The 922746-nt window shown below is 61.0% G+C and carries 847 protein-coding genes, 10 tRNA genes, 1 other RNA gene, 11 pseudogenes and 1 riboswitch (2 of these 870 cut by a window edge); of the genes and pseudogenes, 320 read left to right on the top strand and 549 right to left on the bottom strand.

Annotated features, from left to right (window positions below):
• The 5 genes from ACLH0I_RS09140 to ACLH0I_RS09120 all read left to right on the top strand — a co-directional run.
• On the top strand, positions 1–1056 hold the 3' portion of the coding sequence (locus ACLH0I_RS09140) for a TRZ/ATZ family hydrolase (RefSeq protein ID WP_411386844.1). 276 nt of this gene lie to the left of the window's left edge; 1056 of the gene's 1332 nt are visible here — the last part of the coding sequence; its start codon lies beyond the left edge, outside the window; it ends in the stop codon at positions 1054–1056.
• A 61-nt stretch (positions 1057–1117) separates the two neighbouring features.
• Entirely contained in the window at positions 1118–1816 is a 699-nt protein-coding gene (gene ubiG / locus ACLH0I_RS09135; protein ID WP_063322361.1) for a bifunctional 2-polyprenyl-6-hydroxyphenol methylase/3-demethylubiquinol 3-O-methyltransferase UbiG, read from the top strand.
• 4 nt (positions 1817–1820) lie between these two features.
• Positions 1821–2492: an N-acetylmuramic acid 6-phosphate phosphatase MupP gene (gene mupP / locus ACLH0I_RS09130; RefSeq protein WP_411386843.1), complete on the top strand. Its 672-nt coding sequence runs from the start codon at positions 1821–1823 to the stop codon at positions 2490–2492.
• 216 nt (positions 2493–2708) lie between these two features.
• On the top strand, positions 2709–3449 hold the full coding sequence (locus ACLH0I_RS09125; protein ID WP_411386842.1) for a YciK family oxidoreductase: 741 nt from the start codon (positions 2709–2711) through the stop codon (positions 3447–3449).
• Between the two features lie 352 nt (positions 3450–3801).
• Positions 3802–4728, top strand: a complete 927-nt coding sequence (locus tag ACLH0I_RS09120; RefSeq protein ID WP_411386841.1) for a GGDEF domain-containing protein — start codon at positions 3802–3804, stop codon at positions 4726–4728.
• Positions 4729–5006: 278 nt separating this feature from the next.
• On the opposite strand, the gene ACLH0I_RS09115 is transcribed toward ACLH0I_RS09120, so the two are convergent.
• The 7 genes from ACLH0I_RS09115 to ACLH0I_RS09085 form a co-directional block, all read right to left on the bottom strand.
• A complete protein-coding gene (locus ACLH0I_RS09115; RefSeq protein WP_284739108.1) occupies positions 5007–5777 on the bottom strand; it encodes a TenA family transcriptional regulator in 771 nt (256 codons plus the stop codon).
• A 78-nt stretch (positions 5778–5855) separates the two neighbouring features.
• Positions 5856–8315, bottom strand: coding sequence for an EAL domain-containing protein (locus ACLH0I_RS09110; protein ID WP_186704710.1), 2460 nt, complete (start codon positions 8313–8315; stop codon positions 5856–5858).
• A gap of 191 nt (positions 8316–8506) precedes the next feature.
• Entirely contained in the window at positions 8507–10333 is a 1827-nt protein-coding gene (locus tag ACLH0I_RS09105; protein WP_411386840.1) for an ABC transporter ATP-binding protein, read from the bottom strand.
• On the bottom strand, positions 10326–10928 hold the full coding sequence (locus tag ACLH0I_RS09100; RefSeq protein WP_411387479.1) for a DsbA family protein: 603 nt from the start codon (positions 10926–10928) through the stop codon (positions 10326–10328). The genes ACLH0I_RS09105 and ACLH0I_RS09100 overlap by 8 nt, the downstream gene beginning before the upstream one ends.
• Positions 10929–10964: 36 nt before the next feature.
• Complete coding sequence (locus ACLH0I_RS09095) at positions 10965–11906, bottom strand: rhodanese-related sulfurtransferase (RefSeq protein ID WP_250963523.1); 942 nt, start codon at positions 11904–11906, stop codon at positions 10965–10967.
• A 285-nt stretch (positions 11907–12191) separates the two neighbouring features.
• The gene (locus ACLH0I_RS09090) at positions 12192–12491 is read right to left on the bottom strand and encodes a BolA family protein (protein WP_250963524.1); all 300 of its coding nucleotides are present in this window, start codon (positions 12489–12491) and stop codon (positions 12192–12194) included.
• Between the two features lie 12 nt (positions 12492–12503).
• A complete protein-coding gene (locus ACLH0I_RS09085) occupies positions 12504–13025 on the bottom strand; it encodes a DUF2059 domain-containing protein (protein ID WP_092167494.1) in 522 nt (173 codons plus the stop codon).
• A gap of 202 nt (positions 13026–13227) precedes the next feature.
• Here ACLH0I_RS09085 and ACLH0I_RS09080 point away from each other — a divergent pair, with 202 nt between their 5' ends.
• The gene (locus ACLH0I_RS09080) at positions 13228–14622 is read left to right on the top strand and encodes a class II fumarate hydratase (protein ID WP_053183039.1); all 1395 of its coding nucleotides are present in this window, start codon (positions 13228–13230) and stop codon (positions 14620–14622) included.
• A gap of 245 nt (positions 14623–14867) precedes the next feature.
• Here ACLH0I_RS09080 and ACLH0I_RS09075 read toward each other — a convergent pair whose 3' ends face one another.
• Entirely contained in the window at positions 14868–15818 is a 951-nt protein-coding gene (locus ACLH0I_RS09075) for a DMT family transporter (RefSeq protein ID WP_411386839.1), read from the bottom strand.
• Positions 15819–16170: 352 nt separating this feature from the next.
• Here ACLH0I_RS09075 and ACLH0I_RS09070 point away from each other — a divergent pair, with 352 nt between their 5' ends.
• Positions 16171–16368 carry a DUF6316 family protein gene (locus ACLH0I_RS09070; protein ID WP_186704705.1) on the top strand — a complete coding sequence of 66 codons (198 nt, stop codon included), beginning with the start codon at positions 16171–16173 and terminating at the stop codon, positions 16366–16368.
• Positions 16369–16526: 158 nt separating this feature from the next.
• On the opposite strand, the gene ACLH0I_RS09065 is transcribed toward ACLH0I_RS09070, so the two are convergent.
• Positions 16527–17711 carry a thiolase family protein gene (locus ACLH0I_RS09065; RefSeq protein WP_411386838.1) on the bottom strand — a complete coding sequence of 395 codons (1185 nt, stop codon included), beginning with the start codon at positions 17709–17711 and terminating at the stop codon, positions 16527–16529.
• A 103-nt stretch (positions 17712–17814) separates the two neighbouring features.
• Entirely contained in the window at positions 17815–19329 is a 1515-nt protein-coding gene (gene pap / locus ACLH0I_RS09060; protein WP_411386837.1) for a polyphosphate:AMP phosphotransferase, read from the bottom strand.
• Between the two features lie 150 nt (positions 19330–19479).
• Here pap and mnmC point away from each other — a divergent pair, with 150 nt between their 5' ends.
• From mnmC to ACLH0I_RS09035, 5 genes are all read left to right on the top strand, one after another.
• On the top strand, positions 19480–21462 hold the full coding sequence (mnmC, locus tag ACLH0I_RS09055) for a bifunctional tRNA (5-methylaminomethyl-2-thiouridine)(34)-methyltransferase MnmD/FAD-dependent 5-carboxymethylaminomethyl-2-thiouridine(34) oxidoreductase MnmC (protein WP_411386836.1): 1983 nt from the start codon (positions 19480–19482) through the stop codon (positions 21460–21462).
• Between the two features lie 276 nt (positions 21463–21738).
• Positions 21739–23511: an N-acetylglutaminylglutamine amidotransferase gene (locus ACLH0I_RS09050; RefSeq protein WP_411386835.1), complete on the top strand. Its 1773-nt coding sequence runs from the start codon at positions 21739–21741 to the stop codon at positions 23509–23511.
• Positions 23512–23514: 3 nt separating this feature from the next.
• Positions 23515–25260 carry an N-acetylglutaminylglutamine synthetase gene (ngg, locus tag ACLH0I_RS09045; protein WP_411386834.1) on the top strand — a complete coding sequence of 582 codons (1746 nt, stop codon included), beginning with the start codon at positions 23515–23517 and terminating at the stop codon, positions 25258–25260.
• Positions 25261–25443: 183 nt separating this feature from the next.
• Complete coding sequence (locus tag ACLH0I_RS09040; protein WP_284739109.1) at positions 25444–26634, top strand: osmoprotectant NAGGN system M42 family peptidase; 1191 nt, start codon at positions 25444–25446, stop codon at positions 26632–26634.
• A 188-nt stretch (positions 26635–26822) separates the two neighbouring features.
• Positions 26823–27050, top strand: a complete 228-nt coding sequence (locus ACLH0I_RS09035; protein WP_003199186.1) for a YheU family protein — start codon at positions 26823–26825, stop codon at positions 27048–27050.
• Here ACLH0I_RS09035 and csrA read toward each other — a convergent pair.
• From csrA to ACLH0I_RS09020, 3 genes are all read right to left on the bottom strand, one after another.
• A complete protein-coding gene (gene csrA, locus ACLH0I_RS09030) occupies positions 27039–27239 on the bottom strand; it encodes a carbon storage regulator CsrA (protein WP_053120338.1) in 201 nt (66 codons plus the stop codon). The genes ACLH0I_RS09035 and csrA overlap by 12 nt on opposite strands.
• A gap of 150 nt (positions 27240–27389) precedes the next feature.
• Positions 27390–27722, bottom strand: coding sequence for a YnfA family protein (locus ACLH0I_RS09025; RefSeq protein ID WP_250963533.1), 333 nt, complete (start codon positions 27720–27722; stop codon positions 27390–27392).
• A gap of 57 nt (positions 27723–27779) precedes the next feature.
• Entirely contained in the window at positions 27780–28595 is an 816-nt protein-coding gene (locus ACLH0I_RS09020; protein ID WP_186704699.1) for an SDR family oxidoreductase, read from the bottom strand.
• A gap of 335 nt (positions 28596–28930) precedes the next feature.
• On the opposite strand from ACLH0I_RS09020, the gene ACLH0I_RS09015 reads away from it, so the two are divergent.
• On the top strand, positions 28931–29083 hold the full coding sequence (locus tag ACLH0I_RS09015; RefSeq protein WP_003183939.1) for a DUF3309 family protein: 153 nt from the start codon (positions 28931–28933) through the stop codon (positions 29081–29083).
• Positions 29084–29146: 63 nt separating this feature from the next.
• Here the strand turns inward: ACLH0I_RS09015 and ACLH0I_RS09010 are convergent, their stop codons facing one another.
• Positions 29147–31240: an LTA synthase family protein gene (locus ACLH0I_RS09010; RefSeq protein ID WP_250963535.1), complete on the bottom strand. Its 2094-nt coding sequence runs from the start codon at positions 31238–31240 to the stop codon at positions 29147–29149.
• 118 nt (positions 31241–31358) lie between these two features.
• Between ACLH0I_RS09010 and ACLH0I_RS09005 the strand changes: the two genes are divergently transcribed.
• A complete protein-coding gene (locus ACLH0I_RS09005) occupies positions 31359–31580 on the top strand; it encodes a hypothetical protein (RefSeq protein ID WP_411386833.1) in 222 nt (73 codons plus the stop codon).
• Positions 31581–31684: 104 nt separating this feature from the next.
• Here ACLH0I_RS09005 and ACLH0I_RS09000 read toward each other — a convergent pair whose 3' ends face one another.
• From ACLH0I_RS09000 to ccmA, 10 genes are all read right to left on the bottom strand, one after another.
• Entirely contained in the window at positions 31685–32092 is a 408-nt protein-coding gene (locus ACLH0I_RS09000) for a hypothetical protein (RefSeq protein WP_186728633.1), read from the bottom strand.
• A 14-nt stretch (positions 32093–32106) separates the two neighbouring features.
• Positions 32107–33309, bottom strand: coding sequence for a c-type cytochrome biogenesis protein CcmI (gene ccmI / locus ACLH0I_RS08995; protein ID WP_411386832.1), 1203 nt, complete (start codon positions 33307–33309; stop codon positions 32107–32109).
• Positions 33302–33775, bottom strand: a complete 474-nt coding sequence (locus ACLH0I_RS08990) for a cytochrome c-type biogenesis protein (protein ID WP_186704695.1) — start codon at positions 33773–33775, stop codon at positions 33302–33304. The genes ccmI and ACLH0I_RS08990 overlap by 8 nt, the downstream gene beginning before the upstream one ends.
• On the bottom strand, positions 33772–34308 hold the full coding sequence (locus ACLH0I_RS08985; RefSeq protein ID WP_186728631.1) for a DsbE family thiol:disulfide interchange protein: 537 nt from the start codon (positions 34306–34308) through the stop codon (positions 33772–33774). Before ACLH0I_RS08985 ends, ACLH0I_RS08990 begins: the two co-directional genes overlap by 4 nt.
• Positions 34305–36293 (bottom strand): heme lyase CcmF/NrfE family subunit, encoded by a 1989-nt coding sequence (locus tag ACLH0I_RS08980; RefSeq protein ID WP_411386831.1) that lies wholly within the window; start codon positions 36291–36293, stop codon positions 34305–34307. The genes ACLH0I_RS08985 and ACLH0I_RS08980 overlap by 4 nt, the downstream gene beginning before the upstream one ends.
• Before the next feature lie 3 nt (positions 36294–36296).
• On the bottom strand, positions 36297–36752 hold the full coding sequence (ccmE, locus tag ACLH0I_RS08975) for a cytochrome c maturation protein CcmE (RefSeq protein WP_039593064.1): 456 nt from the start codon (positions 36750–36752) through the stop codon (positions 36297–36299).
• Positions 36749–36925 (bottom strand): heme exporter protein CcmD, encoded by a 177-nt coding sequence (gene ccmD / locus ACLH0I_RS08970; RefSeq protein WP_003199159.1) that lies wholly within the window; start codon positions 36923–36925, stop codon positions 36749–36751. Before ccmD ends, ccmE begins: the two co-directional genes overlap by 4 nt.
• The gene (locus ACLH0I_RS08965) at positions 36922–37677 is read right to left on the bottom strand and encodes a heme ABC transporter permease (RefSeq protein ID WP_250965915.1); all 756 of its coding nucleotides are present in this window, start codon (positions 37675–37677) and stop codon (positions 36922–36924) included. Before ACLH0I_RS08965 ends, ccmD begins: the two co-directional genes overlap by 4 nt.
• Before the next feature lie 94 nt (positions 37678–37771).
• Entirely contained in the window at positions 37772–38440 is a 669-nt protein-coding gene (gene ccmB / locus ACLH0I_RS08960; protein ID WP_003183957.1) for a heme exporter protein CcmB, read from the bottom strand.
• Positions 38437–39072 carry a cytochrome c biogenesis heme-transporting ATPase CcmA gene (ccmA, locus tag ACLH0I_RS08955; protein WP_186704691.1) on the bottom strand — a complete coding sequence of 212 codons (636 nt, stop codon included), beginning with the start codon at positions 39070–39072 and terminating at the stop codon, positions 38437–38439. Before ccmA ends, ccmB begins: the two co-directional genes overlap by 4 nt.
• 200 nt (positions 39073–39272) lie before the next feature.
• Here ccmA and ACLH0I_RS08950 point away from each other — a divergent pair, with 200 nt between their 5' ends.
• Both ACLH0I_RS08950 and ACLH0I_RS08945 read left to right on the top strand, forming a co-directional pair.
• Entirely contained in the window at positions 39273–40844 is a 1572-nt protein-coding gene (locus ACLH0I_RS08950; protein WP_411386830.1) for a flagellar hook-length control protein FliK, read from the top strand.
• On the top strand, positions 40841–41170 hold the full coding sequence (locus ACLH0I_RS08945) for an EscU/YscU/HrcU family type III secretion system export apparatus switch protein (protein ID WP_186704689.1): 330 nt from the start codon (positions 40841–40843) through the stop codon (positions 41168–41170). Before ACLH0I_RS08950 ends, ACLH0I_RS08945 begins: the two co-directional genes overlap by 4 nt.
• 426 nt (positions 41171–41596) lie before the next feature.
• Here ACLH0I_RS08945 and ACLH0I_RS08940 read toward each other — a convergent pair whose 3' ends face one another.
• The 14 genes from ACLH0I_RS08940 to flhA form a co-directional block, all read right to left on the bottom strand.
• Entirely contained in the window at positions 41597–41992 is a 396-nt protein-coding gene (locus ACLH0I_RS08940) for a DUF2802 domain-containing protein (protein ID WP_003183966.1), read from the bottom strand.
• A 1-nt stretch (position 41993) separates the two neighbouring features.
• Positions 41994–42479 (bottom strand): chemotaxis protein CheW, encoded by a 486-nt coding sequence (locus ACLH0I_RS08935; protein ID WP_003199144.1) that lies wholly within the window; start codon positions 42477–42479, stop codon positions 41994–41996.
• 72 nt (positions 42480–42551) lie between these two features.
• On the bottom strand, positions 42552–43427 hold the full coding sequence (locus tag ACLH0I_RS08930) for a CheW domain-containing protein (RefSeq protein ID WP_411386829.1): 876 nt from the start codon (positions 43425–43427) through the stop codon (positions 42552–42554).
• A gap of 197 nt (positions 43428–43624) precedes the next feature.
• Positions 43625–44416: a ParA family protein gene (locus tag ACLH0I_RS08925; RefSeq protein WP_053120309.1), complete on the bottom strand. Its 792-nt coding sequence runs from the start codon at positions 44414–44416 to the stop codon at positions 43625–43627.
• 49 nt (positions 44417–44465) lie between these two features.
• Positions 44466–45350 (bottom strand): flagellar motor protein MotD, encoded by an 885-nt coding sequence (gene motD, locus ACLH0I_RS08920; protein ID WP_411386828.1) that lies wholly within the window; start codon positions 45348–45350, stop codon positions 44466–44468.
• Positions 45351–45365: 15 nt separating this feature from the next.
• Complete coding sequence (locus ACLH0I_RS08915; protein ID WP_186728626.1) at positions 45366–46106, bottom strand: flagellar motor protein; 741 nt, start codon at positions 46104–46106, stop codon at positions 45366–45368.
• Entirely contained in the window at positions 46106–47245 is a 1140-nt protein-coding gene (locus ACLH0I_RS08910; protein ID WP_411386827.1) for a protein-glutamate methylesterase/protein-glutamine glutaminase, read from the bottom strand. The genes ACLH0I_RS08915 and ACLH0I_RS08910 overlap by 1 nt, the downstream gene beginning before the upstream one ends.
• A gap of 48 nt (positions 47246–47293) precedes the next feature.
• On the bottom strand, positions 47294–49555 hold the full coding sequence (locus ACLH0I_RS08905; RefSeq protein ID WP_411386826.1) for a chemotaxis protein CheA: 2262 nt from the start codon (positions 49553–49555) through the stop codon (positions 47294–47296).
• Positions 49556–49583: 28 nt separating this feature from the next.
• A complete protein-coding gene (locus ACLH0I_RS08900; RefSeq protein WP_207966032.1) occupies positions 49584–50369 on the bottom strand; it encodes a protein phosphatase CheZ in 786 nt (261 codons plus the stop codon).
• Positions 50370–50387: 18 nt separating this feature from the next.
• Positions 50388–50759 (bottom strand): chemotaxis response regulator CheY, encoded by a 372-nt coding sequence (locus ACLH0I_RS08895; RefSeq protein WP_064378627.1) that lies wholly within the window; start codon positions 50757–50759, stop codon positions 50388–50390.
• 167 nt (positions 50760–50926) lie between these two features.
• Positions 50927–51670: an RNA polymerase sigma factor FliA gene (fliA, locus tag ACLH0I_RS08890; protein WP_014337177.1), complete on the bottom strand. Its 744-nt coding sequence runs from the start codon at positions 51668–51670 to the stop codon at positions 50927–50929.
• Positions 51667–52497, bottom strand: a complete 831-nt coding sequence (gene fleN, locus ACLH0I_RS08885; RefSeq protein WP_003184001.1) for a flagellar synthesis regulator FleN — start codon at positions 52495–52497, stop codon at positions 51667–51669. Before fleN ends, fliA begins: the two co-directional genes overlap by 4 nt.
• A gap of 115 nt (positions 52498–52612) precedes the next feature.
• The gene (gene flhF, locus ACLH0I_RS08880) at positions 52613–53962 is read right to left on the bottom strand and encodes a flagellar biosynthesis protein FlhF (protein ID WP_411386825.1); all 1350 of its coding nucleotides are present in this window, start codon (positions 53960–53962) and stop codon (positions 52613–52615) included.
• 11 nt (positions 53963–53973) lie between these two features.
• A complete protein-coding gene (gene flhA, locus ACLH0I_RS08875) occupies positions 53974–56103 on the bottom strand; it encodes a flagellar biosynthesis protein FlhA (RefSeq protein ID WP_411386824.1) in 2130 nt (709 codons plus the stop codon).
• Positions 56104–56579: 476 nt separating this feature from the next.
• Here flhA and ACLH0I_RS08870 point away from each other — a divergent pair, with 476 nt between their 5' ends.
• Positions 56580–57698, top strand: a complete 1119-nt coding sequence (locus ACLH0I_RS08870) for an RHS repeat-associated core domain-containing protein (RefSeq protein WP_411386823.1) — start codon at positions 56580–56582, stop codon at positions 57696–57698.
• Positions 57699–57716: 18 nt separating this feature from the next.
• Here ACLH0I_RS08870 and flhB read toward each other — a convergent pair whose 3' ends face one another.
• The 44 genes from flhB to ACLH0I_RS08650 all read right to left on the bottom strand — a co-directional run bounded on the left by flhB (position 57717) and on the right by ACLH0I_RS08650 (position 108645).
• Positions 57717–58853, bottom strand: coding sequence for a flagellar biosynthesis protein FlhB (gene flhB / locus ACLH0I_RS08865; RefSeq protein WP_411386822.1), 1137 nt, complete (start codon positions 58851–58853; stop codon positions 57717–57719).
• A 3-nt stretch (positions 58854–58856) separates the two neighbouring features.
• Entirely contained in the window at positions 58857–59639 is a 783-nt protein-coding gene (gene fliR / locus ACLH0I_RS08860; protein WP_411386821.1) for a flagellar biosynthetic protein FliR, read from the bottom strand.
• A 4-nt stretch (positions 59640–59643) separates the two neighbouring features.
• A complete protein-coding gene (gene fliQ, locus ACLH0I_RS08855) occupies positions 59644–59913 on the bottom strand; it encodes a flagellar biosynthesis protein FliQ (protein ID WP_250961941.1) in 270 nt (89 codons plus the stop codon).
• Between the two features lie 23 nt (positions 59914–59936).
• Positions 59937–60686, bottom strand: a complete 750-nt coding sequence (gene fliP / locus ACLH0I_RS08850) for a flagellar type III secretion system pore protein FliP (protein ID WP_186704677.1) — start codon at positions 60684–60686, stop codon at positions 59937–59939.
• Positions 60686–61123 carry a flagellar biosynthetic protein FliO gene (fliO, locus tag ACLH0I_RS08845; protein WP_411386820.1) on the bottom strand — a complete coding sequence of 146 codons (438 nt, stop codon included), beginning with the start codon at positions 61121–61123 and terminating at the stop codon, positions 60686–60688. Before fliO ends, fliP begins: the two co-directional genes overlap by 1 nt.
• The gene (gene fliN / locus ACLH0I_RS08840; protein ID WP_053120289.1) at positions 61124–61582 is read right to left on the bottom strand and encodes a flagellar motor switch protein FliN; all 459 of its coding nucleotides are present in this window, start codon (positions 61580–61582) and stop codon (positions 61124–61126) included.
• A 59-nt stretch (positions 61583–61641) separates the two neighbouring features.
• Complete coding sequence (gene fliM, locus ACLH0I_RS08835) at positions 61642–62610, bottom strand: flagellar motor switch protein FliM (protein ID WP_186704675.1); 969 nt, start codon at positions 62608–62610, stop codon at positions 61642–61644.
• A 9-nt stretch (positions 62611–62619) separates the two neighbouring features.
• On the bottom strand, positions 62620–63126 hold the full coding sequence (gene fliL / locus ACLH0I_RS08830) for a flagellar basal body-associated protein FliL (RefSeq protein ID WP_186704674.1): 507 nt from the start codon (positions 63124–63126) through the stop codon (positions 62620–62622).
• Between the two features lie 236 nt (positions 63127–63362).
• Entirely contained in the window at positions 63363–64736 is a 1374-nt protein-coding gene (locus ACLH0I_RS08825) for a flagellar hook-length control protein FliK (protein ID WP_411386819.1), read from the bottom strand.
• A gap of 89 nt (positions 64737–64825) precedes the next feature.
• Positions 64826–65170, bottom strand: coding sequence for an Hpt domain-containing protein (locus ACLH0I_RS08820; RefSeq protein WP_186728619.1), 345 nt, complete (start codon positions 65168–65170; stop codon positions 64826–64828).
• Between the two features lie 31 nt (positions 65171–65201).
• The gene (locus ACLH0I_RS08815; RefSeq protein WP_250961946.1) at positions 65202–66908 is read right to left on the bottom strand and encodes a fused response regulator/phosphatase; all 1707 of its coding nucleotides are present in this window, start codon (positions 66906–66908) and stop codon (positions 65202–65204) included.
• A gap of 5 nt (positions 66909–66913) precedes the next feature.
• The gene (locus ACLH0I_RS08810) at positions 66914–67219 is read right to left on the bottom strand and encodes an STAS domain-containing protein (RefSeq protein WP_186704670.1); all 306 of its coding nucleotides are present in this window, start codon (positions 67217–67219) and stop codon (positions 66914–66916) included.
• 102 nt (positions 67220–67321) lie between these two features.
• The gene (gene fliJ, locus ACLH0I_RS08805; RefSeq protein ID WP_186704669.1) at positions 67322–67771 is read right to left on the bottom strand and encodes a flagellar export protein FliJ; all 450 of its coding nucleotides are present in this window, start codon (positions 67769–67771) and stop codon (positions 67322–67324) included.
• 6 nt (positions 67772–67777) lie between these two features.
• Positions 67778–69136 carry a flagellar protein export ATPase FliI gene (gene fliI, locus ACLH0I_RS08800; protein ID WP_186704668.1) on the bottom strand — a complete coding sequence of 453 codons (1359 nt, stop codon included), beginning with the start codon at positions 69134–69136 and terminating at the stop codon, positions 67778–67780.
• Complete coding sequence (gene fliH / locus ACLH0I_RS08795) at positions 69126–69965, bottom strand: flagellar assembly protein FliH (protein WP_411386818.1); 840 nt, start codon at positions 69963–69965, stop codon at positions 69126–69128. The genes fliI and fliH overlap by 11 nt, the downstream gene beginning before the upstream one ends.
• 7 nt (positions 69966–69972) lie before the next feature.
• The gene (fliG, locus tag ACLH0I_RS08790) at positions 69973–70992 is read right to left on the bottom strand and encodes a flagellar motor switch protein FliG (RefSeq protein WP_003184041.1); all 1020 of its coding nucleotides are present in this window, start codon (positions 70990–70992) and stop codon (positions 69973–69975) included.
• A complete protein-coding gene (gene fliF, locus ACLH0I_RS08785; protein ID WP_186704666.1) occupies positions 70985–72769 on the bottom strand; it encodes a flagellar basal-body MS-ring/collar protein FliF in 1785 nt (594 codons plus the stop codon). Before fliF ends, fliG begins: the two co-directional genes overlap by 8 nt.
• A gap of 15 nt (positions 72770–72784) precedes the next feature.
• A complete protein-coding gene (gene fliE / locus ACLH0I_RS08780) occupies positions 72785–73111 on the bottom strand; it encodes a flagellar hook-basal body complex protein FliE (RefSeq protein WP_123342173.1) in 327 nt (108 codons plus the stop codon).
• Between the two features lie 224 nt (positions 73112–73335).
• Positions 73336–74730, bottom strand: a complete 1395-nt coding sequence (gene fleR, locus ACLH0I_RS08775; RefSeq protein WP_250962005.1) for a sigma-54-dependent response regulator transcription factor FleR — start codon at positions 74728–74730, stop codon at positions 73336–73338.
• A 5-nt stretch (positions 74731–74735) separates the two neighbouring features.
• Positions 74736–75944 (bottom strand): sensor histidine kinase, encoded by a 1209-nt coding sequence (locus tag ACLH0I_RS08770; protein WP_411386817.1) that lies wholly within the window; start codon positions 75942–75944, stop codon positions 74736–74738.
• Between the two features lie 110 nt (positions 75945–76054).
• The gene (locus ACLH0I_RS08765) at positions 76055–77530 is read right to left on the bottom strand and encodes a sigma-54 dependent transcriptional regulator (protein ID WP_003199076.1); all 1476 of its coding nucleotides are present in this window, start codon (positions 77528–77530) and stop codon (positions 76055–76057) included.
• A gap of 170 nt (positions 77531–77700) precedes the next feature.
• On the bottom strand, positions 77701–77997 hold the full coding sequence (locus ACLH0I_RS08760) for a flagellar protein FliT (RefSeq protein WP_411386816.1): 297 nt from the start codon (positions 77995–77997) through the stop codon (positions 77701–77703).
• Positions 77998–78008: 11 nt separating this feature from the next.
• The gene (gene fliS, locus ACLH0I_RS08755; protein ID WP_250961952.1) at positions 78009–78404 is read right to left on the bottom strand and encodes a flagellar export chaperone FliS; all 396 of its coding nucleotides are present in this window, start codon (positions 78402–78404) and stop codon (positions 78009–78011) included.
• Positions 78405–78537: 133 nt separating this feature from the next.
• A complete protein-coding gene (gene fliD / locus ACLH0I_RS08750) occupies positions 78538–79968 on the bottom strand; it encodes a flagellar filament capping protein FliD (RefSeq protein WP_411386815.1) in 1431 nt (476 codons plus the stop codon).
• 81 nt (positions 79969–80049) lie between these two features.
• On the bottom strand, positions 80050–80415 hold the full coding sequence (locus tag ACLH0I_RS08745) for a flagellar protein FlaG (protein ID WP_411386814.1): 366 nt from the start codon (positions 80413–80415) through the stop codon (positions 80050–80052).
• 72 nt (positions 80416–80487) lie between these two features.
• Positions 80488–81336: a flagellin domain-containing protein gene (locus tag ACLH0I_RS08740; protein WP_411386813.1), complete on the bottom strand. Its 849-nt coding sequence runs from the start codon at positions 81334–81336 to the stop codon at positions 80488–80490.
• Positions 81337–81614: 278 nt separating this feature from the next.
• The gene (locus ACLH0I_RS08735) at positions 81615–82541 is read right to left on the bottom strand and encodes a ketoacyl-ACP synthase III (protein WP_411387478.1); all 927 of its coding nucleotides are present in this window, start codon (positions 82539–82541) and stop codon (positions 81615–81617) included.
• Positions 82542–82950: 409 nt separating this feature from the next.
• Complete coding sequence (locus ACLH0I_RS08730) at positions 82951–85845, bottom strand: TIGR00180 family glycosyltransferase (RefSeq protein WP_411386812.1); 2895 nt, start codon at positions 85843–85845, stop codon at positions 82951–82953.
• A 62-nt stretch (positions 85846–85907) separates the two neighbouring features.
• A complete protein-coding gene (locus ACLH0I_RS08725) occupies positions 85908–89495 on the bottom strand; it encodes a glycosyltransferase (protein WP_411387477.1) in 3588 nt (1195 codons plus the stop codon).
• 109 nt (positions 89496–89604) lie between these two features.
• Positions 89605–91170: a flagellar hook-associated protein 3 gene (locus ACLH0I_RS08720; RefSeq protein WP_411386811.1), complete on the bottom strand. Its 1566-nt coding sequence runs from the start codon at positions 91168–91170 to the stop codon at positions 89605–89607.
• Positions 91171–91183: 13 nt separating this feature from the next.
• The gene (gene flgK / locus ACLH0I_RS08715) at positions 91184–93250 is read right to left on the bottom strand and encodes a flagellar hook-associated protein FlgK (RefSeq protein ID WP_411386810.1); all 2067 of its coding nucleotides are present in this window, start codon (positions 93248–93250) and stop codon (positions 91184–91186) included.
• 10 nt (positions 93251–93260) lie between these two features.
• Positions 93261–94568: a flagellar assembly peptidoglycan hydrolase FlgJ gene (gene flgJ / locus ACLH0I_RS08710; protein WP_411386809.1), complete on the bottom strand. Its 1308-nt coding sequence runs from the start codon at positions 94566–94568 to the stop codon at positions 93261–93263.
• A gap of 11 nt (positions 94569–94579) precedes the next feature.
• A complete protein-coding gene (locus tag ACLH0I_RS08705; protein ID WP_161798353.1) occupies positions 94580–95650 on the bottom strand; it encodes a flagellar basal body P-ring protein FlgI in 1071 nt (356 codons plus the stop codon).
• A 45-nt stretch (positions 95651–95695) separates the two neighbouring features.
• The gene (gene flgH, locus ACLH0I_RS08700; RefSeq protein ID WP_411386808.1) at positions 95696–96391 is read right to left on the bottom strand and encodes a flagellar basal body L-ring protein FlgH; all 696 of its coding nucleotides are present in this window, start codon (positions 96389–96391) and stop codon (positions 95696–95698) included.
• Positions 96392–96458: 67 nt separating this feature from the next.
• Positions 96459–97244: a flagellar basal-body rod protein FlgG gene (gene flgG, locus ACLH0I_RS08695; protein WP_053120245.1), complete on the bottom strand. Its 786-nt coding sequence runs from the start codon at positions 97242–97244 to the stop codon at positions 96459–96461.
• A 49-nt stretch (positions 97245–97293) separates the two neighbouring features.
• Positions 97294–98031, bottom strand: a complete 738-nt coding sequence (locus ACLH0I_RS08690) for a flagellar basal body rod protein FlgF (protein ID WP_186704642.1) — start codon at positions 98029–98031, stop codon at positions 97294–97296.
• A 174-nt stretch (positions 98032–98205) separates the two neighbouring features.
• A complete protein-coding gene (gene rffA / locus ACLH0I_RS08685; RefSeq protein ID WP_411386807.1) occupies positions 98206–99357 on the bottom strand; it encodes a dTDP-4-amino-4,6-dideoxygalactose transaminase in 1152 nt (383 codons plus the stop codon).
• 50 nt (positions 99358–99407) lie between these two features.
• On the bottom strand, positions 99408–100085 hold the full coding sequence (locus ACLH0I_RS08680) for a metallophosphoesterase family protein (protein ID WP_250961961.1): 678 nt from the start codon (positions 100083–100085) through the stop codon (positions 99408–99410).
• Positions 100066–101043, bottom strand: a complete 978-nt coding sequence (locus tag ACLH0I_RS08675) for an ATP-grasp domain-containing protein (RefSeq protein ID WP_411386806.1) — start codon at positions 101041–101043, stop codon at positions 100066–100068. The genes ACLH0I_RS08680 and ACLH0I_RS08675 overlap by 20 nt, the downstream gene beginning before the upstream one ends.
• Positions 101040–101888, bottom strand: coding sequence for an NAD-dependent epimerase/dehydratase family protein (locus ACLH0I_RS08670; protein WP_411386805.1), 849 nt, complete (start codon positions 101886–101888; stop codon positions 101040–101042). The genes ACLH0I_RS08675 and ACLH0I_RS08670 overlap by 4 nt, the downstream gene beginning before the upstream one ends.
• Positions 101885–102613, bottom strand: coding sequence for a class I SAM-dependent methyltransferase (locus ACLH0I_RS08665; RefSeq protein ID WP_411386804.1), 729 nt, complete (start codon positions 102611–102613; stop codon positions 101885–101887). The genes ACLH0I_RS08670 and ACLH0I_RS08665 overlap by 4 nt, the downstream gene beginning before the upstream one ends.
• A 49-nt stretch (positions 102614–102662) precedes the next feature.
• Positions 102663–106205, bottom strand: coding sequence for a glycosyltransferase (locus ACLH0I_RS08660; protein ID WP_411386803.1), 3543 nt, complete (start codon positions 106203–106205; stop codon positions 102663–102665).
• Positions 106206–106257: 52 nt separating this feature from the next.
• Positions 106258–106959: a WbqC family protein gene (locus tag ACLH0I_RS08655; RefSeq protein ID WP_411386802.1), complete on the bottom strand. Its 702-nt coding sequence runs from the start codon at positions 106957–106959 to the stop codon at positions 106258–106260.
• Positions 106960–107085: 126 nt separating this feature from the next.
• Positions 107086–108645, bottom strand: coding sequence for a sigma-54-dependent transcriptional regulator (locus ACLH0I_RS08650; RefSeq protein WP_411386801.1), 1560 nt, complete (start codon positions 108643–108645; stop codon positions 107086–107088).
• Positions 108646–109043: 398 nt separating this feature from the next.
• Between ACLH0I_RS08650 and phhA the strand changes: the two genes are divergently transcribed.
• The 3 genes from phhA (at position 109044) to ACLH0I_RS08635 (ending at position 111478) form a co-directional block, all read left to right on the top strand.
• Positions 109044–109829 carry a phenylalanine 4-monooxygenase gene (phhA, locus tag ACLH0I_RS08645; protein ID WP_186704640.1) on the top strand — a complete coding sequence of 262 codons (786 nt, stop codon included), beginning with the start codon at positions 109044–109046 and terminating at the stop codon, positions 109827–109829.
• Positions 109830–109928: 99 nt separating this feature from the next.
• Positions 109929–110285: a 4a-hydroxytetrahydrobiopterin dehydratase gene (locus ACLH0I_RS08640; RefSeq protein ID WP_003184087.1), complete on the top strand. Its 357-nt coding sequence runs from the start codon at positions 109929–109931 to the stop codon at positions 110283–110285.
• Entirely contained in the window at positions 110285–111478 is a 1194-nt protein-coding gene (locus ACLH0I_RS08635; RefSeq protein ID WP_411386800.1) for an amino acid aminotransferase, read from the top strand. Before ACLH0I_RS08640 ends, ACLH0I_RS08635 begins: the two co-directional genes overlap by 1 nt.
• A 231-nt stretch (positions 111479–111709) precedes the next feature.
• Here ACLH0I_RS08635 and ACLH0I_RS08630 read toward each other — a convergent pair whose 3' ends face one another.
• Positions 111710–112273 carry an NAD(P)H nitroreductase gene (locus tag ACLH0I_RS08630; RefSeq protein ID WP_411386799.1) on the bottom strand — a complete coding sequence of 188 codons (564 nt, stop codon included), beginning with the start codon at positions 112271–112273 and terminating at the stop codon, positions 111710–111712.
• A 161-nt stretch (positions 112274–112434) separates the two neighbouring features.
• On the opposite strand from ACLH0I_RS08630, the gene ACLH0I_RS08625 reads away from it, so the two are divergent.
• On the top strand, positions 112435–113889 hold the full coding sequence (locus ACLH0I_RS08625; RefSeq protein ID WP_186704637.1) for a TrkH family potassium uptake protein: 1455 nt from the start codon (positions 112435–112437) through the stop codon (positions 113887–113889).
• Here the strand turns inward: ACLH0I_RS08625 and ACLH0I_RS08620 are convergent.
• Positions 113846–114907: an AraC family transcriptional regulator gene (locus ACLH0I_RS08620; RefSeq protein ID WP_411386798.1), complete on the bottom strand. Its 1062-nt coding sequence runs from the start codon at positions 114905–114907 to the stop codon at positions 113846–113848. The two genes, ACLH0I_RS08625 and ACLH0I_RS08620, sit on opposite strands and share 44 nt — an antisense overlap.
• Before the next feature lie 138 nt (positions 114908–115045).
• Between ACLH0I_RS08620 and ACLH0I_RS08615 the strand changes: the two genes are divergently transcribed.
• Positions 115046–115357 carry an Mpo1-like protein gene (locus tag ACLH0I_RS08615; protein WP_250961972.1) on the top strand — a complete coding sequence of 104 codons (312 nt, stop codon included), beginning with the start codon at positions 115046–115048 and terminating at the stop codon, positions 115355–115357.
• A 12-nt stretch (positions 115358–115369) separates the two neighbouring features.
• Positions 115370–115954 (top strand): HD domain-containing protein, encoded by a 585-nt coding sequence (locus ACLH0I_RS08610; RefSeq protein ID WP_250961973.1) that lies wholly within the window; start codon positions 115370–115372, stop codon positions 115952–115954.
• A 150-nt stretch (positions 115955–116104) separates the two neighbouring features.
• Here ACLH0I_RS08610 and ACLH0I_RS08605 read toward each other — a convergent pair whose 3' ends face one another.
• Positions 116105–116923: a UDP-2,3-diacylglucosamine diphosphatase gene (locus ACLH0I_RS08605; RefSeq protein ID WP_411386797.1), complete on the bottom strand. Its 819-nt coding sequence runs from the start codon at positions 116921–116923 to the stop codon at positions 116105–116107.
• A gap of 134 nt (positions 116924–117057) precedes the next feature.
• On the opposite strand from ACLH0I_RS08605, the gene ACLH0I_RS08600 reads away from it, so the two are divergent.
• On the top strand, positions 117058–117807 hold the full coding sequence (locus ACLH0I_RS08600) for an AraC family transcriptional regulator (protein ID WP_411386796.1): 750 nt from the start codon (positions 117058–117060) through the stop codon (positions 117805–117807).
• Positions 117808–118073: 266 nt separating this feature from the next.
• On the top strand, positions 118074–118964 hold the full coding sequence (locus tag ACLH0I_RS08595; protein ID WP_411386795.1) for a DMT family transporter: 891 nt from the start codon (positions 118074–118076) through the stop codon (positions 118962–118964).
• Here ACLH0I_RS08595 and ACLH0I_RS08590 read toward each other — a convergent pair.
• Positions 118958–119245 carry a SelT/SelW/SelH family protein gene (locus ACLH0I_RS08590; protein ID WP_003199006.1) on the bottom strand — a complete coding sequence of 96 codons (288 nt, stop codon included), beginning with the start codon at positions 119243–119245 and terminating at the stop codon, positions 118958–118960. The genes ACLH0I_RS08595 and ACLH0I_RS08590 overlap by 7 nt on opposite strands.
• A gap of 71 nt (positions 119246–119316) precedes the next feature.
• Between ACLH0I_RS08590 and ACLH0I_RS08585 the strand changes: the two genes are divergently transcribed.
• Positions 119317–121506 carry a patatin-like phospholipase family protein gene (locus tag ACLH0I_RS08585; RefSeq protein ID WP_250961978.1) on the top strand — a complete coding sequence of 730 codons (2190 nt, stop codon included), beginning with the start codon at positions 119317–119319 and terminating at the stop codon, positions 121504–121506.
• A 566-nt stretch (positions 121507–122072) separates the two neighbouring features.
• On the opposite strand, the gene ACLH0I_RS08580 is transcribed toward ACLH0I_RS08585, so the two are convergent.
• From ACLH0I_RS08580 to recQ, 3 genes are all read right to left on the bottom strand, one after another.
• Positions 122073–124046 (bottom strand): FimV/HubP family polar landmark protein, encoded by a 1974-nt coding sequence (locus tag ACLH0I_RS08580; protein ID WP_411386794.1) that lies wholly within the window; start codon positions 124044–124046, stop codon positions 122073–122075.
• Positions 124047–124165: 119 nt separating this feature from the next.
• Positions 124166–124600, bottom strand: coding sequence for a MarR family transcriptional regulator (locus ACLH0I_RS08575; protein WP_003199001.1), 435 nt, complete (start codon positions 124598–124600; stop codon positions 124166–124168).
• Between the two features lie 117 nt (positions 124601–124717).
• Positions 124718–126844 (bottom strand): DNA helicase RecQ, encoded by a 2127-nt coding sequence (gene recQ, locus ACLH0I_RS08570; RefSeq protein ID WP_411386793.1) that lies wholly within the window; start codon positions 126842–126844, stop codon positions 124718–124720.
• Positions 126845–127265: 421 nt separating this feature from the next.
• Between recQ and ACLH0I_RS08565 the strand changes: the two genes are divergently transcribed.
• Together ACLH0I_RS08565 and ACLH0I_RS08560 are read left to right on the top strand one after the other, a co-directional pair.
• Entirely contained in the window at positions 127266–127853 is a 588-nt protein-coding gene (locus ACLH0I_RS08565; protein WP_186704628.1) for a YecA family protein, read from the top strand.
• Between the two features lie 8 nt (positions 127854–127861).
• Positions 127862–128257, top strand: a complete 396-nt coding sequence (locus tag ACLH0I_RS08560) for a YbaN family protein (RefSeq protein ID WP_411386792.1) — start codon at positions 127862–127864, stop codon at positions 128255–128257.
• Between the two features lie 59 nt (positions 128258–128316).
• Here ACLH0I_RS08560 and ACLH0I_RS08555 read toward each other — a convergent pair whose 3' ends face one another.
• On the bottom strand, positions 128317–128496 hold the full coding sequence (locus ACLH0I_RS08555; protein WP_411386791.1) for a hypothetical protein: 180 nt from the start codon (positions 128494–128496) through the stop codon (positions 128317–128319).
• A gap of 16 nt (positions 128497–128512) precedes the next feature.
• The gene (locus ACLH0I_RS08550; RefSeq protein WP_411386790.1) at positions 128513–137074 is read right to left on the bottom strand and encodes a retention module-containing protein; all 8562 of its coding nucleotides are present in this window, start codon (positions 137072–137074) and stop codon (positions 128513–128515) included.
• A 453-nt stretch (positions 137075–137527) separates the two neighbouring features.
• On the opposite strand from ACLH0I_RS08550, the gene ACLH0I_RS08545 reads away from it, so the two are divergent.
• The 3 genes from ACLH0I_RS08545 (at position 137528) to ACLH0I_RS08535 (ending at position 142625) form a co-directional block, all read left to right on the top strand.
• Positions 137528–138886, top strand: coding sequence for a TolC family outer membrane protein (locus ACLH0I_RS08545; RefSeq protein ID WP_186704625.1), 1359 nt, complete (start codon positions 137528–137530; stop codon positions 138884–138886).
• A gap of 19 nt (positions 138887–138905) precedes the next feature.
• The gene (locus tag ACLH0I_RS08540) at positions 138906–141065 is read left to right on the top strand and encodes a type I secretion system permease/ATPase (protein WP_186704624.1); all 2160 of its coding nucleotides are present in this window, start codon (positions 138906–138908) and stop codon (positions 141063–141065) included.
• Between the two features lie 195 nt (positions 141066–141260).
• Positions 141261–142625 carry an HlyD family type I secretion periplasmic adaptor subunit gene (locus ACLH0I_RS08535; protein WP_186704623.1) on the top strand — a complete coding sequence of 455 codons (1365 nt, stop codon included), beginning with the start codon at positions 141261–141263 and terminating at the stop codon, positions 142623–142625.
• A 150-nt stretch (positions 142626–142775) separates the two neighbouring features.
• On the opposite strand, the gene ACLH0I_RS08530 is transcribed toward ACLH0I_RS08535, so the two are convergent.
• Both ACLH0I_RS08530 and ACLH0I_RS08525 read right to left on the bottom strand, forming a co-directional pair.
• Positions 142776–143372: a tRNA-uridine aminocarboxypropyltransferase gene (locus tag ACLH0I_RS08530; RefSeq protein WP_411386789.1), complete on the bottom strand. Its 597-nt coding sequence runs from the start codon at positions 143370–143372 to the stop codon at positions 142776–142778.
• Positions 143373–143374: 2 nt separating this feature from the next.
• Entirely contained in the window at positions 143375–144268 is an 894-nt protein-coding gene (locus ACLH0I_RS08525) for a LysR family transcriptional regulator (protein WP_003184133.1), read from the bottom strand.
• Between the two features lie 341 nt (positions 144269–144609).
• Between ACLH0I_RS08525 and speB the strand changes: the two genes are divergently transcribed.
• The 4 genes from speB to ACLH0I_RS08505 all read left to right on the top strand — a co-directional run bounded on the left by speB (position 144610) and on the right by ACLH0I_RS08505 (position 149194).
• Positions 144610–145560 carry an agmatinase gene (speB, locus tag ACLH0I_RS08520; RefSeq protein WP_411386788.1) on the top strand — a complete coding sequence of 317 codons (951 nt, stop codon included), beginning with the start codon at positions 144610–144612 and terminating at the stop codon, positions 145558–145560.
• 9 nt (positions 145561–145569) lie between these two features.
• Entirely contained in the window at positions 145570–145977 is a 408-nt protein-coding gene (locus tag ACLH0I_RS08515; RefSeq protein ID WP_411386787.1) for a YybH family protein, read from the top strand.
• A gap of 49 nt (positions 145978–146026) precedes the next feature.
• Positions 146027–147541 carry a purine-cytosine permease family protein gene (locus tag ACLH0I_RS08510; RefSeq protein ID WP_411387476.1) on the top strand — a complete coding sequence of 505 codons (1515 nt, stop codon included), beginning with the start codon at positions 146027–146029 and terminating at the stop codon, positions 147539–147541.
• 264 nt (positions 147542–147805) lie between these two features.
• Positions 147806–149194: a sodium:solute symporter gene (locus ACLH0I_RS08505; RefSeq protein ID WP_411386786.1), complete on the top strand. Its 1389-nt coding sequence runs from the start codon at positions 147806–147808 to the stop codon at positions 149192–149194.
• 250 nt (positions 149195–149444) lie between these two features.
• Here the strand turns inward: ACLH0I_RS08505 and ACLH0I_RS08500 are convergent, their stop codons facing one another.
• Both ACLH0I_RS08500 and ptrR read right to left on the bottom strand, forming a co-directional pair.
• On the bottom strand, positions 149445–149573 hold the full coding sequence (locus ACLH0I_RS08500; RefSeq protein ID WP_003198971.1) for a PA1414 family protein: 129 nt from the start codon (positions 149571–149573) through the stop codon (positions 149445–149447).
• A 139-nt stretch (positions 149574–149712) separates the two neighbouring features.
• On the bottom strand, positions 149713–150606 hold the full coding sequence (gene ptrR / locus ACLH0I_RS08495) for a putrescine utilization regulator PtrR (protein WP_411386785.1): 894 nt from the start codon (positions 150604–150606) through the stop codon (positions 149713–149715).
• A 104-nt stretch (positions 150607–150710) separates the two neighbouring features.
• Here ptrR and ACLH0I_RS08490 point away from each other — a divergent pair, with 104 nt between their 5' ends.
• Positions 150711–151883 (top strand): MFS transporter, encoded by a 1173-nt coding sequence (locus ACLH0I_RS08490; RefSeq protein ID WP_411386784.1) that lies wholly within the window; start codon positions 150711–150713, stop codon positions 151881–151883.
• Here the strand turns inward: ACLH0I_RS08490 and ACLH0I_RS08485 are convergent, their stop codons facing one another.
• Both ACLH0I_RS08485 and ACLH0I_RS08480 read right to left on the bottom strand, forming a co-directional pair.
• Entirely contained in the window at positions 151884–153338 is a 1455-nt protein-coding gene (locus tag ACLH0I_RS08485) for an NCS1 family nucleobase:cation symporter-1 (protein WP_186730818.1), read from the bottom strand.
• Positions 153339–153764: 426 nt separating this feature from the next.
• The gene (locus ACLH0I_RS08480) at positions 153765–154601 is read right to left on the bottom strand and encodes a S1 RNA-binding domain-containing protein (protein WP_186704614.1); all 837 of its coding nucleotides are present in this window, start codon (positions 154599–154601) and stop codon (positions 153765–153767) included.
• Between the two features lie 339 nt (positions 154602–154940).
• Between ACLH0I_RS08480 and ACLH0I_RS08475 the strand changes: the two genes are divergently transcribed.
• The 3 genes from ACLH0I_RS08475 (at position 154941) to ACLH0I_RS08465 (ending at position 156976) form a co-directional block, all read left to right on the top strand.
• Positions 154941–155129 carry a hypothetical protein gene (locus tag ACLH0I_RS08475; protein WP_018607615.1) on the top strand — a complete coding sequence of 63 codons (189 nt, stop codon included), beginning with the start codon at positions 154941–154943 and terminating at the stop codon, positions 155127–155129.
• A 189-nt stretch (positions 155130–155318) separates the two neighbouring features.
• Entirely contained in the window at positions 155319–156029 is a 711-nt protein-coding gene (locus ACLH0I_RS08470; protein WP_411386783.1) for a TorF family putative porin, read from the top strand.
• An 80-nt stretch (positions 156030–156109) separates the two neighbouring features.
• Positions 156110–156976, top strand: coding sequence for a DUF6279 family lipoprotein (locus ACLH0I_RS08465; RefSeq protein WP_411386782.1), 867 nt, complete (start codon positions 156110–156112; stop codon positions 156974–156976).
• A 136-nt stretch (positions 156977–157112) separates the two neighbouring features.
• Here ACLH0I_RS08465 and ACLH0I_RS08460 read toward each other — a convergent pair whose 3' ends face one another.
• Positions 157113–157505 (bottom strand): transcriptional regulator, encoded by a 393-nt coding sequence (locus ACLH0I_RS08460; RefSeq protein ID WP_411386781.1) that lies wholly within the window; start codon positions 157503–157505, stop codon positions 157113–157115.
• A gap of 185 nt (positions 157506–157690) precedes the next feature.
• On the opposite strand from ACLH0I_RS08460, the gene ACLH0I_RS08455 reads away from it, so the two are divergent.
• The 3 genes from ACLH0I_RS08455 (at position 157691) to ACLH0I_RS08445 (ending at position 159162) form a co-directional block, all read left to right on the top strand.
• The gene (locus ACLH0I_RS08455; RefSeq protein ID WP_411386780.1) at positions 157691–158422 is read left to right on the top strand and encodes a DUF899 domain-containing protein; all 732 of its coding nucleotides are present in this window, start codon (positions 157691–157693) and stop codon (positions 158420–158422) included.
• Positions 158423–158663: 241 nt separating this feature from the next.
• Positions 158664–158936, top strand: a complete 273-nt coding sequence (locus ACLH0I_RS08450) for a hypothetical protein (RefSeq protein ID WP_411386779.1) — start codon at positions 158664–158666, stop codon at positions 158934–158936.
• Positions 158937–158994: 58 nt separating this feature from the next.
• Positions 158995–159162: a DNA-binding protein gene (locus tag ACLH0I_RS08445; RefSeq protein WP_250961999.1), complete on the top strand. Its 168-nt coding sequence runs from the start codon at positions 158995–158997 to the stop codon at positions 159160–159162.
• A 238-nt stretch (positions 159163–159400) separates the two neighbouring features.
• On the opposite strand, the gene ACLH0I_RS08440 is transcribed toward ACLH0I_RS08445, so the two are convergent.
• The 5 genes from ACLH0I_RS08440 to ACLH0I_RS08420 form a co-directional block, all read right to left on the bottom strand.
• On the bottom strand, positions 159401–159769 hold the full coding sequence (locus ACLH0I_RS08440) for a hypothetical protein (protein ID WP_411386778.1): 369 nt from the start codon (positions 159767–159769) through the stop codon (positions 159401–159403).
• Between the two features lie 229 nt (positions 159770–159998).
• The gene (gene cdiI, locus ACLH0I_RS08435) at positions 159999–160373 is read right to left on the bottom strand and encodes a ribonuclease toxin immunity protein CdiI (protein ID WP_411386777.1); all 375 of its coding nucleotides are present in this window, start codon (positions 160371–160373) and stop codon (positions 159999–160001) included.
• 14 nt (positions 160374–160387) lie between these two features.
• Positions 160388–173437, bottom strand: coding sequence for a filamentous hemagglutinin N-terminal domain-containing protein (locus tag ACLH0I_RS08430; protein WP_411386776.1), 13050 nt, complete (start codon positions 173435–173437; stop codon positions 160388–160390).
• A 23-nt stretch (positions 173438–173460) separates the two neighbouring features.
• Positions 173461–175167, bottom strand: a complete 1707-nt coding sequence (locus tag ACLH0I_RS08425; protein ID WP_411386775.1) for a ShlB/FhaC/HecB family hemolysin secretion/activation protein — start codon at positions 175165–175167, stop codon at positions 173461–173463.
• Positions 175168–175513: 346 nt separating this feature from the next.
• Positions 175514–178012, bottom strand: a complete 2499-nt coding sequence (locus ACLH0I_RS08420) for an exo-alpha-sialidase (protein ID WP_250962003.1) — start codon at positions 178010–178012, stop codon at positions 175514–175516.
• A 386-nt stretch (positions 178013–178398) separates the two neighbouring features.
• Here ACLH0I_RS08420 and ACLH0I_RS08415 point away from each other — a divergent pair, with 386 nt between their 5' ends.
• The gene (locus ACLH0I_RS08415) at positions 178399–178674 is read left to right on the top strand and encodes a hypothetical protein (RefSeq protein ID WP_411386774.1); all 276 of its coding nucleotides are present in this window, start codon (positions 178399–178401) and stop codon (positions 178672–178674) included.
• A gap of 242 nt (positions 178675–178916) precedes the next feature.
• On the opposite strand, the gene ACLH0I_RS08410 is transcribed toward ACLH0I_RS08415, so the two are convergent.
• Complete coding sequence (locus ACLH0I_RS08410) at positions 178917–180263, bottom strand: DEAD/DEAH box helicase (RefSeq protein ID WP_186704602.1); 1347 nt, start codon at positions 180261–180263, stop codon at positions 178917–178919.
• A 193-nt stretch (positions 180264–180456) separates the two neighbouring features.
• Here ACLH0I_RS08410 and ACLH0I_RS08405 point away from each other — a divergent pair, with 193 nt between their 5' ends.
• Positions 180457–181755, top strand: coding sequence for a mechanosensitive ion channel family protein (locus ACLH0I_RS08405; RefSeq protein ID WP_186704601.1), 1299 nt, complete (start codon positions 180457–180459; stop codon positions 181753–181755).
• 117 nt (positions 181756–181872) lie between these two features.
• Here the strand turns inward: ACLH0I_RS08405 and ACLH0I_RS08400 are convergent, their stop codons facing one another.
• From ACLH0I_RS08400 to ACLH0I_RS08390, 3 genes are all read right to left on the bottom strand, one after another.
• Complete coding sequence (locus ACLH0I_RS08400) at positions 181873–182739, bottom strand: carboxylate/amino acid/amine transporter (protein ID WP_411386773.1); 867 nt, start codon at positions 182737–182739, stop codon at positions 181873–181875.
• Positions 182740–183082: 343 nt separating this feature from the next.
• Positions 183083–183682, bottom strand: coding sequence for an FMN-dependent NADH-azoreductase (locus ACLH0I_RS08395; protein WP_411386772.1), 600 nt, complete (start codon positions 183680–183682; stop codon positions 183083–183085).
• Positions 183683–183832: 150 nt separating this feature from the next.
• Positions 183833–184147: a 3-phosphoglycerate kinase gene (locus tag ACLH0I_RS08390; RefSeq protein ID WP_411386771.1), complete on the bottom strand. Its 315-nt coding sequence runs from the start codon at positions 184145–184147 to the stop codon at positions 183833–183835.
• 50 nt (positions 184148–184197) lie between these two features.
• Between ACLH0I_RS08390 and ACLH0I_RS08385 the strand changes: the two genes are divergently transcribed.
• The 5 genes from ACLH0I_RS08385 (at position 184198) to aqpZ (ending at position 189517) form a co-directional block, all read left to right on the top strand.
• On the top strand, positions 184198–185121 hold the full coding sequence (locus ACLH0I_RS08385) for a LysR family transcriptional regulator (protein ID WP_053120154.1): 924 nt from the start codon (positions 184198–184200) through the stop codon (positions 185119–185121).
• A 14-nt stretch (positions 185122–185135) separates the two neighbouring features.
• Positions 185136–185939: an alpha/beta fold hydrolase gene (locus tag ACLH0I_RS08380; RefSeq protein WP_411386770.1), complete on the top strand. Its 804-nt coding sequence runs from the start codon at positions 185136–185138 to the stop codon at positions 185937–185939.
• 4 nt (positions 185940–185943) lie between these two features.
• Positions 185944–186507 carry a peptidylprolyl isomerase gene (locus ACLH0I_RS08375; RefSeq protein ID WP_411386769.1) on the top strand — a complete coding sequence of 188 codons (564 nt, stop codon included), beginning with the start codon at positions 185944–185946 and terminating at the stop codon, positions 186505–186507.
• Positions 186508–186592: 85 nt separating this feature from the next.
• Positions 186593–188425, top strand: coding sequence for an ABC transporter ATP-binding protein (locus ACLH0I_RS08370; protein ID WP_411386768.1), 1833 nt, complete (start codon positions 186593–186595; stop codon positions 188423–188425).
• Between the two features lie 402 nt (positions 188426–188827).
• The gene (gene aqpZ / locus ACLH0I_RS08365; protein WP_250965624.1) at positions 188828–189517 is read left to right on the top strand and encodes an aquaporin Z; all 690 of its coding nucleotides are present in this window, start codon (positions 188828–188830) and stop codon (positions 189515–189517) included.
• Between the two features lie 17 nt (positions 189518–189534).
• Here aqpZ and ACLH0I_RS08360 read toward each other — a convergent pair whose 3' ends face one another.
• The 7 genes from ACLH0I_RS08360 to aceK all read right to left on the bottom strand — a co-directional run bounded on the left by ACLH0I_RS08360 (position 189535) and on the right by aceK (position 200892).
• A complete protein-coding gene (locus ACLH0I_RS08360) occupies positions 189535–190659 on the bottom strand; it encodes a GNAT family N-acetyltransferase (RefSeq protein ID WP_411386767.1) in 1125 nt (374 codons plus the stop codon).
• A gap of 140 nt (positions 190660–190799) precedes the next feature.
• Positions 190800–192110 (bottom strand): OprO/OprP family phosphate-selective porin, encoded by a 1311-nt coding sequence (locus ACLH0I_RS08355; RefSeq protein ID WP_053120140.1) that lies wholly within the window; start codon positions 192108–192110, stop codon positions 190800–190802.
• Between the two features lie 288 nt (positions 192111–192398).
• Positions 192399–192635, bottom strand: a complete 237-nt coding sequence (locus ACLH0I_RS08350; protein ID WP_411386766.1) for an anti-sigma factor family protein — start codon at positions 192633–192635, stop codon at positions 192399–192401.
• Positions 192629–193240, bottom strand: coding sequence for an RNA polymerase sigma factor (locus ACLH0I_RS08345; protein ID WP_411386765.1), 612 nt, complete (start codon positions 193238–193240; stop codon positions 192629–192631). The genes ACLH0I_RS08350 and ACLH0I_RS08345 overlap by 7 nt, the downstream gene beginning before the upstream one ends.
• 196 nt (positions 193241–193436) lie before the next feature.
• The gene (locus ACLH0I_RS08340; RefSeq protein ID WP_411386764.1) at positions 193437–194558 is read right to left on the bottom strand and encodes a beta-ketoacyl-ACP synthase III; all 1122 of its coding nucleotides are present in this window, start codon (positions 194556–194558) and stop codon (positions 193437–193439) included.
• A 339-nt stretch (positions 194559–194897) separates the two neighbouring features.
• Positions 194898–198809, bottom strand: coding sequence for an ATP-dependent RNA helicase HrpA (hrpA, locus tag ACLH0I_RS08335; RefSeq protein ID WP_411386763.1), 3912 nt, complete (start codon positions 198807–198809; stop codon positions 194898–194900).
• Positions 198810–199170: 361 nt separating this feature from the next.
• Complete coding sequence (gene aceK / locus ACLH0I_RS08330; RefSeq protein ID WP_411386762.1) at positions 199171–200892, bottom strand: bifunctional isocitrate dehydrogenase kinase/phosphatase; 1722 nt, start codon at positions 200890–200892, stop codon at positions 199171–199173.
• Positions 200893–201022: 130 nt separating this feature from the next.
• Here aceK and ACLH0I_RS08325 point away from each other — a divergent pair, with 130 nt between their 5' ends.
• The gene (locus ACLH0I_RS08325) at positions 201023–201931 is read left to right on the top strand and encodes a DMT family transporter (protein ID WP_411386761.1); all 909 of its coding nucleotides are present in this window, start codon (positions 201023–201025) and stop codon (positions 201929–201931) included.
• 103 nt (positions 201932–202034) lie between these two features.
• Here ACLH0I_RS08325 and ACLH0I_RS08320 read toward each other — a convergent pair whose 3' ends face one another.
• From ACLH0I_RS08320 to cysK, 3 genes are all read right to left on the bottom strand, one after another.
• Entirely contained in the window at positions 202035–202898 is an 864-nt protein-coding gene (locus tag ACLH0I_RS08320) for a DMT family transporter (protein WP_411386760.1), read from the bottom strand.
• A 340-nt stretch (positions 202899–203238) separates the two neighbouring features.
• The gene (locus ACLH0I_RS08315) at positions 203239–204177 is read right to left on the bottom strand and encodes an aspartyl/asparaginyl beta-hydroxylase domain-containing protein (protein ID WP_411386759.1); all 939 of its coding nucleotides are present in this window, start codon (positions 204175–204177) and stop codon (positions 203239–203241) included.
• A 361-nt stretch (positions 204178–204538) separates the two neighbouring features.
• The gene (cysK, locus tag ACLH0I_RS08310; protein ID WP_411386758.1) at positions 204539–205513 is read right to left on the bottom strand and encodes a cysteine synthase A; all 975 of its coding nucleotides are present in this window, start codon (positions 205511–205513) and stop codon (positions 204539–204541) included.
• A 146-nt stretch (positions 205514–205659) separates the two neighbouring features.
• Here cysK and ACLH0I_RS08305 point away from each other — a divergent pair, with 146 nt between their 5' ends.
• The 3 genes from ACLH0I_RS08305 to ACLH0I_RS08295 all read left to right on the top strand — a co-directional run bounded on the left by ACLH0I_RS08305 (position 205660) and on the right by ACLH0I_RS08295 (position 209051).
• Complete coding sequence (locus ACLH0I_RS08305) at positions 205660–206736, top strand: DUF748 domain-containing protein (protein WP_411386757.1); 1077 nt, start codon at positions 205660–205662, stop codon at positions 206734–206736.
• Positions 206737–206992: 256 nt separating this feature from the next.
• A complete protein-coding gene (locus ACLH0I_RS08300; protein ID WP_411386756.1) occupies positions 206993–207838 on the top strand; it encodes an AAA family ATPase in 846 nt (281 codons plus the stop codon).
• A gap of 34 nt (positions 207839–207872) precedes the next feature.
• Positions 207873–209051, top strand: a complete 1179-nt coding sequence (locus tag ACLH0I_RS08295; protein WP_249873728.1) for a vWA domain-containing protein — start codon at positions 207873–207875, stop codon at positions 209049–209051.
• 103 nt (positions 209052–209154) lie between these two features.
• Here ACLH0I_RS08295 and ACLH0I_RS08290 read toward each other — a convergent pair whose 3' ends face one another.
• From ACLH0I_RS08290 to ACLH0I_RS08260, 7 genes are all read right to left on the bottom strand, one after another.
• A complete protein-coding gene (locus ACLH0I_RS08290; protein WP_411386755.1) occupies positions 209155–210075 on the bottom strand; it encodes a biotin-dependent carboxyltransferase family protein in 921 nt (306 codons plus the stop codon).
• On the bottom strand, positions 210072–210776 hold the full coding sequence (pxpB, locus tag ACLH0I_RS08285; protein ID WP_411386754.1) for a 5-oxoprolinase subunit PxpB: 705 nt from the start codon (positions 210774–210776) through the stop codon (positions 210072–210074). The genes ACLH0I_RS08290 and pxpB overlap by 4 nt, the downstream gene beginning before the upstream one ends.
• On the bottom strand, positions 210773–211525 hold the full coding sequence (locus ACLH0I_RS08280; protein ID WP_411386753.1) for a 5-oxoprolinase subunit PxpA: 753 nt from the start codon (positions 211523–211525) through the stop codon (positions 210773–210775). The genes pxpB and ACLH0I_RS08280 overlap by 4 nt, the downstream gene beginning before the upstream one ends.
• A 77-nt stretch (positions 211526–211602) precedes the next feature.
• A complete protein-coding gene (locus tag ACLH0I_RS08275; protein ID WP_411386752.1) occupies positions 211603–212889 on the bottom strand; it encodes an MFS transporter in 1287 nt (428 codons plus the stop codon).
• A gap of 283 nt (positions 212890–213172) precedes the next feature.
• Positions 213173–213715: a DUF2937 family protein gene (locus ACLH0I_RS08270; RefSeq protein ID WP_039593345.1), complete on the bottom strand. Its 543-nt coding sequence runs from the start codon at positions 213713–213715 to the stop codon at positions 213173–213175.
• A gap of 12 nt (positions 213716–213727) precedes the next feature.
• Positions 213728–214504, bottom strand: a complete 777-nt coding sequence (locus tag ACLH0I_RS08265; protein ID WP_411386751.1) for a class II glutamine amidotransferase — start codon at positions 214502–214504, stop codon at positions 213728–213730.
• A gap of 32 nt (positions 214505–214536) precedes the next feature.
• Entirely contained in the window at positions 214537–215034 is a 498-nt protein-coding gene (locus tag ACLH0I_RS08260; protein WP_250962775.1) for an MFS transporter, read from the bottom strand.
• 135 nt (positions 215035–215169) lie between these two features.
• Here ACLH0I_RS08260 and ACLH0I_RS08255 point away from each other — a divergent pair, with 135 nt between their 5' ends.
• Both ACLH0I_RS08255 and ACLH0I_RS08250 read left to right on the top strand, forming a co-directional pair.
• Positions 215170–217224 carry a S9 family peptidase gene (locus tag ACLH0I_RS08255; RefSeq protein WP_411386750.1) on the top strand — a complete coding sequence of 685 codons (2055 nt, stop codon included), beginning with the start codon at positions 215170–215172 and terminating at the stop codon, positions 217222–217224.
• 220 nt (positions 217225–217444) lie between these two features.
• Positions 217445–217918, top strand: a complete 474-nt coding sequence (locus tag ACLH0I_RS08250; RefSeq protein WP_014337065.1) for a cyclic nucleotide-binding domain-containing protein — start codon at positions 217445–217447, stop codon at positions 217916–217918.
• Between the two features lie 142 nt (positions 217919–218060).
• Here ACLH0I_RS08250 and ACLH0I_RS08245 read toward each other — a convergent pair whose 3' ends face one another.
• Positions 218061–218348: a hypothetical protein gene (locus ACLH0I_RS08245; protein ID WP_072341345.1), complete on the bottom strand. Its 288-nt coding sequence runs from the start codon at positions 218346–218348 to the stop codon at positions 218061–218063.
• Between the two features lie 73 nt (positions 218349–218421).
• Between ACLH0I_RS08245 and ACLH0I_RS08240 the strand changes: the two genes are divergently transcribed.
• The 4 genes from ACLH0I_RS08240 (at position 218422) to ACLH0I_RS08225 (ending at position 220661) form a co-directional block, all read left to right on the top strand.
• Positions 218422–219108 (top strand): spermidine synthase, encoded by a 687-nt coding sequence (locus tag ACLH0I_RS08240; RefSeq protein WP_072409852.1) that lies wholly within the window; start codon positions 218422–218424, stop codon positions 219106–219108.
• A gap of 48 nt (positions 219109–219156) precedes the next feature.
• Positions 219157–219531 carry a YajD family HNH nuclease gene (locus ACLH0I_RS08235; protein WP_003184246.1) on the top strand — a complete coding sequence of 125 codons (375 nt, stop codon included), beginning with the start codon at positions 219157–219159 and terminating at the stop codon, positions 219529–219531.
• Between the two features lie 204 nt (positions 219532–219735).
• A complete protein-coding gene (locus ACLH0I_RS08230; protein WP_250962773.1) occupies positions 219736–220206 on the top strand; it encodes an RNA methyltransferase in 471 nt (156 codons plus the stop codon).
• A gap of 77 nt (positions 220207–220283) precedes the next feature.
• The gene (locus ACLH0I_RS08225; RefSeq protein WP_186704574.1) at positions 220284–220661 is read left to right on the top strand and encodes a DUF2892 domain-containing protein; all 378 of its coding nucleotides are present in this window, start codon (positions 220284–220286) and stop codon (positions 220659–220661) included.
• A 123-nt stretch (positions 220662–220784) separates the two neighbouring features.
• Here the strand turns inward: ACLH0I_RS08225 and ACLH0I_RS08220 are convergent, their stop codons facing one another.
• Positions 220785–222014 carry a hypothetical protein gene (locus ACLH0I_RS08220; RefSeq protein ID WP_411386749.1) on the bottom strand — a complete coding sequence of 410 codons (1230 nt, stop codon included), beginning with the start codon at positions 222012–222014 and terminating at the stop codon, positions 220785–220787.
• Between the two features lie 32 nt (positions 222015–222046).
• Positions 222047–222496 carry a YcgN family cysteine cluster protein gene (locus ACLH0I_RS08215; RefSeq protein ID WP_186704572.1) on the bottom strand — a complete coding sequence of 150 codons (450 nt, stop codon included), beginning with the start codon at positions 222494–222496 and terminating at the stop codon, positions 222047–222049.
• A gap of 160 nt (positions 222497–222656) precedes the next feature.
• Between ACLH0I_RS08215 and ACLH0I_RS08210 the strand changes: the two genes are divergently transcribed.
• A complete protein-coding gene (locus ACLH0I_RS08210; RefSeq protein WP_186704571.1) occupies positions 222657–223250 on the top strand; it encodes a nitroreductase family protein in 594 nt (197 codons plus the stop codon).
• A gap of 271 nt (positions 223251–223521) precedes the next feature.
• Here the strand turns inward: ACLH0I_RS08210 and ACLH0I_RS08205 are convergent, their stop codons facing one another.
• The 6 genes from ACLH0I_RS08205 to ACLH0I_RS08180 form a co-directional block, all read right to left on the bottom strand.
• The gene (locus tag ACLH0I_RS08205) at positions 223522–224454 is read right to left on the bottom strand and encodes a D-2-hydroxyacid dehydrogenase (RefSeq protein ID WP_250962770.1); all 933 of its coding nucleotides are present in this window, start codon (positions 224452–224454) and stop codon (positions 223522–223524) included.
• A gap of 123 nt (positions 224455–224577) precedes the next feature.
• Positions 224578–224871, bottom strand: a complete 294-nt coding sequence (locus ACLH0I_RS08200) for a YcgL domain-containing protein (protein WP_186704569.1) — start codon at positions 224869–224871, stop codon at positions 224578–224580.
• Entirely contained in the window at positions 224868–226001 is a 1134-nt protein-coding gene (gene rnd, locus ACLH0I_RS08195) for a ribonuclease D (protein WP_411386748.1), read from the bottom strand. The genes ACLH0I_RS08200 and rnd overlap by 4 nt, the downstream gene beginning before the upstream one ends.
• Positions 226002–226122: 121 nt before the next feature.
• Positions 226123–226764 carry a class I SAM-dependent methyltransferase gene (locus ACLH0I_RS08190; protein ID WP_411386747.1) on the bottom strand — a complete coding sequence of 214 codons (642 nt, stop codon included), beginning with the start codon at positions 226762–226764 and terminating at the stop codon, positions 226123–226125.
• A 68-nt stretch (positions 226765–226832) separates the two neighbouring features.
• Positions 226833–228482, bottom strand: coding sequence for a phosphoethanolamine transferase (locus tag ACLH0I_RS08185; RefSeq protein ID WP_250962766.1), 1650 nt, complete (start codon positions 228480–228482; stop codon positions 226833–226835).
• A gap of 152 nt (positions 228483–228634) precedes the next feature.
• On the bottom strand, positions 228635–230002 hold the full coding sequence (locus ACLH0I_RS08180) for a glutamine synthetase family protein (RefSeq protein ID WP_411387475.1): 1368 nt from the start codon (positions 230000–230002) through the stop codon (positions 228635–228637).
• A gap of 537 nt (positions 230003–230539) precedes the next feature.
• Between ACLH0I_RS08180 and ACLH0I_RS08175 the strand changes: the two genes are divergently transcribed.
• Positions 230540–231481, top strand: a complete 942-nt coding sequence (locus tag ACLH0I_RS08175) for a LysR substrate-binding domain-containing protein (protein WP_411386746.1) — start codon at positions 230540–230542, stop codon at positions 231479–231481.
• On the opposite strand, the gene ACLH0I_RS08170 is transcribed toward ACLH0I_RS08175, so the two are convergent.
• From ACLH0I_RS08170 to ACLH0I_RS08145, 6 genes are all read right to left on the bottom strand, one after another.
• Positions 231475–231840, bottom strand: coding sequence for a 5-carboxymethyl-2-hydroxymuconate Delta-isomerase (locus tag ACLH0I_RS08170; protein ID WP_207965379.1), 366 nt, complete (start codon positions 231838–231840; stop codon positions 231475–231477). The two genes, ACLH0I_RS08175 and ACLH0I_RS08170, sit on opposite strands and share 7 nt — an antisense overlap.
• 105 nt (positions 231841–231945) lie before the next feature.
• Positions 231946–232869 (bottom strand): LysR family transcriptional regulator, encoded by a 924-nt coding sequence (locus tag ACLH0I_RS08165; RefSeq protein ID WP_186704563.1) that lies wholly within the window; start codon positions 232867–232869, stop codon positions 231946–231948.
• A 243-nt stretch (positions 232870–233112) separates the two neighbouring features.
• Positions 233113–235197: a DUF6311 domain-containing protein gene (locus tag ACLH0I_RS08160; protein WP_411386745.1), complete on the bottom strand. Its 2085-nt coding sequence runs from the start codon at positions 235195–235197 to the stop codon at positions 233113–233115.
• Positions 235194–235529, bottom strand: a complete 336-nt coding sequence (locus tag ACLH0I_RS08155) for a GtrA family protein (protein WP_411387474.1) — start codon at positions 235527–235529, stop codon at positions 235194–235196. Before ACLH0I_RS08155 ends, ACLH0I_RS08160 begins: the two co-directional genes overlap by 4 nt.
• Before the next feature lie 44 nt (positions 235530–235573).
• Positions 235574–236284, bottom strand: a complete 711-nt coding sequence (locus ACLH0I_RS08150; RefSeq protein ID WP_250962760.1) for a class I SAM-dependent methyltransferase — start codon at positions 236282–236284, stop codon at positions 235574–235576.
• Positions 236285–236286: 2 nt separating this feature from the next.
• Positions 236287–237255, bottom strand: coding sequence for a glycosyltransferase family 2 protein (locus ACLH0I_RS08145; RefSeq protein ID WP_411386744.1), 969 nt, complete (start codon positions 237253–237255; stop codon positions 236287–236289).
• Positions 237256–237546: 291 nt separating this feature from the next.
• Here ACLH0I_RS08145 and ACLH0I_RS08140 point away from each other — a divergent pair, with 291 nt between their 5' ends.
• From ACLH0I_RS08140 to ACLH0I_RS08130, 3 genes are all read left to right on the top strand, one after another.
• Positions 237547–237738: a YegP family protein gene (locus ACLH0I_RS08140; RefSeq protein ID WP_014337049.1), complete on the top strand. Its 192-nt coding sequence runs from the start codon at positions 237547–237549 to the stop codon at positions 237736–237738.
• A gap of 204 nt (positions 237739–237942) precedes the next feature.
• The gene (locus ACLH0I_RS08135) at positions 237943–238749 is read left to right on the top strand and encodes an AraC family transcriptional regulator (RefSeq protein WP_411386743.1); all 807 of its coding nucleotides are present in this window, start codon (positions 237943–237945) and stop codon (positions 238747–238749) included.
• A 100-nt stretch (positions 238750–238849) separates the two neighbouring features.
• Positions 238850–239218, top strand: a complete 369-nt coding sequence (locus tag ACLH0I_RS08130) for a cupin domain-containing protein (RefSeq protein ID WP_186704558.1) — start codon at positions 238850–238852, stop codon at positions 239216–239218.
• Positions 239219–239229: 11 nt separating this feature from the next.
• Here ACLH0I_RS08130 and ACLH0I_RS08125 read toward each other — a convergent pair whose 3' ends face one another.
• The 3 genes and pseudogenes from ACLH0I_RS08125 to ACLH0I_RS08115 form a co-directional block, all read right to left on the bottom strand.
• On the bottom strand, positions 239230–239976 hold the full coding sequence (locus ACLH0I_RS08125; RefSeq protein ID WP_250962756.1) for a phytanoyl-CoA dioxygenase family protein: 747 nt from the start codon (positions 239974–239976) through the stop codon (positions 239230–239232).
• A 12-nt stretch (positions 239977–239988) separates the two neighbouring features.
• Positions 239989–240768: a methyl-accepting chemotaxis protein gene (locus tag ACLH0I_RS08120; RefSeq protein ID WP_411387473.1), complete on the bottom strand. Its 780-nt coding sequence runs from the start codon at positions 240766–240768 to the stop codon at positions 239989–239991.
• A 78-nt stretch (positions 240769–240846) separates the two neighbouring features.
• Positions 240847–241623 (bottom strand): annotated as a pseudogene (locus ACLH0I_RS08115) (MCP four helix bundle domain-containing protein); the annotation flags it as partial.
• 341 nt (positions 241624–241964) lie between these two features.
• On the opposite strand from ACLH0I_RS08115, the gene ACLH0I_RS08110 reads away from it, so the two are divergent.
• A complete protein-coding gene (locus ACLH0I_RS08110; protein ID WP_250962754.1) occupies positions 241965–242231 on the top strand; it encodes a short-chain dehydrogenase in 267 nt (88 codons plus the stop codon).
• Between the two features lie 584 nt (positions 242232–242815).
• On the opposite strand, the gene ACLH0I_RS08105 is transcribed toward ACLH0I_RS08110, so the two are convergent.
• The 9 genes from ACLH0I_RS08105 to dapA all read right to left on the bottom strand — a co-directional run bounded on the left by ACLH0I_RS08105 (position 242816) and on the right by dapA (position 249357).
• Entirely contained in the window at positions 242816–243004 is a 189-nt protein-coding gene (locus tag ACLH0I_RS08105) for a hypothetical protein (RefSeq protein WP_411386742.1), read from the bottom strand.
• Between the two features lie 151 nt (positions 243005–243155).
• Complete coding sequence (locus ACLH0I_RS08100) at positions 243156–243545, bottom strand: hypothetical protein (RefSeq protein ID WP_411386741.1); 390 nt, start codon at positions 243543–243545, stop codon at positions 243156–243158.
• Between the two features lie 287 nt (positions 243546–243832).
• Positions 243833–244441: a hypothetical protein gene (locus ACLH0I_RS08095; protein WP_411386740.1), complete on the bottom strand. Its 609-nt coding sequence runs from the start codon at positions 244439–244441 to the stop codon at positions 243833–243835.
• Positions 244442–244445: 4 nt separating this feature from the next.
• On the bottom strand, positions 244446–245420 hold the full coding sequence (locus tag ACLH0I_RS08090; RefSeq protein ID WP_411386739.1) for a hypothetical protein: 975 nt from the start codon (positions 245418–245420) through the stop codon (positions 244446–244448).
• 248 nt (positions 245421–245668) lie between these two features.
• Positions 245669–245758 (bottom strand) — tRNA-Ser (locus tag ACLH0I_RS08085).
• 83 nt (positions 245759–245841) lie between these two features.
• Complete coding sequence (purC, locus tag ACLH0I_RS08080) at positions 245842–246555, bottom strand: phosphoribosylaminoimidazolesuccinocarboxamide synthase (RefSeq protein WP_030141208.1); 714 nt, start codon at positions 246553–246555, stop codon at positions 245842–245844.
• Between the two features lie 27 nt (positions 246556–246582).
• Complete coding sequence (locus ACLH0I_RS08075) at positions 246583–247341, bottom strand: MBL fold metallo-hydrolase (protein ID WP_250962750.1); 759 nt, start codon at positions 247339–247341, stop codon at positions 246583–246585.
• A gap of 4 nt (positions 247342–247345) precedes the next feature.
• On the bottom strand, positions 247346–248461 hold the full coding sequence (gene bamC / locus ACLH0I_RS08070) for an outer membrane protein assembly factor BamC (RefSeq protein ID WP_186704553.1): 1116 nt from the start codon (positions 248459–248461) through the stop codon (positions 247346–247348).
• 17 nt (positions 248462–248478) lie between these two features.
• Positions 248479–249357: a 4-hydroxy-tetrahydrodipicolinate synthase gene (gene dapA / locus ACLH0I_RS08065; RefSeq protein ID WP_186704552.1), complete on the bottom strand. Its 879-nt coding sequence runs from the start codon at positions 249355–249357 to the stop codon at positions 248479–248481.
• A gap of 314 nt (positions 249358–249671) precedes the next feature.
• Here dapA and ACLH0I_RS08060 point away from each other — a divergent pair, with 314 nt between their 5' ends.
• Both ACLH0I_RS08060 and ACLH0I_RS08055 read left to right on the top strand, forming a co-directional pair.
• Complete coding sequence (locus tag ACLH0I_RS08060) at positions 249672–250232, top strand: glycine cleavage system protein R (RefSeq protein ID WP_003184325.1); 561 nt, start codon at positions 249672–249674, stop codon at positions 250230–250232.
• A 10-nt stretch (positions 250233–250242) separates the two neighbouring features.
• Positions 250243–250716 (top strand): peroxiredoxin, encoded by a 474-nt coding sequence (locus ACLH0I_RS08055; protein ID WP_250962747.1) that lies wholly within the window; start codon positions 250243–250245, stop codon positions 250714–250716.
• Between the two features lie 129 nt (positions 250717–250845).
• Here the strand turns inward: ACLH0I_RS08055 and ACLH0I_RS08050 are convergent, their stop codons facing one another.
• Both ACLH0I_RS08050 and ACLH0I_RS08045 read right to left on the bottom strand, forming a co-directional pair.
• Positions 250846–251916, bottom strand: coding sequence for an AI-2E family transporter (locus ACLH0I_RS08050; RefSeq protein WP_186704550.1), 1071 nt, complete (start codon positions 251914–251916; stop codon positions 250846–250848).
• Positions 251917–251946: 30 nt separating this feature from the next.
• On the bottom strand, positions 251947–252186 hold the full coding sequence (locus ACLH0I_RS08045) for a sulfurtransferase TusA family protein (protein WP_053120054.1): 240 nt from the start codon (positions 252184–252186) through the stop codon (positions 251947–251949).
• A 98-nt stretch (positions 252187–252284) separates the two neighbouring features.
• Between ACLH0I_RS08045 and ACLH0I_RS08040 the strand changes: the two genes are divergently transcribed.
• Positions 252285–253718, top strand: coding sequence for a M48 family metalloprotease (locus ACLH0I_RS08040; RefSeq protein ID WP_411386738.1), 1434 nt, complete (start codon positions 252285–252287; stop codon positions 253716–253718).
• 62 nt (positions 253719–253780) lie between these two features.
• Here the strand turns inward: ACLH0I_RS08040 and ACLH0I_RS08035 are convergent, their stop codons facing one another.
• From ACLH0I_RS08035 to rpoE, 4 genes and pseudogenes are all read right to left on the bottom strand, one after another.
• Positions 253781–255211: a DegQ family serine endoprotease gene (locus ACLH0I_RS08035; protein ID WP_411386737.1), complete on the bottom strand. Its 1431-nt coding sequence runs from the start codon at positions 255209–255211 to the stop codon at positions 253781–253783.
• Positions 255212–255445: 234 nt separating this feature from the next.
• Complete coding sequence (locus ACLH0I_RS08030) at positions 255446–256393, bottom strand: MucB/RseB C-terminal domain-containing protein (protein WP_411386736.1); 948 nt, start codon at positions 256391–256393, stop codon at positions 255446–255448.
• A gap of 12 nt (positions 256394–256405) precedes the next feature.
• Complete coding sequence (locus tag ACLH0I_RS08025; protein WP_053120046.1) at positions 256406–256993, bottom strand: sigma-E factor negative regulatory protein; 588 nt, start codon at positions 256991–256993, stop codon at positions 256406–256408.
• 31 nt (positions 256994–257024) lie between these two features.
• Positions 257025–257605 (bottom strand): annotated as a pseudogene (gene rpoE / locus ACLH0I_RS08020) (RNA polymerase sigma factor RpoE).
• A 559-nt stretch (positions 257606–258164) separates the two neighbouring features.
• Here rpoE and nadB point away from each other — a divergent pair.
• A complete protein-coding gene (nadB, locus tag ACLH0I_RS08015) occupies positions 258165–259781 on the top strand; it encodes an L-aspartate oxidase (RefSeq protein ID WP_411386735.1) in 1617 nt (538 codons plus the stop codon).
• On the opposite strand, the gene ACLH0I_RS08010 is transcribed toward nadB, so the two are convergent.
• Together ACLH0I_RS08010 and ACLH0I_RS08005 are read right to left on the bottom strand one after the other, a co-directional pair.
• A complete protein-coding gene (locus ACLH0I_RS08010; protein WP_250962741.1) occupies positions 259750–260202 on the bottom strand; it encodes a protein YgfX in 453 nt (150 codons plus the stop codon). The genes nadB and ACLH0I_RS08010 overlap by 32 nt on opposite strands.
• Positions 260186–260440 (bottom strand): succinate dehydrogenase assembly factor 2, encoded by a 255-nt coding sequence (locus ACLH0I_RS08005; protein WP_003184348.1) that lies wholly within the window; start codon positions 260438–260440, stop codon positions 260186–260188. Before ACLH0I_RS08005 ends, ACLH0I_RS08010 begins: the two co-directional genes overlap by 17 nt.
• A 149-nt stretch (positions 260441–260589) precedes the next feature.
• Here ACLH0I_RS08005 and ACLH0I_RS08000 point away from each other — a divergent pair, with 149 nt between their 5' ends.
• Positions 260590–261531 (top strand): YgfZ/GcvT domain-containing protein, encoded by a 942-nt coding sequence (locus ACLH0I_RS08000; RefSeq protein WP_250962740.1) that lies wholly within the window; start codon positions 260590–260592, stop codon positions 261529–261531.
• A gap of 35 nt (positions 261532–261566) precedes the next feature.
• Positions 261567–262388, top strand: a complete 822-nt coding sequence (locus tag ACLH0I_RS07995) for an HDOD domain-containing protein (RefSeq protein WP_186704543.1) — start codon at positions 261567–261569, stop codon at positions 262386–262388.
• 176 nt (positions 262389–262564) lie between these two features.
• On the opposite strand, the gene ACLH0I_RS07990 is transcribed toward ACLH0I_RS07995, so the two are convergent.
• Both ACLH0I_RS07990 and ACLH0I_RS07985 read right to left on the bottom strand, forming a co-directional pair.
• On the bottom strand, positions 262565–263950 hold the full coding sequence (locus ACLH0I_RS07990; protein WP_186704542.1) for a sensor histidine kinase: 1386 nt from the start codon (positions 263948–263950) through the stop codon (positions 262565–262567).
• Positions 263943–264614 (bottom strand): response regulator, encoded by a 672-nt coding sequence (locus ACLH0I_RS07985; protein WP_003198779.1) that lies wholly within the window; start codon positions 264612–264614, stop codon positions 263943–263945. Before ACLH0I_RS07985 ends, ACLH0I_RS07990 begins: the two co-directional genes overlap by 8 nt.
• Before the next feature lie 456 nt (positions 264615–265070).
• Here ACLH0I_RS07985 and ACLH0I_RS07980 point away from each other — a divergent pair, with 456 nt between their 5' ends.
• The 4 genes from ACLH0I_RS07980 to ACLH0I_RS07965 are packed head-to-tail and all read left to right on the top strand — an operon-like array spanning position 265071 to position 269132.
• A complete protein-coding gene (locus ACLH0I_RS07980) occupies positions 265071–266063 on the top strand; it encodes a Bug family tripartite tricarboxylate transporter substrate binding protein (protein WP_411386734.1) in 993 nt (330 codons plus the stop codon).
• A 55-nt stretch (positions 266064–266118) separates the two neighbouring features.
• Positions 266119–266580 carry a tripartite tricarboxylate transporter TctB family protein gene (locus tag ACLH0I_RS07975; RefSeq protein WP_411386733.1) on the top strand — a complete coding sequence of 154 codons (462 nt, stop codon included), beginning with the start codon at positions 266119–266121 and terminating at the stop codon, positions 266578–266580.
• Between the two features lies 1 nt (position 266581).
• Positions 266582–268096, top strand: coding sequence for a tripartite tricarboxylate transporter permease (locus ACLH0I_RS07970; protein ID WP_411386732.1), 1515 nt, complete (start codon positions 266582–266584; stop codon positions 268094–268096).
• A complete protein-coding gene (locus ACLH0I_RS07965; protein WP_411386731.1) occupies positions 268089–269132 on the top strand; it encodes an AbrB family transcriptional regulator in 1044 nt (347 codons plus the stop codon). Before ACLH0I_RS07970 ends, ACLH0I_RS07965 begins: the two co-directional genes overlap by 8 nt.
• Before the next feature lie 240 nt (positions 269133–269372).
• Here the strand turns inward: ACLH0I_RS07965 and ung are convergent, their stop codons facing one another.
• Positions 269373–270065: a uracil-DNA glycosylase gene (gene ung, locus ACLH0I_RS07960; RefSeq protein WP_250962733.1), complete on the bottom strand. Its 693-nt coding sequence runs from the start codon at positions 270063–270065 to the stop codon at positions 269373–269375.
• 131 nt (positions 270066–270196) lie between these two features.
• Here ung and ACLH0I_RS07955 point away from each other — a divergent pair, with 131 nt between their 5' ends.
• Entirely contained in the window at positions 270197–271309 is a 1113-nt protein-coding gene (locus ACLH0I_RS07955; RefSeq protein WP_186730555.1) for an enoyl-CoA hydratase/isomerase family protein, read from the top strand.
• 196 nt (positions 271310–271505) lie between these two features.
• On the opposite strand, the gene ACLH0I_RS07950 is transcribed toward ACLH0I_RS07955, so the two are convergent.
• Complete coding sequence (locus ACLH0I_RS07950; RefSeq protein WP_207965312.1) at positions 271506–271907, bottom strand: hypothetical protein; 402 nt, start codon at positions 271905–271907, stop codon at positions 271506–271508.
• A gap of 390 nt (positions 271908–272297) precedes the next feature.
• On the opposite strand from ACLH0I_RS07950, the pseudogene ACLH0I_RS07945 reads away from it, so the two are divergent.
• The 5 genes and pseudogenes from ACLH0I_RS07945 to ACLH0I_RS07925 all read left to right on the top strand — a co-directional run.
• Positions 272298–272903, top strand: a pseudogene (locus ACLH0I_RS07945) (GGDEF domain-containing protein); the annotation flags it as partial.
• On the top strand, positions 272896–273114 hold the full coding sequence (locus tag ACLH0I_RS07940) for a cysteine-rich CWC family protein (protein WP_250962731.1): 219 nt from the start codon (positions 272896–272898) through the stop codon (positions 273112–273114). The pseudogene ACLH0I_RS07945 and the gene ACLH0I_RS07940, both read left to right, overlap by 8 nt.
• A 35-nt stretch (positions 273115–273149) precedes the next feature.
• Entirely contained in the window at positions 273150–273842 is a 693-nt protein-coding gene (locus ACLH0I_RS07935) for a pseudouridine synthase (protein ID WP_411386730.1), read from the top strand.
• Between the two features lie 310 nt (positions 273843–274152).
• A complete protein-coding gene (locus ACLH0I_RS07930) occupies positions 274153–275037 on the top strand; it encodes an alpha/beta fold hydrolase (RefSeq protein ID WP_250962729.1) in 885 nt (294 codons plus the stop codon).
• 160 nt (positions 275038–275197) lie between these two features.
• Positions 275198–275271: transfer RNA gene (locus ACLH0I_RS07925), tRNA-Gly, on the top strand.
• A 189-nt stretch (positions 275272–275460) separates the two neighbouring features.
• Here ACLH0I_RS07925 and ACLH0I_RS07920 read toward each other — a convergent pair.
• Both ACLH0I_RS07920 and ACLH0I_RS07915 read right to left on the bottom strand, forming a co-directional pair.
• Positions 275461–275646, bottom strand: a complete 186-nt coding sequence (locus tag ACLH0I_RS07920) for a hypothetical protein (RefSeq protein WP_250962728.1) — start codon at positions 275644–275646, stop codon at positions 275461–275463.
• 131 nt (positions 275647–275777) lie between these two features.
• Positions 275778–275972 carry a hypothetical protein gene (locus ACLH0I_RS07915; protein WP_250962727.1) on the bottom strand — a complete coding sequence of 65 codons (195 nt, stop codon included), beginning with the start codon at positions 275970–275972 and terminating at the stop codon, positions 275778–275780.
• A gap of 660 nt (positions 275973–276632) precedes the next feature.
• On the opposite strand from ACLH0I_RS07915, the gene ACLH0I_RS07910 reads away from it, so the two are divergent.
• On the top strand, positions 276633–276932 hold the full coding sequence (locus ACLH0I_RS07910) for a DUF3077 domain-containing protein (RefSeq protein ID WP_250962726.1): 300 nt from the start codon (positions 276633–276635) through the stop codon (positions 276930–276932).
• A 114-nt stretch (positions 276933–277046) separates the two neighbouring features.
• Here ACLH0I_RS07910 and ACLH0I_RS07905 read toward each other — a convergent pair whose 3' ends face one another.
• Positions 277047–277523: an Lrp/AsnC family transcriptional regulator gene (locus ACLH0I_RS07905; RefSeq protein WP_250962725.1), complete on the bottom strand. Its 477-nt coding sequence runs from the start codon at positions 277521–277523 to the stop codon at positions 277047–277049.
• Positions 277524–277669: 146 nt separating this feature from the next.
• Here ACLH0I_RS07905 and ACLH0I_RS07900 point away from each other — a divergent pair, with 146 nt between their 5' ends.
• Positions 277670–278299 (top strand): LysE family translocator, encoded by a 630-nt coding sequence (locus tag ACLH0I_RS07900; RefSeq protein ID WP_250962724.1) that lies wholly within the window; start codon positions 277670–277672, stop codon positions 278297–278299.
• 238 nt (positions 278300–278537) lie between these two features.
• Here the strand turns inward: ACLH0I_RS07900 and ACLH0I_RS07895 are convergent, their stop codons facing one another.
• Positions 278538–278684 (bottom strand): hypothetical protein, encoded by a 147-nt coding sequence (locus tag ACLH0I_RS07895; protein WP_207965305.1) that lies wholly within the window; start codon positions 278682–278684, stop codon positions 278538–278540.
• A gap of 682 nt (positions 278685–279366) precedes the next feature.
• Here ACLH0I_RS07895 and ACLH0I_RS07890 point away from each other — a divergent pair.
• The 6 genes from ACLH0I_RS07890 to ACLH0I_RS07865 all read left to right on the top strand — a co-directional run bounded on the left by ACLH0I_RS07890 (position 279367) and on the right by ACLH0I_RS07865 (position 284755).
• Entirely contained in the window at positions 279367–280440 is a 1074-nt protein-coding gene (locus tag ACLH0I_RS07890) for a D-isomer specific 2-hydroxyacid dehydrogenase family protein (protein WP_250962722.1), read from the top strand.
• Between the two features lie 140 nt (positions 280441–280580).
• Positions 280581–280658 (top strand) — tRNA-Lys (locus ACLH0I_RS07885).
• Positions 280659–280708: 50 nt separating this feature from the next.
• Positions 280709–280786: transfer RNA gene (locus tag ACLH0I_RS07880), tRNA-Lys, on the top strand.
• Between the two features lie 104 nt (positions 280787–280890).
• Entirely contained in the window at positions 280891–282273 is a 1383-nt protein-coding gene (locus ACLH0I_RS07875) for an MATE family efflux transporter (RefSeq protein ID WP_411386729.1), read from the top strand.
• Between the two features lie 92 nt (positions 282274–282365).
• A complete protein-coding gene (locus ACLH0I_RS07870) occupies positions 282366–284195 on the top strand; it encodes a hypothetical protein (protein ID WP_411386728.1) in 1830 nt (609 codons plus the stop codon).
• Between the two features lie 155 nt (positions 284196–284350).
• Positions 284351–284755 (top strand): low affinity iron permease family protein, encoded by a 405-nt coding sequence (locus ACLH0I_RS07865; protein ID WP_250962718.1) that lies wholly within the window; start codon positions 284351–284353, stop codon positions 284753–284755.
• Between the two features lie 45 nt (positions 284756–284800).
• Here ACLH0I_RS07865 and ACLH0I_RS07860 read toward each other — a convergent pair whose 3' ends face one another.
• The 3 genes from ACLH0I_RS07860 to ACLH0I_RS07850 all read right to left on the bottom strand — a co-directional run bounded on the left by ACLH0I_RS07860 (position 284801) and on the right by ACLH0I_RS07850 (position 287986).
• A complete protein-coding gene (locus ACLH0I_RS07860; protein WP_207965300.1) occupies positions 284801–285709 on the bottom strand; it encodes an SDR family oxidoreductase in 909 nt (302 codons plus the stop codon).
• Positions 285710–285788: 79 nt separating this feature from the next.
• On the bottom strand, positions 285789–286292 hold the full coding sequence (locus ACLH0I_RS07855) for a DUF4142 domain-containing protein (RefSeq protein WP_411386727.1): 504 nt from the start codon (positions 286290–286292) through the stop codon (positions 285789–285791).
• 344 nt (positions 286293–286636) lie between these two features.
• On the bottom strand, positions 286637–287986 hold the full coding sequence (locus tag ACLH0I_RS07850; protein ID WP_411386726.1) for a diguanylate cyclase domain-containing protein: 1350 nt from the start codon (positions 287984–287986) through the stop codon (positions 286637–286639).
• A gap of 244 nt (positions 287987–288230) precedes the next feature.
• Here ACLH0I_RS07850 and ACLH0I_RS07845 point away from each other — a divergent pair, with 244 nt between their 5' ends.
• Both ACLH0I_RS07845 and ACLH0I_RS07840 read left to right on the top strand, forming a co-directional pair.
• Positions 288231–288470: a CopG family ribbon-helix-helix protein gene (locus ACLH0I_RS07845; protein WP_250962715.1), complete on the top strand. Its 240-nt coding sequence runs from the start codon at positions 288231–288233 to the stop codon at positions 288468–288470.
• Positions 288460–288744 (top strand): type II toxin-antitoxin system RelE/ParE family toxin, encoded by a 285-nt coding sequence (locus tag ACLH0I_RS07840; protein WP_250962714.1) that lies wholly within the window; start codon positions 288460–288462, stop codon positions 288742–288744. Before ACLH0I_RS07845 ends, ACLH0I_RS07840 begins: the two co-directional genes overlap by 11 nt.
• A 27-nt stretch (positions 288745–288771) precedes the next feature.
• Here the strand turns inward: ACLH0I_RS07840 and fos are convergent, their stop codons facing one another.
• Positions 288772–289188 (bottom strand): fosfomycin resistance glutathione transferase, encoded by a 417-nt coding sequence (fos, locus tag ACLH0I_RS07835; protein ID WP_250962713.1) that lies wholly within the window; start codon positions 289186–289188, stop codon positions 288772–288774.
• Between the two features lie 307 nt (positions 289189–289495).
• On the opposite strand from fos, the gene ACLH0I_RS07830 reads away from it, so the two are divergent.
• Complete coding sequence (locus tag ACLH0I_RS07830; protein WP_250962712.1) at positions 289496–290731, top strand: aminotransferase class I/II-fold pyridoxal phosphate-dependent enzyme; 1236 nt, start codon at positions 289496–289498, stop codon at positions 290729–290731.
• Between the two features lie 13 nt (positions 290732–290744).
• Complete coding sequence (locus ACLH0I_RS07825) at positions 290745–291908, top strand: MFS transporter (RefSeq protein ID WP_411386725.1); 1164 nt, start codon at positions 290745–290747, stop codon at positions 291906–291908.
• A 41-nt stretch (positions 291909–291949) separates the two neighbouring features.
• Here the strand turns inward: ACLH0I_RS07825 and yiaY are convergent, their stop codons facing one another.
• Positions 291950–293098, bottom strand: coding sequence for an L-threonine dehydrogenase (yiaY, locus tag ACLH0I_RS07820; RefSeq protein ID WP_411386724.1), 1149 nt, complete (start codon positions 293096–293098; stop codon positions 291950–291952).
• Between the two features lie 142 nt (positions 293099–293240).
• Between yiaY and ACLH0I_RS07815 the strand changes: the two genes are divergently transcribed.
• Positions 293241–294260, top strand: coding sequence for a DUF4917 family protein (locus ACLH0I_RS07815; RefSeq protein WP_411386723.1), 1020 nt, complete (start codon positions 293241–293243; stop codon positions 294258–294260).
• Between the two features lie 215 nt (positions 294261–294475).
• On the opposite strand, the gene ACLH0I_RS07810 is transcribed toward ACLH0I_RS07815, so the two are convergent.
• The 7 genes from ACLH0I_RS07810 to ACLH0I_RS07780 all read right to left on the bottom strand — a co-directional run bounded on the left by ACLH0I_RS07810 (position 294476) and on the right by ACLH0I_RS07780 (position 300928).
• Positions 294476–294820 carry a YegP family protein gene (locus tag ACLH0I_RS07810; RefSeq protein WP_250962708.1) on the bottom strand — a complete coding sequence of 115 codons (345 nt, stop codon included), beginning with the start codon at positions 294818–294820 and terminating at the stop codon, positions 294476–294478.
• Between the two features lie 71 nt (positions 294821–294891).
• Positions 294892–295473: a DJ-1/PfpI family protein gene (locus ACLH0I_RS07805; RefSeq protein WP_186704510.1), complete on the bottom strand. Its 582-nt coding sequence runs from the start codon at positions 295471–295473 to the stop codon at positions 294892–294894.
• A gap of 214 nt (positions 295474–295687) precedes the next feature.
• A complete protein-coding gene (locus ACLH0I_RS07800; protein ID WP_411386722.1) occupies positions 295688–296905 on the bottom strand; it encodes a class I SAM-dependent methyltransferase in 1218 nt (405 codons plus the stop codon).
• A gap of 353 nt (positions 296906–297258) precedes the next feature.
• Positions 297259–298590, bottom strand: coding sequence for an IS110 family transposase (locus ACLH0I_RS07795; RefSeq protein ID WP_411384783.1), 1332 nt, complete (start codon positions 298588–298590; stop codon positions 297259–297261).
• Positions 298591–298874: 284 nt separating this feature from the next.
• Complete coding sequence (locus tag ACLH0I_RS07790) at positions 298875–299492, bottom strand: TPM domain-containing protein (RefSeq protein WP_186704508.1); 618 nt, start codon at positions 299490–299492, stop codon at positions 298875–298877.
• Between the two features lie 28 nt (positions 299493–299520).
• Positions 299521–300279 (bottom strand): TPM domain-containing protein, encoded by a 759-nt coding sequence (locus tag ACLH0I_RS07785; RefSeq protein ID WP_411386721.1) that lies wholly within the window; start codon positions 300277–300279, stop codon positions 299521–299523.
• Between the two features lie 40 nt (positions 300280–300319).
• Positions 300320–300928 carry a LemA family protein gene (locus tag ACLH0I_RS07780; protein ID WP_250965508.1) on the bottom strand — a complete coding sequence of 203 codons (609 nt, stop codon included), beginning with the start codon at positions 300926–300928 and terminating at the stop codon, positions 300320–300322.
• Positions 300929–301178: 250 nt separating this feature from the next.
• On the opposite strand from ACLH0I_RS07780, the gene bglX reads away from it, so the two are divergent.
• Positions 301179–303470, top strand: a complete 2292-nt coding sequence (gene bglX, locus ACLH0I_RS07775; RefSeq protein WP_411386720.1) for a beta-glucosidase BglX — start codon at positions 301179–301181, stop codon at positions 303468–303470.
• A gap of 133 nt (positions 303471–303603) precedes the next feature.
• Here the strand turns inward: bglX and ACLH0I_RS07770 are convergent, their stop codons facing one another.
• The 5 genes from ACLH0I_RS07770 to ACLH0I_RS07750 all read right to left on the bottom strand — a co-directional run bounded on the left by ACLH0I_RS07770 (position 303604) and on the right by ACLH0I_RS07750 (position 308089).
• A complete protein-coding gene (locus ACLH0I_RS07770) occupies positions 303604–304761 on the bottom strand; it encodes a phospholipase D-like domain-containing protein (RefSeq protein WP_186704504.1) in 1158 nt (385 codons plus the stop codon).
• Position 304762: 1 nt separating this feature from the next.
• Positions 304763–305353 (bottom strand): YceI family protein, encoded by a 591-nt coding sequence (locus ACLH0I_RS07765; protein WP_250965511.1) that lies wholly within the window; start codon positions 305351–305353, stop codon positions 304763–304765.
• A 276-nt stretch (positions 305354–305629) separates the two neighbouring features.
• Entirely contained in the window at positions 305630–305941 is a 312-nt protein-coding gene (locus ACLH0I_RS07760; protein ID WP_411386719.1) for an amidase, read from the bottom strand.
• On the bottom strand, positions 305938–307032 hold the full coding sequence (locus ACLH0I_RS07755) for a serine hydrolase domain-containing protein (RefSeq protein ID WP_411386718.1): 1095 nt from the start codon (positions 307030–307032) through the stop codon (positions 305938–305940). The genes ACLH0I_RS07760 and ACLH0I_RS07755 overlap by 4 nt, the downstream gene beginning before the upstream one ends.
• 184 nt (positions 307033–307216) lie before the next feature.
• A complete protein-coding gene (locus tag ACLH0I_RS07750) occupies positions 307217–308089 on the bottom strand; it encodes an acyl-CoA dehydrogenase family protein (protein WP_250965514.1) in 873 nt (290 codons plus the stop codon).
• A 146-nt stretch (positions 308090–308235) separates the two neighbouring features.
• On the opposite strand from ACLH0I_RS07750, the gene olsB reads away from it, so the two are divergent.
• A complete protein-coding gene (gene olsB, locus ACLH0I_RS07745; protein ID WP_411386717.1) occupies positions 308236–308991 on the top strand; it encodes an L-ornithine N(alpha)-acyltransferase in 756 nt (251 codons plus the stop codon).
• Positions 308991–309785, top strand: a complete 795-nt coding sequence (locus ACLH0I_RS07740; RefSeq protein WP_186704499.1) for a lysophospholipid acyltransferase family protein — start codon at positions 308991–308993, stop codon at positions 309783–309785. Before olsB ends, ACLH0I_RS07740 begins: the two co-directional genes overlap by 1 nt.
• A gap of 114 nt (positions 309786–309899) precedes the next feature.
• On the opposite strand, the gene ACLH0I_RS07735 is transcribed toward ACLH0I_RS07740, so the two are convergent.
• Positions 309900–310484, bottom strand: a complete 585-nt coding sequence (locus tag ACLH0I_RS07735; protein WP_250965516.1) for an ACP phosphodiesterase — start codon at positions 310482–310484, stop codon at positions 309900–309902.
• Between the two features lie 156 nt (positions 310485–310640).
• Between ACLH0I_RS07735 and ACLH0I_RS07730 the strand changes: the two genes are divergently transcribed.
• The 4 genes from ACLH0I_RS07730 (at position 310641) to ACLH0I_RS07715 (ending at position 314001) form a co-directional block, all read left to right on the top strand.
• A complete protein-coding gene (locus tag ACLH0I_RS07730; protein ID WP_053182660.1) occupies positions 310641–310943 on the top strand; it encodes an ArsR/SmtB family transcription factor in 303 nt (100 codons plus the stop codon).
• Positions 310944–310960: 17 nt separating this feature from the next.
• On the top strand, positions 310961–312127 hold the full coding sequence (locus tag ACLH0I_RS07725; RefSeq protein WP_411386716.1) for an MFS transporter: 1167 nt from the start codon (positions 310961–310963) through the stop codon (positions 312125–312127).
• A 34-nt stretch (positions 312128–312161) separates the two neighbouring features.
• Positions 312162–313211: an alkene reductase gene (locus ACLH0I_RS07720; protein WP_411386715.1), complete on the top strand. Its 1050-nt coding sequence runs from the start codon at positions 312162–312164 to the stop codon at positions 313209–313211.
• A 163-nt stretch (positions 313212–313374) separates the two neighbouring features.
• Positions 313375–314001, top strand: coding sequence for a hypothetical protein (locus ACLH0I_RS07715; RefSeq protein WP_250965519.1), 627 nt, complete (start codon positions 313375–313377; stop codon positions 313999–314001).
• A 371-nt stretch (positions 314002–314372) separates the two neighbouring features.
• On the opposite strand, the gene ACLH0I_RS07710 is transcribed toward ACLH0I_RS07715, so the two are convergent.
• Entirely contained in the window at positions 314373–315005 is a 633-nt protein-coding gene (locus tag ACLH0I_RS07710) for a TetR family transcriptional regulator (RefSeq protein WP_186704494.1), read from the bottom strand.
• 267 nt (positions 315006–315272) lie between these two features.
• On the opposite strand from ACLH0I_RS07710, the gene ACLH0I_RS07705 reads away from it, so the two are divergent.
• From ACLH0I_RS07705 to ACLH0I_RS07690, 4 genes are all read left to right on the top strand, one after another.
• A complete protein-coding gene (locus ACLH0I_RS07705; RefSeq protein ID WP_207967129.1) occupies positions 315273–316430 on the top strand; it encodes an efflux RND transporter periplasmic adaptor subunit in 1158 nt (385 codons plus the stop codon).
• A gap of 3 nt (positions 316431–316433) precedes the next feature.
• Positions 316434–319598 carry an efflux RND transporter permease subunit EmhB gene (gene emhB, locus ACLH0I_RS07700; RefSeq protein ID WP_411386714.1) on the top strand — a complete coding sequence of 1055 codons (3165 nt, stop codon included), beginning with the start codon at positions 316434–316436 and terminating at the stop codon, positions 319596–319598.
• Positions 319595–321052 (top strand): AdeC/AdeK/OprM family multidrug efflux complex outer membrane factor, encoded by a 1458-nt coding sequence (gene adeC / locus ACLH0I_RS07695; protein ID WP_411386713.1) that lies wholly within the window; start codon positions 319595–319597, stop codon positions 321050–321052. Before emhB ends, adeC begins: the two co-directional genes overlap by 4 nt.
• A gap of 587 nt (positions 321053–321639) precedes the next feature.
• A complete protein-coding gene (locus ACLH0I_RS07690) occupies positions 321640–322893 on the top strand; it encodes an OprD family porin (RefSeq protein WP_411386712.1) in 1254 nt (417 codons plus the stop codon).
• 340 nt (positions 322894–323233) lie between these two features.
• Here ACLH0I_RS07690 and pcaC read toward each other — a convergent pair whose 3' ends face one another.
• The 11 genes from pcaC to pcaR form a co-directional block, all read right to left on the bottom strand.
• Positions 323234–323626, bottom strand: coding sequence for a 4-carboxymuconolactone decarboxylase (gene pcaC, locus ACLH0I_RS07685; RefSeq protein ID WP_030142291.1), 393 nt, complete (start codon positions 323624–323626; stop codon positions 323234–323236).
• A 10-nt stretch (positions 323627–323636) separates the two neighbouring features.
• Entirely contained in the window at positions 323637–324437 is an 801-nt protein-coding gene (pcaD, locus tag ACLH0I_RS07680; protein ID WP_250965736.1) for a 3-oxoadipate enol-lactonase, read from the bottom strand.
• A gap of 12 nt (positions 324438–324449) precedes the next feature.
• Positions 324450–325814, bottom strand: a complete 1365-nt coding sequence (locus ACLH0I_RS07675; RefSeq protein ID WP_411386711.1) for a 3-carboxy-cis,cis-muconate cycloisomerase — start codon at positions 325812–325814, stop codon at positions 324450–324452.
• Between the two features lie 144 nt (positions 325815–325958).
• Positions 325959–327254 (bottom strand): MFS family transporter, encoded by a 1296-nt coding sequence (locus tag ACLH0I_RS07670; protein ID WP_250965738.1) that lies wholly within the window; start codon positions 327252–327254, stop codon positions 325959–325961.
• A gap of 316 nt (positions 327255–327570) precedes the next feature.
• The gene (pcaG, locus tag ACLH0I_RS07665) at positions 327571–328137 is read right to left on the bottom strand and encodes a protocatechuate 3,4-dioxygenase subunit alpha (protein WP_186704485.1); all 567 of its coding nucleotides are present in this window, start codon (positions 328135–328137) and stop codon (positions 327571–327573) included.
• A gap of 1 nt (position 328138) precedes the next feature.
• Positions 328139–328843, bottom strand: a complete 705-nt coding sequence (gene pcaH, locus ACLH0I_RS07660) for a protocatechuate 3,4-dioxygenase subunit beta (protein ID WP_250965740.1) — start codon at positions 328841–328843, stop codon at positions 328139–328141.
• A 38-nt stretch (positions 328844–328881) separates the two neighbouring features.
• On the bottom strand, positions 328882–330087 hold the full coding sequence (pcaF, locus tag ACLH0I_RS07655) for a 3-oxoadipyl-CoA thiolase (RefSeq protein WP_411386710.1): 1206 nt from the start codon (positions 330085–330087) through the stop codon (positions 328882–328884).
• Positions 330084–330863 (bottom strand): CoA-transferase subunit beta, encoded by a 780-nt coding sequence (locus ACLH0I_RS07650; protein WP_181290317.1) that lies wholly within the window; start codon positions 330861–330863, stop codon positions 330084–330086. Before ACLH0I_RS07650 ends, pcaF begins: the two co-directional genes overlap by 4 nt.
• The gene (locus ACLH0I_RS07645) at positions 330860–331720 is read right to left on the bottom strand and encodes a CoA transferase subunit A (protein ID WP_186730795.1); all 861 of its coding nucleotides are present in this window, start codon (positions 331718–331720) and stop codon (positions 330860–330862) included. The genes ACLH0I_RS07650 and ACLH0I_RS07645 overlap by 4 nt, the downstream gene beginning before the upstream one ends.
• 312 nt (positions 331721–332032) lie before the next feature.
• A complete protein-coding gene (locus ACLH0I_RS07640) occupies positions 332033–333379 on the bottom strand; it encodes an MFS transporter (protein ID WP_411386709.1) in 1347 nt (448 codons plus the stop codon).
• A 141-nt stretch (positions 333380–333520) separates the two neighbouring features.
• Complete coding sequence (gene pcaR / locus ACLH0I_RS07635; RefSeq protein WP_003184507.1) at positions 333521–334363, bottom strand: pca regulon transcriptional regulator PcaR; 843 nt, start codon at positions 334361–334363, stop codon at positions 333521–333523.
• A gap of 350 nt (positions 334364–334713) precedes the next feature.
• On the opposite strand from pcaR, the gene ACLH0I_RS07630 reads away from it, so the two are divergent.
• From ACLH0I_RS07630 to ACLH0I_RS07620, 3 genes are all read left to right on the top strand, one after another.
• Positions 334714–334836 carry a hypothetical protein gene (locus ACLH0I_RS07630; RefSeq protein ID WP_284739249.1) on the top strand — a complete coding sequence of 41 codons (123 nt, stop codon included), beginning with the start codon at positions 334714–334716 and terminating at the stop codon, positions 334834–334836.
• Positions 334837–334932: 96 nt separating this feature from the next.
• Complete coding sequence (locus ACLH0I_RS07625) at positions 334933–335133, top strand: hypothetical protein (RefSeq protein WP_003184509.1); 201 nt, start codon at positions 334933–334935, stop codon at positions 335131–335133.
• A gap of 365 nt (positions 335134–335498) precedes the next feature.
• Positions 335499–336974: an inorganic phosphate transporter gene (locus ACLH0I_RS07620; protein WP_186704480.1), complete on the top strand. Its 1476-nt coding sequence runs from the start codon at positions 335499–335501 to the stop codon at positions 336972–336974.
• Positions 336975–337226: 252 nt separating this feature from the next.
• On the opposite strand, the gene ccoM is transcribed toward ACLH0I_RS07620, so the two are convergent.
• The 3 genes from ccoM to ACLH0I_RS07605 form a co-directional block, all read right to left on the bottom strand.
• Positions 337227–337343, bottom strand: coding sequence for a cytochrome c oxidase subunit CcoM (gene ccoM / locus ACLH0I_RS07615; protein ID WP_025212288.1), 117 nt, complete (start codon positions 337341–337343; stop codon positions 337227–337229).
• Between the two features lie 144 nt (positions 337344–337487).
• Positions 337488–337649, bottom strand: coding sequence for a hypothetical protein (locus ACLH0I_RS07610; RefSeq protein ID WP_003198631.1), 162 nt, complete (start codon positions 337647–337649; stop codon positions 337488–337490).
• Between the two features lie 95 nt (positions 337650–337744).
• Positions 337745–338086: an aspartate-semialdehyde dehydrogenase gene (locus ACLH0I_RS07605; RefSeq protein ID WP_250966010.1), complete on the bottom strand. Its 342-nt coding sequence runs from the start codon at positions 338084–338086 to the stop codon at positions 337745–337747.
• A 229-nt stretch (positions 338087–338315) separates the two neighbouring features.
• On the opposite strand from ACLH0I_RS07605, the gene rapA reads away from it, so the two are divergent.
• Positions 338316–341162 carry an RNA polymerase-associated protein RapA gene (gene rapA, locus ACLH0I_RS07600; RefSeq protein WP_411386708.1) on the top strand — a complete coding sequence of 949 codons (2847 nt, stop codon included), beginning with the start codon at positions 338316–338318 and terminating at the stop codon, positions 341160–341162.
• A 1024-nt stretch (positions 341163–342186) separates the two neighbouring features.
• On the opposite strand, the gene ACLH0I_RS07595 is transcribed toward rapA, so the two are convergent.
• The 4 genes from ACLH0I_RS07595 to ACLH0I_RS07580 form a co-directional block, all read right to left on the bottom strand.
• Positions 342187–343029, bottom strand: coding sequence for a cache domain-containing protein (locus ACLH0I_RS07595; protein WP_411386707.1), 843 nt, complete (start codon positions 343027–343029; stop codon positions 342187–342189).
• A 247-nt stretch (positions 343030–343276) separates the two neighbouring features.
• Positions 343277–344158: an ATPase gene (locus ACLH0I_RS07590; protein ID WP_411386706.1), complete on the bottom strand. Its 882-nt coding sequence runs from the start codon at positions 344156–344158 to the stop codon at positions 343277–343279.
• 106 nt (positions 344159–344264) lie between these two features.
• Positions 344265–345257: an NAD-dependent epimerase/dehydratase family protein gene (locus tag ACLH0I_RS07585; protein ID WP_411386705.1), complete on the bottom strand. Its 993-nt coding sequence runs from the start codon at positions 345255–345257 to the stop codon at positions 344265–344267.
• A 57-nt stretch (positions 345258–345314) separates the two neighbouring features.
• A complete protein-coding gene (locus ACLH0I_RS07580; protein ID WP_411386704.1) occupies positions 345315–346208 on the bottom strand; it encodes a LysR family transcriptional regulator ArgP in 894 nt (297 codons plus the stop codon).
• A 96-nt stretch (positions 346209–346304) separates the two neighbouring features.
• Here ACLH0I_RS07580 and ACLH0I_RS07575 point away from each other — a divergent pair, with 96 nt between their 5' ends.
• The 4 genes from ACLH0I_RS07575 to ACLH0I_RS07560 all read left to right on the top strand — a co-directional run bounded on the left by ACLH0I_RS07575 (position 346305) and on the right by ACLH0I_RS07560 (position 351640).
• Complete coding sequence (locus ACLH0I_RS07575; protein WP_250965673.1) at positions 346305–346907, top strand: LysE/ArgO family amino acid transporter; 603 nt, start codon at positions 346305–346307, stop codon at positions 346905–346907.
• Positions 346908–347083: 176 nt separating this feature from the next.
• Complete coding sequence (locus ACLH0I_RS07570) at positions 347084–347680, top strand: superoxide dismutase (protein ID WP_122566812.1); 597 nt, start codon at positions 347084–347086, stop codon at positions 347678–347680.
• A gap of 297 nt (positions 347681–347977) precedes the next feature.
• Complete coding sequence (locus ACLH0I_RS07565; protein WP_411386703.1) at positions 347978–350029, top strand: putative bifunctional diguanylate cyclase/phosphodiesterase; 2052 nt, start codon at positions 347978–347980, stop codon at positions 350027–350029.
• 267 nt (positions 350030–350296) lie between these two features.
• On the top strand, positions 350297–351640 hold the full coding sequence (locus ACLH0I_RS07560) for an imelysin family protein (protein WP_250965675.1): 1344 nt from the start codon (positions 350297–350299) through the stop codon (positions 351638–351640).
• A gap of 283 nt (positions 351641–351923) precedes the next feature.
• Here the strand turns inward: ACLH0I_RS07560 and ACLH0I_RS07555 are convergent, their stop codons facing one another.
• The 4 genes and pseudogenes from ACLH0I_RS07555 to ACLH0I_RS07540 all read right to left on the bottom strand — a co-directional run bounded on the left by ACLH0I_RS07555 (position 351924) and on the right by ACLH0I_RS07540 (position 354203).
• Entirely contained in the window at positions 351924–353159 is a 1236-nt protein-coding gene (locus tag ACLH0I_RS07555; RefSeq protein ID WP_411386702.1) for an RNA polymerase sigma factor, read from the bottom strand.
• Positions 353159–353296: pseudogene (locus tag ACLH0I_RS07550) on the bottom strand (SRPBCC domain-containing protein); the annotation flags it as partial. The gene ACLH0I_RS07555 and the pseudogene ACLH0I_RS07550, both read right to left, overlap by 1 nt.
• A gap of 60 nt (positions 353297–353356) precedes the next feature.
• Positions 353357–353701, bottom strand: a complete 345-nt coding sequence (locus tag ACLH0I_RS07545) for a YciI family protein (RefSeq protein ID WP_186709173.1) — start codon at positions 353699–353701, stop codon at positions 353357–353359.
• Between the two features lie 67 nt (positions 353702–353768).
• Complete coding sequence (locus ACLH0I_RS07540; RefSeq protein WP_186709181.1) at positions 353769–354203, bottom strand: YybH family protein; 435 nt, start codon at positions 354201–354203, stop codon at positions 353769–353771.
• Between the two features lie 142 nt (positions 354204–354345).
• Here ACLH0I_RS07540 and ACLH0I_RS07535 point away from each other — a divergent pair, with 142 nt between their 5' ends.
• Together ACLH0I_RS07535 and ACLH0I_RS07530 are read left to right on the top strand one after the other, a co-directional pair.
• Positions 354346–354831 (top strand): GNAT family N-acetyltransferase, encoded by a 486-nt coding sequence (locus ACLH0I_RS07535; protein ID WP_411386701.1) that lies wholly within the window; start codon positions 354346–354348, stop codon positions 354829–354831.
• A gap of 34 nt (positions 354832–354865) precedes the next feature.
• The gene (locus ACLH0I_RS07530; protein ID WP_250965680.1) at positions 354866–355471 is read left to right on the top strand and encodes a pyridoxamine 5'-phosphate oxidase family protein; all 606 of its coding nucleotides are present in this window, start codon (positions 354866–354868) and stop codon (positions 355469–355471) included.
• Between the two features lie 11 nt (positions 355472–355482).
• Here the strand turns inward: ACLH0I_RS07530 and ACLH0I_RS07525 are convergent, their stop codons facing one another.
• Both ACLH0I_RS07525 and ACLH0I_RS07520 read right to left on the bottom strand, forming a co-directional pair.
• Positions 355483–355971: a GyrI-like domain-containing protein gene (locus ACLH0I_RS07525; protein WP_250965678.1), complete on the bottom strand. Its 489-nt coding sequence runs from the start codon at positions 355969–355971 to the stop codon at positions 355483–355485.
• A gap of 80 nt (positions 355972–356051) precedes the next feature.
• Positions 356052–356714, bottom strand: coding sequence for a LysE family translocator (locus ACLH0I_RS07520; protein ID WP_250965679.1), 663 nt, complete (start codon positions 356712–356714; stop codon positions 356052–356054).
• Positions 356715–356922: 208 nt separating this feature from the next.
• Between ACLH0I_RS07520 and alaC the strand changes: the two genes are divergently transcribed.
• Complete coding sequence (gene alaC / locus ACLH0I_RS07515) at positions 356923–358134, top strand: alanine transaminase (RefSeq protein WP_411386700.1); 1212 nt, start codon at positions 356923–356925, stop codon at positions 358132–358134.
• Positions 358135–358295: 161 nt separating this feature from the next.
• On the opposite strand, the gene ACLH0I_RS07510 is transcribed toward alaC, so the two are convergent.
• Both ACLH0I_RS07510 and ACLH0I_RS07505 read right to left on the bottom strand, forming a co-directional pair.
• Positions 358296–359648 carry a GntP family permease gene (locus ACLH0I_RS07510; protein ID WP_053182604.1) on the bottom strand — a complete coding sequence of 451 codons (1353 nt, stop codon included), beginning with the start codon at positions 359646–359648 and terminating at the stop codon, positions 358296–358298.
• A 92-nt stretch (positions 359649–359740) separates the two neighbouring features.
• A complete protein-coding gene (locus tag ACLH0I_RS07505; protein ID WP_186613539.1) occupies positions 359741–360274 on the bottom strand; it encodes a gluconokinase in 534 nt (177 codons plus the stop codon).
• Between the two features lie 216 nt (positions 360275–360490).
• Between ACLH0I_RS07505 and ACLH0I_RS07500 the strand changes: the two genes are divergently transcribed.
• The 3 genes from ACLH0I_RS07500 (at position 360491) to ACLH0I_RS07490 (ending at position 362950) form a co-directional block, all read left to right on the top strand.
• The gene (locus ACLH0I_RS07500) at positions 360491–361522 is read left to right on the top strand and encodes a LacI family DNA-binding transcriptional regulator (RefSeq protein WP_411386699.1); all 1032 of its coding nucleotides are present in this window, start codon (positions 360491–360493) and stop codon (positions 361520–361522) included.
• A gap of 163 nt (positions 361523–361685) precedes the next feature.
• Positions 361686–362240, top strand: a complete 555-nt coding sequence (locus ACLH0I_RS07495; protein WP_250963214.1) for a hypothetical protein — start codon at positions 361686–361688, stop codon at positions 362238–362240.
• A gap of 290 nt (positions 362241–362530) precedes the next feature.
• Positions 362531–362950, top strand: coding sequence for a GNAT family N-acetyltransferase (locus tag ACLH0I_RS07490; RefSeq protein WP_411386698.1), 420 nt, complete (start codon positions 362531–362533; stop codon positions 362948–362950).
• A gap of 109 nt (positions 362951–363059) precedes the next feature.
• On the opposite strand, the gene def is transcribed toward ACLH0I_RS07490, so the two are convergent.
• Entirely contained in the window at positions 363060–363599 is a 540-nt protein-coding gene (gene def, locus ACLH0I_RS07485) for a peptide deformylase (protein WP_186709197.1), read from the bottom strand.
• On the bottom strand, positions 363596–364546 hold the full coding sequence (locus ACLH0I_RS07480) for a YihY/virulence factor BrkB family protein (RefSeq protein WP_207966961.1): 951 nt from the start codon (positions 364544–364546) through the stop codon (positions 363596–363598). The genes def and ACLH0I_RS07480 overlap by 4 nt, the downstream gene beginning before the upstream one ends.
• Before the next feature lie 247 nt (positions 364547–364793).
• Here ACLH0I_RS07480 and ACLH0I_RS07475 point away from each other — a divergent pair, with 247 nt between their 5' ends.
• The gene (locus ACLH0I_RS07475) at positions 364794–365171 is read left to right on the top strand and encodes a hypothetical protein (protein WP_186709198.1); all 378 of its coding nucleotides are present in this window, start codon (positions 364794–364796) and stop codon (positions 365169–365171) included.
• Between the two features lie 219 nt (positions 365172–365390).
• Here ACLH0I_RS07475 and fadD1 read toward each other — a convergent pair whose 3' ends face one another.
• Both fadD1 and fadD2 read right to left on the bottom strand, forming a co-directional pair.
• Positions 365391–367082 carry a long-chain-fatty-acid--CoA ligase FadD1 gene (gene fadD1, locus ACLH0I_RS07470; RefSeq protein ID WP_411386697.1) on the bottom strand — a complete coding sequence of 564 codons (1692 nt, stop codon included), beginning with the start codon at positions 367080–367082 and terminating at the stop codon, positions 365391–365393.
• A 367-nt stretch (positions 367083–367449) separates the two neighbouring features.
• Positions 367450–369138 carry a long-chain-fatty-acid--CoA ligase FadD2 gene (gene fadD2 / locus ACLH0I_RS07465; protein WP_411386696.1) on the bottom strand — a complete coding sequence of 563 codons (1689 nt, stop codon included), beginning with the start codon at positions 369136–369138 and terminating at the stop codon, positions 367450–367452.
• Positions 369139–369362: 224 nt separating this feature from the next.
• Between fadD2 and ACLH0I_RS07460 the strand changes: the two genes are divergently transcribed.
• Both ACLH0I_RS07460 and ACLH0I_RS07455 read left to right on the top strand, forming a co-directional pair.
• Entirely contained in the window at positions 369363–370307 is a 945-nt protein-coding gene (locus tag ACLH0I_RS07460) for a lysophospholipase (protein ID WP_411386695.1), read from the top strand.
• A gap of 40 nt (positions 370308–370347) precedes the next feature.
• Positions 370348–370818: a MaoC family dehydratase gene (locus ACLH0I_RS07455; protein ID WP_014336929.1), complete on the top strand. Its 471-nt coding sequence runs from the start codon at positions 370348–370350 to the stop codon at positions 370816–370818.
• Between the two features lie 201 nt (positions 370819–371019).
• On the opposite strand, the gene ACLH0I_RS07450 is transcribed toward ACLH0I_RS07455, so the two are convergent.
• The 4 genes from ACLH0I_RS07450 to ACLH0I_RS07435 form a co-directional block, all read right to left on the bottom strand.
• Positions 371020–371883: an HlyD family secretion protein gene (locus ACLH0I_RS07450; protein ID WP_186730491.1), complete on the bottom strand. Its 864-nt coding sequence runs from the start codon at positions 371881–371883 to the stop codon at positions 371020–371022.
• 9 nt (positions 371884–371892) lie between these two features.
• Entirely contained in the window at positions 371893–372099 is a 207-nt protein-coding gene (locus ACLH0I_RS07445) for a DUF1656 domain-containing protein (RefSeq protein WP_003198565.1), read from the bottom strand.
• Entirely contained in the window at positions 372086–374086 is a 2001-nt protein-coding gene (locus ACLH0I_RS07440) for an FUSC family protein (RefSeq protein ID WP_411386694.1), read from the bottom strand. The genes ACLH0I_RS07445 and ACLH0I_RS07440 overlap by 14 nt, the downstream gene beginning before the upstream one ends.
• Positions 374087–374383: 297 nt before the next feature.
• Entirely contained in the window at positions 374384–374848 is a 465-nt protein-coding gene (locus tag ACLH0I_RS07435; protein WP_186709209.1) for a PA2169 family four-helix-bundle protein, read from the bottom strand.
• 206 nt (positions 374849–375054) lie between these two features.
• On the opposite strand from ACLH0I_RS07435, the gene ACLH0I_RS07430 reads away from it, so the two are divergent.
• Both ACLH0I_RS07430 and ACLH0I_RS07425 read left to right on the top strand, forming a co-directional pair.
• Positions 375055–375291 (top strand): DUF3820 family protein, encoded by a 237-nt coding sequence (locus ACLH0I_RS07430; protein ID WP_053119117.1) that lies wholly within the window; start codon positions 375055–375057, stop codon positions 375289–375291.
• 15 nt (positions 375292–375306) lie between these two features.
• Positions 375307–376494 (top strand): aminotransferase class V-fold PLP-dependent enzyme, encoded by a 1188-nt coding sequence (locus ACLH0I_RS07425; protein ID WP_250963222.1) that lies wholly within the window; start codon positions 375307–375309, stop codon positions 376492–376494.
• Positions 376495–376688: 194 nt separating this feature from the next.
• Here ACLH0I_RS07425 and ACLH0I_RS07420 read toward each other — a convergent pair whose 3' ends face one another.
• The 3 genes from ACLH0I_RS07420 to zwf are packed head-to-tail and all read right to left on the bottom strand — an operon-like array spanning position 376689 to position 379541.
• Positions 376689–377354, bottom strand: coding sequence for a bifunctional 4-hydroxy-2-oxoglutarate aldolase/2-dehydro-3-deoxy-phosphogluconate aldolase (locus ACLH0I_RS07420; protein ID WP_411386693.1), 666 nt, complete (start codon positions 377352–377354; stop codon positions 376689–376691).
• A gap of 17 nt (positions 377355–377371) precedes the next feature.
• Positions 377372–378085, bottom strand: a complete 714-nt coding sequence (pgl, locus tag ACLH0I_RS07415; protein ID WP_411386692.1) for a 6-phosphogluconolactonase — start codon at positions 378083–378085, stop codon at positions 377372–377374.
• A complete protein-coding gene (gene zwf / locus ACLH0I_RS07410; protein ID WP_186709220.1) occupies positions 378072–379541 on the bottom strand; it encodes a glucose-6-phosphate dehydrogenase in 1470 nt (489 codons plus the stop codon). Before zwf ends, pgl begins: the two co-directional genes overlap by 14 nt.
• A gap of 196 nt (positions 379542–379737) precedes the next feature.
• Between zwf and ACLH0I_RS07405 the strand changes: the two genes are divergently transcribed.
• Entirely contained in the window at positions 379738–380598 is an 861-nt protein-coding gene (locus tag ACLH0I_RS07405; protein WP_170842276.1) for a MurR/RpiR family transcriptional regulator, read from the top strand.
• Between the two features lie 140 nt (positions 380599–380738).
• Here ACLH0I_RS07405 and ACLH0I_RS07400 read toward each other — a convergent pair whose 3' ends face one another.
• The 11 genes from ACLH0I_RS07400 to edd all read right to left on the bottom strand — a co-directional run bounded on the left by ACLH0I_RS07400 (position 380739) and on the right by edd (position 394523).
• On the bottom strand, positions 380739–381593 hold the full coding sequence (locus tag ACLH0I_RS07400; RefSeq protein WP_250963226.1) for a D-hexose-6-phosphate mutarotase: 855 nt from the start codon (positions 381591–381593) through the stop codon (positions 380739–380741).
• A 270-nt stretch (positions 381594–381863) separates the two neighbouring features.
• The gene (locus tag ACLH0I_RS07395) at positions 381864–383210 is read right to left on the bottom strand and encodes a carbohydrate porin (protein WP_186709222.1); all 1347 of its coding nucleotides are present in this window, start codon (positions 383208–383210) and stop codon (positions 381864–381866) included.
• Positions 383211–383410: 200 nt separating this feature from the next.
• Entirely contained in the window at positions 383411–384571 is a 1161-nt protein-coding gene (locus ACLH0I_RS07390; RefSeq protein WP_411386691.1) for an ABC transporter ATP-binding protein, read from the bottom strand.
• Positions 384572–384573: 2 nt separating this feature from the next.
• Entirely contained in the window at positions 384574–385419 is an 846-nt protein-coding gene (locus ACLH0I_RS07385; protein ID WP_003198539.1) for a carbohydrate ABC transporter permease, read from the bottom strand.
• Positions 385412–386320, bottom strand: coding sequence for a carbohydrate ABC transporter permease (locus ACLH0I_RS07380; protein ID WP_003198535.1), 909 nt, complete (start codon positions 386318–386320; stop codon positions 385412–385414). The genes ACLH0I_RS07385 and ACLH0I_RS07380 overlap by 8 nt, the downstream gene beginning before the upstream one ends.
• A 143-nt stretch (positions 386321–386463) precedes the next feature.
• A complete protein-coding gene (locus tag ACLH0I_RS07375; protein WP_411386690.1) occupies positions 386464–387765 on the bottom strand; it encodes an ABC transporter substrate-binding protein in 1302 nt (433 codons plus the stop codon).
• 116 nt (positions 387766–387881) lie between these two features.
• Positions 387882–389141, bottom strand: coding sequence for an AGE family epimerase/isomerase (locus ACLH0I_RS07370; RefSeq protein ID WP_411386689.1), 1260 nt, complete (start codon positions 389139–389141; stop codon positions 387882–387884).
• 225 nt (positions 389142–389366) lie between these two features.
• The gene (locus ACLH0I_RS07365) at positions 389367–390836 is read right to left on the bottom strand and encodes an ATP-binding protein (protein ID WP_186709229.1); all 1470 of its coding nucleotides are present in this window, start codon (positions 390834–390836) and stop codon (positions 389367–389369) included.
• Entirely contained in the window at positions 390826–391557 is a 732-nt protein-coding gene (locus ACLH0I_RS07360) for a response regulator (RefSeq protein ID WP_186709230.1), read from the bottom strand. Before ACLH0I_RS07360 ends, ACLH0I_RS07365 begins: the two co-directional genes overlap by 11 nt.
• 183 nt (positions 391558–391740) lie before the next feature.
• Positions 391741–392700: a glucokinase gene (locus ACLH0I_RS07355; protein ID WP_411386688.1), complete on the bottom strand. Its 960-nt coding sequence runs from the start codon at positions 392698–392700 to the stop codon at positions 391741–391743.
• The gene (gene edd, locus ACLH0I_RS07350) at positions 392697–394523 is read right to left on the bottom strand and encodes a phosphogluconate dehydratase (protein ID WP_186709232.1); all 1827 of its coding nucleotides are present in this window, start codon (positions 394521–394523) and stop codon (positions 392697–392699) included. The genes ACLH0I_RS07355 and edd overlap by 4 nt, the downstream gene beginning before the upstream one ends.
• A 230-nt stretch (positions 394524–394753) precedes the next feature.
• Between edd and gap the strand changes: the two genes are divergently transcribed.
• The 7 genes from gap to ACLH0I_RS07315 all read left to right on the top strand — a co-directional run bounded on the left by gap (position 394754) and on the right by ACLH0I_RS07315 (position 402968).
• Positions 394754–395755, top strand: coding sequence for a type I glyceraldehyde-3-phosphate dehydrogenase (gene gap / locus ACLH0I_RS07345; RefSeq protein ID WP_003184623.1), 1002 nt, complete (start codon positions 394754–394756; stop codon positions 395753–395755).
• A 216-nt stretch (positions 395756–395971) separates the two neighbouring features.
• Positions 395972–396484, top strand: coding sequence for an RNA polymerase sigma factor (locus ACLH0I_RS07340; protein ID WP_053119086.1), 513 nt, complete (start codon positions 395972–395974; stop codon positions 396482–396484).
• Between the two features lie 129 nt (positions 396485–396613).
• The gene (locus ACLH0I_RS07335) at positions 396614–397519 is read left to right on the top strand and encodes a FecR family protein (protein ID WP_411387472.1); all 906 of its coding nucleotides are present in this window, start codon (positions 396614–396616) and stop codon (positions 397517–397519) included.
• 119 nt (positions 397520–397638) lie between these two features.
• Positions 397639–400233, top strand: a complete 2595-nt coding sequence (locus ACLH0I_RS07330; RefSeq protein WP_411386687.1) for a TonB-dependent receptor — start codon at positions 397639–397641, stop codon at positions 400231–400233.
• Between the two features lie 150 nt (positions 400234–400383).
• Complete coding sequence (locus tag ACLH0I_RS07325; RefSeq protein ID WP_411386686.1) at positions 400384–400974, top strand: biliverdin-producing heme oxygenase; 591 nt, start codon at positions 400384–400386, stop codon at positions 400972–400974.
• A gap of 171 nt (positions 400975–401145) precedes the next feature.
• Entirely contained in the window at positions 401146–401586 is a 441-nt protein-coding gene (locus ACLH0I_RS07320) for a YbaN family protein (RefSeq protein WP_411386685.1), read from the top strand.
• 35 nt (positions 401587–401621) lie between these two features.
• Entirely contained in the window at positions 401622–402968 is a 1347-nt protein-coding gene (locus ACLH0I_RS07315; protein ID WP_411386684.1) for a CoA transferase, read from the top strand.
• A gap of 148 nt (positions 402969–403116) precedes the next feature.
• Here the strand turns inward: ACLH0I_RS07315 and arcD (ACLH0I_RS07310) are convergent, their stop codons facing one another.
• Positions 403117–404544, bottom strand: coding sequence for an arginine-ornithine antiporter (gene arcD / locus ACLH0I_RS07310; protein ID WP_250963239.1), 1428 nt, complete (start codon positions 404542–404544; stop codon positions 403117–403119).
• Positions 404545–404917: 373 nt separating this feature from the next.
• On the opposite strand from arcD (ACLH0I_RS07310), the gene arcD (ACLH0I_RS07305) reads away from it, so the two are divergent.
• The 6 genes from arcD (ACLH0I_RS07305) (at position 404918) to ACLH0I_RS07280 (ending at position 410675) form a co-directional block, all read left to right on the top strand.
• Complete coding sequence (arcD, locus tag ACLH0I_RS07305) at positions 404918–406345, top strand: arginine-ornithine antiporter (RefSeq protein ID WP_217884302.1); 1428 nt, start codon at positions 404918–404920, stop codon at positions 406343–406345.
• A gap of 31 nt (positions 406346–406376) precedes the next feature.
• Positions 406377–407633, top strand: a complete 1257-nt coding sequence (gene arcA / locus ACLH0I_RS07300; RefSeq protein WP_411386683.1) for an arginine deiminase — start codon at positions 406377–406379, stop codon at positions 407631–407633.
• A gap of 70 nt (positions 407634–407703) precedes the next feature.
• A complete protein-coding gene (locus ACLH0I_RS07295) occupies positions 407704–408714 on the top strand; it encodes an ornithine carbamoyltransferase (protein ID WP_186708478.1) in 1011 nt (336 codons plus the stop codon).
• Positions 408715–408853: 139 nt separating this feature from the next.
• Positions 408854–409783, top strand: coding sequence for a carbamate kinase (gene arcC, locus ACLH0I_RS07290; RefSeq protein WP_411386682.1), 930 nt, complete (start codon positions 408854–408856; stop codon positions 409781–409783).
• Positions 409784–409847: 64 nt separating this feature from the next.
• Positions 409848–410207, top strand: coding sequence for a DUF5064 family protein (locus ACLH0I_RS07285; RefSeq protein ID WP_411386681.1), 360 nt, complete (start codon positions 409848–409850; stop codon positions 410205–410207).
• Positions 410208–410498: 291 nt separating this feature from the next.
• Entirely contained in the window at positions 410499–410675 is a 177-nt protein-coding gene (locus tag ACLH0I_RS07280) for a hypothetical protein (protein WP_162843733.1), read from the top strand.
• 7 nt (positions 410676–410682) lie between these two features.
• On the opposite strand, the gene ACLH0I_RS07275 is transcribed toward ACLH0I_RS07280, so the two are convergent.
• Positions 410683–411576, bottom strand: coding sequence for a helix-turn-helix domain-containing protein (locus tag ACLH0I_RS07275; RefSeq protein WP_411386680.1), 894 nt, complete (start codon positions 411574–411576; stop codon positions 410683–410685).
• Positions 411577–411751: 175 nt separating this feature from the next.
• On the opposite strand from ACLH0I_RS07275, the gene pobA reads away from it, so the two are divergent.
• Both pobA and ACLH0I_RS07265 read left to right on the top strand, forming a co-directional pair.
• Entirely contained in the window at positions 411752–412942 is a 1191-nt protein-coding gene (gene pobA, locus ACLH0I_RS07270) for a 4-hydroxybenzoate 3-monooxygenase (protein WP_411386679.1), read from the top strand.
• A 69-nt stretch (positions 412943–413011) separates the two neighbouring features.
• Positions 413012–414529: an MDR family MFS transporter gene (locus tag ACLH0I_RS07265; protein ID WP_411386678.1), complete on the top strand. Its 1518-nt coding sequence runs from the start codon at positions 413012–413014 to the stop codon at positions 414527–414529.
• A gap of 138 nt (positions 414530–414667) precedes the next feature.
• Here ACLH0I_RS07265 and ACLH0I_RS07260 read toward each other — a convergent pair whose 3' ends face one another.
• Positions 414668–416017, bottom strand: coding sequence for a spinster family MFS transporter (locus ACLH0I_RS07260; protein WP_053119054.1), 1350 nt, complete (start codon positions 416015–416017; stop codon positions 414668–414670).
• 289 nt (positions 416018–416306) lie between these two features.
• Here ACLH0I_RS07260 and ACLH0I_RS07255 point away from each other — a divergent pair, with 289 nt between their 5' ends.
• Both ACLH0I_RS07255 and ACLH0I_RS07250 read left to right on the top strand, forming a co-directional pair.
• A complete protein-coding gene (locus tag ACLH0I_RS07255; RefSeq protein ID WP_411386677.1) occupies positions 416307–418496 on the top strand; it encodes a putative bifunctional diguanylate cyclase/phosphodiesterase in 2190 nt (729 codons plus the stop codon).
• 184 nt (positions 418497–418680) lie between these two features.
• A complete protein-coding gene (locus tag ACLH0I_RS07250; RefSeq protein WP_186708465.1) occupies positions 418681–420858 on the top strand; it encodes a hypothetical protein in 2178 nt (725 codons plus the stop codon).
• A gap of 284 nt (positions 420859–421142) precedes the next feature.
• Here the strand turns inward: ACLH0I_RS07250 and ACLH0I_RS07245 are convergent, their stop codons facing one another.
• Positions 421143–421448, bottom strand: coding sequence for a DUF2288 domain-containing protein (locus ACLH0I_RS07245; protein ID WP_014336893.1), 306 nt, complete (start codon positions 421446–421448; stop codon positions 421143–421145).
• A 339-nt stretch (positions 421449–421787) separates the two neighbouring features.
• Between ACLH0I_RS07245 and ACLH0I_RS07240 the strand changes: the two genes are divergently transcribed.
• From ACLH0I_RS07240 to ACLH0I_RS07200, 9 genes are all read left to right on the top strand, one after another.
• Positions 421788–422915 carry a branched-chain amino acid ABC transporter substrate-binding protein gene (locus tag ACLH0I_RS07240; RefSeq protein ID WP_250963251.1) on the top strand — a complete coding sequence of 376 codons (1128 nt, stop codon included), beginning with the start codon at positions 421788–421790 and terminating at the stop codon, positions 422913–422915.
• A 230-nt stretch (positions 422916–423145) separates the two neighbouring features.
• Positions 423146–424069 carry a high-affinity branched-chain amino acid ABC transporter permease LivH gene (gene livH, locus ACLH0I_RS07235; RefSeq protein ID WP_014336891.1) on the top strand — a complete coding sequence of 308 codons (924 nt, stop codon included), beginning with the start codon at positions 423146–423148 and terminating at the stop codon, positions 424067–424069.
• On the top strand, positions 424066–425322 hold the full coding sequence (locus ACLH0I_RS07230) for a high-affinity branched-chain amino acid ABC transporter permease LivM (protein ID WP_186708461.1): 1257 nt from the start codon (positions 424066–424068) through the stop codon (positions 425320–425322). The genes livH and ACLH0I_RS07230 overlap by 4 nt, the downstream gene beginning before the upstream one ends.
• The gene (gene livG, locus ACLH0I_RS07225) at positions 425319–426086 is read left to right on the top strand and encodes a high-affinity branched-chain amino acid ABC transporter ATP-binding protein LivG (RefSeq protein WP_053119044.1); all 768 of its coding nucleotides are present in this window, start codon (positions 425319–425321) and stop codon (positions 426084–426086) included. Before ACLH0I_RS07230 ends, livG begins: the two co-directional genes overlap by 4 nt.
• Positions 426087–426788, top strand: coding sequence for an ABC transporter ATP-binding protein (locus ACLH0I_RS07220; protein WP_053119042.1), 702 nt, complete (start codon positions 426087–426089; stop codon positions 426786–426788). It begins immediately after the preceding gene.
• 276 nt (positions 426789–427064) lie between these two features.
• Complete coding sequence (locus tag ACLH0I_RS07215) at positions 427065–427370, top strand: DUF2282 domain-containing protein (protein WP_411386676.1); 306 nt, start codon at positions 427065–427067, stop codon at positions 427368–427370.
• A 25-nt stretch (positions 427371–427395) separates the two neighbouring features.
• A complete protein-coding gene (locus ACLH0I_RS07210) occupies positions 427396–428265 on the top strand; it encodes a DUF692 domain-containing protein (RefSeq protein WP_411386675.1) in 870 nt (289 codons plus the stop codon).
• Entirely contained in the window at positions 428262–429020 is a 759-nt protein-coding gene (locus ACLH0I_RS07205; RefSeq protein WP_411386674.1) for a DUF2063 domain-containing protein, read from the top strand. The genes ACLH0I_RS07210 and ACLH0I_RS07205 overlap by 4 nt, the downstream gene beginning before the upstream one ends.
• Positions 429017–429496 (top strand): DoxX family protein, encoded by a 480-nt coding sequence (locus ACLH0I_RS07200; RefSeq protein WP_411386673.1) that lies wholly within the window; start codon positions 429017–429019, stop codon positions 429494–429496. The genes ACLH0I_RS07205 and ACLH0I_RS07200 overlap by 4 nt, the downstream gene beginning before the upstream one ends.
• Positions 429497–429660: 164 nt before the next feature.
• Here the strand turns inward: ACLH0I_RS07200 and ACLH0I_RS07195 are convergent, their stop codons facing one another.
• Entirely contained in the window at positions 429661–430575 is a 915-nt protein-coding gene (locus ACLH0I_RS07195; protein WP_411386672.1) for a LysR family transcriptional regulator, read from the bottom strand.
• A 104-nt stretch (positions 430576–430679) separates the two neighbouring features.
• Here ACLH0I_RS07195 and ACLH0I_RS07190 point away from each other — a divergent pair, with 104 nt between their 5' ends.
• The 3 genes from ACLH0I_RS07190 (at position 430680) to ACLH0I_RS07180 (ending at position 433859) form a co-directional block, all read left to right on the top strand.
• On the top strand, positions 430680–431279 hold the full coding sequence (locus tag ACLH0I_RS07190) for a short chain dehydrogenase (protein ID WP_411386671.1): 600 nt from the start codon (positions 430680–430682) through the stop codon (positions 431277–431279).
• 218 nt (positions 431280–431497) lie between these two features.
• Entirely contained in the window at positions 431498–432172 is a 675-nt protein-coding gene (locus ACLH0I_RS07185; protein ID WP_411387471.1) for a COG3650 family protein, read from the top strand.
• 73 nt (positions 432173–432245) lie between these two features.
• Positions 432246–433859, top strand: coding sequence for an NAD(P)/FAD-dependent oxidoreductase (locus tag ACLH0I_RS07180; RefSeq protein WP_411386670.1), 1614 nt, complete (start codon positions 432246–432248; stop codon positions 433857–433859).
• 167 nt (positions 433860–434026) lie between these two features.
• Here the strand turns inward: ACLH0I_RS07180 and ACLH0I_RS07175 are convergent, their stop codons facing one another.
• On the bottom strand, positions 434027–435121 hold the full coding sequence (locus ACLH0I_RS07175) for a PLP-dependent cysteine synthase family protein (RefSeq protein ID WP_411386669.1): 1095 nt from the start codon (positions 435119–435121) through the stop codon (positions 434027–434029).
• 267 nt (positions 435122–435388) lie between these two features.
• On the opposite strand from ACLH0I_RS07175, the gene nhaA reads away from it, so the two are divergent.
• The gene (gene nhaA, locus ACLH0I_RS07170; RefSeq protein ID WP_411386668.1) at positions 435389–436573 is read left to right on the top strand and encodes a Na+/H+ antiporter NhaA; all 1185 of its coding nucleotides are present in this window, start codon (positions 435389–435391) and stop codon (positions 436571–436573) included.
• A gap of 788 nt (positions 436574–437361) precedes the next feature.
• Here the strand turns inward: nhaA and ACLH0I_RS07165 are convergent.
• A complete protein-coding gene (locus tag ACLH0I_RS07165) occupies positions 437362–437826 on the bottom strand; it encodes a glycine zipper 2TM domain-containing protein (RefSeq protein ID WP_003184697.1) in 465 nt (154 codons plus the stop codon).
• Positions 437827–437997: 171 nt separating this feature from the next.
• Here ACLH0I_RS07165 and ACLH0I_RS07160 point away from each other — a divergent pair, with 171 nt between their 5' ends.
• Positions 437998–438279, top strand: a complete 282-nt coding sequence (locus ACLH0I_RS07160) for a hypothetical protein (protein ID WP_250965800.1) — start codon at positions 437998–438000, stop codon at positions 438277–438279.
• On the opposite strand, the gene pdxH is transcribed toward ACLH0I_RS07160, so the two are convergent.
• From pdxH to dinG, 4 genes are all read right to left on the bottom strand, one after another.
• Positions 438227–438874, bottom strand: coding sequence for a pyridoxamine 5'-phosphate oxidase (pdxH, locus tag ACLH0I_RS07155; RefSeq protein WP_411386667.1), 648 nt, complete (start codon positions 438872–438874; stop codon positions 438227–438229). The genes ACLH0I_RS07160 and pdxH overlap by 53 nt on opposite strands.
• 24 nt (positions 438875–438898) lie before the next feature.
• On the bottom strand, positions 438899–440044 hold the full coding sequence (locus ACLH0I_RS07150) for an OmpA family protein (RefSeq protein WP_411386666.1): 1146 nt from the start codon (positions 440042–440044) through the stop codon (positions 438899–438901).
• Positions 440045–440160: 116 nt separating this feature from the next.
• A complete protein-coding gene (locus tag ACLH0I_RS07145) occupies positions 440161–441306 on the bottom strand; it encodes a serine hydrolase domain-containing protein (protein WP_250965797.1) in 1146 nt (381 codons plus the stop codon).
• A 332-nt stretch (positions 441307–441638) separates the two neighbouring features.
• Positions 441639–443783 carry an ATP-dependent DNA helicase DinG gene (dinG, locus tag ACLH0I_RS07140; RefSeq protein ID WP_186708434.1) on the bottom strand — a complete coding sequence of 715 codons (2145 nt, stop codon included), beginning with the start codon at positions 443781–443783 and terminating at the stop codon, positions 441639–441641.
• 99 nt (positions 443784–443882) lie between these two features.
• Here dinG and ACLH0I_RS07135 point away from each other — a divergent pair, with 99 nt between their 5' ends.
• Entirely contained in the window at positions 443883–444347 is a 465-nt protein-coding gene (locus ACLH0I_RS07135) for a CopD family protein (RefSeq protein ID WP_411386665.1), read from the top strand.
• Positions 444348–444481: 134 nt separating this feature from the next.
• Here ACLH0I_RS07135 and ACLH0I_RS07130 read toward each other — a convergent pair whose 3' ends face one another.
• The 4 genes from ACLH0I_RS07130 to ACLH0I_RS07115 all read right to left on the bottom strand — a co-directional run bounded on the left by ACLH0I_RS07130 (position 444482) and on the right by ACLH0I_RS07115 (position 447163).
• A complete protein-coding gene (locus ACLH0I_RS07130; protein WP_250965794.1) occupies positions 444482–445240 on the bottom strand; it encodes a collagen-like protein in 759 nt (252 codons plus the stop codon).
• Positions 445233–445505 (bottom strand): DUF1145 domain-containing protein, encoded by a 273-nt coding sequence (locus tag ACLH0I_RS07125; RefSeq protein ID WP_186708429.1) that lies wholly within the window; start codon positions 445503–445505, stop codon positions 445233–445235. The genes ACLH0I_RS07130 and ACLH0I_RS07125 overlap by 8 nt, the downstream gene beginning before the upstream one ends.
• Positions 445506–445651: 146 nt before the next feature.
• A complete protein-coding gene (locus tag ACLH0I_RS07120; protein WP_411386664.1) occupies positions 445652–446377 on the bottom strand; it encodes an OmpA family protein in 726 nt (241 codons plus the stop codon).
• Between the two features lie 90 nt (positions 446378–446467).
• Positions 446468–447163 (bottom strand): OmpA family protein, encoded by a 696-nt coding sequence (locus ACLH0I_RS07115; RefSeq protein WP_411386663.1) that lies wholly within the window; start codon positions 447161–447163, stop codon positions 446468–446470.
• A 191-nt stretch (positions 447164–447354) separates the two neighbouring features.
• Here ACLH0I_RS07115 and ACLH0I_RS07110 point away from each other — a divergent pair, with 191 nt between their 5' ends.
• The 4 genes from ACLH0I_RS07110 (at position 447355) to ACLH0I_RS07095 (ending at position 449109) form a co-directional block, all read left to right on the top strand.
• Positions 447355–447852 (top strand): DUF6231 family protein, encoded by a 498-nt coding sequence (locus ACLH0I_RS07110; protein ID WP_250965792.1) that lies wholly within the window; start codon positions 447355–447357, stop codon positions 447850–447852.
• Between the two features lie 2 nt (positions 447853–447854).
• The gene (locus ACLH0I_RS07105; protein ID WP_186708421.1) at positions 447855–448343 is read left to right on the top strand and encodes a YchJ family protein; all 489 of its coding nucleotides are present in this window, start codon (positions 447855–447857) and stop codon (positions 448341–448343) included.
• A 71-nt stretch (positions 448344–448414) separates the two neighbouring features.
• Positions 448415–448900 (top strand): LEA type 2 family protein, encoded by a 486-nt coding sequence (locus ACLH0I_RS07100; protein ID WP_411386662.1) that lies wholly within the window; start codon positions 448415–448417, stop codon positions 448898–448900.
• Between the two features lie 5 nt (positions 448901–448905).
• A complete protein-coding gene (locus tag ACLH0I_RS07095) occupies positions 448906–449109 on the top strand; it encodes an SEC-C metal-binding domain-containing protein (RefSeq protein WP_003198420.1) in 204 nt (67 codons plus the stop codon).
• A 158-nt stretch (positions 449110–449267) separates the two neighbouring features.
• Here the strand turns inward: ACLH0I_RS07095 and ACLH0I_RS07090 are convergent, their stop codons facing one another.
• Complete coding sequence (locus ACLH0I_RS07090) at positions 449268–449825, bottom strand: cysteine hydrolase family protein (protein ID WP_411387470.1); 558 nt, start codon at positions 449823–449825, stop codon at positions 449268–449270.
• Between the two features lie 363 nt (positions 449826–450188).
• Here ACLH0I_RS07090 and ACLH0I_RS07085 point away from each other — a divergent pair, with 363 nt between their 5' ends.
• From ACLH0I_RS07085 to pdeM, 10 genes are all read left to right on the top strand, one after another.
• Positions 450189–452639 carry a penicillin acylase family protein gene (locus ACLH0I_RS07085; protein WP_411386661.1) on the top strand — a complete coding sequence of 817 codons (2451 nt, stop codon included), beginning with the start codon at positions 450189–450191 and terminating at the stop codon, positions 452637–452639.
• Positions 452640–452922: 283 nt separating this feature from the next.
• Positions 452923–453954, top strand: a complete 1032-nt coding sequence (locus ACLH0I_RS07080; RefSeq protein WP_411386660.1) for a ligase-associated DNA damage response exonuclease — start codon at positions 452923–452925, stop codon at positions 453952–453954.
• Positions 453951–455639 (top strand): ATP-dependent DNA ligase, encoded by a 1689-nt coding sequence (locus ACLH0I_RS07075; RefSeq protein WP_411386659.1) that lies wholly within the window; start codon positions 453951–453953, stop codon positions 455637–455639. The genes ACLH0I_RS07080 and ACLH0I_RS07075 overlap by 4 nt, the downstream gene beginning before the upstream one ends.
• 362 nt (positions 455640–456001) lie before the next feature.
• Entirely contained in the window at positions 456002–456784 is a 783-nt protein-coding gene (locus tag ACLH0I_RS07070) for a transporter substrate-binding domain-containing protein (protein ID WP_186730446.1), read from the top strand.
• 57 nt (positions 456785–456841) lie between these two features.
• On the top strand, positions 456842–457570 hold the full coding sequence (locus tag ACLH0I_RS07065; protein ID WP_053118993.1) for an ABC transporter permease: 729 nt from the start codon (positions 456842–456844) through the stop codon (positions 457568–457570).
• Complete coding sequence (locus ACLH0I_RS07060) at positions 457567–458277, top strand: ABC transporter permease (RefSeq protein ID WP_053118991.1); 711 nt, start codon at positions 457567–457569, stop codon at positions 458275–458277. The genes ACLH0I_RS07065 and ACLH0I_RS07060 overlap by 4 nt, the downstream gene beginning before the upstream one ends.
• Before the next feature lie 27 nt (positions 458278–458304).
• Complete coding sequence (locus ACLH0I_RS07055) at positions 458305–459423, top strand: succinylglutamate desuccinylase/aspartoacylase family protein (protein WP_411386658.1); 1119 nt, start codon at positions 458305–458307, stop codon at positions 459421–459423.
• Between the two features lie 13 nt (positions 459424–459436).
• Positions 459437–460201: an ABC transporter ATP-binding protein gene (locus tag ACLH0I_RS07050; RefSeq protein WP_186708405.1), complete on the top strand. Its 765-nt coding sequence runs from the start codon at positions 459437–459439 to the stop codon at positions 460199–460201.
• 251 nt (positions 460202–460452) lie between these two features.
• Entirely contained in the window at positions 460453–462939 is a 2487-nt protein-coding gene (locus ACLH0I_RS07045; RefSeq protein ID WP_411386657.1) for a ligase-associated DNA damage response DEXH box helicase, read from the top strand.
• A complete protein-coding gene (pdeM, locus tag ACLH0I_RS07040) occupies positions 462939–463595 on the top strand; it encodes a ligase-associated DNA damage response endonuclease PdeM (protein WP_411386656.1) in 657 nt (218 codons plus the stop codon). The genes ACLH0I_RS07045 and pdeM overlap by 1 nt, the downstream gene beginning before the upstream one ends.
• 34 nt (positions 463596–463629) lie before the next feature.
• Here the strand turns inward: pdeM and ACLH0I_RS07035 are convergent, their stop codons facing one another.
• Positions 463630–463836 (bottom strand): hypothetical protein, encoded by a 207-nt coding sequence (locus ACLH0I_RS07035; protein ID WP_041022879.1) that lies wholly within the window; start codon positions 463834–463836, stop codon positions 463630–463632.
• Between the two features lie 102 nt (positions 463837–463938).
• Positions 463939–464505: a dCTP deaminase gene (gene dcd, locus ACLH0I_RS07030; RefSeq protein WP_003184751.1), complete on the bottom strand. Its 567-nt coding sequence runs from the start codon at positions 464503–464505 to the stop codon at positions 463939–463941.
• Between the two features lie 354 nt (positions 464506–464859).
• Here dcd and ACLH0I_RS07025 point away from each other — a divergent pair, with 354 nt between their 5' ends.
• Complete coding sequence (locus ACLH0I_RS07025) at positions 464860–465069, top strand: cold-shock protein (protein ID WP_002554837.1); 210 nt, start codon at positions 464860–464862, stop codon at positions 465067–465069.
• 195 nt (positions 465070–465264) lie between these two features.
• Here ACLH0I_RS07025 and ACLH0I_RS07020 read toward each other — a convergent pair whose 3' ends face one another.
• Positions 465265–466272 (bottom strand): DUF481 domain-containing protein, encoded by a 1008-nt coding sequence (locus ACLH0I_RS07020; RefSeq protein ID WP_411386655.1) that lies wholly within the window; start codon positions 466270–466272, stop codon positions 465265–465267.
• 157 nt (positions 466273–466429) lie between these two features.
• Between ACLH0I_RS07020 and ACLH0I_RS07015 the strand changes: the two genes are divergently transcribed.
• The 4 genes from ACLH0I_RS07015 to ACLH0I_RS07000 all read left to right on the top strand — a co-directional run bounded on the left by ACLH0I_RS07015 (position 466430) and on the right by ACLH0I_RS07000 (position 471203).
• Positions 466430–466783 (top strand): MGMT family protein, encoded by a 354-nt coding sequence (locus ACLH0I_RS07015; RefSeq protein WP_411386654.1) that lies wholly within the window; start codon positions 466430–466432, stop codon positions 466781–466783.
• Between the two features lie 44 nt (positions 466784–466827).
• Positions 466828–468387, top strand: a complete 1560-nt coding sequence (locus tag ACLH0I_RS07010) for an AmpG family muropeptide MFS transporter (protein ID WP_186708395.1) — start codon at positions 466828–466830, stop codon at positions 468385–468387.
• 129 nt (positions 468388–468516) lie between these two features.
• Complete coding sequence (locus ACLH0I_RS07005; RefSeq protein WP_411386653.1) at positions 468517–470232, top strand: proline--tRNA ligase; 1716 nt, start codon at positions 468517–468519, stop codon at positions 470230–470232.
• Between the two features lie 17 nt (positions 470233–470249).
• Positions 470250–471203: a hypothetical protein gene (locus ACLH0I_RS07000; RefSeq protein WP_411386652.1), complete on the top strand. Its 954-nt coding sequence runs from the start codon at positions 470250–470252 to the stop codon at positions 471201–471203.
• Positions 471204–471439: 236 nt separating this feature from the next.
• On the opposite strand, the gene dinB is transcribed toward ACLH0I_RS07000, so the two are convergent.
• A complete protein-coding gene (gene dinB, locus ACLH0I_RS06995; protein WP_186708389.1) occupies positions 471440–472501 on the bottom strand; it encodes a DNA polymerase IV in 1062 nt (353 codons plus the stop codon).
• A gap of 281 nt (positions 472502–472782) precedes the next feature.
• On the opposite strand from dinB, the gene ACLH0I_RS06990 reads away from it, so the two are divergent.
• The 4 genes from ACLH0I_RS06990 (at position 472783) to ACLH0I_RS06975 (ending at position 477252) form a co-directional block, all read left to right on the top strand.
• A tRNA-Met gene (locus ACLH0I_RS06990) sits at positions 472783–472859 on the top strand.
• Positions 472860–473091: 232 nt separating this feature from the next.
• Positions 473092–473168 (top strand) — tRNA-Met (locus tag ACLH0I_RS06985).
• Between the two features lie 152 nt (positions 473169–473320).
• On the top strand, positions 473321–475963 hold the full coding sequence (mprF, locus tag ACLH0I_RS06980) for a bifunctional lysylphosphatidylglycerol flippase/synthetase MprF (protein WP_411386651.1): 2643 nt from the start codon (positions 473321–473323) through the stop codon (positions 475961–475963).
• Positions 475963–477252 carry an AcvB/VirJ family lysyl-phosphatidylglycerol hydrolase gene (locus ACLH0I_RS06975; RefSeq protein WP_411386650.1) on the top strand — a complete coding sequence of 430 codons (1290 nt, stop codon included), beginning with the start codon at positions 475963–475965 and terminating at the stop codon, positions 477250–477252. The genes mprF and ACLH0I_RS06975 overlap by 1 nt, the downstream gene beginning before the upstream one ends.
• Before the next feature lie 257 nt (positions 477253–477509).
• Here ACLH0I_RS06975 and ACLH0I_RS06970 read toward each other — a convergent pair whose 3' ends face one another.
• Positions 477510–479351, bottom strand: coding sequence for a potassium transporter Kup (locus tag ACLH0I_RS06970; RefSeq protein WP_411387469.1), 1842 nt, complete (start codon positions 479349–479351; stop codon positions 477510–477512).
• Between the two features lie 334 nt (positions 479352–479685).
• On the opposite strand from ACLH0I_RS06970, the gene rimO reads away from it, so the two are divergent.
• The 5 genes from rimO (at position 479686) to tsaA (ending at position 483964) form a co-directional block, all read left to right on the top strand.
• Positions 479686–481026 carry a 30S ribosomal protein S12 methylthiotransferase RimO gene (rimO, locus tag ACLH0I_RS06965; RefSeq protein WP_186705561.1) on the top strand — a complete coding sequence of 447 codons (1341 nt, stop codon included), beginning with the start codon at positions 479686–479688 and terminating at the stop codon, positions 481024–481026.
• A gap of 238 nt (positions 481027–481264) precedes the next feature.
• A complete protein-coding gene (locus tag ACLH0I_RS06960) occupies positions 481265–481738 on the top strand; it encodes a GNAT family N-acetyltransferase (protein ID WP_186705560.1) in 474 nt (157 codons plus the stop codon).
• Between the two features lie 83 nt (positions 481739–481821).
• Positions 481822–482532 (top strand): rRNA pseudouridine synthase, encoded by a 711-nt coding sequence (locus tag ACLH0I_RS06955; protein ID WP_411386649.1) that lies wholly within the window; start codon positions 481822–481824, stop codon positions 482530–482532.
• A gap of 58 nt (positions 482533–482590) precedes the next feature.
• Positions 482591–483052: a DUF1456 family protein gene (locus ACLH0I_RS06950; RefSeq protein ID WP_053182473.1), complete on the top strand. Its 462-nt coding sequence runs from the start codon at positions 482591–482593 to the stop codon at positions 483050–483052.
• A gap of 213 nt (positions 483053–483265) precedes the next feature.
• Positions 483266–483964 (top strand): tRNA (N6-threonylcarbamoyladenosine(37)-N6)-methyltransferase TrmO, encoded by a 699-nt coding sequence (tsaA, locus tag ACLH0I_RS06945; protein ID WP_250965939.1) that lies wholly within the window; start codon positions 483266–483268, stop codon positions 483962–483964.
• A 219-nt stretch (positions 483965–484183) separates the two neighbouring features.
• Here tsaA and fpr read toward each other — a convergent pair whose 3' ends face one another.
• Positions 484184–484963, bottom strand: coding sequence for a ferredoxin-NADP reductase (gene fpr / locus ACLH0I_RS06940; RefSeq protein WP_003184787.1), 780 nt, complete (start codon positions 484961–484963; stop codon positions 484184–484186).
• Between the two features lie 121 nt (positions 484964–485084).
• On the opposite strand from fpr, the gene ACLH0I_RS06935 reads away from it, so the two are divergent.
• On the top strand, positions 485085–486011 hold the full coding sequence (locus ACLH0I_RS06935; RefSeq protein WP_024617637.1) for a LysR family transcriptional regulator: 927 nt from the start codon (positions 485085–485087) through the stop codon (positions 486009–486011).
• 4 nt (positions 486012–486015) lie between these two features.
• Here ACLH0I_RS06935 and ACLH0I_RS06930 read toward each other — a convergent pair whose 3' ends face one another.
• From ACLH0I_RS06930 to ACLH0I_RS06920, 3 genes are all read right to left on the bottom strand, one after another.
• Positions 486016–486378: a diacylglycerol kinase gene (locus tag ACLH0I_RS06930; RefSeq protein ID WP_250965940.1), complete on the bottom strand. Its 363-nt coding sequence runs from the start codon at positions 486376–486378 to the stop codon at positions 486016–486018.
• A 72-nt stretch (positions 486379–486450) separates the two neighbouring features.
• Positions 486451–487104 carry a response regulator transcription factor ErdR gene (gene erdR, locus ACLH0I_RS06925; protein ID WP_186705557.1) on the bottom strand — a complete coding sequence of 218 codons (654 nt, stop codon included), beginning with the start codon at positions 487102–487104 and terminating at the stop codon, positions 486451–486453.
• 214 nt (positions 487105–487318) lie between these two features.
• Positions 487319–488065: a tRNA-uridine aminocarboxypropyltransferase gene (locus ACLH0I_RS06920; RefSeq protein ID WP_250965941.1), complete on the bottom strand. Its 747-nt coding sequence runs from the start codon at positions 488063–488065 to the stop codon at positions 487319–487321.
• Positions 488066–488249: 184 nt separating this feature from the next.
• On the opposite strand from ACLH0I_RS06920, the gene ACLH0I_RS06915 reads away from it, so the two are divergent.
• Positions 488250–488672, top strand: coding sequence for a quorum-sensing-regulated virulence factor family protein (locus ACLH0I_RS06915; protein ID WP_003198359.1), 423 nt, complete (start codon positions 488250–488252; stop codon positions 488670–488672).
• On the opposite strand, the gene ACLH0I_RS06910 is transcribed toward ACLH0I_RS06915, so the two are convergent.
• Positions 488673–488867, bottom strand: a complete 195-nt coding sequence (locus tag ACLH0I_RS06910) for a hypothetical protein (protein ID WP_186705555.1) — start codon at positions 488865–488867, stop codon at positions 488673–488675. It lies immediately after the preceding gene.
• A 452-nt stretch (positions 488868–489319) separates the two neighbouring features.
• Here ACLH0I_RS06910 and ACLH0I_RS06905 point away from each other — a divergent pair, with 452 nt between their 5' ends.
• Positions 489320–490438 (top strand): TIGR00730 family Rossman fold protein, encoded by a 1119-nt coding sequence (locus ACLH0I_RS06905; protein ID WP_411386648.1) that lies wholly within the window; start codon positions 489320–489322, stop codon positions 490436–490438.
• A gap of 45 nt (positions 490439–490483) precedes the next feature.
• Here the strand turns inward: ACLH0I_RS06905 and recX are convergent, their stop codons facing one another.
• The 43 genes from recX to ACLH0I_RS06690 form a co-directional block, all read right to left on the bottom strand.
• Positions 490484–490951, bottom strand: coding sequence for a recombination regulator RecX (recX, locus tag ACLH0I_RS06900; protein WP_411386647.1), 468 nt, complete (start codon positions 490949–490951; stop codon positions 490484–490486).
• 8 nt (positions 490952–490959) lie between these two features.
• Positions 490960–492012 carry a recombinase RecA gene (recA, locus tag ACLH0I_RS06895; protein ID WP_014336835.1) on the bottom strand — a complete coding sequence of 351 codons (1053 nt, stop codon included), beginning with the start codon at positions 492010–492012 and terminating at the stop codon, positions 490960–490962.
• A gap of 83 nt (positions 492013–492095) precedes the next feature.
• Positions 492096–492596, bottom strand: coding sequence for a CinA family protein (locus tag ACLH0I_RS06890; RefSeq protein WP_411386646.1), 501 nt, complete (start codon positions 492594–492596; stop codon positions 492096–492098).
• A 71-nt stretch (positions 492597–492667) separates the two neighbouring features.
• The gene (locus ACLH0I_RS06885) at positions 492668–493204 is read right to left on the bottom strand and encodes a lysis system i-spanin subunit Rz (protein ID WP_250965885.1); all 537 of its coding nucleotides are present in this window, start codon (positions 493202–493204) and stop codon (positions 492668–492670) included.
• Entirely contained in the window at positions 493186–493749 is a 564-nt protein-coding gene (locus tag ACLH0I_RS06880) for a glycoside hydrolase family 19 protein (RefSeq protein ID WP_411386645.1), read from the bottom strand. Before ACLH0I_RS06880 ends, ACLH0I_RS06885 begins: the two co-directional genes overlap by 19 nt.
• 23 nt (positions 493750–493772) lie before the next feature.
• Positions 493773–494219 carry a phage tail assembly chaperone gene (locus ACLH0I_RS06875; RefSeq protein WP_411386644.1) on the bottom strand — a complete coding sequence of 149 codons (447 nt, stop codon included), beginning with the start codon at positions 494217–494219 and terminating at the stop codon, positions 493773–493775.
• The gene (locus ACLH0I_RS06870; RefSeq protein WP_411386643.1) at positions 494220–495116 is read right to left on the bottom strand and encodes a gp53-like domain-containing protein; all 897 of its coding nucleotides are present in this window, start codon (positions 495114–495116) and stop codon (positions 494220–494222) included.
• A 118-nt stretch (positions 495117–495234) separates the two neighbouring features.
• Positions 495235–495795: a tail fiber assembly protein gene (locus tag ACLH0I_RS06865; protein ID WP_411386642.1), complete on the bottom strand. Its 561-nt coding sequence runs from the start codon at positions 495793–495795 to the stop codon at positions 495235–495237.
• A 7-nt stretch (positions 495796–495802) separates the two neighbouring features.
• Positions 495803–496900 (bottom strand): phage tail protein, encoded by a 1098-nt coding sequence (locus ACLH0I_RS06860; RefSeq protein WP_411386641.1) that lies wholly within the window; start codon positions 496898–496900, stop codon positions 495803–495805.
• 28 nt (positions 496901–496928) lie between these two features.
• Entirely contained in the window at positions 496929–497438 is a 510-nt protein-coding gene (locus tag ACLH0I_RS06855; protein WP_411386640.1) for a phage tail protein, read from the bottom strand.
• On the bottom strand, positions 497435–498598 hold the full coding sequence (locus ACLH0I_RS06850) for a phage tail protein (RefSeq protein WP_411386639.1): 1164 nt from the start codon (positions 498596–498598) through the stop codon (positions 497435–497437). Before ACLH0I_RS06850 ends, ACLH0I_RS06855 begins: the two co-directional genes overlap by 4 nt.
• Positions 498599–498609: 11 nt before the next feature.
• On the bottom strand, positions 498610–499209 hold the full coding sequence (locus ACLH0I_RS06845) for a YmfQ family protein (RefSeq protein WP_411386638.1): 600 nt from the start codon (positions 499207–499209) through the stop codon (positions 498610–498612).
• Positions 499197–500237, bottom strand: a complete 1041-nt coding sequence (locus tag ACLH0I_RS06840) for a baseplate J/gp47 family protein (RefSeq protein ID WP_411386637.1) — start codon at positions 500235–500237, stop codon at positions 499197–499199. Before ACLH0I_RS06840 ends, ACLH0I_RS06845 begins: the two co-directional genes overlap by 13 nt.
• The gene (locus ACLH0I_RS06835; RefSeq protein WP_079303617.1) at positions 500227–500625 is read right to left on the bottom strand and encodes a phage GP46 family protein; all 399 of its coding nucleotides are present in this window, start codon (positions 500623–500625) and stop codon (positions 500227–500229) included. Before ACLH0I_RS06835 ends, ACLH0I_RS06840 begins: the two co-directional genes overlap by 11 nt.
• Complete coding sequence (locus ACLH0I_RS06830; RefSeq protein WP_411386636.1) at positions 500625–501134, bottom strand: phage baseplate assembly protein V; 510 nt, start codon at positions 501132–501134, stop codon at positions 500625–500627. Before ACLH0I_RS06830 ends, ACLH0I_RS06835 begins: the two co-directional genes overlap by 1 nt.
• A 201-nt stretch (positions 501135–501335) precedes the next feature.
• Positions 501336–502376, bottom strand: a complete 1041-nt coding sequence (locus ACLH0I_RS06825) for a phage baseplate assembly protein (RefSeq protein ID WP_411386635.1) — start codon at positions 502374–502376, stop codon at positions 501336–501338.
• A 3-nt stretch (positions 502377–502379) separates the two neighbouring features.
• Positions 502380–503618, bottom strand: a complete 1239-nt coding sequence (locus ACLH0I_RS06820; protein ID WP_411386634.1) for a DNA circularization protein — start codon at positions 503616–503618, stop codon at positions 502380–502382.
• On the bottom strand, positions 503605–505179 hold the full coding sequence (locus ACLH0I_RS06815; protein ID WP_411386633.1) for a phage tail protein: 1575 nt from the start codon (positions 505177–505179) through the stop codon (positions 503605–503607). The genes ACLH0I_RS06820 and ACLH0I_RS06815 overlap by 14 nt, the downstream gene beginning before the upstream one ends.
• 130 nt (positions 505180–505309) lie before the next feature.
• Positions 505310–505606, bottom strand: coding sequence for a phage tail assembly protein (locus tag ACLH0I_RS06810; RefSeq protein WP_045155211.1), 297 nt, complete (start codon positions 505604–505606; stop codon positions 505310–505312).
• A complete protein-coding gene (locus ACLH0I_RS06805; RefSeq protein WP_003198314.1) occupies positions 505603–505950 on the bottom strand; it encodes a phage tail tube protein in 348 nt (115 codons plus the stop codon). Before ACLH0I_RS06805 ends, ACLH0I_RS06810 begins: the two co-directional genes overlap by 4 nt.
• 244 nt (positions 505951–506194) lie before the next feature.
• On the bottom strand, positions 506195–507691 hold the full coding sequence (locus ACLH0I_RS06800) for a phage tail sheath subtilisin-like domain-containing protein (protein WP_411386632.1): 1497 nt from the start codon (positions 507689–507691) through the stop codon (positions 506195–506197).
• Positions 507691–507873 (bottom strand): DUF2635 domain-containing protein, encoded by a 183-nt coding sequence (locus ACLH0I_RS06795; RefSeq protein ID WP_046054585.1) that lies wholly within the window; start codon positions 507871–507873, stop codon positions 507691–507693. Before ACLH0I_RS06795 ends, ACLH0I_RS06800 begins: the two co-directional genes overlap by 1 nt.
• A complete protein-coding gene (locus ACLH0I_RS06790; RefSeq protein ID WP_411386631.1) occupies positions 507870–508454 on the bottom strand; it encodes a hypothetical protein in 585 nt (194 codons plus the stop codon). The genes ACLH0I_RS06795 and ACLH0I_RS06790 overlap by 4 nt, the downstream gene beginning before the upstream one ends.
• A 275-nt stretch (positions 508455–508729) precedes the next feature.
• Entirely contained in the window at positions 508730–509746 is a 1017-nt protein-coding gene (locus ACLH0I_RS06785) for a phage late control D family protein (RefSeq protein ID WP_411386630.1), read from the bottom strand.
• Between the two features lie 9 nt (positions 509747–509755).
• The gene (locus ACLH0I_RS06780) at positions 509756–509968 is read right to left on the bottom strand and encodes a tail protein X (protein WP_186728883.1); all 213 of its coding nucleotides are present in this window, start codon (positions 509966–509968) and stop codon (positions 509756–509758) included.
• A complete protein-coding gene (locus ACLH0I_RS06775; RefSeq protein WP_186705531.1) occupies positions 509961–510344 on the bottom strand; it encodes a phage tail protein in 384 nt (127 codons plus the stop codon). The genes ACLH0I_RS06780 and ACLH0I_RS06775 overlap by 8 nt, the downstream gene beginning before the upstream one ends.
• Positions 510344–512521 (bottom strand): phage tail tape measure protein, encoded by a 2178-nt coding sequence (locus ACLH0I_RS06770; RefSeq protein WP_411386629.1) that lies wholly within the window; start codon positions 512519–512521, stop codon positions 510344–510346. The genes ACLH0I_RS06775 and ACLH0I_RS06770 overlap by 1 nt, the downstream gene beginning before the upstream one ends.
• A 128-nt stretch (positions 512522–512649) precedes the next feature.
• Positions 512650–513225, bottom strand: a complete 576-nt coding sequence (locus ACLH0I_RS06765) for a phage tail assembly protein (protein WP_411386628.1) — start codon at positions 513223–513225, stop codon at positions 512650–512652.
• 150 nt (positions 513226–513375) lie between these two features.
• A complete protein-coding gene (locus ACLH0I_RS06760; RefSeq protein WP_250965891.1) occupies positions 513376–513882 on the bottom strand; it encodes a phage major tail tube protein in 507 nt (168 codons plus the stop codon).
• On the bottom strand, positions 513882–515048 hold the full coding sequence (locus ACLH0I_RS06755) for a phage tail protein (RefSeq protein ID WP_411386627.1): 1167 nt from the start codon (positions 515046–515048) through the stop codon (positions 513882–513884). Before ACLH0I_RS06755 ends, ACLH0I_RS06760 begins: the two co-directional genes overlap by 1 nt.
• Before the next feature lie 2 nt (positions 515049–515050).
• A complete protein-coding gene (locus ACLH0I_RS06750; RefSeq protein ID WP_411386626.1) occupies positions 515051–515278 on the bottom strand; it encodes a hypothetical protein in 228 nt (75 codons plus the stop codon).
• Between the two features lie 85 nt (positions 515279–515363).
• Complete coding sequence (locus ACLH0I_RS06745; RefSeq protein ID WP_411386625.1) at positions 515364–515621, bottom strand: tail fiber assembly protein; 258 nt, start codon at positions 515619–515621, stop codon at positions 515364–515366.
• 9 nt (positions 515622–515630) lie between these two features.
• Positions 515631–516251, bottom strand: a complete 621-nt coding sequence (locus ACLH0I_RS06740; protein ID WP_411386624.1) for a hypothetical protein — start codon at positions 516249–516251, stop codon at positions 515631–515633.
• A 23-nt stretch (positions 516252–516274) separates the two neighbouring features.
• Positions 516275–516805: a hypothetical protein gene (locus tag ACLH0I_RS06735; protein WP_411386623.1), complete on the bottom strand. Its 531-nt coding sequence runs from the start codon at positions 516803–516805 to the stop codon at positions 516275–516277.
• Positions 516802–517446: a phage tail protein I gene (locus tag ACLH0I_RS06730; protein WP_411386622.1), complete on the bottom strand. Its 645-nt coding sequence runs from the start codon at positions 517444–517446 to the stop codon at positions 516802–516804. The genes ACLH0I_RS06735 and ACLH0I_RS06730 overlap by 4 nt, the downstream gene beginning before the upstream one ends.
• Entirely contained in the window at positions 517443–518438 is a 996-nt protein-coding gene (locus ACLH0I_RS06725; RefSeq protein ID WP_411386621.1) for a baseplate J/gp47 family protein, read from the bottom strand. The genes ACLH0I_RS06730 and ACLH0I_RS06725 overlap by 4 nt, the downstream gene beginning before the upstream one ends.
• Complete coding sequence (locus ACLH0I_RS06720; protein WP_207965436.1) at positions 518435–518767, bottom strand: phage baseplate protein; 333 nt, start codon at positions 518765–518767, stop codon at positions 518435–518437. The genes ACLH0I_RS06725 and ACLH0I_RS06720 overlap by 4 nt, the downstream gene beginning before the upstream one ends.
• Before the next feature lie 11 nt (positions 518768–518778).
• A complete protein-coding gene (locus ACLH0I_RS06715) occupies positions 518779–519390 on the bottom strand; it encodes a phage baseplate assembly protein V (RefSeq protein ID WP_411386620.1) in 612 nt (203 codons plus the stop codon).
• 3 nt (positions 519391–519393) lie between these two features.
• Positions 519394–519906, bottom strand: coding sequence for a hypothetical protein (locus ACLH0I_RS06710; RefSeq protein ID WP_411386619.1), 513 nt, complete (start codon positions 519904–519906; stop codon positions 519394–519396).
• 36 nt (positions 519907–519942) lie between these two features.
• Positions 519943–520293: a phage holin family protein gene (locus tag ACLH0I_RS06705; RefSeq protein ID WP_057451604.1), complete on the bottom strand. Its 351-nt coding sequence runs from the start codon at positions 520291–520293 to the stop codon at positions 519943–519945.
• Between the two features lie 128 nt (positions 520294–520421).
• Positions 520422–520850 (bottom strand): hypothetical protein, encoded by a 429-nt coding sequence (locus ACLH0I_RS06700; protein ID WP_411386618.1) that lies wholly within the window; start codon positions 520848–520850, stop codon positions 520422–520424.
• 42 nt (positions 520851–520892) lie between these two features.
• Entirely contained in the window at positions 520893–521048 is a 156-nt protein-coding gene (locus ACLH0I_RS06695) for a hypothetical protein (RefSeq protein ID WP_411386617.1), read from the bottom strand.
• A 332-nt stretch (positions 521049–521380) separates the two neighbouring features.
• Positions 521381–522115, bottom strand: coding sequence for a helix-turn-helix transcriptional regulator (locus tag ACLH0I_RS06690; protein WP_411387468.1), 735 nt, complete (start codon positions 522113–522115; stop codon positions 521381–521383).
• 562 nt (positions 522116–522677) lie between these two features.
• Here ACLH0I_RS06690 and ACLH0I_RS06685 point away from each other — a divergent pair.
• From ACLH0I_RS06685 to fdxA, 3 genes are all read left to right on the top strand, one after another.
• Positions 522678–523031, top strand: a complete 354-nt coding sequence (locus ACLH0I_RS06685; RefSeq protein WP_411386616.1) for a DUF6124 family protein — start codon at positions 522678–522680, stop codon at positions 523029–523031.
• A 382-nt stretch (positions 523032–523413) separates the two neighbouring features.
• Complete coding sequence (mutS, locus tag ACLH0I_RS06680; protein ID WP_411387467.1) at positions 523414–525981, top strand: DNA mismatch repair protein MutS; 2568 nt, start codon at positions 523414–523416, stop codon at positions 525979–525981.
• 142 nt (positions 525982–526123) lie between these two features.
• Positions 526124–526447 (top strand): ferredoxin FdxA, encoded by a 324-nt coding sequence (gene fdxA / locus ACLH0I_RS06675; RefSeq protein WP_250965178.1) that lies wholly within the window; start codon positions 526124–526126, stop codon positions 526445–526447.
• A 1185-nt stretch (positions 526448–527632) separates the two neighbouring features.
• Here fdxA and rpoS read toward each other — a convergent pair.
• The 8 genes from rpoS to ACLH0I_RS06635 all read right to left on the bottom strand — a co-directional run bounded on the left by rpoS (position 527633) and on the right by ACLH0I_RS06635 (position 534756).
• Positions 527633–528640, bottom strand: a complete 1008-nt coding sequence (gene rpoS / locus ACLH0I_RS06670) for an RNA polymerase sigma factor RpoS (RefSeq protein ID WP_003198289.1) — start codon at positions 528638–528640, stop codon at positions 527633–527635.
• Between the two features lie 106 nt (positions 528641–528746).
• On the bottom strand, positions 528747–529592 hold the full coding sequence (locus tag ACLH0I_RS06665) for a peptidoglycan DD-metalloendopeptidase family protein (protein WP_250965180.1): 846 nt from the start codon (positions 529590–529592) through the stop codon (positions 528747–528749).
• Positions 529593–529803: 211 nt separating this feature from the next.
• Complete coding sequence (locus ACLH0I_RS06660) at positions 529804–530439, bottom strand: protein-L-isoaspartate(D-aspartate) O-methyltransferase (protein WP_170862085.1); 636 nt, start codon at positions 530437–530439, stop codon at positions 529804–529806.
• A gap of 41 nt (positions 530440–530480) precedes the next feature.
• Positions 530481–531230: a 5'/3'-nucleotidase SurE gene (surE, locus tag ACLH0I_RS06655; protein ID WP_186705514.1), complete on the bottom strand. Its 750-nt coding sequence runs from the start codon at positions 531228–531230 to the stop codon at positions 530481–530483.
• Positions 531218–532276: a tRNA pseudouridine(13) synthase TruD gene (gene truD / locus ACLH0I_RS06650; RefSeq protein WP_411386615.1), complete on the bottom strand. Its 1059-nt coding sequence runs from the start codon at positions 532274–532276 to the stop codon at positions 531218–531220. The genes surE and truD overlap by 13 nt, the downstream gene beginning before the upstream one ends.
• The gene (ispF, locus tag ACLH0I_RS06645) at positions 532273–532746 is read right to left on the bottom strand and encodes a 2-C-methyl-D-erythritol 2,4-cyclodiphosphate synthase (RefSeq protein WP_057451684.1); all 474 of its coding nucleotides are present in this window, start codon (positions 532744–532746) and stop codon (positions 532273–532275) included. Before ispF ends, truD begins: the two co-directional genes overlap by 4 nt.
• Before the next feature lie 43 nt (positions 532747–532789).
• Complete coding sequence (gene fghA, locus ACLH0I_RS06640) at positions 532790–533635, bottom strand: S-formylglutathione hydrolase (protein ID WP_250965184.1); 846 nt, start codon at positions 533633–533635, stop codon at positions 532790–532792.
• An 8-nt stretch (positions 533636–533643) separates the two neighbouring features.
• Positions 533644–534756 (bottom strand): S-(hydroxymethyl)glutathione dehydrogenase/class III alcohol dehydrogenase, encoded by a 1113-nt coding sequence (locus ACLH0I_RS06635; protein ID WP_411386614.1) that lies wholly within the window; start codon positions 534754–534756, stop codon positions 533644–533646.
• A 107-nt stretch (positions 534757–534863) separates the two neighbouring features.
• On the opposite strand from ACLH0I_RS06635, the gene ACLH0I_RS06630 reads away from it, so the two are divergent.
• Positions 534864–535760: a LysR substrate-binding domain-containing protein gene (locus ACLH0I_RS06630; protein WP_186705509.1), complete on the top strand. Its 897-nt coding sequence runs from the start codon at positions 534864–534866 to the stop codon at positions 535758–535760.
• 167 nt (positions 535761–535927) lie between these two features.
• Here the strand turns inward: ACLH0I_RS06630 and ispD are convergent, their stop codons facing one another.
• The 23 genes from ispD to rpsB all read right to left on the bottom strand — a co-directional run bounded on the left by ispD (position 535928) and on the right by rpsB (position 562282).
• Complete coding sequence (gene ispD, locus ACLH0I_RS06625) at positions 535928–536635, bottom strand: 2-C-methyl-D-erythritol 4-phosphate cytidylyltransferase (RefSeq protein WP_411386613.1); 708 nt, start codon at positions 536633–536635, stop codon at positions 535928–535930.
• Positions 536632–536910 carry a cell division protein FtsB gene (gene ftsB / locus ACLH0I_RS06620; protein WP_003184873.1) on the bottom strand — a complete coding sequence of 93 codons (279 nt, stop codon included), beginning with the start codon at positions 536908–536910 and terminating at the stop codon, positions 536632–536634. The genes ispD and ftsB overlap by 4 nt, the downstream gene beginning before the upstream one ends.
• A gap of 171 nt (positions 536911–537081) precedes the next feature.
• Positions 537082–538371, bottom strand: coding sequence for a phosphopyruvate hydratase (gene eno, locus ACLH0I_RS06615; protein WP_013692387.1), 1290 nt, complete (start codon positions 538369–538371; stop codon positions 537082–537084).
• A gap of 249 nt (positions 538372–538620) precedes the next feature.
• Complete coding sequence (gene kdsA, locus ACLH0I_RS06610; RefSeq protein WP_053118876.1) at positions 538621–539466, bottom strand: 3-deoxy-8-phosphooctulonate synthase; 846 nt, start codon at positions 539464–539466, stop codon at positions 538621–538623.
• A 4-nt stretch (positions 539467–539470) separates the two neighbouring features.
• Positions 539471–541102 carry a CTP synthase gene (locus tag ACLH0I_RS06605; protein WP_003184880.1) on the bottom strand — a complete coding sequence of 544 codons (1632 nt, stop codon included), beginning with the start codon at positions 541100–541102 and terminating at the stop codon, positions 539471–539473.
• Between the two features lie 274 nt (positions 541103–541376).
• On the bottom strand, positions 541377–542705 hold the full coding sequence (tilS, locus tag ACLH0I_RS06600; protein WP_411386612.1) for a tRNA lysidine(34) synthetase TilS: 1329 nt from the start codon (positions 542703–542705) through the stop codon (positions 541377–541379).
• 132 nt (positions 542706–542837) lie between these two features.
• Positions 542838–543785 carry an acetyl-CoA carboxylase carboxyltransferase subunit alpha gene (locus ACLH0I_RS06595; protein ID WP_053182408.1) on the bottom strand — a complete coding sequence of 316 codons (948 nt, stop codon included), beginning with the start codon at positions 543783–543785 and terminating at the stop codon, positions 542838–542840.
• A gap of 149 nt (positions 543786–543934) precedes the next feature.
• The gene (gene dnaE, locus ACLH0I_RS06590; protein WP_411386611.1) at positions 543935–547456 is read right to left on the bottom strand and encodes a DNA polymerase III subunit alpha; all 3522 of its coding nucleotides are present in this window, start codon (positions 547454–547456) and stop codon (positions 543935–543937) included.
• Between the two features lie 192 nt (positions 547457–547648).
• A complete protein-coding gene (gene rnhB, locus ACLH0I_RS06585) occupies positions 547649–548302 on the bottom strand; it encodes a ribonuclease HII (RefSeq protein ID WP_411386610.1) in 654 nt (217 codons plus the stop codon).
• A complete protein-coding gene (gene lpxB, locus ACLH0I_RS06580) occupies positions 548299–549429 on the bottom strand; it encodes a lipid-A-disaccharide synthase (RefSeq protein WP_411386609.1) in 1131 nt (376 codons plus the stop codon). Before lpxB ends, rnhB begins: the two co-directional genes overlap by 4 nt.
• A gap of 2 nt (positions 549430–549431) precedes the next feature.
• Positions 549432–550208 carry an acyl-ACP--UDP-N-acetylglucosamine O-acyltransferase gene (gene lpxA / locus ACLH0I_RS06575; protein ID WP_186705503.1) on the bottom strand — a complete coding sequence of 259 codons (777 nt, stop codon included), beginning with the start codon at positions 550206–550208 and terminating at the stop codon, positions 549432–549434.
• The gene (gene fabZ / locus ACLH0I_RS06570) at positions 550205–550645 is read right to left on the bottom strand and encodes a 3-hydroxyacyl-ACP dehydratase FabZ (RefSeq protein ID WP_003184897.1); all 441 of its coding nucleotides are present in this window, start codon (positions 550643–550645) and stop codon (positions 550205–550207) included. The genes lpxA and fabZ overlap by 4 nt, the downstream gene beginning before the upstream one ends.
• Before the next feature lie 105 nt (positions 550646–550750).
• Entirely contained in the window at positions 550751–551806 is a 1056-nt protein-coding gene (gene lpxD / locus ACLH0I_RS06565) for a UDP-3-O-(3-hydroxymyristoyl)glucosamine N-acyltransferase (protein ID WP_186705502.1), read from the bottom strand.
• Between the two features lie 3 nt (positions 551807–551809).
• Positions 551810–552313 (bottom strand): OmpH family outer membrane protein, encoded by a 504-nt coding sequence (locus ACLH0I_RS06560; protein ID WP_003184901.1) that lies wholly within the window; start codon positions 552311–552313, stop codon positions 551810–551812.
• Positions 552314–552358: 45 nt separating this feature from the next.
• On the bottom strand, positions 552359–554734 hold the full coding sequence (gene bamA, locus ACLH0I_RS06555; protein ID WP_411386608.1) for an outer membrane protein assembly factor BamA: 2376 nt from the start codon (positions 554732–554734) through the stop codon (positions 552359–552361).
• A 74-nt stretch (positions 554735–554808) separates the two neighbouring features.
• Positions 554809–556161, bottom strand: coding sequence for an RIP metalloprotease RseP (gene rseP / locus ACLH0I_RS06550; RefSeq protein ID WP_411386607.1), 1353 nt, complete (start codon positions 556159–556161; stop codon positions 554809–554811).
• Between the two features lie 52 nt (positions 556162–556213).
• Positions 556214–557404, bottom strand: a complete 1191-nt coding sequence (gene ispC / locus ACLH0I_RS06545; protein ID WP_411386606.1) for a 1-deoxy-D-xylulose-5-phosphate reductoisomerase — start codon at positions 557402–557404, stop codon at positions 556214–556216.
• Positions 557401–558207: a phosphatidate cytidylyltransferase gene (locus ACLH0I_RS06540; protein WP_186705498.1), complete on the bottom strand. Its 807-nt coding sequence runs from the start codon at positions 558205–558207 to the stop codon at positions 557401–557403. The genes ispC and ACLH0I_RS06540 overlap by 4 nt, the downstream gene beginning before the upstream one ends.
• Positions 558207–558962: a polyprenyl diphosphate synthase gene (uppS, locus tag ACLH0I_RS06535; RefSeq protein ID WP_186705497.1), complete on the bottom strand. Its 756-nt coding sequence runs from the start codon at positions 558960–558962 to the stop codon at positions 558207–558209. Before uppS ends, ACLH0I_RS06540 begins: the two co-directional genes overlap by 1 nt.
• A gap of 13 nt (positions 558963–558975) precedes the next feature.
• Positions 558976–559533 (bottom strand): ribosome recycling factor, encoded by a 558-nt coding sequence (gene frr / locus ACLH0I_RS06530; protein WP_060739001.1) that lies wholly within the window; start codon positions 559531–559533, stop codon positions 558976–558978.
• Positions 559530–560273: a UMP kinase gene (pyrH, locus tag ACLH0I_RS06525; RefSeq protein WP_186705496.1), complete on the bottom strand. Its 744-nt coding sequence runs from the start codon at positions 560271–560273 to the stop codon at positions 559530–559532. The genes frr and pyrH overlap by 4 nt, the downstream gene beginning before the upstream one ends.
• Positions 560274–560485: 212 nt before the next feature.
• On the bottom strand, positions 560486–561349 hold the full coding sequence (tsf, locus tag ACLH0I_RS06520) for a translation elongation factor Ts (protein WP_024619613.1): 864 nt from the start codon (positions 561347–561349) through the stop codon (positions 560486–560488).
• Positions 561350–561544: 195 nt separating this feature from the next.
• Entirely contained in the window at positions 561545–562282 is a 738-nt protein-coding gene (rpsB, locus tag ACLH0I_RS06515) for a 30S ribosomal protein S2 (protein WP_003198231.1), read from the bottom strand.
• A 447-nt stretch (positions 562283–562729) separates the two neighbouring features.
• Here rpsB and map point away from each other — a divergent pair, with 447 nt between their 5' ends.
• From map to ACLH0I_RS06495, 4 genes and pseudogenes are all read left to right on the top strand, one after another.
• Positions 562730–563512: a type I methionyl aminopeptidase gene (map, locus tag ACLH0I_RS06510; RefSeq protein WP_053118843.1), complete on the top strand. Its 783-nt coding sequence runs from the start codon at positions 562730–562732 to the stop codon at positions 563510–563512.
• A gap of 52 nt (positions 563513–563564) precedes the next feature.
• A complete protein-coding gene (locus tag ACLH0I_RS06505; protein ID WP_411386605.1) occupies positions 563565–566267 on the top strand; it encodes a [protein-PII] uridylyltransferase in 2703 nt (900 codons plus the stop codon).
• A gap of 136 nt (positions 566268–566403) precedes the next feature.
• On the top strand, positions 566404–567603 hold the full coding sequence (gene dapC, locus ACLH0I_RS06500; protein WP_411386604.1) for a succinyldiaminopimelate transaminase: 1200 nt from the start codon (positions 566404–566406) through the stop codon (positions 567601–567603).
• A gap of 93 nt (positions 567604–567696) precedes the next feature.
• Positions 567697–568000: pseudogene (locus ACLH0I_RS06495) on the top strand (Fis family transcriptional regulator).
• A gap of 376 nt (positions 568001–568376) precedes the next feature.
• Here the strand turns inward: ACLH0I_RS06495 and ACLH0I_RS06490 are convergent.
• On the bottom strand, positions 568377–568736 hold the full coding sequence (locus ACLH0I_RS06490; protein WP_250965969.1) for a DUF6124 family protein: 360 nt from the start codon (positions 568734–568736) through the stop codon (positions 568377–568379).
• Between the two features lie 483 nt (positions 568737–569219).
• Here ACLH0I_RS06490 and ACLH0I_RS06485 point away from each other — a divergent pair, with 483 nt between their 5' ends.
• The 5 genes from ACLH0I_RS06485 (at position 569220) to ACLH0I_RS06465 (ending at position 573120) form a co-directional block, all read left to right on the top strand.
• Positions 569220–569615, top strand: coding sequence for a type II toxin-antitoxin system PemK/MazF family toxin (locus ACLH0I_RS06485; RefSeq protein ID WP_411386603.1), 396 nt, complete (start codon positions 569220–569222; stop codon positions 569613–569615).
• Between the two features lie 356 nt (positions 569616–569971).
• Positions 569972–570334, top strand: a complete 363-nt coding sequence (locus tag ACLH0I_RS06480) for an ArsC family reductase (RefSeq protein WP_186728925.1) — start codon at positions 569972–569974, stop codon at positions 570332–570334.
• Positions 570335–570366: 32 nt separating this feature from the next.
• Positions 570367–571401 (top strand): 2,3,4,5-tetrahydropyridine-2,6-dicarboxylate N-succinyltransferase, encoded by a 1035-nt coding sequence (dapD, locus tag ACLH0I_RS06475; RefSeq protein ID WP_186705492.1) that lies wholly within the window; start codon positions 570367–570369, stop codon positions 571399–571401.
• Positions 571402–571513: 112 nt separating this feature from the next.
• Positions 571514–572719, top strand: a complete 1206-nt coding sequence (locus ACLH0I_RS06470) for an aminotransferase class V-fold PLP-dependent enzyme (RefSeq protein WP_411386602.1) — start codon at positions 571514–571516, stop codon at positions 572717–572719.
• Positions 572716–573120 (top strand): SufE family protein, encoded by a 405-nt coding sequence (locus ACLH0I_RS06465; protein WP_411386601.1) that lies wholly within the window; start codon positions 572716–572718, stop codon positions 573118–573120. The genes ACLH0I_RS06470 and ACLH0I_RS06465 overlap by 4 nt, the downstream gene beginning before the upstream one ends.
• A gap of 126 nt (positions 573121–573246) precedes the next feature.
• On the opposite strand, the gene tcdA is transcribed toward ACLH0I_RS06465, so the two are convergent.
• On the bottom strand, positions 573247–574065 hold the full coding sequence (gene tcdA, locus ACLH0I_RS06460) for a tRNA cyclic N6-threonylcarbamoyladenosine(37) synthase TcdA (RefSeq protein ID WP_030139502.1): 819 nt from the start codon (positions 574063–574065) through the stop codon (positions 573247–573249).
• A gap of 394 nt (positions 574066–574459) precedes the next feature.
• Here tcdA and dapE point away from each other — a divergent pair, with 394 nt between their 5' ends.
• The 3 genes from dapE to ACLH0I_RS06445 all read left to right on the top strand — a co-directional run bounded on the left by dapE (position 574460) and on the right by ACLH0I_RS06445 (position 576877).
• Complete coding sequence (gene dapE / locus ACLH0I_RS06455; protein WP_411386600.1) at positions 574460–575611, top strand: succinyl-diaminopimelate desuccinylase; 1152 nt, start codon at positions 574460–574462, stop codon at positions 575609–575611.
• The gene (locus tag ACLH0I_RS06450) at positions 575611–576420 is read left to right on the top strand and encodes a putative RNA methyltransferase (RefSeq protein ID WP_411386599.1); all 810 of its coding nucleotides are present in this window, start codon (positions 575611–575613) and stop codon (positions 576418–576420) included. The genes dapE and ACLH0I_RS06450 overlap by 1 nt, the downstream gene beginning before the upstream one ends.
• Positions 576421–576499: 79 nt before the next feature.
• Complete coding sequence (locus ACLH0I_RS06445; RefSeq protein WP_250963596.1) at positions 576500–576877, top strand: hypothetical protein; 378 nt, start codon at positions 576500–576502, stop codon at positions 576875–576877.
• 215 nt (positions 576878–577092) lie between these two features.
• Here the strand turns inward: ACLH0I_RS06445 and ACLH0I_RS06440 are convergent, their stop codons facing one another.
• Positions 577093–577302 (bottom strand): cold shock domain-containing protein, encoded by a 210-nt coding sequence (locus ACLH0I_RS06440; RefSeq protein ID WP_207965472.1) that lies wholly within the window; start codon positions 577300–577302, stop codon positions 577093–577095.
• A gap of 250 nt (positions 577303–577552) precedes the next feature.
• Between ACLH0I_RS06440 and plsB the strand changes: the two genes are divergently transcribed.
• The 4 genes from plsB (at position 577553) to ACLH0I_RS06420 (ending at position 581837) form a co-directional block, all read left to right on the top strand.
• Positions 577553–580051: a glycerol-3-phosphate 1-O-acyltransferase PlsB gene (gene plsB, locus ACLH0I_RS06435; protein ID WP_411386598.1), complete on the top strand. Its 2499-nt coding sequence runs from the start codon at positions 577553–577555 to the stop codon at positions 580049–580051.
• A gap of 188 nt (positions 580052–580239) precedes the next feature.
• Positions 580240–580542, top strand: a complete 303-nt coding sequence (locus ACLH0I_RS06430; protein WP_250963598.1) for a hypothetical protein — start codon at positions 580240–580242, stop codon at positions 580540–580542.
• Positions 580543–580712: 170 nt separating this feature from the next.
• Positions 580713–581117 (top strand): YbaY family lipoprotein, encoded by a 405-nt coding sequence (locus ACLH0I_RS06425; protein WP_411386597.1) that lies wholly within the window; start codon positions 580713–580715, stop codon positions 581115–581117.
• Between the two features lie 30 nt (positions 581118–581147).
• Positions 581148–581837: a DUF4197 domain-containing protein gene (locus ACLH0I_RS06420; RefSeq protein ID WP_186705483.1), complete on the top strand. Its 690-nt coding sequence runs from the start codon at positions 581148–581150 to the stop codon at positions 581835–581837.
• Positions 581838–582025: 188 nt separating this feature from the next.
• On the opposite strand, the gene ACLH0I_RS06415 is transcribed toward ACLH0I_RS06420, so the two are convergent.
• A complete protein-coding gene (locus tag ACLH0I_RS06415) occupies positions 582026–585091 on the bottom strand; it encodes an efflux RND transporter permease subunit (protein WP_411386596.1) in 3066 nt (1021 codons plus the stop codon).
• Positions 585092–585096: 5 nt separating this feature from the next.
• On the bottom strand, positions 585097–586197 hold the full coding sequence (locus tag ACLH0I_RS06410) for an efflux RND transporter periplasmic adaptor subunit (RefSeq protein ID WP_186705481.1): 1101 nt from the start codon (positions 586195–586197) through the stop codon (positions 585097–585099).
• Between the two features lie 93 nt (positions 586198–586290).
• Here ACLH0I_RS06410 and ACLH0I_RS06405 point away from each other — a divergent pair, with 93 nt between their 5' ends.
• The gene (locus ACLH0I_RS06405) at positions 586291–586926 is read left to right on the top strand and encodes a TetR/AcrR family transcriptional regulator (protein ID WP_411386595.1); all 636 of its coding nucleotides are present in this window, start codon (positions 586291–586293) and stop codon (positions 586924–586926) included.
• Positions 586927–587171: 245 nt separating this feature from the next.
• Here ACLH0I_RS06405 and ACLH0I_RS06400 read toward each other — a convergent pair whose 3' ends face one another.
• Positions 587172–587954, bottom strand: coding sequence for a class I SAM-dependent methyltransferase (locus tag ACLH0I_RS06400; protein ID WP_250963603.1), 783 nt, complete (start codon positions 587952–587954; stop codon positions 587172–587174).
• Positions 587955–588063: 109 nt separating this feature from the next.
• Here ACLH0I_RS06400 and ACLH0I_RS06395 point away from each other — a divergent pair, with 109 nt between their 5' ends.
• Positions 588064–588684: an energy transducer TonB gene (locus ACLH0I_RS06395; protein WP_411386594.1), complete on the top strand. Its 621-nt coding sequence runs from the start codon at positions 588064–588066 to the stop codon at positions 588682–588684.
• A gap of 1 nt (position 588685) precedes the next feature.
• On the opposite strand, the gene ACLH0I_RS06390 is transcribed toward ACLH0I_RS06395, so the two are convergent.
• The 7 genes from ACLH0I_RS06390 to ppc all read right to left on the bottom strand — a co-directional run bounded on the left by ACLH0I_RS06390 (position 588686) and on the right by ppc (position 596132).
• Complete coding sequence (locus ACLH0I_RS06390; protein WP_411386593.1) at positions 588686–589384, bottom strand: extensin family protein; 699 nt, start codon at positions 589382–589384, stop codon at positions 588686–588688.
• A gap of 16 nt (positions 589385–589400) precedes the next feature.
• Positions 589401–590222, bottom strand: coding sequence for an oxaloacetate decarboxylase (locus ACLH0I_RS06385; RefSeq protein WP_411386592.1), 822 nt, complete (start codon positions 590220–590222; stop codon positions 589401–589403).
• Between the two features lie 33 nt (positions 590223–590255).
• Positions 590256–591116, bottom strand: coding sequence for a DUF72 domain-containing protein (locus ACLH0I_RS06380; RefSeq protein ID WP_250963607.1), 861 nt, complete (start codon positions 591114–591116; stop codon positions 590256–590258).
• Positions 591116–591424 (bottom strand): hypothetical protein, encoded by a 309-nt coding sequence (locus ACLH0I_RS06375; protein WP_186705474.1) that lies wholly within the window; start codon positions 591422–591424, stop codon positions 591116–591118. The genes ACLH0I_RS06380 and ACLH0I_RS06375 overlap by 1 nt, the downstream gene beginning before the upstream one ends.
• Before the next feature lie 365 nt (positions 591425–591789).
• Positions 591790–592467 (bottom strand): tRNA (adenosine(37)-N6)-threonylcarbamoyltransferase complex dimerization subunit type 1 TsaB, encoded by a 678-nt coding sequence (gene tsaB, locus ACLH0I_RS06370; RefSeq protein WP_411386591.1) that lies wholly within the window; start codon positions 592465–592467, stop codon positions 591790–591792.
• Between the two features lie 94 nt (positions 592468–592561).
• Entirely contained in the window at positions 592562–593209 is a 648-nt protein-coding gene (adk, locus tag ACLH0I_RS06365) for an adenylate kinase (RefSeq protein WP_072408226.1), read from the bottom strand.
• Between the two features lie 292 nt (positions 593210–593501).
• On the bottom strand, positions 593502–596132 hold the full coding sequence (gene ppc, locus ACLH0I_RS06360; protein WP_411386590.1) for a phosphoenolpyruvate carboxylase: 2631 nt from the start codon (positions 596130–596132) through the stop codon (positions 593502–593504).
• A gap of 180 nt (positions 596133–596312) precedes the next feature.
• On the opposite strand from ppc, the gene ACLH0I_RS06355 reads away from it, so the two are divergent.
• The 3 genes from ACLH0I_RS06355 to ACLH0I_RS06345 all read left to right on the top strand — a co-directional run bounded on the left by ACLH0I_RS06355 (position 596313) and on the right by ACLH0I_RS06345 (position 598197).
• Positions 596313–596657, top strand: coding sequence for a hypothetical protein (locus ACLH0I_RS06355; protein ID WP_003198166.1), 345 nt, complete (start codon positions 596313–596315; stop codon positions 596655–596657).
• Positions 596658–596943: 286 nt separating this feature from the next.
• On the top strand, positions 596944–597357 hold the full coding sequence (locus tag ACLH0I_RS06350; protein WP_186705469.1) for a DUF4398 domain-containing protein: 414 nt from the start codon (positions 596944–596946) through the stop codon (positions 597355–597357).
• A gap of 51 nt (positions 597358–597408) precedes the next feature.
• Positions 597409–598197, top strand: coding sequence for an OmpA family protein (locus ACLH0I_RS06345; RefSeq protein WP_186728987.1), 789 nt, complete (start codon positions 597409–597411; stop codon positions 598195–598197).
• 185 nt (positions 598198–598382) lie between these two features.
• Here ACLH0I_RS06345 and ACLH0I_RS06340 read toward each other — a convergent pair whose 3' ends face one another.
• From ACLH0I_RS06340 to ACLH0I_RS06265, 16 genes are all read right to left on the bottom strand, one after another.
• The gene (locus ACLH0I_RS06340; RefSeq protein ID WP_250963611.1) at positions 598383–598712 is read right to left on the bottom strand and encodes a hypothetical protein; all 330 of its coding nucleotides are present in this window, start codon (positions 598710–598712) and stop codon (positions 598383–598385) included.
• The gene (locus ACLH0I_RS06335) at positions 598709–599614 is read right to left on the bottom strand and encodes an alpha/beta hydrolase (protein WP_411386589.1); all 906 of its coding nucleotides are present in this window, start codon (positions 599612–599614) and stop codon (positions 598709–598711) included. Before ACLH0I_RS06335 ends, ACLH0I_RS06340 begins: the two co-directional genes overlap by 4 nt.
• A gap of 148 nt (positions 599615–599762) precedes the next feature.
• Positions 599763–601040, bottom strand: a complete 1278-nt coding sequence (locus tag ACLH0I_RS06330) for a flavohemoglobin expression-modulating QEGLA motif protein (RefSeq protein ID WP_003185001.1) — start codon at positions 601038–601040, stop codon at positions 599763–599765.
• 36 nt (positions 601041–601076) lie between these two features.
• A complete protein-coding gene (locus tag ACLH0I_RS06325; RefSeq protein ID WP_250963613.1) occupies positions 601077–601631 on the bottom strand; it encodes a hypothetical protein in 555 nt (184 codons plus the stop codon).
• Between the two features lie 150 nt (positions 601632–601781).
• Positions 601782–602498 (bottom strand): TetR/AcrR family transcriptional regulator, encoded by a 717-nt coding sequence (locus tag ACLH0I_RS06320; protein ID WP_053118752.1) that lies wholly within the window; start codon positions 602496–602498, stop codon positions 601782–601784.
• 101 nt (positions 602499–602599) lie between these two features.
• Positions 602600–604102: a lysine--tRNA ligase gene (gene lysS, locus ACLH0I_RS06315; protein WP_411386588.1), complete on the bottom strand. Its 1503-nt coding sequence runs from the start codon at positions 604100–604102 to the stop codon at positions 602600–602602.
• A gap of 108 nt (positions 604103–604210) precedes the next feature.
• A protein-coding gene (prfB, locus tag ACLH0I_RS06310; protein ID WP_411386587.1) for a peptide chain release factor 2 occupies positions 604211–605306 on the bottom strand; the annotation gives its coding sequence in 2 pieces (ribosomal slippage) (positions 604211–605233 and positions 605235–605306; 1095 coding nt in all).
• Positions 605307–605575: 269 nt separating this feature from the next.
• The gene (locus ACLH0I_RS06305; RefSeq protein ID WP_411386586.1) at positions 605576–606577 is read right to left on the bottom strand and encodes a diguanylate cyclase domain-containing protein; all 1002 of its coding nucleotides are present in this window, start codon (positions 606575–606577) and stop codon (positions 605576–605578) included.
• A gap of 45 nt (positions 606578–606622) precedes the next feature.
• Entirely contained in the window at positions 606623–607633 is a 1011-nt protein-coding gene (locus tag ACLH0I_RS06300) for a chemotaxis response regulator protein-glutamate methylesterase (RefSeq protein ID WP_411386585.1), read from the bottom strand.
• Entirely contained in the window at positions 607630–609894 is a 2265-nt protein-coding gene (locus tag ACLH0I_RS06295; RefSeq protein ID WP_411386584.1) for a hybrid sensor histidine kinase/response regulator, read from the bottom strand. Before ACLH0I_RS06295 ends, ACLH0I_RS06300 begins: the two co-directional genes overlap by 4 nt.
• Positions 609891–610562: a chemotaxis protein CheW gene (locus ACLH0I_RS06290; RefSeq protein WP_186705462.1), complete on the bottom strand. Its 672-nt coding sequence runs from the start codon at positions 610560–610562 to the stop codon at positions 609891–609893. The genes ACLH0I_RS06295 and ACLH0I_RS06290 overlap by 4 nt, the downstream gene beginning before the upstream one ends.
• Positions 610559–611824: a CheR family methyltransferase gene (locus tag ACLH0I_RS06285; protein ID WP_411386583.1), complete on the bottom strand. Its 1266-nt coding sequence runs from the start codon at positions 611822–611824 to the stop codon at positions 610559–610561. Before ACLH0I_RS06285 ends, ACLH0I_RS06290 begins: the two co-directional genes overlap by 4 nt.
• Complete coding sequence (locus ACLH0I_RS06280; RefSeq protein ID WP_411386582.1) at positions 611821–612357, bottom strand: chemotaxis protein CheW; 537 nt, start codon at positions 612355–612357, stop codon at positions 611821–611823. Before ACLH0I_RS06280 ends, ACLH0I_RS06285 begins: the two co-directional genes overlap by 4 nt.
• Positions 612357–613979 carry a methyl-accepting chemotaxis protein gene (locus ACLH0I_RS06275; protein WP_411386581.1) on the bottom strand — a complete coding sequence of 541 codons (1623 nt, stop codon included), beginning with the start codon at positions 613977–613979 and terminating at the stop codon, positions 612357–612359. Before ACLH0I_RS06275 ends, ACLH0I_RS06280 begins: the two co-directional genes overlap by 1 nt.
• A 426-nt stretch (positions 613980–614405) precedes the next feature.
• Positions 614406–615353 carry an IS110 family transposase gene (locus ACLH0I_RS06270; protein WP_250966064.1) on the bottom strand — a complete coding sequence of 316 codons (948 nt, stop codon included), beginning with the start codon at positions 615351–615353 and terminating at the stop codon, positions 614406–614408.
• Positions 615354–615925: 572 nt separating this feature from the next.
• The gene (locus ACLH0I_RS06265; RefSeq protein ID WP_207966541.1) at positions 615926–616636 is read right to left on the bottom strand and encodes a tellurite resistance TerB family protein; all 711 of its coding nucleotides are present in this window, start codon (positions 616634–616636) and stop codon (positions 615926–615928) included.
• Positions 616637–616817: 181 nt separating this feature from the next.
• Here ACLH0I_RS06265 and ACLH0I_RS06260 point away from each other — a divergent pair, with 181 nt between their 5' ends.
• The 7 genes from ACLH0I_RS06260 (at position 616818) to ACLH0I_RS06230 (ending at position 625242) form a co-directional block, all read left to right on the top strand.
• On the top strand, positions 616818–617732 hold the full coding sequence (locus ACLH0I_RS06260) for a LysR family transcriptional regulator (protein ID WP_186705457.1): 915 nt from the start codon (positions 616818–616820) through the stop codon (positions 617730–617732).
• 214 nt (positions 617733–617946) lie between these two features.
• Positions 617947–619404, top strand: coding sequence for a gamma-aminobutyraldehyde dehydrogenase (locus ACLH0I_RS06255; protein ID WP_411386580.1), 1458 nt, complete (start codon positions 617947–617949; stop codon positions 619402–619404).
• Between the two features lie 89 nt (positions 619405–619493).
• Positions 619494–620645 (top strand): putative ABC transporter substrate-binding protein YdcS, encoded by a 1152-nt coding sequence (ydcS, locus tag ACLH0I_RS06250; protein WP_250963625.1) that lies wholly within the window; start codon positions 619494–619496, stop codon positions 620643–620645.
• 220 nt (positions 620646–620865) lie between these two features.
• Complete coding sequence (locus ACLH0I_RS06245) at positions 620866–621903, top strand: ABC transporter ATP-binding protein (protein WP_411386579.1); 1038 nt, start codon at positions 620866–620868, stop codon at positions 621901–621903.
• 1 nt (position 621904) lies between these two features.
• The gene (locus tag ACLH0I_RS06240) at positions 621905–622852 is read left to right on the top strand and encodes an ABC transporter permease (protein ID WP_250963627.1); all 948 of its coding nucleotides are present in this window, start codon (positions 621905–621907) and stop codon (positions 622850–622852) included.
• The gene (locus ACLH0I_RS06235; protein ID WP_053118722.1) at positions 622842–623660 is read left to right on the top strand and encodes an ABC transporter permease; all 819 of its coding nucleotides are present in this window, start codon (positions 622842–622844) and stop codon (positions 623658–623660) included. Before ACLH0I_RS06240 ends, ACLH0I_RS06235 begins: the two co-directional genes overlap by 11 nt.
• A 157-nt stretch (positions 623661–623817) precedes the next feature.
• Positions 623818–625242, top strand: a complete 1425-nt coding sequence (locus ACLH0I_RS06230; RefSeq protein ID WP_411386578.1) for a gamma-aminobutyraldehyde dehydrogenase — start codon at positions 623818–623820, stop codon at positions 625240–625242.
• Positions 625243–625305: 63 nt separating this feature from the next.
• On the opposite strand, the gene ACLH0I_RS06225 is transcribed toward ACLH0I_RS06230, so the two are convergent.
• The 3 genes from ACLH0I_RS06225 to ACLH0I_RS06215 form a co-directional block, all read right to left on the bottom strand.
• The gene (locus ACLH0I_RS06225; protein ID WP_411386577.1) at positions 625306–625707 is read right to left on the bottom strand and encodes a type II toxin-antitoxin system VapC family toxin; all 402 of its coding nucleotides are present in this window, start codon (positions 625705–625707) and stop codon (positions 625306–625308) included.
• The gene (locus ACLH0I_RS06220; RefSeq protein ID WP_411386576.1) at positions 625707–625952 is read right to left on the bottom strand and encodes an AbrB/MazE/SpoVT family DNA-binding domain-containing protein; all 246 of its coding nucleotides are present in this window, start codon (positions 625950–625952) and stop codon (positions 625707–625709) included. Before ACLH0I_RS06220 ends, ACLH0I_RS06225 begins: the two co-directional genes overlap by 1 nt.
• A gap of 160 nt (positions 625953–626112) precedes the next feature.
• Complete coding sequence (locus ACLH0I_RS06215; RefSeq protein WP_411386575.1) at positions 626113–626298, bottom strand: hypothetical protein; 186 nt, start codon at positions 626296–626298, stop codon at positions 626113–626115.
• 362 nt (positions 626299–626660) lie between these two features.
• Between ACLH0I_RS06215 and ACLH0I_RS06210 the strand changes: the two genes are divergently transcribed.
• On the top strand, positions 626661–628289 hold the full coding sequence (locus tag ACLH0I_RS06210; RefSeq protein ID WP_411386574.1) for a glucan biosynthesis protein D: 1629 nt from the start codon (positions 626661–626663) through the stop codon (positions 628287–628289).
• Between the two features lie 202 nt (positions 628290–628491).
• On the opposite strand, the gene ACLH0I_RS06205 is transcribed toward ACLH0I_RS06210, so the two are convergent.
• The 3 genes from ACLH0I_RS06205 to ACLH0I_RS06195 form a co-directional block, all read right to left on the bottom strand.
• Complete coding sequence (locus ACLH0I_RS06205) at positions 628492–629598, bottom strand: NADH:flavin oxidoreductase/NADH oxidase (protein WP_411386573.1); 1107 nt, start codon at positions 629596–629598, stop codon at positions 628492–628494.
• Positions 629599–629955: 357 nt separating this feature from the next.
• Complete coding sequence (gene recJ, locus ACLH0I_RS06200; RefSeq protein ID WP_411386572.1) at positions 629956–631665, bottom strand: single-stranded-DNA-specific exonuclease RecJ; 1710 nt, start codon at positions 631663–631665, stop codon at positions 629956–629958.
• A gap of 168 nt (positions 631666–631833) precedes the next feature.
• A complete protein-coding gene (locus ACLH0I_RS06195; RefSeq protein WP_122568769.1) occupies positions 631834–632376 on the bottom strand; it encodes a YaeQ family protein in 543 nt (180 codons plus the stop codon).
• 146 nt (positions 632377–632522) lie between these two features.
• Here ACLH0I_RS06195 and ACLH0I_RS06190 point away from each other — a divergent pair, with 146 nt between their 5' ends.
• Complete coding sequence (locus ACLH0I_RS06190; RefSeq protein ID WP_411386571.1) at positions 632523–633722, top strand: CaiB/BaiF CoA transferase family protein; 1200 nt, start codon at positions 632523–632525, stop codon at positions 633720–633722.
• A gap of 395 nt (positions 633723–634117) precedes the next feature.
• On the opposite strand, the gene ACLH0I_RS06185 is transcribed toward ACLH0I_RS06190, so the two are convergent.
• The 11 genes from ACLH0I_RS06185 to ffh form a co-directional block, all read right to left on the bottom strand.
• Positions 634118–634405 carry a DUF3509 domain-containing protein gene (locus ACLH0I_RS06185; protein ID WP_250963637.1) on the bottom strand — a complete coding sequence of 96 codons (288 nt, stop codon included), beginning with the start codon at positions 634403–634405 and terminating at the stop codon, positions 634118–634120.
• Positions 634406–634567: 162 nt separating this feature from the next.
• Positions 634568–635956: a transporter substrate-binding domain-containing protein gene (locus ACLH0I_RS06180; RefSeq protein WP_411386570.1), complete on the bottom strand. Its 1389-nt coding sequence runs from the start codon at positions 635954–635956 to the stop codon at positions 634568–634570.
• Between the two features lie 120 nt (positions 635957–636076).
• Positions 636077–637486, bottom strand: a complete 1410-nt coding sequence (gene thrC, locus ACLH0I_RS06175; protein WP_411386569.1) for a threonine synthase — start codon at positions 637484–637486, stop codon at positions 636077–636079.
• Positions 637487–637588: 102 nt separating this feature from the next.
• A complete protein-coding gene (locus ACLH0I_RS06170) occupies positions 637589–638893 on the bottom strand; it encodes a homoserine dehydrogenase (protein WP_411386568.1) in 1305 nt (434 codons plus the stop codon).
• A gap of 132 nt (positions 638894–639025) precedes the next feature.
• Positions 639026–639757 (bottom strand): DsbC family protein, encoded by a 732-nt coding sequence (locus tag ACLH0I_RS06165; RefSeq protein ID WP_411386567.1) that lies wholly within the window; start codon positions 639755–639757, stop codon positions 639026–639028.
• 299 nt (positions 639758–640056) lie between these two features.
• Complete coding sequence (gene xerD, locus ACLH0I_RS06160; RefSeq protein WP_207966394.1) at positions 640057–640953, bottom strand: site-specific tyrosine recombinase XerD; 897 nt, start codon at positions 640951–640953, stop codon at positions 640057–640059.
• Positions 640954–641086: 133 nt separating this feature from the next.
• Positions 641087–641437 carry a 50S ribosomal protein L19 gene (gene rplS / locus ACLH0I_RS06155; protein ID WP_003175895.1) on the bottom strand — a complete coding sequence of 117 codons (351 nt, stop codon included), beginning with the start codon at positions 641435–641437 and terminating at the stop codon, positions 641087–641089.
• Between the two features lie 45 nt (positions 641438–641482).
• On the bottom strand, positions 641483–642256 hold the full coding sequence (gene trmD, locus ACLH0I_RS06150; RefSeq protein WP_170845966.1) for a tRNA (guanosine(37)-N1)-methyltransferase TrmD: 774 nt from the start codon (positions 642254–642256) through the stop codon (positions 641483–641485).
• A complete protein-coding gene (gene rimM / locus ACLH0I_RS06145) occupies positions 642238–642774 on the bottom strand; it encodes a ribosome maturation factor RimM (RefSeq protein ID WP_186705437.1) in 537 nt (178 codons plus the stop codon). The genes trmD and rimM overlap by 19 nt, the downstream gene beginning before the upstream one ends.
• A 5-nt stretch (positions 642775–642779) precedes the next feature.
• Positions 642780–643031, bottom strand: coding sequence for a 30S ribosomal protein S16 (rpsP, locus tag ACLH0I_RS06140; RefSeq protein WP_003198088.1), 252 nt, complete (start codon positions 643029–643031; stop codon positions 642780–642782).
• A 251-nt stretch (positions 643032–643282) separates the two neighbouring features.
• Positions 643283–644659, bottom strand: a complete 1377-nt coding sequence (ffh, locus tag ACLH0I_RS06135) for a signal recognition particle protein (RefSeq protein WP_003198085.1) — start codon at positions 644657–644659, stop codon at positions 643283–643285.
• A 196-nt stretch (positions 644660–644855) separates the two neighbouring features.
• Between ffh and ACLH0I_RS06130 the strand changes: the two genes are divergently transcribed.
• The 8 genes from ACLH0I_RS06130 (at position 644856) to cmoB (ending at position 654320) form a co-directional block, all read left to right on the top strand.
• On the top strand, positions 644856–645668 hold the full coding sequence (locus ACLH0I_RS06130; protein ID WP_053118690.1) for an inner membrane protein YpjD: 813 nt from the start codon (positions 644856–644858) through the stop codon (positions 645666–645668).
• Between the two features lie 12 nt (positions 645669–645680).
• Entirely contained in the window at positions 645681–646922 is a 1242-nt protein-coding gene (locus ACLH0I_RS06125; protein ID WP_411386566.1) for an HlyC/CorC family transporter, read from the top strand.
• A gap of 425 nt (positions 646923–647347) precedes the next feature.
• The gene (locus tag ACLH0I_RS06120) at positions 647348–648661 is read left to right on the top strand and encodes an MFS transporter (RefSeq protein ID WP_186705435.1); all 1314 of its coding nucleotides are present in this window, start codon (positions 647348–647350) and stop codon (positions 648659–648661) included.
• A 152-nt stretch (positions 648662–648813) separates the two neighbouring features.
• Positions 648814–651228: an endopeptidase La gene (lon, locus tag ACLH0I_RS06115; protein ID WP_250964509.1), complete on the top strand. Its 2415-nt coding sequence runs from the start codon at positions 648814–648816 to the stop codon at positions 651226–651228.
• Positions 651229–651436: 208 nt separating this feature from the next.
• On the top strand, positions 651437–651829 hold the full coding sequence (locus tag ACLH0I_RS06110; protein WP_186705434.1) for a protease inhibitor I42 family protein: 393 nt from the start codon (positions 651437–651439) through the stop codon (positions 651827–651829).
• Positions 651830–651831: 2 nt separating this feature from the next.
• Positions 651832–652467, top strand: a complete 636-nt coding sequence (locus ACLH0I_RS06105; RefSeq protein ID WP_411386565.1) for a lysoplasmalogenase — start codon at positions 651832–651834, stop codon at positions 652465–652467.
• Positions 652468–652623: 156 nt separating this feature from the next.
• Complete coding sequence (gene cmoA, locus ACLH0I_RS06100) at positions 652624–653367, top strand: carboxy-S-adenosyl-L-methionine synthase CmoA (protein ID WP_411386564.1); 744 nt, start codon at positions 652624–652626, stop codon at positions 653365–653367.
• Positions 653364–654320: a tRNA 5-methoxyuridine(34)/uridine 5-oxyacetic acid(34) synthase CmoB gene (cmoB, locus tag ACLH0I_RS06095; protein ID WP_186705432.1), complete on the top strand. Its 957-nt coding sequence runs from the start codon at positions 653364–653366 to the stop codon at positions 654318–654320. The genes cmoA and cmoB overlap by 4 nt, the downstream gene beginning before the upstream one ends.
• Before the next feature lie 126 nt (positions 654321–654446).
• Here the strand turns inward: cmoB and tadA are convergent, their stop codons facing one another.
• From tadA to treP, 8 genes are all read right to left on the bottom strand, one after another.
• Positions 654447–654944, bottom strand: a complete 498-nt coding sequence (tadA, locus tag ACLH0I_RS06090; RefSeq protein ID WP_250964513.1) for a tRNA adenosine(34) deaminase TadA — start codon at positions 654942–654944, stop codon at positions 654447–654449.
• Positions 654944–656320: a multicopper oxidase family protein gene (locus tag ACLH0I_RS06085; protein WP_411386563.1), complete on the bottom strand. Its 1377-nt coding sequence runs from the start codon at positions 656318–656320 to the stop codon at positions 654944–654946. Before ACLH0I_RS06085 ends, tadA begins: the two co-directional genes overlap by 1 nt.
• Positions 656321–656475: 155 nt before the next feature.
• The gene (locus ACLH0I_RS06080; protein WP_411386562.1) at positions 656476–656871 is read right to left on the bottom strand and encodes a DUF6632 domain-containing protein; all 396 of its coding nucleotides are present in this window, start codon (positions 656869–656871) and stop codon (positions 656476–656478) included.
• A gap of 366 nt (positions 656872–657237) precedes the next feature.
• Positions 657238–657525 (bottom strand): PTS transporter subunit EIIB, encoded by a 288-nt coding sequence (locus ACLH0I_RS06075; RefSeq protein WP_411386561.1) that lies wholly within the window; start codon positions 657523–657525, stop codon positions 657238–657240.
• A 2-nt stretch (positions 657526–657527) separates the two neighbouring features.
• Positions 657528–660062, bottom strand: a complete 2535-nt coding sequence (gene ptsP, locus ACLH0I_RS06070) for a phosphoenolpyruvate--protein phosphotransferase (protein WP_411386560.1) — start codon at positions 660060–660062, stop codon at positions 657528–657530.
• Between the two features lie 71 nt (positions 660063–660133).
• A complete protein-coding gene (locus ACLH0I_RS06065; protein ID WP_411386559.1) occupies positions 660134–661357 on the bottom strand; it encodes a maltoporin in 1224 nt (407 codons plus the stop codon).
• 143 nt (positions 661358–661500) lie between these two features.
• Entirely contained in the window at positions 661501–663147 is a 1647-nt protein-coding gene (gene treC, locus ACLH0I_RS06060) for an alpha,alpha-phosphotrehalase (RefSeq protein ID WP_411386558.1), read from the bottom strand.
• Positions 663148–663219: 72 nt separating this feature from the next.
• A complete protein-coding gene (gene treP / locus ACLH0I_RS06055; protein ID WP_411386557.1) occupies positions 663220–664662 on the bottom strand; it encodes a PTS system trehalose-specific EIIBC component in 1443 nt (480 codons plus the stop codon).
• A 243-nt stretch (positions 664663–664905) separates the two neighbouring features.
• On the opposite strand from treP, the gene treR reads away from it, so the two are divergent.
• A complete protein-coding gene (gene treR, locus ACLH0I_RS06050) occupies positions 664906–665610 on the top strand; it encodes a trehalose operon repressor (RefSeq protein ID WP_411386556.1) in 705 nt (234 codons plus the stop codon).
• Positions 665611–665690: 80 nt separating this feature from the next.
• On the opposite strand, the pseudogene ACLH0I_RS06045 reads toward treR, so the two are convergent.
• Positions 665691–665915 (bottom strand): annotated as a pseudogene (locus ACLH0I_RS06045) (DNA-binding protein); the annotation flags it as partial.
• Between the two features lie 428 nt (positions 665916–666343).
• On the opposite strand from ACLH0I_RS06045, the pseudogene ACLH0I_RS06040 reads away from it, so the two are divergent.
• Positions 666344–666427: pseudogene (locus ACLH0I_RS06040) on the top strand (winged helix-turn-helix transcriptional regulator); the annotation flags it as partial.
• A gap of 84 nt (positions 666428–666511) precedes the next feature.
• Here ACLH0I_RS06040 and guaA read toward each other — a convergent pair.
• The 4 genes from guaA to ACLH0I_RS06020 form a co-directional block, all read right to left on the bottom strand.
• The gene (guaA, locus tag ACLH0I_RS06035) at positions 666512–668089 is read right to left on the bottom strand and encodes a glutamine-hydrolyzing GMP synthase (protein WP_045155136.1); all 1578 of its coding nucleotides are present in this window, start codon (positions 668087–668089) and stop codon (positions 666512–666514) included.
• A 79-nt stretch (positions 668090–668168) separates the two neighbouring features.
• Positions 668169–669638, bottom strand: coding sequence for an IMP dehydrogenase (gene guaB / locus ACLH0I_RS06030; protein WP_186705413.1), 1470 nt, complete (start codon positions 669636–669638; stop codon positions 668169–668171).
• Between the two features lie 253 nt (positions 669639–669891).
• Complete coding sequence (locus tag ACLH0I_RS06025) at positions 669892–670440, bottom strand: sugar ABC transporter ATPase (protein WP_411386555.1); 549 nt, start codon at positions 670438–670440, stop codon at positions 669892–669894.
• 69 nt (positions 670441–670509) lie between these two features.
• Positions 670510–671277: a sulfite exporter TauE/SafE family protein gene (locus tag ACLH0I_RS06020; RefSeq protein WP_411386554.1), complete on the bottom strand. Its 768-nt coding sequence runs from the start codon at positions 671275–671277 to the stop codon at positions 670510–670512.
• Positions 671278–671496: 219 nt separating this feature from the next.
• Between ACLH0I_RS06020 and xseA the strand changes: the two genes are divergently transcribed.
• The 3 genes from xseA (at position 671497) to leuA (ending at position 675847) form a co-directional block, all read left to right on the top strand.
• On the top strand, positions 671497–672876 hold the full coding sequence (gene xseA, locus ACLH0I_RS06015; RefSeq protein WP_030139579.1) for an exodeoxyribonuclease VII large subunit: 1380 nt from the start codon (positions 671497–671499) through the stop codon (positions 672874–672876).
• Positions 672877–672879: 3 nt separating this feature from the next.
• Positions 672880–673701, top strand: a complete 822-nt coding sequence (locus ACLH0I_RS06010) for a peptidoglycan DD-metalloendopeptidase family protein (protein ID WP_186705409.1) — start codon at positions 672880–672882, stop codon at positions 673699–673701.
• A 466-nt stretch (positions 673702–674167) separates the two neighbouring features.
• Entirely contained in the window at positions 674168–675847 is a 1680-nt protein-coding gene (leuA, locus tag ACLH0I_RS06005) for a 2-isopropylmalate synthase (RefSeq protein WP_411386553.1), read from the top strand.
• A 191-nt stretch (positions 675848–676038) separates the two neighbouring features.
• Here the strand turns inward: leuA and ACLH0I_RS06000 are convergent, their stop codons facing one another.
• From ACLH0I_RS06000 to trmJ, 22 genes are all read right to left on the bottom strand, one after another.
• On the bottom strand, positions 676039–676458 hold the full coding sequence (locus ACLH0I_RS06000; protein WP_411386552.1) for a hypothetical protein: 420 nt from the start codon (positions 676456–676458) through the stop codon (positions 676039–676041).
• A gap of 63 nt (positions 676459–676521) precedes the next feature.
• Entirely contained in the window at positions 676522–677316 is a 795-nt protein-coding gene (locus ACLH0I_RS05995) for an amidohydrolase (protein WP_411386551.1), read from the bottom strand.
• Entirely contained in the window at positions 677304–678452 is a 1149-nt protein-coding gene (locus ACLH0I_RS05990; protein WP_186705405.1) for a pyridoxal phosphate-dependent aminotransferase, read from the bottom strand. Before ACLH0I_RS05990 ends, ACLH0I_RS05995 begins: the two co-directional genes overlap by 13 nt.
• Before the next feature lie 268 nt (positions 678453–678720).
• Positions 678721–680193 (bottom strand): ribosome biogenesis GTPase Der, encoded by a 1473-nt coding sequence (gene der / locus ACLH0I_RS05985; RefSeq protein WP_003185121.1) that lies wholly within the window; start codon positions 680191–680193, stop codon positions 678721–678723.
• 199 nt (positions 680194–680392) lie between these two features.
• Entirely contained in the window at positions 680393–681544 is a 1152-nt protein-coding gene (gene bamB, locus ACLH0I_RS05980) for an outer membrane protein assembly factor BamB (protein WP_053118636.1), read from the bottom strand.
• Positions 681537–682178, bottom strand: a complete 642-nt coding sequence (locus ACLH0I_RS05975; RefSeq protein WP_186705404.1) for a YfgM family protein — start codon at positions 682176–682178, stop codon at positions 681537–681539. The genes bamB and ACLH0I_RS05975 overlap by 8 nt, the downstream gene beginning before the upstream one ends.
• A gap of 40 nt (positions 682179–682218) precedes the next feature.
• On the bottom strand, positions 682219–683508 hold the full coding sequence (gene hisS, locus ACLH0I_RS05970) for a histidine--tRNA ligase (protein ID WP_250964530.1): 1290 nt from the start codon (positions 683506–683508) through the stop codon (positions 682219–682221).
• 22 nt (positions 683509–683530) lie between these two features.
• Positions 683531–684640 carry a flavodoxin-dependent (E)-4-hydroxy-3-methylbut-2-enyl-diphosphate synthase gene (gene ispG, locus ACLH0I_RS05965; RefSeq protein ID WP_003185136.1) on the bottom strand — a complete coding sequence of 370 codons (1110 nt, stop codon included), beginning with the start codon at positions 684638–684640 and terminating at the stop codon, positions 683531–683533.
• A gap of 3 nt (positions 684641–684643) precedes the next feature.
• Positions 684644–685690: a RodZ domain-containing protein gene (locus tag ACLH0I_RS05960; protein WP_411386550.1), complete on the bottom strand. Its 1047-nt coding sequence runs from the start codon at positions 685688–685690 to the stop codon at positions 684644–684646.
• Complete coding sequence (gene pilW, locus ACLH0I_RS05955; RefSeq protein ID WP_053118628.1) at positions 685690–686448, bottom strand: type IV pilus biogenesis/stability protein PilW; 759 nt, start codon at positions 686446–686448, stop codon at positions 685690–685692. Before pilW ends, ACLH0I_RS05960 begins: the two co-directional genes overlap by 1 nt.
• A 12-nt stretch (positions 686449–686460) precedes the next feature.
• A complete protein-coding gene (gene rlmN / locus ACLH0I_RS05950; protein ID WP_186705401.1) occupies positions 686461–687609 on the bottom strand; it encodes a 23S rRNA (adenine(2503)-C(2))-methyltransferase RlmN in 1149 nt (382 codons plus the stop codon).
• A gap of 28 nt (positions 687610–687637) precedes the next feature.
• Positions 687638–688063 (bottom strand): nucleoside-diphosphate kinase, encoded by a 426-nt coding sequence (gene ndk, locus ACLH0I_RS05945; protein WP_003185145.1) that lies wholly within the window; start codon positions 688061–688063, stop codon positions 687638–687640.
• A gap of 88 nt (positions 688064–688151) precedes the next feature.
• Positions 688152–688352: a Fe-S cluster assembly protein IscX gene (gene iscX, locus ACLH0I_RS05940; RefSeq protein ID WP_250964533.1), complete on the bottom strand. Its 201-nt coding sequence runs from the start codon at positions 688350–688352 to the stop codon at positions 688152–688154.
• Positions 688353–688365: 13 nt separating this feature from the next.
• On the bottom strand, positions 688366–688707 hold the full coding sequence (gene fdx, locus ACLH0I_RS05935; protein WP_207966503.1) for an ISC system 2Fe-2S type ferredoxin: 342 nt from the start codon (positions 688705–688707) through the stop codon (positions 688366–688368).
• Positions 688708–688710: 3 nt separating this feature from the next.
• A complete protein-coding gene (hscA, locus tag ACLH0I_RS05930) occupies positions 688711–690573 on the bottom strand; it encodes a Fe-S protein assembly chaperone HscA (RefSeq protein WP_411386549.1) in 1863 nt (620 codons plus the stop codon).
• A gap of 50 nt (positions 690574–690623) precedes the next feature.
• Positions 690624–691145 carry a co-chaperone HscB gene (gene hscB / locus ACLH0I_RS05925; protein ID WP_250964535.1) on the bottom strand — a complete coding sequence of 174 codons (522 nt, stop codon included), beginning with the start codon at positions 691143–691145 and terminating at the stop codon, positions 690624–690626.
• Between the two features lie 8 nt (positions 691146–691153).
• Positions 691154–691477 carry an iron-sulfur cluster assembly protein IscA gene (gene iscA, locus ACLH0I_RS05920; RefSeq protein WP_003185155.1) on the bottom strand — a complete coding sequence of 108 codons (324 nt, stop codon included), beginning with the start codon at positions 691475–691477 and terminating at the stop codon, positions 691154–691156.
• 25 nt (positions 691478–691502) lie between these two features.
• Positions 691503–691889 (bottom strand): Fe-S cluster assembly scaffold IscU, encoded by a 387-nt coding sequence (gene iscU / locus ACLH0I_RS05915; protein WP_003185157.1) that lies wholly within the window; start codon positions 691887–691889, stop codon positions 691503–691505.
• A gap of 43 nt (positions 691890–691932) precedes the next feature.
• Positions 691933–693147 carry an IscS subfamily cysteine desulfurase gene (locus tag ACLH0I_RS05910; RefSeq protein WP_186705397.1) on the bottom strand — a complete coding sequence of 405 codons (1215 nt, stop codon included), beginning with the start codon at positions 693145–693147 and terminating at the stop codon, positions 691933–691935.
• A 50-nt stretch (positions 693148–693197) separates the two neighbouring features.
• Positions 693198–693689 carry a Fe-S cluster assembly transcriptional regulator IscR gene (gene iscR, locus ACLH0I_RS05905; RefSeq protein ID WP_041475746.1) on the bottom strand — a complete coding sequence of 164 codons (492 nt, stop codon included), beginning with the start codon at positions 693687–693689 and terminating at the stop codon, positions 693198–693200.
• A gap of 251 nt (positions 693690–693940) precedes the next feature.
• On the bottom strand, positions 693941–694717 hold the full coding sequence (gene cysE / locus ACLH0I_RS05900) for a serine O-acetyltransferase (RefSeq protein WP_186705396.1): 777 nt from the start codon (positions 694715–694717) through the stop codon (positions 693941–693943).
• Position 694718: 1 nt separating this feature from the next.
• Complete coding sequence (gene trmJ, locus ACLH0I_RS05895) at positions 694719–695489, bottom strand: tRNA (cytosine(32)/uridine(32)-2'-O)-methyltransferase TrmJ (protein ID WP_003185164.1); 771 nt, start codon at positions 695487–695489, stop codon at positions 694719–694721.
• Positions 695490–695633: 144 nt separating this feature from the next.
• On the opposite strand from trmJ, the gene suhB reads away from it, so the two are divergent.
• Positions 695634–696452, top strand: a complete 819-nt coding sequence (gene suhB / locus ACLH0I_RS05890; protein WP_003185165.1) for an inositol-phosphate phosphatase — start codon at positions 695634–695636, stop codon at positions 696450–696452.
• Positions 696453–697038: 586 nt separating this feature from the next.
• Here the strand turns inward: suhB and ACLH0I_RS05885 are convergent.
• The 6 genes from ACLH0I_RS05885 to queA all read right to left on the bottom strand — a co-directional run bounded on the left by ACLH0I_RS05885 (position 697039) and on the right by queA (position 703120).
• Positions 697039–697587 (bottom strand): glycine zipper 2TM domain-containing protein, encoded by a 549-nt coding sequence (locus tag ACLH0I_RS05885; RefSeq protein WP_018607449.1) that lies wholly within the window; start codon positions 697585–697587, stop codon positions 697039–697041.
• Between the two features lie 118 nt (positions 697588–697705).
• Positions 697706–698620, bottom strand: coding sequence for a protein translocase subunit SecF (secF, locus tag ACLH0I_RS05880; protein ID WP_411386548.1), 915 nt, complete (start codon positions 698618–698620; stop codon positions 697706–697708).
• Positions 698621–698629: 9 nt separating this feature from the next.
• Entirely contained in the window at positions 698630–700498 is a 1869-nt protein-coding gene (gene secD / locus ACLH0I_RS05875) for a protein translocase subunit SecD (RefSeq protein ID WP_186705394.1), read from the bottom strand.
• 63 nt (positions 700499–700561) lie between these two features.
• The gene (gene yajC / locus ACLH0I_RS05870; RefSeq protein ID WP_007982729.1) at positions 700562–700897 is read right to left on the bottom strand and encodes a preprotein translocase subunit YajC; all 336 of its coding nucleotides are present in this window, start codon (positions 700895–700897) and stop codon (positions 700562–700564) included.
• A 43-nt stretch (positions 700898–700940) separates the two neighbouring features.
• Positions 700941–702056, bottom strand: coding sequence for a tRNA guanosine(34) transglycosylase Tgt (gene tgt, locus ACLH0I_RS05865; RefSeq protein WP_411387466.1), 1116 nt, complete (start codon positions 702054–702056; stop codon positions 700941–700943).
• A 14-nt stretch (positions 702057–702070) separates the two neighbouring features.
• Positions 702071–703120 carry a tRNA preQ1(34) S-adenosylmethionine ribosyltransferase-isomerase QueA gene (gene queA / locus ACLH0I_RS05860; protein WP_028237240.1) on the bottom strand — a complete coding sequence of 350 codons (1050 nt, stop codon included), beginning with the start codon at positions 703118–703120 and terminating at the stop codon, positions 702071–702073.
• 108 nt (positions 703121–703228) lie between these two features.
• Here queA and ACLH0I_RS05855 point away from each other — a divergent pair.
• From ACLH0I_RS05855 to ACLH0I_RS05825, 7 genes are all read left to right on the top strand, one after another.
• Positions 703229–703313: transfer RNA gene (locus tag ACLH0I_RS05855), tRNA-Leu, on the top strand.
• A 288-nt stretch (positions 703314–703601) separates the two neighbouring features.
• On the top strand, positions 703602–703931 hold the full coding sequence (locus ACLH0I_RS05850) for a hypothetical protein (protein ID WP_411386547.1): 330 nt from the start codon (positions 703602–703604) through the stop codon (positions 703929–703931).
• A gap of 63 nt (positions 703932–703994) precedes the next feature.
• Positions 703995–704282: a barstar family protein gene (locus ACLH0I_RS05845; RefSeq protein WP_411386546.1), complete on the top strand. Its 288-nt coding sequence runs from the start codon at positions 703995–703997 to the stop codon at positions 704280–704282.
• A gap of 211 nt (positions 704283–704493) precedes the next feature.
• Positions 704494–705753 carry a hypothetical protein gene (locus tag ACLH0I_RS05840; RefSeq protein ID WP_411386545.1) on the top strand — a complete coding sequence of 420 codons (1260 nt, stop codon included), beginning with the start codon at positions 704494–704496 and terminating at the stop codon, positions 705751–705753.
• Between the two features lie 593 nt (positions 705754–706346).
• Entirely contained in the window at positions 706347–706610 is a 264-nt protein-coding gene (locus tag ACLH0I_RS05835) for a hypothetical protein (RefSeq protein ID WP_411386544.1), read from the top strand.
• On the top strand, positions 706607–707818 hold the full coding sequence (locus tag ACLH0I_RS05830) for an ImmA/IrrE family metallo-endopeptidase (protein WP_411386543.1): 1212 nt from the start codon (positions 706607–706609) through the stop codon (positions 707816–707818). The genes ACLH0I_RS05835 and ACLH0I_RS05830 overlap by 4 nt, the downstream gene beginning before the upstream one ends.
• Positions 707819–707827: 9 nt before the next feature.
• Positions 707828–708982 carry a beta family protein gene (locus ACLH0I_RS05825; protein WP_411386542.1) on the top strand — a complete coding sequence of 385 codons (1155 nt, stop codon included), beginning with the start codon at positions 707828–707830 and terminating at the stop codon, positions 708980–708982.
• A gap of 583 nt (positions 708983–709565) precedes the next feature.
• Here the strand turns inward: ACLH0I_RS05825 and ACLH0I_RS05820 are convergent.
• The 6 genes from ACLH0I_RS05820 to ACLH0I_RS05795 form a co-directional block, all read right to left on the bottom strand.
• On the bottom strand, positions 709566–709742 hold the full coding sequence (locus ACLH0I_RS05820; protein ID WP_411386541.1) for a hypothetical protein: 177 nt from the start codon (positions 709740–709742) through the stop codon (positions 709566–709568).
• Between the two features lie 16 nt (positions 709743–709758).
• Positions 709759–711294, bottom strand: a complete 1536-nt coding sequence (locus ACLH0I_RS05815) for an anti-phage dCTP deaminase (protein WP_411386540.1) — start codon at positions 711292–711294, stop codon at positions 709759–709761.
• 490 nt (positions 711295–711784) lie between these two features.
• On the bottom strand, positions 711785–712144 hold the full coding sequence (locus tag ACLH0I_RS05810) for a DUF6124 family protein (protein ID WP_411386539.1): 360 nt from the start codon (positions 712142–712144) through the stop codon (positions 711785–711787).
• 472 nt (positions 712145–712616) lie between these two features.
• Positions 712617–712973, bottom strand: coding sequence for a low molecular weight protein tyrosine phosphatase family protein (locus tag ACLH0I_RS05805; protein ID WP_411386538.1), 357 nt, complete (start codon positions 712971–712973; stop codon positions 712617–712619).
• Complete coding sequence (locus ACLH0I_RS05800) at positions 712970–713164, bottom strand: hypothetical protein (protein ID WP_411386537.1); 195 nt, start codon at positions 713162–713164, stop codon at positions 712970–712972. The genes ACLH0I_RS05805 and ACLH0I_RS05800 overlap by 4 nt, the downstream gene beginning before the upstream one ends.
• A 206-nt stretch (positions 713165–713370) precedes the next feature.
• A complete protein-coding gene (locus ACLH0I_RS05795) occupies positions 713371–713730 on the bottom strand; it encodes a DUF6124 family protein (RefSeq protein WP_411386536.1) in 360 nt (119 codons plus the stop codon).
• Between the two features lie 491 nt (positions 713731–714221).
• Between ACLH0I_RS05795 and ACLH0I_RS05790 the strand changes: the two genes are divergently transcribed.
• From ACLH0I_RS05790 to ACLH0I_RS05760, 7 genes are all read left to right on the top strand, one after another.
• The gene (locus ACLH0I_RS05790; RefSeq protein WP_411386535.1) at positions 714222–715409 is read left to right on the top strand and encodes a colicin E3/pyocin S6 family cytotoxin; all 1188 of its coding nucleotides are present in this window, start codon (positions 714222–714224) and stop codon (positions 715407–715409) included.
• Positions 715406–715630: a hypothetical protein gene (locus ACLH0I_RS05785; RefSeq protein WP_411386534.1), complete on the top strand. Its 225-nt coding sequence runs from the start codon at positions 715406–715408 to the stop codon at positions 715628–715630. Before ACLH0I_RS05790 ends, ACLH0I_RS05785 begins: the two co-directional genes overlap by 4 nt.
• Before the next feature lie 30 nt (positions 715631–715660).
• Positions 715661–715909 (top strand): pyocin S6 family toxin immunity protein, encoded by a 249-nt coding sequence (locus ACLH0I_RS05780; RefSeq protein ID WP_411386533.1) that lies wholly within the window; start codon positions 715661–715663, stop codon positions 715907–715909.
• A 29-nt stretch (positions 715910–715938) separates the two neighbouring features.
• Complete coding sequence (locus ACLH0I_RS05775) at positions 715939–716193, top strand: colicin E3-like toxin immunity protein (RefSeq protein ID WP_411386532.1); 255 nt, start codon at positions 715939–715941, stop codon at positions 716191–716193.
• A gap of 90 nt (positions 716194–716283) precedes the next feature.
• The gene (locus ACLH0I_RS05770; RefSeq protein WP_411386531.1) at positions 716284–716544 is read left to right on the top strand and encodes a hypothetical protein; all 261 of its coding nucleotides are present in this window, start codon (positions 716284–716286) and stop codon (positions 716542–716544) included.
• Complete coding sequence (locus ACLH0I_RS05765; RefSeq protein ID WP_411386530.1) at positions 716529–716807, top strand: pyocin S6 family toxin immunity protein; 279 nt, start codon at positions 716529–716531, stop codon at positions 716805–716807. Before ACLH0I_RS05770 ends, ACLH0I_RS05765 begins: the two co-directional genes overlap by 16 nt.
• 8 nt (positions 716808–716815) lie before the next feature.
• Positions 716816–717070, top strand: coding sequence for a colicin E3-like toxin immunity protein (locus ACLH0I_RS05760; RefSeq protein WP_053118600.1), 255 nt, complete (start codon positions 716816–716818; stop codon positions 717068–717070).
• 37 nt (positions 717071–717107) lie between these two features.
• Here the strand turns inward: ACLH0I_RS05760 and ACLH0I_RS05755 are convergent, their stop codons facing one another.
• The 4 genes from ACLH0I_RS05755 to ACLH0I_RS05740 all read right to left on the bottom strand — a co-directional run bounded on the left by ACLH0I_RS05755 (position 717108) and on the right by ACLH0I_RS05740 (position 719434).
• Positions 717108–717341 (bottom strand): hypothetical protein, encoded by a 234-nt coding sequence (locus ACLH0I_RS05755; protein ID WP_053118599.1) that lies wholly within the window; start codon positions 717339–717341, stop codon positions 717108–717110.
• 4 nt (positions 717342–717345) lie between these two features.
• Positions 717346–717828, bottom strand: a complete 483-nt coding sequence (locus tag ACLH0I_RS05750) for a hypothetical protein (protein ID WP_053118597.1) — start codon at positions 717826–717828, stop codon at positions 717346–717348.
• A 170-nt stretch (positions 717829–717998) separates the two neighbouring features.
• Positions 717999–718358, bottom strand: a complete 360-nt coding sequence (locus tag ACLH0I_RS05745) for a DUF6124 family protein (protein WP_411386529.1) — start codon at positions 718356–718358, stop codon at positions 717999–718001.
• Positions 718359–718867: 509 nt separating this feature from the next.
• Positions 718868–719434, bottom strand: coding sequence for a helix-turn-helix domain-containing protein (locus tag ACLH0I_RS05740; protein WP_186705385.1), 567 nt, complete (start codon positions 719432–719434; stop codon positions 718868–718870).
• A gap of 150 nt (positions 719435–719584) precedes the next feature.
• On the opposite strand from ACLH0I_RS05740, the gene ACLH0I_RS05735 reads away from it, so the two are divergent.
• The 3 genes from ACLH0I_RS05735 (at position 719585) to ACLH0I_RS05725 (ending at position 721652) form a co-directional block, all read left to right on the top strand.
• The gene (locus ACLH0I_RS05735; RefSeq protein WP_411386528.1) at positions 719585–720367 is read left to right on the top strand and encodes an aldolase; all 783 of its coding nucleotides are present in this window, start codon (positions 719585–719587) and stop codon (positions 720365–720367) included.
• A 19-nt stretch (positions 720368–720386) separates the two neighbouring features.
• Positions 720387–721274, top strand: coding sequence for a dihydrodipicolinate synthase family protein (locus ACLH0I_RS05730; protein ID WP_411386527.1), 888 nt, complete (start codon positions 720387–720389; stop codon positions 721272–721274).
• Positions 721275–721370: 96 nt separating this feature from the next.
• Complete coding sequence (locus ACLH0I_RS05725) at positions 721371–721652, top strand: Rho-binding antiterminator (protein WP_411386526.1); 282 nt, start codon at positions 721371–721373, stop codon at positions 721650–721652.
• A gap of 175 nt (positions 721653–721827) precedes the next feature.
• On the opposite strand, the gene ACLH0I_RS05720 is transcribed toward ACLH0I_RS05725, so the two are convergent.
• The 3 genes from ACLH0I_RS05720 to ACLH0I_RS05710 all read right to left on the bottom strand — a co-directional run bounded on the left by ACLH0I_RS05720 (position 721828) and on the right by ACLH0I_RS05710 (position 722957).
• A complete protein-coding gene (locus tag ACLH0I_RS05720) occupies positions 721828–722313 on the bottom strand; it encodes a DUF2442 domain-containing protein (protein ID WP_411386525.1) in 486 nt (161 codons plus the stop codon).
• 3 nt (positions 722314–722316) lie between these two features.
• A complete protein-coding gene (locus tag ACLH0I_RS05715) occupies positions 722317–722550 on the bottom strand; it encodes a DUF4160 domain-containing protein (protein WP_250965270.1) in 234 nt (77 codons plus the stop codon).
• A 128-nt stretch (positions 722551–722678) separates the two neighbouring features.
• Positions 722679–722957 (bottom strand): hypothetical protein, encoded by a 279-nt coding sequence (locus ACLH0I_RS05710; protein ID WP_411386524.1) that lies wholly within the window; start codon positions 722955–722957, stop codon positions 722679–722681.
• Positions 722958–723267: 310 nt separating this feature from the next.
• Here ACLH0I_RS05710 and ACLH0I_RS05705 point away from each other — a divergent pair, with 310 nt between their 5' ends.
• Positions 723268–724353, top strand: a complete 1086-nt coding sequence (locus tag ACLH0I_RS05705) for a diguanylate cyclase domain-containing protein (protein WP_411386523.1) — start codon at positions 723268–723270, stop codon at positions 724351–724353.
• Here the strand turns inward: ACLH0I_RS05705 and ACLH0I_RS05700 are convergent.
• The 3 genes from ACLH0I_RS05700 to ACLH0I_RS05690 are packed head-to-tail and all read right to left on the bottom strand — an operon-like array spanning position 724337 to position 729880.
• Positions 724337–726688, bottom strand: coding sequence for a TonB-dependent receptor (locus tag ACLH0I_RS05700; protein ID WP_411386522.1), 2352 nt, complete (start codon positions 726686–726688; stop codon positions 724337–724339). The two genes, ACLH0I_RS05705 and ACLH0I_RS05700, sit on opposite strands and share 17 nt — an antisense overlap.
• A 1-nt stretch (position 726689) precedes the next feature.
• Positions 726690–729077 carry a 7TM-DISM domain-containing protein gene (locus ACLH0I_RS05695; protein WP_411386521.1) on the bottom strand — a complete coding sequence of 796 codons (2388 nt, stop codon included), beginning with the start codon at positions 729075–729077 and terminating at the stop codon, positions 726690–726692.
• Positions 729077–729880, bottom strand: coding sequence for a helix-turn-helix domain-containing protein (locus ACLH0I_RS05690; RefSeq protein ID WP_411386520.1), 804 nt, complete (start codon positions 729878–729880; stop codon positions 729077–729079). Before ACLH0I_RS05690 ends, ACLH0I_RS05695 begins: the two co-directional genes overlap by 1 nt.
• A gap of 219 nt (positions 729881–730099) precedes the next feature.
• On the opposite strand from ACLH0I_RS05690, the gene ACLH0I_RS05685 reads away from it, so the two are divergent.
• On the top strand, positions 730100–730504 hold the full coding sequence (locus ACLH0I_RS05685; protein WP_411387465.1) for a DUF488 domain-containing protein: 405 nt from the start codon (positions 730100–730102) through the stop codon (positions 730502–730504).
• A gap of 251 nt (positions 730505–730755) precedes the next feature.
• Here ACLH0I_RS05685 and ACLH0I_RS05680 read toward each other — a convergent pair whose 3' ends face one another.
• Positions 730756–731055, bottom strand: coding sequence for a hypothetical protein (locus tag ACLH0I_RS05680; RefSeq protein WP_411386519.1), 300 nt, complete (start codon positions 731053–731055; stop codon positions 730756–730758).
• 311 nt (positions 731056–731366) lie between these two features.
• Between ACLH0I_RS05680 and ACLH0I_RS05675 the strand changes: the two genes are divergently transcribed.
• Complete coding sequence (locus ACLH0I_RS05675; protein WP_411386518.1) at positions 731367–732869, top strand: hypothetical protein; 1503 nt, start codon at positions 731367–731369, stop codon at positions 732867–732869.
• A gap of 176 nt (positions 732870–733045) precedes the next feature.
• Here the strand turns inward: ACLH0I_RS05675 and ACLH0I_RS05670 are convergent, their stop codons facing one another.
• Entirely contained in the window at positions 733046–733591 is a 546-nt protein-coding gene (locus tag ACLH0I_RS05670) for a DUF4256 domain-containing protein (RefSeq protein ID WP_411386517.1), read from the bottom strand.
• A gap of 383 nt (positions 733592–733974) precedes the next feature.
• Between ACLH0I_RS05670 and ACLH0I_RS05665 the strand changes: the two genes are divergently transcribed.
• Positions 733975–734391 carry a VOC family protein gene (locus ACLH0I_RS05665; RefSeq protein ID WP_411386516.1) on the top strand — a complete coding sequence of 139 codons (417 nt, stop codon included), beginning with the start codon at positions 733975–733977 and terminating at the stop codon, positions 734389–734391.
• Positions 734392–734660: 269 nt separating this feature from the next.
• On the opposite strand, the gene ACLH0I_RS05660 is transcribed toward ACLH0I_RS05665, so the two are convergent.
• A complete protein-coding gene (locus ACLH0I_RS05660; RefSeq protein WP_411386515.1) occupies positions 734661–735374 on the bottom strand; it encodes a FadR/GntR family transcriptional regulator in 714 nt (237 codons plus the stop codon).
• 97 nt (positions 735375–735471) lie between these two features.
• On the opposite strand from ACLH0I_RS05660, the gene ACLH0I_RS05655 reads away from it, so the two are divergent.
• Positions 735472–736215, top strand: a complete 744-nt coding sequence (locus ACLH0I_RS05655) for a FadR/GntR family transcriptional regulator (protein ID WP_186708942.1) — start codon at positions 735472–735474, stop codon at positions 736213–736215.
• Positions 736216–736373: 158 nt separating this feature from the next.
• Here the strand turns inward: ACLH0I_RS05655 and ACLH0I_RS05650 are convergent, their stop codons facing one another.
• From ACLH0I_RS05650 to ACLH0I_RS05610, 9 genes are all read right to left on the bottom strand, one after another.
• The gene (locus tag ACLH0I_RS05650) at positions 736374–737096 is read right to left on the bottom strand and encodes an oligogalacturonate-specific porin KdgM family protein (RefSeq protein WP_250965861.1); all 723 of its coding nucleotides are present in this window, start codon (positions 737094–737096) and stop codon (positions 736374–736376) included.
• 131 nt (positions 737097–737227) lie between these two features.
• A complete protein-coding gene (locus tag ACLH0I_RS05645) occupies positions 737228–737995 on the bottom strand; it encodes an ABC transporter ATP-binding protein (RefSeq protein WP_411386514.1) in 768 nt (255 codons plus the stop codon).
• Between the two features lie 10 nt (positions 737996–738005).
• Positions 738006–738845, bottom strand: a complete 840-nt coding sequence (locus ACLH0I_RS05640) for an ABC transporter ATP-binding protein (RefSeq protein WP_411386513.1) — start codon at positions 738843–738845, stop codon at positions 738006–738008.
• A gap of 10 nt (positions 738846–738855) precedes the next feature.
• A complete protein-coding gene (locus ACLH0I_RS05635; protein WP_411386512.1) occupies positions 738856–739764 on the bottom strand; it encodes an ABC transporter permease in 909 nt (302 codons plus the stop codon).
• Positions 739764–740801, bottom strand: a complete 1038-nt coding sequence (locus ACLH0I_RS05630) for an ABC transporter permease (RefSeq protein ID WP_411386511.1) — start codon at positions 740799–740801, stop codon at positions 739764–739766. The genes ACLH0I_RS05635 and ACLH0I_RS05630 overlap by 1 nt, the downstream gene beginning before the upstream one ends.
• Positions 740802–740835: 34 nt before the next feature.
• The gene (locus ACLH0I_RS05625) at positions 740836–742458 is read right to left on the bottom strand and encodes an ABC transporter substrate-binding protein (RefSeq protein ID WP_207963199.1); all 1623 of its coding nucleotides are present in this window, start codon (positions 742456–742458) and stop codon (positions 740836–740838) included.
• Between the two features lie 71 nt (positions 742459–742529).
• Positions 742530–743684 carry a mandelate racemase family protein gene (locus tag ACLH0I_RS05620; protein ID WP_186708935.1) on the bottom strand — a complete coding sequence of 385 codons (1155 nt, stop codon included), beginning with the start codon at positions 743682–743684 and terminating at the stop codon, positions 742530–742532.
• A gap of 440 nt (positions 743685–744124) precedes the next feature.
• A complete protein-coding gene (locus tag ACLH0I_RS05615; protein WP_250965856.1) occupies positions 744125–744349 on the bottom strand; it encodes a hypothetical protein in 225 nt (74 codons plus the stop codon).
• A complete protein-coding gene (locus ACLH0I_RS05610; RefSeq protein WP_250965855.1) occupies positions 744346–744858 on the bottom strand; it encodes a type VI secretion system amidase effector protein Tae4 in 513 nt (170 codons plus the stop codon). The genes ACLH0I_RS05615 and ACLH0I_RS05610 overlap by 4 nt, the downstream gene beginning before the upstream one ends.
• A 220-nt stretch (positions 744859–745078) precedes the next feature.
• Here ACLH0I_RS05610 and ACLH0I_RS05605 point away from each other — a divergent pair, with 220 nt between their 5' ends.
• The 5 genes from ACLH0I_RS05605 to ACLH0I_RS05585 all read left to right on the top strand — a co-directional run bounded on the left by ACLH0I_RS05605 (position 745079) and on the right by ACLH0I_RS05585 (position 751329).
• Positions 745079–746074 (top strand): TRAP transporter substrate-binding protein, encoded by a 996-nt coding sequence (locus tag ACLH0I_RS05605; protein WP_411386510.1) that lies wholly within the window; start codon positions 745079–745081, stop codon positions 746072–746074.
• A 65-nt stretch (positions 746075–746139) separates the two neighbouring features.
• Positions 746140–746772 (top strand): TRAP transporter small permease, encoded by a 633-nt coding sequence (locus ACLH0I_RS05600; RefSeq protein WP_250964731.1) that lies wholly within the window; start codon positions 746140–746142, stop codon positions 746770–746772.
• Complete coding sequence (gene dctM, locus ACLH0I_RS05595; protein ID WP_411386509.1) at positions 746769–748052, top strand: C4-dicarboxylate TRAP transporter large permease protein DctM; 1284 nt, start codon at positions 746769–746771, stop codon at positions 748050–748052. Before ACLH0I_RS05600 ends, dctM begins: the two co-directional genes overlap by 4 nt.
• A gap of 106 nt (positions 748053–748158) precedes the next feature.
• Positions 748159–749154 carry a TRAP transporter substrate-binding protein gene (locus ACLH0I_RS05590; RefSeq protein ID WP_250964729.1) on the top strand — a complete coding sequence of 332 codons (996 nt, stop codon included), beginning with the start codon at positions 748159–748161 and terminating at the stop codon, positions 749152–749154.
• Between the two features lie 267 nt (positions 749155–749421).
• Positions 749422–751329, top strand: coding sequence for an alkaline phosphatase D family protein (locus ACLH0I_RS05585; RefSeq protein ID WP_411386508.1), 1908 nt, complete (start codon positions 749422–749424; stop codon positions 751327–751329).
• Positions 751330–751515: 186 nt separating this feature from the next.
• On the opposite strand, the gene ACLH0I_RS05580 is transcribed toward ACLH0I_RS05585, so the two are convergent.
• The 6 genes from ACLH0I_RS05580 to ACLH0I_RS05555 form a co-directional block, all read right to left on the bottom strand.
• Positions 751516–752016 (bottom strand): methylated-DNA--[protein]-cysteine S-methyltransferase, encoded by a 501-nt coding sequence (locus ACLH0I_RS05580; RefSeq protein WP_250964727.1) that lies wholly within the window; start codon positions 752014–752016, stop codon positions 751516–751518.
• A gap of 171 nt (positions 752017–752187) precedes the next feature.
• Positions 752188–754920, bottom strand: a complete 2733-nt coding sequence (locus tag ACLH0I_RS05575) for a LuxR C-terminal-related transcriptional regulator (protein WP_411386507.1) — start codon at positions 754918–754920, stop codon at positions 752188–752190.
• Between the two features lie 353 nt (positions 754921–755273).
• Positions 755274–756638, bottom strand: a complete 1365-nt coding sequence (locus ACLH0I_RS05570; protein ID WP_053118519.1) for a DUF1329 domain-containing protein — start codon at positions 756636–756638, stop codon at positions 755274–755276.
• Positions 756639–756663: 25 nt separating this feature from the next.
• Positions 756664–758520 (bottom strand): DUF1302 domain-containing protein, encoded by a 1857-nt coding sequence (locus tag ACLH0I_RS05565; protein WP_250964724.1) that lies wholly within the window; start codon positions 758518–758520, stop codon positions 756664–756666.
• Between the two features lie 331 nt (positions 758521–758851).
• Positions 758852–760534, bottom strand: coding sequence for a fatty acid--CoA ligase (locus ACLH0I_RS05560; protein WP_411386506.1), 1683 nt, complete (start codon positions 760532–760534; stop codon positions 758852–758854).
• A gap of 255 nt (positions 760535–760789) precedes the next feature.
• Positions 760790–761419 (bottom strand): LysE family translocator, encoded by a 630-nt coding sequence (locus ACLH0I_RS05555; RefSeq protein WP_207963216.1) that lies wholly within the window; start codon positions 761417–761419, stop codon positions 760790–760792.
• 279 nt (positions 761420–761698) lie between these two features.
• Here ACLH0I_RS05555 and ACLH0I_RS05550 point away from each other — a divergent pair, with 279 nt between their 5' ends.
• The 3 genes from ACLH0I_RS05550 (at position 761699) to ACLH0I_RS05540 (ending at position 764544) form a co-directional block, all read left to right on the top strand.
• Positions 761699–762664: a 2-hydroxyacid dehydrogenase gene (locus ACLH0I_RS05550; RefSeq protein WP_411386505.1), complete on the top strand. Its 966-nt coding sequence runs from the start codon at positions 761699–761701 to the stop codon at positions 762662–762664.
• 33 nt (positions 762665–762697) lie between these two features.
• The gene (locus ACLH0I_RS05545) at positions 762698–763696 is read left to right on the top strand and encodes a class I SAM-dependent methyltransferase (protein ID WP_186730422.1); all 999 of its coding nucleotides are present in this window, start codon (positions 762698–762700) and stop codon (positions 763694–763696) included.
• A gap of 51 nt (positions 763697–763747) precedes the next feature.
• Positions 763748–763868: riboswitch (yybP-ykoY riboswitch) on the top strand.
• 91 nt (positions 763869–763959) lie between these two features.
• Positions 763960–764544 (top strand): TMEM165/GDT1 family protein, encoded by a 585-nt coding sequence (locus ACLH0I_RS05540; RefSeq protein ID WP_186708873.1) that lies wholly within the window; start codon positions 763960–763962, stop codon positions 764542–764544.
• A gap of 140 nt (positions 764545–764684) precedes the next feature.
• Here the strand turns inward: ACLH0I_RS05540 and ACLH0I_RS05535 are convergent, their stop codons facing one another.
• Positions 764685–765500, bottom strand: a complete 816-nt coding sequence (locus ACLH0I_RS05535; protein ID WP_250964719.1) for a M48 family metallopeptidase — start codon at positions 765498–765500, stop codon at positions 764685–764687.
• Between the two features lie 218 nt (positions 765501–765718).
• Here ACLH0I_RS05535 and ACLH0I_RS05530 point away from each other — a divergent pair.
• A pseudogene (locus ACLH0I_RS05530) lies at positions 765719–766999 on the top strand (HAMP domain-containing protein); the annotation flags it as partial.
• Positions 767000–767014: 15 nt separating this feature from the next.
• On the top strand, positions 767015–767857 hold the full coding sequence (locus tag ACLH0I_RS05525) for a methyl-accepting chemotaxis protein (RefSeq protein ID WP_411387464.1): 843 nt from the start codon (positions 767015–767017) through the stop codon (positions 767855–767857).
• A 336-nt stretch (positions 767858–768193) separates the two neighbouring features.
• On the opposite strand, the gene hisC is transcribed toward ACLH0I_RS05525, so the two are convergent.
• From hisC to ACLH0I_RS05475, 10 genes are all read right to left on the bottom strand, one after another.
• Positions 768194–769246, bottom strand: coding sequence for a histidinol-phosphate transaminase (gene hisC, locus ACLH0I_RS05520; protein WP_411386504.1), 1053 nt, complete (start codon positions 769244–769246; stop codon positions 768194–768196).
• A gap of 1 nt (position 769247) precedes the next feature.
• Positions 769248–770585 carry a histidinol dehydrogenase gene (gene hisD / locus ACLH0I_RS05515; protein ID WP_411386503.1) on the bottom strand — a complete coding sequence of 446 codons (1338 nt, stop codon included), beginning with the start codon at positions 770583–770585 and terminating at the stop codon, positions 769248–769250.
• Positions 770586–770708: 123 nt separating this feature from the next.
• Positions 770709–771344 carry an ATP phosphoribosyltransferase gene (gene hisG / locus ACLH0I_RS05510; RefSeq protein WP_053118502.1) on the bottom strand — a complete coding sequence of 212 codons (636 nt, stop codon included), beginning with the start codon at positions 771342–771344 and terminating at the stop codon, positions 770709–770711.
• A gap of 129 nt (positions 771345–771473) precedes the next feature.
• Positions 771474–772739 (bottom strand): UDP-N-acetylglucosamine 1-carboxyvinyltransferase, encoded by a 1266-nt coding sequence (gene murA, locus ACLH0I_RS05505; RefSeq protein ID WP_186708857.1) that lies wholly within the window; start codon positions 772737–772739, stop codon positions 771474–771476.
• A 22-nt stretch (positions 772740–772761) separates the two neighbouring features.
• A complete protein-coding gene (locus ACLH0I_RS05500; RefSeq protein ID WP_007953556.1) occupies positions 772762–773001 on the bottom strand; it encodes a BolA family protein in 240 nt (79 codons plus the stop codon).
• Positions 773002–773115: 114 nt separating this feature from the next.
• Positions 773116–773421, bottom strand: coding sequence for a lipid asymmetry maintenance protein MlaB (locus ACLH0I_RS05495; RefSeq protein ID WP_250964732.1), 306 nt, complete (start codon positions 773419–773421; stop codon positions 773116–773118).
• An 8-nt stretch (positions 773422–773429) separates the two neighbouring features.
• Complete coding sequence (locus ACLH0I_RS05490) at positions 773430–774083, bottom strand: phospholipid-binding protein MlaC (RefSeq protein WP_092333293.1); 654 nt, start codon at positions 774081–774083, stop codon at positions 773430–773432.
• Positions 774084–774094: 11 nt separating this feature from the next.
• The gene (gene mlaD, locus ACLH0I_RS05485; protein ID WP_003178020.1) at positions 774095–774562 is read right to left on the bottom strand and encodes an outer membrane lipid asymmetry maintenance protein MlaD; all 468 of its coding nucleotides are present in this window, start codon (positions 774560–774562) and stop codon (positions 774095–774097) included.
• Positions 774562–775359 (bottom strand): lipid asymmetry maintenance ABC transporter permease subunit MlaE, encoded by a 798-nt coding sequence (gene mlaE / locus ACLH0I_RS05480; RefSeq protein WP_411386502.1) that lies wholly within the window; start codon positions 775357–775359, stop codon positions 774562–774564. Before mlaE ends, mlaD begins: the two co-directional genes overlap by 1 nt.
• A complete protein-coding gene (locus ACLH0I_RS05475) occupies positions 775359–776168 on the bottom strand; it encodes an ATP-binding cassette domain-containing protein (RefSeq protein WP_092205009.1) in 810 nt (269 codons plus the stop codon). Before ACLH0I_RS05475 ends, mlaE begins: the two co-directional genes overlap by 1 nt.
• Positions 776169–776441: 273 nt before the next feature.
• Here ACLH0I_RS05475 and ACLH0I_RS05470 point away from each other — a divergent pair, with 273 nt between their 5' ends.
• The 10 genes from ACLH0I_RS05470 (at position 776442) to ACLH0I_RS05425 (ending at position 783447) form a co-directional block, all read left to right on the top strand.
• Positions 776442–777416 carry a KpsF/GutQ family sugar-phosphate isomerase gene (locus ACLH0I_RS05470; protein ID WP_186708801.1) on the top strand — a complete coding sequence of 325 codons (975 nt, stop codon included), beginning with the start codon at positions 776442–776444 and terminating at the stop codon, positions 777414–777416.
• On the top strand, positions 777417–777941 hold the full coding sequence (locus ACLH0I_RS05465) for a KdsC family phosphatase (protein WP_186708798.1): 525 nt from the start codon (positions 777417–777419) through the stop codon (positions 777939–777941).
• A 7-nt stretch (positions 777942–777948) separates the two neighbouring features.
• Complete coding sequence (lptC, locus tag ACLH0I_RS05460; RefSeq protein ID WP_250964713.1) at positions 777949–778518, top strand: LPS export ABC transporter periplasmic protein LptC; 570 nt, start codon at positions 777949–777951, stop codon at positions 778516–778518.
• Positions 778505–779050 carry a lipopolysaccharide transport periplasmic protein LptA gene (gene lptA, locus ACLH0I_RS05455; RefSeq protein WP_186708793.1) on the top strand — a complete coding sequence of 182 codons (546 nt, stop codon included), beginning with the start codon at positions 778505–778507 and terminating at the stop codon, positions 779048–779050. The genes lptC and lptA overlap by 14 nt, the downstream gene beginning before the upstream one ends.
• Positions 779050–779775 (top strand): LPS export ABC transporter ATP-binding protein, encoded by a 726-nt coding sequence (gene lptB / locus ACLH0I_RS05450; protein WP_018614004.1) that lies wholly within the window; start codon positions 779050–779052, stop codon positions 779773–779775. The genes lptA and lptB overlap by 1 nt, the downstream gene beginning before the upstream one ends.
• 164 nt (positions 779776–779939) lie before the next feature.
• Positions 779940–781433, top strand: coding sequence for an RNA polymerase factor sigma-54 (locus ACLH0I_RS05445; RefSeq protein ID WP_186708766.1), 1494 nt, complete (start codon positions 779940–779942; stop codon positions 781431–781433).
• A 77-nt stretch (positions 781434–781510) separates the two neighbouring features.
• A complete protein-coding gene (gene hpf, locus ACLH0I_RS05440; protein ID WP_003178005.1) occupies positions 781511–781819 on the top strand; it encodes a ribosome hibernation-promoting factor, HPF/YfiA family in 309 nt (102 codons plus the stop codon).
• 12 nt (positions 781820–781831) lie between these two features.
• The gene (gene ptsN, locus ACLH0I_RS05435) at positions 781832–782296 is read left to right on the top strand and encodes a PTS IIA-like nitrogen regulatory protein PtsN (RefSeq protein ID WP_186708763.1); all 465 of its coding nucleotides are present in this window, start codon (positions 781832–781834) and stop codon (positions 782294–782296) included.
• A 2-nt stretch (positions 782297–782298) separates the two neighbouring features.
• Complete coding sequence (gene rapZ, locus ACLH0I_RS05430; RefSeq protein WP_003178001.1) at positions 782299–783156, top strand: RNase adapter RapZ; 858 nt, start codon at positions 782299–782301, stop codon at positions 783154–783156.
• Between the two features lie 15 nt (positions 783157–783171).
• Positions 783172–783447 (top strand): HPr family phosphocarrier protein, encoded by a 276-nt coding sequence (locus ACLH0I_RS05425; protein WP_053118478.1) that lies wholly within the window; start codon positions 783172–783174, stop codon positions 783445–783447.
• A gap of 167 nt (positions 783448–783614) precedes the next feature.
• Here the strand turns inward: ACLH0I_RS05425 and ACLH0I_RS05420 are convergent, their stop codons facing one another.
• The 6 genes from ACLH0I_RS05420 to pmbA form a co-directional block, all read right to left on the bottom strand.
• Complete coding sequence (locus ACLH0I_RS05420) at positions 783615–784505, bottom strand: ZIP family metal transporter (RefSeq protein ID WP_411386501.1); 891 nt, start codon at positions 784503–784505, stop codon at positions 783615–783617.
• Between the two features lie 19 nt (positions 784506–784524).
• Positions 784525–785148: a superoxide dismutase gene (locus ACLH0I_RS05415; RefSeq protein WP_411386500.1), complete on the bottom strand. Its 624-nt coding sequence runs from the start codon at positions 785146–785148 to the stop codon at positions 784525–784527.
• 2 nt (positions 785149–785150) lie between these two features.
• The gene (locus tag ACLH0I_RS05410; RefSeq protein WP_250964707.1) at positions 785151–785591 is read right to left on the bottom strand and encodes a hypothetical protein; all 441 of its coding nucleotides are present in this window, start codon (positions 785589–785591) and stop codon (positions 785151–785153) included.
• Positions 785592–785619: 28 nt separating this feature from the next.
• Positions 785620–786996, bottom strand: a complete 1377-nt coding sequence (locus ACLH0I_RS05405) for a class II fumarate hydratase (RefSeq protein WP_411386499.1) — start codon at positions 786994–786996, stop codon at positions 785620–785622.
• Entirely contained in the window at positions 786989–787384 is a 396-nt protein-coding gene (locus ACLH0I_RS05400) for a FagA protein (protein ID WP_411386498.1), read from the bottom strand. Before ACLH0I_RS05400 ends, ACLH0I_RS05405 begins: the two co-directional genes overlap by 8 nt.
• 260 nt (positions 787385–787644) lie before the next feature.
• The gene (gene pmbA / locus ACLH0I_RS05395; RefSeq protein ID WP_207963246.1) at positions 787645–788991 is read right to left on the bottom strand and encodes a metalloprotease PmbA; all 1347 of its coding nucleotides are present in this window, start codon (positions 788989–788991) and stop codon (positions 787645–787647) included.
• A gap of 108 nt (positions 788992–789099) precedes the next feature.
• Here pmbA and yjgA point away from each other — a divergent pair, with 108 nt between their 5' ends.
• Positions 789100–789624, top strand: coding sequence for a ribosome biogenesis factor YjgA (gene yjgA / locus ACLH0I_RS05390; RefSeq protein WP_014336624.1), 525 nt, complete (start codon positions 789100–789102; stop codon positions 789622–789624).
• A gap of 145 nt (positions 789625–789769) precedes the next feature.
• Here yjgA and tldD read toward each other — a convergent pair whose 3' ends face one another.
• From tldD to mreB, 8 genes are all read right to left on the bottom strand, one after another.
• Positions 789770–791212 carry a metalloprotease TldD gene (tldD, locus tag ACLH0I_RS05385; RefSeq protein ID WP_186710681.1) on the bottom strand — a complete coding sequence of 481 codons (1443 nt, stop codon included), beginning with the start codon at positions 791210–791212 and terminating at the stop codon, positions 789770–789772.
• A gap of 5 nt (positions 791213–791217) precedes the next feature.
• The gene (locus ACLH0I_RS05380; RefSeq protein WP_411386497.1) at positions 791218–792081 is read right to left on the bottom strand and encodes a carbon-nitrogen hydrolase family protein; all 864 of its coding nucleotides are present in this window, start codon (positions 792079–792081) and stop codon (positions 791218–791220) included.
• Positions 792082–792220: 139 nt separating this feature from the next.
• Positions 792221–796024 carry a YhdP family protein gene (locus tag ACLH0I_RS05375; RefSeq protein WP_411386496.1) on the bottom strand — a complete coding sequence of 1268 codons (3804 nt, stop codon included), beginning with the start codon at positions 796022–796024 and terminating at the stop codon, positions 792221–792223.
• A 60-nt stretch (positions 796025–796084) separates the two neighbouring features.
• A complete protein-coding gene (gene rng / locus ACLH0I_RS05370) occupies positions 796085–797542 on the bottom strand; it encodes a ribonuclease G (protein WP_053118461.1) in 1458 nt (485 codons plus the stop codon).
• Between the two features lie 56 nt (positions 797543–797598).
• On the bottom strand, positions 797599–798195 hold the full coding sequence (locus ACLH0I_RS05365) for a Maf family protein (protein WP_250965722.1): 597 nt from the start codon (positions 798193–798195) through the stop codon (positions 797599–797601).
• A 202-nt stretch (positions 798196–798397) separates the two neighbouring features.
• On the bottom strand, positions 798398–798886 hold the full coding sequence (gene mreD, locus ACLH0I_RS05360) for a rod shape-determining protein MreD (protein WP_003197820.1): 489 nt from the start codon (positions 798884–798886) through the stop codon (positions 798398–798400).
• On the bottom strand, positions 798883–799986 hold the full coding sequence (mreC, locus tag ACLH0I_RS05355) for a rod shape-determining protein MreC (RefSeq protein ID WP_250965721.1): 1104 nt from the start codon (positions 799984–799986) through the stop codon (positions 798883–798885). The genes mreD and mreC overlap by 4 nt, the downstream gene beginning before the upstream one ends.
• Positions 799987–800157: 171 nt before the next feature.
• On the bottom strand, positions 800158–801195 hold the full coding sequence (gene mreB, locus ACLH0I_RS05350; RefSeq protein WP_002555108.1) for a rod shape-determining protein MreB: 1038 nt from the start codon (positions 801193–801195) through the stop codon (positions 800158–800160).
• Positions 801196–801409: 214 nt separating this feature from the next.
• On the opposite strand from mreB, the gene gatC reads away from it, so the two are divergent.
• From gatC to ACLH0I_RS05320, 6 genes are all read left to right on the top strand, one after another.
• Positions 801410–801697, top strand: coding sequence for an Asp-tRNA(Asn)/Glu-tRNA(Gln) amidotransferase subunit GatC (gene gatC, locus ACLH0I_RS05345; RefSeq protein ID WP_039592252.1), 288 nt, complete (start codon positions 801410–801412; stop codon positions 801695–801697).
• A 16-nt stretch (positions 801698–801713) separates the two neighbouring features.
• Positions 801714–803165 (top strand): Asp-tRNA(Asn)/Glu-tRNA(Gln) amidotransferase subunit GatA, encoded by a 1452-nt coding sequence (gene gatA, locus ACLH0I_RS05340; protein WP_411386495.1) that lies wholly within the window; start codon positions 801714–801716, stop codon positions 803163–803165.
• A 10-nt stretch (positions 803166–803175) separates the two neighbouring features.
• On the top strand, positions 803176–804621 hold the full coding sequence (gatB, locus tag ACLH0I_RS05335) for an Asp-tRNA(Asn)/Glu-tRNA(Gln) amidotransferase subunit GatB (protein ID WP_250965719.1): 1446 nt from the start codon (positions 803176–803178) through the stop codon (positions 804619–804621).
• A 185-nt stretch (positions 804622–804806) separates the two neighbouring features.
• Positions 804807–805184, top strand: a complete 378-nt coding sequence (locus ACLH0I_RS05330) for a septal ring lytic transglycosylase RlpA family protein (protein ID WP_122568889.1) — start codon at positions 804807–804809, stop codon at positions 805182–805184.
• A 49-nt stretch (positions 805185–805233) separates the two neighbouring features.
• The gene (locus tag ACLH0I_RS05325; RefSeq protein ID WP_411387463.1) at positions 805234–806295 is read left to right on the top strand and encodes a calcium/sodium antiporter; all 1062 of its coding nucleotides are present in this window, start codon (positions 805234–805236) and stop codon (positions 806293–806295) included.
• Positions 806292–806672, top strand: coding sequence for a carboxymuconolactone decarboxylase family protein (locus tag ACLH0I_RS05320; RefSeq protein WP_003177973.1), 381 nt, complete (start codon positions 806292–806294; stop codon positions 806670–806672). Before ACLH0I_RS05325 ends, ACLH0I_RS05320 begins: the two co-directional genes overlap by 4 nt.
• 132 nt (positions 806673–806804) lie before the next feature.
• Here the strand turns inward: ACLH0I_RS05320 and ACLH0I_RS05315 are convergent, their stop codons facing one another.
• The 10 genes from ACLH0I_RS05315 to ACLH0I_RS05270 all read right to left on the bottom strand — a co-directional run bounded on the left by ACLH0I_RS05315 (position 806805) and on the right by ACLH0I_RS05270 (position 820266).
• Positions 806805–807746: an AEC family transporter gene (locus ACLH0I_RS05315; protein WP_186710660.1), complete on the bottom strand. Its 942-nt coding sequence runs from the start codon at positions 807744–807746 to the stop codon at positions 806805–806807.
• 313 nt (positions 807747–808059) lie between these two features.
• A complete protein-coding gene (gene garD / locus ACLH0I_RS05310) occupies positions 808060–809613 on the bottom strand; it encodes a galactarate dehydratase (protein WP_411386494.1) in 1554 nt (517 codons plus the stop codon).
• A gap of 12 nt (positions 809614–809625) precedes the next feature.
• Positions 809626–810990, bottom strand: coding sequence for an MFS transporter (locus ACLH0I_RS05305; RefSeq protein ID WP_411386493.1), 1365 nt, complete (start codon positions 810988–810990; stop codon positions 809626–809628).
• Positions 810991–811156: 166 nt separating this feature from the next.
• The gene (locus ACLH0I_RS05300; RefSeq protein WP_250964317.1) at positions 811157–812602 is read right to left on the bottom strand and encodes an aldehyde dehydrogenase family protein; all 1446 of its coding nucleotides are present in this window, start codon (positions 812600–812602) and stop codon (positions 811157–811159) included.
• 129 nt (positions 812603–812731) lie between these two features.
• On the bottom strand, positions 812732–813643 hold the full coding sequence (gene kdgD / locus ACLH0I_RS05295; RefSeq protein WP_411386492.1) for a 5-dehydro-4-deoxyglucarate dehydratase: 912 nt from the start codon (positions 813641–813643) through the stop codon (positions 812732–812734).
• Positions 813644–814171: 528 nt separating this feature from the next.
• Complete coding sequence (locus ACLH0I_RS05290) at positions 814172–814918, bottom strand: FadR/GntR family transcriptional regulator (RefSeq protein ID WP_250964315.1); 747 nt, start codon at positions 814916–814918, stop codon at positions 814172–814174.
• A gap of 145 nt (positions 814919–815063) precedes the next feature.
• Positions 815064–816791: an ABC transporter ATP-binding protein/permease gene (locus tag ACLH0I_RS05285; protein WP_411386491.1), complete on the bottom strand. Its 1728-nt coding sequence runs from the start codon at positions 816789–816791 to the stop codon at positions 815064–815066.
• A 92-nt stretch (positions 816792–816883) separates the two neighbouring features.
• Entirely contained in the window at positions 816884–817444 is a 561-nt protein-coding gene (locus tag ACLH0I_RS05280) for a response regulator transcription factor (protein ID WP_003177957.1), read from the bottom strand.
• Positions 817441–818700, bottom strand: a complete 1260-nt coding sequence (locus ACLH0I_RS05275; RefSeq protein WP_207963268.1) for an ATP-binding protein — start codon at positions 818698–818700, stop codon at positions 817441–817443. The genes ACLH0I_RS05280 and ACLH0I_RS05275 overlap by 4 nt, the downstream gene beginning before the upstream one ends.
• 234 nt (positions 818701–818934) lie before the next feature.
• Complete coding sequence (locus tag ACLH0I_RS05270; protein WP_411384783.1) at positions 818935–820266, bottom strand: IS110 family transposase; 1332 nt, start codon at positions 820264–820266, stop codon at positions 818935–818937.
• A 391-nt stretch (positions 820267–820657) separates the two neighbouring features.
• Between ACLH0I_RS05270 and ACLH0I_RS05265 the strand changes: the two genes are divergently transcribed.
• Positions 820658–821380 (top strand): SIMPL domain-containing protein, encoded by a 723-nt coding sequence (locus ACLH0I_RS05265; RefSeq protein ID WP_411386490.1) that lies wholly within the window; start codon positions 820658–820660, stop codon positions 821378–821380.
• A gap of 199 nt (positions 821381–821579) precedes the next feature.
• Here ACLH0I_RS05265 and ACLH0I_RS05260 read toward each other — a convergent pair whose 3' ends face one another.
• The 4 genes from ACLH0I_RS05260 to ACLH0I_RS05245 form a co-directional block, all read right to left on the bottom strand.
• Positions 821580–821963, bottom strand: a complete 384-nt coding sequence (locus ACLH0I_RS05260; RefSeq protein ID WP_411386489.1) for a DUF6124 family protein — start codon at positions 821961–821963, stop codon at positions 821580–821582.
• Positions 821964–822488: 525 nt separating this feature from the next.
• Positions 822489–822797, bottom strand: a complete 309-nt coding sequence (locus ACLH0I_RS05255; protein ID WP_250964311.1) for a Txe/YoeB family addiction module toxin — start codon at positions 822795–822797, stop codon at positions 822489–822491.
• Positions 822763–823047: a type II toxin-antitoxin system Phd/YefM family antitoxin gene (locus ACLH0I_RS05250; RefSeq protein WP_144922719.1), complete on the bottom strand. Its 285-nt coding sequence runs from the start codon at positions 823045–823047 to the stop codon at positions 822763–822765. Before ACLH0I_RS05250 ends, ACLH0I_RS05255 begins: the two co-directional genes overlap by 35 nt.
• A 342-nt stretch (positions 823048–823389) precedes the next feature.
• Positions 823390–823704, bottom strand: coding sequence for a DUF6124 family protein (locus tag ACLH0I_RS05245; protein ID WP_411386488.1), 315 nt, complete (start codon positions 823702–823704; stop codon positions 823390–823392).
• 1134 nt (positions 823705–824838) lie between these two features.
• Here ACLH0I_RS05245 and ACLH0I_RS05240 point away from each other — a divergent pair.
• From ACLH0I_RS05240 to ACLH0I_RS05205, 8 genes are all read left to right on the top strand, one after another.
• A complete protein-coding gene (locus ACLH0I_RS05240) occupies positions 824839–826464 on the top strand; it encodes an ABC transporter substrate-binding protein (protein ID WP_250964309.1) in 1626 nt (541 codons plus the stop codon).
• A 305-nt stretch (positions 826465–826769) separates the two neighbouring features.
• Positions 826770–828371: an ABC transporter substrate-binding protein gene (locus ACLH0I_RS05235; RefSeq protein WP_186706012.1), complete on the top strand. Its 1602-nt coding sequence runs from the start codon at positions 826770–826772 to the stop codon at positions 828369–828371.
• A gap of 168 nt (positions 828372–828539) precedes the next feature.
• Complete coding sequence (locus ACLH0I_RS05230) at positions 828540–829955, top strand: OprD family porin (RefSeq protein WP_250964307.1); 1416 nt, start codon at positions 828540–828542, stop codon at positions 829953–829955.
• Between the two features lie 74 nt (positions 829956–830029).
• Positions 830030–831625, top strand: coding sequence for an ABC transporter substrate-binding protein (locus ACLH0I_RS05225; protein ID WP_411386487.1), 1596 nt, complete (start codon positions 830030–830032; stop codon positions 831623–831625).
• A 218-nt stretch (positions 831626–831843) separates the two neighbouring features.
• Entirely contained in the window at positions 831844–832854 is a 1011-nt protein-coding gene (locus ACLH0I_RS05220; RefSeq protein WP_053118417.1) for an ABC transporter permease subunit, read from the top strand.
• 10 nt (positions 832855–832864) lie between these two features.
• Positions 832865–833776, top strand: coding sequence for an ABC transporter permease subunit (locus tag ACLH0I_RS05215; RefSeq protein WP_249876174.1), 912 nt, complete (start codon positions 832865–832867; stop codon positions 833774–833776).
• Positions 833777–833786: 10 nt separating this feature from the next.
• Complete coding sequence (locus ACLH0I_RS05210; RefSeq protein WP_411386486.1) at positions 833787–834755, top strand: ABC transporter ATP-binding protein; 969 nt, start codon at positions 833787–833789, stop codon at positions 834753–834755.
• Positions 834755–835735: a peptide ABC transporter ATP-binding protein gene (locus ACLH0I_RS05205; RefSeq protein WP_411386485.1), complete on the top strand. Its 981-nt coding sequence runs from the start codon at positions 834755–834757 to the stop codon at positions 835733–835735. The genes ACLH0I_RS05210 and ACLH0I_RS05205 overlap by 1 nt, the downstream gene beginning before the upstream one ends.
• 200 nt (positions 835736–835935) lie before the next feature.
• Here the strand turns inward: ACLH0I_RS05205 and ACLH0I_RS05200 are convergent, their stop codons facing one another.
• The gene (locus ACLH0I_RS05200) at positions 835936–836187 is read right to left on the bottom strand and encodes a hypothetical protein (protein WP_250964301.1); all 252 of its coding nucleotides are present in this window, start codon (positions 836185–836187) and stop codon (positions 835936–835938) included.
• A gap of 745 nt (positions 836188–836932) precedes the next feature.
• On the opposite strand from ACLH0I_RS05200, the pseudogene ACLH0I_RS05195 reads away from it, so the two are divergent.
• A pseudogene (locus ACLH0I_RS05195) lies at positions 836933–837070 on the top strand (DUF6124 family protein); the annotation flags it as partial.
• A gap of 295 nt (positions 837071–837365) precedes the next feature.
• On the opposite strand, the gene ACLH0I_RS05190 reads toward ACLH0I_RS05195, so the two are convergent.
• A complete protein-coding gene (locus ACLH0I_RS05190; RefSeq protein WP_250964300.1) occupies positions 837366–838949 on the bottom strand; it encodes a peptide chain release factor 3 in 1584 nt (527 codons plus the stop codon).
• Between the two features lie 332 nt (positions 838950–839281).
• Between ACLH0I_RS05190 and ACLH0I_RS05185 the strand changes: the two genes are divergently transcribed.
• From ACLH0I_RS05185 to ACLH0I_RS05170, 4 genes are read left to right on the top strand one after another with little or no spacing between them, the layout of a single operon-like run.
• Positions 839282–839998 carry an ABC transporter permease gene (locus ACLH0I_RS05185; RefSeq protein WP_250964299.1) on the top strand — a complete coding sequence of 239 codons (717 nt, stop codon included), beginning with the start codon at positions 839282–839284 and terminating at the stop codon, positions 839996–839998.
• A gap of 24 nt (positions 839999–840022) precedes the next feature.
• Positions 840023–840925 (top strand): glycine betaine ABC transporter substrate-binding protein, encoded by a 903-nt coding sequence (locus tag ACLH0I_RS05180; RefSeq protein ID WP_411386484.1) that lies wholly within the window; start codon positions 840023–840025, stop codon positions 840923–840925.
• A gap of 15 nt (positions 840926–840940) precedes the next feature.
• Positions 840941–841594 (top strand): ABC transporter permease, encoded by a 654-nt coding sequence (locus tag ACLH0I_RS05175; protein WP_411386483.1) that lies wholly within the window; start codon positions 840941–840943, stop codon positions 841592–841594.
• Positions 841591–842748, top strand: coding sequence for a betaine/proline/choline family ABC transporter ATP-binding protein (locus tag ACLH0I_RS05170; RefSeq protein ID WP_411386482.1), 1158 nt, complete (start codon positions 841591–841593; stop codon positions 842746–842748). The genes ACLH0I_RS05175 and ACLH0I_RS05170 overlap by 4 nt, the downstream gene beginning before the upstream one ends.
• 3 nt (positions 842749–842751) lie before the next feature.
• On the opposite strand, the gene ACLH0I_RS05165 is transcribed toward ACLH0I_RS05170, so the two are convergent.
• On the bottom strand, positions 842752–844323 hold the full coding sequence (locus ACLH0I_RS05165; RefSeq protein ID WP_411386481.1) for a hypothetical protein: 1572 nt from the start codon (positions 844321–844323) through the stop codon (positions 842752–842754).
• Positions 844324–844368: 45 nt separating this feature from the next.
• On the bottom strand, positions 844369–845814 hold the full coding sequence (locus ACLH0I_RS05160; RefSeq protein ID WP_411386480.1) for a DUF2599 domain-containing protein: 1446 nt from the start codon (positions 845812–845814) through the stop codon (positions 844369–844371).
• A gap of 798 nt (positions 845815–846612) precedes the next feature.
• On the opposite strand from ACLH0I_RS05160, the gene ACLH0I_RS05155 reads away from it, so the two are divergent.
• Positions 846613–847776, top strand: coding sequence for a type III PLP-dependent enzyme (locus tag ACLH0I_RS05155; RefSeq protein WP_186706001.1), 1164 nt, complete (start codon positions 846613–846615; stop codon positions 847774–847776).
• A gap of 316 nt (positions 847777–848092) precedes the next feature.
• Complete coding sequence (locus ACLH0I_RS05150) at positions 848093–850618, top strand: PepSY domain-containing protein (RefSeq protein WP_411387462.1); 2526 nt, start codon at positions 848093–848095, stop codon at positions 850616–850618.
• Positions 850619–850756: 138 nt separating this feature from the next.
• Here ACLH0I_RS05150 and ACLH0I_RS05145 read toward each other — a convergent pair whose 3' ends face one another.
• The 4 genes from ACLH0I_RS05145 to ptsP (ACLH0I_RS05130) form a co-directional block, all read right to left on the bottom strand.
• Positions 850757–852298 carry an alkaline phosphatase D family protein gene (locus tag ACLH0I_RS05145; RefSeq protein WP_411386479.1) on the bottom strand — a complete coding sequence of 514 codons (1542 nt, stop codon included), beginning with the start codon at positions 852296–852298 and terminating at the stop codon, positions 850757–850759.
• A 191-nt stretch (positions 852299–852489) separates the two neighbouring features.
• Entirely contained in the window at positions 852490–854235 is a 1746-nt protein-coding gene (locus ACLH0I_RS05140) for a PTS fructose-like transporter subunit IIB (protein WP_411386478.1), read from the bottom strand.
• A gap of 13 nt (positions 854236–854248) precedes the next feature.
• A complete protein-coding gene (pfkB, locus tag ACLH0I_RS05135; protein WP_411386477.1) occupies positions 854249–855190 on the bottom strand; it encodes a 1-phosphofructokinase in 942 nt (313 codons plus the stop codon).
• Positions 855190–858054 carry a phosphoenolpyruvate--protein phosphotransferase gene (gene ptsP, locus ACLH0I_RS05130; protein WP_411386476.1) on the bottom strand — a complete coding sequence of 955 codons (2865 nt, stop codon included), beginning with the start codon at positions 858052–858054 and terminating at the stop codon, positions 855190–855192. The genes pfkB and ptsP (ACLH0I_RS05130) overlap by 1 nt, the downstream gene beginning before the upstream one ends.
• Before the next feature lie 288 nt (positions 858055–858342).
• Between ptsP (ACLH0I_RS05130) and cra the strand changes: the two genes are divergently transcribed.
• Both cra and ACLH0I_RS05120 read left to right on the top strand, forming a co-directional pair.
• On the top strand, positions 858343–859338 hold the full coding sequence (gene cra, locus ACLH0I_RS05125) for a catabolite repressor/activator (protein WP_411386475.1): 996 nt from the start codon (positions 858343–858345) through the stop codon (positions 859336–859338).
• Positions 859339–859358: 20 nt separating this feature from the next.
• Positions 859359–860135, top strand: a complete 777-nt coding sequence (locus ACLH0I_RS05120) for a TatD family hydrolase (protein ID WP_411386474.1) — start codon at positions 859359–859361, stop codon at positions 860133–860135.
• A gap of 123 nt (positions 860136–860258) precedes the next feature.
• Here the strand turns inward: ACLH0I_RS05120 and ACLH0I_RS05115 are convergent, their stop codons facing one another.
• The 5 genes and pseudogenes from ACLH0I_RS05115 to ACLH0I_RS05095 all read right to left on the bottom strand — a co-directional run bounded on the left by ACLH0I_RS05115 (position 860259) and on the right by ACLH0I_RS05095 (position 866263).
• Positions 860259–860963, bottom strand: a complete 705-nt coding sequence (locus tag ACLH0I_RS05115; protein WP_411387461.1) for a methyl-accepting chemotaxis protein — start codon at positions 860961–860963, stop codon at positions 860259–860261.
• Positions 860964–861116: 153 nt separating this feature from the next.
• Positions 861117–861320: pseudogene (locus ACLH0I_RS05110) on the bottom strand (HAMP domain-containing protein); the annotation flags it as partial.
• A 1271-nt stretch (positions 861321–862591) separates the two neighbouring features.
• Complete coding sequence (ampE, locus tag ACLH0I_RS05105) at positions 862592–863428, bottom strand: regulatory signaling modulator protein AmpE (protein ID WP_411386473.1); 837 nt, start codon at positions 863426–863428, stop codon at positions 862592–862594.
• The gene (ampD, locus tag ACLH0I_RS05100) at positions 863425–863985 is read right to left on the bottom strand and encodes a 1,6-anhydro-N-acetylmuramyl-L-alanine amidase AmpD (protein WP_186729519.1); all 561 of its coding nucleotides are present in this window, start codon (positions 863983–863985) and stop codon (positions 863425–863427) included. The genes ampE and ampD overlap by 4 nt, the downstream gene beginning before the upstream one ends.
• 64 nt (positions 863986–864049) lie before the next feature.
• Positions 864050–866263, bottom strand: coding sequence for a DUF1631 domain-containing protein (locus ACLH0I_RS05095; protein WP_411386472.1), 2214 nt, complete (start codon positions 866261–866263; stop codon positions 864050–864052).
• A gap of 225 nt (positions 866264–866488) precedes the next feature.
• Between ACLH0I_RS05095 and nadC the strand changes: the two genes are divergently transcribed.
• Entirely contained in the window at positions 866489–867337 is an 849-nt protein-coding gene (gene nadC / locus ACLH0I_RS05090; RefSeq protein ID WP_250964030.1) for a carboxylating nicotinate-nucleotide diphosphorylase, read from the top strand.
• Positions 867338–867488: 151 nt separating this feature from the next.
• Here nadC and ACLH0I_RS05085 read toward each other — a convergent pair whose 3' ends face one another.
• Positions 867489–867794: a DUF6388 family protein gene (locus ACLH0I_RS05085; RefSeq protein ID WP_250964029.1), complete on the bottom strand. Its 306-nt coding sequence runs from the start codon at positions 867792–867794 to the stop codon at positions 867489–867491.
• A 303-nt stretch (positions 867795–868097) separates the two neighbouring features.
• Between ACLH0I_RS05085 and ACLH0I_RS05080 the strand changes: the two genes are divergently transcribed.
• On the top strand, positions 868098–868646 hold the full coding sequence (locus tag ACLH0I_RS05080) for a hypothetical protein (protein ID WP_411386471.1): 549 nt from the start codon (positions 868098–868100) through the stop codon (positions 868644–868646).
• A 13-nt stretch (positions 868647–868659) separates the two neighbouring features.
• On the opposite strand, the gene ACLH0I_RS05075 is transcribed toward ACLH0I_RS05080, so the two are convergent.
• The 16 genes from ACLH0I_RS05075 to rlmE form a co-directional block, all read right to left on the bottom strand.
• Positions 868660–868732: transfer RNA gene (locus tag ACLH0I_RS05075), tRNA-Thr, on the bottom strand.
• Between the two features lie 126 nt (positions 868733–868858).
• Positions 868859–870964, bottom strand: coding sequence for a polyribonucleotide nucleotidyltransferase (pnp, locus tag ACLH0I_RS05070; protein ID WP_030139794.1), 2106 nt, complete (start codon positions 870962–870964; stop codon positions 868859–868861).
• Between the two features lie 194 nt (positions 870965–871158).
• The gene (gene rpsO / locus ACLH0I_RS05065) at positions 871159–871428 is read right to left on the bottom strand and encodes a 30S ribosomal protein S15 (RefSeq protein ID WP_011332409.1); all 270 of its coding nucleotides are present in this window, start codon (positions 871426–871428) and stop codon (positions 871159–871161) included.
• Positions 871429–871570: 142 nt separating this feature from the next.
• Positions 871571–872488, bottom strand: coding sequence for a tRNA pseudouridine(55) synthase TruB (gene truB, locus ACLH0I_RS05060; protein WP_030139793.1), 918 nt, complete (start codon positions 872486–872488; stop codon positions 871571–871573).
• Between the two features lie 3 nt (positions 872489–872491).
• Positions 872492–872893, bottom strand: a complete 402-nt coding sequence (gene rbfA, locus ACLH0I_RS05055) for a 30S ribosome-binding factor RbfA (protein ID WP_181287552.1) — start codon at positions 872891–872893, stop codon at positions 872492–872494.
• Between the two features lie 159 nt (positions 872894–873052).
• Positions 873053–875572, bottom strand: a complete 2520-nt coding sequence (infB, locus tag ACLH0I_RS05050; RefSeq protein ID WP_186705986.1) for a translation initiation factor IF-2 — start codon at positions 875570–875572, stop codon at positions 873053–873055.
• Positions 875573–875599: 27 nt separating this feature from the next.
• The gene (gene nusA, locus ACLH0I_RS05045) at positions 875600–877081 is read right to left on the bottom strand and encodes a transcription termination factor NusA (RefSeq protein WP_003177868.1); all 1482 of its coding nucleotides are present in this window, start codon (positions 877079–877081) and stop codon (positions 875600–875602) included.
• Between the two features lie 59 nt (positions 877082–877140).
• Complete coding sequence (gene rimP / locus ACLH0I_RS05040; protein ID WP_053118762.1) at positions 877141–877599, bottom strand: ribosome maturation factor RimP; 459 nt, start codon at positions 877597–877599, stop codon at positions 877141–877143.
• Between the two features lie 140 nt (positions 877600–877739).
• A tRNA-Met gene (locus ACLH0I_RS05035) sits at positions 877740–877816 on the bottom strand.
• 97 nt (positions 877817–877913) lie between these two features.
• Positions 877914–877999 (bottom strand) — tRNA-Leu (locus ACLH0I_RS05030).
• 21 nt (positions 878000–878020) lie between these two features.
• Entirely contained in the window at positions 878021–878404 is a 384-nt protein-coding gene (secG, locus tag ACLH0I_RS05025; RefSeq protein WP_025211789.1) for a preprotein translocase subunit SecG, read from the bottom strand.
• Between the two features lie 4 nt (positions 878405–878408).
• On the bottom strand, positions 878409–879164 hold the full coding sequence (tpiA, locus tag ACLH0I_RS05020) for a triose-phosphate isomerase (RefSeq protein WP_186705985.1): 756 nt from the start codon (positions 879162–879164) through the stop codon (positions 878409–878411).
• Between the two features lie 66 nt (positions 879165–879230).
• Complete coding sequence (gene glmM, locus ACLH0I_RS05015) at positions 879231–880568, bottom strand: phosphoglucosamine mutase (protein WP_186705984.1); 1338 nt, start codon at positions 880566–880568, stop codon at positions 879231–879233.
• A 16-nt stretch (positions 880569–880584) separates the two neighbouring features.
• Entirely contained in the window at positions 880585–881436 is an 852-nt protein-coding gene (gene folP, locus ACLH0I_RS05010) for a dihydropteroate synthase (protein WP_411386470.1), read from the bottom strand.
• Positions 881437–881444: 8 nt separating this feature from the next.
• Positions 881445–883358 carry an ATP-dependent zinc metalloprotease FtsH gene (gene ftsH, locus ACLH0I_RS05005; protein WP_053118351.1) on the bottom strand — a complete coding sequence of 638 codons (1914 nt, stop codon included), beginning with the start codon at positions 883356–883358 and terminating at the stop codon, positions 881445–881447.
• A 200-nt stretch (positions 883359–883558) separates the two neighbouring features.
• Positions 883559–884191 carry a 23S rRNA (uridine(2552)-2'-O)-methyltransferase RlmE gene (gene rlmE, locus ACLH0I_RS05000; RefSeq protein ID WP_003177853.1) on the bottom strand — a complete coding sequence of 211 codons (633 nt, stop codon included), beginning with the start codon at positions 884189–884191 and terminating at the stop codon, positions 883559–883561.
• Positions 884192–884296: 105 nt separating this feature from the next.
• On the opposite strand from rlmE, the gene ACLH0I_RS04995 reads away from it, so the two are divergent.
• Positions 884297–884605, top strand: coding sequence for a YhbY family RNA-binding protein (locus tag ACLH0I_RS04995; protein ID WP_003177852.1), 309 nt, complete (start codon positions 884297–884299; stop codon positions 884603–884605).
• A gap of 9 nt (positions 884606–884614) precedes the next feature.
• Here the strand turns inward: ACLH0I_RS04995 and ACLH0I_RS04990 are convergent, their stop codons facing one another.
• The 8 genes from ACLH0I_RS04990 to grpE all read right to left on the bottom strand — a co-directional run bounded on the left by ACLH0I_RS04990 (position 884615) and on the right by grpE (position 895092).
• The gene (locus ACLH0I_RS04990) at positions 884615–885019 is read right to left on the bottom strand and encodes an MFS transporter (RefSeq protein WP_186706016.1); all 405 of its coding nucleotides are present in this window, start codon (positions 885017–885019) and stop codon (positions 884615–884617) included.
• 28 nt (positions 885020–885047) lie between these two features.
• Positions 885048–885524, bottom strand: coding sequence for a transcription elongation factor GreA (gene greA / locus ACLH0I_RS04985; RefSeq protein WP_030139783.1), 477 nt, complete (start codon positions 885522–885524; stop codon positions 885048–885050).
• Between the two features lie 2 nt (positions 885525–885526).
• A complete protein-coding gene (carB, locus tag ACLH0I_RS04980) occupies positions 885527–888748 on the bottom strand; it encodes a carbamoyl-phosphate synthase large subunit (protein ID WP_207963343.1) in 3222 nt (1073 codons plus the stop codon).
• Positions 888749–888853: 105 nt separating this feature from the next.
• Positions 888854–889990, bottom strand: coding sequence for a glutamine-hydrolyzing carbamoyl-phosphate synthase small subunit (gene carA / locus ACLH0I_RS04975; RefSeq protein ID WP_053118343.1), 1137 nt, complete (start codon positions 889988–889990; stop codon positions 888854–888856).
• Positions 889991–890245: 255 nt separating this feature from the next.
• A complete protein-coding gene (gene dapB / locus ACLH0I_RS04970) occupies positions 890246–891052 on the bottom strand; it encodes a 4-hydroxy-tetrahydrodipicolinate reductase (RefSeq protein WP_186705981.1) in 807 nt (268 codons plus the stop codon).
• 9 nt (positions 891053–891061) lie between these two features.
• Positions 891062–892186 (bottom strand): molecular chaperone DnaJ, encoded by a 1125-nt coding sequence (gene dnaJ, locus ACLH0I_RS04965; protein WP_039592325.1) that lies wholly within the window; start codon positions 892184–892186, stop codon positions 891062–891064.
• 321 nt (positions 892187–892507) lie between these two features.
• The gene (gene dnaK / locus ACLH0I_RS04960; protein ID WP_014336568.1) at positions 892508–894424 is read right to left on the bottom strand and encodes a molecular chaperone DnaK; all 1917 of its coding nucleotides are present in this window, start codon (positions 894422–894424) and stop codon (positions 892508–892510) included.
• 101 nt (positions 894425–894525) lie between these two features.
• The gene (gene grpE, locus ACLH0I_RS04955; protein ID WP_186705980.1) at positions 894526–895092 is read right to left on the bottom strand and encodes a nucleotide exchange factor GrpE; all 567 of its coding nucleotides are present in this window, start codon (positions 895090–895092) and stop codon (positions 894526–894528) included.
• A 243-nt stretch (positions 895093–895335) separates the two neighbouring features.
• Here grpE and recN point away from each other — a divergent pair, with 243 nt between their 5' ends.
• Entirely contained in the window at positions 895336–897009 is a 1674-nt protein-coding gene (gene recN / locus ACLH0I_RS04950; protein WP_411386469.1) for a DNA repair protein RecN, read from the top strand.
• A 75-nt stretch (positions 897010–897084) separates the two neighbouring features.
• Here the strand turns inward: recN and fur are convergent, their stop codons facing one another.
• On the bottom strand, positions 897085–897489 hold the full coding sequence (gene fur / locus ACLH0I_RS04945) for a ferric iron uptake transcriptional regulator (RefSeq protein ID WP_003197684.1): 405 nt from the start codon (positions 897487–897489) through the stop codon (positions 897085–897087).
• 97 nt (positions 897490–897586) lie between these two features.
• On the opposite strand from fur, the gene ACLH0I_RS04940 reads away from it, so the two are divergent.
• Positions 897587–898114 (top strand): outer membrane protein assembly factor BamE, encoded by a 528-nt coding sequence (locus tag ACLH0I_RS04940; protein ID WP_014336565.1) that lies wholly within the window; start codon positions 897587–897589, stop codon positions 898112–898114.
• A gap of 183 nt (positions 898115–898297) precedes the next feature.
• Here ACLH0I_RS04940 and ACLH0I_RS04935 read toward each other — a convergent pair whose 3' ends face one another.
• From ACLH0I_RS04935 to ACLH0I_RS04925, 3 genes are read right to left on the bottom strand one after another with little or no spacing between them, the layout of a single operon-like run.
• Entirely contained in the window at positions 898298–898600 is a 303-nt protein-coding gene (locus ACLH0I_RS04935) for an RnfH family protein (RefSeq protein ID WP_411386468.1), read from the bottom strand.
• Entirely contained in the window at positions 898597–899040 is a 444-nt protein-coding gene (locus ACLH0I_RS04930; RefSeq protein WP_186705977.1) for a type II toxin-antitoxin system RatA family toxin, read from the bottom strand. The genes ACLH0I_RS04935 and ACLH0I_RS04930 overlap by 4 nt, the downstream gene beginning before the upstream one ends.
• Positions 899041–899047: 7 nt before the next feature.
• A complete protein-coding gene (locus ACLH0I_RS04925) occupies positions 899048–900451 on the bottom strand; it encodes a sodium-dependent transporter (RefSeq protein ID WP_186705976.1) in 1404 nt (467 codons plus the stop codon).
• Positions 900452–900569: 118 nt separating this feature from the next.
• Between ACLH0I_RS04925 and smpB the strand changes: the two genes are divergently transcribed.
• Positions 900570–901052 (top strand): SsrA-binding protein SmpB, encoded by a 483-nt coding sequence (gene smpB, locus ACLH0I_RS04920; RefSeq protein WP_042730880.1) that lies wholly within the window; start codon positions 900570–900572, stop codon positions 901050–901052.
• Positions 901053–901108: 56 nt separating this feature from the next.
• On the opposite strand, the gene ACLH0I_RS04915 is transcribed toward smpB, so the two are convergent.
• The gene (locus ACLH0I_RS04915; RefSeq protein WP_411386467.1) at positions 901109–901876 is read right to left on the bottom strand and encodes an FCD domain-containing protein; all 768 of its coding nucleotides are present in this window, start codon (positions 901874–901876) and stop codon (positions 901109–901111) included.
• Positions 901877–902138: 262 nt separating this feature from the next.
• Here ACLH0I_RS04915 and ACLH0I_RS04910 point away from each other — a divergent pair, with 262 nt between their 5' ends.
• The 7 genes from ACLH0I_RS04910 to ssrA all read left to right on the top strand — a co-directional run bounded on the left by ACLH0I_RS04910 (position 902139) and on the right by ssrA (position 910671).
• Entirely contained in the window at positions 902139–903833 is a 1695-nt protein-coding gene (locus ACLH0I_RS04910) for a lactate permease LctP family transporter (RefSeq protein ID WP_411386466.1), read from the top strand.
• Between the two features lie 150 nt (positions 903834–903983).
• Positions 903984–904808: a (Fe-S)-binding protein gene (locus tag ACLH0I_RS04905; protein ID WP_411386465.1), complete on the top strand. Its 825-nt coding sequence runs from the start codon at positions 903984–903986 to the stop codon at positions 904806–904808.
• On the top strand, positions 904805–906262 hold the full coding sequence (locus ACLH0I_RS04900) for a LutB/LldF family L-lactate oxidation iron-sulfur protein (protein WP_411386464.1): 1458 nt from the start codon (positions 904805–904807) through the stop codon (positions 906260–906262). Before ACLH0I_RS04905 ends, ACLH0I_RS04900 begins: the two co-directional genes overlap by 4 nt.
• A complete protein-coding gene (locus ACLH0I_RS04895; protein ID WP_411386463.1) occupies positions 906259–906930 on the top strand; it encodes a LutC/YkgG family protein in 672 nt (223 codons plus the stop codon). Before ACLH0I_RS04900 ends, ACLH0I_RS04895 begins: the two co-directional genes overlap by 4 nt.
• Positions 906927–909794: an FAD-binding and (Fe-S)-binding domain-containing protein gene (locus ACLH0I_RS04890; RefSeq protein ID WP_411386462.1), complete on the top strand. Its 2868-nt coding sequence runs from the start codon at positions 906927–906929 to the stop codon at positions 909792–909794. Before ACLH0I_RS04895 ends, ACLH0I_RS04890 begins: the two co-directional genes overlap by 4 nt.
• A gap of 96 nt (positions 909795–909890) precedes the next feature.
• The gene (locus tag ACLH0I_RS04885; protein ID WP_250964010.1) at positions 909891–910178 is read left to right on the top strand and encodes a hypothetical protein; all 288 of its coding nucleotides are present in this window, start codon (positions 909891–909893) and stop codon (positions 910176–910178) included.
• Between the two features lie 96 nt (positions 910179–910274).
• Positions 910275–910671: a transfer-messenger RNA gene (gene ssrA / locus ACLH0I_RS04880) on the top strand.
• A gap of 174 nt (positions 910672–910845) precedes the next feature.
• Here ssrA and ACLH0I_RS04875 read toward each other — a convergent pair.
• The 9 genes and pseudogenes from ACLH0I_RS04875 to ACLH0I_RS04835 all read right to left on the bottom strand — a co-directional run bounded on the left by ACLH0I_RS04875 (position 910846) and on the right by ACLH0I_RS04835 (position 916366).
• A complete protein-coding gene (locus tag ACLH0I_RS04875; protein WP_207963357.1) occupies positions 910846–911130 on the bottom strand; it encodes a helix-turn-helix domain-containing protein in 285 nt (94 codons plus the stop codon).
• Positions 911120–911329, bottom strand: a pseudogene (locus ACLH0I_RS04870) (transcriptional regulator); the annotation flags it as partial. The gene ACLH0I_RS04875 and the pseudogene ACLH0I_RS04870, both read right to left, overlap by 11 nt.
• Positions 911330–911338: 9 nt before the next feature.
• Positions 911339–911707 (bottom strand): RidA family protein, encoded by a 369-nt coding sequence (locus tag ACLH0I_RS04865; protein WP_411386461.1) that lies wholly within the window; start codon positions 911705–911707, stop codon positions 911339–911341.
• 26 nt (positions 911708–911733) lie between these two features.
• Positions 911734–911880, bottom strand: coding sequence for an FAD-dependent oxidoreductase (locus ACLH0I_RS04860; protein WP_411386460.1), 147 nt, complete (start codon positions 911878–911880; stop codon positions 911734–911736).
• The gene (locus tag ACLH0I_RS04855; protein WP_411386459.1) at positions 911880–913307 is read right to left on the bottom strand and encodes an amidase; all 1428 of its coding nucleotides are present in this window, start codon (positions 913305–913307) and stop codon (positions 911880–911882) included. Before ACLH0I_RS04855 ends, ACLH0I_RS04860 begins: the two co-directional genes overlap by 1 nt.
• A gap of 4 nt (positions 913308–913311) precedes the next feature.
• The gene (locus tag ACLH0I_RS04850) at positions 913312–913995 is read right to left on the bottom strand and encodes an amino acid ABC transporter permease (RefSeq protein ID WP_250964005.1); all 684 of its coding nucleotides are present in this window, start codon (positions 913993–913995) and stop codon (positions 913312–913314) included.
• The gene (locus ACLH0I_RS04845) at positions 913992–914648 is read right to left on the bottom strand and encodes an amino acid ABC transporter permease (protein WP_411386458.1); all 657 of its coding nucleotides are present in this window, start codon (positions 914646–914648) and stop codon (positions 913992–913994) included. The genes ACLH0I_RS04850 and ACLH0I_RS04845 overlap by 4 nt, the downstream gene beginning before the upstream one ends.
• Positions 914648–915436 (bottom strand): amino acid ABC transporter ATP-binding protein, encoded by a 789-nt coding sequence (locus ACLH0I_RS04840; protein WP_238349454.1) that lies wholly within the window; start codon positions 915434–915436, stop codon positions 914648–914650. The genes ACLH0I_RS04845 and ACLH0I_RS04840 overlap by 1 nt, the downstream gene beginning before the upstream one ends.
• A 60-nt stretch (positions 915437–915496) precedes the next feature.
• Entirely contained in the window at positions 915497–916366 is an 870-nt protein-coding gene (locus tag ACLH0I_RS04835) for a substrate-binding periplasmic protein (protein ID WP_411386457.1), read from the bottom strand.
• 158 nt (positions 916367–916524) lie between these two features.
• On the opposite strand from ACLH0I_RS04835, the gene ACLH0I_RS04830 reads away from it, so the two are divergent.
• On the top strand, positions 916525–917553 hold the full coding sequence (locus tag ACLH0I_RS04830) for a GlxA family transcriptional regulator (RefSeq protein WP_411386456.1): 1029 nt from the start codon (positions 916525–916527) through the stop codon (positions 917551–917553).
• A gap of 318 nt (positions 917554–917871) precedes the next feature.
• Here ACLH0I_RS04830 and dctA read toward each other — a convergent pair whose 3' ends face one another.
• Positions 917872–919179, bottom strand: a complete 1308-nt coding sequence (gene dctA / locus ACLH0I_RS04825) for a C4-dicarboxylate transporter DctA (RefSeq protein WP_207963369.1) — start codon at positions 919177–919179, stop codon at positions 917872–917874.
• 101 nt (positions 919180–919280) lie between these two features.
• Positions 919281–920450, bottom strand: coding sequence for a mandelate racemase/muconate lactonizing enzyme family protein (locus tag ACLH0I_RS04820; protein WP_250965881.1), 1170 nt, complete (start codon positions 920448–920450; stop codon positions 919281–919283).
• Between the two features lie 99 nt (positions 920451–920549).
• On the opposite strand from ACLH0I_RS04820, the gene ACLH0I_RS04815 reads away from it, so the two are divergent.
• Together ACLH0I_RS04815 and ACLH0I_RS04810 are read left to right on the top strand one after the other, a co-directional pair.
• Complete coding sequence (locus ACLH0I_RS04815; protein ID WP_411386455.1) at positions 920550–921428, top strand: LysR family transcriptional regulator; 879 nt, start codon at positions 920550–920552, stop codon at positions 921426–921428.
• A 121-nt stretch (positions 921429–921549) separates the two neighbouring features.
• Entirely contained in the window at positions 921550–921855 is a 306-nt protein-coding gene (locus tag ACLH0I_RS04810) for a HigA family addiction module antitoxin (RefSeq protein ID WP_030139745.1), read from the top strand.
• 136 nt (positions 921856–921991) lie between these two features.
• Here the strand turns inward: ACLH0I_RS04810 and ACLH0I_RS04805 are convergent, their stop codons facing one another.
• Positions 921992–922345 (bottom strand): winged helix-turn-helix transcriptional regulator, encoded by a 354-nt coding sequence (locus ACLH0I_RS04805; RefSeq protein WP_202894655.1) that lies wholly within the window; start codon positions 922343–922345, stop codon positions 921992–921994.
• Between the two features lie 102 nt (positions 922346–922447).
• Here ACLH0I_RS04805 and ACLH0I_RS04800 point away from each other — a divergent pair, with 102 nt between their 5' ends.
• Positions 922448–922746, top strand: the beginning of a protein-coding gene (locus tag ACLH0I_RS04800; RefSeq protein WP_411386454.1) for an NADPH-dependent F420 reductase. It continues 448 nt past the right edge of the window; only the first 299 of its 747 coding nucleotides appear in the window; the start codon lies at positions 922448–922450; the stop codon falls past the right edge of the window.

The following is a 922746-nucleotide window of genomic DNA, read 5'->3' as shown; positions in this document are numbered from 1 at the left end:
CTGGAACAGCACATCTGGCCGGCCGAGGCCAAATGGGTCGATGAAGATTTCGTGCGCAATGGTACCGACCTGGCGATCGCCGAGCAGATCAAGGGCGGCATCACCTGTTTCTCCGATATGTATTTCTACCCCAAGATCGCCAGCCAGTGCGTCCACGACAGCGGGATCCGCGCGCAAATCGCCATTCCGATCCTCGACTTCCCGATCCCCGGTGCCGCCAGCGCCGACGACGCCATTCGTCAGGGCATCGAATTGTTTGGCGACCTCAAGCATCACCCACGGATCAAAGTCGCATTCGGCCCGCACGCGCCCTACACGGTGGGCGACGAGAACCTGGAGAAAATCCGCGTGATCGCCGAGGAACTGGACGCGGCCATTCATATGCACGTTCACGAAACCGCCTTCGAAGTGCAGCAGGCTGTGGATAACACCGGTGAGCGGCCGATGGCTCGCCTCGGGCGCCTGGGCCTGCTGGGGCCACGCTTCCAAGCCGTGCACATGACTCAAATCAGCGACGAAGACCAGGCCTTGCTGGTAGAAAGCAATTGCAGCGTGATCCACTGCCCGGAGTCGAACCTGAAGCTGGCCAGCGGTTTCTGCCCGGTGGAACGCCTGTGGCAGGCCGGCGTCAATGTCGCCCTTGGCACCGATGGCGCGGCGAGCAACAACGACCTTGACCTGCTCGGCGAAACCCGCACCGCCGCCCTGCTGGCCAAGGCCGTCGCCGGTTCGGCCACGGCCCTGGATGCCCATCGGGCCCTGCGCATGGCCACGCTCAATGGCGCCCGGGCGCTGGGCATCGAAACGACCGTCGGCTCCCTGGAAATCGGCAAGGCCGCCGACTTGGTGGCGTTCGATTTGTCGGGCCTGGCCCAGCAACCGATCTACGACCCGGTGTCGCAGTTGATCTATGCCACCGGTCGCGATTGCGTCAAACACCTGTGGGTAGGCGGCAAGCCGTTAATGGAGGATGGCCGGCTGACCCGGATGGACGAACCGACACTGATCGCCACGGCCCAGGCCTGGGGTCGCCGCATCAGCGGCCACAACGAATGACCACGCCCCTTGAGCCACGGCTCGGGGCACCTGATTTTTCAAGCTTTTCGAGGATCTGCACATGAGCAACGTCGACCACGCCGAAATCGCCAAATTCGAAGCCCTGGCCCATCGCTGGTGGGACCGTGAAAGCGAATTCAAACCGCTGCACGACATCAACCCGCTGCGGGTCAACTGGATTGACGAACGGGTCAATCTGGCCGGCAAGAAAGTCCTCGACGTCGGTTGCGGCGGCGGCATCCTCAGCGAAGCCATGGCCCAGCGCGGTGCAACGGTGATGGGCATCGACATGGGCGAAGCCCCGCTGGCGGTGGCGCAACTGCACCAGTTGGAATCCGGCGTCAGCGTGGAATACCGGCAGATCACCGCCGAAGCCCTGGCCGAAGAAATGCCCGGCCAATTCGACGTGGTCACCTGCCTGGAGATGCTCGAGCACGTGCCAGACCCTTCCTCGGTCATCCGCGCCTGCTTCCGCATGGTCAAGCCGGGCGGCCAAGTGTTCTTCTCCACCATCAACCGCAACCCGAAGGCCTATCTGTTCGCCATCATCGGTGCCGAATACATCATGAAGCTGTTGCCACGGGGCACCCACGACTTCAAGAAATTCATCCGCCCTTCCGAACTGGGCGCCTGGAGCCGCGCGGCCGGGCTGACGGTCAAGGACATCATCGGCCTGACCTACAACCCGCTGACCAAGCACTACAAGCTGGCCGCCGACGTTGACGTCAACTACATGATCCAGACCCTGCGCGAGGAATAAGTCGATGCGTCTCAAAGCGGTTCTCTTCGACATGGACGGCACGCTGCTCGACACCGCGCCAGACTTCATCGCCATCTGCCAGGCCATGCGCGCCGACCGTGGCTTGCCACCGATGAACACCCAGCACATACGCGACGAGATTTCCGGCGGCGCCCGGGCGATGGTCGCAGTGACCTTTTCCATGGACCCGGAATCACCGGGGTTCGAGGAACTGCGCCAGGAATTCCTTGATCGCTACCTCAAGGGGTGCGCGGTCCACAGCCACCTGTTCGACGGCATGGCCGAGGTGCTGGCCGATATCGAGGCGGCCAACCTGATCTGGGGCGTGGTCACCAACAAGCCGGTACGTTTCGCCGAACCGATCATGCAGCAACTGGGCCTGGCCGAGCGCTCGAAAGTGTTGATCTGCCCTGACCACGTGAAAAACAGCAAGCCGGACCCGGAACCGCTGACCCTGGCGTGCAAGCTGCTCGACCTGGACCCGGCCAGCGTGCTGTTCGTGGGCGATGACCTGCGGGACATCGAGTCCGGCCGCAGCGCCGGCACCAAGACCTGCGCGGTGACCTACGGCTACATTCACCCGGACGACAACCCCAAGCACTGGGGCGCGGATGTGGTGATCGACCATCCATTGGCGTTGCGTAAAGTGCTGGATAGCGCATTGTGCAGTTGCTGAGCTGAGGACCGCTCTAGTGGCGAGGGAGCTTGCTCCCGCTCGGCGGCGAAGCCGTCGCCTGGGGACCGCTTCGCAGTCCAGCGGGAGCAAGCTCCCTCGCCACAAAAGCTCACTAAATTCATTAAGCTCAGTTAGCTCAGTTAGCTCAGTTAGCTCACTGGCCATGACTGCTCTGCACAAACGGTAACGTGCCGCTTTATTTTGTTGAGGTTTTTTATGTTTGATTATTCCCCCCGCCCCGATCTGCTCAATGGCCGGGTGATCCTGGTCACCGGCGCCGGTCGCGGGATCGGTGCCGCTGCTGCGAAAGCCTACGCCGCCCACGGTGCCACCGTCCTGCTGCTGGGCAAGACCGAAGCCAACCTGACCCAGGTCTACGATGAAATCGAAGCGGCCGGTCATCCGCAACCGGCGGTAATCCCGTTCAACCTCGAAACCGCCCTGCCGCATCAATACGATGAACTGGCGGCGATGATCGAAACCGAGTTCGGTCACTTGGACGGCCTGCTGCACAATGCCTCGATCATCGGCCCACGTACGCCACTGGAACAGTTGTCCGGTGAGAACTTCATGCGGGTGATGCACGTCAACGTCAACGCGATGTTCATGCTCACCAGCACCTTGCTGCCCTTGCTCAAATTGTCCAAGGACGCGTCGGTGGTGTTCACGTCCAGCAGCGTCGGCCGCAAGGGCCGGGCCTACTGGGGCGCCTATGGTGTGTCCAAGTTCGCCACCGAGGGGCTGATGCAGACCCTGGCCGACGAAGTCGATACCGTCGCCCCGGTGCGCGCCAACAGCATCAACCCCGGTGCCACCCGCACCAGCATGCGCGCCCAGGCCTATCCGGGAGAAAACCCGCTCAACAATCCGACGCCCGAAGAAATCATGCCGGTCTACCTGTACCTCATGGGCCCGGACAGCACCGGCGTCAACGGCCAGGCGTTCAACGCGCAATAACGATCAGGGCCGATGTCGCGACGATTTACCGTCGCGACATCGGCCCTGATCCGTGCCAAACCAGGCGAACCGCCAAGCCCACGTCGCCGAAGCTATCGCGAGCTGTTTTCAATCCATTGATTCCTAACCGGTTTTTACTGAAATGAACCGAATGGCACGACTTTCGCTCTAACCTCTTCAAACATGCCATGTTCGGCAGGTAGTGGACGTTGAGACGAGACTTATGCCTGCCATGGAAAGCGGACTAAACTCAAATCAGTTGTCCTACGGGACTGATGGACCAGTACGACGCGCAGCCCAAAGTCGCCACACCCAACCTGCGGGACAGATTTAGCTTAGGTGCTAACGCCATATGAAAACGCCCACCCAGATCAACGCGATCGACTTCGACAGCGCCAAATTGCAGCGCCTGGGCCTGGCCCAGTCATCGCCGCTTGCGGCACGCTCTGTCAGTCTGTCGCAATTGCGTCAACAACTGAGCCAGCAACTGCAGACCAGCCTGGAGCCACAGCGCATCCTGGGCCTGTATTTCCGCGAAATTCAGCGACTGGTGCCCCTGGATGCGTTGGCCTATCAGCACAAAGCCAGTGACCTGCGCCTGGAGTTCGGGCAACGGGGGCATCACACCCTCAGCTACAACCTGAGCCATGAAGGCGAACACCTGGGGGAACTGATATTTCGCCGCAACCAGCGTTTCACCGAGGCGGAACAGAGCGATCTCGAATCCATCATGTCGACGCTGCTGTACCCACTGCGCAACGCGCTGCTCTACCGCGCCGCCACCCGTAGTGCCCTGCGCGATCCGCTGACCGGTACCGGCAACCGCATCGCCATGGACCAGACGTTGATGCGGGAAATCGACATGGCCAAGCGTCATTCGCAGCCCTTGTCAGTGCTGATGCTCGATATCGATCATTTCAAGCGCATCAACGACAACCATGGTCACGGCGTCGGTGACGAAGTGCTCAAGGCCGTGGCCGAGTCGATCAAGGGCCAACTGCGCAACGTGGACATGGTGTTCAGGTTCGGCGGTGAAGAATTTCTGATCCTGCTGGCCAATACCAGCCGGGATGCGGCGGCCATGGTCGGCGAACGGCTGCGTTATGCCGCCCAGGCTCAGGATTACTTCGCCGCTGGCACCCGGATCGAGCTGACCGTCAGCCTGGGCTGCGCCACCCTGCTACCGGGGGAATCTTCGGAAAGCCTGCTGCGCAGGGTCGACAGCGCGCTGTACGTGGCCAAGCGCGAAGGCCGCAATCGCCTGGCGATGGCTGGCTGACAAGTATCGACAGCAAAGAATATCGAAATACTTGTGGGAGCGGGCTTGCTCGCGAAAGCGGTGGGTCAGCCTACGACTATGTTGCATGTGCCAGAGCCTTCGCGAGCAAGCCCGCTCCCACAAGGTTTAAGGCGATTCAAGACAGCGCTCATCCAAAACAACTGTGGGAGCGAGCTTGCTCGCGATAGCGATCTGGCAGTCAACCTCCCCGTCGACTGTCAGACCGCTTCGCGAGCAGGCTCGCTCCCACAAGTTGTGGCTATCTGTAGCGGTAGTAATCAGCTCCCGGCCAATGCCAGGCGCTCGCGGGTGGATGACGACTTACTCACCGTTTCCGACTGTTCCAGTTGCATGCAACGCTCCAGGAACAGGTACATGTAGTCATAGCTCTTGCACACGGCCTGGCGCAGCTCCGTTTGCAGGGCTTTGCTCGGGTTCATCCCCGCCAGCGTACAGATGATTTCCAAGGCTTCCCAAGGATGGGCATCGTCGTACTGGGCATGCATCTTCAGCCATTTCATGGCCCGCTTGCGGTCTTCCTCGGCGAAGGCGGCCGCATAGACACCGTTGGAACACACCAGCGCCGACCACTCTCCCGTGGCACCCTCGATGGCATAGTTGGTCGCGGCGATGGCCACGATCAACGCGTCCGAGGAACTGGTGTGCCAGCACCAATGGCTCAAGGCATGAAGCTCAGGCGGTACCTGCTGGGCCTGCAGGTCTTCCAGGGTCACGCCATGGGCGGCGCTCCAGTTGACCCAGTAGTCGGCATGGTTGAGTTCGACACGAATGTTGCGCATCAGCCAGCGACGCGCCATGTCCTCGCCAGGGTGGCGGGCAAAGCGGGTCTTGGTGAGGTTCTGTGCCATGTATAAAGCGAACTGCTCGACGACCGGCCAACCACCAATGAGGTAGTGGCGCATGGTCTTGGCGCTGAGCTTGTTGTCGCGCATGCGCTGATACAGTTCGTGTTCGACAACCCGGCGCTTGCTCTCGCTGCAATCGGTAATGAGCTGCTGTGCCCATTTCGGATAGCTTGTAGCGTCCATGAGCGGGCCTGTTCGGTTGAATGTGTCGATCACTGTCGGGCTCCTTTTGATTGTGATTTTCTCGGATCAACAAGCGTTTCAGCGGAACGTGCCGGGGGCCTTGAATAACAACGGCTGGGGCCGGGCCGGCCGACATTGCAACGTGTCGCAGGTAAACAATTGCGGGCGTTCGATCACATACCCCTGAGCGTAGTCCACCCCAATCTCCAGCAATGCCTGCTCGATCTGGGCTGTTTCTACAAACTCGGCAATCGTGCGCTTACCCATGACGTGACCGATGTGATTGATCACTTCGACCATTGCACGGTTAATCGGGTCGTCCAGCATATCCTTTACGAAACTCCCGTCGATCTTCAAGAAGTCTACAGGTAAATGTTTCAGGTAAGCGAATGAAGACATTCCGGCGCAAAAGTCATCCAGCGAGAAATAACATCCCAAGCTCTTGAGTTCATTGATAAAACGGATCGCACTGCCGAGATTCGAAATAGCGCTGGTTTCTGTAATTTCAAAACAAATCATTTCCGGCGGAATCGAGTAGGCGGCGAACTGTTTACGCAGGAAGTCGAGGAACGCCTGATCTCCGATAGTTGTGCCTGACAGATTAATCGCACACATCGCCATGGGCCCCTGTCGCGATTCATTCAGGCACTGGCGGATGATCTTGAAGACGTTTTCCACCACCCAACGATCCAGGGATGTCATCAGCCCGTAGCGTTCCGCCGCGGGAATGAAGCTGTCCGGCAGGATCATCCGCCCGGCTTCGTCATGCAGGCGCAGCAGGATTTCTATGTGTCCGCCACCATGATCGCCCGGGCCCAGCGCGGCGATTTCCTGGGCGTACAGGCAAAAGCGGTTTTCCTCCAAAGCCATGTGCAGGCGCTGGACCCAGGCCATCTCGCCAAAACGCAGGGACAACTCCGAGTCGTCGGCATGATAGACCTGGACCCGGTTGCGCCCCTTTTCCTTGGCCATATAACAGGCCATGTCGGCGGCCCGCAGGGATGCCTCCAGGGTCGTTGGGGTCTGGGCGATGTGCACCAGGCCAATGCTCACGGTGGTCACGAACGGCCGGCCCTTCCAGACAAAATGCAGGTTCTGCACGGTCTGGCGCAGCCCTTCGGCAATCTTTTCCGCCGCCTCCGGCGAACAGTTCTCCAGCAGGATCCCGAACTCATCGCCGCCCAACCGGGCCAGGGTGTCGTTTTCCCGCAGCCCTGACTGCAACAAGGCACAGATATGCCGCAACAACTCGTCTCCCGCCGCGTGGCCGCAGGTGTCGTTGACCAGCTTGAACTGGTCCAGGTCGAGAAACATCAAGGCATGACGACCGACCTGGCGAGTGAGGTTGTGCAAGGCCTGCTCGAGGCGATACTCGAATTCCCGGCGGTTGGCCAGGCCGGTCAGGGCGTCGTGGGTGGCCTGCCACGACAGGTTGGCGATGTATTGCCGCTCCTGGGTCATGTCATGCAGCACCAGCACGGCGCCGCTGACCTTGCCAGCATGGCGGATCGGCGCGCCCACCAGGGTGACCGAGACCGTGCTGCCATCCAGGCGCTGGATCAGTTTCGAATGTTCGCTGGCGCCACTGAGTCGACCGCTGAGGATGTGCTCGATCAAGGTCAGCCCTTCGGTCTGGGCATTGTCATCGAGCAAATTGAACAGCGCGGCCAAGGGCAAGCCCGTGGCGTGTTCGGCCTTCCAATGGGTCATCGCTTCGGCGGCGGGGTTCATGTAGGCGATGGCCCCTTCCACGTCGGTGGTGATCACCCCATCGCCAATGGATTGCAGGGTGATCTGCGCTCGTTCTTTCTCCATCTGCAGCGCATTGGCGAACACCTGCCGCTGGGCCAGCAACTTATGGGTACGCAACAGCGCCAGGACGATCAACCCCAGGGCGGTGGCGAAATTGGTCACCAGCAGCAGCCGCAGGATGAAACGCGAGCCCTCGCCCAGCGCGTCGCTGAACGCCTTGGCAGCCGGGGTCACGGAATCATTGATCGCAAAGATCTGGGCCTTCCAGCCGCGGATGTCCACCTCCGAGGCCTGGCCCGCGGCGATGCTGCCGTGCATCTGCCGGGCGACGTTATTCAATTCGATCAGGTAGCCGTCGCCCACCGTCCAGAGATCGATGGCTTCTTCCAAGTAACTGAAGTGACGGAAATTCAAATAAAGCCAGATCAGGCTGGACACATCGTCCGGGTGATTGCCGCCCTTGAGGATGCCGGCCCGTGCGGCTTCCAGGTCCGGCGGTTCGCGGTCCAGCGCCACCCGCAATTCGTGGCCGCCCTCGGGAACGGCGATGGCTTGCTGAAATTTTCGGAAAATCGCCTCGTCGCGGCTGTCGGCGTAAAGGTTGAGGTAATAGATGGCGTCTTTCTGGCCCTTGGACCAGAGACTCTCTCCCGCCACATAGCCGCGAACCGCGGACAATACGTATAGGCTGACGCCGCCGAGCAATGCCTGAAATAGCACAACGGCGATAAAGGGCCAGACGATACCCAGCAGCCGTGGTGTTCCGAGAGTCTGCTTTTGCTTCATGAGGTCCCTTGCACACAGGTATTGCGGACGAACACCCGCCAGAATTCCACTCCTGACTCAATAGCCTAGGCTAGTTTTCGACCCATCGAATGAATGGATGAACAGATCGACAGACTTTGCGTGGAATTTGGGAAGAACAGCGGGTTTGCCTGCTTTTTTTCCGATACTAAGCGCAGAAAAGCGCCGGAAACTCAAGGCTGCTGTATTTGTTGCAAATGACCGTAGAGCCGAGCGTACAAGCCCCCTTCGGCAATCAGTTGCAAATGGTCGCCGTCTTCGGCGATTTGCCCACCGTCGAACACCAGGACTCGATCGGCCTGTTTCACCGCCGAGAGTCGGTGGGCGATGATCAGGGTGGTACGCGCGCTCAAGAAGCGCGCCAGGGCCTGGTGCAGGTTGTACTCGGTGGCCGCGTCAAGGGCCGAGGTGGCTTCGTCGAGAATCACCACCCGAGGATTGGCCAATACCATGCGGGCAATGGCCAGCCGTTGGCGCTGCCCGCCGGACAACCGCACCCCGGAACGCCCAACGATGCTGTCCAGGCCCAGGGGCAGCGCCCGTACCGTGGCGTCGAGTTGGGCGATTTCCAGCGCCTGCCAGCAGGCCTCGTCGCTGCGTTCACGGCCCATGGTCAAGTTAGCCCGCACCGTGTCGTTGAACAACGCCGGATGCTGAAGCACCACAGCGACGTTCTCGCGAATGGTTTCCAGGCCAACCTCCTGCTGCGTGGCGCCGCCGAAACGAATGCTACCCGACTGCGGCGTGTACAGCCCGAGCAGCAACTGCACCAAGGTGCTCTTGCCGCCGCCACTGGCCCCGACGATGGCGACTTTTTCCCCCGCAGAGATGGACAGGTTCAATTGGTCGAGCACCAACTCCTCGCCGTAACCGAAACTCAACCCCTGGATCTCGATGCCCACGGTGTCACGGCTCTTGAACGGATCGACGCCGCCGGTGTACTGCGGCTCGTCGGCCCGGGCCAGCAGTTCATTGATACGGTTCAAGGCGCCACCGGCGGCGTAAAAGGCGTACTGCAAATTCAACAACTGCTCGACCGGACCGATCATGAACCAGAGGTAGCTGAACACCGCCAGCATCTGGCCGATGGACAGGTCGGAAAACACCACGGTGAGCATGGCCGCCGCGCGAAAAATATCGATGCCGAACTGGAACAGCAAACCACTGGCGCGGTTCGAGGCGTCGGTTTTCCACTGCGAGTTCACGGCGTAATCGCGGACTTCCTTGGCGCGCATTCCCAAGCGCCCAAGGAAATGGCCTTGGCGATTGCCTGCGCGCACTTCCTGGATGGCGTCCAGGGTTTCGGTCAAGGCCTGGGTGAAGCGCGAGGTGCTGTCGTTCTCCAGTTTCTTGAGGTGCTTGACCCGCTTGCCCAACTGTACCGTGGCGTAGATCACCAGCGGGTTGAACAGCAGGATCAGCAGCGCCAGTTTCCAGTGCATCCACACCAGGATCCCAGCGGTGCCCACCAAGGTCAGCATCGCCACCAGGAAACGGCTGAGGGTTTCGCCGATGAATTTGTCGAGAGTGTCCAGGTCGGTGACCAAGTGGGCCGCCACGGTGCCGCTGCCCAGGCTTTCGTACTCGCCCAGGGAGATTCGCTTGAGACGTTCGATCAGGCGGATACGAATGCGGTAGACAAGGTCCTTGGCCAGCCTGGCGAACAAGCGCGCCTGCAGCACGTTGAACAGCAAGGCGCCGCAGCGCAGGGCCAGGGTCGCCAGCAACATCAGCCCGATATAGCCAGCAGCGCTCTGCCACGCCGTTGGCAATGCATGGTTCATGACGTTCAAGGCCGCATCGCCGTGGCCCAGCAGGACCTCGTCCACCAACAGCGGCAACAGCAACGGGATCGGCACGCTGCACAGTGTCGCCAGCACGGCCACGCCGTTGGCGATCCACAGGGCTTTTTTATGGGTGAGGGCCAGGCGACGGATTTCCGCCCAGCTCAACCGGTCGATGCGCCGCGAGGCCGATGGGTCTGGCGGCCGCTCAGGCACAGGTCGCGCGCTCCAGCCATCGGCCCAGCAACGGTGACAACTGGCCCAGGGGCTGATAACCATTGGTCAGCAAGGCCAGTTGGCCGTCGCGCTCGGCCAACAGCGTGGGGAACCCGGCGATGCCCAGGTCCTGTACCCAGGTGAAATCCGCCGCAGTGGCCGCGTGTTGGTCGGCGCGGTCAAAAGCCGCAGCGAATTCGATGCGTGGCAACCCGGCCCGTTCGGCCAGCTCCACCAGGACGCTGGCGTGGGTGACGTCGCGGCCTTGCACATAAAAGGCCTGCTGGATCAGCTTCACCAGCTTCCAGGCCAAGTCCGGGGCGAGGCTGCGGGCCGTCACCAATGCCCGGCAGGCTGGTTCGGTGTCGTAGACGAAACCGTCCGGCAGCGCGCCTTCAAGCTTGAAGGGCTGGCCGGTGGCCTGGGTCACCGCCTGCCAATGCTCAAGAATGTAGCGCCGGGTGGTCGGCTCCAGTGCCGAACCACTGCCGGTGCGCAAACCGCCCACCACCAGGTGCAATTCCACGCCCGCGGCCTGCGCCTGCTCGACCAATGCCTCGGCCACCGGTGCAAAGCCCCAGCACCAGGAGCACATCGGGTCCATCACGTAGAGCAGGCGTGACGCCATGGTTCAAGCCTCGGAAGATGTTTGCTTATAGTTGTAGCCGATCGGGTGCGGCATGTTCCGCGCCTTGGCCAACTCGATCTGCTTCTGCCGGTCGATGGCGCTGCGACGGGTTTTCTCGCTCAGCTTATCCCAGCAATGCGGGCAACTGATGCCAGGCACGTAATGCTCCGAAGCGCGGTCTTCGACGCTCACCGGCGTACGACAAGCGTGACATTGATCGTAGTCCCCTTCGCTGAGGTCATGGCGAACGGTCACGCGGTTGTCGAACACGAAGCAGTCGCCGCGCCACTTGGTTTCCTCCTGAGGCACCTCTTCGAGGTATTTCAGGATGCCGCCCTTGAGGTGATAGACCTCGTCGAAGCCTTGACCAAGCATGTAGCTGGAAGCCTTTTCGCAACGAATGCCGCCGGTGCAGAACATCGCGACTTTCTTGTGCCTGGCCGGGTCGAAGTTGGCCTTGATGTACTCGGGGAACTCGCGAAAGCTGGTGGTCTTGGGGTCGATGGCGCCTTCGAAGGTGCCGATGGACACTTCGTAATCGTTGCGGGTGTCGATCAACAGCACTTCCGGATCGCTGATCAACGCGTTCCAGTCTTGTGGCTCGACGTACGTGCCGACCTGCTTGTTCGGGTCCACGCCTTCGACGCCGAGGGTAACGATTTCTTTCTTGAGCTTGACCTTGGTGCGGTAGAACGGCTGCTCGTCGCAGTACGACTCTTTATGGTCGATGTCGTCCATGCGCGGATCGTTCTTGAGCCAGGCCATCAACCCGTCGATGCCTTCACGGGTGCCGGAGACCGTGCCGTTGATGCCTTCCTCGGCGATCAGCAGCGTGCCTTTGATGCCGTTGTCGAGCATAGCCTTGAGCAGGGGCTCACGCAGCTCGACGTAATCTTCAAGGGTGACGAACTTATACAGTGCCGCCACGACAATGGGTTGTGTCATGGGTGTTTCTCCAGGTGGCTACCCTCGTAAAGGGTGAACCGGATGCGAAAAAAAACGCGCCGGGTGAGCGGCGCGTTGCGATTCTAACAAAAACAATGTGGTTTTAGGAGCGAGAGCCTGTGTGGCGAGGGAGCTTGCTCCCGCTGGGTTGCGCAGCAGCCCCAAAAAACTGATTGGGATCAGCCTGACACGACGCGGTGATTGGCTTGGGGGCCGCTTCGCAGCCCAGCGGGAGCAAGCTCCCTCGCCACAAAAGCTTCCTCGCCATAAGAACAGGTTGTGCGCTCAGTGCTTGCTGCCACCGGCACACGTCGGCGAAGCCGGGGCCGCGTCAACCTGCGCCCATTCTTCGGGCGTGTAGGTGTGCAGCGCCAACGCATGGAACTCACCCATCAGCTCGCCCAGCGTGCCGTAGACCTTCTGGTGACGCTTGACGCGATTGAGCCCTTCGAACTGCTGGCTGACCACCACGGCCTTGAAGTGCGTCTGCAGGCCACGGCTGTGCATGTGGCTTTCATCCAGCACTTGCAAGTGCTCGGGCTGCAAGAGCCCGAGTGTCGATTCGATGCGTTGTTGCATGCTCATACCGGGCTCCGCTTACGGCTTTTTCTTGGCTGGGGCGGCGGCTTTTGGCTCGAGCTCGGCCGTCATGTCGGCCAGCAGCTTGTTGACCACCGGCACCGCGCTTTCAAGCTTGGCCTGGGTCAGCTGGGCCGATTGCTGGGTCAGCTGTGGCATTTTTTCCAGGACTTTCTTGCCCAATGGCGATTGGTAGAAAGCCACCAGGTCCTTGAGCTCCGATTCGTTGAAGTTGCTGGTGTAGAGCTTGACCATGTCAGGCTTGAGCTTGTTCCAGCCGATGGCTTGGTCCAGCGCGGCATTGGCCTTGGCCTGATAGGTTTCCAGGGTGGCTTTTTTCGACTCAGGGGCCTTGGTCTGCTCAAAGCGCTGGGCAAACATCTGCTGCACTTGCATGTACACCGGAGTGCCCAGTTTGTCAGCGTGCGCCAGGGTCAGGAACGCTTCGGCGCTGGCATTGTGGCTGGCGGTATCGGCGAAAACAGGGCCGCTGGCACACACCAGAGCAACTGCGGTACAGATGGCACGAAGACGGGTCATCGAGTTTCCTTTGTTTACAGGCGAGGTAAAACCCCAAGGGCGACCATTCTGCGCCTAAAAAACGCCAGGCCTCAACCCCGATGCTTGTCGGGTCCGATTGACGGAGCGAACACACCGCTCCTGGATTGAGCGATGATTGAGGGAACCGGTGCCGCCCATCTGGGCCTAAACTGCGCATTCAGCCTTTAAGGAGTTTGACCCGATGAGCCGTATCGAAACCGACAGCCTTGGCCAGGTTGAAGTCCCGGACGACGCCTACTGGGGCGCCCAGACGCAGCGTTCCATGATCAACTTCGCCATTGGCAACGAACGCATGCCGCTGTCGGTGCTGCATGCCCTGGCCCTGATCAAGAAGGCCGCCGCGCGGGTCAATGATCGCAATGGCGACCTCCCCGCCGACATCGCCCGCCTGATCGAGCAGGCCGCCGACGAAGTGCTGGACGGCCAGCACGACGACCAGTTCCCGTTGGTGGTCTGGCAGACCGGCAGCGGGACCCAGAGCAACATGAACGTCAACGAGGTGATCGCCGGGCGCGCCAACGAACTGGCCGGCAACCCCCGCGGCGGCAAGAGCCCGGTGCACCCCAACGATCACGTCAACCGCTCGCAGAGTTCCAACGACTGCTTCCCCACCGCCATGCACATCGCCGCCGCCCAGGCTGTCCATCAGCAATTGCTGCCGGCCATCAGCGAACTCTCCGGCGGCCTCGCGGAACTGGCGGCGCGGCACATGAAGCTGGTCAAGACCGGCCGCACCCACATGATGGATGCCACGCCAATCACCTTTGGCCAGGAACTGTCGGCGTTCATTGCCCAACTCGATTATGCCGAACGGGCGATCCGCGCCGCGCTGCCGGCCGTCTGCGAGCTGGCCCAGGGCGGCACGGCCGTGGGCACCGGGCTCAATTCACCCCATGGTTTCGGCGAAGCGATTGCCGCTGAATTGGCGGCGCTCTCGGGCCTGCCGTTCGTCACCGCACCGAACAAGTTCGCCGCGCTGGCCGGCCATGAACCCCTGACGTCCTTGTCCGGCGCCCTGAAGACCCTCGCCGTGACCCTGATGAAGATCGCCAACGACCTGCGCCTGCTGGGCTCAGGCCCCCGGGCCGGCTTCGCCGAGGTGAAATTGCCAGCCAACGAACCGGGCAGTTCCATCATGCCTGGCAAGGTCAACCCGACCCAGTGCGAAGCCTTGTCGATGCTGGCCTGCCAGGTCATGGGCAACGACGTGACCATTGGTTTTGCCGCCAGCCAGGGGCATTTGCAGTTGAACGTGTTCAAACCGGTGATCATCCACAACCTGCTGCAGTCGATACGCCTGCTGGCCGACGGTTGCAGCAACTTCCAGCAGCACTGCATCGCCGGTCTCGAACCGGACGCCGAGCAAATGGCCGCGCACCTGGAACGTGGGTTGATGCTGGTGACCGCACTGAACCCGCATATCGGCTACGACAAGTCAGCGGAAATCGCCAAGAAAGCCTACGGCGAAGGGCTGACCTTGCGCGAGGCGGCGCTGCAGCTGGGGTACCTGACCGATGAAGAATTCGATGCCTGGGTGAGGCCGGAGAATATGTTGGAGGCCGGTAGCCAGGGCTAACGCCAGCCCTCCTGTGGGAGCGAGCCTGCTCGCGATGGGGCCGGCAGGTTCGACATCACAGTTGCCTGTCGGGCCGCCAATCGCGAGCAAGCTCGCTACCACAGGGGGGACAGTTTTAACCGCGACAGTCCAACCGCTGGAGATCCGCTGTGGGAGCGAGCTTGCTCGCGATGAGGCCGGCAGGCTCGACATCACTGTTGCCTGTCAGGCCGCCAATCGCGAGCAAGCTCGCTCCCACAAAGGGGCTAACGCCCCACACGTCGGGCCTTGAGCCCGGCGATCAACGAGGGGCCCAGGGCGACCAGCGCCGAACCCAGCACCACCAGCACCGCCCCGCCATAGCCCAGCAGGTTGATCTGCTCGGCATGGACATAATCAGGCCACCACCAGGCCGCCATCGCCACCGCGGAGAAGGTCACCAGCGGCGTGATCGCCAGGGTTGCGCTGACCCGCGACGCTTCCCAATGGGCCAGGGCTTCGGCAAACGCGCCATAGGCAATCAAGGTATTGAGGCAGCACGCGAGCAACAACCAGCCTTGCAGCGGGCTCAACTGCAGCGCCTCCAACGGATGCACCCAGGGCGTGAGCAGCAGCGCGCAAAACAGGTAGATCACCATCATCACCTGCAGCGAATTCCACACCGTCAACAATTGCTTCTGGCCCAGGGCGTAGAACGTCCAGACCGTCGATGCCAACAACACCATCAACACCCCGGCGGTGTATTCGCTCAGGGAAGTCAGCAACTCGCCCAGGCGCTGGTTGAAAAACAGCGTGAAACCGATCAGCAGCACCAGCAAGCCAATGCCCTGCCCCACGCTGAACCGCTCCTTGAACACAAACAGGCTGGCGACCAGCAACATGATCGGCCCCATCTGCACCACCAATTGCGCGGTGCCGGGGCTCAAGCGGTTCAGGCCCATCAGGTACAACACGTAATTGCCCACCAGCCCGAGCACCGCCATCGCCACCAGCCAGCCGCCGCGAGGGCCGAGGACCTTGCGACTGGGCAGGCGCCGGGTCGCCGCCAAATAAATGAACAGCAAACCGCCGGACACCAGCAAGCGAAACCAGGTCACGGTAACCGGGTCCATCACTTGCAGCACTTGCTTGAGCTTGATCGGCAGGATTCCCCAGAGCAGGGCCGTCAACAGGGCGAGGAACAAACCGTAGACCCAGCGACCGGACGATATGTGCATGCAACCCTCGAAGCCCAGGACAAAGAACGCCCATTCTAGTGGCCTGTACGGTTAATTCTAGTACTCAAATTCGAGTGCCAGGGCTTGCCAGGCAAGGCGCCATGACGAGTCGTAGCCCGCTACGGCGAGGAATGGCAACGCAGACTGGCAAGTTCTGGCGCCGAAGTTGAGTGCACGAATTAGCCACACAGGCCACTAGGCATCTATTCGCCCAGCGACACAGGAACAGTTGCGGATGAATTGAATCGATACCGACATGGCACATGGCCGCCTATCGGCTGACCAAGCAGCGGTCCACGCCAGCCTCTAAACTTCACTCAACCTGATCCCGCCGCCCCTTTTGGAGCCCCTCATGCTTGGCAAACGCGCCCAGGACCTCGCCCCTGCGATGGTCTTTCCCAGTGACCGGATTTGCCGAATAAACGGCGAATTTTACTTCAACACCCGGGAAGGCACCCAGGAAGGGCCATTCGCCAATCGCGAGGAGGCGTTGCGGGAGGTGGAAGCGTATGTACAGCGGATGCTGCAACTGACTCAGGTCGCCAGCTAGCACCATACTCCTGTGGCGAGGGAGCCTGCTCCCGCTGGGTCGCGAAGCGGCCCCCCTGCCTATCAATAAACCGCATCGACAGTTTGGCGCCTGCTTCGCAGTCGAGCGGGAGCAAGCTCCCTCGCCACAAAAGCTCTGTGCAAGCATACTTTTTGCGGTTATCTCACCGCCTCGAACAACCCCGTCGCCCCCATCCCGCCGCCCACACACATGGTCACGATGCCGTAGCGCAGGTTGCGCCGTTGCAACTCACGCACCAGATGCCCGACTTGCCGGGAACCGGTCATGCCGAACGGATGGCCGATGGAGATCGAGCCGCCGTTGACGTTGTATTTCTCTGGATCGATTTCCAGCCGGTTGCGGCTGTACAGGCACTGGGAAGCAAACGCCTCGTTGAGTTCCCAGAGGTCGATATCGGCGATCTGCAAGCCCTTGGCCTTGAGCAGCTTGGGCACTGAAAATACCGGGCCGATGCCCATTTCGTCCGGCTCGCAACCGGCCACGGTGAAACCGCGAAAAAACGCCTTGGGCTTGAGCCCCAGCGCCAGGGCCTTTTCCAGGCTCATGACCAAGGTCATCGAGGCGCCGTCGGACAACTGCGACGAGTTACCCGCCGTCACCGAGCCGTCTTCGGCGAACACCGGCTTCAGGCCTGCGAGGCTTTCATAGGTGGTGTCCGGGCGGTTGCAATCGTCATGATCGACCACGCCCTCAAGAATCTGCACCGCACCGGTCTGCTTGTCCTCGACCCAGTACTTGACCGCCATCGGGATGATTTCATCATCGAACAATCCCGCCGCCTGGGCCTTGGCGGTGCGTTGCTGGCTCTGCAAGGCGTAGCGGTCCTGCTCTTCGCGGCTGACCTGGTAACGGCGAGCGACGATCTCCGCTGTCTGGCCCATGGGGAAATAAATCCCGGGCACTTGCTCCTTGAGCAGTGGGTTGATCAGGTTGTCGGTATTGACGCTTTTCATCGTCAGGCTGATGGATTCCACACCACCCGCCACAATGATGTCGCTGCAACCGGAAGCGATCTGGTTGGCGGCGATGGCAATGGCTTGCAAGCCCGAGGAACAGAAGCGGTTGAGGGTCATCCCGGCTGTGCCGATGCCCAATCGCGAGAGCACCGCCACGTTGCGCCCGATGTTGTAGCCCTGGGCGCCCTCATTGGAGCCGGCCCCGACGATGCAATCCTCGACACTGGCCGGGTTGATGTCGTTGCGCGCCAACAAGGCATCGACGCAATGGGCCGCCATGTCGTCTGGGCGGGTCATGTTGAACTTGCCACGAAAGGACTTGGCCAGGCCGGTCCGTACGCTGTCGACGATCACCACTTCACGCATGGCTGTACCTCATTGTTCTGGTCGGTTGAGAGTGAATCGAGCATAGATCCACTGGATAACCGACCGCGACAATCATTCACCTCGCGTATGCGTACCCATCGCCCTAGCGCTTCTTCTTGCGAGCCTGTTTTGCGCTGCGCTCGAAAGCCGCCTCCAATGCCTGGTTGAGGGTGCGCAGTACCTTGACCCGCGCCCAGCGCTTGTCGTTGGCCTCCACCAAGGTCCAGGGGGAAATCTCGGTGCTGGTGCGGTCGACCATGTCGCACACTGCGGCGCGGTAGGCGTCCCACTTGTCGCGGTTGCGCCAGTCATCCTCGGTGATCTTGAAACGCTTGAACGGGATTTCCTCGCGCTCCTGGAAACGCGCCAGCTGGGTTTCCTTGTCGATGGCCAGCCAGAACTTGACCACCACCACACCAGCGTCGGCGATCTGCTCCTCGAAGTCGTTTATTTCCCCGTAGGCCCGCAGCCAGTCGGCCTGGCTGCAAAAACCTTCGACCCGCTCCACCAGCACCCGGCCGTACCAGGAGCGGTCGAACATGGTGAACTTGCCGCGCGCGGGGATATGCCGCCAGAACCGCCACATGTAGGGGTGGGCGCGCTCCTCTTCCGTGGGCGCGGCAATCGGCACGATGCTGTATTGGCGTGGGTCCAGGGCCGCCGCGACCCGCCGGATCGCCCCGCCCTTGCCCGCCGCGTCATTGCCTTCGAACACCGCCACCAGGGCATGTTGGCGCATGCGCTTGTCCCGCAGCAGGCCGGCGAACCGCGCCTGCTCGGTGATCAGTTGTTCTTCGTAGTCAGCCTTGTCCAGGCGCCGGGTCATGTCCAGGCTGTCGAGCAGCGTGACCTGCCCGTCCAGCTCGGGCAGCGGCGCCACACTGACCTTTTGCGGTTTGATCTTCGACCGGTCCAAGGCCTGGCGCAAACCGTCGAGCAGGATCCGCCCGACGGTGAGGCTGCGATAACAGCTGTCCATGCCTTCGATCACGTGCCACGGCGCGTAATCGCGGCTGGTGCGGCGCAGCACCCGCTCACCGTATTTGACGAACTTGTCGTAGGTCTGGGACTGCTGCCAATCCAGCGGGCTGATGCGCCAACTGTGCAGCGGGTCATCCTTGAGCCCCTTGAGCCGGGCCTTCATCTGCTTCTTGGAGAGGTGGAACCAGAACTTGAAGATCAGCGCGCCTTCATCGCAGAGCATTTTTTCCAGGCGCTCGGCACCGGCGATCGCCTGGTCGAGTCGTGGGTCCTTGAATTCGCCATGGACCCGGCCCTGGAGCATCTGGCTGTACCAGTTGCCGAAGAAAATCCCCATGCGCCCCTTGGCCGGCAGCATCCGCCAATAGCGCCACGCGGGAGGCCGCGCCAGTTCCTCGTCGGTCTGCTGGTCGAAGGTGCGCACTTCGATCAGCCGTGGGTCCATCCACTCAGTGAGCAACTTCACCGTCTCGCCCTTGCCCGCGCCTTCGATGCCGTTGATCAACACGATGACCGGAAACCGGCCCTGCTGCTGCAACTCGAACTGCGCTTCCAACAGCGCTTCACGCAGGGCGGGCACCTCGGCCTCAAAGGTGTCTTTATCGATCACATGGCCGATTTCAGCGGATTCAAACATGGGCAGCTCCTTCCGGGGATGGCTCAAGACTAGCGGATTGGATGCGGCCCTGTGCAGCAGATTCCATTCAGATGCGCGCTGTGTTGCGATGGGTCAAGCAAGCCGATACCGATCGGCTAGAATGGCCGCTCAGTTTTGACCGAGCCTGCCATGACGCCCATCCAGCAACACGCCCAACTCGACTGGGATGATCAGGGGCGCCCGCGTTCGCGGGTGTTCGACGATGTGTATTTTTCCGATCAGTCGGGCCTGGATGAAACCCGTTATGTGTTCCTCGAGCAGAACAACCTGGCCGAGCGCTTCGCTGCGCTGGCCGCTGGCGGGCGGCTGGTGATTGGCGAAACCGGGTTTGGCACCGGCTTGAATTTTCTCTGTGCCTGGCAATTGTTCGAACAGTGCGCGCCAGCAGGCGCTCGGCTGCACTTCGTCAGCGTCGAGAAGTATCCCTTGAGCCCCGAAGACTTGCGCCGGGCCCTTGCCCTGTGGCCGCAACTGAGCCTTCAAGCGGAACAATTGCTTGAGCAGTACGTGGCGATCCACCAGGGTTTCCAGCGCCTGGTCCTGGCCAATGGCCGGGTGACGCTGACCTTGTTGATCGGCGATGCCCTGGAGCAGTTGCCGCAGTTGGACGGGCAGATCGACGCCTGGTTCCTCGACGGCTTTGCGCCGGCCAGGAACCCCGAGATGTGGACCGCCGAGCTGTTCGCCGAACTGGCCCGGCTGGCCGCACCCGGCGCTACCCTCAGTACCTTTACCAGCACCGGTTGGGTTCGGCGGTTGCTGAACGCGGCGGGCTTCAAGATGAAGCGCACACCGGGCATTGGCCATAAATGGGAAATCCTGCGCGGCGTGTTTCTTGGCTGGCCCGAGCAGGCACCCGCGCCGTCCCTGGCAAAACCCTGGTACGCCCGTCCCTTGCCGCCCACCGGCGAGCGTCGGGCCTTGGTCATCGGCGGTGGCCTGGCCGGGTGCGCCAGCGCGGCGAGTCTCGCCGCCCGTGGTTGGCAGGTGACGCTGCTGGAGCGTCATGCCGGGTTGGCCGAGGAAGCTTCCGGCAATCCCCAGGGCGTGCTGTACCTCAAATTGTCGGCCCATGGCACCGCGTTGTCGCAGATGATCCTCAGCGGCTTCGGCTACACCCGCCGTGTGCTGGAGCAACTGCAACGCGGCGTTGACTGGGATGCCTGCGGCGTCTTGCAACTGGCCTTCAACAGCAAGGAAACCGAGCGCCAGGCGCAACTGGCCGAGGCGTTCCCAGCGGACTTGCTGCATTCACTGGATCAGTCCGAGGCCCAGGTTCGCGCCGGTATCGGCCTGGCCTGTGGCGGCTTGTTTTATCCCGAAGGCGGTTGGGTGCATCCGCCGGCGCTGTGTCGCTGGCAAGCCTCGGGGCCGGCAATTGATGTGCGACCCCATCATGACGTGCTGCACCTGCGCCGAGTCGACGGCCAATGGCAGGCATGGGACGGCGAACGCTGCCTGGCCAGTGCGCCAGTGGTGATTCTCGCCAGTGCTGCCGAGATCAAACGCTTCGAACCTGCCGCTGGTTTGCCGCTCAAGCGCATTCGCGGGCAAATCACGCGGTTGCCGCAAACCAGCCGCAGCCAGAGCCTGGCGACGGTGGTCTGCGCCGAAGGATATGTGGCGCCGCCGCGGCTGGGCGAACATACCCTGGGCGCCAGTTTCGATTTCAACAGCGACGACCTGACCCCCACCGCTGCCGAGCATGCCGGCAACCTGCAGATGCTCGAAGAGATCTCCCACGACCTGGTGGAGCGCCTGGATGCTGGCACCCTGGACCCGCACCACCTCGAAGGCCGCGCGGCGTTTCGTTGCACCAGCCCGGATTACCTGCCGATTGTCGGACCGCTGGCCGAGCGCCAGGTCTTCACCGAGGCTTACGCTGCCCTGGGCAAGGATGCGCGCCAAGTGCCGGACGCCCCCTGTCCATGGCTCGATGGCCTGTACATCAACAGCGGCCACGGTTCCCGCGGCCTGATCACCGCGCCCCTGTCGGGCGAACTGATCGCCGCCTGGCTGGACAACGAACCCCTACCACTGCCCCGCAGCGTAGCCGAGGCCTGCCATCCGAACCGGTTCGCGTTGCGGGCCTTGATTCGGGGCAAGACCTGACACCCATTTAAAGTGCCCCCCATCCCCTGTGGGAGCGAGCTTGCTCGCGATGGCAGTGGATCAGTTGGCATCTGAGCTGACTGACCCACTGCCATCGCGAGCAAGCTCGCTCCCACAGGTTCCTCTTATTTCGTGAGGCATGCGGCAACCCCCACCCACCGGCTTATAACGCATCGATCTAAAACTCACAGCAATCCCTCCGGTCAGTTTCAGAGTACCCGCCCTTTCGGCGCGTGCTGCTTGACCCCTCCCCAACGGAAACACCGGTAAGGACTTATGTGCGGATTAGCTGGAGAGTTACGTTTCGATCAACAACCTGCGGACCTTGCGGCCGTAGAGCGAATCACCCATCACCTGGCCCCTCGCGGCCCTGATGCCTGGGGTTTTCATAGCCAGGGACCGATTGCCCTCGGCCACCGACGCCTGAAAATCATGGACCTGTCGGACGGCTCGGCCCAGCCGATGATCGACAATCAATTGGGCCTGTCACTGGCCTTCAACGGCGCGATCTACAACTATCCGGAGCTTCGCACCGAGCTGGAAGGCCTGGGCTACACCTTCTACTCCGGTGGCGACACCGAAGTGCTGCTCAAGGGTTACCACGCCTGGGGCGAAGCGCTGCTGCCCAAGCTCAACGGCATGTTCGCCTTCGCCATTTGGGAGCGTGATGCCAAGCGGCTATTCATCGCCCGCGACCGCCTCGGCGTCAAGCCGCTGTACCTGTCGCGCACCGGCCAGCGCCTGCGCTTCGCCTCGGCATTGCCGGCGCTGCTCAAGGGCGGCGACATCAATCCGATGCTCGACCCGGTGGCCCTCAACCATTACCTTAATTTCCACGCGGTGGTCCCGGCGCCCCGCACCTTGCTGGCCGGTGTTGAAAAACTGCCGCCCGCCACCTGGATGCGCATCGAAGCCGACGGCACCACCGAGCAGAAAACCTGGTGGACCCTGCCCTACGGCCCTCACGCCGATGAACAGCACCTGAACCTGGAAGACTGGATCGATCGCGTGCTCGACAGCACCCGGGAAGCGGTTGCCATTCGCCAGCGCGCCGCCGTGGATGTCGGCGTGCTGCTGTCCGGCGGCGTCGATTCAAGTATGTTGGTGGGCCTGTTGCGGGAAGTCGGCGTCGAGGACTTGTCGACATTCTCCATCGGCTTCCAGGATGCCGGCGGCGAGCGCGGTGACGAATTCCAATATTCGGACCTGATCGCCAAGCACTACGGCACTCGCCACCACCAACTGCGCATCGACGAAAAAGAGATAATCGAGCAACTGCCCGCCGCGTTCCGCGCCATGAGCGAGCCGATGGTCAGCCACGACTGCATCGCCTTCTACCTGCTGTCGCGGGAAGTGGCCAAGCATTGCAAAGTGGTGCAAAGCGGCCAAGGCGCGGATGAGCTGTTCGCCGGTTATCACTGGTACCCGCAGGTCGATGGCGCCAGCGATCCGTACGCCGCCTATCGCGCGGCATTCTTCGACCGCAGTTACGCAGAATATGCCGCCACTGTGCAGCCCAACTGGTTGACGGCCAACGACGCGGCCGGGGACTTCGTCAAGGAGCATTTCGCCCAACCCGGCGCCGATGCCGCGGTGGACAAGGCCCTGCGCCTGGACAGCACGGTGATGCTGGTGGACGACCCGGTCAAGCGCGTCGACAACATGACCATGGCCTGGGGCCTGGAAGCGCGCACACCGTTCCTCGACTATCGCCTGGTGGAACTCTCGGCCCGGGTCCCGGCGAAATTCAAGTTGCCCGATGGCGGCAAGCAGGTGCTCAAGGAAGCCGCCCGACGGGTGATTCCCAGCGAAGTGATCGACCGCAAGAAAGGCTATTTCCCGGTGCCGGGCCTCAAGCACCTGGAAGGCGACACCCTGGCCTGGGTTCGCGAACTGCTGCTGGATCCGAGCCAGGACCGCGGCCTGTTCAACCCAGCCATGCTCGACCGCCTGCTCACCGACCCCAACGGGCAACTCACGCCGTTGCGCGGTTCGCGACTATGGCAGCTGGCGGCGCTGAACCTGTGGCTCAGCGAGCAAGGAATCTGATCGATGAAACCTCACGCAACTGTTCACAACCAACGCCTCTTGCGCGGCCAGGCGCCCTCCTATGAACGCCTGCAGGCACGCCTGGCCGAAGACGGCAGCGAATTGGGCGCCGACCCGATCGCGGTGCATTGCGGCTGGGGCCGACTGCTGATCGGCCACACCTTCCCGGACGCGGCGTGCCTGGCCCGGGAACTGCTCAACGAACAACCCGGCGAACGCGACATTGCCTTGTACGTGGCCGCGCCCCAGCAGGTGCTGGGGCTGGAACCGGCGCAACTGTTCCTCGATCCATCCGACACCTTGCGCCTGTGGTTCAGCGACTATCGCCAGTCCACCCGGGTGTTTCGCGGCTTCCGCATTCGCCGCGCCCAGAGCGAGACCGACTGGCAGGCCATCAACCAGCTCTACCAGGCCCGGGGCATGCTGCCTATCGACCCGCTGCGACTGACCCCGCGTCACGAAGGCGGACCGGTGTACTGGCTGGCTGAAGACGACGATACCGGTGCGGTAATCGGCAGCGTCATGGGCCTGAATCATCAGAAGGCCTTCAACGATCCGGAAAACGGCAGCAGCCTCTGGTGCCTGGCCGTCGATCCGCAATGCCCGCGACCCGGTGTCGGCGAAGTGCTCGTGCGTCACCTCATCGAACATTTCATGAGCCGTGGCTTGAGCTACCTCGACCTGTCGGTGCTGCACGACAATCGCCAGGCAAAAAATCTCTACGCCAAACTCGGCTTTCGCAACCTCTCGACCTTCGCCATCAAGCGCAAGAACGGCATCAACCAGCCGTTGTTCCTTGGGCCCGGCCCCGAGGCGGAGTTCAATCCATATGCGCGGATCATCGTCGAAGAAGCTCACCGGCGCGGCATCGAAGTGCAGGTGGACGATGCCGAGGCCGGCTTGTTCACCCTGGTGCACGGCAGCCGCCGGGTGCGCTGCCGCGAGTCCCTGAGCGACCTGACCAGCGCCATCAGCATGACGCTGTGCCAGAACAAAAGCCTGACCCACAAGGTGCTGAAAAACGCCGGCCTGAACCTGCCGGCGCAACAGCTGGTGGGGAACGCCGATGACAACCTGGCGTTTCTCGATGAGCACGAACGGGTGGTGGTCAAGCCGCTGGACGGTGAACAGGGCCAAGGCGTGGCGGTGGACCTGCGTACCATCGAGGAGGTGCAGAGCGCCATTGAAGCGGCTCGGCAGTTCGATAGCCGGGTGCTGCTGGAGAGCTTCCACGAAGGACTGGACCTGCGCATCCTGGTGATCGGCTTTGAAGTGGTGGCGGCGGCGATCCGGCGCCCGGCGGAGGTGATCGGCGACGGCCGGCACACCATCGGTGCCCTGATCGAAGCCCAGAGCCGCCGACGGCAGGCCGCGACGGGTGGTGAAAGCAAGATACCGATGGACGCCGAGACCCTGCGCACCCTCAATGCGGCGGGGTACGACTACGACAGCGTCCTGCCGGCCGGAGAGCACCTGTTCGTACGCCGTACAGCGAACCTTCATACCGGCGGCGTCCTGGAAGATGTCACCGGTATCCTGCATCCGACCCTTGCCGATGCGGCGGTCCGTGCCGCACGGGCGCTGGACATCCCCATGGTCGGCCTCGACCTGCTGGTGCCGGCGGCCGATCAACCCGAGTATGTGTTCATCGAAGCCAACGAACGCGCAGGTTTAGCCAACCACGACCCCCAACCCACCGCCGAGCGTTTTGTGGATCTGTTGTTTCCTCATAGCCAGACGGTGGCTTAGCAGAGGTGTGGTGTCTGAACAGTCCCCATCGCGAGCAAGCTCGCTCCCACAGGGTTCTGAGGCGCACTGCAGATCCCATGTGGGAGCGAGCTTGCTCGCGATGAGGCCAGTTCAGGCACCCATCATCCACAGCCGAACACACTCATCGAAACCATCGATGCGCTCAACCCATCAGGAGTTTCCATGATCAGCAAAATTCCCGAACCGGATCTCGAATACCTGCAAAAGGTCCTGCTGGAAATGCTCGCCATTCCCAGCCCGACCGGCTTCACCGACACCATCGTGCGCTACGTCGCCGAGCGGCTCGAAGAGCTGGGTATCGCCTTCGAAATGACCCGTCGTGGCACGATCCGCGCCACGCTCAAAGGCCGCAAGAGCAGCCCCGACCGGGCCGTGTCGGCGCACCTGGATACCATCGGTGCCTCGGTGCGGGCCATCAAGGACAACGGTCGCCTGACCCTGGCTCCGGTGGGGTGCTGGTCCAGCCGGTTTGCCGAAGGCAGCCGGGTCAGCTTGTTCACCGACACCGGCGTGATTCGTGGCAGCGTGCTGCCATTGATGGCATCCGGTCACGCGTTCAACACCGCCGTGGATGAAATGCCCATCAGTTGGGACCACATCGAATTGCGCCTGGACGCCTATTGCGCCACCCGCGCCGATTGCGAAACCCTGGGAGTGGGCATCGGCGACTACGTGGCCTTCGACCCCTTGCCGGAATTCACCGAAAGCGGTCACATCAGCGCCCGGCACTTGGACGACAAGGCCGGGGTCGCGGCACTGCTGGCGGCGCTCAAGGCGATTGTCGACAGTGGCGAGGAACTGCTGATCGACTGTCACCCCCTGTTCACCATTACCGAGGAAACCGGCAGCGGCGCAGCGGCCGCATTGCCCTGGGACGTCAGCGAGTTCGTCGGCATCGACATCGCGCCCGTCGCCCCTGGCCAGCACTCGAGCGAACATTCGGTCAGTGTGGCGATGCAGGACTCCGGCGGCCCTTACGACTATCATCTGTCGCGGCATTTGCTGAAACTGGCCAAGGAGAACGACATCTCGGCACGCCGCGACCTGTTCCGCTATTACTTCAGCGACGCTCATTCGGCCATCACCGCTGGCCACGATATCCGTACCGCCCTGCTCGCCTTCGGCTGCGACGCCACCCATGGCTACGAACGCACCCACATCGACAGCCTGGCCGCCCTTAGCCGCCTGCTCGGCGCCTACATCCTCAGCCCACCGGTGTTCGCCAGCGACGCGCAACCGGCCCAAGGCTCCCTGGATCGCTTCAGTCACCAGATCGAGCACGATGCCCAGATGGAAAGCGATACCCGGGTGCCGTCGGTGGACAGCCTGGTGGGGCAGCGGTCGGATAATTGATCCAGCGCTTTCATTGCCTGGTCTCATCGCGAGCAAGCTCGCTCCCACATGGGGTCTGCAGTACGCCTCAGAAACCCTGTGGGAGCGAGCTTGCTCGCGATGAGACCAGAACAGCCACCACAAAACCCAGGCTAGCCGCAAAAGCCCATTGGCCGTAGCATCGCCCTATTGTCTAGCTGAGGTCCCCCATGCTCATCCCCCACGACCAACTCGAAGTCGACACGCTCACTCGCCTGATCGAAGATTTCGTGACCCGCGACGGCACCGACAACGGTGACGACACGCCCCTGGAGACGCGGGTGCTACGGGTCCGGCAAGCCCTGACCAAAGGCCAGGCCTTGATTGTCTTCGACCCGGAAAGCGAACAGTGCCAACTGATGCTCAAGCACGACGTGCCCAAGCACCTATTCGACTGAACAGGCCTTGCGGGCGGCGTTAGCCTTTTTCCTCTGGATTTTTTCATAGATTTCGGAGCGATGGACATCGACGTGCCGTGGCGCTTCGACGCCAAAACGCACGGTGGTGCCACTGACCGACAGCACCCGGACGGAAATATCGTCACCGATGGAAATCAACTCGCCCACAGCACGGCTTAATACGAGCATGGTTCTTGTCCTTAAGAATGTCTGGACCCTGACCATGCCCGGCCTGCTTTCCGTTCTCAAGACACCGGCGAGAATTCAGTAAGGCCCTACAAGCAAAGTTCTTGCGACTGAAGGAAACGTCCTGCAAAAACCTGGCGAACCGTAGGTTATTCAGGAAGCCGAGAGCCGTGGGCCGAATAGAATCACACTCGCCCCCAACACGCAGAGCGCCACGCCAATCCAGTCGGAACCCAGTGGCCGGACCCGCTCCACCACGGCCAGCCAGCCGATCGAGGCAATGATATAGATACCGCCATAGGCGGCGTAGGCGCGCCCGGCGTAGATCGCTTCGATGCGGGTCAGCAACAGCGCGAACAAGGTCAGGCTGAGCAGCGCCGGGGCAATCCACCAAGCGCTCTTGCCCTGGCGCAGCCACATCCAGAAGGCGTAGCAACCGGCGATTTCAAACAGCGCGGCGAGAAAGAACCACAGGTAGTTGAGCATGCAGATGTCCATCAAGAGGGCCGAATGGCGCCATCCTGAGGACATCGCGCAGCCAGGTCAATTCAGGTTCTGGCGGGCCTTGGCGCGCATCTTGTCGGCCATGGCCGTCATTTCGTCGTAGAGCAACTGTGGGTTCTTCTGCTTGAGCGCCCAGGCCATGCGCCCCTGTTCATGGGGCAGGATCATGAACTGCCCTTGGGCCACTTGCTGGTAGATGTAGTCGGCAATGTCAGCGGCGCTGATCGGTGAGCTTTCCAGCAACTTGCCGACCTGAGCCTTCATGGCTGGGGTCGGCCCTCGGAAGGAGTCCAGCAGATTGGTCTGGAAAAACGACGGGCACACCACGTGGACGCCGACTTCCTGCTGCGCCAACTCTACCAGCAGGCTCTCCGATAACGCCACGACGCCTGCCTTGGCCACGTTGTAGTTGCTCATGGCTGGCCCCTGCATCAAGGCTGCCATGGAGGCGATGTTGATGATCTTGCCGCGGCTCTTTTCCAGCAATGGCAGGAACGCCTTGCAGCCCTTGACGACGCCCATCAGGTTGATCGCGATCTGCCAGTCCCAATCTTCCAGGGACAGTTCACTGAAAAACCCACCCGAGGCAACGCCGGCGTTGTTGACGATGATATCGATACCGCCGAGCTTTTCTTCGCAAGCCTGGGCGAACGCCGTCAATTGGCTGTAGTCGCGCACATCGCAACGCTGGATGAAGCCTTCACCACCGGCAGCGCGCACCAATTTCAGAGTTTCCACCAGGCCCGGCTCGCTGACATCCGACAAGGCCAGGCGCCAGCCTTCACGAGCCCAGCGCAGCGCGATTTCGCGACCCAGGCCGGAGCCGGCCCCTGTGATCATCATGCGATTTTGCATAGCAAACAGCCTTGTTCCGGGAGAGATAGGCCGAGTGTAGCGAAGGCGCCTGCCGGACCCACGCTCCATCAGATTGCTGAATGGCGGGGGCAAACTGTAGGAGCTGGCGAAGCCTGCGATCTTTTGATCTTTCGCTTGGGATTCAAGTGTCTGGGGAAAGATCGCAGCCTCGTTTCACTCGACAGCTCCTACACAGCGCCTACCGGCGCCTACAAAAACTTTGAATTTTTTACAGGACGTTACGGTCGGACTTATTAAGCCGCCCGGATTTAACACATGCGCGCTGGTAGTTGGAAGTTGCATCACTCCAGAACCAACCAATAAGGAAATCTACGATGGGCACAATACTTATCATTATTCTGATCCTCCTGCTGATCGGTGGTCTTCCGGTCTTCCCGCACTCCAGAAGTTGGGGCTACGGTCCGTCCGGTATCATCGGTGTAGTGTTGGTGGTGCTGTTGGTCCTGCTATTACTGGGCAAGATATAAACCACTAAGTAAGCGCAAAAAAAAGAGGCCTCTGCAGGCCTCTTTTTTTATGCTCGCCGTTTCTCAGTCCGGCTTACCGTCAATCACGCCGGCGGTGTTATCCAGCAGGCTCTTGGTCGCGGTTTGCAGGAACGATTCGAGCTTGAGCTTCATCTCAGCCGTCTCCGGTGCATCCGGGATGACCTCTGCATGTGGATTGGCGCCCAGTTGATAACGGAACAGTTTCGGTGCCATTGCCTTTTCCTCTGGCAACACCAGGATCTTGTCGTCGTGGATAAGTGCGGTGGTCTGATCGCTACCCGACGGTTTGATCACGCCAAAACCGGTGTCGCCTGGCGGCAGATTCAACAGGTCGCGGCCCCAGCACTGGTTGCGCACTTCTCCGCCGAGCCGGCCCATGATGGTCGGGACGATATCGACCTGGGTGCCAATGGTGTGGTTGCGCTGGCCGAATTTTTCCTGGACGCCCGGCCCGATCAGCAGCATCGGCACATTGAAGCGGCCCAGGTCCATCTCGGTGATCTGGCGCTCGTTGCCGAAGCCATGGTCACCGACCACGACGAACAGGGTTTCCTTGAAGTAAGGTTCCTTGCGGGCCTTCTCGAAGAACTGGCCCAGCGCCCAATCGGAGTAACGCATGGCGGTCAGATGTTCGTTCAGGCGGCCACGGTCAGTGACCGGCTCCACCGGCAACGGCGTCGGCAGCGCATAAGGCGTATGGTTGGACAGGGTCTGCAGCAACGCATAGAACGGCTTGCCGTTTTCCCGCGCCTTGAGTTCGATCAGGCCCCGGTCGAACATGTCCTGGTCGGACACGCCCCAGGTCGGGTCGGAGAACACCGGGTTCACGTAGTCGTTACGCCCGATGAACGTGGTCATGCCCTGGCTGCTGAAGAAACCCGACTGGTTGTCCCAGGCAAAATCGCCGTTGTAGACATACACGTCGTCGTAGTTGCGGGCGCTGAGCAGTTGCGGCAGACCAGACAGCTTGTGGCTGCCCTCCGGCGTCTGCATCAGGTATTCGAAACCCGGCAGGTTCGGGAAGCACGCCATGGTGGCGAACATGCCTTGGTGGGTGTGGGTGCCATTGGAGAAAAAACGGTCGAACAACAGGCCTTCCTTGGACAGTTTGTCCAGGTAAGGCGTGATGTTGCCCGGCGCGCCCAGGGCGCCCACCGAGTGACCGGCCATGCTCTCCATGAGAATCACGACCACGTTCTTGATCGGCAGGGTCTTGTCCGCTGGCGGCGTGTAGTCGCGGCGCACGGCGGCTGTCTCGGTGTCCACGAGCTTGTCGTCAGGCATCACCAGCATGTCGCGCACGGTCTGCTGTGCCAGCGGTTGCTCGAGTGTGGCCTTCCAGATGTTGTCACGATGTTCGGACAGCCGGCTCTTGGCCGCCGCCACCAGTGACAAAGTGCCATTGAGGCCCAACTGGTTGGCGAAGTTCGAATCAGTGGTGTAGACGTCGCCCCAACGCAGTGGCGGACCTTGGCGCAGGGTACCGCGCGCAGCGGCCACGGCCACCACCAGGCAAACCATGAACACCGCGACACGTCCGTACCACGGGGCGAGCTGACGCGTTCCGATGCTGCCGCCGCTGAACGGCCCACGCGGGCGGGTGGCATGGTCGGCGCCCTTGAAGGCCAGGCTCAGGATAAGGGTGCCGCCCACCCAGGCCAGCAGGTAACGCACTACCGGAAAACCGTACCAGAGCATGCTCATCACGGTTTTCGGGTCTTCCTTCACATACTGGAAGACCAGGCCGTTGAGGCGCTGGTGGAATTCACGGTAGAAGTCCATCTCCATCAAGCCGAGGAACAGCGCAACACTGGAGGTAATGGTCAGCCAGAAACGAAAGAAGCCACGGGCGGCCATGGCCCTTGCGCTGAACAATGCCAGCAGCAACGGGATGCTGAGGTAGACCACCAGGCGCAAGTCAAAGCGCAGGCCATTGAAAAACGCTTCAACGAAGGTCGAGGCCGGGGTGTCGAGGATCATCTCGCGGTTGTAGACCAGCAGCGCCACGCGCAGCAGGCTCAGCATGACCATCATCACCAGGGCGCAAAGCAACGTGTAGGCCAGGTGCGATTTGACGGTCGGTTGCAGCAGGCGATGCGTGGTGCGCTGCTGACTCAGGGCGTCCGGGATTGCCATGTCGTTTAAGGACCCTATTGGAGTTGGAGTGACAAAAAAAGAAACAACGGCGCGCCCTCTGTTGGCCAAAGCCTGGCCCCGGGGCTTGCGCGAGTGCGCAAATGTTGCACGAACGGCTATGGCATTGCCATTAAATAACCGGCGGCGATATGAGCGCGGGGGATTGTCCGCAAGATTTGGTGAAAATTTCGTGCAAAGAATATTCGGAAACACAAAAAGCCCGGCCTACCGCACGGTTGTGCCGAACGCCATTGTGGTGGAGGACTTGATTGTGGCGAGGGAGCTTGCTCCCGCTCGGCTGCGCAGCAGTCGTAAAACCTGGATAGCGAAATATGCCTGACAGACCGCGGTGGCTGGATTGGGGCTGCTTCGCAGCCCAGCGGGAGCAAGCTCCCTCGCCACAGGGTTGCCGATCACTTCCAGATCAGTGTGAAACGACCACTTTCAGTGGAACTTGCGCCCCAGCCCCGCCGGCACGCCTTCGATGGTGGTTTCTTCCCACGGGCCGTTCGGGCTGACGGAGCGGCTCCAACCGTTGTTCCAGCGGAAATAGGTGCGCTGGCGGTAGAACGTATTGGTCTGGTTATCCAGCACATAGACCCCCAGTTTGGCATCCCAATGGCTGTTGCCACCCGGTGGCGGGGCGAAACTGGCGGAGGTACGTGGCACCGGCTTGGCCGGTTTGTTCGGGATGACTGGCTTGCCAGGAGGCGTGGACGGGGCCGGCTTGGTGGTCGGGGTCGACGGTGGAATCGGTGGCAGTGGCGCCGAGGGCTCCGGCGGACGCTGGACCGCGCAAGCGCTCAGGCCCATGACGAGCGTGAGCAGGGTGATACGAGCGATGGCGGTCATGGTGCGAATTCCTGTTATTTATCCGGACTGTCGATGGTCAATTGTTGTTGCGCCGTGGTGCTGCTCGCCAGGGGCTGGCTGCGGCCGATCCACTCACCCGCGGTCGGCTGGCCGGCCCGGGAGACGCGCGCCATCAGTTGGACTTCGGGGAAGTTCGACAGTTTCAACTGGGGCATCATGGCGTCCGCATCGCCCAGTTCAACCGTGACCGGCAGATCGGCCACCGTCAGGCGCTTGACGGCCAGGGGTGCCGACGGGCCGGAAACGGCGCGGGCAAAGATGAACACGCTGTCGCCCGGCTGCACCTTGGCCTTGAGCTCTGGCGCCAGGTCGACGCGAACCTTGAGCAATGCACCGGTCTTGGCCTGCGGGGCCTGGACGACTTTGCCGCCGCCGGCTTGCAGTTTCTCGGTGGCGCGGGTAATGCCGCCCTGTAGCGCCTCACGGGATTTGTCACCTTCCGGCAACTGCGCGAGCAGGCGCCCCCAGTAATCGATCGCCTCCTGATAGTGTTCGCCTTCGAATGCGGCGATACCCAACAGGCCGAGGCTGGTGACTTCCTTCGGATCGAGCTTGAGCGCTTCGTCAGTCAAGGCCTGGACCTTATCCGACCATTTCTTGCCATCGGCGAAATACTGCGCCTGGGCCCATTGGCCCAACAGTTCCGGTTGGCGACCGGCGACCGCCACGGTGCGCTCGAAGATCTTCGCCGCATCCGCGGGCCGATCCTGGGCCATGTAGGTACGCCCGAGGAAATACAGGCCTTCGGCCGAGTCCGGCTGCGCCGCCACTGCGCGTTCCAGGCGCTGGGTCATCTCTTCCATCGACTGCGGCGCCTGGGCGAACTCGCGGGTCAGCTCGACCTTGTCACTGGCACCGAAATGCAGGTACAGCGCCAGGCCCAGCACCGGCACCAATACGGCGGCGAGCAACGGCAACGGTTTGCCCAGCCGGGATTCGCGCGGCGCATCGACGCCCTCGGTGTCGGCGAGCAGCTCCCGGGCGGCTTCGGCACGACCGGTGTCCAGTTGCGCGGCGTTGAGCACGCCCTCCTCCCGCTCGGCTTGCAGTTCGGCCACACGCTCCTGATACAGCGCCACGTTGAGGGCGGTGCGGTCCTCTTCGCGTTGAGCGCGACGACCACGCAGTACAGGGATCAACAGAAAACTCAGGGCAACCAGAAGAAGCAGACCTGCGGCGAGCCAGAAATCAATCATGCTTGGTTTTATCCAACAGTTGGTCGAGGCGCTGGCGCTCTTCGACAGAAAGCGTGTCCGGTGCGGCCGTGCGCTGGACCCGGCGCCGGCGCACGATGACTGCGATGATCACGAGACCACCGAGCAACAGCCCGGCGGGGCCGAACCAAAGCACCGCGGTCTTGGAGGACAGGGCGGGGTTGTAGCGCACGAACTCACCGTAGCGATCGACCATGAAGTCGATGATCTGCTGGTTGTCCTTGCCCTCGCCGAGCATGCGGAAGATTTCCTTGCGCAGGTCGGCGGCAATCGGGGCGTTGGAGTCGGCGATGTCCTGGTTCTGGCATTTGGGGCAGCGCAGTTCCTTGGTCAGCTCGCGAAACCGCTCGCGCTCGCCGTCGTTGGCGAATTCGTAGGTGTCGATGGCCGCCTGGGCCACACCGACCAGGCTCAACCCCAGGATGGCAGCGGCTAACCAGCGCTTCATGGCTTGGCCTCGTCCACCAGGGACTGGTATTTGGCGGCCAGTTTCTCGCGCCAGACCTGTTCGTCGATCACGCCGACGAACTTGTCGCGGATCACGCCCTTGGCATCGATGAAGAAGGTTTCCGGCGCGCCATAGACGCCCAGGTTCAGGCCCAGGGAGCCGTCTTCGTCACGAATGTCCAATTGGTACGGATTGTGAAACTCGGCCAGCCACTTCAGAGCGTCGGCATTGACGTCCTTGTAGTTGACGCCGTAGATCACCACGCCGTTCTGGGCCAGTTTGTTCAGCACCGGGTGCTCGACCCGGCAGGAAATGCACCAGGTGCCCCACACGTTGACCAGCGCCGGCTTGCCCAGCAGGTCGGCACGGGTCAGGGTCTTGTCGCCTTGCACCGAAGGCAGGGAAAACTCCGGGAATGGCTTGCCGATCATCGCCGAGGGCAACTCGCTCGGGTTCAGGTACAACCCCCGGTACAAAAACACCGCCATCAACAGGAACAGCGCCAGCGGCAACAGCATCAACCAACGTTTCATGCAGTGGCTCCCGTCACGCCCAGGGCTTCACGCACCCGGGTTCTCACCTTGACTCGATAACGCCGATCCAGCGCCGCCAGTACCCCGCCCAGGCCGGTGAGCAAACCACCGAACCAGATCCAGCGCACGAACGGCTTGACATGAACGCGCACCGCCCACGCGCCGTCGCCCAGGGACTCGCCCAGGGCCACGTAGAGATCGCGAGTGAACCCGGCATCGATCCCGGCTTCGGTCATGACCGAGTTCTGCACGGTGTAGAGGCGTTTTTCCGGGTGCAGCACGGTGATTTCCTGACCGTTGCGAATGACCCGCACGGTGCCTTTGTCAGAGGTGAAGTTCGGTCCTTCGAAATGCTTGGCGCCTTCGAACACGAACTGATAACCCCCCAGGTCCATGGACTCCCCCGGCGCCAGGCGCAGGTCGCGCTCGGCACTGTTCTGGCTGGACAGCACCACACCCAAGGCACAGACGGCGATGCCCAGGTGGGCGATCTGCATGCCCCAATAACTGCGGGTCAGGGATGGCAGGCCTTTGATCAGGCCTTTGTGGCGGGTCTTGTCGAAGATGTCCCGGACGCCGGCCAGCAACACCCAGGCCGCCAGCACGAACGTCGCCAGCACCGCCCAGTTGAAATCGCCATAGGCCACGCCGGCCACCACGGCCAGGGCGGCCGTGCCCAGCAGCACCGGGGTCAACATGCCCAGTAGCCACTTGACCGGGGTGTCTTTCCAGCGCACCAGCACACCGATGGCCATCACCACCATCAGGATCGCCATCAGCGGGATGAACAACGCGTTGAAGTACGGCGGACCCACCGACAGCTTGGCGCCGGACAGTGCATCGAGCACCAGCGGGTACAACGTCCCCAACAGGATCATCGACGCCGCCACCACCAGCACCAGGTTGTTGCCCAGCAACAGGGTTTCCCGCGACCAGAGGTTGAAGCCGACCTGGCTCTTGACCACCGGGGCACGCAGGGCGAACAGCGTCAGCGAACCGCCAACGACGAACAGCAGGAACATCAGGATAAACACGCCACGTTCAGGGTCCGAGGCAAAGGCATGCACCGACGTCAGCACGCCGGAACGCACCAGGAACGTGCCCAACAGGCTCAACGAGAACGCCGCGATGGCCAGCAGCACGGTCCAGCTCTTGAACACACCGCGCTTTTCCGTGACGGCGAGGGAGTGAATCAGCGCGGTACCCACCAGCCAAGGCATGAAGGATGCGTTTTCCACCGGATCCCAGAACCACCAGCCGCCCCAGCCCAGTTCGTAGTAGGCCCACCAGGAGCCCAACGTGATACCGACACCGAGGAAGGCCCAGGCGACGATGGTCCACGGGCGCGACCAGCGTGCCCAGGCGGCATCGAGACGCCCGCCGAGCAACGCGGCGATGGCGAAGGCGAAGGCCACGGAAAAACCGACGTAGCCCATGTAGAGCATCGGCGGGTGAACGATCAGGCCGATGTCTTGCAGCAATGGATTGAGGTCGCGGCCATCCATCGGCATCTGCGGCAGGATGCGCTCGAACGGGTTGGACGTGACGATCAGGAACAGCAGGAAACCGGTGCTGATCATGCCCATGATCGCCAGTACGCGGGCGAGCATCACGCGTGGCAGTTGCCGGGAGAACACCGAGACGGCGAAGGTCCAGCCCGCGAGAATCAATGCCCACAACAACAGCGAACCTTCGTGGGCGCCCCACACCGCGCTGAACTTGTAATACCAGGGCAAGGCGCTGTTGGAGTTGCTGGCGACGTACTCCACGGAAAAGTCGTCAGCCATGAACGCATAGGTCAGGCAACCGAAGGCGAACAGCAGGAACGCGAACTGCCCCCATGCCGCCGGCTGTGCCAGGCTCATCCACAACCGGTCGCCACGCCAGGCACCGAGCAGGGGCACCACGGCCTGTACCAGGGAGAAACACAGGGCCAGGATCATCGCCAGGTGGCCCAACTCGGGAATAAAGATACCAGCCGTCATCGGTCAGCCCTCCTTCACAGGCGCGGGTGCCGACTGGCCGCTGTCTTTCAGGGCCTTGGTCACTTCCGGCGGCATGTATTTCTCATCGTGCTTGGCCAGCACTTCATCGGCGACCACTACGCCGTCAGCGTTGAGCTTGCCCAGGGCGACGATGCCCTGCCCTTCGCGGAACAGGTCCGGGAGAATGCCGCGATAGGTGATGGTCACGGTCTTGTTAAAATCGGTGACATTGAATTTCACGTCCAGCGAATCCCCGGAACGCACCAGCGAGCCCTGCTCCACCATGCCGCCGGCGCGGATGCGCGTGTCTTTCGGCGCTTCGCCATTGGCGATCTGGGTCGGGGTGTAGAACAGGTTGATGTTCTGCTGCAAGGCGCTGAGAGCCAGGCCGACCGCGGCACCGACACCCACCAGGATCGCCAGAATGATGACAAGACGTTTTTTGCGCAGCGGATTCACTGACCGTTCTCCCGGCGCAGACGACGCGCCTCTTGTTGCAGATACCGCTTGCGGGCCAGGATCGGCACCGCCACGTTGAGAGCCAGCACCACCAGGCAAATGCCATAGGCTGACCAGACATACAGGCCATGATGGCCCATGGCGAGGAAATCGCCGAATGACGCGAAACTCATCGAGCGGCCTCCAGGCTGTTCTGTACTTCGGCCTTCACCCAACTGGCCCGGGACTCGCGCTTGAGCACTTCCAGGCGCATGCGCAGCAACAACACCGCGCCAAAGAAACAGTAGAAGCCCAGTACCGTCAGCAGCAGCGGCAGCCACATTTCGATGGGCATCGCCGGTTTTTCGGTCAGGGTGAAGGTCGCGCCCTGATGCAAGGTGTTCCACCACTCCACCGAATACTTGATGATCGGGATGTTGATCACGCCGACAATCGCCAGCACCGCGCAGGCCTTGGCCGCGCTGTCACGATTGCTGATGGCGTTGCCCAGCGCAATAAGACCGAAGTACAGGAACAGCAGGATCAGCATCGACGTCAGCCGCGCATCCCAGACCCACCACGAACCCCAGGTCGGCTTGCCCCAGATGGCCCCGGTGACCAGCGCCACGGCGGTCATCCAGGCGCCGATGGGGGCGGCGCATTGCAGGGCGACGTCGGCCAGTTTCATCTTCCACACCAGCCCGACCACACCGCACACCGCCAGCATCACATAGATGGACTGGGCCAGCAGGGCCGTGGGCACGTGGATATAAATGATGCGAAAGCTGTTGCCCTGCTGGTAGTCCGGCGGGGCGAAGGCCAGGCCCCACACCACGCCAGAACCCATCAATAGCAGCGCGAAGAGGCTCAACCAGGGGAGCAGTTTGCCGCTGATGCCGTAGAACCACTTGGGTGAGCCGAGCTTATGAAACCAGGTCCAGTTCATTGCTGTTTCCATCACGGTTGCGGTTCGTCATCACGAACCGCCGGGTCTGCCTTTACTTCCAGGGAAGTGGTCAATTTTTGACCAGGCCTCGTTATTATTCGCCGACGCTGATTTTCAGGCCAGCGGCTATTGCGAAGGGTGTCAGGGTTATTGCCAGGGCGGTCAGGCTCCCAAGCCACAGCAGATAACCGGTCGCGGGCATGCCTTGCAATGCGGCTTGCAAGGCACCGCTGCCCAGGATCAACACCGGGATATACAACGGCAGGATCAGCAGCGCCAACAACAGGCCGCCGCGCTTCAAACCCACCGTCAACGCCGCGCCCACCGCACCGAGCAAGCTCAGCACCGGAGTGCCCAGCAGCAGCGACACCAGCAGCACCGGCATGCACGCGGCGGGCAAGCCCAGCATCATCGCCAGCAGCGGCGAGAGCAGCACCAGTGCCAGCCCGGAAAAAACCCAGTGTGCCAGTACCTTGGCCAAAACCAGAAGGGCCAGGGGGTGCGACGAAAGGACCCACTGTTCCAGTGAGCCGTCTTCGAAATCACTGCGGAAAAGCCCGTCCAGCGAGAGCAGGACCGATAAAAGCGCGGCCACCCAGACCAGTCCTGGGGACAAGGTTTGCAACAATTGAGTCTCCGGACCGACCGCCAACGGAAAGAGCGCGATGACAATCGCGAAGAATACCAGCGGATTAGCCAATTCGGCCGGACGACGAAACAGCAGGCGCGCCTCGCGGGCAAGCAACAGGCCAAACACACTCATACGGCCCAGTTCCCCAGATCGATATTGCGATAACCGGACGGCATCCGCGCCAGCGTGTGGTGGGTCGTCAACAGGACCATGCCGCCGTTCTCGCAGTGCCGGGCCAGGTGTTCCTCGAGTTGCGCGACGCCCTGCTTGTCCAGGGCCGTGAACGGCTCGTCGAGAATCCACAGCGGCGGGCCGTCCAGGTACAACCGGGCCAAGGCCACTCGGCGCTGCTGGCCGGCGGACAGGGTGTGGCTCGGCACATCCTCGAAGCCGCGCAGCCCGACCGCCGCCAACGCTTGCCAGATCGCCTCGCGCTCGGCCGGCGTATGCAGTGCACAGAGCCAACTGAGGTTCTCTTCGGGGGTCAGCAAATCCTTGATGCCCGCGGCGTGGCCGATCCAGAGCAGGTTACGGGCCAGTTCGCTGCGCTGGCTGTGCAAGGGCTGGCCATTGAGCAACACTTGCCCTGCGGTGGGCTGCATCAACCCGGCGAGCAGGCGCAACAGACTGGTCTTGCCACTGCCGTTGGGGCCACTGATCTGCACCATGTCGCCAGGCGAGAGTCTCAATTCCAGATGTTCGAAAAGCAGCCGCAAGTCTCGCTCACAGGCGAGGCCAACGGTTTGCAGGAGAGGACTGGTCAAGGGATCGCGGGCCTTATACGGTGTTCAAGTCGGCGGTGCAGCGGCCGTTAAAGAGGTGCAGCATAGATGCTTTGACGGCCTGTTCCACAGAGCTGCGTCAAACAATTGCAAGGTTTTCGCCACTCCCTGAAAGACGGGCGGCATTATACATGCCCTGACCTACTCTCAAGAGAGCTTATTTCCCCAAGGTAAGACCGCAAATGACAGGCGACATGAACATCCTGCCGCTGCCCCAGGCCACGGCAACGACGCGTATGCCAACGGTGACGGGGGAGCTGCTCAAGTTGCTGGCGCCAGCCGAAGGGCTGATCGGGCCCGGCCAGACCGCCAAGGCCGAAGTGCTGTCGCTCAAGCAGGCGGACCAGACTTTTCAGCTACTGCTCAAGGTCACCCTGGAAAGCGGTCGACAGGCCACCGTGCAGGCCACCAGCACCCAGCCACTGCCCCAGGGCACCAGCCTGGCCGTGACCCAGCCGTCCGCCAGCAACCTGGCGATTGCCGTGCAACAGGCCGTTGCCTCCAGCGTTGCCACCTTGACGCGCATCGACACCGCGCAGATGCCGGCGGGCACGTTGCTGCAAGGCAAGGTGTTGACCAGCCAGGCGTTGCCCGCCTTACCCGGACAGCCGGTGGTCTACCGGTCGTTGGTGAGCCTGCTCAACACCGTCCAGGCTGGCAGCACCCTGGACATCGACAGTCCCCAACCGCTGCGCATCGGCACACTCTTGAGCGCCCAGGTGCAAGATGCCCAGACGCTGAAATTCGTACCCCTGAGCAACCGTCAGGAGCAACTGGCGGTGAGCCAGCAACTGGTCACCCAAGTCAGCCGCCAGGGCTCGCTGGACAGTCTGATCACTGCGCTGCAAAACCTTCCCGTCACTGACGACACAGAAACACAGCTGCGCGCGGCGGTGACTCGCTTGCTGGCAGGCCTGCCGGATGCCCAGCAACTGAGCACGCCCAAGGGCGTGGCCCAGGCCATGATCGCCAGCGGTGTGTTCCTGGAAAGCAAGCTGCTCGCCGGACAGCCACCGAGCCTGGCGCCGGACATGAAGGGCGACCTGCTGAAACTGATTGCCCAGCTGACACCGGCCCTGCCCGCCTCGACCAACCTCGGCGCCATCATTGCCGCCAACACGCTGGCCCAGGCCCTGCCGAGTTTCGTGCGCAGTGCCCTGGGGATGCTCGGCCAGGTCAGCGCCAAACCGTCGCCCACCAGTTTTCCGCTGCCCTCACGACAGTTGAAAGAGCAGGACGAAGAAGGCGACCTGGAACACCTGCTCCGCCTGGCCGCCGCGGCCGTGTCGCGCCTGCAAAGCCATCAGTTGTCGAGCCTTGAACAGACCGGCCTGACCGACGACGGCCGACTGATGAGTACTTGGCAGTTGGAGATCCCGATGCGCAACTTGCAGGACATCGTGCCATTGCAGGTCAAGTTCCAGCGCGAGGAAACCCCGCCCCGGGAACAACCCGACGAACGCCGGGAAGAACGCGAGCCGAAACAGCAGCTCTGGCGGGTGGAACTGGCGTTCGACGTGGAACCGCTCGGCCCCTTGCAGGTCCAGGCCCAGTTGCTCAGCGGCAGCCTGTCCAGCCAGTTATGGGCAGAACGGCCGTATACCGCGAGCCTGATCGAAAGCAACTTGACGGCCTTGCGTGAACGCCTTGTGACCTGTGGCCTGAACGTCGGTGAGCTGGACTGCCACCTCGGTACCCCGCCCCAAGGCCCCAAGACTCGCCTGGAACAGCGCTGGGTGGACGAAACCGCATGACCACCCACACCGAACCCCGCCAGGCCATCGCCCTCAAGTACGACGGCCACCACGCCCCGACCCTCACCGCCAAGGGCGACGAGGCCCTGGCCGAGGAAATCCTGCGCATCGCCCGCGAAAGCGAAGTGCCGATCTATGAAAATGCCGAGCTAGTGAAGTTGCTGGCACGGATGGAGTTGGGGGACAGCATCCCGGAGGAACTGTACCGCACGATTGCCGAGATCATCGCGTTCGCCTGGAACCTCAAGGGCAAGTTTCCGCAAGGGTTTGACCCGCACGCGCCGAGTGTCGAGAAGGACGTGACCGACCGCGGCGACGATTACTGATCAAAGCGGCGGTATGATCAGTCGGTGAGCGCCAGAAAACCTGTGGGAGCGAGCTTGCTCGCGATGACGGAATCACACCCGACATTTCTATCGACTGCCACACCGCTATCGCGAGCAAGCTCGCTCCCACATTGGATCTGCGGCAGGACGCAGCATCGTGGCGAGGGAGCTTGCTCCCGCTCGGCTGCGCAGCAGTCGCAAAACCGGGCGATACGGTCTGCTGCGGGGGCCCGCTTCGCAGGCCAGCGGGAGCAAGCTCCCTCGCCACAAGCGCTGCGTGTGCTGGAATGATCAGGCGTGAGCAGCAGAAAAACCTGTGGGAGCGAGCTTGCTCGCGATGACGGAATCACACCCGACATTTCTATCGACTGCCACACCGCTATCGCGAGCAAGCTCGCTCCCCACATTTCGATCGGAGTAAAGCGATCAGCCGCCCTTGTGCAGCTTGCTCATCAACTCCGCCTCGGCCTGGGTCAGGCCGCAGGCTTGGGTCAGTTCGTCGACGCTGGCGCCCATGCCCACCAGGCGGGCGGCCTGGGCGAAGGACAGGCTGGAGGGGTCGCGCTGTTCCAACTGGGCGAGTTTGTCCGGCAACGGCGCGACCACGGCACGCAGCTCATGGAGCGCTTCGCCCATGCGCACGGTGCCGTTCTGGTAATCGTCGACGCGCTTGGCCAGGTCCTTGATGCGCTGGTCGCGCAGCGCATCGCCCTGGGCCTGCTGAGCGGCGATCTGCCGCTGGCCACGTATGTATGCCAAGAACATCGCCAGCGTGCCTGCCCAGAAAAGGAACAGGACAATGACAGCTACCTCAAGAATCAAATCAGATACTCTCCAGTTCCGACCACTCTTCTTCGCTCATCATCTTGTCCAGTTCAACCAGAATCAGCAACTCGTTGTTCTTGTTGCACACGCCCTGAATGAACTTGGCGGACTCTTCGTTACCCACGTTCGGCGCGGTTTCGATTTCCGACTGACGCAGGTAAACCACTTCGGCGACGCTGTCGACCATGATGCCAACCACTTGCTTGTCGGCTTCGATGATGACGATCCGGGTGTTGTCGCTGATCTCGGCGTTCATCAGGCCGAAGCGCTGACGGGTATCGATCACGGTGACCACGTTGCCGCGCAGGTTGATGATGCCCAGCACATAGCTCGGTGCACCCGGTACCGGGGCGATCTCGGTATAGCGCAGCACTTCCTGAACGCGCATCACGTTGATGCCGTAGGTTTCGTTATCGAGCTTGAAGGTCACCCATTGCAGAATCGGATCTTCAGAACCCTTTTGAGACGACGCCTTATCATTCATACCCTGACCCCTCGAAAAACCGCCTGTGGCGGCGTGTATTCTGTCCGGCGACGCTGCGCGCCACCGGTTGTCTTATTTCGGTTTCTGGACCGGCTTCTTGCTGCCGCCCAAGTGTTTTGCCCCGCCGCTGGCGATCAACTCCGCCAGTTCGGAAACGTCCAGCAAGGCGCACATGTGCTCGATCACGGTACCGGCCAGCCATGGCCGTTGCCCTCGACGGCTGCGCCACTTGATCTCGTTCGGGTCCAGGCGCAGCGAACGGCTGACCTGGTGCACCGCCAATCCCCACTCATAACCTTGCACCGAAATCACGTATTGCAAGCCCTGGCGAAAGTCGTCGCGATAACGGTCCGGCATCACCCAACGCGCCGTATCCAGCACCTTCAGGTTGCCGGCCTGGCTCGGCAGGATCCCGAGGAACCATTCCGGCTGGCCAAACAACGGCGTCAATTCCTGCCCGGCCAGGGAGTAGATCGACCCCAGGCAGACCAGCGGCACCGCCAGGGTCAACCCGGCCACATCGAACAGCAAACACTCGAACGGCTCGGCAGCCCAGGCCGGACGGTCGTCGCCCGGCACCGGTGGCGGCGGACTGCTCGGCGGCAAGTGGACTTCCACCACCGGCGTCACCAGGCTCTGCAGCAACGGGGCAACGGTCGAGACCGGCGCCAGGATCGGCGCTGGTGCTTGCATCACCGCCAGTTGAGGTTTGATGAGCGGTGTTTCGACCGCCGCAGCCACCACTGGTTTGCGTGCATCACGGGCCTGCTCTTCGAGCACGGCCGCTTGAAATTCATCCAGCACACCCTCGGCTTCGACGGGGTCGGGCAACGCCTCGATCACGCTTGGCGGCGGTGGTAGTTCTTCGGTCGCTTCCTGCAACAGCCCATCCAGATAGGACTGCAGGGCCATTTGCGGACGCGAGGTTGTCTTTATCGGGCGGCTCATGGGAACAGTGCGCCACTTGAAGAGGTTATCGGCATGAATGCCATGAGACTTGAGCTCGCAAAACTGTCAGACATCCGAGTAGGAGCTGCCGAAGGCTGCGATCCTTTGATCTTGATCTCCGGAATATCCATGCTCACTGAAAGATCGCAGGCTGCGCCAGCTCCTACAACGCCTGCTCCCGCATACAGAAATTTCAATCAGGCCACCTGCTGCGGAACAAGCTGTTGGGCCAGCAGGTGCTTGAGCAGCGCCCGGTAAGCCAGTACGCCACGGCTCTTGCCATCGAATTGCGAAGGGGTCACACCGGCACGGCTGGCATCGCGCAGGCGCGTATCAACGGGGATATAGCCTTGCCAGATGTCCTCCGGGTACATGTCCCGCAAGACACGCAGGGTGCCCAGGGACGCCTGGGTGCGACGGTCGAACAGGGTCGGCACGATGTTGAAGGCCAGCGTCTGCTTGCGCGAACGATTGACCATCGCCAGGGTATTGACCATGCGCTCCAGGCCCTTGACCGCCAAATGCTCGGTCTGCACCGGGATCACCAACTGCTGGCTGGCCGCCAGGGCATTGACCATCAGCAAACCCAGCAACGGCGGGCTGTCGATGATCGCGTAATCGAAATCCTGCCACAGCTGCGCCAGACTCTTGGCGATCACCAGGCCCAGGCCGCTCTGTCCGGGCGACTGTCGCTCCAGGGTGGCCAGGGCGGTGCTCGACGGCAACAGGGAAATCCGCTCGTCGCTGGTGGACAACAGCAACTGCCCCGGCAGGCCCTCGGGCACCACGCCCTTGTGCAGGAACAGGTCGTAGTTGCTGTGCTCCAGGCTGTCGGGATCGTAGCCGAAATAACTGGTCATCGAGCCGTGGGGGTCCAGATCGACGATGACCACGCGCTTGCCCGCCTCGGCCAGCAACCCGGCTAAAGCGATGGAAGATGTGGTCTTGCCCACACCACCTTTTTGATTGGCGACTGCCCAGACTCTCATTCGGATCGTTCCTCCCGGCCGAAACAGGCTCGACCGAGAAATAGCTCGGTTATAAAGCGGGTGACGGAGAATTGACGGCACTCTGTCTTCCCGGCGACTTGACCGGTGCCGGTGCAGTTTGTGTGCCAGCCCGCTTCAATGCCGCGTCCGGGGTTGCATTGGCCGTACCGGTACCGGTCAGGCTGCGACGCACATCGAGGTTGCGCGACACCACCAATATTACGCGACGGTTGCGCGCACGCCCCTCGGCGGTGGCGTTGTTGGCCACCGGCTGGAACTCGCCATACCCCACCGATGCCAAGCGCCCGGGATTGAGCCCCTGCATCGCCAGCATGCGCACGATGCTCGCCGAGCGGGCCGAGGACAGTTCCCAGTTAGTCGGATACTGCGCAGTACGGATCGGCTGGTCGTCGGTGAAGCCTTCGACGTGGATCGGGTTGTCGAACGGCTTGAGGATCGCCGCGACCTTATCGATGATGTTGAACGCCATGTCGCTGGGCATGGCGTCGCCGCTACCGAACAACAGGCTGGAATTGAGTTCGATCTCGACCCACAGCTCATTGCCGCGCACGGTCATCTGGTTCGAGCTGATCAGGTCGCCGAACGCCGCGCTGATGTCGTCGGCGATGCTTTTCAACGGATCGCTACTGCCGGCGACACCGGCGTCGACCTGCTCGCTGTCCTTGACCAAGGGTTTGGCCGGCGTGGTGGTCTTGGGCCGCTCCTCGCCGATCGGAATGGGCTTGAGAGCCCGGTCGGAGTCAGTGAAGACCCCGATCAACGCCTCGGAAATGACTTTGTACTTGCCTTCGTTGACTGACGAAATCGAATACATGACCACGAAAAAAGCGAACAGCAGCGTGATGAAGTCGGCGTAGGAAACCAGCCAGCGTTCATGGTTGACGTGTTCTTCACGATGCCTGCGACGTGCCATGCTCCATATCCCCCATCAGTCCATGAAGCCCTGGAGCTTCAATTCAATGGAGCGCGGGTTCTCACCCTCGGCGATCGACAGGATCCCTTCCAGCAGCATTTCGCGATAGCGCGACTGGCGCAACGCGATGGACTTGAGTTTGGCCGCGATCGGCAGCAACACCAGGTTGGCGCTCGCCACGCCGTAGATCGTCGCGACGAAGGCCACGGCGATGCCGCTGCCCAGTTGCGACGGATCGGCCAGGTTGCCCATTACATGGATCAGGCCCATCACTGCACCGATGATGCCAATGGTCGGCGCGTAGCCGCCCATGCTTTCGAAGACCTTGGCCGCCTCGATGTCGCGACTTTCCTGGGTGTAGAAGTCCACTTCCAGGATGCTGCGGATGGCTTCCGGCTCGGCGCCGTCCACCAGCAATTGCAGGCCTTTGCGCGAATAGCTGTCAGGTTCGGCATCGGCCACCCCTTCCAGCCCCAGCAAGCCTTCCTTGCGAGCGGTCAGGCTCCAGTTCACCACGCGGTCGATGCCACCGGCCAGGTCGACACGGGGCGGGAACAGAATCCAGATCAGCACCTGCATGGCGCGCTTGAAAGCGCTCATCGGTGATTGCAACAGCGCCGCGCCAATGGTGCCGCCGATCACGATCAACGCCGCCGGACCGTTGGCCAGCGCGCCGAGATGACCGCCTTCCAGGTAATTGCCGCCAATGATGGCAACGAACGCCATGGTGATGCCAATCAGGCTGAGCACATCCATTAAATGCAGGCCTCGACCAGGTGTCTACCGATGTCGTCCAACCCGTACACCGCGTCGGCAAGATCAGCTTTCACGATCGCCATGGGCATGCCGTAGATCACGCAACTGGCTTCGTCCTGGGCCCAGATCGCACTGCCGCCCTGCTTGAGCAGGCGCGCGCCTTCGCGACCGTCGGCGCCCATGCCGGTCAGCACCACTGCCAAAACTTTGTCGCCGTAGGACTTGGCGGCGGAACCGAAGGTAATGTCCACGCAAGGCTTGTAGTTCAGACGCTCATCGCCCGGCAGGATTTTCACCGCGCCGCGGCCGTCGATCATCATCTGCTTGCCACCCGGTGCCAGCAACGCCAGGCCGGGACGCAGGATGTCGCCATCCTCGGCTTCCTTGACGCTGATGTTGCAGAGCTTGTCCAAGCGCTCGGCAAATGCCTTGGTGAACGCCGCCGGCATGTGCTGGATCAGCACGATGGGGGCCGGGAAGTTGGCGGGCAATTGAGTCAGGACCCGTTGCAGCGCCACCGGGCCGCCGGTGGACGTGCCGATCGCCACCAGCTTGTAGGCTTTGCGCTTGGGTGCCGGCGACGATGCACTGGCAGGCGCCGAACGCGTCGGCGCAGGTGCCGGGGCGCTACGCACCGGTGCAGGATTGAAGCTGCTCGAAGCCGTCGGCGCAGGCGCAGGCGCCGGGCTTGGCGCCGCAACCGGGGCGGGTGCCGGCGCGCTGTAGGCACTGACACGGCGATTGCTGCGGGAAATGCTGTGGACCTTCTCGCACAGCAACTGCCGGACCTTGTCCGGGTTGCGCGAAATGTCTTCGAAATTCTTCGGCAGGAAATCCACCGCGCCGGCGTCCAGCGCATCGAGGGTCACCCGGGCGCCTTCATGGGTCAGGGAGGAGAACATCAAGACCGGGGTCGGGCAGCGCTGCATGATATGCCGCACGGCCGTGATGCCGTCCATCATCGGCATCTCGTAGTCCATGGTGATCACGTCCGGCTTGAGTGCCAGCGCCTGATCGATCGCCTCTTTGCCGTTAGTCGCGGTACCGACGACCTGAATACTCGTGTCCGCTGAAAGAATTTCCGAGACGCGGCGACGGAAAAAACCCGAATCGTCCACCACCAGGACTTTAACTACCATAAACACTCCGTTAGACGAGACGCGGCCCTGGGCCACGCCCCTCCAGAATCAAATACGCCGGGCGGCGTAACGCTTGAGCATGCTTGGCACATCGAGAATCAACGCGATGCGGCCGTCGCCGGTGATGGTGGCGCCGGACATGCCCGGGGTGCCCTGGAGCATCTTGCCCAACGGCTTGATGACCACTTCTTCCTGGCCCACCAACTGGTCGACGACAAAGCCGATCCGCTGGGTGCCCACCGAAAGGATCACCACGTGGCCTTCGCCTTGCTCGACGTGAGCAGCGGAGCTGACCAGCCAGCGCTTGAGGTAGAACAGCGGCAGCGCCTTGTCCCGCACGATGACCACTTCCTGGCCGTCGACCACGTTGGTGCGCGACAGGTCGAGGTGGAAAATCTCGTTGACGTTGACCAATGGGAAGGCGAAGGCCTGGTTGCCCAGCATCACCATGAGCGTCGGCATGATCGCCAGGGTCAACGGGACCTTGATGACGATCTTCGAGCCCTGGCCCTTGGTCGAGTAGATATTGATCGAACCGTTGAGCTGGGAAATCTTGGTTTTCACCACGTCCATGCCCACGCCACGGCCCGACACGTCGGAGATCTCGGTCTTGGTCGAGAAGCCCGGGGCGAAGATCAGGTTGTAGCACTCGGTGTCGCTCAGGCGGTCGGCGGCGTCCTTGTCCATCACACCGCGTTTCACCGCGATGGCACGCAGCACGTTCGGGTCCATGCCCTTGCCGTCGTCGGAGATCGACAGCAGGATGTGGTCGCCCTCCTGCTCAGCGGCCAGGATCACCTTGCCGCCACGGACCTTGCCCGAGGCTTCGCGTTCTTCCGGCGACTCGATGCCGTGGTCGACCGCGTTGCGCACCAAGTGGACCAGCGGGTCGGCCAGGGCCTCGACAAGGTTCTTGTCGAGGTCGGTCTCTTCACCCACCAGTTCCAGGTTGATTTCTTTCTTGAGCTGGCGAGCCAGGTCGCGAACCAGGCGCGGGAAGCGCCCGAAAACTTTCTTGATCGGCTGCATCCGGGTCTTCATGACCGCGGTTTGCAGGTCCGCCGTGACCACGTCAAGGTTCGACACGGCCTTGGACATGGCTTCGTCCTGGCTGTTGAGGCCCAGGCGCACCAGGCGGTTACGCACCAGCACCAGCTCGCCGACCATGTTCATGATCTCGTCCAGGCGCGCGGTATCGACCCGAACGGTGGTCTCGGCTTCGCTGGCCGGTTTTTCCGCTGGCGGCGCAGCCGCCGCAGCACGGGCAGGCGCCGGGGCGGCGGCAGGCTTGGCGGGCTCGGCCTTGGGCTCAGGTGCCTTGGCGGCGGGTTTAGGCGCGGCCTTGGCCGCTGGCGCAGCAGTGGCGGTGGTGCCGGCAGCAGGGGCAGCCGTGGCCTTCCCGACTTCTGTGAACTTGCCTTTGCCGTGCAGTTCGTCGAGCAGCGATTCGAATTCATGATCGCTGATCAGGTCGCTGCCAGCCGCGGCGGCAGCCGGCTTGGCTGGCGTCGGCGCGGAAGCGATGGCCGAATCCAGGGCGTCAACGGCAAAGGTGCCCTTGCCATGCAACTGGTCGAGCAAGGCTTCGAATTCGTCGTCGGTGATGTCCGAGCTGTCGCCCGCCGCTTTCGGGGCGGCCGGGGCTGCTGGCGGGACAACGGCATCTGGCGCGAACTGGCCCTTGCCGTGAAGCTGGTCGAGCAGCGACTCGAACTCGGCATCGGTGATTTCGTCGCTGCCAGCCCCATTGCTGGCCGGTGCAGCCGGCGCAACCTGAGCGGCCGGCGCTTCGGCCTGGGCCTTGACGGCACTCAGGGAGTCCAGCAACTGTTCAAATTCGTTATCGGTGATGTCGCCCGATTCCTCGGCGACCGGTTCTTCAACCACCGCCTCGGCAACCGGCGCGGCTTCGTCAGCCGATTGCGGCTCGGCCAGGCGTGCCAGCGCGGCGAGCAGCTCGGGGGTGGCTGGGGTAATCGGCGAGCGCTCACGCACTTCGCTGAACATGCTGTTGACCGCATCCAGCGCTTCGAGCACCACGTCCATCAATTCCGAATCAACGCGACGCTCACCCTTGCGCAGGATGTCGAACACGTTCTCGGCAATGTGACAGCACTCCACCAGCTCGTTGAGCTGGAGGAAGCCGGCGCCTCCTTTTACAGTGTGGAAACCGCGAAAAATTGCATTGAGCAGATCCGCATCATCAGGTCGGCTTTCCAGCTCGACCAGCTGTTCGGACAGTTGCTCTAGAATCTCGCCGGCCTCAACCAGGAAATCCTGAAGGATCTCTTCATCGGCGCCGAAGCTCATTAATGGCTGCTCCTAAAATAGGGCTAAATCAAAATCCAAGGCTGGACAGCAAATCGTCCACATCGTCCTGACCGGACATAACGTCTTCTCTTTTATCGGCATGAATTTGCGGACCTTCACCCTGAGAGAGATGTTTTTGTGGATCTTTTTCGGCAAGCATCGCTTCACGGTCGTGTTCGATGCCTGCAAAGCGGTCGACCTGGCTAGCCATCAGCACCAGTTTGAGCAGGTTGCTTTCCACTTCGGTGACCAGTTGGGTCACACGCTTGATCACCTGGCCGGTCAGGTCTTGATAGTCCTGGGCCAGCAGAATGTCGTTGAGGTTGCTGGCCACGGCGCGGTTTTCGCTGCTGCTGCGCGTCAGGAAACCGTCGACCCGACGGGCCAGCTCCCGAAATTCTTCAGCACCGACTTCGCGACGCATGAACCGGCCCCAGTCGGTGCTCAAGGCCTGGGCCTCTTCACTCAGGCCATTGACCAGCGGCGTAGCGCTTTCCACCAGGTCCATGGTGCGGTTGGCCGCCGCCTCGGTCAGCTTGACCACATAGCCCAGGCGCTCGGTGGCGTCGGTGATCTGCGAGACTTCCTCGGCCTGCGGCATGTGCGGGTCGATCTGGAAATTGACAATCGCGCTGTGCAGTTCACGCGTGAGCTTGCCCACTTCCTGATACAGACCACGGTCACGGGTCTGGTTGAGCTCATGGATCATTTGAACCGCATCGCCAAAGCGACCTTTTTCAAGGCTGTCGACCAGTTCGCGGGCATGTTTTTTCAGGGTCGATTCGAAATCGCCCATTGAAGATTCGTTGTCCATAGCTCCCCCGTGGCGCCGTTAACCGATGCGTTCGAAGATTTTTTCGATCTTCTCTTTCAACGCCTGGGCCGTGAAGGGCTTGACCACATAGCCGTTTACACCGGCCTGGGCCGCTTCGATGATCTGCTCGCGCTTGGCTTCGGCAGTCACCATCAGCACCGGGAGGTGCTTGAGTTTTTCGTCGGCGCGCACATGGCGCAGCAAGTCGATACCGGTCATGCCGGGCATGTTCCAGTCAGTCACCAGAAAGTCGATGCTCCCGCTGTTGAGGACCGGAATGGCTGTGACGCCATCATCCGCCTCGACCGTGTTGGTGAACCCAAGGTCACGCAACAGGTTTTTTATGATCCGCCGCATCGTTGAGAAGTCATCAACGATGAGGATTTTCATGTTCTTGTCCAATTCGACCTCCAAGCAGTCTTAAACGCGCCCAGCACCTGGACGCGCCATTTCAATCAATTCCGGCACAACACTCGACAACGGTCTGGAGCACAACGGATGGAAACTGACCCGGCAACGCCATGCCAGTCCCGCTCGCAGTGTCCCCACACTGCCTGTCAGCGCGCTCGCCACTCCCCCAAACGGCCCCGCAAGCGGGCCGCGCACTGGCTGTGTAACTGGCTGACCCGAGATTCGCTGACCCCCAGGACCTCACCGATTTCCTTGAGGTTCAGCTCTTCGTCGTAGTACAGCGCCAAGACCAGTCGCTCACGTTCCGGCAAATTGGCAATCGCATCCGCCAGCGCGCTCTGGAAACGTTCATCTTCCAGGTCACGTGACGGCTCCATGTGAGCACTCGCGTTATCCTCATGCAGCCCTTCGTGCTCGCCGTCCTGCAAGAGGTCGTCGAAGCTGAACAGGCGACTGCCCAAGGTATCGTTCAAAATCCCGTAATAATCATCGAGACTCAACTGGAGTTCGGCCGCAACCTCGTGATCTTTAGCGTCACGCCCAGTTTTAGCTTCGATTGCCCGAATCGCGTCACTGACCATGCGGGTATTGCGGTGCACCGAACGCGGCGCCCAATCACCCTTGCGGACTTCATCGAGCATCGCCCCACGAATGCGAATACCGGCATAGGTCTCGAAACTGGCGCCCTTGCTGGCGTCGTATTTGTTCGACACTTCAAGCAGGCCGATCATGCCGGCCTGGATCAAATCCTCGACCTGGACACTGGCTGGCAACCGCGCCAGCAAGTGATAGGCGATACGCTTGACCAGTGGCGCATAACGCTCGATCAATTCGTATTGGGCGTCCCGTGCCGATTTTTTGTAGAGATGGTTGTAACCGCTGGCTGTCATAACACGGGCCCTGCTGTTTGTTGCACAAGACGCTCGACGAAAAACTCCAGATGCCCGCGGGGGTTGGCCGGTAGTGGCCAGGTATCGACCTTCTGGGCGATCGCCTTGAACGCCAGCGCGCATTTGGAACGTGGAAAGGCTTCATAAACGGCACGTTGCTTCTGGACGGCCTTGCGCACGCTTTCGTCGTAAGGCACTGCACCGACGTATTGTAGGGCGACGTCCAGAAAGCGATCGGTGACCTTCGTCAATTTGGCGAACAGGTTGCGTCCTTCCTGCGGGCTCTGGGCCATGTTGGCCAGGACGCGGAAGCGGTTCATGCCATAGTCGCGGTTAAGCAGTTTGATCAGGGCATAGGCGTCGGTGATGGACGTCGGTTCGTCGCAGACCACCAGCAGCACTTCCTGGGCGGCGCGCACGAAACTGACGACCGAGTCGCCGATGCCGGCCGCGGTGTCGATCACCAGCACATCGAGGTTGTCGCCGATGTCGCTGAACGCCTGGATCAGGCCCGCGTGCTGCGCCGGGGTCAGGTGAACCATGCTCTGGGTGCCGGAGGCAGCCGGCACGATGCGAATCCCGCCCGGCCCCTGCAACAGCACGTCGCGCAGTTCGCAACGGCCTTCGATCACGTCCGCCAGGGTGCGTTTGGGGGTAAGCCCCAACAACACGTCGACGTTCGCCAGGCCCAGGTCGGCGTCCAGCAGCATGACCCGTCGGCCAAGCTCTGCCAGAGCCAGGGACAAGTTCACTGACACGTTAGTCTTCCCGACGCCACCTTTGCCGCCGGTCACCGCGATCACCTGTACGGGATGCATGCTGCCCATGTTCGTTCTTTACCTTGTCTTCTTAGACGGAGGCCACATTACTGGCTGCGCGTTCGCATACGGAACAATGCATGGCAGACCATCGATGTAGGTACAAAAAATATTCATGATTACCTCAGCCGACCTGCTTGGTCGGGCTGTGGTAGATGTCAGCGAACATGTCAGCCATGGCTTCCTCGCTGGGTTCTTCCTGCATTTGCACACTTACGGCACGACTGACCAATTGATGACGGCGCGGCAGATGCAAATCATCCGGGATCCGCGGCCCATCGGTCAGGTAGGCCACCGGCAGTTCATGACCGATCGCCAGGCTCAACACCTCGCCCAGGCTTGCCGTTTCGTCCAGCTTAGTCAGGATGCAGCCGGCCAGCCCGCAGCGTTTGTAGCTGTGATATGCGGCGGTTAGAACCTGTTTTTGGCTGGTGGTTGCCAACACGAGATAATTTTTTGACTTGATACCGCGTCCGGCCAGGCTTTCGAGCTGCATGCGCAGGGCCGGATCGCTGGCTTGCAGGCCGGCGGTATCGATCAGCACGACGCGTTTGCGCAGCAGCGGCTCCAGCGCCTGGGCCAGGGATTGGCCCGGATCCACATGGGTCACCGACACATTGAGGATGCGGCCCAGGGTCTTGAGTTGTTCCTGGGCACCGATACGGAAACTGTCCATGCTTACCAGGGCGATGCTCTGGGCGCCGTACTTGAGTACATAACGGGCGGCGAGCTTGGCCAGGGTGGTGGTCTTGCCCATGCCGGCAGGACCGACCATGGCAATGACCCCGCCCTCTTCCAGCGGCTCGACTTCCGGCGTGGCAATCATGCGTGCCAGGTGCGCCAGCAACATGCGCCAGGCTTGGCGCGGCTCTTCGATACCATTGATCAGCGCCAGCAGGTCGCGGGACAACGGGCCGGACAGGCCGATGCGTTGCAGGCGACGCCACAGGTTGGCCTGGGCCGGACGGCTGCCTTGCAGCTGGTTCCAGGCCAGGGAGCCGAGCTGGACTTCCATCAGCTCGCGCAGGCTGTTGAGTTCGAAGCGCATCGAGTCCAGGGCGCGCGGGTCAAGCCCACGGGCTGGCGCGGCAGGTGCCGGCTCTGGACGACGCGGTTCGGCCTGGACCTGTTCCATCAGCGGTTCGGCGGCGGTCAACGGCAGGCCGGCGGTCAGCGGTTGACCGGCGAACAATTGACGATTGATGCCCGGCGCACCTTCGCCTTCGCTGCTGCGCAGGCTCAGTTCGGCCTGGGCGCTGGCGATGCGCGATTGAGTCTTGCGCAGCTCATCTTCAAGTTCCATGTTCGGAACCCGTGGCGCCAGCGCCGACAATTTGTAATCCAGGGCCGCCGTCAGCTCGACACCGCCGGCGATACGACGGTTGCCAATGATGGCTGCTTCAGCGCCCAGCTCGTCACGAACCAGTTTCATGGCCTGACGCATGTCTGCGGCGAAAAAACGCTTCACTTGCATAAACCACTACCTCAGCCGTTGGGCCCTACTGTCGCAACGATGGTCACTTGCTTGTTGTCCGGTATTTCCTGGTACGCCAGCACATGCAGCCCCGGGACCGCGAGGCGTCCGAATCGCGAGAGCATCGCGCGAATCGGACCGGCCACCAGCAGGATCACCGGTTGGCCTTGCATCTCTTGCCGCTGGGCTGCCTCGATCAGCGAACGCTGCAGCTTCTCGGCCATGCTTGGCTCCAGCAGAACACCCTCTTCCGAGCCTTGTCCTGCCTTCTGCAGACTATTGAGCAATATCTGTTCCAACCTTGGCTCCAAGGTGATAACAGGCAGCTCAGACTCAGTGCCTACAATGCTTTGGACGATTGCACGGGATACGCCGACCCGAACCGCGGCCACCAGGGCGGCGGTATCTTGACTCTTGGACGCGTTGTTGGCGATGGCTTCGGCAATACTGCGTATGTCGCGCACGGGCACTTGTTCGGCCAACAACGCTTGCAGCACCTTGAGCAACTGCGACAACGAAACCACGCCCGGCACCAACTCTTCAGCCAGCTTCGGCGAGCCTTTGGCCAGTACTTGCAGGAGTTGCTGGACTTCTTCGTGGCCAATCAACTCGCTGGAGTGCTTGTACAGAATCTGGTTCAAGTGGGTCGCCACCACGGTACTGGCGTCCACCACGGTGTAGCCGAGGGACTGGGCCTGGGCCCGCTGACTGATTTCGATCCACACCGCCTCCAGGCCAAAAGCCGGATCCTTGGCGGTGATGCCGTTGAGGCTGCCGTAGACCTGGCCAGGGTTGATCGCCAGCTCGCGGTCGGGGTAGATCTCGGCTTCGGCCAGGATCACGCCCATCAGTGTCAGACGATAGGCGCTCGGCGCCAGGTCGAGGTTGTCGCGGATGTGCACAGTGGGCATCAAGAAGCCCAGGTCCTGGGAGAGCTTCTTGCGCACCCCCTTGATCCGCGCCAGCAACTGACCACCCTGGTTGCGGTCGACCAAAGGAATCAGGCGATAACCGACTTCCAGGCCGATCATGTCGATTGGCGTCACGTCATCCCAGCCCAATTCCTTGGTTTCCATGGCGCGGGCCGGCGACGGCAGCAGTTCCTGCTGGCGCTTGACCTCTTGCAGGGCCTGGACTTTCTGCACGTTCTGCTTCTTCCAGAACAGGTAGGCACCGCCAGCCGCCAGGGCCGCCATGCTCAGGAAGGAAAAATGCGGCATGCCGGGCACCAGGCCCATCACGGCCATCAGGCCGGCGGCAACAGCCAGGGCCTTGGGCGAGGCGAACATCTGCCGGTTGATCTGCTTGCCCATGTCCTCGGAGCCCGAAGCGCGGGTCACCATGATCGCGGCGGCTGTGGATAACAGCAGTGATGGCAATTGCGCCACCAAACCGTCACCGATGGTCAACAAGGCGTAGACCTTGCCGGCGTCACCGAAGGTCATGCCATGCTGGAAGATGCCGACGGCCATGCCGCCGATCAGGTTGATGAACAGAATCAACAGGCCGGCGATGGCGTCACCGCGCACGAATTTACTGGCACCGTCCATGGAACCGTAGAACTCGGCTTCCTGGGCCACTTCCAGGCGGCGCAGCTTGGCCTGGCTCTGGTCGATCAGGCCGGCGTTGAGGTCAGCGTCGATCGCCATCTGCTTGCCGGGCATCGCATCGAGGGTGAAACGCGCGCTCACCTCGGAAATCCGCCCGGCGCCCTTGGTCACCACGACGAAGTTGATGATCATCAAGATGGCGAAGACCACGATACCGACCACGTAGTTACCACCGATCACCACCTCACCGAAGGCCTGGATCACCTTACCGGCGGCGGCGTGGCCTTCCTGGCCGTGGAGCATGACCACACGGGTCGATGCCACGTTCAGCGCCAGGCGCATCAACGTCGCCACCAACAGGATGGTCGGGAATACGGCAAAATCCAGCGGCCGCAGGGCGTAGACGCACACCAGCAGCACCACGATCGACAGGGCGATGTTGAACGTGAAGAACACGTCCAGCAGGAACGGCGGCACTGGCAGCATCATCATGGCGAGCATGACCAGCAGCAAGATTGGCACACCCAGATTGCCCCTGCTGAGGTCGGCTACATTGCTGCGCGCGGTGCTGAGTAACTGAGAGCGATCCACCAATAATCCCCGTGCCTGTGAAGCAAACTTTTGACGCCCGGAGGGGGCGCAGGCGGGGTATTGCAAGAAGCCTTCCAACTTTTGTCGGAGGCTGGAATAGAGCGGCTGACGCACATCCAACCCTGTGGGAGCGAGCCTGCTCGCGATGGCGATTTGTCAGTCAATATCTGTATCGACTGGATCATTGCAATCGCGAGCAAGCTCGCTCCCACAGGGTCATGCTGTTCACCTAAGGCAAACGACGAACCTGTGGCGAGGGAGCTTGCTCCCGCTGGGTCGCGAAGCGGCCCCGAAACAAGTCGAATACGAAACATCAGACACACCTGTTATCGCGGTCGCTGCGCAACCGAGCGGGAGCAAGCTCCCTCGCCACGGGGCCTGGCGCTTTCCAGGCAAACCTAACAGTTCTGCTAGTTCCCCCTTTGCACCCCAACCCCGATAATCCAACGGAGCCTCACCCAAACGGAGCGTCGACCATGTCAGCCACGCACCTCTGCACTTACCGCTATGACCCTCTGGATCGCCTCACCTGCCACACCGTGATGACTCACGCGCCTGTCCAGCGGTTTTATTGCAAGTCTCGCCTGACGACAGAAATCGAAGGGGCCATCAGCCGGTCAATTGTCCAACATGGCGATCAATTGCTGGCCCAGAGCGAAACCCAAGGCAGCGCAAAGCAAGCGACATTGTTAGCGACCGATCAGCAACGCTCGGTATTGCATGCCGTTTCCTCCAATGAAAGGCAGTCCCATGCCTATTCGCCTTATGGCAATCGAACTATCGGCAACGGTTTTTTGAGCCTGCTCGGCTTCAATGGAGAACGACCGGACCCGGTGATCGGGCATTATTTGCTGGGGAATGGTTATCGGGCGTTCAATCCGGTTTTGATGCGGTTTAATAGTTCGGAAAAATTGAGTCCGTTTGGCAAGGGCGGGATAAACTCTTATGCATATTGTTCAGGTGATCCAATAAACAGGAGCGACCCGAACGGAAGGATGGGGATCAGTTCTCTCTGGCGTTGGGTGAGCGCGGCTCTTTTTCCTGCTCGCCCGAGAATTCACTTAAGCGGGCCCGAGGTCGTATTTAATTTAAGGGGGGCCGAGATTGTAATCAATAAGTTCTCCCTCCCTCCAAAAGGTTATTATGTATTTAAAACAACTATCCAACGTCCATGGCCGACGGCGGAGGGAATTCAAACAATACATAAAAAAACCATACTATCCACCCTCCCGCAAAGACTTGAAGAAGCGAGCTTTTCAATCCTTCCGAATACTTTCGATCCACGTAAATATACGCGCCTCTTCCAGAACAAGATTGACCATCTCTCCCGAGTCAATTTTTTTAATTACTTGCAGGATAGGAAAACAGTAACCCGTCTTCGAACCCCCGGAATGCCAGATACGGGCATAGTCAATCTTATGCTATCCCTAAGCGAAGCGAGCAAGGTACGAGGAATCAATATGTTTGCGCTGGAAAAGTGGAAGATGGAAATTAGACGTAGTGAATATTATTATTCCCTCAGTGACTTCGACAGCGATGGTAAATGGGAATCGGACTTTTTAGCGCCCCTCGGTCTTCGCCTCGGGTTCGAATAAGCCTCCACTGAAACCCCATCAAACATCCCGCCGCAAATCCGGCGGAATCGGCAAATCCTTGAGCGGTTCGGGACGCTTGCCCTTGCCGGCGCGGTGCTGGCGGATCTGGTAGACGTAGGCCAAGACCTGCGCAACAGCCAAATACAGGCCCCCAGGGATTTCCTGGTCGAGTTCGGTGGAATAGTAGATTGATCGCGCCAACGCCGGGGATTCGAGCAGCATCACTTCGTTGGCGACGGCGATTTCACGGATCTTCAGCGCCAGGAAGTCATTGCCCTTGGCCAGCAACACGGGAGCGTTGCCTTTTTCGGGGTCGTACTTGAGGGCGACGGCGTAGTGGGTCGGGTTGGTGATGACCACGTCGGCGTCAGGGATCGCCGCCATCATCCGCCGCTGGGAGACCTCGCGCTGCAACTGACGAATGCGCTGCTTGACCTCCGGCTTGCCTTCCGCATCCTTGTGCTCGTCGCGCACTTCCTGCTTGGTCATCAACAGCTTTTGCTTGCTCTGATAGAGTTGGATCGGCACGTCGATGGCGGCAATCAGGATCAAGCCGCAGGCCATCCACAATGTGCTCCAGCCCACTAACTGCACACTGTGGATAATGGCCTGTTCCAGCGGTTCGTGAGCAATGCGCAGCAGATCGTCGATGTCGGCCTGCAACACCGTCAGCGCAACGAACAGAACCAGCAGGAACTTCCCGAATGCCTTGAGCAACTCCATCAGCGCCGTGGTGGAAAACATGCGCTTGAGGCCGGCGGCCGGATTCATCCGGCTGAACTTGGGGGCCAGGCTTCCGGCGGCGAACAGCCAGCCGCCCAGGGAAATCGGGCCGATCACCGCAGCCAGCAACAGGCAGATCAGGATCGGCTGCACCGCCAGGATCGCGATCTTGCCCGAGTGCAGCAGATGCTGGGCCATGGACCCCGGAGAGAGCAGTACTTCGCGAGGCAGGGAGAAATTCAGGCGCATGATTTCCAGCAGGTCCAAGGCCAACCCGCCGCCATAAATCAACAACCCACCCGCTCCTGCCAGCATCACCGCCAGCGTATTGAGTTCCTTGGAGCGGGCAATCTCGCCCTTTTCCCGGGACTCGCGCAGGCGCTTTTCCGTGGGGTCTTCTGTCTTGTCCTGACCACTCTCGCTCTCGGCCATGGTTCAGCGCGCCTGTGCCATGTCACGTAAAAGCTGCAAGGCCTGGGTGGCCAGCGGCTGATACTGGTTGAGGATATCCCCCAGGCTGACCCAGAAGATCACCATGCCCAGCACCAGGGTCAGAGGGAAACCAATGGAGAAGATATTCAGTTGCGGCGCCGCGCGAGTCATTACGCCAAACGCGATGTTGACCACCAGCAACGCGGTGATCGCTGGCAATACCAGCACCATCGCGGCACCCATGACCCAGCCGAGCTTGCCAGCGATTTCCCAGAAGTGATTGATCAGGAACGCACTGCCCACCGGCATGGTGGTAAAGCTCTCGGTCAAGACCTCGAACACCACCAGATGCCCGTTCATGGCGAGGAACAACAGGGTCACCAGCATCGTCAGGAACTGGCCGATCACCGCGGTGTTGACGCCGTTGGTGGGGTCGATCATGGACGCGAAGGCCATGCCCATCTGGATCGAAATGATTTGCCCGGCCACCACAAAGGCCTGGAAAAACAGCTGCAACGAGAACCCCATCAAGGCACCGATGAGAATCTGCTCGGCCACCAGCATCAGCGCGCTGAGGTCCAGGGCATTGACCGGCGGCATCGGTGGCAGCCCGGGCGCGATAACCACCGTGATCGCCAGGGCGAAGTACAAACGCACCCGAGTTGGCACCAGTGTCGTGCCGAAGATCGGCATGCTCATCAGCACCGCGGTGACGCGAAACAGCGGCAGGATGAACGATGCCACCCACGTGCTGATCTGGGTGTCCGTCAGCTCGAGCATCGACATGGGGTCAGCCGATCAACTGCGGAATACTGCCGTACAACTGCAGGATGTATTCCATGAAGGTCTGTACCATCCAGGGGCCGGCGACGATCAACGTCACCAGCATCACCAGCAGGCGCGGCAGGAAGCTCAAGGTCTGTTCGTTGATCTGGGTCGCGGCCTGGAACATCGCCACCAGCAAGCCCACCAGCAGGCTGGGGATCACCAGGATGGCAACCATCGAAGCCGTCAGCCAGAGCGCTTCACGAAACAGGTCTACCGCTACTTCAGGCGTCATATCGTCCTACCCGCAAAAGAGGCCTAAACACCGCCGAAACTGCCCGCCAGGGTACCGATGATCAGCGCCCAGCCATCCACCAATACAAACAGCATGATCTTGAACGGCAGGGAAATGATCAGCGGCGAGAGCATCATCATACCCATGGCCATCAGTACGCTGGCGACCACCAGGTCGATGATCAGGAACGGGATGAAAATCATGAAACCGATCTGGAACGCGGTCTTCAGCTCGGACGTCACGAACGCCGGCACCAGGATGGTCAGCGGTGCCTGGTCGGCACTCGGGATGTCGGTGCGCTTGGACAGGCGCATGAACAATTCCAAGTCACTGCTGCGAGTCTGGGCCAGCATGAAGTCCTTGATCGGCACCTGGGCCTTGGCCACGGCATCCTGGGCGCTGAGTTGTTCCGCCAGGTAAGGCTGCAGCGCATCCCGGTTCACCCGGTCGAACACGGGCGCCATGATGAACATGGTCAGGAACAGCGCCATGCCGGTGAGGATCTGGTTCGAAGGGGTCTGTTGCAGGCCCAGGGCCTGGCGCAGGATCGAAAAGACAATGATGATCCGGGTGAAGCTGGTCATCAGCATGACGAACGCCGGAATGAAACTCAGCGCGGTCATGATCAGCAGGATCTGCAAGCTGACCGAATATTCCTGGGCCCCTTCGGCGTTGGTTCCCAGGGTGATCGCCGGGATCGACAGCGGGTCCGCGGCGAACGCCAACGGTGCGGCCAGCATCAGGGCCAATGCCAACAGAATGCGCAACGGCATTACTTTTTATCCTTCTGGTCTTTCCCCAGCAGCTCCATGAGGCGCTGGGCAAATTCGGGGCTGGCCGACTCGGTGGAGGGTACCTGTACCGGCTCCTTGAGGACGTGCAACGCAGTGATGGTGCCCGGGCTCAGGCCCAGCAGGATCTGCTCGTTGCCGACCTGCACCAGCACCAGCCGGTCGCGCGGCCCGAGCGCACGGGAACCGACGATGTCGATGACCTGGCCCTTGCCCGCAGGCCCCGCCTGTTGCACGCGCCGCAACAGCCAAGCGAGAAAGAAGATCAAGCCCAGCACCAGCAGCAAGCCGAGCACCAGTTGCGCCAGTTGCCCGGCGATACCCGTGCCCGACGCTGGCGCAACGGCCGCCGTGGCAACCGGTTCGGCCGCCAGCACGCTCAAGGGCAGCATCGACGCTGCGGCGAGGAAACCTTTCACTCAGCGCAGCTTCTTGATGCGTTCGCTCGGGCTGATCACGTCCGTCAGGCGAATGCCGAACTTCTCGTTGACCACCACCACTTCGCCATGGGCGATCAAGGTGCCGTTGACCAGCACGTCAAGCGGCTCGCCGGCCAGGCGGTCCAGCTCGATCACCGAGCCCTGGTTGAGCTGCAGCAGGTTGCGGATGTTGATATCGGTGCTGCCCACTTCCATGGAGATGGACACCGGAATGTCGAGGATCACGTCCAGGTTCGGCCCGTCCAGCGTCACCTGTTCATTGCTCTTGGGCACGCTGCCAAACTCTTCCATCGGCAAGCGATTGGAGCCGTGGTTACCGCTATCGGCGGCCAGCAAGGCATCGATGTCAGCCTGCCCGGCATCGCCGGTTTCTTCCAGGGCCGCGGCCCATTCGTCGGCCAGCGCCTGGTCATCCTGGGTGTTCATATCGTTAGCCATCATTTGTCCTCGGCGGGCAAAAATCAGTTAGAAACGCAAACTTAAAAATTCGACACCGCTCAGCGGCGTTCGATCGGCTCGATCACCTGCAACGCCAGGTTGCCTTTGTGAGAGCCCATCTTGACCTTGAAGGCCGGTACGCCATTGGCGCGCATGATCATTTCGTCGGGCATCTCGACCGGAATGATGTCACCCGGCTGCATGTGCAAGATGTCCCGCAGGCGCAGTTGGCGCCGGGCGACCGTCGCGCCGATCGGCACATCGACGTCGAGCACGTCCTGGCGCAAGGCGTTGATCCAGCGCTCGTCCTGGTCGTCGAGGTCCGACTGGAAACCGGCGTCGAGCATTTCCCGCACCGGCTCGATCATCGAATACGGCATGGTCACGTGCAGGTCGCCGCCACCGCCATCGAGTTCGATGTGGAAGGTCGAGACCACGATGGCTTCGCTCGGCCCGACGATGTTGGCCATGGCCGGGTTCACTTCCGAGTTGATGTACTCGAAGTTCACTTCCATGATCGCCTGCCAGGCTTCCTTCAAATCGATGAAGGCCTGCTCCAGCACCATGCGCACCACTCGCAGCTCGGTCGGGGTGAATTCGCGACCTTCGATCTTGGCGTGACGACCGTCGCCGCCGAAGAAGTTGTCCACCAGCTTGAACACCAGTTTGGCGTCGAGGATGAACAACGCAGTGCCGCGCAACGGCTTGATCTTCACCAGGTTGAGGCTGGTGGGCACGTACAGCGAATGCACGTACTCGCCGAACTTCATCACCTGCACGCCACCCACGGCCACATCGGCCGAGCGACGCAGCATGTTGAACATGCTGATGCGGGTGTACCGGGCGAAACGCTCGTTAATCATTTCCAGGGTCGGCATGCGTCCGCGAACGATGCGATCCTGGCTGGTCAGGTCGTAGCTTTTGACGCTGCCCGGTTCAGCAGCGTTTTCGGTCTGTACCAGACCGTCGTCGACACCATGCAACAGCGCATCGATTTCGTCCTGGGACAGCAGGTCCTGCACGGCCATGTCGTGTTCCTACTGCAATACGAAGTTAGTGAAGAGCAACTGTTCGATCACCACTTTGCCGAGCTCTTTCTGAGCCACTTCCTGCACGCTGGCCGTGGCTTTCTGGCGCAGCATTTCCTGGCCGACGGGGGTGGCCAGGGTATCGAAACTCTGTCCGGAAAACAGCATCACCAGGTTGTTGCGAATCAACGGCATGTGCACCCGAAGCGCTTCCAGGTCAGCCTGGTTGCGACCCTGCAAAGTAATGCTGACCTGCATGTAGCGTTGGCGACCGTTCACGGTGTAGTTGGCCACGAAGGCCGGCGCCATCGGTTCGAAAATCGCCGGCTGCTTGCCCACTGGCGCGACTTCGGCCGCTGCCGCCGCCGGCTTGCTTTGAGCGCTGTGCATGAAATACCAGGTTGCCCCCACGGACACGCCGATCGCCAGGAGCAAACCCACCACGATCATGATGATCAGCTTGAGTTTGCCTTTGGTTGCAGGGTCTTTTACAGCTGCTGCTTCGCTCTTCGCCATGCCAATAATCCGTCACTAATCGGGGTTTTCACTGTTGCACGGCAAGGCTGGAGCAAGTGTTATGCCAGAAGTGTCGGTACTCAGGATGACGGGGCAGATGCGATCTACAGAACCCATAAAAACCAATGTGGGAGCGAGCTTGCTCGCGATAGCGGCGGTGGACCAGCCCCTGCAAGGGTGACTGACCATCCGCTATCGCGAGCAAGCTCGCTCCCACAGGGGTGAGCCGCGTTGGATCAGGCGTAGTAGTCGACCGCGCTGGTGCCGATGACGCTGGTCGTGCTGGCGGCCACTTCAGCGATGCCGGCGGGAGCGGCTTCATCCGCGGCATCCACCGGCCCACCTGAAGATGTCGAACGCCCCGCCCGGGCCTGCTGCTGGGCTTGCTGCTCCTGGTTCTGCGAACCACGGGATTGGTCCGACACGCTGACGTCGACCTGGCCCATGCCCTGCTGGGCAAAACTGTCCCGCAGGCGATGCATCTGGCCTTCGAGGGCTTCGCGAACGCCGGAGTGGGCGCTCATGAAGGTGACCTGGGTCTGCTGGTCCGGCACCATGCTCACCCGGATATCCAGGCGCCCGAGTTCGGCGGGCTGCAATTGGATGTCGGCCGCCTTGAGATTGACGCTGGAAAGGTACATCACCCGGTTCACCACCTCTTCGGTCCAACCGCTCTGGTTCATCGCGATAGGTTGATTGACCGGCACCGCGTTGGCGGTTTTGGGCGTGGCGGCCTGGGTCAGTGCAGCCAGGCGGTTGGCGAAATCGTCTACGCGGGTGTCACTGGACGCGGCGCTCAAGTCCTTGAGACCCTCGCTGATCAAGCCGCCGAAGGCCTTGTCGCCACCCTGGCTGCCGGACTCGGTGCTGTTCTGGTCGGCTTGCACGCTGAGCATGCTGGCCATGCCGGCGGCGAAGGTCTGCGCCGAAGTCGGCTCGCCGTCGAGCGACGCCGGGGCAGCGCTCTTGGGCTGTGCCTGGCTGCTGGCGGAAACATGACCGCTCTGCTCCATCGCCAAGCGCAAGGCGGGCAATGCGTCGAGCGGATCGGCTTGTGGGTCGAAGGCTGGATCGACGACCGGAACCGCAGGTTGGGCCGGCGCGGCCAATGGGACAACCGGTGCCGCGACCGCAGTCGTTACCTGAGCCTCAGCCGGGACCACCACGGGGGCAGGTTCGGCCGGGGCTGTCGCGACTGGCACCGCCATGTCCGTCAGCGCGCCTGGGTCGAGGCTCGGATCGACCGGTGCCGCATCAGCCACCGGCGCTTCAGCCGCGTCGGCATCGTTATCGCTGGCCGCTTTGTCGTCGGTGCTAGCCGCTTTGTCCGCGGGCAAGGGTTTGCCGCTATCGGCAACCGTCGGTTCCGGGGCGGCAGGGTTTTCGTTGCCGGCGTCTTTTTTGACGGTGTTGTCAGCGGCCTTGTCGCGCGCCGGTTTCACCACGGGCTCAGGGGCCGCCGCTGCTTTGGCAGGCGCCTGCTTGGCGAAGACTTGAGCGAAGCTGGAGGCTCTATCCCCGAGGTCCGGGGCCGCTGCCGGTGAATTGACGGCGGCCTGGGGCTTGGCCTGGACGGAGGCCTGAAGCAATGAATTAGGGGTGACGGGCATAAAAAGGTCTCCGCTGCACTGGAATCATAGGTACAGTCGAGACTAGGCAATGCAAGGCACGGGCCAACGTTTTACCCGACCGTCAAATCTCAGCAGTGGAAACCTTCACGCTCTTCCCGGCACAGCTTGCGGACATGGGCAAATTCGCTGTCGATTTCGTTGACCAGGTTTTCGATGCCGCCCAAGGACGGCTGCTTGGCACGCTGTTCCAGCTCGCCGCACAACTCGGCCAGGCGAATGGCGCCCATGTTGCTGCTGCTGCCCTTGAAGCTGTGGGCGGTGGCGCTCAGTTTTTCAGCGTCCCGTGCTTCATGCAGCACGCGCAAGCGAGCCTCGGAGTCGTTGAGAAACGTATCCAGCAACTCCGGATACCCCTCCTCCATGACTTCCTTCAACGTGCTAAGCACGTCGCGGTCCAGATGAATCTCGTTCACTTGTTCGCTCCCTGATCAAGAATGGCCCCAATTATGCCAGAGCCTCCCAGAAAAACTCCACGCGCGCACTACGACCATCGTCTGACCAACTGGCCTGGTGGCTCAGTTGGCGAACCAGGCTCACGCCGCGTCCCGACAATCGATCACTGTCCACGGGCCGTGCCAGCACCCGGGCGACATCGAACCCTTCGCCACTGTCTTCGACTTCGATGGCCAGGCGACCGCCCTCGCCGTTTGGCGAAACGTGCAAGTGCACCCGCACGTAACCGTCGCTCAACTCATCCAGGCGTGTATTGCGCTCCCTGTAGTAGCGGGCGAAACCCGCTGCATCACGCTTGAGACTCGAATCGAGGCCCAGCACCCCGTGATCCAGGGCATTGGAGTAGAGCTCCGACATGACGCTGTAAAGGGCGCCGCTCTGCGCCCTGAGCCCATGCACCTCCAGCAGCAATTGCAACAGGTAGGGCATCGGGTTGAAGCGCTTGAGCGTCTGCGCACGGAACTCGAAGCTCACCGACCAATCCAGCGGGCTGGACTGGCCGCTATCGGAATAGACCGGTGGTGGCGGATTGAGTTGCGTCGGAGCGACCAGCCGCACCTCGACCATGCTGAAGTCGTCACGGGCCTCACCACGAAAATCCAGCAGCGCCTGCTGGATATCCTCGAAAAGACGGTCGGGCTCACGGTTGGCCGAAAATACCTGCTGCAACCGCTCCACGCCAAACGGCTGGTCGTCGCGGTCACTGGTCTCGATGACACCATCGGACAGCAGGAACACCCGATCCCCCAGCGACATCGGATGCACTTCGGTGCGGTCATCGAACAACTGCGGGGTGAGCACGCCCAATGGCAAGTGCCGCGCCGGCAAAGGCGTGCGCACGCCGCTGAGGCTGTCATGCAGGTAACCATCGGGCATGCCGCCGTTCCAGATCTCCACCGTACAGCGCTGGAAGCTCAGGCATAACAGTGTCGCGCAGCAGAACATATCCACTGGCAGGATGCGTTTGAGCTTGGCATTCATCTCCCGCAGGATTTGCGCCAGCCCATAGCCCTTGGCCGTCATCCCGTAGAACACTTCCGCCAGGGGCATCGCGCCGACCGCCGCCGGCAGGCCATGCCCGGTGAAATCCCCCAACAGGATGTGCATGTCGCCGGCCGGGTTGAACGCGGCCAGCAGCAGGTCGCCGTTGAACAAGGCGTAGGGTGATTGCAAATAACGGATGTTCGGCGCGCTCAGGCAACCGGAGTGGGCGATCTTGTCGAACACGGCCTTGGCGACCCGTTGTTCGTTGAGCAGGTAATCATGGTGCCGGGCGATCTGGTCGCGCTGCTCCACCACCGTGGCCTGCAACCGGCGCAAGCGGTCCATGGCCTTGATCTTGGCCGTCAGGATCACTTGGTTGTAGGGTTTTGCCAGGAAATCGTCGCCGCCTGCTTCCAGACAACGGGCCAGGGCTTCGCTCTCAGTCAGCGAGGTGAGGAAAATGATCGGGACCAACTGGTCCCCGGCCAACTGTTTGATTTTCTGCGCCGCTTCGAAGCCGTCCATCACCGGCATCATCGCATCCATCAGCACCAGGTGCGGACGCTGTTGCAGATAGACATCGACCGCTTCGGCGCCATCGGCCGCCGTGAGCACATGATGGCCCTGGCGGCGGACAATGGTCGACAGCAGCAGTCGATCAGCGGCGCTGTCTTCGGCAATCAGGACCGTCAGTGGCTCCGACGACGATTGCATGGCGATCAACTGATGTCGAACAGCTTGTCGAAATTGGAGATCGCGAGGATTTTCTTGACGTCGCTGCTGCTGTTGACGACGCGGATATCCGACTGGTCGCCACCGGCATGATCGCGCAACAGCAGGAGCATGCCCAAGGCGGAACTGTCGAGGTAAGTGGCTTCTTTCAAATCCACCACGATGGAGTCAGGTTTCTTGTGGAGCCGCTCATAGGACTCACGAAACTCCTGATGCCGCCCGAAATCGAATCGACCCTTGATCGAGATCGTCAGCTTATGCCCATCGGGGGATACTTCGGTAACGACTGACATGATCGGCTTCCTTGTCATGGACATACGTGTACAAGGTGTAGCATCTGGTAAAGGTCTGAGCAAGGTTTTGCCTCGTTCATCCGACAAAATCCTCGTTTCCCATCAGTAGGGATTCTGCCGCGGCAGGCGCTGGGACAATTCATCGAGCAGTTTCTGTTCGCGCTTGTCTTCCAGTTGCCGCGCCTCATCGATATAGCGCTGCACCAGTTTGCGCAGCCCTTCGACCCGGGCGAATGCTTCTTGCCAGCTCTGGCGGGCCTTCTCCAGGTTGTTCTGGTGCCAGACCAGGCTCTGGCGCTGCTGATCGATGGCAGTGCCCAGTTGCGCAAGAAATCCTTGGTAACCCAACAACCACTGCCCCGACACCCCATGGGCGCCACGGGCGATCCACTGCTCCTGGTATTCGAGTCGAAAATTTTCGAGGTCTGCCAGCTTGCTCTCGGCAACGGCCACTTGCCCCTGGAAATACGCCAGGCGCTGGACGGCGGTCTTCTCGGCCTTTTCCGCCATGTCCACCACGGGCGCCAGGCGTGCCGCACGACTTGTGGCCATGGTCGGTTATCCGCCAGCGACCGGAGCGAAAATCGTCTGCAGGTGCGCTTCGCTGGCACCCATGCCGATATTGTCGTTCAGGCTCTGGCGCAGATAAACGGCCATCGCCGGGTAAAGGCTGATGGCGGTGTCGGTCTCGCGGTCACCACCAGGTACATAGGCGCCGACGCTGATCAAATCGCGGCTTTGCTGGTAGCGCGACCAATATTGCTTGAACTGCTGGGCACGCCTCATATGCTCGGCACTGATCACCGACGGCATGACCCGACTGATGGACGCCTCGATGTCGATGGCCGGGTAGTGCCCTTCTTCGGCCAGGCGCCTGGACAGCACGATGTGGCCGTCGAGTACGCCCCGGGCCGAGTCGGCGATGGGGTCTTGCTGGTCGTCACCTTCGGACAGCACGGTATAGAACGCGGTGATGGAACCGCCGCCCTTTTCCGCATTGCCGGCGCGCTCGACCAGTTTCGGCAGCTTGGCGAACACCGAAGGCGGATAACCCTTGGTGGCCGGCGGCTCGCCGATGGCCAGGGCGATTTCCCGCTGGGCCTGGGCGAAACGAGTGAGCGAATCCATCAGCAACAGGACGTTCTTGCCCTTGTCGCGGAAATACTCGGCGATACGGGTGCAATACATCGCCGCCCGCATACGCATCAGCGGTGCATCGTCCGCAGGCGAAGCCACCACGACCGAACGCTTGAGCCCTTCCTCGCCGAGGATGTGCTCGATGAATTCCTTGACCTCACGGCCCCGCTCGCCGATCAGCCCTACTACGATAATGTCGGCTTCGGTGAAGCGGGTCATCATGCCCAGCAGCACACTCTTACCTACGCCGGTACCGGCAAACAGGCCCAGGCGCTGGCCGCGACCGACCGTCAATAAACCGTTGATGCAACGAATGCCCACGTCCAGCGGCACGCTGATGGGGTCACGCTTGAGGGGGTTGATCGTCGGGCCGTCCATCGGCACCCAGTCTTCGGCCTTCATGCCGCCCTTGCCGTCCAAGGCCCGTCCGGCCCCGTCCAGCACGCGTCCGAGCATGCTCATGCCCATGGGCAGGCGTCCGTTGTCGGCCAGGGGCACCACGCGCGCGCCGGGGGCGATGCCGGCGACACTGCCCACTGGCATCAAGAAGACCTTGCTGCCGGAGAAGCCCATGACTTCGGCTTCGACCTGCACCGGGTGGTAGCTGTCGTCGTTGATCACCATGCAGCGGCTGCCCATGGCGGCACGCAGGCCCTCGGCTTCGAGGGTCAAGCCAACCATGCGCAGCAAGCGACCTTCCAGGATCGGCTGGCCGGCCAGCTCACTGGCCTCGGCGTAGCTGCCCAGGCGCTTGCCGAAGCTGGTTCGCTCAAGGCGCATCGCGGCTGTCCAGTGCAGAAGTATCCAATTCAGGCACGTCCAATTCCTCCTCGACCGTCGCCACGTCACCTTGGAGTTCGTCCGGCAACTCCAGGCTCAGGTCGGCGGCGGCCGGGTGCAGGGCCTGTTCGTGTAGCTGGTCGAACAATTTGGCCATGATCTGGCTGATGCGTGTTTCAACCGTGGCGTCGATGCGGCTGTGTTCGGTTTCCACCCGACAACCGCCCGGCAGCAGCGTCGCATCCTCGACGATGCGCCAGGTTTCCTCATGGCGCTCGCGCAAGGCCTTGACCAGTTCGAAATCCTGGGGATTGATGTACAGCCGCACGTTGCCCACGCCCAACGGCAACAGCTTGAGCGCTTCACGCATGACCTGTTCGATCTGGGTCGAATCGATGGCCAGTTCGCGCTGGATCACTTGTTTGGCGATGTGTTGCACCAAACCCACCAGGGATTTCTCGATCTGGGTGTCCTGCTCGGCAATGGGGTCGAACAGGTTGAGCATCAGCGATTCCAACGCACGGAGCTTGGCCGTCAACGCCACATCGGCTTCCTGGCGGACCTTGAGCGTGGTGCTGTGGAAGCCCTCCTTTTCGCCCACGGCGAAGCCTTCGTTATAGGCTTCCTGGCGAATGCTCTCGACTTCCTCGAGGGTCAGCGGCTGGACTTCTTCCAGCGGCACCTCCTCCATCTCCGGCAGTTCCTCCACGGGCTCCGGCTCAGGCTCGGGCACGTGGGGGTCGAAGCTGGGCAGCGACCAGACGTCGAAATTACTGACGTCTCGGCCGCGAATCAGGTCGCTGGGTGCTTCATCACTCTTGGCAGACATAACGACCTTAGATCATCTCTTCGCCGCCCTTGCCACCGAGAACGATCTCCCCGGCTTCGGCCATGCGGCGGGCGATGGTGAGGATTTCCTTCTGTGCGGTTTCCACGTCGCTGACGCGCACCGGGCCCTTGGCCTCGAGGTCGTCGCGCAACAGTTCGGCCGCCCGTTTGGACATGTTCTTGAAGATCTTTTCCTTGACGCCTTCGTCCGAACCCTTGAGGGCCAGCACCAGCACGTCGGACGACACTTCGCGCAACAGCGCCTGGATGCCACGGTCGTCGACATCGGACAGGTTGTTGAACACGAACATGAGGTCTTCGATCTGACCGGACAGGTCTTCGTCGACTTCGCGGATCGAGTCCATCAGCTGACCTTCGATCGAACTGTCGAGGAAGTTCATGATGTCCGCCGCGCGCTTGATGCCACCCAAGGTGGTGCGCGAGGCGTTGGAGTTGCCCGAGAACTGCTTCTCGAGAATCTGGTTCAATTCTTTCAGGGCCGCCGGCTGCACGGTGTTGAGCGACGACACCCGCAGGATGATGTCCAGGCGCACCTTGTGATCGAAGTTGCCGAGCACTTCACCTGCCTGGTCCGGGTCGAGGTAAGCCACCACGATCGCCTGGATCTGCGGGTGCTCGTAACGGATCACGTCGGCAACCGCCCGCGGCTCCATCCACTTGAGGCTGTCCAGGCCGCTGGTGTTGCCACCCAACAGGATCCGGTCGATGAGACCGTTGGCCTTGTCCTCGCCCAGTGCCTGGGTGAGCATCTTGCGCACGTAGTCGTCGGAACCGACGCCCAGGCTGGTTTGATCGCCGACGATGTCGACAAACTCGCTCATCACCTGCTCGACCTGCTCACGGTGCACGTTGCCCATTTGCGCCATGGCCACGCCCACGCGCTGGACCTCTTTGGGCCCCATGTGACGCAGCACTTGGGCGGCGTCGGTCGACCCCAGGGACAGCAGCAGGATCGCGGCTTTGTCGACCCGGGACAATTTGGCAACAGCGGCTCGATTATCACTCATCTGCGTTAATCCACTCTTTCACGACCTGGGCCACACGACCCGGGTCTTCTGCCACCAGACTCTTGATGGCGTTCAACTGAGCGTCGTAGCCTTCGCTCGGGCTTGGCAGCAGGATGCTCTGCGGCCCGCCGAGGCTGACGCGATCGTTGGCCAATTCGCCATCCAGGCCACCCATGCCTCCCAGCTCGACATCGCCCAAGCCTGCCAACTGCTTGTTCTTGCCACCACCAGTGATGTTGTTCAGCACCGGACGCAACACACCGAAAACCAGTATCAGGATGAACAACACACCCAATACTTGCTTGACCACATCCCAGAACCAGGGTTGCGAATAAAACGGAATGTCGGCGATTTCTTCACCGCGCTCCAGGGAGAACGGCACGTTGATCACACTGACACTGTCGCCACGGCTGGCGTCGAAACCGACCGCGTCCTGCACCAGGCGAGTGAAGCGCGCCAATTCGTCGGCGGTCCATGGCGCACGGCTGGTTTCGCCGTTGGCCGGGTTGACCTTGACCTGGTCGTCCACCACCACGGCGACCGACAGGCGATTCAAACGGCCCTGCTGCTGCTTGGTGTGGCTGATGGAACGGTCGAGCTCGAAGTTCTTGGTCGATTGCTGACGCTTGTCGGCCGGGTACGGCGCGAGCATCGGCTGGCCGGTGGCCGGATCCATGATTTGCTGGCCATTGGCATCGATCAGCGGCTGGCCTGGCTGCACCATGCCGGCGGCCGCCGTAGCACCACCGGTGGTTTGCGGCGCGCTGGCCGGCGACGGCGGCTGGTTGCTCAGGGCACCGGGCACGCCCTGCGGACCATTGCTGGCGGTACGCTGCTCGTTCACCGACTGCTCGCTGCGCAACGCCGGTTGATCCGGGTTGAACTGCTCGGAAGTCGATTCGACGGCGCTGAAATCCACATCCGCGGAGACTTCGGCCTTGTAGCGACCATTGCCCAGGATGGGTTGCAGAATGTTATGTACCCGCTGGGTGAACATGCCTTCCATGCGGCGGCTGTAGTCGTATTGCTTGCCGGCCATGGTCAGTTCGGAATTTTCCGCCTGGTCGGACAGCAGGTTGCCCTTCTGGTCGACCACAGTGATCTGCGACTTGCTCAGCTCGGGTACGCTGGTCGCCACCAGATTGATAATGGCAACGACCTGGCCTGGCTCAAGGGAGCGGCCGGAATACAGTTCGACCAATACCGAAGCGCTCGGCTTGCGCTCATCGCGCACGAACACCGAGCTTTTCGGAATCGCCAGGTGCACACGCGCACCCTTGACGTTGTTCAGGCTGGAAATGGTCCGTGCCAGCTCACCTTCCAGGCCGCGACGATAACGGGTCGCTTCCATGAACTGGCTGGTACCCAGGCCCTGATCCTTGTCGAGGATCTCGAAACCGATGTTGCCGTCGGTCGGCGTCACGCCAGCGGCGGCGAGCTTGAGGCGCGCACGCGCGACGTCGTCGGCCTTGACCAGCAAGGCGCCAGAGTTGGGTTCGACGGTGTAAGGAATGTCGGCAGAAGCCAGGGTTTCCATGACTTGCTTGGCATCCATGCCCTCCAGGCTACCGTACAACGGACGGTAGTCTGGCTGCTGGGACCACAACACCACGGCGAAACCAATCGCCACGCTGGCAGCCAGGCCGACCAACAGGCCGACCTGACGCAGCATGGTCATCTCGGAGAGATTTTCCAGGAAGGACAGACCGAACAACGGCGGTTTGCCGTCTACCGGAGTGGCCTTGGCTGGAACGTTATCAACGGCTGCTTCTGCCATGACTCAATAATTTCCTTAAACCGGCATCTGCATGATGTCTTGGTAGGCCTGAACCAGTTTGTTGCGAACCTGGGTCAGCGCCTGAAACGAGACAGTGGCTTTCTGCGAGGAGATCATTACGTCCGTCAGGTCGACGCCACTTTTGCCAATCTCGAAAGCACTGGCCAACTGGTTCGAAGCCTGCTGGGTATCGTTCACTTTATTGACGGCCTGACCGAGCATGTCGGAAAAGCTGCTGCCACCCACCTGGGGGACCGCGACCGATTTAGGCTGGGCCATGGCGTCCATTTGCATGGCCCGCATGTCCAGCATCAACCGATTAAATTCAATACCTTGGCTCATGGTCTACTCTCTCTGGCGGCCCGCGTTTTTTTGACACTTACTCAGCGGGTACGTAGGTATTAGCAACAAGGGTGCCAGCTCCATGGCGATAGAAAACAAATGCGCGCACAGCCCCCCTGTGGGAGCGAGCTTGCTCGCGATAACCCCATCACATCCGACCTCGACTTGACTGACCCACCGCTATCGCGAGCAAGCTCGCTCCCACAGGGATTGCTGGTGCTTATTCAACTGGCGAACAGATAGGCCTCGACATCCATGCCGGCGTCGCGCATTTGCGCCAGCTTGTAGCGCAGGGTGCGTGGGCTGATGCCCAGGCGTTCGGCCGCCTCTTTGCGACGACCGCGCTCGGCGCGCAGGGTATCGATGATCATCTGGAACTCGCGGCGCCGCAGGTCGTCCCCCAAAGCCCCCACCGAATCGCCCTCCCTATCCACCGACGGCGCAGTGGTTGCGGCGGGTACCGGTGCCAGGGTCGGCAATGGCGCACAGGCCACCGGCCCGGCCAGGCAGAAATCCTCCGGCTGGATCAAACCGCCCTGCTGCAGGATCAGGGCCCGCTGGATGGCGTTATCCAGCTCTCGGACATTGCCCGGCCACGGGTAGGCAACCAGACAGGCCCGGGCCTCGGCTGAAAGCCGGGCCGCCGCATGCTTCATTTTATTGACGTGTTTGTTCAACAGCCGCTCGGCCAGTGGCAGGATATCGGCGGTGCGCTCGCGCAACGGACGCCAGGCCAGCGGAAATACCGACAGGCGGTAATAGAGGTCTTCACGAAAACGCCCCGCCGCCACTTCGCCGGCCAGGTCGCGGTTGGTGGTCGCCACCACGCGGATGTCCAGGCTGATGGGCTTGCGGGCACCAACCCGTTCCACTTCCCGCTCCTGCAATACCCGCAACAGCTTGGCTTGCAGGCCCAAGGGCATTTCGGAAATTTCATCGAGCAGGATCGTGCCACCGTCGGCCTGCTCGAACTTGCCGGCCTGGGCGGCAATGGCGCCAGTGAACGAGCCTTTTTCGTGGCCGAACAGTGTCGCCTCGAGCATGTTGTCGGGAATCGCCGCGCAATTGATGGCGATGAACGGTTCCCCGGCACGCCGGGATTGTTGATGGATGTAGCGGGCCAGTACTTCCTTGCCCGTACCGGATTCGCCGGAAATCAGCACCGTCGAATCGCTGCGGGCCACCCGCGCGGCCAATTCCAGCAGCTGCGCGCTAGCCGGTTCGATGGCCACCGGGCCTTCGCCCTCCACCGCAAGACTGCCCAAGGCATGACGTGCGACCAGGTCCAGCAGCGCCTTGGGCTCGAACGGCTTGACCAGGTAATCCGCTGCGCCCTGGCGCATGGCATCCACCGCTCGCTCGACGGCCCCGTGGGCCGTCATCAGCAAGACCGGCAGTTGCGGCTGACGGGCGCGCAACAGACCCAGCAACTGATGACCATCCATGCCCGGCATGTTGACGTCACTGACCACCAGGCTGAACGCTTCCCGGCCGACCGCCAACAGCGCTTCTTCCGCCGAACCGACGGCAGCGTAATCGTGCCCGGCCAGCACCAGCGTATCGGCCAGCGCCTCGCGCAGGGCCCGATCATCCTCAACCAGCAACACCTTGATCGCCATTGCGTTCACTCCACCCCCGGCGTGTTGGAAAACAGCGGCAAGCACACCGTCGCGCAGGTGCCACGGCCCAGCCGCGAGCGCAGCTGCAATTCTCCCTGGTGGGCACGGGCCACGGCCTTGACCACGGTCAGGCCCAGGCCAGTGCCGGTGGTCTTGGTGGTAAAGAATGGCTCGCCCAGGCGCGCCAGCACCGCCGGCTCTATACCACTACCGTTGTCGCTGACCGACAGGCGCAAGGTGTTGTCTCGTGTGTATAAGTGCACTTTCAGCCGGACGTCGCCGCCGCTGGCCTGGATCGCGTTTTCGATCAGGTTCAACACCGCTCCCACCAGCGTGTCGCGATTGCACAACACTTCGCCGGCATGGCTGTCGCACTGCCAGCGGATCGGCAATTGCTGCACATGGGTCAATGCCGCGGCTTGCAGCGATTGCAGCAAGGCCTTGGGGCTGACGCGGTCGGTCAACGGCAGCTCGCCGCGGGCGAACACCAGCATGTCGCGCACTTGGTGTTCCAGCTCGTGCAGGCGCTCTTTCAAGCGTCCAGCAAAGCGTTGCTGGGTTTCCACCGGTAATTGCTGCTCGGTCAGATGACTGGCGTAAAGCAGCGCGGCGGAAAGCGGCGTACGAATCTGGTGGGCCAGCGAGGCTACCATCCGCCCCAGGGAAGACAGGCGCTCATGGCGCGCCAATTGGTCTTGCAGGTGACGGGTTTCAGTCAAGTCGTTGAGCAACACCAATTGCCCAGGCTCGGCATCCAGCGAGCGCGTCGAGATGGACAGGCGGCGACCGTCCTTGAGGGACACCTCATGGCCGTCGTCTTCCCGGGGCGCAAAGCAGCGGGCGATAACGTGCCGCCACAGCTCGCCTTCCAACGGCAGGCCGAGCAATTCGCAGGCCGCCGGGTTGGCTTCGCGCACGAAACCGTGGGCATCGATGACGATGACGCCACCCGGCAACAGGTCGAGGAGATTCTGCAGCCGATTGGCCAGCCGTTCTTTTTCCGCCAGCTCCTGCATGCGCTGGGCGCTGACCACGGCCAACTCACCCTTGAGCTCGGTGACCCGGGCTTCGAGCAGGCTGTAGGAATCCGTCAGTTGGCTGGACATCTGGTTGAACAGCGAAAATGCCTGCTCAAGTCCAAGCCGGCTCGCCTGTTCGGCGGACGGCAGGTGTCCCGGCTCGGGGACAGGCGACATCTGGGCGGCTTGGGTCATCGTGCTCTCTCGCTTGGCTGACCGTCAGTTAAACGGAACGTTGCGAGGGATATAGCAATACCCGTGCCGAAAAAAAAACGCCTGAAAATCAGGTGGTTGGAAAACAGGCGTCAATCATCCGCCTGTTCATCTCCTTCGCGACGGCTCATGCCGTACTTGCGCATCTTCTCCACCAAGGTGGTACGGCGGATGCGCAGGCGTTCCGCCGCGCGGGCCACGATGCCGTTGGCATCGTCCAGGGCCTGCTGGATCAGCCCTTGTTCAAGGCCTCCCAGGTAATCCTTGAGGTCCAAGCCTTCGGGCGGCAACAAGGCATTGGCGGTGAAGTCCGGCGTGTGGCCGTTGATCGCCACCCGTTCTTCCAGGTCGCTGCGCAGGCTGTCGACCATTTGCTCGTCTTCATCGTCGACGTAGCGGAATTTCTTCGGCAGTTCGTTCACGCCGATCACCCCGTACGGGTGCATGATCGCCATGCGCTCCACCAGGTTGGCCAACTCACGAACGTTGCCCGGCCAGCCATGGCGGCACAGGGACATGATCGCCGCCGAGTTGAAGCGGATCGAACCGCGCTTTTCGTGCTCCATACGCGAGATCAGCTCGTTCATCAGCAACGGGATGTCTTCGACGCGCTCACGCAGTGGCGCCATCTCGATCGGGAAAACGTTGAGGCGGTAATAGAGATCTTCGCGGAAACTGCCGACCTCGATCATGCTTTCAAGGTTCTTGTGCGTGGCGGCAATGATGCGCACATCGACGCTCTGGGTCTTGTTGCTGCCCACGCGCTCGAAGGTGCGTTCCTGCAGGACGCGCAACAGCTTGACCTGCATCGGCAGCGGCATGTCGCCGATTTCGTCGAGAAACAGCGTGCCGCCGTTGGCCAGTTCGAAACGCCCGGCGCGGCTGGTGATTGCACCCGTGAATGCACCCTTCTCATGACCAAACAGTTCGCTCTCCAGCAACTCGGCCGGGATCGCGCCACAGTTGACCGGCACGAACGGCGCTTCGCGGCGCTTGGAGTGATAATGCAGGTTGCGCGCAACCACTTCCTTGCCGGTACCCGATTCGCCCAGGATCAGTACGCTGGCGTCGGTGTCGGCGACCTGCTGCATCATCTGGCGCACATGCTGGATCGCCCGGCTGGTGCCGACGAGGCTGCGGAACAGGTTGGGTTCGCGATGCCGGCCACGCTCGCGGGCCTGATCGTACATCTCGCGGTAAACCTGGGCGCGATGCAGCGAATCGAGCAGCTTGCTGTAGCTGGGCGGCATTTCGAGGGTGGAAAGTACCCGGCGACGCTGGTCCTCAGGCAAGTCAAGGGAAGAATTTTCGCCCATTAACAAAACCGGAAGGAACTCATCCCAGGTTGAGAGTGTCTTTAGCAAGCCCAAAAGCGTTGCGGGAGCATTTACGGTCCCGATAAGGACACAAATGACTTCACGACTGGACGACAATGAGCCGACGGCCTGCTGCCAGTCATGGCTTCCGCAGGGTAAATTTTCTTCGCCAAGAAAATTCAGGATCACCGCCAGGTCGCGGCGGCGGACGCTATCGTCATCGATCAGGAGAATTTTGGTTTCACGCCACATGCAATAGCAACTTCCCTAGTCAACCCAATGCCCAAAAATTAGGGGGCAAGCTAGACGCTTGCAGACTTGTTATGCCTGTAGACGCCTGAAATCTGTAAACAGTTACTAGTTAAGTCAAAAAACCGTGCACAGTCAAATTTATGGCGCAACGGATTCGGATTAACTGAGCATTAACCGAACAGATGGTAAACCTTTGCAGCGTTCTGTGCTTGATGGATCTGCTGCATCTCATCGACGATCGCCTGACGCTCTCCCGTCGCCGCCTCCAGCAATTGCCGATACACCCCCAGCAATTCCTCAAGATTGATCCGCAACGCCGCCTCGTCCACCTGAGGCTCACCCAGGACGTCTTCCATGCAGGAACGGCACGCCAGGTCCAATTGACCGATGGCCTCCCAGTTTCGCTCGGCCAAGGCATCGACCAAGGCGTCACGGGTTTTTTCGATTCGCTGCAGGACAAGACTCATGAGAGCACTCCTTAGAATTGCGGACCAGGTGCGGCAATGGCGTCCCAGCCTTCCTTGACCGTGCGAAGCAGATCGGCGACTTCGTCGAGGATCTTCGGATCGGCCTTGACGTTGGCTTCGGCCAGACGTTTCATCATGTAAGCGTAAAGAGCATCCAATTCAGCGACCGACTCGGCCTGGTTTTCCAGGTCCAGGCCTTCACGCAAACCACCGACAATGCCGATGGCCTTGCTGATCAGAATGCCTCTGCTTGCAATATCCTTGCGCTCCATCGCGCCCTTGGCCTGGGCAATACGGTCCAACCCGCCTTCCATGAGCATCTGCACAAGACGATGGGGACTGGCTTCGGAGGTTTGCGCCTGGGCGCCAATCTTCTGGTATTGGCGAAGGGCCAACATCGGATTCATGTTCTACCTCATCAAAAAACTTCGGTTCGTATAAACAGCGTATCGACGCTGCGCCAAAAAACTTTAGACCGAAAAGCCGAAAGCCCGGAGCGTTGTCAAAACGTTGCCGGGCTTTTTTTGCATCGCTGAAAAATCAGCTGTTTCTCTGTTGCGCCGTCATTGCCTCGAACATCGAAGTGATGTTGCTGGCAGTGGCCTTCAGCTTGCCGACCAGGGTGTCCATATCGTTGTACTTTTTAGTCAGCACAGCGGTCAGGGTCTCGACCCGACGATCCAGAGCCTCCTGATCGCTCTTCAGGCGGGTCTGGGTCCTGGTCAGCGTCGTGGTCCGCTGATCCAGGATACCACCCCTCTCGCTGAAGGGTTCGATCGCCTTGCCCATGCGTTCCAGCAGGCCGTTGGTGCCCGTGAACAACGTCTGGACTTCACCGCTGAGCTTTTTATCGCTCATCGCTGCGCTGAATTTGACGCCATCGAAGGTCAACGCACCCGTCTTTTGATCGGTGGTAACACCCAACTGGGCCAGCGACGTCAGCGCGTCGCCAGCGCCGGTTTCAGACAAGGGCGTTCGAATCGTCGCCAGCAGCGAGCGGGGCAACGCATCGCCGGTCAATTTTGCCGGCACCGTCAACTTCCCATCGGCATCGAGCGACGGCTTGGTCAGTGCGGTAATGCTATTGGCGACCGCGTTATAGGCATCGACAAATTTCTGGATCGAGGCCTTCAAGCCATCATTGTTCGGCGCCACGGTAACGGTTGAAGTGCCGCCGTCCGCTACTCCGAGCAGATTCAACGTCAGCCCGGAGATTGCCGTGCTGACTGTATTGCTCTTGCTGGTCAGCAGCATGCCATCGACTGTGAAGCTGGCATCTTTGGCCAGGGCACCGATGGCGCCCGCCGAAGAAGCCGTCAACGCAGTATTGTTGGCACCCACAACGTTCGTGCCATCGATCTCCAGCCCCGCAATACCACTCACCGAAATATCGGAGCCTGCGCCGGTCGTGGTCGAACCCAGCACCAGGCGCGAACCGAAGGAGTCGGTGATGATGTTCGCACTGACACCGGCCGCCTTGAGCGACGAGTCGGCGTTGATCGCGTCGCGAACCGATTGCAAGGTGGAGCCATCCGGCACATTGAGGTTGTAGTTGTTCCCCCCCTGCGAGATGGTCATCGTACCCGTGGGAATGGCACTGGTCGTACCACCCGCGAAGGCCGCCGAAGTGACCTTGGACGCAGTGGCCAGGTTGGTGACTTTGATGGCGTAAGTGCCATTCACCGCCGTGTTACTGGCGGTAGCCGTGAGAACGCCGGGAGCTGAAGATGTCGCAGCAAAACCCGAGAATTGCGGGGTCGTTGTGCTGGACAAGTCCTTCATGGCGGTATTGAAAGCTGCCAACAACGACTTCAGGGTACCCACCCCGGAGATACTGTTGGTAGTCGTCGTCGTCGCTCGGGTGATCTGACCTTGCTTGGCGGCCTTGTCGGAATCGACCAGCGCCTTGACGATAGCGCCGGTATCAAGGCCGGAGCCTAGACCCAAGCCAGGTAGAATTGGACTTGCCATGTGGGACTCCCTTCAGTATGTCGCCGGCCTTTTGGCCTTTACACGCCCAAAAGAACATAACAACAAAATTCGTGCCGATTGTCAGGCTTCGGCGCTGAACAACAAGCTGTTTGCATCATTCAAACTGTTGGCCAGTTTCAGGACTTCTTCGTTCGGAATCTGGCGAATCACTTCACCGGAACCACTGGCAATCACTTTGACCACTACTTTGCCTGAAGGCTCGTCAATAGAGAACTCCAGATTGCGCTTGACCGACTGGACGAACTTCTCGATTTCCTGAACGGCTTTCTTGAGTTTGTCCTGCTCGGCGGCAGCGTCTTTAGGTGCTTCCTTGACCGGGGTCACGGTAGCAACCTCGGCTCGAGGCTTCTCCACGGGCTTGTCGGCCACGGTAGGTGCCGGCTTCGCCGCTGGATAAGACAAGTTCAGCTTCACGCTCATATCCATGTCCATCACCTCTTGAACGGAAAAAGCGAGAGAGCACGCAAGCGCACTCCCCCGCTAAAACTCATCCGGCTATTACTGAAGCAGCTTCAGTACAGCGGATGGCAGTTGGTTGGCCTGGGCCAGAACCGAGGTAGACGCTTGCTGCAGAGTCTGCTGCTTGGTCAGTTGTGCAGTTTCAGCAGCGAAGTCGGTGTCTTGTACGCGACCCAGTGCAGCACTGGCGTTTTCGTTGATGTTCTGCAGGTTGGAAATGGTGCTGGCGAAACGGTTTTGTGCAGCACCGAGGTCGGCACGAGCACTGTTGATGGTGTCGATCGCACTGGTGATTGCGTCCATCGCCGATGCGAAGTTGGTTTCAGCAACAGCGCTGTCGGAACCAACGATGGTGATTGCCGAGTCAACACCCAGGGCTGCAGCGTCGAAGCTGGCGCTCAAAGTCAGGGAGATCTGGTTGTCAGCACCGGTGTTCGAACCGACCTGGAACGTCATGGTGCTGGCGGTACCGTCGAGCAGGTTCTTGCCGTTCAGGTTGGTGCTGTTGGCGATACGGGTCAGTTCGTCGCTCATCTGCGAGAACTCTTTGTTCAGAGCGATACGGTCATCTGCGCTGTTGCTATCGTTACGGGACTGGATGGCCAGTTCACGCATACGTTGCAGAATGTTGGTCTGCTCTTGCATCGCGCCTTCAGCGGTCTGCGCCATGGAGATACCGTCGTTGGCGTTTTTGATCGCCATGGTCTGACCGCGGATTTGCGAGGTCATACGGGTAGCGATCTGCAGGCCGGCGGCGTCGTCTTTGGCGCTGTTGATTTTCAGGCCGGAAGACAGGCGAGTCATCGAAGTGGAGAGAGCGTCGGAAGCACGGTTGAGGTTCTTCTGAACGTTCAGCGATGTGGTGTTGGTGTTTACTGTTAAAGCCATGACGAATTCCTCGTTGGTTGGGTACTGCGGCTTCCGGCCCTTGGCAACCGCCGGGGTGTGGCCTAGAGAACCTTCGTAATAGTTATCGTCGGATTAGGAACTTGCTTGAGGGCTTTTTTCAAAAAATTTGCTAGCAGACTGCCACCCCTTGCAAAACAAGGCTTTAGCGGCGAGTAAAAGCCCGAAAAATGGCGTCAAGAAAGCGCAGGAGAGAGGTGCGGGCAAAAAAATAGCGCCACAGGCCAGCCTGAAGCGCTATCGAGAAGAACGTGAATGGGTCAATCGCGATACAGAATCGCCGAGCCCCACGACAGGCCCACACCAAAACCACTGATTGCCACGCGCTTCCAGTCAGCATCCAGGACGTGCTTTTCCAGCAGCAGCGGAATGCTCGACGACACGGTATTGCCGGTCTCGACCATGTCCTTGATGAACTTCTCAGGCTCGCCCTCGAAACGCCGCGCCACGGCATCGACAATTGCCGCACTGCCCTGGTGGATGCAGAACGCATCGATGTCACTGGGTTGCAACGACGACTCGGCCAGCAGTTCGTGCAAATGAGCCGGTACTTTCAGCAAAGCGAAGTTGAACACCTGACGACCGTTCATGAAAAACACTCCGTCGCTGACCTTCAGGTGCGGCGCACCGGAACCGTCGGTGCCGAACTTGGCCTTGCCCAACTGCCAGCTGGCGTCTTCGGCCATCCAAGTGGCGGTGGCGGCATCGCCGAACAGCATGGTGGTGTTGCGGTCCTCAGGGTCGACGATTTTCGAATACGGATCGGCGGTGACCAGCAACCCGTTCTTCAGCCCTGCGGCCTCCATGAACCCTTTCAGGGCGTAGATGCCGTATACGTAGCCCGAGCAGCCCAGCGAGATATCGAACGCCGCCACATGGGTCGGCAGGCCGAGCTTGTCCTGCACGATGGCGGCCGTGTGCGGCAGCCCCTCTTCGTCACCGTTCTGAGTGACGACGATCAGCGCGTCGATGGATTCACGCGACAACTGCGGATTGTTGGCGAACAGTGCGTTCACTGCTTCGACACACAGGTCCGAGGTTTCCTGGTCAGCGTCTTTGCGCGGCAGGAACGCTGAACCAATCTTGCCGAGGATGAATTCTTCATCCTTCTCGAATTTGGCACCCTGAGCGTAGTTATCCACACCAGCGGTCGGCACATAACTCGCTATGCTTTTTATGCCAATCATCATGGCTTCCCGATCATGTACTGCGACTAGGTTCACCCCCAAAAGCTCAGGGGGCGCTTCAAAATGGTTGATTTCCAAGGGCGGACGCCTTGTCAGGCGAACGGACAGGCCTCCACTCCGGGGAATACAATACAGTGAAGATGCACTTTATGACCTATGCGTCACGCCGTTTTGTTCTGGAGGGGCATTTTTTCATGACAAACGAAGCCGTGTCATTTCCCACAAAGGGATTGGACACCGGAAAGAAATCTCGGGGATGGCAGCGTAATACGGGAACGAAGCCGGCAGGTTTTCACCTGCCGGCTTCGTCAATGAAAGCCCCGCAAGGCGATGAATGTTGTTCACTCAAGGCAATCGCCACAATGATCAGGCCAGTCTTGAGTGGACAGCATTACCGCAAGGCGACAGGTTAGTTCAGCAAGCCGGTCCAGGGTACGTTGCGCACCGGTCCCAGAGCGAAACCCGCGCCCTGCAACGCCAGGTTGCCGTTGTAGAACCGATCCTGGGCGAATGCCCCGGCCCACTTCTCACGCAGTGCCGTAAGCGCTTCAGGCGTACTCGCCAGCACACCGGGCTGGATCACCTGCACATGCGGCGTCCACACCGTCAAATAACCGGCCTGGTCAACTCTCAGGCAGAGGTCGACGTCACCCAGGGCATCGTCGAACAGTCCTGTATCAATGCCGTCAGCCGCTTCGAACAGTTGCTTGGAGATCATCAGGCAGGCGAAAGAAACCGCCGAACAGTTCTGCTCGACCACCAGCCTGTTCATGTAGCCCCTGGCGGTCTTCGGCTCGCCGATGAAGGCCGAGCCGACTTCGTCATTCAGACCCAGGATCAGGCCGGCCTGGGTGATGCGCCCATCACGTTCGACCAGCTTGGCGCCGACCACGCCCACTTCCGGACGCAACGCCTGATTGAGCAGCGATTCGATCCAGTTGACGTTGACCACTTCGCTGTCGGCTGCCAGTGTCACCAGATAGTCGCCCTTGGCCTCCTGGCTGGCAGCGTTGATCAAAGTCCCCGTCGCGACGCCCGCGTCGATATTCAATAACCGAACGCGACTGGCCTGGTGCCCCTGGCCATCGAGCCAGGTGCGCAGTACGGAATGGTTTTCCGTCCCGGTGGGGACCAGTACTTCGTAGCGCTGATATCGGGTGCGCTGCAGTACGCTGAGCAGGCAACGTTGTAGCGTCGTCAGATCGCCAATACCGTGCAGGATGATCGACACCTGGGGGCGCTCGGCAAAGCGGTAGTCGATTTTGTGCGTGCCCGGCACAACTGCACTCACGTCAGCTTGATAACCACGAACCGCCAGGTGACGCAGCAAGGTCTTGCGCTCGTCGGCATTGTCTTCCACTGGCGCCGCCTGGCAAGTCAGCAGAGGCTCATCCAAGTGGGCAAGCCCCTCCAGGCCGTCCTGCTCGATCAAACGCAACAGCAGGTCGAACTCCAGCGCATTTTTGAACTCGCGCGAATAACCGCCGAGCTTTACCAACGTCTCGCGGCGTACCAGCCAATGACGGGCCATCAAGGCCGGGGCGTTTTGCAGCAAGTCAAGGTTGAACCCTGGCCGGAAGACATTGGCCAGCGTCCCGTCGGGCTGGCGCTGGAACTCGTCCATTGCCACGGCCTGGCACTGCGGTGCGGCCAGCAGTTCCACACTCGCGCGAAACAGGCCGCTGGGTGTCAATTCATCGCCGGCCTCGACCATGACCATCCAATCGCAATCGCTTTGACTGACAACCTGGTTGATTTTGTCGACGTAATTGCTTTCGTTGACTTTGACGAAATGCAGGACGCTTTGTGGCGTGGTCTCGCTCGGCAGGTCACCCGTGGTGAACACAACAATCTTGAACATCCGGCAATAGCCATTGATCACGCTGTCGAAGGTGGCCTGCATCTTGAAGATGTCGGCTTCCAGATCCAGGATCAAAATGCCAAACGTCGGCCCCCCGTTGCGAGCAGCCAGGTACTTCGACACTTTCTGGGCTTCACTGGCGCTCGGTTCACGCGCCTCGAGCCAGCGCAGCAATTGACCGGAGCGCGTGGCGTCGAACAACCTCGCGGTATTTTCAAATGCCGCTGCCTTGAGCCGTTGTTCCCAGGCCTGAATCATTTGCACGTAGCGCGTGTCACCCTTTGCCTGCATGACCTCATGCAGTTGCTTTACCAGATCCTGGTTGAAGGCATAGCTCAGGAAAGCCCTCGCCAGTTGTTGATCAAGCGGCTCGGCGCTGGTGTTGCGCTGGGGACGAGTCAGCTCCTTCTGCTTGAGCATGACGGCTTCGAGCTCCTTCAACTGCACCTGCCCGCTTGGCGCCGCATGAAGCAGGAATTCCAGCGCGGTGAGCACGTCAAAAAAAGACTGGTTATAGAACGGCAACTCAACGTATTGCGTCGGTTCGAAACGCCGAACCGGTTCGCCACGCCGCGAATCCCAGATCGACTCGAACAGTTTTCCGGGCTGCGGCACCGAACGCTCGTCCAGCTTCTTGACAATGGCCTTGGCCTGTTCCCGCGCCGTGGTGTCCGTGCCGAAGGCACTGGCCAAGGCCGTGGCAAAACGTTCCTGTTCAGCGACCGCACGCAAGTCCACGGAGCCAGGCGCCGTGGTGACCGAGCCCTGCGGCTTCGCCACGCGACTGCGCTCCTGCACACCATAGGGGACGTCCAGCAAGCGAACTCGTGCAGCGGCTACCAATCCATAGGAATGGCCGGCCTCCTGCAGCCGAGAATCAAAACCGCCGGGCAACGAAGCGTTGCTGTGCCGCAGGGTCTCGGTGCGGGTGACGGCATTCACCAGCGACGGGCAATCCTCGGCAAACATGGCCAGCCGGGCTTCGGCCGATAGGCCGGAATAATCCTCGCAGCCCTTGCGATCGAGCACGTAATAATCGACACGGTCGGCATGGGCCTCGAATGCCAGGCTGTAGCCTTGGCAGGCACCGTATTCTGCGTGTGCTTCGAGGAAACTCACCGCTTGTTCGAGCGCTTGGGGCAGCAGGAAACTCTCGGCATCGGCAATCGCCAGGTAAGGCGTGGCGACTCGCTCGACAGCCTGGCGAACCTTGTCGCCGAAACCAATGGCCGTGGGCGCATACAAATATTGCACTTCAGGGAACGCTGCCGGGATATCCGCAGCGATCTGGCTCGATGAGTCGATCACCAGCACCGCGAACGAACTGTCGCGGTAGTGGCGCAACGCCCGCCGCAGGGCAGTCGGCTGGTCATGAGCGAGCAGCACCAGGGTAAACCGTTCATTCAATGGCGCAGTCGATCCTGTTGGGGCATTGCTTTGCATATTCGTTCCTTAACGAGTGGGGGTCGCATCGGCGATACCGGGAGTTTCGCGGTTGAAACTCATCAATCCGGTAGCCAACCATTGGCCCAGTACTGCAGGTTATCGCCGCGCAAGATAAAGTCGCGCAGCACCACTTCACGTAATTCGTCGCCCATCCGGTAACTGGCAATCGGATCCGCCAGGTGCATGCGGATGGCCTCCAGCCATTCTTCGGTGCTGTTGGTGAGGACCCGGGTACAAGGCAGGTGCCCCCGGTAAGCCTCGGTATCCGAACAGATGACCGGATAGCCGCACGCACCGTATTCCAGCAGGCGAAGGTTGCTTTTGCAGTCGTTGAATATATGAAATTCCAGCGGCGCCAAGGCCAGGTCGAGATTCAGGCTGGCCAGCTTCGCCGGATAATCCGCCAGGCTCACGCCTGGGTGAAACTCATGGATATAGGGCTTGAGCAAATCCGGACACATGCCGAAGAAAACCCATTCGACTTCGTCGGCCAATTCCCGAACGACATCGACAATAAGCTCCAGGTCGCCACGGTGGCTGGTGCCGCCCCCCCAACCGATACGCGGCTTGCTGGAGGTTGCACGCCGGCTTCTGAGTTGGTTCCACAGGCTGGCAGCCAGCATGTTCGGCACCACGCGGATATCGTGGTGCATGCTCGACAAGACGTCCGCCAGCGGATGGGTGGACACCACGACCCGATCACACAGGGCGATCCCTCGGCGCAACATGTCATCAAGGTTGTCCGGCATGTTGCGGCGGTGTTCGTTTTTTTCCGGGACCCGGGAGATGTAGTCATCCAATTCATAGATGCGCATGGCGTTGGAGTAAGTCTTGACTTGAGTGATGTCCTTGAACTTACTCACGTTATAGCGACCCTGAAGGATGACCACATCCGGTGACTGGCGCTCGATGTCGATGATCGAGGGCGTATCGTAGGCCACACGCCCCACGACTCGACCCGCCGCTTCCAGTTCGAACAACGGTTGGCTGACCCGGTAATGCCCCACCGCCGAGGTATTGACCGCCATCCCGAGGATCGAAGGGACGTTGCGGGTGATCAACGGATTCCAGCCGGTGCGGGGTCCGGGCTCAAGACTGAAGCTTTTCCCGGTCAGGCTCAGGTTACGGTTGTAGGCAGGATCGTTGGCGATCTTGGGCAACCAGCGCTGATAGAATGCCTCTTGTTCGTGCTCCAGCCGCTGCTTCCACGCAGGATCAGCACTGGTTTCCACGCCGGACGCGGACGCCAGCACGACATCACTGTGAGGCGTGGTGACGATCAGGTAGCCGTTTTTACCGACCTGCTGGCAGAGCTCCAGCGAGTTGATCCGCTGTATCGTAATGCTCTGATCGAACCCGCCCACTTCCTTCAGAACCTGCTTGCGTATCAACAGGCAGTGATCACCGACGGCGCTCCAGTTCTGCACCGTCTGCAAGCGTTGCATGTAGCCGCCCGATGTCACCGATTCGTTGACGAAAGCCCTGCCCGCCAACCCACCCATTCCCATGATCACGCCGGAGTCGATGACTCGGCCTTGCAGGTTGAGTGTACGAGGGCCGACGATGCCGACCTCAGGACGTTGACCCTGATTGAGCAGTTCGTCCAGCCAGGCGGCCTCAAGCACGATGCAATTGGGGCTGAGCAACAACAGGTATTCGCCGCGGGCCTGTTGCGCGGCGAAGTTGCGGATCACCGCTTCGCTGGCACTTTCGGAATGCGCGAATATGCGCAACTTTTCACTGCCCAGCTCGGCCATTGCCCGCAGCCAATGCTGCAACTCGGCATCTTCACTGGCGTTATCGACAATGATGATTTCGTAGTGTGGATACGCAGTCGTACTGATCAGGCTGTTGACGCAACGCTCCAGCGCGCCCAGGCCATCCTTGACGCTGATGATGATCGACACCAGGGGGCGCTCGGCGAACAGGTATTCAATGCGCGGAATCAACGCCAGCAGCGGCCCAGGGTGCAGCTGGTGCGGCACGCCAATACGCTGTAGATGAGCGCCAATCAATTCGGCGTTTCGCTCGATGACTTTCGGCAACGACAGCCATTGGGCGAACGAAAACGTCGACTCGACCTGGACTTCCGGAATGTGGCCAATGACCTGCGGCCCATCCGTTTCCACCAGCCGCCAGATCAAGTCATGGGGTGCCAGCTCGCCCAGGCTCGGATCGAATCCACCCGAGGCCAGGAATCGGGCACGCTCGAAAGCCAGTGTCCGACCGACATAGGGATAACCGCGCATCAGGTCGAGATTGAAGTCGGGCTTGAAGATCGGCTCCACCGCCTTGTCATCCACCAGCGCACCTTCATCGCTGTAGAGGCAGGCAGCAGCCGGCGAGCTGACAATCCGATCGGCCATGATCAGCAGCGCTGACTCGGTCAAGCGATCGCCGGCTCGCAGCAGGTAGAACCAGTCGGCACCGTCCAGTTGAGGCAACAGCCCGTTGAGCTGCTGCGCCCAGTCCGCCTGCAGGCCAAGGCGCAGGACGTGATTGTCCACAGCCTGGCGACCATTGGACAACAGCAGCACCGATTCGCAGGCATAGGCTTGGGCAGCGATACTCTGCAGGGTAATGTCCAACGCATAAGGATCGTCCTGCTCGTCGATGATGACGGGAACGATCTTCGGTCGATAAGCCCAGCGGGCGATCTGCCGGGACAAGACTTGCTTGCGCGATGGACTGAAACGGCGACAGGCCAACCACTGCGGGTAGAGGTCTGCGTAGCTCTCGATGTCAGTGCCGACTTGCGAGTTGATGATGCCCTGCCGATTCGCAATGACCGCGTAGGCGTTGAGTTCTTCCCATTCGGGCGCCCCAGGCTCCCTGGGCTGCCCCAGTGGCTGGTAACGCACCCAGCCGCTGGCGGGCGCCGGATCGCCACTGCGCTGGGCGAGCATTTCCTTGAGCCAAGTCATCTCCACCGTGGCCGCCTCGAGCATCTTGGCCTGACGCGCCAGGCGATCCGGATGCAAGCGCTGGCCGCTTCCCTCGGCGAACAGTTGAACCAGGTGACCCCGGCGCAACAGGCAGATGAACAAGGCAAAATCGAGGACCGCCTCGAAGCCTTCGCCAGGCCGCGCCAGCGCCGGCAACAAGGCCTCGACATCGGCGCGGCGCATCAACGCGCCACTCAAACCGCCGAGAAGTTGACGGGCGCTCTTTTCAAAATACGCCAGCATGTCGGTACCGTTGAACAACGCATCGAACTGCGTGATGCCAGTGTTTTCAAGGCGGACCGGCAAGGCATAGTTATCGACATCGATTAGATGATGCCTGTTGATCACCAGCGATACGTGCGCATGCTCCTGCAGGATGGCCGCCTGTTGACTGACGCAGAACGCCAGCAACTGGTCGTCATCGCACAGAAACTTGATGAACTCGCCCCGGGACTCTTCCAGACAGCGCAACAGGTTCTGCTGGAACCCCAGCCGAGTCGGGTTGCGCAGGTAACGCACCTCAACCTTGGCGTTCGCGCCAAGCTCCTGGACAATCTGCTCGATGCCATCGGTGCGGCAATCGTCGCAGATGACAATCTCCAGGTTCTCGTAGGTCTGCTCGAGCGCGCTTAGCAAGGCGAGGCGGAAAAAGCGTGGGCGGTACGCGGGGATGGCAATGCTGACAAGAGGAGCTGATTTCACACGCATGGCTCTCAACCGGTGGGCGCCAACTCGGGCGAGAGCAGGACGTCCTGAATCGTATTAGGAACGGGTCAGGGACCGCTTATAGCGTCACGGTCCCGGCCCTGAATCACACTTTATTGAACAGGCCCAATTGAGCGATCTTGCTGAACGCCAACTGCGACGCTTGAAGCATAGTCTGCTGCAAAGTCAGGCGCGTCATCACTTCGGCCGGGTCGGAGTCACGTATCGCCGACTGGGTCTGCGAGTTGGCCAGGACAAAGCTTTGATTGGTATCGCTTTGGGTATCGAGCGACTGGCCGCGACCACCGACTGAACTCAGTGCACTGGTCAAGTGGTCGGTACCACTGGCCAGGTTACCGATCGCCGAAGCCAGTGACGCATTCAGTTTCTGGATGGCGATGTTGTCGCCATTGGCCGGCGTATTCAAAGCAGTGCGCAACTGGTTGACGGTGTCCAGGATGTTCTGCGTCTCGTGGGTATTGACCGCGATGCTGAACTGATCGTTGGCCGCCGGCGCGCCATTGAGTGTGAAACTCACACCCGATGCGGTGGCGACGTTGCCTGCAAGGGTACCGCTGGAGACGGGTTTGCTGTCCGCGGTCAGTGGCGCGGCGTACAGGTCGAAGTCCGTGGCACTGGTAAACTTCAGTACTGCCGAGCTCGTCGGGAAGCTGGCGTGGTAGGCCGCTGGATCGGTAATTGCGCTGCCCGTGATTTGGGTCGCGGTGGTGTTGCCAGGGCTGCGAGCCGGTGTGAACGAATCAGGTTTGGCGGCCAGGGTGAAGGTATGGCCGGGCAAGATCGTGCCGGCAACATCACCCGCATGAAGGTTGACGTTCAAGGTCAAGTCGACGCCGCGAAAGCTCACGGTCTGGCCGGCCTGGCTGTTGGGATCAATAGTCCCGCCCTTGCTGGCTTCGGCAGTCACATCGTTGCCGCCCGAGTCGGTGATTTTCAACTGGGTGCCGCTGACGAATTCCACCGTGTACGGCTCGCCACCGCGGAACTGGCTGTTGTAACTGACGCTGGACGAGACTTGGCCGTTGGTCAGCACTACGCGACCATCATCCACCGCAGGCGCGGTCATGGTGACTTGGGTGCGACTGGTGTTGACCGCTTGCTGGAACACTTCCCAGCCAGTGCTGTTGGTGGCCATCGACATGGTGTCGCCAATCGGCAGGTCCAGGGTGACCTGGTCGCCGTTGTAGCTGTAGGTGCCGTCATCGTTGCGGGTGAACGGTACGACATCGCCCTTGGAGCCGGCAAAGATGTATTTGCCGTTTTCATCCTTGGTGTTCATCAGGCTCAGCAGTTGATCTTCGATCGAGCCCAATTCCGAGGCGACCGCTTGACGGTCTGCGTCGGTGTAGGCTGCGTTGCCGGCACTCACGGCCAATTCCTTGGCGCGCTGCAGCACGTTGCCGATGCTGGTCATGACCGCTTCGGTGGTCCCCAGGGTGGCCTTGATGGTGGTGACGTTGGCCTCGTACTGGGACAGCATCGAAGCCTGGTTGCCCAGTTGCAGCAAGCGCGAAGCGCCCACCGGATCATCGGCGGCGGTGTTCACGCGCACCAGGCTGCTGGCTTCCTCGCTGGTCTTGACCACCTTGGCGAAGTTCTTCTGGTAGTTCGCAGCCGTGCTTTCGTAAAACTGGGAAGTGGAAATACGCATGGGCTACGGCTCCTTAAAGGCTGTTGATCAATGTGCTGAAAATTTGTTGCGCAGCCTTGATGATCTGCGAAGACGCGGTGTAGTACTGCTGGAACTTGACCAGGTTGCCGGTTTCTTCATCCAGGTCCACACCCGACAACGAGTCGCGGGCATTCTTGGCATTGTCCAGGATCGCACCGGTGGCAGCGCTGTCGAGCTTGCCCTGGGCGGCCTTGGCACCGACCCCTTCCACCAGTTTGCCGTAGGCATCGTTCAGGGAAATGCCTTTGCTGGCGGAGTCGGTGTCGACGGTCTTGGCGGTCTGCAAGCCGGCCAGGATCGTACCGTTACGGTTGTCCAGGCTGCCGGGCTGGCTGAGGCTGATGTTGATACCTGAACCTTCGGACGGCGCTCCGGCGATGGACATGTCGAACGTGACGGTGCGCTGCACCGGCGGTACGGACGAATCCAGGATCGGGGCACCGGTGGCATCCTTGAGCGGAACACTCAAGTTCAGGGTGTTGCTCTGGCCGGGCTTGATCGTGCCGCTACTGATCAAGCCGCCCTGGGCATCGAGCAGCCGGTAGGCCTGGCTGGTGCCATCAGTCGAGGCCGCGCCGAACACCACCTTGACCGGCATGGAATTCTTGATGCCGTTCTGGATGATGCTGGTGGTGGCTTCGTCGTAGATGTCCAGCTTCGTGGTCATGGTCGGCTGGCCGCTGGCCGGAATCGTCAGCGTACCGCTGCCGCCCGGCGTGATGGCGGCGCCCAGCGGGGCAGCAATCGCCAGCCGCTTGGAGTCGGTCATCTCGGTCTTGATGCTGTCCGCCGCGTTGCGGGTCGGGGTGATCTTGAACGAATCGCCGGCGGCCGCGGTGCCATTGGCGAAGGTCAGCGAGAAGCCATCGACGACCGGCGCTGGCGTGGTCGTCGTGCTGAATGCGCCCAGGGAGGTGTTATCAGGCAGGCGCTGTACGGTGTAGTTGGTGCCGCTGGTGAAGGTGATCTTGTAGTCGTTGGTGGTCAGCTTGCCGGTGTCTTCGATGGACACGTTGAAGTTGCCGGAGCCTGCGCTGTTGCCCAGCGAGGCGACGCTGCGCTGGCTCATCTGCGCGGCGCTGTTGATGCTGCTGAACAGGTTGGAACCAAACGCACCGTTCTTGTCGATGCCCGAGGCCTGGATGCTGTTCATCTGATCGGCGACAACCAGTGCCACGCGGCCCAGCTCGTTCATGGCCGGGTCGAGCACGGTGCTGCGGTAGCGCATCAGGCCACCGATCTCGCCACCGGTCATCACCTGGGTGAGGTCCATGACGCTGGAGCCGCTGTTGAGCTGGATGCCAATGCGCCCCGGATCGTTCTTGTCCGGCACCGCTTCGAGTTTATTGGTGATGTTGCCCATCACCAGCGGCTGGCCGGAACCGAGGTAGATGTCCAGGCTGCTGCCGTTCTCGACGATCTGGGTGCCGGTGAAGGTCGACAGTTGGCGAATGGTTTCGCTGCGTGCGTCGAGCAAATCGTTCGGCGCGCCACCAGAATTGGAGACTTCGGCGATTTTCTTGTTCAGCTGGGCGACGGTGGTGGCCAGGCTGTTGATCTGGTCGACCATGTTCGACAGGTTGCCGTTGATGTTGTCGTTCTGCGCGGTCAGCTGGCTGGCAACCGAGTTGAAACGGTTGCTCAAGGCCTGGGCATCGCTGAGCAGCAACTGGCGGGACGCATCGTCGCCCGGCTTGGCGTTGACGTTCTGCACCGAGGCGAAAAACTTGGTCAGCGCGCCGTTGAGGCCGGTGCCGCTGTCCGACAGCAGCGAGTCAAGCGGCGTGATCTGCCCTTGGTAGGCCGCCGCATCGCTGTTGAGCGAGGTGGTGGTCTTCAGTTGCGCTTCAAGATACGAGTTATACACCCGGCGCACATCGGCCAGGGTCGTGCCGGAACCGATGAACACGTTGCCGTACTGGTTCGACGCCTTGGTGGTCTGCACGGTCTGCTGACGCGAATACCCGGCGGTATCGACGTTGGCGATGTTGTTACCCGTGGTCACCAGTGCGGTCTGGCTTGCGGACAGACCCGACATCCCGATATTGAGCAAACTCATGGTTCAGACCTTATAAAGTCGTGGTGGCACCAGCCGATGCGTAGTTCTGGTAACTCGTCATCTGCCGGGCTATGTTCGAAATCTTGCTGGCGTAGTTCGGGTCGGTGGCGTAACCGGCCTTCTGCAACTCGCGTACAAACTGTTCCGGTTTATCGGCCGACTTCAGCACTTCTTGATAGCGGCTGTTGCTTTGCAGCAGATTGACCAAGTCATGGAAACTGTCGCGGTACGAGGCGTAGGAACGGAACTCGGCCGTCTCCTTGACCATCTCGCCATTGCGGAATTCGCTGGTGATCGCCCGCGCCGAATCGCCCTTCCAATTGGCGCTGGCCTTGATGCCGAACAGGTTGTGGCTGCTGCTGCCATCGGGCTGGCGCATGACCGATTTGCCCCAACCGGTTTCCAAGGCGGCCTGGGCCACCAGGTAACGTGGGTCGACACCGATGCGGTCGGCGGCTTCCTTGGCCATCGGCAGCATGGCATTGACGAATTCATCGGCATCGCGGAAGGCCTTGCGCGCTGGCGCCAGCGGTGGCTGGGCCACGGCGCGACCATAGACCTGCATGTCGCCTTTGGGCTCGGACGCCTTGAGCGCGGCCAGCCAGTCGCCATTGGCCAGTTCGCCGGTGGCCGGCTTGACCGCGGCGATGGCGCGATCCGGCAGCAGGTTCTGCGCAGGGGCATCGGCATTGGCCGCTGCCGAAGGTACCAGCCCGGCGAGCAGGCGGTCAGCCAGTTTCGGTGGCAGGGCCAGGCGCCGCTGGTTGAGCAGTTCCATGTCGTTACGGTGGACGCCCTCGGCCCCTTGCGGTGCATTTACGGCCCGCGAAGCCCACAACGGACGCTGGCCACTGGTACGCGACAACGGCCCATCGGTAGGCAGGGTCCCGGCCGCCACTGGCGTCGGCACTGGTGCCTTGGTGACATTGTCCTGCGCTTCTTGCTGCTTGGCAGCCGACAATGTCGCCGCCTCGCCGGACACCAACGGCTTGTTCTTCGACATCTGGCGCAACAGCACATCGGCCAGGCCGATACCACCGCCTTCGCGGGACATGGAAACGGCCAACTGCTGGTCGTACATTTCCTGGTATTGCTTGGCTTCCGGCGTGTTCATCGGATTGTCCTTGCCCAGGGCCTCGGTGGCCGAACGCATGGACTTGAGCATTTCGCCGAGGAACAGCGACTCGAATTCCTGCGCCACTTTGCGCAGGTTGCCTTCGCTGTTCTTGTCGCCGACCTTGAGCTGGTTCAGGCGATTCAGGTCCGAGTAGGACCCCGAATCCCCGCTGATCAAGGCGCCTTTGCGCATATCCACCATGACCGCTTTCCTTAAATCACGATCAGGTCGGCTTGCAACGCGCCGGCCTGCTTCAAGGCTTCAAGAATGGCCATCAAGTCGCCCGGCGCCGCGCCGACCTGGTTCACCGCCCGAACGATTTCATCCAGGGTCGTGCCCGGGCCGAACTTGAACATCGGCTTGGCTTCCTGTTCGGCATTGACCCGCGAACGCGGGACCACGGCGGTCTGGCCGTTGGACAATGGCCCCGGTTGGCTGACGATCGGGTCTTCGGTGATGGTCACGGTCAAGCTGCCGTGGGTCACGGCGGCCGGGGAAACCTTGACGTTCTGGCCGATCACGATGGTGCCGGTGCGCGAGTTGATGATGACTTTCGCCACCGCCTGGCCCGGATCGACTTCGAGGTTTTCCAGGATCGACAGGTAGTCGACGCGCTGGCTCGGATCCAGTGGCGCGGTGACGCGGATCGAACCGCCGTCGATGGCCTGGGCCACGCCTGGGCCGAGCATGTCGTTGATCTTGTCGACGATGCGCTTGGCCGTGGTGAAATCGGAACGGTTGAGGTTCAGTGTCAGGCTGTTGCCCTGGTTGAAACCGCTCGGCACCGCACGCTCCACCGACGCACCACCCGGGATGCGACCGGCCGACGGAACGTTGACGGTGATCTTCGAACCGTCGCGACCCTCGGCATCGAAACCGCCCACCACCAGGTTGCCCTGGGCGATGGCGTAGACGTTACCGTCGATCCCCTTGAGCGGCGTCAGCAACAAGGTGCCGCCACGCAGGCTCTTGGAGTTACCGATCGACGAAACGGTGATGTCCACCTGCTGGCCGGGCTTGGCGAACGCCGGCAGATCGGCACTGATCGACACCGCCGCGACGTTCTTCAACTGCACGTTGCCGGAGCCGGCCGGCACCTTGATGCCGAACTGCGACAGCATGTTGTTGAACGTCTGCAGGGTGAACGGGGTCTGGGTGGTCTGGTCACCGGTGCCGTTCAGGCCCACGACCAGGCCGTAGCCGATCAACTGGTTGGAACGCACGCCGGAAATGCTGGCGATGTCCTTCAGACGCTCGGCTTGAGCGGTGAAGGCTGCCGACATCACCAGGGCACCGATCAACAGCTGTTTAAGATTCAACTGGGCCACCTAGAAAGGGAACTTCGGGCTGAGGAAGAAACGGTCGAACCAACCTGGCTGACTCGCATCGGCAAAGGCACCAGTGCCCGAATAGGTGATGCGCGCATCGGCCACGCGGGTCGATGGGACAGTGTTGTCGGTGGAAATATCATCGGCGCGAACCATGCCGGCGATGCGCACCAGCTCATCACCCGTGTTGAGGGTCAGCCACTTCTCGCCGCGCACGGCGATGATGCCGTTGGGCAACACATCGGCGACGGTCACGGTGATCGAGCCGGTCAGGCTGTTGCTCTGGCCGGACTGGCTGTCGCCCTTGGTGGCACGGTCGGAACCGTAGCCGGCGTTGAGACTCAGGTCGCCGCCACCGATCGGGTTGTTGGTGGTCAGGCTGGAGCCGAACAGCGAGGTGAGGCCGACGCTGGTCTGGCTGGTCTTGTCGATCTGCGCGTTGGCGTTCTTGCTGGCCTGGGTCCGCTCGTTCAGGGTGATGGTGATGATGTCACCGACCCGGAAGGCCTTGCGGTCGCTATACAGGTTCTGCTCGAAGCCGGCCTGGTAGATCGAGCCATTGTTGGCGGCAGCCGGCAACGGCGTGCGCGGCAACACCGGAGCGTAGTACGGGTCATTGGGCCGTGGCGTTGGCGCAACACAGCCCGCGAGTGCGGTAATCCCACTCAGTGCCAGAACAGATACGAAGCGTTTCATGACCCTACCTCTTGGTGTTGCAGGCGACCCTGGGGCCGCCCTGTCTACGTAATGACGGACGACGCGGTTACAGATTCTGCGTAACGAACGAGAGCATCTGGTCGGCGGTGGAGATCACCTTGGAGTTCATCTCGTAGGCACGCTGGGTGGTGATCATGTTGACCATCTCCTCGACCGTGCTCACGTTGGAGGTTTCCAGGGTGTTCTGCAGCGTGGTACCGAAGCCGTTCAAGCCCGGGGTGCCGACTTGCGGGGCGCCGCTGGCAGCGGTTTCCAGGAACAGGTTGTTGCCCACCGCTTGCAGGCCGGCCGGGTTGATGAAGTCGGCGGTCTGCAGGTTGCCGATGACCTGGGCGGCCGGGTTGCCTGCCACGGTGATGGACACGGTGCCGTCACGGCCCACGGTGAAAGTCTGGGCATCGTTCGGGATGACGATGGCCGGTTCCAGGGCGAAACCGCTGGCGTTGACGATCTGGCCGTTGGAGTCGAGGTGGAAGGTACCGTCACGGGTGTAGGACGTGGTGCCGTCCGGCTGCAGGATCTGGAAGAAACCGCGACCGTCGATGGCCATGTCCAGCGGCTGCTCGGTGGTTTGCAGGCTGCCGGCGTTGAAGTTTTTCTGGGTGCCGACAATGCGCACACCGGTACCCACTTGCAGGCCCGACGGCAATTCGCTGTCCTGGGTCGATTGGGCGCCTGGCTGGCGTTTTACCTGGTAGAGCAAGTCCTGGAACTCGGCGCGATCACGTTTGAAACCCGTGGTCGAGACGTTCGCCAAGTTGTTGGAAATGGTAGAAAGGTTGGTGTCCTGGGCGGACAGACCTGTTTTGGCAACCCAAAGAGCCGGAAGCATTCGATTCTCCTCGTACGCCTGTTTTTCGGCGCGACGCTGTAATTAATAGTTAGATCTGCAAGACCCGAGCCATGGCTTCATCGCCTTCTTTGGCGGTGTTCATCATCTTGACGTGGAGCTCGAACTGCTTGGCCAGGGCCAGCACCGACGTCATTTCATCCACGGCATTGACGTTGCTCGCCTCTTGGAACCCGGAAACCAATTGCACGTTGCCGTCGATGGGCGCCGGCTGGCCGTCCTTGGTCCGGATCGAACCGTCCAGGCCCTTGGTCATGGTCCTGAGGTCCGGGTTGACCAGCTTGATGCGGTCCACTTCCGCCATCACCCGAGGGCCTTCGCCCATGGCACGGATGCTGATGGTGCCGTCCTGGCCGATTTCGATTTTCTGCTCGGGTGGCACGGCGATCGGACCGCCATTGCCCATCACCGGCATGCCATTGCCGGCCCGCAGCACGCCCAGGGCGTCGACATTGAGGCTGCCGGTGCGCACGTAGCTTTCACCGCCATCGGGGTTCTGCACGGCCATCCAGCCCGGCCCGCTGACCGCCACATCCAGATCGCGACCAGTCTCGATCAGCGCACCCGGGGTGAAATCGGTGGCAGGACGCTCGGAGAGGGCAAACGCCCGCGCCGGAAAGCTGTCGCCGAACACCGGCATCGAGCGCGCCTGCTCCAGGTCTTTCTGAAAACCATTGGTGGAGATGTTCGCCAGGTTGTTGGCATGGGCCCGCTGCGCCAGTGCGTTCTGGCTGGCGCCGGTCATTGCCACATAAAGGTACTTGTCCACTGTCGTTCCTCTGCATGCCGGACGTTTGCCGCCCACTGCTGTGTTGCACAGCCTTAAGCAATTTGCAGACCAACTTTTTTCTGGCGGGCCCAGGCCTGGAAAACAAAGGGCCTGGGGGATTCAGGGAGCACCGCTCAGATGTGCCGAAGTCGAAAAACCGGCGGTGTCATGCCGCTAAGTGGCAAGGGCTGCCAAAGCACTGCCGAGAACATCCACCACGCGATCTTGCTGATCGGTGGTTAAGCCGAGCCACATTGGCAAACGCAACAGCCGCTCGGAATAACCATCGGTAATTTCCATCGAGCCATGCACCCGCCCATAACGCGCCCCACCGGGCGATGAATGCAGCGGCACGTAATGGAACACCGCATAGATCGCGTGGCTCTTGAGCGTCTCGAGGACCAACTGGCGCTCCACGCCAGGGGCGAGGAGTACGTAATACATATGAGCATTATGCTGGCAATGTTCAGGAACGATCGGACGACGCAGCAACCCTTGCTGCTCGAGCCCCGCTAAGGCGGCATGGTAGCGGTCCCAGATCGCCAGGCGGCGATTGGTGATGGCTTGCGCCTCTTCCAACTGGGCCCAGAGGAAGGCAGCCGTCATCTCTCCAGGCAGGAACGAGGAACCCACCTCTTGCCAGGTGTATTTATCTACCTCGCCCCTGAAGAATCGACTGCGATCGGTACCTTTTTCGCGGATGATCTCGGCTTGCAATGCCATTGCGGGATCATTGACCAGCAACGCCCCACCCTCTCCCGAGATCACGTTCTTGGTTTCGTGAAAGCTGAATGCACCAAGGTTTCCGATACTGCCCAAGGCTCGACCCTTGTAGGTTGACATCACACCTTGCGCGGCGTCTTCAACCACCGCCAGCCCATGCTTATGCGCAATAGCCAGGATAGTGTCCATCTCGCAGGCCACACCGGCGTAATGGACAGGCACGATAGCCTTGGTCCGTGACGTTATCGCCGCCTCGATCAGGCGCTCGTCGAGGTTCAGGGTATCAGGACGAATATCGACGAAGACCGGCACCGCGCCACGTAACACAAAGGCATTGGCCGTGGAGACGAAGGTATAGGAAGGCAAGATGACTTCGTCGCCAGGCTGGATGTCCAGCAGCAACGCCGCCATTTCCAGCGCAGCCGTACATGAGTGGGTGAGCAATGCCGTGTTGCACCCCGTGTGCGACTCCAACCAACGGTGACAACGCTTGGTGAATGGGCCATCACCGGCGAGCATGTTGCCGAATTTGGCCTGGGCAATGTAGTCCAGCTCTTTGCCGGTCATGTACGGGCGGTTGAAGAATATCGTTTCGTTGCTCATTGCAAACTTCCCTGGGTGGGCATAGTAAATAGTGGCGCACGGCACAACCCTCAAACCGTACTGATCCGCCCACCTATCTGACTGCCGATATCAAGATTTTCATAGAAGTACGGGGTGAATCCGGCGCGCTTCATGGCCTGCTGGGTTTCAGTAATATCGTATTCCATCCGATGCAGGTCGAACGTTTCGCCGTCCCAGGTCGCGAAACCTGCCCGGGGATCACCATCACGTGGCTGGCCGACTGAACCGGGATTGCAATAGACCTTGCCTTCCCCGCTCCACAAGTACTGGACGTGGGTATGGCCTGAGGCGAAATACCGGCCAGGCAACGGCGCGAAATACGCTTGTGAAGGGCGCACGTATTCGTCCAGCGGATCGTTCCAACCGCCATGAACGATGCTCAATCCATGCTCGATCGAGCGTTCAGGAAGCGATTCCAACCAGGCCAGGTTCTGGGAGGTGATGATGCCCCGCTGATAGTCCAGGCAAGCATTGGCGCTATTGGAGCGAGGGCAGCGCTCATCCCTGGCAAGGTACCAATCATGATTGCCCATCACGGAGAAAATGTTTCGCTCGCGCAGGGCTTCGCAGCACTCATTGACTTGACTGTAATAACCGGCCGTATCACCCAGGCAGACAATCCGCGACACTCCCAGCTCATCCAACTTGGCAAGCACTGTCCGCAGGGCGCTGTAGTTGCCATGTACGTCAGAAATGATTCCGATCATAGACAATGAAATCCTCTATATAACGAACAGCGAAACCACTGCGAATGGTTGGCTGGGCCGGTGTTTTGCCATCGAGGTAAAAATCCAGGCACATGGCCGCCTCGTTGTAGCCGAATGCGCGCCGTATCGAACTGGTCGAAGATATTCGCGGGTTGATCTCCAGCAGACTCCAGGAGCCATCGCTGCCACGACGGAATTGCAAGTTGGTCGGGCCCTCCGGTTTGAAGGCGCGACACAACCTGGCGACTGTTTTATCCAGCGAATCATCCTGATACACCCAGGCCTTGGCGGTGGACCCGTCCGACGCCAGCTTGCGCTGGAAGGCGATGATCGGACCCGTATCGCCGTGGCCATCGCCGAACGCCGCCACGGTGAATTCATCGGCCGCGCTGCCAATGATGGGTTGCGCCATGAGGTATTCACCGAGCAAGGCCGCGTGAGGCGTAAAGTCGCGCTCCTCGCGAACCCAGACCAGCCCTTTGGAGGCGTAGCTTCGACGCGGCTTGAGCAGGAACGGCAAGCCCAAGGACGCCTTGAGCGCGTGAAAATCCCCCGCCAGCAAGCTGGGAATACGACTGGCATCCCCCAGCGCCACAAGCGCCTGGTCCATTGCCCATTTGTCCCTGGAAAGTTCGATCAAATGCGGGTTGTTGAGCGCGACCTGGCAATCGAATGTCGCCAGCAACGCTCGATTGTCCGACAGCCAATGAACATCCTGTTCGATGCCGGGAATCAGCAGGTCGACCTCATGCCTGGCCAGCGTATCTCCCAGCCACTGAGCGTACCCCGGGTCAGCAGTCAAAGGGGCCTGCACGAATGCATCGCACCAACCGCGACCGACGGCATCGTCGTAGATATCGGTGCCGACCAGGCGAACAGCAGGGTCCGCCGCACGTAGCGACTTGAGCAGGCCGTAACCCATGATGGCGCCAACACCCGTCACCATGACGGTCTTCATGACAGGTTCTCCCGGTGCGCTCGCATCAGCTCGAAACCCCGGCGAATATCTATTCGCGGGGTGAAACCTATTTGCTCGTACAAGTCATGCCCGCAGTCAAAGGAAGGCAGATCGGGAATATCGTTTTTTTCCGGCAGGAAGCGGACGTCCGACGGTTTGCCAAACGCCTCGAAGGCGGCCTGGGCAATTTCGGATAGACGAGGAGATTCGGGATGGCCGCAGTTGTACAAACCAGTGATGCCCTGTTCCGCCAGCCGCGCGCAGACCTCGGCAAGATCACTCAAGTGCAGGTAGTTGCGCCGGGGGTCGTTGCTGCCATAGAGCTCGACAGTCTGCCCCGCCTGCGCCTTGTCGGCGATGACGTATAACAGCGGTTGGTGAGTCCTGCACTGCTCCCCGCTGTCGTAGACCTGACTGATGCGCAGGACGCTCAACGCCATGCCCCGTTCCTGGCAATACAGGCTCGCCACTTCTTCGGCATGGCGCTTGGAAAGCGAGTAGATGCCGAAGTAGGGATCCGTCGCCTGATGGCTGGCCCAACGCGACGACAGCAGAATGAAATGCCGCGCCCCGCATTGTTCGGCCAGGCGACAGGCAGCCAATGCACCGACACTGTTGACCTGTTCGGCGCGAATCAGGTCATCCGGCTGGCCGCCGCCGAAATCGGCCGCGGCCAGCACGACCACGTCGAAGCGCTCGTCGCAGGCGCTGGGTTGCGGGCTATTCAAGTCAAAGGCAACATCGGCGTCCCGGCGTCCCGCCAATTTGACTGGGCCATAGCGCGATAGCGCCCGGGCGACCGCCTTGCCAATGACCGAAGTACTCCCTATGACCAGGCTCTTCATGACGGCGCGACTGTCGCTTCCAGCATCATTGCACAGCACAGTTCTGGATAATCGATGCCCACAGTACACATGGCCTGGATGATGTCCGCACTCAAGTTCAGCGATTTCAATTGCCCGGTGGTTAAGGGTTTGAGAAATATGCCCTCCTTGCGCACCACCTGGAGCCCGGCGGCTTCGAGTTCCGCGGTCAGGGTCTGTAGCGAGTAGCTGCGTACATGACCCAGCTCAAGATCCGCGCCGCCCAGTGCCGCCATGTCGTCAAGCAGCCCGGCCGCATGACCGAATCGCCGATGCAGGGACTCGCCGTTGGGAACCGCCACGAAGCAACGACCACCAGGGGCCAGAAAACGCTTGAACCGTTGCAGCACGGTCTGTGGATCCTCGACATGCTCAAGAATAAAACCCATCACGATGAGATCGAAACGCTTGTCGGTGTCGAATGTCTCAAAATAACTTTCAACGATCTCGGCCGCACTGTCCGGGTATCGGGCCTTGAACTGGGCAATCACCGATGCGGAACCATCGATGACCGTGTGTTCGCCAAAGAACTGCGAGAAGCGGTGGGTGCTGAAACCATGACCAACACCGAGTTCCAGCAGGCTCTGCGCCTGGGTGCACAGCGCCATGATGCGCTGGGGATACCAGTTGAGCATGATGTTGTTGTCATACGCATAGCCAAAGCTGTCGCTATAGGCGGCGATGAAGGTATCGAGATCGTTGCTCATGTCACATGTTCTCCGCTGAGCGACCAAGGTCACATCATATTAGTAGGGATCAATCGGCCAACCATGCCCGCCGCCAGGCGTCCAGGCGCTCGCCTTCGAGCAGCCACTGCGCCCGCACCGTCGACTGCAAGGTGTCCCCCAGCGTCGCGGAAGCTTCACGGTCTTCCAGGTGCAAGCGAATCGTTCGGATCCAGTCTTGCGCCTCGTTATTCACCCGTGACAGCGGTAATACCTCACCACCGACAAAACCCGGCACCCGGCTGCAAATGACCGGATGACCGCACGCGGCATGCTGCAAGACACGCAGGTCACCGGAGCAGGCATTGCCCAGGGTTTCAGCCATGGGCACCAGAGCCAGATCCAGATTCAAGGCTGCCATGGCCCCCGCCAATTGCTGCTGCGCGACAGCTGGGTGCAGCTCCTTCAAATAAGGCTGCAGTGCCGCGGGGCAGTCGCCCAGCACCACCCAATCGACTTCGCCAGCGAACGCGGGCAATACCTCGGCCAGCAGATGAGTATCCTTGCCGCCCAGCCAGCCCAGGCGCGGCTTGGCCCCGATGCGTCGCTTGCTTTGCACACGACCCCAGGCGGCCGGCAGCAGGGTTTCCAGCACGCGGATGTCGTCATGTTGACCTTGCAACAGTTCGGCCAGCGCCGGCGTGGGGACCAGCACCCGATCGACCTGCAGCATGCCGAACCGCAGGCGCTCCAGCAGCTCATCGGCAGCGTAATCGCCCTTCAACTCCATCTGCGGCAAATAACCGTCCAAGTCGTAGACCGTGAACGCCTTGGAAAACGCTCTAAGGCGGCTCAGAGCCAGTAGCCCGGCGTCATCCAGAGGGCGCTGCAATACCACGGTTGTCGGCGCCAGGCGCTCGACCTCCACCAGCGACAGCAAACTCGAAACAGCTGCACCTTCGACCTGCCCCGCTTCCAGCAAGGTGCTGAATGGCTGAACCAGCCGCGAATAGGCCCCCGCCTGCTGTTCAGTGACGCAAACCAACACCCTCGGCACACTGCCTTGCAGCGGATACCAGCACAGATCGGTATTTTCCCGGACAAAACCCTCGCCGACGCGCAGCGAAAAGTTGGGGTTGTAGGCCGGGTCGCGGGCCAATTGCGGCAACCAACGCGCGTAGAAGGCATCCTCCTGCCCGCTAGTTGCCTGGGGATCTGACACAGCGTCCATCAACAGACGTGCGTAAGGGGTCCAGACGTTCAGGTAACCCGCCTGCTGCAACTTCAGACACAGGTCGACATGGGTCCATGGGGCCAGGAGTGGATCGGTATCGAAGCCATCGGCTTCAAGGAACAGCGCACGACGCAGCATCAGGCATTCACCGCCCACTGCGGAGCAGTTCTGCTCAAGCCCGGACCGGCCCATGCCCTCCGATGCCTGGGCTGACAAGCCCTCAAAGGCCCGACCGACAACCCCGCCCAGCCCCAACACGAGGCTCGCCTGGCGTATCCGGCCCTGGCTATCCTGCAACGTGCCGCCCACGGCACCGACTTCCGGGCGCTGGGCGTGATTGAGCAACACGTGCAGCCAACCCGGCTCAAGCACAGCGGTTTGCGCGTCGAGCCAGAGCAGATATTCACCGCGCGCCTCCTGCGCCGCCGCATTGCACATCGCCGCACGCGACTGCCCCGGCAGGAAACGCAATACTTGGAAACGGCCTTCGCCCATTTGCTCGACCAGCCCCAGCCACTCCAGCAACGCGGGGTCGTCGTTGCCCGGCTCGATCAGCAAGACCTCGAAGTCCACGGCGTCTGTCCGCATCAGCAGGCTTTCCAGGCAACGCTGGAAATTGGTCAACTGTCCTTCGAGGTAAATCAGAATACTGACCGAGGCCAGTCGCTCGTGACCGTAATCGATACGATAGCGGCCCGGCTCCTTTTCAAGGGCAATCGCTCGCGCCTGACCATAGCCACGTCCGTGCAGGTGCGCGTCAATGACCGAGCGCTCATCGGCACATTCCGACTGCCGCACTTCGTTGGCGATCAGCAGGGGCTCGCTGACATGACCAATGCTCGCCATCCCTTGCTCGCCGATCAGGCGCAGTTGGTAGGCCAACTCGAAGGCGCCGCTGCAGCCACTATCAAAACCGCTCAAGCGCACTAGCGCCTCCCGACGGTACATCCAGTGACGGGAAAGACTGGTCGGAAACGCCAAGAGCAAATCCAGATTCAGGTCAGGCCGCAACGAAAGATTCGCCACCCCGCCCACCCGCAGCGCCTCGTCGGCGTACACCGCCAGGCAACTGTCTGGCGCATCGAGCAGATTCAGCGCCGCCATCAGCAGCCCCGCGGCGGTAAACTCCTCCCCCGCCTCGACCAGCAGGAACCAGTCGGTCTGGGTGCTCTCGACCAGGCCATTGATCGCTGCCGCAGGTTGCTTCGGATCACACGCCAACCATTGAACGTTGGTTCGCCCCGGGTCAGCGTCACCCATCACGCATACATGGATACGCTGGTACAACTGTCGATCCAGGCTGTCCAGGGTGTGAGCCAGCGCCAACGGATTGCTGTCATCGCGGACCAGGACAGTGAAGCTCGGCGCCGCCGCGCTTGCCAACCGTTCATTGATCAGACGCAATGGCTGCGCCGCCGGATAGCGTTGGCGCAACCAGTCGAGCGCCCCCAGACGGTTGCCGACCGCCTCACGAGCGGCAGTCGCCTGGGTTTTTGCAATAAACACGTCCAGCTGCTGCCAGAAAGCCGCCGTGCGCTCAACATAACGGGGCAAGGCGTCGCCGAGGCTTGCCCGGGCATGTTCCAACGGGTCCGGCTGGTCGAGCATGGCAAAACCGACGCTGCCGAAAAAACTGTTATCGAGCAGTGGCTGGTCGACGCCATGTCCTGGAATGAATATCACCGGACATCCGCACAGCACGGCCATGACGCAGGTCATCGACCACTCGTAGCTGTACATCACCTCGGCATTGCGCAGCAGCTCGGCCAGCTCAGGCAGGGCCAAGGGGTTGGCCATGCTCAGCAGGCGGACATCCGCTGGCAGTAGCGAGTAGTCGATCTGACCCAAGGGGTGACGGTTCTGGTAGAGATAGCTGCCCTTACGCACGGTGCCGGCGCCCACCGTCGAGAACATTTCGATATCGATCGCCGGCAGGCACAACAGGTCACCGTCAGGGTCGCCACGGTGCTCAGCGAGCCGGGCGGCGTAATAGAAAAACAAATCGGTGGGCGCGGCGTCCATGCTTTTCCCAGTGAGGAACCCCTCGAAATTCAGGAGAAAACGCGCCACGACCGGACAGTTGAGTGGATTGCCAGGGAATACCTCGGGATAAACCGCGATCGGCACCTTGCCCGCCGCCCTATGGCGCTGCTTGATCGCAGAACTGATCAAGGGCGTCTTGAGATCTGGATTGACCACTTCGGTGCTGCAGATGTAGGCCTCACGGCCACTGAGGTTGAGCATATGGCAGAGGTAGTGCAGCGAGACGACGCCCGACGAGGATTCACGGTAAGCAGGCGCCAGGATGTAGTAGGGATGCTCGGGTTTGGCATACATCAGCCGTAGACGCGCCAACGCCTGTTCGAGCAAATGAGCGTCCAGCTGCGCAAGGTTCGACATCGGGTGAAATCTCCAGAATCAAGTCAAAAAGGGTGTCACTGGCAAGGCCCGCTCAGACAGCCCCTTTCTCCAGAAAAGCCGATGCATCCGCGCCGGTATTGAACAACAGGTCGATGACGCTGAGCGCATGCTGGAACTCGCCGTATAGCTGCGGATACTCGGGATAGCCGGCATAGCTCATGTACGACACCGCGATCCCCTTGGCGGCGAACGCCGCTTCGTCGAGGTAGTGACTGGCCGCGGGTCCAGAAAGGTACTCGTTGGCCCCGAGGGCCTGGCAGAGATGGATCAGGCGTTCATTCTTGCCCTCTGCGCGCCCCAATTCTTCGGAACGGTGGAGCGGCGTATGGATGCCCAGCAGGGGGCATAAGCCGGCGATGAACAAGTGGTTGATGCGAGTCAGATCGGTGAGGTCGGCAGCCTGCTCGTAGAGCGCACGAATCGGCGCCTCCATTTGAGCGAAGCACGGGGCGCGCCGATAACTCCGCTCAATGGTCTTCCAATGCGCCGCGGCCCAATCCGGGCTGGTCACCTGGACTTCGTTGATCAATTGTTCGAGACGGCCCTTGTTCTTGACCGGAATACTCAGCCAATGCTCACCTTGGGCGGTCTTGATCTTGTTGCGGTTGCGCCAGTCCCTCCGGGTGTACTGGACATCGTCAAACAGGACGAACGCATCGACGCTGCGGATCAGATCGAAATAGCCCTTCCAAGGGATGTAGTTCGACTGCACCACAGCTATTTTTTTTTGCATCCTGAGCCTCATTGTACGCAGCCGAAACCGGGCCTCAGCCCTGTCAAAAAGTCGCCACCTACTCCGAATAAGCGGGGGACAGCCACGATCTAGCAAATCCCATACCAGGGAAAAAACGCCCCCCCGCTAAGGCTCCGTCTTGCCCACTTCATACTCACGCAACTTATTGGCAATGGTCGTATGGGAAACCCCCAGTCGCTTGCCCAGTTGCCGGCTGCTGGGATGTTCGGAATACAAGCGCTCCAGCACCGCTTTCTCGAAACGCCCAACGATCTCGTCCAAGCCCCCCTCAAGGGAGAAATCGCCAAGGGGCTGGCGCACGCCGTAGTCCGGCAGGCGGATGTGCTCGGCTTTCACCTTTCCGCCGTCGCACAGGGAAACCGCCTGGAACAGCACGTTTTCCAACTGCCGGACGTTGCCCGGCCAATGGTAATGACTGAGGCGGTCCATGGCCGCCGGCGCCAGCTTGGGCAGCGCACAGCCGATCTGGCGGCTGGCCTGGTCGAGGAAATGCTCCACCAGTGGCTCCAGGCCATCGAGGCATTCGCGCAGGGGTGGGATGTGCAGCGAAAGCACATTCAAGCGGTGGTACAAATCCTGACGGAATTCGCCCCGGGCGCAGAGTTCGGACAAGTCCACCTGGGTCGCGCAGATCACCCTGACGTCCAGGTACACCTCTTCATCGCTGCCGACACGCCGGAAGCAACCGTCCTGCAAAAAGCGCAGCAGTTTCACTTGCAGCCGCGGACTCATCTCCCCGACCCCGTCGAGGAACAGCGTTCCTCCAGCGGTCAGTTCCAGCAGTCCGAGCTTGCCTTCGGCCCTTGCCCCTTCAAATGCACCGGGGCCGTAGCCGAACAGCTCGGTCTCGGCCATCGACTCGGGCAGCCCGGCGCAGTTGAGTGCCATCAAGGGTGATTGCCCGCGCGGGCTGGCCAGGTGACAAGCCCGGGCCAGCAGTTCCTTGCCCGTGCCGGTTTCGCCCTCAATTAATAGCGGCGCGTCCAGCGGTGCCATGCGCCGGGCCTCACGGACCACCGCCGCCATCACCTTCGAGCTCTGGAAAATACTGTCGAAGCCGCGCAGCTCCTGCTTGCGCACGTTATAGATCCGTTCACCCACCCGGTCGGCCCGATGCAACGTCAACACCGCACCGGCCATGGCTTCGCTGTCGTCGTGCTCCGATTGCAGTGGCGCGATGTCGGCCAGGAACACATCGCCCTTGACCTTGACCCTCAGACCGTTGATGCGTGACTGGTTGGCGCGCACCAGTTCCGGCAAGTCGAAATCCTCGGCGTAGCGTGACAAGGGAATCCCCGGCACCTCGTCGACCCGTACCCCGAGCAACTGCGCCGCCGCCCGGTTGGCCGCGACGATGGAGCCGCCCATGTCGATGGACAGCACTGGAAACTCCAGGGCGCCGAGCAAGGCGTTGAGCTCCATGTGCCGACGCTCGCTGGGCATCAGCCCTACACGCTTGACGCCAAACACCCCGGCGATGCCTTCGAATTTCGGACGCAACGCCTGGAACTGGATGTTGATCAGGTTCGGGCAGTGCAAGTAGATCGCATTGCCGTGCTCACCACCGACCTCGCCCCGGGCGACGTTGATGCCGTACTCCACCAACAGGTTGAGGATGTCCCGGAGGATGCCGATGCGATTCTGGCAATGGACTTTGATGCGCATGAAAGGGCCCAGGTGCATATGAGATAGAAAAACGCGCCATTCCAGCCCCTCTGTGGCGAGGGAGCTTGCTCCCGCTGGGCTGCGCAGCAGACCCAAAACAGGGGCCGCTTCGCGCCCCAGCGGGAGCAAGCTCCCTCGCCACAGAGGTTTTCGGCGTGGCAACGCAAATAATCGTCAAGATTATGTGACAGATGTAGGCCGTTTCCCACCTGAAAATCCCGGAAAGATCGTACCGCCCGCCAAATCGTAACGAAAACTTTACGATTCAACCCGTCGTTCGCCCAATCCATCCTCGCCAAGCCGATGCACACACCGCTGCTTCGGGTTATCTCTAATGCATCGCTCGACATAACAACAAACGCACCTTCCCCCCTGAGGGAAATCAGCAGGAGAGCAGCATGAAGCAGACGCAATACGTGGCCCGCGAGCCCGATGCGCAAGGTTTTATCCACTACACCGCTGAAGAACACGCGGTGTGGAACACGCTGATCACCCGCCAGCTCAAAGTCATCGAAGGCCGTGCGTGCCAGGAATACCTGGACGGCATCGACAAGCTGGGCCTGCCCCACGACCGCATCCCGCAACTGGACGAAGTCAACAAAGTGCTGGGCGAGACCACGGGCTGGCAAGTCGCCCGCGTGCCGGCGCTGATCCCTTTCCAGACCTTCTTCGAATTGCTCGCCAGCAAGCAGTTTCCGGTGGCGACCTTCATTCGTACCCGTGAAGAACTGGATTACCTGCAAGAGCCGGACATTTTCCACGAGATCTTTGGCCACTGCCCGTTGCTGACCAACCCTTGGTTTGCCGAATTTACCCACACCTACGGCAAACTCGGCCTACAGGCTTCCAAGGAAGAACGCGTCTACCTGGCGCGCCTGTATTGGATGACCATCGAGTTCGGCCTGGTGCAGACCCCGCAGGGCCGGCGCATCTACGGCGGCGGCATCCTCTCGTCGCCCAAGGAAACCGTGTACTGCCTGTCCGACGAGCCCGAGCACCAGGCCTTCGATCCGTTGGAAGCCATGCGCACGCCGTATCGCATCGACATCCTGCAACCGGTGTATTTCGTGTTGCCCGAGCTCAAGCGTCTGTTCGACCTGGCCCACGAAGACATCATGGGCATGGTCAAGCGCGGTCGGGAACTGGGCTTGCACGCTCCGAAATTTCCGCCCAAAGCGGCGTGAGCCGCGTCTTTTAATCCCAATTGAGTCTGTTGCACGACGCGGCTTTGCTTTAGCGTGGGTGCATCGACGTTTTTCAAATATTCGATCCAGGAACACACCATGAACACTCTGAACCAAGCCCACTGCGAAGCCTGCCGCGCCGATGCCCCGCAAGTCAGCGACGAAGAATTGCCGGTGTTGATCAAACAGATCCCGGACTGGAACATCGAAGTGCGCGACGGCGTCATGCAGTTGGAAAAAGTTTTCCTGTTCAAGAACTTCAAGCACGCCCTGGCGTTCACCAACGCCGTTGGCGAGATCTCCGAGGCCGAAGGCCACCATCCAGGCCTGCTCACCGAGTGGGGCAAAGTCACCGTGACCTGGTGGAGCCACTCCATCAAGGGCCTGCACCGCAACGACTTCATCATGGCCGCTCGCACCGATGACGTGGCCAAGACCGCCGAGGGCCGCAAGTAATGCATTTCGACGCCATCGGCCGGGTACCCGGCGACCCGATCCTCGGCCTGATGGAGGCCTACGGGGCGGATAGCAACCCGAGCAAGTTCGACCTGGGCGTGGGCGTCTATAAGGATGCCCAAGGCCTGACGCCGATCCTTCAATCGGTGAAACAGGCCGAGCAGCGACTGGTGGATCGCCAGGTCACCAAGACCTACATCGGCGGCCATGGCGACGCCGCGTTCGGCCAGTTGATCAATGAGCTGGTGCTGGGCGCCGACTCGTCGCTGATCAGCGCAAAGCGCGCCGGCGCCACCCAGACACCCGGCGGCACCGGTGCCCTGCGCCTGAGCGCCGACTTCATCGCCCAGTGCCTGCCGGGCCGTGGTGTCTGGCTGAGCAACCCGACCTGGCCGATCCACGAGACCATTTTCGCCACGGCCGGGGTCAAGGTCAGTCATTACCCTTATGTGGGCGCCGATAACCGCTTGGATTTCGAGGCGATGCTGGCAACCCTGAACCAGGCGCCCAAAGGCGATGTGGTCTTGCTGCATGCCTGCTGCCACAACCCCACCGGGTTCGACCTGTCCCATGGGCAATGGCAGCAGCTGCTGGAAGTGGTGCGCAGCCGCGACCTGCTGCCACTGATCGACTTCGCCTACCAGGGCTTCGGCGATGGCTTGGAACAGGACGCCTGGGCGGTCCGGCTATTTGCCCAAGCGTTACCCGAAGTGCTGATCACCAGCTCCTGTTCGAAGAACTTCGGCCTGTACCGCGACCGTACGGGTGCGTTGATCGTCTGCGCCCGGGACGGCGAAAAACTGATCGATATCCGCAGCCAATTGGCAAACATCGCCCGGAACCTGTGGTCGACGCCACCAGACCATGGCGCAGCCGTGGTGGCGACCATCCTCGGCAACCCGGAACTCAAAAGCCTGTGGGCCGATGAAGTCCAGGCCATGCGCCTGCGCATCGCGCAATTGCGCAGCGGTTTGCTGGAAGCTCTCGAACCCCATGGTCTGCGGGAGCGCTTCGCCCATATCGGCGTGCAACGCGGGATGTTTTCCTACACCGGCCTGACGCCGGAACAGGTCAAGCACCTGCGCGAACGCCACAGCGTCTACATGGTCGGCACCGGCCGGGCCAACGTGGCCGGTATCGATGCCACGCGCCTGGACTCGCTGGCCGAGGCGATTGCCGACGCGTGCAGATAACACCACCGTAGGCTGTTGATTGTGTGGCGAGGGAGCTTGCTCCCGCTCGGCTCTGTAGGCGCTGGCGAAGCCTGCGATCTTTTGATCTTGATCTTTCGCTTGAGACTCAACTGTCTGGGACAAGATCGCAGCCTCGTTGCACTCGACAGCTCCTACACAGCCCAACGGGAGCAAGCTCCCTCGCCACGGTGGATCAAACCAGCCTCAAGTCATCCGCCGGCCCTTGAGCCGTTATTGGCCCGTCCACTCCCGGACAAACTGCCCCACATCTTCCTGCGGTGCGGTACGCGCCTCTTTCTGCGGCGTGCCCAGGTAGAGGAAACCGATCACTTCTTCCCCATCTTCAAGGCCAAGCCCCCGGGCCACATGTGGCGAGTACGCCAGTTCGCCGGTGCGCCACACGCCACCAACCCCCTGGGCATACGCGGCCAGCAGGATGCCATGGGCCGCGCAGCCAGCCGCCAGCAGTTGCTCGGATTTCGGGATCTTGAAATGGTCCTGCAAACGGGCGATCACCACCACGACCAGAGGCGCGCGCAATGGGCCGTTGAGGGCCTTTTCCACGACGGCTTCGGGCACCAGCGGGTCATTGAACTTTGCCGCTTCGGCCAGCAGTTCGCCCATGCGATGCCGCGCCTGCCCCTCCACCGTCAGGAAGCGCCATGGCCGCAACTGGCCGTGATCCGGTGCCCGCATGGCTGCGGCGAACATGAGCTCGCGCTGTTCCGGCGTGGGTGCCGGCTCCACCAGGCGCGGGACGGAAACACGGTTGAGCAAAGCGTCGAGAGCCTGCATCGGCCACCTCCTGAAAAAATGTCCAGCTATTCTAGTGGCTGTGCGGCGAGTCCGTTAGCGCAAATTCCGTGGCCAGGCAGCCAGGCGCCGCCGAGTGCCGGTTTACAGGACGCTGGCCGCAGGTAGAATGGCGCCCTTCCCTTTCAGCCTGAGCGGACTTCATGGCGTTGCCGACCCTGCGAATCATCGGTTTCATCATCGGCATCTTCCTGATCACCCTGGCGATCTTCATGGTCGTGCCCATGGTCACGCTGATGATCTTCGAGCGCACTGGCGACCTGCCGTCGTTCCTCTGGTCGAGCATGATCACGTTCCTCGCCGGCCTGGCGCTGGTGCTTCCAGGGCGCCCGGAGCACATCCACCTGCGGCCGCGGGACATGTACCTGCTGACCGTCAGCAGCTGGCTGGTGGTGTGTATCTTCGCTGCGCTGCCGTTCCTGCTGACCCAGCACATCAGCTATACGGATTCGTTCTTCGAAAGCATGTCGGGCATCACCGCCACCGGCGCCACCGTCCTGAGCGGCCTGGACAATATGTCGCCGGGCATCCTGATGTGGCGCTCGCTGCTGCACTGGCTCGGCGGTATCGGCTTCATCGGCATGGCGGTGGCGATCCTGCCCCTGCTGCGCATCGGTGGCATGCGGCTGTTCCAGACCGAGTCATCGGACCGCTCGGAAAAAGTCATGCCCCGCTCCCACATGGTGGCGCGGTTGATCGTGGCGGCCTACGTGGGCATCACCATTCTTGGCACCCTGGCGCTCTGGTGGGCCGGGATGAGCCTGTTCGATGCCATCAACCATTCGATGTCGGCGATTTCCACCGGCGGCTTCTCCACCTCGGACCTGTCCCTGGCCAAGTGGACCCAGCCGGCGGTGCACTGGGTCGCCATCGTCATCATGATCCTCGGCAGCCTGCCGTTTGCCCTGTACGTCTCGATGTTGCGGGGCAATCGCCGGGCGTTGATCAAGGACCAGCAGGTCCAGGGGCTCATTGGCGTGCTGCTGGTGACCTGGCTGGTGCTCGGCACCTGGTATTGGGCGACCACCGACCTGCATTGGCTGGACGCCCTGCGGCACGTGGCGCTGAACGTGACGTCCATCGTTACCACCACCGGCTTCGCCCTGGGCGACTACAGCCTGTGGGGCAATTTCTCGCTGATGCTGTTCTTCTACCTGGGGTTCGTCGGCGGTTGCTCGGGTTCGACGGCCGGCGGGATCAAGATCTTTCGCTTCCAGGTCGCCTACATCCTGCTGCGGGCCAACCTTAATCAACTGATCCATCCCCGTGCGGTGATCAAGCAAAAATACAACGGTCATCGCCTTGACGAGGAAATCGTCCGCTCGATCCTGACGTTCTCGTTCTTCTTCGCCATCACGATCTGCGTGATCGCCCTGCTGCTGTCGCTGTTGGGCGTGGAATGGATGACGGCGTTGACCGGTGCGGCCAGTACCGTGTCCGGCGTCGGCCCGGGGCTGGGGGAAACCATCGGGCCGGCCGGCAACTTCGCACCGCTGCCGGACGCCGCCAAGTGGATTCTGTCGGGGGGCATGCTGCTGGGCCGGCTGGAGATCATCACCGTGTTCGTGCTGTGTATCCCGGCGTTCTGGCGTCACTGACCGGTTCAGGCTGGCTCGCCAATCGCGCCCGGTATTCGCCGGGCGTGGTGTCGAACCAGCGGCGAAAGGCCCGGAAAAAATTGCTCGGGTCGGCAAATCCCAACAGGTAGGCGATTTCCAGCAGCGTCATGCCCGGCTGTGCCAGGTACTGCTCGGCCAGCTCGCGGCGGGTGTCTTCGAGCAGGCTCTGGAAACTGGTGCCCTCTTCCTGCAAGCGCCGCTGCAAGGTGCGCTGGGACAGGTGCAGCGTCTGCGCCACCACGTCTCGCTTGGGTTCCCCCTGGGGCAACAACCGACACAAGACTTGTCGTGCCTTGTGGGTCACGCGGCTTTCCGAGAAACGCGCGAGGTATTCCCCGGCAAACCGATCGTGAAGCTGCGCCATGGCTTCATTGGCCGTCGGCAGCGGCGCCTCCATGTCGGCCCGTTCGAAGATCAGCGCGTCATAGGGAGCGCCGAACACCAACGGCGCGTGAAAAGCTCGGTGATAAGGCGCCGGGTCCGAGGGTTCGGCACCCTGGAACAGCACCTTCACCGGATGCAGGGTGCGCCCGGTCAACCAGCTGCACAGGGCCAGCGCACAGGCCAGGGACGCTTCGGCGCTTTGGCGGGTCGGGGGCAGATGGTCGCCATGAACGGTCAGGATCAGCCCATAACCGCCTTCCAACGGACGAAAACTCAAGTCGGCGCTTTCGGCGATGATCCGCTGGTACCGCACCAGCCGTTGGAAACCCTCCACCAGGGTGCGACTGGACATCAAGGCGTAGCCCGCCACATGGAACGAGGCCGGGCGCACCACCTTGCCCATGTTCAAACCGATGGCCGGGTTGCCCGACAACTCCACCGCCCGTTGCCAGAGCCGCGTCATCGAGTCCTGGGGGAACCGTGCATCCGGATCGTCCAGCGCATCGAAATCCAGCCCCAATTGATTGAACAGCGCCCGACAATCCAGGCCGTCCATTTCCAACGCCTTGACAATCCCCATCGCCCAGCTTGAAGAAGTGGTTCGTTCGCTCATGACGTTTTACTTGCATGACGAGCCGCAGGGTACGGCTGGATTTGCGAAGGATACTAAAGTGGCGCTGATTGTCACTGGCCGTTGTAATTGATAGCTCTAGACTTAAATATCAAAACAATAACCACAGAGTCAGCCGTCGTGGAAAACGCCAAACGATTCAATACCTTCGCTGAGTTCTACCCGTATTACCTCAGCGAACACAGCAACAGCACCTGCCGACGATTGCATTTCATCGGCACCTCCCTGGTCATCGTGATTTTCGTCATGGCCCTCGTCGCAAGTAGCGGGTGGCTGTGGCTCGCCCTGCCGGTGGCCGGCTACGGCTTCGCCTGGGTCGGGCACTTCTTCTTCGAAAAGAACCGTCCCGCCACCTTCCAGCATCCGCTCTACAGCCTATTCGGTGATTTCGTCATGTACCGCGACATGCTGCTGGGCAAGGTCGCGTTCTGATAAGGAGTGTCGATGAGCAACCACGCACGCTTCACCCACATGCAGGACGGCACTGCGCAAGATTGGGCGATCATCGCGGCCGACTTCAGCGCCTACGCCCGGCAATTGCCGGGCCGGATCCTGACTCACTTAAAACTGCTGGACGGCGATTTCGGCGGGTTCCCGGTGGATCGCCTGACCCACTCGCTGCAAACCGCCACCCGTGCCTACCGTGACGGGCGCGATGAAGAATACGTGGTCTGCGCCCTGCTCCACGACATCGGCGACACCCTCGGCACCTATAACCACCCGGACATCGCCGCGGCGATCCTCAAGCCCTTCGTCAGCGCCGAAAACTTGTGGATGGTGGAGAAGCACGGGATTTTCCAGGGCTATTACTTCTTCCATCACCTGGGCATGGACCGGCACCTGCGCGAGCAGTTTTTCGAACATCCGCAGTACCAGGCGACCATTGATTTCTGTGCGAAATACGACGCAGCGGCGTTCGATCCCGAGTACCACACACTGCCGTTGAGCTTCTTTGAGCCGATGCTGGAAAGGCTGTTTGCCGCGCCGAAGCAATCGATCTACAAGGCGGCGATGGCGGAGCAAGCCTGAATCCAACGGACGCAGGAAAACCCGTGGCGAGGGAGCTTGCTCCCGCTGGGCGCGAAGCGCCCCTCTTTTCCAGGGCTGCTGCGCAGCCAGCGGGAGCAAGCTCCCTCGCCACAAAAACACTATGTGGGCTTGCGAAACAGGCAGGCCGGCCTAGGCAGGCTCAGTCACTTTCAACTCAGCCTTGATCAACGCCTCCCGCGCCTGGGCGTCCGCCAACCGATACAACTCGATCGTTCCATCCCAATGCTCGATCAGCGCCGTGCAGGATTCGACCCAATCGCCACAGTTGAGGTATTCCACCTCCCCCACCATCCGCATCTCGGCATGGTGGATATGCCCACAGACCACGCCATGCAATTCGCGCTTCACGCACTCGTGGGCGATGGCCTCTTCGAAATCGCTGATGAAGCTGACCGCAGTCTTCACCTTGTGCTTGAGGTACGCCGACAGCGACCAGTAACCGTAGCCATAACGGGCCCGCCAGTGGTTGAGCCAACGGTTCAGCGTGAGGGTGAATTCGTAGGCCGAGTCCCCGAGGAACGCCAGCCAACGGTGATAACGGGTGATGACATCGAACTGGTCGCCATGGATCACCAGCAGGTGCCGGCCATCGGCGGTGACGTGCACCGCTTCGTCCACCAACTGGATATTGCCCAGGATCAGCTTCGAATAGCGCCGCAGGAATTCGTCATGGTTGCCAGTGACGTAGATCACTTCGGTACCGCGCTTGCTCATGGTCAGCAAGCGGCGGATGACGTTGGTGTGGGCCTGGGGCCAATACATGCCACCGCGCAGCTTCCAGCCGTCGATGATGTCCCCCACCAGGTAGATCTTGTCGGCGTGGTAGCCCTTGAGAAACTGCGACAGGTGCTCGGCCTGGCAGTCCCGGGTGCCCAGGTGCACATCGGAGATCCACAGGGTGCGTACACGCTGCTTGCGGCTGGGTTTGGCGAGCTCGGCGCTGGTCATTGGGCAACCCTCTGATCGTTTTCGCCACTGTGCACCCCAGCGGTTAATGGCCTATGACAAACACAAGTCCATTGCATGACAGAGCCGGGCGTTGCCCCTCGGTGTATGCTGGCGGCCTGACACGGGAGACCGCGATGCGACCGATCCTCACGCTACGCCACTACAGCCACAACTTAATCGCCCACAGCCACGACCACGCGCAGCTGGTGTTCGGGTTGTCCGGCGCGCTGGACTTCGAGGTCGAAGGTCGTGGCAGCCAAGTGGTGCAACAAAGTTTCGTGGTGGTACCTGCCGGCGCCCATCATGGCTGTGGCAGCCCCCACGGCAGCCGCTGCCTGGTACTGGATGTGCCCAGTGACGACTGGGTCGGGCAATGCCTGGGGGATCACGCCGACGCCAGCCGCCGCTTGCTCGACGACAGCGCTCGCTTGCCCCTGGATGCTGGGCAAAGCCAACTGGTCAGTTGGCTGGCGGGCAGCCCGGTGGACGATCCGGTGATCGCCCAGCAAGGCGCGGTGCTGCTCTTGGCGAGTCTCAATGGTGTTCACCAGGACACCCTCGGTGGCCGGCGCCTGCCCTACGCCGCGCTCAACGCCCACATCGACCAGAACGCGGCCTACCCGCTGCAAGTGGCGGACCTGGCGCGGGTCGCCGGCCTTTCCAGCGCCCGCCTGCATGCGCGTTTCATCGCCGAGTGCGGGCAAACCCCAATGGCGTACATCCGTAGCCGCCGCTTGCACCAGGCCGTGGCGTTGTTGCGGGAGTCGGACCTGCCCATCGGCGAGATCGCCCATCAGGTCGGCTACAGCTCCCAGAGTGCTTTCGCCGCGGCGGTGCTGCGGGAATTCGGCGCCACGCCGGGCACGCTGCGGCATCAGCGCTAGGTTCGCGCTAAAAATCGCTAGGATCGCGACAGACGCCACCCCCTCCCAAACGCTTAAATGCCTGTAGGAGCTGTGTAGGAGCTGCCGAGCGCAACGAGGCTGCGATCTTTTGATCTTTCGCTTGAGATTCATTTGATCTTTCGCTTGCGACTCAAGTGTCTGGGGAAAGATCGCAGCCTCGTTGCACTCGTCAGCTCCTACAGTCAGCTCCTACAGGGGATTGATGTTTGTCCGTCGGTTTTGGCTTATCTGTTGAAAGGATCGAAATGACACCTCGTACCGCCCTCGGCGCCCTGCACATTGGCGCACTCATGTTTGGCCTGACCGGTGTCTTTGGCAAACTCGCCGCGGCCTCGCCGGCGGTCATCGTGTTCGGCCGCGCCGTCTTCGCCGTGCTGGCCCTGGCGGTGTTTGCCCGGTTCGCCAGCCGCAGCCGCTGGCAGAAACTGCGGGCCCAGGATAGTCGGCGATTGCTGCTGGGCGGCCTGTTGCTGGCCGGGCACTGGGTGAGCTTCTTCATCGCGGTGAAAGTGGCCGGCGTGGCGATCGCCACGCTGGGGTTCGCCAGCTTCCCGGCCTTCACGGTATTGCTCGAGGGGCTGATCTTCCGCGAGCGGATTCGCGCCAATGAAATCTGGCTGGTGGTGTTGGTTAGCGTCGGCCTGGTGCTGGTCACGCCGAGCTTCGACCTGGCCAGCGGTGCCACCACCGGCTTGCTCTGGGCCGTGGCCTCGGGGCTGCTGTTCTCCCTGTTGTCATTGACCAACCGTGCCGGCTCCGCCCATGTGCCGCCGGTACAGGCGGCCCTGTGCCAGAACGTGGTGGTCGGGTTGTGCCTGCTGCCGGTGGCCGCACCGCAATTGAGCGATGTTCGTCCCATCGACTGGTTATGGATCGGCTTGCTCGGCGTGTTTTGCACCGGCCTGGCCCACAGCCTGTTCGTCGCCAGCCTGGCCGTGATCAAGGCCCGCACGGCGGCGGTGGTCTTCGCCATGGAGCCGGTCTACGGCATCGCCATGGCCTGGTGGCTGTTCGACGAGCGCCCGACGTTGCGCATGTTGCTGGGCGGCGTGGTGATCATCACGGCCATCGTGATCTCAAGCCAACTAGGCGGCTCGAAGAAACCGCGGGTGGAGACCCAAGCCGCGTCTCACTGAACCCGATCGTTGTGGCCCAGGTCCCGCTCCGGGTCGATCCGGTCGCGAACCCGCTGCTTGAGGACCTTGGCCTCGGGGAAACCACCATCGGCCTTGCGCTCCCAGATCTGCGTACCGTCACAGCTGATGTGGAACACACCGCCGGTGCCCGGCACCAGGGACACTTTGCCCAGGTCATCGCCAAAGGTGCTGAGCAGTTCCTGGGCCAGCCAGGCGGCGCGCAGCAACCATTGGCACTGGGTGCAATAGGTAATGACGACTTCCGGTTTGTGTTCGGTCATGGCGGGTGGACTCCTGGGTGCTAAGGCGTCGTTATAATACCCGCCTTTGATCGCCCGCCCCGAGATTGACGATGCGCCGCCTCCTGCCCCTCCTGCTTCTGCTGCTGTTGCCCCCTTTCGTCCAGGCTGTCGAAGCACCGCGGCCGAAAATCGGCCTGGTACTGTCCGGCGGCGCGGCGCGGGGACTGGCCCACATCGGTGTGCTCAAGGCCTTGGAAGAGCAAGGCATCAAGATCGATGCCATTGCCGGCACCAGCATGGGCGCGGTGATCGGCGGGTTGTACGCCTCGGGCTACAAGATCGACGAACTGGAAAAACTCGCCCTGGGCATCGACTGGCAACAGGCCTTGTCCGACGCGCCGCCGCGCAAGGACGTGCCGTTCCGGCGCAAACAGGATGACCGGGATTTTCTCGTGAAGCAGAAACTGAGCTTTCGTGACGACGGCAGCCTCGGCCTGCCCTTGGGGGTGATCCAGGGCCAGAACCTGGCCCTGCTGCTTGAAAGCCTGCTGGCCCATGCCAGCGATACGCGTGACTTCGACAAACTGCCGATCCCGTTTCGCGCCGTCGCCACTGACATCGCCACCGGCGAAAAGGTGGTGTTCGGCAAAGGCCACCTGCCCAAGGTCATTCGCGCCAGCATGTCGATCCCGGCGGTGTTCGCCCCGGTGGAACTGGACGGCCGGCTGCTGGTGGACGGTGGCATGGCCGATAACATCCCGTTGGATGTGGCCCGGGAAATGGGCGTGGACATGGCCATTGTGGTCGACATCGGCACGCCGCTGCGCACCCGCAAGCAACTGGTCACGGTGGTCGATGTGCTGAACCAATCGACCACCCTGATGACCCGGCGCAACTCTGAAGAGCAACTGGCGACCCTGAAAAAAGACGACGTACTGATCCAGCCGGCCCTGGCGAGCTTCGGCTCTACCGACTTCGGCCGTGCCCAGGAAATGATCGACGCCGGCTACCGCGCCACCCGCATACTCGACGCACGCCTGGCCCCTTTACGCCCGCCCGAGACACCCGACGCCGAACTCATGGCTGCGCGTACTCCCAGCGAGCGCACGCCGGTCATTACCGCCATTCGCGTGGAGAACGACTCGAAAGTCGGCGATGACGTGATCCGCTATTACATTCGCCAGCAGATTGGCGAGCCGCTGGACCTGGGTCGCCTGCAGACCGACATGGGTACGCTGTACGGTCTGGATTACTTCGAGCAGGTGCAATACCGCGTGGTTCACAAAGGCCAGGACCGTACGCTGGTAATCAGCGCCCGGGGCCGACGGACCGGCACCGATTATCTGCGGCTGGGGCTGAGCCTGTCGGACGACATGCGCGGCGACAGCGCTTTCAACCTGGGGGCCAGTTATCGGGTCAACGGCATCAATCGCCTGGGTGCCGAATGGCTGACCCGGGCGCAGATCGGCGACAAGCAGGAGTTGTACAGCGAGTTCTACCAGCCATTGGATGTCGGCTCGCGCTACTTCATCGCACCCTACGGGCAATTCGAATCGCGCAACGTGGAGTCCATCCTGGACAACGATCCGGTGGCCCAGTATCGCGTCGAGCGTTATGGCTTCGGGCTGAACGTGGGGCGCCAGATCGGCAACAGCGGTGAAATTCGCTTCGGTGTCGGCCAGGCCTGGGGCAAGGCCGATGTGCGCATCGGCGACCACGACCAGCCCAGCGAGAATTTCAACGAGGGTTTCTACGAGCTCAAGTATTCGTTCGACTCCCTGGACAGTGTGTATTTTCCCCATGAAGGGGAAGACATCGGCCTGAGCTGGCGCCAATACGAACCGGGGCTGGGCTCCGACCAACGTTACCGTCAATGGGAGTTCAAACTGGACAAGGCCCTGAGCAGCGGCCCGGACACCTTCATCCTGGGCGGGCGCTACGGCCGCACCCTGGACACCGCCGAGGTGGTGACGTCCAGCTTTGTGCTCGGTGGCGCGCGGCAATTGTCGGGCTTTCGCGAAGATGGAGTGTCCGGACAGAACATGAGCCTGATGCGTGCCGTGTATTACCGCCGCCTCACACCGCGGGCCTACCTGCCCTTGGACTTCCCGCTGTACATCGGTGGCTCGTTGGAGCGCGGCCGGGCCTGGAACAACGACAACGAATTCGACAGCGGCTACATCAATGCCGCGAGCATTTTCCTCGGTTTCGATACGCCGCTGGGGCCACTGAATTTCAGCTATGGGTTCAACGACGACGATGAACAGGCGGTTTACCTGAACCTGGGGCAGACGTTTTGAGGGGATAGATGCTTGCCTGGGTGGGATTGATCGCCTGACAGGCCGCTATCGCGAGCAAGCTCGCTCCCACACTGGATTCGGGATATACGTGAAATCCCTCTCCACCAAAGAGCCCTGTGGGAGCGAGCTTGCTCGCGATAGCGGTGGGTCTGTGCCGGTGATGTTGGCTGTGCTGCCGCCTTCGCGAGCAGGCTCGCTCCCACACTGGATTCGGGATATACGCGAAATCCGTTTCTACCCAAGATCGCTGTGGGAGCTTGCTCGCGATAGCGATGGGTCTGTGCCGGTGAGGTTGGCTGTGCTGCCGCCTTCGCGAGCAAGCTCGCTCCCACACTGGATTCGGGATATACGCGAAATCCCTGTCCACCCAAGAGCCCTGTGGGAGCGAGCCTGCTCGCGATAGCGGTGGGTCTGTGCCGGTGATGTTGGCTGTGCAGTCGCCTTCGCGAGCAAGCTCGCTCCCACACTGGATTCGGGATATACGTGAAATCCCTCTCCACCCAAGATCCCTGTGGGAGCGAGCTTGAACGCGAAGAGGCCGGTTGACTCGACATTCATTTACAACTTCAACGAATGCCCGCCAGCAGCACCCGGGCAGTCTCCTTGAGGGGTTCGTCGCCCTCTTCGAGCAACTCTTCAAGCAGGGTCACGGCGGTCTTCAGGTCGCCATCGTCGATGCAGTTCTGGGCCTGTTCCAGCTTGGCCGAATGTTCCGGGGGCTGGGGTTCGAGGGACAGGGTGTCCAGGGAAACAGGTTCGAGGGCCAGAAGCTCAAATTCCAGCGCCTGTTCTTCATCGGCAAAACCATCGAGGAAAGCATCGTCCAGCGACTCGGTTTCCAGGGGCGCTTCCCATTGCAGCTCCGGTTCGTCGAAACCTGAAAGCGACAACCCCTCGGTCGGGTCGTTAGCAAGGGGGGCTACCGGTTTGTTTTCGGTGGAGGTGTCCTGATCATCGGCAAGGTCCCAACTGGTTTCCATGGACAGCGCATCCAGGTCCAGCTCGAACTCATCACGCGGCGCCTGTTCAGGCTCAGGTTCAACTTCAGGAGCCGGTGCCTGGGGTTCTGTCGGAGCCACTATCGGTGCGGTGATCGCGGCAACCTTGGGATAACGCCCACGAATGTCCTCCAGCGTCCCGGCATCGACCCCCTGTCCCAGCAAATGATTTTCCTGGGCCTGGAAACCGATGACATCGCCCTGCCTGCCCAGGACCTCCAGCAGTTTCAGGCCCAGGTCGGTGCGTTCAGGCTCCGCCAGCAACGCCGCGCGCAACAGCCCCGCAGCCTCGGTGAAACGGCCGTAGGTCAGGTAGATCCCGACGCCCTCCAGCACATCACCCAGGGGCGCATCGCCGTTATTGAACGTTGTCGCCGCCTCGGGGGGCTCCGTGTCGGGGATTGAGTCGAAGTTTTCGTCGCCCGCCTCCAGCATCGGCTCCGGGCGCTCTGCCATTGGCTCCAGCTCGGCCTGCTGCTGGCGCCGTCGAATGAACAGTAACAGCGCCAACATCCCCAACAGGGCTACCAACCCGACCACCCATGTCCAATTGATGCCCTCTGGCTCTGCAACCGGTTCGGTAACGGGGGATACGTCCGGGGCCGGCTCCGACGCAGGCTCCGCCGGTTGCGGTTGCGCCGACGCAACGGGGGCTGGAGCCGTCTCGGCCAGCCGGGCCTGCAATTCGCTGATCTGCTGGCGCTGCCCGGCGAGTTCCGCATCCTGGGCCTGGAGCCGCGCTTGCAGTTCCTCGATGGTCTTTTGTTGCTGCTGGTTTTGCAGCACGCTGGCGGCCAACTGCTCATCGGACGCGGCAGAAGCCTGGCCAGCGGTGGTTGCAGCCGATGTCGGCAGCACGGCCGAATCGGGCAACAACAGGCGTTGACCGATGGAGAGCCGGTCGCTGCCGGGATTCAAGGCCTGGATCCCTTGCACCAGTTCATTGACCGACGCGTTACTGCCGGCGTCATGCAGGCGCTGGGCAATGATCCAGGGGTTGTCTCCCTGCACGACCGTATAGCGCTTGCCCTGTACTGCCGGGGGCGGCTTGATGGCCGGGGTGGCCTGGCTCGGCGCAGGCTGCGCAGCCGTGGAAGGTTCGTCACGTTCCGGCACGATACCCGGTGAGCCCGGAGGGTCGAGCAGCACGGTGTATTCGCGCAGCAGGCGCCCATTGGGCTGATTAAGCTGCACCAGGAAATTAAGGAAAGGTTCCTCCACCGGTTTGCTGGAGGTCACTCGAATGAAGCTGCGCTCCCCGCGCAAAAACGGCGTAAAACGCAGATTATTGAGAAAAAACACCCGTTCCACGCCCGCACGACTGAAATCGTCCGGGCTCGCCAGGCTGGCCGACAGATCACCTTCACTGATCCCGGCCACGTCGACCAGGGCGATATCGGCACGCAACGGCTGGTTCAGGGCGGAATGGAGCGTGATCTCGCCAAGCCCCAGCGCTGACGCCAAGGCCGGAAACCCAAGGGCACCCACGACGATCGACACGTTGACCCAACTGCGCAACGTGGACTGCAAACTTTCAAGCATGGGCATCCCTTTCGATTACCAGAACCAACCTCGGCATAAACGCCCTCATTAGGAACGCTTACTACTGGTTATAGTTCGCTAACCGGCGAATCTCAAAAGTCTGACGCCAGGGATATACCTCAGGATTTTTCCAGATTGGCCAGGATCGTGCCATGGACCCGCATGCAGACGCGCATGTCGGCCTCGTCGACACCTTCGAACAGTTCCCGGCGCAATTGCGTGGCAATGGTTTCGATCTGTTCGATCAAGGGCAGGGCCGGTGCGCAGAGCACGATTTTCTTGGCCCGGCGGTCTTCTGCCACGGCCTGGCGCTGCACCAGCCCCTGGGTTTCCAGGCTGTCGAGCAAGCGGGCCAGGGTCGGGCCTTCGACCGCGACGCTCTGGGCCAATTCGCGCTGGGTCGGCGCCTGTTCGAAACGGGCCAAGTGCAGCAGCACCAGCCAGCGCGCCTGGGACAGGCCCAACCCGGCCAGGCGACGGTCCAGTTCGGCACGCCAGCCTCGGGACATCTGCGCCAACTGCATGCCAAAACGGTGTTGATCGGTTAACGGCATAAAAAACTCATCAGATCTGAAATAGAGAAAAACTAATTATTAGTCAGCTAAGCATGAGCTTTGGATTCAAGCAAGGCTGGCCTTGTACTGAATCGTTAAAGGAGCGCAACTCACTGATCAGACTTCAAATTCCGACTGCAATGCAGCCCTGACGCAGTACAGCACACCTTCAGGCACCCGTCCGACAAACAACGCGGCGACTTCGGACACTGGCGGCAACTCGCCTTCGCCATCCAGGAAAGCGTCCTGTACTTCGCCCATCAGCTCCTCGGGCAGATCCAGGGCCTGCTCCAGGGATAACTGCTGTTTGCCAATCGCCTCGGCCAGCATCGTGTAGACGTTTTTTTCCGAACATTGCAATTGCCCGGCGATCTGCACCGGGGTCATGCCGGCCCGAGCCAGGGTGATGAGCTCGTGGCGCACATCGGCCACCGCTTTCGGCGCTTCGGCTTCACCGCCCAGCACCTGGAGGAAGGCCTCGCCATAACGCTCCAGCTTGCGCGCCCCCACACCGCTGACCCGGGCCATTTCCGCCAGGGAAGTGGGCTGGCTGCGGAGCATTTCCAGCAGCGTGGAGTCGGGGAAGATGACGTACGGCGGTACGCCGTGTTCCTCGGCCAGCTTGCGCCGCAAGGCGCGCAAGGCTTCCCATTGCTCGCGCTCTTCGCCACGGACCAATTGGCTGGCCTGGCTCTTGCTGCTCTTGACTGCCGTTGCCGGCTTGAGGTCGCGGCGCAGTTCGAGGGTGACCTCGCCCTTGAGCAAGGGCCGGCAGGTTTCGGACAAACGCAAGCCGCCGTAGCCTTCCAGGTCGATGTCCGCCAGGCCACGGGCCACCAGTTGCCGGAACAATGAACGCCACTCGCCCTCGGTACGGGCCTTGCCCACGCCGAACACCGTCAGGTGCTGGTGGCCGAAGTTGCGGACCTTCTCGTTGTCCTTGCCCAGCAACACGTCCACCAGGTGCCCGACGCCATAACGCTGGCCGGTGCGGAAAATCGCCGACAAGGCCTGGCGGGCCGGTTCGGTGGCGTCCCAGGTTTCCACGCCATCGACACAGTTGTCGCAGTGCCCGCACGGCTGGGGCATGTCTTCGTCGAAATAGGCCAGCAACGTCTGGCGACGGCAGCGGGTTTCCTCGCACAGCGAGAGCATGGCGTCGAGCTTGTGCTGCTCCAGGCGCTTGTGCCGCTCATCGCCCTCGGAGTTCTGCAGCATCTGCTTGAGCATCACCACGTCTTGCAGGCCGTAGGCCATCCAGGCATCGGCTGGCAAGCCGTCACGGCCGGCGCGCCCGGTTTCCTGGTAATACGCCTCGAGGGACTTGGGCAGGTCCAGGTGCGCGACAAAACGCACGTTGGGCTTGTCGATGCCCATGCCGAACGCCACGGTGGCCACCATGATCAGGCCCTCCTCGTTGAGGAAGCGCTTCTGGTGGTAGGCCCGCAGGTCGTTGGGCAGGCCGGCGTGATACGGCAACGCCGGGAACCCTTGTTCACACAGGAACGCCGCCACTTCGTCGACCTTCTTGCGCGACAGGCAATAGACAATGCCGGCATCGCTGCGGCGCTCGGCGAGGAACGCCAGCAACTGCTTGCGCGGCTGCTCCTTGGGCACGATGCGGTAGAAAATATTCGGACGGTCGAAACTCGACAGGAACCGCTCGGCATCCTGCAAATGCAGGCGCTCGACGATTTCCTCGCGGGTGCGCTTGTCGGCGGTGGCGGTCAGGGCGATGCGCGGCACGTCGGGGAACAGTTCCGCCAGTTGCCCCAACTGCAGGTATTCACGCCGGAAGTCATGACCCCACTGGGACACGCAGTGGGCTTCATCGATGGCGAACAGGGCGATTTCCAGGCTCTGCAGGAACGCCAGCATGCGTGGCTGCACCAGGCGTTCCGGGGCCAGGTACAACATCTTCACTTCGCCGCGCTTGATCCGCGTCGCCAGGTCTCGCTGTTGCTCGGCGCTGAGGGTCGAGTTCAGCGACGCGGCGGCGACACCCAGTTCCTCGAGGGTCGCGACCTGGTCGTCCATCAGCGCGATCAGCGGCGAAACCACCACCGCCAGGCCGTTGCGCAGCAGCGCCGGTACCTGGAAGCACAAGGATTTGCCGCCGCCGGTGGGCATGAGCACCAAGGCATCGCCACCGTTGGCCACGCGCTCAATAATGGCACCCTGGCGGCCACGGAAACTGTCGTAGCCGAAGATGTCCTTGAGGACGCGTTGAGCCTGTTCGAGCATAGAAACTCCAAAAATCACCGAAACATCCCTGCAAGGCTGGTTCAGAATCACAAACGCTGCACCGGCAAATCGTAAGTGCGCGTTTCGAACCGGCGGGACGCCGCAGGGCATCGCAAAACGCGGCAGTATACCCGAGGCCTTCGTTGCAAAGGGGGCTGCTGACAAGAGGTGCTAGCGGCGAGTGTTGGACAACACCCAAACCTGTGGCGAGGGAGCTTGCTCCCGCTGGGGCGCGCAGCGGCCCTGTTTTATGGGGCGGCTTCGCCACCCAGCGGAGCAAGCTCCCTCGCCACAGGGGGTATGCGCCTGGACATTGGGGCAACCCAGCCCCCAATGAGAAGGCAAATCCACCACGCGGCTGGCCTGGGCGCTCAAGAAGGCCTAGAATTCCCGCATTGTTTATTCCCCAAGGTAGCCCGTAATGTCCTTCGCTGAGCAACTGACCCGCCTGCAAGTCTTCCTCGACGCCGATGAGCTGCACGACGAAGCGCTGGACTACGTGGCCGCTCATGGCTACTTGACCGCCCTGTCCATCTGCGCAGAAACAGTGCCGGAGCGTGAGTGGATCGACGCCTTGTTCGCCGAAGAGCCGCACTACAGCGACGAAGCCCAGCGCGCCGAAATCGAAGCCACGCTGATTGGCCTCAAGGCCCACATCGCCCGCCAACTGGCTTCCGATGAAGAATTCGAGCTGCCGTGCGAGCTGGACCTGGGCGATGACCCGGACGATTCGGAGCTGCGCGGCTGGTGCATCGGCTTCATGGAAGGCGTGTTCCTGCGCGAAGCCGCCTGGTTCGAAACCGCCGAAGAGGAAGTCAGCGAAATGCTGTTGCCGATCATGGTCGGTTCCGGCCTGTTCGACGAGCAACCGGAGTTTTCCGACATCGCCGCCGACGCGAACCTGATGGACGACATGATCGTCCAGATCCCCGAAGCCCTCACCGCCTTGTACCTGCTGTGCAACGCCCCGGACGAGAAACCGGCGATCCTCAAGCCTCGCCACCACTGAGTGACCGGGTGCCCTCGCCCGTCGGCAACCGCCCGCTGATCCTGCGTTACGCTCTACTGGCCATCGGCTGGTTGAGCGTGGTGCTGGGGGTCATCGGCATCTTTATTCCCATCCTGCCCACTACTCCCTTCCTGCTGCTGGCCGCGGCCTGCTTCGCTCGCAGTTCACCGCGCTTCTACCAATGGCTGGTAGGGCATCCCCACCTGGGCCCGTGGATCCGCGACTACCTCAGCGGCAACGGCATCCCGCTCAAGGGCAAGGTCTATGCCATCGGGCTGATGTGGGCCAGCATCCTGTTGTCCTGCTACCTGGTGCCATTGCCATGGGCGCGGGGGTTCATGCTCACCAGTGCGGTGCTGGTGACGGTTTATATTCTCAGGCAAAAAACGCTGCGCAAGCCCTGAATATCTAACGTGGCGAGGGAGCTTGCTCCCGCTGGGTGGCGAAGCCGCCCCTCTCAGGATTATTCAATCTCCCAGGCATTGCGCGCCAGGCCTTTTGCGACTGCTGCGCAGCCGAGCGGCAGCAAGCTCCCTCGCCACAGGGGCCTGTGCGTCTTCAGGTAGCTGTGGGTCCCCCATTTGTCTTCACTGAAATAAACAAAACCCGCCACATCCAAACCGGACATGGCGGGTTTTGTCATTTCAGCTCAGCTCACCTCACACCGTATCCACCTTCAACGAGTGATCATTCAACATCCCATTGATGATGGTCGCCGTGTCCGCACCGCCGATGATTCCCCCCGCGCCCGGCGTGACGCCGTAGTGACTGGCCAGGTTGACGCCGGCCAGGTCGATGGTCTGGTTCGCCGTGGCGCCGGCAAGGGCGCTGATGTCGATGCTAGTGGTGACCGATGCACCGCTGCCGCTGACGGAGAAATGCAGGTAGTCATCCAGTGACGCCGCGCTGCCGTTCTCCCCTTGCAGCAGCTGGGACAGGTCGAGCTTGTCGACGCCGGGCGCGAAGTCGGTGATCACGTCGTGGCCGCTGTTGCCCGCCTGCCATTGGAAGGTGTCGGCGCCACTGCCGCCGGTCAGGGTGTTGTTGCCCTGGCCGCCGATCAGTAGGTCATCGCCGCCTGCGCCATTGAGCACATCATGGCCCAACCCGCCGTCGATGCGATTGCTGGCACCGTCGCCGGTGAGGGTGTCGTTGAAGTTCGAGCCCACCAGGTTTTCGATGCCTGCCAACGTATCGGTGCCGGCGCCCAAGGTGTTCTGTGCCGCGAGCAGGCCCAGGTTCACCGTGACCGCCGAGGTGGCGTGGGCGTAGCTGGCGGTGTCATGACCGCTGCCGCCATCGAGCAGGTCATTGCCCGCGCCACTGTAAAGCACGTCATCGCCCGCCCCCCCCTGCAAGGTGTTGTTGCCCGAACCGGCACTGAGGGTGTCATTGCCGCCCCCCGCATTGAGGACATCGTCGCCATTGCCGGCCAACAGCACATCGTCGCCACTGGTGCCCGTCAGGGTGTGGCCCGCCTGATAGCTGATGCCGACCGAGGCGCTGTCACTGCCGCCGTGGTTGTCGCTGGCCGTGTAGCTGCCGTGGAAATCCGCGGTCTTGTCCTGCGCCCCGGCATAATCGACAGTCAGAGTCAGTTGGTAGTTTTCCGCAGCGTTGGCGTTGCCGCCGCCGGGATTGGCGATGTTGGTGACGTGGATCTGATAGTTGCCATCCGCTGCCGCGGTGAAAGATGCGCCGTCGTTGATTGCGATGAACGGTCCGCCGTTGAGCGAATACTCCATCGCAATGCGACCGGCCGACAGGTTGTGGTCCAGGGTGAGGGTTTCGCCCTGCTTGAGGCTGATGTTGAGCCGGTCTTCGTCGTTGGCGTTGTTGTTGGAGACCATTCCCAGGGCACCGCTGACCACCAGCATCGCCGTCATGCTCGCGGTATTGGCAACGAAAGCACTGCGGTTGAGGTTGATCGACTGCACGTTGTTGCCGGTAAAGCTCGCCGTGCCGATGCTGCCGGTAAAGTCCGCGCCCTTGGCGAGCCAACCGGTATTGAAACTGGTGGGCGAAGCCGTGAGCGGATCGCCGTTGGCGTCGCTGTCGTTACCCAGCAGCAATTCACCCGGGATCACGATGTTGCCCGACAGCACGTTGGTGATGACGTTGTCATCGACAGCGATCGGCGGGCTGTTCGGAACGACTTTGATCACTAGGTTGGAGCTTGCCAGGTCACCGTCGTTATCGCTGACGGTGTAGCCGATATTCTCGGTGATCAAGGTATGGGTGACGGTCTGGGAGGTATAGCTGAACGCACCGGTATCCAGGTTGACCACCAGGGTGCCGTCGTGGTCGGTGGCGATGCTCAGTGTGTTGGTGGCGGTATTGAAGGAGCCGTGGTTGAGCCCGCCGCTAGCGGTCAATGCACCGTGACCACCGTTGGCCGCCGGGTCGTAGTTGTACGTGGTGCCATCGACCACCAGGCTTTTGACAAACCCGCCATCGGCGCCGAACGAGCCGCCCTCGGCCAGCAGGTTGCCGGTGACCGGTGCGCCTTGCACGGTGTCGGCGAGCACCGAGTTGAGCTGGTTCAGGTCAGTGACCACCACCGCGTTGGTGTTGGTGTGGGTGCTGCCGTCGTAGGCCAGCGGGTCGAGGTGGGCGTTGCTGACGCCACTGCCCAGGCCGATGGCGTAGTTCTTGATGCCGTTGGCGTCGAGGAAGGCTTTCCAGGCGGCTTCGTCCGTCGAGCCGATTGCGCCCAAGGTCGGCTTGCCGTCGGAGAAGAAATAGCCAACGTTCTGTGCGCCGGTCAGTTGGCCGGAAGTTGCGAACGCCGTCTGGGCCATGGCCACGGCCGCATCGTAATTGGTGTCACCGTGCGCCGTCAGCGCGGCGATCAGCGTCTTGGCCGTTGCCACGTCTACCCACACGGCGCTCTGGTCGGTGGCGCTGCCGCTGAAGGTCACGAGCTGGACTTTTACATCGCCCATGTCGTCGTATTTGTCGAGCAAGGCGCTGACCGCCTGCTTGGCCAGGTCCATCCGCGAGAGCCCCGACACGCCGGAGGGGTCTTTCATGCTGCCGGAGACGTCGAGCACGATCAGCAGGTTGGAATCGATCTCGGTCGCCGTGACCGAACGCTCGGACGCGACAGCCTTGGGCACGTCATCGACAATGCTGACCACCAGGCTGCCGGTGGTGCTGTTGCCCAGGGAGTCCGTGGCCTGGTAGGTGAAGCTTTCACTCAGGGCATTCGGACCATCGTTGGCGTGGGGCGTGGTCGTGGCTGGCGCCGTCAGGGTGTAGGTGTAGGAACCGTCGGGGTGAAGCTGCAACTGGCCATAGGCACCGGTGGCGTTGCCCACCAGGTTGAAGGTGACGGCGCCGGTGGCTCCGCTGATCGAACCGACCAAGCTGCCGCTGGCGGTTTCACCGGTGGCGCTCGGCTCGCTGCCGGTGACGGTGCCGGGGGCCAGGTCCTGGCCATCCTGATTCAGATCGAGGGCTTTCTCGTAGACGGTAATGTCGTGGTCGGTTTCGGCGACGAGGCAGCTGTTGTGTACATCAATGGTGATGGTCGTGGTGCTTTCATCGCCATCGGCATCGCGCACGGTGTAGGTGAAGACATCCGTCGCGCCCGCTGCACCAACCGCGTCGGGATTGCTGTGGTAGACGGCGTTGCCGTTGGCGTCCAGGGTCAGGTAGCCGTAGGTGCCATTGATCTGGGTGTTGAGGCCGCCGATGGCTGGATTCGAGGTGTCGTTGCCGGCGCGCACGCCGATGACTGCGCCGCCGTCGGCACCCAGTATGTCGTTGTCTAGCACGTTGCCATTGACCGTCCCACCCTCCACCACCGAGGCAGCGTCGCAGTGAGCCTTGGGTACGTCGTCGACAATGTCGATGACGATGGTGCTGGTGACCGTGTTGCCCAACGAGTCCGTGGCCTGATAGGTGAAGCTTTCGCTCAATACGTTCGGGCCATCGTTGGCGTGGGGCGTGGTCGTGGCCGGCGCCGTCAGGGTGTAGGTGTAGGAGCCGTCGGGCTGTAGCGACAATTGACCGTAGGCACCGGTGGCGTTGCCCACCAGGGCGAAGGTCACTGCACCCACGGCGCCGCTGACCGAACCGACAAGGCTGCCGCTAGCGGTCTCGCTGGTGGCGCTCGGAGCGCTGCCGGTGACGGTGCCGGGGGCCAGGTCTTGGCCGTCCTGGTTCAGGTCGAGGGCTTTTTCGTAGACGCTGATTTCTTGATCCGGTATGGCGACGAGGCAGCTTTCGTGGACATCGATGGTGATGGTGGTGGTGCTTTCATCGCCATCGGCGTCGCGCACGGTGTAGGTGAAGACATCGGTCGCGCCCGGGGCGCTGACGGTGTTCGGATTGCTGTGGTAGACAGCGTTGCCGTTGGCGTCCAGGGTCAGGTAGCCGTAGGTGCCGTTGATTTGGGTGTTGAGGCCGCCGACGGCCGGGTTCGAGGTGTCGTTGCCGGCGCGCACACCGACCACCACGCCACCGTCCGCGCCTAGCACGTCGTTGTCCAGCACATTGCCGTTGACCGTGCCGCCCTCCAGCACCGAGGCAACATCGGCATGAGCCTTGGGCACATCGTCGACAATGTCGATGACGATGGTGCTGGTGACCGTGTTGCCCAACGAGTCCGTGGCCTGATAGGTGAAGCTTTCGCTCAATACGTTCGGGCCATCGTTGGCGTGGGGCGTGGTCGTGGCCGGCGCCGTCAGGGTGTAGGTGTAGGAGCCGTCGGGCTGTAGCGACAATTGACCGTAGGCACCGGTGGCGTTGCCCACCAGGGCGAAGGTCACTGCACCCACGGCGCCGCTGACCGAACCGACAAGGCTGCCGCTAGCGGTCTCGCTGGTGGCGCTCGGAGCGCTGCCGGTGACGGTGCCGGGGGCCAGGTCTTGGCCGTCCTGGTTCAGGTCGAGGGCTTTTTCGTAGACGCTGATTTCTTGATCCGGTATGGCGACGAGGCAGCTTTCGTGGACATCGATGGTGATGGTGGTGGTGCTTTCATCGCCATCGGCGTCGCGCACGGTGTAGGTGAAGACATCGGTCGCGCCCGGGGCGCTGACGGTGTTCGGATTGCTGTGGTAGACGGCGTTACCGTTGGCGTCCAGGGTCAGGTAGCCGTAGCTGCCGTTGATCTGGGTGTTCAAGCCGCCGATGGCCGGGGTCGAGGTATCGTTGCCGGCGCGCACGCCGATCACGGCACCACTGGCAGCCGGCCCGTCGGCACCACCTTCGTCATTATTCAGGACATTGCCACTGACCGTCCCGCCCTCATCCACCGAGGCGGAATCAGCATGAGCGGTCGGCAGGTCGTCAACGATGTTTACGTCCAGGTTGCCGTTGGCCGTGGTGCCGTTGTCATCGGTGACGACGACCGCGAATTGCTCGCTAACGCTGTTGGCACCGTTGGCGTTTGGATGGGCTTCATTGTCCAGAAGCGTGTAGCTGTAACTCACTACACCGGTAGCCGCGTTGAAACCGGTGATGGTCAGGGTATTGCCCAGCGCAGTCGTGATCGACTGTGGGAAACCGGCCGCTACGCCGCCCGTCACCACATTGATCCCGCCCACGCTCAGGGTCTGCACACCGTCCAACGCCGTCACGGTGAAGGTGCCGCTTTGGGTCAGGGCCGATGCATCCGGGCTGCTGCCGTCGCTGAGATTTTTCTCCTGCAACGACAGCTCGCCGCCTTCGGTGTCGAGGCCGGTGATGGTCACCGGGTCGTCGTTGTTGTGCACTTGCAAGACCAGGTTCGCGGTACTGGTGTCGCCATCCGCATCGGTCAGGGTGTAGGTGAAGGTTTCGCTGCCATTGCCGCCGCCGTGCAACCCCTTGAAGTCGGCGTCGGCGGTGTTGAGGGTGTAGGTGTAGGAACCGTCGGCGTTGAGCACCAGGGTGCCGTAGGTACCGGTGAACGTGCCGGGAGTGATTGGGCCGGACGCCACAGGGTCCGCGCCCTGAGTGTCGTTGGTCAGCACGCTGCCGGTCAGGGTCAGGTTGGTTTCCGAGGCGGTACCGTTGCTGTCGTCCACGGCTTTGGGCAGGTCATCGACGATGTTCACATCGAGGTTGCCGTTGGCGGTGGTGCCGTTGTCATCGGTGGCCACAACCGCGAACTGCTCGCTAACGTTGTTGGCACCGTTGGCGTTTGGATGGGCTTCATTGTCCAGAAGGGTGTAGCTGTAACTCACTACACCGGTAGCCGCGTTGAAACCGGTGATGGTCAGGGTGTTGCCCAGCGCAGTCGTGATCGACTGTGGGAAACCGGCCGCTACGCCGCCCGTCACCACATTGATCCCGCCCACGCTCAGGGTCTGCACACCGTCCAACGCCGTCACGGTGAAGGTGCCGCTTTGGGTCAGGGCCGATGCATCCGGGCTGCTGCCGTCGCTGAGATTTTTCTCCTGCAACGACAGCTCGCCGCCTTCGGTGTCGAGGCCGGTGATGGTCACCGGGTCGTCGTTGTTGTGCACTTGCAAGACCAGGTTCGCGGTACTGGTGTCGCCATCCGCATCGGTCAGGGTGTAGGTGAAGGTTTCGCTGCCATTGCCGCCGCCGTGCAACCCCTTGAAGTCGGCGTCGGCGGTGTTGAGGGTGTAGGTGTAGGAACCGTCGGCGTTGAGCACCAGGGTGCCGTAGGTACCGGTGAACGTGCCGGGAGTGATTGGGCCGGACGCCACAGGGTCCGCGCCCTGAGTGTCGTTGGTCAGCACGCTGCCGGTCAGGGTCAGGTTGGTTTCCGAGGCGGTACCGTTGCTGTCGTCCACGGCTTTGGGCAGGTCATCGACGATGTTCACATCGAGGTTGCCGTTGGCGGTGGTGCCGTTGTCATCGGTGGCCACAACCGCGAACTGCTCGCTAACGTTGTTGGCGCCGTTGGCGTTTGGATGGGCTTCATTGTCCAGAAGGGTGTAGCTGTAACTCACTACACCGGTAGCCGCGTTGAAACCGGTGATGGTCAGGGTGTTGCCCAGCGCGGTGGTAATCGACTGTGGGAAACCAGCCGCTACACCGTTGGTGACGACGTTGATCCCGCCCACGCTCAGTGTCTGCACACCGTCCAACGCCGTCACGGTGAACGTGCCGCTTTGGGTCAGGGCCGATGCATCCGGGCTGCTGCCGTCGCTGAGGTTTTTCTCCTGCAACGACAGCTCGCCGCCTTCGGTGTCGAGGCCGGTGATGATCACCGGGTCGTCATTGTTGTGGACCTGCAAGACCAGGTTCGCGGTACTGGTGTCGCCGTCGGCGTCGGTCAGGGTGTAGGTGAAGGTTTCGCTGCCATTGCCGCCGCCGTGCAAACCCTTGAAGTCGGCGTCGGCGGTGTTGAGGGTGTAGGTGTAGGAACCGTCGGCGTTGAGCACCAGGGTGCCGTAGGTACCGGTGAACGTGCCGGGAGTGATTGGGCCGGACGCCACAGGGTCCGCGCCCTGAGTGTCGTTGGTCAGCACGCTGCCGGTCAGGGTCAGGTTGGTTTCCGAGGCGGTACCGTTGCTGTCGTCCACGGCTTTGGGCAGGTCATCGACGATGTTCACATCGAGGTTGCCGTTGGCGGTGGTGCCGTTGTCATCGGTGGCCACAACCGCGAACTGCTCGCTAACGTTGTTGGCACCGTTGGCGTTTGGATGGGCTTCATTGTCCAGAAGGGTGTAGCTGTAACTCACTACACCGGTAGCCGCGTTGAAACCGGTGATGGTCAGGGTGTTGCCCAGCGCAGTCGTGATCGACTGTGGGAAACCGGCCGCTACGCCGCCCGTCACCACATTGATCCCGCCCACGCTCAGGGTCTGCACACCGTCCAACGCCGTCACGGTGAAGGTGCCGCTTTGGGTCAGGGCCGATGCATCCGGGCTGCTGCCGTCGCTGAGATTTTTCTCCTGCAACGACAGCTCGCCGCCTTCGGTGTCGAGGCCGGTGATGGTCACCGGGTCGTCGTTGTTGTGCACTTGCAGTACCAGGTTCGCGGTACTGGTGTCGCCGTCGGCGTCGGTCAGGGTGTAGGTGAATGTCTCGGTGCCGCTGCCCCCGCCCTGCAACGCGACGAACTGCGGGTCGCTGGTGTTCAGGGTGTAGGTGTACGTGCCGTTGGGGTTGAGCACCAGGGTGCCGTAGGTGCCGGTGAACGTCCCGCCAATGATCGGTCCGCTGTCGGGGCCGGTGGGGATCCGGTCGGCACCCTGAAGGTCGTTGGGCAATACGTTGCCGGTGAGGCTGACCAGGGTTTCCGACGCCGTGTTGGCGTGGCTGTCGTCGATCGCCTGGGGCACGTCATCGGTGATGTTGACGTCCAGGGTGCCAGTGGCCGTGTCGCCGTCGGTGTCGACCGCCACCACTGGGAACTGCTCGGTAATGTTGTTGGCACCGCCGCCGGCAGGATGGGTTTCATTGTCCGTCAGTGTGTAGGTGTAGCTGACCACTCCCGTAGCCGGGTTATAACCGGTGATGGTCAACGTGTTGCCCAGCGCCGACGTGATGGTTTGGGGGAAGCCTGCGGGCACACCGCCGCTGATCACGTTGATGCCGCCGATGTTCAGGCTGTCCAGCCCGTCAGGCGCGGACACCGTGAACGTGCCATTTTGCACCAGCGCCCCCGGATTGCTGGCCGAACCATCGGCCAGATTGGCCTCGTTGGTGGTCAGTTCGCCGCCCTCGACAGTCACACCGTCGAGGGTCACGGGGTTGTCCGGGGTCTCAGGGACGACCGGTGGCACGGTCGCATCGTCGCCCGTGTTATCCGGGTCACCGGCCAGGCGCAGGTCTGGAAACTCAGGAATCCCGTTGAACCCGGCCGTCGGGAAACCGATCAACGGATCGACCTCCCCGCCTACCTCTTCCAGCAACACAAAACTGTGTCCACCCCCTACGCCACCCGGGTTGCCCCCTTCGGGTCCGGCAGCCGTGGCTTCGCCGGTCTGCGTCGGGTCGGCACCGGCAGCGATGGCTTGCTGCAGCTTTTGCACATCGGTCAGTTGCGCGTCACTCGGTGCCACCGTGTCGGGCGTGTCGACATGAGGCGCAGGGTGAGCAAGCAACTGCGAGGTCAGGGTCAGGTTGCTTTCGCGGCCCAGGGTCAACGCCTGGCCGTTTTGCAATTGAACAGCCACGGCCCCTTCGGCACCGGTGACCAGGTGTTCGCCGGCATAAAGGCGATCGCCTTCGACCAGCGGCCGCCGCAGGCCACCAGCCGTTTCCGCGAAAACTTGCCCGACCACTTTGCTGACGATACCGATGAGCGCTGCCATGTGCATTTCCTCCGTTGCCGACCGCAGTCGGCACCTGTTTGGGTGAAGAATCCGTCCTCAGATTGGCGGCCTGCAAAGCTGGAAAATCTGCCAGCTTTCGAGAAGGAGGAACGTGCTGGCAATTCGCCTAAACGACAAAAAACCGTCACCTGTAACCGCCTCATCCATCGCCCTTTCGGCACTTCTTCACATCGCTTAAAAATCTGAATGGAACTTTTATTGACGCCTAAAATCCGTCAGAACCCGCAGATTCAAAGGCTTTCGCTTTGAACAATGTGCCGGTTTTTTACAAGCACATAAGTTTTTTTCGGAATAAGAGTTATGAGAAATTCTTCTTAGGTTTTGCGCAGGATGTTCTTAGCTGTGTTGTTACAAGGTTGAAACGGTTTTGATCTTAAATACGTCAATAAATTGGCGACAACGAAGCACTACAGACCTCAGGAGATGCACCCCATGCGCGTTCTAACCCCCCTCTGCAGCGCGGTTTTGCTGGCCATGGCCTGCTCTTCTCAGGCGCAGGCCATGTCCTTGACCGAAGCGATCCAGAGCACCATCGCGACTCACCCGGAATTGGCACAACGGGTGGACAGCCGCCTGTCGGCCAATGAAGACGTCAAAGTCGCCCGGGGGGGCTTTTTCCCGTCGGTGGATCTCAATGCCGGTTATGGCCGTGGCTACAGCGACAACACCAACACCCGGGCGCAGGGCAACCACCACACCAATATCCTGACCTACACCCAATCGGAACTGCGCCTGCGGCAGATGATCTTCGACGGGTTCAACACCGCCAATGAAGTGCAGCGCACCCAGGGCGTGGTCAATTCCCGGGCCTATTACGCCCAGGGCACCGCCCAGGATCTGGCACTGCGCACCATCGAGGTCTACCTGGAAGTGCTCAAGCGTCGCGAACTGGTGACCTTGGCCAAGAACAACCTGCAGGCGCACCTGCGGGTCAACGACCAGATCGGCCTGCGCACCGAGCGAGGGGTGGGCAGTACGGCCGACTCCGACCAGTCCAACGCCCGTCGGGCCCTGGCGGAAAACAACTTCGACACCGCCCAGGTCGACCTGGCTGACGCCGAGGCGAACTTCTACAGCGTGGTCGGGCGCATGCCCGATGAACTGGAAGCACCGCCCTCGACCAAAGGCGAGCTTCCCGCCGACCTGCGCGAAGCCCAGCAAAGCATGGTGGATAACAACCCGTACCTGAAATCGGCCCAGGCCGACATCCAGTCAGCCGAAAGCCAATATGAAGTGGCAAAATCGCCGTTCTATCCGCGCTTTGACGCCGAGGCGGCAGTGGGCGCCAACAACAACATCGGTGGCGAAGAAGGCCACGACAACAACTGGCGGCTGGGCGTGGTGATGAACTACAACCTGTTCCGCGGCGGCAGCGACAAGGCGCGGCTGGCGTCCAACGCCCACCAGATCAACCAGGCCATGGACATCCGCAACAACGCCCTGCGCCAGCTCAACGAAGACACGCGCCTGGCCTGGAACGCCATGCTCAACGCCCGCAAGCAGACCCCGACCGCCCGCGAATACGCCGACACCACCGCCCGTGTGCGCGCCGCCTACCAGGATCAGTTCGGCCTCGGCCAGCGCACCCTGCTCGACCTGCTCGACAGCGAAAACGAGTTGTACAACGCCAACCGTCGCTACACCGAAGTGCGCTACACCGAGGAATACTCGATGTACCGGGTGCTGGCGAACATGGGCCTGTTGTTGCAAAAACAACGGATCGTGCTGCCGGCCGATGCGGTCGCGCAGACCGAAGTCAAGAACCAGGCACGGTTGCCGGAACTGAAGTAATCCAGTGGGAGCGATCAATGTGACCAGCATGGAACCCGCAACCCCCGGCGCCGATCCGCGCCTGAACTTCGATGATCCCTTGCTGGACGGCCTGTTGATCCTCTGCAAACTCCATGGCGCGACGGCCAGTCGCGCCAGCCTCAGCGCCGGGCTTCCTATGGCGCACCAACGCTTGAGCCTGGACCTGCTGCCCCGCGCAGCGGCCCGGGCGGGCTTGCAGGCGCGACTGTTGCGTCGTGAGCTGGCGGACATCTCAGCCCTGAACCTGCCGGTGATGCTGATCCTGGCGGGGGGCCGCTGCGCCGTATTGCGGCGCTGGGGCGAGGATGGCAAGGCGCTGATCCTCCCCAGCGAAGCCGATGGCGGTGAACAATGGGTCAGCCGCGAGGAACTGACCACCGATTACAGCGGCCAGGCGCTATTCGCCCGGCCGCGCCATGAACTCGAAGACTTGCGCGCCCCGCTGGTGCCGCGGGTCGAGGCGTGGTTTCGCGACACCCTGAAACTGTCGCGCTGGCTGTACAGCGATGCGATCCTGGCGAGTTTCCTGATCAACCTGCTGGGCCTGATGGTGCCGCTGTTCGTGATGCAGACCTACGACCGCGTGGTGCCGAACCAGGCCACGTCGACCTTATGGGTGCTGGCCGTGGGGCTGCTGATCGGCACCGGTTTCGAACTGGTGCTGCGGGTGGTGCGCGCCCATCTGCTGGACACCGCCGGCAAGAAAACCGACGTGATTCTCTCCGCGACCCTGTTCGAACGCATCACTGGCATGGCGATGAAGGCCAAACCGGTGACCATCGGCGGCTTCGCCCAGAGCATCCACGACTTCCAGGGCCTGCGGGAATTCCTCACGGCGGTGACGCTCACCAGCCTGATCGACCTGCCGTTCGCCCTGCTGATGCTGGTGGTGATCGGCCTGCTGGGCGGCTGGCTGGTGGTGATTCCCGTGATCGCATTTCCGATCACCATTGTCTTCGCCATGATCATCCAGGCACGCCTGCGCGACACCGTGCAAAAAAGCCTGGCCCTCGGCGCCCAGCGCCAGGCCCTGCTGATCGAAACCCTCGGCGGCCTGGAAACCCTCAAGGCTTGCAGCGCCGAAAGCGAGCGCCAGCACCAATGGGAAAGCACCCACGGCGCCCTCACCCGCCTGGACAGCCATGCGCGCAACCTCTCGGCACTGGCGACCAACGGCACCTTGTTCCTGCAACAACTGGCGGGCATGGCGACCATCGTCGCCGGGGTCTACAGCATCATTGCCGGCAATCTCAGCGTCGGCGCGCTGGTGGCGACCTACATGCTCGGCAGCCGCGTACTGGCCCCGCTCGGGCAGATCGCCGGGTTGATCACCCGCTACCAGCAAGCCCAGCTCACCATGCGCAGCACCGATGCCCTGATGGCCTTGCCCCAGGAGCGTGACGCCAAGCAGCGGCCTCTTGAGCGCACCCAATTGCAGGGCGCGCTGGACGTCAGCGGTGTGACGTTCCACTACAACGGCCAGAGCGCCCCGGCACTGGCCAATATCAGTTTCAGCCTCAAGCCCGGCGAACGGGTCGGGATCATCGGCCGCAGTGGCTCAGGCAAGAGCACCCTGGCGCGCCTGGTGATGGGTTTCTATGCACCGGAGGAAGGCCAGTTGCTGCTCGACGGCCTGGACCTGCGGCAACTGGACGTCGCCGACCTGCGCCAACAGATCGGCTACGTCGCCCATGACCTGCCGCTGCTGGCCGGCAGCCTGCGGGACAACCTCACCCTCGGTGCGCGCTACATCAGCGACGCGCGCATGCTGGAAGTGGCGGAACTGACCGGTGTCACCGAACTGGCGCGCCAGCATCCCCAAGGTTTCGACCGCCCGGTGGGCGAGCGCGGACAACTGCTGTCCGGCGGCCAGCGCCAGGCTGTGCTGCTGGCCCGGGCCTTGTTGCTCGACCCGCCGATCCTGCTGCTGGACGAACCCACCAGCGCCATGGACAACAGCAGCGAAGACGTCTTGCGGCAGAAGCTTCACACCCACGTACAAGGCAAGACCGTGCTGCTGGTCACCCACCGCACCTCGATGCTGAGCCTGGTGGACCGCTTGGTGGTGCTGGATAACGGCCGGATCGTGGCGGACGGGCCGAAGGACGCGGTGATCGATGCGCTGCGCAAGGGACGGGTGGGCTCCGCGGCGGTATAGCTGCCAACACAACCACTGTGGCGAGGAAGCTTGCTCCCGCTGGGCTGCGAAGCAGCCCCAAGGCGATTCACCCGGTTGTGTCAGGCGGACCGCGCCGGCAGGTTTTACGACGGCTTCGCCGCCGAGCGGGAGCAAGCTCCCTCGCCACAAAAAGCAGCACCCAGCTCTTTTCACTTAACCAACGGGTACCGCCCCATGTCTGCTCAAACACCGGATTCAGCCGCCCGAAGCTACTTCGGCAGTTTCAGCAAAAGCGCCGAAAGCGAGTTCATGCCGGAAACCGCCGGCGCCACGCTGCAGGATTCGCCCCGTCGCTCACGGGTCACCGTGTGGCTGGCCGCCGGGTTGATCGTCACCGGGTTGGTCTGGGCGAAGTTTGCGGTCTTGCAGGAAGTCACCACCGGCGAAGGCAAGGCGATTCCGTCGAGCAAGATCCAGGTGATCCAGAACCTGGAGGGCGGCATCGTCACCGAGATTTTCGTGCGCGAAGGCCAGATGGTGAACAAGGGCGACACCCTGCTGCGCCTCGACGATACGCGGTTCCTGTCGAACAAGGGCGAGAGCGAGGCTGATCGCTATGCCCTGACGGCTCAGGTCGAGCGCCTGTCGGCCGAAGCTGAAGGGCGGCCCTTCGCGCTCTCGGCAGAGGTCACCGCCAAGGCCCCGCAAGTGGCCGAGGACGAACGCTCGCTGTATGAACAACGCCAGCGACGCTTGGCCAGCGAACAACGGACCCTGACCGAACAGCTGCGGCAGAAGACCCAGGAACTGGCGGAGTTTCGTTCCAAGCAAGGCCAGTTCAGCTCCGCCCTGGCCTTGCTGCAAGAAGAAATGAATATGTCCGCGCCGCTGGTGCGCACCGGGGCGGTATCGCCGGTGGAGATCCTGCGGCTCAAGCGCAGCGCGGTGGAAATCCGTGGCTCGCTCAATGCCACCACCCTGGCCATTCCCCGGGCCGAATCGGCGATCAACGAGATCAAGAGCAAGATCGACGAATCGGAACAGACCTTCCGTTCCGAGGCAGCCAAGGACCTCAACGAGAAACGCACCGAACTGTCGAAGATCACCGCCTCAAGCATCGCCATCGACGACCGCGTGACCCGCACCACCGTGGTCTCGCCGGTGCATGGGGTGATCAAGCAATTGAAGGTCAATACCATCGGCGGCGTGGTGCAGCCGGGCAACGACATGGTGGAAATCGTGCCCCTGGAAGACAACTTGCTGATCGAAGCCAAGGTCCGCCCCCAGGACGTGGCGTTCCTGCACCCAGGCCAGAAAGCCATGGTCAAGTTCAGCGCCTACGACTACACGATCTATGGCGGGCTCAGCGCCAAGCTCGAACTGATCGGTGCCGACACCATCACCGACGACAAGGGCAACAGCTTCTATTTGATCCAGGTACGGACCGATAAAAACCACTTGGGCGGCGATGCCAAGCCGTTACTGATCATTCCGGGGATGGTGGCGACGGTGGACATCATCACTGGGGAGAAAAGTGTCCTGGATTACTTGCTCAAGCCGGTCTTGAAGGCGCGGACCGAGGCGATGCGTGAGCGATAGGCCTTGAGCTGAGACTTTCTTTGATTGCTCTACCGCTATCGCGAGCAGGCTCGCTCCCACATTGGTTCTGTGGTGTTAGCAGATTTTGCATGCACTGGAGATCAACTGTGGGAGCGAGCCTGCTCGCGATGAGGCCAGCACAGTCACGACTTATTTCTCAGCATGATTACGCCGAAACGTCTCCTCCCCCATCGCCGCAATCTGACCCTCGATCAACGCCTCGAACGGCCGCAGCAACGGCTCGAAGCTCACCGGCGCCTCAAGCACTTGCAACGCCTGGACAATCGCCTCCACCGTCGACAACGCCCCCGGCCCCGGTGCCTTGCGCAAACGATAACGAGACACCCCGCCCTCGGCCAATGTCACCCTCGGCAGCGCCGCCAACAGCGGGTTGAGGTGCAGCAGCTTGCGCGCCTTGCGCCAAGTGCCGTCGGGCACGACCAGTAGCAACGGCTCATCGGAGGGCGCATAGGCTTGCAGCGGCTGTGCATCGTCAGCCGGAAACAACAACCGCGCCTGATAACCCGGTTGATTGAGCAACCTGGGCAAATCCTCGAACACCTCGCCCACGATCAGTTCAGCGTTATTAAGCCCCAACGCCGCCAAGCGGGCAGTGTTCAAGGCGTGGTTCACTTCGCTGGGATGCTGCAACAGCAAGACGCGGGTGCGGCTGTCGAGGCTGGGGATCAACGGGCACAGGCAGTGGCTTTGCGGTCGTTGGCAGCGCGGGCATTGAGTTCTGGACATGGTCAGGCCTGGTTCAGTTGAGCTTTGAGCAAATCGCGGAAGGTCTGGATCAGCGGCTCGCGGCTGCGACCACGGCGTACGATCATCGAAAACGGCGCCTGATAGCCGAAGGTCGCCGGCAACAGCACGCGCAAGTCGCCCTTGTCGACCCAGGCCTGGGCGTAGTGTTCAGGCAGGTAACCGACGTAGGCCCCGGACAACACCAGGATCAACTGCGCTTCCATGCTCTCCACCGTCGCCGCGCTGTGCTTGAAGCCATGACGGGCCAGTTCGGCCTGGCTCCAGTAACCGCGCCCGACCATGCGCTGCTGGGTGATGACCTGCTCGGGGATGCGCCGCTCGTTGAACAGCGGGTGACGGTTGCTGCAATACAACCAGTGCTGCTCACGGTACAGCGGCATGTAGACCAGCCCGCTCATGCGCGTGGAAAACGCACCGATGGCCAGGTCCAGGCGGTTGTCCTGCACGCCGAGTTGCAGCTCGTAAGGGCTCATGACCGACAGGTGCAAATGCACCGCCGGATGCTCCTGGCTGTAGGCACCGATGGCTTCGGCGAACGGCAAGGCCTTGTCGCTGACGGTGGAGTCGATCACCCCCAGGTTCAAGGTGCCACGCAGCTCACCCTTGAGCGCGGCGGCGTACTGCTCGAACCCTTCGAGCTCGCCCAACAGGCGCAAGGTTTCCTGATGGAACAATTCGCCCTTGCTGGTCAGGCTGAACCCACCCCGGCCGCGATGACAGAGCACCAGGCCCAGGGCCGATTCCAGTTGGCTCATATAAGTGCTGATGGCCGAGGTGGAGAGGTTGAGCTCGTGCTGGGCATTGGCGAACCCCTGGTGCCGGACCACGCTGACGAAAATGCGCAGCAGTTTCAGGTCGGGTAGAGCATTGGCCATGGGGGTGTCTCCGGATCACACATAGACAGTACTTGTCGCGCTTTTGTGGCGAGGGAGCTTGCTCCCGCTCGGCTGCGAAGCAGTCGTAAACCTACCCACGCGATGTACCTGATACACCGAGGGGAATGGTTTTGGGGCTGCTTCGCAGCCCAGCGGGAGCAAGCTCCCTCGCCACCGGGGTAATCGTCTGCCCCAGGATTGCGCTGCTGCGGAGTCTATCGCCCCACCCGCCATTAGTTTAGAAAAATCTGAACTAAGTATTTGCCGCCAGGGATTCTTCACGGCAAACACTTTTCGCAGAATCGGCCCCTGATAAATAAAACAACGATGAGGCCCTACCCGTGGACAAGATTCTTCACCAACCACTGGGCGGCAACGAAATGCCGCGCTTCGGCGGCATCGCCACCATGATGCGACTCCCCCACCTTCCCACCGCTGCCGGCCTGGACGCTGCTTTCGTCGGCGTGCCGCTGGACATCGGCACCTCCCTGCGCGCCGGCACCCGTTTCGGGCCGCGGGAGATTCGCGCCGAATCCGTGATGATCCGCCCCTACAACATGGCCACCGGCGCCGCACCGTTCGACTCGCTGTCAGTGGCGGACATCGGTGACGTGGCGATCAACACCTTCAACCTGCTGGACGCGGTGCGGATCATCGAAGAGTCGTACCACAAGATCCTCGAACACAACGTCATCCCCCTGACCCTGGGCGGCGACCACACCATCACCCTGCCGATACTGCGAGCCATCCACAAGAAACACGGCAAGGTCGGCCTGGTGCACATCGACGCCCATGCCGATGTGAACGACCACATGTTCGGCGAGAAAATCGCCCACGGCACCACCTTCCGCCGCGCCGTGGAAGAAGGCCTGCTCGATTGCGACCGCGTGGTGCAGATCGGCCTGCGGGCCCAGGGCTACACGGCCGATGATTTCAACTGGAGCCGCCACCAGGGCTTTCGCGTGGTCCAGGCCGAAGAGTGCTGGCACAAATCCCTGGCGCCGTTGATGGCCGAAGTGCGTGAAAAAGTCGGCGGCGGCCCGGTGTACCTGAGCTTCGACATCGACGGCATCGACCCGGCCTGGGCGCCCGGCACCGGCACCCCGGAAATCGGTGGCCTGACCACCATCCAGGCGATCGAAATCATCCGTGGCTGCCAGGGCCTCGACCTGGTCGGTTGCGATCTGGTAGAAGTCTCGCCGCCGTACGACACCACCGGCAACACCTCGCTGCTGGGCGCCAACCTGCTGTACGAGATGCTCTGCGTACTGCCTGGCGTGGTTCATCGCTGAGGCGCCGCCATGAACCATCGAGACCAGGTTCTCAAGGCCGCCGCCGAGCTGGTGTCGGCCTTCGCCCGCAACGATCGCGAGGCTTATTTCAGTGCGTTCAGCACCGATGCGAGCTTCGTGTTCCACACCCTCGAACAGCCCCTGCTGTCACGCGATGCCTACCAGGCGTTGTGGGATCGCTGGCGGTCCGAGGATGGCTTCGAGGTGCTGAGCTGCACCTCGAGCAACGCCTTCGTCAGCCTGCAAGGGGACGTGGCGATTTTCATCCATGACGTGGCCACCGAGCTGCGCATGCAAGGGGAGCTTCACATTAGCCAGGAGCGCGAAACCATTGTGTTTCGCCAAGAACAACAAGGCCTATGGCTGGCCTGTCATGAACATTTGTCCGCAATGCCGGAAGGGCTGCCACCCCCTTAGCCACAGGCGACATTCACAACCGATGAATGCGCCTCGATGATCGGAGCAGATCATGAATAACAATAACGATAAAAGCCTTACGCAGATTGAAACCAACGGGGTCGAACAGATCCCGGACCACGAACGCACCGCCGGCCCGGGCGACCTGTTTCGCCTGATCTTCGGCGGCGCCAATACCTTTGCCACCGCCGTGCTCGGCAGTTTTCCGGTGCTGTTCGGCCTGTCGTTCCAGGCCGGGGTCTGGGCGATTGTGCTGGGCGTGTTGGTGGGTTCGATCATTCTCGCGCCGATGGGCCTGTTCGGTCCGCTCAACGGCACCAACAACGCGGTGTCATCCGGTGCGCACTTCGGCGTGCACGGGCGAATCGTCGGCTCGTTCCTCTCGTTGCTGACCGCCATCGCGTTTTTCTCACTGTCGGTGTGGAGTTCGGGCGATGCATTGATCGGCGGCGCCAAGCGGCTGATCGGCGTGCCGGAAACCGACTTGAGCCTGGGCTTGGCCTACGGCCTGTTCGCCCTGCTGGTGTTGACCGTGTGCATCTACGGCTTCCGCTTCATGCTGTGGGTCAACCGCATCGCCGTGTGGGCCGCCAGCCTGCTGTTCCTGCTGGGCATTTTCGCCTTCGCACCGACCTTTGACAGCCAGTTCGCCGGCACGGTCAGCCTTGGCCAGCCGGGCTTCTACGCCGCCTTCATCGGCGCGGCGCTGGTGGCCATGAGCAACCCGATTTCCTTCGGTGCGTTCCTCGGTGACTGGTCGCGCTATATCCCGCGCAACACGCCCAAGCGCCGCATCATGCTGGCAGTGATCGCGGCGCAACTGGCGACCTTGATCCCGTTCCTGTTCGGCCTCGCCACCGCCACCATCGTGGCGATCAAGGCGCCGGACTACATCGCGGCCAACAACTACGTGGGCGGGCTGCTGGCGGTGTCGCCGGGGTGGTTCTTCCTGCCGGTGTGCCTGATCGCGGTGATCGGCGGCATGTCCACCGGCACCACGTCGCTGTATGGCACCGGGCTGGACATGTCCAGTGTGTTTCCACGGCTGCTGTCGCGGGTCAAGGCGACGCTGCTGATCGGCGTGCTGTCGATTGCCTTCATCTTCATCGGGCGCTTCGCGGCGAATCTGGTGCAGAGCGTGTCGACCTTCGCGGTGCTAATCATCACCTGCACCACGCCGTGGATGGTGATCATGATCATCGGCCTGCTGGTGCGCCGCAGCTTCTATTGCCCGGACGATCTGCAAGTCTTCACCCGCGGCGAAACCGGCGGGCGCTACTGGTTCAGCCACGGCTGGAACTGGCGCGGCCTGGGGGCGTGGATCCCCAGCGCGCTGGTGGGGTTGTGCTTCGTCAACCTGCCGGGGCAGTTCGTCGGGCCGCTGGGGGAACTGGCCGGCGGGATCGACATCAGCCTGCCGGTGACCCTGGGCCTGGCCTCGGTGGTGTACCTGGCGTTGTTGGGGCTGTTTCCAGAGCCGGCGGCGGTGTATGGGCCGCAGGATCCGCGGAGCCAGGACGCTTCGGTGCCCAGCGATAAACCAGTCCTCAGGCAAACCGCCTGATCCGAGCAAACGAAATACCTGTGGCCAGAGATTGCTCCCGCTGGGTCGCGCCCGTAGGAGCTGTCGAGTGCAACGAGGCTGCGATCTTTCCCCAGCCACTTGAATCTCAAGCGAAAGATCAAAAGATCGCAGGCTTCGCCAGCTCCTACAGAGCCCAGCGGGAGCAAGCTCCCTCGCCACAACAGCCCGTTCGCACTGAGGCTGCAGTGCCAGGGACAGCACCGCCTCGTCCCACATAAAAAAGACAATCGGAGACACGCCATCATGGCTTTGGATTTAATCGTCGTTCTCATCTACGCCGCCGGCATGATCGCCCTCGGCTGGTATGGCATGCGCCGCGCCAAGACCCGTGACGACTACCTGGTCGCCGGGCGCAACCTCGGCCCGGGCTTCTACCTGGGCACCATGGCCGCCACCGTGCTGGGCGGCGCATCGACCATCGGCACCGTGCGCCTGGGCTACGTCCATGGCATTTCCGGATTCTGGCTGTGCGGCGCCATCGGCCTGGGCATCGTCGGCCTGAGCCTGTTCCTGGCCAAGCCGTTGCTCAAACTGAAGATCTACACCGTGACCCAAGTGCTGGAACGCCGCTACAACCCGGCCGCGCGCCAGGCCAGTGCGCTGATCATGCTGGTGTATGCGCTGATGATCGGCGCCACCTCGACCATCGCCATCGGCACCGTGATGCAGGTGCTGTTCGGCCTGCCGTTCTGGATGTCGATCCTCGTAGGCGGTGGTGTGGTGGTGCTGTATTCCACCATTGGCGGCATGTGGTCGCTGACCCTCACGGATATCGTGCAATTCCTGATCATGACCATTGGCCTGGTGTTCCTGCTGATGCCAATGTCCATCGGCGATGCCGGCGGCTGGGACGCGATGGTGGCGGCCTTGCCGGCCAGCTACTTCGATTTCACCGCGATTGGCTGGGACACCATCCTCACCTACTTCCTGATCTACTTTTTCGGCATCTTCATCGGCCAGGACATCTGGCAGCGGGTGTTCACCGCCCGCAGCGAAGGCGTGGCCAAAGTGGCCGGCACCGCCGCCGGCCTGTACTGCGTGCTGTACGGCCTGGCTGGGGCGTTGATCGGCATGGCGGCAAAGGTATTGCTGCCGGATCTGGAAAACGTCAACAACGCCTTCGCCAGCGTGGTGCAGACCAGCCTGCCCAATGGCATTCGTGGATTGGTGATCGCCGCGGCCCTGGCGGCCTTGATGTCCACCGCCGCGGCGGGCCTGCTCGCCGCGTCCACCACGGTGGTCCAGGATCTGCTGCCCCGCCTGCGTCATGGCCGTGAGAGTGGCAGCGGCGACGTCCACGAAAACCGCATCGCCACCCTGCTGATGGGGGCGGTGGTCCTGGTGATCGCCCTGGTGGTCAGCGACGTCATCAGCGCCCTCACCCTGGCCTACAACCTGTTGGTGGGCGGCATGCTGATTCCGCTGATCGGCGCCATCTACTGGAAACGCGCCACCACCGCTGGCGCGATCACCAGCATGTCGCTGGGCTTCTTGACCGCGCTGTTCTTCATGTTCAAGGATGGCCTGGATGCGAACACGCCGATCTACTACAGCCTGAGCGTGGCGCTGGTGAGTTTCGTGCTGGTGAGCTTGCTGTCGCCCAGGTCGAACGTGGTGGCCAAGGCGGTTTGATCGACCACTGAATCAAGCCGAACACATTTGTGGCGAGGGGATTTATCCCCGCTGGGCTGCGAAGCAGTCCAGTTTAAGCGTTTCCTATCCTTCAGAAGATACTCATGACCTGTTTGCGACTGCTGCGCAGTCGAGCGGGGATAAATCCCCTCGCCACAGGGGTTTGTCTTCGCCAATAAAAAGATCGCAGTTCCGGGCCATCTCGATCGAGATGGTCCGGAACTGCGATCTCTGCAAATTCCTGGTGGGTTTAACGGCGGCGCGGCTGGCGGCGGCGTTGCTCGTCATCGGTGCGGATCGGTACCGGTTGCATCGGCGGCTCGATCAGGCCAAGCGCGACACCCAAGTCGTGAAGCCAGTTCTGGATTTTCTCTTTCATCGTGGTGCCCCCTCAGGGTGGTGCGAGCGGCAGATTTCTGTGGCCCCTTCGCACTGATAATAGTCCGATGTGCTACGCAATGCTCGTCTCAGTTTGCAATGATCTGTTACTGAATTGATCCAAATCCACCTCCCGGAGTTCAAGCCGATTGCGCCGTGATCATTGGCGCTCGCGGCCACGCCTGTTGTTGCAATTCAATCCAGGCATTCAAGTTGGCCCCGACCATGCCTTTACGCCACATCAGCCAAGTGGTGGCGCTGGCAAACGGCTCGGCCAGCGGATGCACCGTCACCCGCTCGCGGCCCGGCAGGCTGGCCAACATCGACTCGGACATCAACGCCACGCCGGATCCGGCGATCACACACGCCAGCATCCCCTGGTAAGACTCGATTTCCATCGCCCGGCCCATGGTCGCGTGATCATGGGCAAACCAGGCTTCCAAGCGCATCCGGTACGAGCAGCCACGGCGGAACGTGAACACCGCGCGGCCCTGCACATCCAGCGCACTGCGCACCGGCGGGTGATCGGCCTCGGTGATCAGCACCAACCGTTCGTCGCACAACGGCACGCCATCCAGCCCCGCCAACTCCAACGGACCGTCCACCAACGCCGCATCGAGCCGATTGGTGAGCAGGCCTTCAAACAGTTCACCACTGGGCCCCGACTGCACTTGCAGGTTCACCGCTGGATACGTCCGGTGATACGCCGCCAGCAGGTCCGGCAAATGCGTCGCCGCCGTGCTGTACATCGTGCCCAGCAGGAAATCCCCGGCCGGCTGTCCGCCCTGCACCGCTGCGTGGGCTTCGTCGTGCAAGGCGAAGAGCTTGGTTGCATAGTCCAGCAGGACTTTTCCTGCCGGTGACAACTGCAAGCGCTGACGCTCTCTTAGGAAAAGGTCTACGCCCAACTGCTCTTCGAGCTGCTTAAGCCGGGTCGACAGATTCGAGGGCACCCGGTGCAAGCGCTCCGCCGCCCGGGTGATCGAACCTTCCTCGGCCACGGCCTGGAAAATCCTTAACTGGCTGAACTCCACGACCTTCTCCAAAAAAGAACAAGTTACTCACTATTATTCATTTTTAATGAAAGTCAATCAGTCCTAGCCTGACGGTCATTCGCCCCGACACCCGGAGAACGACCATGTCACCCCTAATTCGCCTGCTTGGCAGTTTCATCGCGCTGATGATGGCCATGGGCATCGGCCGCTTCGCCCTCACACCGCAGTTACCTCATTTGATCGGCGAAGGTCAGGTCGACTTGACCGCCGCCGGTCTGATTGCCGCCGCCAACTACCTGGGTTATTTCCTCGGTGCCCTGGACGCCATGTTCGCCCGGCGCCCGGAACAGGTGCGGCGGCGGTTGCTCGGCGGCCTGTGGCTGTGCGTGCTGCTGACCCTGGCGTCGTTCTGGGCCTGGGGCTTCTGGCCGCACCTGGCATTGCGCTTCGGCACCGGCGTAGCGAGCGCCTGGGTGATGGTGATGATTACCGCCCTGAGCCAACCCTTGGCAGCGGCGACGGGACGGCCACGGCTCGGCGCACTGGTGTTTGCCGGCCCTGGGTTGGGGATTTTCCTGACAGGTTTGTTGGCGTTGGGCTCGAACCTGCTGGACCAGACCTCCGCAACCCTGTGGCTGACGTACGCCGGCGTAGCGCTGGCGATGTTGCTGGTGATTCTGCCGATCCTGCCGCAACCCGCCGCAACCGCGACCGTTGCCGCGCCAGTCACCTCCTCGCCGAATCGTGGCATCGCTCGACTGGGCGTGGTGTATGCCTTGTACGGCGTGGGCTACATCATTCCGGCCACGTTCCTGTCACAAATGGCCTCGGCGCAGTTCCACGGACAATGGCTGGCGGACCTGTTCTGGCCCTGCTTCGGCCTGGCCGCCGCCATCGGCGTGTTGCTGGTCAGCTTGCGGCGGCCGAACCCGAACAGCACCGGTCGCTGGCTGATCGGTACGCTCTGGCTGCAAGCCGCTGGGGTGTTTGCCTGCCTGCTGGGCAGTGGGCCGGGGCTGGCGCTGGGGGTGATCCTGTGTGGTGCGCCATTCCTGGCCTGCATGCAGCTGGTGATGCTGCGCTCCCGGGAACTGGCCCCCCACGCCACCCAGCGCAACGCCGGCCTGCTGACCGCCTGCTTTGCCGTGGGTCAGCTCAGCGGGCCGTTGCTGGCAGCGCTGAGCAGCCATTTCAGCGGCGGCCTGCAACCGGCGCTGATCATTGCCGGCAGCGGCCTGCTGTTGGCTGGCGGCCTGTTGCTGCGGCCCGCCAGCCGGGGCGCGGTGGGCCCTTGCGCCCAGACCGCCCTGCGTTGATCAGGCCTGGCCGGCCGGGCTGAACGCTTTGCTCGATTGCGCGGTCGGCTCTCGTAGGGCCAAGGCGAAATACAACACCCCGCCGAGGAAGCAACCGGTGAACCAGGCGAAGTTGGCCATCGGTTGCAGCAGCGGCGTGAAGGTGATTGCCACGCCCATCAAGGTCGCCGGGATCAGCGCCTTGACCGCGGTCCAGTTGATACCGCCGCTGTAGTAATAGCGTCCGCTCGGCCCGTCATTGAACAGCGCATCGACGTCGATCTGCTGTTTTTTGATCAGGTAGTAATCCACCAGCAGAATCCCGAACAGCGGGCCGATGAAGGCGGCCAGCACGTCCAGGGTGTAGTGGATCACTTCAGGGTTGTTGAACAGGTTCCACGGCGTGATGAAAATCGACGCCACCGCCGCGATCATGCCACCGGCGCGCCAACTGATCTTGCTCGGCGCGACGTTGGCAAAGTCGAACGCCGGGGACACAAAGTTGGCGACAATGTTGATGCCGATGGTGGCGGTCACGAAGGCAAAGGCCCCCAGCAGGACGGCCACGTCGTTGTCGATGCGCGCCACGGTGGCAATCGGGTCGTGGAGCATTTCACCGAACACCGGCAAGGTCCCGGAAACAATCACCACGGTGACCAGGGAGAACGCCAGGAAATTCACCGGCAGCCCCCAGAAATTGCCCCGGCGCACGTCAGACATGCTCCGGCAGTAACGGCTGAAATCGCCGAAATTCAGCGTCGGGCCGGAAAAGTACGACACCACCAGGGCCGTCGCCACAATCACCTGGCCGAACGCTTGCCAGCCAGACAACGACTTTTCCGCCAGGGTGAAGCTGATATTGCTCCAACCGGCCTTCCACACGATCCAGCCGGCCAACAGGAACATCACCGCATACACCACCGGTCCGGCCCAATCGATGAAACGCCGGATCGACTCCATGCCGGTCCAGAACACCAGCGCCTGGACGAACCACAAGCTGAGGAAACCGAACCAGCCCAGGTAGGACAAACCGGCAAAATGCGGCGTCGCGTAGACTTCCATCGAAGGAAAAAACCGCAGCACCACGATGATCAGCGCGCTGGACGCCAGGTACGTCTGAATCCCGTACCAGGCTACGGCGATCAGCCCGCGGATCACCGCCGGAATATTCGCCCCGAACACGCCGAACGCCAACCTGCAAATGACGGGGTAAGGCACTGCCGCCTGCTGGCTCGGCTTGGCGACCAGATTGGCGATCAACTGCACGATGCAGATCCCGCCGAGCAACGCGATCAGCACTTGCCAACTCGCCAGGCCCAAGGCGAACAGGCTGGCAGCGAACACATAGCCGCCGACGCTGTGCACATCACTCATCCAGAACGCGAAGATGTTGTACCAATTCCATTTCTGCGGCAGCGGGCCCAGGTCCTGGTTATAGAGGCGGGGGCTGTAGCCGTTGGGCAATTGCTCGGACATTGCGGGGCTCCTTTTGAGTACCGCCGTGCCCCCGTATCGACCTGCTCACCATACTGCGCACGGGAGCCGGCATGGTTTGTATACGGGTTGCTACGCAGAATGCGTGCCATAGGCGTGGAATATGAGACAAACCGGGGTGTGTAGCGGGGGCTAAAGCCAGGCAAGCGCAGGCATGCGCCCACGAACAGGGCGTGGATGCATGCTAAAGGTGCAGGAGTTTGTATACAGAGATGAGCACCCGTGGCGAGGGAGCTTGCTCCCGCTGGGCTGCGAAGCAGCCCCAAAAGCGGTTGTATCACCACAGCATGTCAGGAAGAACGCCGGGGCCCGCTGCGCAGGCCAGCGGGAGCAAGCTCCCTCGCCACAAGGTCACAAGCCACTGGATCATTGATCACAAGGTTCACAAGCCAAGGATTCTGCGTTCGATCAGCTCAATTCAATGCGATCCGCATGAATGACAATCTGCCCATTCTTGTACAGCGCACCAATGGCCTTCTTGAAGTTGCCCTTGCTCACGCCGAACAGGCTGCTGATCAGCGCCGGGTCGCTCTTGTCGCTGACCGCCAGGGTGCCGTTGTTCTCACGCAACTTGGCGAGGATCTTGGCGTTGAGGCTGGTGGCGGCCTCCTGGCCAACGGGCTGCAGGCTCAGGCTGATCTTGCCGTCCGGACGGATTTCCTTGATGAAGCCCTTTTCCTGTTTGCCGGCGCGCATGAACTTGAAGATTTCATTCTTATGGATCAGGCCCCAGTGCTTGTTATTGATGATCGCCTTGAACCCCATGTCGGTGGCTTCGGCGACCAGCAAATCCACTTCCTGGCCCGGCGTGTAGTTGGCCGGGGTCTTGTCCAGATAACGATCCAGGCGCGCCGTGGCGGTGATGCGGCGGGTGTGCTTGTCGAGGTAGACGTGCACCACGCAGTATTCGCCGGCGGTCATCTGGCGCTTTTCTTCGGAATACGGCAGCAACAGGTCCTTGGGCAGGCCCCAGTCCAGGAACACGCCGATGCTGTTGATCTCAACCACTTTCAGGCTGGCGAATTCACCGACCTGGACCTTGGGTTTTTCTGTGGTAGCGATCAGTTTGTCGTCGCTGTCCAGATAAATGAAAACATTGAGCCAATCTTCATCTTCGCTGGGAATATCCTTGGGAATATATCGATTGGGCAGCAGGATTTCGCCGTCCGCACCGCCGTCCAGATATAAACCGAAGTTAGTGTGTTTAACCACTTGCAAACTGTTGTAGCGCCCGACTAAAGCCATTTCCAATACCCTCATTGCGTGGGCGGCATTCTACCCGGTTTTGCGGTGCGATTCGTGGCCGCCGGCACGGTTTGCCGACAAGGCCCGGCACAACCTTTGATTTTCCTGGGTTTTCATCCCGGGCACGGCCATTCGTCAGGCGAGCGGCGGTGCGTACCGCTTGCCATCGGCACATTATTTTTCGCACGGTTGTTATTTAAAACAGGGGCTTAGGGCAATAATTGACGGATAACCGCGCATTATTCCCGTCACGCCGACGAAAATTCAGAAGGATATTTGCCAAGCAATTGTCAAGTATTTCCTGTACGATGCCTGGCCCAATTAATTATCTACAGGTTAATGGCCGTCATGCGCGTAAAAGCATCCAACAGCAAAGCAAAGCCAGCTCCAGCCGTTGAAACCAGCGAGTCGATCAACGACCAGATCGCTGCGTTCCTCAAGTCCGGCGGCGAGATCCAGCAAATTGCCAAAGGCGTCAGCGGCCAGACATTCGGCCCGTCCAAGCAGATCAGCCTGGGCAAGAAGTAACCTGCGCGTCACCTGGTCCCAAAGCGCTTTGAGCTTCGAAGCGCTTGGACTGGAACCTTCCCCGCCTCACCCATTTCCCAAAAATCGACGAACGGCCTTCGCTGCCGAGTATTCGCCGGTATGCTTGCACCTCTCTAGCCCAAGCGTTTCAGCTTAGTTCCTGCTCCTCGCTATTTCATGGAGTGAAGCATGCGCATTCCTATTGTCCTGCTGATGATCAGCCTACTGTCCTGTTCTCTCGCTCATGGGCAGGTGTTCCAGCGCGAACTCGGCGACTTCGACCTCAAACTCGGCACCACTCCCAGCCGCAGCATGGCCCAGGGCCTGGTCACGCCGTCGAGCACCGGTTCGTTCCATGGTGGCCTTGACCTGAGCCACGACAGCGGCTGGTACGTCGGCCAGTGGTCACCCAGCGCCGGCCTATCCGCCGATCTTGAAGTCGATTCCTACATGGGTTTTAAACAACCCTTCGACCAGACCCTGGGCTACGAAGTCGGCCTGATCCACTACAGCTACCCCACCGTCGATACCCTCGACAGCCAGGCGTTCTACGGCGGCCTGACTGTGCTGGGCAGCCGCTTCGGCGCGGCCCTGAGCAACGATCCGGACAAGCAGAACAGCACACTGTTTGCCGACCTGGGCGGCAATGTGCCGTTCGGCATTGGCATCAGCGCCAAATACACCACCCACCAACTCAATACGCCGGTCTCGGTCGAGAACGGTTCTGTAGGCAGTTTCAGCGACTGGTCATTGAAAATTTCCCGCCCCTGGATGGGCATCGACCTGGACCTGATCTACAGCGACTCAAGCCTCAGCGGCAGCAGCTGCTCGGCGTACTCCGGCCACAACAGCGAATGCAACAGCCTGCTGACCCTCAAGATGGCCCATCCTTTTTACTAAGCGTTACGCATTAATCAGCTGAACTGCTGCGCGCCTGCCATGCTCAAACAAAGCACTTACGCATTCGCAAGGACTCGCTCATGTCGCGCTGGTTAACACGCACCGCCATGTTCATCGCCATGCTCTTCGTGCTCACCGCTTGCAGCCGCGTCGGGCTGGCGTACCGCAACCTCGACCTGATCATCCCCTGGACCCTCAACGACTACCTGGACATCAAAGGCGAGCAAAAAGACTGGTTCAACGAACGCCTCAAGGACCACCTGACCTGGCACTGCACCACCCAGTTGCCCGGCTACCTCGACTGGCTGGATCGCCTCAAGACCATGGTGCAGACCAACCAGGTCACCGACGAAGCGCTACAACAGCGCACCCGGGAAGCCAAGGCCGCCATCGCCGAAACCGCCCGGGCAATCACCCCTTCGGCCATCGAACTGCTGCAAGGCCTGAGCGACGACCAAGTCGCCGACATGGACGCCGCCTTCGTCAAGGACCAGCGCAAACGCCAGCAGCAATACCTCAAGCCGACGCTGCAGGAGCAGATCCAGCAACGCAGCGAACGCATGGTCAAACGCCTGGACGACTGGCTCGGCCCGCTCAACGACGCCCAGCGCCAACGGGTGATGGCCTGGTCCACTGCCCTCGGCGACCAGAACCAGCAATGGATCGCCAACCGCGCCCACTGGCAAAACCAGTTCAGCGAAGCCGTGGCCCAACGCCACAGCCCGGACTTCCCCAAACGCATCGAGCAGTTACTCGTCGACCGCGAAAGCCTCTGGACTCCAGCCTACCGCGAGGCCTTCAACAAAACCGAAGCCCAGGCCCGCAGCCTGCTGGTGGACCTCATGGCCGAAAGCACCCCGCCCCAGCGCGAACAGCTGTTGAAGAAAATCGACGGGGTGAAGAAGGATTTCACTGACTTGAAGTGCTTGAAGGCAGCACGCTCTTAAAACCACTGAGATCCTGTGGAAGACCCAATGTGGGAGCGAGCTTGCTCGCGATAGCGGCAGAACAGGCAACACATCAGCTGAATGTCAGACCGCTATCGCGAGCAAGCTCGCTCCCACAGGGTTCAGTGCCAGGCTGTCAGGCAATCTGCGCCTTAGAAGCCACTTCATCAAACGTAAACTCATCCAGCGCGTCTTCCTGCTCATCCAACACCTCGCGTGGATGATCATTGCCCGGAATGCTGCTGTCGATCAGGCTCAACAACCGCGAGCCACGCGGCGTCAGCACAAAATTCTCGCCGTTGCCGCCCTCTTCCTCCGGCCGCGGCTCGATATAACCACGCTCCAGCAGTAACTTTTCATACTCCCCGGCGACCGCTTTCAGATGATCGAGGTTCTCGATTTCCCCCCCTTCAGCCGCTTTCGCCGCCGCGTACTCCTCGGCATAAACCCGAGGAGCAAAACTGTGGCCAGCGCCGTTCTGCACTTCGTGCAACAACCGTTCGATCAAGTCCCAGTTATAAGTCGTCATCCTGGTCCATCCTCTAAAGAGTGAGATGCCTACCTAGGTTGTGACCGAGGCGCCACGCCACCGTTCAGCCGGGTTGGCGGACGGCCCATCCCGCCAGCCGACCAACGGCCTGTCGAATTTACCCCAGGCCAAACGACCAATGAGTGAAGCGCCGACTTGAGCAACTGCCTACAGGAGAAATCACCATGAACGTAGAGAATCATCCAGTCGTCTCGCGGGAAGAATGGCTCGCCGCCCGTCGCCAGCACCTGGCCCACGAAAAAGCCTTCACCCGCGAACGGGACAAACTCAGCGCCGAACGCCGCACCCTGCCCTGGGTCAAAATCGACAAACCCTACCGCTTCCAAGGCCCCCACGGCGAACTAAGCCTGGCCGACCTGTTCGGCGGCCGCAGCCAACTGATCATCTACCACTTCATGTTCGGCCCCGGCTGGGCAGAAGGCTGCCAGGGCTGCTCCTTCCTCTCCGACCACATCGACGGCGCCAACCAACACCTGGCCCACCACGACGTGGCCGTGGTCGCCGTCTCCCGCGCGCCCTTCGCCGAATTCCAACCGTTCAAACGCCGCATGGGCTGGGCCTTCGACTGGGTCTCGTCGGAAGGCTGCGACTTCAACTACGACTTCGGCGTCAGCTTCGAAGCCGAAGACACCGCCGCTGGAAAAACCACCTACAACTACGAAAAAACCGACACCACCGAAGGCGAACTCCCAGGCCTGAGCGTCTTCTATCGCAACGAAGCCGGCGACATCTTCCACACCTACTCCACGTACGCCCGTGGCCTCGACATATTGGTCGGCACTTACAACTACCTCGACCTGACGCCCAAGGGCCGCAACGAAGAGGAAATCATGGACTGGGTGCGGCATCATGATAAGTACGAAGACGCCAAGCCCCATAATTGCTGCCACAGCTGATACGCCAACCCGCCCAGTCGAGCGCGAGCCCTGCGGCTAGGGAGCTTGCTCCCGCTCGACTGCGCAGCAGTCGCTTGCTTTAAGCCGACAAATGCCAGGCCAAACGTCCTACATGAAGCTCGGAAAGCGGTGTCTTGTGGTATTGGAGGGGGTCAGCCTATAGTCCCCCGTCGCCCCAAAAGGCGACCGGGTTTGGCGACCCGATCTACAGAGAGACTCATCAATTTTCGAGGCTCTGATTATGACCAGATACATGCCCATCACCGGAATCGACTGCACCCCAGCCACCCTGCTCATCGACACCGAAGCCCCACTCGATGTCCTCTTCGAAACTGCCGACTACCGCATCCGCACCGTGACCCAACTGCTGGAAAACATCGCGTTTCGCTCGGACATCAGCTCCGATACGGTGGTGCTTTCGGACTTTTGCAAGATGCTGACGATTGCGTTGCGCGATGGGTGTGATGTGATGGATGTGATTGGGAGACGGTTGCGGGCGCGAGCTGCTGAGTAACGAAAAACGGGCGACTTTTGCTGAGGGTCGCCCGTTTTTCACATGCGCGGAGAACAAAATGATTGAGACCTTTACAGAATTTGACCTTGCAGAATATCTCAGCACACCAGAGACCATTGCGGAGTTTATGAGAGATGCCTGGGAAACCGGCGATGCGAACTACTTCGCCAAAGCGATGGAAGTATTCGCACGCGCCAAGAAGAGGGCCGAATTGTCTAGGGAATGACCCATGCGAAAGCGAGCTTTCCTACCAGCAACAAATCAACATGCTGGCGAGCAAACTCGCGGATCGGGACTCTTGGGTACAAACCAAATTTTACATCTAAAACCTACACAGATATGTGGTCCGTCCCTGAGGAGCCGTACTCCAAGGCCAGTCTTTTTCATTTTTTGCAGCTACATCAGCTAACTAGTCGTTAAGTAAGCACCATTAAAATCTGTCCCCTTTTTCTATGCCTTGTCCCTCATGCGAAGCGATTTAACAAATACTCCCTATACCCCTCCGGTGAAGCATCGATCAAATCAGACACATTTCGTCCGTCGTCCGAGTACACATCCACTACCGACTCAACGAAGTAATACTGCTCTCCAGGCAACTCACTTAACACCCCACGATTCGACTCAAAGAACTCAACCATGTCATCAATTGTTTTATTTCGAGCAAGATAGCGAGCTATCTCCTCATATGCAGATATAAACAGATTACTCTCTACGACCCCTTGAACACCGTCAAACTCCTCAAGAATCTTAGATAACTCTCCATCTGAAAAAAAACGCAACGAAACCAACCAATTCACAAAATCATAAAATATCTTAGCGCTTGAGTGCATCATTTAAAGCCTCTAATAACTCACGAGCATACTCAACATCTCTCCGAGAGTTTGGATAAATCAAAAAAAACCGCCCCTTTTTTTTCCGTCTCCTTTTTCCATGTAAAACAAATCACCATGTTGGCGAGCAACCCCACAGATCGGGACTCTTAGGTACAAACCGAGTTCTACATCTAAAACCTACACTGATATGTGGTCTGTCCCTGAAAAAGCGTAGGCCAGAGTCAGTTTTTTAAACTTCACTTCGAAAAAACGAACTCGCTAATAACTCACTGATCTCCTGCGACCTTTCGGGAGAACGATCCAGAAACTTATCACAAGCAAGTTTCAACCATTCACAAAAAACATCCTCACTAACAATTACTGAATTATCTTCATCCGAAGGATACCCGTACGAAAATCTTACGCCTTCGAAGTGATCTTCCAGAAAATAACTGTTCATATCCGGAAAATCACAGTGAGCACCGTCTGTACCAAACCCCCATCGCTTAACAAGACACCCTATCGCTTTAACAAACAGACCATCATCATGCAAAACATCAAAATAAGCCTTTATAACCCAGTTAGGATCTAGAGAATCATAAGGCTGCCCAAATAATTCATTCAAAACACACTCCTTACTCATCTTGGGTGAAAGTTACGTACTGTGCCTGTAGTAGGATCTAGATAAACCCTAAACTTTACACCTCCGGCCTCACCATTATAGGCTGTCATTCCTCTTGTCATGGCATTGATATAGCCCTCCGCCGCCGCTTGTCGGCCAAGTTCAAATATTTTCTGTTCGCTTATGACCCCCGGGTCATACACGGTCTTTGTAAACAGTTTATCCTTGTATCCCGTCAAATTACCTGCCCTATCATAAGACGGTATTTGATAACTTACGGTACTTATGCCATTCGTGAAGCTTGGCACTTGATCAACTATCTTCACCCCGTTATCAGTAGCAGCCTTCGAAAAAGAATCCAATCTATGAGCTCCACTGATTCCGTCTTTCTGTGAAAACCCATCAAACTCACTCAAGTGATGCTTAAGATTGGGATTTATATTCATTCCGTCAGGAAATACTGTCGTCGCTTTCCCAACACGACGCCCAGCAGCCAATCCAACAGCAAGCGTCACAGTGCCAGCAATAATAGCCGCAGCATACTCCGGACTTATACCCCATTTCGAAATCAGGACATCCGTCACCGCCTTCGCCGAATGCTCTGTGGTTACCCCTGCCAACAGGTTCTGAAACTCGTTGTTTTCCGCGATCAAAAGCTCATAGGTTTCACGGGTTCCAGGTGACGCAGAGCTCATCAAATCACGGAGCTGTTCTTTCCGGGCTTGCACCTCGGCATCCAGCTTCGAGATGTTCGCGCAGTTGCCCTTATTCTGACCACAGCTAACCAGCGCCTCTAGAGTCTGTCGCTCGCTTAACTCATGGTAGGTGGTATAGGCCTCTGCTATGCATTGGCCTTCATTCCCGCAGCCCTGCAGCTTCTTGGCTGCTCGCTCGAGATCGGAATGGGTCAAGTAGTTATATTGGGTGGCGTTGGCGGCGATATCTGCCGCGATGCGCGGGTCGCTGCCTGACACCACCGCTGTGAGCACACCAAGCAACTGCGACATCGCCAACAGGTTGGCTTTAGCCTGGTCGGCTCCCGGACGGTTTGGGTCATACCCTTCGGGTAGCACCAGTTCCGCCAGGTACTGCACGAGCGCTTCGTTGGCGCCTCCAGCCAAGGCTCCCGACTTGAAGTCGCCACCCATGGCCATCGACTTGAACCCACCGACCAAGGCGTGGGCGGCGACTTTGGTCGGGCTGCCTTCAGCCAGATTCCTGTTGCCGACTTTATTGGCGGCCACCGCTCCGCCGATATCGATGACAGCACCCAGCAAGTTATTGACGAAATTGTCCGCCAGGCTGCCTCCCTGGATAGCGGTTTGCACCGCGGACTCAGCACTGGTTTTGAGAACAATCTGGCCTACGCTGTTCCAGTCGACCCCCAACTTCGTTGGATCGTAGCCGAGGCTGTTGCCAATACCGCCCATCATTCCTGACACCAAATAGCCTTTAAGGCTATCGCTGCTGGTGGTGTCTTTTAGAACAGCACCCAAATCGCCCTTGTTACTGATGGCACTGTTGACTGCCTGGTTTTCCACCGCGATCAATGCAGCATTGGCAAAACCGGCCGAGAAGGTTCCTCCAGTGGCCCCTACCAGGCCTGCGCCAGCTCCGCCAGTGACCACCGCCAGCACAATTGCCAAGACCATTTGAGCGGCGACGCCAAGCCCCGAGTTTGAATACTTGAAACTCTGGTGGATTTCTTCCACACGGCGCCAATCAACATCTCCTCGCTTCTCTGCTTCCTTCAACCACGCCAATTTCGGATCAGCCTTGACCATCGCATCAATGGTCTCGCTGACACTTTTCTGGTTGATTTGCTTGATATCGATGTTCAAGCCATCGACGGCATTGATGACCAGATCACCCTGAGCCATCAATTGGCTCTGACGCAAGGTTTCGTCGGTGTTGCCTTTCCCCTTCATCGAGTTCCAGGCCATGCTGGAACTGCTCTTGGTATGGCTTTCCTGGCTCAGGTCTTTCACGCCCTCGAAGGTAATTGAGCCACCACCTTGCAAAATCAGGTCGTTACCACTGGTCAAGTTCGCAACCTGATACCGCTGGTCATCTCCACTGACCAGCTTCAAATCACCGCCCGTGGTGATTTCGCTCCCAACATTGACGACCTTGGTGACCTCATCACGTCGGCTCTGTTTGTTCCCGAAACTGCCCTTCTTCTTTTTCTCATACAGTGAGTAATCGCTGTCTTGGGCGGCCAGCAACTCAAGGTTTTCACCGGCCACCAGATAGGCTTCGTCACCTGCGCTGATGCGACTGGATGTGACGGTCATGTCTTGTCCCGTCTTCATCGTCACATCGCCGCCAGCGCTGATGGCGCTGCCGACTTGTTTGATGTGGTCTTCCTGGGCCGTGACCTTTTTCGATTTGTAGTACGAGTGAGTTTCGTTGGCACCGGAAGAGACAGACATATTCTTGGCGGCGATGAGCGCTACATTGCGATCGGCGCTAATCTGGCTGGCGATGGCTGTGAAATTCCTGCCAGCATCGACGGTAATGTCACGACCGGCATCCACCTCCGAACTCAGTTGTGTAATGGTGTTTTGGCGTCGGCCTCCGCTGAGGGAGCTCTGCTGTTGCGCCGAGACTATATTGACATCCCATCCGGCAGTGATTTGGGTATCACGGCCGCTGACCATGACGCTGCCTATACTGCTGACATCCCAGCCTGCGCCCATGGTGAGGTCGTTAGACGCCTCGATGCGGGCGGCGTTGTCCATGTAGTCCTGGCGCTGGTTGTAGCCTCTGTTGCTGACGCTTGCGGTGGTCACCGTGCGCTCGTTGATCACATTCCCCACGAGTGCTTTCAGGCTGACGTCCCGCCCGGAAATGATGCCGCCGGATTTGTTGACGAGGTCGTTGCCGCCCAATAGGTCAAGACGATTCCCTGCTTCGATCAACCCACTATTGACGAGATCGTTGCCTGCGGTCGCGGAAAGGTTGTTGGTAGCCCGAAGCGTGCCGGCATTTTCCAGATCCTTGCCGGCGATCAACGTAACGTTCTGCCCGGCAATCAACGCACCATTAGGTGCCAGACGATTATTGGCCTGGGCCATATACAGCACCGGCACCAGCACCTTTTCGCCGTTCACTTCGTGCTCTTCGAGCCAGACGATGTCGTGGGTCAGGGCGGCGACTTGTTGGGCGGTGAGGGTGACGCCTACCGACAGGTTGAGGGCGTCCTTGCTGGCGATGGCGTTGTTCATCAGGTACGTGAACATCGCCTCGTCGGAGGTCTGGCCGTCGATGAAGCGTTGGCCGGTACGGGCGACGACGGCCTGTTGGATGAGTCGTTGTTCGAACAGGCCGTCACCCAACCGCTTGGCGCTGGTGTCCGCGTCGTAGCCGAGTTTCGTCAGCAGATAATCCGAGCTGGTGAATGACTTGAGGTTGGTAAGGACCGGGTTGGTTTCGATCAGGTATTTTTGCGGTTTGGAAGCCACGGTTGTGCTGGGTAGCCCCGTGACCCGCGCCACCGTTTGACCGGTGACAGGCACTGGCGCGCTTACCGAGGCGTCGGTTGGGCGACTGACGCCAATTGGCGGCGTGCCCGAAGTGTCCAGCGCAATGTCGGCGCCACGGGTGATGGTGCCATCGAGGCTATGCCCTGGCAGTTGCGGCTTGCCTGTGGATGAGTCCGTTGGGGCGGTGACCTGAATGGCGGACGCGCCGGCGGTGACGCCGCCGCTGTCACGATTCAACAACTGCACCTGTCGTTCGGCGGCGGAAACCTGGGTGACATCGGCGATCTCGATGTCGCGCACATTGGCGATCGGCGCGGCGGTGGATCGATTCGATGCGCTCACGCTGGCGCCGCCGATTGTCCAGTTCTGCGACACGACGGGGGTCTGGGAGGCTGACGCGTCGCTGGCGCCCTGCCCACTCAGCCGGAACAGGCCGTTTTGCCCGGTGGGGAGGCTGAAGCCGGGGAGCGTCAGGGGGTTTATTTGTTGTTGGGCCAAGTCCGGTGGGAGTTGGCTGTTCAGGGTCACGACCGTGGTTTTGCCTGATCCTGCGGCGGCGGTTGTGGTGTTGCGGGACGACGTTGTTATGCCGGTGGAGAATGGGCGCTCCACACCGTTGGTGATTTTGTTTGTTGCGGTAATGGAGACGTTGCCGCCGGCTTGAATGATGGCAGGGGCAAAATTGTCGGATGCGGTGGAAGTAAAAACCTCCTGTTTGAATGGATTGAGGTTTTTTATAAAGTCAGGTAGCTCCGCACGATTGCCCGCGGCAAACTCAGACTGTCCAAATATAATTGCCGACGATGTATTCCAACCCGCCGCGAGCAAAAACACCACCGGACCGATAACCTGGTAAGTTTCTTTATCCGGATTCTTGGAGCCAGTACGCAGAACCTCAGAATAAACTGGGGATTCAGTACCTGCTGCGTTCCAGAAACGCAGATCCTCCTTGTAGCCCGCGTCGTTACGTATATTGTAATTTACAACCTCCCTCATCCTCTCCAAAGAAAGATCATCGTCAAAATACTGGTAGCTCGTGTAGTCTCCCAGAGCTGTACCTGAGTTTTCAAACTCACTTACTGCAACATCGATATCACCTCCAGCACTAACAAGTGAATTTGAATTCAAGAAAGAGAAACCCTTAACGGTCAGATTTTTTCCTGCACTCAACGAAGCCGCTTTAGCCGTCGCATCTCCAGAAACTTTAACTCGATATTGCTGTAGATAAACCAAATATAAAGAAGGTTGCCGATCTGTCCAATAACGTGAAATCGAATCACAGCTATAGCAGCGAACCCCCACCGCCGACGAATACAACTCCGCCTCAGTCTTAAAATCCCCCCGCTTATTGATAATCGAATCCGCATTAATGGAAAAATCCCGCCCACTTTCCATGGTGCCCGAATCATTCTCCATCAACGCCGACCGCCCCCCCAGGTCATTGCGCGCTACATCAATGTCCTCTAGGGCATAAACATCCGACTTACGGTTGGTAAAGCTCCCCACCCGCAGCTTCATGTCTCCGCCGCTGAACAAGAACCCACCTTGATCGTTCAGCAAGGTCGAAGCCGTCAGTTTCAATCCATCCGCACCAGCAACCGTCCCATAGTTATTAATGGTGCTCGCAGTGATATTCAGCGCTCTCGCCGATGTCAGCCGCCCGTAGTTGTTCAGGCTGCCCAGGCCACCGCGCCCACCGATCGTCGTGGTCCCGCCACCGGTAATACTGGCCACGCTACTCAAGTCGATCGCAGCGGCGTCTACCGTCATGTCGCCCAGGCTGGTGACCCGGCCATTGCCGCTATACCGCCCGGTCAACTGCAAGCCCAAGCCACCATCACTGGCGATCAACCCATTGTTGACCCAATTCCCACCCTTGCCTTCCAGTTGCGTCGAAGCCAGCAGTTGCCCCGTCTCGGTCTGGGTGAAGTTGTTGACGTCGACCGTCAGGCGTCCGGCCTGGATGGCGCTGGTGTTGGTCCAGGTGTCGGCTTTGAGCGTCAGGCCGCCACGGGTGACGATGTCGCCGCCGGCGCCAGTGACGTTGGCCAGGGAGATATCGAAGGTGCCGTCGCCCAGATGCAGCAATTGGCCGCCGCTGTTGAGGAAGCTGTTGGCGGACAGGGTCAGGTGAGTGTTGGCGCTTTCCAGCTTGCCGCTGCGGTTGTCGAAGAGGCTGCCGATCTGGAAGTCGGTTTTGCCCGCGCCCCCAAGGGCTCGCAGTTGGCCGGTCTGGTTATCGACGCTCGTAGCGCTGACCACCAAGGTGCTGTCGCTTTCCAGAATGCCGCCACGGTTGGTCAGGGCACCGTCCAGATCCAAATGGATGGCGTTGCCGGCGATCTGCCCGGCGGTGTTGTCCACTCTGGCACCGGTGCCGGCGACCTTGATCAGCCCAGAGGCATAAAGACCGCCGTTGCGGTTGTTGAAGCTGGCGGTGTCGATGATGACATCGCCAGCCTGCGCGGCGATCCGACCACCGTTGTTGTTCAGCCCGGCCAAGGCGCGCAGGTCCAAGCCTTGGCCTTGGATCACGCCCCCCTTGTTGTTCACATCGAAGCCGTTGCGCAGCACGCCCACGGTTCTCGCCTCAAGGGCGCCCTTGAGGCTGGCGAGGGTGCCACCACGGTTGTCGATATTCGCCGCGGTCACGTTGACATCGCCGGTTTGGGCGATGAGCTTGCCGCCCTGGTTATCCAGATTGCCGGCCAGTTCAAGCTTGAGGCCAGTCTGGCCTTGCATCTCACCCTGGCCGTTGGCAAGGCTCGCGGCATCGAGTGCAACATCGGCCGTCTGGCTGTAGATCAGGCCGTTGTTATGGTTCTGCACGGCTCCGGAGGCAGTGATCTCCAGCGCATTTTTCGCGGCGACGGTGCCGGTATTGCTGTTGTCCAGGCCATCGGAGGACAAGGTCAACGAACCTTGGCTGGCGATCTGGCCGCCCTGGTTGCTGATCTGTGTGGCGCGTTCGACTCGCAATGGGCCAACACTGGCGACTTTGCCATTGGTGTTGCTCAGCGCACCCAGCAGGTCCAGGGTCACGGCAGCGTTACCGACTAGTCTGCCGCCGCTGTTGTCCAAGGTGGTGCCGGTGAATTTCAAGGCCTTTTGCGCGTTGACGGTACCGCCAGCGTTGCCCAGGGTCATGGCGTTCATGACCAGGAGGGCGCCGCTGTCGATCAGGCCGCCTTGGGCGTTGTTGAGCAAACCGCCAGTGACCGTCAGGGTCTGGTCGCCGCCGCTGGAAAGAATCCCGCCGCTGCTGTTGTCCAGGCTGGCGGCGCTGACGGTGAGTTTTTGCTGACCGACCAGTGCACCGGCGCCGCTGTTGAGCAGTGCCCCGCTAAGGGTGACGCCGACGTCGCCATTGCGGCTGGAGAGCGTGCCGTTGTTGCGGTTGTCGAGGCTGGTACCCCTGACGTCCAGCCCCTGCCAGCCAGAGATCAGGCCGTTCTGGTTGATCAGGCTGGTGGCGTTGAGGCTAAGCAGGTTGCTGCTGATCAGCTTGCCGCCCGTGTTATCGAGCGTACGTCCGGCCAGGGTGAAGCTTTGGCTGCTGGACACTTCACCGCCCTGGTTATTCAGGTCGCGCAGGCCGTTGAGGGTCAGCGGACCTTTGGCGGTGATCAGGCCATTGCGATTGTTCAGGTCATGGCCGCCCAGGTTCAGCGTCATGGCCTGTTCGCCCATCAGGCGACCGCCGTTTTGCGTCAGCGCCGCCAGGGTCAGGTTCATGTCGCCCTTGGCCGACACTTCGCCGCCGTTGCTGGAGTCCAGGGAATCGGCGCTGAGGGTGAGGTCGCCTTGGGCATTGATCAGACCATTGGCGCTGTTGTTCAGGGCCATGGCATTGAGGACCAAAGCACCGCCCGCCAGCACACTGCCGCCCTGGTTGTTCAGGTCACCGCTGTTGAGCGTGAGCAATTGCGCGGCGCTGATCAGGCCTTGGGCTTGGTTATCCAGTTGCTGATCAACCGTCAGGACGAGATTGCCACGGCTGGTGAGCGTGCCGCTGTTGTTGTTCAGGCTTTGAGCGTGGGCATCGACGCTGGCCGCGCCGATCATGCCTTTGACGTTGTTCAGCGCCTGGGCGATGCGCAGGGTCAGGCCCTGGTTGCTGAGCAGCCGGCCGCCATCGTTGCTGAGGTTTTTAGCCGTCAGGGTGAGGGCCAGGGCACTGGAGATTTCACCGCCCTGGTTGTTCACACCGTTGAGGTTTTTCAGCAGCAACGCCCCGGGAGCATTGATCAAGCCGCTCTGGTTATTGAGCTGGCCGTTGTTCATGTCCAGGCTCAGCGAGGTGTTGCTGAACAGTTGGCCGCCCTGTTGATCAAGGCCGGAAACCGATGCGGTCAACGCGCCTTGGCTGCCGATGCGACCGCCCTCCTGGTTGGTGACCTGGGCGGCCGTGAGGTTCAGCGTGCTGCCACTGTTGAGCCGCCCCTGCTGGCTGTTGTCGAACGCGCCGGTGGTGACGTTTACCGCGCCTTTACCGCTGATGTTGCCCTGCTGACGATTGTCCAGTGCTGCGCTGGTGAGCAGCAACGCGCCGTCGGTGACCAGTTCGCCGCCCTGGTTGTCGAGACGCCCCAGGCTGTGCACGGTCAGGTCCGCCGCACTGGACAGACTGCCGCCGGTGTTGGTCAGGTTGGCGGCGCTGACATGCAGCGTGCCTTCGCTGCTGAGTTGGCCTTGGGTGTTGAGCAGATCGCGGCTCAGGTTGATGCGCTGGTTCTGCTGGCTGATCAGGTAGCCGCCGCTGTTGTCCAGCGCGCCGCCCTCCAGGTCCATCCCGGCCTTGGCGCTGAGCAGGCCTTTGGTGCGGTTGAGCAATTTATCCACGGTCAGTTTCAGCGCTTGCCCGGCGAATACCTGGCCGCCGTCGCTGTTGTCGAGGTTCTGGCTGACCAGCGTGACATCGGCGCTGCCGGACAACTCACCGCCACGGTTATCAAGATCGTCGACATTGAGATCCAGCGCTTTTGTCGCGCCGATCAAACCGGCCTGTCGGTTGTCGAGACTGGCGGCCTTCAGTGTCAGGGCGTCGGTGCTGATCAGTGTGCCCTGACGGTTATCCAACGTGCTGACAGTGGCGTTGAATCCGGTCTTGCCGGCGATGCTGCCGGCACGGTTATCCAGGCGATCAGCGACCAGCAACAACGCACCGTCGGCCAGCAACGAGCCACGCTGGTTGTCGAACACGGTATCGACATTCAAGTCGAGGCGGCCACGACTGCTGACCAGGCCATCGCTGTTGTCCAGGCTGGCGCTGCGGCTGTCCAGGGACGCTGCCCAGATGACGCCGCGGGCGTTGTTGAGCACCTGGGCGGTTCTGAGCATCAGGCCTTGGCTGCTCAGCAATTTACCGCCGCTGTTATTGAGGTTTTGCGTGGTCAGGGTGAAGGCTTGCTGGCTGGAGATTTCCCCGTCCTGGTTATTGACGTCCTTGAGGTTGCTCAGCAGCAACGCATCCGAGGCGTTAATCAGGCCGCCCTGGTTGTTCAACTGACCGTGGTTCAGGTCCAGGCTCAGGCGGGTGTTGCTGAACAGTTCGCCTTGCTGCTGATCCAGCCCGGTGACTGACGCGGTCAGGGCTTGGCTGCTGGCAATACGGCCTGAGGCATTGTTTACCTGCGTGGCGTTGAGCGTGAGCGTGGTGCCCGAGATCAGGCGCCCGCCCTGGCTGTTGTCAAGGGCACCGGTGGTGACTTGGGTCGCGGCTTTGCCCGAGATCAGGCCCTTTTGGCTATTGTCCACGCTGGCGCTTTCGAGGGTCAGCGCGGCGTCGGTGCTGATGGCCCCGCCCTGGTTGATCAACCCACCACCACTGACAATCGACAACACGCCGGCGCTGCTCAGGCTGCCGGCGGTGTTATCGAGGCGGCCCACGTCGACGCTCAATTCCCCTTCGCTGCTGATCAGCCCTTTGTTGTTCAACAGTGCGTTATCGAGGGTGATCACCAGGCCGTTGAGGCTGTCGAGCACGCCTTCGCTATTGTCCAGCGTGGTGCCGCTGAGGGTCATTTGGCCTTGGGCGTGGATGAGTCCTTTGCTCTGGTTGATCAGCTCAGCGACCTTCAACTCCAGATCAGTGCCGGCGATGAGTTTGCCGCCCTCGCTGTTGTCCAGTCGCTGGCCGCCCGCCTTCATGCCAAGCCCCGCGGACAGCTCGCCCGCGCGGTTATCGATCTGCCCGACCTGCAAATCCAGCGCTTTTGTGGTGCCGATCAAACCACCGTTGCGGTTATCAAGAATCTTGCCGGTCAGGCTCAAATTGCCTTGGGCTACCAGCGCACCGCCCTGTTGCTGCAGGGTATCGATAATGGCGGTGAGGTCGGTTTGGCTGGAGATACGACCGAGGCCGTTCTGCACCTCAGCGGCCTTCAAGGTCAGCACACCAACGCTGGTCAGCAGCCCGGCGCTGTTGTCCAGACGCGAGCCTTCGAAAGTGACGCTGCTTTTGCCCGCGATGACGCCGTTATCACGGTTATCCAGTTGATTGACCGTCAGTTGCAGCGCCTTGTCGGCACGGATGCTCCCGCCACGGTTGTCGACCGAGTCGCTGCGCAAGGTCAGCAAGTCGTTGCCGGCCAGGCGACCACTGCGGTTATCGAGGCTGCCGGTTTGCAGGTCGATCGCGCCTTTGGCAAGCACTTGGCCTTGGTTCTGATTGTCCAGCAGACCGCTGATGCGCGCGGTCAGGCTGCCATCGCTGATCAATTGGCCGCCGTTGCTGTTGTCCAGGCTGGCCGCCTTGATGTCCACGGCCTTACCCGAACCGAGTACACCGTTGCGGTTGTCCAGCGCGCCGCCAAGCTCAATGCTCAAGGCGCTGTCGCCCAGTACCTGGCCGTTGCGGTTATCCAAGGCCATCGCGTTGAGCCGGGTCAGGCCCGCGCTGGAGATTTCGCCATCGAGGTTGGTCAACGTGCCGTCGACGTTTACCGTCAGGTCTGCATCGCTGCCCAGGCTGCCGCCGCTGTTGTCCAGGCTGGCTGCACGCACTTCAAGGCCGTTGGCTGAGATCAGGCCCTTGGCATTATTTAGCGCCTGGGCAATGACCAGATCGAGACGCTGCTGGCTGACGATCGAACCGGCGCGGTTGTCCAGGCTCATGGCATTCAGGCTGAACGCCTGGTCGCTGGAAATCTCACCGTCGCGGTTGTTCACCGCCGCCAGGTTTTTCAACAACAGGCTGCCCGGGGTGTTGATCAGCCCGCCCTGGTTATTCAACTGCCCATGGTTGAGGTCAAGGGATAGGCGGGTGTTGCTGAACAACTGGCCGTTCTGTTGATCGAGGCCGGTGACACTGGCATCCAGGGCTTTGGCACTGGCGATGCGGCCGCTGGCGTTATTCACTTGGCCAGCCTTCAATAGCAGCGTGTCACTGCTGATCACGTTGCCGCCGACGTTGCTCAGGGCTTCCATGCTGTCGAGGCTCAACGCACCGATGCTGGAAATCTGGCCACCGTCGTTATTTATCTCGGCGGCTTTGAGGCTGGCGGTGGTGTCGCTTTTCACACTGCCCTGGGCGTTGAGCAGTGCCCCGCCCAGGTTTAGATTCAGGCCTTGCTGGGCATAAAGCGATCCCTGGCGGTTGTCCAGTCGTTGCGCGTCGATCGCCAAGGCTGCGCGAGTGGAGATCAATCCCTTGGTCTGGTTGGTCAAGCGTTCGAGGGTCAGGCGCAGGTCGCCATAGGCAATCAGCTTGCCGCTATCGCTGTTGTCCAGTTCGGTGCCGACCAGGGCCAGGACGCCCTGGCTCGACACTTCGCCGCCACGGTTATCCAGCGTGCCGACGTTGAGGCTGCCCGCCTGGGCGGCAGTGAAGACGCCACCCTGGCGGTTATCCAGACTCGCCGCGTTGAGGGTCAACAGGCCAGCCGATGACAATAACCCGGCCTGATTGAGCAACTGTGCCGAAATACTGGCGGTGAGCGCTCCGTCGCTGAGCAATCGACCCGCCGTATTGTCCATTGACGCCGCCGTCAACTGAGCGCGTTTGCTGGCGGAGAGCCGCCCGTTCCGGTTGTTCACTTGGCCGCTGGCGTTGATGTCAAGCATCTGCCCCGCCGCCACCAGACCTGCCACGTTATCCAGCGAGGCGACGCGCAACGTGATGTTGCTCAGGCTGTTGAGTTCGCCGCTGCTGTTGTTCAACTGCCCGACGTTGGCTGTCAGGTTGCCGTTGCTGCTGACCACGCCTTGGGCGTTGAGCAACTTATCGGCAGTGATGTTCAGCGCGGTGCCGCTCAGCACCCTGCCCTTGTTTTGATTGTCCAGGCTCCCGGCTTTGACCGTGGCCGTTTGGCCGGCACTCAAGGTCCCGCCTTGGTTGCTCAGGGTCTGCCCAACATTGGCCGTGAGGTTCCGGCTGGCAACGATGCTCTTGCCGTCGTTGCTCAGGCGCTGCGCCGTAAGGCTTACATCTCCCGTCGCATTGCGCGTAGCGTCGGCATTGACCCCGGCTTCGATGATGCCGTTGTTGGTCAACTGCCCACCCGCATTCAGCGTGATGCTGTTCCGCGCCGCGAGGGTTTGCTGGTTGCTCAAGTTGCCTTGTGTCTGGGCGTTCAGCGTAGTGCCGGCATAGACCGCACCCCGAGCATCGAGGCTGGCAGCCTTGACGTTGACGGCGCCGCTGGCCGAGGTCTCGGCCAGGCTCAGGCGACCGTTGGCGTCGAGCTGGATATCGCCGCCGCTGGCGATCAGTTTGCCGTCCAGCTTCACGCCGACGCCCGTCTCGGTGCCCACCAGCTTGATCGCACCGGCGTACATGCCCCCCAAGGCCGAGGAGTCGATGGCCAGTTGCGGTTTGACGCTGCCGTCATCGGCGCGGGCTGTGGCGTCGAGGGTATTAGCGTTGACGTCGTTGCGTCCGGCCACAATCGTCAGGTTCTTGGCCTGGATTTCGGCGTTGATCTTGGCGCTGCGGGTGATGATTTCGAAGCGATCAACGTTGTTCGCGTTCAGGCCCGCTCCTTCGATGGCGACGCTGCCCTGGTCCACCTGATAACGATCCAGCCGACCGCTTTCCACCACCGGTTTACCGGTACTCAAGGTCACTTTCGGGCTGTTGATAAAACCGCAACCATTGCAGGTGATGCCATAGGGGTTGGCGACGATGACATGGGCCGACTGTCCCGCCACTTCGGTGTAGCCACGCAACTGGCTGGGGTTGCCGCCGTTGACCTCGTTGAGAATGGTCGTGGCGGCCGTACCGTTGAGGTTCGGGTTGCCGATAATGATCCCGCCCAGTTGCGTGGACTGCGTGCGGGCGGTGGCGTTGTTGAGGATCACGCCGTTGCTGCCGACGTTGTAATCGCTGAACTGGTTGTGAGACAGGCCGCTGCCGTTGGGTTTGGCGATGTTGACGATGGGCACGCCGTTGCCCGCCCGATCCAGGCCAGTGCCCGGCGCACTGACGATGATGCCGTCGGCCTGGGCCCACATCGGTTGCCAAAACATGACGTTGGCCAACAGGAACGCCAGGCCGCGCTTGGGCATGCCCCAGAATTGCTCGCGCGATTGCAGCGTCGCGGAGGGTTGGCGGGCCAGGAAGGCGTGTTGACGGTCGTCCATGTTCAGGTCTCGTTGCAGCGGAATTAGAGGAGTACATCCACGCGGAAGTAGATCGGCGCTTCGCGCTCGGTCAGGGCATCCGGGCGTTCCAGGGAATGGGCGAAGGTGACGCTGGCGTTCAGGTGCTCACCGCGGGCAAACAGCTCCAGCGAGTTGCTCGACATGCGTCCGTGCTGGTCGCCGTTGTAGCGATTGCCCTGAATCACACCCTGGTCATAACCGAGGCTGGTGCCGTATTCAGCGAACACCGGGCGCAGCCATTCCAGCGTCACCGGGCGACTCCAGCGCAGGTCGTTGCGCCAATAACCGCCGCTGTCGCCGGACAACGATTGATCCTTGTAGCCACGAATCGACGACTGGCCGCCCAGGCTCATGCGCTGCGGGCTGAACAGCACGTCTTCGCTGCGCTGGCCGGTCATCAGGCTGCTGAAGCTGAAGGACTCGCCCCACACCTGGAACGGTTGCAGGTAGCTGGCGGTGGCGGTGTATTTGCGGTAGCGGGCATCGGCCTGGCCGGGACCCGGATCGTTGTCGTCCTGGGCATCGAAGGCGCCGATCCCCTCTTGCATGCCCAAGTCGAGGTTGACGAAAGCATTGCCAACCCGCCGGCCATGGTTGATGCCGAATTGCGCTTCGCTGAGCCGATTACTGCTCACCGCCAGCTTGCTGTCTTCGATGAAGTTGTTGGTGCGCAGGTACGCCAGGCCCGTATTGAGGGAGGTCTTGCTCAGGGCGTCGCGGTGGATCACCCGCTCGACCCGCACCTGGTGATTCTGGCTGTCGCCGGTCTGCTTGAAGTTGAAACCGTTGGCCGGGATCTGCGAGCGGTATTCGCTCTGGCTGTAGGTGTAACTGACATTCCACCAGCCCCAGGGCAGGTTGTAATAGAGCATGGCGTTGCGGGAGGTATGCTGATGGTCGGTCATCGCGTCATGACCACCGCGCAACATCAACTGATCGGCCAGGCCCAGCGGGCTGTCCCATTCGAAACTGCTGCCCCACTGCTGCTCGCCCGTGCTGCGCTGGCCATCGTTGCTGCGCGACAGGCCGGCGCGCCAAGGCTTTTTCGGTTCATTGGTGACCCGCACTTCACTGCCACCGACGTTCTGCCCTGGCGTCAATTCCATTTTTGCCTGGTTCGACGGCAGGCGATTGAGCTGATCGACCATCTGCTCGATCTCCCGCAGGTTGACCAACTCGCCGGTCGCGCCGGGAAAAGCCATCGCCAACTCACGGTCCGATAGCTGGCTGGTCTCGGCCCCCTTGAGGCCTTCGAGCCGCCCTTCCACCACCAATACGCTCAGGTGCCCGCCGGACAGATCCTGCTGCGGCAGATAGGCGCGGCTGGTGACCAAGCCCTTTTCGATGTAATGGTCAGTGATGACTTTGAGCAGTTCGTTAAGCTGCGGAACGCCCAGGCATTGGCCGATGTAGGGCTTGAGCAATTGCTCGCGCTCGCCGGCGGAAAGGCTGTCGGCGCCCTTGAGTTCGATGGTCTTGATGGGGAAGCAATGGGTATCGGCAGGTGCGCTCGGCTGGGCCGGCTTCGCCTCCTGGCCGGGCAAATCCTTGAGTTCTTCCAGACGACGGCGCTGCTCTTCGAGCAAGCGATTCTGGCGTTCGCGGATCAGGTCCGTGTCGCCAGGCGTGGGGGCGGCGTGAGCCAGGGTGAATGGAGAAAGGCACAGCAAAGCCAGGCACAACCTCGCCCAAAAGGCGGGTGAGGACATGTTCGATCCCTCGAGTGGAAAGTGACATCAAAATAGTGGCGCGATATTAATGAGCCATCATTTTGACGTCAACTAAATGGGTTTGGCTTTGAGGCTATTCCTAGACCCATTCATCTGAAATCAGATGGCTGCGGTACGGGGCATTGGTAACGCCGATTGGCCTGGGCACACCCGTTACTCGATAAACGTCGCGAATTGAGGCTGCGGGAAGGAGGACCGAATTTGCTTTTGTGGCGAATTCAGGATGGGCTTCATAAAAAACCGGACTCAAGGTCCGGTTCTTTATTAAAGCGCTAGGCATCTGCCTCAGAAAGCAGGGATATCCTGCTTGGCAGAGATTTGACGACTACTTGCTTGCCTCCTCAACGGCTGCCGCATTCTGAGGACCGAAAGAGTATTTCAGGGCCCGTGCCTTCGAGGTCCGCGGATCAGGTAAGCCTACGGTCTCCGGGCCCGCAAAGCCGGTGACGCCTTTGGCGAACGTGGGATTGATCGCATCGAACAAAAAGCTGAAGCCTTGTTTCAGCGAGCTCTGGGCGATGCCGTGACAGCCCATGCAGCCGCCCATGGTCAGGCTTTGAGTACTGTGGGCGTAGTCCGGCACCTTGATGTTCGGTTGGTTGCGCGCATTGGTCAGGGTGTTGTTATTCGGGATGGGGAACACGTTGCTTCCACGAAACAGCTGGATGCCCGGCTGGCTGCTTTCGACCATGATGTTGGCCAGATAGTAATCCGGGTCGGTTGAGGTGCTCGACGGGATGGCTTGCACCCCTTTGAGCCGATAGTGCTTCCAGACCGAATTGTCGAATTCGCGGCTGCCGTCCATGAGCTGCCTGACCTGGTCGTTCACCGCCTGGACTTCTGAATGGACGGTCAGCGGTTGCACGACCTTGATCGGGCCGGCTTGTCCTTCGGGGATCCCGTTGCTGCCGGAGTAGACCGGCGGATCAAGTTTCGCGTTTGCGACCAGTCCCTCCGTTGGCAGGGAAACCGTATAGGTCTTGTTGCCGTCAGAGAAGGTGGCGGTCGGCGGCGTGGCTGAATCGAGGCCGGGGTAATCGATCTTGTTGTAGTTGGCGATGTAGTAGAGCCCGGTCGGCGATTTACCGTCGGGCAACGTCAGGGCATCTTCGTGCTCGAATGTGGCGAAGATGAAGGTCGGGTAGTTGGCCGTCTTATGGATGATATGCAAGGCGACCAGTGCGTAGTCTTCGTTCTGCGCCTCCGGGTCAGTGTCGGTACCCTTATAGGTCACCACCGTCGCCGTATGGTAGCGCCCGCGATCCGGCACCGGAATGTCGGCCAGCTTGCGCCATGCCGCCTTTACCTCCACCGCGCCGTCGGGCAGCACAATATGATCCGGATAACGGGTCAGGCCTTTCGCATAGTTGTAAACGACGGGGTTGGCCTTGGCCTCGAACAGGATCTGGCTGTCGCTTGAAGGGGCATAGTCTCCCCGCGCATCTGTTGTCTTCGCCGCATTGGGCGGCTTAACCGGGAAGAAAATAGCGTTTTGTCCTATTTGGGTCGCCTCATCCAGATTGTTGTAAAGGGTAAAATCAGTGCCTGGCGCCATCCGTATCGGCTTCTTGAGGAACTGGGTATAGGTGTAGTTCGGATCAGAACCAAGCGAACGCGTAGGACCGCCAACGGGATTGAACCCTACCGCCGGAAACAACTCGCTGCGGTGGGCGAAGGTTTGCCACAACAAAGGGGTTGGAGACTGCGAGGCCTTGCCCGAATCGGCAAAGCTGCTGGCGGGATTACCCATGCCACGGCTAGCCGGTAACGGCGTCATGGCGGTGTTATTCAGCGCAAAAAAACTCCGCCAGGCAAAGGTCGCATAGTCGGTATGGCTAAGGCCCGTCGCCAGGTCAGCAGGCAACTGCGGGTTGTCCCCTGTCAGATCGTTTGTGGTAATGCCGTAGGAAACGCCCAATCCCGATGGGCCGGTCAAACTGTCAGAGAAAAGCCTTGAATAATAGGGACTCCAGTTGACCCCATCGCTTGAACCAAAAGTGGTAGGGCCACTGCTGAGAAAAATGCGGTTACCGGTGATGGTTGCACGGTTCAGGAAAAGCTCGCTCTTTGCTAGGCCCGACAGTCTTTGTTCATCTCCCCAGTTACCGCCCCGGTCGTAACTGCGCACGGCAAAATTATTAAGATCATAAGAGTAATAGACCAACAGCTCACCGTTATAGACCACGGGCACCAGACTCAGCACTCTGAGAGCATTTGCAGTGAACCCAGGATTTTCCTTACTCCACAGCAAGCCATCGTCCGAGGTCACATAGTTAATCGTGTGATCGTCCTCCTCGCTATACAGGACAAATAATTTTCCGTTGTACACCACAGGACTGTTAGTAGCGGCGTCGCTGGAGACCGCAATAGGGTTAACATTGGACCAGGTTATGCCGTCCTCGGAACTGATGCTATTTATGTGCTTCTCGTCGGTAAAGGTCAGCACCAGCTTTTGCTGAAACACGGTCGCTGAGACATTACCCACGATGCCAGACACCGGAATGGGCTGTGGTGGGGACCAATTACTGCCCTGCGCCGAAGTGGAAAAATAGATAGCGGAATCACTATCGTTGGCCCAAAACATATAAATCTTGCCCTTGAACGATTGCACCGCGGGTGTAGCCAACCCTACCGAGGGAAATGGCACCATGCCCGACGAAGAAGGTATGGCGTTTGCGGCATCAGGGCTGTCAAACACATCAACTACGATCCCTTCATCGGGTCGCGACGTGGCGATGATCACACTTTCTGCATAAGCCGATGACACCGCGAACAAACCACACAGGCACAACATCAGCCGACTGAGTATCGCTCTAAGGCTCATAGATTTCATTCCTTGAATTAATAGCTATCGCAGTCCGTGGGCACGTCCTGACAGGCGTAGTTGTTCCATTGCTCGAATGCGAGCGGCACCGGGTGATCCAGAACTCATTGACTGCATTGCGTCAGACATATTGTTAGCCTCCTGGCTAATGAAGCACTTACGTCCTGTGTGAAGGAGCGACCCAGCATTGCAGGCATAGGGCTACCAGTCACTTTCTCCATGGTAGACGACGGTTTCATATCGGCTAGGGAAACCCTGAAAAAGACTTCAATCCGTGTCTGGGCCCATGCAGCGACGGAACGCCTGCCAGCGGCAGGCTAATGAACTTTCCACTCTGCACGGGCCTCAACCCATTACCTGCCCAACAAGGAATATGAGGCCCTGCCATGAAAACCCTCATCAAACTTACCCTCGCCGCCACCCTCACCTGCGCCCTGCCCGCCTGGGCCGCGTGTACACCTGAGGAAGCGACCATCAAGCGTGAACAACTGGCGGATAAAATCGCCAAGCTCACCGAACAGGATCCGTCCAAGGCCAAGGAGATGAATGACGAGTTGAAGGCTATGGATCTGGAAACATCCAGCAAGGAAGTGCCGGATAAGTGCCAGTTGATCGATAAGCGTCTGCAGGAGCTGGAAGAGGCGCAGAGGAAAGCGGGGTGATCGCCGAGCGAGCACGGCCAGCTTTTGTGGCGAGGGAGCTTGCTCCCGCTGGGGTGCGAAGCGCCCCCAAACCTGAGCGTCAACATCAGGGCTGATAAACCAGTGACCCTCTCGGGGCTGCTGCGCAGCCCAGCGGGAGCAAGCTCCCTCGCCACAAGAGCCTGTTGGACGTAAGGCTGAGTAACCGCCCATAAAAAACCGGACTCAAGGTCCGGTTCTTTTTAGCAAGCGCTAACGCAGCTTCACTCAGCCGCTGGCGCCTCTGGCTTGCGCCGCTTGAGCGGGGCCATGCCGTCCTTGCTGACCAGCGACGGGGCGTCGGACTTCGGACGATTGGCAGTCTTGCGTTTGGTCGGGCCCTTGGCACCGGCTTTTTTCTTGTCGCCCTTGGCGTCGACCTTTTTCTTCTTCACGCCAACGGCCTTGCCCGACGCCTTGACCTTCTTCGGTCCGCCGTAAGTACCTTTGACTTCCTTGATGGTGCGGCGCTCGAAGCTCTGCTTGAGGTAGCGCTCGATGCTCGACATCAGGTTCCAGTCGCCGTGGCAGATCAGCGAGATCGCCAGGCCGTCGTTGCCGGCGCGGCCGGTACGACCGATGCGGTGTACGTATTCATCGCCACTGCGGGGCATGTCGAAGTTGATGACCATGTCCAGGCCATCCACGTCCAGGCCGCGGGCAGCGACGTCGGTCGCGACCAGGATCTTGACGCCGCCCTGCTTGAGGCGGTCGATGGCCAGCTTGCGGTCCTTCTGGTCCTTCTCGCCGTGCAGCACGAACGCCTTGTAATCCTGGGCAACGAGCCGGCCGTAGATGCGGTCGGCCATGGCCCGGGTGTTGGTGAACACGATGGCTTTTTCGTAGGTCTCGTTGGCCAGCAACCAGTTGACGATCTGCTCTTTGTGCTGGTTGTGGTCGGCGGTGATGATCTGCTGCCGGGTGGTGGAGTTCAGTTGGCTGACCGCGTTGAGCTGCAAGTGCTCGGGGTTGTTCAGCACCTTGGCGATCATCTCGCGCAGGCCCGAACCGCCGGTGGTGGCGGAGAACAGCATGGTCTGCTGGCGGTTGACGCACTCGTCCACCAGGCGCTGCACGTCTTCGGAAAAACCCATGTCCAGCATGCGGTCGGCTTCGTCCAGCACCAGCACTTCGACTTCCTTGAGGTCGAGATTGCCGGCGTTCAACTGCTCGATCATCCGCCCCGGCGTGCCGATCAGGATGTCCGGCACCTTGCGCAGCATGGCGGCCTGGACCTTGAAGTCTTCGCCGCCGGTGATCAGGCCGGACTTGATGAAAGTGAACTGCGAGAAGCGCTCCACTTCCTTCAAGGTCTGCTGGGCCAGTTCACGGGTCGGCAGCAGGATCAGGGTCTTGATGCTGACGCGGATCTTGGCCGGACCGATCAGGCGGTTGAGGATCGGCAGCACGAACGCGGCAGTCTTGCCGCTGCCGGTTTGCGCCGTCACCCGCAGGTCACGCCCCTGGAGCGCGAGCGGAATGGCCGCTGCCTGCACCGGCGTTGGCTCGACAAATTTAAGCTCGGCCACGGCTTTGAGCAGGCGTTCGTGCAGGGCGAATTGGGAAAACACGGGTGCTACCTCGAAGAAATGCAAAAAAACAGCTGCATAGGGTAACGGTTTCGAGCGCGAAGGCCGAGTTTCTTTATACAAACGGCGGTAAATCAGTGCTTTTTTATCAGCCGATATTGTATCAACGGTCACTTGAGCAGGCTTAAATGCTCTAATCGCCCCGTCGCGTCTCTATAGAAGAATCGTTTCGTCCATGGACATCAAACAACTCTGGGTCAACATTCAAGACCTCTGGGGTGCCCTTGACCAGCACCCGCTCCTGCATTCCAGCCTCGCCCTGATGTTGCTGCTGGTCATCGCCCTGGTGCTCGGACGCGTCGCGCGCTACCTGATCCTGCACGCCGCCAAGTTGCTTGGGCGCCAGCCAGCCTTGCATTGGGTCAACGACCTGCGCCAGAACAAGGTCTTTCATCGCCTGGCGCAAATGACGCCGTCACTGATCATTCAATCCGGCCTGCACCTGGTGCCGGAACTGAGCAAGACCAGCATGATTTTCCTGGGCAATGTGGCCCTGGCGTTCACCATCCTGTTCATGGTGCTGAGTCTCAGTGCCCTGCTCAGCGCCCTGCTGGACGTCTACGCACGCACCGAACACGCGCGGACTCGCTCGATCAAAGGCTACGTGCAACTGACGAAGATGGTGCTGTATGTGTTTGGCGCGATCATCATCGTCGCCACGCTGATCGACCGCTCGCCACTGTTGCTGCTGTCGGGCCTGGGTGCGATGTCGGCGGTGATCCTGTTGGTCTACAAAGACACCCTGCTGTCGTTCGTCGCCAGCGTGCAGTTGACCAGCAACGACATGCTGCGGGTCGGCGACTGGATCGAGATGCCCCAGGTCGGCGCCGACGGTGATGTGGTGGACATCACGTTGCACACAGTCAAGGTGCAGAACTTCGACAAGACCATCGTCTCTATCCCCACCTGGCGCCTGATGTCCGAGTCGTTCAAGAACTGGCGCGGCATGCAGCAGTCCGGTGGACGACGGATCAAGCGCAGCCTGTTCATCGACGCGAGCGGCGTGCGTTTCCTGCATGACGAGGAGGAACAACGCCTGACCCAGGTCCGCCTGCTGACCGACTACATCAGCCGCAAGCAGGCCGAGCTCAAGGCCTGGAACGAGGCCCAGGGCAACGTCGCGGCGATGTCGGCCAACCGCCGGCGGATGACCAACCTGGGCACCTTCCGCGCCTATGCCCTGGCCTATTTGAAGAGCCACCCGGAGATCCAGCCGAACATGACCTGCATGGTCCGGCAGATGCAGACCACCGCCCAGGGCATCCCGCTGGAAATCTACTGTTTCACCCGCACCACCGCGTGGGCGGACTACGAGCGCATCCAGGGGGACATTTTCGATTACCTGCTGGCGGTGATGCCGGAGTTCGGATTAAACCTGTACCAGCAGCCGAGCGGCACGGACCTGCGCTCGGGGCTGCTGCCGGCGGTGCTGGGGGCGAGTCACCTGCCGGAGCCGCAGAAGCAGGTGGTCTAAAGCCAACCCCATTCCCCTGTGGGAGCGAGCTTGCTCGCGATGGCGGTGCATCAGAATCATAGATGCTGACTGATACTCCGCCATCGCGAGCAAGCTCGCTCCCACAGGGTTCAGGGGTCAGTACGCAGGCTGAGGTTTGCGTACCCCCAACCGACTGATCCACACCGCCATCAATATCACCGCCCCACCCAGCAGCAACCGCCCCAACGCCTCATGCTGGTTCCAGATCAGCAGGTTCACCAACAGCCCCACCGGCACGTGCAGGTTGTTCATCACTGCCAGCGTCCCGCCGTTGACCAGGCACGCGCCCTTGTTCCACCAGTACAGTCCCAATGCAGTGGAAACCAGCCCGAGGAACACCAGCACACCCCATTGCAACGGCGCTTCGGGCCAGAAGTCTGGCTTGCCGAACAGCAGGAACGCCGGCAACGCCACCATCAGCGCACCGAGATAGAAATAGCCGAAACGCCGGTAATGCGGCAGGTCGCTCGGGTGACGGGCCACCAGGTGTTTGTAGAGCACCTGCCCGGCGGCATAGGTGAAGTTGGCCAGTTGCAGCAGCAAAAATCCCATGAAGAAATCCGGGTTGATCCGGTCATAACGAATCACCGCCGCACCGGCCACGGCCACCAACGCCGCGATCAATGCCCAAGGATTGAAGCGACGGTTCAGCGCGTCTTCGATCAAGGTCACGTGCAGGGGCGTGAGAATGGTGAAAAGCAGCACTTCCGGCACGGTCAAGACCCGGAAGCTCAGGTACAGGCAGACGTAGGTCACGCCGAACTGCAAGGCGCCGATCAACAGCATGCCGCGCATGAATGACGGCTCCACCTGGCGCCAGCGGGTCAACGGAATGAACACCAGCCCCGCCAGCACCACACGCACCAGCACCGCGAAATAACTGTCCACATGCCCGGCCAGGTACTCGCCAATCAGGCTGAAGGAAAACGCCTGGATCAATGTCACAAACAGTAGATAGCCCATACCGCCCCTCGTTTCGAATGGCGGCGAAGATAGCGGGTTTTACGGGTTGTCGCGAATATCTCGACACGCAGAACCCTGTGGGAGCGAGCTTGCTCGCGATGGCGGCGTATCAGTCAGCATCCATGTTTCTGACACACCGCTATCGCGAGCAAGCTCGCTCCCACACAGGGCATTGCGCGAATGGGAATTGCAGGCAAAAAAAAGCCCGATCTCGCTAAAGCGTTCAATCGGGCTGATGCACTCAGGAGCATTAGCAGTGCAAAGGGAGGTTCGATGCGCAAAACGGTTTGAAGGGAAGCGCCAGGCCACTAGACCACCTGGCGATTATCCGAGGATTAACGGATCAGGCGACTTGGGACAGTTTGGCGTTGGCCTGATTCAACCCTTTCTCCTGGAACTCACCACCCAGGTTCATGCCCTCGGCATGGATGAAGGTCACGTCGTGGATCCCGATGAAGCCCATGACCTGGCGCAGGTAGGGTTCCTGATGGTCGGTGCTGCCACCGGCGTGAATGCCGCCCCGGGCGGTGAGCACGAAGGCGCGCTTGTCGGCCAGCAGGCCTTGGGGACCGGTGGGGGTGTATTTGAACGTCACGCCGGCACGCAGCACGTGGTCGAGCCAGGCTTTCAGGGTGCTGGGAATGGCGAAGTTGTACATCGGTGCCGCCATGACCAGCACGTCGGCGGCCAGCAGCTCATCGGTCAGTTGGTTGGAGCGTTCCAGCGAGGCGTTCTCAATGTCGTTGCGCTGCTCGGCCGGCTTCATCCAGCCGCCCAGCAGATTGGCATCCAGGTGGGGCACCGGGTTGATGGCCAGGTCACGAACGCTGATTTCGTCGGCCGGGTGCGCAGCTTTCCACTGGCTGATGAAGGTTTGGGTCAGTTGACGGGAAACCGAGTCTTGCTGGCGGGCACTGCTTTCGATGATCAGAACGCGGGACATGGCTTGTAGGCTCCATCTGAGAATGTTGTCAGTCGATGGAGTGAAGGTTAAACGTGAGCATATCGATGAAAAAGCGCAAATAACTGCTGTAATGCATCGATATTTTCGTTTATAAGCGGAGCAAGCAATGTCTCCTGCCCCGCTGCCGGCCTATTTCGGCTGACAGGTCAGCTTGATGCGCAGCTTGATGATGTTGCGGTTGAACTTGGCCGTGGCGTTCTTGAACTTGCCGGCGGCGACTTCGATCTTGCGGGTGCGCGGTGACTCGGGACCGTTGCGGAACACGACGGTGCAGGCCGCGTCGGTACGGCCGTAGTTGTTGACCTGGATGGAACCGATGTCGGCATCGGTGTCATAGGCGGTGTAGTCGATGCTCAGGCCGTTGAGGTGTTTTTCCACATCGATCGGGTAGGCAAACGCCGTCAGTGGCAGCAAGGCCAGCACCACACAACAGATTTTCTTCATTCGGCAGTCTCCACCAAGGGACCGCCAGCTTAGGACAAGAGGAGCCCGATATGAAAGCGCCCCGCGTGACCCTGGATCAATGGCGCACCCTGCAGGCGGTGGTCGACCACGGCGGTTTCGCCCAGGCCGCCGATGTGCTGCATCGCTCCCAGTCGTCAGTGAGCTACACCGTGGCCCGCATGCAGGATCAACTCGGTGTGCCGTTGCTGCGCATCGATGGGCGCAAGGCCGTGCTGACCGAAGCCGGCGGCGTGCTGCTGCGCCGCTCGCGGCAATTGGTGAAACAGGCCAGCCAACTGGAAGACCTGGCCCACCACATGGAGCAGGGCTGGGAAGCGGAAGTGCGCCTGGTGGTCGACGCGGCCTATCCCAACGCCCGCCTCGTTCGCGCCTTGACCGCGTTCATGCCGCAAAGCCGCGGTTGCCGGGTGCGGCTGCGGGAAGAAGTGTTGTCGGGTGTCGAAGAAGTCCTGCTCGAAGGCGTGGCCGACCTGGCCATCAGCGGTTTCAGCATTCCCGGTTACCTGGGGGCGGAATTGAGCGACGTGGAATTCATCGCGGTGGCCCACCCCGAGCATGCCCTGCACCGCCTCAATCGCGAGCTTAACTTCCAGGATCTGGAAAGCCAGTTGCAAGTGGTCATTCGCGACTCCGGCCGCCAGCAGCCCCGGGACGTTGGCTGGCTCGGCGCCGAACAACGCTGGACCGTGGGCAGCCTGGCCACCGCCGCGAGTTTTGTCGGCAGCGGCCTGGGTTTCGCCTGGCTGCCCCGGCATATGATCGAACGAGAACTCAAGGAAGGCGTGCTCAAGCGTCTACCCTTGGAACAGGGAGGCAGCCGCAACTCGACCTTCTATCTTTTTTCAAACAAGGAAAAACCCCTGGGCCCGGCCACGCAAATCCTGATCGAACTGCTGCGCACCTTCGACACCGCGCCGCTGGATGCGCCATTCGCCGCCCCTGAACAAGCCTGACAAGGACTTCGCCCATGGCCTATTTCGAGCATGAAGGTTGCAACCTGCACTACGAGGAATACGGCCACGGCACGCCCGTGGTGCTGGTCCATGGGCTGGGCTCCAGCACCCAGGACTGGGAAAAACAGATCCCGGCGCTGTCCGCCCACTACCGCCTGATCGTGATGGATGTGCGCGGCCACGGCCGTTCCGACAAGCCCCGCGAGCGCTTCAGCATCGCCGGTTTCAGCGCCGACCTGAGCGCCCTGATCGAACATCTCGGCCTGGGCCCGGTGCATCTGGTGGGCTGGTCCATGGGCGGCATGATCTGTTTCCAATTGGCGGTGGATGAACCCGAACGGGTCAAGAGCCTGTGCATCGTCAACAGCGCGCCGGAAGTCAAAGTCCGCACGCCGGACGATTGCTGGCAATGGTTCAAGCGCTGGAGCCTGATGCGCCTGCTCAGCCTGGAGACCATCGGCAAGGCCCTCGGTGCGAAGCTGTTCCCCAAGCCCGAGCAAACCGAGTTACGCCTGGAAATGGCCCGGCGCTGGGCAAAGAACGACAAACGTGCTTATCTCGCCAGCTTCGATGCGATCGTAGGCTGGGGCGTCCAGGAACGACTTTCACAGGTTACCTGTCCAACCCTCGTCATCTGCGCCGACCATGACTACACCCCGGTGGCACTGAAAGAAGCCTATGTAAAGCATCTGCCCAACGCACGGCTGGTGGTCATCGCCGATTCACGGCACGCTACCCCGCTGGATCAACCCGAACGCTTCAACCAAACCCTGCTCGACTTTTTGACCGCAACCGATTCCACCACTCAGGATCACTGACCCCATGCTGAAAAAAATCGTCCTCGCCGCCGGCACCGTACTGTTCGCCGCCAACCTGATGGCCGCGACACCCGCCAAGGCACCGCATGTATTGCTGGACACCACCAACGGCCAGATCGAAATCGAACTGGACCCGGTCAAGGCCCCCATCAGTACCAAGAATTTCCTCGAGTACGTGGACAGCGGCTTCTACAACAACACGATTTTCCACCGCGTGATCCCGGGCTTCATGGCCCAGGGCGGCGGCTTCACCCAGCAGATGCAGCAGAAAGACACCAAGGCGCCGATCAAGAACGAAGCCAGCAATGGCCTGCACAACGTTCGCGGCACCTTGTCGATGGCCCGCACGTCCAACCCGGATTCGGCCACCAGCCAGTTCTTCATCAACGTGGCCGACAACGCCTTCCTCGACCCAGGCCGTGACGCTGGCTACGCGGTGTTCGCCAAGGTGGTCAAGGGCATGGACGTGGTGGACATCATCGTCAACTCCCAGACCACCACCAAGCAAGGCATGCAAAACGTGCCGATCGACCCTGTGATCATCAAGTCGGCCAAGCGCATCGACTGAACACACAGGGCAAGCCTGAGCGGTGCCGGCAACCCCGCGCCGCTCACAGCAAATATAAGGAGAGCCCTGCCCGGGCTAGGTACCCATGGTTTACCGCCGTTTTGAAAAACTGATCGACATCTTCCGCGACGCCCCGACCTCGGCCCCGCCGGACCGCGTCCTGCCCTTCTACACGTATTACCTGAAACAAGTCTGGCCAAGCTTCGCCGCGTTGCTGGTGGTGGGCCTGGTCGGTGCGCTGATCGAAGTGGCGCTGTTCAGCTACCTGAGCCGCATCATCGACCTGACCCAGGCAACGCCCAGCGCGGATTTCTTCAAGCTCCACGGCCTGGAACTGGCCTGGATGGCTGTTGTGGCCCTGGTTTTTCGGCCCATCTTCGTGGCCCTGCATGATTTGCTGGTGCACCAGACCCTGAGTCCCAGCATGACCAGCCTGATCCGCTGGCAGAACCACAGCTACGTGCTCAAGCAGAGCCTGAACTTCTTCCAGAACGATTTCGCCGGACGCATCGCCCAGCGCATCATGCAGACCGGCAACTCCCTGCGCGACTCGGCGGTGCAGGCCGTGGACGCGCTGTGGCACGTGCTGATCTACGCCATCAGCTCACTGGTGCTCTTCGCCGAAGCCGACTGGCGCCTGATGATTCCGCTGCTGATGTGGATCGCCTCGTACATCGGCGCACTTTATTACTTCGTGCCACGGGTCAAGGAACGCTCCGTGGTGTCCTCCGATGCCCGCTCCAAGCTCATGGGACGGATCGTCGACGGTTACACCAACATCACCACCCTGAAGCTGTTCGCCCACACCAATTTCGAACAGCGATACGCCCGCGAAGCCATCGAGGAGCAGACTGAAAAAGCCCAACTGGCCGGCCGCGTGGTAACCAGCATGGACGTGGTCATCACCACCATGAACGGGCTGCTGATCGTCGGCACCACGGCCCTGGCCCTGTGGCTGTGGACCCAGTCGCTGATCAGCGTCGGCGCCATTGCCCTGGCTACCGGCCTGGTGATTCGCATCGTCAACATGTCCGGCTGGATCATGTGGGTAGTCACCGGCATCTTCGAAAATATCGGCATGGTCCAGGACGGTCTGCAGACCATCTCCCAGCCCGTCAGCGTCACCGACCGCGACGAGGCCAAGCCGCTGGCGGTGGCCCAGGGCGAGGTGCGTTTCGAGCATGTGGATTTCCACTATGGCAAGAAAAGCGGGGTCATCGGCGACCTGAACCTGGTGATCAAGCCCGGCGAGAAAATCGGCCTGATCGGCCCGTCCGGCGCGGGTAAATCCACCTTGGTCAACCTGCTGCTGCGCCTCTACGACGTACAGGGCGGGCGCATCCTCATCGATGGCCAGAATATCGCCGAAGTCGGCCAGGAAAGCCTGCGCGAGCGCATCGGCATGATCACCCAGGACACGTCGCTGCTGCATCGTTCGATTCGCGACAACCTGCTCTACGGCAAGCCCGACGCCACCGATGCGCAACTCTGGGAAGCCGTGCACAAGGCCCGGGCCGATGAGTTCATCCCGTTGCTGTCGGACGCCGAAGGCCGCACCGGCTTCGACGCCCATGTGGGTGAGCGCGGTGTGAAACTGTCCGGCGGCCAGCGCCAGCGCATCGCTATCGCACGGGTGCTGCTCAAGGACGCGCCGATCCTGATCATGGACGAAGCGACGTCAGCGCTGGACTCGGAAGTCGAGGCCGCGATCCAGGAAAGCCTTGAAACCCTGATGCAAGGCAAGACCGTGATCGCCATCGCCCACCGCCTCTCCACCATCGCCCGGATGGACCGCTTGGTGGTGCTGGAAAATGGCCGCATTGCCGAGACCGGCAGCCATGCCGAGTTGCTGGCCCATGGCGGGTTGTATGCGCGGCTGTGGCAGCATCAGACGGGTGGATTCGTGGGGATCGACTGATCTCTACCAGACACCACTGACCCCGTGGCGAGGGAGCTTGCTCCCGCTGGGGCGCGAAGCGCCCCCAAAATCTGAGTTCCAACACAATAGATCGGTTGGACACCCAGCCTTATTGGGGCTGCTACGCAGCCCAGCGGGAGCAAGCTCCCTCGCCACAGGGATCCGCTTTGAGTCCGCAATACTGAAAAATTCTGTCCAGGATCCATTTAGCCCACGCAGCCACCCCATACTCCCCGCCGACCACGGCCAAAACCGCCACAGTCCCTGACTCTGGCGGTTTTTTCATGCCGCTGGATTTGTCGATGAATCCTGCTGTACTCAGCCCAGGTTCTGGAGATGAACCTGTCGTAATGCTGCTGGGATGCATAACCGAATATCACGACTGTTTTTTCAAGGATGCTTATGTCTTTACTCAAACGTTCAACGACTGAGTTGTTGGGTACGTTCTGGCTGGTGCTGGGCGGCTGCGGCAGCGCGGTATTGGCCGCCTCCGGGATTGGCGTGCTGGGGGTGGCCCTGGCCTTCGGCTTGACGGTATTGACCATGGCGTTCGCCATCGGTCATATCTCGGGTTGCCATTTGAACCCGGCCGTTTCGTTGGGCTTGTACGTGGGGGGTCGGTTTCCAGCCAGGGAGCTGCCTGCCTACATCATCGCCCAAGTTATCGGCGGGGTGCTGGCCGCCGCGTTGATCTACTTCATCGCCAGCGGCAAGGAAGGTTTTGACCTGGCGGCGTCCGGCCTGGCCTCGAACGGTTACGGCGAGCATTCGCCCGGTGGATATTCGATGGCAGCCAGTTTCGTCACCGAACTGGCAATGACGGCGATGTTCATCCTGATCATCCTCGGTGCCACCGATAAACGCGCGCCGGCCGGGCTAGCACCGATTGCCATCGGCCTGGCCCTGACGCTCATTCACCTGATCTCGATCCCGGTCACCAACACATCCGTCAACCCGGCTCGCAGCACGGGTCCGGCGCTGCTTGTCGGCGGCTGGGCCATCGAGCAATTGTGGCTGTTCTGGGTGGCACCGCTGCTGGGCGCCATCATCGGTGGAGTCTCTTACCGCTGGCTGGGCCAGGAAAACCGCTGAGTCATTCCCGCAAAAAATCAGCACTGCCGATAAGGCAGTGCTGTTTTCGCTTCTTCGGCATACGCCAGCACGCCCTCCTGCTCCCTCATGAGGAAATCCGCCACTGCCGCCTTCAAGCCCGGGTGGCGCAGGTAATGCCACGAGCGAGTAATCACCGGCTCGAACCCGCGAATCAATTTGTGCTCACCCTGGGCACCGGCGTCAAAGCGCTGCAAACCGTGGGCAATCGCGTAGTCCATACCCTGATAGAAACAGGTCTCGAAATGCAGGCGGTCGAACTCCGCCAGGCAGCCCCAGTACCGCCCGTAGAAACTGTCACCGCCCACCAGGCTGAACGCCATCGCCACCGGCCGTGAACCTTGCTTGGCCAATACCACGCGAATGGCCTCGGGCATGCGCTCGGCCAGCAAACTGAAGAATGTCCGGGTCAAGTAAGGCGCCTGCCGTCGTATCGCGTAGGTATTGGCATAACAGGCGTAGACAAAATCCCACTGCGCCTCGTCCAGTTGACCGCCTTCCAGCCACTCGAACTCGATCCCCTGCCCCGCCACCTGCTCGCGCTCCTTGCGCATCTGCTTGCGCTTACGGGAACTGAGGGCATCGAGAAAATCCTGGAAGTCCCGATAACCGCGGTTTTGCCAGTGATATTGGCAGCCAATCCGCTGCAGCCAGCCTTCTTGCCCGGCGAGCGCCGCGTCGGAGAAAGCATCGGTGAAGTTGATGTGAGCGCTGGAAAGCCCTTCGATTTCCAGATAACCCGGCAGGCTGCCCAGCAACTCCAGGCCGTCCTCCACCCGCGCCGCCAATAATCGCGGCCCACTGACCGGGCTGAACGGCACCGCTGTCAGCAGCTTGGGGTAATAGTCGATGCCGGCGCGGGCGCAAGCGTCGGCCCAGCCGTGGTCGAACACGTATTCACCGTAGGAATGCCACTTGCGGTAACTGGGCAAGGCCGCCAGCAGCCGACCGTCTTCAATGTGCAGCAAATGCTCGGCTTGCCAACCGGATTGCGGGCCCAGGCTGGCGCTGTCTTCCAATGTGCTCAGGAAGGCGTGGCGCAGGAAAGGCTGGTTGACGGGCACCAACGCATCCCACTCCAGAGGCGCGATGGCGGACAGGCTGTCCAAGACGTGAAGCGGCATACGGTTCCTCGAGAGCCAAACGATGGATGGAACGAGTATCGCCGATCCTGACCGGGCGCACATAAAAAAACCCCGCCAGGGGCGGGGTCGAAAGGAGCATTAACGGATGAAAGTGCAGCGGTGTATCAAGTCAAGACGTTTTAGAACACGTACTGGGCACGGACAACAAAACCGTCGCCATCGTCATCGCCATTGGCGTTGGTGACTTTGTCGGTCTTGGCCTTGACGTAGGCGCCGGTGATTTTCACCGCTTCGTTGGCGTACCAGTTCACGCCCAGGTTATGCACCTTGGCTTCGGCATCGCCGACTTCACGGGTTGCCGAGGCAGTGGTGATGTTGTCGTCTTCGACGGTCATGCTGTCGAAGCGGTAGAACACTTCCCAGGCGCCGATGGATTTGTTCTGAGGCTTGATGGCGTCGAACTTGCCGACTTTATAGCCACGGGACTCACCGGTGATGGTGTAGGCACCCTGGACGTAGAAGCCGTGGCCTTTGAGGTCTTCGAAAGCGTCGCTGTCAGCCTTGGTCTTGCGGGAGATGTATTCACCCTGGATCGATGCTGGACCCATGGCGAAAGCGGCTTCCAGGCCGAAGGCGGTGTCGGTGTCGTAAGAACCGGCCGGCGAGTTGTTGGCGCCGCCCAGGACCGGACGGTTACCGTTAGGACCGGCATCGTTGCCGCCCAGGGTTTCAACGCCACGCATGCCCAAGCGGGAGCGGTAACGCGCGTCGAATGCGGTGTCCGAAACGTCGCGGGAGGCCACGTTCAAACCGAAGTGCAGCACGTTGCCGGCTTCGTGCATCGGGGCGAACACGAAGCGACCGTTGGCTTGCTTGATGCTGTTGCCGTCGGTGTCGTCGGTGTCTTTGCTGAATACACCGGCCGAGGCGTAGAACGAATCAGCGAAGGTGCTGGAAGCCTGGATGCCCAGACCGTTCTGATGGCCGTTGGCCCAGTCGATCAGGTCATAGGCGGCGTTACGTTCAGGCGCGGTTACCCACTTGGAGCTGGTGGCTTTTTCCAGGCCGAAGTCGGGGTCGAAGCGACCGACTTTGATCGAAACGGGCTTGAAGCCGTTATAGGCCAGGGACGCTTCGTCGAAGTAGCCGTTGTCGGAGTCGCCGCTGTTGTGGGCGAAATCGTAGTTGATGGTGTAGGCCCAATCCGTGTACAGCACACCCGACAGCTCCAGGAAGCCACGACGGATGTAAGCCGCATCGGCCTTGTCGCCATTGTCGGTGTAGATACCGTCGAACTGGCTGTAGTCAGCCTGCAAACGACCGCCGAGCTTGAAGCTGAACTCTTTGTCAGTGGTAGCGACCTCAAGGCCGCCCTTGGTTTTGACCACGATATCGGCGCCGTCGGTGGTGACGGTGCCGGCGAAAGCCTGGGCGGTTACTGCCATTGCCAGTGCGCTGGCGGCAACACCTGCGAAGTGCTTACGGATCATCGAAGAATTCCCCTGTTGGTAGTCTATGCGTTAGAAAACACGCGGAACTGGGCCCGCTGGTGTTGGGAGGGGATCTTGGCGGCCGGTTGTGTCAGGCGAGTTGCTATCACATAAAGATTTTATGACAGCGGAACTTTTTACTTCGAATGGGAATAACCAGTTCAACCATGGAGAACCTGTGGGAGCGAGCTTGCTCGCGATAGCGGTGGTTCAGTCGGCAGTGATTTGACTGATATACCGCTATCGCGAGCAAGCTCGCTCCCACAGGGGTAGGGTGGTGTTTGGGGTTTAGCGGTGGTCTTTGCGCCGTTCGGCGGCGAGTTTCTCGGCGAGGTGATCCAGGTCGGGAATCGGTGGCTGCGGCAGTTTTTTGAGGGTCGCCTGCATCAGGCGCATCTGGCGGATGAACCGTCGGCAATTGGGGCAGAACATCAGGTGATGGCGCACCAGCAGGCGTTCACGAAAGCTCAGTTGTCCGTCGAGGTAATCGCTGGAGCGGGCCACTTGTTCCTTGCAGGTCAGCATTCGCCGGTTTCCTCGAAATGTTCAACAGTCGCGAAGACCTTCAATCGGGCGCGATGCAACAGCACGCGTACATTGGAGAGCGAGATATCCAAAAGATTACAGATTTCGTCCAACTCCAGGCCCTGTTGTTCCCGCAGGGTCAGCACGCTGCCTTGCAGTTCCGACAGGCTGAGCAAGGTGTGTTCCAGGCAATCACGTAATTCACCCTCGGTGAGCAGCGCTTCGGGCGTGTCCTGGTGCCAGGCGAACGGCGCCAGCAGCCAGTGGCCGTCAGCGGCGAAACGCTCATCGCCAAGGGTGCCGTGGGGCGCCGGAAGATCGTCGAGCAACACTTCCCGCCGGTTCTGTTTGTAACGTCCCTTGGCGGCGTTGGCCGTGATGGTCAACAGCCAGGTCTTGAGGCTGGAACGTCCTTGGAAACCATGGAGATTGCGCACCACCGACAGCCATGCGTCCTGCACCACTTCGTCGGCATGGCGGCTGCCGACGATGGCATAGGCCACGGCGCGCATCGGGCTCTGGTAGGCGCTGACCAGTTCCTTGTAGGCCTGCTGTTCACCGGCCAGGAGGCGTTGGAGCAGGAGGGTGTCGTCGGTGACTGTCATTCAACATCCCAAGATCTGCAAGACTGCGATGCTTCTGTGGCGAGGGAGCTTGCTCCCGCTCGGTTGCGCAGCAACCGCAAAATCTTGGGGCCGCTTCGCCCGAAGCGTCGGACCGGCCCAGCGGGAGCAAGCTCCCTCGCCACAAAAGCTTCCCCCACAGCAAGCGCCCTTGCCCAAAAATCTGGACCAGACCAGATCAATGCTTACGCAAAATCACGCTGCCAATCGAATAACCGGCGCCAAACGAACTGAGGACAGCGACCGAACCGCTGGGCAGGTCGTCCTGGTAGGTGTGGAATGCAATCACCGAACCGGCCGAACTGGTGTTGGCGTAGCGGTCGAGAATCACCGGGGCTTCCGCTTCGGTGGCTTCGCGCCCCAGCAGCTTGCGCACGATCAGATGGTTCATGCTCAGGTTGGCCTGGTGCAGCCAGAAACGTTTCACGTCGCCAACGCTCAACTGGTTCTCTTCCAGGTGGGCACCGATCAGTTCGGCCACCATCGGACAGACATCGCGGAACACCTTGCGGCCTTCCTGGACGAACAGTTTGTCACGGCTGCCAATGCCCTCTTCCGCAGTGCGGTTGAGGAAGCCGAAGTTGTTGCGAATGTTGTTGGAGAACTTGGTCAGCAGCTTGGTACTGACCACGTCGAACTGGTACGGCGAGGTCGCCAGGTCGGCGCGTTCGATGATCACGGCAGTGGCCGCGTCGCCGAAGATGAAGTGGCTGTCACGGTCACGGAAGTTCAGGTGGCCGGTGCACACTTCCGGGTTGACCATCAAGATCGCCCGGGCCTGGCCCAGTTGCACGCTGTTGGCCGCGGCCTGGATGCCGAAGGTTGCCGAGGAGCAGGCCACGTTCATGTCGAAACCGAACCCTTCGATGCCCAGGGCTTCCTGGACTTCGATGGCGATGGCCGGGTACGCACGCTGCAAGTTGGAACAGGCGACGATCACCCCATCAATGTCGGCGGCCGTACGACCAGCGCGCTCCAGGGCCTGTTTCGCGGCGCCGACGGCCATTTCGCAGAGCACCGACCACTCATCGTTGGAGCGCTCGGGCAGGCGTGGGGTCATGCGTTGCGGATCGAGAATACCGTCCTTGTCCATGACAAAGCGGCTCTTGATGCCGGAAGCCTTTTCGATGAACGCGGCGTTGGATTCGGTCAAGGCCTCGACTTCACCACGCTCGATGGCAGCGGCGTTATCAGCGTTGAATTGGGCGACATAGGTATTGAAAGATTGCACCAGTTCTTCGTTGGAGATGCTGTTGGCCGGGGTGTACAGGCCGGTGCCGCTGATGACGACGTTATGCATGGGTCGTGTCTCTGATCTGTTCAGGCAGAAAGTATTGGCACCGACGTACCAACACGCAAAGGGACTTTTTCCATCCGGGGAAGCAGCCCTGGCATCGCTTTATTCCGATCCGCCCGTGGCATTGAAGCTCAAAACCACGGAACCGGCATTTATAGGCGCGAAGTTTGCCATAAACGCTGGGGTTTGGCCCATTCTCCATTCACTACAACACCCAACCCTGTGGGAGCGAGCTTGCTCGCGATGGCGGTGTATTAGTCAACATCTATGCAGGCTGAACCACCGCTATCGCGAGCAAGCTAGCTCCCACAGGGCTTCACAGGGGGTTGATGGTGTGTGCCATCACCCCTCCGCCAACCCCCACTGCTTGCCCAGGCGCTTGTCGGAAATCGGCACCTTGGTGCCCAACTGCTGGGCGAACAACGACACCCGGTATTCCTCCAGCCACCAGCGGTACAGCTCCAATTGCGGGTCGCGCTTGCCTTCCTGGGCGTGTTTGCTGGCGCGGGCCTGGTATTGGGCCCAGAGGTTCGACAGTTCGCCGCTCCAGACCCGGTCCTTCTGCACTTGGCTGCCGAGCTTCTCGAAGCGTTGCTCGATGGCCTTGAGGTAACGCGGCAGTTCCTTGAGCCACTGATGCGGGGTTTCCCGCACGAAGCCTGGGTACACCAGGTGGCTGAGTTGCTGCTTGATGTCGTTCAGCGCCACGGCCTGGGCCAGGTCGATCTTGCCCTTGAAACGTTTTTGCAGGCTGTGCCAGAGCTTGAGGATGTCCAGGGTCAACTTCGCCAGGCGTTCGGCGTGCTCGGTCCAGCCGCCGCGCTTGCGCTCGGCCAGGGCGGCCAGGGCGGCGCCGTCACGGGGCAGGCTCGCCTCACCTTCGAGCACGCAGCTGTCGAGGCTGGCGAGCAGAATGTCTTCCACCAGGCCGTCGATACGGCCCAAGTCGCGGTATAGCAGGCCAAGCTCCGTCAGCCCCGGCAACTTGCCACGCAGAAACTTGGCCGACTCGGCCAATTGCTGCATCAGCAAGCGCTGCAAGGCGCGGCGATGCTGGAATTCGGCTTCGGCTGGCGTCGGGAAACGTCCCTCCTTGACCACGCCGCCCTCTTCCACCAACGCCGGGTACACCGTCATCGACAGCCCGGCGATCTTCTGTTGGGTTTTCTCCGCCACCGGCGCGAAGACCTTCGCCTCCACCGGCGCCTGGCTTTTCGCCGTTTGCGGCACGGCCAAGGCCGCCTGGCTGGCCTCGGCAAAGCGTGCCGTCAGCTCGGCCAGGTCGCGGCCTTCGCCGAGGAACTTGCCCTGGCCGTCGACGATTTCCAGGTTCATGCGCAGGTGGCTTTCGACCTGCTGGGCCGCTTCGGCCCAGGCTTCGTCACTGACCCGCGCCCCGGTCATGCGCAGCAGCTCACGGCCCAGGGCCTGCGGCAGCGAGCCCTCGGCGAAGGTGATGCGCTGCAGCGCCGCCTTGACGAAATCCGGCACCGGCACGAAGTTCTTGCGCAGGGCCTTGGGCAGGTTGCGCACCAGGGCGATGCACTTGGCCTCGATCATCCCCGGCACCAGCCATTCCAGGCGTTCCGGCGGCAGCATCGGCAGCAATGGCGCCGGAACCCGTAGCGTCACGCCGTCACGGGGATGGTTGGGCTCGAAGTGATAGCTCAGCGGCAAGGTCAGGTCACCAACGCGCAAGGTGTCGGGGTACTGCGTGGCGGTGACTTCGCTGGCTTCGCGGGCCAGCACGTCCTCCTCGCGCATGATCAGCAATTGCGGGTCTTTCTGGCTGTTGATCCGGTACCAACTGTCGAACGTCGCGGTCTGGTGGATCTCCGCCGGCAGGCGCGCGTCGTAGAACGCAAACAGGGTTTCTTCGTCGGCCAGGATGTCACGGCGACGGGCCTTGGCTTCCAGCTCGTCGAGCTGTTCCAGCAAGCGGGTATTGGCCCCCAGGCACTTGGCCTTGGACTGGATCTCCCCGCGCACCAGCGCTTCGCGGATGAACAGCTCACGGGACACCACCGGGTCCACCGGTCCGTAGTGCACCGGTCGGCGGCCGACGACGATGAGCCCGAACAGGGTGATCTGCTCATAGGCCACCACTTGCCCGCGCTTCTTCTCCCAATGGGGTTCGAAGTGGTTTTTCTTGATCAGATGCCCGGCCAGCGGCTCGATCCAGTCCGGTTCGATCTTGGCCACCATGCGCGCGTACAACTTGGTGGTTTCCACCAGTTCGGCGGTCATCAGCCACTGCGGACGCTTCTTGCCCAGGCCCGACGAGGGGTGGACCCAGAACCGCCGCTGGCGAGCGCCGAGGTAATCACCGTCCTCGGTTTTCTGGCCGATCTGGCTCAACAGCCCCGACAGCACCGCCTTGTGCAGTTTCGGGTAATCGGCCGGGTCTTTGTTGAGGCTCAACTGCATGTCGCGGCAGATCAGGCTCAACTGGCGATGGGAATCACGCCACTCGCGCAGGCGCAGGTAGTTGAGGAAGTTCTTGCGGCACCAGTTACGCAGGGGGCTGGCGGTCAGGGCCTGGCGCTGCTCTTCGAAACCGCGCCACAGGTTGACCAGCCCGGCGAAGTCCGAGTCGACATCCTTCCATTGGGCGTGGGCCTGGTCGGCCGCTTGTTGCCGTTCCGGCGGACGCTCGCGCGGGTCCTGGATCGACATGGCGCTGGCGACGATCAGCACTTCCTGGAGGCTGCCCAGCTTCGCCGCTTCCAGCAGCATGCGGCCCATGCGCGGGTCCACCGGCAGGCGCGCCAACTGCCGACCCAGCGGGGTCAGCTGACTGTTGCGGTCCACCGCCGAGAGTTCTTGCAGCAGGTTGAAACCGTCGCTGATGGCCTTGCCATCCGGCGGCTCGATGAACGGGAAATCGGTGATCTCGCCAAGGCGCAGGTGCAGCATCTGCAGGATCACCGCCGCCAGGTTGGTGCGCAGGATTTCGGGATCGGTGAATTCCGTCCGCCCAAGAAAATCTTCTTCGCTGTACAGCCGCACACAGATTCCCGGCTCGACCCGTCCGCAGCGACCCTTGCGCTGGTTGGCGCTGGCCTGGGAAATGGCCTCGATGGGCAGGCGCTGGACCTTGGCCCGATAGCTGTAGCGGCTGATGCGTGCGGTACCGCTGTCGATCACGTAGCGGATGCCCGGCACAGTGAGCGAGGTTTCGGCGACGTTGGTCGCCAACACCACGCGACGGCCCGGGTGGGACTGGAAAATCCGCTGCTGTTCGGCCGGCGACAATCGCGCATACAACGGCAAGATCTCGGTGTGCTTGAGCTGGGCCTTGCGCAGCATTTCCGCGGCGTCGCGAATCTCCCGCTCGCCCGGCAGGAACACCAGCACATCCCCGGGGCTGCGGCGCTCGCTGCGCTCGTAGGCGGCGATTTCGTCGAGGGTGGCGAGGATCGCCTGGTCGACGGTCAAGTCGTCCTCGACCCGGTTGCCCTCCTCGTCCTGCTCCAGGGTCAGCGGGCGATACCAGGTTTCCACCGGGAAGGTACGGCCCGAGACTTCGACGATCGGCGCGTCATCGAAGTGCTTGGAAAAGCGTTCCAGGTCGATGGTCGCCGACGTGATGATGACTTTCAGGTCCGGACGGCGCGGCAGCAAGGTCTTGAGGTAGCCAAGCAGGAAGTCGATGTTCAGGCTGCGTTCGTGGGCTTCGTCGACGATGATCGTGTCGTAGCGCTCGAGGTAGCGGTCATTCTGGGTCTCGGCCAGCAGGATGCCGTCGGTCATCAGCTTGATCAGGGTGTTGGCGTCGCTCTGGTCTTCGAAGCGCACCTGATAACCCACCAGCGCCCCCAACGGCGTGGCAAGTTCCTCGGCCACGCGGCTGGCGACGCTGCGGGCGGCGATCCGGCGCGGCTGGGTGTGGCCGATCAAGCCATGCTGGCCACGACCGATTTCCAGGCAGATCTTCGGCAATTGCGTGGTTTTGCCCGAGCCGGTCTCGCCCGCGATGATCAACACCTGGTGCTTGAGCAGCGCTTCCTTGATTTCGTCGCGCTTGGCGGCGATCGGCAAATTATCGTCATAGCGGATCACCGGCAGGCTCGCCTTGCGCGCCAGCACCTGATCGCACGACGCCTGCATGCGCGCCACCCACTGGGCCAGCTTGGCCTCGTCGGGCTTCTTGCGCAGCTCGAGCAACTGCCGCCGCAACCGGTGACGGTCGGCGAGCATGGCGTGGTCGAGGTTTTTCAGCAGTTTGTCGATAGCGGGGGCTTGGTCAGTCATCAGGTACGCAAGGGTCGTCGGTTTGAGCAAGGGGCGATTGTCGCAGATTTGCGGTCATTGCGCCGAGCACACAAAGCAGCCCCACCACCCTCCCACAGGAGGTTTGTGCCAAGGCTGGGCTTTTGTGGCGAGGGAGCTTGCTCCCGCTGGGGTGCGAAGCAGCCCGCAGCAGTATTCGGCACCGCGATGTGACGGACAGAACGCAGGGGCCTGCTGCGCAGTCCAGCGGGAGCAAGCTCCCTCGCCACAAAAGCCACACAAACCACAAACCACAAAGCACAGAGCACAGAGCACAGAGCACAAACTACAAGCCACAAGCCACAAGCCACAAGCCACAGTGGCTTCGTTTGCTCGCCTGGCGTTATTCGCTGTCCAGGTCCTTGCGCCGATACGGGAACACATCGATCACTTTCCCCGCCCGGATCGCGTCCTGCAGGCCTTTCCAGTAGTCAGCGTTGTACAACTCGCCGTGCAACTGGTCGAACAGCTTGCGCTGCCCGGCGTCGGCGAACAGGAACGGCGGGAACTCCTCCGGGAAGACGTCCAGCGGGCCGATGGAATACCAGGGCTCGGAAGCCATTTCGTCTTCCGGTGTACGGGGCTGGGGGATGTGGCGGAAGTTGGCTTCGGTGAGGAAGCAGATTTCATCGTAGTCGTAGAACACCACACGGCCGTGGCGGGTCACGCCGAAGTTCTTGAGCAGCATGTCGCCGGGGAAGATATTGGCCGCCGCCAGTTGCTTGATCGCCAGGCCATAGTCTTCCAGCGCCTCGCGCACCTGGTCCGGGTTGGCGTTTTCCAGATAGAGGTTCAGCGGCGTCATCCGGCGTTCGGTCCAGCAGTGGCGAATCAGCACCGTCTCGCCTTCCACCGACACCGTGGAGGGCGCCACATCCAACAGTTCCTCCAGGCAGGCCGGCTCGAATTTGCTCAGGGGAAAGCGGAAATCGGCGAACTCCTGGGTATCAGCCATGCGCCCGACCCGGTCGACGCTTTTCACCAGTCGGTATTTCTCGATCACCGTGGCCCGGTCGACGTTTTTCGACGGCGAGAAGCGGTCCTTGATGATCTTGAACACGGTGTTGAAGCCCGGCAGGGTGAACACGCTCATGACCATCCCGCGCACGCCCGGCGCCATGATGAACTGGTCGTCGGTGTTCGCCAGGTGATTGATCAGTGCCCGGTAGAACTCGGACTTGCCGTGCTTGTAGAAACCAATGGAGGTGTATAGCTCGGCGATGTGCTTGCCCGGCAGGATGCGCTTGAGGAAGCCGATGAATTCCGCCGGCACCGGCACGTCCACCATGAAGTACGAACGGGTGAACGAGAAGATGATCGACACCTGCGCCTCGTCGGTGATCAGCGCATCGATCTGGATACCCCGGCCCTCGCGGTGCAACAGCGGGATCACCAGCGGCCATTGGTCGTCGCGGGTGTAGATCCGGCCCACCAGGTAGGCGCCCTTGTTGCGATAGAGCACCGAGGAAAACAACTCCACCGTCAGCTCCGGGTCCTTGCAGACCCAGTCCGGCAGGTTCTCGCGCAACTGCGCTTCGAGGCGCTGCAGGTCCCCCGGCAAATCGGCGTAGTCCTCGCTGAAACGGTAATCGGCGAAGACGCTCTCCAGCATCCGGTCCAACTGTCCCTGGGGCTTGTAGGTGCGCGTCTGGGCGGCGCGGGCCCGGCGCAGGCTGGGCCGGGTGGTGTGGATGAACATGGTGCCGTCGCTGATCAGGTCGTGGCTGAACAGCCCGCAGAAGATCGAGTTGTACCAGGTTTCCGACAGCTCATCGTCGAAGCGCAGGTCGATCAGGCTGATGTAGGCACTTTTGACCAACGGCCAGCAGCCCACATCCATCAGGGCTTCCTCATCGAAGGCCTTGTGCAGCTTGGCGACGGTTTCGAAGACTTTTTCTTCATACAAGTTGATGCGCGCCGCCGAAGCCGCTTGGGCCTCCAGCCACTGGGCCTGCTCGAACCGGGCGCGAGCGCCATCGGTAATCTGCCGGAAATGCTCACGATAATCGTCGAAGCCGTCGAGGATCGAACGGGCGATTTCGATAGCGGGCCATGGCTGCGGCATAAGGTAAACCTCGGCGGGTCATGCTTGTTATTGGCGACTGAGCTTAGAGGCCAATCACGCGGCAACGCAACCATTGCCATCGGTATGCAAGGCGGCGACACTTGCCCCCCCATCAAGGAAGGAGTGGCTCGTGAACCTCGTCGATATCCTGCGTTTACTGTCATTGGCCGCCATCTGGGGCGCCAGTTTCCTGTTCATGCGCATTATCGCCCCCGTCATCGGCACGATTCCCACTGCCTTCTTCCGTGTGTCCATCGCCTTCGTCGGGCTGCTGGTGATCCTGGCCCTGATGCGCGTCGACTGGAATTTTCGCGGCAAGCTCAAAGTCGTGATGATGCTGGGCCTGATCAACTCGGGCATTCCGGCCACGTTCTATTCGCTGGCGGCCCAGGTGCTGCCGGCCGGTTACTCGGCAATCTTCAATGCCACCACGCCGCTGATGGGGGTGTTGATCGGCGGTTTGTTCTTCAGCGAAAAACTCACCTTGGCCAAGGTCGGCGGGGTCTTCCTCGGTCTGCTCGGCGTGGGCATCCTGACCCGCGCCGGCCCGGTGGCGTTCGACCTGCAACTGTTGATGGGCGCCCTCGCCTGCCTGCTGGCCACGACCTGCTACGGCTTTGCCGGTTTCCTCACCCGGCGCTGGCTCGATCACCAAGGTGGCCTGGACAGCCGCCTTTCGGCTCTGGGCAGCATGTTCGGCGCCACGGTGTTCTTGCTGCCGCTGTTTGGCTACAGCGTCATCAGCCAACCGCCGGCCAGTTGGGGTGGCTGGAGTGTCTGGTTGTCACTGCTGGGCCTGGGCCTGGTGTGCACCGCGCTGGCGTACATCCTTTATTTCCGTCTGCTCAGTTCCATCGGCCCGGTCAAGTCCATGACCGTGACATTCCTGATTCCGCCGTTCGGTGTGTTGTGGGGGGCGTTGTTGCTGGATGAGCCGTTGGGGATGGCGCATTTGTATGGCGGGGTGTTGATTGCGGCGGCGTTGTGGTTGGTGCTCAAGCCCGCAGCTGTTAAACCAGCTGAAGTGTCTGCCCGGTAGTACGCCATCGCGAGCAAGCTCGCTCCCACAGGGTTATACGCGGTTCTTTGTGGGAGCGAGCTTGCTCGCGATAGCGGTGGTACAGCCAGCGAACAGCTAAGGGCTAGCGGCTCTTACGAAACACAAACACCAACCCCACGATGATCAGCACCATCCCCAGCAAGCTCAGCAACGCCAGCCGGTTGCCGAACACCAGGTAGTCCATGATCGCCGTCACCGCCGGCACCAGGTAGAACAGGCTGGTGACGTTCACCAGATTGCCCCGGGCAATCAAACGGTACAGCAGCAACGTCGCCAGCACCGACACCACCAGTCCCATCCACAATACCGGCACGAAGAACCCCGTGCTGTATTCAAAATGGAACGGCTGGAACGGCACGAAGACCGCGCACAGCACCAGCCCGGCCAGGTACTGCACCGGCAGCGTGCCCAGTGGGTTGTCGGTGATGCGCTTCTGCATGATGGAGCCGGCCGTCATGCTGACCAGTGCCAGCAACCCGCACAGCATCCCCGCCAGGGACATGCCGGCCAGGCCGATGCCCTGGTACACCACCATGACCAACCCGACCAAGCCCAACACCAGGCCGAACATCCGCGACCAGGAACGTTGTCGCTCCATGAGCACCACGGTCAGGATCGGTTGCACGCCCATCAAGGTCGCCATGACCCCAGGCGTGACACTCATTTGCAGCGCCAGCAGATAAAAAATCTGGTAGGCGCCCAGCAGCACCAGACCGGTGATCACCGCGTACAGCATCGGCTTGCCGGTCTTGGGCAACTTCAACTTGAGCAACGGAATCAACAGCACCAGCGCGAACAGCGCGATGGCAAAACGGATCAGCAGAAAAGCGAAGGGTGAAGCGTGGGCCAGGCCCAGCTTGGAAAAGATCGCCCCGCTGCTCCACAGCAAAACGAACAGGCTCGTGGAAGCCGCCGCCAACAAGGCGTTTTTGGAAAGGGAAAACATGGATACCACCTGTAGTCAGGCAAAAAGCCAACTCAGCCGAAGCTGAAGTCCAGTAGTTTTTTTCAGGCGGGCACAGGGGATGGCAACCGTTGCCGATCAGCCCTGAATGCCAGCGCCCGGCGGTGATACGACGGCGTACACCGATGAGCTACGGACAGGTGGGGGGTATTGACCGATCTGCGCAGGCTGCTGGTTCCCACACGGCACGACGCCAGCGTTGAACGCTGGAACCACGACCGCGATGACAGGGGATGCAGGCATGAGCCGATCTCTTGGAGAGTGGGTTCGAAAACCCGAAGAGCGCTGACTATAACCAGCGCCCGATGGACTACGCAATGTTTTAAACGAACAACCAATAGCCAAGCGCCGTCAGCACCGCCACCGCCAACACCGGTCGCATCACCCGGTAGGCCTTGGGATGCTTGCGTTTGAACTGTTTGACCCGGCCGCTGATGCCGTCGCTGAACGACTTGCTCCAGGCATAGGCCTGGTTGATGCCACCGACGTGTTCATCGTCCAGGTTCTGTGGCGCGGTGGCACGGCCGAGGAACGCGCTGATGGTGCGGTTGAGGCGGGTCATCAGCCGACTTTTCAAGGGCCGCTCGACATCACAGAACAGGATCAGGCGGGTCTGCGGGGTTTCGTTCTTGACCCAGTGCACATAGGTTTCATCGAACATGACGTCTTCGCCGTCGCGCCAGGCATAGATCTGACCGTCGACGAAGATACGGCAGCTCTCGGAATTGGGGGTTGAGAGCCCCAGGTGATAACGCAACGAACCGGCGAAGGGGTCTCGATGAGGGTTCAGGTGGCTACCACCGGGCAGCAAGGCAAACATCGCGCCCCGGACGCTAGGGATCCGACTGACCAGTTCAACCGTCCTCGGGCACAGCAACTCAGCCGACGGCAGCGGTTTGTCGTACCACTTGAGGTAGAAGCGCTTCCAACCCTTCTTGAAGAACGAACCGAAGCCCGCATCGTTGTTCTTCTCGGCGGCTCGAATGTAGCCATCGTCGAACAAGTGCATGGCTTCGTCGCGGATGACTTGCCAGTTGTCCTTGAGCACATCCAGTTCGGGAAATTGGCTGCGATCCAGGTAAGGCCTCGAGGGCACGCCGGAGAACAGGTACATCAAGGCGTTATAGGGGGCGAACAGCGCCGAGTGGTTGACGAACTGACGCAACACCGGCAGCCGCGCCTTACCACGCAAATGCACATAAAGCGTACTGCCCAGGAACAGCAGCAACACCGAGGCCTTGGCGACAAACGAAACGGTCATTTTTTAAACTCCTTGTCCAAAAACAACTGACGCAACGCCTACTGCCCGACGTAGTCGGGGGCCATGTTAAATACCCATGGCCCGGGTAAAAACCGTCTGACGGAAGATTCTCTGTTGAGTGAAACGCAATAAACACTTTTTAACAGGCGCCACCTGAACCTTGGCTGACGCATCGAACAATCAGTCAACCTACCTGAGATCGCGAGTGCTCTTGTGGCGAGGGAGCTTGCTCCCGCTGGCGTGCGGAGCGCGCCCCCGGGATTTGGCGACCCGGGTTGAATCCGGGGCGCCTGCTGCGCAGTCGAGCGGGAGCAAGCTCCCTCGCCACACAAGCAGTGCTCGCCACCCATCCTGCCTGCGGTTACTGCTGAGTCTCCTGCTCGGTAAACAGATCGCTGAACAACATGCTCGACAAATACCGCTCGCCCGAATCCGGCAGGATCACGACGATGGTCTTGCCCTGCATTTCCGGTTTTTCCGCCAGGCGCACGGCCACGGCCATCGCCGCGCCGCAGGAGATCCCGCAGAGGATGCCCTCCTCCTGCATCAAGCGCAGGGCCATGGCCTTGGACTCGTCGTCAGTGACGCGCTCGACCAGGTCGACGATGGACAGATCGAGGTTCTTCGGCACGAACCCGGCGCCGATCCCCTGGATCTTGTGGGGGCTGGGCTTGATTTCATCCCCCGCCATCGCCTGGGTGATCACCGGCGACACCTCGGGCTCGACCGCCACCGACAGGATCGGCTTGCCACAGGTGTTCTTGATATACCGCGAAACCCCGGTAATGGTTCCGCCGGTGCCCACGCCCGCGACCAGCACGTCCACGGCGCCGTCGGTGTCGTTCCAGATTTCCGGGCCGGTGGTTTTTTCGTGGATCGCCGGGTTCGCCGGGTTATCGAACTGCTGCGGCATGAAATATTTGGACGGATCGCTGGCCAGGATCTCGGCGGCTTTTTCGATGGCGCCCTTCATGCCCTTCGCCGGCTCGGTGAGCACCAACTCCGCGCCCAGGGCCTTGAGCACCTTGCGCCGCTCGATGCTCATGGAGGCCGGCATGGTCAGCATCAGCTTGTAGCCACGGGCGGCGGCGACGAACGCCAGGCCGATCCCGGTGTTGCCCGAGGTCGGTTCGACAATGGTCATGCCCGGCTTGAGCTTGCCCGAGCTTTCAGCGTCCCAGATCATGTTTGCGCCGATCCGGCACTTGACCGAATACCCTGGGTTACGCCCCTCGATCTTGGCCAGGATGGTCACGCCGCGCGGCGCAATGCGGTTGATCTGTACCAGTGGCGTATTGCCGATGGAATGGGCGTTGTCAGCGAATATGCGGCTCATGGCTGGGTCCTTGATGGGGCGGAATTGAAGCCTTTAAAGGTATGCCTGTTGCCCATGGGCGTCCAGTTGCACCGAACGTTCCCGTTGTTGCGACAGTCAATGGCATTAGGAGGCGCTCCCCCAACAAACGCTGGAGACTGACAGACATGAAGCGTCGATACCGCTGGCCACTGTGGGTTTTCGCCACCCTCGTCGCGGTGCTGGTGGCCCTGCATTTCGCCCTGCCTTACCTGGTACGCGACTACCTGAACGATAAACTGGCCGACATGGGCGATTATCGCGGCCAGATCACTGATGTGGACCTGGCCCTGTGGCGCGGTGCCTACCGGATCAACGGCCTGGAAATCGTCAAGGTCGACGGCAAGGTCCCGGTGCCGTTCGTCAACGCCCCGCTGGTGGACCTGTCGGTGAGCTGGCACTCGCTGTGGTACGACCATGCGGTGGTGTCCGAGGTTGAGTTCACCCGCCCCGAAGTGAACTTCGTCGACGGCGGGGCCAACCGGCAGAACTCCCAGACCGGCCAGGGCACCAACTGGCGCGAGCAACTGAGCAAACTGTTGCCCATCACCTTCAACGAAGTGCGCATCCGGGAAGGCAAGGTCACCTTTCGCAACTTCAACTCCAAGCCCCCGGTCAACCTGCGGGCCACTGACGTCAACGCCAGCTTCTATAACCTGACCAACGTGGTCGACACCGAAGGCAAGCGCGACGCCCGCTTCGAAGGCAAGGCCCTGGTGGCCGAGCATGCGCCCCTGGAAATGCAGGCTACTTTCGACCCCTTGAGCGACTTCGAGGATTTCGATTTCCGCCTGCGGGCCAGGAACATCGAACTCAAGCGCCTCAACGATTTTGCCGCCGCCTATGGCAAGTTCGATTTCAATGCCGGCCACGGCGACCTGGTGATCGAGGCTGAAGCCGATAACGCCCGGCTCAGCGGCTACATCAAGCCATTGCTGCGGGATGTCGACGTATTCGACTGGCAGCAGGACGTGGAGAACCAGAACAAGAACATCTTCCGCTCGGTCTGGGAAGCGCTGGTCGGGACCGGCGAAACGGCCCTCAAGAACCAGCGCAAGAACCAGTTCGCCACCCGGGTGGAACTCAGCGGCAATGTTCACCAGCAGGACATCAGCGCCTTCGAAGCCTTCCTGCAGATACTGCGCAACGGTTTCGTCCAGGCCTTCAATGCCCGTTATGAACAGCCACCGCCTTCGCCCGATTAAGGTTTGCGGCTTTTAGTGGCGAGGGAGCTTGCTCCCGCTGGGCCGCGAAGCGGCCCTAAAAGCCTGCGAGCGCTGCGCACTCGAGCGGGAGCAAGCTCCCTCGCCACAAGACTGAGTCAACATGTGACGCCCCATTCAGAGACTGAATACAGCGTCTGCGTTCACAGTCGGCGCGGCCTCGCGTTATAGTCGGGCACGATATTTATTTCGCGCGCCCCGCCTCGCCGGGCCGGCGACACGTTCGAGGAAATTGCAGATGAAGTTCGAAGGCACCAGCGCCTACGTGGCCACCGATGACCTGAAACTGGCCGTGAACGCCGCCATCACCCTGGAGCGGCCGTTGCTGGTCAAGGGCGAACCAGGCACCGGCAAGACCATGCTGGCCGAGCAATTGGCCGAGTCCTTCGGCGCGCGCCTGATCACCTGGCACATCAAGTCCACCACCAAGGCCCACCAGGGTTTGTACGAGTACGACGCGGTCAGCCGCCTGCGGGACTCGCAGTTGGGCGTGGACAAGGTCAACGACGTGCGCAACTACCTGAAGAAGGGCAAGCTCTGGGAAGCCTTCGAGTCCGAGGAGCGGGTGATCCTGCTGATCGACGAAATCGACAAGGCCGACATCGAGTTCCCCAACGACCTGCTGCAAGAGCTCGACAAGATGGAGTTCTACGTCTACGAGACCGACGAAACCATCAAGGCCAAGCAGCGCCCGATCATCATCATTACCTCCAACAACGAAAAGGAACTGCCGGACGCCTTCCTGCGTCGCTGCTTCTTCCATTACATCGCCTTCCCCGACCGCGTCACCCTGCAGAAAATCGTCGACGTGCATTACCCGGACATCAAGAAGGACCTGGTCAGCGAAGCGCTGGACGTGTTCTTCGACGTGCGCAAGGTGCCGGGCCTGAAGAAAAAACCTTCCACCTCCGAACTGGTGGACTGGCTCAAGCTGCTGATGGCCGACAACATCGGCGAAGCGGTGCTGCGCGAGCGTGATCCGACCAAGGCCATTCCGCCGTTGGCCGGCGCCCTGGTGAAGAACGAACAGGACGTGCAACTGCTCGAGCGCCTGGCGTTCATGAGCCGTCGCGGCACCCGCTGATCCTCTTCGTTTAACAAGAGCGAGGGCGATTGCCATGCTGCTTAACCTGTTCAATGAGATGCGCGCCGCCAAGGTGCCCGTGTCGGTGCGTGAACTGCTGGACCTGATCAACGCGCTGAAACAGCGGGTGATCTTCGCTGACATGGACGAATTCTATTATCTGTCCCGGGCGATCCTGGTGAAGGACGAACGGCATTTCGACAAGTTCGACCGGGCCTTCGCCGCCTACTTCAACGGTTTGGAGAAACTCGACGATCACCTCCAGGCGCTGATTCCCGAAGACTGGTTGCGCAAGGAATTCGAGCGTTCGCTGACCGACGAGGAACGCGCGCAGATCCAGTCCCTGGGTGGCCTGGACAAGCTGATCGAAGCATTCAAGAAACGCCTGGAAGAGCAGAAGGAACGCCATGCCGGTGGCAACAAGTGGATCGGCACCGGCGGCACCAGCCCGTTCGGCTCCGGGGGTTTCAACCCCGAGGGCATTCGGGTCGGCGACGCCGGCAAGCGCCAGGGCAAGGCCGTGAAGGTCTGGGACCAGCGCGAATACAAGAACCTCGACGACCAGGTGGAATTGGGCACCCGCAACATCAAGATCGCCCTGCGTCGCCTGCGCAAGTTCGCCCGCCAGGGCGCGGCCGAAGAACTGGACATCGACGGCACCATCGACCACACCGCCCGGGACGCCGGCCTCTTGAACATCCAGATGCGCCCGGAGCGACGCAACACCGTCAAGCTGTTGCTGCTGTTCGACATCGGTGGTTCGATGGATGCCCATGTGAAAATCTGCGAAGAGCTGTTCTCGGCCTGCAAGACCGAGTTCAAGCACCTGGAGTATTTCTACTTCCACAACTTCGTCTACGAATCGGTGTGGAAGAACAACCTGCGCCGCACCTCGGAGCGCACCTCGACCCAGGATTTGCTGCACAAGTACGGTGCCGACTACAAAGTGATCTTCATCGGCGATGCCGCCATGGCGCCCTATGAAATCACCCAGGCCGGCGGCAGCGTCGAACACTGGAACGAAGAAGCCGGTTATGTGTGGATGCAGCGCTTCATGGAGAAGTACAAGAAACTCATCTGGATCAACCCGTACCCCAAGGACACCTGGGGCTATACCGCCTCGACCAACATCGTGCGCGAGTTGGTGGAGGACCGGATGTATCCGCTGACGTTGCGGGGGTTGGAGGAAGGGATGCGGTTTCTCTCCAAGTGATCTTTGGTGCCCTTCAGGGCCTCTTCGCGAGCAAGCTCGCTCCCACACTGGTTCTTCGTCACACTGAAATCCCCTGTGGGAGCGAGCTTGCTCGCGATGCTTTTCAGCTGTTCAAAAACACCTGCATACACTCCACCTGCTGCCGATGCGCAACCTCCTGCACCACCGGCCGCAACCGCACCTGCGCCCCGGGCAGGCATTGCGCCAGCCGGGCCAGGGACAGCGGCGTCAACGCACCCAGGCGTGGATAACCACCGATGGTTTGTCGATCATTGAGCAACACGATCGGCTGGCCGTCCGGCGGCACCTGCACGGCACCGAGGGGAATGCCCTCGGAAATCATCGCCGGTCCCTGATATTCCAACGCCGTGCCCAGCAAGCGCATGCCCATGCGGTCGGCGCGACTGTCCAGCGTCCACGCAGTGTTGAACGCATCGAACAGGCTGCGCCCACTGAACGCGCCATTCTGCGCACCGAGGATCAGGTCCAGCGGCTGCGCTTGCTGGAAATCCGGAATCCGCGTGTGGGGCATGGGCCGCGGCGTCGCCAAGCCCGAATAGCTCAAGTGTTCACCGCGACTCAGCGCCCGCCCCCGCCCATCCAGGCCACCGAGTTCCTCGCGCACCACCGTTGCCCGGCTGCCCAGCACCGTCGGTGCGTTGAAACCACCGGGGGCCGCCAGGTAGGCCCGGGCACCGAGCACAGGCTGGGTGAGCGCCAGGACCTGGCCTTTGCGCAAGCTGAAGAAACGCCACGATGCCACGCCCTGGCCGTCTATCCGCGCGCCCAGGTCAGCCCCGGCCAGCGCCAGCACGCAATCCTCGTCGGCCGCCACGGTAAAGCCGCCGAGGGTAATCTCCACCACCGCCGCGTCCAGGTCATTGCCCAGCATCCAATTGGCCCAGGCCATCGACAACCAATCCGCCGCGCCGCCCTGGGTCACGCCCAGGTGTCTCACGCCGAAACGGCCGGCGTCCTGCAACAGGCACAGCGGGGTGCTGGCCTCGATCAACAACCGGCTCATGCCTGGGCCTCCAACGGTGTGTCGTCGCCACCCAGGGCGATGAATTCGGCGTGATCCACAGGCGCAAAGCGCACCGTGTCCCCCGGCTGCATCAGGCTGTAGCCGTCACGCTCGCGATCGAACAGCTTGGCCGGGGTGCGCCCGATCAGGTTCCAACCGCCGGGCGAGACCACTGGATATGCCGCGGTCTGACGCTCGGCAATGCCGACGCTGCCCGCTGCCACGCGCTTGCGTGGTGTGTCGAGGCGCGGGGCGGCCAGTTCTTCGTCCACCAGCCCCATGAAGGCGAAACCAGGGGCGAAGCCCAGGGCAAACACCTGGTACTCCCGTTCGCTGTGGCGGCGGATCACCTGGGCGACCGTCAAGCCGCTGCGGCTCGCCAACAGCTCAAGCTCCGGCCCGACGCTAAGGTCGTACCACACCGGCAGCACATGGCATTGGCCGGTCGAGCGGGCATCCGGTGAAAGGTTATGCAGCGCCTCGTCGATCAAATCGCGGGCCTGGACCGGGTTCAGGGCGAGCAAATCGTAGTGCACCATCAAGGTGGTATAGGACGGCACCAGATCGATCAAACGCTCGGCAAACACCGCTCGCAGGCGCTCGCTGGCGGCGAGCATCCAGGGCATGTTGGCCTCGGCGATCTCATCGAACAGGCGCACCATCAGGCAGTCCACCGCCACCACTTCCACGCTTGGTTTCATGGCGCACTCTGCCGGTCCAGGGCTTCGCGGATGCGCTGCACGGCCGCCACGGAACTGGCGTTGTCGCCGTGCACGCACAAGGTATTGGCCATAAGGTGCAAGGCACTGCCGTCGCTGGCGGTCAATGCATCGCCACGGGCGATGGTCAGGGCTTGCCCGATGATGACCTCGGGATCGTGATGCACCGCCCTCGGTGCCTGTCGCGATACCAGGCGACCGGCACTGTCATAGGCGCGATCGGCAAAGGCCTCGAACCACAGGGTCAGGCCGTACTCGTCGCCCAGGGCCTGGGCGGCGCTGTTGTCCCGGGTCGCCATGAGCATCAGTGGCAGTTGCCGGTCATAGGCCGCGACGGCCTGGATCACGGCGCGCAGTTGCGCCGGGTTGGCCATCATGTCGTTGTACATCGCTCCATGGGGCTTGACGTAGCTGACTCGCCCGCCCTGGGCCCGGCAGATGCCGTCGAGGGCGCCGACCTGGTAGTGCAGCAAGTCCTGCAGCTCCTGGGCGCCATAGGCCATGGAACGACGGCCGAAGCCCGCCAGGTCCTGATAGGCCGGGTGCGCGCCGATCCGCACGCCGTGGCTCAGGGCCAGGCTGACGGTCTTGCGCATGATGCTCGGGTCGCCCGCATGGAAGCCGCAGGCGATGTTGGCGCAATCGATGAAGGGCATCACCTCGGCGTCCAGACCCATGGTCCAGTTGCCGAAGCTTTCGCCGATGTCGCAGTTCAGTAGCAGGCGGTTCACGGTGAACGCTCCTGTAGGTTTTTTCTTCTTTGACTGTGGGGCCAAGCCATGGAGCCCAGGCCCCCACAGGGTATCAGTTACTCGGCTTCCAACTGCTTGCCTTGGGTTTCCGGCAGGCTCAGGGCCGCGAGGATCACCACGCCGTAGGACACCGCCGCGAAGGCGCCGATACCCACGCTCAGCGGCACCTTCTGGCTCAAGATACCGATCAACAGCGGGAACAATGCCGCCACCGCCCGGCCAATGTTGTAGCAAAAGCCCTGGCCCGAACCGCGGATGCGCGTAGGAAACAGCTCGGTGAGGAACGAGCCCATGCCGCTGAACATCCCGGAAGCGAAAAAGCCCAGGGGAAAGCCCAACCACAGCATCACGTTATTGCTCACCGGCATCTGGGTGTACAGCAGGACGATGGTGAACGAGCCGACAGCGTACAGGACGAAGTTCTTCTTTCGTCCCAGGATGTCCGACAGATACGCGCTGATGACATAGCCCACGTAGGAGCCGACGATCACCATCGCCAGGTAGCCACCGGTGCTCAATACACTCAAGCCCCGTTCATTCTTGAGGAACGTCGGCAGCCAGGACGTGATGGCGTAGTAGCCGCCCAGGGCACCGGTGGTCAGCAGCGAGGCACGCAGGGTGGTGAAGAGGATGCCAGGGGCAAAAATCTCGTAGAACTTCGCGGGATTTTCCGGCGTCAGGCGGGCCTTGGTCTGGTTATAGACTTCCGGGTCCTTGACCAGCCGGCGGACGAAAATCACGAACACCGCCGGCACGATGCCGAGGATGAACAGTGCGCGCCAGGCATCTTCCGGCGGCAACACCGAGAACAGCAGCGCATACAGAATCGCCGTCATGCCCCAGCCCAGGGCCCAACCCGATTGCACCATGCCCACCGCCTTGCCGCGGTCCTTCGCACGGATCACCTCGCCCATCAACACCGCACCGGCGGTCCATTCGCCGCCGAAGCCGAAGCCCATCAAGGTGCGGGCGATCAACAGCTGCTCATAGTTCTGGGCAAAGCCGCACAGGAAGGTGAAGAACGCGAACCACAGCACCGTCAGTTGCAAGGTGCGCACCCGACCGATCCGGTCCGAGAGAATACCCGCCACCCAGCCGCCAATGGCCGACGCGATCAAGGTGCTGGTGTGGATCAGGCCTGCCTGGCCGGTGGTGATGCCCCACATCGCGATCAGGGTCGGCACCACGAAACTGAGCATCTGGGTGTCCATGCCGTCCAGGGCGTAACCGATCTTGCAGCTCCAGAAGGTGCGACGTTCCTGCTGGTTGATGTTGCGATACCAATCGAACGGGCCAGAACGGGCCTGGGGTTGGGGGACGCCGAGCGTGTCGGGTGCACTCATGGTGGTTCTCCACGGTTTTATTGTTGTGAGTCTCGACGACGCTGACGTGGAGACCGTTGCCCCGATTCTTGAGCGCACGGCCGATCCCGTCCAACGAATAAAACCTTGGTTGGGTCATAAGAAAAATTTGATTGGGCAGCACATCACCCGCAAAGGCAGACCGCTTTTGTGGCGAGGGAGCTTGCTCCCGTTCGAGTGCGTAGCGCTCGCAAAATCTTGGGGCCGCTGCGCGCCCCAGCGGGAGCAAGCTCCCTCGCCACAGGAAGCTCACTGAACCATCGAGTCAGAGCCCGCGCAGGTCACGCTCTTCGATCGGCCGGCCCTGGCGCAGGCGCTTGCCGCCCAGCACCACCCAGTCGATCAGGCGGAACAGGCATTCCAGGCCGAACGACAGCAACATCGCGCCGCTGATGCCCCAGATCATCGCTTCGGGGGTCAGCAGGATCTGGTAGCTGTAGCCGTTCCAGGTTTCCTTGCGGATGTCCGGATCGGCGGCCAGCGCCACTTGCAGCAGGCGGATGTACCACGGGCCTTGCATCGCCTGGAATTGCTTGTCCAAGGCCTGCTGGCGCACGAGCAAGGTGTTCAGGCTGTCGGCATCGCTGCGAAAGATCGGGTCTTCGCTGGCGCGGTAATGGGCCACCAGCGCCTGCATGTCGCCCTTGAAAAACTGGTTGGCGGTGCCCTGGAAACCTTGCAGGCCGGTCTGCGCCTCGATCAGGTGAGCCTCGACCCGCTTGGCGTAATCATTGATGAACCCTGGCACCTGGACCCCAACCAACAGGCCCACCGCGAACAACACCAGCCGTAGATAACTGAGCAACATAGCGTGACGTCCTTATTCGGTCCGGCCCTGGCTGACGCATTCGCCGCGTCGCCACAGGCTCCATTGGCCCGGTTCGTAGCGGGTCCAGGTTTCGTTTTCGGTCAAGGGTTCGGTGGCGATCACCGTGACCACGTCGTTGGGTGTGGTTTCCGCCTGGAAATCGACAATCACGTCCACATCCTTGAGCCGCGCCGGGCCGAACGGCGCGCGACGGGTGATCTGGGCCAGTTTGGTCGAGCAATAGCAGAACAGCCAGTCGCCATCGCTGAGCAGGCAATTGAACACGCCTTTGCTGCGGTATTCGGTGCAGGCCTCGATCAACGACGGCAGCAACTGTTCCACTTCCACCGGTTCGGGGAAGGCCTGGCGCACGCGGTTGAGCAGATCGCAGAAAGCCGCTTCGCTGTCGGTGTCGCCCACCGGGCGGTAGAAGCTTGCGCCCGGCTGGAAATCGGCGAGCTGGCCGTTGTGGGCGAAACACCAGTTGCGGCCCCACAACTCACGCACGAACGGATGGGTGTTGGACAGGCAGACCTTGCCGACGTTGGCCTGGCGGATGTGCCCGATCACCACTTCGCTCTTGATCGGATAACGCTGCACCAGGTTCGCCACTTCCGATTCGCTGCTGGCGGCCGGGTCCTGGAACAGGCGCAGGCCACGGCCCTCGTAGAAGGCGATGCCCCAGCCGTCCCGGTGCGGCCCGGTCTTGCCGCCGCGCTGCATCAGCCCGGTGAAGCTGAACACGATGTCGGTCGGCACATTGGCGCTCATGCCCAGTAACTCACACATGCTCGAACTCTCGCTTCAAGGGGCAGGCCTGCTTACAGGCGCGGTTCGATACGCGAACGCTGGGGGTTGCTCGGCACGGGTGGGCGACCGTAACGGTCATCCCCGGCCACGCCGAATGGTGGTTCGTCCTCCGGCTCATCGGCCGCGGCGGCGGCTTTGGCGGCGGCAGCCCGTTCCTTGCGCGCGTTGGCGGCCCGCTCGATGGGGAAGCGGATCAGCACGATCACCAGGTAGAGGCCGAAGGCGATCATGCCGTACATGAGCAGGTCGGACGCCGCCCGCCAGGCGTTGTTGCCGACCTTGAACAAGATGTCCAGGGCGACAATGGCCAAGGCCGGGGCAACCTTGTCCTTCACCGGGTCGACGACGGTGGGGCTGAACAGCAACACCGCCATCAGCAAGCGCAGCGGTTCACGCAACCAGCGCCACATCCAGCGCGTCATGCGCATCCACACCAGCAGGCAGCCCAGGGCGGCGAAGGCGTAGAGGCCCCAGGCGATCAGATAGTCATTCTCGGTCATGGTGTCCATGGCAAGGCAGGCAAAGAGGCGCTTATAGTAACGGCTTTTCGCGCGTCAGGCTGCCCCGGCGTCTGGCGAATGGCCTGGGCGGTGGGTTCTGTCCAGGCCGCGTGTCCCTTTTCGTACAACGTTCGAGAGCCTTTCATGTCCCTATCTGCCCACGTTTCCAACGCCCCGATCGCCCGCAGGGACGCTGGTGTTGACCCGTACGCCTGGCTGCAGGAACGCGACACCGACGCCGTGCTCGACTACCTCAAGGCGGAAAACAGCTACCAGGAGGCGCAACTCGCCGATCAGGCCGAACTGCGCGAAACCCTGTTCCAGGAAATCAAGGGCCGGATCCTCGAGACCGACCTGTCGCTGCCCTCGCCCTGGGGCCCGTACCTGTATTACACCCGCACCACCGCCGGTGACGAATACCCACGCCATTACCGTTGCCCGCGCCCGGCTGACGACAGCCTGACCGTGGACGAGCGCCACGAACAACTGCTGCTGGACCCGAACGCGTTGGCTGGCGGCGGTTTCTTTGCCCTGGGCGCCTTCAGCATCAGCCCCGACCACCAGCGCCTGGCCTACAGCCTGGACACCACGGGAGACGAGATCTACACCCTGTTCGTGAAGGAATTGTCCAACGACAAGGTCAGCGAACTGTCCTTCGACAATTGCGACGGCAGCATGACCTGGGCCAACGACAGCCTGACACTGTTTTTTGGCGAACTGGACGACACCCACCGCCCCCACAAACTCTGGCGCTATCGCCTGGACGGCACGGCCGCCGAAGAAGTGTTCCATGAGCCGGACGGACGTTTCTTCTTGCATTGCTATCGTTCGAGTTCGGAAAAGCAGTTGATCCTGTCCCTCGGGAGCAAGACCACCAGCGAAGTCTGGGTATTGGACGCCGCGCAACCGCAACAGCCCTTCGCCTGCCTGGCGCCACGCGTGGAAAACCACGAATACGACGTCGACCACGGCCTCCTCGATGGCCAATGGACCTGGTTGATCCGCAGTAACCGCGACGGGATCAACTTCGCCCTGTATCAGGCCGTCGACACCGGCGTGGCACCCACCGAGGCCGACTGGCAGAACCTGATCCCCCACAGCGACACGGTGATGATCGACGGCCTGAGCCTGAACGCCGGGGCCATGACCTTGAGCCTGCGCGAAGGCGGCCTGCCGATCATCGAGGTACATCCCCAGGGTTTGCCGGCGTATCGGGTGCAACTACCGGACGCGGCCTACAGCCTGCATGTGCAGAACAGCCTGGAATTCATTAGCGATCGCATTCGCCTGCGTTACGAGGCCTTGAACCGTCCGGCGCAGATCCGCCAGTTGGACCTGGCCAGCGGCGCCCAGGTGGTGCTCAAGCAAACCCCAGTGCTGGGGCCGTTCGATGCCGATGCCTATGTCAGCCAGCGGCTCTGGGCCACGGCGGCGGACGGCACCCAGGTGCCCATCAGCCTGGTGGTCAGGCGCGAAGACCTCGGCCGACCGGTGCCGCTGTACCTGTACGGCTACGGTGCCTATGGCGAAAGCCTCGACCCGTGGTTTTCCCATTCGCGGCTGAGCCTGCTCGACCGCGGCGTGGCGTTTGCCATCGCCCATGTACGGGGCGGCGGCGAGCTGGGGGAAGCCTGGTATCGCGCCGGCAAGCAGGAACATAAGCACAACACATTCGGCGACTTCATCGCCTGCGCCGAACATTTGATCGCCAACGGTTTCACCACCGCAGGACAACTGGCGATCAGCGGCGGCAGTGCCGGTGGCCTGCTGATCGGCGCGGTGCTCAACCAACGCCCGGAGCTGTTCAAGGTGGCGATTGCCGAAGTGCCGTTCGTCGATGTGCTCAACACCATGCTCGACCCAGACCTGCCGCTGACCATCACCGAATACGACGAATGGGGCAATCCAGAGGAGCCGGACGTTTATGATCGGATCCGGGCCTACGCCCCGTACGAAAACGTCAGCGCCCAGGCGTACCCGGCGCTGCTGGTGATCGCTGGCTACAACGACAGCCGCGTGCAGTACTGGGAAGCAGCCAAGTGGGTGGCGAAATTGCGCGCCACCAAGACCGACGACAACCCCCTGCTGCTCAAGACCGAACTGGGCGCCGGCCACGGCGGAATGAGCGGGCGCTACCAGGGATTACGTGACGTAGCGCTCGAATACGCATTTGTCTTGAAGGTTTTGGGGCGGGTCTGAGGAACTCTGTGGGATGGCCGGGTCTTAGCTGCATGCGCAAGGCTCAGACATGACGCTGTTCCAATGTGGGAGCGAGCTTGCTCGCGATGGCGCCAGTTCAGCCACATGGTTGTCGACTGATACGCCGCTATCGCGAGCAAGCTCGCTCCCACAGGGGTTCGCCTACACTCAAAACAATCCAAAAAACCGCAGAAAACGACAAGAAAAAGACCGTGCCAACATGTCAGAACCGACCTTACTGAACAAAGAAATCCGCGACTGGCTGATGGACTGCGGCCTGTTCGACCAGTTGCTACCCGTAGACTTCGCCGCGGCGTCGGGCTATTTCAGCATCAGCGCCATCGCCGAGGGCGAAGCGATTTTCCGCGAAGGCGATGCCGGCAGCTTCATGTGCATCATCCACACCGGCCAGGTGGCCGTGCAGAAAACCGGCCCCGACGGCCAACCCGTGACCATCGCCACGCTGCGCAGCGGCCGGGCCTTCGGCGAAATGGCCGTGCTCGACGGCGAACGGCGCTCGGCCAGTTGCATCGCCGCCAGTGATTGCCAGTTGCTGAACCTGGGCAAGGACTCCTTGGAAAAAATGCTCAACGACGCCCCCAAGATCGCCGCCAAGATCATCCGCGCCCTTGCCGTTTCCCTGTCCAAGCGCCTGCGCATGGCCGATGGGCAGTTGTTGTCGCAGCAGGTCTGACCGCACCATTAAACCTAGCCGGAGCCCCCTGTGGGAGCGAGCTTGCTCGCGATAGCGTCAGTTCAGCCAGTATCAATGTTGACTGATACACCGCCATCGCGAGCAAGCTCGCTCCCACAGGTTATTGCGTCGTGTGGGCGTTCTACCCCCCCGGCGACTTGGCCTTCACCGGCTTCGGCTCCATGCCCGGTATCGGCTGGTCCTTGGGCGGCTTGGGCATTTCAATCGGCGGCAGCAAGGGTGGCCCACCACTTCCCGGGCCGGCCTTGGGCACGCCGTTAGGCGTGACCGGCGGATAGGGCATGGGCGTGGCAGTGCCCGGCGATCCGGGGATACTCGGCGGGTTGACCGGAATCGTCGGTTGTTGAGCCTGGGCGCAACTTATTGAGAGCGCCGCCAGGGCAATGGCCGTTAGAATGATGCACTTCATCAATGGCTCCGTGGCTATTGTCTGCTTTAAGGCTAGTCGTTACCGCGCCGGTCTGCCCTCCTACGAGATCTCCATGAAACGTTTCGTTCTGCTCGACACCACGCCCATCCCTGACAACGGCGGTGCCCTGTGCCTGTTCGAGTACGGCGAAGACTTCGTCATCAAGATCCAGGGTGGCGACGGCGGGCAACTGATGAACACCCGCATGCACGGTTCCGAAGACGCCCTGGCCGAGATTCCTTGCCGCAAGGTCGCCGGTCGTCCCGGCTCGCGCGTGCTGATCGGCGGCCTCGGCATGGGCTTCACTCTTGCCTCGGCCCTCAAGCACCTGGGCAAGACCGCCGAAGTGGTGGTGGCCGAGCTGGTGCCCGGCGTGGTCGAGTGGAACCGTGGCCCCCTGGGTGAAAAGGCCGGGCGGCCGCTGGCGGACCCGCGCACGGTGATCCGCCTGGAAGACGTGGCCAAGGTGCTGCAAGCCGAACCCCAGGGGTTCGACGCGATCATGCTCGATGTCGACAACGGCCCGGAAGGCCTGACCCAGAAAGCCAACAGTTGGCTGTATTCGGCCGGTGGCCTGGCCGCTTGCGCCAAGGCCCTGCGGCCCAAGGGCGTGCTGGCGGTATGGTCGGCCAGCGCTGACCGGCAGTTTTCCGACAAGCTGAAGAAGGCCGGTTTCAAGGCCGAAGAGGTGCAAGTGTTCGCCCATGGCAACAAAGGCACCCGCCACACCATCTGGATTGCCGAGAAGCTCAAGGGCTGAGCTAAACTCTGTCCAACCGTCATCAGTCTTTTCTACAAAGGTGAACCCATGAGTTCGTCAACGCCACCGTCCAACACCGCCAAGCTGGACCGCATCCTCGCCGATGCCCAGCGCGACCGGGAGATGGGTTACCGCGACAAAGCCCTGAAAATGTATCCCCATGTCTGTGGCCGCTGTGCCCGTGAGTTTTCCGGCAAGCGCCTGAGCGAACTGACCGTTCACCACCGCGACCACAACCATGACAACAACCCGCAGGACGGTTCCAACTGGGAACTGCTGTGCCTGTACTGCCACGACAACGAGCACTCGCGCTACACCGACCAGCAATACTTCGGCGACGGCTCCCTGAGCACCCCGAAGATTGCCAAGGCGACCCACAACCCGTTCGCCGCGTTGGCTGGGTTGATGAAGAAAGACGAGTAATCGTCATCACCCAAGAATTTTTACAGGCTGCAAGGCCGTCATCGCGAGCAAGCTCGCTCCCACAGTGGATTTTCGGCGTTCACAAAACCCTGTGGGAGCGAGCTTGCTCGCGATGGCAATCAAACAAACACCACACATCTCGAACCTGACCACCCTCCCCCATTCCCCGTATAATCGCGCCTTTTCCCCAAAGGCACCCCGCCCGTGGCCAACAAACGCTATAGCTGCATCGGTCTGTTCAACCCCAAGTCACCGGAAAACGTCGGTTCGGTCATGCGTGCCGCCGGTTGCTACGGCGTGGCGTCGGTGTTCTACACCGGCAAGCGCTATGAGCGCGCCGCCGACTTCGTCACCGACACCAAGAAAGTCCACTACGACATCCCGCTGATCGGTATCGACGACCTGAAGAAAATCCTGCCCCTGGGCTGTGTGCCAGTGGCCGTCGAGCTGGTGGAAGGTGCCCGCTCGCTGCCCGAATACACCCACCCGGACCGGGCGCTGTACATCTTCGGCCCGGAAGACGGCTCGCTGGACAAGGAGATTCGCGATTGGTGCGAGGACGTGGTGTACATCCCCACCACCGGTTGCATGAACCTGGCCGCTACCGTCAACGTCGTGTTGTACGACCGCATGGCCAAAGGCAACAACACCCGTTCGGGACCGCAATTCCGCTGATCGGTGCGATATTCGATTGAACAAGGCAATCGCTCAGGCAGTCAGCTTTATACCAATCCCCACACTGGAGACAGATCATGAGCGATAACAATCCGTTCGAGCCGATTGAGCGCACCCCTTTCCAATCCCATCCGCCGCAAAACGTGCACGGCTGGGAGCGCATTGGCTCGTTGGCCGGCGGTGTGCTGATGATGGGCAAGGGTCTACGCCGTGGCGGGGTGATCGGGCTGGCTCAACTGGCGATCGGCGGCATGGCGTTGGCGCGGGGCATCACCGGGCATTGCTCGGCCAAGAGCCTGCTGGAAAAGAATCGCCAGAACCTGGACAACGCCCGCGCCCGCATCGAGCAGGCCGGTGAAGAGCTGAGTCGCCTGAAGGCCAACGCCGAGGCGGCGACTGGCACGGCTACGGTGACGGGGAATGATTCGTTGAATTCGCCGAAGGTTGGGCTCTGATTTTTGCAGTGCCGCTGATGGCCTCATCGCGAGCAGGCTCGCTCCCACATTGATCGAGTCATGCACAAATAATCTGTCCACTGAAGATCCAGTGTGGGAGCGAGCCTGCTCGCGAAGGCGGTATTACTGAAGTAACTGGGTATCCAGCACAGTGGAAGCCCCACCCAAAACACTTTCACTGAGCTGGACAAACTCCTCGGTGTCGACGGTTTCCAGGCGCATCGCCCCCTGCAACACATCATCCAGCGAACGCTTGTTACGGGTCTTCAGGCGAATCTCGCGGTCCAGCTCCTGCAACAGCAATACCGCCTTGGCCACGGCCGCCGGGCTGATCTGCTCGCCGCGCAACGTGGTGACGCCCTTGCTGTCATGGGCGAGCCGGTCGTTCAAGGTTTGGTAGCGCTCATCACTCAAGCCGCCGGCGCGGCGCAGCAGTTCGACCGCGTAATACTCGGTCAGCCCCTCGCTGATCCAATCGCTACGGTCCTGATCATTGACCCGGGCCAGTGCCTGCACCAACTCCCGCAACAACGGGCTGCTGCCCCGCTCGCTGACCAACGGCGGGCGGCTGTGCAGGTAAATCGAGTCATGGCCGGCCTGGGCGCCACGCCACAGCGGATCGCCGGCGCCGACAATCAGCAACTTGGCCGGATGGCGCGGCACCAGCGCTTGCACCTGCGGCCAAACGAACGTCAGCAGCGTCAGCACGTCCATCCGGCGCATGCCCTGGCCCCGGGGCGAGGCCACGGTCACTTCGGTTTCACCCAGGCGGGTACGGCGGCTGCCCAGTTTGCCGGCGAGCATCCAGCCCGTGGGACGGTCGAACAGGCGCGAGGGGTTGTCGATGCGGAAGCGCTGCTTGCCGATGCGCGGCCAAGGGGTCTCGATGCTTTTCCAGCCGTCAGGCAATTCAAACTCAAGACGTGCCACCAGTTCGATGCCGTCCTGCTGATCGAGCTTGGCCAACGGCACCAGATCATCGCCGCGCAGCAACGCCCAGGTCGGGGTCATGCGGGTTTCGAAGGTGGCGTTCTTGCGGGCATGGCTGATGCGCACGCGATAGCTCAGGCTCGCCTTGTCCGCGGCCGGACGCCAGACACCACGGGCTTCTTTGCCAGGGGTGAGCTGCCATTGGCCGTCGGCCTTGAAATCGCTGTAGCGACTGCCGTCGCCGAGGTCGAAATCCAGGCTGCGCACCGCTGAACCCCGGGCCAGGGTCAGGCGCACTTCGGCCTGGTCGCCCTGGGGCAACAGGTGCACGTGATAATCCAGGTCGACTTTCTGCGCCGCCCACAGCGGCCCGCACACTGCCAGCAACCCGGCCGCCAGTATCCGTTTCAATCCTGCAGCCATGGGTTCTCCCAGGTGGCGCGCCGCCCGGTGGTTCAGCCGGCGCGAAAAATCAGATGATCTTCCCAGTCGTCTTCCGGCACGCTGCCTTCGGCCAGCATACGTCCAGACTGGGAAATGCGTTCATGGTGCACGGCATCGCGATCGCCGCAGACCAGGTGGTGCCACAAGGGCAAGTCCTTGCCCTCGCTGACCAGCCGATAACCGCAGGTCGGCGGCAGCCATTTGAACTCATCGGCCTTGCCCGGCGTGAGCTGGATGCAATCGGGCACGTACTCACGACGGTTGGGGTAGTCGGTGCACTGGCAGGTTTTCAGGTCCAGCAGTTTGCAGGCGATGCGGGTGTAGTAGACGCTGTTGTCATCTTCGTCTTCGAGCTTTTGCAGGCAGCACAGGCCACAGCCGTCGCACAGCGATTCCCATTCCTGGGGATCGAGCTGATCGAGGGTTTTGCGTATCCAGAACGGTTCGACTTTGGCGGCCATGGTTCGAGCATCAACATCAGGTGGTGAAAAGGCCGACAGTCTAGTGCCGGGGCTTCTTGAGGCCAAGCATTGGCGACTGTCGGTATACAGGGGCTTGTCAGGCCGGACGGCGGGACGTAGGTTGCTTGATTGTCTTTCCACACTCGAGCCAGGTAAGCCCATGAGCGCCAACTCCCGCATTGCCGATTACGCGATTCACCCTCAGTTCATCGAACGCTGGTCGCCCCGCGCCTTTACCGGCGAAAGCATTGCCGAAGAAACCTTGCTGAGCTTCTTCGAAGCCGCACGCTGGGCCCCTTCGGCCTACAACTCCCAACCTTGGCGTTTCCTGTATGCGCGGCGCGACACGCCGAACTGGGAGCGTTTCCTGGGCTTGCTCAACGAGTTCAACCGCGGCTGGGCCCAACACGCCTCGGCCTTGGTGATCATCGTCTCGAAAACCACCTTCGCGGTGCCCGGCGCCACCGAGGAAACCCCGGCGCAGAGCCACACCTTCGACACCGGTGCGGCCTGGGGCCACCTGGCGCTGCAAGCCAGCCTCAGCGGCTGGCACACCCATGGCATGGCCGGTTTCGACCAGGAACTGACCCGCAAGGAACTGAAGATCCCGCAAGGCTACGCCCTGCACGCCGCCGTGGCGATTGGCAAGCTGGGGGACAAATCGACCCTGGCCGAATACCTCCAGGCCCGCGAAGTCCCAAGCCCACGCCGGCCGCTGAGCGAACTGGTGGCAGAAGGTGATTTCACCCTGTAACCCCTTTTGTAGCCGCCGGAGTCCCCCCTGTGGGAGCGAGCTTGCTCGCGATGGCGTCAGCTCAGCCACTTTGATGGCGACTGGCACTCCGCTATCGCGAGCAAGCTCGCTCCCACATTCTGATCTGTGGCGGACACACTTCTTGTGGCCACTGAAAACCCACTGTGGGAGCGGGCTTGCTCGCGAAAGCGGCGTGTCAGTTCACGATTATGTCGGCTGAAACGCCGCCTTCGCGAGCAAGCCCGCTCCCACAGTTTGATCGAGGATGGCTTCAGTAACCCCGGCTGAAATCCACTTCACCACGCAGTGCTTCGCCCGCCTGATAGGCCCGCAGATTTTCCAGGAACAACTGCGCCATCATTGGTGGCGAGGTCGGTGCCGAACTGTGGCCGGTCAGCAGCAGGCCCCAGGCGGTCCAGAACGGATGGCGCTGCGGCAGCGGCTCCTGGCGGCAGACGTCGATCACCGCACCGGCCAGGTGCCCTTCCTTCAGGGCTTGCACCAGGTCCGCGTCCACAACCGCCACGCCGCGGCCAACGTTGATGAACAACCCGGTCGGCTTGAATTGCTTGAACAGCGCCGCATCGTAGATGTCATGGGTCTCTGGCGTGTTGGGCAGCAGATTGATCACGTAATCCACCTCGCCCACCAGACGCGGCAGATCCTTCAGTGCCCCGACCTCGATGAACGGCGCCATTTCCCTGGCTTCGCTGGCGATGCCGTACAGCTGCACGCCGAACGGCACCAGGAACTGCGCCACACGCTGGCCGATGTCCCCCGTCCCGACAATCAATACCTTGCGTCCAGCCAAGCCTTGGCCCTGGCGGTTGTCCCACTTGCGCTCGACCTGGCTGACCAACCGGGCCAGTACCTCGCGCTCATGGCCGAGCATGTAGGTCAGCACATACTCAGCCATCACCTGGCCAAAAATGCCCACGGCACGGGTCAGGCGGTAATCGCGGCTCAAGCCATCGGCCAGCAGCGGCGTTATGCCCGCCCAGGTCGATTGCAGCCAACGGGGTTGGTGGCCTTGACGCAACAGGGTGGCCAGCAGATCAGGCTGGCCGAGCCAGACCGGGCAATCGGTGGCCAGTCGCGACAGCTCGGCGGAATCGCCGCTGGTCAGCACTTCAATATCGGGTGCAGCCTGACGCAGAAGCTGGGCATACACCGCGTGATCGTGTTCGGCAATCAGAACGCGCATGAATCAAACCTTTCAAAAACAGTGCAGACGAGCGCCGACAGAGTGTCGCTCTATCCTTGCGATCGTCGTCAATAAATCATTCCGTTTTTCAAGAAGCGCCCAGGACAGGCGCCTCCAATACCATCAGACCGGGTCGTTACGGCGCAACAACTCTTCGGGCAAATGCTCGATGTATTCGTCTTCGGCCGGTGGCATCTGCAAGTGATAGCCCTGGGTGTCGAGGTTTTCCAGCACTTTGTTGATGTCTTCCCGGGACAGCTCACGCTCGGGGCTCAGCACCAGGTCAAAGGCGTGGATCGCCTTGCCGAAGGCGGCCATCAATGGCTCGGGCACACGCTCCAAGGCATCGCTCTTGAGCACATACAGGTACATCTCGTTTTTCTTCGAGCTGCGGTAGATGGAGCAGATACGTTTCAAGGCTGTTCTCCGGCAGTGGCCAGGCTGTCGAGCAGCGCCTGGCCCATCAATTCGCGGCGCCAGCCACGCAGCGAATCGGGCAATTGGTAGGGGCCCTCGGGAAAGCCGCTCTTGATCAGCGCCTCGAGGGTTTTCTTGCGCAGCATCAGCTCCGGGGCAATGCCCAGGCGCTCGGCTTCAACCTGCCCCAACGCCCGCAGGCGCTTGACCAGGGCAGCGGCCTCGATGGGCAACGGTTCGGCCACGGCCGGCGGCCATTGCTCAGGCGGGATGCTGGCGGCGCGCTGGATCAGATCCAACAGAAACTGGCCGTCCTGGCGCACGGTACGCGGGTGCATGTCTTCGATTTTCGCCAGCGCGCCGAGGTTATCCGGCTGGGTGCGGGCCAGGGGCCACAGCGAATGTTCACGGATGATGCGGTTGCGCGGCAGGTCGCGGGCCCGTGCTTCACGTTCGCGCCAGGCGCACAGCTCGCGCAGCACGGCCAATTGGGCGCGGGACAGTTTCCAGGCCAGCTTGGCCTCGCGGTAGACCTCGTACGGGTCGACTTCGCGACGCAGGTTGGCCACCAGTTCGGCGCCATCCTCCAAGACCCAGCGGTATTTTTCGTCGGAAAGCTTCGGGCGCAGGTCTACGAAAACTTCCGCCAGATGCACCGCATCCTCTGCCGCATAGCTGATTTGCGTCTCGGACAGGGGCCGTTGCAACCAATCGGAACGGGTCTCGCCCTTGGGCAGCTCGATGCCCAGCACTTCCTGCACCAGCCGCGAATAGCCCATGGAGAAACCCAGGTTCAGGTAGGCGGCAGCCAATTGGGTATCGAACAGCGGCGCGGGCAGGCTACCGGTCAGGCGCAGCAGCACTTCAAGGTCTTCGCTGCAAGCGTGCAACACCTTGAGCACCGCCGGGTTTTCCAGCAGAACGGCCAAGGGCTGCCAGTTGTCGATGGTCAAGGGGTCGATCAGATAGGCACGCTTGCCATCGCCAATCTGCAGTAAGCCAGCAATGGGATAAAAGGTGTCGACCCGCATGAATTCGGTGTCGAGGGCGACGAATGGCAACTGCTGCCACTCGGCGCAAAACTGACCGAGGCTATCGTTGTCGCGAATCCAGTGAATATCGATGGCCACACGGCTCTCCCTTGAAGAATGGCGCGCAGTATATATCGCCGCTGGTGATTGCGAGCATCCGTAGAGCATCTGTCTGAGAGAAATCGCCTGCGAAAAAGCAAGAATAGTCCTACATCAAGAATTAACCGGTCTTACGCAATACATAAACACGCGTCAGCGCAAAACCGGGTAGGAAATCCTGATACCAAAGCACGCTGAAACCCGCCTGGCGAAACTCGGCTTCGACATCGGCCTTGTCGGCCAGGCTGCGTTGCGGCACCTGGCCCATCTTGAGACGCCCTTCGATTTTCACCGAAACGATCACCGTATCGCGACTGACCCGATGAAACTCGCGCAACAGCACCAGGCGATGCTCGCTGGCGCGGAGATGGCGAAACAGTTGCAAACAGAAAATACAGTCCACTGCGTTGGCCGACAGCCCAAGGGTGAATGCCGAACTCGGGAAGGTCTTGACCCGCTGGAGCAACGTGTCGCCATGGTGGGTGAGCGCGTGTTCGAGCATGTCCGGCGACGGGTCCGCCGCCAGGATCACCCGGTTGGCATGCTCGGCCAGCACCGGCCAGAACCGCCCTGCCCCACAGGCCACGTCCAGCACCAACCCCGGCTCGCCCGCCACTTTCAGGGCATTGCGCACCATTTGTTCGTCGCGCCAGAACGCCAGGCGCAAGCGGCGAGGTGCCGGTCGGCAGCAAACCTGCGCATGCTCCTGGTCATGCTGCCTGGCGAACTCAAGCTCAATGGTGGATGGGGGTAACCCGGACATACAAACGGCTCTTGGAAAAGGCTGGCTGACAGGTTAACCAACCCCGCGTGAAAAAAAGGTCCAGGCGTTCACTCCCGTGCCAGGACACCATCAATCACCGCGCCGCGACAATTGGCGAACAGGTCCAGGTCGCGGTTATAGACCTGGCTGTTGACTTCCAGCAACCCGAGCATCGAATGAAACAGGTTGTCCTGGCTCAAGGGCTTTTCACGACTCAGTTGCAGGCAATGGGTGTCGACCGAAAAGGACTTCTGGTAGCTGTCGGAGAACCAGGCCAGCATAGCCACGTGTTTCTGTTGTTCCGGGGCGAGCATGTAGGGCGTGCCATGGAGAAACAGGTTGTACTCGCCCAGGGACTCGCCATGGTCCGACAGGTACAGCATGGCCGTGTCGACCTTGTCCTGGTTGGCCCGCAGCAGATCGATCAGGGTCGACAGCACATGATCGGTGTACACCAGCGTGTTGTCATAGCCATTGACGATGCTCTCGCGGCTGCAATTGTTCAGCGCATTGCTTTCGCACACCGGCGTGAAATGCTCGTATTCCTTGGGGTAGCGCTTGAAGTATTCCGGCCCGTGGCTGCCCATCTGGTGCAGCACCAGTACCGTGTCCTTGTCGAGGGTGTCGATGAAATGCTGCAGCCCCTGGAGCAGTATCTCATCGCGGCACTCACTGTTGGCGCACAGCGCCGGGTCCTTGAGGTTGCTGACATCCTGCAGCGTGACCCGGTCGCAGGTGCCCTTGCAGCCAGATTGATTGTCCCGCCAGATCACCTCCAGCCCGGCGCGCTTGAGCACATCCAGCAAGCCCTCCTCATTCTTGGCCTTGCTGGCGTCGTAGTTCTTGCGTCCCATGTTGGAGAACATGCAGGGCACCGACACGGCGGTCTCGGTGCCGCAGGAATGCACGTCGGTGAAGGCGATCAGGCCGGCCTCCTTGTCCAATGTCGGCGTAGTGTCGCGGTGATAACCGAGGATGCCGAAGTTCTCGGCCCGGGCACTCTCGCCCACCACCAGGACGGTCAGGGATTTGCGGCCATGGGTTTGCCAGGCCGGGTTGCGGCTCGCGTCCTCGCCCAAGGTGATGAACGGCTGCTTGGCCGACGCGACCTGTTCACGCAAGTACCCAAGCGAGGCACCGATGTAATTGCTCGGTACGACCATCAAGCGCAACTCGTGGTGGTTGCGAAACAGTGACGACAAACCTTGGTAGTTGACCAGGGCAACGACGCCGATCACCGCGGCCGAGGCCACGCCGACCAGTAACTTACTTAATAACTCCTTTGGCCAACGACGGTAGTTGATCGGGGTCTTGAACAACAACCAGCACGGCAAGCCCCCCAATAAGCCGATATAGACAAACAACTTCAACGACAACAGGTCACGGACTTCCGTGGCATTGGTTTCAGCGAAGTTGCGCAACATGCCGGCATCGATCAAGACGCCGTATTGGGCCATGAAATACGCCACGCCGGCGCTGATCAGGAATAACAGCATCAGCACCGGCTTGAGCAGCGGACGGAAGGCCACGAGCGTCAACACCAGGTTGAACGCACAGAAAATCATCAGGCCAAACGCCACGCACATCAGCAGGCCCCGAGCGTCCGCCGTCGTGATCGCCAGCAAGTGTTGCCAGAGCACGAGGTTGAAGCCCACTAACAAAAAGGCACTGGCGGCCAGCGTCACCCACTCGGGGCGCACGGCTTTAATAGTCAGCATGAGGGTTGACGGCTTCCTGAAGTTGCTCTTTGAAAAAGAAGTGCCGCAGAAAACAGATGAAAAAAATGTTTTCTACGGCAACACAAACTTTAGGTAGCCCACCATCAATTTTTCGTGAAAAAGTTGCTGTTAAATAATTATTTAATCTGCTGCTAAGCCTGATTCAGATACCAGCGCCAATCCTGCTCCCCGACTTCCCCCATGAACTGCCGGTATTCGGCGCGCTTGACCGCCAGATAAACACCCAGGAACGCCTCGCCAAACGCTCCCCGCGCCCAAGTCGAAGCTTCAAGGGCACGCAGGGTAGTGAGCCAGTCAGTGGGCAGCAGCTCGGTCGCCTGGGCGTAGCCGTTGCCTTCCACAGGTTTCCCGGGATCGCATTGTTCACGCAAGCCGTGATGGATGCCGGCCAATATCGCCGCAGCCGCCAGGTAAGGGTTGGCATCGGCGCCGCAAATACGATGCTCGATGTGCCGCGAGAACGCCGGGCCGCCCGGTACCCTCAGGCTCACGGTGCGGTTGTCCACGCCCCAGGTGGCGGCCAGCGGTGCGTAGCTGTTGCTTTGGAAGCGCCGGTAGGAGTTGGCGTTCGGGCAAAACATCAACAACGAATCGAGTAAGGTATCGAGCATCCCGCCCACGGCATGGCGCAACAGTGGCGTCCCGTCGCCGGCCTCACTGGCAAACAGATTGTGGCCATCGCGGTCGGCCAGGCTGACATGCATGTGCAGGCCGGAGCCCGCCAAGTGCTCGAACGGCTTGGCCATGAAACACGCCTGCATGCCGTGCTTGTGGGCCACGCCCTTGACCAGTCGTTTGTAGCGCACCGCTTCATCCATGGCTTGCAAGGCATCGCTGCGGTGTTCAAGGGTGATTTCCACTTGTCCCGGGGCGTATTCGGAAATCGCGGTGCGGGCCGGAATGCCTTGTAGCTTGCATGCGGCGTACAGGTCGGCGAGGAACGGCTCTAACTGCTCCAGTTCACGCAAACCATAGACCTGGGTGGCGCGCGGCCGACCACCGTCAGCGTCCCGCGCCGGTTGCGGCCGGCCTTGGCTGTCGCGCTGTGTGTCCAGCAGATAAAACTCCAGCTCCGCCGCCATCACCGGATAAAAACCGTCGGCCTGCAGGGCTTCGATCACCTGACTGAGCAGATAACGCGGATCGGCGATGGTCGCTGGCATGCCTTCCTGGGGATGCATACTGACCTGCACCGCGGCCGTGGGAATCAACCGCCACGGCATACGCTGCAAACTGCCGCTGAGGGGATAGGCGCGGCAATCGATGTCGCCGACGTCCCACACCAGCCCGGAATTTTCCACATCGTCGCCATTGAGGGTCAGCCCGAGAATCGTACTGGGCAGCGGCCGACCACTTTCATAGACCGCCAGCAACTCGTCCCGATGCAACAACTTGCCCCGGGGCACGCCGTTGTTATCGAGAATGAACAACTCGAACAACTCGATATCGGGGTTTTGCGCAAGGAACGCCTGGGCGTGTTGCACGGGTGCGAAAGACATCTTGGCAAGGCTCATGAGAAAACTCGTATTTCCGTGTCGGACGGGCGACAACGCACCGTCAGTTTGTGCTCGCCATTGAGCGAGCACCGTGGAGGTTCAACAGGAAAAACGAGTGTCCGGAGGACGCGCATGGCGACAATGCCAGAGCGCCCAAAAAGCCAGCTCGGAGGGCAGCGCACTAAGGGAGGGGGCCATGGCAGGCGTGCTCCTGCCGACCGGATCGACTGCGGCGGATGGAGGGTATTGCACTGCCAGGGGCCAAGCGTCCATGAGCGCATCACAGGAAACACATCGGGCAAGCGTCCCACGGCACCTTGGGCGGTTAAACATGGATTTGATGAAGCTTGGATCATCGCTAACTAAACTTAAGCAAACGAGTCGGTCGTTGATCGACACGTCGTGTTCCCTACACAATCTGTCCCGTTCCCGACCATGAAAAGGCCTGCCTGGCATTCTCTTGGCACTATCGTTCCGTTACGATCGTCAGCCTGGTTTGCGCAAGATCCGCGCAAGGAAGCAGAGTGAGAGACAGAACGGATGCTGAACAGTAACGCCCTCAGAAAGCTCGACATGCAGGACCTCATGGTGTTTAGCGCCGTGTACGAGCAAAGCAGTGTCACCGGTGTGTCAGAGGCCTTGTGCGTCAGCCAGTCAACCGTCAGTTATTGCCTCAAGAAACTGCGAACCTGTTTCGAGGACGAACTGTTTATCAACACCCGCACCGGCATGCGCCCCACCTGCAAGGCCGAGGGCATGTACAACCATGTGCGCGCCATTTTACAAAGCATCAACCTTTGCCATGCCGGTCCGCCGACCTTTGATCCAACTCGGCAAGCCGTCACCTTCAACATCTGCGCACCAGAATATTTCGAACACCTGATCCTGCCGCAACTGCTGCAAGGCTTCGATTACGCCAATTTGCCGGTGGTGGTGAACGTGCACAAGCTTGAAGCCGACATTCCCGCCGAGGAATTACGCGACGGCAGCCTGGACTTGGTGATCTGCTTCGGCCCGAACGTTCACGGCGACCATGCCGATTTCAGATCCCGGCAGTTGCTGGAGGAAGATTGGGTCTGCGTCGTGGACAAACGGGCGACGCCACTTGAGCCGCAACTGAGCGTTCAATCTTTCGTACAGCGCCGACACGTGTTTGCGACGCCTTGGGCGTCAGCGAGCAACAGGGTGGACGGCTGGCTGTCGCGGCAGGCCCATCACCGGCAAATCGCCGCGCGCGCCAACAGCTACAGTGCCGCGCTGAAGATGATCACCGGCACTGACTTCATCCTGACCCTGCCCCGCCGCATCCAGAAACTGCTGGCCAATGAGGCGATCTTCAATCACCACGAAGCGCCCAAGGGCTTGCCGGGGTTGACCTTGGACATGCAGTGGAGCCAAGCCGCCGATCAGGACAGTGCCAACGCCTGGCTACGCGAACAGATCATCAAGGCCTGCGCCCACGCAACGCCTGCGCGTCATTGACCGATCAGGGCCTTGGCATAGGGCTCGCGGTCGATGTCGAGGATCTCCACGCACAATTGCACGCTGACTTCGGCCGGCCATGGCCCCAGGTCCTGGATCACCGCCAGCAGGCTTTCGGCCAATTGCTTCTTGATTTCCGGCGAACGGCCACTGAGCAGGGCCAGCTTCACATGCACGAAACCCCGTTCGCCCATCCCTGTACCCACCCGGAACGTCTCCAGTTTCACGGCCCGGCTCTTGATGTCGTGCTCGGCGGAAAATTGACCGGAGGCCACCAGTGCATTGTTCAGGCGCAGCAATGCGACTTCGGCCTTCAGCTCGGGCAGGTTGGCGGTGTACTCCATGTGCAGGTGAGGCATGTGTTCGACTCCGATTCGAAAAATATGACGAGGTGGTTTCAGCGGTCACAACCTTACCTCGACTTTATTCGTTGGGGCAGGATTTTGTTTCGCGGCAGGCCCGCGTCAAGGTTGTGCCAAGGGCCCGCGCTCGCCCATGAAGGCCTCCAACCGCGAGCGCAACCAGCGCTCGGCCGGGTCACTGTCGACATGGCTCAACCAGACCATGGACAAGTCCAGGGTCGGGGTCTTGAAGGGAAAGGGTTCGTTGAACAGTTGCCCCGAGGCCGCCATGGCGGCGGCGGTATAGTCCGGCAGGCTGGCGATCAGGTCAGTACCGGCCAGCAACGCCGGCAATGCGCTGTATTGCGGCACCGACAGCACAACCTGGCGCTTGCGCCCGATCTCCGCCAGCCATTCGTCAGCGAACCCGGCGACGTTGGCGGTGTGGGACACCAGCACATGAGGTCGCGAGCAGTATTCGTCCAGGGTCAGCGGCGTGTCCGACGCATCGGCGCGCAACACGCGGGGTTGGATATGGCGCAACAGCTTGCGCTTGGCGTTGGCCGGCAGGCCGCGCGTCTGGCTGATACCCACGGTGATGTCGCCCGATGCCAGTAGATCGGGGATGCGCCAGTAATCGACATGCTGGACCACGAACACGATTTGCGGCGCCTCTTGCCGCAGGCTGCTCAACAGGGGCGGCAACAGGCCGAACTCGACGTCGTCCGACAGGCCGATGCGGAATGTCATGGCGCTGTTGGCGGGATCGAAATCGTGGGTCAGGCTCAACGCCACCGACAGCGAATCGAGCGCCGGCGACAGGTGCTGGATGATTTCCTCGGCCCGGGCCGTCGGTTCCATGCGGTGGCCGACGCGAATGAACAGCGGATCGTTGAACATCTTGCGCAGCCGATTGAGGGCCGAGCTGATGGTCGGTTGGCCCAGGAACAGTTTTTCCGCCACCCGTGTCACGTTGCGCTCAAGCATCAACGTTTCGAACACCACCATCAGGTTGATGTCGGCCTTGCGCAATTCGTTGCGGTTCATCCACTGCCCCTCGATCCCTTGATGGAGTGCAGTGTAGGAACGCTGGGGGTGGTGCGTCTATGCGCTAAACGTCCAGTCGCCTGGGCACACCCTCCAAAGAGTCGGAAGAGGCCCTTGCTTTTGTGGCGAGGGAGCTTGCTCCCGCTCGGTTGCGCAGCAACCGCAAAATATTTGGGGCCGCTTCGCAGCCCAGCGGGAGCAAGCTCCCTCGCCACAGTGAGTAAGCCATTGTGAAGTGGAAAACTACTTCACAGTCAGTGATTTCAGTCCCAGCGCCATGACTCGCTCATCGCTGCCCAACCCCAGCGCCTTGGGACTGATGGCATCAGGTAAATGGAACCGCACGCGCAACCGCCCCTCCGCGCCAATCGTTTCTCGAATGGCCTGCGTCAGAGGCAGTTCCAGCGTGTTGTCCTGCAGTCGGTTGAACTGCGTCGCCAGCGCCGCGACACCGTTGATCGACACCTCCACCCGCTGGCGCGTGTGGGAGGGCTGCACGAACGCCGCGGCTTCGATCGAGATAGCATGCGCTTCTGGCGGTATGCGTAAAACAACCTCAGCCTCAGGCCCTTCCGACCAGGTGCCCCAATCCTCGACCCGCCCCCAGCCATCGGCCAACATCGCGTTGGCTCGGCTGAACACTTGGCGCTCACCGAGCTTGACCTGCATGTCCAGTGTTTCATCGGCGAACGGTGGGCATTGGGCGCATGTCTTCCAGCCCGGCGCCAGCACCACCAGGCCATCGATACGGGTCAACAGGTCGGTCGGGCGATTGACGGTTTTCGCCGCCTGGAGCGCGGCGACAGGGCCGAGGATGTACAGCGAATCCGCGGCGTACTGGCCGCTGGCAAGCATCTGCTCGGCGTGTCGCTGGGCTCGCTCGATCGCCCGGTCACTCATGCGTCCCAAGTACACGCCATCGGTTTCCAGGCCGTGCGTCAGGGCGTATTGGCTGGTCAGCAGCCAGTTGTCCGGCTGGTTCTGCGGCAATAACGTGCGGACTTTCGAATAATGACCGGCGGCACTGGCCCAGAACGGATCATTCAGGGGCGTAGGCCAACTCGAGGCCGCCGGCGTCATCCGGCTCTGGCGCAGGCCGGCCCATCCCGCGCGGGTATCCAGGACCTGCACCACCAGGGCCATAGCCAGCAGACACGCCGCCGCCCGGGGTTTGTTGCCGCGGATCACCAGGAAAATCACCGCAAAGATGATGGCGTAGAACACCGGCCAGAACATCCGACCGGACGCGCGAAAGACGTTCGCCACAAGCTCAAGGGGTTTGGGCAGCCAGTAATGCACGTTCTGCATGCCGATGCCGAGATGGTTGGTCAGCGAAAACAACGTCAGCCCGATCAATGCCCACAGCAACAGGCGCCTGTGGCGCACGGCATTCGCCAAACCTGTGTTGCCTTGCAGTAAAGCCACGCCGGCGCAGATCGCCAGCATGAGGACGCCCAATCCCAGGTAATTGAAACCTTCGTAGTCCCCGGGGCCCTGGGGCATATCGCGCAAGGTATAGGACCAGCCGCTAGGGTTGACCAGCGACATCACATTCAGGCGATACAACCCAAAACCGCCCGCCACGGTCCCGCCACCCACGCTGAAATAACCCGCCTGCCAACAACAGAACGCCACCAGCACAAACAAGCCGCCCAGTTCAATCAAGGCATCACGCCGGGACAACCGCCCCTTCGTGGCCTGGCTGGCAAGGTCGGCCAGCCAGATCAACGCCACCATCGCCAACAGGTACGCATGCACCAGCGCGGTGGCGGCCAACAGCACGCCCCAGGCCAGCCGCCGCTTCTGCAAGCCGGGCCGCAGCGCCAGGTACAAGGCCGCGAGGATCAGAAAATGCCCGGACAGCGACAGGTGCCCGCCCATGCGCAGAAACATCGGCGGCGAAAACACAAATAGCCCAGTACCCAACAGCCTGATCCACAGCGACGGCGTCAGCAGTCCGACGAGTTTCCAGGCGAACCAGGCTTGCAGGACGAAACAGGCCAGCAACCACAGGCCGAAGTACTGGAACGTCTCGGGAAGCCAGGCGTGAAAGGGTTTGAACAAGAACGCCAGCAACGGATTGGAGTCGGAAAAAATGATGCCGTTGCCCAACTCCAGACCATAGGAAGGGTTCATGCCCAACGGAAAGGTCCAGGGTGAACTGCGGAAAAACGCCCAGCCCATGTAATGGGTCGCCGCATCGCCCTCCCCCAGCCAGGCGATGTTGGTCGGATCCAGCACCCGAGGACCGATCACCAACAGGAACGCCAGCGCGCCCAACAATATGGGCAACAAGGAAACCGGGAAACGCTGACTACGAAGGGTCATCGATACGTCCAGAAATTATGCAGGATGAAGGTGTACACCGGGATGATCAGCGCCACGGCCGCGATGCCCGCCAGGTAATCCAGGCCGACGCGCTGGGCCGCCCAGGCCACGAGCATCGCCAGTCCGAATCCGCCGATCGAGACCACCACGAAACGGCCGAGGGTCCGGCCATGCAAGCGGCTGGAAAAACTCCAGAGGGTGTTGATCAGGTACGACACCACGGTCGCCACGACAAAGGCGAAACCATTGGCCAATGGCGGGTTGGCCAGGACCAGGTGCACAAACAACACGGCCGCCACCACGTGGATGCCAGTGACGAGCAGGCCGGTCATGGCAAAACGCAAGGCACGTCGCAGCAAGGGCGAGTGCGTCCAGGTCACGGCTTCTGCGCCAGGCAGAACACCGTCAGGCCGGCAATGCGATTGGCCCCCATGAATGGACGCTCCAGGCTGCACAGTGTCCTCAACACGCCATTGACCAGCGGATGATGCCGGGCAAGCTGCGACTTGGCCGGTGCCCCGGAGGCTTTGCGCTGCAACAGGCGCAGGCCGGCGGCAATGGGAAATACCAGGCCGAAGTAGTACGCACCTTGCTGCACCTGCAAACCCGCCTGCGCCACGACGCTCTCCAACTGCTTGAGGGTATAGCGGCGCTTGTGCTCGAGAAAATCGTCATGCCCGCTCCAGAGGAACTGGAACGCAGGCACGGTGATCAGGAAGCGGCTGCCGGACGGCACCTTGTCGACATAGGCCTTGAGCAGGCCCACGTCATCGTCCACGTGTTCCAGCACATCCATCAGCAACACCAGGTCGGCGTCCAGCGTGTCGATGGCGCGTCGGTAGCGGACCGGTTTACCGGCGGTACTGGCGTCGGAGTCGGCCGGGTAGCTGATGTCCACGCACCAGGCCTGGGCGGTTGCGGTATGGGTCAACAAGTGATGGGAAAAAAAGCCCGACCCTGCGCCCACGTCCAGCAGCGTACTGGCCGAGGTGCCCTTGAGCATGTGGAGCATGGCCCGCGCTTTCGACCGGTAGTACCAGTGCTGCTCGATATCGGGACCGAGGATGTCGGTTTCCTTGAGGTCCATGGTCAGTCCTTGGCGTCATAGATGCGCCGCACCAGGAAAACCGGTCGACGCTTGGATTCGATATAGGTGCGGCCCAGGTATTCACCCAACACGCCGATGCCGATCAGTTGCAACCCGCCCAAGAAGGTGACCGCGACCATCAGCGAGGCATAACCCGGCAGGTCGACCCCGGAAATCAAGGTCCGCAACACGATGAAAATGGCGAACGCAAAGGACACCAGCGAGACGCAAAGCCCCAGGTACGTCCAGATACGCAGCGGTTCGGTGCTGAAGCTGGTGATGCCTTCGAGGGCAAAATTCCACAAGCGCCAGCCATTGAACTTGCTTTCTCCGGCGCTGCGCTCAGGCCTGACGTAGTCCACGTAGGTAGTCCGGAACCCCACCCAGGCAAACAACCCTTTCATGAAGCGACGCGATTCCGGCAGGGTTAGCAAGGCATCGACCACGCAGCGATCCATCAAGCGAAAATCGCCGACATTTTCCGGCAGCTTGTGGTCGGCGATCTTGTTGTGCAGTCGGTAGAAGCCGTTGGCGGATACCTGTTTGGCCCAGGAATCGGAGTCGCGATTGATCCGATGGCCCAGCACCACTTCGGCGCCGTTGCGCCAATGGGCGATCATTTCCAGGATGACTTCGGGAGGATCCTGCAGATCGACATCGATCGGCACCACCGCCTGGCCACGGGCGGCTTGCAGGCCGGCACTCAAGGCCGCCTCCTTGCCGAAATTGCGACTCAGGTCGACGATCCGGATGCGCGGGTCGGCCTTCTGCCTGTCCAGCAGCAGCACCAACGTATCGTCCGCGCTGCCGTCGTTGACGAACACCAGCTCCAGGCTCACCAGTGATTCATCGGCAAAGACCTGGTCGATCCGGGCCATGAACAAATCGATGGACTGGGCTTCGTTGTAGACCGGGATGACAAGCGAAAGCGTTAGACGACCTTGTAGATCCACTCCTGGATATTCAGTCACTTGATGGCTCTTTTTCTTATAGTGTTTTCAGTCCCTTCGGGCTTCCGGCCCTAGGCATCGAAACGTATTAAGCAGGACCAGGCAGGGCAACGCAAGGATCCAGCCCGAACTTCCAGCCGACCCTATGTTCGCAACATGACTTTCTTCATGGAAATGGTCGAATGCCCGATCCGGCAATATTCGATAACCAATGGAAACGATTTTCCCGTAGCCAAAACCACCCACTTGGCTAGGCTTGCAGCCACATGTCCAACGCATGTCTTGAGTGAATCAATCGCAGGGAGCGAACCGATGTACTTTGAAATCTATCGACAGACCCGAGGCACCCCGAGCACCGGAAAAGGCCAATGGCGCTGGCGCTTGAGGGCCGGCAACCACGAAACGATCGCCAGTGGCGAATCCTATGTGAACAAGAGTGACTGTCTTCATGTGATCGGGTTGATCAAGAATGTCCAGGGTGAGACGCCGGTAAAAGAAATCTGAACTGTGGCGAGGGAGCTTGCTCCCGCTGGGCTGCGAAGCGGCCCTATGATTTTGCGGTCGCTGCGCAACCGAGCGGGAGCAAGCTCCCTCGCCACAGGTTCAATCCTCTCAAGTGAACGGGCGTTGCAACCTGAGCCGTTTTTTTCTGTGACGAAAGTTTCCAGGCAGGTAGGGTATGCGGACAAAAGCAGGAGGCCCGGCGCAATGACTCGATCCATCCACAACCGCGACTGGCTGGTGCGAGCACCCGAATCGAGGAAAATGGAACGCATCGAGGCTTATTTCAGTGGCCATGGCTACAGCACCCATCGCCATGACACCTACGCCATCGGCATCACGCTTTCGGGTGTGCAGAGCTTCAACTATCGCCACAGCAAACGCCACAGCCAGCCCGGCGGCACCATCGTCCTGCACCCGGACGAGGTACACGATGGCGAAGCCGGGACGCGCGAGGGCTTTCGCTACCGGATGTTCTACATAGAACCGTCGATGATCCAGCATGTACTGGGAGGCAAGCCATTGCCTTTCATCGAAGGTGGATTGTCCAACGACCCTCGCCTCAACATCGCGACCCGCCGATTGTTGAACAGCCTGGATCACACCCTCGACTCGCTGGAGGAAGAGGACGCCATCTACGACGTGGCCCAGGCGCTCGACCTTGCGGCGGGCAATCGGCGTGGACGGCGATTGATCGACTACCCGGCAGCAGAACGTGCCCGCCTGTTCATTCACGATACCCTCGACCAAGTGATCACCCTGGACGACCTGGTGCAGGCAAGCGGCAGGGATCGATGGAGCCTGTCCCGGGATTTCCGGGCGCTGTACGGCACCAGCCCCTATCGCTACATCACCCAGCGGCGCTTGAATGAAGCCCGGCGCCTGGCATTCCACGGCACGCCATTGAGCGAAGTGGCCCTGGCCTGTGTTTTTTTCGATCAGAGCCACATGACCCGGCTGCATACCCAGGCCTTTGGTATCTCACCGGCACGCTGGCTGAACATGCTGCGCTAAGGCATCGACTGCGCGCGGCAAAAAGCTGCACGATCATCCAATACGCACGTTGGCTCGAACAATAAAGTAGGACGCACCACCCACCCAGGAGCATGCCTCGATGACCCGCTATTGCCCCATCAACTTCGCCCAGAAATACACCCTGTTCCAGGAACAGTGGACGCCAAAAGTCGTGGCCGAAATGAACGACTACCAATTCAAGCTCGCCCGGCTCGAAGGTGACTTCGTCTGGCACACCCACGCCGACACCGATGAAACCTTCATCGTGCTGGAAGGCGAGCTGCGTATCGACTTTCGCGATGGCGCGGTGACCCTGGGCCCAGGCGAGATGTACGTGGTCAAAAAAGGTGTGGAGCACAAGCCCAGCGCCGCGCAGGAAGTGAAACTGCTGCTGATCGAGCCTCGCGGCGTCATCAATACCGGCGAAGAAACCAATGAGCGAACGGCGGTCAATGATGTATGGATCTGACTGAGCCAGCCTCAATCGTATTCAGCTTCCTGGTGATCACCCAGTAACCGCCGCTGGCGAGGTGTCGCCGCGGCCAGCACCTCAGGATTGAACTGCCAGTGCAGATAGGGTGAAAACTTCTGTGCGACCATCCGCCGGCCATAATGCACTTGGAGCATGTAGCGGGTGCGGTCGGCGGTGCGGTTGTCGCTGCCGGCGTGCCACAGTTCGCTGCGCAATATCAAGACATCGCCCGCCCGGCACAACACGGGCTGCGCGGAGCGCCCCTGCCATTGCGCTTCACCCGCTACCGGCGCTCGACCAGCCTTGTGGCTGCCAGGAATCACCTGGGTCGGGCTCAAGTCGGCGTCGATGTCATCCAGGTAAAACTGCGCGGTGAACACCTGCATTGGCAGCTCGAAGGCCGGGTCGGCCAACAGCGTGGGCGGCAATTTCATCGCCAGGTAATCCAGGTGCAACGGCGCCCCTTTGAAACCCGGATGGCAGCGCCAGGCCGTCTGGCCGATAACATGACAGTCATCGCCCAGGGCCGCCTCGGCCAATTCGATCACGCCGGCCACCTCCAGGAACGGCAGCCAGAACGGGTTGCGATTGAACACGCATTTGTAATGATCGATGACGCCGCTGTAGTCCCAGTGCTGAGGCTTCAACTGGTCGATGGCATGGCGCAGGTCGGCAATCTGCGCGGCATCCAGTACGGCTGGCATCAGGACGAAACCGTCCTGATGCAACGCTCGCAGGCTATCGCCGATGGTCACAGCGCGCCTGCCTCAGGTGCGGAAGCGGCCGACCAGCCCAGCCAGGTTTTGCGACAGAGAGGAAAGCTGTCGGCTGGCATGCATGCTCTGGGCGGAATTGGCAGCCGCTTCGTTGGACAAGTCGCGGATATCGGAGATGTTGCGGGCAATCTCCTCGGTGACGCTGCTCTGCTCCTCGCAAGCACTGGCAATCTGCGCGGCCATGTCGTTGATCCGCTGGATCGAACCGCCGGTACCGCTAAGCACCTGGTCGACACCCGCTGCACGTTCGACACTGTCCCGGGCCTTGCTGCTGCCCACATGCATGGCTTGCACAGCCTTGGCGACACCGCTTTGCAAGCGCTCGATACGAACCTGAATGTCTTTGGTCGAGTCCTGGGTGCGGGCCGCAAGCGCCCTCACCTCATCGGCCACCACGGCAAAACCACGGCCCTGCTCACCGGCCCGCGCCGCTTCGATGGCAGCGTTCAGCGCCAACAGGTTGGTTTGTTCGGCGATGCCACGGATCACTTCGAGCACGGCGCCGATACTGGACGTTTCCTGGGCCAATGCCTCGATCGTGCCCGAAGCGGTCTCCACTTCCTGGGCCAACTGGCGGATCGACTCGATGGTACTGCTGACCACCTGAGCGCCGTCACGAGACTGGCTGCTCGCCTCCTGCGCGGCGCCCGAGGCGCTCGCCGCGTTATGCGCCACTTCATGCACCGCAGCGCTCATCTGGGTGGCGGCGGTACTGACCTGATCGAGTGCCGCGTGCTCGCTGCTGATCAACCGGTCATTCGTCGAGGCCATGTCGGCCATGGCCCGCGCTGCGGAATCAACCTCTCCGGTCACCCGCCCAACCTCGGCGATCAACGGTTGCAACTTGTCGAGAAAACGGTTGAAGGCACTGCCGAGTTGTCCCAGCTCATCGGCCGAACGTATCTCGAGACGCCCTTTCAAATCGCCACCGCCCTCGGCGATCTGCTCGATGCGGTGCAACAAGCGACGCATAGGGCTCAACACCACCAGTGGCAGAACCACAAGCACCAGGATGCAACCGAGCAGGCCAATGAGCAGAATCACGCCCTGTTGCACGCCGACTGCCTCGCCGTTTTCAATCGCAGCGTCGCCTTCGCGATGGGACGCCGCATCTTCCAGCTCACCCAGCTTGTCGATGGAATCACGCATGGTTTCAAACAGGCGCTCACTGTCACCAAAACTCAGCGCACTGGCGCCCTGCGGATCGCCTACCGACAGTTCGAGGACCCGCCGCGAAACCTGCATCCATTTACCGAAGCTGTCGTTGAACTGACTGACCAACGCCTGCGCCTCGGCACCGGGCTGCATCGCGGCATATTTCTGCACACGGTCGTAAGCCTGCTTCGCATTTTCGCCATGGCTGGCGCTCAGCGCTTTCAAATGCTCGTCGGCATGACCGTCCAGCAGGCTGCGCTCAGCCACGAACGCCTGATAAAGATCACGGTCGGCATTGAGCAACAAACTAATGGCCGGCAGATAACGTTTGGTCAATTGCGTGCTGGATTCGGTCACCTGACTGATGCCGCGCATCCCCGCGCCCCCCATCAGGACCAGCAACACAGCCAGGAACGCTATCGGGAGAGTGATTTTCCAGCGAAAGCCCAAGTCGGCGAAGAACCGCAGCATGGTGTCACTCCTTACACGGGGGAATACCTGCCTATCGGCAGCCATGTCTTGAGCTATAGCCCATTAGTCTGATTGTCACAAAGGTTTTGGTGTGAAGGGTTGTGGTTATTCAGGATGCGGAAGGGAGTTGAGCTGGATAAAAAGATACGGTTGGACGCAGTATCGCCGGGGAATTTTCTGACATTTTCCGCTCACATAATTCAGGGAAGCTTCCTACGCATCGTCTGATTGATGATCTCTACAAAAAGGCCCTATAGTCCAAGCGTCGTTCGTAAGAGCGGCTTGGGTTTGGCGACTCGACTACAAATGGTAAGAAGGCCTTCAATCAAACGGAGTTTGAAATGAACAGATACATGGCTCTTACTAGTAATGCCGACGATCAACCCCTTTTCGTCGATACCTCCGCACCGTTGCACATCCTGCTCGATACGGCGGGCTATAGAATTCGCGCGGTTACCCAGCTTCTAGAGAACCTCGCGATGCGAGGGAATATTCCGAGTGACTCAGTAGTGCTTCAGGACTTTGCACAACTGTGCTGCATCTCCTTGAGGGATGGTTGTGACGTGCTTGATGTCATCGCCCGACGCTTGGATGCAGAGCCGGCCTAGTTCAAAGGGCTCTCACGGGTAACACCGATCAGAAAGTGGATGCCACGAGGAAACACACAAACCGTGGCGAGGGAGCTTGCTCCCGCTGGGTCGCGAAGCGGCCCTATTTTGGTGCTGCTACGCAGCCCAGCGGGAGCAAGCTCCCTCGCCACAGGGTATTACCCGGCTTTATATCGCTTAGCTGACTGGCATTACTTTCACGGAGCCCATCTCGTCGAAACGAGCATGGTTCGATAACACGAAACCTCCGCTTTGCCCGGACTCGATTAGTCACACAAGCTGATCAGCATGAATACACACACCTCGGAGACTCCGATGGCTACCACAAAAAAGTCGACAAATCGCACAAAAAAATCGCTTCAGACCAGCCTGAATAAAACTGAAGTCGCTCCCCTCGCATTGCGTCAGCTAACTGACCGTTACTTACCAAAGTATGAGCTGGATGGAGGCCCTTTGACCGAAGATCAGATAGCCGCAATTCGCACCTCTAGCCTCGCTACGGCTTTTCCGGAGGAACGTGTAACTAGAAAGCTCAATTAACCTATGACAGCGCCTTTTCGCCCACTACCGACGTTAAGTCACGCTTAGTCTTCTTGGCGCTCACGACGACGATTGGCGTCTGCCTGATTTCGAATAATTTGAATTCGCCGCAACAGACCACGAGAGACAGGCCGAACCCTTTCAGAATTATCCTTGCTGTCCCTATTGAGCAGGTCGACAAACTCTATGTCTGCCTGAGCCTTCGTGTCTCTTTCGGAATTATTCTTAGACATGACTTCCCTCCAATAAGAACTCTCCTGCAATATTACACATCATGAGGATATTACGCCGCTCTTGTATAGTTACTTTTCCTCAGTGCCACCAGTCGTTTGCTGTAGAATGGCAGACTTTGAGGGAAACGGGGGATTTTTCGTCAGAACACGCCTACTTGGGCTGATCCGCACTGTGCAAAAGGAAATATTTCAATTGATGCCCACTCATGTCGTGATCTTGGGGAATGAACTGCCTACAAATGAAGGGCACTTCTTTGTCATTCTTTGAACGATCAATCGCATTGAAAGTCGTCCTGAAAGCGTCAGCAACTTTAGCCCCGTCGTGCAACTGCTCGATCTGAGATGCGAGCGCCGTTTGAGCTGCAAATCCAGCTTGGTGTCCTAAATAGCTGGACGTGCGATAGTAGAAGTGATTCATGCAGAATGCGGATTGCGAGAGAGCTTCATAAGCGGCATCAGGTACCTCCGCATAGATCACCCCCATTGCAACCTGACTAACCAGTGACCCACTGAGTGCCATCCCTATTGCAAGCGCTTTCATGCAATTTCTCGCTCTGCTCAGTACTTTCCTAGCTGCCCTTCAAGTTCGATCCTTTCTTTGAGCAAGAGAAACGGGGGCAGACCACGATTTTGAGTTCACTTTAGGAATCGGGGTACTGCCCACGATTTTGAGTTAATTTGTAATCGCCTCGCTTCATAATCGCCCCCCTTCCCCTCAACAACGTAAGGAAAAATTATGGACGCTGGATTCCAAGAGATACAAAAAACATCTCAACCCTCGCATCCGAGCAGATGGATTTCGAACAATGCTAAAGCCAACCACTAACCTTATTGAATAGCTTTCCAGCGAATAGCAGTCATGACGGTATGATAGACATTGTAGATAAAGGATTTTAATTGCATCAACAAAAAAAACATTCCCGTATAAAGAGCAACGTAAGCCATACCAACCAACCACTCAGTGATCTTCCATGATATCGGGGAGAGCTGGACTATTTTATGCACCAACCCTCCTTTAATAGCGAACACAATTACCAACAGACAGAAAACCGTATAAACCAAGTAATATATAAACACTCGCATAAAAATGAAAAAATTATTCTTCAGAAAGGACAACTGCGATTTCTCATGCCTGTACTTAGACATAGCCACAAGCATATCTGGTTGACTTATAGTTGCAAAAATAGTGAAACCGGCCAAAATAAAGCCTAAGACAGAAACCACAACCCCCAAAGCCATGGAGCTAAACTCACGCACAATTTTAAGCTTCTCATCCAATGAGATTTCCAACATACAATATTGAAGCACCACCAAAATAAAAACAGTAAACGTCGTCCAAAAGTTAAATGAACTGAAGGGAATTCGTCTCGCTTTGACGTAAATCGCCCACAAGCTTTTCTCATCCATCAATGCCTTGGGAGACAAATCATCGTTCACTGCTTCACCTACGATAAGGAGTGAGTTTGGCAATCGCAGCCAGGGTGGGAGCTGCGACTTGGATCATACCGTCGCCTACCAACTGAATGAATTTTTGAAACAGAGTAGGCGCAGCTTGCGAAGGCGAGTTCGTTGTTAACTCAACATAACTCTTAAGCTGGAAATGCTCATTGTCGCCACGCAGCTCCGTACCCGAGCTATCTTTACCTACAAGCGTTACCTTCTGATTCCCCTGAACCGTGGCAGCCTGCACTTCTTCGATAACACTATCTTTATCCAACCCTTCAGAGTTTGAGTGACGAATTGTAGTCGTCTTACTATTGACCTCATCCTTCTGACGCTGCACAGCTTCGAAAAAACCTTCGTTGTCATGTTCATCATTACGATTTGAAAACTTATATGTAACCGAACTCAAAACGTCATACTGCCGAACAAATGAGTCAATACTCTGAGCGGAAGTTAACGGAATCAATTCTAAAGTAGGTGGAAAAACGTCAAGCATCAATTGTTTTTTCGTTACCTTTTCACCGCTCTCTTTACGATGATCGTATATAGCATCAATATAAGCTTTATGATTACGCTTCAAAAAATTTTCAAGTGTCGACTTGAAATTATCCAGCGTTGGAGCGAACCTCGTTTCTTTAAGGAAGATAAGGCGATGAATATCAAGAACCAAGACAAAAATAGAAGAGGGTGAGGACTGCATTTCCTCGTGATCCTCTACCAATCCCGACTTTGTATAAATTTGCTCTCGTTCTAGAACCATATCTTTGATAAATCGACCAACAAGTAAAACACGGTTATCAACTGTAACTAACTCAACGTTTTCAAAGAAAAACTCCGTCGCCCCATAAACTCTTTTGAGATCAGGATCAGAAAAGGACGGAAGCACAATTTCTGCGAAATAATCGAGAAGATTCTGACTCCCAAATTTGCAAACGAGATTCGCCATTTCAACCGGGTACTGGCGTCTAGACATTAGATCCCTCTAAATGAGCGCTAACGCTCTTGGTAGCCATTTGATGGCTGACTTTAGCGTTCCAGTGAATGTTTGTCACTGAGATCCGCTGAATGAGCAGGGATTGCTCTTCCACCGTAACGGAGCATAGGGACGCCACCGAGCTCGCCGAAGGTGTTTTTGCCCTAAAAATACCCTACCTTAATCATCGGAAACGAAAAAGCCCCTGAAACGTTCAACCATTTCAGGGGCTTAGTCATACACAATAATGGCGGAGAGATAGGGATTTGAACCCTAGGTACTGTCGCCAGTACAACGGATTTCGAATCCGTCCCGTTCGGCCACTCCGGCATCTCTCCAGTGGCGCGCATCATACCAGCACATTCGCCGGAAGCGAACCCCCGAGCGAAATTTTTTCCGTGCTATCAGATGCTTGCGTCGATTACAGCGGCACACCCAGGCGCTGGGCAACTTCTTCGTAGGCTTCGATGACGTCACCGAGGCCTTGGCGGAAGCGGTCCTTGTCCATTTTCTTCTTGGTGTCCTTGTCCCAGAGGCGGCAGCCGTCCGGGCTGAACTCGTCGCCCAGGACGATGGAGCCGTCGCTGAACACGCCGAATTCAAGCTTGAAGTCCACCAGCAGCAGGCCGGCGTCGTCGAACAGCTTGGTCAGCACGTCGTTGACCTTGAGGGACAATTCCTTCATGCGCGCCAACTGCTCGGCGGTGCCCCAACCGAATGCCACGACGTGGGATTCGTTGATGAACGGGTCGCCCTTGGCGTCGTCCTTCAGGAACAGCTCGAAGGTGTAAGGGTTGAGCTTCATGCCCTCTTCCACGCCCAGGCGCTTGACCAGGCTGCCGGCGGCGTAGTTACGCACGACGCATTCGACCGGGATCATGTCCAGCTTCTTGACCAGGCATTCGTTGTCGCCCAGCAGCTTGTCGAACTGGGTCGGCACGCCGGCGGCTTCGAGCTTTTGCATGATGAAGGCGTTGAACTTGTTGTTCACCATGCCCTTGCGGTCCAGCTGTTCGATGCGCTTGCCGTCGAACGCCGAGGTGTCGTTACGAAACAGCAGGATCAAGCGGTCAGCGTCGTCGGTCTTGTAAACCGACTTGGCTTTGCCGCGGTAGAGTTCTTCACGTTTTTCCATGATGGGCTCCGCTTGCTAAGTAGTGGGCTAGGCGATATGTCGCCAGTCGAGCCCTGAATCTTGATCGGCCAGTTGCAGCCAGTCCGGGTCGCACCCGAGGGTGTCGACAAAACATTGCCGGGCCAGCTGCGGCAGGTTGTTCTTGCTGCTCAGATGGGCCAGGACCAGGTGTTGCAGGCCTTGCCAGCCCAACTCGGCCACCAGGAACGCGGCCTGGTGGTTGTTCAAATGTCCGTGCTCCCCGCCGACCCGCTGCTTGAGAAAGTACGGGTAGTAACCACGGGCCAGCATGTCACGGCAGTGGTTGGACTCGATCATCAACGCATCGAGGTCCCGGTAACTGTCCATCACCCTGTCGCAATACGACCCCAGGTCGGTCAGCAACCCGAAGCGCCGCTCGCCGTCGCTGAACACATACTGCGTTGGCTCCCGAGCGTCATGAGCCACGCTGACCACGCTGATGTCCAGGCCACCGATGCGCAGTTGCTCGCCACCGGCCACGAAACCCGCTGGCTCGATGGGCTTGCGCAGGCCTTCCAGCGTGCCACGGCTCAGGTACACCGGCACATTGTAGCGCCGAGACAGCAAACCCACGCCATGCACGTGGTCGGCATGTTCGTGGGTCACGAGTATCGCGCTCAGTTGCGCCGGGTGCACACCCAGGCGCAACAGGCGCTTCTCGGTTTCCCGCAGGGAGAAACCACAATCGACCAGCACATACGTGCCGGCGCTGGCGATCAGCGTGCCGTTGCCCTGGCTACCGCTGCCGAGAACGGCAAAACGCATCGGATCAGCCCAGGTTGTCCTGAATCACGCTCAACACCTTGCGGGCCACATCGGCCGGCGCCACGGTATTGATGTTTTTCTCGACGGTGACCTGGACGTTGTCGCCGACCTTGCTCAGGCGAACCTGATAACGCTCGGCGCGGGCTTCGACTTCTTCCTTGTCCGGCTTGCTGCCGAACAGGCCACTGAAGAAGCCAGGCTTCTCGTCTTTCCTCTCGGCCTTTTCAGCCAGGTTGATGTAGTACAGGCCCAGGCTGCGGTTGATGTCCTCAACGCGCCACTCGCCCTGCTCCAGCGCACGGCCAACGCTCGACCAGGCACGGTCCAGGTCGGAGCCGACGTTGAGCACCGGGTTGCCGCTGCCGTCTTCGTTCAGGCTGACGCGGCTCGGCGTATCGTAGTCCCGGGTCGCCAGCATCGACACCGAACCGCCCTGCTCTGCGGTACGGCTCATGCTGGCAAGCATGTCGTCCACCAGCGCAGCGTCGAGACCGGTATTGACCGAACGGTTGGTGAAGGCCACGTCGGCGGTGCTGCCGGCAGGACGCTCGGCGCTGACCACGTAGATTTCACTGGTGTTGCGCTGCACGCCCGGCTCGATGCGCACCCGCACGCGGGTTTCGCTGTCGGCCGCGACACCGGCGGCGCTCAGGCGCTTGGCCATGGCGGCGGACAGTTCATCGGAACGCTGCCAGGTGGTGGTGAACTCGCCGGTTTGCGGGCGCTGTTCGTCCAGGCGGAAACCGTTGTCCTGGAAGAACTGGATCGCCACGGGCCAGACTTCGGCCGGTGGGTGCTGGCCCATGACCCAGCTGGAATCGCCACTCTTCTGCAGGGTGTAGTCGCTGGCATCGGCCACGGCCGACAGCGGCTGTGGACGCGGAACGATGTATTCGCCCTTCACGCTGTCGTCCGCGACGTTGCGCGGGATCGGCAACAACGGATCCAGGCGCTTGGCGACGCTGACGTCTTGCGGCAGTTGCATCGGTGCAGTCTGTTGCGCTTGCAGGTAATCACTACCACGGTCGCGGAAGTAACCCTCCGGCCCCCAGATCCATCCGCAGCCGCTGGTGCTGGAGATAATCAAGGCAAGTGCGGAAAGTCCGGCCATTCGCTTCATGCGTTGTACTTCCTCAATTAAACCAGGACGCCGGACTGGCGCAGGGCCTGCCGCAGCGGTTCGTGACAGGGGGTGCTCAACCAGGTCAGTGGCAGGCGGATGCCATCGTGCATCAAGCCCATTTCGACCAAGGCCCACTTCACCGGAATCGGGTTGGCCTCGATGAACAGGTCCTTGTGCAACGGCATCAGTTTTTCGTTAATGGCCCGTGCGGTCTCGGCGTCGCCCTTGAGCGCGGCCTCGCACAGGTCGGCCATTTCGCGCGGCGCGACGTTGGCAGTGACGGAGATGTTGCCCTTGCCACCCAGCAGGATCAGTTCGACCGCGGTCGGATCATCACCGGACAGCACGATGAAGTCCTTGCCCACGCCATCGAGAATGGCCTTGGCGCGCTTCATGTCGCCGGTGGCTTCCTTGATGCCGATGATGTTCGGCACAGTGGACAGGCGGATCACGGTCTCGGCCTGCATGTCGCAGGAGGTGCGGCCGGGAACGTTGTAGAGGATCTGCGGGATGTCGACGGCTTCGGCAATGTGCTTGAAGTGCTGGTACAAGCCTTCCTGGGTCGGCTTGTTGTAGTACGGGACGACCAGCAGGCAGGCGTCGGCACCGGCTTCCTTGGCGTTGCGGGTCAGCTCGACGGCTTCGCGGGTCGAGTTGGCGCCCGTGCCGGCGATGACCGGAATGCGCCCGGCAACTTGCTTGACCACGGCTTTGATCACGGCGATGTGTTCTTCTACATCAAGCGTTGCCGACTCGCCGGTGGTACCGACGGCGACAATGGCATGGGTGCCGTTCTCAAGGTGGAAGTCCACGAGTTTGCTGAGGCTGTCCCAGTCAAGACGCCCGTCTGCATCCATGGGTGTGACCAGAGCCACCATACTGCCCGCAATCATGAAACCGCTCCTGCCGGAAAAAGAGAGCGTAATGGTACTGGCGCCAAGATGCTTGTACAAGCGAACTACCATTCCCCTTGGCGTTGGTTTTCGCTACCCTTCAGGCTTTGATCGGTACCGACAAGCTCATACGCCGGTTTCCAGCCTCCGTTTTCGACGCCACAAGCCCCGATCCCGGGTTTGTCCTGCTGCATTCCTGTTGTCACGGAATGCAGCACAACCCCGGGCACCAGGCTTGAGCCGTTCGTTTTTCGGGGCCGGGCGCCGTGTCGAGCGGCAAAGGTGCCGACCGCTCATCGCTTTAGGAATGCTGCATGTCCACCCCCACAGTCCGCGAACAATTCCTTGTTATCAGTGCCCTCGGCGCCAACCCCATGGAGCTGACTAACGTCCTGTGCCGCGCCAGCCATGAAAATCGCTGCGCCGTCGTGACCTCCCGCCTGACCCGTCATGGCGAATGCAGTGCACTCGTGCTCGAGATCTCCGGCAGCTGGGACGCCCTGGCGCGCCTGGAAGGCAGCCTGCCGGTACTGGCCAAGAAGCATGCCTTTACCGTCAACGTGGTGCGCAGCGCCGCCCTGGAGAACCGTCCCCAGGCCCTGCCCTACGTGGCCTACGTGAGTTCGGCCTACCGTCCGGACATCATCAACGAGCTGTGCCAGTTCTTCATGGACCATCACGTCGAGCTGGAAAACCTGACCTGCGACACCTATCAGGCTCCGCAGACCGGCGGCACCATGCTCAACGCCACGTTCACCGTGACCCTGCCGGCCGGCACCCAGATCAGTTGGCTGCGCGATCAGTTCCTGGACTTCGCCGATGCGATGAACCTGGATGCCCTGATCGAGCCGTGGCGCCCACAAAACCCAATGTAAGGAAGCGTTCATGGCCGTTGCCGTCGACCAGCCGGTTACCGATTTCCAGGCGCCTGCCACCAGCGGGCAGACCATCAGCCTCGCCGCCCTCAAGGGCAAGCAGGTGGTGATTTATTTCTACCCCAAGGACAGCACCCCTGGCTGCACCACCGAAGGCCAGGGTTTTCGCGATCAATATGCACAATTCCAAGCCGCCAACACTGAAGTGTTCGGCGTCTCCCGGGACAGCCTCAAGTCCCACGAGAACTTCAAGTGCAAACAGGAGTTCCCGTTCGAGCTGATCAGCGACAAGGACGAGGCCATCTGCCAATTGTTCGACGTGATCAAGCTGAAAAAGCTCTATGGCAAGGAATACCTGGGCGTTGACCGCAGCACCTTTCTGATCGACAAGGAGGGTGTGCTGCGCCAGGAATGGCGTGGCGTGAAAGTGCCGGGGCATGTGGATGCGGTGTTGGTGGCGGCCCAGGCCCTGAACAAGGCCTGAAATTTTCGCCGCCTGTACTGGCGCCATCGCGAGCAAGCTCGCTCCCACAGGGATTTGATTAACACCACCAATCCAATGTGGGAGCGAGCTTGCTCGCGATGAGGCCATCAGCATCACCCCCATTACAAGCTACAACAACGGCGCCACCACCGGCTCCTTGCTCGGCCATGCATCCAGCACCGCCTTGAACAGCGTCGCCAGGGGAATCGCAAAGAACACCCCCCAGAACCCCCACAGCCCGCCAAACAGCAGCACCGCGCAGATGATCGCCACCGGGTGCAGGTTCACCGCCTCGGAGAACAGCAGCGGGACCAGCACGTTGCCGTCCAGGGTCTGGATGATCCCGTAGACCGCCATCAGGTAGATGAACTGATCGCTCCAGCCCCATTGGAACAGGGCAATCAAGGCCACCGGCACGGTCACCACCACCGTGCCGACGTAAGGCACCACCACCGAAATGCCCACCAGCAGCGCCAACAGGGCAGCATAGTTGAGCCCCATGGTCACGAAGCCGATGTAGGTCACGCCGCCGCAGATGAAGATCTCGATGACTTTTCCGCGAATGTAATTGGCGATCTGCCGGTTCATCTCCTGAGCCACGCGGGTAATCAGCGCCCGCTCGCGCGGTAGGTAGCCGCGAACCCAACGCCCGATCATTTCCCGGTCCTTGAGGAAGAAAAACACCAGGATCGGCACCAGTACCAGGTAGATCATGATGTTGACCAGCAGCGGCAGGCTGGACAGTGAAAACGTCAGCGCCCATTGGCCGAACTTGCCAATCTCGCCGCGCACCACTTCGATGGTCTGCAACACTTGCTCATCGGACACCAGGTGCGGATAACGCTCGGGCAGCAGCAACAGCAAGGATTGCCATTTGGCGAGCATGCCTGGCAACTCATTGAACAGGGTCACCAACTGGTGCCAGAGCAACGGCACGATCACCACGAGAAACACCACCAGCACACCCATGAACAGGGCGAACACCAGCCCCACTGCCGCGGTGCCGGGCAGCCGCAGACGCTCCAGCGTCGTGACCAGCCCCTGCATCAGGTACGCCAGCACCATCCCCGCCAGCACCGGCGCCAGCATGCCGCCCAACGTGAGCACGGCGGTAAAGGCCAGGAACAACAGCACTGCCAGGACCACCGCCTCTTCATCGGAGAAGTAGCGCTGAATCCAGTCGCGTAACACTTTGAACATTAAAAATCCTTAAGGACGCTGTCGGTGTTTTCAGGCTTTTTTCAGCCAATAACGGTAGACGCCGTTTTCGTCTTCTTCACGCAGCAGCGTATGACCGGCCAATCGGGCGAAGGTGCGAAAGTCACGTTGCGAGCCCGCATCCGTGGCGATCACCTTGAGGACACTGCCGCTGGCCAGGCGATTGAGTTCCAGCTTGGCCTTGAGCAACGGCAACGGACAGTTCAGGCCGCTGGCGTCCAGTTCGGCATCGTGGGCTACAGCATCAGTCATGGGTTCGCTCCGCGGCAGGTCGTTGAGCGGCCTAGAATATCTGGTCCCGGGCCCGGTGTCCGGCTACAGTAGGGTCTTTGTCAACTAAGGCCTCGTGCATGACATTTCTGCGCCCCACCCTGCTGACGCTCGCTTGCCTGCTTGCCTCACCGGGCTTCGCCGACGACTTGCCGTCACTTGGCGATGCCAGTTCTGCCATCGTCTCGCCAGAACAGGAGCACCAATTGGGTCGCGCCTGGCTGGCCCTGCTGCGCAGCCAGGTTTCACAGCTCAACGATCCACAGCTCAAGGACTACGTCGAAACCAGCGTCTACAAGTTAGTGGAGACCAGCCAGGTCAACGACCGGCGCCTGGAATTCATCCTGATCAACAGTCCGCAGCTCAACGCCTTCGCCGCACCGGGCGGGATCGTCGGGGTCAACGGCGGCCTGTTCCTCAACGCCCAGACCGAAGGCGAATACGCCTCGGTCATGGCCCACGAACTGGCCCACTTGTCACAGCGCCACTTCGCCCGTGGCGTCGAAGCCCAGCAACGCATGCAGGTGCCGATGATGGCCGCACTGCTGGCCGGCATCGTGATTGCCGCTGCCGGTGGCGGTGACGCCGGGATCGCCGCCATCGCCGGGACCCAGGCCGCCGCCATTCAGGAACAACGGCGCTTCTCGCGCCAGAACGAACAGGAAGCCGACCGCATCGGCATCCAGAACCTGGAAAAGGCCGGCTACGACCCGCGGTCCATGCCCACCATGTTCGAGCGCCTGATGCGCCAGTATCGGTTCGACGCCAAGCCCCCGGAATTCCTGCTGACTCACCCGGTGACCGAATCGCGGATCGCCGACACCCGTAACCGCGCCGAACAGGCCAGGCCGGGCGGCATCGAGGACAGCGTGCGCTATCAATTGATTCGTGCACGGGTCCAACTGACCTATGAAGAAACCCCGGGCCTGGCCGCCAAGCGCTTCCGGGCACAGCTGGACGAGAACCCGAAGAACGACGTGGCACGCTATGGCCTGGCGATCGCGCAGATCAAGGGCGGTCAGTTGAACGAAGCTCGGGAGAACCTCAAGCCGCTGCTGGCCAAATCACCCAACGAGATCATCTACAACCTCGCCCTGGTGGACCTGGACATCACCAGCAACAAACTGGCCGACGCTCAGTCCCGCGTCGACCGGATGCTGAGCCAGTACCCAGGCAATTATCCGCTCAACCAGGTCCGCGTCGACCTGCTGCTCAAGCAGAACCGTCCCGCCGACGCCGAGAAGGCCCTGGAAACCCTGCTCAAGTCACGCCCGGACGATCCGGACGTCTGGTACATGGTGGCCGAGACCCGTGGGCTGTCCGGCAACATCATTGGCCTGCATCAGGCCCGTGCCGAGTACTTCGCCCTGGTGGGCGATTACCGTCAGGCCATCCAGCAACTGGACTTCGCCAAACGGCGCGCCGGCACCAACTTCCCCCTTTCGTCACGCATCGATGCGCGCCAGCGGGAACTCATGGAGCAGGAGCGCATGGTCAAGGACATGATGGGCTGAGCATTGGCCAGACAATAAAAAACCGCCTCTCTCGAGGCGGTTTTTTATGAGCCGCTAACCGGTCATTCGGCCAGCTTGAAGGTGATGAAGCTCGCGCGCCCCTGGCGCAGGACCCGCATCGACACCGAACGATTCTTCGGCAATGCCTTGGCGATGTCGGTGAACTCCTTGGCCGAACCAATGGCCTGGTTGTTCAGGTGCGTGATGATGTCGCCCGGCTGGAGACCGATCAGCGCGGCAGGGCCGTCCTGCACTTCCTTGATCACCACACCGCCCTGCAGTTCCAGGGTGCGTTTCTGCTCTTCGGTCAGCTCGGCCACGGCCACGCCCAGGCGGTTGCTGCTGCGCTCGACGCCGGATTTTGGCAGCGAATCCAGTTCCTTGCCTTCTTCAGGAATGGCGCCGACGGTCAGTTCGACGTTCTTGCGCTTGCCTTCGCGAATCACTTCCAGATTAGCCTTGGCGCCGGCCTTGAGAGCGCCCACCAGGTGCGGCAGGTCCGCGGACATGACGATCGGCTGGCCGTTCATGCTCAGGATCACGTCACCCACTTGCAGGCCGCCCTTGGCAGCCGGGCCACCTTCCTGGATCTGCGCCACCAGCGCACCGGCAGGTTTATCCAGCCCGAACGACTCGGCCAGATCCTTGTTCACTTCCTGGATCACCACGCCCAACCAGCCACGGCTGACCTTGCCTTCGCTTTTCAGCTGGTTGGACACGTCCATGGCCACGTCGATCGGAATGGCGAAGGACACGCCCATGAAGCCGCCCGAACGGGTATAGATCTGCGAGTTGATGCCGACCACTTCACCGTCGAGGTTGAACAGCGGGCCACCGGAGTTACCCGGGTTGATCGGCACGTCGGTCTGGATGAACGGCACGTAGTTTTCGTTCGGCAGGCTGCGACCGATGGCGCTGACGATGCCCTGGGTCACGGTGTGATCGAAGCCGAACGGCGAACCGATGGCCACCACCCATTGGCCGGCTTTCAGGTCCTGGGATTTGCCCAGCTTGAGCACCGGCAGGTCCTTGCCTTCGATTTTCAACAGCGCCACGTCGGAACGTGGGTCGGTGCCGATCAGCTTGGCCTTGAGTTCGCTGCGGTCGGCCAGGCGCACCAGGATTTCGTCGGCGTCGGCGATCACATGGTTGTTGGTCAGGATGTAGCCATCAGGCGAAATGATGAACCCCGAGCCCAGGGATTGCGCTTCGCGCTGGCGGCCACCGCCGGGCGAGCGCGGCTGTTGCGGCATGCCGCGCTCGAAGAACTCCCGCAGCATGGGCGGCAAGCCTTCCAGGTCCGGCATCTGCGGGTCCGATACACGGCGATCCGGCAGCTTCTGGGTGGTGCTGATGTTCACCACGGCGGGTGAAGCCTGCTCGACCAGTTGCGTGAAATCGGGCAATTCCACCGCCACGGCAGGAACGGCCTGGCCGAGCACAAGCACGGTGGCAAAAATGGAGAGATAGGTTTTCAAGCGTGGTATCGACATACGGCTCCCGTTACGACGAGCATGGTTAAGCGATATGGAGCAAGGAATACCAGGGAAAGATACGCCGGTATTTTTGTTCCGGGAACAGACAAGGCCAGAGCCGAGCGGCTCTGACCTATAGAAAAAAAGCTGAGTTTTTGCAAATGAAAATGCTGACAGGAAGTTTCGGCATTTCGATCAAGCCCTGGCGTCATCGGCCTCTCGCGCAATCGAATCACCCGTGCAGCCAGCAGGTTATTGGGTCGCCGTGACGTCAGAGCGCATGGACAGCGCGATCCGTTCCGCCGTACCGATAGGAATTTCACCGACCACCGTGACCATCATTTCGCCCTGGGGCGTCGTCAGCCTGCGAGACACGGCCGCCGTCGGGCCGAGCTGGGTACGGGTATCGGTGGCGTTGGCACCGTTCAACGGCTCCAGGAACACCGAGAAGCGCGCGAGCCCGTCGTCATACATCAGGCTGCTGACCTGGACCTGGGAGTCCGGGTCCTTGCGTGCGGCACTGCTGGTCAGCTCGAAGCCGGGCGGCAGCCAGTCCGAGTGCCAGGCGGTTTTCGCCGCGACGGCCTTGCCAGGATCCTGCGTGACAGCCTTGCAATCGGGGCTGGCCTGCAAATCAGCGTCTGCGGGCGCGGCGAGATTCATGCGGGTAAACTGGAAGCGCTCGAGCAACTGGCCTTTGTCATTGAGTAACAAGGATTTGAGCGGCAGGCCGGTTTCTCTGTCCAGGTGCAGCTCGAAGCCATAGCGATGCTGGTCCTTGGGCGTCAGCGCAACGATGACCGCTTGACGTCCGGCCACACGTGACTTGCCAATGACTGCAAGGTCATACCAATTCTTGAGTTTTTGCGGATCGAGCGCACGTGAAGTGCTGTCCGGCGTATTGCCCAGCCCCGGGATCAAGGAGCCGCTTACGCATTGAGTATGCCCATCAATGCGCACGACTTCCTGTGCCGAGCCGTCGAGCTGGAGTAACCGCTCGCGGACCTTGCCATCCTGGACGCGATGCCAGATGTTATGGGTAGAAAAACTACCGTTGCGCTCGTAAACGAAAGTGCCCTGGAAGCTCTGCTGTTGCTCGGCTTGACTCAGGCGGTTCAACCAGTCCTGAGCCTCATCGGCATGGGCTGGAATTGCACACCAGCCACCAAGCAGAAGCGTGAATAGAGGTATGGCGCGCAATGGCTTTCCTTATTAACGGTTTTCCAGGCTGGCGGCACGGGCGTAAGGCAGCGCGCTTTCGGTACCTTTCAGGGCAGCTTGCTGGGCATGCTGACGCAGGTAGTTGGGCAGGCGCTGATCATGCCAGCCAGGCTGGCCTTGCAGAACACCGTTGGCCATTGGGCCTGCGGTTTCCGAACCTTCGCTGTAACCGGCCAATACCGCTGGGCCCTTGACCTGTGGAGCGGCCAAGCCAGGCTGATTGGACTGCTGCGCCATCTGCACGCCAGCAATCTCATCCTGGTTGTACAGACGTACACCCGCCAGTACAGCGACGGTGACCGACGCGGCTACCGCCAGGCGACCCAGGCTGCGCCATGGTCCGCGAGAAGCTTTTGCCGGTACGGCTTCGTCAGCCAATGCAGCAGAAACGGCGGCAGCGATGTCCAGGCGAGGAAGCAACAAGTCCTTGTGCATCACAGCCCGGGCGATCTGGTAACGAGCCCAGGTCTCACGTGTTTCAACATCGTCGAAGGCATTCAATACCCGACGTAATTCAAGTTCGTCCGCTTCGTTGTCCATAACTGCGGACAGCGATTCCTGCAGGGCTTCACGACTCATGGCGTTCCTCTCTTGGCTGTCGCCGCTGTCTCTAGTTTTCCTGCAACAACGGTTGCAGGGCTTTATCAATGGCCTCCCGAGCGCGGAAAATCCGGGAGCGCACGGTGCCCACAGGACATTGCATGACGCTCGCAATGTCTTCGTAACTCAGACCGTCGAACTCACGTAAAGTTAAAGCCGTACGCAAATCTTCAGGCAGTTGCTGGATGGTTCGATGGACGGTGCCTTCGATCTCATCCCGCAGCAACGCACGTTCCGGTGATTCGAGATCCTTGAGGCCATGATCGCCATCGTAGAACTCGGCATCTTCAGAACTTACATCGCTATCCGGCGGCCGGCGGCCGCGTGAAACCAGATAGTTTTTCGCCGTGTTGATGGCGATGCGGTAAAGCCACGTATAAAACGCGCTGTCACCGCGAAAATTACCAAGTGCGCGGTAGGCCTTGTGAAGGCTTCCTGAGCGACATCCTGCGCTTCATGGGTGTCGTGCACGAAACGCACGATCAACCCGAGAATTTTGTGCTGGTATTTCAGCACTAGCAGATCGAAAGCTCGCTTGTCGCCGCGTTGGACGCGCTCGACCAGCTGCTGATCCTCTTCCTGGGTTAGCATGAACACTCCTCGATAAGCTCGAAGGAGGCTTGCATTACTAATTGACCGGGCTTGCAAACATAGACTCGGGCTTTTCGCAAAAGTTCTCCCCCTTCCAAGCAAGTTTCCGACGCGCTCTGATCTCGGCACGCACGAAAAACGCAGCAGGAGATTCCCCGGCTGCGCGAATAATCTGTCGCCGGGCCTGTTGGCAGGGATTCCAATCGAAATCCTGCATCAACCCGACGCTGCTCCCTTTTGCAGACAACCGTCTATTGAACGTAGGCGCCTGGCAAAAGTTCCCGCTATTTCCAGCGTCGCAAATAGAATAATGGACGACCATGACGTGATAAACAGCGTTCTGTCTTCGAAACAGACGCCTTTGTCGACTCAGAGCCAACCGGCTGATCCGACGAAGCGTGCCGCTTTTCTGTCACACTGGTTTCACATTGCCATGAATGCCCGGCTATTGTGCCGATCCCCCCCTCTATATACTAGTGGGCTGCGTGGCTGCCCGACCCGTTGAAGCGGTGTCTGGCGCCAACCCCGACCCGGGTCGCCTTGAGCGGAAACCATTCGAATGAGCCAACAGTTCCAACATGATGTTCTGGTAATCGGCAGCGGTGCCGCCGGATTGAGCCTGGCCCTGACCTTGCCTGCGCACTTGCGCATCGCAGTACTGAGCAAGGGCGACCTGGCCAACGGTTCGACCTTCTGGGCCCAGGGCGGCGTCGCCGCCGTGTTGGACGATACCGACACCATTGAATCCCACGTCGACGACACCCTCAACGCTGGCGGCGGCCTTTGTGATCCGCAAGCGGTGCGCTTCACGGTCGAGCACAGCCGGGAAGCCATCCAGTGGCTGATCGACCAGGGCGTGCCGTTTACCCGTGACGAACAATCGAGCACCGAAGACGGCGGTTTCGAGTTCCACCTGACCCGCGAAGGCGGCCACAGCCATCGGCGCATCATTCACGCAGCCGACGCCACGGGCGCGGCGATCTTCAAGACCCTGCTCGCCCAGGCGCGACAACGGCCGAACATCGAATTGCTGGAACAGCGCGTCGCGGTCGACCTGATCACCGAAAAACGCCTGGGCCTGGACGGTGATCGCTGCCTCGGCGCCTACGTGCTCAATCGCGGCACCGGTGAAGTCGACACCTACGGCGCGCGCTTCGTCATCCTGGCGTCCGGGGGTGCGGCGAAAGTCTACCTTTATACCAGCAACCCCGATGGCGCCTGCGGCGACGGCATCGCCATGGCCTGGCGCTCGGGTTGCCGGGTGGCGAACCTGGAGTTCAACCAGTTCCACCCCACTTGCCTCTACCACCCACAGGCCAAGAGTTTCCTGGTGACCGAGGCCTTGCGTGGCGAAGGGGCTCATTTGAAACTCCCCAACGGCGAACGCTTCATGCAACGCTTCGACCCGCGCGCCGAACTGGCACCACGGGACATCGTCGCCCGGGCCATCGACCATGAAATGAAGCGCCTGGGTATCGATTGCGTCTACCTGGACATCAGCCACAAGCCCGAAGCGTTCATCAAGAGCCACTTCCCGACGGTGTACGAGCGCTGCCTGGAATTCTCCATCGACATCACCAAGCAACCGATCCCGGTGGTGCCGGCAGCGCATTACACCTGCGGTGGCGTGATGGTCGACCAACGCGGCCGCACCGATGTGCCGGGCCTCTACGCCATTGGCGAAACCAGCTTCACCGGCCTGCACGGCGCCAACCGCATGGCCAGCAACTCGCTGCTGGAATGTTTCGTCTACGCCCGCTCGGCGGCGGCAGACATCCTCGAGCAATTGCCACAGATCGCCATTCCGGTCGCCCTGCCCTCGTGGGACGCCAGCCAGGTCACCGACTCGGACGAAGACGTGATTATCGCCCACAACTGGGACGAGCTGCGGCGCTTCATGTGGGACTACGTCGGCATCGTGCGCACCAACAAGCGCCTGCAACGGGCACAGCACCGGGTGCGCTTGCTGCTGGATGAGATCGACGAGTTCTACAGCAACTACAAAGTCAGCCGCGACCTGATCGAGTTGCGCAACCTGGCCCAGGTGGCCGAACTGATGATTCGCTCGGCCATGGAGCGCAAGGAAAGCCGGGGGCTGCATTACACCCTCGACTACCCGAACCTGCTGCCCGAGGCGCTGGACACTATCCTGGTGCCGCCCACCTACGCCGACTGAACCTGAGCTGCACTCGCAGGCGCCGATGGACATCCGGCGCCAGCGCGTCGCGGGGCACGCACAGCGAGCGAACCCGCCGCTCGCCCTGCAGGCGAAAGCGCAGCACGATGATCATCGGCAGCGCCAGGCTGTCGGGACGGAATTGCACAGCCCGCCAGCCGTCGGCCCGGCTCCAGAGCTGCCAACCGGCGGCATTACGCCGCAACCCGCAAAAGGCCCGGCGATGGGTCAGCCATAAATGTCGAGGAATGACCCAGGCGCCATGGGCCAGGCACACTACGACGCCAAGCGCCGCGCACCAGGACGGCACGGACAACAGGAACAACGAACCCAAAGCGAACACCTGGGCCAGCAGGTAAGCCGCCAGCAGTTGCCCGGAGGCCTGCCAGCGGCATTCGAAGCGATTACTTGGGCTGGACACGGTCCAGGATCATCCGGACCATGCGCTGCAACTCAGGGTCTTCGGATTCGCTGCGCTCCATGAACCAGCCGAACATGTCCTGATCCTCGCATTCGAGCAAGCGGACGTAGCACGCACGGTCCACTTCATTGAGATGGGGATAAACCTCTTTCACGAACGGCACCAGCAACACATCCAGCTCAAGCATGCCGCGGCGGCTGTGCCAGTAGAGGCGATTCAGTTCAACGTCTTCGACCATGGAGCGCTCCTCAAATAGAGCGCAAGTATACAGGCCCCACCGCAGCGGAACAGACAGCTTTGGTCGGGCGCCATCGATCCTTTGTGAACTACCCATTTCAAGGGCGTCCCCTTATGATGTCTACCAGACTTTTTACCCTGCGATGACCCATGGCTGATTTCGCTTTTTTCTGCACCCTGTCCCACGAAGGCGTCCTCGCGGTCCGCGGCGTGGATGCCAGCAAATTCCTGCAAGGCCAATTGACCTGCAACCTCGACTACCTGAGCGACAGCCGGGCCAGCCTCGGCGCCCGCTGCACCCAGAAAGGCCGGATGCAATCGAGTTTCCGCATCCTGCTCGAAGGCGACGGCGTGTTGATGGCCATGGCCACCGAACTGCTCGAACCGCAACTGGCGGATCTGAAAAAATATGCCGTGTTCTCCAAATCCAAGCTCACCGACGAAAGCGCCGCCTGGGTTCGCTTCGGCCTGGAAAACGCCGACACGACCCTGGCCGGCCTGGGCCTGGAACTGCCGAGCGACACCGACAGCGTGGCGCGCCATGAAGCCTTGATCGCCATCCGTGTTTCCCCCGGCCGCGCCGAATTGTGGGTCCCCGCCGACCAGGCCCAGGCACTGCGCACCCGCCTGGGCGCCGAACTGGCCGAGGCGGACCTGAACCCGTGGCTGCTGGGTCAGATTCGCGCCGGGATCGGCCAAGTCATGCCGGCCACCCGCGAATTGTTCATTCCACAGATGCTCAACCTTCAAGCCGTCGGCGGCGTCAGTTTCAAGAAAGGCTGCTACACCGGCCAGGAAATCGTCGCCCGCATGCAATACCTGGGCAAGCTCAAGCGCCGCCTGTATCGCCTGCGGCTGGACGCCAGCGAACTGCCGGAACCCGGCACGGCGCTGTTCTCCCCCACGCATGGCAGTTCCATCGGCGAAGTGGTGATTGCCGCCCGCGGCGAGGGAAACATTGAACTGCTGGCGGTTTTGCAGGCCGAAGCAGCAGAAGATGACAATGTGCACCTCGGTGCCTTGGAAGGCCCGCACCTTCAATTGTTGGACCTGCCTTACGAACTGGACCGCGACCGCGAAATCCAGCGCTGATCGCAGTATTTGCCGCAGTACTCTAGAGAACCTAAATGAGCGATTTGGCGGATAAGGTCCAACGGGATTTGGTACAGGCCATCGATAACGACGACCTGGTTCTGCCAACATTACCGGAAGTGGCCATGCAGATTCGCCGGGCCGCCGAAGACCCGGAAATCAGCGTCAGCAACCTGAGCAAAGTGATCGGCCGCGATACGGCCCTCTCGGCACGCCTGATAAAAGTGGTCAACAGCCCGCTGTTGCGCGCCACCCAGGAAGTCACAGACCTGCACACGGCCATCACTCGACTGGGCGTCAACTACAGCAGCAACCTGGCCATCGGCCTGGTGATGGAGCAGATTTTCCATGCCCGCTCCGAGGTGGTGGAACTGAAGATGCGCGAAGTCTGGCGCAAGAGCCTGGAGATCGCCGGCGTCAGCTATGCGCTGTGTCGCGGCTACACCCAACTCAAGCCCGACCAGGCCGCGTTGGGCGGGCTGGTGCATCAGATCGGCGTGCTGCCGATCCTCACGTATGCACAAGACAATAATGAATTGCTGTCGGACCCGGTCAGCCTCAACCACGTCATCGAGACGATTCACCCGGTGCTGGGGGACAAGTTGCTCAGTGTCTGGGAGTTTCCGGAGCGGTTGGTGAAGCTGCCAGGGCTGTACCTGGATTTCAGCCGGGACTCCAAGCAAATCGATTATGTCGACCTGGTGCAGGTCGCTGCGCTGTACTGCTACAAGGACACCGACCACCCGCTGTCCAGGATCGACGTGTTCGGCGTCCCGGCCTTCAAGAAACTGGGCATCGACCCGGAAAACAAGGCCCGCTGCGCGGATATCGAAGAAGCGCGGTCGATGTTCTATTAAAAGGATCTGAAGCCACGAAGGCCTCTTGGCCATGCCGCTATTTTGCAGTCAGGCAGTTGCTTTTGTGGCGAGGGAGCTTGCTCCCGCTCGGTCGCGTAGCGGCCGCAAAAGCTTAGGGCTGCTTCGCAACCCAGCGGGAGCAAGCTCCCTCGCCACAGGGTTTGGCATCGCCAGGTTTATCCCGGGACAAAACTCACCCGCACCTTCAACCCACGCTCCTGCCCGTCGTGCAAAGTGATCTGCGCCAGGTGCGCGCGGCAGATTTCGCCGACGATCGCCAACCCGAGTCCCGAGCCGGCCACTTGCTGGTTACGTCGATAGAACCGCTCGAATACCCGATCCCGCTCATGCAACGGAATGCCGGGGCCATCGTCCTCGACTTCCAGCACCGCCGGCGCTGACACCCGCAGGATTACGTTGCCGCCCGACGGCGTGTGGGCCAGGGCGTTGTCCACCAGATTGCTCAACAGCTCGTTCAACAAGGTCGGCTCGCCCCGCAGCCATACCGGTTCGTCGGCCTCCAGGGCCAGCGCCACGCCTCGGGCATGGGCCAGCGGGGCCATGGCCATGCCCAGCTCACGGGCCAACTGGCTCAGATCGAGCAACTGCGCGCCGCCTTCGGCAATGGCCCGGGCGCCATTTTCCACCCGCGCCAAGGACAACAACTGGTTGGCCAGGTGGGTCAATCGATCGGTCCCCTGGGCCGCGGTTTCCAGGGTTTCACGCCAGGTCACCGGCTCGCTGGCGCGCAAGCCCAGCTCCAGGCGCGCCTTGAGCGCGGCCAAGGGCGTGCGCAGTTCGTGGGCGGCATCGGCGATGAACTGCGCCTGACGTTCGAACTGCCCGCGCAGGCGCTCGGTGAAATGGTTGAGGGCCCGCACCAGCGGCCATAACTCGTGCTGCACCTCCACCAGCGGCAACGGCCGCAGATCGTCCGGCTGACGCTCCTCCACTGCCGTGCGCAAACGCTCCAGCGGGCGCAGCGCCGCGCTGACGGCGAACCACACCAACAGCAGCGCGCCCACGGCCAGCATGCCCAGGCGCAACAGCGTGTCGGCCATCAGGCTGCGGGCCATGCTGACCCGCGCCTCTTCGGTCTCGGCCACGCGAATTTCCGCCATGCCGTTCATGTTCGGCTCGCTCACGGCCTTGAGCAGGCTCACCACGCGCACGTTCTGCCCCTGGTATTGAGCGTTATAAAAACGCGCCAGGGCTGGGTAATCGTCCGTGCGGGGCGTTCCGGGTGGCGGGCCGGGGAGGTTTTCGTAGCCGGAAATCAACTTCTTGTCGATGTCGTTGACCTGGTAATAAATCCGTCCGGCACTGTCGTAGGCAAAGGTGTCCAGAGCCACGTAGGGCACATCCGCGCTGAGGCTGCCGTCGCGCTGGGACAGGCCTGCGGCGATGGTCCGGGCCGAGGCCAGCAGGGTCCGGTCATAGGCGGTGTCCGCCGCCTCGCGGCCGTTCCAATAAGCGCTCAAACCGCTGGCGAGCATCAGCACCACCAGCAGCAAGGCCAGGTTGCGAAGCAACCGCCAGCGCAGGCTGTCGGGCTTATGCATTGCGATTTTCCAGAAGATAGCCCAAGCCGCGGAACGTGACGATCGCCACCGCATGGCCGTCGAGTTTCTTGCGCAGGCGGTGGACGTAGATTTCGATGGCGTCGGGGCTGGCCTCTTCGTCCAGTCCGAACACCTGGGCCGCCAGTTGCTCCTTGCTCATCACCCGCCCCGGCCGGGCAATCAACGCTTCCAGCACGGCTTGCTCGCGGGAGGTCAGGGTCAGTAGTTCATCGTCGAGGGTAAAACGGCGGGTGTCCAGGTCGTAGACCAGCCCGCCGCAGCGCTGCTGGCGTTCTCCGCCCAGTACGCTGCGGCGCAGCAGGGCCTTGACCCGGGCCTCCAGCTCGGTGAGCTCGAATGGCTTGGCCAGGTAATCGTCGGCCCCCAGGTTGAGGCCATGGACGCGGTCCTTGACGTCGCTGCGGGCGGTCAGCATCAGCACCGGCAACGTCTTGCCACGGGCTCGCAGACGCGCCAGCACCTCGAAACCGTCCATGCGCGGCAGCCCAACATCGAGGACCGCCACGGCGTATTCCTCACTGCTCAAGGCCAGGTCGGCCGCGACGCCATCATGCAACACATCCACGGTCAAACCGGTGCTCTTGAGCGCCTGGGCAACGCTTTCGGCGAGCTGCAGATGGTCTTCGACGAGCAGGACACGCATGGGTTATTCCTCGATTCAGGGATGGCCGACGCCATTCTTTGGCGCGGAGTTTACAGCCGCATCCGCCACTGTGAAGCCAAAAAACACGCTGAAAGGTTTTGAAAGGTTAGCGAAAGGTTCGGTCGTTAGAGTCTTGAAACGGACAGTTACGACTGCCGGTCGCGAAACAGATCGCGAACGAAAAACGCCTCGAAGCGTTTTCGCCGAATAAAAACAATAAGCGGAGTATTCATCATGCGGTCCATGCACCTCCAGGCCTTCACACCCGCCCCTCTTTTGCGCTCCAACCAGACTACCCTTGCCTGTGCCGACGCCTGCGCCGATTTGCATCGACGACAAGGTGCATGCGCGCAACGTGACCTGCCGCGTCGTTGAAACGCTGCGCAGTTGCGCTACAGCTTCAAGCTTGCAATGCCCCATCTACAACACACAACAACAACTCCTGTGGAGACAACAATGAGCCTATCACTGCGTAAAGTAGCCCTGGCAGCCGGATGCCTGATGTTCGCCGGGCAATTGCTCGCCGCTGATCCATCCAAAGAACCGAAGCGCCCGGAATGTATCGCCCCGGCCTCCCCCGGTGGCGGTTTCGACCTGACGTGCAAGCTGGCGCAAAGCGCGCTGGTCAACCAGAAGCTGCTGACCAAACCGATGCGCGTCACCTACATGCCCGGCGGTGTCGGCGCGGTGGCCTACAACGCGGTGGTCGCCCAGCGCCCGGCCGACGCCGGTACGCTGGTGGCCTGGTCCAGCGGCTCACTGCTGAACCTGGCCCAAGGCAAGTTCGGTCGTTTCGATGAAAGTGCCGTGCGCTGGCTGGCCGCCGTGGGTACCAGCTATGGCGCCATCGCCGTGAAAAGCGACTCGCCCTACAAGACCCTCGACGATCTGGTACAGGCCCTGAAGAAAGATCCGGGCTCGGTGGTGATCGGCTCCGGCGGCACCGTGGGTAGCCAGGACTGGATGCAGACCGCCCTCATCGCCAAGGCCGCCGGCATCAACCCTCGCGACCTGCGCTACGTGGCCCTCGAAGGCGGCGGCGAAATCGCCACCGCACTGCTTGGCGGGCACATCCAGGTAGGCAGTACGGATATTTCCGACTCCATGCCGCACATCCAGAGCGGTGACATGCGCCTGCTCGCGGTGTTTGCCGAGAAACGCATCGACGAGCCGGAAATGAAAGACATTCCGACCGCCAAGGAACAAGGCTACGACATCGTCTGGCCTGTGGTCCGCGGCTTCTACCTCGGGCCGAAGGTCAGCGATGAAGACTACGCCTGGTGGAAAGACGCCTTCGACAAACTGCTGGCCTCCGAAGAGTTCGCCAAGCTGCGCGACCAGCGCGAGCTGTTCCCGTTCGCCATGACCGGCCCGGAACTGGACACCTATGTGAAGAAGCAAGTGGCTGATTACAAGACGCTGGCCAAAGAGTTCGGCCTGATCCAGTAATCCTCCCTGTTCTCGCGGCGGCGCCGGCACAACCGGCGCCGCCCAGGAGTTAGTCATGCTCACCATCCAACGTATTTTTGCCGCAGTGCTGCTGCTGGCCTGTCTCGGCCTGGCGCTGATGGCCTGGCCGTATCAGGCCGCCTTTTCCTACGAACCGGTCGGCCCGCGCGCCTTTCCATTATTGATCCTGGGACTGATGGGCCTGGCGCTGCTGTACATGCTGTTTCGCCCTACGCCCGTCATACACAGCGAGGACGACCCGCAACTGGACCGTGAAACCCTGCAGAAGATCGGCATCTGCGTCGCGCTGCTGCTGGTTTTCGCCGGGACCTTCGAACCCCTGGGCTTCATCGTCGCCAGCATCTTGGTCGGTGTGCCGATGGCGCGCCTGTATGGCGGTCGCTGGGTACCGAGCGTGGTGATCATCAGCCTGATGGCCATCGGTCTTTATCTGTTGTTCGACAAGCTGATGGACGTGCCGCTGCCCCTGGGCCTGCTCGACGTCCTGGAGAATTGATATGGATACCCTGAATTATCTCGGCCAGGGTTTTGGCGTTGCACTGACCCCCTACAACCTCGTCACAGCACTGAGCGGTACCCTGATCGGCACCGTGGTCGGCTTGCTACCAGGCCTGGGACCGATCAACGGCGTGGCGCTGCTGATCCCGATTGCCTTCGCCCTGGGGCTGCCGCCGGAATCGGCGCTGATCCTGCTGGCGGCGGTGTACCTGGGGTGCGAATACGGCGGGCGCATCAGCTCGATCCTGCTCAACATCCCCGGTGAAGCCTCCACCGTGATGACCACCCTGGACGGCTACCCGATGGCCCGCCAAGGCCTGGCCGGGGTGGCGTTGTCGCTATCGGCATGGAGCTCGTTCATCGGCGCGTTCATCGCCACCTGCGGCATGGTGTTGTTTGCACCGCTGCTGGCCAAATGGGCGATTGCGTTCGGGCCGGCGGAATACTTCGTCCTGATGGTGTTCGCCATTGTCTGCCTCGGCGGCATGGCCGGCGATCGACCGCTCAAGACCTTCATCGCGGCGCTGATCGGCCTGTTCCTCTCCAGTGTCGGGATCGATGCCAACAGCGGCGTCTACCGTTTTACGGGTGACAACATCCATTTGACCGACGGCATCCAATTCGTCGTGCTAGTGCTGGGCCTGTTCTCCATCAGCGAGATTCTGTTGCTGCTGGAGAAAACCCATCGCGGCCAGGAAGCGGTGGAAGCCACCGGGCGGATGATGTTCAACTTCAAGGAAGCCGCCTCGGTGTTCTGGGTGAACATCCGCTGCGGCGTGCTGGGTTTCATCATGGGCGTATTGCCTGGCGCGGGCGCGACCCTGGCCAGTGCCGTGGCCTATATGACTGAAAAACGCATGGCCGGCGCCAGTGGCACGTTCGGCCAGGGCGACAAGCGTGGCCTCGCGGCGCCGGAAACTGCCATCGGCGGCGCAGCCTGCGGTGCGCTGGTGCCCATGCTGACCCTCGGCGTTCCCGGCTCGGGCACCACGGCGGTGATGATCGGCGCGCTGTCGCTGTACAACATCACCCCCGGTCCCCTGCTGTTCCAGCAACAGCCGGACATCGTCTGGGGCCTGATCGCCTCGTTGTTCGTCGCCAACATCATGCTGGTGATCCTCAACATCCCGATGATCCGCATCTTCACCCGCATCCTGGCCGTGCCAAACTGGGCGCTGGTACCGGTCATCGCGATCATCACCGGGATCGGCGTCTATGCGGTGCATGCCACCACGTTCGACCTGTTCCTGATGATCGGCATCGGCATCTTCGGCTACATCCTGCGCAAGTTGGATTTCCCACTGTCGCCGGTCTTGCTGGGCTTCATCCTCGGCGGGCTGATGGAGCAGAACCTGCGCCGTGCGCTGTCGATCTCCAACGGTGCGCTGGAGATCCTCTGGTCGAGCCCGATCACCTTCGGTTGCTGGATCCTGACGGCGATCATGTTGTTCCTGCCGCTGCTGCGCATCTGGCGTCGTCGCAGTGCCCAGCGTCGTGCCCTGGCCAATGTCTGAGGCAACAACCTTCAGACAATGGTGGGGAACACCGCTGGTCGGTCTGGCCGGCGGCTACCTGGCCAGCCTGATCGGCTGGCCTTTGCCCTGGATGGTCGGCTCGTTGCTGGCGATCATCCTGGTGCGCTGTCTCACGCCTTGGCAATTGATGGAAATCCCCGGCGGCCGCAAATGCGGCCAATGGGTGGTAGGCATCGGTATCGGCCTGCACTTTACGCCGGTGGTGATGGAGCAAGTCCTGAGCCACTTCGGCCTGATCTTCTTCGGCGCGCTGATCACCAGCGTGTCCAGCGTGGTGAGTGTCTGGCTGATGCGTCGCACTGGCGAGGACCGTGCCACCGCGTTCTTTTCGAGCATGCCGGGCGGTTCCGGCGAAATGGTTAACCTCGGCGCCCGCAACGGCGCGGACCTCAGCCGCGTTGCAGCGGGCCAGAGCCTGCGGGTGCTGGTGGTGGTGTTGTGTGTGCCGGCGGCCTTCAAGTACTTGTTGGGTGAAGGTACGCCGATGCAACACGCCACGACGGTGGACTGGCTGTGGCTGGCGATCCTGTTCCCGGCGGGCGCCCTGCTCGCCTGGGTCTGGGAGCGCTTGCGCCAACCCAATCCCTGGTTGTTCGGGCCGTTGCTGGTGAGCGCGGCGGTGAGTATCGGTTGGGACCTGCACATTGGCCTGCCCGACGGCGCCAGCCAGCTTGGCCAGTGGCTGATCGGCAGCGGGTTGGGTTGTCATTTCAACCGGCAGTTCTTTCGTCGGGCACCGTCATTCATGGGGCGTACGTTGGTTGGCTCGGTGTTGACGATGCTGATCGCCACACTGGCAGCCCTTGGCTTGAGCACCTTGACCCACCTGGATCTGCGTTCGTTGACGTTGGGCATGATGCCCGGCGGCATCGCGGAAATGAGCCTGACGGCGGAGACGCTGCAACTGTCGGTGCCATTGGTAACGGCGTTGCAGGTGATGCGGTTGTTGTTCGTGCTGTTCCTGGCGGAGCCGTTGTTCAGGTATTGGACGAGCAGGTCGGGTTCAGACTTGTAGACCGAGTGGCCTTCATCGCGAGCAAGCTCGCTCCCACATCGGATTTACGGTGCACCACATCTGATGGTTGCTGAAGATCAATGTGGAGCGAGCTTGCTCGCGAAGGCGTCGGCACAGTCACCATTGATGCAAGCTGATCCACCGCTTTCGCGGGCAAGCCCGCTCCCACAGGGGATTTGTGTTGCCCTGGAACCCTGTGGGAGCGAGCTTGCTCGCGATGGGGTCTTTATTGCCAACCGTTTAAACCGGCGGCAACCGCCACTCGATCGGCTGCTCGCCATGCTGCTGGAGAAACTTGTTGGTTCGGCTGAAATGCCCGCAGCCGATGAAGCCACGGTGGGCCGACAGCGGTGACGGGTGGACCGAGGTCAGCACCAAATGCTTGGTCGCATCGATCAACTTCTGCTTGCCCTGGGCATGGGCGCCCCACAGCAGGAACACCAGGTTCGGCTGGTGTTCGCTGACCACTTCGATGACCCGGTCGGTAAAGTGTTGCCAACCTTTCTTGGCGTGGGCGTTGGCATTGGCGCGCTCCACGGTCAGGGTCGTGTTGAGCAGCAACACGCCCTGGTCGGCCCAGCTTTGCAGGTAACCGTGATTCGGAATGTCGATGTTCAAATCGCGCTTCAATTCCTTGTAGATGTTCACCAGCGACGGCGGCGTCGGCACGCCCGGTTGCACCGAGAAGCACAAGCCATGGGCCTGGCCTGGACCGTGGTACGGATCCTGGCCGAGAATCACCACCTTGACCTTGTCCAGCGGCGTGGAATTGAGGGCATTGAAAATCAACGGTGCCGGTGGATAAATTTCCTTGCCGGCGGCGTATTCACTGCGCAAAAACTCGCGCAACTCCGCCATGTAGGGCTTGTCGAACTCGGCACGCAAGGCCTGCTTCCAGCTCGGTTCGAGTTTGATACGGTCGTCAGCAGTCATGGTTGCATCCGGTAAAAACAATGGGCGCACCCTAGGAAAGCCTACAGGGCTTGTCAATTGATCTGACGCAGAACCGGCACTTTCCCACGCAGCGGTCATACTGAACATTCAAATTTCTGATCGAGGTCACGATGAATCTGCACTTCGAAGAACTCACCGGCATCGACGGTGCCCGTATCGGCATCGCCACGCTGGATGCCGAAAAATCCCTGAACGCCCTGTCCCTGCCCATGATCAACGCCTTGCGTGATCGCCTCGATGCCTGGGCCCGAGAGCCGCAGGTCGTGTGTGTGCTGTTGCGCGGCAATGGTGCCAAGGCCTTCTGCGCCGGCGGCGAAGTGCGCAGCCTGGTGGAGGCCTGCCGCGCGCATCCCGGCGAAGTACCGCCGCTGGCGGCGCAATTCTTCGCAGCGGAATACCGCTTGGACTTCAACCTGCACACCTACCCCAAACCCCTACTGTGCTGGGGCCACGGTTATGTACTGGGCGGCGGCATGGGGTTGCTGCAAGGCGCCAGTACCCGCATCGTCACGCCCAGCAGTCGCTTGGCGATGCCGGAGATCAGCATCGGCCTCTACCCGGATGTCGGCGCCAGTTGGTTCTTGTCGCGCCTGCCCGGCAAGCTCGGGCTGTTTCTCGGCCTGACCGGCGCCCACATGAACGCCCGGGACGCCATCGACCTGGGCCTGGCCGACCGCTTTCTGCTGGACGAACAACAGGACGATCTGATCGAGGGCCTGCTGCAACTCAACTGGCAGGAGCAGACCGAGATGCAGCTCAACAGCTTGCTCAAGGCCTTGCAACAGGAAGCCATCACCCAACTACCCGAAGCCCAATGGCTGCCGCGGCGGCCGAAAATCGACGAGTGGCTGGATGTCAGTGATGTGCGCTGCGCCTGGAAAGCCCTCAGCCTGTTGGTAGACCACCCTGATCCGCTGATCGCCCGGGCCGCCAAGACCATGAGCGAAGGCTCACCGTTGACCGCTCACCTGGTCTGGGAGCAAATTGCCCGAGCCCGGCATTTGTCCTTGGCCGGTGTGTTCCGGATGGAATACACCTTGAGCCTCAACTGCTGCCGTCATCCGGAGTTCAGCGAAGGCGTGCGGGCGCGTTTGATCGACAAGGACCACAAACCGCGCTGGCACTGGCCGGACATCAACCACGTGCCCGAAGCGGCGGTCGAGGCGCACTTTCACAAGGCATGGGAAGGCAGGCATCCGTTGGCGGACTTATCTAACGAATAAGCAAGCCAGAAGGAGCCCCCTGTGGGAGCGAGCTTGCTCGCGATGGAGGTATGGCAGGCACATGAATGCTGGCTGACCTGACGCCATCGTCGGATCGCCGCCCGGAGCAAGCTCGCTCCCACAAGTGGTATTCCGTCGAGGTTATCGCAGGCACAAAAAAGCGGCGCTTCATGCGCCGCTTTTTGCTGCCAGTCCATTACCGATGATTGCCCCGTCCATCATGACCCCGTCCCCGATGATCATGTCCACGGTCACGTCCGCCACGGCCACGACGGTCGTCGTTCCAGCCACCCCGATCGCGACCGTCCCAGCCGCCCCGGTGTGGATAAGGCCGGTACGCCGCTCGCGGTGGCGAGTAATGGCGTGGACCATGTTGGTAGTAGCGCGGTGCCGAGTAATAGCGCGGCGCCGGTTGGTAGTATCGCGGAGCGTAATAGCCGCGCGGTGCCGAATAGTAACTCCCGCCACCGCTGTAATAGACCGGCGCCGGTGAGGTGTAGACCTCGGAACGGTAGTAGCTCGAGTCTCCGTCGTAGTAGGGCACGCATGCCGAAAGAGTCAGGCCAAGAAACGCAATGAGCAGCAGTCGTCGATACATGGCGGCCTCCTGGACCGCGAATGGGCCACATCAGCGACGCTGATGGGCGGCAGTCAACGTTGTGTGACTGACACTTACTCAGACAGCAGAATTGGAATCTGGTGCGTTTGTGCAATAAGTTGAAACATGTAGCGCTTTGCCCAGTTTCGGCCACTATTTTGAATGCCCCCACAAACGTGGCAAATCCGACTGTCTTTTCCCACAAGGCCACTAAACTGATTTCATTGGGTCTGCGCCAAGGGAATCGCCATGTCGCTCCGTTCGCCGTTATATTCCCAGCGCAAGCCGCTCCTGGCCGTGGTGGCGCTGCTCGGTTCTGGTTTCCTGATCATTACGTTGCTGGGCTATTACGCCGCCCATGCCCCGCTACGGGAACACATCCTAAAGACGTTGTTCGTGAATCTACTGATCGGCGTGCTCGTGACGCTGACGGTCCTGGCCATCCTTTATCGGCTTATCAACAATTACCAACAGCGCATCGACGCCCAGGCCACCCTCGACAGCCTGACCGAATTGCCGAACCGCCGTGGCTTCGACCTGCTGGCCGTGCAAGCCCTGCACGAAGCCCAGCGCGAACCCAAACCCTTGACGGCGCTGCTGGTGGAGCTGGACGACTTCAAGCAGCTGGACACCACCCACGGTCATATCGCCACCGATCAACTGCTCACCGGCTTCGCCCGCAACCTGACGGAGAGCCTGCGGCATTCGGACATTGTGTGTCGTTGGAGCGCCGACGCCTTCGTCGTCCTGCTCAAGGACACCGATGGTCAGACCGGTCTGAAAATCGCAGAGAAAATTCGTCAGCACATCGAAAAGCAGCGCTATTTCTGCAGTGGAAAGCAACTGCGGGTTACCGTCAGCCTCGGCCTCACCACCCTACAAGACGAAGACACCTTGCACAGCCTGCTGTCGCGGACCGATCATGCGCTGCAACGCGCCCGGCAAACCGGGTGCAACCGAACCTGTGTGGAAATGCCTCACTCCAGCTATGAATAAACCCGACCTTTGCCCGGCCTGCGGCGGCGCCAACGACTGCACCCTGGCCGATCCTCGAACCGCCGACCGGCCCTGCTGGTGCTACAGCGTGAGCATCGACCCGGCCGTGCTCGAAGCATTGCCGACCGAGCTGCGGGATCAGTCCTGCTTGTGCCCGCATTGCGCGCAGGTCGACATCCAGTTGCGCGCCAAGCCCCGGCCAATCGCGTAAGATGCCCGCCCTCCGCTGCCCTGCCTGAACTGCCCATGCGCGTCGACCGTTTCCTCAGCAATCTGCCGCGATTCAATCGCCAACAAGTGCGCCTGTTGCTGGTGGAACGCCGAGTGCGAATCGACGGCCAGACCGTCAGCGATCCCCATGCCCCGGTACGTGAGTTCAGTCGCGTCGAAGTCGACGACGACGTGCTGCAAGCCGGCCGACCGGCGCGCTACTTCATGCTGCACAAGCCGCCCGGCTGTGTCAGCGCCACGCGCGATCCGCAACACCCTACCGTGCTCGACTGGCTGGACGAACCGGACAAGGGCGATCTGCATATCGCCGGGCGCCTGGATTTCAACACCACCGGGCTGATGCTGATCACCAATGATGGAACCTGGTCCCGACGCCTGACCCAACCGCAGACCAAACTGCCCAAGGTCTACTACGTCGAAACCGAGCAAACCATCACCACCGAATACACCGACACCTTCGCCCGAGGCATGTACTTCGCCTTCGAAGACCTCACCACCCAGCCGGCAGAACTGACACTGCTGGGGGAAAAGTCGGCGCGCTTGAGCATCGTGGAAGGACGTTACCACCAGGTCAAACGCATGTTCGGCCACTTCAACAACAAGGTGCTGCGCCTGCACCGCGAGCGCATGGGCCCGCTGGTGTTGGACGCTCATTTAGCGCCGGGTCAATACCGGGCCTTGCGCCCTGAAGAAATCCAGCTCATCTGACCCCACGACCGCTGGGCAGAAGTGTCGAACAATTTTCCGATAGGGACTTGCGCAACGGTCGCCCCCCTGCTTGAATCAAACCGTCGGCCGAAATGTGACCGACTAGTCACCTCATACCTCTAAGAAACTTTTTGCCGGCGGGAACCCTCAGGTTCCGCCTTATCCGTCCGGCAAACTGCCCGCCATAACAATACCCGTCGACCGGCTTTCATGGATCGACATGGGCCTTATCTTCCAGGCGTATGCCTACCTGTCACATTGCCCGTGCAATCTTATTGCGCGCATACCCGCTTGCCAGGAGTCTTATGACATGAGGCCAGAAATCGCTGTGCTGGATATACAGGGTCAGTATCGGGTTTACACGGAGTTCTATCGCGCAGACGCCGCACAAAAGACCATCATCCTGGTCAACGGCTCAATGGCCACCACCGCGTCGTTTGCACAGACCGCCAAAAACCTCTACCCGCAATTCAACGTCGTGCTGTACGACCAGCCCTACGCGGGCAAGTCCAAGGCCCACAATCGGCACGAGAGAATGCTGACGAAGGAGATCGAAGGGCAGATCCTCCTGGAACTGATCGACCACTTCGCCGCCGAGCACGTGCTGTCGTTTTCCTGGGGCGGCGCCGCCACGCTGAGCGCCCTGGCCCAACGGCCACGGCGCATCGAAAAAGCGGTGATCAGCTCGTTCTCGCCAGTGCTCAATGCGCCGATGCGCGACTATCTAGAGCGTGGTGTGGACTACCTAAGCAGCCTGGACGGAGACCGTGTCGGTCACTTGGTCAACAGCACCATCGGCAAGCATCTGCCGCCGCTGTTCAAGCGCTTCAACTATCGCCATGTCAGCAGCCTGGCCGAGCACGAGTACGGGCAGATGCACTTCCACATCACCGATGTGCTCCACAGCGACCAACAGTGCTATGTCAACGCGGCCAAGAAAATCAACGTGCCGGTGCTGTTCCTGAACGGCGAATGGGATGAATACACCTCGGCCGACGACGCCAGGCTGTTCGCCAACCACGTCGAGCACAGCACCTTCAGCACGCTGCAAGCCACCGGGCACTTCCTGGACATGGAACACAAAGCCGCCTGCCGCGACAGCCGCAACGCCCTGATGGGTTTCCTCACACCGGAACCCCACGAAAGCCGACCGCGCTACAGCTACGTGCAGGGCTACCATGCACTGGCCATCTGAAACCGAGTCCTGGCGAGCAAGCCCCTTTCCCCCTTCAGCGCAGGGGCTTGCCCGCCAACGACCGCTCTGGTTTGAGGCTCGCGTAGACGACTAGTCGCACGCTGTGTGAAGAAATACTTCAAATCCGTGTCCACATCTGGTACAAAGTCAGCCGCTCTGAGCGGGTGTCGTATAATGGCATTACTCCAGCTTCCCAAGCTGATAACGAGGGTTCGATTCCCTTCACCCGCTCCAATCGAATTTTGGTCCCGTGTTGTGCGTTTTTGACGGGGGATTAAAAAAACCGGCTCTTGGTGGCCGGTTTTTTTTGGTCTGGGGTTTTGTGGGGTTTGCGTCCCCGACGGTCGCGCCGAGGATCCAGGGCGGCAAGCGTGCCGACCCAATCGAATAGGCTATGCCGAAAAGTATCTGAGCGACAGACAATCAAACATGTTTTGCGACAAAAACGACAACGGCAAACAGAGTCAGGGCGAACGTAACACCGATGCTGAATGGCAACAACGTAACGCGGACTGTGGTCGGCGCCGGGCGTCTCATCTCCTCAGCTAACGCCTCTACTTCTTGATGCAATTGCTCGATGCTTGCTCGATAACTACGAGGTGTAGGCATGTTTCTTTCTCCTCTGAGGCCGCGGGCCTTGCTGAGTCTGTGAACCCTTTCGAACAATGTGAGCCGCGTGCTTGCAGAGCTCAAGTACCCGAATGCAGGGAGAGTATTGGCTCATTGTGGCGAACCAGCGCTCAGATTTTAATCCCAAAACCCGCAACAGCGACAATGGCGGTCGCTACCCCTGCCCCTACTGCGTATGGGCACCAGAAGGCTTCGCTCTTCAGCTTCGTTTCTTCGGCCGTAAGCTTGCGAGTCTCAGCCAACAACTTTCGGGTTTCGATCAAAAGTTTATCGAGCTCTAAATTATCGCGGTCATTCTGAAGCATCGATCATTCTTCCAGGGTTTAAGCCATCGTCCTAAGCGTCGCTTACCGCGAAGCCGGCAAAATCCATCGGACGTCAACCGCTCACTGCCAATCGTATGTTCGTTCGTGGAGTACTATTTCCTATCTGAGCAGTTGTGGATAGCGGGCGGCTGCCTCTTAGTTTGTAGGCAAGATCAGAGACCTGTGTACGACAGAGAATCAACTGCTTTTCGGTCAACTGATCGGTTTGTTGGCCCTTGTTTTTAGGTAGAGCCAATCCCGGAAATAACCCTGAGAAAAATGAGTCCCGTGGCGAGGGAGCTTGCTCCCGCTTGAGTGCGAAGCGCTCACGAGAGGGCTGCTGCGCAGCCCAGCGGGAGCAAGCTCCCTCGCCACGTATGGCATGGCCCCAGGGGAGATTTGTAGGCAAAATCCGAAAACTGCGTAGGGGGTGCGCTTACTTTGCTTTTCGGCGAGTTTTCGTCTTGTTGCCCTTGCCCTTCGATGGCTACTCTCCCAGACGTCGCTGCAAATCAGCGATCGGGCTTGGAAACCCGTGAGTCACGCAACCTCGCTTCACGGGAGCTAGACAATGCGTACCTCGCAGCAAATCAAATCATTTTCAAACCAGCCAAAGCTCAGGCCTCGAACCTATTGTTTCTCGATCAACGGTGGCAGGCCATGAATGAAGACACAACCCTCAAAACCATCGGCTACACCCCCTTCAACTATTCCGCTGATCGAGCACTGTTCCGTGTCAACGGCGGCGTACCCATCCAAGAAGCATTGGAACGGGCGTCGGATCTTTTGCATCTCGCTCACCGGCTTGCCGAAGACGCGGCGTTTGAAAAGAGCACCGACCGCTACGCCTGGGCTGCGCATTTTTTGTTGGAAATGAGCAAGGCGGTGATTGATGACGTTGTGAAAGTCATTACGCCAAGAACGGAAGTTGAAGTTAGAAAAAAAGAGGAGAAGCAATAGGCGGACAGTCCGTTTGAGAATGGGAGCAGCACGATTCCCACCTGACGGCAAAACAAAAAGCCCCGGCGTTTTTCGCAGCGGGGCTTTTTGTATTTAATTTGTGTCATCCATTGCTCAGCTCCCCGGCAAATGCCCCAACGGCAACTCCCCCGGCGTTTTCACCGTATTAATCGCAAAGTTACTCCGGATGTCGCTGATCCCGGGCAATTTCAACAACTGCCCTGTGACAAAACGGTCATAAGCCCGCAAGTCCGGCACCACGACTTGCAATAGAAAATCCGACTCGCCCGATACCAGGAACGCCGAAATCACTTCGGGCAATGCCGTCACTGCCTGGCGAAATGCTTCGGCTCGCTCGTCGTTGTGCCGTTCGACCTTGACGCCGACGAAGATCGTTAGCCCGAGGCCCACTTCGTCGCGGTCCAGGACGGCTTGGTAACCACGAATCACCCCCGCCTCTTCGAGCATCCGCACGCGGCGCAGGCAGGGTGACGGGGACAGGCCGATTTCTTCAGCCAGTTGCACGTTGCTCAGGCGGCCGTCGCGTTGCAGTGCGACGAGGATTTTGCGGTCGAAGGCGTCCAGTTTCATGACTTGGCATTTTCCGATTGTATGACGCAGATGCTTGGCAGATTATGCCAATTTCAGACGCTTTAGAAGCTGTCTTCGCAACCACCTGCCCTGCCCGTCAGCCATAGACTTGGCACTTGCGAATCGTTGATAAAAAGGGGGGTGGCATGGCAGGGCTCGGGTTGTTTTTGATGGCGTTGACGGTGGCGTATCTGTTGCCCGGGCCGGACATGATCCTGCTGCTGCAAACCGGTGCCCGTCAGGGCAGGGGCGCGGCGTTGGCGACGGCGGTGGGCCTGGGAGTTGCTCGTGGGTGTCATGTTGCGTTGGCGGCATTAGGGCTTTCGGCCTTGTTCAAGACCGCGCCATGGACCTTCGATGTTGTCCGCCTGGCCGGTGCTGCCTACCTGTTATGGATTGGCTTTCAATGCCTGCGGACCACGTTGCTGCCGAATTTTGAAGGCGCCACTGTCGAGGTTGGGAAACGGCATTATTACGAGGCCATTCAACGCGGGCTGCTGACGAACCTGCTCAATCCCAAGGCCTTGCTGTTTTGCTCGGTGTTGTTACCGCAATTCATTGATCCACAGGCCGGGTCGGTGCTGGGGCAGTTCGCGATCCTGGGCGTGGTGCTGGTCGGCGTCGGCCTGCTGTTCGACTGCGCCTACGCGTTGGTCGGCGTGGCACTCGGCCGCTGGCTTCAGCGCTCGCCTTCGGCCCAGCGCGTGCAGCAGTGGTTGTTTGGGAGTCTTTTGATTGGGTTTGCGGTACGGCTGACGTTTGTACAGCAGTCATAGTTGCTGTGGATAAACCAACGCGGTGATCGTGGGATGAACATCAAACGCCATCGCGAGCAAGCTTGCTCCCACATTTTTCCGAGTTGTTCTCAGGTAACGCATTCACCGCAAATCCCCTGAGGGAGCGGGCTTGCTCGCGAAAGTGGTGTGTCATTCAACATTGATCTTGGCTGACCCGACGCATTCGCGAGCAAGCTCGCTCCCACAGTTTTTCTTAGCCACGCCAGGGCTATGACATCTATTTATCTTCAGACTTGGACTCCTGCATCTGCACCGAAGACTTGGTGCCGTCAGTATTGTCCTTGGTCTCGTTATCCGAGTTGTCGAAGCAGCCGTGCAAGGCAAACAGGCAGCAGGCGAGGCAGAAGGTGCGGATGAAATTCATGGTGTACTCCAATCATGAGGACTTTCAGGAGTGACCTGCAAGAGACCCAATGGTTGCGAATGACCATCGTGCCGGGCGATGAATGACGGCGGATGTTTGCGACTTGCTGTTTCACCGCCTCGTTGCCGTCGCACCCGACAGGCGCAATCGCCGACGGCTGGTCCCAATGTGTCACGTACGGCACCGATCAAGCGCCACATCGCAATCATTAAGGTTTGCGGTTTGAAATAATGCCACTTCCTTTCTCCGTCATTGGCTCAGTCGTGGCAGAACAACCGCTCCTGAGAAACAACTTGTTGGACATTGAAAAACAAGGCAACACAGGACTCCAACACAATCAGAACAAACAAAACTATTATTCAGGCAGATAACGCTCATCCGCGAAACTTACCATCAACAACGTACAAACAAACGCCCACCGACGAGTAACCCCATCAAGCCTTAAAAACTTACAAAGGGAAATTTGACACCCGAAGCAAACTATCATTTTATATGGCAACGCATTTTCAAGGCACTGAAAATCTTACCCACGAAACAACGATCACTGACTACTCTTTGGCGTAGTACACGCCAGATCCAAAAGGATATATTTCATGTTGACACCCTTCTCTGCAGCCACTTGAACATACGTTATATTCATATTAAAAACCATTTTCGCAACGCTACATCCTAGGATATTGCCGTGTCAGAGCGCATCAAAGTAGTTATTTCCGGAGCTGATCGCCTGGATCAAAACCAAATCTGTAAATTTAATTCAACGCATTACGACGTAAACTTGATCCATGAATCATTTCCTGATCAGGCGCGGATTATCTCTGCAATCACCGAGGCACATGTTTACATTCAAGCCGGTGAGGAAATATTGACCGAAGAGATTCTGCAGCACGCTGGCCAATTGCAGCTCGTGGCATGCCTGGCTACGGGGGCCGAGCACTTGGTCGATATTGAAGCAGCTGACCGCCTGGGTATCTCGGTTACCAATACGCCAGACTTGAAAGTGATGTACGAAGCCATGGGCGAGTTCCTCATGGGATTGGTTATCGGGCTAAGAAGAAAATTGATCTACTTCCACACCGAGCAGAAAAAAGGTCGCCTGCATGAAATGGATACTCCCCTTCTCAAGGATGCGGTGATCGGCTTCATCGGTTTGGGCAGGGTCGGCTCCCGGGTTGCCCGGATGATGCACGATGCGTTCAAGTCCAGGATCGTCTACACCGCTAACTCGCAGAAGCCCGACATAGAACGCGACACCCAGGCCCAACGCTTGTCGATGACCTCCCTGCTGGAGAGTAGTGACGTTGTGATTCTGGCCTGTCCGTACAACGACTCCACCTTGGGCCTCATTGGAGAGCAGGAAATTGCCCTGATGAAATCCTCCGCCATTCTGATCAATACATCAGAGGCCTCGTTGGTTGATGGCCGGGCGCTCTACAAGGCCCTGCTCGAGCAGAAAATTGCAGGGGCCGCATTCGACGACAAGAACTGGGATATGCCACCACTCATCAAGAATGGCGAGGCGATCAATATGCCGATCGCCATGCTTGAGCTGCCTGATGACCGTTTCATCTGCACCCCCTACATAGGGGCGTCGACTGCTGCCGTGTGGGATGAGATGGCGGGCGTGGCAATCAGCTCGGTCATGCACTATCTCAAGCATGGGACAGACGAACATCTTTACAACCGGAACCTGGATATGGCCAAGCATGCACAACGTGCCAGCGCTGTTTCATTCCACGCCGCAGTACTGAAAGACTGAGTGGCGTGAATAACGCTATAACGCAACAACATCTTCAGCGGACTTAAGCGACTTAAATGGGTGGAGTGAATTGGGATTACTCTCCTCCACCGCTTTTTTTCGGTCGTCGTCATTCGCGGCCGACACACACCTCATGTAATGGGGGAGAACGCCCGGTGGCTTGGGCGCCAACTATTTAAGTTGGTAGTCGTGAGTTCGAGTCTCACTCTCCTCCACCATTTTTTATTCGGTCGCGGTTGCTTCGCGTTCGAGAGGCAAGGCATGTAACGGGGGAGAACGCCCGGTGGCTTGGGCGCCAACTACTTAAGTTGGTGGTCGTGAGTTCGAGTCTCACTCTCCTCCACCAATTATCGGAAGCTCGGTTTGTTCAGCTCAGCGCGAGACAATTTAAATAGCTTGCAAGCATTTATATCTTCTCGTCTGTGGTGATTTGAATGAAGGATGCAGGATATGCAGTGGGTTGCAGAGAGTCGGCGCATCATCAAAATTGCGGTACCACTTTCAATCGTCTATCTGATTGAGAGCATGATGGCATTCGTTGACTCCGTATTCATGGGCCGTTTTCGTGCGGATGAAATCGCTGGCTATGGTTTAGGTGCTCGCATTGTTTTCGACGCCGCCAATGTCATTTGCTTGTGCGTCATTGGCATGGTTGCGGTTTTTTCAGCCAAGTACGACGCAATCCAGAACAAACGGGCCGTGGAAGTGCATGTGCAACATGGTTTCTACATGTGCGTTCTACTTAGCCTGCCAGTCGTTCTGCTGACCTTGAACCTTGGCAGTTTGCTGCTTGCCTTCAATATAGACCCAGCGGTGTCTTTCCAGGCTGATCAATACGCACAAGGCGCGGTCTACTCAATCTTGCCGTTAGCGTTGTTTTGCGTCCTGCGGGACCACTCAGCGGCGGTTTCCGACTTTTCGTCCATTTTCTATATCACGCTGTTTGCCAGCGTATTTAAAGCGGTGATTTCCTACGCACTGATTCTCGGTGAGTTCGGTTTTCCGCGGCTGGGTGCATACGGTGCGGGACTTTCGACCTCCTTGGTAAGCTGGGGAATGCTGGCTGCGGAGATCGGGCTCTACTCCCTGAGCAATCGCAGATCCGCCAAGGCATACGCAATCTTCACGGGCTGGGCGGCACCTAAACTTTCCCTGATTAAAAAATACCTGGCGATGGGGTTGCCACTCTCCGCCAATAGCTTGGTCATTTCACTGATGTTCATCGTCCTTATGTTCTTTACAGAGAACGTGGGCACGTTGGAGCTGGCAGCGGCGCAACTGGTGTTCTCCTATATCTTTCCAATATACATGCTGGTTGAAGGGGTTCGTGAAGCCATTGCCATTCGTGTCGCTCAAGAGCATGCATTGGATAACGTGCACAAGGTGCGGAAACTGACGGCGGTGGCATCCATGGTCGGCATACTGGTCTTGTTGCCTTTTGCCTTTATCGTATTTTTCGACTCCACGTTGGTCGCATCCATGTTCTTCGACGTCAAAGCCCCCTCGAACTCTGATCTTCTAACCCAGTTCAACCTGATTGTTTGCCTGGCGACGCTGAGCATCGTCGTTGAGTGCGTCCAGGTCATGCTGCTGGGCGCATTGAAGGGTTTGGAAGATACCAAGGTGCCCTTCCTTATCAATATCATTACCGCCTGGTTGATCGGCGTGGCCGGTGGATATCACTTGGCGTTCAACATGGATCAAGGCGTAGTCGGCCTATGGGTGGCATTGATTCTCAGCCATCTCCTTTCGCTGCTGATGCTGATGGTACGGCTGGTACGGGTCACCAAACCCAACAGCCCGTTACTGAGCGCAAGCCCTACACACGACTAGTCGCCACATTCATCACGCCTGTCGAGACAGGCCGAGAGGCTGATCATCAAAGCTTTTGCAACCATCACCGGTTGGTATGAGGGGAAATGCGTATGCGTGAAGTACTGGCTACTTACATCGACGCTTATGAAGTTTCAATCAACTGCCTTGAGCAGTTACATGACGCCGAGCTTGCGACGGCGGTAGGTGAATTACTGTCAAGGATTGCTGCCTGCGATGATGCGCTGGTCAACAATGTACTTAAATATCATGTCCATATACTTGAACTCAGCGATGAGGAATGGACGTGGTTCTTGCCCGGCATTCTTGAGTTGGAACGCAACAGCGCCTTTGTCGCGGCGTATCTGATAGAAAAGATCCCACTGCTCAAGCGTCACTTGGATATGCAGGCGTTCGTAGAATTCCTGTTGGCCATCAAGGATCAATCTGCACGCGGCCTGTCCTACCTGATCGGCACATCCGACTCTGCCTCGTGCGATGATCTGGAGTCGATCCTTGAGGCCGTAGGCGTGGCTTATTATCAGGCCGCCATGGACTGCGTGCTACGCCACAAGGATGCATTAGGCCCTTGCTGCGCCCCTTTGCTCATTCATATCAAGAACTACTATCGGCACTTGCCTGCCACGGACCTGGATGCGCTGGTGGCATTGATTTGCGCCGTGCACGCTCGTTATGGCAGTTTTGGTGCCGTTGCGTTGCTGGAAAATGCTGATGTGGTATTTGAACACCATAGCATTCAGACAGTACACAACCGTCTTGATGCGCTGTCAGACAACAACGTCGACTACTTCCATTATCTGTTGGTCAATGGTTTGCCGGAGGTCGGGGTGGTGCGTACCATCGCCGCTTCGCTCGATCAATTGGATGCCGCGAGTCTGACCTCGCATATCGATGCACCCCGGGTATTCGATGGAGGGTTAATCTCTGCGATCATTTCCAATATAAACTTCATGGACTCTCGAACAATCGAGAATATGCGGTATCAGTTGGCGATTGACGATTTCAATAAGTGGTTCGAACAGCAACACGCTTTCGCCAATGCGCGCGCGCACATCACCGATTCTTATGCCGGCGCCTGGTTTTTACCGTTCAACTATTGGGGCGGGGAAATGGGTATTGCCCGTTTCAGGGCGCTGATAGGACAGGCTATAGAAGCGACCTACGACAAAGGCGCCCGGCAAACCTTGGTGCACCGGAACAAATCATTGTTCGACCGACACGCCGAGTACACCGAAACCCGCTTGCGGTCAATGATAGATGTAGCCTTCCCCAGAGACAGCGTTGGATCGGCAGAGCCTGAAAATATAACAAGTATCAGAACCTATCTCGACGATAAGGATTGGGAGGGTTTAAGGGAACGTCAATCAAGGCAGCGGGGCTTCATTAGTACCTGGAACAGAAACCCATGGCAGGACTACAGTCGCTCCGACGAGTTTTATTCCTGTACCGGTATCGGTGACTACGCTGTCAACAATGCCCCAGGATATTTGGTTGAGCCGAATTTATGTCGCCTGTATGTCTGGTATCAAGGGCGGCGCATTGGCCGTATCAATCTGATTGCCGTGGCAGATGTCAAAGGTGTGCCCGGGCTATTGCTTGACGGCGTCGAGGGCGGCGGCCGCTTGCTGCAATCTGAAGAACGGGTGCGGGACATCTTGGACAGCGTTGCTGAATTCGCCAAGCGCTGTGGATTGAGCGCCTATTACATTAACTGCAAGGCGACCTACAACAATGTCCCAAAGCAGTTCATAACCCAGGCGATTTTTCATATGGGGCTACCGGTGAAGCCTCGTTATCTGCGGCGCTTTTATCACGGGATGGAAATCTATCAGGCGATGCCGCATGGACTCATACCGTTCTTCGAATCTTTCGGGAACAACCTGTCCGGTATAGTGAGCTGCCTCAAAATAAAATTGGATTGATGAGGGTTTTCAGGGGGACCTGCGGCAGGAGCACTGGTTGCGACTGTCATCGTGCCGGACGATGAACGAGGGGGGACCGGCTGAAATGTGAGTAGAATTTTCGCCGACTCGTTGCTGTCAGACCAGACAGGTGCATCCAATAAGGAAACACGGCAATGACGTTCGCAAAAGTCGCGCAAAAACTATCCCTTTGGGCGGGGAGCCCCAAAACCTTTCTAGGCGCCATCGTGTTGTTGTCGATCTGGGCCGCCAGCGGACCTTTCTTCGGCTTCAACGACACCTGGCAACTCATCATCAACACCTCGACCACCATCATCACCTTCCTGATGGTGTTCCTGATCCAGAACACCCAGAACCGCGATACGGACATCTTGCATTTGAAAGTAGATGAATTGCTGCGGGCGTCCAAGGACGCACAGAACGCAATGCTCGGCCTCGAGTCGCTAGACCTCAAGCAACTTGAAGCGCTGCGCAAGCGCTATCAAGACATGGGCAAGGACGAAGCCAAGGGCCTTGATGGCGTGGAACAAAAGAACAAGATCGACCTGAACCAGTGCTGATGCCTATGCGCGAGTGGCGCCAACCACTCGCGCATCTGTCAGGTATCAAGGCAGCGGGTTACCGCCCGTCACGCCAAATACTTCCCCGGTGATGTAACTCGACTCCTGCGATGCCAGCAGGACATAGAGCGGCGCGCACTCGGCCGGTTGGCCCGGGCGCTTCATCGGTACCTGGGAGCCAAAGGTGGGAATCTTTTCCCGAGGTTGACCGCCGCTCGGTTGCAGCACGGTCCAGATCGGCCCCGGTGCCACGGCATTGACCCGGATGCCCTTGCCAATGACCTGTCCAGCCAGCGCCTTGGTAAACGCTACGATGGCCGCTTTGGTGGTGGCATAATCCAGCAAGGTCGCGGACGGGTCGTAGGATTGGATCGAGGCGGTATTGATAATGGTCGCTCCCGCCGGCATCAGCGGCACCGCAGCCTTGCAGATCCAGAACATCGCATAGATGTTGGTCTTCATGGTGTCGTCAAACTGCGCAGTGGTGATGTCGGCAATGTCTTTTTGCGCTTCCTGCTTACCGGCAACGTTTACGAGGATATCCAGCCCGTCGAGCTGTTGTTGCGCCATCTTGACCATTTGCACACAGAACGCTTCGTCCTTGAGGTCGCCAGGAATCGCAATCGCCTTGCGGCCCTCGGCTTCGATCAACTCAATGACTTGCCGGGCGTCGCGCTCTTCGCTGGGTAGATAGTTGATCGCCACATCGGCACCTTCCCGGGCGTAGGCGATCGCCGCGGCGCGACCAATCCCCGAGTCACCACCGGTGACCAGCGCCTTGCGCCCCTCCAGGCGGCCGAAACCTTGGTAACTTTTTTCGCCATGATCGGGTTGCGGCAGCATGTCCTGATCGATGCCAGGCGGCGATTGCGGTTGGTCGGGAAATTCCGGGCGAGGATATTGGGTCAGCGGGTTCTGCATCGCGTATTGGTTGGGTTCTCGGCGTGTGGACATCGAGGTTCTCCTTTTCGGCGGGCAAAATCTGCCGGGACGCTGACGTCCCGGTCCTGAATGTAAAACCGGACGCGGCAGGTCAACGGCTGGCCTGCAGCGCCCTGGCCATTTCGAGATGGGTCTGCAATTTAGGCAGGGTTTCGTCGGCGAAAGCCTTGATTTCCGGCACTTCGGTGGTCTGGGCTTGCTGCTGGATCTGCGCGATGGCCTCCTCGGTCGCCTTGATCTGGCTGGCAGCATACGCGGCCTCGAACGACTCGCCTTCCTGTACCTGCGGGATCAGCGTCTTGGCCTTGTCAGCCACTTCTTCCCGGGGGGCGACAGGCAAGTCGAGCTTCTTGGCGATCTTCGCCAGGTGTTGATTGGCGGTGGTGCGGTCGTTGATCACCATGATGGTGTAGTCCTTGACCTCCCTGGATTCGGCTTTCCCATGGGCCATGCGACTGGCCTCGATGTCGGCCATGCCTTTGGCAGACGCATCGTTGATGAATTCGACAGGCGATTGGGCCCAGGCACTGTTGGCACCCAGGCCCATCAGCACGACGAGACTGGTGGTGCGAAATAAACTGGCCATACGGCTCATGATCGCGCCCTCCTCTGATAAAAGTTCTGGTGGGTTATCCACCTTGAATCAGAACCAACCCAGAATATTCAGCGACACTTCCGACCCGGCTTTCGGCCAATTTCGGCTTTCGACGGGCTTCTATCGACGGTCGTGATGGTGGTTCTCCCACTTTTGCGACCTGCTTCGGACACCTTCGTTCGATCATGGGCACTGTTTGTCGGATAAATACTGCTTGAACCAGGCATGGTTCAGCCCTCCGTATTCGTGAATGCCGGGCGCGCGAGCCCTGCCCTATATTCGAATGGGATGCGGGCTGAAGGTTTGAGAAAGCTGCGGGCGCCACGACGAACGGTGACGCGTTTTCAGATGCCGAACGCCCGGTGATTGTGGCGTTTGGCGGCGTACATCGCCTCGTCGGCGTGGCGGAACAGTGCGATGTCTTCAGTGCCATGGTCGGGAAAGCAGGCCACGCCGATGCTCGGTTCGATGCTCAAGCAATGCCCGTCCAGACGCAGCGGCTGGGCCAGTGCATGATGGATTTTGTCCTGCACGCGATGGGCATCCTCCAAGGTCTGGATGCTGTGCAGCAGGACCACGAATTCATCTCCACCAATACGCGCCACGGTGTCGGTGTCGCGGATACAGCCCTTCAGGCGACTGGCCACCGCTTGCAGCAGCATGTCGCCCACGCCGTGGCCATAGGTGTCGTTGACCTGCTTGAAACGATCCAGGTCGATATACAGCAAGGCCATGCGCCCAGACGCAGCACGAGCGGCCGCCACTGCGCACTTGAACCGCTCACGGAGCAATTCGCGGTTGGGCACCTGGGTCAACTGATCGTACTGAGCCATGTGCTGCAACCGGGCGTGCAACTGCTTGCGCTCGATGGCGACGGTGATTTGTGCGCAAACGTATTGCAACAGCTCCTTGTCCTGTTCGGTGTAGCGTTCGTTGTCCGGCGCACTCTTGACGATCAGCGCGCCAATCGTGCCGCTCTGGGCGTTCAGCGGCACGCCCAGCCAGCATGGCGCGTCCGGTTGCGCCATCAGGTCGTCGAACCCCGCAGGCAACGAGCTGCCACCGGGCGTCAGGAGGATCGGCTGGCCACTGCGAATCACCTCGGCGCACAAACGCCCGGTGACCGTGCCCGGCAATTCGGGCTGCCCTTCCCGGTCATCGACGTGATAGGGGAAATTCAACTGTGAGCATTGTTCGTCATACAGCGCCACCGAGAAATTCAGCGCCGGCAGCCACTCGCCAATAATCAGGTGGATGCGCTTGAACAGCGCCAGCAAGTCAGCCGCGGCATGGGCCGCTTCGGAAATCGCATACAACGCCGCTTGCCGGGACTCGGCCTGCTTGCGTTCAGTGATGTCCCGGGCCACGGCAATGCGCAGTTGGTCCACCGGCGACCAGCGCGCCGACCACAGGATGTGCACCACCCGCCCGTCCTTGCGCAGGTAGCGGTTCTCGAAATTGAGCTTGGGCTCGCCCCCCATGATTTCCCGCGCCGCCTCGAGGGTCCGCTGGCGGTCGGCAGGGTGCACCAGATCGATCATCGGCTGGCCGATCAGCTCCTGCGGGGTGTAGCCGAAAATACGCTCGCAGGCGGCACTGACAAACACGAAACGCCCTTGACCGTCGACGGCACACACGGCGTCCAGCAGAAGGTCGATGTAGCTGGCCAGCGGCGCGGAACTTGAAGTGTCCATGGGGCTGGAGGTCATCCGGGTAATGCAGCGGTGAGCGAAGCGGGGGATGGTCAGTTCGTGACGCCGACACAACCAGCGAGACCGACGCGGCCAATACCGATGAGGATAGCGCAGGCAATCAACCGTAGGGGATGAGCGTCGATATCGAGACGAACATTCACACAGACGATGAAGACCAACGGGGCTGGCGACTCTCTAAGGACGTGTAGTATGTTGTATTACAAACCACTACATCGAGACCATCATGTCCATCATGTCATTGCGATTGCCCGATGAAGTCGCCGAAACCCTAGCGGTATTGGCCAAGGCTACCGGGCGCAGCAAGTCATTCCTGGCAGTCGATGCGCTACGCGAATACCTGGCCCGTGAAGCCTGGCAGATCAAGGAAATCCAAGAAGCCTTGCATGAGGCAGATGCGGGTGATTTCGCCAGCCCCGAGGATGTCGACGCGATTGCCGAAAAATGGATGAACAATGCAGGTTGAGTGGCTGCGTACTGCCCTCAAGAATCTGGACGACGAAGCCGCTTATATTGCGTTGGACAATCCAAAAGCAGCGGCGCACTTCATCAAGGCAATCCTCACGAGCGTCGAGCAACTCGCCCAATTCCCAGCGTCCGGTCGTGAAGGCCGCCTGGCGGGAACCCGTGAATGGGTTGTCCCCGACCGTCCGTACCTGATTCCCTATCGCGTTCGCCACGGGCGCGTGCAAATCCTGCGACTGTTCCATACGCGACGGCTGCCGCCCAACGCCTGGTAGGCCACTCACTCGACTCGCCACGCCCCATCACGACTCCGTAAAAAACACCATGCCGGCATACGGTGCCTGCCGACAAGCCTTCAACCGCGACGCGAGGTCGCCCACATGGACCTCCAGCTTGTGCCCGTCGGGGTCGAGAAAGTAGAACGAATCCCCCTCGCTGCGGTTGTCTCGCCACGACGACACCTGGGCCGCGTTCAGCCGCGCCACCAGCAGCGGGAGATGGTCGGCGCCGATGCTGAACGCGTAATGGGTGTAGTCCGCCGCCGGCTCGGGCCCGCGTAACGGGTCGAGAGACAGGCACAACCACAACCCCGGCAGCGACAAATACGCCCCGCTGTTCCATTTGGCCTCAAGACGCAGCTGCAAGAGCTCGCCATAAAAAGCCACACTGCGATCCAGATCGGTGACCGCAAGGGTCAGATGATTGAGACCTGAGAGCATCAGCAAGCTACCTTCCGAAAAGAGTGATAACCCAGCGGGCTTGGGGCAAACCGAGGATGCTCCCAGGCTCCGACATCACCGATGGATTCCCCGTCCAAGGTCCTAGTGGCCTGTGTGGCTAATTCGTGCACTCAAATTAACCGTACAGGCCACTAGGCAAAGTCCTACGCAGAAATCTCCAGTGACACGCAAGCACGCCGGAAACAGCCGATTCAAAGCCCTGCACAACAATCTGTAAAGTCTGGAAACACGCCGCAATCGAAACACCCCACGGACAGCACCCTCCACCAAGGAATGTACTCGCACCATGAACCAGACGGCTCAATCACCTCATTACTTCACCAACTACCGCAAGCTCATTTCCCTCGCAGACCGGGATTGGCAGAGCACCGAAGCCGGGAAAGTCTCAGGCCTGAATGTCGAGGTCAGGACACCCAACGTCCTGGTCGACCAATACGGTCGGACCTTTCATCACTTCTGCACCACGTCCTACCTGGGCCTGGACTATCACCCCGCGCTGCTGGACGGCGCCATGACCGCCCTGTGGGAAGCCGGGACCCTACGGGTCGCCAATTCAAGGAATCGCTGCAAGCTGGCGATCCTGGACCAGTACGAAACCCAGTTATCGGAGCTGTTTGGCGCCAGTTGCCTCAGCGCCCTGTCTTGCAGTGCGGCGAGCGCCGGGATCCTGCCGCTGCTGGCCAGCGGCGCATTCACGCAAAATCGGGCGCCCGTCATGGTGTTCGACAAACAGGCCCATTATTCGATGAACCACAGCAAGGCCGCCTGCGCCGACGAAACCCAGGTCATCACCTGCCCGCACAACGACATGGATTTCATCGAGGACGTGTGCAAACGCCAGCGCGAGGTGGCGTATGTAGCCGACGGCGCCTACAGCATGGGCGGGATGGCGGACCTGGACAGCCTGATGTACCTCAAGCAGCGCTATGGCCTGTTTCTTTACCTGGACGATTCCCACGCCCTGTCTGCGGTCGGGGAATCCGGCGCCGGCCTTGTCCGTTCGCGCATCCCGGCGGTGGACGAGCGCACCCTGGTCGTCGCCTCGCTGGCCAAGTCATTCGGCGCCAGTGGCGGGCTGGTCATGTTTGGCAGTGAACGGCACAAGGCGCTGGTGCAGCGTTACGGTGGACCGAGCAATTGGTCCCAGAGCCTGAACGCAGCGGCCATCGGTGCCGGCATGGCTTCGATCCGCCTGCACCGCAGTCTGGAATTCAGCGCCTTGCAGGCGCGTTTGCAGGCTAATATCCGCCTCTTCGACAGCCTCGTGCGGACCGGACAGCGCGGCACTCCCATGGCGATCCGTATGGTGCCTTGCGGTGAAGCATCCCTGGCCAACAGCCTGGCGATCGAATTGGCCGAACTGGGGTATTTCACCTCGGCGGTGTTTTTTCCCGTGGTGCCGCAAGGCAAGGCCGCCATTCGCATTACCCTGCGCGCCGACATGGAGCCTGACGTGATTCGCTCGTTTTGCGAAAAGATCACCGAACTGCTGCTGACCCACGGGCGTGACCTCCGCCCCTGAGACAGGACGCTTGATGAAGAACCGTACAACCCTGATCGTCACTTGCACCACCGTCTTCCTGGCACAACTGGGCATGAGCATCTATTTGCCCGCCCTGCCGGATATCGCCCGGGATATCGGTGCCGACGCGTCCCGGGTGTCATGGGGCCTGTCGGTGTACTTGATCGGCATGGCGCTGCCCATGTTGCTGTGGGGCAGCCTGAGCCAGCGCCTGGGGCGCAAGCCGGTCTTGCTGGTGGCTTTGGGGTTGTACGGCCTGGGCAACCTGGCCTTGCCGCTGGGCACGACAATCGAGGCGTTCCTGACGCTTCGGTTGATCCAGGGCATCGGCGCCAGCGGTATCTCGGTGATGGCGCGGGTCCTGATTCGTGACAGCTTCAGCGGTGACCTGCTGGCCAAGGCCCTGTCCTGGATATCGATCGCCTTTGTGATTGCCCTCGGTATTGGCCAGTACCTGGGCTCGCTGATCCAGGCGGCTTTCGGCTGGGAGGCGATTTTCCAGGGATTGGGCGCCGTCAGCCTGGCCATGGCAGCGGCGGTGTCCAGGGCCCGTTTCCCGGTGCTGATACAGGCCAGCAACGGGCAATCTGCGTGGGGTATCTACGGGCAGATATTCCGGCAGCGGGCGTTCCTGCTGCCGGCCTTGGCCGGTGGGCTGGGTTACGGCGTGATCGTCGCCTTCAATACCGCCGCGCCGCTGATCCTGCAGGAGAGCTTCCACTGGTCGGCCATTGAATACGGCTTGCTGGGCTGGCCGATCAGTGCCGCGTACCTGCTCGGGGCACTGGCGGTGAATGCCTTTGTGCTGCGCACCGGTCAACGGCGAATGATGGGCTGGGGCATCGCGCTGGTGCTCGGCGGCAGCATGACCATGCTGGCAGGCAGCCTCACCCTGAGCGGTATCGCGTTGCTCTTCTGGCTGCCTTACTGCTTCGCGGTGTTCGGCCAGTCGTTGATCTACCCCATCAGCCTGTCCCTGGCCAATGAAGGCTCACCGGTGGCCGGCGCTTATGCCATGGCATTGAGCGGGTTCCTGCATCAACTGATGGCGTCGGTGATCGGCGCCATGGCCAGCCTGCTGTTGAGCCAGCAAGCCTGGCCGCTGGCGGCGTTGTGCGCACTGCTGGGGGCGACGGCGATGCTCTGTGTGAGGTTCGTGCCGCCCCGGGTCGCTTAGGCTTTTTACGAAAAGTGCCTGCGCGACTTTTCATACAAAGCCTAGAACGCGCTGCGGAAAATCTCTTCGACCTGCCGCTGGTCCGCCGCCCGTGGGTTGGTCAGGCCACACGCGTCTTTCAAGGCGTTGGCGGCCAGCACCGGAACGTCGTTGAGGCGCACGCCCAAATCACGCAAACCGGCCGGAATGTCCACGTCCTGGGCCAGGCTGCGGATCGCCGCAATAGCGTTCCGGGCTCCCTCTTCCGGGCTGAAACCCCGTGTATCGGCGCCCATGGCATGGGCCACGTCGGTCAGGCGAGCGGCGCACACCGAGGCGTTGAAACTCTGTACATGGGGCAACAGCACGGCATTGCACACGCCGTGAGGCAAGTCGTAAAAACCACCCAGTTGATGCGCCATCGCGTGCACGAAACCCAACGACGCATTGTTGAACGCCATCCCCGCGAGAAATTGCGCATAGGCCATGTTTTCCCGCGCCGCCAGATCGGTGCCGTCGCGCACGGCCAGGCGCAGGTTGTTGCTGATCAGGGTAATGGCCTTCAGGGCGCAGGCATCGGTAATCGGCGTGGCGGCGGTGGAGACATAAGCCTCGATCGCATGGGTCAGCGCATCCATGCCAGTGGCGGCCGTCAGGCCCTTGGGCATCGCCACCATCAACGCTGGGTCATTCACCGACATCAGCGGGGTCACGTTGCGATCGACAATCGCCATTTTCACGTGGCGGGTCTCGTCGGTGATGATGCAGAAACGGGTCATCTCGCTGGCGGTGCCCGCCGTGGTGTTGATGGCGATCAGCGGCAGTTGCGGCTTGCTCGAACGGTCCACCCCTTCATAGTCACGGATCTGTCCGCCGTTGGTGGCGCACAGGGCGATGCCCTTGGCGCAATCGTGGGGTGAACCGCCGCCCAGGGACACGACGAAATCGCACTGGCTTTCCTTGAGCAAGCCCAGCCCGAGCTCGACATTGGCAATGCTCGGGTTGGGCTTGGCACCGTCGAAAATCACCGAGTCGACGTCCTGCAGCGCCAACAACTCGGCCACCTTGGTGGCGACGCCGGCCTTGGCCAGCCCTGCGTCGGTGACGATCAGCGCCTTGCGAAAGCCGTAGTTGCGGATAGCGGTCATGGCCTCGTCGAGGCAACCCAGACCCATGATGTTCACGGCGGGAATGAAAAAAGTGCTGCTCATGGGGTCACGCTCCTGGAAGAGGCCGAATCGGCAGGGGCGTACAGGATTGACCGAGTAGTCACAACGTATCTTGATCTGGCTCAAGACTGGGTCGTGATAAAGTCGCGGCCTGCCTTTGCCACGTTTTGAGATGATCCTTGCGATGACCGATTTCCAGGAATACGACACCCGGCTCGAAGACTGGGAGGCCTTGTGCGCCGACACTGCCTTCAGCGGCCTGCTGCTGGGCAATGGCGCCAGCCGTGCGGTGTGGGACGATTTCGGCTATGACTCGCTGTTCGAAAATGCCCGTACCGTCGAGGAAAAACCCTTGAGCCCGTCGGAACTGAGCGTGTTCGACGCGATGCAGACGCGCAGCTTCGAACAGGTGCTCGGGGCGCTGAAAACCACCAGTCGGGTCAACAAGGCCCTGGCCGTCAGCTCCGCCGCCCCGCGTAACCGCTACTACGCAATCAAGGAAGCGCTGATCAACACCGTGCACGCGGTGCATATCCCGTGGCGGCTGGTGCAGCCATCGACCCTTGCGACAATCAATCAGGAACTGAGCCGCTACCGCACGGTGTTCACCACCAATTACGACTTGCTCAATTACTGGGCGATCCAGCATGGGGCCGAGACCCTCAGCGATCTGTTCTTTGGCGATGACCACAATTTCGACCTGAGCCAGGCGAGCGCGGACAAACCACGCCTGCTGTACCTCCACGGCGGCCTGCATCTGGTGCGCAACCAGGACGGCACGGCGCGCAAGCTCACGTCCACCGAAGGCACCTTGCTGGGCAGTTTCGCCATCAACAACACGATCAAGACCCTCGACGACGTGCCGCTGTTCGTCAATGAAGGTCCCAGCACCGACAAGCTCAAGACCATCCGCAGCAGCGATTACCTGTCGTTCTGCTACGACCAGTTGCTGCAGCATGGCGATAATCTGTGCCTGTTCGGCCATGCCCTCGGCGAGCAGGATCGGCACATTGTCCATGCCCTGCGCCTGGCCGCCCCGAAAACCGTGGCGGTTTCGATCTATCCGCGAAGCCAGGCGTTCATCCAGCATCAGAAGCGGCATTACGCCAAGGTGTTCGAGGGGCTGGACGTACAATTGCACTTCTTCGATGCCAAGAGCCATCCGTTGGGCGATCCGAAATTGTCGGTGCCGGTGGAGGTTTAGCCTCGCAAGGCTGACCTTAAGCTCAACCCTTCAGGTCAGCGTGTGTGGCGAGGGAGCTTGCTCCCGCTCGGCTCTGTAGGAGCTGGCGAAGCCTGCGATCTTTTGATCTTTCGCCTTGAGACTCAATTGTCTGGGACAAGATCGCAGCCTCGTTGCACTCGACAGCTCCTACAGCATTTACAGCCGAGCGGGAACAAGCTCCCATAGAGATGAATTCAGAGCGCAGCCACCGTCTTGTCCTTGATGACCGTCGTCAGTCCATTGGCCTTGACGCTAGCGATGCCTTTGTCCCGGGCTGCATCTGATGAATACGCCTCACTGCTGCCAATCACTTCGTGGTTGCCGGCCTTGAGGTTGAAGTACGGATGGCCGTCCTTGGTGGTCTTGAGTTCATAGCGTTCGGCCAACGGGCTGTTTTTCTGCACCGAAGCGATGCCGCCGTCGGCGCCACTGCGGGTGGTGTACAACTCGCTGGTCAGGATTGTCTCGGCGTTGGCCGCCTTGAGCACAAAACGAAACTGGCCGCTGCTGCTTTTGCTGACTTCGTACCATCCGGACATGATTGTTCTCCAGGCAATGAGGACATGCCCCGAGAGTAAAGACCCGCTGCGCTTGTCCCGCCAGTCCGTTACTACAAAGTGATGGCCGTGCCCAGCAGGGTCAGGAATCCCGCCAGCCAGTTCGGGTGCGCAGGCCAGGCCGGTGCGGTCGCCAGGTTGCCCTGGACATGGCCTTGGGTCACGGGAATGTCCATATAGGTCCCGCCCGCCAGCCGGACTTCCGGAGCGCACGCTGGGTAGGCGCTGCATTCGCGCCCTTCGAGGATGCCCGCCGCCGCCAGCAATTGAGCACCGTGGCACACCGCGGCAATCGGCTTGCCCGCCAGATCGAAATCACGCACCAGTTGCAGGACGGCTTCGTTCAGGCGCAGGTATTCCGGCGCCCGGCCACCCGGCACCAGCAGCGCGTCGTAGTCGGCCGCCTGGACGTTGGCGAAGTCATGGTTGAGGGCGAACAAGTGCCCCGGTTTTTCGCTGTAGGTCTGGTCGCCTTCGAAATCGTGGATCGCCGTGCGCACCGTTTGGCCTGCGGTTTTGTCCGGGCACACGGCGTGCACGGTGTGGCCGATCATCTGCAGGGCCTGGAACGGCACCATGACTTCATAATCTTCGACGTAATCGCCGACCAGCATCAGGATTTTCTTGGCGGCCATGGGAAGGACTCCTTTGGGAATGCGTGAGGGGTGGACGCATTAAAGGTAGTCCGGTACGTCGGTAGGTGAGGGATAAGCGCTGATAACCTGACGGACTGCACCTCTGCCCTTTGTGGGAGCGAGCTTGCTCGCGATTCAAGCGATACGGTGTTTCAGGCACACCGAGTTATCGTTTCATCGCGAGCAAGCTCGCTCCCACAGGAGGTCAGTGTTGTCAGGCGAGGTAACCATCCGCCCGCAGCAGCGTTTCGAGGCAGTGCTCGGTGATGTGGTAGAAGGCCTTGAGTTCTTCGATTTTTGCCAGCAGCTCGGTGGGGTCCGCCGGTTCGGCGCGTTTGACGGCCAGGATCATCTTGTTCTTGTTGGTGTGGTCCAGGGAGATGAACTCGAACACCTTGGTCTCGTAGCCACACGCTTCGAGGAACAGCGCCCGCAAGCTGTCAGTGACCATTTCCGCTTGCTGGCCCAGGTGCAGGCCGTATTGCAGCATCGGCTTGAGCAGCGCCGGGCTCTGGATCTGCAGGCGGATCTGCTTGTGGCAGCACGGCGAGCACATGATGATCGAGGCGCCCGAGCGAATGCCCATGTGGATCGCGTAGTCGGTGGCGATGTCGCAGGCGTGCAAGGCGATCATCACATCCACCGCGCTCGGCGCCACGCTGCGCACGTCACCGTGCTGGAAGCTCAGGCCCGGGTGCTCCAGGCGCGCGGCGGCTTCGTTGCAGAGCTTGACCATGTCTTCGCGCAGCTCGACCCCTGTCACCACGCCCTCGGCCTGCAAGGTGTTGCGCAGGTAGTCATGGATGGCGAAGGTCAGGTAGCCCTTGCCCGAACCGAAATCCGAGACCCGCACCGGTTTGTCCAAGGCCAGGGGCGAAGACGTCAGCGCATGGCTGAAGACCTCGATGAACTTGTTGATTTGCTTCCACTTGCGCGACATCGCCGGAATCAGCTCGTGCTTGTGGTTGGTCACGCCCAGGTCAGCCAAAAATGGCCGGCTCAGGTCGAGGAAGCGATTTTTCTCACGGTTGTGCTCGGCAGACGGCACTTCCCGCAGTTGCTGGGGCTTGCTCTTGAATAGCGAGCTCTTGCCCTTCTTGCTGTACTCCAGCTGCGCCTCGTCGGTGACCGCCAGCAAATGCGCGTTCTTGAACGACGCCGGCAACAGCGCGGCGATGGTGTCCACGCCTTCGGCCAGTGGGAAATTCTTGGTGATGTCGCGGGTCTTGTAGCGGTAGACGAAGGACAGGCATGGCTGGTCCTTGACCGTCAGCTGCTTGATGATCAGCCGCTGGAGGTCCGCTTCGTCCCCCACGTACTTGGCCAGTACCAGTTTGATGAAAGCGTTTTGTTCAAGGCTGGTGCGCAGCAGCTCGATGAATTGGGCGTGGTGATCCGGCGCGGGACGGGCTGGAGTTGCGGTGGCGGACATGAACAAGCGGCCTCGGGGCGGGCAGATCGGGAATGGCGGGTATTTTAGGGGGGATGGGCAGCGAGGGCACGGGGAATTTCCCCAGTGGTCGAAAATCCAGGCCCTTTTTATGAAGGCCCGGCTTTTGCGGCTCACTGAACTTTTTGTGGCTCACTGGGGCATTTGTGGCTCACTGGGGCATTTGTGGCTCACTGGAGCTTTTGTGGCGAGGGAGCTTGCTCCCGCTGGACCGCGAAGCGGTCCCCATCGGTTCCAAGGTCGGGCAACGAGCTCGCAAATCTACGACTGCTTCGCAGCCGAGCGGGAGCAAGCTCTCATCAAACAAAATCCATCCCCTTGTTCTCCAAAGCTTTTTAAGCCGCGACCAATCGAACACCCAGCTTTGTAGCCTTACGCTGTAAGGCTCTAAGCTGACGATCACGACTTTTGGCCTCGTACTCGTCCATATCCTGCGCCACGTAAGGCTGTCCCTTGGTCAGCATGGCGTAGATCAGGCGGGCCAGCTGGTGAGCCGTAGCCTTAATGGCGCAGGCCGTATCCATGCGAGCCAATCGGGCGCGGTGACTGGCACCGATAAAACTTTTATCGGTGCGGGCGCTAGAGGCCGCCTGCTTCAACGCTTGTGCCGCCCGGTTAAATACCTTGGGGACATGACCGGGCAAGGGTTTTCCCCCCGATATTCGGGTTGAGGGCGCTACCCCCAACCAAGAACTGAAATGTTGCTCAGTCGGAAAACGCGACAAATCAGGTCCGACTTCGCTCGCCAGAACCAAGGCAGATTCGATTCCGATGGTGGGAATCGCGGTCAGGTCCACGCCCATGATTCTCACAAGTGCCTGGTGCAAGCTGGCCTGTTCATCTGCCGAGCGATGCGGGCTACGCAGTGGCTTGGTGGGTTGCGGGGGCTCATGGTTCAGCACTGGGAGTCGATCAAGTGCCTGAGTGATGGCCTGATCACATTCGGCAATCTGCTTCTCAAGGAAATCATGAGCAGCCACCTCCTGAGCCAAAGCATGCAGATGCTCGACTCGCCAGTTACCGTGCAGGCTGCGGGCAATGGTTTGGTGATCGGCCTTGATACGGCCGTCTCGGAAGTTGGCCAAGACTTGAGGGTCACGCTCGCCATCGATGATGGCCTTGATGATTTTCATCCCTGTCACGCCAGCAATATTGCTGATGACATTGGCTAACTGAATATTCATCTGCGTCAGGGCTTTTTGCATGCGGTTGATGGTCTTGGCTTGATCACGAACCTTCATGGCCCGCTGGCGAACCAATGATCGCATCGAGCAAATATCATCAGCGGGTCGGAAAGCACCTCTGAGTAAGCCATGGGTCATGAGTTGCCAGATCCACTGGCAATCCAGAACATCGGATTTACGCCCGCTTATCTGACGAGTTGCACGGGAGTTGACCAGGTACACCTCAAAGCCCCTTGAATCGAGAAGCTCGAACAGGGGTATCCAGTAAACGCCAGTGGCCTCCATCGCCACGACCTTGATTTTCAGCGATTCCAGCCATTCGGCCAGCCTCACCAAATCCTCAGTGAAGGCCGGAAAACAGCGAACAGGCTTGTCGCTTTGATCGGGATTGACGCCAACCCAGTGCTCGCGGCTGCCGATATCGATACCGGCACAATGAGGGTGAATCACTTCAAATCGTTTCTGCTGCTTCTTGCGCGCCATGACAATTCCTCGCAGGATTGAATGGCGCGCGGGGAACACGGTGGCGAACGGATTCACTCTCTCATACGTGGTCACAGCTTGCTGTGCCTACAACGACTCCACGCCGATACCGTGCCGGCCACTCTCCCTCGCGGGTGCGGACACACCAGTGATAGCTACGGCCTCTTTCCCCGCGCGCACCCAATCTTAAGCCGAGCACTTGTTTGCTGCGCGACAGCGCAGCGTCGGCGACGCGGCGGGGACTCCCTCGCCACAAAAGCGGCTCTGGCCATGGTGATCGACAATCAGCTTAAAACCACCAACCGATTCGGCAGTTCATTGCGCTCCTGGGTCAGCGGCACGTGTTCCTTGAGCAATTCTCCGCAGGCCTCGATGCACGTCACGAAACCTTGCAAGGTCTGCCCCTGGCGAACCTGCTGGGTGAACGCTGCGACAATGGCGTCCCAGCAGGTGTTGTCCAGGTGCTTGGAGATGCCTTCATCGACGAGGATTTCCACATACCGCTCGGCCTCGCAGACGAAGATCAGCACGCCCGTGCTGCCCACGGTGTGGTGCAGGTTCTGTTCGAGGAATTGCCGGCGCGCCAGGTTGGAGGCCCGCCAGTGGCGCACGGAACGGGGAATCAGGTGCGTGGTGATCTTGGGGATGCGGAACACCAGGCACAACACGATGAAACTGACCCACTGCACCAGCAGCAGGCTGTGCACGGCCAGCCACCCGCTGAGGTAATGGACCACGCCGGGCACCACCAGGGCCAGCAGGCTGGCCCACAGCAGCGGGATATAGGCGTAGTCGTCGGCGCGAGCGGCCAGCACCGTGACCAGTTCGGCGTCGGTATGCCGCTCGACCCGGGCGATGGCCTCGGCGACCTTGCGTTGTTCGTGTTCAGTCAGTAATGCCATGGTTAAAAGTGCCTGCTCATTATTATTATCACCAGCCGCCCGACGAACCGCCGCCCCCAAAACTGCCACCGCCGCCGCTGAAGCCGCCCCCACCGCCCCCACCGCCTCCACCGCCGAAGCCTCCGCCACCGTAGCCGCCCGAGCCGCTGGAGCCACCGCGCCCGGTCGGCAGGATACCGAGCATCTGGCAGACCAATATCGTCAAAATAAACAGTATCACCAGGAAGATGAACAGCCCCGGGTGACGCTCGACAAAATCGCCCTGCTGCCCATCCGTATTGTAAGCAGTCGCCGGCTCGTCCAGCGGGTTGCCGCCCAGCACCACCAGCATCGCCGCGACGCCGTCGCTGATGCCTTTGTTGAAGTTGCCCGTCTTGAAGGCCGGCGTGATCACCTGATGGATGATCACCGAACTCTGGGCGTCGGTCAGGCGATCCTCCAGGCCATAACCCACTTCGATGCGCAGTTTACGGTCATCCCGGGCGACGATCAGCAGCGCGCCGTTGTTTTTATCCTTCTGCCCGATGCCCCAATGGCGCCCCAGTCGATAGCCGAAGTCCTCGATGCTGCTGCCCTGCAAGTCCGCCAGGGTCACGACGACCACCTGTTCGCCGGTCGCCTGTTCATGGGCCTTGAGCTGCATGTCCAGTTGCGCGCGCACCGAAGGGTCGAGCATCTGGGCGGCATCCACCACTCGCCCGGTCAGTTCCGGAAACTTCAATTCGGCCTGGGCCGTGAATGTAAAGACCCAGAGCAACAGCACCAGGCCGAATTTCAACACTCGCATTGGAACTCCTGTGTGGGAGCGAGCTTGCTCCCACACTGCTTCAGAACTTCACTTCAGGGGCTTTTTCAGCATTGGGGCTGGTGGCCTCGAAGGTTTCGCGGATCGGCAGGTCGCTGTACATCACGCTGTGCCACAGGCGCCCCGGGAACGTGCGGATCTCGGTGTTGTACTTCTGCACCGCCAGGATGAAGTCGCGGCGGGCCACGGCGATGCGGTTCTCGGTGCCTTCGAGCTGCGATTGCAACGCCAGGAAATTCTGGTTGGCCTTGAGGTCCGGATAACGCTCGACCACCACCATCAGCCGGCTCAATGCGCCGCTCAGTTGGTCCTGGGCCTGCTGGAACTGCTTGAGTTTTTCCGGGTTGTCCAAGGTGCTGGCGTCCACCTGGATCGACGTGGCCTTGGCCCGCGCCTCGATCACTGCGGTCAGGGTGTCCTGCTCGTGCCGGGCGTAGCCCTTGACGGTTTCCACCAGGTTGGGAATCAGGTCGGCGCGGCGCTGGTACTGGTTCTGCACCTGGCCCCAGGCAGCCTTGGCCTGTTCGTCCAGGGTCGGGATGTTGTTGATGCCGCAACCGGCCAACAACGTGGTGAGCAGCATCAGCGCCAGCATCGGCAGGCTGCGAAGGTGATTCAGTCGAGGATTCATCGGATATGGCGCTCCCTTGCATGACATAGGAAAACCCGGCCACCTATCCCGCCGACGTCTGGGGCATAATCTGCCGTCGCGCTGGATTGAAACGGGCCGATGGGCTAAAAGATGCGCAGTGCGAAACTAAGTTCAGCCCAATGGGTTCGAAAGTCTGCTGCATTTAATTGAACAACAATAGCCGCTCCTCACATTTCGGCTGACCGGCGTGTCCTGATCACCGCCCTTTAGGCTTGCGAGAAAATTATTCATGAAGAAGCTGTGTTTGCTGGGCCTGTTTGTCAGTCTGGCCAGTTACTCCGTATTAGCCGACAACCTGCCCGCCCCCATAGAGAACAAGGATGCGTTCATCAGTAACCTGATGAAGCAGATGACCCTCGAAGAGAAGATCGGCCAATTGCGCCTGATCAGCATCGGCCCGGAAATGCCCCGGGAGATGATTCGCAAGGAAATCGCCGCCGGCAATATCGGCGGTACGTTCAACTCCATCACCCGCGATGAGAACCGTCCGATGCAGGACGCGGCCATGCGCAGCCGGTTGAAGATCCCGATGTTCTTCGCCTATGACGTGATCCACGGCCACCGCACGATTTTCCCGATCCCCCTGGCCCTGGCTTCAAGCTGGGACATGGACGCCATCTACCACTCCGGCCGCATCGCAGCCAAGGAGGCGGCGGCCGACAGCATCGACATCACTTTCGCGCCCATGGTCGATATTTCCCGCGACCCGCGCTGGGGCCGGACTTCAGAAGGCTTCGGCGAAGACACTTATCTTGTGTCGCGCATTGCCGGGGTGATGGTCAAGGCGTTCCAGGGCAGCGGGGCCAACGCCGCCGACAGCATCATGGCCAGCGTCAAGCACTTCGCCCTGTATGGCGCCGTGGAAGGCGGTCGGGACTACAACACCGTGGACATGAGTCCGCTGAAAATGTACCAGGACTACCTGCCGCCCTACCGCGCCGCCATCGACGCCGGCGCCGGCGGTGTGATGGTCGCGCTGAACTCCATCAACGGCGTGCCGGCCACGGCCAACACCTGGCTGATGAACGACCTGTTGCGCAAGGAATGGGGCTTCAAGGGCCTGGCGGTCAGTGACCACGGCGCCATCTTCGAACTGATCAAGCACGGCGTCGCCAAGGACGGTCGCGAAGCGGCGAAGCTGGCGATCAAGGCCGGCATCGACATGAGCATGAACGACTCGCTCTACGGCAAGGAATTGCCAGGGCTGCTCAAAGCTGGCGAGATCGAGCAGAGCGACATCGATAATGCGGTGCGCGAAGTGCTCGCGGCCAAGTACGACATGGGCCTGTTCAAGGACCCGTACCTGCGCATCGGCAAGGCCGAGGATGACCCCGCCGACGTCTACGCCGACACCCGCATGCACCGCGCCGATGCCCGCGATGTGGCGCGCCGCAGCCTGGTCCTGCTGGAAAACCGCAACCAGACCCTGCCCCTGAAGAAAACCGCGAAGATCGCCCTGGTCGGTCCCTTGGCCAAGGCACCCATCGACATGATGGGCAGTTGGGCTGCCGCCGGGCGCCCGGCGCTGTCGGTCACCCTGTTCGACGGCATGGCCCGCGCGCTGGGCGGTGAGTCGAAGCTGATCTACGCCCGTGGCGCCAACATCACCGGCGACAAGAAGGTCCTCGACTACCTGAACTTCCTCAACTTCGACGCCCCGGAAGTGGTGGATGACCCGCGCCCGGCCCAAGTGCTGATCGACGAAGCGGTGAAGGCCGCGCAGTCCGCCGATGTGGTGGTGGCCGCCGTGGGTGAGTCCCGTGGCATGTCCCATGAATCGTCGAGCCGTACCGAACTGAACATCCCCGCCAGCCAACGCGAGCTGATCAAGGCCCTGAAGGCCACCGGCAAGCCCCTGGTGCTGGTGCTGATGAACGGCCGTCCGCTGTCGTTGCTGGAAGAAAAGCAGCAGGCCGATGCGATCCTGGAAACCTGGTTCAGCGGCACCGAAGGCGGCAACGCCATCGCGGACGTGCTGTTCGGCGACTACAACCCGTCTGGCAAGCTGCCGATCACCTTCCCACGCTCGGTAGGGCAGATTCCGACCTACTACAACCACCTGAGCATCGGCCGGCCGTTCACGCCGGGCAAGCCGGGCAACTACACCTCGCAGTATTTCGACGACACCACCGGCCCGCTCTACCCGTTCGGCTACGGCCTGAGCTACACCGAGTTCAGCCTGTCGGACATGGCGCTGTCGTCCACCACGCTGAACAAGACCGGCAAGCTCGATGCCAGCGTGACGCTGGAAAACACCGGCAAGCGTGACGGCGAGACCGTGGTGCAGCTGTACATCCAGGACGTGACCGGTTCGATCATCCGCCCTGTGAAGGAGCTGAAGAACTTCCGCAAGGTGATGCTCAAGGCCGGCGAGAAGAAAGTCATCCACTTCACCATCACCGAAGACGACCTGAAGTTCTTCAATGCCCAGCTCAAGTACGCCGCGGAGCCAGGCAAGTTCAACGTGCAGATCGGCCTGGATTCCCAGGATGTGAAACAGCAGAGTTTTGAGTTGCTCTGACCTCCAGAACAACTCAATCCTCCCTGTGGGAGCGAGCTTGCTCGCGATAGCGGAGTATCAGTCGATATCGATGTGACTGATCCAACGCCATCGCGAGCAAGCTCGCTCCCACAGTTGTATCTGGGTGTTCGGACTAGCCCCGCCGATCCAGCAGATTCACCACCAACCGATCCACCCACCCCCACAGGCGCTGCTTGAACCGCTTCCACAACGGTCGGCGCTGCCAGGCGTCGAGGCTGACTTGCAGGCTCTGGGCGAAATCCCGTTCGAAGCTGGCCGCCACGGCACTGCTGAGCTTGGAGTCCAAGGCTTCGAGGTTGGCTTCCAGGTTGAAACGCAGGTTCCAGTGATCGAAATTGCAGGAGCCGATGCTGACCCAATCATCCACCAGCACCATCTTCAAGTGCAGGAAACACGGCTGGTACTCGTAGATCTGCACACCCGCCCTGAGCAGTCGCGGATAGTAACGGTGCCCGGCGTAGCGCACGGACGGGTGATCGGTGCGTGGGCCGGTCAGTAGCAGGCGCACGTCGATGCCGCGGGCGGCGGCCTTGCGCAAGGAGCGGCGCACATTCCAGGTCGGCAGGAAGTACGGCGTTGCCATCCAGATGCGTTTCTGGCCGCTGTTCAATGCCCGGGACAGCGATTGCAGGATGTCGCGATGCTGACGGGCGTCGGCATACGCCACCCGGCCCATGCCCTCGCCCACCGGCGGCACGCGAGGCAGGCGCGGCAAGCCGAAGTTGGACGCCGGTTTCCAGGCACGCCGATGACGGTTGGCGAGCCACTGGCGATCGAACAGCAGTTGCCAGTCGAGCACCAGGGGGCCGACGATTTCCACCATCACTTCATGCCACTCACTGCGGTCGTCGAGGGGGTTCCAGAATTCATCGGTCACCCCGGTGCCGCCGACCACGGCCAGGCGTTGGTCCACCAACAACAGCTTGCGATGATCCCGATACAGATTGCGCACCCAGCGCCGCCAGCTCAGGCGGTTGTAGAAACGCAACTCCACCCCGGCCTCGGTCAGGCGCTTGCGCAGGGCCAGGGTAAACGCCAGGCTGCCGTAGTCATCGAACAGGCAGCGCACGCGAACGCCACGCTCGGCGGCCTGGACCAGTGCCTGGACCATTGCTTCGGCGCAGGCCCCCGCCTCCACCAGGTACAGTTCCAGCTCGACCTGTTCCCGGGCACGGGCGATTTCCACCAGCATGCGCGGAAAGAATTCCGGGCCGTCGACCAACAGCTCGAAGCGATTGCCTTCACGCCAGGGAAACACCGGGCCGCTCATGTCAGCGCGCCGTGAAAATCAGCACCGCATTCACCGGCACCGACAAGCTGATGGCCGATAACCCGGCCAGGTTGCGCAGCTTTTCCAGGCCCGGCGCCAAATCGAAATCCGCCGCGTTGAGCACCACCGGCTCCAAGGTCACCACTTGGAAGCGACGCTCATCCAGGCGCGTCGCGAGCAACTCAACGGGATATTCATGCTGCTTGCCATGCAGGTTCACCGTCAGCGGCAGGCGCAATTCCAGCTGTGCGCCGTTGGCCAGGTCCTGGATCGGCATCAGGTCGATCTTGGCGGTGACCGTGGCCTCGGCGAACTGCTTGATCTCGAACAGCTCGGCGCGCATGCGCTCGTCCCGCAGGGGGATACCGCTGTTGATGGATTCGAGTTCCACTTCCAGGCGCGCCAAGCCGTCGGGCTGGACTTGGCCGTGCAGCACCAGGAAACGCTGGACTTCGGAAATGTTGCCGTTTTTGCTGCTGATAAACGACAGCCGCGACGACTCGCCGTCCAGGTACCAGTCGGCCTGGGCCGGCAGCGCTGCGCAGGCCAGCAGCACGCTGGCGACCACGCGTGGGAAGAACCGCTTGAACATATGCACTCGGAGGGTAGATAAACCTGTGGCGAACCTTAACCGGGCCGAGGGCGCTTGCAAACTGTCTGTTTCAGAACATCCCTGCTGCGCACATAACCCTTGCTCCCACTGGGATCTGTAGGAGCTGGCGAAGCCTGCGATCTTTTGATCTTTCGCTTGAGATTCAAGTGCCCTTGGAAGGATCGCAGCCTCGCTGCACTCGTCAGCTCCTACACAGCTCCTACGGCCCAGCGGGAGCAAGCTCCCTCGCCACAAAAGCCATCATCGAATCAACTTTCAGGGTTCCAACCGACACCCCTGCCGCTCCCCCATCCACCGCGCACTGTTGCTGCGCCCCAACCCGCTGACGGTGACGCGCTTGGCTGCAACGGTCTCGAGAAAATCACTGGTGGGCACCGACTGCTTCACATAACCCCGGCAATACTCGGCCGGTTGCTCCATCACATAGCGACACGAGCAATATTGCTTGGCGGTGTAGGCGCTAATGATGTCGGGAAAGGCCCGCAACGCCACCCGCTCCAGCCACATCCAACTGAACAGGGCGATGAGCACCGCCGACAGCAGGGTCAGCAACACGTTGCGCCTCATGGCTGCACCGTCCCGGCGAACGCCGCCATGGCCCGCTTGAGCAGTTCGTTATGGCGATAGCGGCCGTCGCGGTCGTCGCCGTAGCGCACGATCACCAGTTTGGCGCTGGGAATGACGTACAGCGCCTGGCCCCAATGACCCAGGGCGGCAAAAGTGTCCGGCGGCGCGTCGGGCCAGGGGTGGATCGCCGGATCGGCGGCGCGATTGAGCCACCAGTGCCCGCCCGGCACGGCTTCATCCTGGCCGGCCTGGAAGTGCACGAACGGTTCACGGCTGAACGTGACCCAAGCCTTGGGAATCAGCTGCCGTTCGCCCCAGCGGCCGTCCCGCTGCATCAACAAGCCGACACGTGCCAGGTCCCGCGCCGTCAGGTAGGCGTAGGATGACCCCACGAACGTGCCGCTGGCGTCGGTTTCCCAGGTGGCATTGTGGATGCCCAGGGGTTCGAACAGGGCCGTCCAAGGGTAATCGGGATAACGTGCCGGGCCGACGATACTTTTCAGGGCCGCCGCCAACAGGTTGCTGTCACCACTGGAATAACGGAACGCCTGCCCCGGCGGACTGAAGCGTTCATGCTGCGCGGTAAACGCCGCCATGTCATGACGCCCGCGGGTGTAGAGCATCGCCACCACCGATGACTTCAGCGGCGCGTATTCGTAGTCTTCCTGCCAGTCCAGGCCGGACGCCCAATGGAAAAGATTGGCCAGGGTCAGGCCCGGATGTCGGTTCAGCGGCGGGTAGTACTTGGCGGCCGGATCGTCCAGGGCAAAGCGCTGTTCACCGTAGGCCACGCCAAACACCGCCGCCAACAGGCTTTTGCTGATGGACCAGGTCAGGTGCGGGGTCTGGGCGGTGGTTGATCCGGCGTAGCGTTCATAGACCAGCCGACCGTCCTGGATCACCAGCAGCGCATCGGTGCGGATGCCCTCGCGGCTCTCATCGTCCCGGGGCGGGAAGGCGTATTGCGCCAAGGCTTCGATGGCCGGCCCGCTCGGCGTCGGGCCGCTTGGCCATTGCTCGCCGGGCCAGTCTTCGGCGTGGACGCTCAGGTTGAGCAACAACAGCGGGATCAGGAACCAGCCTTTGGACATGCTTGGGGCTCGCAGGGTTGAACCTTCAGAGCCTATTCAGACTTGATGACAGTTTCGAGTGTTGTGCAGTCCCCTGTGGGAGCGAGCTTGCTCGCGATAGCAGAGTGTCAGCTAAGCATATGGCGACTGACAGACAGCTATCGCGAGCAAGCTCGCTCCCACAGGTGGTTAGTGGTTTGAAGGGCTATCCCAACGCCTTGGCCAACCGCTTGGCCCGCGCCCCCGCCGCAATGTCCATCACGCCTTTATCCCGTGTCCACAGCTCGCGCCACGTCGCAGGTCCGCCGGCCAGGGCAGCGTTGAGTTCACCGTCGAGCCCATGGAACTGGGCGAACAACCCGCCCAGCAGCACATGCCCGGCAGCATTCGAAGGGTTATGCCGGCTCACCTCCGCACAGCCGGCGAGCAACGCCAGCAGGCGCAGTTGCAACGCCTGGGGCCAGGCGCACTCCTGCCCGACGCCATGCAACCAGGCCGTCATCGCGCTGAGCACATAAAGGTCTTCCAGGGTGCGGAACGGTTTGACGTAGGCGTCCCAACCGTCGCCCGCCAGTAACTCGCACAACGCGCCGTCGAGCAGCACGCGGCCATGGCTGATGTCGGGCATCAGGCTTATGGCGGGCAGTTTCTCCAAGGTCACGCCGGGCTCGCCCGCGTAGGCCACCGCCAGGTTCAGCCGTGGCGTTTCACCGGGCGCTTCGCAGCGGGCAGCAATCAACAGCCATTCGGCGGCGTCGCCAGCGGTGACGAAATCCTTGCGTCCGCTCAGGCGCAAATCGTCGAGACGGGTGTGCATGTCCGCCGGCCGCACGCTGCGCTGCTCAGTGGCACACAGGGCGCCGAGGCTCTGCGGCGCGCTGGGCCAAAGCACTCGCAGTGCCGCCTGGTAGCCCACCAGGAACGCCAGCCCCGGCGTGGCCATCGACCGAGCCCCAAGCACGGCCAGCTCGAACGGCGTCACCGGCCCCAGGCGTTGCAGCAACGCGGCATAACCTTCGGCCAGGTCCGGATGGGCGGGCAAGCGCTCGCCGTGTTCGATCAGGGTTTGCCAGGGCATTGGGCGGACTCCTTGAGGGCTGTCATATAAGCATCACCAAAGCTTCATGGCGATGACACCGGGGCTACATAGCCTGACTTTGCACAACATGGCTGCATAAAGAAAGTCGACAGGCTGCAACTGAACAGCCCGCACGGAGATTCGCTATGACTCAGATCGCCCGCATCAGCGACACCGGCAATGAACGCCGCCTGCAAGCCGAACGCCTGGTCGGCGCCCACGCCTTGCAAGAAGCCCAGGCCCTGCGCTTCAACGTCTTCAGTGGCGAGTTCAACGCCAAGCTCAAAGGCGCGGAAATGGGTCTGGACATGGATGACTATGATGTTCACTGCGCCCACATCGGCGTACGCGACCTGAACACCGGCCGCCTCGTGGCGACCACCCGCCTGCTCGACCACCAGGCCGCCAGCAGCCTGGGCCGGTTCTACAGCGAAGAAGAATTCAGCCTCCACGGCCTGGTCCACCTCAAGGGCCCGATCCTGGAAATCGGCCGTACCTGCGTCGACCCGGCCTACCGCAACGGTGGCACCATCGCGGTGCTCTGGGGCGAGCTGGCCGAAGTCCTGAACGAAGGCGGCTACAGCTACCTGATGGGCTGCGCGAGCATTCCGATGCAGGATGGCGGCATCCAGGCCCAGGCGATCATGCAGCGCCTGCGCGAACGCTACCTGTGCACCGAACACCTGCAAGCCGTGCCGAAAAAACCACTGCCGACCCTGGACGTGCCGTCCAACGTCATTGCCGAGATGCCACCGCTGCTCAAGGCCTACATGCGCCTGGGCGCGAAGATCTGCGGCGAGCCGTGCTGGGACGAGGATTTCCAGGTGGCCGATGTGTTCATCCTGCTCAAGCGCGACGAGCTCTGCCCGCGCTACGCCCGTCACTTCAAGGCAGCGGTGTGATGAGTCGGTTGCGGGTGTACGCGCGTATCGCGCGAGTCTTGCTGGTGGTGACGCTGGGGCTGAGCATGGCCAGCGTGTTCGGTTTGTTCGAACGCCTGGGGATCGCCAACTCCATGGTGCGTCGCCAGCGCTGGTCGCGGTTCTTCATGGCCCGGCTGAGCCATGCCCTGCCCTTTGCCGTCACCGTCCATGGTCAACTGCCGCAACGACCGATGCTCTGGGTCAGCAACCATGTGTCCTGGACCGACATCCCGCTGCTGGGCATGCTCACGCCGCTGTCGTTCCTGTCCAAGGCCGAAGTGCGCACCTGGCCGGTCGCCGGCTGGCTGGCCGCCAAGGCCGGCAGCCTGTTTATCCGTCGCGGCTCGGGTGACAGCCAGCTGATCCGCAAACAGATGAGCCGCCACTTGGAACAGGCCCATCCGTTGTTGATGTTCCCGGAAGGCACCACCACCGACGGCCGTTCCCTGCGCACCTTCCACGGTCGCTTGTTGTCGGCGGCGATCGATGCCGATGTTGCCTTGCAACCGGTGGCGATTCGTTATCTGCGCAACGGCGAGCCGGATTCCTTGGCGCCGTTCATTGGCGATGATGATTTGCTGTCGCACCTGATGCGCCTGTTCGCCAATGATCGGGGCGAGGTGCACATCCACCTGCTGGAACCGATTGCCTGCCATGGCCAGGAACGCGCGGCCCTGGCCTTCCAGGCGCAGCAGGCGGTGCACAAGGCGTTGTTCGGCGCGATTCCCGAGAAACAGCAAGTGCCGGTGCGACCTGCGGCAATTGCGGCCTGACCCGATCTCTGCGGAGCATCCCCTGTGGGATGCGAGCTTGCTCGCGATAGCGGCTTAACATTCAGCCGATGTGCTGGCTGGTACACCGCTATCGCGAGCAAGCTCGCTCCCACATTAGTTTTGTGGCGTCGTCTGGTTCAACGCAAAATCCTGAAGCTGCGGATAGAACAACCGAAAGTCTTCGCTCAACGGCTCATAGAGCCTGATCAACTCCGGCATCGCCCCGGCCAGTTCCTCGGGACGGGACAGGCGGCGAGAAATACCGCGCAGTACTTGCCCCAACACCTCGAATTCCTGATAAGACCCCAGCCAGTCATCCGCCGCCATGTGCGGGGCGATGTGCGCCAGGCGTCCTGGCAACTGCGGTTCGGTGCCGAGCACCTGGTAAACCCGGGACGTGAAATCCAGCAGCGGCTCCTCGCCGTACAACGGCCAGTCCCGGGCCAGGCAATGATCGAAAAACACGTCGAGCACGATCCCGGCATAGCGCCGTCGCACCGTGGAAAAGCGCGACAGGGCGATGTCCACCAGCGGATGACGGTCGGTATACATGTCGATGCGCCGATGCAGGGCAATCGCCGCCTCGATCCGCGGGTCGTAGAGCCCTTGCAGCGGTCCCTTGACGAAGTCGCCGTAGAGGCTGCCGAGCAGTTGTTCCCGGCCAGGGCCGCCGAGGTGCAGGTGCGCGAGATAGTTCATGGCCCGCAGCTTAGCACTCCCGCGCCCATATCGTTATAACCCGATATAGCGATTTGTTCGGCGCTCAGATCAAATCCATATTGGTATATCGCAAAGTAACGATTTAAGGTTCGCTCCATCGCGATATAGCGTTTTACTCACCCCGAGCCTGCCACCATGACCCTCGACCTCGACGAAATAATAAAAGCCCTGGCGCACCCAGTACGGCGAGACATCCTCAACTGGCTCAAAGACCCCAAGGTCCAGTTCCCTGACCAGTTGCACAACCATGAGTTCGGCATTTGCGCCGGGCAGATCGACCAGCGTTGCGGCCTGTCGCAATCCACGGTGTCTGCGCACTTGGCGGTGTTGCAACGGGCGGGGCTGATCACCAGCCAGAAGGTCGGTCAATGGCACTTCTTCAAACGCAACGAGGACGTGATCCAGCAGTTCCTCAAGCAAATGAGCCAAGAGCTCTGACCTGACAAGGACCCATCATGCCCCTTTCACTCCTGATCCTGGCCCTGAGCGCCTTCGCCATCGGCACCACCGAGTTTGTCATCATGGGCCTGTTGCCCGACGTGGCGGCCGACCTGGGCGTGTCGATTCCCGGCGCCGGCTGGCTGGTGACCGGCTACGCCCTGGGCGTGGCCATCGGTGCGCCGTTCATGGCCCTGGCCACCGCCCGGCTGCCGCGCAAGGCCGCCCTGGTGGCGTTGATGGGGATTTTCATCGTCGGCAACCTGCTCTGCGCCATCGCCAGCGACTACAACGTGCTGATGTTCGCCCGGGTCGTCACGGCCCTGTGCCACGGTGCGTTCTTCGGTATCGGCTCGGTGGTGGCCGCCGGCCTGGTGGCGCCCAACAAGCGCGCCTCGGCCGTGGCCTTGATGTTTACCGGCCTGACCCTGGCCAATGTGCTCGGCGTGCCGCTGGGCACCGCACTGGGCCAGGAAGCCGGCTGGCGTTCGACCTTCTGGGCAGTGACGGTTATCGGCGTGGTGGCACTGATCGGCCTGGTCCGCTTCCTGCCGGCCAAGCGCGATGAAGAAAAACTCGACATGCGCTCGGAGCTGGTGGCGCTCAAAGGCGCCGGTCTGTGGCTGTCCCTGAGCATGACCGCGCTGTTCTCCGCCTCGGTGTTCACCCTCTTCACCTACGTCGCTCCGCTGTTGGGTGAAGTGACCGGCGTATCGCCCCGTGGCGTGACCTGGACCCTGGTGCTGATCGGCCTCGGGTTGACCCTGGGCAACATCATCGGCGGCAAGCTGGCGGACAAGAGCCTGGCAAACACCTTGATGGGCGTCTTCATCACCATGGCCGTGGTGTCCACCGTGCTGAGCTGGACCAGCGTGGCGCTGATCCCCACTGAAATCACCCTGTTCCTCTGGGCCACCGCCTGCTTCGCCGCCGTGCCGGCCCTGCAAGTCAACGTGGTGGCGTTCGGCAAGGACGCGCCCAACCTGGTCTCCACCCTGAACATCGGCGCCTTCAACGTCGGCAATGCCCTGGGCGCCTGGGTCGGCGGCAGCGTCATCGACCAAGGCCTGGGCCTGACTGCCGTACCCCTGGCCGCCGGCGCGCTGGCCGTGCTGGCGCTGCTGGTCACCCTGATCACTTTCCGCCAGGGCGGCAATGCCGACCTGGCCACGGCAACTCGTTGACTGTTAACCCTTCCACTTTCGAGGTTGTATTTTCATGGCGACTATTTTCGACCCCATCAAACTCGGCGACATCGAGCTGAAGAACCGCATCATCATGGCCCCGCTCACCCGTTGCCGCGCCGATGCAGGCCGCGTGCCTAATGCGCTGATGGCCGAGTACTACGTGCAACGCGCCTCCGCTGGCCTGATCCTCAGCGAAGCGACCTCCGTCACGCCGATGGGCGTGGGCTACCCGGACACCCCGGGCATCTGGTCCAACGACCAGGTACGCGGCTGGTCCAACGTCACCAAGGCGATCCACGGCGCTGGCGGCAAGATCTTCCTGCAACTGTGGCACGTCGGCCGGATCTCCCATCCGTCGTACCTGAACGGCGAAACCCCGGTGGCACCCAGCGCGATCCAGCCCAAGGGCCACGTCAGCCTGGTCCGTCCACTGGCCGACTACCCAACGCCGCGCGCACTGGAAACCGCTGAAATCGCCGACATCGTCGACGCCTACCGCGTCGGTGCCGAGAATGCCAAGGCCGCGGGTTTCGATGGCGTGGAGATCCACGGCGCCAACGGCTATCTGCTCGACCAGTTCCTGCAAAGCAGCACCAACCAGCGCACCGACAACTACGGCGGCTCCCTGGAAAACCGTGCCCGCCTGCTGCTGGAAGTGACCGACGCCGCCATCGAAGTCTGGGGCGCCGGCCGGGTTGGCGTGCACCTGGCGCCACGCGCCGACTCCCATGACATGGGTGACGAGAACCGCCTGGAAACCTTCAGCTACGTGGCTCGCGAACTGGGCAAGCGTGGCATCGCCTTCATCTGCTCCCGTGAGAAGGAGGGCGAAGACAGCATCGGCCCACAACTCAAGCAGGCTTTCGGCGGCCCGTACATCGCCAACGAACGCTTTACCAAAGAGAGCGCCAATGCCTGGCTGGCAGAAGGCAAGGCTGACGCCGTGGCCTTCGGCGTGCCGTTCATTGCCAACCCGGACCTGCCGGCACGCCTGCAAGCCGATGCGCCGCTGAACGAAGCGCATCCGGAGACCTTCTATGGCAAAGGGCCGGTGGGTTATATCGATTATCCAGTGATGTAAATCGTAAAAAACAAAAGCCCTGCCTCGAAAGAGCCAGGGCTTTTTTATGTGCGCTAAATATCCCGCCAAACATCCAAACTTCTAAAGTCCCTTCAACCCGTCTTATTATCGCCAACCACAAGACAAAGCGTCTTGCAATCACTCTCTTTGAAAAGGATTTCAAATGAACGCCACCCCTGAAAACAGCCCACAGGCTGACAAAAGTATTTATGAAGTCTTCGCCGCTCAATTCAACTGGGCACCGTTGGCCGTGTTGTCCCAGTACCTCAGATCGCTCGATACGCAAGAGTACAAGCCGATGCTCACGGCGCTGATGGAGAAAGCGAGCCAGAATGACAAGATCAATAAGCAGATCCAGGCCTGGGAACAGGAACGCGTCGACCCGAACCGCACTCGTCTCGTCGTTAAGTTGATCAATCATACCGACCTGGACTTTGAAGTCAGTGAACACAATCTGCATTCGAATGCGGACAGGCAGAACTTTTCAGCGATTCTTCCTTGGGATATCCAAGCGTTGAAATTCGATCTTGCTTATAGCCGACGCCTGGGCAGTCGCAGTAAGGACATGTTCAAACACTTCATTGTGTTCGGCGATGAAGAATTTGGCTTTCGGTTTGACTTCGGTTTGCGCGTCAATACGTCCTTCGGTGTCATTTCACCAACGCTGACACCCGTCCGGATCCACCAAGTAACCTCCATTGGAATGAGCCCGATCCAATGCACGACTCGAATCACTCGCACAGCCAATGAAGAACCTTATGGTTTTACCGTGGAACTCACGGTGAGCTGAAAAATGCAGCCTTGCCGGTAATGCTGTTCACTTAAGGCTTATCTGTGGCGAGGGAGCTTGCTCCCGCTTGAGTGCGAAGCGCTCACAAAATGGGGCCGCTACGCAGCCCAGCGGGAGCAAGCTCCCTCGCCACTGGTTCATCATTTGTCTTAAGGGAACAGAATTACCGTCTCGCCAAGGCAATCTGGCGGAGTATCTACTGACCTGTTCGGACAGCCTTGCCGAGCGAATTATTCCTACACGTTTACCAGCGCGAAACAAATTTCCTACAAAATTCGCCGCCAATTGCCTACCAACCGCGCCAACGTCGGTTTATAAAAGCACCCTTACGCGCTGTATTGACACAAACCGACGCAATTACGCATTTTGTTTCATTTGCGCAGGCTGGGGCTCAGGTGCAGCATGTCCAGCCCGATCTCCACCCAACGCTCGGCCTCACCCGCCAGGGCGAAGCTGTCGGGGGCCAGCAGCCACTGGTACAGAATGCCATCGATGTAGGCATGAATGGCGACTGCCGCCCTTTCCGGGTCCAGATCATCCGGTAACTGGCCGCGTTTCATCGCATTGCGCAACGACAGGGCGATGCGCACATTGCAGTCGAGGCTGACCTCGCGTCGCTGCTGGCGCAAATCGCACATTTCATCGGTGAATTCACACTTATGGAACAGGATCTCATTAATGCGTCGGGTTTTCGGGTCCAGGGCCACTTGCTGGAACAACCGGACCAGCAGCTTGCGAATACAGCCCAGCGGGTCAAGCTCCTCTTCACTCTCACTGGCACGGGCCAACTCGTCGAGCGGCTCGTGCAGGGTATCGAGCATCGCCTGGAGCAAATCCGCCTTGTTGCTGAAATGCCAATAGATAGCCCCGCGCGTCACCCCGGCCAGTGTCGCGATGTCCGCCAGGGTTGTACGCGCCACGCCACGCTCGAAAAAGGCCTTTTCGGCGGCTTCGAGGATCTGGCTGCGAGTCTCCTGGGCTTCCTCTTTGGTACGACGGACCATGGCAGTAAACACCTCAATCAGGATGCGGTCAGCAATGCGTAAGAATCAGCTGAACAAATATGAGGCGACGTCCCTTGGAGCGCGTCGCCGATCTACGCTGGCCTTTGTCAGGCTTTTGTAAATCCGGATATTACGCAATTTGGCTGTTTACAAACAACCGTGTACGTAAGTATATTTCTTAGCATCCTACTAATTGAATTACTGCTGCTTTTTTACCTTTCCACCTTTCGAGTGCGCCCCGTTGCGCGCCTGGACCCGAGGATTTCCATGCAATTCAAGCCAGCTGTTACTGCTCTGGTTACCGCCATCGCCCTGGCATCGCTGCTCAGCGGATGCAAAAAGGAAGAGGCTGCACCTGCTGCTCCCCCTCCTCAGGTCGGCGTCGTAACCCTCAAGACCCAGCCCTTCACCTTGACCTCGGAACTGCCGGGCCGCACCAGCGCGTTCCGCGTCGCGGAAGTACGGCCACAGGTCAACGGGATCATTCTCAAGCGCTTGTTCAAGGAAGGCGCCGACGTCAAGGCCGGCCAGCAGCTGTATCAGATCGATCCGGCTGTCTATGAAGCGACTCTCAAGAGCGCCGAGGCCAACCTGCGTTCCACCAAGTCGATTGCCGACCGCTACAAGCAATTGGTGGACGAACAGGCGGTGAGCCGCCAGGAATACGACACCGCCGTGGCCAATCGCCTGGAGTCGGAAGCCAACCTGCAGACTGCCCAGATCAACGTGCGCTACACCAAGGTCTATGCGCCGATTTCCGGTCGCATCGGTCGTTCCTCGGTGACCGAGGGTGCGCTGGTCAGTAACGGCCAGACCGATGCCCTGGCGACCATCCAGCAACTGGACCCGATCTATGTTGATGTGACGCAGAGCTCGGTCGAGCTGCTGCAACTGCGCCGCGAGCTGGAAAGCGGTCGTCTGCAAAAGGCCGGCGAGAACGCCGCCATGGTCAAGCTGACCCTGGAAGACGGCAGCCAGTATCCGCACGAAGGCAAGTTGGAGTTCTCCGAAGTCTCGGTTGACCAGACCACTGGTTCGGTGACCTTGCGCGCCGTGTTCCCCAACCCTGACCACACCCTGCTACCGGGCATGTTCGTCCACGCCCAATTGCAGGCGGGTGTGAACAGCGCGGCGATCCTGGCACCGCAGCAAGGCGTGACCCGCGACCTCAAGGGCATGCCGACCGCCATGGTCGTGGGCGCCGATAACAAAGTCGAACTGCGCCAGCTCAAGGCCAGCCGCACCGTCGGCAGCCAGTGGCTGATCGAAGACGGGCTCAAGGCCGGCGATCGCCTGATCACCGAAGGGTTGCAGTACGTACGGCCGGGGGTGGAAGTCAAAGCCACCGAAGCCACCAACGTCAACACCCAGAACCCGGCCCCCGCTCAGGCAGCTGATAAAGCAGCCGAAGGCAAAGGGGAGTAAACCATGTCGAAATTTTTTATCGACCGTCCGATTTTCGCCTGGGTGATCGCCCTGGTGATCATGCTGGTCGGGGCTCTATCGATCCTCAAGTTGCCGATCAACCAATACCCGAGCATCGCGCCACCGGCCATTGCGATCCAGGTGACCTACCCGGGCGCGTCCGCGCAAACCGTGCAGGACACCGTGGTGCAGGTGATCGAGCAGCAGCTCAACGGTATCGACAACCTGCGTTATGTATCGTCGGAAAGTAACTCCGACGGCAGCATGACCATCACCGCGACCTTCGAACAGGGCACCAGCTCCGATACCGCCCAGGTCCAGGTCCAGAACAAGTTGAACCTGGCCACCCCGCTGTTGCCGCAAGAAGTGCAGCAGCAGGGTATCCGCGTGACCAAGGCGGTGAAGAACTTCCTCATGGTCATCGGCGTGGTGTCGCGTGACGGCAGCATGACCAAGGACGACTTGGCCAACTACATCGTGTCCAACCTGCAAGACCCGATCTCGCGTACTGCGGGTGTCGGTGACTTCCAGGTCTTCGGTGCCCAGTACGCCATGCGGATCTGGCTCGACCCGGCCAAGTTGAACAACTTCAACCTCACCCCGGTGGACGTGAAAAACGCCATTGCCGCGCAAAACGTCCAGGTCTCGTCCGGCCAACTTGGCGGCTTGCCTGCCCTGCCCGGCCAGCAACTGAACGCCACCATCATCGGCAAGACCCGTCTGCAGACCGCCGAGCAGTTCAAGGCGATCCTGCTCAAGGTCAACCCGGACGGCTCGCAAGTGCGCGTCGGCGACGTCGCCGATGTCGGCCTGGGCGGTGAGAACTACAGTGTCAGCGCCCAGTTCAACGGCGCCCCGGCGTCGGGCCTGGCGGTCAAACTGGCCAACGGCGCAAACGCCCTCGACACGGCCAAGGCCCTGCGCAATACCATCGACGGCCTCAAGCCCTTCTTCCCGCAAGGTGTGGAAGTGGTGTTCCCGTACGACACCACGCCGGTGGTGAGCGAGTCGATCAAGGGTGTGGTTGAAACCCTGGTCGAAGCGGTCGCTCTGGTGTTCCTGGTGATGTTCCTGTTCCTGCAGAACTTCCGCGCTACCATCATCACCACGATGACGGTGCCGGTGGTGTTGCTGGGTACGTTCGGCATCCTCGCGGCGGCCGGCTTCAGCATCAACACCCTGACCATGTTCGGCATGGTACTGGCCATCGGCTTGCTGGTGGACGATGCCATCGTCGTGGTGGAAAACGTCGAACGGGTGATGAGTGAAGAAGGCCTGTCACCCAAGGAAGCCACCAAGAAGTCCATGGGCCAGATCCAGGGTGCGTTGGTGGGTATCGCGCTGGTGCTGTCGGCGGTGCTGTTGCCGATGGCGTTCTTCAGCGGTTCGACGGGTGTGATCTACAAACAGTTCTCCATCACCATCGTTTCGGCCATGGCCTTGTCGGTGCTGGTGGCGTTGATCTTCACCCCGGCCCTGTGCGCCACCATGCTCAAACCGATCCCCAAGGGTGAGCACGGCACACCGAAACGCGGCTTCTTCGGCTGGTTCAACCGCAATTTCGACCGTGGCGTTCGCAGCTACGAGCGCGGCGTGGGCAATATGCTCAAGCACAAGGCCCCGTACCTGCTGGCCTACGTGCTCATCGTGGTTGGCATGATCTGGCTGTTCACTCGCATCCCGACGGCGTTCCTGCCGGAAGAAGACCAGGGCGTACTATTCGCCCAGGTGCAGACCCCGGCCGGTTCCAGTGCCGAGCGCACCCAGGTGGTGGTGGACAAGATGCGTGAGTTCCTGCTGCGTCCGAGCAAGGATGGCGGCGAAGGCGATGCGGTGGCGTCGGTGTTCACGGTGACCGGCTTCAACTTCGCCGGTCGTGGCCAGAGCTCCGGCATGGCCTTCATCATGCTCAAGCCATGGGAGGAGCGTAACGCCGACAACAGCGTGTTCAAGCTCGCGGCCCGCGCCCAGCAGCACTTCTTCACGTTCCGTGACGCGATGGTGTTCGCCTTCGCCCCGCCGGCGGTGCTGGAACTGGGTAACGCCACCGGTTTCGACGTGTTCCTGCAGGACCGTGCCGGTATCGGCCACGACAAGCTGATGGAGGCCCGCAACCAGTTCCTGGGGATGGCTTCCCAGAGCAAGATCCTCTCCCAGGTGCGTCCGAACGGCCTGAACGACGAGCCGCAATACCAGCTGGAAATCGACGACGAGAAGGCCAGCGCGCTGGGCATCACCCTGTCGGACATCAACAACACCCTGTCGATTGCCTTGGGCAGTAGCTACGTGAACGACTTCATCGACCGTGGTAGGGTGAAGAAAGTGTACGTGCAGGGTCAGCCCGGTGCCCGCATGAGCCCCGAAGACTTGCAGAAGTGGTACGTACGCAACAGCGCCGGGACCATGGTGCCGTTCACGGCGTTCGCCAAGGGCGAGTGGGTCTATGGTTCGCCAAAACTGGCCCGCTACAACGGTGTGGAAGCGATGGAAATCCTCGGTGCTCCTGCCCCGGGCTACTCCACCGGCGAAGCCATGGCCGAAGTCGAAGCCATCGCCAAGAAGTTGCCGGCCGGTGTGGGTATTTCCTGGACGGGCCTGTCCTACGAGGAACGTCTGTCGGGCTCCCAGGCGCCGGCGTTGTATGCCTTGTCGCTGCTGATGGTGTTCCTGTGCCTGGCGGCGCTGTATGAAAGCTGGTCGATTCCGATCGCGGTCATGCTCGTGGTGCCCCTTGGGATCATCGGGGCGCTGATGGCGACCAGCCTGCGCGGCCTGTCCAACGACGTGTACTTCCAGGTGGGCTTGCTGACCACCATCGGCCTGGCGGCGAAAAACGCCATTCTGATCGTGGAGTTCGCCAAGGAACTCCACGAACAGGGCCGAACCCTGGTGGAAGCCGCCATCGAAGCCTGTAGGATGCGTCTGCGGCCGATCATCATGACGTCCCTGGCGTTCGTCCTCGGTGTGGTTCCGCTGGCGATTTCCACGGGGGCCGGTTCGGGCAGCCAGCATGCCATCGGTACGGGTGTGATCGGCGGTATGCTCACCGCGACCATCCTGGCGATCTTCTGGGTGCCCTTGTTCTTCGTGACCGTGTCGTCGATGGGTCGTCGCAAAAATATCGACCAGGACAACACTCCTGAAACTTCCAAAGAGGCTGGCCAATGAGCAAGTCGCTACTCTCCCTGACCATCGCCGCCGTCGTGCTCAGCGGTTGCTCGCTGATCCCCGACTACCAGCGGCCCGACGCACCGGTTGCGGCGCAATACCCGCAAGGGCCGGCCTACGAGGCCGCCAAGGCGCCCGGCCAGGCCGCCGCCGAGCAAGGCTGGAAGCAGTTTTTCCATGACCCGGCGTTGCAACAGCTGATCCAGGTCGCCCTGGAAAACAACCGCGACCTGCGCGTCGCGGCATTGAATATCGATGCCTACGCCGCGCAGTACCGCATCCAACGCGCGGACCTGTTCCCGGCAGTCTCGGCCACCGGCTCCGGCAGCCGCCAGCGGGTACCGGCACGGGCTTCGCAAACCGGCGAAGCGGCGATCAGCAGTTCCTACTCGGCAACACTGGGGATCAGCGCCTACGAGCTGGACCTGTTCGGTCGGGTTCGCAGCCTGAGCGAGCAAGCGTTGCAAAGCTACTTCGCCACCGAAGAAGCCCGCCGCAGCACCCAGATCAGCCTGGTGGCCAACGTCGCCAATGCCTACCTGACCTGGCAGGCCGACAAGGAACTGCTCAAGCTGACCCAGGAAACCCTCGGCGCCTACGAGCAAAGCTTCAAGCTGACCTCGCGCAGCGCCGAAGTCGGCGTGGCCTCGGCCCTGGACTTGAGCCAGGCGCGCACCGCCGTGGAAAACGCCCGCGTGCAACTGGCCCGCTACACTCGCCAAGTCGCCCAGGATGAGAACAGCCTGACCCTGCTGCTGGGCACCGGCCTGCCGGCCAACCTGAACGCGCAACCGTTGAGCGATGACCTGCTCAGCGAAGTGCCGGCCGGGCTGCCGTCGGACCTGCTGCAACGTCGTCCGGACATTCTCCAGGCCGAACGCAACCTGTTGGCCGCCAACGCCAACATCGGCGCCGCGCGGGCCGCGTTCTTCCCGAGCATCAGCCTGACGGCCAACGCCGGCACCCTGAGCCCGGACCTGTCCGGCCTGTTCAAGGGCGGTTCGGGCACCTGGAGCTTCGCGCCGCAGATCAACCTGCCGATCTTCAATGCCGGCAGCCTGCGAGCAAGCCTGGATTACGCGAAGATTCAGAAAGATATCAACGTCGCGCAGTACGAGAAGTCGATTCAGACCGCGTTCCAGGAAGTCTCCGACGGCCTGGCCGCACGTCAGACCTACAACGAGCAGTTGCAGGCCCAGACCGACTTCGTCGCCGCCAACCAGGACTACTACCGCCTGGCTGAGCGTCGCTACCGCATCGGCGTCGACAGCAACCTGACCTTCCTCGATGCCCAGCGCCAGTTGTTCAGCGCGCAGCAATCGCTGATCACTGACCGTCTTGCGCAACTGACCAGCGAGGTCAATCTGTACAAGGCACTGGGCGGTGGTTGGAATGCCGAGACGGGTAGGAACGAGCCGGTGGCGGAGAAAGCGCCGGAGACGAAGTTGTTCTGATCCGATGCTTAAAAACACGAAGCCCACCGAAAGGTGGGCTTTTTGTTTGTGCACCTTTTAACGCTGGCCTATGTGGGAGCAAGGCTTGCCCGCGATGGCGGCCTGACAGCTGGCCTTGCTCTTGTTGACTGGGTACATATCCATTTTCGCGGTAACGGCGGCTTAGGGTTCCGCCCTGACGGCGGCTCACTTTTGAAGAGCCCGGAAGCCGGCCCAGTCAAAAGTGACCCGCCGTCAGGGCGGAACCATTAGCGGCCGTTACCGCAGGAATGGATATGTACTCCGCCAAGACTGTCAGACCGCCATCGCGAGCAAGCTCGCTCCCACAAGGGATTGCGACCATCCAATCGGCCGTTTTGCCGTTCGATAATCGCCCAAAACCCGCAAACGGCAATTGAACCGATCCCGGGCCGCCCTTCACCATCGCTCGCACAAAACCAATAACAACAGGTTCGACGCCATGCCCCAACGCCCCGTCCCACCCGGCTGATTCCGATCGCCCTGACGCCCCTGGCTACCCCGTACCGCCAGCACCTCAAAAGTGCGGCAGCAACTCGCTTCGTCCACAAAAAATAGAGACAACGCCCATGAAGCCCACACAGCACCTGTTCCCCAGCCTTATCGCCGTAGCCCTGGCCAGCACCGCCCTGCCCGTCCTGGCCGCGGAATCGGGATTCGTCGAAGATGCCAAGGCCACGTTGAACCTGCGCAACTTCTACCTCAACCGCAACTTCACCAACCCGAACAATGCCCAAGGCAAGGCTGAAGAGTGGACCCAGAGCTTCATCCTCGACGCCAAGTCCGGTTTCACCCAAGGCACCGTCGGCTTCGGCGTGGACGTGCTGGGCATGTACTCGGTCAAGCTCGACGGCGGTGGTGGCACGGCAGGTACACAACTGCTGCCGGTACACGATGACGGTCGCCCCGCCGATGACTTCGGGCGCCTCGGCGTGGCCCTCAAGGCCAAGGTCTCGAAGACTGAGCTGAAGGTCGGTGAATGGATGCCGGTGTTGCCGATCCTGCGTTCCGACGACGGTCGTTCCCTGCCGCAAACCTTCCGCGGCGGCCAGGTCACCTCCACCGAAATCAACGGCCTGAGCCTCTACGGCGGCCAGTTCCGTGGCAACAGCCCGCGCAACGACGCGAGCATGGAAGACATGTCGATGAACGGCCGCGGCGCGTTCACCTCCGACCGTTTCAACTTCGGCGGCGGCGAATACGCCTTCAATGAAAAACGCACCCAGGTCGGCGTCTGGTACGCGGAACTGTCCGACATCTACCAACAGCAATATTTCAACCTGACCCACAGCCAGCCCATGGGCGACTGGACCCTGGGCGCCAACCTTGGCTACTTCACCGGCAAGGAAAACGGCAGCGCGTTGGCCGGCGACCTGGACAACAAAACCGCGTTCGCCATGCTCTCGGCCAAATACGGCGGCAACACCTTCTACGTCGGCCTGCAAAAAGTCGGCGGCGACGATGCCTGGATGCGCGTCAACGGCACCAGCGGCGGCACCCTGGCGAACGACAGCTACAACTCCAGCTATGACAACGCCAAGGAAAAATCCTGGCAAGTGCGCCACGACTTCAACTTCGCCGCCGTCGGCGTGCCGGGCTTGACCCTGATGAACCGCTACATCAGCGGTGACAACGTTCACACCGCCACCGTCGATGACGGCAAGGAATGGGGCCGCGAAAGTGAACTGGCCTACACCGTGCAGAGCGGTGTGCTGAAAAGCCTGAATGTGAAATGGCGTAACTCGACGATGCGCCGGGATTACAGCACCAATGAATTCGATGAGAACCGGTTGATCGTCAGCTATCCGATCGGTTTGTTGTAAAAGCTGAATATGGATGGAGGCTGTACCACCGTCATCGCGAGCAAGCTCGCTCCCACAGGGAATTGGCGGTGGGCGCAGATTCAATGGCCGCTGGAGATCAGTGTGGGAGCGAGCCTGCTCGCGAAGACGACGGCACATTCAGTATCTTCGAAAACTGACACACCGCTTTCGCGAGCAGGCTCGCTCCCACAGGGAATTGGCGGTGGACGCAGATTCAATGGCCGCTGGAGATCAGTGTGGGAGCGAGCTTGCTCGCGATGGCGTCATCACATTCAACATCGATGCAACTGACCCACCGCTTTCGCGAGCAGGCTCGCTCCCACAGGAATCGAGGTATGTCCTAACCCCGCGATTCGACACCCAGCTCATCCCAGACGGATTCGGCCAGGTGGAAGGTGGCATTGGCCGCCGGAATGCCGCAGTAAATGGCGCTCTGCATGATCACTTCCTTGATCTCGCTGCGGCTTACGCCATTGTTGGCGGCGGCGCGCAGGTGCAGCTTGAGCTCTTCATTGCGGTTCATGCCGATCAGCATGGCAATGGTAATCAGGCTACGGGTATGGCGCGGCAGGCCCGGGCGGGTCCAGATGTCGCCCCAGGCGTGGCGGGTGATCATCTCCTGGAATTCGCTGTTGAACTCGGTCAGGGCATTGAGGCTGCGATCGACATGGGCATCGCCCAGCACCGCGCGGCGTACTTGCATGCCTTCGTCGTAACGTTGTTTCTCGTCCACAGGAAACTCCTCAGGCACGGCCAGAATCAAGCAGGAAATCCAAGACCCGCGCACTGAACGCAGCACCGGCCTGGACGTTGGACAGGTGCGCGGCATGGAACTCGGCGTACTCGGCGCCATTGACGCGCTCTTGGATAAAGTGCCCACCCGACGGTGGCGTCACCGCATCTTCGGTGCCGGCGATCACCAGCAGCGGCACGCGAATCGATGATAACTGCTCGCGAAAATCGGCATCACGCACCGCCGCGCAGTTGGCGGCATAACCCTGGGGCGAGGTCGCGGCCAGCATCTCAGTGATTTTTTTTGCCGTCGCAGGCTGGGCCTCGGCAAAGTCGGGGGTAAACCAGCGGGCAATCGACGCATCGCGCAACGCCACCATCGCATCCTTGCCGTCACGCAGCACGGTTTCGATGCGCGGGTTCCACATCGACGGGTCGCCGATCTTGGCCGCGGTGTTGCACACCACCAGTTTGTGCAAGCGTTCACTGGCATTGATGCCCAGCCATTGACCGATCAAGCCCCCCATCGACAAGCCGCAGAAATGCACCTTGTCGATCTTCAACTGATCAAGCATCGCCAGCACATCGCGACCCAGCTGTTCAATGCTGTAGGGGCCTTCGGTCACCAGCGACTGGCCATGACCACGGGTGTCGAAACGCAGCACGCGAAAATGTTCGCTGAAGGCCGGGATCTGCTCATCCCACATGTGCAGGTCGGTGCCCAGGGAGTTGGAGAGCACCAGCACCGGGGCGTCTTGCGGCCCGTCCAATCGGTAGTTCAGATCGCCCTCGGCGAGTTTGACGAATCCCACAACAATCTCCTTTCAGGCATTCAAGGCAAGGTGTTCGGCCACGGCTCGGGCAACCCAGGTCTGGGCCTGGCCGAGGTAGTGGGCCGGGTCGAGCAGATGGTCGAGCTCGGTGGCGGATAACTGCGCGTTGACCTGGGGTTCGTCTCCCAGCACAGCGCGCAAATGCCGCTGTTCGGCCACGGCGCGCTTGCAGCATTGCTCCAGCAGATGATGGGCGGTGTCACGGCCAACCCGCTGGGCCAGGACGATGCTCACCGCTTCGGCCAGCACCAACCCCTGGGTCAGTTCCAGGTTGCGGGCCATGCGCGCCGTGTCCACTTCCAGCCCTTCGGCCAGCAGTCGCGCCTGTTGCAAGGCGCCGGAGACCAGGCAGCAGATCTCCGGCAGGGTTTCCCATTCGGCGTGCCACAGGCCCAGGCTGCGCTCGTGTTCCTGAGGCATGGCGCTGAACAGCGTCGACAACAGGCCAGGCACTCGTGTCGCCGCGCCGATCAGCACCGCCGCGCCCACCGGGTTGCGCTTGTGCGGCATCGTCGACGAACCGCCCTTGCCCGGTGCAGAAGGTTCGAAGGCTTCACCGGCCTCGGTCTGCATCAACAGGCTGATGTCGCGCCCCAATTTGCCCAGGCTGCCGGCGATCAACCCTAGCACCGCGCCGAACTCCACCAGGCGATCGCGCTGGGTGTGCCACGGTTGCTCCGGCAGGTTCAGTTGCAACTCGGCGGCCAGGGCTTCGGCGACCGGCAGCGCCTGTTCCCCCAAGGCGGCGAGCGTTCCGGAGGCGCCGCCGAATTGCAGCACCAGCAAACGCGGCTTGAGTTCCCGCAAGCGTTGGCGACTGCGGGTGATCGCCCCCAGCCAACCGGCGATCTTCATGCCCAGGGTTACCGGGGTTGCGTGTTGCAACCAGGTGCGCCCGGCCAGCGGTGTGGCGGCGTAGCGTTCGGCTTGTCGGGCCAGGGTCGCGGCCAGTTGCGCCAGCTCTGCCTCGATCAAGTCCAACGCTCGGCGCAGTTGCAGCACCAATCCGCTGTCCATCACGTCCTGGCTGGTGGCGCCCAGGTGCACGTAGCGTTCGGCCTCGGCGCTCTCGGTGGCGATGCGCTTGCCCAATGCCTTCACCAGCGGGATCGCCGAGTTGCCGGCACTGGCAATCGCTTCGCTCAACGCGCCAAAGTCGTACAACTGGGCACGGCAGGCGTTCTCGATCGGCGCCACCGCGGCCTGGGGGATCAATCCCACTCGCGCTTGGGCCCGGGCCAATGCGGCCTCGACGTCCAGCATGGCCTGCACCCGCCCTGCATCGCAGAACACCTCGCGCATGTCGCGGGCGGTGAAGTAGGCATCGAACAGCTGATTGCCCGGTCGTTCGCTCATAAACAGTCCTTCGAAAAATGGATGCCTTTGGCCAGAGATCGCTCCCGCTTGAGTGCGAAGCGCTCACAAGATAGGGCTGCTGCGCAGCCCAGCGGGAGCAAGCTCCCTCGCCACAATGAATCTAACGGGCCTTCGGTTCACCACTCACAGGTCATGGTGCAAATACGCCGGCTGCTTGGGCAGGCGCAGGCTGAACAGGAACGCCACCCCCATCATCACCGTGACATACCAATAAAAGGCGTTTTCCATGCCCTGGGCCTTCAGGCTCAAGGCGACGTATTCGGCCGATCCGCCAAAAATCGCATTGGCCACCGCGTAAGCCAACCCTACTCCCAGTGCCCGCACTTCAGGTGGAAACATTTCGGCTTTCACCAGGCCGCTGATGGAGGTATAGAAACTGACGATGGCCAGCGCCAGCGTAATCAGGACAAACGCCAGGAACGGGCTGCTGATGCTTTTGAGCGTCAGCAGGATCGGCACCGTGCACAACGCTCCCAGGCCACCGAACCAAAGCATGGAGTTACGCCGGCCGATCTTGTCCGCCAGCATGCCGAACAGCGGTTGCATGCACATATAGAGGAACAGCGCGCCGGTCATGATGTAGCTGGCGGTCTTGGCGTGCAGGCCTGCGGTGTTCACCAGGTATTTCTGCATGTAGGTGGTGAAGGTGTAGAAAATCAGCGAACCACCGGCGGTGTAGCCGAGCACGGTGATAAACGCCGCCTTGTGGTCGCGAAACAGCGCGGCGATGCTGCCGGCGTCCTTGTTCTCGCGCATTTCCTTGCTGCTGGTTTCTTTCAGGGAACGCCGCAGGAGCAGGGAAATCAACGCCGCCGCGGCGCCTACCACGAACGGAATCCGCCAACCGTAGGCACGCAGTTCGTCCTCGTTGAGAAACTGTTGCAGGACCACCACCAGCGACACCGCCAGCAGCTGCCCGCCAATCAGCGTCACGTACTGGAACGAGGCGAAAAAGCCGCGCTGGCCCTTGAGGGCCACTTCGCTCATGTAGGTGGCGGTAGTGCCGTATTCGCCGCCCACCGACAGGCCTTGCAGCAAGCGCGCGAACAACAGCAGCACCGGCGCCCAGACGCCGATGTCCTTGTAGGTGGGCAGGCAGGCGATGAGCAACGAGCCGAAGCACATCATCAGCACCGAGATCATCATCGAATTCTTGCGCCCGTGGCGATCCGCCACCCGACCGAAAATCCAACCGCCGATGGGCCGCATCAGGAACCCGGCGGCGAACACACCGGCCGTGTTGACCAGTTGCACCGTCGGGTTGTCCGAGGGGAAGAACGCCGGCGCGAAATAAATCGCACAGAATGCATAGACGTAGAAGTCGAACCATTCGACCAGGTTGCCGGATGAAGCACCGACGATGGCGAAGATGCGCTTGCTGCGTTCTTCACCGGTGTAGTGGCTGATTGGGATGGTCATGGGTTATTCACTCGTTGGGGGCTGACGAAGTCTAGACACACTTCGTAACACTCCCGTTCCACAAACAGTTTTTCGACGTGTAGTGCCTGTACTGCGGCCATCGCGAGCAAGCTCGCTCCCACAGGGTTGCATCTTCTCTGTGGCGAAGGAGCTTGCTCCCGCTGGCTTGCGCCCGTAGGAGCTGTCGAGCGAAGCGAGGCTGCGATCTTTTCCCAATCACTCGAGTTTCAAGTGAAAGATCAAAAGATCGCAGGCTTCGCCAGCTCCTACAAAGCCGAGCGGGAGCAAGCTCCCTCGCCACAAAATCGCCCATCACTCAGTAATCGAAGAACACCGTCTCGGCGTCCGTGCCCTGCAGGATCACGTTCCACTGGTACACGCCCGACGCATCGGGCTTGGCGACGAGGGTGCCGCGGCGCTCCTCGGGCACGCAGGCCAACAGCGGGTCAGCTTCGTTGGCCTGCTCGCCGTCAAAGTAGATGCGTGTCAGCAAATGCTTGACCAGCCCACGTGCGAACACCAGCACGACCAGATGCGGCGCCTGGGTCGTACCGCCCAGCCCTGGCACAGTGCCCGGCTTGATGGTGGTGAAGCGGAAGCGCCCTTCGGCATCCACCGGCACTCGACCGAAGCCCTCGAAGTGCGGGTCCAGGGGCTTGTCCTGGTCGTCTTCCGGGTGGGCGTATTTGCCGGCGGCGTTGGCCTGCCAGACTTCCAGCATCGCGTCGTTGACGAACTGGCCATTACCGTCGACCACCTGCCCGGTGATTGCCACACGTTGGCCAAGGGTTTGGGCAACGGTCAGGTCTTCGCGGTTCAGCCAGGTCAGGCCGATGTGGTAGTAAGGGCCAACGGTATGGGACGTGGTGGCGGTGAGCGTCATCTTATTTCTCCATCGGCGTGGCATCGCGGCCGCGCAAGACGATGTCCCAGCGGTAACCGAGGGCGTAGTGAGGGACGGTTTTTTCCAGGTCGAACCGGGCGATCAGGCGCTCCTTGGCGCGGGTGTCCGGCACGCAGTTGTAGATCGGGTCGTATTCCAGCAAGGGATCGCCCGGGAAATACATCTGCGTCACCAGGCGCGTCAGGATGCTCGGCCCGAACAGTGAGAAATGGATATGCGCCGGGCGCCAGGCGTTGTGATGGTTGCCCCACGGATAAGCGCCGGGCTTGATGGTCTGGAACTGATACCAGCCGTCGGCATCGGTCACGGTGCGACCGGTGCCGGTGAAGTTCGGGTCCAGCGGCGCGTCATGGTCGTCACGGTCATGGTTATAGCGGCCGGCGGCGTTGGCCTGCCAGATTTCCACCAGGATGCCGGACACCGGCTGGCCGTGCTCATCCAGCACCCGCCCGTGAATAATGATCCGCTCCCCCAGTGGCTCGCCGGCATGCTGGGCGGTCAGGTCGTGGTCCTTTTCCTGCAAGCGGTCGGCGCCTACCGTCGGGCCGGTAATTTCCGACAGCGAATGGGGCAGGAACACCAACGGCTTGGACGGCGAGCGCAGGTTGGTGGACTGGTACGGCGGGTGCAGATACTCCGGCTGGGTGCCCGCTTGGGGGCGACGATAACCAGGCTTGTCAGTCATGAAGCATTCCTCGGTTTTCTTATTAGTAGAGCGACGCGTCAGACGCGTTCGATGGCCAATGCCAGACCCTGGCCGACGCCGACGCACATGGTCGCCAGGCCTTTCTTGCCGCCGGTCTTTTCCAAATGGTGCAACGCCGTCATCACCAAGCGCGCCCCGCTCATGCCCAGTGGATGGCCGAGGGCGATAGCGCCGCCGTTCGGGTTGACCTGCGGCGCATCGTCCGCCAGCCCCAAGTCCCGCAGCACCGCCAGGCCCTGGCTGGCAAAGGCTTCATTGAGTTCGATCACATCGAAATCCGCGACCGCCAGGCCCAGGCGTTCAGTGAGCTTGCGCACTGCCGGCACCGGGCCAATGCCCATCACCCGTGGCGCGACGCCGGCGCTGGCCATGCCCAACACTTTGCCCCGAGGCGTCAGGCCATGTTTTTTCACCGCTTCGGCCGACGCCAGGATCAAGGCGGCCGCGCCGTCGTTGACACCCGAAGCGTTGCCGGCGGTGACGGTCTTGTCAGGGCCATTGACCGGTTTGAGTTTGCCCAAGGTTTCCAGCGTGGTGTCGGCGCGCGGGTGCTCGTCCTGTTCGACCACGGTTTCGCCTTTTTTATGAGTGATGCGCACCGGCACGATTTCTTCGGCGAAAAAACCTGCCGCCTGGGCCGCCGCCGTTCGCTGTTGGCTGCGCAAGGCGAAAGCGTCCTGGTCGGCGCGGGACACGGCGTAGTCATCGGCCACGTTATCGGCAGTCTGCGGCATCGCGTCCACGCCGTACTGGGCTTTCATCAATGGGTTGATGAAACGCCAGCCGATGGTGGTGTCTTCCAGCTTCATGTTGCGGGAAAACGCGGCGTCGGCCTTGCCCATCACGAACGGCGCCCGAGACATCGACTCCACGCCGCCAGCGATGGCCAGTTCCATCTCGCCGCTGGCAATGGCGCGGAACGCGGTGCCGATGGCGTCCATGCCCGAGGCGCAAAGGCGATTGAGGGTCACGCCGGGAATGCTTTCCGGCAGGCCCGCCAACAACAGCGCCATGCGCGCCACGTTGCGGTTGTCTTCGCCGGCCTGGTTGGCACAGCCGAGGAACACCTCATCCACCGCATTCCAGTCCACCGATGGATTGCGTTCCATCAGCGCCTTGATCGGCACAGCGGCCAGGTCATCGGCGCGCACGGCAGACAAACCGCCGCCAAACCGACCGATCGGGGTTCGAATCGCATCACAGATATACACGTCGCGCATCAAGCTTCTCCCGGTGCCTGGCCGTGGGCCGCCGCGGTGCGAGCTTCCAGGTCGCGCAGTGCGCGCAACTCCACCTCGGTCGGCTCGGCGGTGGTTTGCACCTGGTCGGCGAAACGAATCGCCCACCCGGTGGCCGCAATGACTTGCTCGCGGGTCACGCCGGGGTGCAGCGCGGTGACCACGAATTCATGGCTGCCGGCTTCCGGTTCCATGATGCACAAATCGGTGATGATGCCCACGGGCCCCGCCCCCGGCAGGCCAAGACGCTTGCGCGAATCACCGCCTTCGCCATGGCCCACCGAGGTGATGAAATCCAGCTTGTCGACAAACGAACGCGCCGACTGCTTGAGGATGATCAACACGCTTTTGGCGGAACCGGCGATTTCCGGCGCGCCACCGGCACCCGGCAAGCGGACTTTCGGCTGATGGTAGTCGCCCACCACCGTGGTGTTGATGTTGCCAAAACGGTCGACCTGGGCCGCGCCAAGGAAACCGACATCGATACGCCCGCCCTGCAGCCAGTAGCGAAAAATCTCACCGGTCGGTACGACAGTGTCCGCGGTTTCCGCCAGCTCACCGTCGCCGATGGACAGCGGCAGTACGCTGGGCTTGGCACCGATCGGACCCGATTCGTAGATCAGCACGACGTCCGGCGACGAAGTCAGCCGCGCCAGGTTGGCCGCTTTCGACGGCAGGCCGATGCCGACGAAGCACACGGCATTGTTCTTCAAGCGACGCGCCGCGGCGACGGTCATCATTTCGTTGGTGGAGTAGTTCATGGTTTCACCTGCGAAGCGGCTGCCAGCCGGGCCTGGAATTCACTGAAATCTCGAGTGCCGTGAATGTATTCGTTGATCCATGCGGTAAAGGTCTCACGGTCCCGGGCGATCGGGTCCCACGCCTGGTAGAAACGGTTGTCACGCTCGGTGTAGCCGTGGGCGTAGGACGGATGGGCACCGCCGGGGACATGGCACACGGCGCTCAACGCCCAGGTCGGCAGCACGCAGGCGTTCATCGGCGCGTTCAGGTCGTCGACGATTTCTTCCACGGTGACGATGCAACGCTTGGCGGCCAGGGCAGCTTCTTTCTGCACACCGAGGATGCCCCATAGCAACACGTTGCCCTTGCGGTCGGCTTTCTGGGCATGGATCACCGTGACGTCCGGGCGCACCGAAGGCACGGCGGCCAGGACTTCACCGGTGAAGGGACAGGTCACGCTCTTGATCAGCGGGTTGACCTTCGGCAGGTCAGAACCGGCGTAGGCCCGCAACACTGCGAACGGCAGGCCGGAAGCGCCAGCGACGTAGGCATTGGCTAGGTCGGCGTGGCTGTGTTCCTCGATCTCCAGCGGGTGTGGCCATTGTTTCTCCACGGCATCGCGCAAGCGGTGCAACGACCCGACGCCAGGGTTGCCGCCCCAGGAGAAAATCAACTTGCGAGCACAACCGGCGCCGATCAACTGGTCATAGATCAGGTCAGGCGTCATGCGCACCAGGGTCAGATCTTTCTTGCCCTGACGAATGATTTCATGACCCGCCGCCGTAGGAATCAGGTGAGTGAAGCCTTCGAGCGCGACGGTATCGCCGTCATTGACGAATTGCTTCACCGCGTCGTGCAGCGAAAGGATTTCAGCCATGGGGCAGGCTCCCGTTATCCAGTAGACCGACATGAAGAAAAAGGCGCTAGGTTAAGCGCCGGAGTGACTGAAGATTAAGCTTCGGGATGACGGCAAAACAATCCGATAATCGACTGAGTGTTCGTTTATCGAACAGATTGTTGTTTGGCTATCGATTTGCCCTCACATCGAAAACAGGTGGAACCCGTGGCGAGGGAGCTTGCTCCCGCTGGGCTGCGTAGCAGCCCTAATATAGAGGGCCGCTTCGCGCCCCAGCGGGAGCAAGCTCCCTCGCCACAGGTGTGGACTCAGGGTTTCGTGCAGGTGAACAGCTCAGGTCGCATCCGCATGACTGACCATGCCCTTGATCACCACCGCCGTGGTCGCCAGCGCCGCAGGAATAACCAGCGCCGTCAGGACCTGTTCAAAGTTCCAGCCCAGCCCCAGCAGTGTGGCGCCCATCCAGGCGCCGAGGATCGCGCCGAAACGACCGATGCCCAGCATCCACGAGACCCCGGTGGCCCGGCCCTGGGTCGGGTAGAAACGCGCCGCCAGGGAAGGCATCGCCGATTGCGCGCCGTTGACACACATGCCGGCCACCAGCACCAGGGTGGCGAGCACGGTGATGTTGCCCAGGCTCTGCCCCACCGCGTAGGCAAACACCCCGGCCATCAGATAGAAAAGGCCGATGACCTTGTGCGGATTGAATCGGTCCATCGCCCAACCGACAAACACAGCGCTCAATACGCCGCCGAATTGAAACAACGCGCCGATAAACGCGGCCTGTTCCATGCTCGCGCCGCTGTCGCGCATCAAGGTCGGCAGCCAACTGGTCAACAGGTAGACAATCACCAGGCCCATGAAATAGGTCAGCCACAGCAGCAAGGTGCCGGCGCTGTAGGTGCCGGAGAAAATCACCGCCAGCACGTTGCGGGCCTTGACGGTTTTCTGTTCCGGTACGCTGAAGCTCGCCGCTTGGGCAACCGTGTGCGGCTCGATCGGCGCCAGGGTCTTGCGCACTTTATCGGTGCCGCGATTGCGCACCACCAGGTAACGCGCCGACTCCGGCAGCCAGAACAGCAACACGACCGCCAGGATCAACGGCAGCACCCCGCCGATCAGCAGCAGGCTGTGCCAACCGAAGGCCGGGATCAACTTGGCGGAGATGAACCCGCCGCCCGCCATGCCCAGGTTGAAGCCACAGAACATGCTAGTCACCAACAGCGATTTCTTGCGTTCCGGGGTGTACTCCGAGAGCAAAGTGGTGGCGTTCGGCATCCCGGCGCCCAAGCCCAGGCCGGTCAAGAACCGCAATACCAGCAATTGATCGACGTTGGTGCTGTAGGCCGAGGCCAGGCTGAACGCGCCGAACAGCACGACCGCGCCCACCAGTACGACTTTTCGCCCGAAGCGGTCAGCCAACGGCCCTGAACCCAGTGCGCCGAACACCATGCCGATCAGCGCGGCACTCATTACCGGGCCGAGGCTGGCGCGATCGATGCCCCAATCCTGGGACAACGCCGGGGCGATGAAACCCATCGCGGCCGTATCGAGGCCGTCGAGGAATACAATCAGGAAACACAGAATCACCACCCGCCACTGATAACGCGATATGGGCTGGGTATTGATGAAGGACTGCACATCGAGGCAATTGCCTACGGAGATCTGGGGCTGGTTCATTTTATTTTTATTCCAAGCGAAAAACGCAGGCGGACGAACGGAGACCCGGCGACACAAGCCGGATGACGCTGCGCGACATTAATGAGGCCGGGCAAATACCGTCAATTCATCGCCGCCGACTGTGTGCGTTTATCGAACAGCTTAAGTGAACAGCTGCGCGCTCAGGTCGCGACTGGCCCCCAGCAGGCCAGGCAGGAAGCGTTGCTCCAGCTCATTGCGGCTGACCCGCCCGGCATGGGTACTGACGTTTAGCGCGGCCACTACTTGACCGGAAGCGTCGTACACCGGTACGGCAATCGAACGCAGACCCTGTTCCAGTTCCTGGTCGACGATGCACCAGCCCTGCTGCCGCACCTGTTGCAGGCACTCGAGCAAAGCCTCAGGTGTGTGCAAGGTGCGGCTGGTCTTGGCCTGCAGGTCGGCGTGGTCGAGGTAGTCGCGCAACGACGCATCATCCAGGGCCGCCAGGAGAATCCTGCCCATGGAGGTGCAATAGGCTGGCAGGCGCCCGCCCACCGAAAGGTCCACCGAAATCAGGCGCTGGGTGGTCGCGGAGCGGGCGATATAGAGAATGTCGTCGCCTTCGAGCGTGGCCATGTTGCAGGCTTCGTGCAGTTGCTCGCTCATGCGGTCCAGGTACGGCTGGGCAGAAACGGCCAAGGGTGTGGAAGACAGATAGGCGTGACCGAGGGTCAACACTTTGGGCAGCAGCGAATAGGTGCGCCCGTCCGTGGTGGCGTAGCCCAGCTTGATCAAGGTATGCAGGCAACGCCTGACAGCGGCGCGGGGAATTTCCGTGCGGTGGCTGATCTGGGCGATGGTCAGGTGCCGCTTGCGTTCCTGGAAGGCCTGGACCACGGCCAAACCGCGAGCCAAGGACGTCATGAAGTCGGGGTCACCAGTCAAGGCCTGGATCCGCTTGGCCGGCGAGGCGACGATCGGTGGCGCGACGGAAGTGAAGGCATTGCGCAATTGGTCGTTCATGTTTGATCCTTCCCCGGGAATGACGGCTATTCAAGCGGCTGCCCGATGGGCAAGCAAGGGCCGCCGGCCGAGAACGTTCGATTATCGAACCGTCGACCGATAATCGCAATCGGGTCAGCTATCGAATGGCTCCCGCTGCGAACACCGTTGAGTTAAGTTGCAGGAAACAATGATTTTGTCTGGCGTGAAGGCGTGGGCCAATTGAACTTGTCGGCGTGAATGGCATCTGGATAGCGGTACTCGCCGACCTTTTTGCACGCGGTGATACAAGTTGCACATACAAACATGAGTTCACACAACAACAGCACCTTTTAATTTTCCCGATAGTGTTATTCGGCTGGGCCGCTATAATGCAAAACAGTGACGGTACGGCCAATCGACCGTTCCCGTACGCAGGCGCCGTGGTCATTACCCTGGTGCCCGAAGCGCCGTTATGGTCGCTTCCCCTGTTTGGCAACAACGCGAAGCCCTGATGCTACGTCAGCTGTCAGCTCTGGTGCCGTGGCCGTCTGCATGTCCACATGCAGTGCGTATCACCAGATTCAACTTCAATTAATTTAGGTAAAACTGTGACGAAAGACGAACTGCGCGCGGAACTTGAGCGCCAGGAACAACGTTACAAGGAAGTTTACGGCGGGGAAGTCACCACCTACGCCGCGCAACCTGAACCGGAACGCAAACCCTGGCGTAAGCGCGCCACCGTTCAGGACCAGGCCTTCACCCAAGAACTCCAGAAAATGGAAAAGGAACTCAAAGCCGAAGAGCAGTGACGCTCAGCGCCCGAGGTTCCTGTGAAGAGGTTTCCGGCCGCCACCCAGGCTGGAATCCGTAGCGCACGCCCGCCATGAGCGGGCCGCCATCCGCTCCTGCCCGACGGTCGGGAAGGGTCATGGCCGACCTCCTTTTCAGAAATTTCATACAACCGCTCACGGCATCATTCAGCTTGCCGTGATCCTGGCCAAGTGTGCTTTGCGCCCCTGATTCAAAGGGTTACGCAACCCGCGGCAAACCTGGCGCTTGGGGCTGTCCTACAATTATTTTCGTTGAAGAATGTTACCGATGAGCAGGCAGTGCATCGATTACCGAGGTTTTCTGGCATAATCGCGCCCCCTTATGACCGGGTCAGAAAACCTTCATGATCGATTTATTCAGCGGACTGGATGCTTGGGTGCTTGTGAGCCTCTTGCTCGCCCTGGCTTTTGTCCTCGCCTTCGAGTTCATCAACGGCTTTCATGACACCGCTAACGCGGTTGCCACTGTTATCTACACCAAAGCCATGCCGCCTCACCTGGCGGTGTTCTTTTCCGGTGTGTTCAACTTTCTCGGTGTGTTGCTGGGCGGCGTGGGGGTGGCGTACGCCATCGTTCACCTGTTGCCCGTGGAGCTGCTGATCAATGTGAACACCGGACACGGGCTGGCCATGGTGTTTTCGCTGCTCGCAGCGGCCATCACCTGGAACCTGGGCACCTGGTACTTCGGTATCCCGGCATCCAGTTCCCACACATTGATCGGTTCGATCCTCGGCGTGGGTCTGGCCAACGCGCTGATCAACGATATCCCGTTGGCCGACGGGGTGAACTGGCAGAAGGCGATCGATATCGGCGCTTCCCTGGTGTTCTCGCCCATGGCCGGGTTCCTGATCGCCGCCCTGGTGCTGATCGGCCTGAAATGGTGGCGTCCGCTGTCGAAGATGCACAAGACGCCGGAACAGCGCCGCCAGATCGACGACAAGAAACACCCGCCGTTCTGGAACCGCCTGGTACTGGTGATCTCGGCCATGGCCGTCAGCTTTGTCCACGGTTCCAACGATGGCCAGAAAGGTATCGGCCTGATCATGCTGGTGCTGATCGGTATCGTGCCGGCGCAGTTCGTACTGGATCTGGGCAGCACCACCTACCAGATCGAGCGGACCCGTGACGCAACCTTGCACCTGAGCCAGTTCTACCAACGCAACCACGAGTCCCTGGGTGAATACCTGGCGCTGGGCAAAAGCGTGAACGGCGATCTGCCCGAGAAATTCCGCTGCAACCCGCAGCAGACCGAGCCGACCATCAATGCCCTGCTCGACACGCTCAAAGGCGTGGCGGACTACCATTCGCTGCCGTCGGAACGACGCATCGAGGTTCGTCGCTACCTGCTCTGCCTGGACGACACGGCGAAGAAGGTAGGCAAGTTGCCAGGCTTAGCAGCTCGCGAAAAAGATGACTTGAACAAGCTGCGCAAGGACCTGACCGCCACCACCGAGTACGCCCCGTTCTGGGTGATCCTGGCAGTCGCGCTGGCACTGGGCCTGGGCACCATGGTCGGCTGGAAGCGTGTGGTGCTGACCATCGGCGAGAAGATCGGCAAACAAGGCATGACCTATGCGCAAGGTATGTCGGCGCAGATCACCACCGCGTGCATGATCGGCGCGGCGAATATCTTCAGCCTGCCGGTTTCTACTACTCACGTGCTGTCTTCCGGCGTGGCGGGCACCATGGTCGCTAACAAGAGCGGCCTGCAAGGCGGCACCGTACGCACCATCCTGCTGGCCTGGGTACTGACCCTGCCAGCGACGGTGGCACTGTCGGCGGCGCTGTTCTGGCTGGCGTCCAAGGCCATCGGCAGCTGATTCCAGCGGCTCACAAAAAAGGTGCAACCCTTGCGGGTCGCACCTTTTTTATGCCCGGACACCAGACACCTGTGGGAGCGAGCTTGCTCGCGATGGCGGTGGGTCAGTCGACATCTGTAGTTACAGGCATACCGCTATCGCGAGCAAGCTCGCTCCCACAATGGCTTCGTGTGGAACCGGGAAAATTTGCCAAAAAAAAGGGCGACCGAAGTCGCCCAAAATGCCTTGCGTGCTCGTTGTAGCCAGAAAGACCTACGGTTTTTTCCGCTTGTGTGCGTCTTTCCAGATGAATAATCCAAAACCTGCGAAAAACACGAACATGAGGCCGACCGTCAACACCCCGGCAAACACCACATTATCGAAAAACATGACTGGCCTCCTGGTCTTGCCCCTGTTGCGATGGGTTCAAGGTAACCAATCAGGCCTGGATGAAAATTGACCGGGGTCAATAACGCCCTCGACGGGGCGCAAAGGTGGGGAAATAACTGATCTGCATCAATGGATCGAGGGGGTTCAGCGCTTTTTCGGCTTGTTCTTCGACTTTTTCTTGGGCTTGCCCAACGGCATGGCCTGCTCGAACGCCTGGCGGACTTCATTGAGGCGTTTTTCGTTGAGGTCGTGAACGCGCTTGGCGCGCTCGGCACTGAGGTCGATCAGCTTGTCGTCTTGGCTCATGGCGTGTGGGCATCGTGCAGTGAATTGCGGATGCGCCCATGATGCGGGCTGTTGGCGGCGTTGACCAGCCTGTGAATGCAGCCAGACACCCGGGATCAGATCTGGATATCGACCCACAGGCCTTGGCGCGGCTCTTCGTCGATCAGCGGCACCACCGGTACGGTATTGTCGGCGTTGAGTTCGGTACCCGGTACGGCCAGGTGCTCTTCAGGGTCTTCATCGGCCTCGCGGCGGCGGCGCTCGCGCTCCTGCTGGCGCTGCTGCTCCTCGCGCAACAGCAGCGCGGTCTCTTCCGGGTCGCGGTTTTGCAGGTCGATGGTGCTTTCGTTGGAGCTTTGCTGCACCGGGACCACGGGCGGTATGTCCGGTCGCTGGCGAACCGGATCCTGTTGAGCGGTGATGGGTACAACGCTCAAAGGGAGTATGGGTGGCAACATAAGGTTCTCCTGTCTTCAGGTTGTCGGCGGCTAAAGTGGCAGCTTGAACCGCCGGTCCGAAACTTGTGACCCAGTTGGCAATTGCGGCGATGACCAGGGCCGAGCTTGTTTGATCGCCGGGCAAGCATAAGTTCCGTAGCATCGCGACGAATCAGCGTACGTAAATCCTTTGGTATGAAGGATCCTTCCGTTAAGATAACCGGCTTTTTCAAGGCGGGAGTCAGGCAGCATGGCGCAGCAGTATCAACCGGGGCAACGCTGGATCAGTGACAGCGAAGCCGAGCTGGGTTTAGGCACCGTTCTGGCACAGGACGGCCGCTTGCTGACCGTGCTCTATCCGGCCACTGGCGACACTCGCCAGTACGCGCTACGGAATGCGCCACTTACCCGTGTACGGTTTTCGCCGGGCGATGTGATCACTCACTTCGAAAGCTGGAAAATGACCGTGCGCGAAGTCGATGACGTCGATGGGCTGCTGGTCTACCACGGTCTCAACGAGCAGAACGAAGTGGTCACCCTGCCCGAGACCCAATTGTCGAATTTTATCCAGTTCCGCCTGGCCAGCGACCGTCTGTTCGCCGGCCAGATCGACCCGCTGGCCTGGTTCTCCCTGCGCTATCACACCTTGGAACACACCAGCCGCCAGCTACAATCTTCCCTGTGGGGCCTGGGCGGCGTACGTGCCCAGCCAATCGCCCACCAACTGCATATTGCCCGTGAAGTGGCCGACCGCATTGCGCCGCGGGTATTGCTGGCCGACGAAGTGGGCCTGGGCAAGACCATCGAAGCCGGCCTGGTCATCCATCGCCAGTTGCTGTCCGGCCGTGCCAACCGCGTCCTGATCCTGGTGCCGGAAAACCTGCAGCACCAGTGGCTGGTGGAAATGCGTCGGCGCTTCAACCTCCAGGTCGCGCTGTTCGACGAAGAGCGCTTCATCGAAAGCGATGCCAGCAACCCGTTCGAAGACACCCAATTGGCCCTGGTGGCGCTGGAGTGGCTGGTGGACGACGAAAAGGCCCAGGACGCGCTGTTCGCCGCCGGCTGGGACCTGCTGGTGGTCGACGAAGCCCATCACCTGGTGTGGCACGAAGACCAGGTTAGCCCGCAGTACGCCCTGGTCGAGCAGCTTGCCGAAACCATCCCGGGCGTGCTGCTGCTGACCGCGACCCCGGAACAACTGGGTCAGGACAGCCATTTCGCCCGCCTGCGCCTGCTGGACCCGAACCGTTTCCATGACCTCAAGGCCTTCCGCGCCGAGAGCGAAAACTATCGTCCGGTGGCCGAAGCCGTGCAGGAGCTGCTGGACAAAGGCCGCCTCTCGCCCGAAGCCCACAAGACCATCCAGGGTTTCCTGGGGAACGAAGGCGAAGCATTGCTGACCGCCGTCAATGATGGCGATGTCGAAGCCAGTGCTCGCCTGGTGCGTGAACTGCTGGATCGCCACGGTACCGGTCGCGTGCTGTTCCGCAACACCCGCGCCGCCGTACAGGGCTTCCCCGAGCGCAAGCTGCACGCCTACCCGCTGCCGTGCCCGGCCGAGTACCTCGAACTGCCCTTGGGCGATCACCCCGAGCTGTACCCGGAAGTCAGCTTCCAGGCCCAGCCGGACGCCAGCGAAGAAGAACGCTGGTGGCGTTTCGACCCGCGGGTCGAGTGGCTGATCGACACCCTGAAGATGCTCAAGCGCACCAAAGTGCTGGTGATCTGTGCCCACGCCGAAACCGCCATGGACCTGGAGGACGCCCTGCGCGTGCGCTCCGGCATCCCGGCCACGGTGTTCCACGAAGGCATGAATATCCTGGAGCGCGACCGCGCGGCGGCCTATTTCGCCGACGAAGAGTTTGGTGCCCAGGTACTGATCTGTTCGGAAATCGGCAGTGAGGGGCGTAACTTCCAGTTTGCCCATCATTTGGTGCTGTTCGACCTGCCGGCGCACCCGGACCTGCTGGAACAACGTATCGGTCGTCTGGACCGGATCGGCCAGAAGCACACCATCGAGCTGCATGCGCCCTACCTGGAAACCAGCCCCCAGGCGCGGCTGTTCCAGTGGTATCACGAAGCCCTGAATGCCTTCCTCAACACCTGCCCGACCGGCAACGCCTTGCAACACCAGTTCGGCCCGCGCCTGCTGCCCTTGCTGGAGGAAGCCGATGATGGCCAGTGGCAGGCTCTGATCGACGAGGCCCGTACCGAACGCGAGCGCCTGGAGGCCGAGCTGCACACCGGTCGCGACCGTTTGCTGGAGCTCAACTCCGGCGGCGCCGGTGAAGGCGATGCGCTGGTGGAAGCCATTCTCGAGCAGGATGACCAGTTTGCCTTGCCGATCTACATGGAAACCCTGTTCGACGCCTTTGGTATCGACAGCGAAGACCATTCGGAAAACGCACTGATCCTCAAGCCGAGCGAAAAAATGCTCGACGCCAGCTTCCCGCTGGGCGACGACGAGGGCGTGACCATCACCTATGACCGCAACCAGGCGCTGTCGCGCGAAGACATGCAGTTCATCACCTGGGAGCACCCGATGGTGCAAGGTGGTATGGACCTGGTGCTGTCCGGCTCCATGGGCAACACCGCCGTGGCGCTGATCAAGAACAAGGCGCTCAAGCCCGGCACTGTGTTGCTGGAGCTGCTCTACGTCAGTGAGGTGGTTGCGCCGCGCTCGCTGCAACTGGGCCGCTACCTGCCGCCGGCCGCCCTGCGCTGCCTGTTGGACGCCAACGGCAACGACCTGGCCGCCCGGGTCTCGTTCGAAACCCTGAACGACCAGCTCGAAAGCGTGCCGCGCGCCAGCGCCAACAAGTTCATCCAGGCCCAGCGAGACCAGCTCACGCCTCGTATCAATGCCGGCGAAGAGAAGATCGCCCCGCGTCACGCCGAGCGTGTGGCCGAGGCCCAGCGCCGCCTGGCGGCCGATACCGACGAGGAACTGGCACGCCTGACCGCCCTGCAAGCGGTCAACCCGACCGTGCGCGACAGCGAACTGGTGGCCCTGCGCCAACAGCGGGAGCAAGGCTTGGCGATGCTTGAGAAGGCAGCGCTGCGTTTGGAGGCGATTCGGGTGTTGGTGGCGGGCTGAGTTTGGCTGGGATCCCGGCTGTGGTGCTTTTATCGGGTGTATATCCGTTTTTTCGGTAACGGCCGCTGGCGGTTCCGCTTTTACAGCGCCGCCGCGAGGCGGCCTGATAGCCGACCTGGCTCAGGGTGATCGCGTTTCCCCTAATGTGGGAGCGAGCCTGCTCGCGAAGGCGGTGGGTCAGTTTGCGGTGATGTTGGATGGGCCGGCCTCTTCGCGAGCAGGCTCGCTCCCACAGGGGATCTTGGGTGCTCATGAGTTTTGTGTTCACTGCGGCCCATTGTGGGAGCGGGCTTGCTCGCGAAAGCGGTGTGTCAGTTGACGGTGATGTTGGTGCGCCGGCCTCTTCGCGAGCAAGCTCGCTCCCACAGGGGATCTTGGGTGTTCATGAGTCTTGTGTTCACTGCAGACCCATTGTGGGAGCGAGCTTGCTCGCGATAGCGGTGTGTCAGTTTGCGGTGATGTTAGATGTGCCGCCTCTTCGCGAGCAAGCTCCCACAGGGGATCTTGGGTGTTCATGAGTTTTGTGTTCACTGCGGCCCATTGTGGGAGCGAGCTTGCTCGCGATAGCGGTGGCTCAGCCAAATAAATGCAGGCATGTGCCCCGCTTTTGCTCTTGCTTTTGCTCTTGCTTTTGCTCTTGCTCTTGCTCTTGCTCTTGCTCTTGCTCTTGCTCTTGCTCTTGCTCTTGCTCTTGCTTTGGATCTTGATCTTGATCTGAGCGCCCCGTTAACCACGATGGCCGAACGCAGGCATTGCGCAGTGGGCATCCCGGCATGGATGCCGGGATAGCCGCGCTGGGCCATGGATGGCCCTTCGCGGCGGCCCACGGAGCAATGCCGGAGTGAGGGCATGCCGAGCCTAAGCGAGGCACCGAGTGGTGGGGCAAAGCGCTTTTGGTTACTTTTGGCGCTCTTCCAAAAGTGACCCGCCGTAAGGGCGGAACCGCCAGTGGCCGTTACCTAAGAAACGGATATACACCCAAAACCCAAAACCCAGCCCCAGCCCCAGCCCCAGCCCCCAAGCCTCAAGGACTGTAATACCCCACCGCCACCAGAAAATGCCCAACCTTCTTCAGATACGCGTGCTTGTCCTCAATCTTCCCGGTCACCGGATTCTTCCAACGATACTCATACTCCCCCACATCCTGCTTGCCGATCATGGCCAGGATCGGCTCCCCCACCGGTTTGCCATCCGGGTCCTTGACCTTGGCAAAGTCGGTATTGATCAAACGCAGGTTGGTGCCATGGCCAACATAGCGCCGGGTATCGAGGTCGACGACAAAGACATACAAATCATCCTGCAGATACCCGCCCTTCAGAGCGTTGACTGCCGTCAGCGTGGCTTTCTCGTTTTTCAGCAGGTCACTCGAGGCCTTGTCCAGCAGTGCCCGGGCCTGTTCGGCTGAAGCACGCGGCAAGTAATAACCGACGGCCAGGATTCGCTCACCAACACGCTGGAAATACACATGCTTGCGCTCGACCTTGCCGTCTGCCCAATTCTGCCAACGGTACTCGGCTTGCTGAATGCCGCTGGCCTCGGGAGTTTTCAAGGCGTCCTTGAAGGCTTTGCGCAAATCCGGCCCCAGCACTTCGGACACGTCCCGCCCGATCAACGCCGAGGAAGGTCCGCCGCTGGCAAGCATCACACCCTGGGTATCGACCACGAACACATAACGATCCTTGTCGACAAATTCCCCTTGGCGGCTGAAGGCGGCGAAAGCCTTGTCACCGTTGTCATGGTAATAGGCCAAGGCCTTCTCCAGCAGCGCCCGGGCCGCGTGGCCATCGTCCGCAGTGGCCGCCTGGGCCTGGGCCATCCCCAGCATGAGCATTGCGCCCAGCCAGGCCATCCTGTGAAAAAAACCCATGCGTGCGCCCCTCGTTCTTGTTGGTGTTTCAAGAGCGTAGACGGCGTGGGTTAATGTTGGAGTATTCAGGGGATTGCTGGGGAGTCGAGTCAGTGGGATTGATATCGACTGACATGGCGCTATCGCGAGCAAGCTCGCTCCCACACTGGACCGCGTTTACTGTGGGAGCGAGCTTGCTCGCGATGGCGGCGGCACATTCAGAAGGATGCGCCGGGATACTCCACTATCGCGAACAAACGCCCCCCGACTATTGAGCCCGAGCGCTGAGTTGCTGCTGCAAATGCTGGATCTGCGCTTGCAAGGTATTGATGTTGCGGGTGACCTGCCCGCGGAAGGCGTCGAACTCGGCGGTGTTGCTGTTATCCTGCTGGCTCTTGAGCACGATCACGTCCTGCTCCAGGCGCTCGATGGCAGAGTTGGAGGTCGCTCTTTTCAGGGCGGTAATGTCGGCACCGATGCTCTTGAGCTGGGCATCCAGGGCACCACCCTCGCCTTGATTCTTCAAGGCGGTCACTTCAGCGGCCAGCGCCTTGACCTGGGCTTGGAGCTCCTTGTTGGAAGCTTGCAGTTGAGTGTTGGTGTTCTGCTGGTCAGAAGCCTGGGCAATGAGCTGGGCCAGTTCCTTGTCCAGGTCGGCGGACGGACCGAACGTGGCTTGTTGCTGCCGGTACTGCTCCTGCAGCTTGCCGTCGAATTGCCGGGCCTGCTCCTGCAGCTTGTTGTCCAACTGTTTGATCTGCAATTTCAAGGCTTCACTGTCACTCATGACATTGGACTGCCCGGCGACCACCTTGCCGGAAATGTCCTGCAAGCGCCCCGCCGCATCTTCACTGATCCGGGCGAAGCTTTCCTGAGTCGCCACCAACTGCTGCTCCATCAGGGAAATCTGCTGGAAGCTCCACCAGGCCAGGAAACCGAACGCACACAACAGCGCGCCGACCAATGCCCACAGCGGCCCGGTGCTGGGCCCCTTGACCTTGACCTTCGCCGCGGCAGCCGGCGCCGGGCGCGCTTGTACGTGGGGCGGCTGGCGGTTGGGCAGGAAATCATCGTCATCGGGAATGTCGGCCCGCATCCGCAGGCTCGGTACATCATCGAAGTCGTCGTTGGCATCGTTACGCATGGGCATGGTTCGACCTTTGGGAAACCGGTAATGGCTTGATGCGGCGAGTATAACCCCGTCGCCCGCCGCACCGATTGACCCCGAACCGGGCACTCGGTTCATGGCGGGCCGATCAGCGGGCGTTTTGGACCGTCCACCAGGCGCAAAATTCATCCAGGGCGGTCCAGAGGCTGACCTGCGGATCGTAATCGAGAGAATGCCGGGCCCGGCTGATGTCCAGGGTGAAATTCTTGTTCATGACCTGCATGCCCAGGCGCGACAGCGTCGGTTCGGGGCGGCCTGGCCAGAGCTTGCAGACCCCTTCATTCAGGGCCGCGACGCTGTAAGCCAAGCCGTAGGAACGATAACGTCGGACCTGTGGGACTTCCATCTGGCGCATCACATAATTGACCACATCCCACAATGGGACCGGTGCACCGTTGCTGATGTTGTAGGCCTTGCCCAAGGCGGAATCGCTGGCCAGCAGGCTGCTGAGCAACGCTTCGTTGAGGTTCTGCACGCTGGTGAAATCCACCTTGTTCAAGCCGTTGCCGACAATGGCCAGGCGCCCCTTGCGCTGCATTTTCAACAGGCGCGGAAAAATACTCATATCACCGGCACCCGTCACGAAGCGCGGGCGCAGGGCCAGCACTTCTAGGCCGAACTCCCGGGCGCCGAAGACTTTCTGCTCGGCCAGGTACTTGGTGGCGGCATAAGGATGCTTGAAGCGCTTGGGCACCTGTTCTTCGGTCAACCCGAGGTGGTCACGGCCATCAAAGTAAATGGACGGCGAGGACAGATGAACCAGGCGACGCACCTTCTGCTTGAGGCAGGCCTCGACGACATTTTCCGTGACCTGAACGTTGCCCTGGTGGAAATCCTGGTAGCGCCCCCACAGCCCAACGGAACCGGCGCAATGCACCACGGCCTCGACATCCAGGCACAGGTCGCGGGCCAGCAGCGGGTCGCTCAAGTCCCCTTGGACGAATTGCGCACCGCGCCGCACCAGGTGCTCCACACTCTCGGCCCGGCGACCGGTGACCCGCACATCCAGGCCCTGCTCCAGGGCGAAACGCGCAAAGCGCCCGCCAATGAAGCCGCTCGCGCCGGTGACCAAAATCTTCATGCATGCTCCTAAAAATCAGATTCGAGCTACAAGCCTCAAGCTTCAAGCCAAGGGCTTTTAACCGACTGCTTGCAGCGTGCTGCTTGCCGCTGCGATCAGTCGCTCGGTCAATAAGCCGAGCAACTGTCCACCATTGCGCCAATGATGCCAGTACAGCGGCACATCGATCGGTTTATCTGCCAACAATTCCACCAGCACGCCTCGTTCCAGCTGTTCGCGCACTTGCAGCTCCGGCACCAGCCCCCAGCCCAGTCCCGCTTCAGCGAGACGGATGAAACCTTCGGACGAGGGGCACAGATGATGCTCGAAACCGCCCTCCACGCCCACGGACGCGAGGTAGCGGTGTTGCAGGAAATCATCCGGACCAAACACCAAGGCTGGCGTACGGGCCAGTTGATCGGCTCGCACGCCGCCGGGAAAATGCCGGGCGATGAAGGCCGGGCTGGCCAACGCCCGGTAACGCATCGCCCCCAGCAAGACACTGCGGGCGCCCGCCACCGGGCGTTCGCTGGCGCAGACACAGGCCGCCACTTCACCGGCGCGCATGCGCTTGAGGCCAACGGTCTGGTCCTCCACCACCAAGTCGAGCAACAGGTGTTGGTCGGCGCAGAAATCGCCCACGGCAGCGGCCCACCAGGTCGCCAAACTGTCGGCGTTCAAGGCGATGCGCAGACGCTCCGGCAGGCCCTCTTCATCCAGCGCCGGCACCAGGCTTTGCAGGTCACGCTCGAGCAGCCGCACCTGTTGCACGTGGTTGAGCAGCCGGCGGCCGATTTCCGTCGGCACCGGCGGCGTGGCCCGCACCAGGACGGGCTGGCCGGCACGCGCCTCCAGCAACTTGATTCGTTGGGAAATGGCCGACTGCGACAAACCCAGCACCTGGGCTGCGCGCTCGAAACCGGCCTGCTCGACCACGGCGGCCAGGGCAGAGAGCAATTTGTAGTCGAACATCAGTAATCCTAATGGGCAATCAGCAATATTGGTTTTTCTTATACAGCCCTTCCCGGGAAAATGACCAGCGACAGCAACTGACCGGGGGATAAAAAAATGTGGCAAAGCTATGTGAACGGGCTCGTGGTGGCCCTCGGGCTGATCATGGCCATCGGCGCCCAGAATGCGTTCGTACTGGCCCAGAGCCTACGCCGCGAGCATCACTTGCCGGTAGCGGCGCTGTGCATCACCTGCGATGCCCTGTTGGTCGCCGCCGGGGTTTTCGGCCTGGCGACCTTGCTGGCCCAGAGTCCGTTGCTGCTGTCGATTGCCCGCTGGGGCGGTGCGGCGTTCCTGCTCTGGTACGCCAGCCAGGCCTTGCGCCGGGCCTGCTCGAAGCAGAGCCTGAAGCAAAGTGAGAACCACGCCGTACGCTCGCTGCGGGCGGTGTTGCTCAGCGCGCTGGCGGTGACGCTGCTCAACCCCCACGTCTACCTCGACACGGTGCTGCTGATCGGTTCCCTCGGCGCCCAGCAGAGCGTGCCCGGCGCCTACGTGATAGGGGCGGCCAGTGCCTCGCTGCTCTGGTTCCTCACCCTGGCCATCGGCGCGGCATGGCTGGCACCGTGGTTGGCCCGCCCAAGCACTTGGCGGTTCCTGGACCTCTTGGTAGCGGTAATGATGTTTACCGTGGCGATGCAATTGATCGTCACCGGCTGATTATTCCAAACCGCTCTGGAACCTCTATTCCACACAGTTGTTGCGTGGTTATGCCGCACCCCCGGTGCTATGATCCGACTCCTGCGCCGCAAAGAGTACAAACTCCCCGGCGCTAGTCTGGCCGCCCGTGATCGGCCTTGCGCTCACCGCAACCTGACCTGATTAGGAGAATCACCATGGCTTTCGAATTGCCGCCGCTGCCCTATCCACACGATGCACTGCAGCCGCACATCTCCAAAGAGACTCTGGAGTACCACCACGACAAGCACCACAACACCTACGTCGTGAACCTGAACAACCTGGTGCCTGGCACCGAGTTCGAAGGCAAGACCCTGGAAGAAATCGTCAAGACTTCCTCGGGCGGTATCTTCAACAACGCCGCTCAGGTCTGGAACCACACCTTCTACTGGAACTGCCTGGCGCCAAACGCCGGCGGTCAACCAACCGGCGCCCTGGCTGAAGCCATCAATGCAGCCTTCGGTTCGTTCGACAAGTTCAAGGAAGAGTTCAGCAAGACGTCCATCGGCACCTTCGGTTCCGGCTGGGGCTGGCTGGTCAAAAAAGCTGACGGTTCCCTGGCCCTGGCCAGCACCATCGGCGCCGGCAACCCGCTGACCAACGGCGACACCCCGCTGTTGACCTGCGACGTGTGGGAACACGCCTACTACATCGACTACCGCAACGTTCGTCCGAAATACGTCGAAGCGTTCTGGAACCTGGTCAACTGGAAATTCGTCGCCGAGCAGTTCGAAGGTAAAGCCTTCACTGCCTAAGCTCGATGCCAGACCAAAGAAACCCGGCGCCATGCCGGGTTTTTTTTTTGCACGGCGAAAAATGATCGCAGACAAGACACCTCGCGTCTGGAAAGCAAGAAAAAATCCCGGCGGGCCTCAAGTTGCGGTGCCTTTCAACCGACACAATGGTCGTAGAGCAATCACTCTGGAAAAAACGTATACCGGTCAGGTTTCAAGCGAAAACCCTTGTGTTTGATTGTCCCTTTGACTGACATCACAGGATTGCCAATACTCATGGCAACTTGACGCTACCCGCACGGAACAAGGAACCACTCTTTGAAGCTGGAACTCAAGAACAGCTTGTCTGTGAAGTTGCTCCGGGTCGTGCTCCTCTCGGCATTGATCGTTGGTGTGGTCTTGAGCTGCGCCCAGATCGTGTTCGATGCCTACAAAACCAACCAGGCCGTCGCCACTGACGCCCAACGTATCCTCGACATGTTCCGCGACCCTTCGACCCAGGCCGTCTACAGCCTGGACCGGGAAATGGGCATGCAGGTGATCGAGGGCCTGTTCCAGGACGAAGCCGTACGCATGGCGTCCATCGGCCACCCCCGCGAAACCATGCTCGCCGAAAAAGCCCGACCCTTGAAGCACTCCGACAGCCGCTGGCTGACCGACCTGATCCTGGGCAAAGAGCGCACCTTCACCACGCAACTGGTGGGACGCGGCCCCTACAGCGAATATTACGGCGACCTGAGCATCACCCTCGACACCGCCACCTACGGCGAGGGCTTCATCGTCAGCTCGGTGATCATCTTTATCTCCGGGATGCTGCGGGCCCTGGCCATGGGCTTGGTGCTGTACCTGGTCTATCACTGGCTGCTGACCAAGCCGTTGTCGCGGATCATCGAGCACCTGACCGAAATCAACCCCGATCGCCCCAGCGCGCACAAGATCCCGCAGCTGCGCGGCCATGAACGAAACGAGCTGGGCCTGTGGATCAACACGGCCAACCAATTGCTCGAATCCATCGAACGCAACACGCACCTGCGCCACGAAGCGGAAAACAGCCTGCTGCGCATGGCCCAGTACGATTTTCTCACCGGCCTGCCCAACCGCCAGCAACTGCAACAGCAACTGGACAAGATCCTGGTGGACGCCGGGCGCCTGCAACGTCGGGTGGCGGTGCTGTGTGTGGGGTTGGATGACTTCAAGGGCATCAACGAGCAGTTCAGCTATCAGACCGGCGACCAGTTGCTGCTGGCCCTGGCGGATCGGCTGCGGGCCCACAGCGGCCGGCTCGGCGCGCTGGCGCGGTTGGGGGGCGACCAGTTCGCCCTGGTCCAAGCCGACATCGAGCAGCCCTACGAGGCCGCCGAGCTGGCCCAGAGCATCCTCGATGACCTGGAAGCGCCGTTCGCCATCGATGATCAGCAGATCCGCCTGCGGGCCACTATTGGCATCACCCTCTTCCCCGAAGACGGTGACAGCACCGAGAAACTGTTGCAGAAAGCCGAGCAGACCATGACCCTGGCCAAGAGCCGCTCGCGCAATCGCTACCAGTTCTACATCGCCAGCGTCGACAGCGAGATGCGCCGCCGTCGCGAACTGGAAAAAGACCTGCGCGAGGCCCTTGCCCGCGAGCAGTTCAGCCTGGTGTACCAACCGCAGATCAGCTACCGCGACCTGCGGATAGTCGGCACCGAAGCCTTGATTCGCTGGCACCATCCCGAGCACGGCCTGGTGCCGCCGGACTTGTTCATTCCCCTGGCCGAACAGAACGGCACCATCATCGCTATCGGCGAATGGGTGCTGGACCAGGCGTGCAGGCAATTGCGCGAATGGCACGACCAGGGTTTCCTCGACCTGCGCATGGCGGTCAACCTGTCGACGGTGCAACTGCACCACGCCGAGCTGCCGCGGGTGGTGAACAATCTCCTGCAGATGTACCGGCTGCCGCCGCGCAGCCTGGAACTGGAAGTCACCGAGACCGGCCTGATGGAAGACATCACCACCGCGGCCCAGCACTTGCTGAGCCTGCGCCGCTCCGGGGCGCTGATTGCCATCGATGACTTCGGCACCGGCTATTCGTCCCTGAGCTACCTCAAGAGCCTGCCGCTGGACAAGATCAAGATCGACAAGAGCTTCGTCCAGGACCTGCTCGACGACGAGGACGACGCGACCATCGTCCGGGCCATCATCCAGTTGGGCAAGAGCCTGGGGATGCAGGTCATTGCCGAGGGCGTCGAGACGGTGGAGCAGGAAGCCTACATCATCGCCGAGGGCTGCCATGAAGGTCAGGGGTACTATTACAGCAAACCGCTGCCGGCGCGGGAGTTGGGTATTTACCTGAAGCAGGCCGAGCGCAGCAAGGTTTCCATAATCTGACCCCCCAGCACCAAGCCTTCGTAGGAGCTGGCGAAGCCTGCGATCTTTGGTTTGTTCGCTTGGGATTCAAGCGCCAGGGGAAAGATCGCAGCCTCGCTTCGCTCGGCAGCTCCTACAGACGCCTCCTACAGGGGGTGATTCTCATCATTAAACAAGAAATATTTACAACCATAACCCTTTACACATAATGCAAATCTTTCGCATTATGTCGCAGTTTTTGCGCACCCTCGCGCCTGTCCCATCCATCACCGAAGCAGGATGTTCGCCATGATTCGTATGCCCCTGGCTACCGCCAGTCTGCTGGCCATCGCTATTTCCCTCGCCGGTTGCGGCGAAGGCAAAGACAAGGCCGCCGCGCCCCAAGCGCCAACGCCGGCCGCCAGCACCGCGGCACCGGTCGCCCCTGCTGCCGCTGGCAAAATCGACGAAGCCGCCGGCAAGGCTGTTGTCGCGCACTACGCCGACATCGTCTACGCCGTCTACAGCGATGCCGAATCCACGGCGAAAACCCTGCAAACCGCCGTCGACGCGTTCCTGGCCAAGCCGAACGCCGAGACCCTGAAAGCCGCGAAGGCTGCCTGGGTCGCCGCACGCGTACCGTACCTGCAAAGCGAAGTGTTCCGCTTCGGCAACACCATCATTGACGACTGGGAAGGCCAATTGAACGCCTGGCCCCTGGACGAAGGCCTGATCGACTACGTCGACAAGTCCTACGAACACGCCTTGGGCAACCCGGGCGCCACCGCCAACATCATCGCCAACACCGAAGTCCAGGTTGGCGAAGACAAGGTCGACGTCAAAGACATCACCCCGGAAAAACTCGCCAGCTTGAACGAGCTGGGTGGTTCCGAGGCCAACGTCGCCACCGGCTACCACGCCATCGAATTCCTGCTGTGGGGCCAAGACCTCAACGGTACCGGTCCGGGCGCTGGCAATCGCCCAGCTTCGGACTACCTGGAAGGCGCCGGCGCCACCGGCGGCCACAACGACCGTCGTCGTGCCTACCTCAAGTCCGTGACCCAACTGCTGGTCAATGACCTGCAGGAAATGGTCGGCAACTGGAAGCCGAACGTGGCCGACAACTACCGCGCCACCCTGGAAGCCGAGCCGGCCGAGAGCGGCCTGCGCAAGATGCTGTTCGGCATGGGCAGCCTGTCCCTGGGTGAACTGGCGGGCGAGCGCATGAAGGTGTCCCTGGAAGCCAACTCGCCAGAAGACGAGCAGGATTGCTTCAGCGACAACACCCACAACTCGCACTTCTACGATGCCAAGGGCGTGCGTAACGTGTACCTGGGCGAATACACCCGCGTCGACGGCACCAAGCTGGCTGGCGCCAGCCTGTCGTCCCTGGTCGCCAAGGCCGACCCGGCCGCGGACACCGCGCTCAAGGCCGACCTGGCCGACACCGAGGCCAAGATCCAGGTCATGGTCGATCACGCCAACAAGGGTGAGCACTACGATCAACTGATCGCCGCCGGCAACACCGCTGGCAACCAGATCGTCCGCGACGCCATCGCCGCACTGGTCAAGCAGACCGGTTCGATCGAGCAGGCCGCGGGCAAACTGGGCATCAGCGACCTGAACCCGGACAGCGCTGATCACGAGTTCTGATCAACGCCGGCTGGCTGAGGATTAACGCAGCCAGCCACGCCACAAAACCTGTGGGAGCGAGCTTGCTCGCGATAGGGGTCTATCAGTCGACATCGATGTTGGCTGATCCACCGCTATCGCGAGCAGGCTCGCTCCCACAGTGCTTTCTGGGGTTTCGAAAATGTGCGATCAGCCATCACTTCCCTTGTGGGAGCGAGCCTGCTCGCGATGAGGGTATGTCAGTCGACATCGATGTTGGTTGATCCACCGCTATCGCGAGCAGGCTCGCTCCCACAGGGGTGCATCACTGCAACCCCGCAAGCCGCCCTTCGATAAATCGCCGTTCCGGCAGTTGCTGCGTCAGTTCAAGCGCACGCCGGTAGGCAGCCCTCGCCTCGTCCACCTGCCCTAACTGCCGACAGAACTCCGCCCGTGCCGAATGGGCCAGGTGATAGTCCGTCAAATCGCCCCTGGCGAGTATTCCGTCAACCAGGCGCAGCCCTTCCTGGGGCCCGTCGCGCTTGGCCAGGGCGGCGGCTCGGTTGAGTTCGATCACCGGCGACGGCACGGCCCGCAGCAGCACATCATAGAGCCCGACGATCTGCGGCCAATCGGTCTCCTCGGCCGTCGGCGCTTCGGCATGCACCGCCGCTATCGCCGCTTGCAAGCAGTACGGCCCGAACCGCCGGGTCTTCAACGCGGCTTCCACCAACGCGCAGCCCTCGGCGATCAGCTCGGTGTCCCACAAGGATCGGGACTGTTCATCCAGCAGGATCAGCTCACCGGTCGACGACGTTCGCGCCGGTCGCCGGGATTCGTGCAGCAGCATCAACGCCAGTAGCCCCATGACCTCGGCCTCGGGCAGCAACTCCATCAGCAGACGCCCGAGGCGGATGGCTTCGCGCGTCAGGTCTTCGCGGGTCAGCTCGGCGCCCATCGACGCCGAATACCCTTCGTTGAACACCAGGTAGATCACTCGCAGCACGCTGTCCAGACGCTCCGGCAGCTCCGCCCGGGACGGCACCTGGTAGGGGATCCTGGCATCGCGGATTTTCGCCTTGGCCCGCACGATGCGCTGGGCAATGGCCGCCGGGGCGGCGAGGAATGCCCGGGCGATCTGCTCGGTGGTCAGGTCGCAGACTTCCCGTAGCGTCAGGGGCACCTGGGCATCCGCCGCCAGGGCCGGGTGGCAGCAGGTAAAAATCAGCCGCAGGCGATCGTCTTCCACGTCTTCGTCACCCCACTGGCCCTGTTCCAGTTCCTCGAGTTGGGCGATCAACATCGGTCGGGACGCGGCGAAACGCGCCCGTCGGCGCAAACTGTCGATGGCCTTGAAACGCCCGGCAGACACCAGCCAGGCCCGTGGATTGTCCGGCACTCCGTCGCGCTGCCAGCGATCGACCGCAATGAAAAAGGCCTCGTGCAAGGCCTCTTCCGCAAGATCGAAGTCTCCCAGCAGGCGAATCAGGGTCGCCAGGATCCGTCGCGAGTCTTGCCGATAAACCTGCTCGACCCGCGCCTTGACCGTTTCGGCCGACATCAGTCGGGCATGCCCCGGGTAACCAGCGCTTCAAGCCGGTCCAGGCTCTCGCCCCACCCTTCATGGAAGCCCATGGCTTCGTGCGTCTGGCGATCCTCCTCGCTCCAGTGCAGCGCACGGGCGGTGTAACGGGTTTGGGTTAACGCATGAGAGGCAGTTGTGAGGTTCATGAATGAAATCCTGTTTGTGCTTGTTGTTCAGGGGTTCAGTTGGCGTACCGGTCGTACTTCGACGCAGCCGACCCGGGCCGCCGGAATATTGCCGGCGACCTGGATGGCTTCGTTGAGGTCCTTGGCGTCGATCAAATAGAAGCCCGCCAGTTGCTCCTTGGTTTCGGCGAACGGGCCGTCGGTGATCGACAGCTTGCCGCCGCGCATGCGCACCGTGGTGGCGGTCTGTACCGACTCCAGGGCCTCGGCGGCCACCATGCGCCCGCTGCCCTGGATCGACTCGGCATAGGCCATGCACTCGGCGTCCTCCGGGCTGTCGGGCGAGTTGTGCAGCGTGTGTTCGTTGCTATACACCAGGCATAGGTACTTCATGGAAGGCTCCGTGATCGGACTGATCAACTATGGACGGCAGAATGACCCTCGGCAAAAAAACCGACGATCAGGGTTGCAGGTCGAACAGCGCCGTCCCGGCCATCGGGTCGAACGGGGCGGACCAATGTTCATGGACGATCCGCCATTGTCCGGCAACACGCTGATAGCAGGCCGTCACGCGCATCCAGCAGGCTTGTTCCTCACCCTTTTCGTTGGTGCCGCCGCAATAGGCGAGCCAATGGGCGAAGGCGATGTTATCGGCCGGGGTAATCTTGACCTGATGAAAGTCGAACTTGTGCGGGCCGGGGCACATTTCCATGCAGGCTTGCCAATGGGCCCGGTAAGCGGCCTTGCCCTTGAACTGCAAGGCCTGGATGGCATCGAACGAGACAATGTCCTCGTCATAGAGCGCCATGACCTTTTCAACGTCCTTGGTCATCACGGCCTGGCGATAGGTGTCGATCAGGGCCTGGATCTGGGTTTCAGTGGTTTGGGTATTCATGGTGATTCTCCGCAGTTTTTTTGTTGAAGACACCCTTGGTCGTTTGGAGAAACAGCGAATCGACAATCCAACAAAAATAATCCAAAGAAAAAAATTCGCTAGAATCCACGTCTCATTTAGCCGGCAAACAATGGATGTTTTTGTGACCGTTCAGCTCGTCCCCTACGAAGACCTGACCCCGCGTCAACGCGAACAGGTCACCGCCATCGAAATCCACCCCGGACAGATCAAGTTCGCCGGCGATATCCACGGCGCCCTGCATACGCTGCTGTCCAAACCCGGCCCGGGGGTCAAAGGCTTTGCGCTATTGGCGCAGGAGGTGCCGGTAGCCTTCCTTCTGCTCAAGCGCCCACCGGTATTGCCCGCCTGGGCCAACGAACACAGCGCCACCCTGCATGCCTTGCAAGTCGACCACCGGGCCCAAGGCCAAGGTTATGGCAAGGCCTGCCTGCAGGCGCTGCCCGCCGTGGCGCGCGCCGCCTGGCCGGAGATCCGCGGGTTGGAGCTCTCGGTGGACGCCGACAACGACTCGGCCATCGGCCTGTACACGCGGATGGGCTGGGTCGACAGTGGCGAAGCCTACAAGGGCCGCATCGGTTATGAGCGGCGGATGGGGTTGGTGTTTTGAAGACCTTGGCCCATAGACTCAGGATGAATGGATGATGGTGACGTCGATTGAACAGTTGGAAGCCCTGTATGGCTTGCCTCACGAACGGGCAGTGCGTAAACAGATCCCGTTCCTGAACGAGGACTATCAGGCGATGGTCCGGGCCTCGCCGCTGGTGGTCATCGGTTCCGCAGGCCCCGACGGCCTCGATAGCTCGCCCCGGGGCGACGTGCCAGGTTTTGTGCAGATCCTCGACGAGCGGACCCTGGCCCTGCCGGATCGTCCCGGCAACAACCGCATCGACACGCTGCGCAACGTTCTGCACGATCCACGGGTATCGCTGCTGTTCCTTATTCCAGGCATTGGCGAGACCTTGCGGGTCAACGGCACCGCCCGGATCAGCGCCGAACCGGCACTGCTGGAACGCTTTGCGGTCAACGGCAAGCCGGCTCGCACCGTGCTGCTGGTGACGGTCGAAGCGGCGTTTTTCCATTGTGCCAAAGCCATCGTGCGTTCAGACCTGTGGAACCCGGCCCGCCATCTCGAGCGCTCAGCCCTGCCCAGCGCCGGGGCGATCCACAAGCGTTTGAATGATGGGCAGTTCGATGCCGAGACTTACGACCGTGAAGCGCCTGCGCGGGTGCAGGCCAGTTTGTACTGAAGCCGCAACGATCAGCTCGGCTTGAGCGGGATCCAGATCTCCAGGGTGCCTTGGCCAGTCCTGGGGTTGAAATCCTCGCTGTAGCGCTCGAACTCCGGCAACTCGGCCGCTTCGTGGCCGGAATGCGGCAACCACTCATTCCAGATGTATTGGAACGTGTCCGGCAGCTGTTTCAACGGCCCTTTGTGTTCGAAGACCGCGTAATGCCCTGGCTGGATTTCGATCCAACGGTATTGCTCCGGCAGATCGTCGAGCCGGCTGATCTCCACGCCGGCGATGTATTCGAACCCACCCTTCCCGTCCGGGTTGCAACACACGCCGTAGGTCACTTCATCTTTCTGCCCTGGCACTTTGCCGAGCCAGGGCAGGAACTTTTCCCAGAGCAAAGGAATGTCTTGGGCGGTGTCCTCGGTAAACCGGGCACCAAAGCCAGCGATGAGCTGAAAACGTCCCTGTTCAAAGCGTGGTACGGCTGTGTAATCGCGTTTGGGCTTTTCCATGCGGCAACACTCCAGCAAAACGTGAAGTCGGGCTTGGCAGTATAGAAGCCAAACCGTGATTGGCAGGACCGTTTCGCTTGTCAGAGACCAGGCACGGTGCCGGTGACGGCTTTTCCTACAAACTCGTTGTAGCCAGAAACAACCACATACACTGCGAAATAGCAGAAGATCGCGGCGGATGCCCAATAGGAATAACGCAACAGTTTATCCCCCAACAGTTTGCCGCCCTGGGTCGCGGCCAGGCACAAGGCCGCGCACCACAGCAGCCCGGCACAGAGAAAACCACTGAGGAACAGCGCCGAGCTGAGCAACGTTCCGCCGCCCGAGCGAGCGATCAGCGTGCCGCCCACCGCCGCGAACCAGAGGATGGCACTGGGCGATGACATGGCAAGGAAGATCCCGCGAAAAAACTCCTGGCGCGAAGAGTTGCCTTGCACCTCACTCGCCTCGGCCAGCACGGTGCTGTGATAGATCGCCGAATGGATCATCTTCGCCGCGAAGTACAGCAACAACACCGAGCCACCGACCCACAGCACCCAGCGCACCGCTTCGTATTGCAGCAGCACGGTCATGCCGGCCAGGGCCAGGACGGCGTAGACCAGGTCGCCCACGCAAGTGCCCAGGCCCAAGGCGAAACCCTGGAAATAGCCACGCTGCATCGCCAGGGTGATCATCGCGATATTGGCCACGCCAATGTCCAGGCACAGGGAAAGGCTCAGCAGGAAGCCGCTGGAAAATTCCATCATTCATTCCATCAGGATTGGGTGAGACAGGTTGAACATGCCGCGGCGACCATCGATAGCGCCGCAGCCTGGGCGACAGTGTCGTCGAAAATAGTTCGACGCGGCTACTGGACAATCCGACATCCGCCCGATTATCTTGCGCCGCAGGCCACCGCAGTGGCCAACGTCGCTCGGACGGTTCCGGGCGCTCACGTATCTCGAGGCAACAATGGCCGAACAAGGTTCGCCGCGCCGCTTTGCGCGCATCGATCGACTCCCCCCGTACGTATTCAATATCACTGCCGAGCTGAAGATGGCTGCGCGTCGGCGCGGCGAAGACATCATCGACTTGAGCATGGGTAACCCCGACGGCGCCACGCCCCCGCACATCGTGGAGAAACTGGTCACCGTCGCCCAGCGTGAAGACACCCACGGCTACTCCACGTCCAAAGGCATCCCGCGCCTGCGCCGCGCCATTTCGCGCTGGTACAAGGACCGCTATGAAGTGGACATCGACCCGGAAAGCGAAGCCATCGTCACCATCGGTTCCAAGGAAGGCCTGGCACACCTGATGCTGGCCACCCTGGACCAGGGCGACACGGTGCTGGTGCCCAACCCCAGCTATCCGATCCACATCTACGGCGCGGTAATCGCCGGCGCCCAGGTGCGTTCGGTGCCGCTGGTGCCTGGCGTGGATTTCTTCGATGAGCTGGAACGGGCCATTCGCGGCTCGATTCCCAAGCCAAAGATGATGATCCTGGGCTTCCCCTCCAACCCCACCGCCCAATGCGTGGAGCTGGACTTCTTCGAACGGGTCATCGCCCTCGCCAAGCAGTACGACGTGTTGGTGATCCACGACCTGGCCTACGCCGACATTGTCTATGACGGCTGGAAAGCCCCGTCGATCATGCAGGTGCCTGGCGCGAAAGACATCGCGGTGGAGTTCTTCACTCTGTCCAAGAGCTACAACATGGCTGGCTGGCGCATCGGTTTCATGGTCGGCAACCCGGAACTGGTCAGCGCCCTGGCGCGGATCAAGAGCTACCACGACTACGGCACCTTCACGCCGCTGCAAGTGGCCGCCATCGCCGCTCTCGAAGGCGACCAGCAATGCGTGCGCGCCATCGCCGAGCAGTACCGCCAGCGCCGCAATGTGCTGGTCAAGGGCCTGCATGAGCTGGGCTGGATGGTGGAAAACCCCAAGGCATCGATGTACGTCTGGGCGAAGATTCCCGACGCCTATGCGCACCTGGGCTCGCTGGAATTCGCCAAGAAGCTGTTGGCCGAAGCCAAGGTCTGCGTCTCGCCGGGGGTGGGGTTCGGGGAATACGGGGATGATCATGTGCGTTTTGCGCTGATTGAGAACCAGGACCGGATTCGCCAGGCTGTGCGGGGGATTCGTGGGATGTTTCGGGCGGATGGGTTGACCGGCAAAGCCTGACAGCCAACCACAACATCTGTGGCGAGGGAGCTTGCTCCCGCTCGACTGCGAAGCAGTCGCAAACCGGTCGCCTCACTCTATGAGTCGGAGTTGACTGGATTGGGGCCGCTTCGCGGCCCAGCGGGAGCAAGCTCCCTCGCCACAGTTAGTCCAGGGTGTTCTTAGATCACCAGCGACAACAGCAGGATAAAGATCAGCCCCACCACGGACAGGATGGTTTCCATCGCGGTCCAGGTCTTGAAGGTTTCGGCCACGGTCATGTTGAAGTACTGCTTGACCAGCCAGAAACCTGCGTCGTTCACGTGGGACAGGATCAACGAACCGGCACCGGTCGCCAGCACCAGCAGCTCACGGTTCACGCCTGGCATCATCCCCACCACCGGCACCACGATCCCGGCCCCCGTAATGGTCGCCACAGTGGCCGAACCCGTCGCAATCCGAATCACCGCCGCCACCAGCCAGGCCAACAGGATCGGCGAAATCTGCGCACTAACCGCCATGTGGCCGATCACATCGCCCACGCCGCTGGTCACCAGCATCTGCTTGAAGCCGCCACCGGCACCGATGATCAGGATGATCGCGGCAGTCGGGGCCAGGCTTGCGTCCAGCCATTTGAGCATCTGGCTGGAGCCGATGCCCTGCTTGTAGCCGAAGGTATACAGCGACAGCAGCAACGCCAGCAGCAAGGCCGAGATCGGGTGGCCGATCATGTCCATCCAGACGCGGAAGAGGTTGCCGTCCGGCAGCGCTACGTCAGCAAAGGTCTTGAGCAACATCAGGAACACCGGCGACAGTACGGTGATCAGGGTGATGCTGAAGCTTGGCAGCTCGGCGGCGTTCGTCTCGCGGGCCAGTTGATCCACCAGTTCCTGGTTCGGATGGCCGGGGATGTGCTTGGCAATGAACGTACCGAAGATCGGGCCGGCAATGATGGCGGTCGGCAGTGCGACGATCAGGCCATAGAGAATGGTCTTGCCGATGTCAGCGCCAAAGATACCGATCGCCAGCAGCGGACCCGGGTGCGGTGGCACCAGGCCGTGGACTGCGGAAAGGCCGGCCAGCAACGGGATACCGATCTTGATGATCGACACGCCGGTGCGGCGCGCCACGATGAACACCAGCGGGATCAGCAACACGAAGCCGATCTCGAAGAACAGCGGGATGCCCACCAGGAACGCAGCGAACATCATCGCCCACTGCACCTTGTCCTTGCCGAAGGCACGGATCAGGGTCTGGGCAATCTGATCGGCCCCGCCCGACTCGGCCATCATCTTGCCGAGCATCGTGCCCAGCGCCAGGATGATGCCGACAAAGCCGAGCACGCCACCGAAGCCGTCCTGGAACGCCTTGATGATGGTGCCGGTCGGCATGCCCGACGTCAGGCCGAGGAACGCGGCGGCGATGGTCAGTGCAATGAACGGGTGGAATTTGAACTTGGTGATGAGGACGATGAGTCCGATCACCGTGACCACTGCATCAAGCAGTAGGAACGTCTCGTGGGACATGCCGAACATGGGAGGTGTCTCCTGATTTGTTGTTGTTATTGAAGCAGTTATTTATGAGCCGTCGGGACAGCGCTATCTTTCTGACGCGAATTTTTTGAAACTCAGCCGGCAAGCTTCAAACCGTGGGCCAACCACCAGACGTAAGCCTGGCGCGCCAGTTCGTCGATGCTGTGGCTGGACGCGTCGAGAGCCAGGGTCAGGGGCTCGCCGACAGGGGATTCGAGGGTGGCAAACTGGCTGTCGATCAGAGTCGACGGCATGAAATGACCGGGACGGTGGGAAACACGGTCGGCGGCCACTTCGGGGGTCAATTCAAGGAATACGAAGCCCAGGCCGGGCAAGGCACTGCGCAGACGCTCGCGATAACTGTGCTTGAGGGCCGAGCAGGTCAGCACCGGGCGCTCGCCCGTGGCGTCGACACGGCGCAACTCATCGCACAGGCTGTCGAGCCAGCCGGCACGGTCGTCGTCGTTCAGGGGAATACCGGCGCTCATCTTCTGGATGTTGGCCGCGGGGTGGAAGGTGTCGCCTTCGATGGCGGTGGCGCCGCTCAATTGGCACAGGGCCTGGCTGACGCATGTCTTGCCGCAACCGGCAACGCCCATGATGACCAGGGCGGTGATGGGATTGTTCATGTAACACCTCAGCGCGCAGACAGCGCTACCTTTGCCAGTTATGACACCGCAGCAAAAGCAGAAGTTGCCGACGCCTTCTTGTCATTTTTGTGGTTGCAGCATGTTCGTTCACGACGCGAGCGGACGGGAGATCAGGCAACCCCCGTTCACGCATTTGCAGCGGCGTCGAGACAGCGCTACCTTAGTGCCTTGATTTTTGTTTGGCAAGCCGCCCTGATGACCGCCTCTAAAAACGATAAGAATACTCGCACCACCGGTCGCCCCACGCTCAACGAAGTCGCACGCCTGGCCGGTGTCAGCCCCATCACTGCCTCCCGTGCCCTGCGCGGCGTCAGCACCGTAGCCTCGGAACTGGTGGAAAAAGTCCGCCAGGCCGCCGTGGAGCTCAACTACGTCGTCAATCCCGCTGCCCGCGCCCTGGCTTCGGCCCAGAGCCATTCGGTGGTGGTGTTGGTGCCGTCGTTGTCCAACCTGTTGTTCATCGACACCTTGGAAGCCATCCATCGGGTCCTGCGGCCCAAGGGTTTCGAGGTGGTGATCGGCAACTATCACTATTCCCGGGACGAGGAAGAAGACCTGTTGCGCAACTACATGGCCTATCAGCCACGGGGTTTGCTGCTGACCGGTTTCGACCGCACCGAAAGCGCCCGGCGGATGATCGAGGCCAGCAACATTCCCTGCGTGTACATGATGGAACTGGACCCCGGCGCCGGGCTCAACTGCGTTGGTTTTTCCCAGCTCAAGGCGGGGGAAACGGCGGCCGGGCACTTGATTTCCAAAGGCCGCAAGCGCCTGGCCTACATCGGTGCACAGCTGGACCAACGTACCCTGCTGCGCGGCGAAGGCTTTCGTCGCGCCCTGCAGAAAGCCGGCTTGTATGACCCGGACCTGGAACTGCTGACCCCGCGCCCCTCCTCGGTGGGCCTGGGTGGTGAATTATTCCTGCAATTGCTCGACAGCCACCCGGACGTCGATGCGATTTTCTTCGGCAACGACGACCTGGCCCACGGCGCCTTGTTCGAGGCCCTGCGCTGCGGCATCAAGATCCCCGAGCAGGTCTCGGTCTTGGGCTTCAACGACCTGCCCGCCTCGGCCCACATGGTGCCGCGCCTGAGCAGTATCAGCACCCCACGGGAAGCCATCGGCCGTCGCGCCGCCGAACAGATGCTGACGCTGATGGCTGGCAACCGCATCGCCCAGCCGGTGGTGGACATGGGCTTTGAGCTCAAGGTTCGCGAAAGCACCTGAACAGCCTCGGCACGAGGCGGTCAATCCATGCCGACGAACGGCAAGGATTGGCCGCCGCGCTCGCAGCACGCCCGTCTAAAAGCCCTTGGCATAAGGTTCTCGCGGCAACGGCATGGGAATTGCTCCTGCCCCTCGCTCAGCCATTACCTACAAGGTGTTCATCATGTTGGTCAGTGCAAAACAGCAAGCGATGGTCTTGCCGCTCAAGCGCCCGGGCGAGGATCCCACCGCCGAAGCCGCCAGCGGCCTGCAAAGCGCCGCGTTGCAGGCGTTGCGCGATAACGTCCAGGCCCGGGCCAGCCAGGGCAGTGCCCAGGTCCAGGACGCCTTCACCCGACAAGCCACGCAGCAGGTCAGCGCCGCCACCGCCATCAGCGACAAGGTGGACGAGGCATTCGCCAAGACCCGCGTGCACTTGCAGACCGTTGCTTCGTCAGCGCCCGAAGAAACCACGACGCTTGGCGGCTCCGCGACGGCAGAATTCAAGGACTACATGAGCAAGACGCCCGAAGAGCGCCTGCGCGACAGCATCCTTGAAGAGATGGGCATTACCCAGGAAGAGTTGGAGGCGATGCCGCCCGAGAAGCAGATGGCCATCAGTCAGGAGATTGCCCAGCGCATGCAGGACAAATCGGCGATGGCACAAGTGGAAAAGGCCGAGGAAAGCCGCACAGGGGACACGGCCTCGGCCACGGACATGTTTCTCGCCTCGCTCTGAGCTTCGACACATAACGAAGGGTTTGAGCTGGGCCGACCGCCCCAGCTCAAACTGAGGCCAACCGAGACGGTAGCGGCTCAATGACCGAACAGATTCACCTTCTTGGCCTTCTTGTCGGCACGCTTTTCATCAGCACTCTTCGCCGGTTTTTTCTTTGCCGCTTTTTTTGAATCCATGCCTTTGGCCATGATACGTACTCCACTCATACGGGATGTGCAGTCAGGTATACACCTATCGCCGCACCCGCGTTCTTTTATAATCGCCTCCCCCTTCTGCGCCACGACCCTGCCATGTCCGAAATCCTTTACACGCAACTCGACGAGCCGCTGTGGCCACTGATGAACAAGTTTTACCGCGCCCACCAATCTTCGATGAAAGCGGTGCGTGACGCACAATTGTGGGTGGCAAGACGCGATGAGATCGTCGCCGCCCTGTGCCTGCGGCCGGTGTCGGGCGGGCATTGGTTGACCGGGTTGTTCGTCGCCCCGACGTACCGCGTGCAGGGCATTGGCGCGCGGTTGATCGCCGAGGCAGTGAAAGACCTGGATGAGCCGGTGTGGTTGTTCTGTCACCCGGACTTGCGTGGTTTTTATGAGCGACGTGGTTTCAGCTTCGATCCTGAACTGCCCTATGCCATGGCCGAGCGCCTGAGCCGGTATGCGCGCAGCAAGCCGATGATTGCGATGGGGTTGGCATCTGCAAAACCCTGAAGATCAACGCAGCCCACTGTGGGAGCGAGCTTGCTCGCGATGGCGTCAGGTCAGTTGCATCAAGGGTGGCTGACACACCGCCATCGCGAGCAAGCTCGCTCCCACAGAGTTAGTCGTCGGCCATGGGATCCAGGTCCGGAAACATCACCTCGGTAAAGCCGAACTTGCTGAAATCCGTGATGCGCGACGGGTACAACCGCCCGATCAGGTGATCGCATTCATGCTGCACCACCCGCGCATGGAAGCCCGACGCGTAGCGCACGATCGGCTCGCCCTTGGGGTCGAAGCCTTCGTAGCGGATGTCCTGGTAGCGATCCACCGCACCGCGCAGGCCCGGTACCGACAGGCAACCCTCAAAACCCTCTTCCATCTGCGGGCCCAACGGAGTGATCAATGGGTTGATCAGAATCGTCTGGGGCACCGCCTCGGCGTCGGGGTAACGCTCGCTGTGTTCGAAGCCGAAGATCACCAGTTGCAAGTCGACACCGATCTGCGGCGCCGCCAGACCGACACCGCCGACGCTTTCCATGGTCTGGAACATGTCGTCGATCAATTGCCACAACTCAGGGCTGTCGAACAGGTCGGCGGGCACCGGCGGGGCGATGCGCAGCAGGCGTTCGTCGCCCATTTTCAGGATTTCACGGATCATGGTCGGGCTTCGTCAGGGTGGGTGTGAGGGATGGAATGGTCGCGCCCCAGGCCGGACACGTGCTGCTTTTCATGCTCGCCCGGGTTCTTTTCACCTGGATTCTTGCCCTCGGCGGACATGTGCTCGATCACCGCATTCATCTCCGCACCGAGCAGCAGCACTGCCGAAGAGATGTAGAAATACAGCAACAACACGATGATCGCGCCGATGCTGCCATACATGGCGTTGTAGTTGGCGAAGGTCTTGACGTAAAACGCGAAGCCCAGGGAGGCGATGATCCACACCACCACCGCCAGCACCGACCCTGGGGTGATGAAGCGAAACTCCTGCTTGACGTCGGGCATCACGTAATAGATCAGCGCCACGGCGACCATCAGCAAGAACACGATCACCGGCCAGCGCACAATCGTCCAGAGCGTGACGATGAACTCCTCCAGGCCGACCTGGGCCGCAATCCAGCCCATCACCTGCGGCCCGAGCACCATCAGCGCCGCGGCGGCCAGCAGCATGCCGGCGATGCCGACCGTGTAGAAGATCGACAGCGGAAAGCGCTTCCAGGCCGGACGGCCCTCGACCACGTCGTAGGCGGCGTTCATCGCGCTCATCATCAGCCGCACGCCCGCCGAAGCGGTCCACAAGGCGATGACGATACCCACCGACAACAAGCCGCCCTTGGATTGCTGGAGCTGGTCAATCACCGGGTTGACCTGTTCCAGGGCCTGGGGCGGCAGCACCAGTTCCGATTGCAGGCGCAGCCAGGAGAAGAAGTCCGGCAGGTGCAGGAAGCCAATCAATGCAATCAGAAAGAGAATGAACGGGAACAGCGAAAACAGCATTTGGTAGGCCAAAGCCGAGGCGTAAGTCGACATCTCGTCGTCGAGAAACTCGGTCACGGTGCGCATCATCACACGATGCAAGGGTAAGCCTTTCAAGGCCGGGAACATCATGTGCGTCTCCTTTCGCCGCAAAAAGGGGTGGTCGCTTGGCGACTCAGGGGGCGTTGCCACAACAAAGTAGCCTGTTTGGCGACGTTGGATCAATTTCGTCTTTTCAGGCCCGACGCTGAGTTGACCGATGATTGCCAAGCCAAGTTTCATCGTTCGTACAGGCGGGGCTTTATGTTTACCCGGCAACCACCGAGAATGCCCCACGTATTCAGGCGGCGGCCTGAAGCTCCAACCCCGTAGGAACGTTATGAAACTCGATAAAAAGCAGGCCATCGCCCGCAGAAACCTTGAACTGGGCGGCGCCGTACTGGGCGTCAACAACTGCCACTTCAGCGAATTGAACCGCAACCGCAACATCTTCTGGTTCGATATCCCGGTGGCGCGCCTGGCCATCGGTCAGTACGAATGGATCCACCTGCTGCTGCACACGCCGGCCACCGATGAGCTGCTGCACTTGAAAGTGCCGACCGTGTTCCTGCGCGAAAAGATGGAAGGCCTGGAAGTGCGCAACCAGGGCAAACGCAAGGCAGCCCTGAGCCTGGAGCTGAGCGCCGACAAAGACTCCTACCTGCAGGATATGCGGCCGGGGGGCACCAACCTGGATTTTGCGCAGTTCAGGTTGTAATGCTCCACATAGGTTGATTGCAGGGAGCTCTTGTGGCGAGGGAGCTTGCTCCCGCTGGACGCGCAGCGGCCCCTTGCGGTGTGTCAGTGGGATCGGAGGGGGCTGCTGCGCAGCCCAGCGGGAGCAAGCTCCCTCGCCACAAAAAGCTGCCCCGCCCCGGGACATTCGCCGCACAATGAAAAGCCCCGCATCAGCGGGGCTTTGTCATTGGCAACGGCCTTACTTCTTCAGCCCCAGCTTTCTAAGCTCTTCATCCCGCAACTCGCGCCGCAGGATCTTGCCCACGTTGGTGGTCGGCAAGGCATCGCGGAATTCCACGGCCTTGGGCACCTTGTAGCCGGTGACGTTGGCGCGCATGTGCTCCATCACCTGTTCCTTGGTCAACGTGACACCCGGCCGTGCGACGATGAAGATCTTGATCGCCTCGCCAGACTTCTCGTCCGGGATGCCGATGGCCGCGCATTGCAGCACGCCCGGCAGGGTTGCCAGCACATCTTCCAGCTCGTTGGGGTACACGTTGAAACCGGAGATCAGGATCATGTCTTTCTTGCGATCGACGATGCGCATGTAGCCATCCGGCTGGATCAGCGCGATGTCACCGGTCTTGAGCCAGCCTTCGCTGTCGAGGATCTCATCGGTGGCTTCCTGGCGCTGCCAGTAGCCTTTCATGACCTGCGGGCCTTTCACGCACAACTCGCCGATTTCGCCCAACGGCTGTTCGACGCCCGCGTCATTGATCACCTTGCACAGCGTCGACGGCACGGGGATGCCGATGGTACCGACCTGGATGTGCTGGATCGGGTTGACCGTGGCCACCGGGCTGGTTTCGGTCATGCCGTAACCTTCGCAGATCGGGCAACCAGTGACCGCTTTCCAGCGCTCGGCTGCCGCGAGTTGCAGGGCCATGCCGCCGGACAGGGTGACTTTCAGGGCCGAGAAATCCAGCTTGCGGAAGGCTTCGTTGTTGCACAGGGCCACGAACAGCGTATTGAGGCCGACGAAACCACTGAACTTCCACTTCGACAGTTCCTTGACCATCGCCGAGAGGTCACGCGGGTTGCTGATCAGGATGTTGTGATTGCCGATCAGCATCATCGCCATGCAATGAAAGGTGAACGCATAAATGTGGTACAGCGGCAGTGGCGTGATCAGTACCTCACAACCTTCATTGAGGTTGGAGCCCATCAGCGCCTTGCACTGCAGCATGTTCGCCACCAGGTTGCGGTGGCTGAGCATCGCGCCCTTGGCCACGCCGGTGGTGCCGCCGGTGTATTGCAGCACGGCCACATCGTCGCTGGAGGGGTTGGCTTCGTTCACGGGCTGGCCGTGGCCTTTGCTCAACACGTCGTTGAACTTCACGGCCTTGGGCAAGTGATAGGCCGGGACCATTTTCTTGACGTACTTGATCACGCTGTTGATCAACAGGCGCTTGAGTGGCGGTAGCAGGTCGGCGACTTCGGTGACGATGACGTGCTTGACGCCCGTCTTCGGCACCACGGTCTCGGCCAGGTGCGCCATGTTCGCCAGGCACACCAACGCCTTGGCGCCGGAGTCATTGAACTGGTGTTCCATTTCCCGCGCGGTGTACAGCGGGTTGGTGTTGACCACGATCAGCCCGGCGCGGATCGCACCGAACACGGCCACCGGGTACTGGAGAACGTTGGGCAACTGCACGGCGATTCGATCGCCCGGCTGTAAATCGGTATGCTGTTGCAGGTACGCGGCAAACGCCCCGGACAACTCGTAGAGCTCACCGTAGGTGATCGTCTTGCCGAGGTTGCTGAATGCCGGCTTGTTGGCAAAGCGTTGGCAGGACTGCTTCAACACCGCCTGAATATTCGGATACTCGTCTGGATTGATGTCGGCAGCAATCCCAGCTGGGTACTTATCCTTCCAAAAGTCTTCGATCATGGAAGCCCACTCCTCAGCAACGCGAATTCTCACCGCATTTGATGCGATTATTATTGGTGTGTTTATTGGTGAATCTGGCTTGAATCAAGGCCGAGAAGTCACAAAAGCGCGCCGAGAGTAGCAGCTTTGCCGAGGGTCGCCTAGAGCCAAAAACAACCCCTACAGTCATAAACATGACTCATGAACAATCAATGGTCATTTTTAGAGTAAAAATTCCAAACCTCCACTGCATCGCCCTGAATACACAAAAATCTGTGGGAGCGAGCTTGCTCGCGATGACGGTGTATCAGCCAACATTTCTGCCACTGACCTACCGCTATCGCGAGCAAGCTCGCTCCCACAGGGTTTCTATTGGTCTTCCTTAAGCTCAGGCGATATCCCGCAGCTCCCGCCGCAGGATCTTGCCCACCGGCGTCATCGGCAATGAGTCCCGCAAGACGATGTGCTTGGGAATCTTGTAGCCGGTGAAGTTCTCCTTGCAGTAGGCCTTGAGTTCTTCAAGGCTGACCCCGGTTTCCCGCGCCACCACGAACAACTTCACCGCCTCGCCCGAACGCTCGTCCGGCACGCCGATCACCGCGCAGTTGGCGACCTTGGGGTGGGCCATCACCACGTCTTCGATTTCGTTGGGGTACACGTTGAAACCCGAGACGATGATCATGTCCTTCTTGCGATCAACGATGCGCACGAAGCCGTCCGGGTCGATCACCGCGATGTCGCCGGACTTGAACCAGCCCTCGCTGTCCAGGACTTCGGCCGTGGCCTCGGGTTTGTTCCAGTAGCCTTTCATGATCTGCGGTCCCTTGATGCACAGTTCCCCGCGCTCGCCCAGGGGTTGCTCGACGCCCTCGTCGTCGATCACTTTCATCAGCGTGCCCGGCACCGGCATCCCCACCGTGCCCAGGCGGGATTTACCGCCATAAGGATTGGCGCTGGCCACCGGCGAGGTCTCGGTCAGGCCATACCCCTCGGTAATGCCGCAACCGGTAATCTGCTGCCAGCGCTCGGCGGTGGCCTTGATCAACGCGGTGCCGCCGGAGTTGGTGACCTTGAGGTGGGAAAAATCCAGGGTCTTGAAATCCGGATGGTCCATCAGCGCCACGAACAGCGTGTTGAGCCCCAGCAATAACGAGAAACGCCAGTTCTTCAGTTCCTTGATGAAGCCACCGATGTCCCGCGGATTGGTGATCAGCACGTTGTGGTTGCCGGTCACCATCATGCACATGCAGTTCGCCGTGAACGCATAGATATGGTACAGCGGCAATGGCGCGATCATGACCTCCTGGCCTTCGCGCAACAGCGGCTGGCCGTCATCGCCGAGCTGTCCCAGGCACGCCCGGGCCTGTTGCATGTTGGCCACCAGGTTGCCGTGGGTCAGCATCGCCCCCTTTGCCAACCCGGTGGTGCCGCCGGTGTACTGCAGCACGGCAATGTCATCGAGGCTGACCTTCAACGGCTTGATGCCCTGGCCGCGTCCCAGGCGCAAGGCGCTCTTGAAGGAAATGGCCTGGGGCAGCGAATAGTCCGGGACCATTTTCTTGACTTTGCTCACCACCGTGTTGACCAGCCAGCCCTTGGCGGTGGGCATCAGGTCGCCCATCTTCGCTTCGATCAGGTATTGCAGGTCCGTGTCGGGCAACACCTCCTGGACTTTCTGCCCGAACATGTTCAGGTACACCAGCGCCCGGGCACCGGAGTCCTTGAACTGATGACGCATTTCCCGCGGGGTGTACAGCGGGTTGGTGTTGACCACGATCAGCCCGGCGCGCAACGCACCGAACACGGCGATCGGGTACTGCAGGATGTTAGGCATCTGCACCGCGATACGATCGCCCGGCGCCAGGTCGGTATGGGCTTGCAGGTAACCGGCGAAGGCTGCGCTGTAGCGCTCGAGCTCGGCGTACGTGAGGGTCACCCCCATGTTGCTGAACGCCGGGCGGTCGGCGAATTTCTTGCAGGAACGCTCGAACACCTCGACCACCGACTTGTAGGCCCCGAGGTCGACATCCAGGGGCACGCCGGCCGGGCGCTTGTCATTCCAGAAATCAGGCTGCATTGTTTTTGTCCTCTTTACCTGAGCATATCCGGGCCGCGTCTGTATCGCTTGCAGAGGCGGAGCTCCTGGGACACTAGCAGCTATGGCGAATCAGGCAAATATGGCAACCTGCGTCATAGATTGTGTGAATCTTCCTCCCATGGATCAGCCTGATCAGGCGAGACGCAGCGGATGCGCTATACAATGCAGCGACGCAGCGTCTGACTTTGTGCAAAGGAACCGCCATGATCCACCAAACGTTCTGGCTGACCGCGACCGACCACAGCCGCCTGTTCGTCAACCAGTGGCTGCCTGATACCGCCCCGTTGGCGGTGGTCATGCTGGCCCATGGCATGGCCGAACACAGCGGCCGCTACGCCCGCCTGGCCCAGGCGCTGTGCGACGAAGGTTACGGAGTCTATGCGCTGGACCTGCGCGGCCATGGCAAGACCGGCGAAGAAGCGATCCTCGGCCACTTTGCCGACGAGGACGGCTGGGCCAAGGTCGTGGGCGACCTGGCCAGCCTCAACCATCACATCGGCCAGCAACATCCGGATACGCCTATTCTGCTACTGGGCCACAGCATGGGCAGCTACCTGGCCCAGGGTTACCTGCTGCATCACAGCGCCAGCCTGCACGGGGCGATTCTCAGCGGCTCGAACTTTCAACCGGTGGCGCTCTATCGCAGCGCTCGCCTGATCGCCCGCTTCGAACGCCGGCGCCAGGGTGCGGCGGGGCGCAGCGCCCTGATCGAGTGGCTGTCGTTCGGCAGTTTCAACAAGAAATTCAAACCGACGCGTACTCCCTTCGACTGGCTCAGCCGTGACCCGGTCGAAGTCGATAAATACATCCACGACCCCTTGTGCGGTTTCCGTTGCACCAATCAGCTTTGGGTCGACCTGCTCGGCGGCTTGCAGCAAATCAGCAAAGCGTCCAATCTCGCCCAGATCGATCCGGGCCTGCCCCTGCTGGTGATCGGCGGTGAATGTGATCCGGTGAGCGAAGGCAAGCGTCTGAAGGATCTGGCCGACGCCCTGCGCGACGCCGGCAGCCAACACCTGCAATTGACGATTTACCCGCAGGCCCGACACGAATTGTTCAATGACACCAACCGCGATGAAGTGACCGCCGACGTGCTGGCCTGGATCGCCCAGGCCTTGGACCACAAGCGGCCGCCACGCAGCGAGTAGGTTTGCGACGTTTTTCTTTACCCCACAGGATCTGAAACAGATGACCCAGGTTACCAACACCCCTTACGAAGCCCTCGAAATCGGCCAGACCGCCAGCTACAGCAAGACCGTCGAGGAACGCGACATCCAGCTGTTCGCGGCGATGTCGGGCGATCACAACCCGGTGCACCTGGACGCCGAATTCGCCGCGGCGAGCATGTTCAAGGAGCGCATCGCCCATGGCATGTTCAGCGGTGCGCTGATCAGCGCGGCGGTGGCGTGTGAGTTGCCTGGGCCGGGCACTATCTACATCGGCCAGCAGATGAGTTTTCAGAAGCCAGTGAAAATCGGCGACACCCTGACCGTGCGCCTGGAAATCCTGGAGAAACTGCCGAAGTTCCGCGTACGTATCGCCACCCGTGTGTTCAACCAGCGCGACGAGCTGGTGGTGGACGGCGAAGCCGAGATCCTCGCCCCGCGCAAGCAGCAGACCGTGACGTTGCCGACGTTGCCGGCGATTACTGTCGGTTGATCCACTGAAACGAACAGCTCCAGCGGACTGAATGAAGCAACACATCCTCTGTGGCGAGGGAGCTTGCTCCCGCTCGGCGGCGAAGCCGTCGTAAAAAAAAGCGCCCGCGTTTGATCAGATCTAACGTGGGCGCCTTTTTTGGGGGCGCCTCGCGCCCCAGCGGGAGCAAGCTCCCTCGCCACAGGGAACGCAGCGCGGCGGTTATTGCGGGTCTTCCCGCACCTGCACGCTCGCCGTCATCCCGGCGCTCAGGTTCACGCCCTCAGGCACCTTGTCCAGCTTGATCCGCACCGGGATCCGCTGGGCCAGGCGCACCCAGTTGAAGGTCGGCTCCACCTCCGCCAGCAACTGCGCATCGGGGTTGGTGTTGCGGTCGGTAATGCCACGACTGATGCTTTCGACATGCCCCTCCAGCGCATGGCCGGCACTCATCAGCCAGACCTTGACCGGATCGCCCACACGAATCCTGGGCAACTTGGTCTCTTCGAAATAGGCCTGAACATAAAACGTCGAGTCGTCGATCAGAGCCATGACCGGCTGCCCGGCATTCACGTAGTTGCCTTCGGCCAGGCGCAGGTTGGTGATGTGGCCGCTGCGGGGGGCCAGGACCTGGCTGCGGGCCAGGTTGAGTTCGGCGACCTTGGCCTCGGCCTGGGCTTCGCGCAATTCGCCCCGGGCGATGCCCGCGTTGATCTGGGCGTTTTCCCGCAGTTCGGCACTGATGGCCTGGGGGCCCAAGGCGGCGCGGCGACTGGCTTCGTGTTCACGCAGACTCAACTGCTGCTGGCGTGTCTGGACCACGGCCCGGGCCTTCTCCAATGCCGCCTCGAAACGCTCGCGATCAATGCTCAACAGCAGGTCGCCAGCCTTGACCTGCTGGTTATCCACCGCCTTGAGCTCGCGCACCCACCCCGACACATCGGGGGCAATCACCACCACATCGGCGCGGATCCGCGCATCGCGGGTCCAGGGCGTGAGCATGTAGTACTGCCACAGGTGAAAGCCGGCGAAGATCGCCACGGCCACCATGCACAGCGTGACGGCAACACGTACGGATGTACGCATGTTCAACTCCTATAGCGGCCCGAGGACCACGGTAATAACAGTCAGGACACAGACATACAGGGCACAGTCGAACAAGGCTTCATGCCAGATCCAGCGCCCGGCCGGCACCAGGCTGAGCAACAGGCGCAACGCACCCGTCACCAGCAAGGCCAGCACCACATAAATCAGGAACGGGCTGAGCAACACCCCGCCGATCGACCACTCACGCAAGCCCATGGCTGTGCTCCCGTCGTTCAGGTTCGTGCTGGCGGCACCAGGCGCGCCAGCTGTTTTGCAATTGCACCACCGCGCCTTGGGCCAGCTTCAGTGCGTCACCGGGCGGCTGGGCAGCCAGCACGCTCAGGAACTCGGCGCTCGCCGGGGCCAGCGCATCGGCCTGGTCACCGGCCGGGCCGCGTTCGAGTACCTGCTCCAGCGCTTCGAAATAACGGCGCTGCGCCCGGGTATCGGGCACTTGGGCGACGGCCAGGCTCAGGCGCAAATGCAGCAACTCATCGCCAATGTCCAAGCCAAGCAAACCATCATCCCAACGGGTGCGCGCCTGCACCGGCAATTCAGGGTAATGCCGCGCCAGCTGCAACAGCCGGTCGGCCATGCGCCCACCGAACCAGCTCTCGGCGCCACGCAGGCTGCGATGGGTCAGGCGCACCAGATCGTGGAGCGTCGCCGCCAGCAGGCGGCGGCTGTGCCAGGCCGGGTTGCGCAAAATCAGCAGATTGAAAGCCAGCACCGCCGCGCCCACACCGATCATCATCGCCTGGGCGTTGTTGAAGAACGCCGCGACGTCGTATTTCATCGCATTGAGCGGCGAAATCAGCACCACGAAATGCAGGCAGAACGACGTCGCCGTGGCGAAGATCTGCGGCTTGGCCATGCCCAATGCGCCGAAAAACAACGGCACGCCCATGGCCATGCACAGCATTGCGAAACTGCTCCATTGCGGAAGTATGAGCTCGCCGATCACGAACGCCGTGGGCACGGCCAACAGGATACCCCGCAGAAAACTCATGCCGATCTGCGCGCCGTTTTCGCGACTGGCGAACAGGCTGCACACCACGCACGTCAGCAGCATCGCACCCGATGCGGCGGGCCAGGCGGTCGCCAGCCAGAAACAGGCAACGACCAGGAACGCCAGGGCGCTGCGAGCGCCGAAGACCATGGCCAGGGACAAGTCGCGATGGGGCGCCAGGGTGCGAGGTGGATCCGCCGCTTCCCTACCCTCCTGCACCGCCGTCAAGGCGGCGCAGGCGGCCAGGGCGGTATCGAGCAACAAGGCGAAGCGGGCCAGGCAGTAACTTTGCGCCGCGCTGAACTGCGGGTCGTGGGACGCATCCCACACCCGGGGACGCAAGGCTTGGAGGGTCGCACTGTCGGCGTCGAGGGCTTGCTGCACCTCGTTCATCCATGGCTGGAGCGCCACGGTTTCCTCGGGGTCGAGCTGCTTCCACTGCCGCCGCACCGAGCGTGAAAGGCGCAACAGCATCAGTAACTTCTGGCTCAAGCCGCTGATGGCCCGGGCGCGCTGCCGGCCACGGCTGCCTTCGAACCAGGCATGTTCGCGCTGGGCATCCACCGCGACAATCCTGCCCAGGATTTCCAGCAACCCTTTGCGGGCCTGGGCATCGCCGGCCAGGGTCGCACGGGCGGCCTGCATGCCGCTTTGCCACGCCGCCAGGGCCTGACCGGCCAATTGCCGCTCGACCCGCAACGGCCAGAGCAAGGCGCTGGCCGCCGTGGCGCAGACGATGCCCAGGCTGATCTCGGTGCAGCGCGCCACCGCCTGGTCGAACACGCCCAGCGGATGGGAAAGGGCCGGCAAGGCAATGATCGCCACCGTGTAACCGGCCAACACGAATGAGTACGACCAGGCACTGCGCAGCAGCGTCGAGCAGGCCGTGCACAGGCCCAACCAGAGTGCCAACGCCAGCAAGAATAACCACGGTGCCTGGGCGAACAGGCCCATGAACACCACCGACATGACGGTGCCCACCAATGTGCCGAGCAATCGCGCCAAGCCCTTCTGCACCACCATCCCGGACAAGGGCTGGGCGACGATGAACGCGGTCATCAGCGCCCACGACGGCTGCTCCAGCCCCAAGCGCAAGGCCAGCCACAACGCCAACCCACCGCCGAGCACAGTCTTGATGGCGAACTGCAAGGCGAGGCGGTCGGGGGCGAACAAGGCCTGGATAGTAATGGGCACGCGGAAAACTCTTTGGGAGACGCCAGTAACAATAGATGCAATGCGGGGGATAGGCGATGCAATTATTAGCTAGCTATCTATTAGAGTCCAGAGCTGTTTGTCGACTCGCATGCAAAGGCTTTCGTGGCGAGGGAGCTTGCTCCCGCTGGGCTGCGCAGCAGCCCCCAAAAACAGGGTCGCTGCGCAACCCAGCGGGAGCAAGCTCCCTCGCCACAAGAGTGCTCACCTTCACCCAGAGTCGTTCCCCACAAAAAAACGCCAGGCAGGCTGGCGTTTTTTTGGATCAGGACGCGTTGTTTAGCTCGCGCGCGCCTGGTTACGCAGCGCCTTGACCTGGTCATGGTTGCGTTGCACGCCGTGGTACTGACGCTCCACAAGGTCACGAATGCCCACCAGGTTGTGTTTGTTGATCTTCTCGATGGCTTCCTTGTACGCCTTCAGCGCGTGGTCTTCGCCGCGCTCGGCTTCATTCAACACGGCTTCTTCATCCTTGCCGGTGAACATGGATTTTACATCTACCCAACGGCGGTGCAGATCACCGGCGACGCTGGTGGAAGTTTCCGGATCGCCGCCCAAGGAACGAACCGCTGCTTGCAGCTCAGCCGCGGCGGTTGCGCAATCTGCGGCGCGCTTGACAAACAGAGCCTTGAGTTCGGGGTGCTTGATGTCTTCAGCGCAGGTCTTGAAGCCTTCCTGGCCATCCTTGCTGGTCTCGATCAGGTCGTTCAAGACAGAGATGGATTCTTTGTTGATGTCAGTCATTTTTCAGTTCCTTTGCTGGTGAATAAAAAACCTGCAAGGGATATTGCATCGGCCATGCCAGCCATCGATTTTAATAAAACAAATTTAAAATCAATAAGTTAATAACAAACAGGAAATCTGTATCCGCGCGATTTGCATGATCTGTCATTTGGCCTGCATGCAGAATGCCTGTATTTTCGAGGCAGGTTTGAATCAAGACAATTGCCATGAATCCGGAAAAGCTCGAATTGCTCGTCACGCGCCAAATGCCCTTCGGAAAATACAAGGGCCGAATCCTCGCCGACCTGCCGGGTCAATACCTGAACTGGTTCGCTCGCGAGGGTTTCCCCAAGGGAGAGCTGGGCGGTTTGCTGGCCTTAATGCAGGAAATCGACCACAACGGCTTGTCCGACCTGCTGGACCCATTGCGCGCCAAACATGGCCTGCCCAAACCTCGCCATTGACTGACTGAGACCGCCATGCCCGAGAACACGCTGCGCGCCCATGATGAAGTTTTCTGGCGAACCTTCGTCGACCGCTACGACATCGACCCCGCCGGGCCGCTCAATCTGGAAAACGGCTACTTCGGGCGCATGTCCCGCACCGTGGTGGAGGAGTACCAGCGCAACATCGAATTCATCAACCGTGGCAATTCGGTGTACGTGCGCCAGCATTTCGACCTGGAACACGGCGAAGCCATTCGGCGGCAGGTGGCCCGGCTGATCCACGCGTCCCCCCAGAGCGTGGCCTTGGCTGGCAGCGCCGTGGATGCCCTGCAAACGTTGATTCGCAACTACAACGGCCTCAAGCCGGGCGATCAGGTGCTGATCTGCGATGTGGAGTACGCCTCGGTCAAAAGCGCCATGCGCTGGCTGGCCCGCCAGCGTGGCGTGGAGGTGATCGAAATTGTCCACCAGCACCCCGCCAGCTTCGAAAGCCTGGTGGGCACTTATCGCGAAGCGTTCATTCGCTACCCGCGCCTCAAGTTGATGGCGCTGACCTACGTCAACCACCTCACCGGTTTGGTGATGCCGGTCCAGGCCATTGCCGAGAGCGCCCGGGAGTTTGCCGTCGATATCATCCTCGACGGTGCCCATGCCCTGGGCCAGATCGATTTCGACCTGAAGAAGCTCGGGATCGAATTCGCCGGATTCAACCTGCAGAAGTGGATCGGCGGCCCGCTCTCCCAAGGCTTCCTGTACATCGCCCCACAGCGGTTGGCCGACATCGATCCGGACATGGACGAAAACAGCTACCCCGCCACCGACGTCCGCTCCCGCACGCCCCACAGCACGCCGAACATCCCGGCCTTGCTCACCCTGCCCCTGGTCTTCGAAGAACATCGGGCCCTGGGGGGTGCCTTGGCCAAGGGCGCGCGCCTCTGTTACCTGCGTGACTTGTGGGTGGACGCCGTGCGCGATGTACCGGGCATCGAAGTCATGACCCCGGATGACCGGCGCCTCTATTGCGGCATCACGGCGATGCGCTTCACCGCCCACACCGATCAACAGGCGATGGCTGATCGATTGCTCAATGAGCATGGGATCTTCACGGTGGTGCGCCAGACCAGCACCGGACCGTGCATCCGCATTACTCCGGGGTTGATTACCTTGGCGAGTGATATCGAGCGGTTGACTGCGGCGCTGCTGACCCTGAGCCAGACATAGTTGTGGTGAGGGGATTTATCCCCGTTGGGCTGCGTAGCAGCCCCAAAAACAAGGGGGCCGCTACGCGACCCAGCGGGGATAAATCCCCTCGCCACAAGGGCAGAGTTCAGGGCCAAACCCCAGGCAAAAAAAAACGGTGCGCCGACCAAGCGCACCGTAAAACCGTAGAACACCCAACGAGGTTCGGTAAAAAATCAGTCCAGCAGCGCCAAGGCCTCGGCGGTGCATTCCTGAATGCGGGCCCAATCGCCGTTCTTGATCCACTCCGGATCGAGCATCCAGCTACCGCCCACGCACATCACGTTTTTCAACGCCATGTAGCTTTTGATATTGGCCGGGCTCACGCCGCCGGTCGGGCAGAATTTCACTTCGCCGAACGGGCCGCCCAAGGCCTTGATGGCCGCGACGCCGCCGCTGACTTCGGCCGGGAACAGTTTGAAGCGGCGATAGCCCAGGCCGTAGCCTTCCATGATTCCCGAGGCATTGCTGATGCCGGGTAGCAACGGGATCGGGCTGTAGACGCTGGCTTCGAGCAGATCACGGGTAATGCCCGGGGTGACGATAAACTGCGAACCGGCAGCCTCGGCGGCGGCCAGCATGTGGCGGTCGAGCACCGTGCCGGCGCCGGTCACCAGTTCCGGACGCTGCTCGCGCAGCACCTGGATGGCCTTGAGGCCGAATTGGGAACGCAGCGTCACTTCCAGCGCCGTCAGGCCGCCGGCGGCCAGGGCATCGGCCAGCGGCAGGATGTCCTGTTCACGGGCGATGGTGATCACCGGCAGGATCCGCGCCTTGGCGCAGAGGCTGTCGATCAGGGCAACTTTGTCCGCCATGGAAACGGTCGGGGATGGGTTTGTCATAGCGGCTGATCCTTGGTTCATGGGCACCAGTAAATCTCTAACGTAGGTTGCAGAAACGCGCGGATCGGCATTTCGGCGACGTCGTCACCCGCCACCGCAGCGTTCAATGTGGTCAACTTCGATTGGCCGGAAATCGACAGCACTTTGTGTTGCGCCGAGGCCAGCAAGGCACGGCTCATGGTCAGGCGCTGGTGCGGCACGGTCGGCGCCAGCATCGGCCAGCAGCGGCGTGCGCCATTGGTGTCCAGGGCCTGGGCCAGGTTCGGACTGTCGGGGAACAGCGAGGCGGTATGCCCGTCATCGCCCATGCCCAGTACCAACACGTCGATAGGCGGCAGCTCGGCCAGCAAACGGTCCGCCTGTTCGGCCGCCGCTTCCAGGTTGGCGCTGGCGCTGTAGAGGCTCAGGAACTGGGCCTTGGCCGCCGCGCCTTGCAACAGGTAACGCTTGAGCAGGCCGGCGTTGCTGTCGGCGTGTTCAACCGGTACCCAGCGCTCGTCGGCCAGGCTGACCACCACTTTGGACCAGTCCAGCGCCTGCTTGGCCAGGTGCTGGAAAAACGCCACCGGGCTGCGGCCACCGGAGACCACCAGGGTCGCCGCACCGCGCGCGTCGATTGCGTCGCGCAACTGCTCGGCCACCTTCAGCGCCAGGCCTTCGGCCAGCAGCACCGGATTCTTGAATGCATGGGCGCTGACGCCCTGCGGCAGTTTCACATCAGATATCGCCATACCACGACCTCCCATCCCGCGTGATCAGTGCAATGGAGCTCATCGGCCCCCACGACCCGGCCGCATACGGCTTGGGCGCATCGCCGGACTTCTTCCACCCGGCGATCAACTGGTCACACCACGTCCACGCGGCTTCAATTTCATCTTTACGGACAAACAGGTTCTGATTGCCGTTCATGACTTCCAGCAACAACCGCTCGTAGGCATCGGGAATACGTGCGCTGCGATAGGTGTCGGAGAAGTTGAGTTGCAGCGGACCACTGCGCAATTGCATGCCCTTGTCCAGGCCCTGCTCCTTGGTCATCACCCGCAAGGAAATCCCTTCGTCCGGTTGCAGGCGGATGATCAGCTTGTTGCTGATCTGCAAGCGCTGCTCGGGGGCGAAGATGTAGTGGGACGGTTCCTTGAAGTGAATGACGATCTGCGACAGCTTCTGCGGCATGCGCTTGCCGGTACGCAGGTAAAACGGCACCCCAGCCCAACGCCAGTTGCGGATGTCGGCGCGCAGGGCGACGAACGTCTCGGTGTCGCTCTGGGTGTTGGAATTGGGTTCTTCGAGGTAGCCAGGCACCGCCTTGCCTTCGCTGTGGCCGGCGATGTACTGGCCGCGCACCACCTGGGTGGTCAGGCCTTCCGGGCTGATCGGGGCCAAGGCCTTGAGCACCTTGACCTTCTCGTCGCGGATGCTGTCGGCGGACAAGTCGGCCGGAGGATCCATGGCGATCAGGCACAACAGCTGTAGCAGGTGATTCTGGATCATGTCCCGCAGTTGGCCGGCCTTGTCGAAATAGCCCCAGCGACCCTCGATACCGACCTTCTCGGCCACGGTGATCTCCACGTGGGAGATGTAGTTCTGGTTCCACTGGGTCTCGAACAGGCTGTTGGCGAACCGCAACGCGATCAGGTTCTGGACCGTCTCTTTGCCCAGGTAATGGTCGATGCGATAGGTACGGTTTTCCGGGAAGAACTGCGCCACGGCGTCGTTGACCTTGCGCGACGACTCCAGGTCCGAACCAATCGGTTTTTCCAGGACGACGCGGGTGTTTTCGCTCAAGCCGACCTTCGCCAGGTTCTCGCAGATCGCCCCATACACCGCCGCCGGGGTGGCGAAATAGGCAATGACCTGCTGGGCCGAACCGGCCGCTTCGGCCAGGGCTACGTAATCGTCGGCCTTGAGGAAATCCACGTGCAGATAGGTCAAACGTGCCAGGAAGCGCTCGAGCACGGCTTCGTCCACGTCTTTTTCCCCCACGTAGCGACGCAGCTCGGCGGCAATGAATGCCAGGTGCTGCTGCTCGCCGCCGGGTTCACGGGCCAGCGCAATGATCCGCGTGTCCTCGTGCAACAGTTGAGCGCCATCGAGTTGATACAGGGCAGGAAAGAGCTTGCGCAGGGCCAGATCGCCCAACGCGCCGAACAAGGCAAAGGTGCACGGTTCAACCGTAATCGAAGGCATGATGTTTGTTCTTTTATCAAGTTAAACTACAAATACCTTTTTTCAAGGTATCACTCAAGGAAAAATGTAGTAATAACCACAACATTTTTCGAAAATACTGATTCCGAGTGGTGGTCCGCCGGAGCCATCAGTAGGATAGGCCACCGCAAAGGGTCGTATCAAAGACCCGTCTTCCTAGGAATCTTGTATGGACCGCGTGCGAAATCTACTGGAACAGATCCAGAGTCGCCTTGAAGACCTGAACAAGGCCGAACGCAAGGTGGCCGAGATCATCCTGCTCAACCCGCAGCAGGCCACCCGCTTCAGCATCGCCGCCCTCGCCCAGGCGGCTTCGGTCAGCGAACCGACCGTCAACCGCTTCTGCCGCTCGTTCGGCGTCAGCGGCTACCCGGAACTCAAGCTGCAATTGGCCCAGAGCCTGGCCAGCGGCGCCGCTTATGTCAGCCGCGCAGTGGAAGCCGACGACAACCCTGAAGCCTATACCCGCAAGATCTTTGGCAGCGCCATTGCCTCATTGGACAGCGCCTGCCAGGCCCTTGATCCCAATTTAATCAGCCGCGCCGTGGACCTGCTGATCCAGGCCCGGCAGATCCACTTCTTCGGCCTCGGCGCCTCCGCCCCGGTGGCCCTGGATGCCCAGCACAAGTTCTTTCGCTTCAACCTGGCGGTGACCGCCCACGCCGACGTGCTGATGCAGCGCATGATCGCGTCGGTGGCCCATACCGGCGAACTGTTCGTGATCATTTCCTACACCGGCCGCACCCGCGAATTGGTGGAGGTGGCACGCATCGCCCGGGAAAACGGCGCCTCGGTGCTGGGCCTGACCGCCGAAGGTTCGCCGCTGGCCAAGGCCAGTACCCTGAGCCTGAACATCCCCCTGCCCGAGGACACTGACATCTATATGCCGATGACCTCGCGAATCATCCAGCTCACCGTGCTGGACGTGCTCGCCACCGGCATGACCCTGCGCCGTGGCGTGGACTTCCAGCCGCACCTGCGCAAGATCAAGGAAAGCCTGAATGCCAGCCGGTATCCGGTGGGGGATGAGTTCAACTGATTCGGTCCAGGATCTCTAGCGTCTGGTAGTCCGTCATCGCGAGCAAGCTCGCTCCCACAGGGGTTTTGTGAACACCAAAGATCCAATGTGGGAGCGAGCTTGCTCGCGAAGGGGCCAGCCGCCACACCGGAGATCCTGAGCTAAGCCCCCACCCACGCCTGCAAACTCAAGTGCGCCCGCTCCCCCGGCGCCAGGCACAGGCTGTCGGTGCCGCCACTGGCCGCTTCGACACAGACAAACTCACTGACCTCATCCCAACTCACGCCCAGCAACGGCCGGGTGCCGGGATGCCAGACCACGGTGTCGGCGCTGTCACCGGTGTCGATGCACAATTCGCGCTGCCAGGCGTGATCCTTGAGCTGCAATTCGCCTTCATGCTGGAACACCCGCTGACAACCGCCCTCGACCCGTAACTCGCCTTCCTGCTGGCAAGCTTCGCGGCTCAACTGGTCATAACCCTGGGCGCCTTCGAGCCCAGACAGCGCTACCTCACCGACATCACCGATACGCCAGTAAGCGTGCAAAGCCTGGCTCAACTGGCACGGCAGGCTGTCCTGGTGCTCGGTGCTCAAGCGCAGCTCCATGCGTTCACCCAGGTCGGCATGCAGGTCCACTTGCCAGTCGCACAACTGCAGTTGCCAGTGCAAATGCACGCCCCCTTCATCACTGCGGCTGTCTAGCAGTTTCCAATCGATCAACCGTGCCCAACCGTGGGACGGCCAGGCGTTTTCGCTGGGATGACGGCCATACCACGGCCAGCACACCGGCACCCCGCCTCGTATCGCCCCGACTTGCGGCCACTTGGCCGCGCACCACAACCAGGGCTTCTGGCCGCGCGGCTGGAAGTGCAGCAACTGCGCGCCCTGGCGACTGAACACCGCCTGGCACAACGGGTGATCGATCACCAACACATCGCGCTGCCGATAGCGCTCCCACGCGAATACCGGGCGCTCGCGCAAGGATCTGAAAAAGCGTTGTAGCGGATGCTCATGCATGGGCCGCGGTCCTGGGAATCATTGAATTGCTCATCTGTTTGCAACGCGTTCTTTTGTGGCGAGGGAGCTTGCTCCCGCTCGGCTGCGAAGCAGTCGCAAACGAGGCGAATGCGGTCTGGCGCAAACACCGCAGTGAATGGCTCTAGGGTCGCTTCGCAACCCAGCGGGAGCAAGCTCCCTCGCCACAGGTTCTGCGCTCCGCAAAAAAAAGCGGACAGCCTTGGCCGTCCGCAAATATGCGCACATAGAGAGGAGCTTATCGCAACAGCGTTAGAACACCGACTGAATTTTCAGGCCGGCCACCAGCGCGTTGTCGACTTCATCCACACCACCTGGGTGAGTGATGTACTGCAGGTTCGGACGCACGGTCAGCCAGTTGGTGACGTGGAAACCGTAGTTGATCTCGTAGTTGTATTCAGTGCTACGCAGTGGCGCGAACAGCGGATCGTCGTAGTCGGTGACGCCATTGGCGGCGTTGACCAGTTCGGAGTTTTTCTTCACGTCTTCGTTGACATGGATACGCGAGAAACCGATGCCGACATCGTCTTTTGGACGAGCATCGAACGGCCCCTTGTACACGAACATCAACGACTGGTAGTTGTCGACGACGTTGGTTTCCTTGTCATGGAAAGTAGCGTTGGCGGCGATGTTCAGGCCGCGCGAAGCATCACCGTTGTGGCTGGTGAGCTGTTGTTGCACGACGAGCCAGTAGCCGTCCTTGCTGCTGTGGCTGCGATAGGCGTTGCCGGTGGTCGCGGCGTCGTTGCCATCCTCGTCTTCACGGACGTCATCGGCCTTGGCTGTACTTTTGTAGTAACCAACACGGTATTCACCCGGCAGGTTATTGATCTTCGGCGACCAGACCAACTCGACCGGAATGAGGGTACCCTTGGTACCGCTGCCGCTGAGTTTGTAGCGGTTGTTGTTTTCCAGCTGCGAAGGGTTCTGGTTGTAGGCGCCGATTTGCGCATAGAGCTCAGGCGTGAGGTTGTATTTGACGCGAATCGCCGCCTGCATGATCGGCCAGTTGTACCAGATGCCGGTCGCCCAGTTACCCGCTTGTGAACCGCAGAACGCCAGGTTCTGGAATTCGCACGGGAAGGTGTTGAAGTCTTCGCCCTCACCGAAATAACCGGCTTTGACATCCAGTTTGCTGTCGAAGTATTTCTGCTTGATCCACAACTGGGTCAGACGCGTGGTTTGCCCACGGCCCCAGACTTCCTGGGAAGAACTGAGGGTACCGGCGCGTGGATCACCGATGCGGTCGTTGGAGATGTTGCGACCGTCACGTCGGGTGAACTGGATCTTGGCTTCCGTATCACCCCAGCCTGCCAGTTTTTCCAGGTCGAGCGCGACGCCCAGGCCAAACTGCTGGGACCAGCGCGCGGTCTTGTCATCGTTGTAGCCGCCGTGGAGGTTGGCACCCATCTCACCGACGAAATCCGCCTTGATATCGATACCTTGCTCGATCAGCTTGGTCCGTTCACCGCCCCAGTCGCCCGTCATCCACTGCGAATCGGCGCTGAACGCGTCGGCTGCGTGTGCGCTACCGGCCAGCATCATCGCCGCAACGGCTGACAACTGGCAGATACGCTGGGCGTTTTTTTGCTTTTTCATCCCTACATCCTCGTCTTTATTTATTGTTATTAACTGTTTTTATCTAACGCGGTTTACAACGATTGCGATGGATGGTCCCCCACTCACCGCATACTCCTTTTTCTGTGGGAGCGAGCTTGCTCGCGATAGCGGTGTGTCATTCACCTCGGCAGCAACTGATGTACCGTCATCGCGAGCAAGCTCGCTCCCACACAGGCCTCTCACCGGCCTTTGAACTGCGCTACGTTGGCACTTCGGGCATCGGTTTGCGGCTGGCCGGCCACGCCCAGGCGCTCGCCGGACTGGGCGTCGAACAGCAGCACTTTCGACGGATCGAATTGCAGCGTCAGGGTTTCCCCCGGCTGCGGTGCCACGTCCGGCGCCAGGCGGCAGCAGACCTTGGTGTCGTTGAGGTTGACGAATACCAGGGTGTCCGGCCCGGTAGGCTCGGTGACCTGGACTTCGGCGCGGATGGTCGGCAGGCCATTGGGCTCGCTGCCGGCCAACGCGATCTGTTCCGGACGCATGCCCAGGATGACTTCGCGGTCTTCCAGGCCGGCGTCCTGCATGCCCAGCGGCAGCTCGCAACGGGCCTGGCCGCTGTCGAGCAGTGCCAGCAGGCGACCGTCCTTGCGTTGCAGGCGCAGCGGGATGAAGTTCATCGGCGGCGAACCGATGAAGCTCGCCACGAACAGGTTGGCCGGGTTGGTGTAGATGTCTTTCGGCGTGCCGAACTGCTGGATGATCCCGTCCTTCATCACCGCCACTTTGTCCCCCAGGGTCATGGCTTCGATCTGGTCGTGGGTGACGTAGACCGTGGTGGTCTTCAGGCGCTGGTGCATCAGCTTCATTTCGGTGCGCATCTCGACCCGCAGCTTGGCGTCGAGGTTGGACAGCGGTTCGTCGAACAGGTAGATCTTCGGCCGCCGCGCCAGGGCCCGGCCCATGGCCACGCGCTGTTGCTGGCCGCCGGAAAGCTGGCCAGGCTTGCGATTGAGCAAGTGCTCGATCTGCAGCAGCTTGGCCACGCGGTTGACTTCTTCGTCGATGTCCGACTGTTTCATCTTGCGGATTTTCAGGCCGAACTCGATGTTCTCGCGCACGCTCATGGTCGGGTACAGCGCGTAGGACTGGAACACCATGGCGATGTCGCGATCCTTCGGGCTCATGCCGCTGACATCCTGGTCACCGATCATGATGGCGCCGCCGGTGATGGTCTCCAGGCCGGCGATGCAGTTCATCAGCGTCGACTTGCCGCAGCCCGACGGGCCGACGAGGATCAGGAACTCACCGTCCTTGATCGACAACTCGATGTTCTTCAGGGTATCCGGCAGGCCGGCACCATAGGTCTTGTTTACATTGCGAAGTTCAAGCGTTGCCATGATTACCCCTTGACTGCGCCGGCCGTCAGGCCGCGCACGAAATACTTGCCTGCCACCACATAGACCAGCAGGGTCGGCAGCCCGGCGATCATCGCCGCCGCCATGTCCACGTTGTATTCCTTGGCCCCGGTACTGGTGTTGACCAGGTTGTTCAGCGCCACGGTGATGGGTTGCGAATCACCGCTGGAGAACACCACGCCGAACAGGAAGTCGTTCCAGATCTGCGTGAACTGCCAGATCAGGCAAACCATGATGATCGGGGTCGACATTGGCAGGATGATCCGCCGGAAAATGGTGAAGAAACCCGCACCGTCCAGTCGCGCCGCCTTCACCAGCGCATCGGGAATGCTGACGTAGTAGTTGCGGAAGAACAGCGTGGTGAATGCCAGGCCGTAGACCACGTGCACGAACACCAAACCGGTGGTGGTGCTGGCCAGGCCCATCTTGCCAAGGGTGAACGAGGCCGGCAGCAGGACGGTCTGGAACGGCAGGAAGCAGCCGAACAGCAACAGGCCGAAGAACAGCTGCGAACCGCGGAAGCGCCACATCGACAACACGTAGCCATTCAAGGCACCGATGGCGGTAGAGATCAGCACCGCCGGGACGGTGATCTTGATCGAGTTCCAGAAGTAGCCGTCGACCGTGGCCCAGGCCTTGACCCAACCGATGCCGCTGACCACGGTCGGCCAGCTCAGCAGGTTGCCGGTGCTGATGTCTTCCGGCGTCTTGAAGCTGGTCAACAGCATGACCACCAACGGCACCAGGTAAAGCAGTACGGCGAGGATCAGCACCGCGTAGATCGCGATGCGACTCAGGCTGATGGAGGGTTTGGCAGCGAGACTAGTCATGACGCTTGGTCCTCAGCTCGGAGTACAGGTAAGGCACGATGATCGCGAGGATCGCACCGAGCATCAGGATTGCACTGGCCGAGCCCATGCCCATCTGGCCGCGACTGAAGGTGAACGAATACATGAACATGGCAGGCAGGTCGGAGGAATAACCCGGGCCACCGGCTGTCATCGCCGCCACCAGGTCGAAGCTCTTGATCGCGATGTGTGCCAGGATCATCACGGCGCTGAAGAACACCGGGCGCAGGCTCGGCAGCACCACTTTCCAATAGATGCGCGGCATGCTCGCGCCATCGATCTGGGCGGCACGGATGATCGATTGGTCGACACCCCGCAGGCCGGCCAGGAACATCGCCATGATGAAACCCGACGCTTGCCACACCGCCGCGATCACCAGGCAATACACCACGCGGTCCGGGTCGATCAGCCAATCCAGGCGGAAGCCTTCCCAACCCCAGTCACGCAACAATTTGTCCAGGCCCATGCCCGGGTTGAGCAGCCATTTCCAGGCCGTACCGGTGACGATCATCGACAGCGCCATCGGGTACAGGTAAATGGTGCGGATGAAACCTTCGCGACGAATGCGCTGGTCCAGGAACACGGCCAGCAGCACGCCGATCACCAGGGTGATGCCAATGAACAGGCCGCCGAACAGCGCCAGGTTCTTGCTCGCCACCCACCAGCGGTCGTTGTCCATCAGCCGCGCATACTGCGCCAGGCCTGCCCATTTGTAGTTCGGCAGGAACGTCGAAGTGGTGAACGACAGGACGAACGTCCACAAGATATAGCCATAGAAGCCCACCAGAACGATGAACATGCTCGGCGCCAGCACCAGTTTCGGGAGCCAGCGCTGCAATGCATCGAACGGCGAGGCCTTGCTGAACACAGCAACAGAACTCATGGGAAGATCCAAAACAAGGTTACAGGGGTATCCCTCTGTGGGAGCGAGCTTGCTGGCGATGACGGTGTGTCAGTGACTCATCTGCTACCTGACACTCCGCTATCGCGAGCAAGCTCGCTCCCACAAAGGGACCGCGGCGCTAATTACTTGGCTGACTGAACCGCTGCACCCAATTTCTTGGCAGCATCGGCCGGGTCGGCTTTCGGGTCGTTGATGTAGTTGGTCACCACATCGAAGAACGCACCCTGTACCGCCAGCGTGGTCGCCATGTTGTGCGCCATGCTCGGCTGCAAGCCGCCGGACTTGGCGTCCGTCAGGAAGTCCTTGGCCGCGGTCTGGGCGCAGGAGTCGAAACCGTACTTGGCCATGTCGCCCAGCATGTCGTTGCGCACCGGGATCGAGCCCTTGTTGATGCTGAAGACTTTCTGGAAGTTCTCACCCAGCACGACCTTGGCGATATCCTGCTGGCCCGCCGCAGTGCCTGCGTCCTTCTGCTTGAACACCGCCAGGGAGTCGATGTTGTAGGTGAAGGCCTTGTCGGTGCCCGGGAAGGCCACGCACTCGTAGTCCTTGCCGGCGACTTTCTTCGCGGCGGTCCACTCGCTCTTGGCCCAGTCACCCATGATCTGCATGCCGGCCTTGCCGTTGATGACCTTGGCTGCTTCGAGGTTCCAGTCCTGGCCCTTGCCGTCGGCGTCCATGTAGGTCGCGACTTTCTTCAGCTCGGTCAGCGCCTTGACCATTTCCGGACCGGTCAGGGCCTTGTTGTCCAGGTCGACGAGGGCCTTCTTGTAGCCCTCGGCACCCATGACCGAGAGCACCACGGCTTCGAACACGGTGCTGTCCTGCCAAGGCTGGCCGCCATGGGCGAGCGCAATGAAACCCGCCGCCTTGAGCTTGTCGCCAGCCGCGTAGAACTCGTCAAGGGTGGTCGGGTTCTTGGTGATGCCGGCTTTCTTGAAGACTTCCGGGTTGATCCACAGCCAGTTGACGCGGTGGATATTCACCGGCACGGCGACGTAGTCACCTTCGTACTTCACGGTATCGGAGACTTTCTTGTCGAGCAGGCTGTCCCACTTCTCGGCCTTGGCGACGTCCTCGAGGATGTCGGTGTCGAGCAGCCCGGTGGACGCCCACTCCTGGATGTCCGGGCCCTTGATCTGGGCGACACCCGGTGGGTTGCCGGCCACGGCACGGCTCTTGAGTACGGTCATGGCAGTGGAACCACCACCACCGGCGACAGCGCCGTCCTTCCAGGTAAAGCCGTCTTTTTCTACCTGGGCCTTGAGCACATCGACCGCGGCCTTTTCGCCACCCGACGTCCACCAGTGGACGACTTCCACGGAACCTTTGGATTCGGCGGCAAGGGCAGTGACGGGAAATGCTGCGACGGGAAGCAGGGAAGCAAGAGAAATGACAGTAGCGAGGCGAGAAATCGCATTCATCTAGAATTACCTTTCTTGTTGTTATGCATGCAAGTCTGGAGCTTGCGCTGCATGGATTCTAATCAGAGGGAATCCCTTCGCAGGTAACGAAGGGACGTGCAAATGTCACGACATGGTTACACAGGTGCAGGGCTGGATAACCGCGCCAGGGCTGACGCCATGCTCGGTGCCAGGGGCAGGCGTGGAATCAGGACTGCTTGCCAGGCGTGATACAGGTCCGGCTTGCCCGGCCAGATATCGGCGCTGGGGCGGTTCTGCGGATCGAGTTCGTGATGCCAACTGCCGTTGCAGCGATCGATGAAATGCTTGTCACAGAACTCCCAGAAACGCCGATACCAGGCTTCGTATTTCGCCTCGTCGGTGCGCTTGAGCAAGGCGCTGGCCGCGGCCGCCGCTTCGGCGTGGACCCAATGCAGGCGGTGGCGAACCACGGCGCGGTTGTCCCAGTCCAGGGTGTAGACAATGCCCGGCGCACCATCGACGTCCCAGCCGTGGCGGCAGTTCTGGTCGAAGAGTTTTTGCGCGTCCTGGGCCAGCCAACCCGGGGTCAGCATGCCAATCTGCACCCGCGCCGCTTCAAGGTGCAGCAACAACCGCGCCCATTCGAAGCCGTGGCCGGGCGTGGTGCCGTAGGGGCGAAAACCATCGGCGGGATTGTCCTGGTTGTAGTCGCGCAGTGGCTGCCAATGGCGATCGAAATGTTCCACCACCAAGTAGTCGTTGGCGGCGGCATGGTCATGGATCACCCGCTCGACGATACGCAGGGCGCGGGCCAGCCAACGCGGATCGTCGGTGGCATCGGCCAGGGCGAGAAAGGCTTCGGTGGCGTGCATGTTGCTGTTGGCGCCGCGATAGGCCTCTTCCTCGCGCCAGTCGCGGTTGAAGGATTCGCGCATGGCGCCCTCTTCTTCGCACCAGAAATGCGCGTCGATGATCCGCACCGCTTCGTCCAGCAACGCAGGGGCGCCGGGACGCTGGGCCACCACCGCGGAACTGGCTGCCAAGGCGACGAAGGCATGCAGGTAGGCGGCTTTGCCGGTGCTGTCCGCATCGGGTTGCGACGTGGCGAACCAGCCACCATGCTCGGCATCGCGCAAGGGGCCGTTGAGGGCCTGGATACCGTGGTCCACCAGCTCGGCGAAACCCGGCAAGCCCTGGATGTGGGCCATGGCGAAGCTGTGGGTCATGCGCGCGGTGTTCATGGTTTCGGCCCGGGCATCGGCCGGCAGGCGCCCAAGCTCATCCAGGTTGCCAAAGCCGTCCGGCAGCTTCGAGGCCTTGGCGAACGCCAGCAGCCGCACGCCTTCATCGGCGAGCCAACGCTGGTGGGCAGGGGCGTTCAGCCAACTGCTGAAGGCCGGTTGGAAGGTGTCCATCGGAGTACCTTTTTTGTTGTTTTGACGCAGGGAGTCTAAACAAGGGAGGGTGGGTGGCAGGTAACGAAAGGGGCGAGTTATGTCACCGAGTTGTGACATTCCTTGAGAGATGCGTTGAGGCGACTGGCGCCTTCGCGAGCAGGCTCGCTCCCACACTAGATCTTCGGCGTTCACAAAATCCCTGTGGGAGCGAGCCTGCTCGCGAAGAACGATAACGCGGTGTTGCTAATCCACACTACGAGGCAACTGCAACGTCACCCGCAACCCCCCTTCACGAAGGTTCTGCAGGCTCACCTCGCCGCCATGGCTGTGGGCAATGTTGCGGGCGATACCGAGGCCCAGGCCATAGCCCTGCTGTTGCCCGGCGAGGCGGAAATGCGGCTCGAAAACTTGCTCCAGGCGCTGTTCCGGCACACCCGGCCCTTCGTCGTCGACGTGCAGGATGAACGCGGTTTCATCGTCATCAATGTGCAGGTGGGCGTTCTGTCCGTATTTCAAGGCGTTGTCGATCAGGTTACCGATGCAGCGCTTGAGGGCCAGCGGCTTGCCGGGATACGGCGCCAGCGCCCGGCCATCCTGGGTCACCCGGCCATTGCCGTTGGGCGCCAGGTACGGCTCGACCAGGCAATCGAGCACATGGTTGAGGTCCACCGGCTCGATGTTCTCGTGGATGTCGGTGTCCTTGACGCATTGCAGCGCGCCTTTGACCAGCAGCTCCAGTTCATCCAGGTCACGGCCGAACTTGGCTTGCAGGTTTTCGTCCTCCAGCAGCTCGACCCGCAGCCGCAATCGGGTGATCGGTGTACGCAAGTCGTGGGAAATCGCGCTGAACAACTGGCTGCGCTCCGTCAGGTAACGGCTGATGCGTTCGCGCATGGCATTGAACGCCCGTCCCACTTCCACCACTTCGCTGCCGCCGCCCTCGGCCACCGGCTCCACCTCGGCACCCAGGGACATGTCCCGCGCGGCCCGGGCCAATCGCTTGAGGGGCCGGCTCTGCCAGTGCACCAGCAAGCCGATGAACAGCAACAACAGGCTGCTGGTGAGCACGATGAAACCAACCTGTTGCTTGGGCAGGTCTTGTTCTTCGAGGCTGGTGTAGGGTTCGGGCAGCAGCGAGGCGATGTACAGCCACTCACCCGGCGCCATCTGGATCTGCGTGACCAGCACCGGTGGATTTACCGGCTCCAGGGTCAGGGCATAGTGGGCCCACGAGCGAGGCAGTTCATCGAGCTTGAGCCCGGCATTGAAAATCCGCAGGTCGTCGGGGCTGACGAACGTCACCGAGATGTCGGCGTTATGACCCAAGGAGCGGCGCAGCACTTCATCCACGGCCGTGAGCACCGCCTGCTTGCGCGGCGTCACCGGCAACACGTCCATGCCCAGGGGTTTGTCGTTGAGGGTGACGACGAACCGCGTGCCGCCCATGCTGCGCAACTGGTCCAGCACCAACGGCCGGTACGCCACGGGCAGCGAGCGCAAATAACTGACGCTGGCGGTCATCGAATGGGCCAGGCTGCGGGCGCTGGTGACCAGGCCTTCGAGCTGAGTCGCGCGCAATTGCGAAACCCAGATCAGGCTGGACAGGGTCTGGGCGAACAGCACCACGAGCAAGGTCAGCAACAACATCCGGCCCAGCAACGAGCGTGGCACCGGTACCCGCCGGGCGATTTTCTTGATCCCGTCAATGACCATTGCTGGCAACCACACTGGCCGCCAGCTGGTAACCGCTGCCCCGCACCGTACGAATCAGCCGCGGCGGCTTGTCGGTGTCACGCAGGCGCTGGCGCAGGCGGCTGACCGCCATGTCGACGATCCGGTCCAGGGGCATCAGCTCACGGCCACGGGTCGCGTTGCCAATGGTGTCGCGGTCGAGGATTTCCTGGGGATGGTCGAGAAACAACTTGAGCAAAGCGAAGTCGGCACCGGAGAGAATCACTTCTTCACCGTCGGTATGGAACAGCCGATGGCTGACCATGTCCAGCCGCCATTCATCGAAGGCCAGCACTTCGCCGCCGGCGCGTTCCTGGCCGAATTGCGCCCGGCGCAGCAGCGCCTTGATGCGCGCCTGCAGTTCACGCGGGCTGAAGGGTTTGCCCAGGTAATCATCGGCGCCCAGCTCAAGACCGATGACCCGGTCGGCCTCGTCGGAACTGGCGGTGAGCATGATGATCGGCACATGCGCCTGGCGTGGATGTTGGCGAACCCAGCGGCAAAGGCTGAAGCCGTCTTCATCGGGCAGCATGACATCGAGGATCACCAGGTCGCTCGGTGCATCGTTCAACGCCTGGCGAAACCCGGCGCCGTCGGGCGTGGTCCGCACGTGGAAACCCGCACGGCTGAGGTAGGTGTCCAGCAGCTCGCGAATCTCCTGGTCGTCGTCGACCAACAAAATCGATTTGTTTACTGAACTCACGGGCCTCGTCCTTGTTGTTTGGATGGGGGCGATTATGCCTGATGGACGGGTTCTACAAACACACTGCAAAACCTTGTGGGAGCGAGCTTGCTCGCGATAGCGGAGTGCCAGTCACCTTGATGTTGGCTGATAGGCCGCTATCGCGAGCAAGCTCGCTCCCACAGGGGGGGACATTTTCAAACTTCAAGCTGCGGCGGATTGCTCCAACGCCACGCCCGCGCCCATCAGGCCGGAGTATGGCGCGGTCACCAGCCAGACCGGAATGCCCTTGAAATAATCGCTCATGCAACCCTTGTCGGCGAAGCACTTGGCGAAACCGCTTTCGAGGAAGAAATCGGCAAAGCGCGGGACTACACCACCGACGATGTAGACGCCGCCGCGTCCGCCCAGCGTCAACACATTGTTGCCCGCCACGCGCCCCAGCCAGCGACAGAACTGCTCCAATACTTCCAACGCGATTGGGTCGCCAGCCAGGCCGGCCGCGGTGATGGATTCGGGGGTATCGAGCACTGGCGCATGGCCGTCCACGGCGCAAATGGCCCGGTACACCCGAGGCAAACCGCTGCCGCTCAAAGCGGTTTCGGCGCTGACGTGGCCGATCTCGTTGTAGATGTGCTGCCACAACTGGGTTTCCCGCGGGCTGCTCATGGGCAGGTCGACATGGCCGCCCTCCCCCGGCAACGCGGCGAACCGGCCCTCACCCAGATCCAACAGCGTACCGACGCCCAGCCCGGTGCCCGGCCCGATCACCACCGCCGGGCGCATCGGCTCCGGGGTGCCTTCGCACACGACCCGGTATTCATCGGGACGCAAGCGAGTCATGCCCAGGGCCATGGCCGAGAAATCGTTGACCAGCAACAGCTTCTCCACCTGCAACCTTTCGCAGAACGCCAGGTTGCTCAAGCGCCAGTGATTGTTGGTAAAACGAAACTCATCGCCGCTCACCGGACCCGCCACCGACAGGCACACCGAACCGATGGCGCCCGGCTTCAGGCCCATGCCACTCAAGTAAACCTCGATGGCATCTTCCGGGCAGGCGTAATCCGCCGTGGCCAGCACCTGGATGTTTTCCAGGGTGTGATTTTTCCACAGCGCGAAGCGTGCGTTGGTCCCACCGATGTCACCGACCAAAGCCAGTTTCAATTAAGCGTCTCCAGGGCAGAAGTGAAGGCGCTGGCGCCCTGCTCCGCCGAGCTGAAGGCCATGCGCATGAAACCGAACAGCTCGCGACCAGTGCCTATGTTGTTGCCCAACAGGCCCTTGGCCGGCGTGCGCGCGGCAAATTCCTCGGCGTCCACCTTCAGTTCCAAGGTACCTTTGACGCCATCGACACGGATGATATCGCCCTCCTGCACCCGGGCCAACGCACCACCGACATAAGCTTCCGGGCTGACATGGATGGCCGCCGGGATTTTCCCCGATGCGCCGGACATGCGCCCGTCGGTCACCAGCGCCACTTTGAAGCCGCGATCCTGCAGCACACCGAGGAATGGCGTCATCTTGTGCAGCTCCGGCATGCCGTTGGAGCGCGGGCCCTGGAAGCGCATCACCGCGACAAAATCTTTTTCCAGCAGGCCGGCCTTGAAGGCGTCCGCCAGGTCCTGTTGGTCCTGGAAGACCATGGCCGGGGCCTCGACCACCTGGTTTTCCAAGGCCACGGCCGAGACTTTCATCACGCCGCGGCCGAGGTTGCCTTCCATCACCCGCAACCCGCCTTCTGGCGAGAAGGCGCGGGCCACCGGGCGCAGGATGTTTTCGTCGAGGCTTTCGATCGGACCGTCGCGCCATACCAGTTCGCCGTCCTCGAGGAACGGCTCCTGGGTGTAGCGGCTCAGGCCGTGACCGAGCACGGTGTTGACGTTTTCGTGAAGCAAACCGGCTTCCAGCAACTCACGGATCAGGAACGACATGCCGCCCGCCGCCTGGAAGTGGTTGATGTCGGCCTTGCCGTTCGGGTAGACGTGGCTCAGGGTCGGCACCACCTCGGAGAGGTCGGCCATGTCCTGCCAGGTCAGCTGGATACCCGCCGCCATGGCAATGGCCGGCATGTGCAGGGTGTGGTTGGTGGAACCGCCGGTGGCATGCAGCGCGACGATGGAGTTGACCAGCGAGCGCTCGTCAACGATTTCGCCGATGGGCATGAAATTGCCGCTCTGCTTGGTCAGGCGCGTCACCTGGAACGCCGCTTCACGGGTCAGGGCATCGCGCAGCGGCGTGTTCGGGTTGACGAACGAGGCGCCCGGCAAGTGCAGGCCCATCACTTCCATCAACAACTGGTTGGTGTTGGCGGTGCCGTAGAAGGTGCAGGTGCCGGGGCTGTGGTAGGACTTCATCTCCGATTCCAGCAGCTCTTCGCGGGTGGCCTTGCCTTCGGCGTAACGCTGGCGCACGTCGGCTTTTTCCTTGTTGGAAATGCCCGAGACCATCGGCCCGCCGGGCACGAAGATCGTCGGCAAGTGACCGAAGCGCAGCGCGCCCATCATCAGGCCCGGAACGATCTTGTCACAGATGCCGAGCATCAGTGCGCCGTCGAACATGTTGTGGGACAACGCCACCGCCGTGGACAGCGCGATCACTTCGCGGCTCGGCAGGCTCAGTTCCATCCCCGCCTCGCCCTGGGTCACGCCGTCGCACATCGCCGGCGTGCCACCGGCGAACTGGCCGACCGAGCCGATTTCGCGCAGGGCTTTCTTGATCTGTTCCGGGAAGGTTTCGTAGGGCTGGTGAGCCGAGAGCATGTCGTTATAGGACGACACGATGGCGATGTTGGCGGCGTTCATCATCCGCAGATGGTGCTTGTCTTCGGTGCCGCAACCGGCCACGCCATGAGCGAAGTTGGCGCATTGCAGCTTGCCACGCATCGGACCGTCGCTGGCGGCACCACGGATCAATGCAAGGTAAGCCTCACGCGTGGCGCGGCTGCGGGCGATAAGCCGTTCGGTGACCTCAAGAACGCGGGGATGCATGTGTAGAACTCCAGGCTAACGGATGTGGCGACCTGATTGTCTATGCTGGTCAAAAGCCCGCTGCACGCTGTGTGGAAGGCGAGGCGACAGCCGGTTTTTGACCATTCGGACCAGTTGATTCAGGTCACTCGTTGTAGATAAAACAAAATATTGCCACTAAAAAGGCTTGTTTTCTATTTTTATGCGAATAATCTTGTAATTCCAACAACAAATCGACGGCGGCGCAGTTAATGACTCTTCGAATCGCAATCAATGGTTTTGGCCGCATCGGCCGCAACGTCCTCCGTGCACTGTATACCCAAGGCTACCGTCGCGACCTGCAGATCGTCGCCATCAACGACCTGGGTGACAGTGCAATCAATGCCCATCTGCTCAAGTTCGACACCGTGCATGGCACCTTCGATGCCGACGTCCAGCACGATCACGAAAGCCTGACGGTCAATGGCGACCGCATCTCGGTCAGCGCCATCCGCAACCCGGCCGAACTGCCCTGGGCCGCCGAGAAAATCGACGTCGTGTTCGAATGCACCGGTCTGTTTACCGACCGTGCCAAGGCAGCCGCGCACATCAGCGCCGGCGCCCGCAAGGTAATCATCTCGGCCCCGGCCAAGGGCGCCGATGCCACCGTCGTGTATGGCGTGAACCATGACATCCTGCGCCAGTCCCACCAGATCATCTCCAACGCGTCGTGCACCACCAACTGCCTGGCCCCGGTGGCCCAGGTGCTGCACCGCGAGCTGGGCATCGAAAGCGGCCTGATGACCACTATCCATGCCTACACCAACGACCAGAACCTGACCGACGTCTACCACAGCGACCCGTACCGCGCCCGTTCGGCCACCCAGAACATGATCCCGAGCAAGACCGGCGCCGCCGAAGCGGTGGGCCTGGTGCTGCCGGAACTGGCAGGCAAGCTGACCGGCATGGCCGTGCGCGTACCGGTGATCAACGTCTCCCTGGTCGACCTCACCGTGCAGCTCAAGCGCGAAGCCTCGGCCGAAGAAGTCAACGAACTGCTGCGCCATGCCAGCCAGCATTCGAAGATCCTCGGCTACAACACCCTGCCGCTGGTCTCCAGCGATTTCAACCACAACCCGCTGTCGTCGATCTTCGACGCCAACCACACCAAGGCCAGCGGCAAGCTGCTCAAGGTGCTGGCCTGGTATGACAACGAATGGGGCTTCTCCAACCGCATGCTGGATAACTGCCTGGCGTTGTGTAACGCCGAGTAACTGCCACGGTAGTTCTTGAGCTTTTCTGTGGGCGCTTTTCTGTGGGAGCGAGCTTGCTCGCGAAAGCGGTGTATCAGCCAACATCAATGGCGACTGACACTCCGTCATCGCGAGCAAGCTCGCTCCCACAGGGTTACAACATCGATGAAATGAAGGCTTGACCCGTCACGCAGATGATAAGCATTATCATCTGCTAGAACCGGATCGGGCCCTACCGTGAGTCAATCGCGCTTTCATCATGTATTCCTCGCCCAGCGCACGCCGCTGCTACGCACCCTCGAGCGCATGGTCAGCAACCCCAGTACCGCCGAAGACCTGCTTCAGGAAACCTACCTGCGCGTCACCCGAGCATTGGCCGAACGTACGGTCGAGCACCTCGAACCCTTTGTTTTCCAAACCGCCCGCAACCTGGCGCTGGACCATCTGCGTGCCCGGCGCATCCAATCCCGAACGCTGTTGGACGACGTACCGCTGGAAGTCGTCCACAACGTCGTCGCCCCCCAGAGCAGTGCCGAGGACGCCGCCCATGCCCAGCAACTGCTCGAGCGCCTGGACGTCAGCTTGCAAGCCCTGAGCCCGCGACAACAGCAGATCTTCATCCTCAGCCGCCTGCATGGCCACAGTTACCAGGAAATCGCCGAACGGCTCGGTGTATCCCTGAGCACCGTGCAGAAGGAACTGAAGCTGATCATGGCGATCTGTGTGGGTGTGGCTGAACGCAACCTATGAACTTCACGCTGCGTACAGGCTTGCCTCCTACTGCCTGCGGCTTGTAGCTTGTGCGGGCCGCTAATAAGAGAACCCACCGTGACGGACTACTCCCCTTCTCCTGAGCCGACGCCGGAAACCGCCCATGCCATGGAGCAGGCGCTGGACTGGCTGATCCTGCTGGACAGCCCCAGCGCGGAACAGACGCGGCAGTTCCAGGCCTGGCTGGCGGCCGATCCACGTCACGGCGAGGCGTTTGCCCGGGCCCAGGCGATCTGGAACGGCCCGCAGGTGCTGGAAAGTGCCCGCCGGCTGGAAACCGCGCCCAAGGTCACCGCGCTGTCGCGCCTGCGTGCCCATTGGAAACCCCTGGCCACCGCCGCCGTGCTGTTTCTCGGCCTGTTCAACTTCAGCGACCTGCCTCTGCATCTCCAGGCCGATCACCTGACCGTGGTCGGTGAGCGCCAGCGCCTGCAATTGGAGGACGGTTCCAAGGTCCTGCTCAACACCGATTCGGCGTTCTCCAGCACGTTCAACGAACAACGGCACGTGGCGCGCCTGTACAAAGGCGAGGCCTTCTTCGAAGTCCCGGGCAACCGCACCCAGCCGCTGGAAATCGATGCCGGCCCGGTCACCGCCAGCGTCAGCGACACCACCTTCGCCGTGCGTTACCTCGACGGTGTGGCCCAGGTCCAGGTGCAGCGCGGCGATGTGGACCTGCGGGCCAACCGCAACGACACCCATGTGCGGCTGTCGGCCGGGGAAAGCATCCGCATCGGCCCCAACGGCTTCGACCGCCCGGCCCGGCTCGATGCCAGCACCGAGCTGGCCTGGGTCCAGGGTCGACTGGTGTTCGAGAACCGGCCGCTGAGCCAGGTACTGGCCGAGCTGCGCCGCTACTACCCCGGCTGGATCATCAACAGCAACGAACAGTTGGCCAACGTCGCGGTGACCGGCAATTACCGCCTCGATCAGCCGCTGGACGTGGTCCGTTCCCTGGCCCACATTACCTCGGCGCGCCTACAGGAATTCCCGGCGCTGGTGATCCTGAACTAAATGAGAATTATTTTTACTCGATAGGCTTCGCTGGTTCGTCTCGTTATAGCCAATGCAATTGATTCGTATCTAGCCGTGCGAATCTGCACCTATAACAGATGCGACACGGAGCGCTATCGATGTCCTCTCGCCTTACTTGCCGGTTTCTTGCCCCTTCTTGCACGCTGTCACTGCTTACCGCCGCCATCCTGATGGCCGGCATCGCGCCGCTCGTCCTGGCCGCCACCACCGTGCAGCCCCCTGCACGCAACATGGGCGACTACACCTTTGCCATCGCCCGGCAACCCCTGGTCTCGGCCCTGAATGCATTCACCGCGGTCACCGGCTGGCAGGTCGGCCTGCCGGCGGAACTGGCCGAAGGCGTCGCATCGCCAGGGGTGAACGGCTCGCTGCCGCCGGAAAAAGCCCTGGAACGCCTGCTGGCGGGGACCCAACTGAGCTATCGCAAGCTAGGCGACAACAGCATCGTCCTGGAAAAACGCAGCCGCGGCAGCGCGCTGGAACTGCAGCAGGTGACCATCAGTGCCACCCGCCAGGAACAGGACATCACCAGCGTACCGAGCACGGTCACCGTCCACGACCGCCAGGTGCTGGACCGCAACAACGTCAATACCCTCAAGGACCTGGTGCGCTATGAACCGGGCGTATCGGTGGGTGGCGCGGGCCAGCGCGGCGGCATCAGCGGCTACAACATCCGCGGCATCGATGGCAATCGGATCCTGACCCAGGTCGACGGCGTGGAAATACCCGGCGGGTTCTTCAACGGCCCCTACGCCAAGACCCAGCGCAACTACGTCGACCCGGAAATCATCAAGCGCGTGGAAATCCTCCGCGGCCCGGCCTCGGTGCTGTACGGCAGCAATGCCATTGGCGGTGCCGTCAGCTACTTCACCCTCGATCCGGACGACATCATCAAGCCGGGCGAGGACGTCGGCGCGCGCCTGAAGACCGGCTACAGCTCCGCCGACGAGAGCTGGCTCAAGTCCGCCACCGTTGCCGGCCGTAGCGGTCCAGTCGATGGGTTGCTGCACTATAGCCAGCGTGACGGCCACGAAACCGAATCCTACGGCAGCCACAACGGCACCGGCCTGGACCGCACCGCCGCCAACCCGGAAGACGTGCGCACCTACAACGTGCTGGCCAAGCTCGGCTGGAACTATAGCGATGACGCACGCCTTGGCCTGGTCTACGAGAAATACAAGGACGACCGCGACACCGACCTGAAAAGCGCCTACGGCGGCCCCTACGCCAACGGCCAGCCGGCGATCCCCGACTTCGTACTGCCCGGTGGCATGTACCAGTGGCGCACCGGCAACGACACCATCACCCGCGAGCGTTTCGGCCTGGAACACAGCTTCGCCCTCGACAGCCTGCTGGCCGATCACGTCAAGTGGAGCCTGAATCACCAGGTCGCCAAGACCGACCAGAGCACCGCCGAGTTCTATTTCCCGATCACCCGCCAGGTCCTGCGCACCCGGGAGACCCTCTACGAAGAAAAGCAGTGGGTCTTCGATGCGCAACTGGACAAGGCCTTCAGCGTCGCCGACACCGACCACGCCTTGACCTACGGCACCACCCTCAAGCAACAGAAAGTCACCGGCTCGCGTAGCGGCAATGGCGTGTGCCTGGCGGTCGGCGTCGGTTGCTCGGCGGTGGGCGCCATCAGCACCCGGGACGTGCTGGCAAAAGCCAGTGACTTCCCCGACCCGACCATCAACACCTACAGCCTGTTCGCCCAGGACCAGATCAGTTGGGACAAATGGACCTTCACCCCCGGCCTGCGCTACGACTACACCCGGCTCAAGCCGCACCTGACCGAGGAATTCCTCAGTACCGTGGACCCTACCGGCGGCGGCACAGTCAGCGGCAAGAACAAGACCTGGCATCGCGTCTCGCCCAAGTTCGGCGTGACCTACGCCCTGAGCGATGAGTACACCTGGTACGGCCAGTACGCCGAAGGCTTTCGTACCCCAACCGCCAAGGCTCTTTACGGTCGTTTCGACAACCCCGGCGCCGGCTATAGCGTAGAACCCAACCCCGATCTGGAACCGGAAAAAAGCCAGGGCTACGAGACCGGCCTGCGTGGCCGTTTCGATTCCGGTTCGTTCGACGTGGCGGTGTTCTACAACAAGTACCGCGATTTCATCAACGAGGACGCCATCATCCCCGGCGACGACCAGTTGACCTTCCAGAGCAACAACATCAAGCACGCCACCATCAAGGGCGTCGAAGCCAAGGGGCGCCTGGACCTGGACGTGCTGGGCGCGCCAGAAGGCCTCTACACCCAGGGTTCGGTGGCCTACCTCTACGGTCGCAACAACGACACGGGCGAACCGCTCAACAGCATCAACCCCCTCACCGGCGTGTTCGGCCTGGGCTACGACCAGAAGCAGTTCGGCACCTTGCTCAGCTGGACCCTGGTCAAGAAAAAGGACCGCGTCGACGACAGCAATTTCAACTCCCCCGATGGCGTGAGCAGCCAATTCAAGACACCAGGCTTCGGCATCCTCGACCTGACGGGTTACTACAAGGTGACCGGCGACGTGACCGTCAGCGGCGGCCTCTACAACCTCACCGACAAGAAATACTGGCTGTGGGACGACGTGCGCGGCTACGACAGCGTCGGCGAAGCGGCCGTGCTGAGCCCCGCCAACCTCGATCGCCTGACGGCGCCCGGGCGTAACTTCGCGGTGAACCTGATCTGGGATATCTGACCAAGATTTTTGTCGGCAAGCCAAATGCCCTGTGGCGAGGGAGCTTGCTCCCGCTGGACTGCGCAGCAGTCCCAAGAACTTGCGGTCGCTGCGCAACCGAGCGGGAGCAAGCTCCCTCGCCACAATGTTCCAACTCGAAGGAATTTTTTCATGACCACACAACGTCCCGCTTCACGTTCCCAACGCCTGAACCAGATCACCCACGAGCCCCACGGCAAGCTCGATGCGCTGGTCAAGGCCCACGCTCCGTTCGACACCCCGGCCAGCTTCGCCCGTTTCGTCGTCGCCCAGTACCTGTTCCAGTCGGAACTGGTGGCGCTGTACAACGACGCCGAACTGGCCGCCTTGATCCCCGACCTGCCAGCCCGCTGCCGTGCCGACGCAGCCAAGGCGGATCTCGCCGACCTGGACACCGAAGTCCCCGGGCCGGTGGCCGGTGCGGTGAAAACCCCGACCCAGGCCGAAGCCCTGGGCTGGCTGTTCGTCTCCGAAGGCTCCAAGCTCGGCGCCGCCTTCCTGATCAAGCGTGCCGTGGGCCTGGGGCTGAGCGAAACCTTCGGCGCCCGGCACCTGGCCGAACCCGCCGGCGGACGTGCCGAAGGCTGGAAAACCTTCACCCGCACCCTCGATGGCCTGACCTTCACCGAACAACAGGAAGCCGAGGCGGACAAAGGCGCGCTGGATGCCTTTAACCGCTTCACGGTGCTGTTGGAACAGGCTTACGCGACCGAGTTGGCCTGATTCATACAAGGAACTTAGGGTGGATGCATATCTTGCAGTCCACCCAGAAACCAGTGTGGGAGCGGGCTTGCTCGCGAAGACGGTGTGTCAGTTAACGATTATGTCGGCTGATACACCGCCTTCGCGAGCAAGCCCGCTCCCACAGGAAATGTGTATGACTGAAAAACGCTGATGAACCATCCCTCGAAACTCACCCAACTGCTCTTCGCCCTGCTCGCCTACACCAGCCTGGCCATCGGCCTGGTCGCCATCGTCGTGCCTGGCCTGCCGACCACCGAGTTCATCCTCTTGGCCGCCTGGGCCGCGACCCGCAGTTCGCCGCGCCTGAGCGCCTGGCTGGAGAACCATCGGCTGTTCGGGCCGATGCTGCACAACTGGCGCAACGGCAAGGTTATCCCGCGCCGGGCCAAGGTCGGTGCCAGCGCCAGCATGCTGCTGTGTGCCGGGTTGATGCTGGTGATGCTCGACCACCGCTGGCCGGTCTACCTGGCGCTCGCCGGCATGGGCCTGGGCAACCTGTGGATCTGGTCGCGGCCGGAACAAGCACAGGGCGCTTGTGGCGAGGGAGCTTGCTCCCGCTGGGCCGCAAAGCGGCCCCCGAAGGATTTTTGATCTATGCTCGCCCTCTGGTTCAGGAGGGGCTTTCGATGGCAGATCTACTCACATCCATGCAAGCCGCGCTCGGCTTGCCCACGACCTCGATCACCTTCAGCGGCGAAGGCGCCCTGCCCTCGGCATTCGCCGTCACGGAGCTGGCCAGCGCCAGCATCGCCGTGGCCGGCCAGGCGACCGCCGCGCTCATCCACCATCACACCGGCCGCCAGCCCCCCGTCGAGGTCGACCGACGCCTGGCATCGTTCTGGTTCGCCACTTCCCTGCGCCCCATCGGCTGGAGTGTGCCGCCGATGTGGGACCCGGTGGCCGGCGACTATGCCTGCGCCGACGGCTGGATTCGCCTGCACACCAACGCGCTGCATCATCGCCTGGCGGCGGAAAAAGTCCTCGGCACCTGCACCGACCGCACCGACATGGCGGCCAGGGTCGCCCGCTGGAACAACGCCGAGCTGGAGCAAGCCGTGGTCGACGCCGGCGGTTGCGCTGCCCAGATGCGTTCGTGGCAGGCCTGGCAAACTCACCCTCAAGGCATGGCGGTGCATGCCGAGCCGCTGGTGCATCTGAGTGAAACCACTGCAGGACAGCACAAACCCTGGCCTGGCTCCGTGACCCAGCCACTGGCGGGCCTCAAGGTCCTGGACCTGACCCGGGTGCTGGCCGGCCCCGTCGCCAGTCGCTTCCTCGCCGGCCTCGGGGCCGACGTGCTGCGCATCGACCCGCCGACCTGGAACGAACCCGGCGTGGTCCCGGAAGTCACCCTGGGCAAACGCTGCGCCCGCCTCGACCTGCATCGAGCCGATGATCGCGCGGCGTTCGAGGCATTGCTCAAGGACACCGACATCCTCCTGCACGGCTACCGTGCCGACGCTCTGGAACGCCTGGGCTACGGCGCCGAACAGCGCAGTAAACTGGCTCCGGGCCTGATCGACGTCAGCCTCAACGCCTACGGCTGGAGCGGCCCCTGGCAGAACCGGCGCGGCTTCGACAGCCTGGTGCAGATGAGCAGTGGCATTGCCGAAGCCGGCATGGCTTGGAAACACACCGACAAACCGACACCGCTGCCGGTGCAAGCACTGGACCATGGCACCGGCTATCTGCTGGCGGCCAGCGCCTTGGTGCTGCTGTCCCGGCGCTTGGAAAATGGTCGCGGCGGTTCGGCACGCTTGTCACTAGCGCGCACGGCGAAGCTGCTGATCGAACGTGGCGCCGGCGACCCGACCCCATTGCGGGCCGAGGCCGAAGATGATCACGGGTTGGTCGTCGAACAGACGCCATGGGGGCCAGCCCATCGCCTGCAGGTGCCCTTGAAGATCACCGGGACGCCGCTGCAATGGACTTTGCCGGCGGCTGAGCTGGGGGCGCATCGGGCACGGTGGTGACGCTCGCTACCGGTTAAAACTGCCCCTGTGGCGAGGGAGCTTGCTCCCGCTGGGCTGCGCAGCAGCCCCAGAAAAACAGGGCCGCTACGCGCCCCAGCGGGAGCAAGCTCCCTCGCCACAGGGGTTCGCCTTGGCATTGCGGTGAACCTCACAACGCCAAAAATCCACTGTACAACCCATACGCCGCTACACCCGCGCCAAACAGCACACAGGCAAAAACACCTTTTTCCACAGCGGTGAATAAGGGCTGTCCCTGTTCCCGCTTGGCCTGGGCGAACAGGATCACTCCGGGTGCATACAACAACGCCGACAGCAGCAGGTATTTCAACCCGCCGGCGTACAACAGCCACACCGCATAGCACAGGGCTACGCCACCGATGCACAGATCCTTCATGCGCTGGGCCGAGGCTCGTTCGTAGGTTTCCCCCCGGACGCACAGCAGCACCGCATAAGCGGCCGACCACAAGTAGGGCACCAGGATCATCGATGAGGCCAGATAAATCAGGCTGGTGTAGGTGCCGGCGGAAAACAGAGTGATCAGCAAAAACAGTTGGATCATGCCATTGGTCAACCACAGCGCATTGACCGGCGCATGGTTGGCATTTTCCTTGGTCAGGAATGCCGGCATGGTCTTGTCCCGGGCGGTGGCGTAGAGGATCTCGGCGCACAGCAGCGCCCAGGACAGCAGCGCCCCCAGTAATGACACCGCCAAGCCCAGGCTGATCGCCAATGCGCCCCAAGGCCCGACAATGTGCTCGAGCACGCCTGCCAGTGACGGGTTCTGCAACTGCGCCAATTCCGGCTGGCTCATGACGCCCAGGGACAACACATTCACCAGCACCAGCAACGCCAGGACACCGAGGAAACCGATCACCGTCGCCCGCCCTACGTCCGCACGTTTCCGGGCCCGCGCCGAATACACGCTGGCGCCCTCGATACCGATGAACACGAACACCGTGACCAGCATCATGTGCCGCACCTGGTCCATCACGCTGCCCAGGTCCGGGCTCATCGTGCCCCAGATATCGCGGGTGAACACCTCGGCCTTGAAGGCCACGGCCGCCAGGACAATGAACATCAACAGCGGCACGACCTTGGCCACGGTGGTCACCAGGTTGATGAACGCCGCCTCCTTGATGCCCCGCAACACCAGGAAATGCACGGCCCACAACAGCAACGATGCACAGCCGATGGCCACCGGCGTATTGCCCTGGCCAAACACCGGGAAGAAATACCCCAACGTGCTGAACAGCAGCACGAAGTAACCGACATTGCCCATCCAGGCGCTGATCCAGTAACCCCAGGCGGACGAGAAGCCCATATAGTCACCGAACCCGGCCTTGGCGTAGGCATACACGCCCGAGTCCAATGCCGGTTTGCGATTGGCCAGGGTCTGGAACACGAAGGCCAGGGTCAGCATGCCGACGGCGGTGATGGCCCAACCGATCAACACCGCCCCGACATCGGCCTGAGCCGCGACGTTTTGCGGCAGGGAAAAGATCCCACCACCGATCATCGACCCCACCACCAGTGCGACCAACGCGCCCAGCGGCAATTTTTCAATCGGTGGCGACATTTCGCCTCGCTATTTAATAATTAAATAAAAGCCCAATAGCGCTTTTGAATAACGCCTACCGTGCAAATTCCGTTGCCTTATTTACTGGCCCTTATTCAATCGCGCTAAATAAAAAGTGCCAGAACAGCCAACTACAAAATAGTTGCGACTCAGCGGAAATCAACTAGCGTGAATAATCCTGTGAGAGCGCAGATTATCGCCATTTTTGCCAAGACCACCTGGAATGGGCCTCTCGAGCAATTAAAACCCCTAATGGACGCTTCAACTCCTTCATTAACAACGGAATGTTGTCATGCACTGATCCAGATCAGCTATTCAAACTTCAAATCGACTTAGCCTGTTGACTCTCTTCTCCTGCATTGGAGTCTCGTACATGTCTGATACGCCCGGAAAACTTCGATTGGGTGCGTTGGTTGCATTGGTCGTCGGCTCAATGATCGGCGGGGGAATCTTTTCCCTGCCACAAAACATGGCAGCCAGTGCCGATGTCGGCGCGGTGCTGATCGGTTGGGCCATCACCGCCGTCGGCATGCTGACCCTGGCCTTCGTGTTCCAGACCCTGGCCAACCGCAAGCCTGATCTGGACGGCGGCGTGTATGCCTACGCCAAGGCCGGGTTCGGCGACTACATGGGTTTTTCGTCGGCCTGGGGCTACTGGATCAGCGCCTGGCTGGGCAACGTCGGTTACTTCGTGCTGCTGTTCAGCACCTTGGGCTACTTCTTCCCGATCTTTGGTGAGGGCAATACCGTCGCGGCGGTAATCGGCGCCTCCGTGCTGCTGTGGGCAGTGCATTTCCTGGTGCTGCGCGGCATCAAGGAAGCCGCGTTCATCAACCTGGTCACCACCGTCGCCAAGATCGTGCCGCTGGTGCTGTTCGTGCTGATCGCCCTGTTCGCTTTCAAGCTCGAGATCTTCACCCGGGACATCTGGGGCACGATGAACCCGGACCTGGGCAGCGTGATGAACCAGGTGCGCAAGATGATGCTGGTCACCGTGTGGGTGTTCATCGGCATCGAGGGCGCGAGCATTTTTTCCGCCCGGGCCGAGAAACGCAGCGACGTCGGCAAGGCCACCGTCATCGGTTTTATCACCGTGCTGCTGTTCCTGGTGCTGGTGAACGTGCTGTCCCTGGGCATCATGACCCAGCCTGAACTGGCGAAGTTGCAGAACCCGTCCATGGCCGCCGTGCTGGAACATGTCGTCGGGCATTGGGGGGCGGTGCTGATCAGCGTCGGCCTGATCATCTCGCTGCTCGGCGCCCTGCTGTCCTGGGTATTGCTGTGCGCCGAGATCATGTTTGCCGCCGCCAAAGACCACACCATGCCCGAGTTCCTGCGCCGGGAGAACGCCAACCACGTACCGGCCAACGCCCTGTGGCTGACCAATGCGATGGTCCAGCTGTTTCTGGTCATAACCCTGTTCTCGGCCAGCACCTACCTGTCACTGATCTACCTCGCCACCTCGATGATCCTCGTGCCGTACCTCTGGTCGGCGGCCTATGCGCTGCTGCTGGCGGTGCGTGGCGAGACCTATGAAGGCTTCGCGGCCGAGCGGCGCAAGGACCTGGTCATCGGGGCCATCGCCCTGATCTATGCGGTGTGGCTGCTGTATGCCGGCGGCATCAAGTACCTGCTGCTCTCTGCCCTACTCTACGCCCCCGGCGCGATCCTGTTCGCCAAGGCCAAGCGCGAGTTGGGCAAACCTATTTTCACCTCTGTCGAGAAGCTGATTTTCGCCGCGGTGGTCGCAGGCGCCCTCGTGGCCGCCTACGGGCTCTACGACGGCTTCCTGACCTTGTAGTTGGCTGATTGTTTTAACGGGAGGATGTGTAATGACCACGGAAAAAGTGAAGTACGGCGTTCATTCCGAAGCCGGCAAACTGCGTAAAGTCATGGTCTGTTCCCCGGGCCTGGCCCACCAGCGGCTGACCCCGAACAACTGCGACGAGCTGCTGTTCGACGATGTGATCTGGGTCAACCAGGCCAAGCGCGACCATTTCGATTTCGTCACCAAGCTGCGCGAGCGTGATATCGATGTGCTGGAAATGCACAACCTGCTGACCGACATCGTCGCCATCCCCGAAGCCCTGGACTGGATCCTCCAGCGCAAGATCAGCGCCAACTCGGTGGGCCTGGGCCTGGTGAATGAAGTCGGTTCGTGGCTGCGCAGCCTGGAACCGCGCCACATCGCCGAATTCCTCATCGGCGGCGTCTCGGCCGATGACCTGCCGGACAGCTTCGGTGGCAAGACTATCCAGATGTTCCGCGACTTTCTCGGACACTCCAGCTTTATCCTGCCGCCGTTGCCCAATACCCAGTTCACCCGCGACACCACGTGCTGGATCTACGGCGGCGTGACCTTGAACCCGATGTACTGGCCGGCGCGCCGACAGGAAACCCTGCTGGCCAGCGCCATCTATAAATTCCATCCGGAGTTCACCCACGCGGACTTCCAAGTCTGGTATGGGGACCCGGACCAGGACCACGGCAACGCCACTCTTGAAGGCGGCGATGTCATGCCCATTGGCAACGGCGTGGTGTTGATCGGCATGGGCGAGCGCTCGTCCCGCCAAGCCATCGGCCAGTTGGCGCTGAACCTGTTCAAGCACAACGCGGTGGAACGGGTGATTGTCGCCGGCTTGCCGAAATCCCGGGCCGCCATGCACCTGGATACCGTGTTCAGTTTCTGCGACCGCGACCTGGTCACGGTATTCCCCGAAGTGGTGAGCCAGATCGTCGCCTTCTCCCTGCGCCCTGACGAGAGCAAGCCTGGCGGCATCGACGTGCGCCGCGAGGACGGCAGCTTCCTCGACACCGTGGCCGCCGCCCTCAAGCTACCCGCGTTGCGAGTCGTGGAAACCGGCGGCAACAGCTTCGCCGCCGAACGCGAGCAGTGGGACGACGGCAACAACGTCGTGGCGGTGGAACCGGGCGTGGTGATCGGCTATGACCGCAACACCTACACCAATACCCTCCTGCGCAAGGCCGGCGTGGAAGTCATCACCATCAGCGCCAGCGAACTGGGCCGGGGCCGGGGCGGTGGCCATTGCATGACCTGCCCGATCATCCGCGACCCGATCGATTACTGACTTCGAGCCGAGGCCGTTCCTTACCCAGAATCGGCCCCGGGGATAACCTACACCAGAGGAGATCCACACCATGGCGTTCAACATGCGCAACCGCAGCCTGCTGAGCCTGATGCACCACACCAACCGCGAGCTGCACTTTCTGCTGGACCTGTCCCGCGACCTCAAGCGTGCCAAGTACACCGGCACCGAACAGCCGCACCTCAAGGGCAAGAACATCGCGCTGATCTTCGAGAAAACCTCGACCCGCACCCGCTGCGCCTTCGAAGTCGCCGCCCACGACCAGGGCGCCCACGTCACCTACATCGACCCGGTGTCGTCGCAGATCGGCCACAAGGAAAGCATGAAAGACACCGCCCGAGTCCTGGGGCGGATGTTCGACGCCATCGAATACCGTGGCTTCGAACAGGAGATCGTCGAGGAGTTAGCCACGTTCGCCGGGGTGCCGGTGTTCAACGGCCTGACCGCCGAATTCCATCCCACCCAAATGATCGCCGACACCCTGACCATGCGCGAACACAGCGACAAGCCGCTGCATGACATCAGCTACGCCTACCTGGGCGATGCCCGCTACAACATGGGCAATTCGTTGCTGATGATCGGCGCGAAGCTGGGCATGGACGTGCGCATCGGCGCGCCAAAAGCCTTGTGGCCGCACCAGGATTTCATCGACCAGTGCCAGGCCTTCGCCGCCGAAAGTGGCGCCCGCCTGACCATCACCGAAGACCCGAGGGAAGCCGTCAAGGGCGTGGACTTCATCCACACCGACATTTGGGTGTCCATGGGCGAGCCGGTTGAAGCCTGGGATGAGCGCATCGAGCAATTGCTGCCCTACCAGGTCAACGCGCAGATGATGAAGGCCTCGGGCAACCCACGGGTGAAATTCATGCACTGCCTGCCGGCGTTCCATAACAGTGAAACCAAGGTCGGCAAGGACATCGCCGCACGCTACCCGAACCTGGCCAACGGCGTGGAAGTGACCGAGGAGGTGTTCGAATCCCCGGCCAACATCGCCTTCGAGCAGGCGGAAAATCGCATGCACACCATCAAGGCGATCCTGGTGGCGGCGTTGGCGGATATCTAGAACCCACTGTGGGAGCGAGCTTGCTCGCGATGGCGAAGTGTCAGCTTGCATTGATGTTGGATGTGCCGCTGTCATCGCGAGCAAGCTCGCTCCCACAAGGGAATCAGGTTGTTCGATCCATTTTTTAAAGGACAGCACCATGCGCATCGTCGTTGCCCTGGGCGGTAACGCCCTTCTGCGTCGGGGTGAACCCATGACCGCAGCCAATCAACGCAGCAACATCCGCACCGCGACCGAACAGATCGCCAAGATCCACCCCGGCAACCAACTGGTCATCGCCCACGGCAACGGCCCGCAAGTCGGCCTGCTGTCGCTGCAGGCGGCGGCCTACACCTCGGTCACGCCGTATCCGCTGGACGTGCTCGGCGCCGAAACCGAGGGCATGATCGGCTACATCATCGAACAGGAACTGGGCAATCTGCTGGACTTCGAAGTCCCCTTCGCCACGCTCCTGACCCAGGTCGAAGTGGACGCCAACGACCCGGCCTTCCAGAACCCCACCAAGCCCATCGGCCCGGTCTACAGCCAGGAAGAAGCACAGGAACTGGCCGCTGAAAAAGGCTGGGCCATCGCCCCGGACGGCGACAAGTTCCGTCGTGTGGTCGCCAGCCCCAGGCCCAAGCGCATCTTTGAAATCCGCCCGATCAAATGGCTGCTGGAAAAAGGCAGTATCGTGATCTGCGCCGGCGGTGGCGGCATCCCGACGATGTACGACGCCGACGGCAAGCTGCAAGGCGTGGAAGCGGTGATCGACAAGGACTTGTGCTCGGCGCTGCTGGCCGAACAGCTGGAAAGCGATCTGCTGGTGATCGCCACCGACGTCAACGCCGCGTTCATCGACTTCGGCAAGCCGACCCAGAAAGCCATCGCCCAGGCCCATCCCGACGAACTGGAGCGGCTCGGCTTCGCCGCCGGTTCCATGGGGCCGAAGGTGCAGGCTGCCTGTGAATTCGCGCGCAACACCGGCAAGGTCGCGGTGATCGGGTCGCTGTCGGACATCGATGCTATTGTCCAGGGCACCGCCGGCACGCGCATCAGCACCGCGACGCCGGGCATTGTTTATCGCTAACGGGAAAACTTATGCGGCAGGCACGGTGTCTGCCGTTCTCCATGCCTTCGAAGGAGAGTCGTTTATGGCCACGTTCAAACCCGGTCACCTGCACATGGAACGCCATGCGCTGAACAAGGATGATTTCAGCTACAACCTGTGCATCGACTACAAGCTCGATCAGAACGACAAGGGCGAGACGGGCATGTCGTTCCAACTGCACGGCACGGTGGAAGAAAAAACCCTGGACGAGACCTTTTTCCTGGCCAAGGACCAAGCCTTCGACTTCGCCCGCCATGCCACGCGCATCGCCCAGAAATACGGCCTGCCCAAGGCTGCCAGCATCGGTTCGATGCACAAGTACTACGACGAAATGTTCGAAGACGTGCGCCAGCAACTGGACGTCAAGCCGGGCGACCCGATGAAGCCGGAGCACCTGGAATAACTGGCTGGGAAACGCTGCCATTCCTGACATGAAATGAACCTGTGGCGAGGGAGCTTGCTCCCGCTCGGTTGCGCAGCGACCGCAAGAGCTTGGGGCCGCTGCGCGGCCCAGCGGGAGCAAGCTCCCTCGCCACAATGAAGCAGGGCTTCAGCCTTGAGGCCTGGGCCCCAACAGGGGAATATCAGTGTTCTGAATATCGGGTTACACACAAAGCCTGCCTGGCTGGCAACTCGCTATAGCTGACCTATGCTGAATACAGTACCCCCGGGTATTCGTTCAGAGGTCACCGCCATGAACATCAAAACAAGAAGACGCCTCGCCATTTTCGTCACTTGCGCCGCTACGCTTGCGCTGTATGGCACTGCGGCCTACCGGGTCGAGCAGGCCAGGCAACTGCCCCGTGAATATGCCAGCTGCAATTTCGAACGCTGCATCCCCCATAGCGCAACCCTGAACGCCCTGCGCTGAGGCGTGGTCAGTCGTCCTGTTGATCGGTCTTGAGCCGGTCCCGGAACGCCTTGGGCGAGATACCGACGCGCCGACGGAACAGCCGAGTGAAGTTGGTCGGGTCGGAAAACCCGAGCAGTTCGGAAATCTCGTAGATGGTCATGCCCGTGTAGGTGAGCAGGCGCTTGGCTTCCAGCAACTGGCGCTCATGCATGATCTGCAACGCTGGCTGCCCCGCCAGTTCGCGACAGGTGCCGTTGAGGTGCGACACGGAAATGCCCAGGCGATGGGCCAGGTCTTCGACCTTGACGTGCTCGCGATAGGTTTCTTCCACCAACTGAATGAAACCGTTGAGGTACTCCCGGGCCCGTTGCGGGCGCTGGGCCTGGGTGTGGCGCTGCATCACCTGGCGGCTGACCCAGACCATGATCACGCTGACCAGCGCATGCATCAGCATTTCCCGGGCCGGTTGATGCCCCATGTACTCATTCTGCAAGGCGCTGAACAGGCTGTTGAGGTACTCGGCATTCTCAAGGGCCGGGTAGCTTTCGGCCTGGGCCAGCACATTGACCGAATGCCCCAGCTGCGCTTGCAGGTGCGTGACCAGCGGCGCCGCCAGCGTCACCACGTAACCTTCCACATCCTCGGAAAAACGAAAGCCATGGACCGACAGCGGCGGCAGGATCTGCACGGCCGGCTCGGTGAGTTGCGTGCGCCGGCCTTCGATTTCCAGTTCCGCCTGGCCATTGAAGACAAACAGCAACTGGCACAGGTCGGCGTGCCGATGGGGCTTGATTTCCCATTGATGCTCGCGGCTGCGCTTGGAGATGGTCTCGCAATGCAGCAGATCCGGCGTCGGCCATTCCTGGCTCTCACCGTAGAGCTTGAACACCGGGATCGAAGGCAGGTCAGGTTTTTTCATAACGTGGATCCGGGCCTGGGGTTGCGGGCGATAATCGCACCAATTGGCGAAAAGAACAGGTATCGGCTCAGTTTTCCCCTTCAACTGACAGGTCCGCAAGCGAAAAATGCAGGCACTCGGTCCATAACAATCAACACCGACCCTGGTCGCGTGCTTCGTGCGAGTCATAAGAACAATGAAAACCCTCAAGACCCAAGTCGCTATCATCGGCGCCGGCCCCTCTGGCCTGCTGCTCGGCCAGTTGTTGCACAACGCCGGGATCGACACTGTCATCCTCGAACGCCAGGCCCCGGACTATGTCTTGGGTCGCATCCGCGCCGGTGTGCTGGAGCAAGGCATGGTCGAGCTGCTGCGCCAGGCCGGCGTTGGCCAGCGCATGGACGCCGAAGGCCTGCCCCATGACGGCTTTGAACTGGTGCTCAACGATCGGCGGGTACACATCGACCTCAAGGGCCTGACCGGCGGTAAAAACGTCATGGTCTACGGCCAGACCGAAGTCACCCGTGACTTGATGGCCGCCCGCGAAGCCGCCGGCGCCCGCACCCTGTACCTGGCCAGCGACGCCCAGCCCCACGACATGCAAACCGAACACCCCTTCGTGACCTTCGAACATGAAGGGCAAGCCTGGCGCCTGGACTGCGACTACATTGCCGGTTGCGACGGTTTCCACGGCGTGGCCCGCCAGTCCATTCCAGCGGAAAAGCTCAAGGTCTTCGAGCGCGTCTACCCGTTTGGCTGGCTCGGCGTACTGGCCGACACCCCGCCGGTGCACGAGGAGCTGGTCTACGCGCGGCACGACCGCGGTTTTGCCCTGTGCAGCATGCGCTCCAAGACCCGCACCCGTTATTACCTGCAAGTCCCCGCCGAGGAACACGTCGCCGACTGGCCGGACGAGCGCTTCTGGGGTGAACTGAAAAACCGCCTGCCCGCCGACCTGGCCGACGCCCTAGTGACCGGCCCCTCCATCGAAAAAAGCATCGCGCCCCTGCGTAGCTTCGTGGTCGAACCGATGCAGTATGGGCGGATGTTCCTGGTGGGCGATGCGGCCCACATCGTCCCACCGACGGGGGCCAAGGGCTTGAACCTGGCGGCCAGCGATGTCAGCACGCTGTTCAACATCTTGCTCAAGGTCTATCGCGACGGCCGTGTGGACTTGCTGGAACAATATTCGGCCATCTGCCTGCGACGCGTGTGGAAAGCCGAGCGGTTCTCCTGGTGGATGACGTCGATGCTGCACCGCTTCGACGACGACGCCTTCAACCAGCGCATCAGCGAAGCCGAACTGGAGTATTTCCTCGACTCCGAGGCCGGTCGAAAAACCATTGCGGAAAATTACGTCGGGCTTCCTTACGAGGCTATCGAATAGCCGCCTATCGACTTAAACTGCGGGCTTCGTCCCATTCGCCTCTTTGGCGCGACGCCCGCAGGTTCTGTCGTGACTCAGCTCAATACGCACCAAGCCCCAAAACCGGCCATCCGCAGCGTACTGGTTGCCCTGATGCTGGCGATTTTCCTCGGTGCCCTGGACCAGACCATCGTCGCCGTCTCGATGCCGGCCATCTCCGCACAATTCGCCGACGTCAGCCTGCTGGCCTGGGTGATTTCCGGCTACATGGTCGCCATGACCGTGGCGGTGCCGATCTACGGCAAGCTCGGTGACCTTTATGGCCGCCGACCGCTGATGTTGTTCGGCATGGGCCTGTTCACCCTGGCCTCGCTGTTCTGTGGCCTGGCGCAAAACATGGAACAACTGGTACTGGCGCGGATTTTCCAGGGCATCGGCGCCGGCGGGATGATTTCGGTGAGCCAGGCGATCATCGGCGACATCATCCCGCCCCGGGAGCGGGGTCGCTACCAGGGGTATTTCAGCAGCATGTACGCGGTGGCCAGTGTGGCCGGGCCGGTGCTCGGTGGCTACATGACCGAATACCTGTCGTGGCGCTGGGTGTTCTGGGTCAACCTGCCACTGGGCCTCGTGGCCTGGTGGGTGGCCCGGCGCACCCTGGTCGGGCTGCCAATACCGCAACGCACGCCAATCATCGATTACCTGGGCACCGTGTTGCTGATCATCGGCCTGACGGCATTGTTGCTGGGGATAACCCAGGTCGGCCAAGGCCATGCCTGGCACAGCCCTGAAGTGCTGGGGTTGCTGGGTTGCGCGGGGGTAGCGCTGGGGATGTTCGCCTGGCACGAGCGCCGGGCTCGGGAACCGTTGCTGCCGATGCACCTGTTCGCCAACCGCAGCGCGGTGCTGTGCTGGTGCACGGTGTTCTTCACCAGTTTCCAGGCGATTTCCCTGACGGTGCTGGTGCCGCTGCGCTTCCAGAGCGTGACCGGCGCCGGTGCCGACAGCGCGGCGTTGCACTTGTTGCCGCTGGCGATGGGGCTGCCGATCGGCGCGTATTTCGCCGGCCGCCGAACCTCGGTCACGGGGCGCTACAAACCGATGATCCTCAGCGGCGCCCTGCTCTTTCCATTCGCGATCCTCGGCATGGCCTTCACCGCGCCTGACGCGTTCTGGCTCAGCAGCCTGTTCATGCTGCTCAGCGGCATCGCCTCCGGCATGCAATTCCCCACATCGCTGGTGGGTTCGCAAAACGCCGTGCAGCAACAGGACATCGGCGTCGCCACCAGCACCACCAACCTGTTCCGCTCCCTCGGCGGCGCGGTGGGCGTGGCCCTGATGTCGGCGTTGCTGCTGGCCCTGCTGCAGGATTCAAGCTTCGCCCAGCTCACCGGTTCGTCGCCGCTCGGCGAAGGGCATTCCGGCAACGTCTTGCTCGACGGCCTCAATGCTGCCCCGGGCGAGGCGCAGCATGCCTTGCGCCAGGCGTTGCAGGCGACGTTCCGGCATTTGCTGCTGATCAGCGCGGCGGTGTCGCTGCTGGGGTTGGCCGCAGCGGTGGCGATGCCTAATCGCCTGTTGCGGGGGCGGGATGACAAGGCTGGATAACCTGTAACACACCACCTCTGTGGCGAGGGAGCTTGCTCCCGCTGGGCCGCGAAGCGGCCCCAAAAATGGTGCGGTCGCTGCGCAACCGAGCGGGAGCAAGCTCCCTCGCCACAAAAGCATCGTTGTCACAAAATCTCACTAGGCTGTCGCCACCACCCCCTCCGGCACCACCACTGCACTCATCCCATCCTTCATCCGCTTGGCATCGCGCACGAAGCAGCGTGACGCCAGGAACAGGAACACCATGGTCAGGAGCAGTGCCACCGGGATCAGGTACATCGCGTCGTGCAGGCCGATGGCCTTGAAGGCTTCGGTCATCTGCGGGGCGCCTGCGGTCGCCATGGCCGTGCGGGCGAAGTAGTCGGACAAGCCGCCCACCACCACCGGCCCCAGGCCGCCGCCGAGCAAATACAGCCCGGCAAAGTACAACGCCATCGCCGTGGCGCGCAGGCGCGGCTCCACCACGTCCTGGATCGCGGTGTAGACGCAGGTGTAAAAGTTATAGGCAAACAGCCAACCCACACTGAACACCGCCACGAACACACCGATTTCTATGCGCCCGGCATGCAGGGCCCACGCCGTGGTGACCGTCGAAATCGCCAGGCTGAACGCGGCAAACAGCAGGCGGCCGTTGGGCACGCGCTGGTGGATCTTGTCTGCGACCCAGCCGCCCAGGGTGAGCCCGAACAAGCCCGTCACGCCCACCATGATCCCGGTCGCCACGGCCGCCTCGTGCAGCGGCATCAGGAAATAACGCTGCAGCATCGGCACCAGGAATGAGTTGCAGGCATAGGTGGCGAAGTTGAAGCACAGCCCCGCCAGCACCAGCCAAAGAAAGGTCGGAATCGCCAGCACCCGGCGGACCGGCTTGTCGATCTTTTCCTGGGACACCTGCACGGTTTCCGCCGCGCCGCGCTTGGGCTCCTTGATGAAAAACATGAACACCGCCAGCACCAGCCCAGGCACCGCCGCGATGAAGAACGGCGCGCGCCAGCTGTCGAAGGCCTTGACCATCGCGCCGATGGTGAAAAACGCCAGCAGCAGCCCCAGCGGCAGCCCGAGCATGAAAATGCCCATGGCCCGCGCTCGACGATGGGCCGGGAACAGATCGCCAATCAAGGAGTTGGCCGCCGGCGCGTAGCTGGCCTCGCCGATGCCGACGCCCATGCGCACCACCAAAAACGCCCAGAAACTGCCGACCAGGCCGTTCACCGCCGTCAGCCCGCTCCAAGCCGCAAGCCCCCAACCCATCAATTTGCTGCGCGAACCGTTATCGGCCATGCGCCCCAGGGGCAGGCCGGCAATGGCATAAACGATGGTGAACGCGGTGCCGATGATGCCGATCTGGAAGTCACTGAGGCTCCATTCCATGCGGATCGGCTCAATGATGATCGCCGGGATGGTGCGGTCGAAGAAATTGAACAGGTTGGCCAGGAACAACAGGAACAGAATGCGCCAGGCATTCGCCGCTTGGGTCGAGTTCTGCATGGGTCCGTCTCTTTTTATTGTTTTGGGGCTTCATTGCCAACGCGCTCGAGCCCGGAACCGACAATCTAGTCATGCCCGCCAGCGCTGTCTGTAACTATTCGCAGGGCTGATATCCATCCATGGCAGCGGTTATCTCCAACAATGTTTTTTCAAGCGTTCCAACCGCTATTTCCAACCCTGAAACCAAAATGCTACTACGCTACGTTGGATACCGTGCAACGCCACTGACATTACCCGTGCTGGCCAGTGCCCACCGCGAAGGCCGGATTACCAAGGGATGGAACGAGCTATGGAGTGGCTTGGTTTACATTTCATGACCGACCTGCCCGCAAGCGGGCAGGTCATACTCGATTGCAGCCATAACCCTTTCCTGGTGTTACTGGCCTATCTGGTGGCCTGCACGGCCAGTTTCGCCACGCTGGATATGACCGAACGGGTCGGGAACGTGACAAAAACCGCGTCCCGCCGGCTCTGGCGCTGGGTGGGCGCCGGCTGTCTGGCGGGCGGTATCTGGTCCATGCACTTCATCAGCATGTTGGCGTTCCAGGCACCGATCGAAATCCATTATCACCTGCCCACCACCCTGCTCTCGCTGTTATTTGCCCTGACCGCCTCGTGGCTGGCCATGCACACCCTCAGCCACCCTGAGCTGAAATTCCGGCAGTACCTGCAGGCCGCGGTGTGGATCGGCCTGGGCATTGCGATCATGCACTACGTGGGCATGGCCGCCCTGCGATCCAATGCGATGATTTACTACCAACCGGCCCTCTTCGCGCTCTCCGTCATCATCGCCATCGGTGCCAGCCTGGCCGCCCTGCTGATTGCCAGTCACCTGCGCGATGGCACCGGCATCGTCCATAAACAGCTCAAATACATTGCCAGCCTGGTACTCGGGGCCGGCATCGTCAGCATGCATTTCACCGGCATGGCGGCGCTCAGCCTGGTGCTTCCCGAGGGCAACCTTCATTCGCCGTCCGGCGGCAACGATCACCAGCAAATCGGACTGACCGTCGCGCTGATCACGCTGCTGATCATCGGCAGCAGCATCGGTGCAGCACTGGCGGACAAGAAGCTGCAACACAAGGAGCATGATCTGCAGCGGGTCAACACCCTGGTCAGTGAACTGGATCAGGCACGTCTGTCGCTGCAACAGGTGGCCCACTACGACCCCTTGACCAATCTGCTCAACCGCCGCGGCTTCAACCAGGTCTTTGCCGAAAAGCTCATCGAGAACACCCGCAAAGGCGGCATGCTGGCGGTGATGTTTCTCGATATCGACCACTTCAAACGAATCAATGACAGCCTGGGCCATGATGCCGGCGATGAACTGCTCAAAGCCCTGGCCAGCTACATCAAGGCCTCGGTGCGCAGCCAGGATGACGTGGTGGCGCGTTTCGGAGGCGACGAATTCTGCCTCCTCACCAGCTTGCAGGACCGTGAAGAAGCGCGGCTGATGGCTCAGCGAATCATGTCCAAAATGAAAGAGCCCATCGAATTGTCCGGACGGCGCGTGGTCATGACCACCAGCATCGGCATCAGCCTGTTTCCGGAAGATGGCAAGACATGCGAAGAACTGCTGAAGAATGCCGACCTGGCGCTGTACCAGTCCAAGGACAGCGGCCGTAACGGGCTGCATTTTTTCAGTCCACACCTTACGACCCGCGCCACTCTGGAACTGCAGCTCGAAGAAGAGTTGCGTTACGCCCTGCGCAAAGGCACCGGGTTGATGCTGTATTACCAACCGATCTATGACTTGAGAGTCGGTCGTGTTACCAAACTTGAAGCACTGGTTCGCTGGCAGCACCCGGTACATGGATTGCTGACGCCGGATCGGTTCGTTGGCATCGCGCAAGCCAACGACCTGATGACCGAACTGGACAACTGGGTGCTGCGCAAGGCCTGCGAAGACTTGGGCGCATTGTCCCACTGCGATTGCGCAACGCTCAGAATCGCCGTGAACTGCTCGCCCCTGAACCTGGCGCGAGAAGAACTGGCTGACGAAATCGAACACACCCTTCGCGTCAGCGGGGTGGCGCCACAGCGACTGGAATTGGAAGTGACCGAAAGCGCGCTGATGGGGGATCTTCCCAAGACCCTCATTCTGCTGCGGCAGATTCGAGCCCTTGGGGTCTCATTGTCGATCGACGACTTCGGCACCGGCTATTCATCCCTGTCCTACCTCAGGCGCCTGCCACTGGACACGTTGAAGATCGACCGTTCATTCATCCAGGACATTGCCACGACGCCCCAGGACATGGAAATCGTCCAGGCTATTATCGTCATGGCCCATGCCCTGCATTTACAAGTCGCCACCGATGGCGTCGAAACCGTCGAGCAGTATGACTTTCTCGAAGGCCATGGCTGTGACTTCATTCAAGGCTACCTGCTCAGCCGCCCGGTACCGCTGGCTGAATTGCCGGCAGTGGTGACCGAAATCAATCAACGCACGCACATGAACAACGTCACCGCCATCATTTAGCCTTCATTGATTAAAGAACAACGAATGTTGGCCGATTCAACATGATTGAAGGACTCCCCAGGGACGTTCAGGCCAGCCCCTGACGCTGGGGCCACATTCGCGCAGCAGGAAGACGCGATCCCATTCCGTGATGACTCGATGACAGCTTGTCGCCGAGCCGACCACTACAGGCATACGGCGCACAATGACCTCAAAAAAAACAGCCACTGCGGTATCCGATCTGACCTTGAGCCCGGCCGCCAACGGCCCTGAAGTCTCGAAGCCATCGCCCCCTCCGCGCCCTCTGTCGACCCAGCAGTACCTGTATTTCACCGAAACCAATACCGACCGTATCCTCGACAACCTCGATGGCCTGCGTGACACCGTGTTCCCGCGCCCACCGCACCTGGTGGACGACGAATTCGACCGTGCCCAGCAGGAGTTCCCGTCGGTGTGCCTGATCGGCCTGGGTCGCTGCGGCTCCAACATCGCCCTGGACGTGGCCGAGCTGGTATACAACGCCCGCAAGTTCTACCTCAACGAGTTCAACGCCGAAGACAAAGGCTACAGCGACAAGGGCTACAGCCCCGCACAGTGGATCCGCAACAACCTGCGCCTGGGCACCAGCAAGGCCAGCAAACCGGTATTCCTGGTGGAACCGCTGGTCATGCTCGGCGACTTGGACAAGGACATCGCCGGGCGCATCCGTTTCTCGCGCAAGGGCGAGAAAAGCGGCTTTTTGCGCGACTACAGCAAAATGAAAATCATGGACCTGTCGGAAGTCCACGCCGGTGGCGCCGGTAACGCGCCGATCCTCGGCCAGTACCTGGCCAAGATCATCCTGAACAAGGACACCCAGCGTTTCTCCAGCCCCGACTGGAAAATGATCCACTCGTACCTGATCGACAGCTGCGGCATCAAGGCCAACCAGTCGCGCCTGTATTTCTCGATCTTCAGCGCCGGCGGCGGTACCGGTTCGGGCATGGCCTCGGAGTTCGGCCTGGCCCAGCAATATTCGTACATGAACAAGACGTTCGACACAAAACCGATGGACGAGCACGACAGCAAGAGCGGTCATTCCTTCGTCTTCGAGCCGATCTTCACCAGCGGCATCTGCGTGCTGCCGAACATTTCCGACCATCGCAGCGAAATGTCCGAGGCGCTGCACATCAACGCCGGACGCCTGCTGTGCAAGTACCTGTCGGAAGAATGGGATTTCTCGTACAACTTCGCCAACGAAGACAGCAGCGAAGCCAGCGTCATGGGGCGCATTCGCCCGTGGAACGCGATGATGCTGATCTCCAACGACATCATGCGCTACGCCGAAGAAAGCGATGACGGCAACATCCAGAACATTGATGTCAATGCCATGGAGAAGCACGCCAACCAGTACATCTCCCAGCAGATCTTCAACATCCTGACGGCCCAGGCCGTCACCACCGACTACGACCAGAACTACTTCCGTCGCGCCGGCATCGACATCGGCGAAACCATTCGCCTGGACGCCAACGACCTGTTCATGAGCCTGGCCGGCCCGGTGGCGATTGCCTACGCCGAGTCCGTCGTCCCGGAAACCCCGGCGCCGAGCGGCGACAAGTTCAAGGTGTTCGAGAAAGAGCCGCCGCGCCTGAACATCGACGACCTGTTCTTCCGCTCCATCGACTTGCCGCACTTCAACAAAGTCACCCAGGCCATCGAAGGCATCAGCCTGTTGCCCATCGAATCCAAGCGCTACCGTGCCTCGTTGGAGCAGTACAAGAACTCCGGCTACGACGCCGCCGCGTTGCACGACCTGCATTTCTTCAAGAATTGCTCGTCGGTGGTGTCCATTGTCTCCTTGCCCAAGGACTACAAGCTGTCCTACATGGACCTGAACCGGCTCAAGACCCACCTCAACAGCCTGTTTCCCAATACCACGCTCAAGCGCTACGCGCTGGTGATCGGCGCCTCGGCCAACCTGTCGCTGACCACCCTGATCGCCAAGAGCCCGTGCCTGTCGGATGACTTCCTGACCCTGATCGTGGCGTTCATCAAGCGCTGCTTCGCCCGCACCCCGTACCGCTTCGACGAGACCCTGGACAACTCGATCCTGGACTTCATCATCAATGAAGACTTCGACGAAGCCCGCATCGACGAGTTGCTCAATGAGTTCGAGAACCCGGCGAAGATCCTCGACACCAACTGGTACGCGATCAAGCCGATGTATGAGAAGAAGTACCGTGAGCTGATCAACGACAAGGACAAGTTTGTCTCGATCAACGACATCCGCCTGTCCCGGGACTGCGTTAAGAAGTCGATCAAGTACCTGCGCGAGATTTACCGTCACCGGATTGGCAAGACCAAGGTTATTTCCCTGAATAACCATACGGGCAGGTCTTATTGAGGCTGGCTTGAAACCGTTTCGCCCCAAATCGCGAGCAAGCTCGCTCCCACAGGTTTTGTGCACAGGCTCATTGTGGGAGCGAGCTTGCTCGCGATAGCGGTCTTGAATCTCTACCTTGAACAACATCCAGAAACAATTAAGCAGCCCAAAGGCTGCTCAATGAACTGTTCCCGTTACGTATACGTCACCCTGCCCTGTGGCGTTTCGCCACGGCAGGCTGGCATCACGCTACTCACCTACACACTTTCCATCAGGCCAACGAGCGAACCAACTTGGTGCATCGATCAATTCGACGCCCTTTCCTGGATCATAATCCAGGGCGAAACCACTACCGCCCAGAGCGGCGGATCACGCTCCAAAAAATCCAGCGCCCGCGTTTCAGACAGCTTGGCGAGCTGGTCGGCGGCCAGCCAGGCGGCGACTTTGGTACCTTCGTCCTGGGCAACGGCCTCGGCGGCGGCGATCAGATCCAGTGCCGGATCGACCCACAATAGGGCACCCTTGGCAAAGAACGGCTCCAGCTCTTTCCAAGTGATGGATGCGGTTTCACCAAGCAGCTTGGCATAGAGGGTGCTAGGTTCTTGATTCATGGGAACTGTCCGGAAAAGAAATCGGCGCGAATGATAACGTCGGTGGTCTGGCAGAAAAACCCGGTAGCAATTGCAACACCGATTGAAAAGCGCAGGAAAGCCAAGGATTGCCGAAACGACCGGACAACCCCCGCCGCTATTCTGTCTTTTTCTTTCAATTAAGCGACACCCCCAGGTTTTGCCCCCAAGCGCCAGCTTCCCTTGCCAACAATCGGCGCTCTACACTGTACCGGTACAGTTGCCGGGGGCATTTTCCGCGAGGGTATCCAAGATATCTGACCCGGTTCTGCTGCTACGGCGCCAGGACTATAAAAACTACAACAGCATGAGTGGAGCACTATGACTAAGGCTACTAAGCAGATTTCCAAACTGTTTGCCGCTATGGTTCTGGCCGGGGTTGCCAGCCATTCGTTTGCCGCCGACACCATCAAGATCGGCATCGCCGGCCCGAAAACCGGCCCTGTAGCCCAATACGGCGACATGCAGTTCAGTGGCGCGAAAATGGCCATCGAACAGATCAACGCCAAGGGCGGCGTCGACGGCAAGCAACTGGTCGCCGTTGAATACGATGACGCCTGTGATCCAAAACAAGCGGTCGCGGTCGCGAACAAAGTCGTCAACGACGGCATCAAGTTCGTGGTCGGCCACCTGTGCTCCAGCTCCACCCAGCCAGCTTCCGACATCTACGAAGACGAAGGCGTGATCATGATCACTCCGGCGGCCACCAGCCCGGACATCACCGCTCGCGGCTACAAGATGATCTTCCGTACCATCGGCCTGGACAGCGCCCAAGGCCCAGCGGCCGGCAACTACATCGCCGACCACGTCAAGCCGAAGATCGTTGCGGTCCTGCACGACAAGCAGCAGTACGGTGAAGGCATCGCCAGCGCCGTGAAGAAAACCCTCGAAGGCAAAGGCGTGAAAGTGGCCGTCTTCGAAGGCGTGAACGCCGGCGACAAAGACTTCTCCTCGATGATCGCCAAGCTCAAGCAAGCCAACGTCGACTTCGTCTACTACGGCGGCTACCACCCGGAGCTGGGCCTGATCCTGCGTCAATCCCAGGAAAAAGGCCTGAAGGCCAAGTTCATGGGTCCGGAAGGCGTGGGTAACGACTCCATCTCGCAAATCGCCAAGGAATCTTCCGAAGGCCTGCTGGTGACCCTGCCGAAATCCTTCGACCAGGATCCGGCCAACGTTGCCCTGGCTGATGCGTTCAAGGCCAAGAAAGAAGACCCGAGCGGTCCGTTCGTATTCCCGTCCTACTCCGCTGTGACCGTGATCGCCGACGCGATCAAGGCTGCCAAGAGCGAAGACGCGACCAAAGTGGCTGAAGCCATCCACGCCGGCACCTTCAAGACGCCTACCGGTGACTTGAGCTTCGACAAGAACGGCGACCTGAAGGACTTCAAGTTCGTGGTCTACGAGTGGCATTTCGGCAAACCTAAAACCGAAGCTTCGCCTCAGTAAGGCCTGGCCTGACTGACTGCCAATAAAGCCCACGGCGTGCCGTGGGCTTTGTTTTAAATGTATTGGGCCGCGCTGGCGTGATCCGCCAGTCTCCCCACCTGAAAATCTCAAAACCGTCATCAGCGGTTCGCTGGCAAACCTCGAGTCCGAAGTGGATGCAGATCCATGGGGCCCGGGCGGGAAAATGACTCCACCAGTGAAATGCGTATCAGGTTTTTAGGAGCGCTGTAATGCCTGACATCTATCACTTCTTCCAGCAGCTGGTTAACGGCCTGACCGTTGGCAGCACGTATGCCCTGATCGCCATCGGCTATACGATGGTCTACGGCATCATTGGAATGATCAACTTCGCCCACGGCGAGGTCTACATGATCGGCTCCTACGTGGCGTTCATCGCCATCGCCGGGCTGGCCATGATGGGACTCGACAGTGTCCCGCTGTTGATGACCGCGGCTTTCATCGCGAGCATCGTGGTCACCAGTTCCTATGGCTACAGCATCGAACGGATCGCCTACCGCCCCCTGCGCGGCAGCAACCGTCTGATCCCGTTGATTTCCGCCATCGGTATGTCGATCTTCCTGCAGAACACGGTACTGCTTTCGCAAGACTCCAAGGACAAATCCATTCCCAACCTGATCCCGGGCAACTTCGCCATCGGGCCAGGCGGGGCACATGAAGTGCTGATTTCCTACATGCAAATCGTGGTGTTCGTGGTGACCCTGGTCGCCATGCTCGGCCTCACGCTGTTCATCTCCCGTTCCCGTCTGGGCCGCGCCTGCCGCGCCTGTGCCGAGGACATCAAGATGGCCAACCTGCTGGGCATCAACACCAACAACATCATCGCGCTGACCTTCGTCATCGGTGCGGCCCTGGCCGCCATCGCCGCGGTGCTGTTGAGCATGCAATACGGCGTGATCAACCCCAACGCCGGCTTCCTGGTGGGCCTGAAAGCCTTCACCGCCGCGGTACTGGGCGGCATCGGCAGCATCCCCGGCGCCATGCTCGGCGGGCTGGTGCTGGGCGTGGCCGAAGCCTTTGGCGCCGACATCTTCGGCGACCAGTACAAGGACGTCGTGGCATTCGGCTTGTTGGTTCTGGTTCTGTTATTCCGGCCGACCGGCATCCTGGGCCGCCCGGAGGTTGAAAAAGTATGACTAGGCATCTCAAATCGGCGCTTTTCAGCGCCCTGCTGGTCTGGGCCGTGGCCTACCCGGTACTGGGTCTTAAACTGACCATCGTCGGCATCAACCTGGAAGTGCACGGCACCAGCCCGGCCATCCTGGCGACCATCGCCGTGTGCTCGCTGCTGATGTTCGTGCGCGTGCTGTTCAGCACGCAGATCAGCGCGGCGTGGAAGTCTTCGCCCGGCCTGCCGGTGATGCCGGCCAAGGCCAGCAACTTCCTGACCCTGCCGAGCACCCAGCGCTGGATCGTGCTGGGCTTGATCGTCGTGGCCCTGGTGTGGCCGTTCTTCGGTTCGCGCGGCGCGGTGGACATCGCCACGCTGATCCTGATCTACGTGATGCTGGGCCTGGGCCTGAACATCGTCGTAGGCCTGGCCGGCCTGCTGGACCTGGGTTACGTCGGTTTCTACGCCGTCGGCGCCTACAGCTACGCGCTGCTGTCCCATTACTTCGGCCTGAGCTTCTGGATCTGCCTGCCGATTGCCGGGATGATGGCCGCCACCTTCGGTTTCCTGCTGGGTTTCCCGGTCCTGCGCTTGCGCGGCGACTACCTGGCGATCGTGACCCTGGGTTTTGGCGAGATCATCCGCCTGTTCCTACGCAACCTGACCGACATCACCGGTGGCCCGAACGGCATCAGCAACATCGAGAAACCGACGTTCTTCGGCCTGACCTTCGAACGTAAAGCCGCCGAAGGCTTGCAGACCTTCCACGAGTACTTCGGCCTGGAATACAGCTCGATCAACAAGGTGATCTTCCTCTACCTGGTTGCTCTGTTGCTGGCCCTGGCCGCGTTGTTCGTCATCAACCGCCTGCTGCGCATGCCGATCGGCCGTGCGTGGGAAGCGCTGCGTGAAGACGAAATCGCTTGCCGTGCCCTGGGTCTCAACCCCACCGTGATCAAACTGTCGGCCTTTACCCTCGGCGCTGCGTTCGCCGGTTTTGCCGGCAGCTTCTTCGCTGCTCGCCAGGGCCTGGTGACACCGGAATCCTTCACCTTCATCGAGTCGGCGATCATCCTTGCCATCGTGGTACTGGGCGGGATGGGCTCGCAACTGGGCGTGATCCTGGCGGCGATCGTGATGATCCTGCTGCCGGAAATGATGCGTGAATTCAGTGAATACCGCATGTTGATGTTCGGCGCCTTGATGGTGCTGATGATGATCTGGCGTCCTCAAGGTCTGCTGCCTATGCAACGCCCCCACATGGAGCTGCGCAAATGAGCCGCGAGATCCTGAAAGTCGAAAACCTGAGCATGCGCTTCGGCGGTTTGCTGGCGGTCAACGGCGTAGCCCTGACCGTGCAAGAGAAGCAAGTGGTTGCCCTCATCGGGCCGAACGGCGCGGGCAAGACCACCGTGTTCAACTGCCTGACCGGCTTCTACCAGCCAACTGGCGGCACCATCCTGCTGGACGGCGAGCCCATCCAGGGCCTGCCCGGTCACCACATCGCCCGCAAGGGCGTGGTGCGCACCTTCCAGAACGTGCGGCTGTTCAAGGACATGACAGCGGTCGAGAACCTGTTGATCGCCCAGCACCGTCACTTGAACACCAACTTCTTTGCCGGCCTGTTCAAGACCCCGGCGTTTCGCAAGAGCGAACGCGAGGCCATGGAATACGCCGAGTACTGGCTGGACAAGGTCAACCTCACCGAGTTTGCCAACCGTACCGCCGGGACCCTGGCCTACGGTCAGCAACGGCGCCTGGAAATCGCCCGCTGCATGATGACCCGCCCGCGGATCCTCATGCTCGACGAACCGGCCGCCGGCCTGAACCCGAAGGAAACCGAAGACCTGAAGGCGCTGATCGGCGTGCTGCGTGAGGAGCACAACGTCACCGTGCTGCTGATCGAGCACGACATGAAGCTGGTCATGAGCATTTCCGACCACATCGTCGTGATCAACCAGGGCACGCCCCTGGCCGACGGCACGCCGGAGCAGATCCGCGACAATCCTGAAGTGATCAAAGCCTACCTGGGGGAAGCGTAAATGCTGCAGTTCGAAAACGTTTCCACCTTCTACGGCAAGATCCAGGCCCTGCACAGCGTCAACGTCGAGGTCCGCCAAGGCGAAATCGTCACGCTGATCGGTGCCAACGGCGCCGGCAAATCCACGTTGTTGATGACGCTCTGCGGTTCGCCCCAGGCCCACAGCGGCAGCATCCGCTACATGGGTGAGGAATTGGTGGGCCAGGACTCGGCGCAGATCATGCGCAAGAGCATCGCCGTGGTGCCTGAGGGCCGTCGGGTATTTGCCCGATTGACCGTGGAAGAAAACCTCGCCATGGGCGGTTTTTTCACTGACAAGGGCGACTATCAGGAACAGATGGACAAGGTCTTGCACCTTTTCCCACGCCTGAAAGAACGCTTTACCCAGCGCGGCGGCACCATGTCCGGCGGCGAACAGCAAATGCTCGCCATCGGCCGTGCGCTGATGAGCAAGCCCAAGCTGCTGCTGCTCGACGAGCCGTCCCTGGGACTGGCACCGATCATCATCCAGCAGATCTTCGACATCATCGAACAGCTGCGCAAGGATGGCGTGACGGTGTTCCTGGTGGAGCAGAACGCCAACCAGGCGCTGAAAATCGCCGACCGGGCGTACGTGCTGGAGAATGGTCGCGTGGTGATGCAAGGCACCGGTGAAGCCTTGCTGACCGACCCGAAAGTGCGCGAGGCGTACTTGGGCGGTTAAGTCTGCGCAATGAAAAAAACGGCCTTCGGGCCGTTTTTTTTTGCCCTTCGTAAAATGAGTGCCTTTGTGGCGAGGGAGCTTGCTCCCGCTCGGTTGCGCAGCGACCGCAACACCTTGGGGCCGCTTCGCGGCCCAGCGGGAGCAAGCTCCCTCGCCACGGGTGTGGGGAAAACCGAAAAAAATCTGCAGACGCTGTAACGCTTTCCCATCTCCCTCCTCTAGTTCAGTAGACCGGCACTAACGCCGGTTCATTTCCCTGAAGACTGGAGAATCACCATGACTGCTTCGACCCGCACCCTGTCCGCCACCGCCCTGGTCCTGGCCCTGGGTTCTGCCCTGAGCATGACAGCCGTCTCGACCGTCCACGCAGCCGACGACACCATGGAGAAATGCTTCGGCGTTGCCCTAAAAGGCAAGAACGATTGCGCCGCCGGTGCCGGCACCACCTGCGCCGGTACGGCAAAAATGGATTACCAGGGCAACGCCTGGAAATCGGTGCCAAAAGGCACTTGCACCACCTTGGAGAGCAAAACTTCCCCGACCGGTTTCGGCCAGCTCGAAGCGTTCAAAGCCAAGTCCTGATCGCAACTGCCTGAGGCCCGTCACCATGTTGAAGACCCCTTCCCTCGCCCTTGATAGCCGGTTGCCGCCCAAGGCGGGGCTGGGGCTCAAGAGCGAGCATTTTCGTGAAGTGCTCCAGACCCGACCGGATCTGGGCTTTTTCGAAGTGCACGCGGAAAACTACATGGTGGCGGGCGGGCCGCTTCATTACTTCCTGGGGCGGATACGCGAGCAGTACCCGCTGTCATTGCATGGTGTCGGTCTGTCGATCGGTGGGGAGGGGCCGCTGGATGTTGCGCATCTGCAGCGCCTGGCCGCATTGATCGAACGCTATCAGCCCCAGTCTTTTTCCGAACACCTGGCCTGGTCCAGCCACGGCCCGGTGTTCCTCAATGACCTGCTCCCCCTGGCCTACGACGAAGCAACCCTCGACCGCGTCTGCCAGCACATCGATCAGGTCCAGAGCAGCCTCAAACGCGTGCTGTTGCTGGAAAACCCGGCCACCTACCTGGCCCTCGAAGCCTCGACCCTCGACGAGCCACACTTCATCAGCGAAGTGATCCGCCGTACTGGCTGCGGCCTGCTGCTGGATGTGAACAACGTCTACGTTTCGTGCATCAACCACTGCCGCGACCCCTTGGCCTACCTCGATGCCCTGCCCTTGCAGGCGACCGGCGAAATTCACCTTGCAGGCTTTGCCGAAGACACCGACAGCCTCGGCGAGCGCCTGCTGATAGACGATCACGGCGCCCCCGTCGACCACGCCGTCTGGCAACTGTATCTCAAGGTGCTGGAGCGGATCGGGCCGGTGGCCACTTTGATCGAGCGCGACAACCACGTTCCTGCGTGGGAGGTGCTGCTGGCCGAAGCGCGACAGGCCGATCGGCTGTTGAGTGCCACGGGAGCACGGTCATGAGCAATCAACACGCCTTCACCGCCGCCCTGCTCGACCCGCGCAAAGCGTGTCCGCCCGGCTTGGTCAGCGCCAACGGCGCGGCCCCGGAAAGCCGTTTCGCGGTGTACCGCAATAACGTGCTCGGTTCATTGATCAACGCCCTGGCCGACAACTATCCGGTGGTGGTGCATCTGGTGGGAGAGGAATTCTTTCGGGCCATGGCCGGGGTCTACGTCCAATCGACAGCGCCGCGAAGCCCGGTGATGAGCGACTACGGGGACGACTTTGCCGAGTTCATCAAACACTTCGAACCCGCCGCCAGCGTGCCGTACCTGACGGACGTCGCTCGCCTGGAGCGACTGCATCTACAAGCTTGGCATGCCGCCGACGCCGAGCCCATGGCGGAAGAACAAATTGTAAAGGCGCTGTCGTCCCCCACGCTGGCGGGGCACCTGAAGATTGGGCTCCACCCGTCACTGCGCCTGCTGCAATCGCCCTTCGCCGTGGTGACGATCTGGGCCGCCCATCAGCACCAGACGCCGGTGCCGTTCGAAGCGTTCCCCGCGCAAAACGCCTTGGTGCTGCGCCACGGCCTGGACGTGAAGGTGTTTGCGATCAGTCACGCTGCCCATGGCTTTATCACGGCCCTGCAACAGGGGGTGTCCCTGATTGCAGCCATTGAAGCCTCAAACGACCTCGACCTGGAACACACCCTGGCGGGCCTCATCCGTCACCAGGCCATCACTCACCTCCTCGCCGAACAGGTGTCTCCATGAACGCCCTGATTGCCGGTTTCATTCAATGGCTGGAGAAAATCCCCCACAGCCTGATCGCCTTCGTTGCACGTTTCTCGATTGCCGCGGTGTTCTGGAAATCCGGCCAGACCAAAATCGAAGGCCTGGCCATCGACCTGCTCGATGGCACCTTCCAGATCGGCCTGCCGCACCTGGCGGACTCGACCATTCCCCTGTTCAAAAGCGAATACGCCCTGCCGCTGCTGTCGCCGGAACTGGCCGCGTACCTGGCGGCCTCAGCCGAGCATGTGTTCCCGATCCTGATCCTGCTTGGCCTGGCGACACGCTTTTCGGCGCTGGCCTTGCTCGGCATGACCGTGACCATCCAGCTGTTCGTCTACCCGGACGCCTACCCGACCCATGGCACCTGGGCAGCAGTCTTGCTCTACCTGATGGCCCGTGGGCCGGGGCTGCTGTCGATCGATCACGGAATTGCCAAGCGCTACGCCCACGCCTGACCCTGTCGGAGAACCCTGTGGGAGCGAGCTTGCTCGCGATAGCGGTGGGTCAGCTTGCACAAATGCCGGATGGGCCACCGCCATCGCGAGCAAGCTCGCTCCCACAGGGGAACTAGACAGGTCGAAAAATCCAGGCATCCCACCGGGACTGACCAATGGCTGGACTATCGCTGCAGTCGATCCAACGCCTCGCCGCTGCGCTTGAACCAGTCGATCAAGTAGTCGGCCAGCACCTGGGTGCGTTTGGGCAGGCCGCCCTGGTACGGGTGCACCAGGTACATCGGCATGCGCCGGGTCTGGTAATCGCGCAGCAGCCAATGCAGGCGTCCGTCAGCCAACTCTTCATGCAGCAGGTACGACGGCAGCCGGGCGATTCCGGCATCAGCCAGGGCGGCTTTTTTCAGCAGGCTGTAATGATTGCTGGCGAACGGCCCCGAGACGCGGACCCTCAGCAATTCGTGTTGCTGGTGGTAAAGCCATTCTTCCCGACCGCTGTAGTGGCTGTTGAGCAAGCAACGGTGCTCGGCCAGGGCCTGGGGCGTCCCGGGTGCGCCGTAACGCTCCAAGTAGGCCGGGCTGGCGCAGGTCATTTCGTGCCACGCCAGCAGTGGCCGGGCCACCAGCCGTTCATCGATGGCAGCGTCGGAACGGATCGCCAGGTCGAAACCATCGCGGCTCAAGTCACGGTAACCGTTGTTGAGCTCCAGTTCGATCTGCACGTCGGGATAGGTGCGAGCGAACTCCGTCAACAAACCCTCGAAGAACGTTTCGCCCAACGAAACCGGCACCGTCATACGCACCGGCCCGGAGATGTCATCCTTCAACCGCGCCAATGCCTGACGCGCCCTTTCTACCTGCACCAACAATGCCTGGGCCTGGGGCAACAACGCCGCCCCTGCCGCCGTGAGGCTCAAGCGCCGAGTGGTGCGTTGCAGCAGCACCACTGAAAAGCGCTTCTCCAACAGGCTGATACGCTTGGACAACTGGCCCTTGCTGCACCCCAACTGCTGGGCCGCCAAGGTGAAACTGCCGGCCTCTATCAACACGGCAAATGCCGCCAGGTCATCCATTTCGCTCATTGGATTGTTTCCAAATGAAAACCAAAGGTTGCCTATTAGCATGATTATCAATGGAAAGAACCCCTCTAGACTGAAAACTCATTCAACCCATTGAGGAACAGCTCATGAAAATCCTGTTGATCGGCGCCAACGGCACCATCGGTTCGGCCATCGATAACGAACTGTCGCCCCGCCACGAAATCGTTCGGATCGGCCGTCACAGCGGTGAACTGCAAGTGGATATCAGCGACAGCGCCTCGATTCGCGCTATGTTCGAGAAGACCGGCCGTTTCGATGCCTTGGTCTGCGCCGCCGGCAACGTCACCTTTGCGCCCCTGGCCGAGATGACCGAAGACAGCTTTGCCCTGGGTTTGAAAGACAAACTGATGGGCCAGGTCAACCTGCTGCTGATCGGCCGCGAATTCGCCAATGATGGCGCATCCTTCACCTTCACCACCGGCGTGCTCAGCCACGATCCGATCAAGAGTGGTGCCTCGGCGGCCCTGGTCAACGGGGCCCTGGACAGCTTCGTGCGCGCTGCGGCAATCGAGTTGCCACGGGGCATGCGGGTCAACTCGGTGAGCCCGAACGTGCTGCTGGAAGCCATGGACAAATACGCGCCTTATTTCCGCGGCTTCAAGCCCGTACTTGCAGTGGACGTGGCATTGGCCTACGCCAAGAGCGTCGAAGGCTTGCAAACCGGTCAGACGTTTCACGTGGGTTGACCGATCACCTACTCGTGTAGGAGCTGCCGAAGGCTGCGATCTTTTGATCTTTTGATCTTTGGTCTTTCAATCAAGACTCAATTGCCGGGGGAAAGATCGCAGCCTCGTTGCACTCGACAGCTCCTACACAGCTCCTACACCGCTCCTACACCGCTCCTATGGGTTGTGATGTGGGATCAGTCTGAGTAACGTGGCGACACTTGTCTGGAGACCCAATGATGCGTGCCGCTCGTTCCCTGTTGTTTGTCGCCCTCCTCCCGCTTTTCGCCGGCTGCCAGTTGCTCGAAGCGCCGCGCCAGAGCGCGTCCCATGCCGGGCAAACGCGTATGCAAGGCGAACTGACGGCGGCGGATGGCAAGCTGATGTTCCAGCCCTGCCAGGAACAGCGCCGCTACATCGTCAATGACGCCGGCGGCACCAGCGTCCTGCAGCAAGCCGCCACCCTGGCGGACGACAGCGGCAAATTGTTTGCCGACCTGCGTGGCCGCATCGTTTCCAGCGCATCGGCCGGTACCGACAGCCAGTTGGACGTCGAGCAACTGTATCGCCTGGAACCTTCGGGGACCATTTGCGACAACATTGACTTCAAACGCATGATTCTGCGCGCAACGGGCCACAGTCCGGAATGGACCCTCACGGCCAGCGGCAAGGGCCTGGTACTGGATCGCGTAGGTCAGCCGCCACTGGCAGTGCCTTATGTCGAAGAGCAATTGGGCGATGGCCGCTTCAACCTCGGCACCGAAGCCAACGGCGAGAAGGTCGAACTCTGGGTGACACCAGCACGCTGTGTCGACAGCGCCACTGGCAGCGTGCAGCACATGAGCGCCGAATTGCGGGTCAACGGCCAAGTCCAGCGCGGCTGCGCCTACTTCGGTGGCGCGCGCGACGACTGATTCACCGCTTTTGGCTTATAATCGCCGGTTCACGCCCTGGTGCAGTTGTGCATCCCGCGAACCGGACCCCGCCATGTTACGAATCACCGAACTCAAGCTGCCAATCGATCACCCCGAAGACGACCTGCGCCCTGCCATCCTGCAGCGCCTGGGCATCGCCAGCGATGACCTGCTCGACTTCACCTTGTTCAAGCGCAGCTACGACGCGCGCAAGAAATCCTCGGAACTGTGCTTCATCTACACCCTCGACCTGACGGTGCGCGATGAAGCCAGCCTGCTGCGCAAGTTCGCCGATGACCGTAACGTCAACGAAGCGCCGGATGTCAGTTACAAAGTGGTGGGCCAGGCGCCGACCGACCTGAGCGAACGGCCGATCGTGGTCGGCTTCGGCCCGTGCGGGATCTTCGCCGCCCTGTTGCTGGCACAGATGGGCTTCAAGCCGATCATCCTCGAGCGTGGCCCGGAAGTGCGCCAGCGCACCAAGGACACCTGGGGCCTGTGGCGCAAAAGCGTGCTCAACCCCGAGTCCAACGTGCAGTTCGGTGAAGGTGGCGCGGGGACGTTTTCCGACGGCAAGCTCTACAGCCAGATCAAGGATCCGAAATTCCTCGGTCGCAAGGTCCTGCACGAATTCGTCAAGGCCGGTGCGCCGGAAGAAATCCTCTACGTCAGCAAACCGCACATCGGCACCTTCCGCCTGACAGGCGTGGTGGAAACGATGCGCGAGCAGATTCGCGCCCTGGGCGGTGAAGTGCGCTTCGGGCAGCGGGTCACCGACGTTTTGATCGAAGACGGTCAACTGGTTGGCGTCGAGCTGGCCAGCGGTGAGCAGATCCATTCGAAACACGTAATCCTGGCCTTGGGCCACAGCGCCCGGGACACGTTCCGCATGCTCCACGGTCGGGGCGTGTACATGGAAGCCAAGCCGTTCTCGGTGGGTTTCCGTATCGAACACCCGCAATCGCTGATCGACAGTGCGCGCCTGGGCAAATACGCTGGCCATCCGAAACTCGGCGCCGCCGACTACAAGCTGGTGCACCACGCCAAGAATGGTCGTTCGGTGTACAGCTTCTGCATGTGCCCGGGCGGCACCGTGGTGGCGGCGACGTCCGAGCCGAACCGCGTCGTGACCAACGGCATGAGCCAGTATTCGCGCAATGAGCGCAACGCCAACTCCGGCATCGTCGTCGGCATTACCCCGGACGTGGATTATCCAGGTGGCCCACTGGCCGGGATCGAATTGCAGGAACGCCTGGAATCCCATGCGTTCGTGCTCGGCGGCAGCAACTACGAGGCTCCGGCGCAACTGGTGGGCGACTTCATCGCCGGCAAGCCGTCTACAGCCCTGGGCAGCGTCGAACCTTCCTACAAACCAGGGGTGTCCCTCGGTGACTTGGCCTTGGCCCTGCCGGATTTCGCCATCGAAGCTATCCGCGAGGCCCTGCCGGCGTTCGAGAAACAGATCCGCGGCTACTCGCTGCATGACGCCGTGCTGACCGGCATCGAAACCCGCACCTCATCGCCCCTGCGCATCACCCGAAACGAGTCGCTGCAGAGCCTGAACGTCAAGGGCCTGTTCCCGGCGGGTGAAGGCGCCGGCTACGCGGGCGGGATCCTGTCGGCGGGGGTGGACGGGATTCGGATTGCCGAGGCGGTGGCGCGGGATATCCTGGGTCTCGAGGGCTGAGGGGCCAATGCTGTTCACTCAAGGCAGCGTCTTGCCTAAATAGACAGCATCACCCTGTGGGACGAGCTTGCTCGCGATGGCGGCCTGGCATTCAACACAGCTGTTGACTGATCCACCGCTATCGCGAGCAAGCTCGCTCCCACAAGGGATCTCGGGGGCTTTCAGATTCAGATATTCGCCCGCAACACACTCTCCGGCAGCGCCTCGCCCCGCTCCACACTCGCCGCCACGATGTCCATCAGCCCATTCAACTCATAACCCTGGGCCTTGAGCCACGCCGGGTCGTAATAGGTCGTGGCATAACGCTCGCCACCGTCACACAAGATCGCCACGATCGATCCCGATTCCCCGGCATCTGCCATCTGCCGGGCCGCCATGAGTGCGCCGATCAGGTTGGTGCCGCTGGACCCACCGACCCGTCGTCCCAAGCGCTCGGCCAGGTAGTGCATGGCCGCCAGTGACAAGGCATCCGGAACCTTGACCATCGCATCGATGACTTTCGGCAGGAACGACGCCTCGACCCGCGGCCGGCCGATGCCCTCGATGCGTGAACCGCAGTCCAGGCGCAGGCTCGCATCGCCACTGCGGTAGTAGTCGAAGAACACGGAACGCTCGGCGTCGGCGCATAACACGCGGGTGCCGTGCTGGCGGTAACGGACATAACGTCCCAGGGTCGCCGTGGTGCCGCCGGTGCCAGGGCTGGAAATCAGCCAAGCGGGTTCCGGATGCCGCTCGAAGCGCATCTGCTGGAAGATCGATTCGGCAATGTTGTTATTGGCCCGCCAGTCCGTGGCGCGCTCGGCGTAGGTGAACTGGTCGATGAAGTGCCCATCATGCTCGCGGGCCAAGCGTTCGGATTCGGCGTAGATCTGCGTAGGGTCGTCCACCAGGTGGCTCTGGCCGCCATAGAACGCAATCTGTGCGATTTTTTCCCTGGAGGTGGTCGCCGGCATCACCGCAATGAACGGCAGGCCCAGCAACCTGGCGAAGTAAGCCTCGGAAATCGCCGTCGAACCGCTGGAGGCCTCGATCACTGGCGCACCGGGCTTGAGCCAGCCGTTACACAACGCATAGAGAAACAGCGAGCGCGCCAGCCGATGCTTGAGGCTGCCGGTGGGATGGCTGGACTCATCCTTGAAATACAGTTCGATGCCCGGCAGGCCAGGCAGCGGCAGCGGAATCAGGTGGGTATCGGCGCTGCGCTGGAAGTCAGCCTCAATGATGCGGATCGCTTCGCGGGCCCACTGGCGATGGTCGTTCATGGTGTTTTCTCACTGATCGGTTCGACGCGGGGAAATCACGCGGTCGTGCAGGCAAAGGCTGGCGTTCGGAAAAACCAGACGCCAGCTTAGGAAAAAACCGACATCGCGCACAGGTACAGCTAAGGTCCAATATGGCCCGTAACTGCCGACTGCGTGGCGCAGGCCTTGTAACGACATATAACAAAAAAGAATATAACTTTTGTTTTAACAACTAACAGTACGGGTTAGGGTGTGCCATCTTTTTGATTCAATGAATGGAGAGCGATCGTGGCTCTACGCAATTCTCTGACACGTTTTTTTCAATTGGAGGCTGCCAGCGGCCTGCTGCTGATCGCTGCCGCCGTGCTGGCCCTGGTCATCAACAATTCGCCGCTGTCCTGGCTGTACAACGGCCTGCTCGACACGCCGGTGGTTGCCCAAGTCGGCGCGCTGAAGATCGCCAAACCCTTGCTGCTGTGGATCAACGATGGCCTGATGGCGATGTTCTTCCTGCTCATCGGTCTCGAGGTCAAGCGTGAGGTCCTCGATGGGCAGTTGTCGAAACCTTCGCAAATCGTCCTGCCAGGGGCGGCGGCGATTGGCGGTATGGTGGTGCCCGCCCTGATTTATTGGTTTCTCAACCGCGACAATCCTCCCGCCCTCGCTGGCTGGGCAATTCCCACCGCCACCGACATCGCGTTCGCCCTCGGTGTGCTGGCCTTGCTTGGCAAGCGGGTGCCGGTGTCGCTCAAGCTGTTCCTGATGACCCTGGCGATCATCGACGACCTGGGCGCCATTATCATCATCGCCATCTTCTACTCCGGCGCCCTGTCGACCTTGTCGCTCATGCTCGCGGCCGCCTGCATCGCCGCGTTGGTGGCGATGAACCGGATGGGGGTGGTCAAGCTCGGGCCCTACATGGTCGTGGGCCTGATCCTCTGGATCTGCGTACTCAAGAGCGGTGTCCATGCCACCCTGGCCGGGGTAACCCTGGCGTTCTGCATCCCGTTGCGCACGAGAAACGCCGAGACCTCGCCGCTGCTGACCCTGGAACATGCCCTGCATCCCTGGGTGGCCTACGGCATCCTGCCGCTGTTCGCTTTCGCCAATGCTGGCCTGTCCCTGAGCGGCGTCACCGTCGAAAGCTTCACCCATCACGTGCCGATGGGTATCGCCATCGGCCTGTTGCTGGGCAAGGCCGTCGGCGTCTTCGGCCTGACCTGGCTGGCGGTGAAAATCGGCATCGCCAGCCTGCCCGCCGGGGCCAATTGGGGGCAGATCCTGGGGGTGGCGATCCTTTGCGGGATCGGCTTTACCATGAGCCTGTTCGTTGGCTCCCTCGCGTTCGAGCCGGGTGTGAGTGACTACGCCGGCATGGATCGGATGGGGATTCTTACGGGTTCGATTCTGGCGGCGTTGTTGGGGTATGCGGTGACGGCGGCGGCTAGTCGTAAGCCTGCATTGCCAAGCTGATCTAGCTTTTTTAAAGCCATTCCGGACGGTGTGTATATCCGTTGCTGCGGTAACGGCCACTGGCGGTTCCGCTTTTACAGCGGGTCACTTTTGGAAAAGCGCCAAAAGTAACCAAAAGCGCTTTGCCCCACCACTCGGCACCTCGCCTAGGCTCGGTGTGCCCTCACTCCGGCATTGCTCCGTGGGCCGCCGCGAAGGGCCATCCATGGCCCAGCGCGGCTAACCCGGCATCCATGCCGGGTTGCCCACTGCGCAATGCCTGCGTTCGGCCAGCGTGGTTTAACGGGGCGCCCAGATCAAAATCAAGATCCAAAGCAAGAGCAAGAGCAAGAGCAAGCGGGGCATAGGCCGGCACTTATATGGCTGAGCCACCGCTATCGCGAGCAAGCTCGCTCCCACACTGGATCTGCGGTGAATACAAAACTCATGTCCGACACAGAACCACTGTGGGAGCGAGCTTGCTCGCGAAGAGGCCAGCCCATCCAGCATCTTCATCGACTGTGACATCGCCTTCGCGAGCAAGCCCGCTCCCACAGGAGGAACGCGGTCACCAGCATGAACCAGGTCGGCTATAAGGCCGCCTCGCTCGGCTTTTGATTTTGATCTGGGGCGCCCCGTTAACCACGCTGCCTTCGTGGCGTCTGAAAAAAGCGACCCGCCGTAAGGCGAAACCCTAAGCCGCCGTTACCGCAGCAACGGATATACACACCACCACTCAAAACAAAACCATAAAAAAACGGCGCCTTCCCTCCCAGGAATGAGCGCCGTTTTTTCTGACCTGACTCCGCTTAGTGCGATACGCGACTCGTGCCATCCACAGTGGAAATACGAACCCGCTCACCCACACGGAACACCTCGTTCTCCTGAACCTGCTGCACATAGGCACGCATACTGCCGTCATCTTCACGCACAGTGATTTCCACACCCTGGGTACGGGTCAGGCCTTCTTCAGTGGCGGAACCGATCAGGCCACCGGCCACGGCACCGATCACAGCAGCGACGATGCTGCCACGGCCACCACCAATGGCGCTGCCGCCCACACCACCGACCACGGCACCCGCCGCACCGCCGATCGGGGTCTTGGTGCCTTCGATCTTGACCGGACGCAGGGACTCGATGGTCCCCATGCGAATCGTCTGCACGCGACGCGCTTCGTCACGGGAGTAGGAGTCACCGGTCAGGCTCGACTGACAGCCAGTGAGCAACATCGCCATCGTGGAAAAGGAAGCAACCAGCAAAACAGACTTACGCATAGCATCAACTCCAAAAGACAGGGATTCATTAAACTCCCCGGCTTGACGCCTGTCACGGCCTTGCCGGGATAAAATTGTTTTCATTCAGGTGGGATACAGGCGCACCGGAAAAATTCACCAAACAGTAGCGCCAATTTACGAAACCTGCGTCATCAACCCAGGGATTTTTTCATGGATTATTTCATTATCGTCGTGACCACCGTGGCCGGCCTGTACTTCCACGGGTGGCTGTACGTGCGGATCAAACGCTGGATGGACCGCGACCTGGCGCTGTCGTTGGCGGGGCAGGACGAGCAGAAAAAGACCTATATGCTGCAACAATTGGCCCGCGCCCGGGAGCAAGGCATCAAGCGCCGAGACCTGCCGCAATGGTTGCAAACCGCTGCGGCAGGTTATCCGCCTAAGGCGCCAGGCGCTCGCGAGTCCAGTTCGCCCCTTGCAGGCGGTAGTTGAGGCGATCATGCAGGCGGCTCGGGCGGCCCTGCCAGAACTCGATGCGCTCGGGCAGCAAGCGGTAACCGCCCCAATGCTCCGGGCAATGGGGTTGGCTGTCACTGAAACGTTGCTCGGTAGCCTTGAGCAAATCGTCCAACTCCGCGCGCCCTGAAATCACCCGGCTCTGGGGTGAAGCCCAGGCGCCGAGACGGCTGCCCAGCGGGCGAACCTGGTAATAGGCGTCCGACTCTTGCGCCGTGACCTTGACCACTTTGCCTTCGATGCGCACCTGGCGTTCCAGGGCCGGCCAGAAAAACGTCATGGCCGCGAATGGATTCGCGGCCAGTTGTTGGCCCTTGGCGCTGTCGTAGTTGGTGAAGAACGTAAAGCCCAGGGCATCCAGCCCCTTGAGCAGCAGGATCCGGCAATGCGGGCGCCCGTCTGCATCCACCGTCGCCAGGGTCATGGCGTTGGCCTCCACCGGGGCCTGTTCGGTTTTCACCGCGTCAGCGAACCATTGGTGGAACAATGCAAACGGCTCGGCCGGGGCCTGTGCCTCGGTCAAGCCGTCGCGGGTGTAGTCGCGGCGCATATCAGCCAGCGGTTGGGTCATGGCGCATTCCTTATGGTTAGCCCATCACTGCTTCGGAGTCTCGGCGGCCGCGACTTTCTTGGTATCGGTGGCGGCTTTGGCCGGTTGGGGTTTCTTCGCCGGGGTGGCGGGCTTGGCCGGGGCTTTCTTTGCAGGCGCCTTGGCCGCGGCTTTTTTGGCCGGCGCTTTCTTGGCCGAGGCTTTCTTGGCCGAGGCTTTCTTGGTCGAAGCCACCGCTTTTTTAGCCGCAGGCGCAGGGGCCGGGGCCGCAGGTTTCACATCCTGGGCGGCTACCATGGTCACCGGGGCCGGCGCCGGCATGTTGTATTTGCTCAGCAGCGCAACCATGGTGTTGGCCGGCGTGACCAGCAGTTCCACACGACGGTTCAAGGCGCGACCCTCGACGCTGTCGTTGGCCGCACGTGGCGCCACTGCGCCCATGCCGCGCAGCATCAGGCGATCGCGTTGCAGGCCGCTGAGGCGGAAAATCGCCGCCACGGACTGGGCACGCTCCTGGCTGAGCTTGAGGTTGGCCGGGGCGGCGCCCGAGGTATCGGCATGGCCGAGAATCAGCACGGCGGTCTTCGGATCGGCCTCGAGGATCTTCGCCACGCGGGTGAACGGGCCGAGCGTCACAGGCAACAGCATGGCCGGGCGATCCGGGTTGAACGAGCCGTCCACAGGCGCGGTGACCACCAGCACGTTGTCACGGCGCTCAAGTTCGAGCTTGCTGTCCTTGATGGCGGTGCGCAGCTTCGGCTCGTAGTCGTCGAGCCAGGCCTGGGTAACTTTCGGATCGGGCATCGGCACCGCCTTGGCGGTTTCCTGATCCTTGCCGCCGAACGGCCACCACCACTTGCCGTTGCTTTCGGCTTCGGCCTTGGCAACCGCTGTTGGCGCCTTGGCCTCAGGCTTGGCTTCAGCCTTTGCTTCGGCTTTTCTGGCGGCGTCTGCGGCGGTTTCCTCGGAAGAGAACGGCCACCACCAATGGCTGGCGCCCTCAGCCTTGGCTTGCGGTGCGACGGCGGCCGGCTTCAGGGGCGCCACGGGCGCCGCTTCCTTGGCCGCTACCTTGTCGGAAGAACCGAATGGCCACCAGCCACTGCTGCCCTCGGCATCATTTTGTGGGGTTTGTGCGCAACCGGTGATAGCGAAGCACAGCGCCAGAGCGAGGGTTTTATTCGATGACATTGGATATCCACAAAATGATCTAGATGAAAAACAAGGCCATGTTTTGGCCGCATAAACAGACGCTTGGAAACTGAAAAGGACACGAGGTTCCGGTGTCCATGGCCTTCAATGGCGTTTTATAGACAAGTGGCAAGCACCCGCGCAAGGTTCTGCGCGCGTGGGTCCATCAACACGTAAGGTCCAAGCGTGTTGGTCACGAAGCCGAACGCGACATCATGTTCGGGATCGGCAAACCCGATGGAGCCCCCTGCCCCCGGATGACCGAACGCCCGCGGGCCGAGGCCGTAGGTCGCATTCGGCACCTCCGGCTGGTCAAGCATGCAGCCCAGGCCGAAACGGGTCTGGGTCAACAACGTCTTATCCTCGCCGAGGCTGTGCTGGCGAGTCAGTTCGTCGAGCATTTCACCTTCCAGCAGGCTGCCATCGAGCAGTCCCGCGTAGAACCCGGCCAGGCTACGGGCATTGCCGTGGCCGTTGGCCGCCGGTTGCTGCATGCGTCGCCATTCCGGTTTGTTGGTGCTGGTCATGATCGACGGCGGATTGATAAACGCCCGGGTGGTCATGGCCGTGGGCTCGCGCATCGTCACCTGCAACAGGCGCTGGGCCGCCGCATCGCCGACGTTGCCTTTGCCACGGGCGATGTGGGCCACGCGATGAAATTCCTCGTCGGCCAGGCCCACGTGAAAATCCAGGCCCAACGGCTTGGCGACGCGGGCCACGATGGACTCCCCCGGGCCTCGCCCGTCGGCCCGGCGCAACAGCTCGCCTACCAGCCAGCCGTAAGTGATCGCGGCATAACCGTGGCCCTCGCCCGGCGTCCACCAAGGCGTTTCGGCCGCCAGGGCGTCAACCATGGTTTGCCAGTCATACAGCGCTTCGGGCGGCAATAGCTCACGCAACGCCGGAAGCCCGGCCTGATGGCAGAGCAGTTGGCGCAGGGTAATGCCAGCTTTGCCCGCCACCGCGAACTCAGGCCAATAGCGGGCCACCGGGGCGTCCAGTTGCAACTTGCCTTCGGCCACCAGTTGCAAGGCGGTGACGGCGGTGAACGTCTTGGTGCAGGAGAACAGGTTGGCGATGGTGTCGCTGTGCCAGGCTTCATGGCCATCCTTGTCGGCGGTACCGGCCCACAGGTCGATCACCGTACGGCCCCCCACCTGGATGCACAACGCCGCGCCGCGCTCCTGGGGGTCATCGAACAATGCCGCGAACGCTTCACGCACCGCTTCGAACTGAAGCTCGTAATGGCCTTGAATTTGCACCCGTAACTCCCTTGAAACAAACACTTTTAAGGTGGCTGGCATTGTTTCAGCCATTCAGGCTTTTGGGAACCGCCGCAAGACGGCTGACCGGACTGGTTCTGGCCTTTGTGGCGAGGGAGCTTGCTCCCGCTGGGGTGCGTGGTAGGAGCTGTGTAGGAGCTGCCGAGTGAAACGAGGCTGCGATCTTTCCCCAGACACTTAAATCTCAAGCGAAAGACAAAAATCAAAAGATCGCAGCCTTCGGCAGCTCCTACAGACCCCAGCGGGAGCAAGCTCCCTCGCCACAAAAGCGTCCATTTGCCACAAAAGCGCCCTTGCCACAGCAACACGTATCAGGAAATCTCCCGCCGAAACGGCGGCAATGCATTGAGGATCGCCTTGCCATAGCGCTGGGTCACCAACCTGCGGTCGAGCAAGGTGATGGTGCCGCGGTCTTCTTCGGTGCGCAGCAAGCGGCCACATGCCTGGACCAGCTTCAGCGAAGCGTCCGGCACGGAGATTTCCATGAATGGATTGCCACCGCGGGCTTCGATCCACTCGGCCAGCGCTGCCTCTACCGGATCGTCGGGAACCGAGAAGGGGATCTTGGCGATCACCACGTGCTCGCAATAGGCACCGGGCAAGTCCACGCCTTCAGCGAAGCTCGCCAGGCCGAACAACACGCTGGAATCGCCACCGTCGACTCGTGCCTTGTGCTTGTTCAGGGTTTCCTGCTTCGACAGGTTGCCCTGGATGAACACCTGCTTGCGCCAGTCACGGTCCAGGCCATCGAATACGTCCTGCATCTGCTTGCGCGAGGAAAACAGCACCAGGGTGCCCCGTGAGCCTTCCACCAATTCTGGCAGGTCGCGGATGATCGCCGCGGTATGGCCGGCCGCATCCCGTGGGTCGGCCTTGAGGTCCGGCACCCGCAGCACACCGGCGTCGGCGTGATGGAAGGGGCTTGGCACCACGGCGGTCACGGCCTTCTTCGGCAGGCCGGCGCGCATGCGGAAGCGGTCGAACGTGCCGAGGGCGGTCAGGGTGGCGGAGGTCACCAGCGCGCCGTAGGCCACGTTCCACAGGTTGCGCCGCAGCATTTCCGCCGCCAGGATCGGGCTGGCATTGACCTCGATGTCGAACAGCGAACCGCTTTCGGCCAGGGTCAGCCACCGCGCCATCGGCGGGTTGTCTTCCGGGTCTTCGGCGGTGAAGGCCGTCCACAGCTCCCAGTTGCCTTGGGAGCGGGACAGCAGGCTGCCGAACAGCGGATACCACTCCTCGGCCTGGTTACTGGCGATACCAATGTTGACCTCGCCATCCATGCCCTCCTTGAGCAGGTCGGTCAGCCGCGTGAACAGATCCGTCAGGCGCGCGAAACCTTTCTTGAGCTCGATGCCCATTTCGCGCATGTGCTCAGGAATCACCCCGCCGACAAACCGGTGGCGTGGCCGCTCGCGGCCCTCGACGTCTTCGCCGGGCTTGAAATCGGCCACTTGCTCGCACGCGGTGAACATGAACTGCTGGTTCGTCTTGATTTCCCGCGCCAGCTCCGGCACTTGCTCGATGAACTTGCCCAGGTCGCCCGGCAATGGATGCTGGGCCAAGAGCTTGGTGAGGTTCTTGGCGGTGGTTTCCAGCCAATCGGCGGTGGAGCGCAGCCGGGTGTAATGGGCGAAATGGCCGATGGCCTTGTCCGGCAGATGATGGCCTTCGTCGAACACGTAGATCGTGTCGCGCGGGTCCGGCAGCACCGCACCGCCGCCCAGGGCCAGGTCGGCCAGGACCATGTCGTGGTTGGTGACGATGACGTCGACCTTGCCCATGCCTTCCCGGGCCTTGTAGAAGGCGCACTGGCCGAAGTTCGGGCAATGGCGGTTGGTGCACTGGCTATGGTCGGTCGTCAGGCGAGACCAGTCGGCGTCTTCCAGGGCCGTGGACCAGCTGTCGCGGTCGCCGTCCCATTTATTGCCGGCCAGCTTTTCGATCATGCTGGTAAACAGCTTCTGGCTGGCTTCATCCACCTCGATCTTGAAACCTTCTTCTTCGAACAACTGGGCCGTGGCGGTCTGGGCGTGGCCTTCCTGGAGCAACATGTCGAGCTTGGACAGGCACATGTAGCGCCCGCGGCCCTTGGCCAGGGCGAACGTGAAGTTCAGCCCGCTGTTGCGCATCAGGTCGGGCAGGTCCTTGTAGACAATCTGCTCCTGCAGGGCGACGGTGGCCGTGGCGATCACCAGGCGTTTGCCAGCGGCCTTGGCAGTCGGAATCGCCGCCAGGCTGTAGGCCACGGTCTTGCCGGTACCGGTGCCGGCCTCCACCGCCACGATGGCAGGCTCGCCGCTGCGCCGGCCTTCGTCGTCGGTGTCGATGTCACCCAGGACTTTTGCCACTTCGGCAATCATCAGGCGCTGGCCATATCGCGGCTTGAGGCTCTTGGCTTCGAGAAAACGCGAATAGGCGCCCTGGATCGTGGTTTTGAGTTCGGTGCTGATCATGGATGGTCGGGCGCTAAAAACGCTGGATAAATTTTCAGTGGTTCGGATCGGCGGCTATCATACCCCGCTAATGAATCCTGCGCAGAACGGAGTAACCCAATGACACCCTTTGCCCTCGTCTACACCCTGCATTTACTGGCGGCCCTGATCTGGGTCGGCGGCATGTTCTTCGCCTGGATGATCCTGCGACCCGCCGCAATGACGGCGCTTGAGGGCCCTACCCGGCTCAAGTTATGGGTAGAAGTGTTTCAGCGTTTTTTCGTCTGGGTCTGGGTGGCGGTGGTGCTTTTGCCGATCAGCGGCGTCGGCCTGATCCATCTGCGCTTCGCCGGCTTCGAAACCGCGCCGCGTTATGTGCAGATAATGATGGGGCTGTACATAGTGATGACAGCACTGTTTATCCGCATCCAGGGCTTGCAACTGCCGGCATTGCGTAACGCCGTAACGGCGCAGGACTGGCCGGCGGGTGCCGCGGTACTGGGCAAGATTCGGCGGTTGGTGGGGATCAATTTGCTGATCGGGTTGCTGGTGGTGGCGCTTGGCGCGGCGCGGCCGATGTTCTGAAGAAATCTCCAGTTGGACACAGCACCTGTGGGAGCGAGCCTGCTCGCGATAGCGGTGTGTCAGTCATAGCAAGGTCGACTGATCCACCCCCATCGCGAGCAGGCTCGCTCCCACAGGTTAGATTCGGGGCAGGTTCAGAACCGCTGCACCGTCACCGTCCCCGCCGCTCCGGCAGGCCCGGGCTGGCCGTCGGCGCCAGGGCGACCGCTCTTGCCGCCATCCGCGGTATAGACCACGCAGCCCTTGGCCTTGCCGCCCGCCCCAGGCTTGCCGCCGTGTCCCGCCGGGCCACCGGCACCGCCATCCACCGTGACCTTGATCTGCTCGGCAGGATAGGCCCGGGGCAGTTCGAGGCGCACCTGCGCACCGGCGGCGCCCGGCTGGCCATCGCTGCCACTGCTGCCGTCGGCACCGCGACCGGCCGAGCCCCAGGTGCAACCCGGCGCCTGGCCATTGGCACCGTCGAGCCCCACGAAACCCGGTGCACCGGTGCCGCCACGGGCATCCACCGACAACAACGGCCCATTCAACACCTTGAAACGCAGGTTGAGATCGCGCCCCGGCCGCGCGGCCTTGGTGTAGGTACCCGGTGCGCCCCGTGAAGTGATCTGGCTGCCCTCGGCCAATTCAGCCCGGGCCACTTTCATTTCCAATGCCTGCTGCGCCGGCACGATGGCGATCCGCGCTTCACGCCCCAGGTGCAATTGGTCGATGGACAGTTCAGCGACATTGGACGGCACCAGCAGCGTGCCGTAATCGGCCACCTCCAGACGTTCCAGGGTCAGTGTGCTGGTGGTGTTGGGCAGGCGCATCAACGAATGGCTTTCGACCTGGAGCACCTGGGCCGAAGCCCACGGGCATACAAGTGCGGCAAGCAGACACAATTTACGCATGGGAAGCCTCTGGCGCGGTCGGGAGGGTTTGCAGATGGAAGATGCCGAACAGCAGCACTCTGAGGCGGTCACGGCCGGGGGCGGCGCGGCCACGGAAACTGGCCCGGAACAACAGCAGTTCCAGCACATGCAGCACCAGCAAAAAAGCACCGGCGAAATTGACCAGCAGATGCAGCGGATGGACGAACGGCACGACCAGATTGACCAGCACCACCAGCCAGAACAGCAGGGTCAGCAAGCGCCCCAGCCCCCAAAACACCTTCATACGCCCCCCTGATGGAGAATTATTCTTTGCGCGCACAGTAACGGCTTGCGCGCCGGATAAGCCAGAGGGCCAGGCAAATTTAATCCAACCCAAGCCCCGGCCGGCCGGATCGCCCTCCCGACGATCCGGCAGCTCTGGCCCGCTGTTCAGCGCTGGAGATGCAATTCGACCCGGCGATTCTGCGCGCGCCCTTCGTCGGTCTCATTGTCGGCCACCGGCTCGCTTTCGCCCTTGCCTTCGCTGGTGAGTTTGTCGGGGGCGAGTCCCTGGGTCAGCAAATACTCCACGACGCTACTGGCGCGACGTTCGGACAGCCCTTGGTTATAGGCATCGCTGCCGACGCTGTCGGTATGGCCCACCACCCGGATGCTGGCGACATTGGCATGGCTGAGCTTGCCCATCAGCCCATCGAGCTGGCTTCGAGCCTCTGCGGTGAGATCGGATTTGTCGAAATCGAACAGCACCTTGCCCGCGTCGTTGAGGGTAATGACCTCGCTAGCCGGCGCTTGCGGTTCGACCGGTGGCGCGCTGGCCGGGTATTGCGGCACCGGGCAACCGTGATGCTCGACCGGTGTATTGGCTGGGGTATCGGGACAACGGTCGCGGCGGTCGAACACGCCGTCATCGTCTTCATCGCCATCCTGGGCGTAGCAGATCAAGCCACCGCCCAGCAGCCCCAAGGCGGCGCCACCAGCGGCCCAACCGCTGCTTTCAATGGCCCCCAACCCGCCGCCGACGAGGCCGCCGATCAGGCTACAGATTGGCCAGGTGCGTTGATTGAGGGGTGCGCTGCCGTCGCTGTGAGTGGCGCAACCGGACAACAGACTGCTCGCCAGCAGCACCGGTAAGGCGGCCCTGATTAGAACGTTCATGGTGAAGGCTCCTGTGTCACCGGCCCATACCGGTCACACAGGAGTAAAGACCCGCATACGCAACTCTACAAGCCGCGGATGCCAAGGGTTTCAACGGTTTATCTTGATCTCCGTGCGGCGGTTCATCGCGCGGCCGTCGGCGGTCTTGTTATCGGCCACCGGCTGGCTCTCACCGGCGCCGGACACCGAGACAAAACTGGACTGCGGCACGCCGTTTTCGACCAGGTATTTCACCACCGAATCGGCTCGCCGCTGCGACAGCTTCTGGTTGTACGCATCGCTGCCAACGCTGTCGGTGTGGCCGGTGACACGCAGTTGCGCGGTGGACGTTTCCTGCTTCAGGCGGGTGGCGACCGTACTCAGTACATCCTTGTCGGCTGGGGTCAGCGTGGCTTTGTTGAACTCAAAGTGCACATCGCGGATCACGATGGTTTCTTCCTTGACCACGACCGCTTCTTCGACCACCGGCGCCGGTGCGGGCGGCGGGCAACCGTCGGCATCGACCTGCACGCCCTTCGGTGTGCCCGGGCATTTGTCACGGCTGTCCGGCACGCCATCGCCGTCTTCGTCGCCGTCGCCCTTGACCCAGCAATAAGCTGCCGCCATACCGCCAACGTACAACGCGCCGCCGCCAGCCCAGGAAGTGCTTTCTATGGCGCCCAATCCGGCGCCGATCGCTCCGCCGACGGCCGCACAGGTCGGCCAGTCGGTTTTCTGCAAACCTGCGCAACCAGTCAACACACTGGTTAGCAGAACCAGGGGTAACGCTGTCCGAACTATGCTCATCGGGTTTCTCCTTGAGGGATCGGCTTGGCGCCGATTCAGGGGAGTAAAGACCCGACTTCGAATCTGCGCCAGCCTGAGCAATCGCGGGTTTTCGCCCCGTGTTTACGACGTTTGCGCACATTCCGGGACAAACCGCTCTAGGCCATGATGTCCGGGCAGGCTATCGTGGTGGTTCTGACTGAGGAACTTCGATGACCGTTGCCATTTCTTCGCGTACGCCCCAGCAAGCCCTGGCGGCCGTGCTTGACCGTTATGCCCCCCGAACACTGCTGCTGATCGGTGCCAGCGGCTTTCCCGCACTCGAAGCCTTCCAGCAGGCCCACCCCGACACCGAAGTGGTCCACGCCGGCCCCGGCGCGCTGCCGGCGGACGTCGCGGCGCGCCGTTTTGACCTGGCCCTGGCACTCGATTGCCTGGAGCATTTGCCCAAGCGCGAGGGTCTGAACCTGCTGGGCGGCATCCGCAATCTCAACGCCAGCCGCATCGCCGTGCTGGCCGACCTCACTGCCTGCGGCTGGCAAGAGACGGACTTTTTCTCCCTGGCCCTGCAAGCCAGTGAGCGATTCCAGCGTGACGATCAGGTGCTGACCCTGTTCACCTACGATCTGCTTGAATACAAACAAGTCCCCGACTGGCTCAACTCACGTTTCTGGGCCAACCCGGAAAACTTCGGAAAATATTGGTGGTAACCGTGAACACAAGCTCCCAATCACCCATTTGCCCCTGCGGCAGTGGCAATTCACTGGACGCCTGCTGCGGCCACTACCACGACGGCCACCCGGCGCCCTGCGCCGAAGCCTTGATGCGTTCGCGCTATAGCGCCTATGTGCTGGGCCTGGTGGATTACCTGGTTGCCACCACCCTGCCCGCCCAGCAGCAAGGCCTTGATCGCCAGTCCATCAGCGAGTGGAGCGCCAACAGCACCTGGTTGGGGCTGGAGGTGGAAAGCAGCGAAGTGTTCGGCGGTAAACCGGAACACGCCTTCGTCACGTTCACGGCGCGCTGGCACGATGGCCAGGGCGAGCATAGCCACCGGGAACAGTCCTCGTTTGTGCAGAACGACGGGCGCTGGTACTTCATCGACCCGACCGTGCCGGTGAAGACGGGACGCAACGACGATTGTCCGTGCGGCAGCGGGTACAAATTCAAGAAATGCTGCGCCGGTTACTTCAACCGCTGATTTTTCGGAAACGTCCGACGCCCGTCCATCGGCCCATAGGGCTAGACTGGGGATAAACCAGAGGCACGGACATGACCCTTCCATCCTTCTTGCTGCGCGTCACCTGCCTGCTGCTGCTCTTCGGGTTCGGCGGCTGTGCCTCCTGGCGAGGTGATGAAGCCCCTGAGCCCCAGGTGCACCTGGTCAAGGTCGAGGTGATCCGGGCCCGGCTGGTGGAACAGCGGTTCATGCTGCACTTTCGCGTCGACAACCCCGGCGACAGCGACCTCACCGTTCGTGGCCTGACCTACCGTGTCCACCTGGGCGAGCTGTTGCTGACCGAAGGTGAGCATGAACACTGGTTCACCGTGCGCCCCAGGCACAGCGCCTACTTCAAGGTGCCGGTGCGCACCAACCTGTGGCCGCAAGTGCGGGAAGTGGTGAAGCTGCTGGAGAAACCCCGGGAACAGATCCCCTATCGTCTGGAAGGTGAGCTGGAAACCGGATTATTCATTGCCCACTACGTGCACCTTGAGCGCAATGGCGTGATAATCGCCGCCGATTTAATTGCGGAGTAACCCCGATGACCCAGCAACCCCACGTTCACGGCCCTGATTGCAACCACGATCACGACCATCACCACGATCATGACCACGGCCACGTCCACGGCCCGAACTGCGGCCACGCCCACCAGGAGCCAGTACGCAACGCCCTGAAGGATGTCGGTCGCAACGACCCTTGCCCGTGCGGCAATGGCAAGAAATTCAAGAAATGCCACGGAGCTTGAGGGGCAGGGCGAAGAAGTTTTTCGCCCGTTAGACCGTCATCGCGAGCAAGCTCGCTCCCACAGGGGATTTGCGGTGAGGCGATATTTAATGATCGCCGAAGAATCAATGTGGGAGCGAGCTCGCTCGCGATGAGGTCGGTACATTCACTGCATATGTATCAGCCCGCCTGCAGAATCCGCTTCACACCCACCACCGTCGCATACTCACCGTGCAAGTTGCCCAGGGACATGGCATGCACCTCGGCCGCCGAACGAGGATTGTCGAAGTAATCGGTCTTGTCGAAGGTAAAGCAGGCGTCCTCGACCACCCAAGTGTCGAACCCCAGGTTGCCGGCCGTGCGGGCCGTGGACTCCACCGAGTTGTGCGTCGCCACACCGACGATCACCAGTTGCCCGATACCGGCTTCGCGCAGGTCTTGCTCCAGGCGCGTGCCACTGAACGCATCCGGCACCTGTTTTTGCACCAGCCGTTCCCCGGCCATCGGCTCGAACCGCGGCTGGACCTCCACCCCCGACTGCCCCGGCCAGAACACCGAGTCCGGCGAACGGGACAAGTGATGAACGTGAATCACCGGCCGCGCCGTGTGTCGCCAGAAAGCCAGCAATTCCAGCATGCGCAGCTCGGCCTCGGGGTTGTTGCGCGGGCCGAGCCTGGGGTGGAGGATGCCTTTCTGTTGATCGATGAGGATCAGCGCCGCGTCGTGCCGTAGCTCCATGCCGGTTTTCTCTTGCTTGGTCATTGAATGTTCCACACTTGAGCATCACCTCTTCCAACAGGCAAGTCTTCGAGCAAAAGCGCTGACTTGTGGCGAGGGAGCTTGCTCCCGCTCGGTTGCGCAGCAACCGTAAAAACCTGCCAGCCGTTTTTTCCTGACGCACCGTGTCGAATGGTTTTGGGGCCGCTGCGCAGCCCAGCGGGAGCAAGCTCCCTCGCCACAGGTTCACAGTCGTCCTTGAGTGAACAGCAGGGCTTTCATCGCTAAATCAACAAATAACCCTCGCCCCCGCTTGCGCGCCCCCCGCCCGCTCACTAACGTAGCGCCTTTATTGGTGCCACCCCCTCCCGCAGGAGCTTTGCCATGGCCTCGCCAGCCTCTATTTCCCTCGTCCCCCGGCTCGGCGTTGCCGCCGCAGTGGCCAGTGTGCTCGGTTTGAGCGGATGCCAGACCTGGAATGCCCAGGACACTGTCCCGCCGACTTCCGGCGTGCAGCCGCTCAAGGGGCTGGCGCAGAACGTCTCGGTCCGGCGCAATGCAACAGGCATGCCGCTGATCGAAAGCAACAGCTTCCATGACGCCCTGTTCACCCTCGGCTACGTCCACGCCAGCGACCGCGTTGCCCAGATGGTCACCCTGCGCCTGCTGGCCCAGGGGCGGTTGGCAGAGATGTCCGGCGCCGAACGGCTGGACGTCGACCGCTACATGCGCGCCGTCAACCTGAAGAAAAACGCCGACGAGCTGTACAAGGCGTCTTCGCCACGGCTCAAGCGCTTCTTTGAAGTCTATGCCCGCGGCGTCAACGCCTACCTGTTCCGCTATCGTGACAAGCTGCCGACGGACCTGGCCGCCATTGGCTACAAGCCCGAATACTGGAAGCCGGAAGATTCGGCGCTGATGTTCTGCCTGCTGAATTTCAGCCAGTCAGCCAACCTGCCGGAAGAAATCGCCAGCCTCGTGCTGGCCCAGACCGTCAACAACGACAAGCTCGCCTGGCTGAGCCCATCCTATCCGGACGAGCAACTGCCCGTGACCGAGGCCGACAAGCTCCAGGGCCTGCGCCTCAACGGCCAGATCCCAGGCCTGAACGAAATCAGCAAGGCCACCGGCCAGTTGGCCGGGCTGAATCTGTTGGGCGCTGCGTCTGCAAGCAACTGGGCCATCGCGCCGCAACGCAGCCGCAGCGGCAAGAGCTTGTTGGCCAGCGACAGCCATGGGCCGCTGGGCATGCCGGGACTGTGGAGTCCCGTACAGATCCGCGCTCCCAAGTACCAGGCGGCCGGGGTTTCCGTGGCGGGCATCCCAATGATCCTGGCCGGATTCAACGGCAAGGTGGCCTGGAGCATGACCAGCGTGCTGGGAGACAACCAAGACCTGTTCCTGGAAAAAATCCGACGCCAGGGCAACAGCCTGTCCTACGAGATCAACGGCAAATGGCAGCCGGTGATCGTGCGCAACGAAACCTACTTCATCAAAGGCCAGCGACCCATTCGTGAAGCGGTGTTCGAGACCCGCCACGGCCCGTTGCTCAACAGCGCCCAGGGGCCGGCCATGGCCAGCGGCTTTGGCCTGGCCTTGCAGACACCCAGCTTCAGCGACGACAAGACCCTGGATGCCTTCTTCGACCTGTCCCGGGCACAGAACGTCGAGAAAGCCTCCGATGCCAGCCGGGAGATCCGCGCCATGGCGGTGAACCTGGTCTTTGCCGACGCCAGCCATATCGGCTGGCAAGTCACCGGTCGCTACCCGAACCGCCGCGAAGGCGAAGGCCTGTTGCCATCGCCAGGTTGGGACGGTCGCTACGATTGGGACGGTTACGCCGACCCGATGCTGCACCCCTACGATCAAGACCCGGCCCAGGGCTGGCTCGGCACCGCCAACCAACGGGTCATTCCCCATGGCTACGGCATGCAGTTGTCCAATTCCTGGGGCGCACCGGAGCGTGGCGAACGCATGGCCGAATTGGCCAGCGCGGGCAAGCACGACACCCGCAGCCTCACCGCCATGCAATACGACCAGAGCACGACGTTCGCGGCCAAGCTCAAACGCGTCTTCGAAGCCCCGGGCATGACCCAGCCGCTCAAACAGGCGATCGAAGCCTTGCCGGTGGCTGACCGGGCCAAAGCCCGCGAAGCCTATACCCGCTTGATGGCATTCGATGGCCGGCTCAGCCCGACTTCCGCCGACGCGGCGATCTATGGGCTGTTCCTGCAGGAAAGCATGAAGCAGATTTTCCTCGACGAGCTGGGCCCGGACAGCAGCGTGGCGTGGCAGGCGCTGGTCGCCAACGGCCAATTGTCCTACTCGGCCCAGGCCGATCATCTACTGGGGCGCGAAGACAGCCCATTCTGGGACGATGTGCGCACACCGCAGAAAGAAGACAAGGCCGTCATCCTCGCCCGCAGCCTGGCCGCCACCATCAGTGCCGGTGATAGCCAGTTGGGCGGTGACCACAAGGCTTGGCAGTGGGGCCAGTTGCATCGTTATACGTGGAAAAACAGCAACGGCCAGATCGTACGCGGCCCGCTGCCGGCCGGTGGAGACGGCACCACGCTCAACACGGCGGCGTTTGCCTGGGGGCAGGATTTCACCACCACCCTGGCGCCTTCCATGCGCTTTATCGTCGACTTCAGCCAGCCTGAACCGTTGATGATCCAGGACGGCACCGGCCAGTCCGGCAACCCGGTCAGCCCGCACTATGCCAATGGCATCGATCCATGGATCAAGGGGCAATACCAGAATTTGCCGCTGCAATCGCAGAACTTCGATCGAGCCTACGGCAAGACGCGGTTGACCCTGGTGCCTGGCAAGTAACTGCAACCCCGGGCCTGGAGACAGGATTTGTGGCGAGGGAGCTTGCTCCCGCTGGGCTGCGAAGCAGCCCCCTGCATGTCTACAAGCAGACCGCATCAACCGGTTTACGACTGCTGCGCAGCCGAGCGGGAGTAAGCTCCCTCGCCACAGGTCCTGCGTTGTCTGGACTGAAGCCATCGCGAGCTTGCTCGCGATGGCGCCCGTCCATCCACCCCGAAAACCCGATAGAACTTCTCCCCCCGCCCTCGCCTCTACCTGACAAGCCCATCGCTCCGGTGACTGCATGGATCTTGTCATTGCCCGCCCCGAAGGCTTGTACTGCCCGCCCGGGGATTTCTACATCGACCCGTGGCGCGCGGTGGAACGCTCGGTCATCACCCACGCCCACGGCGACCATGCCCGCAGCGGCAACCAACACTACCTGGCGGCGGCACCTGGCGAAGGCATTCTGCGTTCCCGCCTGGGCCAGGACATCAACCTGCAAACCCTGCCCTACGGCGAACGCCTGCAACACCACGGCGTAACCTTGAGTTTCCACCCCGCCGGCCACGTCCTGGGCTCGGCCCAGGTGCGGCTGGAGTACCAAGGCGAGGTCTGGGTGGCGTCGGGGGACTACAAAGTCGAGCCTGACGGCACCTGCGCGCCGTTCGAACCGGTGAAGTGCCATACCTTCATCACCGAATCGACCTTCGGCCTGCCGATCTATCGTTGGCAACCCCAGGCGCAGGTCTTCGAGGAGATCAACCAGTGGTGGCGCGCAAACATTGCCGCCGGCCGGGCCAGCGTGTTGTTCTGTTATTCCTTCGGCAAGGCCCAGCGGATTCTTCACGGTATCGATGAAAGCCTCGGACCGATCCTCGCCCACGGCGCGGTGGAACCGCTGAACCGGGTCTATCGCGAGGCAGGCGTTCACTTGCCACCGACGCTCTACGCCGGCGATTTCAAAAAGAACGATCCAATCATGGGCCAGGCGCTGGTCATCGCCCCGCCCTCTGCCGGTGGCAGCAGCTGGATGCGCCGCTTCGGCGACTACAGCGACGCCTTCGCCAGTGGCTGGATGCGCCTGCGCGGTACGCGTCGGCGACGCGGCGTGGACCGGGGTTTCGTGCTGTCCGATCACGCCGACTGGCCTGGCCTGCTCTGGGCCATTGAACAGACCGGCGCCGAGCGGGTCATGGTCACCCACGGGTCGGTCGCCGTGTTGGTGCGCCACCTCTGCGAGCAAGGCCTCGACGCCCAGGGGTTCACCACGGAGTACGGCGACGATGAGGAAGACCTCGCCACGGCGGTCGAGAGCGGCGAGGCGGCGTCATGAAAGCCTTCGCCGAGCTGTACGCCGAACTGGACGCCACCACGTCCAGCAACGCCAAGCTTGCCGCCATGCAAGATTACTTCAGCAAGGCACCGCCGGAAGATGCCGCCTGGGCCGTGTATTTCCTCTCCGGTGGGCGTCCGCGGCAGTTGGTGCCGGTAAAAATCCTCCGGGATTTGGCGGCCCAGGTCTGCGGGTTGTCGCTCTGGCTGTTCGAGGAAAGTTATCAGGCCGTGGGCGACCTGGCCGAAACCATTTCGTTAGTCTTGCCTGAATCGCCCCACAGCTCCGATGAAGGCCTGGCGCTGTGGGTCGAGGAGAAACTGCTGCCGTTGCGCGGTGAATCGCCTGAAGTCCTGGCTGAACGGCTTCCGGCGCTATGGGCGCAGCTCGACCGAGCGAGCCTGATGCTCTGCATCAAACTCATCACCGGCAGTTTCCGCGTCGGCGTGTCCAAGCTCCTGGTGACCCGGGCCCTGGCGAGCATGGCCGGGCTGGACAGCAAACGGGTGGCCCAGCGACTGGTGGGCTACACCGATCTGTCCCATCGCCCCACGGCGGCCAGCTACCTCAAGCTGATCGCAGCCGAATCCGACGATGAACATGCCCAGCGCGGCGGCCAGCCTTATCCGTTTTTCCTGGCCCATGGGTTGTCCGCGCCCGTGGAGCAATTCGACGCGTTGCTGGGGCCCGCCAGTGACTGGCAGGTGGAGTGGAAATGGGATGGAATCCGCGCCCAGGTGATCAAGCGCGACGACCATTTGTGGGTCTGGTCCCGAGGCGAGGACTTGGTCACTGAACGTTTTCCGGAATTGCACTCATTGGCCCAGGCGCTGCCTGACGGCACGGTGATCGATGGTGAAATCGTGGTTTGGAAAGCCCCGCAGTCAGTCACCGAGGACGCCTTCGACCCCGACGCACCGCTGCAACCGGCAGTGCAGCCCTTCGCCCTGTTGCAGCAGCGCATCGGGCGCAAGACCCTGGGCAAGAAAATCCTCGACGACGCCCCCGTGGTGGTGATGGCCTACGACCTGCTGGAATGGCAAGGCGAGGACTGGCGCAGCCGCCCCCAAGCCGAGCGGCGCGAACAACTGGAGGCGCTGATCGCCCGTATCCACAGCCCGGTGTTGTTGCCCTCACCCATCGTCACCGGCCAGGACTGGCTCGACCTCGCCCGGCAGCGCGAAGCCTCTCGCAGCCTCGGTGTCGAAGGGATGATGCTCAAGGCCCGCAACGCGCTGTACGGCGTTGGCCGGACCAAGGACATGGGCGTGTGGTGGAAATGGAAGATCGACCCGTTCAGCGTCGACGCGGTGCTGATCTACGCCCAGCGCGGCCACGGTCGGCGCGCCAGCCTGTACAGCGACTACACCTTCGCCGTGTGGGACAACCCGCCGGGCAGTCGCGAACGCACCCTCGTGCCGTTCGCCAAGGCTTATTCGGGCCTGACCGATGCCGAGATGCGCCAGGTCGACAGCATCGTGCGCAAGACCACCGTGGAAAAGTTCGGCCCGGTGAGCAGCGTCACGCCCACCCTGGTGTTCGAACTGGGCTTCGAGGGGATCGCCCTGTCCAAGCGCCACAAGAGCGGGATCGCCGTGCGTTTTCCGCGGATGCTGCGCTGGCGCCAGGACAAGAGCGTCGACGAAGCCGACACATTGGCAACGCTCCAGGACCTCCTGAAATAACACCGCTCCCTCTGTGGCGAGGGAGCTTGCTCCCGCTGGGCCGGGCTGGCGCTCCAGCGCGAAGCGGCCCTCTGGTTCTGTATGTCACACCGCAAGGGGAGGCTGCGCCTCCAGCGGGAGCAAGCTCCCTCGCCACAAAAGCGCGGGGCCAACGAACAGCACGCTCCATCCCGGTGCGCTTTTTGATGTACGCTCAGCCTCGCGCACCATCGCGTTCCGTCTTCCGCCACCCGTGCTTTTAAAACACCTGTTCGGCACTATGGTGCGGAAATTGCTACCTTTATGCCGTCATACCGTTCAGACCTTCACCGGTAACAATCTTACGCGCCACAAGCGCTCAAATTGGTTTTAGGGACTCAATAATGAAAAAAGCACTGCTGACCCTTTCTGCACTGGCGTTGTGCATGGCCGCTGGCGTTGCCACGGCCAAGGAATACAAGGAACTGCGTTTTGGTGTCGACCCTTCCTACGCTCCGTTCGAGTCCAAGGCCGCCGACGGCAGCCTGGTGGGTTTCGACATCGACCTGGGCAATGCGATCTGCGAAGAACTGAAGGTCAAATGCAAATGGGTCGAAAGCGATTTCGACGGCATGATCCCGGGCTTGAAGGCCAATAAATTCGACGGCGTGATCTCCTCCATGACCGTGACCCCGGCCCGTGAAAAGGCTATCGACTTCTCCAGCGAGCTGTTCTCCGGCCCAACGGCCTATGTCTTCAAGAAGGGCTCGGGCCTGAGCGAAGACGTTGCCTCGCTCAAAGGCAAGACCGTCGGCTACGAGCAAGGTACCATCCAGGAAGCCTACGCCAAGGCCGTGCTGGACAAGGCCGGCGTCAAGACCCAGGCCTATCAGAACCAGGACCAGGTCTACGCCGACCTGACCTCGGGCCGCCTCGACGCCGCGATCCAGGACATGCTCCAAGCTGAGCTGGGGTTCCTGAAGTCGCCAAAAGGTGAAGGCTACGAAGTCAGCAAGCCAGTGGACAGCGAACTGCTGCCATCCAAGACCGCCATCGGTATCAAGAAAGGTAACAAAGAGCTGAAGGCCCTTTTGGATAAAGGTATCAAAGCGTTACACGACGACGGCAAATACGCCGAGATCCAGAAAAAACACTTTGGCGATCTGAATCTGTACAGCGGCAAATAATGCGCGGCGCCCACCCGATCTCGGGTGGGCGTCTTTTTTCTGCCAAAGGCAACGTCCATGTTCGAACAATTCCTACAAAGTCTGGGGCTCTCGGCCTTCAGCCTGCAGGGCTTTGGCCCGCTGCTGATGCAAGGCACCTGGATGACCATCAAGCTGTCGGCCCTGTCCTTGTTGCTGAGCGTCCTGCTCGGCCTGCTGGGCGCCAGCGCCAAGCTGTCCCGCGTCAAACTGCTGCGAATCCCCGCCCAGCTCTACACCACGCTGATCCGCGGCGTGCCGGACCTGGTGCTGATGCTGCTGATCTTCTACAGCCTGCAAACCTGGCTGACCTCGTTTACCGACTTCATGGAATGGGAATACATCGAGATCAACCCATTCGGCGCCGGGGTGATTACCCTCGGCTTCATCTATGGCGCGTACTTCACCGAAACCTTTCGCGGCGCGATCCTCGCGGTCCCCCGCGGCCAGGTCGAAGCCGCCACGGCTTATGGCCTCAAGCGTGGCCAGCGCTTTCGCTACGTCGTCTTTCCACAAATGATGCGCTTTGCCTTGCCGGGCATCGGCAACAACTGGATGGTGATGCTCAAGGCCACCGCGCTGGTGTCGATCATCGGCCTGGCCGACCTGGTCAAGGCGGCCCAGGACGCGGGCAAGAGCACCTACCAGCTGTTTTACTTCCTGGTGCTGGCGGCATTGATCTACCTGCTGATCACCAGCGCGTCCAACTTCATCCTGCGCTGGCTTGAACGCCGCTACGCCGCCGGAGCCCGGGAGGCGGTGCGATGATCGAACTCCTGCAAGAATACTGGCGGCCGTTTCTCTACAGCGATGGCGTCAATATCACCGGCCTGGCGATGACCCTATGGCTGCTTAGCGCCTCGCTGCTGATCGGCTTCGTGGTGTCGATCCCGCTGTCCATCGCCCGGGTTTCCCCCAAGTTCTACGTCCGCTGGCCCGTGCAGTTCTACACCTACCTGTTCCGGGGCACGCCGCTCTATATCCAACTGCTGATCTGCTACACCGGCATCTACAGCATCGAGGCGGTGCGCGCCCAACCCATGCTCGACAGCTTCTTTCGCGACGCGATGAACTGCACGATCCTGGCCTTCGCCTTGAACACCTGCGCCTACACCACGGAAATTTTCGCCGGGGCGATTCGCAGCATGAACCACGGCGAAGTGGAAGCGGCCAAGGCCTATGGCCTGACCGGTTGGAAACTGTATGCCTACGTGATCATGCCGTCGGCCCTGCGCCGCTCGCTGCCGTACTACAGCAACGAAGTCATCTTGATGCTGCACTCGACGACCGTGGCGTTCACCGCTACCGTTCCAGACGTGCTGAAAGTCGCCCGGGATGCCAACTCGGCGACGTTCCTGACGTTCCAGTCGTTCGGGATCGCCGCGTTGATCTACCTGACCGTCACCTTTGCGCTGGTAGGCCTCTTCCGCCTCGCCGAACGCCGATGGCTGGCCTTCCTCGGGCCGACCCACTAAGGCTTTTGTTCCAGGACACACACGCACATGCGCCATCAGATCCATGACCTGCTGGCCCCGGTACCGGGGACCGCACGCAAGATCCACAGCTTCCACTTCGGCCCGGAAAAAGCCGTCGGCAAAATCTACATCCAAGCGTCCCTGCACGCCGATGAACTGCCGGGCATGCTGGTCGCCTGGCATCTCAAGCAACGCCTGGCCGAGCTCGAGGCGTCGGGCCACCTGCGGCACGAGATCGTGCTGGTGCCCGTCGCCAACCCCATCGGCCTCGAACAAGTGCTGATGGACGTGCCCCTGGGCCGCTACGAAACCGAGAGCGGGCAGAACTTCAACCGCCGCTTCGTCGACCTGAGCGAGGAGATCGGCAACGAGATCCAGGACCTGCTCACCGACGATCCGCAGCACAACCTGATGCTGATCCGCACCAGCTTGCGCGATGCCCTCGCCCGGCAAACCCCAGGCACGCAATTGCAATCCCTGCGCCTGGCCCTGCAGCGACTGGCCTGCGACGCCGACATGGTGCTGGACCTGCATTGCGACTTCGAAGCCGTGGCCCACCTCTACACCACGCCCGAAGCCTGGCCCCAGGTCGAGCCGCTGGCCCGCTACATCGGTGCCGAAGCCAGCCTGCTGGCAACCGATTCGGGCGGCCAGTCGTTCGATGAGTGCTTCACCCTGCTCTGGTGGCAGCTCAAGGAACGCTTCGGCGACCGCTTCGAGATTCCCCTGGGCAGCTTTTCGGTCACCGTGGAGTTGCGCGGCCAGGGCGACGTCAACCACGGCTTGGCGAGCCTCGATTGCCAGGCCTTGATCGAGTACATGATCCGCTTCGGCGCCATCGACGGCGAACCGATGCCCATGCCCGAGCTGCCCTACCCGGCCACGCCGCTGGCCGCGGTCGAGCCGGTGGCGACACCCGTGGGCGGGTTGCTGGTCTACAGCGCCTTGCCCGGTGAGTACCTGGAGGCGGGTCAACTGATCGCGGAAATCATCGACCCGGTCAACGATACCGTCACCCCCGTCCATTGCCGTAACGCCGGGCTGCTGTACGCCCGTTCGCTGCGCCGCATGGCCACGGCCGGCATGGTGATCGCCCATGTCGCCGGCACCGAGGCCTACCGCAGCGGCTACCTACTTTCGCCTTGAGGATGCATGCTCCATGTACAAACTGACCATCGAAGGCCTGCATAAAAGCTATGGCGAACATGAAGTGCTCAAGGGCGTTTCGCTCAAGGCCAAGACCGGCGACGTCATCAGTCTCATCGGCGCCAGCGGCTCGGGCAAGAGTACCTTCCTGCGCTGCATCAATTTCCTGGAACAACCCAACGATGGCGCCATGACCCTGGACGGTCAGTCGATCCAGATGATCAAGGACCGCCACGGCATGCACGTGGCCGACGCCGACGAACTGCAACGTATCCGCACGCGCCTGGCCATGGTGTTCCAGCACTTCAACCTGTGGAGCCACATGACCGTGCTGGAAAACATCACCATGGCACCGCGCCGGGTGCTGGGGGTGAGCAAGCAGGAAGCCGACGACCGTGCCCGACGTTACCTCGACAAGGTCGGCCTGCCGGCGCGGGTCGCCGAGCAGTACCCGGCGTTCCTCTCCGGCGGCCAGCAACAGCGGGTGGCCATTGCCCGTGCGCTGGCAATGGAGCCGGAGGTGATGCTGTTCGACGAACCCACCTCGGCACTGGACCCGGAGTTGGTGGGCGAAGTGCTGAAAGTGATCCAGGGCCTGGCTGAAGAAGGCCGGACCATGATCATGGTAACCCACGAAATGAGCTTCGCCCGCAAGGTTTCCAATCAGGTGCTGTTCCTGCACCAGGGCCTGGTGGAAGAGGAAGGCGCGCCGGAAGACGTGCTGGGCAATCCCACCAGCGAACGGCTCAAGCAGTTTCTCAGTGGCAACCTGAAATAAACCTCGGCCTCCCCCTGACAAGGAGGCGCCAGGCGCCAATGCCTGTCAGCTAGGAACAAACGGCATAAAACCTGTGGGAGCGAGCTTGCTCGCGATAGCGGTACAGCAGCCGCTATTGAGGTTGCCTGATCTGGCGCTATCGCGAGCAAGCTCGCTCCCACAGTGATCTGTGTCCGGCCAGTCGATCAAATAAACCTTTCACATCTCGCCGTGGTCACTGGAAGAAGACCTTCAGGGCGCACGCGGCAGGCATGGCGACATCCAACAATTTCGCGAAACAGTGGTTCGATGCCCGCGGCTGGAAGCCATTCGCCTTTCAAAAGCAGGTATGGGCCGCGGTCAAGCGTGGGGAATCCGGGCTGTTGCATGCCAGCACCGGTGCCGGCAAGACCTACGCCGTGTGGTTTGCCGCCCTCAACCGTTTCGCCCGCCCGACACCGCTGCCGGACACACCGCGCAAACGCAAGCCGCCGGCCGAACCGCTGACAGTCCTGTGGATCACGCCGATGCGCGCCTTGGCGGCCGACACCGGCAAAGCCCTGGAAGCGCCCCTGGCAGACCTGCAACTGCCGTGGAGTGTCGGCCTGCGCACCGGCGACACCAGCCCCAGTGAACGCGCCCGCCAGGGCCGGCGCCTGCCCACCGCGCTGATCACCACGCCCGAAAGCCTGACCCTGATGCTCGCCCGAGCCGACGCGCACGCCGCCGTCTCGACCCTGCGCATGGTGGTCGTGGATGAATGGCACGAGTTGCTCGGCAACAAACGGGGCGTGCAACTGCAACTGGCCCTGGCGCGCTTGCGGCACTGGCACCCCGAACTCGTCGTTTGGGGCGTGTCCGCAACCCTGGGCAACCAGGCCCACGCCGAGCAGGTGTTGATCCCGCAAGGCAACGGCGCCAGCGTGCAGGGCGCCAACGGCAAGGCGCTGCAGGTCGACACGCTGCTGCCTCCGGCCCTCGAACGTTTCCCATGGGCTGGGCACATCGGCCTGAAGATGCTGCCCCAGGTCGTTGCCGAAATCGACGCCAGTCGCAGTTGCCTGGTCTTCACCAATACCCGGGCGCAGTCGGAAATCTGGTATCAGGCCATCCTTGAAGCAAGGCCCGACTGGGCCGGGCTGATCGCCCTGCACCATAGCTCGCTGTCCCGCGACACCCGGGATTGGGTGGAGCGTGCGTTGAAGGACGGCCAGCTCAAAGCGGTGGTCTGCACGTCGAGCCTGGACCTGGGGGTGGATTTCCTGCCGGTGGAACGGGTGCTGCAGATCGGCTCGGCCAAGGGTGTGGCGCGGCTGATGCAGCGAGCCGGGCGCTCCGGCCACGCACCGGGGCGGACCTCACGGGTGACGCTGGTGCCGACCCACAGCCTGGAATTGATCGAGGCCGCTGCCGCCCAGGACGCGGTGGCCCAACGGCGCATCGAACCTCGCCTGTCACCCCACAAACCGCTGGATGTCCTGGTGCAGCATCTGGTGAGCATGGCCCTGGGCGGCGGCTTCGTTCCCGACGAGCTGTTCGCGGAGGTGCGGGGGGCCTGGGCCTATCGCGACCTCAACCCGGCCGAATGGGCCTGGGCCCTGGCCTTTGTACGCCATGGCGGTTTGTCACTGACCGCCTACCCCGATTACCGACGGGTCGAGCCGGACGAACACGGGATCTGGCGAGTCCCCGATGCGCGCCTGGCCCGGCGCCACCGCATGAGCATCGGCACCATCGTCAGCGATGCCAGCCTGCAATTGAAGTTCTGGAGCAAGGGCGGCGGCGGCAAGACCCTGGGCAGCGTCGAGGAAGGTTTCATCGCTCGCCTGCGCCCCGGTGACGGTTTCCTGTTCGCCGGGCGGCTGCTGGAATTGGTCCGGGTCGAAGACATGACCGCCTACGTGCGACGCAGCCAGGCCAAAAAGGCCGCCGTGCCACGTTGGAACGGTGGGCGCATGCCACTCTCCAGCGAACTGGCGGCCGCCGTCGTGGCCCGTTTGAGCGAAGCCGCCGCCGGTCGCTTCGAGGGGCCGGAGATGCAGGCCGTGCAGCCCTTGCTGACGACCCAGCAACGCTGGTCCGGTTTGCCCACGCAGCACACCCTGCTGGCCGAATCTCTCAAGTCCCGGGAAGGCTGGCACCTGTTCCTCTATCCGTTTGCCGGGCGCCAGGTTCATCTGGGCCTGGCCAGCCTGCTGGCCTGGCGCGTCAGTCGGCTACAGCCGGTGACGTTTTCCATTGCGGTCAACGACTACGGCCTGGAACTGCTCAGCGCCACGGCGGTGGATTGGTCGCACCACCTGACCCCGGGCCTGCTGAGCGTCGATCACCTGCTGGCCGACGTGCTTGCAAGCTTGAACGCTGGGGAACTGGCCCTCAGGCGCTTTCGCGAAATCGCCCGGATCGCCGGGCTGGTCTTCGCCGGCTACCCCGGTGCGCCAAAAAGCACCCGGCAAGTCCAGGCCTCCAGCGGGTTGTTCTTCCAAGTGTTCAAGCAATACGACGCCGACAATCTCTTGCTGGCCCAGGCCGGGGAGGAAGTCTTGCGTGAGGAATTGGATATCAATCGTTTGGAGCAGACTTTGCAACGCCTCAACACCTTGAAGCTGGACCTGCACAGGATCAAGCGCCCCACCCCGCTCGGCTTCCCGCTGCTGGTGGAGCGGTTCCGGGAAAGCATGAGCTCGGAAAAACTCGCCGACCGCATCCGGCGGATGGTCAACGAGTTGGAAAAGACAGCCGATCGCGGTGACGCCTGATGCCCGCGCCTTATCCCGTCAACCTCGCTGGGGAAGAACTCTGGCTGCTTCCGGAAAAAGCCCTGTACTGGCCCGCCCAGGAAACCTTGATGGTGGCTGACGTTCATTTTGGCAAGGCCGCCGCCTATCGCAGCCTCGGACAACCGGTGCCCCACGGCACCACCGCCAGCAACATCGCGGTGCTGGATGGGTTACTGGCCAGCCTGCCGTGTCGACAGCTGATTTTCCTCGGGGATTTTCTCCACGGCCCGGGTTCTCACGCGCCCGGCACCCTGAAAGCCCTTTCCGATTGGCGTGCGCGACATTCGCACCTGGCCATGACGCTGATTCGTGGCAACCATGACAAGCGCGCCGGCGACCCACCGCCGGAGCTGAATATTCGCGTCGTACCGGAGCCGCTGCTGCTGGGCCCGTTCGCCGTGCAACACGAGCCCACCCCGCACGCCAGCCGCCATGTGCTGGCCGGTCACGTACACCCGGTCTATCACCTGAGCGGCAAAGGTCGACAACGGCTGCGCCTGGCCTGTTTCCGCCTGGGTAGCGAGATCAGCCTGCTACCGGCCTTCGGTGCGTTCACGGGCGGCTATCGAGTCGATCAGGACAGCGATTGCAGGATTTTTGTCATTGGCGATAACGAAATATGGCCTGTCAGTTGAAGCCCTTCGCCATCGCTGGCAGGCCATCGTTTCATCAGGCAACAGGCGCAGGAGGCGGCTCGTCCGGCAGGGTGGGTTCGCCAGGTTCGGTAGGCTGTTCGTTAGGCGTATCGGGATCGGGCTGGCCGGGGATGCCGCCCGCCGCTTCGGCAGGATGGGCCAGCAATGACCAAGCCATGACACCGATCTGATTGGGCTCAAGCCTTGCCAGTTCGGCACTGATTCGCGGATCGATCTTCATAGAGCAACTCCTGAGCGAGGGCCCGCTGCGCTGACGCAAAAAAACGGGCAGTACACCCCATAGAGTGTCTGCCCGCCCAGGAATTCCAACAGCTCGTCAGATTCAGGTACGCGGCAGGGTCACGCCGCGCTGGCCCTGGTACTTGCCGCCACGGTCCTTGTAGGACACTTCGCATTCTTCGTCGGATTCAAGGAACAGCATCTGCGCCACGCCTTCGTTGGCGTAGATTTTCGCCGGCAGGGTCGTGGTATTGGAGAACTCCAGGGTCACGTGGCCTTCCCACTCGGGTTCCAGCGGCGTGACGTTGACGATGATGCCGCAACGGGCATAGGTGCTTTTGCCCAGGCAGATGGTCAGCACATTGCGCGGAATGCGGAAGTACTCGACGGTGCGGGCCAGGGCGAAGGAGTTCGGCGGGATGATGCACACGTCGCTCTTGACGTCGACAAAGCTCTTCTCGTCGAAGTTCTTCGGGTCGACCGTGGCCGAGTTGATGTTGGTGAACACCTTGAATTCGTCGGCGCAGCGCACGTCGTAGCCGTAGCTGGAGACGCCGAAGGAGATCAGCCGGTCGGCGCCTTCGCCACGCATCTGGCGCTCGACGAAGGGCTCGATCATGCCGTGCTCTTGCGCCATGCGGCGAATCCACTTGTCCGATTTGATGCTCATGGCGGTTTCCTGAAATAGCGAGGTGGAAAAAATACGTCCGGCATCTTACCGGGGCGCGGGGCAGGGTTCAAAGCGCGTCACGCAAATCTCGCCGATCCACCTTGATTTCCGGGTCCTGCCGGCCATCGCCCGCGCCGTCAGTCACCAAATAAGAGAAACCTTCGCAAAGACCATTGGCACATTCTGGAAAAAGGGTTAAGGTGGCGCCACTGTGTTGCTTGTGTCACTGAGAATCTCTACACGATATGTTGAATTTCGATCCAACCATCTACAAGAATTTTTCCTGCTCTTTGCACTCAGTCTCGGCCAGGGTTCTTCCTGAGTCGCAGTTATCTTTGTTCAAGGAGTTACACCATGTCTAATCGCCAAACCGGTACCGTTAAGTGGTTCAACGATGAAAAAGGCTTCGGCTTCATCACCCCACAATCCGGTGACGACCTGTTCGTTCACTTCAAAGCTATCCAATCCGACGGCTTCAAAAGCCTGAAAGAAGGCCAACAGGTTTCTTTCATCGCTACCCGCGGTCAGAAAGGCATGCAAGCTGAAGAAGTTCAAGTTATCTAACTTGTCCTTGCTTTAGTAAAAGGCCCCGCCCTCAAAAGCGGGGCTTTTTTGTGCCTGTGTGTTTTGCAGGCACAAAAAAACTGTGGGAGCGAGCTTGCTCGCGATAGCGGCTGGTCAGTCAACATTGATGCTGCTGACCCACCGCAATCGCGAGCAAGCTCGCTCCCACAGGAGGGTTCGTTGATTAGCCTGGGATCACCAGGTAACGCCAAACCCCGCCGTATAGCGTGTCTTGCTCAGGTCGCTGTCCTCGGTGCCCTCGATGACATCCTTCTCGGCCTTGAGATTGAGCGATGCCCAGTCGGTGACCTTGTAGCGAAGCCCCATCTCGGCGTCATAAGCGTACTCCGCCACGCCGGACAGGGGCTTGCCCACTTCGCCGTTGGTGAAGAACTCGACGCGCTTGCCGATCAGGTAGCGGTTGTAATCCCACTTCATCGCCACGGAATAGAAGTTGTCCTTGCCGCCGTCGCGGTACTCGTAATCGGTGCGGTTGAGCAGCGAACCCAGGGAGAACGCCCCCAGTTCGTCATCCCAGAACTGGTAGCCCGGACCGGTACCCACCACGCGCTGGCGCGCCAGGTCTTCGACTTTGTCGCGCTTGTAATTCAGGCGGCCTTGCCAGAACCATTGGTCGGTAATGAACCGGTCGAGGGAATACTCCAGGCGCCAGTTATCGGCGGACACGACGTCATCCTGGAATTCACGGTTGTATTCGCCTTCAGCAGTGTGCCGCCATCTGCCGTGGCGTGCCGAAGTCTTGAAATCGATGTCGTAATCGTCGGTATCGGCTTCCGCACGCTGGTAATCCAGCGCGGCATCGACATTGCCTTTCCACACCAGGTCCTCGACCACCGGCTTGGGCTTGAGGATCTGCTGGATACTGGCCAGCTCGACGGTCTTGGGCGCATCACCGTTGGCCAACGTAACCTTGCCATCCTCGGCCGCCTGCAGAGCCTTGGCTTTCTCGCCGGCGTAGGCATCCTGCTTGACCAGGAGTTGCTGATCACTCTCCAGGGTCTTGACCTGTTTCCAGTCAATGGGAATCGCGCCGGCATAATCGGTCTGGATCAGCAACTTGCCGCCATCGAAAACGGTAATCTTGCCACTGAGTTTGTCCCCATTCTTCAACCAGACAGTGTCGGCGAGCAGGGGCATGGAGGCGCTGGCAACAGCCAGGCATAGCAGGGTTCTAGACAACATAAGCGATAAAGGGCTCAAGTTTGCGGTGAAAAGGCGGCATTATCCCCCAGGATGACACCTCAGCAAGGACTGACCTGTGTAGGACTGATGAGTTCATTTCTCAACCAGTCCTGTAGGAATTAATCTACAGACGGACACCCACCTCAGGAACCCCTACGTGACTGACACCCCAGCGGGCACCGAGAACGCCGCCCAGATCCGCCGCACCACCCTTTACCTGACCCTGGCACAGGTCCCGACGGGCAAGGTCGTCACCTATGGCCAACTCGCCGAAATGGCCGGCCTGGGCCGCGCGGCGCGCTGGGTTGGAAGAACCCTCAGCCAATTGCCGAACGACACCAAGCTGCCTTGGCATCGGGTATTGGCTGCCGGTGGTCGGATCAGTCTGCCGGCGGGCAGCGCCTCGGGGGATGAACAGCGCGCACGCCTGCGCATGGAAGGGATCAGTGTCCTGAACAATCGTGTTGATATTCAGCGCCATGGCTGGCGCCCGGTAGAGCACAGCGGTTAGAGTGCGCGCTTTGTTTTCGCAATTTTTGAGGCAGACTCCAGCCCATGCCCCGTAAAACCTGGCGCGCCGCCCTCGCCGCCTATGCCAGTCCCTCGACGCTCGTGCTGTTGCTGCTTGGCTTCGCCGCCGGCTTGCCATACATGCTGGTGTTTTCCACGCTTTCAGTCTGGTTGCGCGAAGCCGGCGTGGCCCGCGAAACCATTGGCTACGCGAGCCTGATCGGCCTGGCGTATGCCTTTAAATGGGTCTGGTCGCCGCTGCTCGACCAATGGCGCCTGCCGCTGCTCGGCAAACTGGGGCGCCGTCGTTCATGGCTGGTGCTCTCCCAGGCGCTGGTCATTCTCGGCCTGATCGGCATGGGCTTCTGCGATCCACAGAAACACCTGTCCTGGTTGATCGCCATCGCCGTGATCGTGGCCTTCGCCTCTGCGACGCAGGACATCGCCGTCGACGCCTACCGCCTGGAGATCGCCGACGACACCCGCCAGGCCGCCCTCGCTGCCAGCTACATGTCCGGCTACCGCATCGCCGCGCTGCTGGCCACCGCCGGCGCCCTGTTCTTCGCCGAAGGCTTTGGCTCCACCGGTTTCAGCTACAAACACTCGGCCTGGGCCGGCACCTACCTGTTGTTCGGCGTGCTGATGGTCCCGGCGCTCCTCACGTCCCTGTTCATGCGCGAGCCACCGGTACCGCTGCGCACCCAGTTGCAGGCCGGGCGCTACACGTTTGTCCATCAGTTGGCGTCGGTATTCGTACTGATCGTGCTGCTGGTCTCCGTCCCGGCGATGTTCACCCAACTCTTCAACACCGACTTCGCCAGCGTGCTGTTCGAGGGCGTCAGCCTGCTCGACCTGCTGCTCGAAGACCGCGCCTTCCTGCGGGCCATCCTCTATACCCTCCTGACCGCCCTGTGCCTGTCGGCCATGGGCCGGCGCGGACTGGCGCCAGTGCTGACGCCGATCAACGATTTCATCCTGCGTTATCGCTGGCAGGCCCTGCTGCTGCTCGGATTGATCGCAACCTACCGGATGTCCGACACGGTCATGGGCGTCATGGCCAACGTGTTCTACATCGACCAGGGGTTCACCAAGGACCAGATCGCCAGCGTCAGCAAGATTTTCGGGCTGATCATGACCCTCGTCGGCGCCGGCATGGGCGGCCTGTTGATCGTGCGTTTCGGCATCCTGCCCATCCTGTTCATCGGCGGTGTCGCCTCGGCCGCCACCAACATTCTTTTCCTGATGCTCACCGACATGGGCGCCAACCTGCAGATGTTGATTGTCACCATTTCCCTGGACAACTTCAGCTCCGGCCTGGCCACTTCGGCGTTCGTCGCCTACCTGTCGAGCCTGACCAACCTGAAATTCTCCGCCACCCAATACGCCTTGCTCAGCTCGATCATGCTGTTGCTGCCGCGTTTGATCGGTGGCTATTCAGGGGTGATGGTGGAGAAGTTCGGCTACCACAATTTCTTCCTGATCACCGCCCTGCTGGGCGTGCCGACCCTGTTGCTGATCGCCTTGCACTGGTTCCAGGAGAACCGTCGCCAGGACTCGGCACCCGCCGAGGAACCGGCGCCCACCCGCCCTGCGGAAGAGTCGTAGGAAACTTCAGAAAACACCGGGAAAACCGGTGCCCGCACCTGGCGACCGGCCACGCGCCTGTACGCCAGGGCATCTCGCCCGTACAATGCTCCGTCACTTCTCGTCATCAGCAACCGACAACGGCCAACCATGCGCACCAGTCAATTTTTGCTCGCCACACAAAAAGAAACGCCTTCCGATGCCGTCGTGATCAGCCATCAGTTGATGCTGCGTGCCGGCATGATCCGCAAACTCGCCTCGGGCCTGTACACCTGGCTGCCGATGGGCCTGCGGGTCATGCGCAAGGTGGAAGCCATCGTTCGCGAAGAGATGGACGCCGCCGGGTCCCTGGAAGTGTTGATGCCGAGCACCCAGCCGGCCGAGCTGTGGCAGGAATCGGGGCGCTGGGAAGAATACGGCCCTGAGCTGCTGCGCATCAAAGACCGCCACGGTCGCGACTTCTGTGCAGGCCCGACCCACGAAGAAGTGATCACCGACCTGATGCGCAACGAGTTGAGCAGCTACAAGCAGCTGCCGATCAACCTGTATCAGATCCAGACCAAGTTCCGTGACGAGATCCGTCCACGCTTCGGCCTGATGCGCGGTCGCGAATTCATCATGAAGGATTCCTATTCCTTCCACGCCGACCTGGCCTCGCTGCAGGTCACCTATGACCGCATGCACCAGGCGTACTGCAACATCTTCACCCGCCTGGGCCTGAAATTCCGCCCGGTTGAAGCCGACAACGGTTCCATCGGCGGTGCCGGCTCCCACGAGTTCCACGTGCTCGCCGAGTCCGGCGAAGACGACATCGTCTTCAGCAACGGCTCCGACTACGCCGCCAACATCGAGAAAGCCGAAGCCGTGCCACGGGAAACCTCCCGCGCCGCGCCAACTGAAACGTTGCGCCTGGTGGACACGCCGAACGCCAAGACCATTGCCCAGTTGGTGGAAGGCTACGACCTGCCGATCGAGCGCACCATCAAGACCCTGATCGTGCGGGCGGAAGAAGCCGGCAAGTTGATTGCCCTGATCGTCCGTGGCGACCACGAGCTGAATGAAATCAAGGCCGCCAACCAGCCAGGCGTTGCCAGCCCGCTGGTCATGGCCACCGACGCCGATCTGCGCGACGCCATCGGCGCCGGCGCCGGCTCCCTCGGCCCGTTGAACCTGCCACTGCCGATCATCATCGACCGTTCGGTGGAGTTGATGAGCGACTTCGCCATCGGCGCGAACATTGATGACAAGCACTACTTCGGCGTGAACTGGGAACGCGACCTCCCGGTTCCAACCGTCGCGGACCTGCGCAACGTCGTGGCCGGCGATCCAAGCCCGGACGGCAAGGGCACCCTGGAAATCAAGCGCGGCATCGAAGTCGGCCACATCTTCCAGCTGGGCGACAAGTACAGCAAGGCGATGAAGTGCGAAGTGCTGGGCGAGAACGGCAAGCCGGTCACCCTGCAGATGGGCTGCTACGGCATTGGCGTTTCCCGCGTGGTGGCCGCCGCCATCGAGCAGAACAACGACGAGAAAGGCATCATCTGGAGCGACACGTTGGCGCCGTTCCAGATAGCCCTAGTGCCACTGCGCTATGAAACCGACCTGGTGCGTGAAGCCACCGACAAGCTCTACGCCGAACTGACGGCCGCCGGCTTCGAAGTGCTGCTGGACGACCGCGACAAGAAAACCAGCCCCGGCATCAAGTTCGCGGACATGGAACTGATCGGCATCCCCCATCGGATCGTCGTCAGTGACCGTGGCCTGGCCGAAGGCAACCTGGAATACAAGAGCCGCACCGAGTCCGAGCCGCAAGCGCTGCCGGTCGCCGACGTGTTGTCGTTCCTCCAGGCCCGTATCCGCCGCTGACACCAGATAGAGACGTCATGTTCAAGCGAAACACCTTAGGCCTCGGTGGCGCCGCCCTGTGCGGCGCCCTGCTGGTCAGCGGCTGTGCCAACCAAATGTCACAACGCAGCGAGCACGAAGAGCGGGTCGAGCGCAAATTGCTCGACCACAGCCTGCAGATCGACGTGGGCGAACCCAAGGTGCTCGACCTGCCGCAGCGTCGGGTGCGCATCAATGAGCAGAAGACCTTCGAAGTCACTGAGTTCGAGGTCACCCGCCATTATGATCGCTACACACCGTACCAACCCTGGCGGGAGATCTACGAGATCCCCTTGGGCGCGGTGGCCGTCGTGGCCGGTGTCGGTGCGAACGTGGTCAATGTGTTCGCCCTCGGCACCCTGCCGGACACGGCGACCCGTGACTGGATCAGCTACGGTTTCGCCGGGCTCAACCCGTTCATGAACGTCCCTTCCCATGGCCGCGCCCAGCAGAACCTGGCGGGCATCGACGAAGTCCAGCGCGACAAGCGCACGGAACACTCGAGCCTGCCCTGGAGCGAACGCCCGGTGGAGGTCAAGGCCGCCCGGCAGACCTTCGAACTGAGCACCGACCGTAACGGCGTGCTGCGCTTGAACCTGCTGGAAAGCCCGTTCGCCGAACAGGACCTGAGCCAGTTCGGCAAATTGCAGATCAGCGTGACGGATGCCCAGGACGAGGTGCACACCGACTCATCCCTGAGCATCAGCAGCACCTTGCGCAGCAAGCTGGTGGAAGCCCACGCGCTGATCTACGACGACCTGGAAGACGACGAGGTGAGCCAGTGGGTCCATCGGGTCAGGCGCCTGTCGGAGCTGGGACTTGAAGAGGAAGCCAGTGAACTGGAACAGAGCCTGATCGAACTGACGCGCAACGATCCGGAGCTGCAGACCGAGTTCATGAAAGCCCTGACCAAGGATGGCGGACGGTTGGTGGCGGATCCTGGCGCTCACTGAGCCCAGCCTGGATGGGGCAATCTCTCTTGTGGCGAGGGAGCTTGCTCCCGCTGGGCCTGTAGGAGCTGTCGAGCGAAGCGAGGCTGCGATCTTTCCACTAACGCTTGCATCCCAAGCGAAAGATCAAAAGATCGTCCGAACGCGGCCCGAGCCTTCGGCAGCTCCTACAGCCAGCGGGAGCAAGCTCCCTCGCCACAAGCGCAAAAGGCATGGCCTTCATCAGCCAAGCGACAGCCTCACCGCTCAAACAACTCCAACTGCTCAAACCCACCCCGCAAATCTTCCAGCCGCACCCCGATCCCCAATAACCGCACCGGCTTGCCGCCCCGGTTGAACGCCTGGGTCAACAACAGCTGGTAACTGCCCAAGTCCCGCCCTGCCCCGGCCTGCTCCAGCGTGGTCTGGGTGAAGTCGTGGAACTTCACTTTGACGAACGGCTTGCCCGGTCGATAACTGCTGTCGATCCGCGCCATGCGCCCCCTGAGGGTTTCCATCAGCTCCGGCAGTTTGTCGAGGCAACTCACCAGGTCGGGCAAGTCGACATCGTAGGTATTCTCGACGCTGATGGACTGCCGTCGGCTGTCGTTGTGCACCAGACGCTCATCGATCCCACGAGCCAGGCTCCAGAGTCGCTCACCGAAACTGCCAAATTCGCGCACCAGCGCCAACTTGTCCCATTCACGCAACTGCAGGCAATCGTTGATGCCGAGCCGGTTCAGCTTATCGGCAGTGACCTTGCCAACGCCGTGGAGCTTGCTGACCGGCAGGGCCGAGACAAAATCCTCGACCTGGTCCGGGGTGATGACAAACAACCCATTGGGCTTTTTCCAGTCACTGGCGATCTTGGCCAGGAACTTGTTCGGCGCGACGCCGGCGGACACAGTGATGTGCAATTGATTGGATACACGCCGGCGAATGTCCTGGGCGATGCGGGTGGCGCTGCCGCCGAAATGGGCGCTGGCGGAGACGTCCAGGTAGGCCTCGTCCAGGGACAGCGGCTCGATCAGGTCAGTGTAATCACTGAAAATCGTATGAATTTCCTTCGACGCTTCCCGATAGGCCTCCATCCGCGGCTTGACGATGGTGAGGTCCGGACAGAGCTTCAAGGCGTGGCCGGAAGACATGGCCGAGCGCACGCCGTAGGCCCGCGCTTCGTAGTTGCAGGTGGCAATCACACCCCGCCGATCCGCCGAGCCACCCACAGCCAAGGGCTTGCCGGCCAGCCGCGGATCATCGCGCATCTCGATAGCGGCATAAAAACAGTCACAGTCGACATGGATGATTTTACGTTGCGTCATAGCGGAACAGGGTGTGCGACGAATCGGGCCACCAGTATCGCACCGGCACCTGTATATAGCACCAGTAGTTTGAAAGATCCTTCGTTGAGGCCCGAAAACGCCTACACAAATTTACTTCTTCAATCGCAACGAACCGCCCAATAGAGCGCCAGCCCTTGCCAGGCCTGCGTCACAGCGCTGTCACAATGCCTTTTCCAAGGCTAAGCGCTTGAAGCGGAACAGTTTTTTAGATCAACAGGCTTGACAGCTGCCCGATCCTCTGTAGAATGCCGCCACACAGACGCGGGATGGAGCAGTCTGGTAGCTCGTCGGGCTCATAACCCGAAGGTCGTCGGTTCAAATCCGGCTCCCGCAACCAAACATCAAAAAAGGCTACTCGAAAGAGTGGCCTTTTTTGTGCCTGCTCGTTTTTTGACCAGGCGATCAGAGAGACGCCGCCTACGACACTCCACGCGCCGCAGGTTGTAGGACAATTTTCTTTAGATTCCGAGCATTTAGCCAGGCAAGGGACGGATCAGTGGTTTATTTCTCCCCTTCGCCTTTTAACGGTTGACACTCGGGCGTTCGCCTGTAGAATGCCGCCACACAGACGCGGGATGGAGCAGTCTGGTAGCTCGTCGGGCTCATAACCCGAAGGTCGTCGGTTCAAATCCGGCTCCCGCAACCAAATACCAAGAAAGGCTGCTCGAAAGAGTGGCCTTTTTTGTGCCTGATGAAAAAAGGCTTCATTACAAATATTTTGTAATTATTTTCTACCGCAGGGATTGGTAACTTCGCTGGTTACCCCCATCCTGTCGCGCATAGCTCAAGAGGTGATTGATGCGCGCACACTCGTCTGACCCGCAAGACTCCGTTACTGCGACACAACCGATCAAGGCCGAGCGACTGCGCTGGCTGGATCGGATCAGTCAGTACCGCCAGCCCATCGGTCTCGCCGTCACGCTGCTGCTATTTGCGATTGCATTGGTTGCCTGCCGCCACTTGCTGAGCGAGCTCGATCTCTACGCCCTGCACGACTCGATTCTGGAAGTGCCCAGGCCTGCCCTGCTCGGCGCGATCGCCGCCACGGTCGTCGGCTTCATCCTTCTCCTGGGCTACGAATGGTCCGCCAGCCGCTATGCCGGTGTGACGCTGCCACCGCAAACCATGATCCTCGGTGGGTTCACTGCGTTCGCCATTGGCAACGCCATTGGCCTGTCGCTGTTGTCGGGCGGCTCGGTTCGCTACCGCCTGTATGCGCGCCATGGCCTCGGGGCATCGGATGTCGCCCACATGACGCTCTTCGCCAGCCTGTCCTTGGGCTGTGCGTTGCCGCCGTTGGCCGCCCTGGCAACACTCAGCAACCTGCCCGCCGCGTCTGCCGCGCTGCATTTACCTGCCGCGTTGCTTGGGGCGATTTCCGTGGCCGTGCTACTGCTCACCAGCGCCTTGGCCATTGGTATTTACCGTCGGCGCCTGCCGGAGCAGCCCCATCGGGACAGCCTTCTGGTAAAGGCCGGGCGTCGCACCCTGCGCCTGCCGGGCCGGCGCCTGACCTTCCTGCAACTGGTGATTACCGCGCTGGATGTGGCCGCGGCCGCCACGGTGTTGTATCTGTTGCTGCCCGAGGCACCGCCGTTCGGCGCCTTCCTGCTGGTGTACCTGCTGGCGTTGGCCGCCGGGGTGCTCAGCCATGTGCCGGGCGGGGTCGGGGTATTCGAGGCGATCCTGCTGGCCGCGTTTGCCGACAAACTCGGCGCCGCCCCCTTAGCCGCGGCGCTGTTGCTGTACCGCTTGATCTACGTGCTGCTGCCAATGCTGGTGGCCTGCGTGTTGCTGCTGATCAATGAGGCGCAACGACTGTTCCAGACGCGCCAGACCCTGCGGGCAGCCTCGGGGCTTGCCGCGCCGATCCTCGCGGTACTGGTGTTTCTCTCCGGTGTGGTGCTGCTGTTTTCCGGCGTGACACCGGAAATCGACACCCGCCTGGAGCACATCGGTTTCCTGATCCCCCATCGGCTGGTGGACGCTTCGCACTTCGGTGCCAGCCTGGTGGGCGTGTTGTGCCTGCTGCTCGCCCAAGGCCTGCGCCGTCGCCTGTCGGCCGCCTGGATGCTGACCACGGTTTTGCTGCTGGTGGGCGCCCTGCTCTCGCTGCTCAAGGGCTTCGACTGGGAAGAAGCCACGCTGCTGACGCTGACGGCGGCCTTGCTGGCAGTATTCCGGCGCTCCTTTTATCGTCCGAGCCGCCTGACCGAATTGCCCTTCTCCCCGCTGTTCCTGATCGCCAGCCTCTGCGTGCTCGGCGCGTCGATCTGGTTGTTGCTTTTTGCCTACCAGGACGTGCCCTACAGCCATCAACTTTGGTGGCAGTTTACCCTCGATGCCGACGCCCCTCGCGGCTTGCGCTCTCTCTTGGGGGCTGCCGTGCTGTTGGTGGTGGTGTCCCTGACCTGGTTGCTGCGCACGGCACGGCCGGTGATCCATTTGCCGACGGCAGGAGAACTGGAACGAGCCAAAACGGTCCTCATGGCATCGTCGCAACCCGACGGCGGCCTGGCCCTGACCGGTGACAAGGCGCTGCTGTTCCACCCCAACGACGAGGCATTCCTGATGTATGCCCGCCGTGGTCGCAGCCTGGTGGCGTTGTATGACCCGATCGGCCCTACCCAGCAACGGGCCGAAATGATCTGGCAGTTCCGCGACCTGTGCGACATCCACCATGCCCGTCCCGTGTTCTATCAGGTGCGCGCCGAAAACCTGCCCTACTACATGGACATCGGCCTGACGGCCATCAAGCTGGGCGAGGAAGCACGGGTCGACCTCAAGCGTTTCGATCTCGAAGCCAAGGGCAAAGAGATGAAGGACTTGCGCTACACCTGGAACCGCGGCACCCGTGATGGCCTGTCGCTGGAGATCCACGAGCCGGGCCAGGCGCCGATGGACGAACTCAAGGTCATTTCCGACGCCTGGCTGACCGGCAAGAACGTGCGGGAAAAAGGTTTCTCCCTGGGGCGTTTCAGCGACGACTACCTCAAGCATTTCCGCATCGCGGTGATTCGTTTCGAGGGCCGGCCGGTGGCGTTCGCCAACCTGCTGGAAACCCACAGCCACGAACTGGCCAGCCTCGACCTGATGCGTGCCCACCCCGAGGCGCCGAAACTGACCATGGAATTCATGATGGTCGGCCTCATCCAGCATTATAAAAACCATGACTACGCCCGCTTCAGCCTCGGCATGGTCCCGCTGTCGGGCTTGCAACCGCGGCGCGGCGCACCCTTGACCCAGCGCCTGGGTTCGATGGTGTTCCGCCGTGGCGAGCAGCTCTATAACTTCCAGGGGCTGCGCCGCTTCAAAGACAAATTCCAGCCTGACTGGGAACCTCGTTACATGGCCGTGCCCGCCGGACTCGATCCGCTGGTAGCGCTGGCCGATACTGCCGCCCTGATTGCGGGCGGCCTGACTGGACTGGTGAAACGCTGATGATGCAACGCTCCTGGCGATACGTAGTGGCCGCCCTGCTGGTGCTGGCGATGATTCTCGGTGGCGGTTACTGGTACTGGAACCGCCCGGCCCCGCAACCCACCCTGGAACAACTGGCGCCCGCCGATGGCGCAGCACTGACCCGGGTCACCCCCGGCGCCAAGGCGCTTGCCCGGGTGCTGGTGGCGGTCAATGAGGACCAGAAGCTCAGCGACTCGCAATTGACGACCCTCAGCCGCAGCGGCTCGGCGCAGATCGTCCAGGTGATCCTGCCCAAGGACTGCATGCTGCAAGGCCGTGCCCTGCAAGCCGGCCTGAGGGAACTCCAGGGCCCAGCCACGCTGGTCAGCGGCATCGGCCCTGGCGCCGTGCTGGCTTGGCGCTGGCTGGCCGAGCAGAAGGACGACAAGGCCAAGGCCGTGTCGGTGGACCTGGCCCTGGAAAAACCCGGCTGCACCCACCTGTTGCCTAAAAGCGCAGCCCATGGTCATTGGCTGGTGGCCTGGAACGACAACCCCGACGACACCAGCGCCGGTTTCGTCAGGGATCAGAAAAACGCCGAAACCAGCATCAGCGACTACGACATCAACCTGCCGCAAGTGCTGAACAACGAGCTGCGCAAGATCCTGGTGGGCGCCGATAAGGGCAAAGGTGGCCTGAGCATTCCAGTGGTGGAAGTGCCTGCCAGCCAGGCGCGGGATACCGTGACCCTGTTTCTCTCCGGAGACGGCGGCTGGCGTGATCTGGACCGCGATGTAGCCGATGAAATGGCCAAGATCGGCTACCCAGTGGTCGGCATCGACACCCTGCGCTACTACTGGCAGCACAAGAGCCCTGAGCAGAGCGCGGCGGACCTGACCGAGCTGATGCAACACTACCGGCAGATCTGGGGCACCAAGCGCTTCATCCTGACTGGCTACTCCTTCGGCGCCGACGTGTTGCCGGCGATCTACAACCGCCTGCCGGCCACCGAACAACAGCGGGTCGACGCGATCATCCTGCTGGCCTTCGCCCGCACCGGCAGCTTCGAGATTGAAGTCGAAGGCTGGCTCGGCAACGCCGGCACCGAAGCCGCCACCGGCCCGGAAATGGCAAAGCTGCCAGCCGAAAAAGTGGTATGCATCTACGGCGGCGAAGAAGCCGACGAAAGCGGCTGCACCGACAAAACCGCCGTAGGCGAGGCCATCAAGCTGCCTGGCGGCCACCACTTCGACGAAAACTACCCGGCCCTGGCCAAGCGCTTGATCGATGAGATCAACAAGCGCCAGAACAAGACAGCCGAACAGTAAGCAGATACAAGCCTGACAAAAGCCCCGGCAGCCTTACGGTTGCCGGGGCTTTTTTGTACCCGTACGGCTTACACACAACCCTCTGTGGGAGCGGGCTTGCTCGCGAAGGCGGCGTGTCAGTCGACATCATCGCCAACTGGCACGCCGCCTTCGCGAGCAAGCCCGCTCCCACAAGGTACGCCTGGCGCCGACATTGTGTAGCCCATAAAAAAGCCCTCGCCGCCGCAAGGCAACGAGGGCTTTTTGTTTTCCTGGTGCTACATCTCGACCTGCGTCCCCAGTTCGATCACCCGGTTCAATGGTAGATTGAAGAAGCGCAGGTTGCCGTTGGCGTTTTTCAACATGAAGGCGAACAACGACTCACGCCAGCGGGCCATGCCTTCGAGCTTGGAGGCAATGACGGTTTCGCGGCTGAGGAAGTAGGTGGTGCGCATCGGGCTGAAATCCAAATCGTCCAGATGGCAGAGCTTGAGCGCCTCGGGCACGTCCGGCTCGTCAGTGAAACCGAAGTGCAGGATCACCCGGAAAAACCCTTCGCCGTAGGCGTCGACCTCAAAGCGCCGTTGCGGCGGTACCCGGGGAATGTCCTCGTACACCACCGTCAGCAGCACCACCTGCTCATGCAGCACCTGGTTGTGCAATAGATTGTGCAACAGCGCGTGAGGCACGGCATCCGAACGCGCGGTCAGGAACACGGCTGTCCCTTGTACGCGGTGCGGGGGTTGCACGCGGATGCTGCTGATGAAGATCGGCAGTGGCAACGCCCCTTCGTCCAGGCGATCCACCAGCAGTTGCTTGCCGCGCTTCCAGGTGGTCATCAGCACGAACAAGGCAATACCGGCGATGACCGGAAACGCACCGCCCTGGACGATCTTCGGCACGTTGGCGGCGAAGTACAGACCGTCCACCAGCAGGAAACCGAACAACAACGGGACTGCCAGCAGCGGTGGCCATTTCCACAACAGCAGGATCACCGCGGACACCAGGATCGTGGTCATCAACATGGTACCGGTCACCGCCACGCCGTAGGCCGAAGCCAGCGCGCCGGACGATTCGAAGCCCAGCACCAGCAGCACCACGCCGACCATCAGCGACCAGTTCACCGCGCCGATGTAGATCTGGCCCTGCTCGGCGCTGGAGGTGTGCTGGATGTACATGCGCGGGATGTAACCGAGTTGGATCGCCTGGCGCGTCAGGGAGAACGCACCGGAAATCACCGCTTGCGAAGCGATGACCGTGGCCAGGGTCGACAGGCCGACCAACGGCAGCAACGCCCAACTCGGCGCCAGCAGATAGAACGGGTTGCGTGCCGCTTCCGGGTCACCGAGCAGCAACGCACCTTGACCGAAATAGTTGAGCATCAGGCCTGGCAACACCAGGATGAACCAGGCGCGGGCAATCGGTTTGCGACCGAAGTGGCCCATGTCGGCGTACAGCGCTTCGGCGCCGGTCAGCGCCAGCACTACCGCGCCGAGGATGGCCACGCCCATGCCCGGATGGACCACAAAGAAGCGCACCGCCCAGGCCGGGTTCACCGCCTGCAACACTTCCGGATGCTGCACGATGCCGTACACCCCCAGGGCGCCGAGCACCAGGAACCAGGTCACCATGATCGGGCCGAACAGAATGCCGATCCGCGCGGTGCCGTGGCGCTGGATCAAAAACAACGCCACCAGCACCACCAGCGACAGGGGCACCACCCAGTGGTCGATGCCTTCGAATGCGAGGCCCAGGCCCTCGATCGCCGAAAGCACCGAGATCGCCGGGGTGATCATGCTGTCACCGTAGAACAGCGCCGCGCCGATCAAGCCGCAGATCACCAGGAATGTACGCAGCCGCGCCCTTCCCGCCGCCGCTCGCCGCGCCAGGGCGGTGAGCGCCATGATCCCGCCCTCGCCCTGGTTGTCGGCGCGCAGGACGAACATCATGTACTTGATCGACACGACCCAGATCAGCGACCAGAAAATCAGCGACAGGATCCCCAGCACGCCATCGTGATTGACAGGTACGCCATAGGCCCCGGAAAACACTTCCTTGAGGGTGTACAACGGGCTCGTGCCGATGTCGCCATAAACCACTCCGACCGCCGCGACCAGCATGCTCAGCGGCTTCGCTGCCGAATGCTCGGCACCTGCCACCTGACTACTTGCATGACCCATCCAACACTCCCGATTCCCAGACCTGTCTTCTTGAACGAAACACGATGCTTTGTTAAGGCAGCGTGCGCTGTTTTACGTATTGTTACAGACGTTTTGTTGACTGTAGCAATCGCCAGAGCGCAAAGGCGCGAAGCATAGCGCAGCACTCGTCGTATTTCCCGGTATAAAGCTGGTCAAGCGCCTCGACCCTGGATAGAATTGCGCACTTTTTGATCAGAGGCGCGCCAGGCGCCCTGTCTCGACAAGAGACGATCCCCCTACACCGAGGTTAGACATGTCCACCACTCCCGCGCCCGCCAATCCGAAGGTTGGCTTCGTATCCCTGGGTTGCCCAAAAGCTCTGGTCGACTCCGAGCGCATCCTGACCCAGTTGCGCATGGAAGGTTATGACGTCGTGTCCACGTACCAGGACGCCGACGTGGTGGTGGTCAACACCTGCGGCTTCATCGATTCGGCCAAGGCCGAGTCCCTGGAAGTGATCGGCGAAGCCATCAAGGAAAACGGCAAGGTCATCGTCACCGGCTGCATGGGCGTGGAAGAAGGCAACATCCGCAACGTGCACCCAAGCGTGCTGTCCGTGACCGGCCCGCAGCAGTACGAGCAGGTGGTCAACGCCGTGCACGAGGTGGTGCCACCACGCCAGGACCACAACCCGCTGATCGACCTGGTGCCGCCACAAGGCATCAAGCTGACCCCGCGCCATTATGCCTACCTGAAGATTTCCGAGGGCTGCAACCACAGCTGCAGCTTCTGCATCATCCCGTCGATGCGCGGCAAGCTGGTGAGTCGTCCGGTGGGCGACGTCCTCGACGAGGCCCAGCGCCTGGTCAAGGCCGGCGTCAAGGAGCTGCTGGTGATCTCCCAGGACACCAGCGCCTACGGCGTCGACGTGAAATACCGCACCGGCTTCTGGAACGGCGCACCGGTGAAAACCCGCATGACCGAGCTGTGCGAGGCCCTCAGCACCCTCGGCGTCTGGGTCCGCCTGCATTACGTCTACCCGTATCCCCATGTCGACGAGCTGATCCCGCTGATGGCAGCCGGCAAGATCCTGCCGTACCTGGATATCCCGTTCCAACACGCCAGCCCGAAAGTCCTCAAGGCCATGAAGCGCCCGGCGTTCGAAGACAAGACCCTGGCCCGCATCAAGAACTGGCGTGAAATCTGCCCGGACCTGATCATCCGTTCAACCTTCATCGTCGGCTTCCCCGGTGAAACCGAAGAAGACTTCCAGTACCTGCTGGATTGGCTGACCGAAGCCCAGCTCGATCGCGTCGGCTGCTTCCAGTACTCCCCTGTCGAAGGCGCTCCGGCCAACGACCTGGACCTGGACGTGGTGCCGGACGACGTCAAGCAGGACCGTTGGGAGCGTTTCATGGCGCACCAGCAGGCCATCAGCTCGGCGCGCCTGCAAATGCGCGTCGGCCGTGAAATCGAAGTGCTGGTGGATGAAGTGGACGAGCAAGGCGCCGTGGGTCGCTGCTTCTTCGACGCGCCGGAAATCGACGGCAACGTCTTCATCGACAACGGCAGCAACCTCAAGCCAGGCGACAAGGTCTGGTGCAAGGTGACCGACGCCGATGAGTACGATTTGTGGGCTGAGCAGATCGGTTGATCCGCACAAAGCGGGACCGCTGTTGTGGCGAGGGAGCTTGCTCCCGCTGGGCTACGAAGTAGCCCCATCTTTGCGATTGCTACGCAATCGAGCGGGAGTAAGCTCCCTCGCCACAGGTTGTTTGCAAGCCTCTCACCTGCCAGCACCCAAAAAATCCTCAAGCCCCGCTCTTGCGACAAGATGCGGGGCTTTTTTACGGCTATCGTATGGAGATATCCAGCACAAGGAGCAGGCGGGCATGCGTCAGCATTCGGTCATCCACACACCGAAACCGAGCGATTACCAGGAACTGACCCAGGTCTGGGAAGCGTCGGTGCGGGCCACCCATGACTTTCTACCGGACAGCTACATCGAATTGCTGAAAAACCTGGTACTCACTCGCTACCTGGATGCGGTGATGCTCATTTGCACCCGGGACGCGCGCCAACGGATCACCGGTTTCGCCGGTGTCGCGGCGGGCAAGATCGAGATGCTCTTTATCGACCCGCAACACCGTGGCCAGGGCCTGGGCAAGCTGTTGCTGCGCTACGCCATGGAACACCTGAACGCCGATCAACTGGATGTCAACGAACAGAACCCGCAAGCCTTGGGCTTTTACCTCAAGCAAGGCTTCGAAGTGGTCGGGCGCTCGGCAAAAGATGGCATGAACCAGCCCTACCCGCTACTGCACATGCGCTACAAGCAGCCTGACCTGAAGGCGGGACGCGGCTAAAAGTTGCATGAGGCAAATGGACCCGCGATTAACCGGCGCCAGGCAGGTACAATGCCCACCCTCTTTTTGTTACGGCCCCCGTCATGACTGACCCGATTCGTCTCTCCAAACGCCTCATCGAACTCGTCGGCTGTTCCCGTCGGGAGGCTGAGCTGTTCATCGAGGGCGGCTGGGTCACTGTGGACGGCGAAGTGATCGATGAGCCGCAGTTCAAGGTGACGGCCCAGAAAGTCGAACTCGATCCCGAGGCCAAGGCCACCGCGCCGGAGCCGGTGACGCTCCTGCTGAACGTCCCGGCTGGCATGGATGTAGACACCGCAATGGCTTCCCTCGGACCGCAGACCCTGAGCGAAGAACATCGCTTCGGCAAACGCCCGCTCAAGGGGCATTTCCTGCGCCTGACCGCCAGCGCCGACCTGCAGGCCAACGCCAGCGGGCTGCTGGTGTTCACCCAGGACTGGAAGATCTTGCGCAAGCTCACCGCCGACGCCGCCAAGATCGAGCAGGAATACGTCGTGGAAGTCGAAGGCGAAATGGTCGCCCATGGCCTCAATCGCCTGAACCATGGCTTGACCTACAAGGGCAAGGAGTTGCCGGCGGTCAAGGCCAGTTGGCAGAACGAGAACCGCCTGCGCTTTGCCATGAAGAACCCGCAGCCCGGCGTGATCGCGCTGTTTTGCCAGGCGGTCGGCCTCAAGGTCGTCGCCATTCGCCGCATCCGCATCGGCGGCGTGTCCATCGGCAAAGTGCCGCTGGGCCAGTGGCGCTACTTGTCTGCCAAAGAGAAATTCTAATTTTCCCGGCGCCGCACCGAACGCAGGCGCCCACTGCCGATTGATCAGGACAGCACACATGATTCACAACGACGTACTGCGCAGCGTGCGCTACATGCTCGACATCAGCGACAAGAAAGTCATCGAGATCATCAAGCTGGGCGGCCTCGACGTCTCCCTGGCGGACTTGGCGGGCTACCTCAAGAAAGACGAGGAAGAAGGCTTCGTGTTCTGCCCCGACGAGGTCATGGCGCATTTTCTCGATGGCCTGGTGATCTTCAAGCGCGGCAAGGACGAAAGCCGTCCGCCGCAGCCCATCGAAGTGCCGGTGACCAACAACATCATCCTCAAGAAACTGCGGGTGGCCTTCGAACTGAAGGAAGACGACATGCACGCTATCCTCAAGGCGGCCGAGTTCCCGGTGTCCAAGCCGGAACTGAGCGCGCTGTTCCGCAAGTTCGGCCACACCAACTACCGGCCGTGCGGTGACCAGTTGCTGCGCAACTTCCTCAAGGGCCTGACGCTGCGCGTTCGCGGCTGACTTCCCAGGCCTCCTGGGCCTTTGTGGCGAGGGAGCTTGCTCCCGCTGGACGCGCAGCGTCCCCTCGCGGTGTGTCAGACAACACCAGGGGGCCGCTTCGCGGCCTAGCGGGAGCAAGCTCCCTCGCCACAGAAGCGCTCTTGCCATGGAGAACAGTGCCAACCTGGTCCCTCGCGTTATGATGCCTTTTCAACCTCGCCCCGATCCCAACCCATGACCTACAGCGTCTCCCCCATCGGCTTCCTACGCTCCTGCTTCAAGGAGAAGTTCGCCATTCCCCGCCAACCGCAACTGGCGCCGGCCGCACGCGGCGTGCTGGAACTGGTGGCGCCGTTCGACCAGGGCGAGGCGGTGCAGGGCCTGGAGCAAGTCAGCCATGTCTGGCTGCTGTTTCTGTTCCACCAGGCCCTGGAAGACAAGCCACGCCTGAAAGTGCGGCCGCCACGCCTGGGCGGCAACAAGTCCATGGGCGTGTTCGCCACCCGCGCCACCCATCGCCCCAACGGCATCGGCCAGTCGGTGGTGAAGCTGGAACGGGTGGAAGCCGGACGCCTGTGGCTCTCGGGCATCGATTTGCTGGACGGCACCCCGGTGCTGGACATCAAGCCCTACGTGCCCTATGCCGACATCATCGGCTCGGCCTCCAACAGCATCGCCAGCGCCGCGCCTGAGTTGATTCCGGTGCAATGGGCGGATACCGCCCTGCTGCAAGCACGCGAGCATGCCATGCGACTGGGGGAACCCCTGGTGGAGCTGATTGAACAATGCCTGGCCCAAGACCCACGCCCGGCGTACCAGATTCCTACAGCCGAACGGGAATATGGTGCGCAGTTCTGGGATCTGGATGTGCGCTGGCATTACCCGCAGCCGGGGGTGATCCGGGTGTTTGAAGTAATCCCAACGAAGGAGTAATCGCCGGAAACGAAAAAGCCCGCGCGGCCTTCATCAGGCGGCGCGGGCTTTTTTCTTGGTCTGTCAGTGTGACCGAGTCGCTGCCATCGCGAGCAAGCTCGCTCCCACAGGGTTTTGTGTTGTGTCAGATCTCTCGAACAACACAAATCAACTGTGGGAGCGAGCTTGCTCCGGGCGGCGATCCGACGATGGCGATCTATCAATCGCCACAAATACAGCTTACTTCTCTACAAACGCCCGCTCGATCAGGTAATCACCCGGCTCGCGCATACGCGGCGAAACGGTCAGGCCGAAGCTGTTGAGCACTTCGCTAGTCTCGTCGAGCATGCTCGGGCTGCCGCACAACATGGCGCGGTCGTCCTGCGGGTTGATCGGTGGCAGGCCGATGTCGCGGAACAGCTTGCCGCTGCGCATCAGGTCGGTCAGGCGGCCTTCGTTCTCGAACGGCTCGCGCGTCACGGTCGGGTAGTAGATCAGCTTGTCACGCAGGGCTTCGCCGAAGAACTCGTTCTGCGGCAAGTGCTCGGTGATGAACTCGCGATAGGCGACTTCATTGACGTAGCGCACGCCGTGGCACAGGATCACTTTTTCGAAACGCTCATAGGTTTCCGGATCCTGGATGACGCTCATGAACGGCGCCAGGCCAGTACCGGTGCTGAGCAGGTACAGATGCTTGCCAGGCTTGAGATCGTCCAGCACCAGGGTGCCGGTGGGTTTCTTGCTAATGATGATCTCGTCGCCTTCCTTCAGGTGCTGCAACTGGGAAGTCAGCGGACCATCAGGCACCTTGATGCTGAAGAATTCGAGATGCTCCTCCCAGTTCGGGCTGGCAATCGAGTAAGCGCGCATAAGCGGGCGGCCGTTGGGCTGCTGCAGGCCGATCATCACGAACTGACCGTTCTCGAAGCGCAGGCCCGGATCGCGGGTGCACTTGAAGCTGAACAGAGTGTCGTTCCAGTGATGAACACTGAGGACACGCTCGTGGTTCATGTTGCTCATGTACGGGGACTCCTGGGAATGATGCCTGCGCCGATAATCTGCGCAATTGCATCGCATTCTAATGGCGGCGACAATATCTGTTAAATGGATTATTAAGATAAGGGTTATCGGTTATATAGATATGCGATTTACTCTACGTCAACTTCAAGTCTTCGTCGCCGTCGCCCAGCAGGAAAGCGTGTCTCGCGCTGCGGGCCAGCTCAATCTGTCGCAGTCGGCGGCCAGCACCTCCATCACCGAACTGGAGCGGCAATCGAGCTGCCAGCTCTTCGACCGTGCCGGCAAACGCCTGAGCCTCAATGCCCTGGGCAAACAACTGCTGCCCCAGGCCGTGGCGCTGCTGGACCAGGCCAAGGAGATCGAAGACCTGCTCAATGGCAAATCCGGTTTCGGCTCACTGGCGGTCGGCGCGACACTGACCATTGGCAATTACCTGGCGACCTTGTTGATCGGCGGTTTCATGCAACGCCATCCGGAAAGCCAGGTGAAGCTGCATGTGCAGAACACTGCCAATATCGTGCACCAGGTTGCCCACTATGAAATTGATCTGGGTCTAATCGAAGGCGACTGCAGCCACCCGGACATCGAAGTGCAAAGCTGGGTCGAGGACGAACTGGTAGTGTTCTGTGCCCCTCAACACCCGCTGGCCAAGCGCGGCCAGGCAACCATGGAGGAACTGACCCATGAAGCCTGGATTCTGCGGGAGCAGGGTTCGGGCACGCGACTGACCTTCGACCAGGCCATGCGCCACCACCGTAGCGCGTTGAATATCCGCCTGGAGCTGGAACACACCGAAGCCATCAAGCGCGCCGTGGAGTCCGGCCTGGGCATTGGCTGCATCTCCCGCCTGGCCTTGCGCGACGCCTTTCGCCGCGGCAGCCTCGTCGCGGTTGAAACCCCGGACATGGACCTGGCGCGGCAGTTCTATTTCATTTGGCACAAACAGAAGTACCAGACCTCGGCCATGCGCGAATTCCTCGAACTGTGCCGGGCCTTCACCGCCGGGGCCCAACGCAGCGACGAAATCGTGCTGCCGGCCATTGCCTGACCCGTTACAGCAGGATCAGGCCCCACACCAATGCGATCATCGTCAGGGCGACGAACTGGGCGGCGCTGCCCATGTCCTTGGCGTTTTTCGACAACGGGTGCAACTCCAGGGAGATGCGGTCGATGGCTGCCTCCACCGCCGAGTTGAGCAACTCCACGATCAGTGCCAGCAGACACACGGCAATCAGCATCGCCTGTTCGACACGACTGACGTTCAGGAAGAACGACAGCGGAATCAGGACGACGTTGAGCAGCACCAACTGACGGAAAGCCGCTTCGCCGACAAAAGCCGCGCGCAGCCCGTCCAAGGAATAGCCGGAGGCATTGAGGATGCGTTTCAGGCCGGTCTGGCCTTTAAAAGGTGACATAGAGTGGGCAACTGATCGAAAAGGAGTGGAGAAACTAATTCAAACCCGGTCAAAAAAGCGTGAAGCAGCGCATCAAGCCTGCGGCGAAATTGACTCAAGTTGTTGCAACAACAGGGCCGCCTGGGTCCGGGTGCGTACATTCAGTTTACGGAAGATCGCCGTGACGTGAGCCTTGATGGTGGCCTCCGACACGTTCAGTTCATAGGCAATCTGCTTGTTCAGCAAGCCTTCGCAGACCATGGTCAACACCCGGAACTGCTGCGGTGTAAGGCTGGCCAGGCCCGCGCTGGCGGCCTTGGCTTCTTCGGACACGCTCACGGCTTCGAACGCCTGGGGAGGCCAGCAGACGTCGCCGTCCAGGACCGCCTTCACGGCCTTTTGAATCATTTCAAGGGAACTGGACTTGGGTATGAAGCCACTGGCGCCGAACTCCCGGGCCTTCACCATCACCGAGGCTTCTTCCTGGGCCGAGACCATGACCACGGGGATCTGCGGATATTGGCCGCGCAACAGCACCAGCCCTGAAAAACCATAGGCACCGGGCATGTTCAAGTCCAGCAGCACCAGGTCCCAGTCGGCCTTGTCCGTCAGCCGGGCCTCCAGTTCCGCGATGCTGGCCACCTCCGTCAACCGGACAGCCGGGCCAAGGCCCAGGGTCACTGCCTGATGCAACGCGCTGCGAAAAAGCGGGTGGTCATCGGCAATCAGGATTTCGTATGTGGCCATTTTTCAAATGATCCTGTTTTTATTGGCAGGCCCGATGCATTCGCGCCTCGCCAAGACAACTCGAGACACCGCCCGGCGACGGTATCCACAGGGGCACGTTCAACGCCAAACATAGCGTTTCAAACAGTGGGCGGCGCCCTGGTCGGCGCCAAGCATGCCCAGCGAAGCCAGGGTGGTCAAGCAGCACGGCCGCCCCTTTGTCCAGTATGGGCCACTATTGGGCCAATACTGCGTGCGGCGTACGGATGAAGGGTTGCAACTCGGCATGGGCCGGAGTCGACAGGTTCACCTCCCGCTGGCCCTTGGCGCCCAGGTAATGCTGGCTGAACACATCGAAATAGGCATCCAGGGCCGACGCGGCGTCGCTGTCCCCCGCCAATTCCAGGCACAACGCCGCCACCTCAGCGGTGCACAAGTGCTCGCTGCGGGTCGAACGGCGCAAGCGGTAGCGCGACAGTTTGTCGGGAAGCAGGCTCAGGATCGGCAGTCGGTCGAAATACGGGCTTTTACGGAAAATCTTCCGCGCCTCCGTCCAGGTCGCGTCCAGCAGAATGAACAGCGGACGCTTGGCGTGATCGAGATCCACCGTATGGGTGACTCGCGATGGCTCGACATATTCGCCGGGGAACACCAGGTAAGGTTGCCATTGCGGATCGTTCAGCAACGCCAGCAGTTGCTCATCGACCTCGGTGCGCGACCAGATGAACGCATGGTTGTCCCGCACCACATCGGCTATCAGCCAACCGGTATTGCTTGGCTTGAACACCTCCTTGTTGGTCATGATCAAACAAACCCCGGAACGGGTCTCGACGCTCGGACGCCAGGCGCACAGGCAATGGCTCTCGATCACACGGCAGGCGCTGCAACGGGGCGCGCGCCAGCCCCGGGCCTGAATCGGCTTGATGCCTTCATCGATGCGCTGGTCGCGCAGGCGGGCTACGGCGTTAGGGGCGTGATTCATCGTGGGCAACGCCGGCGGACAGGAAAACTCGACACGAACAACACTCGGCAGGGCAATAAAGGCCGGCAGTCTACCAGAGCGCACGAACCTGTACCGTCCACACGGGCTCCCCTATAATCCCCGGCCACTGAACGCACAGTCATGTGATCGGTCGAACCACCAGTCACTGAACCAGGAGAGTTTCATGCTGCGCCTTATCGTCCCTACCGTTGCCGTTCTGCTGGCGACGTCCTTCAGCGCTCAGGCTGCCTCGCTGAAAGAACTCGAACTGAACAAGATGCTGCAGAACGTTGCCAAGGAAAGTAGCGTCGGCACGCCGCGGGCGATCAACGAAGACATTCTCGACCAAGGTTATACCGTCGAAGGCACCGAGCTGATCAACCACCTCAGCGTGCAGAGCAGCCATGCCCAGAAGATGCGCGCAGACCCCAAGGCCGTGTATTTCCAACTGGGTTCCACGGTGTGCACCAATCCGGGCTTTCGCAAGTTGATGGCCAAGGGCGCGACGATGCGCTATGAATTTACCGAGGTTAAGACCAACCGTCCGGTCGCGACCGAACGCTTCCAGGAATCGGATTGCCCGAAACCCGCCAAGACGAAGAAGTAATCAACCCGAGCTTGCGCGCCGCTGCTCATCGTCGGCGCGCAGTTCCGCCACCAGCGCCTGTAGATAGCGCGAGCGCCATGCTCGCCCGCCCAGCCGGCGACAGCATTCTTCCTCAAGACTCACCCGATTGGCCTGTGCCGATTCCAACAGCATCAAGTACAACTGCCTGTCGAGTTCCAGAGTCACCCTGGCCATCTCTCCCGCCTCCCTGCCCGATCCGCTTCAATCCAATCACGTGGCACCCAGCCCTGGGCGTCAATTACGTTGGCACGCTTGTTATCAGTAAATCAGAGCGACACGCAGTCGGCCGGCAATCTGACGAGCGGCGCGATATTGCCGTGTGCTTATCCAGCGGTTGCCAACGGTCACTTTTGAGCGCCATGATCAGACAGCAAAGATCGGCTAGATTCAGAAGTATTCTTAGCAGTTGCACCGGGCAGAAAGAGCCTGTCCGGCCAACACTTTGGCGTGCTTGTTTTTATCAAAGGGAAGAACAGAACCCGTTGGATGGCTTGGTCGCCTGCCTCAGGCCGCGTCGAGCCAGGTCAGCCGCCAGCCGATGCCTGGGCTGACAACGACACACGGAGTGTCGTGGCCCGAACGAATCTCTCGTTCGGGCCGGGGTCCTGTTAAGAAGGAGAAGCTGAATGCCTTATAAACCGAATGACCTGCTCAATCGTCATTTTGAGAACCACGGCCACGACCTCACCCGCAAGGTCGAAGAACAACTCAACCTGGTATCCCCCGACAGCCCCAACCTCCCCATTTACCGCGACATGATCCTGACTGTGCTGCGCATGGCCCAGGAGGATCACAACCGCTGGAATGCCAAGATTACGCTGCAAGCCCTAAGGGAATTGGAACAGGCCTTTCGTACGCTCGAACCATTCAAGGGCCGGCGCAAGGTGACGGTCTTCGGCTCGGCCCGAACGCCCATCGAACATCCTCTGTACGGCCTGGCCCGAGAGTTGGGCGCTGCGCTGGCCCGCTCGGACATGATGGTCATCACCGGTGCCGGCGGTGGCATCATGGCCGCGGCCCATGAAGGCGCAGGGCGTGACCATAGCCTGGGATTCAATATCACCCTGCCTTTCGAACAGCATGCAAACCCGACCGTTGAAGGCACGTCGAATCTGTTGCCGTTCCACTTCTTCTTTACCCGCAAACTGTTTTTCGTCAAGGAGGCCGACGCACTGGTGCTCTGTCCCGGCGGTTTCGGCACGCTTGATGAGGCACTGGAAGTCCTTACGCTGATACAGACCGGTAAAAGCCCATTGGTACCGGTGGTCCTGCTGGATGTTCCCGGAGGCAAGTTCTGGCAAGGCGCCCTGGACTTTATCCGCGAGCAGCTGGAGGAAAATCGCTACATCCTGCCCACAGACATGAAGCTCATGCGCCTGGTGTACAACGCCGAGGAGGCCGTGGACGAGATCAACCAGTTCTACCGCAACTTCCATTCCAGTCGCTGGCTCAAGCACCAGTTCGTGATCCGCATGAATCACAAGCTAAGCGAACAGGCCGTGCAGCAGATGCAGGTGGATTTTGCCGATCTGTGCCTGAACGACTGTTTTCATCAACATGACTACGGCGGTGAAGAGCACGACGAGGCCCGATTCAGTCATCTGACGCGGCTGACGTTCGCCTTCAACGCCCGCAACCACGGTCGCTTGAGGGAGCTGGTGGATTACATCAACCTGTCGGAAAACTGGGCCCAGCCCACCCAGAAGACCCACCCCCTCACATGGGAGCCGATCAAGGTAACCTGAGCCATAAAAAAACGGCCCGCTATCGAAATAGCGGGCCGTTTTTATTCAATCATCCATACCGCGACCGCTGAACAAGCGGTTGATCATTTCCATGGAATACCCTCGGTACGCCAGGAAACGCCCCTGCTTGGCTCGCTCCCGTGCATCGATGGGCAAATGCCCTGAAAACTTGCGACGCCAGGTGTCCGTCAGTTGCTCCTGCCAATCGATACCGCTTTCGCGCAGGGCAAGTTCGATGTCCGGGCGTTGCAAGCCGCGTTGGCCCAGTTCCTCACGAATGCGCAAAGGACCATAGCCGGAGCGAGCACGATAAGCGACGAAGCTTTCCAGGTAACGGGACTCCGACAACAAGCCCTCTTCAGTCAAGCGGTCGAGGGCTGTGTCGATCAACTCATCGGTTGCGCCGCGCTGACGCAGTTTACGCGTCAGCTCGACCCTACCGTGCTCGCGTCTGGCGAGCAGGTCCATCGCGGTTCGCCGCACCGCGACGAGGGTATCGAGTACGACGGTCATCGGATCAATCAGATGTCGGCATCAGCCAGGTCGTCAACGGGCTCGCGATTAGCCACGGACTTGACGTCTGCCACCGGGCTCAACAGCTTGTCACGCAGCTGCTTCTCGAGGGCCGCGGCAACTTCCGGGTTATCCGCCAGGAACTTGGCCGAGTTGGCCTTGCCCTGACCGATCTTGGTGCCGTTGTAGGCGTACCAGGCGCCCGACTTCTCGACGAAACCGTGCAACACACCCAGGTCGATCATCTCGCCATTGAGGTAGATGCCCTTGCCGTAAAGAATCTGGAACTCGGCCTGGCGGAACGGCGAAGCCACCTTGTTCTTCACGACCTTGACGCGGGTTTCGCTGCCGACCACTTCGTCACCTTCTTTCACCGCGCCGGTACGGCGGATGTCGAGGCGAACCGAGGCGTAGAACTTCAGTGCGTTACCACCGGTGGTGGTTTCCGGGCTGCCGAACATCACGCCGATCTTCATACGGATCTGGTTGATGAAGATCACCAGGCAGTTGGCGTTCTTGATGTTACCGGTGATTTTACGCAGGGCCTGGGACATCAGGCGAGCCTGGAGGCCCACGTGCATGTCGCCCATTTCACCTTCGATTTCAGCCTTTGGCACCAGTGCAGCCACGGAGTCGACGATGATCACGTCAACCGCATTGGAACGCACCAGCATGTCGGTGATTTCCAGGGCTTGCTCGCCGGTGTCCGGCTGGGAAACCAGCAGGTCGTCGACGTTGACACCCAGTTTGCCGGCGTACTCCGGGTCCAGGGCGTGTTCGGCATCGACGAAGGCGCAGGTCGCGCCGGCTTTTTGGGCCTGGGCGATCACGGACAAGGTCAGTGTGGTTTTACCGGACGATTCAGGACCGTAGATTTCAACGATCCGGCCTTTTGGCAGACCGCCAATGCCTAGCGCAATGTCCAGGCCCAGGGAGCCGGTGGAGATGGAAGGAATAGCCTGACGGTCCTGATCGCCCATACGCATTACGGCACCCTTGCCGAATTGACGTTCGATCTGACCCAAGGCCGCAGCCAAGGCTTTCTTCTTGTTGTCGTCCATTAAAGTCCTCACGTAATCAATAAGGCCTGGCGGCCAACACCTGTATAAGTAGCCAGTATTATTCCACAGCGATCCGGGATCGCCTACCCCTGATTTGAGATTTCTACGGCGGCATGTTGTAACAGCCCGTCTAGCGCGGCCTTCACCGTTTGTCGGCGGACCTCGTCGCGACTGCCTGGGAAGAATTTCTGCTCGCTGTACACCGTCTCGCCGACCCTCCAGGCGATCCACACGGTACCCACCGGTTTGCTCGGCGAGCCCCCGTCCGGCCCGGCCACGCCGCTGACCGCCACGGCAAATCGCGCCAGGCTTTTGCGCTGGGCACCTAGCGCCATGGCCTCGACCACCTCGCGGCTGACCGCCCCCACCTTTTCGAACAACCCGGCGGGCACATCCAACTGCTGGCTCTTCTGACGATTGGAATAGGTGACATAACCGGCCTCGAACCAGGCCGAACTCCCGGGGATCCGCGTGATGGCCTCGGCAATCCCCCCGCCCGTACAGGACTCGGCTGTGGTCACATGGGCATTGAGCCGCTGCAGGCGCCTGCCCAGTTCCGCGGCCAGTTCGGTAATGTCGTCCACGGTGCTCTCCTGATTCCACGCAATTGGGGCCTACCGTACACGAGCAGTCGAAGCTTGCAAGGCTCGCCAGACTACTGACCCAGGGCCCTGATGTAGGCCTGGCAAGCCTGCAACGCGATCAATCCGCGGTCACCGGCGTCGGTGATGGCGATAATTCGTTGAGCATGCGCCGGGTCAAGTCGGGCGCGTGGGGCGCCATGATCCACGCCGCTGGCGCGGGCGGCGGCAGGCACTGCACAACCGGCGGCAACCTCGTCGGCGTCGAGGAGGACTGACAGCCGGACATCGGCAGTAGCAAGGCGATCGCGCAGGCGATCCTGGTCACGTTGGGCATCGCTCAAGGCTCGGTAATGGGTTTGTTCGCTGGCAGCGAGTTGTAGCTCCAGGGCCAGGCGCTTGTCCTGCTCGGCCTTTTGCTGCATCGCCGCCGCCTGGGTGATTTGATTCAGCGTTTCGGCCTGGGCCTGTGCGAGTCGGGCCAGTTGCTGACCGTAACGCCAGTCCTGAAACCGCCACGCAAGCATCGCCGAACCGCCGGCCAGCAGCGCGAGCAACACGACAACGCCCAGGGCACGGGATGAAAAGGGCATCAGGTCGAAGGTTGGCACAACACCTCCTTCGCCCGCGCCCACAATTGCAGGCGGTCCTCCAGGCCGTTCAAACCACCGTTGATACGACGGGTGATGGTGTTGAACTGATCGCGGTCGGCCAATTCGTTCAAGCCGTTCTGCTCCCAGAACCAGGCGGCGGATTCAGCGGCCCATTGCGGCCGTTCAAGAAGCTCAGGCAAGGCCAGCAGGCGTTCGTCGCCGAACAGGCCGAGGCTGCAACGCAGATAGTTGTCGTGGCCGGTAATCTGGATCAGCCCTCGGCCGCGATACTTTTGACCGTCACCGTCAGCCTGGGGCGAGTTGCCCAGGCGAACGGCCAGGGTTCCGGTATCGTATTTTTCAAGGTACTGCTCGCTGCCTAGCTCACGCACATAAAGCAATTGTCCCGACTCATGACCGACCTGGGCCAGGAACGCGGCCATTCGTTTGGGTGTGTCGATACGATGGCGCGACATGGCGGTGTTCAGCGCGGAAATAAAAACGCCCGCTTGGGCGCGGGCGTTGGGCATGATGCTGATGAGTTGCTGTTGCGTAAGGTCCATATTCAAGTCATCGCATTGCATGATCAAAGATGTCCGGCCAGCCAGGACGGCGCAACCGGACGATACTCGGCGGCTGGAAAATGCTCATCCTGCGGCCAGTCCCTCAGCGCCCGACGGTAAGCCTGGAGCTGTGTGTACTGCGTCTGGTCCAGCGTCGTACCGCCGCCGTCATCCATTTCGTCGCGATCTCTCGCGATGAGGCGGTCGGTCGCTGTGAGCCGGGCGTTGCGCCAGGTGTATTCGTTTTCTGAAGCCAGGGCCGATGTCAGCGCGGGTGGGTCAACGAGAATGGGATAACCGTTGTCGGGGTTGGCCGAAACACGCTTGGGCGAGATGGCGAGTTGCTGGAGTAGCGATAGCCAGTAAGCCCGAGGAATCTCGATGACATCGTCGGGAATATCAGAAACATTGATACCTGGAACATACGCTCCGCAAGTGCTTGGACTGAACAACAAAGTGAATTCATTCATTCAATAACCCTTCGCAAAATAGGTAACGCCCCATCCCGCACTGAAGTGTCCAGAATAGTCTCGGACTTTCAGACGCACGCCTTGGCGGGTGGCGGTTCCACTGACCATAATCACCATGGCGCCATCACCACCTACATGGTTCGCAACGACCGAAACAAAAGCATTGGGGAATGATATCGGGAACGTAACGAACACTTCTCCATTGGCGTCAGTTGTACCGTAGCCCCACTGATCGATATTTCCGCTCGCGTACTTTTGGTAACCCGGATTGCCCAACTGGCCTGAAAACAACGAGGTATATTTCAGAAGAACGGTGCCACCTATCAATCGCCATTGATTATCCAGCTTGACGAATTCCGCCGTTTCACCACGGCCCAGTTCGATTGGCCCAAGCGTTGAGGATGAAGGTCCCAGCGTATCCGCAGACGAGGCTGTCGATACGTTCACGACGGCCCCAACATTGATCAGTGTCAGCGTCGCTCCATGGATGATTCCCACTGTATTGGGCAACGTGACGTTGATTGCCGTCGTGCTGGCAAAACTGACGGCTCCGCCAACATGGGCGGGTGTCAGCGCCGTACTGACGGCGTACGCGGAAAAGCCGGAGTATTGAACACCGCTGCGTTTTACAAACTCCGTGGTGGCCACGGATCTGTCGTTATCAAATTGCGGAGCCGTGGTGAATAATCCGCTGCTACGCAAGGCCGTCAACAACTGATTATCCAGTTGTTCCGACGGTGTCAGTCCTGCGGCTTGAATGACACTCAGCAACTCCTGCGTCACACCATTGCCCCAACTGGCGGGAATCAAGGAGCCCGGCGTTCCCGCCAAGGGATCCTCATCCACGAACCTGCCGTTCGACAAACCCGCACTGGGTATACTTTTTGGGTAATCCAATTTTTCTCTCCAGATTGGCCAGCGGCTGAAACGAAGTCGATAGGAGGCCTCGCCTGTTGATTCATTCAGCAGCGGCACGGGAAATTGGGAATTTAATAAATGGGCTGTCGTGGGGAGCTTAAGCGGCCGGCTCAGGCATGACAGGCCAGTTAATGACGGTTGGGAAACCGGCTTGGTGCTGGATACGATTCAATTCGACGCCGTAGAGCTTCCACTCCATCAGCATCAGTTGTTCCTGGTCGCTGGCGTCGCCGATGTCTTCGGCGTATTGAAACGGAGCAATTTTCTGAACGGCCTCACGCAGCAACTTGCCTCGTTTTGCCAAGGCTTCGCGTTTGAGGTCAGCCTGCTGCAACGTCTCGTCAAATATCCAGCCGTTATCGCGCCAGACATAATAGTTTCCAGGACAGGGTTCGCTCGTATAAGTCCCCGGCAAATCACCAAATTCAGTCCATTGCAGTGGGGCACCGTTATCCTTGCGATATACCGTACCGCGCCAATCGACTATTTCTCGCGGAACGCCATTGACCATGACCCATGAATGATGATCTTGGGCAGTGGGCAATTCAAAAGAGAGCTGGATGCCATTACCTGGAATCTGGACGCCCATGCCCGGCGTTACCGGAAGCTTGACAGGGCCCGACAGGACGCCGTCGTCGTCAAATAAATAGATGAACATAGTGACCTCAGATCAACTTGATTCGGGCGGGATAGGCGATGTTTCTGGGGCGAGTCTCGGTACCGAAACTCCCAATATCGCCTACTGAGTTGCCACTGGAATAAGCCGGATTGGGAAATGTCGTACCGAGGATGCCTGACACAGGTGCCGCGTTAACGTCATGCGTCAGGTCCCAAAGGCTGTCAGGAATGCTAGGGGCTGGACGCACAGCACTACCCGAACCGGTTGGCAAGAAATGGTTATGACTTTCCAAGGCGTCCGTCTGGCTGCTACCCGCCGGGCGATTGATATCTACCCCCCGAGACTCATCCAGTACGCGCAGGAATTCACCCCGGATATCAGGAATCCGAAAAGTGGTGGCCCCATCTCCGCTCGTCCATGAGCCTTCATTCCCCGGCCTGGTGGCTTCGCTCACCAACGCACCGGACAGTTGCGCGTGATCCCACAACCACGGCCAATCGCTACGCGCCAACAGGTTTCCGTTAAGCACCGCATACCCGCCAGGTATGACTTGGCGCGTGCTCTCGAAAGAAACGCGCCCGAGCGCCGTTGCATCAAACCGGCCCACCGGCCACCAGACTCCGGCTTCATCACTGCGCAGATGCCACCAATCGCCGCTGCCCATCAACACCAGGAATGGATAGCCGCTGGCCGCCAGGTGGGTATGAAATCGAATACGGTCTGTACCGGAAGCGCGCACGGTCAGGCGGTTACCACTGTTATCCACCCGGCGCACAATCACATCGCGAACACCGAGCGTCGCATTGGCCGCAGGCAGGGTTACAGTGCTTGCACCCGCGCTTGCATCGATCAGCACCAGACCCAACTCATCGGCGACCAACGTCTTTGATGCCGTGATCCGCGTAACGACTGAACGCATCGGACTGCTACGCCCGAGGATGGTTTGCAGCGCCTTGATCAATTGGCCGTTGTCCGCTTCGGACGGCGTCATGCCGGCCGAGGCGATCACGCCCAGGATTTCCTGGGTGACACTGTTTCCCCACACTGCGGGGATCAACGACCCAGGCGTGCCCGCCAGCGGGTTCTCATCTACAAACCGACCGTTCACCAGCCCGACGCTGGGAACACTTTTTGGATAATCCATGTTTTATTTTCTCTCTATGAGACCGGGCTCAAGCCTGAAGAGGTAGCGCTCGGAGGGTCGCGAGCACGTCATCAGCGACTTGGGCGGCGAGATCCGCCTTGCCTTTGGCGATGTATGCGCGGATCTGTGCCTTGGCCTTGAGGCGCAGCTCGCGAAGCGCCACCAGGTTCGCGTCGAATTCAGTAGCCTTGGCGAGAATCTGATCCGCTGCCTGCCTGGCGGTGCGGCCTTTGACGACCCAAGCGGAAACCGACAACGGCACCGCTTTTTTCGGGTAGCCCTGGTCCTTGAAAGCCTGCGCCTCCAGGGCGGCTTGTTGATATTCCAAGGCACGCAAGGGATCACCGGCCAACGTGCGACGCGCGCTGTCGGCAGCGGCATCGACCTTGGCACACAGGCGTTCGGCTTCCTGGCGCAACTGCTCGGCAGCATTCTCTTCGGTAAGCACCCAGGTATCGTCCACCCAGATATGCGCCGCGGAAGGTGCAGGCGGGCGAAGTCCGTCTTCGTACTGGTGCAACTCTTGAATGACTTTCATCGGATCAGCTCCCAGGACAAATGAACGTTTATTGCGTTGGTAAAATTGACGCCGATGCCCACGCTGTAATCCGTCAGGGCCTGGTGCCCCTTGATCCCCATGCTCAATAGCAATTCGTCGCTATCGGCATTGGTAACGCCCAATGTGTGCTCGGCCTGGTACGACTGCCAAAGCGAACGCAACTGGGTATGGTCAAAACTGGCCGTGACCGTGGAAACGCTCACATCATTGACGACGTTACTGGAGAACAGCACGCACATGGACGGACTTGCGGGGTTTGTCCAACCGGCGGCGTTGTTGCCGGGCGTCGCCGCGACAGGTGACAGGTAGCTGTAATTGCCTCCAACCCACCCGGCCTGAACGAAGGCCAACGAAGTCACGGCACTCGGAGAGGGGGTGGGATTGCCCGCCACAAGCCGCGCCGCACGCGCATGGGGATCCAGCGGCAGATAAACCACCCCCGTGCCATTCACCGTTTGAGTCCAGGTCAATTGGGCACGGTTGTAGATCGTACGAATCGTCGGCAAGGAGCCCGGCGCCCCGGTCATCACCCAGGCCAGGCACATGTCCAGGGGCGTGGACGCAAACCCGCCGCCGGACGCGCCGTTGACAGTCCCCTTCAAGGACTCCGGCGCGAGGTCATACAAGCTTCCACGCTGCAGGTAGAACGTCAGCGCACCGCCTATGACTTGCGCTCGTAGAAAGTAACTGGCGCTGGGCAACAAATCGGCACTGCTCCACGCCGACGTCACGTAAGTGCGTGATCGAGCCAACCGCCCACTTACCACCTCTTGTCCGATGCAGATGTACACACCCGCCGGAATCGAAACACGGCCGCCGCTGGTGGACAGTGCCATTGGCGTGACTGCCAGGCGGGCGTCCGCGGTCGCAATCGTTGGCAGCGGCAACGCGGCGATCGGAAGCGCGAGGTCCTGGTTCCAGCCCTTGGCCGTGACCGACTGAATCGCCTCGAGCAATTGATCGTTCTGGGTTTCATCCGGCGTCAGATCCCCCGCCTTGATGACATTCACGATCTCCTGCGTCACCCCATTTCCCCAAGCGGCCGGAATCAATGATCCAGGCGTCCCGGTCAATGGGTTTTCATCGACGAACTTCCCATTCACCAACCCGGCGCTGGGCACACTCTTCGGATAATCCATCCGTTTACTCCCTAGTCATAATTGATGTGGACCTTGGTATGCGCCGGCGCACTGCGGTGGATCAGGCATTCCAAGGCCGAGCCTGGGTTAACCCCAAAACGCTCGCCCCAATAGCTGGCGCCAAAGCGGCGGCCCAATAGCAGGCGGCCGCCCGTGTTGAGGGTCCACATGAATTGCGCCTGCCAGGTTCCGAAATGCGCCTCGCCGAACCGTGCGCGGCCCATGCGCGGCGCCTTGAGTTCGGTGACGGTGGCGTTGGGGTAACCCTGGCTCTTGGCGATTTCCACGTAATAAGCGATGGCCTGGCTGCCGACCGCCAGCAAGCGACGGCGCACCGCCAAGCGACGATCGTCATACAGCGGCGTAGCCCCAAGGCACGGATCCGGCAGGTTCATCACCCGCTCCCAATCCGGCACCAGTTCACTCACCCCTGCCGGGTCCATCTCATTGAGCAAGTCGGCGGCACGGGCGTCGAGGCGAGCCAGTTCCTGGGCGATGCCTTGCAACACTTCCTCCAGTTCCGGCACACGCTCCGGATCCCACGCCGGCCCGCTGGGCAGCAGGCTGCGCAGTTGGGCCTGGTACTGTTCGGCGGTTCTTATTCCAGCCATGTGCAGCCTCCGAACGTCAGCAACTGATTGCTGGCGGCGGCCACGTCGGCGACCGGCGCGCTGAGCTTATGGTCGGTTTCGCCGGCGGCGCTGCTGATGGCTTCGGCGATATGACTCAGCAACAGCGTTTCGCCGAGGCCGGCTTCGCGGTTATGCAAATCGCGCAGTTGCGCCTCGATGGCCGCCCGCACGGCGCTGGTGTCCGGGGTGATGCGCAGCTTGTAGCTCACCGGCACTTGCGTTGGCGCCAGCACATGCAGCTCGGCGGTCACCGGACGCAAGGGCTCGATATAGGCTTGCACTTCTTCCAATTGCTCGGCGTTGGGGATCGGCTGCGGATCGTCGTCGCGCATCACGAACAGGCCGACAGTGCCGGGTCCCAGGTAGCTGCCCCGACACCACGCGCGGGTGATGCCCGGAATTTCCAGGGCCCAGGTTTCATAGTCCTGGGCCGAACCGCCGTGAGGAATGACGCGATAGGAACGGATCACCCTGGCTCGCAGGGATTCAAGGCTTTCCCGGGCGACACCGCCGGTCAACCCTGGCGCCAGCACGGTGAAACGATTGCCAATGCCCAGCAGCGGCTGCACCGGTGTCAGCACCAGGCCGGTCTCCGCGTTGCCCAGGCTACCGGCCTCCAGTGCTGCGACGGTGGCGGTGTTCAAGCCATTGCTGGTGGTGCCGGCGGTGATCACTTTATAAGTACGCCCATCGGTCGATTGCAGCAGCGTGTCGACATCCAGCACGGCGCCAGCCGTGGCGGTGAAGCTGACACTGCCGCTCGCCGCCTGGGCGGCCTTACGCGCCTGGTTCAGGCGCAAGGCGGCGATGCGCTCCAGGGTGGATTCATCGGCCTTGTCCGGCAGGATTTGCTCGGCGATCCAATCCAGGTAGCCATACAGGCCATAGGCGGCGCCGCCGAGGGTGCGGGCCAGCACTTGGGCATCGGACTGGCGCAGCGAATCGCTGGCCAGGTCGCTTTGGGCGCGTTTGATCAGCACCGGCAGCGAAGGGGTTTCAAACGGCATAGGTCACCTGCCAACTGTTATCGGGGTTGATGTCCAGGCGCTCGCCGTCAGCCAGGGTCAGGACCGTGCGCAGGTTCAGGCGCTGGGCGTCGAGGCGTTCGCTGATGATGTCGATGGCCTTGCAATGGCCGTCGTCGATCAGCCATTGCAAGGCTTCGCGGGCATAGAATTCGGCGTCGAGCTGGGTCTGGCGAGTCAACTTGACCCGGCGCAACAGCCACAGCCGCGAGCCAATGCGGTCGTCGGCCACAGTGGGAAAGGTATCGCCCCACCAGCCGAAACGTTCCTCGTCATCGACGGCATCGTCGTCGGCGGCACGACGCCAGGTGAAGAGGCTGATCAGCACCGAACGGGTCAGCGCGGCGTGCAGGTTCTGGCTGATGAACATCATTGGCCTCCCGCCGGAGCGCCGGTCTGACCGTTGCCGGCCTGTACGCCGACGTGCACGTGTTTGATCTGGCTGACACCGCCGGCGATCTGGTCGCCCTGGGAGACAATCTTGCCGGTGTGGTTGATGACCGGGCTGTCGATGTTCACCGCGCTGCTGGCGCGGATATTCAGGGTGGCTGTCTGGATGTCGATGACACGGCCGCGCTTGAAGTGGAGCTTGTCGCCTTCGTCGGTGTAGAGCGCCACTTCGCCCGGGGCCAAGGCCTGGAGGCGGAAGCGGCGATCGGCGACCACCAGGACCACGGCATGGGAGCGGTCGCCGCCCAGGAACGTGGCGATGCCTTCGGCGCCGGCCAGGGGGTTGCTGGTGAAACCGTAGGGTTCGAAGTGCTCCATGTCGTCGTTCACTTCGCCGGCGGTGAGGCGCATTTGCAGCGATTGCAACTTGGTGGCCGAGTTGGCGAGCACGACAGTGCCGCGCGCCAGGAGGCGGGTCAGTAGGCTCATTGATTGTTTTCCTTCGGAATCAGGTTCAACAGCAGGACACTGTGGTGGGCAGAAACTTGGAGGCGGTCTCGAAATGCTGTGGGAGCGAGCTTGCTCGCGATAGCGATTGCACCTCCAACATCGATGCAAGCTGGCCCACCGCTTTCGCGAGCAAGCTCGCTCCCACAAGGGATTGCAGTGAACAGTTATCCGGTGCCGAATTCAGGGTTTTGGCGGCACCGGGTTGGCGTCGAAGGTGTGCGGCGGCGCGACTTGCAGGGTGGTGACGGAGCCTTGTGCCGACAGCGAGTACGTCACTTTGGAAATCAGCATGTCACCGTCGAACCCCAGCACAGGATCGATCACCCGCACCAGCGTGTTATGCCGCCACAAGTCGCCATTGGCCTGGCGCCAGCCCTGCACGCGATAGGTGGTGGTCAGGGCCCTGCCGCTGCGAATGGCGCTTTCCCAATCGGCACGTTGCTGGGCCAGCTCGAAGGTCAACTGCGCGCTCTCGCTGATCACCGTCACCCGCCTGCGCTTGAAGCTCAAATCCGTGGCGGTGCCGCAGACTTCGCTCACCGCCGCCCCGCTCTGCTGGTCATTGCCCTTGTGCTGGCCGATGACCCGGTATTCGGAGAACACCTGGCTGTAGTCCATCGGTGCGTTGCCCGACAAAATGTTCTTGCCCAACTCCAACACATCGCTGGCCCGCCCGCCGCTGCCGGGCTTGGCCAACAGCACGCGGCCTTGGGCATCGTCGGTGGAAAACACGCGGAACAACGTCAGCAAACGGTCGATGGATTGAAAGACCGTTTCCCCCGGTACGATGCTGTGTTCGCTCAACCGCGCCGTTTCGGGGATTTCACTGACCACCCCCACGCCATATTGCGCCGCCAGGGCCTGGACGATGCTCAGCAGCGTTTGCCCACGCCATTGGCTCGGGCGATTGATGGCCGCGCAGTCCACCAGGTCCTGGGTCTTGGAGCCGCCCTCGATGCTCAGGCTGATCTGCCGGCCGTCATAGCTGACAGGCGCCTTGAACACATAGCCGCTGAGGACCAGGTCGGTACCAATGCGCACCTGGCATTCATCCCCCGGACGAATCGGCACCGCTTGGGTCTGCCCCGGCCATTGCCAGGTGATGTCGAGTTTGAAGGTGCGAAACTGGCGCTCCAGGTCCGCACTGATTTCCACGCTTTTCCAGCCGCCGTAATCCAGCCCGCCGACGGTCAGCGAAACAGCGTTGTCGAGTTCGGCCATGGCTTACTCCCCCGAGACTTTCAGGTCGTTGGGCGGCAAGAAACCCGGATGGGCGACGCCATTACGCTGGGTCACTTCGGTCACCCGGGTGGCATCGGCGAATTGCTGGTACGCGACCACCAGTGCCGGCAGGCTTTGCTTGAACGACAGGTTGATCAGCCTTACGCCCGAAGACGCCACCGCCGTCAGGTGCGCGGCCATGTGCTGACGCAGGTTGTTCATCGCCTGATAGTGCTCCGGATCAGCCTTGAGGGAGGCCTGCCAGATCGCATCGTTCAGCGCGTCGCGCAGGGCCAGCACATCGTCGGCCACCGGCACATCCCGGCGCTGGACCGGTTGCACGGCCTGTTGCGCCACCGACGGCGTGGCGCCCAACTTGACCGCGGGCGCCGCCACCGGCATGGCCGCAATCCATTGCGCGGCCTGCACCAGCAACGTGTCCTGCACCAGATCGGCCACGGCCTGAGCCGCCGCCATGGTGTCCTTGCCGGTGGTGAGTTTCGGAGCATCGGCCTTGCGAATGGCGTCCACCTGTTGCGACACGCCGGCAATCACGCCGCGATAGCCGTCACGGGCAAAGTCCTTCAGCTCGCGGATGTCGCCCAGCAACCCCTTGAATTCGGCGACCACTTCCTTGGGCAATGCTTTCACCGCCTTGACCAGATCGCTGAGTTGCCGATAAGTCTCGATCAACGGCTTGAGCGCTTGTTCGATCACGCCGTAGATATCCTTGAGACTGTTGCGCAGGTCCGCGATGCCGATCCGCGCAGCCTTGATCAAGCGCATGGCGTCTTCGAAGCGTCGCACCGCCGATCCGAGGAAGCTATCGGCCGAGACCAGCAGCAGTTTCTGGCTGTTGATCGTGGCCGAGGGGAACTGCAGCGGCTGGTCGGGGTAGAACTTCAGGGCAAACGTCACCAGCCCGCCGTCCTGGCGAGTCTGGGTCATGTCGCATTCGCCGACCTTCACTTGCAGGCGTCCCAGCCACGGGTGCACCAGTTCACCACTGCCCTGCTCCAACGCCTTGAGCAACTTGTCACGCTGCTCCAGGCAATCGGGGCCGACGATGAACGCGGTCAACTCATGAATCTTCGCCTGCTGGCCGAGCCCTTCGAAAAACGGCTGGTCGCGCTGCGGATATTCATGCAATTGACCCTTGTGGCCGACCGGGGTTTTCGCCTGATCGACCCAGAACCCGACGCCACGAAACGACGCCGGCAACAAACGATCACGCCAGCTCATTGGAACCTCCTGCGGAAAGTGAGCGGTAGCCGATGCGCGAACTCACCGCCAGGGCCGGCTGATTGGTCTGGGGCGGATCGGCGCGCAGCCCGGCCGGCGCGTTTTCGAAGCGTACGGTCAGGCCGCCTTCGAGTTGCGTGCGGTTGTTGGCGGCGCTTTGTTGCACCAGGGCGCTGGAGGTTTTCGGCAAAGCGCCCGGCGCCAGCGAGGTTTTCGCTGGCACGGTGGCGGACGATGGCGCCAGGCTGGATGACAGGCCCGCTGGCTGTTCGCCGGCCCCAGCAAAAAACGCCGGCGCCAGCTCACCCTTGCCTTCGGCATTGGTGGCGCGCTGCGCCTCGGTCAGTCCTTCGACCTTACCGGTGAACGAGGTGATCATCTCGCCGAAGCCGCCATTGAAAAACGCCTTGATCGGCGCGATCACCGCCTGCAACTCGTTCCACCACTGGCTGAACCACTCGCCCACCGGCCCCCATTGTCGGGTCAGGCCTTCGATGGGCGACCAGTCGAATAGGCCGCTGAACACCGCCAGCATGATCGACACCTGGTTGCGGATGCCTTCCCAGATCCCGGCGAAGACCTCGCCGATCGTGCCCCAGTTGGCCATGATCAGCCCCAGCGGCGTCCAATCGAACAGTCCTTTGAGGGCGTCCATCACCGGCACGGTCAAGGCCTTGAGCAGGTCCCAGATCGCCGCGAACAAGCCGGTCAGGGGCGCCCAATTGGCAACGATCAAACCCAAGGGTGACCAGGCGAACAGCGTCTGCATGAAACCGATGACGGGCGTTGCCGCCGCCACCAGCACATTCCAGAGCGCGCCGAAAAAGCTGCTGATCGGTCCCCAGTTGCTGATCACCAACCCCATCGGGGTGAAGGCGAACATCGTCTTGAAGAACTCGACCATGGGCAGCATGATCGGCGCGAGTCGTTGCCAGAGCCCGGCAAAGAACGCCGAAATCGGCGTCCAGTGGGCAATGATCATCCCTGCCGCCAGGGCGATGCCCATGGCAATCAAGCCGATGGGGTTCATCTTCATGGCCAGGTTGACCACTTCCATGGCCTGGCTCGCACCGCTGACCGCGGTCTGGATCGCGTTGAACGCCACGACGCCCGTTGCCAGGCCCTGCACCAGTTGCGGATTGTCCTGCAGCACCTGGGCCACGCTGCTGACCATGGGTTGCAAACTGACCGCCACCGCGTTGACCGCAGGCCCCAGCGCCGAACCGAATTGCACCGACACGTTGCTGATGGAAGTCTTCAATCCATCCAGGCTCTGTGCCGCCACACGAGGCGCGTCCGGCGCCTGCAGGGCGCTGGCCGCCGCGTTCACCGCACCGACTTCCCCCTTGAAGGCCAGCGCCGACTTGAGCCCGTCCATGAACGGTTGGGCCAGGCCGCCGCTGGGCAGCAGACCGGAAATATCCAGGCTGCCCAAACCCGTGGCATCGAGGTTCTGCTTGAAACTGGCGACCTTCGCACGAAGGTTCGCGAGCTTGGGTGACAGCTCATCGATGCCGGTCAGCAGCACTGCTTTTTTCTCTACCTTTTCTGTGTCTGCCATCACTGCACCTGCTGCATCGCATTGATCCGTTGCGCGTGCTCCAAGGATTCACGGAGCACGTCCAGTGGCCTGGCCATCATCTGTTCGGGGTCAACCTTCCAGAACCAGGCCAGGTCATAGGCGGCGGCGATCAGGTCGCCGATGGCTGCGACGCCGCACTCATGAAAAAACTCGCGACGGCCCAGCTCAAGGCATTGAGGTCAGCCAGGTCCAACTGGTTGACCGACGACGGTGGGATACCGGCGCACACCGCGATGTATTTGGCCGCGACGTCCATGTCCAGGCTCACCTCCTCGCTCTTGTCGATCTTGTAGGGCAGCGCCTTGATCGCCCGCACTTCCTGCACCGTCGGACGGCGCAAGGTTAGCTCGCTCAATGGCTCGCCGTGGGCCTCGATGGCCACGCGCAACGTCACGACGTCAGTCATTGCCAGGTCCCCTTGATGCCTTCGAATTTCAGCTCGATGGTGGCGTCGTCGCCCTTGGACACCGGTTCCTCCACCAAGTAGGCGCCGGCCAGCACGTAGACCTTGCCGTTGTTGAATTCGCAGGTGACCGTCATGTCGGTGCCGGCCACCAGCTGCTTGAGCGGGAAGTCCGCTGTGTGCAGCGCCGTCACCTTGAAGGACGGGGCGATGTCGGTTTCCTTATAGAAGCCCGGTACGACGGTTTCACGTTTGGTGAACATCAGTGGCGCTTCGCAGCCGCCATTGATGGTCAGTTGAGCGCCGTCCACTTTGACGTAGCAGGTGCCCGCAATCAGTTGACCCATGGTGTTTCTCCCTTCCAATAAAAAGCCCACGCAAGGTGGGCCAGTGCTGTTCACTTAAGGTTTGTTTACGTGGCGAGAGAGCTTGCTCCCGCTGGGCTTTGTAGGAGCTGGCGAAGCCTGCGATCTTTTGATTTTGATCTTTCGCTCTCGACTCAATTGGCGTTGGAAAGACCGCAGCCTCGCTTCGCTCGGAGGCTCCTACACAGCTCCTACAACCCGGCGGGAGCAAGCGCCCTCGCCACGGTCAGGCGGCGTTGTCGTATTGCAGGCGGAACTGGTTGAGCAGCGCGAACACCCGCAGGCCGTTGATGTAGTCCGGCGGGAACAGCACGTTGACCCGGCTCGGATCCTGGTTGTCGCGTTCGACCACCAGGTGCTCGGCGAACAGCTCGGCGTTTTCCACATGGCCTTCCAGCTCAAGCTTGGCGTATTGGGCGATCAGCTCGCCACGAATCGTGCTCGGAGTCACGATGGGCTGGCCGGCGCCGAAACGGGTGCCGTCGGCGGCCAGTTTGTGACGGCCGTACTTGCTGGTGATCACGCTTTGCAGGCGGCGGACGATGAACGCCGACTGGTGCAGGGTTTCGCTGTCCAGGTAGGAGTTGTCCGCCTGGCCGAAGGCGTTTTTCTGATAAGTGGTGATGGAGCGCTGGATGCGTACGTAGCCACCTTCGTAATACGCCGTGGCGATGCCGTAATTGAGCAGCGACTGACGCTCGGTCAGGGTGAAACGTTCGCTGGCCGGTGCCGGGTCCAGGCCTGGCAGGCTGCCGCTTTGGGTCGGACGGCTGGCGTCGGCGGAGATGAATACCGCGGTACGAGCCGCCAAGGCAGCGGCCTGGACCCAGAACGGTTGCGGTACGCCCAGCTCCAGCGCTTGGATGGTCATGTGCTGGTCGTTGCGCGCCTGTCCGGCGGCGACCAGGGTGCCGATAGTGCCGCGCTTGGCACTGTAGACATGGCCGAACAACTGCTTGGCCCAGGACCAGCGACCGGTGCTGTCGTCCATGACCGCCTGCCAGGTGTTGAGGCTAGTCACATCGGACCAGGGCATGGCGATGAACTCGAAAGGCTCGTCACCCAAGGCCGCGACGGCAGCGGTCTGGTCCGGCACGCCGGCGCCGCCGGTCATCGCGGTGATCGCGGTGGTCAGGCCCGCCGGGGTGTCTTCGCCATTGCTCTTGCCCAGGCGATTGAATTGCAGGCTGATGTCGTTGCCGCTGTCGCCGGTCCATTTGGCGCTGAGGGTCACGACACCTTCGGCGGCCGCAGCGGTCACCGGCATATCGGCGCTGGCGTTGATTTTCAGCGCCAGCGCAGTGGCGGCCTGGGCTGCCGTGGCGCCGTTGACGATGGCGGCCTGGACACGCACCCCGCCGACGTACAGGTTGAGCACGCCGCTTTGCGTCGCGGCGCCGGTGAGGGTCAACACGCCTTTGGCGATGGCGCCTTCGACGTTGTGCAGCGGCAGGCACCAGATCTCGCCGAGCGGGTCGGTCTTGCGCCAGGTCTCGTACATCGAGGCGAGCATCGAGCCCTGCCCGCCGATACTCTTGGCCAGCGCGACGCTGGACACCAGCACCAGCTTGCCGACCTCGGCCGGAGCGACGTTGTCGTTGACCTGGGCGACGATCAACCGGCGCATGGCTGACGACGCGCTATTGGCGGCCGAGTTGTCCATTTCGGCGTAGAACAGCGGAACACGAATGTCCGCGGGAATGTTGCTGAATCCGATCGCCATTATTTGGCTCCCTGTGCTTTTGCCGCTTTCACGGCTTTGGTAGTGATATCGCCATCGGCCAGACGTCGACGCCACCAGGCGTTGTCCGGCACTTCACGGCCCTCGAGGGGCAACAGATCGCCCGCTTCCGGGTCCGGTACGGCACGGCCCGGGGCCGGCAGCACGGTGATGCGTTTGCTCATGGGGTTACGTCTCCAGAGAAAGTCAGTTCCACGCGCCCGTCGGGGCCGGGGCGTTTCAGGTTGGGGTCCGCCGGATCGATGGCATCGACCCGCACGGTGGCCCCGGTAAAGGACGACAAGCCGTCCAGTTCACGCTCGTGCCAGCTTTCGGCAGGCTGGCTCGCCAGATTGCGGCCCAGCTGGAACTCGGCGAAAAAGCGCAGCCGGTACAACACACGGCTGCTGTTGATGGAAACCAGTTCGCTGCCGTCGTACTCAACGCCGGTGTACTCAGCGCCCGGCTTGAACCCCACCAGAGCGCGCCACAGTTCGGCCCGCAGGTCGTGCAACAGATCCAGCGCTTTTGTCGCGTCAGCGGCGTCGAGCACCAGCACGGCATCAAAGCGATCACGCACCGCTTGCAACGTGACGTTTTGCGCCGCGTTCTTGCTGGCGATGTCGGCGGTGGGCAGGACATAGGCGCAGGGGGTTTGCAGCGGGGCCTCGGCTTGCAGCGTGGCAAGGTCGAAGCCTGCGGCCACGCGACGGGCGAGCGTGGGGCATTGCTCACGCAACTGCGTAAGGATCGGGGTGATCTTCATGGAGGTGCTCCGGTATCTGAAGGTGCGAGTGAACCCTGTGGGAGCGAGCCTGCTCGCGAAAGCGGTGGGTCAGGCAGCATTGATGTTGGATGTACTGACGTCTTCGCGAGCAAGCTCGCTCCCACAGAAGAACTCAGTTGGACGCGGGGGTATGTGCAACGCTGAACAAAACCTGTGGGAGCGAGCTTGCTCGCGATGGCGGCGTCTTAGGCAGCAGAGATGTTGAATGCAAGACCGCTATCGCGAGCAAGCTCGCTCCCACAGGGTGGGTAGGGTCAGGCCTTGGCGTCCAGGCAGGTTGCGTCAATGGTGCAGCGGTAGCTTTTTTCCCGGTCGCCGCTGGCGGTGACTTTGTCGATCGACCAGCGACCACGCATGAAGTCCGGCCAGGACGGGTCCAGCAGTACGATGCCTTCGGCGGACAGCCCCGGGTTGCCAGGGCATTCGATCTTTACCTTGAGGGCTTCGCGCTCCATCCGCCGCACCTCGCCTTCACCGGCGGCGCGGGCGTCGTCTGCGCTCTGAAAGCGTTGGCGCAGGGTCTTGAACGGCGCGATGCCGCTCTTCTCGACCTGCAGCTTGCCGGCCGCCGCATCCCACCAATGGGTCTTGCAGCCCTGGTACTTGGCTCGGGCGGTTTCATCAAACTTGGCCGAAATGAAGGCGTGGTCGCCCGGGCGATTGTTGGTCGTCACCGACAGTTTCATCTCGGGCAGGACCTTGCCCGACAACGACTTCGCCTGGCCGCGCCGGGCCAGCACATACAGCTCGTTGACTGGTTTGGCGACGGCGTCATAACGATGGGCCAGGCGAGTGAGGAACCCCATGTCGGTTTCGTTGGACTGGTCAATGTGCTCGATTTTTATCAGCGACAGGTCCGGCGCCACACGGGGCGAAAACCCGTGCCTGGAAGTCAGCTGACGAAACAGCGCCCCCAGGGTCGTCGGACCATGGCTGACGGATCGGCGCTGCTTGAAGCCTGTCTGGTCCGCCGCGCTGAACGGCGCCGCCATGGCCACCAGCACCAGTTGCAGCGGAAACAGGAACGGCGTGCGCCGAGTGATGACGAACTCGCCTTTGTCCACCAAGCCCGATTCCAGGTAACCGACCCGCAGGCCGATTTTCCCGCCCAGGCTGGGCAACCCTTCCAGACCGTCCAGGCTGATGGTGAGCGTCAGCTGATCGGACTCGATCCCCGCCGCGTCGACATGCTCCCACTTGAGCAGGCGTTCGTTTAGCAGCGCGGCGTTCGCGCCATAAATCTCCACCGCAGGCGTAAAACCCAATGCCATGTCGCCTCCTTAATCCCAGGCCGAAACCGGTGGGGTTGCCACGGGCTTGAGGTCCACTTCCGGCAAGACCACCCACACACCCGCCGGCAATACCGGGCCCCATTCAGCCAATCCGGGATTGAGACGCCAGAGCGCCTCCTCGACGAGGTCGTCGCAACGTTCCAGCTCCCGATAGAGCAAGAGATTCACCGAATCACCGGCGATACTTCGAACCCTACGCATTGGCGAACTCCTTCAAATCAACCACCCAGCCCACCACCATCGCCGTGCCGTCATCAATGATTGCGGTCTGGGTTTCCGTGACATTGTTGATCTGCCACAGGCCCCAGTTGCGGCCGATGCCATCGACCAACGGCAGTGGGACGCGCTGCGCCTGCAAAGCGCGCAACTCATCGAGGCGATCCATGGCGGTGGCGTACATCGATTTGCCGGTGATCGTCAGCCCTTGCAGGCCTTGGCCGATCTGGCTGGACTTGGGCTTGCTGGTGAGGATGTCGATGTTTTTCCAGCCGCCATCCGAGGTGTGTACCAACTGGTGGTACGCAAAATTTCTCGACAGGCCAAAGATGAAACTGCCGAGGGCCATTTGTTGACGCATCACGTACCTCCGTCGGTCAGGGCCGCGTCACTGCGCATGGCGAGTGAGTTGGACATGGATGTCAGGCCGAATTGGCCGGTGATCTGTTGCACCACCAGGTTCGCCAACTGGCTCGCACTGGCCTGGTCCTGGCCGTTGATGTAAATGTTGGCGGTCATGGTGTTTTGCTGTGTGTTTGCCTGGGTGCTGGCCAGGTCTTTGCTGACCTGCTCTGGCGCGGCGAGCCTGTCGACCGGGGCGACGAGTTTTTCCCCCAGAGACGCGCCGACATCGCTCCCCAGCCAGCCGCCCAGTAGTCCGCCAATCACGCCACCAATGGCAGTGCCGAGCACCGGCACGACACTCCCCAACGCAGCACCGGCCGCAGACCCCGCAGCAGCGCCGGCCCAGCCGCCACCTGCGGCGCCCAGGCCTGCGCCCATCATCCGCTTGTCGCCGGTCAGGACACCCTCGGCCACATCAGCGACGGCGCCGACTACTTTTAAGGGGCCTGGCGCCCTGCGAGTCATCGAGCGTAACGAGGCGGTTGGCGCGAGTGAAAAACGCCCTGCGCCTCCCAGTGAGCCTCGTGTACTGACGCGTATTTTCGACCCTCTCGGGGATTCGGGACGCTGGTTGGCATTGCTTGTATCCAGCTTGCCCACCCGAGGATTTCTGAAATCTTCGGAGATCACTTCACCCAATCGGCCGGGAAGGTGCGGAGCGGCCCTCCCCAACACCCGCTTGGCCACCTGACTGGAGATCTCATCCCCTACCGCCTTGAGTAGCACACCCACCAGCGGTTTGATCGCCGCGCCGATCAACACGATGGCCGCGGCGGCTTTGGGTGAGGACTCTGCCAATTCACTCATGCCATCGGCCAGCGAACCCAGCCACTGAAACGAGCTACCCGCCGAAGGCATCAGCGCGTTTCCCGTGGCCAACGACAAACGCTCGTTGCGGGCGTTGAGGATATTCAGTTGGCCTTGATGGGTTTTCGACAGCGCCAATGCATCCTGCCGCACCGAACCGTCGTTGCCCAATTGTGAAGTGGCGTATTGGCCTGGGTCTTTCACCTGTAGGAAGGCTGCGTTCACATCGGGCAGTTTCCGCGCCATGCGCAGCACGGCTTCATCGCCATTGCTGAATAACGTCGTGGCAAGGGCCGAGCGCATTTCGGCCGGTTGCGCGTTCAAGGCCGCCAGCACCGTCATCACCGTGCCAGGCGCCGTGTCCTTGCCACGCATGCCGCTCGCCACCGCCGTGGGTTCCAGGCCCAACTGTTTCCAGGCCGTTTGCTCGGTGGCGGAAACTTGGTCACCCTTGCCCAGGGCCGTGGTGAAGCTATCCAGCGCCACGCCGGCTTCCGCTTGTTTGGTACCGGTATTGAGCAATGCCGCCGTCACCGCTGCGGCTTGCACAGGGGCCAGGCCTGCCGTCGTCGCAGCCGCACCGTCACGCTGCAAGACCGCGCCAATTTCAGCCGGTTTCGCACCGTCGGGTAGCTTGCCCAACTGGTTGGTTGCATCCGCCAAGTCAAAAGCTTGAGCGCCGCTGAGCTTCATGGAGATGCGCCAGTCGGCCAGCATCTCGGCAACCTCCATGGCCGGTCTCTTGGTCGCCGTCGCGATGACAGCAGCATCCGAGGCGAAACGCGACAGCTCCGACGGTCGGTCCGCGGCATTGGGCAAATCGTTGCCGATGCCTTTGCTGGCCGCCACGCTTTGCATCCTCACGACTTCAACCGCCGTGGTGCCCCCGGCCGCCACCAGCTGAGCGGTGGCGACGTGCCGGGTTGACTCAGTCGTCTGTTCGATCTGGCGAGGGCTAAATCCGGTGACCTGCTTCAGATCGGCCATGGCCGAATCCATCGCTATCGCAGGTTTGAGCAGCGCCGGTGGTTCGATACCGCCACTGGACTTGCCCTTTTGCTCATTGGCCGACTCGCCCTTGGCGCCGGCGCCCATTGTTTGGGAGAACAATCGTTGCGCCGAAAGCTTTACAGTCAGCGACTCGATCGCCGTAGTCAGCAGCCCGAGCTTGAGACCGAGCGTCTCCAATGCCAGATCGAGGCTCGCCAATTGATCCCTGGCGAACGCGCCTTGTGCCGACACGCCACTGGTGAGGCTGGCATTACCGAACGCCAACCCAGGCTCATTGAAGGTTGCGTATTTGAGCGAATATCTATCGTCCGCCATCCCGCTCTACTCCTGTTTCACGCCAAGGCGAGTGATCGCGATGTCGTAGCGGCGCAAGGCCTTGCCGGCGTCCCACTCCAGGATTTCCGCCTCACTTACCGAGTAAATGAGCGGCACCACATCGAGGATCACTTCGATGTCGCGCTCCGAAAGAAGTCCGCCGGTTTGTTTAAAAAATCGTCGATGCGTACCTGTAGCTGGGTCCAGTCGGGCACAGTCAGGTGATCGAGGTCGGGGATCATCAGGCCAGTGCAATGGGCGGTGATGAACTCAGCGCGTTCCTTGGCCGTCTTCAGTTTTTTCATCGCCTTGGTGGCACGCAGCACCGGCATTTCCAGGGTCAACGAAGTCAGGCTGCGGCCCGCGACGTCGAGCGGTTGCAGCAGCTGCACCTGGTCGGGTTCGACCGCTGTGCTGTCCATCGATTCCAGGAAGTACGACGCCGGGCGCGTGGACATTTCGTGCACGTACTGGGCAATGCTCACGTAATCCGGGCGCTTGAGCTGGTCGAGTTCCTTGACCGACAGGCCGGTCGCCAGTTTGGCCAGCTCGAAGAACTGATCGTCTTCGTCATCGCCAGCGCGGGCCAGGGCCTCTTTTTGCGCGGCGTAGTACAGCGGCTTGAGTGGGAGCTGCTCGATCTGCGAGCCATCGTCACCGGTGATCGGCGACAGCAGCTCATGGGTAGGAGGCATCCAAGACATGAAATCAATTCCTTGGTGAATCAGAGGACAACCTGTGGGAGCGAGCTTGCTCGCGATGACGGCGGTGCGTTCAGCATCGAGGTGTCTGACACTCCGCTATCGCGAGCAAGCTCGCTCCCACAGGGACTGCATCTGCCGGCTGGCAAAGGCTTAAGGCAACAACACCGCACGGCGCGCATCGCCAAGAATGTCGACGCCGTTGAGCACGAACTTCTGGGTGCGCACGTCGATGTCGATCACCGGCACGCCATTTTCCAGACGGTTGTAAGTGCGGCAGGACAACTCAAGATTGGTCTTGGGCTTCTCGCCCATCTTCAGCGTGGTTTCCTCAAGGGATTTCAACTTGCCGCCCACCGTGTGATAGGTGAACCAAGTGTTGCCGTCCTGGTCCTGGCCGGCTTCACGCACGTTGAGCAGAATGTCCTCGCCCACCGTCACGCCCAACGCCAGCATGACTTCCGGACCGAGGCCTTGCAGGGTCAGCTTGGCCGTCAGCACCTTGCCGCCCTTGGCCATTTCCTCGCCAATGAAACGGCCGCCACGCATCTCTTCCATGTCGAATTCGATTTTCGGCGGGGTGAAATCTTCCACGGTCGCCGACAACGGCAGGCCTTGCAGGGTGGCCGCGATGGCCTGTCTTACGCGGTTGGTAAACATTAGAGAACGTCCTCCAGGAACTGCTCGATGATTTCATCGCGGGCATTGAGTTGATAAATCATGTGTTCGTTCGGCGCGTAGCGGCCGTAGTCGATGACCACGTACCAGGTGCCGTTCTTGTACTTCTCGACGCTGTTCAATTCCGGGTGCAGGTACACGCTGCCGCCGGGAATGGTTTCGTCGGCCACCAGGGTTTGCAGCCAGTCGTTGATGCGCTTGACCTCCTGGTCCATGAACGACTTGGTCAGGTTCTTGGCCATGGCTTTCTGGCCGGCCTTCACCAACTTGCGGCTGATGGCATCTTCCAGGCCGACGTAGCTGATGAACTTGCCGGTGATGGAGCGGTTGCCCAGCAGCGAGAAGCCGCCGAGGATCGTCCGGGCGTAGTAGCTGACGCCGTAGCGATTGAGCAGATCGCCTTCGGTGGAGGTGTCGAGGATGTTGTATTCGACGGTGCGCGAAACGTCCTCGGCGAAGGTCACCTGGTTGCCCGGGCTCTCCCACTGCTTGACCTTGGCAAGCGCGGCGATGGCCAGGCTCGACGGGGCCAGGAAGACGTTTTTCTTCGCGGCCTTGGAGTACACCGCCGGCATGTTGTGCACCACCAGGCAACGGTCGAAACCGAGGTCGGCGCCGCCCAGCTCCTGGCTGTAGGTCACTTGGTCGGCGACCGAGGCGTCCTTGCCATCGAGCACCACACGGGCCTTGATGCGCTTGCCAAACGAAGCGAATTCGCTGGCCACGGCCTTGGTGCCGGTGAAGCCCGGCGCGCCGATGATGGTCAGGTCTTCGGCCACGCCACTCAACGCGGCCAGGCCCAACTTGCGCCCGGTCTGCGCCTCGATGCCGCCGATCACGTTGTTCTGCGTGTCGGCCAGGGTCGCGCCCTCTTCGACGATGACCACGTAGACCGGCACCTTGACCACTTTGAGAATCTGGTAGACCGCCTGGAACAACGTACCCGCCTCGGCACCGCTCGGGTCCAGCTGGGCCTGGGTGGTGAAGCTGTTGATACGGAACGGGGTGTTTTTCGGAATCAGCGGATTGGCATTCGGCGCAGTGCCGACCAGACCGATGACGTTGTCACCCAGGCCACCCATGGCCTCGGGAGATTCAGTGGCATTGACGGTAATGCCGTTGTGCTCGAAGTTCAAAACCTCAGCCATGGTTATTCAGCCTTCTTGGTGGTGGCCTTTTTGGCCTTGGTGATTGGGGTAGCTTGCGTGTCAGCAGCCAGCTGCTGCGCATTCAGGACGCTGGTCAGTTCGAGGCGACCGGCACTACGCAAAGCACTGGCCTCGACATCCAACAAATCCAATGTCTGGCCGGCGCTAGACCAATGGCCGCCACCGGTAGGAAATGGCAGCAGCACGGTGTATTGCTTACGAATGGGCATCTACGGTCTCTCCAGATGCGAAAACACAAAAACCCCATAGCGGGGCTTAATGCGGGCGAAAAAAAACCGCTGTCGCGGTTGTGGTTTACTTGATGAAATCTGGCAACACGGGCCAGAGCAGCCTGGACGGCTCCGCGTCCGTTTCGGGGATGTCTCGCAAGGCCTGGCGATAAGCCTTGATCTCGGCAAGCTGGGTTTCTGTTGCGGGGAAGTCCGCCAGCTGGGTGAAGTCCGTGTCCCGCAGCAGTTGGTTGCGGCGTGTGCGAATGGCGGCCCATTCGATTTCACGCGACGGTACAGCGATTGGAGTTTCGAGAGTGTCATTGTTGGACAGATCAGACATGTTCATTCCTTAACTGAAAACAACGGTTTCGGCCAGCGACAACCTGGTGGTCAAATCCCCAAGATTGAATAGCCGACCATTGCCCACGCGCATGGTGTCAATGCGCACGGTGGTGTAATAAACGTTGGGAATCAGAATTCGCATGACGACATTGCCGTTTGTATCGGCATAGACAGCAGGGGTCATATTCCCAAAGGCCGAAACGCTATTCAGGACGCGAGTGGGCTGATAGCAATACCCCACCAGTGTTTCGTCGATTATTTTGGCTGTGCCGTAACTGTAGCCCTTGATGTTGAACCAGAACATTTCCGAATTGACATTGATATTAAGCGGCACTTTGAAATGCATGTACACATTTGCGCTGGCACCCAGGTTGGTGGAAACAAAATCACCCTGCGCCGTTGCGCCATAGACGCCTCCAGTTCCGTAGACGTGTCCCTGCAGGATATTGCGACGAATCGTGCCCAGGGCACTCGGATCCCCTTCCACATCTTTCTGGCTTCGCCATTCGTTGAATTGCGTCAACGCCGTGGCCATGGTCGTATTGATACTGCCGATTTTTCCATTGACCGTCGTGGTCAAGTTATTGGCCGCCGATACCAGCGACGCGATAGTGGTTTCAAGACTCACATTCAATTCCTTGTGTTATTGATTTATTTGGCTTCAAGAGCCGCCACCCGAAACAACAGGCCAACATGCCGCGCCATGTTGTCGATATTGGCGGTAGCCAACGTGGCGATTTCTTCACTCAATAGAATATTCAGGTTGTCGGACCCGACCACCACCGTGACGCTTTGCGCCGGCAACGGGGATATATCCAGCGTGAACTTTTGCAAAACTCGCGCAGCGGCCGCTTTGTAGGTCAGCAGTTTTCCAGCCACCGAATACACCGCCAGCAACGTGCCGGTGGAAAGATAGAAACCGAACTCGCCAATTTCATATTCGTCCGGCCCTTCAAACAGCGCAGCCATCCTCAGTTGCCCTGGATCCAGGTCTTCGTAATCCACAATTGGCACACGCTGTCGTTCATTGCGAAGCGCCGTTTCCGATCCATTGGGATCGTAGCGAGCGGTGCCGGCCCCGATGTGAGTGATCTCCCCTTTCAAGCCTTGGTTTTTCGCCTGCAACACTTCGGCCAGGCCGGCGGAAGTGAAGCGAACCAAGCGCGTAATGTCTTCTGTCATGGCTGCGCCCTGAGGTCGTAATCGTTAATGGTGTAGGGTTGGAAAAAGCCGGTGCTGATAAGTCGTGCATCAAGATCAAGTGATGGCAGCGCCCCCCACAGAAACAGCTCTGCTTCGCTCAATGCTCCATGGGGAACTGACGCGAGCGCCAGACTGCCCCTCGTTTGATGTACGAGCGTGATAGTGGCCTGGTCGCGTTCGCTCTTGGCAGCATTGATGCGCCGTATCAAGCGATTGTGATCGCCGCTGGACCAGCTCTGGCCGATGATCGCTTGCACATCAAAGGTGTAGGGATGTGCAGGAGGTTGCTGCTCATACCAGGCGACGACATGGGGGATAAACCCCATGGACTCGACGGCATGACGCAGGGCTCGACGCGTACCCGCCTGACGCTGGATTTGCCAGGACAACGAAACGGTCAGGCGCTTTTCCAGGTCGTCGGCAGCTGCATCCCATTCACTGACCCCACGATCCGCCGCCAGGTACGGCAAGAACGCCACAGGCGTGGCCGCCGGGTTCATCAGTTCGGGAAACGGCGGATCGACGCGTTCCAGCAGCCGGGCAAACCCGAGATCCAGCGCCCGCTCCAGCGGTGAGCTGTTGACCGGCAGCAGGCTCGGTCGAGAAGTGTCGTCACTCATAACGTATCCACCTCGACCTCGACGCCCGAGCAGTACGGCGCCTGGAAAGCCGTTGTCACTATCGGCGCAAGCGGTTCGAGAATCTGCAGCTGAACCGCGCCAGCGCTGTGCAGGGTGTAATCGATCCAGCTCGGATCCACTCGACCTTCCAGGCGATGACACGCCTCGGCATAGTCCAGCAGTTGTTGTTGTGCGGCAGCCTGGGTCAGGCCCGAGTCAGGCCCGGGATTGATCTTCGCCACGACGCGGATTTTGTAAGGTTTGATTTGCGCGGCCTGCACGATGACCAAGTCCGTCTCGGGCCGTACATCCGGTCGGGCGAAGTGCTCGCGGACGCCGTCGAGCAACGCTTCGGACGGCGTTCCATCGCCGTCGCGGGACAGTACCGTGACCGTGACTTCGCCGGGCGCGGTACGGCGTCCGTTACCGTCCTTGATCTGGGCTGCGTAGCTGTCCGGGTCGAAGGTGTAGGTGACCGTCACCACACCCGCCGAGGCGTTCTCGACCTTCACGACGGGACGCAGCCCCAGGGTAAAAATCTCCCGTCGATACTGCATGCGCGAGCCAGCCGCCGGCGCATGGGGCGCCAGGTAGTAGCGCAACCGCGCATCGTCATCGCTCTCGTAGACCGGGGGGACGGGCGGGAACGCCGCTGGGTCGCCCGGGTCGAGCAACTGGCGTTCGAGCCCCATGTCCGCGAGGCGAGCGTCGAGGTTGGTGCCGGTGGCCCACCACGCCAACATCTGCTTGATGCGGGCGTTGTATTTGCGTTCGTGGGTTTGCAGCCGGACACAGAACGCCTCGAGGGCCAGGGTCAACAGTTCGCTTTCGTTCTCGAGACTGTCCGCCAACTTGGCGGCGCTGGCGGGAGAGCGTGCGGCGACGTACTCGACCACGAAGGCCTTGAACTCGGCGAGCAAGTCCTCGAACGCTTCGACGGTGACGATGGCCGGTTCGGCCAGTTGGTTCTGGCCGGGTATCAACATGCTCATGTCACCACCTCGAAAGTCTGCTTGCGGTTTTTCCAGGTGCCGGCGAAACGCAGCAGCAATCCGGCACCGTGCCGGCTGGCGACGATGACCTGGGGCTCGAAATCATCGATGCCGTTGTGTGGGTTGTAGAACGCTTGGGCCGCATGGCTCTGGGCGAGGATCAACAGGTCGTCGCCGAGGTTCTGCCCCAGCAACTGGGTCAGTGCGCAGCCATACAAAGGGCGCTTCTGGCGGGTGCCCAACGGCGTGGTCAAGGCACGGGTGGCGCGCTGCACGAACTGCAGCCAGTCGTCGACCGTGGCGCCGGTATTTCGATCGATTCCAATCATGAGGAAATCTCTTATGCGGTACTGATGACGCGTCCCTGGTGATCCACCACCGGGCCGCTCAGGTGCACACCGGAGGCGTCGAGCCGAATGCCGACGGCGCCCAGTTTTAATTCGATGATCTGCGGCGTCATCACCAGACTCGATGGGCCAATGCTCAACTGGAGCGATTCGCGGGAACCGCTGAACGTCGCCGGGCCGTTCTTCCAATGCAGGACATGGCTGGCGTGGTCGTAGCCGTTTTCCGTGCCGTCTTGATAGAGGCGACGCGTCAGCGAGGCTTGGGTCGAGACGGGTGGGAACTGACCGCCATTAAGGCCAAACAACGCCACCGCCTGCCCACCGCTCTCGCCGCCGCCATGGTTGAGTAACAGGCATTGCTCGCCCACGGAGGGAATCCGCGACTCGCTCTGGGCGCCGGCGCTCGGGTTGAAAAAGCGGATCGCCGGAGTGAGCAGTCCGCCATGGCTGACCTTGCAGGTGTTGCTGGCCGCATCGACTTCCTGGCAAACGCCAATGCGACAGAAACTTTCCGCACGTCGATGCAAGTCTTCCAGCTCGGTTTCCATCTGCGCCAAGCGCTCGATGATCGGCCCCAGATGCATCCGTAACAGCGCATCAAACATGGCTCAGCCCTCGAGTACGGTGTATTGGTCCGGGTCGTCGATGTTCGACACTTCCCAGGTGCGGGCAAACTTCGCGATGCCCAACGGGTCATCCAACAGCGTCGGGCCGAGGTACAAGGTTTGGCTGAAGGAAAGGGTCCAGGCGGTGTACGACCTTGTCGGGTTGATGAACGTAGATGGCAGGCCATCGATCTCCGTGGGCAAGTCGCATTGATCGCCCGACAGACCCCAGCGGTTATCCATCACCAAGTGCTTCAGCTCAGCGGCCAAATCGCAGGCCTCCCATCCCGGGACGGCCATGACCACTTGCAGGGAAACCGTCAGGACATGGGCGATACGTCCGTCGTTGGCGCGGTGGCCGGGTGCATCACGCTCGATGGCAATCAGTACCCAGGGTTGATCGTCGGTGCCATCGAACTCCTGAGGGCTGCCGACTTTCAAGGTGGGATAAGTGGCGCGCAGCGTCTGGGCAATGGCCGAGAACAACTGCGACGGTTTTTCGATAAGGGCAGGCATTGATCGCCTCCTAGTGTAGGGATCAGCGCTGTCGATTCACGGCTGGTCGGGAGGAACGTCTCGCGGAGGGACTTCGCACACGCCGAGCCGCTTGGCGACCCAGCGCTCGTAAAGACCGATGGCCACATCGGCACCGGCCATGGCGGTCAGGCAACCCAGGGCGCAAGCGCTCCAGATCGACATCCCGAGGGCGTACAACAGCATGGTTGCCGATACGCCGCAGACCACGCAGGCACCGGAGCGCAGAACCACGCGGCGCAGCAACGGCCAGCCACGGGCGCCCTCCTTGTCGGCGCGCCACATCTCGCCGGACACCCCGCCCACCAGGGCGAGCACGATGACCAGCCAGATCGGCATGTCCAGCAACGCTTGTTGCTCGTTTGTCATGTCAGGCTTCCTGGGGGTGATTAAGATTGGGCGGGTAAGTTGTTTGAGGTGAATGAGATGTGGGTCGGTGCACCCACTAAGTCGCGACTAATAGCGTTCAAGCTTTTTCAGGTATTGGAGGGCTGACATTACTTTGGCGCAGCGCAGGTCGCGCCTTTGTAGGTCATCGTGTAGGTGTAGTGCCTGTCCCACGACAGCGGTAGCGCACTGGGTGCGGCCCATTCCGCGTAGTTACCCGACATCGAACCCGCGACAGCCAACTTGCCCATGGCAATGGTCGCGAGATTGTTGGCGCTCCCTGCACCCGGCATTGGCACACTCCCATTCCATTGGAGATCGTCCCCGTTCTGGAACCATGCGCCCTTCCAGCCGGCCTGCGAACTCGAGTACCAGGTATTGTCTGCTTTGAAACAGATCGTTTGGTTGGCATAAAAACCACCGCCCGGAACATGGTAGTAAGCGAATTGCCAGGAACCGACAGGTGAGGTTTCAGCACTTGCATTAAGGGACTGGAAGGCCAGGACAGCTACGACCAGCACACTGAAAAAGTTTTTCATCAGTTACATCCTTTTAGATAGGTAAGTTTTTTAAATCACTTTTTATCCGGGCATCTCCTTGGTTTCACGGATGAGCGCATGGAAATGCCCTGCCTGTTTGAAGCACCTCGCGGCACAGGCATTCCAAAAAGCCCGGTTGCCCAGGCTTTTCAGTAATGCGCTTGATCTTTCGGCGCGACTGGCGCGGTACGGATCCATTCAAATTGTTCCTCCGGCCGCGGTCCCTGCCCGCCGGATAACTGCTTCTGGTGCTTTACGCTGCACACCCGGGTCAGTTGCCAACCCTCTGAACCGTTAAGGCCGGTTCATCGCTGCCTGTTGGTGGAACTAAAGAGCTTTGTTGCCAGCCGCTTTGTCGAGCGGCTTGGACACAGAATATGCATGGATGCATATACAGTCAATGCGCAAATGCATTAATTTATGCGTTTCGAATGCGCAAATGCATAAAGCCCTTGTAAATGCGGGGTCGCGGGTTTCAGGAGGCGAAAAAAAACCCGCGCGGCGGCGGGTTTTATCTGACAGCGGAGGGGTTAACGGGCGTACATACCCCACCAGAAGACGTGACCGAGGATGACGATCTGCTCGTCCTGCATTTCCTGGAACGTGTAGTCCTCATCCGGGTGTTCATCGCGGTTGAAGCTACGCAGGCGGATGCCGGTGGGCAGGCGGTAAAGCTGCTTCACCCGCAGTTGGCCGTTGTGATTGATGGCGTAGAGGTCACCGTCGACAATATCGCCGATCCCGCATTTGCCCGCATTCACCCCAACCGTGGCGCCGTCGCGCAGCACCGGCAACATGCTGTTGCCGCGCACCGTCACGCACTTGGCCTGGTCGAACTGCACACCGTTGTGGCGCAGGCTGCGCTTGCCGAACCGCAGGCTGGAGCGCTCGCTCTCCTCGATGACGAATCTTCCTGATCCAGCAGCCAATTCAACCTCACGCAGAAAAGGGACCGACACTTCGTCTTCTTCGACGGGTGTTTCGTCGTCCCACAGGCTTATGTCCTTGAGTTCGGAATGCGGCTCGTCGCGGCGGGCATTGCCGAGGGGCACAACGTCGGCGCGCCCGCGCAGCTGATCGGTGCTCACGGCAAAATATTCGGCGATCTTCGAGATGTGTTTATCCGAAGGGTCGACGATCTTGCCGCTGAGGATCCGTGAGAGGGTGGACTGAGGCACGCCGGTACGCCGGTGAAGCTCCGTGGGGGAGATCCCGTGCTGATCGAGCAATGCTCTTAATACGGTCGAAACGTTGCGTTTTTGCATAACGCGCATAGTGCTTGTTCTTTTCGCAGAAGACAAATGCTGTTTTGCATAAATATGCAATATGTAGGAGCTGTCGAGTGCAACGAGGCTGCGATCTTTCCCCAGACACTTGAGTCTCAAGCGAAAGATCAAAAGATCAAAAGATCGCAGGCTTCGCCAGCGCCTACAAAAGCCAAAGCCTCCCACCTGGGATTTGCCCTACACGTCCCTAAGAAAAGACTTCAAGCCCGTCCTTCAAATATGCGACGCAAGGCTACGTTTTCTTGCGCCTCTGCCTACAACTACGCCAGAATCCGCCGGCTTGTGCGCCTTGGGGGCCACCGGTACTTTTGATCCTGTCACTGCCCATCAGTGATCGGGTTTAGTAGCCCGGTATTTCCAAGATGTACATCGCTCCATCCTGTCAGGTATTCCCATTCCTGCATTCGATGGTAGCTGTGCGCAGGGCGCCCTCGGGTGCGCCGGTTTCTTGGATCCCCGGTCTACTAACCTGCGTACAGCTGCCACCCATTTCGTTTAGTAGCGAATCGGTGATGGCTCCCACTTCGAGGATCCAAGCATCATGAGCAAGAACACTCCAAATCCCCCAGACGATCACGTCTCCCGCAGCCAATCGGCCAACGCCAAGAAACTCGACGACGCGGCCACCCGCGCCCTGGACTATTACCTCAAACCGAAAACCGACAAGAAAACCGCTGACACGCCCGACACCCTTTTCATCATCGCCCCCAACGTCGACGCCGAATGCCTGCTCGCCAACCTCAGCGAAACCCTGGCCTCGGCCAATGCCATGGTCAGTGACCTGGCATTCGACCTGAAAGGCTCGCGGCGGAATATCTTGCTGGGGGTTCAACAGATGATCGAGCTGAGCCAGTTGTTGGCGAACCGGGCGTTGGATGTGGTTGAGGTGAGGTAGCACTCATGATGCAAGCCAAGACCTAAGAGAAACCCGAGTCATCACTGTGGGAGCGAGCTTGCTCGCGATAGCGGTAGTCCAGTTACAACTAAGTTGTATTGGCAGCCGTCATCGCGAGCAGGCTCGCTCCCACAATTGGATCGGGTACAGCCGGAGAGACGGGCCGGCTTGCGGGCTCTTCAAAAGTGCCCCGCCGTCAGGGCAACCCTAAGTAGCCGTTACCGAAAAAACGGATAAGCACACAGTCCTGAAAACCACTCACATATGGGTAGCACCAGACCGCCCATGTTAACCTTGCGCCCATCGCGGAAAAGCCGGGCCAATGCCCCTCCTTTTGCCCCACACCTTTCAACGAGCTTCCCTGACACCCATGAATACCGCCGTGAACGACCTGTCCTCCCACACGCCGATGATGCAGCAATACTGGCGCCTGAAGAACCAGCACCCCGATCAGCTGATGTTCTACCGCATGGGGGACTTCTACGAGATCTTCTACGAGGATGCGAAGAAAGCCGCCAAGCTATTGGACATCACCCTGACGGCGCGTGGGCAATCGGCGGGCATGGCGATACCGATGTGTGGGATTCCTTACCACGCGGCGGAAGGTTACCTGGCGAAGCTGGTCAAGCTCGGCGAATCCGTGGTGATCTGCGAGCAAGTCGGCGACCCGACCACCAGCAAAGGGCCTGTGGAACGCCAAGTCGTGCGGATCATCACACCGGGTACAGTCAGTGACGAAGCCTTGCTGGATGAACGCCGGGACAACCTGATCGCCGCGGTGCTGGGCGACGAACGCCTGTTCGGCCTGGCGGTCCTGGACATCACCAGTGGCAATTTCTCGGTGCTGGAAATCAAGGGCTGGGAAAACCTGCTGGCGGAGCTGGAGCGGGTCAATCCGGTAGAGCTGTTGATTCCCGATGACTGGCCTAAAGACCTGCCGGCGGAAAAACGCCGTGGCGTACGTCGGCGGGCACCGTGGGATTTCGAGCGCGACTCGGCGCTGAAAAGTCTCTGCCAGCAGTTTTCCACCCAGGACCTCAAGGGCTTCGGTTGCGAGAACCTGACCCTGGCCATCGGCGCGGCCGGTTGCCTGCTGGCCTACGCCAAGGAAACCCAGCGCACCGCCCTGCCCCACTTGCGCAGCCTGCGTCACGAGCGCCTGGATGACACCGTGGTGCTGGACGGCGCGAGCCGACGCAACCTGGAGCTGGACACCAACCTGGCCGGTGGGCGCGACAACACCTTGCAATCGGTGGTTGATCGCTGCCAGACCGCCATGGGCAGCCGCCTGCTGACCCGCTGGTTGAACCGTCCACTGCGGGACCTGACGGTACTGACAGCGCGCCAGTCATCCATTACTTGCCTGCTGGACCGCTATCGCTTCGAGCAGCTGCAACCGCAGCTCAAGGAAATCGGCGACATCGAGCGGATCCTCGCCCGTATCGGCCTGCGCAACGCCCGTCCCCGTGACTTGGCGCGCTTGCGCGATGCCCTCGGCGCGCTGCCTGAACTGCAGGTGGCGATGACCGACCTTGAAGCGCCGCACCTGCAACAACTGGCACGCACCACCAGCACCTACCCGGAGCTGGCCGCGCTGCTGGAAAAAGCCATTATCGACAACCCGCCGGCGGTGATCCGTGACGGTGGCGTGCTGAAAACCGGCTACGACGCCGAACTCGACGAGCTGCAAGCGCTGAGCGAGAACGCCGGCCAGTTCCTGATCGACCTTGAGGCCCGGGAAAAAGCCCGCACCGGACTGGCCAACCTCAAGGTCGGCTACAACCGAATTCACGGTTACTTCATCGAACTGCCAAGCAAACAGGCCGAGCAAGCCCCGGCCGACTACGTCCGCCGCCAGACCCTCAAGGGCGCCGAGCGTTTCATCACCCCGGAACTCAAGGCGTTCGAAGACAAGGCGCTGTCGGCCAAGAGTCGCGCCCTGGCCCGGGAAAAGATGCTCTACGAAGCGCTGCTCGAGGATCTGATCAGCCAATTGCCGCCCTTGCAGGACACCGCCGGCGCCCTGGCGGAACTGGACGTGCTGAGCAACCTGGCTGAACGCGCGCTCAACCTGGACCTCAACTGCCCACGCTTCGTCAGCGAACCATGCATGCGCATCAGCCAGGGTCGTCATCCCGTGGTCGAGCAAGTCCTGACCACGCCGTTCGTGGCCAACGACCTGAGCCTGGACGACAACACCCGCATGCTGGTGATCACCGGTCCGAACATGGGCGGTAAATCCACCTACATGCGCCAGACCGCGTTGATCGTGCTGCTGGCCCACATTGGCAGCTTCGTTCCGGCGGCCAGTTGCGAGTTGTCCCTGGTGGACCGCATCTTTACCCGGATCGGCTCCAGTGATGACCTGGCCGGTGGACGCTCGACATTCATGGTGGAAATGAGCGAAACCGCGAATATCCTGCACAACGCCACCGAACGCAGCCTGGTGCTGATGGACGAAGTCGGCCGCGGCACCAGCACCTTCGACGGCTTGTCCCTGGCCTGGGCCGCGGCCGAACGCCTCGCGCACCTGCGGGCCTACACGCTGTTCGCCACCCATTACTTCGAACTCACCGTGTTGCCGGAAAGCCAGCCGCTGGTGGCCAACGTTCACCTCAACGCCACCGAGCACAACGAGCGCATCGTCTTCCTGCACCACGTGCTGCCCGGCCCGGCCAGCCAGAGCTACGGCTTGGCGGTGGCGCAACTGGCCGGCGTGCCGAGCGAAGTGATCAGCCGTGCCCGCGAGCACCTGAGCCGCCTGGAAACCACCAGCCTGCCCCACGAAGCACCACGCCCGACCAAAGGCAAACCGGCCGCGCCACAGCAAAGCGACCTGTTCGCCAGCCTGCCGCATCCGGTGCTCGATGAACTGGCCAAGCTCGATGTGGACGACCTGACGCCACGTCGGGCACTCGAATTGCTCTATACATTGAAGACACGGATCTAACGCACAGGCTTTCAAGCTGTTAGAATCTCGCGCGGTTTGGGATGCTGCGGGCTATTAGCCTGGTTCGCAGACTACCGCTCCCAAACCTCGCGACCCCGCCGTGAAGGGGCTTCGCGACAGCCGCCTGAGGAGAGAATTAGAAATGACCTTCGTCGTCACCGACAACTGCATCAAGTGCAAGTACACCGACTGCGTAGAAGTGTGTCCGGTGGACTGCTTCTACGAAGGGCCGAATTTCCTGGTCATTCACCCGGACGAGTGCATCGACTGCGCCCTGTGTGAACCGGAATGCCCTGCCGTGGCCATCTTCTCCGAAGATGAAGTGCCCGCTGGCATGGAAAATTTCATCGAGCTGAACGCCGAGCTGGCGGACATCTGGCCGAACATCACCGAGAAGAAAGACCCTATGCCAGGCGCCGAAGAGTGGGATGGCAAGACTGGCAAGATCGCAGACCTGGAACGCTGATCATCCCTGCGTTCGTCGAAAAGGCCCCTTGCGGGCCTTTTTGCTTTTTCGGATCAAGAAATCGCAGGCAAAAAAAAGGGGCGGTTTGACCCGCCCACATTTTTTCCCTAATCCCTTTAATCCTATTCATCGTCCTGATGAATCGCGTCCTGCGATGTCCTTCCTTCCCATCGTCCTTGACGGGTGTGTCTGTCCGTCGACACAGGGCTGATATTAGTGTCTTCCCAGGCGAGTGCAACGCGGGTGATACAGGTGGGTTGCTCTGTCACACTATGTTCACCAAATAATTTCCCTTATAAATCAGGTGAATACGAAAAGATCACGGCGTTTATAGCGGTCTGTCCCGGTGCAGGGGAACCGATCGCTTACGTAACACTCGGCAAAAGCTTACAAGCTGAACCTATAAATGGAGCTGGGTTGGGGAAGCGACCCTCTGGAAACGCAGAAGCTTCGAACCTGTTGGTCTATCGTTTTACGAAGGGGGGCCAAGGTTGGTGTGTATATCCGTTGCTGCGGTAACGGCCACTGGCGGTTCCGCTCTTACAGCGGGTCACTTTTGGAAGAGCGCCAAAAGTAACCAAAAGCGCTTTGCCCCACCACTCGGCACCTCGCCTAGGCTCGGTGTGCCCTCACTCCGGCATTGCTCCGTGGGCCGCCGCGAAGGGCCATCCATGGCCCAGCGCGGCTATCCCGGCATCCATGCCGGGATGCCCACTCCTCAATGCCTGCGTTCGGCCAGCGTGGTTTAACGGGGCGCCCAGATCAAGATCAAGATCCAAAGCAAGAGCAAGAGCAAGAGCAAGAGCAAGAGCGGGGCACAGGCCGGCACTGATGTGGCTGAGCCACCGCTATCGCGAGCAAGCTCGCTCCCACATTGGATTTTCAGCAGACATAAAATTCATGCGCACCCAGTCCCCTTGTGGGAGCGAGCTTGCTCGCGATGGGGCCAGTACATTCAATCATCATCGACTGTAACGCCGCCTTCGCGAGCAAGCCCGCTCCACAGGGGAAACGCGGTCTCACCAAGAACCAGGTCGGCTACAAGGCCACCCCGTTTTGAAACGGATATCCCCCTAAACCCAAGCCCAAAAAAACGGCACTTCCCATTTCTGGGAAGCACCGCTTTTTCAAACTGCACAGCATCACCGCCAGTCAGGGCGCGTTTCTGCTGCACTTACCTGGGTGTTACTGAAACAACGACTCACTCGACAAACCGTTCTTCTCCAGGATCTCCCGCAAACGCTTGAGACCTTCAACCTGGATCTGCCTGACCCGCTCACGCGTCAATCCAATCTCCAGCCCGACATCTTCAAGCGTGCTGCTTTCGTGCCCCCGCAAGCCAAAGCGGCGAATCACCACTTCCCGTTGCTTGTCGGTCAACTCCGAGAGCCATTGGTCGATGCTCTGGGACAGGTCATCATCCTGAAGCAGTTCACACGGGTCAGTGGGCCGATCGTCCGTGAGGGTATCCAGCAAGGTTTTATCCGAGTCCGGCCCCAGGGAAACGTCCACCGAGGAAACCCGCTCGTTAAGCCCAAGCATGCGCTTGACCTCACCCACCGGTTTTTCCAGCAGGTTGGCGATTTCCTCAGGTGAAGGTTCATGATCGAGTTTCTGGGTCAACTCACGGGCAGCCCGCAGGTAGACGTTCAGTTCCTTGACCACATGAATCGGCAACCGGATCGTCCGGGTCTGGTTCATGATCGCCCGTTCGATGGTCTGGCGGATCCACCAGGTGGCGTAGGTCGAGAAACGGAAGCCGCGCTCAGGGTCGAATTTCTCGACGGCGCGAATCAGGCCCAGGTTGCCCTCTTCGATCAGGTCCAGCAGCGAAAGCCCGCGATTGACGTAGCGTCGAGCGATTTTCACCACCAGGCGCAGGTTGCTTTCAATCATGCGTTTTCGACCGGCCGGGTCACCACTTTGCGACAGCCGCGCAAAATGAACTTCTTCCTCGGGGGAGAGCAGTGGCGAGAAACCGATTTCGTTGAGGTACAGCTGAGTGGCGTCCAGCGCCCGGGTGTAATCGATGTACTTATGTTGTTTAAGTGAAGCGGAGTGTTTGGATTTGGCACGAACGGAAGGTGGAGTCGCCCCTTCATCATTCGACATCGAATCCATAGCGATGCCGGTCTCCATAAGGAGAACCTCATCGTCGATGTCAAACTCCGGCACTTCTTTACTGAGAGCCATTGTTATAGTCCTTTGGTGAGTTCGACCTCAAGCTCGAGCGACGCCTTTATCCTTGGCAACGCTGGAGCCTGTTCCCTCTACGTGACGGAACAGGCTGACAATCAAATCAACGACGTGGCAGGAATTGCAGCGGATCGACTGGTTTACCTTGCCGGCGAATCTCAAAATGCAGTTTCACCCGGTCTGTTCCCGTTGATCCCATTTCGGCAATTGTCTGTCCGACCTTGACCTGCTGCCCCTCCCGAACCAACAGCCTGCGGTTGTGACCGTAGGCACTGACGTAGGTATCGCTGTGTTTGATGATGACGAGTTCGCCGTAGCCCCTCAAACCACTCCCGGCGTACACAACCGTGCCATCAGACGCAGCTAAAACAGGCTGTCCCAAATCCCCGGCGATATCAATTCCTTTATTCAAACTACCGTTTGAAGAGAATTTTCCAATGAGAACGCCATTAGAAGGCCATCCCCAGCCTGTCGGGGCGGGGCCTGCGGGAGGCATCGGAACAGGGGTCGGTTTGCTCGCGACGGACGGTACTACAGCCGTTCCAGCCCCCGCTGGCCGGCGGATGACTGTGGTTTTGCTCGACGATGAAGGCGTCGAACCCGACTGCGTCACCACCGCGGTAGGCGTTGAACCGCTACGGCCATCGAAGCGAATCGTCTGACCGGGGTGAATCGTATAAGGCGCAGGAATGTTGTTCCGCGCCGCGAGGGCCTTGTAGTCCCAGCCGTAGCGAAAAGCGATGGAAAACAGCGTATCGCCGCGACGGACTACATATTGGCCGGTCGTTACCGTAGGACGTTGAGGTGTTGCGCTGTTGCGATCGACAACCCGGACATTGCTCGACGGCGTACTGGAACAACCGACCAGCAAAGTGCTCAAGACAAGGCCAGTCACCAGGCGCTGAAAGCTCGTGATACCCATACGCTGCGCAATGACTGTGAGACTCACCCGCCGCTCCCTTTGTGGTGGCTGAAAAATTGGAGGCTGCCTGTCCAGGCAGCGTTCATACAAATATAGCTGGCGACGACTGCGCCTCTATTAATGAAGCGCAATTCACCACCGCACACGTTTGCTCGACGCCATTGGGCTCTGTTCAGCGAATCGATACCGCTGTAAGACACAGGCGTTGCCACGGAATTCAGCGTCTGTATATAAATGCTCAGGCCAACGGTCCATTGAGTAACGGCACAAACCGCACCGCCCCCAAGACGTGTCGCGAAAAACCGTGTTCCTCGCGCACGATCAGCATCAGTTGCTGAACCTCGCCGGCACCCACCGGGATGACCAGCCGTCCACCGGGGGCGAGCTGATCCAACAGGGCTTGAGGCACGTCGGTGGCCACGGCGGTGACGATGATGCCGTTGTAGGGCGCCAAGGCCGGCCAACCTTCCCAGCCATCGCCCCAACGAAACACCACGTTGCGCAGGTTCAGCTCCACCAGGCGCTCCTTGGCGCGATCCTGCAGGACCTTGATCCGCTCCACGGAAAACACCCGCTCGACCAGTTGCGACAACACCGCCGTCTGGTAACCCGAACCGGTGCCGATCTCCATCACCTTGTCCAGCGGTCCCGCCTCCAGCAGCAACTCGCTCATGCGGGCCACCATGTACGGCTGGGAAATGGTCTGGTTGTGGCCAATCGGCAACGCCGTGTCTTCATAGGCGCGATGGGCCAGGGCTTCATCGACGAACAAATGACGCGGCGTGCGGCGGATCACCTCCAACACTTGGGCGTTGGACAGGCCTTCTTCGTAGAGACGCTGGATCAGTCGTTCACGGGTGCGCTGGGAGGTCATGCCGATTCCACGGCGCAGCATATCGTCTTGCTCACGAGCCATCAGCGCAGCCCCTCCAGCCAGCCATCGAGACTTCGGAAGGCATCGTTGAAGGTACGGTCGAGTTGCAACGGCGTGATCGAGACATAACCTTGCATCACCGCATGGAAATCAGTGCCCGGCCCGCCATCCTCGGCATCGCCGGCGGCGGCGATCCAGTAACCGGCCTTGCCGCGCGGGTCGACGACGTGCATCGGTTTGGCGGCGCGGGCACGATGGCCCAGGCGCGTGAGTTGGATGCCACGGATGTGATCGAGCGGCAGGTTGGGGATATTCACGTTCAGTACCGTGCGTGGCGGCAAGTCCAACTCGCCATGGGCTTCGACCAGTTTTCGGGCGAAGTAGGCGGCGGTCGGCAAGTTATCGACCTGCCGGGATACGAACGAAAAGGCGAACGACGGCTTTTCCAGGAAGCGACCTTCCAGGGCAGCGGCAACCGTGCCGGAATACAACACGTCATCCCCCAGGTTGGCCCCCAGGTTGATGCCCGAGGCCACCATGTCCGGCTCACGCTCCAGCAAGCCGTTGAGGCCCAGGTGCACGCAATCGGTCGGGGTGCCGTTGAGGCTGATGAAACCGTTGTCCAGATAGCAGGGATGCAAAGGACGGTCGAGCGTCAGCGAGCTGCTGGCGCCGCTTTTGTCCTGGTCCGGGGCGATGACCACGCACTCGGCAAAATCCGCCAGCGCAGCATAAAGCGCGGCAAGACCGGGTGCTGTCACCCCGTCGTCGTTAGAAATCAGAATACGCATGGGCTGTCCGTCTGCCCCACCGGCACCAGATCGACGAGTTCGCGCACCAAGACAGTGGCGAAACATCCGGCCGGCAGGACGAATTCCAGTTGCAGAATGTCAGGCTCGGGATAATGCCACGACAGCCCGCCAATGGGCAGTCGCAGGATGCGACGTTCGTGACTCATTCCCGCGTTTATCAACCAGTCGCGCAAATCCGCTTCGCCTTCGGCGATAGCCTGCTCCAACTCGAAGACCACGCCAGCGGCGGGCGAAGGTCCTTCGCCCCACTGGGGTCCGGTCGGGTGCAAGTCGAGAATCGCCAGGCGCGGATCGCTGCACTCAGCCTCCCCGGCGGGGAAGAAACTGCGGCTGTCGGTGAAGGCGAGTAGATCGCCTACCTGGGCACGCTGCCAGGTCCCGTCGACGACCCGCGCCGCCAGCACCCGGTTGAACAGGAAACTGCGGGCGGTGGACAACAGCCGCGAGCGCACATTGCGCTGTTCCGGCAACGCCTTGCGCGCGGCCCAGGCACGAGCATCGACGACATTGCCGCCGTCATGGCCGAAGCGCTGGGCGCCAAAATAGTTGGGGATGCCCTGACGGACAATCTGTTGCAGACGCGCGTCGATCGCCGCCACGTCGCCCTTGAATTGAGTCAGGCGCAAGGTAAAACCATTGGCCGAGTGCGCCCCCCTTTGCAGCTTGCGCCGATGGCGTGCGGTCTTGAGGATTTTCAGCGTGTCGTTCTCTGCCGCCGACAAGTCGGGATCGGCCTTGCCTGGCAATTGCACACTGAACCATTGGCGGGTCAGGGCCTGACGGTCCTTGAGCCCGGCATAGCTGACGGTGCGCAACGGCACACCGGCGGCCTTGGCGATTCGACGGGCGGCCTCTTCGGTATTCAAGCCGCGTTTTTCAACCCAGATCCACAAGTGTTCGCCATCGCCGGTCAACGGGATGTCGAGCACTTCATCGACCTGGAAATCTTCAGCGCTGGCCTTGAGTATTGCGCTGCCCAACGACTCGCCGTAGGCCCGCGGCCCCAACAATTCCAGTTCGGTCATGGGCGCAGCAACAAGGCAACGGAGTGGACGGCAATGCCTTCTTCGCGACCGACGAAACCCAGCTTCTCGGTGGTGGTGGCTTTCACGTTCACTTGGTCCAACTCAACTTGGAGATCCTCGGCGATCAACTGGCGCATCGCCTCGATATGCGGGGCCATTTTTGGAGCCTGGGCCACGATGGTGTTATCGACATTGCCGACTTTCCAGCCCTTGGCATGGATCAGCGCGACCACATGGCGCAACAGCACGCGGCTATCGGCACCCTTGAATTGCGGGTCGGTGTCGGGGAAGTGCTTGCCGATGTCACCCAGGGCTGCGGCACCGAGCAATGCATCGCTCAAGGCATGCAGCAGGACATCACCGTCAGAATGCGCGAGCAGCCCGAAGCCGTGTGCGATCCGCACGCCGCCCAGAGTAATGAAGTCGCCTTCAGCGAAACGGTGAACATCGTAGCCGTGGCCAATACGCATAAAAAAACGCCCCGATTTTTGTCAGGGCGTGATTCTACCTGCATTAGGCGTTTAGAGCGCGCGCATGATGCTGCAAGTGGTCGTCAATGAAGCTGGCGATGAAGAAGTAGCTGTGGTCATAGCCTGGTTGCAGGCGCAGCTCCAACGGATGATCGGCGGATTTGGCCGCCTGTTGCAACGCTTCGGGCTTGAGTTGGTTGGCCAGGAAATCATCGCGATCGCCCTGGTCTACCAGCAAAGGCAGCTTCTCCTGCGCCTCGGCAATCAATGCACAGGCATCCCATTCCCGCCATTTCGAGCGGTCTTCTCCCAGGTAACGGGAGAAAGCCTTCTGGCCCCATGGGCAATCCATCGGGTTGTTAATCGGCGAAAAAGCCGACACCGAACGGTAACGCCCCGGGTTGCGCAAGGCGCAGACCAGCGCACCGTGGCCGCCCATGGAGTGACCGCTGATGCCGCGTTTGTCCGAAGCCGGGAAATGCGCTTCGACCAGCGCCGGCAATTCCTGCACCACGTAGTCATGCATCCGATAGTGCCGCGCCCACGGATCCTGCGTGGCGTTCAGATAAAAACCTGCCCCCAGGCCGAAGTCCCAGGCATTGTCCGGGTCGCCGGGCACGTCGGCGCCACGAGGGCTGGTGTCCGGCGCGACAATGATCAGGCCCAGCTCGGCGGCCATGCGCTGGGCGCCGGCCTTTTGCATGAAGTTCTCGTCGGTGCAGGTCAGCCCGGACAGCCAATACAGCACCGGCAACTTGCCGCCCTGCTCGGCTTGCGGCGGCAGGTACACGGCAAACACCATGTCACAACCCAGCACATCGGAACGGTGCCGGTAACGCTTGTGCCAGCCGCCGAAGCTTTTCTGGCAAGAGATGTTTTCCAGACTCATGACCGACCTCAGAAATGGATTACGGTACGGATGCTCTTGCCTTCATGCATCAGGTCGAACGCCTTGTTGATATCTTCCAGGCCCATGGTGTGGGTGATGAAGGTATCCAGCGGGATCTCGCCCTTCTCGGCCATTTCCACGTAGCTTGGCAACTCGCTGCGACCACGCACGCCGCCAAAGGCCGAACCGCGCCAGACGCGCCCGGTTACCAACTGGAATGGACGGGTGGCGATTTCCTGGCCGGCCCCGGCCACGCCGATGATCACCGACTCGCCCCAACCTTTGTGGCAGCACTCCAGGGCGGCACGCATCAACTGGACATTGCCGATGCACTCGAAGGAAAAGTCCACGCCGCCGTCCGTCATGTCGACGATGACTTCCTGGATCGGACGGTCGAAGTCTTTCGGGTTGACGCAATCGGTGGCGCCCAGTTGCTTGGCGATTTCGAACTTGGCCGGGTTGATGTCAATGGCGATGATGCGCGCGGCCTTGGCCTTCGCGGCGCCGATCACGGCCGACAAGCCGATGCCGCCCAGGCCGAAGATCGCCACGGTGTCACCCGGCTTGACCTTGGCAGTGTTGAGCACCGCGCCGATGCCGGTGGTGACGCCACAACCCAGCAGGCAGACTTTTTCCAGCGGCGCTTCTTTTGGAATCTTGGCGACAGAGATTTCTGGCAGCACGGTGTATTCCGAAAAGGTCGAGGTGCCCATGTAGTGGAAAATCGTCTCGCCCTTGTAGGAAAAGCGCGAGGTGCCGTCCGGCATCAGGCCTTTGCCCTGGGTGGCGCGAATCGCCTGGCAGAGGTTGGTCTTGCCCGACTTGCAGAACTTGCACTGGCCGCACTCCGGCGTGTACAGCGGGATCACATGGTCACCCACCGCCACCGAGGTCACGCCTTCGCCGATGGCTTCGACAATGGCGCCGCCTTCATGGCCCAGGATCGACGGGAAGATTCCTTCCGGGTCGGCGCCCGACAAGGTGTAGGCATCGGTGTGGCAGACGCCGGAAGCCACCACGCGCAAGAGCACTTCGCCCGCCTTGGGCATGGCCACGTCGACTTCAACGATTTCCAGGGGTTTCTTGGCCTCGAAGGCAACGGCAGCGCGCGACTTGATCATCCGGATTCTCCAGCAAATAAAAACAAGACCGGGAGTGTAATCCTCCGCCGGACAATGAATAATCCAGCCAAAAGCAAAACATTATTGCTGCATAGGGATAATCCTGCATGTCTGATAACCGCTGGGAAGGCATCGACGAGTTTGTCGCCGTGGCCGAATGCAGCCAATTCACTGCCGCCGCCGAACGCCTCGGGGTGTCGTCTTCCCATATCAGTCGACAAATCGTACGGCTTGAAGAGCGTCTACAGACGCGCTTGCTCTACCGCAGTACCCGCCGCGTGACGCTGACCGAAGCCGGACAAACCTTTTTGCAGCATTGCCAGCGCCTGCAGGACGGACGCGAGGAAGCACTGCGAGCCGTCGGCGACCTGACCAGTGAGCCCAAGGGCATGCTGCGCATGACCTGTGCCGTGGCCTATGGCGAGCGGTTTATCGTGCCGCTGGTGACGCGGTTCATGGGGCTTTATCCGCAGCTGCGGGTCGACATCGAGCTGAGCAATCGCCCGCTGGATCTGGTGCATGAAGGCCTGGACCTGGCGATTCGCCTTGGCCGCTTGCAGGACTCGCGCCTGGTCGCCACGCGCCTGGCACCGCGACGCATGTACCTGTGCGCCTCACCCTCTTACCTGGAACGCTACGGCCGCCCCCATAGCGTGTCGGAGCTGAGCCGCCACAATTGCCTGATCGGCAGCTCCGACATCTGGCAACTGGAGCAGAACGGGCGGGAGTTTTCCCAGCGAGTCCAGGGAAACTGGCGCTGCAACAGTGGGCAAGCGGTGCTCGATGCAGCGCTGCAAGGGGTGGGCTTGTGCCAATTGCCGGACTATTACGTGCTGGAACATTTGCACAGTGGTGCGTTGATCTCGCTGCTGGAAGCGCATCAACCGCCGAATACGGCCGTCTGGGCGCTATATCCGCAGCAGCGGCACCTATCGCCCAAGGTGCGCAAGTTAGTGGATTATTTGAAGGGGGGGTTGGCTGAGCGGCCTGAATATCGGGGATGATTAGAGTTCTTCGTTGCCTGGGGTGACGTCATCGCGAGCAAGCTCGCTCCCACAGTGGACCGGTGTGAACACACGTCCATCATTCGACGATAAACCCTGTGGGAGCGAGCTTGCTCGCGATGGCGCCGGCCCAGACGATGACGATCCAATGAGCAAACAGATCCAGCTTAACGCCGATTCGCCCACCGCTGACGCAACCACTCCAGGTCTTCCGGCCGGGTGACCTTGATGTTATCCGAGCGCCCTTCGATCAACCGAGGCTCCTGCCCCGCCCATTCCATGGCAGAGGCTTCGTCGGTAATCACCGCATCCGCCACCAGGCTGTCGGCCAGGGCCCGATGCAAGGCACCGAGGCGGAACATCTGCGGCGTATAGGCTTGCCAGATCACGCTGCGATCAACGGTTTCCAGCACACGGCCATGCTTGTCGACGCGCTTGAGGGTGTCGCGCGCCGGGACGGCCAGCAGGCCGCCAACCGGGTCGTTCACCAACTCGCCAAGCAATGTGTCCAAGTCGTCCCGGGACAGGTTGGGCCGGGCGGCGTCGTGCACCAGCACCCAATCGAAATCATCGGCGCCCTGCTCGTGAAGATGCAACAAGGCATTGAGCACCGAATCCGAACGTTGCTCGCCACCGTCGACGCGCTGGATGCGTGTGTCGCTGGCACAGGCCAGGGTCGGCCAGTAAGGATCGTCGTGGGCAAGGCTGACCACCACACCCTTGACGGTGGGGTGATCGAGGAAACAGCCGAGGCTGTGTTCGAGAATTGTGCGTCCGCCCAACTGCAGGTATTGCTTGGGACGGTCGGCGGCCATCCGGGCACCAACGCCCGCGGCAGGAATCACGGCCCAGAAGGCCGGTAGACGAATGCTCATTGGGCCAACTGGTAGAGGGTTTCGCCCTCCTTGACCATGCCCAATTCATGACGAGCCCGCTCTTCAACGGTCTCCATGCCTTTTTTCAACTCGGTCACTTCGGCGTCCATCACCCGATTACGCTCCAGCAACGCCTCGTTCTCAGCGTGTTGATCGGCAATTTGCTGAGTCAGGTCGGCCACTTGCGCCAGGCTGCCATTACCCACCCACAGGCGGTACTGCAGGCCGGCCAGCAACAGGAGCAAGACAAGAAACAACCAATTGGGACTGCGCATCGAATATCAGGTATCCAGTGAAAAAAGACCGCCATGCCAAACTTTGAAGCGTCTGATAGCACGAAGCCTGGAGAACCCAGGCTTGTGCTTGATAAGGCATCAGGTTAGAGGCAAAACCGCCGTCATGGCGACCTTTACGACCTAACCCGCTGTCTTTTTACCATTTACCGCTTAACCGCGAAACTCGGCGCGACCGTTGTACTTGGCCTTGCCATTCAACTGCTCTTCGATACGCAGCAGTTGGTTGTACTTGGAAACGCGGTCGGAGCGGCACAGCGAACCGGTCTTGATCTGGCCTGCCGCGGTGCCCACGGCCAGGTCGGCAATGGTCGAATCTTCGGTTTCACCGGAGCGGTGGGAGATCACGGCGGTGTAGCCGGCAGCCTTGGCCATCTGGATGGCTTCCAGGGTTTCGGTCAGGGTGCCGATCTGGTTGAACTTGATCAGGATCGAGTTGGCGATCTTCTTGTCGATGCCTTCTTTCAGGATCTTGGTGTTGGTCACGAACAGGTCGTCACCCACCAGCTGGGTTTTCTCGCCGATCTTGTCGGTGAGGATTTTCCAGCCGGCCCAGTCGGACTCGTCCAGGCCGTCTTCGATGGAGATGATCGGGTAGCGTTCGGTCAGGCCCTTGAGGTAGTCGGCGAAACCTTCGGCGGTGAACACCTGGCCTTCGCCGGACAGGTTGTACTTGCCGTCTTCGTAGAACTCACTGGCGGCGCAGTCCAGGGCCAGGGTGACGTCGGTGCCCAGCTTGTAGCCAGCGTTGGCCACGGCTTCGGAGATCACTTTCAGCGCGTCTTCGTTGGACGCCAGGTTCGGTGCGAAACCGCCTTCGTCGCCAACGGCGGTGCTCAGGCCACGGGCTTTCAGCACGGCCTTGAGGTGATGGAAAATCTCGGTGCCCATGCGCAGGCCTTCGGAGAAGGTCTTGGCGCCAACCGGCTGCACCATGAATTCCTGGATGTCGACGTTGTTATCGGCATGCTCGCCGCCGTTGATGATGTTCATCATCGGCACCGGCATCGAATAGACACCTGGAGTACCGTTGAGGTTGGCGATGTGCGCGTACAGCGGCAGGTCCTGGTCCTGGGCGGCAGCCTTGGCGGCGGCCAGGGACACGGCGAGGATTGCGTTGGCACCCAGGGTGGCTTTGTTCTCGGTACCGTCGAGCTTGATCATCGCATGATCGAGGGCTTTCTGGTCGGCAGGGTCCTTGCCCAGCAACAGTTCGCGGATCGGACCGTTGATGTTGGCAACGGCCTTGAGCACGCCCTTGCCCAGGTAACGGCTCTTGTCGCCATCACGCAGCTCCAGCGCTTCGCGCGAGCCAGTGGAAGCACCGGACGGCGCGCATGCGCTGCCGATGATGCCGTTGTCGAGAAGCACGTCCGCTTCAACAGTGGGGTTGCCACGGGAGTCGAGAACTTCACGACCTTTGATGTCGACGATTTTTGCCATTGTTGTAAACACTCCAAAGTTGACTAGAACGTTGCAGAAAACGTGCTCGCTCTCAGTTGCGATTCAGTCAAGAGACCGAATGGGAGCGCTTCGCGCTCCAGCGGGAGCAAGCTCCCTCGCCACAAGAGCGCGGCTTGCCGGCGATGGAGGCCTCAGGGCACCATCGCTGGCAAGCCATGCTCCCACAAGAGCAGTGCGGCCAGCAGGCCAGAGCGATAATCGAGCGGTACTTTACCGGAGAAAACCGCGTTACGCGGTTTCTATCGTCGGAAAACCCTTGACCAGCTCATCCAGGGACTTGAGCTGAGACAGGAAAGGTTCCAGCTTGTTCAAGCGCAAGGCACAAGGGCCGTCGCACTTGGCGTTGTCCGGATCGGGGTGGGCCTCGAGGAACAGCCCTGCCAGGGACTGGCTGATACCGGCCTTGGCCAGGTCGGTGACCTGGGCGCGACGACCGCCAGCGGAGTCGGAACGACCACCAGGCATCTGCAACGCATGGGTCACGTCGAAGAACACCGGGTACTCGAACTGCTTCATGATGCCGAAGCCGAGCATGTCCACCACCAGGTTGTTGTAACCGAAGCTCGAACCACGCTCGCAGAGGATCAACTGGTCGTTGCCAGCCTCTTCGCACTTGCTCAGGATGTGTTTCATTTCCTGGGGCGCGAGGAACTGGGCCTTCTTGATATTGATCACCGCGCCGGTCTTGGCCATCGCGACCACCAGGTCGGTCTGGCGCGACAGGAAGGCCGGCAACTGGATGATGTCGCAGACCTCGGCGACGACCGCGGCCTGGGCAGGCTCGTGGACGTCGGTGATGATCGGCACGCCGAAGGCCTGCTTGATGTCCTGGAAGATTCGCATGCCTTCTTCCAGGCCCGGGCCACGGTAGGACGTCACGGACGAGCGGTTGGCCTTGTCGAAACTGGCCTTGAACACATAAGGGATCCCCAGTTTCTGGGTGACCTTCACGTACTCCTCGCAGACCTGCATCGCCATGTCGCGGCTTTCCAGTACGTTCATGCCGCCGAACAGCACCATGGGCTTGTCGTTGGCAATCTCGATATCGCCGACGCGGATGATTTTCTGGGCCATCGTCTTATGCCTTTTTCTGGTGTTGAGCCAAAGCGGCCTTCACGAAACCGCTGAACAACGGATGACCGTCCCGTGGTGTCGAGGTGAACTCGGGGTGGAACTGGCAGGCGACGAACCATGGATGGTCCGGGGACTCGACCACTTCCACCAGCGCGCCGTCACCGGAACGACCGGAAATCTTCAGGCCGGCCTCGATCAGTTGTGGCAGCAGGTTGTTGTTCACTTCGTAGCGATGACGGTGACGCTCGACGATCACATCCTTGGCGTAGCAATCGTGCACCTTGGAGCCGGCTTCGAGCAGGCACTCCTGGGCACCGAGACGCATGGTGCCGCCCAGGTCCGAACTTTCGGTACGCACTTCCACGGCGCCGGTGGCATCTTCCCACTCGGTGATCAGGCCGACGACCGGATGGCCGCTGGCGCGATCGAATTCGGTGGAGTTGGCGTCTTTCCAGCCCAGCACGTTACGGGCGAACTCGATGACCGCCACTTGCATGCCCAGGCAGATCCCCAGGTAAGGCACCTTGTTTTCACGAGCGTATTGCACGGCGGTGATCTTGCCTTCCACGCCCCGCAGGCCGAAGCCGCCCGGCACGAGGATCGCATCGGCGCCTTCGAGCAGGCCGGTGCCCTGGTTCTCGATGTCTTCGGAATCGATGTAGCGCAGGTTGACCTTGGTGCGGTTGCTGATACCGGCGTGACTCATCGCTTCGATCAGCGACTTATAGGCGTCCAGCAGCTCCATGTACTTGCCGACCATGGCGATGGTGACTTCGTGTTCCGGATTGAGCTTGGCATCGACCACGGCGTCCCATTCGGACAGGTCGGCACCGGCACATTGCAGGCCGAAACGCTCGACGACGAAGTCGTCCAGGCCTTGGGAATGCAGGATGCCCGGGATCTTGTAGATGGTGTCGGCGTCTTCCAGGCCGATGACCGCGCGCTCTTCGACGTTGGTGAACTGGGCGATCTTGCGGCGCGAAGAAATGTCGATCGGGTGATCGGAGCGGCAGATCAGCACGTCCGGCTGCAGGCCGATGGAACGCAGTTCCTTGACGGAATGCTGGGTAGGCTTGGTCTTGGTTTCGCCGGCGGTGGCGATGTACGGCACCAGTGTCAGGTGCATCAGCATCGCGCGCTTGGCGCCGATTTCGAAACGCAACTGGCGGATGGCTTCGAGGAACGGCTGGGACTCGATATCGCCCACGGTACCGCCGATTTCCACCATCGCCACGTCGGCGTCGCCGGCACCCTTGATGATGCGGCGCTTGATTTCGTCGGTGATGTGCGGGATGACCTGGATGGTCGCGCCCAGGTAGTCACCACGACGTTCCTTGCGCAGCACGTGTTCGTAGACACGGCCGGTGGTGAAGTTGTTGTTCTGGGTCATGGTCGTGCGGATGAACCGCTCGTAGTGGCCCAGGTCCAGGTCGGTCTCGGCGCCGTCGTGGGTGACGAACACTTCACCGTGCTGGAACGGGCTCATGGTGCCCGGGTCGACGTTGATGTACGGGTCCAGCTTGAGCATGGTGACCTTAAGTCCCCGCGCCTCCAGGATGGCCGCCAATGAAGCCGAGGCAATGCCTTTCCCCAATGAAGAAACAACACCGCCCGTGACGAATATGTAGCGCGTCATGAAAAACCCTAGAAGTCTGCGTTAAAGCGGTCCGAGCCGCCGGGGAAAGCGAAGGAAGGCCGAAGCCCCCGATCACCTGCATTAATCACAGTGCACCTTTCAAAAAAACCGCCGCGTTGGGACAGACCGGAAGTGAAATCACCGGTACGTTGCTCGCTACACATTTTTTGGAATCGCCCAGCAAAGACTGCTTGGTAATCGGCAACTCCTGCAATTCAGGCGAATCCACAGAAGTTGTATCAAGAAGGGAGCGTAGTCTACCGGAAAGCCCCTTTCAGCTCAAACCCAGATCTTGGTTTCCTGGCGTCCAGATCAATTGCCAACTGCCATCAGCCTGTGCATCGAGGCCGGCCAGGTTGGCCACCGCCAGCAATTGCTCGCCCTGATAGAGCAGCGGCAATCGGTCGCGAACGAACGCCGGCACGCCCTTTTCGTTGAGCAAACGCTTGAGATCACGATGACCACGGCCAGGTAGCACCATCACTTCGCCGCCTTGACGATAGCGCACGCTAAGCGGTCCCGCAGGCGGCTTGCCGTTGAGCACCAGCTGACCATTGCCCGGCAAGCGCAGCGCAACCGTCGGATCCGCCCAGTCGACGGCGCCTGGCGGCGAGGATAGCCAATGGTCGGATAACCACCAGACCCGCCCGCCGGCCCGGTGCAACTCGCCGCCGGCCAGGCGCCAGACTGGCCGGGCATCGTCCGCGGCATCGCGCAACGAATCCCAGCTCGCCCAGTGATCGCTGTCGGGCAGCAGGGTCAGCGGCGCCAGCCAGTGGCTCAAGGCATTGCGCTGACGGGCCGGCGACAACGCCCGCAAAGGCGCCAGCGCCAGGGATTGCAACCCAAGCCAGTCGAACGCACACGGGGTGGCGGCCTGGGCCAGGTCGATCCGCGCCAAGTCGTCCAGCAAGCCTTGGGCCTCGCCCATGTGCGCTGCGCTGCGAGCCAGGGTTGACGAGGCTTGCGGCCAGTGCTCGGCCAGCATCGGAAAAACCCGCTGGCGCAGGTAATTGCGCGCGTACCGGTGATCGTCATTGGACGGGTCGTCGATCCAGCTCAAGCCTTGCTGCGCCGCATAGGCTTCCAGCTCCACGCGGGACACATCGAGCAACGGCCGCAGCAGATGCCCCTGGCCCAATGGACGTTGCCGTGGCATCGCCGCCAGCCCCCTCACCCCCGCCCCCCGCAGCAGGCGAAACAATAGAGTCTCTGCCTGATCATCACGATGTTGGGCGGTGAGCAGCACTTCATGGCTGCCGATCGCCGCGACGAAGGCGGCGTAACGCGCCTCACGGGCGGCGCGCTCGACACTGGCGCCGGGACGCACGTGTACATGCACCACGTCCAATGGCACGCCCAGGGCCGCACAGACCGAACGGCAATGCTCCGGCCACGCATCGGCCACAGCCTGAAGGCCGTGATGCACATGGATGGCGCTCAGCGCGGGCAAGGCGTGGTGTTGCGAAAGGGTCGCGAGCAGGTGCAACAGGACGGTGGAGTCGAGGCCACCGGAGAAGGCGATGCGCCAGGTAGCGGCGTTGCGCCAGGGGGATAACTGTGTGAGGAGCCGGGTTGGCAGATCAATCCTGAGCTGATTCATGGAAACTGGCCTTCACACAATCAAATGTGGGAGCGAGCTTGCTCGCGATGGCGGCGTATCAGTCAACTTATCGGTTGAATGTTAAACCGTTATCGCGAGCAAGCTCGCTCCCACACAGGGTACAGCGTTCGATCAGAGACCGTAGCTCATCAACCGCTCATAGCGACGGGTCAGCAACGCGTCGTTGTCGAACTTCTTGAGCATCGACAGCTGCGAACTCAGCTCCGCACGGATCAGTGCAGCGGCTGCGGCTGGGTCGCGATGGGCGCCGCCCACTGGCTCGTTGATCACTTTATCAACGATGCCCAGCCCCTTGAGACGCTCGGCGGTAATGCCCATGGCTTCGGCGGCATCCGGCGCCTTCTCGGCGGTTTTCCACAGGATCGAGGCGCAGCCTTCCGGCGAGATCACCGCGTAAGTGGAGTATTGCAGCATGTTCAGCTGGTCGCAGACACCGATGGCCAACGCACCGCCGGAACCGCCCTCGCCAATCACGGTGGCAATGATCGGGGTTTTCAGCCGCGCCATGACGCGCAGGTTCCAGGCAATCGCTTCGCTCTGGTTGCGCTCTTCGGCATCGATGCCTGGGTAGGCACCCGGGGTGTCGATGAAAGTCAGGATCGGCATCTTGAAGCGCTCGGCCATTTCCATCAGGCGGCACGCCTTGCGGTAGCCTTCCGGACGCGGCATGCCGAAGTTGCGGCGTACCTTCTCACGCACTTCGCGACCTTTCTGATGACCGATGACCATCACCGGCTGGTCGTCCAGGCGAGCAACGCCGCCGACGATCGCGGCGTCGTCGGAGAAGTGACGGTCGCCGTGCAGCTCATCGAACTCGGTGAAGATGTGGTCGATGTAGTCCAGGGTGTAGGGACGACGAGGGTGCCGCGCCAGGCGGGCAATCTGCCAACTGGTGAGCTTGCCGAAGATGTCTTCGGTCAGCGTGCGGCTTTTGTCCTGCAGACGAGAGATTTCATCGCCGATATTCAGCGAATTGTCATTACCGACCAAGCGCAACTCTTCGATCTTGGCTTGCAGGTCGGCGATCGGCTGTTCGAAATCTAGAAAATTCGGGTTCATAGGCGTCCGTCTAGGGTCGACGTCCAAGAGAGCTTGGGCCGGCCGGTTGTCTATTCGCGCCTACCTTAAGGGAGAGGCGCGTTCAGGTCGAGATTAAAAATTCGGGTCGAGATCAGGGGCTTTCCGCTTTCAACAGTGGCCCCTGGCCGTCAACGGTATTGGAGGAAGACGTTGTCTTTGCCGAACTGGTCACGCAAGGCTTGAATCAACGCATCCGCCGGATCGATCCGCCAGCCTTCGCCGAACTGCAGCACGGCCTTGGCATCGGGGCGTACGTACTCCATGGTGATCGGGCAAGCACCGCGATGGCGCTTGAACAACTCGCCCAACCAGCGTAGCTGATCGCCCTTCAGATCCTGGGTCTGCAACTTCAGGCGCAGGCTCTCGGCCAGGTTGGTGCGGGCATCCTCCATGCTCATCACCCGCTTGACCCGCAGCCGCAGGCCACCGGAGAAGTCATCGTTACTGACCTCGCCTTCCACCACCACCATCGCGTCGGTCTGCAACAACGACTGCGCCGAATGGAACGCATCGGCGAACAGTGACGCCTCGATACGCCCGGAGCGGTCGTCGAGGGTGATGAAGCCCATCTTGTCGCCCTTTTTGTTCTTCATCACCCGCAGGGCGATGATCATGCCGGCGACGGTCTGGGTGTCGCGCGCCGGCTTGAGGTCAATGATGCGCTGGCGGGCGAAGCGGCGGATCTCGCCTTCGTATTCGTCGATCGGGTGACCGGTCAGGTACAGGCCCAGGGTGTCTTTTTCACCCTTGAGACGTTCCTTGAGCGTCAGTTCCTTGGCCTTGCGATGGTTGCCGTAGACGTCGGCGTCTTCCTCGACGAACAGCCCGCCAAACAGGTCGGCGTGGCCGCTGTCGTGGGTACGAGCGGTCTGTTCGGCGGCCTTGATCGCTTCTTCCATCGCCGCCAGCAACACCGCGCGGTTGCGGTCGATGTTGGCCTGGTAGGCCTTCGGCTCGTCGTGGAAGTAAGGGCCCAGCCGGTCCAGGGCACCACTGCGGATCAAACCGTCGAGGGTGCGTTTGTTGATGCGCTTGAGGTCAACCCGCGCGCAGAAATCGAACAGGTCCTTGAACGGCCCATCCTGGCGCGCTTCGGTGATGGCTTCCACCGGCCCCTCGCCCACGCCCTTGATCGCGCCGAGGCCATAGATGATCCGGCCCTCGTCATTCACCGTGAACTTGAACTCCGAAGCGTTCACGTCCGGCGCGTCGAGGCGCAGCTTCATGGTCCGCACTTCTTCGATCAAGGTCACGACCTTGTCGGTGTTGTGCATATCCGCCGACAGTACCGCCGCCATGAACGGCGCCGGGTAATGCGCTTTCAGCCACGCGGTCTGGTACGACACCAGGCCATAGGCGGCGGAGTGGGATTTGTTGAAGCCGTAGCCGGCGAATTTTTCCACCAGGTCGAAAATGTTACCGGCCAGGTCAGGGTCGATGCCGTTGGTCGCGCAACCTTCAATGAAACCGCCGCGCTGCTTGGCCATTTCCTCGGGCTTTTTCTTACCCATGGCCCGGCGCAGCATGTCCGCGCCGCCGAGGGTGTACCCGGCCATGACCTGGGCAATCTGCATCACCTGTTCCTGATACAGGATGATGCCGTAGGTCGGTGCCAACACCGGTTTCAAGCCTTCGTACTGATAATCCGAGTGCGGGTAGGCCAGCTCGGCGCGACCGTGCTTACGGTTGATGAAGTCATCCACCATGCCCGATTGCAGGGGCCCCGGACGGAACAGGGCCACCAGTGCGATCAGGTCTTCCAGGCAGTCGGGCTTGAGCTTTTTGATCAGCTCCTTCATGCCCCGGGATTCAAGCTGGAACACCGCCGTGGTTTCGGCTTTTTGCAGCAGGCTGTAGGTCGGTTTGTCATCCAGCGGGATGAAAGCAATGTCCAGCGGTTCTTCGCCGACCTTGGCCCGGTCGCGGTTGATGGTCTTCAGCGCCCAGTCAATGATCGTCAGGGTCCGCAGGCCGAGGAAGTCGAACTTCACCAGGCCTGCCGCCTCGACGTCGTCCTTGTCGAACTGGGTCACCAGGCCGTCGCCTTCTTCGTCGCAATAGATCGGCGAGAAGTCCGTCAGCTTCGTCGGCGCGATCACCACGCCACCGGCGTGCTTACCGACGTTACGCACCACGCCTTCGAGCTTGCGGGCCATCTCCCAGATTTCCGCGGCCTCTTCGTCGACCTTGATGAAGTCCCGCAGGATTTCTTCCTGCTCGTAGGCTTTCTCCAGGGTCATGCCGACTTCGAACGGGATCATCTTCGACAGGCGATCCGCCAGGCCGTAGGACTTGCCCTGCACCCGCGCCACGTCACGCACCACCGCCTTGGCGGCCATGGAACCGAAGGTGATGATCTGGCTCACCGCGTTGCGGCCGTACTTCTCGGCCACGTAGTCGATCACGCGGTCGCGACCTTCCATGCAGAAGTCGACGTCGAAGTCGGGCATGGAGACCCGTTCCGGGTTGAGGAAACGTTCGAACAGCAGGTCATATTCCAGCGGGTCGAGGTCGGTGATCTTTTGCACGTAGGCCACCAGGGACCCGGCACCCGATCCACGGCCAGGACCCACCGGCACGCCGTTGTTCTTGGCCCACTGGATGAAGTCCATCACGATCAGGAAGTAACCGGGGAAGCCCATCTGGATGATGATATCCAGTTCGAAATTCAACCGATCGACATAGACCTGGCGCTTGGCTTCGTAGTCTTCGGTGGTGTCCTTGGGCAACAGGACGCTAAGGCGCTCTTCGAGACCGTCGAAGGACACCTTGCGGAAATATTCATCGATGGTCATGCCATCGGGAATCGGGAAGTTGGGCAGGAAGTGCTTGCCCAGCTTCACTTCGATGTTGCAGCGCTTGGCGATCTCGACGGTGTTTTCCAGCGCCTCGGGCAGGTCGCTGAACAACTCGGCCATTTCCTCGGCGCTCTTGAGGTATTGCTGATTGCTGTAGTTCTTTGACCGACGCGGGTCGTCGAGGGCGCGGCCCTCACCGATGCAAACCCGTGTTTCGTGGGCTTCGAAATCTTCCTGCTTGATGAACCGCACATCGTTGGTCGCCACCAGCGGCGCGCCGATCTTGTCGGCCAGGGCCACGGCGGCGTGCAGGTGTTCTTCGTCATTGGGGCGGTTGGTGCGCTGCACTTCGATGTAGAAGCGATCCGGGAACACCGCCATCCAGTCGCGGGCCAGGGTCTCGGCTTCCTCGGGGTTGCCGCTGAGCAGGGCCAGGCCGATTTCACCTTCCTTGGCCGCGGACAGCATGATCAGCCCTTCGCTGGCCTCGGCCACCCACTCGCGCTCGATGATGATCGAGCCGTTGCGCTGGCCGTCGATAAAGCCGCGGGAGATCAACTCGGTGAGGTTGCGATAACCAAGGGCGTTCATCACCAACAGGCTGATCCGGCTCAGCGGCGCGTCCGGGTCCTTGTTCGACAGCCACAGGTCCGCGCCACAGATCGGCTTGATCCCGGCGCCCATGGCAGCCTTGTAGAACTTGACCAGCGAACACATGTTGTTCTGGTCGGTGACCGCCACGGCAGGCATGTTCATGCCCACCAGGGTCTTGACCAGGGGCTTGATCCGCACCAGACCGTCGACCAGGGAGTATTCAGTGTGCAGGCGTAGATGAACGAATGAAGCCGGCATAGTGATCCTGCGTTAAGTCATGAAAACAACAAGGCCCGGATTGTACCGGGCCTTGGGTAAAACATCAGCCAGCAACCCATTCTCTTGAGGATTGAACCCGTGGCGAGGGAGCTTGCTCCCGCTTGGGTGCGAAGCGCCCATAAGAAGGGGGGCTGCTGCGCAGCCCAGCGGGAGCAAGCTCCCTCGCCACGATCAGGTGAACCCCTCGCTTTCGATCAACCCATCACGGGCCTCATAAGCCAGCCTAACCGGGGCAAACGATCGCCGATGAATAGGCGTTGGCCCAAGGCGCGCCAGGGCTTCGAGGTGCACGGGGGTCGGGTAGCCCTTGTGGCTGCCGATGCCGTAGCCCGGGTAGATCAGCTCGAAGGCGCTCATTTCCCGGTCACGGCTGACCTTGGCCAGGATTGAGGCCGCGGCGATGGCCGGTACCTTGCCGTCGCCCTGGATGACCGCTTCGGCGCGCATCGACAGTTTCGGGCAGCGATTGCCATCGATCATCGCCAGCTTCGGCGTGATGTGCAGCCCTTGCACGGCACGCTGCATGGCAAGCATGGTGGCGTGCAGGATATTGAGTTCATCGATTTCTTCGACTTCGGCCCGGGCGATGCACCAGCTCAGGGCCTTCTCGCAGATTTCGTCGTAGAGTTTTTCGCGACGGGCTTCCGTGAGTTTCTTCGAATCGTTCAGGCCGAGGATTGGCCGCTTCGGGTCGAGAATCACCGCCGCCGTCACCACCGCGCCACACAAAGGGCCGCGCCCCACCTCATCGACACCGGCCACCAGCGCTTCCACTTCGGCGACCAGGTTGAAGTCCAGGCCCATCTGTAGCTTTACGTTGCTCATGGTTTTGCGCCAATCAGGGTCAGTACCGCGTCAGCCGCCTGGTTGGAGGCATCGCGACGCAGGGTACGATGGATTTCGTCAAAGCCCCGGGTCTGTTCCTCGCCGCCATCGATCAAGGGCAACAGCGTAGTGGCCAGCGCCTCGGCGGTCGCATCGTCTTGCAGCAGTTCCGGCACCAACAGACGCTGGGCCAGCAGGTTCGGCAAGGAGACGTAGGGGCTCTTGACCATGCGCTTGAGAATCCAGAATGTCAGCGGTGCCAAGCGATAGGCAACCACCATCGGGCGCTTGAACAGCAACGCCTCAAGGGTAGCCGTACCGGAGGCAATCAACACGGCGTCACAGGCCGCCAGTGCGTCATGGGAGCGACCGTCGAGCAACGTCACCGGCAAATCGCGACCGTCCAACAGGGCTTCCAGTTGGACGCGACGCTGCGCACTGGCACACGGCAGGACAAACCGCACACCGGGGCGCAGCGCCAAGAGGCGTTCAGCGGCGTCGAAGAACAAGCCACCCAGGCGACTCACTTCGCCGCCCCGACTGCCGGGCATCAAGGCCACCAGCGGTCCTTCGAGCAGGCCCAACGCCTGGCGAGCGGCCTCGCGGTCGGCTTCCAGGGGAATGGTGTCGGCCAAGGTGTGCCCGACAAACCGCACCGGCACGCCCTTTTCTTCGTAGAACCGAGCTTCGAACGGCAGCAGCGTCAGCATCAGGTCGCAGCCTTCGCGGATCTTCAGCACGCGCTTCTGCCGCCAGGCCCAGACCGACGGGCTGACGTAGTGCACGGTCTTGATCCCGGCCTGACGCAACTTGAGCTCGATGTTGAGGGTGAAATCCGGCGCATCGATGCCGATGAACACATCCGGTTTTTCGTCGATCAAGGTCTGGATCAGCTTCTTGCGTCGAGCCAGCAGCTCACGCAGGCGACCGAGCACTTCCACCAGGCCCATCACCGACAGGCGCTCCATCGGGAAATAGGAGGTCAGGCCCTCGGCCTGCATCAACGGCCCGCCGACGCCGATGAACTCCACCGCGGGGTGCTGCGCCTTGAGCGCTCGCATCAGACCCGCGCCCAGAATGTCACCGGAAGCCTCTCCCGCCACCAGTGCAACGCGCACGTTAGCCATGGTCAGCGAGTGATGCCGCGGGTCGAAGACTGGATGGAATCGCGGAAAATCGCGACTTCCGGGTGCTGTGCCGAAGCCTCGGCCAGCTCGGCGAGCGCCTGCTCGACGGTCAGGCCCTGGCGGTACACCACTTTGTAGGCACGGCGCAGCGCGGTAATCGCCTCTTCGCTGAAACCCCGACGGCGCATGCCTTCGAAGTTCATGCTGCGGGCTTCGGCCGGATTGCCGAACACCGTGACATAGGCCGGGACATCCTTGCCGATGGCGGTGCCCATGCCAGAAAAGCTGTGGGCGCCGATATGGCAATACTGGTGCACCAGGGTGAACCCGGACAGGATTGCCCAATCGTCCACGTGCACATGACCGGCCAACGCGGTGTTGTTGACCAGGATGCAATGGTTGCCAATCACGCTGTCGTGGCCGATATGTGCGTAAGCCATGATCAGGTTGTGGTCGCCCAGGGTCGTTTCGGAACGGTCCTGGACAGTGCCACGGTGAATCGTCACGCCTTCGCGGATCACGTTGTGATCGCCAATGACCAGGCGGGTTTCTTCACCTTTGTACTTGAGATCGGGCGTGTCCTCGCCTACCGAGGAAAACTGGTAGATGCGATTGTGACGACCAATCCGGGTCGGTCCCTTGAGAATTACGTGGGGACCGATCACCGTACCCTCGCCGATTTCCACACCTGCGCCGATAATCGACCACGGGCCGACCTCGACATCGGCGGCCAGGACGGCCGTCGGATCGATGATTGCGCGAGGGTCAATCAAACTCATAGTTTGCGTTCCGCACAGATGATCTCAGCGGAGCAGACTGGCTTGCCGTCGACCGAAGCCTGGCATTCGAATTTCCAGATCTGGCGCTTGCAGCTGATGAACTTGGCTTCGAGGATCAATTGATCGCCCGGAGTGACCGGCTGGCGGAAGCGCAGCTTGTCGGAACCGACGAAGTAGTAGAGCGTGCCGTCGGCAGGCTTTACGTCGAGCATTTTGAAACCAAGGATCCCGGCAGCCTGGGCCATCGCCTCGATGATCAATACGCCCGGCATGATTGGGTGCGCGGGGAAGTGACCATTGAAGAACGGCTCGTTGATGCTGACATTCTTATAGGCGCGAATGCGCTTGCCTTCAACGTCCAGGTCCACCACCCGATCCACCAGCAGGAACGGGTAACGGTGAGGCAGGTATTCGCGAATCTCGTTGATGTCCATCATTTCGGGGGGAAGCCTATGTAAAGATTGGGAGCGCACGAGTGACGCGCACTCCGCTAGCAAATCAAGATGCCCTAACGGCTGTGCACACTTGATATGGAAATGGTATCAGCCATCTGATGAAGCATTACCGCCAGGGGTCACGTCCCCTACACGCTTTTCCACCTGCTTGAGGCGCCGCGCGATGTCGTCGAGCTGGCGGATACGCGCCGCGCTCTTGCGCCATTCGGCTGCCGGCTGCATGGCTGTGCCGGAAGAATAGGCACCCGGCTCGGTAATCGAGTGGGTCACCATGGTCATCCCGGTCAGGAACACGTTGTCACAGATATCGATATGGCCCACCAGGCCTACGCCACCGGCGAGCATGCAATGCTTGCCGATCTTGGTGCTGCCGGAGATGCCCACGCAGGCGGCCATGGCGGTGTGGTCACCGACCTGGACGTTGTGGGCGATCTGGATCTGGTTGTCGAGCTTGACGCCATTGCCGATGACCGTGTCGGCCAAGGCACCGCGGTCGATCGCAGTGTTGACGCCGATCTCCACGTCATCGCCAATGGTGACACCGCCGATCTGGGCGATCTTCTGCCAGATGCCCTTCTCGTTGGCAAAACCGAACCCTTCACCGCCCAGCACGGCACCGGACTGGATCACCACCCGCTTGCCGATGCGCACGTCGTGATACAGGGTGACCCGCGGTGCCAGCCAGCCGCCTTCGCCGATCTCGCTGCGCGCACCAATGACACAATGGGCGCCCAGCGTGACACCGGCACCGATTCGGGCGGCGCTTTCGATGACCACGAACGGGCCGACGCTGGCCGTGGGGTCAACCACGGCATCTGCGGCGATCACAGCGCTGGGATGAATACCGGCGGCCGATGTCGGCTTGGGATCGAACAGATGGGAAATGCGGGCATACGCCAGGTACGGATCGGGCACGATCAAGGCATCGCCGGCAAACCCATCGGCATCGGCAGCCTTGAGCAACAACGCAGCCGCCCGGCAGTCAGCCAGATACTTGCGGTACTGGGGATTTGCCAGAAAGCTCAACTGAGCTGGGCCAGCCTCTTGCAAAGTGGCTAGCCCAGTAATTGCCTTCTCCGGGTCGCCACGCAGGGTGGCGCCGAGGAACTCGGCCAACTGGCCGAGCTTGATAGTCGCTGTCATGGATTACTTCAGCTGATTCATGCGCTCGATCACTTGGCGCGTGATGTCGTATTGAGGCTTGACATCGATCACTGCGCCACGCTCGAACACCAGGTCAAAACCACCTTTCTTGATGACTTCTTCCACAGCGCTGTCGAGTTTCGGCTTGAGTTGCTTGAGCATTTCGCGGTCGGCAACAGCTTTTGCTTCGTTCAGCTCCTTGGACTGGAACTGGAAGTCACGGGCCTTTTGCTTGAATTCCAGCTCCAGACGCTCGCGCTCACCCTGGGCCATCTTGTCGCCACCGGCGACCAGACGGTCCTGGATACCCTTGGCGCTGCTTTCCAGGCCCTTGAGCTTGGTCAGTTGCGGGCCGAATTTTTTCTCGGCATCCACGGCGTATTTCTTCGCCGCGTCGGATTCCAGCAGGGCCATCTGATAATTCAGCACGGCAATCTTCATGTCGGCAAAAGCCGGACCGGCAACCAGTACGGTCGCCAGGAGAACCAATTGAGTCAACTTACGCACGATGCACTCCTACAAAATCCATTGTCGTTATCTTGGGCCGGACGCTTAGAACGTCTGGCCGAGGGAGAATTGGAACACTTGGGTTTCAGCGTCATCCGGTTTCTTGATCGGCATCGCCAACGCGAAGCTCAAAGGACCCAGTGCGGTGACCCAGGTCACGCCCACACCGACGGAGCTGGCCAGGTTGCTGAGGCTGATGTCGTTGCACTTGGTGTCGGACTTGCTGCCGTTGGCGTTGGTGGTGTCGCTGCAACTTGAATCGAAAACGTTGCCCACGTCCCAGAATACCGAGGTACGCAGGGAGCGCTGGTCCTTGACGAACGGCATCGGGAACAGGAGCTCGACGCCACCCTGGATCAGGACGTTACCACCGAACGGCAGAGGATCCTGGTCCGGGTCTTCAATTGTGCCTGGATTGGTACCCTTGCTCGGTGTACTGCGCGGGCCCAAGGTACTGTCCTTGAAGCCACGTACCGAGTTGAAACCACCGGCGTAGTAGTTCTCGTAGAACGGCAGGCCGTCGGTCGAACCGTAACCATCGCCATAACCAAGCTCGGTGTGCAGGCGCATGGTGTAGTTGTCAGACAGCGGCTGGAACAATTGGCCGCGGTAGTCGAGCTTGAAGAACGACAAGTCGCTGCCAGGCGTGGTGGTTTCCAATACCAGGCTCTGGGAACGACCACGGGTTGCCAGCACACCCTTGTTCAAGGTCGACTCGGACCAACCAACAGACGCTTTGAAGTTCAGGTACTTGTCGCCTTCCTTCTCGACGAAATCGAAGATCTCGTCAACGGTATAGCGGCCGGTGCTGATCTCGTCCTGCTGGGCGGTGAGGCCGAACGTAAGACGCGAAGTCTCGCTGATTGGATAACCCACGTTGACGCCGGCACCCAAGCTGTCTACTGCATAGCTGGAGACATCGGAATCGAGTTCGTCATAGTCAGTGGTGCGGTAGAAGGCGTTGTAGCCCAGGCTCACGCCGTCAGCGGTCCAGTAGGGGTCCACGAAACCGAAGTTGTAGCGGGTCTGGTATTCGCTGCGGGTCAAGCCGATGCTGACCTTGTTACCGGTACCCAGGAAGTTGTTCTGGGTGATCGAGCCGCCGAGGATCAGGCCGGCGCTCTGGGCGAAACCGACGCTGGCGGTGATCGAGCCGGAAGCCTGCTCTTCGACGCTGTAGTTCACATCGACCTGGTCATCGACGCCCGGCACGGCCGGCGTCTCGACGTTGACTTCCTTGAAGAAGCCCAGGCGCTCGAGACGGGTCTTGGACTGGTCGATCAGGTAGGTCGACGCCCAGCCACCTTCCATCTGGCGCATTTCACGGCGCAGCACTTCGTCCTCGGACTTGGTGTTGCCACGGAAGTTGATGCGGTTGACGTAGGCACGCTTGCCCGGGTCCACGGCGAAGGTGATGTCGACGGTATGGTCTTCATCGTGCGGCTGCGGCACGCCGCTGACGTTGGCGAAGGTGTAGCCCTCGTTACCCAGGCGGCGGGTGATCAGCTCGGACGTGGTGGTCATCAGCTTGCGCGAGAACACCTGGCCCTTCTGCACCAGCAGCAGCGATTTGACCTGGTCCTCGGGAACCTTCAGGTCACCGCTGAGCTTGACGTCACGAACGGTGTACTTCTCGCCTTCGTTGACGTTGACAGTGATGTAGACGTGCTTCTTGTCCGGGGTGATGGACACCTGGGTCGAAGCGATGTCCATGTTGATGTAGCCACGGTCCAGGTAGTAGGAACGCAGGCGCTCCAGGTCACCGGAGAGTTTTTCACGGGCGTACTTGTCGTCGTTCTTGAAGAACGACAGCCAGTTGGTGGTCTTGAGTTCGAACAGGTCGATCAGGTCTTCATCCGGGAAAACCGTGTTGCCCACCACGTTGATGTGCTGGATGGCCGCCACGGTGCCTTCGTTGATGTTGACCTTCAGGCCGACGCGGTTGCGCGGCTGCGGCACCACTTCGGTGTCGACGGTGGCCGAGTAGCGGCCCTGGGCGACGTACTGGCGTTGCAGCTCGTTACGCACGCCTTCGAGGGTGGCGCGCTGGAAGATCTCGCCTTCGGCCAGGCCGGACTGCTTGAGGCCTTTCATCAGGTCTTCAGTGGAGATCGCCTTGTTGCCTTCGATCTCGATACTGGCGACCGACGGGCGCTCGACTACCGTGATGACCAGGACATTGCCGTCACGGCCCAGCTGGATATCTTGAAAGAAGCCGGTCTTGAACAGCGCACGCGTGGATTCCACCAGGCGCCGATCATCCGCCTGCTCGCCGACGTTCAACGGCAAGGCACCAAAGACGCTACCCGCGGAAACCCGCTGGAGGCCGTTGACGCGAATATCAGAGATAGTGAAGGACTCGGCGTGAACTTCGGCGATCATCAATACGGTGAGAACCGCAGTTAGCAGCAGACGTTTCATGAAGTCCTTTCTTATTCCAACTGGCAATAAACAAACTGCCGCAAAATGCGGCAGATTCGCAATTCAGCGAAGCGTTACAGACGACCCAGATCGTTGACGAGGGCAAGCAACATGACCCCGACCACCAAGCTGATACCGATCTGTATCCCCCAACCTTGCACCCGATCCGACAAGGGACGACCACGCGCCCACTCGATCAGATAAAACAGCAGATGCCCCCCATCCAGTACCGGGATGGGCAGCAAATTCAGAACCCCCAGGCTAATGCTCAGATAAGCAAGGAAATTCAGGAAATCAGCGACGCCCGACTGGGCAGAAGCGCCCGCCACTTTAGCAATGGTTATCGGTCCACTCAAGTTTTTTACCGAGAGCTCGCCGAACAACATTTTCTTGAGCGAGTCCAGCGTCAGGATGCTCATGGTCCAAGTACGACGCGCACCCTCGCCAATCGCCGCCACAGGGCCGAAACTGACCTCGCGGATCATTTCCGGCGGCCAGTCGACCGCCTTGACGCCCGCCCCCAGGTAACCGGTCGGCGCCTTGCTTTCGCCACGGGCGGCCAGGGTCACCGGGACGTCGATTGGAGCACCGTCGCGCTCGATGCGCAGCAAAATCTTGGTATCAGGACGTACACGAACCGAATCGACCACCTGCTGCCAGTCGCTGACCGGCTGGCCATCGAGGGCCAGCAACCGATCGCCGGTCTTCAGGCCTGCAGCCTGGGCCGGGCCTTTCGGGTCGAGCTCGGCGAGAACCGGCGGCAACGCCGGACGCCAAGGCTTGATTCCCAGTGAACGGATCGGATCCGGCTCGTCGGCGCCCTTGAGCCAGTTGTCCAGGATCAGTTCGCGCGGCGAATCCACCGTGGAACCCTGCTCGCGCACCATTAACTGCAACGAACCGCTCTCACCCAGGCGACGTACCAGCTGCAGGTTGACCGCTGCCCAGCCCGATGTCGGCTCGCCGTCGATCGCGACGATTTCCTGCCCGGCACCCAGCCCGGCACGAGCGGCAACGCTGCCAGCCTCTACGCCACCGATGACCGGACGCACCTGCTCGCTACCCAGCATCGCAAGGCCCCAGAAAAACACCAGGGCCAGCAGGAAGTTGGCAATCGGTCCCGCCGCGACGATGGCGATACGCTGGCGGACGGTCTTGCGATTGAAGGATTGGTCGAGCTGATCGGCCGGGACTTCGCCTTCGCGCTCGTCAAGCATCTTGACGTAGCCGCCCAACGGAATGGCCGCCACGACGAACTCGGTGCCTTGCTTGTCGTGCCAACGCAGCAATGGCATGCCAAAGCCCACGGAAAAACGCAGGACCTTGACGCCACAGCGACGCGCGACCCAGAAATGACCGAATTCGTGAAAGGTGACCAACACCCCCAGCGCAACCAGGGTGCCGACAATCATATAGAGCGCGCTCATCTGTTTTCTCCGCAATCCTGCCCAGGGCAACCCTGGCTAACGTATCGCAGCTTCAACGCCCGTGGCGCTGCAGCCATTGGCCCGCCAACTCACGAGCCCTGGCATCCGCCGTGAATACCGTATCGAGGTCCTCGACCGAAACCACGGCTTCGAGGTTCAAGACTTCCTCGATGATACTCGCGATCTCGAGATAACGGACACGTCCATCGAGAAACGCGGCAACGGCCACCTCATTGGCAGCGTTAAGCATGGCCGGTGCACTGTTGCCCGCCTCGGCCGCCTGGCGCGCCAGGCGCAGGCAGGGGAAGCGCTGCTCATCGGGCGCCTGGAAATCCAGGCGCGCGATGGCGAACAAATCCAGCGGCGCAACGCCCGAGTCGATGCGCTCCGGCCAGGCCAGGGCGTTGGCGATCGGCGTGCGCATGTCCGGGTTGCCCAACTGGGCCAGCACCGAGCCATCGACGTAGTCCACCAGGGAGTGAATCACGCTCTGGGGATGAATCACCACCTCGACCTGCGCCGGCTTGGCATCGAACAGCCAGCAGGCCTCGATCAGCTCCAGCCCCTTGTTCATCATGCTGGCCGAATCCACCGAGATCTTGCGCCCCATGGACCAGTTCGGGTGCGCACAGGCCTGCTCGGGAGAAACATGCACCAATTCTTCCAGCGGCGTCTGCCGGAACGGACCACCGGAGGCCGTCAGCAAAATCCGCCGAACCCCTACCGCGCCGAGACCGCGGGAAAAATCCTGCGGCATGCATTGAAAAATCGCATTGTGTTCGCTGTCGATGGGCAGCAACACCGAGCCGCTTTTGCGTACAGCCTGCATGAACAGTGCGCCGGACATCACCAGCGCTTCTTTATTGGCCAGCAGGATCTTCTTGCCGGCTTCCACCGCCGCCAGCGTCGGACGCAAGCCCGCCGCACCGACGATCGCCGCCATCACGGCGTCGACTTCGGGATCGGAAGCCACTTGGCAGAGGCCCTCCTCCCCTACCAACACGCGGGTTTGCAAGCCGGCTGCGCGCAGATCGTCCTGCAGCGCCCGCGCCACGCCAGCCTCAGGCACCACGGCAAACCGCGGGGTGTGGCGAATGCACAACGCCAGCAATTCACTCAGGCGCGTGAAGCCACTGAGGGCAAACACCTGGTAGCGCTCCGGGTGCCGACCGATGACGTCAAGCGTACTCAGGCCAATCGAACCGGTCGCGCCAAGAACAGTGATCTGCTGGGGGCGACTCACGATGCCGCCATCCACAACAGCACCGCAAAGATCGGGATTGCAGCCGTCAGGCTGTCGATGCGATCCAGCACGCCACCGTGACCGGGCAACAGGTTACTGCTGTCCTTGATCCCGGATTGACGCTTGAACATGCTTTCGGTCAGGTCGCCGACCACCGACACAAATACGATCAAGGCCGCGCCAATAAGGCCCATGAACAGTTGCGCGACCGTCCAATCCCGTACGAAACCGACCACCGTGGTGATCACCAGGCTCAGGACCAGGCCACCATAGACCCCTTCCCAGCTCTTGCCAGGACTGACTTTCGGCGCCAGCTTGCGCTTGCCAAAGGCCTTGCCGGAGAAGTAGGCCCCGACATCGGCGCCCCAGACCAACACCATCACGGCCATGATCTGCCAGTTGCCCAGCGGACCTTGCTTGATCCAGATCAGCCCCTGCCAGGCCGGCAGCAGGATCAACAGGCCGATGACCAGCTTGGTCGCCGCGTTGGCCCAGTGATGCGTGGTCCGTGGGTAGGTCAGGACCAGGAAGGTCGCCGTCGCCCACCACAGCACCGCAGCACCCAGCACCCAAGGCGCGAGGCCGGGCACCACGTACATGATGAACAGCATGGCCGCCACGGCCGCTGCGTAGGCCACCCGCGCCGACTGTGCAGCAAAACCCGCCAGCCGCGCCCACTCCCAGGCGCCCAGGGTCACGACCAGCCCGATGAACAGCGCAAAACCGGCGCCTTCGAGCAGGAAGAAACCACCCAGGGCGATGGGCAACAGGATCAAGGCAGTGATGATTCGTTGTTTAAGCATTAAATCCGGGCTCCAGCTTCGATCTGCTCGCTCGTTTTACCGAAACGACGCTGACGGGAAGCGAAATCGGCCAATGCGGTGCGCATGGCTTCGTGTTTGAAGTCCGGCCAGAACAGGTCGGAGAAGTACAGCTCGGCATAAGCCAATTGCCAGAGCAGGAAGTTGCTGATGCGATGATCGCCACCGGTCCGGATGCACAGGTCCGGCAACGGCAGGTCACCGGTCGCCAGGCAAGTCTGTAACAGCTCAGGGGTGATGTCTTCTGGACGCAAGTGCCCGGCCTGGACTTCCCGCGCCAGCCGCTGCGCAGCCTGGGCAATGTCCCATTGGCCACCATAGTTGGCGGCAATTTGCAGGACGAACCGATTGGCACCCGCCGTCGCGGCTTCGGCTTCACGCATCGCAGCCTGCAATTCAGGATGGAAGCGCGAGCGGTCACCGATGATGCGCAAGCTGATCTTGTTATCGCTGAGGCGCTTGGCCTCGCGACGCAGGGCCTTGAGGAACAGGTCCATCAAGGCGCTGACTTCATCCGCCGGGCGCTGCCAGTTCTCGCTGGAGAAGGCGAACAGGGTCAGCACCTCGACCCCTGCCTCGGCGCACACCTCGATGACCGCACGAACAGCGTCGACCCCCGCCTTGTGCCCGGCGACGCCAGGCATAAAGCGTTTCTTGGCCCAGCGGTTGTTGCCGTCCATGATGATCGCCACGTGGCGCGGCACCGCGAACGGCACGGCCTGCTTGGTCTTTTCCATGAAAACGAGACCCTTATACGGCCATCAGGTCTTTTTCTTTCTCGTCCGTGGCCTTGGTGATCTGGGCCTCGGATTCCTTGGTCAGCTTATCGATATCAGCGATGGCACGACGCTCTTCGTCTTCACTGATTTCCTTATCCTTGACCAACTTCTTCAGCTCACCCAACGCGTCACGACGGATATTGCGCACAGCGACACGCGCATCTTCCGCTGCGCTACGAGCTTGTTTGGTGAAGCCTTTGCGCGTCTCCTCGGTGAGGGCCGGCATCGGGATCAGCAGCAGCTCCCCCAGGTTAGTTGGGTTGAGGTTCAGGCCGGCGCTCTGGATCGCCTTGTCTACAGCAGCGAGCATGTTGCGCTCGAAAGCCACGACCTGCAGGGTGCGCGAGTCTTTCACGGTGACGTTGGCAACGCTGCTCAGCGGTGTGTCAGTGCCGTAGTAAGGCACCATGACGCTGCCGAGGATGCTGGGGTGAGCCTTGCCGGTACGAATCTGGCCGAATGCGTGGTTCAGAGAGTCCAGGGATTTCTGCATGCGCTCTTGAGCGTCTTTTTTGATTTCATTGATCATTGTTGAGCTTCCTCGATCAGTGTTCCTTCGGCGCCGCCATGGACGATATTCAGCAGGGCGCCCGGCTTGTTCATGTTAAAGACGCGCAGCGGCATCTTGTGGTCGCGGCACAGGCAGATAGCCGTCAGGTCCATGACACCCAGCTTGCGATCCAGCACTTCATCGTAGGTCAGATGATCGAACTTCTCGGCATGCGGGTCCTTGAACGGGTCAGCGGTATACACGCCATCGACCTTGGTTGCCTTGAGCACGACATCGGCATCGATCTCGATCGCTCGCAGGCAGGCGGCCGAATCCGTGGTGAAGAACGGATTACCGGTACCGGCGGCAAAAATCACCACTTCCTTGGAATTGAGGTGGCGCATGGCTTTGCGGCGGTCGTAGTGATCGGTCACGCCAACCATGGAAATGGCCGACATCACGATGGCCGAGATATTGGCACGCTCCAGCGCGTCGCGCATAGCCAGGGCGTTCATCACAGTGGCCAGCATGCCCATGTGGTCGCCCGTGACCCGGTCCATGCCGGCCGCGCTCAGCGCTGCGCCGCGGAACAGGTTGCCGCCGCCGATGACCAGGCCGACCTGAACGCCGATCCCGACCAGCTGGCCCACTTCCAGGGCCATGCGATCCAGCACTTTCGGATCGATCCCGAACTCTTCCGAGCCCATCAGGGCCTCGCCGCTAAGCTTGAGTAGAATGCGTTTATAGCGAGCCTGATAACCACTGCCCTGCTGAGCCATTGCGAATCTCTCCTGCGGCGTATTTTCAAAATTCTTTGCAGACTGTTTTCAGCCTGCGTTCACTCTAGCTTGACGCTGACACAGCGCCATCGGAACACGGCTTTGTAAGCCAGTTCCGACAGGAAACCAATATAAATCGGCATCCTCATCCAAAAAGAGGCTGCGCGCGTTAAGCGGGCAGCCTCTTCTGGGCGACAGTTATACAAACTGTCTTATTGCTTGCTGGCAGCCAACTGAGCAGCCACTTCTTCAGCGAAGTTGTCTACTGGCTTCTCGATGCCTTCGCCCACTTTGAAGTAAGTGAAGGAAACGATTTCAGCGCCGCCCTTCTTGGCCAGCTCACCGACCTTGATTTCAGGGTTCTTGACGAACGCCTGCTCAACCAGGCTGGCTTCAGCCAGGAACTTGGTGATACGACCGGCAACCATTTTTTCAACGATTTCGGCAGGCTTGCCTTTGATCTTGTCTTCGTTGAGCTGCATGAACACGGCTTTTTCGCGCTCGATGGCATCAGCGGAAACTTCCGACGGCAGCAGGAACTCAGGGTTGCTGGCAGCGACGTGCATCGCGATGTCCTTGGCCAGCTCGACATTGCCGCCTTTGAGGGCCACAACAACACCGATCTTGTTGCCGTGCAGGTAAGAACCGACAACATCGCCTTCGACACGAACCAGACGACGGATGTTGACGTTTTCGCCTACTTTGGCAACCAGGGCCTCACGGGCCGATTCCTGAGCGGCGATCAGCGGAGCTGCGTCGGTCAGTTTGTCGGCGAATGCTTTTTCGACGCTGGCGGCAACGAATGCCTTGAAGTCGTCTTGCAGGGCCAGGAAGTCAGTCTGCGAGTTGACTTCGATGATAACGGCAGCTTTACCGTCATCCTTGATACCGATAGCGCCTTCAGCGGCAATGTTGCCAGCTTTCTTGGCAGCCTTGATGGCGCCCGAAGCACGCATGTCATCAATGGCTTTTTCGATGTCGCCGCCAGCCTTGGTCAAGGCTTTCTTGCAATCCATCATGCCTTCGCCGGTACGCTCGCGCAGTTCTTTGACCAACGCTGCAGTAATCTCTGCCATTTCAAAATCCTCTTGGATAGGTTTTCAACCATTCCACCCGATCGAACGGGCGATCAATTCTTCCTGGAAAACCACTGCTTATAGGCCGCGGCAGGTTACAAACAAGTCACTGCGCTGGCGGCAAATGGTTTTCGAGGTGGCAAAAAGGGGGCCAAGCCCCCTTTTTGCTTACTGAGTCAACGCCAGGGGCGTCGATTACTCAGCGGCTGCTGCCGGAGCTTCTTCAGCGAAGACTTCGGTGCCGCCGTTAACATTGTTGCGACCACGGATTACAGCGTCAGCCATCGAACCCATGTACAGCTGGATGGCGCGGATGGCGTCATCGTTGCCTGGGATGATGTAGTCAACGCCTTCCGGGCTGCTGTTGGTGTCGACAACGCCGATGACCGGGATACCGAGCTTGTTGGCTTCGGTGATCGCGATGCGCTCGTGGTCAACGTCGATCACGAACAGTGCGTCAGGCAGACCGCCCATGTCCTTGATACCGCCCAGAGAGCGGTCCAGCTTCTCAAGATCGCGAGTGCGCATCAGCGCTTCTTTCTTGGTCAGCTTGGCGAAAGTACCGTCTTCGGACTGGACTTCAAGGTCACGCAGACGCTTGATGGAAGCGCGAATGGTCTTGAAGTTGGTCAGCATGCCGCCCAACCAGCGGTGATCGACGTACGGCGAACCGCAACGTGCTGCTTCTTCAGCAACGATCTTGCCAGCGGAACGCTTGGTGCCGACGAACAGAATCTTGTTTTTGCCCTGGGCCAGGCGCTCTACGAAGGTCAGTGCTTCGTTGAACATCGGCAGGGTTTTTTCAAGGTTGATAATGTGGATCTTGTTACGCGCGCCGAAAATGTACTTGCCCATTTTCGGGTTCCAGTAACGGGTCTGGTGACCGAAGTGCACACCGGCCTTCAGCATATCGCGCATGTTGACTTGGGACATGATAGTTCCTTGATAAGTCGGGTTTGGCCTCCACGTATCCCAATGACCAACCAGCGGCTATATAAGCCGAAGGCACCCAGGTCATCGTGTCGACACGTGTGTGGATTTAAGCTTACGGGGTCATCCCCGGAAAGCGGCGCATTTTATACCACAGCAAGGGCGAAAACGGAACACGGATTCTGAAATCCCTGTGGCGAGGGGATTTATCCCCGTTGGCGCGCGTAGCGGCCCCCAAACCAGGCAGCGCGGTGTATCTGATCGATTGAGTCGTCTGGTGCAGGGCTGCTACGCAGCCCAGCGGGGATAAATCCCCTCGCCACAGAGTTCCAGGCTATAGGGTTCTTTGTGCTAATCGTCTGTTAGAATCGCCTCTTTCAGGGCCACGCGAGTCATCATCCGCCGCCCATTTCGTTTTGAACAGCGCCGTCGGGCGCAGAGAGAGCCTGTATGACCGTTACCCTCAAGACGCCCGAGGACATCGCCAAAATGCGTGTCGCCGGCAAACTCGCCGCCGAAGTGCTGGAGATGATCGCCGACTACGTCAAGCCGGGCGTGACCACCGAAGAGCTGGACCGCATCTGCCACGACTACATCGTCAACGAGCAGAAAGCCATCCCCGCCCCGCTCAACTACAAAGGCTTCCCGAAGTCGATCTGCACGTCGATCAACCACGTGGTCTGCCACGGCATCCCCAACGAAAAACCGTTGAAGGATGGCGACACCCTGAACATCGACGTCACCGTCATCAAGGACGGCTATCACGGCGACACCAGCCGCATGTTCCATGTCGGCAACGTACCGGAGTGGGCCCAGCGCCTGTCCAAGGTCACCCAGGAATGCATGTACATGGCCATCGAACTGGTGAAACCGGGCTGCCGCCTGGGCGACATCGGCGAAGTGATCCAGAAGCATGCGCAGAAGAACGGTTTCTCGGTGGTGCGCGAGTTCTGCGGCCATGGCATCGGCAAGGTGTTCCACGAAGAACCGCAGATCCTGCACTACGGCCGCGCCGGCACCGGCATGGAACTGCAGGCGGGCATGACCTTCACCATCGAGCCGATGATCAACCAGGGCCGCGCCGACACCAAGGTGCTGGGCGACGGCTGGACCGCCATCACCAAGGACCGCAAGTTGTCGGCCCAGTGGGAACACACCCTGCTGGTCACCGAGACCGGCTACGAAATCTTCACCCTGCGCAGCGATGACACCATTGCGCGCGTTTCCGCCTGATCCGTACCCAGCTATAGATCCAACAGATATAGATAGAAAGGAAAGCCATTCAATGCCGCAGGTGGATCCCGAACTCTTCGACCGCGGCCAGTTCCAGGCTGAACTGGCCCTGAAGGCAAGCCCCATCTCGGCATTCAAGAAGGCCATCCGCCAGGCCCACGAAGTGCTCGACCAGCGCTTTCGCAATGGCCGGGACATTCGTCGGCTGATCGAGGACCGCGCCTGGTTCGTCGATAACATCCTGCAAAAGGCCTGGGAGCAGTTCGATTGGAGCGAGGATGCCGACATCGCCCTGGTGGCGGTGGGCGGCTATGGGCGCGGCGAGCTGCACCCCTACTCCGACATCGACCTGCTGATCCTGCTGGACAGCGCCGATCATGAAATTTTCCGCGACTCCATCGAGCGCTTCCTGACGCTGTTGTGGGACATCGGCCTGGAAGTCGGCCAGAGCGTGCGTTCGGTGCAGGAATGCGCCGACGAGGCCCGCGCCGACCTGACAGTGATCACCAACCTGATGGAAAGCCGCACCGTTGCCGGCCCCGAGCACCTGCGCCAGCGCATGCTCGATGTCACCAGCACGGCGCACATGTGGCCCAGCAAGGACTTTTTCCTGGCCAAGCACGCCGAGCAGAAGGCCCGTCACCACAAGTACAACGACACCGAATACAACCTGGAACCCAACGTCAAGGGCTCGCCCGGCGGGCTGCGGGACATCCAGACGATCCTGTGGGTCGCCCGCCGCCAGTACGGCACGCTGAACCTGCGCGCCCTGGCCGGGGAAGGTTTCCTGGTGGAAAGCGAAAACGCCTTGCTGGCCTCGTCCCAGGAATTCCTGTGGAAGGTCCGCTACGCCCTGCACATGCTCGCCGGGCGCTCCGAGGACCGCCTGCTGTTCGATCACCAGCGCTCCATCGCCGGACTGCTGGGTTTCGAGGGGCAGGACGCCAAGCAATCCATCGAAAACTTCATGCAGCAGTACTACCGGGTAGTGATGAGCATCGCCCAGCTCAGCGAACTGATCATCCAGCACTTCGAGGAAGTCATCCTCGCCCCGGAGGACGAAGAACCGCCGCTGCCGATCAACTCACGTTTTCAGTTGCACGACGGCTACATCGAAGCGCGTAACGCCAACGTGTTTCGCCGCACGCCCTTCGCCATGCTCGAGATTTTCGTGCTCATGGCCCAGCAGCCGGAAATCAAGGGTGTACGCGCCGATACCATCCGCCTGCTGCGGGAAAACCGTCATCTGATCGATGAAGATTTCCGTCACGACATCCGCAACACCAGCCTGTTCATCGAGCTGTTCAAATGCAAGATCGGCGTGCACCGCAACCTGCGCCGGATGAACCGCTACGGGATCCTCGGGCGCTACCTGCCGGAGTTCGGCTTCATCGTCGGGCAGATGCAGCACGACCTGTTCCACATTTATACGGTCGATGCCCACACGTTGAACCTGATCAAGCACCTGCGTAAGTTGCAGTACACCCAGGTGTCGGAGAAATTCCCACTGGCCAGCAAGCTCATGGGCAAGCTGCCCAAGCCCGAGCTGATCTACATGGCTGGGCTGTACCACGACATTGGCAAGGGCCGCCAGGGCGATCACTCCGAGATCGGCGCGGTGGACGCCGAGGCGTTCTGCCAGCGCCATCAACTGCCCCTGTGGGACAGCCGGCTGATCGTCTGGCTGGTGCAGAACCATTTGGTCATGTCGACCACCGCCCAGCGCAAGGACTTGTCCGATCCACAGGTCATCCATGACTTCGCCCAGACCGTTGGCGACGAAATCCGCCTGGATTATCTCTATGTGCTGACCGTCGCCGATATCAACGCCACCAACCCGACCCTGTGGAACTCCTGGCGCGCCAGCCTGTTGCGCCAGCTCTACACCGAGACCAAGCGGGCCTTGCGCCGCGGCCTGGAAAACCCGGTGGACCGCGAAGAACAGATCCGTCGCACCCAAAGCGCAGCCCTGGACATCCTGGTCCGCGGCGGCACCGACCCGGACGATGTCGAGCAGCTCTGGTCGCAATTGGGCGATGATTACTTCCTGCGCCACACCGCCGGCGACGTGGCCTGGCACAGCGACGCGATCCTGCAGCAACCGGCCGATGGCGGGCCGCTGGTGCTGATCAAGGAAACCACCCAGCGTGAGTTCGAGGGCGGTACGCAGATCTTCATCTACGCCCCGGACCAGCACGACTTCTTCGCGGTGACGGTGGCGGCGATGGACCAGCTCAACCTCAACATTCATGACGCCCGGGTCATTACGTCCACCAGCCAGTTCACCCTCGACACCTACATCGTGCTCGACACCGACGGCGACTCGATTGGCGACAACCCGGCGCGGGTCAAGCAGATTCGCGACGGCCTCACCGAGGCCCTGCGCAACCCGGCGGACTACCCGACCATCATCCAGCGCCGGGTGCCGCGCCAGCTCAAGCATTTCGCCTTTGCCCCCCAGGTGACGATCCACAACGACGCCCAGCGCCAGGTCACGGTGCTGGAACTCAGCGCGCCGGATCGCCCGGGCCTGCTGGCGCGGGTCGGCCATATCTTCCTGGAGTTCGACCTGTCGCTGCAAAACGCCAAGATCGCCACCCTCGGCGAACGGGTGGAAGACGTATTTTTCATTACCGACGCTCACAACCAGCCGTTGTCCGATCCGCAACTGTGCAGCCGCTTGCAGGAAGCGATCGTGCAGCACCTGAGCGTCAACCAGGAACCTGATGCCCACCTGACACGCATCAGCATCTGAATCAACAAATTTCCCCCTGTGGGAGCGAGCTTGCTCGCGATGGCGTCGGAACATCCAGATTGATGTTGCCTGAGCCACCGCTATCGCGAGCAAGCTCGCTCCCACAAGGACCGCGCCCACATTGACGAGGCCCTCAATGAACAACGCTCTGAACCAGCTCCAGCCCTACCCGTTCGAAAAACTCCGCGCCCTGCTCGGCAGCGTCACCCCCAACCCGGACAAGCGCCCAATCGCTCTGTCCATCGGCGAGCCCAAGCATCGCTCGCCAAGCTTCGTGGCCGAGGCCCTGGCCAGCAATCTGGAAAAGATGGCCGTGTACCCGACTACCCTCGGCATCCCGGAGCTGCGTGAAGCCATCACCGGCTGGTGCGAGCGCCGCTTCAATGTGCCAAGCGGCTGGCTCGACCCGGCGCGCCACGTGCTGCCGGTCAATGGCACCCGTGAAGCCCTGTTCGCCTTCACCCAGACCGTGGTCAACCGGGGCGACGACGCCTTGGTGGTCAGCCCGAACCCGTTCTACCAGATCTACGAAGGCGCGGCGTTCCTGGCCGGGGCCAAGCCGCACTACCTGCCGTGCCTGGACGCGAACGGCTTCAACCCGGATTTCGATGCCGTCTCGCCGGACATCTGGAAACGCTGCCAGATCCTGTTCCTGTGCTCCCCGGGCAACCCGACCGGTGCGCTGATCCCGGTGGATGTGCTGAAGAAACTCATCGCCCTGGCGGATGAATATGACTTCGTCATCGCCTCGGACGAGTGCTACAGCGAACTCTACTTCGACGAACAAACCCCGCCGCCAGGCCTGCTCACCGCTTGCGTCGAACTCGGTCGCAAGGACTTCAAGCGCTGCGTGGTCTTCCACAGCCTCTCCAAGCGCTCCAACCTGCCCGGCCTGCGCTCCGGTTTCGTGGCGGGTGACGCGGACATCCTCAAGGGCTTCCTGCTGTATCGCACCTACCACGGCTGCGCGATGCCGGTCCAAACCCAACTGGCAAGCATTGCCGCGTGGAACGACGAAGTGCACGTCCGCGCCAACCGCGCGCTGTACCGGGAAAAGTTCGACGCCGTGCTGGAAACCCTCAGCCCAGTGCTGGACGTGCAACGCCCCGATGGCAGCTTCTATCTGTGGCCGAACGTGGCGGGCGACGACGCAGCGTTTTGCCGTGACCTGTTCGAACAGGAGCACGTGACCGTCGTGCCGGGTTCCTACCTCTCCCGCGACGTGGACGGCGTCAACCCAGGCGCCGGCCGCGTGCGCATGGCCCTGGTCGCGCCATTGGCCGAATGCGTGGAAGCGGCGGAGCGAATCCGCGCGTTCATCCAGCGTCGGGGTTGATGGCCATATCGAGGGCTGTTGTGGCGAGGGAGCTTGCTCCCGCTGGGCTGCGTAGCAGCCCCAACAACGTCTATACCGACCGAGTCACTTAGAATGAACAAGCACATCGGATCTGACTTTGACGACTTTCTCGCCGAGCAAGGCATCGCAGAAGAGGTTTGCGTAACGGCCTTCAATCGCGTCATTTCTTGGCAGATGACCGAGGCAGATGACGCGTCAGAAAGTGATCAAAAAGGTCCTGACACAGCGGATGCTCAGTAGTCGCACCGCTGTTGGCCGAACACTGAATCAGAACGATGCGGGAATGACGCTGGCAACGCCTGCTAGCGCGGCACGTGCGTTGGGTCAGAGAGTGGAAGTGTGTCTGGTTCCTGAGCAGGAAGAGGCTCACGCATAAGCGCTGTTGCCTCAGCGCTGTTGTGGCGAGGGAGCTTGCTCCCGCTGGGCCGCGTAGCGGCCCCAAAGCAATCAACTCAATCTGCCTGACATATCGCGCTGCCCGGTTTCAGGGCCGCTTCGCAGCCCAGCGGGAGCAAGCTCCCTCGCCACAGGGGTTTGGTGTCGCCCCCCATATCTGTAAACACCACAAATACCCTGTGGGAGCGAGCTTGCTCGCGAAAGCGGTGGTTCAGCTTGCATTCATGTTGGATGGGCCTACGTCTTCGCGAGCAAGCTCGCTCCCACAGTGGATGGGTGTTGTTCACAAAACAGGTGATCGGCACCAGATCCTGTGGAAGCAAAGCTTGCTCGCGATGAGGCCGGCATTTATTACATCAAGTCCGAAGCTCTACCCGATCCAGGCACTTGTTCGCCAACAACATCCCCAACTCAATCATCTGGGCCACCCCCAACGCTACATGTCGTCGCGAGCCGTCCTGATCGAAGGCAAGGTCATTGAGCATCGCATTGGCCGAAGCCAGGGTTTCGCTGAGGTTGGCCAGCAACACTTCGGTGTCGATACCGTCAGCAACAGTGAATAACTGCACTGAGGGCTTGGGTTCTGACTTGCTGTCCTCAGGTTTGAGATATTGATCCAGCACACGGTCAGCGGCTTCTTGCAGCTTTTCGGGGGCGTAATCGCCGTAAGGGAAGGTGGAGGCAGGTTTTGGTGGATTTTGGGGTTCTTTGTTCATCGAATTGCTTGCTCCCTAGAGCTGAAGATGTAAAGACCTGCACTTGGATTGTGCACAAGCCCGTGCCCCTAGAGATGTTCGGATTCTCACGTCCGGTCGCTGAATTGGCAGCGACACCCAGAGGCTAGAGCCCTCGCTTCCGACGGACAACCTTAAAAACTTGTCGGAAACTTCGGTGCGTCTGACAGACGACAATCTGTCTGCTCAGACAAGAAATGACATAAAACGTACCGCGAACGCCAAGCCTTTGATTTCGCTAACGTTGTACACCGACAGACCTCATTTAACCCTGTTACGAGGGTTCAAGCTGGCTTGAATTCGCTATCGCCGGTAGCCATAATCGACCCCGTCACCAGCGAGAGCTGGCAGGAGTCTGGGTCCCTCTCGGGGTTGACCCAGCGGCGCAGAAAGGGCGAAGCAAGCTCAACTGCGTGTCGATTGAAGCCGCCTTCGGGCGGCTTTGCTTTTTCATGAGGATAAGGAATGCCTCTTTATTACCATCCCAAGCAAGGTGATGTTCTTCTTTGCGACTTCACGCGGGGCTTTGTTGCGCCTGAAATGTTGAAGATCCGCAAGGTGGTGGTGATCTCCCCCACTGTCACACATAGTCGCAAGCTCTGTACCGTGGTACCGATTTCCTCCACAACGCCACAGACTCAGCAGGACTGGCATCACCTGCTCCGCACCAATCCCCTCCAGTCCGATGGCTACAAAGAACTGTGGGTAAAGTGCGACATGATCTATACCGTGAGTTTTGAACGTCTGGATAAGCTACACAGAAAGACTCGATCCAAGGGTCGAGAGTACTTTGTTCCTCGCCTGGGCTCTGAAGACATGCAAGGCGTGATCACCGGTGTGAAGGCTTACCTTCCGCTCTGACCCAGCCTCTAATGATCAACTCCAGATTTCACCTCGCTCCGAACGCAATAAGCGTTACACATCCGGCAACAGCTCGCCGTTGAAGTGCCATATTAACCGCCTAGCATGGGCCTGGCCGTTGTACCAATGTCGCAGCTTGCCCTGTGGAATGAGCCTGTGGGAGCAAAGCTCGCTCGCGATGAACGATGGCACAGTGTTGCAGTTGAACCGTGTCGCCGGTATCGCGAGCAAGCTTTGCTCCCACAAGCTCGCTCCCACAGGTTTTGCTGCACATAAACCTGGGCCGCCGCGAAACCGTCCGGTCATGGCATAATCCTTCACCTTTTATTTCCAGCACCTGCAAAGGGGGCAGTTCCTTGACCGATTCAAGCAAAACGTTGCACCTTTTCGGCATCAAAGCCTGTGACACGATGAAAAAGGCGCGCACCTGGCTCGATGATCACGCTGTGCACTATGACTTTCACGATTACAAGACCGCCGGCATCGACCGTGAGCACCTGACCCAATGGTGCGACGAGCATGGCTGGCAAGTGGTGTTGAACCGTGCCGGTACGACCTTTCGCAAACTCGACGACGAACGCAAAGCCGATCTCGACCAGACGAAAGCCATCGAACTGATGCTCGCCCAACCCTCGATGATCAAGCGCCCGGTGCTCGATCTCGGTGACCGAACCCTGATTGGCTTCAAGCCAGATATTTATGCGGCAGAGATCAAGTAAGCCTGCCCAGTCCATTTTGTAGAGGTAATTTCATGTCCACTACCCTGTTCAGCCTGGCCTTCGGCGTCGGCACCCAAAACCGTGAAGGCGCCTGGCTGGAGGTGTTCTACGCACAGCCGATGCTCAAGCCGTCGGCTGAGATCGTTGCCGCTATCGCGCCGATCCTGGGCTACAGCGAAGGCAACCAGGCCATCACCTTCACCACCGCCCAGGCCTCGCAATTGGCTGAGGCACTCCGGAACGTCGATGCCGCGCAGGCCAAGCTGCTGACCCGCCTGGCCGAAAGCCACAAGCCACTGGTCGCCACCCTGCTGGCCGAAGATGCCCAACTGAGCTCCACGCCTGAGGCCTACCTCAAGCTGCACCTGTTGTCCCATCGCCTGGTCAAGCCCCACGGCCTGAACCTGGCCGGCATTTTCCCGCTGCTGCCGAACGTGGCCTGGACCAGCCAGGGCGCGATCGACCTGGCCGAACTGGCCGAGCACCAGCTCGAAGCCCGCCTGCGCGGCGAGCTGCTGGAAGTGTTCTCGGTGGATAAATTCCCGAAAATGACCGACTACGTTGTCCCGGCCGGCGTGCGTATCGCCGATGCCGCGCGCCTGCGCCTGGGCGCCTATGTGGGCGAAGGCACCACGGTCATGCACGAAGGGTTCGTCAACTTCAACGCCGGCACCGAAGGCCCGGGCATGATCGAAGGCCGTGTCTCGGCGGGCGTGTTCGTCGGCAAAGGCTCGGACCTGGGCGGCGGTTGCTCGACCATGGGCACCCTGTCGGGCGGCGGCAACATTGTGATCAAGGTGGGCGAAGGCTGCCTGATCGGCGCCAACGCCGGCATCGGTATCCCGCTGGGCGACCGCAACACCGTGGAGTCGGGCCTGTACGTGACCGCCGGCACCAAAGTGAAGCTGCTGGACGAAAATAACCAACTGGTGAAAGTGGTCAAGGCCCGCGACTTGGCCGGCCAGCCCGACCTGTTGTTCCGCCGCAACTCCGAAACCGGTGCAGTGGAATGCAAGACGCATAAGTCGGCCATCGAGCTGAACGAAGCACTGCACGCTCACAACTAAGCTTCACTCCCTCACCTGTGGGGGCGAGCTTTTTTTGTGGGAGCAAAGCTTGCTCCCACAAAAAAAGCCAGCTCCCACAGGGTCCGGCGTAACTCCAGCAGGGCCCGAAAGCATGTTGATCCAATCCCCTTGGCGCGCCGACTTCCCGGCCATCGCCGCCCTGCAACGGCAAGGCCAGACCTACCTGGACAGCGCCGCCACCACGCAAAAACCCCAAGCCCTGCTGGACGCCCTGACGCACTATTACGCCAACGGCGCGGCCAACGTGCACCGTGCGCAACATTTGCCCGGAGCGCTGGCCACCCAGGCATTCGAAGACAGTCGCCTCAAGGTTTCGCAATGGCTCAACGCGAGGGACTGCGGACAGATCGTTTTCACCCATGGCGCCACTTCGGCGTTGAACCTGCTCGCCTACGGACTGGAACATCTGTTCAACCCTGGCGATGAAATTGTTGTCAGCGCCCTGGAGCATCACGCCAACCTGTTGCCTTGGCAGCAACTGGCCGAGCGTCGCGCGTTGAAGCTCGTAGTGCTGCCGCTGGATGCCGATGGGGTGATCGATACCCATGCCGCCGCCGAGCTGATCGGGCCGCGCACGCGCTTGCTGGCCGTGAGCCAGTTATCCAACGTCCTCGGCACCTGGCAGCCATTGCCGGCATTGCTGGCGATGGCCAAGGCGCAAGATGCGCTGACGGTGATCGATGGCGCCCAGGGTGTCGTCCATGGCCGCCACGATGTGGAAGCACTGGGCTGCGATTTCTATGTATTTTCCAGTCACAAGCTGTACGGCCCCGAAGGCCTGGGGGCGTTGTTCGGTCGCACCGAAGCGCTCAGCAAACTGCGTCACTGGCAATTTGGCGGCGAAATGGTCCAGCAAGCCGATTACCACAGCGCCACCTTCCGCCCGGCGCCGCTGGGTTTCGAGGCCGGCACACCGCCCATCGCCAGCGTGATTGGCCTGGGGGCGACACTCGACTACCTGTCCGGTCTCGACGGGCAAGCGGTCATCGACCATGAAACAGCGTTGCACGACTATTTGATTAGCGGCCTGCTGGCGCGCAACGGCGTGCGCCTGGTCGGCAACCCACGCCTGGCCCTGGTCAGCTTCGTGGTCGAAGGTATCCACAACGCCGACCTGGCGCACCTGCTGACCGAGCAAGGCATCGCCGTGCGCGCCGGGCATCACTGCGCAATGCCGCTGTTCAAGCATTTGAAGCTGTCCGGGGCGATTCGGGTGTCGCTGGCGCTGTACAACGACTCCGCCGATCTCGAACGTTTCTTCGAAGCCCTGGACCAGGCCTTGGAGATGCTGCGATGAGCCTGCCCGCCGACGCCCTCACCGCATTGCAGATTTTTCGGGAAGCCTCCAGCTGGGAACAACGGGCCCGTCTGCTGATGCAATGGGGCGAACGCCTGCCGCCCCTGAGCGACGCCGACCAGTGCGAGGCCAACCTCGTCCACGGCTGTGAGAGCCAGGTGTGGTTGGTGGGTCGCTTGCACGACGGGCACTGGCAGTTTTCCGCCAGCAGCGATGCGCGGTTGATCCGAGGGCTGGTGGCGTTGTTGCTGGCGCGGGTCAATGGCTTGTCCGCTGATGAGTTGCAGCAGGTGGATTTGTCGGATTGGTTCAATCAGTTGGGGTTGTCGCGGCAGCTGTCGCCGTCGCGCAGCAATGGCTTGAATGCGGTATTGAAGCGGATGTTTGAGCTGACGCAATAACTGTGGCGAGGGAGCTTGCTCCCGCTTGAGTGCGAAGCGCTCATGAAAATGGGGACTGCTGCGCAGTCCAGCGGGAGCAAGCTCCCTCGCCACAGGTTCACCACTCCCTTAGTGAGCAGCGTTGCATTACTGCCCGGGCTTGACCCGATCCGCCGGCCGTCGCACACCCGCCACGATCTTATCCACAGCCTTGGTCGCCGCGACCATGCCGAACGTCGCCGTGACCATCATCACCGCGCCAAACCCACCCGCGCAGTCGAGCTTGACGCCGTCACCGACAAAACTCTTTTGCAGGCAAATGCTGCCGTCCGGCTTCGGGTAGCGCAGTTGTTCGGTAGAGAACACGCAAGGCACGCTGTAGTGGCGGGTCACGGTGCGGGAAAAGCCGTAGTCGCGGCGCAAGGTGGAGCGCACCTTGGAGGCCAGCGGATCGTTGAACGTACGGTTCAAGTCGCAGACCTGGATCAGCGTCGGGTCGATCTGCCCACCCGCGCCTCCGGTGGTGATGATCTGGATCTTGCGGCGCTTGCACCAGGCGATCAGCGCGGCCTTGGCGTTGACGCTGTCGATGCAGTCGATCACGCAATCGATGTTCGGCGTGATGTACTCGGCCATGGTGTCGCGGGTGACGAAGTCCGCCACCGCGTGCACCGTGCAGTCGGGGTTGATCCCGCGCAGTCGCTCGGCCATGACCTCGACCTTGGGCTTGCCGACGGTGCTGTCCAGGGCGTGCAACTGACGGTTGGCGTTGCTCACGCAGACATCGTCCAGGTCGAACAGCGAAATCTCGCCCACGCCGCAACGGGCAATGGCTTCCGCCGCCCAGGAACCGACGCCGCCGACGCCGACAATCGCCACATGGGCCGCCCGCAGGCGCTCCAGGCCTTCGATGCCATACAAACGGGCGATGCCGGCAAACCGTGGATCTTCTGTACTCATGACCATTACCCCAAAAACCGGCGCGCATTATAGGGCTTTGCCGTGGCAATTCGAGCTGTTCGCGAATCGAATCCCACCAATTTCCCCTTGTGGGAGCGAGCTTGCTCGCGATGGCGTCAGTCCAGTCAATAGAGTATCGACTGATCCACCGCCATCGCGAGCAAGCTCGCTCCCACAGGTTTTGTGTTCCACCTGTCCCCCGCCAGGGGCCCATGAGGGTCGTTTTGCTATAAGATAACCGCCATTTTGTAAGCGTCGGCCGAATACCATCCAACGGTCGAACTCAGGACCTGTGGGAGCGGGCTTGCTCGCGAAGGCGTCATCACTGACGCTAAGAGCTTCGCGAGCAAGCCCGCTCCCACAGGGACTGCGATCTCCTTTCCAGCTTCCGGAGTTTTTCATGACGGCCCACGCCGACCTCTCGCCGACCCTGCAACTCGCCTGCGACCTGATCCGCCGTCCGTCCGTGACGCCGGTGGATGCCGATTGCCAAAACATCATGATGCAGCGCCTGGGCGACGCCGGTTTCAAGCTTGAGCCGATGCGCATCGAGGATGTGGATAACTTCTGGGCCAGCCATGGCAAGCATGACGGCCCGGTGCTGTGCTTCGCCGGGCACACCGACGTGGTGCCGACCGGTCCGGTGCAGGCCTGGCAGCTCGACCCGTTCGATGCGGTCATCGACGAACAGGGCATGCTCTGCGGTCGTGGCGCGGCGGACATGAAAGGCAGCCTGGCGGCGATGGTCGTGGCGGCCGAGCGGTTCGTCGCCGATTACCCGGATCACAAGGGCTCGCTGACTTTCCTGATCACCAGCGATGAAGAAGGCCCGGCCCACCACGGCACCAAAGCCGTGGTCGAACGCCTCAAGGCCCGCCAGGAACGACTGGACTGGTGCATCGTCGGCGAGCCGTCGAGTACCACGTTGGTGGGCGACGTGGTCAAGAATGGTCGTCGCGGCTCCCTCGGCGCGAAGCTGACCGTACGCGGCAAGCAAGGCCACGTGGCTTATCCACACCTGGCGAAGAACCCGATCCATCTGGCCGCGCCGGCCCTGGCTGAATTGGCCGCCGAGCACTGGGACCACGGCAACGATTTCTTCCCGCCGACCAGTTTCCAGATCTCCAACCTCAACTCCGGCACCGGTGCGACCAACGTGATCCCCGGTGACCTGGAGGCGGTGTTCAATTTCCGCTTCTCCACCGAATCCACCGTCGAAGGCCTGCAACAGCGCGTCGCCGATATCCTCGACAAGCATCAACTGGACTGGCACATCGACTGGGCCTTGTCCGGCCTGCCATTCCTCACTGAGCCGGGTGCCTTGCTGGACGCCGTGTCGTCGAGCATCAGGGACGTGACCGGCCGCGAGACCAAAGCCTCCACCAGCGGCGGCACGTCCGACGGTCGTTTCATCGCCACCATGGGCACGCAAGTGGTAGAACTGGGGCCGGTCAACGCGACCATCCACCAAGTCAACGAGCGTGTGCTGGCCGCCGATCTCGACGTGCTCACCGAGATCTACTACAAGACGCTGATCAAGTTGCTCGCCTGATGCTCGCCTGCCCGATCTGCAGTGAACCGCTGAACGCAGTGGACAACGGCGTGGTGTGCCCGGCCGGGCATCGGTTCGACCGTGCGCGGCAGGGTTACCTGAACCTGCTGCCGGTGCAGCACAAGAACAGCCGCGACCCTGGCGACAACCAGGCGATGGTCGAGGCTCGCCGCGACTTTCTCAACGCCGGGCATTACGCCCCGGTCGCCCGGCGCCTGGCCGAGTTGGCCGCCGAACGCGCGCCTGGGCGCTGGCTCGACATCGGTTGCGGTGAAGGCTACTACACCGCGCAAATTGCCGAAGCGCTGCCCAATGCCGATGGCTATGCCTTGGACATCTCCCGCGAAGCAGTCAAACGAGCCTGCAAGCGTAACCCGCAACTGACCTGGTTGATCGCCAGCATGGCCCGGGTGCCACTGGCGGACGGCTGTTGCCAGTTCCTGGCCAGCGTTTTCAGCCCGCTGGACTGGCAGGAGGCCAAGCGCTTGCTCAGCCCCGGCGGCGGACTGATGAAAGTCGGCCCCACCGCCGGTCACCTGATGGAATTGCGCGAGCGTCTCTACGACGAAGTGCGCGAATACACCGACGATAAGCACCTGGCTCTGGTACCACCGGGCATGGAGCTGGATCACAGCGAAACCCTCGAATTCAAACTGGTGCTCACCGATGGCCAGGACCGCGCCAACCTGCTGGCGATGACGCCCCATGGCTGGCGCGCCAGTGCCGAACGCCGTGCCAGCGTGATCGAGCAGGCCGAGCCGTTCGAAGTCACGGTGTCGATGCGCTACGATTATTTCATTCTTCAATAATGACCTTTAGGCCTCGGGCAATCGCCTGGGGCCAGTTAAATCCGCGAATGGATTTTTCAAGACCGCAGCGAGGACATCCATGCGCCAACCCGATATCGAGATTTACCTGAAGGACGCCGACGTCGACCACAAGGCCATTGCCAACTGGCTCGGCCAGGCCCTGGGCCCTTGCAGCGACTGGGTACAGAAAGGCCAGACCTACAAGTGCAAGGCCGGCAACATCCCGGTGACCTGGCTGCCCAAGGCCGTGGGCAAATGGAACAGCCTGTACCTGGAAAGCGACCAGACCCCGTGGGAAGACGACATCGCCTGCGCCCGCGCCGCCTTCGCCGCGCTGAACGTCGAAGTGCGCTGCGCGCCTGGCTCCTGGGTGGAAGAAGAAGGAGAAGAATCGGCGGACCGCTGGATTCGCATCAGCACCGATGGGGAAGAAGAGATTACCTGGAAGACGGCGTAACGCTGACTCCCAGCCCACCGAAGCCCCCTGTGGGAGCGAGCTTGCTCGCGATAGCGGTCTGCCTGAGACGGTGATGTTGAATGTAACGCCGTCATCGCGAGCAAGCTCGCTCCCACAGGGGATATGTGGTGGGCACGAACTATGTGGCACCCCATTCAAAACTGTGGGAGCAAGCTCGCTCCCACAATGGGTTTTGTATAGCTAGCAAATGCGGGTTACAACCCCACCACATCCTCAGCCTGCAAGCCCTTCTGCCCTTCCACCACCGCGTACTCGACCTGCTGGCCTTCAGTCAGTGAACGGTGGCCTTCGCCGCGAATCGCGCGGTAGTGCACGAATACATCCGCGCTGCCTTCACGCTGGATGAAGCCGTAACCCTTCGCGTCGTTGAACCACTTCACACTGCCGGTTTCCCGTGCTGCCATGATGCTCACTCCCATCTCTTATTATTAAGTCGGCTTTTCCCGCCCAACCGCAAAAGTCAAAGCCGCACGAACCCAAGCCACCGTCCGACCGTCCATGGAGAAGGCCGGAGCAGTAACCGGCCGAGTATATGACACCCGGAAAAACTCTCAACTGACTTTACTTCGGCGCTTTTTTGCCGATTTTCGATGAATCCGGCACACTAGCGGGCCCGAGCAGCCGCTCGGTTTTATTCACTCATGCAGAAGCCGTATGACCCGCTCCCCGTTCCGCCGTCTTGTGTTTGGCACCCTGCGCCGACTGTTGTACCTCTGGGTTCGCTCCGAGACGATCAACCAGTCGTCCTTCACCCTCAACCTCGACCGCAGTCGTCCGGTGTTCTACGTCCTGCAAGATCCATCGCTCACCGACCTGGCGGTGCTCGACACCGAATGCACCAAGGCCGGCCTGCCCCGTCCGGTGCTGCCGGTCTCGGTGGGCAACCTGCTGGAGCCGGCGGCGTTTTTCTACCTGACGCCAGCGCCAGACTGGATCGGGCGCCAGGACAAGCGCGGTGCGCCGCCCACCCTGACGCGGCTGGTCGACGCCCTGACCCACAACGCCGCCGAGGATGCACAGATCATCCCGGTCAGCGTGTTCTGGGGGCAGTCGCCGGACAGCGAATCCAGCCCTTGGAAACTGTTGTTCGCCGACAGCTGGGCCGTTACCGGGCGCCTGCGTCGCCTGCTGAGCATCATGATCCTGGGGCGCAAGACCCGCGTGCAATTCTCCGCGCCGATCCACCTGCGCGAATTGATCGAACACGACAAGGGCCACGAACGCACCGTGCGCATGGCCCAGCGGATCCTGCGGGTGCACTTCCGCAATCTGAAGGCGGCGGTCATCGGCCCCGACATTTCCCACCGACGTCATCTGGTCAAGGGCCTGTTGAACCAGCCGCTGGTCAAGCAGGCGATTGCCGAGGAAGCCGAGCGGGAAAAGATCTCCCCGGAAAAAGCCAAGGCCCAGGCCCTGCGCTACGGCAACGAGATCGCCTCGGACTACACCTACACCGCGATCCGTTTCCTGGAAGTGGTGCTGAGCTGGTTCTGGAACAAGATCTACGACGGCATCAAGGTCAACCACATCGAAGGCGTGCAGAACGTCGCCCAGGGCCACGAAGTCATCTATGTGCCGTGCCACCGCAGCCACATCGACTACCTGCTGCTGTCATACCTGCTGTTTCGCAACGGCCTGACGCCACCGCACATCGCTGCCGGCATCAACCTCAACATGCCAGTGATCGGCGGCCTGCTGCGCCGTGGCGGGGCGTTTTTCATGCGCCGCACCTTCAAGGGCAACCCGCTTTACACCGCGGTGTTCAACGAATACCTGCACACGCTGTTCACCAAAGGCTTTCCGGTGGAATACTTCGTCGAGGGCGGTCGTTCGCGCACCGGGCGCATGCTGCAACCCAAGACCGGCATGCTCGCCATCACCCTGCGCAGCTTCCTGCGTTCGTCACGCATGCCCATCGTCTTCGTGCCGGTCTACATCGGTTATGAACGGGTACTGGAAGGCCGTACCTACCTGGGCGAACTGCGCGGGGCCAGCAAGAAAAAAGAATCGATCTTCGACATCTTCAAGGTCATCGGCGCCCTCAAGCAGCGCTTCGGCCAGGTGGCGGTGAACTTCGGCGAACCCATCAAGCTGGCGGAATTCCTCGACAGCGAACAACCGGATTGGCGCCAACAGGAATTGGGCCCGCAATTCAAACCGGCCTGGCTCAACGCGACCACCCACCGCCTCGGCGAACGCGTGGCCCGGCACCTGAACGAAGCCGCGGCCATCAACCCGGTCAACCTCGTCGCCCTGGCGCTGCTGTCCACCAGCCGCCTGGCCCTGGACGACCACGCCATGGCCCGGGTGCTCGACTTGTACCTGGCGTTGTTGCGCAAAGTCCCGTACTCGCCCCACACCACCCTGCCCGAAGGCGATGGCCAAGCGCTGATCAAGCACGTCAAAGGCATGGACCTGCTGTCGGAACAGAGCGATGCCCTGGGCAAGATTCTGTACCTGGACGAGCAGAACGCGGTGCTGATGACCTACTACCGCAACAACGTGCTGCACATCTTCGCCCTGCCGGCGCTGCTGGCGAGCTTCTTCCAGAGCAGCTCGCGCATGAGCCGCGAACAAATCCTGCGCTACACCCATGCGTTGTACCCGTACCTGCAATCGGAGCTGTTCATTCGCTGGTCGCTGGAAGAACTGGACGGCGTGGTCGATCAGTGGCTCGACGCGTTCGTCGAACAGGGCCTGCTGCGTTTCGAAAACGACCTGTACCTGCGTCCGGCGCCAAGTTCGCGGCACTTCGTGCTGCTGACGTTGCTGTCGAAAAGCATCGCCCAGACCTTGCAGCGCTTCTACATGACCGTCTCGCTGCTGCTCAACAGCGGCCAGAACACCGTCAGCGCCGAAGAACTGGAAGACCTCTGCACCGTCATGGCCCAGCGCCTGTCGATCCTGCATGGCCTGAATGCGCCGGAGTTCTTCGACAAGAGCCTGTTCCGCCACTTTATCCAGACGATGCTCGACCTCGACGTGCTGCGCCGCGACGAGGCGGGCAAACTCAGCTACCACGAGCTGCTGGGGGAACTGGCCGAAGGTGCGGCCAAGCGCGTGCTGCCGGCGGAAATTCGCCTGTCGATCCGCCAGGTGGCGTTGCATCGCAGTGAAGACGCGGCGGAAGTTGCCGTCAGCCCCAACCTTTGAGGGATGCCGATCACTCACCGTGAACCATGGAACGGTTCCGGTGAGTGAGTGGGTCAATCCCCAGGCGTACTCCGACGTTGCGCAGCGGCCAAAGTGACGTCAAACGAAGAAAGGACCTACAGAGAACTTTGGAGCAGCTCTCTAGGATGGGCTTACGTCAATCTCGACGTATTGAAAAGGAATTCAACATGAACCTGCATACCATCACCGCAACCATTCACCTGCCAGACGGCTATCAACCTCCTGGAAATGGCAGCACTTACGTGACTCTCACAACGCCTCGTACATCCGCCGGTATCGGCTCCAACCAAGCGCCGAAAACGCCATGGATCGTCACCTTCACCGTTGACAGCGACGTTGCTGGCCCAGAGGAAGAGTTTACTGTGAGCGCGCGAATCGACGGCTACGCTCCCACTTCCCTGTCTGCCGAGCATACCTTCACCTGGAATGGCGGCGATCAGGAAGTTGATGTCCAGCTTTCAGCGCAATGACTGTAGCGAAGTGCAAGACAGCTGCATTCTTCCGATTAGCCATTGAAACCGGTCATCCGATCGCGCCCAACATCTGAGTCGTTACGTTTCGGCTGGATTTTTGGTGCCGAATCCTCCAGATTCTCTTTGGCGCCAGCGTGTTGCTGGCGTCAAAGGAAAGGTACTTCCACATGAAAAAATGTCTTCTGCTTGCATTCACTTCACTGCTGGCCGCGTGCCAATCATCAACGCCACCCGCCGCCCCCGTCGCGTCCCTCGATGGCGAAGTCTTCTATCTGCAACGCATCGCCCTGCCGCCCAACGCCACCTTGAGCGTGAGCCTGCAGGACGTTTCCCTGGCCGACGCTCCCGCGGTGGTGCTCGATGAGCAGAGCGGCCCGGTCAAAGGCCAGGTCCCGTTGCCGTTCCACCTCAGTTATGATGCCAACCAGGTCAAGCCCGGCCATCGTTATGCCGTGAACGCCCGCATCGAAGTGGACGGCCAGTTGCTGTTCATCACCACTGAACAGCATACGGTCCAACTCGATGGCAAAGATCCGCAGCCGTTGAAGATTCGCGTCAACGCCGCACGCTGATTCCTTTTAAATTCCATCAAGGAAGCTGCCATGCTCCGCCCTACCCTTCGTTTCACCGGCCTGTGTGCCGGCCTGTTGATCTGCGCCAATGCCATGGCCCTGTCCTTGGGCGACCTGTCGCAACAAGATGCCACGGGTGGCCTCAAGGACGCCTTGACCCAAGGCGCGCAGGTGGCGGTCAAGCAACTCGGTACTCCCGGCGGCTTCAGCAACAACCCGGACGTGAAGATCGAACTGCCAGGCAAGCTGGGCAAAGTTGCCAGCAAGATGAAGGCCTTCGGCATGGGTGAGCAGGTCGATCAACTGGAAACCAGCATGAACCAGGCCGCCGAAGCCGCGGTGGTCCAGGCCCAGCCGATCCTGGTCAATGCCGTGAAGAACATGAGCGTGAGCGATGCCAAGGGCATCTTGAGTGGTGGCAACGACTCGGCCACGCAATACCTGAACAAGAGCAGCCGCGAGCAGATCCGCGCCAAGTTCCTGCCCATCGTCAAGCAAGCCACCGACAAGGTCGGCCTAGCCCAGCAATACAATGCCTTCGCCGGCCAGGCCGCCACTTTCGGCGTGCTGGATGCCAAGAGCGCCAACATCGAAAACTACGTGACCGAACAGGCGCTGGACGGTTTGTTCGAAATGATCGGCAAGCAGGAAGCCACCATTCGCCAGAACCCGGCGGCTGCGGCGACCAGTTTGGCGAAGAAAGTGTTCGGTACGCTCTAAGCCAAGCGCAAAAACCCTGTGGGAGCGAGCCTGCTCGCGATGAATACACTGTCTATCTGACAAACCACGATCCTGTGGCGAGGGAGCTTGCTCCCGCTGGGCTGCGCAGCGGCCCCAAGCTTTTGCGGTTGCTGCGCAACCGAGCGGGAGCAAGCTCCCTCGCCACAGGTTAGGTGTACACCTGTTGATCAGGTTTTCTTGACCCTGAACCACGCCGCATACAACGCCGGCAGGAACAACAGCGTCAACGCCGTGGCCACGATCAGGCCGCCCATGATCGCCACCGCCATCGGGCCGAAGAACAAGCTGCGCGACAGCGGGATCATCGCCAGCACCGCTGCCAGAGCGGTGAGCACGATGGGGCGGAAGCGCCGCACCGTGGCTTCGATGATCGCCTGCCAAGGCGCCAGCCCTGCCTTGATGTCCTGCTCGATCTGGTCCACCAGGATCACCGAGTTGCGCATGATCATCCCCGACAGCGCAATGGTGCCCAGCATGGCGACGAAGCCGAACGGCTGGCGGAACACCAGCAGGAACAGCGTGACGCCGATCAATCCCAGGGGCGCCGTAAGGAACACCATGGCCGTGCGTGAGAAGCTGCGCAGTTGCAGCATCAGCAGCGTCAGCACCACCACGATGAACAACGGCACACCGGCATTCACCGATTTCTGGCCACGGGCCGAATCCTCCACCGTACCGCCCACTTCCAGCAGGTAACCGTCCGGCAGCTCGGCGCGAATCGGGTCCAGGGTCGGGAAGATCTGTTGCACCAGGGTCGCCGGTTGTTCCTTGCCGTAGATATCGGCCCGCACGGTCACGCTCGGCAGCCGATTGCGGTGCCAGATCACGCCCTCCTCGAAACCGTATTCCAACGTCGCGATCTGCGACAAGGCCACGCTCTTGCCGTTGTCGGTCGGCACCGCCAGGCTCGGCAGCAACGACAGCTCGGTGCGCTCATGCACCGTACCGCGCAGCAGGATCTCGATCAGTTCGTTGTCTTCCCGGTACTGGCTGACGCTGGAGCCGGTGAGGGAGCTGCGCAGGAAACTCGCCAGGTGGGTGGTGCTGACGCCCAGGGCCCGGGCGCGGTCCTGGTCAACGTTGAGGTACACCACCTTGCTCGGCTCCTCCCAGTCCAGGTGCACATTGACCACGTAGGGGTTTTCGCGAACTTTTGTCGCCACTTTCCGCGCCAGGGCCCGGACTTCTTCGATGTGCTCACCCGTGACGCGGAACTGCACCGGATAGCCGACCGGCGGGCCGTTTTCCAGGCGCGTGACTCGCGAGCGCAGGGTCGGGAATTGCTCGTTCAGGGTCGAAATCAACCAACTGCGCAACGGCTCGCGATCTTCGATGGTCTTGGCCAGCACCACGAACTGGGCGAAGCTGGAGGCCGGCAGCTGTTGATCCAGGGGCAAGTAGAAGCGCGGTGAACCGGTGCCGACGTAGGCCACATAGTTGTCGATGCCGGCATGGTCCTTGAGCAGCGCTTCCAGGCGCTTGACCTGCTCGGCGGTATTGCTCAGGGAGGCGCCTTCCTGCAGCTTCAAGTCGACCATCAGCTCCAGCCGCCCCGATGCCGGGAAGAACTGCTGCGGCACGAAACGGAACAACGCCACCGAGCCGACAAACAACAGCACGGTCAGCAGGATGACGGTTTTGCGCCGACGCACACACCACTCCACCATCCGCCGGACACGCTGATAGAACGGCGTGCCGTAAGGGTCGGTCTGGCCGTCAGTCGTGCCATGTTTAGCCGCGTGAATTTTCGCCAGGTCCGGCAGGAGCTTTTCCCCCAGGTACGGTACGAACACCACGGCAGCCACCCAAGAGGCCAGCAATGCCAGTGTCACCACCTGGAAAATCGAACGGGTGTATTCGCCGGTGCCCGATTGCGCGGTGGCGATCGGCAGGAAGCCCGCCGCCGTGATCAAGGTACCGGTGAGCATCGGGAATGCGGTGCTGGTCCAGGCGAAGCTGGCCGCCTTGATCCGGTCGAAGCCCTGCTCCATCTTGATCGCCATCATCTCCACGGCAATGATCGCGTCGTCCACCAGCAGCCCCAGGGCCAACACCAGCGCACCGAGGGAAATCTTGTGCAGGCCGATCCCCAGGTAATACATGGCGGCGAAGGTCATCGCCAACACCAGAGGAATCGCCAGGGCCACCACCATCCCGGTGCGCAGCCCGAGGGAGAAGAAGCTCACCAGCAACACGATCGTCAGTGCTTCCACCAGCACCTGGACGAACTCACCGACCCCGGTTTTCACCGCCGCCGGCTGGTCCGACACCTTGTGCAATTGCATGCCGGCCGGCAGTGAGTTCTGGAGGCGAGCAAAGTCGACCTCAAGGGCCTTGCCCAGAATCAGGATATCCCCGCCTTGCTTCATCGCCACGGCCAGGCCAATGGCGTCTTCGCCCATGAAGCGCATGCGGGGCGCCGGCGGGTCGTTGAAACCGCGACGCACGTCCGCCAGGTCGCTGATACGGAACGTACGATCGCCGACCCGGATCGGGAAGTTGCGGATCTCTTCCACGGTCTGGAAATTCCCCGAGACCCGTAGCTGCAAACGCTCGCTGCCGGTTTCGAAGAAGCCGGCGGTGGAAACCGTGTTCTGCTCTTCAAGGGCCTGCTGGACCGCCGCCAAGGGCAGGCCGAGGGTCGCCAGCTTAACGTTCGACAACTCGATCCAGATCTTCTCGTCCTGCAAACCGATCAGTTCGACCTTGCCCACATCCTTGACCCGCTGCAGCTGGAGCTGGATGCGATCGGCGTAGTCCTTGAGCACGGCATAGTCGAAGCCTTCGCCGGTCAGCGCGTAGATATTGCCGAAGGTGGTGCCGAATTCATCGTTGAAGTACGGCCCTTGGACATCCGGCGGCAAGGTGTGGCGGATGTCGCCGATCTTCTTGCGCAACTGATACCACAGCTCGGGAATCTGCGCCGAATGCATGGAATCACGCGCCGCGAAAGTCACTTGGGATTCCCCCGGGCGGGAGAACGAGACGATCTTTTCGTAATCGCCGGTTTCCATCAGCTTTTTTTCGATACGCTCGGTGACTTGGCGCGACACTTCCTCGGCCGTCGCCCCCGGCCACACGGTGCGAATGACCATGGCCTTGAAGGTGAACGGCGGGTCTTCGCTCTGGCCGAGCTTGGTGTAGGAAAGCGCCCCGACAATGGCCAGCAACAGCATCAGGAACAGTACGATCTGGCGGTTACGCAACGCCCATTCGGAAAGATTGAAACCCATTGGGATTACTCCTTGGCCGCCAGGTTGACCACGCGGTTGGAGCGATCCACCGGCCGCACCTGCTGGCCGTCGAGGAGCACATGTATGCCAGCCGCCACCACCCAGTCATTGGCGCTCAAGCCTTCGAGCACCGGCACGGTTTTTTCGCCGAAGGCACCCACGCGCACCGGGGCTTTCCTGACCGTGTTGTCCGGGTTGACGACCCAGACGTAGGTGGCGCCATTCTCGGCAGTGAGGGCTGATAGCGGCACTGACAGCGGCGCCTTTTCAGCCGTCTGGATAAACACCCGGGCACTTTGGCCCAGCTCCGCCGGAACACTGCCGGCGGTGAAGGCCACGCGGGCGGCGAAGGTGCGGGACTTGGGGTCGGCGGCCGGGGACAGCTCACGAATCCGCCCGCTGAAGCGCTGGTCAGGCTGGCTCCACAACTCGACCGACACCGGCTGGCCGATCTTGAACCGGCCAAAGCCCTGTTCCGGCAGGCTGATCAGCACTTCACGCTCGCCATCGGTGGCCAGGGTGAAAACGGTTTGTCCCGCCGAAACCACCTGCCCGACTTCCACCGAACGCCGGGCCACCACGCCATCCTGGGGCGCACGCAGCACCGAATAGCTGGCCTGGTTGTTGGCGACATCGAACTCGGCCTTGATCTGCTTGAGCCGTGCGGTGCCGGAGCGGTAGAGGTTTTCGGCGTTGTCGTATTGGGAGCGGCTGACCATCTGCCGCTCCATCAAGGTCTTGTAGCGGTCACGTTCGGCGCGGACCAGGTTCAGGTTGGCCTCGGCGGCAGCGACCTGGGCACGGGTCGCTTCCAGTTGCAGGCGCACGTCCTCGGGGTCGAGCTCGGCCAGCGGTTGATTGGCCTTGACCCGCTGCCCCTCTTCCACCAGTCGTCGGCTCACCTTGCCGCCAATGCGAAAGGCCAGTTCAGGCTCGAAACGTGCTCGCACTTCGCCAGGGTAACTGTCCATCGCCTGGGCCGACGGCTCAGGCTTGACCACCATGGCGGGACGCACGGCGACGGGCACCGGCTCGTCATGACCGCACGCAGACAATAAAAAAGCCAGGGCGACTGGCATGGCGAGGGGCAGGGCATAGCGGAACATGGCGAGTGACCTTTCGCTAATGATGCTTGGAATAATTATACTGGCGAGTATGTTATTAATAGCAAACTCACCAGTCCAGTATTAAAGCGAAGAATGTCGAACAATCCTTCATCCCCTAGCGGCCCTGGCCGCCCCAAGGACCTGGCCAAGCGCCAGGCCATTCTCGACGCGGCGAAACGCCTGTTCCTGAGCATGGGGTATGCCAATACCAGCATGGACGCCGTCGCCACCGAGGCGGGCGTTTCGAAGCTGACGGTCTACAGCCATTTCAACGACAAGGAGACGCTGTTTTCCGCTGCCGTGATGGCCAAATGTGAAGAGCAGGTGCCATCGCTGTTTTACGAATGGCCTGACGGCGTTCCGATCGAACACGTGTTGCTGAACATTGCCCGCGGGTTCAATCAACTGATCAACAGCGATGAATCGTTGAACCTGCATCGCCTGATCATGGCCCTGGGCAGCCAAGACCCGAAGCTGTCGACGATTTTCTACGAAGCCGGTCCGCAACGGATGCTCTCAGGCATGGAGCGGCTGCTGGCCAAGGTCAACCAGAGCGGCGCCCTGAGCATCGATAAACCGCGCAATGCCGCCGAACACTTCTTCTGCTTGATCAAGGGCGCGGCGAACTTCCGCTTGTTGTCAGGCTGCGGCCCGGCCCCGGAACCCGAAGCCGCCGAGGCCCATGTGCAGGAAGTGGTGGGGTTGTTCGTGCGGGCTTATCGGCCTTAGCCTTTCGCTGGCTGGAAGGGCCCCATCGCGAGCAAGCTCGCTCCCCCAGGGTTTGATGAACACCACGGATCCAATGTGGGAGCGAGCCTGCTCGCGAAGGCGATGGCACAGCCAACATCACCGTCTCAGACAAACCGCTATCGCGAGCAGGCTCGCTCCCACAGTTGACCGGTGCGAACACATCTCCATCATTCGACGACAAACCCTGTGGGAGCGAGCTTGCTCGCGATGCAGGCAACTCGGTCTCAAGGCTTGAGCGCTTTCTTCGGATAGATGTCGTAGCGACTGGACTTGCCATCGAGCCCATGGCTCGGCTTCGGCCCTTCGATGCACGGGGCCTTGCGTGGGCGCTTGACCACCACTCGATGAGTCGCCAAGGCCAGGGCCGCGGCGAGCAGCGCCGGGGCGTCCGGGTCATCGCCCACCAGGGGCCGGAACAGGCGCATTTCCTTCTTCACCAGGGCGGTTTTTTCACGATGAGGGAACATCGGGTCCAGATAGATCACCTGGGGCGGTTCGCCTTCCCAGTTGCGCATCACCTCGATGGCGTTGCCCTTGAGCAGGCGCATGCGCGCCACGATCGGCGCCACGTCGAAGTCCTCTGCGCCACGAGCCAGGCCATCCTCCAACAAGGCCGCAATCAGCGGCTGACGCTCGATCAGGCTCATTTCACAGCCCAGGCTGGCCAGCACAAACGCATCCTTGCCCAACCCGGCGGTGGCATCCAGCACCCGCGGGCGCACACCCTGGGCGATCCCGACTGCCTTGGCGATCATCTGGCCACTGCCGCCGCCGTACAACCGCCGATGGGCCGCCCCACCCTCGACGAAGTCCACGCGCACCGGCCCTGGCGCATCCGGGCCCAACTGCTGCAACTGCACCCCTTGCTCACCGACCTGCAAGGCGAACTCGCCTTCGTCCCCTTGCAAAGGCAGGCCAAGCCGCTCGGCCCAGTGTTCGGCCTGCGGTTGGAAGGCCGGGGCCAGGGCCTCGACATGGATGCGGCAGGCCGCGGGTTGCTCACTCATGGAAGTTGTTCACTTATGGAAAACATGCTCAAAAAATTAAGGATCGGCAAAAACGGCCGATAACAACGGTGAACGGCATTTTGCCAGAGCTGAGCGTCGACCGAGAAAAATGTCAGACATTCAATCCACATCGATAGGCGTTATCTCCCCTTACGGCGATTACAGCCTGCGTAACACCCAAGCGCTGAGCGGCGTCAGTCACCTGTGGCAGGATTTCTTTGCCCGGGCCCTGGCCGATCAACTGGGTGACAACGCACCGGCACCCGGCAGCTACCAGCCAGAGCCCCTCGATGAGGCCGTTGAACCGACCCTCGGCGCCGAACTGCTGGCGCATATCGTCAGCCAGCGCACCTGCGAAGTGACCGAAACACCGGTCAAGCCGCCAGAACCGTTGTTCCTGCCCATCGCAGAATTCGAACTCGACCTGCTGGACAAACCTTTCCCGCCGTTCCCGCCAGAAGAAATCGTTGCCCAGCAACAACAGCAGACCTTCGAAAGCAACTGGGTCCGCCCACTCGTCCTCACCGCCGGCCAACCACTGCCGGAACCGGGCCCGGCGCCACAACCGCGCCCCTTGCACCTGCCGATCGCCGAATTCGAACTCGAGCTGCTGGACAAGCCGTTCCCGCCGTTCCCGGAAGAGGAATTGGTGGCGCAGCAGAAACAACTGGACTTCGACACCCGCTGGGCACGTCCGATCGTGCTGCAGAACCTGCGCATCGCCGCTTAAATCAGCGACAGATCCACCATGGCCCCACATCCAGATGAAAATGGTTGCGGTGCGCCGCGTTGTAATCCGGGCTCAAGACCACACTGAACATATCGCAGGCGCCATCCCGAGCCTGACGCAAAAAGCGCGCATCGGCCGTGTCCTTGGGCCAGTCCCTGAGCACGCTGATCGTGCGCCCATCGGCCAGGCGAAACCCGGCGATGTCCAGCGCGCTGGCGGTGGCGTGCTGGCTGCGCGCCCCGCTCTCACGCCCGTACATGTTGCGACAGGCGAAACTGCCCAGGTGATCGACCCGCGTCACTTTCTGCCCGTAGACCGCCATGGCCGCCGGCTGCAACCCGTGACGCTCGAACAACGCAAACGCCACCGCCAGCGGGCAACTGGCGAGGAAGCTGCTGCTCAAGGCCACCTCACCGCCCTGCACCCTCAAGACATTGGTCAATGGGCATGTGGTATTGGCGCCGCTGTCGGCCTGGCGCGCGGTGCGCAGCCCGGAGGTGGCGAGGGCCTGGTCGCACAGCTGCGGGTCGTTGCGCAGGGCCATGAGTTTGAAACGGGTGAGCAGGTTGGGCGCCAGGTTGACGTCCAAAGGCGCCCAGGGATTCCATTGGGGCGGCAGCGCCACCCAGCCGCGCCATACCCCCAGCACGGCAAGGCCAATGAGCAGGGCCACGACCGCAAGCGCTTTCAAAAACCGCACGATATTGCCTCGGGCATCAACCCTTGAATAATTGGTTGGCCTGCTTGAACGGCATCGAGCGGCGCGTGAAGGTGAATGTGCCCTGCTCCTGGATCTCCTCGGCGGCGCGGAAAAACTCGCCATACGCGGCCAGGGCCAGCGCCGAGCCGACACTGATGCGCTTGACGCCCAGCTCGCTCAACTGCGCCACCGTCAGGTCCAGCGCCCCGGACATCAGCACGTTCACCGGTTTTGGCGCCACGGCCTGCACCACCGCGAGCACTTGTTCGGCGCTGCTCAGCCCCGGGGCGTACAACACGTCGGCCCCCGCGTCCGCGAAGGCCTTGAGGCGGCGAATGGTGTCGTCCAGGTCCGGATTGCCATGCAGGAAATTTTCCGCCCGGGCAGTCAGCAGGAAGGGAAACGGCAAGCTGCGCACGGCCTCGGCGGCAGCCTTGACCCGAGCTACCGCGTGGTCGAAGCAATAGATCGGGCTGTCTTCGCGCCCCGTGGCATCTTCGATCGAACCACCCACCGCGCCGGCCTCCGCGGCTCGGAGCAGGCTGCGGGCGCAATCCTCGGGGGCATCGGCAAAACCGTTTTCCAGGTCGACGGCCACCGGCAGGTCAGTGGCCGCGACAATCGCCCGCACGTTGGCCAGGGTGTCATCCAGGCCCAGCGCGCCATCGGGTCGGCCCAGGGAAAAGGCGTGACCGGCACTGGTGGTCGCCAAGGCTTCAAAGCCGAGGCTGGCCAGCATCTTGGCCGAACCGGCGTCCCACGGGTTGGGAATGACAAAAGCCCCTTCGCGTTCGTGCAAGGCCTTGAACGCCTGGGCTCGACGAATGTGCGCTTCCATGTAGTTCGCTCCTGAGCAGAGAGGGAGTGGGCCTCAGAGCAAACCCAGTTGCTCGGCGGCGGGCTCTCTATATAGCGCAGGCAGGGCCGGCAAGCCAGGCAATCGATGCATCAATCGCTCGTGAAAACGTTGCGCGAGCCTGGCGGCCAGCCGGTTGTCGGCGGTGTGCAGGAAGATATAGGGCGTGCGCCCTTCTTCGATCCACGCGGCGATTTTTTCTACCCATGGCGTCAGGAACGGCTCGTTGGCTTCCAGCACCGGATGGCCGATGAAGCGCACTTGCGGGCATTGGGTGAACGCCGCAGGCCGGGGCGGCACCCGGGGCTTTTTCGATTGTGCGTGAAGCACGGCGGGATCAAGGGAGGTGCAACTGAACAAGGCCCGGGGATCGAGGCAGATGCGTTCGACGCCGCGATCGAGCAACAAGCGATTGAGCCGTCGTTCGGCGTCGCCCTTGGCAAAAAAATCATCGTGACGGACTTCGACCGCCAAGGGGCGCTGCAAGGCGTCGATGAACCCCGCCAGTTCCGGCAACCGATTCGGGGTAAAGGCCTTGGACAGTTGCAGCCAATACGGCGCAACGCGTTCGCCCAAGGGGCTGAGTAGTTGCAGGAAGGTTTCAGTGGCCGTCAGGCGCTCGCGCAAGTCGCCATTGTGGCTGATGTCGCCAGGGAACTTGGCGGTGAAGCGAAAGTGCTTGGGCATGATCTCGGCCCAGCGCTGCACGGTCGTCGCAGCCGGGCTGGCATAGAAGGTCGTATTGCCTTCCACGGCATTGAACACTTGGGAATAGAGATCGAGGAAATCGGTGCTTTTCGCATCCTGGGGATAAAGGTAATCGCGCCAGGCGTTTTCGCTCCAGGACGGACAGCCCAGGTAGTAAGGCAAGACCATCAGATGTAGAGATCGAGTCCCAGCACTTCCATATCCCAATCGACAAAACCGGCGGTGCTCAGGTAACTCGCCAGGGCCGTGGAGACACTGCGGCTCATCGCACGGTGATAAAGCATGTCTTGCTGACGGGCGGGGAGATTGCTCAGGCGTTGCGCAGAGGCTTTGGCGGCGCGGGCGGCCAGTTGCTCTTCAGACGGAAACTCCACCTCGCCATCGATGTCATCGAAGTTTTCCGGCTCGCTGGCTTTACCCGCACGAGGCCGACGCTTGATGGGGTAGGACTGGGATGAAACGCCGTCTATACGCATAACAGAATGCTCGGTATCAATGATGGCAATTTAGCGGCACTTTCGCAGCCGCGCAAATGCGCAAGTGATAACTAGAACACATAAAGTCGAAAAGGTTTAAAAACGGGCGGAAAAAGTGACGACTGGCAAGGTCGGGTGTGACTTTTGGGGGCGTAAATGACTTTTGCGAGACACCGCTTTTTGGGGTGACCCCATGCTTTTGTGGCGAGGGAGCTTGCTCCCGCTGGGGCGCGAAGCGGCCCCGAAATCTGATTCGCGCCTTATCTTGCCGGCCTGAAATCAATTTTCTGGGGGCCGCTTCGCAGCCCAGCGGGAGCAAGCTCCCTCGCCACAACGCTGCCCGCTTGAGAGCGGAGTGATGCTTTTTACCGCTCGGACTTGGGGGTTGCGACTTTGTCCCGCAAATATACTGGCTGCGCATCATCCGCTGGAATGGCCTCGCCACGTTCCCAGGCGAAGCGTGCCAGGGCCAGCAGGTCCTCGGCATGGGGCAGCATCGAGGCGTCCTGGCCGATGAGACTGACACCGATCCGCTCGCCATAGCCCCAACCGGTGCCGGCGCCGAACCAATCACCGCTGGCATCGCCCGGCAACGCCGCCGCTTCGGGCGGCAACACCGCTTCAGCACCGACCAGGCGCATCTCGCCGTCGGTTTCGCGATAGCAGCCCCAATACACCTCATCCATGCGCGCATCGATGGCCGCGGCAACTTGGCGAGCGCCCTGTTCGCGCAAGGCACGCTGGGCCAGCACCGCGAGGTTCGATACCGGCAGCACCGGACGCTCCAGGGCAAATGCCAGCCCTTGCACCACACCGATGGCGATGCGCACACCGGTAAACGCCCCCGGCCCACGGCCAAAGGCAATCGCATCCACCGCCTGCAAGGTCGTGCCGGCGTCGCTCAATAGTTGCTGGATCATCGGCAGCAGCTTCTGCGCGTGCAGGCGCGGGATCACCTCGTAATGGCTCGTGACCTTGCCGTCGTGCAGCAAGGCAACGGAGCAAGCTTCAGTCGCGGTGTCCAGGGCCAGCAAGGTGCTCATCGATGTGTCCGTAAATCAGGTGGGAAAAAAGTGCGCCAGTATAAACAACTACGGCCCGCAAGCGGGCCGTAGTTGATGCAACTGATCAGGCTTTTCAGCTCAAGGCTGCAAGCACCTTGGCGGTGATCGCTTCAACCGAACCGACGCCTTCGATATGGCTGTATTTCGGCTTGCCATTGGCAGCCGACAGTTTCTGGTAGAAGTCCACCAGCGGCTTGGTCTGGGAATGGTAGACCGACAGGCGATGACGCACGGTTTCTTCGGTGTCGTCCTTGCGTTGCACCAGCTCTTCACCGGTCACGTCGTCCTTGCCTTCGGTTTTCGGCGGATTGTAGACGGTGTGGTAGACGCGGCCGGAAGGCTCGTGAACGCGGCGACCAGCAATGCGCTGGACGATTTCCTCGTCCTCAACGGCAATCTCGACCACTGCATCCAGTTCGACACCGGCAGTCACCAGGGCTTCAGCCTGGGGAATGGTGCGCGGGAAGCCATCGAACAGGAAGCCATTGGCGCAGTCGGGTTGAGCGATGCGATCCTTGACCAGGGCGATGATCAGGTCATCCGACACCAGGCCGCCGGCATCCATGATGCTCTTGGCTTGAACGCCCAGTGGCGTGCCCGCCTTGACCGCGGCACGCAGCATGTCGCCGGTGGAGATTTGCGGGATACCGAATTTTTCGGTGATGAACTTTGCCTGAGTACCTTTACCGGCCCCGGGAGCTCCCAGCAGAATGACGCGCATCGATGTGCTCCTCAAATTTTTTTATGTAAAACGCTCGGATTCGCCTCGCGGGGCCAATCTTCGAAAAACTGGATCGTGACCGCCCAAACGGCCAAAGGCTGATCAAGATACACAGCAGGCCCGACCCACACAAGCCGCCGAAAGTCGGAGGAACCTGCGCCCGATACGACCTTCGGAGGGGGTGGCGAGCGTCGCAACCGGGCAACAAACTGTCGCCTGGTCGACCTGTCCCCGCCCCCGCCGAACAACGCCCGGGAACGCCGGGCGAGCCGTTTCGGTGCGCTGCCTGATCTTAGCCGGTATTGCGCAACCCGGCGGCAATCCCCGCCACAGACACCAGTAATGCCTGCTCCACGGGGCTGCCTTGGGCAACTTCCTGCTGGCGTGAGCGCGCCAACAGTTCGGCCTGCAACAGGTGCAACGGGTCGAGGTAGGTGTTGCGCAGGCGGATGAATTCCAGCGTGGCTGGGCTATGTGCCAGTAGCTGCGACTGACCGGTCAAGCCAAGCACCACCGTGCAGGCCTGCGACAATAGGTCGCGTAAATGCGCACCCAAAGGCAGCAGCCCAGATTCCACCAAACGCTCGTCGTAAGAGCGGGCGATGTCGGCGTCGGCCTTGGCCAGCACCATCTCCAGCATGTCGATGCGGGTCCGGAAGAACGGCCATTGCTCGCGCATCTGCCCCAGCAACGCCCCTTCGCCACGCTCCAGGGCCTTGCTCAGTGCGGTTTCCCAGCCGAGCCAGGCCGGCAACATCAGGCGGGTCTGGGTCCAGCCGAAGATCCACGGAATCGCCCGCAAGCTTTCGATGCCGCCGGCGCGACGCTTGGCCGGCCGGCTGCCCAGGGGCAGGCGGCCAAGTTCTTGCTCGGGGGTGGACTGGCGGAAGTACTCGACGAACTGCGGGTTCTCCCGCACCACCGCGCGGTAGGCGTTGACGCCATCGGCCGCCAATTCGTCCATCAGGTGTCGCCATTCGGGCGTGGGTGGCGGCGGTGGCAGCAACGTCGCTTCAAGCACTGCGGCGAGGTACAGATTGAGGTTCTGTTCGGCGATGTCCGGCAGGCCGAATTTGAAACGAATCATTTCACCCTGCTCGGTGGTGCGGAAACGCCCCGCCACCGAACCCGGTGGCTGGGACAGGATCGCCGCGTGCGCCGGACCGCCACCACGGCCCACGGTGCCGCCACGACCGTGGAACAACAGCAATTCGACTTGCTGCTCGCGGCAGATGTCCACCAGCCGTTCCTGGGCCCGATATTGCGCCCAGGCCGCCGCCGTGGTCCCGGCGTCCTTGGCCGAATCGGAATAGCCGATCATCACTTCCTGAGGGCCCTGCAGCCGTGAACGATAGCCCGGCAGCAGCAACAGCCGCTCGATCACCGGCCCGGCGTTGTCCAGGTCGGCCAGGGTCTCGAACAGCGGCACCACTCGCATCGGCCGCAACACCCCGGCGTCCTTCAACAACAGTTGCACAGCGAGGACATCGGACGCCGCGCCGGCCATGGAGATCACGTAGGAACCCAGGGACGCCGCCGGCGCCGCGGCCACTTCCCGGCACGTCGCCAACACTTCCGCCGTGTCGGCCGAGGGCTTGAAATGGGCCGGCAGCAGTGGACGCCGGTTATTCAGCTCCTCCAGCAAAAAGCTGATGCGCTGCTCCTCGTTCCAATCCTCATAGCGACCCAGGCCCAGGTAGTCGGTGATTTCCGTCATGGCGGCGGTATGGCGCGTCGAGTCCTGGCGCACATCGAGGCGCACCAGGAACAAGCCGAAGGTCACCGCCCGCCGCAGGCAATCGAGCAGCGGCCCATCGGCAATCACGCCCATGCCGCATTCGTGCAGGGAGTGGTAGCACAGCTCCAGGGGGTCCAGCAGTTCGCGGTTGTGCTGCAACACCTCGGCGCCTGGCGGCGTGGCGGCACTCAAGGAGGCATGGGCCCAGTTGCGGGTGGCGCGCAGGCGTTCGCGCAGTTGCTTGAGCACGGCACGATACGGTTCGGCGCTGTCGCCGGCCTGGGCCCGCAAGGCCTCGCTGGCATGTTGCATGGACAGCTCGGCCGCCAGTTGGTCGACGTCACGCAGGTACAGGTCCGCCGCCATCCACCGCGCCAATAACAGCACCTCGCGGGTCACGGCGGCGGTGACATTCGGGTTGCCGTCACGGTCACCGCCCATCCACGAGGCAAAGCGGATCGGCGCGGCCTCCAGCGGCAGGCGCAGCCCGGTGGCGGCATGCAAGGCCTGGTCGGCCTTGCGCAGATAATTGGGAATGGCGTGCCACAGCGAATGCTCGATCACCGCGAAGCCCCACTTGGCCTCATCCACCGGGGTCGGCCGGGTGCGGCGGATTTCTTCGGTGTGCCAGGCTTCGGCGATCAAGCGTTGCAGGCGCTCGTGGATCTGCGCGCGCTCGGCGATGGTCAGGTCGCGATGATCCTGGGCCGCCAGTTGCGCGGCGATGGCGTCGTATTTCTGGATCAGGGTACGGCGGGCCACTTCCGTGGGATGGGCGGTGAGGACGAGTTCGATTTCCAGGCGGCCCAACTGCCGGGCCAGGGCCTCGGCGCCATGGCCTTCGGCCCGCAGCCGGGCGAGCAACTCAGGCAGGACCCGTGCTTCGAAGGGCGCCGGTTGCGATTCTTCGCGGCGATGGATCAGTTGGTACTGTTCGGCGATGTTGGCGAGGTTGAGGAATTGGTTGAACGCGCGCGCCACCGGCAGCAGTTCGTCCTCGCTCAGTTGATTGAGGCTGGCACTGAGTTCGGCATCCACGGAACCGCGTCGGTCAGCCTTGGCGCCCTTGCGGATCTGCTCGATCTTGTCGAGAAACGTGTCCCCGTACTGTTCGCGGATGGTATTGCCCAGCAGTTCGCCCAGCAGGTGGACATCCTCACGCAAGCGGGCATCGATATCGGTCATCAGCATTTCTCCAGCAAAAAAATCCGGACAGCTCTTGGATCAGAGAGTGCCGATGCCCGTCGCTTATGACAAGCGACGAAGGGACTTTAAACCTTGCACAACAAAGCTAGTCTCATGGGTAAGCCACACAACGGCTTGTCACTCACCGCGCCTGCCACGAGCAGGCTGATTGAGGTCATCATGAAAATTCGTGAACTTGCCCAGCATTGGGAAGAAAACGCCAAGGGCCGCCTGACCCAGACGGGCTACACGATTCACCTGGACGTGGAAGCCGCTGCGCGCCTGGCAGCGATCTGCGACATGTATCCCAAGCGCCAGCCCGAAGAGCTGCTGGGCGAGCTGATCGGGGCCGCATTGGAAGAGCTGGAAGCGAGCTTCCCCTACATCAAGGGTTCGCAAGTTGTCGCCACCGATGAGGAAGGTGACCCGCTGTATGAAGACGTAGGACCGACCCCACGATTCCTCGCCCTGTCGCGCCGGCATCTGCACGAACTTTCCTCGCAGAACGACAAATCCAAACACTGATTCCCTTCATTCCAGGTTGCGGTTTTCCGGCGCGGGGCCTTTCCCACCTACGCCGGGAATACCGCTGCGCGCCTTGAAAGTTCAGCTTTTCTGTCGCTGACCGATCAGTCAGTAATTCTTTTGGCGAATGGCCATCCTCGCTGAACTTTTGAAAAACGCCTCGGGTCACACCGAGTAACCATACTGGAACGGTCGTTTAAATAAACGCGCCTTGGCGCCAACACCAAACCAGACGTCATGGCTTCGGTCCCAGCATGGATTTGTCGTTTTTTTCAGGAGTTTTCCAATGGAGTTGAAGCCTATGAATACCTGCACTGCCAAACCCTCATCCAGTGGCCTGCGCGGCTTGAAGTTGGCTGCCCTGGCGATCGGTAGCAGCTTCATTCTCGCCGGTTGCGCCGGTAACCCACCTTCGGAGCAGTACGCGGTGACCCAGTCGGCGGTCAACAGCGCCGTCAGCGCCGGTGGTACCGAATTTGCCGCCGTGGAAATGAAATCGGCCCAGGACAAGCTCAAGCAAGCCGAAATCGCCATGCATGACGAGAACTACGAAGAAGCCAAGCGACTGGCCGAACAAGCCGAGTGGGATGCCCGCGTCGCCGAGCGCAAGGCTCAGGCCGCCAAGGCCGAACAAGCCCTCAAGGACTCTCAGAAAGGGGTTCAGGAACTGCGTCAGGAAGGCATGAACAAGGTTCAGTAAACCGATCACGCCACGACGTACTTCTCATTGATAAAAGGACGACAGACTATGATGCACAAACACTTGATGATGCCCGCCCTGCTCGCTGCCTGCGTAGCCCTGGCCGCTTGCTCCCACGACCCGAACGCCAATCTCGAACAGGCGCGGACCAATTACAACGGCCTGCAAGCCGACCCGGCGGCGACCAAAGTGGCCGCCCTGGAAACCAAGGACGCGGCGGACTTCCTGGCCAAGGCCGACAAGGCCTACCTGGATCGGGAAGACGAAGCCAAGGTCGACCAACTGGCCTACCTGACCAACCAGCGCGTCGAAGTGGCCAAGCAGACCATCGCCCTGCGCAATGCCGAAGCCGAACTGAAAAACGCCGGCGACGAACGCGCCCGTGCCCTGCTCGACGCGCGCAACGCGCAGATCAAGCAACTGCAAGACAGCCTCAACGCCAAGCAAACCGAACGCGGGACGCTGGTGACTTTCGGCGACGTGCTGTTCGCCACCAACAAGTCCGACCTGCGCACCAGCGGCATGACGAATGTGAGCAAACTGGCGCAGTTCCTCCAGGAAAACCCGGACCGCAAGGTGATCATCGAAGGCTACACCGACAGCACCGGCTCGGATTCCTACAACCAATCGCTGTCCGAACGCCGCGCCAGCTCGGTGCGTACCGCCCTGGTGAAAATGGGCGTCGACCCGGCTCGCATCGTGACCCAGGGCTATGGCAAGGAATTCCCGGTGGCGGACAACACCAGCGTCTCGGGCCGCGCCATGAACCGTCGCGTGGAAGTGACCATCTCCAACGACAACCAGCCAGTGGCCCCGCGCTCGACCATGAGCGCCAACTGATCGGCTGAGTGCAACTGAAAAGCCCCGCCTGGTTTCGTCAGGCGGGGCTTTTTCATGGCTGAAGATATTTGGCTGTACACAATCCCTGTGGGAGCGAGCTTGCTCGCGATGGCGGCGTGTCAGGCACTATTTATGCTGCTGAACTACCGCTATCGCGAGCAAGCTCGCTCCCACAGGGGATTGGATTACGGCTGCAGTTTTTGTGGTGTTTCCTGCCCCATGCACCGCACCGCACGTTTCTTCTCGTTGATCAACACGCCGGTCAGGCCTTTCTGCTCGGTGTCGAACAACACCAGCACACCATCGATGCACTGGGCGACCTGGGGCGCGGGTTCCAGGGACACCTTGTAGTCCTCCCCCGGCACGGTCTTGAGCATGGTGAACTGGTCGAGCAGCAACGCATCCTCGGGCTTGGCGAAATGCAGGTAGCCGTAGTACCACAGCACGGCGACGGTACCCAGGATGCTGCAGATACCGGTGATGATCAGGGGGATGGCGTTACGTTCTTCGCTCATTGCGGGTTCTCTGGTGGTTCAACGGGTGATTTCGGGTAGTTCGGGACCTCCCCCAGGCGGCGCAGGCCGTCAAAATGCCGGGGATCGTCGAGGTAGCGCAGCATCACGGTGCGCCACGTCGGGTCGGCGAAGGTCTGCACATGGCCGCCCCGCGTCAGCTGCAGGACCCGCGGCGGCGGCGCAGCTTGATACAAGCGGATGCCATTGGAAAGGGGCACGATGGGGTCGTCGAGGCTGTGGTAGATCAACTTCGGCACGCCGTTCAACTGCGCCACGGAGCTGATCGCGCTGTCACCGTCCGGCACCAGCCAGGACAACGGCACCTGGAACGGCCAGGTCAGCCACGAGGTACTCAGGGCAAAACGCCCGACGTCGCGATAGCTGGCGGGCACGCCGTCGAGCACCAGGGCCTTGAGCTGCCGTTGACGCTGGGGATGTTCGACCAGGTAATGCACCGCCAGCGCGCCGCCCAGGCTCTGGCCGAGCAGCACCAGCGGCTTGCCCTGGACCTCGGGCGACTGGTCGAGCCATTGGAACGCGGCGTCGATGTCCTGGTAGATCGCCGGCAGGCTCGGCTCGCCTTCGGACACGCCATAACCCCGATAATCGACCATCAACACTTGGTAGCCCTGCTCGGGCAACCACCAGCTCCCGCCCAGGTGCCACGCCAGGTTGCCGCCGTTGCCGTGCAAATGCATGACCGTGCCCTTGACCTCCACGCCTGGTTTGACGGGCAGCCACCAGCCACGGAGCTTGAGATTGTCAGCGGTGGTCAGGGTGACGTCGCGGTACTCGAGCTTGGCCCGCTCCGGGGTAAACGGCAGGCCGCGTTCGGGATAGAACAACAGGGAGCTGCAACCGCCCAGGGCCAGCAGCAGGCAGATGATGCCGAGGGTTCGCATCCGGTGAAGCCTCGCAAAAAATCAGAAGTTATCCACAGCCCCTGTGGGAGCGAGCTTGCTCGCGATAGCGGTATGTCAGTCACAGCGGTGTTGACTGTCCTGGCGCTATCGCGAGCAAGCTCGCTCCCACAGGGGATGGGTGGTGTTGTTAAAGAATATTCGAATAATCCGCTTCGATCCGGTCCAGGCTCAGGTGGTTCAGGAAGTTGGAGAAACACATCCAGGCCGACAGGGCATTCATGTCGCGGAATTGCTCAGGCAAGTATTTAGGCGGCACCACCAGGCCTTCGTCCACCAACTGGCGCAACGTGCGCATGTCCTCCAGGGTGGTCTTGCCGCAGAACAGCAGCGGCACCTGCTCCAGCTTGCCTTTGCGCACGGCCAACTGAATGTAGTTGTAAACCATGATGAAGCCCTTGAGGTAGGACAAGTCTTTGGTGAATGGCAGCCCGGTGGGCACCGAGCCACGGAACACCCGACTGGCGTTGCCGTAGCTTTCGGCCATCTCAAAACCCTGCTCGCGGAAGAACTCGAAGACCTGCAGGAAATCGGCGCCCTCCTCCACCATATGAATGGCCCGGGTGCGGTTGGTGAGTTTGCGCAGGCGACTCGGGTAGGAGGCGAAGGTGATGATTTCCATCAGGATCGCCAGGCCTTCCTGGGTCACCGTGGACGAGGGCGGGCCCTTGGACAGGAAGGTGCAGATCGGCTGGTTCAAGCCGTTGAGGGTGGTGCCGACGTGCACCAGCCCTTCGTGGACCTCCAGCGCTCGTACGTCGCGCTCGTTGAACATCGCATCGGTGCGGATCTTGATGTAGTCGGCGCCCGCCGCCGCGTCGGCGACGATGCCGTCGGACTCGAACACGCGGATGGTTTCCTCGGCTTCGCCGAACACCCGGTTGAGGCGATGCTGCAACAGGCTGACGGCTTCCTTGGCACTGAGGACTTTCGGCTCGTCCTTGAGGTCGCCACGGCCATCGATGTTGTTCAGGTAATCGGAGAGCATCAGGCCCAGGTCGGCGAGGGTCGGGTCGCCGGCGTGAAAAGCATCGGAGGCGGCGCCATAGAGCTCCTGGGAAATCAGCCCGAAATCCTCGGTGCCACGCGCTTCGAGCATGCGCACCACCATGCGGTATTCCTTGCACATGCGGCGCATGATCTGGCCCACCGGGTTGAACTGCCCCAGTTGGCGGGTGATGTCGCGCTCGATGTTCTGGAACTCCAGCTTCACTTTGCTGGAGTCAAAAGACAACGGCCGGTTGAGGTAATAGTCGCGATCCACCGCAGGCATTTCCTTGCCCTTGGCCTTGAGAAACCCCTTGCGGATGTTCTCGTCCCACTTCACCGCGTCGAGGATGCGAATCGGCGTTTGCGCCAGCACAATGCGATCGGACAAGGTGCGTATCGTCTGCTGGTAATCGTCCACCGAAAACTCCTGTGAAAAAACGTCCGCTTGTTGCAATTATTGGGATTTGGCCAGTCGCTGGTAACGCACGGCTTCCGAGAACACATCGGAATTGGCCGGGTCGTCGAGGTAGCTGAAAACCTTGTTCATGTCGCTGTCCACCAACACACCGTCACCTTCTTCGCTCTGGTTCGGCTGGCCGCTGAGGATCTTCTGGCCGATGGCCTGGTTGATCTGTTCCAGGTCCAGGTTGTAGACCACCAGTTCCTGTTTATCGGTCAATTCGAAACCGGCGATCAGGAAATGTCCACCGTAGCGGGCCGGCACCTTGGCCGACAGGTACCAGCGACTGCCATGACGGGAGACGGTCAGGGGGATGGCTTCGCGCTCATGGGGCCGGGCCCTGAAGTAGCTGATGGCCTGGTAGCGGTGCTTGCCGACTTGCGTCAACTCCAGGTTCAACGGTTCGCCCCAGGCGTTGGTGCTGGTCCATTGGCCGAGCAGGCCGGCGGGCGCGGCTTCGCTGTCGGGTAACGGCGCCTTGAAGGACACCAGGCAACCACTGAGCAGCAGCAACGACACGGCCAGTACAACGGCAGGCCAGGCTTTCATTTGAACTCCCTATGGCACAGGTCGCTTTATCCCCTGTGGCGAGGGAGCTTGCTCCCGCTTGAGTGCGCAGCGCTCACAAAAAAGGGGCTGCTGCGCAGCCCAGCGGGAGCAAGCTCCCTCGCCACAAGGGCTGTGGTGAACCCATCTGGATCACACCGACGCCAGTACCAGGTGCATGTAGCGGGTCAGGATGCCGAGCATGTCTTCATCGGCTACCGGCTCGGCGCCATTGAGCAAGCCCTGATATTCCATCCGTCCGATAATCGCCGTCAACACTTTGGCATCCTGTTGCGGTTCGCGGGAGCCTAAAACCTGGAAAAACTGACACGTGCCATGCAGCAATATCTGCTGGTGGGAACGCACCAACTCCGCCAGGCGTGGGTTGAGCAGGGCTTCCTGGCGAAAGGCCTGCTCGGCCATCAGGTACTCGCGACGGCTGTCCAGTTGATGCCGCACATAGTCGGCGGTCATCCGCGCGATGTCGTCCGCCAGTTGCGAGCGCGACTGGGCGCTGCCGTCACCATAGGCGACCATCTCCCGCAGAAGGCCTTCGTTGTTGGCCCACAGCTTGCCCATGAACGCCGCGCTGCGTTCCACATACTGGGCGAAGGTATCGGTGAGCAAATCGTCGATGTCCTTGAAATAGTACGTAGTGGCCGACAGCGGCACGCCCGCTTCGGCGGCCACCGCACGGTGACGCACCGCACGCACGCCATCGCGCACCACGATGCGCATGGCCGCGTCGAGAATCTCCTGGCGACGCTGCTCACTGCCCTGTCGGCTGGCCTTGCGGCCCTGGTACTGAACACTTTCAGCGACAGCCGTGGCGACGCCCGCTGCACCTTCTGAAGCCATTGCACGATTCACGACAGGTCTTCCTCGCTCTTTGAAAAAGTAACCAATTGATACGTTTGTACCAGACAGGCAATAAAAAGCCGCCCATCGAGGCGGCTTTTTATTTGAAACAATTACGCTTGGGGCCGCATGTGCGGGAAGAGGATCACATCCCGGATCGACGGTGAGTTGGTCAACAACATCACCAGGCGATCGATGCCGATGCCTTCGCCAGCAGTCGGCGGCATGCCGTACTCCAGGGCGCGCACGAAGTCGGCATCGTAGTGCATGGCTTCGTCGTCGCCGGCATCCTTGTCGGCCACCTGGGCCATGAAACGCTCGGCCTGGTCTTCGGCATCGTTGAGCTCGGAGTAGGCGTTGGCGATTTCACGACCACCGATGAACAGCTCGAAACGGTCGGTCACACTTGGGTTCTCGTCGTTGCGACGGGCCAGCGGCGACACTTCGAACGGGTACTGGGTGATGAAGTGCGGCTGCTCCAGCTTGTGCTCGACCAGTTCTTCGAAAATCATCACTTGCAGCTTGCCCAGGCCTTCGAAGCCGAGCACCTTGGCGCCGGCCTTCTTGGCGATGGCGCGGGCCTTCTCGATGTCCTGCAGGTCGGCGGCGGTGATCTCGGAGTTGTACTTGAGGATCGAGTCGAACACCGACAGGCGCACGAACGGCTCGCCGAAGTGGAACACCTTGTCGCCGTACGGCACGTCGGTCGTCCCCAGGACCAACTGCGCCAGCTCGCGGAACAGTTCCTCGGTCAGGTCCATGTTGTCTTCGTAGTCGGCGTAGGCCTGGTAGAACTCGAGCATGGTGAACTCGGGGTTGTGCCGGGTCGAAACGCCTTCGTTACGGAAGTTGCGGTTGATCTCGAAAACCTTCTCGAAGCCACCCACGACCAAGCGCTTGAGGTAAAGCTCCGGCGCGATGCGCAGGAACATTTCCATGTCCAGGGCGTTGTGGTGGGTTTCGAACGGCTTGGCCGCCGCGCCGCCGGGGATGGTCTGCAGCATCGGCGTCTCGACTTCCAGGAAGTCACGCTTCATCAGGAAGCTGCGGATGTGGGCGATGACTTGCGAGCGGACGCGGAAGGTCTGGCGCACGTCTTCGTTGACGATCAGGTCGACGTAGCGCTGGCGATAGCGTTGCTCGGTGTCGGTCAGGCCGTGGTGCTTGTCCGGCAGCGGGCGCAGGGACTTGGTCAGCAGGCGCACGTTGGTCATCTCGACGTACAGGTCGCCCTTGCCGGAACGGGCCAGGGTGCCTTCGGCGGAGATGATGTCGCCCAGGTCCCAGGTCTTGACGGCGGCCAGGGTTTCTTCCGGCAGGGTCTTGCGGTTGACGTAGACCTGGATGCGCCCGGTCATGTCCTGGATCACCATGAACGAACCACGGTCGAGCATGATACGACCGGCCACCTTGACTGGAATCGCCGCCTCGGCCAGCTCTTCCTTGGTCTTGTCCGCGTACTTCTTCTGCAGGACGTCGCAATACGCGTCGCGGCGGAAGTCGTTGGGGAAGGCCTGGCCCTTGGCGCGCTCGGCAGCAAGCTTTTCCTTGCGCAGGGCGATCAGGGAGTTTTCTTCCTGTTGCAGGGCTTGCGGGTCGAGTTCTAGTTCGCTCATGTCTTTAAGGATTCCATCACAGGTTCGTTGCCCCCGGCCCGGGCCGGAGTTTGCGGGCGAGCCGCGCTTTCTGTGCAAGCGTGGCCCGTCCGCCGCATGGGTGTCGCGTTACAGCCCTTGTTTGAGGCTGGCGATCAGGTATTCATCGATATCGCCGTCGAGCACCTTGTCGCAATCGCTGCGTTCGATGCTGGTCCGCAGGTCCTTGATCCGCGAGGCGTCGAGCACGTACGAACGGATCTGGTGACCCCAGCCGATGTCCGACTTGGTGTCTTCCAGGGCCTGGGACGCCGCGTTGCGCTTCTGCACTTCCTGCTCGTACAGGCGGGCCCGCAGCATCTTCATCGCGGTGTCTTTGTTGGCGTGCTGGGAACGTTCGTTCTGGCAACTGACCACGGTGTTGGTCGGTACGTGGGTAATCCGTACGGCCGAGTCGGTGGTGTTGACGTGCTGGCCACCGGCCCCGGAGGAACGGTAGGTGTCGATGCGCAGGTCCGCCGGGTTGATCTCGATTTCGATGTTGTCATCGATTTCCGGCGAAACGAACACGGCCGAGAACGAGGTGTGGCGACGGTTGCCGGAGTCGAACGGGCTCTTGCGCACCAGGCGGTGCACGCCGATCTCGGTCCGCAGCCAGCCAAAGGCGTATTCGCCCTTGATGTGCACGGTGGCGCCCTTGATCCCGGCGACTTCACCGGCCGACAGTTCCATGATGGTGGCGTCGAAACCGCGTTTATCGGCCCAGCGCAGGTACATGCGCAGCAGGATGTTGGCCCAGTCCTGGGCTTCGGTGCCGCCGGAACCGGCCTGGATGTCCAGGTAAGCGTTGTTCATGTCCATCTCGCCGCTGAACATGCGACGGAATTCCAGCTTGGCGAGGTTCTCGTCCAGGCGGGTCAGCTCGGCGACGACATCGCCGACTGCGCCTTCGTCGTCCTCTTCGACAGCCATGTCCAGCAGGTCGCGGCAATCGGCCAGGCCGCTGGACAGCTCGTCCAGGGTCTCGACGATCTGCGCCAGCGCAGAACGCTCGCGGCCCAGTTCCTGGGCGTACGAAGGGTTGTTCCAGACATTCGGATCTTCAAGCTCGCGATTGACTTCGGTCAGGCGCTCATGCTTTTGATCGTAGTCAAAGATACCCCCGAATAGTTTCGGAGCGCTCGGACAGGTCCTTGATGGTGTTAAGGATCGGGTTGATTTCCATGGCGGGCAGCACTCGTTGGCGAACTTTTGAAAGCCGGCGAGTATAACGTAATCAAGCGCCAGCGGCAGCCCGCCTGGCGGCTTTAGGGGCAATGAACATTCAACACCACCCCCGTGGCGAGGGAGCTTGCTCCCGCTGGGCTGCGCAGCAGCCCCAAAACGGCTCCCTCAATCAAGCTGACACACCGAGCCAACGGGTTTCAGGGCCGCTGCGCGCCCCAGCGGGAGCAAGCTCCCTTGCCACAAAAGCAATCTAGCCAGGCAAAAGGTTTATTCGACCCCCACCCGATTACGCCCATTGTGCTTGGCCAGGTACAACCCCTTGTCCGCCGCCGAGATCAGCTGACGGCTGTCGCCACCCTGCTGGGGGGTGAAGGTCGAGACGCCGATGCTGATGGTCAGGTTTTCGCCGCCGTCGGGCGTGGCGTGGGGGATTTTCAGGGCGACGACGCTCTGGCGCAGTTTCTCGGCCATCAGCCGGGCGCCGCCGGGCGAAGTGCCGGGCAGCACCAGGGCGAACTCCTCGCCGCCGTAGCGGGCCGGCAGGTCGGACGGCCGACTGCACGCCTCGCGGATGGCCGTGGCGACCTTGCGCAGGGCTTCGTCGCCTTCCAAATGGCCAAAGTTGTCGTTGTAGGACTTGAAGTAGTCCACGTCGATCATCAGCAGCGACAGTTGGCTCTGGTCGCGCATCGCCCTGCGCCATTCCAGTTCCAGGTACTCGTCGAAATGCCGACGGTTGGACAGCCCGGTCAGGCCATCGGAGTTCATCAAGCGTTGCAGCACCAGGTTGGTGTCGAGCAATTGCTGCTGGCTGACCCGCAATGCGCGATAGGCCGCGTCGCGCTGCAACAGCATCATGTAGGAACGCGAGTGATAGCGGATGCGCGCCACCAGTTCGATGTTGTCCGGCAGCTTGACCAGGTAATCGTTGGCCCCGGCGGCGAACGCCGCGCTCTTGATCAGCGGGTCCTCCTTGGTGGACAGGACAATGATCGGGATGTCGCGGGTGGCCGGATGGTTACGGTACTCGCGCACCAGGCTCAGGCCGTCGAGGCCGGGCATCACCAGGTCCTGGAGAATCACCGTCGGCTTGATGCGCACCGCGTGGGCGATGGCCTGGTGGGGGTCGGAGCAGAAGTGGAAGTCGATGTTGTCTTCCTCCGACAGCCCGCGCCGCACCGCCTCGCCGATCATCGCCTGGTCGTCGACGAGCAAGACCATGGCGGCGTTCTCATCGCGCTTGAATTCGTCGAGCTGCAAATCAGTCATGATGGCTTACCTGGGTACGGCCTGGGGCAAGGCTCGCGGGGTTCTTCATGGGGTCACAATCTCCAACAGCCGTGGCGCAATGGCGTCCAGGGCAAGAATATGGACGGCGGCGTCGATGGCGGCCGCCGCTTTGGGCATGCCGTACACGGCGCTGCTGCGCTGGTCCTGGGCGATGGTCACATAGCCCTGCTGGCGCATGAGTCTAAGCCCTTGCGCACCGTCGCGGCCCATGCCGGTGAGCAATACGCCCACCGCGTCGCCGCTCCAGTACTGGGCGACACTTTCAAAAAACACGTCGATGGAGGGCCGGTAGATTTCGTTCACCGGCTCGGCGGTATAGGCCAGGGTGCCGTCCTTCAACAAACGCAGGTGATGGTTGGTTCCCGCCAGCAATACCGTGCCGCTTTGCGGCGTCTCACCTTGCCGGGCCAGGCGCACCGTGTGGCCCGACACACTGCCCAGCCATTCGGCCATGCCCGCGGCGAACACCTCGTCCACATGCTGGACCAGCACGATCGCCGGGGCAAAGTCCCGCGGCAGGGCCTTGAGCAAGACCTCCAGCGCCGCGGGCCCACCCGCCGACGACCCGATGGCCACCAGGCTCTTGCGCGACACCGCCGCGCGCTGAGCCGACGGTGCGGGGCGCTCGCGCTTGTTGCGCTCACCGATCAGCCAACCGATGTTGGTGATCTTGCGCAGCAGCGGCGCCGCCGCGTCCGCCGGGTTACCGACCCCCAGGGCCGGGGTATCGACCACATCCAGCGCGCCATGGCCCATGGCCTCGAACACCCGGTGGACATTCTGCTGGCTGTCTCCGGTCACAATCACGATAGCGCATGGGCTGTCGGCCATGATCCGCCGGGTAGCCTCCACGCCATCCATGATCGGCATGAACAGGTCCATCAGGATCAGGTCCGGGGTGTATTCGGCGCAACGCTGCACCGCCTCGGCACCGTTGGCGGCGACCCAGACCAGTTGGTGCGCCGGCTCGAACGCCAGGGCGCGGCGCAGGGCCTCGACTGCCAGGGGCATGTCATTGACGATGGCGATCTTCAAGCGCGTGCCCCTCCGATCAATTCGACCACGGCGTCGAGCAAGGCGTCGTCGTGGAAACTCGCCTTGGCCAGATAATAGTCGGCGCCGGCGTCGAGGCCACGGCGGCGATCTTCTTCGCGGTCCTTGTAGGACACCACCATCACTGGCAGCGATTGCAAGCGGTTGTCGCGCCGCAACAGCGACACCAGTTCGATGCCGTCCATGCGTGGCATGTCGATGTCCGTGATCAACAAATCGAAATCCTCCGAGCGCAATGCATTCCAGCCATCCATGCCATCCACCGCCACTGCTACGTCATAGCCGCGGTTGAGCAACAACTTGCGTTGCAGCTCACGCACGGTCAGGGAATCGTCCACCACCAGGATCCGCTTGCGGGGTGCCTGGGCCTGGTTTTGCCGGGCGATGCGCTCCAGGCGCCCGGTATCGAGCAGCTTGTCCACCGACCGCAACAGGTCTTCGACATCGACAATCAACACCACCGAGCCATCGTCGAGCAAGGCCCCGGCGGAAATGTCCTGGACCTTGCCCAGGCGCTCGTCCAAGGGCAGGACCACCAGGGTGCGCTCGCCGACGAACCGCTCCACCGCCACGCCGTAGATCGTCTCGCGCTCGCGGATCACCACGACCTTGAGGGTCTGGCTGCCGTTCTGCGTCGATGGGCGATTGAGCAACTGGCTGGCGGCGACCAAGCCGATATGCCGGCCTTCGTGCCAGAAATGCTGGCGCCCCTCGACCTGGACGATGTCCTCCGGCGCCAGGTCGCACATGCGTTCGATGTGGGCCAGGGGGAAGGCGTACGCTTCACCGCCGACCTCCACCACCAGGCTGCGCACCACCGACAGCGTCAGCGGCACCTCGAGATGGAAACGACTGCCCTCGCCCGCCGTCTGCTCCAGCACCACCGCCCCGCGCAACTGCCGGACCATGTGCTGGACGGCGTCCAGGCCAACGCCGCGCCCGGACACTTCGGTGACTTTGTCGCGCAGGCTGAAACCGGGCAGGAACAGGAAGGTCAGCAGTTCCTCTTCGCTCAGGCTGGCGGCGGTTGGCTCAGGAGAAAGGCCGCGCTCGACGATGCTGCGGCGCACCCGTTCCAGGTCCACCCCGGCGCCATCGTCCGCCAGCTCCAAGACCAGCAGGCCGGCCTGATGAGAAGCGCGCAAGCGGATCAGGCCTTCGGCGGGCTTGCCGGCCAGTACCCGTTGTTCCGGGGTTTCGATGCCGTGGTCGACGGCGTTGCGCAGCAAATGGGTCAGAGGCGCTTCGAGCTGTTCCAGCACGTCGCGGTCGACCTGGGTTTTCTCGCCTTCGATTTCCAGGCGCACGTGTTTGCCCAGGCTGCGGCCCAGGTCACGGACCATGCGTGCCTGGCCCGACAGCACATCGGCGAACGGCCGCATGCGACAGGCCAGCGCTGTGTCGTACAGCACCTGCGCCCGCTGGCTGGCCTGCCAGGCGAACTCATCCAGCTCGGCGGTTTTCTGCGCCAGCAACTGCTGGGTTTCGGCGAGCAAGCGGCGAGCATCGCCCAGGGCTTCCTGGGCTTGCAGGCTCAGGGCGTGGTCCTTGAGGTGCACGTTCAGCTCTTCAAGGGCGCGCAAGCCGGTGCCTTGCTGGCGCTTGAGCCGTTGCATCGCCGCCAGCCAAGGCTTGAGGCGCTGAGTCTCCACCAGGGACTTGCTCGACAGGTCGAGCAAGCTGTTGAGGCGTTCGGCCGTGACCCGCAAGACCCGCTCGCCGCCTTCGGTGACCCGTTTGCGCTTGGGGCCCGGCTCCGTTGCGGCGAGCGGTTCCGGCACGGACGGCTCGACGCTGACGGGTTCGACAGGCGTCTGGAGTTTTGTCGGTACCTGCGCGGGTTGTTGTGCAGCGTTGGGATCGAGCAGGCGTCCCATCAACGCCACATAGGCGTCGATGTCCGGCGCGCCGACGTTGTTGCCCGGCGTGGCGATGCGCGTCAGCAAGTCGGTGCCTTGCAGCAAGGCGTCGATGTGCTCGGCGCCCAGTACCAGGCGCCGCTCCTGGGCGCTGACCAGGCAATCTTCCATCACGTGGGCCACGCTAACCCCAGCATCCACCCCGACAATGCGCGCCGCGCCCTTGAGGGAATGCGCCGCGCGCATGCATGACTCAAGGTACTCGGCCTGGGTCGGATCGCGCTCCAGGGCCAGCAGGCCGGTGCTCAGCACCTGGACCTGGGCTTCGGCTTCCAGGCTGAACAGTTCCAGCAGCGAGGCGTCGCGCATTTGGTCGGGGGTCATGACAAACTCCGGGCCACGGCGGTCAGCAACTGTTCTTCATCCAACCAGCGCAAGCTGCGCCCCTTATACGGCAGCACGCCACGGGTGTACTTGCCCGCCGACGGCGAAGCGTTCGCCAAAATACGTTCATCGATGGCGTGGATGCCGTCCACCTCATCCACCGGCACCACCACCGGCCCGCCCTTGGCCGCGACGATCAACATGCGCGGCATGACCCGTGTACCGGCCACCGCCGCCGCGCCGGGTTCCAGGTCCAGCAGCTCCACCAGCGACAGGCAGGCCACCAGCGCCCCGCGCACATTCGCCACGCCCAGCAAGGCCCGTGAGCGTTGGTGGGGCAACGAGTGAATCGGCTGCAACGGCGCCACTTCCACCAGGCTGCGCGTGGTCAGGCCCAGCCATTCCTCGCCGAGGCGGAACATCAGCAACGAGCGCGTGACCACATCGTTGTCCACCGGGGCCAGGGACAAATCCCGCTGATCCTGCGGCAAGGCATAACGGTCGAGCAGCCGAGTCGCGGCCGCCGAATACACCGAGCAATTGCGGCAATGGATATGCTCGACCAACAGCGGGCAGGATTTATCGCCATGCACGCCGATGCGGTTCCAGCAGTCGTCGATGGCCTGGGCATCGTCATGGGTGATGGTGTAGGAAGCCGAACCGCTCATTGTTTGTGCTCACTGTCTGCCGTGCGCCCGCTGCGGGCGGCGCGTTCCTGCAACCGACGGGCTCCGGCCGCGTCTCCCTGGGAAGCCAGCAGCGCCGCCAGATGCACCAGGGCCTCGGCGTGTTGCGGTTCAAGATAAAGCGCCTTGCGATAAAAACCCTGGGCTTGCAGCGCGCTACCGGCCATGTCGCTGAGCAGGCCCAACCAATAGAACACTTGGGCGTTCGGCGCGTGGCTGCGCAGGTATTCTTCACATGCCGCGCGGGCTTCGGCGCTTTTGCCGCCGTTGGCCAAGGCCGCGATATTGGCCAGCAAGCTCGCGGCGTCGCTGCTCTTGGGTGGGGCAATCGGTGTCACGCTCGCGGCAAACGGCCGCGGCCGAACCGCCGGCGGGATGACGCGAGGCGGTGGCTGACGAATCGGTAGCGGCGGTGGTATCAAGGCCGGCAACGGTTGGGGCTCCGACGCCCCCTGTCGACTGAAGGCGAACGATTGGGCAATCCCGATCGAGCGCATGCCCAGGCGCCCCAGCAGGCTGCCTTCGGCAGGGCCGATAAACAGCACGCCGTCCTGATGGGTCAAGCGCTTGAGCACCTCGAACACCTGCTGCTGGGTCGGCTGGTCGAAATAGATCAGCAGATTGCGGCAGAACACAAAGTCGTAGGGGGCCTCGTTCGCCAGCAAGGCCGGATCCAGCAGGTTGCCTACTTGCAAGCGCACCTGTTCGCGCACCCGTTCGCTGAGGCGGTAGCCTTCGTCTTCGGCGTCGAAGTGCCGCTCGCGAAAACCCAGGTCGGCGCCACGGAAGGAATTCCTGCCGTAACGCGCCTCCTTGGCCCGCGCCACCGACAGCGGGCTGACGTCCATGCCGTCCACCTTGAACTGATGGGCGCCCAAGCCGGCGTCGAGCAAAGCCATGGCGATGGAATACGGTTCTTCGCCGGTGGAGCACGGCAAACTGAGGATGCGCAGCGCACGCAGGTGCTTGATCTCGGCCAGGCGCTTGACGGCCAGCCTGGCGAGGGTCGCAAAGGACTCGGGGTAGCGGAAGAACCAGGTCTCCGGGACGATCACCGCTTCGATCAACGCCTGCTGTTCCGGGGCCGAATGCTGCAGGGCCTGCCAATACTCATCGGCGGTTCGCCCAGGCACGGCACTGATTCGTTGGCGCACGGCGCGCTCAATGATCGCGGTGCCGACGGAGGTCACATCGAGGCCGATGCGCTCCTTGAGAAAATCGAAAAACCGTTGGTCGTTGTTCATGGCGCTACCTCGAGGTCGTCGAGGCTCAGCGGCGTAGCAGGAAACAGCAGCGCCCGAACGGATTCGTCGAGCAGGTCATTGACCCGCACCCATTGCAGCAACCCAAGGGCATCTTCGCGGACCGGCCCAAGGTACGGCGCCTGCCGATTGTCCAGGCCATAGGGTTTGAAATCGACCGGATCACAGCGCAGGGTGTCGGTCGCCTGTTCCAGGATCAATCCCAGCACTTGCCCGGTTTGTTGTGTATCGCCTTGATAACGCACCAGCACCAGCCGCGTGCTGGTCCGGGGTTCGGCGCTCCGGCCGAACGTCAGGGCGCACAGGTCGATCACCGGCACCACGGTGCCGCGCCAGGCAAACACCCCCGCCACCCAGGACGGCGCCCGGGCGATCGGCTTGAGGGGCAGGCGCGGCAGCACTTCCACTACATCGGTGGCCTGCAGGGCGTAACGTTCGTTGCCGATGCAGAACACCAGGAACAACGTCTGGCGGGCCGTCGCTGCGACGCCACGCCGGGTCTCGAGTTCGCCCATCAGACTTTGAAACGCGAGACGCCGCTGCGCAGCCCCACGGCGACCTGGCTCAGCTCGTCGATGGCGGAGCTGGCCTGGCGCAGGGACTCCACGGTCTGGCTGCTGGCATCGCCCAGTTGCACCAGGGCGTGGTTGATCTGTTCGGCGCCGGTGGCCTGGGCCTGCATGCCTTCGTTGACCATCAACACCCGCGGCGCCAGCGCCTGGACCTGATGGATGATTTGCGACAGTTGCTCGCCGATCTGCTGCACTTCGGCCATGCCACGGCGCACCTCCTCGGAAAACTTGTCCATGCCCATCACACCGGCCGATACCGCGGATTGGATCTCGCGCACCATCTGTTCGATGTCATAGGTCGCCACGGCGGTCTGGTCGGCCAAGCGCCGTACTTCCGTGGCCACCACGGCGAAACCGCGCCCGTACTCACCGGCCTTCTCGGCCTCGATGGCGGCGTTGAGGGACAACAGGTTGGTCTGGTCGGCCACTTTGACGATGGTCACCACCACCTGGTTGATGTTGCCGGCCTTCTCGTTGAGGATCGCCAGCTTGGCGTTCACCAGGTCGGCGGCGCCCATCACCGAATGCATGGTTTCCTCCATGCGCGCCAAGCCTTGCTGGCCAGAGCCGGCGGCCACCGAGGCCTGGTCGGCGGCGGTGGAGACTTCGGTCATGGTGCGCACCAGGTCCCGGGAGGTGGCGGCGATTTCCCGGGACGTCGCGCCAATCTCGGTGGTGGTGGCGGCGGTTTCCGTGGCCGTGGCCTGCTGCTGGCGCGAGGTGGCGGCAATTTCGGTGACCGAGGTGGTGACCTGCACGGATGAGCGCTGGGCCTGGGATACCAGCGAGGTCAGTTCGGCCATCATGTCGTTGAAGCCGGTTTCCACGGCACCGAATTCGTCCTTGCGCGCCAGGTTCAGGCGTCCGCTCAGGTCGCCGCTGCGCATGATCTCGAGGATCTCGACGATGCGGTTCATTGGCCCCATGATCGCCCGCATCAGCAGCAGGCCACAAAGTACCGCGACGACCAGCGCGACCAGGAACGACAGGCCCATGGCGACCTTGGCCGCCGTCACCGCATCGCCAATGGTCAGGGTGGCGCTTTGTGCCAGCTCGCGATTGCGCTCGATGATCTGGTTCAAGTGTCCGCGACCGTCGAGCCACGCCGTCGTCAGTTCTGCGTTCAGCGCCAGCCGCGCCCCTTCGTAATCCTTGCGCTGGTACAGGTCCAGGACTTTCGCCAGGGCCTTGTTGAAGTCCTGGTGGTTGACCTCGAACTCGTCGAAAGAGACTTGGTCGGCCGGGTCCTGGATCAGTTTTTGATAGTTCTGTATTTCTTCGCGCAAGTGCCGCTCGAAACCCTGGTAGCGAGCCTTGTCCTCGGCGGTGATTTCCCGATTCCCGGAAAGGCCGACGATTTGCTGGGTCAGGACGTAGCTGTCGACCCAGCCGCCGCGGATCATCGAGCTGAAATACACCCCCGGAACCGCATCGGCCCGGACCTTTTCTCCGCTGTCCTGGATTTTCAGCAACCGTGAATACGAGACAACCACCATCAGCAGCATAATGGCGATGATCACCGCAAAACTCGCCAGGATGCGTTGGCGCAATGTCCAATTCTTCACAGTAAAACCTCAGGCACTTGAAAATGCTGGGGAGTATAGCCGAGGGCGGCGCGGCGTCTGTATGGCGGCGTGGGAGGATTTTGATTGAGCCGAGGCTCACCGGTACTTGAAGAATGGAGCCCGCCCCTGTGGGAGCGAGCCTGCTCGCGAAAGCGCAGTGTCAGTCAACCATGCTGCGACTGACCAGGCGCCTTCGCGAGCAAGCTCGCTCCCACAGGGAATAGCGTTGGATACAAGATTGCCAAACACCACAAAACCACTGTGGGAGCGAGCTTGCTCGCGATAGCGGTGTGTCAGTCAACCATGCTGCGACTGACCGGACGCCTTCGCGAGCAAGCTCGCTCCCACAGGGAATAGCGTTGGATACATGTTATTGCCAAACACCACAAAACCACTGTGGGAGATTCTATGGTTGAGGGGAAGCCCTCAAGCCGCTTTTGGTTGGTATTCGCTTTGCCCTTTCAGCAGAGCGAATACGATCCGAGCAAGCTTGCGTGCCAGTATCACTAGCGCCTGGGTGGTAGCGAAGCCTTGAGCTCTTAGTTTTTCATAAAAGCCTTTCCAGGCAGGCGTACGGCTAGCCGACATGGCTGCGTTGTGCAAAAGCCGACGAACTTCCGGATCGCCTCGTTTGCTCAAGCTTCGGCGGTCGTCTTTTTGTCCTGATTGGGACACTCGCAAATCCATCCCCAAGAAGGCAATGAAGGCGTCTGCGTTTTTGAAGTCGCCCCGCTGAAACGCCGTAAGTAAGCGGGCTCCGGTCAGAAATCCGATGCCCTCGACCTTCAGGCAATGGTTCAGTTGACCTAGCAAACCAGCATTTTTCAGATGATCCTTGATCGTCTTCTCGATCAATGTCTCAAGCCTCTGCATGGCGGCGATTTGCTCGGCGAAAGCGGTCTTGAGCAGCGGCTCATTGGCCCAGCTTTGTACCAGGGCGACTCGAGCCTGAACCAACGCAGCGCGACGGCGGAAAAGGCTTAGAAGCTGGCGATACAACGGAGATGGCGGCGCCCATGGATGAAGCTCATGCCCTTCGTTCTTCAGGTAACGAGCCAGCAGCTTGGCGTCCAGCGCGTCGGTTTTGGCGCGTACTTTTACGCCTTTGCGGTAATGGTGAAGTTCATAACCGCCCACCATATAGATCGTGCAACCGGCCTCATAGGCCAGATCAGCAAAATCCAAGTGATAGATATTGGTCGACTCAATGGCGACATCGACGGGCCCCGGCAGTACTTTCAACCACCTTTTGATGGCCGCCTTGTCGTTGGGAATCGCTTCCAACACATCAAGCTCTGCGTGATAGATCACCAGCTCGTTCTTGGCGACATCCACGCCCACGATCGGCTTTGTGACAGAAACCGGCATTGCCATTGAAAATCCTCCGGGCTAAGGTTTGAACACTTGAAGGGGTCACCCAGAGGCGCAGGCTTGTCTCTATCGTCGATCCAGGCCGAAGCATTCTTTATCGGCGCTTGGGTGAAAGGAGGAGGGGCGAAATCTCCCACGGTCTGTACTGCGCGAACAGTCAGAATCGAGCCTTGTCCCTCCTCCTCCCTTCAAGTCCTACCATACAAGCGAGCTTGCTCGCGATAGCGGTGTATCAGTCAACCATGCTGAGACTGACCGAGCGCCTTCGCGAGCAGGCTCGCTCCCACAGGGAATAGCGTTGGATACAAGATTGCCAGACACCACAAAACCACTGTGGGAGCGAGCTTGCTCGCGATAGCGGTGTATCAGTCAACCATGCTGAGACTGACCGAGCGCCTTCGCGAGAAGGCTCGCTCCCACAGGGAATAGCGTTGGATACAAGATTGCCAGACACCACAAAACCACTGTGGGAGCGGGCTTGCTCGCGATAGCGGTGTATCAGTCAAGAATACTGTCACTGACCGGACGCCATCGCGAGCAGGCTCGCTCCCACAAGGAATAGCGTTGATGCTGCTTTATACAGTCGCCTGGCGCACCTGTTTTTCCAGTTCCGCCTTCAACCCTGGCTCCAGCTTGAGTTGGCGCGCCAGTTCATCGAGGTAGGACTTCTCCATGAAGTTTTCCTCGTCCACCAGCATCACGCTGGCGATGTACATTTCCGCGGCCATTTCCGGGGTGCTGGCAGCACGGGCGACGTCGGTGGGGTCCAAGGGTTTGTTGAGTTCAGCATGCAGCCAGTGTTGCAACTCCTGGTCGTTGTCGAGCTTGGTGAACTCGCCTTCGATCAATTGCCGCTCGCGCTCGTCCACATGGCCGTCGGCCTTGGCCGCCGCCACCAGCGCCTTGAGGATCGCCTGGCTGTGCTGCTCGACCTGCGCCGGAGGCACGCGATCGAGGGTCTGCGGTTCGGTCTTCGGCGCGTTGCCCTGCTGGGCCTGCCAGTTGCCATAGGCCTTGTAGGCGATCACGCCCAAGGCCGCCAGGCCGCCATAGGCCAGGGCCTTGCCGCCAAAGTTGCGGGCTTTCTTGTTGCCCAGCAACAGGCCCATGGCCCCGGCGGCCAGTGCCCCGCCGCCCGCGCCGGAAAGCATCCCGCCCAGGTTGCCGGAGCCGCCGAGCAAACCGCCCAGGCCACCAGACGACTTGCCCTGTGAACCGCCAGCCTTGTTCTGCAACATTTCCTGGCCGGACTTGAGAAGCTGATCGAGCAATCCACGGGTGTTCATTTGTTGCCTCCAGATGTTCGGGTCAACGTAAGGCCCCCAGCCTAGATCGAAAGTGCCCGACGCCGTTGGCGAGATTGCTTCCAGATGTTGCCTGACGCCGCCAGCGGTGCACGTTCCTTCCCTTCTAAAAAAACGATATACACTTCAGTACATCGATAAATCCGCCCACCGGTACGCGCCCATGATGACTCTGCGTCAGATCCGCCATTTCATCGCCGTGGCCGAAACCGGCTCCATCTCCGCCGCGGCGCAAACGGCGTTCATTTCCCAGTCCACCTTGACCCTGGCCATCCAGCAACTGGAGCAAGACATCGGCGTCAGCCTGTTCAACCGCCACGCCAAGGGCATGACCCTGACCCACCAGGGCCATCAATTCCTGCGCCAGGCCCACCTGATCCTGGCCACGGTCGACAACGCCAAGCGCAGCCTGCAACAAAGCACCGACCAGGTGGCTGGCCAAGTCACCATTGGCGTCACCAGCCTAGTCGCCGGTTATTACCTGGCGGACTTGCTGACCCGCTTCCAGCGCGCCTACCCCAACGTGGAGATCCGCGTGATGGAGGACGAGCGGCCGTACATCGAACATTTGCTGGTCAGCGGCGAAATCGACGTCGGGGTGCTGATCCTGTCCAACCTGGAGGATCGCCACGCCCTGCAGACCGAAGTCCTGACGCATTCGCCGCACCGTTTGTGGCTACCGGCGCAGCATCCCTTGCTGGAGCACGACAGCATCCACCTGGCCGATGTGGCCCGCGAGCCGCTGATCCAACTGAACGTCGACGAAATGGACCGCAACGCCCAGCGCCTGTGGCGCGGCGCCGGCCTGCAACCCCGGGTCACCCTGCGCACCGCCTCGACCGAAGCAGTGCGCAGCCTGGTGGCCGCGGGGCTGGGCGTATCGATCCAGCCGGACATGACCTACCGCCCCTGGTCGCTGGAAGGCGACATCATCGAAGCGCGACCGATTGCCGACCTCAACCAGACCCTCGACGTCGGCCTGGCCTGGCGCCGGGGCACGGCGCGACCGGCGTCGGTCGACCCGTTCCTGGCGGTGGCCCGGGAACAGCCTCATGGCGGACGCAAGCCATCTATTTAATCGAATGCAGCCTTGAGTATTTCGAATTTGTCGGGCATGAGGCCGGGCACTAGTCTTGCTGCATCGCCACAATCCATTGTGGGAGAACAATCCATTGTGGGAGCAAGCTTGCTCGCGATAGCGGCGTGACAGGCGACATCGATTCGACTGATACACCGCCCTCGCGAGCAAGCTCGCTCCCACAGGTTCTTTGTTTCAACTGAGACCTATAAAAATGGCTGGCACGCAAACCCCGTTGTGCACCGCGTTGCTGATCGACGGGGAACTCGTTCCCGGTGAAGGCGTTGTCGAGCCGATCCTCAACCCGGCCACCGGCGAAGTCGTGGCTCACATCGCCGAGGCCAGTACCGAGCAGGTGGAAGCCGCGATCCTCGCTGCCCACTGCGCCTTCGACGGCTGGTCCCGCACCACGCCGCAACAACGCTCGAACCTGCTGCTGGACATCGCCAGCGCCATCGAACAGAACGCCGATGAGCTGGCCCGCCTCGAAGCCCTGAACTGCGGCAAGCCGCTGCACCTGGCGCGCCAGGATGACCTGAGCGCCACGGTGGATGTCTTTCGTTTCTTCGCCGGCGCCGTGCGCTGCCAGACCGGCCAGCTCAGTGGCGAATACCTGCCCGGCTATACCAGCATGGTGCGCCGCGACCCGATCGGCGTCGTGGCGTCCATCGCGCCGTGGAACTACCCGATCATGATGGCCGCCTGGAAAATCGCCCCGGCCCTGGCCGCCGGCAACACGTTGGTGTTCAAGCCATCGGAGCACACGCCGTTGTCGATCCTGGCCTTGGCGCCGATGCTGGCCCGGCTCCTGCCGCGGGGCGTGATCAATATCCTCTGCGGCGGTGGCGAAGGGGTGGGCAGCCATCTGGTCAGCCATCCGAAGGTGCGCATGGTTTCGCTGACGGGCGATATCGTCACCGGGCAGAAAATCCTCCAGGCGGCGGCAAAAACCCTCAAGCGCACACACCTGGAACTGGGCGGCAAGGCGCCAGTGATCGTGTGCGACGACGCCGACATCCAGGCGGTGGTCGAAGGCGTGCGCACCTACGGCTATTACAACGCCGGGCAGGATTGCACGGCAGCGTGCCGGATCTACGCCCAGGGCGGAATTCACGACCGGCTGGTGGCCGAGCTCGGCGCGGCGGTCAGCAGCTTGCGCTTTGCCGGCAAGCGCGACGCCGACAATGAGATTGGCCCGCTGATCAGTACCCGCCAGCGCGACCGCGTGGCCAGTTTTGTCGAGCGCGCCCTCGGCCAGCCGCACATCGAGCGCATCACCGGTGCGGCGGTGCATTCCGGTGCTGGCTTCTATTATCAACCCACCCTGCTGGCCGGCTGCAAGCAAAGCGATGAAATCGTCCAGCGCGAGGTGTTCGGCCCGGTCGTCACCGTGACCCGCTTCGACGAACTCAGCCAGGCGGTGGAATGGGCCAATGATTCGGAATACGGCCTGGCGTCCTCGGTATGGACCCAGAACCTGGACAAGGCCATGCAGGTGGCGGCGCGCTTGCAATACGGCTGCACCTGGATCAACAGCCATTTCATGCTGGTCAGCGAAATGCCCCACGGCGGCCTGAAACGTTCCGGCTACGGTAAGGACCTGTCCAGCGATTCGCTCCAGGACTACAGCGTGGTGCGCCACATCATGGCCCGCCACGGCCAGCATCTATAGATAACAGCACTACTCTAATAACAGGCCAGCCATGGCGTTTCACCTGTTCGAACACTGCCCCGACCATAATTAAAGCAAGAGGGATTTCCATGTACGCGCACAAGACCGCATTGCTCAGTGCACTCACCACGGCGCTGCTGACCAGCGTCAGTCTCCAGGCCGCCGAGCCGCTCAAGGCCGTCGGTGCCGGCGAGGGCCAACTGGATATCGTCGCCTGGCCGGGTTACATCGAACGCGGCGAAAGCGACAAGGCCTACGACTGGGTCACGGGGTTCGAGAAGGAAACCGGCTGCAAGGTCAATGTGAAAACCGCCGCCACGTCCGATGAAATGGTCAGCCTGATGACCAAGGGCGGCTACGACCTGGTCACCGCCTCGGGCGACGCCTCGTTGCGGCTGATTGCCGGCAAGCGCGTGCAGCCGATCAACACCGCGCTGATCGCCAACTGGAAAAACCTCGACCCGCGCCTGAAAGATGCGCCGTGGTACGTGGTCAACCAGCAGACCTACGGCACCCCGTACCAATGGGGTCCCAATGTGCTGATGTACAACACCGACGTGTTCAAGCAAGCGCCCACCAGTTGGAGCGTACTGTTCAATGCCCAGGAGTTGCCCGACGGCAAGCCGAACAAAGGGCGCGTGCAAGCCTACGATGGCCCGATCTACATCGCCGACGCGGCGTTGTACCTCAAGACCGCCAAGCCTGAACTGGGCATCAAGGACCCGTACCAACTCGACGAAGCCCAGTACAAGGCCGTGCTGGAACTGCTTCGGGCCCAGCAGCCGTTGATCCACCGCTACTGGCACGACACCACGGTGCAGATGAGCGATTTCAAGAACGAAGGCGTGGTGGCGTCCGGCGCCTGGCCCTATCAGGTCAACGGCCTGATGAACGAGAAGCAACCCATCGCCTCGACCATTCCGAAAGAAGGCGCCACTGGCTGGGCCGACACGACGATGCTCCACGCCGAGGCCAAGCACCCCAACTGCGCGTACAAGTGGATGGACTGGTCACTGCAACCGAAAGTCCAGGGTGACGTGGCCGCGTGGTTCGGCTCCTTGCCAGCGGTGCCGGCGGCGTGCAAGGGCAGCGAGCTGCTGGGCGCCGAAGGCTGCAAGACCAACGGCTTCGATCAATTCGACAAGATCGCCTTCTGGAAAACTCCACAGGCCGAGGGCGGCAAGTTCGTGCCGTACAGCCGCTGGACCCAGGATTACATTGCGATCATGGGTGGGCGTTAACCCCCAGCACATAAATGGGAGCGGCCCCTGTGGCGAGGGAGCTTGCTCCCGCTGGTGTGCGAAGCACGCCCAAAACGGACCGACGCGGTATTAGCTGACACACCGCATCGCCTGGTTTTGGGGCGGCTGCGCCACCCAGCGGGAGCAAGCTCCCTCGCCACGGGATCGCCTGCCAATCGTTGAGATTTCATACCCGCCCCGCTTTCTGGAGCCCCGCACCATGACGCTTGCAGTCCAATTCACCCAGGTATCCCGGCAGTTCGGCGATGTAAAGGCCGTTGACCGGGTCTCCATCGACATCCAGGACGGCGAGTTCTTTTCCATGCTGGGCCCGTCCGGCTCGGGCAAGACCACCTGCCTGCGACTGATCGCCGGGTTCGAACAACCCACTGCCGGCTCGATCCGCATCCATGGCGAAGAAGCCACGGGGCTTGCGCCGTATCAGCGGGACGTCAACACGGTGTTCCAGGATTACGCCCTCTTCCCCCACATGAACGTGCGCGACAACGTCGCCTACGGCTTAAAGGTCAAAGGCGTCGCCAAGGCCGAGCGCATCCGGCGCGCCAACGAGGCCCTGGAGATGGTCGCCCTGGGCGGCTACGGCGAACGCAAGCCGGTGCAGCTCTCCGGCGGCCAGCGCCAACGGGTGGCCCTGGCCCGTGCGCTGGTCAATCGCCCACGGGTGTTGTTGCTCGATGAGCCCTTGGGCGCCCTGGACCTGAAGCTGCGTGAACAGATGCAGGGCGAGTTGAAGAAGCTGCAACGCCAGTTGGGCATCACCTTCATTTTCGTCACCCACGACCAGACCGAAGCGCTGTCGATGTCCGACCGCGTGGCAGTGTTCAACAAAGGCCGCATCGAACAAGTCGATACGCCGCGCAACCTGTACATGAAACCGGCGACCACCTTCGTCGCCGAATTCGTCGGCACCTCCAACGTGATTCGTGGCGAATTGGCGCGAGAACTGAGCGGTTATCCACAGCCGTTCTCGATCCGTCCGGAACACCTGCGTTTCGCCGAGGGCCCGTTGGCCAGCGGTGAGGTCGAAGTCCACGGCCTGCTGCACGACATCCAGTACCAGGGCAGCGCCACACGCTATGAGCTGAAACTTGCCAACGGCCAGACCCTGAACCTCAGCCAGGCCAACACCCAGTGGCAGGACAACGCCGCCCCGCACCAGGCCGGCCAACAGCTGAGCGTTCGCTGGGCCCGTGAGGCGATGGTCACGCTGCACGACGCCGTCAGTGGCGAGGTGTGAGATGAACACGCTGGCCATCACCCCAACGCCTGCGCCCGGTTCGCCGCTGCGGCGTTTTTCCAACCTGCTGTACCGACGGCCCAACCTGTACCTGTCGCTGTTGCTGGTGCCGCCGCTGCTGTGGTTCGGCGCGATCTACCTTGGCTCGCTGCTGACCTTGCTGTGGCAGGGTTTCTACACCTTCGATGACTTCACCATGGCGGTGACGCCGGACCTGACCCTGGCGAACTTCACGGCGCTGTTCCAGCCGTCGAATTTCGACATCATCTGGCGCACCCTGAGCATGGCCATTGCGGTGTCCATCGCCAGCGCCATCGTCGCGTTCCCGATCGCTTACTACATGGCGCGCTACACCCGCGGCAAGACCAAGGCGTTTTTCTACATCGCGGTGATGCTGCCCATGTGGGCCAGCTACATCGTCAAGGCCTATGCCTGGACGCTGCTGCTGGCCAAGGGCGGCGTGGCGCAGTGGTTCGTCCAGCACCTGGGCCTGGGGCCGGTGTTGCAGTTCGTGCTGGGGATCCCGGGCGTGGGCGGCAGCACCTTGTCCACCTCCCACCTGGGGCGTTTCCTGGTGTTCGTCTACATCTGGCTGCCGTTCATGATCCTGCCGATCCAGGCGTCCCTGGAGCGTCTGCCGCCGTCGCTGCTGCAAGCCTCGGCGGACTTGGGCGCCAGGCCGCGCCAGACGTTCATGCAAGTGATCCTGCCACTGTCGATCCCCGGCATTGCCGCCGGCTCGATCTTCACTTTCTCGCTGACCCTGGGGGACTTCATCGTGCCGCAACTGGTAGGCCCACCGGGCTACTTCGTCGGCAGCATGGTCTACGCCCAGCAAGGCGCCATCGGCAACATGCCCATGGCCGCGGCGTTCACCCTGGTACCCATCGTGCTGATCGCGATCTATCTATCCGTCGTCAAGCGACTGGGGGCTTTCGATGCACTCTGACTCTCAAGACCGAGCCTCGTGGGGCTTGCGCATCGCGGCGTGGGGCGGATTGGTGTTCCTGCACTTTCCGATCCTGATCATCTTCCTCTACGCCTTCAACACTGAGGATGCGGCGTTCAGCTTTCCGCCCAAGGGCCTGACCCTGAAGTGGTTCAGCGTCGCCTTCTCACGCCCGGACGTGCTGGAGGCGATCAAGCTGTCGTTGCAGATCGCGGCCATCGCCACGCTGATCGCCATGGTGCTGGGCACCCTGGCCTCGGCGGCGCTGTACCGCCGCGATTTCTTCGGCAAACAGGGCATTTCGCTGATGCTGATCCTGCCAATTGCCTTGCCGGGGATCATCACCGGCATAGCACTGCTGGCGACCTTCAAGACCCTGGGCATCGAACCGGGGATGTTCACCATCGTCGTCGGCCATGCAACCTTCTGCGTGGTGATCGTCTACAACAACGTCATCGCCCGCCTGCGCCGTACTTCCCACAGCCTGATCGAGGCCTCGATGGACCTGGGCGCCGACGGCTGGCAGACCTTTCGCTACATCATCTTGCCTAATCTGGGATCGGCCCTGCTGGCCGGTGGGATGCTGGCGTTTGCGCTGTCGTTCGACGAGATCATCGTCACCACCTTCACCGCCGGCCACGAACGCACCCTACCGCTGTGGCTGCTCAACCAGCTCAGTCGCCCACGCGACGTGCCGGTGACCAACGTGGTGGCGATGCTGGTGATGATGGTCACGATGCTGCCGATACTGGGCGCGTATTACCTGACCCGTGGGGGTGAGAGCGTGGCGGGGAGTGGCGGGAAATAATCAACGGTGATCGCTCACTGCAGGAACCGCAATCCTGTGGGAGCGAGCTTGCTCGCGATGGCGGTGTGTCTGAAACGGTGATGTTGAATGTGTCGGCCTCATCGCGAGCGAGCTCGCTCCCACAGGGGATTTTGGAAACCTTCAAGAGGACATGGACATGCAAACCAAACTGCTGATCAACGGCCATCTGGTGAACGGCGAAGGCCCTTGCCAGGCGGTGTTCAACCCGGCGCTGGGCCGGGTGCTGGTGGAGATCAATGAAGCCAGCGAAGCCCAGGTCGATGCCGCCGTGCGTGCCGCCGACAACGCCTTCGAAGCCTGGTCGCAAATGCCGCCCAAGGACCGCTCCTTGTTGCTGCTCAAGCTGGCCGATGCCATCGAAGCCCACGGCGAGGAACTGGCGAAGCTGGAGTCGGATAACTGCGGCAAACCCTTCAGCGCCGCGCTGAACGACGAGATCCCGGCGATTGCCGACGTGTTCCGTTTCTTTGCCGGCGCCAGTCGCTGCATGAGCGGTTCGGCGGGCGGCGAATACCTGCCCGGGCACACCTCGATGATCCGTCGCGACCCGGTGGGCGTCATCGCCTCCATCGCGCCGTGGAACTACCCGCTGATGATGGTCGCCTGGAAAATCGCCCCGGCCCTGGCCGCCGGCAATACCGTGGTGCTCAAGCCGTCGGAGCAGACCCCATTGACGGCGTTGCGCCTGGCAGAACTGGCGTCGGAGATTTTCCCCGCTGGCGTGCTTAACGTGATCTTCGGCCGCGGGCAAACCGTCGGCAACCCGCTGGTCACTCACCCGAAAGTGCGCATGGTGTCGCTCACTGGCTCCATCGCCACCGGCTCGAACATCATTTCCAGCACGTCCGACAGCGTCAAGCGCATGCACATGGAACTGGGCGGTAAAGCCCCGGTGATCATCTTCGACGACGCCGACATTGACGCGGCCGTGGAAGGCATCCGCACCTTCGGTTTCTACAACGCCGGCCAGGACTGCACCGCCGCCTGCCGCATCTATGCCCAGCAAGGTATCTACGACCGGTTCGTCGAGAAACTCGGCGCCGCGGTGGGCAGCATCAAATACGGCCTGCAGAACGCTTCCGACACAGAGATGGGTCCGCTGATCACCGCCCAGCACCGCGACCGTGTGGCCGGCTTCGTCGAGCGGGCCATCGCCCAGCCGCATATCCGCCTGATCACCGGGGGCAAGGCCGTGGACGGCAACGGGTTCTTCTTCGAACCGACGGTGCTGGCCGACGCCCAGCAGGATGACGAAATTGTCCGCCGGGAAGTCTTCGGGCCGGTGGTGTCCGTCACTCCGTTCCTCGACGAAGCGCAAGTGCTGGCCTGGGCCAACGATTCGGACTACGGCCTGGCCTCATCGGTATGGACCGCCGACATCGGCCGTGCCCATCGCCTGTCGGCACGCCTGCAATACGGCTGCACCTGGGTGAACACCCACTTCATGCTCGTCAGCGAAATGCCCCATGGCGGTCAGAAACGTTCCGGCTATGGCAAGGACATGTCCATGTATGGGCTGGAGGACTACACGGTGGTGCGGCATGTGATGTTCAAGCATTGAGCCAATGCTAATTGCGATTACACCACGACCAAGGGGACGATATTGGTCGTGGTGAAGCGCACCTCACAATGGCACCACCAACTGCACCGAAGGAAAATAACTTCGGTAACGCTTCGCATCACGTGTAAGCAAAGGAAGACGCTTGACAGCTGCATGGGCACCGATGAAAAAGTCGGCGAGCACGTTATTTTTGCCACCGCCCATCTTTCGATAACGCACAAAAGCCTTCCCTGCCAAAAACAACGCTGGGCGAGGTACCTCCTGCATTAGCAGCCCCATCTCTTCGACAACCTCATCCAACGCTTCGAAGGTAGAAAATGTCTGGGACAGTTCAGCATAAATAACTGGATTGATTACCAAATTGTGAATTTTGGATTGGGCACGCATCTGCTCGATGGACCAATCAGCCCAAACCGGATCATCTTCCAGCACATCGATCAAGACGTTGGTATCGACCAATATCATCAGTCTTCACCACGCAACAGGGCCATTAGATCGTCTGTGCGCCATTTGATATCCGCCCTGCCACGGACAGCTTCAAAGCGATCACCGATAGCTGCCTCGGTTGTTCCGGGCTTACCTGCATGCAGCACTACCTCGCCCTGTGCATTGATGCTGAACTCTACCGCACAGCCAGGAATCAAGTGCAGCGCGTCGCGAATGGGTTTGGGAATGGTGACTTGTCCTTTGCTGGTCATAGTCGTCGGCACTGTATTCTCCTCAAAGTATTACTTCGCATAGAAAAGTAATACTTCACGCTCAGACCTGCAACCGCCGCTGACGGTAGGCCGATGTGCTTGGCCTCGTTTGAAAATTCCCACTCGTTGGTAGGAAAATTGCGAGGCCGTTTAAAGGCTGCAGGGTCTCTGGTCAAAACCGCGAAACACTGCGCATCGCATCCACCAGGTAGCGCATGGCGATGCGGTCGTTTTCCGACAACTCCCGATAGCGCTCGACCAGTCTCAATTCTTCCAGGCTGAGCCGGCGTGTCCTGCGCCGGTGGGTCAGGCATGGAAAGATCCCCAGCATTTCGGTGATGCCCTGTATTTTTGTCATGAGTTGTCCTTCTTTACGTCGAGGTTGACCTGATAGCGCCGTCTGAAACCCGGGTTGGATCGTCTGTCACGCTAAAGAATAGGGAGGATTCAAAGCGTGAAAAGGGAGTTTTAGAGTAATTAGTCAAAAAAACAGGGAATCGGCATAAAAAAAGAAATAACTGTAAGAAAATTTAACCAGGCCACGCTTTCCTGTCTCTCCAAGCCTGTATTTCCCCTATGATTTTGCGCCTCGGTGAACCGATCCAGCTCTCAGGCATCTGTTCTAACGTTCGTCGCGTTTGGCCAAAGGCATGTCCGAACTCCTTTATCAGTCGCTGTGGCCAGGATCGGCTCGGGGCTGTTTCGAGAAAGGTTGTATTTATGCACCGCAGGAATCTGCTCAAGGCCTCCATGGCCTTCGCCGCCTACACCGGGCTATCGGCCTCCGGGCTCATGGCCGCACGCGCCTGGGCCGCCGAACAGACTGCCGACGGCGAAGCCCGTCCCTTCGATTTCAACGGTTTGAAGGAACAGGCCAAGCGGCTGGCCGAGAGCCGCTACGTCGACACCAAGCAAGTCCTGCCACCGACCCTGGCCCAGATGTCGCCACTGCAGTTCAACGCCATCCAGTACGACGCCAACCATTCGTTATGGAATGATCTGGACGGGCGGCAACTGGATGCACAGTTCTTCCACGTGGGCATGGGCTTCAAGCAGCCGGTGCGCATGTACAGTGTCGACCCGAAGACACGTATGGCCCGTGAGGTGCACTTCCGTCCGGAGCTGTTCAACTATGAGAAAACCACGGTCAACACCTCGCAACTGACAGGTGACCTGGGCTTCGCCGGCTTTCGCGTCTTCAAGGCGCCGGAGCTGGATCGGCACGACATCGTTTCGTTCCTGGGGGCCAGCTATTTCCGCGCGGTGGATGCCAGTGGCCAGTACGGGCTGTCCGCCCGCGGCTTGGCCATCGACACCTACGCCAAGAAGCGCGAGGAATTCCCGGACTTCACCAAGTTCTGGTTCGAAACCCCGGACAAGAACAGCACCCGCTTCGTGGTCTACGCCCTGCTCGACTCCCCCAGTGCCACCGGTGCCTATCGATTCGACATCGATTGCCAGCCGACCCGGGTGGTGATGGAGATCGACGCCCACGTCAACGCCCGTACCGCCATCGAGCAACTGGGTATCGCCCCCATGACCAGCATGTTCAGCTGCGGCACCGTCGAGCGGCGCATGTGCGACACCATTCACCCGCAAATCCACGACTCCGACCGTCTGGCCATGTGGCGCGGCAACGGCGAGTGGGTCTGCCGTCCGTTGAACAACCCCGCCACCCTGCAATTCAATGCGTTCGCCGACAAGGACCCAAAAGGCTTCGGCCTGGTGCAGACCGATCACGACTTTGCCAGCTACCAGGACACCGTGGACTGGTACAGCAAGCGTCCAAGCCTGTGGGTCGAACCGACGACGGCCTGGGGCGAAGGCTCGGTAGACCTGCTGGAGATTCCGACTACCGGCGAAACCCTGGACAACATCGTCGCGTTCTGGACGCCGAAAAAACCGGTGGCCGCCGGTGACTCGCTGAACTATGGCTACAAGCTCTACTGGAGCGCCCTGCCGCCGGTCAGCACCGACCTGGCCCATGTCGACGCCACCCGTTCAGGCATGGGCGGCTTCATCGAAGGTTGGGCACCGGGCGAGCATTACCCGACCGTCTGGGCACGCCGTTTCGCCGTGGACTTCAGCGGCGGTGGCCTCGACCAACTGCCGCCGGGCACCGGCATCGAACCGGTGGTGACCTGCTCCCACGGCGAAGTGAAGGACTTCAACGTGTTGGTGCTGGATGCGATCAAGGGCTATCGCATCACCTTCGATTGGTACCCGACCGACGACCGTGTGGACCCGGTGCAGATGCGCCTGTTCATTCGCACCAAGGACCGGACCTTGAGCGAGACCTGGTTGTACCAGTACTTCCCGCCGGCGCCGGATAAGCGTAAGTACCCCTGATAGGAATCGGTTGTCTGGGCTGGCCCTATCGCGAGCAAGGTCGCTCCCACAGTGGATTGGTGTTGTTCACATAACCTGTAATCCACACCCAACCCTGTGGGAGCGAGCTTGCTCGCGATGAGGCCGGTACCGCCATCAAATAATCCAGCTAGACAAACAAAAGCCCCGGCCAATCGACCGGGGCTTCCTGTTTTTCGACCACTCAGTCCCGCAAATCCGACTCATGAATCGGCTGGTCCCGATGGGTGGCCCGCTGGTATTGCGCCGGCCACGTGGCCTTGCGGCCGCCCAGATCATCATCGGCATGCAGGGCCCAGTAAGGATCGCGCAACAATTCCCGGGCCAGGAAAATGATGTCGGCCTGGCAAGTGCGCAGGATGTGCTCGGCCTGGGCCGGTTCGGTGATCATACCGACGGTGCCGGTGGCGATTTCCGACTCCTTGCGCACCCGCTCGGCAAAGCGTGTCTGGTAACCCGGGCCGGTGGGAATTTCCGCATTGGCGGCCGTGCCGCCCGATGACACATCGATCAGGTCCACCCCCAGCGCCTTGAAGCGCCGCGCCAGCTCCACGGTCTCATCCGGGTTCCAACCGTCCTCGACCCAATCGGTGGCGGAGACGCGGACGAAGACCGGCAGTTCTTCAGGCCATACCGCCCGGATCGCTTCGGTGACTTGCAGCACCAGCCGGATACGGTTTTCGAACGAGCCGCCGTATTGATCGCGCCGCTGATTGCTCAACGGCGACAGGAATTGATGCAGCAGGTAGCCATGGGCCGCGTGGACCTCGACCACCTTGAAACCGGCCGTGAGGGCGCGCTTGGCCGCCTCCACGAAGGCCTGGATCAGATCGGCGATCTGCCCTTCGTCCAACTGCACCGGCTGGGTGTGTTGCGGATCGAAGGCAATCGGCGACGGGCCGACCGGCACCCAACCGCCATCCGCCGGTTTGACGCTGCCATGCTTGCCCAGCCAGGGTCGCCAGGTGCTGGCCTTGCGTCCGGCATGGGCCAGTTGGATGCCCGGCACGGCGCCTTGGGCGGTGATGAACCGGGTGATGCGTTGCAGGGGTTCGATCTGTTCATCGTTCCACAGCCCCAGGTCCTGGGCGGTGATGCGACCGTCGGCGGTCACGGCGGTGGCTTCGGTGAACACCAGGCCGGCACCGCCCACGGCGCGGCTGCCCAAGTGCACCAGGTGCCAATCGTTGGCCAGGCCATCGGTGCTCGAATACTGGCACATCGGCGATACCGCGATGCGATTGGGCAGGGTCAATTGGCGAAGGGTATAGGGTTCCAGCAGCAGACTCATGGGGCACCTCTCGAATCAGTGGGCAGGCTCCAGGGTTCTGTTTGAACAGTCGACGAGTGACAAAAGGTACAACACCCGCCCCCGCGGGCAAAAAATTCGACAAGACGTCACAAGGGCTATCAAGCAGTGCTTAGAGCCTAGTCGACAACCCGCGAGGACGGAGGGTTCAGAACTTAAAAACCGACGGTGTGACGCAACGCCGTTCGCTCAAGGCTGCTTGCATCTCGTGGCGAGGGAGCTTGCTCCCGCTGGGCTGCGAAGCGGCCCCCCTGAATTTCAGCCATCACATTGCAAGGGGACGCTGTCGCGTCCAGCGGGAGCAAGCTCCCTCGCCACAAAGGCCGATCGGCGTATCGCCTACCGCGGCTCGATATGGGCAATCATCAACTGCACCGTTTCCTGGCCGCGGAACTCGTTGAGGTCGAGCTTGTAGGCCAGCTCCACCCAGCGCACGGTAGGGTTGGGCCAGATCTCGCGGTCGATGCCGAAGGCAATGCCGTCGAGCTTCACCGAGCCGCACTCGCTCTTGAGGATGACCTTCAGGTGCCGTTCGCCCACCACGCGTTGCTCGACCAACTGGAACACGCCATGGAACATCGGCTCCGGGAAATGCTGGCCCCAGGGACCGGCATGGCGCAGCGCCCGGGCCAGTTCCAGATGGAATTCCTCCACCGCCAGGGCGCCATCCGACAACAGCCGGCCGGTCAGGTCTTCTTCGCGCAGTTGCCGGCGCACTTCCGCGTCGAACGCTTCGGCGAACAATGGAAAATTCGCTTCCGGCAGCGTCAGCCCCGCCGCCATGGCGTGACCGCCATACTTGCTGATCAGGGTCGGATGCTGCGCCGCCACCACGCTCAGCGCATCGCGAATGTGAAAGCCCGGCACCGAGCGACCTGAGCCCTTGAGCAAGCCGTCCCCGGCGTCGGCAAAGGCGATGGTCGGCCGGAAATAACGTTCTTTCATCCGCGAAGCGAGGATGCCGATCACCCCTTGGTGCCACTGCGGATCGAACAGGCACAAGCCGAATGGCATCGACTCCACCGGCAGGTCCTTGAGCTGGGCCAGGGCTTCACGCTGCATGCCTTGCTCGATGGATTTGCGGTCCTGGTTCATGCCGTCCAGTTGCGCCGCCATTTCCCGCGCCAGGGCCGGGTCGTCGGTGAGCAGGCATTCGATGCCCAGGCTCATGTCGTCCAGGCGCCCGGCCGCATTCAGACGCGGCCCGAGGATAAATCCGAGGTCAGTGGAAGTAATCCGCGCTGCGTCGCGCTTGGCCACTTCCAGGATCGCCTTGATGCCGGGCCGGGCGCGTCCGGCGCGAATCCGTTCCAGGCCCTGGTGCACGAGGATCCGGTTATTCGCGTCCAGCGGTACCACGTCGGCCACGCTGCCCAGGGCCACCAGGTCGAGCAATTCGCCAATGTTCGGCTGAGGGGTGCTGGTGTACCAGCCCAGGCTGCGCAGACGCGCCCGCAGCGCCATCAGCACATAAAAAATCACCCCGACACCGGCCAGGGCCTTGCTCGGGAACTCGCAGCCCGGCTGGTTCGGATTGACGATGGCATCGGCCGCCGGCAATTCGAGGCCCGGCAAGTGGTGATCGGTGACCAGCACCCGAAGCCCCGCCGCTTTCGCAGCCGCCACGCCTTCCACACTGGAAATGCCGTTATCCACGGTGATCAGCAATTGCGGTTCGCGGGCCAGAGCGACCTCGACGATTTCCGGGGTCAGCCCATAGCCATATTCGAAGCGATTGGGCACAAGGTAATCGACATGGGCCGCACCCAGCAGGCGCAAGCCCAGCATGCCCACGGTGCTGGCGGTCGCGCCATCGGCATCGAAATCCCCGACGATCAGGATGCGCTGGCGTTGCTCCAGCGCCGTCACCAGCAGGTCCACCGCGGCGTCGATCCCCTTGAGCTGCTGGAACGGAATCAAGCGCGCCAGGCTCTTGTCCAGTTCGGCCTCGGAGTGCACGCCGCGTGCTGCGTACAGGCGGGTCAACAGGGGCGGCAGGTCACCGAGGAACGGTAGGGTGTCGGGCAGTTGGCGGGGTTCTATGCGCATGGGGGGACAAAGTTTTCTCTGGAAATCATGAAGATTGTGGCAAGGAGAGCCTGGGTGGGAGCTTGCTCACGAATACGGCGGCGCATTCAACATCAATGCAAACTGATCTGCCGTCATCGCGAGCAAGCTCGCTCCCACAATGAGCTCGCTCAATGCCGGGTCAATGGCTCAACCACGTTCGCCCAGCAACCATTGCAGCTGGACTTCATGCTGGCCACGGTCGTCGGTCACGAAAATCGTGCCTTCGCTGATCATCACATCCCACTTGATCACCCGGGGCATGTCCTTGGCCAGGGTTTCGAGCACTTCCTGGGGCACGGCGGCAATGTTGACGTTCTTCAGGTTCTTCACCGCCGGGATCACCTTGCCTTCCCACACCCGCAGGCTGCCGTAGGCCAGCAGGCTGGTGCGCTCGGTCCGGCGCGAGCACCAGGTCAGGCGATCGGCATCCGGCTGACCGACTTCGATCCAGTGCAGCACCCGGTCATCCAGGCTTTTTTCCCACAGCGCAGGCTCATCGACGTCTGACAGACCACGACCAAATGCCAGCAGCTCGTTGTACCAGAACGCGTAGGCCAGCAGGCGCACGGTCATGCGCTCTTCGGTTTCCGAAGGGTGGCGGGCGATGGTCTGCTTCACATTCTCGTACACATTGCGGTCGAGGTCGGTGAGGTTCAGTTCAAACTTGTAGGTCGTGGACGGCTGGGCCATGAACGGGCTTCTTGATACGAGGAAAGGCGGCAAGTCTAACCGATGACGCGGGCAATCCACGAATTGCCGACCATCAACCTGCGGCGACCGGCCCTGGCCTATGATAAAACGCTCTATCCGTTCTGCTTTGTCCTACAGGATCCGTCATGTCGCTTACTGCCAAACCCCTTGCCGGCGTCAAAGTCATCGAACTCGGCACTTTGATCGCCGGGCCCTTCGCCTCGCGAATCTGCGGCGAATTCGGTGCCGACGTCATCAAGGTCGAATCCCCCGATGGCGGTGATCCGCTGCGCAAATGGCGCAAGCTGTACGAAGGCACATCCTTGTGGTGGTTCGTCCAGGCACGCAACAAGAAGTCCCTGACCTTGAACCTCAAGCACCCCGAAGGCCTGGCGATCCTGAAGAAACTGATCGGAGAAGCCGACATCCTGATCGAGAATTTTCGCCCCGGCGTGTTGGAAAAGCTCGGCCTGGGCTGGGATGTGCTGCATGCACTAAACCCGAAGCTGGTGATGGTACGGCTTTCGGGCTTCGGCCAGACCGGGCCGATGAAAGACCAGCCGGGGTTTGGCGCGGTGGGCGAATCCATGGGCGGCCTGCGCTACATCACCGGCTTCGAAGATCGCCCGCCGGTGCGTACCGGGATCTCCATCGGCGACTCCATCGCCGCCCTGTGGGGCGTGATTGGCGCATTGATGGCCCTGCGTCACCGCGAGATCAACGGCGGAACCGGGCAAGTGGTGGACGTGGCTTTGTACGAGGCGATTTTCGCCATGATGGAAAGCATGGTGCCGGAGTTCGACGTGTTCGGCTTCATCCGCGAGCGAACCGGCAACATCATGCCCGGCATCACCCCCTCGTCCATCCACACCAGCGCCGACGGCAAGCACGTGCAGATTGGCGCCAACGGCGATGCGATCTTCAAGCGCTTCATGCAGATCATCGGCCGTGACGACCTGGCCAACGACCCGCAACTGGCCAGCAATGATGGCCGTGACAGCCGGCGCGATGAGCTCTACGGCGTCATCGATCGCTGGGTCAACGGGCTGCCGCTCGACAGCGTTATCGACCAACTGAACCAGGCCGGGGTACCGGCCAGCCGGATCTTCAGCGCCGAAGACATGTTCAGCGACCCGCAATTCCTGGCCCGTGAAATGTTCCTGCAAGCCAAGCTGCCAGACGGCAAGGCGTTCAAGATGCCAGGGATCGTACCGAAACTCTCCGACACCCCGGGCACCTCCGAGTGGGTCGGGCCGGCATTGGGTGAACACAATGCCCAGGTGCTCGGCGAACTGGGCTACGACGCGCAGCAGATCGCCAAGCTGCGGAGTGATGGCGCCATTTGACGCACCGCAGGAGGGCAACCACTCAATCAAACTGTGGGAGCGAGCTTGCTCGCGATGGCGTCCGTTCAGTCGACTTTATGTTGGCTGGCACACCGCAATCGCGAGCAAGCTCGCTCCCACAATTGGATGGGAGTACGACTGGGAGAGCCAGATCGGCTATAAGGCCGCCTCGCGAGCAAGCTTTGCTCCCACAACGGCGCCAATGCCTGACAAACCACGCTAAAAACACAAAAGCCAGGCAAAAAGAAACCCCGAGAAGTGGGGAGACGACTCGGGGTTAAACGTAACCAATCATGGTTAGTACAACAAGCGACAAGCACCGGAGCACAATGCTTGCTCTTGCTGGTAAAAGGTCTGACTCATCAGGACGTAGGAAGGTTCCCACAAAAACCCGGTCAATTCGCCGCGACCATGACCTTGTCGCGCGCCAGATTGCGCAATGCCGCAATCACACAGGGCTCCAGGCGACCCTCGGCAATCAGCACATCGCGATGCAGGCCATCGACCACGTCGGTCAACTGACGCTTGTCGGTCAATTGGGCCTGATTGAACACTCGCTCGACCATGATGCTCCCGCTGGCATTCCTCAGCGTGACCCGGCATTCGCCCTTGGCACCGGAGGGAGTCAGCGAGACCTGATACGGGCTCAAGGCTTCATTCAGCAATAGGCTGATACTTTCCATTCGCTCACCCTTCAATAGTCCGAAACAACTGCATGTACACAGTCAATGACCGTGGGCCGCAGCAGAAAGTTCGTCAGCGCACCGAACCGATACGCCTCAACCTGTTCAACCGAGCATGCGCGTCCAATATGACAGTCAAACAACAGCCTTCTCCGGGAGCCGTCAGGGGCTGACGGCCGGCACAGCCAAGCCCCTGTCGCAACGGCGCCACCGGCGCCCGACATCGGTCCAGCCCCCCAGAATCCCGCGCAAGTGCCCATCGGCCCCATAGAACGGCACCGACCAATGATAGATTTCCCGCAATACGCCGCTGAACATCAATTGCCGGTCGACGAACCGAGACTGGCCGGTGCGCAATTGCTCCATCACTTCCCCATGCAGCAGCTCGGCGGTGGCCGGCGGGAATGATGCCGAGTCGGTGAGCCGCGTGCCCCGCAGTTTTTCGAAGCGGGTCGCGAACTGCTCTTCATAGCTTTTGTTGCACATGATCAGGCGCCCTTCCAGGTCACGGATGAAAATCGGGTCGGGAATGGCATCCATCAAGGCCCGCTGGAGCATCAACTGATCCTTGAGGACCGCTTCGGCCTTGAGGCGCTGGTCGATCTGTATCTGCAAGCGGCGGTTCCACAGCAGGGACAAGAGACCAAAGACCACGACCACGGTCACACACCAGTAACCCCAACTGGATATCCGCGCCCAGATCGTAGGCGCCTGGGCTGGGGTCGTGCCGGCCATCCATTTCGAACGCAGTGCACGCATGTCCTCGGCAGGGAAAGCTTCCAAGGCCTTATTCAAGATACCCAACAGCACCGTCAAGTCCTTGCGCACCGCCAGGTAGTCCGGTTCCCACCTGCCCTCCAGGCCGCTGCCGACCTGCAACTGCCCGGCCGGATAGAGATGCATCCCGGTTTCATTTTCGATGGTGGCATAGGCTTCCCGGCTCTCTACCAGCGCACGTGCCTCGGCATAGGTCTTGGTCGTGTGCAATTTGATCGCCGGGTAATCGCGCCGGATTTCCGCTTCCAATGCATGCCGTGCCGGCAATGCCAGGACCTTCCCTTCGAGTTGCTCCAACGAATGGAGAGACGATTCCCCGTCACGGCCGACGAATACCCAGCCGAAACCGCCGAATGCGTGGCTGAAACTGAGGAAATCCCGGCGCTCTTCATTCATCGCCAGAAGGGTGGTCATGTCGGCTTCGCCGTTTCCCAGCATCGTCAGCAACTCACCGGGAGAGAACGACTCCCGATGGACAAACTCAAGGCCGGTCATGTGCGTAATGCGCTGGAGAATATCGTGGTTCAACCCATTCCACTGTCCCTGCTCATTCTTGAACAAGTACAACGGAAACTGCATCGTGGCCACGATGACCCGGGGGTTCTCCTTGACCCACTTCAACTCTTGCGCGTCCAGCACCAGCCGTTCGCCAGAGTTGAGCGGTGGCGCTTCGAAAGCCGCCAACGCCGCCGAGTTGCCTCCCTGCGTCCAGTACATCAGGGCCAGGACCATTACCCAGCCCAGGGCTGGCTTGCCTTTGATAAAAAACGACATCTGCATTTCCTTCGAGATGACTCGCCCATCCCTCCAAGGGCGAAAACCCGGCCAGTTTGGCATGCAGAAACAAGAAAGCCCGTCAGGAGACGGGCTTCAAAATGTGACAGATTCAAGCGGTCAGAGTGGCTTGCCGCGATTGCCATGCAGGCTGACAAAGGCCTGCACGGCTTTCAAGTCGTTGGGCAACACGGTGCATCGCTCATCTCGCTCAAACAAATCAGAAAGATGCGCAGGTAGTTCGAGCGCTTTTCCTACACCAGCTTTCTCCACCGCTTCCGGGAACTTGACCGGGTGAGCCGTGCCCAGGATCACCATCGGGATGTCCAGGCTGCGACGGCACTCACGAGCGGCCCTGACACCGATGGCCGTGTGCGGATCGAGCAACTCACCGCTCTGCTCGAACACCTCGGCGATGGTTTCGCAGGTCTGCTCATCGTCCACGGCCAGGGAGTCGAACAACTTGCGGGCTTCGGTCCAGCGCTCAGGCTCGACGCTGAAACCGCCGCCCTGCCGGAAGCTGTCCATCAGGCCGGCGATCGCCGCGCCGTTGCGACCGTGCAGGTCGAACAGCAGGCGTTCGAAGTTCGACGACACCATGATGTCCATCGAAGGCGACAGCGTGGCGTGCAGGGTTTCCTTGACGTACTGGTTGCCGCTCATGAAGCGGTGCAGGATGTCGTTGCGGTTGGTGGCGACGATCAACTGGTTGATCGGCAGCCCCATGTTGCGCGCCAGGTACCCGGCGAAGATATCGCCAAAGTTGCCGGTCGGCACCGAGAACGATACGGAACGGGCCGGACCGCCCAGCTGCAGGGCCGCATGGAAGTAATAGACGATCTGGGCCATGATCCGCGCCCAGTTGATCGAGTTCACCGCCACCAGCCGCGTTCCCTTGAGGAAGCTCTGGTCGGCGAAGCTGGCCTTGACCATTTCCTGGCAGTCATCGAAGTTGCCTTCGATGGCGATGTTGTGGATGTTATCGCCAAAAATGGTCGTCATCTGCCGACGCTGTACTTCCGAGACCCGGTTGTGCGGGTGCAGGATGAAAATGTCGACATTCTCGCAATGCTTGCAGCCTTCGATGGCCGCCGAACCGGTGTCGCCAGAGGTGGCACCGACGATCACCACGCGCTCGCCACGCTTTTGCAGCACGTAGTCCAGCAGGCGACCGAGCAGTTGCAGGGCGAAGTCCTTGAACGCCAGGGTCGGGCCGTGGAACAGCTCCATGACCCATTCGTTACCGTTGAGCTGACGCAGCGGTGCGATGGCGTTGTGGGAAAAGACGCCATAGGTCTCTTCCAGGATTTTCTTGAAATCGGCGTCCGGGATGCTGCCGGTGACAAACGGGCGCATGACCCGGAACGCCAGCTCGTGATACGGCAGGCCGGCCCAGGAAGCGATTTCTTCCTGGGTGAAACGCGGCAGGTTTTCCGGCACATAGAGACCGCCGTCCGTGGCCAGGCCAGCCAGGAGGACATCTTCGAAATTCAGGGCCGGTGCCTGGCCGCGGGTGCTGATATAGCGCATAGGGGCAAACCTTCGGTTTGAGCTGCGAGCTGTGAGCTACAAGCTGCAAGTAAAAGCGGATCTGCTTTTACTTGGAGCTTGCAGCTTGCAGCTTGTAGCTGCTTAGTTCAAATGTTCAACGCGGATACGGACCACCGGCCCAACGACACCCTGGAGCGCTTCCAGCGCCGCGATCGCGTCGTTGATGTTCTGCTCGACCACACGGTGGGTCAGCAGGATCATCGGCACCAGGCCGTCGTGTTCCTCGACTTCCTTCTGCATGATCGACTCGATGTTGATGCCGCGTTCCGAGAGGATACTCGCCACTTGGGCCAGCACGCCCGGATGGTCCTTGGCCTGGATGCGCAGGTAGTAGGAGCTTTCGCACGCCTCGATCGGAAGAATCGGGTGAGCCGACAACGAGTCTGGCTGGAAGGCCAGGTGCGGCACGCGATTTTCCGGGTCGGAGGTCATGGCGCGAACCACGTCCACCAGGTCGGCAATGACCGAAGAAGCCGTCGGTTCCATGCCCGCGCCAGCGCCGTAGAACAACGTCGAGCCAGAGGCATCGCCGTTGACCATCACCGCGTTCATCACGCCGTTGACGTTGGCGATCAGGCGGTCGGCCGGGATCAGCGTCGGGTGCACGCGCAGTTCGATGCCGCTGGCGGTGCTGCGCGCCACGCCCAGGTGTTTGATGCGATAGCCCAGGGCTTCGGCGTAGTTCACGTCCGCGGTGGTCAGCTTGGTGATGCCCTCGGTGTAGGCCTTGTCGAACTGCAACGGAATACCGAATGCAATGGACGCCAGGATCGTCAGCTTGTGCGCGGCGTCGATGCCTTCCACGTCAAACGTCGGATCAGCCTCTGCGTAGCCCAGGGCCTGGGCTTCGGCGAGCACGTCTTCGAAGGTGCGACCCTTCTCGCGCATCTCGGTGAGGATGAAGTTGCCGGTGCCGTTGATGATCCCCGCGACCCAGTTGATACGGTTGGCCGACAGGCCTTCGCGGATCGCCTTGATCACCGGGATGCCACCGGCCACGGCGGCTTCGAACGCCACGATCACACCCCTCTCGCGGGCCTTGGCGAAAATCTCATTACCGTGAACAGCGATAAGCGCCTTGTTCGCGGTGACCACATGCTTGCCATTCTCGATGGCCTTGAGTACCAACTCGCGGGCAACGGTGTAGCCGCCCACCAGCTCTATGACGATGTCGATCTCAGGGTTCGTGGCCACTTCGAACACATCGTTGGTAATCGCAATACCGGTCGTCTGGAACTGAGGCTTTGGCGTGCGCATGGCAATTTGTGCCACTTCGATCCCACGCCCGGCACGACGAGAAATTTCCTCGGCGTTGCGCTGAAGTACGTTGAAGGTGCCGCCACCGACGGTACCTAACCCACAGATGCCTACTTTGACCGGATTCACTCTTGACTCCCCATGAAACGGCCGACGCAAGGTCGGCCGTGAAATACAGCCGCGCAGCAACGCGACTCTGTGTTTAACGGCCCGACGAACGTTTTCGCCGAGCCGTGATCTTCGAAAGCGGATCGCCCATGATCATTTCGCGCCGAGGGCCAGTTTGGCCACTTGTGGCGCTGGCTGGTAGCCCGGAATTACCTGACCATCGGCCAAAACAATCGCCGGCGTACCGTTCACACCTATTGACTGTCCGAGGGCAAACTGCTTGGAAACCGGATTCTCGCACTGGGAGGCCTTGATTTCCTTGCCGTCGACCATCTTGTCCATGGCCGCTTTCTTGTCCTTGGAGCACCAGACCGCCTGCAACTGCTCATCACCCGGCGAGCCCAGGCCCTGGCGCGGGAATGCCACATAACGCACTTCGATGCCGCGCTTGTTCAGTTCCGGCACTTCTGCGTGCAGCTTGTGGCAATACGGGCAGGTGGTGTCGGTAAACACGGTGATGTGGGACTTGGTTTCGCCGATGGCCGGATAAACCACGGTTTCAGCGACCGGAATGCCGTTGATCAACTTGGAAATGCCTTGGCGCTCGGTCAGCTCGGTGAGGTTGACCGGCTTGCCGTCCTTGAGCTCGAACAGGTTGCCCTGGACGATGTATTGGCCGTCGGCGCTGGCATAAAGCACGCGGCTGCCCTTGAGCTTGACCTCATACAGGCCGGCCATGGGACTGGCCGAAATGGTGTCGATCGGCACGTCGAGCTGAAGGTTTTCCAGGCTTTTGCGGATAGCCTTGTCGGCCGCGTCGTCGGCGATGGCAAAGGTACTGGCCAACGCAATGGCGGCGGCGGTGAACATCTGGATCAAACGCATGGGGACTCCTGAGGCGAACAAATGAGACGGGAAACGCCGACCCGCAGATTCGGGTTCCAACCGCCCACTGTGCAAACCGACAAAGCCTACCACAGAAGGCTGGCGTGACCGAATGCCGGTGACGCACGACAACACACAACGAACAGTTATCAAAATCCTGTGGCGAGGGAGCTTGCTCCCGCTCGGCTGCGCAGCAGCCGCAAATGGAACTCTCTTTTTTTGAAAGCAGTGGCATCTGTAACAGGGGCGCTTCGCGCCCAACGGGAGCAAGCTCCCTCGCCACAAAAACGGAGCACCGTTCAGCCGCGGGGATGATGCTTGGCATGCAAGTCCTGCAACCGTGCCCGAGCCACATGGGTGTAGATCTGGGTGGTGGACAAGTCGCTATGGCCAAGCAGCATCTGCACCACCCGCAGGTCGGCGCCATGGTTGAGCAGGTGTGTGGCGAAGGCATGACGCAAGGTGTGGGGCGAGAGGGATTTGTTGATCCCGGCCACCTTGGCCTGGTGCTTGATGCGGTGCCAGAAGGTCTGGCGGGTCATCTGCTCGCCGCGCAGGCTGGGGAACAGCACATCGCTGGGACGCCCACCCAGCAGTTCATGACGGGCATCGCGCATGTAACGCTCGACCCAGACGATCGCTTCCTCGCCCATTGGCACCAGGCGCTCCTTGCTGCCCTTGCCCATCACCCGCAGCACACCCTGGCGCAGGTTGACTTGCTCCAGCGTCAAGCTGATCAGCTCGGTGACACGCAGGCCACAGGCGTACAAGACTTCCAGCATGGCCCGGTCGCGCTGGCCGATGGCCTCACTGAGGTCGGGCGCCGCCAGCAACGCCTCCACATCGGCTTCCGACAGGGACTTGGGCAGCGGACGGCCCAACTGCGGCATTTCCACGCGCAAGGTCGGATCCACCGCGATGAGCTTTTCCCGCAGCAAATAGCGATAGAACCCACGCAAGCCGGAGAGAAACCGCGCAGTCGAGCGCGGTTTGTAGTTCTGCTCCAGGCGCCACGCCAAGTGATCGAGGATCAACTCCCGGCCGGCATTGATCAGTTCCAGGTTATTTTCCTGCAACCAACCGTTAAACAGTGCCAAATCGCTGCGGTAGGCACCGCGGGTGTTATCGGACAGTCCCTTCTCCAGCCACAGGGCATCGAGAAACTGGTCTATCAGCGGATGATCGATGGCAGGCATAAAGACTCTTGAAAGATGCGGGCACACACGGCATCGAAAATGGAAATGAAGCTATGCAGGGTGCTCAAAGCACAAATCGCAGGCAACAAAAAAGCAGCCCGCAGGCTGCTTTTTTTTGCATCGGAAGCTGGACTTAAGCCAGTTTTTCCTTGATGCGAGCTGCTTTACCCGACAGGTCACGCAGGTAGTACAGCTTGGCTTTACGTACGTCACCGCGACGCTTGACAGCCATGCTGTCGATTTGCGGGCTGTAGGTCTGGAAAGTACGCTCTACGCCGACACCGTTGGAGATTTTACGAACGGTGAATGCACTGTTCACGCCACGGTTACGCTTGGCGATAACGACGCCTTCGAACGCTTGCAGACGGGAACGGTCGCCTTCCTTCACTTTCACCTGAACGACAATGGTGTCGCCCGGGGCAAAGGTAGGGATTTCTTTGGTCATCTGCTCTGCTTCGAGTGCAAGGATGATTTTGTTAGTCATGCTGTGCTCCTAAGGCAAGTCGTCGGACTCACCATCGATACGTTGTTAACTATCGTCCCGCTCGCGGATGTATTCCTCGAGCAGCTTCTTCTCTTCTCCAGAAAGCGAGCGGCTTTCCAGAAGATCGGCGCGTCGTTCATAGGTCCGACCAAGGGACTGCTGTAAACGCCAACGCCGGATGTGCGCGTGGTTGCCACTTAGCAACACGTCGGGAACACGCTGATCCGCATACACCTCCGGTCGGGTGTAGTGCGGGCAATCCAGCAGACCATCCGTAAAGGAATCTTCCTCGGCGGAATCTGCATGCCCTAAAGCTCCAGGCAGCAGTCGTGTAACCGCATCGATCAGGACCATCGCCGGCAGCTCGCCGCCAGACAGTACATAGTCGCCAATCGACCACTCTTCATCGACATGAGCTTCAATGAAACGCTCGTCAATGCCTTCATAACGGCCGGCAATCAGGATCAATGCATCCGAATTCGCCAGCTCGCGTACCGCCGACTGAGTCAGCTGGCGGCCTTGGGGCGACAGGTAGATCACCTTCGCACCCTCCCCGGCTGCAGTCCTGGCCTGAACCAGCGCATCTTCCAGGGGCTTGATCTTCATCACCATGCCCGGACCACCGCCAAACGGGCGATCGTCCACAGTGTGATGTCGATCCGTGGTGTAGTCCCGCGGATTCCAACAGGTGAGCTGCAACAGCTCCTGTTTCACCGCGCGGCTGGTTATGCCGTACTCGCTGATGGCGGAAAACATCTCGGGAAACAATGTGATGACTTCAACGCGCAAATTAGCCACGTTTAGAAATCCGCATCCCATTCCACCTTCATCTCGCCTGCGGCAAGGTCGACGGCCAACACGCATTGCTCGGTATAGGGCAACAGGCGTTCGCGATCATCCAGGCTGCCGACGCAAGGCTTGACCACCATGACATCGTTCGAACCGGTCTCGAGCAGGTGATCGATTTTCCCGAGCAATTGCCCGAGGTGGTCGATGACCTTCAGACCCACCAGCTGGTACCAGTAGTACTCGCCGTCGGTCAGTTCAGGGAACAGGTTGCGCGGCACGCAGATCTCATAACCGGCCAGAAGACGTGCTTCTTCACGATCATCGAGACCCTTGAGCTTTGCGACCAGGAACTTGTCGTTCCCGCGTCCACTGACCAGCTCCACCTGTTTCACGCTACCTTCGCGCTTGAGCGTCCAGGTTTTGTACTCCAACAGGTTCTTGATCGGATCAGTAAAGGAATACACCTTCACTTCGCCGCGAACGCCATGTACAGAATAGATCTTGCCGACAACGATCAAATCACCGGCATCTTTTGGCGTCGCGTTCATATTGCTCAGGCCGCAGCCTTAGCCGATTCCTTCAACAACTGAGCAACGCGCTCAGAAGGTTGTGCACCAACGCTCAGCCAGTAGGCTACGCGCTCTTGGTTCACGGACAGACGAACTTCCTGACCACGGGCAACAGGGTTGAAGAAACCAACCTGCTCCTTGTGGGAACCGTCACGCGGGTTGCGGCTGTCGGTTACGGTCAGGTGGTAAAACGGGCGCTTTTTGGAGCCGCCAAGGGCAAGACGGATTGTTAGCATGTGAACATCGTTCCTGTAGTCGGTGCTGCAAATCTAAATGCACAGCGGGCATAGGTGCCCGAAAGGCCGCATATTCTAAGGAATATCCGGACTTTTGCAAATGTCTTTTTCCGGCGCCTGGCGCCATGCGATCAAGATTTGCCATAGAGCCGTCATGAAAAACGGCAGGTCAGCTCCCACGTAGCGCGGGTTTGCTGGAGGTCCCCGCATCCGTGCGGGGCAACGCCGACATGACAGCCGGCGCAGATTCTTTACATTTTCGGCATGCCGCCGCCGGGCAACATACCGCCCATGCCGCGCATCATCTTGGCCATCCCGCCCTTGGCGGAGAATTTCTTCATCATTTTCTGCATCTGCTTGTGTTGCTTGATCAAGCGGCCGATGTCCTGCACCTGGGTGCCGGAACCCATGGCGATACGGCGCTTGCGCGAACCGCTGATCAGCTCAGGGTCGCGGCGCTCGGCCGGGGTCATGGAGTTGATGATGGCTTCCATCTGCTTGAACTGCTTTTCAGCCGCGCCCTGGGCATTGCCCATCTGCGCCAGGTTCACGCCACCGATGTTCGGCAGTTTGTCCATGAGGCCGCCAAGGCCGCCCATGTTCTTCATTTGTTGCAGCTGGTCGCGGAAGTCTTCGAGGTCGAAGCCCTTGCCCTTCTTCAGCTTCTTGGCCAGTTTGTCGGCCTTGTCCTTGTCGAGGGTCTGCTCGGCCTGCTCGATCAGGCTGAGCACGTCGCCCATGCCGAGGATACGCGATGCGATACGCTCGGGGTGGAACGGCTCGAGCGCTTCGCTCTTCTCGCCCATACCGATGAACTTGATCGGCTTGCCAGTGATGGCACGCACCGACAGCGCGGCACCGCCACGGGCGTCACCATCGACCTTGGTCAGGATCACGCCGGTCAGCGGCAGCGCGTCACCGAACGCCTTGGCGGTGTTGGCCGCGTCCTGGCCGGTCATGGCATCGACCACGAACAGGGTTTCCACCGGGTTGATCGCGGCATGGAGCGCCTTGATCTCGCCCATCATCTCTTCATCGATGTGCAGGCGACCGGCGGTATCGACGATGACCACGTCGATGAATTTCAGTTTGGCTTCTTTGATAGCCGCCTGGGCGATGTCCACCGGCTTCTGGCTCAGGTCGGACGGGAAGAACGTCACGCCGATGTCGTTGGCCAGGGTTTCCAGCTGCTTGATCGCCGCCGGACGGTAGATGTCCGCCGACACCACCATCACCGACTTCTTCTTGCGCTCTTTAAGGAAGCGCGCCAGCTTGCCGGCTGTCGTGGTCTTGCCCGCGCCCTGCAGGCCGGCCATCAGCACCACCGCTGGCGGTACGGCGCTGAGGTTCAGGTCTTCGTTGGCGGCGCCCATCAGGCTTTCGAGCTCGGCCTGGACGATCTTCACGAACGCCTGGCCCGGCGTCAGGCTGCGCGACACTTCGGTGCCGACGGCGCGTTCCTTGACCGAATTGACGAAGTCCTTGACCACCGGCAGGGCGACGTCGGCTTCGAGCAACGCCATGCGCACTTCGCGCAGGGTGTCTTTGATGTTGTCCTCGGTCAGTTTCGCCTTGCCGGTGACATGGCGCAGCGTCTGCGAGAGACGGTCGGTTAGGTTTTCAAACATGCGCGATCCTTTCAGGCCCAGATGAGACCGGGATAATGGCGGCCCAGACCGTGAAAAATGTGCTCGGCGAGCCTGCGGCGTGGGCAGGTCGCGGATTATAGCGAAGAAGCGTGCGGCGTACACCTTGCAGTGGTCTTTCGTGTCGAGGGGGTTCTATGCCAAACTCAGCGCCTTTCGGGCTTGCCTAACAGGATTTATGCTCCCCTTGTCACCCAGCTTGCTTGCCACCCTCGCCGCCGCTTGTCTTTATGCCGCTGCGACCCTCTATCAAGGCACACGCCTGGCCACCGGCGCCAAGGCGAACAAACGCCTGCTGGTCACGCTTGGCGTGCTGGCCGTGCTCGGCCACGCGGCCAGCCTTTATACCCACCTGATGACGCCGATCGGCCTGGGCCTGGATTTCTTCAACGCCGCCAGCCTGATCGCCGTCGCCGTGATCGCCCTGACGCTGCTGGCCTGCTCGCGCATCCCGGTGGAGAACCTGTTGGTGCTGCTGTTCCCGCTGGGGCTGGCCACGGTGCTGCTGGCGCAGTTCGCGCCGTCGGGGACCGTGCAGATCATCGACGAAGAGCCAGGCATCCTCGCCCACATCCTGCTGTCGATCCTCGCCTACGGCCTGTTCACCATCGCCGTGTTCCAGGCCTTGTTGCTGCTGGTGCAGGATCACCAGCTCAAGCACAAGCACCCGTCCGGACTGATCCGCAACTTCCCGCCGCTGCAAACCATGGAAAGCCTGTTGTTCGGCTTCCTCTGGGCCGGCTGGACCCTATTGTCCCTGTCGCTGATCTCCGGCTGGTTGTTCGTCGAGAACCTGTTCGCCCAGCACCTGGTACACAAGACCCTGCTGGCGTGCCTGGCGTGGGTCGTGTTCAGCGTGCTGCTGTGGGGCCGCAACCGCCTCGGCTGGCGTGGACACAAAGCGATTCGCTGGACCCTGGCCGGTTTCTGCCTGCTGATGCTGGCGTACTTCGGTAGCAAGCTGGTTCGTGAATACATCCTGCATATCTGACGGACGGCCCTGATGGATACGTTGCCCGTAGCGCCGTTGTTCGCCGTGCTGGTGGTGCTGATCCTCTGGTCGGCCCTGTTCACGGCCATCGAAGCCGCCCAGCAATACCTGCTGGCCCAGCGCACAGCCTCGCGCGCCAGTGACAAACCGCTGGCGGCGCTGACCTTCCCGCTGGCCAGCCTGATCCTGTGCAATACCCTTTGTCGCGCCTTGGCCGTGGTCATCGGCACGTTGCTGGCCGTTTTTACCTGGCTGGAAAACGGCCCGTGGGTCGCCTGGCTCGGCACCAGCGCCGCCCTGCTGGTGTTCGCCGACTACCTGCCGCGCACCCTGGCCAGCCGTCAGCCCGACGCGGTGCTGGCATTGGGCAACACCTTGCTGGGCATCCCGCTGAAGATCCTCTACCCGTTTGCCTGGCTGTTGAATGGCGCCAGCCAGTTGTTGCTGCGCCCCTTCGCTCGCAAGCCCGGCATGGTGCAGCAGAGCGACGACGAAATGCCCGCGCCACCGCGTAGCGAGCAGGAATCCGAGCACGGCAGCGGCCGGCTGCATCCGATTTCCGGCATCCACGCCCTGGACAACATCACCGTCAACGATATCCTCGTACCCCGTAGCGAGGTCGATGGGATCAACCTCGACGACCCCATCGGCGACATCATCGAACAGCTGCGCCTGAACCGGCGTACCCGCCTGCCGATGTTCCACAGCGACATCAACCAGGTCGAAGCGGTGCTCAACACCCGCCAGATCCGTCATTTGCTGGCGGACGCGAGCCTGACCAAGGAAGCGCTGCTGACGGCTTCCCACGAGCCTTACTTCGTGCCCGAAAGCACGCCACTGCAGCTGCAACTGTTGAATTTCCACAAGCAGCAGCGGCGCCTGGGCATGGTGGTGGACGAATACGGTGAAGTGCTGGGTATTGTCACCCTGGAAGATATCCTCGAAGAAATCGTCGGCGAATTCGAGAGCGAGCACAGCCTCGACAATCCCCACGTTCATCCCCAGCCCGACGGCCGCCTGATGATCGATGGCGCGGCATCGATCCGCGAATTGAACAGGACCCTGGGCTGGCACCTGCCTTGCGACGGCCCCAAGACCCTCAATGGGTTGGTGACCGAAGCCTTGGAAACCATTCCCGAAAGTCCGGTCTGCCTGAAGATCGGCCGTTATCGGCTGGAAATCATCGAGACCGTGGACAACCGCGTCAGCCAGGTGCTGGCGTGGCATAACAGCTCGGTGCCTGCTGTTTCCTGAATCCCTGTCTGGACCTGATAGCCCTTGTGGCGAGGGGATTTATCCCCGCTGGGTCGCGCAGCGGCCCCAAAACCCGACAGCTCGGTATGCCAGGCAAATTGAGTTGACTGTATTTGGGGCTGCTGCGCAGCCCAACGGGGATAAATCCCCTCGCCACAAAAAGCTCGGCGCACGCCTCAATATTGTGTGCGGGCTCACTTGTTGATTCATTAGCCCCCTTCCTATACTCAACCCGCTTACCCAGCCCCGCCCGAACCCCGTGCCTACCCCGCACTTGGCTGGTTCCGGCCAGACCATCGACAAGATCCGCAGCACCCCTGGGGCTGTTCATACCCGAAACAGCGACGGGATACCCGCCCACATCCCTGGGGGTTCGACCATAATAATTCGCTCCAACGGAGCATATGACTGTCAGGGATAACCGCATGACGACCGCTACCTGCAACGAGGCAGTGACTGCCCAGCCGACCAACTCGGCCACTCGCGTGGCGACCGCGAGTTTCATCGGCACCGCCATCGAGTTCTACGATTTCTACGTCTACGCCACGGCTGCGGCCCTGGTGATCGGGCCAGTGTTCTTTCCGCAAACCTCAGGCACGGCACAGATGCTGTCGTCCTTCCTGACGTTCGGCATCGCCTTCCTCGCCCGTCCGCTGGGTTCGGCGCTGTTCGGCCATTTCGGCGACCGGATCGGGCGCAAGTCCACACTGGTGGCGTCCCTGTTGTTGATGGGCGTGTGCACCACGCTCATCGGCGTGTTGCCCGGCTATGCCAGTATTGGCGCCTGGGCGCCGATCCTGTTGTGCGTGCTGCGTTTTGGCCAAGGCCTGGGGTTGGGTGGCGAATGGGGCGGCGCGGCTCTGCTTGCCACCGAGAACGCTCCTAAAGGCAAGCGTGCCTGGTTCGGCATGTTCCCCCAACTGGGGCCCTCCATCGGTTTCCTGGCGGCCAACGGCTTGTTCCTGACCCTGGCCATGAGCCTGGACGACGAGCAATTCCGCTCCTGGGGCTGGCGAATTCCGTTCCTGCTCAGCGCCGTGCTGGTGATCGTCGGTCTCTACGTGCGCCTCAAGCTCCACGAAACCCCGGTGTTCGCCAATGCCGTGGCCCGCCAGGAGCGAGTCAAGGTGCCGCTGGTCGAGCTGTTCAGCCAGTACTGGGCGCCAACGTTGCTGGGCGCGGCGGCGATGGTGGTGTGTTACGCGCTGTTCTACATCTCGACGGTATTCTCCCTGAGCTACGGCGTGTCCACCCTCGGCTACAGTCGCGAAACATTCCTGGGCCTGTTGTGCTTTGCCGTGCTGTTCATGGCCGCTGCGACCCCGTTGTCCGCCTGGGCCAGCGACCGCTACGGCCGCAAACCGATCCTGATCATTGGCGGCCTGCTGGCGATTGCCTCGGGCTTCCTCATGGAACCCTTGCTGACCCACGGTTCCACGGGCGGCGTGGCGTTGTTCCTGTGCATCGAGCTGTTCCTGATGGGGGTGACCTTCGCCCCCATGGGTGCCTTGCTGCCGGAACTGTTTCCGACTCATGTGCGCTACACCGGCGCCTCGGCGGCCTACAACCTGGGCGGCATCGTCGGTGCCTCGGCCGCGCCATTTTTCGCCCAGAAACTGGTGGCGATGGGCGGCTTGAGTTATGTCGGGGGCTATGTTTCAGCGGCCGCGCTGCTCAGCGTCATCGCGGTGTTGTGCTTGAAGGAAACTCGCCATAACGACTTGAATCGGGTCGCCTAGGCCGGGCCCGTGGCGAGGCTCCGCGCCTCGCCACGCCAACCTGTCGCCAGCCTGAACGGCCACCAATGAAATAACCGTTAACAATCCCCCACCATTGAAACCACCCCCCACCTGCCCCATCTAAGACCCATACCCCATTGCGCAGGTGCCCCATGAGCGACCAGCACTCTACTGAAGCCACTCACGAATACGCTGACTCCGAACACGTCGAACACACCTCCTCCGGTACCGGCCTGGCCCTGCCCGGCCAGAACCTGCCGGACAAGGTCTATATCATCCCCATCCACAATCGTCCCTTCTTCCCGGCCCAGGTGCTGCCGGTCATCGTCAACGAAGAACCGTGGGCCGAAACCCTGGAATTGGTGGCCAAGTCCGAACATCATTCCCTGGCGCTGTTCTTCATGGACACACCCCAGGAAGACCCGCGTCATTTCGACACCTCGAAGCTGCCGCTGTACGGCACGCTGGTGAAGGTGCACCACGCCAGCCGGGAAGCCGGCAAATTGCAGTTTGTCGCCCAGGGCCTGACCCGCGTGCGCATCCGCACCTGGCTCAAGCACCATCGCCCACCGTACCTGGTGGAGGTCGAATACCCGCACCAGCCGAGCGAGCCGACCGACGAGGTCAAGGCCTACGGCATGGCGCTGATCAATGCGATCAAGGAACTGCTGCCGCTCAATCCGCTGTACAGCGAAGAGCTGAAGAACTACCTCAACCGCTTCAGCCCCAACGACCCTTCGCCACTCACCGACTTTGCCGCCGCGCTCACCTCCGCCACCGGCAATGAACTGCAGGAAGTGCTCGATTGCGTGCCCATGCTCAAGCGCATGGAGAAAGTGCTGCCGATGCTGCGCAAGGAAGTCGAAGTGGCGCGGTTGCAGAAAGAGATTTCCGCCGAGGTCAATAACAAGATCGGCGAACATCAGCGCCAGTTCTTCCTAAAGGAGCAGCTCAAGGTCATCCAGCAGGAACTGGGGCTGACCAAGGACGACCGCAGCGCCGACCTCGAGCAGTTCGAGCAGCGGCTGGAAGGCAAGGTGTTGTCGGCCCAGGCGCAAAAGCGTATCGAAGAGGAGATGAACAAACTCTCGATCCTGGAAACCGGCTCGCCGGAATACGCCGTCACCCGCAATTACCTGGATTGGGCGACGTCGGTGCCGTGGGGCGTGTATGGCCAGGACAAACTCGACCTCAAGCATGCGCGCAAGGTGCTCGACCAGCACCACGCCGGCCTGGACGACATCAAGGACCGCATCCTCGAATTCCTCGCCGTCGGTGCCTATAAAGGCGAAATCAGTGGTTCCATCGTGCTGCTGGTGGGCCCGCCGGGCGTGGGCAAGACCAGTGTCGGCAAATCCATCGCCGAGTCCCTGGGCCGGCCATTCTACCGCTTCAGTGTCGGCGGCATGCGCGATGAAGCCGAGATCAAGGGCCATCGGCGCACTTACATCGGTGCCCAGCCGGGCAAACTGGTGCAGGCGCTCAAGGATGTCGAAGTGATGAACCCGGTGATCATGCTCGACGAAATCGACAAGATGGGCCAGAGCTACCAGGGCGATCCGGCCTCGGCCTTGCTGGAGACCCTCGACCCGGAACAGAACGTCGAATTCCTCGACCACTACCTGGACCTGCGCCTGGACCTGTCGAAAGTGCTCTTCGTGTGCACCGCCAACACCCTGGACTCGATCCCCGGGCCGCTGCTGGACCGGATGGAAGTGATCCGCCTGTCGGGCTACATCACCGAAGAAAAAGTCGCCATCGCCAAGCGCCACCTGTGGCCCAAGCAACTGGCCAAGGCCGGCGTGTCCAAGGGCAGCCTGAGCATCAACGACAGCGCCCTCAAGGCCCTGATCGACGGTTACGCCCGCGAGGCCGGGGTGCGCCAGCTGGAGAAACAGCTGGGCAAACTGGTGCGCAAGGCGGTGATGAAGCTGATCGAAGAGCCAAAAGCGGTGATCAAGCTCGGGCCGAAGGATCTTGAGGCATCCCTGGGCAAACCGGTGTTCCGCAACGAACAGGTACTGTCCGGCGTCGGGGTGATCACCGGCCTGGCCTGGACCAGCATGGGCGGCGCGACCTTGCCGATCGAAGCGACGCGCATCCACACCCTCAATCGCGGCTTCAAGCTGACCGGGCAACTGGGCGAGGTGATGAAGGAGTCGGCGGAAATCGCCCACAGCTACGTCAGTTCGCACCTGAAGCAATTTGGCGGCGATCCGAAGTTCTTCGACGAGGCCTTCGTTCACCTGCACGTGCCGGAAGGCGCCACGCCCAAGGACGGCCCGAGCGCCGGCGTCACCATGGCCAGCGCCTTGCTGTCCCTGGCTCGCAACCAGCCGCCGAAAAAAGGCGTGGCCATGACCGGCGAACTGACCCTCACCGGGCATGTCCTGCCCATTGGTGGCGTGCGCGAGAAGGTCATCGCGGCGCGCCGGCAGAAGATCAACGAACTGATCCTGCCGGAAGCCAACCGGGGCAATTTCGAAGAACTGCCGGACTACCTCAAGGAAGGCGTGACGGTGCACTTTGCCAAGCGGTTTGCGGATGTGGCGAAGGTGTTGTTCTGATGTTCCTGTAGCGGCTGGACTGGCCTCATCGCGAGCAAGCTCGCTCCCACAGGGTTCGGTGTGGATCACAAATGCTGTGAACACCACAAATCCCCTGTGGGAGCGAGCCTGCTCGCGATGAGGCCCTCACAAACAACACTTCTCCAGCTGACACACCCAGTAGCATCTTCGGTTATGCTCGCCGTTCGTCGTGAATGCCGGAGCCCTTATGTCCCTCACTCGCCTGCTCGTCCCCCTCAGCCTCGCGCTGCTGAGCGCCTGCGCCACGCAAACCAGCCACAACGTGACCGTGGAAAAACTGAGCCAGTGCCCGGTCCGGCTCAACAACGGACAAAACCTGATCCTGAGCCTGCCCAGCAACCCCAGCACCGGTTACCGCTGGGCGATCCAGGATTCGGCCGGCGGTGTGTTGAAAGGCCTCGGGCCGGAGGTCTATCGCAACCCGGAAGACGCCGGCATCGTTGGCGCTGCCGGTGTCTCGACCTGGCGCTTCCAGGCGTTCAACGCCGGCACCGGGCGCTTGCGCCTGACTTATCAACAGCCCTGGGCACCGGAAGTGCCGCCGGTGGAAACCTTTGACTGCGCCATTGCGGTGAACTGACCGTGGGCTGGCTGATCCTCGCACTGATGGGTGCGGCCACCTACCTGTACGGCTTGGCCATGCATGCCACGTTGCTGTGCCTGCTGGTCAAGCCCATGCCGGTGCTGGCCCTGCTCGGCTGGCTGCACGATGCGCCGCCCGGCGACTATCGACGCTGGATCAGCCTCGGGCTGATTTTTTCCCTGGTGGGCGATGTGCTGCTGGCCTGGCCGGGGGATCTGTTCGTGTTCGGCCTCGGCGCGTTTCTGCTGGCACACCTGGCCTACCTGAAAGCCTACCTCAGCGACTGTCGCCGCCCGGCACTGCGGCCGTTGGCCCTGGCCTTGGGCATCGGCGCGGTGCTGTTGGGGATCCTGGTGTCGAGCGGTCTCGGGCCGTTGCTGGTGCCGGTGGTGGTTTATGGTTTGGCCATCAGCGCCATGCTCTGGCGAGCGTTGGCAAGATTGGGCACCGATGTACCCAAGCGTTCGGCCTGGCTGGCCGCCGCCGGGGCGCTGGCCTTTGTGCTTTCCGACAGCCTGATCGGCATCAACCGGTTCGTGCAGCCCTTCCATGCCGCGCCTTACCTGATCATCATCAGTTACTGGCTGGGGCAATGGGGCATCACCGCGTCGGCGTTCCCGCAAAAACATCGTTAAACAGAGATCAAAATGTGGGAGCGAGCTTGCTCGCGATAGCGGTGGGTCAGTCAGCACCTTTATCAACTGACTGTCCGCTATCGCGAGCAAGCTCGCTCCCACAGGTTTTTTGGTTAAAATGCCGGCCTTTTCACCACCCATGCCGCTGGAACCGCCGTGAGCAAAGACCCCGATCGTCTATTCGCCCAACCCCTGGCCCAAGTGCCGGACTTCGCCTTCAACGAGGACGTGGTGCGGGTGTTCCCGGACATGATCAAGCGTTCCGTGCCGGGTTACCCGACCATCGTCGAAAACCTCGGCGTGCTCGCCGCGCAATTCGCCCAGCCCAATAGCGTGCTCTACGACCTTGGCTCGTCCCTGGGCGCCGTGACCCAGGCCCTGCGCCGTCATGTGCGCACCGACGGTTGCCGGGTGATCGCGGTGGATAACTCGGCGGCGATGGTCGAACGCTGCCGTGAATACCTCAACGGCCAGGACTCGATGTTCCAAGAGCTGCTGCCGGTGGAAGTGATCGAAGGCGACATCCTCGCCCTGGCGTTCCAGCCGGCCTCGGTGGTGGCGCTGAATTTCACCCTGCAATTCATCGCGCCGGACCAACGCACCGCACTGTTGAGCCGCATTCGCCAGTCCTTGCTGTCGGGCGGAGCCCTGATCCTCTCGGAAAAGCTACGCTTCAACGACGCCGAGGAACACGCCCTGCTCACCGACCTGCACGTGGCGTTCAAGCGCGCCAACGGCTACAGCGAACTGGAAATTGCCCAGAAACGCAGCGCCATCGAAAACGTCATGAAGCCCGACAGCCTCGAAGAACACCGCGAGCGCCTCTTGGCGGCCGGGTTCTCGAAAGTCGTGCCGTGGTTCCAGTGTCTTAACTTCGCCTCGTTGATTGCCCTGCCATGATCGATCTGTCCCCCCTCGCCCGCCATCTGGCCGGCACGCCCCTGGCCGATTGGGCCGCGACGCTGCAGACGCAACTCGACAGCAAGATGGAAAAGGGCCACGGCGACCTGGAGCGCTGGCAAAGCGCGCTCGATGCGCTGCCGGTCTTGCAACCCACCACCGTCGACCTGCTGAACGGCCTGACGCTCGACGCTGATTGCTCCGACGAAACCCGTGGGCAAATGCGTACCGCGCTGATGGGCCTGTCACCCTGGCGCAAAGGGCCGTTCGACCTGTTCGGCGTGCACGTGGACACTGAATGGCGCTCGGACTGGAAGTGGTCGCGGGTGGCCCCGCACTTGGACCTCAAGGGCAAGCGCATTCTCGATGTGGGCTGCGGCAACGGCTACTACATGTGGCGCATGCTCGGCGCCGGGGCTGACACGGTGATCGGCGTTGATCCCAACTGGCTGTTCTTCTGCCAGTTCCAGGCGGTGCAGCGCTACCTGTCGCAGCCCAACGCCTGGCATCTGCCGTTCCCCTTCGAGGCCCTGCCAGCGGAACTGGAAGGCTTCGACACCGTGTTTTCCATGGGCGTGTTCTACCACCGTCGCTCGCCGATCGAACACTTGCTGGCCTTGAAGGATTGCCTGGTCAAGGGCGGTGAACTGGTGCTGGAAACCTTGGTGATCGAAGGCGACGAACACCAGGTGCTGGTGCCCGAAGACCGCTACGCGCAGATGCGCAACGTGTGGTTCCTGCCGTCGGTCCCGGCCCTGGAACGCTGGCTGCGCCGCGCCGGGTTCAGCGATGTGCGTTGCGTGGACGTGAGCCTGACGACCGTGGAAGAACAGCGCAGCACCGAATGGATGAAATATCAGTCCCTGAGCGACTTCCTCGACCCCGCCGACCACAGCAAGACCATCGAAGGGCTGCCTGCGCCGATGCGGGCGGTGATTGTGGCGCGTAAATAACCAGTCCAAGCACCACAAAACCCTTGTGGGAGCGAGCTTGCTCGCGATGGCGACCTGACATTCAACAGAGATGTCGCCTGACAGACCGCTATCGCGAGCAAGCTCGCTCCCACAGGGGGTCAGTGTTCAGTCTGAAGGTTTGGCTCTTCGGGCCTTGAAGAACTCGCTAAGCACCGTACTGCACTCCTCAGCCAACACCCCGCCCTCGAACAGCACCCGATGGTTCAGGAAGCCCTGGCTGAAGAACTGCCCCTGGCTCTGCACGATGCCGGCCTTGGGCTCCAGGGCGCCATAGACAACCCGGGCGATGCGTGAATGGACGATCAAGCCGGCGCACATGCTGCACGGTTCCAGCGTCACGTACAGCGTGCTGCCGGGCAGGCGATAGTTGCTCACGGCCTGGGCGGCGGCGCGGATCGCGACCATTTCGGCGTGGGCGCTGGGGTCGTGACCACTGATCGGGCAATTGAAGCCGCGCCCAATGATTTCACCGTCCTGCACCAGCACTGCGCCCACCGGCACTTCGCCCAGGGCGGCGCCTTGTGCGGCAAGGGCCAGGGCTTCGCGCATGAAGTCCTGGTCACGGCTGCGGTCGATGATCTTGGCGGGGCGAATCTGGCGCATCACGCCACCTCGATGGCGGCCATCAGGCCGGTTTCCATGTGGTCGATCACATGGCAGTGGAACATCCACACGCCTGGATTATCCGCCACCAGCGCCACCTGCGCCCGCTCGTTCTTGCCCAGCAGGTAGGTATCGGTGAAATACGGCACGACCTTGTGCCGGTTCGACGCAATCACCTTGAAGCTCATGCCGTGCAAATGGATCGGGTGCTGGTACTGGGTCATGTTCTTCAATTCGAAAATGTAGCTCTGGCCTTTCTTCAGCGTGGCGATCGGCCGGTCGGCGCAGGTCTTGTCGGTGATGTCCCAAGCCTTGCCGTTGATTTGCCACAGGCTTGGCGGTTTGCCGTTGTCGACATTCACCGACACCGAGCCGACCCATTCGAAATTGAAGTTGAGTCTCTCGGCATTGGCCAGGTCCGGCTCGGCCACCGGGTTGGGCGGCAATGCTGGCGGCCATGGGGTCGGCGCGTCATTGTTGGGCACCGAACGCAGCGTACCCAGGCGCACCGGGCCGTTGCGCAGCGATAACGCCTCGCCAGCCGGCGGTGCCTTGATCGCCAGGCAAATGCGCATGCCTGGCCCCAGCCAGTATTCCTTGCCCAACGGGCGCGGTTCGATGGGGTTGCCATCCAGCGCATAGATCTGCGCTTCAGCACCGGGGATGTTGATGCGGTACGTCAGGGTGTTGTCGAGGTTGAGCAAACGCACCCGGGTGATCTGCCCGGCCGGCAGATCGATCACCGCCTGTGGCACGCCGTTGATGGTCGACAGCCGTCCGGCCGTGCCGCCACGGGCCGCCTCGCGAGGAATGCTGAACGCGACAAACTCGCCCTGCTCATCCACATGCCAGCTCTTGAGGCTCAGGGTCTGCTCGTATTTGAAACCGGTGGGCTCGCGCTCTTCGATGATCAACGGCCCCACCAGCCCACGCCCGAGTTCTTCGCTGCTGTTGACGTGGGGGTGATACCAATAGCTGCCGGCGTCCGGCACACGGAATTTGTAATCGAAGTACTCGCCCGGCAGCACCGGCAGTTGCGAGACATAGGGCACGCCGTCCATCTCCAGCGGCAAACGGATGCCGTGCCAATGAATGGTGGTGGCGACCGGCAGATGGTTGATGAAACGAACCCGCAACCATTCGCCCTGGCGCACCCGCAACTCGGTACCCGGTGCCGAGGGGCCAAACGCCCAGGCCTGGGTCTTGTGCCCGGCCACCAGCTCCACATCCAAGGGCGCGGCGATCAATTCATAGTCGTGACCGGCCTCGGCATCAGCCATCTTCCCCAGCCAATACCGCGACGCGCCGCCTGCACCCACACCAACGACAACAAGACCGGCCAGGCCACCGAGTATTTGGCGACGGGTAAAGGACATGAACGCAACCACCTATTGAATCCGCGCGAACCGTTGGGCCCGCAAAAGGCGAATACGATACACCCGCAGATGAGAAACGGTAAGGAAACCAAGATGAAAAAAACGTGTGGACGTTATTCCACAGCATTTTCCCGACAGGAGAACGGATCGAGCGTTCAGTGTGTTTTTACACCACGCGGCGTAAAAAAAGCCAACGCCGCCGCGACGATGAACAAGGCCGGCACATCGCCGAGCAAATGACCGTAGTGAGACGCCCCATCCATCCCGACGCCAAACGACTGAACAGCCATGATTGCGCCGTGCACGACGCTCGACCACACGGTGAACCCGATCAGGCTCAGGTGCTTCATCGGCTCGCGGGACGCCGTCAGCAGGAACACGCCGAGCGTTGCGTAAATACCGACGATCATCAGCGGATAATCGGAATGGCCGCTATGCCACGCCCAGCCGGACGGCCATAGGAGCATCAATGGCCAGATCGCGAAGACGGCGATCAGACCGACCACGATCAAAACGATGCGCAAGGCGGCGAGTTTTTGAGTGTCATTCATGGCGGCTCCTTATTGCGATGTGCTTGCCACCGCAATGGCTGCCAGGAGTATAGAACGCGTGAGGAACTCCCACCGATCTCCCTCGTGCCGAAGCGCTTTTGTGGCTTTCACTGGGCTGCGCAGCAGCCCAAAATCATCATTGCGGTGTGCCAGATTGATTTAGCCTGTTTGGATTGGGGGCGCTTCGCACCCCAGCGGGAGCAAGCTCCCTCGCCACGGTTTTGGGCGTTGATGGGGCGATGAGGTATGCCTTCCAGATCCCATCATTGCAAACACCGAGGGTTTCCACGCCGAACCGCTTTTGTGGCGAGGGAGCTTGCTCCCGCTGGGCCGGTCCGACGCTTCGGGCGCAGCAGCCCCCGACAACTAGCCCGGCAAGCCGGTAATCAGATGCACCACGCCGTTGTCGAGCGTCATCACGCCCGTCACACCGGCCTCGCTCAACCCGACCCGGTCTATCCGTGCCACATCCCGCAATTCCACCCGCAGCCGCGTCAACGCCACGGGCTGATGGGACTTGAGGTTTGCCGCGCCACCCAACCCGGCAATGATGGCCGGCGCCAGCCCTTCAATCGCTGCCGGTCGATTGGGCTCTTCGGGTACCAGGTCCGGGGTCAGTGCTTTCCAGAAGGCCTGTTGTAGTTTGTCGAACATGCTCAATGCTCCATGGCCAGGGTGGCCGGGTTGGCCGTGGATGAGTAACTACGCAGGAGGTCACGCACCTGCTCCGCGCTGTCCTGGCCCAAGGCCTCTTGGGCCAGCGTTCGGCACTCGCTCAGGTTCCATTCACGCACGCAGGCCTTGATCGCCGGAATCAGCGGCACACTGACTGACAACTCGTCCACGCCCAACCCCAACAACAGCGGCACCGCCAGGGGTTCCGAGGCCAGCGCGCCACACACTCCGACCCATTTGCCATGGGCGCGAGCGGCCTCGACCGTACGGGCGATCAGGCGCAACACCGAGGGGTGCAGGCTGTCGGCCTGGCTGGCCAAACGTGGATGGTCACGGTCCATGGCCAGGGTGTATTGGGTCAGGTCGTTGGTGCCGATGGAAAAGAAATCCACCTCAGGGGCAAACAGATCGGCCATCAGCGCCGCCGCCGGCACTTCGATCATGATGCCCAGCTTCGGCGCCTGCGTGAGTCCCAACTGACGGACCTCCTCATCCAGCATCTGCCGCGCCAGGCGCAGCTCCGCCAGGTGCGTGACCATGGGCAACATGATGTGCAGCCGTGCCAACCCCGAACAGGCGAGCATTGCCCGGAATTGTTCGCGCAATAACTGGGGTCGCTCCAGGCACAAGCGAATGCCGCGCATGCCCAGGAATGGATTGGCCTCATGCGCCATCGGCACGTAAGCCAGCGGCTTGTCCCCACCCACGTCGAGGGTGCGAACCACCAGGTTGCGCTCAGGTCCGAGAACCCGGGCGACGGCGCTGTACAGGGTCGCTTGCTCGTCGTGGCCAGGTGGGTGGGCGCGATCCAGGTAGAGCAGTTCGGAGCGCAACAGTCCCACACCTTCGCCTCCAAGGGCCATGGCCTGCTCCACGTCTCGCAGCGACCCGACATTGGCACTGACCTCGACTCGATGGCCGTCCAGGGTACGAGCCGCCAGGGCCGACTGCTCCAGGTCTCGCTGATGTCGCTGGCGCTGCCGCTCAGCCGCGGCCTGGCGTTGCTCGATCAAGGCTTGATCCGGGTTCACGTGCAGTTCACCGCTATCAGCGTCCAGCAGTACCCGAGTGCCGTTCTCCAGGGCCAATACGTCTTGCGCCACGCCACACAACGAGGGCAGGCCCAGCGCACGGGCCAGGATCGCGACATGGCTGGTGGCGCCGCCGCCCACGGTGACAAACCCGGCGATGCGTGAGGTGTCGAGGCTGGCGGTCTGGGAGGGCGTCAATTGCTCGGCCACCAGAATCGCCTGTTCGGGCAGGTTCCAGGCGTTGTCCTGCACGCCCAGGATCAATTTGAGTACCCGCTGCCCGACATCGGCCAGGTCCGTTGCGCGCTCGGCCAGCAGAGCGCTGCCCAATTGCAGGAACAGCGCGGCGCTTGCCTCGGTAGCGGTTTTCCAGGCGAAGGCCGCGCTCTTGCCCGCGGCGATCAAGGCTTGGGCCTGCTCCAGCAAGGTGGGGTCTTCGAGCAATTCTTGATGGGCACGAAAAATCTGTGCCTGGACGCTGCCTGCCGCCTCGCCCTGTAATGCTTTCAAGGCTTGCGTCGCCTGCTCCAGTGCTTGATCCAGGGCCGCCTGCTCGGCCTCGATGCCGACGCCCGCCACCTCGATGTCCAAGACCTGGGAAGCGATCTGGACCACTTCACCAAACGCCGAGCCGGGCGATGCGCAGACACCCCGCAGCCGGCCGGGCATCGAGGGTTCGATGGCGGTGATCGGCTCCAGTGTTAGCGGCGCTTGCACTGTTTCGCCGCACCCTGACAGCAGCATTTGTTCCAGCGCTTCGATGGCCTGCCCAGCCTGGGCACCGGCGGCGCTGATCTGCACACTGTCGCCCTTGGCCGTCTGCAACGCCATGATCGCCACCAGGGATTTGGCGTTGGCGCTGGCTTGCTGCTTATGCAGTTGGATATGGGCGTCGAAGCCCTTGGCCGCCTGGGCGAACACCGCGGCAGGACGGGCGTGCAGGCCACTTTCATTGGGCACGACCAGCCGCCGGGAAAACAGCACCGTGCCCGGCTGCGCCTCGTCGGCCGCTCCCTGCTCATCTGAGCGCACCTGCAACAACGGCACGCCGCTCTCGATGCCAGTGGCCTCGTCCACGAGCAGGCTGAAGGGTTCGCCACTGACCACCAGCATCAGCGTCAACAGACTGCGCGCGTGCAAGGCGATGTAGTCGGCATCGAAATCGATCAGCGGCTGACCGGCCTCGACCCGTTGCCCCATGGTCACCCGCGAGGTGAACCCCTTGCCCGCCAGGTTGACCGTGTCCAGGCCGATATGCATCAGCACCTGGACACCGTTGTCAGCGGTGATACTCACCGCATGGGCGCTGTCCTGGAGCGTGCCGACGACACCGGACAGCGGCGCGCAAAGGGTTTGCGAGGTCGGATCGATACAAATGCCATCCCCCACCACACGGCTGGAGAAAACCGGATCCGGCACGCTGTCCAAAGGCATCAAGACCCCGGACAGCGGTGCGAGCAATTGCAAGGATTGCGTTGTGTTCATGACTTCACCTGCTGCTGTCTGTTCTTTTTCGCATCGCGGGTACGCCGATCAGCGACCCGCGCGTGCACGGGTCATTTCCACCAGTATTCGACCTGCAGGCCCACGTTGGAACCATGCCGCGCCCCACCAAACGCACCGGTGTCGGACAGCGCCGAGCCGGCCGCCAACTCATTGGCTGCACGCTGGGCAGCCGCGTTCCAACTGGCGTAGGTGTAATAGAGCCGTATTTCCGGGCGCGCCCAGAATTCCGGGCCCTTGGGCGACCAGGTGGGGGCAAAGGTGAACTTGCTCAGCTTGCGTGTTCCATCGTTGGCCTGCACCTGGTCGTGGCCCAGTTCGGCCACCAGCTTGAACTGATCGGTGATGGCGTACGCCGGGCGAACTCCCAATGACAGCCAGTCCTGGTCGGTGCCGTCGGGGCGGATGTCCTTCTGGTACACCGCCTGCACCTGCCCGCCGAAACGCGGCGTGACCTGCCAATCGAAAAACTCCACCAGACGATAGCTCTTGTTGCCGTCGTCCAGCCCGGTGTCGCCGGTATAACCCAGCCCGGTGCCGGGGCCCTCGCCGTATTGCAAGGCCAGTTTATTCTTGCCACCCAGGAAGTCCTGTTGCACATGCTGGGCGGTCAAGGCCCAACCGCGGTGGGCGTCACGACGGTTCGCCCGGTCGATGAAGCTCAAGCCAAATTCCAACTCGCCGCCAGGGTTGGTCCTGAACCCGGCGACGTTGAAGTCATGCCGGTTGACCGGGTCTTTCTGGTAGAGGTTGTCCTTGCGCGAGAAGGCGTAGCTGTATTTCAGCCCGCCGATCAGCACGTCCTCGATCCCGCCACCAGTGGCGCTCTGGTTCCAGTAGTAGAAATCCGAAATATGGATGTCGTTGCGTTTGTAATACCGCCGGCCGGCCCACAACGACCCGCCGTTCAGGCTGGGCATGTTCGACCATTGGGCATACATCTGCGGCATGCGCGCCGCCCCGTTTTCACCCTGGAAGGTCGGCGTGCGGTCGTAGCGGTTGTACAGCGACGCCATGCCGTCCACGCTCAACACCGAGCCATCGTCGAGGATGAACAGATCCTGGCGCAGCTCCAACTCCCCGTACTGCTCGCACTCGTTGCCCAGCCGATATTTAGTCTGCGCCCCAGGCAACTGGAAACAGGATTGGGAACGGCCATTGGTCGCGCTGCCGACGCCACTGCGCAAATAACCGGAAAACTCCAGCGCCTGAACCGGAAACGGCAGGGCCAGGCAGATACAGGACGCGGCCAGGCCACGGTTTATTATTGTTTTCATACGCCTCTCCATTGTTTCTTATTGTTGTTTGCTCCATGACTTCCCCCCTTGTTTGCCGTTTGGCCGGCGACAAAGGGCCCACGATGCGTCTGGCGCAACGTGTTCGCTTTCAGGCATTGCCTGGGTCAGGGAAAGTTTTTTATTCAGTCGCTCAGGTGCAGCACGAACGACTCGTAGGGCCGCAGGCGCAGCCGTCGGTATCGGTGTTCACCCGCTTCGTAGTTGCCAATCACCCAGCGTTGTTTCGTCTCTTGGGTGAGGACCCCTTCGGGCAGCTCCACCTCGCAGTCGCCCCCATAAAAATGGCTGACCACCAGCAGGCGCTCCCCCTGCCCTTCGCGCAGGTAGGCCCACACGTGCGGATGTTCGGGCAATAGCAAGCGATAGACGCCGTCCTGGATCAAGGCTTCGCTGCGACGCAGGGCGATCAGCTCGCGGTAGTAATGCAGCACCGAGGTCGCGTCTTTTTGTTGTTGCTCGACGTTGATGAACGCGGCGTTGGCAGGCACGCCAATCCAGGGTTCGACCCGACTGAACCCCGCGTTCGGCCCAGCGCTCCATTGCATTGGCGTGCGCCCGTTGTCACGGGACTTCTGCATGATTGGCGCCATGGCCTCGGCTTCGGGAACTCCGGCGTTGCGCTTGAGGCGATAGATGTTCAGGGTTTCCACATCGCGGTATTGCTCGATGTGATCGAAGCCCGGATTGGTCATGCCCAGCTCCTCGCCCTGGTACACGAACGGCGTGCCCTGGAGAAAATGCAACGCCGTGGCGAGCATCTTCGCCGAAGGCACGCGGTACTCACCGTCGTCGCCAAACCGCGACACCACTCGCGGCTGGTCATGGTTACACCAGAACAGCGCATTCCAGCCGCCACTGGCCTGCATGCCGACCTGCCAGTCGGACAGGATGCGTTTGAGTTCGAGAAAGTCGAAGTCGGCCCGCACCCACTTTTGCAGGTTCGGGTAGTCCACCTTCAGGTGATGGAAATTGAAGGTCATCGACAGTTCGCGGGAAGCCGGGCATGAATAACGAACACAGTGCTCGAGGCTGGTGGACGACATCTCGCCAACGTTGATCAGGTCGAAACCCTCGAAGACTTCCCGGTGCATTTCCTGCAAGTAGCGATGCACATTGGGACCGTCGGTATAGAAACGCCGGCCGTCGGTGTGGTCGTCAGGAAAGTCGGCCGGCTTGGAAATCAGGTTGATCACATCGAGACGGAAGCCCCCCACGCCCTTGTCCCGCCAGAAACGCATCATCTTGAACACTTCGGCGCGGACCTGGGGGTTGTCCCAGTTCAAGTCGGCCTGGGTATGGTCGAACAGGTGCAGGTAATACTGGCCAGTCTGGGCCTCGTACTCCCAGGCCGAGCCACCGAACTTGGACTCCCAGGTGTTCGGCTGGTCCCGCCAGATATAAAAATCGCGGTACGGGTTGTCGAGGCTGCTGCGGGCGGCCTGGAACCAGGGGTGCTCGATGGAGGTGTGATTGACCACGATGTCGAGCATCAGCTTGATACCGCGCTTGCGCGCCTCGGCGATCAACAATTCGCAATCGGCCATGGTGCCGTAGCTGGGGTCGATGGCGTAGTAGTCGCTGATGTCGTAGCCATTGTCCCGTTGCGGCGAACGCAGGAACGGCGTCAGCCACAGGTAGTCCACACCCAGCCAGTGCAAGTAGTCGAGCTTGTCCACTACCCCCAGCAAATCACCGGTGGCCTGGCCGCCATGGCTGTAGAAACTCTTGGGGTAGATCTGGTAGATCACCGAACGTTGCCAGTCTTGCATGTGCGTTCCCTTCAGTCTGTTTTGTACCGGCCCCACAGGCCTCATCGCGGGCGAGCCCGGCTCCCACAGGGCTTAGGCCACCCGATAGCCCGGCCGGACGATCTTCATGCTCAACGCGCAGGTCAGGGCAAAGGGCACGCTCATGGCGATGACCATGCCGACCACGAACATCGGTATGTAGTCCGGCACGATGGAAATGAACCCCGGCAGGCCTCCCACGCCAATCGCCGAGGCCTTGATCTTGTTCAACGACAGGAAAATACAGCCCAGGGCCGAGCCGGCCAGGGCGCAATAGAAGGGGAATTTGTAGCGCAGGTTGACCCCGAACATCGCCGGTTCGGTGATGCCGAAATAAGCGGAAATCGCCGAGGTGGACGCCATGCTCTTGTCCCGCGCATTGCGGGTCATGTAGAACACCGCCAGCGCCGCGCTGCCCTGGGCCAGGTTGGACATGACGATCATCGGCCAGATGAAGGTGCCGCCCTGGGTTGAGATCAATTGCAAGTCCACCGCCAGGAACATGTGGTGCATGCCGGTCACCACCAGCGGCGCATAAAGCAGGCCGAAGATCGCCCCGCCAATCACCGGTGCCAGGTCGAACAGCGCCACCATGCCTTCGGTGATCAGGATGCCCAGGTGGCGGGTGACCGGACCGATGATGGCGAGGGCCAGCACCCCGGTAATCACGATGGTGGTAATGGGGATTACCAGCAATTGGATGGCGTTGGGCACCCTGGCCCGCAACCATCGCTCGATCACGCTCATGACATAGGCCGCCAGCAGGATCGGCAGGATCTGCCCTTGGTAGCCGACTTTCTCGATCCGGAACCAGCCGAAGATATCGAAATACGGCAGGCTCTGGCCGTCCAGTCCCGCCACGGCCTTGCCGTAGTTCCAGGCGTTGAGCAGGTCCGGGTGGACGAGCATCAGGCCCAGCACGATGCCAAGGATCTCGCTGCCGCCGAAACGCTTGGCCGCCGACCAGCCCACCAAGGCCGGGAGAAAGACGAAGGAGGTGTTGGCCATGAGGTTGATCAGGCTCCAGACGCCGTCCAGGTTCGGATAGGCATCGAGCAACGTCTGCCCGGCAATGAACATGCCCTTGGCGCCCAGCAGGTTGTTGACGCCCATCAGCAGGCCGGCGATCACCAGGGCGGGCAGAATGGGCATGAACACATCGGAGAGCACCCGCACCAGGCGCTGCATGCCGTTGCCCTTCTGCGCGCCCTGGCGCTTGACGTCGGCGATGGTCGCGGCGGCCAGGCCGGTCAGCTCGCGCAGGGCGGCGTAGACCTTTTCCACCTCGCCGGGGCCAATGACCACCTGGAACAGGCCTCCGGTGAAAAACGAGCCCTTGACCAGGTCGATCTGGTTCAGCGTGGCACTGTCCACCCGGGCCGCGTCCTTGAGGGACAGGCGCAGGCGCGTCACGCAGTGGGCGGCCTGCTCGATATTGTCGACGCCACCCAAGCTGTGCAGCAGCTCGCTGGCGATTCTGGAGTAATCGTGGCTCATGCTTTTTTCTTCCGCGTCATTCTTGTTATTGAGAGTCGACAGCACGTGGAAGAGAAAGTACTCGTCTGTACGAGTTAAATCAACAACTCGTACAGACGAGTTATGTTTTTGTTTATGATGAGCCCCCGACTGTCCCGGAAACGTCCTACGCTCCTGTGGTCAAACGGTGACAGCTGAATGGACAAATCCCCCACTTGGCCCGTAAGGTTCCGCCCCGGTGAACAGCGCGGTACAGAGCCCCCCATGAGCAAATACAACCAGATCTACAACGATCTGCTGACCAGCATTACCACCGAACGCCTGGAGCGAGGCGCCCGCCTGCCCTCCGAAACCGAATTGATGGACAGCTATCAGGCCAGTCGTGGCACGGTGCGCAAGGCCATCGAGCAACTCCAGGAGCGCGGCTTCGCCCAGAAGATCCATGGCAAGGGCACCTTCGTGCTGTCCACCCAGCCCATCGAATTCCAGCTCGGCGGCATCGTCAGTTTCCAGGAGACCTACCCGCGCCTGGGCAATGACGTCAGTACCGAAGTGGTCGAGTTCAGCCAGTTACCGTTGGAAGGCGCGCTGCTCGAGCACATCAAGGCCCCCGCCGGCAGCCAGGTCACCTGCATCAAGCGGGTCCGGCGAATCGACGGCAAGCGCGTGATCCTGGACATCAACCACTTCGTCAGCGACGTGATCCCCGGCCTGACCCGCGACATCGCCGTGCAGTCGATCTACGCTTTCATCGAACAGACCCTGCAACTGCAAATCGCCTACGCCCAGCGCACCATCGAAGCGGTCCGCTGCGGCAAGGACGACCAGCAGCACTTGGACCTCGAAGGCCAAAGCCATGTCATCGTGGTGAGTAACCAGACCTTTCTCCAGGACGGCCGGCAGTTCGAGTACACCGAATCGCGGCATACGCTGGATAAGTTTTATTTTTCGGATGTGGCGCGGCGGTGAAATCGGCGGTGGCCGCCTGAGTGGCGGCCAGGGCGTGCTTCAGTAGTTCCCGACGTGGGTTGCCCACTGCATCATGAATGAATCAGTTTGGCCGACGGCACCGCGCGGCGGACGTCGCCCAGAGCGCTAAGCACTGCCTTGGCTGCATCTGGAGCATCGCGAGTGAATTCAAGCGCCAGCCGCCCAGACCGACCAATGCCTACCAGCGCATCGTCGCAGCCAGCTTCACCCAATCGCTCGACCAGTCCATACGGGTCACGGTTATCTTCAGCAAGCTGGTATTTCAAGGTAAAGGTATATTCCATTGTTCTGTTCCTCAGCATCGTTATGCGACAGCGTTTCGCGAGGCATGCCGGCGAAATTCCCGCGGGGCTTCGCCGGCCGATGATAAGCACTTCTCGGTGCCCGATGAGGCGGGGAATCGTAGCGAAAGGTGACTGAACCGCCAGGCGACATTCCCTAACAGGGAGCGAAGGACAAGCGTGGGCAAGCCAGGGACAACAATAGGAAATTTGGCATGGATGGGCGCAGACCGCTTGGAACCGCCTCTATCCCTGTGGCGAGGGAGCTTGCTCCCGCTGGGATGCACAGCAGCCCCAACCCCTCATCGCGGTGTGTCAGGTTGATCCTACCCGCTTGAATTGGGGGCGCTTCGCACCCCAGCGGGAGCAAGCTCCCTCGCCACGGTTGCGTGTTTGGCTGGCAATGACGCGAGCCTTTCAAGTCTCATCACGTCAGTGACAAAGTGCTGATCCAGCAACTGAAGTATCTGGAAGCCGACCGCGTGCTGGCGCGGACCGACTACAAGGAGGTGCCGAACCCCAAAGCGCCAAAAGCCCGCAATCAAGCGGGCTTCAGGGTGTTCCTTGCTAGAGGCTACCGGTCAGCGCCGGACGCCCCATCACTCCCACTCAATCGTCGCCGGTGGCTTGCTCGACACGTCATACGTCACGCGAGAAATGCCTTCGATTTCATTGATGATCCGCCCGGAAACAGTCTCCAGCAGCTCGTACGGCAGGTGTGCCCAGCGCGCGGTCATGAAGTCGATGGTTTCCACGGCGCGCAGGGCGACGACCCAGGCGTAGCGACGGCCATCGCCGACCACGCCCACCGATTTCACCGGCTGGAACACCACGAACGCCTGGCTGACCTTGTGGTACCAGTCGGCCTTGCGCAGTTCTTCGATGAAGATGTGGTCGGCGCGACGCAGCAGGTCGGCGTATTCCTTCTTCACTTCACCGAGGATCCGCACGCCCAGGCCCGGGCCCGGGAATGGGTGGCGGTAGACCATGTCGTACGGCAGGCCCAGTTCCAGGCCGAGGCGACGCACTTCGTCCTTGAACAGTTCGCGCAGCGGCTCGACCAGCTTGAGGTTCATCTCTTCCGGCAGGCCACCGACGTTGTGGTGGGACTTGATCACGTGGGCCTTGCCGCTCTTGGCGCCGGCCGACTCGATCACGTCGGGGTAGATGGTGCCCTGGGCCAGGTACTTGATGTTGTCCAGCTTGCAGGATTCGGCATCGAACACGTCGATGAAGGTGCGGCCGATGATCTTGCGTTTCTTCTCCGGGTCGGACTCGCCGGCCAGGTTGTTCAGGAACTGCTCTTCGGCGTTGGCGCGGATCACCTTGACGCCCATGTTCTCGGCGAACATGGCCATCACTTGCTCGCCTTCGTGCAGGCGCAGCAGGCCGTTGTCGACGAACACGCAGGTCAGCTGGTCGCCGATGGCCTTGTGCAGCAGCGCGGCAACCACCGAGGAGTCAACGCCGCCGGACAGGCCCAGCAGCACGTTGTCGGTGCCGACCTGGGCGCGGACCTGGGCGATGGCGTCTTCAGCGATCTTCGACGGGGTCCACAGGGCTTCGCACCCGCAGATGTCGAGGATAAAACGCGACAGGATCCGGCCGCCCTGCTTGGTGTGGGTCACTTCAGGGTGGAACTGCACGCCGTAGTAGCGGCGGTCATCGTTGAACATGCCGGCAATCGGGCAGCTCGGGGTGCTGGCCAGGATGTGGAAGTCTTCCGGCATCTTGGTGACCTTGTCACCGTGGCTCATCCACACGTCCAGGCCGAACAGGCCATCGGCGTCGACGTGGTCCTCGATACCGTCCAACAGGCGGCTCTTGCCGACCACGTCGACGCGGGCGTAACCGAACTCACGCAGGTCCGAACCTTCGACCTTGCCGCCCAGCTGTTCAGCCATGGTCTGCATGCCGTAGCAGATACCGAAGACCGGCACGCCCAGGTCGAACACGGCTTGCGGGCAGCGCGGGCTGTCGGCTTCGTGCACGGACTCGGGGCCGCCGGCGAGGATGACGCCTTTCGGAGCGAATTCGCGAATCGCTTCGTCATCCATGTCGAACGGATGCAGCTCGCAGTACACGCCGATCTCACGCACGCGGCGGGCGATCAGTTGGGTGTACTGGGAACCGAAGTCGAGGATCAGGATGCGGTGAGCGTGAATGTCGAGGGCCATGACTCATTCTCATGTAGTGAATCAGAAACAACTCGGGGCTGAATGAACAGCCCCGGTGATTAACGTTTTGCTGGAAGCCTTAACCTACACGGTAGTTCGGCGCTTCCTTGGTGATCTGCACGTCGTGGACATGGGACTCGGCCATGCCGGCGCCGGTGATGCGCACGAATTCCGGCTTGGTGCGCATCTCTTCGATGTCGGCGCTGCCGGTGTAGCCCATGGAAGAACGCAGGCCGCCCATCAGTTGATGGATGATGGCGCTCAGGGTGCCTTTGTATGGCACACGACCTTCGATACCTTCCGGCACCAGCTTCTCGGCACCCGCGGAGGAGTCCTGGAAGTAACGGTCGGAAGAGCCCTGGGCCTGGGACATGGCGCCCAGCGAACCCATGCCGCGATAAGCCTTGTAGCTACGGCCCTGGAACAGCTCGATCTCGCCCGGCGCTTCTTCGGTACCGGCGAACATCGAACCCATCATCACGCAGTAGGCACCGGCAACGATGGCCTTGGACAGGTCACCGGAGAAACGGATACCGCCGTCGGCGATCAACGGCACGCCAGTGCCTTCAAGGGCAGCGGCGACGTTGGCGATGGCGCTGATCTGCGGCACGCCGACACCTGCGACGATGCGGGTGGTGCAGATCGAGCCAGGGCCGATACCGACCTTGACGGCGTCGGCGCCGGCGTCGGCCAGGGCCTTGGCGGCTGCGCCGGTGGCGATGTTGCCACCGATCACCTGCACGTCAGGGAAGTTCTGCTTGACCCAGCGAACGCGGTCGATCACGCCTTTGGAGTGACCATGGGCGGTGTCGACCACCACCACGTCAACGCCGGCATTGACCAAGGCGGCGACGCGGTCACCGGTGTCCTTGCCGGTGCCGACGGCGGCGCCGACGCGCAGGCGACCTTGGTCGTCCTTGCTCGCCAGCGGGTAGGCCTTGGCTTTTTCGATGTCGTTGACGGTCATCATGCCCTTGAGGGCGAATTTGTCATCGACGATCAGCACGCGCTCGATGCGGTGCTTGTGCAGCAACTCGCGGACGTCGTCCTTGCTGGTGCCTTCCTTGACCGTGACCAGGCGCTCTTTAGGCGTCATCACTTGGCGGACGGACGCATCCAGGCGGTTCTCGAAACGCACGTCGCGGGAGGTGACGATGCCGACCAGGTCGCCATCGTGCAGCACCGGAACGCCAGAGATATTGTGCATGCGGGTCAGTTCGAACAGGTCCCGGACCGTGGCGTCAGCCTCGATGGTGATCGGATCCTTGACCACGCCAGCCTCGAACCGCTTGACCTTGCGCACTTCGGCGGCCTGCTGTTCGATGGTCATGTTCTTGTGGATGATACCGATACCGCCTTCCTGGGCCATGGCAATGGCCAGACGGGCTTCGGTCACGGTGTCCATGGCAGCGGAAACCAGGGGGATATTCAGTTCGATGCCACGGGTGAGACGGGTTTTGAGACTGACTTCGTTAGGCAGTACCTCGGAATAACCGGGCACTAGGAGAATGTCGTCGAAGGTCAGAGCTTCTTGGCTGATACGCAGCATCGCGGGGGCTCCCGAGCGGGAAAATGGAAGCGCGCCATTATACTCATGCACCCCGTCTGGCTCAATGTAAAACTCTGTCTATTATTGGCGGGGTGATTGACGGGGCTGATCACTGCGCTCCGGTCATACACCGAACCCGTGGCGAGGGAGCTTGCTCCCGCTCGGTCGCGCAGCGGCCGCAGACATCTTGGGGCCGCTTCGCAGCCCAGCGGGAGCAAGCTCCCTCGCCACAGGGATTGCATGCTTCCTCACATTACAACTCCACCCTCACCCAACTCACCGGCTGATCCAGCCAATCGGCGAATTCATCGAGGAATTCCTGCTTGAACCCCGCCTCCAGCCAGTTATTGAAGATGAACCCCAGGTTGGAAAAGCCGCACGGCTGCAGGAACAGAAAGCCATTGATGTCATCTTCATGACCGCACTCGGGACAGGTGAAGTTGTCGGTGCGCCCTGGCATCCAGTCCTCCAGGCTTTCGAACAGCGCTTCGCCAATCTCCCGGCGACACTCGGCGCAACCGGCTTCTTCAAGAAAGCCCTTGGCCGGCGTATAGATGCAGCGCTTGGTGATGATCTCCAGGCCATTGACCGGCTCGCCGAACGGCAGTGCGTCGGGATGCAGCACCACGTCGCGGGCACCGGGGGCGATGGCGTGGGCCATGCGACTGCCGGTGCGCCCGCAGGTGGTCAGTTGTTCTTCGACGATGTTCTTGCGCACCAGCCAGCGCACGATTGCCCGGGCCCGAGGCTCGTGGACCGGCAGATTGGAAATTTTCGGGACGATGATGCTTTGCGAATTCATGGCGAGGCCTGGAGGTTTCCCTGGCGGTTCTTATAAAGGGCCGGCAGCTTAATCCCTGGCTGGGCCAGGTCAAGCACTCAGGTAGCGCCCGATCAAGGCGATACCGCTGGCGAGCACCAGCCAGGTGACCAGTCGCACGAACGCTTCGCGCGACAACTTCATGGTCAAGCGATGGCCCACCCACAACCCCAGCGCCATGGCCGGCAACAAACACAGCGCCAGTACCAACAAGGGTAGCTCGGCATACACCCCGGCGATGATAAACAAGCTCAAGCGCACCACGGTACTGCAACTGATCAAGGCACTTTGCGTGGCACGGGCCGAGTCCTTGGGCAGGCGACTGTTGAGGTAGATGGCATACAAAAAGCCGCCACTGCCAAACAACGCCCCGAACATCCCGCCCACGGTGCCCATTGGAAACGCCCACGACGAAGACAGCTGCGTCGGCCGGGTCTTTATCAACAGGCTGTAGATGGCATAAGCGCAGATGAACAGCCCCATCAACAACAGCAACAAGTCGGACTTGAGGTTGAGCAGGAAAATCACCCCGAGAGTGCAACCCAGCGCCATGCACGGCAGCAACCGCAGCAGTTCCGGCCGGGACACGTCCCGACGCGAGGGCAACAAATTGCCGAAAGCCGCGACAAAATCGAGCAAGACCAGCAGCGGGACGATTTTCGACAGGGGCATGAACAACAGCAGGATCGGCGCCGCCACCAGCGCCGTGCCAAACCCGGCGATGCCGAACACGATGTAGGCCAGGACAATGGCCGAGGCGATCACCAGCCATTCCATCGGGGCAAATGCCCACTGGCCCAACCATGGGAGAAGATTCATCCGGCACTTCCTTGATGAGGAGAGCGGGGACTTTAGCCAGATGATGGGGGGACATCCAGCATTTGTGGTGATCGGTCTGTCGCTATCGCGAGCAAGCTCGCTCCCACACTTGATCTTCGGTGCGACATGGATCCCCTGTGGGAGCGAGCTTGCTCGCGATGCAGACAACCCGGTCCATTTGTCTGCACACTATTGGAGAATCCCCTTATCATGCCGCCCATGATTAAAGATCCCTTTGCCCGACTGGGCCTGGACCGCGAAGTCCTGACTGTCAGCCAGCTCAACGGCCGCGCGCGGGTGTTGCTCGAAGACGTGTTCAGCAACATCTGGGTCGAGGGCGAGATCTCCAACCTTGCCCGCCCCGCCTCCGGCCACGTGTACTTCACCCTCAAGGACAGCGGCGCCCAGGTGCGTTGCGCGCTGTTCCGACAGAACGCCGCACGGGTGCGCCAGGCTCTGAAAGACGGCTTGGCGGTGAAAGTGCGCGGCAAGGTTTCGCTGTTCGAGGGCCGTGGCGACTATCAATTGATCCTCGACACCGTGGAGCCGGCCGGCGATGGCGCCCTGCGTCTGGCCTTCGATGCCCTGAAGGAAAAGCTCAGCGCCGAAGGCCTGTTCAGTGCCGAGCGCAAGGTGCCGCTGCCAGCCCATCCGCAACGCATCGGCATCATCAGCTCGCCTACCGGCGCGGTGATCCGCGACATCATCAGCGTGTTCCGCCGCCGCGCGCCGCAGATATCCCTGACCTTGATTCCCACCGCCGTGCAAGGCCGCGAAGCTACCGCGCAAATCGTCCGCGCCCTGAAACTGGCCGATGCCCGCGGTTTCGATGCGCTGATCCTGGCCCGGGGCGGCGGTTCGCTGGAAGACTTGTGGTGCTTCAACGAAGAAGCCGTGGCCCGGGCGGTGGACGCCTGCGTCACGCCGATCGTCAGCGCCGTGGGCCATGAAACCGATGTCTCCATCAGTGACTTCGTCGCTGACGTCCGCGCCCCGACCCCGTCCGCCGCCGCCGAACTGCTGGCGCCGGATGCCGGCGACCTGGTGCGCCGGGTCGAAAGCCTGCATCGCCGGCTGGTGATGCGCATGCGCGACCGGCTGATGCGCGATCAACTGCGCCTCGAGGGTCTTACCCGGCGCTTGCGCCATCCCGGTGAACGCCTGCGCCAGCAGGCCCAGCGCCTCGACGACCTGGACATGCGCATGCGCCGGGCCTTCGAACGCAGCCTCAATACTCGCCGCGAACGGCTGATCCGCCTGGAAACCCGCCTGGCCGGGCAGCATCCGGGGCGCCAACTGGCGATGTTGCGCCAGCGCCTGGACAGCCTCGCCGAACGCCTGCCCCGGGCCATGCGCGAAGGGCTCAAGACGCGACGCGTGCAATTGCACAACCAGATGCAGACGCTGCACATCGTCAGCCCCCTGGCGACCCTCGGTCGCGGCTACAGCATCCTGCTCGACGAACGCGGCCATGCGATCCGCAGCGCCGGGCAAACCCAGACCGGCCAACGCCTGACCGCCAAGCTCGGCGAAGGCGAACTGCTGGTGCGGGTCGAAGACAATCACCTGACGCCGGTCACCCTTTCTTTACTGGATTGATTCATGCCGCGATATCTCGCCCCCTTGTTCCTGCTGTGCCTGACCGTCAACGCCCACGCTGACAGTTACATCACCCGCTTGCTGAACAAGCCGGTGCCCGGCGGTGTGGCCGTGGTGGACCTAGGCAGCGCGGCCCAGGCACCAAAAGCCACTTACCAGGGCAAACCGGTGCTGGTGGTCAAGGAACAACAGAACTGGCTGGCGATTGTCGGCATACCGCTGACGGTCCAGCCCGGCACCCAGCAGATCAGCAGCGCCGGCACGACCCAACCGTTCGTGGTCGGCTACAAGAAGTACCCCGAGCAGCACATCACCCTGAAGAACAAGCGCCAGGTCAATCCGAACCCGGCGGATCTCAAGCGCATCGACGCCGAGCTGGCGGTGCAACTGAAGGCTTACCGCAGCTTCAGCCCGAACATCCCCAGCAACCTGTTGCTGGACAAACCGGTCAACGGTCCGCTGTCGAGCAAGTTCGGCGTGCGCCGTTTCTTCAACGGCGAAGAACGCAACCCCCACGCCGGCCTGGACTTCGCCGTGCCCGCCGGCACGCCGATCAAGACCCCGGCCGCCGGCAAGGTGATCCTCACCGGCAATTACTTCTTCAATGGCAACACCGTATTCGTCGACCATGGCCAGGGCTTCATCAGCATGTTCTGCCACATGTCGAAGATCGATGTGAAGGTTGGCCAGCAACTGGCCCGGGGCACTGTGGTGGGCAAGGTCGGCGCCACCGGCCGGGCGACCGGGCCGCACATGCACTGGAACATCAGCTTGAATGATGCGCGGGTGGATCCGGCGATTTTTATCGGGGCGTTCCAGCCCTGAGTGTTTGTGGTGAGGCTACTGGCCTCATCGCGAGCAAGCTCGCTCCCACATGGGGATTCCAGTGAACATAACATTTGCAATCAACACAGATCCCCTGTGGGAGCGAGCTTGCTCGCGATGACGGCAGTCGCATCACCGTCTCCTGCGGATTGCCAAGCTAAAAACATCGACGCAATTTCCAGGAACCTAATCCAGAACATGCGCGATTAAATCCCGCAAATCAGTTCCAAAACAGAACTTCTCCCAATTTTTTCCGACTGCTTGCAACCCCCCGTCCACGCGGTTAGGGTTGAGGACATGAAAACCTCTCACACCCTCATCCAGCTTCGCCAGCACCGCAGCCTGTGCCTCGTCAGCGCACGACTGCCGGGCTGAATCGCGGCACCTCGTCCCGGCTGTAGAGCCACCCCCATTCGAACCACCGGCAGGCCGCCTTTTTCCGGCCACGACAATAAGGATTCCGCCCATGAGCATGCTCAAAGACCCGTCTTCGAAATACCGCGCCTTCCCGACCATCAACCTGCCGGATCGCACCTGGCCGTCGAAGACCATCACCGCCGCGCCGATCTGGTGCAGCTCCGACCTGCGCGACGGCAACCAGTCGCTGATCGAGCCGATGGACGCGGTCAAGAAGCTGCGCTTCTGGAAAACCCTGGTCGCGGTGGGCGTGAAGGAAATCGAAGCGTCGTTCCCGGCCGCGTCGCAGACCGACTTCGATTTCGTGCGCACCCTCATCAAGGAAGGCCACATCCCGGACGACACCACCATCCAGGTGCTGACCCAGGCCCGTGAAGACCTGATCGCCCGCACGTTCGAATCCCTGCGTGGCGCGAAAAAAGCCATCGTCCACCTGTACAACGCCACCTGCCCGTCGTTCCGCCGCATCGTGTTCAACCAGGACAAGGAAGGCGTGAAGGAAATCGCGGTGAACGCAGCCAAGCTGTTCGTCAAATACGCCGCCCAGCAGCCGGAAACCCAGTGGCAGTTCGAGTATTCGCCAGAGACTTTCAGCGCCACCGAGCTGGAATTCGCCAAGGAAGTCTGCGACGCCGTGATCGAAGTGTGGAACCCGACTCCGGAGCGCAAGGTGATCCTCAACCTGCCGGCCACCGTGGAAGTCGCCACCCCGAACATCTACGCCGACCAGATCGAGTGGTTCCACCGCAACATCACCCGTCGTGACAGCGTGCTCATCAGCCTGCACACCCACAACGACCGTGGCACCGGCGTGGCCGCTACCGAGCTGGGCCTGATGGCCGGCGCCGACCGTGTCGAAGGCTGCCTGTTCGGCAACGGCGAACGCACCGGCAACGTCGACCTGGTAACCGTGGCGCTGAACCTCTACACCCAGGGCATCAACCCCGGGCTGGACTTCTCCGACATCGACGGCGTGCGCAAAGTGGTCGAGGAATGCAACCAGATCCCGGTGCACCCGCGTCATCCGTACGTCGGCGACCTGGTTCACACCGCGTTCTCGGGCTCGCACCAGGATGCGATCCGCAAAGGTTTTGCCCAGCAGAAATCGGACACCCTGTGGGAAGTGCCGTACCTGCCAATCGACCCGGCCGATATCGGCCGCAGCTACGAGGCAGTGATTCGTGTGAACAGCCAGTCGGGCAAGGGCGGCATCGCCTACCTGCTGGAGCAGGAATACGGCATCAGCCTGCCCCGTCGCATGCAGATCGAGTTCAGCCAGGTGGTGCAGCGCGAAACCGATCGCCTGGGCCTGGAAATGACCGCCCAGCAGATCCACGCCCTGCTGCAGCGTGAATACCTGCAAGCCAACACCCCGTACGCCCTGGTCAGCCATCGCCTGCAGGAAGAAAACGGCAACAGCGCCGTGGAAGTGGAAGTGGCGAGCAAGGGCCAGGGCGAGACCAACCTGCACTGGCGCGGCCGAGGCAACGGCGCCCTGGAAGCACTGGTGGCTGGCCTGCCGATTCCGGTGGAGATCATGGACTACAACGAACACGCCATCGGCGCCGGCACCAACGCCAAGGCGGCGGCGTACATCGAACTGCGAGTCAACGGCGAGCGCGCGGTGCATGGTGTGGGCATCGATGAGAACATCACCACCGCGAGCTTCAAGGCGCTGTTCAGTGCGCTGAACCGTTCGCTGAGCCAGCCAGAGGCCAAGGCGGCTTGATCCAAGGCTGAAATGCAAAAAGGCCCTGGGGTGTGAACCTCAGGGCCTTTTTTGTTTGGCTGATGGTTTTGTGCGGCCTGTCAGGGCCTCATCGCGAGCAAGCTCGCTCCCACATCGGTATCTGTGTCCGCCTCAATTCCCTTGTGGGAGCGAGCTTGCTCGCGATGGCGGCCTGTCAGACAACCAAAATGTCAGGCATGGGTATCGATCGAAATAGTCATCGCCTGCAACAGCGCGGCCTGCAAGGTTTGCAAAGTCGCCTGGGTCGCCATGATCTGGGTCTGGATCGCCATGGTTTCCTGGGCTTTCTGCTCTTCATCGGCCCGGCTTTTTTGCACCCGGGCTAGCTGGGCTTGCTGTTCGGCCAGCAACTTCTGGGTCTGTTCGATCTGCTTCTTCAGTTGCTCGATGACATCGCCGCTGCCGCTGCTGCCACCCGCACCAGCGATATTCGCGCCGCTGGTGTCGACTGCCAGTTTCTTGTCCTTGTCTTCGCTGCTGTCAGTCGATGCCACTGGGCTGACTGCTTTCTCTTCTTCAGCCCCGCGGATGGAGACCTTTGGGGCCGACAATGGATAAGGGTTAACGGTGGTTGCGCTGATACTGGTCATAGGGACTCCTCCTTGGCTGACCCGTTATCGGCACCCGACAGCGTTCCTTGAGGCTGAATCGTTTCAATAAATGAATTCGAAGCGATCGGCATCCAGGTTCGCCGGAAACCGCGTGCGATACGCGGCCAGATCCGCCGCCTTCAAACACACCCTGAACACGCCATCGGCTTCGCCAGCGCTGAGCAAGCTCTCCCCCTGGAAATCCAGTACCTGGCTGTCCCCGGTGTAGGCGAAGCCCTTGCCATCGGTGCCCACACGGTTGACCGCCGCCACGTAGCACAGGTTTTCGATCGCCCGGGCCGGCAACAGCCGATTCCAGTGCTGTCGCCGCGCCCCGGGCCAGTTGGCGGTGTACAACAGCAGGTCGGTGTCCTCGGCATCACGGCTCCACGCCGGGAAGCGCAGGTCGTAGCAGATCAACGGCCGGATCCGCCAGCCCTGGAGTTCGAACAGCACCTGCTGGTCACCCGGTGTGTAGTGGTTATGCTCGCCGGCCATGCGGAACAGATGGCGCTTGTCGTAATGCAGCACTTCACCGTCCGGCCGCGCCCACAGCAAGCGATTGCGATGGCTGCCGTCGCCGGCCTGGATGATCACGCTACCGGTGATCACCGCGTCCAGTTTCGCCGCCTGCTCCTTGAGCCAACGGCTGGTGGGCCCGTGTTCAGGCTCCGCCAGGGTCTCGGACTCCATGGAGAAACCGGTGGTGAACATTTCCGGGAGGATGATCAGGTCAGCCCCGCGCGCCTGTTCGAGCAGCGCTTCGAAATGTTCCAGGTTGGCCTCGCGGTCATGCCAGGCCAAGGTGGTCTGGACCAGGGCAATGTCGAGGTCCGGCAACGCGCTCAAATCACGCATAGTTTTTCCGCCGCTTCGCGCAGCGTCTCCTCGCGTTTGGCAAAGCACAGGCGCACCAGGCGCTGGCCTTGCGGTGGGTCTTGGTAGAAAACCGAGATCGGAATGGTCGCCACGCCGTGTTCGCGGGTCATCCACAGCGCCATGTCGACGTCATTCAGGTCCGGGCGAATCTGGGAGTAATCCACCAGTTGAAAATACGTGCCGGTCACGCGCTTGAAACTGAACCGCGACGGGGCCAGCAAATCGCAAAACAGGTCACGCTTGGCCTGGTAGAAGTCCGGCAGTTCGTCGACGTGTTCCGGATGCTCGGCCATGAAGTCAGCCAGGGCGTACTGCAACGGCGTCACGCCGCAGAAGCTGACGTACTGGTGCACCTTGCGCAGCTCTGCGGTCAGCGCCGCTGGCGCCACCACGTAGCCGGTTTTCCAGCCGGTGACGTGGTAGGTCTTGCCGAACGAACTGACGACGAAGGCGCGGCGGTACAGCTCTTCATGGGCCAGGACACTGGCATGGGCGACGCCGTCGAACACCAAGTGCTCATAAACCTCGTCGCTGACCAGATAGATGTCGCGGTCGCGAATCAGCGCCGCCAATTGATCCAGTTCGGCGCGGCTGATCAGGGCGCCGCTAGGGTTGTGCGGCGAATTGAGGATGATCATGCGCGTGCGCGGGCTCAAGGCTTCGCCGAGTTTCTCGAAGTCGATGGCGAAGTCATCCAGGCCCAATGGCACATGCACGCAACGCCCACCGGCCAATTGCACGGAGGGCTCGTAACTGTCGTAGCTGGGATCGAAGACGATCACTTCGTCACCGCTGTGGACCACCGCTGCGATGGCACAGAAAATCGCCTGGGTCGCGCCAGGGGTCACGGTGACTTCCAGGTCGGCATCGACACTGGCGCCGTAGCTGCGGGCGATCTTCGCTGCGATCTGCTGGCGCAGCGCCGGCAGGCCGGTCATGGGTGAATATTGGTTGTGGCCTTGGGCGATGTGCCGACCGACCGCGTCGCGCAAGGCCTGCGGACCATCGAAATCGGGAAACCCCTGGGACAGGTTCAACGCGCCCGTCTGCGCGGCGAGCTGGGACATCTGTGTGAAAATCGTGATGCCGACGTTCGGCAACTTGCTGGTGATCATGGAGGGTCCCTGCTCTGCTCCCGGCTCTGGCACGGCGCGGGAGAGCTCGAGGATAGCCCAATCGCCGGGCATGAAAAAGGGTGCCGCCAAGGGCACCCTTTTCTTGTCACCGAATCGCAGGAAAACTCTGTGGCGAGGGAGCTTGCTCCCGCTGGGCTGCGAAGCAGCCCCTGTGTTTCATCTGATGCACTGCGGTGGCAGGTACATCTTTGGGGCTGCTGCGCAGCCCAGCGGGAGCAAGCTCCCTCGCCACAAAAGCGGTCCTGAGTCAGCGCTTGTCGCGGCGCTTCTTGTCGGCCTTCTTGTGGTGCGACATCAAGCGGCGCTTCTTGTTGACCTGGCGGTCGGTGAGCGTGTTCTTGTTGCCTTCGTACGGGTTCTCGCCGCCCTTGAACTCGATGCGGATCGGCGTGCCGACCAGCTTCAGGACGCGACGGTAGGTGTTCTCCAGGTAGCGAACGTACGACTTGGGCACCTTCTCGATCTGGTTACCGTGGATCACGATAATCGGCGGGTTGGCACCGCCCAAGTGGGCGTAGCGCAGCTTGATCCGACGGTTGTTGACCATCGGTGGCGCGTGCTCGCCGACCGCATCTTCGAGGATCTGGGTCAGGCGGTTCGTCGGCCAGCGGGTGACCGCCGACTTGAACGAGTTCTGCACCGAAGCGTAGAGGTTGCCCACGCCCGTGCCGTGCAAGGCCGAGATGAAGTGGATGTCGGCGAAGTCGACGAAGAACAGCCGACGCTGGAGTTCGACTTTCACAAAGTCGCGCTCGCTCGGCGTCATGCCGTCCCACTTGTTGATCGCGATGACCAATGCACGACCGGCTTCCAGGGCAAAGCCCAGCAGGTTCAAGTCGTGGTCGACCACACCCTCGCGGGCGTCCATCACGAAGATCACCACGTTGGCGTCTTTGATCGCCTGCAGCGTCTTGACCACGGAGAACTTTTCAACTTCTTCGTGGATCTTGCCGCGCTTGCGCACACCGGCGGTGTCGATCAGCGTGTACTTCTCTTCATTACGCTCGAAGGGAATGTAGATGCTGTCACGGGTGGTGCCGGGCTGGTCGTAGACGATGACCCGGTCTTCGCCGAGCATGCGGTTGACCAGGGTCGACTTGCCCACGTTCGGGCGGCCGATGATGGCGATCTTGATCCCGTCTTTTTCGCTCGGGCCCGGAATGCGCTTGGCTTCCTCGCCTTCGGCAACGATCTCTTCTTCGCCGTCTTCCGGCTCTTCGGCGTCGTCCTTGGGGAAACTCTCCAGGGCAATTTCCAGCATCTGGGTGATGCCGCGACCGTGGGCGCCGGCGATCGGGATCGCCTGGCCCATGCCCAACGGTGCGAACTCGGCGCGAGCCATGTCCGGGTCGATGTTGTCGACCTTGTTGGCGACCACGTAGGAACGCTTGTTACGCTTGCGCAAATGCTCGGCGATCATCTGGTCGGCGGCGGTAAAGCCGGCCTTGGCGTCTACCAGGAACAGCACCACATCGGCTTCTTCGATGGCGAGCAGCGACTGCTCGGCCATTTTTTCGTCCATGCCGTGTTCATCACCGGAGATGCCGCCGGTGTCGACCAGAATATAGGTACGCCCTTGCCACTTGGCCTCACCGTATTGGCGATCACGGGTCAGACCGGACAAGTCGCCGACAATGGCGTCGCGAGTCCTGGTCAGGCGGTTGAACAAGGTGGACTTGCCGACGTTCGGTCGGCCCACCAGGGCGATTACGGGAACCATGCGGCTCTCCACTTCGTTATTTCAGAAAATACAAAAGCCGCTGCGAGGCAGCGGCTGGTGCTCGGGGCCAACCTGTAGGAGCGGGCTTGCTCGCGAATGCGGTGGCCCAATGAGATGGATGTCAACTGATCCACCGCTTTCGCGAGCAAGCCCGCTCCCACATGAATGAAGCCGCTTGGGAATTAACCCAAGCATAGTCTTACTTGATGGTCAGGGCTTCCAGTTTGCCGCTGTTGCCATACACATAGATCATGTTGCCCACCACCAGCGGACGGGCACGCAGGCCGTCGCTGTCGATGCGCTCACGGCCGACGAAACGACCGTCCACCTGGCTGAGCAGGTGCAGGTAACCTTCCAGGTCACCCACTGCGACGTAGCTGGAGAACACTTCCGGGGCCGACAGTTGACGACGGGCCAGGGAGTCGTTGCTCCACAATGCGGTGGTGGAACGCTCGTCAACGCCTTCGACGGTACCCGAGGACAGGCTCACGTAGACGCTGCCAAAGCCCTGGGCGACACCGGCGTAGCTGGACGCATCGCGCTGCCACAGCGGACGACCGCTTTCCAGGTCCAGTGCCGCGACGCGACCCTGGTAGCTGGCGACGTACAGCGTACCGCCGGACAGCAGCAAGCCGCCGTCGATGTCGACCACACGCTCCAGTTCCGAACGACCTTGCGGGATCGCTACGCGCTGTTCCCACACCGGCACGCCGTTGGAAATATCCAGGGCAACCACTTTACCAGTCGACAAGCCAGCCACCGCCAGGCGGTTGGTAACGATCGGCGCACTGGTGCCACGCAGGGTCAGTACCGCCGGGGTGCTGTCGTACAACCAGCGCTGGTTGCCGGTGGCGGCATCCAGGCCGATCAGACGGTCATCCTGGGTCTGCACCACCACCACGTCACCGTTGGTGGCGGGCGGTGCGAGCACTTCGCTGGTCACGCGGGCGCGCCATTTCTCTTCACCGCTGCTCGCGTCCAGGGCGACGATCTCACCCTTGAGCGTGCCGATCATGACCAGGCCGTAACCCACGCCAACGGCGCCGGAAACAGGCAGTTCAAGGTCCTTTTCCCATTTGACGTCACCGTTGGTGCGGTCCATCGCCATCACCACGCCGGTGACGTCGCCTGCATAGATAGTGTCGCCGTCGATGGCCGGCACCAGCATGTTGTAGGTTTCACCCTGGCCATCGCCGATGGAGCGGCTCCATTGCTTCTGCAGCACGACTTCTTCTTTGAAGTCGGTCAGTTCGGCCGGTGGCAGTTCTTTCTTGCTGTTGCTGCTGCAACCCGCGGCCAGAATGGCCAGGGCCAGCAATGCTGCATGTTTCCAACGAATCACGTCACGCATCCCCTTTGGCCAGGTCGTCCAGCTTGATTTGCAGGCCACCGACCGCGGCTTCATCCGACAGCGCAGCCTTGGCTTTTTGGTAGGCCGCATGGGCCTCATCGGCACGGCCCAGCTGTACCAGCAGGTCGCCCTTGAGTTCTTCGCGAGTCGCCAGGAACGCCTTGTCGGCATCGCCGTCGAGCAGCTTCAAGGCGTCTTCGGCCTTGTTCTGCGCCGCCAGCACCTGGGCCAGGCGCTGACGCGCCACTTCGCCCAGGGTCGGGTTGACCGGCTTGTCGACGATGGCTTTCAGCTCGGTGGCCGCGTCGTCCAGCTTGCCGCTGTCCACCGCCACCTTGGCCACGAACAGGCGACCGTATTGGGCGTAGGCAGTGCCGCCGAATTCCTTGTCCAGCTTGCCGGCCAGGTCCGCCACGCGGGCCGCGTCAGGCTTGCCGTCCGGGGTCAGGGTGGTTTCCAGCAATTGCTGGTAGAGCACCGAGGCGCCTTGCGACTGGTTGCTCTGGTATTTCTGGTAGGCCTGCCAGCCGAACACGATGACCAGCGCCAACAGGCCGCCAGTGACCAGCGGCTTGCCGTTGCGCGTCCACCAGTCCTTCAAATCCGCCAGCTGTTCATCTTCGGTACTCGACACCCCAATACTCCTCAATCGCTAAATCGGCTGTTTGACAGCTTCAACCCTGCACGACGCAGGTGGCCAGGTGTGCAGCAAGCGCATCCCAGGCAATGCTTTGTTGTTCGCCCTGGCCACGCAGGGGTTTGAAACCTACCACTTGTTGGGCCAGTTCGTCGTCACCGAGGATCAGTGCGTACAGCGCACCGCTCTTGTCGGCCTTCTTGAATTGGCTCTTGAAGCTGCCGGCGCCGGCGTTGATCTGCAGGCGCAGGTTGGGCAACTGGTCACGGATCCGCTCGCTCAGGGCCAGGGCGGCCAGTTCGGCGGCCTCGCCAAAGGCGCACAGGTAGACGTCGACCTGACGGGACAGCTCTTCAGGCACTTTATCCAGCGCCTCAAGCATCAGCACCAGGCGCTCGATGCCCATGGCAAAGCCCACGCCCGGGGTCGGCTTGCCGCCCATCTGCTCCACCAGCCCGTCGTAGCGGCCACCGGCACAGACGGTGCCTTGGGCGCCGAGCTTGTCGGTGACCCACTCGAAGACGGTCTTGCTGTAGTAATCCAGGCCACGGACCAACTTGGGGTTGATCACGTAGGGAATGCCCACGGCGTCGAGGCGTGCCTTCAGCCCCTCGAAGTGCGCACGGGACTCGTCGTCGAGGTAGTCGGCCATTTTCGGCGCGTCCACCAGGATCGCTTGGGTCTCGGCGTTCTTGGTGTCGAGCACGCGCAGTGGATTGGTCTTGAGGCGGCGCTGGCTGTCTTCGTCCAGCTTGTCGAGGTGGGCGGACAGGAACTCCACCAACGCTTCACGGTAGCGGCCACGGGACTCGCTGGTGCCCAGGCTGTTGAGCTCGAGCTTGACCGCGTCACGCAGCCCCAGCTCGCCCCACAGGCGCCAGGTCATGACGATCAGCTCGGCGTCGATGTCCGGGCCGTCGAGGTTGAACACTTCGAGGCCGATCTGGTGGAACTGGCGATAACGGCCTTTCTGCGGGCGCTCGTGACGGAACATCGGGCCGATGTACCAGAGTTTCTGCACCTGGCCGCCGCCGGTGATGCCGTGTTCGAGCACCGCCCGCACGCAGGCCGCCGTGCCTTCGGGGCGCAAGGTCAGGGAATCGCCGTTGCGGTCGTCGAAGGTGTACATCTCTTTTTCGACGATATCGGTCACTTCACCGATGGAGCGCTTGAACAGCTCGGTGAACTCGACGATCGGCATGCGGATCTGCCGGTAACCGTAGTTATCCAGCAGGCGCGCCACGGTGCCCTCGAAATAGCGCCACAGGGGCGTCTGCTCGGGCAGGATGTCGTTCATGCCACGAATGGCTTGCAGAGACTTGCTCACGTGTATTCCTTAATCTTTCGACTTAACCGCGCGCGATGACCGCTGCGTCGGCTTCGACCTTTTCGGCCGCTTTCTGGCGAATCAGCCGTTCCAGCTCATCCACCAGATTGTCATTCGTCAGTTTCTGCGACGGCTTGCCGTCGATGTAAATCAGGTTCGGCGTACCGCCCGTCAGGCCGATATGGGCCTCCTTGGCTTCACCCGGCCCGTTGACCACGCAACCAATCACCGCGACATCCAGCGGCACCAGCAGGTCCTCAAGGCGCCCTTCCAGTTCGTTCATGGTCTTGACCACATCGAAGTTCTGCCGCGAGCAACTCGGGCAGGCGATAAAGTTGATGCCACGGGAACGCAGGTGCAGGGACTTGAGAATGTCGTAGCCGACTTTCACTTCCTCGACCGGGTCAGCCGCCAACGAGATGCGGATGGTATCGCCAATCCCTTCGGCGAGCAGCATACCGAGGCCGACGGCGGATTTCACCGTGCCCGAGCGCAACCCACCGGCTTCGGTGATGCCCAGGTGCAGCGGCTGGACGATTTCCTTGGCCAGCAGACGGTAGGCTTCGACGGCCATGAACACGTCGGACGCCTTCACGCTGACCTTGAAGTCCTGGAAGTTCAGGCGTTCGAGGTGCTCCACATGACGCAGCGCCGATTCCACCAGCGCCGCCGGGGTTGGTTCGCCGTATTTCTTTTGCAGGTCTTTTTCCAGGGAACCGGCGTTCACGCCGATGCGGATCGGGATGCCCCGGTCGCGCGCGGCATCCACCACGGCACGCACACGGTCTTCGCGACCGATGTTGCCCGGGTTGATGCGCAGGCAATCGACGCCCAACTCGGCCACGCGCAAGGCAATGCGGTAGTCGAAGTGGATGTCGGCGACCAGGGGGACCTTGACCAGTTGCTTGATCTTGCCGAACGCCTCGGCGGCGTCCATGTCCGGCACCGATACCCGCACGATGTCGACACCGGCGGCTTCCAGGCGGTTGATCTGGGCGACCGTGGCGGCCACGTCATTGGTGTCGCTGTTGGTCATGCTCTGCACAGCGATTGGCGCATCGCCGCCCACGGGCACGTTACCGACCCAGATTTTCCGGGATTCGCGACGCTTGATTGGAGATTCGCCGTGCATGACTTATTGACCCAACTTCAGGCGAGCGGTCTCGCCACTGGTGAACGGAGCGATGTCGACTGGCTGGCCGTTGTAGCTGACCTGCGCGCCACGGGCATAACCCAGGCGTACGGCAAACGGCGGCCTGCCGTTGACGGCCGTGCTGTCGCCCTTGCGCTTCAGGCCACTGAACAGCACCTTGCCGTTGCCGTCGGTGATTTGCGTCCAGCAGTCGGCAGTGAACTGGATTTGTACCTGGCCGTCACCGGGTGCAGGCGCCGGGGCCGCTGGGGTTGCAGGAGCAGCCGGTACGCTCGGAGCCGCAACGGTTGGCGCTGGCGTGGCGGGAACCGGCGCTGGAGCCGCCGGTGCGGCGGGAACAGCCGGCACGCTGCCAGCGTGGGCCGGCGCGGTCGGTGCGGCCGGCGCAGGAGCTGCTGCCGGAGCGGATGGCACGGTCGGCTCGGCGCCAGCGGTAGCATCGGCTTCGCCGTTATCCTGGCCTTGAGGCAACGCCAGGGCGGTTTCGCCTTCGGCCTGGCCTTCGACAACCGCCTGGTCTTCCGGCTCGTCCAATGGATGGATCTGGGTGGTGCCGTCAGCGCCCTCAACTTCGACGTGCTCGGGGTTCATGGCGACCGGCTCCTTGTTGCGCAAGGAAGCCTGGTCCTGCCACCAGACAAAACCGCCACCAATCACCGCAATCAGCAGCAACAGGCTGACGATTCGCAAAATGGTGTGGGAAACGCGAACCGGCTCCTCGATGCGCCCCAGGCTGTGCACGTTGCTGCCCTGTGCATCGGAACCGGTGTATTGATCGAATTGCTGGACCAGTACGGTCTGGTCCATGCCGAGCAGCTTGGCATAGGCGCGGATATAGCCGCGGGCGAAGGTGTGCCCAGGCAGCTTGTCGAACGCGCCCGCTTCCAGATTGCCCAGGGAAGCCACGGTGAGATTGAGCTTGAGGGCCACTTCGGCCAGCGACCAACCATTGCTTTCGCGGGCTTGACGCAGGGTCTCACCGGGATTTACGCGAGTCGCTGCTACAACTTCGGGATGCGCCGCTTTCATCATTGCTCCGACAGGTATTGCTGATATTCCGGCGTACCGGGATAGAGTCTTTTGAGTTGCAAGCCGTAGCTTGCAGCTTTGTCGCGATCTTCAAACACATGTGCCAGCCGAACGCCGAGCAATAGACTACGTGCATTTTGCTCACTCAGCAGGCTAAAACGCTCGTAGTAGTCACGCGCGGGCACATAATGCCTGTCTTCGTAGGACAACTCAGCCATTTCCAGCAGCGCCCGCGGTTGCTGGCGATTGAGCCGTAGCGCCTTTTCCAACTGCTGGCGGGCCAGGTCACGCTGGCCGAGCTGCGCGGCGGTCATGCCGAGGTTTTCGAACACCCGCGAACGCTCAGGGTAAAGGGTATCGGCGGCAGCCTGCTCGAAGCGCTCGTAGGCTTCCTTGTAGCGTTTCTGCTCGAAAAGAAAGCTGCCGTAGTTGTTCAGGATCCGTGCGTCTTGCGGCCGGCCAGACAGCGCCTTGCGAAAATGTTGGTCGGCCAGTTCCGGCTCCATCTCGGCCTGGAACACCAGGGCCAGGGCCGCGTTGGCATCCGGGTCGGAATCGTCCAGCTCCAGGGCTTTCTTGAGAGGTACCTTGGCCCGTTCGGTCATGCCCTGCTGCAGGTAGCCGATGCCCAGTTGCACATAGGCCACACGTGCCTCGTCGCGCCCTTTGCTGGTCTTCATCGGGTTGTAGTCACCCGACAGGACGCAACCGGAACAAAGGCCGGCCAACAGCAAAACGAGCGCGAAGCGCAGGGACATAGAGATCCTCTCTTAGTGACTATTCGCAGCGTTTTGCACCGCATCGTCCGCGGCGTTCAACTCACGCACGGCAATGTAGCGTTCGCTGCGACGGGTGCGATCCAGCACCTGTCCTACCAATTGGCCACAAGCGGCGTCGATGTCTTCGCCGCGGGTGGTGCGCACGGTGACGTTGAAGCCAGCGTGGTGAAGCTGATCCTGGAAGCGACGAATCGCGTTGTTGCTCGGACGCTCGTACCCGGAATGCGGGAACGGGTTGAACGGGATCAGGTTGATCTTGCACGGGATGTTCTTGAGCAGCTCGATCATCTCGACCGCGTGTTCGACCTTGTCGTTCACATCCTTGAGCAGCGTGTACTCGATGGTCAGCACGCGCTTTTCGCCCAGGGACGACATGTAGCGCTGGCACGACTCGAGCAGCATCTTAAGCGGATATTTCTTGTTGATCGGCACCAATTGGTTACGCAATGCGTCATTGGGTGCGTGCAGCGACAACGCCAGGGAGACGTCGATGTGCTTGGCCAGCTCATCGATCATCGGCACCACGCCGGAGGTGGACAGGGTCACGCGGCGCTTGGAAATGCCGTAGCCCAGGTCATCCATCATCAGGTGCATGGCGGAAACGACGTTGTCGAAGTTCAGCAGCGGCTCACCCATGCCCATCATCACCACGTTGGTGATGGCACGGTCGACGGTCGCCGGGACGCTGCCAAAGGATTTGTTGGCAATCCACACCTGGCCGATCACTTCGGCGGCGGTGAGGTTGCTATTGAAGCCTTGCTTGCCGGTGGAGCAGAAACTGCAATCCAGGGCACAGCCTGCCTGGGACGAAACGCACAAGGTGCCGCGTTTGCCCTGGGGAATGTAGACGGTCTCGACGCAGCTGCCGGACGCCACGCGCACCACCCACTTACGGGTGCCGTCGCTGGAGATGTCCTCGCTGACCACTTCGGGGCCGCGAATCTCGGCAACGGCCTTGAGCTTTTCGCGCAGGGCCTTGCCGACATTCGTCATGGCGTCGAAGTCGTCGACGCCAAAGTGGTGAATCCATTTCATCACCTGACCGGCACGGAAACGCTTCTCCCCGATCGAGTCGAAGAATTTCTCCATTTCCGGCTGGGTCAGCCCCAGCAGATTGGTTTTAACAGTCGATGTAGTCATGGATTCACCTTCACTCTTAAGCCAATGCTTAGCGAGCGGTTACTTCAGTAGCAGCGAAAAAGTAAGCGATTTCGCGAGCAGCGGCGGCTTCGGAGTCCGAACCGTGGACGGCGTTGGCGTCGATGGATTCAGCGAAGTCAGCACGGATGGTGCCGGCAGCAGCTTCTTTAGGGTTGGTAGCGCCCATCAGCTCACGGTTGCGAGCGATAGCGTTTTCGCCTTCCAGCACCTGAACGACAACCGGACCGGAAGTCATGAAGGCAACCAGCTCACCGAAGAAACCGCGCTCGCTGTGCTCAGCGTAGAAGCCTTCGGCTTCGGCCTTGGACAGTTGCTTCATTTTCGAAGCTACAACGCGCAGGCCAGCGTCTTCGAAGCGGGTAACGATCTTGCCGATCACGTTTTTAGCAACGGCGTCAGGCTTGATGATGGAGAAAGTACGTTGAACAGCCATGGTGTAACTCCAGAAACGGTAATTTGCGAAAAATTAAACCCGCGAATTATACGCGGGTTCAGGGGTATTGCCTAACCTGCCAGGTCGATCAGTCGATTTCTTCGATCCAGAGCGCCTGGACCGCTTCCAAGACCTTCTCGCCGCAACGGCCAGAGGTACTGTCGAAATCGGGAAGCTCCATGATCCAGTGCTGCAGATCGACAAAATTAACGGTCAACGGATTCACGTCCGGCTTGGCTTCGGCCAACTCTTCTGCGATGCGTTGTACATCATTCCAACCATAGCTCATGACAGTGTCACCATCAGTGCGGCGCTTCGGCCGCATGGTTAAGCGAATATTTCGGGATTTCGACGGTCAGGTCTTCGGTGCCGACGATGGCTTGGCAGCTCAGGCGCGATTGCGCCTCCAGCCCCCAGGCCCGATCGAGGAAGTCTTCTTCCAACTCGTCTGCCTCTTCCAGCGAATCGAAGCCCTCACGAATGATGCAATGGCACGTCGTGCAAGCACAGACGCCGCCACAGGCACTCTCTATCTCGATATGGTGCTCATGGGCCAGCTCGAGAATGGAAGTCCCGGGCTCAGCCTCCACGACCATGCCCTCCGGACAGAACTTCTCGTGGGGCAGAAAAATCACCTGCGGCATCAGTTATTCCTCGATTTCATTCAGGTTGCGCCCCGCCAGGGCGGCTTTCACCGTCGAGTCCAGGCGGCGGGCAGCAAAGGCATCGGTGACCTGCGACAGACGCTTGGTCTGCTGCTCGATGGCATAACCATCGGTGCCTTTCATCAATTCGGACAATTCCTGCATCTGCAGCTCGATGACCATGCGCTCTTCAGCGTCGAGCAACCGGTCGCCGTCGGTTTCAAGGGCACCTTGCACGGCTTCGATCAGGCGCTGGGCGTCGACCTGTTGCTCGCGCAGTACACGGGCGACCTTGTCGTCGCTGGCGTGCTGGAAGGAATCCTTGAGCATCTTGGCGATTTCGCCGTCGGTCAGGCCATAGGACGGCTTGACCTGGATGCTCGCCTCCACGCCCGAACCCAGTTCGCGGGCAGAAACATTGAGCAAGCCGTCGGCGTCGACCTGGAAGGTCACGCGGATTTTCGCCGCACCGGCAACCATGGCCGGGATGCCGCGCAATTCGAAGCGGGCCAGGGAGCGGCAGTCGCTGATCAGTTCACGTTCGCCTTGCAGCACGTGAATCATCATGGCCGACTGGCCGTCTTTATAGGTGGTGAAGTCCTGGGCGCGGGCAACCGGGATGGTGGTGTTGCGTGGAATCACCTTCTCCATCAGCCCGCCCATGGTTTCCAGCCCCAGGGACAACGGAATCACGTCGAGCAACAGCAATTCGCCGCCGTCACGCTTGTTGCCGGCCAGGGTATCGGCCTGGATCGCGGCGCCGATGGCCACCACCTGGTCCGGGTCGATTTCGGTCAGCGGCTGGCGGCCAAAGGCCTCGGCAACGGCTTCGCGAACCCGAGGCACGCGGGTCGAACCACCGACCATGACCACGGCCTTGACGTCTTCCAGCTCCACGCCGGAATCACGCACGGCCCGGCGGCAGGCCTTGAGGCTACGGGCGACCATGGGTTCGATCAGGGCATCGAAGGCTTCGCGGGTCAGCGCGGCTTTCCACTCGCCATAAGCCACTTCAACGGTGGCGGCGTCGGTCAAGGCTTCCTTGGCGGCGCAGGCGGTTTGCAGCAGGTGGCGTTGCGCACCCGGGTCGAGGTCGGCGGACAAGCCCGCCTGCTCGATGATCCAGCCAGCGATGGCATGGTCGAAGTCATCGCCGCCCAAGGCACTGTCGCCACCGGTGGCCAGGACTTCGAAGACACCGCCGGTCAGGCGCAGGATCGAAATATCGAACGTACCGCCGCCCAGGTCGTAGATGGCGACCAGGCCTTCGGCATGCTGGTCCAGGCCATACGCGACCGCCGCAGCGGTCGGCTCGTTGAGCAGGCGCAGCACGTTCAGGCCGGCCAGCTTGGCCGCGTCCTTGGTGGCTTGGCGCTGGGCGTCGTCGAAATAGGCAGGGACGGTGATGACCGCACCCACCAACTCACCACCCAACGCCGCTTCGGCGCGCTGGCGCAGGACCTTGAGGATGTCGGCGGAAACCTCGACCGGGCTTTTCGGGCCCTGCACGGTTTCGATGAACGGCATATGGGACTCGCCACCGACGAAGCGGTACGGCAGCTGGTCGCCCAATTGCTTGACGTCGGACAGGCCACGACCCATCAAGCGCTTGACCGAGACAATGGTGTTCAAGGGGTCAGTGGCGGCGGCCAGCTTGGCCGACTCGCCCACTTCGACGCGGTCGGCGTGATAACGCACGGCGGACGGCAGGATCACCCGTCCCTGCTCGTCGGCCAGCGGTTCGGAAAGACCGCTGCGCAAGGCAGCGACCAGGGAATTGGTGGTACCCAAGTCGATCCCGACAGCCAGGCGACGCTGGTGCGGTTGTGGACTTTGGCCGGGTTCGGCGATCTGCAGTAGGGCCATCGTAATCAGGACTTATCTGTAATCAGGCGTGCGACCGGAGCGGCACTGGGTTAATCGTCGAGGCGCTCTTCTAACTGGCGCACTTCGTAGGTGAGCTTGTCGAGGAACTGCATGCGCCGCATCAGGCGCTCGGCCTGTTCGCGCTGCGCGGCATCGTTCCAGCAGGCTGCGAAGCTGTCGTTCAGTGTTTGCTGGGCGTCTTTCAAGCGGCGCTTGAATACCGCGACACCGGCCAGGTCGGCGCTGTCCTGCAGGTCCTCGAGCTCTTCGCGCCATTGCATCTGCTGCAACAGAAACTCGGGATCATGGACCGTGACCTCCAGCGGCAACTCATGGCCGCTGATGGCGAGCAGGTAACGCGCGCGCTTGGCCGGGTGCTTGAGCGTCTGGTAAGCCTCGTTGAGGTTCGCCGACTGCTCGAGCGCCCGCCGCTGCTCCGCCTCGGAAGCATCGGCAAAGCGGTCGGGATGGACGCCACGGGCCAGCTCAAGGTAACGCGCGGACAACTGCTCGAGATCCAGCTGGAACGCCGGCTGCATCTGGAACAACGCAAAATGACAAGGAGTACCCACAAGCCGCCTCAGATGTTGAAGCTTTCGCCGCAGCCACATTCACCGCGCACGTTGGGGTTGTTGAACTTGAAGCCTTCGTTCAACCCTTCCTTGACGAAATCCAGCTCGGTGCCGTCCAGGTACGTCAGGCTTTTCGGGTCGATGATCACTTTCTGACCATGACTCTCGAACACCTGATCGTCTTCGCCCACTTCGTCGACGAATTCCAGTACATAGGCGAGGCCAGAACAGCCCGTGGTGCGAACACCCAGGCGGATACCCTCGCCCTTGCCGCGCCCCGCAAGGGAGCGCTGGATATGGTTAGCTGCCGCTTCTGTCATCTGGATAGCCATGGAAAACTCCTTACCGTAACGCGGATCAGATCAAGCCTTTCTTCTGCTTGTAATCGCGAACGGCGGCCTTGATGGCGTCTTCGGCGAGTACCGAGCAGTGGATCTTCACTGGCGGCAGGGCCAGTTCTTCGGCCAGCTGGGTGTTCTTGATGGTTTCGGCTTCATCAAGGGTCTTGCCCTTCATCCACTCGGTGGCCAGGGAGCTGGACGCGATGGCGGAACCGCAGCCATAGGTCTTGAACTTGGCATCTTCGATGATGCCTTGCTCGTTGACCTTGATCTGCAGGCGCATCACGTCGCCGCAAGCCGGAGCGCCGACCATGCCGGTGCCGACATCAGGATCCTGCGCGTCCATCTTGCCGACGTTGCGCGGGTTCTCGTAGTGGTCGATGACCTTTTCGCTATATGCCATTTGCTTCAATCCTCATCAGTGGAGCCGCTCTGGTGGCGACTTCTCAGTGCGCCGCCCATTCGATTTTCGAGATGTCGACGCCGTCTTTGTACATGTCCCACAGCGGCGACAGAGCGCGCAGCTTGGTAACGGCCTCGCAGACTTTCTGCGCGGCGTAATCGATTTCTTCTTCGGTGGTGAAACGGCCGAAGGTGAAGCGGATCGAGCTGTGGGCCAGTTCGTCGTTGCGGCCCAGGGCGCGCAGTACGTACGAAGGCTCCAGCGACGCCGAGGTGCACGCCGAACCGGACGACACGGCCAGATCCTTGAGCGCCATGATCAGCGACTCGCCTTCAACGTAGTTGAAGCTCAGGTTCAGGTTGTGCGGTACGCGGGCGGTCAGGCTGCCGTTGACGTAGAGTTCTTCGAGGTGCTCGACCTGCTTGAAGAAACGGTCGCTCAGGGCCTTGATGCGTACGTTCTCGGCGGCCATGTCTTCCTTGGCCACACGGAAGGCTTCGCCCATGCCGACGATCTGGTGGGTCGCCAGGGTGCCGGAACGCATGCCACGCTCGTGACCGCCGCCGTGCATGGTCGCTTCGAGGCGAACACGCGGCTTGCGGCTGACGTACAGGGCGCCGATGCCTTTAGGGCCATAAGTCTTGTGGGCCGAGAACGACATCAGGTCGACTTTCAGCTTGGACAGGTCGATGTCGACCTTGCCGGTGGACTGTGCGCCGTCGACGTGGAACAGGACGCCCTTGGAACGGGTCAGTTCGCCGATGGCGGCGATGTCGTTGACAGTGCCGATTTCGTTGTTCACGTGCATGATCGAGACCAGGATGGTGTCGTCGCGCAGGGCGGCTTCGATCATGGCCGGGGTGATGATGCCGTCTTCACCAGGCTCGATGTAGGTGACTTCGAAGCCTTCACGCTCCAGTTGGCGCATGGTGTCCAGGACAGCCTTGTGCTCGATCTTGGAGGTGATCAGGTGCTTGCCCTTGGTGTGGTAGAAATGCGCGACACCCTTGATTGCCAGGTTGTCGGATTCGGTGGCACCGGAGGTCCAGACGATTTCACGCGGGTCGGCGTTGACCAGGTCGGCGACCTGGCGACGGGCGTTTTCCACCGACTCTTCAGCCTTCCAGCCGAACACGTGGGAACGGGACGCCGGGTTGCCGAAGTTTCCGTCGACCAGCAGGCATTCACTCATTTTTTGCGCAACACGCGGATCAACCGGGGTGGTCGCTGAGTAATCAAGGTAAATCGGCAATTTCATGGACTCTCTCCTAAATCAGGCTGGCTGGCGTTCCGCGTGCTCTGCGGCGGTCATTCGACGGCGGACGCTTCAATCTTGTCCAGGTGCAGCGACTTGCTATTGCAACGGCGCTGGTCCTGACGCTGGGCTACTTCTTGCACCTCACGGCGAGTTACAAGGTCAGCCAAGCTGATACCGCTTAGAAATTCGTGGATCTGCAGGCTGAGGTCGCACCACAAGTGGTGGGTCAGGCAAGTATCGCCGCCATGGCAGTCGCCAAGGCCCTGGCATTTGGTCGCATCGACCGATTCGTTCACTGCATCGATCACCTGGGCGACCTGGATGCCCTGCATGTCGCGCGACAGCTGGTAGCCGCCGCCGGGGCCGCGAACGCTGGAGACCAGGTTGCTACGGCGCAGCTTGGCGAACAGCTGTTCAAGGTAGGACAGGGAAATGCCCTGGCGCTCGGAGATATCGGCCAGGGACACCGGCCCGTGCTGCGCATGCAATGCCAGATCCAGCATTGCGGTCACGGCGTATCGGCCTTTTGTAGTCAGTCGCATGGACAATTACCACGGAGTTCGGAATGGGGGCGAGTATGCAATTCCCGAGTATTTAAGTCAAGTATAAGACCTAGTGCTTTACTCAGGTTTACCCGCGAAAGAGCGCGCGAATGATAGCAAAGGTAGGCGGCTAACGACCAGCTATACCGCGTTATCGTTCTTCGCGAGCAAGCCCGCTCCCACAAGGGATCTGCGGGGCGGCAGGGATCCAATGTGGGAGCGAGCTTGCTCGCGATGAGGCCGGCAGGGTTTCAGCTGGCCTGGGTCTCATCCTTGTCCTTCACACACGCAAAGTCTTCCTCGCGCAGTTCAGGCAGGTCCTTGGCACAGTAATTACTGCCCAGGTCCTTCAGGGCGCCGCACATCCCCTCCAGGCGCCCATCGACGGCTTGCAGGTGATCGAGCAACTGGTTGATGGCGCGGGCGACCGGGTCGGGCATGTCTTCGCCGACACCGTAGGCGTCGAAGCCGATCTTCTCGGCCATGGCCTTGCGGCGGGCGTCCTGCTCGTCGTCGGACTTGACGATGATCCGCCCCGGAATGCCCACCACGGTCGCGCCCGGCGGCACGGCCTTGGTCACCACGGCGTTGGAACCGACTTTCGCCCCCGCCCCGACCGTGAACGGCCCGAGCACCTTGGCGCCGGCACCGACCACCACGCCGTCTTCCAGCGTTGGGTGGCGCTTGCCTTTGTTCCAACTCGTGCCGCCGAGGGTCACGCCCTGGTAGAGCGTCACGTCGTCGCCGATCTCGGCGGTTTCACCGATGACGATGCCCATGCCATGGTCGATGAAGAAGCGGCGGCCGACCTTGGCACCCGGGTGGATCTCGATCCCGGTCAGCCAGCGGCCGAAGTTCGAGACCAGCCGCGCCAACCACTTCCAGCCCATGCCCCACAAAGCCCCGGACAGGCGATGGATCCAGATGGCGTGCATGCCCGGGTAGCAGGTCAGCACTTCAAAGGCATTGCGCGCCGCCGGGTCACGATGGAAAACACTTTGGATATCTTCACGCAAACGTTCGAACATTTTATTTCTTCCGCTTAATCAGCTCGCCACGGGCCGCTTTCTGGGTTTCCGTGAGGATGCCGCGCAATATATTCATCTCCGCCCGGCTCACCGAGCTTCGTCCGTACAACCGACGCAGGCGCGCCATCAAGTGCCGCGGCTTTTCCGGGTCGAGGAATTCGATGTCCACCAGGGTCTGCTCCAGGTGTTCAAAGAATCGCTCCAACTCGTCCATGGTCGCCAGTGTCTCACTGCGCGGCGACGTCACCTCGGTTTTTTCGACTTTGCTGGGCTTGCCTTCGGCCGCCAGCCAAGCCATGCGCACTTCATAGCTCAACACCTGCACCGCCGCCCCCAGGTTCAAGGAACTGAACTCGGGGTCGGAAGGGATATGCACGTGAAAGTGACATCGCTGCAGCTCGTCGTTGGTCAGGCCGGAGTCTTCACGGCCGAACACCAGGGCGATCTCGAAGCCTTGCGCGGCCTCCTCGACCACTTTGGTGCCGCATTCGCGGGGGTCGAGCAGCGGCCAGGGGATGCGGCGGTCGCGGGCGCTGGTGCCGAGCACCAGGTTGCAACCGACCAGGGCATCTTCCAGGGTGGCGACGACCTGGGCGTTGGCGAGGATGTCACCGGCGCCGGAGGCCCGGGCATCGGCTTCGTGATGGGGAAACAAGCGCGGCTCGACCAGCACCAGGCGCGACAGGCCCATGTTCTTCATGGCCCGCGCAGCTCCGCCGATGTTACCCGGATGGCTGGTATTGACCAGGACGACACGAATGTTCTGCAACAAGGGAGGCGCTCTCGAACACGATAAAGGGAGCAAATCTTACATAAGCACCTACCGTTAAGCTATGAAAGCGAACACCAACCTTCTCCTGAGAAAACTTTCTGATAGAATGCGCGGCTTTCTTTAACAACCTTAGGTGACACATCCATGCAGCCCATGCTGAATATCGCGCTGCGCGCCGCCCGCAGCGCCAGTGAACTGATCTTCCGCTCCATCGAGCGCCTGGATACCATCAAGGTCGATGAAAAAGACGCCAAGGACTACGTGTCCGAGGTCGATCGCGCCGCCGAGCAGAAAATCGTCGACGCCCTGCGCAAGGCTTACCCAAACCACTCCATCCTCGGTGAAGAGACCGGCATGCATGCCGGTACTGGCATCGAAGGCGAAGAGTACCTGTGGATCATCGATCCGCTGGACGGCACCACCAACTTCCTGCGCGGCATCCCTCACTTTGCGGTCAGCATCGCCTGCAAATACCGTGGCCGCCTGGAACACGCCGTCGTGCTGGACCCGGTTCGCCAGGAAGAATTCACCGCCAGCCGTGGCCGTGGCGCCCAACTGAACGGTCGTCGCCTGCGCGTCAGCGGCCGCACCAGCCTGGACGGCGCCCTGCTGGGTACCGGCTTCCCGTTCCGTGATGACCAGATGGATAATCTGGACAACTACCTGGGCATGTTCCGCGCCCTGGTCGGCCAGACCGCCGGCATCCGCCGCGCCGGTGCCGCGAGCCTGGACCTGGCTTATGTGGCGGCTGGCCGTTTCGATGCGTTCTGGGAGTCGGGCCTGTCCGAGTGGGACATGGCTGCGGGCGCCCTGTTGATCCAGGAAGCCGGCGGCTTGGTGAGCGACTTCACCGGCGGCCATGATTTCCTTGAGAAAGGCCACATCGTTGCCGGCAACACCAAATGCTTCAAGGCTGTGCTGACGGCTATCCAGCCGCACTTGCCGGCTTCGTTGAAGCGTTAAGTCGCCCGGCTAGAAAAAAGCACCTTTCGGGGTGCTTTTTTTATGCCTGTTTCACACCACCCAGCCCAGAGGCGGACATTGTGGCGAGGGAGCTTGCTCCCGCTCGGTTGCGCAGCGACCGCAAGATCTTGAGTCTGCTGCGCAGCCCAGCGGGAGCAAGCTCCCTCGCCACAATGGATTACACCTTGGACATGGATGCAGGCTGAGCCACCGCTTTCGCGAGCAAGCTCGCTCCCACAAGGAGATTTGGGGTAGGCATAAGATTTGTGCCCACCGAAGATCCAATGTGGGAGCGAGCTTGCTCGCGAAGAGGCCGGCACATTCAATATCGATGCAAGCTGAGCCACCGCTATCGCGAGCAAGCTCGCTCCCACAGGGGGATTTGGGGTAGGCGTAGGATTTGTGCCCACCGCAGATCCAATGTGGGAGCGAGCTTGCTCGCGAAGAGGCCGGCACATTCAATATCGATGCAAGCTGACCCGCCGCTATCGCGAGCAAGCTCGCTCCCACAGGGGGTTTCGGGGTGGCGCGTGAACTTTGGGCATGAAAAAAGCACCCCGAAGGGTGCTTCTTGTACATCTTCCAATTACTGGGCCGGTTCGTTCTGACCCAGGATCAGTTGGCCTTCCTTGCTCACCGGGATCTGGTTGCCCGGGTCGCGATCCATGCGGACCTTGCCTTCTTTGCCGTCGAGCATGTAGCGAACGTCGTAGCCCACAACCTTGTCGCTGATGTCATTGACCGTGTTGCAGCGAGTCTGGGTGGTGGTGTAGGTGTCACGTTCCTGCATGCCTTCCTGGATCTTGTTACCGGCATAACCACCACCGGCCGCACCCGCCACGGTGGCGATCTTCTTGCCGTTGCCGCCGCCGATCTGGTTGCCCAACAGGCCACCGGCCACAGCGCCGAGCACGGTGCCGGCGATCTGGTGCTGGTCCTGGACGGGCTTCTGCCGAGTCACGGTGACATCCTTGCACACTTCACGCGGGGTCTTGATCTGGGTCTTGACCGGCTCCACGGCCAATACTTGCGCATACTCAGGGCCACTTTTTACCAAGCTGTAGGTGGCGACCGCACCACCGGCTGTTACACCGACAGCACCCAATACCGCACCAACCAGCATCGATTTGTTCACTTGAACCTCCTGACCATCACAAGCGGAAATAATCCGCGCTTCTCCCAGCCTTGGAGCATAAAAAAAGGCGCGAGTTCAACTCGCGCCTTTTCAGCGGTGACAGACGGAAAACCGAGCCTTACGGACGGTCGTCCACCTCGGTGTCAGTGGCCGCAGGAGGAATCAGATCCTCGGAGCTCAGGTTCAGCCAGATCAACACCACGTTGGCGATGTAGATCGACGAGTAAGTACCCGCCATCACACCGATGAACAGCGCGATGGAGAAACCGAACAGGTTGTCGCCACCAAACACCAGCAGCGCGACAATCGCCAGCAAGGTGGAGATCGACGTCGCCATGGTCCGCAGCAGGGTCTGGGTGGTCGAGATGTTGATGTTCTCGACCAAGGACGCCTTGCGCAGCACTCGGAAGTTTTCACGCACCCGGTCGAACACCACGATGGTGTCGTTGAGCGAGTAACCGATGATCGCCAGCACCGCCGCCAGCACCGTCAAGTCGAAGGTGATCTGGAAGAACGACAGGATGCCCACGGTCACGATCACGTCGTGGATCAGCGAGATAATGGCGCCCACCGCGAACTTCCACTGGAAGCGGAAAGCCAGGTAGAGCATCACGCCGCCCAGGGCCAACAGCATGCCGAGGCCGCCCTGGTCGCGCAGCTCTTCACCCACTTGCGGGCCGACGAACTCTACGCGCTTGACCTGGGCCGGGTTGTCGCCGCCAGCCTTCTGCAAGGCCTCGGCTACCTGATGGCCCAGTTGCGGATCTTCACCCGGCATGCGCACCAGCAAATCGGTGGTGGCGCCAAAGCTCTGCACGATGGCATCGGCATAGCCCGACGACGCCAGTTGCTCACGCACCTTGGTGACGTCGGCCGGACGCTCGTAGGTCAGCTCGATGAGCGTACCGCCGGTGAAGTCCAGGCCGTAGTTCAGGCCCTTGGTGGCCCAGCTGAACAACGCCAGGGCCGTAAGGAACAATGTGACGCCGAACGCAATGTTGCGAACGCCCATGAAGTTGATTGTACGTAACATGGCAGCCCCTTAAATCCACAACTTCTTGACGTCACGACCACCATAAATCAGGTTGACCATTGCACGGGTCACCATGATGGCTGTGAACATCGAGGTAAAGATCCCGAGGGACATGGTCACTGCGAAGCCCTTGACCGGGCCGGTGCCCATGGCAAAGAGAATCCCGCCGACCAGCAACGTGGTCAGGTTGGAGTCGATAATCGCAGTGAATGCGCGGCCGAAGCCTTCGTTGATTGCCCGCTGGATCGACATGCCCGCGGCGATCTCTTCACGTATCCGCGAGAAGATCAGCACGTTGGCGTCCACCGCCATGCCCATGGTCAAGACGATACCGGCGATACCCGGCAGGGTCAGCGTGGCGCCCAGCAAGGACATCAGGGCCAGCAGCAGCACCATGTTCACCGCCAGCGCAACCGTGGCGATGATGCCGAAGAAGCGGTAGATGGCGATGATGAACAGCGACACGAACAGCATGCCCCACAGGGAGGCATCGACGCCCTTGGTGATGTTGTCGGCACCCAGGCTCGGGCCGATGGTGCGTTCTTCAGCGAAGTACATCGGCGCGGCCAGGCCACCGGCACGCAGCAGCAGGGCCAGCTCCGAGGATTCGCCCTGGCCGTTCAGGCCGGTGATGCGGAACTGGCTGCCCAGTGGCGACTGGATGGTCGCCAGGCTGATGATCTTCTTCTCTTCCTTGAAGGTCTGGACCGGCACGTCTTTCTCGACGCCGTTGACCACTTGCTTGGTGTAGGTGGTGGTCGGCTTCTGCTCGATGAAGATCACCGCCATGCTGCGACCAACGTTGCTGCGCGTGGCGCGGCTCATCAGTTCGCCGCCATGACCGTCCAGGCGAATGTTCACCTGCGGACGACCCTGCTCGTCGAAGCCCGCCTGGGCGTCGGTCACCTGGTCACCGGTGATGATCAGGCCACGCTCGATCTGCGCCGCCGGACGACCGCCTTCACGGAATTCGAAGCTCTCGGAAGTGGCCTTGGACGCACCCGGCTCAGCGGCGAGGCGGAATTCCAGGTTGGCGGTCTTGCCGAGGATACGCTTGGCTTCGGCCGTGTCCTGCACGCCCGGCAGCTCAACCACGATGCGGTTGGCGCCCTGGCGCTGCACGATCGGCTCGGCCACACCCAGCTCGTTGACGCGGTTACGCACCGTGGTCAAGTTCTGCTTGATGGAGTACTCGCGGATTTCCGCCAGCTTGGCCGGGGTCATCGCCAGACGCAGCACCGGTTGGCCATTGAGGTCGGCCGGTACAATGTCGAAATCGTTGAAATTCTTGCGCACCAGCGCACGGGCCTGTTCGCGGGCATCTTCATCGCTGAAGCCCAGCTGAATGGCACCTTCGAACTGCGGCAGGCTGCGATAACGCAGGCGCTCTTTACGCAGCAGGCTCTTGACGTCGCCTTCGTAGACTTTCAGGCGTGCGTCGAGGGCTTTTTCCATGTCCACTTCCAGCAGGAAGTGCACACCACCGGACAAGTCCAGGCCCAGCTTCATTGGGTGGGCGCCAAGCTTGCGCAGCCACGGCGGCGTGGTCTGGGCCAGGTTCAGGGCCACAACGTAATCGTCGCCCAACGCCTTGCGCACCACATCCTTGGCTGGCAGTTGGTCTTCAGCCTTGACCAGGCGCAACAGGCCGCCCTTGCCGTTTTCGGCGATGGACGCAGCCTTCACATCGATATTGGACGCCTTGAGCGCAGCGCTCGCACGGTCCAGATCGGCCTGGGTGACCTGCAGCGCAGTGCTTGCGCCACTGACCTGAATGGCCGGGTCATCCGGGTATAGATTGGGAGCGGAATAAATCACACCGACCGCCAGCACTGCCAGGATCAGTAGGTATTTCCACAGAGGGTATTTGTTCAGCATCACGCCGCCCGCTTATGACGCGGGGCGCCTTGCGCGCCCCGTCGATTGAAAAGAAGTGGTTACTTAGATCGCTTTCAGCGTGCCTTTTGGCAGCGTGGCCGCGATGGCGCCCTTCTGGAACTTCATTTCAACAGTGTCGGACACTTCCAGTACCACGAAGTCATCGGCCACTTTAGTGATCTTGCCAGCGATGCCGCCGGTGGTGACCACTTCATCACCTTTTTGCAGGCTGCTGAGCAGGTTCTTCTGCTCTTTGGCGCGCTTGGCCTGTGGACGCCAGATCATCAGGTAGAAGATGACCAGGAAGCCGACCAGGAAAATCCACTCGAAACCACCGCCCATAGGGCCGGCAGCCGGTGCAGCCGCGTCAGCCATGGCGTTAGAGATAAAAAAGCTCATTTAGCACTCCAGTTGCAAGTATTGAATCTAGGGATCGGAAAACTCAGTCCAAAGGCGGAACAGACAACCCGCGCTTGGCATAGAAGGCCTCGACAAAGGCGGCCAATGTACCCTGTTGGATAGCCTCGCGCAAACCAGCCATAAGCACCTGATAATGGCGCAAATTGTGGATGGTATTGAGCATACTGCCGAGCATTTCGCCGCACTTGTCCAAATGATGCAGATAAGCGCGGGAGAAGTTCTGGCAGGTATAGCAATCGCACGTCGGATCGAGCGGCGAATCATCATGGCGATGGAACGCGTTACGGATCTTCAGCACACCGGTGTCGATGAACAGATGCCCATTGCGGGCATTACGGGTTGGCATCACGCAATCGAACATGTCCACCCCGCGGCGCACACCCTCAACCAGATCTTCCGGTTTGCCAACGCCCATAAGGTAACGAGGTTTGTCAGCCGGCATTTCGCCCGGCAGGTAATCGAGCACCTTGATCATCTCGTGCTTCGGCTCACCCACCGACAGGCCACCAATGGCCAGGCCGTCGAAGCCAATCTTGTCCAGACCTTCGAGGGAGCGCATGCGCAAGTCGCGGTGCATGCCGCCCTGGACGATGCCGAACAGCGCCGCCGTGTTCTCGCCATGGGCATTCTTCGACCGCTGGGCCCAGCGCAACGACAGCTCCATGGACACCCGCGCCACGTCTTCATCGGCCGGGTACGGCGTGCATTCGTCGAAGATCATCACGATGTCCGAGCCCAGGTCACGCTGCACCTGCATCGACTCTTCCGGCCCCATGAACACCTTGGAACCGTCCACCGGCGAGGCGAAGGTCACGCCCTCCTCCTTGATCTTGCGCATCGCGCCCAGGCTGAACACCTGGAAGCCGCCGGAGTCGGTCAGGATCGGGCCTTTCCACTGCATGAAATCGTGCAGGTCGCCGTGGGCCTTGATCACTTCCATGCCCGGGCGCAGCCACAGGTGGAAGGTATTGCCGAGGATGATCTCCGCACCCGTGGCGACGATGTCACGCGGCAGCATGCCCTTGACCGTGCCGTAGGTGCCCACCGGCATGAACGCAGGGGTTTCCACGGTTCCGCGGGGGAAGGTCAGGCGTCCGCGACGAGCCTTGCCATCGGTGGCAAGCAACTCGAAGGACATGCGACAGGTGCGACTCATACGGTTTCCTCGGGCCCGCGTGGCGCGGGGTTACGGGTGATGAACATCGCATCACCGTAGCTGAAAAAGCGGTACCCATGCTCAACGGCGGCCTTGTAGGCGGCCATGGCTTCGGGATAACCGGCGAACGCCGAAACCAGCATCAACAGCGTGGATTCAGGCAAATGAAAGTTGGTGACCAGGGCATCGACCACATGGAACGGCCGGCCCGGGTAGATAAAGATATCGGTGTCGCCACTGAACGGCTTGAGCACGCCATCGCGCGCAGCGCTCTCCAAAGACCGCACGCTGGTGGTCCCCACCGCCACCACCCGCCCACCGCGGGCGCGACAGGCCGCCACGGCATCGACCACGTCCTGGCTCACTTCCAGCCATTCGTTGTGCATGTGATGGTCTTCGATACGCTCCACGCGCACCGGCTGGAACGTGCCAGCGCCGACGTGCAGCGTCACGAACGCGGTCTCCACGCCCTTGGCCGCAATCGCCTCCAGCAACGGCTGATCAAAATGCAGCCCCGCCGTCGGCGCCGCCACCGCCCCCAGGCGCTCGGCGTACACGGTCTGATAACGCTCGCGGTCCGAACCTTCGTCCGGGCGGTCTATATAAGGAGGCAACGGCATGTGCCCGACACGGTCGAGCAGCGGCAACACCTCTTCGGCGAATTCCAGCTCGAACAACGCATCATGCCGCGCCACCATCACCGCCTCACCGCCGCCGTCGATCAGAATCGACGAACCGGGCTTGGGCGACTTGCTCGACCGCACATGGGCCAGCACGCGATGACTGTCCAGCACCCGCTCCACCAGAATCTCCAGCTTGCCGCCGGAGGCCTTCTGGCCGAACAAACGCGCGGGAATGACGCGGGTATTGTTGAACACCATCAAATCGCCCGGGCGCAAATGCTCGAGCAAATCAGTGAATTGACGGTGAGCCATGGCACCGCTGACCCCGTCCAGGGTCAACAGTCGACTGGCGCGCCGCTCGGCCAGCGGGTGGCGAGCGATCAGCGAATCCGGGAGTTCGAAGGTAAAGTCAGCAACACGCATGATGGGGTTCGTCTAGCAGGGCCGGAAAGTCTAGCGGAAATATTAAAAATTCACCATGAAACGTGATTGACCAACGGTAGGCACCTCTCTATACTTCGCCGCCATTGAGCCCTGATGGCGGAATTGGTAGACGCGGCGGATTCAAAATCCGTTTTCGAAAGGAGTGGGAGTTCGAGTCTCCCTCGGGGCACCATCTTAAAGAAAGACCTTGAAATTCAAGGTCTTTTTTTTCGTCTGCAGGAAAGTGGTTTTGCTGTGATCAACACAGATCTCACCTGACGGCGCCCCCTTTTGTGGCGAGGGGATTTATCCCCGCTGGACTGCAAAGCAGCCCCCAAATACCCAACCTATGGTGAGGAATAACCTGTGGCGAGGGAGCTTGCTCCCGCTTGAGCGCGCAGCGCTCACAAAAATGTCACTGCACCCACCGATGCTTCGAGTGGCCACACCCTCCCCACCCAGTCACAAAGGATTTCACCCCATGGAATTGCTGCTGGAAACGGTCGCTCTCTACTCCCTCAAACTGGCCTATGAGACAGAAGGCCACAGCCCGATCCTGCGGGATGATCCGTTGATGGGCAGTTGCGACCGGGAGATTTTTGAGTTGCTGATACGGCGGGGCGATGTGGCCGGGATTCAGGGCGAAATCAGTCGATGCCTGGATTTAGCGTTGGGGGCGATTGGTGGGGTGGATACAGTGCTGGGCCGAGAGCTGCATCGTTTGGCTGCGGACTTCAACGCAGTGCAGAAAATGGACGATCTTTACGCTCCTCTCATCGCGCTTAACGGTTACGTGAAAAATATTCTATAAACCCCAGCGCTCGTTCCGTTGAGTTCCTGATCGCAGACCTTAAACGCTATTGAGGTTCGAACGATGACCCGCCAACAGCTTGTGCAGATTGAGCTAAACGAAGTGATGAGTGCCAACGAACTCCACTCCACCCTGAGGGATGCGCTCGGCTTCCCCGGCTGGTACGGCTGTAACTGGGATGCCTTCTGGGACGCAATTACAGGATTAGTGGAAATGCCCGTGCACCTGAAAATTTCCGGATGGGATGCGTTATCCAGGCGCTTACCCAAAGATGCCGAACTCATGCAAAAGTGCCTCGAAGACCTGAGCCTTGAGTATCCATCGTTCGCGTCAAATGTAGAGTTCGACTGAACGCGAGAACGCGGCGACGGCTGGCGGTGCGACACCCAAGGTCATCGACCCGCAGTTGTACTGCCAGCGTCAAGAATATTTGCTGGACTACGACCGCGCAGAGATGAATAGCACATTCGCATCGGTCACCCCTTCCCCACCCTCTGGCCCATCAGGCAACAAGCGCTTCAAGTAACCAAGGAATGTCTACCGCATTGAAGGACTCAGAGTGATGTCAATTTCCATAGGGACTTTCTTCTACCCGTACCTAAAGTTTCTCCACGGCGCGGCCTACAACCTGCACCAGATCCTGGAGGGGCTTGGCGTCGTCTCATCGACCTTCAACGGGCGTAACGACGCCGGGCAAATCATCGGAACCTACTGGTCGCCCGATGAAGCGATGGTGAACACGCTTGGCTGTCTGATGATGCTGTCGCTGCTGCTGATTCCCTTGCTGGCAGCAGCCGCCTACACGGTGGGCAAGAAGCGAGGCGTGCTCATCTTCTTCGTACTCTTACTCCTACCGGGAGCGTTGAACTGCCTCGGCCTTTTTCCCAACATCAATTACCTGCCCATCCGTTACGCCATCAATGGCGTTGGGAAACTGGGCAGCGAGATCGGGCTGATCCCCCTGTTGATGCTTTGCGCCATCACCGGATGGGCCGTCATGGTGTTTATCTATGACAACCTCAACCTGACCGAACGCTTCCGTCAGATATACGATCACTTTTGGTTTCCACTGGCATTGGTCGCCGCGGTGTTCTTCGTGGCGGACAACGGCGCCAATGAAGACACCGCATTGCTGAAGGAGGCGACAGCGAGCATCCAGGAGGCCAGCGCGTTCCTGCTGAGCCAGATCAGGCGCTACGATGATTACTGCAGGGCGAATGGCCTGGATAGCCTGAAATCGTGCCAGTGGAGCAGCAACTCACAGTGGACCTTCACCCATATCAAGGAAGGTGAAGCCAGCTACTTCATGGATTTCGCACCGAACGACTCCAAAGGCTTCTACGCCGCGACGAGAAGAACCATAAGCGACGAGGATGTGATCGCCATCCGCAAAGAGATCAACGACTACAACCTACGGTTGTGCCCCGTGAAGCACTTTTCCAATGGCATGTCGCGCTCATCGCCACTCTCCAGCACCTGCGAGTACGTCCCCCGTGGCTTTTGCTTGAACAATCCTGATGGCCCACCCGGCCTTGCGGACAACAATATCAGCAGTCACACCGTAGCCTTGGCCAGCGAATGCATCGTTCCCTGGCTTGCGGGTGTCAAGCCCTCCTTGAAGCAGCAGTTGGCGCTGGTCGGCCAGCATGACAAAGCCAAGAATCACCGTTGGCTGTATTTCCTTGCTGTTGCTGTGGCGGTCGGAGCGAAGGTGGCCTTGGCGACTACCAAGCTGTGCTTGATTGATGCGCGGCCTGGGGTTGATAGGCGTCGGGTTTTGAGGGTTGCACGGCAGGGCTGGGGCAGTGCGTTCGTGTATTGAAGCGCATGCTGGTTGGTTTCGGCCAATTGACATGGTTCGCCGCTCTCCGGGTATCGAAGCTGCTTAAACGGGATTAGTACGGCGGGGCTAGCTTCTACCGGTAAATACACTGGGGGGCTGGGCGTTGTGTGCCAGGGTCAATCTAGGAGACAACGTGGACGGACAGCCAAGGAAAATAAATCCGTCCCGAATGGTACTTACTTAACCTTCTTCGGATGTCCATTCTTACTGACCTCGGCCCTTGCTGATCGACGTGTTTTCATCAGCATGGGTAAGGCTTGGGTCTTCGTTAGCGGCTCAATCCTTCCAGGAGACAAGAACAAGGGCAGTGTTCAGCCGGCGGAAAAACCTCTGAGGATGCCTGGGTATCACGGGCTAAAACCTAAGGAATACAAGCCTAACTGATTGTCTAATATAGTTTTTTTAATTGACAATTTTTCCTTTGAAGCAGGCCTTAACATCATAAGGCACCGGTTGGTGGGCTCGTCGACCGGCCTAATCCCGCAGAAAATGTTCCCAATTTGGTAACACCTTCTTGACATATCAACCCGGCAGCCGTAATTTGTTCCCAAAATGGGAACACGAATAAATCTATGAAACTGCTTGGATTACCGAAGCTAGCCTTAATAAAGGGTGAAAGCGATTTGATCGACAAATGGGTATCCAGTTGGGTGAGCGAAATGATGCATGCTAACTGGAAAACACCAGCGAATCTTATAGATCATTTTCCAGCAGTAATTATTACGGAAGACGAAAGTTATCTTTTCTCGATTTTAGAAACGGGAATAGCAATCAAACTACAGATAGCTTTTGCGCAAGGAATCGCAATCATCACAGAGTTAACGAAAAAATCATGATTACGACAACTGCAAAAATTATCAAAACAGAAAAACAATATTTTGAATATTTCGAAGAAGTTCAAGAACTTATTAACAAATCGCCAAATCTTGGAACAGACGAAAGCGAGCTACTGGAACTTCTCTCCGTACTAATTGAAAACTATGAATTACAGAAAAACCCTATAGAACCGCCAGACCCTATTGATGCCATTTTGTTTAGAATGAATGAAAAAGGACTACGCCAAGCCGATCTAGTTCGATATTTTGGAACGCGCAGCCGCGTGTCTGAAGTACTAGCTCGAAAAAGGCCGCTCACCGTGCCTATGATCAAAGCATTATCAATCGGACTGGGAATATCTGCTGAAGTCCTCATAGGACTAGAACAAATAGAGCAGAAAAAAGACAGTAACACAATCGACTGGTCAAAATTCCCAATTAAAGAAATGATTACGCGCGGCTGGATTAAAACTACCAGTGAGAAAACGAAGCAGTCTGCCGAAGAAATTGTAAAAACCTTCATAAAAAGTATGGGATTACAAACTGAAAATGCTGCTTTTAGGAGAACGCTGTCAGGTGATGCAATAACACAGACAACTACTTACACATTGCACGCATGGCTGGCAAGAGTCATTCAGAGATCAAGAGAAGATGCTAACTCCAGACCAAAATACAATGCCAACATCATAAATGACGCTTTTATAAAACGACTTACAAAGTTAAGCACTTCTAATTCCGGCCCAAAACTCGCCGTAGACCTTATAAAAGAGCAAGGCATTGCAGTAATAATAGAACCGCAACTTAAGGGCACCATGTTAGATGGCGCAGCACTAATGGACACAGATGGCACTCCGATAATAGCCCTAACGCTAAGATACGATCGCCTTGATAACTTCTGGTTTACATTAACACATGAACTGGCACACATATGGAAGCACATAAAAAGCCCAGACGAAGTTATTCTAGATGACCTAGAGCACTCGTCCGACGACAAAAGAGAAGCTGAAGCAAATAGAATTGCTCGCGACGCATTTATACCACGCTCACTTTGGCGAAGTAGCGACGCATATTTATCCCCCTCGAGAGAAAGCATTGTGAATTTTTCAAGAGAGCTGAAGATTCACCCTGCAATAGTAGCAGGAAGACTTAGAAAAGAAACTGGAAACTTTAACCAGTTCACAGATCTCATTGGTAATGGTGAAGTACGAAAACACTTTGAAAACACATAGGTAATAAAAATGAACGAGCACTACTATCCAGTTGTTAGAGCAAAAAAAGGTGAGTTTGACGCTTTCAAGAATCTGCCAAAAAGCGTTCTAAATCGCTGCACGCCGATTCTTGAAATTCCAAAAATGTCAGCTGACGACTATGCAAGAGCAAGCAAAAAGTCGACAACACCTCACGAGTACTGGCTGGATAATAGAGCCGATAAAATCGCGTCAATTTTTAAAGGCCATACCATCTTTTTGGACGCCTCACAGTGGCCCACCAATTTTACTACCGAGGGTGGCAGCCAGATTCTAGGCTTTATGCATTCTAGGCTTTCATCACTAGGCATAACAGTTTTTCCAGTAATCGGGTATGACAGATGGGAGTCAGTTCAATATCGACAGGGGGTTAAAAATATCTCTCTTGCTAAAACAGAGCATTTCTGTATACGTCTTGATGACATTGCGTTAGAAGATATGGCTGATGTTGATCACTTTGAAAATGTACTTGACGATATATCTACCACTATTGGATTGTCCAATGCGAACACACCAATAATCGTTGATATTGGAGACGTCACGAAGTTCTCAGTCTCGAAAATAACAGAAATAATGGAAGATGCTTATTTGACACTGAGCTCATTCGATTTCAAAAAAATCGTCGTCACAGCGAGTTCTATTCCAGATTCGATTGAAAAGGCTGTGAAAGATAGAGACTCATCAGATGTTGTTGACCGTAAGGAGATTCTTGCATGGAAAGGTTATATTTCAGCTAATCCCCAAGCGTCGTTGCGTTTTGGTGACTATGGGGTAAGGAACCCTCGCTCATCCGATGTTATTGCGCCTGATATGAATGTAAAGATCCGCTATACCATTGAAAATGGCTTCTTTATCGCTAGAGGTCACTCCGTGCGCGGAGCTGAAGGATATGCACAGAGCCAAACACTTTCCAAAGTAATAGTAGCTTCTAAGCATTACATTAATACTGAACCGCCGTTTAGCTGGGGAGATAAAAGGATTCTTGATTGCAGCAAAGAAATGTTTGTCGGCAACTCGACAGACTGGATTGCAATTGACACAAACCATCACATCAGAGCAGTTACCACAGAATTATTTGAGTTTGCTATGGAAATCGCTGCATCATCTGCAAGAACTATTAGAAAACCCAGCCCAAAAGTACAATAGCGCCGATGTCCCTCCAGAGAAAAACCGGCCACACTGGCCGGCACTGGAACACTACACGCCAACTCTGTCCATCTAAAAAAATGACTTTAACTCTATACATAGAGAATCAGAAACATTTAACTCAATCAACTTTTTAGCATCAAGATAGCGCTAACTAAAAATATTGATGCCACTGTATTTCCTGAAAGTGCGAGGCATAACGTTGCCACTTCAACAGCGCACAGATGCTAAACACGTGTAGATCGCCTAACTCCATAGCGTGAGATTGTTTTTAGAAACAAGACTCAAAATTTTAACTTAGCCAAAGCATAGTAAAAATAACCCAGCGACTCAGAGAAAGAGGGACAGACTAAAGAAAATAAATCTCGCCCCTTTCCCCAGACCCCAGTTTTTTTTACACAGCAGAACGTGATATAGAAGTGAGTCGGTATCGGCTTACAGTCGCGGGCGTACGCACCTGCCCTTAAAATACAAAACGCCCGATGCGATGCATCGGGCGCTGGGGTGACAACAACTATAACTGTATTCTAGAACTTGGCAGAAGAAAAAACTGCTCCCTTTTGCCGCTTAGATAGTAAACAGATCAACGGGGAGGACGGCTTTTATTTCCGGGCGCTGATTTTGGCTTCTCGTTAATATCACACACAATAAAACTCACAGAATCCTCAAGTTTCAGCCCAGATCGAATTGACTCGGGCCATTCCTGCATGGCTTGTTGAGCCTTTATCACTTGCTGTGCCAATACACTTGATTTTTTCATGTTCCTCGCTCCGTACTCAGCCTGCTGAGAGTTTAACACCTAGTTTCGCAAGAAGGTTTGGAATTTCACGACCGATTATCAGTTGCTCAAGCTGAAGGTAGGTGTCGATGTACCGCACGATACGGGGTTGATGCCCCATTTCTCGCCAGTCTACGGCCCTCCCATCGTCATCTTTACGAGGCCTACTCGGCTCGAAGATTTCTTGATACTGACGTGGAGCGATGCCTTGGAACGGCTCAAAATTTACCTGAGTTCTCGATGCGGTTGGAGCATCAATACTAATCGAGTCCTGATGTAGCTGTTTGGCTTTGCTCTTCGGATAAGGCTCAATATATACGACACGCCTGATACCGCTCGCCACAATATGCCGAGCACACATGTGACAGGGAAAGGTTGTGCAATACAGCGTCGCCCCAGCGACGGATACCCCTAAGCGCGCCGCGGACATAAGCGCAGCCATCTCAGCGTGGACGCTCCTCCCATACTCTAGGATATTCATTATCCTAGTATTCTTAAGTATTTTTTTGTCTGCCCCGGAAATCAAATTTTGTACAAGCGAACTAATATCTTGTTCTGTTGCCTTAGTGGAAAGCAAGCCACTTGTATTTAGGCGCTCAAGCATTTCGCCTAAAACCTGCACCCGCTCGTCTGCCATCGAGTCGACACCCTTTTGGAAATCACGGGCATCATCTTTATCCCCAGGCCAATACATATCTCCTCCAGACTTAGGGACGTCATTGCACCCTACCGCAATGATATCTCCCTCTGGCTTCAAGATAGCAGCGCCAACTTGTCGATTTAGATCTGCTGACCGCAGTGCGGCAGATCTGGCGTGATATATACCATGTTCGTCGCGTGAGGGGGTAAGAAAGGAATTCCCAAATATTAGTTGCAGAAAGCGACCTATTTGAAAGTCTATAGTTGATTTATTCCTTCCGTCGACAAACAGGTCAGCCAAGGGAAAAGCATCTTTTACATCTTGGCCAAGAGGAATGCTTTCTTCCTGTTCGTCCTTTTGAACTAACGCCTCGGCAATCGCACGAGGGTTAGTTCCAGCTCCAAACTGGGATCTACTTATTTTTTCAGATAAGGCGGTTACGCGGACATCGCGAGGCGAGTAGACAGAAATAAGAAAAAATCCTTTTCCGTACACCGCCCGGAGCATCTCAACCTCTTTAGGATGCTTCAAAGACCTCAAAATGAACGCCTGCCTTGAGGGCTTTCCACCGCTGTGGTCGTCTCGAAGTTGCCGGATCACGGCTAATCCTAGCATCGCTACTGCGGCACCCTCATCGCTTTCAACCCTGAGTCTCGTACCCGCGTCCATGAGCGCAGCTATGCGTTCAGCTTCAGGTTTCGAGTTATGAGAAGTATCAAAAAAGCTCTCTATCTGTTCGCTGAGCCTAACGACATGAGGAGTGTACTTGAGGCCATTAAGCTGGCTTTTCAATACCGCAATGACAGGGTCAAGGTTTACGCCAATCGGCCCTACTAGCCCGAAGACCAGCTCAGGGTCCTTTCTTGGAGTTAAAGAGGAGACCTCCACTTCCACGGATAAGTCCTGACGAGATTTTCGCCGATTTCGGTTTCTGCCTTCTGAGGATTTCCCGGCCATCTCATCACCCAAATCCTTGGTTTATCGGTCTGAAGGATGTGTCAAAGGAGAGCTGGATACCTAATGGTATGGCTCTCCAACAATTACATTAGCTAGTTTTTCTTAAATAACTTGCTTTCAGCAAAAAAAAAACACATCGACTAAAAATCACTCGACTCTGTGCTTGCAAATCTTGAAAGATGTATCAATTCACGGCCACCTTGGCCTCGTTTCGTCATTCGGGCCTTAAGGCCTTTTGTTCGAAACATCGTTAGGCACCTTTGACAATCGTCCCTTGAGCTTTGAAACATAAGATGCATGGAAAAAAAAAGGGGAGCATTTTGTCCCATAACGAAAACCGCTCCCCTATTGCTTCAGCCGCATCTCGTTCAACGAAAAAAGGCCTCGCACAGCAAGACCTTTTTCGTTGGGCTGCAAGCAGCTTGGGCTACCTCACCTCAACAATATCCAAAGCCCGATTCGCCAACAGCTCACTCACCTCAATCACCTGCAAAATCCCCATCGCAACCCGCCGACGCGATCCATCCAGATCAAACGCCAAGTCACTGATCATCGCGTTCGCCGAAGCCAGGTTCTCACTGAGATTCGCAAGCAAACACTCAGAATCCACACTCGGATCAATACGAAGAATAGAGTCGGTCTTGTCAGACGTTTCGCTCTTGGGCTTGGGTTTCAGGTAGTAATCCAACGCGCGAGTGGCCGCGTCATCGAGCTTTTTGTTGCGGGCAGACTGGGCACGTGATGTGGGTTCGTCTGTAGCTGGAGGATTTGGTGTAATTTTGACCATAGTCTTAGCTCTCTTTGGTTGAGGCTACTTCCCGCTCGCGACTAAACGATTGGGAGGCAGCTGTACGCAGGTTAGTCGACCGACGAGCTAAGAAATCGGCGCGCCCAAGGGCGCCCTGCGCACAGCCACCATCGAGTGCAGGGATGGGGAATACCTGACTGATGGACGCTTGAGCGCCTTAGCAACGACGGGCGACTAAACCCGATCACTGATGAGCAGTGACAGGTCCCAAACTACCGGCGCAGCCCAAGGCGGACAAGCCGGCGGATTCTGGCGTAGTTGTAGGCAAAGGCGCAAGGCGATGTGGGCTGGCAAGTTCTGATTGCCCGGTGTCTGTAGGCCTATTCCGACGCTGTTTCTCTTCGACAGGTAGGTCAGCACGGGAAAGGGGTCGGACAACGGAAATAGATAAATCTGCCCTCGTTGTCTCGAACATCAGGGCCACAAAAAAACACCAGCTTCCCTGGGAAACTTATCTATCTGTGCCGTCAGAAGGATCAATAAATGGTGCTAGGTAGAACGTCACGGTGTCTACGAGCAGGTCCACCAGTTCAGGGTCCATGTAACGGTAATCATCGGGAATATCCAGAACATGAAGCCGCTTGTGTTCAAGCAGCCTAGCGTACTCTGCCCGCAGCCGATGCTCGTGCTTGCGCTCCATCACAAAGATGACATCGGCCCAACGGATATCCGCTGGGCCGATAGGTTTGCGTGCGTTGGGGCTAGTGCCCGCCGAGCGAGCGCCGAAACCGGGACGGCGACGCCAGATCGCTTCCGCCGTAGGGCTACGCCATTGGTTGCGGCTGCAAACGAACAGGAGGTTAGTCACTCTTGATCCAACAATTGGCGAGTGGTGCAAATGGGATAGCTCATGCCGAGTTGGCGTGCCCTGTGCAGTTTGTCGGCACGGGTGTATATCAGCTTCCAGTTCTTTTCTGGCCTGGTTTCCTGCGGACGAACCGCTTCGTGCCTACCATCTTTACGGGACTGTGCCCGTCTCCAGCTACGGGTTCTTTCCATGGTCATTTCCTCGTGAGTACCGGGTTCAGCAGCCGCGGTAAAACGAGGTGGGAGATATGGTAAGCATTAATCGGGAAGGTGGCTAGACGCTGTAGTAGCCACCTCACATAACGAAAACCGCTCCCCTATTGTTTCAGCCGCATCTCGTTCAACGAAAAAGGCCTCGCACAGCAAGACCTTTTTCGTTGGGCTGCAAGCGGCTTGGGCTACCTCACCTCAACAATATCCAACGCCCGATTCGCCAACAGCTCACTCACCTCAATCACCTGCAAAATCCCCATCGCAACACGCCGCCTCGACCCATCCAGATCAAACGCCAAATCATTAATCATCGCGTTCGCCGAAGCCAGATTCTCACTGAGATTCGCAAGCAAACACTCAGAATCCACACTCGGATCAATCCGTAAAATGGAGTCGGTCTTGTCAGACGTTTCGCTCTTAGGTTTGGGTTTCAGGTAAAAATCCAACGCTCGTGTGGCAGCGTCATCGATTTTCTTGTTGCGGGCAGACTGAGCGCGGGAGACGTGTTCGTTCGTATCGGGAGGATTCGGAGTATCTTTTGCCATTATCTTGTTTCCTGTAGTTGGAGCCATCACCCGCTCGCGACTAAACGATGGGAGGCAGCTGTACGCAGGTTAGTCGACCGGGGAAACAAGAAACCGGCGCGTCCGAGGACGCCCTGCGCACAGCCACCATCAAGTGCAGGATGGGAATCCCGACTGGATGACGCCTTGCACAACCTGTTTCACCTTGGGCGACTAAACCCGATCACTGATGAGCAGTGACAGGTTCCAAACTACCAACGCAATCCAAGGCGAACAAGCCGGCGGATTCTGGCGTAGTTGTAGGCAAAGGCGCAAGGCGACGTCGGCTTGCGAGTTGCGGTTGCCCCATGACTGACAGCCCCATCTGACACTTCAATTTGTTCCGGCCCCTCATAGCCAGCCCTACCTGTTTTGAGGAAACCGGACTGACCACTTCAAGAAACCTCCTACATCGCGCCCCGCTCTTCCCACGTTAGCGTCTGTGCTGCATTTCAGCGGACGAGATTCACTACGTGGCGACACGCAAAAAAGACATCCCCCAGGTTCGAAACCCGCCCGGCGGCGACGGGCATCACCTCACTTATCGGGACATGAGCGCCAGCGAACTGGCCGAGCGCGACGGCCTACAGCAGGCTTATGAAGCCATGCTTGCCCGGCAATCCGCCTACGAACAAGCGCGCTGGGCGACGGTGGATGACAAGCCGTTGTCCAGCGTTACCGGATGTGTGTTTGCCAAGAGCTGCAAGCTGCCCAACGGCATCATCGATTACAGCAACCCCAACGGCTACGTCCCGGCGGATCTGGTCAAGCAGTACGGCGATCTCATGTGGCTCGGCGGTCGGAGCGCCGACCCATCCGGCGCGATCCCTCTCGAGCGGATCGGCGCTGGCGCGGTTCCCGTTACCTTGGGCCGACTCGCGCTGGGTGGTTCGGCAACTTCCGCGGCTGCCGCTGCGGGCGGCACCGTCGGCGCAGCATTGCTGACCGGCATCGTCGCCCTGCTCTGGCCGTCCAATCTGGGCGACAGCGCGTTTTACAGCGAAGACCAGCTACGCGACCTCAAGCAAGCCCGCAGCCGCATGCGCTTGAGCGTCGAGCAGCAGGCCGATGGCAGTCTCAAGGGGTATGGCTTCTATACCGGTCAGCATCCCGATTGGGAAATGGTTGATGTTGTTCAGTTCACGTCGCGAGCCGATCAGTTCGTTGCCGACTTGGGTGATGGCGTCGAACTGATCTGGACGCCGGCTACCAATCCGGCTGACACCCTCGGCATTCCTGCCCTGGAAGCTGCGCCACAGGCACCACCTATTTGGATCTACCCGCCGACGCCGATGGCCGACAGCATCATCGTCGACCCGATCTATCCGCCGGAGTACAAGGATTTCATTCTGGTGTTTCCGGCGGATTCGGGGGTTCGGCCGGTTTATGTTGTGGTGAGTACGGCCCATCATGACTACCACCCGAAACCAGCCTTTTTACCTGCATTTCCAACTGCGAAATGGGCGCCATCCAAAACCCGCATGAAAGGCGGAGGGTTGCGTCCTCGCTGGAAGGATAAAGAGAAATTCATATATGAATGGGACTTTCAGCATGGCGCCGTAGAAAAATATAACAAGCGAGGAAAGCACCTGGGCGAATTCGACCCTATTACGGGAGCCCAAACCAAACCAGCCAATCCAACGAGGTGGATAGAACCATGAAACACAAAATAATGGGCGTAATTGACGGTGACGACTTTGCCTCGTTCGAAAAAGAGCTCTGCATTGACACTCAAGCTCTAGCAAAAATAATGAACTGGACCAAAGAGGAAAGCTATTTTTACGATTATGAGTTGAGCACATCTCAAATTGCAGCATTGGAAGAAGCGTGCTCAATAAAGCTGCCCCGAAACCTGTTGCTTTTTTTAACCAGCAGCAACTAACCTCCATAAAGACATTAAAAGAGCAACATCATGCCTTGTTTCTCAATAACTGGCTTCTACCCAGACGACAAAAAGGACGATTCATTACAGTTTGAGATTTATATAGAGGACACCGAACAAAATGAAGCGTTGGCGCAAATAACTGAAGCCAAACCCTTCAACGAAATTGAACCAGGAGAACTGGAGATAACAGACGAACAACTTACAGAGATAGAAAAGATTTTAGGGACAAAATTTCCTGCGGGACTGGAGTATTACATCGGAACTTGCGCCGACTAGCCCTCAACAGAAACCGGGAGAAAAGCCGTATGGGACTAAAATTAAGACTTGATTGGTACGACAAAAAAACCGAATTGGGTGAAGGCAAAGAATATTCGAACGACATGGGAGATGATGCATCAGTAATCTCGGCGATGAATCTGGAAAGTGAACCAGAAATATATGACGGAGGCTTTGATGTGCGCGCCGAATGGATACCGATCCTCCAGCCCTTTTTTGACCACCCAATCGAATCAGAAATATTCGACTATCAAATTGCATTTCGGTACAGAACCAATTGGTAAAACCAGTGCCACACACAAGACCAACATCTTGGAAAGCCCAATAACTGGCGAGCAAACTAAACCCGACGTCCCGACAAGGAAAGCTGAGAAGTGAAGCCCATCGTTGAAATTTTTCACGTAACCACTGAAGAGTTGATAAAAACCGTAGAGATCCCAATCGCCTATATGGACCAGTTGGCCGCACTTATGGGCTGGACAAAGCCTGAAGATTTTTGTTTTGTCTATGATCTGTTACCACAGCAGATAAAAACGATAGAAGAGTGGACTCACACAACAATTCATGGCGATAACTTCATCATTCAAATCGTTTGCCTTGAATCAGCTGAGGTAAATCCATGCGCTATTTCTTAATAACAGGCTTCTATCCAGACAACAAGAAAGACGATTCACTGCAGTTTAAGACTTGCATTAAAAACGCCGAGCAAAACGAAGCGCTAGCCCGGATAACTGAAGCAAAACCATTCAACGCTGTTGAACCAGGAGAGCTGGAGATAACGGAAGATCAACTCAAAAAAATAGAAAAAATTCTCGATATAAAATTCCCTGCCGGACTGGAATATTTCATCGGAACTCGTGCCGATGCTCCCTCAACCAAAACCAGATCACAAAGCTGAGAGAGCCAATGGGACTAAAACTAAGGCTTGAATGGTATAACAAGCAAACCGAATCCTACGAGGGTGAGGATTATTCCGAAGACTTGGGTGATGACGGCTCTGTCATTGAAGCCCTAGGGATTCCAATCGAAAACAACATAAATAACGGAGGCTTTAATGTCCCACAAGAATGGATAAAAATTCTCCAACCTTATTTTCAGCATTCAATTGATTCGCCCACCTACATCTATCAGGTCTCCTTCGATTATCGAGACAGCTGGTAGCCACGGGGCGAGTGTTCGATAAAAGGGGAATGCAAATTCACGCCACATACCGGGCCCGGCTAAAAAACAGTGCCGCGCCGATACCAATAGCACTGGTTGAGGCGATCCCCAGATCAAAACCGGAGATGAAAGACGGCAGCATAAAAATACTCGCAAATCCCAGGACAACCAGGGCAATGCCTAGCCATTTCCTGAGGCCGTAGGATTTCATATAGAAGAACAACAACAGAAACACTGCGTATGCCAAGGCGTACAGGCCATATTCGTTCATAGTCTTAGCCACCTTGAGCCTTGATGATCATGGAGGATCCAGAGTGTTGCGGACCTATGCCACCACTTACCTGTGCATCGAAGCTCACGATGACATCACCGGCGTGATAGGTCGGCAATTTGCCCAACGTGAACTCGCGGACTGCCCATCCCACAGGGATGACCGCTCCGGGAACGAACTTGCCGGCCGCTGCCGCGAAAACTCCGCTGGTGAGGTTGGCGATACTCGTTCGTTGAGCGTTGAGTAGATCACCCTGTTGCCGGGTCAAGGGTTTTGAAATCCCGACCATCATTTGGCAGGGTAGATCCTTGGCGAGCATTTTGTCGTAAAGCTCCACTACCCGGTTGCTCACTTCGTAGTGGGCGGTTTTCGCTTCGCCAAAGTGCAGTGTTCTGAGGCTACCCCGCTCATCGGCTGACAGGGTGAAGCGCGATACGCTGAAGACAATTCCATGGCTGCCAGAAAACTGACCGTTTTCAAACTTCAATGCTCGCATCCTTATCGAGTCTGGGAAGGCGGGGATTTTGTCTTAGCTGGTGCGCTTTTCGCAAATGGTAAACACGGGGCGCCGCTCAATGGCCCGGATCAGCTACGTGGCTACGAACGAGAGAGGTCTCGTTGCCAAGACCTCTCTGGAGCGGAGGGCAAACGCCTCGCCTACCTCACCTCAACAATATCCAAAGCCCGATTCGCCAACAGCTCACTCACCTCAATCACCTGCAAAATCCCCATCGCAACCCGCCGCCGCGCCCCATCCAGGTCAAACGCCAAATCACTGATCATGGCATTCGCCGAAGCCAGATTCTCACTGAGATTCGCAAGCAAACACTCAGAATCCACACTCGGATCAATCCGAAAAATGGAGTCGGTCTTGTCAGACGTTTCGCCCTTAGGCTTGGGTTTCAGATAAAAATCCAACGCTCGCGTAGCAGCGTCGTCGATTTTCTTGTTGCGAGCAGACTGAGCACGGGAGACATGCTCGTTCGTATCAGGAGGGTTCGGAGTCTCTTTTGCCATCGTCTTGCTTCCTGTAGTTGGAGCCATCACCCGCTCGCTGCTAAACGATGGGAGGCAGCTGTACGCAGGTTAGCAGACCGGGGAAACAAGAAACCGGCGCGTCCGGGGACGCCCTGCGCACAGCCACCATCAAGTGCAGGAGGGAGACTCCTGACTGGATGACGCCTTGCACAACCTGTTTCACCACGAGCTGCTAAACCCGATCACTGATGAGCAGTGACAGGTCCCAAACTACCGACGCAGCCCCAGGCGCACAAGCCGGCGGATTCTGGCGTAGTTGTAGGCAAAGGCGCAAGGCGCTGTGGCTTGGCGGGCCTTGTCGCTAGTGTCTGTCGGTCTTTACTGACAGGACGTCACTCGACTGGTCCGAGCAGGTGTCCGATGCCGTTCAATTGAGGCTGTCGAAAGATCTGTGGCAAGGCGCTCATGGAAGGGGGCTGCTGCGCAGCCCAGCGGGAGCAAGCTCCCTCGCCACGGGGTTTGGTGTTTACCCAGTGAGCAACGTGGTGCTAGGCGTCTTCGCCCTTCTCTGCCGATTCAGCGCTGTGCACCACCACCAACAACTGCGCCTGAACATCCCCCACCGAGCGCAGGCGATGGGGTTTTTGCGCGTTGAAATGCAACGCATCGCCGCGATTCAACACGACGCGCTCGTTCATGAAGTCCACTTCCACCTGGCCTTCGTGAACGAACAGGAACTCCTCGCCCGTGTGTTCCTTGAACGCATGATGCGCGGCGAATTCGGCCGGGGGGTAGAGGATGAAGGGCAGCAAGGTTCGCTCGGAAACCTGGTGAGCCAACACGGCGTATTCAGCACTGCCAGGGTTCGCCGCCAGGGATTGGCGGTCTTCACAGCGCACCAGGCTGTAGCTGTCGAGCGAGACGTTTTCCTCGGAGAACAACTCCTCGACTTTCACGTTCAACGCCTTGGACAGCTTGAGCGCCGTGGCGATGGAGGGCGTGCTCAGACCCCGTTCCACCTTGGACAGGTAGCTCTTGGTCATCCCGGTTTTTTCAGCCAGGACGTCCAGCGTCACACCGAGTTTTTTTCTGAGCAATTTCAAGCGAATGGACATAGGTAACCCACATTTCCAGGGAAACGGACAATCTGCGATTGCAAATGACACTTTGTGTCATATAGTCTATTTAGTGTCATTAGCACCTCCATCCCACCGCTTCCATGACGCGGATCAAGAACGGTCAAAGAACGAATCAGGAGAACTGACATGAGCAAGACACTGACGACGCCCAAGGACCAATTGGTCCAGCATGCTGTAAACCAGATGCAGAAATCACTGCCGGATAATACGTGGACTGTGCGACAAAAGCTGGCCCTGACCTGTCGCATCTTGTTCGAGAACGGTCACGACTCCGGCCTCGCCGGGCAGATTACCGCACGCGGGCCGCAACCTGGCACTTACTACACCCAGCAACTGGGCCTGGGGTTTGACGAGATCACCGCCGGCAACCTGCTGTTGATCAACGAAGACCTTGAGATCCTGGAAGGCCACGGCATTCCCAACCCGGCCAACCGGTTTCACACCTGGGTCTACCGCGCCCGGCCGGATGTGAATTGCATCATCCATACCCACCCGACCCACATCGCCGCGCTGTCGATGCTGGAAGTGCCGCTGCAGATTTCCCACATGGACCTCTGCCCGTTGTACGAGGACTGCGCGTTTCTGGAAGGCTGGCCGGGCGTGCCCGTGGGCAACGAGGAAGGCGAATTGATCGCCGGCGCCCTGGGTGACAAGCGAGCGATTCTGCTTTCCCACCACGGTCAATTGTCCACCGGCGAGACCGTGGAAGAAGCCTGCAACATCGCCCAATTGATCGAGCGCGCCGCGAAGCTGCAATTGCTCGCTATGGCCGCCGGCGAGGTGAAGCCGATCCTGCCGCACCTGGGCCGTGAAGCTCACGACTGGATCGCCCGTCCCAAGCGTCACGCGGCCGCCTTCAACTACTACGCCCGGCAGAACCTGCGCCAACACGCCGATTGCCTGAACTGAACCCAATAGGAGCGACGCCATGTCTACCCCCAACATCCACGGCATCATCGGTTACACCATCACGCCCTTCTCCGCCGACGGCCAAGGCTTGGACCTGGACGCCTTGGGGCGGTCCATCGACCGCCTGATCGACAGCGGCGTGCATGCCATCGCGCCCTTGGGCAGCACCGGCGAAGGCGCCTACCTGAGCGACGCGGAGTGGGACCAGGTCAGCGAGTTCAGCATCGCCCGCGTTGCCGGCCGGGTGCCGACCGTGGTCAGCGTGTCTGACTTGACCACCGCCAAAGCGGTGCGCCGCGCACGTTTTGCCCAGGATCACGGTGCCGATGTGGTGATGGTCTTGCCGGCTTCCTATTGGAAACTGAGCGAGGCGGAGATCCTCAGGCACTACCAGACCATCGGCGCCAGCATCGACGTGCCGATCATGCTTTACAACAACCCGGCCACCAGCGGCATCGACATGTCCGTGGACTTGATCCTGCGAATTTTCAACGCGGTAGATAACGTCACCATGGTCAAGGAAAGCACCGGCGACATCCAGCGCATGCACAAGCTGCAACTGCTGGGCGAAGGCCAGGTGCCGTTCTACAACGGCTGCAACCCACTGGCGCTGGAAGCTTTCGCGGCCGGTGCCAAGGGCTGGTGCACCGCCGCGCCGAACCTCATCCCGCAACTCAATCTCGACCTGTACGCGGCAGTGTTGGCCAACGACCTGAGCAAAGCCCGGGCGCTGTTCTATCGTCAATTGCCACTGCTGGATTTCATCCTCAAGGGCGGCTTGCCCGCTACCATCAAGGCAGGTCTGCGCACCCTCGGCCTGGAGGTCGGCGACCCGCGCTTGCCGGTGTTTCCGCTCGACGAGTCGGGGAATGACCGGTTGCAAGCGATGCTGAAGCAACTGCTCTGATTCGCCCTGCCCTGCGGCCCGGCGGGGGGCAACTCAAAACGTCAACCTGTCGGTCGCTTCACTTCATTCTCAAACTGTAAAACGGCGAGGCGTGAGATGGACACCTATAAACCGCTGCACTGCGACCTGCACGACTATCTGGAGATTGCCTGCCTGTGCGGCTACACGCTGGACATCGAGCTGACTGACGGCCAACGCGTGACGGCTCGGGCGATTACCACGCGGACGGCTTCCACGCGGGAAGAGTTTCTTGAGGTCGAAACGGCGGACGGTCGTCAGGAGATTCGTCTTGATCGTTTATTGGCGATTACGCCGTTGGATAAGAACGCCAGGTTTGGGCGGGTTGTGTTGACGGTGGGTGACCAGGTTAGTCAGTGAAATGGATCTGCTGACTGACGCACCGCTATCGCGAGCAGGCTCGCTCCCACAAGGGACTGTTGCGCCTGGGACTCAACGGGCATCCAGTTATTCTCGTGGCTAGGTAGCTTGCTCCTGCCGGGCTGCGCAGCATCCCTAATCATTCAGGCAGTAGTGGGGCAGAGGCTTTGTTTCATCAAGCTATTTGCGAGGTCCTTTTGCTTTCAGCTTTTGTCACTTTCTTGCCCTTGTGCTCAGACTCCCATCCTTTACAGGCCAGGGCCACATGCTTGGGAATCATTGAGGTCCCACTGCTGTAAGCGGTAATGGTGCGACGGGTAAAGCCCAGCTCCTGCGCGGCGGTGGTCAACGAGAGTTTGTTGGCAGCCATCCAGCGTTTGAAGGCCTGGGTCGGCATCACCTCACCGGCTTGCTCCAGCGCCAACCGATGCAAAGTGACGGCCGCCAGTTCCAAGCCATCCCCCCAGCTCACATCGAAGCCCCATTCTCCCACTTGGGCGGTGCCGAACAACGACAGGTCTTCCAGGGGCTTGAGCACCGGGAATTGTCGGATGTACTCCCGCAGGTCAACGTCGTAGCGCTTACCGTTGGCAAACTCCACCTGCAAGGCATGTTTGCCGGGGACAGGCTTCACGCTGCTGATTCTGGCTTTGCTGATCATGGGTCAGCTCCTCCGATTCTGTTCGTTCCACACACGCTGCAGGTCAGCCGTATGTTCTGCCGCCCACGCCAAGGCTGCTTTCAGGGATTTAGAGTTGGCCCCTTTACCAAGCACCTTGAGCCCGTCGATCTCTACCAGTGACTCACCATCGGGCGTTTGCACATGAAAATGCGGCGGCGCGTGATCGTCCGGGTAGATTTTTATTTTCCAGTTACGGTCGCTGTGTACGGTAGCCATGCCAGGCATGCTAGGGAATTTTTTTCTCTAGCACAAGGTCAGGCGTCAGATGCTGAGCGTGACCCCTTCTCCCGCTAAAGCGCGATTAGCAGTCGTTCGTCACGGTGATTAATGATCAAGACTTTCCATCACCTTCTCCGAACAATCCCCTCCCCTTTTCGCACGCCCAAGAACTCAAGAAAAAACGCCCACTCGAATTTCCTAGGCGCACGCACAAACGCATCAGCCACCTTATCGATTCCGGCTCTCGCTCCCTCTGCGCTGTCATACGTCAGCGCGCAGAACGTTCCATCTGGAAAGAAGACGCTGTAATCATAGCGAGGCCCCACCCAAACCCCATCGACCCATCGGCCGCCCACCGGGCTTTTGTTGATCACGCAGCCTTTGTAGTTTTCTAGGAATTCCATATCGCACCTCACGAAATCAAGCACCCGTGATAGCGCGACGCGTTTCGAGCGAAATCTCGCGATATCCCCCTCAGGATACGGCCCTCGAAAATTCTCGCGCACCTGTAGGAAATGACAGTAATTAATAACAACTAGCCACATGTACGCAGCCGTTAATTCTGTTTGGCTATAAACCCCTCAAAAATTCTTTCCACTCCATCCCTTCCCGCAAAACTTCCATCCGCTCCAGCAAACGCCCCTCCCACTCCCCGTCTCGATAATGCCCGCTTCACTCACCCAAGCGCTGCAACCGAGCACCCGTGTACCTCCCATGAACCTACGCACCTTCATTCGCAGCTACTGCCTCAACGCCAGGCTCGCCACGAATGCCCTGACCCGCCTGCAGAAATCCCTCTCCTCCCTGGCCGCCTACTTGGCCCAGCAAGGCTTCGATTCCAACCTATGGCCGGCCACCCGTGACGAAGCCGCGCTAGACCCTCGTATCAACACCCTCTGCCCAGAGCTGGCGACCACCGTATTCAGCCACGCCCGCGAGGGCATCATCCTCGTCGACCCCTACGGTCGGGTCATCGCCGTCAACGAAGCCTTCACCCGCCTCACCGGTTACAGCCAGGAAGAGGTGCAGGGCCGCGAGTTGAATGCCCATCGCATGGTCCGCCGCCTCACCGCTTTTTACGCGCCGATGAAGAATGCCTTGGACTTCCACGGCCACTGGTCCGGCGAGATCCAAAGCAACCACAAGGACGGCCGGGAGATGACGTCGCGGATCAGCATCAGCGCGGTGCATGACCGGCACGGCAATGTTCAGCACTACGTGGCGCTGCTTGGCGATATGACGCAGATGAAGCAGCGCCTGCAGTTGCTGGAGCGCGATGCGCGGTATGACGCGCTCACGCAGTTGCCCAATCGGTTGTTGTTGGCCGAGCGGATGCGGCAAGCATTGGGCAAGGCGCGGATTCATCAGCAGAAGGTGGCGATTGCGTTTATTGACCTGGATGGGTTCAAGGCGTTGAACGACAGTTATGGTCATGACTGGGGGGATCGGGTGTTGCAGATTGTCGCGGCGCGGATCAATGCGACGTTGCGTGAGGGCGATACGTTGGCGCGCCTTGGGGGTGATGAGTTTGTCGCCGGGCTGGTGGGTTTGCAGGCGGTGGAAGACAGCGAGCCGTTGCTCAAGCGGATGCTGGCGGCGGCGAATGCGCCGATTTTGATTGGGGCGCAGACGGTGGAGATCGCGGCGAGTATCGGGGTGGCGTTTTACCCTGAGCATGGGCAGGAGATCGATGGGCTGATCAGTAAGGCGGATCAGGCGATGTATCTGTCGAAGAAGGCCGGGGGTAATCGCTTGGCGTTTTGTCCGACGCGGTTTATTTCGCTCAATAGCGAAGCCTGACGGTGGTGCCGACGGTGCGTTCGCTGCCGGTCATGACGCCGTAGTCGCCGGCGCCGAGCAATGAGTAGACGGCGGTGATGTAGTTGCGGTCGAACACATTGCGCACCCAGCCTTCCACTTCCCAGGCGCGGTCCTGGCTGCGCAGGCCCAGGCGCAGGTTGGTGAGGCCGTAGCTGGGTTGATAGCTGCCTTCGCCGCCTTCGAGGGTGCCGTAGTAGCCGGTGCGGAAGCTGTAGTCGATGCCGCTGAAGGCTTCCAGGCCGTAGGGCAGCGGGTGGGTGTGGTCTAGGCCGCTGCTGAGGTTCCATTCCGGGGCGTTGTAGAGGCGCTCGCCGCTGAGGTCGCAGGTCCATTGGCCCGAGGCGGGCGGGCACGGGGCGTTGGGGAAACTGCGGTAGCGGGCGTCGCTCCAGGCCACGCCCAGGCGGCCGGTGAGTCGGGGGGTGAATTGCCAGGCGGAATCGAGTTCGATGCCGCGCAGGCGGACTTTGCCGACGTTGATCAGGTTGTCCCGCAGGGGAGGCGCGAACAGCGAGGTGGGCGGGCTGTAGGTCAGTGCTTGGTAGTCGTCGACGTCGGTCTGGTAGGCGGCGAGGTTGAGCAAGGCGCGTTGATCCCAGAACCGCGTCTTCATGCCCACTTCCAGGGACGTGGCGCGCTCCGGCTCGAAGGTCGGCGCGGTGAACGGACCGATCACGTCGAAGTTGATGCCGCCGGCCTTGTAGCCTCGCGACCAACTGACGTAGCCCATCACCCCGTCGGTGAAGCGGTAGCTGGCGCTGAGCAGGCCGGAGACGTTGTCTTCTTTGATCGAGTCTTCGCGGTAATAAGCACGGCCGAGGGCGATGTCGCGCAGCAGTTGGCCACCGGCCTGGAACACCGGGGGCAAACCCGTCAGCGGAGCGAGGTTGCTGACGTCGCGGGAGACCCAGCCGTCCTTGCGCTCCTGGCTGTAGCGCAGGCCACCGGTGAATTCCAACAGGTCGATCGGGCGCCAGGAGAGCTGGCCGAAAATAGCGCGGCTGTCGCCCTTCTGTTCGCCGTCGTAACGTTGCCGGGCGCCATCGAGCAGCACCGAAGGCACCTGCCTCGGATCGGCGAGGCTGACGCCGAAGATTTTTTGCAGTGCCTCCAGTTGGTCACCGACGAACCAGGGCGCCGCGTCCGGGCCGAACTCGGCGTCGATCTGCCGGTCGAGTTGTTGGCGCAGGTAATAGAGCCCGGCGACGTAATCGACGGACGAGCCGGCGCTGCCGGACAGCCGCCATTCCTGGCTGAACTGCAGATGACCGAGCTCGGTTTCGGACTCGGCCACCGACAGCGCGGTGCTGTCGCCGTCGCGGCTGGCGCGGTAGTCCCAGTCGCGGTAGGCGGTGATGCTGGTGAAACGCATGGCTTCGTCCAGGTCCCAATTCAATTCCAGCGACACACCGTTTTGCAGGGTTCGCGGGCGCCCCGGCGCGTCGATGCGGTTTTCCCGTCGGTAAGGGTCGGGCTCCGCCAGCGGATAGCCAAGGAATTTGGCGCGTTTGCGGGTTTGCTCGCTGTAGTGATTGACCAGCAGGACGTTGCCGGCGTCGTTCTGCTCGGCGTAGTCGGCGATCAGGCGGGCGCTGAAGTCGCTGTTCGGCGTCCACAGCAATTGGCCGCGCAGGCCTTGGCTGTCGGAGTCGCCGAGGCGGCTGCCGTCTTGCAGGTTCTCCACGGCGCCTTCGCTGGCGCCGTCGAACACGTTGAGTCGCCCGGCCAGTACGTCGTCTTGCAGCGGCCCGGAAAGCGTCCCGCGATATTCCCGCAGACCGCGCTCACCGTAAGTCGCTTCGAGATTGGCTTCGGGCTGGAAGGTCGGTTGGCGGGTGATGATGTTCAACGCGCCGGCGGTGGTGTTCTTGCCGAACAAGGTGCCTTGGGGCCCGCGCAGGACTTCGATGCGTTCGATGTCCATCAACTCGGTGAACGCCATGCCCTGGCGCGCCTGGTAAACACCGTCGACGTAGGTGCCGACGCTGCCTTCCAGGCCATCGTTGTAGGCGGTGGCGCCGAAGCCGCGCAGGCCGAAGCCGGCGTAACGGGCATCGTGACCGGAGACCACCAGGCCCGGAACCCGTTGCTGGATGTCTTGCAGCCGATGCAGGCCGGCTTCGTCCAGTTGATCGCCGTAGAGGACGTTGATCGGGATCGGCACGTCTTGCGGGTCTTCCTCGCGGCGACGAGCGGTGACGGTGGTTTCGTCGAGCGTCAGGGCGCTGGGCGCCTCTTGCGCGGCATGGGCCGATGCCCAGGGCAACGCGAAGAGGCCGCCGAGCAAGAGCAGCCGATAACCCAGACCCGGCATGCTAGAACTCCCGGGCCATTTCGCGATGCTCCGTGTCCGGGCAAACCAGTGTATTGATCCGTGCCAGCAGTTCGCGGCTGTCGGCGGGCTTGAGCAGTGCCGCGTCGAAGGCCAGGTCTTGCGGGTAACCTTCCGGCCTGCGTGGCGGGATCGCTGAATACAGCATCACGGGCAGCTCGTGCCCATGGTCGCGCACGTGTCGCAGCAGTTCCCAACCGTCCATGCCGGGCATCATCTGGTCGCTGATCAGCAGGTCGACCGGTTGATCAGCCAGGCAGGCCAAGGCGTCTTTGCCGTTCGCCGCGATGCTGACGTCGAAGCCGTAGCCGGCCAGCAGGTCGTAGAGCCACTCAGTGTTTTGTTCGATGTCGTCCACCAGCAGTACGTGTTTGCCCTGGCCATCGAGCGGCGTGAAGTTGTTGTCGACGATGCCATTCTCCAGGTCGTGTTCCTGGGCGCATTTGAGTTGCAGGCGAAAACTGAAGTGGCTGCCCTGCCCGGTGGCCTGGGGTTCGAGGCGGCTGTCCATGCGTTCCAGCAATTGGGTGACGATGGACAGGCCCAGGCCGCTGCCCTCGAAGCGCTGGGCATTGCGGCCGCGGCGGAAGGGTTGCAGCAGGTGTTCGAATTCTTGCGGGTCGATGCCGATGCCACTGTCGATCACGCTGAAGCGCAGCTCGACGGTGTCGGCGCTCGCTCCGGGGCCTGCGCTCACTTCGAAACGGATCTGGCCGTTGCGGGTGAATTTCGCCGCGTTCGCCAGGAGGTTCATGAGGATCTGCCGGAGGCGTTTGAAATCGGCCTCCACCAGCGGCGGCAGGTCATCCGCCAGCACGGCTTCAAACGTGTTGCCCTGGCGGGCGGCGAGAAAGCCTGCCTCGTCTGCGATCTCCTGCAGGAAGCCGTACAAATAGTCCGGCGCAAGGGTCAGTTGCATCTGCTCGAGTTCGCCACGGGAGAACTCGAGCATCTCGTCGATCAGTTCCAGTTGCTGGCGGGCGTTGCGCTCGATGGTGGCTTGATAGTCGCGATTGGGCCCGGCGTGGAGCAGGCGCGCGTAGTCGATGATGCGCACCAGCGGCGAGCGCAGGTCGTGGCTGATGCGCGCCATCAATGCACTGCGGGCCGCGAGGGAGTCGCGCAGCTGCGAGGTGCGCAGGGCCACGGTGCTTTCCAGGCGTTCGTGCTCGGCTTGGCGTTGTTGTTCGAGGGTGGACAGGGCGTGTTTTTCACGGTTGCGGCTGCGGGCGACTTCCATGATCAAAGTGCACACCAGAAACGCCACGCCCGGCAAGGTGGACGACAGGCTGTATTTGCTTTCCGGCGTTTGCCAGGGCAGTTGTTCTTGCGGGAAGAAAATCCGCATCAGCAGTTGCCCAAGCAGTAGCGCCGGAACCAGCCAGGCCATCCAGTTGTAGCTCAGGCGTGCGCGCCAGGCCATGAACAGCGTGGCGAGCAGTACGCCATAGAAACTCATGAGGGAGAACTGGACTATGTGCGCGCCCTGGACCGGATCGATCTTCAGCCACCAGAGTCGGCCGAAGACACAGCCCAGCAGCGGCACCCAATAGCTCCAGCCAATGATCCTGGGCAGTTGGGATACCTGCAACAGCACGCGGAAATAAGCCAGGAACAAGACGAACGAGAGCGCGCTGGCGCAGGTCAGCAGCTCCCGTGTCCAGCCCAGCGCCGAGGGCCAGTAGATCAAGTAACCGTTGAGGATGCAGGTGAGCAAGATGTAGCTGAGTACCGCACCGGCATTCACCGTCAGGAGTGGGGAGCGGAGGATCCAGCCAACGATGAAGCCGAACGGCACGACCAGCAGGACAATGCCGAGGGAGAGCCCGTCGCTCAAATAGGTCTGTTGCTGACTGCGCAGCAGCGCCGGCTCGGACCACAGTTCCGGCTCCAGCAACATCTGGAAGTTGCTCGCCACCCGGACAAATACCGTGGTGCTCTCCCCTGTCGCCAACGACACCCGGAACGCCGGCTGACGCGCCGCCGGTTGCGGCCATTCGGCCAGGGGATAGGCGGCTCCGGCGTGGGCGACACGCCCCGGTCGGTAGACACGGATGTCTTCCAGGCGCGGCGCGCCGACCACCAGCAAGCGCGAACACGCCGCAGCGCCTGAGTTGGTCAGTTGTAGTTTCAGCCAGAAGGCGGAGCGGCTGTAACCCTGTGTCGGCCAGCCTGGGGTCGCGGCCTTGAAATCGGTGTCAGGCCGTTGGGCGATTTGTTCCAGGCTCAGGTGTGCCTGGGTGTCCTCGACAATCTGCGCCACCGGCATCAGGTTCAGATAGTCGGTGCGGCAGATATCCACAGGCGCCGCACGCGCCAGGCCTGTGGATAACAACGCTATCGTCAGCCATAAAAACTGTAGAAGCCGCATCACGCGCGTCCGGCCGACTCGGTTTCGGCAATGCCCAGGGCTTGCTGGCGAAACTGGCTGGGCGTCATGCCGATTCGCTGGCGGAAGGCGGTGGTGAAGTTGCAGGCGTTGCGAAAACCCACCAGTTCGGCGACGTCCTGCACGCTCATGGCGCTTTCGCAGAGCAAGTCCTGGCCGCGCCGCAGTCGGGCGTCGCGAATGTAGGCAAACACGGTCATTCCCAGGTGCTCGCGAAAAATCGCGGTGAGGCGCTTTTCGTGAGTGCCGACTTTTTGCGCGAGCAGGCCCAGGGACGGCATGTCGTCCAACTGGTTTTCTATCAGTCGCATCGCCGCACGCAGCACGATCTCATCGCCTTGCGGCTCCGGATCGGCGGGGGTCTCATGAACGGCCGGTGGCGCGCGCCAGGTCAATTGCAGGTGGATCTTGATGCGCGCCAGCACTTCTTCGGGGGCGCAGGATTTGGGGATGTAGTCCACCGCGCCCACGGTCAGCCCTTCCAGGCGTTCAATGGCGCTGTTGGCCGATGACAGAAACAGGATGGGGGTGTGCCGGGTCGACGGTGCCTCGCGCAACAGCCGGCACAGGCTGAAACCGTTCATGTGCGGCATGTGTACGTCCAACACGATCAAATCCGGACGCAAGGCCAGCGCGCGGTGATAGCCCTGGTGGGCATCACTGGCCAGGGAAATGCGCCAGGGTTGCGCCTTGAGCAGGACAAGCGTTGCGCGGATATCCTCCGGGACATCGTCGATCAGCAGAATATGCGGCGATTCGGACGCCGCCGCCGCGCTTGCGTCCATAGCCGTGCGCCTTTCGTATCGTCCGTCGTCCATTCGCTACGTTCTCTTAATCGTGCGTTTGCCAATTAATTGCCGGAAAGCAACGGTATCGCAACGCAAAAATCGATGGATCGGTAAAAATCGTTACACCAATAGCGGCAGGTCCGGCGAAGACTTGAAGATGCCGAATTGTCCATGACCGCTATGCTGAGGCGATCCTACTCCGACAGGCAGGCTTTGATGATCCAATGCAAACGCGCCTATGAAACCGCCAGCGCCGAGGATGGCGTACGGGTTTTGGTGGACCGCTTGTGGCCGCGTAATTGTCCCAAGGACGCGCTGGCGATTGCTGAGTGGTTGCCGGAGGTTGGGCCTTCCCATGAGTTACGCAAGGCATTCAAGGCGGGGGCGGTTTCGTTTGCCGAGTTCGGCGTGGCGTATCGGCGGGAGCTGGCGGCGCGGCCGGAGCATTGGTGGAAGCTGGTGGATGTGGCACAGGGTGGGATGCTGACGTTGGTGTATGCGGCCAAGTCGCCGGTTGAGAACAATGCGGTGGTATTGGCGCAGTGGTTGGAGGATGAGCTGGAGAAGCGGGCCGAGGGGAATTCGCCGGTTTGTTATTTAGGTGATTTTCCAGAATTTTGAAAATACCTGTGGGAGCGAGCTTGCTCGCGATGGCGGTCAACCAGTCGCCATCGATGTTGCCTGGCCTGCCACTATCACGAGCAAGCTCGCTCCCACAGTGGTCTGCGCCCGGCCAGTCGACCGTTCCCCACGCTTCTGCGGGAACATCAGTCGCTTTGGGGCTGCTGCGCAGCCCAGCGGGAGCAAGCTCCCTCGCCACGGTTGTTCTGAGCATTGCCGAGGAGGGCAGCTTCATTCAGCAAGTCGCTCAGTCAGGGCTTCAAGGCATCACATTGAGCACGCAGGTCGCTGTTGGAGATCGCGCTGCAGCTGCCACTGCCGCTCTTGGCATAGCAGTAACGACGCTGGTCGTCGTCGTTTATGCTGGCGCAACTGCCGCTGCCAGTCTCGGCCTCGCAGGCGTGACGCAGGTCGTTGCTGGAGATCGCGCTGCAGCTGCCACTGCCGTTCTTGGCATAGCAGTAACGACGCTGGTCGTCGTCGTTTATGTTGGCGCAGTTGGCAAAGGCATAACCGCTAAGCATCCACAGCACCACAAAAATAACTCTCATCACTCTCTTCCCTGATTGACCGGAACAGGCCGGCGCTGGTTTGCCCAACTGGGCCTGCGCAGTTTAGAGCGCAGGCTGGGGGGATGGAAGAGTCTGAATAGACGGCGCTCACGCTGTCTCAGTGCCTGCGTTTGAGCATCGGCAGTGGACCGCAATGCTGGATGAGTTTGGGGGCTGCTACGCAGCCCAGCGGGGCGGTGCGACGTTTCGCTAAATCCCCTCGCCACACTGGGTGGCTTGCTTGGGCGGGGTGCTGTGGCTGAGGAACGGCTAAGATGGCGCAAGTAAAATCACAGGGGAAGGCAGGCGTGATGGCAGCTCGTTTTGATCCATTGGTTCATATCGATTGGAAAACACCGGGCAGCGACGTGCTCGGGCTGTTGCAGCACTACTATCCCGACATCGGTGTGTTTGCCGGGCCGGGGTTCGAGGCGTTGTTGGATGAGCTGTCCAACGAGATGCCCGAGGTCTGCTTCGAGGCGCTGGCGCCGCTGTTGGCGGCTCAGGGGTTTGACTTGTGGAACCTGGACGCCGGTGGCGATGATTATCGGCCGGTGGTTTTCCCCTCGGACCAGCGCGAGGCGTTTGCCAGGCATTGGCAAAGCTCGCAGGGGGAGCCGAGGTTCACGGCGACGTTGATCGAGCCCCCTGCGGTGAAAGCGCGCAAACCGGCCAAACCCAAGCGCGGCAAGGTGAAGTGGCTGCAGGAAGTCCATGACTACCCCGGCGACACCTATGTGCATGAGGACAACTACCGCAACGGTTGGGCCGCGATCACCGAGCAGGACGAAGACCAGTGGTTGTGCTTCCTGATCGATTACAACCAGTGGCCGCCCGCCGAGCAGGACATGCTCGAACACCGCACCGATGGCGTGGACGGCGCAGACTTGCAGCTCATCGACGCCGATGCCCAGCGCAGCCTGTGGAAACGTCGGGTCGTGCGTGGCGATTACAGCAGGGACGACCGCTACCAATACGAAATTCGGCAAGGCAATGAGATCGCGGCGTTCGGCCCTGCCGGGGTGCAATGGCCAGAATTTGAACAACCCTGTGTGGTGGTGGACTCGGAGGTGTTCGAACGCCAGCGCCTCTACGAACCCGAGCATCTGACCCGGATCTGGCGGATCACGGCGGACAGCAGCGAGGTGATTTTCGAATGCGCCGATGAACTGACGATCCTGCCCATCGGCCCTCGCCGCTTGCTGTTCATGCAGCACAACGGCCCGAAGTGCTGGGTCTGGCACCAAGACCCGCCGCACCAGGCCGTCGTCGCCAAACGGATGCCCGCTGAAGCCTACAAGTTGCGCGCATCAACCGCTTACCTGGGGGGCGACGAGATCCTGTTGTTCAGCGAAGGCGCGCGGCAGAACGCTGAGCATGCGGGTTATCAGGACACCGTGCTGCTGGCGTGGCGCTTCAACTTCATGACCGGGGCCAAGACCAAGGCGATGCTGGACGGTTTCGGCAGTGAACTGCGCCAGGACACGCGCCTGCTCGTCACCCAGCCCAAGCAAGTCATTACGTTGCGCACGTTTCATGGGCAACTGCATGTTTCGCGAGGGCACGGCGATTGGTGGGTCTGGACTTACCGCGCCAATACCTTCGGCACCCACACGCTGGCGTGGTTCTGGAACCAGGGCAGCAATGAGGTGGTGAAGCTGTCGACCAAGGATATTGTGCGGGTCAAGCCGCAGGTTCGTTATGTGCCGGGGCAGGATCGGTATCTGGCGTTCGAGACGGCGTTTGTGGCGCGGTTGCCGGCGTTTGGCGAGATGGTTGAGGCCAAGGGGAGTGAGGTTTTGGATTTCCAGTAAGGCGATTTCGTTACATGGAGACACTTCCAAAGCATGGCGCTTTTGTGGCGAGGGAGCTTGCTCCCGCTCGGCTGCGCAGCAGTCGCAAACCCTGCCAACCGTGTCCTCCTGACGCCCCGCCGGGGGGCTGCTGCGCAGCCCAGCGGGAGCAAGCTCCCTCGCCACAGGGGCAGGGCTCAAACGCTCAGCACGCCGCGAAACCCTCGCGCCGCGTAATACGACTGCACACCGTTGTGGTAGATGAACACCCGGCCATAGCGGTAGTCACCAAAAATCGCCCCATCGAGGGCGCGAAGCGCTGGAGAGGTTGCCAGCCAACTGGACGTCTTGGCATCGAACTCACCGAGGGTTTGCAGGGCCCGATACTGGTCTTCCGTCAGCAGGGCGATGCCCATCGCTTCGGCCATTTCGATGGCGCTGCCTTTGGGCTTGTTCTCCTTGCGCGCATCCAGGGCCGCGCGGTCGTAGCAGAGGCTTCGGCGCCCGGTTGGGCTTTCCTTGGCGCAATCGCAGAAGGTGACAGTGCCGGTCTTTGGGTCGAGGCCGATCACATCGGGTTCGCCGCCGGTGGCTTCCATGGCTTGGAGGGACTTCAGGGCGTTGGGGTTGGCTTCGAGCCGGGTCTGAACGTCGGCCCAGGGAATGTCTGGGTGGCGGTTCAGGTTTTTTTCGAAGCGGGTTTTCAGGGTTTGGATAAGGCTTTCTTGTTCTTGTTTTTTCATGGCTCGGAGTCCCTGGCTGGCCGATTGAATGTGCACGCTCTAATCACCGTTTCCGGCGAAATTTCATATCAGGTATTTCAATTTAGCCTCGGCGACTGTCATCTCTGACAATAGCCACGCAGCGCCTTGAGCTCTTAATCTGCTGCAGCTTTTCAAGCAAGCGCAAGCATTCCTTGGGGGTTAACAAGACGCTCATGGTGACTACACAACAGGAAAAGTGAAGCACATCTACTGCCAATGAAACGGCGTGAATCATGAAAATTCGTGATGGCTTCATGCTTATGCCATTCCCCTATCAGGTTTTTTGCACGGTATCAGAAGCCCTGATAGCGTGTGGGATCCTGGGGCAATACCCGATGCGACACTGAGCACATGAGGCCTTTATGAAGAACTTCACGATTCAACGTATCGACCACATCGTCCTGCGCGTGAAAGACCTTGAGCGCAGCCTGGCTTTTTATACGTCGGTGCTCGGTTGCGAGCTCAAGAAGCGTCGGGACGATCTTGGCATGCTTCATCTGGGCACCGGTGTTTCGATGATTGACCTGGTGGCTGTGGACGGGCCTCTTGGTCGCCAGGGTGGGCCGGCGGCGGGTAAGCAGGGGCATAATGTCGATCACCTCTGCCTGCGTATCGAGCCGTTTGATGAGCCCGCCCTCCTGGCTCATTTGAACTCAGCCGGCCTGACCGTTGAGAAAGCGCAGATGCGCTACGGTGCGGAGGGCAAAGGCTGGTCGATCTATTGCTTTGATCCGGATGGCAACCAGATCGAGTTGAAGGGCCCGGCGTTGGAGCCCTGAGCTTCAACTGGGTGCTGTGATCAAAAACTGTGGGAGCAAAGCTTGCTCAAGATAGCGGTCTGTCTGGGCCGGTGATGTTGGATATGCGGCCATCTTCGCGAGCAAGCTCGCTCCCACAAGGGTGGGTGGTGGACACAGTATTTGCAAACAACCGGGATCAACACTGTGGGAGCGAGCTTGCTCGCGATTGCGGTCTGTCTGGGCCGGTGATGTTGGATATGCGGCCGTCTTCGCGAGCAGGCTCGCTCCCACAGGATCTGCGGTGGGGGTTATTGCGTTGTCAACTCCACCGCACCCTCGACCCGCTGCTGCATGTTGATCAAATGCAACCGCATCGACGCCCGCGCGGCTTCCCCGTCATGCCGCGCCAACGCCGCGTAGATCTGCTCCCGCTCACGCACCACCAGCGCCCGATTTTCACCCGTCACCGCCGGTCCGGCCTGTTGCACGACGGCGATCAGCGTATTGCCCACATGGGCCATGGCGTCGATGAAAAAGCTGTTGCCGGTGCACTGGGCGATTTGCCGGTGAAATTCGAAATCGAGCCGTGCGCTTTCGTCATCCGTTGGGTCAACGGCATTCGATGCGTCGAGCATTTCGCGCATCGCCTGCAACTGCTCCGGCGTGGCGCGTTGGGCGGCGATGCCGGCGGCTTCCACTTCCAGGCTCAGGCGCAGTTCGATGACGGCCAGCGCATCGTAGGCGCCGCCCTTGACGTGTTTGCTGCCCTGGAAATCACCGGGGCGGGCGGTGTCCACCACGAAGGTGCCGATGCCGTGACGGGTTTCCACCAAGCCTTCGGCCTGGAGTCGCGACATGGCTTCGCGGACGACTGTCCGGCTGACGCCGCGTTCCTTGATGATGACTTGTTCGGTGGGTAACTTGCTGCCTGCGGGCAACTCGCCGGCCAGTATCTGCTGCGTCAGGTCGACCACCAGTTGCTGGGTCATGCTCAGGCGTCGATCGGGTGTGACACGGTCCATTGCACCTTTCCATTAAAGCCAGACGATCGCGGCATTATAGCCGCGACCTTGCGCCAAAACTCACTATAATGCCCGCTGATCACACTAGAGCACGCCGATGACGGATCAAGCGTTATCTCCATTGAACAAGCCACGCCGCCTCGCCGAAACCCTGGTCGACCGCTTTGCCCAGCGCATGCGCGACGGCATTCTCAAGTGCGGCGAAAAGCTCCCCACCGAAGTGCATATCATGGAGGCCGAAGGCGTCAGTCGTTCGGTGGTGCGTGAAGCGCTGTCGCGGTTGCAGGCGGCGGGGCTGGTGGAGACGCGCCATGGCGTCGGCACTTTTGTCCTCGACATGCCGGCACCAGAGGGCTTCACCTTGGGGCCGGCGACCATTGCGACGTTGTCGGATGTGCTCAACCTGTTGGAGTTTCGCCTGAGCCTGGAAGTCCAGGCCGCGGGCATGGCGGCCCAGCGCGCAACCCCCGAAGCCCTGGCGGAACTGGCCCAGGCGCTGGAGGCGTTGCTGCAAGGGCCGGAAAAGTCCGGTACCACCATCAATGCCGACTTCCAGTTCCATCTGAAAATCGCCAAGGCCGCCGGCAATTACTACCTGATCGACATCATGAAGCACTTGGGCACGAAGCTGATCCCACGTACCCGCATGAACTCCGCCTATTCCGGGCAAAGTGACCGCAGTGCTTACCTGCAAGGGATCAACGCCGAACACCAGCAGATCTTCGACGCCATCGCCAGCGGCAATGTCGACGCGGCGCGGGCGGCCATGTACCTGCACCTAAGCAACAGCCGCATGCGTTTGTGCGAAACCCAGCAGCGCCAGGCCTTTTACAACGAATAAGCGCCCATAGGCCCCTGTGGCGAGGGAGCTTGCTCCCGCTTGGGCGCGAAGCGCCCACAAAGAAGGACTGCTGCGCAGCCCAGCGGGAGCAAGCTCCCTCGCCACAGGTTCATCTATTCCTTGAATCAGCAGTGCTGTCTGTAGGCCCGCTCCACAACTCAGAAAAAGTTGTATTGAATACCCACCCGCAGGCGCAGTTGGCGATCATTGTCGACGGAGTTGACTTTGATATCACCCACTTCAAAAAACGGCGCCCAGCGTTTGTCCCATTTGTACTTGACCACGGCATTCTGCTCATAGTCGTCGGTGCCGCCGTTATAACGGATGTAGTTGGCATCGAAGTACGTCAGTTGATATTCATACGCCCACGGCCCTTGGTTGGCGTAGTTGATGTACACGTCGTAGCGATGGATCTTCTGGTCGTCCTGGCCGTTGTCCGGTACGTCACGGTCGATCTTGTCGCGGTCGAGCTTGGAGGAATCGTAACGGTAGCGTCCGGCGATGCTCAGCTCCTTGGTGATCTTGTAGCCCAGGCGCATGCCCATCTTGTAGGTGGTGGATTCCTCATCGCTTTCCATGGCGAACGAGGGCGTCAGTGTCCAGCGATCATCGATCTTGTGCTGGTAGTTGACGGTGAATTCATGGCCGCTGCCAACGGTGTTGTCGAAGGCGACGTCTTCGCGATCACCGGCGGTCTTGTATTTGAGTTCACCTTCCAATCCCACACCGTTGTCCAGCCGCATACCGAACTTGGCGCGGTCGGCGTGCATGCGGGTCTGTTCCGCATACTGGTGGCGTACGTTGATATAACCGGTGTCGGCCACGGCAACAGTGGAAGAGAACAAAGAAGCGAGGGACAGCGCGACGAGTGTCTTTTTCATATTTTTTATTCTTGTTAGTTGAATGATTTAGTTGGGTTGAACGCCAAATCACAGGCGAGCGCGTGCGCGGCATTGAAACCTGCGGTTCAACGTCTTCTTCGGGTTAAAACACGTGCTACGAAACAGTTACCTCAGACAGCGATAGGTATTCGCTGTATGTCGCGGCTGGCTTGCACCAGCAAACGGGTGTACGCATGGGTGGCGCCATCGCTCGCCAGCAGATGACTGTCGAGCGTCTCCACCACCCTGCCCTGCTGCATCACCGCCAACCGATCACACAGGTGCGCAACCACCGCCAGATCATGGGTGACCATCAGGTAGGTCAGCCCTTCCTGGCGACGCAAGTCGGCCAGCAGGTTGAGGATTTCCGCCTGCACCGAGACGTCCAGCGCCGAAGTCGGCTCGTCCAGCAACAGCACCCGGGGACGCAGGATCAACGCCCGGGCAATCGCCACCCGTTGGCGCTGGCCACCGGACAACTGGTGCGGATAACGGAAGCGAAAGCTGTCGTTCAAGCCGACCTTGCGCAGGATCTCGCTGACCTTCTGGGCACGCCCGTCGATGCCATGGATGCGTAGCGGTTCCTGCAACGCGGCATCGATGGTGTAGCGCGGATGCAACGAGGCATACGGGTCCTGGAAAACCATTTGCACGGTACGGTAGTGGTTCAGCGGCAGCTTGCGCGTCACCGCCTGACCCGCGACGTGCAGCCGCCCCGTCCAGTGCTGGTACTGCCCGGCCAGGCAGCGCAGCACGGTGGTCTTGCCCGAACCGGACTCCCCCACCAGGCCGAACGCCTCGCCTTCGGCCACGCTCAAATCGACGTCGTGCAATACCGCGTTCAGTGCCGCGCCGGTGCCAAAACAGAGGTTCAGGCCGGCGATTTCAATCATGCTCATGACAGGCTCCTCAAGCATTCAACCAATGGGGGTCACGCTGCAGCACCGGCAGCGTGGCGCGCCGATGGTCCAGGCTCGGCAGTGCGGCCAGCAGGCCTTGGGTGTAGGGATGGGTGGCGTGATCCAGGTCGGCGGCGGCAATCGACTCGACCACGCGCCCGGCGTACATCACCAGCACGCGGTCACAGAAATACCGCACCAGGTTCAGGTCGTGGCTGATGAAAATCAGCCCCAGGTCACGCTCGCTGACCAACTCCTCCAGCACGTTGAGCACTTGTCGGCGCACCGACACATCCAGCGCCGACGTGGGTTCGTCGGCGATGATCACCTGGGGATCGGTGATCACCATCATGGCGATCATGATCCGCTGGCCCATGCCGCCCGAGACCTCGTGGGGATACAGGTCATAGACGCGCCGGGGATCGCGAATGTGCACCTTGGCGAGCATGTCCAGCGCCCGCTCGCGGGCTTCGCGATGGGGCACCTTGTGATGGGCCAGGTACGCCTCGGCGATTTGCTCGCCGACCCGCACCACCGGGTTCAGCGAGTACTTGGGGTCTTGCATGATCATCGACATGCGTGCGCCGCGAATCGCCTGGATCTGCTTTTCGCTGGCGGCCAACAGGTCGACATCGGCGAAACGCAAAGTCTTGGCGGTGACCCGCGCCGTCGGCGGATGCAGGCGTAGAAGGCTGCGGCCAACGGTGGATTTTCCCGAACCGGACTCGCCGACAATGGCGAGCTTTTCACGCCCCAGGGTGAACGACACATCACGCACCGCCAGGGAGGTTTTGCCTGCGTTGCGAAACTCCACGCACAAGTCCTGTACCGCAAGTTTTATCTCAGTCATGGCCGGTTCCTCAGGATTGGCTGCGGGGGTCGAGGACGTCGCGCAAGCCGTCGCCCAACAGGTTGAAGGCCAGGCTGACCAGCATGATCGCCGCACCGGGTGCTGCCACCAGCCACCAGCTTTCGAGCATGTAGCGGCGCCCGGTGGAGATCATCGCGCCCCACTCCGGCAACGGTGCCTGGGCGCCGAGGCCGAGAAAGCCCAGGGCGGCGGCGGTGAGGATGATGCTCGCCATGTTCATGGTCAGGCGGATGATCACCGACGACAGGCACATCGGGATGATGTGGCGCAGGATGATCCGAGTGCTCGACGCGCCTTGGAGCTGCACCGCGACGACGAAGTCGGCGTTGCGCAGCGGCAGGGTTTCGGCGCGGGCGAGCCGGGCAATCGGCGGCCAGGCCGTGAGTGCGATGGCGATCACCGCATGCTCCAGGCCCGGGCCGAGGGCCGCGATGAAAGCCAGCGCCAGGACCAGGCTGGGGAACGAGATGAAGATGTCGGTGATGCGCATGAAAAGGCTGTCGACCCAACCACCGAAGTAACCGGAAACCGTGCCGACCAACAGGCCGATGGGGCCGACGATCACCGTCACCAGCAAGACGATGTACAGGGTGACGCGCGAGCCATACACCAACCGCGCGAACACATCGCGACCGTATTCGTCAGTGCCGAACCAGTGCGCGCTGCTGGGTGCCTGCAAGGCGCCGGCGAGATTCTGCAACAGCGGGTCGTGGCCGGCGATCCACGGCGCGAAGACCGCGACCAGCATCAGGGTCGCGACGACGATCAGGCCGGCGAAGGTCATCGGGTTGCGCAGCAAAAACCGCAACAGGCGCAAGGTGCTGGCGACCATCGCCGCCGTGCTGGAAGCCGGCAACGTGGCGCTGCCAGGGGCGCTGGAAGCAAGGGGCAGGTTCATTAGCGAGTCCTCGGGTCGAAGATCTTGTACAGCGCATCGCTGATCAGGTTCAGCGTCACGAAGATGAGGCCGATCAACAGCACGCAGGCCATCACCGCGTTCATGTCGCCAAGCAACAAACTGCTCGTCAGGTACTGGCCGAAGCCCGGCCAGGCGAACACGGTTTCGATCAGCACCGCGCCTTCCAGCAGGCCGCCATAGGCCAGGGCGACGATGGTCAACAGCTGCACGCGGATGTTGCCGAAGGCATGGCCCCAGACGATGCGGCGTTGGGACAAGCCCTTGACCCGAGCAGTGATGATGTACTCCTGGGACAGTTGCTCGAGCATGAAGCTGCGGGTCATGCGGCTGATGTAGGCGACCGAGTTGAAGCTGAGGATCACCGCCGGCAACAGGATGTGCCGCAGCGCACTGCGAAAGGCTTCCCACTCGCCGGACCAGGCGGTGTCGATCAGCAACAGCCCGGTGTGTTTCGGAATCAACCCGTCATAGGCCAGGCCGATGCGCCCGACGCCGCCGGCCCAACCCAGCCAGGCGTAGAACACCAGGAAGGCCATCATGCCGATCCAGAAAATCGGCGTGGAGTAACCGAACAGGGTGATCAGCCGCGCGACATGGTCACCGGCACGGCCCTGATGGGTCGCCGCGTAGACACCCAGCGGCAGGCCCGCCAGCACACCGAACAGGATGGCGAGCGTGGCCAGTTCCAACGTAGCCGGGAAGACCCGGGCGATGTCAGTGATGACTGGGTTGCCGGTCAGCAAGGCCATGCCGAAGTCACCGTGCAGCAGGTCGCCGAGGTAAATCGCGAACTGGCTCCACAACGGCTTGTCCAGGCCCAGTTCCTTGTACACCTGGGCGTAGGCCGAGGCGTCGGCGTCCGGGCCGACGATGGCCAGCACCGGGTCCAGGGGCATCACCCGCCCAATAAAGAAAGTCAGCAGCAGCAACCCCAGCAGCGTCACCGCCACCGAGCCGCCGCGCCGGGTCGCCGAAGCGGCCCGGGTGGTCCAGATTGAAAAGGATGCAGTCGACATGTTCATTCCTGCCTTGGCCCTGTGGCCGTCGATTTCAGCGCTGCTTGTAGACGTCGCGAAGACGCGTGGTCGCGGCGGTGTGGCCGATGTAGTTGCGCACATCCGCGTGGATCACCACTTCGTCGACCATCTGCGAGACCGGCATGATCGCCCCGGCCTGTTGGTCGTAGAGGGTCTGGATCTGTGCATAGATTTCCCGCTGGCGCTCGGGGTCGCGCTCGCGCTCGGCTTGCTCGATCAGTTGATTGAGCTGCGGGTCGAAGAACGAGGTGCGCCAGCCCTGGAAGTTGCTCAGCTTGGCTTCGGTGCGGTTGTCCGGGTTGTACACCAGGGCCCGCAGGCTCGAATGGGGATGCCGCTCCGCCCCGCCGCCGCCACGACCGACGAGGATGTCGAACTGACGGTCGCGCATCGCCCCATAGATCTGGTTGCCGGTGCCGGTGATGATCGTCGCCTGGATCCCCGCCTGGGCCAGCGTCGCTTGCAGGCTGGTGGCGATGTTGATGAACGGCGGATCGGTCAGTGAACGAATCGTCACCTTGAAGCCTTCGGCATGCCCGGCCGCCGCCAGCAGACGCTTGGCCTCGGCCACGTCCAGGCGATAACCCGGGTCGTCGAGGCGAGCCGGCAGTCCCAACTGCAAGGGCCGTTGGTTGATCACGCCGTAGTGCGGCATGACCACGTCGTTGATGCCTTGGTAGTCGATCAGCAGGCGGACGGCCTGGCGCACGCGGATGTCCTGGAACAGCGGTTGCTGCATGCTCATCGCCACGTAGTACAGCGTGCCGCGGGCAATGCTCTGGATGCGCACTTCATCGACCTTGCCCAAGGCCTTGATGTCAGTGGCCGCCATGCCGCGGGCGACGTCCAGGTCACCGCGCTCGACCATCAGGCGCAGGGCCTGGGACTCCGTCATGTTGCGCATGATCACCCGGCGCAACTTCGGCGCGCCGCGCCAATAGTCGTCATTACGGCTCATCAGGATCACATCGTTGGCCCGCCAGATGTCGAGCTTGAACGCGCCGGACCCGGCCGTGTGCGTCGCCAACCATGCCGCGCCCTGGTCGTCGCCGACCTGATGCTGCAAAGCGATGCTGCGATCAATGATGAAGGCGCTGGGTGAGGTCGCCAGGGTGTTGAGCACCAGCATCGGGTCGGTGACCCGTGGCAACTCCATCACAAAGGTGTGCGGGCCTTCGGCGCGCATCAGTTTGACCACGTTGTCGGCGGTGAAACCGTAGGCCTTCCAGGTGGAGGCCAGGGCGCGATTGAGGGTGACGACGCGCTGCAACGACCAGGCGACGTCTTGGGCGGTCAGGGGCGCACCCGAGTGAAACCGTACGTCGTCGCGCAATTGGAAGGTCAGGCGCGTGCGGTCGGGGCTGATGTCCCAGGTTTTCGCCAGGGCCGGAATCAGCGTGTCGGGCTGCGCGGCGTCCTGCTCCAGGAGCATGTCATAGACGTTGGCGTTGACCTCCGCGACCTCCAGGCCCGTCGCCGCGGCAGGGTCCAGGGACAACAGGTTGATCATACTCATGCCCACCACCAATTGGTCGGGGGGCGTTTCGCCTTGGGCCAGGCTGACGGGCACCTGCACTGCGCACAGGGCCACGGTGACACACAGCAGCCTGGTCAGGCGCTTGGGCCAGAGATTCATGGTTCAGTCCTTTCTTATATTTATAAAGACTTGTCGCCCGGGCCGTCATCGGCCTCAGGCGTGGAACAGACTCAATGTCGGGACACGGTGTTGGCCTCGATATACGCGAAGTTGATGTCCTCGCCCAAGCCCGGCCGGTCGGATAGATGCACAAAACCGTCGGCGTCCATGGGGTCGACGATGCTGTTGAGATGCGCCGGGACCTCTTCATAGTCAAGGAACGGGTGCAGCAGGCCGCGTTCGTACCAGCGACAATTGCTGATCGCCCCGACCACCGCCAGGTTCGCCGCGCCATTGCCATGGACCTCGCAATCCATGCCGAACGACTCGGCCAGGTGCGCCACTTTCAGGCACGGCCCAATACCTCCGACCCCGGCCACGCCGGCGCGCAGGATGTCACAGGACTTCTGGGTCACCCAACTGGCGCGGCTGTGGAACTTGCCGGCGATGCTCTCCGGGCCCAACACCGGGATGTCCAGGTTGGCGGCCAGCCAGGCATAGGACTCCGCCGAGTCTTCCATCATGGGTTCTTCGAACCAGGCGAAATTCAGCTTCTGCAGTGCCTTGCCGATGGTCAGGGCGTCCATGCGGCTGTACCAGTGGTAACCGTCGAGCATCAGCGCGATGTCCGGGCCTACTGCCTCACGTACTGCGGCGCAGGCCTGGATGTCCATTTGCGGATTCGGCGCGAAGGAGATCGGTGGCATCCAGGTGTGCAACTTGATGGCCTTGTAGCCGCGCTGGACCAGCTTCTCGGCGAACTGGCCATACTCGTCCGGCGTCGACAACCCACCCGGCAAGTCATCGCCGCACATCGTCGAACCGTACGCCGGGACCTTGTCGCGATAACCGCCAATCAGTTTATGCACCGGCAACTTGAGCTTGCGCCCAGCCAGGTCCCACAACGCTTGTTCCACCAGCGCCAGCGCCCGGTCGGTGAACTGCCCGGCACTGCCCCGCTGCCAGTGCGCCAGGTCCTGCCAGATGCTTTCACGGTCCATCGGATCGCGGCCGATCAGCACTTTGCGCACGAAGGATTCGATGATGTGCGGACGAATCAACTCAGGCGGGCCAAAGGCATAACCCTCGGAGCCATCGTCGCAGCCGATTCGCAGCAAGGCCATCTTGATCATGACCTCATCGCCCGGATGGGCGTGACCGGCGCTGTCCTGGGCACGGCGCGAAGGTGTGGAGAAGACTTCGACGTGAACGCCTGTGATTCGCATAGAGGGAACACCCTGTTGTTATTGTTTATTTGTATGTCGTCATACAACGTGACAGATTATTCTGAGGTTTCACGTGAGCTGTCAACCCACAAAATCAATAAAAATAGGGAGTCGTGAGGGAGGACTGGTGAAAAGAGGTAATTTTTCTTGAGCGATATTTAGAATGTCGTCATATCACGAGACGAAAAAGATACAACTCGCCGCAGGAAGGCCACGATGGCGGGAGGATAAAAACTGTGGGAGCGAGCTTGCTCGCGAAGGCGGTCTGTCTGAATCGGTGATGTTGGCTGTGCCGACGTCTTCGCGAGCAAGCTCGCTCCCACAGGGTGGTCGGTGGTGGTCGCAGAATTCGTGAACACTCGGGATCAAAACTGTGGGAGGCGGTGGCTGCGGAAGATGGACGCCCTGGTCCAGGTTTTGTGCAGGTTTTGGCTGCCTGGCTAGACCCGAGGTTTGCGTCGTCTCCAGACAATGCCCACCGACGCGGCCACGACCACCACCCCGACATTGCCAAACAACCAGATCGCAAAGTTGCGGCTCTGGTCTGCTTCGCTCTCGTAGAACGGCCCGAAATAACTACCAACGGCCATGAACGCCAAATTAAATGTGCCGACCGCCAACACGATGATCAGGAGAACGAACAAAGTTTCCTTGATGACGTTCATATGACTTTCCAGAACCAGATGTCCTTGGAATCGTGAAAGTCCGAGAACGTGCCTTCGATCGAAAAACCCATTTGTATACGTGGGTAGCTCAGCCAATCCGTCAGGCGACGGCCATTCCACAGGTCGATGTGATCGCCGCTGCGGTTGGCTGTGGTTTCGTTTGCCCGACGCCAGAAGTCCTTGAAGAAAATAACGCCCTGCTGCCCGCTCAGGGTCTCTTCGAATTCTTCGCTTTTAATGGCCTTCATGGCCTGCAAGCCAGGAATCTTGGCGCGACTCAAGGCCTTGGCGAGCTCTTCGGCGGCCAATATGTGCCCGTCGCTCTTGGGGTGTTGCCAGCAATGTCGCACGCTTTTGAGCTGGCTCATGTCTGCACCAGCGCGACGCAGGGCCACGCCAAGGTTGATCGCGCATTGGTCACTGAAGTTCTTGGCACCATTCGTTCTGCAAGGCGCGGCATCGCCAAATATCTGCGGATGGCTTTTCCACAACGTGTCGAATGTAAACATTCTGCCCTCTCCATGAGTTTTTTATCCTGGACGAATAGCCTAGCAGACCCACTCGCCCGATGGATTCAATAAGCGCTGGCGAGACGTACAGCCAAAGGACGGTTTTTCCCATTGACCGCCCCCGACAAGTTGTTTTTCTGCCTAGACTCATCATTGTTCCGCCGTGCCGTGTTTTGAATGAGCCCGCACGAAAATACTAAAAACAAGAGGAAAGCCCGTAATGTTCAAACCTATCTGGAAAGCGCTCGCTTGCACGTTGGCCCTGAGTGCGATGAGCACGGCCATGGCGGCAGATCCGGTGGTGATCAAGTTCTCCCATGTGGTCGCCGAACAAACACCAAAAGGCCAAGGCGCACTGCTGTTCAAGAAGTTGGTGGAAGAACGGCTGCCAGGCAAAGTGAAGGTCGAGGTCTACCCCAACTCTTCACTGTTCGGCGACGGCAAGGAAATGGAGGCCTTGCTGTTGGGTGACGTGCAGATGATTGCGCCGTCGCTGGCCAAGTTCGAGCAGTACACCAAGACGGTGCAGTTGTTCGACTTGCCGTTTCTGTTCGATGACATTTCCGCTGTGGACCGCTTCCAGCTGAGCCCTGAAGGCCAGAAGCTGCTCAAGTCCATGGAAAGCAAGAACATCACCGGCCTGGCCTATTGGCACAACGGCATGAAGCAGTTGTCGGCAAACAAGCCGTTGCGTGAACCCAAGGATGCCCGTGGCTTGAAGTTCCGCGTACAGGCATCGGCCGTGCTGGAAGAGCAATTCAAGGCGGTAAACGCCAACCCGCGCAAGATGAGTTTCGCCGAGGTGTACCAAGGCTTGCAGACCGGTGTGGTCAACGGGGCGGAAAACCCGTACTCGAACATCTACAGCCAGAAAATGCATGAAGTGCAAAAGTACATCACCGAGTCCAACCACGGTTTGCTCGACTACATGCTGATCACCAACACCAAGTTCTGGAGCGGCCTGCCGCCGGACATCCGCACTGAACTGGACAAGATCCTGGTAGAAGTCACCGCCCAGGTGAACAAAGAGGCGGCGCAGCTGAACGAGCACGACAAACAACGCATCCTCGACGCCAAGACCACCGAGATCATCACCCTGACGCCAGAAGAACGCGGCGCATGGCGCGACAAGATGAAACCGGTGTGGAAGAAGTTCGAAGGCGATATCGGCGCTGACCTGATCAAAGCCGCCGAAGCCTCCAACAAAGCCCAGTGATTGGTTGGCCGGTGCCGCCGCCCTGGCGGTGCCGGTCTGTCGTCCCCCCACAGGAGATGTCATCCATGAACGCCCTCCGGCGCACCTGGGAACACTTCGAGGAAGGTTTCATCGCTTTCCTTCTGGCCGCCATGACGATCGTCACGTTCGTCTACGTGGTACTCAATAATCTATACGCGGTTTTCTATAGCCTCGGCGACCATTGGCCCGCCGCCAGCGAGTCGATGTTCGCCATCGGCGACTCTGTCATGGGCATGGCCCAGGCGATGACCTGGAGTAGCTCGCTGACCAAGGCGCTGTTTGGCTGGCTGATTTTCTTCGGTCTTTCGTACGGTGTTCGCACCGCCGGGCACATCGGCGTCGATGCGCTGGTGAAGCTGGCGAGCAAACCGGTGCAGCGTTTTATCGGCGTCATCGCCTGCCTGTGCTGCCTCGCCTACGCCGGCCTGCTGGCGGTGGCGAGTTACGAATGGATCAACACCTTGATGATTGCCGAGATCGGTGCCGAGGACCTTGGTCATTTCGGCATCATGCAATGGCATATCGGGCTGATCGTGCCAGTGGGGTTCGCGCTGGTGTTCATTCGTTTCGCAGAAATTCTCGTGCGCATCCTGATGAACCGCCAGACCGGCCTTGGCCTGGCCGATGAAGCGGCCGAAGCCATCAAATTGACCGAGCACGAGGAAGACAAGCCATGACCATTGCCTTCCTGTTCGTTGCACTGTTCGTACTGATGTTTATCGGCGTGCCCATTGCCATTTCGTTGGGATTGGCGGGATCGCTGACCATCATCTTCTTCAGCCCCGACTCGGTGCGCTCCCTGGCGATCAAGCTGTTCGAAACCTCCGAGCACTACACGTTGCTGGCGATTCCGTTCTTCCTGCTGGCCGGTGCGTTCATGACCACGGGCGGCGTGGCGCGACGGTTGATCGACTTTGCCAATGCCTGCGTCGGGCATATCCGCGGGGGCCTGGCGATTGCGGCAGTGCTGGCCTGCATGTTGTTTGCGGCGCTATCGGGTTCAAGCCCCGCGACGGTGGCAGCGGTGGGTTCCATTGCCATTGCCGGGATGGTCCGCTCGGGTTATCCACAGGCGTTTGGCGCTGGCATCGTGTGTAACGCCGGGACCCTGGGCATCCTGATTCCGCCGTCGATCGTGATGGTGGTGTATGCCGCGGCGACCGAAACCTCGGTGGGCAAGTTGTTCATGGCCGGCGTCATCCCGGGCTTGCTGTTGGGTTTGTTCCTGATGGTGGCGATCTACATCGTCGCCGTGAAGAAAAACCTGCCAGCCCTGCCCCGCGCCACGTTCCGCGAATGGTTGACCACCGCGCGCAAGGCGATCTGGGGCCTGTTGCTGATGTTCATCATCCTCGGCGGGATCTACTCCGGGATGTTCACCCCCACCGAAGCCGCGGCAGTGGCGGCGGTGTATTCGGCGTTCATCGCGTTGTTCGTCTACAAGGACCTCACCTTCCGCGAGACGCCCAAGGTGCTGCTGGAGTCGGCCAAGCTGAGCATCATGCTGATGTTCATCATCGCCAACGCCATGCTCTTCGCCCACGTGCTGACCACCGAACAACTGCCGCAGCAAATCACCGCCTGGGTGATCGATGCCGGGTTGACGCCGGTGACCTTCCTGTTGGTGGTGAACATCGTGCTGCTGATCGCCGGCGCGTTCATGGAGCCTTCGGCGATCATCCTGATCCTGGCGCCGATCCTGTTCCCCATCGCCATGAAACTGGGCATCGACCCGATCCACCTGGGCATCATCATGGTGGTGAACCTGGAGATTGGCTTGATCACGCCACCGGTGGGGCTGAACCTGTTCGTCACCTCGGCGGTGACCGGCATGTCCTTGCCTGCCACGATCCGTGCGGCGATGCCGTGGTTGATGATCCTGTTGGCGTTCCTGGTGCTGATTACCTATGTGCCGTGGATTTCCCTGGCGCTGCCAAATTGGTTGGGGATGAGTTAAATCCGGCAAACACTCTGTGGCGGGCAAAGGATGATTTTGCCTTGCCATGGAGGTATCGGGCCGATCTGTCGGCCCGATTCCTCCAGACAAAAAAAGGACCTCTTGAATGCTCAAACCTGTATGGAAAGCCCTCGCCTGCGCCCTGGCTTTCGGCGCATGGGGAACGGTCATGGCGACCGAGCCAATCGTCATCAAGTTCTCCCACGTAGTAGGCGAACAAACGCCCAAGGGCCAGGGTGCGTTGATGTTCAAGAAGCTGGCGGAGGAGCGGTTGCCGGGCAAAGTGAAGGTCGAGGTGTACCCCAACTCCACGCTGTACGGCGATGACAAGGAGATGGAAGCCTTGCTCCTGGGGGAAGTGCAGATTATTGCGCGGTCGCTGGCCAAGTTCGATCAGTACACGCGGACCGTGCAGTTGTTCGACTTGCCATTTCTATTCGATGACATCGCGGCAGTGGACCGTTTCCAGCAGAGCCCCGAGGGGCAGAAGCTGCTCAAGTCCATGGAAAGCAAGAACATCACCGGCCTGGCCTATTGGCACAACGGCATGAAGCAACTGTCGGCCAACAAGCCATTACGCACCCCGGAGGATGCCCGTGGCCTGACGTTCCGGATACAGACTTCCGCCGTGCTGGACGAACAATTCAAGGCGGTGGGCGCCAAAGCGCAGCCGATGATTTTCTCGGTGGTGTACCAGGGGTTGCGCACCGGTTTGGTCCACGGCACGGAAAACACCTATTCGAACTTCTACAACCAGAAACTCAATGAAGTGCAGAAATACGTCACCGAGTCCAACCACGGCATCCTCGACTACATGCTGATCACCACGTCGGACTTCTGGAACGGCCTGGCGCCGGACATTCGCAGCGAACTGGAGAAGATCGTCGTCGAATCCACGGCCTATGCCAACCAGGAAGCGGAACGATTCAACCAGCAGGACAAACAAAAAGTCCTGGACGCCAAGACCACCGAGATCATTGCCCTCACGCCCCAGGAACGCAGCGCCTGGCGCGACAAGATGAAACCGGTGTGGGCGAAGTTTGAAAAGGACATCGGGGCGGACTTGATCAAGGCGGCGCAGGCTTCCAACGTCGCTCAATAAGCGCGTGACAGGACTGTGGATAGATTAATGCCCTTGGCTCAACACTCTCTGTGGCGAGGGAGCTTGCTCCCGCTGGGCTGCGCAGCAGCCCCCAATGTTTGCCTGACACACCGAGGTGTCAGGTTTTGGGGGTGCTTCGCGCCCCAGCGGGAGCAAGCTCCCTCGCCACAAGAGCGCAATTCCTCCACTTCAATCCAACCCTCCCCAGTTGCAAAGCACATTGCGCTATGATCCCCGCCTCTCCCTGAACAGAGGCTTTTTTCGCTAATGCTGTCGTCCACCCCAGACATCACCTCTACCCTCCCACCCGTCCTGGTCGGCCCGCTGTTACGGCGGCTGGAACCTGTGCGCCTGGTGATGTGGCTGGTGGGCACACGAGCGCTAGCGTTAACCCTGCGTATTGACGGGGTCGGCGACCTGACGCTGGATGCGTCGCGTTGCACCGTGGTGCCGGTGGGGCAACACGCTTTTGTGCACCTGATCGACGTGACGCTCGACACGCCCCTGCCCCAGGACGTAGCGATTGACTACGACCTGCTGGTAGAGGGCGCGCCCATCGCCGAATGGGCGCCGCACCTGTTGTATGACGGGGCACAGTGCCCGAACTTCATGTTGCATTCGCGCATCGAGCAATTGGTCCACGGCTCCTGCCGCAAACCCCACTACCCGGCCAACGACGGCCTGCTGTGTGTTGACCGATTGTTGGCGCAAGACCCGGCGCAACGCCCGGCGCTGCTGATGATGAGCGGCGACCAGGTGTATGCCGACGACGTCGCCGGGCCCATGCTGCGGGCGATTCATGGGCTGATCGAACGCCTGGGGCTGTTCGAGGAGCGCCTGGACGGTGCCGTGGTGGAAGACAGCGCCAAGCTCTACCAACACCCGGCCAGCTATTACCATCGGGCCGATTTGCTACCGGCCCTGGAAAGCAACGAAACCCTGCGCGAGCGCTTTTTTGGCGGGGCGCGCAAGCCGATCTTCACCAGCAGCAGCGCCGATAATCACCTGGTGACCTTCGCCGAGGTCATGGCGATGTACCTGCTGGTGTGGTCGCCGGTGCCCTGGACACTGATCACTGTCCAACCGCCCGAACTGACCGTCGAACGGCGCCAGCGCTACGACCTGGAACAGCAACGCATCGATGCGTTCAAGACCGGGCTGGACGGCGTGGCCCGGGTGTTTGCGCACTTGTCGTGCCTGATGATTTTCGATGACCACGACATCACCGACGACTGGAACCTGTCCGCGCAATGGGAAGAAACCGCCTACGGCCATCCGTTCTCCAAACGCATCATCGGCAACGCCTTGATCGCCTACATGCTCTGCCAGGGCTGGGGCAACAACCCGGATGCCTTTGCTGATGTGCTAGCGCAAACCCTGGCCCTGAGCGACACCGCCCGGGACCGCTACCTCGACAGCGCGCCACAGGACCAACTGATCGACACCCTGCTGGGTTTCCAGCGCTGGCATTACGTGCTGCCAAGCACCCCGGCCCTGGTGGTGCTCGATACCCGTACCCGCCGCTGGCGCAGCGAGAACAACCTCAAGCAACCTTCCGGCCTGCTGGACTGGGAAGCCCTGAGCGAGTTGCAACAGGATCTGCTGGATCACCCCTCGGCAATCATCGTCTCGCCGGCACCGATCTTCGGCGTGAAGCTGATCGAGACCGTGCAGCGGGTGTTCAGTTGGTGCGGTTATCCGTTGTTGGTGGATGCGGAAAACTGGATGGCCCATCGCGGCGCCGCCCAGGTGATCCTGAACATTTTCCGACACTCGCGTACACCCGGTAACTACGTGGTGCTGTCAGGGGATGTGCATTATTCCTTCGTCTACGAGGTGCTGATCCCACACCGCAAGGGCGGCCCGCGCATTTGGCAGATCACCAGCAGCGGCATCAAGAATGAATTCCCACCGGTGCTGCTGGAATGGTTCGACCGCCTGAACCGCTGGCTCTACTCGCCGCGCTCGCCCCTGAACTGGTTCACCAAGCGCCGCAGCATGCGCATCGTCCCCCACACGCCGGAACACGCTGAAGCCGGAGAGCGGTTGTGGAACAGCGCAGGCATCGGCCAGGTGTTCTTCAACGAACAGGGCCAGCCCGCGCAGATCTACCAGCACAACGCCAACGGCCTGCCACCGACGCGTATGCGTCCTCCCAAATCGCCGTCAGCCTGAGACTCGTGAGAGCAAATGCAAAATTTACAGTCACCTCACATCAACTGTGGGAGCGAGCTTGCTCGCGATAGCGGTGGGTCAGTTGCCGGTGATGCAGGCTGTGCCGAGGTCATCGCGAGCAAGCTCGCTCCCACAGTGGTTTGGGTCTGATTATAAATTTTGCATCCCCCCAATCCCTGTATCAGGTCAGAACGGTAGTTGCAGGCTCTCCTGGCCTTCGAGGCTGAGCAGGAACTGTTTGGCTGCCAGGCCGCCAGCGAAGCCGGTAAGACTGCCGGAGCTGCCGATGACGCGGTGGCACGGGGCGATGATCGAGATAGGGTTGCGGCCATTGGCGGCGCCGACCGCCCGGACCGCTGTGGGTTGGCCGATCTGGAGGGCGATGTCGCGGTAGCTGCGGGTTTCACCAAAGGGGATGGTCAACAGGGCCTGCCAGACCCGGACCTGAAAGTCAGTGCCGGCAAAATCCAGTTCCAGCTCGAAACGGCGGCGTTGGCCGGCGAAGTATTCCAGCAACTGACGTTCGGTTTCCTTGAGGAGCGGATGCCGGGTGTCCTCTTCCAAAGGCCCCAGGCGTACCCGATTGAGCCGCTCGTTTTCCCACAGGATGGCCGCCAGCCTTGTCTCCCGGGCGACGAGGATCAGTTGGCCGACGGGGGATGGGATGGTTTTGTAGAGGGGCAACATCGAGGGATTCCTTGTCAAAGCCTTTGTGGCGAGGGAGCTTGCTCCCGGTGGGTTGCGAAGCGACCCTACACGTGGCACTGCGGTGTGTCAGATTATCAGTTGGGGCTGCTTCGCAGCCCAGCGGGAGCAAGCTCCCTCGCCACGGAGATCTCACCAGCCGCAATATCTTGCTCAGCCCAACAACCCCAACGCTTTCGCCCGCGCCACCGCCTGGGTGCGGCGCTCGACGCCGAGTTTGCTGTTGATGTGGCTGGCGTGGGTCTTGACGGTGTGCAGGGAGATAAACAATTGCTCGCTGATCTCCTGGTTCGAACAGCCTTGGGCAATCAACTGCAACACCGCCCGTTCGCGACTGCTCAGGGTTTCGACAGGTGCCGCAGGGTCGACCAGTTGGGCCACCGAGGGCAGGCGTTCGAGCAGATGTTCGCGCAAGGTGCTGGGCGGCGCGTTCAGCAGTTGTTCGCGCAGCCATTCACAGTGCTTGCCCAGCAACCACTCGAACGGCTGCAACACCCCACCGCTGGCGGCTTCGAAAGCCTGGGCCAGGGTGCGGCGGGCTTCGGGTTCGCGGCCGAGGCTCAACAGCAAGGCGACTTTCTGGTTGAGCGCCATCACGCTGAGCATCTGCCGGCCGGTTTGCTGGCCGTGCTCCAACAAGGCATTGAGCCGGCCTTCGGCGAGCATCGGTTGACCCCGGATGGATTCCAGCACCGCCTGTTGCAGTTCGACATGCAGCGGCAGTTGCGGATGGAATTCCGGAGGCGCGGCGGCCCGCTCACCCGTGTAGGTCTGGCCCAGGCGGGCCAGCCAGGCTTCGGCCAGGTCGGTACGGCCCTGGGCCAGCCAGAGTTCGCATTTGACCAGGGTAATCATCGCCAGGTAGTAGATCGGCGGAACATCCCAGATGTGCATCAGGCGCTCGGCTTCAGCCAGTTCGGCAAAAGCCCGGGCGAACTCGCCGCTGTAGCCTTCGATCCGCGCGACCACGCAGTGACCGATCAGCACGCTGATGTCGCGGCAGGCGCGGGCTTCGGTGAGGCCCGCCTGCAACCGCGCCAGGCCGGCCTGGGGCTGCAGGCGCAAGGTCAGCAGGAAACCTTCGTACATGATCAGTCGTGCCCGCACCGCATAGAGCCGCTGGGGCGACAGCTTGTGCAAACGTTGCAGGCCATGGTGCACTTCATCCAGTGCCCGCAGGATCTCTCCCCGCGCCTGCAGGACCCGAGCGCGATCGTAATGGGCCAAGGCCTCGAACAATGGATTGCCGACCCGCTGCGCCAGCTCCAGGGAATCGCGGTTCAGGTTACGCGCGCGCCACAGGTCGCCGTCGGCAATGGCCAGGTTCGACAAGGTGGACAGGCACATCAGCCGCTGGCCGTAACGTTTTTGCGGCAGGCTCTCCAGGGCTTCGCTGCAATAACGCACGGTCGCCTCGCGATCGCCACGACCCCGGGCGACGATGCCGCTCAGGGCCAGCCACTGGGCGAGCATGGATTTTTGCGCAGTGGCCGAAGGGGCCGGCAGGAAACGACTCAAGTGCGCGGCCAGCTCTTCGGCGGCATCCAGTTGGCAGGCCAAGCCCAGCGCCCAACTGTAGAGCACGATCAGCCGCGGCGTGCTGATGAGCAGGCTGTCGGGCAGGTCCATTTTCCAGCGCAGCAACATGCCGACGTTCTGCTCCGCCAGCAGTTGTTCCTCCGAGAGGTTCTGCACCAGGTTCGCCGCCACATCCAGGTGGCCGGCCCGCAGCGCCTGTTCCACGGCTTCGTCGATCAGGCCCTGGGCGTTGAACCAGCGGCAGGCCCGCAGGTGCAGGGTCGCGGCCGGGACCATGGCCGGCGCGCTGGGACGACTGCGCAGCAGATCGGAAAACAGATGGTGGTAACGGTACCAATGGCCGTGCTCGTCCAATGGCACCAGGAATACTTGGTGGGACGCCAGGTAACGCAGGATCTCGGCGCTGTCATGGGCTTCGCGCACGGCGTCGCACAGCGCGCTGCAGAAGCGTTCCTGAGGGGCCGTGTCATAGAGGAACGCCTGCACCTCGGCGGGCAGGCAATCGATGACTTCTTCGAGCAGGTAATCGCGAATCAACCCTTCGCCGCCATTCAAGGCCTGGGGCAGCAGGCCTTCGGTGCCGGCTTCAGACGCCGCCAGCAACCAGAACCGCAGTCCCGCCACCCAACCTTCGCTGCGCTGGATGAGGTTTTCCAACGCCTCACCGCGCAACGAGCTGCTGTGATGCTGGAGCAGGGTCAAGGCTTCGTCATGGGTCAGGCGCAGGTCTTGTTCATTGAGTTCGAGCAATTGCCGCGACAGGCGCAGGCGCGCCAGGTGCCAGTCCGGACGCTGGCGGCTGGTGACAAGGACCAGCAGACCGTCGGGCAGGTGATTGAGGAAAAATTGCAGGCAGCGATCCAGCACCGGGCTTTGGGCCAGGTGGTAATCGTCCAGGACCAGCAGCAAGGGATTGCGCGGCGACAAGTGCGTGGACAGTTCGTCCAGCAAGCCATCGAGCCATTCTTCGAAGGCGAAGGGCTGGTGGCGCTGGCGCATTTTCAGCAACCCCAGTGCCCGGCCACCCAGTTGCGGGAAAAAGGCCTGGAGCCCTTCGAGCAAACGTTCCAGGAAACGCCCGGGATCGTTGTCCCTGGCGCTGAGCCCCAGCCAGAGACTTTGCCAATAGGCCGGCAGGCTCTGGCAGAACTCCACCGCCAGGGAGCTTTTACCAAACCCCGCCGGCGCACTGACCAACAACAACCTGCCCCCGAGCCCAGCGGCCAAACGCTGGCACAACCGCGGCCGCACGACATGGCCGTCGGGCAAGGGCGGGCGGTAGAAACGCCCGTCCTGTACCGCGATGGCTGCGCGGGCAGAATCCGGAAGTGAAGACAAATCAGTCATGGCCGGCTCTTGTTGGAATGCGGGTGGCGGCGTTGCAGATGTCCGCAGACTAGCGGTAAACGAGGAGGTATTGAAGGGAGTGCTACAAATGGCTACAAAAAGACTACACGCCGACCGACGTAAAAAATCCAGGCCGCCGCCGCTCTTGTGGCGAGGGAGCTTGCTCCCGCTGGGGTGCGCAGCAGCCCCAAGGCCGCCCCGTTTGATCTGATACCCCGAGTACTCCGCTTTGGGACTGCTTCGCAGTCCAGCGGGAGCAAGCTCCCTCGCCACAGGGGTTTTGTGTGGGTCAAAAAAAACGCCCCGAACCAGTCGGGGCGTTGTTTCGAGGATGCGGCCTCGGGTGGAGCGGTTTAGCGGATACCGTCCTGGCGCAATGCGTTCGGAGTGAAGTCGGCGGTGGTGGCGGTGAAGCCGAAGTCGTAGGCCGATTTCTCTTCGTTCTTCATGCCCAGCGCCAGGTAGCGGCCGGACTGCAGGTCGTAGAGGGTCTCCAGGGCGTACCACGGCACTTGCTTGTCGTAGTAATTCTCGGCATGGGCCTCGGCCACGCGCCACAGTTGGCCACGACCGTCGTAGTGGTCGATCACCGCGGCTTGCCAGGTGTCTTCGTCGATGTAGAAGTCACGCTTGGCGTAGATGTGACGCTGGCCTTCCTTCAGGGTCGCGGTCACATGCCAGACACGACGCAGCTCGTAGCGAGTCAGGTCCTGGTTGATGTGGCCGGCCTTGATGATGTCGGCGTACTTGAGTTGCGGCGAATCGATCTTGTAGCTGTTGGCGGCGATGTACAGCTCTTTCTTGCCTTCCAGCTTCCAGTCGTAGCGATCCGGCGCGCCGTTGTACATGTCCAGGTTGTCGGAAGTACGCAGGCCGTCGGCGGCGGTACCCGGGCCGTCATAGGACACTTGCGGGGCACGGCGCACACGGCGCTGGCCAGCGTTGTAGACCCATGCCGAACGCGGTTCCTTCACTTGGTCGAGGGTTTCGTGCACCAGCAGCACGCCACCGGCCAGGCGCGCCGGCGCGGTCACTTGTTGCTTGAAGTAGAACAGGATGTTGCCTGGGTTGGCCGGATCGAAATCCTTCATCTTGTCGCGGAACACGAACTGGTCGCGGAAGTACACCAGGCTGTAGGAGCCGTTGGGCTGCGGGGTGGCCTGGGTGACCAGGCGCGTCACGCTGCCGCCGCGATAGCGGGTGATGTGGTTCCAGATCACTTCCACGCCGCTCTGGGGAATCGGGAACGGCACGGCCGTCTCGAAGTTCTCCAGGCCGTTGCCGCCGGACACCAGCTTGGTGTTGACCGCATTCTTCTTGATGGAGGCGAACACCTCGTCCGGCACGGTGGCGCCGCGATGGGTCGGGTAGACCGGCATCTTGAAGGTTTCCGGGTAGCGCTTGAACATCGCGTACTGGCCCGGGGCGAGTTTGGCCTTGTACTGCTCGACGTTCTGCGCGGTGATGGTGAACAGCGGTTTCTCAGTCGGGAACGGGTCGGCAAGGAAGCCCTTGCTGTCCACGGCACCGGCGTTCTTGGCCATGGGTTTCCAGGCCGAGATCGAGCCATCGGCATTGCCGGCCATCTCGGCGCCCATCGGCGTCAGGCTCTTGCCCAGTTTGTCGGCCTCGGCCGCGGGTACCGCCGCCATGACGCTGGCGGCCAGCAGGGATAGCCCCAGAACACCGGCCTGCATCAGATTCTTTGTTATTTTCATAGTGTGTCGTCCTGAAATACGGTGCTTAGAAGGTCACGCCGACGCTGAGCGCCAGGAAGTCGCGATCGTCCACGGTGCTGAAGTCGCCACCAAAGAAGTTGGTGTAGGCCAGGCTGGCGTTGTAGGTGTTCTGGTACTCGGCATCCAGCCCGAGGCTGACGGCCTTGCGGCCTTCTTCGAAGTTTCCGCCAGGGCCTGGCGAGTAGCCCTTGACGTCATGGGACCAGGCCACGTTGGGCTTGAGGTTCACGCCGGCGAACACGTCCGGGTATTCCCAGATGGCGCGCGCGCGGTAGCCCCAGGAGGTGGAGGTGGTGAAGCCGTCGTTGTTGCAATTGCTGTTCACGTCGTTGATCGTCTGGCCGCCTCCCCCCGCAGTAGAGCCGTTGAGCGACTCACAGAAATCGTTGGGCAGTTTGCCCGGCCCGAACACCGGATCGCGACCATAACGCGCGTCGGATTTGCTTTCCAGGCCACCAACATGGGTCACCCCGATTTCACCGACCAGCGTCAGGCGGCTGGCGCCCATGACCTGATCCAGGAAGTGCGTGAATGTAGTCTGGAACTGAGTGACCTCTTTACGGCGATAGCCATGCAGGTCTTGGCCCGGCGTGCCCTGGAGCACCGATGCATCGCCAAAGCCGGGAAGCGGCGTCACACCAGCGAAGAGAATGTCAGTGGTGCTCAGTTGTACCGGTGCATTCGGACGATAGCTGATCTCACCGCTCCACGCCGTGCCGGTAGGCAGTGTCGTGGAGAAACTCAGGCCATAGAGACGGATATCTTCTGGGTACTCAACAAAGTAATTGGAGTTACCTGCCACGATCAGAGGGCGCAGTGCCGCGATTGGCCCCGCGGTGTAGAACTGCTGCGCAGCCCCCTGGGCACTGAAAATCGGCGCACGGCTGTGGTAGTTCATGAAGTAGGCACCGAACTCGGTGTCCAGCGGTTCGAACATGTACTTCAACGACGCGCCCCACTGGCCGCTGTCGCGAGCATCGCGGTCCGGGCCTCGACGTACCAGCACGCCTTCTTCGTTGATATCGACACCCTGGCCTTCCAATATCGGAAGAATGACGCCCGGCAGCGGAACGGACGAACGTTTATTCAGCACCCGCAGATTGTCGGTACACCCATCCGCAATCACATCCGGCTGGGAGAAGAACGTGCCGCAGTTATCCACCACGGTCTGGTCCCACTCCAACTGGTAGAACGCCTCGGCCGACAGGTTGTCGGTCAGGCTCTGGGAGACGTAGAACATGTTCACCGGGATCAGGCCTTCCTTGACCTCGGCGCCAGGACGACGGAACGCGGACACGTCGACCGGGTTGATGGAGTTGATGCCGCCCTGGATGAAGGTACTTTCACCCCAGCTGACCACCTGCTTGCCCAGGCGGACCGAGCCCGGCTGATCGGCAATGGCGTAGTTGTGGTAGATGAATGCGTCGAGGATCTGCCCGCCGGAGGACTTGGCGCCTTCCTTGCGGTTGCTGTCGCTGATGTCCTTGTACAGGCGATGTTCGTCCTTGAGTTCGAAGTCGTACCAGTACTTGCCGCGCACGAATATGCCGGTATCGCCGTACTTCAGTTCCAGGTCATGGATGCCCTTGAAGATCTTCGAGAAGGTTTCCCCGCGCTTGAAATTCAGGTGGCCGTCATCGGAGGTCTGCGACAAACCCTTGCCGCCATTGTTGACGCCGATTAGGTCCTTGTTGGCGTTGGCCGTGGACCAGCTCGCGCCGACGGACAGGGACGAGTCGAACTGGCCTTCGATTTCACCGATGTTGAAACTGACGCCGAATGCAGGCCCGGCGAGCGAAGAGGCGAGACTGACCGCCAGAGGCAGTTTTGCCCGGCGCCAGAACGTGGTTGCTGAGGTCATCGACGCTACTCCATGTGCATTATTGTTATGGCAATGGACATTTCAAGAACACCTCGGCGGCAGGGAGCAGCAGCGTCCCGACATCCGTCGAAGTCGCATCGCCCTTTCGTGCGTGCGCCCCGTTCTTGAGAATCCGTGAGCGGACTATAGCCAGCAGGTAGTACGGCTTGATCCCTCTAAAGTGTGATTTGCAGCCCTCAACCACTCTGGAACAGTCCTTTCGCCAGGCCGACAGATGCCGGCACGGCAAGGATGGCTGAAATTTTCGGTTTGACAAGGCAAGCGCTTGCTTGGTGGGGCTGCCGTGCCCTTTCGGGCACGGCAAAAAGGCCTAAAGCGTGGACAGGAAGGTGCTGTTGTTGCTCTGCCATTCGGTGATGTCGACGCGGATGCGCTTCTTGTCGAGCTTGCCGACGCTGGTCTTGGGAATTTCCGTAACAAGGGCGATCTGGCTCGGGATCGCCCACTTGCTCAGGTGCCCCAGCTCGACGAACGGCTTGAGGTGTTCCTTGAGCTCGCGAGCCCCGATCTCATGCCCTTCGCGAATCACCAGCAAGGCAAACGGCCGCTCGCCCCACTGTGGATCGGGAATGCCGACCACTGCTACTTCGCGTACCGCCGCGTGACGGCTGATGAGGTCTTCCAGGTCCAGGGAGGAGATCCATTCGCCACCGGTCTTGATCACGTCCTTGATGCGGTCGCGGATGTCGATGAAGCCCATGTTGTCGAGCGTGGCGACGTCACCGGTGTGCAGCCAGCCGCCGGCCCAGAGCTCGGCGCCCTTCTGCGGCTCGTTGAAATAGCCCTCGGTGAGCCACGGCGCACGCAGCACCAGTTCGCCCTGGGTCTCGCCGTCGGCCGGCAGGAAATTCCCCTCGGTATCGACGATCGCCGCTTCCACCAGCGGCCCTGGCACCCCGGCCTTGATCCGGTAGGTGGTGCGTTCGTCTTCGCTGCCGGCCATCAGCTCAGCATTGAGGTGGGCGCAGGACACCAGCGGGCCGGTTTCCGACATGCCGTAGGCGGCCGTGAGCTGGATGCCCCGGGCCTTGGCCGCTTCGTAAAGGCTGCGGTTCAGGGCGCTGCCGCCGATGACGATTTTCCAGCCGCCGAAGTCGGTGTCCTGGGCGCCCTTGGCATTGAGGACCATTTGCAGGATGGTCGGCACGCAATGGGAAAAGGTGACCTTTTCCTTGCGCCACAACTGGACCAGGAATTCCGGATCGTAGCGGCCCGGGTAGACCTGCTTGAGCCCGAGCATGGTCGCCACGTAGGGCAGGCCCCAGGCATGGACATGGAACATCGGCGTGATGGGCATGTACACGTCGTTGGTGCCCAGCAGCCGCACGCTGTCGATGGAGCCCATGATGGTCGCCACGCCCATGGTGTGCAGCACCAGTTGCCGATGGGTGAAGTACACACCCTTGGGATTGCCCGTGGTGCCGGTGGTATAGAACGTGGTGGCGACGGAATTTTCGTCGAAATCCTGGAAATCGTAGGTGGGGGCGGCGGCGGCCAGCAATTGTTCGTACTCGCCCACCAGGTTCGGCAGGTCGGCGGTTTTTTCCGGCAGGTCAGTCAGCAGCAGGGTCTTGTCCACCGTGGTGAGGTGCCCGGCTATCGCCTGGTACAAGCCGACGAACTCGCTGTTGACCAGCACGAAGCGGTCCTCGGCGTGGTTCATGGTGTAGACGATCTGCTCCGGTGACAGGCGCACGTTGATGGTGTGGATCACCGCGCCGATCATCGGGATCGCGAACATGCATTCCAGGTAGCGATGGCTGTCCCAGTCCATCACCGCCACGGTATCGCCGGCCTTGACCCCCGCCTCGGTCAACACGTTGGCCAGGCGCGCGACCCGCTCGATCAGCGTCGGATAGCTGTAGCGCAACTGGTCACGGTAGATGATCTCGCGGGTTTTCTCGTAACGCGTGCCGGACATCAGCAGCCGCTTGATCAGCAGCGGGTATTGATAGGCGCCTTCGGCGGGAGGAATAACGCGAGTCTGCAACATAAGAGTCCCTTTTCTGACTGCACGGTCTTGGCTGGAAGTAAGCACTCTAGAGCGCTTATACACGGATCAAATCAGCCAAAGGAATGATTTGATCAGCGCGCAGATACTAGCCTTGAGCCATGCCTGGGACTGTAGGAGCTGCCGAGTGCAACGAGGCTGCGATCTTTCCCCTGCCAATTGAATCCAGAGCGAAAGATCAAAAGATCAAAAGATCGCAGCCTTCGGCAGCTCCTACGCAAAGCAAGACGGGGTGGATCAGTGCGACTCGGTAAACGCCAGCTTCACGCCAATGGCGACGAGCACCGCGCCCATGGTCCGGTCGAACCAGTGGCCCATGCGCGCGAAACCGGCGCGTACCCGTTGCTGGCTGAACAGCAGCGCTACCAGGCAGAACCAGACGGCCGTCGCCACCGCCAGGTACACGCCATAACCGGCCTGGATCGCCAGCGGTGTATGCGGGTTGATCACCACGGTGAACAGCGACAGGAAAAACAGCGTCGCCTTGGGGTTCAGGCCATTGGTGACAAAACCGGAAATGAACGCGCCGCGGGCGGTACGCTCACCGATCTCCTGGTGCAGGTTTTCCTCGGCCGGCTTGGCCGGTTGCGCCCGCAGTGCCTTGAAACCGATGTACAGCAAGTACGCGGCGGCGGCCCACTTCAGCGCGTTGAACAGCACGATCGATTGCGACACGATCAGGCCGATGCCCAGCAACGAATAGCCCACATGCAGGAAAATCGCCGTGCCGACGCCCAGCGCCGTCCAGGTCCCGGCGCGCCGGCCATGGGTCACGCTTTCGCGCACCACCACGGCAAAATCCGGCCCGGGGCTGGCAACGGCCAGCAGGTGAATCAGGGCGACGGTGAGGAATTCGGCGAGGTACATGGTGGGGCTCCTTACGACAATCTTTTGTTGGATGACATCCCGTGGCGAGGGAGCTTGCTCCCGCTCGACTGCGCGTAGGAGCTGTCGAGTGCAACGAGGCTGCGATCTTTCCCAAGACTCTTGAGTCCCAAGCGAAAGATCAAAAGATCGCAGGCTTCGCCAGCTCCTACAGAGCCCAGCGCTTGCTCCGTCACCACAGGTATACGCCGCCATGGCAGCATTCCATCTGATAGGCTCGCCACATTACGCCTTCGGTTCTTGACATAAAAGGTACAGCTGATGACGAACACCGCTCGCGCCGTTTTCCTCGACCACCCTTCCCTGGACCTCGGCGACCTGGACCTGGGCCCGCTGCGCGGCTGCTTCAGCGAACTGCAACTGTTCGCCCGGACCACGCCAGACCAGGTGACCGAGCGGCTCAAGGGCGCCACCGTGGCAATCACCAACAAAATCGTGATCGATGCCCAAGCGATGGCGGCCAGCCCGGACCTGAAGCTGATTTTGATCAGTGCCACCGGCACCAACAATGTCGACCTGGCGGCGGCCCGCAGCCACGGCATCACCGTGTGCAATTGCCAAGGCTACGGCACGCCATCGGTGGCCCAACACACGATCATGCTGTTGCTGAACCTGGCGACGCGCCTGGCCGATTATCAAAAGGCGGTGGGTGAAGGTCGCTGGCAGCAGGCTTCGCAGTTCTGCCTGCTGGACTATCCGATTGTCGAACTGGAGGGCAAGACCCTGGGCCTGCTCGGCCATGGCGAGTTGGGCAGCGCCGTCGGGCGGCTGGCCGAAGCCTTTGGCATGCGTGTGCTGCTGGGGCAGATCCCCGGCCGCCCGGCCCGCCCCGACCGCTTGCCGCTGGAGCAATTGCTGCCACACGTCGATGCCCTGACCCTGCACTGCCCGCTCAATGAGCACACCCGCCACTTCATCGGCGCCCGCGAACTGGCATTGCTCAAGCCCGGTGCGTTCGTGGTCAACACCGCCCGTGGCGGCCTGATCGACGAACAGGCGCTGGCCGAGGCCCTGCGCCGCGGTCACTTGGGTGGCGCGGCCACCGACGTGCTGAGCGTGGAGCCGCCGGTCCAAGGCAATCCGCTGCTGGCCGGCGATATTCCACGCTTGATCGTCACCCCCCACAACGCCTGGGGCAGCCGCGAGGCTCGGCAACGGATCGTCGGCCAAATGAGCGAAAACGCCCAAGGCTTTTTCAGCGGTACAGCGCGGCGTGTCGTCAGTTGATAAACTGCCGCACTTTTTTTCAAGGAGCAGACCATGGATCCGCGCAGTGAAGTACTGCTTCGTCAGGCCGAGTTATTCCAGGGTTCGGTGTTGTTGGCCGGCCTGCCCGCCGACGACCTGCTCGGCCGTTTGCCCGAGGCCCATGGCTGGTGCTGGCATGCCGGCGATCAGGCCGCGCTGGATGCTCGTTTCCCCGAGCGCAGCCACTTTGGCGTGAACGTCCCGGAGCATGGGTTCGACACCGCCGTGGTATTCCTGCCCAAGGCCAAGGACCTGACCGATTACATCCTCAATGCCGTGGCGGCGCGCCTGGCTGGTCGTGAGGTGTACCTGGTGGGGGAAAAACGCAGCGGCATCGAAGGGGCGTCCAAGCAACTCAACCCGTTCGGCAAGCCGCGCAAGCTCGATAGCGCACGGCACTGCCAGCTGTGGCAGGTCACGGTCGCGAATGCGCCCGAGGCCAAGCCACTGGAAAGCCTGGCCCAGACCTACGAACTGCCCCTGGCCGAAGGCCCGCTGACAGTCATCAGCCTGCCCGGGGTGTTCAGCCATGGCCGCCTGGATCGCGGCAGTGCGCTGCTGTTGGAACACTTGGATAAACTGCCTAGCGGCCATCTGCTGGACTTCGGCTGCGGTGCCGGGGTGCTGGGGGCGGCGGTCAAGCGACGCTACCCGCACAATACCGTCACCCTGCTGGACGTGGACGCTTTCGCCGCCGCCAGCAGCCGCCTGACTTTGGCCGCCAATGGCCTGGAAGCCGACGTGCTGACCGGTGATGGCATTGACGCCGCGCCGATGGGTTTGAGCGCGATCCTGAGCAACCCACCGTTCCATGTGGGCGTGCACACCGATTACCACGCCACGGAGAACCTGCTGCGAAAAGCGGCCAAACATCTGAAAAACGGCGGCGAACTTCGCCTGGTGGCCAATAGTTTCCTCAAGTACCAACCCTTGATCGAAGAGCATCTGGGCGTCTGCGCGATCAAGGCCGAAGGCCAGGGTTTTCGCATCTACCGGGCCAAGCGTGGCTGAGGCGTTTTTACAAAACAGCACTTGCCCAATCGGATTTGCCTAGGCAGAATCCGCTCCGTCCTAGGGGAGTAGTCTCCCGCGAGCGCCATGCTCGCCCGGCATACGTCAACATACTTGGTCAGCAGACCATGGCGTATGCGGCCCAAGCGTCCACGCAGATGGTCGCTGGGTTTGACAAGACCTATGACACGCACACCTTACCCGGGGCGGGAAGGCTGTACGTGTCATAGCCGTGTCGACCCGCCCCTTTAGGAAATTCCCTGATGCTGGACTCACTCCTGGTACCCACGGCGATCGTTGCGCTGGCCGAAATCGGCGACAAGACGCAATTGCTCGCGCTCATCCTGGCGGCACGCTTTCGCAAACCCTGGCCGATCATCGCTGGCATCGTGGCCGCGACCCTGGCCAACCATGCGGCGGCCGGCGCGGTCGGCGCCTGGGTCAGCGGTTTTTTCTCCGACGCGGTCCTGCACTGGATACTGGCGGCCAGCTTCGCGGCCACGGCACTGTGGACCTTGGTCCCGGACAAACTGGACGATGAAGAAGCCAACACGGCCCGCAAGTTCGGACCGTTCCTGACCACGCTGATTGCGTTTTTCCTGGCGGAAATCGGCGACAAGACCCAGATCGCCACGGTGATGCTCGCCGCGCAATACCCGGAGCTGTGGTTGGTGATCATCGGCACCACCGTGGGCATGTTGATTGCCAACGTGCCGGTGGTCCTGGCGGGCAATTTCGCCGCCGAGAAGCTGCCCCTGACCCTGATCCGCCGCCTGGCCGCCTCGGCGTTCTTCGTCCTGGCGATCGTGGCGGTGTACAAGGCGATGCAGAGCAGTGGGTGGGTTTGAGGCTGTTGTGGCGAGGGAGCTTGCTCCCGCTCGGTTGCGCAGCGACCGCAAGCTTTTGGGGCCGCTTCGCCCGAGGCGTCGGACCGGCCCAGCGGGAGCAAGCTCCCTCGCCACAAAAAAGTTTCACCACATGACGGTGGTTACTTCTTGGCCTGCTGATACAGCGGCATCACCTTCGGAATCGCCGCCTGCAACGAAGCAATACGGCTGCTCGACGATGGGTGGGTGCTCATGAACTCCGGTGGCGCGCCTTCCGACGCCTTGGCCATTTTGTTCCACAAGGTGATCGCGGCGTTCGGGTTATAGCCGGCGCGGGCGGCCAGTTCGAGGCCGATCAGGTCGGCTTCGTTCTCGTTGCCACGGCTGTTGGGCAAGGTCATGCCGTAGTTGGCGACGGTGTCGGCCAACGCCAGGCTGTCCTGGCCGAGGCCGAACAAGGCACCGGCGCCCTGCTTGGCCATTTCGATGCCGTAGGCCTTGGACATCGCCTCGCGCCCGTGCTCGCGCAGGGCGTGGGCGATTTCATGGCCGATGATCGCGGCGATTTCATCGTCGGTGAGCTTCAGCTTATTGATCAAGCCGGTGTAGAAAATGATTTTCCCACCAGGGCCGCAGCTGGCGTTGAGCTCGTCGCTCTTGATCAGGTTCACTTCCCAGTTCCATTGCGCCGAATCCGGACGGAACACCGGCGCCTGGGCGATCAGTCGACTGGAGATGGCCTGGACGCGCTTGGCATCGCTGCTGGTCTTGTCCAAGACGCCCTGGGCACTCGCCTCGCCCATCGTCTTTTGATAGGACTGGGCATACATCTGGTTGACCTGGTCGGTCGACAGCATGCTGAACATGTACTGCTTGCGTTCCACACCCACGGCTCCGCCGCTGGTGGTATTGACCGACTGGCAACCGGCGAGCAGCAGCGCCGCGCTCAGAGCACTCACCATCAATGTCTTGTTCATGTAAAAGAAGCTCCCTGGAAACGTGGGCGTATCCTAGGCCTTGATTTGTATCGGCGCCAGATACACAACGAGGGGATTGCGGTTTTTTTGGACAGAACCACTGCGCCCATTTGCGACACCCACCTAGCCAAAACAGTCACCCGACGAACAGCGCCTCATGCCGCGCCACAGAAACGCCGATAAAGATCCCAGACGTCATTTCCGCGTCCGGAGTCTTTATGAAATTCAGATCGATCCAGTTTTCCGTGGCCGCCCTGGCCGGTGCCATCGTGCTCAGCGTGGTCGGCGCCCTTGTGTTGTACGCGCTGTTTGCCGGCGCCCGCACCCAGGAGATGGTGCAACAGCGAACCAAGGCGCAGTTCGAGCAACTCATCGAACAACGCCTCAGTGCCTTGGCACGTACCCAGGCCAGCCTGATCCAGCGGGAACTGGAAGCCCCGCTGTTGCTCGCCCGCGGCCTGGCCACCACGAATGCCTTGATGGGCATGAACGGCGCGGACGGCAACCCGCAACTGAAGGTGCCCCGGGAGCAGATGATCAGCCTGTTGCGCGAAACCGTCGTACGCAACCCGAAAATCCTCGGCGCCTACATCGCCTGGGAGCCGAATGCCATCGACCGCGACGACGCCAATTACGTGGACAGCCCGGTGCTGGGCATGGAAACCAACGGGCGTTTCCTGCCCTGGTGGTTTCGCAACCAGGACGGCTCCCTGGGCCTGGAAAAGCTCGCCGATGTGACCGATCAAAAACTGCTCTCCACCGGCATTCGCGCCAGTGAGTACTACCTGTGCTCCCAGGACAGCAAGAAGGCCTGCGTGATCGATCCGGCGCCCTACCGCGTCGGCAGCACGATGACCATGCTCGCTTCGTTCATCGAACCGATCATGATCGAGGGCAAGTTCCAGGGCATCGTCGGGGCCGACCTGTCGGTGAACTTCATCCAGGACATGCTCGTGGCCGCCGACGGCAAGCTGTACGACGGCGCCGGGGAAATGGCCTTGCTCTCAAGCAACAACCGGCTGGTGGCCTTCACCAAGGACCCGAGCAAACTCGGGGAAAAGGCCAGCGACCTGCTGGACGCCAATGAACTGGATAACCTGACCAAACTGGGCGTCGGCGAAGTGCGTTACGACATCGACGAAGCCCACGGGCATATCGAGGTGTACATGCCGTTCGGCATCGGCGAGACCAACGCCCGCTGGACGCTGATGCTGCAACTGCCGCTGAACGCGGTCATGGCCGACCTGCATGCCTTGCAGCAAGACCTCGACCATCGGCGCCAGACCGACATCTTCGGCATGGCGATGGTGGGCCTGGTGATTGCCGGGATCGGTCTGCTGGTGATCTGGCTGGTGGGCCACGGCATCGCCCGGCCACTCAAGCAGATGGTGGCGATGCTCGATGACATCGCCCAGGGCGAAGGCGACCTGACCCGTCGCCTGGTGAGCGACCGCGCCGACGAACTGGGCGCGATCGCCAGGGGCTTCAACACCTTCCTGAGCAAGTTGCAGGGCATGATCACCCAGGTGGTGACCTCGGTGCAGAGTGTCAGCGATTCATCGGAGCACACCGCCGATATCGCGATCCGCACCAACCAGGGCGTGCACAAGCAGATGACGGAGATCGATCAGGTCGCCACGGCCGTGCACGAAATGACCGCCACCGCCCAGGACGTGGCCCGCAACGCGACCCAGGCGGCCCAGGCTGCCAGTCATGCGGATCAGGCCGCCAGCCAGGGCATGCAGATCGTGCGGGACACTTCCACCTCCATTGGCGCCCTGGCCGTGGAAATCGGCAAGGCGGTGGGTGTGGTGCAGACCCTGGCCAAGGACAGCGAGAACATCAATGCGATCCTCACCGCCATCCGCGGGATCGCCGAGCAGACCAACCTGTTGGCCCTCAACGCAGCCATCGAAGCCGCCCGGGCCGGTGAACAGGGCCGTGGTTTCGCGGTGGTCGCCGATGAAGTGCGCAACCTGGCGCAGAAGACCCAGCAGGCGACTGAAGAAATCCAGGCAATGATCCAGCAACTGCAACAAGGCACCCGGGATGTGGTTCGGGTGATGGAAGACAGCCAGCATCGTACCGATGAAAGCGTGCAACATGCGGCGAAAGCGGCCCAGGCCTTGGAAACGATTACCCAGGCGGTGTCGGTGATCAACGACATGAATACCCAGATCGCCAGCGCTGCCGAGGAACAGAGCGCCGTGGCCGACGACATCAACCGCAACGTGATCAACATCGGGCAAGTGGCGAACGAAGTGGCCAGCGGTGCCGACGAATCCAGCGCGGCCAGCGCCGGGCTGACCAAACTGGCAGAGCAGCAGCGGCGGCTGATCAACCAGTTCAGGGTCTGATTCTAAGGCCCCATCGCGAGCAAGCTCGCTCCCACAGGGGGATTTGCGGCGGTATGCAGATCTTGCGTACACCACAAAACAACTGTGGGAGCGAGCTTGCTCGCGATGGCGTCAGTTCAGCCAACATTGAAGTACCTGACACTACGCCTTCGCGAGCAAGCTCGCTCCCACAGGAGGGATTTGCGGCGGTATGCAGATCCTGTGAACACCACAAAACAACTGTGGGAGCGAGCTTGCTCGCGATGGCGTCGGGTCAGCCAACATTTAAGTAACTGACACACCGCCTTCGCGAGCAAGCTTTGCTCCCACAGACTTCCACAGGCTCAATGCAGGGTTTCAGAGTTCGCCGAGGGCTTCGATCAGGGCCTGGTTCTGCTCCGGCGTGCCGATGCTGATCCGCAGGAATTGGGCAATCCGCTCCTGCTTGAAGTGCCGCACGATCACGCCCTGCTCCCGCAGTTTCGCCGCCAGCCCTGCCGCGTCGTGCCGGGGGTGGCGGGCGAAGATGAAGTTGGCCGCCGAGGGCAATACTTCGAAGCCCTTCGCTTCCAACTGATCCACCACCCACTCACGGTGTTCGATGACCAATCGGCAGGTCCGGTCGAAATGCTCGCGATCATCGAACGCCGCCGCGCCGCCGACATTCGCCAGGCGATCCAACGGGTAGGAGTTGAAGCTGTTCTTGATCCGCTCCAGCGCTTCGATCAGGTCCGGATGCCCCACCGCCAGGCCCACGCGCAGCCCCGCCAGCGAGCGGGACTTGGACAGGGTCTGGGTCACCAGCAGGTTCGGATAACGATCCACCAGGCTGATGGCCGTCTCGCCGCCGAAGTCGATATAAGCCTCGTCCACCACGACCACCGAATCCGGGCTGGCCTTGAGGATCCGCTCGACCGCCTCCAGCGCCAGCAGGCAGCCGGTCGGCGCGTTCGGGTTGGGGAAAATGATCCCGCCGTTGGGTTTGGCGTAGTCGGCCGGGTCGATCTGGAATTGCTCATCCAGCGACACCGCCTCGAACTGAATACCGTACAGGCCGCAATACACCGGATAGAAGCTGTAGCTGATGTCCGGGAACAACAGCGGCTGGTCGTGCTGCAACAGGCCGTGAAAAATGTGCGCCAGCACTTCATCCGAACCGTTACCCAGGAACACCTGGTTGCCCTGCACGCCGTAATAGCGGGCCACGGCGCCTTTCAGCAGGTCGCTGTTGGGATCCGGATACAGGCGCAGATTGTCGTTCAGCTCGGCCTGCATCGCCGCGAGGGCCTTGGGCGATGGGCCGTAGGGGTTCTCGTTGGTGTTGAGCTTGACCAATCGGGTCAGCTTCGGCTGTTCACCCGGCACGTAGGGCACCAGGTTCTTGACGAACGGGCTCCAGAATTTACTCATTTCAGTTCCCCTGCCGTTCAACGGATGGCTCGTCAAGAATGCGGTACTCGGCGCTGCGGGCGTGGGCGCTCAGCGATTCGCCACGGGCCAGCACCGAAGCGGTCTTGCCCAGTTCGGAGGCACCCTGCTCGGAGCAGAAGATGATCGACGAACGCTTCTGGAAGTCATACACCCCCAGAGGCGACGAGAAGCGCGCGGTGCCGGACGTCGGCAATACGTGGTTAGGGCCTGCGCAATAGTCACCCAGGGCCTCGCTGGTGTGGCGGCCCATGAAGATCGCACCGGCGTGGCGGATCTGCGGCAACCAGGCCTGCGGGTCGGCGACCGACAATTCCAGGTGTTCCGGCGCGATGCGGTTGGCGACTTCGATGGCCTGCGCCATGTCATCGACTTTGATCAGCGCCCCACGGCCATTGATCGACGTGTTGATGATCTCGGCGCGGTCCATGGTCGGCAACAGCTTGTCGATGCTCGCGGCCACCTTGTCGAGGAACTCGGCGTCCGGGCTGACCAGGATCGCCTGGGCGTCTTCGTCGTGCTCGGCCTGGGAAAACAGATCCATGGCGATCCAGTCCGGATCGGTCTGGCCGTCGCACACGACGAGGATTTCCGAAGGGCCGGCGATCATGTCGATGCCAACCTGGCCAAACACGTGGCGCTTGGCGGTGGCGACATAGATGTTGCCCGGGCCGACCACCTTGTCCACCCGCGGCACGCTTTCGGTGCCATAGGCCAGCGCCGCCACGGCCTGGGCACCGCCGATGGTGAACACCCGGTCCACGCCAGCGATGCAAGCGGCGGCCAGCACCAACTCGTTGATCTCACCCCGCGGGGTCGGGACGACCATGACCACTTCGGTCACACCGGCGACCTTGGCCGGGATGGCGTTCATCAGCACCGAGGACGGATAGGACGCCTTGCCCCCCGGCACATACAGGCCGGCGCGGTCCAGCGGGGTGACCTTCTGGCCCAGCACCGTGCCATCGGCTTCGGTGTAGCTCCAGGAGTCCTGTTTCTGCCTTTCGTGATAGTCACGGACCCGGGACGCGGCCTTTTCCAAGGCTTCGCGCTGGGGCACGGTGATTCGGGTCAGGGCCAGTTCCAGGCGCTCGCGCGGCAGGATCAGGTCGGCCATGGACGCCACTTGCAGGCCGTCGAATTTCTGGGTGAATTCCACCAGGGCGGCATCGCCACGCTCGCGCACGGCCTTGATGATGTCCAGCACCCGCTGATTGACCGAGTCGTCAGACACGCTTTCCCAGCTCAGCAGATGATCCAGATGATCTGCGAAATCCGGGTCGGCAGCGTTGAGTCGGCGAATCGAAGTGGGAGCGGTCATAGCGAGGGCCTCATTAATGGCAAATGCTCAGGCGCCCTAAGCTACCAGTCCATTCGCGTGGGCACCTGAGAAAATTGGCTATGACACGGATAGACGGGCGCGACTCAAGGTCGCGCAGGTGAATCAGCCGCGGTGTCGCGATTCCACTGCCTTGCGCAGGGTATCGATCAGAGCCTGGATACGAGCATGTTGCATTTTCATCGACGCCTTGTTGACGACCAGCCGGGAGGTGATGTCAGCGATGAAGTCCTGGGGTTCCAGGCCGTTGGCTCGCAGGGTGTTGCCGGTGTCGACCACGTCGATGATCTTGTCCGCCAGGCCGATCAGCGGCGCCAGCTCCATCGAACCGTACAGCTTGATGATATCGACCTGACGGCCCTGCTCGGCGTAATAACGCTTGGCAATGTTGACGAACTTGGTCGCCACCCGCAGACGCCCCTTGGGCTCCGGCGCGCCGACTTTACCGGCGGTCATCAGCTTGCAGCGGGCGATCCGCAGGTCCAGGGGCTCGTACAGGCCCTGGCCGCCATACTCCATCAGCACGTCCTTGCCGGCGACGCCCAGGTCGGCTGCGCCATGCTCCACGTAGGTCGGCACGTCGGTGGCACGCACGATCAGCAAGCGCACGTCGGCCTGGGTCGTGGGGATGATCAGCTTGCGGCTCTTGTCCGGATTCTCGGTCGGCACGATGCCCGCTTCAGCCAGAAGCGGCAGGGTGTCGTCAAGGATGCGGCCCTTGGACAGTGCGATGGTCAACATGGGAAACGTCAGTCCTTATCAAGGTACTCATGCCCGGTCGCAAGCGGCGCCGGACACACATCGAGGGTGCAACCACCCTCGACCTGAAACGAATTCAACGGGCACATCCCTATGCCCATGCAGCCGGAACTAGCCCGGCACGCGGCGGATCTTGGCGCCGAGCATCTGCAGTTTTTCTTCGATGCACTCGTAGCCACGGTCAATGTGGTAGATGCGATCGATCAGGGTATCGCCTTCGGCAACCAGGGCCGAGATGACCAGGCTGGCCGAAGCCCGCAGGTCGGTGGCCATGACTGGCGCACCCTTGAGCTTCTCGGTGCCCGTGACGATGGCGGTGTTGCCTTCGACCTGGATCTTGGCGCCCATGCGGTGCAGTTCGTAGACGTGCATGAAGCGGTTTTCGAAGATCGTCTCGATCACCGCGCCGGTGCCTTCGGCAATGGCGTTGAGGGAGATGAACTGCGCCTGCATGTCGGTGGGGAACGCCGGGTACGGCGCGGTCCGCACGTTGACGGCCTTGGGCCGCTTGCCGTGCATGTTCACTTCGATCCAGTCTTCGCCGCAGGTGACTTCGGCACCGGCTTCCTTGAGTTTTTCCAGGACGGCTTCGAGGATGGTCGGATCGGTGTCCTTGACCTTGACGCGGCCACCGGTGACGGCGGCGGCCACCAGGTAAGTGCCGGTTTCGATCCGGTCCGGCATCACCTTGTAGGTGGCCGAATGCAGGCGCTCGACGCCATCGATGGTGATGGTGTCGGTGCCGGCGCCGCTGATCTTGGCGCCCATGGCGATCAGGAAGTTCGCCAGGTCGACCACTTCAGGCTCGCGGGCGGCGTTCTGCAGCACGCTGCGGCCCTTGGCCAGTGCGGCAGCCATCATGATGTTCTCGGTACCGGTCACGCTGACGGTGTCGAAGAAGAAGTGTGCACCGCGCAAGCCACCTTCCGGCGCCTTGGCCTTGATGTAGCCGCCTTCGACGTCGATCACCGCGCCCATGGCTTCCAGGCCACGGATGTGCAGGTCCACCGGACGCGAGCCGATGGCGCAACCGCCAGGCAAGGCGACTTCGGCTTCACCGAAACGGGCGACCATCGGCCCCAATACCAGGATCGATGCGCGCATGGTTTTCACCAGCTCGTACGGGGCGATCAGGGTCTTGATGGTGCGCGGGTCGATCTCGACGCTGAGCTTCTCGTCGATCACCGGCTCGATGCCCATGCGGCCGAACAGCTCGATCATCGTGGTGATGTCGTGCAGGTGCGGCAGGTTGGCTACAGTCACAGGACCGTCGCACAGCAGGGTCGCGGCCAGGATTGGCAGGGCGGAGTTCTTTGCCCCGGAAATACGGATTTCGCCATCAAGACGAGCGCCGCCGGTAATAATCAGTTTATCCATAAGAATCTCGAGGCCCTTGGGCTCAGGTGCGCTCGGCCCAGGCCGCGCTGCTGAAAAATTTCATCGTGACCGCGTGGATGCTGCCATCGGCGATCCATGGGTTCAAATGGGCATAGATGCTCTGCTGACGCTTCACTGGACTCAACGCCGCCAGTTCATCGCTGATTACGTTCAGCTGGAAATTGCAGCCTTCGCCTTCAACCTCCACCTGCGTACCAGGCAGCTTTCCTTCAAGGAAGCTCTTCACTTCTACAGCCTGCATGCTCAACCTCAATCGGCGCCCTGTGCGCGCGGGTCGCACATCATACAAAAAAGCCCCGCGCCTGCGAACCCCGCGAAGCAGGACTCTGACAGAGGGGCTTTCCAACAATGTGGGTCAGGGGTGCGCCAACAGCTCGGTCAGCTCGCTGACCTGGGCTATTTCGCGCATGTCTTCGGGCATCCCACGGATGCTCCACGTTTTGCCGGCCGCCTTGGCGTCCCGCATGAAACACAGCAGCAGCGACAAGCCGACACTGCTGGACTTCTGCACCGCCGAGCAGTCAATGACCACCTCGGCGCCGCCAATGGACTTGATCAGCGCCTGGCCCTGCTTGCGCAGGGTCGGCCCAGTGCGGTAATCCAGCACGCCGCTGAGCAGCAGCTCACCGGCCCCGCCCAGACGAACGGCCGACTCACTCACCGACTCGATCATTGTTCCTGCTTCTCTTTGGCTTCTTCGGTCACTTCCTTGGCCTTGGCGACTTCACCGGCCCAACCGTCGATGGTCTTGTCCAGGTCGTTGCCATTGCGCTGCATGGCGTCGGCGAACTGATCGCGGAACAGCTTGCCGATGTTGATGCCGTTGATGATCACGTTGCGCACCTTCCACTCGCCGTTGATTTTCTCGAGCGTGTAGGACACTGGGTAGACCGCGCCGTTGTTGCCCTTGACTTGCATGTCGACGCTGGTGCGGGTGCCACTTTCATCCTTGGCCGGGGAAACGGTGATGCCCTGGTTGTTGTACTCCAGCAAGGCGTTACCATAGAACTGCATCAGGCTGCGCTTGAAGTTCTCCTGGAAGCGGGTCATCTGCGCCGGGGTGGCCTTGCGCGAGTACTTGACGGTCATGATGCTCTTGGAGATGCCATCGGCGTCCACCACAGGGCCGACGATGCCGTTCAGCGCGTCATAGAACGCGCTGGGGTCCTGTTTGTATTTCTCTTTGTTGGCGGCAAGGTCCGCCAGCAACCGGGTGGTCGTGTCCTGGATGATGTCATGGGCCGAAGGCGCGGCCACGGCGTTGGCCATCAACGGCAGCGCCGCGAGCAGCACCAACAGGCTACGTCGCAAGATAGAGATCATTCAAAAGCTCCTCATTTGGCGTCTTTGCTAACGGTATTGAGCAGGAATTTACCGATCAGGTCCTCGAGCACCAGGGACGACTGCGTGTCGTGGATGACGCCACCGTCCTTGAGCACGGTGTCTTCCCCACCCACGCTGATGCCAATGTACTTCTCGCCCAGCAGCCCAGCCGTGAGGATAGATGCAGTGGAGTCAGTCGGCAGGTTGTCCACGCGCTTTTCCAGCTGCAGCGTCACCCGACCGGTGAAATCCTCGCGGTTCAGATCGATTGCCGTGACCTTGCCGATGGTCACACCGGCCATGGTCACCTTGGCTCTGACCGTCAAACCGGCGATATTGTCGAAGTTGGCATAAAGTTTATAAGTATCGGTGCTTGCCGTCGGCGCCAGTCCACTGACCCGCAGGGCCAGCAGCAGCAAAGCCAGGATGCCAGCCAGCAAGAAAAGGCCGACACCGATTTCCAGGGTGCGGTTTTGCATCAGAAATCTCCAAACATCAAGGCGGTCAGAATAAAGTCAAGGCCCAGGACCGCCAGCGAGGCGTACACCACGGTCTTGGTTGTGGCACGGCTGATCCCCTCTGAAGTGGGCTCACAGTCATAGCCTTGAAACACGGCGATCCAGGTCACGACGAACGCGAACACGGCACTTTTGATCACGCCATTGAGGACATCGTCGAGGAAATCGACGCTGTTCTGCATGTTCGCCCAATAGGAACCCTCATAGACCCCCAGCCAGTCGACGGCCACCCAGGAGCCGCCCCAGATCCCCACGACGCTGAAGATCATCGCCAGCACCGGCAGGGAAATGAAGCCGGCCCACAGGCGCGGGGCAACAATGTACTTGAGCGGGTCGACACCGATCATTTCCAGGCTGGACAGCTGCTCGGTGGACTTCATGTTACCGATTTCAGCCGTCAGCGCCGAACCGGCACGCCCGGCGAACAGCAGCGCGGTCACCACGGGACCAAGCTCGCGCAGCAGCGTCAGGGCGACCATCTGCCCGACCGCCTGCTCCGAACCGTAGCTGGACAAAATGCTGAAGCCTTGCAGCGCCAGCACCATGCCGATGAAGATCCCGGAGACGACGATGATCACCAGGGACATCACGCCCACCGAGTGCAACTGCTTGACCAGCAGGCCAAAGCCGCCGCCCGTCGAGTTGCGACCGAGCAAGGCGTGCATCAAAAACAGCGAGGAACGCCCCAGCACCGCCACCACGTCGATGCCGGAGCGACCGAACAGGCGAATTCTTTCCAACAGTGATTTCTTGCGCATCAGCGCTTCCCCAGCAGATCGGTACGGTAATCCGTGGCCGGGAAATGGAACGCCACCGGCCCGTCCGGATCACCCTTCATGAATTGGCGAATGCGCGGGTTGTCCGAATCCGCCAGTTCCTGCGGCGTGCCCTGCCCCAGCACCTGCCCATCGCCGACCACATAGATGTAGTCGGCAATGCTCGCGGTTTCGGCCAAATCGTGGGAGACCACGATACTGGTGATGCCCAGCGCATCATTAAGCAGGCGGATCAGGCGCACGAGCACACCCATGGCGATCGGATCCTGGCCGACGAAGGGCTCGTCGTACATGAGGATCTTCGGATCGAGGGCAATCGCCCGCGCCAGCGCGACACGACGCTTCATGCCGCCGGACAGCTCGTCCGGCATCAGGTCGATGGCGCCGCGCAGCCCGACGGCCTGCAATTTGAGCAGGACGATGTCGCGGATCATTTCTTCCGGCAGATCGGTATGGACCCGCAGCGGGAACGCCACGTTCTCGAACACATCGAGGTCGGTGAACAGCGCGCCGCTCTGGAACAGCACCCCCATGTGCTTGCGCGCATCGAACAGGTCGCTGCGAGACAATTGGGGAAGATTCTGGCCATTGACCCAGACTTCGCCGGCGCTGGGACGCAGTTGCGCGCCCATCAGCCGCAGCAGCGTGGTCTTGCCACACCCGGAGGGCCCCATGATGCCGGTGACCTTGCCCCGTGGTATGCGAATATCGATGTCATTGAAAATGCTGCGCGTCCCTCGCTTGAAGGACAGTCCCTTCAGCTCGACCGCGTAGGCGTTGTCGGCACTCATCTAAACTCCTTGCGATGCAGCCTCACATTCGAATGCCTTGGGCAGCCGACAAGCGTCGCTACCGCCGGGCAGCGAACCGGCGGCGAACTATATCACTGCAACAGCGAAGCGCCCAAGGCCAACGGCCCCGCCGTTAAGCCTGGCTTAAGGTAAAAAGTCTGATTTTACGTCGAACCTTGCAGCCGCTAGCACAAAGCATGACGAACTTACGTGAGGGAATTGTTCATTGCCGCTATAATCGCCGCCTTTTCATCGGGCTATACGATTTCTGACATGAACCAATCCAGCGACCTGATTCAATCGGCACAACGTACCATCCGCCTCGAGCTTGAAGCCGTGCAAGGCTTGCTGGCCCATATCGACGCTGATTTCGTACGCGCCTGCGAGATGATTCTGGCCAGCAAGGGCCGCGTGGTCGTGGTCGGCATGGGCAAGTCCGGGCACATCGGCAACAAGATCGCCGCCACCCTCGCCAGCACCGGCACCACGGCCTTTTTTGTCCACCCGGCCGAGGCCAGCCACGGCGACATGGGCATGATCACCCGGGACGACGTCATCCTGGCCTTGTCCAACTCCGGCTCCACCAATGAAATCATCACGTTGCTGCCGTTGATCAAACGCCTGGGCATCCAGTTGATCAGCATGACCGGCAACCCGGACTCGCCGCTGGCCAAGGCCGCCGAAGTGAACCTCAACGTCCATGTCGAACACGAAGCCTGCCCGCTGAACCTGGCGCCGACCTCCTCCACCACCGCAGCCCTGGTCATGGGCGACGCCCTGGCCGTGGCGCTGCTGGAGGCCCGGGGCTTCACCGCGGAAGACTTCGCCTTTTCCCATCCCGGTGGTGCCCTTGGCCGTCGCCTGCTGCTGAAAGTCGAAAACGTGATGCACGCCGGCCAGGCATTGCCACAGGTTGTGCGCGGCACGTTGCTCAAGGACGCGCTCATGGAGATGACCCGCAAGGGACTGGGCATGACGGTAGTGCTGGAAGCCGACGGCAAGCTCGCCGGGATCTTTACCGACGGCGACCTGCGCCGCACCCTGGACCGCGCCATCGACATCCACAGCGCGACCATCGAGCAAGTCATGACGCCCCACGGCAAGACCGCCCGTGCCGAGATGCTCGCCGCCGAGGCCTTGAAAATCATGGAAGACCACAAAATCAGTGCCCTGGTCGTCGTCGATGGCGAAGACCGTCCGGTGGGCGCCCTGAACATGCACGATTTGCTGCGCGCGGGAGTCATGTAAATGAACACAGACCTGTTGCAACGGGGCCAAGCCATCAAGCTGGCCGTGTTCGATGTGGACGGCGTGCTGACTGACGGTCGCCTGTATTTCCTCGAAGACGGCAGCGAGTTCAAGACCTTCAACACCCTCGACGGCCAGGGCATCAAGATGTTGATGGCCGCCGGCGTGCAGACCGCTATCATCAGTGGCCGAAAGACCCCGGTGGTCGAGCGGCGCGCGAAGAACCTCGGCATCCCGCACCTTTACCAGGGGCGCGAAGACAAACTGGTGGTGCTGGACGAGCTCTTGGGCCAACTCAACCTAAGCTATGAACAAGTGGCCTATCTCGGTGACGACCTGCCGGACCTGCCGGTGATTCGCCGGGTCGGCCTGGGCATGGCCGTCGCCAACGCGGCCAGCTTCGTGCGCGAGCACGCCCACGGAATCACCACGGCGCGAGGCGGCGAAGGTGCCGCCCGTGAATTCTGTGAACTGATCCTGCGCGCCCAGGGCCGTCTCGAAGCGGCCAACGCCGCGTACCTGTGAGCCATTTATGCTGAGCAAAAAGATTCGCACCGTTGTGGTGTTTGCCTGTATCGCGGCGATTTTCGCCGCGGTGGGCTATTGGAACATCAGCCCTGAACGGTTTCTCGACCAGCCTGCGGCCCAAGTCGAGGAAAAGATCGACTGGTACGCGACCAACACCCACACCCTGCAGTACCTGCCCGACGGCAAAGTGCAATATGAGATGACGTCCGACAAGGTCGACCACGTCAAGGCCACTGACATTACGCTGGTCACCAAGCCGGACTTGAACATATTCCGCGGCACCGATTTTCCCTGGCATGTGCAGAGCGAGCACGCCGAAGTCAATTCCGGTGGCACCGAAGTGGAACTGATCGACTCGGTACGCATCGCCCGGACCGACGAGAAAAACCGTACGACCATCATCACCAGCACACGCATGACGGTATTCCCGCAGCAAGAATATGCGCAGACCGAGCAACCCGTTAGAATCGACGGCGCCGGGGGTGTATCGACTGGCACGGGAATGAAGGCGTATTTGAAGGAAAGCAGGATACACCTGCTATCGAACGTAAGAGGACAGTATGAAGCTCGCTAAAACCCTCCCTATTTTGCTCAGTCTGGGCGCAGCACTGGGAAGCGCGAGCGCCTGGGCTCTTCCCACCGACCGCGACCAGCCAATCCGCATCCAGGCCGACGACGCGCAACTCGACGACAAGAATGGCGTCGCCACCTATAAAGGCGACGTGATCATCACCCAAGGCTCGATGAAGGTCACCGGCAACACCGTGACCATCACCCGCACCCAGTCCGGCGATATCGACGTGGTGACCTCGGTGGGCAACCTGGCCTATTTCGAGCAGATGCAAACCGCAGGCGACACCAAGCCGGTACAAGGCTACGGGGTGACCATCCAGTACCACGCCTCCCAGGATCGCGTGGTCCTGATCGACCGTGCCAAGGTCGTCGACAAGGACAACAACGTCACCCAAGGCGAGAAAATCGTCTATGACACAAACAAGAAACTCGCCAGCGCCGGTCGCGCCACCGGCAGCAAGGTGACCGAGCAGCGTCCGCGGATCGACATGGTGATCCAGCCTAAAAAGAAAACCGAGCAGAAGGCCCAGTAATGGCAACTCTGAAAGCTCAGCACTTGGCCAAGAGCTACAAGAGCCGTCAAGTCGTGCGTGATGTCAGCCTGTCCATCGACAGCGGCCAGATCGTCGGCCTGCTCGGCCCCAATGGCGCGGGCAAGACCACTTGCTTCTACATGATCGTCGGCCTGGTCCAGGCCGATCAGGGTCGCGTATTGATCGACGACCTGGATGTCAGCCACCAGCCGATGCACGGCCGCGCGAAGGCCGGTATCGGCTATTTGCCGCAAGAAGCGTCGATCTTCCGCAAACTGTCGGTGGCCGACAACATCATGGCGATCCTCGAGACCCGCAAGGAACTCGACAAGGCCGGCCGTCGCCAGGAGCTGGAAAGCCTCCTGCAGGAATTCCACATCAGCCACATTCGCGACAACCTGGGCATGAGCCTGTCCGGTGGTGAACGGCGTCGCGTGGAAATCGCCCGCGCCCTGGCCACCGCGCCGAAATTCATCCTGCTCGACGAACCGTTCGCTGGCGTGGACCCGATCTCGGTGGGGGACATCAAGCAGATCATCCATCACCTCAAGGCCAAGGGCATCGGTGTGCTGATCACCGACCACAACGTGCGCGAGACGCTGGATATCTGCGAAACCGCCTACATTGTCAATGACGGCCAGTTGATCGCCGAAGGTGACTCCGCTGCGATCCTGGCCAACGACCTGGTCAAGGAAGTGTACCTGGGCCATGAGTTCCGCCTGTAAGCACACGCGTCTGGCGAATTGCCCAGGCGTCGTTTGATTTTATTATGGCGACGCTCTAGGCAAACACTTCAGTTTCAGGCATATAATTTGCTTAAGTTTGGCGCTTCGGCGCCCTGTAGTGGATGGCGCATGTGCGCCGGCGAATAAGGTGTTAAGCCCCTGCCATGAAACCATCGCTAGTCTTGAGAATGGGCCAGCAGCTGACGATGACACCGCAGCTGCAACAGGCCATCCGCCTGCTCCAATTGTCGACCCTGGACCTGCAACAGGAAATCCAGGAGGCCCTGGAGTCCAATCCGATGCTCGAACGCCAGGAAGAAGGCGACGACTTCGATAACACCGATCCGCTGGCCGACAACGTCGAGCAAAAGACCAACACCGAGATCCCGGAACCGTCCTACCAGGAAGCCGCCCCGACGGTGGACAACCTCGAGGAGGGCGAATGGAACGAACGCATTCCCAACGAGCTGCCCGTGGACACGGCCTGGGAAGACGTCTACCAGACCAGCGCCAGCAACCTGCCAAGCAGCGATGACGACGAGTGGGACTTCACCACCCGCACCTCTGCCGGCGAGAGCCTGCAAAGCCATCTGCTGTGGCAACTGAACCTGGCGCCGATGTCCGACACCGATCGCCTGATCGCCGTGACCCTGATCGATTGCATCAACAACCAGGGCTACCTGGACGAGACCCTCGAGGAAATCCTCGAAGCCTTCGACCCCGAGCTCGACATCGAGCTGGACGAGATCGAAGCCGTCCTCCATCGCATCCAGCAGTTCGAGCCGGCCGGCATCGGCGCTCGCAACCTGGGCGAGTGCCTGTTGCTGCAATTGCGCCAGCTGTCCGCCAAGACGCCGTGGCTGGCCGAAGCCAAGCGACTGGTCACCGATTACATCGACCTGCTGGGCGGTCGCGACTACAGCCAACTGATGCGCCGCATGAAGCTCAAGGAAGATGAGCTGCGCCAGGTCATCGAGCTGGTGCAGAGCCTCAACCCGCGCCCCGGCTCGCAGATCGAATCCACCGAGCCTGAGTACGTGGTGCCCGACGTGATCGTGCGCAAGCACAATGATCGCTGGCTGGTGGAGCTCAACCAGGAGTCGGTGCCCAAGCTGCGCGTCAACGCCCAGTACGCCGGCTTCGTCAAGCGTGCCGACACCAGCGCCGACAACACCTTCATGCGCAATCAGCTGCAGGAAGCCCGCTGGTTCATCAAGAGCCTGCAAAGCCGCAACGAAACATTGATGAAAGTTGCCACCCAGATCGTCGAGCATCAGCGCGGCTTCCTGGAGTACGGCGATGAAGCGATGAAACCCTTGGTCCTGCATGACATTGCCGAGGCCGTGGGCATGCACGAGTCGACGATTTCCCGGGTGACCACCCAGAAATTCATGCATACCCCCCGGGGCATCTATGAATTGAAATACTTTTTCTCCAGCCACGTCAGCACCTCCGAAGGCGGCGAATGCTCGTCCACGGCCATCCGCGCGATCATCAAAAAACTGGTGGCTGCGGAAAATCAGAAAAAGCCGTTGAGTGACAGCAAGATCGCTGGTTTACTGGAGGCACAAGGCATTCAGGTGGCCCGCCGTACCGTCGCCAAGTACCGTGAATCCCTCGGGATCGCGCCTTCGAGCGAACGCAAGCGGTTGATGTAACAAGGCCACGCCACAGCGTTCCAGTGGCAGGCATTTCTGCCTGCCGCTTTATGCACTGGCAACGAAGGAGAAGCTGTATGCAAGTCAACATCAGTGGACACCAACTGGAAGTGACCGAACCCCTGCGCACCTACATCGGCGAAAAACTCGACCGATTGGAGAGGCATTTCGACAAGATCACCAACGTGCAAGTCACGATGAACGTCGAGAAGCTGCTGCAGAAAATCGAAGCCACGCTGCATATTCCCGGCGGAGAAGTGGTTGCCAACGCAGAGCACACAGACATGTATGCCGCGATTGACCTGCTGACCGACAAGCTGGATCGCCAACTCAAAAAGCATAAGGAAAAGACCCAGAGCCTCCTCCAGGGCGCTACCGGTCGTTAACCCCCCCAATCCATGATCCGACTAGAAACCATCCTGACCCCCGGCCGTTCCCAAGTGAACGCGCCGGGTGGCAGTAAAAAGAAAGCCCTCGAACAAATTGCCAACCTGATCCACCGCGAGGTGCCTGATCTGGTGATGCAGGACGTCTTCGAGGCCCTGGTTGCCCGTGAAAAACTCGGTTCCACCGGTTTTGGCAACGGCATCGCCATTCCTCACTGCCGTCTCAAGGGGTGTGCCGCGCCGATCAGCGCATTGTTGCACCTTGATACCCCCATAGATTTCGACGCCATCGACGGCGCCCCGGTCGACCTGCTGTTTGTATTGCTGGTTCCGGAAGCGGCGACCGATGCGCACCTTGAGCTGCTGCGCCAGATTGCCAGCATGCTGGACCGCAAGGAAGTGCGCGAAAAACTGCGCAGCGCACCGAGTAACGAAGCTTTGTACCAGGTGGTCCTGGACGAGCAGAACGGTCATTAAACATGCGCATGATCATCGTCAGTGGCCGCTCCGGCTCCGGTAAAAGCACGGCCCTCAACGTGCTTGAGGACAGCGGCTACTATTGCATCGACAACCTGCCCGCCGGCCTGCTGCCGGAACTGGCCGAGCGCGCCCTGATCCACACGGAACTGGCGCAGCCGCTGGTGGCGGTGTCCATCGATGCGCGCAACCTGCCGAGCCACCTGTCGCGCTTCCCTGAATTGCTCGAGGAAGTGCGCAGCCGGCATATCCAGTGCGATGTGTTGTACCTGGACGCCGATGAGGAGACGCTGCTCAAGCGCTTTTCCGAAACCCGCCGGCGCCACCCCCTGAGCAACGCCAACCGCTCCCTGGCCGAAGCCATTGACGATGAAAGCCAACTGCTGGGGCCGATTGCCGACCTGGCCGACCTGAAGGTCAACACCACGCACCTGAACCTGTATCAGCTACGTGACACGATCAAGCTGCGCCTGCTGAACCAACCGGAGCCGGGCACGGCGTTTTTGGTGGAGTCGTTCGGTTTCAAGCGTGGCATGCCGGTGGACGCCGACCTGGTGTTCGATGTGCGCTGCCTGCCCAACCCCTACTGGAAGCCGGAATTGCGCGAACAGTCCGGGCTTGACCAACCAGTGATCGACTACCTGGCCGCCCAGCCGGACGTCGAGGAAATGTACCAGGACATTTCCAGCTACCTGCTCAAATGGCTACCCCGCTTTGCCGCGAGCAATCGCGCCTATGTCACGATCGCCATCGGCTGTACCGGCGGTCATCACCGCTCCGTCTACCTGACCGAACGCCTGGGTCAGCTCCTGCAACAATCCCTGAAGAATGTCCAGGTTCGCCACCGCGACCTCAGCTAAAGGATTCACATCGCGATGCCTGCTCGGGAAATTGAAATCATCAACAAGCTGGGTTTGCATGCCCGGGCGTCGGCAAAATTCGTCGGTGTGGCGGGGAAGTTTCCGGATACCACGATCAGGGTCGGGCGTACGCCCGAGAGCACCGTCGACGGTAAAAGCATCATGGCGATGATGATGCTCGCCGCTGGCAAGGGCACCAGGATTCACCTGAGCACTGAAGGGGAGCAGGCGCAGGAAGCGATGGATGCGCTGGTGGCGCTGATCAACAATTATTTCGACGAAGGCGAGTAACCCCCCAGGACTCGAGCCGAGCTTGTTGTGGCGAGGGAGCTTGCTCCCGCTCGGCTGCGAAGCAGCCGTAAATCCACAGCAGGAAAACACAACGGGGCCCGCTTCGCAGGCCAGCGGGAGCAAGCTCCCTCGCCACAACAGCACAAACGCATGGCCCCTGGATTGGATCAGGCCAACGCCGTATCCAACACCATCATCAGACAAAACCCCACCAGCAATCCCAGGCTCGCCAATTTCTCGTAACCGTTGCGACGGGATTCGGGTATGACCTCATGGGTCACCACCAGCAGCATCGCCCCGGCCGCCAACGCCAGACCCAGGGGCAAGAGCATCTCGGCCAGGCTCACCAACCAGGCGCACAGCAGCGCGAACACGGGTTCGACCAGCCCGGACGCGGCGCCAATCAGGAACGCCTTCACCCGCGACATACCCGCCGCGGCCAGCACCAGCGCGATCACCAGCCCTTCGGGGACATCCTGCAAGGCGATACCCATTGCCAGGCTGTCGGCATCGGGCATGCCGCCGCCTGCGGACACGCCCACCGCCATGCCTTCCGGAATGTTGTGGGCGATGATGGCGAACACGAACAACCAGATCCGCGGCGCAATGATCGGATGTCCTGGCGCTGCGACCAGCCGTTCGGGGCTGGCTGAGACCTTGCGGTCCACCAGGTACAGCCCGAACGCCCCCGACATGATGCCAAAACAGATGAGACCGCTGGCGGCCCAAGGTGTGAGCCCCAGTTGCTCGGCCGCGGCAATGCCCGGCACGATCAGCGAAAACGCCGTGGCGGCGAGCATCACCCCGGCCCCGAAGCCTAGCAATGAATCGCTCACGGCCTGGGGCATGCGTCGAATGACCAACACCGGCACGGCCCCCAGCGCGGTGCCCAAGGCGCACAACCCACCGCCTTGAAGCGCCCGCAACAGCTTGGGCTCCAGGTCCAGCCACGCCAGGCCCTGGGCCGCCAACAACGTCATGCCGGCCAACAGCAACAGCGACCCCAAGGCATAGCGGAACATCCGTCCGCCGCCAATCGCCAGTGTTTGAGTGTCCATGATCAGCCTTGGGTTGTGTTCATGAAGGACTTGAAGCCAGCGCTGCCTGATAGCGTCGGGCAACTTCAGGCCAATTGATCACGTTGTAGAAGGCGTTGATGTATTCCGGTCGACGGTTCTGGTAACGCAAGTAATAGGCATGCTCCCAGACGTCCAGGCCAAGAATCGGCGCGTTGCCATTCATCAACGGGCTGTCCTGGTTGCCGCTGCTTTCCACCACCAGGGTCTTTTGCGGGGTCACGCTCAACCAGGCCCAGCCGCTGCCGAAACGGGTCAGCGCCGCTTTGGTGAAAGCTTCCTTGAAACGCTCGATGCCGCCCAGCTGCGCGTCAATCGCCGCCGCCAGGGCGCCCTCGGGCTGGCCGCCGCCCTGGGGCGTCATCACCTCCCAGAACAACGAATGGTTGGCGTGGCCACCGCCCTGGTTGATCACCGCAGCCTTCAGGTTTTGTGGCAACTGTTCCACGCTGGCCACCAGTTTTTCGACGGGCCATTCGGCGTATTCGGTGCCATCCACCGCCGCGTTGAGGTTATTGATGTAGGTCTGGTGGTGCTTGGTGTAGTGGATTTCCATGGTTTGCGCATCGATGTGCGGTTCCAGGGCGTCGTAGGCGTAAGGCAATGCAGGCAAGGTAAAAGCCATGTTCAATGAACTCCATGATGAAGAGGGGCATAGCGCTGCCGGGGCGTGGTGGCATTGCAGTGCAGCAGGCGTTGGGTGCGCGGGTACTCACCGTGCTCGCTGATGAAATTCAGCAGTTCGACATAGGTCTTATGGCTCTGGCGTTGTGCAGCGGCGCGCAAGGCCGGTGCCAGCCGTTCGTCCTGCATTGTCTGCAACAACCGCTGGTGGATCGCGCACAAGTATTCGGCGCTCTCCTCCGGCTGGTTCAAGCGCAGGTGAAGGTCCGCCAGGTTGTGGTGGGAGACGACGCAGGCGGCCACGGCTTCGTCGGCGTCCGCCCAGCGCTCGAACAACACTTGGGCCAGCGCCAGGGCTTGCAGGTAGGCTTCGCGGGCATCCACCAGCTCGCCTTGGATGAAACAGCGATTGGCCCGTTCGATCGTACGTTTCCAGTGTTCCATGATGAGTCCTCCACACAGGTGTCGGGGGTTACACGCCGCCAGCGGTGAGCTTCTCCGGGTCCAGCAGGACTTCGAGTTCGCTGCGCGTCAGGTCGGTGTGTTCCAGGGCGACGTCGATGACCGGCCGGCCTTGCTGGTAAGCCTTCTTGGCGATTTCAGCGGCCTTCTGGTAACCGATGATCGGGTTCAGCGCGGTCACCAGGATCGGGTTGCGCGACAACGCTTCCTTGAGCCTGGCTTCGTTGACCTTGAACGTGGCGATGGCCTTGTCCGCCAGCAAGCGGCTGGTGCTGGACATCAGGGTGATGCTGCTCAGCAGGTTCTGGGCAATGATCGGCAGCATCACGTTCAATTCGAAATTGCCCGATTGACCGGCGATGGTGATCACCGTGTCGTTGCCGATTACCTGGGCCGCCACCATCGCGGTGGCTTCAGGAATGACCGGATTGACCTTGCCGGGCATGATCGAGGAACCCGGCTGCAAGCCCTCGAGTTCTATCTCGCCCAGGCCTGCCAGCGGCCCGGAATTCATCCAGCGCAGGTCGTTGGCGATTTTCATCAGCGACACGGCCGTGGTCTTGAGCTGCCCGGAAACCGCCACGGCGGTGTCTTGGGAGCCGATCAGGGCGAACAGGTTCTTGCCTGGGGTGAATTGCACCTGGGTCAATTGCGTCAGTTGCTGGCTGAACAACTCGGCGAAGCGCGGATGGGCATTGACCCCAGTGCCCACCGCTGTCCCCCCCTGGGCCAGGGACTGCAGGCTCGGCAGCAGGTCTTGCAAGTGGCCGATATTGGCCTTGAGTTGCTGGGCCCAACCGTCGAGCACCTGGCTCAGGCGCACCGGCATCGCGTCCATCAGGTGGGTGCGGCCGGTCTTGATGAACGGATGGACTTCTTTCGCCTTGCGCTCGATCACCTGCACCAGGTGCGACAGCGCCGGTAGCAGTTGCTCATGCAAGGCCAGCGCGGCGCTGACATGAATGCTGGTGGGAATGATGTCGTTGCTGCTCTGGCCGCAGTTGACGTGGTCGTTCGGGTTGACCGTCTCTCCCAGCAGGCCGCTGGCGAGGGTGGCGATCACTTCGTTGGCGTTCATGTTGGAACTGGTGCCGGAGCCGGTCTGGAAGATATCCACCGGGAAATGGTCCATGTAACGACCTTCGAGCAGTCCCAGGGCGGCATCGACGATAGCCTTGCCCTGGGCCGCGCTGATCTGCTCCAGCTCTACGTTGGCCCGTGCGGCCGCGGCCTTGGCCAGGATCAGGGCCCGGATGAATTGCGCCGGCATCCGCTGGCCGCTGACCGGGAAGTTTTCCACGGCACGCTGGGTCTGGGCGCCATAGAGAGCGTCCACCGGGACGTGCAACTCGCCCATGCTGTCGCGTTCGATACGGGTATTACTCATCGGGAGATCCTTGCACCAGTTCAATAAGGGGAATCGACGGCGCCAGGGCACAGGTGGCCAGCGCCCAGGCGTGACGCTGCCAACGCTTGAGGCGGCAGCGGCACAGTGATTGTCGTTCGAGGTCACGCAATGGTCGCCAGGCCTGGTCGAGGCAGAGGCTGCGCCAATGCCAGGGCAGCGCGACGTCCGAGGCGGTGTCGAGCAGCAAACGGAAGGCAGTTTCGGAAATCATCCACGGCGAGGTGGCGGTACAACACGCCAGGTAGCGGCCCTCGGCCAGGTAGTGCTCGATCAGCCGCGGCTCGTCCGGGTTCATCGCGCAACGGATCTGGCGACTCATCCAGCGCCAGCTTTCAAGGTAGGGTTGTTCGTGCAGGGCAGAACTCATGACCGGGGCTCACTCGGCTAATGAGATTCATTATTAGATGATAATAAGAAGCAACACAACCACGAACGACACAAAAAACAATGTGGCGAGGGAGCTTGCTCCCACTCGGTTGCGTAGCGACCGCAAGATCTTGGGGCCTGCTGCGCAGTCCAGCGGGAGCAAGCTCCCTCGCCACAAAAGCGCTCTCGCCACAGGATCTTCGGGCACAAAAAAGGCGCGTCACCCCTGTGGATGACGCGCCTTTTTTACACGGTGAGGCGTTAGCTCCCCGCCACCATCATCCGCTCGATCAGCACCGAGCCGGTGCGAATGTTGCTGCGCAATTCCAGGTCGTTGCCCACGGCCACGATCTGTTTGAACATGTCGCGCATGTTGCCGGCGATGGTGACTTCCTGGACCGGGAACTGGATCTCGCCGTTCTCGACCCAGAAACCCGCCGCGCCACGGGAATAATCCCCGGTGACCATGTTCAGGCCGTGGCCCATCAGTTCCGTCACCAGCAGGCCCCGGCCCATGCGGCGCAGCAAGGCAGCCTGGTCTTCTTCGCCATGGGTCACGAACAGGTTATGCACGCCACCGGCATTGGCGGTGCTCGGCATGCCGAGCTTACGGCCCGAATAGGTGCCGAGGATATAGGACACCAGCTCGCCGTTTTCCACGAACGGCTTGGCATAGGTGGCCAGGCCATCGCCATCGAACGCCGAGCTGCCCATGGCCTGCATCAGGTGCGGACGCTCGTCGATGGTCATCCATTCCGGGAACAGCTTCTGGCCCAGCGCGCCCTCGAGGAACGACGACTTGCGGTACAAGTTGCCGCCGGACACCGCCGACAGGAAGCTGCCGAACAGGCCACCGGCCAACTCGGCCGAAAACAGCACCGGCACTTCGCAGGTCGGCACCGGCCGCGCGCCCAGGCGGCTGGCCGCCCGTTGCGCGGCTTTGCGGCCGATGCTCACCGGGTCCGCCAGCAAGGTGCCCTGGCGGCTCACGTCGTACCAGTAGTCGCGCTGCATCTGGCCGTCGGCTTCGGCGATCATCACGCAACTGAGGCTGTGGCGGGTCGATGCATAACCGCCGATGAAACCGTGGCTGTTGCCGTAGACCCGGCAGCCCTGGTGGGTATTGAGCGTCGTGCCGTCGGCGTTCTTGATCCGGCTGTCGGTCTCGAACGCCGCCGCTTCGCAACGCAGTGCCTGCTCGATGGCCTGCTCTGGGGTGATGTCCCAGGCATGGAACAGGTCGAAATCCTTCAGTTCCTTGCACATCAGCGCAGCATCGGCCAGGCCCGAAGCTTCGTCTTCGGAGGTGTGCTGGGCAATCGCCAGCGCGGCGGCGACGGTTTCGCGGATGGCGTCCGGGCCGCTGGCCGAGGTGCTGGCCGAGCCCTTGCGCTGGCCCACGTACAAGGTGATGCCAAACCCCTGGTCGCGATTGAACTCGACGGTTTCCACCTCGCGCTGGCGTACCGACGTCGACAGGCCCTGCTCCAGGGACACCGCCACTTCGCACGCACTGGCACCCTGGCGCTTGGCCTCGGCGAGGATCTGCTCGACCTGTTCCTGCAGTGCCGGCAATGCTTGCGGGCCGACGCTTTGAACTGCACTCATGGTGTTCTCCACTCAAATTCTGTTTTCGGTGATGGCCATCGAGCGACCGGGCCGGACAAGCGGCCCCCGACTGGTTATCATGGCGGCGTTTCTTTGCGGACTGCCACCATGGTTGATTCTTACGACGACTCCCTCTACGAGGGTGAAAAAAGCAAATCCCAGGTCAAACGCGAGCTGCATGCTCTGGTTGACCTCGGCGAGCGCCTGACAACACTCAAGCCTGACTTGCTGGCCAAACTGCCTTTGACCGACGCCTTGCGCCGGGCCCTGGCCGATGCGCCCAAGCACACCGCGAATATCGCGCGTAAACGGCACCTGCAATTCATCGGCAAACTGATGCGCGACCAGGACACTGACGCCATCCTGGTGCTGCTCGATCAACTCGATGCCTCCACCCGGCAGTACAACGAACGCTTCCACAACCTGGAACGCTGGCGCGATCGCTTGATCGCAGGCGACGACGGCACCCTGGAAAAGTTCGTCATCGACTACCCGGAGGCCGATCGCCAGCAATTGCGCTCCCTGATCCGTCAGGCCCAGCACGAACTGGCGCAGAACAAGCCACCGGCCTCGAGCCGTAAAATCTTCAAGTACATCCGTGAGCTGGACGAGACTCAACGCGGCCTGCGTTGAGTTTCACCCGCTTCACGCCCCTCCACGGGGTGACTGTTACCGTGGCGAGGGAGCTTGCTCCCGCTCGGTTGCGTAGCAACCGCATTTGGGCTACTGCGTAGCCCAGCGGGAGCAAGCTCCCTCGCCACGGGGCACGTGAATATGTTCATGCGCCCGTGCCACCCACGGTTATCGCATCGATCTTCAGGGTCGGCTGGCCGACGCCCACCGGCACCGATTGCCCGTCCTTGCCGCACGTACCCACCCCGCTGTCCAGCGACAGGTCGTTACCCACCATCGACACCTTGCTCATCGCCTCCGGCCCGTTGCCGATCAGGGTCGCGCCCTTGACCGGTGCGGTGATCTTGCCGTCTTCGATCAGGTAGGCCTCGCTGGTGGAGAACACGAATTTGCCGCTGGTGATGTCCACTTGGCCACCGCCGAGGTTGGCGCAATAAATGCCTTTTTTCACCGAGGCGATGATCTCCGCCGGATCGCTCTGGCCACCCAGCATGTAGGTGTTGGTCATGCGCGGCATCGGCAGGTGTGCATAAGACTCACGGCGACCGTTGCCGGTGCGGGCCACACCCATCAATCGGGCGTTGAGCTTGTCCTGCATGTAGCCCTTGAGCACACCGTTTTCGATCAGCGTGGTGCATTCGGTCGGCGTGCCTTCATCGTCGACGCTCAGGGAGCCACGACGCCCGGCCAGGGTGCCGTCATCGACAATGGTGCAGAGTTTCGAGGCGACCATTTCCCCCATGCGCCCACTGTAGGCCGAGCTGCCCTTGCGGTTGAAGTCGCCTTCCAGGCCGTGGCCCACCGCTTCGTGCAGCAGCACGCCGGACCAGCCGGAGCCGAGCACCACGGGTAATGTACCGGCCGGGGCCGGGATGGCTTCGAGGTTGACCAACGCCTGGCGCAGTGCTTCGCGGGCATAGCCCATGGCGCGGTCTTCACTGAGGAAATAACGGTAGTCGGTGCGCCCGCCGCCGCCATGGCCGCCGCGCTCGCGACGGCCGTTCTGCTCGACGATCACGCTGACGTTGAAACGCACCAATGGCCGCACGTCCGCCGCCAGGCCACCGTCGGTGGAGGCCACCAGGATCCGTTCCCAGACCCCGGCCATGCTGACCGACACTTGCTGGATGCGTGGGTCGAGGGCGCGGGTGGCGACGTCGATGCGCTTGAGCAGCTCGACTTTTTCGGCGCGGCTCATGACTTCCAGCGGGTTGTCCGGGGCATAGAGCTGCGCCACGTCCTGGCTGCTGAATGCCTGGACCGTGCCGTTCTGCCCGGCCCGGGAGATCGAGCGGGCCGCACGGGCCGCTGCGCCGAGGGCTTCGAGGGTGATGGCGTTGCTGTAGGCAAAACCGGTTTTTTCGCCGGACTGGGCACGCACGCCCACGCCCTGGTCGAGGTTGAAACTGCCTTCCTTGACGATGCCGTCTTCCAGCGACCAGGACTCGGAGATCTGGCCTTGGAAATACAGGTCGGCGGCATCGATACCCGGGCCGGCCAGGTCGCCCAGCACGCCTTGCAGGCTTTCGAGGGTCACGCCGCCGGGGGCTAAAAGGTGTTCACTGACTGAGGACAACAACCCGCTCATATGTTTTACGCCTTGAATTCGTCGTCTTGGACAGGTCGCTGTCGAGCGCCCTGCGAGAAAAAGCGCCGATGGCTGGCCACCGGCATGCGCGCCCTGATGGACGCCTGTTCGCTGCTGTCGCGCTCGGCCACCAGCACGGCCTCGCCTTGATCCTGTTGCGCCAGCACGCGGCCCCACGGGTCGACAATCGCCGCATGGCCAAAGGTTTCCCGAGGCCCCGGATGCACGCCACCCTGGGCGGCCGCCAGCACGTAGCACTGGGTCTCGATGGCCCGGGCGCGGATCAGCACGTCCCAATGGGCCGCGCCGGTCACCGCGGTAAACGCCGACGGCGCCGTGATCAGCTCGGCCCCGGCAGCGCGTAGTTCGCTGTAGAGCTCCGGGAACCGCAAGTCATAGCAGACCGTCAGGCCCACCCGGCCGACGGGGGTATCGGCCACCACCACGTTGGCCCCATAAGCATAGTCATCCGATTCCCGATAGCGCCCGCGATTGTCCGCCACGTCCACATCGAACAGGTGCAGCTTGTCATAACGCGCGACGATCTGGCCCTGGTCATCGACCAGCAACGAACAGGCATGGGACCGGCCCTCGGGCTGGTCCTTGGGTGGCAACGGCAGCGTGCCGGCCACAATCCATAACCTGAGGTCACGGGCGGCCTGTTTCAACCAGGGCAGGATCGGTCCCTGACCAAAGGCTTCGGCACGCCCGATGTCGGCCACGTCCCGCCGCCCCATCGCCGCGAAATTCTCCGGCAGCACCGCCAGCCTCGCACCGCCAGCGGCAGCCTGCTCCAGCAGCACCCGGGCACGGGCCAGGTTGGCGAGCACATCGCTTTGGCTGACCATTTGAATCACGGCGACTGGCATGGTACTTCCCTCATTTTTTGCATCACTGCCCCTGTGGGAGCGAGCTTGCTCGCGATTGCGGTGTATCAGTCACATTTCCTTTGCTGACCCACCGCTATCGCGAGCAAGCTCGCTCCCACAGGGGTTATCTCATCGTCTGTCAGAACGGCTTGTCGAAGGTGATCTTCGGCTCTTTCCACGGCCCCTTGACGTCGTATCTTACGCTGGCAAAGCGCGCCACGCGGTCACCGATCAGCTTGTCGATCAGAAACAGCGCCCCACCCACCGCCGGCGCGCCAACGATCAGCGCGGCAATCGGCAGGTTGTTGGTCACCGGAAGCGTGACCAACAGCTTGGCGTCGACCCGGTCGGCCACCATGTCCAGCGTGCCGTTGAGTTCCAGGTTGCTCGACGGCCCGGTCAGGGTAATGGGCTCTCGGGTCACGTACACCCCGTCGCTCGCCACCAGCAGCCCCTTGACCCGGTCGTAGCTCAAGCCCTTGCCGAACAGGTCGGAGAAGTCCAGGCGCAAGCGTCGGCCGATGGAGTTGAAGTTCAGCAGGCCAAACACCCGCAACGCCCGGGCGCTGCCTTCGACTTCGACGAACTGGCCCTTGCTCAACGATGCGTCGAGGCTGCCGGAAAAGCGCTTGGTGGCGACCCAGGCTGGCGAGCCTGGCCAACGGCCATCGACATCCAGGCGGAACGCCTGGCTGGTCACGCTTGGCGCAAACCCCCAGCCCTTGAGCACATCGCCCAGGTTCTTGCCGCTGATCCGGCCCTTGTACCAACTGCTGGTGGAACCGGGCGCGCCTTCCCAGCCACCACTGCCGTTCAACACCATGCCCTTGAGGCCCATGTCCAGGTTGTTCAGCGCGATGCCCTTGGCGGTCGGTCGCACTTTCAACGACCACGCGCCGATCAGATCGGGGCCCTGGAACAGTTGGTCGATGGCGATATCCATGGCCGGGATCTTGCCGGGATCGACCGACGCCAGCGGGTCCGGCGCATTTTCATCCGCCTGGACCGTCGGGTCTGTGGCCGGCAGGCGAACGTAATCAAGCTTGATACCAATCGGTGCGGCCTTGGCGTCCGGCAGGTTGACGTTGCCCTTGGCCTGCTGGCTGGCGAGCTGCAAGGCCCAGGCGTCCGGCTTGCGGTCCAGTTGCACCGAGGCTTGGTCGAGGGTGGTGCCCATGGCCGTGAGTTTGCCGACGGTCAGGTCGACACTGCTGAGCAGTTGCTTGGCACTGCCGCCTGGATCGTGGCCAGCGTACTTGTTCACCAGGTCCTGCCAGGGGCTGACGTCCAGTTCCGACAACGTGCCACGCAGCCGCAGCCCCTTGGCGCCCGGCAACACCGCATCGCCGGCGCCCAGCAACAATTCGCCGCGACCGTCAGCGACTTTCCCGCCTGGCGCGGCGTACGTGAAGCTGGCGAGGTCGCCATAGTCGGCCCAATAACGCCGCTCCGGCCCTTGCAGGGTCATGCGAAACACCGTGTCGCGCCCGACGTCGGCGGCCATGCCGAAGGGGGCCGGCAGGTCGACGGCCACGCCCTTGAGGCTGGAACTGACCGACAACTGGCTGTCGGCGCCGTCGAGGATCACTTGTAACTGGTAGGGCACGACGCCGGAGACCGGCAGCGGTTGGGTGACATTCAGCCAACTGGTGAGTTTCTTGACCTCCACTTGCCCAGACGCGGTGACCCGCGTATTGAGCGCACCAGCACGGCCCTCGGCGAAAATCTGCGCGGTCACGGGCCGGTCGAATGCCCGGGCACTGATGCCCTTGCCGCTCAGGCCCTTGTGGCTGTCGAAGCGGAAATCACCCTTGAGCTGGGTCAGCTCCAACGCCGGTTCGCTGAGTTTGAGCCGGGCCTTGTCGGTGGCGAAATCCACCTGGATCTTCGGCTGCTCGCCTTTGACCAGCGGGATATCGAGCTTCACGCTGCCGTTCAGGTCGCCCTCGCCTTCCCAGCCGGCGAACGTCTCGGCCGTGCCGATGGGCGCGGTCTGGAGAATTTTCAGGCCGTCGCCCAGCCCGCCGGCGAACCCGCCGTCCAGCAGCAGATGGGAACTCTGCCCGGTCGGTACGTGGGGAATGTTCACCGAAATATCCTTGACCTGGGTATCGAGCAATTGCCCCTGGCTGGCGAAGATGCGCACGCCGCTGTCTTCGACGAAGACATCGCCGCTGACCTTGCTCACCGAAGGCCAGCCCGGCTGGAACGCCAGCTCGGCGTCATGCACCTTGAAAAACAGACTGATGCTGCGGTCCGCGTCCCCGGCACCTTTGTTCAACGAGCCTTGGTACTGGAAAAAACCCTCGTCCACCGCGCCCTTGACGATGGCCGTGCGCAACCACTCATCCAGCGCCGGGCTGAGCACCGCCGGCAGGTACTTGGCGGTGTAGCGCCCATCGCCGTCCACCAGGCCGACCCGCAGGTCCATGTAGTCCTCCTGGCTATGGTCGAAATGCAGGCGGATCAGGAAATCGCCGGCAATCCGGCCCTCCTCGCCCAGCACTTTCAGGTACGGCGCGATCAGGGTGAAGCCTTGCTTGTCGAGCTTCCAGGTCAGCCGGGCGTTGGCTTGCAGGTACTGCCAGGGCTTGGCGAAGATCGGGTCCAGGTGCAGGGAAAAGTCCTTGCTGTCCATGCGCAGCTCGCCGCCGCCCAGGTCGCCGCTCAGGCTCCCGGAGACGTTGCGCGCCGCCGGGGCGCCGCGATAGGCATTGAAACCGACAGTGTCCAGGTTGGTGGCGAAGCTGATTTTCTGGTCGCCGGTGTTCTGCGGCCGATAGTCCAACAGCACGTTGCGCAGGGCGCCGGTCACCTTGAGCCGGTCAATCGTCGTGGCCAGGCCTTCGGGCAAAGGCGCCAGGGCGTTGAGCAACGGCGTGAGCGGAGTCAGGTCCAGGCGATCGGCCTGCAGGTGCCAACGCTCCTCGGCCTGCTCGGTGGCAGCGCTTTGTTGCAGTTGCAGGTGCGATTCCCAGCGGGTTTCGCCCAGGTTCATCGCCAGGGAGTCGAAGGTCGCGGTGAACCCTTGGCTGCCGCGCTGGAAGTACGCGTTGAGGGCCAGGTTGTGGACCTGCACCGGCTTGCGCTCGCCATAGGCGCCGTCGAGCTGCGGCGCGTTCAGGCGCATGGCCGCGCTTTGCACCGTGCCCTCGCCCCAACTGAGCCAGAATTCGCCGCCGGCCTGGATCCGGGAAAAATTCCATTGCTGGGTCAGGCGCTTCGGCAGCCATTTGGACCAGTCGCTTTGCGGCAGGCTCAAGTAGGCGTCGGCCTGGCCATTCTTCCAGTCGCTGGCGCGCAGGCGAGTGCGCAGGTTGATCGCCACCGGCTGGCCGTCGGGCAGGGTCAGGCGTGCGTCCAGGCGCTGGCGGGTGGCGCCGGTGCGCAGGCTCAAGCCGACGTAGGTCAGGGTCAGCGGGGGTTGCTCGACGGGTTGCAAGGTCACCTGGCTATCGAGCACCGAGAGCCTTGAAACCATTTGCATGCGTTCGAGCAATTGCTGCGGATCGAGGGGCTGATCGTCCTTCACCGGCAGGCCTTCCAGGGCCCACTTGCCGTCGGCGCCTTCCTTGAGGCTGATCTTCAGGCCGCTGACTTCCAGGTGGGCGATGCGCACCTGCCGCGCCAACAAGCTGTCCCACAGGTCGGGCACGGCCCGCACCTGATCCAGGTGCAAGGCGTTGGGGCCCTCGCCAACCACCACGTCGCGCGCCGCCACGATCGGCGCCAGGGCGTCCCAACTGCCGTCGAGACTGCCGATGTGCACGGGCATGCCCAGGGCCGCGCCGGCGCGGGTCTCGACCTCGGCGCGGTATTCGGCCACCAGCGGGACCAGCTCGCGACCGAGGCTGACGTACAACGCCAGCAGCACCAGCAGCAGCGCGCAAAGCCCCAAGCCCCAACGAGTCAGCGTCGCGATCAAGCGTGTCAGACGCTCCATGTCAGTGGGCTCCCCTGGCAAAGACAATCAAATCCGCGGGCCCGCCGCTTCCCAAGCTCTTCAGAGCAACACCACGTCGTATTGTTCCTGGGAGTACATGGTTTCGACCTGGAAGCGAATCGTGCGTCCGATAAACGCTTCCAGCTCCGCGACATTGCCTGACTCCTCATCGAGCAGACGGTCCACCACTTTCTGGTTCGCCAACACTCTATAACCGGTCGCCTGGTAGGCGCGCGCCTCCCGGAGGATTTCCCTGAAGATTTCGTAACACACGGTTTCCGGGGTCTTCAGCTTGCCGCGCCCCTGGCAACTGCTGCACGGCTCGCACAGCACCTGCTCGAGGCTTTCGCGGGTACGCTTGCGGGTCATCTGCACCAGGCCCAGCTCGGTGATGCCGATGATGTTGGTCTTGGCGTGATCGCGTTCGAGTTGTTTTTCCAGGGTCCGCAGTACCTGGCGCTGATGCTCTTCATCTTCCATGTCGATGAAGTCGATGATGATGATCCCCCCCAGGTTGCGCAGGCGCAGTTGCCGGGCGATGGCCGTGGCGGCTTCCAGGTTGGTCTTGAAGATGGTTTCTTCCAGGTTGCGGTGGCCGACGAACGCCCCGGTGTTGACGTCGATGGTGCTCATGGCTTCGGCCGGATCGACCACCAGGTACCCGCCGGACTTGAGCGGCACCTTGCGCTCCAGGGCCTTCTGGATTTCGTCCTCGACGCCGTACAGATCGAAAATCGGCCGCTCGCCAGGGTAATGCTCGAGACGGTCGGCGATCTCCGGCATCAGTTCGGCGACGAACTGGGTGGTTTTCTGGAAGGTTTCCCGGGAATCGATGCGGATCTTCTCGATCTTGGGGCTGACCAGGTCACGCAAGGTCCGCAGCGCCAGGCCCAGGTCTTCGTAGATCACGCTGGGGGTGGCGATGGTCTTGATCTGCGCGGCGATCTGGTCCCAGAGCCTTCGCAGGTAGCGAATGTCCATGAGGATCTCATCGGCCCCGGCCCCTTCGGCGGCGGTGCGCAGGATGAAGCCACCGGTTTCCTTGATGCCCTCTTTTTCCACGCAGTCGCTGACCACCTGCTTGAGGCGCTCGCGCTCGGCTTCGTCTTCGATCTTCAGGGAAATGCCCACATGGGCAGTACGCGGCATGTACACCAGGTAGCGCGACGGGATCGACAGTTGCGTGGTCAGGCGCGCGCCCTTGGAGCCAATGGGATCCTTGGTGACCTGCACCACCAGGCTCTGGCCTTCATGCACCAGCGCGCTGATGCTCTCCACGGCCGGCCCTTCGCGCATGGAGATTTCCGAGGCGTGGATAAATGCCGCGCGGTCCAGGCCGATGTCGACGAAGGCCGCCTGCATGCCCGGCAGCACCCGCACGACCTTGCCCTTGTAGATGTTGCCGACGATGCCACGCTTTTGCGTGCGCTCGACGTGAACCTCTTGCAACACGCCGTTTTCAACCACCGCCACGCGCGATTCCATCGGCGTGATGTTGATCAGGATCTCTTCACTCATGGCAGGGTCTCGTTCAGGCATGTTCACGATAATGGCCGCATCAAGTCGGACGGCGCTCAGCGCACGCTCAAGGTTTGCCAACAGGGTATGCCGAAATGGCCCAGCAGTTCTGCGGTTTCGCACAGCGGCAGGCCGACCACGGCCGAATAACTGCCTTCCAGCCCGGCGACGAACACCGCGCCCAGCCCTTGGATACCATAGCTGCCCGCCTTGTCCCGGGGTTCGCCGCTGGCCCAATAGGCCAGCGCTTGCTGTTCGGTGATGGGTCGGAAACGCACCCGGCTGCGCACCACCCGGGACTCGCAGCGCGAGCCGTCCAGCACGGCAATGGCAGTCAGCACCTCATGCTCGCGACCGGACAGGCCCAGCAGCATGGACAAGGCGTCGGCCTGGTCCATGGGCTTGCCGAGAATCCGCCCCTCCAGCACCACGGCGGTGTCCGCACCGAGCACGCAGCCGTCCACACCGGGTTGCAGCGCACGTAGCCCAGCCTCGGCCTTGCCGCGCGCCAGGCGCTCGACATAGGCCGATGGGGTTTCGTGGTCCAGGGGAGTTTCGTCGATGTCCGCACCGATGGCGGTAAAGGGCACGCCAATCTGCGTGAGCAGCTCACGCCGACGCGGCGAGCCTGAGGCGAGGTAAAGCGGCTTCATCAAGACATCTCCCTAACGCGACCGGCTTTTGTGGCGAGGGGATTTATCCCCGTTGGGCTGCGCAGCAGTCCTAAAGCAGTGAACTCAATCTTCCTGGCACACCTAGTTGCCTGGCTTGGGGCTGCTACGCAGCCCAGCGGGGATAAATCCCCTCGCCACAGGGATGTAAGTCATCAAAAAAAGTGTCGATATCCTGCGCGAATCAGTTGATTTTGAAACGCAGGCGCAGGCCACGCAAACCGAAGCTGACCCATGGCCAGAGCAAGGCGCTGACCAGGGCTGGCAAGACCAGCGCCAAGGTCGGCTGACGATTGCCGGTCAGTGCGCTGAGCCACAGCTGCACCAGTTGTGCCAGACCGAAAATCACCAGAATCACCAGGCATTGCTGCCACATGGGGAACATCCGCAGGCGTTGTTGCAGCGACAGCACCAGGAACGTGATCAGCGTCAGGATCAATGCGTTCTGCCCCAGCAACGTGCCGTAGAGCACGTCCTCGGCCAGGCCCAGGCACCAGGCGGTGACCATGCCGACCTTGTGGGGCAAGGCCAGCGCCCAGAAGGCCAGCAACAAGGCCAGCCACAGGGGACGCAGGATTTCCATGAATTGCGGCAGCGGCGAAACGCTGAGCAACAGGCCGATGGCGAAGGTCAGCCAGACCATCCAGCCGTTACCGGATTGGGTACTGCTCATTCTTCTCGTGCTCCCCTGGTCGCCGGTGAAGCGGCGGGTGTCGAGGCCGGTGGTCGAGCCGCAGGCCTGGCAGGCTGGGACGCCGGTGCGTGGGTGGCCGGCCTGGCGGGTGCCGCGGCAGGCGTGGCGGGTGCGGTCGACGGAGTGGTGGCCGGTGCGCTCGTAGCGGGTGTTGCCGCTTGAGGCTTGGGCACCGTGGCCGGCGCAGCGGGTGCAGGCACGGGCGCAGCCGGCGTAACCGACTCGCCGCCCTGCCGGTCCTGGGCTTCCTGGGCCACGGCGGCGTCGTTGGCGCGCTCTTCGGGCGTACGGTTGTCGCTGAAGACCAGCAGCAGATAGCGGCTGCGATTCAATGCTGCCGTCGGCACCGCGCGGACGATCGCGAACGGCTGGCCGGAGTCATGGATGACTTCCTTGACCGTCGCCACCGGGTACCCGGCCGGGAAACGCTGGCCGAGGCCGGAGCTGACCAGCAGGTCGCCTTCCTTGATGTCGGCGGTGTCGGCTACGTGCCGCAGTTCCAGGCGTTCCGGGTTGCCGGTACCACTGGCAATCGCCCGCAGGCCGTTGCGGTTGACCTGTACTGGGATGCTGTGGGTAGTGTCGGTCAGCAGCAGCACCCGCGAGGTGTAGGGCATCAACTCCACCACCTGGCCCATCAGGCCCCGGGCATCGAGCACCGGCTGGCCGAGGACCACGCCGTCGCGCTCGCCTTTATTGATCAGGATGCGGTGGGTGAACGGATTGGGGTCCATGCCGATCAACTCGGCCACTTCGACCTTTTCGTTGACCAGCGCGGACGAGTTGAGCAACTCGCGCAGCCGCACGTTCTGCTCGGTGAGGGCCGCCAGCTTCTGCATGCGCCCCTGCAACAGCAGGTTTTCGGTCTTGAGTTTTTCGTTTTCGGCGACCAGTTCGGTCCGGCTGCCAAACTGGCTGGCGACACCTTGCCACAAGCGCTGCGGCAGGTCGGTGATCCAATAGGATTCCATCAACACCAGCGACATCTGGCTGCGTACAGGCTTGAGCAGCGTGAAGCGGGCATCGACCACCATCAGCGCGACCGATAGCACGGTCAGTACCAGCAGGCGCACGCCCAATGAGGGGCCTTTGGCGAAAAGCGGTTTAATAGGCCGCTCCTCCCAGGCAAATGTTTTCTTTATTCATACGGCATCAAACCGGCCTGGATACGAATGACAGAAGATAAACGCCAACGGGCAGCACTGCAAAGTGCTGCCCGGGCGCAAACAACATAGACCACTGCGCCAGACTTATTCGCTGGAGAGCAGGTCCATGGTGTGCTTGTCCATCATTTCCAGCGCTCGGCCACCGCCGCGAGCAACGCAGGTCAACGGGTCTTCGGCAACGATCACCGGCAGGCCGGTTTCCTGGGCCAGCAGCTTGTCGAGGTCACGCAACAGCGCACCACCACCGGTCAGCACCAGGCCGCGCTCGGCGATGTCCGAGGCCAGCTCCGGCGGCGACTGCTCCAGGGCGCTCTTGACGGCCTGGACGATGGTCGCCAGCGACTCTTGCAGCGCTTCGAGCACTTCGTTGGAATTGAGGGTGAAGGCCCGTGGAACGCCTTCGGCCAGGTTGCGACCGCGTACGTCGACCTCACGCACTTCACCGCCCGGGTAGGCCGTGCCGATTTCCTGCTTGATGCGCTCGGCGGTGGATTCGCCGATCAGGCTGCCGTAGTTGCGACGCACATAGGTGATGATCGCTTCGTCGAAACGGTCGCCGCCCACACGTACGGATTCGGCGTAGACCACACCGTTGAGGGAGATCAGCGCGATTTCAGTGGTACCACCACCGATGTCGACGACCATCGAGCCGCGGGCTTCTTCCACCGGCAGGCCGGCACCGATGGCAGCGGCCATCGGTTCTTCGATCAGGAACACTTCGCGGGCACCGGCACCGAGGGCCGATTCACGGATGGCACGACGCTCGACCTGGGTGGACTTGCATGGCACGCAGATCAGCACACGAGGGCTGGGCTGCAGGAAACTGTTTTCGTGAACCTTGTTGATGAAGTACTGCAGCATCTTTTCGCAGACGCTGAAGTCGGCGATCACGCCGTCCTTCATGGGGCGAATGGCTGCGATGTTGCCCGGTGTACGGCCCAGCATGCGCTTGGCTTCCGTACCGACAGCCACGACACTCTTCTGGTTACCGTGGGTGCGGATGGCCACGACCGAGGGTTCATTCAGGACGATACCGCGCTCGCGCACGTAAATAAGGGTGTTGGCAGTGCCCAGGTCGATGGAAAGATCGCTGGAAAACATGCCACGCAGTTTCTTGAACATGGGAAAGGGACCCTAGGCAACGCGTGGGTAAAAAAGTGCGGCAAACTCTAACAACGACAGGGATTTTGGGCAAGGCGCCAATATGTTAAATTGGCCGCTTTTCTGTGCACCAAACACCGAGATCGCGGCCGTAGGACCGTAGAAATGCGGTAGTGTTCCGACAATCTAACACACGGACAGACTGCGTCCGTTTTGTTTTCCACTGGAGAATCCCATGGCGCTTGAACGCTCCGACGTGGAAAAAATCGCTCATCTGGCCTGTCTGGGCCTCAATGAAGCCGATCTTCCACACATCACTTCTGCCCTGAACAGCATTCTAGGGCTGGTCGACGAGATGCAGGCGGTCGATACCGACGGCATAGAACCGCTGGCCCACCCACTGGAAGCCAGTCAGCGCCTGCGCGCCGACGTCGTGACCGAGTCCAATAATCGCGAGGCCTACCAGTCCATCGCGCCAGCGGTCGAAAACGGCCTGTACCTGGTTCCGAAAGTCATCGACTAAAGGGAAAGAGCCTCTCATGCATCACATGACCCTGGCCGAGATCGCCCGCGGACTCGCCGATAAAAAGTTTTCCTCTGAAGAGCTGACCCAAGTCCTGCTGGCGCGCATCGCCCAGCTCGACCCGCAGCTCAACAGTTTCATCAGCCTCACCGAAGAACTGGCCCTGAGCCAGGCCAAGGCTGCCGACGCCCGGCGCGCCAACGGTGAGAGCGGCGCCCTGCTCGGTGCGCCGATTGCCCACAAGGACTTGTTCTGCACCCAAGGCATCCGCACCAGCTGCGGCTCGAAGATGCTCGACAATTTCAAGGCCCCGTACGACGCCACCGTGGTCGCCAGGCTGGCCGCCGCCGGCACCGTGACCCTGGGCAAGACCAACATGGACGAATTCGCCATGGGCTCGGCCAACGAGTCGAGCTACTACGGCGCGGTGAAGAACCCGTGGAACCTGGAGCACGTACCGGGCGGCTCGTCCGGCGGTTCCGCAGCCGCCGTGGCCGCGCGCCTGTTGCCAGCCGCCACCGCCACCGACACCGGCGGCTCGATTCGCCAGCCGGCGGCATTCACCAACCTCACCGGCCTGAAGCCGACCTACGGTCGCGTTTCGCGCTGGGGCATGATCGCCTACGCCTCCAGCCTCGACCAGGGCGGCCCACTGGCGCGCACCGCCGAAGATTGCGCGATCCTGCTGCAAGGCATGGCCGGCTTCGACCCGAACGATTCCACCAGCATCGATGAGCCCGTGCCGGACTACAGCGCCAGCCTCAACGGCTCGCTGCAGGGCCTGCGCATCGGCGTGCCAAAGGAATACTTCAGCGCCGGCCTCGACCCACGCATCGCCGAGCTGGTCCACAACAGCGTCAAGGAGCTGGAGAAGCTCGGCGCGGTCATCAAGGAAATCAGCCTGCCGAACATGCAGCACGCCATTCCGGCGTACTACGTGATCGCTCCGGCGGAAGCGTCCTCGAACCTGTCGCGCTTCGACGGCGTGCGCTTCGGCCATCGCTGCGAGAACCCGGAAAACCTGATCGACCTGTACAAGCGCTCCCGTGGCGAAGGCTTCGGTGCCGAAGTGCAGCGCCGGATCATGGTCGGCGCCTACGCGTTGTCCGCCGGCTACTACGATGCCTATTACCTCAAGGCGCAGAAAATCCGCCGCTTGGTGAAAAACGACTTCATGGCGGCCTTCAACGAGGTCGACATCATCCTCGGCCCGACCACGCCGAACCCGGCCTGGAAGCTCGGCGCCAAGAACAGCGACCCGGTCGCCGAGTACCTGGAAGACGTCTACACCATCACCGCCAACCTCGCCGGCTTGCCGGGCCTGTCCATGCCGGCCGGTTTCGTCGATGGCCTGCCGGTGGGCGTGCAGTTGCTCGCGCCGTATTTCCAGGAAGGCCGCCTGTTGAATGTTGCCCACCAGTATCAGTTGAACACTGACTGGCACACCCGCACCCCAACCGGCTTCTGAGGAGAAACACATGCAATGGGAAGTCGTGATCGGGCTGGAGATTCATACCCAGCTCACCACCCGGTCGAAAATCTTTTCCGGTAGCTCGACCACATTCGGTTCCGAGCCCAACACCCAGGCCAGCCTGGTGGACCTGGGCATGCCCGGGGTGCTGCCGGTGCTCAACGCCGAAGCGGTGCGCATGGCAGTGATGTTCGGCCTGGCGATTGACGCCGAGATCGGCCAGCACAACGTGTTCGCCCGCAAGAACTACTTCTACCCGGACCTGCCCAAGGGCTACCAGATCAGCCAGATGGAGCTGCCGATCGTCGGCAAGGGCCACCTGGACATCGCCCTGGAAGATGGCACGGTCAAGCGCGTCGGTATCACCCGGGCGCACCTGGAAGAAGACGCCGGCAAGAGCCTGCACGAAGAATTCAACGGTGCTACCGGCATCGACCTGAACCGTGCGGGCACGCCGCTGCTGGAAATCGTCTCCGAGCCGGACATGCGCAGCGCCAAGGAAGCCGTGGCCTACGTCAAGGCGATCCATGCCCTGGTGCGCTACTTGGGCATCTGCGATGGCAACATGGCCGAAGGCTCGCTGCGCTGCGACTGCAACGTGTCGATCCGTCCGAAAGGCCAGGCCGAATTCGGCACCCGCTGCGAGATCAAGAACGTCAACTCGTTCCGCTTCATCGAGAAAGCAATCAACAGCGAGATCCAGCGCCAGATCGAACTGATCGAGGACGGCGGCAAGGTCATCCAGCAGACCCGCCTGTACGATCCGAACAAAGACGAGACCCGTCCGATGCGCAGCAAGGAGGAAGCCAACGACTACCGTTACTTCCCCGACCCGGACCTGCTGCCGGTGGTCATCGAGAACTCGTTCCTCGACGAGGTGCGCGCCACGCTGCCGGAACTGCCGCCGCAAAAGCGCGAGCGCTTCCAGGCGCAGTTCGGGCTGTCGAGCTATGACGCCAACGTCCTGGCCACCAGCCGCGAACAGGCCGATTACTTCGAGAAAGTCGTGAGCATCGGTGGCGACGCCAAGCTGGCGGCCAACTGGGTGATGGTCGAGTTGGGCAGCCTGTTGAACAAGCAGGGCCTGGAAATCGATGAGTCGCCGGTCTCCGCCGAGCAATTGGGTGGCATGCTGGTGCGGATCAAGGACAACACCATTTCCGGCAAGATCGCCAAGATGGTGTTCGAAGCCATGGCCAATGGTGAAGGCAGCGCCGACGAGATCATCGAGAAGCGCGGCTTGAAGCAGGTCACCGACACCGGCGCGATTTCCGCCGTGCTCGATGAAATGCTCGCGGCCAACTCCGAGCAAGTCGAACAGTACCGCGCGGCAGACGAAGCCAAGCGCGGCAAGATGTTCGGCTTCTTCGTCGGCCAGGCCATGAAAGCCTCCAAGGGCAAGGCCAACCCGCAACAGGTCAACGAACTGCTCAAAAGCAAGCTCGAAGGCTGATGGCCATGGAGCCAGTCTTGCGGTCTGGCTCAATTCCCTGTGGCGAGGGAGCTTGCTCCCGCTGGGCTGCGCAGCGGCCCCCTATGTCTGGCAACAGATTGTTGGGGGCCGCTGCGCGACCCAGCGGGAGCAAGCTCCCTCGCCACAATAACTTTCACAACCACACTGATGTGGGAAGCCCCTACATGAAGCGTCTCCTCGGCGCCTGCGCCCTGCTGTCCCTGCTGGCCGGTTGCGCCAGCCAGAGCGGGACGGTCGATCCACACGGCTACGACCAGACCGGCGTCGCTTCTTATTACGGTGCCCGGCACCATGGCAAGCGCACCGCCAGCGGCGAGCGTTTCAACCAGCATGGCCTGACCGCCGCCCATCGCCAGTTGCCGTTCGGCACCCGGGTGAAAGTCACCAACCTGAAAAACAACGACAGCGTCGTGGTCCGCATCAACGACCGCGGCCCGTATACTCGTGGCCGTTTGATCGATGTGTCCCGCGAAGCCGCCGAGCAACTGGGCATGTTGCGCAGCGGCACTGCCCGGGTGCGTGTGCAAGCCCTCGACGACTGATAGACGGAGCCCGGCCATTTCCCTACTCACCGCCCTACCGCTGCTCAGCCTGATCGAGTTGTTCGGCGCCCTGCTGTTGCTGATCGGCGGCGCCGAGCTGTTGGTGCGCGCCGCCGTGGGCCTGGCGGCACGCCTGCAGGTACGACCGCTGATCATCGGCCTGACCGTCGTCGCGTTCGGCAGCAGCGCGCCACAAATGGCCGTCAGCCTGCAGGCGACCCTGGCGCAAAACGCCGACATCGCCGTGGGCAGTGTGATCGGCAGCAGCATCTTCAACATCCTCGTCACGCTGGGGCTGTCGGCGCTGATCATTCCGTTGCGCGTCTCGCGCCAACTGGTGCGTCTGGACATCCCGTTGATGATCGGCGCCAGCCTGCTGGTGTTCGTGCTGGCATTGAATGAGGAACTGACCCGCTTGGATGGCGCCTGGCTGCTGCTGGCCCTGGCGGTGTACCTCGGGCTGTTGTTGCGCCAGTCCCGGCACTCGGCGCGACCGCACCCGGTGGGCGGCGACGTGGCCCACATGTCCTGGGTCAAGAGTGTGCTGATGATTGCGGCGGGCCTGACCATGCTGATTTTCGCCGGCCACCTGTTGCTGGGCGCGGCGGTGGAAGTGGCGACGGACCTCGGGCTTTCGGAACGCATCATCGGCCTGACCATCGTCGCCGTCAGCACCTCGCTGCCGGAGCTGGCCACCTCGCTGATCGCCGCCCTGCGCGGCCAGCGGGACATTGCGGTGGGCAACGTGATCGGCAGTAACCTGTTCAACCTGCTGGGCGTGCTCGGTGTGACCGCCCTCACCGCGCCCACGCCACTGTCGGTGTCGCCGAACGCCCTGGATTTCGACCTGCCGGTGATGCTCGGCGTGGCGGTGCTGTGCCTGCCGGTGTTCTATTCCGGCTACCGCGTCACTCGCGCCGAAGGCCTGCTGTTCCTGGGCTTGTACACGGCCTATGGGCTGCACGTGATCTCGTTCACCACCGGCATGCCCCTGGCCGGCCAACTGGAACGACTGATGCTGTTCTACGTGCTGCCGGCCCTGCTCGCGTTTTTGCTGTTCACCTCCCTGCGCGCCTGGCGCCGCCAACACCACAAGAGGGATTTGCCATGACCGACACTCCAAAGACCGGCCTCGACATGCGCCGCCAAGTGATGGGCGATGCGTTCGTCGACCGCGCCCTGGGCAATGCCACCGAGTTCACCCAGCCATTGCAGGACTTCGTCAATGAGCACGCCTGGGGCAGTGTCTGGAGCCGCGAAGGCCTGCCGCTGAAGACCCGCAGCCTGATCACCCTCGCCGCCCTCACCGCCCTCAAGTGCCCGCAGGAACTCAAGGGCCACGTGCGCGGCGCGCTGAACAATGGCTGCACCGTGGAAGAGATTCGCGAGGCGTTGCTGCATTGCGCGGTGTACGCGGGCGTGCCGGCGGCGATCGATGCGTTTCGGGCGGCGCAGGAAGTGATCGATAGCTACCAGAAACCTGAGTGATCGTTAGATCGCTATCGTCGGATCGCCGCCCGGAGCAAGCTCGCTCCCACAGTGGCTTGTGGTTGTACCGCGATCCCCTGTGGGAGCGAGCTTGCTCGCGATTGGCCCTCAAGAACAACGCAAAATTCGAGGCTAGATCCACCCACCCCACTGCAACACAAAGATCCCCAGGTTGGTGGTAATCGCCGCCATCAAGGTGGTGATGACGATGATCGCCGCCGCCAGTTCATGGTTGCCATCGGCCGCCCGGGCCATGACGAAGCTGGCCGCCGCGGTGGGGCTGCCGAAGTACAGGAAGAGGATCCCCAGTTCCGCCCCGCGAAAACCCCAGAGCCACGCACCGAGGGTGGTCACCAGCGGCAGGCCGACCATTTTCACCAGGCTCGAACTCAGGGCCATCTTGCCGCTCTTGCGCAGGGCCGCCAGGGACAGCGTGCCGCCGATGCAGATCAGCGCCAGGGGCAAGGTCATTTGCGACAGGTATTTGGCCGAGGTCTCGAACCAGTTCGGCAGGCCGATCTGCCAATAGGCGAACGGCGCGGCGGCGATCACGCTGATGATCAGCGGGTTGCTGATCACGCTTTTGCAGATGCTCCACGGATCGGACTTGATCACCGGGCTGTAGACCGCCAGCACGATGGTCGACAAGGTGTTGTAGAACAGGATCACCAGCGCCGCGAGAATCGACCCCAGGGAAATCCCGTAGTCGCCATACATGCTCGCCGCCAGCGCCAGGCCGATCACACCGTTGTTGCCGCGAAACGCGCCCTGTGTGTAGATGCCGCGGTCTTCGCGCGGGCAACGCCAGATGGCCCAGCCCCAGGCCATTGCAAAGCTCACCAGGGTGGCGATGGAGAAATAAATCAGCAGGTCAGGCTGCAACGCCGCGTGCAGGTCGGCGTGCAGGATGCCAAGGAACAACAGCGCCGGCATGGTGACGTTGAACACCAGGGACGAGGCGATGTGGATGAAGTTGTCGTTGATCCAGTCGATGCGCTTGAGCAGCGTCCCCAGAAACAGCATGGCGAACACCGGCGCGGTGACGTTCAGGGTTTCGAGGAAAATTGCCAGCATGCCGAGGACCTTGAGAAGGGTGTCGTTAGGTGGCTAATGATAAGCCACTCACGGCATTGGCGTCTGTTAGAGCGCTATCGCGAGCAAGTTCGCTCCCACATTTGTCCTGCGTCGAACACAAATCCACACTCACCCCATATCCCCCTGTGGGAGCGAGCTTGCTCGCGAAGGCGCCGGGTCAGCTTGCATCAATGCTGAATGTACCGCCCCCATCGCGAGCAAGCTCGCTCCCACACTGGTTCTCCTGCGATCGCAAAACCCACACTCACCCCACATCCCTGTGGGAGCGAGCTTGCTCGCGATCAGCGCCGGATCAGGTAATCGGCGCCGGGTTGAACAAGGTGATGTCGTTGTACAGCTTGTGCCGCTCGGCCCAGGTCTGTTTCTTGCCGCTGGCCACGTCCAGGTAGTAGTGAAACAGCTCCCAACCCAGTTCCTCGATGGTCGCCCGTCCAGTGGCGATGCGGCCGGCGTCGATGTCGATCAGGTCCGGCCAGCGCTGGGCCAGTTCGGTACGGGTCGAGACCTTTACCACTGGCGCCATCGCCAGGCCGTACGGTGTGCCCCGGCCGGTGGTGAATACATGCAAGTTCATCCCCGCCGCCAGTTGCAACGTGCCGCAGACAAAATCGCTGGCCGGTGTGGCGCAGAAAATCAGGCCCTTTTGCTTGAATCGCTCGCCCGGGCCAAGCACGCCGTTGATTGCGCTGCTGCCAGACTTGACGATCGAGCCCAGGGACTTCTCGACGATGTTCGACAGCCCGCCCTTCTTGTTGCCCGGTGTGGTGTTGGCACTGCGATCGGCTTCGCCCTTGGCCAGGTAACGGTCGTACCAGTCCATTTCCCGCACCAGCTCCTGGGCGACTTCCTCGGTTTGCGCCCGGGAGGTCAGCAGGTAGATCGCATCGCGTACTTCGGTGACTTCGGAAAACATCACCGTCGCGCCAGCCCGCAGCAACAGGTCCGAGGCATAGCCTAGGGCCGGGTTGGCGGTGATACCGGAAAACGCATCGCTGCCGCCGCACTGCATGCCCAGGATCAGCTCCGAGGCGGGTACGGTTTCGCGACGGCGCTGGTCGAGTTTCTTCAGGCGCGTCTCGGCCAGTTCCATGATCTGTTCGATCATCTCGGTGAAACCGTGACTGGAATCCTGCAAGCGATACAGCCACGGCTCGCTGAGGTCCACCGAACTGTCGCCTTCATGCATCACCTGCCCGGCCTGCAATTTCTCGCAGCCCAGGCTGATCACCAGCGCTTCGCCCCCCAGGTTCGGGTTGCGCGCCAGGTTGCGCACGGTGCGAATCGGGATGTAGGCATCGGTGGCGGTGATCGCCACGCCACAGCCATAGCTGTGGGTCAGCGCCACCACGTCATCGACGTTCGGGTACTTGGGCAGCAGTTCGTCCTTGATGCGCTTGACCGCATGGTCCAGCACACCGGTCACGCACTGCACCGTGGTGGTGATACCGAGGATGTTGCGCGTGCCGACGGTGCCGTCGGCGTTGCGGTAACCCTCGAAGGTGTAGCCCTCCAGCGGCGCATCGGCCACCGGCACGTCGGTGGACAACGGCAAGCTGTCCAGTGGCGGCGCGGTAGGCATGCGCAACTGGTCTTCCTTGACCCAACTGCCGCGAGGGATCGGTTGCAGCGCGTAGCCGATGACCTGGCCGTAGCGAATCACCTCGCCGCCCTCGGGAATGTCCACCAGGGTAACCTTGTGGCTCTGCGGCACGAAGTCGACGGTGACCAGGCCGTCCGGGAATTCGGTCCCGGCCGGTACGCCCTGGTCGTTGACGACGATCACCACGTTGTCCCGCTCGTGCAAGCGGATGTAACGGGGCGAATCGGCATGTTCAATCAGATTCATGGACGCCATTCCTCAGGATTTGGCTTCAGACAGGCTGGAGATATCGGCATCCTTGGCCGTGGGTTCCTTGAGCACCACACGCTTGATCGGGCCCACGATGACCAGGTAGCTGAACACCGCCATCAGCGCGTTGCAACCGACGAACACCAGCGCCCATTTGAACGAACCGGTGGAACTGATGATGTAGCCGATGACGATTGGCGTAGTGATCGACGCCAGGTTGCCGAAGGTGTTGAACAGGCCGCCGCTCAAGCCGGCGATCTGTTTTGGCGAGGTGTCGGACACCACCGCCCAGCCCAGTGCGCCGACGCCTTTACCGAAGAACGCCAGGGCCATGAAGCCCACCACCATCCATTCGATGTCGACGTAGTTGCACGCCACGATGCTGCTCGACACCAGCAGGCCGGCGATGATCGGCGCCTTGCGGGCGAAGGTCAGCGAGTGGCCTTTGCGCAGCAGGTAGTCGGAAATCACCCCGCCGAGGACGCCACCGATAAACCCGCAGATGGCCGGCAAGGAGGCGATGAAACCGGCCTTGAGGATGGTCATGCCGCGTTCCTGCACCAGGTACACCGGGAACCAAGTCAGGAAGAAGTAGGTGATGCCGTTGATGCAGTACTGGCCCAGGTATACGCCGAGCATCATGCGGTTGGTCAGCAGTTGGCGGATGTAATCCCACTTCGGACCGTCGGTTTTTTTATCCTTGCCCTTGTCCTGGTCCATGTCGACCATCGCGCCGTTGGCAGCGATGTGATTGAACTCGGCCTCGTTGATCATCGGGTGCTGACGCGGACTGTAGATCACTTTCAACCAGATCAACGAGAACACGATGCCGATCACGCCCATCACGATGAACACGTGCTGCCAGCCGAAGCGGTAGACGATCCAGCCCATCAGCGGTGCGAACAACACGGTGGCGAAATACTGCGCCGAGTTGAAGATCGCCGAGGCGGTGCCGCGTTCTGCGGTAGGGAACCAGGCGGCGACGATCCGGGCGTTGCCCGGGAACGAAGGCGCTTCGGCCAACCCCACCAAAAAGCGCAGCATGAACAGCGCAACCACGGCCGTGGACACGCCGAATTCACCGACATAGCCCTGCAGCACGGTGAACAGCGACCAGGTGAAAATGCTCAAGGCATAGATTTTTTTCGAGCCGAAACGGTCGAGCAGCCAGCCGCCGGGAATCTGCCCGGCCACGTAGGCCCAGCCGAAAGCGGAGAAGATATAACCGAGGGTGACGGCATCGATGCCGAGGTCTTTTTGCAGGCTGGAGCCAGCAATTGCGATGGTGGCGCGGTCGGCATAGTTGATCGTCGTCACCAAAAACAGCATGAGCAGGATCAAATAGCGGACGCGGGTCGGCTTGGTCTCTTGCATGTAACAGTACTCCCACTATTTATTTTTATGCGGGTAAATGTTGTGTTAAGCCCTGTAGGAGCTGTCGAGTGCAACGAGGCTGCGATCTTGCCCCAGACACTTGAGCTCCAAGCGAAAGTCAAAAGATCGCAGCCTTCGGCAGCTCCTACAGGTGTGTTGCGGTGTATCAGGAGCCGATATAAGCGGTCTTCACCACGGTGTAGAACTCTTGCGCGTAGCGACCTTGCTCACGCGAACCATAGGACGAACCTTTGCGCCCGCCGAATGGCACGTGGTAATCCACGCCGGCGGTTGGCAGGTTGACCATCACCATGCCCGCCTGGGAATGGCGCTTGAAGTGGTTGGCGTACTTCAGCGAGGTGGTAGCAATACCAGCCGACAGACCGAACTCGGTGTCGTTGGCCATCGCCAGCGCCGCCTCGTAGTCGGCCACGCGCACGACGTTGGCCACCGGGCCGAAGATCTCTTCGCGGCTGATGCGCATCGAGGCTTCGCTGTCGGCGAACAGAGTCGGCGCCAGGAAATAACCTTCGGTGTCGCACGTCACCAGGCCGCCACCGCTGACTAGCCGCGCACCTTCGCTCTGGCCGATGTCGATGTACTTCAAATCCTGGCTGAGCTGGGCTTCGGAAACCACCGGGCCAATGTCGGTGCCAGCTTTCAGCGCATGACCGACCTTGATCGACTGCATGCGCTCGGCCATGGCCTCGACGAACTTGTCGTGGATGCCGGCGGTGACGATCAGGCGACTGGAGGCCGTGCAACGCTGGCCGGTGGAGTAGAACGCGCTCTGCACCGCCAGTTCGACGGCCTGCTTGAGGTCGGCGTCGTCGAGGATGATTTGCGGGTTCTTGCCGCCCATTTCCAACTGCACCTTGGCCTGGCGCGCCACGCAGTTGACAGCGATCTGGCGGCCTACGCCCACGGAACCGGTGAAGCTGATGCCGTCGACTTTCGGGCTGTTGACCAGGATGTCACCGACCACGCGGCCGCTGCCCATCACCAGGTTGAACGCACCGGCCGGGAAACCGGCACGGGAAATGATCTCGGCCAGGGCCCAGGCGCAGCCCGGTACCAATTCGGCGGGCTTGATCACCACGCAGTTGCCGTAGGCCAGGGCCGGGGCGATTTTCCATGCAGGAATGGCGATCGGGAAGTTCCACGGGGTGATCAGGCCAACCACGCCGAGGGCTTCGCGGGTCACTTCGACGTTGACGCCCGGGCGCACCGACGGCACGTAGTCGCCGGACAGGCGCAGGCATTCACCGGCGAAAAATTTGAAAATGTTGCCGGCGCGGGTCACTTCACCGATGGCCTCGGGCAGGGTCTTGCCCTCTTCCCGGGCCAGCAGTTGGCCGAGTTCTTCCCGACGGGCGAGGATCTCGGTGCCGACTTTGTCCAGCGCATCATGGCGGGCCTGGATGCCCGAGGTCGACCAGGCCGGGAACGCGGCGCGGGCGGCTTCGATGGCGGCGTTGACTTGCGCTGCGTCAGCCTTGGCGTATTCACCGATGACATCGGACAAGTCAGACGGGTTGATGTTGGTGCAATAGTCAGCACCGGCCACCCACTCACCGTTGATGTAGTTATCGAAACGCTTTGCATCTGCCACGGAGCTTCTCCTCTCACAAAAGCTGTCTAGGAACGCAGTGCGTCCCTGGCTGCATTTCCACGCGATGCGCGGAAACGATCAAGCCTTACGCAAAAAGCCGCTGATTGCTCAGCGGCCTTGTCGGGTCTGTTACTGCTTGCCTTGCTTGTCGATCAGCGCGGCCAGGGCTTCGTATTCTTCTGGCAGCAGGTCGGTCAGCGGCGTGCGCACAGGGCCCGCGTCATAGCCAACGATCTTCGCACCGGCCTTGACGATGCTCACCGCGTAACCAGCCTTGCGGTTGCGGATGTCCAGGTAAGGCAGGAAGAAGTCGTCGATGATCTTGCCGACAGTGGCGTGATCTTCGCGGGCAATGGCGTGGTAGAAGTCCATCGCGGTTTTCGGGATGAAGTTGAACACCGCCGAGGAGTAGACCGGCACGCCCAGGGCCTTGTAGGCCGCAGCGTAGACTTCAGCGGTCGGCAGGCCGCCCAGGTAGCTGAAACGATCGCCGAGGCGACGACGGATCGACACCATCAGTTCGATATCGCCCAGGCCATCCTTGTAGCCGATCAGGTTCGGGCAGCGCTCGGCCAGTTGCTCCAGCTGAGCGGCGTTCAGGCGGCAAACGTTGCGGTTGTACACCACCACGCCGATTTTTACCGATTTGCACACGGCTTCAACGTGGGCGGCAACGCCGTCCTGGCTGGCTTCGGTCAGGTAGTGCGGCAGCAGCAACAGGCCCTTGGCACCCAGGCGCTCGGCTTCTTGAGCGTACTCGATGGCCTGGCGGGTGGCACCGCCGACGCCGGCGAGGATTGGCACGCTGGTGGCGCAGGTATCGACAGCCGTCTTGATGACTTGGGAATACTCGCTGGCGGCCAGGGAGAAGAATTCACCGGTGCCGCCCGCTGCGAACAGTGCAGAGGCGCCGTACGGGGCCAGCCACTCAAGGCGCTTGATGTAGCTGTCGCGATTGAAATCGCCATTGGCAGTGAAATCGGTGACCGGGAACGACAGCAGGCCAGACGAGAGGATGGACTTCAGTTCTTGTGGATTCATTATTCGAACACCCTGGACGCAAATGTTGTGTTGTAGGAAACGGTTCAGCTTCATGTGAAGTTGTAGGTCATCGTACAACTTAAAATGTGAACGTCAACTGCATTTCGTCTTTTGTCGGGGCCTGGCCCAGGGGAAATCGCCTTGCAGCCTTGCAAACCGGGGCTTTGGAGGAGATTGGAAGACGGATGAAACTTGCCGGACGAGCATCAGGACCGCTCGTCGTCACTGTCAACGCTGCCAGTAGGCGCCGTTACGGCATGGGGCCCTAACCCACGTATGGCCGTGCGAGGCCCGGCCGTAGGTCCAGACGGGCACACGGATACAAAGCCGGACACCGCTCCGCTGTGGCGAGGGGATTTCCTGTGGCGAGGGAGCTTGCTCCCGCTGGGCTGGTCCGACGCCTCGGGCGAAGCGACCCCTCAGCTCTTTCGACCAATCGCTCTTAACAAGGCGGCGACTGCTTCGCAGTCGAGCGGGAGCAAGCTCCCTCGCCACACAAGCAATCATGCCGCCAGAGCAGTATGCGATTCAGCCCTGCGCCTGCGCCTCTTCATGGGCCTGGCGCAGCCTTTCCCGGCTGTTGGTCAGGTGCAAGCGCATGGCCGCACGGGCGGCGTCGGAGTCCTGGCGGGCGATGGCTTCGTAGATTTCCTCGTGCTCACGGCTCAGGCGGTCCATGTAGTGCTGGTGGTCGTCGTGGGCCAGGCGCGCCGAGTTCAGCCGGGTACGCGGGATGATGCTGGTGCCCAAGTGGGTCATGATGTCGGTGAAGTAGCGGTTGCCGGTGGACAGGGCGATTTCCAGGTGGAAGGCGAAGTCCGAGGCCACCGCGTCGCTGGCATGGGCGGCGCTTTCCTGCAAGGCGTCGAGGGCGGCACGCATCGTCGCCAGTTGCTCGTCGCTGCGACGCTGCGCCGCGAGCCCGGCGGATTCCACTTCCAGGCTGATGCGCAATTCCAAGATCGCCAACACGTCCCGCAAGGTAACCACGGTGGCCGGGTCGATGCGGAAACCGCTCGGGCTGGGCGTGTCCAGCACGAAGGTGCCGATGCCATGGCGAGTTTCCACCTGGCCGGCCGCCTGCAACCGGGAAATCGCCTCGCGCACCACGGTGCGGCTGACGCCATGGGCTTCCATGATCGCCGACTCGGTGGGCAATTTATCACCGCGCTTGAGCAGACCGTCGCGAATCTGCTCGGTCAGCACCGTCACCAGCTCCTGCGCCAGGCTGCGGCGCTTGCGGGGAAGGCGGGGTACGTCGATCGGGTTTTCCATTGTGTCTGTGTCTCGGCAAGCGGCTGAATGACAACATCATAGCGCAACGTGGTTGTACGATCACCGGGGGTGCAGTGGCGAGTCGGGTGCTGGCACCGAGTCGGCTGCTTCGCGAGCAAGCCCGCTCCCACAGGTTTTGTGGTGTTTATGCGGTTACGGTGCGCTCCACCAGTTGGCCATTTTCGATACGCACATGTCGCGGATGGAACCGTTTCAAACTGCTTCGGTGACCAACGCTGACAATGCTCAGGCCCGGCAGCTGGTCGATAAGCGCCTGATACAGCGTCGCCTCGTCTTCTTCATCCATCGCCGAGGTCGCTTCGTCCATGTACAACCAAAGCGGTGCATAAAGCAATGCGCGGGCAAAGGCCAGGCGTTGTTGCTCGCCAGGCGAGAGCATGCGCTGCCAGTGGTTGCTTTCGTCCAGGCGCGGGATCAGGTGCGGCAGGCGGCAGGTTTCCAGCACCTGTGCATAACGTTCGTTGGGGTAGACATCGCCGGCCTGTGGATAACTCAATACTTCCCGCAGGCTGCCAATCGGCAGGTAGGGTTTTTGCGGCAGGAACAAATAGCGCGCCGCCGGAAGCCGGATCGTCCCGTGCCCCGCAGGCCACAAATGCCCCATCGCGCGCAACAGGGTGGATTTGCCGCTGCCGGAACGACCGCTGAGCATGACCCGCTCGCCAGGTTCCACATTCATATCGGCGTTGTCGAGCAGATGACGCCCGTCAGCCAGGTCCAACCCGAGGTTGCGGACCGCCAACGCGTCGCCCTGGTTCTGCACATCGATGGCCGGCACGCGGTCTTCGTTGTCACTCATCGCCTGGCGGAAACTCAGCAGACGGTCACAGGTGGCGCGCCACGCGGCGAGGTTGGCGTAGGCGGTGATGAACCAACTGAAGTTCTCCTGCACGTTACCGAACGCGGAGTTGATCTGCATAAGCTCGCCCAGCTGGATCTTGCCCGCGAAATAACGCGGCGCGGCGACGATGAACGGGAAGATGATCGCGATCTGGCCGTAGCCGGACGTGAAGAACGTCAGGCGCTTGGACACCCGCATGATGTCCCAGAAGTTGTGCCAGACCAGGCCGAAACGACCGCTCAGGCGACGATTCTCGTTGGGCTCGCCGCCATACAGCGCGATGCTCTCGGCGTTCTCGCGCACCCGCACCATGGAAAAACGCAGGTCGGCTTCGAAACGCTGCTGGTTGTTATTCAGGCCGATCAGGCGACGGCCGATCAAGTGCGTCAGCCAACTGCCCACCGCCGCATATACCAACGCGCACCAGAACATATAGCCAGGGATGGTGTAGCCGAACACTTCGATGCTGCCTGACACGCCCCACAAGATAATCGAGAACGACACTAGGCTGACGACCGTGCGAAGCAGCCCCAGGCCCAGTTCCAGTGTGTTGGAGGTGAAACTGTTGAGGTCTTCGGAAATCCGCTGGTCGGGGTTATCGGTATAGCCGCCCTGCTCCAGCCGGTAGTAATTCTTGTTGTTGAGCCAGCGGGCAAAATGCTGCTCGGTGAGCCAGGCCCGCCAGCGAATGGTGAGCATCTGCGTGAGATACAAACGGTACACCGCGCCGAGGATCGCCACCGCCGCAATGCCGCAGAAATACAGGATCAACCGCCAGAATGCCGCAGTGTCCTTCTCTTGGAGGGCGTTATAGAAGTCCCTGTACCAACTGTTGACCCACACCGAGATTGCCACGCTGAACAACGACAGCGCGATGACAGCGATCAACAGCGTCCAGGCCTTGCCCCTCTCCTCACTGCGCCAGTACGGCGTGGTCATTTGCCAGACACGGCGGAAAAACTGGCCGCGCACCGCGTCATTGACCGCGGAATATTCAGCGTTCTGATTCATGGTTTAAGGCTCGATAAAGGGAAAACTCGGGCCGATCATAAAGCAACGGCCCGATGTGTCGCGAGGGTGGACAGCATTTGTTCAGCGCAGGTTCAGCGACGCACAGGACGCTTTTGCAATTTGCGCTGCAAGGTCCGCCGATGCATGCCCAAGGCGCGGGCGGTGGCGGAGATATTGCCTTCGTGCTCGGTCAGCACGCGCTGGATGTGTTCCCATTGCAGGCGATCCACCGACATGGGGTTTTCCGGCACCAGGGTGTCGAGGTCGGCGTGTTCGGACAACAGCGCCGCCAGCACGTCATCGGCATCCGCTGGTTTGCACAGGTAGTTGCAAGCGCCGCGCTTGATGGCCTCGACCGCGGTGGCGATGCTCGAATAACCGGTGAGGATCACCACGCGCATCTCCGGGTCCAGCTCCAGCAGTTTGGGCAGCAGTACCAGGCCCGAATCGCCGTCCATCTTCAGGTCGAGGGCGGCATAGTCCGGCAGGTCAGCCTGGGCGATGGTCAGGCCCTCCTCGGCAGAACCTGCAGTGCTCACGCGAAAACCGCGGCGGGACATGGCCCGGGCCATGACGCGGGTGAAGGTGGCGTCGTCATCCACCAGCAGCAGGTGCGGCAGTTCTTCGCCGTCGACTTGGATCTCGTCGCTCATGTTTCGTCTCCTCGGTCGGCATGGGGCAGGCGCAGCTCGGTGAGCGTGCCGCCTTCCTCATGGGGGTAGAGTTTCACCGAGCCGCCAGCGCGTGTCACGCTGGCTTTGCTCAAGAACAGGCCCAGGCCGAAACCCTTGCCCTTGGTCGTGAAAAACGGTTTGCCGATCTGCTCGGCAATCGCCAGCGGCACACCGGCGCCGTGGTCGCGGATACAGATCGTCAATTCATAGGCATCCCAATCCAATACCACTTCCAAGCCTTCGGGGCAGGCGTCGGCGGCATTGTTCAACAGGTTCAGCAAGGCCTGGGTCAAATCCGGCGGCGGCGCCATCCGCGGCACAGTGCCCTTGCCCAGGCACTGGAAGCGGTAGCTGGCCTCCGGACGCATCAAATGCCAGCGATTCAGGGCATCGTCGAGCCAGAAGGTGACCGCCTGCATGTCGATGTCCAGCCGGCGGTTGGCCTCGGCGGCGCGCACCAGGTATTGCAGGGTTTCCTTGCAGAGCTTGACCTGGTCCTGCAGCACGCTGAGGTCTTCCTGCAACGCCGGGTCTTTATGATCCTGGCGCATTTCCTTGAGCAGCACACTCATGGTCGCCAGCGGCGTGCCCAACTCATGGGCGGCACCGGCGGCCTGGGTCGCAACGGCCAACAGTTGCTCGTCCCGCAGGCCTTCTTCGCGGCGGATCGCCCGCAGCTCCTCCTGGCGACGCAGCTCCTCGGCCATGCGCGCGGCAAAAAACGTGATGACCGCCGCGGCCAGGGCGAAACTCAGCCACATGCCGTAGATCTGCAGGTTTTCCCGGGCGATGGGGAAGGTTTCCAGTGGATAGAAACGCGCCAGCAGCAAGGTGTACAGCGCCAGGGCGATGCCGGAAAGGATCAGCGAATACCGCCACGGCAATGTCACCGCGGCGATGGTCAGCGGCACCAGGTAATAGGAGACAAAAGGATTGGTGGAGCCGCCGGAGAAATACAGCAGCGCACTGTGGATAAACAGATCGCAGGCCAGCTGTACGGCATATTCCAACTCGGTCACCGGCCATGAGGCGCGCAGGCGAATCGCCGTCAGCGCGCACAGCACGCTGGAACAGACCAGGGTGATCGCCAGTTGCAGCCAGGGCAGCGGCAGCAGGTCGAACCAATAGGCGAGCCCCACGGAACCGGCCTGGGCCGCCAGGACCAGGATGCGGATGAATGTCAGGCGCCAGAGGTTCTGGCGAGAGGCGGAAGTCATTTGCAAAGGGGCGAGCATGAGCTCTCCTGATGAGCGCTCCAGGCGAATCGCACGGAGTATAACCAAGGCGCGGCGTGCAGCGGCAGATATGCGGCAAAGCGCCACAGCCCTAAAGCTACCTATACCCCCTGTGGCGAGGGAGCTTGCTCCCGCTGGACTGCGCAGCAGGCCCAAAAGACTACGACTGCTACGCAGCCGAGCGGGAGCAAGCTCTCATCAAACAAAATCCATCCCCTTGTTCTCCAAAGCTTTTTAAGCCGCGACCAATCGAACACCCAGCTTTGTAGCCTTACGCTGTAAGGCTCTAAGCTGACGATCACGACTTTTGGCCTCGTACTCGTCCATATCCTGCGCCACGTAAGGCTGTCCCTTGGTCAGCATGGCGTAGATCAGGCGGGCCAGCTGGTGAGCCGTAGCCTTAATGGCGCAGGCCGTATCCATGCGAGCCAATCGGGCGCGGTGACTGGCACCGATAAAACTTTTATCGGTGCGGGCGCTAGAGGCCGCCTGCTTCAACGCTTGTGCCGCCCGGTTAAATACCTTGGGGACATGACCGGGCAAGGGTTTTCCCCCCGATATTCGGGTTGAGGGCGCTACCCCCAACCAAGAACTGAAATGTTGCTCAGTCGGAAAACGCGACAAATCAGGTCCGACTTCGCTCGCCAGAACCAAGGCAGATTCGATTCCGATGGTGGGAATCGCGGTCAGGTCCACGCCCATGATTCTCACAAGTGCCTGGTGCAAGCTGGCCTGTTCATCTGCCGAGCGATGCGGGCTACGCAGTGGCTTGGTGGGTTGCGGGGGCTCATGGTTCAGCACTGGGAGTCGATCAAGTGCCTGAGTGATGGCCTGATCACATTCGGCAATCTGCTTCTCAAGGAAATCATGAGCAGCCACCTCCTGAGCCAAAGCATGCAGATGCTCGACTCGCCAGTTACCGTGCAGGCTGCGGGCAATGGTTTGGTGATCGGCCTTGATACGGCCGTCTCGGAAGTTGGCCAAGACTTGAGGGTCACGCTCGCCATCGATGATGGCCTTGATGATTTTCATCCCTGTCACGCCAGCAATATTGCTGATGACATTGGCTAACTGAATATTCATCTGCGTCAGGGCTTTTTGCATGCGGTTGATGGTCTTGGCTTGATCACGAACCTTCATGGCCCGCTGGCGAACCAATGATCGCATCGAGCAAATATCATCAGCGGGTCGGAAAGCACCTCTGAGTAAGCCATGGGTCATGAGTTGCCAGATCCACTGGCAATCCAGAACATCGGATTTACGCCCGCTTATCTGACGAGTTGCACGGGAGTTGACCAGGTACACCTCAAAGCCCCTTGAATCGAGAAGCTCGAACAGGGGTATCCAGTAAACGCCAGTGGCCTCCATCGCCACGACCTTGATTTTCAGCGATTCCAGCCATTCGGCCAGCCTCACCAAATCCTCAGTGAAGGCCGGAAAACAGCGAACAGGCTTGTCGCTTTGATCGGGATTGACGCCAACCCAGTGCTCGCGGCTGCCGATATCGATACCGGCACAATGAGGGTGAATCACTTCAAATCGTTTCTGCTGCTTCTTGCGCGCCATGACAATTCCTCGCAGGATTGAATGGCGCGCGGGGAACACGGTGGCGAACGGATTCACTCTCTCATACGTGGTCACAGCTTGCTGTGCCTACAACGACTCCACGCCGATACCGTGCCGGCCACTCTCCCTCGCGGGTGCGGACACACCAGTGATAGCTACGGCCTCTTTCCCCGCGCGCACCCAATCTTAAGCCGAGCACTTGTTTGCTGCGCGACAGCGCAGCGTCGGCGACGCGGCGGGGACTCCCTCGCCACAAAAGCTCCACCAACCTTCGCATCCGTTTCGCATCTGTATAGAAGTTGTAACTGTGCGAACCCAACCATAAACGCTAGAGTCTTATCGTTCACGCAGGCCCGGAACCAACCCCTGCGCATCATCCCAAGGAGCTTTCATGCACACGTTCAGTCGCCCCGCCGCCCTGCTCGCCCTCAGCCTCAGCCTCGGCACCGTCGCCAGCCTGCCGGCCCTGGCCGCCGATGAGCTGCACTACAACCAGATCTCCCTGCGCGCCGAAGCCAGCCAGGAAGTGGCCCGCGACCTGATGATCGTCACCCTCTACACCGAAGAACAGAACACCGACCCGGCCAAACTCGCCGCCGCCGTCAGCACCACCCTGAACAAAGCCATCGGCCAGGCCAAACAGGTCAAGGGCATCAACTTGAGCCAGGGCAGCCGCAACAGCTACCCGATCTACGACAACAAAGGTGGGAAAATCACCGGTTGGCGCGAACGCGCGGAACTGCGCCTGGAAAGCGCCGACTTCGCCGCCCTGTCCAAGCTCACCGGCGAACTGCTGGGCGACATGAAAATGGGCGGCATGGACTTCGCCATCGCCACCGCCACCCGCCAGACCAGCGAGGACGCCCTGCTCAAGGACGCCGTCAACGCCTTCAAGGCCCGCGCCCAGCTGGCCACTGAAGCCTTGGGTGGCAAGGGTTATAAAATCGTCAACCTGAACTTCAACACCAACGGTTATCCACAACCGTACATGCGCCCGCAAATGATGATGAAAGCGGCGTCGATGGATGCTGAGTCGGTGACGCCTGAGGTGGAAGCGGGCACCAGCAAGGTGACGATGACGGCGGACGGGGCGATTGAGGTGTTGATGCAGTGATGATCGGCGGTGGTTCAGCCAGGCTCACTGACTGAACCACCGAAACCGAGCGACAAAATTCCCGTGGCGAGGGAGCTTGCTCCCGCTGGGCTGCGCAGCAGCCCCAAACCAGACACCTCGGTGTGCCAAATCAATAGAGCCGCTGCTGTTGGGGCCGCTTCGCGCCCCAGCGGGAGCAAGCTCCCTCGCCACAGGAGGATCACGGCGCCGGGGTGGCCGGTACCTCAAGCTGATCAAGCGCCTTGTCCACCAACAACTGGCACAACTCCACCAACTGATGAATCCCCAACGCCACACTGCGCCGCGTGCCGTCCACTTCAAAGGCCAGGTCCTCGGCCATGGCCTTGATCGAGGCCAGGGTTTCGGAGGTGCTGGTCAGTAGTGTGTCGGCGTCGGCTTTGGCGGTGACGGAAAACAGGCTGTCGATGCGCTGGTCGGTGCTAGGTTCAGAAGGTTTGGGGTTGAGGTAATGATTGAGGGCACGCTCGGCGGCGGCGCGGTCTTTGAGTAGGTCTTCGATGGAATCGAAGCCGGAAAGGGGGTTGGTTTTGTTGAAGGGTGGGTCGGGGACTGACTTAACCATTTATTTGTACCTATTTTTGTGATGAGGACCATCACTTGCCGTTTCTCACTCGGCAAAGTGGTGGCAGCTGTGTGCAGGGGTGAGAAATCCGAGAATAGGTACTCGGCCAGACCGAAGCCTGCCCGCACACAGCCGCCATAACGCATCTACAGACAGCGGATAAGCTGGCGGCAATTATGCAGGTACAGAGGCTGGATGCCTATTATTCGGGTTTCTCACGCCCGGTCGCTGAGTTGCAGCGACAAGAAAAAGGTTAGAGAGCCCACTTCCGAGCGGCAACCCTAAAAAGCTGTGGGATGTTTCGTTTCAGGACCGGTGATCCTTCCTACACAAATGAATGACTCATCACGCCTCCTGACGCAGCAACCCCCGTGGCGAGGGAGCTTGCTCCCGCTGGGCTGCGCAGCGGCCCCAAACCCGGCACCGCAATGTGTCAGATGAATGGAGTCGGGCCCTCTGCGACAACTTCACCTTTCAAGGCACCACAAATACAAAAGCCCGCAATCGCGGGCTTTTTGTCAGGCGTTACTTCGTGTAGTGGAAGCGGCATGAAATGACTGTCAGCGTGTCATTCTCATAGGCATAGACAAAGCGATGTTCTTTGTCGATACGACGGGACCAATAGCCCGTTAAATCCCCTTTCAACGGTTCGGGTCGACCGACCCCCTTGAATGGGTTACGGAGGCATGCCTCGATAAGCTCGTTTACCGTCGCGTGTTTGCCTGGATCGTTTGCGTCCCAGTATTGGTAGTCTTCCCATCCGTCTGGCACGAATGCAACTACCACGTTCTCGCGGGCGTTAGCTTTGTTCTTCTGTTTCTGTTTTGCCGACATTTAAAGGGAGCTCCTTGGCAAAGGCTTTCCCGGCTTTGTGCAGCGCAACAGAGCGGCGTAAGCGCGTGGCATTCGACTCTGTACCCAACAGATACATCGTCTCGGCCATTGAGTTGTAGTCCTCCAATGAGAGGATTACGACATGATCACCACGCTGACGGGTGATGACCGTGGGCTCATGATCTCGGCATACATCGTCCATCGTCTGCTTTAGGCCGGCACGAGCCTGGCTAAAAGTTATTACATGCATCGTCTAATTCCCTCCTGAGGCCAGCTCAGGCGAAACCAGGGCCATCCTGGTGGTTTGAGAGTTTCCCGCAGAATCGAAGCGGGGCACTTGTCTCCTCCGCTGAGTCACGGAGTACTTGAAATCCACGCCGGTAAGCGGGGAAACAAGGTATCTGACACCTGGCAAAACCTCGGTGCCTCCTCAATCATCCAGCAAAAGCGATGGGAGCTGAGTTCGCGCATAGTACAACGTTCTGTACAACAGTCAACCATGCGCCAAACAACTCGGACGTGTACGAAATGACGAGGGAGCAAGCTTCCTCATTCACCGGGTGGCGCCAACCATGAGGTGGACCGCCCCTGTCTACCCCTCAGCCGGACTGGCCGGCGCTTGCAACTGATCCAACGCCTTATCCACCAGCAACTGACACAACTCCACCAACTGATGAATCCCTGACGCCACGCTGCGCCGCGTGCCTTCCACTTCGAAAGCCAAGTCCTCGGCCATGGCTTTTATCGAGGCCAGGGGTTCGGAGGTCTGGTCAACAGCGTGTCGGCATCGGCTTTCGCGGTGACGGAAAACAGGCTGTCGATGCGCTGATCGGTGCGACCTATTAATTTCGGGTTCCCACTCCCGGTCGCTGTTTTGCAGCGACAGTAAAAAGTTTAGAGAGCCCACTTCCGAGCGGCAATCTTAAAAAGCTGTGGGATGTTTCGTTTCAAGGCCGGTGATCCTTCCGACACAAATGAATGACTCATCCCGCTTTCTGGCGCAGCAAACCCGTGGCGAGGGAGCTTGCTCCCGCTGGGCTGCGCAGCAGCCCCCAAACCTGACGCCTCGGTACGTCAGATGGATGCAGTCGCTGCTGTTGGGGCCGCTTCGCGCCCCAGCGGGAGCAAGCTCCCTCGCCACGGGTTTGGTGGTCGACGGGACATAGCCATCTTGATTCGACCTCTGCTGGGATCTTCTCAGAACGGGGTCGCGTAAATAGTTTTGACATTTCCAAAACAGCACGAGAGCACTGTCCACGTTTTATGGAATGTGGACAGCGAAAAATCAGGCCTTCTTGAAAAATCAAAAGATTTTTCTTAAGCATGAAATGAGCATCCTTCACGCCTAGGCTTTCAGGCCTTCGCGAACAAACTCGCACATAACTGATCGGGTACATCCGTGAGAGGTAGGCCGGCTACTAGGCCGCCTTCGCGAGCAGGCTCGCTCCCACAATGGATTGGGGTATGACCGGGAGAGCCAGGTCGGCTACCAGGCCGCCTCGCGAGCAAGCTTTGCTCCCACAGATCCGACGGTGTACGACCGGAAGAACCAGGTCAGCTTCCAGGCCACCTCGCCCCGAAGCATACGCAACCCCCCCAGGCACCACTTCGGAAAGCCAAAGGTTGCGCCAGGCGCCACCCTGGATTTATGGGCAATGCCGGTGCATCAATTGAACCCTGGGCCGAAGATAACGGCGCCCCCGACAGCGATAAACAAAAAGGGCCGGATCTCAAACTCAGCCCATTCAGCCCTATACCGCTCTACGGCGTGGGTTTGAAGAAGTAAAACCCGCCCCTTCCCGGTGCGCCAAAGCCACGCGGCGCACCGGCAAAGGGCGCAAATCGCCCCGAAAAAACACGCGCAAACGATCAAATGCGTCAGAAGTTACACAGATGCGACATTAAGGTACGTTCGTGCCACTGTTTCAGACTTGGAACCGCTCTGGATCTTGCATTGGGTATGGGGCCTGCATAAGTATCCGCAGGACGACTCACGAGGTCGCCCTCAAATCCAAAAATGACAACAAATCATGAGGCCAACATGCTTAAACACGCGGTCATTCCGTTTTTAGTCGGTGCAGGCTTGTTAGCCAGCGCTCCCTTCGCTTCCGCCGCGACTAACCTGGTGTTCTGCTCCGAAGGCAGCCCGGCCGGCTTCGACCCTGGTCAGTACACCACCGGAACCGACTTCGACGCCTCTGCAGAGACCATGTTCAACCGCCTGACCCAGTTTGAGCGCGGCGGCACCGCCGTGATTCCTGGCCTGGCCACCAAGTGGGACATTTCCGAAGACGGCCTTACCTACACCTTCCATCTGCGTGAAGGCGTCAAGTTCCACACCACCCCGTACTTCAAGCCGACCCGCGAATTCAACGCCGACGACGTACTGTTCACGTTCAATCGCATGATCAACAAGGACGACCCTTTCCGTAAGGCGTACCCGACCGAATTCCCGTACTTCACCGACATGGGGATGGACACCAACATCACCAAGATCGATAAAGTCGACGACCACACCGTCAAGTTCACCCTCAAAGATGTCGACGCTGCGTTCATCCAAAACCTGGCCATGAGCTTCGCCTCGATCCAGTCCGCCGAGTACGCTGCCCAGCTGCTCAAGGATGGCAAGGCCCCGGACATCAACCAAAAGCCGGTCGGCACTGGCCCGTTCGTGTTCAAGAGCTACCAGAAAGACTCCAACATCCGCTACACCGGGAACAAGGACTACTGGAAGCCTGACGACGTGAAGATCGACAACCTGATCTTCGCCATCACCACCGACCCGTCGGTGCGCATGCAGAAACTCAAGAAGAACGAATGCCAGATCACCCTCTTCCCACGCCCGGCCGACCTCAAGGCCCTGAAGGAAGACAAGGCACTGAAGATGCCCGACCAGGCGGGTTTCAACCTGGGCTACATCGCCTACAACGTGATGGACAAGATCAAGGGCAGCAACGAGCCGAACGTGTTGGCTGACCTGAAAGTCCGCCAGGCGTTGGACATGGCGGTCAACAAGCCGCAGATCATCGATTCGGTCTACCAGGGCGCCGGCCAGTTGGCTGTCAACGCCATGCCGCCAACCCAATGGTCCTACGACACCACCATCAAGGATGCCAAGTACGACCCTGAGAAAGCCAAGGAGCTACTCAAGGAAGCCGGCGTCAAGGAAGGCACCAACATCACCTTGTGGGCGATGCCGGTACAGCGTCCATACAACCCGAACGCCAAGCTGATGGCCGAGATGCTGCAGTCCGACTGGAAGAAGATCGGCCTGAACGTCAACATCGTCAGCTACGAATGGGGCGAGTACATCAAGCGTTCCAAAGGTGGCGAGAACCAGGCCATGATCATTGGCTGGAGCGGCGACAACGGTGACCCGGACAACTGGCTCAATGTGCTGTTCGGCTGCGACTCGCTGGCCGGCAACAACTTCTCCAAATGGTGTGACAAGAAGTTCGACGGCCTCGTGAAAGAAGCCAAGCGCACCACCGACCAGGCCAAGCGCACCGAACTGTACAAACAGGCACAACATGTCCTCAAGGATGCCGTGCCGATGACACCTATCGCTCACTCGACGGTGTATCAACCCATGCGCGCCAACGTGCAGGACTTCAAGATCAGCCCATTTGGCTTGAACTCCTTCTACGGCGTCAGCGTCAGCAAATAAAGACAAGCAACGGCGGCGTTCCCAACGTCGCCGTTGCTTTATCTGCCGAGACCAAGACTCAGGAAATCGCCTACATCCAAAAGCACTGCATACCACAGCAGTCGGTTTAGGACGTATCGCCTTTTCCCACCAGTCTTTCAGGTATTACGCATTTACCGCCCGGCCCACGGCTCATACCGTCGTCACCGGGGCGACTTGCCAGCCCTGCGGCATCGCTACGCAATGGAATGAGCTCAGTGCGCCGGACCTTTCCCCGGAAGGACACCGGTTCACTGTCAAACACCCCGAACGAGAGAGGGAGCGTCATGCGCCATACCTTGGTTTTATCCGCATTGCTGGGCACCGGCCTGCTGGCCGCTACATCCGCCACCCAAGCCGCCGGCGGCAGCCTGGTGTTCTGTTCCGAAGGCAGCCCCGCCGGTTTCGACACCGCGCAGTACACCACCGCCACTGATAACGATGCCGCCGAACCGCTGTACAACCGCCTGGCCGAGTTTGAAAAAGGCGCGACCAACGTCGTCCCTGGCCTGGCGACAAGCTGGGACATTTCCGAAGACGGCTTGAAGTACACCTTCCACCTGCGCGAAGGGGTGAAATTCCACACAACCGACTACTTCACGCCGACCCGGGATTTCAACGCGGACGACGTGCTGTTCACCTTCAACCGCATGCTCGATCCGCAGCATCCGTTCCGCAAGGCCTACCCCACCGAGTTCCCGTACTTCAACGGCATGAGCCTGAACAAGAACATCGCCAAGGTGGAAGCGACCGGGCCGTTGACCGTGGTCATGACCCTCAACAGCGTGGACGCCGCGTTCATCCAGAACATCGCCATGAGCTTCGCCGCGATCCTGTCGGCCGAATACGCCGACCAACTGCTCAAGAGCGGCAAGCCGAGCGACATCAACCAGAAGCCGATCGGCACCGGGCCGTTCGAATTCAAGAGCTATCAGAAAGACTCCAACATCCGCTACGTCGCCAACGATAAGTACTGGGCGCCGGAACGGGTGAAACTGAAGAACCTGATTTTCTCCATCAACACCGACGCCTCGGTGCGGGTGCAGAAGCTCAAGGCCAACGAATGCCAGGTCACCCTGCATCCACGTCCGGCCGACGTGCCGGCCTTGAAGAACGACCCCAAGCTGCAACTGATCGAAAAACCTGGCTTCAACCTCGGCTACATCGCCTACAACACCCGTCACAAACCGTTCGACCAGGTCGAAGTGCGCCAGGCCCTGGACATGGCGGTGAACAAGCAAGGCATTCTCAACGCCGTGTACCAGGGCGCCGGCCAACTGGCGCAGAACGCCATGCCGCCGACCCAATGGTCCTACGACGACACCATCAAGGACACGCCCTACAACCCGGAAAAAGCCAAGGAGCTGCTCAAGGCCGCCGGGGTCAAGGAAGGCACCGAAATCACCCTCTGGGCCATGCCCGTGCAACGCCCGTACAACCCCAACGCCAAGCTGATGGCCGAAATGCTCCAGGCCGACTGGGCGAAGATCGGCCTGAAAGTGAAGATTGTCAGCTACGAATGGGGCGAGTACATCAAGCGCACCAAGAACGGCGAGCACGACATCAGCCTGATCGGTTGGACCGGCGACAACGGTGATCCGGACAACTGGCTGGGCACGCTGTACAGCTGCGATGCCATTGGCGGCAACAACTACTCCATGTGGTGTGACCAGGATTACGACAAGCTGATCAAGCAGGCCAAGGTCGTCACCGACCGCGACCAGCGCACCGTGCTCTACAAACAGGCCCAGCAGTTGCTCAAGCAACAAGTGCCGATCACTCCTGTTGCCCACTCGACGGTCAACCAGCCGCTGAGTGCCAAAGTCGAAGGGTTCAAAGTCAGCCCCTTCGGTCGCAACGTGTTCTCGGGCGTCAGCCTGAACCCATAACCGTCTAGCCGCACAGCGAGGGCTTCCCTGGAAGCCCTCACGCAGACGTCTTGCCTGAATTCGTCGATCAGGCGTGATGCAAACGTTTGCTACTGTGAATGAGTTGTAAACCGTTAGCCGAATCATCCAAAAGGATCGGCACAAAAAAAAGAAAAAGGAGCGTTACCGATGAAACTGAGCAGCACCGCGATACTGGCCTTGGCCATCAGCAGCATTACCGCAACGGCTTTCGCAGAATCCCAGAGCCAGGCGGTCACCCCGGTGACCCTCAAGACCACCAGCGAGCAAAGCGAAGCCAAAGGCTTCATCGACGGTCAATCCGTCACGGGTAGCACGCGCAACTGGTACGCCAACGAGCAATTCAAGCGCGGCACGAAACTCACCTATCGCAAGAACGGCGAAGCACGCGAGACCGACCGCCGGATCAACTGGCTGCAAGGCACCATCATCAAGTACAACTCGGGTTTCACTGAAGGCACCGTAGGCTTCAGCACCGAAGTGGCTGCCTACAACGCCATCGCCCTGGACCAGGACCGCAAGGACCTGGCGTCCAACAACGGCGGCGCACCGACCACCCGTCCTGGCGCCGGCAACAACCGTACCCTGACCCGCGAAGGCGGCGACGCCGTGGGCCAGTGGAGCAAACTGGGCCTGGCCAACCTCAAGGCCCGCGTGTCCAACACCACCCTGACCGCCGGTCGCCAGAACTTCAGCAGCCCGATGGTCGACGTCATCGGCAACCGTGCCCTGCCTTCCAGCTTCCAGGGTGTGAGCCTGCACAGCGAAGAATTCGAAAACCTGGCGTTCGACATCGCCACCTTCGACCGCAACTCGCCGCGTACCGAACAGAGCCAGCGCAAGTTCCGCTCCGAATACGGTGACAGCAGCGTCGAGACCGATCACGTCAACACCGCTGGTATCACCTACCAGCCATTGGCCAGCCTGAAAACCAGCCTGTGGGCGACCGAAGCCGAGGACATGTGGAACCAGTACTACTTCGGCGCCACCCATGAACTGGGCGACAGCTCGGTGCTGAGCCTGACCACCGGCCTGAACTACTACAAGACCGTGGATTCAGGCAAAAGCAAGCTGGGCGAGATCGACAACGACACCTACTCCCTGTCGTTCGGCCTGACGCACCAGGCCCATAGCCTGACGTTCTCGTACCAGGAAGTGAACGGTAACGAGTACTTCGACTACCTGCACGAAACCAACGGCATCTACCTGGCCAACTCCCTGCTGTCGGACTTCAACGGCCCGAACGAGAAATCCTTCCAGATCGCCTACGGCCTGAACATGGCTGAATACGGCGTGCCAGGCCTGAAGTTCAACATCTACCAGGCGCGCGGCTGGGGCATCGACGGTACGCACTACAACAGCACCGGTTATAGCGACGTGCGGGCCATGGACGGTGAGCACCACTATGAATACGGCGTCGGCGCGTCCTATGCCGTACAGAGCGGCCCTCTGAAAGCCACCGCGATCCGTGCGACCTACACCGCACACCGCGCCAGCGAAAACCAGGCCGACGGCAGCCTCAACGAGTTCCGCCTGGTCACCACCATTCCGTTCAACATTCTCTAAACTGCCACCGGGCGGTCGACTCACGAGGTCGTCCGCCCGGTCTTTTGCCATTACCCGATTGCAGAGGATTGACGATGAACATGATTCCCCTACGCGCCGCCATCGCCGCCGCGCTGCTGAGCGTTGCCGTTGGCGCCACGGCCAAGCCCCTGGTGGTTTGCACAGAAGCCAGTCCGGAAGGCTTCGACATGGTCCAGTACACGACTGCAGTCACCGCCGATGCCGTGGCGGAAACCATTTTCAATCGCCTGGCCGATTTCAAGCCCGGCACCACTGAAGTGATTCCGGCCCTGGCCGAATCCTGGGACATCAGTGACGACGGCCTGGCGTACACCTTCCACCTGCGCAAGGGCGTCAAGTTCCACACCACCGACTATTTCAAGCCGACCCGCGACATGAACGCCGACGACGTGGTCTGGAGTTTCCAGCGCCAGCTGGACCCGAACCACCCCTGGCACAAACTGTCGAGCGTGGGTTTCCCGTACTTTGAAAGCATGGGCTTCAAGGAGCTGCTGAAAAACGTCGAGAAAGTCGACGAGCACACGGTCAAGTTCACCCTGACCCGCCGCGAAGCGCCGTTCCTGGCCGACATCGCCATGGCGTTCTCTTCGATCTACCCGGCTGAATACGCCGACCAGTTGCTCAAGGCAGGCAAGGCCGGCGACTTGAACAGCAAGCCGATCGGCACCGGCCCGTTCGTGTTCCAGCGCTATAACAAGGACGCCCAGGTTCGCTTCAAGGCCAACCCGGACTACTTCCGTGGCAAGCCGCCGGCCGATGCGCTGGTATTGGCCATCGCCACCGACAACAACGTGCGCATGCAGAAGCTCAAGACCAACGAGTGCCAGATCGCGCTGTATCCCAAACCCGATGACATCCCCAGCATCAAGAAAGACCCGAACCTGAAGGTCACCGAGCTGGACGCGATGACCGTCTCGTATACCGCGTTGAACACCAGCAAGAAGTACATGAGCGACGTGCGGGTGCGCAAAGCCATCGACCTGGCTTTCGACAAGGAAGCCTACGTCAACGCGCTGTTCGGCAAGGGCAACGCCACCGTGGCGGTCAACCCCTACCCGCCGACACTGCTGGGCTTCAACCACGATTTGAAAAACCCGGCCCGCGACCTCGACAAAGCCCGCCAGTTGCTCAAGGAAGCCGGCGTGCCGGAAGGCACCGTCTTCACGCTGTTCACCCGCAACGGCGGCGGCCCGACCAACCCCAACCCGATGCTCGGCGCGCAAATGATGCAGGCCGACCTGGCGAAAGTCGGGATCAAGGTCGACATCCGCGTGATGGAATGGGGCGAAATGCTCAAGCGCGCGAAAAACGGCGAGCACGACATGGTCTCCGCCGGATGGGCGGGCGACAACGGCGACCCGGATAACTTCCTGACGCCTATGCTCAGTTGCGAGGCCGCCAAGAACGGCGAAAACTACGCGCGCTGGTGCAACGAGAAATTCCAGGCGCTGCTCGACCAGGCACGCGCCACAGTGAACCCCGAGGAGCGCGCGAAGCTCTATGAGCAGGCCCAGGTGATTTTCAACCAGGACCAGCCTTGGATCAGCATGGCCCACACCCGCATGTTCACGGCAATGCGCAAGAACGTAGAGGGCTACGTGATTAGCCCGCTCACCACCAACAACTTCGCCACCACCCAGGTGAAGTAGATAAGGATTTGAACGGAAAGTCGCCGAGCGGCGATCAGGCAAGGCGAAAACAGGCGAGGAAGCGGAGTTTACGGGTTGTAAATGAGCATTCCGAGCCTGTTTTCAACGCAGCATGATCGTCGCGCAGGCACTTTCCGTTCAAAGCCAAGAAAACGCCCGGCAACCTTCACCCAAGGATTGCCGGGCACGCCTAACCGGCTGATGAGGTACACCTGAAGATGTTTAGTTTTATTGCCCGCCGACTGGGATTATTGATCCCCACGTTCTTCGGCATCACCTTGCTGACCTTCGCGTTGATTCGCATGATCCCCGGCGACCCCGTGGAAGTGATGATGGGCGAACGTCGGGTCGATCCCGAAATGCATGCACAGGCAATGGAACGCCTTGGCCTCAACAAACCGCTGTATGCCCAATACCTGGACTACATCGGCAAACTGGCCCAGGGCGATCTCGGCGAATCGCTGCGCACCCGTGAAAGCGTCTGGACCGAGTTCAGCTCCCTGTTTCCCGCGACCCTGGAACTGTCCATGGCCGCCCTGTTGTTCGCCGGTATCCTGGGCCTGCTGGCCGGGGTGATTGCGGCACTCAAGCGAGGATCCCTGTTCGACCATGGGGTGATGGGCATCTCCCTGGCGGGGTATTCGATGCCGATCTTCTGGTGGGGCCTGATCCTGATCATGTTCTTCTCGGTGTCCCTGGGCTGGACGCCGGTGTCGGGACGGATCGACCTGCTCTACGACATCGAGCCGAAAACCGGCTTCATGCTGATCGACACGCTGCTGGCCGACGAACCGGGCGCATTCCTCGATGCCCTGCATCACCTGATCCTGCCGGCCATCGTGCTGGGCACCATTCCGCTGGCGGTGATCGCCCGCATGACCCGCTCTTCGATGCTCGAAGTGCTGCGCGAAGACTACATCCGCACCGCCAAGGCCAAGGGCCTGTCGCCGTCGCGCGTGGTGTTCGTGCATGGCCTGCGCAACGCGCTGATCCCGGTGCTGACCGTGGTCGGCCTGCAAGTCGGCACGCTGCTGGCCGGTGCGGTCCTGACCGAAACGATCTTCTCCTGGCCGGGCATCGGCAAGTGGCTGATCGAAGCCATTGGCGCCCGGGACTACCCCGTGGTGCAGAACGGCATCCTGTTAATCGCCTGCCTGGTGATTCTGGTCAACTTCGTCGTGGACATCCTCTACGGCTTTGCCAACCCACGCATCCGTCACCAGCGCTGAGATCAAGACCATGAGTACTCCAACTACCGCGGTAGCAGTCGATCAAAGCCTGCTGTACCCGTCCCCGTACAAAGAATTCTGGCAGGCGTTTTCCCGCAACAAGGGCGCCGTCGCCGGGCTGCTGTTCATGATCCTGATCGTGTTCTGCGCGATCTTCGCGCCGTGGGTCGCGCCGCACGACCCGAGCGAGCAATACCGCGACTTCCTGCTGACGCCGCCGGCGTGGCTTGAAGGCGGGCAAATGCAATTCCTGCTGGGCACTGACGAACTGGGTCGCGATCTGCTGTCGCGCCTGATCCAGGGTTCCCGGCTGTCGCTGCTGATCGGCTTGTCGTCGGTGGTGATGTCGCTGATCCCGGGCATCCTGCTGGGGCTGTTCGCCGGGTTCTTCCCGCGCATCCTCGGCCCGACCATCATGCGCCTGATGGACATCATGCTGGCCCTGCCGTCGCTGCTGCTGGCCGTGGCGATCGTCGCCATCCTCGGCCCAGGCCTGATCAACACCGTGATCGCCATCGCCATCGTCTCGCTGCCGTCCTACGTGCGCCTGACCCGCGCCGCCGTGATGGGCGAGCTGAACCGCGACTACGTGACTGCCGCCCGCCTGGCCGGCGCCGGCCTGCCGCGCCTGATGTTCATCACCGTGCTGCCCAACTGCATGGCACCGCTGATCGTCCAGGCGACCTTGAGCTTTTCCTCGGCGATCCTCGACGCCGCCGCCCTGGGCTTCCTCGGCCTCGGCGTCCAGCCACCGACTCCTGAGTGGGGCACCATGCTGGCTTCGGCCCGCGACTACATCGAACGCGCCTGGTGGGTCGTGAGCCTGCCTGGCTTGACCATTTTGCTCAGCGTGCTGGCAATCAACCTGATGGGCGACGGGCTGCGCGATGCGCTGGACCCGAAACTCAAGAATGCCGCCTGAGGAGATTCCCATGTCACTGCTAGAAATCAAGAATCTCAACGTCCGCTTCGGCGACGCCACCGCCGTGCCGGTGGTCGACGGCCTGGACCTGAGCGTAGACAAAGGCGAAGTCCTGGCGATCGTCGGCGAATCGGGCTCGGGTAAATCCGTGACCATGATGGCGCTGATGGGGCTGATCGAGCACCCCGGCATCGTCACCGCCGATGCGCTGAACTTCGACGGCAAGAACATGCTCAAGCTGAGCAACCGCCAGCGCCGGCAGATCGTCGGCAAGGACCTGGCGATGGTCTTCCAGGACCCGATGACCGCGCTCAACCCCAGCTACACCGTGGGCTTCCAGATCGAAGAAGTGCTGCGCCTGCACCTAAAGATGTCCGGCAAGGCCGCCCGCAAGCGCGCCATCGAGCTGCTGGAAAAAGTCGAGATCCCCGGCGCCTCCAGCCGCATGGACGCCTACCCGCATCAATTGTCCGGCGGCATGAGCCAGCGCGTGGCGATTGCCATGGCGATTGCCGGCGAGCCGAAGCTGCTGATCGCCGACGAACCGACCACCGCCCTCGACGTGACCATCCAGGCCCAGATCATGGACCTGCTGCTGGCCCTGCAAAAAGAGCAGAACATGGGCCTGGTGCTGATCACTCACGACTTGGCCGTCGTCGCTGAAACCGCCCAGCGCGTGTGCGTGATGTACGCCGGCCAAGCCGTGGAAGTTGGCCAGGTGCCGCAGCTGTTCGACATTCCGGCTCATCCGTACAGCGAAGCGCTGCTCGCGGCGATTCCGGAACACAGCATGGGCGCCGAGCGCCTGGCGACCTTGCCCGGCATCGTCCCCGGTCGCTACGACCGTCCGCAAGGTTGCTTGCTGTCGCCGCGCTGCCCGTACGTGCAGGACAACTGCCGTCAACAACGTCCAGGCCTCGATCCGAAATCCAACAGCCTCGCCCGCTGCTTCTACCCGTTGAACCAGGAGGTGGCGTGATGGCCGTCGTACTTACCGCCCGTGACCTGACCCGTCATTACGAAGTGTCCCGTGGCATGTTCAAGGGCCATGCGACCGTGCGCGCCCTCAACGGTGTGTCGTTCGAACTGGAAGCCGGCAAGACCCTGGCCGTGGTGGGCGAATCCGGTTGCGGCAAATCCACCCTCGCCCGGGCCCTGACGCTGATCGAAGAGCCGTCCGCCGGCTCCTTGAAGATCGCCGGGCAAGAAGTGGCCGGCGCCAACAAGGCCGAACGCAAGCAGCTGCGCAAAGACGTGCAGATGGTCTTCCAGAGCCCTTACGCGTCCCTCAACCCGCGGCAGAAAATCGGTGATCAACTGGCCGAGCCATTGCTGATCAACACCAACCTGTCGGCCACCGAGCGGCGGGAGAAAGTCCAGGCGATGATGAAGCAGGTGGGCTTGCGTCCCGAGCACTACCAGCGCTACCCGCACATGTTCTCCGGCGGCCAGCGCCAGCGCATCGCCCTGGCCCGCGCCATGATGCTGCAGCCCAAGGTGCTGGTGGCGGACGAACCGACGTCGGCGCTGGACGTGTCGATCCAGGCCCAGGTGCTGAACCTGTTCATGGATTTGCAGCAGGAATTCAACACCGCCTACGTGTTCATTTCCCACAACCTGGCGGTGGTGCAGCACGTGGCTGACGACGTGATGGTGATGTACCTCGGCCGCCCGGTGGAAATGGGCCCCAACGAGTCCATCTACAGCCGCCCACTGCACCCTTACACCCAGGCGCTGCTGTCGGCCACCCCGACCATCCACCCGGACCCGAACAAGCCGAAGATCAAGATCGTCGGCGAACTGCCCAACCCGCTCAACCCGCCGTCCGGCTGCGCTTTCCACAAGCGCTGCCCGTATGCCACCGAGCGTTGCAAGGCTGAAGAGCCGGCGTTGCGGCCGTTGGATAACCGGCTGGTGGCGTGTCACTACGCCGAGCGGTTCCTCGACGGCGCGGCGTGAGGCTAAAAGGCTAAAAGGCTAAAAGGCAGCAAAGCACTTAAGGCAGAAAAGCCCTTGTGGCGAGGGAGCTTGCTCCCGCTGGACTGCGCAGCAGTCCCCAAAAAGGGCCGCTACGCGCCCCAGCGGGAGCAAGCTCCCTCGCCACGGGCAATAAAAAACCTCCAGTCCGATCAGGGCTGGAGGTTTTTTATGTCGGATATCTACGTCTGGCTATCGCCCTCCGCATCCTCATCGTCATCCGGCGTGTCGATTGGCGAACCATCATCATCCTCGCCATCATCCGGATCGCCTGCATCCGCATCGGTCGCGGCAAGCATCAACTCGCCCTGCGCCACCGATCCGCTCGATGCATGTTTTTCATGCTCATCGCACTCAGCCCAGGCAACCGTTGAACCGAGGGACAGCATCACCAACACCTTCAGCAAAAACATCATGCGTAGCAGATTATTCATAGCCATTTCCTTCTTTTCCGGATTGAAGCCGGGGCCCGACGGCGCTCAAGAGAATCTAGTTCTGAACAGGCCGGTTCACCAGATAAGACGCCACCGAACCACGAGAAATGCCTCCGACCGACAGAATGGTTTCGAATAAGCCTTATCTCCAAACCAACTAACACCCAGAAATCCATGTGGGAGCGAGCCTGCTCGCGAAGAGGCCTGCACATTCAACATCCAGGCAAGCTGACCCACCGCTATCGCGAGCAAGCTTTGCTCCCCCAGGTTGGGTCCACGAGATTGGTGTGAAGACCCCGGCCACTTTAACGGCAGGCATCGAGCCTTACAGACAAATACCCAGGCACACGGAGTGCTAGTCCCGAGGCTACATCGCCTTGCGCCTTTGCCTACAACTAAGCCAGAATCCGCCCGCTTGTGCGCCTGGGGGCGGGACTTTATGGTTACCGGGTCGCTGAAAATCAGCGGTCGGGTTTAGCGACCTGAACCATAGGCACGTAAGCAGCCATGCTTTATTGCGGGATTTCATCGCAATTACGTTATGGCGGCTGTATGTGGGAGACCTTCGGGTCTGCCGGGTGCCTATGTCCGGTTCGCTAACCTGCGTGCAGTCACCACCATTCTGTTTAGCGACAGGTCTTGGCGGCTTCTATTCCCCATAGGAGCGTTACCATGTTCAAAGCCACACCCAACCCACCAGAATCAGACCCAACATCTTCCTACTCCAGCCTAGACCCGGAAAAATTCCGCCAACGCCATGATCAGCGACCTGGCATTCGACCTTGAAGGCTCTCGTCGACAGGTTGCGATGGGGATCCTGCAAGTGATTGAGGTCAGTGAATTGCTGGCGAACCGGGCGCTGGATATCGCCGATCCACGTTAGCAACTTGCTCCAATGAAAGGGCTGGACCTCAGCCCGGCAGCCCGCTTTTATGCAAGCTGACCCACCGCCATCGCGAGCAAGCTCGCTCCCACAGGGGAGTTTCGGCTGACCGGGAAATTGAGTACTGGCACAGGCCCCATGTGAGGCAGGGGGTTGGACACAGTTGCAGTGCCCAACACAAATCCCCTGTGGGAGCGAGCTTGCTCGCGAAGACGGCGGCACATTCAACATAAATGCTGACTGATCCAGCGCTATCGCGAGCAAGCTCGCTCCCACAATGGGTCACACTTGATGCTTAGTGATGCTCCCGCGTCGCGCGGAATTTCACGTCCGGCCAGCGCTCTTCCATCAGCGCCAGGTTGACCCGGGTCGGCGCCAGGTAGGTCAAATGCCCACCACCATCCAGCGCAAGGTTTTCCACAGCCTTGTTGGAGAATTCCTCAAGCTTTTTCTTGTCGTCGCATTCAATCCAACGAGCGGAATACACGGTGATCGGCTCGTAGGAGCATTCGACCTTGTATTCCTCTTTCAAGCGGCTGGCGACGACGTCGAACTGCAGCACACCGACGGCACCCAGGATGATGTCGTTGCTGCGCTCCGGGAAGAACACCTGGGTGGCGCCCTCTTCGGCCAGTTGCTGAAGGCCTTGGCGCAGTTGCTTGGACTTGAGCGGGTCCTTCAGGCGCACGCGGCGGAACAGTTCCGGGGCGAAGTGCGGGATGCCGGTGAAGCCCAGGGCTTCGCCTTCGGTGAAGGTGTCGCCGATCTGGATGGTGCCGTGGTTGTGCAGGCCGATGATGTCACCGGCGAAGGCCTCTTCCAGTTGCTCGCGCTCCGAGGAGAAGAACGTCAGGGCGTCGCCGATGCGCACGTCCTTGCCGGTGCGCACGTGGCGCATCTTCATGCCTTTTTCGTATTTGCCGGAGCAGATGCGCATGAAGGCGATGCGGTCGCGGTGCTTGGGGTCCATGTTCGCCTGGATCTTGAATACGAAGCCGGCGAACTTTTCTTCCACCGGCTCCACGGTGCGTTCGTTGGCGACACGGGCCAGCGGACGCGGGGCCCAGTCGACTACCGCGTCGAGCACATGGTCGACGCCGAAGTTGCCCAGGGCGGTCCCGAAGAACACCGGGGTCAGTTGGCCGTCGAGGAATTCCTGCTGGTTGAACTCATGGCAGGCGCCCTGCACCAGTTCCAGTTGCTCGACAAAACGATCGTACTCGTCGCCCAGGTGGGCGCGGGCTTCGTCGGAATCGAGCTTCTCGATGATCTTGACTTCGGTGCGCTCGTGCCCGTGACCGGCGGTGTAGACGATGATGTAGTCGTCGGCCAGGTGGTACACGCCCTTGAAGTCGCGGTAGCAACCGATCGGCCAAGTGATCGGTGCGGCCTTGATCTTCAGGACCGCTTCGATCTCGTCGAGCAATTCGATCGGGTCGCGGATGTCACGGTCGAGTTTGTTGATGAAGCTGACGATCGGCGTGTCCCGCAGACGGCAGACGTCCATCAGCGCGATGGTCCGTGGCTCGACGCCCTTACCGCCGTCGAGGACCATCAAGGCCGAGTCCACCGCGGTCAGGGTGCGGTAGGTGTCTTCGGAGAAGTCTTCGTGGCCCGGGGTGTCGAGCAGGTTGATCATGTGCTCGCGATACGGGAACTGCATGACCGACGTGGTAATGGAAATACCCCGTTGTTTTTCCATTTCCATCCAGTCGGAGGTGGCATGGCGGTCGGACTTGCGGGATTTCACCGTGCCGGCCACCGCAATCGCCTTGCCCATCAGCAAGAGCTTTTCGGTGATGGTGGTCTTACCGGCATCGGGGTGGGAAATAATGGCGAAAGTGCGGCGTTTCGCGACTTCGGCGGCCTGTTTGGTCATGGGAAATCGCCTGGCAGGTGATTCAAAAAAGGGCGGCGATTATAGCTCAACTTGTGCCAGGAACCGAACCGTTGAGCATATCCGGGGTGGCCAAATGCTGCCCCACATGGGAACCTTTTGCCCCGTGGAGGCGTCCACCTCCCTGATACGAGCAACCGTCAGGGCCTGAAAAATCAGCAAGTTAGCCTGACGAGGCTGCGCTCATGGCTCGCTTTGACGGTCGTTTTACCGGCCTCGAAAAGAGCTGCTTCTCGCGAACGTTTTCCCGGCAACCCGTGATGGTTTGCCGCCCGGGGAGGCGTGCGCCGACTGAAAGACAAAGGAGTCCGCCTGTGGCTATCCGCTATGGCAAAGGGCTTATCGGGGGTGCGGTCGTCGTCGCGCTCCTGGCCCTGTTGGTCCACTGGATCGGCATCGATACGATCCAACGCTACCGCGACGATCTGCTGTTCTACCTGCAAGCGCACCTGATGCTTGTACTGGCTTCCATGTTGGCGGCCCTGATGGTTGGCATCCCCGCCGGCATCGTCCTCAGCCGCCCCGGCATGGTCGGGCGCGCCGAACGCTTCATGCAAGTGTTCAACATCGGCAATACCGTGCCGCCCCTGGCTGTGCTGGCCATCGCCCTCGGCATCCTGGGCATCGGCAGCGGGCCCGCCATCTTCGCCCTGTTCCTCGCCTCGCTGTTGCCCATTGTGCGCAACACCTATGAAGGCCTGAAAAACGTCCAGGGCTCCCTCAAGGAAGCCGCCGTCGGCATCGGCATGACCCCGCGCCAGGTGCTGTGGAAAGTCGAGCTGCCCAACGCCGTGCCGATCATCGTCGGTGGCGTGCGCGTAGCGTTGGCGATCAACGTCGGCACCGCCCCGCTGGCTTTCCTGATCGGTGCCAACAGCCTCGGCAGCCTGATCTTCCCTGGCATTGCCTTGAACAACCAGCCGCAATTGTTGCTCGGCGCCGCTTGCACGGCGCTGCTGGCATTGCTGCTCGACGGTCTGGTGACACTCGCCAGCCGCCTCTGGCTGGAACGTGGCTTGCGCCCGTCCTGAGCCTGGCTGGATAAAGGAATCGTTATGAAGAAGTTGAGCTTGATCCTGGGCTGCCTGTTGCTGTTCGCAGGGTTTGCCCAAGCCGCAGAAAGACCGCTGATCCGCCTCGGCGCCCGGGTGTTCACCGAGCAGACACTGCTGGCGGAAATCACCGCACAGTATTTGCGCAGCAAGGGCTACGACGCGCAGGTCACCGGCGGCCTGGGCAGCACCCTGGCCCGCAGTGCCCATGAGACCGGGCAATTGGACTTGCTCTGGGAATACACCGGCGTGTCACTGGTGTCCTACAACCATGTCACGGAAAAACTCGACAGCGCCCAGTCCTACGCCCGGGTGAAAGAACTCGACGCCAAAAAAGGCCTGGTCTGGCTCGCGCCGTCGAAATTCAGCAACACCTTCGCCCTGGCCCTGCCGGAAAAAATTGCACAGAAATACCCGCAGATCAATTCCATCAGCCAATTGAACACGGTGCTGCAGGCCGAGTCGGATAAAAATCACTTGGTGGCCCTGGACACCGAGTTCGCCAACCGTTCCGACGGCCTGGCGGGCATGGTCGAGCAGTACGGCATGAACCTGACCCGCAAGAATATCCGGCAGATGGACGCAGGCCTGGTCTACACCGCCCTGCGCAACAGCCAGGTGTTCGCCGGCCTGGTCTACACCACCGACGGCCGACTCAACGCCTTCAAGCTGAAGCTGCTGGAAGACGACAAGCATTACTTCCCCGACTACACCGCCGCGCCAGTGGTGCGCCAGGCGTTCCTCGAGGCGCACCCGCAACTGGCCGCGCAGCTCAAGCCCCTGGCCGAACTGTTCGACGATGCAACCATGCGCCAGCTCAACGCCCGCGTGGACGTCGATCATGAAAGCCCCTCCGCCGTTGCCGCCGATTTCCTGCGCCAACATTCGCTGCTCTCAACCCAATGACCTGGAGGAAAAGCCATGGATTTTCTTGACGCCTTTTCCCATCTGGACTGGCCGCTGGTGCTGCACCTGACCTGGCAGCACATCACCCTGGTGGGCATCGCCGTGACCCTGGCAATCGTGGTCGGCGTGCCGCTGGGTGTCTTCATGACCCGCTTCCCGGCGCTCGCCGGCCCCTTGCAGGCCAGTGCCACGGTGCTGCTGACGATTCCGTCAATCGCGCTGTTCGGCCTGTTGTTGCCGTTCTATTCCAAATTCGGCCAGGGCCTGGGCCCGATGCCGGCGATCACCGCAGTGTTTCTCTATTCGCTGCTGCCGATCATGCGCAACACCTACCTGGCCTTGACCGGCGTCGAACCGGGCATCCGTGAGGCCGCTCGCGGCATCGGCATGACCTTCGCCCAGCGCCTGCGCATGGTCGAACTGCCCATCGCCGTGCCGGTGATCCTGGCCGGCGTACGCACCGCCGTGGTCATGAACATCGGCGTCATGACCATCGCCGCCACCATCGGCGCCGGTGGCCTGGGCGTGCTCATCCTCGCTTCCATCAGCCGCAGCGACATGTCGATGCTGATCGTCGGCGCCGTGTTGGTCAGCCTCCTGGCCATCTTCGCCGACCTGCTTCTGCAATGGCTGCAACGCTCGCTGACCCCAAAAGGATTATTGAAATGATCGAACTTCAGAACCTCAGCAAAACCTTCAAGAGCAACGGCAAAGACGTCAAGGCCGTGGACTCGGTGAACCTGATCGTCAACGAAGGCGAGATTTGCGTGTTCCTCGGGCCGTCGGGCTGTGGCAAGAGCACCACGTTGAAGATGATCAACCGGTTGATCCCGCCGACCTCGGGCAAGGTCTTGATCAACGGCGAAGACACCACCGGCCTCGACGAAGTGACCCTACGCCGCAACATCGGCTACGTGATCCAGCAGATCGGTCTGTTCCCGAACATGACCATCGAGGAAAACATCACCGTGGTCCCGCGCCTGCTGGGTTGGGACAAGCAGAAATGCCACGACCGTGCCCGCGAATTGATGAGCATGATCAAACTCGAACCCAAGCAATACCTGCACCGCTACCCCCGTGAATTGTCCGGCGGTCAGCAGCAGCGGATCGGCGTGATCCGTGCGTTGGCGGCCGATGCGCCGCTGTTGCTGATGGACGAACCGTTCGGCGCAGTCGACCCGATCAACCGCGAGATGATCCAGAACGAGTTCTTCGAGATGCAACGGGCGCTTAACAAGACCGTAATCATGGTCAGCCACGACATCGACGAGGCCATCAAGCTGGGCGACAAGATCGCGATCTTCCGCGCCGGCAAGCTGGTCCAGTGCGATCACCCGGACACGCTGCTGGCGCACCCGGCCGACGAGTTCGTCAGCAACTTCGTGGGCCAGGATAGTACGCTCAAGCGGCTGTTGCTGGTGAAGGCCGAAGACGCGGCGGACAACGCCCCGTCGGTCAGCCCCGAGACGCCGGTGGCCGAGGCGCTGGAGTTGATGGACGAACACGACCGGCGCTACGTGGTGGTCACCTGTGCCGAGAACAAGGCCCTGGGTTACGTCCGCCGTCGCGACCTGCACCGCCAGACCGGCACGTGCGGACAATACCTGCGCGAGTTCAACGCCACCGCCGCCTACGACGAACACCTGCGGATCCTGTTGTCACGCATGTACGAGTTCAATCGCTCGTGGCTGCCGGTGCTGGACGCCGAGCGGGTGTTCCTTGGCGAAGTGACCCAGGAATCGATTGCCGAGTACCTGAGCTCCGGTAAGTCTCGCGGGGGCAAGACCAGTATTGTTTCGCCCGCCGAAATAGCGTCCACCTGACGCTTATAACTGGACCCGGAGCACCTGGGAAAACAACCATTGCGGACTGAGCTTGGTGAACACCGAATAGTTGATCTCTACGGTTCTGCCCTTGTTTTTCGATACCCAGTTCGGGTCAAGAACAAAAAGGTTGGGTCTACCGGCCGTCACCAACTGGTGGGGCGTATCAAGAATGCTCTCTCCCACGGCTCGTACGCGCAAGGTCGAGCCGGACGGAGCTGGAGCGTTGACCGTAACGGTCCGCGACGAGTAACTGGGCGCCGAAAGAAACAACGCCTGGGGATCAATCGTCAGAAAACGCGTCCCGGACTCCAGGGTTTCACCGGTGCCGCTTTTCGTGATGGTGTAGCTCACCGGGACGATGAGCCCGATGCTATCGATCACCTCGGTGCGGGGAATCTGCACCTGTTTGTTTGCCGGGAGGTCGCCATACACGACCGGCGGGCTACGGTACGGCACGCGGCCTCCCCAATGAATGCTCAAGCTATCGGCGGCCGCAATGCCATCGATGGGTAATTGCACGCTGAGATATTCATCTCGATAGATATCGCGGGTGTTTAGACGGTCGCCAGATTCGGCGCTGTAAGCCTTGGGGACGGTGGGCGCGACCAAAACAGGTGTAGGGATAACCGCAGAGACAGCTTGGTCCGTCTTCACATATTGGAAACTGAAATGACCTTGTGGGTTGGCGGGCAATGTGACCCGAACGATAGGGACAAAGAGGCCGTTGGTGCGCTCATGAAATTTCTTTTGGTCGGTCCTGGAAGCTTCCAGATCGTTTGAGCCAGAGATCCAGAAGAATGCCTGGATAGGCAGCGGTGCCGGGTTTCTTTCCGCCCAGGCTTCGATTCGAAGTTCGTTGTGATCCTTGAAGTTGTACGCAGCGCCTCCGGCATCGAGTTCAACAAGCTTTCTGACTTGCAGTCCCGCATTGAAGTTAGCCACCGCTTGCTCATTCAACGCATCATTGACCATCCAGGCGCAACTGGCAGGATTTCCGTAACCCACCCTTCGAAAATGAACCAGCCAGGCCTTGGCAGTGAAAATATTCTGTTCATTGCAGGGCTTGCTCAAGGGGTAGACAAACTGAGTGATACTGTCACGGCAGCCTCGAGCGCCCGGTTTACTGCGATAGACCGTGGCGCCATCGTAGGGGAAATAACAGAGGATCGAGGGCCTTATCTTTCCCTGTGGTGCGTGAAGGGTGGGATAAAAAATATAGCCATGCCGGGCGTCGTTGTTGCCCCAAGGCGCAGCACCAAACTTGGCGTCGGCCCTCAGGTAGGAAAACGAAACCGCACCGGTCGTCCTGGAAAATTCGCTATGGTCCCAAGGATCGAAGTTTCCTGCGTAGGTGGTGCGCGCTACGACACCTGAACATAAAAATGCCGGAGCCGTGGCAGAACCGCAGTTAACCGCAGTGTCGTAATAGCTGCGGGTCAAGGCAGCCGCCGTCGCTTCCCCTGATTGCGCGGTCTTATCCACCAGCGCTTCGCCAAAAGAAAGCGGAGAAAGACAAAAACCCGCCAGCAGTATCAACATCCTCTTTGATTCTTTACGAATAAAATTTGTCATGTTCTCTCCGTGATTCCGGACAGGCCAACAGGCTATCCCAGCCTTTTAATGAGGATTGCACCGGTTATCACCTGGCAACTTCATAATCACGTCATGGGCAACGTAGGGACGCGCGGGCTCAAGGCTCCACATCGATTTATTCTCGGCAATGTCGGGGGAATCAAGATGACATGCCAGCTGCCGGCGCATGCTGCTGCCCATGTTGTCGAAACTCCAGTCCTTGCGATTCGGGTCAAGGGCAGCAGCCTTGATCGCCAACTCGGCCAGGACGACGTTGGTTTTCCCTACGCCGGCTTTTCTACCGCACGCCGTAGGCGTGATCTTGAGTGATGAAGTTTTCCCAAGGACGGGCTCTATATAATTGTTATCCCACTCGATCTTTTCTATGTAGTTGTCGCAGGAACGACTGTCCACGGGGGGTTGAACCTGCTGATCGACGGAAACGTAAAGAAATTTCGCGTCTTCAGCGATCGAGTTCGGAAATTGTATTTTGACGATGGGCCTCCAAGTATTACCTTGCTCCACCCAACGGCGTTGATCATCTCGTGCGAGATCACGCGCGGTATACGTTTTCGTAGTTCTGTCAATATAATCCACACCACTTTCATAAATAAATGCGGCAATGGGAAGTTCCAGATACGTGGCCTTCGCCGAGTCACCATCACTGGCGACGAACGCATCAAACTTCACCCGTTCGCGGCTGCTCCAATCCCTTTTCCAGTATTTATTATCCGGCCAGGTTTCAATTCGCAGCTCCGTCTGGGTATGTATCGCATCGCCCTTTTCATCAGGATCGGTGGCAAGAATTTTCCGTGCTTCGATAAAGGTGTTGAATGCATCGGCCTTGTTATAGGTACCAAAGTAGTCTTTCGTGGTATCGAAACCGCATTGAAATTTATGTGCCTTGGTCGCCTCAGGATCCCGGGTTTGCCGGTTATAGTGCTCCATCCACGCCTTGGCATTGCTGATACTCAGTTTCTGGCAATGGTCCTCGACGACGCCCAGTGTATTCGCCTTCTCCTGGTAGTCACCACAACCGCTATTGGTTCGGTCATTCGTCCAGGAATCGATAGGAAAGGCACACAGCACTTTGATTTTGAACTGGGTCTTTTCATCCACAAAATCGTTTGGCGTAAAGGCAAAACCGTTGAACCTAAGCATGCCTAGCCCGTTGAACTCTGCATCTTTTCTTAAATATGAAACCGATGTGCCACCCGCCGCAATACCCGTCCCCCCAGCCTCAAGACTATGTGAAAACGGACTGGCATCCCACGGCAAATAACTTTGTTTACTGGCGATACCTCGAAGTATTAGCCCAGAGCAATCAGACGCCAGCCTGCCGCTTCCACAATCCCGTGCGGTCAATCGATACCAGTATTCCATCAATTTGGCGGTATCAGTGCCTGGATCTGCCTGTAACAGGCTGGAAGCTGATACAACCCCCAAAAACAAAGACGTATTTATTAACTGTATGACCCGACGCTTGCACATGATCTCTCCTAGCGCGCTTCGCGCTCAACTCGGCCAGCATTAAAAACCCGCTCAATAAAACTGCGCACTTGGACAAAATCCAAATACCTGCTCCATTGAGCGCTGGAAAAATCCGGCCTTCATTGTTCGGTAGTCACTTCGACGCGCCTACTGTCAGAACTTACAGTTCATAGAACTTATCTAAACGTTTTCCTCATAACCAACCGATCATTTATCAACAAACGAACTGAGGGAAGCGTCGAGGCACCATGGTCTATGCCGCTAATTAATGCGCTTGGTTGAACGCAGGAGCGGCGCGTCTTTTTTGAAAAATGCGGACGGCTCGATAGTCTAAAAACATCCGGGTATTTCAAAAGCGCCTAACGAAGTAGTCGCAATGTCCGCCTGATCGCGCTTTTCAGGGCGGCTTCGCCACCCAGCGGGAGCAAGCTCCCTCGCCACAAGAGCATGCGTGAAACCGATCCGAGGGAACGTCAATCTGTCACGCTGGTCGGTTACATCATGAGCTGTCGCGGGCCGCACGACGGAGACGTGCAAAAACGCGACATTTTTAGTTGATCTCAGGCCCCTCACGCCCTAAAGTTCGCGCCGAACGTCCATGCTGGAAACGATCCATCCGGCTCAAGTACTGACGACGAGACAGCAAGGCCAAGGGAATCAAGCGTCCCATGGCCTTTTTGCTTTCGGCGACATGCCTTGGGAAGTAGGCGAACCAAAGTGGGGATACGGAGGACGTTCACGAGGGCTGCTTGCCCTCACACCCATTGATCCTGATGTTTGCCAGTAGGAGTCCCAAGTATGTCGATCCAGGTCGAAGATTATTTCGCGCGCGAAACTTTCCAGAAAATGAAAGCGTTCGCCGACAAGCAGGAAACCCCGTTCGTGGTGATCGACACCGCGATGATCTCCCAGGCCTATGACGACCTGCGCGCCGGTTTCGAGTTCGCCAAGGTCTACTACGCCGTCAAGGCCAACCCGGCGGTGGAAATCATCGACCTGCTCAAGGGGAAAGGCTCGAACTTCGACATCGCCTCGATCTATGAGCTGGACAAGGTCATGAGCCGTGGCGTCGGCCCGGAGCAGATCAGCTACGGCAACACCATCAAGAAATCCAAGGACATTCGCTACTTCTACGAGAAGGGTGTGCGCCTTTACGCCACCGACTCCGAAGCCGACCTGCGCAACATCGCCAAGGCCGCGCCGGGCTCGAAGGTCTATGTGCGAATTCTCACCGAAGGCTCGACCACCGCTGACTGGCCGTTGTCGCGCAAGTTCGGCTGCCAGACCGACATGGCCATGGACCTGCTGATCCTGGCCCGCGACCTGGGCCTGGTGCCGTACGGCATTTCGTTCCACGTCGGCTCGCAACAGCGCGACATCAGCGTCTGGGACGCGGCCATCGCCAAGGTCAAGGTGATCTTCGAGCGTTTGAAGGAAGAAGACGGCATCGTCCTGAAGCTGATCAACATGGGTGGCGGCTTTCCGGCCAACTACATCACCCGCACCAACAGCCTGGAAACCTACGCCGAGGAAATCATCCGCTTCCTGAAGGAAGACTTCGGTGACGACCTGCCGGAAATCATCCTGGAGCCGGGCCGTTCGTTGATCGCCAACGCCGGGATCCTGGTCAGCGAAGTGGTGCTGGTGGCGCGTAAGTCCCGTACCGCTGTCGAGCGTTGGGTGTACACAGATGTGGGCAAGTTCTCCGGCCTGATCGAAACCATGGACGAAGCCATCAAGTTCCCGATCTGGACCGAGAAGAAAGGCGAGATGGAAGAAGTGGTCATCGCTGGCCCGACTTGCGACAGCGCCGACATCATGTATGAGAACTACAAGTACGGGTTGCCGTTGAACCTGGCCATTGGTGATCGCTTGTATTGGCTGTCGACCGGGGCCTATACCACCAGCTATAGCGCGGTGGAATTCAATGGTTTCCCGCCGCTGAAATCGTTTTACGTGTGATGCGTTTGGGCGTTTGAGCTCGTAGTCCTTGCCCTGTTGCGTAATAAAAAACGGCGCTTTTCAGAAATGGAAGGCGCCGTTTTTTTCCGCTCGTACTCCGATCCAATGGTGGGAGCGAGCTTGCTCGCGAAGGCGGTGTCCCAGTCGGCGAAAATGTTGGATGTACCGGCCTCATCGCAAGCTCGCTCCCTCAGGATTTCGTCGCCTGCCCGTTCATGCAAATGATCGAGGCTTTTAGGTGTGTTTATGAATGCTTCTCGATAACACACGGCATAATGCACGCCGTGATGAACAGTAAATGAACAAGGCAGGCGACGTGTTGAAGAAAACCCTGTTCCAGTTGCACTGGTTCTTCGGCATCAGTGCCGGGCTGGTCCTGGCGTTGATGGGCATTACCGGGGCGGTGGTGTCGTTCCAGGATGAAATCCTGCGGGCCTTGAACCCGCAGGTGCTGACGGTGGCGAAGCAACCGGCCGGCGTCCTGCCGCCCGCCGAACTGGTGGAACAGATCGAAGCCGCCGCCGGTAAGACCGTCGCCATGCTCTGGGTCGAGACCGACAGCGGTAACGCCGCGCGGGTGATCTTTGCGGCGCCCCCCGGGGAAAAACGCGGCGCCATGCGCTATTTCAACCCCTACACCGCACAATTCATGGGTGAGGTGACCGGCCAGGATTTCTTCGGCCTGATGCTCAGGCTGCACCGCGTCCTGACCCTGGACGACGTGGGTCGGCAGATCACCGGTGCCTGCACGCTGATCCTGGTGTTCTTCTGCCTGTCCGGGTTGTACCTGCGCTGGCCGCGCCAGTGGAAAAACTGGCGCGCCTGGCTGACCCTCGATTGGCGAAAAAAAGGCCGCGGCTTCAATTGGGACCTGCACTCGGTGGCGGGAACCTGGTGCCTGCTGTTCTATTTGCTGGCGGCACTCACCGGACTGACCTGGTCCTACGAGTGGTACAACAAAGGCGTGACCCGCCTGCTCTCCGATTCGCCGGAAGAGGAACGGGTGCGCAATCGCGGCCCGGCGCCGAGCGGTCCACTTCCCGTGGCTGATTATCGGGCGATGTGGAGCAGCATCTACAGCGCCGCCGGCCCGGGCCTGTCCGCCTACAACGTGCGCATGCCGCCGATGGCCGGGCAACCGGCGACCGTGTTCTATCTGCTGGAAAATTCGCCCCACGACAGGGCACTGAACCAGCTCATCCTCGACCCGGCCACTGGCGTCGTCAGTCGGCACAGCCGCTACAGCGACAAGAGCCTCAAGGCACAGTTGCTCACCAGCGTCTATGCCCTGCATATCGGTAGCTATTTCGGCTTGGTCGGGCGGATCCTGGTCACCGTGGCCGCGCTGACCATGCCGTTGTTCTTCATCACCGGCTGGTTGCTGTACCTGGACCGTCGCCGCAAGCAGCGCCAGGCCAGAAACGCCCGCCAGGCCCTGAGCGCCAACCCGACCGATGCACCGGCCTGGCTGATCGGTTTCGCCAGCCAAAGCGGTTTCGCCGAGCGACTGGCCTGGCAGACCGCCGGCCAACTCCAGGCCGCCGGCTTGCCCGTGAACGTCCAGCCACTGGCCGGTGTTCGTGAGCAAGACCTGAACAACGCCACCCACGCGCTGTTTGTCGTCAGCACCTTTGGCGACGGCGAAGGCCCGGACAGTGCCCGCGGTTTCGAACGCAAGGTCTTGGGCCAGGCCTTGAGCCTGGAGCGCCTGCAGTATTCGGTGCTGGGCCTGGGCGACCGCCAATATGAACACTTTTGCGGCTTCGCCCGGCGACTGCACGCCTGGCTGGCGGAACACGGCGGCAAGACCCTGTTCGCGCCGGTGGAAGTCGACAGCGGCGACCCTTATGCCCTGCGTCACTGGCAACAACAACTGGCCGAACTGACCGGCCACGCGCCCGCGCAGACCTGGCAGGCCCCTCGTTTTGAAAACTGGACGCTGAGCCAACGCACCCTGCTCAACCCCGACAGCAGCGGCTCGGGCGTGTACCTGCTGGGCCTCACCGCCCCCGGGCCGAGCAGTTGGCTGGCCGGTGACCTGGTGGAAATCCTGCCGCGCAATGACCTGTCGGCCATCGAACACTTCCTCGATGGCCTCGGCCTCGCCGGCCACGCGCGCGTACAGGTCGATGGCCTGCCCCAGAGCCTCGACCAGGCCCTGGCGACGCGCCAGTTGCCGGAAAACCGCGCTCATCTGGTCGGCCTGCATGCCCAGGCCCTGGTGGATGCGCTGGCACCGCTGGCGATACGCGAATACTCCATCGCCTCGATCCCGGCCGACGGCATGCTGGAGCTGATCGTGCGCCAGGAACGCCACCCCGACGGCAGCCTGGGCGTCGGTTCCGGCTGGTTGACCGAGCACGCAGCGCTGGGCAGCGCCATCAGCCTGCGACTGCGCCGCAACAGCAGCTTCCACCTACCGGCCCAGGGTGTACCGATGATCCTGCTGGGCAACGGCACCGGCCTGGCTGGCCTGCGCAGCCTGCTCAAGGCGCGTGTCACCGAAGGCATGCAGCGCAACTGGCTGCTGTTTGGCGAACGCAATCGCGAGCACGATTTCCACTGCCGTGATGAGCTGCAGGAATGGGTGACCTCCGGCGACCTGGAACGCCTGGACCTGGCGTTCTCCCGGGATCAGAAGCAGAAGATCTACGTCCAGGACCGCCTGCTGGAATCGGCCGCGCTGCTCAAGCAATGGCTGGCCGACGGTGCGGTGATCTATGTCTGCGGCAGCTTGCAGGGCATGGCCTCCGGGGTGGACCACGTGCTCAACAGCGTGCTGGGGCGCGAGGCCGTGGAACGGCTGATCGAGCAGGGGCGGTATCGGCGGGATGTTTACTGAGGGGCCCCCTGCCAGGGCACTACCCCCTGTGGGAGCGAGCCTGCTCGCGATAGCGGAGTATCAGACAGCATTTTGTCGACTGACACACCGCTATCGCGAGCAGGCTCGCTCCCACAGGAGATACCTAAAGCCAAACAGTCAAACTGGCTGCAACTTCTTCTCGAACACCGCCACGCCCTCCAGATCCCGCAACACCACGCCCATTTCCCCGCTCTGCCCGTCGATGTTCACCTCGCCAAAGAACTGATACCCGGCGAATGGCGAGGTGTTCTGGGTCGCAGGGGCTTTCTGAAACACCACCTCCGGGCCGAAGGTCTTGTCCAGGGCGTTGGGCCCGAAGCTGCCGGCGTTCAATGGCCCGGCGACGAACTCCCAGAACGGTTCGAAATCCTGGAACGTGGCCTGTTCAGGGTGGTAGTGATGGGCGGCGCAATAGTGAACGTCGGCGGTGAGCCAGACGTAGTTGCGCACCTGATGCTTGCGCAGGTAACCGAGCAGTTCGGCGACTTCCACTTCGCGCCCCTGGGCCGCGCCCGGGTCACCATTGGCGACCGCTTCCCAGCGTGGCACGCCGGGGCTGACCTCGCCATCCGGCACACCGAGGCCGATGGGCATGTCGGCGGCGATGACTTTCCACTGGGCCCGGGACTGCTTCAACTCGCGCTTGAGCCAATTCAGCTGCTCACGCCCCAGGAACGGTTTGGCCGCGCCGAGGTTGGCGTCGTTGGCTTCGCGGTAGCTGCGCATGTCCAGCACGAACACATCCAGCAGCGGCCCGTAACCGAGCTTGCGGTAGATGCGTCCGCCGCCGTCGGCCTTTTGCCGGCGCATCGGTGCGTATTCCAGCCAGGCCTGGCGCGCACGGCCCACGAGGCTGTGGATATCCTTGGTCTGGTAGCGCTCGTCCAGTTGCTTGCCCGGCGACCAGTTGTTGACCACCTCATGGTCGTCCCACTGCCAGATCTGCGGCACCTCGGCATTGAAACGGCGGACGTTTTCGTCCATCAGGTTGTAGCGATAGTTGCCACGATATTCATCCAGGGTTTCGGCGACCTTGCTCTTGGCTTCGGTGGTGAGGTTGCGCCAGATGCGACCACCCTCCGTCGTCACCTGCGCGGGCACCGGGCCGTCGGCGTAGATGGTGTCGCCACTGTGGATAAAGAAATCCGGCAGGCGCAGGCGCATGGCTTCGTAGATGCGCATGCCGCCGATGTCCGGGTTGATGCCGAAGCCCTGGCCGACCGTGTCACCGCTCCAGACAAACCGGATGTTGCGCTTGAACTGCGGCACGCTGCGCAGATGACCGAGCCAGGGTTCGCTGGCGACACCGCTCTGGGCGTCTTCGAAATGCACCCGGTAGAAAATCGCCTGGTCGCGGGGCAGCCCGGTGAGTTCGACCCGGGCGGTGAAATCGCTGCGGGCATCGACCATGGGTGAGACGAAGCGGCGGGGATTGCCGAACTTGCTGCGGGTGTCCCACTCCACCACCATCCGCGCCGGACGGTCGCTGCGGCTCCAGATCATCGCCCGGTCGCCCTGCAAATCGCCAGACTGCACACCGTCGGTGAGCACCGGCCGATCCTTGACCGAAGCCATCACCGCCGGCGCCAGCCCCGGCAACAACAACCCCGCCCCCACGGCTTGCATCACACGACGACGGCCCAGGTCGAATTCGCTCATGGTGTTCTCCCTTGAAATGGGAAAACTTAAGCATGGGAGTGTGAAGTGGGTGTGACAGGATTTCACGCCCCCCCAAAATCAACTGTGGGAGCGAGCTTGCTCGCGATGGCAGGGTGTCAGGCAACCTATTTGTCGACTGATACACCGCCATCGCGAGCAAGCTCGCTCCCACAGGGGAAGCCGGAATGGGCTCAGGCCTTGGCCGGCTCCAACGCCATCTCTACCACCTCAGGTCGCTTGAGCAACGCATACGCCACCGCCGTCAGCAGGCTCCCCGCCACGATCGCCAGCAGGTACAACAGCGCATGGTTGATGGCGTTGGGGATCAGCATCACGAACAGGCCGCCGTGGGGGGCCATGAGCTTGCAGCCGAAGTACATCGACAGCGCACCGGTCAGCGCGCCGCCGGCGATGCTGGCCGGGATCACCCGCAGCGGATCCTTGGCCGCGAACGGGATCGCCCCTTCAGAGATAAAGCACAGCCCCAGCACCAGCGCCGCTTTGCCGGCCTCGCGTTCGGTCTGGGCGAATTTGCGCCGGGCGATGAAGGTGGCAATGCCCAGGCCGATGGGCGGCACCATGCCTGCAGCCATGGCCGCGGCCATCGGTGCATAACTCTGGGACGCCAGCAGCCCCACGGAAAATGCATAGGCGGCCTTGTTGATCGGCCCGCCGAGGTCGACGCACATCATCGCCCCCAGCAACACGCCCAACAGGATCGCATTGGTGGTGCCCATGCTGTCGAGGAAGTGGGTCAGGGCTTCGAGCATGCCCGCCACCGGTTTGCCGACGATGTAGATCATCACCAGGCCGGTGAACAGGCTCGCCAGCAGCGGAATGATCAGGATCGGCTTGAGCGCTTCCAGGCTCTGGGGCAAGCGCGCGTAGCGATTGATCGCCTTGGCCGCGTAGCCGGCCAGGAACCCGGCGATGATCCCGCCAATGAAGCCGGCGCCGAGGGTGCTCGCCAGCATCCCGCCGATCATGCCCGGGGCCAGGCCCGGACGGTCGGCGATGGAATAGGCGATGTAGCCGGCCAGCAGCGGCACCATCAATTTGAACGCGGTTTCGCCGCCGATTTGCATCAGCGCCGCCGCCAGGGTTCCCGGTTCCTTGAAGGCCTCGATGCCGAACACGAACGACAAAGCGATCATCAAACCACCGGCCACCACCATCGGCAGCATGAACGATACGCCCGTCAGCAAGTGCTTGTAGGCACCGCTTTTTTCCGCTTTCGCCGGCCCCGAAGCGGCGCCACTCGCCGCGCTTTCCTGGCGACCTTCGGCCAAGGCTTTTTTCAGCGTGGCTTCGGCCTGTTTCAAGGCGATGCCGGTGCCACAACGATAAATTTTCTTGCCGGCAAAACGTTCGGTGGCGACTTCGATATCGGTCGCCAGCAGTACCACATCGGCCTCGGCGATCGCCTCGGGGCTCAACGGATTACGCGCGCCCACCGAACCCTGGGTTTCGATCTTCAGGTCGTAACCCAAGCGCGCCGCCGCCTGCTGCAAGGCTTCGGCGGCCATGAACGTGTGGGCCACGCCAGTCGGGCAAGCCGTGATCGCCACCAGGCGTGGAGCGCGCTCGGTCGGAGTCGCCGGTTCTTGCGCGAACACGTCGGCCTCGCCCAGGACCTCAGCTTCTTCGGCGCCACGACGCAGCACCGCATCAACGTCCTGGAGGGCCAGGGCCGGCGTACTGCGAAACACCCGCTTGCCAACGAACCGCGACAGGTCCACCGGGCCGCTCGCGACGAGCAACACCCACTCGGCCGCTTCGAGGGTCGCCGCCGACAACTGGCGCTCCGGATGGGCCGCATCATGGACTTCGACACTGGTGCTCCAACCCTGGCGCTGCGCCGCGGCGTCCAGCAGGCGGGCGCACAACACACTGGTAACCATGCCGTTCGGGCAGGCCGTCACAATGGCTAATTTCATCTTGCGAACCCTCTTATTGTTCTGTCAGGGGGCGCACGCGCACACCCTGTTCAAGCGACGCCAGCAACGCGGTGTCGTGGATGCCAAAACCGATCTGCGTGACGGCCATGGCAGCGATGGCCGTGGCGGTGCGCAGCGTCTGCTCCGGGGTATCGGCACTGAGCAGGCCGTGCAGCATGCCCGCCAGCAGCGAATCGCCGGCGCCCACGGTGCTGGCAACCGTCACCTTGGGTGGCGAAGCATGCAGCGCCGAACCGACACTGAACCAGTTCACACCCTCGGCACCGTGGGAAATCACCACGTGCTCGACACCCTGGGCATGCAGGCGCTGCGCCGCTTGCGCCTGGGCCGCTTCGCTGACCACCTCGCAACCCAGCGCATCGGCCAGTTCCTCGGTGTTCGGCTTGATCAGCCACGGCCCCGCCGCCAGGGCGACGCGCAAGGCTTCGCCGCTGGTGTCGAGGGCCACGTTCAGGCCGAGTTTTTTCAGGCGCAGGATCAGCGCCCGCAACCACTGTGGGCTGACGCCCCGGGGCAAGCTGCCGGCCACCACAACCACATCGTGCCCGGGAGCGATTTGTTCAAGGCGCGCCAGCAACGCTTGCTGCGCGGCTTCGTCGACCATCGGCCCCGGGCCATTGAGATCGGTGATACGTCCGTCCTGCTCGGCCAGCTTGATGTTGCTGCGAGTCTCGCCGGGGACACGGATAAAGGCGTCGACAAAACCACGCTGGGCAAACAGCGTCTCGAACACTTGGGCATTGTCTTCGCCCAAAAAACCACTGACCGTCAGCGTATGGCCAAGATCGGCCAACACCTGGGCTACGTTCACGCCCTTGCCGGCGGCGTGGGCGTGCATGCCGTCGCTGCGGTTGACCTGGCCCGGCTCCAGGCGCGCCAACTCCACCGTGAGGTCGAGCGCCGGGTTGAGGGTCAGGGTAAGAATCTTCGCCATTACAGCGCCTCCACTAATGCGCGCACGTCATCGGCGCTGCCCACGGCCAGAGCCTCTTGGGCCAGGGTTTGTACTTGCGCCAGGCTCAATTCGCGGACCCGCGCCTTGACCTCGGCAATGCTGCGGGCCGAGACACTCAGTTCGTCCACACCCAGGCCCACCAGCACCGGCACCGCCAGCGGATCGGCCGCCAGCTCGCCACACACACCGACCCATTTGCCATGGGCATGGGCGGCGCGCACGGTGATGTCGATCAGTTGCAGCACGGCCGGGTGCAAACCATCGGCCTGGGCCGACAGGGTCGGGTGACCGCGGTCGATCGCCAGGGTGTATTGCGTCAGGTCGTTGGTGCCGACGCTGAAGAAATCGACTTCCTTGGCGAGCACCGGCGCCAACAACGCGGCGGACGGCACTTCGATCATGATCCCCAGTTGCAGGTCTGCCACGGGGATTTCCCGGCGCAGGCGCTCGGTCATGTCCCGGGCCTGGCGCCACTCATCGACGCTGCCCACCATCGGGAACATGATCCGCAGCGGACGGCTGTCCGCCGAGCGCAACAAGGCCCGCAGTTGCGCTTCCATGACCTGCGGACGCTGCAATGTCAGGCGGATGCCACGCACGCCGAGGAACGGGTTTTCTTCTTTCGCGATCGGCCAGTACGGCAGCGGCTTGTCGCCGCCCACATCCAGCGTACGCACCACCAGCGGCCGTCCGGCCAGGCCATCGAGCACCTTGCGGTATTCGGCTTCCTGGGTCGCTTCGTCCGGCGCCTGGGTGTGAGCCATGAAGATCAGTTCGGTGCGCAACAGGCCAATGCCTTCGGCGCCCTGCTCCACCGCGCTGGCGACGCCGGCGCTTTCGCCTATGTTGGCGAACACTTCCACGGCATGACCGTCACGGGTCACCGCCGGTTCGTGACGCTGCTCGGCGGCGATCTTGAGGCGCTGTTCGCGGGTGTCGCGTTCTTCCTTGGCGCGCTGCAAAGTGGCGGCGTCTGGGCCCACGTGCAGGCGACCGCGTTGGCCATCCAGCAGTAAAGATGTGCCCGGCGCCAGCAGCAGCACCGCCGCACCGGCGCCCACCAGCGCCGGAATGCCCAGGGCGCGGGCGACAATGGCGCTGTGGGCGGTGGCGCCACCACGGGCGGTGAGGATCCCCGCCACGCGAGCCGGGTCCAGACGGGCGACATCGGACGGGCCGACTTCGTCCATCACCAGAATGTAGGGTTGTTCGGGTTCAGCCGGGGTTTCGATGCCGCACAGCTGCGCCAGTACCCGACGGCCAACATCCCGCAGGTCGGCGGCACGTTCGGCCAGCAAGGCGTCCTGCAAGGCTTCCTGCTCTTTGGCGGCGGCTTCGATCACGCCCATCCACGCCGCTTGGGCACTCTCGCCCAGCTTCAAGCGGGTGTCGACTTCGTCGGTCAGTTCCGGGTCGTCGAGCATTTCCTGGTGGGTGATGAAAATCTCGCGGATGGCCTTGGCCTTGGCGCGTTCGATCAAACCCTGGATATCGCGGCGCACTTGGTTCAAGGCGTTTTGCAGGCGCTCGCGCTCGATGGCTGCCGACTCACCGCGCATCGGATAATCGATGGCCTGCAACACTTGGATGTGGGCCGGGCCGATAGCGATGCCCGGGGCGGCGGCGACGGCCTGGATCAGGCTGCCGGCTTCGGGTGCCAACATGACGGTCGCGACTTCGGCCATTGCGGTTTCCCGCGGCGCACTCGGCGGCGGCAGCGGTTCGACTTCTTCGCCCAGGCCTTCTTCGATGGCCGCCAGCAGCGCCGGCAAGGCATCGGCGGCAATGCTCGGCTCGGCGATGAATTCCAGGACCTGGCCGCGACGGGCGCCCAGGCTCAGCAACTTGCTCAGGCTCTTGGCCGACACGGCGCTGTCCTGGCCGTCGACGATGCGCACGCGGATCTCGCCTTCGAAGCTTTTCGCCAATTGGGCGAGGATCTTCGCCGGACGCGCATGCAGACCATGGGCATTGGCCAGGCCGATGCGCGCGCTGGGCCAGTCGGCGGGTAATTCACCGCCGAGCACTTCCAGCACTTTGCGGCTGCTGGTGGCGCGGCCCAATTCGTGGCCGCGGCCTTCGATCAGCAGGGCGCAAAGCCTTTCCAGCAAAGCCTGGTGGGCCTCGCCGAGGCTGGCGAGGCAGAACAGACCGCTCAACGGTTGGCCCAGGTAACGGATGGGTTTGTCCGGGGTAACGAACGCCAGGCCCGGGCGCTTGACGGTCTGTTCGCTGTGCAGCCACCACAAGCCATCGCCCAGGGGCAGCGCATCGACTTGCTGCAACACGCCGGCAAAGCCGTTGCTCACGCAGTCGGCCTGGCGCAACAACCGAGCGCCGCGCCATACCAGTTCTTCAAAATCGTCAGCAGACACACCGAGGCCGATCATCTGGGCATCCAGGGCCAATTCCTGGGGCGCACCTTGCAGCAGCTTCAGCAAGGCTTCGGCGGAACCGGCACGGCGCAGGGCCTGGCCCAGGTCCGTCTCGCCGAGGGCGCGGGTCAGCAGTTGCAGCAGGCGCAGGTGTTCGTCGGACTTGGCGGCGATGCCGATGGCCAGGTAGACAATCTGGCCATCGCCCCAGTCCACGCCTTCGGGGAATTGCAGCAGGCGCACGCCGGTGGAATAGACCAGGTCGCGGGTCTGCGGGGTGCCGTGGGGGATGGCAATACCTTGGCCAAGAAAGGTCGAACCCTGGGCTTCGCGAGCCTGCAAGCCGGCGAGGTAACCCTCGGCTACCAGGCCATCGGCCACCAGTTTGTCGGCGAGCAATTGCAGTGCAGCGTCTTTATCCACAGCCGTCTGCGCCATGGATATCTGCTCTAGAGTGAGCTCGAGCATGCTTTCTCCTTTTTGGCGTCCGGTTGGCGCCAGGTATTGTTTTGAATGAATCAGCTTAGCGTTGCAGGACAGCTTTTGGCGGTATCGCGGCAGAGCGACCAAAAATTCTGCTAGCCTTGAAAATACGCTTGCTGAAACGTTTAATCTAGAAAGATTGGCACGTTACTCGATAATCTCTCATCCTTGAAGTGCAACTTGTCGTAAGCGCTTGGACGGTGACCGTCAGCTTGAATCGGGTAGGATGGCCCTTATCGTCGGGGCTAACTCGAAAAAACAAGGAAAACCGGGTTGAAACTCAGTGATATTGCCCAACTGGCCGGTGTGTCCGTGACCACCGCCAGTTATGTGATCAACGGCAAGGCCGAACAGCAACGCATCAGCAGCGCCACCGTCGAACGGGTGCGGGCGGTGGTCGAGGAACACGGCTTCACGCCCAACCCCCAGGCCGCCGGGCTGCGCAGCCGGCACACCCGGACCCTGGGCTTCATCCTGCCAGACCTGGAGAACCCCAGTTACGCCCGCATCGCCAAGTTGCTGGAACAAGGCGCACGGGCGCGGGGCTATCAGTTGCTGATCGCCAGTTCCGACGACGCGCCTGAGAGTGAACGGCAACTGTTGCAACTGTTCCGCGCCCGGCGCTGCGATGCACTGATCGTCGCCAGTTGCCTGCCGGCCGGCGACGATAGCTACCAGCAATTGCAGGCCAAGGGTATCCCAATCATCGCCATCGACCGGGTGATGGAACCGGCGCGCTTCTGCTCGGTGATCAGCGACGACCGCCAGGCCAGCCTGCACCTGACCCGCAGCCTGCTGGAGACCCACCCTCGGCAAATCGCCTTGATCAGCGCCCGTCCCGAGCTGAGCATCAGCCAGGAACGGGCCGCCGGCTTTCGCGAGGCCTTGGCCGGATTCGAGGGCCAGGTGTTGATCGAACATGGCGAGTCGTTCAGCCGTGAGTGCGGCCGCCAGTTGATGGATGAAATGCTCACGCGCCTGGGGCATCTGCCGGATGCGTTGATCACGACGTCCTACGTGCTGCTGCAAGGGGTGTTCGACGCCCTGCACGATTTCCCGCTCAAGGCGCGTCCGCTGCGCCTGGGCACATTCGGTGACACGCAGTTGCTGGATTTCCTGCCGCTGCCGGTCAATGCCATGTCCCAGCAACATCAATTGATCGCCGACAAGGCCCTGGAACTGGCCTTGGCGGCCATCGAAAACGATGATTACCAGCCAGGCGTGCAGGCCATCGCGCGGACGTTCAAGCAGCGGATCCACCAGGGCTGACGTTTCTTCAGGATTGATGCATGGAGTTGATCGACACCCACACCCACCTGGACTTTCCGGACTTTGACGCGGATCGCCCGGCCCTGCTGGCCGAAAGCCGTGCCTTGGGCGTGCGGCAAATGGTGGTACTGGGCGTGTACCGGGACAATTGGCAACGGGTCTGGGACCTGGTGCAAAACGACCCGGACCTGCATGCCGCCTTGGGCCTGCACCCGGTGTACCTCGATCAGCACCAACCCGACGACCTGGCGCTTTTGCGCGAATGGCTGGGTCGCCTGGCCGGGCACCGTCAATTGTGTGCCGTGGGGGAAATCGGCCTGGATTACTACATCCCCACCCTGGACCGCGAACGCCAGCAGGCGCTGTTTGAAGCACAGTTGCAACTGGCCGTGGAGTTCGGACTGCCGGCGCTGATCCACGTACGCCGCAGCCATGCCGACGTGATCGCGACCCTCAAGCGCATGGGGCCCAAACGCGCCGGGATCATCCACGCCTTCGCCGGCAGTTTTGAAGAGGCCCGCGAATACTTCAAGCTCGGCTTCAAGCTCGGCCTCGGCGGCGCCGCGACCTGGCCCCAGGCCCTGCGCATGCACCGGGTGCTGGCGAAACTGCCGCTGGAGGCGGTGGTGCTGGAAACCGACTCGCCGGACATGGCCCCGGCGATGTTTCCTGGCCAACGCAACAGCCCGGCGCATTTGCCGGCGATTTGCGAGGCATTGGCTGAAATCATGGGGATCAGCCCGGAGCGATTGGCCGAGGCCAGCACGACCAATGCCCGCGAACTATTCAACTGGTAAAAAAACCTGTGGGAGCGAGCTTGCTCGCGATGGCGGTGTATCAGCCAACATCTATGTCGGCTGACCTGACGCCATCGCGAGCAAGCTCGCTCCCACATTGGACCTGCGGTGAATCAGCGGCAATCACACCCGAAACGCATTGATCAACTGCTTGAGCTGCACCACCTGGGCGGACAACGCACGGCTGGCGTCTTCGGTCTGGTGAGCGCCTTCGGCGGTGCGTTCGCCGGCGCGGTTGATCTCGACGATGTTCTGGTCGATGTCATGGGCCACGGCCGTCTGCTGTTCCACAGCGGCGGCGATCTGCTGGTTCTGGTCGACGATCATGCCGACCGCACCGAGGATATTTTCCAAGGCCTGCTGGACCTTTTCCGACTGGCCGACGGTGCCACTGGCCATCTCGTGGCTAGTGCCCATCGCCTTGACGGCGGCACCGACACCGCCGTGCAGGCGGGTGATCATCGCTTCGATTTCTTCGGTCGATTGCTGGGTCCGCTTGGCCAGGGTCCGCACTTCGTCGGCCACCACCGCAAAACCACGCCCCTGCTCACCGGCCCGGGCGGCTTCGATGGCGGCATTGAGGGCCAGCAGGTTGGTCTGTTCGGCGATGCTCTTGATCACATCCAGCACGCGGCTGATGGCCTGGCTGTCGGTCGCCAGTTGATTGATCACCTGCACCGACTGGTCGATCTCGCTGGCCAAGCGGGCGATGCTGCCCTGCTGGGACTCCACCAGCCCGCGCCCGCTGAGGGTTTCGTCGTTCACGCTGTGGGCGCTGCTCACCGCGGCGGCGGCACTGCGGGCCACTTCCTGGGCCGTGGCCGACATCTGGTTCATCGCCGTGGCCACCAGTTCGATCTGGCTGCGCTGGCCGGCGACAGCCTGGTTGCTCCGGGCCGATACCGTTTCCACCTGCCCGGCCTGGCGTTCGACTTCCGCGACGGTGCGACCGACCTGTTCGATCAGGTCGTGGATCTTCGCCACCGTACCGTTGAACACTTCACCCAATTCGCCCAGTTCATCCTGGCTGCGGGCGACGAAATTGACCGTCATGTCCCCCGCCGCCACCTTGTCCATCATCTGGCCCAGGTGTTGGAGGGTGGTGCGGGTCGACGCGTAGAAGCCGGCGTACAGGTAAAAAATCAACAGGAACACCGCCACCAGTGCCACGGCTTGCAGCACCATATGGCTGCGATTCTGCTCCAGGCGCTGTTGCAACTGCACACCGAGAAAGTCCTGGGTCGCTTCGTTCAATTCATAGGTCTGCGCCATCAAGCCGCTGACCTGATCAAAGAATGCCGGCCACGGCGCATCGAGGGTGTCGGCCATCACCACCTGTTCCTCGATCAGTTCCGAGGCTTTTTTCAGGGTGCTTTTGCTGCCGTCGGCCTGGGTGGCAAGGGCTTGCCCAGCCGCTTTGCTGGAACCGAGGGCGTCCTGCAGTTTCAAGTCGTACTCACCCTGGAGCTTTTCGATCTGCCCCAGCAACTCATCGAAGCGGGTGCTCGACGCCGAATTGAGAAACCCCAGCCCCAACGAGGACGCACCCAGCGCCCGGCCTTCGCCGAGGATCTGGGTGACCTTGGGGGTGGTGCCGATGATCAGTTCGCTGAGCTGGCGGATGTCGCTCTGGTTGTCGCGGCTCAGCCCCGCCTGGCTGGCGATGATCTGGCTGAACATCTGGGCGCTGTTGAGCAATTTGCCGATCAGCGCACTTTTGCTCTGCAGGGAGCTTTCAGCTTGCTGGGCCTTGAAAGCGCCGATCATCTCGTCGCGCTTGGCCTCGAAGGCACTGACCTGCTCAGGCTCGATGGCCATGGCGGTCATGCCTTGCAGGCGCGTGAGGACCTGTTGTTCCAGGCTACCGATCTTCGCCTCCACATCACCGGCCTTGCCAGACTGGCCCAGGCTGGCATTGATCTGCACCAGGTTGTTGAGGGTTTCCAGGTCCCGGCGCAGGGCCAGGCTGCTGCCCAGCAGGTCGAGGCTTTGCAGCTCCACCTGGGTGCCCTGGAATTCCCGATAGGAATCACGCACCAGAAAGAAGTTGGTCACCAGCATTGGCAGCAGGAACAGCACGCTGATCAGGCTGAACTTCATGCCGAAGCTCAGGCGGTTCATCAGCGCGACGGCGGGCCAGAGCAAACTCTTCACAAGGAAGTCTCCCGGTAGTGTTCTTATTGTTATGAGCGCGCGCACGGAGACAGCAGAAAGCCACTATTCGGGCGCTGTCCCTGTATAGCCTAAATCGGCGGGGAGATTTGTAACTTAAGGTTAACGAGAGAGATGAACCACGAAAACACTGTGGTGAGGGAGCTTGCTCCCGCTGGCCTGCGAAGCAGGCCCCGGGGTTGCTCAGGCAGATCGCTTTGTCCGGGTTTGCGGCTGCTGCGCAGCCGAGCGGGAGCAAGCTCCCTCGCCACAAAAGCGCCTGGCTACAACCTTGCTTACGCTGATCAGGCCAACACCGTCCACAACGCGAACCCGGCATACCAGAGCACTGCCGCACGCAGCAGCAATTCCCATAGGCGATCCAGGCTGTTGATGCCGTCCGGCCCGGCGACGGGCTTGGGGATCTCGCCAGCCACCAGGCCAACCTTGTCGATAAGGTCGGCGGCGCTGATGTTCCAGTTCAACAGTTCATGCAGCATGACCCGGCTGACCGCAACGAAATTGCCCACCAGGGCGAAGCTCGCCGCCAGCAACCGCACCGGCACCCAATCGAAGGCATGGCGCATTTGCGCGGCCCGCTCGGCCACGCCGGGGTTCTGGCTGTGCTCGGCAGCCAGCGCCAGCAATCGATAGCTCAAGGCCGCGACCGGGCCCAACACGAAATACCAGAAAATCACCGCGAAAAAGCTCTGGTAGGCCTGCCACAACAAATGGCCCTGGACTCGCTCCAGTAACTGCTCACCGTCATCGGCTTCAATGTCCAGGTCGCGCTTGGCCACATGAGCCGCCGCTTGCAGGTCTTCCCGACGCCAGGCGTCGCGAAACGGCCCGAGGGCGGCCAGCAGATCACCGCGCCCCAGGCTATAAATCACCACCAGCAAGTGCACCGGCAGCGCCAGCAAGCCGTAGGCCACTGGCTCCAGTACCCACAAAAGCAACGCCAGCAGGGCCACGGGCAGCAGGACCATTGAGGTCAACACCAGCCAAGGCCGGTTGACCCACCGTGGGCTCGCCTCGAGTTTGTTCAGCTCGCGCAGCCAACCGCCGTCGCGCTGGACCCGCAGGCGCAAGGCCGAGAACTTCTCGATCCAGACGGCCAGCAGCAACACCAGAAAACTCATTGTCCTTCCCCTTCTGTCAGGGCCGCGCGATAGCGCGCCCAGTCGAATGCCGGTCCCGGATCGGTCTTGCGCCCTGGAGCGATGTCGCTGTGCCCGCAGATTCGCTGCACGGTGATCGCCCTGAACGCCGCTTGCAACTGCCGGGTCAGGTCCACCAATGCGACATATTGCGCGTCGGTGAATGGCAGATCATCCGTGCCCTCCAGCTCGATGCCCAGGGAAAAATCGTTACAGGTCTCCCGCCCCTCGAAGCACGAGACGCCCGCATGCCACGCGCGATCCAGACAAGAGACAAACTGGGTCACGCTGCCGTCACGTTCGATCAGGAAATGTGCGGAGACGCGCAAGTCGGCGATACCGGCAAAGTAGGGATGTTCCGTGACATCCAGACGATTCTGGAAGAATTCCTGCACCTTGCCCGTGGCGAATTGTGCCGGTGGCAGGCTGATGTTGTGGATCACCAGCAGGGAGATTTCGCCTTCCGGGCGCGCATTGAAGTTGGGCGACGGGCAATGACGCACCCCCTCGCACCAACCGCTCGCGGAGTCCAACTGCATACAGGTTCCTTCGATGACGACGGTGAGTGCCGTCAGTATGCCGTGATCGGGCCGGGCTGCGCGATCACTTGCCGCGATTGAGCTGGCGCAGATTGCCCAGCACCGACTCCAGCGCCCGGTCGAACAACAGGGTGTCGTCCAACAGCCGCGCCGCGCCCCGGCGGAACTCCAGGGCCAGGCTGGTGCGGCTGTGCTCCAGCACCTTGAGGCCAGTGCGATTGACGAAGACATATTTGCCGGTGGCCTCGATGATCGCCGCCAGCTTGCAACGCAGGGTATTATCATCGTCCTCCTGGAACTCGACCCAGCTCCCCAGGTGCAGTTGGTCGACCTGCAGCAGGCCGACGTCATCCGCCGGCAAATGCACCGCCACGCTCTCCCCCGCCGACTTTTGCGGCGCACGCAAAACAATTCTTTCCGACACCTCGACCATGGCCGGCGAATCGAGCGACTGGACCTGTTCCGTTGCCTGGCCCATGCGTTCGAGCGCCTGCACATGGAGGACTTCCAGCTCACTGAAAAACTCGCTGGTGGCGAATGGGTCGAACGCCGAACGGCTCAGGCCTTCACGCAGGGCCTTGAGCAGTTCCGGCACCATCGCCAGCAGACGCAGGCCGGCATCGGGCTCGTCGTGAGGCTGGACGCTCCAGATCAATTGCTCCAGGGTCAGGACGTCAGCCTGCCACTCGGCGGAATACTTGCCGTGCTTGAAACAGGTCAGCAACAACACCTGGCTCCAGGCCTGCTGCACGAACTCCACCACGGCTTGTGGCAAGACTTTGCCCAGCATCACCTGGTTCAGCGCCCCTTCGACACGCTGGCGCGCCAGTTCGGCCTTGGCCCGACCTTCTTCGGCGTCGCGGATACGCTGTTCAAGCAACTCGCTGCGGCGCCGCTCGTCACTGGTGAAGGCGAGGAAATCGGCGAGCAGTTCGGAGAAAATCGCCGGGTCATCGACGAAGTCATTCAGCAGGCGCTGAACGACCTGCTCGATGCGCAAGTACAGGCTGTCACGCTGATGATCGTCGCAATCGCCCCAACCCATGGCTGCGGCCGCGATTTCGTTGAGCAGTCGCCGGGCCGGATGGTTACCGCGGCTGAAAAAGCTCTTGTCCTGCACCGCGACCTTGAGCATCGGGATTTGCAGGCGACCGATCAGGGCCTTGAAGGAATCTGGCAGGTTATGGTCGTCGAGGATGAATTCGAACATCATCGAGATCAGGTTGATCACATCTTCATCAGCGCCGTCGACCACCCGGGACTTGCCACTCCTGACGCTGACCCGGGTCAGCAGTTGTTCGAGCTGGCTACGCAGGTCGAACTCGTCCTGCACGGCAGGCGCCGGCACGTATTGCTGCAAATGCGAGAGCAGCCGCAGCAGGTCACGGGTAGAAATTGGCTGGGGCGGCACACTGGGTTCCAGGGTCGGCGCCACGCTGCCACGCACTTGCATCAATAGCTTCTGCAAGGCGGCGAACACTTCCTGCACGCTGTCGTCGACTTCGGCATCGCTGGGTTTGGCGGCGATTTCGGCGTTGGGCCTGGGGTTATCCTCGGGGCGATCCGAGACCCGACGCGCCGGCGTCACCTTGAGTTCCGGCAGGATCCCCGTGGCCGCCAGCAACTGGTTGGCCTCGGTATAAAGTTGGTCGCACTCGCTGAGCACATAACGCTCGAACAGTTTGAGCAGGATCAGCTTGACCTTGATGCCCACGCCCAGGTTGCGCCCGGCCTGCAAGAACTTTTCGCTTAGCAGTGCCGGGCTCAGGGGATTGTGCTGATTGCCCAGCGGTCGAGCCAGCAGCACGCCGAGCCGGGCCGTCAGTTGCTCCAGCGCCACGCCATCGCGCCTGAGCACCCGAGCGACCATGGCCTCGACCGCCAACTGCCGCTCCAGGTCGTCTTGGGAGCGCTGGGGTTGACCGTCCGACGCCAGGGTAGGCGCCAAGGTGGCGTGGGTCAGGTCGTACTGGGCCAGGCTGACGAAGGTCTCGAAAAACTGCTCGATGAATTCCCGCTCGATGCTTTTGCGCTTCAGGCGCAGGTCCCGCATGGCCTCGAAGTACAAGTTCTGCTCGACGTCATCGCGCGCCCGGTCGGCCATTTCGAACAAGGTGTCGTCAGCGTTATCGAACAGCCCCTGCAAGCCCAGGCGCAACTGCTGGGCGGCCTTGTCGCGAACCTGAAGCAGAATCACAGGCAGGCGGGCGAGCGGCGAGCGAGTCGCCTGATCGGTAGACACCTTGTGCAAAGGCACTACATTCCCGTCGTTGTGCATCCTGGCCTCCTGAAACGGTTCTTCGGCTCATGACGTCAAAGCCATGGCGTCAATCGAAAGGCGGATTATGGGTAAAAGAACCCCGCCGCACCAGCGGTACTCTGTGACGCAGCTCGAAATACGGCGCAACTAGTGACCGAGGAAATGAGGAAATGTTGCGAGGTCGCGACCAAATGCAGGTTTCGACACCCTATAATCCAGGCCACTTTGTTTGTGGAGCCCGTTATGCCGAATCTACGCCTCGCCGACCTGACCGCCGAAATCGAAGCCAACGTGCGCCGCGCGTTGCTTGAAGACGTCGGCAGCGGCGACATCACCGCGCAACTGATCCCCGCCGAACGCCTGGCCAAGGCCACCATCATCACCCGCGATGCGGCGATCATCAGTGGCACGGCCTGGGTCGATGCCGTGTTCCGGCAGCTGGATCCGCGTGTCGCGGTGCATTGGCAAGTGCGCGATGGCGACCGGGTCAGCCCCGACCAGGTGCTGTTCCATCTGGAAGGCCCGGCCCGCTCGTTGCTGACCGGCGAACGCAGCGCGCTGAACTTCCTGCAGATGCTGTCGGGCGTCGCCACCCGGGCCCGCTACCTGGCCGACTTTGTCGCCGGCACCCAAGTCAAGCTGCTGGACACCCGCAAGACCCTGCCCGGGCTGCGCCTGGCCCAGAAATACGCAGTCACCTGCGGCGGCTGCCATAACCACCGCATCGGCCTGTACGATGCCTTCCTGATCAAGGAAAACCACATCGCCGCTTGCGGCGGGATCGCCCAGGCCATCGCCGCCGCCCATAAGATCGCACCGGGCAAACCGGTGGAAGTCGAAGTGGAAAGCCTGGCGGAATTGAAAGAAGCGCTGGCGGCCGGTGCCGACATCATCATGCTCGACGAACTGAGCCTGGACGACATGCGCGAAGCCGTACGCCTCAATGGCGGCAAAGCGAAACTGGAAGCCAGCGGCGGGATCAACGAAAGCACGTTGCGCCCGATAGCCGAGACGGGAGTGGACTACATCTCGATCGGTGCGATGACCAAGGATGTGAAGGCGGTGGATCTGTCGATGCGGCTGAGCCTCTGACAGGCTGACGCCGGGTAATCAGGAACAAAGATAGTCCGTGGCGAGGGCGCTTGCTCCCGCTGGGCCGCGAAGCGGCCCCCTCTTTTGGGGCTGCTGCGCAACCCAGCGGGAGCAAGCTCCCTCGCCACAGTGTCGCTTTTACCGCGTGCTTTCAGACCACCAGATTATTCATCTCGCAGTATTCATCCCATTCCACACCCAACACCTCGGCCGCTTCCTTGTGCAATGCAAGGCGCTGCACCTCGAATTCTTCAGGCGTGCTGGTGTACTTGAGCGTCAACTCCCAGGGTTGCAGCCCCTGGGCTTCGGCCTCGTCCTCGAATGCCCATTGGATCTGGTCTTTCTGATCGTCGGCGGACAAGTCCTTGATCTCTTCCCGCAGTTGCGGCGTTTCTTTCAAGTACTTTTCCAGGGCTTCTTCGTGTCTGGCTTCTTGACTCAATTCTTTAACGGTCATGGCGTTCTCGCTGATCTGGGAATGGAAGATGGATCTGGATCATCAAGGATCTCTCTGACGCAGGAAGCCGTTGGAAGCCCGGTTCACCTGGCCTTCAGAACCATTCGTGGATCATCTGAAAACTGCTGGGCGGTGCTCATGCAGGCAGTGAATATAGGATGTTTTGCCAACGATTTACACGGCTCTTTACATCTATCCCACAAAAAACCATGTGCATACGAAGCCAAGGGGACTAGGGAACATCTGTCAGAATAACCAGTCATAGCAATGTGCCATTCCGGCACTTCACAAGGAACCCCAGTGATGCGCAGCTTTTCGAAACGTTCGTCGACCCGTCTTGCTACCGCGACCTTGCTGCTCGGCAGCCTGATCTTGGCCGGCGTTGCCCAAGCGGCGGTTGAAGTCTCCTCCGATGGTCCCTCTGACCACGACGCCATTCCTGCACTTCATTACAACCAATTCGATAAGTACGTACTCGTAAAGACCAACGTCAGCGCCAGCGCCTTGGAAAACCTGCCAAAAACCGTAAAGAACAATGCCGACGAACTGGAAAACCAGAAACGCACCCTCAGCGAGCAGGCCCGCCAGATCGAAGAACTCAAGCGCAACAGCGGCTCCAGCTCCACCTCCAGCAGCAAGGAGATCGACGAGCTCAAGCGCACCATCAAGGAACAGGAAAGCGATCTGAAGGATCTTGGCAAGCAGGTGGAAGAACTCAAGCGCAATAGCGGCTCCAGTTCGAGCTCGAGCAACAGCGAGATTTCGTCCCTGAAACGGGAACTCAGCGATCAGGACAACGAGATGGACCAGCTCAAGCGCACGGTCGAGGAGCTGAGCAGGAAGGTGAAATAACGAGGGAAAATCTTGCCCGAGACAGGAATCGAACCTGCGACCTTCGCGTTACGAGTGCGCTGCTCTACCGACTGAGCTACACGGGCGGTGGCTAAAACTAGCACCGTCCCCCGTAGCCAGGCAACCTGCCTGGCGTCGGTTTTTCACCACACAGCAAAACGCCCCGAACCAGTCGGGGCGTTTGCTTGTTCAGCGGTTAGACGACGGGGTGATTAAACGCCCGATGCCTTGGCTGCCGCGACGTCCTTGATGGACAGCTTGATACGGCCGCGGTTGTCCACGTCCAGTACCAACACTTCCACTTCCTGGCCTTCCTTCAGGATGTCGGTCACTTTCTCGACGCGAGCATCGCTCAGCATGGAGATGTGAACCAGACCGTCCTTGCCCGGCAGGATGTTGACGAACGCGCCGAAGTCGACGATGCGCTCAACCTTGCCGACGTAGATCTTGCCGATCTCGGCTTCCGCGGTGATGCCCAGGACGCGCTGGCGTGCTGCTTCTGCCGCTTCCTTGGTTTCGCCGAAGATCTTGATCGAACCGTCGTCTTCGATGTCGATCGAAGCCTTGGTTTCTTCGCAGATCGCACGGATGGTCGCGCCGCCTTTACCGATGACGTCACGGATTTTGTCGGTGTCGATTTTCATCGCGATCATGGTCGGAGCATTTTCCGACAGCTCGGTACGGGACTGACCGATGATCTGGTTCATCTGGCCGAGGATGTTCAGGCGCGCTTCCAGGGCTTGGCCCAGGGCGATTTCCATGATCTCTTCGGTGATGCCCTTGATCTTGATGTCCATCTGCAGTGCGGTGACGCCTTTGGCGGTACCGGCCACTTTGAAGTCCATGTCGCCCAGGTGGTCTTCGTCACCCAGGATGTCGGTCAGGACGGCGAACTTCTCGCCTTCTTTAACCAGACCCATGGCGATACCGGCCACCGGTGCCTTCATCGGCACACCAGCGTCCATCAGGGCCAGGGAAGCGCCGCAGACCGAAGCCATCGAGCTCGAACCGTTGGATTCGGTGATTTCCGACACCACGCGAATGGTGTACGGGAACACGTCAGCGGCCGGCAGCATGGCCTGGACCGAACGACGGGCCAGACGGCCGTGACCGATTTCGCGACGACCGGCGCCACCCATGCGACCGCACTCGCCCACCGAGAACGGAGGGAAGTTGTAGTGCAACATGAACGGGTCTTTCTTTTCGCCTTCCAAGGTGTCCAGCAGTTGCGCGTCACGGGCGGTGCCCAGTGTTGCAACGACCAGCGCCTGGGTCTCGCCACGGGTGAACAGTGCCGAACCGTGGGTCTTTGGCAGGACGCCGACTTCGATGTTCAGCGGACGTACGGTGCGGGTGTCGCGACCGTCGATACGCGGCTTGCCGTTGACGATGTTTTCGCGAACGGTGCGGTATTCGATTTCACCAAAAGCAGCCTTGACGTCGCTGGCCGATGGCTGGCCTTCTTCGCCGGAGAACTTGGCGACAACCTGGTCTTTCAGTTCGCCCAGGCGTGCGTAGCGGTCGGCCTTGATGGTGATGGTGTAGGCCTGGGAGATCGCGTCGCCGAACTCGGCACGGATCGCGCCCAGCAGCTCGGTGGCTTCTGGCTGTGGCGCCCAGGTCCAGGTTGGCTTGGCAGCTTCGGCGGCCAGTTCCTTGACGGCGTTGATCACCACCTGGAACTCGTCGTGGGCGAACAGCACGGCGCCCAGCATCTGGTCTTCGGTCAGCTCTTTAGCTTCGGATTCAACCATCAGCACGGCTTCGGAAGTACCGGCCACGACCATGTCCAGGCTCGACGCCTTCAACTGCTCGTAAGTCGGGTTCAGCAGGTAGCCGGTGCTTTCGTGGAACGCAACGCGGGCAGCGCCGATCGGGCCATCGAAAGGAATGCCGGAGATGGCCAGGGCAGCCGAGGTGCCGATCATCGCAGCGATGTCCGGATCGGTTTTCTTGCTGGTGGACACGACGGTGCAGACAACCTGCACTTCGTTCATGAAACCTTCTGGGAACAGCGGACGGATCGGACGGTCGATCAGTCGGGAAGTCAGGGTTTCCTTCTCGGAAGGACGGCCTTCGCGCTTGAAGAAACCGCCAGGGATCTTACCGGCAGCGTAAGTCTTTTCCTGGTAGTGAACAGACAGAGGGAAGAAGCCCTTGCCTGGATCGGCTTGCTTGGCACCGACAACGGTCACCAATACGCTGACGTCGTCGTCAACGGTGACCAGCACTGCGCCGGAGGCCTGACGGGCGATACGGCCAGTCTCGAGGGTAACGGTCGACTGACCGAACTGGAATTTTTTGATTACCGGGTTCACGGTGTCCTACCTTCTTTGTGGCTCTTGGGGAACTTGTCTTCTTGCGAAATTCTTGGGCAATGACGGGAATCGGCCCGACGCCTGTCCAGGGTAAAACGTGTATCCAGATAAAACTTGAGGCTGGGAGCCTGCCATGCGCCAGCGGGAACCCCACTGACGTACGACAGACCACCAACCTCTAGCGCAATCGCTGATTAGCGACGCAGACCCAGGCGAGCGATCAGAGCGCTGTAACGGCTCACGTCCTTGCCTTTCAGGTAGTCCAGCAGCTTGCGACGCTGGTTTACCATGCGGATCAGACCACGACGGGAGTGGTGATCTTTACCGTTGGCCTTGAAGTGACCTTGCAGTTTGTTGATGTTGGCGGTCAGCAGTGCAACTTGCACTTCTGGCGAACCAGTGTCACCAACAGCTTGCTGGTAGTCAGCTACGATTTGAGCTTTTTCTTGAACGTCGAGAGCCATGAGGCAATCCTTTTAGTCAGGAAACTGTTCCGAGGAACAGCTTCAACAGGCCAGGGACAAATCCCTGTATCTATAAATGAGTAGTGACCGTGCCTGTTAACAGCCACACTCGCCAACCCGCTGTTACGCAGGCTGGTTCCGGTCATTCCGACCGAATCAGTCGACGCGGCGCAATGCGCCCGTCTTCGCTCACTTCACCGATACCGATGAAGCGACCGTTGTGATCCTGTACCCGGACCATGCCGAACTTCGGCGCATCCGGGGCGCGTACCGGCTGGCCGTTGAGCCAGTAGAACGCGCTGTGTTCCGAGAACTGCAAGAGCGGCCAATCCAGCAGGCCGCTGTCCGATGGCATCAGGAAACGGTCGACCGCTTCGTTGCCGCCTTCGGCATGCACCGCTTCAAGCTCTTCCAGCGTGACCGTCTGGGCCAACGTGAAAGGCCCGGCCTGGGTCCGTCGCAATTCTGCCACGTATGCGCCACAGCCGAGCTGCTCGCCAATATCCTCCACCAGGGTCCGGATATAGGTGCCCTTGCTGCAATCCACGGCCAGCCGCGCAGTATTACCGTCAAAGGCCAGCAATTCCAAGCGCGCAATAGTAACAGAACGCGGTTCGCGCTCCACTACTTCGCCTGCACGGGCCAGTTTATACAACGGCTGTCCATCGCGCTTCAAAGCGGAGTACATCGGCGGTATCTGACTGATTTGCCCGCGAAATTTCGGCAACACCGCTTCGACATCCGCCTGACCAACGGTCACCGGGCGTTCCAGCAAAACCTCACCTTCGGCGTCCGCCGTGGTGGTGGTCTTGCCCAGTTGCGCCAGGGTTTCGTAACCCTTGTCGGAATCGAGCAGGTACTGGGAGAACTTGGTCGCCTCGCCAAAGCACAGTGGCAGCACGCCAGTGGCCAGCGGATCGAGGCTACCGGTGTGCCCGGCCTTTTCGGCATTGAGCAGCCAGCGGACCTTTTGCAAGGCCGCGTTGGAGGTGAACCCCAGCGGCTTGTCGAGCAGGATGATACCGCTGACATTACGACGGATACGTTTGACCTGAGCCACCGATTACTCCTTGGTGTCTTCAGGTTCAGCCGCAGCCGGATGCTGGCTGTCTTCCGCCACGGCGCGTTCGATCAGTGCCGACAGATGCGCACCCCGGACGACGCTTTCGTCGTAATGGAAGTGTAACTGCGGGACGCTGCGCAGCTTCATCTCCCGAGCCAGCTGCATACGCAGGAAGCCGGCGGCCGAGTTGAGCACCTTGATGCTCTGGGCGATTTCTTCGGCGCTGTCCTGGCCCATCACGGTGATGAAAATCTTGGCGTGACCGACGTCACGGCTGACTTCCACTGCGGTGATGGTGACCAGGCCGACGCGCGGGTCTTTGACTTCGCGACGGATCAGTTGGGCCAGCTCGCGCTGCATCTGATCGCCGATTCGTTGGGTACGGCTGTATTCTTTTGCCATGTCTTGTTACCTGTTACTGCCCCACGGTGAAACCCGTGAGGTCTGAAAGCGGCAAACGCCCGGCCTGGCAAAAGCCAGACCGGGCGTTGCGTTTAGAGTCCGCCAGCAAGGCAGCGCATGTTCATGCGGCTGCCCGGCGCGGCTCTTGAAGTGCGCGAGTTAGAGGCTGCGAGCAACCTGGACCTTCTCGAAGACTTCGATCTTGTCGCCAACCTTGACGTCGTTGTAGCTCTTGACGCCAATACCGCATTCCATGCCGGCACGCACTTCGGAAGCGTCATCCTTGAAGCGACGCAGGGATTCCAGCTCGCCTTCGAAGATCACGATGTCTTCACGCAGTACACGGATCGGACGGTTACGGTGAACGACACCTTCGATCACCATGCAACCGGCGATGGCACCGAACTTCGGCGAACGGAACACGTCGCGAACTTCGGCCACGCCCAGGATGTTCTCCCGGACGTCGCTGCCCAGCATACCGGTCAACGCTTTCTTGACGTCTTCGATGATGTCGTAGATCACGTTGTAGTAACGCATATCCAGGCCTTCCTGCTCGACGATCTTGCGAGCGCCGGCATCGGCACGCACGTTGAAGCCGAACAGTACAGCGTTGGAAGCCAGTGCCAGGTTGGCGTCGGACTCGGTGATACCACCGACACCGCCACCGACCACACGTACTTGCACTTCGTCGTTACCCAGGCCATTCAAGGCGCCGTTCAACGCTTCCAGGGAACCACGGACGTCGGATTTGAGGACGATGTTGAGCGTCTTCTTCTCTTCCTGGCCCATGTTCTCGAAGATGTTTTCCAGCTTGCCGGCGTGAGCGCGAGCCAGTTTGACTTCGCGGAACTTGCCTTGACGGAACAGAGCCACTTCACGGGCTTTCTTCTCGTCAGCCACAACGCTCATCTCGTCGCCAGCGTCCGGGGTACCGTCCAGGCCGAGGATCTCGACCGGGATAGCCGGACCGGCTTCCTTGATAGGCTTGCCGTTCTCGTCGAGCATGGCGCGCACGCGGCCATAGTTCGAGCCGACCAGCACCATGTCGCCTTGACGCAGCGTACCGTCCTGGACCAGGACCGTTGCAACCGGGCCACGGCCCTTGTCGAGGCGCGATTCAACCACAACACCACGGCCAGGTGCCGAAGGCGTAGCGGTCAGTTCGAGAACCTCGGCCTGCAGCAGAACGGCTTCGAGCAGTTCGTCAACGCCGGTACCCATCTTCGCCGAGACCGGAACGAATGGAGTGTCGCCACCCCACTCTTCGGAGGTCACGCCGTGGACCGACAGTTCGCTGCGGATGCGATCGAGATCGGCGCCCGGCTTGTCGATCTTGTTCACCGCAACCACCAGCGGCACGCCAGCAGCCTTGGCATGCTGAACGGCTTCGATGGTTTGTGGCATCACACCGTCATCCGCTGCTACCACCAGGATCACGATGTCGGTCGCCTTGGCACCACGGGCACGCATCGCGGTAAACGCGGCGTGACCCGGGGTGTCGAGGAACGTCACCATGCCGCGGTCGGTTTCAACGTGGTACGCACCGATGTGCTGGGTAATACCACCCGCTTCACCGGCCGCCACCTTGGCGCGACGAATGTAGTCGAGCAGGGACGTTTTACCGTGGTCGACGTGGCCCATGACGGTCACGACCGGAGCACGGGAAACCGCCTCACCTTCGAACTTCAGGGACTCGGCCAGGGAATCTTCCAGGGCGGTGTCGCTAACCAAGGTCACTTTGTGGCCCAGCTCTTCAGCAACCAGTTGGGCAGTTTCCTGGTCCAGTACCTGGTTGATGGTGGCTGGCGTACCCAGCTTGAACATGAACTTGATGATTTCAGCAGCCTTGACCGACATCTGCTGGGCCAGATCGCCCACAGTGATGGTCTCGCCGATCTTCACTTCACGCACGACAGGGCCGGTAGGGCTCTGGAAACCGTGGGCGTTGCGTTTCTTCAGCTTGGCCTTGCCGCGACCGCCACGACGGAAGCCGTCGCTTTCTTCGTCGGTGGTACGTGGCGCAACACGAGGTGCTGGCGCCTTTTCCTTGACCGAAGCACGATGAGGCGCGTTCTTGCGCTCACCGTCGCCGCTGCCACGACGGTTGTCGTCGGCACGTGGCTTGTCCGGACGACGCTGTTCGTCGCGCTTGCGAGTGTCGGCTGGAGCCGGGGCAGCAGCCACGACTGGCGCCGCTTCGCGCACAGGTTCGGCGGCCGGGGCAACAGCCTCGACGGCTTCTACCGGAGCGGTCTGCGCAGCAGCAGGCTGGCGGCGCGCTTCTTCTTCGGCGCGACGCTTGGCTTCTTCTTCAGCCTTCTGGCGAGCAGCATTTTCTACTGCGCGACGTTCTTCCTGTTCGCGTTTGCGCTCGGCTTCGATTTCTTCCGGGCTGCGCTGTACGAAGACTTTCTTCTTGCGTACTTCAACGCTGATGCTTTTGCTACCGGCAACACGCAGGGTGCTGGTGGTTTTACGCTGCAGAGTGATCTTGCGCGGTTCTTCCACTTTTGCCTTGTGACTGCTCTTCAAGTGAGTCAGCAGGGACTGCTTTTCACTGTCGGTCACATGTTCCTCGGCGGCGGTGTGCGGCAGACCTGCCTCACGCATCTGCTGCAACAGGCGCTCTACCGGTGTTTTGACCTCATCGGCCAGTTGTTTCACCGTGACTTGCGTCATGCACTTCTCTCCTCAGGCCGCGCCTAATTACTCGAACCAGTGGGCTCGGGCGGCCATGATCAACTTGCCGGCACGATCATCGTCAATGCCGTCGATGTCGAGCAGATCGTCAATAGACTGCTCGGCCAGGTCTTCGCGGGTAATTACGCCGCGCACCGCCAGTTCCATCGCCAAATCCTTGTCCATGCCCTCAAGCGAGAGCAGGTCTTCGGCCGGATGGGCGTCTGCCAGCTTTTCCTCAGTAGCGATGGCTTTGGTCAACAAACGATCCTTGGCCCGAGCGCGAAGCTCGTTGACGATTTCCTCGTCAAAGCCGTCGATGTTGAGCATTTCCTCCACCGGTACGTAGGCAATCTCTTCCAGGCTGGTAAAGCCTTCATCCACCAGCACCTGCGCCAGCTCTTCATCGACTTCAAGCTCTTCGATGAAGTTGCGCAGGATGTCGCCGGTTTCAGCTTGCTGCTTAGCCTGGATGTCCGATTCGGTCATCACGTTCAGGGTCCAGCCAGTCAATTGGCTCGCCAGACGCACGTTCTGACCACCGCGACCGATGGCCTGAGCCAGATTGTCTGCGCCAACGGCGATGTCCATGGCGTGGGCATCTTCGTCGACGATAATTGCCGCCACTTCAGCAGGCGACATGGCATTGATCACGAACTGAGCCGGGTTGTCGTCCCACAGGACGATGTCCACGCGCTCGCCGCCCAACTCGCCGGATACGGCCTGGACACGCGAACCACGCATGCCGATGCAGGCACCTTGTGGGTCGATACGCTTGTCCTTGGAGCGGACCGCGATCTTGGCGCGCGAACCCGGATCACGGGAAGCGGCCATGACTTCGATCAGGCCTTCAGCAATTTCCGGCACTTCGATGCGGAACAACTCGATCAGCATTTCCGGCGCTGTACGCGACAGGATCAGCTGCGGGCCCCGGTTCTCGGTGCGGATTTCCTTGAGCAGCGCACGCAAACGCACGCCAACCCGGAAAGTTTCGCGAGAAATGATGTCTTCGCGAGCCAGCAACGCTTCGGCGTTGTTGCCCAGGTCGACGATCACATTGTCGCGGGTGACTTTTTTCACGGTGCCGGAGATGATTTCCCCCAGGCGCTCGCGATAAGCGTCGACGACTTGCGCGCGCTCGGCTTCGCGAACCTTCTGCACAATGACCTGCTTGGCAGTCTGTGCAGCGATGCGACCGAATTCGATGGACTCGATTTTTTCTTCGACGACATCACCGACCTTGGCACCCGGGTGCGTTTCCGCAACCTTGCTCGGCCAGGTTTCGATAGCAGGATCGTCCAGGTCGGCTTCCTCGACGACCGTCCAGCGACGGAAAGTCTCGTAGGCACCGGTGTGGCGATTGATCTCCACACGCAAATCAACTTCGTCTTCGAACCGCTTCTTGGTAGCAGTGGCCAGAGCCAGCTCCAGCGCTTCAAAAATAACGTTAGCCGGTACGCCCTTTTCATTGGATACCGACTCAACAACCAGCAGTACTTCTTTGCTCATCGTACGCCTCGCCTTTCGCAAGCCATTGGATCCGCGGGATCCGCAGTATCTGGCACGTATCAGTCAAAACTGGGAATAATGTTGGCCTTGTCGATCATATCGATCGGCAACAGGAACTCATGGTCATCTACCTGCACCACGACGTCCTGCTCTTCTACACCGCGCAGAAGGCCTTGGAAGTTGCGTCGACCTTCGAAAGGCGAGCGCAGCTTGATCTTCACTTGTTCACCGGCAAACAAAGCGAACTGTTCAAGTGTGAACAGGGGGCGCTCCATGCCAGGCGAGGAAACTTCAAGGGTGTATTCGGAGGTGATTGGATCTTCAACATCCAGTACACCGCTGATCTGACGGCTGACGATGGCGCAATCGTCCACCAACACGCCGCCTTCCTTATCGATATAAACGCGCAACAGTGAGTGGCGACCTTGAGCCGAAAACTCAATACCCCAGCATTCATAGCCAAGGGCCACGACCACCGGGGCCAACAAGGCCTGCAACTGTTCTAGCTTGCTCGACACCTGAACCCCCTCGTGCATGTTTGTGCATGCTGTGCAAATAAAAAAAAATGGGCGAATCGCCCATCCCTGAAACGCCGTCGAACAGCGGCGTTATAAAGTGTCCAGCTAACAAAAAGCCCCTTGGAAGGGGCCCCTGAAACTGGTTGCGGGAGCCGGATTTGAACCGACGACCTTCGGGTTATGAGCCCGACGAGCTACCAGACTGCTCCATCCCGCGACAAAGCTGGGGCGGAAGTATACGACCGATCCCTTACAGGGTCAATGTAACCCTTCCACCTACAAGAAAGCCCGCAATCGCGGGCTCTCCTGATAATTGGTACCGAGAAGGGGACTCGAACCCCTACACCCTATGGGCACAACCACCTCAAGGTTGCGTGTCTACCAATTCCACCACCTCGGCAATACAGCGTTTGAAACCTTCTTACTTCTGCTCTTGAGCTGGAGGCACGTCAGTCGCCGGGTTGGCCGACTTTTGCTCTTGAAGCACCGGGACATCATCAGAAGCCGGTTGTTGCTTTGGCGCTTCCAATACCGCTGGGTTTGGCAAACCTACCTGAGTCAGCTCGTGAGCTTTCTCTTTAGCAAAGTAACCTAACCCTAAGCTGGTTATGAAGAAACCGGCGGCAAGTATAGCAGTAAACTTACTGAGAAAGGTAGAGGAACCTTGGCTTCCGAACACAGTATTTGAAGCACCTGCACCGAAAGACGCACCAGCATCCGCACCTTTACCCTGCTGCAGCAATACGAGGGCAACTACGCCCAGCGCACCCAGCAGATGAAAAACGACTACGACTGTTTCCAGCATTTTTTCAGTTTCCCGCGGCGCGACAGATCGCACCGAACTCATCTGCATTCAGGGACGCTCCACCAATGAGCCCCCCATCGATATCCGGCATGCCGAACAGTTCGACCGCATTGGCCGCCTTCACGCTGCCGCCGTATAGAAGCCGCACACCTCGTGCCACTTCAGAATTCTCTGCCGCCAACTGTGCGCGAATGGCTGCGTGCACATCCTGCGCCTGTTGCGGCGAAGCAGTCAGCCCAGTGCCGATGGCCCAGACTGGCTCGTAAGCAATGATTGCCTTTGCAAAAGCACCGACACCCAGCTCCTCGATGATGCTGCCCAGCTGACGCTCGACAACCTCAAGGGTCTTGCCGGCCTCACGCTGCTCGCGGGTTTCCCCTATGCACAACACCGGAGTCAGACCACAGGCCTGGGCCGCAGCAAATTTGCGGATCAAGGTCTTGTCCTGCTCGCCCATGATCTGGCGACGCTCGGAGTGCCCGACCAGGACCAGGGAACAACCTGCATCCACCAATTGACTCGGTGCAATCTCACCGGTCAACGCACCTTGCATGGCTTCCATCGCAGAGTTCTGCGCGCCGACCGAAATCGACTTGCCCTTCAAGCCATCAATCACTTGATTGATATACAAGCAAGGCGGGAAAACCGCGACATCAACACCGCTTGGCAAGGCCAGATGACGAAGGCCATTGATCAGCTCAGCGACGCTGGCGCGGGTACCGTGCATCTTCCAGTTACCAGCTACCATAGGGCGACGCATGCTGTACCTCGTCGGTCAAAGTGGGCGCAGATGTTACCCAACGGATTCATGACTGGCAAGCCGAATTCAGGCAGAAACTTCAGTAACCAGTTTTGCCAGCTCTTCGGCATAACCGCGAACTTGCGCTTCATCCTCGCCTTCGACCATGACACGCACCAACGGCTCTGTGCCGGACTTGCGCAACAACACGCGTCCACGCCCCGCCATCGCTTGCGTTACACGCTCACTGGCCTGCTTGACCTTCGCATGTTCGAGAGGGTTTACACCGCCACCGAAACGCACATTGATCAACACTTGCGGGCATTTGCGCAACGCCTGGCGCGATTGTGCGAGCCCCTCGTTGCGCGCCTTGAGTGCCATCAGCACCTGCAGGGCCGCGATAATCGCATCACCGGTGGTGGTGTGGTCGAAGCACACGATGTGACCGGAGTTCTCGCCCCCGATCACCCAGTTGCGCTCCAGCAACTCCGAGATCACGTAGCGGTCGCCCACATTGGCGCGCACGAAGGGGATATCCAGGTCCGCCAGGGCCAGTTCCAGCCCAAGGTTACTCATCAACGTGCCGACCACACCGCCTTGCAGCTTGCCGCGCCCATGCAGGTCGCGAGCAATGATGAAGAGCAGTTCGTCACCATCGACAACCGTACCCGTGTGATCGACCATCAGGACCCGATCACCGTCACCATCGAAGGCGATGCCCAGATCAGCCTGCTCGGCCAGCACCGCAGCCTGCAACGCCTCGGTATGGGTGGAACCACAGTTGTGGTTGATGTTCAGGCCATTGGGCTGGGCGGACAGCACCACCACTTCGGCGCCCAACTCGCGAAAGACACTCGGCGCGACTTTATAGGTGGCGCCATGGGCACAATCGACGACGATCTTGAGGCCGGAAAAGCTGGTTCCGGTCGGCACGCTGCCTTTGCAGAACTCGATGTAGCGACCCGACGCATCGTTGATCCGCGACACCTTGCCGATCTTGCTCGACTCGACCACCGTCATCGGGGTGTCCAGCAGCTCTTCGATCATCAGCTCAATATCATCCGGCAGCTTGGTACCCTGACCGGAGAAGAACTTGATGCCGTTGTCATCATGGGGGTTGTGCGAGGCACTGATCACGATGCCTGCCTGGCCTTGGAACGTACGGGTCAGGTAGGCGATGGCTGGCGTCGGCATCGGGCCGAGCAGCATCACATCGGCGCCCGCCGACGTCAGGCCGGCCTCGAGGGCCGATTCGAACATGTAGCCGGAAATTCGCGTGTCCTTGCCGACCAGCACCTTGCAGGCACCCATCTTGCGGAACGCCATGCCGGCCGCCCAGCCGAGCTTAAGCATGAAATCAGGGGTAATGGGGTATTCGCCGACCCGACCACGAATACCGTCGGTGCCAAAATATTTCTTGCTCATAAGTGCTCCGTCATTCTTATTCGGCTGAATCCACAGCTGCGATCATCCGCACGACATCCATCGTTTCGGCCACATCGTGCACGCGCAATATGCGTGCACCTTTACCAAGGGCCAACGCCGCCAGGGCGAGACCGCCATACAGGCGTTCGCCCACAGGGCGACCCAGGGCGTTGCCTATCATGCTCTTTCGCGAGACCCCGACCAACAGGGGCCGACCCAGGGCATGCAAGGCTTCCATATGTTTGAACAGGCTCAGGTTGTGCGCCAGTGTCTTGGCAAAGCCGAACCCGGGATCAAGAATGATCCGCTCGGCAGGGATGCCCACGGCAGCACACTGGTCCAGACGCGCCACGAGGAACTCACCCACTTCCCGGGTGACGTCATCATAGTACGGGTCGTTCTGCATGGTCCCCGGCTCGCCGAGCATATGCATCAGGCACACCGGCAACCCCGTGTCCGCCGCAGCATCCAGGGCACCATCGCGCTGCAAGGATCGAACATCATTGATCAGGCCCGCCCCCAGCCGTGCAGTTTCGCGCATGACCGCAGGCGTGGATGTATCGACCGAGATAATGACATCGAGCTCGCGATGGATGCGCTCGACAATCGGCGCCACCCGCTCCAATTCCTCGGTAGGCGAGACCGTCCGCGCACCCGGTCGGGTCGATTCACCGCCCACATCGATCAGTGTTGCGCCGGCGGCCACCATGGCCTCGGCATGCCGCAGCGCAGCATCGAGCTGGCTGAATCGACCACCATCGGAAAAAGAATCAGGGGTGACATTGAGAATGCCCATGACATGTACATGGGCCAAATCAAGAACCCGGTTGCCGCAAGGCAACCGGGTCGAGGACTGAACAGAAGTCATTTCAAGCCTTAGACATCAGCGGCCGGGCCGCCAATCGGTGTTTCCGGACGCTCACCTTGTACCGCCGGTGGCGTGCCGGAAGTACCGGTACCGCCGCCCGACCAGTCACGCGGTTCACGAGGCTCACGACCCGCCATGATGTCGTCGATTTGCTCGGCATCGATGGTTTCATACTTCATCAGGGCATCGGCCATGGCATCGAGCTTGTCACGGTTGTCCGTGAGAATCTGCCGGGCAGTACCATAACACTGGTCGATGATGCTGCGCACTTCGGAGTCGATCAGCTTGGCCGTCTCTCCGGAGAAGCTTGCATGCTGGCCACCGCCACCACGACCGAGGAACACCTCGCCCTCTTCCTCGGCGTACATCAGCGGCCCCAACTTCTCGGACAGGCCCCACTTGGTGACCATGTTCCGGGCGATCTGGCTGGCGCGCATGATGTCGTTGGACGCCCCCGTGGTCACACCGTCGAAGCCCAGCGTCATCTCTTCAGCGATACGACCGCCGTACAGCGAACAGATCTGGCTGATCAATGCGCGCTTGGACAGGCTGTAGCGATCCTCTTCCGGCAGGAACATGGTCACGCCCAGGGCACGACCGCGCGGAATGATCGAGACTTTGTAGACCGGATCATGCTCGGGCACGACACGACCGACGATCGCGTGGCCCGCCTCGTGATACGCGGTGTTCTGCTTTTCTTTCTCCGACATGACCATGGATTTGCGCTCTGCGCCCATCATGATCTTGTCCTTGGCCAGCTCGAATTCCTTCATTTCCACGACGCGCTTGCCAGTGCGAGCAGCAAAGAGCGACGCTTCGTTGACCAGGTTCGCCAGGTCAGCACCGGAAAAGCCCGGCGTACCACGCGCGATGACGGCCGGAGCGACGTCGTCACCCATTGGCACCTTGCGCATATGGACCTTGAGGATCTGCTCGCGACCACGAATGTCTGGCAGCCCCACCACGACCTGGCGGTCGAAACGACCTGGACGCAGCAGCGCAGGGTCAAGTACGTCAGGACGGTTGGTGGCGGCAATCACGATGATGCCGTCGTTCATTTCAAAACCGTCCATCTCCACCAGCAACTGGTTGAGGGTCTGTTCACGCTCGTCGTGACCGCCACCCATGCCGGCGCCACGATGGCGACCGACGGCGTCGATTTCGTCGATGAAGATAATGCAGGGGGCGTGCTTCTTGGCCTGTTCGAACATGTCGCGGACACGACTGGCGCCCACGCCGACGAACATTTCAACGAAGTCGGAACCGGAAATCGTGAAGAACGGCACCTTGGCTTCACCGGCAATCGCCTTGGCCAGCAAGGTCTTACCGGTACCGGGCGGGCCTACCATCAGCACGCCTCGAGGAATACGACCGCCCAGGCGCTGGAACTTGCCCGGATCGCGCAGGAACTCGACCAACTCGCCGACTTCTTCCTTGGCTTCGTCGCAACCTGCGACGTCGGCCAAGGTGGTTTTCACCTGGTCTTCGGAAAGCAGCCGGGCCTTGCTCTTGCCAAAGCTCATCGGCCCGCCCTTGCCTCCACCACCGCCCTGCATCTGGCGCATGAAGAACATGAACACGGCGATGATCACCAGGATCGGGAAGCTGGCGACCAGGAGCTGGGTCCAGATGCTCTGCTGCTCAGGCTGCTTGCCTTCGACCACGACATGGTTGTCCACCAGATCGCCGATCAGGCCATTGTCCTGGATTGCCGGACGAATGGTCTTGAAGCTGTCGCCATCGGTGCGCTTGCCGGTAATCACATAGCCATCAACGGCTACACGCTCGACCTTGCCATCCTTGACCTGCTGGATGAAGTCGGAATAGTTGAGGGTCTGCGGCTCGTTAGGACTGGAGAAGTTGTTCATCACGGTCACCAGGACAGCGGCGATGATCAACCACAGGATCAGATTCTTTGCCATATCGTTCAATTAACTACCCTCTGAAGCAAGCTCCGCTACTGGCGCGCGCTTCGCATGATATTCACCGGCCTAACTTACTACATTACCTACGACTCTGGCAGGCGCCGTCTGTAACCCTTTGTGAAACACTTTCTACACATTATTCGCTAATGCTCACGGGACGAAATACGAAAAACCTATCGCCCCGGTCGAAAAACCTCTTATTCCTCACTGCGACCACGGAAACCACGGCCCAGCAGGTACTGCTCACGGGAACGATCACGCGATGATTTCGGCTTGCGCGTCGTGACCTTCTCGAACTGCTTGCGCACGCTCTTGTGGTATTCGTCGAAGCCTTCACCCTGGAAGACCTTGATCAAAAAATCACCACCTGGCTTCAACACCCGAGTCGCAAGATCCAGTGCCAACTCGCACAGGAACATCGATCGCGGCATATCAACAGATGCCAATCCACTCATATTGGGGGCCATATCGGAAATCACAAGGTCCACCTCGTTTTTTCCAACCGCTTCAAGGATCTGTGCCAGTACGGCGTCCTCGGTAAAGTCGCCCTGAATGAAGGTCACATCCGGGATGCTGTCCATTTCCAGGATATCGGAAGCGATCAGCGTGCCTTGCCCACCAATCAGACGACTGGTCACTTGGGACCAGCCACCCGGGGCGGCGCCCAAGTCGATCACGCTCATGCCTGGACGGATCAAACGGTCTCTTTCCTGAATCTCCAGCAGCTTGTAGCTGGCACGGGAACGATACCCGTCCTTTTGCGCCATTTTCACGAATGGGTCGTTGAAATGCTCTTGCAGCCATTTAAGACTTGTCTTGGAACGGGCCACGGGCCACCTCAAAAATAAAACGGGTCGTGATTAAGTGGGCGGTCCCGGACTTGCTCGGGTAAACTGGCCGCCGCTTTTTACAAGATCAGACGCAGGGGTCAGATTATGCCGCTCACTCAAGAGCAGAAGAAACAATACAAATCCATTGGCCACCATCTGAAACCGGTTTTGACTGTGGCTGACAACGGTTTGACTGAAGGTGTACTCGCCGAACTGGAACGCGCCTTGGGCGATCACGAGCTGATCAAGATCAAGCTCAACATCCTCGATCGCGAAGCCCGCCTGGCTGCCGTTGCCGAACTGTGCAAGACCGGCAAGGCAGACCTGGTGCAGGTCATCGGCAAGATGGCGCTGATTTATCGCAAGAATTTCAGCGTCAACAAGCAGTTGTCGAACGTTCACCGCTTCAAGTGATGCCAAGGGTCAAGGGTGTGCCTCGCACACCCTGCCGCTCCACCCGGGAACCGGCTGCAACACCAGCACCAAACCGGAAAAGCCCAGCACCAGATAACTGAATACCTGCCACTGGCTCGCATCCGGCCAGCCGAGATGCACCGCAAAGAACATCCCGCACGCATACATCGACATGAGCAGCAACTGCCCACGAATGTCGCGCCATAGACTGGCAAGGCCCTCGGCCTGAACCAGCACCAAAGCCTGAAACATCACGCACGCCGCGGAAAACGCCACCAGCAGCGCCGTCAGCATGCCGGCGATTTCATCGATGAGCAGCGGTGCCAGGCCGACTCGACCCAGCACCGGCAGCAAACCAATGTGCAACAACCAGATGCCGCCCACCCATAACATCTGGGTGAGCTGCCAGATCATGGCGCCGGCTCGCAGCGGGCGCCTTCGTTCAGATGTGACGGACTTCGACAATCTCATACTCGATGACACCACCCGGCGTCTTCACCGCCACCACATCACCCTCTTCCTTGGCAATCAAGGCGCGAGCAATGGGTGAACCGACGGAAATCTTGCCGAGCTTGATGTCTGCCTCGTCCTCGCCAACGATCTGGTAGGTCACGCTTTCATCGGTCTCGACGTTGGCGATCTCCACCGTAGTGCCAAAAATGACCTTGCCGGTGTGCGGAATCGTCGTGACATCGATGATCACCGCATTCTGCATGCGGCCTTCGATGTCACGGACACGCGCCTCGACCATCCCCTGCTCCTCTCGGGCAGCGTGGTATTCGGCGTTTTCCTTCAGGTCGCCCAGCTCACGCGCCTCACCGATAGCCTGGCTCAAGCGCGGGCGCTCGACCTTGGTCAGGAAAGCGTGTTCTTCTTCCAGAGCCTTCGCGCCCTGAACAGTCATCGGGTACTTGGTTATGCTCATGCCTTCAATCCTGCATGTAGATCCTGCAAGCGACGTACGGTCTTCTCGGGACCGAACTTGAGCGCTTCGCAGATCGCTTCGCCCGCAGCAATGGTCGTGGTGCAGTAGATCTTGTGCTGCAGCGCGTTGCGACGAATGGAGTAGGAATCGGCGATCGACTGACGACCTTCGGTGGTGTTGATGATCAGCGTGACTTCGTCATTCTTGATCATGTCGACCACGTGCGGACGACCCTCGGTCACCTTGTTCACGCGGCGCACTTTCAGGCCCGCCGCTTCGATCAGCTTGGCAGTACCGGCAGTGGCGACCACTTCGAAGCCCAAGTTGATCAGATCACGGGCTACGCCTGCAACCAGTGGCTTGTCGTCATCACGCACACTGATGAACGCCGTGCCGCCAGTTGGCAACACTTCGCTGGCGCCCATCTGGGCCTTGGCAAAGGCTTCACCGAAGGTATCGCCCACGCCCATCACTTCACCGGTGGACTTCATCTCTGGGCCGAGGATCGGGTCCACGCCAGGGAACTTGGCGAACGGGAACACCGCCTCTTTCACACTGTAGAAGTTCGGGATGATTTCCTTGGTGAAGTTCAGCTCTTTCAGGGTTTTGCCAGCCATGACGCGCGCCGCGATCATCGCCAGGGAAACACCGATGCACTTGGAAACGAACGGCACGGTACGGGAAGCGCGAGGGTTGACTTCGATGACGTAGATATCTTCGCCTTGCAGGGCCAGTTGCACGTTCATCAGGCCGATGACGCCCAGTTCCAGGGCCATTTTCTTGACCTGCTCGCGCATCTCGTCCTGGATGTGCGCCGGCAGCGAGTACGGCGGCAGCGAGCAAGCGGAGTCACCGGAGTGAACACCGGCCTGCTCGATGTGCTGCATGATCGCGCCGATCACCACGTCCTTGCCGTCGCTGACCGCATCCACGTCCATCTCGATGGCGCAGTTGAGGAAGTGGTCCAGCAGCACCGGGCTGTCGTTGGACACCTGGACCGCTTCGCGCAGGTAACGCTTGAGTTCGTCTTCCTGATAAACGATTTCCATTGCACGACCGCCCAGTACGTAGGACGGACGCACCACCAGCGGATAACCGATCTTGGCAGCGGCACGAATCGCTTCGTCTTCGCTGCGCACGGTGGCGTTTGGCGGCTGGCGCAGGTTCAGGCGCTCGACCATCTGCTGGAAGCGCTCACGATCCTCGGCGCGGTCGATGGCATCCGGGCTGGTGCCGATGATCGGCACGCCGGCGGCTTCAAGGGCGCGAGCCAGTTTCAGCGGGGTCTGGCCGCCGTACTGGACGATCACGCCTTTTGGCTTCTCGACGCGGACGATTTCCAGCACGTCTTCCAGGGTCACTGGCTCGAAGTACAGGCGATCGGAGGTGTCGTAGTCGGTGGACACGGTTTCCGGGTTGCAGTTGACCATGATGGTCTCGTAACCGTCGTCGCGCAGGGCCAGTGCCGCGTGTACGCAGCAGTAGTCGAACTCGATGCCCTGGCCGATCCGGTTCGGACCGCCACCCAGGATCATGATCTTGTCCCGGGTCGATGGTGCGGCTTCGCACTCTTCTTCGTACGTGGAGTACAGGTAGGCGGTGTCGGTGGCGAACTCGGCCGCGCAGGTGTCGACGCGCTTGTAGACCGGGAACACTTCCAGCTTGTGACGATGGGCACGCAGGCTCTTCTCGGTCACACCCAGCAGCTTGGCCAGGCGCATGTCGGAGAAGCCTTTGCGCTTGAGGCGGAACATCGTGTCGCGGTTGATGCTGGACATGCCCAGGGTCTTGACCTTCTCTTCTTCCTTGATCAGATCTTCGATCTGGACCAGGAACCAAGGGTCGATCATGTTCATGCCGAAGATCTGCTCGACGGTCATGCCGGCGCGGAAGGCATCGGCCACGTACCAGATACGCTCGGCACCCGGCACGGTCAGCTCGCGCTTGAGCACGCTCATGCTTTCCGGGTCGGCCAGGTCCAGCTTCGGATCGAGGCCACAGACACCCACTTCCAGGCCGCGAAGGGCTTTCTGCAGGGATTCCTGGAAGGTCCGGCCGATGGCCATGACTTCACCGACCGACTTCATCTGGGTGGTCAGGCGGGCATCGGCCTTGGCGAACTTCTCGAAGGCGAAGCGTGGCAGCTTGGTGACGACGTAGTCGATGGACGGTTCGAAGGACGCCGGGGTCTTGCCGCCGGTGATGTCGTTCGACAGCTCGTCCAGGGTGTAGCCCACGGCCAGCTTGGCGGCGACCTTGGCGATCGGGAAACCGGTAGCCTTGGAGGCCAGGGCGGACGAACGGGATACCCGTGGGTTCATCTCGATGACCACCATGCGCCCGGTGTTCGGGCAGATGCCGAACTGGACGTTGGAGCCGCCGGTTTCCACGCCGATCTCGCGCAGTACCGCCAGGGAGGCGTTACGCAGGATCTGGTATTCCTTGTCGGTCAGGGTCTGGGCCGGTGCAACGGTGATCGAGTCACCGGTATGCACGCCCATCGGGTCGAAGTTCTCGATGGAGCAGACGATGATGCAGTTGTCCTTTTTGTCGCGGACAACTTCCATCTCGTATTCTTTCCAGCCGATCAGGGATTCGTCGATCAGCAGTTCCTTGGTCGGCGACAAGTCGAGACCACGGGCGCAGATTTCTTCGAATTCTTCACGGTTGTAGGCGATGCCACCACCGGTGCCGCCCATGGTGAAGGACGGACGGATGATGCACGGGAAGCCGAGGCGTTCCAGGACGGCGTTGGCCTCTTCCATGCTGTGGGCGATGCCCGAGCGTGGGCAGTCCAGGCCGATGGATTTCATCGCCTTGTCGAAGCGCGAACGGTCTTCGGCCTTGTCGATGGTGTCGGCATTGGCGCCGATCATTTCCACACCGAACTTCTCCAGGACGCCTTCACGCTCCAGGTCCAGTGCGCAGTTCAGCGCGGTCTGGCCGCCCATGGTCGGCAGCAGCGCGTCCGGGCGCTCCTTCTCGATGATCTTGGCGACGGTCTGCCACTTGATCGGCTCGATGTAGGTGGCGTCGGCCATGGCCGGGTCGGTCATGATGGTGGCCGGGTTGGAGTTCACCAGGATGACGCGGTAGCCCTCTTCGCGCAGGGCTTTGCAGGCCTGGGCGCCGGAGTAGTCGAATTCGCAAGCCTGGCCGATCACGATCGGGCCAGCGCCGAGAATCAGGATGCTTTTTATGTCTGTACGTTTTGGCATGGGTTTGTCACTCAAATCCGCAGGTCAGTCGGCTAGGCCGTCGAACAATCTTTGAAGCGCCCGAGGGGGCCACCGCGTTCGGGGCCGCCCTCGGGCTTCGCGCGGTCAGCGTCGCTTGGCCATCTCGTTGATGAAGCGATCGAACAGCGGCGCCACATCGTTCGGGCCCGGGCTCGCTTCAGGGTGGCCCTGGAAGCTGAACGCGCTCTTGTCGGTACGCTCGATACCTTGGAGCGTGCCGTCGAACAGCGATTTGTGGATCGCGCGAACGTTGGCCGGCAGGGTCGCTTCATCCACGGCAAAACCGTGGTTCTGGCTGGTGATCATAACTACGCCGGTGTCCAGGTCCTGGACCGGGTGGTTCGCACCGTGGTGGCCGTGGCCCATTTTCAGGGTCTTGGCGCCCGAAGCGAGGGCCAGCAACTGGTGACCGAGGCAGATACCGAATACCGGGATCTCGGTTTCCAGCACGTCCTTGATCGCCTGGATCGCGTAGTCGCAAGGCTCCGGGTCACCCGGGCCGTTGGACAGGAACACGCCGTCGGGCTTGAGGGCCAGGACGTCGGCGGCCGGGGTTTGCGCCGGCACCACGGTGACGCGGCAGCCACGCTCGACCAGCATGCGCAGGATGTTCAGCTTGACGCCGTAGTCGTACGCCACCACGTGGTACGGCAGCTCGGAAGCCTCGATCGTCGCGTGACTGTCGGTCTTCAGGTCCCAGACCGTGGAGCGCCATTCGTATTGTTTCTGGGTGCTGACGACTTTCGCCAGGTCCATGCCCTTGAGGCCAGGGAAACCCTGGGCAGCGGCGATGGCGGCTTCTTCGGAAATGTTGTCGCCAGCCATGATGCAGCCGTTCTGCGCGCCTTTTTCCCGAAGGATGCGGGTCAGGCGGCGGGTGTCGATACCGGCGATCGCCACGACGTTGTTGGCTTTCAGGTAGTCGGACAGGGACATCGTGTTACGCCAGTTGCTCGCTACCAGCGGCAAGTCACGGATGACCAGGCCGGCGGACCAGACGCGATCGGACTCGGCGTCTTCCGGCGTGGTGCCGGTGTTGCCGATGTGCGGGTAAGTCAGGGTAACGATTTGCTGGGCGTAGGAAGGATCGGTAAGAATTTCCTGATAGCCGGTCATTGCGGTGTTAAACACCACCTCACCAACGGTCTGACCGTCGGCTCCAATGGCTTCGCCGCGAAAAATGCTGCCATCAGCAAGGGCGAGTATGGCTGGCTTAGTCAAGAAGACCTCCCGTAAATAAAGCCTGAAAGGGCGATCGCAGGTTGTAAAAAAGCGGAGTGACGTATGGACACGTCACCCCGCTTGTTCACTGAATTATTCTGCGCGCTTTTAGTGGACACACTAAAGCTGTAGCTTACAGAAAAAGGGTTTTTTGGTCCACCGCTAATGAGCCTTAAAGGCAGGGGAATGCGACAGGCCGTCGCGAAGCGGTGTAAAACGGGGCGCAGTATAACCTGAACCCCGCTCTTAATGGCATCAACGCAGGTCGAGAACGTCCTGCATGTCGTACAAACCAGGCTCGCGGCCATCCAGCCACAGCGCGGCACGTACCGCGCCCTTGGCGAAGGTCATCCGGCTCGACGCCTTGTGGGTAATCTCCAGGCGCTCGCCTTCAGTGGCGAACAGCACGGTGTGATCGCCCACCACATCGCCACCGCGCACCGTGGCGAAACCGATGGTGTCGCGCTCACGGGCACCGGTATGCCCTTCACGCCCATACACGGCGACTTTCTGCAGATCACGCCCCAGCGCATCGGCAATCACTTCACCCATGCGCAAGGCTGTTCCCGACGGTGCGTCGATCTTGTGCCGGTGATGAGCCTCGATGATTTCGATATCGGCATCGTCGCCCAAGACCCGGGCCGTCAGATCCAGCAGTTTGAGCGACAGGTTCACGCCCACACTGAAGTTCGCCGCGAATACGATCGGGATGTCCTTGCCGGCATCGGCCAACAATTGCTTCTGCGTCGCATCCAGCCCGGTCGTGCCGATCACCATGGCCTTGCCATGCTTGCGGCAGATCGCCAGGTTTTTCAGCATCACCTCCGGCAGGGTGAAGTCGATAAGCACGTCGAACTCGTCGAGCACCTTCTCCAAGCCGCCGGACATCGGCACGCCGATACGCCCCAGCGAGGCCAACTCGCCAGCATCGGCGCCGACCAGTGTACTGTCGGGCCGAACGATGGCCGCCGTCAGGCCGGAGAGCGGCGAGCGCTGCTGCACCGCCTCGACCAGCGCCTTGCCCATGCGCCCCGCAGCGCCCATCACAGCTATACGTCGCATGCGAACTCCTTACAGGTCACCGAAGAAGCGCTTCACGCCTTCGAACCAACCGGTGGTTTTCGGTGAGTGGCTGTTGTCATCGGCCAGGGAGTTGCGGAATTCTTCCAACAGTTCACGCTGACGACGCCCCAGGTTGACCGGCGTTTCCACCGCCACGCGACACATCAGGTCGCCTGCACCACCGCCACGCACTGGCGCGACGCCTTTGCCACGGATCCGGAACTGCTTGCCGGTCTGCGTGCCTTCGGGGATTTTCAGCTTGACGCGACCGTCGAGGGTCGGGATTTCAAGCTCGCCACCCAAGGCCGCATCGACGAAGCTGATCGGTACTTCGCAGAACAGATGCTTGCCGTCGCGCTGGAAAATCGCGTGCTCACGCACGTTGATGACCACGTACAAGTCGCCAGTCGGGCCACCCTGGGCACCCGCCTCGCCTTCGCCGGACAGGCGAATGCGATCACCGGTGTCGACACCGGCCGGCACCTTGACCGACAGCGTCTTGTACTCTTCGACACGCCCTTCGCCATGGCAGGAGTCGCACGGATCGGAAATGATCTTGCCTTGGCCATGGCAACGCGGGCAGGTCTGTTGGACCGAGAAGAAGCCCTGCTGCATGCGAACCTGGCCAATGCCGCCGCAGGTCGGGCAGGTCACGGGCGAGGAGCCCTTCTTGGCACCCGAGCCATCACACGGCTTGCAGTTGACCAGTGTCGGCACGCGGATATTGACGGTGGTACCGCGCACCGCTTCTTCCAGATTCAACTCCAGCGTGTAGCGCAGGTCACTGCCACGCTGGGCGCCACCACGGGCACCGCCGCGACCGCCGCCGAAGAAATCGCTGAACACATCACCGAAAATATCGGAGAAGTTCTGACCACCGAAACCGGCACCGCCGCCGCCCATGCTCGGGTCGACACCGGCATGCCCATACTGGTCGTAGGCCGCGCGCTTACTGGAATCGGACAGAACTTCGTAAGCCTCGTTGGCTTCCTTGAACATCTCTTCCGACGCTTTATCGCCGGGATTACGGTCCGGATGGTGCTTCATCGCCAGGCGACGATAAGCCTTCTTCAGCTCCGCCTCGCTGGCTCCCCGCTCGACACCCAATACTTCGTAAAAGTCACGCTTCGCCATTAGTCTTTGCACTCTTATAGGACGTCCGGCAAACCTCTCCTGAACCTTGCCAAACTCGTTGAGCCCCAATGCAGGCCCGGACCCAACTCACGTCAATTCAACGATCCTGGTCGTAAACTTTCAGCCAGGTACCCGGCCAAAACGCGGCGTCCATCGCCGGAAAGCAGGAGCATTCCCGAACACGCCGTCAGCACCCGAGCTTTGTCGCATGCTGTAAAAAATTCGTTGCCTCCAGACACGCCAACGCGGGAGCAAGCTCCCGCGCGGCGACATCCTACCAGCCACCGCACAAACGCAGTCAACCGGCCGACCAACAAGCGCTTACTTGTGGTCTTTCACTTCTTCGAACTCGGCGTCGACGACGTCGTCGGCTTTCTCGGCCGATTCGCCCTGCGCAGCCGCGCCTTCGGCAGGCTGAGCCTGTTCGGCATACATCTTCTGAGCCACAGGCGCGGAGACCTTCGACAGCTCTTCGATCTTCGCCTCGATGGCCGCCTTGTCATCGCCTTTCACGGCGGCTTCCAGAGCAACCACGGCCGCTTCGATGGCAGTCTTCTCTTCCGCGGTCACTTTCTCACCAGCATCGGCGATCATCTTGCGGGTCGAGTGCACCAGGGCATCGCCTTGGTTACGGGCGCTGGCCAGCTCTTCGAACTTGCGGTCTTCCTCGGCGTTGACTTCAGCGTCGCGAACCATCTGCTGAATTTCTTCCTCGGACAGGCCGGAGTTGGCCTTGATCACGATCGACTGGGTCTTGCCGGTGGCCTTGTCTTTCGCACCAACGTGCAGGATGCCGTTGGCGTCGATGTCGAAGGTCACTTCGATTTGCGGCACGCCACGTGGTGCTGGCGGGATCTCGGCCAGGTCGAACTTGCCCAGGGACTTGTTCTGGGCAGCCTGCTTGCGCTCACCTTGCAGCACGTGAATGGTCACGGCGCCCTGGTTGTCGTCGGCCGTCGAGAACACCTGGGATTTCTTGGTAGGAATCGTGGTGTTTTTCTCGATCAGCGCGGTCATCACGCCACCCATGGTTTCGATACCCAGGGTCAGCGGGCTGACGTCGAGCAGTAGAACGTCCTTCACGTCACCGGCCAGAACGGCGCCCTGGATGGCAGCACCCATGGCAACGGCTTCGTCCGGGTTCACGTCCTTGCGGGCTTCTTTGCCGAAGAAGTCGGTCACCAGCTTCTGGACCAGCGGCATACGGGTCTGGCCGCCGACCAGGATCACGTCGTTGATCGAGCCAACGTCGATACCGGCGTCTTTCATGGCAATGCGGCAAGGTTCGATGGTGCGCTGAACCAGATCTTCCACCAGCGCCTCGAGCTTGGCGCGGGAGATTTTTACGTTCAGGTGCTTAGGACCGGTGGCGTCTGCGGTGATGTACGGCAGGTTCACGTCGGTCGACTGGCTCGAGGACAGTTCGATCTTGGCTTTTTCAGCGGCCTCTTTCAGGCGCTGCATCGCCAGCGGGTCACCCTTGAGGTTCATGCCGCTTTCTTTCTTGAATTCGTCGACGAGGTAGTCGATCAGGCGGATGTCGAAGTCCTCACCACCGAGGAACGTGTCACCGTTGGTTGCCAGTACTTCGAACTGGTGCTCGCCGTCGACTTCAGCGATTTCGATCACGGAAACGTCGAAGGTACCGCCACCCAGGTCGTAAACGATCACGGTGTGATCGCCCTTGGCCTTGTCCATGCCGTAGGCCAGAGCGGCCGCGGTTGGTTCGTTGATGATACGTTTTACGTCCAGGCCCGCGATGCGGCCGGCATCTTTGGTCGCCTGGCGCTGGCTGTCGTTGAAATAGGCAGGGACCGTGATGACCGCCTCGGTCACCGCTTCGCCGAGGTAGTCTTCGGCGGTTTTCTTCATTTTCTTGAGGATCTCGGCCGAGATCTGTGGCGGCGCCATTTTCTGGCCGTTCACTTCAACCCAGGCGTCGCCGTTGTCAGCCTTGGCGATTTTGTAAGGCACCATCTTGATGTCTTTCTGAACGACTTCTTCGTCGAACTTGCGACCGATCAGACGCTTCACCGCGTACAGGGTGTTATGCGGATTGGTCACTGCCTGACGCTTGGCCGACTGGCCAACCAGAATCTCGCCATCATTGGCGTACGCGATGATCGACGGCGTGGTGCGCGCGCCTTCAGCGTTTTCAATAACTTTGGCCTTGCCGTTTTCCAGCACGGAGACGCACGAATTGGTGGTCCCCAGGTCGATGCCGATAATCTTGCCCATGTTAACTCTCCCGGAACTTGGATTTTGTTGCCGCAGCAGTGGTGGCTAACTGCGGTAGCACTTAAACGCTTGACTTATAGATGGGGCCGCTGCGCCCGATTTCAAGCCTGCTCATCGATAGAAGGCGAAACCGGTGCCGGCGCCTTGCTGACCACGACCATGGCCGGACGCAGCAGGCGGCCGTTGAGCAGGTAGCCTTTCTGGAAAACCTTCAGGACGCTGTTTGGCTCGACGTCAGCACTTTCCTGCATCGCCATGGCCTGGTGATGCTCGGCGTTGAAGGGCTCGCCATGGGGATCCAGGGCTTCGAGCTGATAACGCTTGAGGGTGTCCTGGAACATTTTCAGGGTCAGCTCGATGCCTTCGCGCATCGGACGGATGTTTTCGTCATCCGGATTGGACAGCTCCAGGCCGCGCTCCAGGCTGTCGATGATCGGCAGCAGGTCGCCGGCGAAACGCTCCAGGGCGAATTTATGAGCCTTTTCTACATCTTGCTCGGCGCGACGGCGGACATTCTGCAGGTCGGCGGCTACACGCAACGCCTGGTCCTGCGCACCGGCCAGTTGCTCTTCGAGCACTTGTACACGTGCCGACAGGTCTTCACCGGAATCCTGGGAAGCCTGATTGGCGTCTAGATTTTGCGTGTCCTGCGTCTGTTCGTCAGCCATAGAGATTTCTCCTTTCAACTTCGTCCGCGAGCTCGACTCGCGCTTCTGCCCCGGTATATGGGGCCGGGTTTTCCAGCTTCAAGGGTCATCTGACGAATTAACCTTACAAAAAGCAGCCGCATAATCATTCCGTGCCGCGCTAAGAAAATCATTTTCCCAAGCAAATCGAGCTAAGCGAGGGCATTGTCAGGCCGAAACAAAACACTGTATAAATAACCAGACCTAAAGCCTGGGAGCGGCCTTATGCTGGTGCACCTGTCCGTACACAACTACGCCATCGTCGAACATCTCGACCTCGAACTCGATCGAGGCATGAGCGTGATCACCGGTGAAACCGGCGCGGGCAAGTCGATCATGCTCGACGCCCTGGGCCTGACCCTGGGCGACCGCGCCGACAGTGGCGTGGTGCGCCCCGGAGCGGACAAGGCCGACATCCTGGCGACCTTCGACCTGGTCGATATCCCCGAGGCCAGCGCCTGGCTGGCCGAACGCGACCTGGACACCGATGGCCTGTGCATCCTGCGCCGGGTCATCACCGCCGAAGGCCGCTCCCGAGGCTACATCAACGGCACGCCCTGCCCACTGGGCGACCTCAAGGCCCTCGGCGAGTTGCTGATCGACATCCACAGCCAGCACGAGCACCAATCCCTGCTCAAGACCGACACCCATCGTCGCCTGCTGGATGAATACGCCGGCGCCACCGACTTGGCCCGGCAGGTCCAACTGGCCGCTCAGCGTTGGCGCCAGACCCGGCAGGAACTGGATCGCCTCTCCAATTCCGGCGACGAACAGCGCGCCCGTCACCAGCTATTGAGCTACCAGCTCGAAGAACTGGAGAACCTGGCCCTGGGTGAAAATGAACTGGAAGAACTGGAGCAGGAACACAAGAACCTGACCAACGCCGAAACCCTGCTGGGCATCTGCCGCCAGGTGGTCGAGCAATGCAGCGAGAGCGATTCGGGCAACGTGCTCAATGCGCTGACAGCGAGCCTGAACCGGCTGTCCAGCGTGAACAATTCGGTGGGCGCCCTGAGCGAAGCGACCAACCTGCTGACGAGCGCGCAGATCCAGGTCGAGGAAGCCGTTGGGGAACTGAATCGCTTCCTCGATCATTTCGACGCCGACCCGGCACGCCTGCAATACCTGGAAGAGCGCCTGGACACTATCTATACGCTGGCGCGCAAACACCGCATCCAGCCGACCGAGGTTGCCGAACTCCAACAGCGGTTACTGGAAGAACTCGAGACCCTGAACGCCAACGACGAATCCATCGAGCGCCTCGGGGACGAATTGGCTTCTTATGCCCGTCATTATCAGGAAAGGGCCAAAGAGCTCAGCGAACTGCGACGCCAAGCCGCGACAGGGCTGGCCAGTGCCGTGGAGCAGGAAATCCAGCGCCTGGGCATGCCCGGTGGACGCTTCACTATCGAATTGCGCCCCAACGCCGGCGACGAACTCCAACCCAATGGGTTGGAACAGGTGGAATTGCTGGTCAGCGCCAACCCTGGGCAACCACTCAAGGGCCTGGCCAAAGTAGCCTCCGGCGGTGAATTGTCACGAATCAGCCTGGCTATCCAGGTCATCACCGCGCAGACCTCCCGCGTACCAACGCTAGTGTTCGACGAAGTGGACGTGGGCATCGGTGGCCCGACAGCGGAAATTGTCGGCCAATTGCTCCGTCGACTGGGCGAGCGTGGCCAGGTGCTGACCGTCACTCACCTGCCCCAGGTCGCCGCCCAAGGGCACCAGCATTTATTTGTGCACAAGGTGCGTGGCGAGGACGCGACTCGCACCGCCGTGTCGAAGCTCAACAAAAACGAGCGCGTAGAAGAAGTGGCACGAATGCTGGGCGGGATCGACCTCACCAAGGAATCCCTGGCCCACGCGAAAAAAATGGTCGTTACCGCGAAAAACTGAGAACGGCAGAAAGCACGAAGGCGACCCTGGGGTCGCCTTCGTTCGTTTCGCGAACCTTAAGTCCGCGCGACATGCTTACTTTTTCTTGCGTACGTACAGCACAAGATTGTGATCAACCATCTCGAAGCCATACTTGTCGACGATTGCTTTCTGCAGCCGCTCGATTTCTTCGTCGAAGAATTCGATGACTTCACTGGTCTCGACGTTGACCATATGGTCGTGATGCTTGCCGTCGTCCAGTTCGAAGACCGCATGGCCTCCGTCGAAGTTGTGTCGCACCACAAGGCCAGCTGCCTCGAACTGGGTCAGGACACGGTAAACCGTGGCCAGACCGACGTCCTCACCAGCCTCCATCAGCGCCTTGTAGACATCCTCGGCGCTCATGTGGCGTTGCTCGGCGGAATCGAGCATTTGTAGAATCTTGACCCGTGGCAGGGTCACTTTGAGGCCGGCTTTGCGTAGTTCGCTATTTTCAACCATGGTCAGCTTTCTCGCGATGCTGCTTCGCAGCTTCTCTTAATGCGGGTATGATCGGCGTTTACGTTGTCCCAGCCAAGATAGTGGAAGTCGCCCACCGATGCAAAACACCAAGCTCTTGCTAACCAGTTTCACCTTTGTGGGACTGCTCGCACTCGCCGGTTGTTCATTCCCCGGGGTTTACAAAATCGACATCCAGCAGGGCAATGTCGTCACGCAGGACATGATAGACCAGTTACGCCCGGGAATGACCCGCCGGCAAGTACGGTTTATCATGGGTAACCCTCTGCTGACCGACACGTTCCATGCCGATCGCTGGGATTATCTGTACAGCTTGCAGCCAGGTGGCGGTGAGCGCCAGCAGGAACGCATCAGCGTCATCTTCAGCCCCGACGACCAACTCGTCAGCCTGTCGGGCGATTTCATGCCTGGCGTGAGCCGCGACGAGGCCATCATGGGCAAGGACAGCGGCACCACCGTGACCGACCCGGCCCAGAATGCCGAACAGCCGAAACCGGAAAAACCGGTCAAGCCAGGTTCGTTGCTGGACCAGATCCAGAAGGACGTGGACAACGTCGAGACCGTACCGGTCCCGACTCCGGAGCCTCTGGATACGTCGCCGCAATAAATCGCGACAAGAAAAAAACCCGGCATGCCGGGTTTTTTCTTGTCTGCGATTCCGGCAGATGCTGCTTATTCAGGAACGTAGTGAATCCGTGGCGAGGGAGCTTGCTCCCGCTTGAGTGCGAAGCGCTCACAAAGAAAGGCTGCTGCGCATCGCCACAACGGCTCACAGTGCGATCAGACCAGGTTATTTTTCCAATTGTCGCGACTGGGCAGCCTTGGCCGCGCGCAGGCGGCGAATTTCCTTCGGATCAGCCAATAAAGGTCGATAAATTTCCAATCGATCGGCCGCTTGCACCACTTGGTTATCCAGATCGGCAACCACCTTGCCAAAAATCCCCACCGGGCAAGTTGCCAGGTCCAGCTCTGGGAATACGTCGGCAATCCCCGACGCCACCAGCGCTGCGCGAACACTGGTGCCTTCCTGCACCCTGCATATGCGCAAGACCTGGCGATCCGCCGAGGCGTACACCACTTCTATCTCGATCAACGCTTGAGCTCTGCGTTCTGCTTGGCGCGCTGACAGAACGCATCGACCAGGGTATTGGCGGCCTGGTTGAACAGCGGTCCCAATGTCGCTCGCACCAACGGACCGGCGTAGTCAAATGAAAGGTCCAGGCTGATCTTGCAGGCTTTCTCGCCAAGCGGCTTGAACACCCATACACCATGGAGCTGGTTGAATGGCCCTTCTTCAAGGTTCATTTCGATGGACTGGCCAGGCACCAAGGTATTTCGAGTAACAAAATGCTGGCTCAGGCCGCCCTTGGCTACGTTGAGGCTGGCGCGCATATGGGTTTCGGAGCTCTCGAGCACCTCGGCAGACGAGCACCAAGGCAGGAATTCCGGATAACTCGCCACATCATTGACCAAGTCGTAAAGCGCCTGCGCCGGGTAGGGCAGCAAGGCCGAGCGTTGAATATGTGTCGTCATGTAAGCGTCACTTCCACAGCTGGGCGGCAAACACTACGAGAATGCCAATGGGCGCCACATAGCGCATCAAGAACAGGCTCAAGGCGAACAATACAGGACTGCGCAGCGACAACTCGTCACGCACGGCTTCACGCCCCATGATCCACCCTGCAAACACCACGAAACACAGACCTCCCAGTGGAAGCATGATCCGAGATGTGAAGAAATCAATCACGCCAAAGAAATCCAGCCCTCCGGTTGCTCCCCACTGGTAGAGATGGAACAGCCCGTCTTCGTTCACGAAAAACTTCGCCTGCTTCCATATATTGAAGGAAAACACCGTGCCCAAGCCCACGAACCAGCAAGTGAAAGCCAGCCAGAACGTGACCCAGGCGCGACTCAAGCGGGTGCGCTCCACCAGATAGGCCACCATGGGCTCAAGCAGAGAGATGGCCGAACTCCAGGCAGCAATCGCCACCAGGACAAAAAACACCACGCCCATGACTTGGCCGAACGCCATGCTACCGAAAGCAAATGGCAGGCTGACGAACATCAGCCCCGGCCCTTCGCTGGGGTTCAGGCCGGCGGCAAACACAATCGGAAACAATGCCACGCCCGCCAGCAGCGACACGAAGGTATCCAGCAGCGCAACACCGACAACAGTCCTGGTCAGCGACGCATTCTTCGGCATGTAGGCGCCGTAGATCATGATCGAACCGACCCCGACACTGAGGGAAAAGAACGCGTGCCCCATGGCCGGCAGCAGGCCATCCATGACTTTTTCCGGCTTGAAGTCGAACATGAAATGCACGCCTTCCATGAAGTGCCCGGTCGTCATGCTGTAGCCCAGCAGGACCAGGATCATCACGAAAAGCAAGGGCATCATGATCCGCAGGCTTCGCTCAAGCCCTGCCACCACGCCCCGGGCAATCACCACGGCGGAAAGCACCATGAAGAGCGTGTGCCAAAGCGTGAGTCTCCAAGGGTCGGCGATCACATTGCCGAAGTAAGCGCCGACCTGATCAGGCGTCGCCCCCTGGAAATCGCCTCGCCCCATGTCGATGATGTAGTCCAGCGACCAGCCACCGACCACGCTATAGAAGGACAAGATCAACAATGCCGTGATCATCCCGGCGAACGCACCCCAGGACCATTTCGGCGAGTGTCCGGCCTCCACGGCCAACACCTTCAGCGCGTTGGCCGGGCTTTGCCGGGCGCGACGGCCGATCAGTGTCTCCGCCAGCATGACTGGCGCGCCGATCAGGGCGATGCAGGCCAGGAACATCAATACGAAGGCACCGCCACCGTAGACGCCGACCATGTATGGAAACTTCCAGATACTACCCAGCCCCACGGCAGAACCGGTCGCCGCGAATATGAAGACCCAGCGGCTAGCCCAACTGCCGTGGACAGAAACCTTGTCTGTCGACATCGTGATCACGCCCAAGCGTTCAAAAAAGAGGCCGCATTGTCCGGGATTCACTCAACGTGCTCAAGCACGCAGCTTCACCGTAGCCGACACGCACGCAACTGCCTATAATGCCGCCCCTATGGCTAAACAGAAGAAACACCCCACAGGGACCATCGCGCAAAACAAAAAGGCGCGACACGATTACTTCATCGAACAACGTTTCGAGGCTGGCATGGTCCTGGCCGGCTGGGAAGTAAAGAGCTTGCGTGCCGGCAAGGCGCAACTGGTCGACAGTTATGTCTTGCTCAAGGACGGCGAAGCGTGGCTGCTGGGCAGCCATATCACGCCGCTGACCACCGCCAGCACCCATGTCATCGCCGATCCTGTGCGTTCGCGCAAGCTGCTGCTCAACAAGCGCGAGCTGGAAAAGCTCTTCGCCTCCGTGCAGCAGAAGGGCTACACCTGCGTCTGCACGTCGTTGTACTGGAGCAAGCACTTGATCAAGTGCGAAATTGCCCTGGGCAAGGGCAAGAAGGAGTACGACAAGCGCGACACCGAGCGCGAACGCGATGCCGGCCGCGAGCTGCAGCGCGCTGTGCGCAACAAGGGCAAGGAAGACTAGCCCGGAATCAACTGTGGGAACGAGCTTGCTCGCTCCCACAGGGTTCGCCGGCACTGTTACATTCCCTTGCGCCGCTCCGCCCGCGCCATACGCTGTACTTCCTGACGCACCTCTTCCAAGACTTCCTGCACATACAAGATATGTCGGCTGGAGATTTCCCGCGCCTGTTCGGCATGCCCATCCATAATGGCCTGGTACAACTCCCGATGCTGGCTGATCAGCATGTCACGGGTCTCGCTGCGCTGCTTGTACATGCCGCCGATATTGGTGACGACGTTGCGCTTGAGCAGGTCGAACAAGCCGCGAATGGTGTGCAGCAGTACCGCATTATGACTGGCCTCGGCGATCGCCAGATGGAACCGGGCATCCGCCGCGCCCTCCTCCGCCCGACTGACCTCGTCGTGGCGCGAGTAACAATCCTGCAGTTCGTCGAACGCCGCCGTCAGCCGCTCGCGATCCACCTCCGTGGCCCGCAGTGCCGCGTAATAAGCGCAGGAAGCCTCCAGCGTGTGACGGAACTCCAGCAAATCGCGCTGTGCTTCGGGATTGCTTTCCAACAGTTGCAGCAGCGGATCACTGAACGTCGAGCCCAGCGACTCCACCACATAGTTGCCGCCGCCCTGGCGACTGATCAACAAGCCTTTGGCCGTCAGCTTCTGGATCGCTTCACGCAACGAGGGGCGTGACACACCGAACTGCTCGGCCAGGGTCCGCTCGGCGGGCAGCCGCTCACCCGACTTCAGCGTGCCCTCAAGGATCATGCCTTCAAGTCGCTCGACAATATCGTCAGACAAACGGCGCTGACGAATCTGATCAAACCCCATAACTCAATTCTCCACGATCCCGACGGCTCGCCGGGCTCTCTATTCTGGCCCATCCGGGCCGTGCTCACACCCACCAAAAGCTATTTGTTCGAACGGATCAGATGCCCTCTGCACCGCTTATTCGACGAAAGTTTCAGGGCGGCAAATTGACACACGACAACCAAGGCTTTTACCCTAGCCGACAGCGCTTGTAAATTGGTATTACCAATTACCCAAAATCGCTGACAGTGCCTGACCAACAACAATTAGGGGCCCACCCATCATGCAAACCTGGCAACAGCTCTACAGCCCGCTCGGCAGCCTCGGCTTGTCCGCACTTGCGGCCGTTATTCCCATCGTATTTTTCTTCCTGGCCCTGGCGGTGTTTCGCCTCAAGGGGCATGTGGCCGGCAGCATCACCTTGGCCCTGGCGATTGCCGTGGCGATTTTCGCCTTCAACATGCCCGCAGACATGGCCTTCGCCGCTGCCGGCTATGGCTTTGCCTATGGCCTGTGGCCCATTGCCTGGATCATCGTCGCCGCGGTGTTTCTCTACAAACTGACCGTCAAGAGCGGCCAGTTCGAGGTGATTCGCAGCTCGGTGCTGTCGATTACCGATGACCAACGCCTGCAAGTGCTGCTGATCGGTTTCTGCTTTGGCGCATTCCTGGAAGGTGCCGCGGGCTTCGGTGCACCGGTGGCGATCACTGCCGCCCTGCTGGTCGGCCTGGGCTTCAACCCTTTGTATGCCGCGGGCCTGTGCCTGATCGCCAACACCGCCCCCGTGGCGTTCGGCGCGCTGGGCATCCCGATTATCGTGGCCGGCCAGGTCACCGGGATCGACGCGTTCAAGATCGGCGCCATGACCGGTCGCCAATTGCCCTTGCTGTCGTTGTTCGTGCCGTTCTGGCTGGTGTTCATGATGGACGGCCTGCGCGGCGTGCGGGAAACCTGGCCAGCAGCGCTGGTGGCCGGCTTGAGCTTTGCCATCACCCAATACTTCACCTCCAACTTCATCGGCCCGGAACTGCCGGACATCACCTCCGCCCTGGCCAGCCTGATTTCCCTCACGCTGTTCCTGAAAATCTGGCAGCCCAAGCGCACCGCCGGCGCCCAGATTGCCGGCACCACCGCCAGCGCAACGGTCACCGCCAATGCCGGCGGTTTCGGCCAACCGCGCAGCACCGTGGCGTCGCCCTACAGCCTGGGGGAAATCATCAAGGCGTGGTCGCCGTTCCTGATTCTTACCGTGCTGGTGACGATCTGGACCCTCAAGCCGTTCAAGGCCATGTTCGCCGCCGGCGGCTCGATGTACGGCTGGGTGTTCAACTTCGCCATTCCGCACCTGGACCAGATGGTGATCAAGGTCGCACCCATCGTGATCAACCCCACCGCCATCCCGGCCGTGTTCAAGCTGGATCCGATTTCTGCCACCGGCACGGCGATTTTCTTCTCCGCACTGATCTCGATGCTGGTACTGAAGATCAACCTCAGAACTGGTCTTACCACTTTTAAAGAGACGCTTTTCGAGCTGCGCTGGCCGATCCTGTCCATCGGCATGGTGCTGGCGTTCGCCTTCGTCACCAACTATTCGGGCATGTCGTCGACCATGGCCCTGGTGCTGGCGGGCACGGGCGCGGCGTTCCCGTTCTTCTCGCCGTTCCTGGGTTGGCTGGGCGTGTTCCTGACCGGCTCCGATACCTCATCCAACGCGCTGTTCAGCTCGTTGCAAGCCACCACCGCGCACCAGATCGGCGTCAGCGACACCTTGCTCGTCGCGGCCAACACCAGCGGCGGCGTGACCGGCAAGATGATTTCGCCACAATCGATCGCGGTGGCCTGCGCCGCGACCGGGCTGGTGGGCAAGGAATCGGATCTGTTCCGTTTCACCCTCAAACACAGCCTATTCTTTGCAACGATTGTCGGCTTGATCACGTTGGCCCAGGCCTACTGGTTTACCGGCATGCTGGTTCATTAAGTCCTACACGCAATACTGGAAAAACCGACGCCGAACCGTGATTCGGCGTCTGCTATTCACAACCGGGTCTGCAAGGCTGCTGAAAGATTTCCTGGCTATATTCAGCAGCCTCAGCGGACGGATAACCGGGACCACCCGGAGACACGCCTGATGAGCGAGCTTTTCTACAACGCCGTACCGAACGCGACCCGTGTCGCCCCGCCCTTGCCCGAGCCTCGGCAGTACCCCAGCGAGAAACCGCGCCGGGTCTATCTGTTCGGCACATGCGTGGTGGACCTGTTCTATCCCGAAGCCGGAATGGATGCGATTCACCTGCTGGAGCGCGAAGGGATCCGGGTGGACTACCCGCAGGGGCAAAGTTGCTGTGGCCAACCGGCCTACACCTCGGGCTACACCGAGCAGGCGCGGACGGTGGCCCGGGCGCAACTGGCCTTGTTTGCCGAAGATTATCCGGTGGTGGTGCCCTCGGGCTCCTGTGCCGGCATGCTGCGCGAGCATTATGCCGACCTGTTCAAGGACGAGCCGGAAACGCTCAAGCAGGTCCAGGCCTTGGCGGCCCGGACCTATGAACTGGCCGAGTTCCTGCTGTTTGTCTGCAAGGTGCAGCTGAACGACAACGGCGAGCCGGTGAAGATCGCGCTGCATACGTCCTGCTCGGCACGGCGTGAAATGAATACCCACCTGCACGGTCGCGCGTTATTGGCGCAGCTGCGCAATGTGGAGCGAGTCGAACACAGCCACGAAAGCGAATGCTGTGGCTTTGGTGGGACGTTCAGCGTTCGCATGCCGGATATTTCCGGCGCGATGGTGGCCGACAAGACCCGAGCGCTGAAGGAATCCGGCGCGCACCAGGTCGTCAGCGCCGACTGCGGTTGCTTGATGAACATCAACGGCGCGCTGGAGAAGCAGCAGGAGGCGTTACGCGGCCAGCACCTGGCGAGTTTCCTGCGCCAGCGCATCGGAGGTGTCGCATGAGCACGCCGACGCTGATCCCGACCGTTGAGGTGCAGGAAGATTTTCGTGCCCGAGCCCACAAGGCCCTGGACGACACGCAACTGCGAAACAACTTTCGCAGTGCGATGGATTCACTGATGACCAAGCGGGCAACGTCCTTCAGCGATGCCCACGAAAGAGAACACCTGCGAGTGCTGGGCAATGCCGTCCGCGCCCGTGCGTTATCCAAGCTGCCCGACCTGCTCGAGCAACTTGAAACCAACCTGACCCGCAACGGTGTGAACGTGCACTGGGCGGAAACGGTGGACGAAGCCAACGGCATCGTCCTTTCGATCATCCGCGCTCACGAGGCGCGGCAAGTGATCAAGGGCAAATCGATGGTCAGCGAAGAGATGGAGATGAACCATTTCCTCAAGGCTCGGGACATTGAGTGTCTCGAATCCGACATGGGGGAGTACATCGTCCAGCTCGACCACGAGAAGCCTTCACACATCATTATGCCGGCGATCCACAAGAATGCCGGTCAGGTCGCGTCCTTGTTCCACGACAAACTCGGCGTGGAGTACACCAAGGACGTTGACCAACTCATTCAGATCGGCCGCAGGGTCCTGCGACAGAAGTTCTTCGAGGCCGACGTCGGCGTCTCCGGCGTCAACTTCGCCGTCGCCGAAACCGGCACGCTGCTGCTGGTGGAAAACGAAGGCAACGGGCGGATGTCCACCACCGTGCCACCGGTGCACATTGCCGTGACCGGCATCGAAAAGGTTGTCGAGAACCTGCGTGATGTCGTGCCGCTGCTCTCGCTGCTGACCCGCTCCGCACTCGGCCAGCCCATCACGACCTACGTCAACATGATCTCCGGGCCACGCAAGGCCGATGAACTGGACGGCCCCCAGGAAGTCCACCTGGTCCTGCTGGACAACGGTCGCAGCCAGGCGTTTGCCGACAGTGAATTGCGCCAGACCCTGAACTGTATTCGCTGCGGCGCTTGTATGAATCATTGTCCGGTCTATACCCGAATCGGCGGCCATGCCTACGGTGAGGTTTACCCGGGGCCTATCGGAAAAATCATCACGCCACACATGGTCGGCCTGGCCAAGGTGCCCGACCACCCGAGCGCCTCTTCGCTGTGCGGTGCCTGCGGTGAAGTGTGCCCGGTGAAGATTCCGATCCCGGCACTGCTGCGGCGGCTGCGGGAAGAAAACGTCAAGGCGCCGGACAGCCCTAACCAAGTGATGCGCGGCCAGGGCAGCAAATACTCGCCCAAGGAACGGTTCATCTGGAATGCCTGGGCCTGGCTCAACAGCTCGCCGCGACTGTATCGGCTGTTCGGCTTCCTCGCCACGCGCCTGCGCGCCCTGACGCCTCGAAACGTCGGCCCGTGGACCCAGAACCACAGCGCCCCCAAACCCGCCGCCCGCTCATTGCATGACCTGGCCCGCGAACACCTGAACCAGCAGGGAGACCGCCGATGAGCGCCAAGGACAATATCCTCGCCAAGCTGCGTAAAAGCCTGACGGGCACCACGCCGGTTGCCGACAACTTCGATGTCGACCTGGTGACGCAGACCTATCGCTATGCGCCCGAGGAGCGTATCGCGCAATTGCGCAAGCTGATGGAGGCGGTGCACACCGAAATCCACCTGACCTCCGAGAAAGGCTGGCCGGCCCTGCTCGCGCAACTGCTGCGCGACCGTCAACTGCCGAGCCTGCTCATCGCGCCGACAACCGCACATGGGAAAAAAATCACACAGTTCTGGGCAAACAATCCGGACCTGCCAACCCTCAAGGCCTACGACCGCCCGGTGGAAGAATGGAAAGCCGAGCTGTTCAACGACACCCCGGCCAGCCTCACCGGAACCCTCGGGGCCATCGCTGCCACCGGTAGCCTGATTCTCTGGCCGACGCGGGAAGAGCCGCGACTGATGAGCCTGGTGCCACCGGTGCATTTCGCCCTGCTCAAGGCCAGCGAGATCCGCGACAACTTCTATGAAGTACAACAGGAATTCGAATGGGCCCAAGGCATGCCCACCAACGCCCTGCTGGTATCGGGCCCGTCGAAAACCGCCGACATCGAACAAGTCCTGGCCTATGGCGCCCATGGTCCGAAGGATCTGGTGGTTTTGATTCTGGAGGACCAATGACCCTTCCGACCTCTTTCCTACACGACGTTGAACGACTGATCCCGCAGAAACGCCGTTTCGACGACCCGCTGTCGACCTTGGCCTTCGGCACCGACGCCAGTTTCTATCGGCTGATTCCGAAACTGGTGGTACGCGTCGAATCCGAAGATGAAGTGATTGCCCTGCTGAAACTGGCCCAACGGGACCACGTCCCGGTCACGTTCCGCGCCGCCGGCACCAGCCTGTCCGGCCAAGCCATCAGCGACTCGGTGCTGATTGTGCTGGGGGATAACTGGAACGGACGCGAGATTCGCGAACGAGGGACGCAGATCCGTTTGCAGCCCGGCGTGATCGGCGCCCAGGCCAACGCCTGGCTGGCGCCGTTCGGGCGCAAGATCGGCCCGGATCCGGCCTCGATCAACGCCTGCAAAATCGGCGGCATCGTCGCCAACAACGCCAGCGGCATGTGCTGCGGCACGGCGCAGAACACCTATCACACCCTCGCCGGCATCCGCTTGGTCCTGGCCGATGGCACGCGCCTGGATACTGAAGACGACAGCAGCGTGGCGGCTTTTCGTACAAGCCATGGCGACCTGCTGGAACGCCTGGCCACCCTTGGTCGCGAGACCCGCGCCAATACTGAGCTGGCAGCGCGAATCCGGCATAAATACCGTCTGAAAAATACCACCGGCCTGTCACTCAATGCCTTGGTGGATTTTGACGAGCCTGTGGATATCTTGAGCCACCTGCTGGTGGGTTCCGAAGGCACTCTTGGTTTCATCAGCGCGGTGACCTACAACACCGTCATCGACCATCCGAACAAGGCTTCGGCCCTGATCGTATTCCCGGATGTGGAAACCTGCTGCAACGCCGTCACCGTGCTGAAAAGCCAGCCGGTATCGGCCGTCGAACTGCTGGATCGCCGCAGCCTGCGCTCGGTGCAGGACAAACCGGGCATGCCGGATTTCGTGCAGCATCTCTCGATCAATGCCTGCGCCTTGCTGATCGAATCCCGCGCAGCTTCTTCGTCGTTACTACAAGAACAGCTGGCCCGGATCATGGCCTCCCTGGCCGGTTTCCCGGTGGAAAAACAGGTCGACTTTACCGAAGACCCACGGGAAAACGCCCGACTCTGGGCGATCCGCAAAGACACCTTCCCCGCCGTGGGCGCGGTCCGCAAAACCGGGACCACGGTCATCATCGAAGACGTGACCTTTCCAGTGGAGCAACTGGCCATCGGCGTCAACCGTCTGATCGAGCTGTTCGACAAACATCACTACGACGAAGCGATCCTTTTCGGACACGCGCTGGAAGGCAATCTGCACTTCGTCTTCACCCAAGGCTTCAACAGCGCCGAAGAAGTCGCACGCTACCAGGCGTTCATGGATGACGTGGCGCAGTTGGTGGCGGTGGAATTCGGCGGCTCGCTCAAAGCCGAACACGGCACCGGGCGCAACATGGCGCCGTTCGTCGAGCTGGAATGGGGCAGCGATGCCTACCAATTGATGTGGCAGCTCAAACGCCTGCTCGACCCTAACGGCATTCTCAACCCGGACGTGGTGCTCAGCGAAGATCCGCAGATTCATCTCAAGCACCTCAAACCACTGCCGGCAGCCGATGAGATTGTGGACAAGTGCATCGAGTGCGGTTTTTGCGAACCGGTCTGTCCTTCCAAGGACCTGACCTTGAGCCCGCGCCAGCGCATCGTGATCTGGCGCGATATCCAAGCGAAGAAACGCGCCGGCACCGACACCACCGAACTGGAACGTGCCTACCAATACCAGGGCATCGACACCTGCGCCGCCACGGGCCTGTGTGCACAACGTTGTCCGGTAGGCATCAATACCGGCGAGCTGGTGAAAAAGCTGCGCAGCCGCGATGCGACGCAGACGAAAACTGCCAACTGGATTGAAGGAAATTTCGCCACCACACTGCAAGGCGCGCGCTTCGCCCTGCACGTCGCCAACGGCGCACGCATGCTGTTGGGCGCGCCCCGCCTGGCGAAACTGTCGGCCTCGTTGACACGCCTGTCCAAGGGCCAGGTGCCACAGTGGACCCACGCCATGCCCCAGCCGGAAAAGGCCATTCGTTTCAGCCCCGCCGTCTCGGACGAACGTCCGAGGGTGGTGTACCTGGCGGCGTGCGTATCGCGAGTCATGGGTCCGGCGGCGGGAGACAACGAGCAAATGTCGCTGTACGACAAGACTCGCGGCCTACTGGAAAAGGCCGGTTATCAGGTAGTCTTTCCCGACAATGTAAACAGTCTCTGCTGCGGCCAACCCTTTGCTTCGAAAGGCTACACCGAGCAGGCCGAACACAAGCGCCAAGAACTGATCGGCGCCTTGCTGCACGCCAGTCGTGGCGGGCTCGATCCGATCTACTGTGACACCAGCCCTTGCACGCTACGGCTGGTCCAGGACTTGGGTGACGTGCGCCTGGACCTGTATGATCCGGTGCGTTTCATCCGTACTCACTTGATGGACCGTCTCGATTTCACCCCCCAGGAGGCGCCCATCGCGGTGCACATCACGTGCAGTACCCAGCACCTCGGCGAAAGCCAGGCGCTGATCGATCTGGCGCGCCAGTGCAGCAAACAAGTGGTGATCCCGGAAGGTATCCATTGCTGTGGTTTTGCCGGCGACAAGGGCTTTACCACCCCCGAACTCAACGCCCACTCGCTGCGAAGCCTCAAGGACGCGGTTCAATATTGCACCGAGGGCATTTCCACCAGCCGCACGTGTGAGATTGGTCTGACGCATCATGGGGAAATCGATTACCACGGCTTGGTCTATCTGGTTGACCGTGTCACCCGCCCCAAGCCCGCCAACGGTGAAGGCCTTGCGATTGGGCTCGAAGAAAAATCGAATTCCTGCGCTTCGCTGTAGTCACTTGAATAGGCCCGGCTCCGCTGGGCCACCTACTGACTCGGCCCGGCCGCGACTGTCCAGCGGCACCGAGACCCTACGTTCAAGGAGATACACATGAAGCGCACCGCACTTGCTGGCTTGTTCATTTCCGCTGCGATGTTGGCCTCTCCGGTGTTTGCAAATAGCCAGGATGACCTTTGCAAAATCAACCTGCAAAAGATCAGCGACGCCAAAGTCAGCACCGAGCAAATGAGCGAAGGACTAAAGACCGACATCGACGCCACCGTCGGACAAGCCAAGGCTGAGCACGCCAAAGGCACCAAAGAAGGCACCGAAAACTGCATCTCGTTGACCAATCAGGCCATCCAGAAGCTGCAGAACAACGCCAAAGGCGACCAGTAGCCTCACCGCAGGCCAACCTTCGGGTTGGCCTCGGACATGGATTGGCGTACACTGCACATGCCTGCCGCTCCAACAGACTCACGGAGCGACAGGTTCGGGGCCGTTTAGGATTCGACGCCGGTTGCGAAACTCTAGGTGCATGCCGAGTTGGTAACAGAACTCGTAAATCCACTGTTGCAACTTCTATAGTTGCCAATGACGAAAACTACGGCCAGGAATTCGCTATCGCTGCGTAAGCAGCCTTAGATCCTGAGCTTCTGGTACCTTCGGGTCCAGCAATCACGAGGGGATGTCCGTAAACCCAAAGTGATTGTCATATAGAACGGAATCGCCGTGCAGTACGTTGTGGACGAAGCGGCTAAAACTTACACAACTCGCCCAAAGCACCCTGCCCGTCGGGTCGCTGAGGGTTAACTTAATAGACACGGCTACGCATGTAGTACCGACAGCGGAGTACTGGCGGACGGGGGTTCAAATCCCCCCGGCTCCACCAACTCTACAAAAAAGACGTCCATGGACGTCTTTTTTTATGCCCGGAATCCAGTGAAATCAGGGGCTTCAGCGCCACCGGCAATTTTTTGGTGACGGCAATCCAGAAAGAGAGAAGCGGGAAGTTCGTTCCGATACGCTGATCGGTAACGGCTCCAATTGGCAACGTAATTAAGCCTTAGACGGCTTGAAGGTCCCGCAACGCCTCAGGGTGCTGGCTCGCAACCCGCAGAAGGGTCTGTGCCGCACCGGCAGGTCGCCGACGACCCTGCTCCCAATCCTGCAACGTACGCAGGCTGACTCCCAGCAGCTCTGCAAATGCACTTTGGGATACACCGACTTTAGCCCTGGCCTCAGCCGCAGCCGAAAGCGTCACCTCGGTTTTGCGTGCCGCCTTGCCAGCTTTCATTTGGCGTACCGAAGCCAACAAGTCTTTCTGAAAGTTCTCCATTTCATGATCCATTACTGATCTCCTCTTTCAATTGATTCAAGAAGGCGGTCGGCAGGTTGTCGAACTTCGCCTTGGCGTAGGCGATCAGCAACCAGATGTGGCCTTCAGAAAGCGCGTTGTAGTAGATAACCCGCGTACCACCACGCTTACCCATCCCACCACCAGACCAGCGCACCTTACGCAACCCACCGCAACCCAAAAAAGCGTCGCCCCAACCGTCTCAAACACCAAAAGCAGGTTTCACCGCTATAACCATAATCTCCACCAGCACCTCAGGCCGCGCCAGGCGCGCCTGAACAGTGGCCCGTGCCGGAGCACTATCCGCTGGCAGCCAGGCGTCCCACACTGCATTCATCGGCGCGAAATCACGATCAATGTCTTTGAGCCAGATCTGTGCGCTCAAAAGCTGGCCCTTGTCGCTGCCCGCCAGTGACAACAAGGCTTCGATCTTGGCCAGCACCTGCCGCGTCTGCTCTTCGATGCCAAGGTGTAGATCCGTGGGCACCTGGCCGGAGAGGTAAAGCAGATCGCCGTGACTGACCACACCGGACATCCGCGCGTTGCTCTGAAAACGTTGAATCGTTGCCATCGGGTTTACTCCGTGAATTGAGAAAGTTAAGGCGCTGCGCTGTCGGTTTCGCAATGCCCGGCAACAGAGCGGGATCGGCCAGCGGTTGCAACGGTGACGTTATGACCGGCCTTGTGTAGAAACCAGGCACTGCTCAAGCCCACGATACCAGCTCCGACGACACAGATTTCCATCACGCCACCACCCTGTCCGACAGGTCCCAACCCACCGGCCGCCGCTGGTGCCAATCACTGACTTGCTGGTAGGCATGGGCGATCCGCAGGACCAAGGGTTCGGCGAAAGCACGCCCGACGATCTGCATCGAGACCGGCATACGTTGCTCGTCAAAGCCCACCGGCAGCGCCACTGAACAGAGATTGAGCAGGTTGGCGAAACGGCCGAGCAAGGCCAGCGGCGTGCCGTACTCATCGACCTGATTCAGCGGCACGCTGCCAATGGCGTTGGTCGGAAACGCACAGGCATCGACGTTGGACATGGCTTCGTCCATGGCTTGGCGGGCAACGCGTCGCTGGTTGTGCAAATCGATATAAGCCGCCGCGTCGATGGCGCGTCCGCTCAGCACCCGACGCTGCACATGAGGATCGAAGCGCAAATCATCGCGTTCGAACAAACTGCCTAGGCTGGCGTAGCCTTCGGCACTCATGAGGCCACCGGCAACGCGCATGCACTGCTCCAGGGAAGTCGGTAGCGGCTGTTCGACCAAATGCATGCCCAGTGCGGCCAATTGCTCAAGCCCCTGGTCATAGGCTGCCAATACGCCAGGCGCGATGTGTACGCGTTCGGCCTGTGGCAGCACCCAGACGCGCAGACCGGCCACCGGAAGATTCAAGCCTGCCGCGGTACTGAAGACTGGCGACTTGGCCGAGACCGAATCCAGCGGGTCCGGTCCCAGCAGCGCGTCAAGCATCCACGCGGCGTCTTCGACGGTGTGCGTAATCGGTCCTACCGAATCCAGCGATGGACACAACTCAATCAAACCGTGACGGCTCACCAACCCACGCGTGGTTTTCAACCCAACCAAACCACACATACCCGCCGGAATCCGCACCGAGCCGCCGGTGTCGGTGCCCAATGCCGCGCTTGCCAATCCGCCGGCCACGGCCACCGCGGAACCACTGCTGGACCCGCCTGGAGCACGATGCACGTCGCAGTCCCATGGATTCCACGGCGTGCCCATCACGGCATTGGTGCCCCACCCCCCGAAAGCAAACTCTACGGTGTGGGTCTTGCCCATGATGATCGCCCCGGCGCGCTCCAGTCGCTGGACTGCCGTGGCGGTGAGCCGCGAGATACGCGGCGGCTGTGCCAGCGAACCACCGGTGATGGCCTTGCCGTCGATTTCGAACAAATCCTTGATCGCAACCGGAATGCCATGCAATGGCCCCAGGTTGACACCGGCAGCCCGTTGCCGATCGGCCGCGATGGCGGCACCGAGCGCGCGCTGGGGATAGGCCTCGACATAAGCATTGAGTTGACCGTTGAAACGCTCGATCCGCTCCAGTTGCGCGCCAACCAGGGACTCGCTCGTGAGCGCTCCGGAGGCCAGCGCTTGCTGTAACTGGCCAATGCTGTGGGAAGCGGTTCGATCCTTGATGTTCATGTGTTCAGCCTCGAATGGTTTTGCGTCCGCGAGAAAATCGTACTTCCAGTACTCGCGATAACAGAGAAAGAGGGAAAGCGATGACGAAATAGAACAACCCCACCAGCAGGAAAATATGCATCGGCAAAAAGGATTCGGACGCGATGGCCCGGGCCGCCAGCATCAACTCATCGGTGGCGATCAAGGCGCACAGGGAGCTGTCTTTCAGAATCGACACGTAGGCATTGAGCAACGGCGGCAACATGCCGCGAATGGCTTGGGGAAAGATCACCGAGGTGAAGGCTTGCAATGGCGTCAGGCCGGTAGCGATGGCCGCCTCACGTTGGCCGCGATGCAAAGAGTCCAGTCCACCACGCAGGATTTCCGCGACGTAGGCCGAGCCCTGCAAACCCAAACCGATGGCGCCGGCCCAATAACCAGACAGCGTCAGCCCGAGGCTGGGCAAGGTGAAGTACAGCGCCAGCAGCAACGCCAGGAGCGGCACCGCACGCATCCCCTGGATGAAGAACACCGCCAGACGCTTGAGCAATATGCTGGGGCTCTTCATCGCCCAGGCCAGTAACGCGCCCAACACCGCCGCCAGGGCGAAGCCTGTCAGGGACAGCTCGGCGCTGACTCGCGCGCCGAGTAGCAGGCGCGCGAACCAATCGCTCCAGTATTCCGGGTATTGCTGGAAAAAACCGATCATCGCGCCGCCCTCAGATGACGTTCAAGTCGGATGAATCCCACGCCAATTGGCAGGATCATCGCCGCATAGATGCACATCACCGCCAGATAAATCAGCGAGGTCTGGAACGTGGAGGTCACAAGATTGCGGGCAAGGAACATGATTTCCGGCACGGCAATGGCCGAGGCGATGGACGTGTCCTTGATCAGTTGCGTGACATAGTTGGCGTAAGCCGGCAACGCAACGCGCAGGGCCTGGGGCAAGAGGATGTAGCGCAGAATTTGCAGACGGTGCAAGCCAACGGCCTGTCCGGCTTCATGCTGGCCGACGTGCAGCGATTGCAAGCCGGCTCGGAAAGTATCGGCTAGCACTGCGCTGCCTACCAGGCTCAAACCGACGATGGCCGCCAACCATGCGGGCAAGTTGATTCCCAGATAGGACAGCCCGAAGTAGATCAGGAACAGGTGTGCCAGCGCAGGCACGTTACGCATCCATTCGATGAAACAGGCAATGGCGCCGTGCACCAGTCGCGATCGGCTGAACGTCAGTAAAACCGCCAGTATCAAACCGCCCGCACTGGCCAGCACCAAGGTGCAGAGGGCGATTTCCAACGCGTTCATTGCGCCTTTCAACAGCAAGGGCAACAGTCCGAGGAAAGCTTGTAGATTCACCATCAGGCGCTCTCCACAGCCATGCGCCCCAGAAAACTGCGGGTGCGTTCGTGACGAGGGTTGTCGATGACTTGCGCCGACGGCCCCTGTTCGACAATGCGCCCGCCGTCCATGAAGATCACCCGATCCGCCACATCGCGAGCAAACCTCACTTCGTGGGTGACCATGATCATGCTGCGGCCCTCTTCCGCCAGCTCGCGAATCACGGCCAACACTTCGCCGACCAACTCGGGATCCAACGCCGAGGTCGGTTCGTCGAACAGAATCACTTTCGGTTGCTGGGCCAAAGCCCGGGCGATGGCGACCCGCTGTTGCTGACCACCCGACAACTGCTCGGGATAAGACTCGGCCTTGTGCCGCAGATGGACTTTTTCCAACATCGCGTCGGCCAATTCATACGCTTGCTTGCGCGGCATGCCTTGGGCCTTGATGGGACCGAGCGCGACGTTATCGCGCACGTTCAAGTGCGGCCAGAGATAGAACAACTGGAACACCATGGCGATCTCGCGGCGCTGCGGCGCCATCTCCCGATCACTCATCAGGCGCAAACGCTTACCGTCCTTGACCTGCCCGATCAGCTCATCCCCCAGCCAGATCTCGCCGCTGGTGGGTTTTTCCAGGTAATTGATGCAACGCAGGCAGGTGGACTTTCCAGAACCGCTTGGGCCAATCAATGACAGGGTCTCACCGGGCTTCAACTCCAGGCTGATGCCCTTGAGCACTTCCAGATCGCCATAGTTCTTGTGTAATTCGTGCACGCGCAGCAACGCGGTGTCAGACGGGCTCGACATCTTGGCTAACCTCTTTTTGTTATAGGCATGGCGATGAGTCCGGCCCACCGCCTCACACACTTATTTGCAGCCAGGTAGCGTCCAGTCCGCTGGGCGATCGACGCCCAGGCGCAGGTCCTTGCCTTCGGGCATGAACCAGACATCCTGGGTCAGGCCGTAGCGAGCGCCGACCTTGCGCATCTCACAGTTTTTCCAGAGCGTCTGAATCTGCGCATTAACCGCCGTCACCAGTTCCGGACTGGCCTTGTTGAAGCCGAACACCACCTGGCCCAAGCCAGTCAGCAATGGAAAATTCGGATCGTTGTCGACAAAGGCGTTGAAACGCAGGTGCCATTGCTCATTGCGGGAAATGGCGTATTGCATGACCGGTGGATCGCCGATCACCGCATCGATCCGTCCGGCGAGCAGATCGCGAACGGCCGCATCAGACGTGTCGTACAGGGCGACTTGCAGGCCATCGATCTTGCGCATCTCGGGGATGAACGAAAAACCGGTGATGGTGCCGACTTTCTTGCCTTGCAAATCCTTGAGGCTGTTCCAGTTGGTCTTGTCTGTCTGGGTGATACCGTTCTTGAAGTAGTGAATAGGATCGCTCAAGGCCATGATTTTCGAGCGTTGCTCGGTCCAGCCCATGGTGCCGGCCATGACATCCACTCGCTTGGACTGCACCGAGGCAATCGTCCCTGACCATTCCATCAATGCCGGTTTGACCTTAAGGCCCAGCTTTTCGGAAATTTGTTGAAGAATTTCACCGTCATAGCCGACCATCCGACTATCTTGATACCCTGTTCCTGGCATATCACCACTGAAGGCGATGGTCAGGCTTCCCGGCTCTACTGTCTCCAATGCGAACACCGGTGCCGTGGCCAGCACGGACACCAGAAAACCGGCACAGATACCGGAAAAACGCTGGACTTTGGACGTCTTCATCGGATGCTCCTCGATAATTTTTATTGTGGCAGCAGAACGTTTCGCATCGGTCCATCGTAGTGGGCCCGGCGGTATAACTGGTTGGACGCTTTGCACGAATGATTGAACATTTGCGACATTCTGGCGGCACAGAGCCCGTGGCACCCCCGGAAAGCCTCGTGGACGAGCTCGATCATGGACAGGCGCGTCATCCACCCATGCGCCGCGGCACCGCCGAGCTGTCTATTGGCATCATGTTGTGGCCACGCTTCCCCTTGCTGTCACTGTCAGGGCTGACCGATGCGTTGCGGCATGCCGCCGATACAGGAGATCAAAGCCGCCCCATACGCTGCCAATGGAAAGTACTGGGCACTCCCGGGCAAAGAGTCATTTCCAGTAGCGGACTGGACGTACCGATCGACAGTGAACTCGCTGATCCGAAGCGTTTCGACTACATCGTGGTGATTGGTGGATTGCTCGACTCCATCGAGGCAGTGCCGAAAACCTATCCCGCGTTCCTCCACCAGGCCGCAGCGGCACAGGTGCCGTTGATCGGCCTGTGCACCGGCAGTTTCGTGCTCGCGGGACATGGGCTGATGGAGGGGCGAACGGCGTGTGTCCACGCCTATCATGGCGACGACTGGAAGCGACTGTTTCCCTCGTTGCGCTTTGTCATCAACAGAGATTTTCTGATCGACCGGGACCGGATCACCTGCGCGGGCGGTGTATCAGTCATCGAATTGGCGCTTCATCTGATTGGCCTGCATTGCGGACCGGATCGTGCGGGCAAGGTTGTGCATCAGATGACGGTGGCAAAGAACACGTCCAGCAGTTTCGTCGACCGACGCAAGGCCCTCGGGTACGCCAGTTCATCCAATCGTCGGCTGCACGAAGCCGTGATGTTGATGGAGAAACACATGGCCCAACCCCTGGATATCGAGGCCATTGCGCATCTGGTCGGCACCAGCAAACGGCAATTGGAACGCCTGTTTGTCGCTGAAACCAACAACAGCCCGGCCCAGTTCTACCGACAGGTCCGACTCAGGTTTGGCAGATGGTTGCTGGTGAGTTCCGACCGCCAGATTAGCGAGATCGCCTTTGAATGTGGCTTCGCCGATGCGCCACATTTTATTCGGCACTTTCAGAGCATGTTTGGCATGTCACCCGGGAAGTTACGCAAAGCCCTGATGCAGCAGGATGGGAAATAATGCGGCAACGAACAACGTCATCTATAGAGCTCAGACTCGATCTGACAGTTACCTGATTTCGGTCTTAAGTAATGCCAGTCGGTTAAATGGAATACCACGGGCGAACACAACCCGTGGCGAGGGAGCTTGCTCCCGCTGGGCTGCGTAGCGGCCCCAAAACAGGGCCGCTTCGCGACCCAGCGGGAGCAAGCTCCCTCGCCACGGGGTTACAGCCCGGCTTTATTTCGCTTGACTGACTGGCATTAGTCCAAGGATGTCTTTTTTGTGCCTGAAATCCAGGCAATCAAAGCTTCAGCACGGCCGAGCAAGCGATGCTGATTATTTCTGCGCGGCCAACGCCCTACGCGCCGCCTTTTCATTTTTCATGGCGGCGATTTCCCGCTCACAAGCATCCACATCGAAAGAATTGTCCCACTTGGCAATGGCGAGGGTGCCGATGCCATTGCCGATCAGGTTGGTCACCGCCCGCGCTTCGTTCAGGAAACGGTCAATACCCAGGAGCAGGACCAGGCCGACCAGCGGAATGGAGTGGATGGTGGTCAGCGTTGCCGCAAGGGTGACGAACCCGGCCCCCGCCACACCCGCCGAACCTTTCGAAGTCAGCAGGAAGACGCCCAACAGAATCATCTGGTCCATAAACGTCAGCGGTGTGTTGGTGGCCTGGGCGATGAAGATCGCAGCCATGGTCAGATAGATGCAGGTGCCATCGGCATTGAAGGTATAGCCCGTCGGCAGCACCATTCCCACCACTGACTTTTTGCAGCCCAGCTTTTCCAGCTTGACCATCATCCGCGGCAGCACAGCCTCGGTCGAGCAAGTCCCGAGGGTAATCAGAATCTCGTCCTTGAAGTAACGAAGAAACTGCAACAAGGGCATGCCCGACCATCGAGCAACGGTGCCCAGCACAACCACAATGAACACCAGGGTAGTGACGTAGAGCGCTACCAGCAGTTGGCCGAGGGACAGTAGTGTACCGATGCCATACTTGCCGATCGTGAACGCCATGCCCGCGCCAGCGCCAATCGGAGCCAACCGCATGACCATGGCCACAATCTTGAACAGCCCTTGCAGAAACAGATCGATGGTATTGATCAGCGGTTTGCTGGTCTCACCCATCTGAACCAGGGCCACCCCCATCAAGACAGAAAGCAGAATGACTTGCAGCATGACGCCATTGGAAAACGCACCGACAAAAGTTGGCGGGATGATGTTCATGAAGAAATCAACGGTGCCGCCCTGGGCAGAAGCGGCCTGGCTGTACTTGGCGATAGCACTGCCATCGAGTGTCTCGACATGGATGTTCATCCCCACGCCGGGCTTGGCGATGTTGACCACGACGAGGCCGATCACCAGCGCGATGGTTGAAAGAATCTCGAAATAGATCAGCGATTTTACGCCAATTCTTCCAACCTCTTTGATGTTGCCCATCTTGGCAATACCGACCACCACGGTGCCAAAAATAATCGGGGCCAACAGCATTTTGATCAGCCTGATAAAACCATCGGCAAAGGGTTGAAGCTTGGCGCCGAACTGCGGTTCGAAGTGACCAATTGCGGCGCCGACCACGATGCCGATCAGGACCTGCACATACAGCTGGCTATACCAGCGGGACTTGGAGATTTCCACGGGAGCACCTCATTTTATTGTTGTGATGGGCGTGTGGTGCGGCGTCAGTGGGTGACGCCTGATAACGGCGGCCTCAGGCGAAGAGGCCGCCGTTCGGGCTATCAGCCCTCGCCCAGTTCGCGCATGACGGCGTACAAGGCGGACTTGGCTTCGAAGCCGACGCCTGGAATATCCGGCAGCGCCACATAGCTGTTTTCGACGCGAATCCCGTCAGCAAAACCGCCAAACGGCTGGAACACATCCGGGTAGGATTCGTTACCACCCAGGTGCAGGCCCGCGGCGATATTCAGGGACATCTGATGGCCCCCGTGGGGAACGACACGACGCGAAGACCAGCCCATGTCTTCCATCACTTCCAGGGTGCGCATGTACTCGACCAGACCGTAGGACAGCGCGCAGTCGAACTGGACGTAGTCACGATCGGAACGCATGCCGCCATGGCGCAGCAGGTTGCGGGCGTCTTGATGGGAAAACAGGTTTTCACCGGTAGCCATCGGCAGGTCGTAGTGCTTGGCCAACTCAGCCTGCAAGGCGTAGTCGAGAGGATCGCCGGCTTCTTCGTACCAGAACAGGTTGTAGGGTTTCAAAGCCTCTGCATAAGCAATGGCCGTGTCTTGGTCAAAGCGACCGTTGGCATCCACTGCCAGGCGACGCCCGTCACCGACCACCTTGAGTACCGATTCGATTCGCCGAATATCGTCAGCCAGAGGCGCCGCGCCGATCTTCATCTTGACCACGTCGTAACCGCGATCCAGATAGCTGCGCATTTCGTCCTGAAGCTTGGCGTCGTCCTTGCCTGGGTAGTAATAACCACCAGCGGCGTAGACCCAGACCTTGTCGTCGGCCACGCCGCTGCGGTAACGGTCAGCCAGGAGGCGATACAACGGCTTGCCTTCGATCTTGGCGACGGCGTCCCAGACAGCCATGTCGATGGTGCCCACGGCCACCGAACGTTCACCATGGCCACCGGGTTTTTCGTTGGTCATCAGGGTTTTCCAGATGGCGAACGGATCGAGGTTATTGTGCTCTTTATCGATCAGCGACTCAGGGTCGGCTTCGGTGATGCGCGCCAGGAAGCGGTCACGCATCAAAGCGCCTTGGCCATAACGACCGTTGGAGTTGAAACCGTAGCCGATGACCGGTTTACCCTCGCGAATCACATCCGTGACGACAGCGACGACCGAGCAAGTCATTTTGGAAAAATCGATGTAGGCGTTGGCAATTGGCGAGGCAATGGAAACGGTTTTTTCACGGATGTCGACGATACGCATGACGGGGTCCTCTTGTTGTAGGTGACCCCACGTTATGCTTTGCGATGACACCCGCCCAATGCTAATAATGCCGCGCCCCATGCACAGGAGGCATTGCCCTTGGAACTCGTTTGGCTAGAAGATTTTTCAGCGTTGGCTGAGTACGGCAGCTTTGTACGTGCCGCTGAAGCACGCCACGTGACCCAACCGGCCTTCAGTCGAAGAGTCCGCGCATTGGAAAATTGGATGGGTGTCGAACTGTTCGTTCGCACGCCACAAGGCGCCACGCTGACCGAGGCGGGGAAGCAGATTTTGCCCAGTGCCCAAGAGACGGCCAGGCGCTTGTACCGAATGCGCAGCGAAGCCCAGGAAGTGGCGGGCATGGCGATCAAGACGCTGCAATTCGCGGCCACCCATTCGCTGTCGTTCACGTTCTTCCCAAGATGGCTGCGGAGCACGGAAAACGGTGCCCCCATCGAGGCGGTACGACTGCATTCCGATAGCATGGCGGCCTGTGAGCAAATGCTGATTCAAGGCCACGTGCAGTTCCTGCTTTGCCATCGTCATCCAGATGTTCCACCGCTGTTGGCCCCTGATCAGTTCATCGGCAAAAAGGTGGGCGAGGATGTGCTCGTTCCGCTGGCGAGCGCTTCTGCGAACTTTGGCAATGCCCCCGCATCGCTGCCCTACCTGGCGTATACCCAAGAGTCCGGTCTGGGACGCATCGTGGCTCATCGACTTCAGGGCAAGGAAGAGTTCCTGCACCTCAAGCCGCTGTTCAGCAGCCACCTCGCAGCGGTGCTCATGTCCATGGCGCTGGAAAACAAAGGGGTGGCCTGGCTGCCAAGAAGCCTGACCGAACAGGAAGTCGCCGACGGACGTCTTGTGCGGGCGCTCGATGAAAGCTGGGATATCCCGTTGGACATTCATCTCACTCGCCCAACGGGTGCCATTAGCCCATCGGCGGAGGAGTTTTGGGCGAAGTTGAGGGAGTGCTGAAGTTGCTTCGCAAGCGTCGGGCCATTGCGCCTCGACAGTCATGTCAGGTGTGATCGCGCCTTGTCTGGGGCGCCAACGGCCCCGAAAACGTAGAAATCGTAGATTATCACTGAGGTGAGTCATGTTTAAGAATGGCATGAGGCCCGTACACCCTGGAGAAATTCTCAAGGAAGAGTACCTGGAACCGCTTGGCCTGACGGCTGCTGCGCTTGCAAGGGCTTTGCACGTGTCTGCCCCCACCGTAAATGACATCGTATTGATGCGCCGTAGCGTCAGTGCGGATGTGGCTTTGCGCCTGGCAGCTGCATTGGACACGTCGGCGCAGTTTTGGCTGAATTTGCAGACTGCGTATGATTTACGTACAGCCGAGATTGCAAAAGGGGAGCAAATTTATAAAGAAGTAGAGAGGATTCCTCACTGCGCATAGCATTTACAAAAAAAAAGGCATTTAGTGATTATCGCAAGTGCCTTTTTTGTGCTTGGAGAATTGGTTCTCCCCTAATGCGACGAAACATAAACAGACGGCTCAGCAGGCGTCGGGCCATTGCGCCTCGACAGTCATGTCAGGTGTGATCGCGCCTCATCTCTGCCCATTCGATCAACGCCTGGATCGACGGCCCGAGTGCATGCCCCATGGGCGTGAGCTTGTACTCCACTTTAGGTGGCACTTGTGGGTACACGGTCCGCTGCACAATGCCGTCCTTTTCCAACTGTTTTAGCTGTTGGATCAGCATCTTCTGGTTGATCCCTTCAATCAACTTCTCTAGATCCGAGAAACGCAGCGCGCCCTTCGCCGCGAAAAGCTGGCACAAGATAATGATCTTCCACTTCCCTTCCAGTACGCGAAGCGTTTCGGTTGTTGCCTCGGCCCATTTCCGACGATTTTGCGGATCGCCGCAATCCCATTCCCGTTCCATTTCTTCCTCGATGGTGAGTTACACACCTTTTGGTAGGTACTTACCATTATCACACCAGCCTCCTAGAATCGGTGCAAGACAAATGACTCAGGAGGCTTAGCCATGAAAATCGGCATCATCGGAACCGGTAACATCGGAGGCACCCTCGCTCGCAAATTCAAGGCTGCCGGTCACGACATACGTGTTGCGAACTCTCGAGGCATCAACGGCGTTCGCGCATTCGCCGAAGAGATTGGAGCCAAACCGGTGGACATTCGCGGCGCAGTCGATGGCGCGGATGTGATCGTGCTATCCATACCGCTACCGGCGTTGAGCGCGCTGCCTGCTGATCTGTTTGCCGCTGTACCCAACAGCGTCCCGGTGGTGGACACAAGTAATTACTACCCTGGCCTACGTGACCC

It is taken from the genome of Pseudomonas sp. MPB03 (genome assembly GCF_046605385.1).
GTDB classification, from domain to species: Bacteria; Pseudomonadota; Gammaproteobacteria; order Pseudomonadales; family Pseudomonadaceae; genus Aquipseudomonas; species Aquipseudomonas zanjanensis.
This window is presented reverse-complemented; position numbering and strand designations above follow the sequence as displayed.

Excerpts from the sequence above, each read along its gene's own strand:
- fliJ (WP_186704669.1), bottom strand. The coding sequence starts at position 67,771 with ATGGCCACAAGTCGTGCGGCACGCCTGGCGCCCGTGGTGGACATGGCG.
- ampD (WP_186729519.1), bottom strand. The coding sequence starts at position 863,985 with ATGCAGTTGGACTCCGCGAGCGGTTGGTGCGAGGGGGTGCGTCATTGC.
- ACLH0I_RS05620 (WP_186708935.1), bottom strand. The coding sequence starts at position 743,684 with ATGCGAATCACAGGCGTTCACGTCGAAGTCTTCTCCACACCTTCGCGC.
- nadC (WP_250964030.1), top strand. The coding sequence starts at position 866,489 with ATGCCGAATCTACGCCTCGCCGACCTGACCGCCGAAATCGAAGCCAAC.
- ACLH0I_RS05560 (WP_411386506.1), bottom strand. The coding sequence starts at position 760,534 with ATGTTGCAGACTCGCGTTATTCCTCCCGCCGAAGGCGCCTATCAATAC.
- pcaR (WP_003184507.1), bottom strand. The coding sequence starts at position 334,363 with ATGAACGACCAATTGCGCAATGCCTTCACTTCCGTCGCGCCACCGATC.
- ACLH0I_RS05835 (WP_411386544.1), top strand. The coding sequence starts at position 706,347 with ATGAAACTGCTTGGATTACCGAAGCTAGCCTTAATAAAGGGTGAAAGC.
- ACLH0I_RS06010 (WP_186705409.1), top strand. The coding sequence starts at position 672,880 with ATGCCGCGATATCTCGCCCCCTTGTTCCTGCTGTGCCTGACCGTCAAC.
- ACLH0I_RS05080 (WP_411386471.1), top strand. The coding sequence starts at position 868,098 with ATGCGCAGCTTTTCGAAACGTTCGTCGACCCGTCTTGCTACCGCGACC.
- ACLH0I_RS06110 (WP_186705434.1), top strand. The coding sequence starts at position 651,437 with ATGTCCCTCACTCGCCTGCTCGTCCCCCTCAGCCTCGCGCTGCTGAGC.
- ACLH0I_RS08660 (WP_411386803.1), bottom strand. The coding sequence starts at position 106,205 with ATGTCGAACCTTGCGCAGCTGGACGCTCATTTGCTCGAACAGGCGTTG.
- ppc (WP_411386590.1), bottom strand. The coding sequence starts at position 596,132 with ATGACCGATATCGATGCCCGCTTGCGTGAGGATGTCCACCTGCTGGGC.
- ACLH0I_RS08825 (WP_411386819.1), bottom strand. The coding sequence starts at position 64,736 with ATGCCCGTCACCCCTAATTCATTGCTTCAGGCCTCCGTCCAGGCCAAG.
- rapA (WP_411386708.1), top strand. The coding sequence starts at position 338,316 with ATGGCGCAGCAGTATCAACCGGGGCAACGCTGGATCAGTGACAGCGAA.
- ACLH0I_RS06745 (WP_411386625.1), bottom strand. The coding sequence starts at position 515,621 with ATGTCTGATCTGTCCAACAATGACACTCTCGAAACTCCAATCGCTGTA.
- ACLH0I_RS06080 (WP_411386562.1), bottom strand. The coding sequence starts at position 656,871 with ATGAATGACACTCAAAAACTCGCCGCCTTGCGCATCGTTTTGATCGTG.
- ACLH0I_RS06255 (WP_411386580.1), top strand. The coding sequence starts at position 617,947 with ATGGCTGGCACGCAAACCCCGTTGTGCACCGCGTTGCTGATCGACGGG.
- ACLH0I_RS08375 (WP_411386769.1), top strand. The coding sequence starts at position 185,944 with ATGCTGAAAAAAATCGTCCTCGCCGCCGGCACCGTACTGTTCGCCGCC.
- ACLH0I_RS05720 (WP_411386525.1), bottom strand. The coding sequence starts at position 722,313 with ATGATCAGCAAAGCCAGAATCAGCAGCGTGAAGCCTGTCCCCGGCAAA.
- ACLH0I_RS05400 (WP_411386498.1), bottom strand. The coding sequence starts at position 787,384 with ATGAGTTCTGCCCTGCACGAACAACCCTACCTTGAAAGCTGGCGCTGG.
- ACLH0I_RS05625 (WP_207963199.1), bottom strand. The coding sequence starts at position 742,458 with ATGAATCTCTGGCCCAAGCGCCTGACCAGGCTGCTGTGTGTCACCGTG.
- ACLH0I_RS08735 (WP_411387478.1), bottom strand. The coding sequence starts at position 82,541 with ATGATTGGCATAAAAAGCATAGCGAGTTATGTGCCGACCGCTGGTGTG.
- ACLH0I_RS06505 (WP_411386605.1), top strand. The coding sequence starts at position 563,565 with ATGCCGCAGGTGGATCCCGAACTCTTCGACCGCGGCCAGTTCCAGGCT.
- ACLH0I_RS08580 (WP_411386794.1), bottom strand. The coding sequence starts at position 124,046 with ATGCTTGAAAGTTTGCAGTCCACGTTGCGCAGTTGGGTCAACGTGTCG.
- emhB (WP_411386714.1), top strand. The coding sequence starts at position 316,434 with ATGTCGAAATTTTTTATCGACCGTCCGATTTTCGCCTGGGTGATCGCC.
- def (WP_186709197.1), bottom strand. The coding sequence starts at position 363,599 with ATGATCCGTGAAATCCTGAAAATGGGCGACGAACGCCTGCTGCGCATC.
- ACLH0I_RS08040 (WP_411386738.1), top strand. The coding sequence starts at position 252,285 with ATGACATTTCTGCGCCCCACCCTGCTGACGCTCGCTTGCCTGCTTGCC.
- ACLH0I_RS08665 (WP_411386804.1), bottom strand. The coding sequence starts at position 102,613 with ATGAGCAACGATCTCGATACCTTCATCGCCGCCTATAGCGACAGCTTT.
- ACLH0I_RS05205 (WP_411386485.1), top strand. The coding sequence starts at position 834,755 with ATGGCCGTCGTACTTACCGCCCGTGACCTGACCCGTCATTACGAAGTG.
- ACLH0I_RS08205 (WP_250962770.1), bottom strand. The coding sequence starts at position 224,454 with ATGCGCGTTCTGATTGCCGAACACGATCACGCGGTGTATGCCCAGCTT.
- ACLH0I_RS08390 (WP_411386771.1), bottom strand. The coding sequence starts at position 184,147 with ATGAAGAAAATCTGTTGTGTGGTGCTGGCCTTGCTGCCACTGACGGCG.
- ACLH0I_RS06450 (WP_411386599.1), top strand. The coding sequence starts at position 575,611 with ATGCTCGCCTGCCCGATCTGCAGTGAACCGCTGAACGCAGTGGACAAC.
- ACLH0I_RS07395 (WP_186709222.1), bottom strand. The coding sequence starts at position 383,210 with ATGAAAAAGCAAAAAAACGCCCAGCGTATCTGCCAGTTGTCAGCCGTT.
- ACLH0I_RS07950 (WP_207965312.1), bottom strand. The coding sequence starts at position 271,907 with ATGTATCGACGACTGCTGCTCATTGCGTTTCTTGGCCTGACTCTTTCG.
- purC (WP_030141208.1), bottom strand. The coding sequence starts at position 246,555 with ATGGAAAAACGTGAAGAACTCTACCGCGGCAAAGCCAAGTCGGTTTAC.
- ACLH0I_RS04995 (WP_003177852.1), top strand. The coding sequence starts at position 884,297 with ATGCCGCTCACTCAAGAGCAGAAGAAACAATACAAATCCATTGGCCAC.
- ndk (WP_003185145.1), bottom strand. The coding sequence starts at position 688,063 with ATGGCTGTTCAACGTACTTTCTCCATCATCAAGCCTGACGCCGTTGCT.
- ACLH0I_RS06605 (WP_003184880.1), bottom strand. The coding sequence starts at position 541,102 with ATGACGCGCTACATATTCGTCACGGGCGGTGTTGTTTCTTCATTGGGG.
- ACLH0I_RS06785 (WP_411386630.1), bottom strand. The coding sequence starts at position 509,746 with ATGGCATTGGGTTTTACGCCTGCGGTGGAGATTTATGGCGCGAACGCC.
- ACLH0I_RS07785 (WP_411386721.1), bottom strand. The coding sequence starts at position 300,279 with ATGCGAGTGTTGAAATTCGGCCTGGTGCTGTTGCTCTGGGTCTTTACA.
- ACLH0I_RS07580 (WP_411386704.1), bottom strand. The coding sequence starts at position 346,208 with ATGTTCGACTACAAATTGCTCTCTGCCCTGGCCGCCGTGGTCGAGCAG.
- ACLH0I_RS07085 (WP_411386661.1), top strand. The coding sequence starts at position 450,189 with ATGGCCTCGCCAGCCTCTATTTCCCTCGTCCCCCGGCTCGGCGTTGCC.
- ACLH0I_RS07670 (WP_250965738.1), bottom strand. The coding sequence starts at position 327,254 with ATGACCATCCCAATCAGCCACTACACCGGTGAAGAACGCAGCAAGCGC.
- lpxD (WP_186705502.1), bottom strand. The coding sequence starts at position 551,806 with ATGACAGCGACTATCAAGCTCGGCCAGTTGGCCGAGTTCCTCGGCGCC.
- ACLH0I_RS08455 (WP_411386780.1), top strand. The coding sequence starts at position 157,691 with ATGAACGTAGAGAATCATCCAGTCGTCTCGCGGGAAGAATGGCTCGCC.
- ACLH0I_RS08120 (WP_411387473.1), bottom strand. The coding sequence starts at position 240,768 with ATGGCCTCGACGAATGACCGGTTGATCAGCAGCGAGCACGCGGCACTC.
- ampE (WP_411386473.1), bottom strand. The coding sequence starts at position 863,428 with ATGAGTTTTCTGGTGTTGCTGCTGGCCGTCTGGATCGAGAAGTTCTCG.
- ACLH0I_RS07935 (WP_411386730.1), top strand. The coding sequence starts at position 273,150 with ATGCGCGTCGACCGTTTCCTCAGCAATCTGCCGCGATTCAATCGCCAA.
- ACLH0I_RS06085 (WP_411386563.1), bottom strand. The coding sequence starts at position 656,320 with ATGTCCTTTACCCGTCGCCAAATACTCGGTGGCCTGGCCGGTCTTGTT.
- ACLH0I_RS06880 (WP_411386645.1), bottom strand. The coding sequence starts at position 493,749 with ATGGACCTTACGCAACAGCAACTCATCAGCATCATGCCCAACGCCCGC.
- ACLH0I_RS07530 (WP_250965680.1), top strand. The coding sequence starts at position 354,866 with ATGGTGACGTCGATTGAACAGTTGGAAGCCCTGTATGGCTTGCCTCAC.
- ACLH0I_RS08135 (WP_411386743.1), top strand. The coding sequence starts at position 237,943 with ATGACTCGATCCATCCACAACCGCGACTGGCTGGTGCGAGCACCCGAA.
- ACLH0I_RS05725 (WP_411386526.1), top strand. The coding sequence starts at position 721,371 with ATGGACACCTATAAACCGCTGCACTGCGACCTGCACGACTATCTGGAG.
- ACLH0I_RS06380 (WP_250963607.1), bottom strand. The coding sequence starts at position 591,116 with ATGGTCTTGCCTTACTACCTGGGCTGTCCGTCCTGGAGCGAAAACGCC.
- ACLH0I_RS07025 (WP_002554837.1), top strand. The coding sequence starts at position 464,860 with ATGTCTAATCGCCAAACCGGTACCGTTAAGTGGTTCAACGATGAAAAA.
- ACLH0I_RS06235 (WP_053118722.1), top strand. The coding sequence starts at position 622,842 with ATGCACTCTGACTCTCAAGACCGAGCCTCGTGGGGCTTGCGCATCGCG.
- ACLH0I_RS06305 (WP_411386586.1), bottom strand. The coding sequence starts at position 606,577 with ATGACTGATTTGCAGCTCGACGAATTCAAGCGCGATGAGAACGCCGCC.
- phhA (WP_186704640.1), top strand. The coding sequence starts at position 109,044 with ATGAAGCAGACGCAATACGTGGCCCGCGAGCCCGATGCGCAAGGTTTT.
- ACLH0I_RS08155 (WP_411387474.1), bottom strand. The coding sequence starts at position 235,529 with ATGACCGGCCTGCTCGTCACTGGCATCCACGTGGTGGCGGCCGTGTTG.
- dnaK (WP_014336568.1), bottom strand. The coding sequence starts at position 894,424 with ATGGGCAAGATTATCGGCATCGACCTGGGGACCACCAATTCGTGCGTC.
- ftsH (WP_053118351.1), bottom strand. The coding sequence starts at position 883,358 with ATGGCAAAGAATCTGATCCTGTGGTTGATCATCGCCGCTGTCCTGGTG.
- ACLH0I_RS08640 (WP_003184087.1), top strand. The coding sequence starts at position 109,929 with ATGAACACTCTGAACCAAGCCCACTGCGAAGCCTGCCGCGCCGATGCC.
- cysE (WP_186705396.1), bottom strand. The coding sequence starts at position 694,717 with ATGTTCGAACGTTTGCGTGAAGATATCCAAAGTGTTTTCCATCGTGAC.
- ACLH0I_RS06950 (WP_053182473.1), top strand. The coding sequence starts at position 482,591 with ATGATTCACAACGACGTACTGCGCAGCGTGCGCTACATGCTCGACATC.
- ACLH0I_RS05605 (WP_411386510.1), top strand. The coding sequence starts at position 745,079 with ATGTTCAAACCTATCTGGAAAGCGCTCGCTTGCACGTTGGCCCTGAGT.
- ACLH0I_RS07070 (WP_186730446.1), top strand. The coding sequence starts at position 456,002 with ATGAAAAAAGCACTGCTGACCCTTTCTGCACTGGCGTTGTGCATGGCC.
- recN (WP_411386469.1), top strand. The coding sequence starts at position 895,336 with ATGCTGGTGCACCTGTCCGTACACAACTACGCCATCGTCGAACATCTC.
- ACLH0I_RS09010 (WP_250963535.1), bottom strand. The coding sequence starts at position 31,240 with ATGGCAATCCCGGACGCCCTGAGTCAGCAGCGCACCACGCATCGCCTG.
- ACLH0I_RS08265 (WP_411386751.1), bottom strand. The coding sequence starts at position 214,504 with ATGTGTGAGTTACTGGGCATGAGCGCCAATGTGCCGACCGACATCGTG.
- adk (WP_072408226.1), bottom strand. The coding sequence starts at position 593,209 with ATGCGCGTCATTCTGCTGGGAGCTCCCGGGGCCGGTAAAGGTACTCAG.
- ACLH0I_RS04850 (WP_250964005.1), bottom strand. The coding sequence starts at position 913,995 with ATGATCGGTTTTTTCCAGCAATACCCGGAATACTGGAGCGATTGGTTC.
- ACLH0I_RS05235 (WP_186706012.1), top strand. The coding sequence starts at position 826,770 with ATGCGCCATACCTTGGTTTTATCCGCATTGCTGGGCACCGGCCTGCTG.
- csrA (WP_053120338.1), bottom strand. The coding sequence starts at position 27,239 with ATGCTCGTATTAAGCCGTGCTGTGGGCGAGTTGATTTCCATCGGTGAC.
- ACLH0I_RS05285 (WP_411386491.1), bottom strand. The coding sequence starts at position 816,791 with ATGAATCAGAACGCTGAATATTCCGCGGTCAATGACGCGGTGCGCGGC.
- ACLH0I_RS04900 (WP_411386464.1), top strand. The coding sequence starts at position 904,805 with ATGAGCACGCCGACGCTGATCCCGACCGTTGAGGTGCAGGAAGATTTT.
- ACLH0I_RS04840 (WP_238349454.1), bottom strand. The coding sequence starts at position 915,436 with ATGTCGAGCCCGTCTGACACCGCGTTGCTGCGCGTGCACGAATTACAC.
- ACLH0I_RS06930 (WP_250965940.1), bottom strand. The coding sequence starts at position 486,378 with ATGTCACCTTTTAAAGGCCAGACCGGCCTGAAACGCATCCTCAATGCC.
- ACLH0I_RS06835 (WP_079303617.1), bottom strand. The coding sequence starts at position 500,625 with ATGTTCATCAGCCAGAACCTGCACGCCGCGCTGACCCGTTCGGTGCTG.
- ACLH0I_RS07995 (WP_186704543.1), top strand. The coding sequence starts at position 261,567 with ATGAGCGATTTGGCGGATAAGGTCCAACGGGATTTGGTACAGGCCATC.
- fleR (WP_250962005.1), bottom strand. The coding sequence starts at position 74,730 with ATGGCGATCAAGGTGTTGCTGGTTGAGGATGATCGGGCCCTGCGCGAG.
- alaC (WP_411386700.1), top strand. The coding sequence starts at position 356,923 with ATGGCCGAACAAGGTTCGCCGCGCCGCTTTGCGCGCATCGATCGACTC.
- rpoS (WP_003198289.1), bottom strand. The coding sequence starts at position 528,640 with ATGGCTCTCAGTAAAGAAGTGCCGGAGTTTGACATCGACGATGAGGTT.
- surE (WP_186705514.1), bottom strand. The coding sequence starts at position 531,230 with ATGCGTATTCTGATTTCTAACGACGACGGGGTGACAGCACCCGGTCTT.
- fliE (WP_123342173.1), bottom strand. The coding sequence starts at position 73,111 with ATGAGCCAAGGTATTGAATTTAATCGGTTGATGCTGGACATGCGGGCC.
- ACLH0I_RS05215 (WP_249876174.1), top strand. The coding sequence starts at position 832,865 with ATGAGTACTCCAACTACCGCGGTAGCAGTCGATCAAAGCCTGCTGTAC.
- fadD2 (WP_411386696.1), bottom strand. The coding sequence starts at position 369,138 with ATGCAGCCTGATTTCTGGAATGACAAGCGCCCGGCCGGCGTGCCCCTG.
- ACLH0I_RS07725 (WP_411386716.1), top strand. The coding sequence starts at position 310,961 with ATGCCCCTTTCACTCCTGATCCTGGCCCTGAGCGCCTTCGCCATCGGC.
- ACLH0I_RS07445 (WP_003198565.1), bottom strand. The coding sequence starts at position 372,099 with ATGGGCTTGCGTGAGTGGTCGATCGGCGGGGTGTTGCTCAGCCCGTTC.
- ACLH0I_RS07385 (WP_003198539.1), bottom strand. The coding sequence starts at position 385,419 with ATGACTAGTCTCGCTGCCAAACCCTCCATCAGCCTGAGTCGCATCGCG.
- secF (WP_411386548.1), bottom strand. The coding sequence starts at position 698,620 with ATGTTACGTACAATCAACTTCATGGGCGTTCGCAACATTGCGTTCGGC.
- mreD (WP_003197820.1), bottom strand. The coding sequence starts at position 798,886 with ATGAGCAGTACCCAATCCGGTAACGGCTGGATGGTCTGGCTGACCTTC.
- ACLH0I_RS08340 (WP_411386764.1), bottom strand. The coding sequence starts at position 194,558 with ATGCATAACGTCGTCATCAGCGGCACCGGCCTGTACACCCCGGCCAAC.
- ACLH0I_RS05465 (WP_186708798.1), top strand. The coding sequence starts at position 777,417 with ATGAACACAGACCTGTTGCAACGGGGCCAAGCCATCAAGCTGGCCGTG.
- ACLH0I_RS08760 (WP_411386816.1), bottom strand. The coding sequence starts at position 77,997 with ATGAGTCTTGTCCTGCAGCGAATCGAAAAAACCCGTGACGCCTTGGTC.
- ACLH0I_RS07510 (WP_053182604.1), bottom strand. The coding sequence starts at position 359,648 with ATGTTCGGCATGTCCCACGAGACGTTCCTACTGCTTGATGCAGTGGTC.
- ACLH0I_RS08430 (WP_411386776.1), bottom strand. The coding sequence starts at position 173,437 with ATGGACGACCGTCAACACGCCTTCCTGGCCCGCCAACCCTCCGCGACG.
- ACLH0I_RS06855 (WP_411386640.1), bottom strand. The coding sequence starts at position 497,438 with ATGAAAGTCATTCAAGAGTTGCACCAGTACGAAGACGGACTTCGCCCG.
- ACLH0I_RS04865 (WP_411386461.1), bottom strand. The coding sequence starts at position 911,707 with ATGGCAACGATTCAACGTTTTCAGAGCAACGCGCGGATGTCCGGTGTG.
- ACLH0I_RS05220 (WP_053118417.1), top strand. The coding sequence starts at position 831,844 with ATGTTTAGTTTTATTGCCCGCCGACTGGGATTATTGATCCCCACGTTC.
- ACLH0I_RS06975 (WP_411386650.1), top strand. The coding sequence starts at position 475,963 with ATGATGCAACGCTCCTGGCGATACGTAGTGGCCGCCCTGCTGGTGCTG.
- pxpB (WP_411386754.1), bottom strand. The coding sequence starts at position 210,776 with ATGAAACCAAGCGTGGAAGTGGTGGCGGTGGACTGCCTGATGGTGCGC.
- ACLH0I_RS09075 (WP_411386839.1), bottom strand. The coding sequence starts at position 15,818 with ATGCACATATCGTCCGGTCGCTGGGTCTACGGTTTGTTCCTCGCCCTG.
- pgl (WP_411386692.1), bottom strand. The coding sequence starts at position 378,085 with ATGGCGATATCTGATGTGAAACTGCCGCAGGGCGTCAGCGCCCATGCA.
- ACLH0I_RS05710 (WP_411386524.1), bottom strand. The coding sequence starts at position 722,957 with ATGGAATTCCTAGAAAACTACAAAGGCTGCGTGATCAACAAAAGCCCG.
- glmM (WP_186705984.1), bottom strand. The coding sequence starts at position 880,568 with ATGAGCAAGAAATATTTTGGCACCGACGGTATTCGTGGTCGGGTCGGC.
- ACLH0I_RS08055 (WP_250962747.1), top strand. The coding sequence starts at position 250,243 with ATGGCCGTTGCCGTCGACCAGCCGGTTACCGATTTCCAGGCGCCTGCC.
- ACLH0I_RS04845 (WP_411386458.1), bottom strand. The coding sequence starts at position 914,648 with ATGGTGAATCTACAAGCTTTCCTCGGACTGTTGCCCTTGCTGTTGAAA.
- ACLH0I_RS06195 (WP_122568769.1), bottom strand. The coding sequence starts at position 632,376 with ATGGCCCAGCCGTCCACGACCTACAAGTTTGAACTGAACCTCACCGAC.
- suhB (WP_003185165.1), top strand. The coding sequence starts at position 695,634 with ATGCAGCCCATGCTGAATATCGCGCTGCGCGCCGCCCGCAGCGCCAGT.
- ACLH0I_RS07480 (WP_207966961.1), bottom strand. The coding sequence starts at position 364,546 with ATGATGTTCCCGGCCTTGAAAGGCTTACCCTTGCATCGTGTGATGATG.
- ACLH0I_RS05685 (WP_411387465.1), top strand. The coding sequence starts at position 730,100 with ATGATCCAATGCAAACGCGCCTATGAAACCGCCAGCGCCGAGGATGGC.
- treR (WP_411386556.1), top strand. The coding sequence starts at position 664,906 with ATGAGCAAATACAACCAGATCTACAACGATCTGCTGACCAGCATTACC.
- ACLH0I_RS08220 (WP_411386749.1), bottom strand. The coding sequence starts at position 222,014 with ATGGCTGCAGGATTGAAACGGATACTGGCGGCCGGGTTGCTGGCAGTG.
- fghA (WP_250965184.1), bottom strand. The coding sequence starts at position 533,635 with ATGAGTCTGGAAAACATCTCTTGCCAGAAAAGCTTCGGCGGCTGGCAC.
- hrpA (WP_411386763.1), bottom strand. The coding sequence starts at position 198,809 with ATGACTGACCAAGCCCCCGCTATCGACAAACTGCTGAAAAACCTCGAC.
- fliP (WP_186704677.1), bottom strand. The coding sequence starts at position 60,686 with ATGCCGTTGCGCATTCTGTTGGCATTGGCCCTGATGCTGGCCGCACCG.
- ACLH0I_RS07780 (WP_250965508.1), bottom strand. The coding sequence starts at position 300,928 with ATGAATCCTCGACTGAATCACCTTCGCAGCCTGCCGATGCTGGCGCTG.
- ACLH0I_RS08965 (WP_250965915.1), bottom strand. The coding sequence starts at position 37,677 with ATGAACTGGACCTGGTTTCATAAGCTCGGCTCACCCAAGTGGTTCTAC.
- ACLH0I_RS07875 (WP_411386729.1), top strand. The coding sequence starts at position 280,891 with ATGCAGTGGGTTGCAGAGAGTCGGCGCATCATCAAAATTGCGGTACCA.
- ACLH0I_RS07595 (WP_411386707.1), bottom strand. The coding sequence starts at position 343,029 with ATGGGTTTTTTTCACAGGATGGCCTGGCTGGGCGCAATGCTCATGCTG.
- ACLH0I_RS07750 (WP_250965514.1), bottom strand. The coding sequence starts at position 308,089 with ATGCCCTGGCAAACCCTGATCGAACACGGCGAGCGCTTGCCCGCCCAT.
- ACLH0I_RS05210 (WP_411386486.1), top strand. The coding sequence starts at position 833,787 with ATGTCACTGCTAGAAATCAAGAATCTCAACGTCCGCTTCGGCGACGCC.
- ACLH0I_RS05670 (WP_411386517.1), bottom strand. The coding sequence starts at position 733,591 with ATGAAAAAACAAGAACAAGAAAGCCTTATCCAAACCCTGAAAACCCGC.
- ACLH0I_RS07365 (WP_186709229.1), bottom strand. The coding sequence starts at position 390,836 with ATGGTCATTGACGGGATCAAGAAAATCGCCCGGCGGGTACCGGTGCCA.
- ACLH0I_RS07320 (WP_411386685.1), top strand. The coding sequence starts at position 401,146 with ATGAACCATCCCTCGAAACTCACCCAACTGCTCTTCGCCCTGCTCGCC.
- ACLH0I_RS05095 (WP_411386472.1), bottom strand. The coding sequence starts at position 866,263 with ATGCACAACGACGGGAATGTAGTGCCTTTGCACAAGGTGTCTACCGAT.
- ACLH0I_RS08025 (WP_053120046.1), bottom strand. The coding sequence starts at position 256,993 with ATGAGTCGTGAAGCCCTGCAGGAATCGCTGTCCGCAGTTATGGACAAC.
- ACLH0I_RS07495 (WP_250963214.1), top strand. The coding sequence starts at position 361,686 with ATGTTGGTCAGTGCAAAACAGCAAGCGATGGTCTTGCCGCTCAAGCGC.
- ACLH0I_RS06350 (WP_186705469.1), top strand. The coding sequence starts at position 596,944 with ATGGAGTTGAAGCCTATGAATACCTGCACTGCCAAACCCTCATCCAGT.
- ACLH0I_RS06440 (WP_207965472.1), bottom strand. The coding sequence starts at position 577,302 with ATGGCAGCACGGGAAACCGGCAGTGTGAAGTGGTTCAACGACGCGAAG.
- ACLH0I_RS06190 (WP_411386571.1), top strand. The coding sequence starts at position 632,523 with ATGTCGCTTACTGCCAAACCCCTTGCCGGCGTCAAAGTCATCGAACTC.
- ACLH0I_RS05145 (WP_411386479.1), bottom strand. The coding sequence starts at position 852,298 with ATGAGCGAATTCGACCTGGGCCGTCGTCGTGTGATGCAAGCCGTGGGG.
- fliA (WP_014337177.1), bottom strand. The coding sequence starts at position 51,670 with ATGACAGCCAGCGGTTACAACCATCTCTACAAAAAATCGGCACGGGAC.
- ACLH0I_RS08930 (WP_411386829.1), bottom strand. The coding sequence starts at position 43,427 with ATGAGCCGCCCGATAAAGACAACCTCGCGTCCGCAAATGGCCCTGCAG.
- dnaE (WP_411386611.1), bottom strand. The coding sequence starts at position 547,456 with ATGCCGGCTTCATTCGTTCATCTACGCCTGCACACTGAATACTCCCTG.
- rng (WP_053118461.1), bottom strand. The coding sequence starts at position 797,542 with ATGAGTGAAGAGATCCTGATCAACATCACGCCGATGGAATCGCGCGTG.
- ACLH0I_RS06225 (WP_411386577.1), bottom strand. The coding sequence starts at position 625,707 with ATGATATTGGTCGATACCAACGTCTTGATCGATGTGCTGGAAGATGAT.
- ACLH0I_RS06335 (WP_411386589.1), bottom strand. The coding sequence starts at position 599,614 with ATGCGAACCCTCGGCATCATCTGCCTGCTGCTGGCCCTGGGCGGTTGC.
- ACLH0I_RS07520 (WP_250965679.1), bottom strand. The coding sequence starts at position 356,714 with ATGGAATTTTCCAGCGGCTTCCTGCTGAGCCTTTCCCTGTGCCTGGAC.
- ACLH0I_RS07175 (WP_411386669.1), bottom strand. The coding sequence starts at position 435,121 with ATGAACGACCATCGCCAGTGGGCCCGCGAAGCGATCCGCATCATTGAG.
- ACLH0I_RS08440 (WP_411386778.1), bottom strand. The coding sequence starts at position 159,769 with ATGATGCACTCAAGCGCTAAGATATTTTATGATTTTGTGAATTGGTTG.
- ACLH0I_RS08530 (WP_411386789.1), bottom strand. The coding sequence starts at position 143,372 with ATGTCCAGAACTCAATGCCCGCGCTGCCAACGACCGCAAAGCCACTGC.
- ACLH0I_RS05565 (WP_250964724.1), bottom strand. The coding sequence starts at position 758,520 with ATGACCTCAGCAACCACGTTCTGGCGCCGGGCAAAACTGCCTCTGGCG.
- ACLH0I_RS05270 (WP_411384783.1), bottom strand. The coding sequence starts at position 820,266 with ATGGCGCGCAAGAAGCAGCAGAAACGATTTGAAGTGATTCACCCTCAT.
- ACLH0I_RS06700 (WP_411386618.1), bottom strand. The coding sequence starts at position 520,850 with ATGAAAAACTTTTTCAGTGTGCTGGTCGTAGCTGTCCTGGCCTTCCAG.
- zwf (WP_186709220.1), bottom strand. The coding sequence starts at position 379,541 with ATGCCTTCGATTACGGTTGAACCGTGCACCTTTGCCTTGTTCGGCGCG.
- ACLH0I_RS07790 (WP_186704508.1), bottom strand. The coding sequence starts at position 299,492 with ATGGCATTACTGACTGAACACGAACAACGCAAGGTCGCCGAGGCCATC.
- ACLH0I_RS08110 (WP_250962754.1), top strand. The coding sequence starts at position 241,965 with ATGAACAGATACATGGCTCTTACTAGTAATGCCGACGATCAACCCCTT.
- ACLH0I_RS06415 (WP_411386596.1), bottom strand. The coding sequence starts at position 585,091 with ATGGGTTTCAATCTTTCCGAATGGGCGTTGCGTAACCGCCAGATCGTA.
- ACLH0I_RS07870 (WP_411386728.1), top strand. The coding sequence starts at position 282,366 with ATGCGTGAAGTACTGGCTACTTACATCGACGCTTATGAAGTTTCAATC.
- ACLH0I_RS08130 (WP_186704558.1), top strand. The coding sequence starts at position 238,850 with ATGACCCGCTATTGCCCCATCAACTTCGCCCAGAAATACACCCTGTTC.
- guaB (WP_186705413.1), bottom strand. The coding sequence starts at position 669,638 with ATGCTGCGTATCAGCCAAGAAGCTCTGACCTTCGACGACATTCTCCTA.
- ACLH0I_RS08555 (WP_411386791.1), bottom strand. The coding sequence starts at position 128,496 with ATGACAAAACCCGCCATGTCCGGTTTGGATGTGGCGGGTTTTGTTTAT.
- ACLH0I_RS05320 (WP_003177973.1), top strand. The coding sequence starts at position 806,292 with ATGACCGACACTCCAAAGACCGGCCTCGACATGCGCCGCCAAGTGATG.
- fos (WP_250962713.1), bottom strand. The coding sequence starts at position 289,188 with ATGCTCTCAGGTCTCAATCATCTGACCCTTGCGGTCACCGATCTGGAT.
- ACLH0I_RS06400 (WP_250963603.1), bottom strand. The coding sequence starts at position 587,954 with ATGAGTGAGCAACCCGCGGCCTGCCGCATCCATGTCGAGGCCCTGGCC.
- dapC (WP_411386604.1), top strand. The coding sequence starts at position 566,404 with ATGAACAACGCTCTGAACCAGCTCCAGCCCTACCCGTTCGAAAAACTC.
- ACLH0I_RS07640 (WP_411386709.1), bottom strand. The coding sequence starts at position 333,379 with ATGAACCAGCCCCAGATCTCCGTAGGCAATTGCCTCGATGTGCAGTCC.
- ACLH0I_RS09095 (WP_250963523.1), bottom strand. The coding sequence starts at position 11,906 with ATGACACAACCCATTGTCGTGGCGGCACTGTATAAGTTCGTCACCCTT.
- rlmN (WP_186705401.1), bottom strand. The coding sequence starts at position 687,609 with ATGACTACATCGACTGTTAAAACCAATCTGCTGGGGCTGACCCAGCCG.
- ACLH0I_RS07675 (WP_411386711.1), bottom strand. The coding sequence starts at position 325,814 with ATGAGCGAACGACCGGGCAATCAGCTGTTCGATGCCTACTTCACCGCC.
- ACLH0I_RS05690 (WP_411386520.1), bottom strand. The coding sequence starts at position 729,880 with ATGGACGCAAGCGCGGCGGCGGCGTCCGAATCGCCGCATATTCTGCTG.
- ACLH0I_RS08225 (WP_186704574.1), top strand. The coding sequence starts at position 220,284 with ATGAGCGATAACAATCCGTTCGAGCCGATTGAGCGCACCCCTTTCCAA.
- fdxA (WP_250965178.1), top strand. The coding sequence starts at position 526,124 with ATGACCTTCGTCGTCACCGACAACTGCATCAAGTGCAAGTACACCGAC.
- ACLH0I_RS08650 (WP_411386801.1), bottom strand. The coding sequence starts at position 108,645 with ATGCGCATCAAAGTCCATTGCCAGAATCGCATCGGCATCCTCCGGGAC.
- ACLH0I_RS06775 (WP_186705531.1), bottom strand. The coding sequence starts at position 510,344 with ATGCGTCAACAAATGGCCCTCGGCAGTTTCATCTTTGGCCTGTCGAGA.
- tadA (WP_250964513.1), bottom strand. The coding sequence starts at position 654,944 with ATGCGCCAGATTCGCCCCGCCAAGATCATCGACCGCAGCCGTGACCAG.
- ngg (WP_411386834.1), top strand. The coding sequence starts at position 23,515 with ATGAAACCTCACGCAACTGTTCACAACCAACGCCTCTTGCGCGGCCAG.
- ACLH0I_RS08045 (WP_053120054.1), bottom strand. The coding sequence starts at position 252,186 with ATGACTGATGCTGTAGCCCACGATGCCGAACTGGACGCCAGCGGCCTG.
- ACLH0I_RS04875 (WP_207963357.1), bottom strand. The coding sequence starts at position 911,130 with ATGGATCATGAAATGGAGAACTTTCAGAAAGACTTGTTGGCTTCGGTA.
- fliI (WP_186704668.1), bottom strand. The coding sequence starts at position 69,136 with ATGCGCCTTGAGCGAACCAGCTTCGGCAAGCGCCTGGGCAGCTACGCC.
- ACLH0I_RS08275 (WP_411386752.1), bottom strand. The coding sequence starts at position 212,889 with ATGAGTGCACCCGACACGCTCGGCGTCCCCCAACCCCAGGCCCGTTCT.
- ACLH0I_RS07955 (WP_186730555.1), top strand. The coding sequence starts at position 270,197 with ATGAATCTGCACTTCGAAGAACTCACCGGCATCGACGGTGCCCGTATC.
- ACLH0I_RS04930 (WP_186705977.1), bottom strand. The coding sequence starts at position 899,040 with ATGACGACACATATTCAACGCTCGGCCTTGCTGCCCTACCCGGCGCAG.
- ACLH0I_RS07240 (WP_250963251.1), top strand. The coding sequence starts at position 421,788 with ATGACTAAGGCTACTAAGCAGATTTCCAAACTGTTTGCCGCTATGGTT.
- ACLH0I_RS05800 (WP_411386537.1), bottom strand. The coding sequence starts at position 713,164 with ATGGAAAGAACCCGTAGCTGGAGACGGGCACAGTCCCGTAAAGATGGT.
- ispG (WP_003185136.1), bottom strand. The coding sequence starts at position 684,640 with ATGCACGGCGAATCTCCAATCAAGCGTCGCGAATCCCGGAAAATCTGG.
- ACLH0I_RS07050 (WP_186708405.1), top strand. The coding sequence starts at position 459,437 with ATGTACAAACTGACCATCGAAGGCCTGCATAAAAGCTATGGCGAACAT.
- ACLH0I_RS08215 (WP_186704572.1), bottom strand. The coding sequence starts at position 222,496 with ATGGCCGCCAAAGTCGAACCGTTCTGGATACGCAAAACCCTCGATCAG.
- ACLH0I_RS08240 (WP_072409852.1), top strand. The coding sequence starts at position 218,422 with ATGAAACGTTTCGTTCTGCTCGACACCACGCCCATCCCTGACAACGGC.
- ACLH0I_RS05585 (WP_411386508.1), top strand. The coding sequence starts at position 749,422 with ATGCTGTCGTCCACCCCAGACATCACCTCTACCCTCCCACCCGTCCTG.
- tgt (WP_411387466.1), bottom strand. The coding sequence starts at position 702,056 with ATGTCCTTCGAGTTGCTTGCCACCGATGGCAAGGCTCGTCGCGGACGC.
- ACLH0I_RS08420 (WP_250962003.1), bottom strand. The coding sequence starts at position 178,012 with ATGAGCCTTAGAGCGATACTCAGTCGGCTGATGTTGTGCCTGTGTGGT.
- ACLH0I_RS05715 (WP_250965270.1), bottom strand. The coding sequence starts at position 722,550 with ATGGCTACCGTACACAGCGACCGTAACTGGAAAATAAAAATCTACCCG.
- ACLH0I_RS06410 (WP_186705481.1), bottom strand. The coding sequence starts at position 586,197 with ATGTTCCGCTATGCCCTGCCCCTCGCCATGCCAGTCGCCCTGGCTTTT.
- ACLH0I_RS07000 (WP_411386652.1), top strand. The coding sequence starts at position 470,250 with ATGTTCAAGCGAAACACCTTAGGCCTCGGTGGCGCCGCCCTGTGCGGC.
- ACLH0I_RS06210 (WP_411386574.1), top strand. The coding sequence starts at position 626,661 with ATGCACCGCAGGAATCTGCTCAAGGCCTCCATGGCCTTCGCCGCCTAC.
- ACLH0I_RS06690 (WP_411387468.1), bottom strand. The coding sequence starts at position 522,115 with ATGCAAAAACGCAACGTTTCGACCGTATTAAGAGCATTGCTCGATCAG.
- arcD (WP_250963239.1), bottom strand. The coding sequence starts at position 404,544 with ATGTCGCCACCGATTGAAAAATTGCCGCTGGGCGCGTTGGTCGCACTG.
- ACLH0I_RS07985 (WP_003198779.1), bottom strand. The coding sequence starts at position 264,614 with ATGCGTGTCCTGCTCGTCGAAGACCATCTGCAGCTCGCCGAAAGCGTT.
- ACLH0I_RS05995 (WP_411386551.1), bottom strand. The coding sequence starts at position 677,316 with ATGCGTGATTTGAGCGCGTTGCCGGACCTCGACATTGCCCTGGTCCAG.
- ACLH0I_RS09085 (WP_092167494.1), bottom strand. The coding sequence starts at position 13,025 with ATGACCCGTCTTCGTGCCATCTGTACCGCAGTTGCTCTGGTGTGTGCC.
- ACLH0I_RS06180 (WP_411386570.1), bottom strand. The coding sequence starts at position 635,956 with ATGTCGTTTTTTATCAAAGGCAAGCCAGCCCTGGGCTGGGTAATGGTC.
- ACLH0I_RS06130 (WP_053118690.1), top strand. The coding sequence starts at position 644,856 with ATGCTCCCCTTGTCACCCAGCTTGCTTGCCACCCTCGCCGCCGCTTGT.
- iscU (WP_003185157.1), bottom strand. The coding sequence starts at position 691,889 with ATGGCATATAGCGAAAAGGTCATCGACCACTACGAGAACCCGCGCAAC.
- ACLH0I_RS07810 (WP_250962708.1), bottom strand. The coding sequence starts at position 294,820 with ATGTCCGGATGGTACGAAGTCAGCAAAAGCAGCAGCGGCCAGTTTCGT.
- infB (WP_186705986.1), bottom strand. The coding sequence starts at position 875,572 with ATGACGCAAGTCACGGTGAAACAACTGGCCGATGAGGTCAAAACACCG.
- leuA (WP_411386553.1), top strand. The coding sequence starts at position 674,168 with ATGAGCATGCTCAAAGACCCGTCTTCGAAATACCGCGCCTTCCCGACC.
- ACLH0I_RS08900 (WP_207966032.1), bottom strand. The coding sequence starts at position 50,369 with ATGGACAACGAATCTTCAATGGGCGATTTCGAATCGACCCTGAAAAAA.
- ACLH0I_RS05475 (WP_092205009.1), bottom strand. The coding sequence starts at position 776,168 with ATGAGTGCCGACAACGCCTACGCGGTCGAGCTGAAGGGACTGTCCTTC.
- ACLH0I_RS08910 (WP_411386827.1), bottom strand. The coding sequence starts at position 47,245 with ATGGTAGTTAAAGTCCTGGTGGTGGACGATTCGGGTTTTTTCCGTCGC.
- ACLH0I_RS04895 (WP_411386463.1), top strand. The coding sequence starts at position 906,259 with ATGAGCGCCAAGGACAATATCCTCGCCAAGCTGCGTAAAAGCCTGACG.
- ACLH0I_RS05445 (WP_186708766.1), top strand. The coding sequence starts at position 779,940 with ATGAAACCATCGCTAGTCTTGAGAATGGGCCAGCAGCTGACGATGACA.
- ACLH0I_RS05785 (WP_411386534.1), top strand. The coding sequence starts at position 715,406 with ATGAAACACAAAATAATGGGCGTAATTGACGGTGACGACTTTGCCTCG.
- ACLH0I_RS05425 (WP_053118478.1), top strand. The coding sequence starts at position 783,172 with ATGCCTGCTCGGGAAATTGAAATCATCAACAAGCTGGGTTTGCATGCC.
- ispD (WP_411386613.1), bottom strand. The coding sequence starts at position 536,635 with ATGAGCATTCGTCTACCGGCCTTCTGGGCCGTGATTCCTGCCGCGGGC.
- ACLH0I_RS08405 (WP_186704601.1), top strand. The coding sequence starts at position 180,457 with ATGGACATCAAACAACTCTGGGTCAACATTCAAGACCTCTGGGGTGCC.
- pyrH (WP_186705496.1), bottom strand. The coding sequence starts at position 560,273 with ATGGCTCAGCAGGGCAGTGGTTATCAGGCTCGCTATAAACGCATTCTA.
- ACLH0I_RS06445 (WP_250963596.1), top strand. The coding sequence starts at position 576,500 with ATGCGCCAACCCGATATCGAGATTTACCTGAAGGACGCCGACGTCGAC.
- ACLH0I_RS08385 (WP_053120154.1), top strand. The coding sequence starts at position 184,198 with ATGAAAGCGCCCCGCGTGACCCTGGATCAATGGCGCACCCTGCAGGCG.
- nusA (WP_003177868.1), bottom strand. The coding sequence starts at position 877,081 with ATGAGCAAAGAAGTACTGCTGGTTGTTGAGTCGGTATCCAATGAAAAG.
- ACLH0I_RS07450 (WP_186730491.1), bottom strand. The coding sequence starts at position 371,883 with ATGCGTACATCCGTACGTGTTGCCGTCACGCTGTGCATGGTGGCCGTG.
- ACLH0I_RS06340 (WP_250963611.1), bottom strand. The coding sequence starts at position 598,712 with ATGAGCGAAGAACGTAACGCCATCCCCCTGATCATCACCGGTATCTGC.
- ACLH0I_RS07295 (WP_186708478.1), top strand. The coding sequence starts at position 407,704 with ATGGCGTTCAACATGCGCAACCGCAGCCTGCTGAGCCTGATGCACCAC.
- ACLH0I_RS07215 (WP_411386676.1), top strand. The coding sequence starts at position 427,065 with ATGACTGCTTCGACCCGCACCCTGTCCGCCACCGCCCTGGTCCTGGCC.
- ACLH0I_RS07425 (WP_250963222.1), top strand. The coding sequence starts at position 375,307 with ATGCCCGAGAACACGCTGCGCGCCCATGATGAAGTTTTCTGGCGAACC.
- ACLH0I_RS07455 (WP_014336929.1), top strand. The coding sequence starts at position 370,348 with ATGACCCAGGTTACCAACACCCCTTACGAAGCCCTCGAAATCGGCCAG.
- ACLH0I_RS06730 (WP_411386622.1), bottom strand. The coding sequence starts at position 517,446 with ATGAGTGACGACACTTCTCGACCGAGCCTGCTGCCGGTCAACAGCTCA.
- ACLH0I_RS05780 (WP_411386533.1), top strand. The coding sequence starts at position 715,661 with ATGCCTTGTTTCTCAATAACTGGCTTCTACCCAGACGACAAAAAGGAC.
- ACLH0I_RS06205 (WP_411386573.1), bottom strand. The coding sequence starts at position 629,598 with ATGAGTCTGCTGCTGGAACCCTATACCCTTCGCCAATTGACCCTGCCC.
- ACLH0I_RS06765 (WP_411386628.1), bottom strand. The coding sequence starts at position 513,225 with ATGTCTTGGATGCCTCCTACCCATGAGCTGCTGTCGCCGATCACCGGT.
- ubiG (WP_063322361.1), top strand. The coding sequence starts at position 1,118 with ATGAGCAACGTCGACCACGCCGAAATCGCCAAATTCGAAGCCCTGGCC.
- ACLH0I_RS05260 (WP_411386489.1), bottom strand. The coding sequence starts at position 821,963 with ATGGTTAAGTCAGTCCCCGACCCACCCTTCAACAAAACCAACCCCCTT.
- aqpZ (WP_250965624.1), top strand. The coding sequence starts at position 188,828 with ATGTCTTTACTCAAACGTTCAACGACTGAGTTGTTGGGTACGTTCTGG.
- ACLH0I_RS06805 (WP_003198314.1), bottom strand. The coding sequence starts at position 505,950 with ATGGGTCAACTGATTGCGGGCACCTGCTACGTCAAAGTGGACGGCGCT.
- ACLH0I_RS05960 (WP_411386550.1), bottom strand. The coding sequence starts at position 685,690 with ATGAAAGCGGCGCATCCCGAAGTTGTAGCAGCGACTCGCGTAAATCCC.
- lptB (WP_018614004.1), top strand. The coding sequence starts at position 779,050 with ATGGCAACTCTGAAAGCTCAGCACTTGGCCAAGAGCTACAAGAGCCGT.
- pfkB (WP_411386477.1), bottom strand. The coding sequence starts at position 855,190 with ATGGCGAAGATTCTTACCCTGACCCTCAACCCGGCGCTCGACCTCACG.
- ACLH0I_RS07475 (WP_186709198.1), top strand. The coding sequence starts at position 364,794 with ATGAAACTCGATAAAAAGCAGGCCATCGCCCGCAGAAACCTTGAACTG.
- livH (WP_014336891.1), top strand. The coding sequence starts at position 423,146 with ATGCCTGACATCTATCACTTCTTCCAGCAGCTGGTTAACGGCCTGACC.
- ACLH0I_RS04910 (WP_411386466.1), top strand. The coding sequence starts at position 902,139 with ATGCAAACCTGGCAACAGCTCTACAGCCCGCTCGGCAGCCTCGGCTTG.
- fabZ (WP_003184897.1), bottom strand. The coding sequence starts at position 550,645 with ATGATGGACATCAACGAGATTCGCGAATACCTGCCTCACCGTTACCCG.
- ACLH0I_RS06000 (WP_411386552.1), bottom strand. The coding sequence starts at position 676,458 with ATGACCAGTATCAGCGCAACCACCGTTAACCCTTATCCATTGTCGGCC.
- ACLH0I_RS07805 (WP_186704510.1), bottom strand. The coding sequence starts at position 295,473 with ATGGCCGCCAAGAAAATCCTGATGCTGGTCGGCGATTACGTCGAAGAT.
- ACLH0I_RS07230 (WP_186708461.1), top strand. The coding sequence starts at position 424,066 with ATGACTAGGCATCTCAAATCGGCGCTTTTCAGCGCCCTGCTGGTCTGG.
- ACLH0I_RS06850 (WP_411386639.1), bottom strand. The coding sequence starts at position 498,598 with ATGGATTATCCGAAGAGTGTGCCCAGCGCCGGGTTGGTGAATGGGAAG.
- ACLH0I_RS07505 (WP_186613539.1), bottom strand. The coding sequence starts at position 360,274 with ATGAACAATCCCATCACCGCCCTGGTCATCATGGGCGTTGCCGGTTGC.
- ACLH0I_RS07110 (WP_250965792.1), top strand. The coding sequence starts at position 447,355 with ATGACCGTTGCCATTTCTTCGCGTACGCCCCAGCAAGCCCTGGCGGCC.
- ACLH0I_RS07080 (WP_411386660.1), top strand. The coding sequence starts at position 452,923 with ATGGATCTTGTCATTGCCCGCCCCGAAGGCTTGTACTGCCCGCCCGGG.
- ACLH0I_RS08730 (WP_411386812.1), bottom strand. The coding sequence starts at position 85,845 with ATGCAAAGCAATGCCCCAACAGGATCGACTGCGCCATTGAATGAACGG.
- ACLH0I_RS08150 (WP_250962760.1), bottom strand. The coding sequence starts at position 236,284 with ATGGACCTCAAGGAAACCGACATCCTCGGTCCCGATATCGAGCAGCAC.
- ACLH0I_RS08360 (WP_411386767.1), bottom strand. The coding sequence starts at position 190,659 with ATGCCGCTTCACGTCTTGGACAGCCTGTCCGCCATCGCGCCTCTGGAG.
- ACLH0I_RS06715 (WP_411386620.1), bottom strand. The coding sequence starts at position 519,390 with ATGTTTGATGCGCTGTTACGGATGCATCTGGGGCCGATCATCGAGCGC.
- ACLH0I_RS07500 (WP_411386699.1), top strand. The coding sequence starts at position 360,491 with ATGACCGCCTCTAAAAACGATAAGAATACTCGCACCACCGGTCGCCCC.
- tsaB (WP_411386591.1), bottom strand. The coding sequence starts at position 592,467 with ATGAGCACCTTGCTGGCCCTGGACACCGCGACTGAAGCTTGCTCCGTT.
- kdsA (WP_053118876.1), bottom strand. The coding sequence starts at position 539,466 with ATGGCCCAGAAAATCATCCGCGTCGGCGATATCGAGATTGCCAACGAC.
- ACLH0I_RS07250 (WP_186708465.1), top strand. The coding sequence starts at position 418,681 with ATGACCTCAAAAAAAACAGCCACTGCGGTATCCGATCTGACCTTGAGC.
- hscA (WP_411386549.1), bottom strand. The coding sequence starts at position 690,573 with ATGGCCCTACTGCAGATCGCCGAACCCGGCCAAAGTCCACAACCGCAC.
- ACLH0I_RS07840 (WP_250962714.1), top strand. The coding sequence starts at position 288,460 with ATGCAGGTTGAGTGGCTGCGTACTGCCCTCAAGAATCTGGACGACGAA.
- ACLH0I_RS08305 (WP_411386757.1), top strand. The coding sequence starts at position 205,660 with ATGAAGCGTCGATACCGCTGGCCACTGTGGGTTTTCGCCACCCTCGTC.
- ACLH0I_RS06395 (WP_411386594.1), top strand. The coding sequence starts at position 588,064 with ATGTCAGACATTCAATCCACATCGATAGGCGTTATCTCCCCTTACGGC.
- pdxH (WP_411386667.1), bottom strand. The coding sequence starts at position 438,874 with ATGACCCAACCGCTGGCTGATATGCGCCGCGACTACACCCGCGACGGC.
- ACLH0I_RS07460 (WP_411386695.1), top strand. The coding sequence starts at position 369,363 with ATGATCCACCAAACGTTCTGGCTGACCGCGACCGACCACAGCCGCCTG.
- ACLH0I_RS05545 (WP_186730422.1), top strand. The coding sequence starts at position 762,698 with ATGGATCCGCGCAGTGAAGTACTGCTTCGTCAGGCCGAGTTATTCCAG.
- ACLH0I_RS06245 (WP_411386579.1), top strand. The coding sequence starts at position 620,866 with ATGACGCTTGCAGTCCAATTCACCCAGGTATCCCGGCAGTTCGGCGAT.
- ACLH0I_RS08380 (WP_411386770.1), top strand. The coding sequence starts at position 185,136 with ATGGCCTATTTCGAGCATGAAGGTTGCAACCTGCACTACGAGGAATAC.
- frr (WP_060739001.1), bottom strand. The coding sequence starts at position 559,533 with ATGATCAATGAAATCAAAAAAGACGCTCAAGAGCGCATGCAGAAATCC.
- ACLH0I_RS08670 (WP_411386805.1), bottom strand. The coding sequence starts at position 101,888 with ATGAAGAGCCTGGTCATAGGGAGTACTTCGGTCATTGGCAAGGCGGTC.
- ACLH0I_RS08475 (WP_018607615.1), top strand. The coding sequence starts at position 154,941 with ATGGCCGTCATGCGCGTAAAAGCATCCAACAGCAAAGCAAAGCCAGCT.
- ACLH0I_RS05490 (WP_092333293.1), bottom strand. The coding sequence starts at position 774,083 with ATGATCTCTATCTTGCGACGTAGCCTGTTGGTGCTGCTCGCGGCGCTG.
- ACLH0I_RS09065 (WP_411386838.1), bottom strand. The coding sequence starts at position 17,711 with ATGCGTGAAGTGGTGATCGTCGACAGCGTACGGACCGGCCTGGCCAAG.
- ACLH0I_RS08720 (WP_411386811.1), bottom strand. The coding sequence starts at position 91,170 with ATGCGTATTTCCACTTCCCAGTTTTACGAAAGCACGGCTGCGAACTAC.
- recX (WP_411386647.1), bottom strand. The coding sequence starts at position 490,951 with ATGACCGTCGTACTCGATACCCTCGTCGCGGTGCGGCGAACCGCGATG.
- ACLH0I_RS08300 (WP_411386756.1), top strand. The coding sequence starts at position 206,993 with ATGAAGTTCGAAGGCACCAGCGCCTACGTGGCCACCGATGACCTGAAA.
- mprF (WP_411386651.1), top strand. The coding sequence starts at position 473,321 with ATGCGCGCACACTCGTCTGACCCGCAAGACTCCGTTACTGCGACACAA.
- ACLH0I_RS07815 (WP_411386723.1), top strand. The coding sequence starts at position 293,241 with ATGACCGATTTCCAGGAATACGACACCCGGCTCGAAGACTGGGAGGCC.
- ydcS (WP_250963625.1), top strand. The coding sequence starts at position 619,494 with ATGTACGCGCACAAGACCGCATTGCTCAGTGCACTCACCACGGCGCTG.
- ACLH0I_RS04820 (WP_250965881.1), bottom strand. The coding sequence starts at position 920,450 with ATGCGTATCGTCGACATCCGTGAAAAAACCGTTTCCATTGCCTCGCCA.
- ACLH0I_RS05540 (WP_186708873.1), top strand. The coding sequence starts at position 763,960 with ATGCTGGACTCACTCCTGGTACCCACGGCGATCGTTGCGCTGGCCGAA.
- ACLH0I_RS07055 (WP_411386658.1), top strand. The coding sequence starts at position 458,305 with ATGCGCCATCAGATCCATGACCTGCTGGCCCCGGTACCGGGGACCGCA.
- treP (WP_411386557.1), bottom strand. The coding sequence starts at position 664,662 with ATGAGCCACGATTACTCCAGAATCGCCAGCGAGCTGCTGCACAGCTTG.
- ACLH0I_RS07190 (WP_411386671.1), top strand. The coding sequence starts at position 430,680 with ATGAAAATCCTGTTGATCGGCGCCAACGGCACCATCGGTTCGGCCATC.
- ACLH0I_RS06430 (WP_250963598.1), top strand. The coding sequence starts at position 580,240 with ATGAACCTGCATACCATCACCGCAACCATTCACCTGCCAGACGGCTAT.
- ACLH0I_RS07895 (WP_207965305.1), bottom strand. The coding sequence starts at position 278,684 with ATGAATTTCATCCGCACCTTCTGCCTCGCCTGCTGCCTGTTTGCCTTG.
- ACLH0I_RS09015 (WP_003183939.1), top strand. The coding sequence starts at position 28,931 with ATGGGCACAATACTTATCATTATTCTGATCCTCCTGCTGATCGGTGGT.
- ACLH0I_RS06820 (WP_411386634.1), bottom strand. The coding sequence starts at position 503,618 with ATGAGCTGGCGTGATCGTTTGTTGCCGGCGTCGTTTCGTGGCGTCGGG.
- ACLH0I_RS06075 (WP_411386561.1), bottom strand. The coding sequence starts at position 657,525 with ATGTTCGACAAACTACAACAGGCCTTCTGGAAAGCACTGACCCCGGAC.
- ACLH0I_RS05730 (WP_411386527.1), top strand. The coding sequence starts at position 720,387 with ATGTCTACCCCCAACATCCACGGCATCATCGGTTACACCATCACGCCC.
- rpsO (WP_011332409.1), bottom strand. The coding sequence starts at position 871,428 with ATGGCTCTCGACGTTCAAGAAAAAGCTCAAATCGTAGCTGACTACCAG.
- ACLH0I_RS06295 (WP_411386584.1), bottom strand. The coding sequence starts at position 609,894 with ATGACCCCCGACCAAATGCGCGACGCCTCGCTGCTGGAACTGTTCAGC.
- ACLH0I_RS07590 (WP_411386706.1), bottom strand. The coding sequence starts at position 344,158 with ATGCCCATGCGTAACGATGCCAACGACGACTTCGATGATGTACCGAGC.
- flgJ (WP_411386809.1), bottom strand. The coding sequence starts at position 94,568 with ATGGTGGATATGCGCAAAGGCGCCTTGATCAGCGGGGATTCGGGGTCC.
- ACLH0I_RS05795 (WP_411386536.1), bottom strand. The coding sequence starts at position 713,730 with ATGGCAAAAGATACTCCGAATCCTCCCGATACGAACGAACACGTCTCC.
- ACLH0I_RS07900 (WP_250962724.1), top strand. The coding sequence starts at position 277,670 with ATGGCAGGGCTCGGGTTGTTTTTGATGGCGTTGACGGTGGCGTATCTG.
- bglX (WP_411386720.1), top strand. The coding sequence starts at position 301,179 with ATGAAGAAGCTGTGTTTGCTGGGCCTGTTTGTCAGTCTGGCCAGTTAC.
- ACLH0I_RS05580 (WP_250964727.1), bottom strand. The coding sequence starts at position 752,016 with ATGTTGCCCCTCTACAAAACCATCCCATCCCCCGTCGGCCAACTGATC.
- ACLH0I_RS06325 (WP_250963613.1), bottom strand. The coding sequence starts at position 601,631 with ATGAAAGCCTGGCCTGCCGTTGTACTGGCCGTGTCGTTGCTGCTGCTC.
- ACLH0I_RS07555 (WP_411386702.1), bottom strand. The coding sequence starts at position 353,159 with ATGTCGGCCGAAACGGTCAAGGCGCGGGTCGAGCAGGTTTATCGGCAA.
- ACLH0I_RS07645 (WP_186730795.1), bottom strand. The coding sequence starts at position 331,720 with ATGGCTGAAATCCTTTCGCTGCACGACGCGGTGAAGCAATTCGTCAAT.
- ACLH0I_RS08000 (WP_250962740.1), top strand. The coding sequence starts at position 260,590 with ATGGCTGATTTCGCTTTTTTCTGCACCCTGTCCCACGAAGGCGTCCTC.
- recQ (WP_411386793.1), bottom strand. The coding sequence starts at position 126,844 with ATGCTCGAACAGGCTCAACGCGTCCTCAAGGACATCTTCGGCTACGAC.
- ACLH0I_RS05840 (WP_411386545.1), top strand. The coding sequence starts at position 704,494 with ATGTCAATTTCCATAGGGACTTTCTTCTACCCGTACCTAAAGTTTCTC.
- dinB (WP_186708389.1), bottom strand. The coding sequence starts at position 472,501 with ATGACGCAACGTAAAATCATCCATGTCGACTGTGACTGTTTTTATGCC.
- ACLH0I_RS06760 (WP_250965891.1), bottom strand. The coding sequence starts at position 513,882 with ATGTTTACCAACCGCGTAAGACAGGCCATCGCGGCCACCCTGCAAGGC.
- ACLH0I_RS06705 (WP_057451604.1), bottom strand. The coding sequence starts at position 520,293 with ATGACAAACGAGCAACAAGCGTTGCTGGACATGCCGATCTGGCTGGTC.
- ACLH0I_RS08525 (WP_003184133.1), bottom strand. The coding sequence starts at position 144,268 with ATGGCCAATGCTCTACCCGACCTGAAACTGCTGCGCATTTTCGTCAGC.
- gap (WP_003184623.1), top strand. The coding sequence starts at position 394,754 with ATGACTCTTCGAATCGCAATCAATGGTTTTGGCCGCATCGGCCGCAAC.
- ACLH0I_RS08480 (WP_186704614.1), bottom strand. The coding sequence starts at position 154,601 with ATGGCTTTAGTCGGGCGCTACAACAGTTTGCAAGTGGTTAAACACACT.
- ACLH0I_RS08315 (WP_411386759.1), bottom strand. The coding sequence starts at position 204,177 with ATGACCGTTTCGTTTGTCGCCAAGGCCTCGGTGTTGCTGCTGTTCCTG.
- ACLH0I_RS07990 (WP_186704542.1), bottom strand. The coding sequence starts at position 263,950 with ATGCATAAGCCCGACAGCCTGCGCTGGCGGTTGCTTCGCAACCTGGCC.
- ACLH0I_RS06865 (WP_411386642.1), bottom strand. The coding sequence starts at position 495,795 with ATGTTCATCTATTTATTTGACGACGACGGCGTCCTGTCGGGCCCTGTC.
- ACLH0I_RS05575 (WP_411386507.1), bottom strand. The coding sequence starts at position 754,920 with ATGACTGATTTGTCTTCACTTCCGGATTCTGCCCGCGCAGCCATCGCG.
- ACLH0I_RS07285 (WP_411386681.1), top strand. The coding sequence starts at position 409,848 with ATGGCCACGTTCAAACCCGGTCACCTGCACATGGAACGCCATGCGCTG.
- ACLH0I_RS07245 (WP_014336893.1), bottom strand. The coding sequence starts at position 421,448 with ATGAATCAAGAACCTAGCACCCTCTATGCCAAGCTGCTTGGTGAAACC.
- aceK (WP_411386762.1), bottom strand. The coding sequence starts at position 200,892 with ATGCCGCAGCCATGGCCCGCTATCGAAATCGCCCGTTCGATCCTCGAC.
- rimO (WP_186705561.1), top strand. The coding sequence starts at position 479,686 with ATGTCCACCACTCCCGCGCCCGCCAATCCGAAGGTTGGCTTCGTATCC.
- secD (WP_186705394.1), bottom strand. The coding sequence starts at position 700,498 with ATGCTGAACAAATACCCTCTGTGGAAATACCTACTGATCCTGGCAGTG.
- ACLH0I_RS08075 (WP_250962750.1), bottom strand. The coding sequence starts at position 247,341 with ATGCGTTTTGCCGTTCTCGGCAGCGGTAGCCAGGGCAACGGCACGCTG.
- ACLH0I_RS09115 (WP_284739108.1), bottom strand. The coding sequence starts at position 5,777 with ATGGACGCTACAAGCTATCCGAAATGGGCACAGCAGCTCATTACCGAT.
- ACLH0I_RS07730 (WP_053182660.1), top strand. The coding sequence starts at position 310,641 with ATGACCCTCGACCTCGACGAAATAATAAAAGCCCTGGCGCACCCAGTA.
- ACLH0I_RS07755 (WP_411386718.1), bottom strand. The coding sequence starts at position 307,032 with ATGTCCAAAGGCTGGTTCCTGATCCCGCTGTTGTTGCTCAACCTGAGC.
- ACLH0I_RS05910 (WP_186705397.1), bottom strand. The coding sequence starts at position 693,147 with ATGAAATTGCCGATTTACCTTGATTACTCAGCGACCACCCCGGTTGAT.
- ACLH0I_RS07490 (WP_411386698.1), top strand. The coding sequence starts at position 362,531 with ATGTCCGAAATCCTTTACACGCAACTCGACGAGCCGCTGTGGCCACTG.
- ACLH0I_RS07585 (WP_411386705.1), bottom strand. The coding sequence starts at position 345,257 with ATGAAGATTTTGGTCACCGGCGCGAGCGGCTTCATTGGCGGGCGCTTT.
- ACLH0I_RS09120 (WP_411386841.1), top strand. The coding sequence starts at position 3,802 with ATGAAAACGCCCACCCAGATCAACGCGATCGACTTCGACAGCGCCAAA.
- pap (WP_411386837.1), bottom strand. The coding sequence starts at position 19,329 with ATGTTTGAATCCGCTGAAATCGGCCATGTGATCGATAAAGACACCTTT.
- ACLH0I_RS07965 (WP_411386731.1), top strand. The coding sequence starts at position 268,089 with ATGTCTGAGGCAACAACCTTCAGACAATGGTGGGGAACACCGCTGGTC.
- ACLH0I_RS05180 (WP_411386484.1), top strand. The coding sequence starts at position 840,023 with ATGAAGAAGTTGAGCTTGATCCTGGGCTGCCTGTTGCTGTTCGCAGGG.
- pobA (WP_411386679.1), top strand. The coding sequence starts at position 411,752 with ATGAAAACCCTCAAGACCCAAGTCGCTATCATCGGCGCCGGCCCCTCT.
- ACLH0I_RS08485 (WP_186730818.1), bottom strand. The coding sequence starts at position 153,338 with ATGTCCGAGCAATTGCCCAACGGCTACAGCCCCCGCCTCTATAACCAG.
- ACLH0I_RS05250 (WP_144922719.1), bottom strand. The coding sequence starts at position 823,047 with ATGCATGTAATAACTTTTAGCCAGGCTCGTGCCGGCCTAAAGCAGACG.
- garD (WP_411386494.1), bottom strand. The coding sequence starts at position 809,613 with ATGAATCTGATTGAACATGCCGATTCGCCCCGTTACATCCGCTTGCAC.
- ACLH0I_RS05170 (WP_411386482.1), top strand. The coding sequence starts at position 841,591 with ATGATCGAACTTCAGAACCTCAGCAAAACCTTCAAGAGCAACGGCAAA.
- ACLH0I_RS04890 (WP_411386462.1), top strand. The coding sequence starts at position 906,927 with ATGACCCTTCCGACCTCTTTCCTACACGACGTTGAACGACTGATCCCG.
- ACLH0I_RS05275 (WP_207963268.1), bottom strand. The coding sequence starts at position 818,700 with ATGCTCGCCCCTTTGCAAATGACTTCCGCCTCTCGCCAGAACCTCTGG.
- ACLH0I_RS04940 (WP_014336565.1), top strand. The coding sequence starts at position 897,587 with ATGCAAAACACCAAGCTCTTGCTAACCAGTTTCACCTTTGTGGGACTG.
- ACLH0I_RS05655 (WP_186708942.1), top strand. The coding sequence starts at position 735,472 with ATGACGGATCAAGCGTTATCTCCATTGAACAAGCCACGCCGCCTCGCC.
- ACLH0I_RS06955 (WP_411386649.1), top strand. The coding sequence starts at position 481,822 with ATGACTGACCCGATTCGTCTCTCCAAACGCCTCATCGAACTCGTCGGC.
- ACLH0I_RS06920 (WP_250965941.1), bottom strand. The coding sequence starts at position 488,065 with ATGAATCACGCCCCTAACGCCGTAGCCCGCCTGCGCGACCAGCGCATC.
- ACLH0I_RS07130 (WP_250965794.1), bottom strand. The coding sequence starts at position 445,240 with ATGCGTAAATTGTGTCTGCTTGCCGCACTTGTATGCCCGTGGGCTTCG.
- ACLH0I_RS07390 (WP_411386691.1), bottom strand. The coding sequence starts at position 384,571 with ATGGCAACGCTTGAACTTCGCAATGTAAACAAGACCTATGGTGCCGGC.
- rapZ (WP_003178001.1), top strand. The coding sequence starts at position 782,299 with ATGCGCATGATCATCGTCAGTGGCCGCTCCGGCTCCGGTAAAAGCACG.
- ACLH0I_RS09100 (WP_411387479.1), bottom strand. The coding sequence starts at position 10,928 with ATGTGCTCCTGGTGCTGGGGCTTTGCACCGGTGGCCGAGGCATTGGTC.
- ACLH0I_RS04810 (WP_030139745.1), top strand. The coding sequence starts at position 921,550 with ATGTTTAAGAATGGCATGAGGCCCGTACACCCTGGAGAAATTCTCAAG.
- ACLH0I_RS08415 (WP_411386774.1), top strand. The coding sequence starts at position 178,399 with ATGAAAACCCTCATCAAACTTACCCTCGCCGCCACCCTCACCTGCGCC.
- ACLH0I_RS07205 (WP_411386674.1), top strand. The coding sequence starts at position 428,262 with ATGAGCAATCAACACGCCTTCACCGCCGCCCTGCTCGACCCGCGCAAA.
- ACLH0I_RS05635 (WP_411386512.1), bottom strand. The coding sequence starts at position 739,764 with ATGAACCTGCCCCTTGCTTCCAGCGCCCCTGGCAGCGCCACGTTGCCG.
- flhB (WP_411386822.1), bottom strand. The coding sequence starts at position 58,853 with ATGGCCGAGAGCGAGAGTGGTCAGGACAAGACAGAAGACCCCACGGAA.
- ACLH0I_RS08740 (WP_411386813.1), bottom strand. The coding sequence starts at position 81,336 with ATGGCTTTAACAGTAAACACCAACACCACATCGCTGAACGTTCAGAAG.
- ACLH0I_RS09040 (WP_284739109.1), top strand. The coding sequence starts at position 25,444 with ATGATCAGCAAAATTCCCGAACCGGATCTCGAATACCTGCAAAAGGTC.
- ACLH0I_RS07795 (WP_411384783.1), bottom strand. The coding sequence starts at position 298,590 with ATGGCGCGCAAGAAGCAGCAGAAACGATTTGAAGTGATTCACCCTCAT.
- ACLH0I_RS06025 (WP_411386555.1), bottom strand. The coding sequence starts at position 670,440 with ATGAATTCGCAAAGCATCATCGTCCCGAAAATTTCCAATCTGCCGGTC.
- ACLH0I_RS06825 (WP_411386635.1), bottom strand. The coding sequence starts at position 502,376 with ATGGCCGAACTCGACAACGCTGTTTCGCTGACCGTCGGCGGGCTGGAT.
- ACLH0I_RS05640 (WP_411386513.1), bottom strand. The coding sequence starts at position 738,845 with ATGACTGAGATAAAACTTGCGGTACAGGACTTGTGCGTGGAGTTTCGC.
- ACLH0I_RS09125 (WP_411386842.1), top strand. The coding sequence starts at position 2,709 with ATGTTTGATTATTCCCCCCGCCCCGATCTGCTCAATGGCCGGGTGATC.
- dinG (WP_186708434.1), bottom strand. The coding sequence starts at position 443,783 with ATGATCAGCACCGAACTCAAAACCACGATCCAGGGCGCCTATTCGCGT.
- fliS (WP_250961952.1), bottom strand. The coding sequence starts at position 78,404 with ATGAATCCGATGTTGGCCCTTCGCCAATACCAGAAGATTGGCGCCCAG.
- ACLH0I_RS08675 (WP_411386806.1), bottom strand. The coding sequence starts at position 101,043 with ATGAAGACCGTCATGGTGACGGGTGTTGGCGCCATCATGGGTTACGGC.
- ACLH0I_RS07430 (WP_053119117.1), top strand. The coding sequence starts at position 375,055 with ATGAATCCGGAAAAGCTCGAATTGCTCGTCACGCGCCAAATGCCCTTC.
- ACLH0I_RS08635 (WP_411386800.1), top strand. The coding sequence starts at position 110,285 with ATGCATTTCGACGCCATCGGCCGGGTACCCGGCGACCCGATCCTCGGC.
- ACLH0I_RS05570 (WP_053118519.1), bottom strand. The coding sequence starts at position 756,638 with ATGAAAATAACAAAGAATCTGATGCAGGCCGGTGTTCTGGGGCTATCC.
- ACLH0I_RS06790 (WP_411386631.1), bottom strand. The coding sequence starts at position 508,454 with ATGAAGATCACCCCGATCCTTACGCAGTTGCGTGAGCAATGCCCCACG.
- yjgA (WP_014336624.1), top strand. The coding sequence starts at position 789,100 with ATGGTTGATTCTTACGACGACTCCCTCTACGAGGGTGAAAAAAGCAAA.
- ACLH0I_RS07760 (WP_411386719.1), bottom strand. The coding sequence starts at position 305,941 with ATGAGGCGCAACGTGTTGCTGACCCTGCTGTCGGCGGTGCTCATCGCC.
- ACLH0I_RS07915 (WP_250962727.1), bottom strand. The coding sequence starts at position 275,972 with ATGCTTCAGAATGACCGCGATAATTTAGAGCTCGATAAACTTTTGATC.
- ACLH0I_RS04860 (WP_411386460.1), bottom strand. The coding sequence starts at position 911,880 with ATGGAAATCTGTGTCGTCGGAGCTGGTATCGTGGGCTTGAGCAGTGCC.
- ACLH0I_RS09005 (WP_411386833.1), top strand. The coding sequence starts at position 31,359 with ATGGCATTGCCATTAAATAACCGGCGGCGATATGAGCGCGGGGGATTG.
- ACLH0I_RS06405 (WP_411386595.1), top strand. The coding sequence starts at position 586,291 with ATGTCGAACAATCCTTCATCCCCTAGCGGCCCTGGCCGCCCCAAGGAC.
- ACLH0I_RS08235 (WP_003184246.1), top strand. The coding sequence starts at position 219,157 with ATGAGTTCGTCAACGCCACCGTCCAACACCGCCAAGCTGGACCGCATC.
- iscX (WP_250964533.1), bottom strand. The coding sequence starts at position 688,352 with ATGAGCTATGGTTGGAATGATGTACAACGCATCGCAGAAGAGTTGGCC.
- ACLH0I_RS05200 (WP_250964301.1), bottom strand. The coding sequence starts at position 836,187 with ATGAATAATCTGCTACGCATGATGTTTTTGCTGAAGGTGTTGGTGATG.
- ACLH0I_RS06905 (WP_411386648.1), top strand. The coding sequence starts at position 489,320 with ATGCCTTATAAACCGAATGACCTGCTCAATCGTCATTTTGAGAACCAC.
- ACLH0I_RS07210 (WP_411386675.1), top strand. The coding sequence starts at position 427,396 with ATGTTGAAGACCCCTTCCCTCGCCCTTGATAGCCGGTTGCCGCCCAAG.
- ACLH0I_RS04835 (WP_411386457.1), bottom strand. The coding sequence starts at position 916,366 with ATGAAGACGTCCAAAGTCCAGCGTTTTTCCGGTATCTGTGCCGGTTTT.
- ACLH0I_RS06420 (WP_186705483.1), top strand. The coding sequence starts at position 581,148 with ATGCTCCGCCCTACCCTTCGTTTCACCGGCCTGTGTGCCGGCCTGTTG.
- ftsB (WP_003184873.1), bottom strand. The coding sequence starts at position 536,910 with ATGCGCAGTCCCAATTGGTTGTTTCTTGTCTTGCTCCTGTTGCTGGCC.
- mlaD (WP_003178020.1), bottom strand. The coding sequence starts at position 774,562 with ATGCAAAACCGCACCCTGGAAATCGGTGTCGGCCTTTTCTTGCTGGCT.
- ACLH0I_RS05190 (WP_250964300.1), bottom strand. The coding sequence starts at position 838,949 with ATGACCAAACAGGCCGCCGAAGTCGCGAAACGCCGCACTTTCGCCATT.
- fliG (WP_003184041.1), bottom strand. The coding sequence starts at position 70,992 with ATGAGTGATAATCGAGCCGCTGTTGCCAAATTGTCCCGGGTCGACAAA.
- ACLH0I_RS08985 (WP_186728631.1), bottom strand. The coding sequence starts at position 34,308 with ATGAAACGTTGGTTGATGCTGTTGCCGCTGGCGCTGTTCCTGTTGATG.
- ACLH0I_RS05305 (WP_411386493.1), bottom strand. The coding sequence starts at position 810,990 with ATGCAAGAGACCAAGCCGACCCGCGTCCGCTATTTGATCCTGCTCATG.
- lpxB (WP_411386609.1), bottom strand. The coding sequence starts at position 549,429 with ATGGCTAACGTGCGCGTTGCACTGGTGGCGGGAGAGGCTTCCGGTGAC.
- ACLH0I_RS08815 (WP_250961946.1), bottom strand. The coding sequence starts at position 66,908 with ATGCAATCGTCGTCGGAGCCACTGACGGTCCTGATTGCCGAAGACAGC.
- ACLH0I_RS06595 (WP_053182408.1), bottom strand. The coding sequence starts at position 543,785 with ATGAACCCGAATTTTCTAGATTTCGAACAGCCGATCGCCGACCTGCAA.
- ACLH0I_RS07940 (WP_250962731.1), top strand. The coding sequence starts at position 272,896 with ATGAATAAACCCGACCTTTGCCCGGCCTGCGGCGGCGCCAACGACTGC.
- ACLH0I_RS05115 (WP_411387461.1), bottom strand. The coding sequence starts at position 860,963 with ATGTCGGCCACGGCCCAGGAAGTGGCCCGCAGTGCCGCCGCCGCGGTG.
- ACLH0I_RS06185 (WP_250963637.1), bottom strand. The coding sequence starts at position 634,405 with ATGGAAAGTATCAGCCTATTGCTGAATGAAGCCTTGAGCCCGTATCAG.
- ACLH0I_RS07630 (WP_284739249.1), top strand. The coding sequence starts at position 334,714 with ATGCAAAACAGTGACGGTACGGCCAATCGACCGTTCCCGTACGCAGGC.
- ACLH0I_RS05760 (WP_053118600.1), top strand. The coding sequence starts at position 716,816 with ATGGGACTAAAACTAAGGCTTGAATGGTATAACAAGCAAACCGAATCC.
- ACLH0I_RS06810 (WP_045155211.1), bottom strand. The coding sequence starts at position 505,606 with ATGACTGACGTCGTGACGTTGCGCGTGGCCATCGAGGCCCACGGCGAG.
- ACLH0I_RS06970 (WP_411387469.1), bottom strand. The coding sequence starts at position 479,351 with ATGCTGGTCGCGGCGGTCGGAGTGGTTTATGGCGACATCGGCACGAGC.
- livG (WP_053119044.1), top strand. The coding sequence starts at position 425,319 with ATGAGCCGCGAGATCCTGAAAGTCGAAAACCTGAGCATGCGCTTCGGC.
- pilW (WP_053118628.1), bottom strand. The coding sequence starts at position 686,448 with ATGTCCCTGCGCTTCGCGCTCGTTTTGCTGTTGGCCGGCCTTTGTTCC.
- ACLH0I_RS09025 (WP_250963533.1), bottom strand. The coding sequence starts at position 27,722 with ATGCTCAACTACCTGTGGTTCTTTCTCGCCGCGCTGTTTGAAATCGCC.
- ACLH0I_RS07765 (WP_250965511.1), bottom strand. The coding sequence starts at position 305,353 with ATGTTCAAGCGGTTCTTCCCACGCGTGGTCGCCAGCGTGCTGCTGGCC.
- ACLH0I_RS07420 (WP_411386693.1), bottom strand. The coding sequence starts at position 377,354 with ATGACAAACCCATCCCCGACCGTTTCCATGGCGGACAAAGTTGCCCTG.
- flgH (WP_411386808.1), bottom strand. The coding sequence starts at position 96,391 with ATGAAACGCTTCGTATCTGTTCTGGCACTGAGTGGGATTACCGCACTC.
- ACLH0I_RS07855 (WP_411386727.1), bottom strand. The coding sequence starts at position 286,292 with ATGAGCCGTATGGCCAGTTTATTTCGCACCACCAGTCTCGTCGTGCTG.
- ACLH0I_RS07065 (WP_053118993.1), top strand. The coding sequence starts at position 456,842 with ATGTTCGAACAATTCCTACAAAGTCTGGGGCTCTCGGCCTTCAGCCTG.
- ACLH0I_RS07035 (WP_041022879.1), bottom strand. The coding sequence starts at position 463,836 with ATGAAGATCGATCCGCGAATCAGTGCCGAACTGGCAAGGCTTGAGCCC.
- ACLH0I_RS07380 (WP_003198535.1), bottom strand. The coding sequence starts at position 386,320 with ATGAGTTCTGTTGCTGTGTTCAGCAAGGCCTCGCCGTTCGATGCATTG.
- ACLH0I_RS06915 (WP_003198359.1), top strand. The coding sequence starts at position 488,250 with ATGCTGCGCCTTATCGTCCCTACCGTTGCCGTTCTGCTGGCGACGTCC.
- ACLH0I_RS05420 (WP_411386501.1), bottom strand. The coding sequence starts at position 784,505 with ATGGACACTCAAACACTGGCGATTGGCGGCGGACGGATGTTCCGCTAT.
- bamA (WP_411386608.1), bottom strand. The coding sequence starts at position 554,734 with ATGAAACGTCTGCTGCTAACTGCGGTTCTCACCGTATTGATGATCGCC.
- ACLH0I_RS05265 (WP_411386490.1), top strand. The coding sequence starts at position 820,658 with ATGCACACGTTCAGTCGCCCCGCCGCCCTGCTCGCCCTCAGCCTCAGC.
- ACLH0I_RS05415 (WP_411386500.1), bottom strand. The coding sequence starts at position 785,148 with ATGGCTTTTACCTTGCCTGCATTGCCTTACGCCTACGACGCCCTGGAA.
- fliD (WP_411386815.1), bottom strand. The coding sequence starts at position 79,968 with ATGGCAAGTCCAATTCTACCTGGCTTGGGTCTAGGCTCCGGCCTTGAT.
- cmoB (WP_186705432.1), top strand. The coding sequence starts at position 653,364 with ATGATCGATCTGTCCCCCCTCGCCCGCCATCTGGCCGGCACGCCCCTG.
- nadB (WP_411386735.1), top strand. The coding sequence starts at position 258,165 with ATGAGCCAACAGTTCCAACATGATGTTCTGGTAATCGGCAGCGGTGCC.
- ACLH0I_RS05590 (WP_250964729.1), top strand. The coding sequence starts at position 748,159 with ATGCTCAAACCTGTATGGAAAGCCCTCGCCTGCGCCCTGGCTTTCGGC.
- arcD (WP_217884302.1), top strand. The coding sequence starts at position 404,918 with ATGTCTGATACGCCCGGAAAACTTCGATTGGGTGCGTTGGTTGCATTG.
- pcaG (WP_186704485.1), bottom strand. The coding sequence starts at position 328,137 with ATGACGCTCACCGCCACCACGTCCCATACCGTTGGCCCTTACTACCAC.
- bamC (WP_186704553.1), bottom strand. The coding sequence starts at position 248,461 with ATGAAGCGAATGGCCGGACTTTCCGCACTTGCCTTGATTATCTCCAGC.
- ACLH0I_RS08105 (WP_411386742.1), bottom strand. The coding sequence starts at position 243,004 with ATGTCTAAGAATAATTCCGAAAGAGACACGAAGGCTCAGGCAGACATA.
- ACLH0I_RS05810 (WP_411386539.1), bottom strand. The coding sequence starts at position 712,144 with ATGGTCAAAATTACACCAAATCCTCCAGCTACAGACGAACCCACATCA.
- recJ (WP_411386572.1), bottom strand. The coding sequence starts at position 631,665 with ATGCGCATAGAACCCCGCCAACTGCCCGACACCCTACCGTTCCTCGGT.
- ACLH0I_RS05705 (WP_411386523.1), top strand. The coding sequence starts at position 723,268 with ATGAACCTACGCACCTTCATTCGCAGCTACTGCCTCAACGCCAGGCTC.
- ACLH0I_RS05500 (WP_007953556.1), bottom strand. The coding sequence starts at position 773,001 with ATGCAGGCTGTAGAAGTGAAGAGCTTCCTTGAAGGAAAGCTGCCTGGT.
- ACLH0I_RS06285 (WP_411386583.1), bottom strand. The coding sequence starts at position 611,824 with ATGAACAACGACCAACGGTTTTTCGATTTTCTCAAGGAGCGCATCGGC.
- tsaA (WP_250965939.1), top strand. The coding sequence starts at position 483,266 with ATGACCTACAGCGTCTCCCCCATCGGCTTCCTACGCTCCTGCTTCAAG.
- ACLH0I_RS08765 (WP_003199076.1), bottom strand. The coding sequence starts at position 77,530 with ATGTGGCGTGAAACCAAAATTCTCCTGATCGATGACGATAGCGTCCGC.
- grpE (WP_186705980.1), bottom strand. The coding sequence starts at position 895,092 with ATGGCTGACGAACAGACGCAGGACACGCAAAATCTAGACGCCAATCAG.
- ACLH0I_RS07185 (WP_411387471.1), top strand. The coding sequence starts at position 431,498 with ATGCGTGCCGCTCGTTCCCTGTTGTTTGTCGCCCTCCTCCCGCTTTTC.
- rseP (WP_411386607.1), bottom strand. The coding sequence starts at position 556,161 with ATGAGCGCGCTCTATATGATTGTCGGCACCCTGGTTGCGCTGGGGGTG.
- rplS (WP_003175895.1), bottom strand. The coding sequence starts at position 641,437 with ATGACTAACAAAATCATCCTTGCACTCGAAGCAGAGCAGATGACCAAA.
- bamB (WP_053118636.1), bottom strand. The coding sequence starts at position 681,544 with ATGCGTGACGTGATTCGTTGGAAACATGCAGCATTGCTGGCCCTGGCC.
- gatC (WP_039592252.1), top strand. The coding sequence starts at position 801,410 with ATGGCGCTTGAACGCTCCGACGTGGAAAAAATCGCTCATCTGGCCTGT.
- eno (WP_013692387.1), bottom strand. The coding sequence starts at position 538,371 with ATGGCAAAAATCGTCGACATCAAAGGTCGTGAAGTTCTCGACTCCCGT.
- iscR (WP_041475746.1), bottom strand. The coding sequence starts at position 693,689 with ATGCGACTGACTACAAAAGGCCGATACGCCGTGACCGCAATGCTGGAT.
- tpiA (WP_186705985.1), bottom strand. The coding sequence starts at position 879,164 with ATGCGTCGCCCTATGGTAGCTGGTAACTGGAAGATGCACGGTACCCGC.
- ACLH0I_RS08400 (WP_411386773.1), bottom strand. The coding sequence starts at position 182,739 with ATGGGCTATCTACTGTTTGTGACATTGATCCAGGCGTTTTCCTTCAGC.
- hisC (WP_411386504.1), bottom strand. The coding sequence starts at position 769,246 with ATGAGTAAATTCTGGAGCCCGTTCGTCAAGAACCTGGTGCCCTACGTG.
- ACLH0I_RS07910 (WP_250962726.1), top strand. The coding sequence starts at position 276,633 with ATGAATGAAGACACAACCCTCAAAACCATCGGCTACACCCCCTTCAAC.
- map (WP_053118843.1), top strand. The coding sequence starts at position 562,730 with ATGACCGTTACCCTCAAGACGCCCGAGGACATCGCCAAAATGCGTGTC.
- ACLH0I_RS05650 (WP_250965861.1), bottom strand. The coding sequence starts at position 737,096 with ATGAAAAAGACACTCGTCGCGCTGTCCCTCGCTTCTTTGTTCTCTTCC.
- ACLH0I_RS07160 (WP_250965800.1), top strand. The coding sequence starts at position 437,998 with ATGGATTATTTCATTATCGTCGTGACCACCGTGGCCGGCCTGTACTTC.
- rimM (WP_186705437.1), bottom strand. The coding sequence starts at position 642,774 with ATGAACGCGACGCCAAAAGATGCCGGTGATTTGATCGTTGTCGGCAAG.
- lysS (WP_411386588.1), bottom strand. The coding sequence starts at position 604,102 with ATGAGCGAACTAGAACTCGACCCGCAAGCCCTGCAACAGGAAGAAAAC.
- ccmB (WP_003183957.1), bottom strand. The coding sequence starts at position 38,440 with ATGAGTGTGTTTGGCCTGTTGCTTGCCCGCGAGGCGCGCCTGCTGTTT.
- ACLH0I_RS08180 (WP_411387475.1), bottom strand. The coding sequence starts at position 230,002 with ATGTCTTTCGCACCCGTGCAACACGCCCAGGCGTTCCTTGCGCAAAAC.
- ACLH0I_RS04855 (WP_411386459.1), bottom strand. The coding sequence starts at position 913,307 with ATGAACATCAAGGATCGAACCGCTTCCCACAGCATTGGCCAGTTACAG.
- ACLH0I_RS05740 (WP_186705385.1), bottom strand. The coding sequence starts at position 719,434 with ATGTCCATTCGCTTGAAATTGCTCAGAAAAAAACTCGGTGTGACGCTG.
- trmD (WP_170845966.1), bottom strand. The coding sequence starts at position 642,256 with ATGGGATGCGGATTTCTAAACGTGGCTAATTTGCGCGTTGAAGTCATC.
- rbfA (WP_181287552.1), bottom strand. The coding sequence starts at position 872,893 with ATGGCAAAAGAATACAGCCGTACCCAACGAATCGGCGATCAGATGCAG.
- ACLH0I_RS06695 (WP_411386617.1), bottom strand. The coding sequence starts at position 521,048 with ATGGATCCGTACCGCGCCAGTCGCGCCGAAAGATCAAGCGCATTACTG.
- ACLH0I_RS05850 (WP_411386547.1), top strand. The coding sequence starts at position 703,602 with ATGGAATTGCTGCTGGAAACGGTCGCTCTCTACTCCCTCAAACTGGCC.
- ACLH0I_RS05230 (WP_250964307.1), top strand. The coding sequence starts at position 828,540 with ATGAAACTGAGCAGCACCGCGATACTGGCCTTGGCCATCAGCAGCATT.
- ACLH0I_RS07090 (WP_411387470.1), bottom strand. The coding sequence starts at position 449,825 with ATGGAGCTACGGCACGACGCGGCGCTGATCCTCATCGATCAACAGAAA.
- ACLH0I_RS07200 (WP_411386673.1), top strand. The coding sequence starts at position 429,017 with ATGAACGCCCTGATTGCCGGTTTCATTCAATGGCTGGAGAAAATCCCC.
- smpB (WP_042730880.1), top strand. The coding sequence starts at position 900,570 with ATGGCTAAACAGAAGAAACACCCCACAGGGACCATCGCGCAAAACAAA.
- ACLH0I_RS09000 (WP_186728633.1), bottom strand. The coding sequence starts at position 32,092 with ATGACCGCCATCGCTCGTATCACCCTGCTCACGCTCGTCATGGGCCTG.
- ACLH0I_RS07125 (WP_186708429.1), bottom strand. The coding sequence starts at position 445,505 with ATGAAGGTGTTTTGGGGGCTGGGGCGCTTGCTGACCCTGCTGTTCTGG.
- ACLH0I_RS07930 (WP_250962729.1), top strand. The coding sequence starts at position 274,153 with ATGAGGCCAGAAATCGCTGTGCTGGATATACAGGGTCAGTATCGGGTT.
- ACLH0I_RS07830 (WP_250962712.1), top strand. The coding sequence starts at position 289,496 with ATGAACCAGACGGCTCAATCACCTCATTACTTCACCAACTACCGCAAG.
- ACLH0I_RS07045 (WP_411386657.1), top strand. The coding sequence starts at position 460,453 with ATGGCGACATCCAACAATTTCGCGAAACAGTGGTTCGATGCCCGCGGC.
- kdgD (WP_411386492.1), bottom strand. The coding sequence starts at position 813,643 with ATGAATCCACAAGAACTGAAGTCCATCCTCTCGTCTGGCCTGCTGTCG.
- ACLH0I_RS05600 (WP_250964731.1), top strand. The coding sequence starts at position 746,140 with ATGAACGCCCTCCGGCGCACCTGGGAACACTTCGAGGAAGGTTTCATC.
- ACLH0I_RS07770 (WP_186704504.1), bottom strand. The coding sequence starts at position 304,761 with ATGAGCGGCCCGGTGTTTCCCTGGCGTGAAGGCAATCGCTTCGAGCTG.
- ACLH0I_RS07540 (WP_186709181.1), bottom strand. The coding sequence starts at position 354,203 with ATGAATACCCAAACCACTGAAACCCAGATCCAGGCCCTGATCGACACC.
- dctM (WP_411386509.1), top strand. The coding sequence starts at position 746,769 with ATGACCATTGCCTTCCTGTTCGTTGCACTGTTCGTACTGATGTTTATC.
- gatB (WP_250965719.1), top strand. The coding sequence starts at position 803,176 with ATGCAATGGGAAGTCGTGATCGGGCTGGAGATTCATACCCAGCTCACC.
- ACLH0I_RS08140 (WP_014337049.1), top strand. The coding sequence starts at position 237,547 with ATGTACTTTGAAATCTATCGACAGACCCGAGGCACCCCGAGCACCGGA.
- ACLH0I_RS08175 (WP_411386746.1), top strand. The coding sequence starts at position 230,540 with ATGCTGAACAGTAACGCCCTCAGAAAGCTCGACATGCAGGACCTCATG.
- ACLH0I_RS05990 (WP_186705405.1), bottom strand. The coding sequence starts at position 678,452 with ATGATCACCAGCAAGTTGCCGAACGTCGGCATCACGATTTTCACACAG.
- ACLH0I_RS07710 (WP_186704494.1), bottom strand. The coding sequence starts at position 315,005 with ATGGTCCGTCGTACCAAAGAGGAAGCCCAGGAGACTCGCAGCCAGATC.
- ACLH0I_RS06725 (WP_411386621.1), bottom strand. The coding sequence starts at position 518,438 with ATGAGCATGTTGATACCCGGCCAGAACCAACTGGCCGAACCGGCCATC.
- ACLH0I_RS07315 (WP_411386684.1), top strand. The coding sequence starts at position 401,622 with ATGGCAGATCTACTCACATCCATGCAAGCCGCGCTCGGCTTGCCCACG.
- ACLH0I_RS08250 (WP_014337065.1), top strand. The coding sequence starts at position 217,445 with ATGTCAGAACCGACCTTACTGAACAAAGAAATCCGCGACTGGCTGATG.
- mlaE (WP_411386502.1), bottom strand. The coding sequence starts at position 775,359 with ATGCGCAAGAAATCACTGTTGGAAAGAATTCGCCTGTTCGGTCGCTCC.
- ACLH0I_RS08620 (WP_411386798.1), bottom strand. The coding sequence starts at position 114,907 with ATGAGCGAACGAACCACTTCTTCAAGCTGGGCGATGGGGATTGTCAAG.
- ACLH0I_RS06795 (WP_046054585.1), bottom strand. The coding sequence starts at position 507,873 with ATGAGCAAACGCATCACCGTGCTGCCGGCCCCGGGCCGTGCCGTACCG.
- ACLH0I_RS07335 (WP_411387472.1), top strand. The coding sequence starts at position 396,614 with ATGGAGCAGGCGCTGGACTGGCTGATCCTGCTGGACAGCCCCAGCGCG.
- ACLH0I_RS04905 (WP_411386465.1), top strand. The coding sequence starts at position 903,984 with ATGAGCGAGCTTTTCTACAACGCCGTACCGAACGCGACCCGTGTCGCC.
- ACLH0I_RS07060 (WP_053118991.1), top strand. The coding sequence starts at position 457,567 with ATGATCGAACTCCTGCAAGAATACTGGCGGCCGTTTCTCTACAGCGAT.
- arcC (WP_411386682.1), top strand. The coding sequence starts at position 408,854 with ATGCGCATCGTCGTTGCCCTGGGCGGTAACGCCCTTCTGCGTCGGGGT.
- ACLH0I_RS05820 (WP_411386541.1), bottom strand. The coding sequence starts at position 709,742 with ATGAAAAAATCAAGTGTATTGGCACAGCAAGTGATAAAGGCTCAACAA.
- ACLH0I_RS08870 (WP_411386823.1), top strand. The coding sequence starts at position 56,580 with ATGTCAGCCACGCACCTCTGCACTTACCGCTATGACCCTCTGGATCGC.
- ACLH0I_RS08705 (WP_161798353.1), bottom strand. The coding sequence starts at position 95,650 with ATGTCGGCAGCCTTCACCGCTCAAGCCGAGCGTCTGAAGGACATCGCC.
- ACLH0I_RS05830 (WP_411386543.1), top strand. The coding sequence starts at position 706,607 with ATGATTACGACAACTGCAAAAATTATCAAAACAGAAAAACAATATTTT.
- ACLH0I_RS06845 (WP_411386638.1), bottom strand. The coding sequence starts at position 499,209 with ATGGCTGGAATAAGAACCGCCGAACAGTACCAGGCCCAACTGCGCAGC.
- arcA (WP_411386683.1), top strand. The coding sequence starts at position 406,377 with ATGACCACGGAAAAAGTGAAGTACGGCGTTCATTCCGAAGCCGGCAAA.
- ACLH0I_RS04805 (WP_202894655.1), bottom strand. The coding sequence starts at position 922,345 with ATGGAACGGGAATGGGATTGCGGCGATCCGCAAAATCGTCGGAAATGG.
- mreB (WP_002555108.1), bottom strand. The coding sequence starts at position 801,195 with ATGTTCAAGAAACTGCGTGGCATGTTTTCCAGCGATCTTTCCATCGAC.
- ACLH0I_RS06260 (WP_186705457.1), top strand. The coding sequence starts at position 616,818 with ATGATGACTCTGCGTCAGATCCGCCATTTCATCGCCGTGGCCGAAACC.
- ccmI (WP_411386832.1), bottom strand. The coding sequence starts at position 33,309 with ATGATTGATTTCTGGCTCGCCGCAGGTCTGCTTCTTCTGGTTGCCCTG.
- ACLH0I_RS08260 (WP_250962775.1), bottom strand. The coding sequence starts at position 215,034 with ATGGACACCATGACCGAGAATGACTATCTGATCGCCTGGGGCCTCTAC.
- ACLH0I_RS06470 (WP_411386602.1), top strand. The coding sequence starts at position 571,514 with ATGTTGATCCAATCCCCTTGGCGCGCCGACTTCCCGGCCATCGCCGCC.
- ACLH0I_RS09020 (WP_186704699.1), bottom strand. The coding sequence starts at position 28,595 with ATGCAAAATCGCATGATGATCACAGGGGCCGGCTCCGGCCTGGGTCGC.
- ptsN (WP_186708763.1), top strand. The coding sequence starts at position 781,832 with ATGATCCGACTAGAAACCATCCTGACCCCCGGCCGTTCCCAAGTGAAC.
- ACLH0I_RS08190 (WP_411386747.1), bottom strand. The coding sequence starts at position 226,764 with ATGTCCGGGTTACCCCCATCCACCATTGAGCTTGAGTTCGCCAGGCAG.
- ACLH0I_RS05140 (WP_411386478.1), bottom strand. The coding sequence starts at position 854,235 with ATGAAATTAGCCATTGTGACGGCCTGCCCGAACGGCATGGTTACCAGT.
- ccmD (WP_003199159.1), bottom strand. The coding sequence starts at position 36,925 with ATGAGTTTCGCGTCATTCGGCGATTTCCTCGCCATGGGCCATCATGGC.
- ACLH0I_RS09110 (WP_186704710.1), bottom strand. The coding sequence starts at position 8,315 with ATGAAGCAAAAGCAGACTCTCGGAACACCACGGCTGCTGGGTATCGTC.
- yajC (WP_007982729.1), bottom strand. The coding sequence starts at position 700,897 with ATGAGCTTTTTTATCTCTAACGCCATGGCTGACGCGGCTGCACCGGCT.
- ACLH0I_RS08295 (WP_249873728.1), top strand. The coding sequence starts at position 207,873 with ATGCTGCTTAACCTGTTCAATGAGATGCGCGCCGCCAAGGTGCCCGTG.
- ACLH0I_RS06685 (WP_411386616.1), top strand. The coding sequence starts at position 522,678 with ATGAGCAAGAACACTCCAAATCCCCCAGACGATCACGTCTCCCGCAGC.
- ACLH0I_RS06800 (WP_411386632.1), bottom strand. The coding sequence starts at position 507,691 with ATGGCGATCGGATTCAGCAACATTCCCGCGGACATTCGTGTTCCGCTG.
- ACLH0I_RS05375 (WP_411386496.1), bottom strand. The coding sequence starts at position 796,024 with ATGGAGCGTCTGACACGCTTGATCGCGACGCTGACTCGTTGGGGCTTG.
- ACLH0I_RS08810 (WP_186704670.1), bottom strand. The coding sequence starts at position 67,219 with ATGTCAGTCGTTACCGAAGTATCCCCCGATGGGCATAAGCTGACGATC.
- fdx (WP_207966503.1), bottom strand. The coding sequence starts at position 688,707 with ATGCCGCAGGTGATTTTTCTGCCCCACGAGAAGTTCTGTCCGGAGGGC.
- ACLH0I_RS08290 (WP_411386755.1), bottom strand. The coding sequence starts at position 210,075 with ATGAGCCGGTTGTTGATCGAGGCCAGCACCCCGCTGTGCCTGTTGCAG.
- ACLH0I_RS05380 (WP_411386497.1), bottom strand. The coding sequence starts at position 792,081 with ATGCCAGTCGCCGTGATTCAAATGGTCAGCCAAAGCGATGTGCTCGCC.
- tldD (WP_186710681.1), bottom strand. The coding sequence starts at position 791,212 with ATGAGCGGGTTGTTGTCCTCAGTCAGTGAACACCTTTTAGCCCCCGGC.
- pdeM (WP_411386656.1), top strand. The coding sequence starts at position 462,939 with ATGCCCGCGCCTTATCCCGTCAACCTCGCTGGGGAAGAACTCTGGCTG.
- ccoM (WP_025212288.1), bottom strand. The coding sequence starts at position 337,343 with ATGTTTTTCGATAATGTGGTGTTTGCCGGGGTGTTGACGGTCGGCCTC.
- ACLH0I_RS07220 (WP_053119042.1), top strand. The coding sequence starts at position 426,087 with ATGCTGCAGTTCGAAAACGTTTCCACCTTCTACGGCAAGATCCAGGCC.
- ACLH0I_RS07575 (WP_250965673.1), top strand. The coding sequence starts at position 346,305 with ATGTGGCAAAGCTATGTGAACGGGCTCGTGGTGGCCCTCGGGCTGATC.
- ACLH0I_RS05660 (WP_411386515.1), bottom strand. The coding sequence starts at position 735,374 with ATGGACCGTGTCACACCCGATCGACGCCTGAGCATGACCCAGCAACTG.
- ACLH0I_RS08490 (WP_411386784.1), top strand. The coding sequence starts at position 150,711 with ATGTCACCCCTAATTCGCCTGCTTGGCAGTTTCATCGCGCTGATGATG.
- tcdA (WP_030139502.1), bottom strand. The coding sequence starts at position 574,065 with ATGGTCATGAGTACAGAAGATCCACGGTTTGCCGGCATCGCCCGTTTG.
- ung (WP_250962733.1), bottom strand. The coding sequence starts at position 270,065 with ATGACTGCTGACGACCGTATCAAACTCGAACCGAGCTGGAAGCAGGCC.
- ACLH0I_RS06270 (WP_250966064.1), bottom strand. The coding sequence starts at position 615,353 with ATGGCAATGCCGGTTTCTGTCACAAAGCCGATCGTGGGCGTGGATGTC.
- fliQ (WP_250961941.1), bottom strand. The coding sequence starts at position 59,913 with ATGACGCCTGAAGTAGCGGTAGACCTGTTTCGTGAAGCGCTCTGGCTG.
- ACLH0I_RS05525 (WP_411387464.1), top strand. The coding sequence starts at position 767,015 with ATGATCACCCAGGTGGTGACCTCGGTGCAGAGTGTCAGCGATTCATCG.
- fliH (WP_411386818.1), bottom strand. The coding sequence starts at position 69,965 with ATGTCTGCCAAGAGTGATGAAGCACCCAGCGACCTGATTCGCGGCCGA.
- ACLH0I_RS06280 (WP_411386582.1), bottom strand. The coding sequence starts at position 612,357 with ATGGGCGAACTCGAGACCCGGCGTGGCGTCGCAGCGACGGCCCGCCAG.
- ACLH0I_RS08770 (WP_411386817.1), bottom strand. The coding sequence starts at position 75,944 with ATGACCCAAGCCGCCCAGATGTCGCCTGTCCCCGAGCCGGGACACCTG.
- erdR (WP_186705557.1), bottom strand. The coding sequence starts at position 487,104 with ATGGCCACATACGAAATCCTGATTGCCGATGACCACCCGCTTTTTCGC.
- ACLH0I_RS08945 (WP_186704689.1), top strand. The coding sequence starts at position 40,841 with ATGACCACCCACACCGAACCCCGCCAGGCCATCGCCCTCAAGTACGAC.
- ACLH0I_RS06425 (WP_411386597.1), top strand. The coding sequence starts at position 580,713 with ATGAAAAAATGTCTTCTGCTTGCATTCACTTCACTGCTGGCCGCGTGC.
- ACLH0I_RS06910 (WP_186705555.1), bottom strand. The coding sequence starts at position 488,867 with ATGGCCAGGGTGACTCTGGAACTCGACAGGCAGTTGTACTTGATGCTG.
- ACLH0I_RS05630 (WP_411386511.1), bottom strand. The coding sequence starts at position 740,801 with ATGTCGACTGCATCCTTTTCAATCTGGACCACCCGGGCCGCTTCGGCG.
- ACLH0I_RS08370 (WP_411386768.1), top strand. The coding sequence starts at position 186,593 with ATGGTTTACCGCCGTTTTGAAAAACTGATCGACATCTTCCGCGACGCC.
- ACLH0I_RS07605 (WP_250966010.1), bottom strand. The coding sequence starts at position 338,086 with ATGTTGCCACCCATACTCCCTTTGAGCGTTGTACCCATCACCGCTCAA.
- ACLH0I_RS08445 (WP_250961999.1), top strand. The coding sequence starts at position 158,995 with ATGATTGAGACCTTTACAGAATTTGACCTTGCAGAATATCTCAGCACA.
- ACLH0I_RS06710 (WP_411386619.1), bottom strand. The coding sequence starts at position 519,906 with ATGCCTGCCCTTATCGAAAAACCGTCGCAGTTGTTCTCGGCCATTGCC.
- ACLH0I_RS05330 (WP_122568889.1), top strand. The coding sequence starts at position 804,807 with ATGAAGCGTCTCCTCGGCGCCTGCGCCCTGCTGTCCCTGCTGGCCGGT.
- ACLH0I_RS07800 (WP_411386722.1), bottom strand. The coding sequence starts at position 296,905 with ATGTCCGCCACCGCAACTCCAGCCCGTCCCGCGCCGGATCACCACGCC.
- folP (WP_411386470.1), bottom strand. The coding sequence starts at position 881,436 with ATGACTTCTGTTCAGTCCTCGACCCGGTTGCCTTGCGGCAACCGGGTT.
- ACLH0I_RS05675 (WP_411386518.1), top strand. The coding sequence starts at position 731,367 with ATGGCAGCTCGTTTTGATCCATTGGTTCATATCGATTGGAAAACACCG.
- fliF (WP_186704666.1), bottom strand. The coding sequence starts at position 72,769 with ATGGCAGAAGCAGCCGTTGATAACGTTCCAGCCAAGGCCACTCCGGTA.
- ACLH0I_RS07095 (WP_003198420.1), top strand. The coding sequence starts at position 448,906 with ATGACCCAGCAACCCCACGTTCACGGCCCTGATTGCAACCACGATCAC.
- ACLH0I_RS07375 (WP_411386690.1), bottom strand. The coding sequence starts at position 387,765 with ATGAATGCGATTTCTCGCCTCGCTACTGTCATTTCTCTTGCTTCCCTG.
- ACLH0I_RS08255 (WP_411386750.1), top strand. The coding sequence starts at position 215,170 with ATGTCCCTATCTGCCCACGTTTCCAACGCCCCGATCGCCCGCAGGGAC.
- ACLH0I_RS06290 (WP_186705462.1), bottom strand. The coding sequence starts at position 610,562 with ATGAGCGGTTCGGCTTCCTACACCATCACCCATGACGATGCCCAGGCC.
- ACLH0I_RS08460 (WP_411386781.1), bottom strand. The coding sequence starts at position 157,505 with ATGACGACTTATAACTGGGACTTGATCGAACGGTTGTTGCACGAAGTG.
- ACLH0I_RS08575 (WP_003199001.1), bottom strand. The coding sequence starts at position 124,600 with ATGCCGTTAACCGATCAACACCGTTTTGGCATGCAGTTGGCGCAGATG.
- ACLH0I_RS07560 (WP_250965675.1), top strand. The coding sequence starts at position 350,297 with ATGATTCGTATGCCCCTGGCTACCGCCAGTCTGCTGGCCATCGCTATT.
- ACLH0I_RS05085 (WP_250964029.1), bottom strand. The coding sequence starts at position 867,794 with ATGACCGTTAAAGAATTGAGTCAAGAAGCCAGACACGAAGAAGCCCTG.
- ACLH0I_RS05280 (WP_003177957.1), bottom strand. The coding sequence starts at position 817,444 with ATGAGCGACGAGATCCAAGTCGACGGCGAAGAACTGCCGCACCTGCTG.
- ACLH0I_RS06490 (WP_250965969.1), bottom strand. The coding sequence starts at position 568,736 with ATGAACAAAGAACCCCAAAATCCACCAAAACCTGCCTCCACCTTCCCT.
- ACLH0I_RS06720 (WP_207965436.1), bottom strand. The coding sequence starts at position 518,767 with ATGATTGGAATCGATCGAAATACCGGCGCCACGGTCGACGACTGGCTG.
- ACLH0I_RS07010 (WP_186708395.1), top strand. The coding sequence starts at position 466,828 with ATGCCCCGTAAAACCTGGCGCGCCGCCCTCGCCGCCTATGCCAGTCCC.
- ACLH0I_RS05470 (WP_186708801.1), top strand. The coding sequence starts at position 776,442 with ATGAACCAATCCAGCGACCTGATTCAATCGGCACAACGTACCATCCGC.
- carB (WP_207963343.1), bottom strand. The coding sequence starts at position 888,748 with ATGCCAAAACGTACAGACATAAAAAGCATCCTGATTCTCGGCGCTGGC.
- ACLH0I_RS07180 (WP_411386670.1), top strand. The coding sequence starts at position 432,246 with ATGTTACGAATCACCGAACTCAAGCTGCCAATCGATCACCCCGAAGAC.
- ACLH0I_RS07610 (WP_003198631.1), bottom strand. The coding sequence starts at position 337,649 with ATGAGCCAAGACGACAAGCTGATCGACCTCAGTGCCGAGCGCGCCAAG.
- ACLH0I_RS08170 (WP_207965379.1), bottom strand. The coding sequence starts at position 231,840 with ATGCCTCACCTGCACATGGAGTACACCGCCAACCTGCCCGAGCTGAAG.
- fliL (WP_186704674.1), bottom strand. The coding sequence starts at position 63,126 with ATGGCGAAGAGCGAAGCAGCAGCTGTAAAAGACCCTGCAACCAAAGGC.
- ACLH0I_RS08345 (WP_411386765.1), bottom strand. The coding sequence starts at position 193,240 with ATGACAGTCACCGACGACACCCTCCTGCTCCAACGCCTCCTGGCCGGT.
- ACLH0I_RS08450 (WP_411386779.1), top strand. The coding sequence starts at position 158,664 with ATGACCAGATACATGCCCATCACCGGAATCGACTGCACCCCAGCCACC.
- ACLH0I_RS07740 (WP_186704499.1), top strand. The coding sequence starts at position 308,991 with ATGAGTCGGTTGCGGGTGTACGCGCGTATCGCGCGAGTCTTGCTGGTG.
- truD (WP_411386615.1), bottom strand. The coding sequence starts at position 532,276 with ATGACCGAACTGGAATTGTTGGGGCCGCGGGCCTACGGCGAGTCGTTG.
- hisG (WP_053118502.1), bottom strand. The coding sequence starts at position 771,344 with ATGTTGACCATCGCACTGTCCAAGGGCCGCATCCTTGACGACACCCTG.
- recA (WP_014336835.1), bottom strand. The coding sequence starts at position 492,012 with ATGGACGACAACAAGAAGAAAGCCTTGGCTGCGGCCTTGGGTCAGATC.
- ACLH0I_RS06385 (WP_411386592.1), bottom strand. The coding sequence starts at position 590,222 with ATGGAAGCGCACATTCGTCGAGCCCAGGCGTTCAAGGCCTTGCACGAA.
- ACLH0I_RS08585 (WP_250961978.1), top strand. The coding sequence starts at position 119,317 with ATGCGCCGCCTCCTGCCCCTCCTGCTTCTGCTGCTGTTGCCCCCTTTC.
- ACLH0I_RS04990 (WP_186706016.1), bottom strand. The coding sequence starts at position 885,019 with ATGATCTGGCAGCTCACCCAGATGTTATGGGTGGGCGGCATCTGGTTG.
- ACLH0I_RS07260 (WP_053119054.1), bottom strand. The coding sequence starts at position 416,017 with ATGCAGAACTCGACCCAAGCGGCGAATGCCTGGCGCATTCTGTTCCTG.
- ACLH0I_RS08050 (WP_186704550.1), bottom strand. The coding sequence starts at position 251,916 with ATGTTCAAAGTGTTACGCGACTGGATTCAGCGCTACTTCTCCGATGAA.
- ACLH0I_RS08935 (WP_003199144.1), bottom strand. The coding sequence starts at position 42,479 with ATGAATGATAAGGCGTCGTCTCAAAAGGGTTCTGAAGATCCGATTCTG.
- ACLH0I_RS05555 (WP_207963216.1), bottom strand. The coding sequence starts at position 761,419 with ATGTACCTCGCCGAATTCCTCACCGTCGCCCTGATTCACCTGCTGGCC.
- ACLH0I_RS06635 (WP_411386614.1), bottom strand. The coding sequence starts at position 534,756 with ATGATCAAGTCGCGCGCTGCCGTTGCCTTCGAGGCCAAGAAACCCCTG.
- edd (WP_186709232.1), bottom strand. The coding sequence starts at position 394,523 with ATGCATCCCCGCGTTCTTGAGGTCACCGAACGGCTTATCGCCCGCAGC.
- ACLH0I_RS05160 (WP_411386480.1), bottom strand. The coding sequence starts at position 845,814 with ATGTGCAAGCGTCGGGTCATACAGTTAATAAATACGTCTTTGTTTTTG.
- ACLH0I_RS05240 (WP_250964309.1), top strand. The coding sequence starts at position 824,839 with ATGCTTAAACACGCGGTCATTCCGTTTTTAGTCGGTGCAGGCTTGTTA.
- ACLH0I_RS06265 (WP_207966541.1), bottom strand. The coding sequence starts at position 616,636 with ATGAACACCCGTGGATTGCTCGATCAGCTTCTCAAGTCCGGCCAGGAA.
- ACLH0I_RS07280 (WP_162843733.1), top strand. The coding sequence starts at position 410,499 with ATGAACATCAAAACAAGAAGACGCCTCGCCATTTTCGTCACTTGCGCC.
- ispF (WP_057451684.1), bottom strand. The coding sequence starts at position 532,746 with ATGCGTATTGGCCACGGCTACGATGTTCACCGTTTCGCTGAAGGCGAC.
- lptA (WP_186708793.1), top strand. The coding sequence starts at position 778,505 with ATGAAGCTCGCTAAAACCCTCCCTATTTTGCTCAGTCTGGGCGCAGCA.
- ACLH0I_RS08395 (WP_411386772.1), bottom strand. The coding sequence starts at position 183,682 with ATGTCCCGCGTTCTGATCATCGAAAGCAGTGCCCGCCAGCAAGACTCG.
- adeC (WP_411386713.1), top strand. The coding sequence starts at position 319,595 with ATGAGCAAGTCGCTACTCTCCCTGACCATCGCCGCCGTCGTGCTCAGC.
- ACLH0I_RS06750 (WP_411386626.1), bottom strand. The coding sequence starts at position 515,278 with ATGCCCATTCGTAAGCAATACACCGTGCTGCTGCCATTTCCTACCGGT.
- ACLH0I_RS05550 (WP_411386505.1), top strand. The coding sequence starts at position 761,699 with ATGACGAACACCGCTCGCGCCGTTTTCCTCGACCACCCTTCCCTGGAC.
- ACLH0I_RS08565 (WP_186704628.1), top strand. The coding sequence starts at position 127,266 with ATGTCCTTCGCTGAGCAACTGACCCGCCTGCAAGTCTTCCTCGACGCC.
- ACLH0I_RS06240 (WP_250963627.1), top strand. The coding sequence starts at position 621,905 with ATGAACACGCTGGCCATCACCCCAACGCCTGCGCCCGGTTCGCCGCTG.
- ACLH0I_RS06020 (WP_411386554.1), bottom strand. The coding sequence starts at position 671,277 with ATGAATCTTCTCCCATGGTTGGGCCAGTGGGCATTTGCCCCGATGGAA.
- murA (WP_186708857.1), bottom strand. The coding sequence starts at position 772,739 with ATGGATAAACTGATTATTACCGGCGGCGCTCGTCTTGATGGCGAAATC.
- iscA (WP_003185155.1), bottom strand. The coding sequence starts at position 691,477 with ATGGCTATCCAGATGACAGAAGCGGCAGCTAACCATATCCAGCGCTCC.
- ACLH0I_RS09090 (WP_250963524.1), bottom strand. The coding sequence starts at position 12,491 with ATGAGCATGCAACAACGCATCGAATCGACACTCGGGCTCTTGCAGCCC.
- der (WP_003185121.1), bottom strand. The coding sequence starts at position 680,193 with ATGGTTCCCGTAATCGCCCTGGTGGGCCGACCGAACGTCGGCAAGTCC.
- lpxA (WP_186705503.1), bottom strand. The coding sequence starts at position 550,208 with ATGAGTTTGATTGACCCTCGCGCAATCATCGATCCGACGGCCGTCCTG.
- ACLH0I_RS07115 (WP_411386663.1), bottom strand. The coding sequence starts at position 447,163 with ATGAGCATAGTTCGGACAGCGTTACCCCTGGTTCTGCTAACCAGTGTG.
- ACLH0I_RS08035 (WP_411386737.1), bottom strand. The coding sequence starts at position 255,211 with ATGTCGATACCACGCTTGAAAACCTATCTCTCCATTTTTGCCACCGTG.
- ACLH0I_RS06860 (WP_411386641.1), bottom strand. The coding sequence starts at position 496,900 with ATGGATTATCCAAAAAGTGTTCCCAGCGTCGGGCTGGTGAACGGTCGG.
- ACLH0I_RS08350 (WP_411386766.1), bottom strand. The coding sequence starts at position 192,635 with ATGCTGACCTGCAAGGAACAAGTGGCCCGCTCCAGCGATTACCTCGAC.
- ACLH0I_RS06120 (WP_186705435.1), top strand. The coding sequence starts at position 647,348 with ATGACGACCGCTACCTGCAACGAGGCAGTGACTGCCCAGCCGACCAAC.
- flgG (WP_053120245.1), bottom strand. The coding sequence starts at position 97,244 with ATGCTTCCGGCTCTTTGGGTTGCCAAAACAGGTCTGTCCGCCCAGGAC.
- ACLH0I_RS07980 (WP_411386734.1), top strand. The coding sequence starts at position 265,071 with ATGAGCCTATCACTGCGTAAAGTAGCCCTGGCAGCCGGATGCCTGATG.
- ACLH0I_RS07525 (WP_250965678.1), bottom strand. The coding sequence starts at position 355,971 with ATGGAAAAGCCCAAACGCGATTACACAGCCGTACCACGCTTTGAACAG.
- ACLH0I_RS04915 (WP_411386467.1), bottom strand. The coding sequence starts at position 901,876 with ATGGGGTTTGATCAGATTCGTCAGCGCCGTTTGTCTGACGATATTGTC.
- fliN (WP_053120289.1), bottom strand. The coding sequence starts at position 61,582 with ATGGCTAACGATATGAACACCCAGGATGACCAGGCGCTGGCCGACGAA.
- flhF (WP_411386825.1), bottom strand. The coding sequence starts at position 53,962 with ATGCAAGTGAAGCGTTTTTTCGCCGCAGACATGCGTCAGGCCATGAAA.
- ACLH0I_RS07865 (WP_250962718.1), top strand. The coding sequence starts at position 284,351 with ATGACGTTCGCAAAAGTCGCGCAAAAACTATCCCTTTGGGCGGGGAGC.
- ACLH0I_RS07705 (WP_207967129.1), top strand. The coding sequence starts at position 315,273 with ATGCAATTCAAGCCAGCTGTTACTGCTCTGGTTACCGCCATCGCCCTG.
- ACLH0I_RS05610 (WP_250965855.1), bottom strand. The coding sequence starts at position 744,858 with ATGTTTACATTCGACACGTTGTGGAAAAGCCATCCGCAGATATTTGGC.
- ACLH0I_RS08990 (WP_186704695.1), bottom strand. The coding sequence starts at position 33,775 with ATGAAGCGCTGGTTAGCCGCTGCCATCCTGGGGTTGAGCCTGGTCGGT.
- ACLH0I_RS06065 (WP_411386559.1), bottom strand. The coding sequence starts at position 661,357 with ATGAAAACAATAATAAACCGTGGCCTGGCCGCGTCCTGTATCTGCCTG.
- plsB (WP_411386598.1), top strand. The coding sequence starts at position 577,553 with ATGACCCGCTCCCCGTTCCGCCGTCTTGTGTTTGGCACCCTGCGCCGA.
- ACLH0I_RS05755 (WP_053118599.1), bottom strand. The coding sequence starts at position 717,341 with ATGAACGAATATGGCCTGTACGCCTTGGCATACGCAGTGTTTCTGTTG.
- ACLH0I_RS04885 (WP_250964010.1), top strand. The coding sequence starts at position 909,891 with ATGAAGCGCACCGCACTTGCTGGCTTGTTCATTTCCGCTGCGATGTTG.
- ACLH0I_RS06840 (WP_411386637.1), bottom strand. The coding sequence starts at position 500,237 with ATGCCGTTTGAAACCCCTTCGCTGCCGGTGCTGATCAAACGCGCCCAA.
- ACLH0I_RS06345 (WP_186728987.1), top strand. The coding sequence starts at position 597,409 with ATGCACAAACACTTGATGATGCCCGCCCTGCTCGCTGCCTGCGTAGCC.
- lon (WP_250964509.1), top strand. The coding sequence starts at position 648,814 with ATGAGCGACCAGCACTCTACTGAAGCCACTCACGAATACGCTGACTCC.
- flgK (WP_411386810.1), bottom strand. The coding sequence starts at position 93,250 with ATGAGTTTGCTCAATATCGGGATGTCGGGTCTGTCCGCAAGCCAGACC.
- ACLH0I_RS07850 (WP_411386726.1), bottom strand. The coding sequence starts at position 287,986 with ATGGACACTTCAAGTTCCGCGCCGCTGGCCAGCTACATCGACCTTCTG.
- ACLH0I_RS07650 (WP_181290317.1), bottom strand. The coding sequence starts at position 330,863 with ATGAACTACTCCACCAACGAAATGATGACCGTCGCCGCGGCGCGTCGC.
- ACLH0I_RS05225 (WP_411386487.1), top strand. The coding sequence starts at position 830,030 with ATGAACATGATTCCCCTACGCGCCGCCATCGCCGCCGCGCTGCTGAGC.
- mupP (WP_411386843.1), top strand. The coding sequence starts at position 1,821 with ATGCGTCTCAAAGCGGTTCTCTTCGACATGGACGGCACGCTGCTCGAC.
- ACLH0I_RS08535 (WP_186704623.1), top strand. The coding sequence starts at position 141,261 with ATGTCTGCTCAAACACCGGATTCAGCCGCCCGAAGCTACTTCGGCAGT.
- ACLH0I_RS06215 (WP_411386575.1), bottom strand. The coding sequence starts at position 626,298 with ATGACAAAAATACAGGGCATCACCGAAATGCTGGGGATCTTTCCATGC.
- ACLH0I_RS06735 (WP_411386623.1), bottom strand. The coding sequence starts at position 516,805 with ATGACAGAAGACATTACGCGCTTGGTTCGCTTCACTTCCGCCGGCCTG.
- ACLH0I_RS07370 (WP_411386689.1), bottom strand. The coding sequence starts at position 389,141 with ATGGACACCTTCCAACCGGCCTTCAGCAGTTGGCTGAACGCCCCTGCC.
- ACLH0I_RS07120 (WP_411386664.1), bottom strand. The coding sequence starts at position 446,377 with ATGAACGTTCTAATCAGGGCCGCCTTACCGGTGCTGCTGGCGAGCAGT.
- cysK (WP_411386758.1), bottom strand. The coding sequence starts at position 205,513 with ATGAGCCGCATATTCGCTGACAACGCCCATTCCATCGGCAATACGCCA.
- ACLH0I_RS08550 (WP_411386790.1), bottom strand. The coding sequence starts at position 137,074 with ATGGCAGCGCTCATCGGTATCGTCAGCAAAGTGGTCGGGCAAGTTTTC.
- ACLH0I_RS08605 (WP_411386797.1), bottom strand. The coding sequence starts at position 116,923 with ATGACCAGCGCCGAGCTCGCCAAACCCAGCCGCAAGCAGCGTGTACGC.
- ACLH0I_RS05255 (WP_250964311.1), bottom strand. The coding sequence starts at position 822,797 with ATGTCGGCAAAACAGAAACAGAAGAACAAAGCTAACGCCCGCGAGAAC.
- hisD (WP_411386503.1), bottom strand. The coding sequence starts at position 770,585 with ATGACCGCTCCCACTTCGATTCGCCGACTCAACGCTGCCGACCCGGAT.
- uppS (WP_186705497.1), bottom strand. The coding sequence starts at position 558,962 with ATGGAAAAGACCAAGCAGGCCGTGCCGTTCGCGGTGCCGCGCCACGTG.
- secG (WP_025211789.1), bottom strand. The coding sequence starts at position 878,404 with ATGCTGGAAACAGTCGTAGTCGTTTTTCATCTGCTGGGTGCGCTGGGC.
- ACLH0I_RS05765 (WP_411386530.1), top strand. The coding sequence starts at position 716,529 with ATGCGCTATTTCTTAATAACAGGCTTCTATCCAGACAACAAGAAAGAC.
- ACLH0I_RS08160 (WP_411386745.1), bottom strand. The coding sequence starts at position 235,197 with ATGACCCTTCGTAGTCAGCGTTTCCCGGTTTCCTTGTTGCCCATATTG.
- ACLH0I_RS08680 (WP_250961961.1), bottom strand. The coding sequence starts at position 100,085 with ATGATCGGAATCATTTCTGACGTACATGGCAACTACAGCGCCCTGCGG.
- ACLH0I_RS08950 (WP_411386830.1), top strand. The coding sequence starts at position 39,273 with ATGACAGGCGACATGAACATCCTGCCGCTGCCCCAGGCCACGGCAACG.
- ACLH0I_RS08470 (WP_411386783.1), top strand. The coding sequence starts at position 155,319 with ATGCGCATTCCTATTGTCCTGCTGATGATCAGCCTACTGTCCTGTTCT.
- ACLH0I_RS06660 (WP_170862085.1), bottom strand. The coding sequence starts at position 530,439 with ATGACCTCCCAGCGCACCCGTGAACGACTGATCCAGCGTCTCTACGAA.
- ACLH0I_RS06375 (WP_186705474.1), bottom strand. The coding sequence starts at position 591,424 with ATGCGTATAGACGGCGTTTCATCCCAGTCCTACCCCATCAAGCGTCGG.
- tsf (WP_024619613.1), bottom strand. The coding sequence starts at position 561,349 with ATGGCAGAGATTACTGCAGCGTTGGTCAAAGAACTGCGCGAGCGTACC.
- ACLH0I_RS09080 (WP_053183039.1), top strand. The coding sequence starts at position 13,228 with ATGAGCCGTATCGAAACCGACAGCCTTGGCCAGGTTGAAGTCCCGGAC.
- rnhB (WP_411386610.1), bottom strand. The coding sequence starts at position 548,302 with ATGAGCAACGTAAAGCTACAGATGGGCCTGGACTTCAACCTGGTCGCC.
- rffA (WP_411386807.1), bottom strand. The coding sequence starts at position 99,357 with ATGAGCAACGAAACGATATTCTTCAACCGCCCGTACATGACCGGCAAA.
- ACLH0I_RS08245 (WP_072341345.1), bottom strand. The coding sequence starts at position 218,348 with ATGAAGTGCATCATTCTAACGGCCATTGCCCTGGCGGCGCTCTCAATA.
- ACLH0I_RS07135 (WP_411386665.1), top strand. The coding sequence starts at position 443,883 with ATGACACCCTTTGCCCTCGTCTACACCCTGCATTTACTGGCGGCCCTG.
- ACLH0I_RS05175 (WP_411386483.1), top strand. The coding sequence starts at position 840,941 with ATGGATTTTCTTGACGCCTTTTCCCATCTGGACTGGCCGCTGGTGCTG.
- ACLH0I_RS08655 (WP_411386802.1), bottom strand. The coding sequence starts at position 106,959 with ATGCAAAAAAAAATAGCTGTGGTGCAGTCGAACTACATCCCTTGGAAG.
- ACLH0I_RS05410 (WP_250964707.1), bottom strand. The coding sequence starts at position 785,591 with ATGGAACACTGGAAACGTACGATCGAACGGGCCAATCGCTGTTTCATC.
- ACLH0I_RS05695 (WP_411386521.1), bottom strand. The coding sequence starts at position 729,077 with ATGCGGCTTCTACAGTTTTTATGGCTGACGATAGCGTTGTTATCCACA.
- ACLH0I_RS05615 (WP_250965856.1), bottom strand. The coding sequence starts at position 744,349 with ATGAACGTCATCAAGGAAACTTTGTTCGTTCTCCTGATCATCGTGTTG.
- ACLH0I_RS05680 (WP_411386519.1), bottom strand. The coding sequence starts at position 731,055 with ATGAGAGTTATTTTTGTGGTGCTGTGGATGCTTAGCGGTTATGCCTTT.
- ACLH0I_RS08980 (WP_411386831.1), bottom strand. The coding sequence starts at position 36,293 with ATGACGGCTGGTATCTTTATTCCCGAGTTGGGCCACCTGGCGATGATC.
- ACLH0I_RS08895 (WP_064378627.1), bottom strand. The coding sequence starts at position 50,759 with ATGAAAATCCTCATCGTTGATGACTTCTCAACGATGCGGCGGATCATA.
- mnmC (WP_411386836.1), top strand. The coding sequence starts at position 19,480 with ATGACGCCCATCCAGCAACACGCCCAACTCGACTGGGATGATCAGGGG.
- ACLH0I_RS06485 (WP_411386603.1), top strand. The coding sequence starts at position 569,220 with ATGCCTCTTTATTACCATCCCAAGCAAGGTGATGTTCTTCTTTGCGAC.
- ACLH0I_RS09050 (WP_411386835.1), top strand. The coding sequence starts at position 21,739 with ATGTGCGGATTAGCTGGAGAGTTACGTTTCGATCAACAACCTGCGGAC.
- ACLH0I_RS08320 (WP_411386760.1), bottom strand. The coding sequence starts at position 202,898 with ATGTTTTCCCTTTCCAAAAACGCCTTGTTGGCGGCGGCTTCCACGAGC.
- tilS (WP_411386612.1), bottom strand. The coding sequence starts at position 542,705 with ATGAATCAGCTCAGGATTGATCTGCCAACCCGGCTCCTCACACAGTTA.
- pcaH (WP_250965740.1), bottom strand. The coding sequence starts at position 328,843 with ATGACTGACAAGCCTGGTTATCGTCGCCCCCAAGCGGGCACCCAGCCG.
- ACLH0I_RS08630 (WP_411386799.1), bottom strand. The coding sequence starts at position 112,273 with ATGCAGGCTCTCGACGCTTTGCTCAACCGTGTTTCCGTCCCGCGCCTG.
- ACLH0I_RS06230 (WP_411386578.1), top strand. The coding sequence starts at position 623,818 with ATGCAAACCAAACTGCTGATCAACGGCCATCTGGTGAACGGCGAAGGC.
- ACLH0I_RS07690 (WP_411386712.1), top strand. The coding sequence starts at position 321,640 with ATGAAGCCCACACAGCACCTGTTCCCCAGCCTTATCGCCGTAGCCCTG.
- ACLH0I_RS06755 (WP_411386627.1), bottom strand. The coding sequence starts at position 515,048 with ATGGCTGAGGTTTTGAACTTCGAGCACAACGGCATTACCGTCAATGCC.
- ACLH0I_RS08545 (WP_186704625.1), top strand. The coding sequence starts at position 137,528 with ATGCGCGTTCTAACCCCCCTCTGCAGCGCGGTTTTGCTGGCCATGGCC.
- ACLH0I_RS07905 (WP_250962725.1), bottom strand. The coding sequence starts at position 277,523 with ATGAAACTGGACGCCTTCGACCGCAAAATCCTCGTCGCACTGCAACGC.
- thrC (WP_411386569.1), bottom strand. The coding sequence starts at position 637,486 with ATGCGCTATATCAGCACCCGCGGCCAGGCACCGGCCCTGAATTTCGAA.
- dcd (WP_003184751.1), bottom strand. The coding sequence starts at position 464,505 with ATGAGCATCAAATCGGACAAGTGGATTCGCCGCATGGCGCAAGAGCAC.
- ACLH0I_RS05735 (WP_411386528.1), top strand. The coding sequence starts at position 719,585 with ATGAGCAAGACACTGACGACGCCCAAGGACCAATTGGTCCAGCATGCT.
- ACLH0I_RS07020 (WP_411386655.1), bottom strand. The coding sequence starts at position 466,272 with ATGTTGTCTAGAACCCTGCTATGCCTGGCTGTTGCCAGCGCCTCCATG.
- ACLH0I_RS06465 (WP_411386601.1), top strand. The coding sequence starts at position 572,716 with ATGAGCCTGCCCGCCGACGCCCTCACCGCATTGCAGATTTTTCGGGAA.
- ACLH0I_RS07255 (WP_411386677.1), top strand. The coding sequence starts at position 416,307 with ATGGAGTGGCTTGGTTTACATTTCATGACCGACCTGCCCGCAAGCGGG.
- ACLH0I_RS07570 (WP_122566812.1), top strand. The coding sequence starts at position 347,084 with ATGGCTTTCGAATTGCCGCCGCTGCCCTATCCACACGATGCACTGCAG.
- ACLH0I_RS08060 (WP_003184325.1), top strand. The coding sequence starts at position 249,672 with ATGTCCACCCCCACAGTCCGCGAACAATTCCTTGTTATCAGTGCCCTC.
- ACLH0I_RS08425 (WP_411386775.1), bottom strand. The coding sequence starts at position 175,167 with ATGTCCTCACCCGCCTTTTGGGCGAGGTTGTGCCTGGCTTTGCTGTGC.
- ptsP (WP_411386560.1), bottom strand. The coding sequence starts at position 660,062 with ATGAACACAACGCAATCCTTGCAATTGCTCGCACCGCTGTCCGGGGTC.
- ACLH0I_RS08600 (WP_411386796.1), top strand. The coding sequence starts at position 117,058 with ATGCGACCGATCCTCACGCTACGCCACTACAGCCACAACTTAATCGCC.
- ACLH0I_RS09035 (WP_003199186.1), top strand. The coding sequence starts at position 26,823 with ATGCTCATCCCCCACGACCAACTCGAAGTCGACACGCTCACTCGCCTG.
- ACLH0I_RS07150 (WP_411386666.1), bottom strand. The coding sequence starts at position 440,044 with ATGTCATCGAATAAAACCCTCGCTCTGGCGCTGTGCTTCGCTATCACC.
- motD (WP_411386828.1), bottom strand. The coding sequence starts at position 45,350 with ATGGCACGTCGCAGGCATCGTGAAGAACACGTCAACCATGAACGCTGG.
- ACLH0I_RS08100 (WP_411386741.1), bottom strand. The coding sequence starts at position 243,545 with ATGAAAGCGCTTGCAATAGGGATGGCACTCAGTGGGTCACTGGTTAGT.
- ACLH0I_RS06960 (WP_186705560.1), top strand. The coding sequence starts at position 481,265 with ATGCGTCAGCATTCGGTCATCCACACACCGAAACCGAGCGATTACCAG.
- ACLH0I_RS05290 (WP_250964315.1), bottom strand. The coding sequence starts at position 814,918 with ATGGAAAACCCGATCGACGTACCCCGCCTTCCCCGCAAGCGCCGCAGC.
- ACLH0I_RS07005 (WP_411386653.1), top strand. The coding sequence starts at position 468,517 with ATGCGCACCAGTCAATTTTTGCTCGCCACACAAAAAGAAACGCCTTCC.
- queA (WP_028237240.1), bottom strand. The coding sequence starts at position 703,120 with ATGCGTGTTGCTGACTTTACCTTCGAACTCCCGGATTCGCTGATCGCT.
- ACLH0I_RS07825 (WP_411386725.1), top strand. The coding sequence starts at position 290,745 with ATGAAGAACCGTACAACCCTGATCGTCACTTGCACCACCGTCTTCCTG.
- fur (WP_003197684.1), bottom strand. The coding sequence starts at position 897,489 with ATGGTTGAAAATAGCGAACTACGCAAAGCCGGCCTCAAAGTGACCCTG.
- hpf (WP_003178005.1), top strand. The coding sequence starts at position 781,511 with ATGCAAGTCAACATCAGTGGACACCAACTGGAAGTGACCGAACCCCTG.
- ACLH0I_RS05645 (WP_411386514.1), bottom strand. The coding sequence starts at position 737,995 with ATGAGCATGATTGAAATCGCCGGCCTGAACCTCTGTTTTGGCACCGGC.
- ffh (WP_003198085.1), bottom strand. The coding sequence starts at position 644,659 with ATGTTTGAAAACCTAACCGACCGTCTCTCGCAGACGCTGCGCCATGTC.
- ACLH0I_RS08515 (WP_411386787.1), top strand. The coding sequence starts at position 145,570 with ATGAACCATCGAGACCAGGTTCTCAAGGCCGCCGCCGAGCTGGTGTCG.
- ACLH0I_RS06165 (WP_411386567.1), bottom strand. The coding sequence starts at position 639,757 with ATGCGTTTGATCCAGATGTTCACCGCCGCCGCCATTGCGTTGGCCAGT.
- ptsP (WP_411386476.1), bottom strand. The coding sequence starts at position 858,054 with ATGCTCGAGCTCACTCTAGAGCAGATATCCATGGCGCAGACGGCTGTG.
- ACLH0I_RS07075 (WP_411386659.1), top strand. The coding sequence starts at position 453,951 with ATGAAAGCCTTCGCCGAGCTGTACGCCGAACTGGACGCCACCACGTCC.
- ACLH0I_RS05165 (WP_411386481.1), bottom strand. The coding sequence starts at position 844,323 with ATGACAAATTTTATTCGTAAAGAATCAAAGAGGATGTTGATACTGCTG.
- xerD (WP_207966394.1), bottom strand. The coding sequence starts at position 640,953 with ATGCCTGCCATCGATCATCCGCTGATAGACCAGTTTCTCGATGCCCTG.
- guaA (WP_045155136.1), bottom strand. The coding sequence starts at position 668,089 with ATGGCCCTCGACATTCACGCTCACCGCATCCTGATCCTCGACTTCGGT.
- olsB (WP_411386717.1), top strand. The coding sequence starts at position 308,236 with ATGACTCAGATCGCCCGCATCAGCGACACCGGCAATGAACGCCGCCTG.
- ACLH0I_RS08610 (WP_250961973.1), top strand. The coding sequence starts at position 115,370 with ATGAGCAACCACGCACGCTTCACCCACATGCAGGACGGCACTGCGCAA.
- dapD (WP_186705492.1), top strand. The coding sequence starts at position 570,367 with ATGTCCACTACCCTGTTCAGCCTGGCCTTCGGCGTCGGCACCCAAAAC.
- ACLH0I_RS07720 (WP_411386715.1), top strand. The coding sequence starts at position 312,162 with ATGGCGACTATTTTCGACCCCATCAAACTCGGCGACATCGAGCTGAAG.
- ACLH0I_RS08165 (WP_186704563.1), bottom strand. The coding sequence starts at position 232,869 with ATGAACCGCAACGAATTGCGCAAGGCCGACATCAACCTGATGGTGGTG.
- ACLH0I_RS06125 (WP_411386566.1), top strand. The coding sequence starts at position 645,681 with ATGGATACGTTGCCCGTAGCGCCGTTGTTCGCCGTGCTGGTGGTGCTG.
- ACLH0I_RS08465 (WP_411386782.1), top strand. The coding sequence starts at position 156,110 with ATGTCGCGCTGGTTAACACGCACCGCCATGTTCATCGCCATGCTCTTC.
- ACLH0I_RS08590 (WP_003199006.1), bottom strand. The coding sequence starts at position 119,245 with ATGACCGAACACAAACCGGAAGTCGTCATTACCTATTGCACCCAGTGC.
- treC (WP_411386558.1), bottom strand. The coding sequence starts at position 663,147 with ATGCAAGACTGGCAACGTTCGGTGATCTACCAGATCTACCCCAAGAGT.
- ACLH0I_RS08925 (WP_053120309.1), bottom strand. The coding sequence starts at position 44,416 with ATGAGAGTCTGGGCAGTCGCCAATCAAAAAGGTGGTGTGGGCAAGACC.
- ACLH0I_RS05665 (WP_411386516.1), top strand. The coding sequence starts at position 733,975 with ATGAAGAACTTCACGATTCAACGTATCGACCACATCGTCCTGCGCGTG.
- ACLH0I_RS08500 (WP_003198971.1), bottom strand. The coding sequence starts at position 149,573 with ATGAAAGAGAAAATCCAGAACTGGCTTCACGACTTGGGTGTCGCGCTT.
- ACLH0I_RS06630 (WP_186705509.1), top strand. The coding sequence starts at position 534,864 with ATGTCTGATAACCGCTGGGAAGGCATCGACGAGTTTGTCGCCGTGGCC.
- ACLH0I_RS07195 (WP_411386672.1), bottom strand. The coding sequence starts at position 430,575 with ATGAGCGAAATGGATGACCTGGCGGCATTTGCCGTGTTGATAGAGGCC.
- ACLH0I_RS08185 (WP_250962766.1), bottom strand. The coding sequence starts at position 228,482 with ATGCTGACTATTAAAGCCGTGCGCCCCGAGTGGGTGACGCTGGCCGCC.
- ACLH0I_RS05405 (WP_411386499.1), bottom strand. The coding sequence starts at position 786,996 with ATGAGTAATACCCGTATCGAACGCGACAGCATGGGCGAGTTGCACGTC.
- ACLH0I_RS05365 (WP_250965722.1), bottom strand. The coding sequence starts at position 798,195 with ATGAAGCCGCTTTACCTCGCCTCAGGCTCGCCGCGTCGGCGTGAGCTG.
- fleN (WP_003184001.1), bottom strand. The coding sequence starts at position 52,497 with ATGGGCAGCATGCATCCCGTACAGGTGATCGCGGTGACCGGCGGCAAA.
- ACLH0I_RS07275 (WP_411386680.1), bottom strand. The coding sequence starts at position 411,576 with ATGAAAAAACCTGACCTGCCTTCGATCCCGGTGTTCAAGCTCTACGGT.
- ACLH0I_RS07845 (WP_250962715.1), top strand. The coding sequence starts at position 288,231 with ATGTCCATCATGTCATTGCGATTGCCCGATGAAGTCGCCGAAACCCTA.
- ACLH0I_RS07620 (WP_186704480.1), top strand. The coding sequence starts at position 335,499 with ATGATCGATTTATTCAGCGGACTGGATGCTTGGGTGCTTGTGAGCCTC.
- ACLH0I_RS07735 (WP_250965516.1), bottom strand. The coding sequence starts at position 310,484 with ATGAACTATCTCGCGCACCTGCACCTCGGCGGCCCTGGCCGGGAACAA.
- ACLH0I_RS06540 (WP_186705498.1), bottom strand. The coding sequence starts at position 558,207 with ATGCTTAAACAACGAATCATCACTGCCTTGATCCTGTTGCCCATCGCC.
- ACLH0I_RS07975 (WP_411386733.1), top strand. The coding sequence starts at position 266,119 with ATGCTCACCATCCAACGTATTTTTGCCGCAGTGCTGCTGCTGGCCTGT.
- ACLH0I_RS08625 (WP_186704637.1), top strand. The coding sequence starts at position 112,435 with ATGGCGTTGCCGACCCTGCGAATCATCGGTTTCATCATCGGCATCTTC.
- ACLH0I_RS05775 (WP_411386532.1), top strand. The coding sequence starts at position 715,939 with ATGGGACTAAAATTAAGACTTGATTGGTACGACAAAAAAACCGAATTG.
- ACLH0I_RS07860 (WP_207965300.1), bottom strand. The coding sequence starts at position 285,709 with ATGTCCACACGCCGAGAACCCAACCAATACGCGATGCAGAACCCGCTG.
- ACLH0I_RS08745 (WP_411386814.1), bottom strand. The coding sequence starts at position 80,415 with ATGGATATGAGCGTGAAGCTGAACTTGTCTTATCCAGCGGCGAAGCCG.
- lptC (WP_250964713.1), top strand. The coding sequence starts at position 777,949 with ATGCTGAGCAAAAAGATTCGCACCGTTGTGGTGTTTGCCTGTATCGCG.
- ACLH0I_RS08915 (WP_186728626.1), bottom strand. The coding sequence starts at position 46,106 with ATGGATGTGCTCAGCCTGATTGGCATCACCATGGCGTTCGTTGCCATC.
- ACLH0I_RS05155 (WP_186706001.1), top strand. The coding sequence starts at position 846,613 with ATGTCGATCCAGGTCGAAGATTATTTCGCGCGCGAAACTTTCCAGAAA.
- fadD1 (WP_411386697.1), bottom strand. The coding sequence starts at position 367,082 with ATGATCGAAGACTTTTGGAAGGATAAGTACCCAGCTGGGATTGCTGCC.
- rpsB (WP_003198231.1), bottom strand. The coding sequence starts at position 562,282 with ATGTCCCAAGTCAACATGCGCGATATGCTGAAGGCCGGTGTGCACTTC.
- xseA (WP_030139579.1), top strand. The coding sequence starts at position 671,497 with ATGATTAAAGATCCCTTTGCCCGACTGGGCCTGGACCGCGAAGTCCTG.
- ACLH0I_RS06355 (WP_003198166.1), top strand. The coding sequence starts at position 596,313 with ATGAAAATTCGTGAACTTGCCCAGCATTGGGAAGAAAACGCCAAGGGC.
- ACLH0I_RS08005 (WP_003184348.1), bottom strand. The coding sequence starts at position 260,440 with ATGGTCGAAGACGTTGAACTGAATCGCCTCTACTGGCACAGCCGCCGC.
- ACLH0I_RS05745 (WP_411386529.1), bottom strand. The coding sequence starts at position 718,358 with ATGGCAAAAGAGACTCCGAACCCTCCTGATACGAACGAGCATGTCTCC.
- rpsP (WP_003198088.1), bottom strand. The coding sequence starts at position 643,031 with ATGCTAACAATCCGTCTTGCCCTTGGCGGCTCCAAAAAGCGCCCGTTT.
- ACLH0I_RS05315 (WP_186710660.1), bottom strand. The coding sequence starts at position 807,746 with ATGCTGGCAATTTTCCTCGAAACCCTGAACGTCACCGCGCCGGTGTTC.
- ACLH0I_RS08270 (WP_039593345.1), bottom strand. The coding sequence starts at position 213,715 with ATGTTGCTCAGTTATCTACGGCTGGTGTTGTTCGCGGTGGGCCTGTTG.
- ACLH0I_RS09070 (WP_186704705.1), top strand. The coding sequence starts at position 16,171 with ATGCTTGGCAAACGCGCCCAGGACCTCGCCCCTGCGATGGTCTTTCCC.
- ACLH0I_RS08905 (WP_411386826.1), bottom strand. The coding sequence starts at position 49,555 with ATGAGCTTCGGCGCCGATGAAGAGATCCTTCAGGATTTCCTGGTTGAG.
- ACLH0I_RS05535 (WP_250964719.1), bottom strand. The coding sequence starts at position 765,500 with ATGAACAAGACATTGATGGTGAGTGCTCTGAGCGCGGCGCTGCTGCTC.
- fpr (WP_003184787.1), bottom strand. The coding sequence starts at position 484,963 with ATGAGCAACATGAACCACGAGCGTGTCCTCAGTGTTCATCACTGGAAC.
- ACLH0I_RS07100 (WP_411386662.1), top strand. The coding sequence starts at position 448,415 with ATGACCCTTCCATCCTTCTTGCTGCGCGTCACCTGCCTGCTGCTGCTC.
- ACLH0I_RS06780 (WP_186728883.1), bottom strand. The coding sequence starts at position 509,968 with ATGCGTAGGGTTCGAAGTATCGCCGGTGATTCGGTGAATCTCTTGCTC.
- ACLH0I_RS07165 (WP_003184697.1), bottom strand. The coding sequence starts at position 437,826 with ATGCGTAAGTCTGTTTTGCTGGTTGCTTCCTTTTCCACGATGGCGATG.
- ACLH0I_RS07920 (WP_250962728.1), bottom strand. The coding sequence starts at position 275,646 with ATGCCTACACCTCGTAGTTATCGAGCAAGCATCGAGCAATTGCATCAA.
- ACLH0I_RS08595 (WP_411386795.1), top strand. The coding sequence starts at position 118,074 with ATGACACCTCGTACCGCCCTCGGCGCCCTGCACATTGGCGCACTCATG.
- ACLH0I_RS06815 (WP_411386633.1), bottom strand. The coding sequence starts at position 505,179 with ATGGCAGACACAGAAAAGGTAGAGAAAAAAGCAGTGCTGCTGACCGGC.
- ACLH0I_RS08505 (WP_411386786.1), top strand. The coding sequence starts at position 147,806 with ATGGCTTTGGATTTAATCGTCGTTCTCATCTACGCCGCCGGCATGATC.
- ACLH0I_RS07330 (WP_411386687.1), top strand. The coding sequence starts at position 397,639 with ATGTCCTCTCGCCTTACTTGCCGGTTTCTTGCCCCTTCTTGCACGCTG.
- ACLH0I_RS06935 (WP_024617637.1), top strand. The coding sequence starts at position 485,085 with ATGCGATTTACTCTACGTCAACTTCAAGTCTTCGTCGCCGTCGCCCAG.
- ACLH0I_RS04925 (WP_186705976.1), bottom strand. The coding sequence starts at position 900,451 with ATGTCGACAGACAAGGTTTCTGTCCACGGCAGTTGGGCTAGCCGCTGG.
- ACLH0I_RS07970 (WP_411386732.1), top strand. The coding sequence starts at position 266,582 with ATGGATACCCTGAATTATCTCGGCCAGGGTTTTGGCGTTGCACTGACC.
- ACLH0I_RS07325 (WP_411386686.1), top strand. The coding sequence starts at position 400,384 with ATGACCACACAACGTCCCGCTTCACGTTCCCAACGCCTGAACCAGATC.
- ACLH0I_RS07435 (WP_186709209.1), bottom strand. The coding sequence starts at position 374,848 with ATGACTGACATCAACAAAGAATCCATCTCTGTCTTGAACGACCTGATC.
- pmbA (WP_207963246.1), bottom strand. The coding sequence starts at position 788,991 with ATGAGTGCAGTTCAAAGCGTCGGCCCGCAAGCATTGCCGGCACTGCAG.
- ACLH0I_RS08210 (WP_186704571.1), top strand. The coding sequence starts at position 222,657 with ATGAGCGCCAACTCCCGCATTGCCGATTACGCGATTCACCCTCAGTTC.
- ACLH0I_RS07545 (WP_186709173.1), bottom strand. The coding sequence starts at position 353,701 with ATGAAGTACCTATGCCTGGTGTATAGCAACGAACACACGCTGCACAAC.
- ACLH0I_RS05825 (WP_411386542.1), top strand. The coding sequence starts at position 707,828 with ATGAACGAGCACTACTATCCAGTTGTTAGAGCAAAAAAAGGTGAGTTT.
- ACLH0I_RS08090 (WP_411386739.1), bottom strand. The coding sequence starts at position 245,420 with ATGTCTAGACGCCAGTACCCGGTTGAAATGGCGAATCTCGTTTGCAAA.
- ACLH0I_RS07715 (WP_250965519.1), top strand. The coding sequence starts at position 313,375 with ATGAACGCCACCCCTGAAAACAGCCCACAGGCTGACAAAAGTATTTAT.
- ACLH0I_RS06770 (WP_411386629.1), bottom strand. The coding sequence starts at position 512,521 with ATGGCGGACGATAGATATTCGCTCAAATACGCAACCTTCAATGAGCCT.
- ACLH0I_RS05845 (WP_411386546.1), top strand. The coding sequence starts at position 703,995 with ATGACCCGCCAACAGCTTGTGCAGATTGAGCTAAACGAAGTGATGAGT.
- ACLH0I_RS05120 (WP_411386474.1), top strand. The coding sequence starts at position 859,359 with ATGGAGTTGATCGACACCCACACCCACCTGGACTTTCCGGACTTTGAC.
- ACLH0I_RS06875 (WP_411386644.1), bottom strand. The coding sequence starts at position 494,219 with ATGAATGAATTCACTTTGTTGTTCAGTCCAAGCACTTGCGGAGCGTAT.
- gatA (WP_411386495.1), top strand. The coding sequence starts at position 801,714 with ATGCATCACATGACCCTGGCCGAGATCGCCCGCGGACTCGCCGATAAA.
- dapB (WP_186705981.1), bottom strand. The coding sequence starts at position 891,052 with ATGCGACGTATAGCTGTGATGGGCGCTGCGGGGCGCATGGGCAAGGCG.
- ACLH0I_RS06830 (WP_411386636.1), bottom strand. The coding sequence starts at position 501,134 with ATGAGCCTACTGACCCGCCTCCTGGCGCGCGGCACTGTCGTGCTCGCC.
- dapE (WP_411386600.1), top strand. The coding sequence starts at position 574,460 with ATGACGGCCCACGCCGACCTCTCGCCGACCCTGCAACTCGCCTGCGAC.
- ACLH0I_RS05700 (WP_411386522.1), bottom strand. The coding sequence starts at position 726,688 with ATGCCGGGTCTGGGTTATCGGCTGCTCTTGCTCGGCGGCCTCTTCGCG.
- fliR (WP_411386821.1), bottom strand. The coding sequence starts at position 59,639 with ATGTCGATGCTCGAGCTGACGGACACCCAGATCAGCACGTGGGTGGCA.
- ACLH0I_RS08355 (WP_053120140.1), bottom strand. The coding sequence starts at position 192,110 with ATGATCCGTAAGCACTTCGCAGGTGTTGCCGCCAGCGCACTGGCAATG.
- dapA (WP_186704552.1), bottom strand. The coding sequence starts at position 249,357 with ATGATTGCGGGCAGTATGGTGGCTCTGGTCACACCCATGGATGCAGAC.
- dnaJ (WP_039592325.1), bottom strand. The coding sequence starts at position 892,186 with ATGGCGAAGCGTGACTTTTACGAAGTATTGGGTGTCGAGCGGGGAGCC.
- fliM (WP_186704675.1), bottom strand. The coding sequence starts at position 62,610 with ATGGCCGTGCAGGACCTGCTGTCCCAGGACGAAATCGATGCGCTGTTG.
- yiaY (WP_411386724.1), bottom strand. The coding sequence starts at position 293,098 with ATGAGCAGCACTTTTTTCATTCCCGCCGTGAACATCATGGGTCTGGGT.
- ACLH0I_RS07400 (WP_250963226.1), bottom strand. The coding sequence starts at position 381,593 with ATGCATGAGCATCCGCTACAACGCTTTTTCAGATCCTTGCGCGAGCGC.